Origin of the sequence: Novosphingobium kaempferiae (genome assembly GCF_021227995.1) — a bacterium.
GTDB classification, from domain to species: Bacteria; Pseudomonadota; Alphaproteobacteria; order Sphingomonadales; family Sphingomonadaceae; genus Novosphingobium; species Novosphingobium kaempferiae.
Genome location: NZ_CP089301.1, coordinates 2,569,236 through 3,481,783, shown reverse-complemented (window position 1 = coordinate 3,481,783; position 912,548 = coordinate 2,569,236). Strand labels below are relative to the sequence as shown.

The 912,548-nt window shown below is 66.5% G+C and carries 842 protein-coding genes, 12 tRNA genes, 2 pseudogenes and 1 riboswitch (2 of these 857 cut by a window edge); of the genes and pseudogenes, 487 read left to right on the top strand and 369 right to left on the bottom strand.

Going from position 1 to position 912,548, the window contains the following annotated elements; genetic code table 11:
* Window positions 1-892, bottom strand: partial view of a D-2-hydroxyacid dehydrogenase gene (locus tag LO787_RS15870; RefSeq protein WP_232491971.1) — the 5' portion only. It extends 47 nt beyond the left edge of the window; only the first 892 of its 939 coding nucleotides appear in the window; the start codon lies at window positions 890-892; the stop codon falls past the left edge of the window.
* A gap of 96 nt (window positions 893-988) precedes the next feature.
* On the opposite strand from LO787_RS15870, the gene LO787_RS15865 reads away from it, so the two are divergent.
* Together LO787_RS15865 and LO787_RS15860 are read left to right on the top strand one after the other, a co-directional pair.
* On the top strand, window positions 989-1,414 hold the full coding sequence (locus LO787_RS15865; RefSeq protein ID WP_232491970.1) for a hypothetical protein: 426 nt from the start codon (window positions 989-991) through the stop codon (window positions 1,412-1,414).
* Entirely contained in the window at window positions 1,372-1,671 is a 300-nt protein-coding gene (locus LO787_RS15860; RefSeq protein WP_232491969.1) for a hypothetical protein, read from the top strand. Before LO787_RS15865 ends, LO787_RS15860 begins: the two co-directional genes overlap by 43 nt.
* 111 nt (window positions 1,672-1,782) lie before the next feature.
* Here LO787_RS15860 and cysS read toward each other — a convergent pair whose 3' ends face one another.
* The 4 genes from cysS to LO787_RS15840 all read right to left on the bottom strand — a co-directional run bounded on the left by cysS (window position 1,783) and on the right by LO787_RS15840 (window position 6,787).
* On the bottom strand, window positions 1,783-3,246 hold the full coding sequence (cysS, locus tag LO787_RS15855) for a cysteine--tRNA ligase (RefSeq protein ID WP_232491968.1): 1,464 nt from the start codon (window positions 3,244-3,246) through the stop codon (window positions 1,783-1,785).
* Window positions 3,247-3,295: 49 nt separating this feature from the next.
* Window positions 3,296-5,110 (bottom strand): cobaltochelatase subunit CobT, encoded by a 1,815-nt coding sequence (gene cobT / locus LO787_RS15850; protein WP_232491967.1) that lies wholly within the window; start codon window positions 5,108-5,110, stop codon window positions 3,296-3,298.
* A 128-nt stretch (window positions 5,111-5,238) separates the two neighbouring features.
* Window positions 5,239-5,889 (bottom strand): fructose-6-phosphate aldolase, encoded by a 651-nt coding sequence (fsa, locus tag LO787_RS15845; protein WP_232491966.1) that lies wholly within the window; start codon window positions 5,887-5,889, stop codon window positions 5,239-5,241.
* A gap of 202 nt (window positions 5,890-6,091) precedes the next feature.
* Window positions 6,092-6,787: a DUF4197 domain-containing protein gene (locus LO787_RS15840; protein WP_232491965.1), complete on the bottom strand. Its 696-nt coding sequence runs from the start codon at window positions 6,785-6,787 to the stop codon at window positions 6,092-6,094.
* A 50-nt stretch (window positions 6,788-6,837) separates the two neighbouring features.
* Here LO787_RS15840 and LO787_RS15835 point away from each other — a divergent pair, with 50 nt between their 5' ends.
* Window positions 6,838-9,003 carry a primosomal protein N' gene (locus LO787_RS15835; protein WP_232491964.1) on the top strand — a complete coding sequence of 722 codons (2,166 nt, stop codon included), beginning with the start codon at window positions 6,838-6,840 and terminating at the stop codon, window positions 9,001-9,003.
* Window positions 9,004-9,219: 216 nt separating this feature from the next.
* Here the strand turns inward: LO787_RS15835 and LO787_RS15830 are convergent, their stop codons facing one another.
* Together LO787_RS15830 and LO787_RS15825 are read right to left on the bottom strand one after the other, a co-directional pair.
* On the bottom strand, window positions 9,220-10,257 hold the full coding sequence (locus LO787_RS15830; protein WP_232491963.1) for a bifunctional transcriptional activator/DNA repair enzyme AdaA: 1,038 nt from the start codon (window positions 10,255-10,257) through the stop codon (window positions 9,220-9,222).
* Complete coding sequence (locus LO787_RS15825; protein ID WP_232491962.1) at window positions 10,254-10,739, bottom strand: DUF1203 domain-containing protein; 486 nt, start codon at window positions 10,737-10,739, stop codon at window positions 10,254-10,256. Before LO787_RS15825 ends, LO787_RS15830 begins: the two co-directional genes overlap by 4 nt.
* Window positions 10,740-10,967: 228 nt before the next feature.
* Between LO787_RS15825 and LO787_RS15820 the strand changes: the two genes are divergently transcribed.
* The 5 genes from LO787_RS15820 (at window position 10,968) to LO787_RS15800 (ending at window position 15,810) form a co-directional block, all read left to right on the top strand.
* On the top strand, window positions 10,968-11,522 hold the full coding sequence (locus tag LO787_RS15820) for a F0F1 ATP synthase subunit delta (protein ID WP_232491961.1): 555 nt from the start codon (window positions 10,968-10,970) through the stop codon (window positions 11,520-11,522).
* Between the two features lie 13 nt (window positions 11,523-11,535).
* Window positions 11,536-13,065 carry a F0F1 ATP synthase subunit alpha gene (gene atpA, locus LO787_RS15815; RefSeq protein WP_232491960.1) on the top strand — a complete coding sequence of 510 codons (1,530 nt, stop codon included), beginning with the start codon at window positions 11,536-11,538 and terminating at the stop codon, window positions 13,063-13,065.
* A gap of 127 nt (window positions 13,066-13,192) precedes the next feature.
* The gene (locus LO787_RS15810) at window positions 13,193-14,068 is read left to right on the top strand and encodes a F0F1 ATP synthase subunit gamma (protein ID WP_232491959.1); all 876 of its coding nucleotides are present in this window, start codon (window positions 13,193-13,195) and stop codon (window positions 14,066-14,068) included.
* A gap of 25 nt (window positions 14,069-14,093) precedes the next feature.
* On the top strand, window positions 14,094-15,551 hold the full coding sequence (gene atpD, locus LO787_RS15805) for a F0F1 ATP synthase subunit beta (RefSeq protein WP_232491958.1): 1,458 nt from the start codon (window positions 14,094-14,096) through the stop codon (window positions 15,549-15,551).
* A gap of 1 nt (window position 15,552) precedes the next feature.
* A complete protein-coding gene (locus LO787_RS15800; RefSeq protein ID WP_232491957.1) occupies window positions 15,553-15,810 on the top strand; it encodes an ATP synthase F1 subunit epsilon in 258 nt (85 codons plus the stop codon).
* Between the two features lie 302 nt (window positions 15,811-16,112).
* Here the strand turns inward: LO787_RS15800 and LO787_RS15795 are convergent, their stop codons facing one another.
* Complete coding sequence (locus LO787_RS15795; RefSeq protein WP_232491956.1) at window positions 16,113-16,556, bottom strand: DUF6265 family protein; 444 nt, start codon at window positions 16,554-16,556, stop codon at window positions 16,113-16,115.
* Window positions 16,557-16,682: 126 nt separating this feature from the next.
* Here LO787_RS15795 and LO787_RS15790 point away from each other — a divergent pair, with 126 nt between their 5' ends.
* Complete coding sequence (locus tag LO787_RS15790) at window positions 16,683-18,167, top strand: hypothetical protein (RefSeq protein ID WP_232491955.1); 1,485 nt, start codon at window positions 16,683-16,685, stop codon at window positions 18,165-18,167.
* A 70-nt stretch (window positions 18,168-18,237) separates the two neighbouring features.
* The gene (locus LO787_RS15785) at window positions 18,238-18,561 is read left to right on the top strand and encodes an I78 family peptidase inhibitor (protein ID WP_232491954.1); all 324 of its coding nucleotides are present in this window, start codon (window positions 18,238-18,240) and stop codon (window positions 18,559-18,561) included.
* Here the strand turns inward: LO787_RS15785 and LO787_RS15780 are convergent.
* Window positions 18,549-19,697, bottom strand: a complete 1,149-nt coding sequence (locus LO787_RS15780) for an epoxide hydrolase family protein (protein ID WP_232491953.1) — start codon at window positions 19,695-19,697, stop codon at window positions 18,549-18,551. The genes LO787_RS15785 and LO787_RS15780 overlap by 13 nt on opposite strands.
* A gap of 293 nt (window positions 19,698-19,990) precedes the next feature.
* On the opposite strand from LO787_RS15780, the gene leuA reads away from it, so the two are divergent.
* Window positions 19,991-21,658, top strand: a complete 1,668-nt coding sequence (leuA, locus tag LO787_RS15775) for a 2-isopropylmalate synthase (RefSeq protein WP_232491952.1) — start codon at window positions 19,991-19,993, stop codon at window positions 21,656-21,658.
* Window positions 21,659-21,770: 112 nt separating this feature from the next.
* On the opposite strand, the gene LO787_RS26115 is transcribed toward leuA, so the two are convergent.
* On the bottom strand, window positions 21,771-21,905 hold the full coding sequence (locus tag LO787_RS26115) for a hypothetical protein (protein WP_255700807.1): 135 nt from the start codon (window positions 21,903-21,905) through the stop codon (window positions 21,771-21,773).
* 161 nt (window positions 21,906-22,066) lie between these two features.
* Here LO787_RS26115 and LO787_RS15770 point away from each other — a divergent pair, with 161 nt between their 5' ends.
* Window positions 22,067-23,524, top strand: coding sequence for a hypothetical protein (locus LO787_RS15770; protein WP_232491951.1), 1,458 nt, complete (start codon window positions 22,067-22,069; stop codon window positions 23,522-23,524).
* A 121-nt stretch (window positions 23,525-23,645) separates the two neighbouring features.
* Here LO787_RS15770 and LO787_RS15765 read toward each other — a convergent pair whose 3' ends face one another.
* The gene (locus LO787_RS15765) at window positions 23,646-24,818 is read right to left on the bottom strand and encodes an FAS1-like dehydratase domain-containing protein (protein ID WP_232491950.1); all 1,173 of its coding nucleotides are present in this window, start codon (window positions 24,816-24,818) and stop codon (window positions 23,646-23,648) included.
* Window positions 24,819-24,983: 165 nt separating this feature from the next.
* Here LO787_RS15765 and LO787_RS15760 point away from each other — a divergent pair, with 165 nt between their 5' ends.
* Window positions 24,984-25,931, top strand: a complete 948-nt coding sequence (locus LO787_RS15760; protein WP_232491949.1) for an NAD(P)H-dependent flavin oxidoreductase — start codon at window positions 24,984-24,986, stop codon at window positions 25,929-25,931.
* Here the strand turns inward: LO787_RS15760 and LO787_RS15755 are convergent.
* From LO787_RS15755 to LO787_RS15740, 4 genes are read right to left on the bottom strand one after another with little or no spacing between them, the layout of a single operon-like run.
* The gene (locus tag LO787_RS15755) at window positions 25,886-26,440 is read right to left on the bottom strand and encodes an AHH domain-containing protein (RefSeq protein WP_232491948.1); all 555 of its coding nucleotides are present in this window, start codon (window positions 26,438-26,440) and stop codon (window positions 25,886-25,888) included. The two genes, LO787_RS15760 and LO787_RS15755, sit on opposite strands and share 46 nt — an antisense overlap.
* A 17-nt stretch (window positions 26,441-26,457) precedes the next feature.
* Window positions 26,458-27,264, bottom strand: a complete 807-nt coding sequence (locus LO787_RS15750) for a hypothetical protein (RefSeq protein ID WP_232491947.1) — start codon at window positions 27,262-27,264, stop codon at window positions 26,458-26,460.
* A gap of 29 nt (window positions 27,265-27,293) precedes the next feature.
* On the bottom strand, window positions 27,294-27,722 hold the full coding sequence (locus LO787_RS15745) for a flavodoxin family protein (RefSeq protein WP_232496338.1): 429 nt from the start codon (window positions 27,720-27,722) through the stop codon (window positions 27,294-27,296).
* 49 nt (window positions 27,723-27,771) lie between these two features.
* Window positions 27,772-29,007 carry a hypothetical protein gene (locus LO787_RS15740; protein ID WP_232491946.1) on the bottom strand — a complete coding sequence of 412 codons (1,236 nt, stop codon included), beginning with the start codon at window positions 29,005-29,007 and terminating at the stop codon, window positions 27,772-27,774.
* Window positions 29,008-29,142: 135 nt separating this feature from the next.
* Between LO787_RS15740 and recJ the strand changes: the two genes are divergently transcribed.
* The 4 genes from recJ to LO787_RS15720 all read left to right on the top strand — a co-directional run bounded on the left by recJ (window position 29,143) and on the right by LO787_RS15720 (window position 31,335).
* Complete coding sequence (gene recJ / locus LO787_RS15735; RefSeq protein ID WP_232491945.1) at window positions 29,143-30,942, top strand: single-stranded-DNA-specific exonuclease RecJ; 1,800 nt, start codon at window positions 29,143-29,145, stop codon at window positions 30,940-30,942.
* 92 nt (window positions 30,943-31,034) lie between these two features.
* Window positions 31,035-31,110 (top strand) — tRNA-Glu (locus LO787_RS15730).
* Window positions 31,111-31,146: 36 nt separating this feature from the next.
* Window positions 31,147-31,222 (top strand) — tRNA-Glu (locus LO787_RS15725).
* Between the two features lie 37 nt (window positions 31,223-31,259).
* Window positions 31,260-31,335, top strand: a tRNA-Glu gene (locus tag LO787_RS15720).
* Window positions 31,336-31,380: 45 nt separating this feature from the next.
* On the opposite strand, the gene LO787_RS15715 is transcribed toward LO787_RS15720, so the two are convergent.
* Both LO787_RS15715 and LO787_RS15710 read right to left on the bottom strand, forming a co-directional pair.
* The gene (locus tag LO787_RS15715) at window positions 31,381-31,728 is read right to left on the bottom strand and encodes a carboxymuconolactone decarboxylase family protein (RefSeq protein WP_232491944.1); all 348 of its coding nucleotides are present in this window, start codon (window positions 31,726-31,728) and stop codon (window positions 31,381-31,383) included.
* Window positions 31,729-31,991: 263 nt separating this feature from the next.
* Window positions 31,992-33,557 carry an amino acid permease gene (locus LO787_RS15710; protein ID WP_232491943.1) on the bottom strand — a complete coding sequence of 522 codons (1,566 nt, stop codon included), beginning with the start codon at window positions 33,555-33,557 and terminating at the stop codon, window positions 31,992-31,994.
* A gap of 186 nt (window positions 33,558-33,743) precedes the next feature.
* Here LO787_RS15710 and panB point away from each other — a divergent pair, with 186 nt between their 5' ends.
* Window positions 33,744-34,613, top strand: coding sequence for a 3-methyl-2-oxobutanoate hydroxymethyltransferase (gene panB / locus LO787_RS15705; protein WP_232491942.1), 870 nt, complete (start codon window positions 33,744-33,746; stop codon window positions 34,611-34,613).
* A gap of 294 nt (window positions 34,614-34,907) precedes the next feature.
* Here panB and LO787_RS15700 read toward each other — a convergent pair whose 3' ends face one another.
* The 5 genes from LO787_RS15700 to LO787_RS15680 form a co-directional block, all read right to left on the bottom strand.
* Entirely contained in the window at window positions 34,908-36,716 is a 1,809-nt protein-coding gene (locus tag LO787_RS15700) for a tetratricopeptide repeat protein (protein ID WP_232491941.1), read from the bottom strand.
* Window positions 36,717-36,736: 20 nt separating this feature from the next.
* On the bottom strand, window positions 36,737-38,104 hold the full coding sequence (gene prsR, locus LO787_RS15695; protein WP_232491940.1) for a PEP-CTERM-box response regulator transcription factor: 1,368 nt from the start codon (window positions 38,102-38,104) through the stop codon (window positions 36,737-36,739).
* Window positions 38,104-40,212, bottom strand: a complete 2,109-nt coding sequence (prsK, locus tag LO787_RS15690; RefSeq protein ID WP_232491939.1) for an XrtA/PEP-CTERM system histidine kinase PrsK — start codon at window positions 40,210-40,212, stop codon at window positions 38,104-38,106. The genes prsR and prsK overlap by 1 nt, the downstream gene beginning before the upstream one ends.
* Window positions 40,212-41,597 carry a TIGR03013 family XrtA/PEP-CTERM system glycosyltransferase gene (locus LO787_RS15685; RefSeq protein ID WP_232491938.1) on the bottom strand — a complete coding sequence of 462 codons (1,386 nt, stop codon included), beginning with the start codon at window positions 41,595-41,597 and terminating at the stop codon, window positions 40,212-40,214. Before LO787_RS15685 ends, prsK begins: the two co-directional genes overlap by 1 nt.
* A 125-nt stretch (window positions 41,598-41,722) precedes the next feature.
* Window positions 41,723-43,039 (bottom strand): amidohydrolase, encoded by a 1,317-nt coding sequence (locus LO787_RS15680; RefSeq protein WP_232491937.1) that lies wholly within the window; start codon window positions 43,037-43,039, stop codon window positions 41,723-41,725.
* A gap of 277 nt (window positions 43,040-43,316) precedes the next feature.
* Between LO787_RS15680 and LO787_RS15675 the strand changes: the two genes are divergently transcribed.
* The 3 genes from LO787_RS15675 (at window position 43,317) to LO787_RS15665 (ending at window position 44,919) form a co-directional block, all read left to right on the top strand.
* Window positions 43,317-43,484, top strand: a complete 168-nt coding sequence (locus LO787_RS15675) for a hypothetical protein (RefSeq protein WP_232491936.1) — start codon at window positions 43,317-43,319, stop codon at window positions 43,482-43,484.
* A gap of 99 nt (window positions 43,485-43,583) precedes the next feature.
* Window positions 43,584-44,282 (top strand): glutamine amidotransferase, encoded by a 699-nt coding sequence (locus tag LO787_RS15670; protein ID WP_232491935.1) that lies wholly within the window; start codon window positions 43,584-43,586, stop codon window positions 44,280-44,282.
* Between the two features lie 364 nt (window positions 44,283-44,646).
* On the top strand, window positions 44,647-44,919 hold the full coding sequence (locus tag LO787_RS15665; RefSeq protein ID WP_232491934.1) for a hypothetical protein: 273 nt from the start codon (window positions 44,647-44,649) through the stop codon (window positions 44,917-44,919).
* An 11-nt stretch (window positions 44,920-44,930) separates the two neighbouring features.
* On the opposite strand, the gene LO787_RS15660 is transcribed toward LO787_RS15665, so the two are convergent.
* The 5 genes from LO787_RS15660 to efp form a co-directional block, all read right to left on the bottom strand.
* Window positions 44,931-45,014 (bottom strand) — tRNA-Leu (locus tag LO787_RS15660).
* Between the two features lie 52 nt (window positions 45,015-45,066).
* Complete coding sequence (locus tag LO787_RS15655; RefSeq protein WP_232491933.1) at window positions 45,067-45,399, bottom strand: hypothetical protein; 333 nt, start codon at window positions 45,397-45,399, stop codon at window positions 45,067-45,069.
* A gap of 106 nt (window positions 45,400-45,505) precedes the next feature.
* Window positions 45,506-46,324, bottom strand: a complete 819-nt coding sequence (locus LO787_RS15650; RefSeq protein ID WP_232491932.1) for an inositol monophosphatase family protein — start codon at window positions 46,322-46,324, stop codon at window positions 45,506-45,508.
* Between the two features lie 50 nt (window positions 46,325-46,374).
* Window positions 46,375-46,800, bottom strand: coding sequence for a hypothetical protein (locus LO787_RS15645; RefSeq protein ID WP_232491931.1), 426 nt, complete (start codon window positions 46,798-46,800; stop codon window positions 46,375-46,377).
* Window positions 46,800-47,363: an elongation factor P gene (gene efp / locus LO787_RS15640; RefSeq protein WP_232491930.1), complete on the bottom strand. Its 564-nt coding sequence runs from the start codon at window positions 47,361-47,363 to the stop codon at window positions 46,800-46,802. Before efp ends, LO787_RS15645 begins: the two co-directional genes overlap by 1 nt.
* A gap of 140 nt (window positions 47,364-47,503) precedes the next feature.
* Here efp and LO787_RS15635 point away from each other — a divergent pair, with 140 nt between their 5' ends.
* From LO787_RS15635 to LO787_RS15620, 4 genes are all read left to right on the top strand, one after another.
* Window positions 47,504-47,884 carry a hypothetical protein gene (locus LO787_RS15635; protein ID WP_232491929.1) on the top strand — a complete coding sequence of 127 codons (381 nt, stop codon included), beginning with the start codon at window positions 47,504-47,506 and terminating at the stop codon, window positions 47,882-47,884.
* A gap of 77 nt (window positions 47,885-47,961) precedes the next feature.
* Entirely contained in the window at window positions 47,962-48,774 is an 813-nt protein-coding gene (locus tag LO787_RS15630) for an SDR family NAD(P)-dependent oxidoreductase (RefSeq protein ID WP_232491928.1), read from the top strand.
* Window positions 48,771-49,301: a nuclear transport factor 2 family protein gene (locus LO787_RS15625; RefSeq protein WP_232491927.1), complete on the top strand. Its 531-nt coding sequence runs from the start codon at window positions 48,771-48,773 to the stop codon at window positions 49,299-49,301. Before LO787_RS15630 ends, LO787_RS15625 begins: the two co-directional genes overlap by 4 nt.
* Window positions 49,302-49,390: 89 nt before the next feature.
* Window positions 49,391-50,455, top strand: coding sequence for an ABC transporter substrate-binding protein (locus LO787_RS15620; RefSeq protein WP_232491926.1), 1,065 nt, complete (start codon window positions 49,391-49,393; stop codon window positions 50,453-50,455).
* Window positions 50,456-50,562: 107 nt separating this feature from the next.
* On the opposite strand, the gene purQ is transcribed toward LO787_RS15620, so the two are convergent.
* Together purQ and purS are read right to left on the bottom strand one after the other, a co-directional pair.
* Window positions 50,563-51,240 carry a phosphoribosylformylglycinamidine synthase subunit PurQ gene (purQ, locus tag LO787_RS15615; RefSeq protein ID WP_232491925.1) on the bottom strand — a complete coding sequence of 226 codons (678 nt, stop codon included), beginning with the start codon at window positions 51,238-51,240 and terminating at the stop codon, window positions 50,563-50,565.
* Window positions 51,240-51,476 (bottom strand): phosphoribosylformylglycinamidine synthase subunit PurS, encoded by a 237-nt coding sequence (gene purS, locus LO787_RS15610; protein WP_232491924.1) that lies wholly within the window; start codon window positions 51,474-51,476, stop codon window positions 51,240-51,242. Before purS ends, purQ begins: the two co-directional genes overlap by 1 nt.
* 110 nt (window positions 51,477-51,586) lie before the next feature.
* Here purS and LO787_RS15605 point away from each other — a divergent pair, with 110 nt between their 5' ends.
* The 5 genes from LO787_RS15605 (at window position 51,587) to LO787_RS15585 (ending at window position 55,007) form a co-directional block, all read left to right on the top strand.
* Window positions 51,587-52,504 (top strand): SDR family NAD(P)-dependent oxidoreductase, encoded by a 918-nt coding sequence (locus tag LO787_RS15605; protein WP_232491923.1) that lies wholly within the window; start codon window positions 51,587-51,589, stop codon window positions 52,502-52,504.
* Between the two features lie 78 nt (window positions 52,505-52,582).
* On the top strand, window positions 52,583-53,677 hold the full coding sequence (locus tag LO787_RS15600) for a hypothetical protein (RefSeq protein ID WP_232491922.1): 1,095 nt from the start codon (window positions 52,583-52,585) through the stop codon (window positions 53,675-53,677).
* Window positions 53,629-54,345, top strand: coding sequence for a DUF4328 domain-containing protein (locus LO787_RS15595; RefSeq protein WP_232491921.1), 717 nt, complete (start codon window positions 53,629-53,631; stop codon window positions 54,343-54,345). The genes LO787_RS15600 and LO787_RS15595 overlap by 49 nt, the downstream gene beginning before the upstream one ends.
* A gap of 25 nt (window positions 54,346-54,370) precedes the next feature.
* Window positions 54,371-54,835: a DUF4328 domain-containing protein gene (locus LO787_RS15590; protein WP_232491920.1), complete on the top strand. Its 465-nt coding sequence runs from the start codon at window positions 54,371-54,373 to the stop codon at window positions 54,833-54,835.
* A gap of 34 nt (window positions 54,836-54,869) precedes the next feature.
* The gene (locus LO787_RS15585; RefSeq protein WP_232491919.1) at window positions 54,870-55,007 is read left to right on the top strand and encodes a hypothetical protein; all 138 of its coding nucleotides are present in this window, start codon (window positions 54,870-54,872) and stop codon (window positions 55,005-55,007) included.
* 9 nt (window positions 55,008-55,016) lie between these two features.
* Here LO787_RS15585 and LO787_RS15580 read toward each other — a convergent pair whose 3' ends face one another.
* Genes LO787_RS15580 through LO787_RS15565 form a run of 4 tightly spaced genes read right to left on the bottom strand, consistent with a single transcriptional unit; the run spans window position 55,017 to window position 58,060 of the window.
* A complete protein-coding gene (locus LO787_RS15580) occupies window positions 55,017-55,376 on the bottom strand; it encodes a DUF2794 domain-containing protein (RefSeq protein WP_232491918.1) in 360 nt (119 codons plus the stop codon).
* Between the two features lie 8 nt (window positions 55,377-55,384).
* Entirely contained in the window at window positions 55,385-56,080 is a 696-nt protein-coding gene (gene epsC, locus LO787_RS15575) for a serine O-acetyltransferase EpsC (RefSeq protein WP_232491917.1), read from the bottom strand.
* A gap of 54 nt (window positions 56,081-56,134) precedes the next feature.
* Entirely contained in the window at window positions 56,135-56,773 is a 639-nt protein-coding gene (locus tag LO787_RS15570; protein WP_232491916.1) for a P-loop NTPase family protein, read from the bottom strand.
* A 9-nt stretch (window positions 56,774-56,782) separates the two neighbouring features.
* Entirely contained in the window at window positions 56,783-58,060 is a 1,278-nt protein-coding gene (locus tag LO787_RS15565) for a heavy-metal-associated domain-containing protein (protein WP_232491915.1), read from the bottom strand.
* A gap of 69 nt (window positions 58,061-58,129) precedes the next feature.
* Here LO787_RS15565 and purM point away from each other — a divergent pair, with 69 nt between their 5' ends.
* On the top strand, window positions 58,130-59,233 hold the full coding sequence (gene purM / locus LO787_RS15560) for a phosphoribosylformylglycinamidine cyclo-ligase (protein ID WP_232491914.1): 1,104 nt from the start codon (window positions 58,130-58,132) through the stop codon (window positions 59,231-59,233).
* Complete coding sequence (gene purN, locus LO787_RS15555; RefSeq protein WP_232491913.1) at window positions 59,226-60,176, top strand: phosphoribosylglycinamide formyltransferase; 951 nt, start codon at window positions 59,226-59,228, stop codon at window positions 60,174-60,176. Before purM ends, purN begins: the two co-directional genes overlap by 8 nt.
* Window positions 60,177-60,237: 61 nt before the next feature.
* On the opposite strand, the gene LO787_RS15550 is transcribed toward purN, so the two are convergent.
* The 5 genes from LO787_RS15550 to LO787_RS15535 form a co-directional block, all read right to left on the bottom strand.
* Window positions 60,238-60,483 (bottom strand): hypothetical protein, encoded by a 246-nt coding sequence (locus LO787_RS15550; protein WP_232491912.1) that lies wholly within the window; start codon window positions 60,481-60,483, stop codon window positions 60,238-60,240.
* A gap of 94 nt (window positions 60,484-60,577) precedes the next feature.
* Window positions 60,578-60,712 carry a hypothetical protein gene (locus LO787_RS26110; RefSeq protein ID WP_255700806.1) on the bottom strand — a complete coding sequence of 45 codons (135 nt, stop codon included), beginning with the start codon at window positions 60,710-60,712 and terminating at the stop codon, window positions 60,578-60,580.
* 123 nt (window positions 60,713-60,835) lie between these two features.
* Window positions 60,836-61,258, bottom strand: coding sequence for a nucleoside-diphosphate kinase (ndk, locus tag LO787_RS15545; RefSeq protein ID WP_036524317.1), 423 nt, complete (start codon window positions 61,256-61,258; stop codon window positions 60,836-60,838).
* Window positions 61,259-61,431: 173 nt separating this feature from the next.
* Entirely contained in the window at window positions 61,432-61,776 is a 345-nt protein-coding gene (locus LO787_RS15540; RefSeq protein WP_232491911.1) for a hypothetical protein, read from the bottom strand.
* A gap of 154 nt (window positions 61,777-61,930) precedes the next feature.
* A complete protein-coding gene (locus tag LO787_RS15535) occupies window positions 61,931-62,620 on the bottom strand; it encodes a hypothetical protein (protein ID WP_232491910.1) in 690 nt (229 codons plus the stop codon).
* Between the two features lie 177 nt (window positions 62,621-62,797).
* Between LO787_RS15535 and LO787_RS15530 the strand changes: the two genes are divergently transcribed.
* Window positions 62,798-63,658 (top strand): globin family protein, encoded by an 861-nt coding sequence (locus LO787_RS15530; RefSeq protein ID WP_232491909.1) that lies wholly within the window; start codon window positions 62,798-62,800, stop codon window positions 63,656-63,658.
* Window positions 63,659-63,692: 34 nt separating this feature from the next.
* Here the strand turns inward: LO787_RS15530 and LO787_RS15525 are convergent, their stop codons facing one another.
* From LO787_RS15525 to LO787_RS15515, 3 genes are all read right to left on the bottom strand, one after another.
* On the bottom strand, window positions 63,693-65,390 hold the full coding sequence (locus LO787_RS15525; protein WP_232491908.1) for an ATP-binding protein: 1,698 nt from the start codon (window positions 65,388-65,390) through the stop codon (window positions 63,693-63,695).
* A 107-nt stretch (window positions 65,391-65,497) separates the two neighbouring features.
* Window positions 65,498-65,932 (bottom strand): DNA polymerase III subunit chi, encoded by a 435-nt coding sequence (locus LO787_RS15520; RefSeq protein WP_338045381.1) that lies wholly within the window; start codon window positions 65,930-65,932, stop codon window positions 65,498-65,500.
* 27 nt (window positions 65,933-65,959) lie between these two features.
* Window positions 65,960-67,423 carry a leucyl aminopeptidase gene (locus tag LO787_RS15515; protein WP_232491906.1) on the bottom strand — a complete coding sequence of 488 codons (1,464 nt, stop codon included), beginning with the start codon at window positions 67,421-67,423 and terminating at the stop codon, window positions 65,960-65,962.
* 95 nt (window positions 67,424-67,518) lie between these two features.
* On the opposite strand from LO787_RS15515, the gene LO787_RS15510 reads away from it, so the two are divergent.
* The 4 genes from LO787_RS15510 (at window position 67,519) to rsmA (ending at window position 73,263) form a co-directional block, all read left to right on the top strand.
* The gene (locus LO787_RS15510) at window positions 67,519-69,849 is read left to right on the top strand and encodes an LPS-assembly protein LptD (RefSeq protein WP_232491905.1); all 2,331 of its coding nucleotides are present in this window, start codon (window positions 67,519-67,521) and stop codon (window positions 69,847-69,849) included.
* Window positions 69,850-70,038: 189 nt separating this feature from the next.
* Window positions 70,039-71,415, top strand: coding sequence for a peptidylprolyl isomerase (locus LO787_RS15505; RefSeq protein WP_420847758.1), 1,377 nt, complete (start codon window positions 70,039-70,041; stop codon window positions 71,413-71,415).
* A 7-nt stretch (window positions 71,416-71,422) separates the two neighbouring features.
* Complete coding sequence (pdxA, locus tag LO787_RS15500; RefSeq protein ID WP_232491904.1) at window positions 71,423-72,427, top strand: 4-hydroxythreonine-4-phosphate dehydrogenase PdxA; 1,005 nt, start codon at window positions 71,423-71,425, stop codon at window positions 72,425-72,427.
* Window positions 72,424-73,263 (top strand): 16S rRNA (adenine(1518)-N(6)/adenine(1519)-N(6))-dimethyltransferase RsmA, encoded by an 840-nt coding sequence (gene rsmA / locus LO787_RS15495; protein WP_232491903.1) that lies wholly within the window; start codon window positions 72,424-72,426, stop codon window positions 73,261-73,263. The genes pdxA and rsmA overlap by 4 nt, the downstream gene beginning before the upstream one ends.
* A 536-nt stretch (window positions 73,264-73,799) precedes the next feature.
* Here the strand turns inward: rsmA and secF are convergent.
* From secF to yajC, 3 genes are read right to left on the bottom strand one after another with little or no spacing between them, the layout of a single operon-like run.
* Window positions 73,800-74,789, bottom strand: coding sequence for a protein translocase subunit SecF (secF, locus tag LO787_RS15490; protein WP_232491902.1), 990 nt, complete (start codon window positions 74,787-74,789; stop codon window positions 73,800-73,802).
* 16 nt (window positions 74,790-74,805) lie between these two features.
* On the bottom strand, window positions 74,806-76,416 hold the full coding sequence (gene secD / locus LO787_RS15485; protein WP_232491901.1) for a protein translocase subunit SecD: 1,611 nt from the start codon (window positions 76,414-76,416) through the stop codon (window positions 74,806-74,808).
* Window positions 76,417-76,444: 28 nt separating this feature from the next.
* Entirely contained in the window at window positions 76,445-76,780 is a 336-nt protein-coding gene (gene yajC / locus LO787_RS15480; protein ID WP_232491900.1) for a preprotein translocase subunit YajC, read from the bottom strand.
* 283 nt (window positions 76,781-77,063) lie between these two features.
* On the opposite strand from yajC, the gene LO787_RS15475 reads away from it, so the two are divergent.
* The 4 genes from LO787_RS15475 to aroQ all read left to right on the top strand — a co-directional run bounded on the left by LO787_RS15475 (window position 77,064) and on the right by aroQ (window position 78,831).
* Window positions 77,064-77,140 (top strand) — tRNA-Pro (locus LO787_RS15475).
* Window positions 77,141-77,481: 341 nt separating this feature from the next.
* On the top strand, window positions 77,482-77,895 hold the full coding sequence (locus LO787_RS15470; RefSeq protein WP_232491899.1) for a holin family protein: 414 nt from the start codon (window positions 77,482-77,484) through the stop codon (window positions 77,893-77,895).
* Between the two features lie 67 nt (window positions 77,896-77,962).
* Window positions 77,963-78,319: a hypothetical protein gene (locus LO787_RS15465; protein ID WP_232491898.1), complete on the top strand. Its 357-nt coding sequence runs from the start codon at window positions 77,963-77,965 to the stop codon at window positions 78,317-78,319.
* A 74-nt stretch (window positions 78,320-78,393) separates the two neighbouring features.
* Window positions 78,394-78,831 (top strand): type II 3-dehydroquinate dehydratase, encoded by a 438-nt coding sequence (gene aroQ / locus LO787_RS15460; RefSeq protein WP_232491897.1) that lies wholly within the window; start codon window positions 78,394-78,396, stop codon window positions 78,829-78,831.
* 93 nt (window positions 78,832-78,924) lie between these two features.
* On the opposite strand, the gene LO787_RS15455 is transcribed toward aroQ, so the two are convergent.
* Window positions 78,925-79,401, bottom strand: a complete 477-nt coding sequence (locus LO787_RS15455; RefSeq protein WP_232491896.1) for a hypothetical protein — start codon at window positions 79,399-79,401, stop codon at window positions 78,925-78,927.
* A 13-nt stretch (window positions 79,402-79,414) separates the two neighbouring features.
* Complete coding sequence (locus LO787_RS15450) at window positions 79,415-79,879, bottom strand: Lrp/AsnC family transcriptional regulator (RefSeq protein WP_232491895.1); 465 nt, start codon at window positions 79,877-79,879, stop codon at window positions 79,415-79,417.
* A gap of 256 nt (window positions 79,880-80,135) precedes the next feature.
* Between LO787_RS15450 and LO787_RS15445 the strand changes: the two genes are divergently transcribed.
* The 12 genes from LO787_RS15445 to LO787_RS15390 all read left to right on the top strand — a co-directional run bounded on the left by LO787_RS15445 (window position 80,136) and on the right by LO787_RS15390 (window position 94,459).
* Window positions 80,136-82,016, top strand: a complete 1,881-nt coding sequence (locus LO787_RS15445) for a sensor histidine kinase (RefSeq protein ID WP_232491894.1) — start codon at window positions 80,136-80,138, stop codon at window positions 82,014-82,016.
* 37 nt (window positions 82,017-82,053) lie between these two features.
* Window positions 82,054-83,058 carry a polysaccharide deacetylase family protein gene (locus LO787_RS15440; protein WP_232491893.1) on the top strand — a complete coding sequence of 335 codons (1,005 nt, stop codon included), beginning with the start codon at window positions 82,054-82,056 and terminating at the stop codon, window positions 83,056-83,058.
* 78 nt (window positions 83,059-83,136) lie between these two features.
* Window positions 83,137-83,212 (top strand) — tRNA-Ile (locus tag LO787_RS15435).
* A 53-nt stretch (window positions 83,213-83,265) separates the two neighbouring features.
* Window positions 83,266-83,342: transfer RNA gene (locus tag LO787_RS15430), tRNA-Pro, on the top strand.
* A gap of 225 nt (window positions 83,343-83,567) precedes the next feature.
* Window positions 83,568-84,809 (top strand): putative DNA modification/repair radical SAM protein, encoded by a 1,242-nt coding sequence (locus LO787_RS15425; RefSeq protein ID WP_232491892.1) that lies wholly within the window; start codon window positions 83,568-83,570, stop codon window positions 84,807-84,809.
* Window positions 84,806-86,230 (top strand): UdgX family uracil-DNA binding protein, encoded by a 1,425-nt coding sequence (locus LO787_RS15420; RefSeq protein WP_232491891.1) that lies wholly within the window; start codon window positions 84,806-84,808, stop codon window positions 86,228-86,230. Before LO787_RS15425 ends, LO787_RS15420 begins: the two co-directional genes overlap by 4 nt.
* Before the next feature lie 83 nt (window positions 86,231-86,313).
* Window positions 86,314-86,559 carry a hypothetical protein gene (locus tag LO787_RS15415; protein ID WP_232491890.1) on the top strand — a complete coding sequence of 82 codons (246 nt, stop codon included), beginning with the start codon at window positions 86,314-86,316 and terminating at the stop codon, window positions 86,557-86,559.
* A 107-nt stretch (window positions 86,560-86,666) separates the two neighbouring features.
* The gene (locus tag LO787_RS15410; protein ID WP_232491889.1) at window positions 86,667-87,191 is read left to right on the top strand and encodes an RNA polymerase sigma factor; all 525 of its coding nucleotides are present in this window, start codon (window positions 86,667-86,669) and stop codon (window positions 87,189-87,191) included.
* 69 nt (window positions 87,192-87,260) lie between these two features.
* Window positions 87,261-88,199 carry a FecR family protein gene (locus LO787_RS15405; RefSeq protein WP_232491888.1) on the top strand — a complete coding sequence of 313 codons (939 nt, stop codon included), beginning with the start codon at window positions 87,261-87,263 and terminating at the stop codon, window positions 88,197-88,199.
* A gap of 4 nt (window positions 88,200-88,203) precedes the next feature.
* Entirely contained in the window at window positions 88,204-90,630 is a 2,427-nt protein-coding gene (locus tag LO787_RS15400; protein ID WP_232491887.1) for a TonB-dependent receptor, read from the top strand.
* An 82-nt stretch (window positions 90,631-90,712) separates the two neighbouring features.
* The gene (locus LO787_RS15395; protein ID WP_232491886.1) at window positions 90,713-93,916 is read left to right on the top strand and encodes an autotransporter outer membrane beta-barrel domain-containing protein; all 3,204 of its coding nucleotides are present in this window, start codon (window positions 90,713-90,715) and stop codon (window positions 93,914-93,916) included.
* A gap of 117 nt (window positions 93,917-94,033) precedes the next feature.
* The gene (locus tag LO787_RS15390; protein ID WP_232491885.1) at window positions 94,034-94,459 is read left to right on the top strand and encodes a DUF6438 domain-containing protein; all 426 of its coding nucleotides are present in this window, start codon (window positions 94,034-94,036) and stop codon (window positions 94,457-94,459) included.
* 52 nt (window positions 94,460-94,511) lie between these two features.
* On the opposite strand, the gene LO787_RS15385 is transcribed toward LO787_RS15390, so the two are convergent.
* From LO787_RS15385 to LO787_RS15365, 5 genes are all read right to left on the bottom strand, one after another.
* Complete coding sequence (locus LO787_RS15385) at window positions 94,512-95,009, bottom strand: nuclear transport factor 2 family protein (RefSeq protein WP_232491884.1); 498 nt, start codon at window positions 95,007-95,009, stop codon at window positions 94,512-94,514.
* Window positions 95,002-96,057, bottom strand: a complete 1,056-nt coding sequence (locus tag LO787_RS15380) for an NADP-dependent oxidoreductase (protein ID WP_232491883.1) — start codon at window positions 96,055-96,057, stop codon at window positions 95,002-95,004. Before LO787_RS15380 ends, LO787_RS15385 begins: the two co-directional genes overlap by 8 nt.
* Window positions 96,058-96,085: 28 nt before the next feature.
* Window positions 96,086-96,388, bottom strand: coding sequence for a putative quinol monooxygenase (locus tag LO787_RS15375; RefSeq protein ID WP_232491882.1), 303 nt, complete (start codon window positions 96,386-96,388; stop codon window positions 96,086-96,088).
* Window positions 96,389-96,398: 10 nt separating this feature from the next.
* Entirely contained in the window at window positions 96,399-97,034 is a 636-nt protein-coding gene (locus tag LO787_RS15370) for a Dabb family protein (protein WP_232491881.1), read from the bottom strand.
* Between the two features lie 111 nt (window positions 97,035-97,145).
* A complete protein-coding gene (locus LO787_RS15365) occupies window positions 97,146-97,721 on the bottom strand; it encodes a TetR/AcrR family transcriptional regulator (RefSeq protein WP_232491880.1) in 576 nt (191 codons plus the stop codon).
* Window positions 97,722-97,950: 229 nt separating this feature from the next.
* On the opposite strand from LO787_RS15365, the gene LO787_RS15360 reads away from it, so the two are divergent.
* Entirely contained in the window at window positions 97,951-99,252 is a 1,302-nt protein-coding gene (locus tag LO787_RS15360) for a sensor histidine kinase (protein WP_232491879.1), read from the top strand.
* 86 nt (window positions 99,253-99,338) lie between these two features.
* The gene (gene fahA / locus LO787_RS15355; RefSeq protein WP_232496336.1) at window positions 99,339-100,640 is read left to right on the top strand and encodes a fumarylacetoacetase; all 1,302 of its coding nucleotides are present in this window, start codon (window positions 99,339-99,341) and stop codon (window positions 100,638-100,640) included.
* A 10-nt stretch (window positions 100,641-100,650) separates the two neighbouring features.
* On the opposite strand, the gene LO787_RS15350 is transcribed toward fahA, so the two are convergent.
* Window positions 100,651-101,646, bottom strand: a complete 996-nt coding sequence (locus LO787_RS15350) for an alpha/beta fold hydrolase (RefSeq protein ID WP_232491878.1) — start codon at window positions 101,644-101,646, stop codon at window positions 100,651-100,653.
* Between the two features lie 119 nt (window positions 101,647-101,765).
* A riboswitch (cobalamin riboswitch) is annotated at window positions 101,766-102,012 on the top strand.
* A 183-nt stretch (window positions 102,013-102,195) separates the two neighbouring features.
* Between LO787_RS15350 and cobW the strand changes: the two genes are divergently transcribed.
* From cobW to bluB, 4 genes are all read left to right on the top strand, one after another.
* The gene (gene cobW / locus LO787_RS15345) at window positions 102,196-103,245 is read left to right on the top strand and encodes a cobalamin biosynthesis protein CobW (RefSeq protein WP_232491877.1); all 1,050 of its coding nucleotides are present in this window, start codon (window positions 102,196-102,198) and stop codon (window positions 103,243-103,245) included.
* 124 nt (window positions 103,246-103,369) lie between these two features.
* The gene (cobN, locus tag LO787_RS15340) at window positions 103,370-107,245 is read left to right on the top strand and encodes a cobaltochelatase subunit CobN (protein WP_232491876.1); all 3,876 of its coding nucleotides are present in this window, start codon (window positions 103,370-103,372) and stop codon (window positions 107,243-107,245) included.
* Window positions 107,238-107,846: a cob(I)yrinic acid a,c-diamide adenosyltransferase gene (cobO, locus tag LO787_RS15335; RefSeq protein WP_232491875.1), complete on the top strand. Its 609-nt coding sequence runs from the start codon at window positions 107,238-107,240 to the stop codon at window positions 107,844-107,846. Before cobN ends, cobO begins: the two co-directional genes overlap by 8 nt.
* 109 nt (window positions 107,847-107,955) lie before the next feature.
* The gene (bluB, locus tag LO787_RS15330) at window positions 107,956-108,594 is read left to right on the top strand and encodes a 5,6-dimethylbenzimidazole synthase (protein WP_232491874.1); all 639 of its coding nucleotides are present in this window, start codon (window positions 107,956-107,958) and stop codon (window positions 108,592-108,594) included.
* On the opposite strand, the gene LO787_RS15325 is transcribed toward bluB, so the two are convergent.
* The gene (locus LO787_RS15325; RefSeq protein ID WP_232491873.1) at window positions 108,581-109,396 is read right to left on the bottom strand and encodes an ABC transporter substrate-binding protein; all 816 of its coding nucleotides are present in this window, start codon (window positions 109,394-109,396) and stop codon (window positions 108,581-108,583) included. The genes bluB and LO787_RS15325 overlap by 14 nt on opposite strands.
* A 143-nt stretch (window positions 109,397-109,539) precedes the next feature.
* Here LO787_RS15325 and LO787_RS15320 point away from each other — a divergent pair, with 143 nt between their 5' ends.
* Complete coding sequence (locus LO787_RS15320) at window positions 109,540-110,514, top strand: FecCD family ABC transporter permease (RefSeq protein ID WP_232491872.1); 975 nt, start codon at window positions 109,540-109,542, stop codon at window positions 110,512-110,514.
* The gene (locus tag LO787_RS15315) at window positions 110,508-111,293 is read left to right on the top strand and encodes an ABC transporter ATP-binding protein (protein ID WP_232491871.1); all 786 of its coding nucleotides are present in this window, start codon (window positions 110,508-110,510) and stop codon (window positions 111,291-111,293) included. The genes LO787_RS15320 and LO787_RS15315 overlap by 7 nt, the downstream gene beginning before the upstream one ends.
* A 162-nt stretch (window positions 111,294-111,455) precedes the next feature.
* Here the strand turns inward: LO787_RS15315 and LO787_RS15310 are convergent, their stop codons facing one another.
* The 8 genes from LO787_RS15310 to LO787_RS15275 all read right to left on the bottom strand — a co-directional run bounded on the left by LO787_RS15310 (window position 111,456) and on the right by LO787_RS15275 (window position 124,347).
* A complete protein-coding gene (locus tag LO787_RS15310; protein WP_420847757.1) occupies window positions 111,456-113,459 on the bottom strand; it encodes an MGH1-like glycoside hydrolase domain-containing protein in 2,004 nt (667 codons plus the stop codon).
* A gap of 147 nt (window positions 113,460-113,606) precedes the next feature.
* A complete protein-coding gene (locus tag LO787_RS15305; RefSeq protein ID WP_232491869.1) occupies window positions 113,607-116,450 on the bottom strand; it encodes a TonB-dependent receptor in 2,844 nt (947 codons plus the stop codon).
* A gap of 193 nt (window positions 116,451-116,643) precedes the next feature.
* Complete coding sequence (locus tag LO787_RS15300) at window positions 116,644-118,086, bottom strand: glycoside hydrolase family 43 protein (protein ID WP_232496335.1); 1,443 nt, start codon at window positions 118,084-118,086, stop codon at window positions 116,644-116,646.
* Between the two features lie 145 nt (window positions 118,087-118,231).
* Window positions 118,232-119,227 carry an arabinan endo-1,5-alpha-L-arabinosidase gene (locus tag LO787_RS15295; RefSeq protein WP_420847756.1) on the bottom strand — a complete coding sequence of 332 codons (996 nt, stop codon included), beginning with the start codon at window positions 119,225-119,227 and terminating at the stop codon, window positions 118,232-118,234.
* Window positions 119,224-120,789, bottom strand: a complete 1,566-nt coding sequence (locus LO787_RS15290; RefSeq protein ID WP_232491868.1) for an alpha-N-arabinofuranosidase — start codon at window positions 120,787-120,789, stop codon at window positions 119,224-119,226. The genes LO787_RS15295 and LO787_RS15290 overlap by 4 nt, the downstream gene beginning before the upstream one ends.
* A 28-nt stretch (window positions 120,790-120,817) precedes the next feature.
* Window positions 120,818-121,744 carry a Gfo/Idh/MocA family protein gene (locus LO787_RS15285; protein ID WP_232491867.1) on the bottom strand — a complete coding sequence of 309 codons (927 nt, stop codon included), beginning with the start codon at window positions 121,742-121,744 and terminating at the stop codon, window positions 120,818-120,820.
* A 3-nt stretch (window positions 121,745-121,747) separates the two neighbouring features.
* A complete protein-coding gene (gene araD1 / locus LO787_RS15280) occupies window positions 121,748-122,743 on the bottom strand; it encodes an AraD1 family protein (protein ID WP_232491866.1) in 996 nt (331 codons plus the stop codon).
* A 74-nt stretch (window positions 122,744-122,817) separates the two neighbouring features.
* The gene (locus tag LO787_RS15275) at window positions 122,818-124,347 is read right to left on the bottom strand and encodes an aldehyde dehydrogenase (NADP(+)) (RefSeq protein ID WP_232491865.1); all 1,530 of its coding nucleotides are present in this window, start codon (window positions 124,345-124,347) and stop codon (window positions 122,818-122,820) included.
* Window positions 124,348-124,495: 148 nt separating this feature from the next.
* On the opposite strand from LO787_RS15275, the gene LO787_RS15270 reads away from it, so the two are divergent.
* Window positions 124,496-125,215, top strand: coding sequence for a FadR/GntR family transcriptional regulator (locus tag LO787_RS15270; RefSeq protein ID WP_232496333.1), 720 nt, complete (start codon window positions 124,496-124,498; stop codon window positions 125,213-125,215).
* 265 nt (window positions 125,216-125,480) lie between these two features.
* Here the strand turns inward: LO787_RS15270 and LO787_RS15265 are convergent, their stop codons facing one another.
* Window positions 125,481-126,794, bottom strand: coding sequence for a sugar MFS transporter (locus LO787_RS15265; protein ID WP_232491864.1), 1,314 nt, complete (start codon window positions 126,792-126,794; stop codon window positions 125,481-125,483).
* Window positions 126,795-126,954: 160 nt separating this feature from the next.
* Between LO787_RS15265 and LO787_RS15260 the strand changes: the two genes are divergently transcribed.
* The 6 genes from LO787_RS15260 (at window position 126,955) to LO787_RS15235 (ending at window position 134,940) form a co-directional block, all read left to right on the top strand.
* On the top strand, window positions 126,955-128,109 hold the full coding sequence (locus tag LO787_RS15260; RefSeq protein ID WP_232491863.1) for an aldose epimerase family protein: 1,155 nt from the start codon (window positions 126,955-126,957) through the stop codon (window positions 128,107-128,109).
* 23 nt (window positions 128,110-128,132) lie between these two features.
* The gene (locus LO787_RS15255) at window positions 128,133-129,929 is read left to right on the top strand and encodes an IlvD/Edd family dehydratase (RefSeq protein ID WP_232491862.1); all 1,797 of its coding nucleotides are present in this window, start codon (window positions 128,133-128,135) and stop codon (window positions 129,927-129,929) included.
* A gap of 162 nt (window positions 129,930-130,091) precedes the next feature.
* Window positions 130,092-130,946: an SMP-30/gluconolactonase/LRE family protein gene (locus LO787_RS15250; RefSeq protein ID WP_232491861.1), complete on the top strand. Its 855-nt coding sequence runs from the start codon at window positions 130,092-130,094 to the stop codon at window positions 130,944-130,946.
* Window positions 130,947-131,155: 209 nt separating this feature from the next.
* Window positions 131,156-133,303 carry a TonB-dependent receptor gene (locus LO787_RS15245; RefSeq protein WP_232491860.1) on the top strand — a complete coding sequence of 716 codons (2,148 nt, stop codon included), beginning with the start codon at window positions 131,156-131,158 and terminating at the stop codon, window positions 133,301-133,303.
* Window positions 133,304-133,389: 86 nt separating this feature from the next.
* Window positions 133,390-133,908: a sigma-70 family RNA polymerase sigma factor gene (locus LO787_RS15240; protein WP_232491859.1), complete on the top strand. Its 519-nt coding sequence runs from the start codon at window positions 133,390-133,392 to the stop codon at window positions 133,906-133,908.
* An 81-nt stretch (window positions 133,909-133,989) separates the two neighbouring features.
* Window positions 133,990-134,940: a FecR family protein gene (locus LO787_RS15235; RefSeq protein WP_232491858.1), complete on the top strand. Its 951-nt coding sequence runs from the start codon at window positions 133,990-133,992 to the stop codon at window positions 134,938-134,940.
* A 325-nt stretch (window positions 134,941-135,265) separates the two neighbouring features.
* Here the strand turns inward: LO787_RS15235 and LO787_RS15230 are convergent, their stop codons facing one another.
* Complete coding sequence (locus tag LO787_RS15230) at window positions 135,266-135,472, bottom strand: hypothetical protein (RefSeq protein ID WP_232491857.1); 207 nt, start codon at window positions 135,470-135,472, stop codon at window positions 135,266-135,268.
* On the opposite strand from LO787_RS15230, the gene LO787_RS15225 reads away from it, so the two are divergent.
* Together LO787_RS15225 and LO787_RS15220 are read left to right on the top strand one after the other, a co-directional pair.
* The gene (locus LO787_RS15225; RefSeq protein ID WP_232491856.1) at window positions 135,471-137,807 is read left to right on the top strand and encodes a TonB-dependent siderophore receptor; all 2,337 of its coding nucleotides are present in this window, start codon (window positions 135,471-135,473) and stop codon (window positions 137,805-137,807) included. The genes LO787_RS15230 and LO787_RS15225 overlap by 2 nt on opposite strands.
* 23 nt (window positions 137,808-137,830) lie before the next feature.
* Window positions 137,831-138,553: an energy transducer TonB family protein gene (locus LO787_RS15220; protein WP_232491855.1), complete on the top strand. Its 723-nt coding sequence runs from the start codon at window positions 137,831-137,833 to the stop codon at window positions 138,551-138,553.
* A 2-nt stretch (window positions 138,554-138,555) separates the two neighbouring features.
* On the opposite strand, the gene LO787_RS15215 is transcribed toward LO787_RS15220, so the two are convergent.
* The 6 genes from LO787_RS15215 to LO787_RS15190 form a co-directional block, all read right to left on the bottom strand.
* The gene (locus LO787_RS15215) at window positions 138,556-140,328 is read right to left on the bottom strand and encodes a GGDEF domain-containing protein (RefSeq protein WP_232491854.1); all 1,773 of its coding nucleotides are present in this window, start codon (window positions 140,326-140,328) and stop codon (window positions 138,556-138,558) included.
* Between the two features lie 96 nt (window positions 140,329-140,424).
* The gene (locus tag LO787_RS15210; protein WP_232491853.1) at window positions 140,425-141,153 is read right to left on the bottom strand and encodes a GntR family transcriptional regulator; all 729 of its coding nucleotides are present in this window, start codon (window positions 141,151-141,153) and stop codon (window positions 140,425-140,427) included.
* Window positions 141,154-141,159: 6 nt separating this feature from the next.
* Window positions 141,160-142,050, bottom strand: a complete 891-nt coding sequence (locus LO787_RS15205) for an N-acetylmuramic acid 6-phosphate etherase (RefSeq protein ID WP_232491852.1) — start codon at window positions 142,048-142,050, stop codon at window positions 141,160-141,162.
* 13 nt (window positions 142,051-142,063) lie between these two features.
* Window positions 142,064-143,629: a sodium:solute symporter gene (locus LO787_RS15200; RefSeq protein ID WP_232491851.1), complete on the bottom strand. Its 1,566-nt coding sequence runs from the start codon at window positions 143,627-143,629 to the stop codon at window positions 142,064-142,066.
* A 244-nt stretch (window positions 143,630-143,873) separates the two neighbouring features.
* Window positions 143,874-146,585, bottom strand: a complete 2,712-nt coding sequence (locus LO787_RS15195) for a TonB-dependent receptor plug domain-containing protein (RefSeq protein ID WP_232491850.1) — start codon at window positions 146,583-146,585, stop codon at window positions 143,874-143,876.
* A 152-nt stretch (window positions 146,586-146,737) separates the two neighbouring features.
* Window positions 146,738-147,835: an anhydro-N-acetylmuramic acid kinase gene (locus LO787_RS15190; protein WP_232491849.1), complete on the bottom strand. Its 1,098-nt coding sequence runs from the start codon at window positions 147,833-147,835 to the stop codon at window positions 146,738-146,740.
* 202 nt (window positions 147,836-148,037) lie between these two features.
* On the opposite strand from LO787_RS15190, the gene LO787_RS15185 reads away from it, so the two are divergent.
* Genes LO787_RS15185 through LO787_RS15160 form a run of 6 tightly spaced genes read left to right on the top strand, consistent with a single transcriptional unit; the run spans window position 148,038 to window position 154,466 of the window.
* Window positions 148,038-149,060 (top strand): SIS domain-containing protein, encoded by a 1,023-nt coding sequence (locus LO787_RS15185; protein ID WP_232491848.1) that lies wholly within the window; start codon window positions 148,038-148,040, stop codon window positions 149,058-149,060.
* Window positions 149,057-150,220: an N-acetylglucosamine-6-phosphate deacetylase gene (gene nagA, locus LO787_RS15180; protein ID WP_232491847.1), complete on the top strand. Its 1,164-nt coding sequence runs from the start codon at window positions 149,057-149,059 to the stop codon at window positions 150,218-150,220. Before LO787_RS15185 ends, nagA begins: the two co-directional genes overlap by 4 nt.
* Complete coding sequence (locus tag LO787_RS15175; RefSeq protein WP_232491846.1) at window positions 150,217-151,293, top strand: beta-N-acetylglucosaminidase domain-containing protein; 1,077 nt, start codon at window positions 150,217-150,219, stop codon at window positions 151,291-151,293. Before nagA ends, LO787_RS15175 begins: the two co-directional genes overlap by 4 nt.
* A gap of 17 nt (window positions 151,294-151,310) precedes the next feature.
* A complete protein-coding gene (gene dld, locus LO787_RS15170; RefSeq protein ID WP_232491845.1) occupies window positions 151,311-152,984 on the top strand; it encodes a D-lactate dehydrogenase in 1,674 nt (557 codons plus the stop codon).
* Window positions 152,981-153,850: a glucosamine kinase nucleotide-binding domain-containing protein gene (locus LO787_RS15165; RefSeq protein WP_232491844.1), complete on the top strand. Its 870-nt coding sequence runs from the start codon at window positions 152,981-152,983 to the stop codon at window positions 153,848-153,850. Before dld ends, LO787_RS15165 begins: the two co-directional genes overlap by 4 nt.
* Window positions 153,843-154,466 (top strand): NeuD/PglB/VioB family sugar acetyltransferase, encoded by a 624-nt coding sequence (locus LO787_RS15160; RefSeq protein ID WP_232491843.1) that lies wholly within the window; start codon window positions 153,843-153,845, stop codon window positions 154,464-154,466. The genes LO787_RS15165 and LO787_RS15160 overlap by 8 nt, the downstream gene beginning before the upstream one ends.
* A 6-nt stretch (window positions 154,467-154,472) precedes the next feature.
* On the opposite strand, the gene LO787_RS15155 is transcribed toward LO787_RS15160, so the two are convergent.
* The 4 genes from LO787_RS15155 to LO787_RS15140 form a co-directional block, all read right to left on the bottom strand.
* On the bottom strand, window positions 154,473-155,717 hold the full coding sequence (locus tag LO787_RS15155; protein ID WP_232491842.1) for a hypothetical protein: 1,245 nt from the start codon (window positions 155,715-155,717) through the stop codon (window positions 154,473-154,475).
* A gap of 64 nt (window positions 155,718-155,781) precedes the next feature.
* Complete coding sequence (locus LO787_RS15150; RefSeq protein WP_232491841.1) at window positions 155,782-156,591, bottom strand: LysR family transcriptional regulator; 810 nt, start codon at window positions 156,589-156,591, stop codon at window positions 155,782-155,784.
* Between the two features lie 64 nt (window positions 156,592-156,655).
* The gene (gene apaG, locus LO787_RS15145; RefSeq protein ID WP_232491840.1) at window positions 156,656-157,054 is read right to left on the bottom strand and encodes a Co2+/Mg2+ efflux protein ApaG; all 399 of its coding nucleotides are present in this window, start codon (window positions 157,052-157,054) and stop codon (window positions 156,656-156,658) included.
* 213 nt (window positions 157,055-157,267) lie between these two features.
* Window positions 157,268-158,476: a trans-sulfuration enzyme family protein gene (locus tag LO787_RS15140; protein WP_232491839.1), complete on the bottom strand. Its 1,209-nt coding sequence runs from the start codon at window positions 158,474-158,476 to the stop codon at window positions 157,268-157,270.
* Between the two features lie 97 nt (window positions 158,477-158,573).
* Between LO787_RS15140 and LO787_RS15135 the strand changes: the two genes are divergently transcribed.
* Window positions 158,574-159,854, top strand: coding sequence for a phospholipid carrier-dependent glycosyltransferase (locus tag LO787_RS15135; RefSeq protein WP_232491838.1), 1,281 nt, complete (start codon window positions 158,574-158,576; stop codon window positions 159,852-159,854).
* Between the two features lie 35 nt (window positions 159,855-159,889).
* On the opposite strand, the gene LO787_RS15130 is transcribed toward LO787_RS15135, so the two are convergent.
* From LO787_RS15130 to LO787_RS15090, 9 genes are all read right to left on the bottom strand, one after another.
* Complete coding sequence (locus tag LO787_RS15130) at window positions 159,890-160,375, bottom strand: hypothetical protein (RefSeq protein ID WP_232491837.1); 486 nt, start codon at window positions 160,373-160,375, stop codon at window positions 159,890-159,892.
* Between the two features lie 135 nt (window positions 160,376-160,510).
* Entirely contained in the window at window positions 160,511-161,092 is a 582-nt protein-coding gene (locus LO787_RS15125) for a DUF2238 domain-containing protein (protein WP_476739350.1), read from the bottom strand.
* A 32-nt stretch (window positions 161,093-161,124) separates the two neighbouring features.
* Window positions 161,125-162,321, bottom strand: coding sequence for a glycosyltransferase (locus tag LO787_RS15120; RefSeq protein WP_232491835.1), 1,197 nt, complete (start codon window positions 162,319-162,321; stop codon window positions 161,125-161,127).
* 57 nt (window positions 162,322-162,378) lie between these two features.
* Window positions 162,379-163,422 carry a 3-isopropylmalate dehydrogenase gene (leuB, locus tag LO787_RS15115; RefSeq protein ID WP_232491834.1) on the bottom strand — a complete coding sequence of 348 codons (1,044 nt, stop codon included), beginning with the start codon at window positions 163,420-163,422 and terminating at the stop codon, window positions 162,379-162,381.
* A 10-nt stretch (window positions 163,423-163,432) separates the two neighbouring features.
* Window positions 163,433-164,038 carry a DNA repair protein RecO gene (gene recO / locus LO787_RS15110; protein ID WP_232491833.1) on the bottom strand — a complete coding sequence of 202 codons (606 nt, stop codon included), beginning with the start codon at window positions 164,036-164,038 and terminating at the stop codon, window positions 163,433-163,435.
* Between the two features lie 27 nt (window positions 164,039-164,065).
* Window positions 164,066-164,356 (bottom strand): hypothetical protein, encoded by a 291-nt coding sequence (locus tag LO787_RS15105; RefSeq protein WP_232496332.1) that lies wholly within the window; start codon window positions 164,354-164,356, stop codon window positions 164,066-164,068.
* 79 nt (window positions 164,357-164,435) lie between these two features.
* On the bottom strand, window positions 164,436-164,687 hold the full coding sequence (locus LO787_RS15100) for an accessory factor UbiK family protein (protein ID WP_232491832.1): 252 nt from the start codon (window positions 164,685-164,687) through the stop codon (window positions 164,436-164,438).
* A gap of 42 nt (window positions 164,688-164,729) precedes the next feature.
* Entirely contained in the window at window positions 164,730-165,284 is a 555-nt protein-coding gene (locus LO787_RS15095) for a TspO/MBR family protein (RefSeq protein ID WP_232491831.1), read from the bottom strand.
* Between the two features lie 118 nt (window positions 165,285-165,402).
* The gene (locus tag LO787_RS15090; protein ID WP_232491830.1) at window positions 165,403-166,191 is read right to left on the bottom strand and encodes a TlyA family RNA methyltransferase; all 789 of its coding nucleotides are present in this window, start codon (window positions 166,189-166,191) and stop codon (window positions 165,403-165,405) included.
* 49 nt (window positions 166,192-166,240) lie between these two features.
* Between LO787_RS15090 and LO787_RS15085 the strand changes: the two genes are divergently transcribed.
* Both LO787_RS15085 and LO787_RS15080 read left to right on the top strand, forming a co-directional pair.
* Window positions 166,241-166,798: a hypothetical protein gene (locus tag LO787_RS15085; RefSeq protein WP_232491829.1), complete on the top strand. Its 558-nt coding sequence runs from the start codon at window positions 166,241-166,243 to the stop codon at window positions 166,796-166,798.
* Window positions 166,799-167,445: 647 nt separating this feature from the next.
* Window positions 167,446-168,546: a branched-chain amino acid aminotransferase gene (locus tag LO787_RS15080; RefSeq protein WP_232491828.1), complete on the top strand. Its 1,101-nt coding sequence runs from the start codon at window positions 167,446-167,448 to the stop codon at window positions 168,544-168,546.
* Window positions 168,547-168,578: 32 nt separating this feature from the next.
* Here the strand turns inward: LO787_RS15080 and LO787_RS15075 are convergent, their stop codons facing one another.
* Window positions 168,579-169,172 (bottom strand): DUF7700 domain-containing protein, encoded by a 594-nt coding sequence (locus LO787_RS15075; protein ID WP_232491827.1) that lies wholly within the window; start codon window positions 169,170-169,172, stop codon window positions 168,579-168,581.
* 204 nt (window positions 169,173-169,376) lie between these two features.
* On the opposite strand from LO787_RS15075, the gene yghU reads away from it, so the two are divergent.
* From yghU to LO787_RS15060, 3 genes are all read left to right on the top strand, one after another.
* Entirely contained in the window at window positions 169,377-170,222 is an 846-nt protein-coding gene (gene yghU / locus LO787_RS15070) for a glutathione-dependent disulfide-bond oxidoreductase (protein WP_232491826.1), read from the top strand.
* 104 nt (window positions 170,223-170,326) lie between these two features.
* Window positions 170,327-170,401: transfer RNA gene (locus tag LO787_RS15065), tRNA-Gln, on the top strand.
* A 217-nt stretch (window positions 170,402-170,618) separates the two neighbouring features.
* Entirely contained in the window at window positions 170,619-171,884 is a 1,266-nt protein-coding gene (locus LO787_RS15060) for a tyrosine-type recombinase/integrase (protein WP_232491825.1), read from the top strand.
* Here the strand turns inward: LO787_RS15060 and LO787_RS15055 are convergent.
* From LO787_RS15055 to LO787_RS15005, 11 genes are all read right to left on the bottom strand, one after another.
* Window positions 171,876-172,076: a helix-turn-helix transcriptional regulator gene (locus LO787_RS15055; protein WP_232491824.1), complete on the bottom strand. Its 201-nt coding sequence runs from the start codon at window positions 172,074-172,076 to the stop codon at window positions 171,876-171,878. The genes LO787_RS15060 and LO787_RS15055 overlap by 9 nt on opposite strands.
* Window positions 172,077-172,339: 263 nt before the next feature.
* The gene (locus tag LO787_RS15050; RefSeq protein WP_232491823.1) at window positions 172,340-172,972 is read right to left on the bottom strand and encodes an SOS response-associated peptidase family protein; all 633 of its coding nucleotides are present in this window, start codon (window positions 172,970-172,972) and stop codon (window positions 172,340-172,342) included.
* Between the two features lie 64 nt (window positions 172,973-173,036).
* A complete protein-coding gene (locus tag LO787_RS15045; protein WP_232491822.1) occupies window positions 173,037-173,531 on the bottom strand; it encodes a nucleoside deaminase in 495 nt (164 codons plus the stop codon).
* A 6-nt stretch (window positions 173,532-173,537) separates the two neighbouring features.
* Window positions 173,538-174,161, bottom strand: a complete 624-nt coding sequence (locus tag LO787_RS15040; RefSeq protein WP_232491821.1) for a YbhB/YbcL family Raf kinase inhibitor-like protein — start codon at window positions 174,159-174,161, stop codon at window positions 173,538-173,540.
* A gap of 64 nt (window positions 174,162-174,225) precedes the next feature.
* Window positions 174,226-174,483, bottom strand: coding sequence for a hypothetical protein (locus tag LO787_RS15035; RefSeq protein ID WP_232491820.1), 258 nt, complete (start codon window positions 174,481-174,483; stop codon window positions 174,226-174,228).
* A 136-nt stretch (window positions 174,484-174,619) separates the two neighbouring features.
* The gene (locus LO787_RS15030) at window positions 174,620-174,925 is read right to left on the bottom strand and encodes a hypothetical protein (RefSeq protein ID WP_232491819.1); all 306 of its coding nucleotides are present in this window, start codon (window positions 174,923-174,925) and stop codon (window positions 174,620-174,622) included.
* Window positions 174,912-178,190 (bottom strand): error-prone DNA polymerase, encoded by a 3,279-nt coding sequence (locus tag LO787_RS15025; protein WP_232491818.1) that lies wholly within the window; start codon window positions 178,188-178,190, stop codon window positions 174,912-174,914. Before LO787_RS15025 ends, LO787_RS15030 begins: the two co-directional genes overlap by 14 nt.
* A complete protein-coding gene (locus tag LO787_RS15020; protein ID WP_338045379.1) occupies window positions 178,187-180,010 on the bottom strand; it encodes a Y-family DNA polymerase in 1,824 nt (607 codons plus the stop codon). The genes LO787_RS15025 and LO787_RS15020 overlap by 4 nt, the downstream gene beginning before the upstream one ends.
* Window positions 179,925-180,686: an ImuA family protein gene (locus tag LO787_RS15015; protein ID WP_232491817.1), complete on the bottom strand. Its 762-nt coding sequence runs from the start codon at window positions 180,684-180,686 to the stop codon at window positions 179,925-179,927. The genes LO787_RS15020 and LO787_RS15015 overlap by 86 nt, the downstream gene beginning before the upstream one ends.
* Before the next feature lie 188 nt (window positions 180,687-180,874).
* On the bottom strand, window positions 180,875-182,035 hold the full coding sequence (locus tag LO787_RS15010; RefSeq protein ID WP_232491816.1) for a winged helix-turn-helix domain-containing protein: 1,161 nt from the start codon (window positions 182,033-182,035) through the stop codon (window positions 180,875-180,877).
* Between the two features lie 140 nt (window positions 182,036-182,175).
* A complete protein-coding gene (locus LO787_RS15005; protein ID WP_232491815.1) occupies window positions 182,176-182,424 on the bottom strand; it encodes a hypothetical protein in 249 nt (82 codons plus the stop codon).
* A gap of 716 nt (window positions 182,425-183,140) precedes the next feature.
* On the opposite strand from LO787_RS15005, the gene LO787_RS15000 reads away from it, so the two are divergent.
* From LO787_RS15000 to LO787_RS14970, 7 genes are all read left to right on the top strand, one after another.
* Window positions 183,141-184,079: a formylglycine-generating enzyme family protein gene (locus tag LO787_RS15000; protein WP_232496330.1), complete on the top strand. Its 939-nt coding sequence runs from the start codon at window positions 183,141-183,143 to the stop codon at window positions 184,077-184,079.
* A 368-nt stretch (window positions 184,080-184,447) separates the two neighbouring features.
* Window positions 184,448-187,210, top strand: a complete 2,763-nt coding sequence (locus LO787_RS14995) for a TonB-dependent receptor (protein WP_232491814.1) — start codon at window positions 184,448-184,450, stop codon at window positions 187,208-187,210.
* Between the two features lie 85 nt (window positions 187,211-187,295).
* Window positions 187,296-188,840 (top strand): sulfatase, encoded by a 1,545-nt coding sequence (locus tag LO787_RS14990; protein ID WP_232491813.1) that lies wholly within the window; start codon window positions 187,296-187,298, stop codon window positions 188,838-188,840.
* Window positions 188,841-188,901: 61 nt separating this feature from the next.
* Window positions 188,902-190,461, top strand: a complete 1,560-nt coding sequence (locus LO787_RS14985; RefSeq protein WP_232491812.1) for a sulfatase family protein — start codon at window positions 188,902-188,904, stop codon at window positions 190,459-190,461.
* A 150-nt stretch (window positions 190,462-190,611) separates the two neighbouring features.
* Window positions 190,612-192,195, top strand: a complete 1,584-nt coding sequence (locus LO787_RS14980; RefSeq protein ID WP_232491811.1) for an arylsulfatase — start codon at window positions 190,612-190,614, stop codon at window positions 192,193-192,195.
* 836 nt (window positions 192,196-193,031) lie between these two features.
* Window positions 193,032-193,205: a hypothetical protein gene (locus LO787_RS14975; RefSeq protein WP_232491810.1), complete on the top strand. Its 174-nt coding sequence runs from the start codon at window positions 193,032-193,034 to the stop codon at window positions 193,203-193,205.
* A gap of 86 nt (window positions 193,206-193,291) precedes the next feature.
* Window positions 193,292-193,612, top strand: a complete 321-nt coding sequence (locus LO787_RS14970) for a ribonuclease E inhibitor RraB (RefSeq protein WP_232491809.1) — start codon at window positions 193,292-193,294, stop codon at window positions 193,610-193,612.
* A gap of 32 nt (window positions 193,613-193,644) precedes the next feature.
* Here LO787_RS14970 and LO787_RS14965 read toward each other — a convergent pair whose 3' ends face one another.
* Entirely contained in the window at window positions 193,645-194,793 is a 1,149-nt protein-coding gene (locus LO787_RS14965) for a GAF domain-containing protein (RefSeq protein WP_232491808.1), read from the bottom strand.
* Entirely contained in the window at window positions 194,790-195,539 is a 750-nt protein-coding gene (locus LO787_RS14960; RefSeq protein ID WP_232491807.1) for a Crp/Fnr family transcriptional regulator, read from the bottom strand. Before LO787_RS14960 ends, LO787_RS14965 begins: the two co-directional genes overlap by 4 nt.
* 179 nt (window positions 195,540-195,718) lie before the next feature.
* On the opposite strand from LO787_RS14960, the gene LO787_RS14955 reads away from it, so the two are divergent.
* A complete protein-coding gene (locus LO787_RS14955; protein WP_232491806.1) occupies window positions 195,719-195,856 on the top strand; it encodes a hypothetical protein in 138 nt (45 codons plus the stop codon).
* Between the two features lie 68 nt (window positions 195,857-195,924).
* Here the strand turns inward: LO787_RS14955 and LO787_RS14950 are convergent, their stop codons facing one another.
* Window positions 195,925-196,602 (bottom strand): Crp/Fnr family transcriptional regulator, encoded by a 678-nt coding sequence (locus tag LO787_RS14950; protein ID WP_232491805.1) that lies wholly within the window; start codon window positions 196,600-196,602, stop codon window positions 195,925-195,927.
* Window positions 196,603-196,856: 254 nt separating this feature from the next.
* Between LO787_RS14950 and LO787_RS14945 the strand changes: the two genes are divergently transcribed.
* The 14 genes from LO787_RS14945 (at window position 196,857) to LO787_RS14875 (ending at window position 212,269) form a co-directional block, all read left to right on the top strand.
* Window positions 196,857-197,075, top strand: coding sequence for a hypothetical protein (locus LO787_RS14945; protein ID WP_232491804.1), 219 nt, complete (start codon window positions 196,857-196,859; stop codon window positions 197,073-197,075).
* 106 nt (window positions 197,076-197,181) lie between these two features.
* On the top strand, window positions 197,182-197,370 hold the full coding sequence (locus LO787_RS14940; protein ID WP_232491803.1) for a DUF3606 domain-containing protein: 189 nt from the start codon (window positions 197,182-197,184) through the stop codon (window positions 197,368-197,370).
* Window positions 197,371-197,420: 50 nt separating this feature from the next.
* Window positions 197,421-198,026 (top strand): cysteine hydrolase family protein, encoded by a 606-nt coding sequence (locus tag LO787_RS14935; RefSeq protein ID WP_232491802.1) that lies wholly within the window; start codon window positions 197,421-197,423, stop codon window positions 198,024-198,026.
* A gap of 76 nt (window positions 198,027-198,102) precedes the next feature.
* Window positions 198,103-198,759 (top strand): DUF6766 family protein, encoded by a 657-nt coding sequence (locus LO787_RS14930; protein ID WP_232491801.1) that lies wholly within the window; start codon window positions 198,103-198,105, stop codon window positions 198,757-198,759.
* 48 nt (window positions 198,760-198,807) lie between these two features.
* The gene (gene ligD, locus LO787_RS14925; protein WP_232491800.1) at window positions 198,808-201,318 is read left to right on the top strand and encodes a DNA ligase D; all 2,511 of its coding nucleotides are present in this window, start codon (window positions 198,808-198,810) and stop codon (window positions 201,316-201,318) included.
* A gap of 274 nt (window positions 201,319-201,592) precedes the next feature.
* Entirely contained in the window at window positions 201,593-201,973 is a 381-nt protein-coding gene (locus LO787_RS14920; RefSeq protein WP_232491799.1) for a hypothetical protein, read from the top strand.
* 596 nt (window positions 201,974-202,569) lie between these two features.
* Window positions 202,570-202,866 (top strand): DUF1488 family protein, encoded by a 297-nt coding sequence (locus LO787_RS14915; protein ID WP_232491798.1) that lies wholly within the window; start codon window positions 202,570-202,572, stop codon window positions 202,864-202,866.
* Window positions 202,867-203,117: 251 nt separating this feature from the next.
* A complete protein-coding gene (locus tag LO787_RS14910; RefSeq protein ID WP_232491797.1) occupies window positions 203,118-203,963 on the top strand; it encodes an oxygenase MpaB family protein in 846 nt (281 codons plus the stop codon).
* Entirely contained in the window at window positions 203,858-204,226 is a 369-nt protein-coding gene (locus LO787_RS26180; protein WP_338045378.1) for a UvrB/UvrC motif-containing protein, read from the top strand. Before LO787_RS14910 ends, LO787_RS26180 begins: the two co-directional genes overlap by 106 nt.
* A gap of 173 nt (window positions 204,227-204,399) precedes the next feature.
* A complete protein-coding gene (locus LO787_RS14900; protein WP_232496329.1) occupies window positions 204,400-205,605 on the top strand; it encodes a multidrug effflux MFS transporter in 1,206 nt (401 codons plus the stop codon).
* Between the two features lie 798 nt (window positions 205,606-206,403).
* On the top strand, window positions 206,404-206,607 hold the full coding sequence (locus tag LO787_RS14895; RefSeq protein ID WP_232491796.1) for a hypothetical protein: 204 nt from the start codon (window positions 206,404-206,406) through the stop codon (window positions 206,605-206,607).
* A gap of 2,889 nt (window positions 206,608-209,496) precedes the next feature.
* Window positions 209,497-210,420: a non-homologous end joining protein Ku gene (gene ku / locus LO787_RS14885; RefSeq protein ID WP_232496328.1), complete on the top strand. Its 924-nt coding sequence runs from the start codon at window positions 209,497-209,499 to the stop codon at window positions 210,418-210,420.
* 406 nt (window positions 210,421-210,826) lie between these two features.
* A complete protein-coding gene (locus LO787_RS14880; RefSeq protein WP_232491794.1) occupies window positions 210,827-211,750 on the top strand; it encodes a GNAT family N-acetyltransferase in 924 nt (307 codons plus the stop codon).
* Between the two features lie 207 nt (window positions 211,751-211,957).
* Window positions 211,958-212,269, top strand: a complete 312-nt coding sequence (locus tag LO787_RS14875) for a hypothetical protein (RefSeq protein ID WP_232491793.1) — start codon at window positions 211,958-211,960, stop codon at window positions 212,267-212,269.
* Window positions 212,270-212,914: 645 nt separating this feature from the next.
* Here the strand turns inward: LO787_RS14875 and LO787_RS14870 are convergent.
* Both LO787_RS14870 and LO787_RS14865 read right to left on the bottom strand, forming a co-directional pair.
* The gene (locus LO787_RS14870) at window positions 212,915-213,799 is read right to left on the bottom strand and encodes a PAS domain-containing protein (RefSeq protein ID WP_232491792.1); all 885 of its coding nucleotides are present in this window, start codon (window positions 213,797-213,799) and stop codon (window positions 212,915-212,917) included.
* A 311-nt stretch (window positions 213,800-214,110) separates the two neighbouring features.
* Window positions 214,111-215,010 carry a LysR family transcriptional regulator gene (locus tag LO787_RS14865; RefSeq protein ID WP_232491791.1) on the bottom strand — a complete coding sequence of 300 codons (900 nt, stop codon included), beginning with the start codon at window positions 215,008-215,010 and terminating at the stop codon, window positions 214,111-214,113.
* A 96-nt stretch (window positions 215,011-215,106) separates the two neighbouring features.
* Between LO787_RS14865 and LO787_RS14860 the strand changes: the two genes are divergently transcribed.
* The 5 genes from LO787_RS14860 to LO787_RS14840 all read left to right on the top strand — a co-directional run bounded on the left by LO787_RS14860 (window position 215,107) and on the right by LO787_RS14840 (window position 219,359).
* Window positions 215,107-215,436: a nuclear transport factor 2 family protein gene (locus tag LO787_RS14860; protein WP_232491790.1), complete on the top strand. Its 330-nt coding sequence runs from the start codon at window positions 215,107-215,109 to the stop codon at window positions 215,434-215,436.
* Window positions 215,433-216,221 (top strand): SDR family oxidoreductase, encoded by a 789-nt coding sequence (locus LO787_RS14855; RefSeq protein WP_232491789.1) that lies wholly within the window; start codon window positions 215,433-215,435, stop codon window positions 216,219-216,221. The genes LO787_RS14860 and LO787_RS14855 overlap by 4 nt, the downstream gene beginning before the upstream one ends.
* Window positions 216,222-216,287: 66 nt before the next feature.
* Window positions 216,288-217,073: an alpha/beta fold hydrolase gene (locus tag LO787_RS14850; protein WP_232491788.1), complete on the top strand. Its 786-nt coding sequence runs from the start codon at window positions 216,288-216,290 to the stop codon at window positions 217,071-217,073.
* Between the two features lie 57 nt (window positions 217,074-217,130).
* Window positions 217,131-218,744 (top strand): GMC family oxidoreductase, encoded by a 1,614-nt coding sequence (locus LO787_RS14845; protein ID WP_232491787.1) that lies wholly within the window; start codon window positions 217,131-217,133, stop codon window positions 218,742-218,744.
* A 45-nt stretch (window positions 218,745-218,789) separates the two neighbouring features.
* A complete protein-coding gene (locus tag LO787_RS14840; protein ID WP_232491786.1) occupies window positions 218,790-219,359 on the top strand; it encodes a DNA-3-methyladenine glycosylase I in 570 nt (189 codons plus the stop codon).
* A 304-nt stretch (window positions 219,360-219,663) separates the two neighbouring features.
* On the opposite strand, the gene LO787_RS14835 is transcribed toward LO787_RS14840, so the two are convergent.
* From LO787_RS14835 to LO787_RS14820, 4 genes are read right to left on the bottom strand one after another with little or no spacing between them, the layout of a single operon-like run.
* On the bottom strand, window positions 219,664-220,554 hold the full coding sequence (locus LO787_RS14835) for a Nif3-like dinuclear metal center hexameric protein (protein ID WP_232491785.1): 891 nt from the start codon (window positions 220,552-220,554) through the stop codon (window positions 219,664-219,666).
* Window positions 220,551-221,366 carry a Nif3-like dinuclear metal center hexameric protein gene (locus LO787_RS14830; protein ID WP_232491784.1) on the bottom strand — a complete coding sequence of 272 codons (816 nt, stop codon included), beginning with the start codon at window positions 221,364-221,366 and terminating at the stop codon, window positions 220,551-220,553. Before LO787_RS14830 ends, LO787_RS14835 begins: the two co-directional genes overlap by 4 nt.
* 14 nt (window positions 221,367-221,380) lie before the next feature.
* Window positions 221,381-223,063: a carboxylesterase/lipase family protein gene (locus LO787_RS14825; RefSeq protein WP_232491783.1), complete on the bottom strand. Its 1,683-nt coding sequence runs from the start codon at window positions 223,061-223,063 to the stop codon at window positions 221,381-221,383.
* A gap of 14 nt (window positions 223,064-223,077) precedes the next feature.
* Window positions 223,078-225,915: a TonB-dependent receptor domain-containing protein gene (locus LO787_RS14820; RefSeq protein ID WP_232491782.1), complete on the bottom strand. Its 2,838-nt coding sequence runs from the start codon at window positions 225,913-225,915 to the stop codon at window positions 223,078-223,080.
* Between the two features lie 108 nt (window positions 225,916-226,023).
* Here LO787_RS14820 and LO787_RS14815 point away from each other — a divergent pair, with 108 nt between their 5' ends.
* The 7 genes from LO787_RS14815 (at window position 226,024) to LO787_RS14785 (ending at window position 234,049) form a co-directional block, all read left to right on the top strand.
* The gene (locus tag LO787_RS14815) at window positions 226,024-226,290 is read left to right on the top strand and encodes a hypothetical protein (RefSeq protein ID WP_232491781.1); all 267 of its coding nucleotides are present in this window, start codon (window positions 226,024-226,026) and stop codon (window positions 226,288-226,290) included.
* Between the two features lie 2 nt (window positions 226,291-226,292).
* Window positions 226,293-227,237 (top strand): LysR family transcriptional regulator, encoded by a 945-nt coding sequence (locus tag LO787_RS14810; protein WP_232491780.1) that lies wholly within the window; start codon window positions 226,293-226,295, stop codon window positions 227,235-227,237.
* Window positions 227,238-227,322: 85 nt separating this feature from the next.
* Entirely contained in the window at window positions 227,323-228,648 is a 1,326-nt protein-coding gene (locus LO787_RS14805; RefSeq protein WP_232496327.1) for a CitMHS family transporter, read from the top strand.
* Complete coding sequence (locus tag LO787_RS14800; protein WP_338045377.1) at window positions 228,582-229,982, top strand: acyclic terpene utilization AtuA family protein; 1,401 nt, start codon at window positions 228,582-228,584, stop codon at window positions 229,980-229,982. The genes LO787_RS14805 and LO787_RS14800 overlap by 67 nt, the downstream gene beginning before the upstream one ends.
* Window positions 229,983-230,303, top strand: coding sequence for an AtuA-related protein (locus LO787_RS14795; protein WP_232491778.1), 321 nt, complete (start codon window positions 229,983-229,985; stop codon window positions 230,301-230,303). It abuts the gene before it with no gap.
* Window positions 230,300-231,817: a tannase/feruloyl esterase family alpha/beta hydrolase gene (locus LO787_RS14790; protein WP_232491777.1), complete on the top strand. Its 1,518-nt coding sequence runs from the start codon at window positions 230,300-230,302 to the stop codon at window positions 231,815-231,817. Before LO787_RS14795 ends, LO787_RS14790 begins: the two co-directional genes overlap by 4 nt.
* Before the next feature lie 15 nt (window positions 231,818-231,832).
* Window positions 231,833-234,049, top strand: a complete 2,217-nt coding sequence (locus LO787_RS14785) for a beta-glucosidase family protein (protein ID WP_232491776.1) — start codon at window positions 231,833-231,835, stop codon at window positions 234,047-234,049.
* Between the two features lie 423 nt (window positions 234,050-234,472).
* Here the strand turns inward: LO787_RS14785 and LO787_RS14780 are convergent, their stop codons facing one another.
* From LO787_RS14780 to LO787_RS14760, 5 genes are all read right to left on the bottom strand, one after another.
* Window positions 234,473-238,243 (bottom strand): SIR2 family protein, encoded by a 3,771-nt coding sequence (locus tag LO787_RS14780; RefSeq protein ID WP_232491775.1) that lies wholly within the window; start codon window positions 238,241-238,243, stop codon window positions 234,473-234,475.
* 23 nt (window positions 238,244-238,266) lie between these two features.
* Entirely contained in the window at window positions 238,267-238,851 is a 585-nt protein-coding gene (locus LO787_RS14775; RefSeq protein ID WP_232491774.1) for a hypothetical protein, read from the bottom strand.
* Between the two features lie 368 nt (window positions 238,852-239,219).
* Entirely contained in the window at window positions 239,220-239,825 is a 606-nt protein-coding gene (locus LO787_RS14770) for a Cap15 family cyclic dinucleotide receptor domain-containing protein (RefSeq protein WP_232491773.1), read from the bottom strand.
* Entirely contained in the window at window positions 239,822-240,286 is a 465-nt protein-coding gene (locus tag LO787_RS14765) for a hypothetical protein (protein WP_232491772.1), read from the bottom strand. Before LO787_RS14765 ends, LO787_RS14770 begins: the two co-directional genes overlap by 4 nt.
* Complete coding sequence (locus LO787_RS14760) at window positions 240,283-241,035, bottom strand: hypothetical protein (RefSeq protein ID WP_232491771.1); 753 nt, start codon at window positions 241,033-241,035, stop codon at window positions 240,283-240,285. Before LO787_RS14760 ends, LO787_RS14765 begins: the two co-directional genes overlap by 4 nt.
* Window positions 241,036-241,109: 74 nt before the next feature.
* Between LO787_RS14760 and LO787_RS14755 the strand changes: the two genes are divergently transcribed.
* From LO787_RS14755 to LO787_RS14745, 3 genes are read left to right on the top strand one after another with little or no spacing between them, the layout of a single operon-like run.
* Window positions 241,110-242,288 (top strand): CBASS cGAMP synthase, encoded by a 1,179-nt coding sequence (locus LO787_RS14755; protein ID WP_232491770.1) that lies wholly within the window; start codon window positions 241,110-241,112, stop codon window positions 242,286-242,288.
* Window positions 242,285-243,928, top strand: coding sequence for a ThiF family adenylyltransferase (locus LO787_RS14750; protein ID WP_232491769.1), 1,644 nt, complete (start codon window positions 242,285-242,287; stop codon window positions 243,926-243,928). The genes LO787_RS14755 and LO787_RS14750 overlap by 4 nt, the downstream gene beginning before the upstream one ends.
* Window positions 243,925-244,401 carry a Mov34/MPN/PAD-1 family protein gene (locus tag LO787_RS14745; RefSeq protein ID WP_232491768.1) on the top strand — a complete coding sequence of 159 codons (477 nt, stop codon included), beginning with the start codon at window positions 243,925-243,927 and terminating at the stop codon, window positions 244,399-244,401. Before LO787_RS14750 ends, LO787_RS14745 begins: the two co-directional genes overlap by 4 nt.
* On the opposite strand, the gene LO787_RS14740 is transcribed toward LO787_RS14745, so the two are convergent.
* The gene (locus LO787_RS14740) at window positions 244,398-245,471 is read right to left on the bottom strand and encodes a hypothetical protein (RefSeq protein WP_232491767.1); all 1,074 of its coding nucleotides are present in this window, start codon (window positions 245,469-245,471) and stop codon (window positions 244,398-244,400) included. The genes LO787_RS14745 and LO787_RS14740 overlap by 4 nt on opposite strands.
* Window positions 245,472-245,680: 209 nt before the next feature.
* Between LO787_RS14740 and LO787_RS14735 the strand changes: the two genes are divergently transcribed.
* The 4 genes from LO787_RS14735 (at window position 245,681) to LO787_RS14720 (ending at window position 249,259) form a co-directional block, all read left to right on the top strand.
* On the top strand, window positions 245,681-245,842 hold the full coding sequence (locus LO787_RS14735; protein WP_232491766.1) for a hypothetical protein: 162 nt from the start codon (window positions 245,681-245,683) through the stop codon (window positions 245,840-245,842).
* Window positions 245,843-246,159: 317 nt separating this feature from the next.
* The gene (locus LO787_RS14730; protein WP_232491765.1) at window positions 246,160-247,095 is read left to right on the top strand and encodes an SIR2 family protein; all 936 of its coding nucleotides are present in this window, start codon (window positions 246,160-246,162) and stop codon (window positions 247,093-247,095) included.
* Entirely contained in the window at window positions 247,092-248,837 is a 1,746-nt protein-coding gene (locus tag LO787_RS14725) for an ATP-binding protein (RefSeq protein WP_232491764.1), read from the top strand. The genes LO787_RS14730 and LO787_RS14725 overlap by 4 nt, the downstream gene beginning before the upstream one ends.
* A 53-nt stretch (window positions 248,838-248,890) precedes the next feature.
* Window positions 248,891-249,259 carry a hypothetical protein gene (locus LO787_RS14720; RefSeq protein ID WP_232491763.1) on the top strand — a complete coding sequence of 123 codons (369 nt, stop codon included), beginning with the start codon at window positions 248,891-248,893 and terminating at the stop codon, window positions 249,257-249,259.
* Window positions 249,260-249,587: 328 nt separating this feature from the next.
* On the opposite strand, the gene LO787_RS14715 is transcribed toward LO787_RS14720, so the two are convergent.
* The 13 genes from LO787_RS14715 to LO787_RS14655 form a co-directional block, all read right to left on the bottom strand.
* Window positions 249,588-250,499, bottom strand: a complete 912-nt coding sequence (locus LO787_RS14715) for a HEPN domain-containing protein (protein WP_232491762.1) — start codon at window positions 250,497-250,499, stop codon at window positions 249,588-249,590.
* Between the two features lie 93 nt (window positions 250,500-250,592).
* Window positions 250,593-250,808: a DUF2274 domain-containing protein gene (locus tag LO787_RS14710; protein WP_232491761.1), complete on the bottom strand. Its 216-nt coding sequence runs from the start codon at window positions 250,806-250,808 to the stop codon at window positions 250,593-250,595.
* A 1-nt stretch (window position 250,809) separates the two neighbouring features.
* A complete protein-coding gene (locus LO787_RS14705; RefSeq protein WP_232491760.1) occupies window positions 250,810-252,093 on the bottom strand; it encodes a TraB/TrbI/VirB10 family type IV secretion system protein in 1,284 nt (427 codons plus the stop codon).
* A complete protein-coding gene (gene trbG / locus LO787_RS14700; RefSeq protein ID WP_232491759.1) occupies window positions 252,090-252,914 on the bottom strand; it encodes a P-type conjugative transfer protein TrbG in 825 nt (274 codons plus the stop codon). The genes LO787_RS14705 and trbG overlap by 4 nt, the downstream gene beginning before the upstream one ends.
* Window positions 252,911-253,738: a conjugal transfer protein TrbF gene (trbF, locus tag LO787_RS14695; RefSeq protein ID WP_232491758.1), complete on the bottom strand. Its 828-nt coding sequence runs from the start codon at window positions 253,736-253,738 to the stop codon at window positions 252,911-252,913. Before trbF ends, trbG begins: the two co-directional genes overlap by 4 nt.
* A gap of 3 nt (window positions 253,739-253,741) precedes the next feature.
* A complete protein-coding gene (gene trbL / locus LO787_RS14690; RefSeq protein WP_232491757.1) occupies window positions 253,742-255,040 on the bottom strand; it encodes a P-type conjugative transfer protein TrbL in 1,299 nt (432 codons plus the stop codon).
* A 196-nt stretch (window positions 255,041-255,236) separates the two neighbouring features.
* On the bottom strand, window positions 255,237-256,007 hold the full coding sequence (gene trbJ / locus LO787_RS14685; protein ID WP_232491756.1) for a P-type conjugative transfer protein TrbJ: 771 nt from the start codon (window positions 256,005-256,007) through the stop codon (window positions 255,237-255,239).
* Entirely contained in the window at window positions 256,004-258,523 is a 2,520-nt protein-coding gene (gene trbE, locus LO787_RS14680; RefSeq protein WP_232491755.1) for a conjugal transfer protein TrbE, read from the bottom strand. Before trbE ends, trbJ begins: the two co-directional genes overlap by 4 nt.
* The gene (locus LO787_RS14675) at window positions 258,517-258,804 is read right to left on the bottom strand and encodes a VirB3 family type IV secretion system protein (protein ID WP_232491754.1); all 288 of its coding nucleotides are present in this window, start codon (window positions 258,802-258,804) and stop codon (window positions 258,517-258,519) included. The genes trbE and LO787_RS14675 overlap by 7 nt, the downstream gene beginning before the upstream one ends.
* On the bottom strand, window positions 258,804-259,184 hold the full coding sequence (locus LO787_RS14670) for a TrbC/VirB2 family type IV secretion system protein (RefSeq protein WP_232491753.1): 381 nt from the start codon (window positions 259,182-259,184) through the stop codon (window positions 258,804-258,806). Before LO787_RS14670 ends, LO787_RS14675 begins: the two co-directional genes overlap by 1 nt.
* Window position 259,185: 1 nt before the next feature.
* Window positions 259,186-260,184, bottom strand: a complete 999-nt coding sequence (trbB, locus tag LO787_RS14665) for a P-type conjugative transfer ATPase TrbB (protein WP_232491752.1) — start codon at window positions 260,182-260,184, stop codon at window positions 259,186-259,188.
* Window positions 260,181-260,636, bottom strand: a complete 456-nt coding sequence (locus LO787_RS14660; RefSeq protein ID WP_338045376.1) for a CopG family transcriptional regulator — start codon at window positions 260,634-260,636, stop codon at window positions 260,181-260,183. The genes trbB and LO787_RS14660 overlap by 4 nt, the downstream gene beginning before the upstream one ends.
* Window positions 260,633-262,684, bottom strand: coding sequence for a conjugal transfer protein TraG (locus LO787_RS14655; RefSeq protein ID WP_232491751.1), 2,052 nt, complete (start codon window positions 262,682-262,684; stop codon window positions 260,633-260,635). Before LO787_RS14655 ends, LO787_RS14660 begins: the two co-directional genes overlap by 4 nt.
* Window positions 262,685-263,425: 741 nt before the next feature.
* Here LO787_RS14655 and LO787_RS14650 point away from each other — a divergent pair.
* From LO787_RS14650 to LO787_RS14640, 3 genes are all read left to right on the top strand, one after another.
* A complete protein-coding gene (locus LO787_RS14650; protein ID WP_232491750.1) occupies window positions 263,426-264,598 on the top strand; it encodes a Ros/MucR family transcriptional regulator in 1,173 nt (390 codons plus the stop codon).
* A 150-nt stretch (window positions 264,599-264,748) separates the two neighbouring features.
* On the top strand, window positions 264,749-265,024 hold the full coding sequence (locus LO787_RS14645; protein WP_232491749.1) for an HU family DNA-binding protein: 276 nt from the start codon (window positions 264,749-264,751) through the stop codon (window positions 265,022-265,024).
* Window positions 265,025-265,112: 88 nt separating this feature from the next.
* The gene (locus LO787_RS14640; RefSeq protein ID WP_232491748.1) at window positions 265,113-265,802 is read left to right on the top strand and encodes a thermonuclease family protein; all 690 of its coding nucleotides are present in this window, start codon (window positions 265,113-265,115) and stop codon (window positions 265,800-265,802) included.
* A gap of 122 nt (window positions 265,803-265,924) precedes the next feature.
* Here the strand turns inward: LO787_RS14640 and LO787_RS14635 are convergent, their stop codons facing one another.
* The 12 genes and pseudogenes from LO787_RS14635 to LO787_RS14580 all read right to left on the bottom strand — a co-directional run bounded on the left by LO787_RS14635 (window position 265,925) and on the right by LO787_RS14580 (window position 277,891).
* Window positions 265,925-267,970 carry a DUF3363 domain-containing protein gene (locus LO787_RS14635; RefSeq protein ID WP_232491747.1) on the bottom strand — a complete coding sequence of 682 codons (2,046 nt, stop codon included), beginning with the start codon at window positions 267,968-267,970 and terminating at the stop codon, window positions 265,925-265,927.
* A 251-nt stretch (window positions 267,971-268,221) separates the two neighbouring features.
* The gene (locus LO787_RS14630) at window positions 268,222-268,677 is read right to left on the bottom strand and encodes a hypothetical protein (protein ID WP_232491746.1); all 456 of its coding nucleotides are present in this window, start codon (window positions 268,675-268,677) and stop codon (window positions 268,222-268,224) included.
* A 573-nt stretch (window positions 268,678-269,250) separates the two neighbouring features.
* A pseudogene (locus LO787_RS26240) lies at window positions 269,251-269,739 on the bottom strand (lytic transglycosylase domain-containing protein); the annotation flags it as partial.
* Window positions 269,740-269,825: 86 nt separating this feature from the next.
* Complete coding sequence (locus LO787_RS14620) at window positions 269,826-270,431, bottom strand: S26 family signal peptidase (RefSeq protein WP_232491744.1); 606 nt, start codon at window positions 270,429-270,431, stop codon at window positions 269,826-269,828.
* Window positions 270,428-270,658, bottom strand: coding sequence for a helix-turn-helix domain-containing protein (locus LO787_RS14615; protein WP_232491743.1), 231 nt, complete (start codon window positions 270,656-270,658; stop codon window positions 270,428-270,430). Before LO787_RS14615 ends, LO787_RS14620 begins: the two co-directional genes overlap by 4 nt.
* Before the next feature lie 254 nt (window positions 270,659-270,912).
* The gene (locus LO787_RS14610; RefSeq protein ID WP_232491742.1) at window positions 270,913-271,233 is read right to left on the bottom strand and encodes a DUF736 domain-containing protein; all 321 of its coding nucleotides are present in this window, start codon (window positions 271,231-271,233) and stop codon (window positions 270,913-270,915) included.
* 540 nt (window positions 271,234-271,773) lie between these two features.
* Window positions 271,774-271,983, bottom strand: a complete 210-nt coding sequence (locus LO787_RS14605; protein WP_232491741.1) for a hypothetical protein — start codon at window positions 271,981-271,983, stop codon at window positions 271,774-271,776.
* 368 nt (window positions 271,984-272,351) lie between these two features.
* Window positions 272,352-274,547, bottom strand: coding sequence for a ParB/RepB/Spo0J family partition protein (locus LO787_RS14600; RefSeq protein ID WP_338045375.1), 2,196 nt, complete (start codon window positions 274,545-274,547; stop codon window positions 272,352-272,354).
* Window positions 274,548-274,654: 107 nt separating this feature from the next.
* Window positions 274,655-275,065: a DUF2958 domain-containing protein gene (locus LO787_RS14595; protein WP_232491740.1), complete on the bottom strand. Its 411-nt coding sequence runs from the start codon at window positions 275,063-275,065 to the stop codon at window positions 274,655-274,657.
* Window positions 275,062-276,114 (bottom strand): ArdC family protein, encoded by a 1,053-nt coding sequence (locus LO787_RS14590; protein WP_232491739.1) that lies wholly within the window; start codon window positions 276,112-276,114, stop codon window positions 275,062-275,064. The genes LO787_RS14595 and LO787_RS14590 overlap by 4 nt, the downstream gene beginning before the upstream one ends.
* Before the next feature lie 975 nt (window positions 276,115-277,089).
* Window positions 277,090-277,557 carry a DUF2285 domain-containing protein gene (locus LO787_RS14585; RefSeq protein WP_232491738.1) on the bottom strand — a complete coding sequence of 156 codons (468 nt, stop codon included), beginning with the start codon at window positions 277,555-277,557 and terminating at the stop codon, window positions 277,090-277,092.
* A 136-nt stretch (window positions 277,558-277,693) separates the two neighbouring features.
* Window positions 277,694-277,891, bottom strand: a complete 198-nt coding sequence (locus tag LO787_RS14580) for a transcriptional regulator domain-containing protein (RefSeq protein ID WP_232491737.1) — start codon at window positions 277,889-277,891, stop codon at window positions 277,694-277,696.
* 236 nt (window positions 277,892-278,127) lie between these two features.
* On the opposite strand from LO787_RS14580, the gene LO787_RS14575 reads away from it, so the two are divergent.
* The 6 genes from LO787_RS14575 to LO787_RS14550 all read left to right on the top strand — a co-directional run bounded on the left by LO787_RS14575 (window position 278,128) and on the right by LO787_RS14550 (window position 283,015).
* The gene (locus LO787_RS14575; protein ID WP_232491736.1) at window positions 278,128-278,907 is read left to right on the top strand and encodes a helix-turn-helix transcriptional regulator; all 780 of its coding nucleotides are present in this window, start codon (window positions 278,128-278,130) and stop codon (window positions 278,905-278,907) included.
* A 56-nt stretch (window positions 278,908-278,963) separates the two neighbouring features.
* Window positions 278,964-279,659: an acyl-homoserine-lactone synthase gene (locus LO787_RS14570; RefSeq protein ID WP_232491735.1), complete on the top strand. Its 696-nt coding sequence runs from the start codon at window positions 278,964-278,966 to the stop codon at window positions 279,657-279,659.
* The gene (locus LO787_RS14565) at window positions 279,656-280,291 is read left to right on the top strand and encodes a GntR family transcriptional regulator (protein ID WP_232491734.1); all 636 of its coding nucleotides are present in this window, start codon (window positions 279,656-279,658) and stop codon (window positions 280,289-280,291) included. Before LO787_RS14570 ends, LO787_RS14565 begins: the two co-directional genes overlap by 4 nt.
* Window positions 280,292-280,404: 113 nt before the next feature.
* A complete protein-coding gene (locus LO787_RS14560; RefSeq protein ID WP_232491733.1) occupies window positions 280,405-280,536 on the top strand; it encodes a benenodin family lasso peptide in 132 nt (43 codons plus the stop codon).
* Window positions 280,537-280,604: 68 nt separating this feature from the next.
* A complete protein-coding gene (locus tag LO787_RS14555; protein ID WP_232491732.1) occupies window positions 280,605-281,264 on the top strand; it encodes a lasso peptide biosynthesis B2 protein in 660 nt (219 codons plus the stop codon).
* Window positions 281,261-283,015, top strand: a complete 1,755-nt coding sequence (locus LO787_RS14550) for an asparagine synthase-related protein (protein WP_232491731.1) — start codon at window positions 281,261-281,263, stop codon at window positions 283,013-283,015. The genes LO787_RS14555 and LO787_RS14550 overlap by 4 nt, the downstream gene beginning before the upstream one ends.
* A 73-nt stretch (window positions 283,016-283,088) precedes the next feature.
* Here the strand turns inward: LO787_RS14550 and LO787_RS14545 are convergent, their stop codons facing one another.
* The 4 genes from LO787_RS14545 to LO787_RS14530 form a co-directional block, all read right to left on the bottom strand.
* Window positions 283,089-285,170, bottom strand: coding sequence for an Atxe2 family lasso peptide isopeptidase (locus LO787_RS14545; RefSeq protein WP_232491730.1), 2,082 nt, complete (start codon window positions 285,168-285,170; stop codon window positions 283,089-283,091).
* A gap of 32 nt (window positions 285,171-285,202) precedes the next feature.
* Window positions 285,203-287,761: a TonB-dependent receptor gene (locus tag LO787_RS14540; RefSeq protein ID WP_232491729.1), complete on the bottom strand. Its 2,559-nt coding sequence runs from the start codon at window positions 287,759-287,761 to the stop codon at window positions 285,203-285,205.
* A gap of 114 nt (window positions 287,762-287,875) precedes the next feature.
* Window positions 287,876-288,775: a FecR family protein gene (locus LO787_RS14535; RefSeq protein WP_232491728.1), complete on the bottom strand. Its 900-nt coding sequence runs from the start codon at window positions 288,773-288,775 to the stop codon at window positions 287,876-287,878.
* Window positions 288,776-288,857: 82 nt separating this feature from the next.
* Window positions 288,858-289,418 (bottom strand): RNA polymerase sigma factor, encoded by a 561-nt coding sequence (locus tag LO787_RS14530; protein ID WP_232491727.1) that lies wholly within the window; start codon window positions 289,416-289,418, stop codon window positions 288,858-288,860.
* A 753-nt stretch (window positions 289,419-290,171) separates the two neighbouring features.
* Between LO787_RS14530 and LO787_RS14525 the strand changes: the two genes are divergently transcribed.
* From LO787_RS14525 to LO787_RS14515, 3 genes are all read left to right on the top strand, one after another.
* A complete protein-coding gene (locus tag LO787_RS14525; RefSeq protein ID WP_232491726.1) occupies window positions 290,172-290,633 on the top strand; it encodes a GlcG/HbpS family heme-binding protein in 462 nt (153 codons plus the stop codon).
* A gap of 17 nt (window positions 290,634-290,650) precedes the next feature.
* Window positions 290,651-291,706 (top strand): NAD(P)-dependent alcohol dehydrogenase, encoded by a 1,056-nt coding sequence (locus LO787_RS14520; RefSeq protein WP_232491725.1) that lies wholly within the window; start codon window positions 290,651-290,653, stop codon window positions 291,704-291,706.
* 88 nt (window positions 291,707-291,794) lie between these two features.
* Entirely contained in the window at window positions 291,795-292,208 is a 414-nt protein-coding gene (locus tag LO787_RS14515) for a GFA family protein (protein ID WP_232491724.1), read from the top strand.
* Window positions 292,209-292,532: 324 nt separating this feature from the next.
* On the opposite strand, the gene LO787_RS14510 is transcribed toward LO787_RS14515, so the two are convergent.
* The 7 genes from LO787_RS14510 to LO787_RS14480 form a co-directional block, all read right to left on the bottom strand.
* Entirely contained in the window at window positions 292,533-292,823 is a 291-nt protein-coding gene (locus LO787_RS14510) for a hypothetical protein (RefSeq protein ID WP_232491723.1), read from the bottom strand.
* 449 nt (window positions 292,824-293,272) lie between these two features.
* On the bottom strand, window positions 293,273-299,590 hold the full coding sequence (locus LO787_RS14505) for an autotransporter outer membrane beta-barrel domain-containing protein (protein ID WP_232491722.1): 6,318 nt from the start codon (window positions 299,588-299,590) through the stop codon (window positions 293,273-293,275).
* 456 nt (window positions 299,591-300,046) lie between these two features.
* Window positions 300,047-300,604 carry a winged helix-turn-helix domain-containing protein gene (locus LO787_RS14500; RefSeq protein WP_232491721.1) on the bottom strand — a complete coding sequence of 186 codons (558 nt, stop codon included), beginning with the start codon at window positions 300,602-300,604 and terminating at the stop codon, window positions 300,047-300,049.
* Window positions 300,605-301,012: 408 nt separating this feature from the next.
* The gene (locus tag LO787_RS14495; protein ID WP_232491720.1) at window positions 301,013-301,447 is read right to left on the bottom strand and encodes an ExbD/TolR family protein; all 435 of its coding nucleotides are present in this window, start codon (window positions 301,445-301,447) and stop codon (window positions 301,013-301,015) included.
* Window positions 301,448-301,471: 24 nt separating this feature from the next.
* Window positions 301,472-302,005, bottom strand: coding sequence for an ExbD/TolR family protein (locus LO787_RS14490; RefSeq protein ID WP_232491719.1), 534 nt, complete (start codon window positions 302,003-302,005; stop codon window positions 301,472-301,474).
* A gap of 139 nt (window positions 302,006-302,144) precedes the next feature.
* Complete coding sequence (locus LO787_RS14485; RefSeq protein ID WP_232491718.1) at window positions 302,145-302,912, bottom strand: MotA/TolQ/ExbB proton channel family protein; 768 nt, start codon at window positions 302,910-302,912, stop codon at window positions 302,145-302,147.
* Between the two features lie 68 nt (window positions 302,913-302,980).
* Window positions 302,981-303,643 carry an energy transducer TonB gene (locus LO787_RS14480; RefSeq protein WP_232491717.1) on the bottom strand — a complete coding sequence of 221 codons (663 nt, stop codon included), beginning with the start codon at window positions 303,641-303,643 and terminating at the stop codon, window positions 302,981-302,983.
* A gap of 363 nt (window positions 303,644-304,006) precedes the next feature.
* Here LO787_RS14480 and LO787_RS14475 point away from each other — a divergent pair, with 363 nt between their 5' ends.
* Both LO787_RS14475 and LO787_RS14470 read left to right on the top strand, forming a co-directional pair.
* Window positions 304,007-304,852 carry a hypothetical protein gene (locus tag LO787_RS14475; protein WP_232491716.1) on the top strand — a complete coding sequence of 282 codons (846 nt, stop codon included), beginning with the start codon at window positions 304,007-304,009 and terminating at the stop codon, window positions 304,850-304,852.
* Between the two features lie 174 nt (window positions 304,853-305,026).
* Window positions 305,027-306,334, top strand: a complete 1,308-nt coding sequence (locus LO787_RS14470) for a homoserine dehydrogenase (protein WP_232491715.1) — start codon at window positions 305,027-305,029, stop codon at window positions 306,332-306,334.
* Between the two features lie 314 nt (window positions 306,335-306,648).
* On the opposite strand, the gene LO787_RS14465 is transcribed toward LO787_RS14470, so the two are convergent.
* Window positions 306,649-307,011 (bottom strand): hypothetical protein, encoded by a 363-nt coding sequence (locus tag LO787_RS14465; RefSeq protein WP_232491714.1) that lies wholly within the window; start codon window positions 307,009-307,011, stop codon window positions 306,649-306,651.
* A gap of 168 nt (window positions 307,012-307,179) precedes the next feature.
* Between LO787_RS14465 and glpX the strand changes: the two genes are divergently transcribed.
* Both glpX and LO787_RS14455 read left to right on the top strand, forming a co-directional pair.
* Window positions 307,180-308,160, top strand: a complete 981-nt coding sequence (gene glpX / locus LO787_RS14460; RefSeq protein ID WP_232491713.1) for a class II fructose-bisphosphatase — start codon at window positions 307,180-307,182, stop codon at window positions 308,158-308,160.
* Between the two features lie 184 nt (window positions 308,161-308,344).
* The gene (locus LO787_RS14455; protein ID WP_232491712.1) at window positions 308,345-309,280 is read left to right on the top strand and encodes a ribose-phosphate pyrophosphokinase; all 936 of its coding nucleotides are present in this window, start codon (window positions 308,345-308,347) and stop codon (window positions 309,278-309,280) included.
* 49 nt (window positions 309,281-309,329) lie between these two features.
* Here the strand turns inward: LO787_RS14455 and LO787_RS14450 are convergent, their stop codons facing one another.
* A complete protein-coding gene (locus LO787_RS14450; RefSeq protein ID WP_232491711.1) occupies window positions 309,330-310,274 on the bottom strand; it encodes a helix-turn-helix domain-containing protein in 945 nt (314 codons plus the stop codon).
* Window positions 310,275-310,441: 167 nt separating this feature from the next.
* On the opposite strand from LO787_RS14450, the gene LO787_RS14445 reads away from it, so the two are divergent.
* From LO787_RS14445 to LO787_RS14380, 14 genes are all read left to right on the top strand, one after another.
* Window positions 310,442-311,230, top strand: a complete 789-nt coding sequence (locus tag LO787_RS14445; RefSeq protein ID WP_232491710.1) for an inositol monophosphatase family protein — start codon at window positions 310,442-310,444, stop codon at window positions 311,228-311,230.
* Window positions 311,227-311,658, top strand: a complete 432-nt coding sequence (locus LO787_RS14440) for a gamma-glutamylcyclotransferase family protein (RefSeq protein ID WP_232491709.1) — start codon at window positions 311,227-311,229, stop codon at window positions 311,656-311,658. The genes LO787_RS14445 and LO787_RS14440 overlap by 4 nt, the downstream gene beginning before the upstream one ends.
* A gap of 18 nt (window positions 311,659-311,676) precedes the next feature.
* Window positions 311,677-312,432: an SDR family NAD(P)-dependent oxidoreductase gene (locus tag LO787_RS14435; RefSeq protein WP_232491708.1), complete on the top strand. Its 756-nt coding sequence runs from the start codon at window positions 311,677-311,679 to the stop codon at window positions 312,430-312,432.
* 141 nt (window positions 312,433-312,573) lie between these two features.
* The gene (gene rpmI, locus LO787_RS14430; protein WP_008829613.1) at window positions 312,574-312,777 is read left to right on the top strand and encodes a 50S ribosomal protein L35; all 204 of its coding nucleotides are present in this window, start codon (window positions 312,574-312,576) and stop codon (window positions 312,775-312,777) included.
* Window positions 312,778-312,790: 13 nt separating this feature from the next.
* Window positions 312,791-313,156 carry a 50S ribosomal protein L20 gene (gene rplT, locus LO787_RS14425; protein WP_008829612.1) on the top strand — a complete coding sequence of 122 codons (366 nt, stop codon included), beginning with the start codon at window positions 312,791-312,793 and terminating at the stop codon, window positions 313,154-313,156.
* Between the two features lie 174 nt (window positions 313,157-313,330).
* A complete protein-coding gene (pheS, locus tag LO787_RS14420; RefSeq protein WP_232491707.1) occupies window positions 313,331-314,428 on the top strand; it encodes a phenylalanine--tRNA ligase subunit alpha in 1,098 nt (365 codons plus the stop codon).
* 18 nt (window positions 314,429-314,446) lie between these two features.
* Window positions 314,447-316,852: a phenylalanine--tRNA ligase subunit beta gene (gene pheT / locus LO787_RS14415; protein WP_232491706.1), complete on the top strand. Its 2,406-nt coding sequence runs from the start codon at window positions 314,447-314,449 to the stop codon at window positions 316,850-316,852.
* Between the two features lie 117 nt (window positions 316,853-316,969).
* Complete coding sequence (locus LO787_RS14410; RefSeq protein ID WP_232491705.1) at window positions 316,970-317,860, top strand: aldose 1-epimerase family protein; 891 nt, start codon at window positions 316,970-316,972, stop codon at window positions 317,858-317,860.
* A gap of 14 nt (window positions 317,861-317,874) precedes the next feature.
* Window positions 317,875-318,624, top strand: a complete 750-nt coding sequence (locus LO787_RS14405; protein WP_232491704.1) for an SDR family NAD(P)-dependent oxidoreductase — start codon at window positions 317,875-317,877, stop codon at window positions 318,622-318,624.
* A 40-nt stretch (window positions 318,625-318,664) separates the two neighbouring features.
* Complete coding sequence (locus tag LO787_RS14400; RefSeq protein ID WP_232491703.1) at window positions 318,665-320,200, top strand: peptide chain release factor 3; 1,536 nt, start codon at window positions 318,665-318,667, stop codon at window positions 320,198-320,200.
* A 129-nt stretch (window positions 320,201-320,329) separates the two neighbouring features.
* The gene (locus LO787_RS14395) at window positions 320,330-321,034 is read left to right on the top strand and encodes an endonuclease/exonuclease/phosphatase family protein (protein ID WP_232491702.1); all 705 of its coding nucleotides are present in this window, start codon (window positions 320,330-320,332) and stop codon (window positions 321,032-321,034) included.
* A gap of 162 nt (window positions 321,035-321,196) precedes the next feature.
* Entirely contained in the window at window positions 321,197-321,535 is a 339-nt protein-coding gene (locus LO787_RS14390) for a P-II family nitrogen regulator (RefSeq protein ID WP_008832047.1), read from the top strand.
* Window positions 321,536-321,549: 14 nt separating this feature from the next.
* Window positions 321,550-322,872, top strand: coding sequence for an ammonium transporter (locus LO787_RS14385; RefSeq protein WP_232496325.1), 1,323 nt, complete (start codon window positions 321,550-321,552; stop codon window positions 322,870-322,872).
* A 292-nt stretch (window positions 322,873-323,164) separates the two neighbouring features.
* Complete coding sequence (locus tag LO787_RS14380) at window positions 323,165-323,503, top strand: P-II family nitrogen regulator (protein ID WP_232491701.1); 339 nt, start codon at window positions 323,165-323,167, stop codon at window positions 323,501-323,503.
* 126 nt (window positions 323,504-323,629) lie between these two features.
* Here LO787_RS14380 and LO787_RS14375 read toward each other — a convergent pair whose 3' ends face one another.
* Complete coding sequence (locus tag LO787_RS14375) at window positions 323,630-324,055, bottom strand: protein tyrosine phosphatase family protein (RefSeq protein WP_232491700.1); 426 nt, start codon at window positions 324,053-324,055, stop codon at window positions 323,630-323,632.
* A gap of 295 nt (window positions 324,056-324,350) precedes the next feature.
* Here LO787_RS14375 and LO787_RS26155 point away from each other — a divergent pair, with 295 nt between their 5' ends.
* The 6 genes from LO787_RS26155 (at window position 324,351) to queC (ending at window position 329,530) form a co-directional block, all read left to right on the top strand.
* The gene (locus LO787_RS26155; RefSeq protein ID WP_276574164.1) at window positions 324,351-325,109 is read left to right on the top strand and encodes a cold-shock protein; all 759 of its coding nucleotides are present in this window, start codon (window positions 324,351-324,353) and stop codon (window positions 325,107-325,109) included.
* Window positions 325,110-325,267: 158 nt separating this feature from the next.
* On the top strand, window positions 325,268-326,461 hold the full coding sequence (locus LO787_RS14360) for an aspartate aminotransferase family protein (protein ID WP_232491699.1): 1,194 nt from the start codon (window positions 325,268-325,270) through the stop codon (window positions 326,459-326,461).
* The gene (gene argF, locus LO787_RS14355) at window positions 326,458-327,384 is read left to right on the top strand and encodes an ornithine carbamoyltransferase (protein ID WP_232491698.1); all 927 of its coding nucleotides are present in this window, start codon (window positions 326,458-326,460) and stop codon (window positions 327,382-327,384) included. The genes LO787_RS14360 and argF overlap by 4 nt, the downstream gene beginning before the upstream one ends.
* Window positions 327,381-328,289 (top strand): Hsp33 family molecular chaperone HslO, encoded by a 909-nt coding sequence (gene hslO, locus LO787_RS14350; RefSeq protein ID WP_232491697.1) that lies wholly within the window; start codon window positions 327,381-327,383, stop codon window positions 328,287-328,289. The genes argF and hslO overlap by 4 nt, the downstream gene beginning before the upstream one ends.
* Before the next feature lie 92 nt (window positions 328,290-328,381).
* Window positions 328,382-328,783, top strand: a complete 402-nt coding sequence (locus LO787_RS14345) for a hypothetical protein (protein WP_232491696.1) — start codon at window positions 328,382-328,384, stop codon at window positions 328,781-328,783.
* 51 nt (window positions 328,784-328,834) lie between these two features.
* Complete coding sequence (queC, locus tag LO787_RS14340; RefSeq protein WP_232491695.1) at window positions 328,835-329,530, top strand: 7-cyano-7-deazaguanine synthase QueC; 696 nt, start codon at window positions 328,835-328,837, stop codon at window positions 329,528-329,530.
* A gap of 143 nt (window positions 329,531-329,673) precedes the next feature.
* On the opposite strand, the gene LO787_RS14335 is transcribed toward queC, so the two are convergent.
* The 20 genes from LO787_RS14335 to LO787_RS14240 all read right to left on the bottom strand — a co-directional run bounded on the left by LO787_RS14335 (window position 329,674) and on the right by LO787_RS14240 (window position 345,363).
* Window positions 329,674-330,696 carry an OmpA family protein gene (locus LO787_RS14335; RefSeq protein WP_232491694.1) on the bottom strand — a complete coding sequence of 341 codons (1,023 nt, stop codon included), beginning with the start codon at window positions 330,694-330,696 and terminating at the stop codon, window positions 329,674-329,676.
* A 189-nt stretch (window positions 330,697-330,885) separates the two neighbouring features.
* Window positions 330,886-331,344: a DUF2793 domain-containing protein gene (locus LO787_RS14330; protein ID WP_232491693.1), complete on the bottom strand. Its 459-nt coding sequence runs from the start codon at window positions 331,342-331,344 to the stop codon at window positions 330,886-330,888.
* A gap of 19 nt (window positions 331,345-331,363) precedes the next feature.
* On the bottom strand, window positions 331,364-333,559 hold the full coding sequence (locus tag LO787_RS14325) for a GTA baseplate fiber-binding domain-containing protein (RefSeq protein WP_232491692.1): 2,196 nt from the start codon (window positions 333,557-333,559) through the stop codon (window positions 331,364-331,366).
* Window position 333,560: 1 nt separating this feature from the next.
* Entirely contained in the window at window positions 333,561-333,974 is a 414-nt protein-coding gene (locus LO787_RS14320) for a hypothetical protein (RefSeq protein WP_232491691.1), read from the bottom strand.
* Window positions 333,971-334,795 (bottom strand): DUF2163 domain-containing protein, encoded by an 825-nt coding sequence (locus LO787_RS14315; protein ID WP_232491690.1) that lies wholly within the window; start codon window positions 334,793-334,795, stop codon window positions 333,971-333,973. The genes LO787_RS14320 and LO787_RS14315 overlap by 4 nt, the downstream gene beginning before the upstream one ends.
* Window positions 334,792-337,140, bottom strand: a complete 2,349-nt coding sequence (locus tag LO787_RS14310; RefSeq protein WP_232491689.1) for a DUF2460 domain-containing protein — start codon at window positions 337,138-337,140, stop codon at window positions 334,792-334,794. The genes LO787_RS14315 and LO787_RS14310 overlap by 4 nt, the downstream gene beginning before the upstream one ends.
* 11 nt (window positions 337,141-337,151) lie before the next feature.
* Window positions 337,152-337,709 carry a tail tape measure protein gene (locus LO787_RS14305; protein WP_232491688.1) on the bottom strand — a complete coding sequence of 186 codons (558 nt, stop codon included), beginning with the start codon at window positions 337,707-337,709 and terminating at the stop codon, window positions 337,152-337,154.
* Window positions 337,699-337,890: a phage tail assembly chaperone gene (locus tag LO787_RS14300; protein ID WP_232491687.1), complete on the bottom strand. Its 192-nt coding sequence runs from the start codon at window positions 337,888-337,890 to the stop codon at window positions 337,699-337,701. Before LO787_RS14300 ends, LO787_RS14305 begins: the two co-directional genes overlap by 11 nt.
* On the bottom strand, window positions 337,887-338,207 hold the full coding sequence (locus LO787_RS14295) for a gene transfer agent family protein (protein ID WP_232491686.1): 321 nt from the start codon (window positions 338,205-338,207) through the stop codon (window positions 337,887-337,889). The genes LO787_RS14300 and LO787_RS14295 overlap by 4 nt, the downstream gene beginning before the upstream one ends.
* Window positions 338,204-338,611 carry a phage major tail protein, TP901-1 family gene (locus tag LO787_RS14290; protein ID WP_232491685.1) on the bottom strand — a complete coding sequence of 136 codons (408 nt, stop codon included), beginning with the start codon at window positions 338,609-338,611 and terminating at the stop codon, window positions 338,204-338,206. Before LO787_RS14290 ends, LO787_RS14295 begins: the two co-directional genes overlap by 4 nt.
* Before the next feature lie 156 nt (window positions 338,612-338,767).
* A complete protein-coding gene (locus LO787_RS14285) occupies window positions 338,768-339,157 on the bottom strand; it encodes a DUF3168 domain-containing protein (RefSeq protein WP_232491684.1) in 390 nt (129 codons plus the stop codon).
* A gap of 3 nt (window positions 339,158-339,160) precedes the next feature.
* Window positions 339,161-339,325, bottom strand: a complete 165-nt coding sequence (locus tag LO787_RS14280; RefSeq protein WP_232491683.1) for a hypothetical protein — start codon at window positions 339,323-339,325, stop codon at window positions 339,161-339,163.
* The gene (locus LO787_RS14275; protein WP_232491682.1) at window positions 339,322-339,870 is read right to left on the bottom strand and encodes a head-tail connector protein; all 549 of its coding nucleotides are present in this window, start codon (window positions 339,868-339,870) and stop codon (window positions 339,322-339,324) included. Before LO787_RS14275 ends, LO787_RS14280 begins: the two co-directional genes overlap by 4 nt.
* A 98-nt stretch (window positions 339,871-339,968) precedes the next feature.
* The gene (locus LO787_RS14270; RefSeq protein WP_232491681.1) at window positions 339,969-341,108 is read right to left on the bottom strand and encodes a phage major capsid protein; all 1,140 of its coding nucleotides are present in this window, start codon (window positions 341,106-341,108) and stop codon (window positions 339,969-339,971) included.
* A 45-nt stretch (window positions 341,109-341,153) separates the two neighbouring features.
* Complete coding sequence (locus LO787_RS14265; RefSeq protein ID WP_232491680.1) at window positions 341,154-341,549, bottom strand: HK97 family phage prohead protease; 396 nt, start codon at window positions 341,547-341,549, stop codon at window positions 341,154-341,156.
* The gene (locus LO787_RS14260) at window positions 341,546-341,854 is read right to left on the bottom strand and encodes a DUF6127 family protein (protein WP_232491679.1); all 309 of its coding nucleotides are present in this window, start codon (window positions 341,852-341,854) and stop codon (window positions 341,546-341,548) included. The genes LO787_RS14265 and LO787_RS14260 overlap by 4 nt, the downstream gene beginning before the upstream one ends.
* Complete coding sequence (locus LO787_RS14255) at window positions 341,851-343,002, bottom strand: phage portal protein (RefSeq protein WP_232491678.1); 1,152 nt, start codon at window positions 343,000-343,002, stop codon at window positions 341,851-341,853. Before LO787_RS14255 ends, LO787_RS14260 begins: the two co-directional genes overlap by 4 nt.
* A gap of 206 nt (window positions 343,003-343,208) precedes the next feature.
* Window positions 343,209-344,528: a DNA-packaging protein gene (locus LO787_RS14250; RefSeq protein ID WP_420847755.1), complete on the bottom strand. Its 1,320-nt coding sequence runs from the start codon at window positions 344,526-344,528 to the stop codon at window positions 343,209-343,211.
* Window positions 344,521-345,033: a hypothetical protein gene (locus LO787_RS14245; RefSeq protein ID WP_232491677.1), complete on the bottom strand. Its 513-nt coding sequence runs from the start codon at window positions 345,031-345,033 to the stop codon at window positions 344,521-344,523. The genes LO787_RS14250 and LO787_RS14245 overlap by 8 nt, the downstream gene beginning before the upstream one ends.
* Window positions 345,034-345,120: 87 nt before the next feature.
* Window positions 345,121-345,363, bottom strand: coding sequence for a hypothetical protein (locus LO787_RS14240; protein WP_232491676.1), 243 nt, complete (start codon window positions 345,361-345,363; stop codon window positions 345,121-345,123).
* A 19-nt stretch (window positions 345,364-345,382) separates the two neighbouring features.
* Between LO787_RS14240 and LO787_RS14235 the strand changes: the two genes are divergently transcribed.
* From LO787_RS14235 to LO787_RS14210, 6 genes are all read left to right on the top strand, one after another.
* The gene (locus tag LO787_RS14235) at window positions 345,383-346,021 is read left to right on the top strand and encodes a YqaA family protein (protein WP_232491675.1); all 639 of its coding nucleotides are present in this window, start codon (window positions 345,383-345,385) and stop codon (window positions 346,019-346,021) included.
* Window positions 346,022-346,085: 64 nt separating this feature from the next.
* On the top strand, window positions 346,086-347,045 hold the full coding sequence (locus LO787_RS14230) for a TauD/TfdA dioxygenase family protein (protein WP_232491674.1): 960 nt from the start codon (window positions 346,086-346,088) through the stop codon (window positions 347,043-347,045).
* A gap of 158 nt (window positions 347,046-347,203) precedes the next feature.
* Window positions 347,204-348,070 carry an alpha/beta fold hydrolase gene (locus tag LO787_RS14225; protein ID WP_232491673.1) on the top strand — a complete coding sequence of 289 codons (867 nt, stop codon included), beginning with the start codon at window positions 347,204-347,206 and terminating at the stop codon, window positions 348,068-348,070.
* A 4-nt stretch (window positions 348,071-348,074) separates the two neighbouring features.
* Window positions 348,075-348,596 (top strand): nuclear transport factor 2 family protein, encoded by a 522-nt coding sequence (locus LO787_RS14220; RefSeq protein WP_232491672.1) that lies wholly within the window; start codon window positions 348,075-348,077, stop codon window positions 348,594-348,596.
* A gap of 310 nt (window positions 348,597-348,906) precedes the next feature.
* A complete protein-coding gene (locus LO787_RS14215; RefSeq protein ID WP_232491671.1) occupies window positions 348,907-349,209 on the top strand; it encodes an usg protein in 303 nt (100 codons plus the stop codon).
* Window positions 349,210-349,445: 236 nt separating this feature from the next.
* The gene (locus LO787_RS14210) at window positions 349,446-349,991 is read left to right on the top strand and encodes an NADPH-dependent FMN reductase (protein ID WP_232491670.1); all 546 of its coding nucleotides are present in this window, start codon (window positions 349,446-349,448) and stop codon (window positions 349,989-349,991) included.
* A gap of 155 nt (window positions 349,992-350,146) precedes the next feature.
* Here the strand turns inward: LO787_RS14210 and LO787_RS14205 are convergent, their stop codons facing one another.
* The 4 genes from LO787_RS14205 to LO787_RS14190 all read right to left on the bottom strand — a co-directional run bounded on the left by LO787_RS14205 (window position 350,147) and on the right by LO787_RS14190 (window position 353,702).
* Window positions 350,147-351,586, bottom strand: a complete 1,440-nt coding sequence (locus LO787_RS14205; protein WP_232491669.1) for a PQQ-dependent sugar dehydrogenase — start codon at window positions 351,584-351,586, stop codon at window positions 350,147-350,149.
* A gap of 206 nt (window positions 351,587-351,792) precedes the next feature.
* Window positions 351,793-353,004 carry a serine palmitoyltransferase gene (gene spt, locus LO787_RS14200; RefSeq protein WP_232491668.1) on the bottom strand — a complete coding sequence of 404 codons (1,212 nt, stop codon included), beginning with the start codon at window positions 353,002-353,004 and terminating at the stop codon, window positions 351,793-351,795.
* A gap of 6 nt (window positions 353,005-353,010) precedes the next feature.
* A complete protein-coding gene (locus LO787_RS14195) occupies window positions 353,011-353,250 on the bottom strand; it encodes an acyl carrier protein (protein ID WP_008827771.1) in 240 nt (79 codons plus the stop codon).
* An 89-nt stretch (window positions 353,251-353,339) separates the two neighbouring features.
* Complete coding sequence (locus LO787_RS14190) at window positions 353,340-353,702, bottom strand: response regulator (protein WP_232491667.1); 363 nt, start codon at window positions 353,700-353,702, stop codon at window positions 353,340-353,342.
* Between the two features lie 26 nt (window positions 353,703-353,728).
* Here LO787_RS14190 and LO787_RS14185 point away from each other — a divergent pair, with 26 nt between their 5' ends.
* From LO787_RS14185 to LO787_RS14165, 5 genes are read left to right on the top strand one after another with little or no spacing between them, the layout of a single operon-like run.
* Window positions 353,729-354,037 (top strand): DUF3572 domain-containing protein, encoded by a 309-nt coding sequence (locus LO787_RS14185; protein WP_232491666.1) that lies wholly within the window; start codon window positions 353,729-353,731, stop codon window positions 354,035-354,037.
* Window positions 354,034-354,702: an HAD family hydrolase gene (locus LO787_RS14180; protein WP_232491665.1), complete on the top strand. Its 669-nt coding sequence runs from the start codon at window positions 354,034-354,036 to the stop codon at window positions 354,700-354,702. Before LO787_RS14185 ends, LO787_RS14180 begins: the two co-directional genes overlap by 4 nt.
* Entirely contained in the window at window positions 354,695-355,159 is a 465-nt protein-coding gene (locus tag LO787_RS14175) for a RidA family protein (RefSeq protein ID WP_232491664.1), read from the top strand. Before LO787_RS14180 ends, LO787_RS14175 begins: the two co-directional genes overlap by 8 nt.
* Window positions 355,140-355,907 (top strand): glycerophosphodiester phosphodiesterase family protein, encoded by a 768-nt coding sequence (locus LO787_RS14170; RefSeq protein ID WP_232491663.1) that lies wholly within the window; start codon window positions 355,140-355,142, stop codon window positions 355,905-355,907. The genes LO787_RS14175 and LO787_RS14170 overlap by 20 nt, the downstream gene beginning before the upstream one ends.
* The gene (locus tag LO787_RS14165) at window positions 355,904-357,040 is read left to right on the top strand and encodes a GNAT family N-acetyltransferase (RefSeq protein ID WP_232491662.1); all 1,137 of its coding nucleotides are present in this window, start codon (window positions 355,904-355,906) and stop codon (window positions 357,038-357,040) included. The genes LO787_RS14170 and LO787_RS14165 overlap by 4 nt, the downstream gene beginning before the upstream one ends.
* Before the next feature lie 3 nt (window positions 357,041-357,043).
* On the opposite strand, the gene LO787_RS14160 is transcribed toward LO787_RS14165, so the two are convergent.
* Entirely contained in the window at window positions 357,044-357,379 is a 336-nt protein-coding gene (locus LO787_RS14160; protein WP_232491661.1) for a hypothetical protein, read from the bottom strand.
* Window positions 357,380-357,703: 324 nt separating this feature from the next.
* On the opposite strand from LO787_RS14160, the gene dksA reads away from it, so the two are divergent.
* From dksA to LO787_RS14135, 5 genes are all read left to right on the top strand, one after another.
* On the top strand, window positions 357,704-358,162 hold the full coding sequence (gene dksA / locus LO787_RS14155) for an RNA polymerase-binding protein DksA (protein ID WP_232496322.1): 459 nt from the start codon (window positions 357,704-357,706) through the stop codon (window positions 358,160-358,162).
* A gap of 181 nt (window positions 358,163-358,343) precedes the next feature.
* Window positions 358,344-358,706 (top strand): PilZ domain-containing protein, encoded by a 363-nt coding sequence (locus tag LO787_RS14150; RefSeq protein WP_232491660.1) that lies wholly within the window; start codon window positions 358,344-358,346, stop codon window positions 358,704-358,706.
* Between the two features lie 77 nt (window positions 358,707-358,783).
* Window positions 358,784-360,274: an ABC transporter substrate-binding protein gene (locus LO787_RS14145; protein WP_232491659.1), complete on the top strand. Its 1,491-nt coding sequence runs from the start codon at window positions 358,784-358,786 to the stop codon at window positions 360,272-360,274.
* A gap of 90 nt (window positions 360,275-360,364) precedes the next feature.
* Entirely contained in the window at window positions 360,365-360,754 is a 390-nt protein-coding gene (locus LO787_RS14140; RefSeq protein WP_232491658.1) for a DUF4112 domain-containing protein, read from the top strand.
* A 24-nt stretch (window positions 360,755-360,778) separates the two neighbouring features.
* Window positions 360,779-360,976 carry a hypothetical protein gene (locus LO787_RS14135; protein ID WP_232491657.1) on the top strand — a complete coding sequence of 66 codons (198 nt, stop codon included), beginning with the start codon at window positions 360,779-360,781 and terminating at the stop codon, window positions 360,974-360,976.
* Here the strand turns inward: LO787_RS14135 and arfB are convergent, their stop codons facing one another.
* The 4 genes from arfB to pabB are packed head-to-tail and all read right to left on the bottom strand — an operon-like array spanning window position 360,977 to window position 365,069.
* Window positions 360,977-361,387, bottom strand: coding sequence for an alternative ribosome rescue aminoacyl-tRNA hydrolase ArfB (gene arfB, locus LO787_RS14130; protein WP_232491656.1), 411 nt, complete (start codon window positions 361,385-361,387; stop codon window positions 360,977-360,979).
* Window positions 361,380-362,060, bottom strand: coding sequence for an RluA family pseudouridine synthase (locus tag LO787_RS14125; RefSeq protein ID WP_232496321.1), 681 nt, complete (start codon window positions 362,058-362,060; stop codon window positions 361,380-361,382). The genes arfB and LO787_RS14125 overlap by 8 nt, the downstream gene beginning before the upstream one ends.
* A gap of 40 nt (window positions 362,061-362,100) precedes the next feature.
* The gene (locus LO787_RS14120; protein ID WP_232491655.1) at window positions 362,101-363,267 is read right to left on the bottom strand and encodes a pyridoxal phosphate-dependent aminotransferase; all 1,167 of its coding nucleotides are present in this window, start codon (window positions 363,265-363,267) and stop codon (window positions 362,101-362,103) included.
* Window positions 363,267-365,069, bottom strand: coding sequence for an aminodeoxychorismate synthase component I (gene pabB / locus LO787_RS14115; RefSeq protein WP_232491654.1), 1,803 nt, complete (start codon window positions 365,067-365,069; stop codon window positions 363,267-363,269). Before pabB ends, LO787_RS14120 begins: the two co-directional genes overlap by 1 nt.
* Window positions 365,070-365,200: 131 nt before the next feature.
* Here pabB and LO787_RS14110 point away from each other — a divergent pair, with 131 nt between their 5' ends.
* On the top strand, window positions 365,201-366,799 hold the full coding sequence (locus tag LO787_RS14110) for a helicase HerA-like domain-containing protein (protein ID WP_232491653.1): 1,599 nt from the start codon (window positions 365,201-365,203) through the stop codon (window positions 366,797-366,799).
* Window positions 366,800-366,965: 166 nt separating this feature from the next.
* Complete coding sequence (locus LO787_RS14105; RefSeq protein ID WP_232491652.1) at window positions 366,966-369,575, top strand: M1 family metallopeptidase; 2,610 nt, start codon at window positions 366,966-366,968, stop codon at window positions 369,573-369,575.
* 138 nt (window positions 369,576-369,713) lie between these two features.
* Here the strand turns inward: LO787_RS14105 and LO787_RS14100 are convergent, their stop codons facing one another.
* The 5 genes from LO787_RS14100 to LO787_RS14080 all read right to left on the bottom strand — a co-directional run bounded on the left by LO787_RS14100 (window position 369,714) and on the right by LO787_RS14080 (window position 375,220).
* Complete coding sequence (locus tag LO787_RS14100) at window positions 369,714-371,159, bottom strand: sensor histidine kinase (RefSeq protein ID WP_232491651.1); 1,446 nt, start codon at window positions 371,157-371,159, stop codon at window positions 369,714-369,716.
* A complete protein-coding gene (locus LO787_RS14095; protein WP_232491650.1) occupies window positions 371,159-371,902 on the bottom strand; it encodes a response regulator in 744 nt (247 codons plus the stop codon). Before LO787_RS14095 ends, LO787_RS14100 begins: the two co-directional genes overlap by 1 nt.
* A 32-nt stretch (window positions 371,903-371,934) precedes the next feature.
* Window positions 371,935-372,627 carry an EF-hand domain-containing protein gene (locus LO787_RS14090; protein WP_232491649.1) on the bottom strand — a complete coding sequence of 231 codons (693 nt, stop codon included), beginning with the start codon at window positions 372,625-372,627 and terminating at the stop codon, window positions 371,935-371,937.
* A 372-nt stretch (window positions 372,628-372,999) separates the two neighbouring features.
* A complete protein-coding gene (locus LO787_RS14085; RefSeq protein ID WP_232491648.1) occupies window positions 373,000-373,398 on the bottom strand; it encodes a cupin domain-containing protein in 399 nt (132 codons plus the stop codon).
* A 1-nt stretch (window position 373,399) separates the two neighbouring features.
* Entirely contained in the window at window positions 373,400-375,220 is a 1,821-nt protein-coding gene (locus LO787_RS14080; protein ID WP_232491647.1) for an aminopeptidase P family protein, read from the bottom strand.
* 50 nt (window positions 375,221-375,270) lie between these two features.
* On the opposite strand from LO787_RS14080, the gene LO787_RS14075 reads away from it, so the two are divergent.
* A complete protein-coding gene (locus LO787_RS14075; protein WP_420847754.1) occupies window positions 375,271-377,334 on the top strand; it encodes a S9 family peptidase in 2,064 nt (687 codons plus the stop codon).
* 100 nt (window positions 377,335-377,434) lie between these two features.
* Window positions 377,435-377,824, top strand: a complete 390-nt coding sequence (locus LO787_RS14070) for an acyl-CoA thioesterase (RefSeq protein WP_232491645.1) — start codon at window positions 377,435-377,437, stop codon at window positions 377,822-377,824.
* Window positions 377,825-377,827: 3 nt separating this feature from the next.
* Here LO787_RS14070 and ald read toward each other — a convergent pair whose 3' ends face one another.
* Complete coding sequence (gene ald / locus LO787_RS14065) at window positions 377,828-378,943, bottom strand: alanine dehydrogenase (protein WP_232491644.1); 1,116 nt, start codon at window positions 378,941-378,943, stop codon at window positions 377,828-377,830.
* 136 nt (window positions 378,944-379,079) lie between these two features.
* On the opposite strand from ald, the gene LO787_RS14060 reads away from it, so the two are divergent.
* A complete protein-coding gene (locus LO787_RS14060; RefSeq protein ID WP_232491643.1) occupies window positions 379,080-379,538 on the top strand; it encodes an Lrp/AsnC family transcriptional regulator in 459 nt (152 codons plus the stop codon).
* Here the strand turns inward: LO787_RS14060 and LO787_RS14055 are convergent.
* The 4 genes from LO787_RS14055 to LO787_RS14040 form a co-directional block, all read right to left on the bottom strand.
* Window positions 379,520-381,298, bottom strand: a complete 1,779-nt coding sequence (locus LO787_RS14055) for a cation:proton antiporter domain-containing protein (protein WP_232491642.1) — start codon at window positions 381,296-381,298, stop codon at window positions 379,520-379,522. The genes LO787_RS14060 and LO787_RS14055 overlap by 19 nt on opposite strands.
* 207 nt (window positions 381,299-381,505) lie before the next feature.
* Window positions 381,506-381,940 carry a hypothetical protein gene (locus tag LO787_RS14050; protein ID WP_232491641.1) on the bottom strand — a complete coding sequence of 145 codons (435 nt, stop codon included), beginning with the start codon at window positions 381,938-381,940 and terminating at the stop codon, window positions 381,506-381,508.
* Window position 381,941: 1 nt separating this feature from the next.
* Entirely contained in the window at window positions 381,942-384,341 is a 2,400-nt protein-coding gene (locus LO787_RS14045; RefSeq protein ID WP_232491640.1) for a DNA translocase FtsK, read from the bottom strand.
* Between the two features lie 109 nt (window positions 384,342-384,450).
* Complete coding sequence (locus LO787_RS14040) at window positions 384,451-385,011, bottom strand: thiamine phosphate synthase (RefSeq protein ID WP_232491639.1); 561 nt, start codon at window positions 385,009-385,011, stop codon at window positions 384,451-384,453.
* Here LO787_RS14040 and LO787_RS14035 point away from each other — a divergent pair.
* Together LO787_RS14035 and LO787_RS14030 are read left to right on the top strand one after the other, a co-directional pair.
* The gene (locus tag LO787_RS14035; protein ID WP_232491638.1) at window positions 385,010-385,660 is read left to right on the top strand and encodes a YggS family pyridoxal phosphate-dependent enzyme; all 651 of its coding nucleotides are present in this window, start codon (window positions 385,010-385,012) and stop codon (window positions 385,658-385,660) included. The two genes, LO787_RS14040 and LO787_RS14035, sit on opposite strands and share 2 nt — an antisense overlap.
* A gap of 26 nt (window positions 385,661-385,686) precedes the next feature.
* Window positions 385,687-386,208, top strand: coding sequence for a sugar O-acetyltransferase (locus LO787_RS14030; RefSeq protein WP_232496320.1), 522 nt, complete (start codon window positions 385,687-385,689; stop codon window positions 386,206-386,208).
* Between the two features lie 308 nt (window positions 386,209-386,516).
* Here the strand turns inward: LO787_RS14030 and pyk are convergent, their stop codons facing one another.
* Complete coding sequence (gene pyk / locus LO787_RS14025) at window positions 386,517-387,989, bottom strand: pyruvate kinase (protein WP_232496319.1); 1,473 nt, start codon at window positions 387,987-387,989, stop codon at window positions 386,517-386,519.
* Window positions 387,990-388,093: 104 nt separating this feature from the next.
* Here pyk and LO787_RS14020 point away from each other — a divergent pair, with 104 nt between their 5' ends.
* Window positions 388,094-388,405, top strand: coding sequence for a DUF1244 domain-containing protein (locus LO787_RS14020; RefSeq protein ID WP_232496318.1), 312 nt, complete (start codon window positions 388,094-388,096; stop codon window positions 388,403-388,405).
* A 42-nt stretch (window positions 388,406-388,447) separates the two neighbouring features.
* Here the strand turns inward: LO787_RS14020 and sugE are convergent, their stop codons facing one another.
* Window positions 388,448-388,765: a quaternary ammonium compound efflux SMR transporter SugE gene (gene sugE, locus LO787_RS14015; RefSeq protein WP_232491637.1), complete on the bottom strand. Its 318-nt coding sequence runs from the start codon at window positions 388,763-388,765 to the stop codon at window positions 388,448-388,450.
* A 264-nt stretch (window positions 388,766-389,029) separates the two neighbouring features.
* Between sugE and LO787_RS14010 the strand changes: the two genes are divergently transcribed.
* Window positions 389,030-389,266: a DUF2312 domain-containing protein gene (locus LO787_RS14010; protein ID WP_008827998.1), complete on the top strand. Its 237-nt coding sequence runs from the start codon at window positions 389,030-389,032 to the stop codon at window positions 389,264-389,266.
* A gap of 15 nt (window positions 389,267-389,281) precedes the next feature.
* On the opposite strand, the gene LO787_RS14005 is transcribed toward LO787_RS14010, so the two are convergent.
* Window positions 389,282-390,001 (bottom strand): CPBP family glutamic-type intramembrane protease, encoded by a 720-nt coding sequence (locus tag LO787_RS14005; RefSeq protein WP_232491636.1) that lies wholly within the window; start codon window positions 389,999-390,001, stop codon window positions 389,282-389,284.
* Window positions 390,002-390,109: 108 nt separating this feature from the next.
* Between LO787_RS14005 and LO787_RS14000 the strand changes: the two genes are divergently transcribed.
* From LO787_RS14000 to LO787_RS13945, 12 genes are all read left to right on the top strand, one after another.
* A complete protein-coding gene (locus LO787_RS14000; protein ID WP_232491635.1) occupies window positions 390,110-390,427 on the top strand; it encodes a heavy metal-binding domain-containing protein in 318 nt (105 codons plus the stop codon).
* A 99-nt stretch (window positions 390,428-390,526) separates the two neighbouring features.
* On the top strand, window positions 390,527-391,270 hold the full coding sequence (locus LO787_RS13995; RefSeq protein ID WP_232491634.1) for a YebC/PmpR family DNA-binding transcriptional regulator: 744 nt from the start codon (window positions 390,527-390,529) through the stop codon (window positions 391,268-391,270).
* Window position 391,271: 1 nt separating this feature from the next.
* A complete protein-coding gene (locus LO787_RS13990) occupies window positions 391,272-391,622 on the top strand; it encodes a DUF3147 family protein (protein WP_232491633.1) in 351 nt (116 codons plus the stop codon).
* A 4-nt stretch (window positions 391,623-391,626) separates the two neighbouring features.
* Window positions 391,627-392,103, top strand: coding sequence for a crossover junction endodeoxyribonuclease RuvC (gene ruvC, locus LO787_RS13985; protein WP_232491632.1), 477 nt, complete (start codon window positions 391,627-391,629; stop codon window positions 392,101-392,103).
* A gap of 292 nt (window positions 392,104-392,395) precedes the next feature.
* The gene (thrC, locus tag LO787_RS13980; protein WP_232491631.1) at window positions 392,396-393,799 is read left to right on the top strand and encodes a threonine synthase; all 1,404 of its coding nucleotides are present in this window, start codon (window positions 392,396-392,398) and stop codon (window positions 393,797-393,799) included.
* Entirely contained in the window at window positions 393,799-394,686 is an 888-nt protein-coding gene (locus LO787_RS13975) for a class I SAM-dependent methyltransferase (RefSeq protein ID WP_232491630.1), read from the top strand. The genes thrC and LO787_RS13975 overlap by 1 nt, the downstream gene beginning before the upstream one ends.
* Window positions 394,687-394,843: 157 nt before the next feature.
* Window positions 394,844-395,215, top strand: coding sequence for a dihydroneopterin aldolase (locus LO787_RS13970; protein ID WP_232491629.1), 372 nt, complete (start codon window positions 394,844-394,846; stop codon window positions 395,213-395,215).
* Window positions 395,212-395,559, top strand: a complete 348-nt coding sequence (locus tag LO787_RS13965) for a Rossmann fold domain-containing protein (RefSeq protein WP_232491628.1) — start codon at window positions 395,212-395,214, stop codon at window positions 395,557-395,559. Before LO787_RS13970 ends, LO787_RS13965 begins: the two co-directional genes overlap by 4 nt.
* Window positions 395,556-396,575, top strand: a complete 1,020-nt coding sequence (gene moaA / locus LO787_RS13960) for a GTP 3',8-cyclase MoaA (RefSeq protein WP_232491627.1) — start codon at window positions 395,556-395,558, stop codon at window positions 396,573-396,575. Before LO787_RS13965 ends, moaA begins: the two co-directional genes overlap by 4 nt.
* A gap of 1 nt (window position 396,576) precedes the next feature.
* Window positions 396,577-396,825 carry a MoaD/ThiS family protein gene (locus tag LO787_RS13955; protein ID WP_232491626.1) on the top strand — a complete coding sequence of 83 codons (249 nt, stop codon included), beginning with the start codon at window positions 396,577-396,579 and terminating at the stop codon, window positions 396,823-396,825.
* Between the two features lies 1 nt (window position 396,826).
* Window positions 396,827-397,270 carry a molybdenum cofactor biosynthesis protein MoaE gene (locus tag LO787_RS13950; protein ID WP_232491625.1) on the top strand — a complete coding sequence of 148 codons (444 nt, stop codon included), beginning with the start codon at window positions 396,827-396,829 and terminating at the stop codon, window positions 397,268-397,270.
* Window positions 397,271-397,349: 79 nt separating this feature from the next.
* Window positions 397,350-397,769, top strand: a complete 420-nt coding sequence (locus LO787_RS13945; protein WP_232491624.1) for a hypothetical protein — start codon at window positions 397,350-397,352, stop codon at window positions 397,767-397,769.
* Between the two features lie 94 nt (window positions 397,770-397,863).
* Here the strand turns inward: LO787_RS13945 and LO787_RS13940 are convergent, their stop codons facing one another.
* Window positions 397,864-398,403, bottom strand: coding sequence for a hypothetical protein (locus LO787_RS13940; RefSeq protein WP_232491623.1), 540 nt, complete (start codon window positions 398,401-398,403; stop codon window positions 397,864-397,866).
* Window positions 398,404-398,666: 263 nt separating this feature from the next.
* On the opposite strand from LO787_RS13940, the gene rplU reads away from it, so the two are divergent.
* From rplU to LO787_RS13920, 4 genes are all read left to right on the top strand, one after another.
* Window positions 398,667-398,963 carry a 50S ribosomal protein L21 gene (rplU, locus tag LO787_RS13935; RefSeq protein WP_103096044.1) on the top strand — a complete coding sequence of 99 codons (297 nt, stop codon included), beginning with the start codon at window positions 398,667-398,669 and terminating at the stop codon, window positions 398,961-398,963.
* A gap of 24 nt (window positions 398,964-398,987) precedes the next feature.
* Window positions 398,988-399,257, top strand: a complete 270-nt coding sequence (gene rpmA / locus LO787_RS13930; RefSeq protein ID WP_232491622.1) for a 50S ribosomal protein L27 — start codon at window positions 398,988-398,990, stop codon at window positions 399,255-399,257.
* Window positions 399,258-399,628: 371 nt separating this feature from the next.
* Window positions 399,629-400,186, top strand: coding sequence for a GNAT family N-acetyltransferase (locus tag LO787_RS13925; RefSeq protein ID WP_232491621.1), 558 nt, complete (start codon window positions 399,629-399,631; stop codon window positions 400,184-400,186).
* A gap of 299 nt (window positions 400,187-400,485) precedes the next feature.
* Window positions 400,486-401,070 carry a GNAT family N-acetyltransferase gene (locus LO787_RS13920; protein WP_232491620.1) on the top strand — a complete coding sequence of 195 codons (585 nt, stop codon included), beginning with the start codon at window positions 400,486-400,488 and terminating at the stop codon, window positions 401,068-401,070.
* A gap of 160 nt (window positions 401,071-401,230) precedes the next feature.
* Here LO787_RS13920 and ygfZ read toward each other — a convergent pair whose 3' ends face one another.
* Both ygfZ and LO787_RS13910 read right to left on the bottom strand, forming a co-directional pair.
* A complete protein-coding gene (gene ygfZ / locus LO787_RS13915; RefSeq protein WP_232491619.1) occupies window positions 401,231-402,022 on the bottom strand; it encodes a CAF17-like 4Fe-4S cluster assembly/insertion protein YgfZ in 792 nt (263 codons plus the stop codon).
* A 40-nt stretch (window positions 402,023-402,062) separates the two neighbouring features.
* Window positions 402,063-402,977, bottom strand: coding sequence for a LysR family transcriptional regulator (locus LO787_RS13910; RefSeq protein ID WP_232491618.1), 915 nt, complete (start codon window positions 402,975-402,977; stop codon window positions 402,063-402,065).
* A 119-nt stretch (window positions 402,978-403,096) separates the two neighbouring features.
* Here LO787_RS13910 and LO787_RS13905 point away from each other — a divergent pair, with 119 nt between their 5' ends.
* From LO787_RS13905 to LO787_RS13885, 5 genes are all read left to right on the top strand, one after another.
* Complete coding sequence (locus tag LO787_RS13905) at window positions 403,097-403,795, top strand: pirin family protein (protein ID WP_232491617.1); 699 nt, start codon at window positions 403,097-403,099, stop codon at window positions 403,793-403,795.
* Window positions 403,796-403,882: 87 nt separating this feature from the next.
* Complete coding sequence (locus LO787_RS13900; protein ID WP_232491616.1) at window positions 403,883-404,461, top strand: nitroreductase family protein; 579 nt, start codon at window positions 403,883-403,885, stop codon at window positions 404,459-404,461.
* Window positions 404,462-404,592: 131 nt separating this feature from the next.
* Window positions 404,593-404,922 (top strand): hypothetical protein, encoded by a 330-nt coding sequence (locus LO787_RS13895; protein WP_232491615.1) that lies wholly within the window; start codon window positions 404,593-404,595, stop codon window positions 404,920-404,922.
* A gap of 69 nt (window positions 404,923-404,991) precedes the next feature.
* Window positions 404,992-405,681, top strand: coding sequence for an HPP family protein (locus tag LO787_RS13890; protein ID WP_232491614.1), 690 nt, complete (start codon window positions 404,992-404,994; stop codon window positions 405,679-405,681).
* A gap of 77 nt (window positions 405,682-405,758) precedes the next feature.
* On the top strand, window positions 405,759-407,084 hold the full coding sequence (locus tag LO787_RS13885; RefSeq protein WP_232491613.1) for a dihydroorotase: 1,326 nt from the start codon (window positions 405,759-405,761) through the stop codon (window positions 407,082-407,084).
* 92 nt (window positions 407,085-407,176) lie between these two features.
* Here LO787_RS13885 and rarD read toward each other — a convergent pair whose 3' ends face one another.
* Entirely contained in the window at window positions 407,177-408,076 is a 900-nt protein-coding gene (gene rarD, locus LO787_RS13880; protein WP_232491612.1) for an EamA family transporter RarD, read from the bottom strand.
* 234 nt (window positions 408,077-408,310) lie between these two features.
* Here rarD and LO787_RS13875 point away from each other — a divergent pair, with 234 nt between their 5' ends.
* Together LO787_RS13875 and LO787_RS13870 are read left to right on the top strand one after the other, a co-directional pair.
* A complete protein-coding gene (locus LO787_RS13875; RefSeq protein WP_232491611.1) occupies window positions 408,311-408,760 on the top strand; it encodes a glycine zipper 2TM domain-containing protein in 450 nt (149 codons plus the stop codon).
* Window positions 408,761-409,003: 243 nt separating this feature from the next.
* Window positions 409,004-409,732, top strand: a complete 729-nt coding sequence (locus LO787_RS13870) for a hypothetical protein (RefSeq protein ID WP_232491610.1) — start codon at window positions 409,004-409,006, stop codon at window positions 409,730-409,732.
* 38 nt (window positions 409,733-409,770) lie between these two features.
* On the opposite strand, the gene LO787_RS13865 is transcribed toward LO787_RS13870, so the two are convergent.
* Both LO787_RS13865 and LO787_RS13860 read right to left on the bottom strand, forming a co-directional pair.
* Window positions 409,771-411,216: a succinylglutamate-semialdehyde dehydrogenase gene (locus LO787_RS13865; protein ID WP_232491609.1), complete on the bottom strand. Its 1,446-nt coding sequence runs from the start codon at window positions 411,214-411,216 to the stop codon at window positions 409,771-409,773.
* Window positions 411,217-411,350: 134 nt separating this feature from the next.
* Complete coding sequence (locus LO787_RS13860) at window positions 411,351-412,763, bottom strand: protein adenylyltransferase SelO (protein WP_232491608.1); 1,413 nt, start codon at window positions 412,761-412,763, stop codon at window positions 411,351-411,353.
* 77 nt (window positions 412,764-412,840) lie between these two features.
* Between LO787_RS13860 and LO787_RS13855 the strand changes: the two genes are divergently transcribed.
* The 5 genes from LO787_RS13855 (at window position 412,841) to LO787_RS13835 (ending at window position 418,539) form a co-directional block, all read left to right on the top strand.
* Window positions 412,841-413,707 carry an alpha/beta fold hydrolase gene (locus LO787_RS13855; protein WP_232491607.1) on the top strand — a complete coding sequence of 289 codons (867 nt, stop codon included), beginning with the start codon at window positions 412,841-412,843 and terminating at the stop codon, window positions 413,705-413,707.
* Window positions 413,708-413,712: 5 nt separating this feature from the next.
* Complete coding sequence (locus tag LO787_RS13850; RefSeq protein ID WP_232491606.1) at window positions 413,713-414,840, top strand: glycosyltransferase; 1,128 nt, start codon at window positions 413,713-413,715, stop codon at window positions 414,838-414,840.
* A 120-nt stretch (window positions 414,841-414,960) separates the two neighbouring features.
* The gene (locus LO787_RS13845) at window positions 414,961-415,731 is read left to right on the top strand and encodes a tetratricopeptide repeat protein (RefSeq protein ID WP_232491605.1); all 771 of its coding nucleotides are present in this window, start codon (window positions 414,961-414,963) and stop codon (window positions 415,729-415,731) included.
* A 41-nt stretch (window positions 415,732-415,772) separates the two neighbouring features.
* Window positions 415,773-417,134 (top strand): outer membrane protein assembly factor BamB family protein, encoded by a 1,362-nt coding sequence (locus LO787_RS13840; protein WP_232496317.1) that lies wholly within the window; start codon window positions 415,773-415,775, stop codon window positions 417,132-417,134.
* Window positions 417,135-417,207: 73 nt separating this feature from the next.
* On the top strand, window positions 417,208-418,539 hold the full coding sequence (locus tag LO787_RS13835; RefSeq protein WP_232491604.1) for a methyltransferase family protein: 1,332 nt from the start codon (window positions 417,208-417,210) through the stop codon (window positions 418,537-418,539).
* A gap of 212 nt (window positions 418,540-418,751) precedes the next feature.
* On the opposite strand, the gene LO787_RS13830 is transcribed toward LO787_RS13835, so the two are convergent.
* On the bottom strand, window positions 418,752-420,125 hold the full coding sequence (locus LO787_RS13830; protein WP_232491603.1) for a glutamate--cysteine ligase: 1,374 nt from the start codon (window positions 420,123-420,125) through the stop codon (window positions 418,752-418,754).
* A gap of 57 nt (window positions 420,126-420,182) precedes the next feature.
* A complete protein-coding gene (locus LO787_RS13825; protein WP_232491602.1) occupies window positions 420,183-420,941 on the bottom strand; it encodes a 16S rRNA (uracil(1498)-N(3))-methyltransferase in 759 nt (252 codons plus the stop codon).
* Between the two features lie 130 nt (window positions 420,942-421,071).
* Here LO787_RS13825 and ubiA point away from each other — a divergent pair, with 130 nt between their 5' ends.
* Window positions 421,072-421,986, top strand: coding sequence for a 4-hydroxybenzoate octaprenyltransferase (ubiA, locus tag LO787_RS13820; protein ID WP_232491601.1), 915 nt, complete (start codon window positions 421,072-421,074; stop codon window positions 421,984-421,986).
* A gap of 4 nt (window positions 421,987-421,990) precedes the next feature.
* Here the strand turns inward: ubiA and LO787_RS13815 are convergent, their stop codons facing one another.
* Window positions 421,991-422,362, bottom strand: a complete 372-nt coding sequence (locus LO787_RS13815) for a VOC family protein (protein WP_232491600.1) — start codon at window positions 422,360-422,362, stop codon at window positions 421,991-421,993.
* Between the two features lie 98 nt (window positions 422,363-422,460).
* On the opposite strand from LO787_RS13815, the gene soxR reads away from it, so the two are divergent.
* Window positions 422,461-422,901 carry a redox-sensitive transcriptional activator SoxR gene (gene soxR / locus LO787_RS13810; RefSeq protein ID WP_232491599.1) on the top strand — a complete coding sequence of 147 codons (441 nt, stop codon included), beginning with the start codon at window positions 422,461-422,463 and terminating at the stop codon, window positions 422,899-422,901.
* A gap of 126 nt (window positions 422,902-423,027) precedes the next feature.
* Here the strand turns inward: soxR and LO787_RS13805 are convergent, their stop codons facing one another.
* The 6 genes from LO787_RS13805 to LO787_RS13780 all read right to left on the bottom strand — a co-directional run bounded on the left by LO787_RS13805 (window position 423,028) and on the right by LO787_RS13780 (window position 429,350).
* Entirely contained in the window at window positions 423,028-423,309 is a 282-nt protein-coding gene (locus LO787_RS13805) for a BrnA antitoxin family protein (protein ID WP_232491598.1), read from the bottom strand.
* Window positions 423,272-423,568, bottom strand: a complete 297-nt coding sequence (locus LO787_RS13800; RefSeq protein ID WP_232491597.1) for a BrnT family toxin — start codon at window positions 423,566-423,568, stop codon at window positions 423,272-423,274. Before LO787_RS13800 ends, LO787_RS13805 begins: the two co-directional genes overlap by 38 nt.
* Before the next feature lie 110 nt (window positions 423,569-423,678).
* On the bottom strand, window positions 423,679-427,119 hold the full coding sequence (gene smc, locus LO787_RS13795) for a chromosome segregation protein SMC (RefSeq protein ID WP_232491596.1): 3,441 nt from the start codon (window positions 427,117-427,119) through the stop codon (window positions 423,679-423,681).
* Window positions 427,120-427,151: 32 nt separating this feature from the next.
* Entirely contained in the window at window positions 427,152-427,913 is a 762-nt protein-coding gene (locus tag LO787_RS13790; protein WP_232491595.1) for a thioredoxin domain-containing protein, read from the bottom strand.
* 121 nt (window positions 427,914-428,034) lie between these two features.
* Window positions 428,035-428,769, bottom strand: a complete 735-nt coding sequence (locus tag LO787_RS13785) for a thioredoxin domain-containing protein (protein WP_232491594.1) — start codon at window positions 428,767-428,769, stop codon at window positions 428,035-428,037.
* Between the two features lie 23 nt (window positions 428,770-428,792).
* Window positions 428,793-429,350: a DUF721 domain-containing protein gene (locus tag LO787_RS13780; protein WP_232491593.1), complete on the bottom strand. Its 558-nt coding sequence runs from the start codon at window positions 429,348-429,350 to the stop codon at window positions 428,793-428,795.
* A 29-nt stretch (window positions 429,351-429,379) separates the two neighbouring features.
* Between LO787_RS13780 and LO787_RS13775 the strand changes: the two genes are divergently transcribed.
* Genes LO787_RS13775 through LO787_RS13760 form a run of 4 tightly spaced genes read left to right on the top strand, consistent with a single transcriptional unit; the run spans window position 429,380 to window position 433,041 of the window.
* A complete protein-coding gene (locus LO787_RS13775; RefSeq protein WP_232491592.1) occupies window positions 429,380-430,435 on the top strand; it encodes an A/G-specific adenine glycosylase in 1,056 nt (351 codons plus the stop codon).
* Complete coding sequence (locus LO787_RS13770; RefSeq protein WP_232491591.1) at window positions 430,432-431,745, top strand: serine hydrolase domain-containing protein; 1,314 nt, start codon at window positions 430,432-430,434, stop codon at window positions 431,743-431,745. Before LO787_RS13775 ends, LO787_RS13770 begins: the two co-directional genes overlap by 4 nt.
* 1 nt (window position 431,746) lies before the next feature.
* Window positions 431,747-432,637: an NAD(+) diphosphatase gene (gene nudC / locus LO787_RS13765; protein WP_232491590.1), complete on the top strand. Its 891-nt coding sequence runs from the start codon at window positions 431,747-431,749 to the stop codon at window positions 432,635-432,637.
* Complete coding sequence (locus tag LO787_RS13760; protein WP_232491589.1) at window positions 432,634-433,041, top strand: DUF1801 domain-containing protein; 408 nt, start codon at window positions 432,634-432,636, stop codon at window positions 433,039-433,041. Before nudC ends, LO787_RS13760 begins: the two co-directional genes overlap by 4 nt.
* A gap of 3 nt (window positions 433,042-433,044) precedes the next feature.
* Here the strand turns inward: LO787_RS13760 and LO787_RS13755 are convergent, their stop codons facing one another.
* Both LO787_RS13755 and mgtE read right to left on the bottom strand, forming a co-directional pair.
* Entirely contained in the window at window positions 433,045-433,440 is a 396-nt protein-coding gene (locus LO787_RS13755) for a DUF1489 family protein (protein ID WP_232491588.1), read from the bottom strand.
* Between the two features lie 148 nt (window positions 433,441-433,588).
* The gene (gene mgtE / locus LO787_RS13750) at window positions 433,589-435,046 is read right to left on the bottom strand and encodes a magnesium transporter (protein WP_232491587.1); all 1,458 of its coding nucleotides are present in this window, start codon (window positions 435,044-435,046) and stop codon (window positions 433,589-433,591) included.
* A 305-nt stretch (window positions 435,047-435,351) separates the two neighbouring features.
* Here mgtE and LO787_RS13745 point away from each other — a divergent pair, with 305 nt between their 5' ends.
* From LO787_RS13745 to LO787_RS13735, 3 genes are all read left to right on the top strand, one after another.
* Complete coding sequence (locus tag LO787_RS13745) at window positions 435,352-435,822, top strand: peptidylprolyl isomerase (RefSeq protein WP_232491586.1); 471 nt, start codon at window positions 435,352-435,354, stop codon at window positions 435,820-435,822.
* Between the two features lie 153 nt (window positions 435,823-435,975).
* Window positions 435,976-436,995: a L,D-transpeptidase family protein gene (locus tag LO787_RS13740; protein WP_420847818.1), complete on the top strand. Its 1,020-nt coding sequence runs from the start codon at window positions 435,976-435,978 to the stop codon at window positions 436,993-436,995.
* A 303-nt stretch (window positions 436,996-437,298) separates the two neighbouring features.
* Window positions 437,299-437,781 carry a hypothetical protein gene (locus LO787_RS13735; RefSeq protein ID WP_232491584.1) on the top strand — a complete coding sequence of 161 codons (483 nt, stop codon included), beginning with the start codon at window positions 437,299-437,301 and terminating at the stop codon, window positions 437,779-437,781.
* Between the two features lie 23 nt (window positions 437,782-437,804).
* Here the strand turns inward: LO787_RS13735 and LO787_RS13730 are convergent, their stop codons facing one another.
* From LO787_RS13730 to LO787_RS13720, 3 genes are read right to left on the bottom strand one after another with little or no spacing between them, the layout of a single operon-like run.
* Window positions 437,805-438,008, bottom strand: a complete 204-nt coding sequence (locus LO787_RS13730; protein WP_232491583.1) for a hypothetical protein — start codon at window positions 438,006-438,008, stop codon at window positions 437,805-437,807.
* Complete coding sequence (locus LO787_RS13725) at window positions 438,008-438,196, bottom strand: DUF4169 family protein (protein ID WP_232491582.1); 189 nt, start codon at window positions 438,194-438,196, stop codon at window positions 438,008-438,010. Before LO787_RS13725 ends, LO787_RS13730 begins: the two co-directional genes overlap by 1 nt.
* 13 nt (window positions 438,197-438,209) lie before the next feature.
* Complete coding sequence (locus tag LO787_RS13720) at window positions 438,210-439,700, bottom strand: helicase HerA domain-containing protein (protein ID WP_232491581.1); 1,491 nt, start codon at window positions 439,698-439,700, stop codon at window positions 438,210-438,212.
* Window positions 439,701-439,881: 181 nt separating this feature from the next.
* Between LO787_RS13720 and adh the strand changes: the two genes are divergently transcribed.
* From adh to LO787_RS13700, 4 genes are all read left to right on the top strand, one after another.
* Window positions 439,882-441,402: an aldehyde dehydrogenase gene (adh, locus tag LO787_RS13715; protein ID WP_232491580.1), complete on the top strand. Its 1,521-nt coding sequence runs from the start codon at window positions 439,882-439,884 to the stop codon at window positions 441,400-441,402.
* A 267-nt stretch (window positions 441,403-441,669) separates the two neighbouring features.
* Complete coding sequence (locus LO787_RS13710; protein WP_232491579.1) at window positions 441,670-442,107, top strand: DUF779 domain-containing protein; 438 nt, start codon at window positions 441,670-441,672, stop codon at window positions 442,105-442,107.
* Between the two features lie 63 nt (window positions 442,108-442,170).
* Window positions 442,171-443,346 (top strand): FIST N-terminal domain-containing protein, encoded by a 1,176-nt coding sequence (locus LO787_RS13705; RefSeq protein WP_232496316.1) that lies wholly within the window; start codon window positions 442,171-442,173, stop codon window positions 443,344-443,346.
* 106 nt (window positions 443,347-443,452) lie between these two features.
* Window positions 443,453-445,669 carry a hybrid sensor histidine kinase/response regulator gene (locus LO787_RS13700; protein ID WP_232491578.1) on the top strand — a complete coding sequence of 739 codons (2,217 nt, stop codon included), beginning with the start codon at window positions 443,453-443,455 and terminating at the stop codon, window positions 445,667-445,669.
* 182 nt (window positions 445,670-445,851) lie between these two features.
* On the opposite strand, the gene LO787_RS13695 is transcribed toward LO787_RS13700, so the two are convergent.
* The 3 genes from LO787_RS13695 to LO787_RS13685 form a co-directional block, all read right to left on the bottom strand.
* Window positions 445,852-446,283 (bottom strand): acyl-CoA thioesterase, encoded by a 432-nt coding sequence (locus LO787_RS13695; protein ID WP_232491577.1) that lies wholly within the window; start codon window positions 446,281-446,283, stop codon window positions 445,852-445,854.
* 165 nt (window positions 446,284-446,448) lie between these two features.
* Entirely contained in the window at window positions 446,449-447,129 is a 681-nt protein-coding gene (locus tag LO787_RS13690; RefSeq protein WP_232491576.1) for a response regulator transcription factor, read from the bottom strand.
* A gap of 58 nt (window positions 447,130-447,187) precedes the next feature.
* Window positions 447,188-448,933 (bottom strand): methanol/ethanol family PQQ-dependent dehydrogenase, encoded by a 1,746-nt coding sequence (locus LO787_RS13685; protein WP_232491575.1) that lies wholly within the window; start codon window positions 448,931-448,933, stop codon window positions 447,188-447,190.
* A gap of 275 nt (window positions 448,934-449,208) precedes the next feature.
* Between LO787_RS13685 and LO787_RS13680 the strand changes: the two genes are divergently transcribed.
* Window positions 449,209-449,508, top strand: a complete 300-nt coding sequence (locus LO787_RS13680; protein ID WP_232491574.1) for a GIY-YIG nuclease family protein — start codon at window positions 449,209-449,211, stop codon at window positions 449,506-449,508.
* Between the two features lie 183 nt (window positions 449,509-449,691).
* Here LO787_RS13680 and LO787_RS13675 read toward each other — a convergent pair whose 3' ends face one another.
* Together LO787_RS13675 and pedF are read right to left on the bottom strand one after the other, a co-directional pair.
* Complete coding sequence (locus LO787_RS13675; protein WP_232491573.1) at window positions 449,692-450,528, bottom strand: substrate-binding periplasmic protein; 837 nt, start codon at window positions 450,526-450,528, stop codon at window positions 449,692-449,694.
* A 35-nt stretch (window positions 450,529-450,563) separates the two neighbouring features.
* Window positions 450,564-451,007, bottom strand: coding sequence for a cytochrome c-550 PedF (gene pedF, locus LO787_RS13670; protein ID WP_232491572.1), 444 nt, complete (start codon window positions 451,005-451,007; stop codon window positions 450,564-450,566).
* 159 nt (window positions 451,008-451,166) lie between these two features.
* On the opposite strand from pedF, the gene LO787_RS13665 reads away from it, so the two are divergent.
* From LO787_RS13665 to LO787_RS13650, 4 genes are all read left to right on the top strand, one after another.
* Complete coding sequence (locus LO787_RS13665; RefSeq protein WP_232496315.1) at window positions 451,167-452,168, top strand: PQQ-dependent catabolism-associated beta-propeller protein; 1,002 nt, start codon at window positions 451,167-451,169, stop codon at window positions 452,166-452,168.
* A 244-nt stretch (window positions 452,169-452,412) separates the two neighbouring features.
* Window positions 452,413-453,843, top strand: coding sequence for a porin family protein (locus LO787_RS13660; protein WP_232491571.1), 1,431 nt, complete (start codon window positions 452,413-452,415; stop codon window positions 453,841-453,843).
* Window positions 453,844-453,983: 140 nt separating this feature from the next.
* Entirely contained in the window at window positions 453,984-454,502 is a 519-nt protein-coding gene (locus tag LO787_RS13655; protein ID WP_232496314.1) for a cytochrome b, read from the top strand.
* Between the two features lie 157 nt (window positions 454,503-454,659).
* Complete coding sequence (locus LO787_RS13650) at window positions 454,660-456,912, top strand: TonB-dependent receptor (protein WP_232491570.1); 2,253 nt, start codon at window positions 454,660-454,662, stop codon at window positions 456,910-456,912.
* 264 nt (window positions 456,913-457,176) lie between these two features.
* Here the strand turns inward: LO787_RS13650 and LO787_RS13645 are convergent, their stop codons facing one another.
* Together LO787_RS13645 and LO787_RS13640 are read right to left on the bottom strand one after the other, a co-directional pair.
* Entirely contained in the window at window positions 457,177-458,115 is a 939-nt protein-coding gene (locus tag LO787_RS13645; protein WP_232491569.1) for a quinoprotein relay system zinc metallohydrolase 1, read from the bottom strand.
* Between the two features lie 11 nt (window positions 458,116-458,126).
* Entirely contained in the window at window positions 458,127-458,924 is a 798-nt protein-coding gene (locus LO787_RS13640; RefSeq protein WP_232491568.1) for a quinoprotein dehydrogenase-associated SoxYZ-like carrier, read from the bottom strand.
* Between the two features lie 74 nt (window positions 458,925-458,998).
* Between LO787_RS13640 and LO787_RS13635 the strand changes: the two genes are divergently transcribed.
* Window positions 458,999-459,550, top strand: a complete 552-nt coding sequence (locus LO787_RS13635; RefSeq protein ID WP_232491567.1) for a rhodanese-like domain-containing protein — start codon at window positions 458,999-459,001, stop codon at window positions 459,548-459,550.
* A 141-nt stretch (window positions 459,551-459,691) separates the two neighbouring features.
* Here the strand turns inward: LO787_RS13635 and LO787_RS13630 are convergent, their stop codons facing one another.
* A complete protein-coding gene (locus LO787_RS13630; protein ID WP_232491566.1) occupies window positions 459,692-460,135 on the bottom strand; it encodes a c-type cytochrome in 444 nt (147 codons plus the stop codon).
* 135 nt (window positions 460,136-460,270) lie between these two features.
* On the opposite strand from LO787_RS13630, the gene LO787_RS13625 reads away from it, so the two are divergent.
* Both LO787_RS13625 and LO787_RS13620 read left to right on the top strand, forming a co-directional pair.
* Window positions 460,271-461,551: a DUF3422 domain-containing protein gene (locus tag LO787_RS13625; RefSeq protein ID WP_232491565.1), complete on the top strand. Its 1,281-nt coding sequence runs from the start codon at window positions 460,271-460,273 to the stop codon at window positions 461,549-461,551.
* 105 nt (window positions 461,552-461,656) lie between these two features.
* Window positions 461,657-461,743 (top strand) — tRNA-Leu (locus LO787_RS13620).
* Between the two features lie 82 nt (window positions 461,744-461,825).
* Here LO787_RS13620 and LO787_RS13615 read toward each other — a convergent pair.
* Window positions 461,826-462,695 (bottom strand): LysR family transcriptional regulator, encoded by an 870-nt coding sequence (locus LO787_RS13615; protein WP_232491564.1) that lies wholly within the window; start codon window positions 462,693-462,695, stop codon window positions 461,826-461,828.
* Between the two features lie 330 nt (window positions 462,696-463,025).
* On the opposite strand from LO787_RS13615, the gene LO787_RS13610 reads away from it, so the two are divergent.
* The 5 genes from LO787_RS13610 (at window position 463,026) to LO787_RS13590 (ending at window position 470,910) form a co-directional block, all read left to right on the top strand.
* Window positions 463,026-465,956: a TonB-dependent receptor domain-containing protein gene (locus LO787_RS13610; RefSeq protein ID WP_232491563.1), complete on the top strand. Its 2,931-nt coding sequence runs from the start codon at window positions 463,026-463,028 to the stop codon at window positions 465,954-465,956.
* A 64-nt stretch (window positions 465,957-466,020) separates the two neighbouring features.
* On the top strand, window positions 466,021-467,133 hold the full coding sequence (locus LO787_RS13605; protein ID WP_232491562.1) for a nucleoside hydrolase: 1,113 nt from the start codon (window positions 466,021-466,023) through the stop codon (window positions 467,131-467,133).
* Window positions 467,130-468,452 (top strand): NCS2 family permease, encoded by a 1,323-nt coding sequence (locus tag LO787_RS13600; RefSeq protein ID WP_232491561.1) that lies wholly within the window; start codon window positions 467,130-467,132, stop codon window positions 468,450-468,452. The genes LO787_RS13605 and LO787_RS13600 overlap by 4 nt, the downstream gene beginning before the upstream one ends.
* 29 nt (window positions 468,453-468,481) lie before the next feature.
* A complete protein-coding gene (add, locus tag LO787_RS13595; protein WP_232491560.1) occupies window positions 468,482-469,576 on the top strand; it encodes an adenosine deaminase in 1,095 nt (364 codons plus the stop codon).
* Window positions 469,570-470,910 (top strand): MmgE/PrpD family protein, encoded by a 1,341-nt coding sequence (locus LO787_RS13590; protein WP_232491559.1) that lies wholly within the window; start codon window positions 469,570-469,572, stop codon window positions 470,908-470,910. Before add ends, LO787_RS13590 begins: the two co-directional genes overlap by 7 nt.
* Here the strand turns inward: LO787_RS13590 and LO787_RS13585 are convergent.
* On the bottom strand, window positions 470,879-471,547 hold the full coding sequence (locus tag LO787_RS13585; RefSeq protein ID WP_232491558.1) for a response regulator transcription factor: 669 nt from the start codon (window positions 471,545-471,547) through the stop codon (window positions 470,879-470,881). The two genes, LO787_RS13590 and LO787_RS13585, sit on opposite strands and share 32 nt — an antisense overlap.
* A 328-nt stretch (window positions 471,548-471,875) precedes the next feature.
* Window positions 471,876-472,517: a polysaccharide biosynthesis/export family protein gene (locus tag LO787_RS13580; RefSeq protein WP_232491557.1), complete on the bottom strand. Its 642-nt coding sequence runs from the start codon at window positions 472,515-472,517 to the stop codon at window positions 471,876-471,878.
* Window positions 472,518-472,908: 391 nt separating this feature from the next.
* Here LO787_RS13580 and LO787_RS13575 point away from each other — a divergent pair, with 391 nt between their 5' ends.
* The 9 genes from LO787_RS13575 to LO787_RS13535 all read left to right on the top strand — a co-directional run bounded on the left by LO787_RS13575 (window position 472,909) and on the right by LO787_RS13535 (window position 484,188).
* Window positions 472,909-473,562 (top strand): sugar transferase, encoded by a 654-nt coding sequence (locus tag LO787_RS13575; RefSeq protein ID WP_232491556.1) that lies wholly within the window; start codon window positions 472,909-472,911, stop codon window positions 473,560-473,562.
* A gap of 83 nt (window positions 473,563-473,645) precedes the next feature.
* Window positions 473,646-474,854: an outer membrane beta-barrel protein gene (locus tag LO787_RS13570; RefSeq protein ID WP_232491555.1), complete on the top strand. Its 1,209-nt coding sequence runs from the start codon at window positions 473,646-473,648 to the stop codon at window positions 474,852-474,854.
* A 42-nt stretch (window positions 474,855-474,896) separates the two neighbouring features.
* Window positions 474,897-477,038 (top strand): GumC family protein, encoded by a 2,142-nt coding sequence (locus LO787_RS13565; RefSeq protein WP_232491554.1) that lies wholly within the window; start codon window positions 474,897-474,899, stop codon window positions 477,036-477,038.
* Window positions 477,035-478,171: a glycosyltransferase gene (locus LO787_RS13560; protein ID WP_232491553.1), complete on the top strand. Its 1,137-nt coding sequence runs from the start codon at window positions 477,035-477,037 to the stop codon at window positions 478,169-478,171. The genes LO787_RS13565 and LO787_RS13560 overlap by 4 nt, the downstream gene beginning before the upstream one ends.
* The gene (locus LO787_RS13555; protein ID WP_232491552.1) at window positions 478,168-479,637 is read left to right on the top strand and encodes a glycoside hydrolase; all 1,470 of its coding nucleotides are present in this window, start codon (window positions 478,168-478,170) and stop codon (window positions 479,635-479,637) included. The genes LO787_RS13560 and LO787_RS13555 overlap by 4 nt, the downstream gene beginning before the upstream one ends.
* Complete coding sequence (locus LO787_RS13550; RefSeq protein ID WP_232491551.1) at window positions 479,637-480,590, top strand: phosphoribosyltransferase family protein; 954 nt, start codon at window positions 479,637-479,639, stop codon at window positions 480,588-480,590. Before LO787_RS13555 ends, LO787_RS13550 begins: the two co-directional genes overlap by 1 nt.
* 26 nt (window positions 480,591-480,616) lie before the next feature.
* Complete coding sequence (locus LO787_RS13545) at window positions 480,617-481,723, top strand: polysaccharide pyruvyl transferase family protein (RefSeq protein ID WP_232491550.1); 1,107 nt, start codon at window positions 480,617-480,619, stop codon at window positions 481,721-481,723.
* Between the two features lie 137 nt (window positions 481,724-481,860).
* Window positions 481,861-483,081 (top strand): cell wall hydrolase, encoded by a 1,221-nt coding sequence (locus LO787_RS13540; protein ID WP_232491549.1) that lies wholly within the window; start codon window positions 481,861-481,863, stop codon window positions 483,079-483,081.
* Between the two features lie 222 nt (window positions 483,082-483,303).
* Window positions 483,304-484,188, top strand: a complete 885-nt coding sequence (locus LO787_RS13535) for a calcium-binding protein (protein ID WP_232491548.1) — start codon at window positions 483,304-483,306, stop codon at window positions 484,186-484,188.
* A gap of 319 nt (window positions 484,189-484,507) precedes the next feature.
* Here the strand turns inward: LO787_RS13535 and LO787_RS13530 are convergent, their stop codons facing one another.
* From LO787_RS13530 to LO787_RS13490, 9 genes are all read right to left on the bottom strand, one after another.
* The gene (locus LO787_RS13530; RefSeq protein ID WP_232491547.1) at window positions 484,508-486,052 is read right to left on the bottom strand and encodes a lipopolysaccharide biosynthesis protein; all 1,545 of its coding nucleotides are present in this window, start codon (window positions 486,050-486,052) and stop codon (window positions 484,508-484,510) included.
* Entirely contained in the window at window positions 485,998-486,924 is a 927-nt protein-coding gene (locus LO787_RS13525) for a glycosyltransferase family 2 protein (protein ID WP_232491546.1), read from the bottom strand. Before LO787_RS13525 ends, LO787_RS13530 begins: the two co-directional genes overlap by 55 nt.
* Window positions 486,921-488,012 carry a glycosyltransferase family 4 protein gene (locus LO787_RS13520; protein WP_232491545.1) on the bottom strand — a complete coding sequence of 364 codons (1,092 nt, stop codon included), beginning with the start codon at window positions 488,010-488,012 and terminating at the stop codon, window positions 486,921-486,923. Before LO787_RS13520 ends, LO787_RS13525 begins: the two co-directional genes overlap by 4 nt.
* 2 nt (window positions 488,013-488,014) lie before the next feature.
* The gene (locus tag LO787_RS13515) at window positions 488,015-488,881 is read right to left on the bottom strand and encodes a glycosyltransferase family 2 protein (protein ID WP_232491544.1); all 867 of its coding nucleotides are present in this window, start codon (window positions 488,879-488,881) and stop codon (window positions 488,015-488,017) included.
* A 2-nt stretch (window positions 488,882-488,883) separates the two neighbouring features.
* Window positions 488,884-490,215 carry a glycosyltransferase family 4 protein gene (locus LO787_RS13510; RefSeq protein ID WP_232491543.1) on the bottom strand — a complete coding sequence of 444 codons (1,332 nt, stop codon included), beginning with the start codon at window positions 490,213-490,215 and terminating at the stop codon, window positions 488,884-488,886.
* Window positions 490,212-491,546: a polysaccharide pyruvyl transferase family protein gene (locus tag LO787_RS13505; protein ID WP_232491542.1), complete on the bottom strand. Its 1,335-nt coding sequence runs from the start codon at window positions 491,544-491,546 to the stop codon at window positions 490,212-490,214. The genes LO787_RS13510 and LO787_RS13505 overlap by 4 nt, the downstream gene beginning before the upstream one ends.
* Window positions 491,547-491,723: 177 nt before the next feature.
* Window positions 491,724-492,008, bottom strand: a complete 285-nt coding sequence (locus LO787_RS13500; RefSeq protein ID WP_232491541.1) for a hypothetical protein — start codon at window positions 492,006-492,008, stop codon at window positions 491,724-491,726.
* A 157-nt stretch (window positions 492,009-492,165) separates the two neighbouring features.
* Entirely contained in the window at window positions 492,166-492,603 is a 438-nt protein-coding gene (locus tag LO787_RS13495) for a hypothetical protein (RefSeq protein ID WP_232491540.1), read from the bottom strand.
* Complete coding sequence (locus LO787_RS13490) at window positions 492,600-494,057, bottom strand: GMC oxidoreductase (protein WP_232491539.1); 1,458 nt, start codon at window positions 494,055-494,057, stop codon at window positions 492,600-492,602. The genes LO787_RS13495 and LO787_RS13490 overlap by 4 nt, the downstream gene beginning before the upstream one ends.
* Before the next feature lie 356 nt (window positions 494,058-494,413).
* Here LO787_RS13490 and LO787_RS13485 point away from each other — a divergent pair, with 356 nt between their 5' ends.
* Window positions 494,414-495,643, top strand: a complete 1,230-nt coding sequence (locus LO787_RS13485; RefSeq protein ID WP_232491538.1) for a glycosyltransferase family 4 protein — start codon at window positions 494,414-494,416, stop codon at window positions 495,641-495,643.
* A gap of 151 nt (window positions 495,644-495,794) precedes the next feature.
* On the opposite strand, the gene LO787_RS13480 is transcribed toward LO787_RS13485, so the two are convergent.
* The 4 genes from LO787_RS13480 to LO787_RS13465 form a co-directional block, all read right to left on the bottom strand.
* Window positions 495,795-496,880 carry a DegT/DnrJ/EryC1/StrS family aminotransferase gene (locus LO787_RS13480; protein WP_232496313.1) on the bottom strand — a complete coding sequence of 362 codons (1,086 nt, stop codon included), beginning with the start codon at window positions 496,878-496,880 and terminating at the stop codon, window positions 495,795-495,797.
* Window positions 496,881-497,131: 251 nt separating this feature from the next.
* Window positions 497,132-498,160 carry a glycosyltransferase family 2 protein gene (locus tag LO787_RS13475; protein WP_232491537.1) on the bottom strand — a complete coding sequence of 343 codons (1,029 nt, stop codon included), beginning with the start codon at window positions 498,158-498,160 and terminating at the stop codon, window positions 497,132-497,134.
* A gap of 211 nt (window positions 498,161-498,371) precedes the next feature.
* A complete protein-coding gene (locus LO787_RS13470; RefSeq protein ID WP_232491536.1) occupies window positions 498,372-499,748 on the bottom strand; it encodes a sensor histidine kinase in 1,377 nt (458 codons plus the stop codon).
* Complete coding sequence (locus LO787_RS13465) at window positions 499,745-500,422, bottom strand: response regulator transcription factor (RefSeq protein ID WP_232491535.1); 678 nt, start codon at window positions 500,420-500,422, stop codon at window positions 499,745-499,747. The genes LO787_RS13470 and LO787_RS13465 overlap by 4 nt, the downstream gene beginning before the upstream one ends.
* Before the next feature lie 240 nt (window positions 500,423-500,662).
* Here LO787_RS13465 and LO787_RS13460 point away from each other — a divergent pair, with 240 nt between their 5' ends.
* The 4 genes from LO787_RS13460 (at window position 500,663) to LO787_RS13445 (ending at window position 507,452) form a co-directional block, all read left to right on the top strand.
* Window positions 500,663-501,814, top strand: a complete 1,152-nt coding sequence (locus tag LO787_RS13460; protein ID WP_232491534.1) for a glycosyl transferase — start codon at window positions 500,663-500,665, stop codon at window positions 501,812-501,814.
* An 82-nt stretch (window positions 501,815-501,896) separates the two neighbouring features.
* Window positions 501,897-502,655, top strand: a complete 759-nt coding sequence (locus LO787_RS13455) for an ImuA family protein (protein ID WP_232491533.1) — start codon at window positions 501,897-501,899, stop codon at window positions 502,653-502,655.
* Between the two features lie 97 nt (window positions 502,656-502,752).
* Entirely contained in the window at window positions 502,753-504,084 is a 1,332-nt protein-coding gene (locus LO787_RS13450; protein ID WP_338045433.1) for a Y-family DNA polymerase, read from the top strand.
* The gene (locus tag LO787_RS13445; RefSeq protein ID WP_232491532.1) at window positions 504,081-507,452 is read left to right on the top strand and encodes an error-prone DNA polymerase; all 3,372 of its coding nucleotides are present in this window, start codon (window positions 504,081-504,083) and stop codon (window positions 507,450-507,452) included. Before LO787_RS13450 ends, LO787_RS13445 begins: the two co-directional genes overlap by 4 nt.
* 111 nt (window positions 507,453-507,563) lie before the next feature.
* Here LO787_RS13445 and LO787_RS13440 read toward each other — a convergent pair whose 3' ends face one another.
* Window positions 507,564-510,065, bottom strand: a complete 2,502-nt coding sequence (locus LO787_RS13440) for a PepSY domain-containing protein (protein ID WP_232491531.1) — start codon at window positions 510,063-510,065, stop codon at window positions 507,564-507,566.
* A gap of 246 nt (window positions 510,066-510,311) precedes the next feature.
* On the opposite strand from LO787_RS13440, the gene LO787_RS13435 reads away from it, so the two are divergent.
* Window positions 510,312-510,512, top strand: a complete 201-nt coding sequence (locus LO787_RS13435; protein WP_232491530.1) for a hypothetical protein — start codon at window positions 510,312-510,314, stop codon at window positions 510,510-510,512.
* Window positions 510,513-510,518: 6 nt separating this feature from the next.
* Here the strand turns inward: LO787_RS13435 and LO787_RS13430 are convergent, their stop codons facing one another.
* Entirely contained in the window at window positions 510,519-511,373 is an 855-nt protein-coding gene (locus tag LO787_RS13430; protein WP_232491529.1) for an MJ0042-type zinc finger domain-containing protein, read from the bottom strand.
* Window positions 511,374-511,519: 146 nt separating this feature from the next.
* On the opposite strand from LO787_RS13430, the gene ftsE reads away from it, so the two are divergent.
* From ftsE to LO787_RS13410, 4 genes are read left to right on the top strand one after another with little or no spacing between them, the layout of a single operon-like run.
* Entirely contained in the window at window positions 511,520-512,233 is a 714-nt protein-coding gene (gene ftsE / locus LO787_RS13425; RefSeq protein ID WP_232491528.1) for a cell division ATP-binding protein FtsE, read from the top strand.
* A 2-nt stretch (window positions 512,234-512,235) separates the two neighbouring features.
* Entirely contained in the window at window positions 512,236-513,138 is a 903-nt protein-coding gene (locus LO787_RS13420; protein WP_232491527.1) for a cell division protein FtsX, read from the top strand.
* Window positions 513,139-513,169: 31 nt separating this feature from the next.
* A complete protein-coding gene (locus tag LO787_RS13415) occupies window positions 513,170-513,709 on the top strand; it encodes a YdcF family protein (protein ID WP_232491526.1) in 540 nt (179 codons plus the stop codon).
* Window positions 513,706-514,410 (top strand): lysophospholipid acyltransferase family protein, encoded by a 705-nt coding sequence (locus LO787_RS13410; RefSeq protein WP_232491525.1) that lies wholly within the window; start codon window positions 513,706-513,708, stop codon window positions 514,408-514,410. The genes LO787_RS13415 and LO787_RS13410 overlap by 4 nt, the downstream gene beginning before the upstream one ends.
* A 122-nt stretch (window positions 514,411-514,532) precedes the next feature.
* On the opposite strand, the gene LO787_RS13405 is transcribed toward LO787_RS13410, so the two are convergent.
* The 3 genes from LO787_RS13405 to hisC all read right to left on the bottom strand — a co-directional run bounded on the left by LO787_RS13405 (window position 514,533) and on the right by hisC (window position 517,474).
* Window positions 514,533-515,318, bottom strand: coding sequence for a transglutaminase-like domain-containing protein (locus tag LO787_RS13405; protein WP_232491524.1), 786 nt, complete (start codon window positions 515,316-515,318; stop codon window positions 514,533-514,535).
* A 96-nt stretch (window positions 515,319-515,414) separates the two neighbouring features.
* Window positions 515,415-516,353, bottom strand: a complete 939-nt coding sequence (locus tag LO787_RS13400) for a prephenate/arogenate dehydrogenase family protein (RefSeq protein ID WP_232491523.1) — start codon at window positions 516,351-516,353, stop codon at window positions 515,415-515,417.
* The gene (hisC, locus tag LO787_RS13395) at window positions 516,350-517,474 is read right to left on the bottom strand and encodes a histidinol-phosphate transaminase (protein WP_232491522.1); all 1,125 of its coding nucleotides are present in this window, start codon (window positions 517,472-517,474) and stop codon (window positions 516,350-516,352) included. Before hisC ends, LO787_RS13400 begins: the two co-directional genes overlap by 4 nt.
* 93 nt (window positions 517,475-517,567) lie before the next feature.
* Between hisC and metX the strand changes: the two genes are divergently transcribed.
* The 4 genes from metX to LO787_RS13375 all read left to right on the top strand — a co-directional run bounded on the left by metX (window position 517,568) and on the right by LO787_RS13375 (window position 520,481).
* Window positions 517,568-518,668, top strand: coding sequence for a homoserine O-acetyltransferase MetX (gene metX, locus LO787_RS13390; RefSeq protein WP_232491521.1), 1,101 nt, complete (start codon window positions 517,568-517,570; stop codon window positions 518,666-518,668).
* Window positions 518,665-519,099 (top strand): GNAT family N-acetyltransferase, encoded by a 435-nt coding sequence (locus LO787_RS13385; RefSeq protein WP_232491520.1) that lies wholly within the window; start codon window positions 518,665-518,667, stop codon window positions 519,097-519,099. Before metX ends, LO787_RS13385 begins: the two co-directional genes overlap by 4 nt.
* Entirely contained in the window at window positions 519,096-519,707 is a 612-nt protein-coding gene (gene metW, locus LO787_RS13380; RefSeq protein ID WP_232491519.1) for a methionine biosynthesis protein MetW, read from the top strand. The genes LO787_RS13385 and metW overlap by 4 nt, the downstream gene beginning before the upstream one ends.
* A gap of 129 nt (window positions 519,708-519,836) precedes the next feature.
* Window positions 519,837-520,481 carry a hypothetical protein gene (locus LO787_RS13375; protein WP_232491518.1) on the top strand — a complete coding sequence of 215 codons (645 nt, stop codon included), beginning with the start codon at window positions 519,837-519,839 and terminating at the stop codon, window positions 520,479-520,481.
* A 3-nt stretch (window positions 520,482-520,484) separates the two neighbouring features.
* Here the strand turns inward: LO787_RS13375 and LO787_RS13370 are convergent, their stop codons facing one another.
* The gene (locus LO787_RS13370; RefSeq protein ID WP_232491517.1) at window positions 520,485-521,114 is read right to left on the bottom strand and encodes a LysE family translocator; all 630 of its coding nucleotides are present in this window, start codon (window positions 521,112-521,114) and stop codon (window positions 520,485-520,487) included.
* 306 nt (window positions 521,115-521,420) lie between these two features.
* Here LO787_RS13370 and LO787_RS13365 point away from each other — a divergent pair, with 306 nt between their 5' ends.
* The gene (locus LO787_RS13365) at window positions 521,421-522,173 is read left to right on the top strand and encodes an acyl-CoA thioesterase (protein ID WP_232491516.1); all 753 of its coding nucleotides are present in this window, start codon (window positions 521,421-521,423) and stop codon (window positions 522,171-522,173) included.
* 123 nt (window positions 522,174-522,296) lie between these two features.
* Here LO787_RS13365 and LO787_RS13360 read toward each other — a convergent pair whose 3' ends face one another.
* Window positions 522,297-522,683, bottom strand: a complete 387-nt coding sequence (locus LO787_RS13360) for a VOC family protein (protein WP_232491515.1) — start codon at window positions 522,681-522,683, stop codon at window positions 522,297-522,299.
* Window positions 522,684-522,860: 177 nt separating this feature from the next.
* On the opposite strand from LO787_RS13360, the gene LO787_RS13355 reads away from it, so the two are divergent.
* The 5 genes from LO787_RS13355 to LO787_RS13335 all read left to right on the top strand — a co-directional run bounded on the left by LO787_RS13355 (window position 522,861) and on the right by LO787_RS13335 (window position 526,360).
* The gene (locus LO787_RS13355) at window positions 522,861-523,532 is read left to right on the top strand and encodes a glutathione S-transferase family protein (RefSeq protein WP_232491514.1); all 672 of its coding nucleotides are present in this window, start codon (window positions 522,861-522,863) and stop codon (window positions 523,530-523,532) included.
* A gap of 301 nt (window positions 523,533-523,833) precedes the next feature.
* Window positions 523,834-524,883, top strand: a complete 1,050-nt coding sequence (locus tag LO787_RS13350) for a ribonucleotide-diphosphate reductase subunit beta (protein ID WP_232491513.1) — start codon at window positions 523,834-523,836, stop codon at window positions 524,881-524,883.
* A gap of 194 nt (window positions 524,884-525,077) precedes the next feature.
* Complete coding sequence (locus LO787_RS13345) at window positions 525,078-525,596, top strand: hypothetical protein (protein ID WP_232491512.1); 519 nt, start codon at window positions 525,078-525,080, stop codon at window positions 525,594-525,596.
* Between the two features lie 59 nt (window positions 525,597-525,655).
* The gene (locus tag LO787_RS13340) at window positions 525,656-526,081 is read left to right on the top strand and encodes an MAPEG family protein (protein WP_232491511.1); all 426 of its coding nucleotides are present in this window, start codon (window positions 525,656-525,658) and stop codon (window positions 526,079-526,081) included.
* A complete protein-coding gene (locus LO787_RS13335; protein WP_232491510.1) occupies window positions 526,082-526,360 on the top strand; it encodes a DUF1294 domain-containing protein in 279 nt (92 codons plus the stop codon).
* A gap of 167 nt (window positions 526,361-526,527) precedes the next feature.
* Here LO787_RS13335 and LO787_RS13330 read toward each other — a convergent pair whose 3' ends face one another.
* The 3 genes from LO787_RS13330 to LO787_RS13320 are packed head-to-tail and all read right to left on the bottom strand — an operon-like array spanning window position 526,528 to window position 530,560.
* Entirely contained in the window at window positions 526,528-526,905 is a 378-nt protein-coding gene (locus LO787_RS13330) for a DUF4870 family protein (protein WP_232491509.1), read from the bottom strand.
* A gap of 59 nt (window positions 526,906-526,964) precedes the next feature.
* Window positions 526,965-527,303, bottom strand: a complete 339-nt coding sequence (locus LO787_RS13325) for a hypothetical protein (RefSeq protein WP_232491508.1) — start codon at window positions 527,301-527,303, stop codon at window positions 526,965-526,967.
* Window positions 527,304-527,308: 5 nt separating this feature from the next.
* Entirely contained in the window at window positions 527,309-530,560 is a 3,252-nt protein-coding gene (locus LO787_RS13320; protein WP_232491507.1) for a CHAT domain-containing protein, read from the bottom strand.
* Between the two features lie 169 nt (window positions 530,561-530,729).
* Here LO787_RS13320 and LO787_RS13315 point away from each other — a divergent pair, with 169 nt between their 5' ends.
* The 5 genes from LO787_RS13315 to dut all read left to right on the top strand — a co-directional run bounded on the left by LO787_RS13315 (window position 530,730) and on the right by dut (window position 536,224).
* A complete protein-coding gene (locus tag LO787_RS13315) occupies window positions 530,730-531,497 on the top strand; it encodes a class I SAM-dependent methyltransferase (RefSeq protein ID WP_232491506.1) in 768 nt (255 codons plus the stop codon).
* A 133-nt stretch (window positions 531,498-531,630) separates the two neighbouring features.
* Entirely contained in the window at window positions 531,631-533,202 is a 1,572-nt protein-coding gene (ubiB, locus tag LO787_RS13310; RefSeq protein ID WP_232491505.1) for a 2-polyprenylphenol 6-hydroxylase, read from the top strand.
* 26 nt (window positions 533,203-533,228) lie between these two features.
* A complete protein-coding gene (locus tag LO787_RS13305) occupies window positions 533,229-534,365 on the top strand; it encodes a hypothetical protein (RefSeq protein ID WP_232491504.1) in 1,137 nt (378 codons plus the stop codon).
* A 37-nt stretch (window positions 534,366-534,402) separates the two neighbouring features.
* Window positions 534,403-535,770, top strand: coding sequence for a bifunctional phosphopantothenoylcysteine decarboxylase/phosphopantothenate synthase (locus LO787_RS13300; RefSeq protein ID WP_232491503.1), 1,368 nt, complete (start codon window positions 534,403-534,405; stop codon window positions 535,768-535,770).
* Window positions 535,754-536,224 carry a dUTP diphosphatase gene (gene dut / locus LO787_RS13295; protein WP_232491502.1) on the top strand — a complete coding sequence of 157 codons (471 nt, stop codon included), beginning with the start codon at window positions 535,754-535,756 and terminating at the stop codon, window positions 536,222-536,224. The genes LO787_RS13300 and dut overlap by 17 nt, the downstream gene beginning before the upstream one ends.
* 36 nt (window positions 536,225-536,260) lie before the next feature.
* Here dut and LO787_RS13290 read toward each other — a convergent pair whose 3' ends face one another.
* Both LO787_RS13290 and LO787_RS13285 read right to left on the bottom strand, forming a co-directional pair.
* On the bottom strand, window positions 536,261-536,428 hold the full coding sequence (locus LO787_RS13290; protein ID WP_232491501.1) for a hypothetical protein: 168 nt from the start codon (window positions 536,426-536,428) through the stop codon (window positions 536,261-536,263).
* Window positions 536,429-536,557: 129 nt separating this feature from the next.
* Window positions 536,558-537,247, bottom strand: coding sequence for a DUF4136 domain-containing protein (locus LO787_RS13285; protein WP_232491500.1), 690 nt, complete (start codon window positions 537,245-537,247; stop codon window positions 536,558-536,560).
* Between the two features lie 215 nt (window positions 537,248-537,462).
* Here LO787_RS13285 and LO787_RS13280 point away from each other — a divergent pair, with 215 nt between their 5' ends.
* Window positions 537,463-538,119 (top strand): MOSC domain-containing protein, encoded by a 657-nt coding sequence (locus LO787_RS13280; protein WP_232491499.1) that lies wholly within the window; start codon window positions 537,463-537,465, stop codon window positions 538,117-538,119.
* Between the two features lie 7 nt (window positions 538,120-538,126).
* Here LO787_RS13280 and LO787_RS13275 read toward each other — a convergent pair whose 3' ends face one another.
* The 4 genes from LO787_RS13275 to secB all read right to left on the bottom strand — a co-directional run bounded on the left by LO787_RS13275 (window position 538,127) and on the right by secB (window position 542,422).
* Window positions 538,127-538,741, bottom strand: a complete 615-nt coding sequence (locus LO787_RS13275; protein WP_232491498.1) for a cysteine peptidase family C39 domain-containing protein — start codon at window positions 538,739-538,741, stop codon at window positions 538,127-538,129.
* A 185-nt stretch (window positions 538,742-538,926) separates the two neighbouring features.
* Entirely contained in the window at window positions 538,927-539,946 is a 1,020-nt protein-coding gene (gene trpS / locus LO787_RS13270; protein ID WP_232491497.1) for a tryptophan--tRNA ligase, read from the bottom strand.
* A gap of 213 nt (window positions 539,947-540,159) precedes the next feature.
* Window positions 540,160-541,731: a murein biosynthesis integral membrane protein MurJ gene (gene murJ / locus LO787_RS13265; RefSeq protein WP_232491496.1), complete on the bottom strand. Its 1,572-nt coding sequence runs from the start codon at window positions 541,729-541,731 to the stop codon at window positions 540,160-540,162.
* A gap of 175 nt (window positions 541,732-541,906) precedes the next feature.
* Window positions 541,907-542,422: a protein-export chaperone SecB gene (secB, locus tag LO787_RS13260; protein WP_232491495.1), complete on the bottom strand. Its 516-nt coding sequence runs from the start codon at window positions 542,420-542,422 to the stop codon at window positions 541,907-541,909.
* Between the two features lie 319 nt (window positions 542,423-542,741).
* On the opposite strand from secB, the gene LO787_RS13255 reads away from it, so the two are divergent.
* From LO787_RS13255 to LO787_RS13245, 3 genes are all read left to right on the top strand, one after another.
* Entirely contained in the window at window positions 542,742-543,422 is a 681-nt protein-coding gene (locus LO787_RS13255; RefSeq protein WP_232491494.1) for a Tim44/TimA family putative adaptor protein, read from the top strand.
* Between the two features lie 87 nt (window positions 543,423-543,509).
* Complete coding sequence (mltA, locus tag LO787_RS13250; RefSeq protein WP_232491493.1) at window positions 543,510-544,769, top strand: murein transglycosylase A; 1,260 nt, start codon at window positions 543,510-543,512, stop codon at window positions 544,767-544,769.
* Complete coding sequence (locus LO787_RS13245) at window positions 544,766-545,350, top strand: Smr/MutS family protein (RefSeq protein WP_232491492.1); 585 nt, start codon at window positions 544,766-544,768, stop codon at window positions 545,348-545,350. Before mltA ends, LO787_RS13245 begins: the two co-directional genes overlap by 4 nt.
* Window positions 545,351-545,370: 20 nt before the next feature.
* On the opposite strand, the gene LO787_RS13240 is transcribed toward LO787_RS13245, so the two are convergent.
* The 6 genes from LO787_RS13240 to LO787_RS13215 form a co-directional block, all read right to left on the bottom strand.
* On the bottom strand, window positions 545,371-546,654 hold the full coding sequence (locus tag LO787_RS13240; RefSeq protein ID WP_232491491.1) for a M24 family metallopeptidase: 1,284 nt from the start codon (window positions 546,652-546,654) through the stop codon (window positions 545,371-545,373).
* A gap of 35 nt (window positions 546,655-546,689) precedes the next feature.
* Window positions 546,690-547,631 (bottom strand): alpha/beta hydrolase family protein, encoded by a 942-nt coding sequence (locus LO787_RS13235; RefSeq protein ID WP_232491490.1) that lies wholly within the window; start codon window positions 547,629-547,631, stop codon window positions 546,690-546,692.
* A 10-nt stretch (window positions 547,632-547,641) separates the two neighbouring features.
* A complete protein-coding gene (locus LO787_RS13230; RefSeq protein ID WP_232491489.1) occupies window positions 547,642-548,472 on the bottom strand; it encodes an alpha/beta fold hydrolase in 831 nt (276 codons plus the stop codon).
* An 8-nt stretch (window positions 548,473-548,480) separates the two neighbouring features.
* Complete coding sequence (locus LO787_RS13225; protein ID WP_232491488.1) at window positions 548,481-549,875, bottom strand: LLM class flavin-dependent oxidoreductase; 1,395 nt, start codon at window positions 549,873-549,875, stop codon at window positions 548,481-548,483.
* Window positions 549,876-550,026: 151 nt separating this feature from the next.
* A complete protein-coding gene (locus LO787_RS13220) occupies window positions 550,027-551,199 on the bottom strand; it encodes a M24 family metallopeptidase (protein WP_232491487.1) in 1,173 nt (390 codons plus the stop codon).
* Complete coding sequence (locus LO787_RS13215; protein ID WP_232491486.1) at window positions 551,190-552,005, bottom strand: alpha/beta fold hydrolase; 816 nt, start codon at window positions 552,003-552,005, stop codon at window positions 551,190-551,192. The genes LO787_RS13220 and LO787_RS13215 overlap by 10 nt, the downstream gene beginning before the upstream one ends.
* A gap of 142 nt (window positions 552,006-552,147) precedes the next feature.
* On the opposite strand from LO787_RS13215, the gene LO787_RS13210 reads away from it, so the two are divergent.
* The 3 genes from LO787_RS13210 to LO787_RS13200 all read left to right on the top strand — a co-directional run bounded on the left by LO787_RS13210 (window position 552,148) and on the right by LO787_RS13200 (window position 556,620).
* A complete protein-coding gene (locus LO787_RS13210) occupies window positions 552,148-553,530 on the top strand; it encodes an MFS transporter (protein WP_232491485.1) in 1,383 nt (460 codons plus the stop codon).
* Window positions 553,531-553,660: 130 nt separating this feature from the next.
* Window positions 553,661-556,066, top strand: a complete 2,406-nt coding sequence (locus tag LO787_RS13205) for a TonB-dependent receptor (protein WP_232491484.1) — start codon at window positions 553,661-553,663, stop codon at window positions 556,064-556,066.
* An 11-nt stretch (window positions 556,067-556,077) separates the two neighbouring features.
* Window positions 556,078-556,620: a cupin domain-containing protein gene (locus LO787_RS13200; protein WP_232491483.1), complete on the top strand. Its 543-nt coding sequence runs from the start codon at window positions 556,078-556,080 to the stop codon at window positions 556,618-556,620.
* Window positions 556,621-556,636: 16 nt separating this feature from the next.
* Here LO787_RS13200 and LO787_RS13195 read toward each other — a convergent pair whose 3' ends face one another.
* Window positions 556,637-557,560 carry a LysR family transcriptional regulator gene (locus LO787_RS13195; protein ID WP_232491482.1) on the bottom strand — a complete coding sequence of 308 codons (924 nt, stop codon included), beginning with the start codon at window positions 557,558-557,560 and terminating at the stop codon, window positions 556,637-556,639.
* Window positions 557,561-557,639: 79 nt separating this feature from the next.
* Here LO787_RS13195 and LO787_RS13190 point away from each other — a divergent pair, with 79 nt between their 5' ends.
* Window positions 557,640-559,004, top strand: coding sequence for an MFS transporter (locus tag LO787_RS13190; protein ID WP_232491481.1), 1,365 nt, complete (start codon window positions 557,640-557,642; stop codon window positions 559,002-559,004).
* Between the two features lie 188 nt (window positions 559,005-559,192).
* Here the strand turns inward: LO787_RS13190 and LO787_RS13185 are convergent, their stop codons facing one another.
* Complete coding sequence (locus LO787_RS13185) at window positions 559,193-560,578, bottom strand: flavin monoamine oxidase family protein (protein ID WP_232491480.1); 1,386 nt, start codon at window positions 560,576-560,578, stop codon at window positions 559,193-559,195.
* On the bottom strand, window positions 560,575-561,426 hold the full coding sequence (locus tag LO787_RS13180) for an alpha/beta fold hydrolase (RefSeq protein ID WP_232491479.1): 852 nt from the start codon (window positions 561,424-561,426) through the stop codon (window positions 560,575-560,577). The genes LO787_RS13185 and LO787_RS13180 overlap by 4 nt, the downstream gene beginning before the upstream one ends.
* Window positions 561,427-561,641: 215 nt before the next feature.
* On the opposite strand from LO787_RS13180, the gene LO787_RS13175 reads away from it, so the two are divergent.
* The 6 genes from LO787_RS13175 (at window position 561,642) to LO787_RS13150 (ending at window position 569,143) form a co-directional block, all read left to right on the top strand.
* Window positions 561,642-561,950, top strand: coding sequence for a hypothetical protein (locus LO787_RS13175; protein ID WP_232491478.1), 309 nt, complete (start codon window positions 561,642-561,644; stop codon window positions 561,948-561,950).
* The gene (locus LO787_RS13170) at window positions 561,947-563,065 is read left to right on the top strand and encodes a class I SAM-dependent methyltransferase (protein ID WP_232491477.1); all 1,119 of its coding nucleotides are present in this window, start codon (window positions 561,947-561,949) and stop codon (window positions 563,063-563,065) included. The genes LO787_RS13175 and LO787_RS13170 overlap by 4 nt, the downstream gene beginning before the upstream one ends.
* Window positions 563,038-563,949 carry an alpha/beta hydrolase gene (locus LO787_RS13165; RefSeq protein WP_232491476.1) on the top strand — a complete coding sequence of 304 codons (912 nt, stop codon included), beginning with the start codon at window positions 563,038-563,040 and terminating at the stop codon, window positions 563,947-563,949. The genes LO787_RS13170 and LO787_RS13165 overlap by 28 nt, the downstream gene beginning before the upstream one ends.
* Window positions 563,943-564,959 (top strand): phosphotransferase enzyme family protein, encoded by a 1,017-nt coding sequence (locus LO787_RS13160; RefSeq protein ID WP_232491475.1) that lies wholly within the window; start codon window positions 563,943-563,945, stop codon window positions 564,957-564,959. The genes LO787_RS13165 and LO787_RS13160 overlap by 7 nt, the downstream gene beginning before the upstream one ends.
* Before the next feature lie 468 nt (window positions 564,960-565,427).
* The gene (locus tag LO787_RS13155) at window positions 565,428-567,818 is read left to right on the top strand and encodes a TonB-dependent receptor (RefSeq protein ID WP_232491474.1); all 2,391 of its coding nucleotides are present in this window, start codon (window positions 565,428-565,430) and stop codon (window positions 567,816-567,818) included.
* Window positions 567,819-568,000: 182 nt separating this feature from the next.
* Window positions 568,001-569,143: a Fic family protein gene (locus LO787_RS13150; protein ID WP_232491473.1), complete on the top strand. Its 1,143-nt coding sequence runs from the start codon at window positions 568,001-568,003 to the stop codon at window positions 569,141-569,143.
* A gap of 34 nt (window positions 569,144-569,177) precedes the next feature.
* Here the strand turns inward: LO787_RS13150 and LO787_RS13145 are convergent, their stop codons facing one another.
* The 7 genes from LO787_RS13145 to LO787_RS13115 all read right to left on the bottom strand — a co-directional run bounded on the left by LO787_RS13145 (window position 569,178) and on the right by LO787_RS13115 (window position 577,106).
* Complete coding sequence (locus LO787_RS13145) at window positions 569,178-570,128, bottom strand: alpha/beta fold hydrolase (RefSeq protein ID WP_232491472.1); 951 nt, start codon at window positions 570,126-570,128, stop codon at window positions 569,178-569,180.
* A 29-nt stretch (window positions 570,129-570,157) separates the two neighbouring features.
* Window positions 570,158-571,045 (bottom strand): helix-turn-helix domain-containing protein, encoded by an 888-nt coding sequence (locus LO787_RS13140; RefSeq protein ID WP_232491471.1) that lies wholly within the window; start codon window positions 571,043-571,045, stop codon window positions 570,158-570,160.
* 224 nt (window positions 571,046-571,269) lie between these two features.
* Window positions 571,270-572,124, bottom strand: coding sequence for a helix-turn-helix domain-containing protein (locus LO787_RS13135; protein WP_232491470.1), 855 nt, complete (start codon window positions 572,122-572,124; stop codon window positions 571,270-571,272).
* Window positions 572,125-572,519: 395 nt separating this feature from the next.
* A complete protein-coding gene (locus tag LO787_RS13130; RefSeq protein ID WP_232491469.1) occupies window positions 572,520-573,890 on the bottom strand; it encodes an FAD-dependent oxidoreductase in 1,371 nt (456 codons plus the stop codon).
* Entirely contained in the window at window positions 573,887-574,501 is a 615-nt protein-coding gene (gene leuD / locus LO787_RS13125) for a 3-isopropylmalate dehydratase small subunit (protein WP_232491468.1), read from the bottom strand. Before leuD ends, LO787_RS13130 begins: the two co-directional genes overlap by 4 nt.
* Window positions 574,501-575,928 carry a 3-isopropylmalate dehydratase large subunit gene (locus tag LO787_RS13120; RefSeq protein WP_232496311.1) on the bottom strand — a complete coding sequence of 476 codons (1,428 nt, stop codon included), beginning with the start codon at window positions 575,926-575,928 and terminating at the stop codon, window positions 574,501-574,503. Before LO787_RS13120 ends, leuD begins: the two co-directional genes overlap by 1 nt.
* On the bottom strand, window positions 575,925-577,106 hold the full coding sequence (locus LO787_RS13115; protein ID WP_338045374.1) for a CaiB/BaiF CoA transferase family protein: 1,182 nt from the start codon (window positions 577,104-577,106) through the stop codon (window positions 575,925-575,927). The genes LO787_RS13120 and LO787_RS13115 overlap by 4 nt, the downstream gene beginning before the upstream one ends.
* 200 nt (window positions 577,107-577,306) lie before the next feature.
* Here LO787_RS13115 and LO787_RS13110 point away from each other — a divergent pair, with 200 nt between their 5' ends.
* The 6 genes from LO787_RS13110 (at window position 577,307) to LO787_RS13085 (ending at window position 582,216) form a co-directional block, all read left to right on the top strand.
* Window positions 577,307-578,122, top strand: a complete 816-nt coding sequence (locus LO787_RS13110; RefSeq protein WP_232491467.1) for a GntR family transcriptional regulator — start codon at window positions 577,307-577,309, stop codon at window positions 578,120-578,122.
* A gap of 144 nt (window positions 578,123-578,266) precedes the next feature.
* On the top strand, window positions 578,267-579,220 hold the full coding sequence (locus LO787_RS13105) for a hydroxymethylglutaryl-CoA lyase (RefSeq protein ID WP_232491466.1): 954 nt from the start codon (window positions 578,267-578,269) through the stop codon (window positions 579,218-579,220).
* Entirely contained in the window at window positions 579,217-579,912 is a 696-nt protein-coding gene (locus LO787_RS13100) for an isochorismatase family protein (RefSeq protein ID WP_232491465.1), read from the top strand. The genes LO787_RS13105 and LO787_RS13100 overlap by 4 nt, the downstream gene beginning before the upstream one ends.
* Entirely contained in the window at window positions 579,912-580,835 is a 924-nt protein-coding gene (locus tag LO787_RS13095; RefSeq protein ID WP_232491464.1) for a polysaccharide deacetylase family protein, read from the top strand. The genes LO787_RS13100 and LO787_RS13095 overlap by 1 nt, the downstream gene beginning before the upstream one ends.
* Entirely contained in the window at window positions 580,832-581,749 is a 918-nt protein-coding gene (locus tag LO787_RS13090; RefSeq protein WP_232491463.1) for a polysaccharide deacetylase family protein, read from the top strand. The genes LO787_RS13095 and LO787_RS13090 overlap by 4 nt, the downstream gene beginning before the upstream one ends.
* Window positions 581,746-582,216, top strand: coding sequence for a nuclear transport factor 2 family protein (locus tag LO787_RS13085; RefSeq protein WP_232491462.1), 471 nt, complete (start codon window positions 581,746-581,748; stop codon window positions 582,214-582,216). The genes LO787_RS13090 and LO787_RS13085 overlap by 4 nt, the downstream gene beginning before the upstream one ends.
* Before the next feature lie 92 nt (window positions 582,217-582,308).
* Here LO787_RS13085 and LO787_RS13080 read toward each other — a convergent pair whose 3' ends face one another.
* A complete protein-coding gene (locus tag LO787_RS13080) occupies window positions 582,309-583,436 on the bottom strand; it encodes an MFS transporter (protein ID WP_232491461.1) in 1,128 nt (375 codons plus the stop codon).
* Window positions 583,437-583,703: 267 nt separating this feature from the next.
* Here LO787_RS13080 and LO787_RS13075 point away from each other — a divergent pair, with 267 nt between their 5' ends.
* The 8 genes from LO787_RS13075 to LO787_RS13040 all read left to right on the top strand — a co-directional run bounded on the left by LO787_RS13075 (window position 583,704) and on the right by LO787_RS13040 (window position 593,613).
* Window positions 583,704-584,411, top strand: a complete 708-nt coding sequence (locus LO787_RS13075) for an SDR family NAD(P)-dependent oxidoreductase (RefSeq protein WP_232491460.1) — start codon at window positions 583,704-583,706, stop codon at window positions 584,409-584,411.
* Window positions 584,412-584,521: 110 nt separating this feature from the next.
* Window positions 584,522-585,883, top strand: a complete 1,362-nt coding sequence (locus tag LO787_RS13070; protein ID WP_232491459.1) for a RidA family protein — start codon at window positions 584,522-584,524, stop codon at window positions 585,881-585,883.
* 122 nt (window positions 585,884-586,005) lie between these two features.
* On the top strand, window positions 586,006-588,315 hold the full coding sequence (locus tag LO787_RS13065; RefSeq protein WP_232491458.1) for a TonB-dependent receptor: 2,310 nt from the start codon (window positions 586,006-586,008) through the stop codon (window positions 588,313-588,315).
* A 26-nt stretch (window positions 588,316-588,341) separates the two neighbouring features.
* Entirely contained in the window at window positions 588,342-589,511 is a 1,170-nt protein-coding gene (locus LO787_RS13060) for a class I SAM-dependent methyltransferase (protein ID WP_232491457.1), read from the top strand.
* Window positions 589,508-589,828: a hypothetical protein gene (locus LO787_RS13055; RefSeq protein ID WP_232491456.1), complete on the top strand. Its 321-nt coding sequence runs from the start codon at window positions 589,508-589,510 to the stop codon at window positions 589,826-589,828. Before LO787_RS13060 ends, LO787_RS13055 begins: the two co-directional genes overlap by 4 nt.
* A 26-nt stretch (window positions 589,829-589,854) precedes the next feature.
* The gene (locus LO787_RS13050; RefSeq protein ID WP_232491455.1) at window positions 589,855-591,231 is read left to right on the top strand and encodes an MFS transporter; all 1,377 of its coding nucleotides are present in this window, start codon (window positions 589,855-589,857) and stop codon (window positions 591,229-591,231) included.
* Complete coding sequence (locus LO787_RS13045) at window positions 591,228-592,700, top strand: amidohydrolase family protein (protein WP_232491454.1); 1,473 nt, start codon at window positions 591,228-591,230, stop codon at window positions 592,698-592,700. The genes LO787_RS13050 and LO787_RS13045 overlap by 4 nt, the downstream gene beginning before the upstream one ends.
* Window positions 592,701-592,839: 139 nt before the next feature.
* Window positions 592,840-593,613: an SDR family oxidoreductase gene (locus LO787_RS13040; RefSeq protein WP_232491453.1), complete on the top strand. Its 774-nt coding sequence runs from the start codon at window positions 592,840-592,842 to the stop codon at window positions 593,611-593,613.
* Between the two features lie 262 nt (window positions 593,614-593,875).
* On the opposite strand, the gene LO787_RS13035 is transcribed toward LO787_RS13040, so the two are convergent.
* From LO787_RS13035 to LO787_RS13025, 3 genes are all read right to left on the bottom strand, one after another.
* Window positions 593,876-595,078: an FAD-dependent oxidoreductase gene (locus tag LO787_RS13035; RefSeq protein ID WP_232491452.1), complete on the bottom strand. Its 1,203-nt coding sequence runs from the start codon at window positions 595,076-595,078 to the stop codon at window positions 593,876-593,878.
* Window positions 595,079-595,106: 28 nt separating this feature from the next.
* Window positions 595,107-595,877 (bottom strand): maleate cis-trans isomerase family protein, encoded by a 771-nt coding sequence (locus LO787_RS13030; RefSeq protein ID WP_232491451.1) that lies wholly within the window; start codon window positions 595,875-595,877, stop codon window positions 595,107-595,109.
* Window positions 595,878-595,996: 119 nt separating this feature from the next.
* Window positions 595,997-597,460 carry an aldehyde dehydrogenase family protein gene (locus LO787_RS13025; RefSeq protein WP_232491450.1) on the bottom strand — a complete coding sequence of 488 codons (1,464 nt, stop codon included), beginning with the start codon at window positions 597,458-597,460 and terminating at the stop codon, window positions 595,997-595,999.
* A 285-nt stretch (window positions 597,461-597,745) separates the two neighbouring features.
* Here LO787_RS13025 and LO787_RS13020 point away from each other — a divergent pair, with 285 nt between their 5' ends.
* Window positions 597,746-598,033, top strand: coding sequence for a DUF1330 domain-containing protein (locus tag LO787_RS13020; RefSeq protein WP_232491449.1), 288 nt, complete (start codon window positions 597,746-597,748; stop codon window positions 598,031-598,033).
* Window positions 598,034-598,149: 116 nt separating this feature from the next.
* On the opposite strand, the gene LO787_RS13015 is transcribed toward LO787_RS13020, so the two are convergent.
* From LO787_RS13015 to LO787_RS13005, 3 genes are read right to left on the bottom strand one after another with little or no spacing between them, the layout of a single operon-like run.
* Window positions 598,150-599,064: an alpha/beta fold hydrolase gene (locus LO787_RS13015; protein ID WP_232491448.1), complete on the bottom strand. Its 915-nt coding sequence runs from the start codon at window positions 599,062-599,064 to the stop codon at window positions 598,150-598,152.
* Window positions 599,061-600,077 (bottom strand): DUF3089 domain-containing protein, encoded by a 1,017-nt coding sequence (locus tag LO787_RS13010; protein WP_232491447.1) that lies wholly within the window; start codon window positions 600,075-600,077, stop codon window positions 599,061-599,063. Before LO787_RS13010 ends, LO787_RS13015 begins: the two co-directional genes overlap by 4 nt.
* Window positions 600,077-602,314, bottom strand: a complete 2,238-nt coding sequence (locus LO787_RS13005; RefSeq protein WP_232491446.1) for a TonB-dependent receptor — start codon at window positions 602,312-602,314, stop codon at window positions 600,077-600,079. The genes LO787_RS13010 and LO787_RS13005 overlap by 1 nt, the downstream gene beginning before the upstream one ends.
* A 202-nt stretch (window positions 602,315-602,516) precedes the next feature.
* Between LO787_RS13005 and LO787_RS13000 the strand changes: the two genes are divergently transcribed.
* The 6 genes from LO787_RS13000 (at window position 602,517) to LO787_RS12975 (ending at window position 606,961) form a co-directional block, all read left to right on the top strand.
* Entirely contained in the window at window positions 602,517-603,560 is a 1,044-nt protein-coding gene (locus LO787_RS13000; protein ID WP_232491445.1) for a class I SAM-dependent methyltransferase, read from the top strand.
* On the top strand, window positions 603,557-603,853 hold the full coding sequence (locus tag LO787_RS12995) for a hypothetical protein (protein WP_232491444.1): 297 nt from the start codon (window positions 603,557-603,559) through the stop codon (window positions 603,851-603,853). Before LO787_RS13000 ends, LO787_RS12995 begins: the two co-directional genes overlap by 4 nt.
* A 143-nt stretch (window positions 603,854-603,996) precedes the next feature.
* Complete coding sequence (locus LO787_RS12990; RefSeq protein ID WP_232491443.1) at window positions 603,997-604,929, top strand: polysaccharide deacetylase family protein; 933 nt, start codon at window positions 603,997-603,999, stop codon at window positions 604,927-604,929.
* Window positions 604,930-605,047: 118 nt separating this feature from the next.
* Complete coding sequence (locus tag LO787_RS12985; protein WP_232491442.1) at window positions 605,048-605,929, top strand: isocitrate lyase/PEP mutase family protein; 882 nt, start codon at window positions 605,048-605,050, stop codon at window positions 605,927-605,929.
* Window positions 605,919-606,566: an isochorismatase family protein gene (locus LO787_RS12980; protein ID WP_232491441.1), complete on the top strand. Its 648-nt coding sequence runs from the start codon at window positions 605,919-605,921 to the stop codon at window positions 606,564-606,566. The genes LO787_RS12985 and LO787_RS12980 overlap by 11 nt, the downstream gene beginning before the upstream one ends.
* The gene (locus tag LO787_RS12975; RefSeq protein WP_232491440.1) at window positions 606,566-606,961 is read left to right on the top strand and encodes a VOC family protein; all 396 of its coding nucleotides are present in this window, start codon (window positions 606,566-606,568) and stop codon (window positions 606,959-606,961) included. The genes LO787_RS12980 and LO787_RS12975 overlap by 1 nt, the downstream gene beginning before the upstream one ends.
* Before the next feature lie 7 nt (window positions 606,962-606,968).
* On the opposite strand, the gene LO787_RS12970 is transcribed toward LO787_RS12975, so the two are convergent.
* Window positions 606,969-607,718 carry a winged helix-turn-helix domain-containing protein gene (locus tag LO787_RS12970; protein WP_232491439.1) on the bottom strand — a complete coding sequence of 250 codons (750 nt, stop codon included), beginning with the start codon at window positions 607,716-607,718 and terminating at the stop codon, window positions 606,969-606,971.
* Between the two features lie 312 nt (window positions 607,719-608,030).
* Complete coding sequence (locus tag LO787_RS12965) at window positions 608,031-610,136, bottom strand: TonB-dependent receptor (RefSeq protein ID WP_232491438.1); 2,106 nt, start codon at window positions 610,134-610,136, stop codon at window positions 608,031-608,033.
* A 349-nt stretch (window positions 610,137-610,485) separates the two neighbouring features.
* Between LO787_RS12965 and LO787_RS12960 the strand changes: the two genes are divergently transcribed.
* Both LO787_RS12960 and LO787_RS12955 read left to right on the top strand, forming a co-directional pair.
* The gene (locus LO787_RS12960; protein ID WP_232491437.1) at window positions 610,486-613,359 is read left to right on the top strand and encodes a PAS domain-containing sensor histidine kinase; all 2,874 of its coding nucleotides are present in this window, start codon (window positions 610,486-610,488) and stop codon (window positions 613,357-613,359) included.
* On the top strand, window positions 613,349-613,993 hold the full coding sequence (locus tag LO787_RS12955; RefSeq protein ID WP_232491436.1) for a response regulator transcription factor: 645 nt from the start codon (window positions 613,349-613,351) through the stop codon (window positions 613,991-613,993). Before LO787_RS12960 ends, LO787_RS12955 begins: the two co-directional genes overlap by 11 nt.
* A 561-nt stretch (window positions 613,994-614,554) precedes the next feature.
* Here LO787_RS12955 and LO787_RS12950 read toward each other — a convergent pair.
* From LO787_RS12950 to LO787_RS12940, 3 genes are all read right to left on the bottom strand, one after another.
* The gene (locus tag LO787_RS12950) at window positions 614,555-615,514 is read right to left on the bottom strand and encodes a Crp/Fnr family transcriptional regulator (protein WP_232491435.1); all 960 of its coding nucleotides are present in this window, start codon (window positions 615,512-615,514) and stop codon (window positions 614,555-614,557) included.
* A gap of 384 nt (window positions 615,515-615,898) precedes the next feature.
* Window positions 615,899-616,090 carry a hypothetical protein gene (locus LO787_RS12945; RefSeq protein WP_232491434.1) on the bottom strand — a complete coding sequence of 64 codons (192 nt, stop codon included), beginning with the start codon at window positions 616,088-616,090 and terminating at the stop codon, window positions 615,899-615,901.
* A 241-nt stretch (window positions 616,091-616,331) separates the two neighbouring features.
* Complete coding sequence (locus tag LO787_RS12940) at window positions 616,332-617,012, bottom strand: Crp/Fnr family transcriptional regulator (protein ID WP_232491433.1); 681 nt, start codon at window positions 617,010-617,012, stop codon at window positions 616,332-616,334.
* Between the two features lie 419 nt (window positions 617,013-617,431).
* Between LO787_RS12940 and LO787_RS12935 the strand changes: the two genes are divergently transcribed.
* Genes LO787_RS12935 through LO787_RS12920 form a run of 4 tightly spaced genes read left to right on the top strand, consistent with a single transcriptional unit; the run spans window position 617,432 to window position 620,436 of the window.
* Window positions 617,432-618,943: a sensor histidine kinase gene (locus LO787_RS12935; protein WP_232491432.1), complete on the top strand. Its 1,512-nt coding sequence runs from the start codon at window positions 617,432-617,434 to the stop codon at window positions 618,941-618,943.
* 3 nt (window positions 618,944-618,946) lie between these two features.
* A complete protein-coding gene (locus LO787_RS12930; protein ID WP_232491431.1) occupies window positions 618,947-619,321 on the top strand; it encodes a response regulator in 375 nt (124 codons plus the stop codon).
* Entirely contained in the window at window positions 619,321-620,049 is a 729-nt protein-coding gene (locus tag LO787_RS12925; RefSeq protein WP_103098008.1) for a Crp/Fnr family transcriptional regulator, read from the top strand. The genes LO787_RS12930 and LO787_RS12925 overlap by 1 nt, the downstream gene beginning before the upstream one ends.
* Window positions 620,050-620,094: 45 nt before the next feature.
* Window positions 620,095-620,436, top strand: coding sequence for a hypothetical protein (locus tag LO787_RS12920; protein WP_232491430.1), 342 nt, complete (start codon window positions 620,095-620,097; stop codon window positions 620,434-620,436).
* Between the two features lie 157 nt (window positions 620,437-620,593).
* Here the strand turns inward: LO787_RS12920 and LO787_RS12915 are convergent, their stop codons facing one another.
* Window positions 620,594-621,202, bottom strand: coding sequence for a flavodoxin family protein (locus tag LO787_RS12915; protein WP_232491429.1), 609 nt, complete (start codon window positions 621,200-621,202; stop codon window positions 620,594-620,596).
* Between the two features lie 303 nt (window positions 621,203-621,505).
* On the opposite strand from LO787_RS12915, the gene LO787_RS26235 reads away from it, so the two are divergent.
* The 5 genes from LO787_RS26235 to LO787_RS12890 all read left to right on the top strand — a co-directional run bounded on the left by LO787_RS26235 (window position 621,506) and on the right by LO787_RS12890 (window position 623,324).
* Window positions 621,506-621,895, top strand: coding sequence for a response regulator (locus LO787_RS26235; RefSeq protein WP_170066005.1), 390 nt, complete (start codon window positions 621,506-621,508; stop codon window positions 621,893-621,895).
* A gap of 85 nt (window positions 621,896-621,980) precedes the next feature.
* Window positions 621,981-622,397: a four-helix bundle copper-binding protein gene (locus LO787_RS12905; protein ID WP_338045373.1), complete on the top strand. Its 417-nt coding sequence runs from the start codon at window positions 621,981-621,983 to the stop codon at window positions 622,395-622,397.
* Between the two features lie 16 nt (window positions 622,398-622,413).
* A complete protein-coding gene (locus LO787_RS12900; protein WP_232491427.1) occupies window positions 622,414-622,704 on the top strand; it encodes a DUF3175 domain-containing protein in 291 nt (96 codons plus the stop codon).
* 36 nt (window positions 622,705-622,740) lie between these two features.
* Window positions 622,741-623,007 carry a DUF2171 domain-containing protein gene (locus LO787_RS12895; protein WP_232491426.1) on the top strand — a complete coding sequence of 89 codons (267 nt, stop codon included), beginning with the start codon at window positions 622,741-622,743 and terminating at the stop codon, window positions 623,005-623,007.
* Window positions 623,008-623,027: 20 nt separating this feature from the next.
* A complete protein-coding gene (locus LO787_RS12890) occupies window positions 623,028-623,324 on the top strand; it encodes a plasmid stabilization protein (protein ID WP_103098015.1) in 297 nt (98 codons plus the stop codon).
* Window positions 623,325-623,391: 67 nt separating this feature from the next.
* Here LO787_RS12890 and LO787_RS12885 read toward each other — a convergent pair whose 3' ends face one another.
* The 5 genes from LO787_RS12885 to LO787_RS12865 all read right to left on the bottom strand — a co-directional run bounded on the left by LO787_RS12885 (window position 623,392) and on the right by LO787_RS12865 (window position 627,862).
* Window positions 623,392-624,366 (bottom strand): SDR family oxidoreductase, encoded by a 975-nt coding sequence (locus LO787_RS12885; protein WP_232496308.1) that lies wholly within the window; start codon window positions 624,364-624,366, stop codon window positions 623,392-623,394.
* A 73-nt stretch (window positions 624,367-624,439) separates the two neighbouring features.
* The gene (locus LO787_RS12880; protein WP_232491425.1) at window positions 624,440-625,258 is read right to left on the bottom strand and encodes an alpha/beta fold hydrolase; all 819 of its coding nucleotides are present in this window, start codon (window positions 625,256-625,258) and stop codon (window positions 624,440-624,442) included.
* A 44-nt stretch (window positions 625,259-625,302) separates the two neighbouring features.
* Window positions 625,303-626,085: an SDR family NAD(P)-dependent oxidoreductase gene (locus LO787_RS12875; protein ID WP_232393110.1), complete on the bottom strand. Its 783-nt coding sequence runs from the start codon at window positions 626,083-626,085 to the stop codon at window positions 625,303-625,305.
* 11 nt (window positions 626,086-626,096) lie between these two features.
* Complete coding sequence (locus LO787_RS12870; RefSeq protein ID WP_232393108.1) at window positions 626,097-627,287, bottom strand: zinc-dependent alcohol dehydrogenase; 1,191 nt, start codon at window positions 627,285-627,287, stop codon at window positions 626,097-626,099.
* Entirely contained in the window at window positions 627,287-627,862 is a 576-nt protein-coding gene (locus LO787_RS12865) for an SRPBCC family protein (RefSeq protein ID WP_232393106.1), read from the bottom strand. The genes LO787_RS12870 and LO787_RS12865 overlap by 1 nt, the downstream gene beginning before the upstream one ends.
* Window positions 627,863-628,151: 289 nt before the next feature.
* Here LO787_RS12865 and LO787_RS12860 point away from each other — a divergent pair, with 289 nt between their 5' ends.
* From LO787_RS12860 to LO787_RS12845, 4 genes are all read left to right on the top strand, one after another.
* Window positions 628,152-628,406, top strand: coding sequence for a hypothetical protein (locus LO787_RS12860; RefSeq protein WP_232393104.1), 255 nt, complete (start codon window positions 628,152-628,154; stop codon window positions 628,404-628,406).
* A gap of 43 nt (window positions 628,407-628,449) precedes the next feature.
* Window positions 628,450-628,914 carry a ribonuclease E inhibitor RraB gene (locus LO787_RS12855; protein WP_232393102.1) on the top strand — a complete coding sequence of 155 codons (465 nt, stop codon included), beginning with the start codon at window positions 628,450-628,452 and terminating at the stop codon, window positions 628,912-628,914.
* Window positions 628,915-629,405: 491 nt separating this feature from the next.
* Window positions 629,406-630,215: an exodeoxyribonuclease III gene (gene xth / locus LO787_RS12850; RefSeq protein WP_232393100.1), complete on the top strand. Its 810-nt coding sequence runs from the start codon at window positions 629,406-629,408 to the stop codon at window positions 630,213-630,215.
* The gene (locus LO787_RS12845) at window positions 630,215-630,703 is read left to right on the top strand and encodes a cupin domain-containing protein (protein ID WP_232393098.1); all 489 of its coding nucleotides are present in this window, start codon (window positions 630,215-630,217) and stop codon (window positions 630,701-630,703) included. The genes xth (LO787_RS12850) and LO787_RS12845 overlap by 1 nt, the downstream gene beginning before the upstream one ends.
* A gap of 57 nt (window positions 630,704-630,760) precedes the next feature.
* Here the strand turns inward: LO787_RS12845 and LO787_RS12840 are convergent, their stop codons facing one another.
* Window positions 630,761-630,988: a DUF3072 domain-containing protein gene (locus LO787_RS12840; protein ID WP_232393096.1), complete on the bottom strand. Its 228-nt coding sequence runs from the start codon at window positions 630,986-630,988 to the stop codon at window positions 630,761-630,763.
* Between the two features lie 537 nt (window positions 630,989-631,525).
* Between LO787_RS12840 and LO787_RS12835 the strand changes: the two genes are divergently transcribed.
* Window positions 631,526-632,095 carry a type 1 glutamine amidotransferase domain-containing protein gene (locus LO787_RS12835; protein WP_232393094.1) on the top strand — a complete coding sequence of 190 codons (570 nt, stop codon included), beginning with the start codon at window positions 631,526-631,528 and terminating at the stop codon, window positions 632,093-632,095.
* Window positions 632,096-632,252: 157 nt separating this feature from the next.
* Here the strand turns inward: LO787_RS12835 and LO787_RS12830 are convergent, their stop codons facing one another.
* Both LO787_RS12830 and LO787_RS12825 read right to left on the bottom strand, forming a co-directional pair.
* A complete protein-coding gene (locus tag LO787_RS12830; protein ID WP_232496307.1) occupies window positions 632,253-632,441 on the bottom strand; it encodes a DUF3253 domain-containing protein in 189 nt (62 codons plus the stop codon).
* Window positions 632,442-633,103: 662 nt separating this feature from the next.
* Window positions 633,104-633,424, bottom strand: coding sequence for a hypothetical protein (locus tag LO787_RS12825; protein ID WP_232496214.1), 321 nt, complete (start codon window positions 633,422-633,424; stop codon window positions 633,104-633,106).
* A gap of 77 nt (window positions 633,425-633,501) precedes the next feature.
* Between LO787_RS12825 and LO787_RS12820 the strand changes: the two genes are divergently transcribed.
* On the top strand, window positions 633,502-633,726 hold the full coding sequence (locus LO787_RS12820; protein ID WP_232496213.1) for a hypothetical protein: 225 nt from the start codon (window positions 633,502-633,504) through the stop codon (window positions 633,724-633,726).
* Window positions 633,726-633,932 carry a hypothetical protein gene (locus tag LO787_RS12815; protein ID WP_232496212.1) on the top strand — a complete coding sequence of 69 codons (207 nt, stop codon included), beginning with the start codon at window positions 633,726-633,728 and terminating at the stop codon, window positions 633,930-633,932. Before LO787_RS12820 ends, LO787_RS12815 begins: the two co-directional genes overlap by 1 nt.
* A 115-nt stretch (window positions 633,933-634,047) precedes the next feature.
* On the opposite strand, the gene LO787_RS12810 is transcribed toward LO787_RS12815, so the two are convergent.
* Complete coding sequence (locus LO787_RS12810; RefSeq protein ID WP_232496211.1) at window positions 634,048-634,212, bottom strand: hypothetical protein; 165 nt, start codon at window positions 634,210-634,212, stop codon at window positions 634,048-634,050.
* 171 nt (window positions 634,213-634,383) lie between these two features.
* Window positions 634,384-634,908, bottom strand: a complete 525-nt coding sequence (locus LO787_RS12805; protein ID WP_232496210.1) for a hypothetical protein — start codon at window positions 634,906-634,908, stop codon at window positions 634,384-634,386.
* A gap of 204 nt (window positions 634,909-635,112) precedes the next feature.
* Here LO787_RS12805 and LO787_RS12800 point away from each other — a divergent pair, with 204 nt between their 5' ends.
* From LO787_RS12800 to LO787_RS12790, 3 genes are read left to right on the top strand one after another with little or no spacing between them, the layout of a single operon-like run.
* Window positions 635,113-636,951, top strand: coding sequence for a ParB/RepB/Spo0J family partition protein (locus tag LO787_RS12800; RefSeq protein WP_232496209.1), 1,839 nt, complete (start codon window positions 635,113-635,115; stop codon window positions 636,949-636,951).
* A 57-nt stretch (window positions 636,952-637,008) separates the two neighbouring features.
* Window positions 637,009-637,230 carry an RNA polymerase sigma factor gene (locus LO787_RS12795; RefSeq protein ID WP_232496208.1) on the top strand — a complete coding sequence of 74 codons (222 nt, stop codon included), beginning with the start codon at window positions 637,009-637,011 and terminating at the stop codon, window positions 637,228-637,230.
* 17 nt (window positions 637,231-637,247) lie between these two features.
* Entirely contained in the window at window positions 637,248-638,252 is a 1,005-nt protein-coding gene (locus tag LO787_RS12790; RefSeq protein WP_338045429.1) for a HEPN domain-containing protein, read from the top strand.
* Here LO787_RS12790 and LO787_RS12785 read toward each other — a convergent pair.
* A complete protein-coding gene (locus tag LO787_RS12785) occupies window positions 638,249-638,611 on the bottom strand; it encodes a hypothetical protein (RefSeq protein WP_232496207.1) in 363 nt (120 codons plus the stop codon). The genes LO787_RS12790 and LO787_RS12785 overlap by 4 nt on opposite strands.
* Before the next feature lie 369 nt (window positions 638,612-638,980).
* Between LO787_RS12785 and rlxS the strand changes: the two genes are divergently transcribed.
* The 7 genes from rlxS (at window position 638,981) to LO787_RS12750 (ending at window position 646,939) form a co-directional block, all read left to right on the top strand.
* Complete coding sequence (gene rlxS / locus LO787_RS12780) at window positions 638,981-640,933, top strand: relaxase/mobilization nuclease RlxS (RefSeq protein WP_232496206.1); 1,953 nt, start codon at window positions 638,981-638,983, stop codon at window positions 640,931-640,933.
* 75 nt (window positions 640,934-641,008) lie between these two features.
* A complete protein-coding gene (locus LO787_RS12775) occupies window positions 641,009-641,431 on the top strand; it encodes a ribbon-helix-helix domain-containing protein (protein ID WP_232496205.1) in 423 nt (140 codons plus the stop codon).
* The gene (locus LO787_RS12770) at window positions 641,428-641,652 is read left to right on the top strand and encodes a helix-turn-helix domain-containing protein (protein ID WP_232496204.1); all 225 of its coding nucleotides are present in this window, start codon (window positions 641,428-641,430) and stop codon (window positions 641,650-641,652) included. The genes LO787_RS12775 and LO787_RS12770 overlap by 4 nt, the downstream gene beginning before the upstream one ends.
* Window positions 641,649-641,825: a hypothetical protein gene (locus tag LO787_RS12765; RefSeq protein ID WP_232496203.1), complete on the top strand. Its 177-nt coding sequence runs from the start codon at window positions 641,649-641,651 to the stop codon at window positions 641,823-641,825. Before LO787_RS12770 ends, LO787_RS12765 begins: the two co-directional genes overlap by 4 nt.
* A 534-nt stretch (window positions 641,826-642,359) precedes the next feature.
* On the top strand, window positions 642,360-643,034 hold the full coding sequence (locus tag LO787_RS12760) for a hypothetical protein (protein WP_232496202.1): 675 nt from the start codon (window positions 642,360-642,362) through the stop codon (window positions 643,032-643,034).
* Complete coding sequence (locus tag LO787_RS12755) at window positions 643,031-644,977, top strand: hypothetical protein (protein ID WP_232496201.1); 1,947 nt, start codon at window positions 643,031-643,033, stop codon at window positions 644,975-644,977. The genes LO787_RS12760 and LO787_RS12755 overlap by 4 nt, the downstream gene beginning before the upstream one ends.
* A 9-nt stretch (window positions 644,978-644,986) precedes the next feature.
* Window positions 644,987-646,939, top strand: coding sequence for a hypothetical protein (locus LO787_RS12750; protein ID WP_232496200.1), 1,953 nt, complete (start codon window positions 644,987-644,989; stop codon window positions 646,937-646,939).
* A 652-nt stretch (window positions 646,940-647,591) separates the two neighbouring features.
* Here the strand turns inward: LO787_RS12750 and LO787_RS12745 are convergent.
* The 7 genes from LO787_RS12745 to LO787_RS12715 all read right to left on the bottom strand — a co-directional run bounded on the left by LO787_RS12745 (window position 647,592) and on the right by LO787_RS12715 (window position 655,931).
* The gene (locus LO787_RS12745) at window positions 647,592-651,542 is read right to left on the bottom strand and encodes a hypothetical protein (RefSeq protein WP_232496199.1); all 3,951 of its coding nucleotides are present in this window, start codon (window positions 651,540-651,542) and stop codon (window positions 647,592-647,594) included.
* Between the two features lie 677 nt (window positions 651,543-652,219).
* Window positions 652,220-652,966: an arsenical resistance protein ArsH gene (arsH, locus tag LO787_RS12740; protein ID WP_276574183.1), complete on the bottom strand. Its 747-nt coding sequence runs from the start codon at window positions 652,964-652,966 to the stop codon at window positions 652,220-652,222.
* Window positions 652,963-653,991, bottom strand: coding sequence for an ACR3 family arsenite efflux transporter (arsB, locus tag LO787_RS12735; protein ID WP_232496198.1), 1,029 nt, complete (start codon window positions 653,989-653,991; stop codon window positions 652,963-652,965). Before arsB ends, arsH begins: the two co-directional genes overlap by 4 nt.
* A gap of 5 nt (window positions 653,992-653,996) precedes the next feature.
* The gene (locus tag LO787_RS12730) at window positions 653,997-654,533 is read right to left on the bottom strand and encodes a GNAT family N-acetyltransferase (protein ID WP_232496197.1); all 537 of its coding nucleotides are present in this window, start codon (window positions 654,531-654,533) and stop codon (window positions 653,997-653,999) included.
* On the bottom strand, window positions 654,530-654,943 hold the full coding sequence (gene arsC, locus LO787_RS12725) for an arsenate reductase (glutaredoxin) (RefSeq protein WP_232496196.1): 414 nt from the start codon (window positions 654,941-654,943) through the stop codon (window positions 654,530-654,532). The genes LO787_RS12730 and arsC overlap by 4 nt, the downstream gene beginning before the upstream one ends.
* Window positions 654,944-654,953: 10 nt before the next feature.
* Window positions 654,954-655,283 carry an ArsR/SmtB family transcription factor gene (locus tag LO787_RS12720; RefSeq protein WP_232496195.1) on the bottom strand — a complete coding sequence of 110 codons (330 nt, stop codon included), beginning with the start codon at window positions 655,281-655,283 and terminating at the stop codon, window positions 654,954-654,956.
* Between the two features lie 252 nt (window positions 655,284-655,535).
* The gene (locus LO787_RS12715) at window positions 655,536-655,931 is read right to left on the bottom strand and encodes a hypothetical protein (RefSeq protein WP_232496194.1); all 396 of its coding nucleotides are present in this window, start codon (window positions 655,929-655,931) and stop codon (window positions 655,536-655,538) included.
* A gap of 60 nt (window positions 655,932-655,991) precedes the next feature.
* Here LO787_RS12715 and LO787_RS12710 point away from each other — a divergent pair, with 60 nt between their 5' ends.
* From LO787_RS12710 to LO787_RS12660, 11 genes are all read left to right on the top strand, one after another.
* A complete protein-coding gene (locus tag LO787_RS12710) occupies window positions 655,992-656,642 on the top strand; it encodes a queuosine precursor transporter (RefSeq protein WP_232496193.1) in 651 nt (216 codons plus the stop codon).
* A gap of 197 nt (window positions 656,643-656,839) precedes the next feature.
* Window positions 656,840-657,739 carry an acetylglutamate kinase gene (gene argB, locus LO787_RS12705; RefSeq protein ID WP_232496192.1) on the top strand — a complete coding sequence of 300 codons (900 nt, stop codon included), beginning with the start codon at window positions 656,840-656,842 and terminating at the stop codon, window positions 657,737-657,739.
* A 62-nt stretch (window positions 657,740-657,801) separates the two neighbouring features.
* Window positions 657,802-658,356 (top strand): hypothetical protein, encoded by a 555-nt coding sequence (locus LO787_RS12700; protein ID WP_232496191.1) that lies wholly within the window; start codon window positions 657,802-657,804, stop codon window positions 658,354-658,356.
* Between the two features lie 377 nt (window positions 658,357-658,733).
* Complete coding sequence (locus tag LO787_RS12695) at window positions 658,734-659,027, top strand: YggT family protein (protein WP_232496190.1); 294 nt, start codon at window positions 658,734-658,736, stop codon at window positions 659,025-659,027.
* Window positions 659,027-659,917 (top strand): bifunctional methylenetetrahydrofolate dehydrogenase/methenyltetrahydrofolate cyclohydrolase FolD, encoded by an 891-nt coding sequence (gene folD, locus LO787_RS12690; RefSeq protein WP_232496189.1) that lies wholly within the window; start codon window positions 659,027-659,029, stop codon window positions 659,915-659,917. Before LO787_RS12695 ends, folD begins: the two co-directional genes overlap by 1 nt.
* Window positions 659,914-660,609 carry a hypothetical protein gene (locus LO787_RS12685; protein ID WP_232496188.1) on the top strand — a complete coding sequence of 232 codons (696 nt, stop codon included), beginning with the start codon at window positions 659,914-659,916 and terminating at the stop codon, window positions 660,607-660,609. The genes folD and LO787_RS12685 overlap by 4 nt, the downstream gene beginning before the upstream one ends.
* A 10-nt stretch (window positions 660,610-660,619) precedes the next feature.
* Window positions 660,620-661,246, top strand: coding sequence for a MarC family protein (locus LO787_RS12680; RefSeq protein ID WP_232496187.1), 627 nt, complete (start codon window positions 660,620-660,622; stop codon window positions 661,244-661,246).
* 10 nt (window positions 661,247-661,256) lie between these two features.
* On the top strand, window positions 661,257-661,586 hold the full coding sequence (locus LO787_RS12675) for a YnfA family protein (RefSeq protein WP_232496186.1): 330 nt from the start codon (window positions 661,257-661,259) through the stop codon (window positions 661,584-661,586).
* Window positions 661,587-661,658: 72 nt separating this feature from the next.
* Complete coding sequence (locus tag LO787_RS12670; RefSeq protein WP_232496185.1) at window positions 661,659-662,015, top strand: hypothetical protein; 357 nt, start codon at window positions 661,659-661,661, stop codon at window positions 662,013-662,015.
* A gap of 75 nt (window positions 662,016-662,090) precedes the next feature.
* Window positions 662,091-663,101, top strand: coding sequence for an LLM class flavin-dependent oxidoreductase (locus LO787_RS12665; protein ID WP_232496184.1), 1,011 nt, complete (start codon window positions 662,091-662,093; stop codon window positions 663,099-663,101).
* Window positions 663,102-663,108: 7 nt separating this feature from the next.
* Complete coding sequence (locus tag LO787_RS12660; RefSeq protein ID WP_232496183.1) at window positions 663,109-663,915, top strand: IclR family transcriptional regulator; 807 nt, start codon at window positions 663,109-663,111, stop codon at window positions 663,913-663,915.
* A gap of 103 nt (window positions 663,916-664,018) precedes the next feature.
* Here LO787_RS12660 and LO787_RS12655 read toward each other — a convergent pair whose 3' ends face one another.
* Entirely contained in the window at window positions 664,019-665,089 is a 1,071-nt protein-coding gene (locus tag LO787_RS12655; RefSeq protein ID WP_232496182.1) for a glycosyltransferase family 4 protein, read from the bottom strand.
* Window positions 665,086-665,988, bottom strand: coding sequence for a UDP-2,3-diacylglucosamine diphosphatase (locus LO787_RS12650; RefSeq protein ID WP_232496181.1), 903 nt, complete (start codon window positions 665,986-665,988; stop codon window positions 665,086-665,088). Before LO787_RS12650 ends, LO787_RS12655 begins: the two co-directional genes overlap by 4 nt.
* A gap of 311 nt (window positions 665,989-666,299) precedes the next feature.
* Between LO787_RS12650 and LO787_RS12645 the strand changes: the two genes are divergently transcribed.
* The gene (locus LO787_RS12645) at window positions 666,300-666,974 is read left to right on the top strand and encodes a response regulator transcription factor (protein WP_232496180.1); all 675 of its coding nucleotides are present in this window, start codon (window positions 666,300-666,302) and stop codon (window positions 666,972-666,974) included.
* A 55-nt stretch (window positions 666,975-667,029) separates the two neighbouring features.
* Here LO787_RS12645 and LO787_RS12640 read toward each other — a convergent pair whose 3' ends face one another.
* Both LO787_RS12640 and LO787_RS12635 read right to left on the bottom strand, forming a co-directional pair.
* A complete protein-coding gene (locus LO787_RS12640) occupies window positions 667,030-667,638 on the bottom strand; it encodes an LON peptidase substrate-binding domain-containing protein (RefSeq protein WP_232496179.1) in 609 nt (202 codons plus the stop codon).
* Between the two features lie 5 nt (window positions 667,639-667,643).
* Window positions 667,644-668,546, bottom strand: coding sequence for a tetratricopeptide repeat protein (locus LO787_RS12635; protein WP_232496304.1), 903 nt, complete (start codon window positions 668,544-668,546; stop codon window positions 667,644-667,646).
* Between the two features lie 212 nt (window positions 668,547-668,758).
* Here LO787_RS12635 and LO787_RS12630 point away from each other — a divergent pair.
* From LO787_RS12630 to LO787_RS12620, 3 genes are all read left to right on the top strand, one after another.
* Window positions 668,759-668,833: transfer RNA gene (locus LO787_RS12630), tRNA-Gly, on the top strand.
* A 109-nt stretch (window positions 668,834-668,942) separates the two neighbouring features.
* A complete protein-coding gene (locus LO787_RS12625) occupies window positions 668,943-669,287 on the top strand; it encodes a VanZ family protein (RefSeq protein ID WP_232496178.1) in 345 nt (114 codons plus the stop codon).
* 100 nt (window positions 669,288-669,387) lie between these two features.
* A tRNA-Gly gene (locus tag LO787_RS12620) sits at window positions 669,388-669,462 on the top strand.
* 25 nt (window positions 669,463-669,487) lie between these two features.
* Here the strand turns inward: LO787_RS12620 and LO787_RS12615 are convergent.
* From LO787_RS12615 to LO787_RS12605, 3 genes are all read right to left on the bottom strand, one after another.
* On the bottom strand, window positions 669,488-670,591 hold the full coding sequence (locus LO787_RS12615; RefSeq protein ID WP_232496177.1) for an endonuclease/exonuclease/phosphatase family protein: 1,104 nt from the start codon (window positions 670,589-670,591) through the stop codon (window positions 669,488-669,490).
* 167 nt (window positions 670,592-670,758) lie between these two features.
* The gene (locus tag LO787_RS12610; RefSeq protein WP_232496176.1) at window positions 670,759-672,102 is read right to left on the bottom strand and encodes a TldD/PmbA family protein; all 1,344 of its coding nucleotides are present in this window, start codon (window positions 672,100-672,102) and stop codon (window positions 670,759-670,761) included.
* A gap of 96 nt (window positions 672,103-672,198) precedes the next feature.
* Window positions 672,199-673,443: a polyhydroxyalkanoate depolymerase gene (locus LO787_RS12605; protein WP_232496175.1), complete on the bottom strand. Its 1,245-nt coding sequence runs from the start codon at window positions 673,441-673,443 to the stop codon at window positions 672,199-672,201.
* A 216-nt stretch (window positions 673,444-673,659) separates the two neighbouring features.
* Between LO787_RS12605 and LO787_RS12600 the strand changes: the two genes are divergently transcribed.
* From LO787_RS12600 to LO787_RS12535, 14 genes are all read left to right on the top strand, one after another.
* A complete protein-coding gene (locus LO787_RS12600; protein WP_232496174.1) occupies window positions 673,660-675,483 on the top strand; it encodes an ABC transporter transmembrane domain-containing protein in 1,824 nt (607 codons plus the stop codon).
* Window positions 675,484-675,630: 147 nt separating this feature from the next.
* Window positions 675,631-677,781: a M13 family metallopeptidase gene (locus LO787_RS12595; protein ID WP_232496173.1), complete on the top strand. Its 2,151-nt coding sequence runs from the start codon at window positions 675,631-675,633 to the stop codon at window positions 677,779-677,781.
* Window positions 677,782-677,914: 133 nt separating this feature from the next.
* Complete coding sequence (locus LO787_RS12590) at window positions 677,915-678,727, top strand: undecaprenyl-diphosphate phosphatase (protein ID WP_232496172.1); 813 nt, start codon at window positions 677,915-677,917, stop codon at window positions 678,725-678,727.
* A 4-nt stretch (window positions 678,728-678,731) separates the two neighbouring features.
* Window positions 678,732-679,520 (top strand): polyphosphate kinase 2, encoded by a 789-nt coding sequence (gene ppk2, locus LO787_RS12585; protein ID WP_232496171.1) that lies wholly within the window; start codon window positions 678,732-678,734, stop codon window positions 679,518-679,520.
* Window positions 679,521-679,676: 156 nt separating this feature from the next.
* Complete coding sequence (gene rpmG / locus LO787_RS12580) at window positions 679,677-679,844, top strand: 50S ribosomal protein L33 (protein WP_008831595.1); 168 nt, start codon at window positions 679,677-679,679, stop codon at window positions 679,842-679,844.
* Window positions 679,845-679,886: 42 nt separating this feature from the next.
* The gene (locus tag LO787_RS12575; protein WP_232496170.1) at window positions 679,887-680,543 is read left to right on the top strand and encodes a LolA family protein; all 657 of its coding nucleotides are present in this window, start codon (window positions 679,887-679,889) and stop codon (window positions 680,541-680,543) included.
* Window positions 680,544-681,052: 509 nt separating this feature from the next.
* On the top strand, window positions 681,053-681,841 hold the full coding sequence (gene xth / locus LO787_RS12570) for an exodeoxyribonuclease III (protein WP_232496169.1): 789 nt from the start codon (window positions 681,053-681,055) through the stop codon (window positions 681,839-681,841).
* Window positions 681,842-681,882: 41 nt separating this feature from the next.
* Complete coding sequence (ribA, locus tag LO787_RS12565; protein ID WP_232496168.1) at window positions 681,883-682,914, top strand: GTP cyclohydrolase II; 1,032 nt, start codon at window positions 681,883-681,885, stop codon at window positions 682,912-682,914.
* Between the two features lie 55 nt (window positions 682,915-682,969).
* On the top strand, window positions 682,970-683,782 hold the full coding sequence (gene mutM / locus LO787_RS12560) for a bifunctional DNA-formamidopyrimidine glycosylase/DNA-(apurinic or apyrimidinic site) lyase (RefSeq protein WP_232496167.1): 813 nt from the start codon (window positions 682,970-682,972) through the stop codon (window positions 683,780-683,782).
* Between the two features lie 201 nt (window positions 683,783-683,983).
* The gene (gene rpsT, locus LO787_RS12555) at window positions 683,984-684,244 is read left to right on the top strand and encodes a 30S ribosomal protein S20 (protein ID WP_232496166.1); all 261 of its coding nucleotides are present in this window, start codon (window positions 683,984-683,986) and stop codon (window positions 684,242-684,244) included.
* 555 nt (window positions 684,245-684,799) lie between these two features.
* Window positions 684,800-686,233, top strand: a complete 1,434-nt coding sequence (dnaA, locus tag LO787_RS12550) for a chromosomal replication initiator protein DnaA (protein WP_232496303.1) — start codon at window positions 684,800-684,802, stop codon at window positions 686,231-686,233.
* Window positions 686,234-686,434: 201 nt separating this feature from the next.
* Window positions 686,435-687,286, top strand: a complete 852-nt coding sequence (locus tag LO787_RS12545; RefSeq protein WP_232496165.1) for a GGDEF domain-containing protein — start codon at window positions 686,435-686,437, stop codon at window positions 687,284-687,286.
* Window positions 687,287-687,420: 134 nt separating this feature from the next.
* Window positions 687,421-687,825: a DUF983 domain-containing protein gene (locus LO787_RS12540; protein ID WP_232496164.1), complete on the top strand. Its 405-nt coding sequence runs from the start codon at window positions 687,421-687,423 to the stop codon at window positions 687,823-687,825.
* Window positions 687,822-688,613 carry a HesA/MoeB/ThiF family protein gene (locus LO787_RS12535; RefSeq protein WP_232496163.1) on the top strand — a complete coding sequence of 264 codons (792 nt, stop codon included), beginning with the start codon at window positions 687,822-687,824 and terminating at the stop codon, window positions 688,611-688,613. Before LO787_RS12540 ends, LO787_RS12535 begins: the two co-directional genes overlap by 4 nt.
* A gap of 28 nt (window positions 688,614-688,641) precedes the next feature.
* On the opposite strand, the gene LO787_RS12530 is transcribed toward LO787_RS12535, so the two are convergent.
* Window positions 688,642-689,352, bottom strand: a complete 711-nt coding sequence (locus tag LO787_RS12530) for an NAD-dependent deacylase (RefSeq protein WP_232496162.1) — start codon at window positions 689,350-689,352, stop codon at window positions 688,642-688,644.
* A 93-nt stretch (window positions 689,353-689,445) separates the two neighbouring features.
* Between LO787_RS12530 and dapB the strand changes: the two genes are divergently transcribed.
* From dapB to LO787_RS12515, 3 genes are all read left to right on the top strand, one after another.
* Complete coding sequence (gene dapB / locus LO787_RS12525; protein WP_232496161.1) at window positions 689,446-690,174, top strand: 4-hydroxy-tetrahydrodipicolinate reductase; 729 nt, start codon at window positions 689,446-689,448, stop codon at window positions 690,172-690,174.
* Window positions 690,171-690,830 carry an endonuclease III gene (gene nth, locus LO787_RS12520; protein WP_232496160.1) on the top strand — a complete coding sequence of 220 codons (660 nt, stop codon included), beginning with the start codon at window positions 690,171-690,173 and terminating at the stop codon, window positions 690,828-690,830. The genes dapB and nth overlap by 4 nt, the downstream gene beginning before the upstream one ends.
* Window positions 690,831-690,913: 83 nt before the next feature.
* Window positions 690,914-691,309: a hypothetical protein gene (locus tag LO787_RS12515; RefSeq protein ID WP_232496159.1), complete on the top strand. Its 396-nt coding sequence runs from the start codon at window positions 690,914-690,916 to the stop codon at window positions 691,307-691,309.
* A 46-nt stretch (window positions 691,310-691,355) separates the two neighbouring features.
* Here LO787_RS12515 and LO787_RS12510 read toward each other — a convergent pair whose 3' ends face one another.
* Complete coding sequence (locus tag LO787_RS12510) at window positions 691,356-692,675, bottom strand: dicarboxylate/amino acid:cation symporter (RefSeq protein ID WP_232496158.1); 1,320 nt, start codon at window positions 692,673-692,675, stop codon at window positions 691,356-691,358.
* Window positions 692,676-692,868: 193 nt separating this feature from the next.
* Window positions 692,869-694,026, bottom strand: coding sequence for a succinyl-diaminopimelate desuccinylase (gene dapE, locus LO787_RS12505; protein ID WP_232496157.1), 1,158 nt, complete (start codon window positions 694,024-694,026; stop codon window positions 692,869-692,871).
* A 50-nt stretch (window positions 694,027-694,076) separates the two neighbouring features.
* Here dapE and LO787_RS12500 point away from each other — a divergent pair, with 50 nt between their 5' ends.
* The 3 genes from LO787_RS12500 to LO787_RS12490 all read left to right on the top strand — a co-directional run bounded on the left by LO787_RS12500 (window position 694,077) and on the right by LO787_RS12490 (window position 697,425).
* Complete coding sequence (locus tag LO787_RS12500) at window positions 694,077-694,541, top strand: cupin domain-containing protein (protein WP_232496156.1); 465 nt, start codon at window positions 694,077-694,079, stop codon at window positions 694,539-694,541.
* Window positions 694,542-694,599: 58 nt separating this feature from the next.
* Window positions 694,600-694,998: a peptide-methionine (R)-S-oxide reductase MsrB gene (msrB, locus tag LO787_RS12495; protein ID WP_232496155.1), complete on the top strand. Its 399-nt coding sequence runs from the start codon at window positions 694,600-694,602 to the stop codon at window positions 694,996-694,998.
* Between the two features lie 189 nt (window positions 694,999-695,187).
* A complete protein-coding gene (locus tag LO787_RS12490; RefSeq protein ID WP_232496154.1) occupies window positions 695,188-697,425 on the top strand; it encodes a transglycosylase domain-containing protein in 2,238 nt (745 codons plus the stop codon).
* 260 nt (window positions 697,426-697,685) lie between these two features.
* Here LO787_RS12490 and LO787_RS12485 read toward each other — a convergent pair whose 3' ends face one another.
* From LO787_RS12485 to hflK, 3 genes are all read right to left on the bottom strand, one after another.
* Window positions 697,686-699,218, bottom strand: a complete 1,533-nt coding sequence (locus LO787_RS12485) for a Do family serine endopeptidase (RefSeq protein ID WP_232496302.1) — start codon at window positions 699,216-699,218, stop codon at window positions 697,686-697,688.
* Between the two features lie 157 nt (window positions 699,219-699,375).
* A complete protein-coding gene (gene hflC / locus LO787_RS12480) occupies window positions 699,376-700,218 on the bottom strand; it encodes a protease modulator HflC (protein ID WP_232496153.1) in 843 nt (280 codons plus the stop codon).
* A complete protein-coding gene (hflK, locus tag LO787_RS12475) occupies window positions 700,218-701,393 on the bottom strand; it encodes a protease modulator HflK (protein ID WP_232496152.1) in 1,176 nt (391 codons plus the stop codon). The genes hflC and hflK overlap by 1 nt, the downstream gene beginning before the upstream one ends.
* Window positions 701,394-701,635: 242 nt before the next feature.
* On the opposite strand from hflK, the gene LO787_RS12470 reads away from it, so the two are divergent.
* The 4 genes from LO787_RS12470 (at window position 701,636) to LO787_RS12455 (ending at window position 706,992) form a co-directional block, all read left to right on the top strand.
* Window positions 701,636-702,634 (top strand): Mrp/NBP35 family ATP-binding protein, encoded by a 999-nt coding sequence (locus LO787_RS12470; RefSeq protein ID WP_232496151.1) that lies wholly within the window; start codon window positions 701,636-701,638, stop codon window positions 702,632-702,634.
* Window positions 702,634-704,907 carry a xanthine dehydrogenase family protein molybdopterin-binding subunit gene (locus tag LO787_RS12465; protein ID WP_232496150.1) on the top strand — a complete coding sequence of 758 codons (2,274 nt, stop codon included), beginning with the start codon at window positions 702,634-702,636 and terminating at the stop codon, window positions 704,905-704,907. The genes LO787_RS12470 and LO787_RS12465 overlap by 1 nt, the downstream gene beginning before the upstream one ends.
* A complete protein-coding gene (gene hemH, locus LO787_RS12460) occupies window positions 704,904-705,929 on the top strand; it encodes a ferrochelatase (protein WP_232496149.1) in 1,026 nt (341 codons plus the stop codon). The genes LO787_RS12465 and hemH overlap by 4 nt, the downstream gene beginning before the upstream one ends.
* Window positions 705,930-706,002: 73 nt before the next feature.
* Entirely contained in the window at window positions 706,003-706,992 is a 990-nt protein-coding gene (locus LO787_RS12455; RefSeq protein WP_420847817.1) for a MarR family transcriptional regulator, read from the top strand.
* 4 nt (window positions 706,993-706,996) lie between these two features.
* Here LO787_RS12455 and LO787_RS12450 read toward each other — a convergent pair whose 3' ends face one another.
* Window positions 706,997-707,392 (bottom strand): PilZ domain-containing protein, encoded by a 396-nt coding sequence (locus LO787_RS12450; protein WP_255700863.1) that lies wholly within the window; start codon window positions 707,390-707,392, stop codon window positions 706,997-706,999.
* 153 nt (window positions 707,393-707,545) lie between these two features.
* On the opposite strand from LO787_RS12450, the gene LO787_RS12445 reads away from it, so the two are divergent.
* Window positions 707,546-708,199, top strand: a complete 654-nt coding sequence (locus LO787_RS12445; RefSeq protein ID WP_232496146.1) for a glutathione S-transferase family protein — start codon at window positions 707,546-707,548, stop codon at window positions 708,197-708,199.
* Window positions 708,200-708,202: 3 nt separating this feature from the next.
* Here LO787_RS12445 and LO787_RS12440 read toward each other — a convergent pair whose 3' ends face one another.
* The gene (locus LO787_RS12440; protein WP_232496145.1) at window positions 708,203-709,621 is read right to left on the bottom strand and encodes a class I SAM-dependent methyltransferase; all 1,419 of its coding nucleotides are present in this window, start codon (window positions 709,619-709,621) and stop codon (window positions 708,203-708,205) included.
* 84 nt (window positions 709,622-709,705) lie between these two features.
* On the opposite strand from LO787_RS12440, the gene LO787_RS26150 reads away from it, so the two are divergent.
* Window positions 709,706-710,626 carry a type VI secretion system-associated FHA domain protein gene (locus LO787_RS26150; protein WP_276574182.1) on the top strand — a complete coding sequence of 307 codons (921 nt, stop codon included), beginning with the start codon at window positions 709,706-709,708 and terminating at the stop codon, window positions 710,624-710,626.
* Window positions 710,627-710,633: 7 nt separating this feature from the next.
* On the opposite strand, the gene LO787_RS12430 is transcribed toward LO787_RS26150, so the two are convergent.
* Both LO787_RS12430 and LO787_RS12425 read right to left on the bottom strand, forming a co-directional pair.
* On the bottom strand, window positions 710,634-712,688 hold the full coding sequence (locus tag LO787_RS12430) for a serine/threonine-protein kinase (protein WP_232496144.1): 2,055 nt from the start codon (window positions 712,686-712,688) through the stop codon (window positions 710,634-710,636).
* Between the two features lies 1 nt (window position 712,689).
* Window positions 712,690-713,439, bottom strand: a complete 750-nt coding sequence (locus tag LO787_RS12425) for a PP2C family protein-serine/threonine phosphatase (RefSeq protein ID WP_232496143.1) — start codon at window positions 713,437-713,439, stop codon at window positions 712,690-712,692.
* Between the two features lie 139 nt (window positions 713,440-713,578).
* Here LO787_RS12425 and LO787_RS12420 point away from each other — a divergent pair, with 139 nt between their 5' ends.
* Window positions 713,579-714,916 carry a M23 family metallopeptidase gene (locus LO787_RS12420; protein WP_232496142.1) on the top strand — a complete coding sequence of 446 codons (1,338 nt, stop codon included), beginning with the start codon at window positions 713,579-713,581 and terminating at the stop codon, window positions 714,914-714,916.
* On the opposite strand, the gene LO787_RS12415 is transcribed toward LO787_RS12420, so the two are convergent.
* Window positions 714,891-715,784 (bottom strand): CPBP family intramembrane glutamic endopeptidase, encoded by an 894-nt coding sequence (locus LO787_RS12415; protein WP_232496141.1) that lies wholly within the window; start codon window positions 715,782-715,784, stop codon window positions 714,891-714,893. The two genes, LO787_RS12420 and LO787_RS12415, sit on opposite strands and share 26 nt — an antisense overlap.
* A 410-nt stretch (window positions 715,785-716,194) precedes the next feature.
* Here LO787_RS12415 and LO787_RS12410 point away from each other — a divergent pair, with 410 nt between their 5' ends.
* Window positions 716,195-716,716, top strand: coding sequence for an OmpA family protein (locus LO787_RS12410; protein ID WP_232496140.1), 522 nt, complete (start codon window positions 716,195-716,197; stop codon window positions 716,714-716,716).
* A gap of 130 nt (window positions 716,717-716,846) precedes the next feature.
* On the opposite strand, the gene LO787_RS12405 is transcribed toward LO787_RS12410, so the two are convergent.
* On the bottom strand, window positions 716,847-717,095 hold the full coding sequence (locus LO787_RS12405; protein ID WP_232496139.1) for a PAAR domain-containing protein: 249 nt from the start codon (window positions 717,093-717,095) through the stop codon (window positions 716,847-716,849).
* Between the two features lie 168 nt (window positions 717,096-717,263).
* On the opposite strand from LO787_RS12405, the gene LO787_RS12400 reads away from it, so the two are divergent.
* From LO787_RS12400 to tssM, 15 genes are all read left to right on the top strand, one after another.
* Window positions 717,264-718,433 carry a type VI secretion system protein TssA gene (locus LO787_RS12400; RefSeq protein WP_232496138.1) on the top strand — a complete coding sequence of 390 codons (1,170 nt, stop codon included), beginning with the start codon at window positions 717,264-717,266 and terminating at the stop codon, window positions 718,431-718,433.
* 77 nt (window positions 718,434-718,510) lie between these two features.
* Complete coding sequence (gene tssB / locus LO787_RS12395) at window positions 718,511-719,020, top strand: type VI secretion system contractile sheath small subunit (protein ID WP_232496137.1); 510 nt, start codon at window positions 718,511-718,513, stop codon at window positions 719,018-719,020.
* 6 nt (window positions 719,021-719,026) lie between these two features.
* Window positions 719,027-720,523, top strand: a complete 1,497-nt coding sequence (gene tssC, locus LO787_RS12390; RefSeq protein ID WP_232496136.1) for a type VI secretion system contractile sheath large subunit — start codon at window positions 719,027-719,029, stop codon at window positions 720,521-720,523.
* A gap of 16 nt (window positions 720,524-720,539) precedes the next feature.
* Window positions 720,540-721,976, top strand: coding sequence for a type VI secretion system contractile sheath large subunit (tssC, locus tag LO787_RS12385; protein WP_232496135.1), 1,437 nt, complete (start codon window positions 720,540-720,542; stop codon window positions 721,974-721,976).
* Window positions 721,976-722,446, top strand: coding sequence for a type VI secretion system baseplate subunit TssE (gene tssE, locus LO787_RS12380; protein ID WP_232496134.1), 471 nt, complete (start codon window positions 721,976-721,978; stop codon window positions 722,444-722,446). Before tssC (LO787_RS12385) ends, tssE begins: the two co-directional genes overlap by 1 nt.
* On the top strand, window positions 722,443-724,254 hold the full coding sequence (gene tssF / locus LO787_RS12375; protein ID WP_232496133.1) for a type VI secretion system baseplate subunit TssF: 1,812 nt from the start codon (window positions 722,443-722,445) through the stop codon (window positions 724,252-724,254). Before tssE ends, tssF begins: the two co-directional genes overlap by 4 nt.
* Window positions 724,251-725,336, top strand: a complete 1,086-nt coding sequence (tssG, locus tag LO787_RS12370; protein ID WP_232496132.1) for a type VI secretion system baseplate subunit TssG — start codon at window positions 724,251-724,253, stop codon at window positions 725,334-725,336. Before tssF ends, tssG begins: the two co-directional genes overlap by 4 nt.
* Before the next feature lie 175 nt (window positions 725,337-725,511).
* Window positions 725,512-728,151 (top strand): type VI secretion system ATPase TssH, encoded by a 2,640-nt coding sequence (gene tssH / locus LO787_RS12365; protein ID WP_420847803.1) that lies wholly within the window; start codon window positions 725,512-725,514, stop codon window positions 728,149-728,151.
* Between the two features lie 62 nt (window positions 728,152-728,213).
* Window positions 728,214-728,684 carry an Hcp family type VI secretion system effector gene (locus LO787_RS12360; RefSeq protein WP_232496130.1) on the top strand — a complete coding sequence of 157 codons (471 nt, stop codon included), beginning with the start codon at window positions 728,214-728,216 and terminating at the stop codon, window positions 728,682-728,684.
* A gap of 76 nt (window positions 728,685-728,760) precedes the next feature.
* Complete coding sequence (locus tag LO787_RS12355; RefSeq protein WP_232496129.1) at window positions 728,761-730,629, top strand: type VI secretion system Vgr family protein; 1,869 nt, start codon at window positions 728,761-728,763, stop codon at window positions 730,627-730,629.
* Window positions 730,629-731,252, top strand: a complete 624-nt coding sequence (locus LO787_RS12350; RefSeq protein ID WP_232496128.1) for a DUF6931 family protein — start codon at window positions 730,629-730,631, stop codon at window positions 731,250-731,252. The genes LO787_RS12355 and LO787_RS12350 overlap by 1 nt, the downstream gene beginning before the upstream one ends.
* 4 nt (window positions 731,253-731,256) lie before the next feature.
* On the top strand, window positions 731,257-732,693 hold the full coding sequence (gene tagH, locus LO787_RS12345; RefSeq protein WP_232496127.1) for a type VI secretion system-associated FHA domain protein TagH: 1,437 nt from the start codon (window positions 731,257-731,259) through the stop codon (window positions 732,691-732,693).
* Between the two features lie 44 nt (window positions 732,694-732,737).
* Window positions 732,738-734,081: a type VI secretion system baseplate subunit TssK gene (gene tssK / locus LO787_RS12340; protein WP_232496126.1), complete on the top strand. Its 1,344-nt coding sequence runs from the start codon at window positions 732,738-732,740 to the stop codon at window positions 734,079-734,081.
* A complete protein-coding gene (icmH, locus tag LO787_RS12335) occupies window positions 734,078-735,541 on the top strand; it encodes a type IVB secretion system protein IcmH/DotU (protein ID WP_232496125.1) in 1,464 nt (487 codons plus the stop codon). Before tssK ends, icmH begins: the two co-directional genes overlap by 4 nt.
* A 16-nt stretch (window positions 735,542-735,557) precedes the next feature.
* Complete coding sequence (tssM, locus tag LO787_RS12330; RefSeq protein WP_232496124.1) at window positions 735,558-738,986, top strand: type VI secretion system membrane subunit TssM; 3,429 nt, start codon at window positions 735,558-735,560, stop codon at window positions 738,984-738,986.
* Window positions 738,987-739,009: 23 nt separating this feature from the next.
* Here tssM and LO787_RS12325 read toward each other — a convergent pair whose 3' ends face one another.
* From LO787_RS12325 to LO787_RS12315, 3 genes are read right to left on the bottom strand one after another with little or no spacing between them, the layout of a single operon-like run.
* Window positions 739,010-742,195 (bottom strand): CHAT domain-containing protein, encoded by a 3,186-nt coding sequence (locus LO787_RS12325; protein ID WP_232496123.1) that lies wholly within the window; start codon window positions 742,193-742,195, stop codon window positions 739,010-739,012.
* A 2-nt stretch (window positions 742,196-742,197) separates the two neighbouring features.
* Window positions 742,198-750,576 (bottom strand): filamentous hemagglutinin N-terminal domain-containing protein, encoded by an 8,379-nt coding sequence (locus tag LO787_RS12320; protein WP_232496122.1) that lies wholly within the window; start codon window positions 750,574-750,576, stop codon window positions 742,198-742,200.
* 14 nt (window positions 750,577-750,590) lie between these two features.
* Complete coding sequence (locus LO787_RS12315; protein WP_232496121.1) at window positions 750,591-752,327, bottom strand: ShlB/FhaC/HecB family hemolysin secretion/activation protein; 1,737 nt, start codon at window positions 752,325-752,327, stop codon at window positions 750,591-750,593.
* Between the two features lie 408 nt (window positions 752,328-752,735).
* On the opposite strand from LO787_RS12315, the gene LO787_RS12310 reads away from it, so the two are divergent.
* Both LO787_RS12310 and LO787_RS12305 read left to right on the top strand, forming a co-directional pair.
* Window positions 752,736-754,358 carry an NAD(P)/FAD-dependent oxidoreductase gene (locus tag LO787_RS12310; RefSeq protein WP_232496120.1) on the top strand — a complete coding sequence of 541 codons (1,623 nt, stop codon included), beginning with the start codon at window positions 752,736-752,738 and terminating at the stop codon, window positions 754,356-754,358.
* Between the two features lie 2 nt (window positions 754,359-754,360).
* A complete protein-coding gene (locus LO787_RS12305) occupies window positions 754,361-755,545 on the top strand; it encodes a BaiN/RdsA family NAD(P)/FAD-dependent oxidoreductase (RefSeq protein WP_232496119.1) in 1,185 nt (394 codons plus the stop codon).
* An 8-nt stretch (window positions 755,546-755,553) separates the two neighbouring features.
* Here LO787_RS12305 and LO787_RS12300 read toward each other — a convergent pair whose 3' ends face one another.
* Window positions 755,554-756,615 (bottom strand): LacI family DNA-binding transcriptional regulator, encoded by a 1,062-nt coding sequence (locus LO787_RS12300; protein ID WP_420847802.1) that lies wholly within the window; start codon window positions 756,613-756,615, stop codon window positions 755,554-755,556.
* A 59-nt stretch (window positions 756,616-756,674) separates the two neighbouring features.
* Window positions 756,675-758,003: an MFS transporter gene (locus tag LO787_RS12295; RefSeq protein WP_232496117.1), complete on the bottom strand. Its 1,329-nt coding sequence runs from the start codon at window positions 758,001-758,003 to the stop codon at window positions 756,675-756,677.
* A gap of 172 nt (window positions 758,004-758,175) precedes the next feature.
* Here LO787_RS12295 and LO787_RS12290 point away from each other — a divergent pair, with 172 nt between their 5' ends.
* From LO787_RS12290 to LO787_RS12280, 3 genes are all read left to right on the top strand, one after another.
* On the top strand, window positions 758,176-759,327 hold the full coding sequence (locus tag LO787_RS12290) for a glycoside hydrolase family 68 protein (RefSeq protein WP_232496116.1): 1,152 nt from the start codon (window positions 758,176-758,178) through the stop codon (window positions 759,325-759,327).
* Window positions 759,328-759,334: 7 nt separating this feature from the next.
* The gene (locus tag LO787_RS12285; RefSeq protein WP_232496115.1) at window positions 759,335-760,249 is read left to right on the top strand and encodes an ROK family protein; all 915 of its coding nucleotides are present in this window, start codon (window positions 759,335-759,337) and stop codon (window positions 760,247-760,249) included.
* Window positions 760,250-760,433: 184 nt separating this feature from the next.
* Window positions 760,434-765,167: an NAD-glutamate dehydrogenase domain-containing protein gene (locus tag LO787_RS12280; protein WP_232496114.1), complete on the top strand. Its 4,734-nt coding sequence runs from the start codon at window positions 760,434-760,436 to the stop codon at window positions 765,165-765,167.
* Between the two features lie 290 nt (window positions 765,168-765,457).
* On the opposite strand, the gene LO787_RS12275 is transcribed toward LO787_RS12280, so the two are convergent.
* Window positions 765,458-765,919, bottom strand: a complete 462-nt coding sequence (locus tag LO787_RS12275; protein ID WP_232496113.1) for an Lrp/AsnC family transcriptional regulator — start codon at window positions 765,917-765,919, stop codon at window positions 765,458-765,460.
* Between the two features lie 106 nt (window positions 765,920-766,025).
* Between LO787_RS12275 and phhA the strand changes: the two genes are divergently transcribed.
* The 4 genes from phhA to maiA all read left to right on the top strand — a co-directional run bounded on the left by phhA (window position 766,026) and on the right by maiA (window position 769,307).
* The gene (phhA, locus tag LO787_RS12270) at window positions 766,026-766,880 is read left to right on the top strand and encodes a phenylalanine 4-monooxygenase (RefSeq protein WP_232496112.1); all 855 of its coding nucleotides are present in this window, start codon (window positions 766,026-766,028) and stop codon (window positions 766,878-766,880) included.
* Window positions 766,877-767,977 (top strand): 4-hydroxyphenylpyruvate dioxygenase, encoded by a 1,101-nt coding sequence (hppD, locus tag LO787_RS12265; protein ID WP_232496111.1) that lies wholly within the window; start codon window positions 766,877-766,879, stop codon window positions 767,975-767,977. Before phhA ends, hppD begins: the two co-directional genes overlap by 4 nt.
* 125 nt (window positions 767,978-768,102) lie before the next feature.
* On the top strand, window positions 768,103-768,657 hold the full coding sequence (locus tag LO787_RS12260) for a VOC family protein (RefSeq protein WP_232496110.1): 555 nt from the start codon (window positions 768,103-768,105) through the stop codon (window positions 768,655-768,657).
* 5 nt (window positions 768,658-768,662) lie between these two features.
* Window positions 768,663-769,307 (top strand): maleylacetoacetate isomerase, encoded by a 645-nt coding sequence (gene maiA / locus LO787_RS12255; RefSeq protein WP_232496109.1) that lies wholly within the window; start codon window positions 768,663-768,665, stop codon window positions 769,305-769,307.
* Window positions 769,308-769,422: 115 nt separating this feature from the next.
* Here maiA and LO787_RS12250 read toward each other — a convergent pair whose 3' ends face one another.
* The 6 genes from LO787_RS12250 to LO787_RS12225 form a co-directional block, all read right to left on the bottom strand.
* A complete protein-coding gene (locus tag LO787_RS12250) occupies window positions 769,423-770,112 on the bottom strand; it encodes an HAD family hydrolase (protein ID WP_232496108.1) in 690 nt (229 codons plus the stop codon).
* Window positions 770,113-770,287: 175 nt separating this feature from the next.
* A complete protein-coding gene (locus tag LO787_RS12245; protein WP_232496107.1) occupies window positions 770,288-771,550 on the bottom strand; it encodes an N-succinylarginine dihydrolase in 1,263 nt (420 codons plus the stop codon).
* A gap of 153 nt (window positions 771,551-771,703) precedes the next feature.
* Window positions 771,704-772,714 carry an arginine N-succinyltransferase gene (locus tag LO787_RS12240; RefSeq protein WP_232496106.1) on the bottom strand — a complete coding sequence of 337 codons (1,011 nt, stop codon included), beginning with the start codon at window positions 772,712-772,714 and terminating at the stop codon, window positions 771,704-771,706.
* Window positions 772,711-773,916, bottom strand: coding sequence for a hydrolase (locus LO787_RS12235; protein ID WP_232496105.1), 1,206 nt, complete (start codon window positions 773,914-773,916; stop codon window positions 772,711-772,713). The genes LO787_RS12240 and LO787_RS12235 overlap by 4 nt, the downstream gene beginning before the upstream one ends.
* Entirely contained in the window at window positions 773,913-775,343 is a 1,431-nt protein-coding gene (gene astD / locus LO787_RS12230; RefSeq protein ID WP_420847816.1) for a succinylglutamate-semialdehyde dehydrogenase, read from the bottom strand. The genes LO787_RS12235 and astD overlap by 4 nt, the downstream gene beginning before the upstream one ends.
* Before the next feature lie 2 nt (window positions 775,344-775,345).
* Entirely contained in the window at window positions 775,346-776,380 is a 1,035-nt protein-coding gene (locus LO787_RS12225; RefSeq protein ID WP_232496103.1) for a 2-oxoadipate dioxygenase/decarboxylase family protein, read from the bottom strand.
* A gap of 133 nt (window positions 776,381-776,513) precedes the next feature.
* Here LO787_RS12225 and LO787_RS12220 point away from each other — a divergent pair, with 133 nt between their 5' ends.
* Window positions 776,514-777,575, top strand: a complete 1,062-nt coding sequence (locus LO787_RS12220) for an NAD(P)H-dependent flavin oxidoreductase (protein WP_232496102.1) — start codon at window positions 776,514-776,516, stop codon at window positions 777,573-777,575.
* 138 nt (window positions 777,576-777,713) lie between these two features.
* Here the strand turns inward: LO787_RS12220 and LO787_RS12215 are convergent, their stop codons facing one another.
* The 5 genes from LO787_RS12215 to zwf form a co-directional block, all read right to left on the bottom strand.
* On the bottom strand, window positions 777,714-780,521 hold the full coding sequence (locus LO787_RS12215) for a phosphoenolpyruvate carboxylase (RefSeq protein WP_232496101.1): 2,808 nt from the start codon (window positions 780,519-780,521) through the stop codon (window positions 777,714-777,716).
* A complete protein-coding gene (gene eda / locus LO787_RS12210; RefSeq protein ID WP_232496100.1) occupies window positions 780,521-781,147 on the bottom strand; it encodes a bifunctional 4-hydroxy-2-oxoglutarate aldolase/2-dehydro-3-deoxy-phosphogluconate aldolase in 627 nt (208 codons plus the stop codon). Before eda ends, LO787_RS12215 begins: the two co-directional genes overlap by 1 nt.
* Window positions 781,147-782,124 carry a glucokinase gene (glk, locus tag LO787_RS12205; protein WP_232496099.1) on the bottom strand — a complete coding sequence of 326 codons (978 nt, stop codon included), beginning with the start codon at window positions 782,122-782,124 and terminating at the stop codon, window positions 781,147-781,149. Before glk ends, eda begins: the two co-directional genes overlap by 1 nt.
* Complete coding sequence (gene edd, locus LO787_RS12200; RefSeq protein ID WP_232496098.1) at window positions 782,121-783,935, bottom strand: phosphogluconate dehydratase; 1,815 nt, start codon at window positions 783,933-783,935, stop codon at window positions 782,121-782,123. The genes glk and edd overlap by 4 nt, the downstream gene beginning before the upstream one ends.
* Window positions 783,936-784,082: 147 nt before the next feature.
* On the bottom strand, window positions 784,083-785,525 hold the full coding sequence (gene zwf / locus LO787_RS12195) for a glucose-6-phosphate dehydrogenase (protein WP_232496097.1): 1,443 nt from the start codon (window positions 785,523-785,525) through the stop codon (window positions 784,083-784,085).
* A gap of 321 nt (window positions 785,526-785,846) precedes the next feature.
* Here zwf and LO787_RS12190 point away from each other — a divergent pair, with 321 nt between their 5' ends.
* From LO787_RS12190 to phoB, 9 genes and pseudogenes are all read left to right on the top strand, one after another.
* A complete protein-coding gene (locus LO787_RS12190) occupies window positions 785,847-786,833 on the top strand; it encodes a sensor histidine kinase (RefSeq protein WP_232496096.1) in 987 nt (328 codons plus the stop codon).
* Between the two features lie 62 nt (window positions 786,834-786,895).
* Window positions 786,896-788,398, top strand: coding sequence for a porin (locus LO787_RS12185; RefSeq protein ID WP_232496095.1), 1,503 nt, complete (start codon window positions 786,896-786,898; stop codon window positions 788,396-788,398).
* Window positions 788,399-788,507: 109 nt separating this feature from the next.
* Entirely contained in the window at window positions 788,508-789,554 is a 1,047-nt protein-coding gene (locus LO787_RS12180; RefSeq protein ID WP_232496094.1) for a substrate-binding domain-containing protein, read from the top strand.
* Between the two features lie 162 nt (window positions 789,555-789,716).
* Window positions 789,717-791,090, top strand: coding sequence for a phosphate ABC transporter permease subunit PstC (gene pstC, locus LO787_RS12175; protein ID WP_232496093.1), 1,374 nt, complete (start codon window positions 789,717-789,719; stop codon window positions 791,088-791,090).
* Window positions 791,083-791,187 (top strand): annotated as a pseudogene (locus tag LO787_RS26330) (phosphate ABC transporter permease PstA); the annotation flags it as partial. The gene pstC and the pseudogene LO787_RS26330, both read left to right, overlap by 8 nt.
* Window positions 791,182-791,970 carry a phosphate ABC transporter permease PstA gene (gene pstA, locus LO787_RS12170; RefSeq protein ID WP_476739349.1) on the top strand — a complete coding sequence of 263 codons (789 nt, stop codon included), beginning with the start codon at window positions 791,182-791,184 and terminating at the stop codon, window positions 791,968-791,970. The pseudogene LO787_RS26330 and the gene pstA, both read left to right, overlap by 6 nt.
* Before the next feature lie 4 nt (window positions 791,971-791,974).
* Window positions 791,975-792,736: a phosphate ABC transporter ATP-binding protein PstB gene (pstB, locus tag LO787_RS12165; protein WP_232496091.1), complete on the top strand. Its 762-nt coding sequence runs from the start codon at window positions 791,975-791,977 to the stop codon at window positions 792,734-792,736.
* Window positions 792,737-792,761: 25 nt separating this feature from the next.
* Window positions 792,762-793,463 carry a phosphate signaling complex protein PhoU gene (phoU, locus tag LO787_RS12160; protein WP_232496090.1) on the top strand — a complete coding sequence of 234 codons (702 nt, stop codon included), beginning with the start codon at window positions 792,762-792,764 and terminating at the stop codon, window positions 793,461-793,463.
* A complete protein-coding gene (phoB, locus tag LO787_RS12155; RefSeq protein ID WP_232496089.1) occupies window positions 793,460-794,146 on the top strand; it encodes a phosphate regulon transcriptional regulator PhoB in 687 nt (228 codons plus the stop codon). Before phoU ends, phoB begins: the two co-directional genes overlap by 4 nt.
* Window positions 794,147-794,205: 59 nt before the next feature.
* On the opposite strand, the gene LO787_RS12150 is transcribed toward phoB, so the two are convergent.
* The 3 genes from LO787_RS12150 to LO787_RS12140 form a co-directional block, all read right to left on the bottom strand.
* Window positions 794,206-794,781, bottom strand: coding sequence for a TMEM165/GDT1 family protein (locus LO787_RS12150; protein WP_232496088.1), 576 nt, complete (start codon window positions 794,779-794,781; stop codon window positions 794,206-794,208).
* Window positions 794,782-795,082: 301 nt separating this feature from the next.
* Entirely contained in the window at window positions 795,083-797,797 is a 2,715-nt protein-coding gene (locus tag LO787_RS12145; protein ID WP_232496087.1) for a TonB-dependent receptor domain-containing protein, read from the bottom strand.
* A gap of 89 nt (window positions 797,798-797,886) precedes the next feature.
* Window positions 797,887-799,536, bottom strand: a complete 1,650-nt coding sequence (locus tag LO787_RS12140) for a hypothetical protein (protein ID WP_232496086.1) — start codon at window positions 799,534-799,536, stop codon at window positions 797,887-797,889.
* A gap of 308 nt (window positions 799,537-799,844) precedes the next feature.
* Between LO787_RS12140 and LO787_RS12135 the strand changes: the two genes are divergently transcribed.
* The 8 genes from LO787_RS12135 (at window position 799,845) to virB11 (ending at window position 807,826) form a co-directional block, all read left to right on the top strand.
* The gene (locus tag LO787_RS12135) at window positions 799,845-800,219 is read left to right on the top strand and encodes a hypothetical protein (RefSeq protein WP_232496085.1); all 375 of its coding nucleotides are present in this window, start codon (window positions 799,845-799,847) and stop codon (window positions 800,217-800,219) included.
* 238 nt (window positions 800,220-800,457) lie between these two features.
* Window positions 800,458-800,802 (top strand): TrbC/VirB2 family protein, encoded by a 345-nt coding sequence (locus LO787_RS12130; protein ID WP_232496301.1) that lies wholly within the window; start codon window positions 800,458-800,460, stop codon window positions 800,800-800,802.
* A 1-nt stretch (window position 800,803) separates the two neighbouring features.
* Window positions 800,804-801,085: a VirB3 family type IV secretion system protein gene (locus tag LO787_RS12125; RefSeq protein ID WP_232496084.1), complete on the top strand. Its 282-nt coding sequence runs from the start codon at window positions 800,804-800,806 to the stop codon at window positions 801,083-801,085.
* A 31-nt stretch (window positions 801,086-801,116) separates the two neighbouring features.
* The gene (locus tag LO787_RS12120) at window positions 801,117-803,534 is read left to right on the top strand and encodes a VirB4 family type IV secretion/conjugal transfer ATPase (RefSeq protein WP_232496083.1); all 2,418 of its coding nucleotides are present in this window, start codon (window positions 801,117-801,119) and stop codon (window positions 803,532-803,534) included.
* A gap of 5 nt (window positions 803,535-803,539) precedes the next feature.
* The gene (locus LO787_RS12115; RefSeq protein WP_232496082.1) at window positions 803,540-804,793 is read left to right on the top strand and encodes a TrbL/VirB6 family protein; all 1,254 of its coding nucleotides are present in this window, start codon (window positions 803,540-803,542) and stop codon (window positions 804,791-804,793) included.
* Complete coding sequence (locus LO787_RS12110; protein ID WP_232496081.1) at window positions 804,790-805,680, top strand: TrbG/VirB9 family P-type conjugative transfer protein; 891 nt, start codon at window positions 804,790-804,792, stop codon at window positions 805,678-805,680. Before LO787_RS12115 ends, LO787_RS12110 begins: the two co-directional genes overlap by 4 nt.
* 4 nt (window positions 805,681-805,684) lie before the next feature.
* Window positions 805,685-806,779 (top strand): TrbI/VirB10 family protein, encoded by a 1,095-nt coding sequence (locus tag LO787_RS12105; protein WP_232496080.1) that lies wholly within the window; start codon window positions 805,685-805,687, stop codon window positions 806,777-806,779.
* Between the two features lie 6 nt (window positions 806,780-806,785).
* On the top strand, window positions 806,786-807,826 hold the full coding sequence (virB11, locus tag LO787_RS12100) for a P-type DNA transfer ATPase VirB11 (RefSeq protein WP_232496079.1): 1,041 nt from the start codon (window positions 806,786-806,788) through the stop codon (window positions 807,824-807,826).
* 278 nt (window positions 807,827-808,104) lie between these two features.
* Here virB11 and LO787_RS12095 read toward each other — a convergent pair whose 3' ends face one another.
* Both LO787_RS12095 and LO787_RS12090 read right to left on the bottom strand, forming a co-directional pair.
* Window positions 808,105-809,613, bottom strand: coding sequence for a Ppx/GppA family phosphatase (locus LO787_RS12095; RefSeq protein WP_232496078.1), 1,509 nt, complete (start codon window positions 809,611-809,613; stop codon window positions 808,105-808,107).
* A gap of 230 nt (window positions 809,614-809,843) precedes the next feature.
* Entirely contained in the window at window positions 809,844-812,021 is a 2,178-nt protein-coding gene (locus LO787_RS12090) for an RNA degradosome polyphosphate kinase (protein WP_232496077.1), read from the bottom strand.
* Window positions 812,022-812,287: 266 nt separating this feature from the next.
* Between LO787_RS12090 and LO787_RS12085 the strand changes: the two genes are divergently transcribed.
* The 3 genes from LO787_RS12085 (at window position 812,288) to LO787_RS12075 (ending at window position 819,353) form a co-directional block, all read left to right on the top strand.
* Window positions 812,288-815,656 (top strand): transglutaminase family protein, encoded by a 3,369-nt coding sequence (locus LO787_RS12085; protein WP_232496076.1) that lies wholly within the window; start codon window positions 812,288-812,290, stop codon window positions 815,654-815,656.
* Window positions 815,657-815,872: 216 nt separating this feature from the next.
* Window positions 815,873-818,350, top strand: a complete 2,478-nt coding sequence (locus tag LO787_RS12080) for a circularly permuted type 2 ATP-grasp protein (RefSeq protein ID WP_232496075.1) — start codon at window positions 815,873-815,875, stop codon at window positions 818,348-818,350.
* A 121-nt stretch (window positions 818,351-818,471) separates the two neighbouring features.
* Window positions 818,472-819,353 carry a transglutaminase family protein gene (locus tag LO787_RS12075; protein WP_232496074.1) on the top strand — a complete coding sequence of 294 codons (882 nt, stop codon included), beginning with the start codon at window positions 818,472-818,474 and terminating at the stop codon, window positions 819,351-819,353.
* Between the two features lie 247 nt (window positions 819,354-819,600).
* Here the strand turns inward: LO787_RS12075 and LO787_RS12070 are convergent, their stop codons facing one another.
* The 5 genes from LO787_RS12070 to ccmA form a co-directional block, all read right to left on the bottom strand.
* The gene (locus LO787_RS12070; protein WP_232496073.1) at window positions 819,601-820,047 is read right to left on the bottom strand and encodes a hypothetical protein; all 447 of its coding nucleotides are present in this window, start codon (window positions 820,045-820,047) and stop codon (window positions 819,601-819,603) included.
* A 471-nt stretch (window positions 820,048-820,518) separates the two neighbouring features.
* The gene (locus tag LO787_RS12065; protein ID WP_232496072.1) at window positions 820,519-821,139 is read right to left on the bottom strand and encodes a carboxymuconolactone decarboxylase family protein; all 621 of its coding nucleotides are present in this window, start codon (window positions 821,137-821,139) and stop codon (window positions 820,519-820,521) included.
* A 15-nt stretch (window positions 821,140-821,154) separates the two neighbouring features.
* Window positions 821,155-822,294 carry a sulfotransferase family protein gene (locus tag LO787_RS12060; RefSeq protein WP_232496071.1) on the bottom strand — a complete coding sequence of 380 codons (1,140 nt, stop codon included), beginning with the start codon at window positions 822,292-822,294 and terminating at the stop codon, window positions 821,155-821,157.
* A gap of 198 nt (window positions 822,295-822,492) precedes the next feature.
* Window positions 822,493-823,149 carry a heme exporter protein CcmB gene (locus LO787_RS12055; RefSeq protein ID WP_232496070.1) on the bottom strand — a complete coding sequence of 219 codons (657 nt, stop codon included), beginning with the start codon at window positions 823,147-823,149 and terminating at the stop codon, window positions 822,493-822,495.
* Window positions 823,146-823,724, bottom strand: coding sequence for a heme ABC exporter ATP-binding protein CcmA (gene ccmA / locus LO787_RS12050; RefSeq protein ID WP_232496069.1), 579 nt, complete (start codon window positions 823,722-823,724; stop codon window positions 823,146-823,148). Before ccmA ends, LO787_RS12055 begins: the two co-directional genes overlap by 4 nt.
* Window positions 823,725-823,771: 47 nt before the next feature.
* On the opposite strand from ccmA, the gene LO787_RS12045 reads away from it, so the two are divergent.
* Window positions 823,772-824,062 (top strand): 4a-hydroxytetrahydrobiopterin dehydratase, encoded by a 291-nt coding sequence (locus tag LO787_RS12045; protein ID WP_232496068.1) that lies wholly within the window; start codon window positions 823,772-823,774, stop codon window positions 824,060-824,062.
* A 421-nt stretch (window positions 824,063-824,483) separates the two neighbouring features.
* Entirely contained in the window at window positions 824,484-825,362 is an 879-nt protein-coding gene (locus LO787_RS12040; RefSeq protein WP_232496067.1) for an OmpA family protein, read from the top strand.
* A gap of 297 nt (window positions 825,363-825,659) precedes the next feature.
* On the opposite strand, the gene LO787_RS12035 is transcribed toward LO787_RS12040, so the two are convergent.
* Both LO787_RS12035 and LO787_RS12030 read right to left on the bottom strand, forming a co-directional pair.
* On the bottom strand, window positions 825,660-826,136 hold the full coding sequence (locus LO787_RS12035; RefSeq protein WP_232496066.1) for a hypothetical protein: 477 nt from the start codon (window positions 826,134-826,136) through the stop codon (window positions 825,660-825,662).
* 829 nt (window positions 826,137-826,965) lie between these two features.
* Window positions 826,966-827,583 (bottom strand): DNA-3-methyladenine glycosylase family protein, encoded by a 618-nt coding sequence (locus tag LO787_RS12030; protein WP_232496065.1) that lies wholly within the window; start codon window positions 827,581-827,583, stop codon window positions 826,966-826,968.
* Between the two features lie 108 nt (window positions 827,584-827,691).
* On the opposite strand from LO787_RS12030, the gene LO787_RS12025 reads away from it, so the two are divergent.
* The 34 genes from LO787_RS12025 (at window position 827,692) to LO787_RS11860 (ending at window position 863,781) form a co-directional block, all read left to right on the top strand.
* A complete protein-coding gene (locus LO787_RS12025; RefSeq protein WP_232496064.1) occupies window positions 827,692-828,009 on the top strand; it encodes a 2Fe-2S iron-sulfur cluster-binding protein in 318 nt (105 codons plus the stop codon).
* A 75-nt stretch (window positions 828,010-828,084) separates the two neighbouring features.
* Window positions 828,085-829,110, top strand: coding sequence for a cysteine synthase A (locus LO787_RS12020; protein ID WP_232496063.1), 1,026 nt, complete (start codon window positions 828,085-828,087; stop codon window positions 829,108-829,110).
* A gap of 39 nt (window positions 829,111-829,149) precedes the next feature.
* On the top strand, window positions 829,150-829,515 hold the full coding sequence (locus LO787_RS12015) for a hypothetical protein (RefSeq protein WP_232496062.1): 366 nt from the start codon (window positions 829,150-829,152) through the stop codon (window positions 829,513-829,515).
* A complete protein-coding gene (locus LO787_RS12010; RefSeq protein WP_232496061.1) occupies window positions 829,487-830,290 on the top strand; it encodes a DUF4350 domain-containing protein in 804 nt (267 codons plus the stop codon). The genes LO787_RS12015 and LO787_RS12010 overlap by 29 nt, the downstream gene beginning before the upstream one ends.
* 335 nt (window positions 830,291-830,625) lie before the next feature.
* Window positions 830,626-831,132, top strand: a complete 507-nt coding sequence (locus LO787_RS12005) for a division/cell wall cluster transcriptional repressor MraZ (RefSeq protein WP_232496060.1) — start codon at window positions 830,626-830,628, stop codon at window positions 831,130-831,132.
* Window positions 831,129-832,130: a 16S rRNA (cytosine(1402)-N(4))-methyltransferase RsmH gene (rsmH, locus tag LO787_RS12000; RefSeq protein WP_232496059.1), complete on the top strand. Its 1,002-nt coding sequence runs from the start codon at window positions 831,129-831,131 to the stop codon at window positions 832,128-832,130. The genes LO787_RS12005 and rsmH overlap by 4 nt, the downstream gene beginning before the upstream one ends.
* Complete coding sequence (locus LO787_RS11995) at window positions 832,127-832,681, top strand: hypothetical protein (protein WP_232496058.1); 555 nt, start codon at window positions 832,127-832,129, stop codon at window positions 832,679-832,681. Before rsmH ends, LO787_RS11995 begins: the two co-directional genes overlap by 4 nt.
* Window positions 832,678-834,453: a peptidoglycan D,D-transpeptidase FtsI family protein gene (locus tag LO787_RS11990; protein ID WP_232496057.1), complete on the top strand. Its 1,776-nt coding sequence runs from the start codon at window positions 832,678-832,680 to the stop codon at window positions 834,451-834,453. Before LO787_RS11995 ends, LO787_RS11990 begins: the two co-directional genes overlap by 4 nt.
* A complete protein-coding gene (locus LO787_RS11985) occupies window positions 834,450-835,910 on the top strand; it encodes a UDP-N-acetylmuramoyl-L-alanyl-D-glutamate--2,6-diaminopimelate ligase (protein WP_232496056.1) in 1,461 nt (486 codons plus the stop codon). The genes LO787_RS11990 and LO787_RS11985 overlap by 4 nt, the downstream gene beginning before the upstream one ends.
* Before the next feature lie 3 nt (window positions 835,911-835,913).
* Window positions 835,914-837,383, top strand: coding sequence for a UDP-N-acetylmuramoyl-tripeptide--D-alanyl-D-alanine ligase (locus LO787_RS11980; protein ID WP_232496055.1), 1,470 nt, complete (start codon window positions 835,914-835,916; stop codon window positions 837,381-837,383).
* A 17-nt stretch (window positions 837,384-837,400) separates the two neighbouring features.
* Complete coding sequence (gene mraY, locus LO787_RS11975; protein ID WP_232496054.1) at window positions 837,401-838,471, top strand: phospho-N-acetylmuramoyl-pentapeptide-transferase; 1,071 nt, start codon at window positions 837,401-837,403, stop codon at window positions 838,469-838,471.
* A gap of 13 nt (window positions 838,472-838,484) precedes the next feature.
* Window positions 838,485-839,822, top strand: coding sequence for a UDP-N-acetylmuramoyl-L-alanine--D-glutamate ligase (murD, locus tag LO787_RS11970; protein ID WP_232496053.1), 1,338 nt, complete (start codon window positions 838,485-838,487; stop codon window positions 839,820-839,822).
* On the top strand, window positions 839,822-841,012 hold the full coding sequence (locus LO787_RS11965; RefSeq protein ID WP_232496052.1) for an FtsW/RodA/SpoVE family cell cycle protein: 1,191 nt from the start codon (window positions 839,822-839,824) through the stop codon (window positions 841,010-841,012). Before murD ends, LO787_RS11965 begins: the two co-directional genes overlap by 1 nt.
* Window positions 841,009-842,268, top strand: a complete 1,260-nt coding sequence (gene murG / locus LO787_RS11960) for an undecaprenyldiphospho-muramoylpentapeptide beta-N-acetylglucosaminyltransferase (RefSeq protein ID WP_232496051.1) — start codon at window positions 841,009-841,011, stop codon at window positions 842,266-842,268. The genes LO787_RS11965 and murG overlap by 4 nt, the downstream gene beginning before the upstream one ends.
* A complete protein-coding gene (murC, locus tag LO787_RS11955) occupies window positions 842,265-843,686 on the top strand; it encodes a UDP-N-acetylmuramate--L-alanine ligase (RefSeq protein ID WP_232496050.1) in 1,422 nt (473 codons plus the stop codon). The genes murG and murC overlap by 4 nt, the downstream gene beginning before the upstream one ends.
* Entirely contained in the window at window positions 843,683-844,597 is a 915-nt protein-coding gene (murB, locus tag LO787_RS11950) for a UDP-N-acetylmuramate dehydrogenase (RefSeq protein WP_232496049.1), read from the top strand. Before murC ends, murB begins: the two co-directional genes overlap by 4 nt.
* Window positions 844,594-845,103, top strand: coding sequence for a DUF4262 domain-containing protein (locus LO787_RS11945; RefSeq protein ID WP_232496048.1), 510 nt, complete (start codon window positions 844,594-844,596; stop codon window positions 845,101-845,103). The genes murB and LO787_RS11945 overlap by 4 nt, the downstream gene beginning before the upstream one ends.
* Window positions 845,100-846,047, top strand: coding sequence for a D-alanine--D-alanine ligase (locus LO787_RS11940; RefSeq protein ID WP_232496047.1), 948 nt, complete (start codon window positions 845,100-845,102; stop codon window positions 846,045-846,047). The genes LO787_RS11945 and LO787_RS11940 overlap by 4 nt, the downstream gene beginning before the upstream one ends.
* A complete protein-coding gene (locus LO787_RS11935) occupies window positions 846,044-846,997 on the top strand; it encodes a cell division protein FtsQ/DivIB (protein WP_232496046.1) in 954 nt (317 codons plus the stop codon). Before LO787_RS11940 ends, LO787_RS11935 begins: the two co-directional genes overlap by 4 nt.
* Window positions 846,998-847,010: 13 nt before the next feature.
* Window positions 847,011-848,291, top strand: coding sequence for a cell division protein FtsA (gene ftsA, locus LO787_RS11930; RefSeq protein WP_232496045.1), 1,281 nt, complete (start codon window positions 847,011-847,013; stop codon window positions 848,289-848,291).
* 176 nt (window positions 848,292-848,467) lie between these two features.
* Window positions 848,468-849,991 carry a cell division protein FtsZ gene (gene ftsZ, locus LO787_RS11925; RefSeq protein ID WP_232496044.1) on the top strand — a complete coding sequence of 508 codons (1,524 nt, stop codon included), beginning with the start codon at window positions 848,468-848,470 and terminating at the stop codon, window positions 849,989-849,991.
* A gap of 232 nt (window positions 849,992-850,223) precedes the next feature.
* Entirely contained in the window at window positions 850,224-852,200 is a 1,977-nt protein-coding gene (locus LO787_RS11920) for an SPOR domain-containing protein (protein ID WP_232496043.1), read from the top strand.
* 168 nt (window positions 852,201-852,368) lie between these two features.
* The gene (locus LO787_RS11915; RefSeq protein WP_232496042.1) at window positions 852,369-852,875 is read left to right on the top strand and encodes a type III secretion system chaperone family protein; all 507 of its coding nucleotides are present in this window, start codon (window positions 852,369-852,371) and stop codon (window positions 852,873-852,875) included.
* Window positions 852,876-852,977: 102 nt separating this feature from the next.
* On the top strand, window positions 852,978-853,787 hold the full coding sequence (locus LO787_RS11910) for a pyrroline-5-carboxylate reductase family protein (RefSeq protein ID WP_232496041.1): 810 nt from the start codon (window positions 852,978-852,980) through the stop codon (window positions 853,785-853,787).
* A gap of 136 nt (window positions 853,788-853,923) precedes the next feature.
* Window positions 853,924-854,670, top strand: a complete 747-nt coding sequence (locus tag LO787_RS11905) for a Bax inhibitor-1/YccA family protein (protein WP_232496040.1) — start codon at window positions 853,924-853,926, stop codon at window positions 854,668-854,670.
* A 176-nt stretch (window positions 854,671-854,846) separates the two neighbouring features.
* On the top strand, window positions 854,847-855,623 hold the full coding sequence (locus LO787_RS11900; RefSeq protein ID WP_232496039.1) for a hypothetical protein: 777 nt from the start codon (window positions 854,847-854,849) through the stop codon (window positions 855,621-855,623).
* Between the two features lie 117 nt (window positions 855,624-855,740).
* Window positions 855,741-855,816 (top strand) — tRNA-Ala (locus LO787_RS11895).
* A 170-nt stretch (window positions 855,817-855,986) separates the two neighbouring features.
* A complete protein-coding gene (obgE, locus tag LO787_RS11890) occupies window positions 855,987-857,045 on the top strand; it encodes a GTPase ObgE (protein WP_232496038.1) in 1,059 nt (352 codons plus the stop codon).
* Window positions 857,046-857,240: 195 nt separating this feature from the next.
* Window positions 857,241-858,371 carry a glutamate 5-kinase gene (proB, locus tag LO787_RS11885; RefSeq protein ID WP_232496037.1) on the top strand — a complete coding sequence of 377 codons (1,131 nt, stop codon included), beginning with the start codon at window positions 857,241-857,243 and terminating at the stop codon, window positions 858,369-858,371.
* On the top strand, window positions 858,368-859,306 hold the full coding sequence (locus LO787_RS11880; protein ID WP_232496036.1) for an NAD-dependent epimerase/dehydratase family protein: 939 nt from the start codon (window positions 858,368-858,370) through the stop codon (window positions 859,304-859,306). The genes proB and LO787_RS11880 overlap by 4 nt, the downstream gene beginning before the upstream one ends.
* Window positions 859,307-859,324: 18 nt before the next feature.
* Window positions 859,325-860,305, top strand: coding sequence for a bile acid:sodium symporter family protein (locus LO787_RS11875; protein WP_232496035.1), 981 nt, complete (start codon window positions 859,325-859,327; stop codon window positions 860,303-860,305).
* A 77-nt stretch (window positions 860,306-860,382) separates the two neighbouring features.
* On the top strand, window positions 860,383-861,555 hold the full coding sequence (locus tag LO787_RS11870; protein WP_232496034.1) for a hypothetical protein: 1,173 nt from the start codon (window positions 860,383-860,385) through the stop codon (window positions 861,553-861,555).
* Window positions 861,521-862,756 (top strand): sulfotransferase family protein, encoded by a 1,236-nt coding sequence (locus tag LO787_RS11865; RefSeq protein ID WP_232496033.1) that lies wholly within the window; start codon window positions 861,521-861,523, stop codon window positions 862,754-862,756. The genes LO787_RS11870 and LO787_RS11865 overlap by 35 nt, the downstream gene beginning before the upstream one ends.
* Window positions 862,753-863,781 carry an alcohol dehydrogenase catalytic domain-containing protein gene (locus LO787_RS11860; RefSeq protein WP_232496032.1) on the top strand — a complete coding sequence of 343 codons (1,029 nt, stop codon included), beginning with the start codon at window positions 862,753-862,755 and terminating at the stop codon, window positions 863,779-863,781. The genes LO787_RS11865 and LO787_RS11860 overlap by 4 nt, the downstream gene beginning before the upstream one ends.
* Window positions 863,782-863,958: 177 nt before the next feature.
* On the opposite strand, the gene LO787_RS11855 is transcribed toward LO787_RS11860, so the two are convergent.
* Window positions 863,959-865,215 (bottom strand): MFS transporter, encoded by a 1,257-nt coding sequence (locus tag LO787_RS11855; RefSeq protein WP_232496031.1) that lies wholly within the window; start codon window positions 865,213-865,215, stop codon window positions 863,959-863,961.
* A gap of 291 nt (window positions 865,216-865,506) precedes the next feature.
* Here LO787_RS11855 and LO787_RS11850 point away from each other — a divergent pair, with 291 nt between their 5' ends.
* The 5 genes from LO787_RS11850 (at window position 865,507) to LO787_RS11830 (ending at window position 870,906) form a co-directional block, all read left to right on the top strand.
* The gene (locus tag LO787_RS11850) at window positions 865,507-866,742 is read left to right on the top strand and encodes a CaiB/BaiF CoA transferase family protein (protein WP_232496030.1); all 1,236 of its coding nucleotides are present in this window, start codon (window positions 865,507-865,509) and stop codon (window positions 866,740-866,742) included.
* Between the two features lie 60 nt (window positions 866,743-866,802).
* Window positions 866,803-867,333, top strand: a complete 531-nt coding sequence (locus tag LO787_RS11845) for a Csu type fimbrial protein (protein WP_232496029.1) — start codon at window positions 866,803-866,805, stop codon at window positions 867,331-867,333.
* The gene (locus tag LO787_RS11840; RefSeq protein ID WP_232496028.1) at window positions 867,333-868,031 is read left to right on the top strand and encodes a fimbrial biogenesis chaperone; all 699 of its coding nucleotides are present in this window, start codon (window positions 867,333-867,335) and stop codon (window positions 868,029-868,031) included. Before LO787_RS11845 ends, LO787_RS11840 begins: the two co-directional genes overlap by 1 nt.
* A gap of 92 nt (window positions 868,032-868,123) precedes the next feature.
* The gene (locus LO787_RS11835) at window positions 868,124-870,409 is read left to right on the top strand and encodes a fimbria/pilus outer membrane usher protein (protein WP_232496027.1); all 2,286 of its coding nucleotides are present in this window, start codon (window positions 868,124-868,126) and stop codon (window positions 870,407-870,409) included.
* A 2-nt stretch (window positions 870,410-870,411) separates the two neighbouring features.
* A complete protein-coding gene (locus LO787_RS11830; RefSeq protein ID WP_232496026.1) occupies window positions 870,412-870,906 on the top strand; it encodes a Csu type fimbrial protein in 495 nt (164 codons plus the stop codon).
* 90 nt (window positions 870,907-870,996) lie between these two features.
* Here the strand turns inward: LO787_RS11830 and LO787_RS11825 are convergent, their stop codons facing one another.
* The 7 genes from LO787_RS11825 to LO787_RS11795 all read right to left on the bottom strand — a co-directional run bounded on the left by LO787_RS11825 (window position 870,997) and on the right by LO787_RS11795 (window position 877,153).
* Window positions 870,997-871,770, bottom strand: coding sequence for a sulfite exporter TauE/SafE family protein (locus LO787_RS11825; protein WP_232496025.1), 774 nt, complete (start codon window positions 871,768-871,770; stop codon window positions 870,997-870,999).
* 222 nt (window positions 871,771-871,992) lie between these two features.
* A complete protein-coding gene (locus tag LO787_RS11820) occupies window positions 871,993-872,169 on the bottom strand; it encodes a YezD family protein (protein ID WP_008830176.1) in 177 nt (58 codons plus the stop codon).
* A gap of 102 nt (window positions 872,170-872,271) precedes the next feature.
* Complete coding sequence (locus tag LO787_RS11815) at window positions 872,272-872,733, bottom strand: RrF2 family transcriptional regulator (protein ID WP_232496024.1); 462 nt, start codon at window positions 872,731-872,733, stop codon at window positions 872,272-872,274.
* Between the two features lie 133 nt (window positions 872,734-872,866).
* The gene (locus LO787_RS11810; protein WP_232496023.1) at window positions 872,867-873,754 is read right to left on the bottom strand and encodes a TauD/TfdA dioxygenase family protein; all 888 of its coding nucleotides are present in this window, start codon (window positions 873,752-873,754) and stop codon (window positions 872,867-872,869) included.
* Between the two features lie 108 nt (window positions 873,755-873,862).
* Complete coding sequence (locus tag LO787_RS11805) at window positions 873,863-874,606, bottom strand: energy transducer TonB (protein WP_232496022.1); 744 nt, start codon at window positions 874,604-874,606, stop codon at window positions 873,863-873,865.
* Window positions 874,607-874,784: 178 nt separating this feature from the next.
* Complete coding sequence (locus tag LO787_RS11800; RefSeq protein ID WP_232496021.1) at window positions 874,785-875,315, bottom strand: SRPBCC family protein; 531 nt, start codon at window positions 875,313-875,315, stop codon at window positions 874,785-874,787.
* Between the two features lie 140 nt (window positions 875,316-875,455).
* Window positions 875,456-877,153, bottom strand: coding sequence for an FAD-dependent oxidoreductase (locus LO787_RS11795; RefSeq protein WP_232496020.1), 1,698 nt, complete (start codon window positions 877,151-877,153; stop codon window positions 875,456-875,458).
* 303 nt (window positions 877,154-877,456) lie between these two features.
* Between LO787_RS11795 and LO787_RS11790 the strand changes: the two genes are divergently transcribed.
* The 4 genes from LO787_RS11790 to LO787_RS11775 all read left to right on the top strand — a co-directional run bounded on the left by LO787_RS11790 (window position 877,457) and on the right by LO787_RS11775 (window position 880,302).
* On the top strand, window positions 877,457-877,726 hold the full coding sequence (locus LO787_RS11790; RefSeq protein WP_232496019.1) for a GlsB/YeaQ/YmgE family stress response membrane protein: 270 nt from the start codon (window positions 877,457-877,459) through the stop codon (window positions 877,724-877,726).
* Between the two features lie 116 nt (window positions 877,727-877,842).
* Window positions 877,843-878,100: a hypothetical protein gene (locus LO787_RS11785; RefSeq protein WP_232496018.1), complete on the top strand. Its 258-nt coding sequence runs from the start codon at window positions 877,843-877,845 to the stop codon at window positions 878,098-878,100.
* 259 nt (window positions 878,101-878,359) lie between these two features.
* Window positions 878,360-878,962 carry a superoxide dismutase gene (locus LO787_RS11780; RefSeq protein ID WP_232496017.1) on the top strand — a complete coding sequence of 201 codons (603 nt, stop codon included), beginning with the start codon at window positions 878,360-878,362 and terminating at the stop codon, window positions 878,960-878,962.
* 161 nt (window positions 878,963-879,123) lie between these two features.
* Window positions 879,124-880,302 carry an MFS transporter gene (locus tag LO787_RS11775; protein WP_232496016.1) on the top strand — a complete coding sequence of 393 codons (1,179 nt, stop codon included), beginning with the start codon at window positions 879,124-879,126 and terminating at the stop codon, window positions 880,300-880,302.
* On the opposite strand, the gene LO787_RS11770 is transcribed toward LO787_RS11775, so the two are convergent.
* Window positions 880,280-880,828: a sigma-70 family RNA polymerase sigma factor gene (locus tag LO787_RS11770; RefSeq protein ID WP_232496015.1), complete on the bottom strand. Its 549-nt coding sequence runs from the start codon at window positions 880,826-880,828 to the stop codon at window positions 880,280-880,282. The two genes, LO787_RS11775 and LO787_RS11770, sit on opposite strands and share 23 nt — an antisense overlap.
* On the bottom strand, window positions 880,821-881,009 hold the full coding sequence (locus tag LO787_RS11765; protein ID WP_420847801.1) for a NepR family anti-sigma factor: 189 nt from the start codon (window positions 881,007-881,009) through the stop codon (window positions 880,821-880,823). The genes LO787_RS11770 and LO787_RS11765 overlap by 8 nt, the downstream gene beginning before the upstream one ends.
* Before the next feature lie 282 nt (window positions 881,010-881,291).
* On the opposite strand from LO787_RS11765, the gene LO787_RS11760 reads away from it, so the two are divergent.
* From LO787_RS11760 to LO787_RS11750, 3 genes are all read left to right on the top strand, one after another.
* The gene (locus LO787_RS11760; RefSeq protein WP_232496013.1) at window positions 881,292-882,971 is read left to right on the top strand and encodes a CHASE domain-containing protein; all 1,680 of its coding nucleotides are present in this window, start codon (window positions 881,292-881,294) and stop codon (window positions 882,969-882,971) included.
* Window positions 882,972-883,196: 225 nt separating this feature from the next.
* Window positions 883,197-883,670: a hypothetical protein gene (locus LO787_RS11755; protein ID WP_232496012.1), complete on the top strand. Its 474-nt coding sequence runs from the start codon at window positions 883,197-883,199 to the stop codon at window positions 883,668-883,670.
* Between the two features lie 93 nt (window positions 883,671-883,763).
* The gene (locus LO787_RS11750) at window positions 883,764-884,132 is read left to right on the top strand and encodes a PilZ domain-containing protein (protein WP_232496011.1); all 369 of its coding nucleotides are present in this window, start codon (window positions 883,764-883,766) and stop codon (window positions 884,130-884,132) included.
* 181 nt (window positions 884,133-884,313) lie between these two features.
* Here LO787_RS11750 and LO787_RS11745 read toward each other — a convergent pair whose 3' ends face one another.
* Window positions 884,314-885,105: a response regulator gene (locus LO787_RS11745; RefSeq protein ID WP_232496010.1), complete on the bottom strand. Its 792-nt coding sequence runs from the start codon at window positions 885,103-885,105 to the stop codon at window positions 884,314-884,316.
* A 437-nt stretch (window positions 885,106-885,542) separates the two neighbouring features.
* Here LO787_RS11745 and LO787_RS11740 point away from each other — a divergent pair, with 437 nt between their 5' ends.
* From LO787_RS11740 to LO787_RS11730, 3 genes are all read left to right on the top strand, one after another.
* Window positions 885,543-886,211 (top strand): sigma-70 family RNA polymerase sigma factor, encoded by a 669-nt coding sequence (locus LO787_RS11740; protein WP_232496009.1) that lies wholly within the window; start codon window positions 885,543-885,545, stop codon window positions 886,209-886,211.
* Window positions 886,212-886,226: 15 nt separating this feature from the next.
* A complete protein-coding gene (locus LO787_RS11735; protein ID WP_232496008.1) occupies window positions 886,227-886,643 on the top strand; it encodes a response regulator in 417 nt (138 codons plus the stop codon).
* 80 nt (window positions 886,644-886,723) lie between these two features.
* A complete protein-coding gene (locus LO787_RS11730; protein ID WP_232496007.1) occupies window positions 886,724-886,984 on the top strand; it encodes a hypothetical protein in 261 nt (86 codons plus the stop codon).
* Between the two features lie 158 nt (window positions 886,985-887,142).
* Here LO787_RS11730 and LO787_RS11725 read toward each other — a convergent pair whose 3' ends face one another.
* Together LO787_RS11725 and LO787_RS11720 are read right to left on the bottom strand one after the other, a co-directional pair.
* Window positions 887,143-887,607 carry a pyridoxamine 5'-phosphate oxidase family protein gene (locus LO787_RS11725; protein WP_232496006.1) on the bottom strand — a complete coding sequence of 155 codons (465 nt, stop codon included), beginning with the start codon at window positions 887,605-887,607 and terminating at the stop codon, window positions 887,143-887,145.
* Between the two features lie 94 nt (window positions 887,608-887,701).
* Window positions 887,702-888,184: a hemerythrin domain-containing protein gene (locus LO787_RS11720; RefSeq protein WP_232496005.1), complete on the bottom strand. Its 483-nt coding sequence runs from the start codon at window positions 888,182-888,184 to the stop codon at window positions 887,702-887,704.
* Window positions 888,185-888,315: 131 nt separating this feature from the next.
* On the opposite strand from LO787_RS11720, the gene LO787_RS11715 reads away from it, so the two are divergent.
* Window positions 888,316-889,308 (top strand): DNA topoisomerase IB, encoded by a 993-nt coding sequence (locus LO787_RS11715; protein WP_232496004.1) that lies wholly within the window; start codon window positions 888,316-888,318, stop codon window positions 889,306-889,308.
* Between the two features lie 34 nt (window positions 889,309-889,342).
* On the opposite strand, the gene LO787_RS11710 is transcribed toward LO787_RS11715, so the two are convergent.
* Entirely contained in the window at window positions 889,343-890,536 is a 1,194-nt protein-coding gene (locus LO787_RS11710) for an MFS transporter (RefSeq protein ID WP_232496003.1), read from the bottom strand.
* A gap of 369 nt (window positions 890,537-890,905) precedes the next feature.
* Here LO787_RS11710 and LO787_RS11705 point away from each other — a divergent pair, with 369 nt between their 5' ends.
* From LO787_RS11705 to LO787_RS11690, 4 genes are all read left to right on the top strand, one after another.
* A complete protein-coding gene (locus LO787_RS11705) occupies window positions 890,906-891,406 on the top strand; it encodes an asparaginase domain-containing protein (protein ID WP_232496002.1) in 501 nt (166 codons plus the stop codon).
* A gap of 179 nt (window positions 891,407-891,585) precedes the next feature.
* Window positions 891,586-893,043, top strand: a complete 1,458-nt coding sequence (locus LO787_RS11700; protein ID WP_232496001.1) for a sensor histidine kinase — start codon at window positions 891,586-891,588, stop codon at window positions 893,041-893,043.
* Entirely contained in the window at window positions 893,033-893,506 is a 474-nt protein-coding gene (locus tag LO787_RS11695) for a response regulator (protein ID WP_232496000.1), read from the top strand. Before LO787_RS11700 ends, LO787_RS11695 begins: the two co-directional genes overlap by 11 nt.
* A gap of 37 nt (window positions 893,507-893,543) precedes the next feature.
* A complete protein-coding gene (locus LO787_RS11690) occupies window positions 893,544-895,334 on the top strand; it encodes a putative bifunctional diguanylate cyclase/phosphodiesterase (protein ID WP_232495999.1) in 1,791 nt (596 codons plus the stop codon).
* 5 nt (window positions 895,335-895,339) lie between these two features.
* On the opposite strand, the gene LO787_RS11685 is transcribed toward LO787_RS11690, so the two are convergent.
* Window positions 895,340-895,972, bottom strand: a complete 633-nt coding sequence (locus LO787_RS11685; protein WP_232495998.1) for a hypothetical protein — start codon at window positions 895,970-895,972, stop codon at window positions 895,340-895,342.
* 261 nt (window positions 895,973-896,233) lie between these two features.
* Here LO787_RS11685 and uvrA point away from each other — a divergent pair, with 261 nt between their 5' ends.
* The 6 genes from uvrA (at window position 896,234) to LO787_RS11660 (ending at window position 902,301) form a co-directional block, all read left to right on the top strand.
* A complete protein-coding gene (gene uvrA, locus LO787_RS11680; protein WP_232495997.1) occupies window positions 896,234-899,137 on the top strand; it encodes an excinuclease ABC subunit UvrA in 2,904 nt (967 codons plus the stop codon).
* A 189-nt stretch (window positions 899,138-899,326) separates the two neighbouring features.
* On the top strand, window positions 899,327-899,734 hold the full coding sequence (locus LO787_RS11675; protein WP_232495996.1) for a hypothetical protein: 408 nt from the start codon (window positions 899,327-899,329) through the stop codon (window positions 899,732-899,734).
* Between the two features lies 1 nt (window position 899,735).
* Window positions 899,736-900,230 (top strand): helix-turn-helix domain-containing protein, encoded by a 495-nt coding sequence (locus LO787_RS11670; RefSeq protein ID WP_232496300.1) that lies wholly within the window; start codon window positions 899,736-899,738, stop codon window positions 900,228-900,230.
* On the top strand, window positions 900,223-900,738 hold the full coding sequence (locus tag LO787_RS11665) for a hypothetical protein (RefSeq protein ID WP_232495995.1): 516 nt from the start codon (window positions 900,223-900,225) through the stop codon (window positions 900,736-900,738). Before LO787_RS11670 ends, LO787_RS11665 begins: the two co-directional genes overlap by 8 nt.
* A 41-nt stretch (window positions 900,739-900,779) precedes the next feature.
* Window positions 900,780-900,962, top strand: coding sequence for a DUF1508 domain-containing protein (locus LO787_RS26230; RefSeq protein ID WP_420847800.1), 183 nt, complete (start codon window positions 900,780-900,782; stop codon window positions 900,960-900,962).
* A gap of 520 nt (window positions 900,963-901,482) precedes the next feature.
* Window positions 901,483-902,301 (top strand): hypothetical protein, encoded by an 819-nt coding sequence (locus LO787_RS11660; protein WP_232495994.1) that lies wholly within the window; start codon window positions 901,483-901,485, stop codon window positions 902,299-902,301.
* 100 nt (window positions 902,302-902,401) lie between these two features.
* Here LO787_RS11660 and LO787_RS11655 read toward each other — a convergent pair whose 3' ends face one another.
* The 5 genes from LO787_RS11655 to LO787_RS11635 form a co-directional block, all read right to left on the bottom strand.
* The gene (locus LO787_RS11655; RefSeq protein WP_232495993.1) at window positions 902,402-902,869 is read right to left on the bottom strand and encodes a septal ring lytic transglycosylase RlpA family protein; all 468 of its coding nucleotides are present in this window, start codon (window positions 902,867-902,869) and stop codon (window positions 902,402-902,404) included.
* A gap of 153 nt (window positions 902,870-903,022) precedes the next feature.
* Window positions 903,023-904,243, bottom strand: coding sequence for an argininosuccinate synthase (locus tag LO787_RS11650; RefSeq protein ID WP_232495992.1), 1,221 nt, complete (start codon window positions 904,241-904,243; stop codon window positions 903,023-903,025).
* A gap of 92 nt (window positions 904,244-904,335) precedes the next feature.
* Window positions 904,336-905,583, bottom strand: coding sequence for an SAM-dependent methyltransferase (locus tag LO787_RS11645; RefSeq protein WP_232495991.1), 1,248 nt, complete (start codon window positions 905,581-905,583; stop codon window positions 904,336-904,338).
* Between the two features lie 64 nt (window positions 905,584-905,647).
* Window positions 905,648-906,415, bottom strand: coding sequence for an SDR family oxidoreductase (locus tag LO787_RS11640; RefSeq protein WP_232495990.1), 768 nt, complete (start codon window positions 906,413-906,415; stop codon window positions 905,648-905,650).
* A 303-nt stretch (window positions 906,416-906,718) separates the two neighbouring features.
* On the bottom strand, window positions 906,719-907,045 hold the full coding sequence (locus LO787_RS11635) for a glycine zipper 2TM domain-containing protein (protein WP_232495989.1): 327 nt from the start codon (window positions 907,043-907,045) through the stop codon (window positions 906,719-906,721).
* A gap of 271 nt (window positions 907,046-907,316) precedes the next feature.
* Between LO787_RS11635 and LO787_RS11630 the strand changes: the two genes are divergently transcribed.
* The gene (locus LO787_RS11630; RefSeq protein ID WP_232495988.1) at window positions 907,317-908,441 is read left to right on the top strand and encodes a nucleoside hydrolase; all 1,125 of its coding nucleotides are present in this window, start codon (window positions 907,317-907,319) and stop codon (window positions 908,439-908,441) included.
* A gap of 246 nt (window positions 908,442-908,687) precedes the next feature.
* Here the strand turns inward: LO787_RS11630 and LO787_RS11625 are convergent, their stop codons facing one another.
* Window positions 908,688-909,122: a glycine zipper 2TM domain-containing protein gene (locus LO787_RS11625; RefSeq protein ID WP_232495987.1), complete on the bottom strand. Its 435-nt coding sequence runs from the start codon at window positions 909,120-909,122 to the stop codon at window positions 908,688-908,690.
* 164 nt (window positions 909,123-909,286) lie between these two features.
* Here LO787_RS11625 and LO787_RS11620 point away from each other — a divergent pair, with 164 nt between their 5' ends.
* Entirely contained in the window at window positions 909,287-910,123 is an 837-nt protein-coding gene (locus LO787_RS11620) for a PhzF family phenazine biosynthesis protein (protein ID WP_232495986.1), read from the top strand.
* A 134-nt stretch (window positions 910,124-910,257) separates the two neighbouring features.
* Here the strand turns inward: LO787_RS11620 and LO787_RS11615 are convergent, their stop codons facing one another.
* From LO787_RS11615 to LO787_RS11605, 3 genes are all read right to left on the bottom strand, one after another.
* On the bottom strand, window positions 910,258-911,421 hold the full coding sequence (locus LO787_RS11615) for an FAS1-like dehydratase domain-containing protein (RefSeq protein ID WP_232495985.1): 1,164 nt from the start codon (window positions 911,419-911,421) through the stop codon (window positions 910,258-910,260).
* Between the two features lie 21 nt (window positions 911,422-911,442).
* Window positions 911,443-911,958, bottom strand: a complete 516-nt coding sequence (locus tag LO787_RS11610; protein ID WP_232495984.1) for a nitroreductase/quinone reductase family protein — start codon at window positions 911,956-911,958, stop codon at window positions 911,443-911,445.
* A gap of 209 nt (window positions 911,959-912,167) precedes the next feature.
* Window positions 912,168-912,548 carry the 3' portion of a TetR/AcrR family transcriptional regulator gene (locus LO787_RS11605; RefSeq protein WP_232495983.1) on the bottom strand. Its footprint extends 225 nt past the window's final position, so only the last 381 of its 606 coding nucleotides appear in the window; the start codon falls outside the window, past its right edge — the gene reads right to left on this strand; its stop codon occupies window positions 912,168-912,170.

Here is a 912,548-nt window from a genome sequence, read left to right as displayed (position 1 = left end):
GCTGGTAGCGACCGAGGTTGTCGAGGAACCGCGCCGATCCGCGCGCGAACAGCGCGTCCTGCGCCCGACCCGACAGGTGCATCGAGATATGCACGTTCTCGCGCGACCACAGCGGATGGTCCGAAGGCAGCGGCTCGGGCGTCGTCACGTCGAGGAACGCGCCGCCCAGATGGCCCGAATCGATGGCGGCAAGCAGTGCGTCCTGATCGATCACCGTGCCGCGCGCGAAGTTGAGCAGCGTCGCGCCCGGCTTCATCGCCGCGAACTGGTCCGCCCCGAACATGCCGGTGGTCTGCGGCGTCGAAGGCACGATCAGGATCACCCAGTCGAACCGGCCGAGGGCACCCTGCCACTGATCCTGCCCAAGTTCCCCCGGCCCCGGGCGCCGCCGCGCGCTGGTCACGTTCGCCCCGAACACGCGCAGGATCTCCGCGATGCGCGCGCCGATCTCGCCCGCGCCGATCACCAGCACTTCGGAACCGAGCAGTTCGCGCTTGCCCGGTGGCTGCGTGAGCCATTCGTGCCGGTCCTGCGCGCGCACGACCTCGCGCCAGCCCTTCGCCATCGTCAGCATGCCCATGACCGCGTATTCCGAAACGGTCTGCGCATGGATGCCCGCGCCGTTGGTCAGGCGCACGCCCCGCTCGCGGAAAGTGTCGAGCGGCAGCCAGTCCACGCCCGACGACATCGCGCTGTACCACTTGAGCCCGGACATCAGCGGGATCGCCTCCTTCGCGCTCGGCGGCGCGATCATGTCGAGCCAGGCCACCTCGGCGCGCGGGGCGATCTCCATCAGTTCATCGGCATCCTCGAACCACAGCGGCTCCACCCCTTCGGGCAGCTTGCCCTCGATCCACGGGCGCGAGTTGGCATTGAGAACGGCGACGGTCATTGACGGGCTCCGGAAATCGGCAAGAAAGGAAATGGGGAAGTTCTGACAGGGAGGATCGGGATGGCAAGAGCAGGATTCGCATCGATATTTGTCGTTTTGGCGACGATCGGCAGCATCGCGCCCGCATGGGGCCAGGACGAAGGTCTCGGCGAGGTTATCGTCACCGCCATGCGCCGCGAGGCGGACGACTACAGCGCCGACATGCCCGCCGTGGGCCTGCGCCGCAAGGCGGACTTCGCCGTCGTCGAGGTCGCCGTCTCGGGTGATACCCGCGACAAGGCCCAGCGCGAGGGCGAGATCTACGACATGATCCGCAGCGCCATCGCCGCCGCGCCGAAATCGGGCGTTCAGCTTGCTTATGGCGAGCGCACCCTGCAGCCGCTGACGCTTGCCAACTATCGCGAACTGACGCTGGGCGGCGAAGTCGGCCCGACAGCCAGCGCACCACGTTCCTCGCCAAAGTCGCGCTGGCCGGCGGCATGGACGCGCAAGGCGCGCAGACCGCGATCACCGCCTTCGTGAAATCGGTGAAGCCGGTTGGCCGCGCGCTGATGAACGAAACCGGCGACCTGACGCTGTCAGTAGTCGCGCCCGACCAGTATCGCGGCGCAGTGGCCGAGGCGATCGCCAAGGATGCGCGGGAGATGGCCTCGCGCGTCGGCCCGGACTACGGCGTCGAGATAGAAGGCCTCAGCCGCCCGGTCGAATGGGCGCGCGCGGGGCTGTCGGAAGTGCTGCTCTACATGCCCTACAAGCTGGTCGTGGTGCCGAAGCGGTAGGCCCTCGCAGATAACTTTCCATCGTCATTGCGAGCGCAGCGAAGCAATCCAGCGTGACGGCCTAGCCGTGGATTGCTTCGCTGCGCTCGCAATGACGAAGAAAATGGAGGTTCAGCCTAGCCTCCACTCCCAGCCAAGCGGGTCGCCGTCCATCGCCTCGACGCCCTTCGCCGCAAGTTCGTCGCGCAGCGCGTCGGAGGTGGCGAAGTCCTTGTCGGCGCGGGCCTGCTTGCGGCGGGTGAGCACGTCCTCGATCTCCGCTTCGGTGATCTCGGCGGTCTTGGGACGCAGGCGCAGATCGGCGCGGCCGGTGCCGAACAGGTCGAGGCCGAGCACAGCGTCCATCTTCTCGACGACGGTGCGCTTGGCCGAGGCATCGACCTTCTTGGCCGCCAGCACATCCTCCAGCGCGGTCAGCGCAACGGCGGTATTGAGATCTTCGCCGATCGCCTTCTCGAAAGTTTCGAGCATCGGCGCGAGCTTGGGGTGGAAAGCATCGCCCGCCTCGGCATCGGCAAGCCGTTCGGCCACGATGATCATGCGCTTCAGGCGCACGAGCGCCGCCGCCAGTCCTTCCCACGAGAACTCAAGCTCGCTGCGGTAATGCGCCTGAAGGCACATCATGCGGTAGCCGAGCGGATGGTAGCCCTTGTCGATGAGCAGTTGCAGCCGCAGGAATTCACCCGACGACTTGCTCATCTTGCCTGAGCGCTCGACAAGAAAATTGTTGTGCATCCATACCTTGGCACCCGAATTTACGGGCACGTCGAGGCTGCAAGAGTCTTCTGGCTTGCAGCAGAACGCCTGGTTCTGGGCGATCTCGTTCGGATGATGGATCTCGCGGTGGTCGATGCCGCCGGTGTGGATGTCGAACGGGAAGCCGAGCAGGTCGCCGCTCATCACCGAGCATTCGAGATGCCAGCCCGGCGCGCCGCGACCCCAAGGAGAATCCCACTCCATCTGCCGCTTCTCGCCCGCAGGCGTCTTGCGCCAGATCGCGAAGTCGGCGGCGTTGCGCTTGCCGTCCACGGCCTCGATGCGGCCCTCGCCTTCCTCGGTCACGGCACGCGCAAGGCGACCGTAATCGGCAACCGTGGAAACGTCGAAGTAGAGGCCGCTTTCCAATTCATAACAGTGATTTGGAGCTATCTTCTCGGCAAATTCGATCATCTGTGGCACGTAGTCCGTGGCGATCGACCACTTCGCGGGCTGGCGGATGTTGAGCGCCGCGATATCGGCCCAGTAGGCCTGCGTATAATGCTCCGCGATGTCCCAGATGGACTGCGCCTGAGCGCGTGCCATCTTCTCCATCTTGTCCTCTCCGGCATCAGCGTCGTCGGTCAGGTGGCCGACGTCGGTGATGTTGATGACGTGAGTGAGCTTGTACCCCTTGTGGCTCAGCGTCCGGCCCAGCACGTCCGCGAAGACATAGGCGCGCATGTTGCCGATGTGGGGATAGTTGTAGACCGTCGGCCCACAGGTATAGACACGCGCCTCACCAGCATGGACGGGCTCGAACGCTTCTAGCTTGCGAGTCAGGCTGTTGAACAGCGTGAGTTGGGGTGCGTCGGTCATGACGCGGGCATTAGGCAGGAGACGGGCGCAGTCAAGCCGCGCCCGCGCCTCACTCCTCCTCGAACAGCCCCGCAAGCTGCTCGATCATCGTGCCGCCCAGCTGTTCCGCGTCCATGATCGTCACGGCGCGGCGGTAGTAGCGGGTGACGTCGTGGCCGATGCCGATGGCGACGAGCTGGATCGGGGACTTGCTCTCGATCCATTCGATCACGCGGCGCAGGTGGGCTTCGAGATAGCCGGCCGAGTTCACCGAAAGGGTCGAATCGTCCACCGGCGCGCCGTCGGAGATGACCATCAGGATGCGGCGGTCCTCCTGCCGGGCGAGCATGCGGTTGTGTGCCCAGAGCAGCGCCTCGCCGTCGATGTTCTCCTTCAGCAGCCCCTCACGCATCATCAGGCCGAGGTTCTTCTTGGCACGGCGCCAGGGCTCGTCGGCCTTTTTGTAGACGATGTGGCGCAAGTCGTTGAGGCGGCCGGGGTGCTGCGGCTTGCCGTTCGCCAACCATGCCTCGCGGCTCTGGCCGCCCTTCCATGCGCGGGTGGTGAAGCCGAGGATCTCCACCTTCACGCCGCAGCGCTCCAGCGTGCGCGCCAGCACGTCGGCGCTGATCGCCGCGATCGAGATCGGGCGCCCGCGCATCGAGCCGGAATTGTCGAGCAGCAGCGTGACGACGGTGTCCTTGAACTCCACGTCGCGCTCGATCTTGTAGGACAGCGACTGCCCCGGCGAGACGACCACGCGGGCAAGGCGCGCCGCATCGAGCAGCCCCTCTTCCTGATCGAAGTCCCACGAGCGGTTCTGCTGCGCCATCAGGCGGCGCTGGAGACGGTTGGCAAGGCGTGTCACCACGCCCTGCAGGCCCTTGAGCTGAGCGTCGAGATAGGCGCGCAGGCGGGTCAGTTCCTCCTCGTCACAGAGGTCCGAGGCGCCGACGACTTCGTCGAAAGCCTCGGTGAAGACCTTGTAGTCGAAGCTGTCGGGGATGTCGGTCCACGGGCGGTTGGGGCGGACGGGGAGCATGCCCTCCTCGCCTTCCTGACCTTCCTCGCCCTCCTCCATGTCGTCGGAGGTTTCGCCCTCGGCCTCGTTCTCGCCTTCGTCGTCGCCCTGCGACGGCTCGGCGGCCATTTCCATGGGCTCCTGATCCTGGCCCTGCTCGCCGCCTTCTTCCTGCTCCTCGGTCTCCTCCTCGCCGTCCATGTCGTCGGCTTCGTTGGGTTCCTGCGGGATTTCCTCGGCGCGGGTCAGTTCGAGGTGCTGGAGCATGTCGAGCGACAGGCTCTGGAACGCCTTCTGGTCTTCCAGCGAACTGGCCAGCGCATCGAAGTCGGCGGCGGCCTTGCGCTCGATCCAGTTGCGGACCATCTCGACGCCGGGGCGCGCGACTTCGGGCACTTCCTGCCCGGTCAGCCGCTCGCGCAGCAGCAGCGCCAGCGCCGAGGGGACGGGCACGGCGTCGGGCGTATCGGCGCGGGTGATCGGGTCGGAGCCGATGCGCGTCAGCAGTGCGGCATCCAGATTGCCGCGCATCCCTTCATAGGCATTGGCGCCGAGTGCCTCGTAACGGACCATCTCCACCGCATCGAACGCGGCGCGGGCCGTGGGCTCCGAGGGCGCATTGCGCATGTGGAGCTTGTCGTCATGATGGCGCAGCTTGAGCGCGAAGCTGTCGGCGAAGCCGCGCGCCTGCATCGCGGCGGCGCGCGGAAGGCTGCGGCCGGGCATCGGCACGCGGAAAGTGCCGCCGGTCGAACTGGGCGCGTCGGCGGTCCAGTTCACCTCGATCTCGGCCTCCTGCGCAATGGCGCGCGAGGCACCGGCGAGGACGGACTTGAAGCGGTCTGCAGGGGATTCGTCGGACATCGCCTGAACGCCTAGCGCATCGGGGCGGCTGGCTCAAATGGGCGATGTGCGAGGGGGGAAAGATGGGCGGGCTGCGCAAGCAACCCGTCATCCCGGCCTTCGCCGGGATGACGGGTTGCTTTAAAGGATCAGATCGACTGGCCGGTCTTCGCCCAGTCGGCGAGGAAGCCTTCGATGCCCTTGTCGGTCAGGACGTGCTTGAACAGGCCCTTGATGACGGCCGGCGGCGCGGTCATCACGTCGGCGCCGATGCGGGCGGCTTCGAGGACGTGGACCGAGTGGCGGACCGAGGCGACGAGGATTTCGGTCGCGAAGTTGTAGTTGTCGTAGATCAGGCGGATGTCGCTGATCAGCGCCATGCCGTCGAAGCCGTTGTCGTCGTGACGGCCGACGAAGGGCGAGATGAAGGTCGCGCCAGCCTTGGCGGCGAGCAGCGCCTGGTTGGCCGAGAAGCACAGCGTCACGTTGACCATGGTGCCGTCCGAGGTCAGCGCCTTGCAGGTCTTGAGGCCATCCACGGTGAGCGGCACCTTGATGCAGACGTTGTCGGCGATCTTGCGCAGCACTTCGGCCTCGCGCATCATCCCGGCGTGGTCGAGCGCGACGACTTCGGCGCTGACGGGGCCGGTGGTGAGGCCGCAGATCTCGCGCGTCACTTCCATGAAGTCGCGGCCGGACTTCGCGATCAGCGAGGGGTTGGTGGTCACGCCGTCGAGCAGGCCGGTTTCGGCCAGATCCTTGATGTCGGCGATTTCGGCGGTGTCGGCGAAGAATTTCATGTTGCGCAGATCCCTAAGGCGCCGCGAGGGGGGCGGCGATTCTGGCCGCCCCTATAGGGAATGCCGCGCGGGGCGGCTAGGTCATATGACCTTCCCCTCCCTCCGGCATTGCGAGCGGCGCAGCCGCGCGGCAATCCAAAGCCGCGCAAGCCGCCGGGGATTGCTTCGCCTGCGGCTCGCAATGACGATGTCGAGGCGCCGCTTAAAGCGACTTGCCCAGCTTCAGCGCCGCGATCAGCGCCGTATCGTTGGTCGTTTCCGGGTTCGCGCGGATTTCCGCTTCCTGCGCGCCGATCTCGTACCAGATGGCGTTGTCCGCTTCCAGGGCCAGCGCGTGCGCGGCATCGGCCACGTCGACGCCGGTCAGCGCGGTGATGGCGATGCTGAGGATGGGATCCTCGGCGATGCGCATCACGCGGTCGAGTTCGGGGATCATCGCGTTGACGAGACCCGATCCCATCGAGCGGCGCAGGAACGTGGTCGCCGCCGTGTCGCCACCGCGCAGCAGCGCCAGCGCGTCGGTCACGCTGATCGTGCGCACCGCGTCATAGACGACCGGCGCGGCGGCGCGGGCGCCGTCCTCCGCGATGCGGTTGAGTTCATGCTGGAGCTTCTGCTTGAACGCCGCCGAGCGGAACACCTTCTGCGCGGCGGAGCCCGGACGGCCGAACAGCACCGGCATGTTGATCCGCGCGACCTGGCTGTCCCAGAACCCGTCCGGCTGCGTCAGCCGCGCGAAGGCGCGCTGGCTGGAATACATCAGCAGGCTCTCGATCAGAGCCGTGGGACTCGGCCGTCCCATCGTCGCGCAGCCCGGCAGCGCCAGCGCGCCAGTGGCCAGAAATCCTGCAAGCAAGGCCCTGCGCCCCATCATATCCATCTGCGATCCCCTGTTCATCGTATGCGACTCCTTCACGACCGCGTTTGCGCGCGCCTATATGAACGCAGATGCAACGTGTCCGACTCCTCGTCTTCAATGCCGCGCTGGGCGTGCTCGACTATCGCGTGCCGGAGGGAATGACGATCGAATTCGGATCGATCGTCGTCGCCCCCCTCGGCCCGCGCCAGGTGCTCGGCGTGGTATGGGAGCCGGAACGCCTGGGCACGCAGGAAGTGCCTGAAAGCAAACTGAGACCGCTGCTGGGCGTGATGCCCGCTCCGCCGCTGTCGGAGCGGCTGCGGCGGCTGGTGGAGTGGACGGCGGACTACTACTGCGCGCCGCTCTCTGCCGTGGCGCGCATGGCGCTCGGCAGCATTTCGGCGCTGCGCGGCGGTGGCACGACCACCGAATACCGCCTGACCGGGCAGGAACCCGCACGACTGACACCCCAGCGCGCCGCCGCTCTCGATGCGCTGCAGGGCGAGCAGGGATCGATCCGCGAACTGGCGGAACTCGCCAGCGTCTCCGATGGCGTGCTGCGCGGGATGGTCGGCGCGGGGCTGCTGGAGGCGGTGACGGTGGACCTCGACCGGCCCTATCCCCCTGCCCGCCCCGACTTCGCCGAACCCAAGCTGAGCGATCTGCAACAGGACGCCGCCGATATCTTCGTCGGCGCGGTGCAGGACGCGAAGTTCGCGCCGTTCCTGCTCGACGGCGTGACCGGATCGGGCAAGACCGAGTGCTATTTCGAAGCCGTCGCCGAGGCGATCCGGCTTGGGAAGCAGGTGCTCGTCCTCCTGCCCGAGATCGCGCTGACCGAGAATTTCCTGCGCCGCTTCGAGCATCGCTTCGGGGTGCCGCCGATCCTGTGGCACTCCTCTCTCAAGTCCAGCGAGCGGCGGCGTGCGTGGCGTGCGATCGCTTCCGGTGCCGCTCAGTGCGTGGTCGGTGCCCGCTCGGCGCTGTTCCTGCCTTACGCCCATCTCGGCCTGATCGTGGTGGACGAGGCGCACGAGATCTCGTTCAAGCAGGACGACGGGGTGCGCTACAACGCTCGCGACGTGGCGGTGATGCGCGCCAAGTTCGAGGGCATCCCCGTGGTCCTCGCCAGCGCGACGCCCGCGCTCGAATCGATGCAGCTGGCGGAGGCCGGGGTCTATCGCAAGATCGACCTGCCCTCCCGCTTCGGCGGCGCGCAATTGCCCGACATCCGCGTGCTGGACTTGCGCGAACAGGCGCCCGAACGCGGGCGCTGGCTGGCGCCGAAGCTGGTCGAGGCGCTGAAGGACCGGCTGGCCAAGGGCGAACAGTCGCTGCTGTTCCTCAACCGGCGCGGCTATGCCCCGCTGACGCTGTGCCGCAACTGCGGCTACCGCTTCCAGTGCCCCAACTGCACCGCCTGGCTGGTCGAGCACCGTTTCTCCAAGCGCCTCGCCTGCCATCACTGCGGGCATGAGGCGCCAGTCCCCGAAGCGTGCCCCGAATGCGGCACCGGCGACTGCCTCGTCGCCTGCGGCCCCGGCGTGGAGCGCATCGCCGACGAAGTGGCGGAAATCCTGCCCGAAGCGCGCACCGCGCTCGTCACTTCGGACACCATGAACACGCCGCATGCAGTGGGCGAATTCGTGGCGATGGCGGAGAACAAGGCGATCGACGTCATCATCGGCACGCAGCTGGTGACCAAGGGCTACCACTTCCCAGAACTGACGCTGGTGGGCGTGGTCGACGCCGACCTCGGCCTCGAAGGCGGGGACTTGCGCGCCGGGGAACGCACCTACCAGCAGATCGCGCAGGTCGCGGGCCGCGCCGGTCGCGGGGAAAAACCCGGCGAAGTGCTGATCCAGACGCGCCACCCCGAGGCCCCGGTGATCGCGGCGCTGGCCAACGGCGACCGCGACGCCTTCTACGCCGCCGAGACCGACGCCCGCCGCGATGCCCTGGCCCCGCCGTTCGGACGCTGGGCGGCGATCATCGTCAGTTCGGAGGACCAGGCCGAAGCCCTCGCCGCCGCCCGCGCCATCGGCGGCACCGCGCCCGACCTGCCCGACATGCTCGTCCTCGGCCCCGCACCCGCGCCGCTGGCGTTGCTGCGGGGACGGCACAGGTTTCGCCTGCTCATCAATGCCAAGCGCTCGGCGGAATTGCAGAAGACCCTGCGCGCATGGCTCGACCCGCTGGAGTTCGGACGGGGCGTGCGTGTGAACATCGACATCGATCCGTACTCGTTCGTCTGAGTGTTGCTCCCTGCACGCGGGGGCTTCAACAAGCTCAGCCTGAGCGGGTTTTGAGGTTTTGTCCCACAGTCTCTGAAATCGTCATTGCGAGCGCAGCGAAGCAATCCAGCGTCAAGCGATGCCGCTGGATTGCTTCGCTGCGCTCGCAATGACGAAGAGCTCTCAAATCCGCTCAGGCTGAGCTTGTCGAAGCCCCCGCGTCCAAACGCTGCCGCCTCAACGCCCCTCGCGCCGCAGCAGTTCGGTCTTGATCGCCTCGCCATAGGCATAGCCGCCGATCGAACCGTCGGAGCGGATCACGCGATGGCACGGGATCAGCACCGCGACGTTGTTCGCACCGTTGGCCGAGCCTGCCGCGCGCACCGCACCGGGTTTGCCGACCGCCGCCGCGATCTGCGCATATGTGCGTGTCTCGCCCGCCGGGATGCGCTGGAGTTCGCGCCAGACGGCTTCCTGGAACGCGGTGCCCTGCACGTCGAGGGGGATCGCCTGCGACTGCCCGGGCCGCTCCACCGCGCCGACGACATCGGCCAGCAGCTTCGCGAAGTCCGCCCCGCCCTCGACCAGATCGGCATTGGGAAAGCGCGCAGCCAGTTCCTCGCGCCCTTCGGCGAAGGAGAGGCGGCACACGCCCTTGTCCGTCGCGGCGACGAGCATTTCGCCGAGCGTCGTCGGTACCACCGCCCAGCGGATCGTCGCCCCGCGCCCGCCGTCGCGCCATGCCGAGGGGCTCATGCCCATGCGGCCCTGCGTCGCTTCGTAGAAGCGCGAGGACGCACCGAAACCGGCTTCATATATGGCGCCCGTCACGCTGCTGCCTTCGCTGAGCGCCTCGCCCGCCCGCTCGACCCGGCGGGCGCGTACATATTCGGCGGGCGAGAGCCCGACCGCGCGCTTGAACACGCGCTGGAAATGCGTGGGGCTGTATCCCACCTCCGCCGCCAGTTCTCCGAGTGCGGGCGCAGCCTCCACGTCCGCCAGCAGCGCCAGCGCGCGGTTCACCGCCTCCTCGTCGCGCGATACGTCGCCGGGGCGGCAGCGCAGGCAGGCGCGCAGGCCCGCCGCCTCGGCCTCGCCCGCTCGCGCGAAGAAGCGCACGTTCTCCCGCCGGGGATGGCGGGCGGAACAGGACGGGCGGCAATATATACCCGTGGAGAGCACGCCGGTGACGAAGCGCCCGTCGAAGCCGCGATCGCGCGCGAGCACGGCCTGCCATGCCCGTTCGTCGTCGATCGGCTTTTCCGCCACGCTCACTGTGCTTCTCCATCGCGCTCGATCCGGGCGGCGAAGCACCCGTAAGTCGCATAGTGGGCATGAATGTAGGCGACCTCGGCCTCGGCGAACAGGTCGGCGATGCCCGCCTCCACCGCATCGGGCTGCGCAAGCCTTGCCGCGTGCAGCAGGCCGTCCGCATCGAAAGCGCGCAGCGACAGGACGCGGCCCTGCAGAATCGGCGGCAGGGCATCGGCCCAGACAACTCGTTCCTCCGCGCCTTCGTGCTCGCGGACGAATATCGCATAGGCGGTCCGGTAGGGTCCGGGGACGTCGTGGCTGGTGTAGTTGAGCAGGATCAGGCTGTCGCCTTCGCGCGCATCCTGCAAAGTCACGCGGCAGGGAAAGCCGTCATTCGCATCGGCAACGACGCGGATCGCGCCCATTTCAAGCAGTTCTTCGGCGGTCCGGCCGTAATACCGGGCGAAAGCGCCACGCGGCAGGCCTTCGATTCGATAGGTCATTGCAATTACTCCGTCGCGAGTTCGGACCGGACATTGCACGCCGTATCGCAGGGAGGCTTCCCGCCGCTTGCTTTTAAACGGCTTACCTGTCCTTTGTCCCCAGGGCCAAAGGGGCACCTTGCGTTGTAACGGTATCGTCGCTATGCGCGCCCCGTCAGCGGGCAGGGGGAGCACGCTGCGTTGTTGCGCCCCCGGCCCGAACCCACCCGATGTAAGGATAGGACAGGCGTGGAGAATTCCGGAGGCATCAAGGCCAGCTTGCAGGGACGCTACGCTTCGGCGTTGTTCGATCTCGCCAGCGAGAACGGCGCGGTTTCGGCCGTGGAGACCGACCTCGACAACCTCGGCCAGGCCATCCGCGAAAGCGATGAGCTGGCAGCGCTGATTCGCAATCCGCAGATCAGCCGCGAAGCCGCCGCCAAGGCGATCGACGCGGTGGCGGGCGTGCTCAACGTCTCGCCGCTCACCAAGAACTTCCTCGGCGTACTGGCGGGCAACCGTCGCCTGTCGGCCCTGCCCGAGATCATCCGCGCCTTCGCCGCGATCGCCGCCGCCCAGCGCGGTGAGGCGACCGCCGAAGTCACGTCCGCCCACGCGCTCTCCGACGATCAGGTCGAGCAGCTTCGCCAGAAGCTGGAAGTGCGCGAGGGTCGCAAGGTCAAGATCAAGACCAGCGTCGATCCGGAGCTTCTCGGCGGCCTCGTCGTCACCATCGGCTCCAAGCGCATCGACAGCTCGATCCGCACCCGTCTCAATTCGCTCGCCCAGGCCATGAAGGGCTAAGAAAGGCAGAACAATGGATATCCGCGCAGCAGAAATCTCGAAGGTCATCAAGGACCAGATCGCCAGCTTCGGCACCGAAGCCCAGGTTTCCGAGGTCGGCTCGGTTCTGTCGGTCGGTGACGGCATCGCCCGCATCCACGGCCTCGACAACTGCCAGGCCGGCGAGATGGTCGAATTCGCCAACGGCGTGCAGGGCATGGCGCTCAACCTCGAAGCCGACAACGTCGGCGTCGTGATCTTCGGCTCGGACGCCGAGATCAAGGAAGGCGACAGCGTCAAGCGCACCGGCACCATCGTGGACGTGCCCGTCGGCAAGGGTCTGCTCGGCCGCGTCGTCGACGCACTCGGCAACCCGATCGACGGCAAGGGCCCGATCCTCGCCGAGAAGCGCGCCCGCGTCGAATCGAAGGCTCCGGGCATCATCCCGCGCAAGTCGGTTCACGAGCCCGTGCAGACCGGCCTCAAGGCGATCGACGCCCTGGTTCCCGTGGGCCGTGGCCAGCGCGAGCTGATCATCGGTGACCGCCAGACCGGCAAGACCGCCGTCGCCATCGACACCTTCATCAACCAGAAGGAAGCGAACAAGGGCGACGACGAGGGCAAGAAGCTCTACTGCATCTACGTCGCCGTCGGCCAGAAGCGCTCGACCGTCGCGCAGATCGTCCGCCAGCTCGAAGAGAACGGCGCGATGGAATACTCCATCGTCATCGCCGCGACCGCTTCGGAGCCCGCGCCGCTGCAGTACCTCGCGCCCTACACCGGCGCAGCGATGGGTGAGTTCTTCCGCGACAACGGCATGCACGCCGTCATCGTGTACGACGACCTTTCCAAGCAGGCCGTCGCCTACCGCCAGATGTCGCTGCTGCTGCGCCGTCCGCCGGGCCGCGAAGCCTACCCGGGCGACGTCTTCTATCTCCACAGCCGCCTGCTGGAGCGCGCCGCGAAGCTCAACGACGAGAACGGCAACGGCTCGCTGACCGCCCTTCCCATCATCGAAACCCAGGCGGGCGACGTTTCGGCGTACATCCCGACCAACGTGATCTCGATCACCGACGGCCAGATCTTCCTTGAGACCGGCCTGTTCTACCAGGGCATCCGTCCGGCCATCAACGTCGGTCTGTCGGTGTCGCGCGTCGGTGGCTCGGCCCAGACCAAGGCGATGAAGAAGGTCGCCGGTTCGATCAAGCTGGAGCTGGCGCAGTACCGCGAAATGGCTGCCTTCGCGCAGTTCGGCTCGGACCTCGACGCCTCGACCCAGAAGCTGCTCAACCGGGGCGCGCGCCTGACCGAGCTGCTCAAGCAGAAGCAGTTCTCGCCGCTCGCCTTCGAAGAGCAGACCGTGTCGATCTTCGCCGGCACCAACGGCTACCTCGACGGCCTGCCGGTCTCGAAGGTCACCGAGTACGAGGCAGAGATGCTCAGCTACATGCACTCGGAACATGCCGACGTGCTGGCGCTGATCCGCTCGACCAAGGACTTCGGCGACGAAGCGAAGAGCAAGACCAAGGCCGCGCTCGACGCCTTCGCCAAGCAGTTCGCTTAAGTTAAACCGTCATCCCGGCGAAAGCCGGGATCGCAGGCGGTCCTGAAGCAGCCTTGATGAAAGGCTCCGCCCAAGGACCGCCACCGGTCCCGGATCAGGTCCGGGACGACGCAACGAGGAACAACGAGTGGCTTCGCTCAAGGAACTCAAAGGCCGCATCAACTCGGTCAAGTCGACCCAGAAGATCACCAAGGCCAAGCAGATGGTCGCCGCGGCCAAGCTGCGCAAGGCGCAGGCTTCCGCCGAGGCCGCGCGCCCTTACGCCGCGCGTCTCGCCGAAGTGATGGGCTCGCTCGCCTCGAAGATCACGGTCTCCGAGAACAGCCCCAAGCTGCTCGCCGGCACCGGCAGCGACAAGGTTCACCTCCTTGTCGTGGCGAACTCCGACAAGGGCCTGTGCGGCGCGTTCAACTCGAACATCGTCAAGGCAGCCCGCGTCAAGGCGCAGGAACTGGAAGCGCAGGGCAAGACCGTCCTGTTCTACCTGATCGGTCGCAAGGGCCGCGCGGTCATCCGTCGCGAATACCCGAGCCAGATCGCCCACATGTTCGATACCACCGACGTGCGTGACCCCGGCTTCGCCGAGGCCGAGCGCGTCGCCGACGAACTCGTGGCGATGTACGAAGCCGGCAAGTTCGACGTGGCGCACCTGTTCTACTCGAAGTTCCGTTCGGCACTGCTGCAGGAACCGACCGACCAGCAGATCATCCCGGTCCCGGCCCCCAAGGCCGCCGCGACGACTGCCGACGCCGTAACCGAGTACGAGCCCGACGAGGAGGAAATCCTCGCCGCGCTGCTGCCGCGCTACCTGAAGACCCAGCTCTTCGGCGCGCTGCTGGAGAACGCCGCTTCGGAACAGGGCGCATCGATGACCGCGATGGACAACGCCACGCGGAACGCCGGCGACCTCATCAAGAAGCTGACGATCGTGTACAACCGCACCCGCCAGGCTGCGATCACCACCGAACTCGTCGAAATCATCGCGGGCGCGGAAGCGCTCTAAGAAACCGCAGGCTAAGGAAACCACAATGGCCACCGCACCCGTGCTCAACCTCACCACTACCGGCAAGATCAGCCAGATCATCGGCGCCGTCGTCGACGTCACCTTCGAAGGCGAACTGCCCGCAATCCTCTCCGCGCTGGAGACCGAGAACAACGGCCAGAAGCTGGTGCTCGAAGTCGCCCAGCACCTCGGCGAGAACACCGTGCGCACCATCGCGATGGACGGCACCGACGGTCTGACCCGCGGCCAGCCCGTGTCGAACACCGGCAAGCAGATCTCCGTGCCGGTCGGCCCGAAGACCCTCGGCCGCATCATGAACGTCGTCGGCGACCCGATCGACGAGCGCGGCCCGATCGGCGCCGACCAGTTCGCCCCGATCCACGCCAAGGCTCCCGAGTTCGTCGACCAGTCGACCGAAGCGGCGATCCTCGTCACCGGCATCAAGGTCATCGACCTTCTCGCCCCCTACGCCAAGGGCGGCAAGATCGGCCTGTTCGGCGGCGCCGGCGTCGGCAAGACCGTTCTGATCCAGGAACTGATCAACAACATCGCCAAGGGCCACGGCGGCGTCTCCGTCTTCGCGGGCGTCGGCGAGCGTACCCGTGAAGGCAACGACCTTTACCACGAGTTCCTCGACGCAGGCGTCATCGCCAAGGACGCCGAGGGCAACGCCACCTCGGACGGTTCCAAGGTCGCCCTCGTTTTCGGCCAGATGAACGAGCCCCCGGGCGCCCGCGCCCGCGTCGCTCTTTCGGGCCTGACCATGGCCGAGTACTTCCGCGACCAGGAAGGCCAGGACGTCCTGTTCTTCGTCGACAACATCTTCCGCTTCACGCAGGCGGGCGCAGAAGTGTCGGCGCTGCTCGGCCGTATTCCTTCGGCCGTGGGCTACCAGCCGACCCTGTCGACCGACATGGGCGCGCTGCAGGAGCGCATCACCTCGACCACCAAGGGCTCGATCACCTCGGTCCAGGCGATCTACGTTCCCGCAGACGACCTTACCGACCCGGCGCCGGCCACCTCGTTCGCGCACCTCGACGCGACGACCACGCTGAACCGCGCCATCTCGGAGCTGGGCATCTACCCGGCAGTCGACCCGCTCGACTCGACCTCGCGCGTGCTTGAGCCCCGCATCGTCGGTGCCGAGCACTACGAGACCGCCCGCCGCGTCCAGGAAACCCTGCAGAAGTACAAGTCGCTGCAGGACATCATCGCCATTCTCGGCATGGACGAACTGTCGGAAGAGGACAAGGTCACGGTCGCCCGCGCCCGCAAGATCCAGCGCTTCCTCTCGCAGCCGTTCCACGTCGCGGAAGTCTTCACCGGCATCTCGGGCAAGTTCGTCCAGCTGGAAGACACCGTGAAGTCGTTCAAGGCCGTCGTCGACGGTGAGTACGACCACCTGCCGGAAGCCGCGTTCTACATGGTCGGCGGCATCGACGAGGCGGTCGAGAAGGCCAAGAAGCTGGCGGCGGACGCCTGATATGCCCCTGCACTTCGAACTCGTCACGCCTGCGAAGCTGGTCCGCTCCGAGGAAGTCCACATGGTGGTCGTCCCCGGCACGGAAGGCGAGTTCGGCGTGCTGGCGGGCCACGCGCCCTTCATGTCGACGATCGCCGACGGCGCGCTGAAGGTCTACAAGACCGAGAACGGCGTGCCCGAGGAAATCCGCATCACCGGCGGCTTCGCCGAAGTGGGCGATGCGGGCCTGACCGTGCTGGCCGAGCACGTCGAGGGCTGATCCTTCGCGACAAGCGTAACGAAAAAGGGCGTCGCCGGGAAACCGGCGGCGCCCTTTTCGCGTGGGGGCTTTCGGCTCAGGCCGTGTGCGAGGCAACGCGCCATGCCGCCGGGGGCTTCGACAGGCTCAGCCTGAGCGGGATTAGAAACCAGTTCTCAAATCCGCTCAGGCTGAGCTTGTCGAAGCCCCATCCCCCACCTCTTCGTCATTGCGAGCGCAGCGAAGCAATCCATGGTCGGCCCACCCCGCTGGATTGCTTCGCTACTCTCGCAATGACGAATGAGGGTGGCTTTAGCTGACCCTCAACGAACCTTCCGGAAAGTCCACCCGAACGTCTGGCTCCCGTCCGCAAGCGCGATCTCGGCGTGCAGGGTCTCGCCCTCGCGCCAGTAGCGGATGCGCTGGGGGTAATCGTGGGCGGTGTTCAGGAAGGTGATCCCCTCGCCCTCGCTCGCCGTTCGCTCGAACGCCGTCCACGGGCTGCCGCGCAGGGAGGCGCGGAAGGCGATGTTGCCGTCCGCCTTTCCGACTGGGCCGATCTGCATCATTTCCCAGTTCGCCGTCTTTGCCGGCTCCGCCACCTTGCCGCTGCGGTTGGTGCCGAGCATCACGCCGCCGCGCGCCGGGGTCCAGCATTCCTCGGTCCATTCGGTCGCGGTCTCGCTGATCCAGCAGCCGGCCATCCAGTCGGGCAGCGCGGGCGCCGAAACCACCGCAGCCGCCGCAAGCACCAGAACTCCCGCCATCGTCCGCCTCCCCCTGTCGAGGCCGCGAGCATCGCACCCGGCCCCGCCGAAGTACAGCCGCCACGAATTCGCCAAATGGTAAGACTTTCTTGACTATGAAGGCGCGTGTTTTCGCGGGGGTTTTCGATGATCGGGGCAGCATTGGCCCAGAATGGCCGGGTGGATGACCGGAGCGCGAGGCTCGTCCAGTTCGCGGTGATCCTTGCCGTCGCGGTGCTGCTGCGCTGTCCGGCCTGGGGCGAGTGGAATTTCGGGATCGACGACCAGTTCTACGCCCTCGCGGGGGAGCGGCTGGCCAAGGGCGACCTGCTCTACGTCGATTTCTGGGACCGCAAGGGACCGCTGCTCTACCTGATATTCACCGGCATGAGCTTCGTGTGCCGCTCGATGCTGTTCTACCAGATCGCCACGACGGTCTGGGTCGCCCTGGGAGCCTACGGGGTGAACCGCCTCGCCGCGCGCATCGGCACGCCGACCGCCGCGCTGCTTTGCGCCATCACCTATCTCGCGCTGCTGAGCCGGTTCGAGGGCGACAACATGCAGGCGGGCGCGTTCTTCAACACGTTCGTGATCGCCGCCGTCTGCGTGCTCGCGTCGCGGCTTGACCTGCTGCGGCAGGGACGGATCGACGCGCTGCTGGTCCTCGGCTTCCTGTCGGCCGGATGCGCCATCGCGATCAAGCAGACCGCCGCGTTCGAGGGGATGCTGCTCGGACTGATCGCCGTCTTCATGCTGTGGCGCTCCGGCAGCCATCCGCTTTCGATCGCGTGGAGGGCCGCCCTGCTCGCCCTCGCCGGAGCGGCGCCGATGCTGGCGACGGGGCTGGTCTACTGGTCCAACGGCCATTTCGCCGACTTGTGGAACGCGATGGTCACGTCCAATTTCGCGCGCGGCTATGCCGATCCCGGCATCCGCGTGAAGTGGATGCTGACGATGGTCGGCATGCTGGGCATTCCGTTCTTCTTCGCCGGGATCGGCCTCCACGCCCTGCGATCGGTGGAACCGGAGCGCAGGCCCTTCGTATGGATCGTCGGGCTGTGGGCGCTGGTGGCGCTGGCGCTGATCTTCGCGTTCCCGAACATCTACGTCCACTATGCGCAGTCGGCCCTCGCCCCGCTGGCGATCCTGTGCGCGGGATATTTCGCGCATCGAAGGCCGATCTGGCCCGGCCTCGTCGCGCTCGTCGGGCTGAGCCTCGTCCTGTCCGGCACCTTCCACCTAGCCGACCGCTGGCGCGCCCGTCCCGCCGCCGAGGCATTGGTGGAGCACGTCCGCGCCGTGACGCCGGGCAAGCGCCTGCTGGTCTGGGGCGCGCCGAGCTATCTCTATTCGCTCATCGACACCGCCCCGCCCAGCGCCCTCGCCTTCGCCCCGCATTTCTACGAGGGACGCGAATGGAGCGGGCGGGACCGCGACGCGGAACTGCGCCGCGTCCTGTCCACCCACCCGGAGACGATCGTCGCGCAGACGCCGCTGCCCGCAACGCCGCTCAACGAAACGGCGGTCGCCATGGTGGATGCCTACGCCGGCCACTGCCGCCGCGTCCGCAGCTTCACGATCTACGACCATAACGGCGAACAGGTCTATCGCGTCTTCAGCGCCTGTTCCTGACATTCGCCCGACCGTCGTTGAAGTGCCGTTCATCTTCGCTAGGCTAGCGGCCCGGGAAAGGAGAGCCTACATGTCCCCCAAGTCGTTCGTCGCCCCCATCCTGCTCGCAGCCTCGCTTGCCGCGTGCAGCAGCCAGACCCCGCCGCCCGCTTCGACGCCTGAACCGGCACCGGAAGCCTCGGCCGAGCCGACCTCGTGCGGCGCGGAGCAGTTCGCGAGCTACGTCGGCCAGAAGGGCACCGACGACGTCATCGCCGCGATCCAGGCCAAGCGGGGCGACCAGCCGATCCGCGTCATCAAGCCCGGCATGGCCGTGACGATGGACTACCGCGCCGAGCGCCTCAACGTCGATCTCGACGACAGCGGCACGATCACGCGCTTCTACTGCTCCTGACGCATCAGGCTGAAACAGGCCCGCAGTTCCGAAACGAATAGCTCCGGCTGCTCCCAGGCGGCGAAATGGCCGCCTTGGGGGCAGTCGTTCCAGTAGACGATGTTGCGCAGGATCTGCTGCGCCCACTGCCGCGGTGCTTTCGTGATCTCCTTCGGGAAGGTGGAGACGCCCGCTGGCAGCAGGACCGGCCCCGACTGCCCGATCCTGCCATAGCTTTCCCAATAGAGCCGCGCCGCCGAGGCACCCGTTCCCGGCAGCCAGTAGAGCATCACGTTGTCGAGCACCGCCTCCATCGACAACACATCGAGCGGTGAACCCGCATTGTCGGTCCAGCCCGCCAGCTTCTCGTATATCCACGCCGCCAGCGCCACCGGGCTGTCGACCAGTGCATAGCCGATCGTCTGCGGCCGCGTACTCTGCACCTTCGCATAGCCCGAATCGAACTTGGTGTAGCGCCGCCCTGCCTCCAGAGCCTCGCGCACTTCGGCGCCGTCTTGCGCCCGGTCCTGAGCTGAGGGGCGCGCCAGCGGCATGTTGGTGTGGATGCCCGCGAGCCCTTCAGGCGCCTGCCCGCCCATCGCGGTGGTGACGATGCCGCCCCAGTCGCCTCCTTGCGCGAACCAGCCCGCATAGCCCAGTCGCCGCATCAGTTCGGCCCATGCCCTGCCGATCCGCTCGACGCCCCAGCCGGTGCCCGAAGGCTTGCCCGAAAAGCCATACCCCGGCAGCGAGGGCACGACGACGTGGAAGGCGTCCTCGGCCCGCCCACCGTGCGCGACCGGGTCGGTCAGCGGCGCGATCACCTCCATGAACTCCACGACCGATCCCGGCCAGCCGTGCGTCAGGATCAGCGGCGCGGCCTGTTCGTGCGGTGAGCGGACGTGGAGGAAATGGATGTCCAGCCCGTCGATCCCAGTCGTGAACTGCCCGACCCCATTCAGCCGCGCCTCGCAGCGCCGCCAGTCGTAGCCATCCGCCCAGTAGGCGACGAGTTCCTGCAAGGCCGCCAGCGGCACCCCCTGCGACCAGTCCGCCACCGTCTCGCGCTCCGGCCAGCGGGTCGCGGCGAGGCGGCGGCGCAGGTCGTCGAGATCGCTCTGCGGAACGGCAAGATGGAAGGGGTTGATCGCGCTCATGCCCGCCACGCTATGCCGCAACTTTCGGCAACGCCAACGCCCGGTGCCAGCCTGTGACGGCAATCGGACGAGGCCCGCGCGGTCGCGAAATTGCTTCGGCCTCGCCGCATTGCCTCTTTACACGGCGCGCCAAGGTGCCCATAGGCTGCGGCATGACCCGTCTTCTCGGCCTTACCCTGCGACTTACCCGCCCTTGGGCGTGAGGTAGTGCGTCGGCCTGCGGCGCGCTCGGCGCTCAAGGGGACCAGATCACCGACCTTACCCGCAGAAGACTTCCCGAGCGAGACTACCCCATGACGATGCTGAAAGACCCTTCGGTCAAGTACCGCCCCTTCCCGCAGATCGACCTGCCGAACCGCCAGTGGCCTTCGCAGGTCATCACCAAGGCGCCGCGCTGGCTTTCCACCGACCTGCGCGACGGCAACCAGGCGCTGATCGATCCGATGGGCGCGGAAAAGAAGAGCCGCTTCTTCGACCTGCTGGTCAAGGTCGGCCTCAAGGAGATCGAAGTCGGCTTCCCCAGCGCGGGCGCGACCGAGTTCGACTTCATCCGCGGCCTCGTCGATGACGGCCGCATTCCCGACGACGTGCTGGTGCAGGTGCTGACCCAGTCGCGGCAGGATCTGATCGAGCGCACGTTCGAGAGCCTGGCGGGCGCGAAGGCCGGTATCGTGCACCTCTACAACGCCGTCTCTCCGCTGTGGCGCAACGTGGTGTTCGGCATGGAGCGCCACGAGATCCGCGGCATCGCCGAGACCGGCGCGAAGATCCTGCGCGATCAGGCGGCGAAGTACCCGCAGACGCAGTGGCACTTCGAGTACTCGCCTGAGACGTTCTCCACCGCAGAACTCGATTTCTCGATCGAGTGCTGCGAGGCGGTGATGGAAATCCTCAAGCCCACGCCCGAGAACCCGATCATCCTCAACCTGCCCGCGACGGTGGAGGCGGCGACGCCGAACATCTACGCGGACCAGATCGAGTACTTCTGCCGCAATCTGCCCAACCGCGATGCGGCGGTGATCTCGCTGCACACCCACAACGATCGCGGCACCGGCGTCGCGGCGGCGGAGCTGGGCCTGATGGCGGGCGCCGACCGCGTCGAGGGCTGCCTGTTCGGCAACGGCGAGCGCACCGGCAACTGCTGCCTCGTGACGGTCGCGATGAACATGTACACGCAGGGCGTGAACCCGGAACTGGACTTCTCGGACATCGACGAAGTGATCCAGACGGTCGAATACTGCAACCAGCTGAAGGTGGCCGAGCGTCACCCCTATGGCGGCGAACTGGTCTTTACCGCGTTCTCGGGATCGCACCAGGACGCGATCAAGAAGGGCTTCGCGGCGCAGGAAAAGCGCAACGACCAGATCTGGTCGGTGCCCTACCTGCCGATCGACCCCGCCGATCTGGGCCGCAGCTACGAAGCGGTGATCCGCGTGAACTCGCAGTCGGGCAAGGGCGGCTTCGCCTGGGTGATCGAGCAGGATCAGGGCCTCAAGCTGCCCAAGCGGATGCAGGCGCACTTCTCCAAGCACGTTCAGGAACTGGCCGACGAACTGGGCCGCGAACTGCAGGCGGGCGACATCTGGGACGTGTTCCAGAAGGCCTATCGCCTCAGCGGCGAGCAGCGCTTCCAGCTGATCGACTGGGACGAGGCGAAGGGCCCGGACAATACCCGCGTCTTCGCCGGCAAGATCGGCGTCGGCGGCAAGGAGCAGTCGGTGTCCGGCAAGGGCAACGGCCTGATCTCCTCCGTCACCGCCACGATCGCGGAGAGCTTCGGCGTCCACCTCGACGTGCGTGACTATGCCGAGCACTCGATGGGCAAGAGCAGCGACGCGCGCGCCGCCGCCTATGTCGAATGCGCCCTGCCCGATGGTCGCACCGTCTGGGGCGTGGGCATCGACGAGGACGTCGCCACCGCCAGCGTGCGCGCCGTGCTGAGCGCCGCCAACGCGGCCTGACGCCGGGCACGATTTTAGAGTTCGAAGGAGGGTCCGGCCGGGTGACGGTCGGACCCTTTTGCGTGCCCGGCCTGTGCGGTGCCGGTGCTGCTCTGGCGACGCCAGGTTCAGTTCAGTGCACGATCGCCGCCACAATGGCGGCAACCTTCGAAATGCCCTCCTGATCGGCTTTTGCGTGCAGCTGAGCCCGTATTGCGTACGCAGAGATGCCGGAAAACCGGGCTTTTCGTAACGGATGCAGGGCCATCCCGAAATTCCCTTCCGTTCACCGCCCGCTCCCGAAACGGTCTTGCGCATCCTAATGAGCCAATCCGAACCATAGCGCCACGACGGCTCCGTCTACCCGCGCCGTCCTCCCGCCACCGGCGTAACGCTCTGGCTACAGAGCATTAATTGGAGGACAGCACGATGCCACTCACCCAGTCGCGCAAGACAGCCAGGCACGCCCTGCTATGCGCCGCCACCATCCCCCTTCTCCTGCTCGGCGCCTGCGCCGACAGCGTGGGATTCAACACCGGACCCGGCGGAACTCCGAGCCCTTCGCCCAGCCCAAGCCCTTCTCCCAGCCCGACGCCGAGCCCAACGCCCACACCGGGTCCGACGCCGACGCCCAGCCCGACACCCACCCCCACGCCCCCGACCACCAGCTTCACCGGCTCGGCAGTAGGCGTCAGCGTCGGCAACACCTCGATCCTCGGCCCCAGCGGCTCGGGCACCCTCATCGTCGTCAACATCGCGCCGCCGGCCTCGGGCCAATCCACAAACAACCTCGCCGTCGATGTCCTCTCGGGCGACGACAAGGTCGTGGCGGTGAAGCTGCCGACGACCACGCAGCAGACGCAGGCCGCCCTCGCGCCGGTCGGCGCGCTGGCCGGAGCCCTGCTCGGGCAGCAGGCGAGCGCGACCGTGAACAGCGTGACCGATGGCCTCTCGCCCACAGTCGCCGCCGTCACCTCCACCGTCAGCACCGTTGCCAATCCGCTGCTCGATACGGTGAACGGCGTACTAGCCCCGGTGGTGGGGCAGAACGGCCTGCTCAGCCCGGTCACCGGCCAGCTCGGCGGACTGGCGGACGGCCTGACCGGCGCGCTGCCGGGAGGAGGCACCGGTCCCGCGCCGACCTACACTGGCCCGCTGGTGGGGCTCGATCTCGCCAACCACGGCGTCACCGGGCCAAGCACCTCGGGCACCCTGATCGCGGCCAACGTCCTGTCGAACAACCCGGGTCTCGTCTCGGGAACGCTGGTGACGGCTGACGTTCTCTCGGACGACAAGGTCGTCGATGTGAAGCTGCCCACCACGGCGGCAGGCGTCGCACAGGGCCTCGCCCCGGTCGGCAATCTGGCGGGAGCGCTGCTGGGCGCGCAAGTCGGCAGCACCGTCACGCAGGTCACCAACGGCGCCGCGCCTGTACTCGCGCCGGTCACGAGCGCGGTCAATACCGTGACCTCACCCGTGTTGGACACCCTCAACGGCACGCTCGGCCAGGTGGTCGGCGGCATAGGCTCGGGCCAGACCGGCGGCGATGCGTTGAGCCCCGTGACGGGTCTTGTCGGCGGCTTGCTGGGCGGTGTCGGCGGCGGCGCGGGAACGGGTGACATCCTTGCCCCGGTGACCGGCGTCGTGGGTGGCCTGCTCGGCGGTGTGGGCGGTGGCACCGGATCGGGCGAGGTGCTCGCGCCGGTGACGGGGATCGTCGGCGGCCTTCTCGGCGGGGTCAGCGGCGGTTCCGGCACGGGAGACGTGCTTGCCCCGGTGACCGGCCTCGTCGGCGGCCTGCTGGGGGGCACAACCGGTTCGAATAACGCTCTCGCACCCGTTACCGGGCTCGTCGGAGGACTGCTGGGCGGGGTTTCGGGCAACTAGGGACGAAGGTCCGCGTGTCCTTCCGCTCTGTTGCCCTCCCCCAGGGGGGACACGCTGCGACCCTGCTGCGGTGACGTAACAGGGGGGAGGCGGCTCTTGCCGGAGCCGCCTCCTTTTTGGTTCATTTCTTCTTGGGCAGCTCGATCTCGGCAGTGCCCAGGCACATCTTCACGCCCTTCTGGTTCTGCATGAGGTGCTTTACCTGCACCAGATGGCGCCCCTCGTCGTCGATCATCTTGTCGACCACTTCGGCGGTCTGGATGGTGACGTCGCCCGAAAGCGCAGGGCCGCGATAGTTCGCGGTCGAGTGGACGACCATGCCCCACTCGCCCGCCCATCCGGCAAGGTAATCCGTCACCCATGCCCCCATCGACGCCCCGTAGCCATAAGCGCGCGGCATGCCGATCTTGCGGGCATACTTGGGGAACAGGTGCCCACGCGAAGGACCGTAATAGGCGCCGTCGGTCAGTTCCGGGTTGATCCGTTCCATCACCGGGTCGTTCTCGTGCCCAGCCATTTCCTTGGTGAAGCCAAGCGCCTCAAGATCGATGGTGCGGCGGTCCAGCGTACCCCAAACGGTGAACAGGTAGGACCGCCATTCGGTGGTGAAGCTGGCGACAGTGTGCGGGCCGAAGACGCGCTCGGGCAATTGATCGCCCACGTTCACGTCGTCCCACCAGCGCTCGCCGTGGCCGAGGTCGTGTAGCATCTGCACCCATGCGAACTTGCGCGCTTCCAGCGCCTCGATCTCGGCGTCGGTCCACTCCGGTTCCTCGAACTCGGTGGTATCGACACGCGCGCCGCCCGCCGCCGCGCGATAGCGGATCGCGGTGGACCGCTGCTTGGCGATCAGTTCGCCATGCTGGTTGCGGTAGTAGTTGTCGCCGCGCTGGAAGCAGGTCGGGCCGAAGCCGGTGTCCTTGACCGTGTAGTCGTAGGGAATGCGCTCGTTGGTGATGGTGTCGCCGCCGAACACGCGCGGGCCGTAGTGCCAGAACTCGTCCCCGCCGAACAGCAGGTGCGATTCGGCGATCCCGCCCATGCAGGACGAGGACGTGCCGTGGCTGTCGTCCATGACGATGGGGAAGCTCTGCGGCGCGACGAGCTTGCCCCAGCGGCTCGCGGCAGCGAAGGCCGGGTCGAAATGGGCGAGATTGGGGTAGTGCATCGCCTGCACCCAGCGGCGGATGTCGTTGTTGCCCAGCGGCTCGCGGATCGGCGAACTGTCTATGACCGTGCCGAGATACTGGTCGATGTCCGAGCAATCGAACGGGGCGTCGGCAAGATCCGACATGGCGCTTCTCCTCTCCTGCTAATCGACAACGGTGTCTATTTCAGCATCGAGGCGAGGTCACGCCTGCCGGCGACGGAAACGCGGGGGCGGTAAGGCGGCTCTCTCGACAGGCGGCGCGCGGGCGATTATGCCAGTGTTTAATCGAACGATTAAAACGGAGACGAGATGCCCTTCCCCGCGCCACAGTCGCTGCGCCTGCCCGTGATCGCGGCCCCCATGTTCATCGTCTCCAACCCCGAACTGGTGATCGCACAGGTGCGCAGCGGCGTGGTCGGCAGCTTTCCCGCGCTCAACGCCCGGCCCTCCAGCCAACTCGACGAATGGCTGCACCGCATCACCGAGGAGACCGCCGGGTGCGAGGCGCCCTTCGCGGTGAACCTCATCGTCCACCGCACCAATACGCGGCTGGAAGAAGACCTTGCCGTGCTGGAAAAGTGGAAGGTGCCGCTCGTCATCACCTCGCTCGGCGCGAACGTCGAGGTAAACGCGGCAGTCCACGGCTGGGGCGGCGTGGTGATGCACGACGTGATCGACGACATGTTCGCCCGCAAGGCCATCGACAAGGGCGCGGACGGCCTGATCGCGGTCGCGGCCGGCGCAGGCGGGCACGCCGGGCCACAGTCACCCTTCGCACTGATGCAGGAGATCCGCAGCTGGTTCGACGGGCCGGTGGCGCTGTCGGGCGCGATCGCGTGTGGCCGCTCGATCCTGGCGGCGCAGGCGATGGGAGCGGACTTCGCCTATATCGGCACGCCCTGGATCGCCACGGCAGAGGCCCATGCGCCCGACGGGTACAAGCAGGCCATCGTCGACGGCCACGCGGCCGACATCGTCAATTCCAACCTCTTCACCGGCGTCCACGGCAATTACCTGCGTCCCTCGATCATCGCGGCGGGCATGGACCCGGACAATCTGCCGCAGGGTGACAAGAGCACGATGGACTTCGGATCGGGCGGGAACACCGCCGCAAAGGCATGGAAGGACATCTGGGGCGCCGGACAGGGCATCGGCGCCGTCCGCGCTGTCGAAACGGTGGCCGGGCGCGTGGAGGCGCTGGCGGCGCAGTATCAGTCGGCGAAGGCGGAGATGCGCGGCCTCGTCGGCATCGACTGAACCGGCATGGCCTCCGCCAACACACCCGTTGCGCCCCAGAGCGTCTCGGCCATTGCGTCGAGTTCGGTGAAGTCCACGCCCTTGCCCAGAGGATCGCGGCGGTTGAGCCGTAGCCGCCGCTTCCGACCGTCGAGCAGGAACCGGCGCAGCGCGCGTTGCAACAGGTCGAGGCGCATCTGAGCCTCAACCAGCGCGGCCTGCGGGTCGCTGCCCCGCAGCGCCGCCCAGCCACTCTCGATCTGCCCGACCCGCTCGATCACGAGTTGACTGTAGAGCCGATGCGGTCCGCGATGCAGCGGCAGGCCCATGCGCATCGCGGCGGTTTCCTCGCAGGGGAGCAGGAGGCCGTTCTCACGGAAGTCGTCGAAGCGCCGGTTATCGTCGCCGATGCCCTCCAGCATGCGCGCAAACGCGGAGCGCCCCAGCAACTGGCGCGGCAGCAGGTGGTGGCGCTGCAGGCCGGGGTCGTAGCCGGGGGCGTCGCTCCGGTTGACGGAGCGGAAGGACAAGTGTCGGCGACGTGCGCTCAGCCGGTCGCCTCGCGCCAGACGAAGACGAGCTTGCCCACCTGAGAGGGCTCGGCGATCAGCACTTGCGTCCCTGCATCGATGCGCTGCGGCTGGGTCACGGCGCCGTTGCGCACGAAGTGGTCGATGACCCGCACCGCCAGCTTGGCCGTGTCTGCGCGAAGCTCGTCAGCCCTGCCCTCAAGCTGCATTTCGTGCCCGGTGAAGTGCGCGAGGCCGCGACTGGCAAGGCTGCCGTCCTGCGCCGGGAGCAGCGCGGTCAGCCCCAGCGCCGGAAAGGCGCCGCCGCCCAGCCAGTTGAGCACCATGCGGCAGAAGTAGCCGGGCTCCATCAGCGTGTTCGCCGGCCCCCAGGCCACCGCGCGCGCCGTGGGCAGCCCGAGTGCGATGTTGGCGGCGAGCCCCATCATCACGCGCACGACGGGCTGAAGCCCAGCCCCCGCAATGATGTGCCCCGATGGGATCAGTTCGATCGCCTCCAGCGCGTCGAGAGCCAGATCCTCCTCGAACCCGAAGCGCTGGATCGGTTCGCGAACGCACGTCGATTCCCCCGGCTCCAGTCCGAGAAGGTCGAAAGTCAGTCCGCTCGCGAGGATTTCCAGCCAAGTCGCATCCCCCTGGGGGCGAAGCGTCACGTTGGCGAACAGGCCGTTCTCCCGCGCAGTCGCGATCACCCGCTCGACAGCATCCGCATCCGGCCGGTCGCCGGGGTGGAAAAGCAGGGAAAGCCCTACGGTCTTCTGGTCGCCCTCGGCCATATGCGCACTAGGCAACATTTCCATCGTCCCGTCGAGTCCGTTCGGCAAGCTGTTGTCCCCTTTTTGAGAAAACCGCGTCAGAAGATTCCCAGCCGCAGCCCTTCCGCCATCGCCGCGCCCAGATCGCGACATACTTCCAGCTCAGCCTCCCCCACGCATTTCGGCGCGAGGATCGCCTCGGGCGTCTGTGCGCCGAGGTTGACGATCACCGGTTCCGCCACCCGCCGCAGCCGCCAGCCGGTCACGATACGGTCGATCTGCGCCTGCGCGCCGCGTCCGTCCGATCCCGCCGCGATGGCCGTGACGTAGGGCCGCCCCTCTATCCGGCCGAGCAGCGGGTAATAGCAGCGGTCGAACATCTCCTTCATCATGCCCGTCATCGAACCGAGGTTCTCCGGGCACACGAAGGCATAGCCCGAGGCCGCCAGCAGGTCTTGCGCAGATACGTCCGAAGCGGCGATGAGGCGCGCATCTGCCTCCGCACCGGAGTAAAGCGCCTCGGCCATGGAACGGGCGGCGCCGGTGCGGCTGTGCCAGATGATAGCGAGCAAAGAATCAGCAGCCCTTGTTGCCTCCGCCCATCATACCCCCAAGCCCGCCGAGCATGCCACCCAGCCCCTTCTTCGGCTTGCACGCGGGCTTCTTCTCATCCTCCCCTTCCGCGTCCTGCATCCCCGCCGCGCTCATGCTCATGCCCTGTGCCTGCATCCAACTGGTCGTCGAGCGATGGCGGATGCGCGCGGTCCATTCGGGCTTCCACGCGATCTTCGGATCGGCGGGACGCGGGGGATAGGCGAAGCTTTCCTGAGGCCCGAAGGCGGTCAGCGTACCCACGCGGAAGTCCGGCGATGCAGCGACGACCTCCGCCGGGATCACGCAACTGGTCGCGGTCGGCGCCATCAGCGTGCCGGTCTTCACCAGCGAGGCCGCCTGGTCGGGCGTGATCCAGTCCATCAAGCCGCCGCCGAACTGCTTGTCGGCGCTGCTGGTCCACATCACCACGTCGCCCATCGCCTCGCCGCCGGGGCCCTGCTTGCCGCCCGTCAGGAACGCCAGCCACGCCGTCGCGCCCGGTATCCCGGTCCAGCTCAGCCGCGACGCGCCGCTCGGCAAAGTCGCGGTGCGCGAGGTGATCGGCGCCATGAAGTCCTTCGTCAGCGTGAAGTTCATCTCCGGCGCATAGGTGCTCACCACCTTCTGCGGACCGATCAGCGAACTGTCCGCCTTGACGAACTTGTGGTCATCCGCGGGCCAGCGCGAGAAGCTGCGCGAATTGTCCTGTGTCGGCCCCCAGTCGCGCAGCACCGCCGAGCCCGGCAGCGCGGGCGGCTTCTGCCCCGCCGCGATCTTCGCGAAATCGAGCACGACCGGCTGCCCCTTGGGCGCGTGTTCCCCACAGCCCCAGAAGATCAGCAGTCGCCCCTTGGGCTTCTCCGGCAGGATTTCAGGATCACCCTCGGGCTTGGGCGGAGCGACCAGCGCCACCGACTTGCCGAGCTTGGCAGCTGGCGGGACGAAGTGGTCGGCCTTGGCCTTGCCACCCGCGGGCGTCTGTGCCGAACCGAGCCGCAGGTAGAGTTCGTGCTGTACGTTGCTGCCGCCCCCGCCCATCATCATGCTCATCGCCGCGCCCATGCCGCCACCCATGCCTCCGAAGCCGGAGACGGTGCCCGCGCGCATGTCGTAACGGGCGACGGGCGCAGTATCCGCCGCCGCCAGCACGACGACCGGGACTGCCCCCAGCGGCACGACGACCAAGGCAATACGCGCAGCTCTACTTGCGAACATCATGAACTCTCCTTCCCCGTTTCCTCGACCTTACTTCGCCACATCGCGGCCAACTAACGACAAATGCCGTCACGAAATGCGGGGACCGACGAAGCGCCGAGACTTTCCGTCCAAGAGCGGCTGCGGTAGTGCGGGCGCATGGAATCACGATCCGCCTGTGTCTTCGGGATCGACCGCTCGCTGACGGGCAAGGCCTGGCGCTGGCGCGGCGGCAACATGGACCTCAGCGAGAGGTTCGGCGGCGGCCCTGCCGGTCTCGAAGACGATATCGTCACCCAGCTCCTGCTCGCACGCGGCGTCGCGCGGGATGATCTGGAGCGTCACCGCAACCCGTCGCTGCGGGCCTTCCTGCCCGATCCTTCCGCCTTCCGCGACATGGACGCGGCGGCGGAGCGCCTGGCGCAGGCGGTGATGACCGACGAGACCGTCACCGTCTACGGCGACTACGACGTCGATGGCGCGACCAGCGCCGCGCTGCTGATCCTGCTGCTGCGCGGGCTCGGCCATCAGGCGCGCTACTACATCCCCGACCGCCTGCTCGAAGGCTACGGCCCCTCGGGCGAGGCGCTGGTGCGCATCGCGGGCGAAGGCTCCAGCCTGATCGTCACCGTGGACTGCGGCGCGATGGCCCACGAAGCGCTGGAGATGGCGCACGGCGCGGGCGTCGACGTGATCGTGGTCGATCACCACAAGTGCTCGCCCGTGCTTCCCCGCGCCGCCGCGCTGGTCAATCCGAACCGGCTGGACGAGGACGAACTGGCCGCATCCCACGGCCACCTCGCCGCCGTGGGTGTCGCGTTCCTGCTGGCGGTGGCGACCGTGCGCACGCTGCGCCGCCGCGGCTACTTCGAGAGCCGGCGCGAGCCCGACCTGTTCGCCCTGCTCGATCTCGTCGCGCTCGGCACCGTGGCCGACGTCGCGGCGCTGCACGGCCTCAACCGGGCGCTGGTGGCGCAGGGCCTCAAGGTCATGGCCAAGCGCGACAATATCGGCATGTCGGCGCTGATCGACGCAAGCCGCCTCGGCCGCGCGCCGACCTGCAGCGACCTCGGCTTCGCGCTCGGCCCGCGCATAAATGCGGGCGGGCGCGTGGGCGAATCGACGCTCGGCGTGCGCCTGCTGACCACCACCGACGCCGACGAGGCGCGCGACATCGCCGCGCAGCTTTCCCGCCTCAACGACGAGCGCCGCGCCATCGAGCAGGCGGTGCAGGAAATGGCCGAGGCGCAGATCGACCGCCAGCACAACCGCTCGGTCATCGTCTGCGCGGGCGAAGGCTGGCACCCCGGCGTGATCGGCATCGTCGCGGGCCGCATCAAGGAGAAGACCGGCAAGCCCGCCATCGTCATCGCGCTCGACGCCGACGATGCAGGCAATGGCAAGGGCTCTGGCCGCTCGATCCCCGGCGTGGACCTCGGCGCCGCGATCATCGCCGCGCGCGAGGCCGGGCTGCTGGTCGCGGGCGGCGGACACGCCATGGCCTGCGGCCTCACCATCGCGTCGGACAAGCTGGAAGCCCTGTCGGAGTGGCTGGACGAACGCCTTGCCGCCGACGTCTCGATGGCGAGCGCCAACCGGCACATGCTGCTCGACCTTGCGGTGTCGCCCGGCGGCCTCGTCCCCTCGCTGGTGGAGACGCTGGAGAGCGCGGGCCCCTACGGCATGGGTTGGCCCGGACCGCGCGTGGCCGTAGGTCCTGTGCGGATCGTCAAGGCGGATGTGGTGGGCGCGGATCACCTGCGCCTGATCGTCTCCGGCCCCGACGGCGGACGGTTCAAGGCCATGGCCTTCCGTAGCGCCGAGACGGACATGGGGCAGGCCCTCCTCCACGCCGCGCAGGGACGCAAGCTATGGCTCGCCGGACGGGCCAGGATCGACGACTGGGGCAGCCGCCCGGCAGCCGAACTGCACTTCGACGACGCAGCCTTCTGCGACTGAAAGGAAACCTTCAAAAAAGTTGCGAGATAAGGGTTGACCACCCCCGGACCCACGGCTAGAGGCCCGGTCCTGCCTCCGGCGCAACCCGGTTTGGCCCCTTCGTCTAGCGGTCTAGGACGCGGCCCTTTCACGGCTGAAACACGGGTTCGATTCCCGTAGGGGTCACCATCGGTTGCATCGAACGGCAGCTTGAAATGGCCTTTTGGCCCCTTCGTCTAGCGGTCTAGGACGTCGCCCTCTCACGGCGAAAACACGGGTTCGAGTCCCGTAGGGGTCACCATTCGATGCAATCGTGTGGTCGTTCGAAAAGGCATCATGGCCCCTTCGTCTAGCGGTCTAGGACGCGGCCCTTTCACGGCTGAAACACGGGTTCGATTCCCGTAGGGGTCACCATTTCTTCCGGAACCAACGGCTCCGAACCCTTTCCTCACATCGTTGTCAGACTTCGCCCGCCGCCGCGAAGGCATCCATCGCGCGGGTCGAGTAGACCAGCGCCGCACCGGCATTGAGGGCGATCCCGATGCCGAGCGCCTCGGCCAGTTCCTCCACCGTCGCACCCGCATCGCGCGCGGCCTTGGTATGCACCGTGATGCAGCCGTCGCAGCGTAGCGTGATGGCGACGGCCGCCGCGATCAGTTCGCGGGTCTTGGCGTCGAGGTGGCCGGTCTTGGCCGACGCGCCGCTCAGCGCCGCATAGCCGCGCGTCGTTTCGGGGCTGAGCTTGCCGATGGCGCCCACTCCGGCGAGGATCTGGCTGCGGTACTCGTTCCAATCCAACATGTGCATGACGGTCACTCTCCTGGATGCGGGCCGACATCGGGCCCCGGCCCTGACAGGGCCGCGAGCGGAGAGTGCTGGCGGCGAAGGGGCGCTGGCAAGCGGGCCAAATCGCACAGGCCCCGTTCGCGATCTCGCCTTGCCTGCTTGGCCGCCCGGGCAGCCCTGTCGGCAAGGCTGTGGATAAGCCCGGCATGACCGGTGCATCGAGCGAGCACAAAAAAGGGGAGCGCATCGCGCTCCCCTTTCCCGTTTTTCCAGCGTAGCGCCGATCAGGAGATCGGCGGCACCGGCTGCGGCGGCACGTCGTCGTCCTCTTCGTGGACTTCAACGATGCCGCGGCCGACGTGGCTCTTGCGGTAGCCGTAGCCGAAGTAGAACGCGAGGCCGATGGCGCCCCAGATGGGAAGCACCAGCATCGCCTCGGTCGGCAGGTTGAAGAACAGGATGACGCAGCCCAGCGCCGCGATCGGAGCAACGATCCACACCAGCGGGGTGCGGAACGGACGCACGCGCTGCGGATCGCGCAGGCGCAGGATCAGCACCGCGACCGACACCATGAAGAACGCGAAGAGCGTGCCCGAGTTGGAGATGTCGGCAAGCTGGCCGACGGGCAGTAGCGCAGCGGCGATCGCCACGAAGATGCCGGTCAGCAGCGTCACGATGTGCGGGGTCTTCCACTTGGGGTGGATGGTCGCCAGCTTCTCCGGCAGCAGGCCGTCGCGGGCCATGACGAAGAAGATGCGGGTCTGGCCGTAGAGCATCATCAGGATGACCGAGGGCAGCGCCAGGTTGGCGGCGAGGCCGATGAGGTCGCCAGCGCGGGTGTAGTTGATCGAGCGCAGGACGTGGGCCAGCGCCTCGTTCGAGCAGACCAGCGGCGTCTCGCCCTTGGCGGCGAGCGCGGCGCACTGTGCGGCGAACTCGGCCGAGCCCGGCTGCACGCCCAGAGCGGTCGGCTGCGCGCCGATGGCGCCGATCGCTCCGCCCGCGACGAGCAGATAGAACACCGTACACAGCGCAAGGCTGCCGATCAGGCCGATCGGCACGTTGCGCTGCGGATCACGGGTTTCCTCGGCAGCGGTCGAAACCGCGTCGAAGCCGACATAGGCGAAGAAGATCGACGACGCGGCGCCGACGATGCCCATGCCGCTCGTCCCTGCGGGGCCAAACCAGCCGTTGGGGGCGAAGGGCGCGAAATGCTCGGAATTCATCGAGGGCAGCGCGAGCGCGATGAACATCGTCAGCGCGGCGACCTTGATGGCGACGAGGATGGCGTTGAAGGTGGCGCTTTCCTTGGTGCCGATCATCAGCAGCATGGTCACGGCCAGCGCCACGACGACGGCGGGAACGTTGATGATGCCGCTGGAGAAGTCGACGCCCGAAAGCGACCAGGTCGGCCCGGCGGAGAGCATCGCCGGTAACTCGAACCCCGTCAGACTTTTCAGCAGACCCATGAAGTAGCCGGACCAGCCGACCGAGACCGCCGATGCCGCGACGGCATATTCGAGGATCAGCGCCCAGCCGACCATCCAGGCCAGCAGTTCGCCAACCACGGCGTAGGAGTAAGTGTAGGCGGAGCCGGAAACCGGCACCATCGAAGCGAGTTCCGAATAGCACAGTGCCGCCACCGCGCAGACGAAGCCGGCGATGACGAAGCTCCACATCATGCCCGGTCCGGCCTTCTGCGCCGCCGCAGCGGTGAGCACGAAGATGCCGGTGCCGATGATGGCGCCGACGCCCAGAAGGGTCAGCTGTACGGGCCCGAGTGATCGGTGAAGAGATTTCTTTTCCGCTGTCGCCAGAATGGCGTCGAGCGGCTTAACGCGTCCGAACATGTGGAACCCCGAATTGCGAATGGCGGGAGGCTAACGACACGAAGGCGCTTGGCAAGAGCCCTCTGTCGGAAATTCCCCAAGATTGTAATATTCTTTCTACATTCGGTGTTAATCGCGCGGCGCACGGATGGCGCGGGCCAGTCTGGAGATTTGCCGGGGGCCAGCAGCGTCGCTAAAAGCCCCGTCATGTCCACGACCTTCCAGCTCGACACCGCGACCAGCCGCGCGAATCCAACCCCGGCGCCGATGAAGCGCCTGACGATCCCGGCGATTCGCCGACGCAAGAAGGACGGCGTCACCGCCGAACCGATCGTCATGCTGACCGCCTATACCGCGCGGCAGGCGCAGCTGCTCGACGCGCATTGCGACCTGCTGCTGGTCGGCGACAGTCTGGGGCAGGTGATCTACGGGCTGCCCTCCAGCGTGCCGGTGACGCTGGAGATGATGATCGCGCACGGCGCCGCCGTGGTGCGCGGCAGCTATCACGCGGCCGTCATCGTCGACATGCCCTTCGGCACTTACGAGCAGTCCCCCCAGCAGGCCTTCGAGAACGCCGCACGGCTGCTCAAGGAAACCGGCTGCGCGGGCGTGAAGCTGGAAGGCGGCGCCGCCATGGCCGAGACCGTCCGCTTCCTCAACGAACGCGGCATCCCGGTGCAGGGCCACATCGGCCTGACCCCGCAGGCGGTGAACGTGCTCGGCGGCTACAACGCGCGCGGACGCAGCGACGAGGAAGCGGCCAAGATCGTGTCCGACGCAAAGGCGCTCGATCAGGCCGGTGCGTTCTCCATCGTGATCGAGGGTGTGGTGGAACCCATCGCCATCGAGGCCACGAAGGCCATTGCCTGCCCCAGCATCGGCATCGGCGGTTCGGCCCAGTGCGACGGGCAGGTGCTCGTCACCGAGGACATGCTCGGCATGTTCGAGCGGGTGCCGCGTTTCGTGAAGCGTTATGCGGACATGGCCTCGGTCGTGACCGAAGCCGCGGCGCAGTACGCGGCGGAAGTGCGCGAACGCAGTTTCCCCGGCGTGGACCAGACCTACCAGCCGAAGTGAGGGCGGCGTCGTCCCGGCGAAGGCCGGGACCGCTGGCGGTCTTCAGGAGGTGTCCTGCCGATGGGGCTTCGACAGGCTCAGCCTGAGCGGGTTGGAAGAATTGTTGCACCGTCATTCCCGCGAAGGCGGGAACCCATCTCCTGACATTGCCTGTTGCACGTGCGTCAGATGGATCCCCGCCTGCGCGGGGATGACGGTGAAGGTTTGAGGAAAAGCGCAGCGCTATCAACCCGCTCAGGCTGAGCTTGTCGAAGCCCACGCCGGTAACGCCCGCGTAGAGGCAGCTTGCTACGCCTACCGCAACCGCCGCCTTGCATCCGCGATCAGCGCCGTGTTGCCCAGCATCGCCTGCGCTTTGTCCAGCAGCGCCCGAGCCTCCACCACGCGGTCTCCCGCCGCCGCGTAGCTATACCCCAGCGCCTGCGTCGCCATCGGATTGGCCCGCTGCAGGCGGTAGGCGATCAGCGCGGCATCCTGCGCCGCGCCGAAGTCGCCCACGCCCGCCTCGGCCATGGCAAGGTCGAAGAGCAGTTCGACGTCCCCTGCCCCGCCGTTGTCGCGCAGCCATGCTAGGATGCTGCGCGCCCGCGCGATGTCGCCGCCAGCCACCGCGAGTTGCGCCGCGGCGCGCAGGGCCGGTCGGCTGGTCGGGCTCTGCCGCAGGAAGCCATCGACCAGTACCCTCGCCCCGGCGGGATCGCGGGCCATGGAATAGGCGGCGAAGCGGCGCTCGAACAGGGTTTCGGGCATGCGGATCTCCGCCGCCAGCGCGTAGCGCGCCTGCGCCTCCGCCGCATGGCCGAGAGCAAGCTGCACGTCGCCCGCCAGCGCCTGCGCATCGTAGAAGCCGGGGTCGGAACGGCGCGTCGCTTCCGCTGCTGCCTCGGCCCCGCCGGTCTGGCCCATCGCCAGCAGTTCGCCGATCCGCCCGGCATCGCCCAGCACGCGAAGCTGCGCGGGCTGCACCCGCGCCGCGCGGTCGAGCAGTTCGCCCGCGTGCTGCCGCTCGCCCAGCGTTTCGAACGCGCGCGCCACGGAAGTGAGCATGTAGGGCGAGGCTTCCCCATCGGCCACGTCCTTGGCGAAGCGCAGCGTGGCATAGCGGTATTGCCCGCCCATCAGGATCGCGCGCAGCAGCAGTTCGCGCGCGCGCAGGTTGTCGGGGCGCAGGCGCAGGACTTCCTCCAGCGCCTCGGACGCAGCACGCGCATTGCCGGCGGCGATCTCGGTCACGCCGCGCAGCATCTGGACGCCGGGCTGGTCGTCGAGCTTGCCCTTGGTACGCGCCAGCAGGCCACGCGCGAGGCCGTACTTGCCCGCGCGCGCCGCCAGCACGGCCTGCAGGTAATAGGCGCGCGGGTTCTTCGGGCTCAGTTCGAGCACGCGGCGCGTAACCGTCAGGCACTCGCTGGCGTGGCCGAGTTCGCCCAGCGTCGCAGCATATTCGAGCAGCGCCGATACGTCCTTGGGCTGGCTCATGATCGCCCGCTCGAACCAAGGGATCGCGGCGAGCAGGCCGTAGCGGTCGCGAACAAGCTGGCCCCGGAATTCGAGCGCGCGCACATCGTTCGGGGCGAGCTTCAGGGCATGGTCCGCCGCATCGATGGCAAGGCGATGTTCGCCGCCCGCATAGCGCAGGCGGCCGATCTCGACCCAGAGCGCGGCATCGTCGGGAATGATCTTCAGCGCCTGATCGTAGGCGCGGCCCGAAGCGGGCAGATTGCCGTCGAGCCGCTCCAGCATGGCGAGCGCGCGCCAGCCCTCGGCCGCGCTGGCAGGCGCGAACTGCCCCGGCGCAAGCCAGCCGCGTGCGCGGTCGCGGCGGTTCTGCGCCATCAGCGCCTCGCCCATGAAGGCGTTCACTTCGCTGGGCGGAGCGCCCTGCTCCAGCGCCGCGCGCAGCTTCGCCTCGGCGTCGATGCCGTCGCCCTTCGCAATCGCCTTGCGCGCCTGCGAGACGAGCGTCTCCCACCGCTTCGCCTCGCTATGGGCCACGGGCGTGGCGGTGGTGAAGACCATGGAAAAACAGGCGACGAGAATCAGCAGCGGCGGCACGATCGCCGCCACCCATTTCACCAGCCCCCGGAAACGCCCCCCGCGCATCGCTGTGTCAGGTCACGATATCAGGACGGTTGCAGGTCATATTGCTTGAGCAGGTCGTACAGCGTCGGCCGGCTGATCCCGAGCATCTTGGCGGTGCTGGAGATATTGCCCTCGCTGCGGGCGAGCGCATGGCGGATCACCTTGCGGTCGGCCTGTTCGCGCGCGGTCTTGAGGTTGAGCGCGGCGGCGACCTGCTCGTCCGGGTCGGCAAGGTCGAGGTCGGTGGCGGAAACCAGCTTCTCGTCGGCCATAATGACCGCGCGCTTCACGCGGTTCTCCAGTTCGCGCACGTTGCCCGGCCAGCCCCATGCGTCGATGGCGGCGAGCGCATCGGCGGAGAAGCCGCGCACGCGCGGGTTCATCTCCTTGGCGTAGCGGGTCAGGAACGCCTTCGCGAGCAGGGTCGGATCGCCCGGTCGCTCGGCAAGGCTGGGGATGCGCACGACGATCTCGGCAAGGCGATAATAGAGGTCTTCGCGGAAGCGGCCTTCGGCGATCATCGCTTCGAGGTTCTGGTGCGTGGCGCAGACGACGCGGGTGTCGACGGGAATCGATTCGCGGCTGCCCACGCGCTCGATCACGCGCTCCTGCAGGAAGCGCAGCAGCTTGACCTGAAGCTGGAGCGGGATGTCGCCCACTTCGTCGAGGAACAGGGTGCCCCCCGCCGCCTGCTCGATCTTGCCGGGCGTGGTCTTGACCGCGCCGGTGAAAGCGCCCTTCTCGTGCCCGAACAGTTCGCTTTCGAGGAGGTTTTCCGGGATCGCGGCGCAGTTGATCGCCACGAACTCGCGCTTGGCGCGCCCGCTCGCCTCATGGACGCCGCGCGCCAGCAGTTCCTTGCCGGTGCCGCTCGCGCCCAGCAGCATCACCGAGACGCTGGTGTTGGCGACGCGCTCTATGGTTCGGGCGACCTTAACCATCTCGGGCGCGGCGGTGATCATGCGGCCGAGCACGGTCTCGTCCTCCACCCTGCCCGCAAGGCGGCGGTTCTCGGCCTCGATGCGGTGCAGGTGCAGCGCGCGGCGAACGATGTGGCCCAGCGCGTCGATGTCGACCGGCTTCTGGTAGAAGTCGTAGGCCCCGCGCGCGATCGCCTGCAACGCGCTCTCCCGCGCGCCGTGGCCCGATGCGACGACGACCTTGGTGTCGGGCTTGAGCGCCATGATCTCGTCGAGCACGGCGAAGCCCTCGGTCGTGCCGTCAGGGTCCGGCGGCAGGCCAAGGTCGAGCGTCACCACGTCCGGCATCTCCGAACGCAGCAATGCGATGGCGCTGGCGCGGTCTCCGGCGACGAAGACCTCGAAATCCTCGTAGGCCCATTTCAGCTGCGCCTGCAGGCCCGCGTCATCCTCCACCACAAGGAGCTTCGGGAGGCTCTCGGTCGTCATCAGGCTACCCTCTGGTCGCTGTAGGTGCTGTTCAGGTATGTGTCGGTCGCCGTCGAAAGCGGCAGACGGACGGTGAAGCGGGAGCCGAGCCCCTCACGGGATTCCACGTCGAGGCGGCCGCGCATGGCCCGCACAAGCTCACGCGCCTCGAACGCGCCGATGCCGAAACCGCCGGATTTCGTGGATACGAAGGGCTTGAACAGGCGGTTGCGCACGAAGTCCGCACTCATCCCGGTGCCGCTGTCGAGCACCTCGAACCGCGCATTTCCGCCATCGAGGCCGAGCGAGATGAACACCGGACTCCCCGGCGCGCTCGCATCCACCGCGTTCTGGACAAGGTGGACGAGCACCTGCTCCAGCGAATGGCGGCTGGCAGTGATGGTCAGGTCGCGCGATTCCGCAAGGATTACATGGGGATAGGCCTTGAAACGCTCCATCACCATGGTCAGCACCTCGCAGGCGCTGACGTTCTCCACCCGGTCGACGCCGCCCGACCCGTAGCGCGAAAGCCGCGCCAGCAGCGCGTTGAGCTTGTCCGAGGAATTGCGCAGCGTCACTAGCATATCCGCCCGGAATGCGGGCTTTTCGGCATGGAGCTCGGCATTGCGGGCGAGCAGGCTGAACTGGCTCGCGAGGTTCTTGATGTCGTGCATCACGAAGGCAATGCGGCGGTGGAAGTCCTCGAAACGCGCCGATTCCGCGAGCGCGAGCTGGCTGGAATTCTCCGAAAGATAGCTCGCCACCTGCTGCCCGATGACGCGCAGGAGGTCGAAATCCTCCCAGTCGAACTTGCGCACGATCTGCGGCCGGGCGAGCACGACCATGCCGACGAGGCGCTCGTAATGGACCAGCGGGATCATCGCCCAGGCGCGCGGATGCTCGATCAGCCAGGACGGTACTTCGCCGTCACCTTCGCGGCCCGCGCGCACGTCATCAAGGTCGGCGATGTAGCCGCTGCGCTCGAACCAGGCGATGTCCTGCACTGCCATGGCGATGGCCGGAACCTCGATTTCCCGCCAGTTCCAGCGCGCCGCCAGCGTCAGTTCGCCAAGGTCTCCGGGCGTCAGGAGAAGGCCCGCCGGGCTCTCGAAGACGTCGGCGATGGACTGCACCACGCGCTCCCCGAGCGGGGCGGACTGGTCGCTGCCGATGGTGCGGGTGAAGCGCAGCCATTCCTCGCGGTAGTCATAGCGGTGCTGGAAAAAATGCTTGGCGAGGATGACCTTGAACCATCCGCGCACCCGCCGAGAGGGCAGCACCACCAGCGCCGCCGCGCTGCCCAGCGTCAGGAAGGCGAGTTCGACCAGCCGCGCGAAGTTGCCGCCCGCATAGGACAGCCACTGCGCCACTGCGACCATGGCGACGAGGTAGACGCCGATGACGAGGAGCGAAAACGTCTGGAACGTCACAGCACGCGAAGGGCGGATGCGCAGGTCGTCGCGGTTCAGCGCACCGCCGATCCCGATGCACACTGCCATTGCGGCAGCGGCAACGCCCCGCAGCGCGGCGATGTCGTAGGGCCAGTTCCCGGCGAGATAGGCGATCGTATAAAGGTTGAGGTCGAAGGCCCACAGGATCGCGAGGCCCGACGCCGGCCAGCGCAGCGCAGCGCGCGATTCGCGCGGTGCGCCCGCATAGAGGTTGTGCGCCAGCACCAACCCGCCGACCGTCACCAGCAGGCGGAACATGACGTTGAAGTCGAAAGCGACCGTCAGAACCTCGTTATCCATCTCCAGCCGCGAGAGGCCTGAGTTGACCAGAAGGTGCAGCACCTCCACCGCACCGAGCGCGAAGATCACCGGCCGGATCGGCGCGACGCTGGCGTCGCGCCCGTCGCTGGCGAACAGGCGGTAGACCACCACCAGCCAAGCGAGGTTGCGGGCGCTTTCGGCGAGCGCAGGCGCGAAAGTCACTGTCGGCGTCGCGATGGATGCCGCGCAGGCGAGGCTCCAGAGCGCGGTCAGGAACAGCGCGATCACGATCGCCGTCCCGGCCCCGCCGAACCGGTCGCGCCGCGAGATCAGCCAGATCGCCACGCTCGCGAGCGCGATGGCACCGGTCAGATCGAGACCGACGCCGACCGTCGCCCAGATGGCCGACGCCTTCATCACCGTGCGCCCTCGCTCCAGATCACCACGCGAATGGTCTGCAGGATGATGAGGAAATCGAGGAACGGCGTGTAGTTCTTGGCGTAGTAGAGGTCGTATTCCAGCTTGTGTCGCGCATCCTCGATGGATGCGCCGTAGGGGTAGTTGATCTGCGCCCAGCCGGTGATGCCCGGCTTCACCATGTGCCGCTCAGCGTAGTAGCGAAGCTGCTCTTCGAGGTCGGCCACGAATTGCGGCCGCTCCGGGCGCGGGCCGACGAAGCTCATCTCGCCCTTCAGAACGGTCCAGGCCTGCGGCAGTTCGTCGATGCGGACCTTGCGGATGAACTTGCCGATGCGGGTGACGCGGGGGTCGTCCTTGGAGGCCCATTGCGCCCCCGCAGCCTCGGCATCGGTGCGCATCGAGCGCAGCTTGATGACGTCGAAGTTCTGGCCGAACAGGCCGACGCGCGGCTGGCGGTAGAAGGCGGGGCCCTTGCTGTCGATCTTCACAAGCAGCGCGAAGAGCAGGATCACGGGCGCGGTGACGATCAGCAGCAGCAGGCTGACGGTGATGTCGAACAGCCGCTTGGCCGCGCTGGAAATCGCCCGGCCCGAGGAAAAGCCGTCGGAGAAGATCAGCCAACTCGGATTCACCGTGTCGAGGTCGATGCGGCCCGTCTCGCGTTCGAGGAAGCTGGAGAACTCGTTGACGTGGACGCCCGCCGTCTTGATGCGCAGGAGATCCTTGAGCGGCAGCGCATTGCGCCGCTCCTCCAGGGCCAGCACGACCTCGCTGACGCCGAGGTTCTCGACATAACGGGTGAGGTTGTTGATGGCGGAGCGCTGGATCGCCTCCTCGATGACGTGGCTGCCCTCGCTCATGCCGACGTAGCCGACGATGGCGAACCCGCTCTCGGGCCGCTCGCCCAGCACGCGCAGGCGCTGTGCCCGCTCCCCGGCGCCGAGGACCAGCACACGGCGGCGGAACGCGGTGGTGCCGAGGAAGCCGCCGAGCAGCAGGCGGTTCACGATCATCAGCACGATCGCGAAGGCCATCGAATAGGCGAGCGTCGAGCGCCAGAAGTTCTGCCCGCCGACAAGGAAGTCCACGAAGGACAGCGCGATCACGCCCAGCGAGATCGCCACCAGCAACCGCGCTGCCGCGAAGCGCATCGACCGCAGAGAATCGGCGCCGTAGACGCCCACTGCGATCATCGAGAGCGAGATGATGGCCGCAAAGGCCCCGTGCGCGATCAGCCGATCGGCCAGCGGCGCGGCGTCGATGCCGATCTGCTGCGCGCGAAGCCGCCACGACACTTCATTAGCGACCGCCAGCAGCAGCACGTCGACCAGCCACAGCAGGACGACGGCATGCGGAATGTAGTGTTTGAACAGACGAATCATCGTCGCTTGCGCCATCCTTCGCGGCCGAAATCCGGCACTTGGCGAAGGACCTAGGGCAAAGCCTTTAAATGTCGGTAAATCTTACACCGCAGTGGTTTGCAGTCCCGACAGCCGCTTTCGAGGCTCTACTTAGGCATCAGGCGCAGCGCGGTCAGCGTGAGCGCCGTCGCGCCCGATGCGATGACCTTGTCCGCCTGCGGCGCCCAGAACGGGCTGTGCAGAGAGGGCATCGGCGGTCCCCCCGCCTTCGCCGCCGCCAGCTTGGCGGGATCGGCGCCACCGACCCAGAAGATCACGGACTTGATGTGCGCCTCGTCCGCGCGGCGGAACTCGCCGAAATCCTCTCCGCCCATGACCGAAGGCGTGATGACGACCTGATCCGCCCCCATCTTCGCTTTGAGGTCGCTGACCGCCTCCTCCGCGAACTCGGGCGTGTTCCAGGTGGCGCGCGTGTGCGGTTCCTTGACCTTCACTTCGGGCATCCTGTCCTCGGGGATGCCTGAGGCGATCGCCTCTCCCTTCGCGATGCGCGCGATCCCGTCGAGCAGCCTCTGCCGCGTTTCGTCGGAATAGCTGCGCACGGTCAGTTCCAGCTTCGCCTGATCGGAGATGATGTTGTGCTTGGTCCCCGCATGGAACGAGCCGACCGTCACCACCGCCGGGTCGAGCGGGCTGTTCTCCCGGCTCACCAGCGTCTGCAGCTTCATGACGATGGAACTGGCGAGCACGATGGGATCGCGCGTGGTCTGCGGATAGGCGCCATGCCCGCCGACGCCGCGCACCAGCAGGTCCACGCTGTCGACGTTGGCAAGCGCCCAGCCCTTCGCCGCCCCCACCACGCCCGCCGCCAGTTCGGGCGTGTCGTGGAAGGAGAGCGTGTAATCCGGCTTGGGGAAGCGCGTGTAGAGCCCGTCCTTGAGCATCTCCAGCGCGCCCAGCCCCATCTCCTCGGCAGGCTGACCGATCATGACGAGCGTGCCCGACCATTCGCCCTTGCGCGCCGCCATCAGCCGCGCGGTCTCGATCCACGCGGTCATGTGCGTGTCGTGACCGCAGGCATGCATGATCCCGCTCTCGACCCCCGCGGTGGAGGTGCCTCGCTTCGTCGAGGCGTAAGGCAGGCCCGTCTGCTCGACCACCGGCAGGCCGTCCATGTCGGCGCGGATCAGCACCGTCGGGCCTGCACCGTTCTTCAGCACCGCGACGACGCCGGTCTGGCCGACCTTCTCGGTCACAGCGAAGCCCGCCTTGCGTGCGGCATCGGCCATCACCTTGGCGCTGCGCACCTCCTGGAAGCTGAGTTCGGGATTGGCGTGGAGATCGCGGTAGGCCTCCATCAATCCCGGCATGTCGCGCGCCACCGTGTCGGCGACGGTCTGGGCTGCGACAGGGAGGGGAGTGGCCGCAAGGGCACAGGCGGAAGCGAGGAGAATGGCGCGCATGACGGTCAGGCTACGTCAGCCCCCCGCCCCGTGCAATCGGTCATGAAGCATCCGGCAACGGAAGCATCGGGGCGCATGAAGTTTTTCTCGCAAGGCACAAAGAATCGCCCCATGGACATTCTCTACCATATGAGTAGATTGAACCTCGAAGCGCAGGGTTCGCCTGTGTTTCCGCGGCATTTGATGGCTGTCAGCTTGCTCCGCGTCACCAACCGCTAAAGCGCACGAAACCGTAAGGCGACCACGCCGGCTTCGTGCCTCCCGATGGAGATACGAAATGCTTACCTCGATTCCCCGCATCACGTCCCAGGTCCTGCGCGCCCGCCCGAGCGGAGACGCGCGCCTGCCGCACCCGTCATGGCGCGGCGCATCCGAACCCCTTCATGCCGACGGTACTGCGGCGATCCGCAACGCCGGCGACTTCTGGTCGCGCCTCGGGCTGTAAGTCCTTCGCGATGACCCAACGGGCGGCATCGGCCTTGCGCATCTCTCCAGCCGCAAGTTCGGTGTCGCCCGTCAACAGGAGGTGTGACACAGTAGTCCCGTGAAGACCGCGCTCATTATCCGCCACGTTCCCCACGAAGGGGTCGCCGGCTATCGCAAACCCATCGAGGACGCCGGCTACGAAGTCAGCCGGATCGACGTCAGCGACCCGGAATTTTCCACGCTCGACCTGCGCGAGCCGGACTTGCTCATCATGATGGGCGGGCCGATGGGCGTCTACGAGCAGGACCGCCATCCCTGGATCACCTGCCAGCTGCGCCGCCTTGCGCTGCGACTGGAAGCCGACCGTCCGACGCTGGGCGTCTGCTTCGGCGCGCAGATGATGGCGAGCGCGCTCGGCGCGCAGGTCTTCCCCGGCCCCGCCAAGGAAGTCGGCTTCCATCCGGTTCAGGTCCACGAGCACGCCGCCGACAGCCCGCTGCGCCATGTCCGCGACGTGCCGGTGCTGCACTGGCATGGCGACACGTTCACCCGGCCGGACGGCGCGGACATCCTCGCCTCGACCTCGCTCTACGAGCATCAGGCCTTCCGCCGCGGCCGCAACCAGCTCGCCCTCCAGTTCCATGGCGAGATGGGCGAAGATCCCCGGTTCGACGCCTGGATCGAACAATGGCCTGAGGTCGTGGTCGAGGCCGGCGGCTGCCCGCAGGCGCTGCGCCGGAGACACGACGAATTCGGCCCCGGAGCGGTGGCTGCCGGGCGCGCGATGATTGCCGACTGGCTGACCGGCCTGAACTGAAACCCGCGCTCGCCATCGGTCTTACGGCCAGCCCGCCGTGGCGAATTCGCCGTCGGCGCCCGTTGCCAGTGCGCCTTGCGCGGGCCTAGGCCGTAAACTCATAAACGACGCCATCGAGGTTTGAGGCAAAATGGCTCAGCGCAAGGAGGCAGGGCGAGGGAATATGTCGATATTTCAAGACCTGCCGACGCGGCGCTGGGCCATTTTGGTCAAATCCCTTCGGGACGCCCGAATGGCTTCCATCTCGAACCGAAGCGGCCTTGGAAGGGCAACCAGCCCTCCCGGCGGCCGCTTCGGCCCGATATGTTCGCCATTCGGGCGCCTCGATGGCGTCGTTTATGAGTTTACGGCCTAGCTCGGCATCATGGCGAACGGCATCTCCCCTCGAAATCCCGCCCGATGGCGCGCCCTGCCCCGGATGCTGGCCGGGTTCCTGCCAGTCGGCGTATTCGGCGTGATCCTGCTCTGGGCGATGGGCGAGTGGGGCGTCTTCACCGGCATCCTTGCTGGAACGGCGTTCGGCGCGCTGGCCGCATGGTCGTTGACCCGGCTGATTGCTGTCTATCCGATGATGCAATGGGCGGCCGCCGTCGTGGTCGGCCTGCTCCTCGTGCTCATAACCATGTCGCTGTTCTGACGAACGCGAACTGGTGCCCCTGGCCCGACTCGAACGGGCACGCCTTTCGACAAACGATTTTGAGTCGTTCGCGTCTACCATTCCGCCACAGGGGCACGGAAACGAGGCGCGACGCTTAGACGCGGCTTCGTCGCGGTTCAAGCCTGTTCAGAAATTCCAGTCCATCGCGACGTGGAGAAGGCGGGATTTCATCGCACCCTTGCGCGATCCCACCGTGCCGATCTCGAACCGCGGGCCTTCCTCATCCGTCTGATAAGTAAGGCGGAGTTTTGTCTTTTCGGGCTTTTCGGCGCCTTCCTCGACACTGACAGTCTGCGAGCGGAGACCGGTGCGCGTGCCGCTCAGCTGGCCCTTACCGATGGCGCCGAGATCGAAGCTGCGCGTCCCCGGAATCGACGAAGGCTGCTCCGCCCGCGCGCCCGAAGGTATCGCGACGAAGGCGAGAACAAGCGAACAAAGGCATGGGACGCGGCGTTCCATGCCTCAAGGAATAACACGACTTGCAGAAAGTTCCGCGACGATTGCGTGTCAGTTCAGCGGAAATCGCCGTCGCGCGACCGCATGTGCCGCGCGACGGACGGGTCGATCACTTGATCGCGGTCGCTACCAGCTTGTGCAGGCGCGAGTGGAGGACATCGTTGCCCGCGAGGATCTCGGTGTCGCAGATCGGGTTCGAACGCCCCTTCCAGTCCGACACGAAGCCACCGGCTTCACGCACGAGCAGACAGCCTGCCGCCGTGTCCCAAGGCTTGAGGTCGGCTTCCCAGAAGCCCTCGTAACGGCCCGAGGCGACCCACGCGAGGTCGAGCGCGGCCGAGCCGAAGCGGCGGATGCCCGCAACCTGCGGCGCAAGCGCGTGGTAGATCTTGGTCCACTGGCCCGCGTCGCCATGCCCTGCGAAGGGAATGCCGGTGGCGATCAGGCTCTCGTCGAGGTGACGGCGCGAGGAAACGCGCAGGCGGCGGTCATGCAGCCATGCGCCGCGGCTCTTTTCTGCCCAGTAGCTCTCGTCGGTGACGGGGTTGTAGATCAGGCCCGCCGTGACTTCGCCCCAGCCCTTGCCGTCGAGGCGCGGTTCCTGCACCGCGATCGAGATCGCGAAGTGCGGGATGCCGTGGAGGAAGTTGGTCGTGCCGTCGAGCGGATCGACGATGAAGCGCGGCTTGGTGGGATCGCCCTCGATCTCGCCGGCTTCCTCGAACAGGTAGCCCCAGTCCGGCCGCGCGGCGCGCAGTTCGTCCCAGATGGTACGCTCGGACGCCTGGTCGGCCTTCGAGACGAAGTCCGCCGGTCCCTTGCGGCTGACCTGCAGGTGCTCGATTTCGCCGAAGTCGCGGCGCAGGCGGTTGCCTGCCTTGCGGGCGGCTTTCTCGATGACGCGGATAAGACCGGAAATGGCGGCCATGACTGTACTTCACTCCTGTGGGCCGCCGGAAAGCCGGCCCGATGATGTTCTCAGCGTCCGTTGGGAACGCCTGCGGGTGCCGCCTGCGTCGGGTCGCCCTCGAATCCGCAGACGTTGGTCAGCACGACCAGCACTTCCGCCGGTTTGTCGCGATGGACCTTGTCGGGTGCCTTGGCGAATACCTCGTCCGCGGCATTGGTGATCTCGCCCAGCGAATGGCCGTAGAGGCAGCCGACCATGGCGGTCTTGGCCTGCTCCTTGACCTGATCGGACTGCAGCGCGTTGATCAGTACCTTGAGGTAGAGCACCGCGTGACCCGATGCCGTTTCCTCGGCCGAGGCGGCGGTGGCGGGCTTCTTCGCGGCGGGCTTCTTCACCGCCGCAGCCTTCTTGGGCGCGGCAAGAACCGGCGCCCCGCCGAGCGACGCACCGGCGATCAGGCCGGTGCATGCGAGCGTGAGCGCCAGCACCCTCATCAGTCGGCCTTCTTCACGTAGGTCTTTTCGTAGACGTCCACGATGATGCGCGTGCCGCTCTCGATGTGCGGCGGCACCATCACGCGCACGCCGTTGTCGAGCACGGCAGGCTTGTAGCTGGACGAGGCGGTCTGGCCCTTCACCACGGCGTCGGCTTCGACGATGGTGGCTTCGACCTGCTCGGGAAGCTGGACCGAGATCGGGCGCTCTTCCCACATTTCGAGCAGAACCTGCATGCCGTCCTGCAGGAACGCGGCGGCATCGCCCAGAAGGTCGGCGGGGAGGTTGATCTGCTCGTAGGTCTCGATGTCCATGAACACCAGATCATCGCCCTCGGCGTACAGGAACTGGAAGTCCTTGGTGTCGAGACGGACCTTCTCGACGGTGTCGGCGCTACGGAAGCGCACGTTGGTCTTGCGGCCGTCGATCAGGTTCTTCATCTCGACCTGCATGAAGGCGCCGCCCTTGCCCGGCTGGGTGTGCTGCGTCTTGGCGACTTTCCAGATGCCCTTTTCGTATTCGAGAATGTTGCCGGGACGGATATCGACGCCACTGATCTTCATGGGTTTTGCCTTCAGGATGGGAAAGAGCTTGATCGCGGACCACGCGCCATTGCACTGGCGGCGCAGCCCTCGAAAGGATGCGCCCTTAGACGAGGCGGCGAGGCATGGCAATTGCTTCGCGTGGATGCTAGCTGAATGCCATGAAATGTGCCTCCCTTCCCGTCGCCCTGCTGCTGGCCCTCGCCAGCGGCTGCGCTTCCGCCGAGCCTGCCCCGCCGCCGGTATCGGGAGGGCTGATATCCACCCTGCCCATCGGCACCTACACCTGCGAGCTGGCGGGCGATGCCGGAGGGCTCGTCGGCAAGCCGCTGCCCGAGTACGCGTTCCGCGTGGTCAACGCCTCGGCCTACAAGGCTGGCGGCATCCGGGGCAGCTACCTGCTGACCGGCGAGTACGTGACGATGACCGGCGGCAAGCTCAAGGGCCTGAAGCTGCACCGGCTCAAGGACACCTATCTGCGCAAGGTGGAGGCGGACGGCAGCGACAGCGAGATGCGCTGCGTGCGCAGTTCACGCCGCTGATCGCGCATCATCGCCTGCACGGTTTGCCCTGAGCCTCCCCCGGCCCTAGCCCTCGGGAAAACGGCCGGGAGCAGGCGATGGACATGGGATTGCAGGGCAAGGTCGCGGTCGTCACCGGCGCGACCGCCAACATAGGCCGCGCCATCGCGCTGGACCTTGCCGCCGAGGGAGCGCTGCCTGTCCTCGCCGGCCGGGACGCCGAGGCAGGCGCAAGGCTGGTCGCAGACTGCAAGGCCCGCGGGGCACCCGAAGCGGTGTTCGTCGCCGCCGACATGCTCGACCCCGCCTCCCCCGCCGCAGTGCTGCAAGCCGCCGAGACGCTCGGCCCGGTGGCGGTGCTGGTCAACAACGTGGGCGGCAACGTCGATCAGGGGCTGTTCGTCGATTCGGACCCTACGAAGTGGATGGCCGACATCGACCTCAACTTCGGCACGGTGCTGCGCATGACCCACGCAGTGCTGCCCGGGATGATCGCCCGCAAGCATGGCGCCGTGGTCAACATCGGCTCCACCGCCGCTCTGGTGGGCGACTACATGCTGCCGGTCTATTCCGCCGCCAAGGGCGCGGTGCACAGCTTCACCGTGGTGCTCGCCAAGGAAGTCGGCGCCCACGGCATCCGCGTCAACGCCGTCGCGCCTTACGCCACGATCCCGACCGATCCCGCCAGCCTCAGCGCCGGAAGCCGCTTCAACCCCGAAACCGGCCTGTTCTCCAGGGGCACCGCCAGCGTCAGCGAGGAAGACCGCGCCCTGCGCCAGCGCCGCACCTTCGTGGGCCGTCCTTTCGCAAAGCCAGAGGAGATGGCGGCGATGGCGGTGTTCCTCGCCTCCGGGCGCGCCAGCTTCATCACCGGGCAGGTCTATGCCGTGGACGGAGGAGCCTTGCTGTGACCACGATCGACCAGACCACGCTGCAGGCACTCATCGACAAGGACGCAATCCGCGAACTGGTGCTCCTCTATTCGCGCGCCATCGACCGACAGGACATCGACCTGCTGCGCGATCTCTACACCGACGACGCGACCGACACCCACGGCGACAGCTTCGACGGTCCGGCGGAGGATTACTGCGCCTTCATCGCCCGCGCCTTCCCGTACATGCCCTACTCCGGTCATCACGTGTGCAATCACCTGATCGCGGTCGATGGCGATGTCGCCAGCGGGGAGGTCTACGGCCTCGCCTACCACCTCATCCCCAGCAGGGAGGGCGGGCAGGAGGAGGACTTCATGGCGGTCCGCTACATCGACAAGTATCGCCGCTGCGAGGATGGCCGCTGGCGCTTTTCCAAGCGCGTGGTGACCTACGACTTCAAGCTGCGCCGCCCCTTCGACGGCGGCGGCCTGCTGGGCCTCGCCGAGCGTGACCCCAGCTATGCCGAGTGCCTCCAGCCCCTGTTCCGGCGCGGCGCGCGGACCTGAGCCGGTTTTTCCCGGCCTGCGATGCAGCCTTTTCCCGGCTGGCTCATTGCTAGGGCCGACGAGGCATGACGCCCGGCCGGAGGACATCGATGCCTGCAAGCGTGAAGGTCGGCATTCTCAACGACATGGCCGACCTTTCCGGGCTGGACGACGACGTTCCCGTTCCCGGCGACCTCACCGGCTGGCTTGAGCGCGAGATCGACGCCCTGCGCCAGACCGGACGGCTCGATGCGGAGGTGGAGTTCGTCCACGCCTATGCGCTCGGCCTGCCCTCGGGCACGGCGGAGGCGGTCGAACTGGCCTATCGCCAGCTCGCGGACGCGGGCGTCAGCCTGATCGTCGGCCCGGCCATCGGCGACAACGCGCTGGTGGCGACGCCACTGGCGGAACAGCTGCGCATCCCCACGATCAACTGGGCCGGAGCCGAACGCGCGCGCGGCCGCTGGATGTTCCAGCACCAGGTCGGCAGCCATGAGGACGAATCGCTCGTCATCGCGCGCCAGATGGCCAGCCTCGGCCGCAGGCGGCTGGCGGTCGTCTACGACCTCTCCCCGATCGGCACCCGCCATCTCAAGTACCTCGAAGGCGAGGCGCGCGTGCTCGGCATCGAGATCGCCGCGCGCGAAGGCATTTCGCCGCTGGCCGATGACGTGGACGACACGGTGAGCGCCCTGCTGGCAGCGGAACCGGACGGCGTCGTCTACCTCGGCCTCGGCCTCTCGGCACCGTCGGTGTCGCGCGCGCTCGACCGGGTGGGATGGGACGGGCCGCGCATCATGAACACTGCGGGCCTGCGCGGCTATCATGGCGACTTCGCCCACGCCTGCAACGGCTGGTTCTATATCGACATGCATTCCGACACGAACACCACGCTGCGGGCGGTGATGGCGCGGATCGACGCGCCCTGCCGTCAGGCGCTGGCCGTCGCCAAGGGCCACGACATCGGCCGCCTCGTCGCCGAGGGCCTCGCCCGGGCGAGCGACTTCACGCGCGAAGGCGTGCGGCTCGGGCTGGAACAGGTGAAGTGGCTGCCCGCCGCCGAGGGACACGAAGGCACCCTGCTCGGCTTCGGCATTCATGACCGGGGCGCGCTCCACGGGCGCTATCTAGTCGTGCGCCAGTGGCTGGGCGGGGAGACCCGCGAAGTCGCCTAGAGGGCGTCACTTCGTCATTGCGAGCGAAGCGAAGCAATCCAAGGCAGCGTTAGGCCGCTCTGGATCGCTTCGCTCGCAATGACGAAAGGGGGTCGGACCGAAAGGGCTCAGGCCCCGACGAGACCGCGGATCGCGCTTTCGAACAGGCCGCGCCCGTCGGTGCCGCCGTGAGTGGTCTCGATCGCGCGCTCCGGGTGCGGCATCATTCCGAGCACGTTGCCCGCATCGTTGAGCACGCCCGCGATGGACCGTGCCGAACCGTTGACCTCCTCGGCATAGCGGAAGGCCACGCGGCCCTCGCCTTCGAGGCGGTTCAGCGTCTCTTCGTCGGCGAAGTAGTTGCCGTCGTGGTGCGCCACGGGAACGCGGATCACCTGCCCGGCCTCGTAAGCCGAGGTGAACAGCGACTGCGCATTGGCGACTTCGAGGCCGACTTCACGGCAAACGAAGTTCAGCCCGGCATTGCGCAGCAGCGCGCCCGGCAGCAGGCCGTTTTCGGTCAGCACCTGGAAGCCGTTGCACACGCCTAGCACCGGCACGCCCTTTTCGGCCGCCGCGATCACCGCCTGCATGATCGGCGAGCGCGAGGCGATCGCACCGCAGCGCAGGTAATCGCCGTAGGAGAAGCCGCCGGGAACGGCGATGAAGTCGAGGCCATCGGGCAGTTCGCTGTCGCCGTGCCAGACGCGATGCGGCGCGGTGCCCGATACCTTCTCCAGCGCCACCGCCATGTCGCGGTCGCAGTTCGAGCCGGGGAAGGTGATGACGGCGGAGTTGAAGGCCATCAGGCGGCCACCTTCTCGATGCGGTAGTTCTCGATCACCATGTTCGCGAGGAGCTTGCGGCACATGTCGTCCAGCGCCTCGTCCGTGGTGGTCTCGGCGACGTCCAGCTCGAACAGGCGACCGGCGCGCACGTCGTTGACGCCGGAAAAGCCGAGGCCTTCCAGCGAGTGGTGGATCGCCCGACCCTGCGGATCGAGGACACCGGGCTTGAGGCTGACGTGGACGCGGACTTTCATCTGGCGGGCCTTTCGCATGATCGCGGGCAGATTCGTTGCGAGCGCCTATGGCCCTTCGGGTGCGCCGGGGCAAGGTTGAACGCGTGGGCCCGACCTGTCATCTGCGGACCATGGACAAACCACTTCCCATCTCCTTCGACGGCCAGATCGCCGTCGTGACCGGCGCGGGCAACGGGCTCGGCCGCGCCTATGCGCTGGAACTGGCACGGCGCGGCGCGAAAGTCGTGGTCAACGACCTCGGCGCCGCGCGTGACGGCTCGGGCCACTCCGACGCCGCGCTCGCCGTGGTCGAGGAGATCCGCGAGGCGGGCGGCGAGGCGATGGCCGACGGCGGCGACGTCTCAGACTACGCGCAGATGGAGGCCATGGCCGCGCGTGCGAAGGAGGCATGGGGCGGCATCCACATCCTGATCAACAACGCCGGGATGCTGCGCGACCGCACTTTTGCGAGAATGGACCCCGCCGATTTCGAACTGGTCGTGCGCGTCCACCTGCTCGGTAGCGCCTTCGCCACCAAGGCAGTCTGGGAAACCATGCGCGAACAGAACTACGGGCGTGTGCTGATGACGAGTTCGTCGACCGGGCTCGGCGGCAACTTCGGGCAGGCGAACTACGGCGCGGCCAAGGCGGGCGTGCTCGGCCTTGCCCGCACGCTGCGGCTGGAAGGTGCGAAGTACGGCATCCGCGTCAACACGATCGTGCCCACTGCAGGCACCCGCATGACCGCCGACATCTTCCCCGAGGAAGCCTACAAGGCGTTCGAGCCCGGCAACGTCGTGCCCGCAGCGATCTTCCTCGTCTCGCCCGAGGCGCCGACCGACGCGATCCTCGCGGCAGGCGGCGGCGTGTTCCAGGGGGCGTGGATCACCATGAACGACGGCATGCTGCTGCCCGAAGACGCCCGCAGCGCGGAAGATGTTGCGCACCTGTGGCCGCAAATCGCCGACCGTACCCATGACCATGCGTTCGAAACCGGTATGGACCAGGCGCACCATGCGTTGCGGATGCTGTTGAAGAATAGCGATTAACTCGCTGTAATTGCCCGTTGACGCGCTCGCGCTGTGGAGGCAGTTTCCCGCACAAATGGGGCAGCCGGGGGGAACGCCTTGTATTCGGAAGACGATCTGCAATCCGCGGTCAGCGCGGGCGCCATCAGCGCCGAAGCGGCTGACGCCTTGCGCGCCCACGTCTCCACCCTGCGCGCGGCGCCCGTAGCGGACGAGGAGAACATCCGCCTCGTCACTAGCTTCAACGACATCTTCGTGGGCATCGCCTGCCTGCTGGTGATCTTCTCCGGCATCTACAGCGGCGGTGGCGATGACAAGTGGTGGCTCGGTGGCCTGTTGGTCGCTGTCGCCAGCTGGCTGATGGCGGAGATCTTCACCCGCAGACGGCGGATGGCCCTGCCCTCGATCATCGTTCTGGTCGCCTTCGTGGTCGGCCTCGCGACCATGGCGGGATCGATCGCGATGGAAATGCTGCCACCCCATGCGGTGCCCGTGTTCTACGAGTTCAACGGCGAGCGGCATACGTGGGACCGCTTTGAGCGCTACCCATGGGAGGATGCCGCAATCGCGCTCAGCGCGGCGCTGTCGGGCGGGATCGGCGCACTCCTGCACTGGCTGCGCTTCCGCGTCGCCATCACCGTGGCCGCAGGCACCGCCGCGCTGGTGCTGCTCATCCTCGCGATCCTGGCCGGGGCGACCGGACAGGAACTGAAGGCAAACCCGGTGATGACTCCCGCCGTCTTCTTCTGTGGCCTCGGCGTCTTCGCCTTCGCGATGCGCTGGGATCTCTCCGACCGGGACCGGCGCACGCAGCGGGCCGATATCGCGTTCTGGCTCCACCTCCTCGCCGCGCCGCTGATCGCGCATTCGCTGTTCTACTGGCTCGGCGTACTCGGCGGGCAGGACGTGACCACGGTGAGCGCGGTGGGCGTGCTCGTCACCTACATCGCCTTCGCGCTCGTCGCGCTTGTGGTCGATCGCCGCGCCCTGCTCGTCTCGGCCCTGATCTACGTGCTCGCCGCGTTGAACGGACTGCTGCGCAGCGTCGGTTCGATCGAGATGAACCTCGCCATCTCGACGCTGTTCGTCGGCGTCGCCCTGCTGGCGCTGTCGGTGTTCTGGAGCCCGCTGCGACGAGTGTTGTTGTGCGTAGTTCCGGAGGGCTGGCGCGCACGCCTGCCAGCAGCCGCATGAGCGGCCATGTCTCGCGGGCCGACAGCCGTCGCCTGTTGATCCTCGCACGCATCGCGAAAGTCGCCATTGCGCTCTATCTCGCCGCTTGGCTGGTCAAGACGCTGGCGAGCGGCCTGACGCTCGGCGCCGCGCTGACCGGCGGGTTCGGCCGCATGAGGTACATGGCAACCGGTATCGAAGCCCTTGCGGCCGGCGTCGGCGTCCTTGTGTTCCTGCCGAGCGCGCTTGCCTTCCTGATCTGGTTCCACAAGGCTATCTCCAACCTGCACGACGCAGGGCTCAGCGGGCTGGAGGCTCGCCCCGGCTGGGCAGTCGGCAGCATGTTCGTCCCTTTCGCCAACCTCATCGTGCCCTATCGCGCGATGACCGAACTGTGGAACCGCAGCCACGGCGAGGACGAATGGCAGGCCAAGGCAGGCGTCGGCGATGTCGGCATCTGGTGGATGGGTTTCCTCGTCGGCACGCTGCTGAGCTTCGTGATCGCCGCCATCGTGCTGTTCGACATGCTCACCAACGCGCAGGTCACCGCGCCTCCGGGCGTGCATGAGGGCATCGACATGGCCGGATCGGCCTTCTGGTGCCTCTCGGCCCTGTTCCTGTTCCGCATCGTCGGACGGGTGACGGCGGCCCAGCAGAGGCTGTCCGACGACCGGCTCGCATTCCTCTAAAAGTCCTCGGGAAAGAAAGCACCGAATGGCTCAGTTGACACTGCGAGACGGTATTGAGGTGCTGCAGGGACGAGCCCTCTTCGCGCGGACGACGCTGTGGATCTACATGAGCCTGACGCTGGCTCTGATCGCAAGCTGGATGACGGTGCTTGCAGCCGGGATCGACCAGGATGCCGCGCCCGATCAACCCGCACTGATTGCCGCAGGAGTGGTATCCCTCGTCTGGGTGCTCGCCTTCGCCGCCTGCATGGTAAGCGTATGCATGTGGGTCTATCGCGCGCATGCGAACCTCTTTGCGGCCGAACTCGACGGGCTGGAGTTCACGCCCGCATGGTCGGTCGGCTGGTTCTTCGTACCCTTCGCCTTCTGGTTCAAACCGTTCCAGGCCATGCGCGAACTCTGGAATGCCAGCCATCTGCTTGCGGACGATGAAGCTGCACCGACAGAACGACGCCTGACGATCTGGGGGGGGGCTATGGGTCGCCGGTAACATCGGCCTGAACATCAGCACCCGCCTGAGCGGCATGATGGGTGCCATCAACGCGCTCGACATCATGTCCTATCTGCTGCTGGGCGGCGCAGCCTGGTGCCTGCTGCAAATCGTGAACGCGATCACCAATGCACAGGGTTCGCAGCTCAACGCAGTACATGCGCTGGCCTGAGAACGCAGTTCAGTCCTCGACCACTTTCAAAAGCCTTCGCTCAAGCGGGCTGAGGATGTTCGACAATTCATGGCCGCGCTTGAGCACTTGCCCGACTTCCCCGAACAGCGTCCACATCCCCTGCTTGCCGCGCAGCGACGGGCGTTTCTCGATGCGGGCCTGCGGACGCTCGGCAGAGCGACGAAAAGCGCTGAAACTGGCCGCCTCCCGCGCGAAATCCATGGCGTAGTCGCGCCACAAGCCTGCAGCGACCATACGGCCGTAAAGATCGAGGATGCGCTGGAGTTCGAGGCGGTCGAAGCCGACCTGCGAAGGCGGCACGCCGGGGAAAGCGACGACGCTGCCGGTGGGAATGCCGCCTGCCGCCATTCAGCCGGTCACCACCGCTCGTTCTCGCGCGCAGCATGCTGGCGCTCGGAGATCAATTCCTCGACCTGAGCGCGGAGAAGCGCAACCTGTTGTTCAAGGTCTTCGACCCGCTGAGCGCCGCCGGTCGGCTCGCACGGTTCCTTGCAGGGGGTGCCGTAGGGGATGAACTCCTTGGCCCAGGTCTCCGCTTTGACCAGCGTCGAGCGGGCCTTGAGGCCGATCATCGTTGCGCCTTCGGGCACATCCTCTGTCACGACGGCGCTGGCACCGATGCGGGCCCGCTTGCCGATGGTCACCGGGCCGATGATCTGCGCGCCGGATCCGACGATCACGTTGTCGAGAAGGGTCGGGTGACGCTTGCCGCCGACGCCGTTGGTCGGGTTCGAACCGCCCAGCGTCACGCACTGATAGATCGTCACGTTGTCGCCGATGATCGCCGTCTCGCCGATCACGGTGAAGCCGTGGTCGATGAAGAAGTTCCGGCCGATCTGCGCGCCGGGATGGATGTCGATGGCGGTGAGGAAGCGCGAGAGGTGGTTCACGACGCGCGCGAGAAAGAATAGGTCCGCGTTGAACAGCGCGTGGGCGATCCGATGCCAGAATACGGCCCAAACGCCGGGATAGAGCAACACTTCCCAGCGTGAGCGGGGCGCAGGGTCACGCGCGACGATTGAATCCAGGTAGCGGACAAGATTACCCAGCATTACCCGAAACTCCCATCAATCGCTCCGCTTTGCAACTGCCCCGCAAAGCCGCCCTCATGCCTGTGTCTGACCGCCGCCTTTAGTCTCATTCAGCGCATCGCGCCAGATGGCCATGGTAGGAGCCGATTTGCGCTCCAGACTGAGACGGTCGATCGCGGCGATCAGTTGCTCCACGCCGAGATGGCTACGGGTGCAACGTCCTGCAAGGTATTGCGTTGCCGAATGGTCGAGCGCGAGGCCACGCATCTCCGCATGGACCTCCATCAGCGCGATGAGCATCGCGTCATCCGGCTCTCCGATGGCGATATCCAGCGCGGCGCCGAGGCGGGAGGAGAGGTCCGGCAGCCTGACCCGCCAGCGCGTGCCGTCGCTTTCACCGACACCGGGTTCGAAAGCCTTGTCCGCGACGATCAGGAGGGGACGCCCGTTCTCCTGCGCGCGGTTCCAGCGATGAAACAGCGCGTCCTCGGGCACGTCCTGCGCATCGTCGATAGCATCACCCGCCCCGGACTCGACGAACCAGCGGGCCAGCAGCGACTTTCCGGAGCGCGGCGGCCCGGAGAGGATCGCAGTGCGGAACGGCCACTGGCCGGGCTCCAGCAGAGCATCGATTACCGGCGAATTGGCCTCACCGACGACAATGCGCGGCGGGCTGTCGCTTGCGGCGGACAGCGGAAGGGCGATCTGTAGCATAGATAGAGCCTAGCGGCTGATCCTCAGCGAGGTGCCCCCGCCGGAAACCTTCCACCCCTGCCCGCGAAGCGCGGAAGCGAGCCGCTCTCCGCCGCCTGCAACGGTCACGCGCATGACCGATGTGCCGCCGATCGCAAGGCTGACCGTCGCCGCGCCCTGAACGCCCGGCACGCCGCGCACTGCAGCCAGCGCGGCATCGACAGCCACCGCATCGGGCGTAGCGAACTGAACCGTAACCTGTTCGGTCGGAGCGCCGCTAACATCCTCCGCGCGAATCGTCGGCGTCGGCTGGGGAGCAGCAGGAGCGGAATCCTCGCCCCCCTTCGGCATCAGCTTCTCGCGCAATTCGGCGAACGCACGGTCCAGCGCGGCACCCCCGGCGTTGATCGAAGGATCAGGGCGAAGCTCCCCCGTCGCCAGCGCATCGCGGTAAAGGCCATCGATCCGCCCGACCGCCTGCTCCAGCATACCCGGCAGAGCCTGCTCGCTGGCGGCATCCATCGTGAAGCTGCCGAGGAACGTGTTATCCGGGCCGTAACGCGCCGTAAACGTGCCCTTGATTGGGCCGCCCGGCCACTGCCGCTCCAGCCGCGCGACCGGCATCACCACGTCGGACGCATCGAACTGTCCGAGCACGGTGCGCCACCACAGGCGGCTGCGGCGCGAAGTCTGCCCCGCGGTGAGTATCAGCGATTCGCCGCCTGAACCGGTCGGCCGCACGTAGTCGACCGGGCTCGCCGCAGCCTGGAACTCGGCCCAGGCACGCTGCCACGGCCCACGCACCTCGAAGACCTGCCGGACGCCACCCGAATCGAGCACCGGGATCAACAACAGCGGCGCGGAGCGCGGCCCGGTACCGGCTCCTGCCCCCACGAACTGGCCGGCCTTCGCCTTGTCGAAGATGACGCCCAGCGTCGCGATGTAGCGCTTGGGACCGATCTGCTCATGCCCGATGACGACCGATGTGACCATGGCGTCGATCGATTCGACCGGCATGTCCGGTCCGCCGAGCTTCTTCCAGGCTTCCTTCTCGGCCTGTTTCCAGCCCGCGATCCGTGCTTCCGCGCCGGTCTTTCCGGTCACATCGACGCTGATTCCGTTGACCTGGATGTCCTGCGAGTTGGCCAGCGGCGCGATGCCGCGATCGCCCTCTATCTGCGCGAGAAGCTGTACGCCAGTGATGGTCGCCAGAGCCAGAGCAGCCGCGCCTCCCCACCAGAAGACGGCCCTGGAAGCGGCACCCTTGCGGGTGAACCGCAGGTTTTTGGGGGAGATCGTGATCGCCATTGTCGAAACCGGGGGCCTTGTGCCCAATCGAAGATGGAAATCCAAGTCACAAACGGCTAGGCGGCCGCAATGTCCGACGATAACTCCCAGAAGAGCTATAGCTACGAGCAGGCCGGCGTCTCGATCGCGGCCGGAAACGCGCTGGTCAAGGCCATCGCCCCGCTCGCGAAATCCACCGCGCGCCCGGGCGCCGATGCTGAACTGGGAGGCTTTGGCGGCTTCTTCGATCCGCGTGCAGCCGGATACAAGGATCCGCTGCTGGTGGCCGCCAACGATGGCGTCGGCACCAAGGTGAAGCTGGCGATCGACCACGATCGCCACGACCATATCGGCATCGACCTTGTCGCCATGTGCGTCAACGACCTCATCGTGCAGGGCGCGGAGCCTTTGTTTTTCCTTGACTATTTCGCCACCGGCAAGCTGGAGAACGGCGTCGCGGAGCGCGTCGTCGCCGGCATCGCCGAGGGCTGCAAGATCTCGGGCTGCGCCCTGATCGGCGGCGAGACCGCTGAAATGCCGGGCATGTACGCGGCTGGCGACTACGACCTCGCGGGCTTCTGCGTCGGCGCCGTTGAACGCGGCGAGCAGCTCACCGGCGACAAGGTCGCGGCAGGCGACGTGCTGCTGGGCCTCACTTCTTCGGGCGTGCATTCCAACGGCTATTCGCTGGTGCGCCGTCTGGCCGAGGACAAGGGCTGGAAACTCGATCGCCCGTCGCTGTTCGATCAGGACACCCTGTTGATCGACGCGCTGATCGCACCGACGCGTATCTACGTGAAGAGCCTGCTGCCGTTCATCCGCGCGGGCCGTATCCACGCTCTCGCCCACATCACCGGCGGCGGGCTTCTGGAGAACATTCCCCGCGTGCTGCCCAAGGGCCTGCATGCGCGCATCGACGCCGACGCATGGCCGCAGCCGCGGCTGATGGCGTTCCTCCAGGCGCAGGGCAACATCGAGCCCGGCGAGATGGCGCGCACCTTCAACTGCGGCATCGGCATGGTCCTGGCCGTCGCGACAGACGAAGCCGCCTCGCTCAAGGCCGACCTCGAAGCCGCGGGCGAGACCGTCTTCATCATTGGCGCCATCGAGCCCGGCGACAAGGGCTGCACCGTGCAGGGCTCGACCGAGGCATGGTCGGCGCGTGAAGCGTGGGAGGCGGTGCACCTTGGCTAAGGCCAAAGTCGCAGTACTGATTTCCGGGAGCGGCACCAACATGGCCGCCCTCCTCTACGCCAGCCGCGCCGAGGACTGCCCTTACGAGATCGTTCTGGTCGCCGCCAACGATCCCGAAGCCAAGGGTTTGGGCCTTGCCGCAGCGGAGGGGGTGGAGACATTCGCGCTCAGCCACAAGGGCATGAAGCGCGCCGAGCATGATGCGGCGATGGACGCGGCGATTCGTGCCAGCGGGGCCCAGTGGGTCGCGCTGGCGGGCTACATGCGCATCCTGACGGCGGATTTCGTGGCCGGGTGGGAAGGCCGGATGGTCAACATCCACCCTTCCCTGCTGCCCAAGTACACCGGGTTGCATACGCATGAGCGGGCGATCGAGGCGGGGGACAGCCATGGCGGCGTCACCGTTCACCTCGTCACCGCCGAACTCGACGACGGGCCGGTGCTGGGGCAGACGCCGGTGGCGATCCTGCCGGGGGATACCGCGGATTCGCTGGCTTCGCGGGTGCTGATCGCGGAGCATCAGCTATATTCGCGGTGCCTTGCCGACCTTGTGACCCGCGAGAATCGGCCGGAATGGCTGCTTGAGCGGGTTCGGGAGCGGGCCTTGGCGCTGCCGGAGAGTGACGAGACGGTGAGCCACGGGATGGCCTGCTTCGGCATCGTGAAGGGCAAGAAGTTCGCCTATTTCAGCGCCGATCATCACGGAGACGGCAGAATTGCGTTGCTCGTGAAGATCAGCGGGGCGGACGAGCAGGCCATGCTGATCGAGCAGGACGAGGCGCGGTTCTTCCGCCCCGCCTATTTCGGGGATGGCTGGATCGCGATTCGGCTCGACCTTGGCGATACTGACTGGGATGGCGTGGCGGAGTGGCTTTCGCGGTCCTGGAAGGCCGTTGCGCCGCGGAAACTCGCGGGTTTGATGGCCGCCGCCGACCAATTCTGAGGCACGCACTGAACTGAACCTAGCGCACACTGAACGGCACCGGCGGGAACCGGGCGCGGGTTCAGATCTCGGTGTAGTCGACCAACGGGCGGCTTTCCCGCGTGCCGCGATAGCGCTTGTCCGGATTCTGCGGATCGCCCGCGATCAGGACGTGATCGTCATGCACTTCGACGAGCGTGCCGACGAACGGGAACCCTTCGAGGCTGCCGTTGACACGGTAGCTCACGGTGTCGCCGACCTTGAAGGTCTTCTCGTCGAAGTTGAATTCGAAGGGGCAGACCTCGCCCGCATCACCCATGCCCTGCATCCCGCGTCTCCTTTGCGGGCGAGGATACAGCAGCGAGCCATGATGGATCAAATCCAAACCGCGCGGGCATGCACCGCCGCGCCGATGAGTGCGCTCAGCGTGCGTGCGCGGTCGCGGCGCGGGCCTCCATCGAGACCGGGGACGGCGACGCGGTCGCGCGTTCGAGGTGCGTCATCACGACGGCGGCGACAAACGAGATAGCGGCGGGGATCAGGATCGTCTTGACCATTGCAATGCTCTTGGAGGTGCCGGGAACCGCGCCAACTAAGCATCAACCCGTAGTCGAGACAAAGAAAAAGGCCGCCGAAACCGGCGACCTTTCCCTGAATTTCAAAGATTTAACCGACAGCGATCAGCCGACGATCTCTTCCGGCTTGAAGAAGTAGGCGATCTCGATCGCCGCGTTCTCTTCCGAGTCCGAACCGTGGACCGAGTTCGCCTCGATCGATTCGGCCAGTTCCTTGCGGATGGTGCCGGCATCGGCGTTCTCGGGGTTGGTGGCGCCCATGATGTCGCGGTTGCGCTTCACTGCGTCCTCGCCCTCGAGCACCTGGACGACGACCGGGCCCGAGATCATGAACGAGACGAGGTCGTTGAAGAACGGACGCTCGGCGTGGACGGCGTAGAAGCCCTCAGCCTGTTCCTTCGACATCTGGATGCGCTTCGAGGCGACGACGCGCAGGCCGGCTTCCTCGAGCATCTTCGTGACCGCGCCGGTCAGGTTGCGGCGGGTGGCGTCGGGCTTGATGATCGAAAAGGTGCGGGTGACCGCCATGGGATAGTTCCTTGCGAGAGGGAGCGTTATAGTTGCGCGCGCCCCTAGCCGGGAATTGCGCCACTCGCAAGAAGCGCATCCGGGCGGCAATGCATTGCAGGCGGATTTGCGCGATGTTTGGGGCCGACCGGGCGGTTGGTTTTGGTGAGTTGGCGGCAGCGCTTAGAAGGCGGTTATGGGTGGGCAGCGGCCATTTCTGGAAGAATGAGATAGGCCGCGAGTACAATGGGGGGCAGACAAAACGTCAAGATAAGCAGCCCGATGCCCGGAGCCCTGTAGGAAATAAACCCAGCGCCAACAGAAATAATTAAAATTACTGGACTCATCACACCCATAATCAAAGCCCATATCCGGACGATAGAGCAATGACCAGACATGCAATCCATTAGGTAATAAATTGACACCATTGCGAATGGTGGAGTTGCTATAACAGATATAGCAATTGCTATACCAAATAATAAAGCTGCAACCCTTATTATGAATGGAAAATCTGGACGGCCTTGATCGTATTGAATCATAAGGTCGATTTTCCTCTAATTTTCCAATTGAAAGCCGTGAAACGCGAGTGCGAGGCAGCCTTTCCAAATGGAATTATGCCGCGAAGAAAATGACTACAATGGGGCGTGATCAGAACGGCGCAAATCAGCTGTCCCGGGTGGAAACTGGACGAAATCACGGAGAATTCTTCTTCGAGATTTCCCCACCCACAAAATTGATTTCCATTTGAATGCCAGACGAGGTTTTATCGTTGAACCCCAGACTTTTCATGTGCGCCCTGATGCCATTGTCCGGTCGCTGCGGGTATTGGATCATTTTCACCAGCACATATTGGGAAAAGCCACCTGACGAAGGCGTGGCGGGTCGCGAAATCGCCGTCGTCCATCCGTTGGACGACATGGTATTCAAAATATTTTGCTCTGCTTGAGATGGGCCGAATTTCGTCAAAACAACGTCGCAGGCAGACGTCGTACTATTTGTGACGGCCCATGCCTCACCTGCGGAAGACGCATATTTGATAAATAGGTCTGGCTTCGCCCCTAGTGCAGATTGCCTATTGCCGAAACGCCGTAGGAGGTCAGGAAGAAGGCGTGATCGTAAAGATTCCGGAAAAGTATCGGCATCCGCATTAATAAGCATGCCATTGTAAATTTCACCACCATTTGGGATGATGACTTCCCCACCCTGAGTTAATTTTTCGCATGCCGTAATCGCTTTCGCAACGACATCTTCATCTAACGAATTTGCGGAAACGTTTTCGCTGATTACTGCGACTAGGCTGAAAGCGATTGCCTTAAATGCAACTTGAATCGTTAGTTTCATAAATCTCAAGACCCCGCCATAGGTTTTCTCATCTCCCATCATTCGATTTAGAAACCCTAAAAATTCGATGTTCGATTCGAGAGGCAGATGATGGCCTTAGGCGGGCGGCCATGTTGATGACCGCTTCGGGGCGTCTGCCGCTGGACCGCTTTCCGGATTAAATCTTTGCAAAGCCCCCGCCCGCTTCGAAGGACGGCCCTGCATCGCCAAATGGCTTAGATGGGCGATGAACTGGCGTTCGACTGTCCTGCGGAAGCAGAAAAATCGATTCACGCGGAGGTACGGAGGCGCAAAGGTGTTGCGCAGCATCGCAGGCTCTCGCCCTGCTTCGACGACAAGGCAAACGCATCGCCGAAAAGAAAGGGTACGCTGCCACAGGCACCCACCTTTGCGCCTCCGCGCCTCCGCGCGAACCATCTTCGCTTTCCTTCAACCAACGCCCTTGTGAAATGGAGCGACGCACCCGCATTTGCACCTTCCCCCGGCGGGAGACTGCCCTCGCCTTTTCCATGGGGCAGACGGAAGCGCGATAATGTGATTTCATCTGTGCGCGGCGACGGGGCTACCGCCTGGTGGAAGGGGAATCCAATGGCTATCGATCTCGCCGCAGCGCGTCAGCATCTCTCGCGCCTCAATCTGGCGGACCTGCTGCCGGACGGCGGAAGCGAACTTTCGAATATCGTCGGCATCGCGCAGGATCTGGCGAAGAAGGCGTCCGGCAAGCTCGACACGTTCTGGGACGAAGCAACGCAGTCGGGCAGCCTCAAGGCGATCGCCAGCCGTATCGGCACCGGTTCGGGCGATCATGTGGTCAAGGCATCGGCGCCCGGCTTCTTCTCGTTCCGCAGCAGCGATGACGACGAGTTCAGCCCGGAAGCGCGCGTCGGCATGCCGCTGATCGGCGCCATGATGACGGTCGGGCTTGCCGTCGGTGCCGGGGTGGCGGCCATCGCCGCGGTCGTCGCATCGGAATTTGTGCTGGCGCTCCTCATCGTCGTGCTGCTGTTCATCTATCTCAAGAGCAGTTGGGCGATGTTCAAGAAGGCGCTGGAACGTCTCGCATCGCTGATAAATCCCTAAGGACGCGGCCTGCCGCGCCGACGCCTGATCGCCGTCAGGTGCCGGTGCGGAACAGGGTCAGACCCTCGCCGTCGTCATGGAGGCGCAGGCCCGGACGGCTGACCACGATGTCGCGGAAGCTGGCGAAGCGGGGCGGCTTGAGCAGGTAGCCCGCCGCGCCCAGCTCGGCCGACCGGCGCTGGTCCGGCTCGTAATCGGAGCCGCTGCACATGATGACCATGACGTCATGCAGCGCGTCATCTCCGCGTATCTCTTCGAGCAGGCTGAAACCGTCGACGTCGGGCATGTTGATGTCGAGCAGGATCAGGTCGACGTCGTTGTCCGCCGCCGAAAGGATGCGGTGCGCGGCGCGGCCGTCGCGCACGCGGCGCAGGTTGCAGTGCAGCCGGGGGCGGCGAAACAGCGCCAGTTCGGTGAGTTCGAGGTCGGCCTCCCGGTCGTCGACGATGAGGACGTTGGCGATCTCGGGCATTTCATCCTCCATCGCTGGTCCCGGCTGCTCCGCATCGGGCAGCGAGAAGTGGAACGAGGCCCCGGCCTCCGGCGCGGCTTCGCAGGTGATCCGGCCACCATAGATCCCGACGATGCGGCGACATATGGCGAGGCCGAGGCCGGAGGCGTCGTTGCGGTCGGCCAGTCGGCGGAAGGGCTGGAATATCTGCTCGCGCGCGGCTTCCGGCACCCCTGCCCCGTCGTCGCTGACGAAGAATCCGGGGCGACCGTCGATGACTTCCTGCCCGATCGTCACCGTCACGCCGGGCTCGTTGTGCAGCACGGCGTTGGCGACGAGGTTCTGGAACAGCTGGCGCAGATGCACCGGGTCCGCCATGAGACCGGGCAGCGGGCCGTGGACCAGCGTTGCGTTGCGCTCGGCGATCATGCGGGCGAGGTTCTGGCGCACGTCGGCGATCACGTCGCCCAGCATGCACAGCGAATGCTCGGCGGGCTCGGGCGCGTCGAGCCGGGTGTAGCGGGACACCGAATCGATCAGCGATCCCATGCGCTCGGCGGATTCGCCGATGTAGCGAAGGTAGGTGTCCTGCCGGTCCTCGTCGCCTTCGACCTCCGCATCGTTCCGGAGCAGGTCCGAGAACGCGATGAGCGTGCGCACCGGTTCGCGCAGGTCGTGCGCCAGCGCGCGGGTGAAGACGCCGAGGCTCGCGTGCTGTTCGCTGATGCGGGCCTGCTGGCCCTGCAGCGTCTGCACCATGCCCTGCAGGCGGGTGTAGAGATCGGCATTCTCCAGCGCGACGGAGGTCGTGTCCGCCAGCGCCTGCAGGATCGCCAATTCCCCGGACGAGGGCCTGTGGTGGCTGGACCAGTAGTTGCCGATGGCGCCGATGGGCGAGGCGCGGCGGATCGGGACCATCGCCAGGCTCTTCACGAACGTGGGGCGATAGGCCTCCACCGGCACGCGGGGATCGGCGTAGATGTCCTCGATGACGATGCTCTGCGCGTTCAGCATCACCCAGCCGCTGACGCAGATGCTCATGGGAAAGCGCTTGCCCTTCCACAGCGGGGCGATGGCGTTCTCCTCGGCGTAGTAGCACTGGTCCCCGTCGCGCAGCACGAAGGTGGCGCCGTCCGCTCCGGTCAGGTATCGCGCCGCCTCGCGCACGATGGCGGTCACCGCGTCGAGATCGCGGGCGCGGGACAAGTCCTGAACTGCCCCTACCAGCTTCTCCATGGCCGAGACGTAGGCCGGGGTGATGCGGAGCGGAGTAGCGTCCATGGCGTTGGCTCTTGCTGTCGGCGGGATTGATCCGACCCCGACGATATCGCCCTGTCCGTTGCCGTGGCTTTAATCGCGCCTAGGCAGTTGCCCGTAGAGACTGTGCCCTATTCCTCGGCCTTCTTGGTCCAGCGGCCGTCTTCCTGCGCCCAGTATTCCTTCTTCACGCCTTCCTGCCCGCGCAGGTCGCGCCAGACTTCGCGGGCCTGCGCCCGCGTCTGATCGTCGAAGAGGTAGAAGGTGCGCTCGAACCGCTCCTCGCCCTCGCACCAAACGCCGTCGGCGATGACGAGGAAGCGCGCGCCGTTGGCGGGGTCCGGAATGTCGGAGAGGAGGATCGGCTGGCGATCCTCGTTCCCCTCGCCCGCCTGCCCGTTGGCGAGGAAACCCTCGGGCCGGTGGGACCACAGCGCGGCGGAGATCGCACCGCGCTGCTTGTCGTCCGCCGAGACGACGAGCACGCGCCCGCCGGTCTCGATGATGCGGCGCGCCAGCAGCGGTACGACCGCGTGGGCCGGGTCGCGGCTGAGTTCATAGAACATGACCTGCACCGGACCCTGCCCCCGTACTTACGCTTCGATGCTGTCGCGCACGAAGCGGTCGAGCAGGCGCACGCCGAAACCGGTCGCGCCCTTGTCCCAGGTGGCGCCGGGCTTGTCGGCCCACACGGTGCCCGCGATGTCGAGGTGCGCCCAGGGGGTGTCATTCTCGATGAAGCGCTGCAGGAACTGCGCCGCCGTGATCGAGCCGCCGAAGCGCGGGCCGACGTTCTTCATGTCGGCGATCGGGCTGTCGATCAGCTTGTCGTAGGCCGGGCCCATCGGCATGCGCCACAGGCGCTCGCCCGAGGCGTCGCCCGCCGCGTTCAGCTCGCCCGCAAGGCCGTCGTTGTTCGAGAACAGACCCGCGTATTCGTGCGAGAGGCTGAGGATGATCGCGCCGGTCAGCGTGGCGAGGTCGACGATCTTCGCCGGCGCGTATTCGCGCTGCACCCAGGTCAGCGCGTCGCACAGGACGAGGCGGCCCTCGGCGTCGGTGTTGATGACCTCGATGGTCTGGCCCGACATCGAGGTGACGACGTCACCCGGACGCTGCGCGTTGCCGTCGGGCATGTTCTCGACGAGGCCGCACACGCCGATGATGTTGGCCTTGGCCTTGCGCATTGCGAGGGCGAGCATCGTGCCCGCGACCGCACCGGCGCCGCCCATGTCCCACTTCATGTCCTCCATGCCTGCAGCGGGCTTGATGGAGATGCCGCCGGTGTCGAAGGTCACGCCCTTGCCGACGAACGCCACCGGCTTGCCGCCCGTCTCGCCGCCGAGCCACTCCATGACGAGCAGGCGCGCGGGGCGGACCGAGCCCTGCGCCACGCCGAGCAGCGAGCCCATGCCGAGCGCAGCCATTTCCTTGTCGTCGAGGACGCGGATGGTGAGGCCAGCCGCTTCCATGCGCGCCTTGCAGCGCTCCACGAAGCTTTCGGGATAGATGATGTTGGCGGGCTCGGTGACGAGTTCGCGGGTCAGCGAGACGCCCTCGGCGATCGCCTGCTCGATCGCCCATGCCGCTTCGGTGCCCTCGGGCGCGCCGACGATGGCGATCTCGGTGAGGCTCGGCTTCGCGTCGGCGGCGAGCTTGGTGCGGTAGACGTCGTGCCGCCACGAACGCAGCACCGCGCCGAGCAGCGCACCGGCGGCTTCCTCGGCCGAGAGGCCCGCGCCGGTCAGGTCGAGCACCAGCGAAGTCTCGCCGCTGGCCAGATACTTGGCGACCACCGCCGCGCCCGCGCGCTCGATCGCGCCCTTGCGGTCGGCAGCCGAAGATTCGCCCACGCCGGCCAGCGCGACGCGCACGACCTTGCCGCCGCGATCGACGAAGCCCTCGAAGACCTGCCCGGCCTTGCCGGTGAAGCGCGCACGCTTCGCACCCTCGGCCAGCACCGGTTCGAGATCGGCAGGCACGGCGTCCTGGTTGACGAGACGCGCGACGACTCCGGCAAGAGCTTCGTCGGCTGCCCCAAGGAACTGGATCTTCATGGATTCTCCTGGATTTCCCCGATGAAACGTCGAACTTGCGCGCTTCACCGCATGACTGGATTGCAGTTAGAAGCAGCCGGTGCGATAGGCAAGCCATGCTCCCAGCCGCGCAGACCAAGCTGCAAGCCCCGACCGACCGACCGGACCGCAGCCTGCGCTCCCTCTCGCTTTGCGCGCTCGGCCTGGGGATTTCCCTGCTTTCGCTCCCCCACGCCGCGCTTGCGCAGGACGTGGCACGGCCCGTCGACACCGGCCCGATCGAGGGCGCGCCCGCCGCCCCGCCGCCGTCCAACGGCGACAGCGAGCCCGTCTCGTTCGAGGCGGACGACGTCCAGTACGAACAGAACAGCGAGCTGGTGACCGCAACCGGCAACGTCGTCCTGCGCCGCCGCGACGAGAAGGGACAGGTCCAGTCCGTCCGTTCCGACAAGGTGACGTGGGACCGCAAGAGCGGCAAGATCGTGGCCGACGGCAACGTCCGCATGGTCGATCAGGACGGCAACCAGCTCTACACCGAGCAGGTCGAGCTGACCGACGAGCTGAAGACCGGCATGATGGAGAACCTGCTCCTCGTCATGCGCGAAGGCGGTCGCCTCGCCGCGCTGAAGGGAGAGCGGATCGCCAACGGCGACGTGATCCTCAACCGCGCCGCCTACACCGGCTGCGACGTCGCCGATGACGACGGCTGCCCCAAGAAGCCGACCTGGCGCATTCTCGCCAAGCAGGTGGTCTACTCGGATTCGCAGAAGCGCGTCAGCTTCAAGGACGCGCGGATCGAACTGTTCGACGTGATCCAGTTGCCGCTGTTCGGCCTGACCGTCAGCACCGACGGCCATGCGGTTTCGGGCTTCCTGATGCCGGACATCAAGTCCAGCCCGTCGAACGGCATCGAAATCGCGCAATCCTACTACTGGAAGTTGGCCGAGAACCGTGACCTCACCGGCACGTTCTCCGCCTTCACCAAGGCTGCGCCGATGGCGACCGTGCAGTATCGCGCCCTCACCGACGTCGGCGCGTACCAGATCACCGGCTATGCCACGACCAGCAGCCGCATCCCCATCGCCGACGGCACCATCACGCCCGACAGCGAGCGCGCCTTCCGCGGCTATGTCTTCGCCAACGGCCGCCTCCAGCTCGACGACAACTGGAGCGTCACCGCCTCGATCCGCCGCGCGACCGACCGCACCTTCCTGCGCCGCTACGACATCAGCCGCGACGACCGCCTGCGCTCGATGGTGGAACTGGAGCGGATCGACCAGGACAGCTACTTCTCGCTGGCGGGCTACGCCACGCAGACGCTGGTGGCGGACCGCAAGCAGGGCCTGATCCCGGTGGCGCTGCCGGTGCTCGACTATCGCCGCCGCATCGACGACCCGCTGCTCGGCGGCAAGTTCGAGGTGCAGGTCAATTCGCTCGGCATCACCCGCGCCGACGGACAGGATGTCCAGCGCGCCTTCGCCTACGGCCAGTGGTCGCTGCGTCGCCTCACCGAAATGGGGCAGGAACTGACCATCACCGGCCTCGTGCGCGGCGACGTCTACCATTCGGATGAGAATTCGCTGACCACCGAAGACCTCTATCGCGGTCTCCCCGGCTGGCAGGGACGCGGCGTCGCGACGGCGGCGGTCGACGTGAAGTGGCCGCTCGTCGGGCAGATCTTCGGCGGCACGCAGGTGCTCACGCCGCGCATCCAGATGGTCGCCAGCCCGCGCATCAGGAACCTCGACATTCCGAACGAGGATTCGCGCGCGATCGAGCTCGACACCGGCAACCTCTTCGCGATCAACCGCTTCCCCGGCTACGACCGGGTCGAGGACGGTGTGCGCTTCACCTATGGCTTCGACTGGCAGTTCGAGCGTTCGCGCTGGCGCATCAAGAGCACCGTCGGCCAGTCGGTGCGCCTCAGCAACCGGGCGAAGATGCTGCCCGACGGCACCGGTCTCGCCAACAAGACCTCCGACATCGTGGGCCGGACCGAGATCCGCTACCGCGACTTCCTCAACTTCATCCATCGCTTCCGCGTCGACAAGGATTCGCTGGCCGTGCGCCGCAACGAATTCGACGCGGTGATCGGCAACACGCGCAGCTACCTCGAACTGGGCTACACCAAGCTCAACCGCGATATCTCGGCGGATATCGAGGACTTGCAGAACCGCGAGGAACTGCGCGCCGCCGGTCGCATCGCCTTTGCGAAGTACTGGTCGCTGTTCGGCTCGGCGGTCATCAACATGACCGACCGCAGCGAGGACGCGATCAACGGGTCGGACGGCTTCCAGCCCCTGCGCACGCGCCTCGGCGCGGCCTACGAGGACGACTGCATGCAGCTCTCGCTCACCTGGCGGCGCGACTACGTGGCGCTGGGCGACGTGCGGCGCGGCGACTCCTTCCAGCTCGGCTTCACGCTCAAGGGGATCGGCGGGCGCTGATCGGTCGCTTTCGGGACATGTCGCCGAAACATTGGCACTATCCCGCAAAGCCGCTATCGGGTGTGCTCATTTTCAGTTAAGCCGCCGCGGCGCAGGTGCGACTTACTATTGCGGCAGGTTTCCTCGGGTTAGAGGCGCCTGTCGATGATGATCCGGCCACGGCCGGTCGAAGACGGGATTGAAATCACGGTGCAAGCAGTCAATCGCAGTGTTTCTGGGCGCAGGATTTCCGGGCGCAAGTTGCTCAGGCGCGCGCTCCTCTGTGTCGGCGGCATCGCCGCGATCTCGGCAGCGGCGGGCTCCTACGCCCAGTCGGCTCCGCAGGGTGAGATCGTCATCCCGGACGACGTGAAGATCTTCGGCAACGACAACCCGAACATGCGCCGCGCCACCGCGGTCGTGAACGGCGACGTCATCACCGGCACCGACGTCGACCAGCGCCTCGCGCTCATCGTCGCGGCGAACCAGGGCAAGATCGACGAAGAGGAAATGAAGCGCCTGCGCCTGCAGGTTCTGCGCAACCTCATCGACGAGACGCTTCAGATCCAGGAAGCCAAGGCCGCCGACGTCTCGGTCGAGGATGCCGAGGTCAACCAGTCCTACGCCCGCGTCGCGCAGCAGAACTTCGGCCAGAACACCGCCGCGATGGACTCCTACCTCAAGCGCGTCGGCTCCTCGGCAGATTCGCTCAAGCGCCAGATCCGCGGCGAGCTTTCGTGGCAGCGCCTGCTCCAGCGCAACGTCCAGCCGTTCATCAACGTCTCCGACGACGAAGTGAACGACGTGCTGGCGCGCCTCAAGGCCGCCAAGGGCACCGACGAGTACCGTCTGGGCGAAATCTACCTCGCCGCGAGCACCGAATCGCGCGAACAGGTCTACCAGAACGCCACGCAGATCGTGCAGCAGCTCAAGCAGGGCGGCAGCTTCGTCGCCTATGCGCGCCAGTATTCGCAGGCGAGCACGGCATCGGTCGGCGGCGATCTCGGCTGGGTGCGTCTCGCGCAGCTTCCCACCGAACTTCAGGCCGCCGCGCGCGACATGGAATCCGGCCAGCTCATCGGCCCGATCGAAGTGCCGGGCGGCTTCGACATCCTGTACCTGATCGACAAGCGCAAGGTGCTCACCGCCGACCCGCGCGATGCGATCCTCTCGCTCAAGCAGATCTCGCTTCCCTTCCCCAAGGGCGTGAGCGAGGCCGAGGCGGGCAAGCGCGCCGAAGCCTTCTCCACCGCGATGAAGGCGGCCAAGGGCTGCGGCGACGTCGATGAAGTCGCCAAGGGCGTCGGCGCGCAGGTCGTGACCAACGACCAGGTCAAGGCGCGCGACCTGCCCGCGCAGATCCAGAACTCGATCCTCCAGCTCTCGCCCGGCGAGACGCTGCCGCCGTTCGGCTCGCTGGAAGACGGCGTGCGCATCCTCATGCTGTGCGGCCGCGACGATCCTCAGACCGATTCCGGCCCGAGCTTCGAGCAGCTCCAGGCGCAGCTCGAGGACGACCGCGTGAACAAGCGCGCGCAGACCTACCTGCGCGACCTGCGCCGCGATGCGGTCATCGAATACAACTGATGGTGCGATGAGCATGGCGGCTCTGCTCGCCGTTTCGCTGGGCGATCCTTCCGGGATCGCCCCCGAAGTGATCGCGGAAAGCTGGCTACGGCGCGAGGAACAGGCCCTCGCGCCGTTCTTCGTCGTGGGCGGCGCGCAAGTATTGCGCGCGGCAGCGGCATCGCGCGGGATCGACCTGCCGGTAGTCTCCATCGCCAGCCCTGGCGACGCAGCGCAGATGTTCGCCACCGCCCTGCCCGTACTCGGCGACGAGGACTGCGCGCCCTCCTTCGGCGCACCGACCGTCGAAGGCGCGAAGCTCACGCTCCACTCGCTGACCCGCGCCACCGAACTGGCGCTTTCGGGCGAGGTGGGCGCGGTCGTCACCGGCCCCATCGCCAAGTCGAAGCTCGCCGAAGTCGGCTTCACCCAGCCCGGCCAGACCGAATTCCTCGCCGACGCCAGCGGCTTGTCGCACGACGCGGCGGTGATGATGCTGGCGGGCCCCTCGCTGCGCACCGTGCCGCTGACCGTGCACGAGGCGCTGGCGGCGGTCCCCGGCCTCGTCACGCGAAGCCTGATCGAGAGCAAGGCCCGCATCGTCGCGCGCGCCCTCGCCCGCGACTTTGGCCTGCCGAGCCCCCGCATCGCGATCACCGGCCTCAACCCCCACGCGGGCGAGGACGGTCGCATGGGCACCGAGGACCGCGACGTCATCGTCCCCGCCATCGCCGCGCTGCTGGCCGAGGGCCTCGCCGTTACCGGCCCCCACCCCGCCGACGCGCTCTTCGCCGCCCATGCCCGCAGCGGCTACGACGTGGCGCTGTGCATGTACCACGACCAGGCGCTGATCCCGATCAAGACGCTCGACTTCGACCAGGGCGTGAACGTCACGCTCGGCCTGCCCATCGTGCGCACCTCGCCCGACCACGGCACCGCCTTCGCCATCGCCGGCAAGGGCGTAGCGAGCGCCGGTGCCATGATCGCCGCGATCCGCATGGCCGGGGAATGCGCGCGCAGGAGAGCCGCATGACCACCACCCTTCCTCCCCAATTGCCGCCATTGCGCGAAGTCATCGCCCGTCATGGCCTCTCCGCCTCCAAGTCGCTCGGCCAGAACTTCCTGTTCGACGAGCAGCTTCTCGACCGCATCGCCGCGATCCCCGGATCGCTGGAGGGCAAGGACGTGCTGGAAGTCGGCCCCGGGCCCGGCGGCCTCACCCGCGCGCTGCTGCGCGCCGGGGCGAACGTCACCGCCATCGAGATGGACCGCCGCTGCCTGCCCGCCCTCGCCGAACTGGCCGAGGCGTTCCCCGGCAAGCTCAAGGTGATCGAGGGCGACGCGCTCAAGATCGATCCGAAGACGCTGTTCGACGGCCCGTACCACATCCTCTCGAACCTGCCCTACAACGTCGGCACGGCGCTGTTCACCGGCTGGCTTTCGGGCGAGACCTGGCCGCCGCAGTGGTCCTCGCTGACGCTGATGTTCCAGGAGGAAGTCGCCCGCCGCATCGTCGCCGAGCCGGATACGTCCGCCTACGGCCGCCTTGCCGTGCTGGCGCAGTGGCGTGCGAAGTCTAAGCTGGCGATGAAGGTCCATCGCAGCGCCTTCACCCCGCCGCCCAAGGTCATGTCCGCCATCGTCCACGTCACTCCCGGCGATGCGCCCGAGGGCGTCTCCATGCGCGTGCTGGAGCGCGTGACCGAAGCCGCCTTCGGCCAGCGCCGCAAGATGCTGCGTCAAAGCCTCAAGGGCGTCCCCGGCGCGCTGGACGCGCTGGAAGCACTCGGCATCGACCCGCAGCGCCGCGCGGAAACGCTGTCGGTGGCGGAGTTCGTGAGCGTGGGCAAGGCGCTGACGAAGGGCTGACGTCGTCCCGGACCTGATCCGGGACCGCTGGCTATCTTTAGGCGCACCCTGACGCTGGGGCTTCGACAAGCTCAGCCTGAGCGGGATTGAGGCATCGGGTTTGTGGCGGTTAGCGGTCATCCGTCATCCCGGCGTATGCCGGGACCGTGGGCAAGTCTTGAGGCGATAGCTATCGTCAGAGCGCCCCAACGTGAGGTCGCTTCTAAAGACAGCCCACGGTCCCGGCATACGCCGGGATGACGACCATGGGAAACGTCCGCAATGGAGCGTTGCTTGCCGTTTGCATCGCGGGAAGAAAAGCAAAGAACGGTTCACGCTGAGGCGCAGAGATGTCGTGTTTGCGGCGACCTCTCCCCCTCATTTCACGGGTGCGTTTGCCTCATCGTTGAAACAGGGAGAAAGCCTGCGGCGCTGCGCGACACCTCTGCGCCTCCGCGCCTCTGCGTGAACCCTCTTTTCTTTCTATCCCGAACCAAACGAAAAGGCCCGCCCCGCATCGCGCGGAACGGGCCTTTCCCTTAACCGATATCCCGAAATCAGGGCTGCGGCTGGCCACGCTCGCGCGCGAGGCGCTCCTGGCGGTCGATCGCCGATTCGGTCTGCACGAAGCTGTCCGACTTCACGCCCAGCCAGATCAGGATCGGCGCAGACATGAAGATCGAGCTGTAGGTGCCGATGAAAATGCCGAGCGTAATGGCGGCAGTGAAGCCGAAGATCACGTCCGGACCCAGCAGCAGCAGCGCCACCAGCATGATGAGGATCGACAGCGAGGTCACGACGGTGCGCGACAGCGTCTCGTTCACCGACAGGTCGAGCAGTTCGGCCATCGGCATGCGGCGGTGCTTCTTGAGGTTCTCGCGGATGCGGTCGTAGACCACGATCTTGTCGTTCAGCGAGTAGCCCAGCAGCGTCAGCAACGCGGCGACGATGTTGAGGTCGAACTCCATCTGCGTCAGCGAGAACATGCCCACGGTCAGCAGGATGTCCTGCACCAGCGCGAACAGCGCACCGGCCGCGAACTGCCACTCGAAGCGCACCCAGATGTAGATCGAGATGCACAGCATCGCGAGGCTGAGCGCCAGCACGCCGGTCTTGAGCAGTTCACCCGAGACCTTGCCCGAGACGGAATCGACGCCGTCGATACGCGCATCGGGGAAGGTCTGCTTTACCGAAGTGGTGATCTTGCGTGCCATCGCGTCGGCCAGCTGCGGCTGCGACTCGGTGCCCTCGGGCAGCTTCATGCGCAGCGAGACCTCGTTCGGCTTGCCGAAGGTCTGCACCACCGGCTCGCCGTAGCCGAGCTTTTCGACCGCCTGCGTCAGCGGGGCGATCGGCGCGGTCGCGCTGCGCTCGAAGGTCACGCGGATCATCTGGCCGCCGACGAAATCGACGCCCAGGTTCAGTCCGTGGGTGAACAGCAGCACCACCGAGGCGACCATCAGCACGATGTTGCTGATGAAAAACGGCCACTGCCACTTGAGGAAGTGGATGTTGGTGTTGTCGGGAATAAGCTTCAGGAGCTTCATGAGACGTCTTCCGAGCTTACAGGTTCAGGTCCGCCGGCCGCGTCTTGCGCAGCCAGCCGGCGACCCACATGCGGGTCAGGGTCACGGCGGTGAACACCGAGGTGACGATGCCGATCATCAGCACGACCGCGAAGCCGCGCACCGGGCCGGAGCCGAAGGCGAACATCAGCAGCGCCGCGATCGAGTTGGTGATGTTGGCGTCGAAGATAGCACGGCTCGCTTCCTTGTAGCCCAGTTCGACCGACTGGACGACGCGGCGGCCCTTGGACCGTTCCTCGCGGATGCGCTCGTTGATGAGCACGTTGGCGTCGACCGCCGCGCCCAGCGTCAGCACGAAGCCGGCGATGCCCGGCAGCGTCAGCGTGGTGCCGAACACCGCCATCACGCCCAGGATCATCACGATGTTGATGAGCAGCGCGCAGATGCAGGCATAGATGCCGAAGCGACCGTAAGTAAGGATGATGAAGATGACGAGCGCCAGCGTGCCGACGCCCATGGCGACGGCGCCCTTGTGGATCGCATCCGCGCCGAGGTCCGCGCCGACGGTGCGTTCCTCGACGACCTTGAGGTCGACCGGGAGCGCGCCCGAACGCAGCGCGATCGCCAGCTGCGTCGCCGATTTGGTCGTGAAGCTGCCCGAGATCTGCGCGCTGCCGCCCAGGATCGGCTCGTTGATCGACGGCGCCGAAAGCGCCTTGCCGTCGAGGATGATCGCGAAGCGCTTGCCGACGTTGGCGCTGGTCAGCTGCGCGAAACGCTCGCCGCCCTGCTGGTTGAAGGTGATGTCGACGACGGCCTGGTTGGTCTGCTGCTGGAACGCCTGCTTGGCGTTGGTCAGCTGGTCGCCCTTGATGCCGCCGAGGCGCTTGACCGCGATCAGAGCGGGCTGGCCGCCGGCCGCGCCTTCGGCATAAGGCACGATCTCGTCGCCCGGAGGCACGATGCCCTGTGCCAGATCGGCGGGGTTGGCGGTCTCGTCGACCATCTTGAATTCGAGCTTGGCGGTCTGGCCGAGCAGCGCCTTGAGCGCCGCCGGATCCTGCAGGCCGGGCACCTGCACGTCGATGCGCGTGCCGCCGAGGCGACGGATGTCGGGCTCCTTGGTGCCCAGCGCGTCGATGCGCTTGCGCACGACTTCGACCGCAGTGTCCATCGCGTTCGACACTTCGAGGTCGATGCCCGCAGCGGTGGGCGCGAGCACGAACTGGTTGCCGTTGACGACCTGGATGTCCCAGTCGCGCTGGCCGGTCAGCCCCGCGCCGGTGGTCAGCGGCAGCAGCGCCTCGCGCGCGGCGTCGACCTGCGTGGTGTCGCGCACGGTGAAGGTCAGGCGACCGCCACGGCTCGACACGTCGCCGATGGCGATGCGCGGCTCGGCGGCACCCAGCTTGGTGCGGACCGATTCCTCCATGCCTTCCAGACGCTGCTGGATGACCTGGTTGCGATCCGCCTCAAGCAGCAGGCGCGAACCGCCCGCAAGGTCGAGGCCGAGATTGACCTTGGGCGCAGGCACGCCTTCGGGCAGGTGGATGGAGGTGAAGGACAGCAGCGTGGGGATCGCCAGCGCGCAGAGCACCAGCGTCAGCCCCCAGTACCAGACCTTCTTCCAGATCGAGAATTCAAGCATCCTGTCGCTTTCCCAAAGACGCCGGCGGTCAGTCGTTCGCGGGCTTGGAGCCGGCGGGCGGGATCACGTCGACGATGGTCGACTTGAGCGCCTTCACCTTGACGCCCTGCGCCAGTTCGACTTCGGCGTAGTTGTCGTCGACCTTGACGATCTTGCCGATCAGGCCGCCGCCGGTCAGCACCTCGTCGCCCTTCTTGAGCTCGGAAAGCTTGGCCTTGTGCTCCTTCTGCTGCTTCATCTGCGGGCGCAGGATGAGGAACCAGAAGATCAGCGCCATCGCCACGAAGGGCATGTACGTGATCCAGGCCGGAGGCGACCCGGCGGGTGCGGCTGCGGCGAGCTGGGCGAGGATCGAGGTCTGCATGGAAATGATGGGCCTTCTCGTATCGCGTGTCGGGCGGCTATATCGCAAGCCGACCGGAGCTTGCGCGCATGACGGTATGATCCGCAGCCTGCGCGCAGGCGGATGCGGGCGGTTAGCAATAAAGCGAAGCGCTGGCAACGCGCGGACTGGCGCGCTTCCACCACCCTCGCCCCGGCAGATAGGGCTCTGGCCTCTCCGTTCAAGCGAGCCGGCATTGCGATGAAAAACTATGCGGCAGGCGCTTGCGCATCCTGAAAGACCTGCCTATAGGCCGCGCTCCGGTCGGGACGTAGCGCAGCCTGGTAGCGCATCACACTGGGGGTGTGGGGGTCGGAGGTTCGAATCCTCTCGTCCCGACCAACGAAAAAAGCCGTTTCCCGCGTCATGCAGGAAACGGCTTTTTTGTATCCGATGCGGTACTGAAGCGGCCTAGAAGCCGACCGAAGCGAGAAGCCAGTGGCGGACCGGCGCGCACAGGGCGGCAAAAGCCGCGGCAATTACGAGAACCTTGAACGTCGCCGTTTCGTACAGCTTGCGCTCCATCAGCATTCCTCTCTCTCTGTCGTTTATTGTGACAACAGGTGTAACACGCGTTTGCGTGTTGCAAAGCGGTGATTTCAGCCGCTCCGGCGAAATCTGTTTTCCTACACGAGCCGATATGGTTATCTGATTGCGAGTCACCCTTTTCGGAAGGACTCGCCATGCCTCTTCTCGATTCGCTGCTCGGCCCCGTCACCCGCATCATCGACAAGGTGGTGCCCGATCCCGAGGCGCGCGACCGGGCCAAGCTGGAACTGCTCAAGCTCGAGAACACGCAGGAACTGGAGATGCTGCAGGCCAGCCTTTCCGCCATCGTCGCCGAGGCCAATTCCCCCGATCCGTGGACGAGCCGCGCGCGGCCGAGCTTTCTCTATGTCATGTATGCCGTGATCCTCTGGGCGCTGCCGATGGGCGTGGTCGCCGCGTTCGATCCCGGCCTCGCCCGCGCCATCGGAACCGGGATGAACGGCTATCTGGCAGGGATCCCGGAGCCGCTCTACGCGCTCTTCGGCACCGGCTACCTCGGCTATTCGGCGATGCGCCAGTGGGGCAAGGTGAAGGGCTCGGACAAGTAGCCATGAGCGATGCGGGAAGCCGGTCGGTAAGCGAAACGCTAACCCTTTTCACGCTAAGGCTTCCCGCATGACCTCGCGCCGACCCACCCTTCGCCGGTTCCTGCTTGCCGCCCTGCCCGCGCTCGGCCTCGCCGCCTGCGGCCCGGCCGAGGCACCGGCCCCGTCCGAAAGCGACGCCGCCGCTCAGGCTGCGGAGGCAGAGGCCGCCGCCAGCGCAAAGGCCAAGGCCGAACGCGAGGCAAAGCTCGCCAGCTTCTATGGCGGCGGTGAACCCACGGCTGAGGACGCGGACAGGAAGAAGGATGCCGAGCGCGATTCCGCCGGGCCTCCCGCCAATGTCGAGGTCGGCGATCCGCCCCCGCCTCCGCCCCGTGCCATGAACCAGCCCGCCCCTCCCGATCCCGGTGGCCCGCCGGTCCAGTAACGCGCCCGGCCCGACTTGCGCAGACAGCCCGCCCCGCTAAAGCTGGCGGCGGACGAACGGAGATTGCGACGAACATGGCGGAAAAGCTGGTCTATGTGCTCAACGGCCCCAACCTCAACCGGCTGGGTAAGCGCGAGCCGACGATCTACGGATCGCAGACCCTCGACGACATCGGCGCGATGCTGGAGGAGCGGGGCGAGGCGCTGGGCCTCAGCGTCCTGATGTTCCAGTCCAACCACGAAGGCGATCTCGTCGACTGGCTGCACGAGGCGGACGACGCAGGCGCGCATGCCGTGCTGCTGAACGCCGGAGCCTATACCCATACCTCGGTGGCCCTGCTCGACGCCATCCGCTCGATCACCGCGCCGGTGATCGAGGTCCACCTCTCAAACCCGCACACGCGCGAGGAATTCCGACACACGTCATGGGTCGGCATGGCGGCGCAGGGCACCATCGCCGGCTTTGGCGCGCAGAGCTACGTGCTGGCGCTGGAAGCCGCTGCGGGGCTTTGAGCCAACCATTGCTCCGGAAATGTCCGGGACCGCTGGTTCACTCACGCAGACCTGTTGCCAGTGCGGCGGCCCGCTCATCACCGACGTCCCCGGTCAAGTCCTGGGCGACGCCTTGCATGGCTTGAGCACGCCGGATGCGTCACGAACCGAAACTATGTGCTGAACGGTCGCCATGACCTCTTTCTGCTGTGCTTCCATCTGCACAAGCGCGAAATTGCAGATACCCCGATCCGTCAGCGACATCAGCATCGCCCGAAAGTCCTGCGTGCTGGCTTGCGGCGAGAGGGCAGCAAGGAGGTAAGGGAGCGAGGCGGGTCCGTTCTCCTGCCGGATATATCCATCCAAAGACGCCAGCGTCTTTCCCTGAACGGTCCACACGTCACGCTGCGGCTCATATGCAGGCAGTTGTTCCAGGGATGCAGGATCGAGGATGACTCCTTCGGTGTTTGCACCCAGCACGAAGTCCGCCTCATCGTGCGCACCACCCCGCGTGAACCACCAAACGTTCGCCGCAACCAGCACAACCGCCGCCGCAACCAGCAGCGGCGTGCGCTTGGACTGTCCCTTCATGCGCATGACGAATTCAGCCCAGCGGCACGCCCGGGGTGCTCTTGGCGGTGCGGATCGTCAGCGAGGTCTTGACGCTGTCCACGTTGGGCGCGGGCGTCAGCTTGCTGGTCAGGAATTCCTGGAAGCTCTGCAGGTCGCGGCTGACGATCTTGAGGATGAAGTCGATCTCGCCGTTGAGCATGTGGCACTCGCGCACTTCGGGCAGGCCCTTCATGTGATCCTCGAAGGCGCGCAGCGATTCCTCGGCCTGGCTCTTGAGGCTGACCAGCGCGAAGACGGTGATCGTGAAGCCCAGCTTCGATGCGTCGAGATCGGCGTGATAGCCCTGAATCACGCCCGCTTCCTCGAGGCTGCGCACGCGGCGCAGGCACGGCGGGGCGGTCAGGCCCACGCGCTGGGCGAGTTCGACATTGGTGATACGACCTTCCGCCTGCAGTTCCGCAAGCAGGTGGCGGTCGATTTCATCGAGATTGATCATTCAAAAATCCTTGGGACAGGCACCCCTCACATCCCCGCGTTGCAACATCCACATCGAAAACGCCAGTGTGCCGTAATAATATTATGCCATAGCGTAATCGTCCCGCTTTGCAACGCCCGAAACTGCACTCTTTCGTTCGATGTGCGGTTTGCTACGAAAAGCGACCCGTCGTTTTCCTTATGGTAAACATCACCGGGCCATAGGACATGATCTGCCACGTGAAGCCGGGGCGCGATTTGCCGCGCCTGGAGATGGAATGTACTACGACGACCGCCTTGCCACTGTCCTGCGCGCGCCGCCCTCCGGGGACGGCATCGCGCGGATTCAGTTCAGGCAACTCGTCGACATTCTCGGCCAGACCCCCGATTCGCCCGAACCGAGCGAAATGGTCGATGCCGCCTTCGTCCGGTTGAGCCAGCTCGGCCGCCAGCTTCCCCCCGCCGACCGTGCGCGGCTCCTGCGCCAGCCGCTGCAGCCCATGGCGAATCCCCGCCTGCTGACATGGCTCGTAGGCGCAGAGCCCGACGTCGCCTGCGCCGCAATCGCGGCGGCCCGGCTCGACGACGCGGCATGGCTCGCGCTGATCCCGCGCCTGCCTGTGCGCGCGCGCGGCATCCTGCGTCATCGCCGCGATCTTTCCCCGCAGGTGGAAGGCCTGCTAGAGCGCCTCGGCGTGCGTGACCGCGCGCTGCCTCCCGCTCAAACGGAAGCCGTCGCATCCGGCGCCGAATCCGATTGGGCCGAACCGCGTCCGGAAGATCCCATTCCCGAAATCCCGCCTGCCCGTTTCCAGCGCCCGTCCGGCGACATCGCCGCCGACCAGGACATCTCGGACGACGTGCTCGAACTGCTCGACATGGCCGGCAACCCGCCGCCGCCCACCTCGCTGAGCGAATGGGCGCGCGCCCGTGCGGCGCAGCAGAAGGCCCAGCCGCACGGCACGGTGCAGGAAACCGCAGCACACCTCGTTGCCCCGCACCGCGAGGCGGGCATCGGCGCAATCGTCCGCCGCATCGAGGAATTCCGCAAGGCCCGCGAAGCCAAGGGCCCGCCCGACTTCCGCACCGATTCGCCACGCCTGCCGCTCGGCGACACCGCGCCCGTCGCGCAGCGCCTCGCCCTTGCGATCGACTTCACCACCGATGTCGAAGGTCGCATCGACTGGGCCGACGGCCCGCACGCGCCTTCGGTGACGGGCCTGTCGCTGGATGCCACCTCATCCGACCTTGCGCACGCCCTGCGCCAGCGCCTGCCGCTGCGCGGTACGCGAATCTCGGTCACCGGCGCTCCGGCGGTGAGCGGCCCGTGGCAGGTCGATGCGGTCGCCCGCTTCGAACATGGCCGCTTCGCCGGTTACTGCGGCCGCCTGCGCCGCCCTGCCCCGCCTATCGAAGTGCCGGTCGTCCCGGTTCCCGCCCATGCCGAGGCAGACCGGATGCGCGAGGTGCTCCACGAACTGCGCACCCCCGCCAATGCGATCCAGGTGGCCGCCGAGATCATCCAGCAGCAGCTCTATGGCCCGGCCCCGCACGAATACCGAGCCCTTGCCGCCGCCATCGCCGGGGACTGCGCGCATATCCTTGCCGGGTTCGAGGAACTGGACCGGCTGGTGAAGCTCGAATCGGGCGCGCTCCCGCTGGAGGACGGCGAATGCGACCTCGCCCGCGTCCTCGCCCAGACCATCGTGCGCCTGCGCGCCTGGACCGAGCCGCGCGGCAGCGGCTTCGCCCTCGCCGCTGACCTGTCCGCCGCAGCATTGCCGGTCCGCATCGCCCGCGCCGAAGTGGAGCGCCTCGTCTGGCGTCTGTTCGCCGCGCTCGCCGGATCAACCGCGCCGGGCGAGCGACTCGACCTCGGCTGGAGCCTGCATGGCGACATGGTCGATCTCAGCGTCACCCTGCCCGCCGTCCTCGCCGAGCGCGGGCCTGACGCCCTGTTCGATGCCGTCGCGGGAGAACGCGGACAGTCGCTCGCTGCTGGAATGTTCGGGATAGGCTTCACCCTGCGCCTCGCGGCTGCGGAAGCCTCCGCAGCCGGGGGCCTGCTTGGTCGCGTCGAGAACCGGCTCCACCTGTCGCTCCCCGCCTTGACCGGGACAGACACTGGGAATAGCAGTTCGGCAACTTTTCCGCAGTAATTCCTTGGGGATGCGCTCCATAGAGGAAACCGAACCGTTGCCGGGACCGAATCTCCTGGAGCCGCCGGGCAGGCAGGCTTTCGCCTCGTTTTCCGGGGATTTCGGCCAGCGCTTCATCGTCACCGTCGACACCGAGGAGGAGTTCGACTGGTCGGCCCCGCTCGACCGTGACACGCACAGCGTCGTCACCGTCCCAGCCCTGCGCAAGTTCCAGCAGTTCTGCGAAGGCTTCGGCGTCGTCCCATCGTACCTGATCGACTGGCCGGTGGCGGACTCCTCCTTCGCTCCCGAAGCGATCGGCGACGCCGTGTCGAACGGGCGCGCCGAAGTCGGCGTGCAGCTCCATCCCTGGGTGAGCCCGCCCTTCGTCGAGGAAGTGAACGAGCGCAACAGCTACGCGGGCAATCTTCCCTTCGAACTCGAACGCGAAAAGCTCCACACCCTGCGCGACCGCATCGAGCGCGCCTTCGGCACCGCCCCGCGCAGCTATCGCGCCGGGCGCTACGGCCTTGGCCCGCGCACGGCGGAAATCCTCATGGAATGTGGGATCGCCGTGGATACCTCGGTGCGCGCGCGATTCGACTACAGCGGCACCAACGGTCCCAATTACCGCGAGCACCCGCTGCGTCCCTATTGGGTGGATGCGGAACGCCGCCTGCTCGAAATGCCGCTGACGACCGTCTACTGGGGACCGCTGCGCCAGGTCGGCAACATCATCTACCCCCACCTCTGGCGCGCACCTTCCGTGCGCGGCGTACTGGCACGCACGGGTCTTCTCGAACGCATCCCGCTGACACCCGAAGGCATCACCGCCGAGGAAGCGCTACGCGGCGTGGACATCGCGATCGACGAAGGCCTGCCGGTGCTGGTCTTCTCCTTCCACAGCCCCTCGCTGGCGACCGGCCACACGCCTTACGTCCGCAACGAAGCCGATCTCGACGCGCTCTATGACTGGTGGCGCGCCCTGTTCACCCACCTCGCGCGGCGCGGCATCAAGCCCACAAGCATCGGCGAAATCATGAACTCTGTGCAACGCGGATAGAACGCCGCTTGCCTGATCCGTCGCGCCAAGCTAACGGGCTTGGCACCGGCCCTCGTCGATGGGGCCGGCCCGGCACGGGGGCCTGTAGCTCAGCGGTTAGAGCTGGCCGCTCATAACGGCTAGGTCGCGGGTTCGAATCCTGCCGGGCCCACCAATGCTGGAACGTCCTTCGCCCCAAGAAGTGACGAACATCGACAAACCCCAGGTCGGGGAGTGGCGCAGCCCGGTAGCGCGCCTGCTTTGGGAGCAGGATGTCGCAGGTTCGAATCCTGTCTCCCCGACCATTTCCCTTTTTCGTTCGAAACGGCGGCGGTCTGCAAAGGCCGCGACGACCGGGACGCCGGTCGCCGCGACCACTGCCGGTGACAGGGGGTTAGCCAGGGGCTGTACCCGTCGGCAGCGATGGCAGTCTCTTCCGCCAAGCCTTTCGAACCTATCCCGATTTCCCGGACATGGTGACTCACCATGCCTGCCTTGCATCGCCATAATTTAGAACATATAAGGAACGAATGTCCCGTTCCTCCGTCATGGAGCGTCTCGAGATTCTCGCGGACGCAGCCAAGTACGATGCATCTTGCGCCTCGTCAGGCACCGCCAAGCGCAACAGCCGCGACGGGCGCGGGCTGGGTTCGACCGAAGGCATGGGCATCTGCCACGCCTATGCCCCGGACGGCCGATGCATTTCGCTGCTCAAGCTGCTGCTGACGAACCACTGCATCTTCGACTGCCATTACTGCATCAACCGCAAGAGTTCGAACGTCCGGCGCGCGCGCTTTACGCCGCAGGAGGTGGTGGACCTCACGCTATCGTTCTATCGCCGCAACTACATCGAGGGACTGTTCCTCTCATCCGGCATCGTGAAGTCGTCCAGCCACACGATGGAGCAGATGATCGAAGTCGCGCGTATCCTGCGCGAAGAGCATGACTTCCGCGGCTATATCCACCTCAAGACGATCCCCGAGGCCGACCCCGAACTGGTGGCGCAGGCAGGTCTGTGGGCCGACCGCGTGTCCATCAATGTCGAACTGCCGACCGACAGCGGCCTCGCCCGGCTTGCCCCTGACAAGAGCGGCGCGACGATCGAAGGCGCGATGGGCAAGCTTTCGGGCGCGATCATCGAAGCGCACGATGCGCAGAAGCGGTTTCGCAAGGCGCCGGTCTTCGCGCCTGCCGGGCAATCCACGCAGATGATTGTGGGCGCGGACGGAGCGAGCGACGCGCAGATCGTCGGCAAGGCGAGTTCGCTTTACGACCGGTTCTCGCTAAAGCGCGTCTATTACTCCGCCTTCAGTCCGATCCCGGAAGCGAGCGCAGTATTACCACTGAAGCGCCCGCCGCTGATGCGCGAGCATCGGCTATACCAGTCAGACTGGCTGATGCGTTTCTATGGCTTTGCGCCGCGGGAAGTGCAGCAGGCGGCGGGAGCCGACGGCATGCTGCCGCTCGACATCGACCCCAAGCTGGCCTGGGCCCTCAAGTTCCGCGAACGCTTCCCGGTGGACCTCAACCGCGCCCCGCGTGAGGCGATGCTGCGGGTGCCGGGGCTTGGGGTGAAGGCGGTCGATGCGATCATCGTCGCGCGGCGTCATCGCGCGCTTCGGCTGGACGACGTTGCCCGGCTGACAGTCTCGGTCCGGAAGCTGCGCCCCTTCATCGTCACGACGGACTGGTGCCCCACGCTGCTCACCGATCGCGCGGACTTGCGGGCGATGTTGGCCCCGCCAGCCGAGCAGATGGAACTCTTCGCGTGATCGCGGCGAACCTTCGCGAGCCCGATGACTTCGAGGCTTGGCGTGCAGAGGCGCGAAGACTGATCGAATGCGGCACACCGCCGGAGCAGGCCGCATGGAGCGATGGGACCGGCGAAGCCGATCTCTTTGCAGACGCGCCGTCCGCCTCGATGCCGGACAATGCGTCGCGCGAAGTGCGTGCGAGCCGGGCTTTCATAGATCTGGCGCGCAGCGTCATCCTTCACACCGAACCGTCGCGGCTGGCGCTGCTCTACAGGATGCTGTGGCGGCTGCAGGAGCACCCTCGCCTGCTAGACGACGCGGCGGACCGCGATGTCGTAGCGCTGGAACGACTGGCCCAGCAGGTGCGGCGCGACATCCACAAGATGCGGGCTTTTGTCCGGTTCCGGATCGCAAGGGACGAGGATGGCGCGGAGCGCTACGTCGCCTGGTTCGAACCCGAACACCGGATCGAACGCGCCAATGCCGATTTCTTCGTCAACCGGTTCACCAGCCAGCGCTGGTCGATCCTGACGCCGCGCATGTCTCTGCACTGGGACGGCGCGGCCCTGCTGGAAGGCCCGCCCGCGTCCCGTGGTGACGCCCCCGCAGAAGACGCGACCGAGGAATTATGGCTCGGCTACTACCGGTCGATCTTCAATCCGGCGCGTCTCAAGGTCGGCATGATGGTGAAGGAGATGCCCCGCCGATACTGGAAGAACCTTCCCGAAGCGCGCCAGATACCCGACCTCATCGCCGGCGCTCACAAGCGGGAGGCAGCCATGATCGCCACCGGAGCAGACCTGTTCGAAGCGGAGGCAGCGCCCTCCAGTCTCGACGCCGTCGCCAGCGGCATCGCCCAATGCCGCCGCTGCCCGATCGGCTGCACCGGCACCCGTGCCGTCATGGGCGAAGGTCCGCGCGAAGCAGATCTGATGATCGTCGGAGAGCAACCCGGCGATAGCGAGGAGCAGGAAGGCCGCCCCTTTGTCGGCCCCGCAGGCCAGCTTCTCGACCGCGCACTGAACGAGGCGGGCGTGGATCGCGCCCGGGCCTACGTCACCAATGCGGTAAAGCACTTCAAGTTCACGCCACGCGGCAAGCGCCGTCTGCATCAGACACCGACGGCAGGCGAGATCGACATCTGCCGATGGTGGCTCGACGCCGAGCGGGCGCTGGTCAGGCCGAGAGTGGTGCTGGCTCTGGGCGCCAGCAGCGCTCGCGGGCTACTGGGGAGAACGCCATCGATCGGGCGCGAACGCGGGCAGGCCATCGCTCTTCCCGATGGCACCCAAGTCTGGCTGACCGCGCATCCCAGCTATCTCCTGCGGCTCGACGGCGAGGCACGCGAGCGCGAACATGCGCGGTTCGCCAGCGATCTCGCGGGACTGGCCGGACTGCTTGCCAGCGACCAAGTTCCACAGAGTTATCCACAAGCATAACTGCGCTCATGCAACTCAATGCCGACATAAGCATTCTCTCATAGGTAATAATTCGAAGGGGAATGCACATGGCAAGCGAATGCATGGCTTACCGCGACGCCAAGGGCGGACTGCACAGCAGCGCCGAACGTGCGACTTTGGAAGACCTCGCCGCCGTCCTCGGCCGCGTTGGCGATGAAGGTGGCATGACCTCCGGCGTTGCGCGCATGATCTTCGACAAGCGCGCCGAGATCGAGCGAATCTTCGCCGAGCATGACTCGATGGTGGAAGCAGCGCCACAGAAGCCGCTCGGCAAGGAAACTAACGGACACATACGCGCAGTGAACTGAACACAAAATATGGTCCGTCGCCCCGGAGCACCTTCGGGACGACGGTACTTCCCCGAATGCTTTCGAACGTCTATCAGGCTGGCCGACTACAGTAGCCAAGCCCTTCAGTGACCGCAGAACCCTCCCCCGCCGCAGGCCTTGAAGCGGCTTTTCTCGAGAATCGGGAAAAGCTGCTCAGATTCCTGCGCGCGCGCGGCGCCGGGGATGCTGCGGAGGATCTGGTCCAGGAAGTCTGGCTGAAGATCACCGCAAGCCGCCCCGGCCCGGTCGCCTCCCCGCTGTCCTATCTCTTCCGCACCGCCGACCTGCTGATGATCGATCGGTTTCGTTCCGCCCGGCAATCCGGCGCGCGCGATCGGGACTGGACGGAGATCAATGCCGGCGATCCGCCCGGCGTCTCGGCAGAACCCTCGCCTGAACGCCGCATGGCCGCCGCGCAGGAAGCCGCGAACGTGCTCGCGCTGCTCGACGGCCTCGGCCCTCGAGTGGCGACGATCTTCCGCCGCCATCGCATCGAAGGCGCGCAGCAGAAGGTGATCGCCGCCGACCTCGGCGTCAGCCTCAGCACGGTGGAAGCCGACCTGCGCGTGGCATATCGGGCGCTCAGCGAATGGAAGGAGCGGTCGCAATGATCCCCGCGCGATGCATCGGGGTAAGGCTCCGACCGAACGTCTCCGTCTATGTCGCAGAAGGAGCGCCCTATGGCGAACGACATGGCGAATGACATGACTATTCGGGACGAAGCGCTCGGCTGGGCGGTGCGTGCGGGCGACCCCGCATTCGCCGACTGGGAGGCGTTCACCCTCTGGCTGGAAGCCGACCCTGCCCATGCGCGCGCCTATGACGCGGTGACCGCAGCGGTGGACGATGCGACCACGCTACTGACCGAGGCTGGTCCTGCGAACGACGATCATGTCGCCGTCGATGCGCCGATCCGCCGCCGCCCGTGGCTGGCGAGCGCAATCGCCGCAAGTATCGCGGTGGTCGGCGCCTTCTGGGCATTCCAGGGGACGCAGCGCGATCTCTACACGGTCGAGACCGCGCTCGGCGAAACCCGCCGTGTCACGCTCGATGCCGATACGCGGGTGGAACTGGCGGGCGGCACCGCGGTCGAGTTCGATCGCAAGGACAAGCGCTACGCCCGCCTCCAGAACGGGCAGGCCCTGTTCACGGTGCGGCACGACGCCGCGCATCCCTTCGAGGTCGCGGTAGGCGACGAGCGACTGGTCGACATCGGCACCGTGTTCGACGTGCGCCACGATGCGAGCGGCCTTAGCGTCGCCGTATCCGAAGGCGCGGTGCAATACGATCCCGATGGCGCCGACGTGCGCGTGTCTCCCGGCGAAGTACTTCGCCGCCGGGCGGGCGCGAGCGACTACACCCTCACCCGCCTGCCTGCCGAACAGGTCGGCGAGTGGCGCGACGGGCGCCTGACTTTCGAGGCCGCGTCGCTCGAGGAAGTCGCCGCGCAGTTGAAGAGCGCGACCGGCATCGATTACGTCGCCGCAAGCGGCGGGACGGCTGCGGTTTCCGGCTCGATCCTCGTGGCCCCGTTGCGCAAGGATCCCGCCGCAATCGGTCCGCTGCTCGGCCTTTCCGTGCGCTCCCAGAACGGTCGCTGGGTGATCGGCTCTCGCTGACGGAATGCGCAAGGGCGCCTGGATCGTGGCGGCCGCGATGGCCATGCCCGCTACCGCCTTCGCGCAGAAGGCGATGGTGGACGTGCGCCCAGGTTCCGTGGGTCAGGTTGCCATCGAACTCGCGCGGCAGACCCGCTCAAGCATCGTCGTCGCCGACGCTGCAGTAGCCCGGCGCATGGTGCCCGCGATCCGTGGCCGCATGGATGCCGCAGAGGCCGTGCGCCGACTTGCTCGCAAGGCTGGTGGACGGGCAATCGCGGTCGCGCCCGGAGCGTGGCGCATCGAAGCTGCGGCCATTGCCCGCCCTGCGCCCGCACCGCGCCCCGCCTCGGTTCGTCCGGTTCCGGTGCCGACCGATGACGATGCCGCCGATCCGATCGTCGTCGTCGCTTCCAAGCGCGATCTCACCATCGGGCAGATTCCGGGGCAGGTCTCGGTACTCGACGGGGAATCGCTGGAAGCGGGCGGCATCGGCGGAACCGAGAAGATCACCCAGCGCGTCGCCACGGTGACGTCCACGCACCTCGGCAGCGGACGCAACAAGCTGTTCATCCGAGGCATCGCCGATTCTAGCTTCACCGGCCCGACGCAGGCCACCGTGGGCCAGTACCTCGGCGACCTGCGCCTCAGCTACAACGCGCCGGACCCGGACCTGCGCCTTTCCGACATGGCCCGCGTCGAGGTGCTCGAAGGTCCGCAGGGCACGCTCTACGGCGCAGGTTCGCTTGGCGGCATCATCCGCCTCGTTCCCAACCCGCCGGTGGTGGGCGATACCAGCGGATCCGTGGCGGTCGGCGGCTCGCTGACGCAAAACGGCGCGCCAGGCGGCGACGCGGCGGGCATGGTCAACGTGCCGGTGAGCGAGACGGTCGCCTTCCGCGCCAACTTCGACGTGGCGACCCTCGGCGGCTACATCGACAAGCCGCTGCTTCGTCGCAAGGACGTCAACCGCACCAGCATCGTCGGAGGCCGCGCCGCGCTTCGCGCCGAGATCGCGCCGGACTGGACGGTCGACCTGATCGGCCTCGGCCAGTCCACCGACGCGCGCGACAGCCAGTACGCCGGGCGCGACGCCGAGCCGCCGCTTTCCAGCAATGCGCGGGTTCGTGAGGGATCGGACGCAGACTACCTGATGGGGCAGTTCGTGATCTCGGGCCGGATCGGCGAAGTCCGCGTGCGCTCGACGACGGGCGCGGTGCGGCAGCATCTGGAGGAGCGCTACGATGCGACGGTCGATCCGGCCGACCTGCGCCGCTTCTCGCAGGAGAACCGCACGCGCATGATCGCGCACGAAACGCGGTTGTGGCAGCCTGCGACCAACGGCTTCGGCTGGCTGGTCGGCGCCAGCTACACGCACAACCGCACCGTGCTGACGCGCAGTTTCGAGAATTTCGTGAGCACCACCGCCGCTACCGGCGTGCGCAACACGATCGATGAATTCACGCTCTATGCCGAGGCCAGTCTGCGCATCAGACCGGGCCTCACTGCGACCGCTGGCGGGCGCATTACCCATTCGCGCCTCGGCGGATCGGGCGAGGACGTGCTGCCCGCCGTGACCGAAAGTCTGGCCTTCGCGCGCGCTGCAACGACCGCGGACCGCACCTCCACCGCCGTCCTGCCCTCGATCGCGCTCAACGCCGAAGTGCTGGACGCGACGACCCTCTATATGCGCTATCAGGAGGGTTTCCGCCCCGGCGGCTTCGCGATCGAGAGCGATTTCGTGCGCCGCTTCAAAAGCGACCGCACCGGCACCTGGGAATTCGGAGTCAAGCACGGCACGCCGGGCGTCAGTCCGTTCGACCTTGCCGCGAGCGTATCGTACACCCGCTGGCGCGACATCCAGGCCGACTTCATCGACAACTCCGGCCTGCCGAGCACGGCCAACATCGGCGACGGCCGCGTCTGGTCCGCCAGCGCCACGGCGGGCGTGGAACTGGCGCATGGCCTGCGCCTCGAAGCCGGCGCGACATGGAACAGGAGTGCGGTCGACAAGCCACCAACGGAACTGCTCGGCCTCGTCGCACGCGCCATGCCGGTGAGCGGCGCCTCTGGGCCATCGCTCGTCGATGCCACGCTCGCCCGCTCGATGCAGGTGCCAAACATCGCGCAGTTCTCGGGTCGGATGAGCCTCGGCTGGAACCGCGAGATCGGCGACGATATGCGCCTCGCCGCCAATGGTTGGGTCAGCTATGTAGGCAAATCACGCCTCGGCATCGGCCCGGAACTGGGCGATCCGCAAGGTGACTACCTCGACAGCGGTGCGGACATGCGCATCGGCACCGAGCGCTACGGCGTGACGCTGACGCTGAACAACATCACCAATTCGCGCGGCAACCGTTTCTCGCTCGGCACCCCGTTCGGCACCGGGCGCGACCAGACCACGCCGCTGCGCCCGCGCACCATCCGGCTCGGGCTCGACGCGCGCTTTTAATTCGCGCTTCGGGAACTTTTTTCCAAGGCTGCCGCAGGACGGCTCCGTCTCAGGGTCAATACCGACCTCGATAGGGACGAAGATGCCTTCCAAGCTGACTGCCAAGACACTTCTCGCCACGACGGCCGTGTTCGCGATCGCGACCGCCGCGCATGCCGAGGACGTGAAGACCAAGCTCACTGCCCCGATCCGCACCTCGACGATCAAGAGCGGCGCTGCGGACGCAATCAACATCACCAAGGACGGCTCCGTCGTCGTCTCCTCGGGTACTGCGGTCACGCAGGACAGCAACCACGCGATCGCCAACGGCGGCACGATCAGCATCACCAATGCAAATGGCGCGATCGGTATCGACTCCATTGCTGGCGCTAACGGTGACATCACCAACACCGGCACGATCACCGTCGACGAGAGCTACGCTCCGACCGACACCGACAAGGACGGCGACCTCGACGGTCCCTTCGCGCTGGGCTCCAATCGCGTCGGCATTCGCACGCAGGGCGACCACACCGGCAAGCTCACGCAGAGCGGCACGATCACGGTCAAGGGCAACGACTCGGCAGGCATCCTGCTCGGCGGCAAGCTGACCGGCGCCTTCACGCACGACGGCACCACCACCGTTCTCGGCGATCGCTCTATCGGCGTTTCCGCGCAGGGCATCGACGGCAACGTCCGCCTCGCGGGCTCGGTTTCGGCGCAGGGCAAGGATGCCATCGGCGCACGCTTCGCCGGTGACGTGAACGGCGCGATGGTCGTCCAGGGCACTATTGCCGCGACCGGCTATCGCTACACTACCGCTCCGGCCGATCCGTCGAAGCTTGATGCCGACGATCTCCTCCAGGGCGGCTCGGCCCTGCTCGTTGAAGGCAACGTAACCGGTGGCATCGTGCTCGCCGCAGCGCCCAAGGTCGATGCAGCCAAGCCTGACTCCGACGGCGACGGCATCGACGACTCCAAGGAAGGCACCGCGAAGGTCGCCTCGTTCGGCGCCGCGCCCGCCATGCAGATCGGCGCGACGGATCACGCCGTCACTATCGGCCCGGTAGCCAGCACCGCCAGCAAGTTCGGCCTCATCATCGAAGGTTCGGTCGAGGGTAACGGCGTCTATGCGGGCGTCGCCGGTAACGGCCTCGTCGTCGGCGGTCGCGGTGGCGCGGTAACGATCGCCAACGGCATCGGCATTTCGGGCTCCGTGCTGGCAACCGCCAACGGGGCGAACGCAACGGCACTGCGGATCGCGACCGGCGCTACCACGCCACTGCTCCAGAACACCGGCACCATCGGTGCGGCCAGCGGCAGCGCCGACAACGCTCTGGCTACCGCCGTGCGCATCGACGCCGGCGGCAACCTGCCGACGATCCGCAACAGCGGCGTCATCAAGGCGACTGCCGGCGAGAAGGGTTCGGCGACCGCCATCTCCGATGCCAGCGGCACGCTCAACCTCATCGAGAACGCGGGCATCATTTCGGCCACCGGCGCCAAGGATGCCGTGCGCAACATCGCCATCGACCTCACCGCCGCGACCGGCAATGTGACGGTCAAGCAGACGCAGGTCGCTGCGGGCATCACCGCGCCGTCCATCGTCGGCAACGTGCGCTTTGCAGGTGGCAACGATCTGCTCGACCTGGCTGACGGTACGCTCGTCGGCGACGTTTCCTTCGGCGCGGGCAACAACACGCTCAACCTGTCCGGCGACGCCGGCCAGATGGGTGCGGTCACGTTCGGTGCAGGCAACGACACCATCTCGCTCGCAGGGACGAGCGCCTACAAGGGTGCGGTCGATTTCGGTGGCGGTGCCGACACGCTGACCCTTGCCGGCACTTCGTACTTCGCAGGCTCGATCGCCAACGCTTCGCAGCTCGCGGTCAAGGTCTCGGGCGGCGTGCTCGACATCAACAAGCCCGCCTCGATCGCCTCGCTGGAGATCGGCTCGGGCGGCGTGCTGCTCGTCACGCTCGACAAGACCGCGAATGCCGGTTCTGCCTACACCGTTTCGGGCAACGCCTCGTTCGTGGACGGCGCCAAGCTGGCGATCCGCCTGGCGGATGTGGCGACCGCCGAGGGCAGCTACCAGGTGCTGACCGCCGGCAGCCTGACCGGCCGTGACAAGCTGGCGACCAATACCGACCTCGTGCCCTTCATGTTCAAGGCCGAGTTGAACAAGAACGCGGCGGCCAATACCATCGTCGTCGACGTCTCGCGCCGCACGGTCAGCGAACTGGGCCTCAACCGCTCGGGCGCAGCGGCCTATAACGCCGTGTTCAAGCAGCTCGGCAAGGACCAGAAGATCGAGGACGTGTTCCTCGGCATCACCAACGGCGACGCCTTCCGCGCGTCCGTCGGCCAGATGCTGCCGGACCACGCGGGCGGCGCCTTCGAGGGCATCAGCCTGGGCACCCGTGCCCTTGCCCGCCAGATGCAGGATCCGCAGAACCCGATCGCTACAAACGGCCGCTTCTCCACCACGATCAACATGGCGATCTGGGGCAGCGACCGTAAGGGCACGCAGACCGCCGCCTACAAGCTCAACGGCTATGCCTGGTCGGCGACCGGCGAGTACCAGACGGGCCTCGGCAAGTTCGGCGCCACCGTCGCCTACATCAACAACGACCACAAGAACGGCGACATCTCCGACGTGAAGTCGACCGCGTTCGAACTGGCGGCGCACTGGCGCGGCAAGTTCGGCCCGGTCAGCGCCTTCGCACGCGGTTCGGGCGGCAAGGCCAACTTCGACGGCGATCGCAACTTCTACGGCACGATCGGCGCCGAGAACGTCACCCGCAAGATGAGCGCGGACTGGAACGGCACGTTCGTCACCGCCTCGGGCGGCGCGGCGATCGAGGGCGGTTCGCAGTTCTTCTTCTTCCGTCCGGGCGTCACGGTGGACTACGTGCGCCTGAAGGAAGACGGCTATACCGAAACCGGCGGCGAGAAGCTGAACCTCACGGTCGGCTCGCGCACCAGCGACGAACTGGCGGTGAACCCCAGCATGACCGTGGGCGTGGACTTCCTCGGCATGCGGGCGCGTGACGAGAACTGGTTCCGCGTCGAGACCGAAGGCGGCTGGCGCGAGATCGTCAAGGGCGGTGTCGGCTCGACCACGGCGAACTTCGAAGGCGGCGACAAGTTCACGCTGACCGCCGACAGCGCCTCCAGCGGCTGGTTCGCACGCCTGCGTGCGATCGGCGGCTCTTCAGGCTTCACGATGGGCGGCGAACTCTCCGCCGAGGACCGTTACGGGCGGGTCGACCTCGCCCTCCGCGGCTCCGTCACCATCGGTTGGTAAAGAACGATGCGATCGATTTCCCTCGTCGCCGTCGTTCTGGGCACCGGGTTGCTCATATGCTGCGCCCCCCGCGTGCAGCCCGGTGCCCCCCTCCCTCCCCCGCCTGCCAGCCCGAGCATGGCGAGCGAAGAAATCCGCATCTCTCGCGGACCCTGCTTCGGCTTCTGCCCGGTGTACAAGGTCGCCGTCACGCCTGCGGGCCGCGTCGACTTCACCGGGGAGCGGCACACCGCCGTGCTGGGGCCGCGCTCGCGCTCGGTCGGGCCGGCGGTCTATGAGGAGCTGCGCAAGGCACTCAAGCCCCTGCGCCCGGAAACGGGCAAGGAGAGCGCCTTCGCCTGCTCCACCGAAACAACCGACATGTCGCAGCTCACCATCGAGTGGGTCGCGGCGAACGGAGTCCGCACCGCGCTGACCTATAACATGGGCTGTCGCGACGAAGCGGGCGGCGCACTCGCACAGACGGTGGAGGATCAGCTCCGCCGCCTCGAAATCGACGGCTGGGCTTCGCAGAAGACCTGGCCCGGAGAATCGCGCGGGTGATGCCCGGAAGGCATCCGGCAACGCCCCGCCGGATGCCTTCCGATATCCGTCTTCAGCGCGGAAGCGCGAACGGGTGGCGCGGCGAAAGCCCGTCCCCGAAATTCATCGGGCCGCCCCGATCGTCGACCTGCCGTTCAGTCCGGTCGAACAGGTTGAGCATGTACGTCAGCCCTGACAGCCGCCACTCCTCGCCCCGCTTCTCGGCGGTGAGCAGGTAGCGCCCCCAGAACGTGTCATCGATGCCCGGCGCGGGATCGTCGGTCCGACATACGATCACGCATCCCGCATCGATGCGCGCCCGCTCCCCGGTGAGCGTGATCGACGGCAGTCCGAACATGTGCAGCCGCCGCGCATAGCCCTCTTCCAGTTCCGCGACGAACTGTCGGTATGCGGCGAAGTCGCCCTTGAACATGCCGAAGTCGAACGTCGCGTCCGGCCAGAACACCGCGTCGAGCCGATCCCAGTCGATCCAGTCGATGAGGTTGGCGTATTCCGCGACGAGTTCGGCCAGCCGCGCCTTGGTGACGAATTGCTCGATCGCGTCAGGCATGGGCCGGCGCCTTCCAGTCCGCGAGCGTGGAGACGCGTTCGTCCAGCCGCACCAGCGTCTTGCCGGTCGTCTCCCCCGACATCAGGCGGATGAAGGCATCCGGCGTCGCATCGAGCCCGGTGGCGACGTTCTCCGTCGCGACGAGTTGGCCCGAGCGGACCCAATTAGCCAGCGCGTCCTCCGCCTCATGCAGCATGTCGGCCGCCTCGTAGGCCAGGAAGCCGCGCATGGTGATGCGGTTGACCAGCACCTGCCACAGATTGCGCACGCTGTACGGCTCGGTCTGGTGGTTGTAGTTCGCGATCATCCCGCAGACCGGGATGCGGCCGAAGGCCTTCATGCGGGGCAGCACGGTGTCGAGAGTGACCCCGCCGACATTGTCGAAATAGAGGTCCACACCGTCCGGGAAGGCCCTCGCGATCTCGGCGTCCAGATCGTCGCAGGCCCGGTAGTTGATCGCGCCGTCCATGCCGAGATCCTCGACGATATGCCGCGCCTTCTCGTCCGAGCCCACGGTGCCGATCACCCGGCAGCCGGACAGCTTGGCGACCTGCCCGCCGACCGATCCGACCGCGCCCGCCGCCGCGCTCATCAGCACCTCGTCGCCCGCGCGCATCTCACCGAAGCGCTTGAGGCCGACATAGGCGGTGATCCCCGACCAGCCGCACGCGCCCATGTAGGCGGTCAGCGGCAGGTCGTCCGCCACCCGCACGTTCTCGAACCCGACGCTGCCCGGCGCGATGACCGAATGCGTTTCCCAGCCGATGAAGGCGCGCCCATAGTCGCCCTCGCGAAAATCCGGATTACGCGACTTGACCACCTGCCCGAGCACCATCGTCGGGATCAGCCCGCCGATCTGCACTGGCGGCAGGTAGCTTTTCACGTCATCGAGCATCCCGCGCACCGCCGGATCGATGGCGAAGACGCGGTTCTCCAGCATGACCTGCCCGTCTTCCAGTTCGGGCAGTTCCACGTCCTCGACGCGGAAGTTCTCCGGCGACGGCACCCCGGTCGGGCGCGACGCCAGCACGATGCGGCGGTTCTGCATTGTCTCTCTCCCGGTTGTTCCGTTCGCCTCAGTCCATGAACCCGCGCTCGTTGGCGGCATCGAACTTGCGCACGCCGGAGATGTCGATGCGGTCCGCCCAGCCGCCCAGCACGGCAGTCACTGCCGGTTGCGCGAGATGCGTCTGGAGCGCGGCTTCATCGCGCCACCGTTCGAAGACGAGGATGGTCCCCACCGCCGGATCGTCGATGGCGAAGTGATAGTTGAGGCAGCCGTCCTCCCTCAGCGTCGGCTCGACCAGACCGCGCAAGGTCGCGGCAAGGTCAGCGACAAGGTCGGGAACGGTCTTCAGGTGTCCTGTCAGAATAATCATCGCGCTCTCCTCACCAGGCCGGGGCGTCGCCGCCGGGGACGGCGGGGCCGGTCAGCCAGTTGCCGGTGATGCCGATCCTGATCTCGGACCCGCGCGCCACTTCGGTCCCGGCATCGGGCGTCACGAACATGATGCGGTTGGGCGCCCAGACCGAGCCGATGATCTCGTCCTCGTCGGCGGACAGCGTGACCCCGGCGATGGCGCACATTTCCAGCGCACGCTCGCGGGTCTGGCCGCGCACTTCGGGAACGTAGGCCCTTGTCGGATCCTCATGCACCTTGAGCACGCGCGCCTTCTCGCGCTCGGCTTCCTCGGCCGCCAGCGTCTCGTCGAAGGCGGGGCCGTGATAGTCGACCTCCCAGTCGAACGAGATCATGTTCTCCAGGATGTCGGGCAGGAACGGCGTCATCCGCAGGTGCGACCAGTGCGACATGTAGCGCTCCATCGCCTCGTAGCTGTCGATGTCGCAGCAGTTGGCGAAGTCGAAGTCGCCCGAGTGGAAGCGCGTATGCACGACCTTGCCGTGGCTGTAGTCGCGCACCTCGCGATTGAGGTGCGAGAGCTTCTTCACTTCCTCGATGAACAGGTCGATCTTGGCGGGATCGGCGTCCTTCTTGAACTTGAGCATTACGACGTGGCGGATCATTGCGCGTCTCTCCCATGTCGCGCCCTTGGTCCCTCGAGGGACTCGGCGCTGTGGGGTGGAGAGTAGCGCGATGGTTTTCGTGCAATGCCTGTCAGATTAAACAGGTGGCGCTCAGGCCTCGGCGGCAAAGCCCAGATCGGCGAGTTCCGCAGCAAGCACCGCATTCATGCGTGCAGGCGTCCAGTCATCCGGCGCGAAGCAGGCTTCGAGCGCGATCCCCGCGACAGAGGCGATCAGGCGTCGCGCGGTGAACAGCATGTCGCCCTGTCCTCCGCGCCGGATCAGCATCTGCCGGTAGAGTTCGAGACTGTGCCCGGCGGCGCTGCGGCGTTCCTCAAGGTACTCCGGCTCAAGGTGCGCGCGGCCCCAGAACGCGATCCACACGCGCCAGTTGGCCTTGGACGCTTCCGATATCGGCAGGATCTCGCCGAAGCAGTCGATCAGCAGCAGTCCCGCCTCGAACGCCGCTTCCAGCCGCTCCCGCGCACGCTCGTTGGCGAGCTGGTAGACGCCGAAGAGCAGCTCGTTCTTGTTGCGGAAATAGTGCGAGACGATCGAAGTGCTGCACGCGGTCGCCGCCGCGATCTCGCGGAAGGTCAGCGCGTCGATGCCCCGGTCGGCGACCAGATCGAACGCCACCGACAGCACGAGCGCGCGGCGTTCCTGCTTGTCGACGATGATCGGCATGGCTCTCCGGCTGCGCTTGAACGGTCTTCTCCTGCGAGTTCCAGACCGCGCCCCGCATTGTCAAGGCCAACGCCCCGGCGGTGGGCCATTGCACCCGCGCGCAATTACGTATCAAATCGTTGCTGAACGCACCCTGCGGTTGACGCGGAGCCCGCAGGGGTGTGAGCCAATTGGCAAAAGGCGCAGTGGCCCGTGCGGCCGAGCCGGTGCGCTGCAGGAGAGGTTAAAGGTGGCCCGTCCCTTCGCACCGCGTTTCGCGGTCTATGTCGCACTCGTCTTCATGCTGCTCGGCGTGCTGCAACTGGCTGCGAGCCTCGTCTTCTACCAGTCGATCGACCGGCAGACGCTGAACGAGGATCACGCGCGCCGCATCGCCGAACTGCTCGTCGTCAGCGACCGCATCCATGCCGCCGATCCGCGCCTGACCGCGCCGATCATGACCACGCGACACCTCGCCGCCGCCGTTGGCAATGCGCCGAGCGTCGCCACGCCGACAACCGACAAGACCCTCGTCCGCATCGAACGACGCATCATCGAGTGGGAGCCCTCGCTAGGCGGGCGGGCGCTGCGGCTCGCCATGCAGGGGCCTCCGGGCGGGAAATGCGATCTCGTCGGCGCGATCCGGCTGAGCGACGGGCACTGGCTCAACTTCCGTTCGCGGGACATCAACGCAATGTGGCCGGTCGCCCTGCGCGCCACCGTGCTGACGCTGGCGACGACGGTGGCGTTCATGGCCATCGGCCTCGTCGCGCTGCACGTCCTCACCCGCCCGCTGCGCCGCATGAGCGACGCCGCCGACGCAATCGGGCGGGGGCGACAGGTGACCATCCGCGAAGGTGGCACGCCGGATCTGCGCAAGCTGGCGCACTCGATGAACCTCATGCAGGAACGCATCGCCCGCCTGCTGCAGGATCAGGCCAAGTCTTTCGAGGCGATCAGCCATGACCTGCGCACGCCGCTGTCGCGCCAGAAGGTCGCTGCCGAACTGATCGACGACGCCGAACTCGGCGGCGTGATCCTTGCCAGCGTGGACGAGATGGAGGCGCTGCTCGCCTCGCTCCAGCGCTTCCTGCGCGCGCAGCATCTGGAGGCGGAGCCCGAGGAACTCGACCTCGACGAGACTGTACGTGAGGTGCTCTACCCTTACGCCGAGCGCGCCCGCGTGGTTACCCAAGGCCCCGCCCCCGTCCGCACCTTTCGCGAACCGCTGGCGCTGGCGCTCGCCGCGCTGGTTGAGAACGCCATCCAGTTCGGCGGCGAGGCCCGCATCTCGGTGCTCCGGCACGAAGGGCACTGGCGGATCGAGATCGCCGATTCCGGGCCGGGTATCCCGTCGGATTATTTCGAGGCGATCCTCGACCCGTTCTTCCGCCTCGACGCGGCACGCGCACGCGATACCAAGGGTTTCGGCCTCGGCATCCCGACCGCGCACCGGCTCATGGCGCGCTTCGACGGCCAGCTTTCCTTCGCCGCCGCGCCGGACGGCGGGCTTGTCGCGCGGCTCGACGTGCCTCAGCCGCAGCAGGACTGACGCCCCGCCAGTCTACGACTTCAAATCGTCCCGCATACGCTCTAGTGAGCCCATGCCGCGAAGCGGTTGGGAAAGGACGATAAATGATGACCTGGTGGATTCTCGACGAAACGCATGATCCTGCCCGCACCAGCTGGGTCGAGAGCGCCAACGGGCACCGCGATTTCCCCATCCAGAACCTGCCCTTCGGCCTGTTCTCTCCCGCAGGCCGGTCTCCCCGGATCGGCGTCGCGATCGGCGACCGCATCCTCGACCTTGCCGCGCTGGCGGACGCCGGGCTGGTGCCCGACGATCTTGCCGACGCCTGTCGAGACGATACGCTGGCACGGCTGATGGCGATCGCGCCGCAGCGGCGCGCCGCACTGCGCCGCGTCCTGTCGGACCTGCTCCACGACGACAACCGCCGCGGCGAAATCGAGCCGATGCTGCACGTCGCACAGGCCTGCGAACTGCACCTGCCGACGCGCATCGGCGACTACACCGACTTCTATGTCGGCATCCATCACGCCAACAACATCGGCCGCCAGTTCCGCCCCGACAATCCGCTGCTGCCCAACTACAAGCATGTGCCGATCGGCTACCACGGCCGCTCGTCCTCGATCCGTCCGTCGGGCGTCCCGGTCGTGCGCCCACGCGGCCAGCGCAAGCCGCCCGAGGCGGACGCGCCGGTCTTCGCACCCACCGCGCGACTGGACTACGAGCTGGAAATGGGCGTCTGGATCGGCACCGGCAACGAGTTGGGTTCCCCCGTGCCCATCGCCGATGCTGCGCAGCATATCGCGGGATTCTGCCTCCTCAACGACTGGTCCGCGCGCGATGTGCAGGGCTGGGAGTACCAGCCGCTCGGACCGTTCCTGTCCAAGAACTTCCACTCGACGATCTCGCCCTGGGTGGTGACGCCCGAGGCGCTGGCCCCGTTCCGTGTCGCACAGCCGGAACGTCCGGAGGGCGACCCGCAGCCCCTCCCCTACCTCTCGGACGCGGACGACCGGGCCCATGGCGCGCTGGGCGTGACACTGGAAGTCTGGCTCTCGACGCAGGCCATGCGCGATGCGGGCCTGCCGCCACATCGTCTCAGCACCGGACCGGCGACGAACATGTACTGGACCGTCAACCAGATGGTCGCGCATCATGCCTCGAACGGCTGCAACCTCAACACCGGCGACCTGCTCGGCACCGGCACGATTTCAGCGCCCGTGCGCGAAGGCTACGGCAGCCTGATGGAGTTGTCCGAAGGCGGAAAGTCGCCGCTGTCCCTGCCGAGCGGCGAGACGCGCACGTTCCTTGAGGACGGCGACGAGATCGTCATCACCGCCACCGCATCCGCCCCTGGCCGTGCGACCATCGGCTTCGGCGAATGCCAGGCGAGGATCCTGCCGGCGCGGTAAGCGCGCCAGCTTACTCCAGCGCTTTCAGCAAGTCCGCATGGAAGCGCTGGGGCGCCTGTACCTGGGGGCTATGGCCGTATTCCGGGTAGGCGATCAGCTTCGATCCCGGAATGCGCGCCGCCGCCTCGCGCGCCAGCTTGGGATAATTGCCGAGGATCGCGCGCAGCACCGGGTCGGCGCGGTTCTTGCCGAGCGCGGTGTTGTCCTTCTCGCCGATCATCAGCACGGTCGGCACGGCGATGCGCCCGATCTCGTGGATCACCGGCTGGTTGAACACCATGTCCGAGGTCAGCGCCTGGTTCCACGCCACGATGGCGCCGTCCTGGCCAGCATACATCGACGCGAGCATATCGACCCAGCGGTCGTAGTCGCTGCGCCATTGTCCGGCATAGTAAGTACTCTGCTGGTAGGCCTTGATGCTCTCTCGGGTGGTCCTCAGTTCTCCCGCATAGAGCCTGTCCACCGTGGTGTTGGGCACGCCCTTGGCGCGCCAGTCCTCAAGCCCCAGCGGGTTGACCAGCACCAGCTTCGACACGTCCCCCGGATACTGCAGCGCATAGCGCATCGCCAGCATCCCACCCATCGAGTGGCCGACGATCACCGGCTTCTCGACCTTCAGCCGGGTGAGCAGTTCATGCGTGTTCGCCGCCAGCGTGTGCAGCCCGTACTGGTAGCGATCCGGCTTGCTGGACTTGCAGAAGCCAACCTGATCGGGCGCGATCACGCGGTATCCCGCGCCGGTCAGCGCCTTGATCGTCGTATCCCAGGTAACCGCGCAGAAGTTCTTGCCATGCAGCAGCACCGCCGTGCGCCCGTTCGCCTTCGCAGTCGGCATCACGTCGAGATAGGCCATCTCCAGCGTCTCGTTCTGGCTGGTGAAGCCGAAGCGCTGCACCGGGCGGCCATAGGAGAAGTCGGCCAGCATCGGATCGGCGCTGGCGGGAACCGAGAAGCTGGACGCTATCGCCAGAGCAATAACCGGGGCAACGGAACGGCGGGCAGGCAAAACGGCATCTCCTTCAAAAGCTTGACGGTGCAATGTTCGCAGGCGCGAAGGGTTGCCGCAACAGGGCACTTGCGCGTCCCCCTACGCCCCGGTATCCGCCGTGAAGACCGGGCGCGAGCCCGGACGAAGATCGCGCCGGTGCCCCGCAAGGGGCTTAAAAGGGAAGGCGGTGGGAACGGTTCGCCGTTCGAATCCGCAGCTGTCCCTGCAACTGTAAGCGGTGAGCGCGATGCACATCGCTTCCCCCACACTCCGCGGGGAAGCAGCCACTGAGGCCGGACGCTGCGACATGCGAGGCTTCGGGAAGGCCGTGCATCGATGCGTTGACCCGCGAGCCAGGAGACCTGCCTGCGTCTGGTCGCTCTTGCTTTGGTCCAGGGGATGGCCGGGGCACGGTTCACCGTCTGAGCGACGACACGCATGCGGCTTCGGGGCCGCAGCGAGCATGGTCGTCGGGCGTCTTCGCGCCTGTCCGTCGCCCCTGCCCGCGCCGTCGTCTGCCCGACGGTACGCCCCGCCGCGACACGTCGCCGGCGCGGGAGAAGAGCCTTGAGCAAAGTACCCACCACCGTCATCACCGGCTTCCTCGGCGCCGGCAAGACCACGCTGATCCGCCACCTTCTGCAGAACGCCAAGGGCCGCCGCCTCGCGCTCGTCATCAACGAGTTCGGCGACGTCGGCGTCGACGGCGAACTGGTGAAGGGCTGCAACGACGAAGCCTGCCCCGAGGACGATATCCTCGAACTGGCCAACGGCTGCATCTGCTGCACCGTCGCCGACGACTTCCTGCCGACCATGCAGAAGCTGCTCGATCGCGAAACGCCGCCCGACCACATCATCATCGAGACCTCCGGCCTCGCCCTGCCCAAGCCGCTGGTCAAGGCGTTCCAGTGGCCCGACATCCGCACCCGCGCGACGGTGGACGGCGTTGTCGCGCTGATCGACGCCGATGCCGTCGCCGCCGGTCGCTTCGCCACGGACGAGGAAGCGCTCGCCGCCGCTCGCGCCGCCGATCCCAACCTCGACCACGACAGCCCGCTGGAGGAGCTGTTCGAGGAACAGCTCGGCTGCGCCGACATGGTCGTGCTCAACAAGACCGACCTCGTCGATGCGGATGTGCTCGCGCAAGTCGAGAAGACCGTCGCCGCCGAGACCCGCTCCGGCGTCAAGATCGTGCGCGCGGACCACGGCGCGGTGGACATCGCCGCGCTGCTCGGCATCGTCGCGGCGGCGGAGGACGACCTCGACAGCCGCAAGTCGCACATCGACGGCCTCGACGACGATCACGATCATGATGACTTCGACACCTTCATCCTGAACGGCAGCGAAGTGGCCAACCTCGACGCGCTGCTGGCGGGGCTGAAAGACCAGATCGCCGCGCATGACGTGCTGCGCGTGAAGGGCATGGTCGCGCTGGCGGGCAAGCCCAGCCGCCTCGTCGTGCAGGCCGTCGGCCCGCGCATCCAGCACTTCTTCGACCGCGCATGGAAGGCGGAGGAACCGCGCCGCACGCAGCTGGTGGTGATCGGCCAGAAGGGCCTCGACCGCGCTGCCATCGAAGCCGCGCTGGCGGGCGTCCTGGCTTCGGTTCCGGCGTAAACCTGGCCATGCACCCCACGCTTCGTCATTGCGAGCATAGCGAAGCAATCCAAAGCGGTTTGCGCCCCGCTGGATTGCTTCGCGGCTTCGCCACTCGCAATGACGAGCAAAGGGGCGCGCTCTGATGCACCTGCTATCCGCTACCCCGGGCACGATCTCCAACGGCGAGGAGGCGATCGACCTCGACCAGCCGCCGGGCGACATCGTGATCCTGACGGTGGCGGACAGTGAACTTGCCTGCTTCGCCAAGGCGGCGGCGCAACTGCCGGAGGGCGGCCCAAGCGTGCGGCTGGCCAACCTGTTGCAACTGCGGCATCCCTATTCGGTCGATCTCTATGTCGAGAAGGTCATCGCCCACGCCCGGTTCGTCTGCGTGGTGCTGCTCGGCGGCAAGAGCTACTGGCCCTACGGCATCGACGAGATCGCGCTGATCGCCCGCGAGCGCGGCATCGCCTTCGCCGCCATTGCCGACGGGCGCGAGGACGACCCGACACTGACGGTCGCCTCCACCCTCCCCGCCGAGACGGCCGAGCACTTGCGCGATTATCTGCGGCAGGGCGGCAGCGCCAATGCGCTGTCATTCCTGCGCACCGCAGCAAGGCTGATCGGTGAGGATTGCGGCCAGCCCGACGATCCAGTGCCGGTGGCCGACGCGGGGCTCTACCTGCCCGGCGTGGACCGCCCGACGCTGGCCGACCTGCGCGCATCGTGGCAACCGGACGCGCCGGTCGTGCTGCTGGTGTTCTATCGCGCGCTGATGATCGCAGGCACGCTCGACGCGGTGGATGCGATGGTGGCCGCGTTGCAGGCGCGCGGGTTCAACGTCGCCGCCGTCCATGTGCGTGCGCTGCGCGAGCCTTTCGCCATCGACTGGCTCGGCGGCGTCATGGCCGAGATCGCGCCGGATGTCATCGTCAACGCCACCAGCTTTGCCTCCTCGTCCTCGGGAGAACCGCGTGTCGGCGGGGTGCTGGAGCGCGCCGACTGCCCCATCCTGCAAGTCGCCTTCGCGGGCGTGGAGGAAGCCGACTGGCGCAGCGCCGCACGCGGCCTCGGCCCGCGCGACCTTGCTATGAACGTGGCGCTGCCCGAAGTGGACGGCCGCCTGTTCACCCGCGCCGTCGCCTTCAAGGCCGCCGAGCGCTTCGACGACGTGACCAAATGCGGCATCGTCGTCCCCCGCGTCGCGCCGGACCGGGTGGCCTTCGTGGCAGACCTCGCCGCCAACTGGGCGGGCCTGCGCCGCACCGCTCCGGCGGAGCGCAAGGTGGCGCTGGTGCTCGCCAACTATCCCAACCGCGATGGGCGGATCGGCAACGGCGTGGGGCTGGATACACCTGCCAGCGCGGCATCGATCCTGTCCAGCCTCAGCGCTGCGGGCTACGACATCGGCGATGCGCCTACTGACGGACAGGCCCTCATGCGGCTGATGACCGGCGGCGTGACCAACGACCTGACCTCGCTCGACCGTCCGGGCGAGATTTCGCTCACGCTGGCCGATTACGAGTCTGCCTTCGCTCATGTCTCCGAAGCCGCCCGCGCCGCGATGACCGAACGCTGGGGCGCACACTCGGCCGATCCTTTCGTGAAGGACGGCGCGTTCCGCCTGCCGGTCCACCGCTTCGGCAATGTCTGCGTCGCGGTGCAGCCTGCGCGCGGGCACAATATCGACGCCAAGGAAACCTACCACGACCCGGCCCTGCCGCCGCCGCACGCTTACCTCGCGTTCCACGTCTGGCTGGAGCGGCAGTTCGGCGCGCAGGCGCTCGTCCACGTGGGCAAGCACGGCAATCTCGAATGGCTGCCGGGCAAGGCCGTCTCGCTTTCGTCCGAGTGCTTCCCGGAGATCTGCGCCGGGCCGCTGCCGCAGCTCTATCCCTTCATCGTCAACGACCCCGGCGAGGGCACGCAGGCCAAGCGCCGCATCGGCGCGGTGATCGTCGACCACCTGACACCCCCGCTCACCCGTGCGGAAAGCTACGGCCCGCTCAAACACCTCGAAGCGCTGGTGGACGAATACTACCTCGCGGCCGGGATGGACCCGCGCCGTCTGGAGCGGCTGCGGCGCGACATCATCGACCTCGCCCGCTCGCAGGGGCTGGACAAGGATGCCGGGGCGGAAGGCGACGGCGACGATGCGCTGTCCGCCATCGACAACTACCTGTGCGAGCTGAAGGAACTGCAGATCCGCGACGGGCTGCACGTCTTCGGGCAGTCGCCGGAGGGACGGTTGCGGCGCGACCTGCTGGTGGCGCTGGCGCGGACGCCGCGCGGGTATGACGGGCCGGGGCAGGCTTCGCTGTTGCGGGCGATGGCGGAGGATTTCGCGCTGGGGTTCGATCCGCTCGACTGCCGCATGGCGGACCCGTGGGATGGGCCGAGGCCGGAGGCGCTGGTGGCGGTGTCTGACGAGCCTTGGCGCACGCTGGGCGATACGGTGGAGCGGCTGGAACTGCTGGCGGCGGAATGGGTGGACGCACTGCCCTTCCCCCTTGATGGGGGAAGGATAGCGCAGCTTGCTCCCTCTGGAGCTAGCGAAGCTTGGATGGGGGTGACGGAGGGCAGCGCTGAGCCTCTCACCCCTACCCAACTTCGGCTAGGCGACGCGTCGCCAAGCCTTCGTATCCCTCCCCCATCAAGGGGGAGGAGTGAGGAAGTGCTCCACGCCATCGCCACGAACCTCGCCCCGCGCGTCGATGCCTGCGGCCATGCCGAGACTGCCGCCCTGCTCGCGGGCCTAGACGGCCGCTTCGTCACGCCCGGTCCCTCCGGCGCGCCGACGCGGGGCCGCCCGGACGTGCTCCCCACCGGGCGCAACTTCTTCTCGGTAGACACCCGCGCGGTGCCCACTGCCGTTGCGTGGGATCTCGGCCAGCGCTCGGCGCAGCTTCTGGTGGAGGACTACCTCCAGCGCGAGGGCGAATACCCCAAGGCCATCGCCCTTTCCGCATGGGGCACCGCCAACATGCGCACCGGCGGCGACGACATCGCGCAGGCTCTTGCGCTGATGGGCGTGCGCCCGCGCTGGGAGTGGACCTCCGGCCGCGTCACCGGGTTCGAGATAATGACGCTGGCCGAACTCGGCCGCCCGCGCGTGGACGTGACCTTGCGCGTCTCCGGCTTCTTCCGCGACGCCTTCCCAGAGCAGATGGACCTGATCGACAGCGCCGCCCGCGCCGTCATGGCGCTGGAGGAAAGCGACGAGGACAACCCCGCCGCCGCTCGCCACCGCGCCGAAACAGCGCTGCTCGCGGCGCAAGGGCAAGACGAGGCCACCGCCGCCCGCCGCGCCGGTGCCCGCGTGTTCGGATCGAAGCCCGGTGCCTATGGCGCTGGCCTGCAGGCAATGATCGACGAGAAGCTGTGGCACGACCGTGCCGACCTCGCGAACGTCTACCTCGACTGGGGCAGCTATGCCTACGGTGCGGGGATCGAGGGCGATGCCGAGCGCGATCTCTACGCCGCCCGCCTGACGCAGGCCGACGCGGTGGTCCAGAACCAGGACAACCGCGAGCACGACCTGCTCGACAGCGACGACTACTACCAGTTCGAAGGCGGCATCGCCGCCGCCGTGGAGCACCTCAAGGGCCGCGCGCCGCTGTCCTATCACAACGACCACTCGCGCCCCGAACGCCCCGTCATCCGCACGCTGGCGGACGAGATCGGGCGCATCGTGCGCGGGCGCGTCACCAACCCCAAGTGGATCGCGGGCGTCATGCGCCACGGCTACAAGGGCGCGTTCGAGATCGCCGCCTCGGTCGACTACCTCTTCGCCTTCGCCGCCACGACCAGCGCGGTGAAGGATCACCATTTCGACGCCGTCCACGCCGCCTTCATCGAGGATGACGCCGTGCGCGACTTCATGGCGCAGGCCAACCCCGCAGCCCTGCGCGAAACCGCCGCGCGGCTGGCCGAGGCGCTGGAGCGCGGCCTCTGGAAACCCCGATCGAACAGTGCGGGCCTGCTGCTCGCGCAAGTCTCAGGAGCCTCAAATGGTTGAACGTACCGAGGAACAGCACGCCGAGAAGATGAAGAAGAAGCAGGCCGCGCACGACCGCATCATGGCGGGCAAGACCGTGGAAAAGGGCCTGCTGATCGTCAACACCGGCAAGGGCAAGGGCAAGACCACCGCCGCGCTCGGCATGGTGGTGCGCATGATCGGGCACGGGAAGAAGGTGGGCGTCGTCCAGTTCGTGAAGGGCGCGATGACTACGGGCGAGAAGGCCGTCTTCGATGCCTTCCCGAACAACGTCGAATTCAAGGCGATGGGCGAAGGCTTCACTTGGAACACGCAGGACCGCGCCCGCGACATCGAACTCGCGCGCGAGGCGTGGGACGAGGTGAAGCGCATGGTCGCCGATCCGGCCTATGACCTCGTGCTCGCGGACGAGCTGAACATCGTGCTGCGCTACGACTACCTGCCGCTGGATGAAGTGCTGGAAGTGCTGACCGCGCGGGCCGAGATGAAGCACGTCGTCGTGACGGGGCGCAATGCGCCGCAGGGGCTGATCGACGCCGCCGATCTCGTCACCGAGATGACGCTGGTGAAGCACCCTTTCCGCGAGCAGGGCGTGAAGGCGCAAGAAGGGATCGAGTTCTGAACCTCTCCTTCGTCATTGCGAGCGCAGCGAAGCAATCCATGGCGGTTCGCTTGCCACTGGATTGCCGCGCCCCTTCGGGGCTCGCAATGACGAAGGAGGATAACGTGTCATGACGGCTCCCACCTTCTCCCCCACCTTCCGCGATGACCTCGCCGACCTGCTCGCATGGCGGCGCGACGTGCGGCATTTCCGCCCGGGTCCGCTGGAGGAGGATGTCGTGGCCGACCTGCTCGCCACCGCGCAGTTCGCTCCGTCGGTAGGCAATTCGCAGCCGTGGCGCTTCGTGCGCATCCGCTCCGCCGACTTGCGCGCGCAGCTGTCCCGCCACGCCGATGCCGAAGTGGCACGCGCCGGTGCAACATACGAGGGCGAACGCCACGCCGCCTATGCCGCGCTGAAACTCCACGGCCTCGACCATGCACCGGAGATCATCTCCGTGTTCTGCGACGAGGCGACGCCGATCGGCATGGGGCTTGGCGCGGCGACGATGCCGCAGACGCGGGAGTGGTCCGTGGTCATGGCCATCCATACGCTGTGGCTGGCGGCAAGGGCGCGGGGCTTCGGCCTCGGCTGGGTGTCGATCGTCAGCCCGGACTTCGTGACCGACCTGCTGGAGACGCCGCCGTCTTGGCGTTTCGTCGCGCTGCTGTGCCTTGGCGAACCGCAGGAGCCGGACGTGGTGCCCGAACTGGAGCGCAGGGGCTGGCAGGCCCGGCTCGACGGGAGCGAACATGTCAGTTCGCGTTGACACCTTCCGCCAGCGCCCGCGCCGCCTTGACGTAGGCGGGACCGCCGCAGACCGTCCATGCCTGCGGAATGGCGATGCGCGGGATGCGGGCGAGCACCGGATGGTGCATCATCGCCGTTCCCTCGTCCACGACCTTGCCGGTGGCGCTGTCGAGCACGATCACGTCGGGGCGCGACATGGCGAGTTCCTCCACCCCCACCTGCGAGAGCGCCGGCTTGCCCAGCTTGCCCGCGAGGTTCGTCACGCCCACGCGCGTCATCAGGTCGTCCACCAGCGTGCCGGTGCCGGTCAGATAGCCGCGCCGTTGCCAGTAGGCGGCGACCACGGGCCGCTTCGCACGGGGCAGGCCCGCCAGTTCGCGGTCCATTCGCGCGATGAGCGCCTCTCCCCGCGCGGGATGGCCGATGGCGCGCGCCACGGTACGGATCGAGTCCTGTATGCCCTCGTAGCTGTCGGCGGACTTGAGATCGACGTCGGGATAGCGCGTCTTCAGCGCCTTGATCGCGGGATTGCGCCGCGCGGGCATGCCGATGACGAGATCGGGGTTGATCGCCATGATCTCCTCCGCCGAGCCGCGCAGGATGCGCAGGCCCTTCGCCTCCTGCGCCGCCGCGGACATCGCCGGATCGGTGGCAAAGCGGGTGAGCCCCGCGATCTGCGAGCGATCCGCCAGCGCCAGAACCAGCTGGTCGGCGCACAAGTTGAGCGAGACGATCCGCTGCGGACGCGCTACCGGGGCAGCCGGAGCACCTCCCGAAGCGGGAGCCGCTGCGATGAAAGCCGCAACGAGTCCGCAAGCCACGAACGAAGTCGAACGAAGAAAAGCCGTCAGCGCCATACCGGCGTTTCCATAGCAACACGACCCCGGGACACAAGCGTGACGGGGAGCCGATCCAGCCAGAGGTGTTCGTGCCTGAAATCCCGCTTCCCCGCTCCCGACACCGGTTGCTGGTTCCCCTCCTCCTCGCAGGCATAGTCGCCGCGTTCCTGGCGTCGCTGACGCTGGGGGCGGTGGCGATCCCGACCGGCGACCTGATCGACGCGGCAATGGGTCACGGCGACCCGGTGGTGCGCGCGATCCTCATGGAACTGCGCCTGCCGCGCACGCTGGTGGCCCTGCTGGTGGGCGCGATCCTCGGCCTCGCGGGGGCATCGCTACAGGGTTATCTGCGCAACCCGCTGGCCGAACCTTCGGTGCTGGGCGCGTCCAACTCGGCGGCGCTGGGCGCGGTCGCGGCGATCTATTTCGGGCTGGGCGACCTGCACCCGGCGGTGCTGCCGGTGCTGTCCATCGCCACCGCGCTCGGCAGCCTGATCGTGCTGTTCCTGCTGTCGGGCCGTGCCGAGGGTCCGCTGGCGCTGATCCTTGCGGGCATCGCGGTATCGACGCTGGCGGGCGCGGGGATCAGCCTGTCGCTGAACCTTTCACCCAACCCCTTCGCGGCGATGGAGATCATGACCTGGCTGCTCGGCTCGATCGAGAACCGCGCGATGGAGCATGTCTGGATCGCCCTGCCCTGCATCGTCGCGGGCGCGGCGCTGCTGCTGTGGGACGCCCGCGCGCTGGATGCACTGTCGCTGGGAGAGGACGGCGCACGGTCGCTCGGCGTCGACCTTCGCCGCACCCGCATCCGGCTGCTGCTGGGCGTCGCCATCGGCGTGGGCGGCGCAGTGGCGGTGTCGGGCTCTATCGGTTTCGTCGGCCTCATCGTGCCGCATCTGGTGCGCCCGCTGACCGACCGCAGCCCGTCCGCCGTACTGATCCCCTCGCTGCTGGGCGGCGCGGTGCTGCTGACCGGCGCCGACATCCTCGTGCGCCTGATCCCGACCGCCAGCGAGTTGAAGCTGGGCGTCGTCACCGCCTTCCTCGGCGTCCCCGTCTTCCTTGTCCATCTGCTGAAGGAGCGCCGCCTGTGGTGACAGTGACCATCCAGGGCCTCTCGGTCGACCTCGGCGCGAAGAGCGCACAGCGCGCCGTGCTGCACGGCATCTGCGCGACGCTGCGCCCCGGCGAACTGACCGGCGTGATCGGCCCCAACGGCGCGGGCAAGTCCACGCTGGTGCGCGCGATGCTGGGGCTGGTGCCGAAGACGCAGGGCACCGTCTCCATCGACGGGCGCGACGTTGCGGGCATGGCCCCGCGTGAACTGGCGCGCCTGATCAGCTATCTGCCGCAGGGACAGGCGCTGCACTGGCCGCTCAGCGTCGAGCGCCTCGTCGCGCTGGGCCGCCTGCCCGGCCTCGGTCCGATGTCGCGGCTGGGCGAGGCCGACCTTTCCGCCATCCACGCCGCGATGGAGCGGGCCGACGTGCTGCACCTCGCCGGTCGCACCGCCACCGAACTGTCGGGCGGCGAACGCGCCCGCGTGATGCTGGCCCGCGCGCTCGCGGTCGGCGCGCGCGGCCTCGTCGCGGACGAGCCGCTCGCCTCGCTCGACCCCGGGCACCAGATCGACGTGATGGAACTGCTTCGCGCGGAAGCGGCGGGCGGCTCGCTCGTCGTCACCGTGCTGCACGACCTCACCATGGCGGCCCGCTACTGCACGCGATTGCTGCTGGTGGATCGCGGCATGGTGGTGGCGCAGGGGGCGCCGGAGGAGGTGCTGACGGCGGAACGCCTGCGCAGCGTCTATGGTGTGACCGGGCGGATCGACTTCACCGGCGATGCTGCGATGGTAGTGCCGCTGGGGCGGGTTTGAGTTCGGGCGCTTCGCCCGCATTCACTTTCGTCATTGCGAGCGTAGCGAAGCAATCCAGTGTCGTGGGCCGAGCATGGATTGCTTCGCTACGCTCGCAATGACGAGACGAGGTTAGAGTACTCAACTTCCCCGGTAACCCCCCGGACTTGATCCGGGACGACGTTACTTCGCGAACGCCTTCACTTCCGCCAGCCGGATAGCGCGGCCCTTCGCGGGCACCATGTTGACCCGCAGCCGCTCCGCCTCCACCGCAGGCCACGTCACCCGCGTCACGCCGTTCGCCAGCGGCACCACCGGCGTGCCCACGGCCTGCCAGCGACCGTCGCGCCAGACCTCGACCGTCACCTTGCGCGGTGCAGCAAAGCGTGCAGCATCGGCGAAGAACGCCAGCTCCGCCGAGCCCAGAGTGACGGCCTTGCCGAAGTCGAGCGCATACCACTGCGGCTTGCCTGAGGCGTCGGAATCCCAGCCGTTCGGCAGTTCCGGATAGAACCACGCGCGCCCGTCCACCGCGTCGTGCAGCTTCTCGGCGTCAGTGCCGGACGAGGCGCTGGCCCGGGGCCATCCGCTGCGGACCAGTTGCACCGCAAGGTTCTCCTCGCGCACGATGGCGGCGTTGCCCTTGCGCGCGACGGGCACCTCGATCCGGCCGAGGTCGGCGCGGCGGGCGACTTCCGCGCCGTCGACGAAGACCGCAAGGCCCCTGCCCTTCCCGTAGCGGCTGCCGTCCGCGTCCCACGTCACCGCAACTTCGTGACCGTGATAGGGCACGCGCTCGACGCGGAACCAGTCGAGGCCGTCCTTGCCGGGCAGCAGCGGGTTCACTTCCAGCACGTCGTCCGCGCGCGGGCGGATGCCGACGAGGCCGGTCAGGATCAGGTCGATGTAGCCGGAGTGGAAATAGTGGTGGCTGCGGTCCAGCCCGACGATCGGCCTGCCGGTCTCGGGGTGGTAGTCCTCCTCCAGATCCAGCTTGTCGCCCTGATAGTGCAGCTGCGTGTACTGGCGCAGCATGTGCATCCAGTCGGCGCGGGTGACGGGGCCGTGCTCTTCGTAGTGATCGAGCAGGTTGGCCATGCCGGTCAGTACCTGCGTGGTCTGGTAGGGCCAGATCGGGCCGTTCCACTGGCACTCCGGATCGGGGCCGAGGTAGCGGTACTGGCGCATGTAGTATTCGTAGTTCTGCTCGACCGTGCGCATCCCGGCCTTGCCCGCCAGCGACTGCGGATTGGTGAGGTGCGCCCACGCCTTCGCGTACTTCGCATCGTCGGGCACGAGGTCGAACATCCACGGCAGGTAGCCGACCAGCTCGCGGTTACGGATCGGCTGCCAGTACTTCACGAAATCGGTCGGCTTCTGGTGCCGGTCGATGAAGTGTTCGAGCTGCGGGTTCCACAAGTCCGCCAGCACGCGGGCCTTCAGCGCATCGGCGCGCGCGGCGTATTCCTTCGCCATCGCCGTGTCGTCAGCCATCTCGGCCATGCGCGAGAGGGCGCGGGCGTTGGCGAACATGTAGCTGTTGACGGAAGGGCGGAAGGCGTCACCGCCGGTGAAGCCGTCCTTGCCGCCCGATGCGTCGATGGAGGAGACGGTGTACTCGGTCGCGTCCAGCAGCGGCTCGACGAAGTAGAGGCCCTTGTCGAAGTCGAACTTCTCGTCCCACAGGCGGTAGACGTGGCGCATCGTCTGGAGGTGCCGCAGCAGCGCCTCGCGGTCGCCGTCCACCAGATAGCGGCCCCACACGGAGTCGGCCATGTGGTCGGTGAAGTGGCGGTCGTTGCCGCCCTCGTACATGAAGTTGACGTAGTCGTCGGTGAAGCGCCGGTCGTTCAGCCAGCGGCCCTCGGCGATGTGAAAGCCGCTCGCGTCGTTGAGGCTGGCGAAGGGCTCGCGCTGCCAGCCCACGTCGTCGGCGAATTCGGTGGTGATGTAGCCCTGCTTGCCCAGATCGCGCTGGTGTGCACGAAACAGGCCCCAGCGGTAGTAGTAGACCGCGTCGATCTTCGGATCGGAGGTTTCGAGGAAGGGAATGCGCCCCTCGTACCACGGCGCATCGTTGCCGTAGCGGGTCTCGGCGATGGCCCTGGTATCCAACGCAGGTTGCGCGGCGGGGGGCGGGCTGGCCGCCGTCGCAAGGAGTAGTGCGAGCGCCAGGATCTTCCGCAAGGTCATCCCCTTTTCATCATATCAACAGGGCGGCCGCACCTTCCGGGTGTTGGGAGAGGAAGGAGCCCCGGCCGGCACGGCCGCCCTGGATCGGCCGCGATGCGAGGAATGGCGTTCCCGCATCGCGGCTGCGTAGTCGTAGTCGGATCAGTCGAACTTGAAGCGCACGCCCACCGCGAAAGTGCGGTCGATCAGCAGCGTGCTGGAGTTGAACTGGGTCGGGTTACCGGCATCGCCGAACTTGTAGTAGTTCTGCTGCTTCGCCTTGGTGAGGTTCACCGCGTCGAAGGTCACGCCGATGTCGTCGTTGACGTTCCAGGTCAGCTGGAGGTCGAGGCTCTTTTCAGGGGCGCGCCAGAAGCCGATCGGGTTCGCGAAGGCGCGGCCCTCGTTGCTCTGCAGGAAGCCCTTGCGCCAGATGTACGACAGGCGGGCGCCGATCGGGCCGTTATCGTAGGCGAGCGTCGCGTTGTACGAGAGCTTCGAAACGCCGAAGAACGCCGACTTGGTGCTGCCGGTGATCTCACCCTGGGTGTTGACGACCGGGATCGTCTGCTCGGAGTCGAGGATCGTGGCGCTGCCGACGAAGCCGAGGCCGTTGAGCGGGCCGGGCAGATAGGTCGGGAAGTAGGTCAGGCCCAGTTCCACGCCCTTCAGCACGCCGTTCGAGGCATTCACCGGACGGGTGATGTTGAAGTACTCGGTATAGGTCTCGTTGCGCGGCAGGTAGTTGTTCGGGATGAACTCACGCGCCACCAGCGGCACGACCAGCCCGTTGATCTCGCGGCGGAAGGCCGTCACGTAGATCGCGCTGTTGCGCTCGAAGTACCACTCGACCGCGAGGTCCATGTTCTTCGAGTGCGTGGCGCCGAGGCTGGCGTTACCGGCGCTGCCGGTGCCGAAGCCGATACGCGACAGGTCGCCCGTCAGCGAGACGTTCGGGTTCAGGTCGCCGAAGCTCGGACGACGCAGCACTTCGCCGTAGTTGAAGCGGATGCGCAGGTTGTCGGTGATGCCGTAGCGCGCGGTGAACGAGGGCAGCCACTTGGCCGAACCGGTCGAGACCGAGGTGCGGGCGAAGTTGTTGCCGCGATCGAAGTAGTCGTAGTCGGTGTCGATCTGGACGTAGCGGACGCCGCCCTGAACCTGCAGCGGACGACCGAACAGCTCGATCTCGCCGTCAGCCATGATGTAGGCGGCGGTGTTGATCTCGTTGATGCCGAAGACGTGGCCGAAGGTCAGCTGGTCGGACAGCAGCAGGCCGGGAGCGACCGAGCGGTACAGCGTGCGCACGGCATCCTTGTCCATGCTACGCGGATCGGCGAGCACCCAGCTGGTCGGGATGTCGGCCTGGCCGTCGAAGAAGCCGCTGTTGGTGAACGGCGAGCCCTGCCCGAACTGTGCCAGCGTCACGCCCGGCAGACCGCCCGCGCCCTGATCGCGCACGAAGCTGTCGGCCTTGCGGTCGTCGTAGCGGAAGCCCGCCTTGATGCGGCGCAGGAAGCCTTCGTCCCACTCGTATTCGCCGTCGAGCATCACGGTCAGCGCGCTGCCGGTGTTCTTCGTGCCGCTGTCGAACAGGTTGCCCATGGTCCACTGCGACGCGTCGGTCAGGACGCCTTGGTTGCCGAAGCTGTACGAGGGCAGGCCGCCACCGGCGTTGAAGTCCACGTCGATGTCGAGCGGACCGCGATCGGTGCGCAGGGCGAAGAACGAGGTCTCGTTCTTGCTGTCCTGATAGGCGACGTCGGCGCTGATCTTGCCGCGATCCGCGACGTCCCACTTCGCATTGAAGGCGTAGACGTAGCTGTCGGTCTTGTTGGTCGAGTAGTCGCCGCTGTTGAAGCCCGCGACCGAGCCGACCTGACGCGACTTGATGATGTTGGTGCCGTCATACAGCTCGAAGGTCGAGCCGGGGTTGGCGCCGATGTCGCCCCACCAGTCGACGAAGCTGAAGTGCAGGCTGTTGAAGGTCTTGCCGCGGAAGCCGGTGTAGAAAACCTCTGCGGTGTAGACCGAACGGTCGTTCGGCGCCCACTGCAGGGCGGCGTTGATCGAGGGGCGCGTGCGCTTGCCGTAGAGGTCGGACGCGATCACCGCGTCGCGGGCGAGGTAGTACGGAGTCTCGACGCCGTTGATGTTGAGCGTTGAACCCGGCGCGGTCGGCAGACCGGCATCGAGGCCCGGCGTCCAGTTCTGGTTGCGGTCGCCCGGGAAGATGCGCTCCAGCGGCGTCAGGCCCGAACCGGCAGGGGGCGTTTCCGTGGCGAACGGCACCATGGCGCCCGCCTGCAGGTTCTGGTTACGGTATTCGGCGCGAGTGTAGCTGGCGTTGATGAGGAAGCCGATGTCGCCGATGCCGGTTTCCCAGCGGTCGCTGACGAGCAGCGCGACGTTCGGATTGAACTTGTCGGCGAGCTCCGAATAGATGCCCCGTGCGAGGCCCGAGACGGTGAAGCCGTCGAAGTCGAGCGGACGACGGGTCTGCACGTCGATCTGGCCGGCGAGGCCGGTTTCGAGCTGGTCGGCCGAGCGCGTCTTGTAGACGTCGATCTTCTTGACGAGGTTCGCCGAGATGTCCTGCAGCGCGAACGAGGTGCCTGCCGCGGTGAAGATGTTGCGCCCGTTGAGCGTGGTCAGCGGATCGGTCAGGCCGCGGATCGAGATCGTCGCGGCTTCACCGCCGGCGCGGTCGGTGATCTGGATGCCGGTGACGCGCTGGAGCGCTTCGACCACGTTGTTGTCGGGCAGCTTGCCCACGTCCTCGGCGACGATGGAGTCGACGATCTGGACGTTGTCCTTGCGGCTGTTAATGGCGCCGACGATGGACGCGCGAACGCCGGTGACGATGATGTCCTCGGCGCTGGCGTCCGAGCCGTCAGCGACCTGAGCAGCGGAATCCTGCGGCGCCGCGTCCTGGGCATGGGCAACGCCGGCGACGCCGAGCGCGAGAACGGATGCGGTGCAGAATGCGAATGGCTTGAACGCCATGAATCAACCCTCCCATCAGGGCTGGCCGATACCATGCCCTTCCAATGAACTTCGCCTGATTATTAGTCGGACTATTTCCGCGCAAGAGGAAAATTAACTGCTCCGACAAAAAGGCGCGCAAAGTGTTGCGGATATGACGCAGAAAGGGCCGGAAACCCTGAGATTTCCGGCCCTTTCAACGGTTTCGCGAAGGTCAGTCCGCCAGCCAGGCCGATGTCGGATCGGTGGCCGGGGCAAGACGAACGTTGTCTGAGGAATGCGCCAGCGCGCGATCCTTGAACGCCTGCGAGACGAAGCGGGTCGTGCCACCCTCCCCGCCAGAGTCGCGGGTGAAGCGATCCGCTCCCGGCGCGGCGCCCGTAGCGGCGATCGGCGCCAGAGTCACGGTGCCGTCCTCAGCCGCGACGAGGCAGTGGTCCGGCTTCATGATCGGCGAGAGCTGCACCGCGCCCTTGCCCGCATCCAGCACGCGGTACTGCGTGAACTCGATGTCCGCCTTGCCGACCGTGGGCTTGTCACCCGCAAGCGCGAGGAACTCAGCCCGACGCACGGCGGGGATGAAGCGCTCGGGCAGCAGGCCGTTGCCCACCGGCACGCCGAAGTCGGGCTTGCCGTCCGCGCCGAAGTACAGGCGCTGGATGCGGGTGTGGCGGTCCGGGTTGAACAGCGGGTCGCCCTCGATCTTCTCGTAGTCGCGGCCGTGGTAGACCAGGATGTCGCGGCCCTTCTCGTCCACCGTGAAGCTGTTGTGGCCGGGGCCGTAGACCGAGGTTTCCTTGCACGTCGTGAACACCGGCTCCTGCGACTTGGTCCACGCGCGCGGGTCCATGATGTTCGCGGTCTCGTCCACGGTCAGCAGGCCGAGGCAGTAGCGCGCATCGGTGGCGCTGGCCGAGTAGGTCATGAACAGGCGGCCGTTCTTGGCGATGAAGGCGGAGCCCTCGTTCACCTTGTAGCCGCGCACTTCCCAGTCGAGCGTCGGCACGGTGAGGCGCGCAGGCTCGGCGGCGAGCGTCAGCGCGTCCTTCATCGGGGCGATGTAGACGTTGGAATTGGTGTCGATCCCCGGCTCGCGCTGCGCCCACGAGAAGTAGCGCGTGCCGCGATGGGTGAAGATCGTCGAATCGAGGTTGAAGCTGTCCCACGGCGCCTTGAATTCGCCCAGCACCGACCAGTTGCCGGTCATCGGATCGGGCCCGTCGCAGACCACAGCGTAGGTGCGGATACGGAACACGTCCTCGCCGCCGCCGCTTGGGCCCGCGGCGAAATAGACGATCCACTTGCCGTCGACGAAGTGCAGTTCCGGCGCCCAGAGGAAGCCCGACATCGGCCCCGTCTTCTCATGGCGCCACAGCACCTTTTCCTCGGCGGTGGCAAGGCCCGCCAGCGTCTTCGAACGGCGGAGCGCCAGACGGTCGTACTCGGGCACCGAGCCCATGAGGTAGTACCAGCCGTCGTCATGCAGGAAGATCTGCGTGTCGGCGCGCTGCTTCACCAGCGGGTTGCTCGGCGCGGGCACGGCGGCATCCTTGGCAGGTGCATCGCCCGAAGTGGGGGCCTTGCAGGCGAGCGGAAGCAGCGAAGCCGCGCCAATGAAGCTGGTGGCGAAGCTGCGGCGTGACAGGGGGAAGTTCATCATGGCCTCTCCGGCGTTTCCCGTCAGTTCAGTGACGGCTTGGTAATGTTCAGTGCGCGCTAGGTGTCGTTCAGTACACACCCGAAAAGAGGCGTCCCGACAGCAAGGCCGGGACGCCAGTGGGTGGGTAACCCGTTGTCTCTCATCAATATTCCGCGACAGGCCAGCCCTCGGCATCCCAGCGCAGCGGCGCGATGCGCAGCGTGGGCCTGCCATCGGCCTGCTTGTCGTAAGCATGGTACGCAAGGTACGTGGTACCGTCCTTGTCGGTGAACGCACCGGCGTGGCCGGGACCGCGGAAACGCTGGGATTCCTGCAGATCCGCACGCAGCAGGATGGTCCCGCCGCCCTGCATCATCTCGCTCCCGTCCCTGCCGAGGTACGGCCCGGTGATCTTCTTCGAGCGCCCGACGACCGTGTAATACGTACTGTTCACGCCCTTGCAGCAATAGTCATAGGACGCGATCAGGAAGTATTCGCCGCCGTGTGGAATGATGAACGGCGCCTCGACCGGAGCGGGTCCGCCCGCCGGAGCCAGACGGCGCGCGATCGAGTACGGCTCGGTGCCGGGCGCGACCTTTCCGGTCTTCGGGTCCAGCGGGAACAGCTTGATACCGCTCCAGAAACTTCCCAGCGACAGCCAGTGACGACCCTGCGCATCGACCACGAAGTTGGGGTCGATCGCGTTGAAATCGTCCTCCTTCGTGGACATCACGACAAGGCCGTGATCCTGCCACTTCGCCTTTGATCCCAGCGTCTTGCTGGTCGCAAGGCCGATCGCCGAACGGTTGGAGCCGAACGTGGAAACCGAATAGTAAAGACGATACTCTCCATTGACGTAGGAGATATCGGGTGCCCAGATACCTTCGGTCCCGGGCACCGTTTCCTTTGCCCATGCAGGAATTTCTGCAAATACGGAACCGGCATCTTTCCAGGTCTTCAGGTCAGTGGACGTCTTGATGCCGACGTACTTCCCCACGGTGCTGAACACGTAATACGTGTCCCCTTCCCGCGTAATAACCGGATCATGCACCACAAGGTCGCCGGAAAGCTGGGAATTCAGCGTATTTCCAGCACCTTGCGCGCCCGCGACGCTGGCCGAAGCCAGCGCCGCAAGGCCGATCAGAAGCGCAGTCCTCACTGCAGTTCCAGCACCACCACCGACTTCGCCGGCAGCGTCACCACAAGCTGCCCACCCTGCACCGAAGCGCCGGTGAACGCCGCAGGCTTGATCGCGTCAGGTGCAGCGAAAGTGTTGTGGGCATTCATCGCCGAAGAGGTCAGAATCCGGCCGGAAACCGCCGAAGCGCTGATGCCGTCGAGCTTGATCGTCACCGTGTTCGACTGGTTCGGATCGAGGTTCGAGAGCGCGACATGCACCTTCCCGTCCTTCGCCTTCACCGCCGATCCGCTGACCGCAGGCATCGTGAACTGGTCCTTCCCGTAGTAGGGAGACTTGATCGCGATCGGCAGCACCGTCGCGTCCTGCCACGGCTTGTACATCTCGAAGACGTGATAAGTCGGCGTCAGCACCATCTTGCTGCCGTCGGTCAGGATCATCGCCTGCAGCACGTTCACCATCTGCGCGATGGCGGTCATGCGCACGCGATCGGCATGCTTGGCGAAGATGTCGAGGTGAATCGAGGCGACGAGCGCATCGCGCAGCGTGTTCTGCTGGCGCAGGAAGCCCGGATGCGTGCCCGGATCCTGGGCGAACCAGGTGCCCCACTCGTCGACCGCCAGGAAGACGCGCTTCTCGGGATCGTACTTGTCCATGATCGCGCTGTGCTTGGTCACGAGTTCGTCGATCCGGCGCGCTTCGTTGAGCGTGTCGGCCCAGCCGTGCTCGTCGAAGTTCACCGGGTCGGCCTTGGGCGGCCAGCCGCCTTCGGGCAGCGTGTAGTAGTGGAGCGACAGCCCGTCGACCTTGTCACCGGCGACGCGCATCATCGTCTCGGTCCAGTTGTAATCGTCGACGTTGGCGCCCGAGGCGACCTTGATGATCTTGGTGTCGGCGGGCGCCTTCACGAAAGTCGCATAGCGGCGCGTTTCGTCGGCGGCGAACTCGGGGCGCATGCTGCCGCCGCAGCCCCACAACTCGTTGCCGATGCCGAAGTACTGGAGCTTCCACGGCTCCTTGTGGCCGTTGCGCGCACGCTCGTCCGCCAGCGAGCCGGCCGGCGCTGTCATGTACTCTACCCACTCGGCCATTTCACGCGGGGTGCCGTCGCCGACGTTGCCCGAGATGTACGCCTCGGCGCCGACCTGGCGCAGCAGTTCGAAGTATTCGTGCGTGCCGACCGCGTTGGGCTCGGTGACGCCGCCCCAGTGCGTGTTGACCTTGACCGGGCGCTTGGCCGGAGCGCCGATGCCTTCACGCCAGTGATATTCGTCGGCAAAGCAGCCGCCGGGCCAGCGGATCACCGGGACCGAAAGATCCTTGAGCGCGCTGACGACATCGTTGCGGAAGCCGTTGGTGTTCGGGATCTTGCTGTTCTTGCCGACCCACAGGCCACCGTAGATGCCGTTTCCGAGGTGCTCGGCGAACTGGGTGAAGACTTCCTTGTGGTAGACCGGGCCGGGCTTGCTCGCCTCGATCGTGGCGGTGGTCGGCTGGCCGTCGGTGTCTGCCAGAGCAGGCGTCGAAAGCACCGTCGCGGCCATCAGCATGGCGAGCGACGAGCGGCGGAAGAACTTGGTCATGTCATTCCCCTCCCTAGGGATTGGTCGGTCAGTCGTGGAATTCGTCTACGATCTTGCGGTGGCCGCGCAGGAAGGCGTCGGCCACGAGGCGCAGCGGCGCGATGTCGACATCGCTGCGTCCACCGCGAATGAGGCTGGCGAAACGGGCGTAAAGGCCCGGATATTCCATGTCCTCGTTGTGCTCGGTCCCGCTCGGCAGGGTCAGCACCGCGCCGCCGTTCGACAGCTTGAGCGTGCCCGCATCGGTCTCGACCACGATGTCCCACGACTGCGGGCCGGTCTGGCGCCAGTCGAGGTCCATGTGGATCGGCGCGCCCGCCGTGTCGAGGAAGTGGATGTCGGCACCGATCGGCGCGGCGCGGTTCGCCGGGATTTCCAGCGTCGCGGACTTCAGGAAGACCGGGCGCGGCAGGATGTGCGTGGCGATCGAAAGCGCGTTGATGCCGGGATCGAACACGCCGAGGCCGCCCGGCTCCCAGATCCACGCCTGCCCCGGATGCCAGACGCGCACGTCCTCGCGCCAGATGATCGAGACGCTGTCGATCCGTCGCTCGGCCAACCACGCCCGCGCCGGAGCGACGCCCGCCGCGAAGCGAGAGTGCCAGGCCGCGAACAGCGACGCGCCGACCTTCTCGGCGCGGCTGACAAGCGCGCCGACCTCACCCAGCGTCGCGCCGGGCGGCTTTTCGAGGAAAACGTGCATGCCCTTGCGCAGCGCCTGCACGGCAAGGTCGTAGCGCACCTGCGGCGGCGTGCAGAGCGCCACCGCATCGACTGCCGGACCGTTCTCGATCAGCTCTTCGAGGCTCTTCGCGTGCGGCACGCCTTCGACGCCCGGATCATGCGGGCTGACCGTGGCGGCGAGGCTGAACGCCTTGTTTCCGGCAATCGCCGGAAGGTGCTGGTCGCGGGCGATCTTGCCCACGCCCACCACCGCAATGCGGATCGGATCCATGGATCAGAGCGCCTTCACCGTGAAGGGACGCTCCTCGACGCGGACCAGCGGGTTCGACACCGGCAGAGTGAAGGGCGCGGCCGAAATCTCGAACACGTCGCCTTCCTCGGTCTGCACGCCGTCCGCGAAGGAGAGCGTCGCCGTGCCGAAGAAGTGGACATGGACGTCGCCTGCGCGGCGGAACAGGTCGTACTTGAAGTGGTGATGCTCAAGGTTCGCGAACGTGTGCGACATGTTGCCTTCGCCCGAGAGAAAGGGCTTTTCCCAGATCGTCTCACCATTGCGCACGATCTTGCTGGTGCCTTCGATGTGCGAGGGCGGGGTGCCGAGCAGCAGCTCAGGTCCAAGCGCGGCCTGGCGCAGCTTCGAGTGAGCGAGCCACAGGTAGTTATGACGCTCGGTCACATGGTCCGAGTACTCGTTGGCGAGCGCGAGACCGAGGCGGTATGCGGTGCCGTCCTCGCCGATCAGGTAGATACCGGCCAGTTCCGGCTCCTCGCCGCCGTCCTTGGCGAAAGCAGGCATTTCGAGGCCGGCGCCGGGGCCGACGAGCTGCGAGCCATCGCCCTTGTAGAACCATTCCGGCTGCTGGCCGACTTCGCCCGCAGCAGGCTTGCCGCCTTCGAGACCTTCGAGGAACATGCGCATGGAATCGGTGACGTGCTCGCCCGAAGCCGCTGCCTTGTGCATCTTGTCGCGGCCTTCCGCCGAGCCGAGATGCGTCAGGCCGGTGCCCGCGAGCAGCAGGTGTGCGCCGTCCTCATGGTCGATCGGGGCAAGCAGGCGGCCTGCGGCGAACTCCGCGGCGATATCGACGGCTTCGCCCTGCCCGGCATCCTTTGCCGCATCGGCAAGCGACTGCCCGGCCGCGATGGCCTGCAGCGCAAGTTCGCGAACGCTGGCGACGCCCGGAAGGAAGTGGGCGGTGTCACCATCGGCGAGGATCACGGAACGAACGCCGTCGGCGCTCAGGTGCTGGAGCAGGCGAAGATAAGTCATGGGTCTCTCCCTGAGGGCCCTTGGCCCTGAAACGGCGCGCCCTTCTTGAGGGACGCGCCGCCCGGATGGTTGGATCAGTTGATAGTGAGCGTGCCGTCGATCAGGCGCGGCGCACCGTCACCGAAGGCATCGTCGCGCAGTTCCGCCGGAAGCAGGGTCTGCGCGAAGTTCTGGTAGCTGACCGGACGCAGGTAACGGTCGATGGCGAGGCTGCCGACCGACGTGGTGCGCGGGTCCGAGGTCGACGGGAACGGACCGCCGTGGACCATCGCGTGGCACACTTCGACGCCGGTGGGCCAGCCGTTGACGAGGATGCGGCCGACCTTGCGCTCCAGAACCGGCAGAACGGTGGCGGCAGCGCCCTCGTCCGCGTCGTCCATGTGCAGCGTGGCGGTGAGTTGGCCTTCGAGACCCTCGAGCACGGTGAGCAGCTCGGCTTCGTCCTTGCAGCGCACGATGATCGACGACGCGCCGAACACTTCGTCGCCTGCCGCCTTGTCGGCAAGGAACTGCGCACCAGTGGTCTGGAACAGGAACACGCCGCCGGTGGTCAGGCTACCCTCTTCACCCTTGGCCAGCGTCTCGACGCCCGGAAGACCCGCCAGCGTCTCGACGCCCTTGGCGTAGGCCGCGGCGATGCCGGTGGTGAGCATGGTCTGCGGCTTGGCGGCCGAAACGCCGCCGGTGGCCGCCGCGATGAAGGCGTCCAGACCTTCACCCTCGATCGCGAGGATCAGGCCGGGGTTGGTGCAGAACTGGCCCGCGCCCATGGTCAGCGAACCGACGAAAGCGGTGCCGAGCGCTTCGCCGCGCGCCTTGAGCGCTTCCGGGAGCAGCAGGACCGGGTTGATGCTCGACATTTCGGCATAGACCGGGATCGGCACTTCGCGGGCCTGCGCCAGACGGGCGAGCGCAAGACCGCCACCGCGCGAGCCGGTGAAGCCGACCGCCATGATCGCGGGGTGCTGCACAAGCGCGGCGCCCAGTTCGTTCGACGGGCCGACGAGGTGCTGGAACACGCCCTCGGGCAGACCGGCGTCCTTGACGGCCTTGGCGATGGCTCCGGCGATCAGGCCGCCGGTGATCGGGTGAGCCGGGTGACCCTTGACGACGACGGGGCAGCCCGCAGCCAGCGCCGAAGCGGTGTCACCACCGGCGGTCGAGAAGGCGAGCGGGAAGTTCGAAGCGCCGAAGACCGCGACGGGGCCGACCGGGATCATGCGAAGGCGCAGGTCCGGACGCGGCAGCGGCGCACGGTCGGGCAGCGCGGGATCGATGCGCAGCTGCTGCCACAGGCCCTTGCGGACCACGTCGGCGAACATGCGCAGCTGGCCGACGGTACGACCACGCTCGCCCTCGGCACGCGCACGCGGCAGGCCGCTCTCGGCGGTGTAGGCGTCGAACAGCGAATCGCCGATGGCGACGATCTCGTCCGCGATTCGCTCAAGGAAAGCGGCGCGCGTTTCGCGATCGGTCGCACGGTAGGTGTCGAAGGCGGCGGCGGCGGCGGCGCAGGCAGCGGCGACATCCGCGGTCGTGCTGATGGCCAGCGGCTCACCCTGCGGCTCTCCGGTAGCGGCGACGATGGAACGGAATTCAGTCATTCGGGGACTCCCTATTTACTCCGACATATTTCCTGCGGGAGCGAAACGCAATGTTTGTCGTTCCTTCTCGCGCAAAGCGCTGTTAGTTTCGCTTCGGGAGGTGCCCATACCAGTGTCAGATGCCGATTTCACGACGACCGAAGCGAACATGAAGCAGGCCGAAGAGGCCCGCGGCCCCGGAAGGCGCCTCCATGGAGCGATCGCCCATAAGCTGGGAACCGCGATCTTGTCAGGCAAATATGCTCCCGGAGACATTCTGTCCGGCGAAGTCGCATTTGCCGAGGAATTGCAGGTCTCGCGCAGCGCCTATCGCGAAGCGATCCAGGTGCTCACCGCCAAGGGCCTCGTCGCGAGCCGCCCAAAGGCCGGCACCCGCGTCCTCCCGCGCGACCGCTGGAACCTGCTCGACCCCGAAGTGCTCGGCTGGGCCTTCGCGGGCGAACCCGACATCGAATTCGTGCGCAGCCTGTTCGAACTGCGCGCCATCGTCGAGCCCGCCGCCGCCCGCCTCGCCGCCCAGCGCCGCGACAAGGCGGACCTCAAGGCGATGAAGGACGCCCTCGCCGCGATGCGCCGCCACACCCTCACCACCGAAGCAGGACGCGCCGCCGACCGCGACTTCCACAAGGCGATCCTCCAGGCGACGCGCAACGACGCCCTCCTCACCCTCAGCGCCTCGATCGGCGCGGCGGTGAACTGGACGACCCAGTTCAAGCAACGCGCCCGCGCCCTGCCGCGCAATCCGATCCCGGATCATGTAAAGGTCTATGATGCCATTGCCGCCGGTGACGCTGGTGCAGCGGCTGAGGCGATGAACGTGCTGGTGGATCTGGCTCTGGAAGATACCCGCAGTTCGATGGAAGACTGACGGCGGGGAACTCGCAGGGGTTTACCACCCCTGCACCCCCTAGACCGTCGAGATTGCGCGCGACGCCTAGTTTCGCGCTCGCTTGGAGTCGGGAGACATATAGCCTGTGGCGCCATCTTGGGCAGAGGCAGCTGCTCGCCCTGCGACGCCAGTTCACGGGGTGCAGGGGTGGTAAACCCCTGCGAACTCCCCTCTTCCCACTTCAAAACGAAAAGAGCCCCGACGGTCATTCCGCCGGGGCTCTTTTTTGCTGCTAGGGAAGACCTTACTCGAAGGTCGCTGCCGGCGGCGGGACCGCGTTGGTCGGCTTGCTGCCCCACAGCGCGTAGAACAGGATGTAGAGTTCGCACACGGCGGTCAGCAGGAACGAGGTCTGCAGGCCGTAGTTGTCAGCCAGCCAGCCCTGCACGACGACCAGCGCGCCACCGGCGATCGCCATGACGAGCAGGCCCGAGCCTTCTTCGGTCAGCGGGCCCAGGCCCTTGATGCCGAGCGTGAAGATCGTCGGGAACATGATCGAGTGGAACAGGCCGACGAGGATCAGCGACCACATCGCGACGGGACCGGTGGTGAACACGGTGACAAGCATCACGATGAACGCGCCGACCGAGAAGCAGGCGAGAACCTTGCCCGCATCGAAGCGCTGCATGATCGCGGAGCCGACGAAGCGGCCGACCATCATGCCGCCCCACAGGAACGTCAGGTACTTGCCTGCCTGTTCATGCGTGAGGTTGGCGATCTCCGGCTGACTTACGAAGTTCACGAAGAGGTTCGCGACGCCGATTTCCGCGATCAGGTAGATGAAGATCGCGGGGATGCCGAAAACGAGGTTCCGGTGGTTCCACAGCGACAGGCCCTTTCGCTGCTCCTTGGCGATGCGCGAGTTGGCCGACCCCATGGCGGGCAGCGGGAACTTGGCGATGACGACAGCGAGGATCACCAGCACCACGGCGACGAGCGCGTAGGGCAGGATCACCGAATGCGCATCCGAAAGGCGCTCGGCCTCGGTCAGCACCGTGCCCGCGGTCGCGGTACCGCCCTTGGAGCGGCCGAGGATCAGGTATGCACCGAAGAGCGGGGCAAGCATCGTGCCCGCCGAGTTCAGCGCCTGCACCAGATTCAGGCGCGAGGATGCAGTCTCGGGCTTGCCGACGACGGCGACGTAGGGGTTGGCCGCGACCTGCAGCAGCGTGATGCCGCTGGCGATCACGAACAGCATGACCAGCGTCACGCCGTAGGACGGGATGCTGGCGGCCAGCATCATGCCCAGCGCACCTGCCGCCATGATGAGCAGGCCGATGACGAGCGACTTCTGGTAGCCGACGCGCTCGATCAGCTTGGCCGAGGGGATCGACGCGACGAAGTAGGCGATGAACCAGACCGATTCGATCAGCGTCGTCTGCGTGTAGCTCAGCTCGAACACGCTGCGCAGGTGCGGCAGCAGCGTGTTGTTGATGACGGTAATGAAGCCCCACATGAAGAAGAGGCTGGCGAGCAGCGTGAGCGCCGGACCATAGCGGACGCCCTCCGGCTGCGCGTGAGCCACGGGGGCATCGGTGGAAGAAACCACTGGGGGCATGACATTCCTCTCGTAACGGAACCGGCCCCTTGAACGGCAAACCGGCTTGCGCTCGTTCTATTTGTCGGACTATATGCGCTTCGACGCCTCGTCAACGGGGCTCATGCTGCATATTTATCAGACAGAATCGAATTAGCACATGTACGCGGGAGCTAAGGGAATGAGGAATCCGGTCAAGGGCTTGGTGATGGCGGCAACGTCCGCGCTGGCATTTTGCGTGGGAGGCGGCCCGGCTTTCGCCGCCGATGCTACGCAGGCCGATGCAGGTACGCTGTCGGATGGCGGCAAGGTCACGGCAGTGACGCTCAAGGCCGCGAACTGCGTTTCCGCGACGATCCTGACCTTCGGCGCGACGCTGTGGAAGCTTGAAGCTCCCGACCGCGATGGCAAGGTGGCCGACGTCCTGCTCGCCTACGACAAGCTTTCCGACTTCGAGAAGACTCCCAACTATTGGGGCGCGACGATCGGCCGCTACGGCAACCGCATCGCCGACGGTAAGTTCACGCTCGACGGCAAGACCTACCAGCTTCCGCAGAACAACAACGGCCAGTCGCTTCACGGCGGCGGCAAGGGCTTCGACGTCCAGAACTGGAAGCTCGATTCGATCAAGTCGGGCAAGGTCGCGACCGCCGTGTTCTCGCTTGTCAGCCCGGACGGCGATTCGGGTTACCCCGGCACCGTGAAGACCAAGGCGACGTATTCGCTCGACGAATCCGGCAACCTCCAGATCGTCTTCGACGCGACGACCGACAAGCCGACCGTGCTCAACATGACCAACCACGCCATCTTCAACATGGCGGGCGAAGGGTCCGAGCGTGACGCGATGACCAACGTGCTCACCATCCCGGCAAGCAAGTACACCCCCGTCAGCAAGGTGCTGATCCCCACCGGCGAACTGCGCAGCGTTGAAGGCACGCCCTTCGACTTCCGCAAGGGCAAGCCGGTTTCCGTGGGCCTGCGCGACGGCAACGACCAGCAGATCGTCTACGGCCGCGGGTTCGATCACAACTTCGCGCTCGACAAGGGCCAGACGAAGACCCCCGAACTCGCCGCGCGCCTGGAAGACCCCGTGTCGGGCCGCGTGCTCGAACTGCTGACGACCGAACCGGGCGTCCAGTTCTACTCCGGCAATTTCCTCGACGGTACATACATCGGCAAGCAGGGCCACCTCTACCGCATGGGCGACGGCATCGCGCTGGAACCACAGAAGTTCCCCGACAGCCCGAACCACGCAAACTTCCCGTCCACCCGCGTCGATCCCGGCAAGCCGTACCGGCATGTCATGATCTACCGCGTCACCACGTCTCCGCGTTGAACCAGAACGAAACGAACAGACCCATGACCGAACAGACGACCCCCAAGCTGCGCTCGCGCGCCTGGTTCGACAATCCCGACAACATCGACATGACCTCGCTCTATCTGGAGCGGTACCTGAACTTCGGCCTCAGCCTTGAAGAGCTTCGCTCGGGCAAGCCGATCATCGGTATCGCCCAGTCGGGCAGCGACCTGTCGCCCTGCAACCGCCACCACCTCGTCCTGGCCGAGCGCATCCGCGAAGGCATCCGCGAGATGGGCGGCATCGCGCTGGAATTCCCGGTCCACCCGATCCAGGAAACCGGCAAGCGCCCGACCGCAGGCCTCGACCGCAACCTGTCCTATCTCGGCCTCGTCGAAGCGCTTTACGGCTATCCGCTCGACGGCGTGGTGCTGACCACCGGCTGCGACAAGACGACCCCGGCGATGCTCATGGCCGCCGCCACGGTGAACATCCCCGCCATCGCGCTGTCGGTCGGCCCGATGCTGAACGGCTGGCACAAGGGCGAGCGCACCGGCTCGGGCACGATCGTGTGGAAGGGCCGCCAGATGATGGCGGCGGGCGAACTGGACGCGGACGGCTTCATCAAGCTGGTCGCCTCCTCCGCCCCCTCGACCGGCTACTGCAACACCATGGGCACGGCGACGACGATGAACTCGCTCGCCGAAGCTCTGGGCATGATGCTGCCCGGCTCGGCCGCGATCCCCGCGCCTTACCGCGACCGTCAGGAATGCGCCTACCACACCGGCAAGCGCATCGTGGACATGGTCCGCGAAGACCTGAAGCCGTCGGACATCCTGACGCTCGACGCGTTCCATAACGCGATCGCCGTCAACGCCGCCATCGGCGGCTCGACCAACGCCCCGATCCACCTTGCCGCCATCGCCCGCCACATCGGCGTGGAACTGCCGCTCAAGGACTGGGAGACCATCGGTCACAAGATCCCGCTGCTGGTGAACCTCCAGCCTGCCGGTGAGTATCTGGGCGAGGACTACTACCACGCGGGCGGCGTCCCCGCCGTCGTCGCGCAGCTGATCGGCCAGGGGCTCATCAAGGAGAGCGCGCTGACCGTCAACGGCAAGTCCATCGGCGAAAACTGCCGCGAAGCCACCATCGAGGACGACAAGGTCATCAAGACCTTCGACCAGCCGCTGGTGGAAGAAGCGGGCTTCCTCGTCCTGTCGGGCAACCTGTTCGACGCGGCGATCATGAAGACCAGCGTGATCTCCAAGGAGTTCCGCGACCGCTACCTCTCGAACCCGGAAGATCCGGACGCCTTCGAAGGCCCGGCAGTCGTGTTCGACGGCCCCGAGGACTACCACCACCGCATCGACGATCCGGCCACCGGCATCACGCCCGACACGCTGCTGTTCATGCGCGGCGCCGGTCCCATCGGTTACCCCGGTGCGGCCGAGGTCGTGAACATGCGTCCGCCCGCCTACCTCATCACCGAGGGTGTCAGCGCCCTGCCCTGCATCGGCGACGGTCGTCAGTCGGGCACTTCGGGCAGCCCCTCGATCCTCAACGCCTCCCCGGAAGCGGCGGCGATGGGCGGCCTCGCGCTGCTCCAGACCGGCGACCGCGTGCGCATGGATCTCAAGGCGGGCAAGGTCGACGTGCTGATCTCCGACGAGGAACTCGCCGCCCGCCGCGCCGCCCTGGAAGCCGCCGGTGGCTACAAGTACCCCGCCTCGCAGACCCCGTGGCAGGAAATCCAGCGCGCCCTCGTCGGGCAGATGGATACCGGCGCGATCCTCGAAGGCGCGGAGAAGTACCAGCGCATCGCCCAGACCATGGGCCTGCCGCGCGACAACCACTGATCGCGAAGTGAAACAAGAATAGGTCCGTCATTCCCGCGAAGGCGGGAACCCATCTCCTGATTGTGCCTGTTGCGCCAATGTCAGATGGATCCCCGCCTTCGCGGGGATGACGGGCTTGTTCTGACTAAAGAGATCACTGATCTCGAACGGGAGAGAGAACCGATGACCCTCTGGCGCAAGATCGAGCGCGACGTGCGCGATACCCTTGGCGAAGGCGCCCTGTGGTGCGAACGCGACAACGCGTTCTACTGGGTCGACATTCTCGCTCCCGCCCTCAACCGACTGACGCTGGCGGACGGCGCGATCACGCGCTTCGCCATGCCCGCGCCGCTCGGCTGGGTGGCCCCGCGCGCTGCGGGCGGGCTCGTCGGCGGGTTCCGCGACGGTGTGGCGACGATCTCCCTCGATCCAGTGACCATCGGCGAGCGCTCCAATCCCGAGCCGCACCTGCCCGGCAACCGCATGAACGACGGCAAGGCCGACCGCCACGGCGCGATCTGGTGCGGCACCATGGACATGGCCGAGGACGCCATCAGCGGCTCGTTCTACCGCCTCTCCCCGCAAGGCGAGTGGCAGGTGATCGACAGCGACTACACCGTCACCAACGGCCCTGCCTTCTCGCCCTGCGGCGAGTGGCTCTACCACACCGATTCCGGTCGCCGCACGATCTACCGCTTCGCCGTGGATGCAGAAGGCGCGCGCGACCGCGAGGTCTTTATCCGCTTCACCGAGGAGGACGGCTACCCCGACGGCATGACCACCGATGCCGAGGGCTTCCTCTGGGTCGCCCACTGGGACGGCGGACGCATCAGCCGCTTCGCCCCCGACGGCACCCGCGACCGTTCGATCGAACTGCCCGCCAAGCGCATCACCAACATTGCCTTCGCGGGCGAAAACCTCGACCGCATGTTCGTGACCTCGGCCGCAACCGGCCTGCCGGAATCCGAGTTCGACGGCGCGCTCTACGAAGTGGACGCTGGCGTGACCGGCAATCCGGCGGGCATCTATCGCGGGTAAACGGTCCGTTGCGGCACCGTTTCCAAGTGTAATTCCAAGGGCACACAACCGCGGATTTCGGCGGCATACCTCCATTGGTCCCTTGCATATTGCGGGAATTGGAGGTTCTTGCCTCCATCGGCGAATGTCACATTACGCCCGCAACGAGTGAAGCGACGACATATACGGCTTCCTCGTCCGCAGGGCACAAACATGGGGGCAATCTGAGAATGCTACGCACTCGCACTATCTTTGGCCGGACGGCGCTGACCGCGCTGGCGTTCGGAATCGTTTCAGCGACGCCTGCCTATGCGCAGGAAAGCGCCGACGACATCATCGTCACCGCGCAGAAGGAGAACGAGACGCAGGTGCTGCGCAAGGGCAGCCTCGGCGCGCTGGGCGACAAGGACGCGCTGGCGGTTCCCTTCTCGATCAAGGCCTACAGCGAGGCGCTGATCCTCAACCAGCAGCCGCTGACGCTCGGCCAGGTGCTGGAGAACGATCCTTCGGTGCGCACCTCGCTCGGCTTCGGCAATGCCTCCGAGCAGTTCGTCATCCGCGGCTTCCCGCTCTACGGCGAGGATATCGCGATCGACGGCCTCTACGGCGTGACCCCGCGCCAGCTGGTATCGCCCGAGCTTTACGATCAGGTGCAGATCCTAAACGGCGCGAGCGCGTTCCTGTTCGGCGCGGCGCCGGGCGGCACCGCGCTGGGCGGCACGGTCAACCTCCAGCCCAAGCGGGCCAAGGACCAGCCGATCACCCGCGCCACGGTCAACTACCAGTCGGACGAGCACTTCGGCGGTGCCTTCGACTTCGGCCGCCGTTTCGGTGACGACGGCCAGTTCGGCGTGCGCATCAACGGCGCCGCGCGCGGGGGCGATACCTCGATCGACGACGAGTACCGCAGTTCGGTGGTGCTCGGCGCCGCGTTCGACTGGCGCAGCGACCGCGCCCGCCTCTCGCTCGATCTCGCGTTCCAGCGTGTCAAGGTGCGCCACATGCGCCCGATGGTGCAGCTCAACGGCGTGACCGCCGTCCCCGATGCGCCCGACGCCGACACCAACTTCGGGCAGGACTGGAACTACACCACGATCCGCGACGTCTTCGGCATCCTGAAGTTCGAGTACGACATCACCGACGACTTCATGTTCTACGCCGCCGGCGGCGCGCGCGACACGGCGGAGCGCGGCGTCTACCAGGGCTTCCAGCTCACCGACGCAGCGACCGGCGACGCCTTCGTCACCGGCTCCAACATCCCGCGCAACGACAACAACGAGGCGGTGCAGGCCGGTATCCGCGGCAAGTTCGCCACCGGCCCGATCACGCACGAGATCAACGTCGGCGGTTCGCAGAGCAGCTACATCAACCGCAATGCCTACGAATTCGGCCCGTTCGTCCGCAACGCGACCAACGGCAACAACCTCTACGATCCCGTGCAGGTCACCATGCCCGCCTTCACCGCCCTGCGCGCGGGTGATCTGGAGGATCCCAACCCGGCCAACCGCACCCGCCTGTCGAGCCTCTTCGCGTCCGACACGATCGGCGCACTCGACGGCATGGTGGAACTGACGGTCGGCCTGCGCCGCCAGAACATCTTCTACCGCGCCTACAACATCACCACCGGCGCGCGCACCAGCCGCTACAAGGAAAGCGCCACCACGCCGGTCGTCGGCCTCGTCGTGCGGCCGACAGAAACGGTCTCGCTCTACGCCAACCGCATCGAGGGTCTGGTCCAGGGCCCGGTCGCGGGTGCCGGTACGATCAACGTCGGCGAGGTGTTCCCGCCCTTCAAGACGGTGCAGTACGAAGTCGGCGGCAAGGTGGCGATGGGCCGCTTCAACGCCTCGCTCGCGCTGTTCCAGACCGACCGTCCGCAGACGCTGAACGAAGTGACGCCGCAAGGCACGGTGTTCACCCTCAACGGCCAGCAGCGCAACAAGGGCGTGGAACTGAGCCTCGACGGCGAGCCGATGGACGGGCTGCGCATCATCGCGGGCCTTTCCGTCACCGACGCCAAGCAGCGTCGCACCACCGGCGGCGCGACCGACGGCAACGACGCGATCGGCGTGCCCGAGTACACCGCGAACGCCAACGTCGAATGGGATCTCGGCTTCCTGCCGGGCGTCACGCTGACCGGACGCATCATGCAGACCGGCAAGCAGATGGTGAACCTCACCAACACGCTCCAACTGCCCGAGTGGACCCGTTTCGACCTCGGCGCGCGCTATGTCGTCGCGGTGGCGGACAAGCCGGTCACCTTCCGCTTCAACGTCGATAACGTCGCCAACAACAGCTACTGGGCGTCCTCGCTCGGCGGTTACCTCGTGCTCGGCATGCCGCGCACCTTCAAGACCTCGGCGACGATCGAGTTCTGATCCTCCATCCCGCGCCGGGGCCGGTCTCGCGATCGGCTCCGGCATTGTTGCGGATTGATCGCAATAGCGGTACTGGGCGCCTCGCCATGAGTGGAAACGCCGCCGCCCTTTCCCACCTGATGATCGCCGAACGCAGCGCCCTGCTGCGCCGGGTGGAGCGCCTCGTCGACGACCCGGCCGACGCCGAGGAAGTCGTGCAGGCGATGTGGTTCCGGGTGCAGAGCATTGGCGACGACCGCCCGATCCTCGCCAAGCGCGCCTACCTGTTCCGCCTCGCCCGCAATCTCGCGCTCGACCTGCGGCGCTCCCAGCAGCGCCGGGGACGGCTGGCCCATGAGGTGCAGGCGCTCCTGACCGAGCAGGACGATGCCCCCGGGCAGGAGCGCGTCGTCGATTCGGCGCGCGTGCTCGACCGCGTGCGCGCCACCGCGCTGGCCCTGCCCGAGCCGACCCGCACCATCTTCCGCCTCAACCGCTTCGAGGGACTGAGCCAGCAGGCCATCGCGCGCCGCCTCGGCGTCAGCACCACCACGGTCGAGAACCATGTCCGCCGCGCGCTGAACGCCCTCGCCGCCGCGCGCGACGGCCGCGATACACCAGCGTAATTGCACTATTCGCTCATGCCGGGTTGGGTGCGCGACCGCGGCGGGCGTCATTAGAACATCATGACCGGGAGAGCGGCAGACATGACCTTGCAGGGGAGCGATCCGATCGGCACGCGCGACGAAACCGCGCGCGCATGGATCGTGCGCCTTGCGTCGGGCTCGATCTCGGCGAGCGAGATGGACCGGCTCGAAAGCTGGATGGCCACCGACCCGCGCAACCGCGCGGCCTTCCTGCGCGAACGCAGCAGCTGGCAGGATCTCGCCGCGATCGAGGGCGCCTTCGTCAGCGAGCGGCCGTTGCCCCGGCGGCGGAGCCTGCGCTGGCCGACCTACCTGTCCGTTGCAGCCGCAGCAGCGCTGGCATGGTTCGCGGTGCCATCGACATGGCTTTGGCTGCGCGCCGACGAGACGAGCGCACGCGGCCAGATGCGCGAGATCGCCCTTGCCGACGGTTCGCGCGCGGTGCTCGACAGCGACACTGCCATCGCGGTCGACTACAATGACGAAGGCCGCGAGGTCCGCCTGCTCAAGGGCCGCGCCTGGTTCGATGTGAAGCATGGCGACGGCCGCCCGTTCCGAGTCGAGGTGGACAGCGGCTCGATCCGGGACATCGGCACCGCGTTCGAGGTGGACCATACCGGCGGACAGGTCGGCGTCGCCGTGACCGAGGGCATGGTGGAACTCAAGGCGGGTGCCGAGGCCCCCGTGCTGCTGCGCGCCGGACAGCGCGGCACGCTTGCCGATGGAACCGCGCACCGCGTCGCCGGGCTGCCGGTCGACCGGATCGCCGGCTGGCGTCGGGGCGAACTGCTGCTGCGCAATGTCCCCCTGCCCGATGCGATCGAGGCCATCGCACGCTATCGTCCCGGCCCCGTGCTGGTGCTGGGCGGCCTGTCCGACCGGCGACCGGTCAGCGGCTCGTTCCGCACCGACCGGCCGGACGAGGCGCTGGACACGCTGGCCGCCATGCGCGGGCTGGAGCAATCCACGCTGCCGGGCTCGATCCTGCTCCTGCGCGACGGGAAGCGTTAGGGCGTGGTCGCGCTCTGCTGAACGCCTCGTCATTCCCGCGAAGGCGGGAACCCATCTCCCGAGGGTGCCTGTGGCACGGACATCAGATGGCTCCCCGCCTTCGCGGGGATGACGACGTTGCTTTTAAAGATCACAGTGCGGCCTGACGAGGCTTCGCGCGCCCTCCCCCTTCGTCATTGCGAGCGCAGCGAAGCAATCCAAGGGCGGGATGTGTCGCTGGATTGCTTCGCTGCGCTCGCAATGACGAAGGGTAGTTTGGGCGGTGTTTGCCACTCACTGCCTTCGGGCCTCGGGGAACGGTGACGCAATCGGATATCCCCGCACCCTAAGCTTTTGCCCGCCACGCAAATTTTTCCAGCCCCAAACTTGGGTGCCCGATCGGCCCGAACGTCATTGCTATGAAAAGATATTGCGAATTGCTTGCAATATCGCCCGCAGCAGCGGGCATGGGCAGTGATTTCGGGGGTTTCATGAATACGGTTTCGTCACGTCTTGCAACGGCACTGCTGGCCAGCGCTGCGGTCCTCCCCATGCTGACGGCGCTCCCTCAGGCCGCCGCCGCACAGGACCAGGTGGCGCGCAGCTACGACATTCCCGCGCAGTCGCTCGAAAGCGCGCTCGTCGCATGGATGCGCCAGTCGGGCGTGCAGGTCGGCTACGAGCCCGGCGACGTCTCCGCGCGCAGTTCCGCCGCGCTGTCCGGCAGCTATTCCGCCGATGAGGCGTTGGCGCGGCTGCTCGCCGGGACCGGCCTCCGCGCGGAGCGGACCGGCTCGGCCTCCGTGCGGCTCGTGCGCGGGCAGCAGGTGGGCGGCAGCGGCGCCATGCAGCTCGGCCCGGTGCGTGTTCAGGGCCAGGGCGGCCGCGCCGCGCGCGGGGCTCCGGTGGAGACGGCGACAGGCCCGGTTCCCGGCTACCGGGCGACGCTGAGCGCCACCGCCACACGCACCGACACCCCGCTGCGCGACGTGCCGCAGTCGATCCAGATCGTCCCGCGCGCGGTGATCGAGGACCAGGCCGCCGTGCGCCTGACCGACGTGATCCAGAACGTCTCCAGCGTGCAGCTCAACGGCACCGGCGGCAACCGGGGCGAGACGTACAACATCCGCGGCTTCGTCACGCCGCGCTATGCGATCAACGGCTTCCCGCTGACCGGCGCGATGGATCGCCCGGAAGCCTTCTTCGATCTCGCCAACGTCGAGCGCGTCGAAGTGCTCAAGGGACCATCCTCGGTCATGGTCGGCCTCAGCGAGCCCGGCGGCATCATCAACGTCGTAACCCGCGCGCCGACCAAGGACTTTCATTTCGACGGCGCATTCCAGGGCGGCAGCTTCAATTTCTATCGCGGCGAGCTTTCGGTTTCCGGACCGCTCAACGCTTCGGGCACGCTGACCGCCCGCGCGACGGGTTCGATCCAGACCGACAGCGGCTTCCGCGAAGGCGCGCGCAAGAGCGAGCGCGCCTATGCCGCCGCCGCGCTGCGCTGGCAGCCGGACACGCTGACGCAGGTGGACCTGACCGCCGACTACGTGGACCAGAAAGTGCCGTTCGATCGCGGCCTGATCGCCGACGAGGACGGCAACTACGTCCATGATGCGCGGGTCTATTACGGCGAGCGGTGGTCCACCACCGGCGCGGAGAAGCTGGTGCTCGGCCTTGCCGCGCAGCGCCAGGTGATGCCGTGGCTGATGCTGCGCTTCACCGGCCGCTACACCGACGCGCTCGTCACCGACCACAACGCGGTCGACCTGCAGGGCAATGCCAACGGCCTCGTCCGCCGCCGCATCACCAACCGTACCGAGGACACCAACGATCTCTCCATGCGCTTCGACGCGCTGATCGACGCCTATACCGGCCCGTTCGAGCACCGGATCATGGCGGGCGTCGAGCGCTCGGACGGCGACATGGCGTTCTGGTCCGCCCGCGCCAACATCGCCTCGGTCAGCACCACGGCGCCGGTGCTCGGGGTGACGCCGGTGCCGGTGGCGTCGGTCAACAATATCTACGACTACGACGTCAGCAACTGGGGCTTCTACCTGCAGGACCAGATCGCACTGGGCGACAAGTGGAAGGCGCTGGCAGGCCTGCGCTACGACCGTGCGAAATCCTACACCTGGGACCGTCTCGACGGCACCGAGACGCCGACGAAGGACGATGCCCTGACGCTGCGCGCCGGTCTGGTCTACCAGCCGACGACCTCGGTCTCGCTCTACGCCAGCTACACGCAGAGCTTCCAGCCGCAGCAGGGGCAACTCGTGGACGGCACGCCGCTCGATCCCGAGGAAGGCGAACAGTTCGAGGCGGGCGTGAAGCTGGACCTGCTGGACCGCCTCTCGATCACGGCGGCGGCATTCCAGATCACCAAGCAGAACGTCGCGACCGAAGACCTCGACAATCCGGACTTCTCGATCCTGACCGGCGAACAGCGCGTGCGCGGCGTCGAGCTGGACGTGACGGGCGAGATCCTGCCGGGCTGGAACCTCATCGCCAACGTCAGCCACCTCGACGCCGAGATCACGCGCGACAACACCTTCGCCGTCGGCAACCGCCTCAACGGCGTGCCCGACTTCAGCGGGCGCCTCTGGACCAGCTACAGCTTCAAGGCGGGCGCGCTCTCCGGCCTGTCGCTGGCGGGCGGCGTGCGCGTGGTCGGCAAGCGGCAGGTCGATCTCGACAACCGCTTCACCATCGCCGGATACGAGACGCTCGACGCCTCGATCCGCTACGCCATCGACGAGCACTGGGAAGTCGCCGTCAACGCCGAGAACCTCGCGGACACCTTCTTCGTCGAGGGCGTGCAGGGCGACAACAACCTCTACCCGGGCACCCCGCGCCGCATCGTCGGCACGCTGCGCGCCCGCTTCTGAACATCGGGGCGGCGAACATGCTGATGCGGACCGGCAGTGTAGAGGCGGAAGCGGCCGAAGGTGCCGGCGGCTATCGGCCCGAGCGCCAGCGTGGTGTCGCGCTGGCGCTCACCGTGCTCGTCTTCTGCCTCCCCGGGCTGCTGCTGGTGCTGCTCAGTTGGCGCTCGGTGCCGTTCAGTACACCCGCCGCACCGCACGTCGCCGCCTTCGATGTAGCCGACCGGCCGAGAGAGGAAGACCCGGCACCGGACGATCCGGAGCCCGAAAACCCGCAGAAAACCGAGAGTTCGGAAGCGGTCTCTCCACCTCAACCCCAACTGCCGACGCCGCCGGTCCCGTCCGTGGTGCTCGCCCAGAGCGCGGCGCCATCGCCGCCACAAAAGGTAGAGGTCCAGCGGGCTCCGGCAGCGGCAACGGCCCGTCCCCCGGCCGCAAAACCGCGGCCTTCCGGCGGTGAACCCGGCCCCGACACTTGGCAGGCCCGCGTCCTCGGCCGCCTGAACGCCGCCAAGACCTACCCCGCCTCCGCCCGCGCAAGACGGCAACAGGGCACCGTCATGGTGCGCTTCGTGCTCGACCGGAAGGGCACCGTTCTCAGCGTTTCGCTTGAGAAATCCTCAGGTTTTGCGCCGCTTGACCGGGAGGCTCTGGCCCTTCCAAAGCGCACCTCCCCGCTCCCTGCACCACCCGAAAGCATCGCAGGAGAGAGGATCGAACTGGTCGTACCGGTGGAATTCTACTTCTGAGATCAGGCCGCAGCGGAGCGGTTGCGGCCTTCCTGCTTCGCCCGGTACATCGCCCCGTCCGCTGCGCCCAGCACGTCGATCGCCTGCTGTCCGGGCAGCATGGCGGAGATGCCGACGCTGACGGTGACTGGGATGATCCCGCCGACAGCATCGCGGATCACGGTGCCCTCGAAGCGGATGCGGATGCGCTCGCACACCACCCGCGCCTGCTCCGTCGTCAGGCCGGTGAGCAGGACGGCGAATTCCTCGCCCCCCAGTCGCGCGACGAGGTCGCCTTCCCGCACCGCCGCGCGCAGCAGTTCCACGAAGCGAACGAGCACGGCGTCGCCCATGGCGTGACCATGCAAGTCGTTGATGCGCTTGAAATGATCGAGGTCGAAGACGGCAAGGCAGCCGAGCACCCCTTCGAGCGGATCGGACAACAGCAGCGCGCTGAGCGCACCATCGAAAGCGCGCCGGTTGCTGGCGCCCGTCAGCGGATCGGTCATCGCCTGACGCGTGAGATCCTCGACCATCTGGCGCCGCTGCGTGACTTCGCGGATGATGCTCACGGTGCCGGTCACACGACCATCGACATCCACCATGGCCCGGAAATGGCTCTCCACCCACACCGAGGTGCCGTTCTTGTGGTTGACGCGATACTCGACGATGGTCGCTGCGTCCGGCTCTGCAAGAGCCTTGCGGCGCGCCTCGACCACGGCGGGCAGATCGTCCGGCGCGATGAGATTGAACAGCGCCCGACCCGTGAGTTCTTCGGGCGGATAGCCGGTGACCTGCTGCGCCGACGGCGAGGCATAGCGCACCGTGCCATCGACATTGGCCCTCAGCACGACGTCGCTCATCCGATCCAGCACCAGCCGGTGCAGCGCTTCGGCTGCGTGAAGGCGGTCGATCATGCGGCGACGTGACTTCAGTTCCGCAGCCAGCGGCAGCAGGATCAGCACGATCGTCGCGAAGTAGATTTGCAGAACCTGCAGCTTCACGGCCATGCTGGCCTGCAGCAGCGTCGTCGGTCCATGCCCCAGCAGCGAGCAGCTCAGGCCGACGATCACGAGAATGGCGATCGAGAATACCGCGCCGAACCGCCCAAGCCGGAAAGTCGCGACGATCATCGGCAGGAACGGCACGATGACGAGCGGTATCTCATTCTGGCCGAACGTCACCAGCGACGCGAGGAAAACCAGCCCCAACAGCCCAACCGCCTGCATCCGCCGCCGATGGGACGCGGATTCGGCCCAACGGCGCGCCTCGCCGCGCAGACACAGCAGCAATGGCGGGCCGAAAGCGATAAAGCCGAGGGCATGTCCGGCGTACCAGTCACGCCAGGCGCTCCAGTACGAAATGCCGCGAGCGTGATGCACGAATTCGGCCGCGAGCAGTCCGCTCGACACGGGGACGGCCACACCGGCGATCAGCAGGAATATCGTCGCCTCGGGCACCGACTTCAGGCCGCCGAAGCGCGGAAACGCCCGCTTTACCAGCGAGGCGGCGACATAGGCCTCGACGATGCAGATCGTCGGCAGGGCCAGTCCTGCAATGCCTCTAATCCCGAACAGCAGCGAAGCCGCGACGCCCGCCGGAATGCAGGCCACAAGCAGGACACTCCAGCGGCGGCGAGGCGTGGCGCACAACTTGGCGAACAGGACTGCGCCCGCCAGCCACACGACCGCGACACCGCCGTCGAAGCGGGTCAATGCCAGTGCAGCCGAGGCGCAGGCGAAGTAGGCGACGGCGGTCGCGGCCGCTTCGCCCCAAGGACTAACATTCGATTGCATCAACCCGCGTGACATTCCCCGCGCTTACCCGAACATGGTGTTTATTCGGTAAACTTACGCGATGCGAGCGACAAGCGTCAGCTTCGCCGAAAGGGATCAAATGTCCTTGAGTTCGCTCACGAACTCGTAGCGATCGCCGCGATAGACCGAGCGGGTGAATTCGACGATGCGCCCATCGGGGATGCGGGTGATGCGCTCTATGCGCAGGACTTCGGAGTTCTGCTTGACGCTGAGGATGCCTGCCTCGGTCGGAGTCGCCAGCGAGGCGCGCACGCGCTGGGTGCCAGAAGTCGGGCGGAAACCGTGCCGGTCGAGCGCCTGATAGAGCGAGTCGCCGAGGGCATCGAGATCGGGCAGGAACTGCGCCGGGATCACCGCATGCTCGATCGCCAGCGGCTCGCCACCGGCAAGCCGCACGCGGCCCAGGCGGGCCACGCGGGCGGTCACGGAGATTTCCAGCGCCGCCGCTTCCTCCTCGGTGGGCTGGGCGTAAGTCTTGTTGATCCACACCACGCCCGGCGCCTCGCCGCGCGAACGCGTGTCATCGCTAAAGCTGCTGAGCTTGCCGCCCGCCGTCTCGATCCGCCGTGCGACGAACGTGCCCGAGCCCTGCTTGCGGACGAGCACGCCCTCGTCGATCAGCTGCTCGATGCCCTTGCGCACGGTGACGCGCGACATTCCCGCCATCTCGCTGAGATCGCGCTCGGACGGTAGCGCACCGCCCGGATCGATGCCGCCATTGCTGATGTGGTCACGCAGGCTGCGCGCCAGTTGCAGGTAGAGCGGACCTCCCTCGTCGTTCCGGGTCCAGGCAATGTCACGCATCTTCGGTCAGTCTCGCCCTTCCAGCGCCTTGAGGGCATTGCGCAGATTCCCGCCGTTTTCACGCAGCAGTGCCTCTCCTTCGGCGACAGACTTGCCGAGCGCGACGATCACGCCGAGCCGGATCTCGTTCCCCGCCGCCTGGAGCGCGTGTGCTGCCGTGTCGGCATCCACCCCGGCGATATCCTGAACCATGCCCTGCCCGCGTTGCAAGAGCTTCGCATTCGATATGCGCATCGCCACCATGCGCCCTTCATGGACTAGGCCGCGGCGGATCATGATCGCGGTGGACAGCAGATTGAGCATCGCCTTCTGCGCGGTGCCCGCCTTCATCCGGGTGGAACCGGCGACGATCTCGCTGCCGGTGACTGCACACAGCGGGTACTGAGCGGCACCTAGAAGCACCGAGCCGACATTGTTCGCCACCGAAATGGTCACTGCGCCCAGTTCACCGGCACGTTCGACGGCGGCAAGCGTATACGGCGTGCGACCGCTCGCGGCGACGCCGATCACGACGTCGTTCGGGCCGACACGGAGCGCGTCGATCTCCGCGCGTCCCGCCTCGGCATCGTCCTCGGCCCCTTCCTGCGCCTCGGTCAGCGCATCGAGGCCGCCTGCCATCAGGAACGCCATGCGCTCCATCGGCCAGCCGTAAGTCGGGTAGAGCTCGGTCCCGTCCTGCACGGCGAGGCGGCCGGAGGTTCCGGCTCCGACGAACACCAGCCGACCTTCGTCGCCCAGCCGCTCGGCAGCGGCTTCGGCGGCGCGGGCGATGGCGAGGGTCTGCGACTGGATCGCGGCGATCGCCGCCATCTGCCCCTCCAGCATGGCCTCGACGGCCAGTTCGGTCGGCCAGAGGTCGAGGTCGCGGTAACGGGGATCGAGCGCTTCGGTTTTCATGACGTACCTTGGATCAGTGTTCGGCCTGAACGATCGCCTTGCCGGAACCGGCAGGCGCCACGCAGACCACGAAGGCCACCACGGTGGCAATGCAGAGCTGGAACGGGAACGACAGGCCGCTCAGTGCTTCCGGCATCCCGATGGCATGGGCGATACCGGGCTGAAGCAACAGGACCGTGACGAACCCGACGATGAGCGAGGCGATGACGGAGCCCGTCGTCCCGCGCCCGGTGAACAGCGCGGTGAAGTAGACGCCGAGCAGGCCCGCATAGGTGAACACCATCACCTGCAGCGCGAACTCCAGCAGGCCCATGTCGGTGTAGCGCTGCCAGTAGAACGAGACGATCGCCATCACGAACATCGCGAAACCGATCACGCCCATCCCCGCACGCCCCGCCGAAACGTAGTGATGCTCGGGCGGATTGCCGCGCTTCTCGCGCCACGGACGGTAGAAGTCCTGCACCAGCACCGAGGACATGGCATTGAGCGCCGAGTTCGTCGTCGCCACCGCGGCGGCGCAGATGCCGATGGTGACGAGGCCGCGCAGGCCGCCCGGAAGCTGGGTGAGGATGTAGTGCATGAAGATGCTGATCTTCTCGCCGCCGAACTGACTGCCCGCGGTGGCGGTCACGCCGCCCATCAGGTCCGGCCTGTCGTAGAAGACGTAGAGCAGCAGGCCGATGACGATGAACATGCCCACCACCGGCACCGTCGCCAGCACCGAGAGATAGAGCCCCTTCGCCCCGGTCTTCGCGTCCTTGCAGGCCAGCAGGCGCTGCGTGGTGTCCTGGTCCATCCCCGAGTTGGCGATGTAGAGCAGCGACAGGCCGAGGATGATCGCCAGCATCGAGAACGGACGCGACGGGTCCATCGAGAAGTCGAACAGCTTGAGCTTGTTGACGCCCTCGGGCGTGTTCATCAGCCCGTGGATGATCTCCCCGGTCGAGGAAGGGATCGACATCCGCAGGAACACGACGACCGCGATCGCCGAGCCGAGGTAGACGACGAACTGGATGAGGTCGTTCCACAGCACCGACTTGAGACCGCCGACGAAGGTGAACAGCACGCTCGCGACGATCAGCAGCGCGGCCGCGATCATGATCCCCTGCGCCTCGACGGTGCCGGTGATGACCATCGCCAGCGCAATCGCCGCAAGGTACACACGCGCGCCGCCCGCGAAGACGCGGCCGATCAGGAACATGCCGCCCGCCCACCGCGTCGCCTTCTCGCTGAAGCGCATGGTGAGCAGTTCGTAGGCTGTCGTCGCCTTGATCGCGTAGAAGCGCGGGATCATCACATGCGCGACGAAGATCGCGCCGATCAGGCCGCCGATGTTGCCGGAGAGGTACGTGAGGTCGCCGTGGTAGCCGTAGTCCGGCCCGCCGAGGAATGTCGCGGCGGACTGCGTGGCCGAAAGCACCGAGATCGCCGCCAGCCATGCGGGCACGTTGCCGCCCGCCAGAAAGTAGTCATGCGCCGAGGCGGTCTTGCGCGGCGTGAATATCCACCCGCCCGCGACGAGCAGAAGGAGGTAGGCGGCGATCACCAGCCAGTCCGCCATGGAAAATGGCAGCGTCATCGCGATAGTCTCCAGTCGTCTTTAACGGGGAGCGTGCAAACGCGCGCCCTCCTATCTTCCTTCGTCATTGCGAGCGCAGCGAAGCAATCCTGTACAATCTCAGGCCGCGCCGGATTGCTTCGCTGCGCTCGCAATGACGAAGATATGGCAATCGAAATTTCGTGCATTTCAATCCCGACCCGAAAAAACGGGCGCCCGGTCGGAGGAGAAGTGACCGGGCGCCGCGTCAGGGTGGGAATGCTCCTCAGATGTGCGCGGTCAGCGAAAGGCCGATCGTGCGCCCGAGGATGTCGTAGGTGTCGGGGAAGGTGTTGAACACACCGCCCGTCGACACGCGGGGGGGAGTCTTGTCGAACAGGTTGTAGACGCCTGCGGTCATCGTCACGCCCTCGACGAAGTCATACGAGGCCGACAGGTCGAAGGTGTTCTGGGCAGAGAGCGTCTCGGTCGAACCGACGGTGCTCGACCGCACCTTGCCGATGCGCTGCCAGTCAAACTGGATCACGCCCTTATCGAGCAGCATGCCGAGGCCGACCGTGTGGCGGTAGTCCGGCTGCACCAGCGTGGTGCCGTCGCTCGAACAGGTGGCGCCGAACGTGCCCTTGCACTGGACCGCGGCGACGGTGGAGTTCGCCTGGATCTTGTACGAGGTGACGACGTTGCCCTGATAGCTCAGGCGCAGGCCCTCGCCCGGCAGCCAGTCCTGGCGCAGCGTGTAGCTGGCCGAGATGTCGAGGCCGCGCTGCAGCAGGCGCCCGAGGTTCTGGTTGTTGACGAAGGCATCCTTGAAGGTGCCGTCGGCGTTGCGGGTCACGAGGCCGCACAGTGGGTTACCGGCGGTCGGGTTGGTGATGTAGCAGCTGGTGATGGCCGCGATCGGCTGGATCACGCCGACTGCGCCCTTGAGGTCAAGCTCGTACCAGTCGACGGTGACGGTCAGGCCCGGCACGAAGGTCGGGGTGATGACGACGCCGGCAGTGGTCGTGTAGCCGGTCTCCGGCTTCAGGTCCGGGTTGCCGCCGTAGTAATAGTTGCCCGTCAGGTAGTTCGCGGCGTTGGAGTTGGCCGAACCCACCGGCGGCGCGCCGAACCGGGCGCACTGCTCGGCATTGCCGGTGCCCAGCACGCACGGATCGCCGCCGTAGCGCGGCTTCAGCCGGTCGACGGTGACGAGGTTGCTGAACGGCAGCGAGGAGACGCCGCCCGCGAATTCGCCGAAGTTCGGGGTGCGCAGCACGCGCTGGTACGTGCCGCGAACGCGCACGTTGCTGTCGACTTCCCAGTTGCCCTCGACCTTCCAGGTGCCGTGGGTGCCGAACAGGTTGTAGTCCGACAGGCGGTAGGCGCCGCCGACGTCCAGCTTGCGGATCAGCGGCAGGTCATGCAGCACCGGGATCAGCACTTCGCCGTAGAGTTCCTTGACGTCGAACGAGCCGCTGTAGGCCGCCTGCACGCCCTGGCGGTAGGTGTTGCCGGTCAGCAGCGCGGTGTCCTGGTCGATGTCGGCGGTCTCGCGACGGTACTCGACGCCCACCGCGAAGCCGATCGGACCGGCGGGCAGCGAGAACAGCTCCTCCAGCGTGCCGCTCAGCGTCGCGGCGGCGACGAACTGGTCGCGCTTGCGGTTGAAGCCGTTGATCGGCGTGCCCAGCGCCGCGGCAAGCCCGTCCGAGTTGGGGCCGAAGATGTTCACCGTGTTCACGATCGAGGCGAAGTTGTTCGCGCCCGCATTGTTGGCGACGAGGCCGTCACCGGTGATCAGCGTGTTCTCGGTCGAGCGGCCGTACTGGGCATAGACGTTCCACTTGACCGCATCGGTCAGCGGCCCGCGCAGGCCGGTCTGGAGCTGCAGCGTGTTGCGCTCGGTGTGGTACTCGATCAGGCCGAGTTCGGCGAGCGAGCGCGAGACGTTCACCTGCGCCGTGCCGTTCACGAACGTCAGCTGGTTGCGGATCGCGTCGGTGAGGAACGGGTTGTTCTGGTTGATCGAGACGGTGCGGTTCACCGACACCGGCGTCGCGCCTGGGGTGCCGGTCTCGGTCGTGCGGGTGTTGGTGTACATCGCGCGGCCGTAGACCTCGACCTGCGGCGTGACCTCGTACTTGTAGAGCGCGGCGACGTTGATGCGCTTGAGCGGCGAGACCAGCGGATACTGGTCCGACACGTTTGAGGTCGCCGAGGGGTTGGTGGTGAACGCGCCGTCGTCGGTGAAGCCGAACTTGCGGCCGCTCGCCACGTCGGTGAAGACGCCGCCGATGCTCGGAATGGTCTGGTTCGGGGTCTCGGCCCAGTCGCGCTGGCCGGCGCGGATCAGGTCGCGCTGCGTGTAGTCCGCCGCGATGACGAGGTTGCCGCGATCGCCGAGGCCGGTGCCCAGCATGATCGAGCCGCCGTACTGCGCGCCGCCGTGGGTCGAGAGGCGGCTGGTCGCGGTGCCGCGAAGGCCCTCGAACTCGTCGTTGAGGATGAAGTTGACCACGCCCGCGACCGCGTCGGCGCCGTAGACCGCAGCCGCGCCGCCGGTCAGCACGTCAGTGCGCTTGATGAGCGAGGCGGGGATCGAGTTCACGTCCACCGAGTTGCGGAAGCTGAAGGGCGCGGCGCGGGTGCCGTCGATCAGCACCAGCGAGCGGCTCTGGCCGAAGTTGCGCAGTTCGAGGACTTGCGCGCCGAATGCGTCGCTGCCCTGCGAACCCTGGCGAACACCGCCGGAAAGCTGGGGAATCTTGGTCGAGAAGTCTTCGATGGTCAGCGCCGACTGGAGCTTGATCTGCTCTTCCCCGGTCGAGGCGATCGGGCTGCTCGACTTGACGCCGGGCAGCGAGATGCGGGTGCCGGTGACGACGATGTCGCTGCCGGTGGCCGAATCGTCGGCGGTCTGCGCATAGGCGGGCGCGTGAGCCAGGGCGGCGGTGAGCGCGGCCATGGCGACGGCATTCCTGTTGAACTTAACCATCGGATTTCCCTTCATATTCCGAATTCCCTGAACCCAGCCGCCATCCGCTTTTCTTGTGTGCGGCCCGAGGATTCGATGGCGGTTTTGCTGGATTTTGGCACTGACCATACCTGTTTGGATTTGTAAAGTACCGGTATGATATTGGTTCTATATCAGGCCGGTACTGCCTCCGGCCGCCAGAGGGTGCCGCCGGTGAGCGGAGCCGCGACCCCGGTGGTGTCCGGATAGGTCAGCGGCAGTCCGCGCAGCGAGCGGGCCGCGAGGAAGGCCATCGCCTCCGCCTCCACGAAGTCGCTGCGCAGGCCCAGCTCGTCCGCCGTGCGGCAGACGCCGAGCCGGTCGCGCAGCGCCTGCATGAGCACCGGGTTGTGACACCCGCCACCGCAGACCACCCAGAGCCGCGGCACTTCCGGCAGGCTTGCTGCCGCCAGCGCCACGGAATCCGCGGTGAACGCCGTCAACGTCGCCGCCGCATCCTCCAGCAAGCAGGCGTCGGCCCATTCGAGCGGAAAGTCGTAGCGGTCAAGCGACTTCGGCCCTTCTCCACGGAAATGCTCGTGCGCGAGCAGGTCCGCCAGCACGCCCGCATCCACGCGCCCCGCCGCCGCGAACCGCCCGCCATCGTCGTAGCGCCCGGCCCCGCGCGCCTGCACGACCTGGTCGATCAGCCCGTTGGCCGGCCCGGTATCGAAGGCCACCAGCCCGCCGTCGGAGCCGATGAACGTGACGTTTGCCACCCCTCCGAGATTGAGGAACGCCACCGGCCCCGCCAGCCCAAGCCGCGCCGCGAGCGCCGCGTGATAGGCCGGAACGAGCGGCGCGCCCTGCCCGCCTGCCATGAGATCGTCCTGCCGCATCCCGGCCACCACCAGCGCGCCCAGCGCATCGGCCAGCCGCCCGGCATCGCCAAGCTGGACCGACAACTGCCGCTCGGGCCGATGCAGCACGGTCTGCCCGTGGAAACCGACGAGATCGGGCCGCTGCCCGGCCTGCGCGATCACTTCGCGCGCCGCCCGCATGTGTACTTCATGGACGACCGCCTCCGCCGCCGCGAAGCTTGCGGGCGCAGGGCCGTAGCCGTTCCACGCCAAAGCATCGGCGGTCGCGCGCTCCACCGTGGCGCGCTCGGTGTCGGTGTAGGGCGACAGGAAACCCGGCCCGAAACCCGCGATCCGCTCCCCGTCCGTCTCGACCAGCGCCGCGTCGACGCCGTCCAGCGACGTCCCGCTCATGTATCCCAGAACCAGCATGTCATGGCCTCCCGCCGACATGCCGCCGCCATCATCGGGCGGCAGACTCGAGCCCTGCAAGGAACCCGTCGGCACCAAACCGGTATCATCGAACTGCAATATTACAAAACCAATTTAATGCCACTTGTGCAAAACAGGCGAACTGGTATCAGCACAGACGATGCACTCAACGACACCTAGAGCCGCCCAAGGGTCCACACAGATGGCCCGAGAGGCCCGTGAAGCGCCTTCACGCGCCGCCGAACAGCTCCGAGCGAATACCGGTCTGGTCCGCGAGGCCGGAGCCCGCCTGCGCGACCTCGCCCCTCCCTTCGCCGCCACCCTCGCGCGCGGCAGTTCGGACCAGGCAGCGGCCTTCGCCAAGTTCCTGCTGGAGACGCACGCGGGCGTGCCGACGCTCAGCCATGCGCCCTCGGTCGGCTCGCTCTATCATGCGACCTCGCCGCACTTCGCGAACGTGCCGCTGATCGCGATCTCGCAGTCGGGCCGCAGCCCCGACCTCATCGCCGCCGCGCAGGACGCGCGCGACAAGGGGGCGGTGGTGATCGCTATCGTCAACGACACGGCATCGCCGCTGGCCGAACTGGCCGAGATCGTCATTCCCGTCCACGCCGGGCCGGAAACCAGCGTCGCGGCGACCAAGAGCTTCGTCTGCACGCTCGTCGCCCTCACCCACCTCGTCGCCGAGTGGAGCCGGGACGAGGCGCTGCTCGCCGCGCTCGACAGCGTGGGCGACGTGCTTGAACAGGCCGCCGTTGCCGACTGGACCGTGGCGGTGCCGCTGCTACAGCAGGCGAGCGAGATGCTCGTCCTCGGTCGCGGCCCGACGCTGCCGATCGCGGGCGAAGCCGCGCTCAAGCTGAAGGAGACATCGAGCCTGCATGCGGAAGCCTTCAGCAGCGCCGAAGTGGCGCATGGCCCGATGACGCTGGTGGGCGCAGGCGACCCGGTGCTGGTGCTCGCCCCGCTCGACGTCGCGCGCACCGGCCTGCGCGAGCGGCTGGACGACTTCGCCGCGCGCGGGGCCAGCGTGATCGCCGCCGGATTGCCGGAGGACATCGCGCCCGCCGGCACGATCCTGCCCTTCGCCACCGACGTCCATCCGGTCATCGGCGCGATCGCCCAGATCCAGAGCTTCTATGGGCTGGCCGAAGCGCTCTCCCTCTCGCGCGGGCGCAACCCGGATAGCCCGCCGCACCTCAACAAGGTGACGCGCACGCTATGACCGCTCCGGATGGACTGACCGCGCTTACCGGCGCGCGCATCGTCTTCGCGGGCGAAGTGGTGGAAGGCAAGGCGCTCGTCCTCGACGGCGGCCGCATCGCGGGCATCTCCGCGCCCGACGACCTGCCTGCGGATTGCGCGCGCCATGACCTTGGCGGCGGCTGGCTGCTGCCCGGCTTCATCGACACCCAGGTCAACGGCGGCGGCGACGTGCTGTTCAACGACATGCCCGATGTCGAGGGCATCCGCGCCATCACCGAGGCGCACCGCCGCTACGGCACCACCGGCCTGCTGCCCACCCTCATCAGCGACTACGCCCCCGTGGTCGAGGCCGCCATCGCGGCGGGCGAGGCCGCGCTCCACGCGGGCGTGCCCGGCGTGCTCGGCGTCCATATCGAGGGGCCGCACCTCAATCCCGTGAAGAAGGGCATCCACGATGCGGGCCGCTTCAGCGCGGTGGACGCGCAGGTCGTCGCCCGGCTCGCCGCGCCGACCGTGGGCCGCCGCGTGGTGACGCTCGCCCCCGAACTCGCGCCCGAGGGTGCGGTGCGCGCGCTCGCCGACGCGGGCGTGCTGGTCTGCGCCGGGCACAGCCTTGCCGACTACGCGCAGACCCGCGCGGCGCTTGCCGAAGGGCTGGTCGGCTTCACCCACCTGTTCAACGCGATGACGCAGTTCCTCAGCCGCGAGCCGGGCATGGTCGGCGCCGCGCTGGAGGACCGCGCGAGCCACTTCGGCCTGATCGTCGACGGCCTCCACGTCCATCCCGCCGCGCTACGCGTGGCGCTGCTGGCACGCGGGGTGGAGGGCGCGATGCTCGTCACCGACGCGATGCCGCCGGTGGGGGGTCGCAGCAACCGCTTCACGCTGATGGGGCAGGACATCGCCGTCGTCGACGGCACCTGTCGCGGCCCCGACGGCACGCTGGCGGGATCGGCGTTGACGATGGCGCAGGCCTTCCGCAACGCCATGGACATGCTGGGCTGCGACATCGTCGCCGCATCACGCATGGCGAGCGGCAATCCCGCGAAGTTCCTGCGCCTCGACCATGAGACCGGCGCCATCGCACCGGGCCTGCGCGCCGATCTCGTCCATCTGGACGAGGCGCGCCACGTCACCGCGACGTGGATCGGCGGCGCGCGCGCGGATCATCGCGAATGACGTCGGGACAGGTTCCTGAACTGGGGCTCGTCGAAGGCCGTTTCGGGCGGATCTGGGACGAGGCGGAACGCGGCTACGTGGTGCAGGCGCTCGCCGATGCGGGCTATGCCTTCTACCATTACGGCCCCAAGGCCGACCGGCCGCTGCGGCGCGAATGGCGGCGCGGGCACGAGGCGGCACAGACCGAGGCGCTGGCGCGACTCTCGGCGCAGGTGCGCGGTGCGGGGATGCGCTTCGGCATGGCGCTGACGCCGGTGGGATCGACGCATCCCTTCGACGACGAGGCCCGCGCCGACCTCACCCGCCGCGTCGCCGACCTCGACGCGATCGGCGTGGACGACCTCTGCGTGCTGTTCGACGACCTGCGCGGCGACATGCCCGAACTGGCGGCGCGGCAGGCGGAAGTCGTGAACTTCTGCGCCGGGCTGACGCGGGCGGCACGGGTCTACACCTGCCCGACCTATTATTCCGACGATCCGGTGCTGGACCTCGTGTTCGGCCAGCGCCCAGCGAACTACCTCGCCGATCTCGGCCGTGCGCTCGACCCGGCGGTGCAGGTCTACTGGACCGGCGAGGAAGTCTGCTCGAAGGCGATCGAGCCCGCGCATCTGGAGCGGGTGGCGGGCGAACTGGGGCGGCCGGTCTGCCTGTGGGACAACTGGCCGGTGAACGACGGCGCGCGCATGTCGCGCTTCCTCCACCTGCGCGCCTTCACCGGGCGCAGCGCGAAGGCGGCGGCGCATGTCACCGGCCACGCGGTCAATCCGGCGATCCAGGCGCACCTTGGCTGCATCCCGGCGCTGACCCTGCCGATGGTCTACGAACAGGGTGACGGCTACGCCTATGGCGCGGCCTTCGCGGCGGCAGCGGAGCGGCTGCTGGGCGCGGACTTCGCGCTCATGCTGCAGCAGGACATCGCAGCATTGCAGGATGTCGGGCAGGAGCGGCTGGGACCGCGTGCGGATCGGCTGCGGGCGCGCTATGCCGCGCTCGACCACCCCGCCGCGCGCGAGATCCTGCGCTGGCTCGACGGGGACGACCTGATGACCGACGACGAGGTGCAGACGCAATGATCGAGGGGGAGCACGCCATGGACCTGATGAACCGCCTGCGCGAAGCGGTCGGCAAGCGGCATGTGCTCACCTCCCCCCGAGCCACCGCCCGCTACCGCAAGGGCTACCGCACCGGCGAAGGCCCGGCGCTGGCGGTCGTGCGGCCGGGCTCGCTCCTCGAATTCTGGCGCGCGGCGCAGACCTGCGTGGCGGCCGACGTGTCGATCATCGTCCAGGCATCGAACACCGGGCTGACCGGCGGCTCGACCCCCGACGGGGCGGACTATCCCGGCGGCCTCGTCATCATAAGCACGACGCGGCTCTCGGCGCTGAAGGTGATCCGCGGCGGCGATCAGGTGCTGTGCATGCCGGGCACCACGCTCAACCGGCTGGAGCAGGCGCTGCGTCCCTACGGGCGCGAGCCGCATTCGGTGATCGGCTCGTCCTGCCTCGGCGCCTCGGTGGTGGGCGGCGTGTGCAACAATTCGGGCGGCTCGCTGGTACGGCGCGGCCCCGCCTATACCGAGATGGCGCTCTACGCGCAGGTCGAGCGCGACGGCACGCTGCACCTCGTCAACCACCTCGGCATCGCGCTGGGCGACGCGCCGGAGACGATCCTCGCCCGCCTCGACCGGGGCGACTACACCGAAGCCGACATCGACCCCGCCGCCGACCGCCGCGCGCACGACCACGACTACGTCTGCCACGTCCGCGACATCGACAGCGACGTGCCCGCCCGCTTCAACGCCGACCCGCGCTGCCTCTACGAAGCGGCGGGAAGCGCGGGCAAGCTGATCGTCTTCGCCGTCCGCCTCGACACCTTCGCGCGCGAGGACGAGACCGCCACCTTCTACCTCGGCGCCACCGTGCCCGGGCCGCTGACCGAACTGCGCCGCACGATGCTGCGCGACTTCGCGGTGCCGCCCATCGCGGGCGAATACATGCACGCCGACGCCTTCGACGTGGCCGACCGCTACGGGCGCGACATGTTCGTCGCCATCGAGAAGCTGGGGACCGACCGCCTCCCCGCCCTGTTCGCCGCCAAGTCCCGCTTCGACGGGACATTCGGCGATGGGATATCGGACCGGCTGATGCAGTGGGCGGGTCGCCTGCTGCCCGATCACCTGCCGCCCCGGATGCGCGAATACCGCGCCCGCTTCGAGCATCACCTCATCCTCAAGGTCTCGCGCGATCAGGCCGCCGACACCCGCGCCCTGCTCGCCCGCCTGTTCCCTGGCGCGCACTTCGAATGCACGGCGCAGGAGGCCGCCAAGGCCTTCCTCCACCGCTTCGTCGCGGCGGGCGCGGCGGTGCGCTACCGCGCGGTCCATCGCGACGAGGTGGAGGACATCGTCGCCCTCGACGTCGCCCTGCCCCGCAACACGCAGGAGTGGGTGGAGCACCTGCCCGACAGCCTTGCCGCGCAGTCGATCCACACGCTCTACTACGGGCACTTCTTCTGCCAGGTGTTCCACCAGGACTACATCGTCCGCAAGGGCACCGACCCTCTCGCCTACGAGCATGCGCTGTGGAAGCTGCTCGACGCACGCGGGGCGCAGTATCCGGCCGAGCACAACGTCGGCCACCTCTACATCGCGCGCGAGGAGCTTGCGGACTTCTACCGCAGCATAGACCCGCGCAACCAGCTCAACCCCGGCATCGGTCACACGCCCAAGGCGCGCGACTGGGCGGGCAGCGGAGATCATCCATGACCTATTTCCTCGGCATCGACGCAGGCGGCAGCAACTGCCGTGCCAGACTGATCGATGCCGCCGGGGCCGTGATCGGCGAGGGCCGCTCCGGCACCGCCAACGCGCGCATCGGCATCGAGGCGCTCTACGAGACGCTGAAGGACACCGCCGATCAGGCCGTCGCACAGGCGGGCCTCTCGCCCGAACAGCGCTCCACCGTGCGCGCGGGCATGGGCATCGCGGGCATCACCCGGCCCGGCGTGCGCGAGGCGCTGGCGGAACTCGACTTCGGCTTCGCCTCGGTCGCCTATGCCACCGACGCGCAGATCGCCAACCTCGGCGCGCACGGCGGGCAGGACGGCGCGATCCTCATCATCGGCACCGGCAGCGCGGCGCAGCTTCGTGTCGAGGGGCGCGAGTTCACCATCGGCGGCTACGGCTTCCCGATCTCCGACGAGGGCAGCGGCGCCGCGCTCGGCCTCTCCGCCATGCGCCACGCCCTGCGCGCGCTCGACGGGCGGACCCGCAAGACCCCGCTCAGCGCCGCCGTCACCGAACGCTTCGAGCATGACACCGCGCAGGCCATCGCCTGGATGGACCACGCCACCCCGCGCGACTACGGCACCTTCGCCCCGCTCGTCATGGACTATGCCGAGGCCGACGACGCCATCGCCCGCTCCATCGTCGAGAACGCGGCGGGCCATATCGAGCGCTTCATCGAGACGATCTTCGAACGCGGCGCGACGCGCTGCACCCTCGTCGGCGGCCTCGCCCCACGCATGAAGCCGTGGCTGCGCGCCCGCACGGTGTCGCGCCTGAGCGAAGCCCTCGGCGATTCGCTCGACGGCGCGCTGCGACTGGCGGGGTACGTGCCGGCGGATGCCTGATCTCGTCATCGTCGCGGGCGGCAGCGGCCAGCATGCCTCGGTCGTCTACGAGGCGGCCGTGCTGGCGGGCCACCACGTCGCCGGATACGCGACGGTGGAGCCGGGATCGCCCGCAACCTTGCTCGACTGCCCGCCGCTCGGGCCGCTGGATGCCTGCCCGGTCGAGGGCATGCGCTTCGTCGTCGCCTGCGGCTCCAACACCCAGCGCCGCGCGATTTCCGACAGCCTCGCCGCAAGGGGCGCCGAGTTCGCGGCAGTGATCCACCCCGCCGCCGTGGTGTCCCCAAGCGCGACCATCGCGCCGGGAGCCATGGTCCTCGCAGGCGCAATCCTCGGCCCGCGCGCGCGGATCGAGGCCGGGGCCATCGTCAACCATGCCGCGGTGGTCGATCACGACTGCGTGGTCGAAGCCTTCGCCAACATCTGCCCCGGCGTGCGCCTCGCGGGCTGCGTGCAGGTGCGCGAAGACGCCTTCGTGGGCCTCTCGGCTTCGGTGATACAGGGGCTGGAGATCGGGCACGGCGCGGTGGTCGGCGCGGGCGCCGTGGTCATCCGCGACGTGGCTGCGGGCGCGACGGTCGTCGGCATCCCGGCGCGGGATGTCGCTGCGCCATAGCGGTCCTCACCACAACGCCCGCTCCTGATAGGCCCGGTTGCGCTCGCGCACGATGGCTTCGCGCTCCTGCGGCGTGACCCGCGCCACGTCCTTCGGCAGCGCCTTCGCCAGATCCCTGAGCTTCACCTTGGTCAGCGAGGGGATCGGCTGGCTGTCGCACCCGGTCCAGCGCCCCTGGATGATCCCGCGCGGATAGCCCGCAGTGTCGAGCCAGTTCCTTACCCCCGGATCCTTCGCCGAGACGACGATCCGCAGTCGCCCGTCGCTGTCCGGCTGAGCCTGCGCGGCGTTCAGGCTGGAATGGTTGTTGGTCCAGTCGATGGTCTCGTAGAGCGCGTTCGTCAGGATCAGCGAGCGGTAGCGGCAGGTCTTGGGAATGTCCGACTCGACGATCAGCGCCTCGTCCTCGGCGATGTCGAACACGCCGTCGTAGTAGAACTGCGATTGCAGCGCGCCTTCGGGCGGGACCATCACCTTGAAGCGGTTCACATAGCCCTCGTCCGCCAGCTTCTGCACGGTGGCGACGAACATCGGCGCGATGGTGTCGATGGCGGTGGGCAACGCCTTGAGCCGCGCGGTGAGGTCGGCTGCGGAAGGACGCGCACGCCCGGTGCCACCGACGCGCTCGATAGTGACGGTGGGCTGCTGCTCATGGCTCCAGTCGGAACTGACGACGCGCAGCATCAGGCGGCGCGTCTGCGGTTCGAGTTGCCAGAAATCGCCGTCGTATCCTTCCGGCCGGGCCGCCCCGACGAGGACGGAATAGCGCCCCTCCCCATCCGTCTTCAGCGTCGAGAGGTCGAGGTGCGGGCGCGCATTGCTGCCACGCAGGACTTGCGCGATCACCGCCAGCGTCGCGGCACCCTTGCGCCCGGAGATGCGATAGCTCTGCCCCGGATCGATTGCCGCCACCTTGTAGACCGTGTCCGCGTTCGGCTGGCCGACGTTCAGCACCTGCCCGATGGCGGGAAGGAATGTCGGGGCCATCGGGTCCGACCCGAGCGCCTCGATCGAGGAACTGGCCACCGCTTCCAGCGCGATGCGGCCGATCTCTGCGCGGATCTGCGGGTCGTTGCGCATGGCCTCGGGCAGCTTCGCCAGCATGCGCTCGGGCAGGCCCCGCAGCGAATCGACGAAGGCGTCCCAGCCTTCCACCGGCGAAGCTGCGCTATCCTGTGCGCGTGCGCCGGACGGCATCGCCGCCATCGCCAGCGCCGCCAGTCCCAGCAGCTTCCACGCACGCTTCGCCATCCTCGCCTCCTCTCTACTCCATCGGTAGAGTGAGCGCGGCCCGGCGGAGCGTCAATCGAGGGGACTACGCCCCGGCGGTAAGCGCCGCGACGAGTTCCTTGACCTTCTTCTGCCGCCACTGCGGCACCGGCGCGACGAGCCAGTAGGCGCGGCGGCAGGCAACCGCCTCGCCGATCAGGTCCGCCCGGCCATTGCCCGCGACGCCCGCCGCCAGCAGCGCCGGGATATGCGCACGGCCCATGCCCGCAAGCGCGGCGGCGATGGCCTGTCCGGCATCGCTGACCATGATCGGCGGCTTGGCTTCCTCGCCCTCACCTTCCGGGCCCTCACCTTCCGGCTCGGGGTCGCCCGGCCAGCCGATCCAGTCGCCGCTGCCGACCTCGACCCACTCGGCGGTGCCGAGCGAAATGCCTTCGAGATCGCCCGGACCATCGGTCCAGCGCACCGCGAGGTCCAGGTTCGCCTCGGTGAAGTCGGTCATCTCGCCGTCGACGAGGACGTAGCGCACCTGCGGATTGGCGGCGCGGAACGCGGCGAGGCGCGGCGCGAGCCAGGCGGCGAAGAACTCGCGCGGGCAGGCGATGGTGTAGACGTGGCTGGACTGGCCCGCCTGCATCGCCTGCACGGCATCCTCGAAATGGAGAAACCCGGTGCGCAGGGCGGCAAGGCCGCCGCTCGCCTCCTCGGTCAGCTCGAGGCCCTTGCTGGTGCGGCGGAACAGCACCACGCCGAGCAGGTCTTCCAGCGCGCGGATCTGCTGGCCGACGGCGGCAGGCGTCACCGCCAGTTCGTCCGCCGCGCGGGTAAAGGAAAGGTGGCGCGCCGCCGCGTCGAAGACGCGCAGGGCGTTGAGGGGCAGATGCGTGCGCTTCATGCCGCTTCCCTATGCGCGGGGCATCGCACAGGCAAGCGCCCGCGCAAGAAACAGCGCTTTAGGATCAGCCTGCGGTGGCGGGCGCGGCGAGCGGGAAGAACGGGATGTTGGCCCGGAACTCGTACCCGTCGTCACGGCGGAAGGTGTAGTACCCCTCCATCGAGCCCTGCGGCGTCGAAAGCGGGCAGCCCGAGACGTAGTCGTGGCTGCGGCCGGGTTCGAGCACCGGCTGTTCGCCGACGACGCCCTCTCCCTCCACCACGTCGACCTTGCCGGTGGCGTCGGTGATGCGCCAGTGGCGGGTCATGAGCTGGAGGGTGTGGTCCGTCTCGTTCTCGATCCGGATATGGTACACCCAGAACCACTTCCCCGCCTCGATGCGCGATTGCTCGGGCAGGAAATTGACGGCGACGCGAACGGTAAGGCCGTCGGTGATGGCGCTATGCTGGAACAGTTCCTTCATGACGGGGGCAACCTAGCCACGATTGATGCAGGCTACAACCGTGTAGAAATGCACCAGTTCCTTCGGTGTGTGCAACGACGGGTTGGGTGATGGGGTGCCCCGTCGCCGGGGGCTTCGACAAGCTCAGCCTGAGCGGGATTGAGAGGCTTTTACATTACCTCCGCTCACCCTGAGCTTGTCGAAGGGTCGAAGCCCCAGCGTCTTATGCCGGATTCAGAGACCCACCGCCTTCAGCGCCTGGTCCATGTCCTCGATCAGATCGTCGATATCCTCGAGCCCGACGTTGATGCGCAGCATGCCCTCGCCGATGCCCATGGCCTCGCGCCCTTCCGGCCCCATGTTGTGGTGCGTGGTCGAGGCCGGGTGGCACATCAGCGAGCGCGAGTCGCCGATGTTGTTCGAGATGTCGATCAGTTGCAGCGCGTCGAGAAGGCCGTGCGCCTGCTCGCGCCCGCCGTCGAGCACGAAGGAGAAGATCGGCCCGCAGGCGTCCATCTGCTTCATCGCCAGCGCCTGCGCCGGGTGGCTGTCGAGCCAGGGATGCAGGATCGTGGGCACGCGATCTTCCATGAACTTGCCCAGCGCCAGCGCGTTCTCGCTTTGCTTCCTGGCGCGCAGGTCCAGCGTTTCGAGGCCCTTGAGCACGACCCAGGCGTTGAACGGCGAGAGGTTCGGCCCGGTGTTGCGCTGGAACGGCAGCAGCACGTCGTTGATGAACTGCTCCGAGCCGCAGACGGCGCCGGCCAGCACGCGGCCCTGCCCGTCCATCAGCTTGGTCGCCGAATAGGCCACGACGTCGATGCCGAATTCCATCGGCCGCTGGAGCGCGGGCGAACAGAAGGCATTGTCGACCACCGTGGTGATGCCGTGCGCCTTGGCGATCTCGGCGATGGCGGCAAGGTCGGCCACGCCCATCGTCGGGTTGGCTGGGGTCTCGAAGAAGAATACCTTGGTGTTCGGACGGATCGCCGCCTCCCACTGCGCCGTGTCGCCCGCATCGACGAGCGTCACCTCCACGCCGAAGCGCGGCAGCAGGTGGTCGCCCAGCCAGCGGCACGAACCGAAGGCGGCGCGCGCGCTCACCATGTGGTCGCCCGCCGAAAGCTGGCACAGCAGCGCCGCCGTCATCGCCGCCATGCCGGTGGCCTGCGTGCGGCACGCCTCCGCGCCTTCGAGGAGGGCGATGCGCTCCTCCAGCATCGCCACCGTCGGGTTCTGCAGGCGCGAGTAGGTCATGCCGTCCTGCTCACCCTGGAAACGGGCGGCGACCGTGGCGGCATCGTCGTAGCTGTAGCCCGAGGTCAGGAACAGCGCCTCGCTGGTCTCGCCCATTTCCGAGCGCCAGGTGCCTCCGCGGATCGCGCGGGTTGCGGGACGCCAGTTGCGGGTCTGGCTGCGGTCCTGTCCGGTGGTGCGTTTCATGGCGCAAGCCTCTACGGGCGCGCGGGGCCGAGCGCAAGGAGCCGTAAAGCGCAACCCCGCTTGCCGAAAGCCGCCGAGCCTTTTATCCGCGCATCCAATGCCTCTCACTCGTCAGAATCGCGACCCGCTCGGCTGGTGCCTGCTCATCGTCGCGGCGTTCGAGGCGCTCGTGCTGTGGCGGCTCGGCACGCCGACGCGCTACTATTTCGACGAAGTCCACTACGTTCCCGCCGCGCTCAAGCTGCTGGACCTGATCCCCGCCAACCGCGAGCATCCGCTGTTCGGCAAGGAAGTGATCGCCGCGTTCATCCATCTGATGGGCGACAGGCCGCTGGCGTGGCGGCTTGGCCCGGCGCTGTTCGGCGGGCTCGGCCTCTTCGCCTTCGCGCGGCTGGTCTGGCACGTCACGCGCCTCCACCGCGTCACGATCCTCGCGACGGCGCTGCTGGCGGTGAACTTCATGTGGTTCGTGCAGAGCCGCATCGCCATGCTCGACATGATCTCGGGGGGGCTGTGCATGACCGGCCTGTGGCAGTTCGCCGCCGCGTGGCGGGCGAAGCGCACGGGAGTGGCGCGCCTCCACCTCATCCTGAGCGGCCTCGCATTGGGCCTGTCGCTGGGCGCGAAGTGGAGCGGCGCCCCGGCGCTGGCGATGCCGGGCCTCGCCTTCCTCGTCATGCGGATCGCCGATACCGGGCCGGTCCTCATCGGGCGGCGCGGCGCGGGGCCGATCAAGGGGATCAGCCTGATCGAAGCGGCAGTGTGGCTCGGCCTGTTCCCGATCGCGGTCTACTGGGCCACCTACATCCCGGCGATGTACTACCCGCACCATGCGGTCTCGCCCACCGGCTTCATCGAGCAGCACGAACTGATGGTCCGCCTGCAGGACAGCGTGAAGAAGCCGCACCCCTACAAGACCTTCTGGTACCAGTGGATCATCGACTGGCGCGGCATCTGGTATCTGTTCGAGAACGTCGACGGCGCACATCGCGGGATCGTGATGCTGGGCAACCCGCTGGCGATGATCGCAGGCCTCGCCTCTTTCTTCTGGAGCTTGTGGGCCATCACCATGCGCCGCCGCTGGGACGCGCTGTTCTTCGCGGTGCTCTACGCAAGTTGCGTGCTGGTCTGGGCGGTCAACGGCAAGCCGGTGCAGTTCTACTACCACTACCTGCTGCCCGGCGCGTTCCTGATGGCGCTGCTGGCGATGGCTCTGGACAGCCTGTGGGACCGGCGCGACCGCTGGCGGCTCGTCGCGAAGTGGACCTTCGGGCTGTCGCTGGCGCTGTTCGTGGTGTTCTACCCGATCATCTCGGGCTGGCCGCTGCCGTTCAAGGATGCCTACAACTTCTGGATGTGGCTGCCGAGCTGGCGGTGACGGCGCCCTGACACGCCATCACCGCCGGGGTCCGCTCAGGCCGCGACGCGGCGGCGCTCGTCGCCCTGCGCGAGCATGGCGGTCCAGTCGTCCAGCTTCATCGCGCCGAGGTATTCGCGCTGCATCGCCTCGGTGAGCACCTCGACCATGCGGTCGCCCTCCAGCCACAGCTCGATCACGCCGAACGCGCCGCCGCGCTTGCGGTATTTGGCGGGCCAGCCCTCGCGCATGGCGATGGCGAAGACCTCGGCCTGGGACCGGCGAGTCGCCATCGCGAAGTGCGTGGCGGTCAGCCCGCCGTCGCCCGGCACGCCGAGCGCATCGGCATCGCCCGGTGCTTCGATCAGCTGCGTGCCGCGCGGATAGACTTCAACCAGCGTGTTGCGATCATCACCGGCATGCGCCAGCCAGCTGCCCTCCGCGACCGGCGGAAACGGCGTCGCCTTGCCGCCAAACAGCTCGGCGAGGACATGCGCGACATGGCACGGATCGCGCGCGTCGATGGAAACGTGAAAGATCATCCCTGCTTCTCCCGTAATCTGATCGCGCGCCAAAAGACGAGCACAGGAGATTCCACAAGTCGATTCCCGACGAACGACTTGCGCGCGCCGACTAATGACAGAACTTTTACTTGAATCGAAAGTTACGGCGCGCGTTCACGCCCAAGACGCGCGCAGGCGCAGGAATGCCGCGGCCAGAACCGCACCGATTCCGGCAAGCGCCATGTCCTTCTGCGGATCCCACGGATCGCCCTGCTGCCCGTTGTAGGCGAGCGCGTCGGGGCCGGCCATGAACACCGTCAGCAGCCACTCGAAGATCTCGTAGATCGCGCTGCCCGCCAGCACGAACTCTACCGCGATGTAGGTGGCGAGCGCCGCGGACAGGCGGCGGTGGCGTGATAGCCACGTCGAAATCGGATGGACCCAGCAGGCTCCGAAGCTGAAATGGACCAGCCGGTCCCACGAATTGCGGGACAGTCCCAGCGTTGTTGCGGGAGACGGCAACCCGACCGCGCGCGCCCAGTCCTCGTAGGGGACGAAGGAATAGATGTAGCGCCCGCCCAGCGTGTGCAGCCACAGGAACAGGCAGGCGCAGGCGATCGCGCTCGTCGGCATCGGCCAGCGCCGCAGCGCCAGCCAGATGCCTGCCACGATCACCAGCGTCGGCAGGTTCTGCAGCGGCGCGAGGCTCGGGTAGGGAGAATCGATGAGGCTGACGAGCGCCCAGAGCGCCGTCAGCCCCAGCAGAACCGCCTGGTTGCGGTTCGCGATCAGTACTTGCCCCAGACGAACTTCGACGACAGCGCGAAGTTGAACACCGAACCCAGCACGATGCCGGTGATGACAGCGACGCCGCTGTGCATGCCGATGTTCTTGAGCAGCGCCGCCGAGCCGACGTTGGTCAGCAGGCCCAGCGAGCAGGTGATCGCGAACTGCGCCCAGCCGCGCATGACCGGGCCGAAGCCGCGCAGGCGCTTGTCGGAATAGGTCAGTTCGTTGTTGAGCACGAAGTTGAACGTCATCGCGACCATCGCGGCGATGGTGTTCGCGATGTTGAAGGTCATGCTCTCCGACCAGTTGCCCATGACGAAGCGCTCGCCGAAGACGAGGTGGAGCATCACCCACAGCGCGGCCAGCTGCACCACGACGCCCATCGCGCCCACGGTGCCGAACAGCGCGAAGCGGGTCGGGATGATCCGGCCAAGCCACTTGTCGTAAAGGCCCACGAGGAATTCGAACACGACGGTCTGGTCCAGCTTGCTTTCGCCTTCTGCTCGCGCGGCGAAATTGAGGGGGAATTCCTTGACGCGCAGCGGGGTCTCCACCGTCGCCAGGATGTCGAGCAGGATCTTGAAGCCGACGCCCGAAAGGCGGTGCGCGTCGGCACGCAGGGTCTGGGTGCGCAGCATGAAGAAGCCGCTCATCGGGTCGGTCAGTTCGACGCCCGTCACCTTGTTGGCGATGCGGTTCGCAAGGCCCGACGCCTTCACGCGGTCGGGACGGCCCCATGCCTCGGTGCTTGCGCCCTCGGCGAAGCGCGAGGCGTAGGCGAGGTCGTACTCGCCCGAGGTGATCGAGCGGAGCATGCCCGGCAGCAGCGCCGGATCGTGCTGGTGGTCGGCGTCCATGACGGCGACGACGGGCGCGGCGGTGGAGCACATGCCCTCGATCGCGGCGCTGGCGAGGCCGCGACGGCCGATGCGCTGGATGCAGCGCACGCGCGGGTCGATCAGCGACAGGCGACGCGCTTCGTCGGAAGTGCCGTCGGGGCTGTTGTCGTCGACGTAGATGGCTTCCCAGGCGATCCCGGCGAGCGCCTTGTCGAGTCGCTCGATCATCGTCGCGATGTTCTTGCGCTCGTTGTAGGTCGGCAGGACGACCGCCAGTTCGAGCGGCTTCGCCTGCGGCGAAACGGCCTGAACGGCGGCATCTGCGGCCTGCGCGAGGTCGGAAGTCGAAATGTTCATGCGCCCTGTTTTATGTGGTAAACGTCAAGAAACGATTATTGCGTGTCGGCGCAACTCTTACAGCCGTGCGACGACGGCGTCACCGATTTCCTTCGTGCCCGCCGAACCGCCAAGGTCGCCGCCCTTGATCCCGTCCGCCAGCGCGCCCGCGACAGCCGCCTCGATACGGGCCGCCTCGGCCTCGAGACCGAAGGAGTGGCGCAGCAGCATGGCAGCCGAAAGGATCGTCGCCATCGGGTTGGCAAGGCCCTTGCCCGCGATGTCCGGGGCGGAGCCGTGGATCGGCTCGTAGAGGCCGAAGGTGCCTTCGGCGAGGCTGGCCGACGCCAGAAGGCCGATCGAGCCCACGCACATGCTGGCCTGATCGGAAAGGATGTCACCGAAGAGGTTGCCGGTGACGATCACGTCGAACGCGCCGGGGTTCTTCACCAGCTGCATCGCCGCGTTGTCGACGTACATGTGAGTCAGTTCGACGTCGGGATACTCGGCCGAGACCTCGATCACCACGTCGCGCCACAGCTGCGAGGTCTCCAGCACGTTGGCCTTGTCGACCGAGCACAGCTTCTTGTTGCGGCCCTGCGCGGCCTTGAAACCGGCGTGGGCGATGCGGCGCACTTCGTCCTCGGCGTAGGACATCATGTCCCAGCCCTGACGGCGGCCGTCCTCCAGCGTGCGGGTGCCCTTCTCGCCGAAGTACACGTCGCCGTTGAGTTCACGCACGATGAGCAGGTCGATCTTGCCCGAGACTTCGGGGCGCAGGGTGGAGAGGTCTTCGAGGCCCTTGAAAACCGTCGCGGGGCGCAGGTTGGCGAAGAGGCCCAGTTCCTTGCGCAGCCCCAGCACGGCCTGTTCCGGACGCAGCGCGCGCTCCAGATGGTCGAGCGAGAAGTCGCCCACCGCGCCGAACAGCACCGCATCGGCCGAGCGCGCGATGTCCAGCGTCTCAGCCGGCAGCGGGTGGCCGTGCTTGCGATAGGCCGCGCCACCGACGTCGCCTTCGACCAGTTCGAGACCGTCGATGTTCAGCGCTTCCAGCACGCGCACCGCCTCGGCAGTCACTTCGGGGCCGATTCCGTCTCCGGCAAAAACAGCGATGCGCATAGTCGTTTCCTCAGCTTCCGATCCGTGCCAGCCGCTCGCGCAGCAGGGTGCGCGCCGCCATAACGTCTCTGCGGCGATCGGCAAGCGGGTAGCGCCCCAATTCGCGCCCGATGGCGTCGAAGGTGTCGAGCAGCGCGGGCCAGTCCCCCTCGGGCGGGCGCCTGATCCGCGCCCCGTAGCCGAGCTCGCGCAGCACCAGCACTTCGTAGCGCAGCAGCCCCATCGCCCAGCCCCGCGCGGACGGCGCGACGCAGATCGCTTCGAGAAGGCCGGACAATGCCTCGAACAGCGCGGGAAACGGCTGCCGCTCGGGCAGGACGGAGGCGGCGAGCGCCGTCACCCAGCCGATCGCGGCGGCAGGCAGCGGCTCGGTGATCCACGGCGCGCGGCTCTGGAGCAGTTCGATGCGGGCAAAGGGCAGCTGCGTCTCGGATTTCGAGCGGACGTCAGCCTCCACCGTGTTGCCGGGGATCAGCACGGGCCGAAGTTCGCGCCCCCTGCCCCCGGCGACGAAGGCGGCGACAAGGCCGTGCTCGGCGGTCAGCAGCCGCGCGATGACGGCGGTTTCGCCATGCGGCAGGGCGGCGCAGACCAGAGCAGAGGCGCGAAAATGCATCGCGCTCTCCTCTGGAGCGTCAGCGCGTCAGTTGCAAACGTCCTGAACGGGGGCGCAGTCGGCGCAGGGCTCGCGCCCAGCCTGCTCGCCCTCAGTCTGCTTGTCCTTGGTGATGAGCGGATTTTCCGCCCGACCCATCGTCCAGTTGCGGCCGAGACGGACGGTCTGGTTGGGCGCGCACCAGATCTCGCCCGAATTGTCGAGCGCCGTGACCCAGATCAGATTGTGCTCCTGCCCGTAGTCGATCATGCCGATGGCATAGCCATCGCCCTTGCCGACGACGTGGAGCGGAATGGTGGGATTGAGCTGCGTGAACATCGTGTCCCTCTCGATGGGCTTCACGATGCTCAACCCGGCATGCGCGAGAAACGTTCCCCGCGCACACATCGCCGGTCGATCAGTTGGCGGCGAGCTTCGCCTCAACCGCGTCGAGGCGAGCCTTGAGCGACTCGGTCTCGGCGCGGGCGGTGGCGGCGAGTTCCTTCACCGCGTCGAATTCCTCGCGGCTGACGAAGTCCATGTCGCCCATGAACTCCTTCACGCGCTCACGCGCGCTGTCGCGGGCTTCGCGCCCCATGCCGGCAAGAGTGCCGGCGGCGCTGTTCAACATCTTGGCGAAGTCGGCGACGAAGGGGTTTTCGCTTTGCATGCAGGCTAAATGGAGCGGACGAAGGCGCTGCGCAAGAGGGGATCAGATGTCGAACCGCTCTACCGCGCCCGACCGCTTCACGCCGTCCATGCCCGGATTGGCCTGCAGGAACGCGAAGTTGAGGTAAGTCGCGAAGACCAGCCACAGCAGGTAAGGCACCAGCAGCGCCGCCGCCATCGGGCGGACGCGGGCGAACAGCACCGTCGTCACGATCGCCGCGAGCAGCATGACGGCGATCAGCACCAGCGCCGCGCTCATCATATGGGCGCCGAAGAACAGCGGCGACCACGCGAGGTTCAAAGCGAACTGGATGACGAAAGCTAGTGCCGCGATTCCGCGCCCCCGCGCGCCGCGCGCTGCGAGGATCATCGCGAACGCCACGCCCATCATCACGTAGAGCACGGTCCAGACGATCCCGAAGGTCGCGCGCGGCGGATAGACGGCGGGCTTCACCAGTTCGTCGAACCACGGATTGCCCGGCCCGCTCCCTGCCAGCGTGCCCGAGAGGAAACCGAGCAGGACGACGAGCGGCACGCACACCAGCAGCCAGCGCATGAGGCTGGCCCGCAACTGACCCGAAGACGCCAGAAGGTTCATTTCGACAGGTTCATTTCGACGAATTCATCTGCGCGAGCATATCCCGAATCAGGAATTTACCTAGGAACAGCGCGATTTGTGGTACGCGCCGCGCCTCGGCGCAATCGTTGACGTGGCGTCAGTGTCCGCGGTGTGCCGAAACGAGAAACTCTATATTGCCTTCGGGGCCCTTGATCGGGCTCTCGACGATGCCCTGGATTTCCCAGCCGCCCCCCTCCAGCCAGGTCCGCACTTCCTCGCAGACGCGCGCGTGAAGTGCCGGATCGCGCACGACGCCGCCCTTGCCCACTTCGCCGCGACCGACCTCGAACTGCGGCTTGATGAGCGCCACCACCCGGCAGCGCGGCGCGGCAAGGCGCAACGGCACTTCGAGCACCTTGGCGAGCCCGATGAAGCTGGCATCGCAGACCACCCAGTCGCACGGCGCGTCGATCTGCTCGGGCGTCAGGATACGCGCGCTGGTCTGCTCCAGCACGGTCACGCGCGGATCGGTGCGCAGTTTCCACGCAAGCTGGTTGGTGCCCGAATCGACCGCGAAGACCCGCTCCGCGCCGTTGGTCAGCAGTACGTCGGTGAAGCCGCCGGTCGAGCTGCCGATGTCCATCGCGATGGCGCCCTTCGGATCGAGGCCGAAGTGCTCGATCGCATGGGCCAGCTTGATCCCGCCGCGTGACACCCAGGGATGATCGCGCCCGCGCACTTCGATGGGCGCGTCCTCCTTCACCGACTGCCCAGGCTTGGCGATCTTCGTCTCGCCCGAAAACACGAGCCCCGCCAGCACCAGCGCCTGCGCACGTGTACGGCTTTCGGCAAGGCCACGGTCGACCAGCAACTGGTCCACCCTTGTCTTTGCAGCCTTGGAGGCGGGTTTCTTTTCGATGGAGCGGGGCGGAAGCGGGTCGGTCATGGGCAGGTACGCACTTGAGATGGGCCGCGCCTCATTCCATACCAAGGGCATGAAGGCAAATCCGCGCGACCGCGCCCGCTCCGTTTTCCCGTCCCTCCTCGTGATCGGCGCCCTTTCCACGGCGATGCTGGCCGGCTGCGTCCCGCCCCCGCCGAGCGCCACCCCCGCCCCCACGCCGACGGCCGCGCCTGCCCCCCGGCCCACGCGCCCGGCGCCTCCGCCCGCCCCGCCCGTCGCCGACTGGCGCGACGCCCCGCAGAGCCCCGGAAGCTGGACTTACGGCGGAAACGGCAGCGCTTCGGGCGCGACGTTCGGAGGTGGCCAGTTCATCGTCCAGTGCGACGCCGCGCGCACCGTCACGCTGGTCCGGGGCGGTTCGCCGCGTTCCGGGCAGGTCGCGATCTCGATCACCACCGCCACCGGATCGCGCTCGCTGACGGGCACGGCCACTCCCCGCGGCATCGTCGCCACCCTGCCCGCCCGCGACTCCGTGCTCGACGCGATGGCGTTCAGCCGTGGACGCTTCGCCGTCGCAGTAACGGGCGAGCCCACGCTCTACCTGCCGAGTTGGACCGAAATTTCGCGCGTGATCGAGGATTGCCGCTGAACTGACGAGGCTCCGACCGGCTCAGCCGGAGCGGGTTTGAGGTGCGGAATCACCCGAAACTCGTCGCAGCGCGAGTCTGCTACGCATCAATGTCGGCAAGTATTCAGGCCGCACTCGGGAACCCCCAAAAGCAGCGTTTTCAAGTCACCGCGCGGCTGGGGATAACTGGCCGGAAGTCCCGATCATGACGGCAAAAAAAATCAATTCAAGACTTGTTGTGCGCTGCGGAATGGACCACATTTTTCTCAAGACGACGGAACCAGGGATACGCGCCCCGGACCATCCGAAATCCCAGTCGCCAGAGGTGACGCATTATGGCTAAACAGCGCGAAAGGAGGTGATCCGATGTCTCATGGTTCAGCAGAGAGGTCGGCAATTTCCGTCGTGAGGCATTATCGCTGATATACAAGCGATAAAGGCTTCGCTGGCGGCACTTCCCGGCCGCTGACCATGCGAAGGGCCGTACCGGCAAGCCGGTGCGGCCCTTCTCATTTGTGCTGCATGATTTCTGCCATGCTCACACGCATTTGCCTCCCCGGCCCATCGTGCTAATAGTCGATGCACGAGAAGCAATATTGCTTACGGGTTGCATTCCGTGAAATTTTCGTTCAACGGCGCAATCTGTTGCAGACTTAAGGATGTGTTCGATGGCGACTATCGCCGATGCCGGCCTGACCTTCACCACCCTCGCCCACCCCGCCCCCGTCAGCGCAGAAGCGCGCGCCGCGGTGCTCGCGAATCCGGGCTTCGGCACCAACTTCACCGACCACATGGTGACGATCGACTGGACCGAGGGCAAAGGCTGGCACGATGCGGTGATCGGCCCGCGCCAACCCATCCCGCTCGACCCTGCCGCGTCGGTGCTGCACTACGCGCAGGAAATCTTCGAGGGCCTGAAGGCCTACAAGCAGGCCGATGGCGCCATCGCGCTGTTCCGTCCCGAGGCCAACGCTGCACGCTTCAACATGTCGGCCGAGCGCCTCGCAATGCCCTCGCTGCCCGAAGCCGTGTTCGTCGAAGCGATCGAGAAGCTCGTCCAGCTCGACCGCGAATGGATCCCGGCGGGCGAAGGAGCCTCGCTTTACCTGCGCCCGTTCATGATCGCGACCGAGGCATTCCTCGGCGTCCGTCCGGCCAAGCAGTACAAGTTCATCGTCATCGCCAGCCCGGCGGGCAACTACTTCAAGTCGGGCGCGCCTGCCGTCTCGATCTGGGTTTCGGACTATACCCGTGCAGCGCCCGGCGGCACCGGCGCGGCCAAGTGCGGTGGCAATTACGCCGCCAGCCTCGTCCCCCAGGCCGAAGCCATCGCACGCGGTCATGACCAGGTCGTCTTCCTCGACGCCGCCGAGCACAAGTGGATCGAGGAACTGGGCGGCATGAACCTCTACTTCGCGTTCGACGACGGCACCCTGCTGACGCCCGAACTGACCGGCACGATCCTGCCCGGCATCACCCGCGACAGCCTGCTCCAGCTCGCCCGCGAGGAAGGGCTGACCGTCAAGGAAGGCCGCTACAGCCTCGACCAGTGGCGCGCCGACGCAACCTCGGGCAAGCTGGTGGAGACCTTCGCCTGCGGCACCGCCGCGGTGGTCACCCCGGTCGGCAAGGTCTCGGGCCGCGACGGCGAGTTCACCATCGGCTCCGGCGGCCCTGGCCAGCTGACGGGCAAGCTCAAGAACCGCCTCGTCTCCATCCAGCGCGGCGAAGCGCCGGACACCCACGGCTGGATCCGCAAGATCGGCTGATCATGATGACGGGGCCACGATGAGGGGGAGCTTCAGTACTCCCCCTCCCCCACCGTGTTGAACTGCGGGTGGATGCGCTTCCATTCGTACATCCAGTCCATCCCCTCGCGCGCCCGCACCATGTCGTCATCGCGCGGGGCGAGCGCCGCCGTCGCCTCCCTCGCGACTTCGGGCAGGACCGAGGTGTCCCAGCCCTGCTGCTCCACTTCATCCGCTAGCACCGACGCCCCTGCGCGCCGCAGCATGACCGGCAGCCGCTCGCGCAAGGCGGTGACCACCCACGGGATCATCGGCCCGTTGACGTCCGGGTCGTAGCCCCAGAGCACATTGTGCCCCTCTGCATTGAGAATGTAGTGGTAGTGCAGCACCTTCCCGAAGACATCGAAGCGCAGGTACTCCTCGGTCCGCGCCGCATTGAAGACATGGATGCTCGGCCCGCGCACCATGCGCTGCGGCGAGTCGCCCAGCGCCCGCGCCTCTACGGCGATCGACACCGGCCCCGCCTCGAACCAGCGCGCGTGACGCTCGATCATCGGGATCAGCATGAAGCGGTGGTGCTGCCCTCGGATCGTCTCGACGGTCCGGTTTCCCAAAGGCGGCGGAACGGCGGCGATGGTGGCGGTCATGGTGCTCTCTCCCGTCGATACGACCGGAATCCCCGGCTCCGTGATCGATAGGCGGATAGCACCCGCAGCCCGCAGCCCTGTCAATGTTCGCACCTTGATCGAACGTCCAGACGAAGCGTCATTTTGCCCTGCGCGAGCCTTGTCGGTGCAGAGGGGCGAACCTACCTGTGGCCCGTCTTTCCCCCTCCCGAGGAGCATTCCCGCATGGCCGATCTCACTTACACGCCGCCCAAGGTCTGGACCTGGGACCAGCCCAACGGTGGCGAGTTCGCTGCCATCAACCGTCCCACCGCCGGTGCCCGCTTCGAGCGCGAACTGCCGCGCGGCGACCATCCCTTCCAGCTCTATTCGCTCGGCACACCGAACGGCCAGAAGGTCACGATCATGCTCGAGGAGCTGCTCGCCGCCGGATACGCGGCCGAGTACGACGCCTGGCTGATCTCGATCTCCGACAGCGACCAGTTCTCGTCCGGCTTCGTGGACATCAACCCGAACTCCAAGATCCCCGCCCTGCTCGACGTCTCCGGCCCGGAACCGGTGCGCGTCTTCGAATCGGGCTCGATCCTGTTCCACCTCGCCGAGAAGTTCGGCACGTTCCTGCCCGCCTCCGGCTCCGCGCGGACCGAGTGCATGAACTGGCTGATGTGGCAGATGTCCACCGCACCGATGATCGGCGGCGGCTTCGGCCATTTCTACGCCTACGCGCCGGAGAAGTACCAGTACCCGATCGACCGCTACACGATGGAAACCAAGCGCATCCTCGACGTCGCCGACAAGCGCCTCGCCGAAACGCGCTACCTCGCGGGTGACGAGTACAGCATCGCCGACATGGCCGCCTACGGCTGGTTCGGCGGCCTCGTGCGGGGCGACGCATACGGCGACGCCAGCACCTTCCTGGACGTGGGCAGCTACACCAACCTGGTGCGCTGGGGCGAGGAACTGGGCGAGCGCGAACCCGTCCGTCGCGGCCGCATCGTCAACCGCAACGGCGAAGGCTTCGTGCGCGAACGCCACACCGCCGCCGACATCGACGCGGTTCTCAACGTCTGAGAAAATGATGTGCCCGGCGCTGCGGAAACCCCTTCCCAGCGCCGGGACAAACCGCTAAGCGCCCCTCTCCGCAAAGGCAGCGCGACGACGCGCAGCCGACCTGCTGGGGCGTCGCCAAGCGGTAAGGCACCGGTTTTTGGTACCGGCATTCGCAGGTTCGAATCCTGCCGCCCCAGCCAGCACTCCATTGCAGAGCATCCCAAGCCATCCCCAGAGCCTCCACAGAAATGGCTGTTTTCCGCCATTTTACGAGGTCCAGATGACCCCGGACGTCCCAGGAGGGGGTCTTGCAGCCCGCCCCCTAGTTGATCAATTTGCTGGTACGAAATCACCTCGCAGTGGTAGATTCCGAGGCATCGGGACTCGAACCTGCGTTTCTGATGGAAACGTACCAACATGCTTACCAACATCGGCATTCAGGCGCTGAAGAAGCAGGCCAAGCCCTACAAGCGTTCGGACGGCGGCGGTCTCTACCTGCTCATCAATCCCAACGGCTCCAAGATCTGGCGTTTCGGCTATCGGTTCGAGGGCAGGCAGAAACTGCTCTCGGGCGGCCCGTACCCCAAGACGACATTGCTGGCCGCGCGCAGTTGGCGAGATGAGATGCGCCAGCTTCTCGAGATGGGGCTCGACCCGTCCGAGGAACGTCAGGCGGAGAAGCGCGAACAAGAAGCTCGTGCGAATGGCCGCATCGCTAACCGCTTCGAGCACGTCGCACGCGAATGGCTCGAGGTTCGGTCTGTCTCCTGGACCCCTCGATATGCAGCACTGGTCGTCGGCCGACTGGAAGCTGACATCTTTCCTGTGATCGGCAAACTCGACATTGCCGAGATCAGACCGCGGCAGGTCCTGGAAGCGATCCGAAAGATCGAAGCGCGCGGCGCTATCGAAATGGCCCGTCGGCTGAAGAACCATTGTAGCGAAATCTTTCGCTATGCGATCCCGGATGGTCGATGCGAAAGCGATCCATGCCGCGACCTCAATCCGGCGATGTCCAAACCCCGGCCGGTCCAGCATCGTTCCAAGGTCGCGGCAAAGGACATGCCGGCTTTCTTTGTGAAATTGAACGCCGACGGCGGTGCTCGGCTCAGCCACCTCGCACTGCGCTGGACGATCCTGACTATGGTTCGCTCTCAAGAGACGCGCTTCGCGGAATGGTCCGAGTTTGAGAATCTCGACGGCCCGGAGCCTCTATGGCGAATCGGGCCCGAGCGGATGAAGATGCGCAGCGAGCACCTCGTGCCTCTTCCCCGCCAAGCGCTTGTCTTGCTCGATGAGATTCGGGAGTTGAATGTCTACCGCAAGGCCGGAAACATGCAGCACGGGCGCTTCCTGTTTCCTGTAGCCGGCTCTCGCACGATGACGATCAGCGAAAACCGGATGCTCGACATCATGTATCGCATCGGGCTGCGCGGAAAAGCGACGGTCCACGGATTTCGGGGTCTCGCGAGCACCGTCCTGAACGAGAGCGGCCGCTTTCAGCCTGACTGGATCGAGCATCAATTGGCGCACCAACCCCGAGGTGTTCGCGCTGCCTACAACGCTGCGCAATATCTGGCGCACCGGCGTCCTATGATGCAGTGGTGGGCCGACTACCTTGATGAAATGGAAGCGAAAGGCGAGGCACTGGCGATATCGGCCAATCGTGCTGCTTCAATCTGATGTGTAAGCGTCTGGATCATGGAGCCATTGCTCGATTGCAGTCTCCCGCCAGGCAGAGCATCGAAGGGAGATCTTCAACTGCCGCGGGAACGTGCCTTGCTCGATCTTCCTATATAGGGTCGAACGTGAAAGGCCGGTACGATCGAGGACGGTATTGAGCCGCAGAAGGCGCTCGTGGCTGTGCGTGGTCATAATCACGGTCCTCCGGTTGGTAGGCAAGGTACCGCCCATTTTCAGGAATTGGATCCGACTCGCAAAGTCTCCGCCGAGTGCCTCCGCCCGCCTTGCTGGTGACGATGGATCGCTCATCTGATCGTGCGATGACCTGCGCGGCCGAATCCCGAAAGGAGTTCGAAGCTGCAGTCTATGGCAGGTGCTATGGCGAAGCTGATTGCCGTCGCCTGCATCCAGGGTGATCGGACCGGCGGACGCACGCAACCTATCGCATCATTAGTCTATCGCTCGGTGTGGCGCGTCGGAAATATCGGTCCTCGCACAGCCATTCGCGCGGCATCGAACGGTCGCTGGAGCGAGCGGACTTCATCGTACGACCCTCTCAGCCATACATCGACATCGTTCGGCTCGAGGATCGTTACCATCGCCTTGGCATGGATCGGCTCGACGAGCGAATTGGCATCGCATGTCACCATGGCAAAGCTGTTGCCGCTCTCGGTCGCTTGCCAGAAACCGGCAACGGCGAACACCGGCTGGTCGATCACCGAAAACCACATCTCACCCTTCAGTGGCGGTTTGCCGTCACCAAGATCATGCTTGTCCGGCGTAAACTCGCAGAACTCGGTGAGCGGCACCACGCAGCGGTTCTCGGGACGCTCGGCGAGCCGTCGCCATTGCGGCAATGCGAGGTTGCGTACGTTGGTCATCGGCCAGGCGGCCTTGCCGCCAAGGACATCCCAGCTCATGACGTCCCAGCCGAACATGTTGCCCTGTTCGCGCATCACATAAGCCCGCCCCCGTGGGCGCAGTTCCTGGGGGTCGAAGCGATTGTCGCGCGGGGCTTCGCTGAAGAGCTCGGCGACCGATCCCCAGATCGTCTCGATCTCACCTTTCATGCGGGCGCGGTTACACATGGGTCAAATCCTGAGAGACGATGGTCTTTTATGTCCGACCGCTGGTCGTTGCCAGCTCCGCTTTTCAGAGATTGCCCTGTTCTTCCACCGGAACTTCGTCGGCCGGCGCGAAGTAGAGGGCGGCACATTCCGCCCGCAAGCATCCGCCTTCAAGGGCAAGGTCGTCACGAAATGCGTCCTTGATGAAGTCCATGGTGTCGAGGTGCCGGTCTTCGAAATACATCTGGTGAACGTCGTCACGACCCGCACCGTAGACTATGCGACCCACCTTGGCCCAGATCGAGGCCATCGTGCACATGCCGCACGGCTGCAGGGTCGAGTAGAGCGTCGCGCCGCGAAGGTCCATGTCGCCGTGTGCCGGTCCTGCTCCGCGAAATGCCATCATTTCGGCGTGCGCCGTCGCGTCGCAAGTCTCCTCAGTCTCGTTGATCCCCCGGGAGAGCTCACGACCATTCAGCACGATGATGGCCGCGATCGGCGTATCCTGCGGCGCTGTTCCTTTCGATTTTGCCAGTTTAATGGCCTCACGCATCCAGGCCCTGTCATTGTCGTCGATCATGGTGGATCAGGCGCCCGCAGGCCGAAGGCCCGCTCCGGCGGTACTCGAACTTGCCGGCTCATCGCGCGAGTAGGTCCCGATGAGGAAGCCGGCGGCAAGGACGTTACCGTGTATCGCCTCGAGAAACGCGGAGCGCCCCGGGTTGGCTTCGAGGGCCGAAACTTGCGAAAGTGCGAAAAGCTGGAACACGTAGTCATGCACGCCGTGGCCCTTGGGGGGATCGGGCGGCAGCCAGCCCTCGGCGAGATAACTGTTTCGTCCAACGTCGCTGCCATCCGCTGCGCCGTCCCCGTCCGGCACGATCGCACCCTCGGGCAGCCCGCCAACATCGGGCGGGATATTCCAGACAAGGGCATGAACCAGGGGATGGGGGGCGGGTGCGTCGGGATCTTCGACAAGTAGTGCCAACGAGGCTGTTCCGTCAGGGAGAGGTCCCCAGCTCAAAGGCGGCGAAATGCCTTCCCCGTCGGCGGTGAACCTGATCGGGAGGCGCTGACCGTCTGCGAATGCGGGACTAGATAAGGGAAACAGGCGGTCACCCATGTCTTCGCGGACAATTGCCAGTTTCGAGTGTCCGGCGCGGACATCCTTGAGCAAGTTGCCCAGCCAAGCGGGTACGTGTTCGAGCACTTCGTGATCCTTTCCACACTGGATGGTTTTTCCTGGCTCACGCATGGGTTGCCGCGCGCGGCACTCAGACGAGACGAACGCGCCCAGCCCCTCGATCTGCGTGAACCGGTCGGCCTTGTCCCTGAAGGTAAGCGTCGACGTGAGCCATGAACGCGCTCTTGAAAGCCACCAGATCGACGGTGCGCCAGGAAACGTCGTGCGCTATGCCCTCGATCCTGCCGATCAGAACGTCTTCGTCCCGGCAATACATGATCGGGGTCGTGAACCCACGATGGTGCAGGCGATTGGCGGCAACGAGAAGGGAGCTTTCGATTTCAGGCATCGCTCCTGTCAACGCACAAGGGTCGCAATGGTCGCAAGGACCGGTGAATTTACTGGCGTTGATTTGCGGCCCCGATCCAGCGCGCTGCAAGGCGCCAGAGCTGTTCCGCTCACAAGGCCCGGTATCGTTCCTGCGACTATGACGACACCGTATCTTCATACCGTCCGGCAAGCCGCAATTGACGCACAATTCCGTTGAATGCCGCAGTGACACCCTGGGCACGTCCGATCTCGTTTTCCTGACGCGCCGCATCCCAATACAGTTCGAGCGGCCACCGCTCGCGGCAATGGGGGAGCAGACAGCGAAGCGCGAGGCGGACTTCGATAGTATCGACCCGCGCTTCGCCGCAGCGGGTTACGCCGCTGCGCAGGATATGCACGGAAAGCGCAATGACGATGCGCTGATGTTTCGGCAGGCTTGCGCCCATCTCAGTGAAAATCATGCGACTTGAAGCGCACGACGTCTTCGGGATCGCGGCCATCGGCATGAGGCGGCCAGTAGCTGTTGTAGGGCTTGGGGCTCCAGCCCACCTCTGGTCGAACAATGTCCCCGCGATCCGGCGCGCCGGCATGCCGCGCCCCGTCCCCCCTGCCCGTCTGGTACGGGAAGGCCATCTCGCCAACCTTATGCAGCAGATCGCCATGATCGATGATCCGGTCGCAGATGACATGGATCACCTCGCCCTCCTTCTGCACCCGTCCCTTGAGCCCCACCATCGAGGCGGACATCACGGTGCGGCGCTGGGCTTCGAAACGATCGGGCCAGAGGATCCCGTTAGCGATACCGGTCTCGTCCTCGATGGTGATGAAGAGCACGCCCTTGGCCGAGCCCGGCTTCTGACGGACCAAGATGATCCCGGCGACCTCGACCTTGCGGCCATCGCGGATGTTCGCAAGGTCGGCGCAGCGCGTAACCCCGCGCCGGGCGAGGTCCTCGCGCACGAACGTGAGCGGATGGGCGCGCAGCGACAGCTGGAGCGAACGATAATCCTCGATCACCTCGCGGCCATCGGTCAGTGGGCGCAGGGCAACGTCGGGTTCGATCCCTTCCGCGCTGATCACTTTTGCTGCACGATCCGCCGCAGCAAAAAGCGGCAAGGGCGCTTCGCCAAGGCCCCGCACCTTCCATAGCCCCTTCCTCCGGTCGGATCCGAAGGCGCGAAAGGCATCGGCGTCCGCCAGCTTCTCTATCGCGGCGCGCGGCACACCCGAGCGGCGCCAGGCGTCCTCGACGGACGCAAACGGGACACCGCCTCTTGCACTCACGATGCTTGCGCCATCAGCATTGGAAAGCCCGCGCACCTGCCGCAAGCCCAGCCGCACCGCATGATATCGGCTTCGTGTCGGCTCAAGCGAGCAATCCCAACGGCTCGCATTGATGCAGACGGGCCGGACCTCAACCCCGTGCTGGCGCGCGTCGCCGACAATCTGGGCCGGCGCATAGAAGCCCATCGGCTGTGCATTCATCAGCGCGGCGCAGAAAACGTCGGGATGATGATGCTTCATCCAGCTCGAGGCATAGGAGATCTTGGCAAAACTCGCCGCATGGCTTTCCGGGAAGCCATAGGAGCCGAAGCCTTCGAGCTGGCGGAAGGTGCGCTCGGCGAAGTCGCGCGGATAGCCGCGCCCGACCATGCCCTCGATCAGCTTTTCGGAAAAATGCGAGACCCCGCCGGTCATCTTGAAGGTCGCCATCGCGCGGCGCAGCTGGTCAGCCTCAACAGCTGTGAAACCCGCGCCGACGATGGCAACTTTCATCGCCTGCTCCTGGAAGAGCGGCACGCCCAGCGTCTTTTCGAGGACCGCGCGCAATTCGGGCCGCGGATACTCCGGCTTCTCCAGCCCCTCGCGGCGGCGCAGGTAGGGATGGACCATGTCGCCCTGGATCGGGCCGGGACGCACGATCGCGACCTGGATCACCAGGTCGTAGAACCGGCGCGGCTTCATGCGCGGCAGCATCGACATCTGCGCCCGGCTCTCGATCTGGAAGGTGCCGAGTGTGTCGGCCTTCTGGATCATGGCGTAGACATCGGGGTCGTCGCTCTGGAGGTCGGCAAGACCCACCTTCACCCCCTTGCTCTCCTCCAGCATCGTGAAGGCCCGGTTCATGCAGCCCAGCATGCCAAGCCCCAGCACATCGACCTTCATCATCTTCAGGGCATCGATGTCGTCCTTGTCCCATTCGATGATCTGACGATCGGCCATGGCGGCGGGCTCGATCGGGACGAGGTCATCGAGCCGATCGTGGGTCAATACGAAGCCGCCGGGATGCTGGCTCGACTGGCGCGGTACGCCGATCAGCTGACGGGCAAGATCGAGCGTCAGGCGCAGACGCCGGTCGGACATGTCGAGATTGAGTTCCTCGGCCTGCTTCTCGCCCACGCCTTCGGCTGACCAGCCCCAGACCAATCCTGCCAGCGAAGAGGTCAAATCTTCGGGCAGGCCCATGGCCTTACCGACATCGCGCACCGCGCCGCGCGCGCGAAAGCGGGTGATGACCGCCGTCAGTGCCGCCCGGTCGCGCCCGTAGGTCTCGAAAATCCACTGGATGATCTCCTCGCGCCGTTCGTGCTCGAAATCGACGTCGATGTCAGGCGGCTCGCGCCGCTCGCCCGAGACAAAGCGCTCGAACAGCAGCTCGTGCTTGATCGGATCGATCGAGGTGACGCCGAGCACGAAGCAGACGCAGGAGTTCGCTGCCGATCCACGCCCCTGGCACAGGATGCCCCGTCGCCGCGCCTCGGCGACGATCGAATGGACGGTCAGGAAGTAGGGCGCGTAGTTCAGCTCGGCGATGAGTTTCAGCTCATGCGCGATCTGGTCGCGGTAGTCCTGCGGCGGATTACCCTCGAACATGGCGTAGAGCGCCTCTTGCGCCATTGCCTCCAGCGCCTGCTGCGCGGTCAGCCCCTCGATCACCTTCTCCTGCGGGTAGTGGTAGGTGAGATCGCTGAGCGAAAAGGTGCAAGCCTCGGCGATATCGACGCTGGCGCGCAGGGCATCGGGATAGGCGGCGAAGCGCCGCTGCATCTCCCCTGCGGACTTGAGCGCGCGATCGGCGTTGACCTCGCGGCGATAACCAAGGTCATCGACCCGGCAATTGTGCCGGATGGCGGTCACCACATCCTGCAGCAACCGGGCATCGGGCGCATGGTAAAGCACGTCGCCGGTGACGACCGCGCGTACGCCGGCCTCTCTCGCCTGCCGTGCCAGCGCATCAATCCGCACTGCGTCGTCGGGCCGGCGGCGCTGGAACAGCGCCATGTGCGCGCGTCGTCCATAGACGGCACGCAGATCGGCCAGCGCCGCAGCATTCTCGGCGTCGGCCTCCTGCGGCAGCAGAATGGCGATGACGCCTTCGGACCAGGCTTCGAGTTCGTGCCAGTGCAAGAGGCAAGCCCCCTTCCCTGCCCGACGCTTACCGATGGTAAGGAGGCGCGTGATCCGCGACCAGGCCGGCCTGTCAGTCGGATAAAGCAGCAGGCGCCTTCCACAGGACAGATCGACCCGGGTTCCGGCGATGAGCCGCACGCCCGTGGCCTTCTCGGCCTCCCAGGCGCGCACGACGCCGGCGACACTGCCAAGGTCGGCGATGCCGATAGCGGGATAGCCCAGCTTCGCCGCAACCGAGAACAGCTCGTCCGGGCTCGACGCCCCGCGGAGGAACGAGAAATGCGTGAGCACCTGGAGTTCGACGTAGGCGGTCATGCAAAAACCCCGTGCATCCACCACGAGAGATCGCCGGTCTCGCCGGCGACGCCATCACCGCGGCGGAACACCCAGTAGCGCCCGCCTTCCTCGTCCTCGACCCGGTAGTAGTCGCGCACGGCCCAGACTTCGGCATTCCGCCGCCACCATTCGCCATGGATGCGCTCGGGACCGTCGCCGGCCACGACGTTGTAGGACCGGCCGCGCCATTCGAACCGCTTGGGCGGTTGATCGGGCAACAGCGCGATCACGCGCGACAAGGGCTCGGGCGGGGCGAAAAGGCGCACCGGGCGCTGCCAGGCGGGCCAGGAGCCGGCTGTCGCGATCGGGCTGGTCGGCCTCACGGCACGTTCCGGCACATGGCTTTCGACGGGTGCGATGCGGAACACCGCGTCCGGTCCGATTCTGCCGGCCACGACATCGACCAGGCGCGCAGGATCGCGCACCGTACTTTCCCCAGCGAGGATTGCCCCCAGGTTCTCGGCATCGAGCGGTTCGGTATGCGGCGCCAGAAGCCGGAACTGTTCGAGGCCCATGCCGGGATCGATACGCTCGATTCTGAGCTTCAGCAGGCGCAGCAGGTGCGGCACTTCGCGGGTGGGCCGAGAGGTGCCGATAGCCACCACCTGCTCACCGCCATCGATGCGTAAAGCAATCAGGCGCAGCGAGCGCGCACCCAGCCCCTGGCGCTGAAGCACCTCGGCCAAGTCCTTCAGCAGGTCGTGCATGACTTGCGCGATCGCTTCGGCCGCGCCGATCGGCTCGAGCAGCCGACGCTCGACCGCAGGGATAACCACGCCCTCACGCGGGGTGATCGGTTCGGCCTTGCCTCCCAGCGCCTGGTCGAGCCGGTCGATGGTGGCGAGCCCCAGTCTCCTCGCCAGCGGACCGCGCGCGACAGGCAGCAGGTCGGCGATCGTCTCGAAGCCGAACTTGCGCGCAGCGGCCAGTGCGCCGCTTTCGAGACGCAGCGCGGCGACCGGAAGCGGCGACAGCGCCTTCAGCACGCCGCCGTGCGGAATGATGGCAATGTCATCGCGGCCGTAGCGGGCCAGCGCATGCGCCGCGCCCGGCGTTTCGGCGATCGCGATGCGCGCCGTGAAACCGGCGCGGCGGCAGAAGGCCCGCAGCCGCTGGCAGAAGTGTTCCTCTCCGCCATGCAGGTGCGCGGCGCCGGTCAGGTCCAGCCAGATCCCGTCCGGCGGCGAGACCGCGACGATCGGCGACCAGCGGCGAATGCCGAACAGGGCGAGGCGATCGAGCAGCGCTGCGTCGGCCTCGGGCTCTGCAGGGCGGAAGTCGAGATCGGAAACGAGCGCGCGGGCATGGGTTGCCGCCATGCGGACATGGATGCCCAATGCTCTCGCCGCCGGACAGGCCGAAACGATCTCGTCGCGGCGGCCGACCTTGCCGATGAGCGCCAGCGGAGCGGCCGCGGCCTGCGGCGCGTCGTGCAACTGTTCCGACACTGCTGACGAGGCCATCCGCTTGAACGGATGCTCTGCCGATTCGGAGCGTCGCCCCAGTTCGCGCATCGGCGGCTTGGCATGCAACGGCAACGCCGCGATCTCGCGCTCGACATCCCGGCGTGTGCGGTCCTTGCCCCTGACGGCCCCCTGCCCTTCTGCAATCTGCCGCTCGCGCGCCCAGCGCGCACCCGGCCGCCACCCACCCCCGCGAGGAACCGAGCAGGCACCGGGGTTATCATCGACGGGAAGCTGGAGTGCGCGCGGCTCAGGCCGCGGCGCGGCGAACCGATCCTGCCGTCTCAGCCGTTCGATGGCGAGGAACGGCAGGAACAGCGAGACGACCCGTCGCATCGCATCCCTCCACGATCAGGGAAAAGCCTTCGCCGCCGCGCTGACGCGCAAGTTCGATCAACCAGCGCGGGCGCCCAACGCCGGCGACGCCGAGCCGTTCTGATGGCGCACTGGAAATGCGCCAGCGGGTCCAAGCTGCGGAAGTCTCGGCAAGCGGGTCACGATCCCGGCTGCGGTGACGGCGGAGTAGGAGTACCGGAATGTCGGCCTCGGCTGCTGCGAGCTGCAGGCGACGGGTAGCGACCATCGAGACCTTGCTGGCCTCGGCCACCACGGCAGCAGGCGTTCCATCGCGCACCGCATCTTCGACGACGGCGAGCAATGCTGCATCGTCGCGCGGCTGCGCATGAATTACGTCGGCGGAGACTAACCCTGCCTGCTCCAGGCCGGGTGCGTAGAGATCGTTGCGGCAGCTGACCCACAGCACCGGCGCCGCAGCGGTGTGGGCTTCACGGGCGGCGATACCGGCAAGGAACAGCGTCGCGGCTGCGTCATCGACCAGCGAGCAGCTCAGCGCAGTTGCCTCGTGCAGGGCCCCGGCGCGCAGACCACCAGAGCTTAGTCGGGTATCCAATGTCTCGACACCGAAAGGCATGACCCGATGATCGTTAATCGGCGTCGCCAAGGCGCGCAGGGCATCAATGCTTGGATGCACAAGGGAGGAAACGGGTTGCATGGTGACTTCGCTGACTCGGATTTGTTCCTTTTATGTTCTCACCTCAGACAGGCGGCGGTCAACCGCTTTGAATCGGTCTTCACGTCCAGTATGGGGACAAGCCTGTGCAAACGGCGGAAGCACACCGGTCTCGAGAGGGATGTCTTGCCTGCTTTGAACTCAGCCACGCGACGTGGCCGGACACGGCATCACCCAACCCTTACTTCGGCGAGCCCCAGCCAATCCGCCATTGCCCGCAATTCCACATATAAAGCATCGTGGGTGTGATCTGGGGCATCGGATTCCACGTGGATTGAGCGGACCAGCAGCGTCGATGCGGTTCTGTCCGCCTTGAGATCAACGCGAGCCACCAATCGGTCACCCAGCAGGAACGGCAGGACGTAGTAGCCATATTGGCGCTTTTGTGCAGGGACGTAAATTTCGATGCGGTAGCGAAAGCCGAACAGTCGTTCGGTCCGGTCCCTCTCCCAAATCAGAGGATCGAAGGGGACCAGCAGCGCCCGTGCATCGATACGTCGCGGTCGTCGGGCATCGCGATGCAGCCAGGCATGCCGCCTTCCCTCCACGGCGACAGGGATCAAAATGCCGTCTTCCGCGAGCGCTGCAATAGCAGGGCGCGCCTGCGCCGGAGACTGGCGGAAATAGTCGCGCAGTTCCTTTTCGGTGGCGATGCCGTGGGCCATCGCAGCGCGTTCGATCAATGCACGGTGGGCCGCGTCATCCGCTGGCGTTGGAAGGGCCAGCACATCGGCGGGCAGCACCCGTTCAGGCAGATCATAGACTCGCTCGAAGCCGCGTCGACGCGTGGCGGTTGTGATGTGCCCCGCCCAGAACAGCCACTCCAGCGTGCGCTTGGTGTCACTCCACTCCCACCAGCCAGATTGCCCTTTGTGAGTTTCGAAGTCGGCGGCTGACATAGGGCCATCGGAGCGGATGCGTGCCAGCATTGCCATGGCCTCTGCCCGGCCCTCCGTTGCGCAGTGGCGCATCCATGTCCAACCTGCCTCGCCGCGATCCGCTTCTGCCATGCGCCAGCGCAGGAGGGGATGAATCTCGAATGGCAGCAAAGACGCCTCGTGCGCCCAATATTCAAAAAGCTTTCGCTGCCGCTTCGGTCCCCAGGCAATCTGATCGAGAACACCCCTGTCATAGCCGCCCAAGCGTGAAAAGGCGGGGAGATAATGTGCTCGCGTAAGCACGTTGACACTGTCGATCTGGTGCAATTGCAGACGGTCGAGAGTTCGTCGCAAATGACCTGACGTCGGACGATCTGGACGCTTCTGTCCGAAACCTTGCGCGGCAAGGGCTATTCGGCGCGCAGCATGCAATCCGATTGCTTCAACTTTCATGGGCTTCCACAGTATGCGCGCTGGGTGTGATGAAGCAAGGAAGAGAGCGCCCATGCCCGTTACGAGGCATCCGCTCATCAATCACCCAACCTCCCCATCGAGACTGTTCTGCCGCCGATTTTGCACGTAGGTGCGGCGGCCTACTTTTCCATTCTGGATGCCCAAGATGGGCCGATAGGAGAAAGTCCCCTAATTTTGGGAAATGGCAGATAGCTGCCCGTCTTCTGACCGCCGACATACACCTCAGATCGGGTGAAAAGCTGCCCGTAGTGAAGAACCCCGTCGCTGCCATTGAAACCTTCGTGCTGCTGATGCACATGGTTCGCATAAGCAACTTGTTCGGATGTGGGGAGGTCTTTTTGAGCCGGATAATTTTGGTCGGTGGCCATGTGATGGGAACGGCCTAATCGGTGAATTCGGTGAGGAATTGCGGATGGTGCGGACCCGTGAGGGATACGTTAGGTGGACGCAGCCTAGGAGCCGCTGATACCAAATGAACTTTATCGAAGATCACTCCAGAGCCGCAACAAGTTCGTCTGGCAACCGTGATCAACCCGTTAGCACCCCCCGGTAATCAGGAAACGCGAAGCCGGTCATCGGAATCGGGATGACAGCCTTGCGATAATTCGGCCGACAAAGCGGTCCAGCGACAACGGACCCATTCCTGACCTCCAACATCTAATTCTTGATCCCCAGCTGCTGACGGTCTGCTATCCAGCTCGGTTTCGTACGGACGACGCCACCCCGTAACTGCCACCGCAACGCCAGATTGGGGTGGAACCGGTCAATTGCCAGCGGCTGCCTAGTAAATAAGGCAGACTAAATCTTATAGCATCTTGATCGACGCTATCGGCGCTTAGCATAGTCGTCAGATTAAGGATTTATCAAGATCAGAGATTCGAGAACGCGCCACGCCGACGGCTAATCTGGCAAGTTGTGCATTCAAGTGGTGAAATCGCCGGTAGAATGTCTGCGGCCTTGATAGCCTGTGTCGTGCAGAATTGCCCGCCTTGCCGTCAGCCGCTAGTCGTGCGGCCATGACGGATAGACAGTCGGGTTTCAAGGCAGCGAGATGATCGACACGCATACTGAGGTGCAGGCTGGAATGATCTGGATTCCCGGCGGCACTTTCGCGATGGGATCGGACAAATTTTATCCCGAGGAGGCGCCTGTGCGCCGGGTGTCCGTCGACGGATTCTGGATCGACGCCACGCCTGTCACGAACCACCAGTATGCCCAGTTCGTCGCTGCGACCGGCTACCGCACGGTCGCCGAAGTTGCGCCCGATCCTGCCCAGTATCCGGGCATGACGCCGGAGATGGCCCAACCTGGCTCACTGGTCTTCCACAAGACCGTGGTGCCGGTCGATACCGGCAATCCCGCCAACTGGTGGCGTTTTGACTTCGGGGCCGACTGGCGTCACCCGCTGGGACCGGAAAGTGATGCGGACTCCCTCGGCCTCTGGGATCATCCCGTCGTCCAGATCGCCTATGCCGACGCGCAGGCGTACGCGGAATGGGCAGGCAAGGATCTGCCGACCGAGGCCGAATTCGAATTCGCCGCACGCGGCGGACTGGACGGTGCGGACTATGCTTGGGGCGATGAACTGGCGCCCGACGGGGCGATGCTCGCCAATTACTGGCAGGGCCTTTTCCCCTTTGCCAACCAGTTACTCGACGGCTGGGAACGCACTTCGCCGGTAGGGTCGTTCCCCGCCAACGGCTACGGCCTGTTCGACATGATAGGCAATACCTGGGAATGGACGAGCGACTGGTGGAGTGACAGGCCCGACGTTCTGCGTAAGAAAGACCCGCAGTCATGCTGCACCGTCAGCAACCCGCGAGGCGGTAAGCTCAAGAATAGCTTCGATCCATCGCAGCCGGGCGTGCGGATAGGGCGCAAGGTGCTCAAGGGCGGGTCGCACTTGTGCGCGGCCAACTATTGCCAGCGTTACCGACCGGCGGCGCGTCATCCCGAGATGATCGATACGGCCACGTCGCATATCGGGTTCCGTTGCGTTCGGCGGCATCCCTCCATGGCCTGATCGCCCGGCTATCCAGCGTAGGGTATCGACAGCGCATAGCTCTCGAGATCGCTACGGGCACGCACGCGGATGCACGGCAAAGACGATCTTCTGGGAGATCATCGCAGCGGCATTCGGCAGCCATATATCTGCGCACAGCCTCGATGACGTGGTGATCCGCTGTTTCGGTCTTCCGCTACGGGGAAAGCAACCATCGCTTTCCGGATAAATAGTATTTTTTGATTCTCTACGATAAAGATTGAGATACGACACGCCCCAAAGTATCCGACAGCGCCCCAGGCGGGTCGGCACATTCAGGGGGTATCGTGTCAGATTCAGCATTCCCATCAGGGCCAGCTACATTGCGTGTATCTCTAGCGGCGTTGCCCTTGCTGGCGCTTTGTCATCCCAGCGCCAGCGTCGCGCAAGTGGTCGAGGCAAACGCCCCGGCTGCAAGTAGCGATGCGGAACAAGGCGACATCGTCGTGACCGGCATCCGCAACTCCCTTCGTACCGCCATCTCGGAGAAGCGCGAGACGGTCACGATCGTCGACGTCATCAATGCCGAAGACGTAGGCAAGCTGCCCGACCAGAACCTGGCCGAAGTCCTGGAGAATATTCCCGGCGTCCAGATCGACCGCAATCGCGGCGTCGGCAGCGGCGTGTCCATCCGTGGTTCGAGCCAGAACCTCGTCCTCATCAACGGCCGTTCGACGACGCCTGCAGCCGACGCGCGCGGCGGCATCAGCTTCGACGACCTGCCCGCCGAGCTGATCGCCTCCGTCCGCGTCACCAAGGTGCCAACCGCCGACCAGATCGAGGGTTCGGTGGGCGGATCGGTCGACCTGCGCACCTACCGGGGCCTCGCCCTCAAGGAGCCGATCCGCACGATCCGCGCCGACATGGAATATGCGGAGACCGCCGACCGCTACAATCCGCACCTTGCAGCGGTGTTCGGCCAGAAGTTCGACACCGGCATCGGCGAGATCGGCGTCGTGCTGGCCGGCAACTACCAGCGCCAGACGGTGCGCGAAGACCAGCTCAACGTGCGCTATCTGGAACGCACGACCGTCGACCTGAATGGAGACGGCACCGCAGACCCCTATCTGCGCCCCAATTACGCCCAGCAGTTCTATTCGATCAACGACCGTACCAACAAGTCGCTGTCGGGATCAATCGAATGGCGCCCGTCCTCGAACCTGACCCTGTTCGTCGACGGGACATACGTGGACCAGAAGAACGTCGGCAGCCAGATCGGCGTCTTCATGCAGCAGCCGAACGACGTCTCGGAGCTGCCGTTCCAGTCGCAGGCGAATATCGAGGAACGGACGTCCAGCGGTTACACCTACCGCCAGATGACCTCCGGCCTGATCGGCGGCACGCAGTTCCGCTCGACCGGCGAGAGCCCGATCCGCAACACCGAATCCTATCTCGCGGCAGTGGGCGGCGAATGGAGGTCCGGCGACGTGTCGATACGTTTTGAGGCCAGCCGCGCCGGGTCCGACACGATCGACGCCAATTTCCAGCTCGTCGCGCAGTACAGCGATCCGACGGGGGCGAACTTCGGCAACGCCAACGGCCGCATCAGCCCGCCGTTCCTGTTCGATGCCAGCGGCGAGGATCTGTTCTGGAGCATCGACCGCTCCAGCCCGCTGGCGGCCAACATCGGCAATCCCGCCTATTACCAGACCTTCATCGCGCGCGACAACTACACCTATTACCACAACGTCGAGAACGCCCAGCGCGTAGACGCCTCATGGGAACTTGGTTGGGGGCCGTTGCGCTCGATCGACGCGGGCTTCCGCTTCAACCAGACGGATTCGCGCCGTCGCAAAACCACGCAGGTATCGCGGCAGTTCCCGGGCGTAGTCGCATCATCCCGACCGGACCTGTTCCAGATCGCGCCAGACGATTTCTTCGACTTCACCGGCGACACCTACACCGGCGGCTGGGTCGTGGCCCGGCAGTTGACGCAAGATCCTTCGGCGGCCCGCGCGGCGGTGGGTCTGGCGGCGGACCCGCCCGAAGACCTTGGCGCGCGCTTCCAGGTAAAGGAGCGCACTTACGCGGGATACCTCAAGGCCAACATCGACACGACCATCGCCGGGATGTCGCTGCGCGGAGAGATCGGCGCGCGCCTCGTCCATACCGACCAGACCGCGTCGGGCGTCGCTGTCAGCAACGGCGTAGTCAGCGACGTTTCGGCGACGCAGAAGTACACCAAGGTGCTGCCGGGCGTCGTCTTCGCGCTCGAACCCGCCGACGGCGTGCTCGTTCGTGCGTCCTACGCCAAGTCGCTGCGCCGTCCGGACTTCGGCCAGCTTGCGCCGACCGTCGTCTTCCCGATCATCAACAATTACGTCAGCGCCGGCAATCCGAACCTCAAGCCGCAGACCGTCGACCAGTTCGACATCGATGCCGAATGGTACTTCGACCGCAACAGCCTTCTTTCGGTCGGCCTGTTCTACAAGAAGTTCCACGACCTCGTCACGACGGTGGCGGTCGCCCCGCAACTGCGCGACCCCGCGCTCGGCTACTTCGTGGAGAGCAACTGCGTCGGCGGCATCTGGAACCCGGTGGCGGTGGACCTGACCGGCGCGGTCGGCATCTGCACCGGCATCAACCAGCCGCAGAACCTCGGCAGCGCGACGCTGAAGGGCGCGGAAGTGAACTTCCAGCACAGCTTCACCTACCTGCCCGGCCTGCTTTCGGGCTTCGGCGTGCTGGCCAACTACACCTACCAGGACGGCAAGCGTGACAGCACGCTGGCGGTGCCCAGCCTGCACACGGTTGACGGGACGCCGGTGCAGCTTTCGCTGCCACTGCGCGACCTTTCGAAGAACAACTACAACCTGACGCTGTTCTACGAGAAGGCGGGTTTCAGCGCCCGCGTGCGCTACACCTATCGCGACGCCTTCCTGCGTACCGAGGCAACCGACGTGACCAACAACCTGCCACTCTACCAGGAGCCCCGCAGCCAGCTGAATGCGTCGATATCCTATGACATCAACCCGTGGTTCGCGATCACGGTCTCGGGCGTCAACCTGACCAAGGAAGCCAGCCGCGAGCGGGCGATCTTCGCCGACGGCCCGCTGACGCAGGAGCGCAGCGCCGACCGACGCTTCGTATTCGGCGTGCGTGGCAAGCTCTGACGGGCTTGCAACCGGCCGCAGGGCCGTCGATCGAATGGGAATACGTAAAGGGAATGGCATGAAACCGGGCAAAAGAACGCGCTGCATGATCGCTTCGCTACTGGCTGTCACGATGCTCTCGGGCTCTGCGCAGGCCATCGCGAAGCAGGGTGGAGCGGCAGCGGCATCGCCTGCCGCATCCACGCAGCAGGCGGCTTCGCGGCCCAACGTGCTGTTCATCCTGATCGACGACCTCAAGCCCGCGATCCATGGCTACGGCGATCCGATCGCGGTCACGCCGAACATCGACCGCCTGATCGCGCGCGGCACCCGGATAGACCTCGCCTATGCCAATCAGGCCGTCTGCGCGCCCAGCCGCATCAACCTGATGACAGGGGCGAGGTCCACCACGTCCGGCATCTACGACTTCGGCATGAACCTGCGCGACTTCATGCCGAACGCGGTGACGCTGCCGCAGTACTTCATGAAGGCAGGCTACCGCGCCGAGTCCATCGGCAAGGTCTTCCATATCGGCCACGGCACCGTTGGCGATCCGCAGAGCTTCTCGGTCCCGCCGCACAAGGATCACGTCATCGAATACGTCGATCCCGCCTCGCTCGCCGTGGGCAAGACCCGCGAGGCAGCGCTGTTCAACGAGTTCGAACTGCCCGACGAGGATGTCTGGGAATATGCCCGGACATTGCCCAAGGGCGTCGCCTGGGAAGACCCGGACGTGTCTGACGACGCCTATGCCGATGGCCGCACGGCGGAATATACGATCGGCCGCCTCGATGCCCTGAAGGGATCGAAACAGCCGTTCTTCCTTGCGGTCGGCTTCGCGCGTCCGCACCTGCCGTTCTCGGTGCCTAAGAAGTACTGGAACCTGTACGATCCGGCCAAGCTGCCGATGCCGGATTTCGAGCGCCTACCCGAAGGCGCGCCCGCCTTCGCAGGTAAGGTCGGGGGCGAGATCGTCGCCTACACACCCATCCCGGAAAAGACCCCCGAGGCGCAGTATCCCGAGGAGCTGAAGCGCAAGCTGGTCCACGGCTACTACGCAGGCGTCAGCTATACCGACGCGCAGATCGGCAAGGTGCTCGACGAGCTGGAGCGCACCGGGCTCGCGCAGAACACGATCGTCGTGCTGTGGGGAGACCACGGCTACCACCTCGGCGACCATGCCATCTGGACAAAGCACACCAATTTCGAACAGGCGACGCACCAGCCGCTGATCTTCGCGGGACCGGGCGTCGGCAAAGGCGTCTCGACCCGCCAGCCGACGGAAACGGTCGACATCTATCCGACCCTTGCAGCGCTGGCGGGCCTGCCTCCGCCCACCGGCCCGCAGAAGATGGACGGTATCAACCTCAAGCCGGTGCTGGAAAATCCCGAGACCCGGCTGCGTGGCTATGCCTACCACTTCTACAACCGTCCACATCGCTGGGGGCAGGCCATCCGGACCGAGCAGTACCGGCTGGTCCGCTGGACCCACGACCAGACGGGAGAGCGGGTCTACGAGCTTTACGATCTTGTCGGCGATCCGGGCGAGACGCGCAACATCGCCGATGAGAAGCCCGAAGTCGTGAAGGAACTGGACGGCATGCTCGACCGCCAGCCCAAGCCGAAGCCGCTCCCGAAGCCCAAGGACTGAACCGCGCATGGACCGGACCGGTTTGCAGGCATCATCAAGGACCATCTCCCGGCGCCGGCTGTTGGCAGGAGCCGCAGCCGGAGCCCTGCTCGGCGTGACACCTGCGCTGGCGCGAACCGGCGGCGCAGGACCGCGCAAGCCCAACATCGTCGTGATCTACGCCGACGACCTCGGCTACGGCGATCTCAGCTGTTATGGCGCGCGCACGATCCATACGCCGCAGATCGACCGACTTGCCGCAGGCGGTACCCGGTTCGTAAATGCCCACGCGCCCTCGGCAACCTGCACCCCGTCGCGCTACGCCCTGCTGACCGGCAACTATGCCTGGCGCGCCTCGGGCACACAGATCCTGCCGGGCGATGCTCCTGCACTCATCCGCCCCGGCACGTTCACCCTCCCCACCATGCTGAAGCAGGCTGGCTATGCGACCGGGGTCGTCGGCAAGTGGCATCTCGGCCTCGGCGATGGCAAGGTGGACTGGAACGGAGAAATCGGCCCCGGCCCCCTCGACATCGGGTTCGATCAGGGCTTTTTCATGCCTGCGACGCTGGACCGCGTGCCGACAGTGCTTATCGAGAACCGCAAGGTCGCGAACCTTGATCCGTCCGATCCGATCGCAGTCGATTATGCGCGCAAGGTCGGCGATGAGCCGACCGGCGCCGAAAATCCGAACACGCTCAAGTTCGGTGCCGATCCCGAACATTCCGACACCATCGTCAACGGGATCAGCCGGATCGGCTACATGACCGGCGGCAAATCCGCCCGCTGGCGCGACGAGGAACTGAGCGACGTGCTGCTGGGCAAGGCGCTGGAATTCATCACCGCGCCACGGGACGCCCCATTCTTCCTCTACTATGCCGTGAACGAGCCGCATGTGCCGCGCGCACCGCATCCGCGCTTCGTCGGCAAGTCCGGCATGGGTCCGCGCGGCGATGCCATTCTCCAGCTCGACTGGACGGTGGGAGAATTGCTGCGAACGCTGGAGCGCAAGGGTCTGGCGGACGATACGCTCATCGTCCTGAGCAGCGACAACGGCCCGGTCCTGTTCGACGGCTACGACGACCGCGCGGTCGAACTTGCCGGAGCGCATCGCCCGACAGGGCCTTTCAGCGGCGGGAAGTACAGCATTCTGGAAGGCGGCACCCGCGTTCCGATGATCGCCCACTGGCCGGGACAGATCGCCGCAGGGCGGGTATCGACAGCACTCGTCGACCATGTCGACATAGTGGCATCGCTAGCCTCGCTGGTGGGCCAGCCTCTCCCGCAGCGCGCGGCGGTGGACAGCTTCGACATGCTCGCCCCGCTTCTGGGCAGGACCAATACCGGCCGCGACTACGTGATCGAGGATGCCAAGCTGATGGTCACGACGGGCGCGACCGTAGCCAGCAGCGGCGCGCGCATCCTCGCCATCCGCGCGGGCGACTGGAAACTGATCCGGCACAGCACGGAACCACAGACGTTCCATGGCAATCCGATCGGCACAAAGCCGCATGACCAGTTGTACGACCTTGCCCGTGACCCCGGCGAAACGCGCGATCTGGCCTCCGAACAGCCCGAGCGCGCACGCCGTCTGGCGGTCTGGCTCGACAGGGTGGAACGGGACGGGCGCAGCCGCCCCTGACTATCGTGGATGGGTGAACCGAGCGTGATGGGAGACATCTTGAGAACCGGACTGAACATTCTCCTCACGGTAGCGGCGATGGCGCCGTCCGCTATGCCTGCCCACGCCACTCCTGCCGTGACAGGCACGCACAAAAGCACCGCGCAAACGGTGAGCGACAGCCGCCCCAACATCGTCGTCATTCTGGCGGACGACATGGGCTTTTCCGATCTCGGCAGCTACGGCGGTGAGATTCCGACGCCCAATCTGGATGCGCTGGCGGCAAATGGCCTGCGCTTCACGCAGTTCTACAATGCGGCCCGGTGCAGTCCCTCGCGCGCCTCGCTGCTGACGGGGCTCTACCCGCACGAAGCGGGAGTCGGCCATCTCGAAGAGACGGTCGTGCCGGGATCGCGCGGCCTGCACGGAAGGCTCGACGAGCGGGCGGTGACGCTGGGCGAGGTGCTGAAGCAGGCCGGCTATTTCACCGCGATGAGCGGCAAGTGGCATGTCGGCAATACTCATGGCGTCGGGCCGTGGAACCGCGGTTTCGACCGCTCGATCACGCCCCCGCTCGGCGGACTCTACTTCCCCGACCAGACGAGCAAGAACCGCACGACTGTCTACATCGACGGTCGGCAGGTACCCACCGCCTCGCCCGAAGTGGGGACCGGGCACTGGTATGCCTCGGACATGTTCGTGGACTGGGGCCTGCGCTTTGTCCGTGAGGCGGGCGAGAAGAGGAAGCCGTTCTTCCTCTACCTGCCCTTCACCGCGCCGCACTTTCCCCTGATGGCGCCGCCCGAAGACATCGCGCGTTTCCGGGGCGCCTATGCCGCCGGATGGGACAAGCTGCGCGACGCCCGCTTCGCCCGGCAGAAGTCACTGGGGATCATCGATACCAAGGCCCGCCTGCCCGCGCGCCTGCCGGACATGTTCGACTGGGGCAAGCTGAGCCCCGACGACCGCGCCCGGTTCGAACGGATCATGGAGATCTACGCAGCGGACGTCTTCCGCATGGACCAGGCCATCGGTACGCTGGTCGCCGCGCTCAAGCGCAGCGGCCAGTTCGACAATACGCTGATCCTGTTCATGGCCGACAACGGCGGCAACGCGGAAAGCGGGCCGTGGGGACGCGCGGACGGCGAAGACCTCGGCGGGCCGCAGTCGAACGTCTTCGCGGGCATGAGCTGGGCGACGCTCCAGAACACGCCGTTCTCGTTCTTCAAGCACTTCACCCGCGAAGGCGGGATCGCCTCCCCGCTCATCGCGTCATGGCCGCAAGGTATCTCTCGAAGACTCAACGGTGGCATCGTGAATACCCCCACGCACCTCGTCGACATCATGCCGACGCTGGTCGGCATAGGCCGCGCCCGCTATCCGTCCACCTATCGGGGACATGCGATCCTGCCGATGGACGGCGTGAGCATCGCGCCCGCCTTTAGCGGCAGGAAGATTGCGCGCCGGGAGCCGATCCTCTGGGAACACGAAGGCAACCGCGCCATCCGCCACGGTCGCTGGAAGGCGGTCAAGCGCTTCGGCGCCCCCTGGGAACTCTACGAAATGTCCCGCGACCGCACCGAAACTGACGACCTTGCAGCCCGCCGCCCGCGTGTCGTTCGGCAACTGTCCGCACAATGGGATCAATGGGCGGAAAAGAGCCATGTCGATCCCTGGCTCGAGGCCTATGACCGAGGACTTGCGGGCACCCGGCAGGATTGGGGCGGCGGCAGAGGCGAACTGACGAAGAAATAGCGCTCCACTGTTGTATCCCAACCCAGGTATATCTGCTTGCGAGCACGTCACACGCACGGTAGCCCGCTTTTATGTGTACCTAATCAAGCTGCGGGTCGACGTCGACAAGACGGTAACCGCAAACTTGGATACTGTTTGGTTTCCATCTCCGAGTCCGACCCTTAGTCGCCGTTCAGGCATCGATCTTCCGCTTCCAGGTGCGGCCCGTCCGCTTTCCCATACAGAATGCTAATGACTGGCCGATTGGCAACCTCCTGCTTCGGACGCGCACTGGGTCGAAAGCTGCCCTTCCCGTAAATCGTCGATTGGGCCACTCAGCGATGTTGTTGCAAAAGCGCCGGAACCTTGTGACGGCTTGAACCCCATTTCTTCCAAAGCTCTTATGAGCCGCTGCGCATCGAGGCTCAAGCGATGCTCCCAATCGGCATACTGAATATAGCCGAAGGCCGATCGCTGAAATGATGAGGCGGCTCGTGCCGCTTCGCGCAAGACCTGGGGTGAATTGTTTCGCATTGTGAAATTCTTTGGTCACCTCGCGCCTGAGGCTAAGAGGTTGCAAGGAAGACATGGCAGTAGTTGCGTCAATCGCCATTGATGCATGTTGGCAATGCTGGCTGCTACAGATGAGTTGACCTGGGCGCGCGCTTGGCCGTTCGGAATATTACATCGATTAAAAGATCTCGCGGGTTTCCACCTTGCGGGACATCCCGAATAATCATGGACTTACGATTATTTGGCCCTGCTTCCCAAAATGCCCGGTAGGTTGATCTAGGTTGGCACGGCCCACGAGCTTTCTGTTACGCTGACGGACGACAATTATTGCTGCGGAGAGCGAGATGGATACCGAGATCCAGCATTGCGGTCGTATGATTGAAGTCGAGGAGCGGCGTGCAGCCGAGGCACCAACCTCGGAAGCGGCAGAAAGTCATCATCAGCTGGCCATGTTGTACAAGGCTCAGCTGAACCTCCTTTCAAGAAAGACCTATGCTGCCCCACCAATAAGCGCCTGATGATCATAGCGTCAGATCGCTCGATTGCTTAGGGATATGACTTTGTCCGAAACCAGCCTTAGTCACTCGCGTTGAGGACACCTGTCATGCCGGAAAAGGTCCCGCTCGCTGTGCAGATCGAGGCGCTCCACCAGCAGGCGATCAGCGAGGAGGAGCGAAAGCGTGTCACCCTGCGGTTCACATTCCTCGATCAACTTTCGGCCCTAAATTTCGCGCGGGATGCCAAGGGACTGGGCTGCGAGACTATGGTGGCGCCTCATCGCGCAGAAAGTCCCATGTACCTTGTCACGACATGCAAGGAGATGATCCCCACGGAGGCGGCCATCCGTGCCGAGCACGAGCGATTGAGTGCATTCGCGAACGCCCAATTGGGTCAATCCGAAGGGCTCGACCTTCCTGAACCGTGATCAATCGAAATCGACAGGACAATGGAGACGGCCTAGTGGGCTTCGGGGAGTGGCATCACCAGCGCAAATTCCAATCCGGCCGGCTCGAAACGGATTTCGGTTCGCGCACTCATCAATTCCGGCAATCCGTCCAGCAAAAGCTCAAATCCAAACCCCCGATGTGGGGGGGTGTCCGGAATGCTTGCTCCGATCCCCTTCTCGATCCAGCCAACATGAAGCGACCGCGTCTCCGCTTCGTGCGCCATCCACCAGCGGATATGGACCCGCCCAGCTGCATGAGCGAGCGCCCCGTGTTCCAATGCATTTTCCAGTAGTTCATGCAGCGCTAGGGCGAGGGGCCCGGCCTGTCTGACGGGTACACTGAATTCTGGACCCGATAATGTCACCCGACGGTCGGGCTCCTCCCCTCGCTGTACGAGGAGGTGCGCGATCATGGGCCACAAGCTTACGGAATCGGTACGACCGGCACCGATAGCCCCTTCCGCGAATGCGGCCAGTCTCGAGCTCAATTTCGCAAGAGGCGCCAGATCCGGCTCAAGGCGATCATTATCACTTCGACGCACCAACATCCGAAGCACCGCGACGGTATTGCGCACCCGGTCCCGGGCATTTCTCAGGACTTGTTCCTCGCTTTCACGGGAACGTCGCGTTGTCTCGATGGCGGTCGCGATCAGCGCCATTCGCTCAAGAATCCGGACATCCTCGCCATCGAAGCGACGTCCGTCGTGCGAAAGTAGCCATAACGTCCCTCGCGGTTGCCCATCGAGCAAAAGTGGCACCAGCAGAATTTCCTGGACTTCCGGTTCGCCTGCGCTTTCTGGAAACAGGAGTTGCGGTTGATCGAACAAGAGTGCCGCATTCCGGTCGATGACGAGGCCGCAGGGCGATGCGTCACGGGGAAGTCCCTGGCCGAAGTAACGTGCCCACTGCCCGGCGATCGCGGGCCAAACGAAACGATCACCTTCCAGAATACTCACGCCGGCTGACCCACTGGCGCACAGATCGATGACCGTCTCGACCAGAGCCTGCAGCGCCGTGGCGGGGGATGCATTCAGCCGACCGATCAGAAGATCGAGCGCCCGGCTCTCTCTCTTCGTATCTCGGGCGGCCGGGATCCGCGTCGCAAGGACATTTGCCGCAAGCAGGTCGTCATAGGATCGTGGGGCTCCCAGTAGGTTCATGCCAGCCCCGCTTCAGCGGCACCACCCCAGTTGGTCCGGGTATTGGCCAGATGGAGGTAGTTCGCGTCAAAATCACAGAACTGCGCCAGCGCAAGGACATCCGGCACAGAGATACGTTGCCCTTCGATCACTATAAGTCCCGATTTACGAAGCGCGCGCATCATGCGATTGACATGCACCGTCGTCAGCCCCGCGGTGTCGGCAAGCTCCTCCTGGGTCATCGCAAGCATGAAGCTGTTCCCCTCAGCAAGACCCACAAGACGGTACCGCATGAGCAACTCGCAAATCAGGTGAGCAAGCTGGCGATCTGCCGAACGCTGGCCCATGTTGACCAGCCATTCCCGCAGCGTCGCTTCATCGACCAGCGTTCCCCACCATAGAGCCCGATTGATCCTGGGGTTCGCTGTCAAACGATCGACCGTAGCGGGGCTGAGTTCAGCCAGTCGGCACGCGGTGAGGGTTCCGATGCTATGGTCCATCCAGCCAAGAATCTGGACATGGAGGTCGCATATGTCGCCAGGGAGGAACAGCGCAACAATCTGTCGCTTCCCATCGGGCAGCAGCTTGTAGCGACAGGCAAGTCCCTCCATCACCAGGTGGACATCGAAAGGCGGTTCTCCTTCACCGATAACGTCCTGCCGGGCGTGAAGCGGACGAGTCACCGAACTCACCGCCCGGAGAACCTCTCGATCTTCCTCCGTCAACTTCGCGCCATGCTCGAGTTTGCGGATAAACGGGTTGTCCATGACCAGCGCCGTCCTTCCGGCAGCGCAATACTAGAGTCGACGACCGCCCGGTTGGTTCCCCGCTTCAAGTGAGCCCGAGCCTTTAACATGGATCAACGCGGCTTGGTTTTATGGAGTTACAAGTGATCGCATCCAGAGGGATCAAAGGGCCATTTTAAATCGCAAACCTGTCCATTCCCATGGTAACCCTGAGCGCCTTCGGCGTGATCGTCATTGCAAGCACGATCCTTGGAGACTACGGATTGACGCCTCTGGGCAAATATTCACTCAGAGCCTTCGGCATCGCGCTTGTCGGGATCGGACTGATGTTCGCGTAACTCGCCGCCCCTTAATGCCGAGTTTCCGCTTGATCGTCTCATTTTCTGCTCGCCCCGCCAATTTACAATCACGCAGCGACCTGATCCAGCCGGGTTCGAACACCGCAAACCCGTGAATGGGTGCCTGCGTTTGAACTGGCTGAAAGAGAAAGGCCGAAGGCTTCGGGATTGAGTAACCGTAAAGTCCTGTTAGTGAGCCTAACGATGCGGCGATTTCTGAGATCGCGCAGCACGCGGTTAACATGTACCGGCGTCAAACCGAGCATGTCCGCGATCTCCTGCTGCGTGAGAGGGATCGTGCAACGGTCGCCGACCACCTGCCCGGCAGCATCAAGCCGCATGAAGAGCTCGCCAAGCAGCGCAACGACGCGTTCAAGGGCGGATTTACGCCCCAAGCTCACGATCGCGTCCGTCTGACGGCGGTGCATGGTCAGCATGCTACCAAGTAATTCCTTTACCCCATGCTCACACCGGCCGTGGATATGTGCCAATGGGATCAATCGAGCTTTTATGCGGGTCAGCGCGACGATTGGCAGGTCGGCCTTTCCAGATAGCAGCCACTGCGGCTCACAATAATCACCCGGAAGAAAGACCGACGTTATCGCTCTGCGACCGTCGGGCAGGACGTAATAACGGCTCGCCCAGCCTTCCTCGATGCGAAGGATATTCTCCTGAATATCATTCTTGCGCGCCAGATGATCATGCTTGCGGAGCTCGCGATAGGACAGCGCGGGACGATCGGTCATGCTATGCGGTCTCTTCGGTTTGCCCGCTCCCGATATATTCCGGTAAGGTTTCATTGCCGTCCAGCATTGATCCATGTTGCGATAATGACTTTGATCGGACGAAGCGCCCATTTCGAGCGACGGGGCAACCAATGCCGTTCGGAGACTGTCCGACCATCCGGTTGCAATACACTGATCGAGGTTAGCTTTGCGCGTCCCAACTGGAACCGCCGATACAAATCCCTTTTCAGCTTGCATCACGGAAAGGACCCTCCATGACCAGCATAGATAAGGATGACCGCGGCCCGGACCCGGCAAACCCTTCGGAGACGCCGCGCGGTACGTTTGGCGATGCTCGGCCCGACCAGTATCACGATCCGCGCACGCATGGCGCACAGAAACCCGAGAAGATCGATGACCGACCGATGGTAAGCGAGGTAAATCCGGACAAGTATCCCGAGAAAGAGCGCCGAGATGGAGATGTGACACGTTAAAGGCGTTGAAGCTGCGCGGAGCCCGGTAGGCCAGCACGGATATCCGCAACCGGGAGCCATGGCGGGGATTGCCTCGTCATGAAGATCGACAAGAGAGAGGTGTCCCATGGCAGACGATAAATCTCAGCGCGGCGAACCCGATCGCAGCAGGGTTGCGGGCGGTGAAAACTACGAGGTCGAGTATTTCGCGCAGAGGCATGGGCTGACCCACGAGCAGGCGCAGGAACTTATCGATCGCGTCGGCAACGACCGTGACAAGCTGGACGCGGAAGCCGCCAAGATCGCGAAAGGATAGGGTGAAGCGGCGGCCAACCAGCGCGGGATCGCCATTTGCCTTGCAAACTCATGCCTGAGACAAGTCTCGACAGTTCGAAGACGCCCGCTGAATTGCGTGACCGTCCAGCCCTGCTCATTCTGGACATGGTCAACTGCTTCGATTTTGAAGGCGCTGACGATCTCCAGCCATCCGCGTTTGCAGCAGCGCGCAACATCCATCGCTTGCGAGCAGAATTTCGCGATCGCCAGTGGCCGGTTATTTACGTGAACGACAATTTTGGCGATTGGCATTCGGAAGCTACCAGCCTTGTTGCCCGCGCACTGGAAAATCAAAATCCTGTCACTGAGATGCTGACGCCGGGACGGACCGATTATTTCGTTATCAAACCGCAGTTTTCAGGGTTTTACGCCACCAACCTGCCGGTCCTGTTACCGCAGCTGGGCGTCAGCAAACTGATATTGACCGGGATTGCCACGGACATATGCGTCCTGTTCACTGCGGCAGATGCCCATATGCGTGAATACGACCTATGGGTGCCCGCAGATGCCGTCGCTGCGGAAGATGAAGACCGGGGCCGATGGGCCCTGCAAATCATGGTGCAGAGCATGGGCGCACAGACTTCGGCTACCTCGGAACTGACGGTCGATGGATGGCTCGCCAGCCTGAAGTGCTAGCGCCTTGCCCAGCTTCAAACCGGATGGTTTTCCAGGCGTTGCTATCGACGGCCGAAAGGATGGGAGAGAGACACCCATGAGGTGGCTGAAGAACAACGGTCTGACGATCGCGCTCCTTTCCCTATTTGCGATCTGCATCGTCGGGCAATGGATTTCGGGATGGCATGTCGCATTGGAGGATGCCCGAAGGCATGCCGAGCCAGACCTTTCGCTATTTGCCTATGCGGCCAGTCCGCAATTTCTCTCGTCGGTATTCGAGAACTGGGAGAGCGAATTCCTGCAAATGGCGGCCTATGTGGTGCTCACGGCCTTCCTGATCCAGCGTGGATCGGCTGAATCCAAGGATCCTGCCGATCCCAATCGAGACGCGAACCTGGAACGTCAGGCTTATCAGCCCGGTGCCCCGGCCATCCTGCGGCTAGGCCCCGTCTGGCGCGCCCTCTACGCCCGATCCCTCGGCCTCGCGCTCGCGCTACTGTTTGTAGCCTCCTTCGTCATGCATTGGGTGCACAGTGCGCGCGCTGCCGCGGAAGAGGCGCTGGAGCATGGTGAGACGCCGCTATCTGTACTGGCTTATCTTGGCGACGCGCAGCTTTGGTTCGAGTCTTTCCAGAACTGGCAGAGCGAGTTCCTTTCGACCGCCGTGCTGGTTGTCCTGTCGATATTCCTGCGGCAGCGCGAGTCTCCTGAGTCCAAGGCTGTCGCCGCGCCCAACCGGCAGACCGGAGAATAGAGGAACGCCGGCGGCATCTCGCAATTTGCAATCTCGATCGGAGCGGACATGACCAGAGCTTCAAAAGCGAAATTGGCGTCGGCAGAAGAGCGCCTTGCGAAGTATCGCGACAAGCGCGATTTCACGCGAACCGCTGAGCCGTCAGGAGCGTCCACGCCGACAGCGGGCAACGGCTTTGTCGTTCAGAAACATGCCGCAAGCCGCCTCCATTATGATTTTCGCCTGGAGCTCGACGGCACGCTCGTCAGCTGGGCGGTGACGCGGGGTCCAAGCCCGAACCCCGACGACAAGCGCCTGGCGGTTCGCACGGAAGATCATCCGCTCGACTATGCGCGCTTCGAGGGCACGATCCCGAAGGGCGAATATGGTGGCGGCACCGTGATGCTGTGGGACAACGGCACTTGGGAACCGGTCCCGGGCAAGGATCCGAGCAGGACATTGCCCGAAGGTCATTTGCACTTCACGCTGCATGGACGCCGCATGCAGGGCGAGTGGATCATGTTTCGCCTCAAGCCGCGCGGACGTGAAAAGGGCGAGAACTGGATATTACGCAAGGTCGAGGATGAGTTCGCCGCTGGCTCGGACGATCTCATCGGGGTGCATCTGACCAGTGTCGACAGCGGCCGCACGATGGAAGAAATCGCTGCCGGCAAGCCGGTTATAAAACGCAAGGCAAACGCCAAAGTGGCGGCGACCAAAGCATCCGGGCCCGCCGTCGCTCCCAGCCGGCGGAAGAAGAAGAGCAAGCTGCCGCCGTTCCGACCGGTCCAGCTTGCGGCACTAGTCGATCATGTGCCGTCAGGCGACCGCTGGCTGCACGAGCTGAAATATGACGGCTACCGAACGCTCATTGCCGTAGGTGGGGGTGAAGGGCGCGCCTATACCCGCTCCGGACTCGACTGGTCGGACCGTTTTGCTGGTCTGATCGCGGAGGCGGCGAAGCTCGATGTCGACAGCGCCTTGATTGACGGCGAGGCTGTAGTCACGCTGTCCGATGGCCGGACCAGCTTTCAGGCGCTTCAGGCTGCACTGAAGGACGATCCGGGCGCGATCGCCTATTTCGCCTTCGACTTGCTGGAGTTGAACGGCGAGGATTTGACCGGATTGCCCCTGATCGAGCGCAAGGAAAAGCTGGCCGCACTCCTCGCTGATCAGGAGGGGCACTTTCGCTATTCCGACCATATCGTGGGCAATGGGGAGAAGCTCCTTACCAGCTTTTGCGCTGCCGGGTTGGAAGGGGTGATCTCAAAGCGCACTGACGCGCGGTACATTGGCTCGCGAAGCGGGGGCTGGGTGAAGACCAAGTGCATTCGCCGCCAGGAGTTTGTCATTGTTGGCTGGACGCCTTCAGACAAGCAGCGTGGCTTCCGATCGCTGCTGCTCGGCGTCAACGAGAATGGCGAACTGCGTTATGCGGGTAAAGTCGGCACCGGCTTCACCGGCGACGAAATCGAGCGGCTGATGGAAATCATGGCCCCGCTAGCCCGAAAGGAGCCCACTGTCGGGGCGCCGCGCGCTGCTATGCGCGGCGCCCGCTGGATCGAGCCGGAGCTTGTCGCAGAGATCGCGTACCTGGAGTTCACTGACGAGGGCGTGTTGCGGCATCCCAGCTATCTCGGCTTGCGCGAGGACAAGAAGCCGGAGGCGGTGGTGATCGAGATGGAAGCAGCGGTAGACGTGGCTACGGAGGCGCTGGCAACCCCGGTGAAGATCAGCAACCGCGAAAGGGTCATCTTTCCCGAGGGCAAGATTACCAAGGGGCAGCTGGCGGACTATTACGAAATCGTCGCGCCCATCATGCTGCCGTGGGCCGGGAGCCGGCCGATCAGCCTGGTACGGTGCCCGCAAGGACGGGGCAAAAAGTGCTTTTTCCAGAAGCACGACGCCGGCAGCTTTGGCGAGGAAGTCAAGCAGGTCGGTATCCGGGAAAAGGATGGGCATGAGGAAGCCTACCTCTTCATCGATACACCCACCGGCCTTTTGACGTGCGTTCAAATGGGCACGATCGAATTCCATGGCTGGGGTGCAAGGATCGAGGATGTCGAGAAAGCGGACAGGCTCGTTTTCGACCTCGATCCCGACGAGGGTCTCGAATTCAAGGATGTCGTGTCGGCTGCATTCCATGTCCGAGATCTTTTGGCCGAGATGGGCCTAACGACATTTCCGATGGTTACTGGCGGGAAAGGCGTTCACGTCATCGCGCCGCTCACGCCTTCCGCCGAATGGCCGGTCGTGAAGGACTTTGCCCATCGATTTGCAATGGCGCTAGAGCAGTCAGAACCAAGCCGCTTCACGGCTGCTCTTTCGAAAGCCAGACGGACCGGGAGAATTTTTATCGACTATCTTCGGAACCAGCGCGGCGCGACCGCTGTGATGCCCTACAGTGCGCGCAATCGCGAACATGCGCCGATTGCAGTCCCGGTGACTTGGGAGGAACTGCGCGATCTTGATAAGCCGTCCCACTGGCACATCGGCGATAGTACCGAAATGCTGAAGCGTGCATCCTCGAAAAATCTCGCGCTTTGGGGTCGGGCCGATCAATTGCTCCCTGATCTTTAAGTTTCCAGGGCGCGCGAAAGAAATGGGACGGCAATAGCCGGTTTGAATCTTGAGCTGGCTGGAGTCTGACACATGATTCCGACCAGCAAAGTTGAGCTATAATGGCTTGGTGGCGATCACAGGTACATTCTTCGTTCCGGATACGCGTCAGGACCATCGTACAGGAGGGTCTGAGTGCTGATGCATGCGCGAAGGGCCGGTGCCCGCATCTGCCCGGCGGCTTCCTTTCCCGCAAAATGCTCCATACTTCCGAATGAAATTACATTGGACTGCGATGAAGGCGCGAACCTCTCTTCTCCGCTATCATCTTGATGAAAGAGCGCTTGGCTGCATCGCTTCATCTGAGATCAAAGCCAAATTCCTTCGCAATGCTGCGGACGACATCCTCTATGTGATTTCTTGGAAGGGTGTAGCCCTGACGGCCGTAACGCTCGCGGACCTCCGCGATGCGGCACTCCTTCTCCGAGTGACGCAATTCGGCGAGGTCTTTTCTAACCTGCTCGCGAAGCCTTTCCAACTCTGTCACACCATCACTCCTTGCGGTTTCCTCTCGAATGCCGCAGCTGCAAATCCGTTCCGGAACGGCTGCGATCGTGGCTCACGTATCCGACGATGGGCCGGGGCCGATCCGAAATCCCTGCATGATCGATGTTAAAGCGTCGACGTACTGGAATGGTTATGCTGCCAAGGAACGTCTACTTCTGGCGCTCAGACGAAAAAAAGAGCGTCTGTTGCTATCGCTTTTGATGGCAAGGCAGGCGCAGGCTCACGGTTCAGCCAAGCTTCTTGGCCGAGGCGACCGAAACCGCTCTTGGTCACGACGCGGGCGCGGCTTCCACTCGTGCTGCACTCGCGTCGGAAGCTGCGCGTTCTTCCGGATAACGCAGTGGCCTTTAATCGATCACGATGATGCCCCCCCCGCACCGCCCCCTGCCGGTGGCGTCGCGTAAGAGGTTTCATGAGGTGCATCTCATGGAGTAGTGCCTGTCGCTGATTGCCGCCGAGTATAGCGCGCGCCGATCACAGTGCACCGGAAATCTGACCGAAAATGTGAGGCCGGATGGAATACGAACGGTGCCATGCGGCATTGCTTGGCTGCAGGTGCCGTTGCGCCGACCGATCAACAGGGATGTTGGGGACAGATCGCCCGGCCCGCATTCGAACCCATTGTCCTAAGGCAAGCAACTTCGAAGTCGACCCGGCGTTGCAGACAGGGCCGCCGACAGAAGCAGGCGCTGCCAGCGGAGAGAGATGATGAATGCTCATCAGCTGAGTTTCGACACAGGAAATCGCTACTGGTCCACGGAGCGCGAGGCGGTCAATTTCTTCGCACGTCACGATGGCATCGAAGTCGAGTTTATCGTGACCAAGGAGGCCCTCGTTGCCGTAGGTCACCTGGCTGCCAGCCTTAATGAAGAGTCTGCCTTGCTGACTTTTGATAACTATGAAGACTTGTTTCTTGATGCCGCCATCCGGGTTTGGAGGGCCGCAGAAGATAGCAAGCCGGTGTACTTCATAGACGATGACGATGTTAGTGGATCCAGGTGACCGGCCGTCGTCGATTGCTGCTACCAACTACTCCCGCGATCTGAGTGCCGATCTGCCGGAAGCAGTTCGGACAAAGCTGACCGCGCAATTGCGGTTGCAGCTATGAAGGCTTGCACTGATCAGGGCGACATCAGACGCCCTGGCCAGCAGCATGGACGACGCCCTCCGTCACGCGGCACCCAAGCATACGGTGCGATAGAACCGCGACGCCGCCTCAGTAGCGATTGCGACGGTGGCACGTTGGAAGATCTATGAGCAAAGGCGATCTTACCTCCAACCCGGTCAAGCGAGCCATCCGTCGAAAGATAGTCGAGATCTTCAATGATCGCGAGAGAGGGGAAGCCCCGGTGGTCAGGAGCAGGAACGCCTTGCTTGCGCCGACGTCGGTTGCCTGGCGGGTCCATGGCGACGTTGCCTCGATGATGGCGGGCGGCATTGCCAGCCTCCTGCTCCAGATGCTGCATCCTGGCGTCTTGGCAGGCGTGTGGGACCATTCGAACTTCCGAACCGATATGCACGGCAGGCTGCGACGCACTGCCCGCTTCATTGCTACGACCACGTATGCCGACCGGTCCGAGGCGGAGGCGATGATACGGCACGTCAGGTCGGTCCACGATGGCGTCAAAGGCCACTTACCCGACGGCGCAGCTTACGAGGCAAATGACCCCATGCTTCTCGCCTGGGTGCATGTCACCGAAACGCGCAGCTTCCTCGATGCATGGATTCGTTATGGCGAGCCGTGGATGTCGCGTGGTGCTCAGGATCGATACTTCGCAGAAATGGCCGTGATCGGAAGGGCCCTCGGGGCAGAGCCCCTGCCCCGCACACGTGCCGAGGCGGATCGTATGATAGCGGACATGCGCCCGGCGCTGAGAGCTGATGCGCGCACCGCCGAAGTCGCCCGGCTCATCTTGCGCCCGGTCGCGACGAGCCGGCTCGCCGCAGTGCCCGGAAAGCTTGCCGCTCAGGCCGGCGTCGATCTGCTGCCCCCATGGGCACCGGCTCTTCACGGCCTGTCTCCGTCGCCGCTTCAAGCACCCCTGGTGCGCGCCGGCACGCTGGGCGTCGCACAAGCCCTGCGTTGGGCATTCAGGTGACGGAACCTCACGAGAAGCGGCTTCAGGCCCTCCACACCGCGATGCACAGCGCATCGGCGCAGACACGCTTCGAGAGGGCAGCGAAACTACGCGACCAGATCAGCCTCCTGCGCGGCCTACCGGTCAACGCGTCCGGTCCTGCAGAGGACTTCGGCCCTTCCGGCCTCGTACGTCAGCGACCAGGCGCGATGGGGCTGGGCACAAGCCGCGAGGATGTGAAGCCACCATCGGGGTGGAAACCACCAGAAAGCCAAACCCGATGACAAAAGGGCGCGGGCGAAATCGCCAGACACGGGACTGATCTCGGGTCGCGCCCTGCTGTATCATCGTTCCAGGATAGCCGGCTCCACTACCGGGCTGGGGCCTGCCTCGCTTGTCAAGCGGCGATACATCATCGATATCCCCGCCGATGAGATCAGAACCTGCGCCCGCCGCCATGCACCCCCGGGAATTTGTCACTTTCATCGCTGCAGTCATGGCTGTGAACGCCCTGGGCGTAGACCTGATGCTCCCTGCCCTGGCCGACATAGGCCGGGACCTTGCGATAGGCGATGCCAATCACCGACAGTGGATAATCACCGTCTACATGGTCGGCTTCGGTGCCGGCCAGCTGGTTTACGGGCCTCTGGCGGACCGCTTCGGCAGAAGGCCGATTCTCGTCGGTACGCTAATGGGCTTCGTTGCCGCGAGCGTGTTCGCGGCAGGTGCGGCAACGTTCGCCGCGCTGCTCGGTGCCCGCTTGCTCCAGGGTTTGATGTCGGCGTCGACCCGCGTACTCGCAGTAGCCATAGTCCGCGATGGCGCATCTGGGCGGAAGATGGCCCGCACCATGTCTGTCGCGCAAATGATCTTCTTCGTCGTGCCGATCCTTGCCCCTACGCTGGGTCAGGCGCTGCTGGTGTTCGGACCATGGCGGTTCATCTTCTACGCCCTTGGTGCTTTTGCAGCGTTTGTGCTCGCATGGAGTCTTGTGCGGCTTCCGGAAACCCTGCCTGTGGCGCGTAGGATACCCATCTCCGTCACTGCCCTGAGGCAGAGCTACTGGCTGACGCTCACGAACCGGTTCTCCATCGGCTACGCGCTGGCCGCATCCCTCACCTTCGGTGCGATCATCGCCTTCGTGTCATCCTCACAACAGATTTTCGTCGACGAGTTCGGAGCCGGAGCCCAGTTCACCTGGCTGTTCGCGATCTGCGCGGGCGCGATGGGGATGGCAGCATTCGCCAATAGCCGGCTGGTGGAGCGGCTTGGTACGCGGATGATCTCGCAGTCCGCGTTGCTTGCCTTGATCGGGCTCTCGATACTGCATGTGCTGGTTATATATGCCGGCCTTGAGACGCTGACGAGCTTCACGATCCTTCAGGCGCTCAGCATGACCGCGATCGGGCTATGCGGCTCGAATTTCGGCTCGATGGCGATGGAGCCGGTCGGACACATCGCGGGAACGGCCTCATCCGTGCAGGGCTTCATCACCAGCATCGGCGCCGTGCTGGTAGGTTCGGCCATTGGCCAAGCTTATGCCGGCACCACATTGCCGCTAGCTCTCGGCTATCTGTGCATTGGGGTCATCGTGCTCGCCACTGTCTTCATTATAGAAGGCGGCCGGTTGTTCCGTGCCCGCGAAGCAGCTGGGCAAGGATAAGGGTTTCATGGCTGCGGACTGCGCCGATGATCCGGGAATCTGTTAGGGTCCTTTCGATCAAGTGCATGTTTTCCGGGAAGGCCATCCCTAAGCAGCCTCGTTGGATGACATCGCGCATTCGCTACTTCATGGCCATGGGCATTGACGATCACCGCGCAGCAAGACTGGTGTCGGTCGGGATCGGAGAGATTTACCGATGATGCCGTCAAAGGTCGTGGAGTTTTCAGGCACGCCGCCGCGCCCCATGAGCGGCGGTGATCCTGATAACGTTGTTCCGAGGCCGACACTCGCGAACCTCTAAGGTTTAACCGACCGTCCGCTACTAAGTCATGGAGTTCGCTGGTCATCAGGAAATGGGCCAACCATGGTCGCACGTGCCATTCATCAAAACCTCAAGACCCGGCCCCGTCAGCGAAGCTGGCGGAAGCACCACGATGTTCCCGGTTCGCCACGAACCGCATCAAGCTCAGCACTTCTGAGCCGGCAGCGAGCCGTGACCGTCGCTCTTGAAACACGGAGCGGACTTCACCATTATTTCTGCGCGGCAGTCAGCTTGCCGCATGAGGAGAGCTGGAAGAAAGGAGGCAGCACAATGTCCCTCTCCAATTTTCATCACCCGTTTCACACGGCTTCGCGTCCGCAGTTTGAACACGAGGTCAGGCGCGCGATTCTCCGATCTATCTCGAGAGGAATTTCCCTCCCAGACCCCGGGACCCGGCAGGAACGGGCGCAAGAAGCGATCCGGCGTAAGGGTATGAGCCCGGCGGATCGGAAGCGTCCTGACGGGGAGATCTGACCATGGCCGAGAAGCTGTTCAGCTTATTTCGAAAGGAACAACGGCGACTGGATCTCGCAATTGCGGATGCAGCAGCCAGGGGCTGCGCCGACCATGGTGAAATCGGTCGGCTGAAGGCACTGCGCACGATCGTTGACGATCAGATGGCCAGTTGGACCCGTGACCTTTATGGTCCGGGTTCGTCGGATCTGGCATCCGCAGCCTGAGCTGCTGATGGGCCGGTAGTCGGTGTGATCCCTCCGGCCCATTTCAGCAGCTTGGATCCTGATCAGCCTTCTTGTCGCGCCATGACCCGCCAGTTGAATGCGAAACGGATTCCACTGTGCTTGCAGTCCGCCGACAGTCTCGCGATATTGGTGACCAATGTCGTAACAAGCGCGGCCAGGTTGCTGCCTCATGATGACGCGGTCATCGCGCTAGCCAATTTGGAGCGTGTCCCAGTGGGGATCCGCTTGGAGCTTGCCCGGCATCTGCCAAACTTCAGGAAGCAGATCCCGCCTAACTACTGATCGTCGAGATAGTCTCAGCAGCGACGGTTCAGCGCGCTGATCAAATTTCCAATCTCTCAGGTTTCTGATCAGTTCGTTCTACTTACGTAGGGACCGAAAGTTTTCCGGCTGGCCTGACATCACCTGACCGATGTTTCACCCTAGTGCTCTATGGCGCCACGCGGCGATGAGGTGGTTTGGGTCTCGGAAACTTCTGTGGCATGCCAGAAATTTCGACCCACGAATATTACCAGAATGAGCGCGATGATGATCGTGACGACGAAGATCGCGGCTTTACCTTTCCTGCGTGCGCTCGGCGGATGTGTTGTCGTATGCTCGGGATCTGGCAAGGCTGTCCTCCTACCAATGGTTCCGTGGCAAAAAGCCTGCGAGGTGATTTGGTTTCGACGATAGCGATTCTGAGCGTAACGTCCTTGCCCATTGAGGCGGCGCAACTGTCCCCATGTTACCGGCTTTCTTATCATCGTCCTTGATGTCCACCCCCAAGCGCGACATTGATCGCGCTGATCTGCGCCCCGATAATTTGGACGATTTCAACGCGACCTCAGGTGCCCCCATGGCGAGCGCCCGCATCGTTGCGCTACGGCGTTCAAACGCGCCCGGGATCACCGAAAGTGCGAAAAAGGTCGCCTTCTCATTCACGCGGCGGCCGGCGAGGGAATCGGCGGGGAGATTACGACCAGCACCCACATGCGCTGCTCGCTAAGTGCCGCAATACCGCTTCATTACAAAGCAATCTGTATCAATAGACCGGCACCACTTGCATTCCCATGCATTGGATCCGCGTTGCTTACCATCGAACGGAGGACATGATGAGCCCGACAATGCGCTATATTCTGGCGCTTCCCTTCCTCGCACTCGCCATTTTGTTTTCCATTCCAAGCTACTTGTGCATGCAGGCGGCGGGCCTGATCGAACGCGAATTTTGACCTCTCCTGAGGGGAGGGCAATGGAATGTCAGCTGGCGCCTAAATAGTAGCCTCTGCGAGGTATGATGCCCGCAAAGGCCTATTCCGGCAAAGTACCGAAGGACTTCCGAAACCCGTGCTCCTGCCTGAGAGGGGTGGACCGACTTGCAGCGTCAGTCGGCAGTGCCTTTCAACCGTACCTCGATCGGGGCCCGGCCGGTCGAAAATGCCCACGCTCATCACCGTAATGCCTCCGGCCACTACGGCCATGAGAACCAGACCGACGATGAGGAAACTGAACCTTGACGGTTTTCCGCCGCCCTTCCCCCCCAGGGGTGTCAGCCGTTCTTGCCTTGTATCAGCATCGGCAGCTCCGGAATCTGGAAAAACGCTCACGGCATACTTTAGTAAACCGCGAGGACTGGAGGTTTCCCGACGCGTGGTCGTTATTCGCGATCACGAAAGCGGAGAGAACGCCGTACCCCTCGTCGGGACGACCTCGCAGTATCAGCTTAACCTTCCATCGGAAGAGTTACACCAGACGAATTACCCGCTGTTTCGCCCAATCAACCGCAAGGTATCGCGACGGTTCGAACTACGTCTATTTGCCCAAACGAAGATCGAAGGGGAATCGATCGACGTTTGATAAGGCTCACTCTCGAGCAAAGGAAGGGCCGCACTGCGCGGCCAGAGCGCAAAGCCCTTGAAGCACCTGATCATTCGCAGCTCATCACCGCCATCCCATCCAACGGTCATGCCGTGGCAGGGGCCGCCGTGGAGTAGAACGGTTTTGCGAAACACGGCCATCTCCTCTGATTGCTGTTTGGATCGGCATATCAACCCCGGCGCCTGGTCGCCCGTTCCGGAGAGCGGCTCACAAAGACCTCCATTCATCAGACGTTGGTCAGCTTTGGGCGTAACCGCTGGACGGGGCCAATCGACATTTGGGCCAACAGATGCAGATCAATGTCTTGTTTATCAAAGCGTCAATCAAATTTAGCGGGTAATGTCATTCCGGCTGGAGCGCATGCCCGTCGACCGGAGCAGGCGAGAATACCAACCGCAAGGCTGCGCAAAAAGTCTCGCCCGGAGATAGCAACGCTACGATCGCTGGGCAGGGCCACGGTAGCCCGGCGATAGTCACGACCGATGTCGATGGACCAGGCGCCCCCGACCCAACTTCCGAACGCCAGGACCGCGGTCCCAGCGGCGCAGCAACCTCGGGCAGGTTCCCCGATCGCGAAAAGGAGAGGTAAGGTCAGGAACGCCTAGGCCCAGACCGCCCGATAACGTTCGATCAGGGTAGGTCGTTCAAGGATTGAATTGGCTTCAGGCCGTCGTCATTCGAGGCAACGGCGCAACGCTGCGAGGGCGACGACGAAACCTGCTCCGAGCTAATGCGCTTAGCCGCGAAACGTCGATCCGCGAGTTGCGATCCGGGCCTGGGCAGAGAATGAAGGCATAACAGGCGCGCGATAGGGCAGCGTTGCTCTGCCCGGACTTGCGCACATGCGGCAGTCCCGACGGTTGGGCATGGGAAGAACTGAGCCTGCAGATTTCATCTGGCGACGGAAAGGCGTTGTCCCTCGCAGTGAAGCCCGACGACCAGCCTGCGCCTGTGGCGGGTGGGAACGAGTGCTTCCTCCAGGGATTATCGAATCGTTTCGAGGAGATGCTCATGGCTGCTCGCCCTTACTGGAAAGGCCAGATCCGACTGGCTCTCGTCTCGATCCCCGTCGAAGTCTACTCTGCGACCAAGAGCGGTGCGACGATCGCCTTCAATCAAATTCACGAACCTTCCGGCAAGAGGATTCGGTACGAGAAGGTTGTCCCTGGGATCGGCCCGGTCAATGTCGATGAGATCGTCAAAGGGTTCGAATATTCGAAGGGCGAATATGTCCTCCTCGATGAAAGTGAAATCGAGGGCGTCAAGCTCGAGAGCAAGAAGACGCTTGAACTTACGCAGTTTGTCGATGCTCAGGACATCGACATGATCTATTTCGAGAAGCCTTATTACGTCGTTCCGGCCGACGACCTCGCCGAAGAAGCCTTCATTGTTTTGCGCGAAGCGCTTCGGCGCAGCCGCAAGATCGGTCTTGGGCAACTCGCGATGCGCGGGCGGGAATATGTCGTTTCGATCAAGGCCTGCGGCCGCGGTCTCGTCATGGAAACGCTTCGCTACGCCGATGAGGTGCACAAGGCTGCGAGCTATTTTCGAGATATCGCAGATAGCGATCCCGACGAGGAACTGCTCGACCTCGCAACAACCCTGATCGACAAGAAGACCGGAAAATTCGACGCAAGCGAGTTCCACGACCGCTATGTCGATGCGCTGAAGAATCTCATCGAGGGAAAGAAAAAGGGCAAGACCCTCAATATCAGTGAGGAAGACGGCGAGAAGGAAACGCGCGGCGACAACGTGATCGACCTCATGGCTGCGCTTAAAAACTCGCTCGGTGCCAGCAACAAAGGCGGGGGCACAAAAAATGCCCGGAAAAAATCCGCGCCGAAGAGCACCGGCAAGACAGCGCCGAAGAGGCCTGCTGCAAAGGAGACCGAGTCAAAGGCACCTTCAAAGTCCGCCGCCCGCAAGCGCGCATGAGCGACGCGGTCCCGCCGAGCGATGCAGGCTATGACGCGGCTCTGGCGGAAGGGTCGATCACGTTTGAGAACAATCGCTCACCATGATCGCCCCCCTCACACCCGAAACCGCGCATGAGCAGATTCTTAGAATGCCAACGTTCTCTCACGAAACGAACGACGACAATTGCAGCAACCACACGCGACGCGCCTCCTTTGCTTGTCAGCCCTGACGAGAGGCACGGACTTTGCGCGCAGTTTTCACCAGCGGCTTTCGCGGACCTGCATGATTGTTTGAAATAGCATACGCATGGCGGCGCAGCGCGGGGGGCGTTTCATGCGTTCCGACACCAAACGATCGATGAGCCGCCCGCGCGCCCAAACGAGGCCGATGCCGATCAGCGGTTCACACGAAAAAGGTGACGGGAATGACCGACGAGGTTGCCGACAAACTGAAGGAGATGGCCCGGCACCGCGGGCTCAAGCTCGTCAGATCAAGGCGCCGCAAACCCGGAACGGGTGATTTTGGAAAGTTCGGATTGATCGATGACGAAGGCAAGAAGCTCATTGGGGTCGGCCAGGACGGCTTCCTGACCGCGAGCGCGAAGGAAATCGAAGACTATCTGCGCGCGGGCGCCATGAGTACCTGGAAACAGTCCGCAAGCGTCACCGACAGGCTTCCTGCGCGGTCAAGGCATCGTGCGGAGGCTGAGGAGGAGCCCCAACCTTCGATCCTCCCGCGTTCGAAGCGCCGTGTTGCAGCCGCTCCCGCTCGTGACAGACGCTCGTCCGTGACGACAGGAAAAGGTAGAGATACGCCGGTTTCGGGCAGCGAAGAAACGCAGGAAAATGTGCCGCTGAGTGCGAGACCGAAGCTGAAAATCGTCCGCAGCGAACCCGAGCTTGCTCTTCGGCGCGCGAAGCCGGCTGATGCGTTGGCGGTCGCGAGACTGTTTTCGCAGCTATCAGACGTTGTTCTAGACGCAAAGGCCGTGGCACGAAATCTTGCGAACCTGCGCAAGGCGGGCGGCGACATGTACCTTGCCGAGTGCGGCAGCATCGCGGGTTGCATCGCATGGTCAGTGGTCGCCACGCCGCATCGGGGCAAGATCGGCCGGATCACCGTACTGGTAGTTGACGAAGGTAACCGCCGTCGTGGGTTCGGCACCAGACTCCTGGCCGTTGCCGATGCCGCTCTGGCCAGGAAAAGGTGCACCGCGGTCGAAGCCATGAGCGACATCGACATCCGGAATTCCCATAACTTCTTCCGATCCCAGAAATTCGAGCAGGTGAGTTACCGGTTTACGCGCACCATAGAAAAGCCGGCCAAGGCTAGTAGCACAAAGAGGTAAGCAGGACCGCAAGTGGACCGAGAACCGGCTGCGTTGCTGGCGGCTTTGCGATTTGCCCGATACAGGTGACCGGGTTTTTTTCCGCCTTGCGGCTGATTTTGCGCTGCCATCTCGTGTCGCAGTACCTCCGTTACCCGACGTTCGCCCGGAAGCCCGGTCTGGAACCGCGTCTCTGTGCCGGCTTTCCTTCATTGAAAGGAGATCGACATGGAAAACACCACATCCGTGGGACCGGATTCGCCCCGACCCGAAGATAAGCACGAAGGGCGTGCGACGATTGAAGGCGTTGATGCTCAGAATGCCAGCGCAAACGATCTTAAGCAGGGAATAGCCGGCGCCGAAGCCAAGCCCTTTTCGCCTGCGACTGCTGAACCGCCGAAGGCAGACCGTTCCACGGATGCTTGTGACAGTGCCGACAAAGCCCCTCGGGAAGCGGGACTTGTGTCCGAGCGACGTACGGCTGGTCGAGATGACCGAGTAGACAATGCGGCGGCGGACGCCAGCGGTTCCGAACGCTGACTCCCTGGGGCGCGAGAACTAGAGTGATATGCGCGCCCCAGCCCCATTCTTAACGTGAGTTCGAGCGCCTGCGGCGTCTCGTCCGTCAACGTATAGACCATCAACCGCTGCGCCCCGCGGTTTTGATGATCAACGCGATAGCCCTGATAGTTTTGGTGAACGAGATGCTCAGTTGAGGGGTCTGGAGGTCGGCGTCAATTCGGTAGTATCTTGTTCCGAAGCATTTTCCTGAGCCCCCTGCGCAGCGCCCTCTTTCGCAGCGTCCGCGACCGACTTTTCGAACAGCCGCTTCAGTGCCCAACCTACTGCAAAAGTGACGGTAGCTGTCACCACAGCCCGCGCCGCCGTTTCTTTGAGCGAGCGAGCAAACTGCCTTCTCTGCTGTCGCGCTGACTGTCCCGCCACTACGTCAGCCAATTTTTCTCTGCTACGCATTGGTTGTCTCACAAAAAAATCGATTGTCGTTCGACAACGCCTCAACCGACCTTCTGGATGCAGCCTATCTCTCGGCTGAATGCCTGCGAAGCCATGGCAGTAGTGGCGGCTGTAGATCAGCAAATCGGCTAAGGGGTAGTCGATATCGCGGATACCTTTGTTACGTGATGAGTGCGCATGATCAGGTGCGGCCCCTCCCGCTCGGCATGATCAGCACGGATAGGATTGCAGCTTCTTGTTGATCGTGATGTCGAAACTGACGCCAGGGAAACGGACGCACTTGCCGTCTTGGTTCATTATCGCTCGCCCTTGCGCGGAGACCCATTGTACATGGCCTCTTGAATTCAGGATGCGATACTCGGTGCAGTAGGCGTCGCCATAGCAGATCGTAGCCTCGATTTGGGACCTTACGAATGGAACGTCATCAGGATGGATGCAATCCAGAAACTCATTCACGCCGGCCCCCCTTGCAGCGCGTTCCGGATCCACGTTGTATATGAGGGCAAAGGCTTCGTCCGCCGTCACACGGTCATCGACGACATCCCAGTCCCAGGAACCGATCCTGTCGCCTTTTGAAAGCGCCGCCTGCAATTGCTCGGCGGCGGATTGGCGTGCCTTGGCGGCCAGCACTTGCTGCGTCATCTCACGCGTGATGCACATGAGACCTCCGATAGCGCCGTCTTCATTCATGACCGGGGAATAACTGAACGTCCACCAACTCTCTTTCGGCTTCCCGGGACGAGAGATGTCGAGCCGAGTCTCGATCATCTCGATGCTTTCTCCCGCAAGCGTCCGGCTGACGAGCGGTCCGATGTCAGCCCAGATGTCGCGCCAGAGTTCCTGGAATCGAGTTCCAACAGCGCTTTCCGCGCGCAGCCCCAGAATAGGCCTATAGGCGTCATTGAAGAACGAAAGCAGATCTTCTCCCCACGCGAGGAACATCGGGGTCGGGCAGGCGAGCACAGCGGATACGAACGTCTTAAGCGGGGTGGACCAACCATCGATTTCTCCGACCGAGGTATTCCCCCAATTTGCCCTCAAGATCTCCCTGCCGGTAACCGAACTTTGAAGCTGCTCCCTGAAAGAAGCGCTCATGCGTGCTAACCTCCCCTATTTTCTATCGCAACCCGGCCGCCGTCTGTTTCGCGTACCATTATCCATCAAGCCATTTGATAATCTGGATAAATCTTAACACAAAAAAATGGCGCACCATTGAGATCCACCGGACACATGCTGTTGCGCGAAAGCGAGCACACAGCAGCGTTTCCGACCCTTTGTCGCCATTCAGGCACTAGTTTCGCATTCCCAAGTCCGGACTGTCTGCTAACCGGCACGGCGCGATCAAATCGGGCCGTAACAGCAAGGCTGCGAACAGCCGGATATAGCAAGAACCGCCCTGTGGCTTATCATGGAGCGCCGAAACACTCACGGGCCAGACCAATGAACGCTTTGAACGCGGCAGACGGATTGCGTCGGCTTGGATAGTAGAGGGCCAGAGGCGCGAGAGGCGGCGTCCAATCTTCCAAAACCCGGACCAGGCGCCCGCTGGCAAGGTCTTCCCGGATATCAGATTCCATGAAGAAGCCGATCCCGACGCTGTCCAGAACGGCCATGCGGGAAAGACTCGCTTCGTCGAGCGTGACGGGACCATCGACATCTACTTGAACAGGTTGCCCATTCTTTTCGAATTGCCAGCGATAAAGCGCGCCACTCGGTAGCCGCACACGAAGGCACTGATGGGTGTGCAGGTCCGCTGGGACCTGTGGCTTTCCCTGCTTCTCGAAGTAGGCCGGCGTCGCGACGACTGCGAAGTGCCTCGGGCCGCCGAGAGGAACAGCGATCATGTCACTGGGCACGAGGTCGGCAGATCGAACACCGAGATCGAAGCCCTCGCCAACGACTTCGACAAGTCTCCCTTCCGTGACCAGATCGATGTGAACCTGCGGATAGCGGCGCAGAAACTCCAGTATGAGCGGCGCCATGATCTCGCGCGCCGCTGTGGGGAAGGCATTGATGCGTAAGGTTCCAGAAGGCACTTCCTGCTGCGATCGCACGGTCTCCATCGCGTCGTGAATGTCCTGCAGCGCTGGCCCGACACGTTCGACGAAGTTGCGGCCCGCGTCCGTAAGCGAAACGCTTCTGGTAGTTCTGTTGAACAAACGCACGCCCAGTTGACGTTCGAGCTTGCCGATGGCGTTGCTCAGCGCGGTGGTCGAGAGGCCAAGTTCGATCGCGGCGGCGCGGAATGATCCCGTGCGCGTGATCGCGATCACCGCGTCGAGTTCGATCAGGCTATGTCGATTCATTGTCCCGCCAATCGCAATGCTTCATCCCTCTTTATCCCGATTATCGTGCATCCCGTCCAACGCTAAATCAGGCTCATCACTGCCGAGGAGATGAGCATGTCAATGGATCTACCCAGGCCGATCGCCGACTATGTCGAGGCAAACGCCCGCCTCGACATCGACGGCATGTTGCAGCCCTTCCGGCGAGACGCCGTCTTCATCGACAACGGCAAGCATTTCGAGGGACAAGCCGCAATCCGCCAGCTGTTCGAAGAAGAAGTGATGCCGGTGAAGGCGATCTTCGTCCCCGATACTGCCCGGCAAGAAGACGGCGATGTCGTCGTCGAAGGCCGCGCCCATGGCGACTTCCCGGGCAGCCCGCTCCGCTTCACCTACCGCTTCACGCTGGCGGACGGCGCCATCAAGACGCTGGAGACCACGATATGAGCATCAAGGCCGATCCCACCGAGTTCGCCGGCAATCGCGTGCTCGTAAGCGGTGGCACCAAGGGGCTGGGCCGCGCCACAGTCGAGCGCTTCCTGGCGGGCGGAGCCCGTGTCGTTACCGCCGCCCGCGCGATCGGGGATCCCATCGAAGGCGTCGAATATGTCCAGGCGGACCTGACCACGGCGGAAGGTGGCGAAGCGCTGGCCAAGGCCGCGCTGGAACGGCTCGGCGGCATCGATATTCTCGCCCATGTCATTGGCGGTTCGGCGTCGCCGGCGGGCGGCTTCGTCGCGCTGACGGATGACCACTGGCTCGCCGAGCTGAACCTCAATCTGTTGGCGACCGTCCGGCTTGACCGCCTGCTGATCCCGCAGATGCTCGAACGGGGCCAGGGCACCGTGGTGCATGTCACCTCGATCCAGTCCGTCCTGCCGCTGCCCGAATCCACGACCGGCTATGCCGCCGCCAAGGCCGCACTGAGAACCTACAGCAAGTCGATATCCAAGGAACTCGGCCCGAAGGGCGTGCGGGTCAACGTCGTCTCGCCGGGCTGGATCATGACGGAGGCCACCGGAGACTTTCTCGAAAAGCTTCGCTCTGCCAATGGCGGCACGATCGAGGACGCACGCCAGTTCGTGCTCGACGCCCTGGGCGGCATCCCGATCGGGCGCGGCGCCGAGCCGGAAGAAGTGGCCGACCTCATCGCCTACCTCGCCTCCGGCCGTGCTGCCGCAATCCATGGCGCCGAGTTCGTCATCGACGGCGGGACCATCCGCACCGTTTGAGGGTGTCGCGCGGCACTCGTGCTCTCCACTCCTCAACACCGACACCGCATCATGAAGGATACGGTCATGGCTGGAAGGCTCCCATCCATAATTCTGTCCGCCGCTGCCGCTCTGGCTTCGCCGGCAAATGCGCAATCCTCCGGTCCGTCCGACGGCAGTGCCGTCAGGAACATCGTGCTGGTCCACGGTGCATTCGCCGACGGGTCGGGTTGGCGCAAGGTCCGTGAGAACCTCACCGCGCGGGGCTATCGCGTCACCATCGTGCAGAACCCGCTCACCTCCCTCGCCGACGACGTCGCCGCCACCCGGCGGGTTCTGGATCGGCAGAATGGCCCCGTCATCCTGGTGGGTCATAGCTGGGGCGGGACGGTCATCACCGAAGCCGGCGTTCATGCCAAGGTGGCGGGGTTGGTCTATGTATCCGCCCTGTCACCCGATGCCGGCGAAACCACCGCCCAGCAGTATGAGGGCTACACCACGCCGCCGGAGTTCGTGATCGAGACCGGGCAGGACGGCTATGGCTTCATCAAGGCCGACAGTTTCTCCGCCGGCTTTGCCGCCGACGCCTCGCGGGAGGACACCGATTTCCTCAATGCCGCGCAAGTGCCGATCAACATGGCCAGTTTCACAGTCAAACTGGAAAATGCGGCCTGGCGCGCGAAGCCGAGCTGGTCGGTCATCGCGACACAGGACAAAGCCTTTGACCAGCGAATGCTTCGCGACATGGCCAGGCGCATCAAGGCCAGGGTAACCACCGTCGCCGCCAGCCATGCCGTATATTTCACACAGCCCGCAGTTGTCGCTGACGTGATCGACGAAGCTGCCCGGCAATCTGTCGCCATCGCCCGATAGGCGTGCGTGCCGGTCGCGGCGACCGCGAGCAGGCACATCTTACAGAAAGTTCGGAACATGACATATTCCCTCTCCGGCGACGCCGGGGATTTCGACCAGCGCGTGCGCGCGAACCAGGCTCAGCGACGCGCAGCGCTCAGGTCCGTCTACGATGTCATCGTATGCGGCGCCGGATCCTCCGGATCGGTTGTCGCGAGGCATCTCGCCGAAAACCCGCACTGTCACGTCCTTCTGATCGAGGCCGGCGGCACCGACGAGGACGAGGCGGTCATGGACCCGTCGGCATGGCCGACAAACCTTGGCAGTCACAGAGACTGGGGGTTCCATGCCGAGCCGAACATCCATCTGGACGGGCGCTCCTTGTCCATGTCGATGGGCAAGGGCCTGGGCGGCGGCTCCAGCGTCAACGTCATGGTCTGGGCACGCGGCCACCGAAGCGACTGGAACCATTTTGCCGAGCGGACCGGCGATGCGGGTTGGGGATATGATGCTGTCCTCGATATCTATCGCCGCATCGAGAACTGGCAGGGCGCTCCCGATCCCCACTATCGCGGAACATCGGGCCCGGTATGGGTTCAGCCCGCCAGAGATCCCAGCCCTATCGCGGGTGCCCTGCTGGACGCTGCACAAGCGCTCGGCATTCCGAAATTCGACAGTCCCAACGGCAGGATGATGGAGAGCGCGGGCGGCGTCGCCTATTCCGACATGCTGGTACGGGAAGGACGACGCCATTCTCTTTACCGAGCCTATGTTTACCCCGTGGCCGACCGCCCCAACCTGACTATCCTGACCGACACGCTCGTGCGCAGGGTACTGTTCGACGGCATGCAGGCCACCGGCGTCGAGATCGAGCGATCTGGCGAAATCCTTCGGATCGCGGCCGGGACTGAAGTCGTTCTGTCGACTGGTGCGATCAACACGCCGAAACTGCTGATGCTGTCCGGTGTCGGGGCAAGATCCGAGCTGGAACGCCACGGCATCCCTGTGCTGTGGCACCTGCCAGGGGTCGGACGGAATCTGCAGGACCACGTCTCGTTCGGATGCTCATGGGAATATCGCAAGCCGATACCCGCGCAAAACAGCGGGAGCGAGGCGACCTTGTACTGGAAGAGCCGCTCGGATCTCGATGCGCCCGATCTGCTCTTCTGCCAGGTGGAGTTCCCCGTCCCCAGTGAGAGGACCGCCTTGCTCGGCGTTCCCAAGCATGGCTGGACCATGTTCGCGGGGCTGGCGCAGCCGCACAGTCGAGGCCAGGTGCGATTGCGATCCGACGACCCGGCAGTGGCGCCGATCATAGAGGCGAACATGATGTCCGACCCGCGCGACATGGAGGCTGCGCGCGCCTGCGTGAAGCTCTGCCGCGGCCTCGGCAACAGCGCAGCCTTCAGCCCCTATGTCAGTCGCGAAGCCATCCCAGGGGACGGAAAGATGATCGATGACGCGTTCATCCGCGATGCAGCGGTGACCTATTGGCACCAATGCGGAACCGCGCGCATGGGACTGGACGACATGTCGGTGGTCGATGCCTCTCTCGCCGTCCACGGAATCGACCGCCTGCGAATCGCCGATGGGTCTGTCCTGCCCAGAGTGACGACCGGAAATACACAGGCGCCATGCGCTATCATTGGCGAGCGCGCCGGAGATATTATGCGCAGGCACCATGGCATCTGATCCCGATGGCCTGCCTTTCCCTGACCCATCGGCTAGGATGTAACTATGATCGACCAACCTCAACGCTGCCCCTGGGCTGAGAACGATGCGCTGATGCGTGCCTATCACGACGAGGAGTGGGGCGTACCCCAGCATGATCCTCGCATGCTTTGGGAGATGCTGATGCTCGAAGGGTTTCAGGCCGGCCTTGCCTGGATCATCATCCTTCGCAAGCGCGAGGCATTCCGCAAGGCATTCGCGAACTTCGACCCGGTGAAGGTCGCGGCCTTCACCGAAGCGGATGTGGCGCGGCTGATGGTCGACCCCGGCATCGTCCGCGCCCAGGCCAAGATCCGCGCGACGATCGCGGGGGCTCGAATCTATTGCGACATGGCCGAACGCGGCGAGAGCTTCGCGGAGTTCTGCTGGTCGTTCACGGACGGCAAGACGATCAAAAATGCCGGCCACGACTGGATCGTCAAATCTCCGCTATCTGAAACCATCTCTAAGGAGATGAAGCGGCGGGGATTCAAGTTCGTGGGCCCTACTATCGTCTATGCCTGGATGCAGGCTGTCGGCATCGTCAACGACCATTCAATCGGCTGCTTTCGGCGTGATCTAGCGTCAAAAGGTTAGCGCGGCAGGGCCGCTTTGTCCCAGACATTGCCATCGCAGTCGACCCTTTCCCGCCGCTCAGCACTCAATTTTCGCTTCCCACCTGCGGACCGTCCGCTATTCCAGCACGTGTCAATTCACACCGGTAATAGCTCGTTTATTTTCGTGGAAACGACTTGCGGACCTTCCACAACCTCTTTCGACTTAGGTCTGACGGTTGCAAAAAATTAGCTTTTGATTGGATATCCGGCTAATTCTCTCTTCGTGTCGATTATTCGCGACCTACCCGTTACTCCCCCACATATAATCGTGCACGTGGCTCCCGTTATGTTAGGCTCAGAAACGGCTCCTTGGTATCGATGAACGAGACCTTCGTTTCGGGCAAAAGGGGCTGGAGCCAATCGCGGCACAGTTTCATCCCGCCTTCTTCACCACGCTCATGCGCGATGAGGATGAGCCCCTTGTCACCGCCCAATGCGACCACGTCACGGGCGAGCTCGGCCGAATCCCATTCGCGCACTTCCGGGCCGATGGCCACGTCGCCGGTCGTGAAGGCCTGAACCACATCGTTCACACCGTGGCCGATGTTGACCACGCGGCGCACCGGCATATCGCGGCGCCCAATCACGCGAACACTGTGGCTGGGAAAACGCCGTGCCATCTCACCCGCCAGCCCTTCAAGGGTCAGCCCGGACCGCGTGAAGCTGCGACGAAATCCTTGCGAACCCTTGTCGAGATATTGCCCCCAACCCAGTTCCTCGATCGAGGCTGTGGACATAGGTTCAGGCTTTATCTGATGCCAATGGTCGTGAAAACGCCAGACAGTCAGACCGTGCTGCGTCGCGAAACGCACCTTCGCCTGATAGATCGGATCGGCCTCCAGCGCCGTCGTCTCGTCGAAGTGATTGTAGAAGATCGGCTCATGGCTGACGATGAAGTTGGCCCCAAGATCCACGGCCTTCTTCATGACGCCAAGGGTTGCCATGAAGGTGGAGATGATCCCGCTGACTGGCGTGTCGGTCTTACCGATCTTGAAGGTATCGACCGTGGTATCCGCCCATTTGATGCCTTTTTGCGCACAAGCAGCCTTGATGCGTTGAACCGCGACGGCAGGCGTCAACCGCGTGGTGGACCCAGCCACCGCAGCATAGGCGGAGCCAGCACTCGCCAGCGCCCCCGCCGCAAAAGCGCGGCGTGACAGGATGAACGCGCTCATGCGATTTCTCCCCTGATCGACCAGATGAAATCGCCGTTCCCGTGAAACGCCTCGACCCGCGCCTTTGCAAAGGTGGTTCGGGCCCACCGCGCTACCGCATCGGCATTGGGATCGAGGCTGTCGGCCAGCCCCGTCAGCATGAGAGCGCATTTGCGCCCGGTGGCCTGCACATCAAGCATGTAGGGCCCGCCCTCCCATTCGATGACTTCACCGGCGATCACCGCATCGACACGGGAATCGCGCAAGGCGGCGCCGAGACGGGCAGGTGACGCCATGCCCGGCACCACCGCTATGCGCGAGATGGTCCATGCAGGGTCGCCGATCAGCCGCGTGCCAGTGGTATGGATACGCTTTGCGAACTGCAAGACCTTCTCGCCGGCGAGGTCGCACACGACGAAATCCTGCCCCGTGGGCGGCGCAGAAGCCTTCAGCCCCAGCGCGGCTGCCAGCGACATGGCTGCCGAGGCCGGCTGCGCGGCATTCCAGGCCGAACGGAGCCGCACCACGGCAAGTCCGGCATCCTCGATAAGCCTGCGCTTCTCCGCAACTTCGGGCATGGACGCGATCGCCTCCTTCGTACCTGGAAGGCTGCTCCAGAGAGGATCGTAGAGGTAGTAGGGATGGCCATCGCACAGGATCACATTGAGCCTGGCCGCTATCGCCCGGCGCACCACCTCGACCGAGGGCATGGCACAGGTCGCGATGCCCGTGACCACGGTGTCCCTGCTGCCGGAAAGCAGGCCTTCCAGCGGTGTATCGTCCCGCCAGCCCAGCCGCTGCGACAGCGTCGCCAGTACGTCGCCAACCTTCATTGTGCCCTCTCCTCCTACACACTTGCCCAGAGGCGACGCTCGGCCGCATCGGGATCGTCCACCACCGTGCATTCGGCGTCTATCAGCATCGTCGCGCGGCGGGCCAGATCATAGGCCGGCCACCGCGGCTGACCGGAAACTGAAGGCACTCCCGATCGGGCGAAGGCCGCCCACAGGCCGCTCATGTTTCGCCCGGCGCGGATACGGTCGGCGCGGGCGCCTGCGAAGTTCTCCGCGCCGCCCACGGCGAGGCCATCCACATTGTCGAACTTGAAGGCGATATCCAGCGCATGCATGGCGCCCAGCGGATAGTCCGTACCCGGCACCTTGCGCTCCAACTGGTAATCGAAGCGATAGGCGAAGACCGGTGCCCCATGCTGGGCGGCCTTGCGTTCGGCGATGACCGTCGCCCCGATGCCGGAGAAACGGGCGCTGCGGATCGCCACATAGAGCTGGGTTGGACTGGCCTGCGGGCGAGCACCCCGATAGACCTCCAGCACGCGCTCCCAGTTCTCCGGCAATTCCTTGCGCAACCGTTGAACGAGGCTGGCATCGGTGAGCGAAAACGCCTCCCTGTCGCCGGACACCATGCCGAAGAACGTGAATTCATCGCGGTTATGGCCAACGATGAGGGGCTTGTGACGCGAGACCTCCGGCGGCACCGGGTCGAAGGGGTGAGTGGGCAAGGCATATCCATCGACCACCGGCCCGAAGCCGAGCCGAGCGGCACCGATGCCCCGCCGGTCTCCGGCCAGGGCGCCGCTGTTGGGCAAGCCGCCAAGCTTCAGCTGGAGCTTCAGCAAGTCGGAAGCCGGGACATCGAGAAGCTTGCGCCAGTCGGCCACGGCTATGCCAAGCTCGGATAACACCCGGGCGGTCGTTTCGCGTGCCTCCTCCTGGCGGGTCATGCGGATGCCGGGGCCGCTCTCGATCGATGCCTTGTGGAAGTAGGGGACTGCCTCGGGCATGGCGTAAAGGCACGATGTCTTCGCGCCGCCACCGGATTCCCCGAAAATCATGACATTGTCCGGATCGCCTCCGAACCGCTCGATATTGCCGGCGATCCAGCGCAAGGCCACTGCGATATCTCTGACCCCATTGCAGCCGCTGCCGGCATATTCCGGACCTGCGATCTCATCCAGGTAGAGAAAGCCCAGCAATCCGAGACGATGATTGGTCGCCACCACCACGACATCGTTTTCCCGCGCGAGACGGGTGCCATCCTGAATGACACTGGCGGCAGATCCGGTCGCGAACCCGCCCCCGTGGCTGTAGACCATCACAGGCCGTCTTCGCCCGTCGGCGGCAGGCGTCCAGATGGTGAGCGTGAGGCAGTCCTCTCCCGGCGCGGGCTCATCGATCCCGAAGCTCTGACCGGCAAGCTGGATCGACGGCGGGCCGGGACGGATCGCATCGCGGATGCCCGCCCAGGGAACGGGCTCCCCCGCTGCACGAAACCGGTTCCTGCCGGACACACCCCCGGCATATGGAACCCCGCGAAACACGGCGCACCCGTTCTGACGAAGCCCGCGTACACGCCCGGCGGTGGTTTCGACTATCGGCCCGGCATCACCGGCGGCAAGGAGGCTGCCGGAATGCAGAAGGAAGGGCAGACCCGCCGCCGCGCTCAGGAGGGAGCGACGGCGGGTTCCGAGCGACCAGACGTTCTGGGAGGAGATCACAGGCTGATCGCTCATTTTGGTCCTCTTCTTCAGAAGCGGCCGCGAACACCAATGGTGATGTAGCGACCAACGACGTCATCGCCGTTCACCGCCGGGTAGAAGAAGCCCGGATTGCTGGCGAAGGCCGGCGAAATGAACACCGGGGGATCCTTGTCGAACAGGTTCTGCACCGAGATGAAGAACTGCTTGTTCTTGTCCTTGCCCGGATAGAACGTGAAGTTCAGGTCGGTGTAGGCGACAGCGGGAACCTTCGCTCCGCTGTAGACGAGCAGCGGGTTACCGCTCTGCTTCAGCGAGGAACGCCAGCGCTCCTGGAAGTCTATCGAGAAGCTGTCGGTCGCATAGCTGACGATCGCGGTGGCACGCCATTTCGCCTGACCGACAACCCCCTGCTGACCGGCGGCACCAGCCGCATTGATCGGCGTCGATCCGGCGAACTGCACGGTTTCCAGTTTGGGCTGATACGTCATCATGCCGCGAAGGTTGAGCGTCCCATCGCCCAGACCGGTCTGATAGTTCATCTCCGTGTCGACCCCTTCAGTCTGCGTCTGGGCGACATTGAGCGAGCGCGACAGGATGTACGTCGGGTAGTTGGCCGGGCTCGTGTTCGAGAACGGGAACGGACGGACGTAGAGGTCGCAAAGCGGAGACGTTCCGCCGCTGGCCTCGCACTGCGCCAGCGTTTCCGCGCTGTTCCCGCCGACAGCCGAAATGGCATTGTCGATCTTGATGCGGAAATAGTCCACCGCCAGGCTGAAGCCCGGCAGCCAGGACGGGCGATAGACGCCGCCGATCGTCAGGGTATTGGCGACTTCAGGCTTCAGGTTCGGGTTGCCCGAACTGATAATGGTCGCGATCCCGGCGGTGTTGGTGTGCGTGTCCGTAAAGCCCGTGAGCGATTCCTGGCGAGGCGAGAACAGATCGTACAGCGTGGGTGCGCGAATATCGCGCGAGCGCGTGCCACGGAACGACAAGTCGTCGGTCAGGTGCCAGTCAAGGCCGACCTTCCACGTCGTCGCATTGCCGCTGACCGAATAGTGCGCGTAGCGTACCGCGCCGTTGAGATCGAGCGAGCGGGCAACCGCGCTGTCGCGCAGCAACGGCACGTTCAGTTCGAGCGCCGCTTCGGCGATGTTCTGCCGTGCAGACATGTCGGCGGTCACGTTGCCGGCGTAAAGCGCGGTGCCATTGCTGGTGGCGGATACCGGCACGCAATTGTAGATCAGCCCCGTGCAGTCCACGCGATCCAGGGGTTGCGCGGTGCTTTCGTTGGTCAGCTTGAGCTTGCGATATTCTCCGCTCAGCGCAACCTTCACCGGCCCGGCCCAGGTGTCGAACAGCGAGCCTGAGATGAAGGCATTGAAATCATGCGTCGTGTTGGTCAGCGTGAAGTGCGTATCATCGCGCACGTAATCGGCAGCCTCGGCGCTGATCGACCCGGCGCCGAAGGGGTTCATCGGCACGCATCCGGGGTAGAGCCCCGGATTGGTGACGGTAACGCGGCAGACGATCTGACCATTCGACACGACGCTGTCGAGAGAGGCGGCCAGCTTGGCGTTGTTCACGTTGTTGATGTTGTAGACGCTCTGGCGCGTGCGTCCGAACGTATAGGACGCCTCCCAGTCGAAATCGCCCAGCTTGCCGGTGAATCCGGTCGAGGCGTTATAGTTTCGGGCAACGGCGCGGGTGATCGACGGATCAGCCTCGTCGATGAAGCGCGAGAAGGTGAAACTGGTGGTCCCGGCCGCCGCCATCGTGTCGCGGGCCGATTGCGGCAGGTACGGATTGCTGGCCGAAATGGCCTTTGAGAAAATCGTGAACGGCGCGAACGCGTTGGAATTCTCCGAGCGGGCGAACGAACCCTGCGCGAAGAACGACACGGAATCCGACAATTCATAATCGAACCGCCCGAATGCCTGATCGGTCTTGAGTGCAGCGGTAAGCGCGCTGGGCGTGATCGTCACACCATCGCCGCCACTCTCGATCCCGGCAGTGCCGGTCGCCGTGCCATGCACGAAGGGACGATAGGAGGTTGGCGTGTCGAAGGTGTATCCGGCAAGCGGCCCCGATTGGATCAGGCCACCCCACGAAGCATAGGCTGCGCGCGTGTCCTGTGACAGGTGGAAGGGATTGGCCGCAGTACCCGCGCCCGTCTGCGAATAGAACTTGCTGCCATTCGCACGGCTGCGCTTGTCGGCAATCCCGTCAGAATCGAAATGTTCGTAACTGGCGAGGAAATGGCCACGACCTTCGAACAGATCGGTCCCGTAAGCCGCACCGGCGCGCCACGAGAACGCGTCTCCACGATCCGAGATACCGATCTGCAGATTGGCCTTGAGGCCTTCGAACTTCTTGTCGAGCACGAAGTTCACCACGCCGGTAACGGCATCCGATCCGTAGACCGCCGAGGCGCCGCCGGTCACGACATCGACGCGCTGCAGCAGCATCTGGGGGAGTGTATTGGTATCAACCGTACCATCCGCGTTGGTTGCCGGCACACGGCGACCATCGAAGAGAATCAGCGTGCGGATGACCCCGAAGCCGCGCAGGTTGAGGAAGTTGCCGACGTTGTTGGCGCCCGCATTGCCCAGCGACTGGGCCCCGCGCGAATTGCTGAAGACCGGAAGCTTGTTCAATGCGTCAGGCACGTTGCTTGGCGTCGTCGCGGCAAGCTGTTCAGTGCTGACCACAGTTACCGGCGTCGGCGAGTTGTTTCCGTTGGAAATGACCCGCGAACCGGTCACGAGGATCTCGCCGCCAGCGTCGGCGGGCGCAGCAGCCTCCGATGTCGGAGCATCCTGCGCCGCCGCAATCGCGGGCATCAGGAAAAGGCTGGCACTGGCCAGCAGGCAAGACTTGCGTGTCATTTGGAAAACTTCCTCCCCTCAGGCTTCATCGCAGCGTGATGGAGAGTGGTCAGTGCCGAGCACTTCCCTGCATCCCCTCATCATCGCCTCTGCTGAAGCGTTGTCCCATTGCGCCAGAAACTCACGTTACAGGCTTTGGCCTTTTCATTTCGCTGGCCACGCGAAAGCCTATTGCACATCGGCGAACGATTGGGGAAATACCATAATTCGATGAATCATTTCATTTGGCGAATAGATGATGAAGCAATCGTTCGCGCCAGCAAAGGGAGAGGTAGAACCGTGCAGGATTATCATCCCGATCCCTTGGTGGGTTACGAAGCCGATACGCTGCGCGCATCTGACCTTGCGGCCCCATTTGGAAAAGTGGAGGCCTGATCTTGCGCCATCCACCGAGCCTCTCCAGCCTGCGTCTCTTCCTGCAGGTGGCCTATAATCGCAGCTTCAGCGAGGCGAGCCGTATATCCAACGTCTCGCAACCTGCATTGAGCCGCACGATCCGGTTGCTGGAAGAGCAGCTGGACACGCGCCTCTTCGACAGGAACTCCCGCAACGTCGCATTGACCAGTGCGGGCGAGGCTCTGCTGCCGATCGTCGAAAGGCTCACTGCAGATTTCGACCATGCCTTTTCCGAACTCGCGCACAGCTTCGCCGGGGAACGGGGCAGAGTGGTCGTCGGCGCCCTGCCTTCCGTGGCAGCAGGGGCACTGCCGTCAGCGATCTCCAGTTTCCGCACCCGCTATCCCCAGGTCGAAGTCATTCTGCACGACCATCTTTCCGGCAACCTCTATCAGCAGATGCTGGAACGACAGATTGATCTGGCCATCACGACACCTCCCGAAACGGAAGGGTTCGAGTTCGAAAAGCTCATGGACGATCCCCTCGTGCTGGTCTGTCCGATCGGCAGCGACCTGGACGAACCGGGGCCTGCTCAGTGGAGCGTCTTCTCAGAACATCCCTTCATCGCGATGGCACCGCGCAGCAGTGTGCGGGAACTCACGGACGCCGCCTTCAATATTGCCGGGCTCAGTGTCCGCGGACTTTACGATTGCACACAGCTCGCAACGGTCGGCGCATTGATCCATGCAGGCCTCGGGATCACGGCGTTGCCGCTTTCCACGCTTGGCATGCTGCATTCTGATCGGATCGCGACGCGCGAACTGGAACAGCCCAGCATCATTCGCAGGATCGGTATTGCGACTCTGTCAGGTCGGACTTTGCCCCCCGCCGCTGATGCGTTCCGTCGGCATTTCCTGCAGAAGTTCCGAACGGACCGCCAAAGCGGCAATGCAGGCAATCAATCCATTTTACGGAATGATCGATAAGACAATTCTCTTTGCTGAATAGGCGTTCGCTGTCCATGCTTATGAGCAGATCGGGCGCGACCCGAATAAGGGGGGATTGTTCCTGATGCTGGCCTTGGTGGGCGCGCTTGCAATCGTAGCATTGCTCGCCGCCATCCTTTCCAATCGCGTGTCGCCGCTCGCCGCGCTGATCCTCGTCCCGGTCGTCGCGGCGATGGCCGTCGGCGCCGGACCGCTCATTCCGACCCACATTCTTGAAGGGATCAGCAAGATCGCGCCGGTGGCCGGCATGTTCGTGTTCGCCATCCTGTTCTTTGGCATCATGACGGATGCCGGCGTTCTGGCGCCGCTTGTCGGGCTGACCCTGCGCCTGGTGGGCAGAAAGCCCGCGCGTATCACAGTGGGAACGGCAGCCCTTGCCCTCTTGATCCACCTCGACGGTTCCGGAGCGGTCTGCTTCCTCGTCACAATTCCTGCGCTCCGCCCGCTTTACGACGAACTCGGCATGGATCGCAGAATCCTGGCCTGCACCGCCTCGATGGCCGCCGGCGTCAATTTTCTTCCGTGGACGGGCCCCACGCTGCGCGCGGCGGCGGCGCTCAAGGTTACGCCTTCCGAATTGTTCACGCCGATGCTTCCGACGCAGATCGTCGGCCTTGCCTTCGTGTTCGCGGCATCCTGGTGGCTCGGCCGCCGCGAGGAGCGCCGTATCGCCAATGGCACGCCATTGCCGGCCGCCGCAGGCAATCCTGAAGGTGCACCATCCCTTTCCCCGGCGTCCGAGGATCATGCACCTGTCGCCGACGTTCGCCGCCCGCGCTTGCTGTGGCTGAACGCTGCGCTGACACTGCTCACCATCGCCGTGATGGTGACAGGAACGGTGGAACCGGTGATTGCCTTCATGATCGGCACCGCCCTTGCCCTTGCGATCAATTATCCCGACGCCGCCCAGCAGCGGGCGCGCATCGAAAGCCATTCGAAGGCGGCGCTGCTGATGGCCAGCGTCCTGCTCGCCGCCGGTGCCTTCACCGGCATCATGAACGGTACGGGCATGATCGCGGCGATGGCGCAGTCCGTCGCGGACCATATACCGCCCGGCGTCGGCCGCCATCTGCCGGTCATGGTGGGCGCGGTCGCGATGCCTCTGAGCATGATGTTCGACCCCGATTCCTTCTATTTCGGCATCATGCCCATCCTCGCGCATCTGGCCGGGACATTCGGCATCGAAGGCACCGCCGTCGCCCGGGCCGCGCTTCTGGGGCAGATGACTACCGGCTTTCCCGTCAGCCCGTTGACCCCTGCGACCTTCCTCGTTGCAGGCCTGAGCGGGATCGAATTGAGTGCGCACCAGCGGTTTTCGTTCCTGTGGCTCTACGCGGCCAGCCTGGTGATGCTTGTCGCAGCCCTCGTGTTTGGAGTGCTTGCACCGTGACCGCAGCAAAGACCATCCGCATCGGTGCGGGAGCCGGCTTTGCCGGGGACCGGATCGAACCCGCGCTTGAACTCGTCGAACACGGAAACCTCGATTACCTCGTCTTCGAATGCCTCGCCGAGCGTACCATTGCGCTCGCCCAGGCTGCGATGCTGGCCGACCCCGAAGGAGGGTACGACCCGCTGCTGCTTGAACGCATGCGCAGGGTCGCTCCTGCGGCGATGGCGCGCAGTGTGCGTATCGTGACCAACGCCGGCGCGGCAAACCCGCTCGGGGCAGCAAAAGCCGTCGCCGGGCTGGCCACAGACATGGGGTGGGGGCCCGTCAAGGTCGCTGCCGTCCTGGGCGACGATGTCCTCGACGTCATACGCGCTGCCGCCCATCCGTTGCTCGACAAGGGCGGAACCAGCGCCGATCTTCCGGCGATCCTGTCCGCCAATGCCTATCTCGGCGCCGGCCCGATCGCCGAGGCCTTTGCATTGGGCGCAGACATCGTCATCACCGGCCGTGTTGGCGATCCGGCGCTGTTCATCGGGCCGATGTTGCACAGCTTCGGATGGGATCTTGCCGATGCAGAGTTGATGGGACGCGCCACCGTGATCGGCCACCTGCTGGAATGCGCCGGTCAACTGTGCGGCGGCTATTTTGCGGATACCGGCCGAAAGTCCGTGCCCGATCTTGCAAGGCTCGGGTTTCCTCTGGCCGAAGTCTCCGCCGAAGGATCCGCAGTCCTCACCAAGGTCGCCGGATCGGGCGGACGCATCTCGTCGGCCAGTTGCAAGGAACAGCTGCTCTACGAGATCCTCGATCCCGCAGCGTATATGCAGGCCGACGTCATCGCCGATTTCACCTCGGTCCGTTTCGAAGAGCTTGGACCGGACCGGATCGCGGTGACGGGTGGCAGCGGCCATGCTGCATCGGGTACCCTCAAGGTCTCGATCGGCTACGACGATGGCTTCATCGGCGAAGGGCAGATTTCCTATGCCGGCCCGGGTGCGGTGGAACGGGCGCGCCTTGCCCTCGATGTCGTCCGCGAAAGGCTTGCGATCGTCGGCGCACCGGTAGCGGATCTGACCTGCGAAATCATCGGTGTTGATGCCATCGATCGCACTACCAGCGGCGCGATCCCGCGTGAGGTGCGCGCGCGCGTCGTCGGCAGGGCGACCAGCCACGAGGCGGCACGGCAGATCGGCGCGGAAGTCGAAGCGCTCTACACCAATGGTCCGTTCGGCGGAGGCGGTGTCACCCGATCGGTGCGCAAGGTCGTGGCAGTGGCCTCGACACTGATTCCGGCCGAGGCGGTCAAGCCGCGCATCGTCATCGTGGAGGCCTGAATGCTGCTTGGCGACATCGCGCACGTGCGCACCGGCGACAAGGGGGACATCTCGCAGATCTCCGTCATCGCCTTCGATCCATCCGATTACGCCTTGCTGCAACGCACGGTGACAATCGAGCGCCTGCTCGCACACTTCGCAAACCTGAATGTACGCCAGGCGCACCGCTATGAGATGCCCGGGATCGGAGCACTGAACTTCGTGCTTGAAGGTGCCCTCAGCGGCGGCGTCACCCGTGCGCTGGCGCTGGATGCCCATGGCAAGACTCTGGGCGCGCAGCTGCTTGACCTGGAGATAGAACCCGGCAGCGGTCATCCGTGAAACGCCGAAGCCTGTTCCCTGCCGCGATCGCCACGCTGACCCTCGGCCTGCTCTGCGCGGCTGCAGCGGCTCCGGCTCTTCCCGATACGGCACCTTCAGATGTGGCAAGGGCCGATGCGGCGGCATGCCAGGCGCTGGGTGGCGATGCCGATCTTCGCGCCACGTTTGTATCCGCGACAGCCGGCACGAATGCCATGACCGCGCACTGCCGCGTTGACGGTGTGCTGCGCCCCGTGACCGGGTCACGCATCGGCTATGTGCTCCTGTTGCCGCTGCGGGACGCCTGGAGCGGTCGCTTTCAGATGCTCGGCAACGGCGGCTATTCCTCCCGCTTGCCGACGGCGGCGATGACCCGTGCGCTGGCGCGCGGCAGCGCCGTGATCGCAACCGACACCGGGCACGATGGAGACGATCCCGATTTCGCGATCGGCAAGCCCGAGGCGATCGTCGACTGGGGCTGGCGCGCGGTCCACCTGACCGCGCAGGCCGGCAAGGCGCTGAGCGCACGTTTCTACGGCAAACCGGCCCATCACAGCTATTTCGACGGCTGCTCCACCGGCGGTCACCAGGGCATGATGGAAGCGCAGCGTTTTCCGACGGACTTCGACGGCATCATCGCCGGGGCACCGGGCGCCGACCGGGTTCGCCTGAACGCCGCGTTCCTGTGGCAGTTCCTCTCCAATCACGCGCGCGGCGAGAACACGGCGCCGCTGCTCGCCCCGTCCGACCTTGCTTTGCTCGAAGCCAACTCCAGATCGCAATGCGGCAAGGCGAACGGGCGCGCGGCTGGCGGCCTCGCAACCGATGCCTGGATCGTCGATCCGCTGTCCTGCCATCCTGACCTCACCCGCCTTGCCTGTCGTCCCGGTGGGAAGTCGGCATGCCTCTCCCCCGCCAAGCTTGGAGCGGCACGCGCGATGTATCGGGGCGCGCCGGATGGGCTGACGTTTCCCTGGCTGCCCGGAAGCGAAGCGGGCTGGAACCACTACTGGGCCGACCCGGCGGATCCGACCCGTCCGATGCGCGTCAATTTCTGGCGGGTATGGGCCTTCGGCGCGCCCGACTGGAACTGGTGGTCGTTCGATTACGGCCGCGACCTTGCCGAGGCGCAGGCGAAGCTCTCGCCCGTCATGGACGCGACCGATCCGGACCTCTCCCGCTTCCGCGCGCACGGCGGAAAGCTGCTGCAGTACCATGGTCTTGCCGACCCCGTGGTTTCTCCGCTCGACACGCTTGCCAAGCGCCAGGCGATGATCGCGCATACCGGTGATCCGCAGGTCTGGTATCGCCTGTTCCTCGTTCCCGGGATGAACCATTGCACGGGCGGCGGCGGATTCACCCGGTTCGATGCCCAGGACGCGATTGAACGCTGGGTCGAGCGGGACCGCGCCCCTGAAGCCCTCGTTGCGCAGGACGATGCGGGCAGAACCCGGCCGCTCTGCCCTTATCCCCAGCGTGCCGTTCTGACCGGCCGCGATACCGGCATAGCGCAAAGCTACACCTGCAAGCCTTGAATGGAGAGAAAGCCGATGTTCACAAATCGACGCCTGAAAGCCGCCATACCGGCACTGTCTACCCTCGCCATTGCCTGCGTCTCGCTTGCGCCCACAGCCCACGCTGAAACTTCGCCGGCGGACGCAAAGGCCGAAGCGACGCTGCGGCAGATGAAGCCTGAGGAAAAGACCGTCCTGACGGTAGGCACCATGCCGCTGCCGATCGGCCCGAACTCGCCGAAGCCACCCGCAGAAGCCATTCCCGGCGCGGGCTACATCGCCGGCCTGCCGCGCCTTGGCGTGCCTTCACTGCGCGAAACCGACGCCAGCCTTGGCGTGTCCTACGTCTTCGGCCTGCGCAAGGACGGCGCCACCGCCCTTCCTTCAGGTCTGGCCATGGCCTCGACCTGGAACCAGGGGTTGATCGAGGAAGGCGGCCGGATGATCGGTTCCGAAGCCCGTGCAAAGGGTTTCAACGTCCTGTTGGCAGGCGGCGTCAACCTGACGCGCGATCCTCGCAATGGTCGCAATTTCGAGTATCTAGGCGAAGATCCGCTGCTGGCGGGAACACTCGCGGGCCACGCCATTCGCGGCATCCAGTCCAACCATATCATCTCGACCATCAAGCACTTCGCGCTCAACGGGCAGGAGACCGGCCGCAAGTTCGTCGACGTGCAGATTACCCCCGCCGCCGCGCATGAGAGCGACCTGCTGGCGTTCAAGATGGGGATCGAGATCGGCAATCCCGGATCGGTGATGTGCGCCTACAACCGCGTGAACGGCGAGCAGGCGTGCGCCAGCGACTGGCTGCTCAACACCGTTCTCAAGCGGGAATGGGGCTACAAGGGCTTCGTCATGTCCGACTGGGGCGCGGTTCCCGCTCTGGGCGCCGCGCTCAAGGGGCTGGACCAGCAATCCGGCGCCGAGCTTGACCCCGCCGTCTTCTTCGGCAGCGAACTTGCCAAGGCGGGCAGTTCCGATCCGGCCTATGCCCGCCGCATCGACGACATGAACAAGCGGATCCTATGGGCCATCTACCAGAATGGCCTGGACGCCAACCCGGCCCAGCCCGGCGGCGCCATCGACTTCGCCGCCAACGCCAAGGTCGCACAGGACGTCGCTGCGCAGGGCATCGTCCTCCTGCGCAACACCGGGAACGCGCTGCCGCTGGCGGCCAGCGCCAGGCGCATTGCTGTGATCGGCGGCTACGCCGATACCGGCGTGCTCTCCGGCGCGGGCTCCAGCCAGGTCCAGGGCGAAGGTGGCCCGGCCGTTTCGGTGCCCCTTGGAGGAACGAGCCCTTGGGCGGCGTTCTTCGCGCAGAGCTTCCACAAGTCCAACCCGCTCGCCGCCATCAAGGCTCAGGCACCGGCTGCCGACATCCACTTCCGCGACGGTCGCTACATCGCTGACGCAGTGGCGCAGGCCAAGGCGGCCGATGTCGCGATCGTGTTCGCTACGCAGTGGTCGACCGAGGGGCTCGATCATCCCGACCTCAGCCTGCCGAGCGGGCAGGATGCGCTCATCGCTGCGGTGGCCGAGGCCAATCCGAACACGATCGTGGTGCTGGAAACCGGCGGCCCGGTGCTGATGCCCTGGCTCGACAAAACCGCGGCCGTCGTCGAGGCGTGGTATCCCGGCGCGCGCGGCGGCGAGGCGATCGCGGACGTCCTTTTTGGTAAGGTCAATCCCTCTGGCCACCTGCCCATCACCTTTCCGCAGGCGATCAGCCAGCTGCCTCGTCAGGTCGTAGACGGCTACGCCGATCTCGAACCCAACTTCGCGGGCGATCCGCCGACCCCCGACGCCAAGCTGACCACCGACTATAACACCGAAGGCTCGGACGTCGGCTACCGCTGGAATGCCCGCAAAGGCGAGAAGGCGCTGTTCCCCTTCGGCTACGGCCTGTCCTACACCACGTTCGCATCGAGCGCCCTCAAGACCGATGGGGCCAAGGCAAGCGCACACATGAGCAACACCGGCAAACGTGCCGGCGCCACCGTGGCCCAACTCTACCTCGTCTCGCGCGACAGTAAGCCGATGCAGCGACTGGTCGGCTACCAGCGCATTGAACTGGCCGCAGGACAGAGCAAACCGGTGGCGATGACCATCGATCCGCGCCTGCTCGCTCGCTGGGAGGCAGGCAGATGGATCATCGATGGCGGCAGCTACAGCTTCGCCCTGGGCGAGGACGCCGAGCACCTTGGCCCCGTTTCCACCGTGCCGATCAAGCCACGCAGCTGGCCGCAGTAAGAAACTCGTTGGCGGCCCACCTGCCAGCTCAGGTGGGCCCGTTCCGAGGTCGACCCTTTGCGGACTCTCAGCCGTCAATTCTCGTTCCCCAGGTTCGGACGGTCCGCAAACCCGGCAAGTCGCGGCCAAAGCAGGTAGTTCACATCTGCGCCAGTGAACGTCCAGTCGGATGAAAGCTGCCGATCGTTCAGATTTCATGCCGATTTTCAGAAATGCGTCATATGGGAGTACGGTGAGGAGGTAATGCTCCAACAGCGACTTGGCATGGTTGCGCAGCTCGCACACACTAACCCGGGAGGATTTTTAGGATTGGTGACCGGGAAAATGTTTCGGAAGAAGATAGGGTCGCCAGTGACGCCTACTGCGGTTCCATAGGCACAAGCTTTGCCACGGAACCGCTTCCTCATCGCTGTTTCGCCTATTTCAAAGCGTTCGGGCCGACCAGCGTCGCCGCAGATCCTGCAACCGACCATCCTTCTGAACAACGGTCGTCTCAAGGGCCTCCAGCGTAATTTCGATCCGATAGGGCCAGTTCCCGGCATCCTCGACCAAGACGCTGTACAGAAAGTCCAGCATAGCCTCTGGGAAGCGCTCTGCCAGCGATTTGAGGCGATCGACATTGTAGCTCCAGCCCGCTGCCATGCCGGGCAGCGGCTCAAGTAGATCGCCAGCGACGGCCAGTGTCTCGGGGAATTTGTCGTCCGACTCCACGACGAGAGACGCGATCGCGTCGGCGACAGACGCTGATCGGGCAATACGCTGCCGCGGCCAGATATCACGCAACAGTTCCAGCGCCCGCCCCTGCCACGATGGCTCCTTCCACCATCGCCGTGTGGTTTGCAGAATCTGTCTGCGCATGCCCTCCGAGGTTTCTAGGATTGCCTCACGCAACGCGTCGTCGGTGATCGCGTCGCCGCTTTCGCGCAACGGATCCATGGCCCAACCGCGTAAAAGGAATGCCGCCAATGCACTGATCTCACCGCGACCACCATCGCCATTACGCACCGTCTCTAGGATTTCGGCGTTGAGGATACGATGAAGACCGGCGCTGAGCGCCGAAGACCGGACCACGCCTGACCAGAAGGCGGTTCTGTCACCCTCGTCGCCGAACCGCTTCGGAAGGAGATGGTCGCCGGCAAATGCCGGCGCCCTGAAATACAGGAATTTTAAATTCTGGCAGGTCGTGACGAGCGCGTAACGGCCAGCATCACCGGCCAGATCAATCAAGCGACGCAGCCGCCCCAGCCATGTATGCGGCAAAGCCCCCTCCGGCGCCTCATCCGAAGCTCGGTGCACTATATAGTCGGCAAGGCGGCCTGAGGGAGAATTGATCGCCTCCAACAACCAGTCCCGATTATCTGCCGATACGATGACCGCCGATCGGACCTTGTCTGGCGCTGACTCCATCGCTCCCAACAGGAGCTCCCACAGCCGGGCCTCGAGAGGCGGATCCTTCGTCTTCAAGGACATTCCATAGCGCTCGATCCAGCGCGCTACTGATCGCGAAATCTCGAGGAGGTCGTCTGATGCCATGTCCACTAGAAGACATGCAGTTGCAACGACCAACCTTGGCGACGTCTGGGTGCGATCCTCGTCGGTCAGATACTCTTCCCAGAGTCGCAGCGGCGTCGGCATACCCGCCTGTCGCAACGCAGCAAGTGCGCGAACCGGCTTTGCCCGCACCAGCCCGAGGAACGATCGGAGCACGGTTGCGGTATCGAGACGGGTGTAATCGACGCTGGACGCGACCTCGGCGATTTTCCTGATCGGCAGGGCGAGCAGTTCATCGTGGTCGGTCTTTTCTCCGACGGTCACCACACGCGCTTCGTTGGACTCTGCCGCGGCCTGAGATTGCCGCTCTTCCCAGGCCGGATACAAAGCGCGCAGCCTGGCCATCTCAGATGCCAGATTGAAGGTGAATGTAACACCGTTCCCATTGAGCCAAGCCAAGCGCTCCAACGTATGCGCTGCGGCGCGCATGCGATGGCTCTCCGGCGTCTCTCCGTCATAGATCGAAGGCCCGGCAAGGACACGTTGTTCGACCGCTTTGCGATCCGTCTCGGGAAGCGAGGCCAAACGCTTCGACAAGGTACATAGCAGATCGCGCTGATGGTCCCGCTCCCAGAACCCATCCTCATCAAGCGCCAGCAATTCCCGCGCAGCTTCGCCTGCAGACCACAGGTCAGGCATGCCGGCCGCCCAAATCCGAAGCCGCCGTCCTACCGAATTATCACGGTCCACCCAACGTGAAAGTTCGGCACGAACCGTCCGCACATCAAGCGGTAGTAAACGTTCAAGCGCCGTCACCCAATCACGAAAAAGGCCAGTTAGATCGTCGCCAATATCCGATAGGTCATCTTCGCTTTTCTCTTCGCGCCACAAAGGGCCCAGCATGTAGATATACGCACGGAGTTCCGTTTCGAGATCGACGGCGCGTTGCAGAACGTGCCCGAGTTCGCGAACATATTGCGGAAGCAGCGCTTCGGGTACGATAAAGTCAATCGCCGCATTCGGGTACGCAATGTCCCGGTGCAGCAAATCGTCCGACGCGGCAGACGTCGGCGGTGCGCCGCGAGTCCAGCTTCGCCGTACCTCAACGCGCGGCGCCCTAAGTGCCGCAAGCTTTCGCACCAGCGTCGGCGTCCAGCCATCGGCCGATACCGACTGCTCCAGCCTGTAGAGCGCAATATTGTGCGTATCCGTCGCTGCGGCGTTTCCTTCGATCAAATCGCGCCATCCGCGTCGGATTACATCACTGAACCGGTCTTTATCGCGATCGAGGTTGGACGAGATCCATCCTGCAAGCTGCTGATTGATCCGCGCCTTGCCCGCTGCCCACCAAAGCGCGGCAGGCTCATGTGCAACCTGCGTGAACCAGGAGCCAATGAGCCGAAGTCGCTCCGGAAGGCGTTCAGCGCCATCGAGAGCCAGTCCAAGATCACCCATATGACCTGAGCTTGTCTCATCTCGCCGTCCCGCGACGAGCAGGTTGCGCGCCTCGACCGGCGTTTTCCGATCCTCGAAGCGATTGTCAGGATCTACCGATGGAGGAACCTCCTCATCATCCAAGCCCCAAGCGGCAAAGGGATCGAACGTGTCGCCGTCCGACATGATGCTTCGCTTCGCTGGCGTCCGGTACCGCATCGACGGGTCGAGCACACACATCCATTCGGCGGGGAGTGCGGCGCCTGCTTTCGCGATCTCTCGACTACCGCCAGGATAGGAAGCAAGATGGGCAAAGATACCGCGCTCATGAGGCTTGACCGTTTGCGGCCCTTTATCAAATTTGGCGAGATACGTGCGGGCCCAAGCCTGCGGATCTCTCGCCCGCTCCGCCCAAGCCTCGATCGTATCCCAGAGCGCACGGTAGTTGTTTGCAGGGTCAAAGGCGATCGGGGTAACGCCCTTGTGCGACCATAGCGCCTTGGCTAGTTCGTCGTCCCCAGCCTGAAGCGCGTACATTGGCTGGAATGTCGCCGAACGAGTGTTGAGCGCCTCCAGCAGATATTGCACCGGTGGATCGTTGGCCGTGTAGCCGACGAAGACGATCTGGAAGCGCTCCATCAGCGACCGAATGAAACGAGTAGCCCAGCCATCCGAAAGGTAGGCCCGGCCAAAATCCGCGCTGGAGATGACGAAATTGTCTTCGACCGGCGGGCGCCCGTCGGCATCGAGCACGCCATGCAGGTGCATGATCCCCTTGAATGCCGACGCGCGTGCGGGATTCGGGAGATCCGGCGGTGAATGCCAAGGCGTCGCGGCACTGCACTGCTGGAACAGGCGATCGAAATTCGTCGTAACCAGTCGCACCACCCCGTCGGTGCCGGTAGCGAGATCCATTAGCGCGCGATGCGCGCTAATATCGTCGATCTTCGGCACCAGGCTTGCGGCGACGGCCTCCCGAACGCGTTGCACATCAAATTCCTGCTCGAGCAGGGAGAAAGCCCGATCGGCGGGAATCAGACCCTCAACACCCTTGACCGACACTGATCGCGACGCCGCAATTACCGCACGCGCACGACTATTCGAGGCCGCGTGGAGATGCTTCAGCACTGCATCCGCGAGCCCATAGAAATCTGGGAGCCCGGCGCGCGCGAGGGAGACACCCGATCCGCAGAAGAACAACACTTGCCCCTCATCACGCGAAATCAGCAATTCGTCCGGAAGGATCGGGCCGTTTTCGACAAAGCGCATCTAGCGCTCCTCACTCACGCACATCACCGAGCGAGCCCGTCGACGGGTACGATACGTCGCGTTGCAGCGTCGAAAGTGACCAGCACCGTGCCGCCTACTGGCCGATATTTGAGAAAACTTTCAACCGCCTCGGCGTCAAGAGCGTCGGCGTGAATATCCCGGATCAGGTCGATGAACGCATCGACGCCTACCTGCCCAACCTCGGGGTCGACCTCGGATTGCAGAATAAGCTTGAAGCAAAGGCCTGATGCGACTTCCCCCGTTACCGAATAAGCCAGCGAGAAACCAGACTTTGACGCCTTGCCCGGTGAACCCACGGAACTGATTGCAAGCGGGACCGAACGCCGGAAAAGGCGCTTCGCCGCCCCCTTAAGTGCTGCGTAGTGATCCTCTCCCAGCTTCGCGAGAAAGCCGTTGAAATAGCCGCCAGCGATAAAGATCATGATTGCGCTGGGAAGATAGAGTTCGCCCCCGGCGAACGGGCCAAGTGGCCGATGCTGAACGCTGACAAGCAGCCCAGGGGCCGACAATTCTGCCTCTATGCCATCCGCGATAGTCACCGGCAAAAAGTCGGCAACCAGCACACCGATGACCGGGCGTTCACCCACAGTGTTCACCCTCAGATTTTCCCCCGCCCCGCTCATACTTCTCGGATAGCACGCTCAGCGCGCCATTGGAACAGGTGCGGAACATCAGGCACCCCATTTCAGCGGTGTTCGGAAAGTCGCCTGCTCATTAACTCGTCACGACCGGCAGCTTTCGGTGGTTGCTTCCCAGGGCTGAATGGTCGGCATGGGCGCGTTGCGGACTTCCCGTCGTCGACCCTTGTCGGTCGTTCAGCCGCCGATTTTCCGGTCTTGGAACCGGCCAGTCTGCTTACCCATTTCGAATGCTAAAGAAGAGCCGCTAGCTGAAAGACCTGTTGCAGCGGTCAATCGGGCGAAGCGGACAGCGGCACATAACAGCAACCAGTACCTCAGTCGCGCCGGTTAAAGAGACGGTAGGTCCCGCTGGTCTCCGCCGAAGTCCAATAGATGCCGGTTATTTCGGCTTGTAACGTCGGATCGAGATCAAGGATTGCAGCGCCTCTATAGCTTTTACTCGCTGTACCGGCCTCTGGATTGGTGGTGACCAGGAATATGTAGTGGAGTTGCGGCAAGCCCGATTCTGGATCCTTTTTCGGCACAGTGGAGAGCGTTACGGATCGTGAACCTGGCGCGATCACCGTCATACTGAGCTTTAGGAAGTCCTGTTTGATCATCGCCTTAGCTTCGATCTTTCGCCCTTGGCCGTTCGCGCCGCCTAGCGCAATCTCCATATCCCATTGACCGTGGATGTCGGGGTAGAGCCATTCATTGAAGTTGGGTATGCGGCGCCAGAACCATCGCCACCCGACCGAGAACCAAAAGAGGAGGACGAGCTGCAAAAAGCTCGACCCCCCAAACGCGAAGGTTGCTGCTGGCCACAGCCCCATTTCCTTGCCGCCAAAAGTGATCAGCGCTGCAAACAGCAGCAAGGCCAAACTGGCATAGATAACTGCAATCCAGCAGATCACGAGACGGATAGGCAAGAGCCCGATCATTGCGTAGGTCCGAACCAACTCTCTTGGCCACGCTCGAAGATCGCTATGCCGAAGTCCCGGCTGGCGATGCCGGTCGCACGCACTCCAATTAGGGCCGAACCTAGCAATGCGGCAACATAGCGGCCGCCAAAATGCCGACTGCGATCCAGCACGATGCCCGGCACGATCGGCGGAGAGAAGTATTGCGCGATGGCCACAGGCTTCAATGAGCTCGACAGTACATGGAAACCGTCATGATAAAGGCCGGCCGTTTGTGAAACTCCTGCCAAGAAATCGGCAAGCTTACTGCCCGCGGCCCACTTAGGGGCGCTGTCTCGAAGCGGAAGGATGGGCAGGCTCTGCGGTGTGTCGCAAATGATCAGGCCGATCCCCGAAAACCCATCACCAGCTCGGCTTGTCACGTCCGCAAGCAATCCCGAGAGCAATTCAATAAAGCCCGTAGGGGCCGGTTGCCTGTTCATTCCGCCTCCGAGCTCCCACCTATGTTATTCGCCCTCTCCCAGAAGGAACGCCAAGGCGTCACTCGAGTGAGGCGGACATTGGCCGCTGTATTCATGCCACGCCGCCACATTCGATCATTCCACATACGGCCATGTAGTACATTGGGATCCTCGCGGTCACGCACGATCCAGGCTGCACCTTTGAAACAATTCGCATCGCTCGGAGTATCGGTTTCGTTATGCTGCTCGAAAATATAGGCGAGGCCATGCTTTCCCTGTCGTCCGCGGAACGGCTCGACAACGATCGTCTCCGATTGTTTGATCGGCCCGCCTCCGCTAGGATTCCAGACCTCCATATCCATGCCGACCCACCCTTGCGTGATCTTCGCCCGTAATTGGCTAGTTTGGAGTGGGGGCAAGTCAGCGGGTGGGCACAGGCGCATGTCGAGAGTGATCTTGGGATCCACTGCAGCGCCAAGGATCGCTTCGATCCGCGAGAAATTGGACTCGAGCTCGACGTTCCACTCGCCTGACAGGTCTGGATAGAACCAGCGGTTGAGCGGCGGCACGAGCTTCCACAGGAGCTTCCAGGCGGGAGTCAGGAAGAAAAGCGCCATTACGCTCTGAATAACCAGCACGACCCAGCTATTGGCAGGAGACAGGCCGATTGCCCTCAGGTTGGGCGAGATGGAGTTCAAACCTATAAGTAGTAAGATCGCCAGCCAAGCGACCGGCACTGCTAAGAAAGTAGGGGGGAGCATCTTGAACATATGATGAACGTTCCTACTTAATTTTCGGGAAGGGAGCAACAGTTGCCATTCCAGTTGTTTCCGGGGAGTCAGATATGGGGTTTCTCGCGCGCGCAAGCGCACTATTCGTAGGGGCCTCGCGCTTCCAGAGCTATCACGAAGCTCTACTGGTTGAAGATGAGCGCGAGGCCGCGCTCAGGAACGCCCAGCGCGAGATCCGCCAGACCCTTCGCGACGCGGCCCGCAAGATACCGCTAGAAAGTCGGTTTTGGCGAGGCCGCTTGATGGCGGTCGCGGCGAGTCAGCGGCCGTCGATCATGCCAAAGTTTAAAGTTCAGGGCTCGGTAGACTATGATTTGCTAGTCATGCCTTGGCACCTTCCACCTCAGCAAATTGACCTTGACGATGGCGTCTACTTCAACGTCGAATATCTCGACAGTGGTGAGCCTGCTCTGGTTGCCGGAGCGCTTTACCAGTTCATTGAAGAAGCGTTGGAGCCGTTATGTAAGGTGCGTGGCTGGCACATGCCCGAGAAGGATTGCTGCGTCCGCGTGCAGACCGCCATCGATGCCCATATCGATCTGCCGATCTATTCCGCACCTCGGCGAGTAACCGAATCGATCGCTTTGCAAGCACGGGATGCCGTGCTTGCAAAGCGTACGGGCGAGCATTACGAGCGCCTGCCATCCGACAAGATCATGCTGGCCTATCGTGATGGAACTTGGACGCAGTCCGATCCATTGCGCATGAAAGATTGGGTCGAGGCATGCGTCACACGCTATGGACAGGATTTTCGGCGGGTGTGCCGCTATCTCAAGGGCTGGCGCGACCAACGCTGGCCCAAGCCCTGCTTGACTTCTATCACCCTCATGGTCGCAGTTGAGAAAGCACTTGGCATGCTGAACGGCGGGCACCGAGCACTTCCGGATGATCACCTTCTCTATGAGGTTGCACAACGCTTACCCGGAATCCTGCGCGGCGAGCTGCTCAACCCGGTCTTTCCTGGGCAGCGCGTCATTCTCAACGATTGTTCCCCGGAAAACCGCGATGCGGTGATCGACGGGGCCGAGGTACTGGCAGCGGACCTCCACGCTGCGTTAAAGGGCACTTACGATGCCACTCTGGTGGTCGAAAGCCTCCAACGCGCTCTTGGCACGCGCATCCCCTATCGCCCAGACGCAGTGGAGATGCTTCCCACAATAGCGGCCACGGTAGCAGCCGAGCGCCCGACGAAGGTCGCTTCTCCTGCAGTGAGCGCCTCCACCTCCGGATGAACACGCCCGATCCGATATGGACGATACATGCGACGCTTACCGCCAAGGGCTTCACCTATATAGGACCGCCTGCCACCTATCAGGGCCCTATTAAGGTTCACGGCAAGACGGTAACCGTGGAAGCAGCGTTCTCTGATCCTAGCTTCGCGACCTTGCCTATCGTCCGCCTCGTTGAAGGCGCCGCACTCGGTGAAAGACAGATCGCCCACCTGCTGGTCGGTGGCAGCATTTGCTACACTGACGAAGGCGGACTAGTGCTCGACCTCTACGATGCGGGCGGGGCGGCGCTTCGCGTCCTGGAAGAAGCGGCGAAGGCACTGGAACGATCCTTCGGCGCCAAGTCGAGTCGCGAGTTCGACAACGAGCTCGCCGCCTATTGGCGGGGCAGTTATTTCTATTCGGCGCTGTCGCTACCAAATTCACCTTCGATCGTCGCTGCAGATATTGTCAAGACAAGAGCAGGTAAACCATCGGGACTTGTATTGGTGCCGAAGGATGCCTGGCAAGCCAAAGGGAACACGCGCGAGCAGGTTAACGTTCTCGTTTTCGACCGGCCGCTTCGACACGCTGCAGGCTTTCCGCCGCAACGGCTCGACCAAGCGATTACCTACATCGCGGGCCAAGAGAAACCGCCGCCCGGATGGCGAGCGGCGGTGCTCAATGCGTCGGCGCGGCTCGAACACATTCTGCTTGCAGCCCCCAATGCGATCGTTGGCTGGCGGCCTAGGCTGGAGGGGACATTGGCGCTGGTTCATGCCAAGCCCAAAGGATTTCGCCCAAATTTCCTGCGGACAATGCTTGCCTCGAGGACTAATGAAGTCATGCTAACACATGAATCAGCAACGAAAGCAGACCTCCGCTTTTGCGTCAGCCGCAACTCGGATGGACGCATCGGCTTAATCGGAAAACGGATCGCCTTGATCGGGTGCGGCACGATCGGAGGCTATCTGGCTCACCTTCTCGTCCAAAACGGCGCGGGCTGTGATGCCCTGTTCACGCTTTACGATCCTGATACGCTCAAGCCAGGGAATCTGGGGCGCCATGTGCTCGGTTTCGGCGACCTTGCCAAGCCGAAGGCCGAAGCGCTCGCAAAATTCGTGCAGGGTTTTCATCCCGATGTCGACGTCGACTATAGGCAGGGTAACGCGCTCGACGATTGGGCCGCACTGGCACGATGTGACCTCGTCATCGATGCGACCGGCGACGCCAATGTCTCAACTGCCCTGAACGAGCTCTATCTAAGGGCTAGACGGGACGGTCAGCAACTGGCCCTGCTCCACGCATGGGTTTTCGGCAACGGCATTGCTGGCCAGTCTTTTCTGAACTTAGGCGACGGACTCGTCTGTTATCGCTGCCTTCGCACCGGTTTTGGAGGGCAATGGCGGTACAATCCGATGCGAGATCCGGATGCGCAGGTACGTCGAGCACCCGCTCACTGCGGCGAAGGCGGTTATGTCCCCTTTCCGTCCGATGCCCCGGTAGCAGCAGCGGCACTGGCCGTGCGCGCAGCTATTGATTGGGCGGGGGGCACACCCGGTTATCGACTGCGCACAACAATCGTCGATTCCGTGCAGGGCCGGGACCGGCTTGCCTGGGTGTCGCCCGCCCCATTGGCCGAATGCGCAGCCTGTAGCGCGTGAGTGCATCGCTGATCCTTTTCGAGGAAGCGGTTATGGCATCACTGTTCGCGGATGTTGCGTATCTGGGTTGCCACGAGGAGCGCGGGGGCATTCTGCTTGGAACCCGGCGCGGTGCACACTTCCATATTATCGATGGCACTTTGCCGATGATCGGAGACCGGGGCTCACGCTTTGCTTTTCGGCGAGGAAGGGCCGGGCATAGCGAAATCGCACGCAAGCGGTGGCTGCAGTCTCGCCATGTCGTCGACTGGCTGGGCGAGTGGCATTCGCATCCACAAGCGATACCCACCCCCTCTGGCATTGATCTGAACAGCTGGCGTCGAATCACTGACAGGCGCCGCGCACCGATGGTTTTTTTGATCCTTGGCTATCAAACGACTTGGATCGGCCTGATGCACCCCGGCTGCGCGCAGCCGACCGTATTTGCCGAACGCGAACGCTCCCCGGCCGGAATCGGCTTCGCACCAGCTTAATAGCGGCGCAGTGAACGAGTGATGACGCCAACTACTGCGCCTGTCGCATCGGTGCCGACCACAATGTTTATCGCCTTCCCCTTCAACTGATCCACCGCCGCGGCGACCGGACCCTCCGCTGGCAATGCCGTCCAGCCGCCACCGACGTTGATCGCTGCGAGCAATGCGCCAACTGTCTGCTCGCGCGGTGCGGTCATCCCATCATTGGCCTTGCTGTCATCGGCAAAGAAGCGAACGAGGTCGAGCGGCCCGAACGCCGCAACTAGCGCCCCTTCGCCATCGAGGCAGACGGCCACTTGGCATTTTCGATCGAACTGTGTCGCAACCTCTTCGATCGTCGTTGCTTCGGTAACCGCGATAAAATCGGGCGCCAATCGGGATCCCAGATTAACAAAGCCTGCAGCGGCACCACGAGGGCGGGTACGAATGACGGTGCTGAGCGTCGAATGATGCTTCAGCCAGCCTGCGGTCTCGGTGCAGCGCAGGCCGACAAGCTCGACGATGCTAGCATAAACGTCGGTGACGTTGATATCGAGGACCGGCTCATGATGCGCGACGCGGTTGCGGAACTGGTTGATGGAACGCGCCATCGTTTGGATGTCGTGTCGCGTAGTTGTCTTGGGCAAGTTTGGAAATACAATGTTGAGCCCTGTCCGCCAGAGAGCGCCATAGTTGGGACGGAACAAGTTCGACCAGAAATCGAAAGTCAGTTCCGCGACGACCCGGCCGCGAGCCGCGCCGGCGCCGCCGCGCTGGATCGCTTTGTCAAGCGTCGACAGGCCTTCGGGCATCAGCACAGTGTTGCGGAACCCCGCCTCGAGATGCCAGGTCGTACCATGTTGTGTCACGAGCAATGCGTCGATAGCGTTGCGCAGAGTGATTTCCACCACACCGAGCGGGAACATGAACGCTTTAGCCACTCGTGCGTTGTAAAGGTAGAGGGCGATTGCATAGGCCTCGTCACCACCACCTTTTTGGAGATATGTGGCGAAGCGAGGTTCTGACAGTGAGGCTCGAATTGCAGCGATTTGGGCCGGCAGATTGGGGTATGGTACTTGACTTTCTGCCATTCCCTCGCCTAGATATCCTTTAGCAGTCGAAGCGGCCCCACTGGCGAAAGCTATGCGCCCTCGACACAGAATATAGGGCACCAGGTCAGGCTAGTCCTCACCTGGTGTTTCTGTATCTAACGCTCAAACTGCAATTCGTCGAGCATTCTCCTCCGGCAAGCGCACGGGAGGACGAGTGTGCGGATTGATCGCTTTCCACACAGTTTCTGATGGCCGATCACGAGAAGAGGGTAAAATCTGATTTCGAGCGATCCTACAATCAATGCGAAACCGATTTGCGTCGCGGAACTGTTTCTTCCGGCCTAGCCGATAAAGCGCCGATGGAATCCAAAGTGCAGGTGGGGATGGCGGTGACGCTCTGGTCAATCTGAGGGCGTTAGAACGAAATTCTGCCTGAAATGGCAGGTAGTTACTTAATGGATAACACTCTCCGCAAGGGTTAAGGCAACTGCAACCTAATCCACACTCTTTTCTGCTAGTGGCGCGCTCGAGCGCATTGAAATCTAGCACATATTGCGCTTGTCTGCCGTCTAGACGACCATGAATTCGGTTTTCGAGATTGACGCTGCGATATCGGTGGGAGCCCGTGGAATTAAGTTCATTAAAAAAGCAGCTTCAAGAACACCTCGGCGACGGCCTCGTTCTAATAGTTGGTTCAGGACTATCCTGCGCGGAGGGCGTTCCCGGGATGGGCGCGCTCGGGCACCATCTTGTGACCCACATACCTGCCAGCCTGTCTCCAGATGACAACAAACTTTGGGAGGAAATTCACCCTCTCATCGAAAAGGATGGGCTGGAAGCTGCGCTCCTAAAACATGCGCCCACGCCATCGCTCGAAGCAGCCATCGTCCAGAGCACCGGCGATTTCATCGCTGCGGCTGAAGCGAGCATCATCGCGGAGGTCTTCAACAATACGAGAACGCTTCGACTTACCAAGCTAATCTCGCATTTGCTGACGCCTGATTCCGGCATCCCGATCGTGACAACGAACTATGATCGTCTTGCCGAACTGGCCTGCGAGGAAGCTGGACTGGGCGTCGATACCATGTTCTGCGGGCACTTCGCTGCACGCCTTGCTCCCAAGGATAGCTTGTGGAGCTTTTGCCGGAACGTGAAGCTGGTTGGTAGGATTCCGCGATACAAATTTGCGCCGAAGGCGAACGTCTTCAAGCCGCACGGCAGCTTAGACTGGTACCACCGTGAGGGGAATCCGGTCCGTTTTGCTGGAAGCCTGCCCTTGCCACGGCTGATCATCACGCCCGGTCTGAATAAGTTTCGAAGCGGATATGAAAGCCCTTTCGACAAGCATCGAGAAAAGGGAAACGATGCCATCGATAAGGCGCGACGCCTTCTGATCATCGGCTACGGCTTCAACGACGATCATCTGGAAACTCACCTTACCCCGCGTATCAAATCGGGCGTGAAGACGGTGATATTGACCTATGGGCTTTCCGCTAAAGCGCGGGAAATAGCGATCAGCAACAAGAACGTGATCGCGGCCGAGTTCCACGAAGAAGCTGGCCTCGAAGGTGCCCGCTTCATCATTGACGGGGCCGAGATATTTTACCCCGGTATCGACTACTGGGATTTGGATGGCTTTGTGAACGGAGTTTTATCGGCATGACTGGTCCGGCGCTCGAATTTACGCAGAACGATGAAATCGGACGAGTTGCTGGGGTCGATACCAGTCGGGTGGCTATCGACGTTACGAATTCCGAAATGTTGACCCGTGTCGGGATCGGTCAACTCATCGCCATCAAGGGGGCCACGCAGGCTGAGTTCCTGATCGGGATGACTGATCGGGTCACCCGCTCTCTTCGTGAGGAGCTTGCCGATCCTGGGGCTGACGAGTTCGGTGGGCTTACTGTTTCACCCGCTGACCACATGCAGGCGTTTGTAATCGGCACCTACCGCACCGTCGATGGCGACAAAGCCGATACTTTCAAGCGCGGTGCGGACAGCTTCCCTCAGATTGACCGCACATGCTTCGTCATCGAAGGCGGAAATTTGCAGCGGTTCATGGGCATACTAGGCGCAGATCTCTCCGAAGACGAGCGCCTGAAACTCGGCACTTTTGTCGCCGACCGGAGTGCCGAAGCGATTGCAAGCGGCGACCGCTTTTTCCAGCGCCACGCTGCGATTCTCGGTAGTACCGGTTCCGGTAAGAGCTGGGCGGTCGCCCTCATTCTCGAAAGAGCAGCTAAGCTCAAATTCCCTAATCTTGTCGTATTCGATATGCATGGGGAATACGCGCCGCTTGCAGACAAGAGCAAAGGCGGGTTTGCCCAACGCTTCAGGATTGCTGGCCCGGGCGACCTTACAGCTCCGAAGGATGATGCTCTCTTCCTGCCATATTGGCTTCTGAACCGCGATGAGATGCTATCCATGATTTTGGATCGCAGTGACCAGAATGCACCAAATCAGGCGTCTCGCTTCACCCTTCATGTCCGCGAATTGAAGGGAGCTACCCTAGACACAGCAGGCAAAGGCAAGGTCAAGGAGACCTTCACCGTCGATTCTCCGATCCCCTACGCGATTAATGGGTTGGTCGACCGCCTGAAGACCGACAACACAACTAAAGGGGTCGGGAAGAACAACGCTCCGGTTAAAGGAGAATGGGAAGACAAACTGACGCGCTTCATCTCGCGCCTCGAAGCGAAGCTCGATGATCGCCGCTATGGGTTCATGTTTTCACCGCCGCCCGAGGCGCTCGACTATGGATGGCTGGCGAAGCAGATTGTGAAGCTGCTGCGGGCCGATTCCGGCAATGGCATCAAGATCATCGACTTTTCCGAGGTGCCGGCCGATGTCCTACCGGTCGTCACCGGTACACTTGCCCGCCTACTCTACGACGTCCAATTTTGGATGAAAGCAGAGTCGCGCACGCCGATTACGTTGCTGTGTGATGAGGCCCATCTGTATCTTCCGGTGAAGGATGACGCCGATGCCGTGCAGCGGCAGGCTCTCTGGTCATTTGAAAGGATCGCGAAGGAAGGCCGAAAGTACGGCTTTTCTCTGCTTGTTGTGAGCCAGCGCCCATCAGACGTCAGCCGCACAATTCTCTCTCAATGCAACAACTTCCTGGCCCTCCGGCTCACGAACGACAGCGATCAAAACGTCATCAAACGATTGATGCCCGACTCTCTTGTCGGGCTGACCGCGATGCTGCCGCTGCTCGATAACGGTGAAGCCCTGTTGCTTGGTGATGCGGTCCTGCTCCCGACACGGATCAAACTGGACCAGCCTCAGGTGAAGCCCGACAGTGCCACACGAGACTTCTGGAAGGAGTGGGGTTCGCTCCAACCTGACGAGAAGCTGCTTGAAGCTGCGGTTGAGTGCCTACGCAGCCAGTCGAGGCAGAGTTGATGTCGGAACAATCGGGCGATGGCAGCCTACCCGCTGACAACCGGTTATCCCCGATGAAGATGGCGGATGTTATCCTGCTTCCCAGCAACGATGACCCCGCGATCACCGACGTCCTGTTGAGCGCCGACATCCATCAATTTGAGGCGATGGTCGGCGAATCTGGGCGGCGGCGGCAGGTTATTTGTTTTTCCGCCGGCGCTCCAGAAGTGTCCCATTGGGCTGGCGACTATTTCATAATGATCACGCCGATCGCGACAGCGCTTATCGCAGCAGCGGGAGCGTGGTTTGCATCAAAATCTGGCCGGAAGGTCCGATTGCGGGTCGGGGATGTCGAGGCGGAGGCCTCAACTATCCAGGAGGTTGAGCTTCTCGTCAAACGCGGCTTTGAACTGCGAAAGACGCACACTTCGTCCAACCCGTGACAGGATCGCTGCGGGAGGCTTTACGCGTACGATATGCGGCAATGATCACTGTTCAACAGAAGCAATGTCGATGTGCGCAGGCACCCGTTTCGCCGCCTCAATACATGTTCACCTTGGTAAAAGGTACGTCCGCCTGCGGTTAAGGCCAAATGTATGAGACAACCGATCTCGATTGCGCGCAGCCCCAGAGGGCCGATAAAGTCGATCGGCTTCCAAAGCTGCGATAATACGTGCCCGGAACGTCCGCTTTTCCCGCCCAAGCCCTTCAAACCGGACGGAGCAAAATGTCCCACGGGCGGCCATCCGCCACGCCCCCGTAGGGTGCAGTCTACGCGGCTAGGGCGAGATAATTGATCCTAATTTCGCAAGCCTTCCGCACGCGGTCGCGTAGAAGCGCGACGCGATCTGCTATCCATTCCAGCTCTTCAGCCGAGATGACATATGATCGAGAATATCTTGCCTTAACATAGGCGTCTCGTAGCAGCGAATAGCAACGCTTCTGAAATCTAGTCTCACGCGACCAAACGGTCCGCAAAATCGGCTCAATTTCTTCGGCCATGTCGCGCAAACGATTAAGGTTGTGTGTCTTGGGAGAATAAAGCGTTCTCACCAAGAAAAGGCAGTGATAAAAGCGCTCTACTGCTTGATGGAACAAGAATGCAGCTTCTTTATTCCACCCTCGATCAGAATTTTCTTTCGCATTGACGTAAAATCTTTCTGCACTCTCAAACCATTCTTCAAAGTATTCACGTGTCTCTTGCAGAGCCTGCTCCGGCGAAAGCGGTTGTGGCTGAACGAATTCGTGTCCAGGCTCCTCGAACAGCGCAATTCCGTCTTGGAGAATGTCCATGAAGAAATACCGCCCCAACCGCAGCTTCTCATTCACATCATCGAGACTGTGAAAAATCGGCGATGCCAGCGTTCTGAGATGCACACCTTCGGAGAGGTCCGTAATCAGTTGGCTCTCGGTTTTCTCCCAGAACTCCGCGACGTCAGTGAGGTCTTCATGGTTCACAACGATCAACAGATCGAAATCGGAAAAGTAGCGGCCGACCGGATCTTCAACCCAGTCGCCGCGGGCATAGCTGCCGAACAGGATGATCTTGAGCAGCTTCGCCGATCTGAGATGCGGCTGGGTCCGTCTCGCCGTCGCAAAGGCGAAACCTTCGCGGATCACCTTCACCACATGGGCGAGTTCCGCACGCTTGCCTTCGGGGAGATGGTCGAGACTGGTCTTCATCTTCCTAGATTCGCCGGAAATTGCCGCCGTGCCAAGCCAAAATCGCTCGTCAGGCAAGCCGACCCTCCCCACCCGGAGAGATGAGGCCGCACGCTATTGCCGTTTCCTGCTCTGAAGGAAGGATCGGTCGGTTTCGAGGTAGTTGGCGACGATCGCAGGAATGAGATCGCCAACGGAGACCTCCTTTCCGTAGGTAGAGGCATATACCGCCGCATATTCCAGGAGTGTCTGGTGGAGATCCGGCAGCATGGACACGGACAGCTTGACCGGCGTACGATCGGGAAGCGGCGGAAGCTTAATGGCGGACATGTCAGTTCTCCTTGTTCCAGGGCTTGAGGATCAGGTCCTGCCGGACGATCAGACGCACAGATGCGCCTGGGCGGACGGTGATCGAGGGCTGCACGTCGAGATTGCGCTGCGTGATCTGGTCGCCTGCCCGCGCCGTGCTTGTCTGCGCGGAATCGCGCAGCGCGCGCACCACGTCGCTTTCGCCGGAGATCGATAGCTCCGTCCCGACCCCCAGCAGGGTGGAAAGCAGAATGCCTTGGGCAAGCCGACCGGTATGGTAGTTGGTACGGTCGGCAAGACCGCCCTGCCCTGCCGCATCGGTCGCCGGCATGTTGTCGAGTTGCAGCGAGCTGCCGTCCGGCATGATCAACCGCTGCCACACGACGAGCGCGCGGCTTTGACCATAGCCGACCGCGGAATCGTATTTCCCGATAAGGCGGCTGCCCTGCGGGATAAGAACGACCTGGCCCGTCGCCGTATCGTAGGCGTTCTGGGTGACCTGTGCGATGACGATGCCGGGAAGATCGGAATTGAGGCCGGTGATCAGGCTCGCGACGACGACACTGCCCGCCGCGAGGGTATTGGGCGATGGCGACGGTGACAGCAGGTGCGGGTTTACATCGCCGCGCGTATCGAGCGTATCCGCGAACTGCTGCCTGCGATCGCTCGGCACCTGCGCGCCGCTCGGCTGCGTCCCGGCATCCGGACTGCTGGTATCGGCGGATGGTGCCGCGATGGACGCCTGAGCCTGCATGGTCGTACCGCTGACTGCGACCAGCGCGGATTGCCTGGCCGTCTGCAGCTCCGCAGCCTGCCGGTCGGCCGCCCGCGCGGTAGTGGCATCGTCCTCCCGCGCCCTCGGCATGTCGGTCGCCATCCCCCGCTCCTGGGCACGCAGGATTGGCCGGCCAAGATCACCCGGTAGCGGTACCCCGAGCTTCGGGACATCACCATAGGTCCTGGGCAAAGCCTCGACCGCGTCGGACGATGGCAGCGGGTTCGGTCGGGACAGTTCGCTTTCCTGCGGCGCCCGGGAAAATATCTGTGGCCTCAGTGCGATCCAGCCGACGCCGGCAAGCGCGAACGCCCCGACCGTGCACCCGGCAATGATCACCTCGCGCCGAAATCGGATGGCGCGGGGCGGGCGTGCCCGGATCGCCAGCGTTTCCGGATCGACCTTGGGCTGGCCTGGGGCGGGTTCATCTGCAGCGCCCGCATGCCCTCGTGTCTGTTCATCGGCTTTAATGGAGGGCTCCTGCGGCAGCGCCGCAGGTTGATCGAGGTTGTCGTACGTTTCCCAAGTCATCGCCCTGCCTTTCCGGCGACGCCACGCTCGATCCTGACGACCTGCTGCTTCTTCGTGCCGAGCCGCAGCTCGGCAGTAGCGAATATGCGATCGACCACGTAGAAGCGGCCGCGCATGCGGTAGTTCACGAGTTCGGCGCCGCCATCGACGCCGATCACGAACAGCGGCGGCGCGTCGTCGACACCGATCTGCGCAGGAAACTCGATGAAGGTCTGGCGACCATCGTCGAACGCGCGCAGCGGTCGCCACGCGGGCCTGTCGCCGGTGATCGCGTAACCGAAATAAAGCTGCTCCAGCCCCAGCCCGGCCGCAACCGGGCGCACGGCATCGGCGGTAGCCTCGGCGCGCTTGACCGCCAGCATCTCGTCCAGCGGGTAGTTCCACGACAACGCCACCATCCCGGCCCCGACCTTGCTGGTGAGTTGCAGATGATAGGTCCGACGATCAGTTGTGATCACGACGTTGGTCGCCAGATCCGCGCTGAACGGCTTGACGAGGATATGGGTTCTCTTCTCGTCGCCGCTGCCGCTGGCGGTATCCCCGATCGCCCACCGCGCGGTATCGCCTGCGGCCACCGCGATCAGCGTTTCGCCCGGCTGCAGGACGATATCGGTGATCATGCCGGGCTCGACCCAGGCGCGGTAGACCGCGCCATCCGACCACAGATAGACCTGACGCGTGTTCACCCAGGCGGATGGAGACGGTTCGACCGGCGCGATCCGGGCGGAAGGCGGGGCCGAACTCGCCGCCCGGTTCACGGTATCAACCGGCCCATGACCGCCCGTGACCATCGCGAATGCTGCAAGGATATGCGTGCTCATGGCAGTGTCTCCATTGATGCGGAAGAAGATGGGCTGGCAATTGCGGTACCGGCTGTTCCGACCATCGATTGCCCCTGCGAGGTCGGCTGCGGGGCGGGCTGTGGCGCGGGCACCGTCGCGCGATCGGCGGTTTCAGACGTCCCGTCGAATTCGCGGCTCCAGTCGATCGCGTCGATGTAGATGCCGAGGGGGTTGCGGCGCAGCGTATCGGCGTCGCGCGGGGTCTTTCGAACAAGGGTAAGGATGCCGGTCCAACGGCTCGTCCCGTTCCGGCTGCCGCGTTCGAAGGCATCTTCCTTCCACTTGACCTGGAAGCTGGTCTCCGATGCGCGCACCACGCTGGTCACCTGCACCGTGACGGTGCGTTCGCCGATCCGGGTCAGCGCGCCGGATGTGCGGGCATATTCGCTGAGGAACTTCGCGCCGCGCTGGGTCGTGAAATCGTAGGCCTCGAGCCAGTCGCGCCGCGCGATGACCGGGTCGAGCGACACGCCGCGCACATGCGACACGAACTTGGACAAGGCCCAGGCGATCTGGGGGTCGGTCGGCGTATAGGACGCGTCCGCCTCGGACAATGCGCGCGGCTCACCGAGGCGGTCGATCGCGACCACGTACGGGACCACCCGGCTTTGCCGCGACTGCCACAGCAGACCGCAGGCCATCACAGTGGACAATGCGAGCGAACCGAACGCCATGAAGCGCCAGTTCCGCGCCTGGACACGGGAAGCGCCGATGCGCTCGTCCCACACCTGTCCCGCACGTTGGTAGGGGGTCACGGGCGGCGGGGTATGCCCATATGCCCCGGTGCTGCGTTTGAAGCGCATGGTCTAGTCGTTCCTTTCGTTGATGTCGGGAGTGAGGGAACCGCCGCCGCGATCGCCCTGCTGGATCGCGTGGACGGCAAGCTGGCGACGATGACGGGAGAGCTGCTGCGCCTGAATCGCGCGCGCCCAGGCGGGCGGGGTCTCTCCCCCACTGGAAGCCGGTGGGGGAGAGTTCGAACCGGCGAATGCCTCGCGCGCGCTGTCGCGACCCTGCGCCGCGGCGTCGCCCAGGCCCAGCGCTCCCGACACCCGGTTGCGCGCAGCGTTTCCGGCAGCCCTGGCAACGCCGCCAAGGCCGGATCTGATCGAGGCATTGCCGGTGGCCTGCTGGCCCATCGAAAAGGCTGTCGCCGCTCCGGCACCCATCGAGGTGCCGGCCCGCATGCCGCCTAGGCCAGCCGACGCGGCGAGGCGCGCTCCGCCGATGGCCGCTCCGCCGCCGACCATGGCCGCAGCTCCCGCGCCGGCGACGGTTCCGAGGGCGGCGCCGGCGCCAAGCTGCGGAGCGCCCGAAGCGAGACCACTGGCGACGGAGGGTGCGAAGATGCCCAGACCAAGCAGTGCGAGGCTTGCCAGCACCAGGCTCATGGCCTGCGCGATGCTGGGCTCCTGCCCCTGCAGCCCGCTGGTGAACTGGTCGAAGAAATTGGAGCCGATGCCGACGATGACGCCCAGCACCATGACCTTGATCCCCGAACTCACGACATGCCCGAGCACGCGCTCGGCAAGGAAGCTGGTACGGTTCCACAGCGCGAACGGCACGAGGATGAAACCCGCCAGGCTCACCAGCTTGAACTCGATGATGCACACGAACATCTGCACGGAGAGGACGAAGAAGGCGAGGATCACGATCAGCCACGCGACGAGCAGCACGACGATGGTCAGGAAATTGTCGAAGAAGCTGGTGAAGCCGAGCATCTTCGAGACCTGATCGAGCATCGGCCAGGCTGCCGAGAAGCCGATGCCCGCGAGACGTCCGGGCTTCAGCAGATCATCGGCGCTGAGCGTGCCGCCGCCGGCGGTCAAACCGGCCTGCGCGAAGGAACGGTAGATGATGTCGGAGAGCGAGGAGAACGCGTTGATGATGTAGGCAAACGCGCCGACGTAGAGTATCTTGCGTATGAACCGGCCGAGCACGTTGTCCTCGCCGCCGAGCGTCCAGAACAGCGCGGCGATCGTCACGTCGATGCCGATCAGAGTCGCGGTCAGGAACCTCACGTCGCCGCCCAGCAGGCCAAAGCCGCTGTCGATGTAGGCGATGAAGGTCGCCAGGAACTGGTCGATGACGCTGAGATCGTCCATTCGTCGTATCCTTCCGTGCGGATGATGGCCCGGGTGTCGTGGGGGTGTCGCGGGAGCAGCCGGGGAGGCAGCGGCCACCCCCGCGACGCGGCGACGGCTGGGGATTACCGTCGCCGCAAGGTCGCGCGGTCGCCGGAAGCCTCGCGCCATGCGTCATCGCCGGCACCCGAAGCTCGCCGTCGACCCAAGCGGTGGATCACTTCGGCGTGTAGGCGGTGCCACTGCCGAGGAACTGCCTGGTGGCATTCTGGGCCTCGGCCTGGGCCTGGGTTCCGTTGGCGCCGTCGAGGGTCTGGGCGCGATACTGCGCGGCCATCATTTGCTGGACCTGAAGCTGCTGCTTGACGACGAGCGCGAGCAGCTGGTTGGTGGCCTGCTGCGCCTGAAGCGATCCTTCGGCGCCCTGGCTGCGCTCGACGAAGGTCGCGAGCGCGGTCCTGTCGCTCTCGATGTTCTCGGCGATCTGGGCCTGGATGCCCGCCGTCTCGCGGTAGGCGGAGACCTGCGCTTCGAGACGCGAACGCGCCGCCGTGACGTGCGCGTCGAGTTTGAGCGAGCGCGCGAAGGCATCGGGGTAGAGCCGGCTGAACTGGCTGTCGACATCGGCGACGCGGAACTGAATGCCCTGTGCCCTGCCCATCAGGCTGTCGATCTGCCGCAGCGTCTGGGTCAGCGTCTGCAGCTCGGGAAAGCTGATGGTGGAAAGGTTCTTGCCCTGGTTGATCAGGCTCTGCGCCTGGTTCTGCAGCGACTTGATCTGATTATTGACCTGCTGCAGCGTGCGCGCGGCAGTAAGTACATTTTGTGCATAGTTCGACGGATCGTAGACGACGAGCGCATGGGCCGGTTCGCTGCGCAAGGCGCAACCGACCGTTATGCTGGCCCCGGCAACGGCTGCGAGGAATGCCAGTGCGGGCCATGCGGTGAGCGGCGTGGGGCGTGCGGCGACGAGGGATTTCAGCGTCACTGGTCTTCTCCTTGGCTGGAAGGTGGGGAATTGCGCGAAAACACGGCGCCGAGCTCGGCAGCCCACACCAGGCCCCGGCTTTCGAGAAAGCGGGCGAGGAAATGGTCCCGGCCATGGGCTGCCAAAAGCCGGTCGATCAGAGCCTGCGTCTGCGGGGCGGAAGACCCGCACAGGGCCAGCGCGACGTCGCCCAGCCCCAGTTCGAAGAGCCGGTTGCCGCGCGCGGATTGCAAATAGTATTCGCGCTTGGGCGCCGCGCGGGCGATCAGTTCGATCTGCCGCGCATTCAGCCCGAAGCGTTGGTAGGTTTCCCGGCTCTGCGGTTCGAACGCCCGGTCGTTGGGCAGCAGGATGCGCTGGGGGCAGCTTTCGAGCACGGCCGGGGCGATCGTCGAGTTTGCGACATCACTCAGGCTCTGGGTCGCGAAGACCACCGACACGTTGCGCTTGCGCAGGACTTTCAACCATTCGCGGATGCGCGCGGCGAAGAGCGGGTGGTCAAGGAATATCCAGGCCTCGTCGAGCACCAGCAGCGTCGGCCTTCCGTCGAATCGTTCCTCGAGGCGGTGGAACAGATAGCTCAGGACCGGCGCGACGACACCGGGATGGCCCATCAGCGCCTCGGTCTCGAAGCACTGGATTTCGGCGAAGCGCAGCCCGTTCTCGGCCGCATCGAGCAAAGCCCCGTAGGGCCCGTCGATCGTGTAGGGCGAGAGCGCGGTGCGCAGCGCGTTCGACTGCAGCATCAGCGTAAGGCCGGTGATGGTCCGCTCGTCCGCCGACGCGCTCGCGAGACTGCCGAGCGCCGACCAGATCTGGTCCTTGATCTCGGGGGTCAGGGTCACGTTCTCCTGCGTCAGCAGACCCGCGATCCACTCTGCCGCCCAGGCACGCTGGGACGGTTCATCGATATCGCGCAGGGGCTGGAACGCGATGGGAAAATCGCCATCTCCGTCCCCTTCGTGCGGATCCCCACCATCCCGACCGGGCTCGTCGCGGTGCCCGCCGCCGCGTCCTCCCAGTCCCAGGGCGTGGTGCGCACCCCCGCAGGCCAGGACAGCGGCGCGCGCCGAAAAGCCCTTGTCGAAGATATAGACCTGCGCATCGCGATAACGGCGAAACTGCAGGACCATGAGCGCGAGCAGGACCGATTTGCCCGCTCCGGTCGGTCCAGCGATCAGCATGTGACCGACGTCGCCGACATGAGTGCACAGCCGGAACGGCGTCGATCCAGCGGTTTGCGCATGCAGCAGCGGTGAACCGCCAAGGTGCTCGTTGCGCGCCGGGCCCGCCCAGACCGAGGACAGCGGCATCAGATGCGCCAGGTTCAGGGTGTGGACCAGCGGCTGGCGCACGTTGGCGTAGACATGGCCCGGCAGCGAGGACAGCCACGCCTCCACGGCATTTATCCTCTCACGGATCGTGGTGAAGCCGAGACTGCCCAGGATGCGCTCGACGCTGCGCATCTTGGCCTCGACGCCATCACGGGTCGCGTCGGTCAGGGTGATCGTCGTCGTCAGGTACCCGAAAGCGACATGATCGCCGCCGAGCGACTGGAGCGCCAGGTCGGCATCGAGCACCTTGTTGTCGGCATCACTGTCGAGCAGCTGGGCGGGCGTGTTGTACAGGACCTCGCGCAGCATCGCGGTCAGCGACTTGCGCTTGTTGAACCATTGCCGGCGCAGCGAGCTCAGGACCTTGGTGGCATCCGCCTTGTCGAGCGCGACGAAGCGCGTGACCCAGCGATAGGCGAAGTCCTGATGGTTGAGCGCATCGAGGATGCCGGGACGGCTGACATTGGGAAACCCGAGCACCGAGACGGTGCGCAAGTGCAGATCACCCAGCCTGGGTTCAAGCCCGCCGACCAGCGACGTGTCCACGAGCAGGCCATCGAGGTACATCGGCGTTTCGGGAACGGCGACGCCATGGTGCCTCTCGGAGATCGTGCCGTGCAGATAAGTCAGGAGCTGCGCGCTGGTGAGCCCGCGGACTTCGGGCATGAAACCGGACAGGAGATCGAGCGCGCGGTCCGTCTCGGCGACGAAGCCCGCGAGTTCCTCCCGCCAGTCCCTGCCCCTCGCATCGTCCGCCCGCTCGACCAGTCGGCGACCCGCCGCATCCTGGCTGTCGGCAGGCGGCAGCCAGGTCAGGCCGAGGTAATAGGCGCTTTCATAATGCATGCCCGCGGCGAGAAACGCGGCACGGCGTTCCTGCTCGACCAGCCAGCTTGCGGCATCGGGAAATGCATCGTCGGGGTAGCGGTTCGCCTCGCGGCGCTCGGCCTCGAAGAACAGCGCCCAGCCAGAGCCAAAACGGCGTAGCACGTTGTTCATGCGGGCGGCGATGGAAACGAGCTCATGCTCGGTGGCGGATTCCATGTCCGGGCCGCGAAATTCGAGGACGCGCAGGAAGCTGCCGTCCTTGTTCAGCACGACCCCCGGCGCGACGAGCGCGGCCCAGGGCAGATGATCGGCAAGCCGACCGGGGCGTGCCCGGTATTCCGAAAGGTTCAGCATGCAAGGTATCCCTTCTGGCGGAGATGGCGCAGCAGGACGGGCGCGAAATCGGGGTCGTGGCGGGCCGCGAGGACGGCGAGGCTGTGCCCCGCCGCCCAGATCAGCGCACCGGCCAGCCACTGCTGCAGGCCGAGGCCAACGGCTGCGGCGAGTGTGCCGTTGACGATGGCGATCCCGCGCGGTGCGCCGCCGAGCAACAGCGGCGCGCCGAGACTGGCATGGATAGGCACTTCGTACCCCTCCACGTGCTGGCCGCCGCCCTGCGTCGCACCGCCTGGCATCAGACCAGCGCTCCGCCGCCGAAGCTGAAGAACGAGAGGAAGAAGCTGGAAGCGGCAAAGGCGATCGACAGCCCGAAGACGATCTGGATCAGTCGGCGAAAGCCCCCGGCCGACTCGCCGAAGGCCAGCGTCAGGCCGGTGACGATGATGATGATCACCGCGACGATCTTGGCCACCGGGCCCTGGACCGATTCCAGGACCTGCTCGAGCGGCTCCTCCCACGGCATTCCGGCGCCGGAAGCCCATGCACGGCCGGGCAGCGAGGCGGCCAGCGTGGCGGCGAGCGCCGCGGGGGTCAGCCGGTGGAAGGTGAGCCGCTCTAGGCCGAGCTGTGCGGCCGCGGAATGGGCGCGGAGCGAATGGAATCGCGGTGCTGTCATGTCATGTCTCCTGTTCGTCGAGGGGTGGAAGAAGGTCGGTCAGGCGGTAATCGCCGCTCGCCGGGTCGAGCCCGTCGAGATGCGCGATGGCGGTGATCCGGCGCGCGGTGCCGCGGCCGGACAGGAACACGACGAGATCGATGGCCTCGGCGATCAGCCGGCGCGGCACTGTGACGACCGCTTCCTGGACAAGGCTCTCGATCCGGTGCAGGGCTGCGGCGGCGCCATTGGCGTGAATGGTGGCGATGCCGCCGGGATGCCCGGTGTTCCAGGCCTTGAGCATGTCGAGCGCCTCGGGTCCGCGCACTTCGCCCACGATGATCCGGTCCGGCCGGAGCCGCAGCGTCGACCGGACGAGATCGCCGATGGTGACGACGCCGGCGCGTGTGCGCAGCGCCACGGTATCAGGCGCGGGGCTCTGCAACTCGCGGGTGTCCTCGATCAGCACCACCCGCTCGTCGGTCGCGGCGAGTTCGGCGAGCAGCGCATTGGCAAGCGTGGTCTTGCCCGAGCTGGTGCCGCCGACGACGAGAATGTTGCGCCGCATCCGGACGGCATCGCGTAACATAGCGGCACCTTGTGCGCAGACGATGCCACCTGCCACGTAATCGCCGAGTGCGTGGATGCGCGAAGCCGGCTTGCGGATCGCGAAGCACGGCCCCAGCGATACCGGCGGCAGGATGCCCTCGAAACGCTCGCCCGCGCCCTGCCCGTGCGCCGGCAATTCCGCGGAAACGATGGGGCGATCGCCGTGGACCTCGCTGCGCGCATGGGTGGCGACGAGCCGCACGATGCGTTCGACCTGGTCGGGCGCGAGCCAGGTCCCGGTCGCCACTACGCCCTGCCCCAGCACGTCGAGGCGCAGCATGCCATCGGGATTGACCATTATCTCGACGACGTGCGGATCGCCCAGCGCCGCCTCGATCGCAGGCCCCATCGCGCTGCGCAGCATGGCGCGCCGACGTACCGCCGAAAGGGTCTCGGGAGGATTCCCGCTCATCGTGCGGGGCCCCCGTTCACGGATGGTGCCATGCCGGCGCCGGTGCTGTCGCCCGTCCTGCGCGCCTCGAGGGTGCGATCGCCCGATGCAACCCTGCGCGCCACCTGGGTGAGAAATGCCTCGAAGCGCACGGCCCCGGCGGCGCGGCGTGCATGGTCGTCGTCCGCGAGCGGCGGATTGATCGCGAGCTCGTAGCGGATGAAGAGCGCCAGCGTTTCAAGCTCGATATGGCTGTCGCGCACCAAACGATCGAGCAGCGCGATCACCCGGTCGAGGCGCGGACCGAAGCGGTCGTCGAGGTCGCAACGGTCCTTCCGGCCCAGCCAGTCTTCCAGGGCAGTCGCGAGGAGATCGGAGCGCGACACGCCGGGCCGCGCGGCAAAGGCGAGGAAACGGTCGCTGAGCGCCTGCGACAGGAACAGCTGGTGGCGGACCTTGCCCTTCACGCTCACAGGTCCAGCTCCATGGTGCTGGGCCGGCTCGTGGCAAAGCCCTCGGCGTGCTCGACGGCATAGGTGACGCGCGCCAGACGGTTCTGGGCGGCCTGATCCATGCCGCGCTTGTCGGCGGCGGGATCGTCCACCTCCTGATCGAAACCCAGCGCATCGGTGGCCGGCGGCGGCGCGGGCGGCGGGGTCATTTCCTGTTCGGGCTCAACCGCTTCGTCACGCCCGCCATCGTCGGCAGGCGTTACGGTATCGCCCGGCAGGACCAGGCGGGGATCGACCGCGCGGCTCTCGCCGGCCCAGTCGTGCGCGCGGTTCGCGGGACGGTCGGCGAACCCGCGCTCGCCCAGCGTCGGCGGCGACGTGACCCGCGAGGAGAATACCGGGTCCTCGTAATAGCGCAGCTTGCCCGCCCGGATCGGCGGCATGCCGGAGACCAGAACCAGTTCCTCGGAAGGCGGCAACTGCATGACCTCCCCCGGGGTCAGCAGCGCGCGGGCGGTCTCCTGCCGGCTGACCATGACATGGGCGAGCCAGGGAGCGAGCCGGTGCCCGGCATAGTTGCGCATCGCTCGCTGTTCGGTCGCGGTGCCAAGGGCATCGGAAATGCGCTTGGCGGTCCGCTCGTCGTTGCTCGCGAAGGCAACGCGGACATGGCAGTTGTCGAGAATGGCGTTGTGCTCGCCGTAGGCCTTCTCGATCTGGTTGAGGCTCTGGGCAATGAGGAAAGCGCGCACGCCGTATCCGGCCATGAACGCCAGGCTGGTCTCGAAGAAGTCCAGGCGGCCAAGCGCGGGGAATTCGTCGAGCATGAGCAGGAGCTTGTGCCGCGGCGAGCCGACATCCCCTCGCGCGCTCGCGCCATGCAGTTCCTCGGTGAGGCGCCGACCGATCTGGTTGAGGATCAGGCGGATGAGCGGCTTGGTGCGGCTGATGTCGGAAGGAGGCACCACCAGATAGAGCGAGGCGGGATATTCGCCTTCGACGAGATCGGCGATGCGCCAGTCCGACGCTGCGGTCACGGCGGAAACCGTGGGGTCGCGATAGAGCCCCAGGAACGACATCGCCGTGGAGAGGACGCCCGAGCGTTCGTTGACCGACTTGTTGAGGACCTCGCGCGCGGCCGATGCCACGACCGGGTGAACCCTGGGCATCTCGGCGTTTCCGAGATGGTTCGTCGACATCATCGCGCGAAGCGTCGCTTCGAAGGGCCGCTGGGGATCGGAGAGGAAGGTCGCGACCCGCGAGAGGGTCTTTTCGCTCTCGGCGTAGAGGATGTGGAGGATCGCGCCGACCAGCAGCGAATGGCTCGTCTTCTCCCAGTGGCTGCGCTTTTCGAGGGCGCCTTCGGGATCGACCAGGATGTCCGCGATGTTCTGGACATCGCGCACTTCGTTGGCACCGCGCCGGACCTCGAGGAGAGGATTGTAGCGCGCCGAGCGCATGTCGGTCGGGTTGAACAGGAGGCAGTGCGAGAACCGCGATCGCCAGCCCGCGGTCAGGTTCCAGTTCTCGCCCTTGATGTCGTGGATGACGGCGGAACCGGTCCACCCCAGCAATGTCGGCACGACCAGGCCGACGCCCTTGCCCGAGCGGGTCGGCGCGAAGGCCATGATATGCTCCGGGCCGTCATGGCGCAGGTACCGGGCGCCGAGCCGTCCCAGGAACACGCCGCGCTCGACGAGGAGCCCGGCCTTTCGTGCATCGCCGTGCGTCGCCCAGCGCGCGGAGCCGTAGGTGGTGACGTGGCCTCGCTGGCGCGCCCGCCAAAGCGATCCCGCCACTGCCGCGCCGCAGCCGACGAGACCGCTGGCGGCCGCGATCGCTCCGGCTTCGTCAAAGACCAGCGGCGCGTAGGCATCGAACTGGAACCACCACACGAACAGCGCCCAGGGGGCATAGACCGGGATACCGGCGATGTGGCCCCAGGGTGCGCCCAGTTCGGGCTGGTAGGCGAGCGCCGAGGCCGCCCACTGCGTCGCGAACCAGATGCCGGCGACGATGATCGCGAGCACGACGACGAACTGGCCGATGAGGAGCTTGGTCGGTGTCACGGGTGCCTCCAGCGGCGATCAGCGCCAGCCGATCGAACCGGCCTGAAGACTCCCGCAGTCCGGCTCGCGGCGACAGATATCGGCAGGTGCCGTGGGGTGCCTCTCGGGGGACTTTCGCAACCGTCGCCGCCGGCGCGGCCGCGTTCCCAAGGATGGGAGAGCGGAAATGCAGCCCGATCCAGGCGACACGATTCGCGCATCCGACGGCGGATTCTCGCGTGGAGGCAGGTGGCACGCATAGGGCAGGAAGGTTGCCAATCCGCCGCCGGTCACCCGCCACGCGGCGACGCGGCGACCAGTCCGTGACGCGGGCGCCGAGCCAAATCAGTTCATCATCGACGATTCGTCATCGCTCGGAATGGACCAGGCTGTTCGATCGCGGCGCGCCATGGCGGCCTTCGTCCGTCACTGCGCATGATGCCGAGATCCTGTCAGCCCGCACGCCACTCGCCGCGGTCGAGACGTCGAGGGAAGCATCCGCTGGTGCAATGGAAAGTCGAAGGCTCCACACTGAACGAATGCTTCACGAGGCCATAACATCGGACTGCACCTTACCGAATTCGCCGCAGCCCTCAGATGAAGCGGGCCAGCCCGGCGACTGCAGGAAGAATCCTTATCCAGGCCGCGCGCGCGGATCATCCGGAGCGAGTAGCGGCAAGTATTTGACCTGCCCGTATTTACATCGCGAATCGCGCAGCCCATGACCTTCGTTCCGGGCACGCGATCAGAGGTACCATTGCCATGGCCGACACCGAACATTCCGACGTCACCGCGCTTACTGTCGAACTGCTCAGCGCATACCTCAGCAACAACACGGTCGCGCCAGCAGATCTAGCCGACCTGATCCGCTCGACGCGCGCGGTACTGGAGGCGCCGGATGCGCCTGCACAGGCCGAAGAGCCCGTCGAAGTGCATACGCCCGCCGTCTCGGTGCGAAAGAGCCTCGCGAACCCGAACCACATCCTCAGCCTCATCGACGGCAAGCCGTACCAGACCCTGAAACGTCACCTCGCCAGGCATGGCCTCACGCCGCAGGCCTATCGCGACCGCTACGGCCTGCCCGACAGCTATCCCATGGTCTCACCAAGCTTCGCGGACCGGCGTCGGGAAATCGCCAAGACCATCGGGCTGGGCAGGCGTGGCAGGGCGCAGGCCGCTGCGGCACCGGTAACGGAAGCGCCTGTATCGGAACCACGGGTGCCGGAAGCAAGCGTCGCCGGAGCCGAAACCGCCGCCCCCGGAACCGTCATACCCGATGCACCTGTCGCGAAGGCCGCAGTGAAGGCTGTAGGAAAGGATGAAGGGAAAGCCTCGTCTTCGCCGGCTGGCAGGCGGACGCCCAAGGCCGCCGCAACACCGCCGGCGCCCAAGACAGCATCGCGGACCCGCACCCCGCCCCGCAAATCCGCGGCAGCCAAAACACCCGCCGAAGCCGGGCCCACCCCTGCCCCCGCAGCGACACCGCCGATCGATGGTGCCGCGACGGCGCCTGCGGCCGTAGCCGTTCCGGTCAGGAAGCCGCGCCAAGCCCGTGCGGAAAATCCGTCGAAGGTCGCTGCGGCAAAGCCCGGCGAGGCTGCCGTAGCCCCGGCGGTCAAGGGGGGCAAAGGCAGGGGCCGCGCCGCCTCTCCGGCTACGGCGTCGGCGACACCTCCGGCCGCTCCGGCAGCGACTGATGGTCCCCCCGCCAAGCCGACCCGCGCCGGCCGGCCGAAGCGTGCGATCGCCCCGGCAGCCGCGCCACCGGTGCCAGCCGAGGTCGCATCCCCGCCGGCCGCGGTGGTTCCCGATACGGCCTCCCCGGCGGAAGGGGCGAAGACGAAGCCCGCAAGGAAGCGCACGGTGCGCATGGCCCGGCCCAGAGCTGAAGCCGCTGCGACCGAAAAACGGACCGGTAAACCACCGAAGGCCTGATCCGCCGCCCCCTTGGCGCGCGCGTTGCCCGTCGGTGATCGTGCAAGACACACTCGCTTCGCCGCGCTATCGCGCTTGCCCCCAGCGAGATCGGGACCGGCTTCACCGGCGCGGGATTTCGCTGGCCTCAATGCAGACAGGAAGAAAGACATGAACAACAACGACCTCGCCGACACCGTTGCCGGTGCCGCCGGTATCTCGAAAGCCGATGCGCGTTCGATCGTCGATGCCGTCTTCGCCGCGATCGGCGACGCCGCCGCCAGGGGCGAGGAAATTGCGCTCAACGGCTTCGGAAAATTCAAGGTGAAGGATTCGCCCGAACGCGAAGGCCGCAATCCCAAGACCGGCGAGGCCATGACCATCAAGGCTTCGAAAAAGCTGTCCTTCATCGCAGCCAAGGCGGTCAAGGACAAGCTGAACGGCTGAAGCCTGGCGAGCCCGGTTCGCGCGAACGCGAACCGGGCTCGCCGACGCCGTGGCCTGAACAGGATCGGATCGGAGGAAGTCACCGGCGATGTTTCGTTTCCTCACAGGTTCCCTGCTGCTGCTCGCGGCGCCCGCCATCCGGGCCGAAGAGGTGACGGGCCTCGCCCGTGCGATCGACGGCGATTCGCTCCAGGTCGGTGACCGCGAGATCCGCCTCTTCGGCATCGACGCCCCCGAGTATCGCCAGACCTGTCGGGACGGCATCGCCAACTGGAGCTGCGGCAAGGATGCTGCCGTCGCTCTGCGCACCCTGGTCGATGGTCGAGGCGTGAGCTGCGAGGCGCATGCGCGAGACGTCTACGGGCGAACCGTCGCGACCTGCAGGCAGGGCGGTCTCGACGTCGCCCTGGAAATGGTGGCCCGTGGCCTTGCTGTCGTGCTCGAGGACGCGCCGACCGCCTACCTCGACCGGCAAGCCGCGAGCAAGGCGGCGCGTGCCGGTATCTGGGGCTCGCAATTCGAAATGCCCAACGCTTATCGCGCTGCGCACCCCCGCAGTGACGACGCCGGCCCTGTCCGGCCCGCTACCGCGGCGCGCCCGGCACCATTCACGCGGAGCCAGCCGAAGACCGGACCTCAGGGCGCCATGTGGCAGAGCTGCGCGCAGGCGCGTGCGGCAGGCGCCGCGCCGGTCCATCGCGGTGAGCCCGGATACAATCCACGCCTCGACGGCGACGGAGACGGCATCGCCTGCGAGCCCTATCGCCAGCGGCGCTGACACCGCGCGTCCCACCAAGCGGCATCGGCGCTTTCCATGCACTCCGCCGCCGGCCCGCCCCGGAGATCTGGCATCCGACATCCGGCATTTCTACATCCGACACTCAACTTCCTGTTCGCCGCTCAGCTGATTTCCGGCCCCTGGCGCGATTTGCCGAACTGCCAGTTGATGCCGCCCTCGCGCATCAATCCGCCGCCTTCCTTGCCGATCTGCTTCTCGAGAACGGGCCGCCAGGGCACGAGCGTGAATTCGCGCGACTTCTCGACGAGCGCATAGCTCGCCGACAATCCCTCGACACGCCGGGCGATCCGTCCCTCGATCCGGGTGCCGACCCGTGCCTCGGCGAAGTCCTTGTCGAGCTCGCGGGCCAGCCCCGAAGCGAGCCGCACCAGTTCACGGCGCTGGAGCTGCGCCAGCGCATCGCGGCGCATCCCGAAACCGTTGGGACCATCGGACGCCAGGTCCTGTTCGATCAGCCACTGGCGACGTGCCGCCAGCCCGCTTCGCACCTCCTGACCGAAACCGCCCTCGCGCACACCCGCAACCGAGGGCTGCGCGAGCTCGCGATCGAGCCAGGTCACGCCCTCGCCCCGCGCCAGCTCGGCCAGGGGGCGCGCGGCGAGCACTTCGATCGCGACCGGACGCTCGCGCAACCGCAGCTCTTCGAACCTCTGCGCCCTGGCGAGATGATCGGCGCTGATCGCCCAGCTGCCATCGACCTCGCGCGGCCCGGCAAGCCCCGCCCGCCGCATCGCTTCGAGGCGTCGTTCATGGGTCTCCGCAAAGGCATAGGTCGCGCCGGGATCGTGGCGCAGGTGCGCGCGCTGCGAGTAGCGGCCGCGGTTGCCGGCCGCGACAGCAACGATGGTGCGATCAACCTCGCGTACCCTGGCCTCGAGCGGGACCACGCGGACAAGCGCGCCCGAAGGCAAGGCATCGTTCGCACTTCCGGCACCAATATCGAGGTAGTGCGAGCGGCCATCGACGCCGTCCACGATGAGGTAATGGCGATCGCGGTGTTCGTCCGCGAGCCCGCGGGCAACGACCCGGCCTACCAGGGGGCCGGCATCCGGGGTGTGGATCTGCTGCTCACGCTCGAGGCGCAGGCGGGTCATCTCGCGCTGCATCAGGCGGATCACGTCGCCGCGCTCTCCCATGGCGCGCAGGCTCGCTTCCATGTCCTCGCTCAGGCGCCATGCGGCGCCGCCCGCCGGCTCGGCCAATTCCATGCGGGCAAGGGTCTGCAGCCGTCCGGAATCGAGAGCATGGAACACCGGATCGCCGCCCCGCGGCATGACACGGCGATCCGCGTCCATGCGCGCGAGCAGGCGGCGGTCGATCGACGTCAGCCGTTCCTGATCCACTTCCCGGGTTAGCCGCGCCTCGATCTCGTGGTCGAGCCTTGGCCCGAGATCGCGCGTCACCATCTCGATCGCCCGTTCGCGCAGGCCGTGGGCGATGTACTCGCGCGCGATGACGAGGTCCTTGCCCTTGTCGTCCACGCCGCGCACGACGATGTGTGTATGGGGATGGCCGGTATTGTGGTGGTCGACGGCGACCCAGTCGAGCTCGGTCCCCAGGTCCTTGCCGACCTCGCGCATCAGGCGGTGGACGAGCGGTTTCAGGTCCTCGTAGCGATCCCCGTCCTCGGCCGAGACGATGAAACGGAACTGATGGCGGTCATCCTGGCAGCGGGCGAGAAAATCGCGGCCATCGATCCCCTCAGTCACTCGATCTGATTCCAAGCCTGGCTCTAGCCCTGATCCAGAACCCGGCCGATGGCCCTGCCCAGTCATCGCAAGGCGGTCTCCGCCACCCTGTTCGGGCCCGTAGAGGTCGCCCGGATTGCCGTCGCGGGTCACACCGTCGCGCTGGATGTAGCGCAAGTGCGCCCGCGCCGCCCCCAGGCCCCTACCGCGCAGGCGCACCAGGCTGGTCTTCACCACAACCCGCCTTGCGCGAAGCGAGGAGAGGGAATCGCGGGTCGAGAGCAGTCGCCCGACGCTCGCGCCCCGCCCGATCCGGCGTCCGCTGAAACGGGAGCCTGAGCGCCTGTCGATCCCGGCATGGAGCCCGGCAGACACAGCGACGCGGCCGGCATAGCGGCGCGCGCCCTTGTCCGCGCTGCCCTGACGGCCCAGGCGCGGTTCGAAATCGTCGTCACCCATCGCGGATGCACCGACCCGAGGCGGTCTCGCATCGGGCAGTCTCGCCGCGGGCAATCTCGTAGCGGTCCGTGCGAGCCGCGCCTGTCTCCCTGAAAAACGATGTGCAGACAAAAAGTTGCTGGCTCGAAGAGACACAGCTTTTATCTTGTTGTCGCCCCTTTTCCGCTCCCCGTTTTCCCCTGTCGCTTCCTGTCCCGCCGCCATACGAGAAGGCGGTGCCGCGTGGACACCGCCTCCTGGAGACCGGGACCTCACCCGGCCCGAACCCAGGCCCGCTCCGCTTCGATCCGGTCTGCGTAGGCCCGGTGACCGATGACCCCGTGCGGATCGCCTTCGCCATCGACGATGAGCGTGGCGACGTACCAGGCCTGTGCACTGCCGGCCTGCCCGGTCGTTCCCGGGCCGGTGCCCAGGACCGCAATCCGGTCGAGTTCGACCCGGCCGCCATCCTCGTCGCAGTCGCTATCGTGGCCATCGTCGAAGGCACATTCGTAGCGGCCCAGCCAGCGTTCGCCGACCCTTGCCTGCCACAGGAAATCGCATTCCTCCGCGTCGAGAAACCGCTGCGCCAGTGCGCGCGAGACCCCGGTGCCGAACTCGATCTCGAGACCATGGACCAGGGCTTCCCAGACAGGGTTGCGGTGCCCGGTCCGAGTGACCGGATCGCTGCGGGTGGTAACGGACGGGATGATGCGATCGATATGCATGACACGTTCCTCGAGTGACCGTTCCCGGTAGTGGGAACAACCCTCCCGAGACGGGCGCCGCGCCGGCTGTCAGGGCCGATGAGCGAAGCGAAGAGCCGCGAAGCGGACGTGGGGGGAACCGATTTGCGCAGCAAATTGGGGGGTACCCGCGGGCCTTGATAGGCGGCGCGGCGCCCGTCACACTGGGAGGTGACTGACGAGCTTTCCCCCCTCTCGTCAGGGCGCGACATCGGAACCTCGCGGCCGACGTATCGCAAAGAGCGGATCCGGTTTCGTGCCCGGAGGCGCGCCCTCATCCGCCCACTTCGTCGATCCTGTCGCAGGGGCTTTTCCGGCCACCACAGCAAAGACCGTCGCGACGCCGTCAGGGTCGGTTCGCGCCAGTTCGCCGCGCCGTCGGTCTCGCGCCTCCACAGCTTCATCAATGTCGTCGGGACCGCTGACCGAAATCCTGGCGCGATCCGCGGGAAACACCCCGGTCGATCCATGCCACATCCCCCCATGCGGCAGTGCCTTATGGGTCGTTGCCGGTAGTGGACCTGCGGCGGGCGCCCTGTGCCAGCCATCGCCTCCCGGCGCCGTACGCCGGGTGACCCTGCCAAGATAGGCGCGGGTCTCGGCGGGGAGCGTTCCGCCTGCGAGAAACCGTTCATAGCGGCCGGGCCCGGCATTGTACGCCGCGAAGAGCCCCGGGAACCCGAACCGGTCGTGGAGCAGGCGCAGATAGTAGGTGCCGGCAAGGATATTGTCGCGCGGCTCGTCGGGATCGTCGCCCAGATGCAGCTGCCCGCGCAGTTCCGCCCAGGTTCCCGGCATGAGCTGCATGAGACCGATCGCGCCTTTCGGGCTGCGGATCGGCCTGCCGTCGATGGTCGCACGTCCCCCGCTCTCGGCCCGCATGACCGCCTCGATCCACGCGGGCGGGACATCGAAACGTGCCGAGGCTTCGGCAATGAGCGGCCGCCATCGACCGATGTCCTGGCCCCTTGCGCACGGCACGATCGCCAGCCCCAGCGCGATGGTCGCGGCGAACCGGCGAAGGTGCAGGACACCTCGCGCCATGGGTCGCGACGAGCGCCGTGCCGGGTCCTGCACCGAGGTGATCTGCCGATCGCCGGGCCGCGACGCGGCATGGCCCGGCAGGCCCGTCAGCGCGCCCAAAGCAGGTCCGCCAGACCGATGATCTCGGTGCCTTTCGTGATCCCGAAATAGCGGCCGTCGAACGACCATGCCGAACCGGGCATCACCAGCAGGTAGTCGTCGCTGCCGAGCCGCAGGCATCCGTTCCACCAGGGCAGGATGCTCCGGGCACGGTCGCGCACCAGCCTGCGGACGAGCGGCCTGCCATTGAGCCGCACCATGTCGCCCGCCCCGCAGATCTCGTCTCCCGACGCTGCCGCGACCCGCTTCACCAGCGGCACATTGGCGGGAAGGTAGCGGCGCGATGCGGCCAGATCGCGCCACGGCGGCGGCAGGCGCGCGATCACCATATCGCCGCGATGAAAGGGCTTCACGCGGGGTCCAGGGTCGACGGAATAGAGGCCCACCGGCGCGCTCGAACTCGCATTCCACACCAGCCGCGGTGCGGGCGGGTAGACGATCGTCCAGTTGACGGCGGCTGCCAGCAGGCCGAGGGCGAGACCGTATCGCCGCCACAGCCGGCGGTGGCGGCGACGGCGCGCACGGGCAGCACGCAGGTCCGTGCCCCATGACAGCAGTGGACGTTCCCCAAGGGAGGTCCGGTGGATGCTCATAGCGCAATCTCCCGCCCGGCGTTGGCGACACTCCAGGCATCGAGCTCGTCGATGTGGTACTGCACGTAGCGGCTGTGCCGCCGATAGATCGGCCCGTCGCCGCGTCGGCGCATCCGCTTCAGCAGGCGCGCAGAAATCTTGAGGTAGCTGGCCGCCTGCTCGGTGTTGAGGAAGGGTGAGCCCTGCTTCGCGCGGCGCGCGCGATCGATCTCGTCGCCACTGTCCATGGATATCGGTCCTTTCGATCCGGGCGGCCCCGTGCCGCCCGCCAAGGACACTCGATCTGACCCACGTTTCCCCGCCCGGGGAGGGTCGCAATCGGCTATACGCGATTCCGACCCTCCCCCTTTCGGGCGGACCTGCGGCGGGCATGTCCACCTGCCCGGGTCGCTGCCGATGAGGGATTGGGGATGCCGAACGTTGCGCCTTGGGACGCCGGTCGATGTGCCCCCCGCGCCCGGGCGGGCGCGGGGGACGGCGATCAGTCGGCGGGGTTCCAGATGATCGCGAAGGCATCCTCGTCGTCCTGCCCGGCGGCCCGGCCCAGGTTGGCGTAGATGCGCCGCGGGCCGAATTCGGGTGCGGCCAAGCTGAGCGACACGTAGTCGTTGCCCGAGGCTTCCGAGCGGCGCAGCCACCCTGCCCCGACCTCGACACCGGCCGAGACGACGCGGTAGTCGGGATGGGATTCGGCGGTCTTGCGTGGGTTGGGAGCGATCTCGATCTCGGCGCGGATCGAGAGGGTGCGAAGCTGGCCCTTGAAGCTGCGGCCTTCGCGGGTGACGTATCCGATGGCAGGCATTGAACTTCTCCTTGATCATCGCTTTTTCCGGACCATTTCCGGGCGATGGGCACGCCGTCCGGGACGCATTGGGCGGGACTGCTGACCGCAGGCCGAAGCGGAGCGGAGGACCGGAGCGGGCCGGGTTATTTGAGAGCGAAGCGGCCGCGAGGAGCCCGCTCGCGGGCGGGGAAATAACCCGGCGCGCGATGGTTCGGCAGGACCGTCAAGCGTTCCAGGTCGATGCCCCTGGAGCCGGGAATGGGTGCGGAGACATACGGCAAGGAGACTTGGGTGCCGACCATACGCCGCTCGCCCTGCCGCAGCATCAGACGCCACCGCCTCCCCATCGGCAACGCCCGGAGTCCACCGCCTTCACCCACCGGAAAGGATCCGCCGCGCCCGGACGGAACGCCGCTGCCGCGCCGGTGTCGGGACATGTTGGGGCATGGCGGGGGCATGCCAGGAGATGCCGGGGCAGGATAGGGAAGGCAGGCGCCGCCAAGCCGTTGCAGGCGGTCAGTTGCGGGCGATCAGATGGGGGCGGGCGATTGCGGCCAGTCAGTTGCGAGCTGTGACCGGACGTGTCTCGCCGCACAGGCTGCAGGTGTCCTTGCGGCGCTCGAAGCCGTTGCTTCCGGCCAGTTCGCGGGTTGCCTGGTCGACGTGATGAAGCATTGACAGGCCCAGCGTATGCGCAACGCATTCGTCGCACACGGGCCTCGGCGCGAGACGCACCACCAGCTTTTCCACGTCATCGCGTATCGTCATGTCTATTGGCCCCTGCCGCTCGCCTGTGCCACCCCGGATGACAAACGGCAAATGGCAAACTGCAAACGGCAACCGGGCCGATGCTCGGAGGGGAGCCCGGCGCGCCGGGGCGCAACAAGCCGGGGCGCTACCGACTGGCGCCGACCGCGCTCCGGCCCGCCGATCTTTTCGGGGCAGCGCGCCGAAAATCCGGCAAGAAAGAGGCCCGATCGTCCGCAACATCCACGGAAAGGACGGGACCCGGCATGGCGCCGCGCCTCGTCCTTTCCGTCTCAGCCTCCCTGATTCTTTCCTTCCGTCTCCGGCGCATCGGCTCGGGCTTCCGATTCCCCCGGCCCGTGGGCCGGAGGAACCGACAAGCCCCCGCCTCAGGCGGCGAGGGACGGATTATCCGGCGGGTAACCGTCAGACTGCGCCGCGAGGCCCTCGCCTTCCGGCGCCGTGTCGCTTTCGGCGCTGTACCCAGCGCCTTCATCCTGCATTTCGGGCGCCTCGATGGGAGGCGTGACCATGCCGTCAGTCGCGGCATGACCAGATTCGATGCCAGTTTCGATGCCAGTTTCGATGCCAGTTTCGATGCCAGTTCCGATGCCAGCGCCATTGCCGGTCCCGGCGCGATCGTCCTCCGGGATTTCCGCGCCAGTTTCTGCGCCGGTTTCTGGGCCGGTTTCTGGACCAGATTTCGCGTCCGCTTCTGCATCGGATTCCGGGCTGGGCTCATGGAACTTCGGACCGTCGTCTTCTGGCGCGGCCAGGGCGTGGGCCTCGACCGTGCCGACGCCGCCGCGTCCGGTATAGGCGCTGGGCGGAAAGGCCATCCAGCGGGGCACCCAGCCCTCGGGACAGACCCGCCCGTTCGTCCCGGCCAGATAATCGCGGATGATGGTCTTGAGGGTCCGGATCTTTTCGGCCGCGTTGGCCGAGGCGACGTCGGGCCCCGCCACTTCGGCGAGCATCGCCAGCAGCACCTCGCGGTCGCGCAGGGTTTCGAAGAAGGCATCGTCCGCCTGCCACCACGTCGCCATCGAGACGCCGAGTTCGACGCCTGCGGCCTCGGTTGCGGGCGATCCGGCGGCCAGCGTCTCGCCCATGACGACCGCGACGATGTCGAGCACGGCAGGGTCGGGCAGAGCCAGCAAGCGCCGGAAGACAGCGCACAGCCCCTGACCGGCGTTGCCTCCGGTGACGCTGGGTTCCTCGGTATCGAAGCCCATCTGCGCGAGCACCGCGCGCCGCCGCTCGTCGAACACCGCCTCGGCGCGGCTCTGCTCGAGGCTTTCGCGTGTGGCATCGCCGCGCGCGGTCTGCGGCTCGCACGATACCCGCCACAGCGGCGATCCGGCGATGGCATGCGCGACCATGAGCCGCAGCGCCGCGCCGGGCCGCTCCAGCATCGTCGCGCGCAGTGCCGCATGGCGGTGCAGGTCGATATAGGTGCGGGTCGGGGTGGTGATCTCCGGGCTCGGCATACGACCGCCGGTCCCCTCATCGCCGTCTCCGGCCGCGATCCCAGTACTGCCCCCGGCACTGGCCGCCTTCGCCTGCCGCGCCGCCTCGCGCGCCGAGAGATAGCCTTCGTGGATCACGACCTCGCCGCTGGCGCACACGTCGAGGTAGACGCGCCCGCCCTTGCGCTTGGGCGTCTTGACGTATTCCCATGCGTGGAAGTGGGTGTCGGGCGGGACGATCACGGCATCGCTCCAGCCCTGTTCGATGCAGGCGGCGGCGCGCGCTTCCACCTCACGGTTCTGCAGCGCCCAGAAGGCATCGGCATCGACGAAATAGCTGTCCTCGCCGAACAGGTCGGCGACACAGGCGAGGCCGCTGGCCTGTGCATCGAACAGCGCATGGCGCAGCGGGATCGACTGGCCCGAGAAGAGCCATCCCTTGAGGCGGAAGCCGGTCGGGGCGTAGCCGTCGGGATCGTCGAGCAGCGCCAGCCAGGCCTTCTGCTGGCTCTTGGACGCCATGGTCAGGTGGCGCACGGTCGCCGCGTCGATCTCCTCGCGGCGATAGAGTTCGCGGATGCGCGGTAGGAGGTTGCCGAGCGCGAGGATACGCTTGACCGCGAGGTCGGGCAGACCGAAGGTCGCCGCGATGTCGGCGGGCTTGCGCCCTTCGCGCACCAGCCGGATGAAGGCTTCCCAGCGTGAGACCTCGTCGGGCTCGAGCCGCGCGCAGTTCTCGATCAGGGAGGCCTCGACGGCGTCGGCATCGTCGCCGTCCTCGAGGATGGCGCAGGCAATCTGCGCGACGAGCCCGTCGGGATCGTCACCCGGACAAATCGGGGCGGTTCCTGCGATCTCCTGTCCGGCCTGCGTTTCGGCACTTTCCCGCGCCTTGGCGCGTTCGTCCGCGACGATCCGGGCGGCGTGGAAGCGGCGACATCCCGCCACGATCTCGTAATGGCCCGCTTCGCAGTTGGGGCGGACGAGGATCGGCTGGATCACGCCGCGTGCGCGCACCGTGGGCAGGATGTCGGAAACGTCGGGTGCCTTGCGCGCATAGCGCATGTTGGTCTTGCTGACCGAGAGGTTGTCGAGCGCGATGAATGCGAGTTTCATGGTTCGTAGTCCTTGTCGTGGATGCCCGCTCGCCCGTTCGGGTCGAACGGCGAGGCGCGAGCGGGCCGGATCGGCGGTTGACGACCGCCAGCGTCATCGGCCCCGCGTCAGATGTCGCGGGGCAGAAGCCTGAGGGCCGCCGGGTCCTCGGTGGCGAGACTGCCGAGAAACTCGGCGGCCTCGGGGATCGAACCGGCAAGGCGCGATGCCGCCGCCCAGATCGAAAGCCGGTGGCGGGTGGCGAAGGCGAGGTCGCAGGCGATGCGCAGGCCCAGCGGGAGCCGGACCCCGGCGATCTCGCGCAGCGAGAAGGTGCCCAGTTCGGGGCAGCCAAACCCGAGGTCGGCGAGGCCGAAAAGCGTGTCCTCGTCGGGAAACAGCTCGGTGACCAGCCAGACCGCCCGGCCCGCCGGATTGCTCAGGCGGGCGACCGGGATCGGATCGAAATCGGGATCGCGGACGCCGGAATCGAAATTGGCGACGAGCCGCGCGCGCATGGCGTGTGGCAGGAGGGTCATGTCCCGGCCCTCCCCCCATCGGCATCGACACCGGCATCGGCTTCGGCTTGGCCTTGCGCCTCGCGGCGGGCCAGCAGCCAGTCGGCGGCCTTGCTGGCAAGGCTCGCCGCCCGGAAGATCGCGCGACTGTCCTCGCGCAGCACGTGCAGCCATGCACCAATGTAGTCGGCGTGGCGCACGGTGGGCACGATGCCGAGCGCGGCGCACAGGAAGGCCGAGCCCATTTCCGCGACGAGTTCCTCGCGGGCATAATCCTTCGATCCGAACGGGTTCGTCAGATAGCGCGCCAGCCGCGAGGCATGGCCGGTGGCATGGGTCAGTTCGTGAAGGCAGGTGCGGTAATAGTTCACCGGCACATGGAAGGCGTGCTGCGGCGGCACCTGCACGAAGTCCGCGCCCGGTGCATAGTAGGCCTTGGAACCGCCAATGCGGAAATCCACGCCGCTCGCGGCGATGACCGCTTCGGCAACCGGTACGATCTCGCGTTCCGGCAGCGCGACCGGCTCGCGATGCAAGTGCCCGAGCCCCTCGCATTGCGCCAGATTGAAGACGGTGAAGCGTTTCAGGAACGCAATGCTGCGCGCATCCCCCCCTGTGTCGCGGGCGCGCTGCTTCTCGGCTTCGGGGGTGAAGCGGTCGGCGTAGACCACCGTGGTGCCCTTCTCCCCCTTGCGCACGTTGCCGCCTGCGGCGAGCGCCTGCCGGAAGGTCACCCAGCCTTGCTGCGCCCATCCGTTGTCGATGACCGCGCTCCACAGGATCAGGATGTTGATCCCCGAATAGGGCCTTGCGGTCGCGGCATTGCGCGGCAGGCCGGGCATCGGCGCGCCGCCGTCCGCGCCCCCAGTCCCCCACGGCTGCACCCATGGGATACGCCCGCCCTCAAGGTCGGCGATGATCCGCCGCGTCACGTCGCCGTAGAGGTCACCGCGCACGGCTCCGGCACCGCTTCCGGGACCGGTTCCGGCGTCCCGGTCTGTCCGGTTCGCGCGCGTCTCGCTGTCCGCCGCATCCGGAGCCGCAGGTCCGCCATGCGGGATTTCGCGCATCTCGCCCCCCGTATAGCCCCTCGCGCCCGCTCCCCGCCCCGTTGCTCCCGCTCCCCGGCCCCTGCTTCCGTTTCCGTCTCCACCGACACTCGCGCTCGCGCTTCCGTCCCGGTTCCTGCTCCGGCTTCCGTTCAGGCTCCGGCCGTTCACGGCCCTCCCCGGCACCGAGGCCTTCGCGTCTCCCTGTCTCGCAGCACCACCCGCGTCGGTACGCGGCCCATCGATCATGCGCACAGCTCACCTCCTGCCCCGCCCGCAAACCACCATGGCCTCCCCCGGCGAAGCGGGGGTGGGCGGCGACAGCGACCGGCAGGTCCGCGCACAAGCGCCGCCGTGCATCCAAGCCGGGGCCCCGCCGCCAGGGCGGCGGGGTGGCGCAGGACCGGAACGGCAGTGGAGGAGCCGCGCGAAACGCGGCTTGCCGGCGGTGCGAGCGGACCTAGAAGGGAGCCGCGCCCACCCGCGCTTCGTCCGGGATGGCCGCACCGAAACGCCGCGCGCGGCCTCGCGCGCGTCCGCTTCGGGGGAGCCCGCGAGGGCTTTCCCGCCAGCGCCATGCGATCGTTACCGGATGGCCGGGATCCGGAAGGGAGCCCGGGCTCGCGGGGCGGCCCCTGCGGGCGGTCAGCCCGCGCCGCTGCCGCGAGCTAGAGCGCGGCCGCGCCGCAGGCGCGGGGCGCCTGAATGCACGATTTACCTGTGGCACACTCGGGCGGATCATTGATCCTGGCAGAAGCGATCCTGTTTTGGCCCACGAACCCCTGGATGGATTGACCATGCGCCTGCAGTCCGCCCTCTCGTTCCTTGTCGACGAACGCGATGGGACGATTTCGAGTGGATGAAGTCGGCTTGCGGCGGGCCTGCCGGAAAACGAGTTTCCCCGCTTCGTCACCAAACGGGCCGGCATCCGGGTGGACGTCTCGAACCCGATCCGGAAAAGGCTGCGCGCAACCAGAACGGTCACCGGGGCCGAGCCTATTTGTGCCTCCTGTTTCCGAGGCCTCCTCCCAGCAGGCTGCGGTACTCCCCGCCCGCCAGCCGCCGTGCATCCGCGACCAGCCGGCGCAGCCGTGACCGCATTGAATCCGAAGCGCCCCGCCATCCGGCTTCAATGCTTCGCGCACCGAACAGCACGGCGGCGATCTCACGCTGGCTCGCGCCCTGAGCGAGGCCATCGTGTACCCGCAGTGCCACGATCAGCCGCCTCGATCCCCTGTCCCTCGGATAGAGCGACGCGGTGAAGCGCTGATGGCTGACGAACGAGATCAGGCGTTGCAGCGGAAGGATCGCCGCTTTCGCCTGCTGCAGCCCTTCCTGCTGGAAACGCAGGACCACCGCCTCGGACCCGGACAGCGATCCATCGGTGATGTCGAGCCTCACGCGCCGCATCCCGTCGGAAAGCACCGCATGTTCGCGACCGTCCCCATCGACCGCCACGCTCATCCAGGGTGCTAGCGGCGCCAGCACAAGCGAGGCGGGATCGGCGGGATCGGCCGGCAGGGCCTGGGCCCTGAGCGTGCCGGGATCGAAATCGGCACGCCAAATGATGCGGGCCGAGCTGGCGTGCCGGTCCGGACTCTCAGCGAAAGTGCAACCCCCAGGCGGCGGGATCGGGCGCGATGCCCGTCGTCGCGCGGCTGGCCACGAGGTGCCAGGCGCGATACTCGGGGTCGCGCCGCAACCACTCCCACATCAATCCACCGCGATCGACCTGGGACAAGCGCTCGTAGTAGGTGTCATCGTGCCAGTCATGCGACGGCGCGTCCGGCAGGATCACGCTAGTGGCGCGCTCTTCGCGTCGGAGCAGGCGATTAACCACTTTTTACCAAAATGGGAATTGTTGGGCGATACCCGCGCCCTTGTGTCTGTTATACTTCCATAATTCGTCCAATTCGTGACGGTTCGCGCCCGATCGCAGCGTGAGAAACTGCGCCCGGGCCCTGGCGAATGAGGAAGGACGATCGCTGGAAGCACGGGGTCAGGAGAGACCGCCGGCGGTCGTGAACGATGTCCATGATGTACGATAAAGTGCTCGCCAGCGTGCGCTGCGCTCGCGCCGTGGATGCGGCCAACAGCTTCGAGGCCCTGGCCGATGCCGTCGATGCCGCCGCCCGCCATCTCGGCTTCACGCATTTCGCGATCACTCATCATCTCGATGCCAGAAGGTGCGCCGGCAGGGCATTTCGCATCAACAACTACCCAACGACCTGGGTGCGCTACTATGATCGCCATCAGCTCTATGTCAGCGATCCGGTCCATCGCCTCAGCCACCTCGTCAACGAGGGCTTCACATGGTCGAGCCTTGCACGACGCGTGGCGCTTTCCCGCGCGGACCGACATTTCATGGATCTGGCTGCCCGGCATGGGATCGGCGACGGGTTCACGGTGCCGGTCCATATCCCCGGGGAGGCGGGCGGATCGGTGACCTTCGTCAACCCCGTGGGCCGGACGATGTGCGACCTCACGCTCATCATGGCCCATGCCATCGGCGAAACCGCCTTCGCGGCGGCCCGCCGCCTGTCGACGCCGCGCGGCCACGGTCCTGTCGCACGCGGCCGACCGCTGACACCGTGTCAGCAGGAAGTGACCTACTGGATCGCGCTGGGCAAGACCGATCCGGAGATCGCGATGATCATGGGCACGAGCCAGGAGACGCCGGGCAAGCACGTCAGTAACGCCTTCGAGCGGTACGAGGTGAACAAGCGGGCATTGCTGGTGCTCCGTGCGGTGTTCGATGGAACGCTCATCCTTCCGCAAATACTGCCGCACCTCTATTCCCCTTTCCCGGAATAACACCTCGCGGACATTGCGACCGACGCTGGACCTCCCAACACGGGAGGTCAGACGCAATGCTTCACGTTCTCAACCCATCGCCCTCGGTTACTTCGGGCGGACCAGCCGCCTTGCGCGAAACGACGCTGTTCGGCGCCATGTTCGAAGCACGCAAATCGGTATTCGTGGATCTGCTCAGATGGGACGTTCCGGTCCTTGCGGGACGCTACGAGATCGACCAGTTCGACGATTCCCACGCCCGCTACCTCGTGATTTCCGGCGAGGACGGGGCACACCGCGCTTCCGCACGGCTGTTGCCGACGATCCGGCCGCACATCCTCGACAGCTTCTATGGCGTACTGTGCGAGGCAACCCCACCGCGCGGCGACACGGTCTGGGAAATCACCCGGTTCTGCCTCGACCGTTCGCTGCGCGCCCAAGAGCGCCGGCAGGCACGTGACAAGCTCGTGCGGGCGCTGGTGGATCACGCGCTGGCGAGTGGCATCACCGCCTACAGCGCGATCGCCGAGGTGAACTGGTGCAACCAGATCCTCGGCTTCGGCTGGCGCTGTCGCCAGCTGGGTCCGGCCTGCCGGATTGGCGGCCAGACCCTCGCCGCGTTGCGGATCGAGATCGAGAGCGACACTCCCGCACGCCTTGCCCGTGCCGGCATCGGACAGGATATCAGGGCAGATACCCGTACCGCTGCCAGGGCGGCTGCGCAGGTTCGATGCCCGAACCCTCCCGGCCGCATCGTCGCGAGGCTCCAGTGAACGCGGGCGCGACGGCGGAACGGGTGCTCGATGCCTTGCGGCTTCGGATCATGGAGAACGGCTTTCGTCCCGGCGAACGTCTCGACGCTGCCGCGATCGGTCGGCAACTGGCGGCGAGCATCACGCCCGTGCGCGATGCCCTCAACCGACTGACGGGCGAAGGTCTCGTCGAGGCTCGCCACAGCGGCGGCTTCCATCTTCCCGCGCTCGACGAACCGTGCCTGCAGGACTATTACCACTGGGCGCAGCAGCTCCTGACGCTCGCCATTGCCAGCTGGCCGCCCGGCGGCCGCACCGCCCTCGGCCGTGCCGGGACAATGGGCGATGGTTTCGTCCACAGTCCCGATCCGAGCGATGCAGCGGAGCGGACGTCCAGACTGTTCACCGCAATCGCGCGCGCATCCCCGAACGCCTTCCATGCCGAGGCGATCGAACGCCTCAATGTGCACCTCCACGGCGTACGGCGGATCGAGGCCGAGGTGCTGGGCGACCCTCAGGATGAACTCGAGCCATGGATGTCAGCGATCGAAGCCGGCGATCGCGCCGCACTGCGCCGCCTGGTCGCATCCTATCATCGGCGCCGGATCCGCAGTGCGGCAGCGATCGTGCGGGCGCTCTACCGGCAAGCTTGAACGGGAGAACCGCCAACAATCTGCAAATCAGTTGCGTATAAAATTCGGATAAGTGTCACGGCCTCCTACCCTGACCATCGCCGCAATTCCGCGGCGACGTAAGGAGCATACGCATGGAACGCGATCATGACACGCAGGACAGTGTGATCGAGCTCGGCACGGCCAGCATCGAGACGCTCGGCCCCCAGGGCGGGATCGGCGACGATGTCCTCACCCAGCCCGTAGCGGGTCTCAGCGACGACTGAACCCGATCGCATGGAGGGCGCGGCGCCTGGCGCCGCGCCCTTTGCGCACCTGATCAGACGAGAGGTCCATGGGCATGGGCTATGCACTGCGAGACGGCGTGAGCTTTTGCGAGGTCAATGCGCAACTGATCTTTCTCGATACCCGGGCAGATCGCTATTTCTGCCTCGATGCCCTGCGGGAGGCCGAATTCCGGGCGCTGATCGAAAAGCCGGGACACCAGGCCGTCCCGCCCCGGCTCCAGGACGCGGGGCTGCTGATCGAAACGCCCGGTGCCGGCCACGTCGCCGCCTGCCCTCCGGCATACGCGCAAGCCAGCGTATTCGACGACACGCAGCCGCTGCGCCTCGACCGTCCCCTGCTCGATGCTCTCGTGAGACTTGCCTTGGTCCGGCGATCGCTGCGGCGCGGCGGACTGGGACGGATCCTGCATCGCCTGCGTCGCGCCAAGTCGAGACTGCCTGAATTCCACGACAGCGCCCTGCCTGAACTGGCGCGCCTGGCCCGCGATTTCGAGCGGACAGCGCGCCTTGTCCGCTCGCACGACCAGTGCCTGTCGCGCTCGATCGTGCTGACCCAGATCGCGCTTTCGCGCGGGCTGGCGGCGGATCTGGTCATCGGTGTCCGCCTCAATCCCTTCGCGGCCCACAGCTGGGTGCAGGCCGGATCGCACGTGCTCAATGACCGCATGGACTCGGTACGCACCTATACACCCGTGCTGGTTCTGTGAGCAGGCCGCGCTATCTCGCAGTCGTTGCCAGGCAAGGCGGCACGGCCCCTTCCCTGCCTGGGGACCTTCCCGCTCGCATCGGTGGCGATGCTCCCTGCACGCAGCTGCACACCCGGCGCGCCGCGATCGCCGTTCTGGGCGCACCCATCCTCGACCTTGGCGCCGGCGGGGTGATCGTCGGCGACGTGTTCGACACGGCGAGCATGCAAGCGGTATCCCGGATCAACGGAGCGTTCAGCGAACGCATCGTCCAGCACGGTCCGCGGCACCTGATCGAGACCTGCTGGGGCGGCTATGTCGCCTTTCTCGAGGGTACCGACGATACCCTGCGGATCGTGCGTGCGCCGCTCGGCGACCTGCCGTGCTTCCTGGTGGAGACGCAAGACGCCTGGATCCTTGCCTCGGACATGGATATCCTGCGTGACGCCGGCCTGTGGCAGCCGGCCATCGACTGGGACCAGTTGCGCATCCACCTCGCCGCCCCGGAACTGCTGGGACCGGCGACATGCCTTCAGGGCGTATCCGAACTGCGCGGGGGTCAAACCCTTGCCCTGTCCTCCCGCGGCCGAAGCGATTGCGCAGCGTGGAGCCCCTGGTCGTTCGCCAGTCGCCAGAACCATGTCGAGGATGCCGGCGAAGCCGCGATGCTGGTCGAAGCGGCGGTGCGCGGGTGCGTCGTTGCCCGAGCGCGCAGATTCCGGCGCGTGGCCCTGCTCCTGTCGGGCGGGCTGGATTCATCGATCGTCGCGGCATGCCTTGGCAATGCCGGCGTGGCGGTGGAGGCCCTCAACCTGGTGACCCGCGACGCGTCAGGCGACGAACGGCGCTACGCCCGGCGGGTGAGCGCGTGGATGGCGATGACCCTCCACGAGCAGGTCCGCGATGTGGGGCAGGTCGTCCTGTATCGTTCGGTATCGGCGCGGCTTCCCCGGCCCTGGGCGCGGGTGTTCTCGCAGGAAACCATACGCCTCGCCACGGCACTGGCCGATCGGACGGGCGCGGAGGCCATCTTCAACGGCGGCGGCGGCGACAACGTCTTCTGCTCGCTCCAGTCCGCAGCTCCGGCGGCGGATCGACTGCTCACCACCGGCCCCGGCCGATCGTTTGTCCGGACCGCGCTGGAAACCAGCCGGTTCGCGCCGGCGAGCGTCCTCAGCGTCATCTCGGATGCCGTTCGCCGGGCCTGGCTCGGCAAGCCGGCATTGAGGCCCGTGCGCGATTTCAGCCTGATGCCGCCGTCGTCGAGCGAGGGCGTTCCCGCACGCGACGACCACCCCTGGCTTCAGGTCCCTCGCGGCGAACTGCCCGGCTCCGCCGCACATGTCCGGCTGATCGCGATCGCCCAGGCCTATGTCGAGTCGCTTGATCCGCAGGATCCGATCCCGACGATCGCGCCCTTGCTTTCGCAGCCTGTCGTCGAGGCCTGCCTCCGGGTTCCTTCGTGGCTCTGGCTGGAGGATGGCCGCAATCGTGCCATCGCCCGGCGGGCCTTCGCCCGGGACCTGCCGATCGACATCCTCGCGCGCCGCACCAAGGGCACCCCGGACAGTTTCATCGCCGAGATCTTCGAGACGCATCGCCCGGCGATCCGGGCGCTGCTGGGTGACGGGCTGCTTGCCCGTCACGGCCTCATCGACCGCAACGCCGTACTGGCCCGTCTCGACGATCCGAGGCCCGCCCGCCATGAAACGTTCCATCGCATCCTCAAGTGCGTCGATGCCGAAAGCTGGGCGCAGGCATGGTCGTCATGAGCAGCGGATGCCGAAAGCGGCGGATCATGTCGGATCAGCAGCTTGGCTCACCGGTGCGCGTCTCCAGCCTGCGTCACCGGCTTGCGTCATCGGGCACGGCTTGACCGGGTGGTGCCAAAGCCGCGCGCATGGCCTCCCACCGGCGATACTGCTCATCCTTCGACGGATCGTCATCGCTGCGGTTCTGCAGCCAGAAGGTGAACCAGTCGATGTTGCGCCGGTAGATCGCCGCGCGATGCGCCGGTTGCCATTTCATGTGGTGCTCGCCCGGAAACACCACCATCTCGACTGCCTTGCCTGCCGCGCGCAGCGCGGTGAAAGCGGGCAGGCCGAAGAGGTATTCGTCGTCCGCCAGCTGCATGAGCAGCGGCGCCCTGATCCGCCCGGCACTGAGCGAGAGCGCGTAGGGCTTCCAGAAATCTCCGGAATCGTTTCCCGGCGCGGGATAGCCGATGCGCGCGAAGTCGCGCGCGACGCCGATGCCGCCATAGGTGAGCGTGTCGGCCTCGACGCAGCAGGTGCTGATGGCCGCCGCCGCGAACATATCCGAATTGATCAGCGCGAAGCGGACGCTCGAGGCACCATCGCTGAGGCCCGTCAGCCCGACCCTCGCCGGGTCTACGGCACCGGTGGCGATGGCCATCTTCGTGCCTGTTTCCAGCGAGGAGAGCAGGCTGCGCCGCTCGCCCCAGTCCTTCTGCATGTATGCGGCAAGATCGTACGTGGTCTTGAGATCGGTGCGCTGCGCGCCGAGCACCTGCGGCCGCTCGACACTGAGAACCGCGAAGCCGGCTGCGGCAAAGGCATGGATCGGATATTCGTCGCCGGTGCCGCCGCGCAGAAAGCCATCGCTGTGATACTGGACGACGACCAGCGGCAGGCGGGCCCTTCCCCGGTACCCTGGCGGCAGCACGAGGTCGCCCCATGCCTCGAGCCCGCGATCGTTCTTCCAGCGCAGCCGCCGCACCGATCCCAGGATCAGTCTCGCGAATTGCGGGTTGGGATCGAACAGACCGCGGCTGCTGCCACTGCGCAAGTCGATGAGGTCGAGATAGCGCGGGGTGGTGGCATTCTCGCGCAGGCAAGCCAGCCCCTTTGCCGCCATCACGCAGCCAAGCAGCACGTCGCGGGTACGCACGAGTGCCGCCGGTCCGGCCTTTTCGCCAGGGTCCCAGCGATAAAGGGCCGTAACCTCCTGCGCCCACCCCTCCCTGCGCAGGAACAGGAGGTCTCGGCCATTCCCCTCCCACCAGACCCCGATCAGGCCACCGGCACAGGCAGCGAAATCGCAGGTGATCCGGGCACCGTCAGCCCCGGTGATCGCCAGCTCGAGAGGCGCTGCGACACCGCCCCCGCGTCGCTGCACGACGGCGCGGCGGCCGTCCGCGGCCACGGCGTAGGGAAGCGACCAGCCGCCAGCTGCATCGACGGAGTCGGCTGCCGCCCGGGCCGCGCGTTCGTCGCTTCCGTCAGGGGAGATCGACGTGGCGACGAGAGGCGCCTCGCCCGGCAGCGGCCGCGAGGCGATATTGGGCGCGAAACGCGCATCGTATAGCCAGCCGCCACGCCCCTCGCGCTCGATGGCATCGTTGAGGGCCTTTGTCCCGGGGCGCGTGGTGAAGACGATGCGGTTGGTTGCCCCGTCCCAGCGCATCGACACGACATCGCCGGCCGAACGGGACACCATCCGCGCATCGCCGCCGTCGGCCCGGACCCGCCAGACCTGGGTTACCCCGTGATCACGGCGCAGGTAGGCGAGCCATTGACCGTCCGGGGACCAGACCGGGGTCACCACCGCCGGAGATCCCCCGGGAAAGACCATGCCGCGAATGGCCACCGGTTCGGTGATGAGCTCGCCGCCGTGGTCGACGAGCCGTGCCGAGCCCGGCTGCGCGATGTCGAGCACGACCACCCCCCGGCAGTAGGCGTTGTTCGCAGGGTCGGCCCGGTTCAGCACGAAGGCGATGCGGTCACCCTCGGGAGAAACCGCCAGCGGGCTGCGGTTGTTGACCAGCGACGCGTCCGGCTGGCCGATGTCGCGCAGCAGCAGAAGGTCGTCGGCGGTGACGAGACGCCGCGCGGCGGGGGCGCCGAGGCTCGCCAGCAGATCGTCGCACGCCGCCGCAGCCACCCCGGGCCACAGGCCGGCAAACACCAGTCCGGCCCTCCCGATCCAGGATCGATGCCTCACCACGATTTGGTCACCCCAATGGAGAGGAAGCGGCCGATCGCGGAATAGTTCGTGGTGTCGTATGCCGTCTCGTAATAGCTCGGCGCGACGATCGCATCGGGGCGCGCATTGAACAGGTTCTGTGCCGAAAGGTTCAGCGAAACCCCGGACAAGGGTCCGGCATCCCGACCGAACACATAATCAAGAGTCAGGTCGAAGGTCGTCATGCCCGCGACCTTCCTGCTCTGGCTCGCGCGTGCGTCCGTGACGCCGCCGACATGACTGACCGAAGCGTTCAAGGTCGCTCCCGCTGCGCGCCAGGTTACGTCCGCGCGGCTGCGCCAGTGCGGCGGATTGAAGAGCCGGCCCGCGAGCGGCATGCGTATCGCCTCCGGCGTCAGTTGCTGATGGCTCGTCAGATAGCTGGTGTTGACGACGACACCCAGGCTCCCCCAGTCGCCGATATCGCCCTCGTATCGCGCCAGCAGGTCGATGCCATGGATGTCCTGGCGTCCCGCGTTGACGTTGGCGTTGTCGACGATGAAGCCGACATTGGCGGGGTCATAGGCCGCGCCCGTATAGTTATAGAATACGCCAGCTCCGGCGACGGCCTGCTGGACGGCGGAAGTTGTCGGCTGGCTTGTCACGTAGTCGGCGTAGATCGCATTGCCCAGCGCCTGGGAGAGATACACGATCGGTGTGACGATCCTATCCTTGTAGACCACCGAGAAATAGCTGACCTGGACCTCGAGCCCCGGCACCGCACGCGGCTTGTATTCGAGGCTGGCGCTCCAAGTCCGGGCATGCTCGGGCTTCAGGTCGCCGTTGCCTCCGGTGAGATAAAGCGCAGTGCCGCCCGCGCCGCCCAGGCTCGCCGCATTGTAGAGCGATGCCAGCCGGACCTGATGCAACTGGTACATGGTCGGCGCGCGGAAGGACCGCCCCCAGTTGGCCTTGAGCGCGAGGTCCGCGAGCGGCGCATAGACGATCCCCAGCTTGGGCGTGGCCACCGAGGCGATGCCGGAGTAGCGTTCATAGCGGATGGCGCCGCTCAGGTTCAGCCGATCGACGCCCCAGATGCCCTGCGCACGCGACAGGAGAGGCAGGTTGATCTCGCCGTAGGCATAGTAGCTGCCTTGCGCGGCAGCGGTGTTGGCCACGTTGAGCTGATAGGCCTTGAACAGGTTGCGGCGATAGCCGGCCCCAAGCGCCACGCGGCTGAGGCCGCCGGGCAGCGCGAACAGCGCGCCGTCGCCGCTCGCCTCGACGGAATAGAGCTCATTGCAATAGCACACGAAGCCTGAACTGGTCGGGGCCTCACCGGTGTATGTCGAGCTGACCGCCCAGAGCCGCTCGTTGCCATAGACGCCGGAAAGACCCGCCTGCCAGCTTCCGCCAAGATCGAGCCTGAGCGCAGGGCCCAGGGTCAGCGAGCGGCTGGTCGAGCTCTTCTCCAGCCGCGACACCTCGAGGTCACCCTGGATGTTTGTGGGGTTCTGCGCGAAGTACCAGCGCTTGTTGAACAGCGCATCCATCGAGAAGGTCAGACCCGGCGCAATCTCCTGGTGCCCGTTCGCGGCCACGGCATGCCGATGCTGTCCCGGGAGCAGGGTCAGCCCGGGATGGACAGCGGTATAATCGCGCTGGTCGGACATGATCGCACTGTTGGCGAGATACTCGTAGGCCAACACGACGCCACCCGAAGTCCAGCGCGTCCCCGCCACGGCGCCATACTGCTGCTGGAAATTTCCGCCGTTGCTGGCACCGCCGATCTGCGCCCGGGTCTCGAGCCCATCGAAATCGGGGCGCAGCAGCACGTTGACGACACCGGCCACCGCGTCCGATCCGTAGAGCGCGGAACCGCCGTCGGGGACGACCTCCACCCGCTCGACGATACCGAGCGGAATGGCCGAGATGTCTATCCCCTGGCGCGAACCGTTGTAGGCCGCACGATGCCCGTTGATCAGGGTGAGCGTGGCGTCGCTGCCGAGCCCGCGCAGGTTGACGGACGACGTGCCCCCGACATCGACGCCGTTGGCGGCAGGCACATTGTAGCCGATCCCGGGATTGACGCCGCCGCCGAAACTCTGCGGCAGGCTGCGGGCGACGTCCGCCATCGTCCTCAGCCCGGCGGCCTCCAGGCTCTCCCGGTCCGATCGGATCACCAGCGAGGTGACCTCGGCGCCGCGAATGCGGCTGCCCGTGACCGTGATCTCGCCGTCCGGCCGGCTGGGGGCAAGGTCATCGCGCTCCTCGGCCACGACCACCAGCGCGGTGCCGACCCGGCGATAGGTCAGGCCGGTTCCGGCGATCAGCACGCGAAGCGCGCTTTCGGCAGTGTAGATGCCCGAAAGCGGCGGGGCCAGGCGATCGCCCAGTTCGGCGGTATCGGCGGTGATATTGCGGTGTGTCGCCAGCCCGAGCGCCCGCAGCGCCTCGCCGAGCGGCTGTGCCGGCAGATCGAGCCGGACCTGCTCGTCGCCCGTGCTCGCATGGCAATTCGGCGCGAACGCAACGAGGGCGAACGCGGCCGCGCCCCCCAGACTATGGAGGAGCGTATTCCTGTAGGACGTCATGGTCTTTTCCCCCCTGCACCGAAAAACTCGGTGGGTTAGGGGGAAGGACCGGCATGGCCCGGTTTACCCGCCAACTTTTTTTACGGCCCTGAGCACGGCCTTGCGGACGCGCGCTCAGTCACGGCGGCGGGGACGCAGGAGGATGACCGGCCCCCGGCCCCTTTCGACGTCGAGCCGGAACGTTGTCGCGATCGCGGCGGCGAAGGCCTCCGGCTGGTTCGCGGCGAAGGCCCCGCTCACCTTCAGGTCATCGGTGTCGATTTCGCGCGTCGCGATCTGCACGCGGTTGTACCTGTTCATCATCGCGATGGCCGCATCGAGCGGCTCGCCATCGAAGCCGAGCATGCCATCGACCCAGCGCAATTGCCCGAGGATCGCCGGCCGGGCCTCGCCCGCCATTCCGAGTTTACCGGTCTGGCGAGGTTGTACGCGCATATCCCCGAACTTCGTCTGCGCGGACGCGCGCAGATGGACGTCGCCTTGCAGGGTGGTGACCTGCACCGGCCTGACGATGAGGCTGGCGTCGAACACGGCGCCACCGGCAGCCCGGATTTCACCGTCCGGCACCGAGACGATGGCCTGCCGGTCCCTGCCCCCGACGATAAAACGCGCCCGCCCCGCGAGCACGGTGACTTCCAGGGGGCGGGTCCGGTGTACCGTCACCCGGGTCCCGGTATCGAGCACGAGCCGTGAACCGTCATCGAGCGCCAGGTTGCGGATTTCGCCGACGCCGGTCGTGTAGGTCACGGCCTTGGCCTGCGACACCAGGGTCAGCGGATCGACTGCGCCCGTGACGCTGACTGCGAGAATGGCGGCACACACGGCGGCGACGCCGGCCCCGAAGGCGACGTGCGTCGCGCGGCGCATATGGAACGGCGCCTTTTTCAGATGCCGTGTCTGGCTGGTGTCGGTGCCTGCGACCAGGCCCAGTTCGTCCCACATCCCCTCGACTTGCGCGAAGGCTCGGAGATGACGCGGATCCGCATCGAGCCATGCCTGCAGTTCGGGTTGCACGGCGCTGCGGTCGCTCCTGCCAGCCCCTTGACGGTGGACATGCCAGCGCCGGGCGGCAGCGCGGATCGATGGCGGTATCGTTTCATCCATCGCGCGACAGGTGCCGTTCAAGCTGTTTCAATGCCCGGTTCATCTGTTTCTCGACTCCGCGCACACTCAACCCGGTCTGCTGGGCGATCTCCCCATAACTACAGCCGTCGATGCGGCATGCGAGGAATATCTGCCGGGTCAGTGGCTTGAGGCGAAGGACCGCCTGCTCGATCCGCGCAAGCCGATCACGCGCTTCAAGCGCCGCGATGGGATCGCCGTCGGCAACGATGGCATCATCAATGGACACGTGCCTGTCCGCGCCGGTGCGGAGCAAGGCACTGCGCCGGTCCCGAACGAGATTGCGTGCAGCCTGGCGCAAATAGCGCCCCGGCGAGCCTATCGCCGAACACGCGCCGCGCTTCGCAACCCGCACGAAGACCTGATGGACGATGTCCTCGGCATCTTCAGCGGCGCCGTAGCCCTTCACGAAACGCAGCAATCCCGGTTTGTGATCGCGATAGAGGTCCTCCAGCGTGATCGCTGCGGGCGCGATCCGGTCATGTTCGGGAGGCAGAGGATCACCATCACCCAAACCTAGCCGTGCGAACCTCATGTCGCACGATCCCGCTCGCCGCGCGGGGGGACAAACCAGACTGCTGCCATTGGCCGGCTCTCCTCGTCAACGAGGCGAACCGGCCGAAGCCGGGTGTTGAGAACACGCAAGAGAACGTGCACCGACGCCTTTAGTCGCTCGCGACTTGGACATGCGCGTCGGCCACCCGGCCACGTGGAAACGGGGTCGATCAATTTTCCCTTGCGAGGTTCTCACGCCTCGGCACCGTATAAATGGACGGTGCGGGTTCAGGATACTCAAGGAGATTCAAAGCACAACCGCTAACGAGCCTCACAGCTCGCAATCCACTCAAGGCAGCCACCGGCGGGCGGGATGCGGGCCGAGCGCTCCGGCTTGCGAACCAAACGTGCACGTGCATCCCCACAAGGTTGTACTGCTGCGTCAGCCTCGCGGGAAGCGGCAATGTCGCGCTTAGATAGAGGCGCCAGCGAAGACCAACTGTTGCGGTAAGCCATACTTGGCAAAGTCAAGTAGCACATCGAAGCGGATGCGATCTTCCGTTCGGGTAAAGTGGCAAAGCAACCTCATCGCATGCCGCTCTTCAAAATCGTCAATAACGATGCCGCCATCTCCAATTCTTTAATGTCATGCCAGACGCTCTTTCACGCAAGAGCAGGCCGTCGAGAAATGTGCATCCGGGTCATTTGCAAGACGGGTACGACGTTGGGCTGAAATGGTAGGCGGGCGATTTCGCACAAGCGCCGTTCGGCATCTCCGATTGTCCCTCAGCCCGTGAAGCCGAAACTAAAGGCCGGAAGCGAGGACATCATGCCAAGGCTTTACACGCCCCTGACCCTGGACGACGCGAAGCAGATGCTGGCGGCCGGAGAGGCCGCCGCGCTCGAAACCGGGCTTGCCTACAACATCGCCGTGGTCGACGCGGGCGGCAACCTGATCGCGTTCTCGCGGCAGGACGGCGCCCTGATCGGCAGCATCGACCTTGCCATCGGCAAGGCGCGGACCGCGCGCCTGTTCGACAAGACGACCGACGAACTGGCGCATCTCGCCCAGCCCGAAGCGCCGCTGTTCGGCATCGAGCAGAGCAACGAGGGCAAGGTGGTGATCTTCGGCGGCGGGCTGCCCGTCCACCTCGACGGCGCGATCATCGGCGCGGTGGGGACCAGCGCCGGCACCGTCGAGCAGGACATCACCGTCGCCAGAGCGGCCGTCTCCGCCATCGCAAACGCATCGTAGAAGGAAGGAAATTCGTGATGAAAGCTGCGCGCATCCTCGAATACAAGAAGCCCCTCGTGATCGAGGACATCCCGATTCCCGACATCCAGCCGGACGAGGTGCTGGTCAAGGTCGCCGCCTGCGGCATGTGCCAGTCGGACATCCTGCTGGTCGACGGCTTCTTCCAGACTTACGCCGACATACCGCCGCCGGTCATCCCCGGCCACGAGATCACCGGCACCATCGAGAAGATGGGCAATCTCATCCCCAAGGTCGCGGGCCTTGCCGAAGGCGATCACGTCGCCGTCTCTCCGGGCTGGGGCGACGGCGTGTGCCGCCACTGCCAGGCGGGCAACCACCAGATCTGCCCCAACGTGCGCTGGCCGGGCTTCGGCACTTACGGCGGCTTTGCCGAGTATATCCCGGTGCCCGCGCGCTACATCATCAAGGTGCCGAAGAACCTCACGCTCACCCAGCTCGCGCCGCTGACCGACGCGGGGCTCACCCCGTATCGCGCGATCAAGAAGGTACGCGATGCGGGCGGCTTCGGGCCTGACCGGGTGATCGGCGTGTTCGGCGTCGGCGGCCTCGGCGCCTATGCCGTGCAGTACGCCAAGCTGATGAGCGGCGGCGGCAAGGTCGTCGCCTTCGCGCGCAACCTCGACAAGCTCGCCATCGCCAAGGAATACGGCGCGGACCACATCATCGCGATCAAGGGCAAGTCCGCCGCCGATGTCGGCAAGGAGCTGCAACAGGCGACCGGACAGGGCAAGCTCGATGCGATCATCGATACCGTCGGCGCGCCCGAGATGATGCAGATGGGCTTCTCGCTGCTGGCCACCAGCGGCCACTATGCCGATGTCGGCTTCATGGGCGACCGCCTCGATATCCCGCTGTTCCCGCGTGTCTCGGGCGAGCAGACGTTCCACGGATCGTTCTGGGGCAACAACACCGACCTCAGCGAAGTCATGGCGCTCGCCGCGCAGGACAAGATCAAGCACACGATCAAGACCATCCAGTTCGACCAGATCAACGAATACATCGAACTCCTGCGCGCCGGCGAAGTGCTCGGCCGCGCCGTGGTGGAATACTAGGTTCACCGCGCGCCCGTCGGCCGGCGCCAAGTCCCTCCCGGAGAGCCCGGCCGACGGCTCTCCGGCCAGAAACGAGGAACGCCGACCCATGACCAAGAAACACACCGCCCGATGCGCCTGCGGCACCGTCCAGTTCGAGTTCGATACCGATCCCGATTTCATCGCCGTATGCCACTGCCTCGACTGCAAGAAGGCGTCGGGGGGCGAGGCCGCGACCTGGTTCGGCATTCCCGAGGACGACTTCACGGTCACCAGCGGCGAGACCAAAGCTTACGGCTATGTCGCGGATTCGGGCAAGAAGCTCGACCGCAACTTCTGCCCGACCTGCGCCTCGCGGCTCTACACCAGCAATCTGGAAAGCTTCCCCGGTCTGGTCTTCGTCCAGCTCGGCAGCCTCGACGATCCCTCGTTCATCACGCCCAAGCTGGAGATGTACGTGAAGCGCCGCCTGCCGTGGGTGACGCCGCTCGACATGCCGCAGTTCGAGGCCATGCCGACCTGATTTTCGTCGCGCTCGCTTCCCCTGTAATGAAACCGTGCAGCTGTAGCATCGACAGCTCGGCCAACCACCGCGTGAAGGGATCGGTCAGCCGGAATGTCTCCAGCCGGTCCCTCGCGCGCCCGACGACCGGCTTCGGGAAGGGACAAGTCATTCCAATCCGCGCGATGAGCACGGCTGCGTCCTGAGCGTCGGGCAGCCTACGCAACCGTTCCCTCCCAAGCCCCATCGGCTCGCGGCTGGTAGGCGGCGCGCCCTCGCCCGGCGCAGACACCAGGATTCTGCCGATGATGGCCGCCACCGCGTCGATCAGATGCTCGCAGCTGTTCAGCACCAGCACCATCTCACGTCCGTGCAGGCATTCGAGGAGCGCCGCCGCCACGTGGCGGCATGCGCCGTGATCCCGACGGCCATCGGGATCGCGGACGAGACCCGTCCAGCTTCCTTCAGCGGCGAAAGATCGACCAGCGACACGCTGTGTTCGAGATGAGGCAGCACCTGCTCGACCACGGCGCGTGCGGCCGTGGTCTTTCCAATGCGACCGGAACATACCGCGGTGACGAGCCTGTGATCCTCAAGCTTCCGTGCGATGTCAGCGATGATCTCGGTGCGTCCCACGACCCGCTTCGCGGCCCGGGACAGCTTGTTGTCGTGTGTGCCAGCCTCGGCTTCGGGCGAGCCCGGCAGCGAGGCTTTCGTGCTCGGTACCGGACTGATGAAGCGATAACCCTGGCCTATGATAGTGGCGATGAAGCGCTAATTCGCCGCCCGGTCGAGCTGCGCCACCGCATCAGTTCGCCGGGCCGTCTGACAAGGGTGGTGAGGATATCGAGCGCCCGCCTCCCGCCCGACTCGCACAAGCTTGCCGTTCCTCAAGAGGAGTTTGCGCTTCGGCATGACGACGACATCGGGAGGGGGTGAATTGGAAGACAGTGCAATACTGTGCGAAAAACTGCGGAATTCGATCATTCCGAGGGCAGGATTTCATCTTGGTGGATATCTGTCGCCGGAAGAGTTCCGGTGGAGAGCTATTTGCTCTCCACCGTACGCCCTTGGGATCCGAGGGATCAGAAAGTGAAGCGGATGCCCGCGCGTCCATCGACACCCGAGTAGCTGCTTCCGAACGTGCCGGAGCCCTGGATGAAGCCCGAGACCGGGCCGGAACCCTTGATATCGAGGCCCAGCGTCGCCTGCCCGTAGTCGGCCATGCGTGCCCCGGGAACCCAGACGCTCTGCCCGCCGCTGACGAGCGTGGCGCCGTCATCGCCCTTGAACTCGTGGACGAAATCGCCCGCGCCATAGAAGGTCACTTCGGTTCCGAGGAGCTTCGCAACGCCGCCGAGGCGGGCTCCAATGCGGCCGCGCAGCCCGCTTGCCTTGTCGAAGGCGATCGTCTGGTCGAGCGGCTCGATGTCGCCGAGCGAGGTGGACTGCCAGGCGAGGCTTGCGGCAGGTTCGACGAAGAACTTCGCCGAGCCCAGTCGCGCACCCACTTCACCCTGTGCGCCGATGCTGTGGCCGTCGATGGTATCGTCCCAGTCCATCTGCTGGCTGGAGACGCGGGTCGAGAAGTGATCGTACTTCACCAGCAGGTTGGCGAAGAGCAGGCCCCTCGTCACGCCGCCATAGGCACCCACGTTGAGCGCATCGGTGCGGCCCTTGTCGCCGTTCGCCTTGAAGCGCTGGGTCGAGCTTGTGTAGCCACCCATGACGCCCGCCGTGACGCCGTCGCCCTGCACCGCGTCGAAACCGAGTTCGCCGCCGTAGAAGTCCTGGCGATAGTCGAGGTCGTAGCTGGTCGCGCCGAAGCCGTTGCCGCCCGCCACCGCGCGCGTCTCGTCGCGGTTGGCGACGCCGCCCGACATCTGGCCCCAGATGCGCCTGCCGGGATCGCCGAGATCGCGGCTGGTGCGCATGTGGGTGGTGAACGCCTCGGCGGACTTGAGCCAGACCGACTGCGCGCCCTCGTTCAGGCGTGCGAAGCGGTAGACCGGTGCGCCCGCCGTGCTCAGAACGCTGTAGCTGCGGCTGGCGGCGTCATAGGTGAGGCCATAGCGCACGAAGCCGATATCGGTGGATTCGAGCGTGAAGGCATTGGCGGCGGACCCAGCGCCCACCGTCACGATCCGAAGCGGCCCGTTCAGCAGGGTCGCGCCGTAGCCATCGGTACTGGTGAGCGAGATCGACGTCGATCCCGTCGCCGCACCTTCGACGACAAGCCGGTCGGAGACCTTGCCCTGCCCGCCGAGGTCGATGCCGAGCTTCGCCTTGCCCGAGGCGACATAGTCGCCCGGAAGCGTCAGCGTATCGCCCGCCACGCCGTTCTGCAGGCTAAGCGTGCCCGAGTTCTCGAAGCGGCTCAGGTCATTCAATACGGCAACGCTCGGCTTACCCTCCTTGCTTGCAGCCAGCCGCACAATACCACTGTTGATCAGGAGGTTATTACCCCCACCAAAACCTGTTGCCGCGCGACTTCCGCCGAAGATCCAGGTTCCGTAATTTGTGATCGTGTCGTCGCCCTCGGAGGTGACGATCGCACCATCAATGACGCCCCTGTTAACAATGATGCTATTGCTCATGATTGTACTGATGGCAGCTCGCGTTCCTGTAATGGTTCCAGCGTTCTCGATCCGCACGGTACCCTTGACCGTTACCGGCGTAGCGTCGAGCACGCCAATACCAATACCGGGTTCCTCCGGAAGGCCAATGCCGGGATCCTCAGCCTCTGGAGCGGCCCCGGTTGCCATCGCGCTGACGCCGACCATTCCGCTGATCTTCGCGCCACTTGCCGCTGTGAAGTTGACATCACTGCCTGTCATAAAGACCGCAGCGATATTGCTAAGCTCGTCGCCGATCCCGCCGCTTACAGCACCCCTGACGGTCAGTGCGTTGCTACCACGCGCCAGAAGATGGATGGCCTCATCCTGCGCAGACTTCACATTTCCTACCGTTGTGCTGACGCTTCCTTGTCCTTGAACGAAGATACCCTTGGCGCCGAGCCCCGAAACATCAATGCTGCCCGCTTCAATGGAGATCGCGAGATCCTGGGCTGATGCATTGACACTCGACATGCCCGTGTTCGACTTGCTCGCATCGACCAAGTTGTCCTTGTACGCGATGACCCCGCCATTCAGGTTGTAGGCTCGGATACCATGGGATTCATCCCCGGAGGTCTTGATCGATCCAGCCGTGATCTCCGCCGACTTCGTGATGCCGACCAAAAAGGCGTAAACCCCCTCGGCCTTATTACCCGTAGTCACCACGTTGGCGACCTCCAGCGACACGTGCCCGTCCGAAGCATTGGCGCGAATGGCTTCCGCTCCATCGCCGGAGGTCGTGACCATTCCAGTGGCTTTGATCGAGACGTCTCCGTTTGCGGCATGCGCAAGAACACCCCAGCTGTCATAGCCAGACGTCGCGACGTCATGGACTTCGATTAGCTGCGAAGTGTCGTGAGTGAACGTGCGAATACCGGCGGAATGATCGCCCTCGGTGACAATTTTTCCAGCGGCTATCTGTACCGCGCTATATTGGCCGGACACGTATATACCATCTGACCCTTCACCCTTTGTCAACACGGCGTTGACGTAGATACGACTATCGGCACGAAGGTGCGATCCCAGCAAGCCTCTGGTATAAGTGAATACACCGCTCGAGATGGCCCCGGTAGTGGTAATGGACCCGGCCGTGACCTTGGACGATCCATATTTTGATTGCGCAAGTATGCCGATTGATTCATCGCCATGCGTGATGACCTCTCCCGCAGTGATTTCGACATCGCCGCGATACGTGAGGTAGTTACTGATTATGCCGGTCAGACCATGGATTCCCGTCGAGCCGGGGCCGGACGTCTCGACCTTTCCGGCTTTGACCTTCGAGCCGACGAAGCTCCACGCGGAAATACCCGTCGACACGTCACCCAGCGTTTCAACCGAATTGACGGTCACGTCCGCGATCTGGTTGACGTTCACGAAGACACCATGCGCCGCTGGTCCTCGGGTGGAGACGTTGCCAGCCACCACCTTACCCGAGCCGTAGGAAGAATATGCGTAGATACCCATGGCCTTTTCCCGTCGGGTCGTCACATCCGAAACGGTGATATCGACGTTGCCACCGTGGGTCGTGTTGATGCCCACGACACCCACGGAGTCTGCGCCGCGCGTCGCGACCGTGCCTGCCGTGATGGTGACATCACCCTTGAATCCGGTGCCGTATGCATCGCGGACGGCGCCGTAGACACCTGTCGAATCCGCACCGCTTGTTGCCACGCTATTCACGCCGATCGTTACATCCCCGGCGGTGCTGAAACCGGTGATGGCCGTAGAACTGCCACGCAAGGTGACAACTTCGTTCGCCGACAGGGCCACATTGCCATTGCCGCCGGCATAGATGCCCTTGCTGCCGACGCCATCCGTGAAGACGGTGCCAGCGACCTGGACCAGAGTATCGCCTGCATCGGAACGCGCATTGATCCCGGTCGAACCGTCAAGAAGTGTAACGACGTCGCCGGTTACACGAATATCCGCGCTTCCAGCGTGGACATCGATAGCGTTGGATCCGTCAGCCTGCGTCACGACATCTGCGGCCATGAGCCTGACCGCACCTTCGGTCGTGATGGCTATCGCCGTTGCGTCGTAAAGACCAAAGCTATCGATCTTCCCCGCCTTCACGGTAACGTCGCCCTTGCTGTCGATCTGGATGCCACGGCTATGGCTGCCGCCACTCTTCACGTCCCCGACGTCGAGATTGACGTTGCCATCGGTTCCGATCTGGATCGCCGTTCCAAGGACCTCTACGCTCTTCGCCGTGACGTTGACGTTGCCACCGCCGTTGGAGATCGCCACCAAACCGAGGGCTCCGTCGCTTTTCGTTCCCGAAATCGCTCCGACATCGATATTCACATCGCCCAACCCCAGAGCGATGACGCCTGCGCTGCGGTAGCCCTCGGTAACGATGTCGCCGGCACTGATGTCGATCGCGCCCGCACCGTTGAGCACCCGGGCATAGATGCCCATGCCATAATCGCCGTAAACGGAGATCTTGCCGGGATTGTCGATCTTGATCGGCCCGCCTTGGCTGATGACGTGGATGCCCGCCGAATAGGCGCCTGACACCTTGATGGCGCCGGTATTGTTGATCGTGATGCCGCCGGTTTCGGAGAACGTCCGGGCGCGAATGCCGTCCCCGTAGAAACCCTTGGTCGTGACGCCGTTGGCGTTGACCGTCACATCGCCATACTCGCTGACCGCAATGATGCCGGAAGCGTTGTCGCCGTAGGTGATCACTTCTCCCGCCGTCACGACGGCACCCTGTGCGCCCCGCACCATTAAGCCTGTCGAGCCGCCGCCGTTGGTGAGGGTCTTGCCGTCCACCGTCAGGTTCGCAACGCCGTCATAGGCCTGAAGGAATGCGCCGGCGGACAACATCCCGTTGGTCGTCAGATCCCCGGCGACATGAACATCGATGGCCGAGGCTCCTATGTTCAGTCCGGACGCGAAGAGACCGTTTGTCGTGACATTGCCCACGGTGATATCGGCATCGCCACGCATGTGAACCTCGACACCGTTGGCGTAGCCGCCATGCGTGACAAGGTCGCCCGCCTTGATGGTCAGGTTGCTGTCCAGCGCCCGAACATAGATGCCGTCGCTGCTGAAACCACCGGTCTCGATGTTGCCGACATCGATATCGACATCACCCTTGTAGGCCTGGGCGAAGATGCCGCGAGCGTAGTCGCCTGCCGTGGTGATGGAGCCCTTGCCGGTGATGGCGATATCGCCTTCGATCGCATAGGCGAAGACGCCGTGCGAGCCGAGGCCGGCGGTGCTGACATCGCCGTCAAGCTTGATGTCGACGCCGCCACCCGCGCTGGGCGCATAGAAGCTGCCGCTGACGCCGACCACGCCGGCGGAGAAGTCTCCGGTCGTGCTCACGTTGCCGGTCTGGATCGAGACCTTGCCGCCGAACGCGCCGATGCCGACGACGCCCTCGGAGTGATAGCCCGAAGTCGCGACTTCGCCGGCCTTGATCGTCACGTTGCCATAATAGGCGAGGCCATAGACCGCCGGGGCGTGATCGCCGGCAGTCGTCACCTTGCCGACGTCGATGTTGACGTCTCCGCCGAAGATGGCTTTGCCGTACACGCCTTGCGAGGCGTAGCCGGTCGTCGATACGTCACCGGCCTTGATGCTGGTGTTGCCGTACACCGAAAGCGCATAGACGCCCGTCGCATAGTCGCCGGTGGTCTTCACGGTGCCGACGTCGATATGGTTGTCACCCTCGACGTTGATGGCGACGATGCCCGCCGCACGGTCGCCCGCAGTCGAGACCGAGCCTGCGGTGATGGCGATGTCGTGCGAGGCCTGGCCGTTGTCATAGGTGAAGTTCGAACTGGCGTAGATTCCGTCGGAATAGTCGCCCTGCGTGCTGACGGTGCCCGCGTGCACTTCGACCGAGGTGCCCATCGCGATGATCGCGCCCGCGTTGGCATCCTGCACGGCGCCGCCGCCTACGGTGCTCACGCTGTCGACGACGACCTTGGTGGTGCCGTTCGAATACGCGACGACACCGCGCGCGCTTTCGCCGGAGGTGTTCACCGTCCCGGCGGTTACGGTCGCGTTGCCCTCCCCGGCATTGGCGTAGATGCCGCCCGCGCCGTAGCCGGTCGTCTTGACCTGGCCGACATCGATGGTGACGTCCCCGCGATAGGCCGTGGCGGTGATGCCGTTCGACAGATCGCCGGTGGTGTCGATGCTGCCCGCCTTGATGGCGATGCCGCCGGTCGATCCACCGACGTTGGTGGTCGCGAAGATGCCGTCGGAGCGCCAGCCGCTGGTCTCCACGGTGCCGACGTCGATGCTGATCTGGCCCGAGCCCTCGGCGTGAATGCCCGCCGAGACGGAGCCGTCGGTGGTGATCGAACCGGCCTTGATCGTGGTCGTGCCGTTGGTGACGGTGCCGATGCCCGGCGTGTTGTCGCCGGTCTTCACCACGGTGCCTTCATCGACCACCACGTTGCCGTCCGGCCAGCCGGGAACGGCGGCGACGGTCGGGTCGATCACGTTGGTCGACTTCACCGGGGCGAGCGCCGCACTCCCGGCCTGCGCCACCGTGATGCCGCCGCTGCGCGGAGCTGCGATCACGGCCTGTACCGGCGATACACGCAGCGTCAGGTCATGCGGCAGCGGATCGGCCGCAGCAGGCGTCACGCGCGCCAGAACGGGTGCAGTCAGGGTGCACCCTGCTCCGGCAAGGCCGGGACAATGATCCTTGGCAAGCGCGCCGCCGGGAGCGAGCAGCAGCGAGGAAGCCAGCGCGGCTGCACCGGCACCGAGGCGCAGCGTGCGCAGGGCGCGACCATGGAAAACGTGACGAACCTGTGAAGACACCTGATTATTCCCCTTAAGCAAGCCGATATCTCCGCCGTCCGCCACCAAATTGACATCAATTGCCGCTATGGTGCCGCGCGCCGGATCGCGAAATTCATGACTTCCTGCAGACAAGCGAGAGAGGCGGGTGCATCGACAGGCCGCCCCAGCCGGTCGCTCACCGTGTCTTCCGCATTGCTGCGACACAAAAGCCTACGGAAGTGGTCCGACCGCTAGTGAGAAGTTGTGGGAAATTGAGAGATCGATCATTCGCTTAGCGCTGGGCGCATGATGGTATGTCGGCGATGATCTGGCGGCAGATACGTCTGAAGAAATTTGATTTATTACCTCACGAAACCACCACCCAGTCTGTACAAAGTAAAGGCAATACTTGTCATTACGTAATAAACATTTAATTAAAGTGGAAACGTATTTGAACACGGAAAATAGGTCGTATTGAATATAAATTCACATAATTTAATGATTAATGATTTCACGTGTGATGCGCTCAGCTATGATACTTCTAGCGCTTTCCTTCCGATCATCATCTTCTGACGCAAGGTCGGCAAGGAGATGCACGGGCACCCGTTCCAAGGTCGTAACGACAAGGGTCAGCAGGGAAACTTCGCTCCCTTGGTATTTTTCGGTTGAATTTACGCGCGCATCATTTTCGCCGACTAGCGCCTCGGTTGCCCGCGGCGAGATACGTTTAACGGTCGAGACGAAGCGATAGCCTCTTCCTGTAACTGCGACGATGTGTCGGTGTCCTGGCGTACAGCGAATGCGCCGCCGCAGGGACGACACTTGCCAGCGAAGATTGTAATCGGCGCTGCACCCTTCGGGCCACATCTTCCTGAGAAGATCCTCACGTGAAACAACGTCACCTGCACCATCGATCAGTGCCGCAAGAAGTATTGCCTCGTACCTGCCAAGGCCGATCAAACGGCTGTTTTCATAAAGTACACCCCTATGGCTGTCATATCGAAATGGTCCAAAAACGAGCCATTCCTCCTTGATACAGTTATCGCGCTGCATTCTGTCTCCAATGTTGGACTGCACACCAACGCGCGGGATCTGCGATTACGCGCTGTGCGCATTCGGCTTCGTCATCAATCCGCGAGATTTTCGTCTTCCGACCCGCTTGATCGCAGCGTCAAAGAAACCTCGTGGTCTCAGCACCGGCTGAGCGTTCGCAGTCGGAAAGCATTCATTACTGAAATTATGCGAAGCATGGTGGAGGGGCACGCGGTGGATTGCTGGTCCTCGAAGGACAGCACCATTTAGGACGCGTGCAGCAAGGGCTGGTGATCCCGCGGGTGCCCCTCCACCACCGACTGCGTCGGCGGTCCTCCTCCCCGAGCAAGCTCGGGGAGGAATAGAAAAAGGGGCGGATTGCTCCGCCCCTTTGGGTGCCCCTTGCGGGACCAGTCTCTGACCGATGGCTTACTTGCCGAAGGTCGCGAACTGTTCGTTGCCGACGAAGCCGAACTTCGTGACGGCCGAGGCCTTGATGACCTGGAGAACCTGCGCCGAGAGATCGTAGCTGGCTTCCGGTTCCGGCTGGAACTGGAGTTCCGGCTCGGGATTCATGCGGGTCGTGGCTTCGAGCGTCTGGACCAGCCGGCCCTGGTCGATCTGGGTTCCGTTCCACATGATCTTGCTGTCCTGAGTCAGCACGATCTTGTTCTTCACGGGATCGATCGGGGGCGGCGTGTCCGTCGGAGGGGTGGCTACGGGCAGATCGATGTCGATCGAGTGCGTCGCAACCGGGATGGACATGATGAACATGATGAGGAGGCAGAGCATGACGTCGATCAACGGCGTCGTGTTCATCTCCATCATCGGCGAGCCATCTTCCTTGCCGCCTGACATTGCCATGAGATGTTACTCCTGTTCCGCGCGTCAGGCGTTCGGATCGATCGGGTTGGAGATGAAGCCAACCGTCGGATAGCCCGAAACCTGAACGTTGTAGATCGCACCGGCGACGCAGCGCCAAGGCGCCTCGACGTCACCGCGGATGTGGACCTGCGGGATGAGATCCGGGTTCGCCATGAGAGCCTGCGGACCACCTTCGCGCTTCACGATCGCGTCGAGACGCTTGAAGGCCTGGTCGCGCAGTTCCTCGGAGGTCACCGGCGTCACGTTGTTGATGTAGATGCGGCATTCACCGCCGCGGTTCGCACCCTGGAACCCGGGTTCACCGGCGGACTTGCCGGAAACGTCGGTGGTCGAGACGGTAAGGAGGAGGTTCTCCACCTTGTCCTTCGACTCCTGGGCTACGATGACGGGGATGCGCAGCTTCTCGATCGTCTGGATCGCGACCGGAACCGCGATCAGGAAGATGATGAGCAGCACCAGCATGACGTCGACGAGCGGCGTCGTGTTGATGTCGGACATCGGTGTCTCTGCACCGCCTCCGCCCGTGGATATCGCCATAGTCTTATCCTAATCCTTGCGTTGCCTGGGGGCCGGCGACGGCCTTTCGCATGCTTCGTTGCCGTCGCCTTGGTTGACCCCGACGGGGGCGGACCGGTTCAGGGGGTGCCTGTGGCCGGTCCGATCGGTCCCCGTACTCTTACGGCTTGGCCGGAGCGGCAGCCGGCTTGGCGGCGGCCGGAGCAGCCTTGGCCGGAGCCGAAGCGATCGAAGGCTTCACGGCGCCCTTCGAGTTGATGTTCGCGAGAACGTCGTTCGAGAAGCCGGTCAGCAGTTCGGCGATGCGCTTGTTGCGAGCCTGCAGGTAGTTGTAGGCGAGAACGGCCGGAACCGCGACGAGCAGACCGAGCGCGGTCATGATGAGAGCTTCACCGACCGGACCCGCGACCTTGTCGATCGAGGCCGAACCGGCGAGGCCGATGGCGATCAGAGCGCGGTAGATGCCGACGACGGTACCGAACAGACCGATGAACGGCGAGGTCGCACCGACGGTGGCGAGGAAGGGCAGACCGCCGGCGAGGCGGGCGTTGATGGTCGCTTCCGAGCGAGCGAGCGAGCCGTGCAGCCAGTCGTGGGCTTCGAGCGAGTCGGTCATCTTGGCGTGCTGGTCTTCAGCGGCGATGCCGTCTTCGACGAGCTGGCGCCATGCGCTGTTCTTCTCGAGCTTGGCGGCGCCTTCACGCAGGGTCGGGGCCTTCCAGAAGGTCGTGCGCACGGTGCCGAACTGGCGCAGGATCTTCGACTGCTCGAACCACTTGGTGAACAGGATGTAGAACGAACCGAAGGACATGATGCCCAGGATGATGACGGTCGCGTAAGCGATGAAACCGCCCTGCTCCAGAGCCTCGGCGAAGCCGAACTTGTTCTGAGGCGCGCCGGCGGCGGCAAGGATGTCAACGATAAGCATGCGATTTACCTCTCAAGAAGAATGCAGGATGTGGTCGGGATCCGAATGCGGGGCCGACCCCTTGGAGATTAGTTGAGCTTGTAGACGATCGCGGTCTGGTACGACGACGAGATGGGGTTGCCATCCGCGTCGAGGGCCGGATCGAACCGGGCGTAGCGCTGCATGCCGTCGCATGCTGCCTCGTCCAGATCGGGGCTGCCGCTTGAACCCGAGACCGAGCAGGCCGAAACCTTGCCGTCGGGACCGACAGTCACACGCACGCCGACACGGCCTTCACGCTCTTCACGAGCGGCGCGGGTCGGGTAGTTCGACTGGATGCGGGCTGCCCAGCTGCCCTGACCCTTCGGCTTCACGCCACGGGCCTTCGAAGGACCGGGCGGCGGCGGCGGCGGGGCCGGCGGCGGGGCCGCGGTCTGGATCACCACCGGCGGAGCCGGGGGCGGGGTGATCACGGTCTGCACCGGCGGCGGGGCCGGGGCGATGTTGATCGGCGGCGGCGGCGCCACGATAGGCGGCGGCGGCGTATCTTCCTTCGGAGGGGGCGGCGGCGGCTCTTCCTCCTTGGGCTTTTCTTCCTTGATGTCCACAGTGGTCACCTTGTTGATGACCTTCTTCGCCGCCTCATAGGCCAAGCCGGTGACGAGCGCATAGCCGACGAAGACATGGATCAAGGCGACAATGACAAGAGCAACAACCTTGTTGGTGCTCATCTGCTGGTCAGCGTAAGCCATTCAGACGCATCACTCCATTACCAAGCCCCGGACAGAGGTCCAAAAAGCACATGTCCAAGGGCGCCCATGGCTTCCCCCCGGAAGAGGAACCCATGACGAAAATCCAAATTACCCACCCTGACGGCTAACAGTCTGCCCATCCGTGAACAATACGTAACGGGAGGCGAACCGAGGGGCTTTTGATATTTTTGCCCCATTTTGCAGGCTTCTTAACGTCGAAGCCCACCCCACGCAACGCCTTATCGGCCCGGCGGGGGTTAACGCACGATTCATGCCCGCTCCGGTCAATTTGATCCAGTGCAATTTTGAGTTCCCATCGTCCAGCGGCTATAAGCCTTCGCATTTCCACGGAGATTATCGTTCATGTCACCGAATCTGCGCCCTCTTGTAGCGGCACTGACAGGTACCTATCTTGCACTGACGCCGGTCATGGCGAGCGCTCAGGGCGCTATGGAAACCCCCGGAGAGGTCACTTACGCGGACGTTGCCGACCTTGCCGATTCGGCAGGGCTCGTCGTGCTCGTCCAGATCGCCAAGATGACCCGTATCGAGAACGAACGGGCTCGCGGTCTCACTCCGGGACATGGACGCTTCTATATACAGGCGAAGACCAAGGCGCTGCTGACCGGCAAGGCGCCGCTGGGCGAATCGGTTAACTACCTTGTCGATCTTCCGCTCGACGCCAAGGGCAAGGCGGCCAAGCTCAAGAAGCAGGACGTCTTCCTCTTCGCGCGCGCGGTGCCGGGTCGTCCCGGCGAACTCCAGCTCGTCTGGCCCACCGCGCAGCAGCTCTGGACCCCGGCGCGCGACGCGCGGCTGCGCTCGATCCTGCAGGCGCTGGTGTCGCCCGATGCACCCGCGAAGATCACCGGCGTGCGCGAACTGCTGTTCGTGCCCGGTACGCTGGCGGGACAGGGCGAGACGCAGATCTTCCTCAACACGCATGACAACTCGGCCGCCTCGATCACCGTCCGGCACGAGCAGGGGCAGGCACCGGTCTGGGGCGTGTCGTTCTCCGAACTCGTCGCCAACGTCGATCATCCGCCTGCGCCCGAGACGCTGGAATGGTATCGCCTCGCCTGCTTCCTGCCGAAGACGCCGCCTGCGGAGGCCAATGTCTCTGGCACGTTCGCGGAGCAGCAGCAGGCGCTGACCGATTACCGGCAGGTGCTGGCGCAGCTTGGTCCCTGCACGCGCACGTTGAAATAAGGGCGCTTGCGGCGGGGGCTTCGACAGGCTCAGCCTGAGCGGGTTTGAGGGGGGCTTGCACAACTCCCGCTCACCCCGAGCTTGTCGAAGGGTCTTGCTGATCTCGCCCGCAAACGGAACGACTGGAAATTCCACTCCGGCTGTCTTAGTGCGCGCTCCCGAAAAGGAGTTTGCATGGTCGAACCGCTGAATATTGCGCTTGCCGGACTGGGAACCGTCGGAGGCGGCGTCGTCCGTCTCATCGAGACCAACGCGGAGCTGATCGCCCGCCGTGCCCGCCGTCCGATTCGCATCGCCGCCATCAGCGCGCGCGACCGCAGCAAGGACCGCGGCGTCGACCTCTCGGCCTACGACTGGGTGGACGACACCGCCGCGCTTGCCGCGCGCGACGACGTGGACGTGGTGGTGGAGATGGTCGGCGGGTCGGACGGCCCGGCGCTCGCGCTTGCGCGCAACACCATCGCCGGAGGCAAGAGCCTCGTCACCGCCAACAAGGCGATGATCGCGCATCATGGGCTGGAACTGGCCGCTGCCGCCGAGGCGCAGGGCGTCGCGCTCAAGTTCGAGGCGGCGGTCGCGGGCGGCATCCCGGTCATCAAGGGCCTGTCCGAAGGCGCGGCGGCGAACGCCATCGAGCGTGTCTACGGCATCCTCAACGGCACCTGCAACTACATCCTCTCCACCATGGAGGACACCGGGGCCGACTTTGCCGACGTGCTCGCCGATGCGCAGAAGCTGGGCTATGCCGAGGCCGACCCGACCTTCGACATCGAGGGCATCGACGCCGCGCACAAGCTGTCGATCCTCGCCGCCATCGCCTTCGGCTCGCAGCTGCGGTTCGATGCGGTGGAGACCATGGGCATCAGCCGCATCAAGGCCGCCGACATCGAGCAGGCCCGCTCGCTCGGCTACGTCATCCGCCTGCTCGGCATGGCGGGGGTCGACACTGCGCATGGCGCGCCGCGCCTGTTCCAGCGGGTGCGCCCGCACCTCGTTCCCATCGATCATCCGCTCGCGCATGTCGATGGCGCGACCAACGCGGTCGTGGCCGAGGGCAACTTCATGGGCCGCCTGCTGTTCCAGGGCGCGGGCGCGGGGGACGGTCCGACCGCCAGCGCGGTCGTCGCCGACATCATCGACATCGCGCGCGGCGAGAAGGGCGCGGCGTTCTCGATGCCCGCCGGCGAACTGGAAGCGATGGAGCCCGCATCGACCGGACACCGCGTCGGCAGTTCCTACATCCGCTTCACCGTGCCCGACCGCCCGGGCGTGCTGGCCGACATCACCGCGGCCATGCGCGATGCGGGCGTCTCCATCGAGAGCCTGATCCAGAAGGGCGACCCCGACCAGGACGGCGTGGTGATCCTTGCGGTCGTCACGCATCCCGGGCCGGAAAGCGCCGTCACCGAGGCGATGCGCATCCTCGACGGCTCGGACAGCCTCGCCGGGCGCCCGCTGGTGATGCAGATCATCGGGGCTTGAAGCCTTACGTCCGTCATTGCGAGCGCAGCGAAGCAATCCGGCGCGGTTCTGCGCGGTGCTGGATTGCCGCGCGGCTTCGCCGCTCGCATTGACGAAGCGGGGGTGCGCTGAAAGGCGCTATCCGGCGATCATAACATCCTAAAACACCCCCCACCTCGTCGCCCCTGCGTAGGCAGGGGCCCATCAGGTCTATCGCCCAGACACCTTGCTCACTGCGAGGCTGCTAGCTTGGGATGGGGCCCTGCCTTCGCAGGGGCGACGGGGTGGGGGATCAATATCGGGCAAGGTTTTTTAGCCCCCGGACCATAAGCCGACTACCGCGCCCGCAGTTCCCCCTTGGCGATCCGGTCGGCATCCGAACCCGCAGGCGCCTCGGGAATCGTCGAAAGATCGATGATATAAGGCTGCTCGGGCGGGCAGGGCGGAATGACGCAGAGCCCGCTCATGGTGGACTTGCCACGGAAGATGCCCTTGCCCGCGATGTCGGGCGGATCGAGGCGGCCGTCGTCGGCGCCCGCACCGGTGGGATCGTCGTCGCCGGTGGAGGGCACGCGGTACTGGTCGGGCGTCGGCGCGCAGACGACGATCTCGCCCTGCCGGATCGTGCGCAGGCACGCATTGCGCGAAGTATCGGGCGTGATCCTGCCGCCCGTACCGAGCATTTTCTCCGCGATCACGCGGTCGCTTTCAGTAGCTCCACCTGACGCTGCAGACGATTGCTGGGCAATCGCCGGAGCGGGAGCGATTATTGCGATTGCGAAAAGGTAAGACCAGCTTCTCGACAATTCAAAATCCTCTGTCTAAGCGGTTAAAACCTTTCCTCCCTGGATTAATCCGGAGTGAACATGTCCGAAAACACTACCCCCGCAAGTCACGTACTCGATCGCGTTCTGGTCCTCGAAATGGTGCGCGTCACCGAGGCTGCCGCCATCGCCGCTTCCAAGCTTATCGGTCGCGGCGACGAGAAGGCCGCCGATCATGCCGCAGTGGAGGCAATGCGCAAGGCCTTTGACGGCCTCTACATCGACGGCACCGTCGTGATCGGCGAGGGTGAGCGCGACGAGGCGCCGATGCTCTTCATCGGCGAGAAGGTCGGCGGCGCTCCAGGCAAGGGCCCGAAGATCGACATCGCGCTCGATCCGCTCGAAGGCACCACGATCACCGCGAAGGCCGGTCCGAACTCGTTGGCGGTGCTGGCGGCGGCGGAAGAGGGCGGCCTGCTCAACGCGCCCGACGTCTACATGGACAAGATCGCGGTCGGCCCGGGCTACCCCGAAGGCGTGATCGACCTCAACAAGACCCCGACCCAGAACGTCGAGGCGGTGGCGGCGGCCAAGGGCGTGCAGCCCTCCGACATCATCGTCTGCGTGCTCGACCGTCCGCGCCACGAAGCGCTGATCGCCGAACTGCGCGCGATCGGCTGCGGCGTCGTGCTGATCGGCGACGGCGACGTCGCGGGCGTCATCGCGACGACCGACGAGGACACCACGATCGACCTCTACATGGGTTCGGGCGGCGCGCCGGAAGGCGTTCTGGCCGCAGCCGCGCTGCGCTGCGTCGGCGGCCAGTTCAACGGCCGCCTGCTGTTCCGCAATGACGACGAGCGCGCCCGCGCCCGCAAGTGGGGCATCACCGACCTCGACAAGGTCTACAAGCTGGAAGAACTCGCCAAGGGCGACTGCATCTTCGCGGCGACCGGCGTGACCAGCGGCTCGCTGCTCGACGGCGTGAAGCACCGCAAGGGCGGCGTGATGACCACCGACAGCGTGGTGATGCGCGCCAGCTCGGGCACCGTGCGCTGGATCAAGGGCGAACACCGCCTCTGATACATCCCGTTGAAGGGATTACGAAAGGCCGCCTCCGGTTGAACCGGGGGCGGCCTTTTCGTTTCATCGTGGACCGGATTTGGGACGACGAAAACCGTCCACGCTCTATTGCATTCCCGGGACACCCGGCTACAGGGCCGGTCCCAACGACAGACCGCCAGGAACCGTCACGGGGATTCGCCAAATGAAGATCATGTCCGGCAACAGCAACCTGCCGCTCGCACGCGCGATTGCAGGCTATCTCGAACTGCCGCTCACCGACGCCAGCGTCCGCCGCTTCGCCGACGAGGAGATCTTCGTGGAGATCCACGAGAACGTCCGCGGCGAGGACGTCTTCGTCGTCCAGCCGACCAGCTACCCCGTCAACGACAACCTGATGGAACTGCTGATCTGCATCGACGCGCTGCGCCGCGCCTCGGCCAAGCGCATCACGGCGGTGGTGCCCTACTTCGGCTACGCCCGCCAGGACCGCAAGCCCGGCCCGCGCACCCCGATCTCGGCCAAGCTGGTCGCCAACCTGATGACCGAGGCGGGCGCCGACCGCGTGCTCTCGGTCGACCTGCACGCCGGGCAGATCCAGGGCTTCTTCGACATCCCGACCGACAACCTGTTCGCCGCGCCGGTGATGGCCGCGGACATCCAGGCCCGCTACGGCGACCAGTCGCTGATGGTGGTCTCGCCCGACGTCGGCGGCGTGGTGCGCGCCCGCGCGCTCGCCAAGCGCCTCGACAACGCGCCGCTCTCGATCGTCGACAAGCGTCGTGACAAGCCCGGCCAGTCCGAGGTCATGAACATCATCGGCGACGTGAAGGGCCGCGCCTGCATCCTGATCGACGACATCATCGATTCGGGCGGCACCCTGTGCAACGCCGCGCAGGCGCTGATGGACGCGGGCGCGGTCAGCGTCACCGCCTACATCACCCACGGCGTCCTGTCGGGCGCGGCGGTGAGCCGCGTGACCAACTCCGCGCTCAAGGAACTGGTCATCACCGATTCGATCCAGGCGACCGACGCGGCCAAGGCTTCGGACAAGATCCGCATCCTGACCATCGCCCCGCTGGTCGGCGAGGCCATCCGCCGCATCGCCGACGAAAGCTCGGTGTCGAGCCTGTTCGACTGATCCTCGATCGCTGCCGTCGTCCCGGATCAGGTCCGGGACGACGCATTCCTCACTCCCAAGGGCGGCTCTGACCCGGCTCCAGCCGATGCAGAGCCTCCAGCCGCCGGGCCTGCCGCGATTCGAGCGCCAGCGTTAGGATCGGCTGCGGCTTGGCGACGAACTGGCGCGGCGACATGCCGAACAGGTCGGTGAATTCGTGGATGAGGTGGCTCTCGTCGTAGTACCTTAGCGCCATCTCCTCGCCCTCCGCCGAATCGGCGACGCCGCGCAGGTGGCTCGCCATGTCGAGGGCGCGGGCGCGGCGCAGCACCTGCTTGGGGGGCATCCCGAAGTCGCGGCTGACGACGCGCTCCAGCTTGCGGCGGTCCACCTCGCACTCGGCGGCGGCCTCGCTCACCGACATGCCCGGGTCGCGCAGGACCAGCTCCTCGAACCGCGCGGTCAGCGGATCCGGCTCCGCGCCGCCGAGCCCTTCCACTTGCGTGCGCACGAGCGCCTCCAGCGCCTGCAGCCATTCCTCGGGCGTGGCGTCGGCGGCGAGGACATCGAGGAAATCCTCGGAGGGGGCGGTCATCATGTCGGTCGGCACGACGCGGTCGATGAAGTCGCCCACGCGCGGCAGCCGCAGCGCGGTACCGGTACCGGGGCGGATGGCGTAGCCGAGGCTGATGAAGCTGCCCGTCACCGAGACCGGCATGTGCCGGGACTGCGGCCCGAAATAGAAGGCCCCGCGGCGCGTGGAGACGGTCCCGGCGACAGTCTCGGCCGACCAGTCCCCGGCAAGCTGGATGCGCACGACGGCGGTGTCGTTGAAGATGCCGCACGACACCGTGTAGTCGTCGGGCAGATCGACCTTTGTCACGTAGAGGCGCGCCAGCCACGGTGCGAGGTCCGATGCCGGAGCACGGTTGTATGACAACGGTTGCCCGTCCCGTGTGATGCCCTGCTGCGGTTCGATCGCAGGATCGACCGCAGGGCGATTCCTGCGCTGCATGCCCCCTCGGCTGAAAAGATGCCTTGGAAACGCGATAATTGCGCGAAGGCCTGGGGGCAATGCGCGAAAATCTACAAGGTTTGTTAGATACCTAATATTTTCTTACAGGTTGGGCTGCCAAACCAAGGAACTTGACCGGATCGGTACGTCGCGGGCAGATCGGAGGCATGAAACTCGATTCCGACATCGCCCTCGCCCTCCGTCTCGCCGATGCCGCAGGTGAAGCGATTCGCCCGCACTTCCGCACCGGCCTCGTCGCCGACCGCAAGTCCGACGCCTCGCCCGTCACCGTCGCCGATCGTGCGGCGGAAGAGGCGATGCGCCGCATCCTCAAGGCCGAGGTCGGGCGTGATACCATCATCGGCGAGGAGTTCGGCACGGAGCAGGGCTCGTCGAACCGGACATGGGTGCTCGATCCGATCGACGGCACCATCTCGTTCATGGGCGGTCGTCCGATCTTCGGCACGCTGATTGCGCTGCTGGTCGACGGCTGGCCGGTGCTCGGCGTGATCGACCAGCCGATCCTGAACGAGCGCTGGGTCGGCGCCAGTGGCTACGCCACCACTTTCAACGGGCGCGAGGTGCGCACCCGCCCCTGCCGCGAGATGTCCGAGATGATGCTGGCGACCACCGGGCCGCAGTACTTCGACGACCACCAGGGCGACCACTTCATGGCGCTGGCGTCGAAGACTGACCACAAGCGCATGATGTTCGGCGGCGACTGCTACAACTACGGCCTGCTCGCCAGCGGCCACATCGACCTCGTTTGCGAGGCTGGCCTCAAGCTGCACGACTGGGCGGCGCTGGTCCCCATCGTCGAGGGCGCGGGCGGGACGATGTGCGACTGGAACGGTGAGCCGCTCCACGCGGAATCGGGCGGCGAGGTGCTGGCGATCGGCGATCCGGCGCGGCTCGAGGATGTGATCGAGGCGATGGGGTGCCATCACCACCATTGAAGCTCAGGCTTTTCCTCTACGGCACCCTCCAGCCGCAGGCGGGCACACGCATGGCCGGGTGGCTGGCGGCGAGGCTTGAGAGCGCCGAGGCTGCGAGCATTCCGGGGCGGCTCCATGCGATACGAGGGGGCACCGGCTGGTTTCCGGCGCTCGTTCCCGCGAAGGGCGATGCCTGCGTGCGCGGCGCTTTGTGCGAACTGCGCCTGCGTCCCGGCGAACGGGCTCTGCTCGACCGCTATGAGGGGCGCGAGTACCGGCGCGTGACGGTCTGTGCGCGCACCGCGTCGGGACGGCGCCTTGCTGCACAGGTCTATCTGTGGCGCGTGGGCCTGCCGCCCGCTACACCGGCCATCGGCAGCGGCGATTTCCTCGCATGGCTGCGCGAGGGGCGGCGCGAGGCCTATTCCACCGCGCGTCACGGCATCTGATTCAGGACGGAAGGCGACATGACCGACAGGACGGCAATCATCACCGGCGGCGCGGCCGGGATCGGGCGCGGGCTCGTGATGCATTTCATCGGTCTGGGCTGGCGCGTCGCCGCGCTCGACCTTGATGCGGAGGCGCTGGAGGAACTCTCGGGCCTGCTGCCCGCCGACCGTTTCCTCGCCGTCGAATGCGACGTGGGCAAGGAGGCACCGGTACGCGCGGCCTTCGCGAAGATCATGAAGTGGACCGAGAGCGTCGACCTGCTGGTCAACAATGCGGGCATCGCCAATCCCTTCGTCGGCCCGCTGGAAGACCTGACGCTCGATCGCTGGCAGGCGGCCATCGATGCGAGCCTGACCGCCGCCTTTCTCTGCACGCGCGAGGCGCTGCCGCTGCTGCGCAAGGCCGCGCCCGCCTGCGTGGTCCATATGTCGTCCACCCGCGCACACCAGTCCGAGCCGCATACTTACGCCTATGCCGCCGCGAAGGGCGGAGTGAGTGCGCTGGCCCACGCGATGGCGGTCAGCCTGGGCCCCGACATCCGCGTCAATGCGGTGCTGCCCGGCTGGATCGAGACCGGGCCGTGGCAGAAGGCGGCGAAGCGTCGCGCGCCCACCTATTCCGCCGAGGACACCGGCCAGCACCCGGTCGGCCGCGTCGGCACTGTGGAGGATATCGCCGGGGCCGTCGAATGGCTGGCGGGCGCGGGTTTCGTCACCGGGCAGGAGATCGTCGTCGACGGCGGCATGACGAAGCGCATGATCTACGCGGAATAGCTTGCCTTGGCGGCGATCCGCCACTAAGGGCGCGTCCTTCAATCGACACGGTCGAGTCTTCCCCCGGGGAGATTCGCGGGTCGGCCTGGCGAAAAGGGCTGCCATGGCCGGCGGGACGTGTCCCGATCAAAGGAGATGAAAATGCCCAAGCTGAAGACCAAGAGCGGCGTGAAGAAGCGCTTCAAGCTCACCGCCACCGGCAAGGTGAAGCACGGCGTTGCCGGTAAGCGCCACCGCCTCATGAGCCATAACGGCAAGTACATCCGCCAGAACCGCGGCACCGAAGTCATTTCCGACGCCGATGCCAAGGTCATCAAGAAGTGGGCGCCCTACGGGCTCAACTGAGGAGTACTGACGAATGAGCCGTATCAAGAGGGGTGTCACCACCCGCGCAAAGCACAAGCGGATTCTGGACCAGGCCAAGGGCTACCGTGGTCGCCGCAAGAACACCATCCGTGTCGCACGCCAGGCCGTCGAAAAGGCCGGCCAGTACGCGTATCGTGACCGCAAGATCAAGAAGCGGACCTTCCGCGCCCTGTGGATCCAGCGCATCAACGCTGCCGTCCGCGCCGAAGGCCTGACCTACTCGCAGTTCATCCATGGCGTGAAGCTCGCCGGGATCGAACTGGACCGCAAGACGATGGCCGACCTCGCCATGAACGAAGGCGGCGTGTTTAGCACCGTCATCGCGCAGGCGAAGGCAGCTCTGCCCGCGGCGGCGTAAGCCACCGTAAGCGTAAAGCTCCTCAGCTTCATCGCGCGAATTAAAGGGCGTGGATGGCAAGTGCCGTCCGCGCCCTTTTCGCGTTCATGCCCTTCATGCGTTGCGGTTCGGGTGATGGCCCCTTAAGGACGCGGCGCAATATCCCACACTCATAACCAGGCAGGCAGACGACCAGTGGACTACGCAGCAACCGGCCAGGAGGCGCTATCGCGGATCGCGGGCGCCGATGATCTCGATACGCTGGAGTCCCTGCGCGTCGAATTTCTGGGCAAGCAGGGCTCGATCTCGGGCCTGCTCAAGACCCTCGGCAAGCTCGATCCCGAGGAGCGCAAGGTGGAGGGTCCGAAGATCCACGCCCTGCGCGAAAGCGTGACCGAGGCGCTGGCCACCCGCAAGGACACCCTCGAAACCGCCGCGCTCGATGCGCGTCTCGCGGCCGAGACCATCGACCTGTCGCTGCCCGCTCCGCAGGCGCCGCGCGGGTCGGTGCATCCGGTGTCGCAGGTGATGGACGAACTGGCAGAAGTCTTCGCCGACCTCGGCTTCGCGGTCGCCACCGGGCCGGAGATCGAGGACGACTGGCACAACTTCACCGCGCTCAACATGCCGGAAAGCCACCCGGCGCGCGCGATGCACGACACGTTCTACTTCCCCGACCGTAACGACGCCGGCCGCGAGATGCTGCTGCGCACGCATACCTCGCCGGTGCAGGTCCGCACGATGCTCAGCCAGGGCGCACCCCTGCGCATCGTCGCGCCGGGCCGCGTCTACCGCTCGGACAGCGACGCCACGCACACGCCGATGTTCCACCAGATCGAAGGCCTCGTCATCGACAAGGGCATCCACCTCGGCCACCTGAAGTGGACGCTGGAAGCCTTCCTCAAGGCCTTCTTCGAGCGTGACGACATCGTGCTGCGCCTGCGTCCCAGCTACTTCCCGTTCACTGAACCCTCGATCGAGGTCGATGTCGGCTACTCCAACGCAGGCGGCCGCCGCGTCGTTGGCGGGTCGGGCGATGCGCCGGGCCATGCCTGGATGGAAGTGCTCGGCTCGGGCATGGTCAACCGCCACGTCATCGCGGCGGGCGGCATCGACCCCGACGAATGGCAGGGCTTCGCCTTCGGCATCGGCGTCGATCGCCTCGCCATGCTCAAGTACGGGATGGACGACCTGCGCGCCTTCTTCGACGGCGATGTGCGCTGGCTCTCCCACTACGGTTTCTCCGCCCTCGACGTGCCGACCCTTTCGGGCGGCGTCGGCACACCGGCCTAAGGCGGGAAGGATAATACGATGAAGTTCTCGCTCTCCTGGCTCAAGCAGTACCTGGAAACCGACGCGACGATCGAGGAGATCGCCGCAAAGCTCAACGCCATCGGCCTCGAAGTCGAAGGCATCGAGGATCCCGCCGCGAAGCTCGAGGGCTTCCGTGTCGCCAAGGTGCTCACCGCAGAGAAGCACCCGCAGGCCGACAAGCTGCAGGTGCTGACCGTCGACACCGGCGAGAAGGTGCTCACCGTGGTCTGCGGCGCGCCGAACGCGCGTGCGGGCCTCGTCGGCGTGCTCGGCCTTCCGGGCGCGGTGGTTCCGGTCAACGGCATGGTGCTCAAGGTCGCGGCGGTGCGCGGCGTCGAATCGAACGGCATGATGTGCTCCACGCGCGAGCTGGAGCTGGGCGAGGACCACGACGGCATCATCGAACTGCCCGAGGACGCGCCGGTCGGCACGCCTTTCGCGCAGTACCATGGCGCCGATCCGGTCATCGACGTGGCGATCACCCCCAACCGCCCGGACTGCATGGGCCTCTACGGCATCGCCCGCGATCTCGCGGCGGCGGGCCTCGGCACCCTGAAGCTCATCGAGGCACTGGATATCGAGGGCGCATTCCCGTGCCCGGTCGAGATCCGCACCGACGACGCCGAAGGTTGTCCGGCCTTCTACGGTCGCGTCATCCGGGGCGTGAAGAACGGCCCTTCGCCGCAGTGGCTGCAGGATCGCCTGAAGTCCGCAGGCCAGCGCCCGATCTCGGCGCTGGTCGACGCGACCAACTACGTGATGCTCGCCTATGGTCGCCCGGCCCACGCCTATGACCTCGCGAAGCTGAACGGCACCGTCGTCGCCCGCCGCGCGGTCGAGGGCGAGACGGTTGTCGCGCTGAACGAGAAGACCTACACGCTCGACGCCGAGATGACCGTGATCGCCGACGACAGCGGCGTCCACGACATCGCGGGCATCATGGGCGGCGAGCATTCGGGCTGCGGTGACGAGACCACCGACATCCTGCTCGAGATCGCTTACTTCGATCCCGAGCGGATCGCGAAGACGGGCCGCAAGCTCAACCTCACCTCCGACGCGCGCGGACGGTTCGAGCGCGGGATCGACCCGAACTTCCTCGACACCGGCCTCGCCCACCTGACCAAGCTGATCCAGACGCTGTGCGGCGGCGAGGCTTCGCAGGTCGTGCGTGCAGGCACGGCGCCGAGCACGCCGAAGATCGTCCACTTCGCGCCCTCGCTGGTGGAGAAGCTGGGCGGCGTGAAGGTGGAAGCCGCCGAGCAGAAGCGCATCCTCGAAAGCCTCGGCTTCTCGGTGGTCGGCGAGGATGCGGACTGGGAGCAGAGCTGGGCGATCACCGTCCCCGGCTGGCGCCCTGACGTCGACGGTGCCCCCGACATCGTCGAGGAAGTCGTGCGCATCCACGGGCTCGACAAGGTGGAGAGCGTGCCGCTGTCTCGGGCTGACGGCATCGCCAAGCCCACCGCCACCCCGGCGCAGGCGCTGGAGCGCCGGGTGCGCCGTGCCGCCGCCGCGCGCGGTCTGCATGAGGCCGTCACCTGGTCGTTCCTGCCCGAGCCCGCCGCGCAGGCCTTTGCGGACGGCGACCTGTGGGTGCTCGCCAACCCGATCAGCGAGGACATGAAGGCCATGCGCCCCTCGCTGCTGCCCGGCTTGCTGATGGCCGCCAAGCGCAACCTCGATCGCGGCGCATCGTCGCTGCGCTTGTTCGAACTGGGCCGCCGCTATCTGCGCGGGCAGGGCGGTGTGAGCGATGAAAAGCTGACGCTCGGCCTCGTCCTGGCGGGCGAGAAGACCGCGCGCGGCTGGGCGACAGGCAAGGCCGTCACCTTCGACGCCTTCGATGCCAAGGCCGAAGTCGTGGCGCTGCTGGCCGAGGCCGGTGCGCCGGTCGACAAGCTGCAGGTCATGGGTGAAGCCGGGCCGCAGTTCCACCCCGGCCAGTCGGCCACGCTGCGCCTCGGCCCCAAGACGGTGCTGGCGCGCTTCGGCATGCTGCATCCCAAGATGGCCAAGCAGTTCGACGTCGACGGCCCGGTGGCGCTGGCCGAGGTCTTCCTCGACGCCATCCCGGCGCGCAAGGGCGCGGCCAGCTTCGCCCGCGTTTCCTATGCTCCGCCGCCACTTCAGGCGGTGACGCGCGACTACGCCTTCCTCGTTCCCGCCGCGCTTCCTGCCGCCGATCTGGTGCGCATGGTGCAGGGCGCGGACAAGGCGAACATCGTCGCCGTGCGCCTGTTCGACGACTTCCGCGGTCAGGGCGTGCCCGAGGGGCAGAAGTCGTTGGCGCTCGAAGTCACCCTCCAGCCGCTCGAAAAGAGCTACAAGGAGGAAGACCTCAAGGCGATCAGCGAGAAGGTGACCGCCGCCGCCGCCAAGCTGGGGGCCGTGCTGCGGGGGTGATACTTCATACCTTCGTCATTGCGAGGACCGAAGGTCCGCGGCAATCCAGAGCGGCAGCGTCGTCCTGGATTGCTTCGCTTCGCTCGCAATGACGAACTACCCTGACGGAGGTGGCCGGTGATTGACGTGGACTTCGTGACCATCTCCTCCGGCGATCTCACCGCCCGGATCAACCCGCTCGGGGCCGAACTCTGGTCGCTGACCGACAGTCTCGGTCGCGAGTACATGACAGATGCCGACCCGGCGTTCTGGACCGGCCACGCGCCGCTGTTGTTCCCCGTCGTCGGCACCCTGAACGGCGACCGTTACCGCCTTGATGGCACCGAATACGAACTGCCGCGCCATGGCTTCGCGCGGCGCTCCACGTTCGAGATAATCGAAGTCACCGCTGACAGCGCGCTGTTCCGCCTTACCGACAGCGCGGCGACCCGTGTGGCGTACCCCTTCGCCTTCGTGCTCGACATGCATTTCCGCCTGAGCGGCGCGACGCTGCACATGGAGGCGCGCGTCACCAATCCGGGCGAGGCGGCGATGCCGTTCAGCCTCGGCTTTCATCCCGGCTTCGCGTGGCCGCTGCCCGGCGGCGCTGCCAAGGCCGACCACATGATCGCCTTCGAGCAGCCCGAACCGCAGCCGATCCGCCGCATCGACCCGCCGAGCGGCCTCGCGCTGCCGGAGCCCTTTGCGACCCCGGTGGACGGCCACCTCCTGCATCCCGAAGCCGCGCAGTTCGAGGCCGACGCGCTGATCTGGGACCGGCTCTCCAGCCGTGCGCTGACCTTCGGTGCGCCCGGCGGCACGCAACTCGGCATCGCCTTTCCCGACACGCCGATGCTGGGCATCTGGCAGAAGCCCGGCGCGCCCTATCTGTGCATCGAACCGTGGCAGGGCATGGCCGACCCCCTTGGATTCACGGGCGATTTCCGCGAAAAGCCCGGCATGATCTCGCTGCCGCCCGGTGAGGCGCGCGGCTTCCGCCTGGACGTGACCGTCCTTCCGGCCGATTGAAGGAGTATTCCCCGATGAAGACCGTACTCGTAACCGGCGCCACGGCCGGTATCGGCGAGGCCTGCGCCCGCGCCTTCGTGAAGGCCGGATGGCGTGTGATCGGCACCGGTCGCCGCGCCGAGCGTCTGGAAGCGCTGGCGGCGGAACTCGGCGCGGACCGCTTCCACGCCGCCGTCTTCGACGTGCGTGACGAAGCCGCCCGCGACGCCGCTCTGGCCGCGCTTCCGGGCGATTTCGCGCAGATCGACTGCCTCGTGAACAATGCCGGTCTCGCGCTCGGCGCCGCGCCTGCGCAGAAGTCGGACCTCGCCAACTGGAAGACGATGATCGACACCAATGTCGTTGCGCTTGTCTCGCTGACCCACAAGCTCCTGCCGGGGCTGATCGAGCGCAAGGGCGGGATCGTCATGCTGTCCTCGGTCGCGGCGACCTATCCCTATACCGGGGGCAACGTCTACGGCGGCACCAAGGCCTTCGTGCGCCAGTTCGCGCTCGGCCTGCGCTCGGACCTGTCGGGCACCGGCGTGCGCGTCACCTCGATTGAGCCGGGCATGGTGGAGACCGAGTTCACCGTGGTGCGCAACGGCGGCGATCAGGCGGCCTCGGACACGTTCTACGCAGGCGTGAATCCGATGACCGGTGAGGATATCGCCGAAACCGTGCTGTGGGTCGCTTCGCTCCCCGCGCACGTCAACATCAACACGCTGGAACTGATGCCGGTGAACCAGTCGTTTGCAGGCTTCCAGATCGCACGCGAAGGCTGACGCACTTCCCATATCCATCCGGCGCCAGTAAAGGCGCCGGATGACTACCTCGCCTTTCCAGTCCCGGCGCACTTTCGCGATCATCTCGCACCCTGACGCCGGCAAGACCACGCTGACCGAAAAGCTGCTGCTGCAGGGCGGCGCTATCCACCTTGCCGGGCAGGTGAAGGCGCGCGGCGCGGCGCGGCGTGCGCGCTCGGACTGGATGAAGATCGAGCAGCAGCGCGGCATTTCCGTGACCAGCTCGGTCATGACCTTCGAGCGTGACGGCATCACCTTCAACCTGCTCGACACGCCGGGGCACGAGGACTTCTCGGAAGACACCTACCGCACGCTCACCGCGGTCGATTCGGCGATTATGGTGATCGACGCGGCCAAGGGCATCGAGCCGCAGACCCGCAAGCTGTTCGAGGTCTGCCGCCTGCGTTCGGTTCCGATCATCACCTTCATCAACAAGGTCGACCGCGAGGGCCGCGCCTGCTTCGATCTGCTCGACGAAGTGGCGGACATGCTGGCGCTCGACGTGTGCCCGATGTCCTGGCCGGTCGGCATGGGCGGCCTGTTCGAGGGCATCCTCGACATCGAGAGCGGCCGCATCAGCCGCCCTGAAGGCCCGTCAAAGGAGTTTCTCGGCAAGGTCGACGAAGGCGCCACGCTGCCTGCCGCCGTCGCCGAGGAGCTGGAACTGGCGCAGGCGGGCTATCCGGAATTCGACGTCGAGGCCTATCGTGGCGGCGACCTGACGCCGGTCTACTTCGGTTCCGCGCTCAAGAACTTCGGCGTTGCGGAACTGATCGACGCGATCTCGCGCCATGCTCCGCCGCCGCGTCCGCAGCCCTCCGAGCAGGGGACGATCGAGCCGGACAACAAGGAAGTGACCGGCTTCATCTTCAAGGTGCAGGCCAACATGGACCCGATGCACCGCGACCGCATCGCCTTCATGCGGCTGGTTTCCGGTACTTTCAAGCGCGGCATGAAGCTGACGCCCTCGGGTCTCGGCAAGCCGATCGCGGTGCATTCGCCGATCCTCTTCTTCGCGCAGGACCGCGAGATCGCGGACAATGCGGAGCCGGGCGATATCATCGGCATTCCGAACCACGGCACCCTGCGCGTGGGCGATACGCTGTCGGAGCGCAACGACGTGCGCTTCACCGGCCTGCCCAACTTCGCGCCGGAAATCCTGCGCCGCGTCGCGCTGAAGGATCCCACGAAAACCAAGCAGTTGCGCAAGGCGCTCGACGATCTTTCGGAAGAGGGCGTGATCCAGGTCTTCTATCCGGAGATCGGTTCGCAGTGGATCGTCGGCGTCGTCGGCCAGCTCCAGCTCGACGTGCTCATCAGCCGCCTCGAAGCCGAGTACAAGGTGGAGGCGATGCTCGAAGGATCGCCGTTCGACACCGCGCGCTGGCTCAAGGGCGACGACAAGGCGCTGCGGGAATTCAGCGATTTCAACAAGATGAACCTCGCAAAGGACCGCGACGGCGACCCGGTGTTCATGGCCCGCTCGGCCTGGGACGTCGGCTACCAGCAGGAGCGCAACCCCGACCTCACGTTCAGCGCCACTAAGGAACGGTGAACACACTGAACTGAACCTAACGGCGCCAGAGGACCACCTGGCCGCTCCAGAACGGACCTGACAGGAACCTGACGCGGGTCCGGCGGATTGCTAGGAACACCCCTCCACCGGACCCTTCGGACGCCGCCGTTGCAGATCACGTTCGCCAGCTACAACATCCACAAGGCCGTCGGTCTCGACCGGCGTCGCGACCCCGAGCGCATCCTGACGGTGCTGCGCGAGATCGACGCCGACGTCGTCGCGCTGCAGGAGGTCGACCGGCGCTATGGCCGGCGCATGGCGGTGCTGCCGCTCGATGCGATCCATTCGGGGACCGACTACGTTCCCGTTCCCCTGTCCATGAAGCCCGACAGCCTCGGCTGGCATGGCAACGCGATCCTCGTGCGCAAGGGCATCGATCTGGTGGAGGCCGCGCCGGTGCCGCTGCCGGTGCTGGAGCCGCGCGGGGCGATCCGCGCCGACTTGTCCATCGAGGGCCGCCGCCTGCGCGTCGTCGGCATGCATCTCGACCTCTCGGGCATCCGGCGGCGGCATCAGGTCCGCTCGGTGCTCGCCCACTGCTCCGGCTGCGACGCGCGGGTGCCGACGGTGATGATGGGCGACCTCAACGAATGGGCGCGGCACGGCGGCTGCCTGCGCGAGTTCGACGGCGGCTGGCAGGTGCTGGCGCCGGGCCGCAGCTTTCCTTCGCGCCGCCCGATGGCCACGCTCGACCGCATCATCGTATCCGCAGAGTGGTCAGTGCTGGGAACCGGTGTGCACCATAGCCCGTTGTCGGCTGTAGGTTCCGACCACCTGCCGGTCGTGGCCTCGCTTTCGTTGCCTAAAATTTAGGCAACTGCTCAGGAATCGAGCGTCGATCCGTGCTTGTCCTGAGGCATGCGGTTTGTCGCACCCCTGAATCCCCTCCCTTTCTTGCCGAAAGGTAAATTGGCACACCCCTTGCTAGGCCTATTGGCAGCCGGCGCTGGGGCCGGTGGCTAACAGGGGATAGGCATGAAGTTCATCATCGCCATCATCAAGCCCTTCAAGCTGGACGAAGTCCGCGAGGCCCTTGGGGGTATCGGCGTTGCGGGCATGACCGTCTCGGAAGTGAAGGGCTTCGGTCGCCAGAAGGGTCAGACGGAGATCTACCGCGGCGCCGAGTACTCGACCAACATGCTGCCCAAGGTGAAGATCGAGGTCGCTGCGCCTGACGATCTCGCGCCCAAGATCGTCGAGACGATCCAGCAGGTCGCAAGCACCGAGGCCATCGGTGATGGCAAGATCTTCGTCCTGGACCTCGCTTCGGCCGTGCGCATCCGCACCGGCGAGGCGGGCGACACCGCGCTCTGAGGGGAGCTTTCATGATGAACCGCAAGCTTTTCGGCGGCATCGCAGCGACGGTCGCGTCGCTCGCCGTCTCGACTGCCGCCTGGGCGCAGGAAGCGGCCGCTGCCGCACCCGTGCCGAACCCCGGCAACAATGCCTGGATGATGGTCTCGACGATCCTCGTCCTGATGATGATCCTTCCCGGCCTCGCGCTGTTCTACGGCGGTCTTACCCGCTCGAAGAACATGCTCTCGACGATGACCCAGATCGGCGGCGTCACCGCGCTCGCCATGCTCATGTGGGTGATCGTGGGCTACGGCCTCGCCTTCGGTCCCGAAGGCAACCAGTTCATCAGCTGGGGCAAGTTCTTCCTCGCGGGCGTCACGCCCGACGCGACCGCCGCCACCTTCACCGACGGCGTGGTCATCTCCGAACTCATCTTCGTCTGCTTCCAGATGACCTTCTCGGCGATCACCGTCGCGCTGGTCCTCGGTTCGGTGGTCGAGCGCATGAAGTTCTCGGCCGTGATGGCCTTCGCCTTCGTGTGGCTGCTGATCGTGTACTACCCGATCGCACACATGGTCTGGGAAGCGCGCGGCGTCTTCTTCGTGATGGGCGCTCTCGACTTCGCGGGCGGCACCGTGGTCCACATCAACGCCGGCGTCTCGGCGCTGGTCGCCGCGCTGATCCTCGGCAAGCGCAAGGGTTACCCGACCGAGCCGATGGCTCCGCACTCGCTGACGCTGACTTTCGTCGGCACCGGCCTGCTGTGGGTGGGCTGGTTCGGCTTCAACGCCGGTTCGGCGCTGGAAGCCAACGGTTCCGCGGCTCTCGCCATGATCAACACGTTCGTCGCCACCGCTTCGGCCGGCCTGTTCTGGATGCTTGCCGAGAAGTTCTCGGGCCACAAGGGTTCGGCTCTGGGCTACTGCTCGGGCATCATCGCCGGCCTCGTCGCGATCACCCCGGCTGCCGGTAACTCGGGTCCGTTCGGTGCGATCGTGCTCGGCGCCGTCGCCTCGATCGTCTGCTTCATCTTCGTCTCGAAGGTAAAGCCGGCCCTCGGTTACGACGACTCGCTCGACGCCTTCGGCATCCACGGCGTGGGCGGCATCGTCGGCGCCATCGGCACCGCCATCGTCTATGCCCCGTCGCTCGGCGGCCCGGGCGGCGAAGACTTCGCCATCGGCTCGCAGCTCGGCGTCCAGGTCGCCGCTGTCGCCGCCACGATCGTCCTCTCGGTCGTCGGCACCACGATTGCGATGTTCATCGCCAAGGCAATCACCGGCCTGCGCGTCAGCCCCGAAGTCGAAGCCGACGGCCTCGACATCGGCGAGCACGGCGAGCGCGCCTACAACTAAGAATCTCCAGTTTGGCGGCGGCGGGTACTTCCTCCTCTCCTTCCACCCGTCGTCGCCAACCGATGTTCCTCCTGCGAACACAACCTATAAAGGGCCGGAGCCAGCCGCTCCGGCCCCTTTTTTATTTGTCCCGATTGTGAAATGCTGCCGTTACGGGGTCGATCTTATCCGCCTTCGGCGGAAGCGGCACCGGCCCTCGCCCCCACCCGACCTCCCAACGATAGTACCCTAGGGAGGTCGGGTGGGGGCGAGGGCCGGTGCCGCCCAACACGCAAGCGAGAGCGGAGGGACCATGAAGTACGTCACGGCCATCATAAAACCGTTCAAGTTCACCGAAGTGCGCGACGCGCTGAGCGCTGCGGGCATTTCCGGGATGACGGTGTCGGAGGTCAGCGGCTTCGGTCGCCAGAAGGGCCAGACCGAAGTCTATCGCGGCGCCGAATACGCATCGAGCATGCTGCCCAAGATCCGCATGGAGATCGCCGTGCCCGACGCGCTGGCCGACCGCGTGGTCGAGATCATCCGCACCCAGGCCAACAACGACGAGATCGGCGACGGCAAGATCTTCGTGCTGCCGCTCGCGCAGGCCGTGCGAATCCGCACCGGCGAGCAGGGCGACGACGCGCTTTAGAATATCGCAAAGCTTACTTAACCCTCGTCATTGCGACGTAGCGAAGCAATCCATGGTCGGCGCCTACTGACGGATTGGGCCGCTGGATTGCTTCGCTGCGCTCGCAATGACGAACGTGTTTCGGCCTCACCGCCCGGCGGACAGCATCTCGATCAGCTGTCGCACCGGCGTCACGTCGTAACCCGCGCCCGCCGCCTTCGAGGCGATCACTGCCGGATTGTCGCCCGCCTTGGCCCGCGCCAGCGCCCACAGCAGCGTCGAGCGCGTGCCCGAGCGGCAATAGGCCAGCACCGGCCCCTCGACATCGAGCGCCTGCTCCATCGCGTCCACCTGCGCCTGGCTGAATCCGGCATGAGTCACGGGAATCGCCACATAGTCGATGCCTGCCGCGCGCGCGGCGGCCTCGATCTCGGCGCCCGGGGTCTGGTCGTCGCTCTCGCCTTCGGGGCGGTTGTTGACGATTCGAACGATTCCAAGGGCCTGTGCCTCCGCAATGGTGGCAACATCGATCTGCGGGCTGGCGAAAACGGACTCGGTGATCTGGCGGAACATTCTCGCATTCTCCCGTAATCGAGCGACCCGAAGATGAACGAAGGGCCGTGTAAACGGGCATCAAGCCGCTTCCTGTCGATGGTGCAAGCCCATTCGTCGCGTAAAATGCCGCAATTCGTCGAGAACGGCTGCAAACACCTCGCATTTCCGTTCGCCATCGCGTTTTGAGTCGTGTAAGACTAACGGTTGCAGGAGAAGATCGGGCCTCTGCCCGGTCGCTTGCCTGACGTCTGGTGCGGTTCGTCCACGCGCCTGGCGACTAATTCTGGGGCGCAGCGAAGGTACGCTAGTAGACATGGGTTTTGACAGAGGTCGTCGCGGAAGGGGCCGCGACAATAAGCGGTCTGGTGAGGACGAGTTCGATCCGTTCTTTGCCGGGCAGGATCGCTTCGGTGGCGGCGGTGACCGTTTCGGCGGCGGCGGCTTCGGCGGTGGTGACCGCTTTGGCGGCGGCGGTGGTGGCGGCTTCGGCGGCGGCGGCGGCGGTGGCTTCCGTAGCGGCGGTGGCGGCTTCGGCGGCGGCGGCGGTGGTTTCCGCGGCGGCGGTGGCGGTGGCGGTATGCCCGCGCAGGTCGTCGGTCAGGGCCGTGGCGTCGTAAAGTTCTTCAACGCAGCAAAGGGCTTCGGCTTCATTCAGCGTGATGAAGGCGGCGACGATGTGTTCGTGCACATCAGCTCGGTCGAGCGCGCCGGCCTCGAAGGCCTGGCCGAAGGCCAGCAGCTCGAATTCCAGCTCGTCGATCGCGGCGGCAAGATCTCGGCCACCGACCTGTCGGTCGTGGGCGACGTGATCCCCGTCGCCAAGCGCGAGCCGGCGCCGCAGCGCCAGCTCACCGGCGAGAAGGCAACCGGCACGGTCAAGTTCTTCAACTCCATGAAGGGCTTCGGCTTCATCACCCGTGATGACGGCCAGCCGGACGCATTCGTGCACATCAGTGCCGTTGAGCGCTCGGGCATGTCCGGCCTCAACGAAGGCGATCAGGTCGAGTTCGACATCGAGGTCGATCGACGAGGCAAGTACTCGGCGGTCAACCTGACGCCGCGCCAGGGTTGATCCTGCCTGCATTGCTCCCGGGCGTTTGACCGGGAGACTGCAAACATCTAAATGCGCGCAAATGGCGGTCCGGCAGGGCCGCCATTTGTCGTTTGCGATCTCACGATCAAAATTTCTTCAAGGTCAGATTTCCAGGACCAGTCTCAAGGAATACCGACATGTCGATTACCCCGCTGATGCCCGTATATCCCCGGTGCGGCGTGCGTCCCGTTCGCGGTGAGCACTGCCATCTCATCAGCGAGGACGGCCGCCGATTCCTTGACTTCGCCAGCGGCATCGCGGTGAACGCGCTTGGTCACTCGCACCCCGGCCTCGTCGGCGCGATCCAGAAGCAGGCCGAGACGCTGATGCACGTGTCCAACCTCTACGGCAGCCCGCAGGGTGAGGCCGTGGCGAAGCGCCTGGTGGACCTGACCTTCGCCGACACGGTGTTCTTCACCAACTCGGGCGCCGAGGCGGTGGAATGCGCGATCAAGACCGCGCGCGCCTATCACCAGTCGGCCGGCAACGACCACAAGTTCGAACTGATCACCTTCAACAACGCCTTCCACGGCCGCACGATGGCGACCATCAGCGCGTCGAGCCAGGAGAAGATGCACAAGGGCTTCCTGCCCCTGCTGCCCGGCTTCAAGTACGTGGAGTTCAACGATCTCGAAGCCGCCAAGGCGGCGATCGGCCCGAACACCGCGGGCTTCCTGGTCGAGCCGATCCAGGGCGAGGGCGGCATCCGCATCGCCACTGACGAATTCATGCAGGGCCTGCGCGCGCTGTGCGACGAGCATGACCTGATGCTCGTCCTCGACGAAGTGCAGAGCGGCGTCGGCCGCGCCGGCACCTTCTACGCCTACGAGCAGTACGGCATCGAGCCCGACATCCTCTCCACCGCCAAGGCCATCGGCGGGGGCTTCCCGGTCGGCGCCTGCCTCGCCACCGAGAAGGCGGCGCGCGGCATGACCTTCGGCACCCACGGCTCGACCTATGGCGGCAACCCCTTCGCGATGGCCGCGATCGATGCCGTGCTCGACGTGATCCCCGACGAGGCGTTCCTCGCCGACGTGCGCGCCAAGGGCGAGCGCCTCAAGGCCCGCCTCGAACAGTTCATCGGCAACTACCCCGATCTGTTCGAACTGGTGCGCGGGCGCGGCCTGTTCATCGGCCTCAAGATGAAGGTCGAGCCGCGCGCGTTCGTGGCGCACATGCGTGACAACCACGGGCTGCTCACCGTCTCGGCGGGCGACAACGTGGTGCGCATCCTGCCGCCGCTCGTCATCGACGACGGCCATATCGACGAGTTCATGGAAAAGCTCTCCGCCGCAGCGGGGACGTATCAGCCCGAGGAAGTCGCGGGATGATCCGGGACTTCCTGAACCTGTCGGACGCGGGCGGCGATACCATCGCCGCCATGGTCAACGACGCGATCGACCGGAAGGCGGCGCGCAAGGCTTGGCCGAAAGGCCGCGCCGATGCCGATGCGCCGCTCGCAGGGCACACGCTTGCCATGATCTTCGAGAAGAACTCGACCCGCACCCGCGTGTCGTTCGACATGGCGATGCGCCAGCTCGGCGGCTCGGCGCTCATCATGGAGGCGGGTTCCACGCAGATCGGTCGCGGCGAGACCATCGCCGACACCGCGCGCGTGCTCAGCCGCATGGTCGACGCGATCATGATCCGCACCGACGATCACGCCAAGATCGAGGAACTGGCGCACTACGCCGACGTCCCCGTCATCAACGGCCTGACCGACCTGTCGCATCCGTGCCAGATCGTCGCCGACCTGCTGACCGTGGTCGAGCATGGCCACGCGCTGCCGGGCCTCCAGCTGGCATGGCTGGGTGACGGCAACAACGTCGCCAATTCGCTGATCGAGGCGGCGGGCCTGATGAAGTTCACTATCCGCATCGGCGGCCCGGCAGGCTACGAACCGGATGTCGGCTTCATCGAGCGTGCCCGCGCCGCCGGGGGCGAGGTGATCCTGACCAACGATCCGCGCGAGGCGGTGGCTGGAGCGCAGGTCGTCGTCACCGACACCTGGGTCTCGATGGGGCAGGCGGGCGGAGAGGTGCATGTCGCCGCGATGCAGCCCTATCAGGTCGACGCCACGCTGATGGCGGCGGCGGATCCGAAGGCGACGTTCCTCCACTGCCTTCCCGCGCATCGCGGCGAGGAAGTGACCGACGAAGTCATGGACGGCCCGCAGTCGGCCGTCTGGGACGAGGCCGAGAACCGCATCCATGCGCAGAAGTCGGTCCTGCTGTGGGCACTGGGCAAGCTGTGAACGAAGACGATCTGCTGCGCGACGACGACACCGGCTTCGACCGCGTTCTGGCCTTCACCGTGCCCTCGCGCAATGTGCGTGGGCGCATGGTGCGGCTGGGGCCGGTGCTGGAAACGGTGCTGTCCGCGCACGACTATCCCAAGGTAGTCAAGCATGTGCTGGCCGAGGCGCTGGTCCTGACCGCGCTGATGGGCTCGCTCCTCAAGGAGGAGCACGCCCAGCTCACCTTCCAGGCGCAGGCCGAAGGCGGCGCGGTGGACCTGCTGGTCTGCGACTACCGCAACGGCGAAGTGCGCGGATATCTGCGTCACAATCCCGATATGGTCGGCGCGTTGGAGGAGAACTGCTCGCTCGAGGCGATGTTCGGCAAGGGCTATCTGGCGATCACCTTCGACCTGCCCGTCACCAACGAACGCTATCAGGGCGTGGTGCCGCTGGAAGGCGCCTCGCTGGCGCATGCCTGCGAGAACTACTTCGCACAGTCCGAGCAGGTGCCGACCCTCATCCGCATCGCGGTGCGCTCGAACGGGCCGCGCTGCGTGGCGGGCGGCATCCTCGTGCAGCACCTGCCGGATGGCGAGGAAGGGCGCGAGCGCCTTCATGCCAAGGAACAGCATCCCGACTGGGAACACGTCGCGATCATCGCGGGGACCGTGCAGAGCGGCGAACTGGTCGACCCGGTGCTGAGCCTGGAGCAGCTTGCCTGGCGGCTGTTCCACGAGGAAGACGAAGTGCGGGTGGAGCCCTTGCTGCTGCTGCAGCGCGGCTGCCGCTGCACGGTCGATCACTATCTGTCGATCCTGTCGGGATTTCCCGAGGACCAGCTTGCCGACATGCGCGACGACGACGGGCACATCCCGGTCGATTGCGCGTTCTGTTCGAAAGTCCTGCGCATTCCGGTCTGACGTCATATTGCTGCCATACGGGTGGATGACTTGAAATTCCGGCAGACCCTACCGATACTTGGTGCGACAGGACGGTATCAGGAAGCGATGGAATGAAAACGAAGTCCATTCTTGCGGCGCTGAGCCTGGGCGTCTGTGCGGTGGTGGCCGTACCGGCGCAGGGCCAGAAACAGTCGCTGGGCATGCTCGACGAGCTTGACCATGGCGGCTGGGAACTGCGCGAGCGTGGCGGACCGGTGCACAACATCTGCCTCGACAGCGGGCGGCGTCTGATCCAGCTGCGTCATCAGGGCGTGCCGTGCAGCAGCGTCGTGGTCGAGGACAAGAGCGACCAGGTGACGGTGCAGTACACCTGCCGGGGGCAGGGCTACGGTCGTACCCAGGTCCGGCGTGAGACCGATGGGCTGGTGCAGATCGACAGCCAGGGCATCGCCAATGGCTTGCCGTTCTCGTTCTCCGCCGAAGGCCGCAAGACCGGCGACTGCCGCAGCTGAGCTTTCACTTCGGGATTGTCGGCGCGCCTTGCTGGGCGTAGCGGGGCATTCATGCAGGATATTTCATCTTCTCAGCCGAAGCAGGCCGTCGTGCTGCTCTCCGGCGGGCTCGATTCCATGGTCTCCGCGGGCATTGCGCGCGAGCAGGGCTTTGCGGTCAACGCGCTCACCATCGACTACAACCAGCGCCATCGCCGGGAGCTTGACGCTGCGGCGGAAATCGCGCGCGTCATCGGGGCGGAGCGCCATGTCGTGCTGCCGCTCGACTTGCGCCGGTTTGGCGGATCGGCGCTGACCGACGACATCGCCGTGCCCAAGGAGGGCGTGGGCGAGGAGATCCCGGTCACGTACGTGCCCGCGCGCAACCTCGTGTTCCTCTCGCTGACGCTGGCCTGGGCCGAGGCGATCGGCGCGGCCGATATCTTCATCGGCGTGAACGCGCTGGACTATTCCGGCTACCCGGATTGCCGCCCGGAATTCATCTCCGCCTTTGAGGATATCGCGACGCTTGCGACCAAGGCGGGGGATGAGGGCACGAAGCTGCGCATCCACGCACCGCTCCAGTTCAAGACGAAGGCCGATATCGCGCGCGAGGCAGACCGGCTGGGTCTGAACCCCGGCATGAGCTGGTCCTGCTACGATCCGCAGCCTGACGGCAATGCCTGCGGCCTGTGCGACAGCTGCCGCCTGCGCAAGGCGGGCTTTGCGGATGCAGGACTGGTGGATCCCACGCCTTACGCGGCCTGAACCACCCTCCCGGATAAAAACAAAAGGCCCGGCGGAGATGATCCGCCGGGCCTTCTGTTTTTGGCTGATACGCCATTCCGGCAGGCAAAAGAAAAGGGGGCCGGATTGCTCCGACCCCCCGATCTTTACCGTTGCCGGTTCGCTTACATGCCCGAGCCGGGACCGTAAGTGATCTCGACGCGACGGTTCTGCAGCTCGCGCACGCCGTCCGCAGTCGGAACGCGCGGGTTGGCTTCACCGAACGCCTGGCTCGAGATCGAACCGTCGGGGATGCCGTGGCTGGTCAGGTACGAACGGACCGAAGCGTTACGACGCTCCGACAGGCCCATGTTGTACTTCGGCGTACCCGAACGGTCGGTGTAACCGGCCAGCATGATCGGCACGCTGTCGCAGTTCGCGTAGGCGCTGACGGCGCTGTCGAGGATGGTCGAAGCCTCAGGCGTGATGTCCGACTTATCCCAGTCGAAGAACACGATGTACGGGCCCTTGTTGCACACCGGAGCCGGCGGGGGCGGCGGAGGCGGGGGGGGCGGCGGAGGCGGCGGCGGCGGCGGGGGCGGCGGCGGAGCAGCTTCCTTGCCACCGAAGTTGTACGCCAGGGTGCCGAGCAGCGAGTGCGAACGCCAGCGGGTGCTGATGTCTTCGCCAGCCGGGCCGACCAAGTCGACGTTCTGGACGTTCATGAAGCGATACTTCAGACCCACGTCCCAGTGCGAGCTGAGCGGAGCGCGGATACCCGCGATCGCCTGCCACGCGAAGCCGCTGTCCGAATCGTCGATCACGTCGGCATGGACGCGAGCGACACCGGCGCCGCCGCCGACGAAGCCCTGAAGGCCATCGTCCGGACCGAAGTCGAGCAGGCCGTTGACCATGAACGACAGGTTGCTGACGTCAGCTCCACCGCTGTTCTTGATGGACGCCTGACGATAGCTGGCTTCGGTTTCCAGACGGAACGGACCGAAGTCGTAGCCAAGAACGGCACCGCCGTCGAAGCCCTTGTTGAAGTCGATCGCAGCCGCGTTGTTAACGCCATCGACGCTAACGTCAGCGTCTTCGACGATCATGCCGCCGAAGTCGAGTTGCAGATACCACGAGTCGTCGCGCGCCAGCGCGGGAGTGGCGATGGCGGTCGAAGCCAGCGCCAGTCCAAGGACGAGTTTCCTCATACGTTTCCCCTACTAAGAGATTTGGAGCCACCGAGTGCGAGAGTGTCTAACCCCTTGGCTTTCCGTGTGCAAGCGCACATTGAGCGCGACTGTTGCAAATATGTCGCGTTATCGGGGGCTTGGTAGGCCACTGCACCCTCACTCAACTGAATCTGCAACACCCCGAAGGCCCCTTGTTTTTTGCACCCGTCAAGCCGCGGGCAGAATACCCAAGGCCTGGAGAGCCGAGACCAGATCGTTGATCGCGGTCCGAGCAACCCCATCAACATTCGTCCCGCCAACTGGTTCCACGGGAAGCGAAGCTTTTCTCCAGAAACCGAAAAACAGCATCTCGGCACCGCGCGAGCGATCGAAGACGCGCATGCCGTCGCGGGGCGGGATGTACACCCAGCCCGCGCCGCGGCAGACCGCTATGGAGCCTTCCGCATCGGCCCAGTCGCCAGTCGCTCCGGGCGCGACCAGCCAGGCGTCGCCTTCTGCGGAAGTTTCCGGAGGTGTTGCGCGTTCACCCTCCACGCAGGAGTGTGCCAGCGCGTCGGTGAGCATGAGCGCCTCGTTGACGAAGACCTCCTTCTGCGCCTGCGCCGCGTAGAGCAGCGGCAGCGCGAAACGCGGAGTGACGTCGGCAAAGTTCGGCAGGTCGGACATGGGAAAGGCTCCTTGGTGGTCAACTGAGGGTGCCGAGCAGAAGGGGAAGCGAGAGCGCGTGCGTGCCCTGCTGGCGGACATGGATCTCGGCGTGCGGCGCGGACGTGGCGAAGCGGACGACCGTCGCGGCATCGATGTCGAGCGTCGGCGATGTGCTCGTCCACATCGCCAACGGCGCGTCGAGCGGTCCCAGCGTGACGAGATAGCGCTCGGCCTGTTCGACGAGGGGCACATCCACGCCGTCCTGCCAAGCCCAGCCCCCGCGTGCCCGGCGCGTCCAGGACAGCAGCAGGCCGTCGTCTTTCGTCACGATCATGCGTGGATGCACGGGTGCCAGGGGGCGCTGGCCGATGCCGTCGAGATGAAGCGAGGCTGTGGCCGGGGCATCGTCGCCACGCCCCAGCGCCACCACCTGTCGACCCGGCGACGATCCGAGCGTCGATGCATCGACGCGCACAAGGCTGTTGTCGAGGAGCACGAAATCCTCGTTTTCCCTGTGAGCCGCGATGGCCGTTTCGGTTCCGGCCCGGCCACGGAGCAGTCCTTCGAGCCGCCAGCGACCGGCGCCGATAGGGACGGCACCGAGGAACTGGACTATCTCCTCGCCGATCAGAGCGAGGTTGGCGCCGCGCGAAATGCCGCCGGTGTCGGTTGCTGCAAGCTGCATAGCGGGATCGACGAGCATCACGACAGGGCACGAGGTCCGGTCGAACAGCAGCGGGTTCGCGGGAGGCAGTGGCGACGCTACCGTCCCGATGGTCGCCCGCATCCGGCCGCTGGGGCCGAGGGGGTGGAGCGCACCATCGCCATGATCCGCATACAGGGCGGCCCCGCTCCATCCGGCGCTTGTCGCCGAGACGGCGGCAAACGGGCGCGGGGCATCGGGCGAGCCGGTTGCGGCGTCGAAGGGCAGCTCGAATGCCACCAGCCGGGTCTGGCCCGTCTCCGTGTCGAGGGGTGGGTTCGGACGTCCGGGATCGGATGCCAGGTCCGGCGTCGTTGCGACCGTGGGGGGGAGGGCGCGTTCGAGATGCAGTTCCACGCCGCTGTCGCGCCATTCCCACTCGCGCACGCGCCAGTGTCCGTCGATCCCGGGGAGGGTGACGAGTGTGCCCGGCCCGATGCGCGGGTCGAGTTCGCAGGTGCGCCAGGAAATGCGGTCGCGGTTCCAGTCGATGCGGCGCGCGGTGCGTTCGATCAGCGCGCGGGCGGTGCCGGCATCGAGTGCGGCGGGCAGGTCGATGCCGGCGGGCTCGCCCGGAATGCTGCGGCCCGTTGCGCGCTGGAGGCTCGGTTGATGGTCGCGATCGACATCGTAGTAGCGCAGGATGGAGGGCGGGCTCTCGGGTGGAGGGGCGCGGTGGCGGGTGAAGCCGGTTAGTGCGCCGAAGTCGCCATCTCCGCTGGCGATGGCGGGCTCGGGCAGGCAGATTGCCGCTTCCTGTCGTCGCTCGGCGGCGATGACGAGGTGTTCGCCTGCGGCATCGATTTCCAGCGGGGTGATCTGGTCGAACACCTGGAGGTCGGCGGCGGGGCTGCCTTCGCTGGTGTAGCCGGACAGGCCGGAGAACGGGAGGTCGGCGTCCACGTCCTCGATCACTTCGCCGATCATGTCCCGCAGGCTGAAACCGTCGTCCGCAATTATCTCGAACGTGAGCGAGGGGATGCGGTTGTAGAAGCCGGAGAGGTCGAGATCCTCGAACACGACATACGCCAGCCCGCGATAGGCAGGGCATTGCCCGGGGCCTTCCGCTGCGACGATCAGCGGATCGGGCTGTTGGTCCCCGGCTCCGGTGTGGACACGCAGGGTGCCTGCGGCCTTGAGATCACCCGCCGCGCCGCGCAGCAGCTTGCCGTCGGCCCAGATGCGGCCGATGGCGCGGATCGGACGGCTGGCCAGCGCCACGGCGAAGCTTACGGAATAGGCGTAGGTGGTGAGCGAAGGGCCGCCCTTGCCGCTGCCTTGCGCCTCGCTGCGCTCCACGAGGTCGGTGGCCCAGATCACCGAGCCTGCCGTGCGCATGCGGCCGAAGTGGCGCGGCAGCGTCTGGCCGTAGCTGGACGTGGTGACGGCCAGTTCCTTGAGGCGCGGCCCCTGCCGTCCGGCCGAGCCAAACAGCGCCGCGTCGAACTGGCGGCCGACCAGCGAGCCGATAGCTCCGCCGAGGGGGCCGCCCAGCATCGAGCCGAGACTTCCGAAAACGAGCGTCGCCATGTCAGTTCCTCGAATGGGGGGAGAGCCGCCAGTGCGCGACGCGCAGCCACTCCGGCGGCAGCGGGGCGAGCGCGACCTTGCGCAGCCCGGCGTGGGCGTGGACCGCGGTCATGGGAGAAATGGCGATGGCGAGGTGAAGCTGGCACGGTGAGACGCGCAGCATCACGACGTCGCCGGGGATCAGGGCGCCATCCGCTTCGTTCAGCCCGAGCATCGCCGTCGTGCGTTGCAGGTCGGGCAGGCGACGGGCGCGCAGGGGATAGCCGTTGGGCAGGCGCGCCGGTCGTCCGGCCCGCGCCAGCGCCGCTTCGAGGACGCCGATGCAGTCGAGCCCCGAAGCGGGATCGCGGCCATGCAGCCGGAACGGCGTGCCGACGAGGGTGAGTGCCGCCGTGGCAAGGTCGGCCCCCGTCACTGTATCGGGTCCGGGTAGCGGGTGAGCATGTCGTTGCCGGGCAGGTGTGGTTCGCCCCGGAAGTTGACGGCATTGCCGAAGCGGTGCGCGCAAGTGCCGAGCGTGTGGGCGCAGCCTTCGCGTAGCAGCGCGGGAGTGCCGGGAGCGATCCCGGTGTCGATGGGCGTGTCGAGTAGGAGACCTCCGGTCGTATCGCCACCGATCGCGCCTATCGTCAGTCCGGCCTGCGGGCCGTCCATCCAGCGCAGGGTGCCGCCCGCGTATAACGCCGCATCTAGTGTCTCCGCGAAGCGTACCGTATTGGCGCCTGCATCGACGGCGGCGAGGCGGAATTCGCGGGTGAACTTCCACGGGTTGAGATTGCAGCCGGGGCCGCAGAAGACTGCGCGGCAGGTCGGGCTGGTGCGCGGGGTCGGGTCGCGGTGGAGTTCGGCCTTGCGGGATATGAGGTCGGCGGAGAACGCGCCGTCCTCCTCGGTGATCGCGCCGATGGTGCCCGCGTAGAGGACATCGCGCTCCAGGCTGTCCCAGTCGACGAGGCCGATGCGCACCTGCGCGCCGTCGAAGCGGCCTGCGGCAAGGTCTGCGCTGTCGATCGCCTCGTGGCTGAGCGAGCCGCGCACTTCGGCGCTGTCGGGCTCGAAGTCGGCGCACTTGCGGATCGAACTCGGCACCATGCCGGGCGAGGCGCGGTGGAGCACGCCGTCGAACCACAAGTCCCGGTCATGCGAGGTGAAGCCCAGCGTAACCCCGTCACGGCGTAGGATGCGCCAGAAGGTCGCGGCGGTCTCGAGGTCTGCGGCGAACCAGGGGCGGGTCATGACGCCTCCCGGATCTCGACGACGGGCACGCTCGGCGCTTCCCCGGCGGCGAAGGCGGAGCCGGAGACTTCGAGGCTGTCCTCGGCAAAGCGGACGGGGACGTCGAAGAGGAATCCGGCGTGTACGGCGGCTCCGGCGGACGGGGCTTCCTCGAACGAAACGATTCCGCCGTCGAGCAGTCGCCAGTTGCCGACCTGCACCACCCCATCGACCGAGAGCAGGAGGGTCGCGAAGTCAGGTCGGGTGATGCGGCGAAGCTGCGCGTCGTCGTCCTCGCCGTAGCGCTTCACCAGCGGGAAGTCGGTGGCGAGGCCGTTTCCGGTGCCGATCCGCTGGTCGAGCGGGCCGGGCGTGCCGACCATGCCGCTGGAGCTGAAGTCGCTCGGATCGCGCAGGCGAAAGCCGCGCGCCGGGCCCCGGCGGGCGCGGAAGAAGGCGATGAGTGCGCCCAGTTCCGCCTCGGACCTCACGCCGGGGCCCACGTCGAAGCGCAGCCGCGCGTTCGACCACAGGGAATTGCGCCGCTCGAAGCCGGAGGCCGTGACCGAGACGCTGGTGGAGAATTCGGGCACCACGGTCGCGTCGCGGCCGAGGGCGAGGGGGTAGAGCACGTCGTCGAAGGCCTGCATGGCTTCGGCTCCTGACTGGTCGGAAGGGGGAGGGGGCAGGCGCGTGTATCCATCGCGCGCGATTTGCGGCAGCGCCCAGACGACGACTTCGTGCGGGGCGCGGGACAGGGCTTCGTCGATCCCCGCGTCGATCCGCCGCCACTGGTCGCGCTGGGCGGACGTGAGTACGAAGCCAGCGAGGTAGTCCTGTTCGTGCGGGGGATAGCCCAGCCGCTCGTCGACTTCGGCGTAAGCCTTGCGACGCAGGCCGTCCGCTCCGGCGGTGAGCCAGTCGTAGTCCTCCACCTGCAGCCGGTCGAACGCGGGCTTGGCCCAGCCAAGCGGGAGGTTGGCGCGCTTAAGTTCGGGCATGTCGGGCGCGAGCAGGGTGGGGGTGAAGACGAGCGCCAGAGCCTCGACCGGAGCGGGCGCGACGGCGGCGCGCACGGCGGTGACGAGATCGGCGGTCGATTGCGCGAGCATCGCACCGGCTTGATCGAGGAGTGCCTTCTGCGGGGCAGACAGCGGCGCGCGCATGTCGGCGATGGCGGGCGGATTGCCGCCGAATGCGGCCTTCGCGGCATCGTCGTAGAGGCAGATGCGGCCGTCGCCGAAGGTCCACCACCATGGCTCACCCACCTGGAAGCGAACGGGCGCGCCTGCCTCGACCATGAGCGCGGCGAATTCGGCGCCAATGCTTTGGAGCCACGCCATCGCATCGGCATTGGCGGGCGAGAGCAGCGTGGAGGGCGGATCCCAGCCGGTCAGCGCCGGATCGCCGCGATGGTCGCGCTGCTTCCAACCTTCCGGGCAATGCTGGTCGAGCAGTTCGTAGGACAGCGAGGCGACCGGGCTGAACCCGGCGGCGATGCACTCGGCGAAGAAGGCGCGGTGCCATGTGCGCGTCGGGTTGTTGAGCGGATCGCCGGTCCCGCCGGTCAGGAACGCACCATGCGCATGGGCGAGCCGGAAATAGTGGCTCATGCCGACGTAGTGGATCATCGAACCGCGATAGCCGAGCTGGCGCGCGCTGCGGATCAGGCGCGCCGGGGTCTGCACGCCCTGATCGTCGTAGCCGGTGGCGATGGCGAGCCCGTTGGCGGGCATCGCCACGTCGCCGATCTCCAGCATGGCGCGTGCGCCATCGGTGGCGATGTCGGAAATCTCGATCCAGCCTTCGGCCTCGGCGGGCAGGGCATCGGTGCTCGCGCCGTCGTAGCCGGGCGGAGCGAAGGAGATGAACATGCGCTCGATCGCATGGGGCCAGACGCGGTCAGCCTCGGCGGGGAGGGTGAAGCCGCCGTCGAGCTGCGAGAAATCGAGCGCGACGACCGCGTCCTCGCCGGTCCCCTGCGCATAGTTCCAGAGCCGGACGTACCACGTCCGCGCGGCGCCGTGCCGGTCCCGCCCCTCCACCGTCAGCGTCGGCCCGTTGCCCGCGTCGAGCGGGATCACGCCCGACGAGCGCCAGCGGAATCGCAGCGACGTATGCACATAGTCGCGGTCGGTGCGGTAGGCGAGCAGCGGATGGTCGAGCGTGTCCACGCTGTCCCAGATCAGCCCGCCGAGGTCCGCGCGGCGCAGGAACGAGGCGTCGACGCGCAGCGATGCCGGGCCGGTCGAGACCACCGTCGCCACCATCGGGCGGGGGAAGTTGACAGTCCAGAAGCGCGGATCGAAACGCATGATCCAGTCGCTCGCCTGACCTTCGCGCTTGCTGGCGAGCCAGAATGCCATCGGGTGTCTCCTCAGTTCGAGAGGGCGCGGCGCACGGCGCTCGCGACCTGCCGGGACGAGCGCTGGAGCGACTGCGGCGCGCTGGCGCCGCGCGGTGCGGAGAGGTTGATCGCGACGCGCACGTCGCGCGCGCGTCCGCTGCCGGTCTCGATGCGTCCGGCGGAGGTCGGCACGAACAGTTCCGGCCCGCGCTCGCCCACGACGTAGCCACGCCCCGGCGAGACATTGCCGCCGGTCGCGCGCCCCGGAAGACCGAGCGCGCCGGTCAGCAGGCCCGAGAGATCGAGGGCACCGCCCGTACCGCCGCCGACCAGCGCAGAGGCGAGCGTCTGTGCGGCCTGCCCGGCGATGGCGTCGAGCGCGGAGTTCGCGGTGCGCTTGAGGTCGTCGAAGCCGAGGCTGCCCTTGCGGATCGCGCCGGAAAGGCCGCGCTCCAGTGCGTCCCCGGCGCGGGTGAAGCCGGAAACGAGGTTGCCGTCCACCGCGCCGCGCATCTGCGCGATGTCGCGGGCGAAGCCGTCGGTGCCGGCGCGCACTTCGACGAGGAGGCTGTCGATGTCATCGTCCATGATCGTCTTCCATCAGCTTGTGCAGGGCAGCCCGGTCGAAGCCGGATGCGGTGTCGGCGGTCAGCAGGCCGAGCGCGGCGGCGAGTTCGGCGGGGGTGGCGGCCCAGAATTCGGGCGGTCGCCAGCCCAGAACGCGGGCGGAAACGCCGCACAGAGCAAGGGCCGCCGCTGCGAACGTCATGCGCTGCCCTTGAGGATCTGCCCGAGCAGCACCCGCAGCGGCGCGGCGCAGGCGGCAAGGCCCTGCGCGACCACCGCTGCGCCCACCGTCTCGCGTTCCGGGCGGTCGCCATCGGGCAGGCAGTGCCAGAACAGCGCGGTCATCTCGGCAAGGCGCAGTTCGCCCGCTCCGGCACGCTCGACGAGGGCGAACAGCGGGCCGAGTTCCTCCTCGGCGGCCACCAGCGCCGTGAAGCTGGGGCGCATGACATATGCAGTCCCGGCGATGGCGAGCGCGCACTCGCCGCGAAGGGCGTTGGGCAGGGCGCTGGCCGTCATGCCGGGAGCACCTGACCCGAGCTTTCCAACTGCAGCGTGTAGTTGCGCTCGCCGTTGAAATCGCCCGCGTAGTCGAGGCGCTGGACGAGGAACCTGCCGCGCAGGCGTTCGCCGCCCTCGAAGCTCAGTTCGTAGTCGTCCAGCGTGCCGGCCATGGCGTTGGCGCGGACCTGTGCCTCCGCCGCGCTGCCGAGGAAGATCCCCGCCGCGCTGACCGAGACGGAGCGCACGCCCGCGCCCGACAGCAGTTCGCGCCAGCCGCCGCTGTCCTTTGACGTGACGACCACCGCGTCGCCGGTGACGGACATCTGCGTCGTGCGCAGGCCCGCGACGGTCTGGTAGGCGGCGGGGGCGCCGCCGTTGGAGATCTTGAGGAGGAAGGCGCTGCCTTTCTGGGCGGGCATGGTGGGTCTCCTTGGGGTATGGGGAATAGCGTCGTCATCCCGGCGCATGCCGGGACCGTGGGCAGTTCTTGAGGAGGAATCTGGCGTCGGGGCGCCGCGTGCTTGATGGTGCGTCTAAAGACAGCCCACGGTCCCGGCATGCGCCGGGATGACGGGTCAATCGGCCAGCAGCCGGAAGCGGTATTCGAGCAGGATCGCGCGGCGGTTGTCGGCTCGCTGTTCGGCGCGGGCGCGCAGGAACTGGGTGGTCGCGATGTCGAAGCCCGCCTGTTCGCGTGGCAGGCTGACCACCCGTGCCTCGATGGCGGATACGAGGTTCGCTGCGGTGTCGGGCGCGTCGCCCCGGCAGTGGAGTTCCAGCGCCACGCGCACCTCGCGCCCGGTGGCGGTCTTGCAGCTCCAGTCGGTGCTGGCGCTTGATGCGATGGCGAGCCAGGGCAGGCTGGTGCGCGAGGGCGCTTCCTCGACCACGGCGTTGAGGCCCGCGGCGAGCGTCGCGTCGGCGGCGAGCCAGGCGATCAGGGCGGCGCGAAGGGCGATTTCCATGGCTTATCCTTTCGCGAAGAGGGGCCAGACGAGCCCGGCGTGGCGCCAGCGGCTGTCAGCGTTGCGGGCGGCGAGGTGGCGGCTGGTGGCCCGCGCGGTGGCGAGGGCTACAGCCTTCGAGGCGAGCCGCCGGGCGAGGGCGTCGAAGTCGGTCGTGGCCTCGATCACGCGAGGCGCATCCGGCGCCAGGGCCGCCACAGCGCCGCGACCGAGGCGGGGGGCAGCGGGGCCGCGCCCGAAGTCTCGCGCTCGCGGTGTTGGTGCGCGGCGAGGCGGACGACGCCGTGGCGCAGCGATTCGGGCAGGGCGTCCCATTCCGGCGCGTAACCGGCGGTGAAACGCACTGCGACGCGGGCGCGGCCGTCGTTGAGCGGCAGGCGGACGCGGCCGGTGCCGTCGGCGCCGAGATCCGCTTCCCAGCTGCCGGGCGCGAGCGGGGTGCGGGTGCCGTCCGCAGCGACGGCCTCGACGGCGGAGATCGCGAGCACCGGACGGGTCGAGAGGGGGTGCCAGCCCGCGCAGGGCGGCAGCATCTCCTCGCACTCGGCCTCGATGGGCAGGGTGCCGGTGAACGCCTCGCAGGTGTCGAGCGAGGCGCCGAGCAGTGCGGTCAGCGCCGCATCGTCGCCGCCGATGGCGATGCCGAGCCACTGCTTGAGTTCGGCCAGCGCCGGGGACGGCAGCGCGGCCGGCGATAGGATGACCCGGTTCATGGGTGACTCCGATGTGAGGGGGAAGAAGAAGGTGCCCGCGCCGCCGAAAGGGCGGGGAAGACGGCGCGGGCCTCGACCGTTTCAGGTCGAGATCGGGGTCAGGTCGAGATCTTGAGCAGCTTGATCGCGTCGGAATCGAGCACCTGCCCGCCGATGCGCTTGGTCGCGTAGAAGTGGACGAAGGGCTTGTTGGTGAACGGATCGCGCAGGATCGAGGTCGCGGTGCGCTCGGCGATGAGGTAGCCCGCGCGGAAGTTGCCGAAAGCGATCGGCAGCGCGCCCGCCGCGATGTCCGGCATGTCCTCGGCCTCGACCACCGGGTAGCCGAGCAGGCGGTTGGGCTGGCCTTCGAGCAGGCCCGGCTGCCACAGGAACGAGCCGTCCGCCGCCTTGAGCTTGCGCACCTGCGCCAGCGTCTTCGAATTCATCACCCAGCTCGCGCCCTGGCGGTGCCCGGCCTTGAGCGCATGGACGAGGTCGATCAGCTTCAGTTCCGGCGAGGCGTCGAAGCCGCTGGCGTTGGCCGAGACGATGTGCTGCAGCGTGCCGAACGCGCGGGCGCCGTCAGCCGCCGTGCTGGTCGTGCCGGTCAGGAAGCCGCGCGGCTGGTTGGTGCCGGTGCCGGTGACGAAGGCGGCGCCTTCCGCGCGGGCGAATTCCATCGCGATCTCGTCCGCCAGCCACGACTGCACGTCGAAGGCAGCATCGTCGAGCATGGCCTGGCTCGCCGCCGGGTTGGCATAGAGTTCGCCCGCCGGGGGCGCGATCTCGGCGAAGCTGGGCGTCGCGGTCTCGGCGCGGGCGCCGGTCTCGCTCACCCACCCCGAGGCGGTGCCGCCGGTGGTGATGAGCTTGCGGTAGCCCGCCGAGCCGGTCTGCACGACCTGCGCGATCGCGCGGATCGGGCTGATGGCCTTCAGCCGGGCCGAGATCAGCGCGTCGATCTCTCGCGGGACGGCATAGCCGCCGTCCGCCGCCACCGCGCCGGAGAGCGACTTCAGCTCCGTCTCGCGACCGGCGCGCAGGTAGCCCTGCACGAAGCTCTTCACCTCGATGCTAGGCGCAGCGCCCGCGCCGTCGATGACCGGGCGGGAAGCGGCGCGCGACACGCGGTCGAGGCGGGCCTTCACGTCGTCGACGTCGCCGCGCAGCGCGGTGACGGCGGCATCGGTCGCGTCCTGACGCGCGACCAGATCGAACGAGGCGTCGATCGCCTCGACGGGAGTTGCGGATTCCATGGGGTAGGCACCTTTCGTTGGTGGGGAAGGGGGGGAAAGGAGGGGTCAGGCGACCAGATGCACTCGCGCGTCGTGCTGCATCGGGTGGGTGACGAGGCTGACCTCGAACAGGTCGAGATCGAGCAGTTCGCGGCCCGCCTCGGTCCGATGGCTGGCGCGGGCGCGGTAGCCGAAGGAGAGGCCGGTGACCGTCCCGCGCTTCAGGGCGAGGCCCGCCGCGCCTGCGGGGTTGTCGATGGTCGCCACCACACGCAGGCCGCGCGCGTCCTCGGCGGCGGTCTCGACCCAGCCGATGCGCAGGTCCGCGCGGTGCTGCCAGAACAGCGGGAGCGGATCGCGCCGTTCGGCGAGGGAGCGGGCGAAGGCCCCGGCGCGGATCACGTCGCGCCCGGCGTCGGGCTTGCCGAACAGAGCGGCGTAACCGGCGAAACGCAGGCTCATCGCAGCAACTCCGTCGCGCCGCAGCGCACCGTCAGGCCGAGCAGCAGCAGCGCCAGCATCCCGCGCATGACCCAGCCCATCACCGTGCGCCGCGCGCTGGCCTTGGCGTCGCGCCAGGCCTGCAGCAGTTCGCGCAGTTCGCCCACGTCCTGCGGCGCGGTGGCGTCGTCGAGGCCGATGCGGGCGAGCATCCGGCGCGCGCCCAGTTCGGCGGCTTCCTCGACCACGGCGCGCAGGGTGACGAGGTCGCCGCCCTCCGACGCCGCCTGCGCAAGCAGGCCGGCCAGCATGTCATTGGAGTTCATGATTTGTTCTCCATATCAAATCCCAGAAGCGCGCGCTTTTCGGCGGGTTCCAGGAAGTCGGCGGCGCTGACTTGCGCCCAGAGACGCTCGCGGTCCTCGGCCAGCGCGGGCACGCGGTCGAGGTCGATGGCGAGCACGGCTTCGGGGAACCACGGCGCCAGCCCCTCGCCCAGTGCGGCGAAGATCTTGGCGGCCAGCGGCAACAGGGTGAGCCGCCACAGCGCGCGGTTGGCCTCGCGGTAATTGTTGTAGGTCGCGTCGCCCGGCAGGCCGAGCAGCATCGGCGGCACCCCGAAGGCCAGCCCGATATCGCGCGCAGCGGCGGCTTTCAGCGTCGCGAAGTCCATGTCGGCGGGGGTCATCGCCATCGCCTGCCAGGTCAGGCCGCCCTCCAGCAGCATTGGCCGCCCGGCATTACCCGAACCGGCATAGGCGCTCGTCAGTTCGGCCTTGAGCCGGTCGAACTGGTCGCCGGTCAGCGTCGAACCGTCAGCCCCTTCGTAGACCAGCGCGCCGGAAGGCCGCGCGGCGTTCTCCAGCAGTTGCCGGTTCCACGCCGAAGCGGCGTTGTGCGTGGCGATCGCCTCGTCGGCAGCGGTCAGGCACCCGGCGCCGTAGTGGTCGTCCGAGGGGTGGAAGTGGCGGATGTGGATCACGTTGGGCGAGGCGTCCTCGTCCAGCACCGGGATCGACAGCCGCCGCCCCGCGACCTCGTAGGCATAGGCGGCAGGCCAGCCGTCCTCGCCCGCCACCACGCTGACCCGCTCGGGCCGCAGCGCGAACAGCTCCACCGGAGCCCCGCGCGCATCCTTCATGACCTGCACATAGGCATTGCCGTGCAGCAGCAGGTGCGATGCCAGCGTTTCCAGCAGCGACTGCCCGGCGCTGGTATCGGCGACGAGCGCGGCCAGCTTCGGATCGACCGATTTCAGCGGCGCACCGCCGATGCCCTCGGCGACAAGGCGCACCGCACGCTGGGCGACGGGGTTTTCGAGGTACGCGCGGCGAACGGCGGTGTTGTATTCGAAGGGGGTACGCCCGCCGCCAGTGGGGTCCGCAAAGAACCATGGCGATGCAGTCCCGCGAGCCAGCGGCGCGCGGCTGCTAGCGCCCTTGAAGGCGGCGGCGAGCGATTCGATGAAGGACACGGGAAAGGGTTCCTTTCAGATCGGGGTGTTCGGACGGGTCTCACGCGGAGGCGCGGAGACGCGGAGAAGAAAGAGGGAGGGCGCGCGTTTGCGGCGCAGCCGCGTTGAGAAACGAAAGGCTGCGACAGCCGCTACGTCGATCGATGGAAGAGGCCTGCGGCGCAGTATCTCCGCGTCTCCGCGCCTCCGCGTGAAATCATTTCCTGTTACGTAATCCGCACTCTCGGCTCCGCCGCCTTGCCGAGCATCAGTTCGGTCAGCGCCCAGACCAGCGCATCGGCGCGATCCGGCGAGCGGCCCGGCCCCTGGTAGGAGCCTCCCGCAACAAGCCCGCACAGTTCGTCCTCCAGCGCCGGGAATGTCCCGGTGTGGCGCACGCGGCCTGCTTCGTAGAGCGCGGCGACGGGTTCGGCGCGGGCGGTCTTGCCGCGACTGGCGTGGACCAGCCTGAGCGGCAGCGAGAGTTGCGCCGCGCGCAGGACCGCGCCGACCATCGCGCCGCCCTGATTGGCTTCGGCGACGACGCGATCGGCCTGCCATGCCTCGGCGGTCGCGGCGACCGTGCGCGCCCAGCGTTCCGGCCCGGCGTTCGCTATCGAGGCGTCGGCGAGGACGTGGGCGGTCCCGTCGGCGGCGAGTCCGGCGACGACGATGCCGCAGGCGTCACCTCCGGCGGAGGCGGGCGGATCGACGGCGACGACGACGCGGACCATATCTGGCGCGGCATCCTCGCGGCAGGATTCGAGCAGGGCGCGGGTCCAGAGCGCGCCTTCGATGTCGGCGATCATCTCTCCGTCCAGTTCCTGACGGCCCAGCAGGGTGCCGCCATAGGTGGCGCGCATCGTCTCGACGAAGCGGTCGGGCAGGTTGGCGGAGTTGTCGAAAGTGCTGCCCTTCGTCACCGCAACCCTGTCCTCGCCCAGCAGGCGGGTAAGCAGCGGCACGGCGCGCGGCGTGGTGCTGGCCAGCACGCGCGGGTCCGTGCCGAGGCGCAGGCCCATCATCAGGTTGTCCCATGCCGCCACGGCGCGGCCCGATGCATTGTCCCACTTGGCGATCTCGTCGCACCAGGCATGGCTGTGCTGCGGACCGCGCAGGGCTTCGGGTTCGGCGGCGGAATAGAGCGTGGCCTGCGCGCCGCCCGACCATGTAAGGCGTCGCAGCGAAGGCTCGAACACCGGCCTGCGCCACGGCGCGCCGATGGAGAGCAGTCCGGATTCGCCTTCGACCATGACCGAACGGGCCTCTCCCAGATTGGCGCCGACAAGGGCGATGCGGGCATCGGGGTTGCCTTCGGCCAGCGCGCTGACCCATTCGGCCCCGGCGCGGGTCTTGCCGAAGCCGCGCCCGGCCATGACCAGCCAGATGCGCCAGTCGCCGGCGGGGGGCAGCTGCGCGGGGCGGGCCCAGACGCGCCAGTCCCACGGCCATTCGCGGCGGTGTTCGCGCGGCAGTTCGTGGAGGTAATCCTCGATCTCGTCCGTGCTGGCCTCGGGCAGCCAGTCGAGGTGGCCGGGTTCACGCACGGCCCGCGACCTCTGCATTCTCCAGCGCACGGCGGGCCATGACCTGACGGCGCAGCTGTTCCAGCTTGGCGTGGATCGCGGCGCGCACGACGCCGATCTCCTCGTTCTCGCGCATCGCGCGTTCGCGGGCCACCGTCTCGCGGTGGAGGCCAAGGAGGCGCAGCGCGCCGGGGTTGTCGAACTTGACCGGGCCGTCCTTCGCCTCGCCGAAACGCAGGCGGTGGAGCACTTCCATTTCGAGGTTCTCGTAGCCTTCGAGCAGCGCGGCGCGCCAGGCGCGGGCGAACTCGGGCTCGGCACGGCGGACGATGTAGGGGCGGCTGGGGTGGACGCCCGCCACGGCGCAGGCGGCGGTGACGTTGGACGTCTGCGCCAGCGCTTCCAGAAATTCGGTGCGCCAGTGGCGGTTGAGGCCCTCCTTCTCGGTCGCGGCGGCCTTGGCGCTGATCTTCGTGCGGGGCTTGCGCGCGCGTGCGGGACGCGACGCCGTCTTCGGCTCGACCATCGGAGTGTTCCTGCATTGGCGGGAGTGGGGCGGGGCGGTTTGCGGGAAGGGAGCGCGGTGAGCGTCCGTCTTTCCGCGATGTTCACGTTATGTACCGAAACGGTTCGCCGATGTCAAGCGTAAATAACCAATAGGGTTACACGCTTCGCGCTTGCCGCAGTGCAGCGCCGCCACTAATGCGAATGGCACCATATCGTTCGTCATTGCGAGCGCAGCGAAGCAATCCAGCGCCGTGAGCCGGTCATGGATTGCTTCGCTGCGCTCGCAATGACGACCTTGTGGTTCAAGCCGATGTCGTCGTGCGCCCACCGGGCTGATCGGCGCGCGCATCTTGCCGGGGGAATTACGAATGCTGCGCCGCCTCTACGAATGGACCATGGCCAAGGCCGCGCACCGCCATGCCGAATGGTGGCTGGCGGCCTTCGCCTTCATGGAGGCGAGCTTCTTCCCGGTGCCGCCGCACCCGCTGCTGGGCCTGATGTGCCTGGCCGAGCCGAAGAAGGCGATTCGCTTCGCCGTGATCGCCACGCTGGCCTCGGTCGCGGGCGGGCTGCTCGGCTACGGCATCGGCCACTTCGCCTACGAGGCGTTCGGAGAGGCGATGCTGCGCGCGCTGGGGCTGGCGGACAGCTTCCCCAAGGCGGCGTGCTACCTGCGCGATTACGGCGCGGAGATCATCATCGTGAAGGGCGCGACGCCGATCCCGTTCAAGCTGCTGACGATCACCGCGGGCTTCATCGGCATGAACCTGCTGGTGTTCATCGGCGCTTCGATCGTCTCGCGCTCGATCAGCTTCATGATCGTGGGTGTGCTGTTCCGCCTGTTCGGCGCGCCGATCAAGGCGGTGATCGACAAGCATCTGGGCAAGGTCACCGCCGCTTTCGCCGTCCTCGTCGTCGCCGGGTTCCTCGCCATCGCCTTCCTCGGCGGCGGCGCGAAGGACACCACGGAGAAGTGCGCCTCGGCTGTGGCGGCAAAAACCGTCTGAGCGCTTTGCCCGCAAGGGCGCGCCGACCTAGCCTCCCTCCCGAAAGCAGATCGGGAGAGAGGCCGTGCCGTCATTCACTACTGGACCATTGCAGGAGGGGCTGCCGTTCGGCGTGCGCATCCGCGGGCTGACGCTCGCCGCGCTGCAGGACAAGGCGACGCGCGACGACATCGACGCGCTGTTCGTGCGGCACGGCATGATCGTGTTCGAGGAGGTCGAGCAGACCGACGAGATGCAACTGGCGATCTCCAGCTGCTTCGGGCCGCTCAAGGAGCATCCGGTCAAGGGCGTCGGCCTTGTCGACAAGGACCGGCTGCCCGGCGTGATCGAGATCCGCAGTCGCCGGGGCAAGGGCATCGTCGAAGTCGACGGGCGGCGCGTCTCGCACTGGCTGCCGTGGCATTTCGACCATTGCTACAACGACGAACTCAACCGCGCGGGCGTGCTGCGCTCGGTCGAGCGGGTGGAGGAGGGCGGCATTACCGGCTTCCTCGACGGCGTGGCGCTGTACGAGGCGTTCCCCGAGGACTTGCGGCAGCGGATCGAAGGCACCGAGGTCGCCTATCGGCTGGAGACGCAGTACGACGACCTGCGCTTCGGCCGTCCCGCCGAATACCGCATGATCGAGCCCAAGCCGATGCCCGCAGGCTTCGCCGATCAGGTCGCCGCGATGCCGCGCGCCATCCACCCCGCCGTCTGGACCCGCGCCACCGGCGAGAAGGTGCTCCACGTCTCCGCCTACATGGCGCAGGGGCTGGTGGGCGACGAGACGCCCGAGGGCGATGCGCTGCTGGAAGACGTGTGCCAGGAGATCAACCGCCTCGGCGGGCAGTGTTCCTACCATCACAAGTGGAGCGAGGGCGACATGGCGATCTGGGACAACCTGCGCATGCTCCACTGCGTTTCGGGCAACGATCCCGAGCAGGAGCGCCTGATGTACCGCACCACCATCGCCGGGGACTATGGCCTCGGCCGCTGGGAGAGCGAGCCGAAGGCGGCAGTCGGGGCGGATGCGATGGCGTGAGAGCCTCCCCACCCAAACCCGTCGCCCCTGCGCAGGCAGGGGCCCATCCCGCCCCCTCCGCCCCGCACTGCGCAAGGTGCTGTGGCGAGACACCTGATGGATCCCTGCCTTCGCAGGGATGACGGGTGTTTGGGGAGGCGAATGAGTCTGGAGAACCCATGTCGAAGATCGACGTAAACGGCCTTTCGCTCGACTACGAGCTGATCGGCGACGCCGCCGCGCCGCCGCTGGTGCTGACCCCCGGCGGTCGCTACGCGCGCGACACCGCCGGCGTGCCCGAACTGGGCGCAAAGCTGGCAGAGGGCGGCTACCGCGTGCTGCTGTGGGACCGCCCGGGCTGCGGCGCGTCCGACATCGCCTTCACCGCGCCCAGCGAATCGGTGATGAACTGCGAGGCGCTGGTCGGGCTGGTCGAGGCGCTGGAACTGCGGGACGTGACGCTGGTGGGCGGATCGGCGGGATCGCGGATCACCCTGATGGCGGCGGCGCGGATGCCGCAGAACGTCAGGAAGATCGCGATCTGGTGGATCAGCGGCGGGCCGGTGGGTCTCGCGGGCCTCGCGTGGTTCTACTGCGGAGACCAGATCGCGGCGGCCAGCAAGGGCGGCATGGAGGCGGTCGTCCAGTTGCCTAGCTGGGCCGACCAGATCGCCCGCAATCCGAAGATCCGCGAGACCTTGCTGGCGCAGGACGCGGACACCTACATCGCCACCATGCAACGCTGGGGCAAGGCCTTCGCCTATTCGGACGCCTCCCCGGTTCCGGGCATGACCGAGGCGGACTTGGCCAAGCTGACGATGCCGGTGCTGACCTTCCGTTCCGGCCACAGCGACATGGCCCACACCCGCGAAACGTCGGAATGGGTCCATCGCCTGCTGCCCAATTCGACGCTGGCCGAGCCGCCGTGGGGCGATCAGGAATGGAATTACGTCTCCACCTTCCCGGTCGATCCCGCCAGTCGCCGGGGCCGGTTCGAGCGCTGGCCGCTCATCGCGCCGATGGTGCTCGACTGGCTGAGGGGCTGAGCGCATGGACCTGACCGAACTCGCCGACCGCCACGCCATCCATCAGGTGCTGCTGCGCTACGCGCGCGGACTGGACCGGCTGGACAACGCGCTTGCTCGGTCGTGCTACTGGGACGACGCGATCGAGGACCACGGCCATTTCGTCGGCACGCCCGACGACTTCATCCGCTGGGCCGACGGCACCACGCTGATGTTCGAGGCGACGCAGCACGCCATCCTCAACCACGTCTGCGACTTGGCTGGCGACGAGGCGTTCTGCGAGACGTACTACCACTTTTCCGGCGTGACGGCCGAGGGGCCGAACTTCATGTCCACCGGGCGCTACGTCGATCATTTCCGCAAGCAGGGCGGTGAATGGCGCATCGCCAACCGCGTCACTGTGGTGGAGGGAACCTACGACGTGCCCAAGGCTGGCCGCGCGCCGTCGAGCGCCAGCGCCTATTCGACGGAGGAACCGTGTCAGGCGAGCCGGGATCGGAGCGACGTCAGCTATCACCGCCCGCCTGTGCCGAGGCGGCCGGGGTGAGGAGTTGCGGTGCTGTTTTGGATTGCTTCGCTTCGCTTCGCTCGCAATGACGAAATGTTTTGGCGCATCGCACCTCACCTCGTCATTGCGAGCGAAGCGAAGCAATCCAGAGCGCGCGCAGCAGGGGGCTTCGACAAGCTCAGCCTGAGCGGGTTTGAGAGGTTCAGGCACCAACTCTGCTCACCCTGAGCCTTTCGAAGCCCCTCCGCCTACCCCACAGCCCGATTTTTCAGCACCTTGACTGCCATGACAGTTGTGTCATCTTTCCCTTGCTGCACCGCAATAAGCGTGCGGTGCCCGAAGGAGGACTATGGTCGGTCAACGGGAAGCATCATCCGATTTCCACGCAACGCCTGACTTTCTCAGGCAGATCGAAGGCTACGGCCTGACGACGGTGGAAATACATTACTTCCTGCCCGACCATCCCCGATTGCTCCAGTTGTTCGCCTTTCAGCAGTATGACGTCGCCCCGCGCTTTCCGGCGCTGCGCGGCTTCCTCGACTACTGGACGCGCGAGATCGAGGGGCCGCTGCATTCGGTCCGGATCGCGCACAACCACCTGATCGGCCCGCAGGAATGGCGGGCGGTGGACGGGATCATCTCTATCCATTGAGGGGCGTCACTTCGTCATTGCGAGCGCAGCGAAGCAATCCAGCGGCGCGAGCCGTCCGTGGATTGCTTCGCTACGCTCGCAATGACGATAAGGGGGTGACGGGGGCGAAAAGGCGCCTTGGAACACGCCTGTCATGCAACCGCTCGGTAACGGGCCTATTCTCTCGTATGGTTACATCCGGCGGCGGTCGCAGCCACAAGACTGCCGCTCATCGTCATCCCGAGGGAGATCAATCCATGTCCAAGATCGCCGTGGTCGTCGGCAGCCTGCGTGCCGATTCCTTCAATCGACAGGTCGCGGAGGCGCTCATCAAGCTGCCCGCCGCGCAGGGCCATGAATTCACCTTTGCCGATATCGGTTCGCTGCCGCTCTACGATCAGGACGACGACGCGGATCAGGCGGACAGCGTCAAGGCGCTGAAAGCGCTGATCGCGGGCTCGGACGGGGTGATCTTCGCGACGCCGGAATACAACCGCTCGATGCCGGGCGTGCTCAAGAACGCCATCGACCACGCCTCCCGCCCCTATGGGCAGAGCGCATGGGCCGGAAAGCCTGCGGGCGTCATCGGCGTGTCGGTGGGCGCGATCGGGTCGGCGCTGGCACAGCAGCACTTGCGCAACGTGCTGGCCTATCTCGACATGCCGACGCTGGGCGCGCCCGAGGTGTTCCTGCAGTGGAAGGACGGGCTGCTGAACGAGGACGGCACCGTGGGCGCGCAGTCAGCCGGCTTCCTCGGCGGCTGGATGCAGGCTTTCCTGAACTACGTCGCAATTCACAGCTGAGGTAATTCCTCCCCGAGCTTGCTCGGGGAGGGGGACCGCTGGAGGGGGAGAACCTCACGCCATCCCCCCTCCGTCAGCCCTGACGGGCTGCCACCTCCCCGAGACAAGCTCGGGGAGGGATTGGACGGCAGTCGGTGATGCCTGCCGTCGCGGGATCAGGGCGAAGGGCTGATAATGATGATGCTTCCACCGCCGTCGGCATTTTCGACACGAAACAGCTCTCCATCCGAATCGAGGATGTAGAGATCGCCCAGGTTGTCGACCTTGATTGAGACCGGGTGATCGATCTTGCCCTGGTCAGGCCGGAAGTCCTCGTTGCGCAGTTCGAGCGAGGTGGCATCGAACGACGGTCCTGCAATCTTCGATCCGGGGAACGACCAGATGCGTCCATCCTTGTCGGCGAAAACGTAATGGTTGCGGATGCCGGCGATCGGCCCGGTGTAGAACGCGCCTCCGATGATGCCGCGACTCTGCCGCTGGCCGGACCCGCGCGGGATGACGACATGAGGCGTGACCAGCCCCCATAGTCCTGCACCGCCCGCAGCGCGCTCATATGTTCCTTCGAAATAGGGCCAGCCGAAGTTGTTTTCGGTTTTGGCAAAGATGATCGAAATCTCGTCGAACATCGTGTCGCCGCGATCCGACACGACAAGGCGTTCAGGGATGGCGCCGATCCCGACGGGTTCGCGCAGGCCGAGGCCGATCAGTTCCTTGAGATACAGATCCTCGGGGACGGACGCGCCTCCATAGGGATCGGGATGCAGGGAATAGCGGTAGAGTTTTCCATGACGGTCGGCACTGCCGCCTTGCGCGCGGGTTCCCGCAACGTCGCCTACCGCGATATAGGCTGCGCCGTCGGGGCCGGTGCCAATGGCGACGCTGCTGCCGTCGGCCACGTCTGCCAGGTAGCCGGAAATGGGGGAGACGAGGCAGCCCACGCAGACGACACGGACTTGCGTGCCCTCGCGAACGAGAATGTACGTGGCCATGCGGGAGCCTATCGCGCGTGCGCGGGTCATACCCAGCAGCGTCACGGTGCTCGTGGGGTTCAGTCCGGTTACGTTGGCATATGGCGCCATCGAGCCGTCAGCGCCCGCCATCTGCAGGATGGTGCCATTCGCAAAAGCTACCAGCAGGTTGGGATGACCATCGAGGCGAGGCGTCTCGACGCTGGCGATGTCGACTGCGCCTTCGAACTGGCCGACGCGCGTGACGCGGATGCCCTCGCGGTCGTTGGTGACGGTGATGGAGACGGCGAGCGTGCTGCTCGCCTTGCCGTCGCTGGCCTGGATCGTGACCTGATAGACGTTGTTGCCGTCGGCGTCGGTGGGCAGGTCGTAGTTGGGTGGCGTCGTGAAGCTCAGCGCGCCGCCCGGCGTGATGGTGAACGCCGAAGCGTCGGCGCCGCCGCTGATCGTGAAGGTGATCGTGTCGCCCTGCGCGTCGGTGGCAGTGGCCTGGTAGACGACGGCGGTGGCGTTCTCGGCGACGGACGCGCCTGCGGCGGAGGAAAAGGCCGGGGCGGTGTTGGTGGAGCCGCCGCTCCCGCCGTTGCCGCCATCACCACCACCGCAGGAGGCCAGAGCGAGCGCCATTGCGGAACTCGCGAAAAATACCATGCCGCGACGTCGGCCGTCGCGGATTAAATCGATTAACATTCTGTAATTGCCCCGTTTATGCTGCCCACTTAAAGCCTGTCCAGACTTGGCAGGCAAGCATGACATTTGCGGGACATGAAAAAGGCGCGCCACGGTGGTGGCGCGCCTTTCGTGTTACTGCGGCGTTATTGGGGCTTACGGTCTCAGCCGATGATGCCCACTGCCGTACCGGCGCGGGTGAACATGCCGATGATCTGCTGGACCTGCGCGGCCGAGTGTTCGGCGCAGAGCGAGCAGCGCAGCAGGGTCATGTTCGCAGGGGTCGCCGGCGGGCGCGCGAGGTTCACGTAGAGACCTTCGTGCAGCAGCGCTTCCCACATCATCGCGCCGCGTTCGAGGTCGGGCATGATGACCGAGATGATCGCGCTCTGCGGCTTGGTGGTGCCGAGCTGGAAGCCCGCGTCGGTCAGCCCCTTGTGCAGCGTGCGCGAGCTTTCCCAAAGGTGGGCGCGCTTTTCCGACGCGGTCATCAGCTTGCGGATCGAGGTCGTCGCGGTGGCGACCACGCTCGGCGGCAGGCTGGCGGTGAACACGTAGGGGCGGCAGACCAGGCGCATGATCTCGAACTTGGGGTGGTTCGAGACGCAGAACCCGCCGACGGTGCCGACCGACTTGGAGAACGTGCCGATCACGAAGTCCACGTCGTCGAGGCAGCCCTGCTCCTCGGCCACGCCGCGTCCGTTGGGGCCGATGAAGCCCATCGAGTGCGCCTCGTCGACCAGCACCATGGCGCCGTACTTCTTGGCGACCGCGATCATCTCCTTGAGCGGGGCGATGTCGCCCAGCATCGAGTAGACGCCTTCGAGCACGACGAGCTTGCCCGCGCCTTCGGGAATGCGCTTGAGGCGCTTTTCCATCGCCTCGATGTCGTTGTGCTTGAACGGCACGACTTCGGCGTCGCCCATCTTGCAGCCGTCCCAGATCGAGGCGTGGCTGTCGATGTCGAGGACGATGTAATCACCCTTGCCGGCGATGGTCGAAATGATGCCCAGGTTGGCCTGATAGCCGGTGGAGAACACCATGGCGTGCTGCATGTCGTAGAAGTCGCATAGCGCCTGCTCGACCGCCTTGTGGCCCGCGTAGGTGCCGTTCAGTACACGGCTGCCGGTGGTGCCGGATCCGAAATCGTCGAGCGCCTGCTTGCCCGCCGCGATCACGTCGGGGTCGAAGGTCATGCCCATGTAGTTGTAAGTGCCCAGCAAAATCGTCTCGCGCCCGTTGCACATGGCGACGGTGGGAGAGATCACGCGCTCCATGACCAGCCCGAACGGATCGGTGACGCCGGTCGAAAGCAGGTCGGCGCGCATCTGGATCAGCGGGTCGAACTTGCTGAAAAGATCAACGGTATCAGTCATTTGCGTTCAGCCCTTGAGCTTGACCACGGCATCGACCAGCTGGCCGTAGTTCTCGATCTCGGCCTGCGCGTTCATCGAGATGATGATGTCGAACTCGTCCTCGATGGCGGCGACGAAGTCCATCACCGTCAGGCTGTCGAATTCCAGATCGTCGGTGAAACGGGTGGCATCGGTCACTTCGACGCCCTTCTTGTTGAAGGGCTCGATCAGCGCGGCGATGCGGGCCGAAGTCTCTGCGCGGTCCATGGGTACTAACTCCGAAAGCGTCGGGCGGCGCTTTGGCCGCGAATTGCGGCGCAAAAGCGGCGCAGGTGTATCATGTCAAGGAAGGAGTGTCAGAGCAGGGCACGCACGGCCTGCATGAACGGCCCGATCGACACCGGCTTGGCGAGGTATCCCTCGGCCCCCGCCTCGCGGATGCGCTCCTCGTCGCCCTTGCCCGCGTAGGCGGTCACCGCCAGCACCGGAATCGCCCGCAGAACCGGGTCTTTCTTGGCCGCTTCGATGAGGTCGAGACCCGAGACGTTGGGTAGCTGGATGTCCATGATGACGAGGTTCGGCACGAACTGCCGCGCCCGGTCGAGCGCGTCCAGGCCGTCGCCGACCGGCTCCACCGCATAGCCTTGGCTGCGGAGCACGTCGCAAAAGAGTTTACGGTTGAGATCGTTGTCCTCGACAACGAGGATTCGCTTTGCCATTCGACGCCCTGACGACCATCTGGGGTATGAGACCCCTCTATGATACCGAAGCGAGACTGACAATTCTTCGAGAGCCGTCATCCCCGTCTGATCCGCAGGCGCTCGCCCTTGGCGCGCTGGGCTGGGTGCTGGGCGAGCAGAGCCGCGCCGACCGCTTCCTGTCGCTCACCGGGCTGACGCCGGACGACCTGCGCGCGTCGCTCGGTGAGCCCGCGACGCTGGGCGCGGTGCTCGATTTCCTGTGCTCGCACGAACCGGACCTGCTGGGCGCGGCGGATGCGCTGGGCGTCACGCCGGAAACGCTGGTCGGCGCACGCCGGGGGCTGGGCGCATGACCCGGGGAACGAACAGGCCGCTGCTCATCACCGACTGCGATGAAGTGCTGCTTCACATGATCAAGCACTTCCGCGACTGGCTGGCCGAGGACGAGGGCGTCCAGTTCGACATGGCGGGCGGCGAGTTCTACCGCTCGATGCGCCGGATCGGCAGCGACGTCCCGCTGGAGCAGGCGGAGATGTGGGCGCTGCTCAACCGCTTCTTCGATTCGCAGATGTACCGCCAGACGCCGATCGAGGGCGCGGTGGACGCCATCGCCGCGATCCGCGAACATGCCGACGTGGTGGTGCTGACCAACCTGCTCGACTTCCGCCGTGAGGCGCGCGAGGCGCAGCTGGCGGGCCACGGCATGCCGCTGCGCGTCTTCACCAACCAGGGGCCGAAAGGCCCGGCGCTCCAGGCGATCCTCGACGAGTTCAAGCCGAGCCGCGCGGTCTTCATCGACGACCTGTCGCAGCACCACGGCTCGGTCTTCGAGGTGACGCCGCATGTGCGCCGCCTGCACTTGTGCGGCGAACCGCAGATCGCCCCCAGCATCAAATGCGCCCTCCAGCTCGGCCATGCGCATGCGCGCATCGACGACTGGGCGAGCGCGCTCCCCTGGCTGCTCGAAAGTCTCACTGACGACAGCCTGACCCGCGAAGAAGAGGACATCCATGAGTAAGATCGAAGCCCGTCTCGCCGAACTCGGCCTGACCCTGCCCGAAGCCGCTGCCCCGGTGGCGGCCTACGTGCCGGTGGTCGAAGCGGGCGGTCTCGCCCATGTCTCGGGCCAGCTTCCCTTCGTCGGCGGCAAGCTCGTCACGGGCCGTCTGGGCGAGGACGTGAGCCTCGAAGCGGGCGCCGAGGCGGCGCAGGCCTGCGGGCTGATGATCCTCGCGCAGCTGAAGGCGGCGCTGGGCTCGCTCGACCGCGTGGAGCGGATCGTCAAGCTCGGCGGCTTCGTCAACTCGACCGGCGCCTTCACCGACCAGCCCAAGGTCATCAACGGCGCGTCGGAACTGATGGTCGCGGTCTTCGGCGATGCCGGCAAGCACGCGCGCAGCGCGGTCGGCGTGCCGGTGCTGCCGCTGGGCGCCGCCGTCGAAGTGGACGCCATCGTTGCCGTTCGCCCTGCTTGATCGCTGGCGTTCGCCTGCACCCGATCCGCGCAAGGTCGCGTGGATCGGGGCGCAGGACTATGCCCATCGCGGGCTGCATGGAGCGGGCGTTCCCGAGAATTCGCGCGCGGCCTTCGCTAAGGCGATGGCGGCGGGCAACGGGATCGAGCTTGACGTCCAGCGCTCCAGCGACGGGCAACCCGTTGTCTTCCATGACGACACGCTCGACCGGCTGACCGGCGATACCGGTTCGACGGAACGGCGCAGCGCCGCGCAGCTCGGCGCGATCACGCTGTCGGGTACCGAGGAGACGATCCCCACCCTGCGGCAGGTGCTGGCGCAAGTCGGCGGCAGGGTGCCGGTGCTCATCGAGATCAAGTCCGACCGCAAGGTTCGCATCGCCGCGTTGTGTCTTGCAGTGCGCCGGGTGCTGGAAGGCTATGCCGGCCAGCATGCGGTCATGAGTTTCGATCCGCGAGTCTCGCGCTGGTACTGGCGGCACTCGCCGCACACGGTCCGCGGCCTTGTGATATCCGAGGGCGAGGACCGCGCGCTTCCCGGCAAGATGCGCCGCCGCCTGTGGCTGTGGCACGCGCGGCCGGACTTCCTTGCCTACGACGTGCGCGATCTGCCGAGCCGTTTCGCCGCCGCACAGCGCCGCCGGGGCCTGCCGGTCGCGACATGGACCGTGCGCGATGACGAGCACGACGAACGCGCCGAGGCCTATGCCGACGCAGCGATCTTCGAAGTGCGCGAAGGGGACGCGTGAGCGGGGGCGCCTTCACCGCCCGGCTTCTCGGTGCGGTCGGCGATCTGCCTGCCGACCAGTGGGATGCGCTCACCGATGGCGGCAATCCCTTCGTCAGCCATGCCTTCCTGACGGCGATGGAGGAATCGGGCAGCGTCGGCGGGCGCAGCGGCTGGAGCCCGCTGCCGCTGGTGATCGACGGCCCCGACGGCAGCCTCGCCGCTGCGCTGCCAGCCTACCTCAAGGAGCATTCGCAGGGGGAGTACGTCTTCGACCATGCCTGGGCCGATGCCTGGCACCGGGCGGGGGGATCGTATTATCCCAAGCTCCAGATCGCGGTGCCCTTCACGCCCGCGACCGGTCCGCGCCTGCTGACGCCGCATCCCGAACTCATGTTGCCGTTGCTGCGCGCGGCGGAAACGCTGTGCCGCGACAATGGCCTGTCCTCCGCCCACGCGACCTTCATCGAGCCCGCGCAAGTGCCCGTCTTCGAGAGCGCGGGCTGGCTGCTGCGCGAGGATATCCAGTTCCACTGGGAGAATCGGGGCTACGCGACCTTCGACGATTTCCTCGACGCGCTGTCGTCACGCAAGCGCAAGGATCTGCGCAAGGAGCGCGAGAAGGCGCAGGAAGGCGTCGAGATCCGCGCGCTGAGCGGCGACGAGATCACCGGGGCGCACTGGGATGCATTCTGGGACTTCTACCAGGATACTGGCGCACGCAAATGGGGCCGCCCCTACCTGACGCGCGAGGCGTTCGGCCTGCTGGGCGAGACGATGGGCGACCGCATCCTGATGGTGCTCGCCTTCATCGATGGGCAGGCGGTGGCGGGTGCGCTCAACTTCATCGGTGATGCCGCGCTATATGGGCGCTATTGGGGCGCTATCGTCGACAAGCCGTTCCTGCATTTCGAGCTGTGCTACTATCAGGCCATCGACGTCGCGATCCGGCTGGGCCTCCAGCGCGTCGAGGCGGGGGCGCAGGGCGGGCACAAGCTGGCGCGGGGTTACGAGCCGGTGCGCACGATTTCCGCGCACTACATCGTTCACGACGGCCTCCGTGCCGCGATTGCCGACTATCTGGAGCAGGAGCGCGCCGGTATCGCGCGCGACCAGATCCAGCTCGGCGGCCACTCGCCTTTCAGGAAAGACTAGCTTTCAGGCCGCCTTGCGGGTGGTCGCACCGAGCCACTGGCGCGCTCGGCGCTGGGCTTCGGCGATCTCGCGGGCGGTCATGTCGTCGGCCACTTCCGCGCGGCAGACGGGCGCATCCTCGTGCCCGCCGACGGCGGCGAGGTTGAACCACTTGTGCGCCTCGATCAGATCGCAGGCGACGCCGTTGCTGCCGGTCGAGAACGCGACGCCGAGATCGAAGTAGGCCGAAGCATCGCCCTCGGCAGCGCAAGCCAGCGCCTCGGCGATGAGCATGTCGCCGCCGAAGTCGTTGGCGGCGGCCGGTGCGGCGTGATCCTGGTTAACGCGAACAGTATCCATGGTAATCCCCGTGCCCTTGAAAGTGGTCGTGACCGCGTGGACCTCAATCGTTTGCAAATGGCCCCTGCGTTCGATGAGGCGAATTTGCGGGAGGCAGGTCAACATATGGTTAACGCCGTATCGGCGCGTTCACCTGCGCAGATTAACTCTGTGTCACTCCGAGACCCTGTTAAGAAATTTGTGGAGTGTCACGGATATACGCTTGTGTAGGAAATGGCGGCGACTTATAGGCCGCCTCAACCGCGGATCGTTGTACGGTTATCGGAAAAGTCCGGGACTGCAGGGCGTTGGCGATCCGATGGAAACACTGCGGAGTTTCTCTGGATGGCAACGGCCCTAGCTGACGAAATCGATGTACTCGCCAAAGCGAAGCGTGCAATTGGCGGCGCCTACATTTCCGAACCCAACGAAGAATACATGAATGATGCGCAGCAGGATTATTTCCGCAAGCTGCTTCTCGCATGGAAACGTTCGATCCTCGACGCGGCAGCCGACACGCTGCAGCAGCTCCAGGACGGCCCGATTCGCGAGCCCGACCTCAACGACCGCGCTTCGAGCGAGACCGATTGGGGCATCGAGCTTCGCACCCGCGACCGCCAGCGCAAGCTGATCGCCAAGATCGATTCGGCCATGCGCCGCATCGAAGAGGGCGAATACGGTTACTGCGAGGTCACCGGTGAACCGATCGGCCTCGGTCGCCTCGAAGCGCGCCCTATCGCGACGATGACGGTCGAGGCGCAGGAAGCGCACGAGCGTCGCGAAAAAGTCTCGCGCGACGACTGACCGGATTTCCCGGAAACGGGACCGGAGACAAGTCAACACCCGGCTCCGACGCTGTCCGGAGCCGGGACATTAAGCCTTTGTTTGCCATTGCCGACTAGGAATAGGGGCTAAAGCGCGTTACTTTTCGTGCATTGGCGGCACGGACGATACGTGCAGTTTCAAACGCCCCGGACGGAAGCGCATGAACGAAGGTGAAAATCGGCAGATCGCGCGGGATAGCCTGTTCCTCATGGCTGATCTTCGCGTCGACGGCCTCGACGGTGACTTCCGCATCAAGGTGCGCAATCTCTCCGCCGGCGGCATGATGGGCGAAGGCAACGTGCGTGTTGTCCGCGGCACCGTCGTGCAGGTCAACATCCGCAACATCGGCTGGATCGAAGGCTCGGTGGCCTGGGTGCAGGACAACCGTTTCGGCGTGGCCTTCCGCGAGGATATCGATCCCCGTCTGGCTCGCGCGCCGGTCACCAGGGTCGAGGATCCCGCGCCGGACTACATGCGCTACCAGTCGCGCCCGGCCGATACGGCGCTGCTGCGCAAGATCTGATCTCCATACCTGATTTCGGTACGAAAATTTCCGCGCCTCCATTTGCGAGGCGGGTGAAATGGACTACTCCGGTTTCCATGCTGTCCAAGCGCCAAGCCTTGCGGGTGCTGGCCGTTCTGGCCGCCTTCACGCTCTCTTCCTGCAGCGGCTATGACAATTCGGCGCTCGGCGTCGCCGTGGTCGGGGAGCCAGCCGATCCTTTTGCGAAGGGCGGCGATCTCACGCAGGGTGGCGTTCTGGTGCGCGCGTCCACCGTCGAGGGGCTCGTAGCTTTCGACGATGCGGGCCGCGTCATTCCTGCGCTGGCCGACCGCTGGATCGTCACTGACGACGGGCAGAGCTACATCTTCCGCCTGCGCGACGGCAACTGGGCCAACGGTGACCCGATCACCGCCGACACGGCAAAGCGAGCGATCAGTGCCGCACTGAAGAGCCTCGACGGCGGTCCGCTGGCGCTCGACCTTGCAGGCATCGACGAAGTGCGTGCCATGGCGGGGCGAGTCATCGAAATCCGCCTGACGCGCCCGATGCCCTACCTGCTCCAGCTGCTTGCGCAGCCCGAACTGGGCCTGCTCCACAAGGGCCGGGGCACCGGGCCGATGGAGGCGGTGCGCTCCGGCGCCATCGCCGCTCTCAGCGCGATAGATCCCGCCCGCCTCGGCATGCCGCCGATCGAAAACTGGGCGGAGCGCACGCGGCAGATCCAGCTTCGCGCGCTGCCGGGCCCCTCTGCCGTGGAGGCGTTCAACGACGGCAGCGTCGATCTGGTGCTGGGTGGTCGCATTCAGGATTTCCTGCTTACCCGCTCGGTCGGCATCCTGCGCGGGACGATCCAACTCGACCCGGTAGTTGGTCTGTTCGGCCTGCATGTGATGAACGACGAGGGTTTTCTCGCCGAGCCCGCCAATCGCGAAGCGCTGGCGATGGCGGTCGATCGCGACGGCCTGATCTCTCCGTTCGGGGTCGGCGGCTGGGTGCCGACGACGCGGATCGTCACCCCGAGCCTCGACGGAGACCTCGGCACCATAGGGGAGCGCTGGGGCGAGCAGACGCTGGAACAGCGCCGCGCGGTCGCCGCTGCACGGGTCCGGGCGTGGAACGCCCCGTCGAATGCTGCGCCGGGCGGTGCAGCGCTTCGCCTCCGACTGTGGCTCCCTGAGGGTGGTGGCTCGACGGTGCTGTTCAACCGCCTTTCAACCGACTTCGCCGCGATCGGCATAGGGCTGGACCGGGCCGAGGATGCCGGTGAGGCCGACCTTGCGCTGGTGGACGACGTGGCCCGCTACCCTCGCGCTGCCTGGTATCTCAATCGGCTGTCGTGCCATGCGGGCAAGGGTCTGTGTTCCGAGGAGGCCGATGCGCGCGTGACGGAGGCAGGGGCGGCCGCAACGCCTGCCGAACGGGCTGCGCTGCTGACGGAGGCGGAGGCCGAACTGACGGGTTCCAACGTCTTCATCCCGTTCGGCACGCCGATCCGCTGGTCGCTGGTGCGCGGCAGCGTGGACGGGTTCTCGGTCAACGCCTGGGGCTGGCATCCCTTGATGCCGCTGGCGTGGCTCCCCAAATGATCGAGAGCGGCGCCTGACGCCGCGTTCGACGAGAGGCACTCTGCAGTGGCGACAGGCCCCCAATTCTCCGGCCCGCAATTCGCGCGACGCATGGAATACGACCTTCCGCTTGGTAACGATCCGGTGTCGGTGCGCCGCCGCGTGGAGGCTCTGGAGCGTGTGCTGGAGCGCGCCTTCACGGTGCCGGGCATCCGTCGGCAGGTCGGCCTTGACGCCGTCGTCGGACTTGTCCCCGTGGCGGGCGACCTGATCGCGGCTGCGCTGGGTCTTTATCTGGTCTGGGAGGCGCGCAATCTCGGCATGTCGAAGTGGCAGCTTGCGCGCATGACCGCCAATGTCGGCTTCGACACGCTGGTCGGCGCGGTGCCGGTGGCGGGCGACCTGTTCGACTTTCTGTTCCGTTCGAATAGCCGCAACCTTAAGATCATTCGCAAGCACCTCGACAAGCATTATCCGCATACGCGGGTCATCGACGCCTGACGATAGGCGGGCTATGAGCCGGGCATGAGAGAGGCCTGCCTGATCCTCGCGCTGCTCACGCTCGGCGCCTGTTCCAAGTCCGATACCGCGCCCGGCCCGGGCGGAGTCACCATGGGCGAGGCGCGCGCGCTGGACGAGGCGGCGGCTATGCTCGACGAGCGTCGCCCTCCGGCAGAGGCGCTGGAGCCGTCGCAGCCTCAGGCTACGCAAGCGGCCCAGTAATCAGTCGAAGCTGACTTTGCCGCGCCCGGCCTTGACCGAGCCACGCAGCTTCTTTCCCTTGAGCCGCTGTTCCTTGCCGACGCGGTTGAGGCGGCTCTTGGCGCGCTTTTCAGGTAGCTTCTGCGCTTCCACCAGCAATTCGGCGAGGCGTTCGCGCGCGTCAGCACGATTGGCTTCCTGTGTGCGGAAGCGGCGGGCCGTGAGTACAAGTTCTCCGCGCGAAGTCATGCGGCTGCCCGCCAGTTCCTTCACCCGCGCAAAGACCGGCGGGCTCAGCCGCAGCGCGTAGACGTCGAGGCGCAGTTGCACCGCCGTCGCTACCTTGTTGACGTTCTGGCCGCCGGGGCCCGTCGAGGCGATGAAGCTCTCGGTGGCGAGAGCTTGCGCGCGCTCGACGATCTCGTCACTCATCGGTGGTTTCGACCGACGCTCCGGGGTCGGTGAAGCCCAGCGCGGCGAAATCGGCGGGCAGTGGAGCGACGGCGACGATCGGCGCCTTGTCTCCGCGCGGAACCGTCAAGCCAGCGGCGTGGAGCATGGTTCGCGGCGCACCGCCCTTGCTGCCATAGACAGGGTCGCCGAGCAGCGGGAAGCCGAGGCCCGAGGCGGCGTGGACGCGGATCTGGTGCGTGCGGCCGGTCTCCGGGCGGAATTCCACCAGCGTCAGGCCATTGCGGCTGTCCAACTGGCGCCAGTGCGTGACGGCGGGCTTGCCCTTGCGCGCCGGGATCATGCGCCAGCCGTCCTTTGCGGTGCTGACCTTCGAGAGGTTGAGCGCGATGGTGCCTTCCTCGTCGGCGATCTCTCCGGCGACGATGCCGAGGTAGCGCTTCTCGACCGCGCGTTCCTCGAAGGCGGCGGCGAAGCGCTTGAGCGCCTTGGGGTTGCGCGCCAGCAGCAGGCAGCCCGACGTGTCGCGGTCGAGGCGATGGACGGGGAAAGGCTCGCGCTGGAAGCCCAGCTTGAGTTCGTCCAGCCGATCCTCGAGGCTTGGCCCTCCGGCGCGCGGACGGTCGAGCGGGAGGCCCGCAGGCTTGTCGATGACGAGCGCTTCGCCGTCTTCGAAGAGGATTTCCAGTTGCATCATAATCTCTTTCGTCGTCCCGGAGAACGTCCGGGCAAATTTAGGCGACGGCTTCGGCGATCCGCCTGCATGCCTCGACCAGCTTGGCCTCGTCCGCAGCAAAGCTGATACGGAAACCATCGCGTCCGCCGAAGGCCGAGGCGGGCACGATCGCGACGCCGTGGTCCAGCAGATGCAGGGCCAGCTTCGCATCGTCGCCGAAGCGGTCCATCAAGGGCGCGGCATCGACCATGCAGTAGAACGCGCCATCGGGCACGGGCGTGGAAAGGCTGGGGATCGCGTTGATCGCGGAGACGACCAGATCGCGCCGCGCGCGGAAGCGTTCGCACCAGTCGGCAAGGAACTCCTGCGGTCCCTCGAACGCGGCGACGGCGGCAGCCTGGCTGATCGAACAGGGATTGCCCGAGCTGTGCGACTGCAGGCGCTCCATCGCCTTGATGAGCCATTCCGGCCCGGCCGCGACGCCGATGCGGAAGCCGGTCATCGCATGGCTCTTGGACACCCCCGAGACCGTCAGGATGCGGTCGGCGAGGTCAGGGCAAAGGTTCGCGAGAGTGGCGTGAGGGCCGCCCGTGTAGTTGATCGGCGCGTAGATATCGTCAGACAGCACCATCACGCGGGGATGGTGGCGCAGCACTTCGCCGATGCCGAGCAGCGTTTCCGTGGGCAGGCACGCGCCGGTCGGGTTGCCGGGGCTGTTGAGCAGTACCCACAAGGTGTTCGGCCCGATCTGCGCTTCCAGATCGGCGGGCGTGAAGCGGAAGTTGTCCTTGGCGTGGGTGTGCAGAGGCACGACCTTGCCACCGGCAAAGCGCACGATCTCGGGATAGCTGACCCACCATGGCGCAGGCACAATGACCTCGTCGCCCTCACTGATCGTCGCGAGCATGGCGTGGAAGATCGCCTGCTTGCCGCCCGCGCTGACCGTCACCTGCGACGCCGGAACCTCGATCCCGAGGTCACGCGCAAAGTGCAGCGCGGCGGCCTGCTTGAGCCGCGAGGTGCCGCCGACCGGCGTGTACTTCGTCTGCCCGCCGTCGAGCGCCGCCTTCGCGGCTTCCAGCACATGCGGCGGCGTTGCGAAGTCGGGCTCGCCCACGGAAAGCGAGATCACGTCGCGCCCCGCCTCGCGCAGCTGCGTGGCGCGGTCGGTCATCGCGGTGGTCTGCGAGGGAGCAATGCGGGCAAGGGAAGTGGAAAGGTGCATCAGTCGAGCAGCTTGGCAGGCATCAGGCCGCGCAGAGCGTTGCCGATGAGGAAGCCGCCAGCGAGATCATCGAGCGTCAGTTCGGCCTCGACGGCGCGGCCCGTGTCGATCAGCGAGCGGCGAAGGACGCCCGGCAGCAGGCTGAGGCTTGCGGGTGGCGTGAGCAGCATGCCGTCGCGCTCGACGAAGATATTGGTGAAGCAGCCCTCGGTGACGAGGCCGTCGTCGCGCAGCAGGATCGCCTCGTTCGCGCCGTTGGCCTGCGCGACTTCGAGGCCCTTGTCGTAGAAGCTGCGGTCGGTGGTCTTGTGCGTCAGGCGCCAGTCGCTGCTGTCAACCGGCAGGCGCAGCACTGCGACGATTGCAGGCTCCGGCAAGGTGGGCGGCAGTTCCGTCAGTTCGAGCGAAAACGCCCCGGTGCGGCCGACGACGAGGCGCAGCTTCGATACCGCATCCGCCTCGAAGCACAGCGCCTGGATGGCGTTGCGCACCGCGTGACGGTCGAACCCGAAGCCCAGCGCGGCGGCGCTGGCGCCGATGCGTTCGAGGTGCAGTTCAAGGAGCGCGATGCCCTGCTCGGGCGTGAAGCGCATCGTTTCGATCAGGTCGAAGCTGGCGGGCGAAACCGCATCTTCCGGTGCCCGAACTGCCGACTCTCGCACGAAACCCCCTTTGACCAGGCACTCCCGCCATTCGGGAAGCGCTTGCGAATCCGCCACTACCGCCGATCCCACGCCAAGGACGGCGCGGCCGTCGCGTTCGAGGCGCAGGGTGCGGATTGCCACATTGAACGCGGCATCGCCAGTGGGTTCGAGATATCCGATCGAACCGCAATAAGGCCCGCGCGGTGCGGTCTCGACCTCGGCGATCAGTTCCATCGCCCGGATCTTGGGCGCTCCGGTGATCGATCCGCAGGGAAACAGCGCGCGCAGAAGGTCCACGGCGCCGCGCTCTTGGGGCAGCTTGGCACGCACGGTCGAGACCATCTGGTGCACCGTGGGATAGCTCTCGACCGCGAAGGGGTTCTCCACGCGGACGCTGCCTGCCTCGGCCACGCGCGACAGGTCGTTGCGCATGAGGTCGAGGATCATCAGGTTCTCGGCCCTGTCCTTTTCACTGGCGGCGAGTTCGGCGGAAAAGCGTGCATCTTCGGCAGCGTCGCGGCCGCGTGGGCGGGTGCCTTTCATCGGCCGGACTTCCACCTCGCGGCCGGAAAGCGCGAAGAACAGTTCGGGCGAGAAGCTGAGATGCCAGCGCGCGCCGTCATGGATGACCGCGCCGTAGCCTGCCGCTGCGCGCGGGCGCAGCGCGGCGTAGAGCACCAGCGGATCGCCGCTCCATGGGCCTGCCAGCGGGAAGGTGAGATTGGCCTGATAGATGTCGCCCGCCTCGATCGCGCCGTGGATCGTGGCGAAGGCCTGCTCGTATCCGGGGATGTCGATCTGCGGTTCGAGCGGGCCGATGGCGGGGCGTTCCGTGCCGGCCTGCGCCTCCAGCCATGCTGCGAGGTCGTCGGCGGGGAGTTCCTCGAACCCGTCGAACGCGCCGAACCACAGGAGCGGCGCATTTCCGGCCTTGCGCGATAGCGGGGCCAGGCGCGGTTCCAGCGCCAGCCCGGCTTCGTAAGTCAGGTATCCGGCGAGGTGCAGCCGCTCGCGCCGCAGCGTTTCGATGCGCTCAAGCGCGGGAGCGACGTCCTCGCCGCGCATCGCCACGACGGTTTCGCGCGGGGCCCGGTAGAGGCGGGCGGCGGCCGCACCGTCGGCGCGGGCGTCATCGAGGAGGACGAAAGGTTCGGTCATGGGGTCTTCGCGCCCCTTAGCGGCACTGAGCGCGGCTGGCAAAACCCGCGTGATCTTGGGCCTTTTCGCCGTTTGCAATCGCGGGCGATGGCCGTAAACCTTGAGGCGCGACAGGGCAGGGAGACGGCAGGATGAGCGAGATATTCCTTGGACTTGGCGGCAATGGAGAGCGGCAGGTGCTGCGCCTTGGCCGCGCCAACCGCCATGGCCTGATCGCGGGCGCCACTGGCACCGGCAAGACGGTGACCTTGCAGACCATTGCCGAGCAGTTCTCTGCCGCTGGCGTGCCGGTATTCATGGCGGACGTGAAGGGCGACCTTTCGGGCGTCTGCATGGCCGGAAGCCCGCAGTTCAAGAACGCCGCCATCCTCGAATCGCGGGCGCAGGAGATCGGCATCGCCGACTATGCCTATGCCGACAATCCGGCGGTTTTCTGGGATATCTACGGCGAGCAGGGCCATCCGATCCGCACCACGATCTCGGAAATGGGGCCGCTGCTGCTCTCTCGCCTGATGGACCTGAACGAGACGCAGGAGGGCGTTCTCAACATCGTCTTCCGCTATGCCGACGAGCAGGGCCTGCTGCTGCTGGACCTCGAAGACCTGCAATCCATGCTCGCATACACGGCACAGAACGGCACCGAGCTGTCACTGAAGTACGGCAATGTGACACGGGCGAGCGTCGGAACCATCCAGAGGCAGCTTCTGGCGCTGGAGAGCCAGGGCGCGGCGCAGTTCTTTGGCGAACCCGCGCTGGAAATCGCCGATTTCATCAAGTGCGACGATCAGGGGCGCGGCTACATCAACGTCCTTGCCGCCGACAAGCTGATGCGCAGCCCGAAGCTCTACGCCACGTTCCTGCTCTGGCTGTTGTCGGAACTCTTCGAGGCGCTGCCCGAGGTCGGCGACCCCGACAAGCCCAAGCTGGTGTTCTTCTTCGACGAGGCGCACCTGCTGTTCGACGATGCGCCCAAGGCGCTGCAGGACAAGGTCGAGCAGGTGGTGCGGCTGGTGCGCTCCAAGGGCGTCGGCGTCTACTTCGTCACGCAGAACCCGATCGATATCCCGGAGGAGATCGCGGGGCAGCTCGGCAACCGGGTGCAGCACGCGCTGCGCGCCTTCACCCCGCGCGACAAGCGGGCGATAAAGGCCGCCGCCGAGACGTTCCGCATCAACCCCGACCTCGACGTCGAGACGGCGATCACCGAACTTAAGGTGGGCGAGGCGCTGGTCTCCACGCTGGGCGACGACGGCGCGCCATCGGTGGTCCAGCGTACCCTGGTGGCGCCGCCGCGCTCACGGCTGGGGCCGGTGACCGACAAGGAACGCGCCATCGTCCAGTCGATCAGCCCGTTTGATGGCAAGTACGACACCCGCATCGACCGCGAGAGCGCCGAGGAAGTGCTCGCCGCCAAGGCCGCCGACGCCGCAGCCACCGCGCAGGAGGTCGAGGAGAAGGGCGAGGAGGAAGTGCGCAAGCAGGAGCGCAAGAGCCCCGGCCTGTGGGACGGCATCGGCGGCAAGGTCGCCAAGGCCGCCGCCGGAGCCGCCGCCGCCAGCGCGGGCTCGATCCTCGCGCAGCAGATGCAGGGCAAGAAGAGCCGCGCCAGCCCCAAGGCCTCCGCCGCCAGCGCCGCCGCCGGGACAGTGGGCGACGTGCTGGGCAAGGCCATCGGCTTTCCGGGGCTTGGGCGTTTCGCGCGCAATCTTATCGGAGGGTTGATGCGATAAGCATCACGGCCTTCCTTCGCCGTCATTGCGAAGCCCGAAGGGCTGCGGCAATCCACAGTATCGAGGCTCCGTGCTGGATTGCTTCGCCACGCGCGCAATGACGAGAAAAGGGGAGGGTCTGGTTCGGGGAAGCAAGGCGGTTCTGCTTGCGGCAGCCTTGCTCTCGATGATCGGCGGGAGTGCGGTCGCGCAGGAGATCGCCGTATCCGCGCCGCGCGTGGAGCCCGTCCCCCTCGGTCGCCTGAGCGATGCCGCCCGGCCTACCGCCTATCGTCTCGACCTCACCGTGGACCCGTCGCGCCCGCGCTTTTCCGGGCATGTCGAGATCGACGTGGTGCTGGCCTCGACCAGTTCCTCCATCGACCTTCACGGACGCGGGTTGAACGTCTCGCGCGTCGTCGCCACCGTCAGGGGGCGCTCCTACATCGGCCGTTGGCGGCAGCTCGATCCGGTCGGCGTCGCGCGCATCACCTTCGCAGAGGCGCTGCCGCCCGGCCCGGTCACGCTGGCGTTCGACTACGATGCGCCGTTCGCCGATGGCCCCGCCGGGCTGTTCCGCGTGCAGGTGGAGGGCGCATGGTACGCCTGGACCCAGTTCGAGGCGATCGACGCGCGGGCGGCGTTTCCCTGCTTCGACCAGCCCGGCTTCAAGACGCCCTTCGCCCTGACCCTGCGCACGCCCGCGGGGCTGACCGTGATCGGCAACACGCCGGAGCAGGGCACGGTCGGCACCGATGGCCTGACGGTCCACCGCTTCGCGCCCACCGCGCCGCTGCCGACGTATCTGGTGGCGATGATGGTCGGCCCCTTCGCGACGCTGGCGGGCGAAGCGCCGCCGCAGGGCGGGCGCACCACGCCGCTTTCGCTGCGCGTGGCCTCAACCGCGCCGAATGCAGGAAAACTGGCGTTCGCACTCGACGGCACGCAGAAGATCGTCGGACTGCTGGAGGACTATTTCGGCGAGCCCTTCCCGTTCCCGAAGATGGATCAGGTGAGCACGCCGGTCCTGCGCGGGGCGATGGAGAACGCGGGTGCGGCGCTCTATCGCGACGACCTGCTGGTGATGGACGCCGACGCGCCGGTGGCGCAGCAGCGCAGCTTCGCGATCACCGCTGCGCACGAACTTGGGCACCAGTGGTTCGGCAACCTCGTCACGCCGGACTGGTGGGACGACCTGTGGCTGAACGAGAGCTTCGCCAACTGGATCGGCTACCGCATTGGCGCGGCGTGGCGGCCGGACCTCGGCATCGCCGGGGACGCGCTCGGCTCCGGCTACGAGGCGATGGAGACCGACGCGCTGCTCGCCGGGCGGTCGGTGCGCCAGCCCATCGACGACAGCCGCCGCATCGACACCGCCTTCGACACGATCACGTATGGCAAGGGCGGGCATGTCGTCGGGATGGTCGCCGCGTGGCTGGGCGACGATGCCTTCCGCGAGGGCGTGCGCCGTTACATCGCCGCCCACCGCGAAGTCAGTGCGACGAGCGAGGACTTCTTCACCGCGCTCGCCGAAGTGGCGGGCAACCCGAAGCTGGTGCCCGCGATGCGCAGCTTCGTCGAGCAACCGGGCGTCCCGCTCCTCGCCATGCGGCGCGACGGGGACCGGGTGACGGTGACGCAGCTGCGCTACACCACGGCGGGCGTCGCGCCGCCGGACGTGCGCTGGACGATCCCGCTATGCCTGCGCCGGGGCGCGGAGCGGCGCTGCTTCATCATGGACCAGCGCACGCAGGCGTTCACGATGCCGGGTGAGGGGGCGGTGTTCCCGAACGCGGGGGGCACCGGCTACTACCGCTTCGAGCTGACCGCCGGGCACTGGCAGGAACTGATCGCGGGCGCCGATGCGCTTCCCGGCGGCGAGGCGCTGGCGCTGGTGGATTCGCTCTGGGCTTCGATCCGCGCAGGGCGGGGCACCATCGGCGAGATGGCGCGGCTGGAGCGCAAGCTGATCCGCCATCCCGATCCCCACGCGGCCGATGCGGCGGACAAGGCGCTGTCGAAGCTGGTGCGCGAGAACATCGTCAGCGCGCAGGGGCGGCGCGGCTTTCGCCTGCTGCGTGAGAAGCTCTACATGCCGCTGCTGAAGGAATACGGCTTCGATCCGCGCGCGGGCGTCTATGCGCGCGATGCGGCGGCGCGGGCGCAGCGGCGGGTGCAGGTGGTCAACGCGCTCGTCGGCACCGGGAGCGGGCGGGGCCTGCGCAAGCAGCTCGACGATGCGGCGGTGGCCTATCTGGCGGGGGACCGCGCCGCGCTCGATCCGGCGTGGTTCGACCATGCCTTCGACATCTACCTCTACAACCGCGATGCGGCGGCGGTGCGGGGGCTGCTGGAAAAGGCGCTGGCGTCGGAGGATCCGGTGTTCCGGCCCGAGGTGCTGGGCGCGGTCTCGCGCACCGGGTTTCCCGAGATGGCGGCGTGGCTGCTGGCGCTCGACGATCCGCGCCTGCGCGAAAGCGAGCGGCGCGATATTCTCGACAACGTGATGGCCCGCAGTGCCAGCCGCGATTACGGCTACGACTGGGCGCTGGCGCATGTCGGTGTGCTGCTGGGCGGGGCGGACGGGCTGGCGTTCGCGACGCGGCTGCCGCAGATGCTGGGGCGCTACTGCTCGGTGGCGCGGGCGGACCGGATCGCGAAGGATTTCGGCGCGCACTTCGCCGGGACGCCCGGTGCGCTGGAACTCGACCGCGCGGTGGAACGGGTGCGCAACTGCGGGTTGCTCGACGACATGATGGGTAAGCAGATCGACGCCGAGTTCGCGACGCTGCGCTAACATAATTCCTCCCCGAGCTTGCTCGGGGAGGTGGCAGTCGCGCAGCGACTGACGGAGGGGGAATGGCGCAAGGTTCTCCCCCTCCACCACCGCCTGCGGCGGCGGTCCCCCTCCCCGAGACAAGCTCGGGGAGGAACTTTACCCGACCGGCAGTTCCAGCCTTACCGTCAGTCCCTCGACCATCCCGTCAGCCGAGAGCCGGTTCGCCAGCACCAGCGCGCCGCCGTGCTGGTCGGCGATGGCGCGCGCCAGGGCGAGGCCGAGGCCCGCGCCGCCGGTGGCCTTGTTGCGCGAGGGGTCGCCGCGGGTGAAGGGGTTGGTCATCGCCTCGATCTCGTCCTCGGGGATGCCGGGTCCGTCGTCGTCGATGCGCACGACGGCACGATCGCCTTCCCGCTCCAGTGCGACGCGCGCGCCGTCGCCATAGCGGATGGCGTTGTCGATGAGGTTGCGCAGCGCCCGCCGCAGCCATGTGGAGCGCAGTTCGAGCACGATGCGCTGGGTATCGCCAAGCTCAACCGGCTCGCCCATGTCCTCGTATTCCTCGACCACCGAGGCGACGAGGGCGGAGAGTTCGGTGCGTTCGCGCGGGTCGCTCGGGCGGCCGACCCGCGCGAGGGAGAGGATGTCGTCGAGGGTGCGCACGATGTCCTCGATGGTGGCTGCCATGCGGCCGCGCTCGGTATCGTCCTCGACCGATTCGATGCGGACGCGCAGCGCGGCGAGCGGGGTCTTGAGGTCGTGCCCGATGGCGCCGAGCATCAGGTCCTTCTCGTCCAGCATGGCGACGATGCGCGCTTCCATCGCGTTGTGGGCGACGATCAGGCGCTGCATGTCCTCCGGCCCGCTGGGGTCGAGCTGGCCCGCTGAGCCCGGGGCGAAGGCGAACTGCTCCACGCGGCGGGTCAGCGCGGCGAGCGGGCGGGTGATGCGGCGCAGGATGAGCGCCACCGCGCCGACGAGGACGAGGTAGATGATGACGGTCTGGACCAGCAGCGGCCGGATCATCGCGTTGAACGCGCGGGGGCTGCGGACGCGGGCGACCATCCAGTTGGCCTTGCCGGGCTGCTTGACGCCGACGACCAGCAGGTGATCGTCCATCATCTCGTTCATCTCCGGCCCATCGAGCCGCCCCATCGCCGCGCGCCGCTGCGTGTGGTTGCGGGCGAAGGCGTCGCGCTTCACCGTGCGGTGGACGACGACGATCTCGGAAGCGGGGAAGTCCTGCTCGGTAAGGGTGTGGGCGAGGCGTTCCTCGGCATCGGAATCGCGCTTCTCACCGGGGCGGACCGGGGAACTGCCGCTGAATTCGAGCGGGAAGCCGCGCAGGGGCGGGCCTCCGAACGGCGCGCGGTCACGCTCGCGGTCGTTGTTGCGCAGGATGCGCCCGAGCGCGCCCTTGCCGCGTGTCTCGGCGATGAGCTTGAAGGCGACGGCATTGGTCATGCCCGCCTCGTAGCCCTCGCGCTGGGCGCGGTAGACGAGGATCGCGCCGATGCCCTGCACCAGCAGCAGCGCGGCGGCGACCGCCAGCAGCATCTGCCCCATCAGGCTGCGGGGCTGGAGAAAACTCAGTGCGCGCATCAGTCGGTTATGGGCACGCGGCGCACGTCGGCGGCGAGCATGTAGCCGCCGCCCCAGACCGTCTGGATGAGCTGGGCGTTCCGGCTGTCGTTCTCGATCTTGCGCCTGAGGCGGCTGACCTGGTTGTCCACCGCGCGGTCGAACAGGTGCGCCTCGCGGCCCTGCACCATGTCGAGCAGGCGGTCGCGGTTGAGCACCTGGCGCGGGTGTTCGAGGAAGGCCATGAGCAGGCGGAACTCGACCGAGGAGATCGCGACGACCGCGCCCTCGGCGTCGATGAGGCGGCGCTTGAGCGGGTCGAGCTTCCAGCCCTCGAACTCGAAGGCCTCGTTCTCGGTCTGGGCGGGCGCGGCGCGCGAGGCGCGGCGCAGCACGCTGCGGATGCGGGCGACCAGTTCGCGCGGCTCGAAGGGCTTCACCACGTAATCGTCGGCGCCGATCTCCAGCCCGACGATGCGGTCGGTCGCCTCGCCGCGCGCGGTGAGGAAGATCACCGGCACGTCCTGCGCTTCCACCAGATGACGGCACAGCGAGAGTCCGTCCTCTCCGGGCATCATGATGTCGAGCAGGACGAGGTCGAAGCGGGCATCTCGCAGGCGCGAGCGGGCTTCCGCCGCGCTCGATGCCTGGACGACGGCGAACCCCTGCCGCGACAGGTAGTCGCCCAGGGGTTCGCGCAGGGAGGCTTCGTCATCGACAAGCAGCAACTTCGAAAGCCCAGGGGCAGACGCGGTATCGTTCATTTCAAGATCCATGGCGTTACCGCGTCTTCCTGTCAGTTTGCCGCCTTCTTGTCAGCCCTCTTGGCCTGCCATTCCGCCTTCTTCGCGGCGCGGGCGGCCTGACGCTCTTCCTTCGTTACCTTGCCGTCGTGGTTGGCGTCCTCGGCATCGAAGCGCTTGAGGGCGGCGGCGACGAATTCGGCCTGGCTGACGGCGCCGTCGTTGTTGGTGTCGGCCTGCTTCTCCATCATCATGCCGCCGCGCGGGCCGCCGAAGTGATGGCGACCGCCGTGACCACGCCCGAACTTGCCGCCGTGCTTGCCGTCACGCATGCCATCATGCATTCCGGGGCCCTCGCCACCGGGAGGGGGCGGCGGCGCAGCATCGTCACCCGGAGGCGGGGGCGGCGGGCCGTCCATGCCGGGACCGCGACCTTCCGGCCCCTTGTCGGCCATGAATTCGGCCTTGGAGATCGAGCCGTCGCCATTGGCGTCGAGCTTCGCGAACATCTTCTCGCGCATCTGCTGGCGGCCGAGGTCGCGGTCAGCCTTGTCGAGCTTGCCGTCCTTGTTGACGTCGAGCCGGGCGAACATCTCTGTCGCGCGGGTCTGGGCCTCGGCGCGCGTGATGGTGCGGTCGTGGTCCATGCCCGGCTTCTGCGCGGCAGGGGCCTGCGCGCAGGCGACGCCGCCGATGGTGAGGGCTGCGGCCGAGAGGCCGAGCATCAGGGTTTTCATGCTGGTCATCTGTCGTGTCCCGTAACGAATTGGATGAGAGCCGCGGGACATAGGGAAGGGAGGGGGAAGAACTGCCCCGCGGCTCTCTGTGATCCGTTCTAAACGCGGGTTGTCGCGCAGATGTGCCGGGAGCGGCGTTTATTGTCGTGAATTGTCACAAGTGCGGGCGCGTGTTCATTGGGGTGACATTTGGATCGTTGGGGTATGGTCCGGGGCTTCGACAAGCTCAGCCTGAGCGAGTTTTAGAGGTTCTCGTCATTGCGAGCGCAGCGAAGCAATCCAGCGTTACGCGCTACTGCTGGATTGCTTCGCTGCGCTCGCAATGACGAATGGGGGTGTTCCCGCTCAGGCTGAGCTTGTCGAAGCCCCTGCGGCAGGGCGCTACCTCGGCCGCCCCTCGGTCCCCATTCCCGCCGTTACGAAGAGCGCGCTGGCGGGCGCGGAGACGTCGGCGGTGTGCCAGACGCCCGCCGGGTTGATGAGGTACTGCCCCGCCTCCAGCGTCTCGGAATGGAGGCGGCCGTCGGGGTATTCCTGGATCAGCGTGATCGTGCCGGACAGGCAGACGACCAGTTCGTCGCCTTCCGGGTGCATTTCCCACGAATCCCAGCTTTCGCTGAAGTCGTAGCAGCTGACGAGACGGCCTTCCTTGCCGTCCGCCTCGGTGCGCTGCGCGTAGGCTTCGTACCATTCCATGCCGGTGAAGGCAGGCTGGGCTTCGGCAGTCGCGCCAAGGCCCAGATGGACCGGGAAGGTGCGAAGATCCCGCGCGCCGCTCATGTCAAAGCGCCGCGCACTGTACTTCGAGCCATGCCAGCGCCTCGCCCTCAAGCTGCGGGGCGACGATCTCCAGCACGCGGGCGTGGTAGGCGTTCCACCACGCGATCTCCTCCGCCGTGAGCAGCGCGGTATCGACCAGACGGCGCTCGATAGGGACATGGGTCAGCGTCTCGAAGCCGTAGTACTCGCCGTCCGAGCCCGCGATTTCGCGCGGTTCGACGAGGATCAGGTTCTCGATGCGGATGCCGTATTCGCCGGTCTTGTAGTAGCCGGGCTCGTTCGAGAGGAACATGCCGGGCAGCAGCGCCTGATCGGTCCCGGCCTGGCCGCCCGCTGACTTGCCGATGCGCTGCGGCCCTTCGTGGACCGAGAGGAAGCTGCCGACGCCGTGGCCGGTGCCGTGCGCATAATCGAGGCCCACCTGCCACAGCGCATGGCGCGCCAGCACGTCGAGCTGGCCGCCGACGGTGCCCTTGGGGAAGATCGCAAGGGCCAGCGCGATGTGGCCCTTGAGCACGCGGGTGAAGCGGTCCTTCACTTCGGCGAAGGGCTCGCCCGGCCCGACCCAGACGGTACGGGTGATGTCGGTGGTGCCGTCGAGGTACTGGCCGCCCGAATCGACGAGGTAGACCGAGTTCGGCTCCAGCGCGCGGTTCGTCTCCTCCGACACCCGGTAGTGCGGGCTCGCCCCGTTGGGACCGGCGCCGGAGATCGTGTCGAACGACAGGTCGCGCAGGGTCGGGTCGACCGAGCGGAAGTCCTGCAACTTCGCGGCGGCGGACAGTTCGGTCACTTCGCCCTTCGGAGCCTCGACCGAGAGCCAGTGCAGGAAGCGGGTGACGGCGGCGGCGTCGCGGCCCTGCGCGGCGCGGTGGCCGGCCTGCTCGACGGGGTTCTTGATCGCCTTGGGCAGCACCGTGGGGTCGCGTTCCTCGACCAGCGTGGCGCCCGCCTTGCGCAGCTCCTCGAAGATGGCGCTGACGGCGCGCTCGGGATCGACCGCGACGCGCTTGCCCGCCAGTTCGCGCAAGGCCCCGGCGAAGGCCGAACGCTCGCGGATGGTGACGGCGTTGCCGAGGTGGCGCTTAAGCTCGTCCGTCACCTTCTCACCGGCGATGAACAGGTCGGCGGTGCCGTCGGCGCGGGCGATCACGTAGGACAGCGCGACCGGCGTGCGCTCCACGTCGGTGCCGCGGATGTTGAGCAGCCAGGCGATCGAATCGAGCGCGGTGACGACGGTGGCGTCGAGGCGCTTGGCCGTCAGCCATTCGGAGACGGCGGCGCGCTTGGCCTCGCTGACCTCGCCGGTGAACTGGTCGGGGTGGACCAGCGCGGGCGCGGCGGAGGGAAGCGGCTGGTCCTCCCACACGGCGTCGACCGGGTTGCCCTCGACCGCGACCAGCGCGCCGCCCTTCGCGGCAAGGATGCGCTCGACGCCCTCGGCCCACTTGGAGCCGTGGAGCCATGCGTCGTAGCCGATCTTGGCACCCTTGGGCGCATGGTCGGACAGCCACGCGGCGGGGCTGGTCGCGGGCACGTTCTCGTAGGCGTAGAGGCGGCCATCCACCTGATCGCGCACCTGCAGCGTGTAGCGCCCGTCGACGAACATCGCGGCGGCAGGCGCCAGCGTCGCGTCGGCCAGTACCACGGCGGTGCCCGCCGAGCCGCCGAAGCCGGTCAGCCATTCGAGCCGCTGGGCATAGGCGCCGACGTATTCGCTCATGTGCTCGTCGGAGATCGGGATCACGAAGCCATCGAGGCCGCGCGCCTTCAGTTCCTTGCGGAGCGCATCGAGGCGGGCTTCATGGGTATTCATCAGCATGTCATGGGTTCCGGCTTGCGGGGGGTATTGTGCAATCATAGATGGTGCTGATGGCAGATTCCACCCAGACCCTCGTCGGTCCCCCGCAGGCGGCGAAGAAGCCGCATTCCTTCACCCACCACGGCGTCACCGTCAGCGACGATTACGCGTGGCTGCGCGATCCGGGCTATCCCGAGGTGAAGGACAAGGAAGTCCTCGACCATCTGGAAGCGGAGAACCGCTGGTTCGAATCGAAGATGGACCAGCACAAGGGCCGGATCGACGACTTGTTCAAGGAAATGCGCGGCCGCATCAAGGAAGCCGACTCGTCGGTGCCGCAGAAGGACGGCGACTGGCTCTACTGGATCGAGTTCGAGGAAGGCGCCGAGTACAAGAAGTGGTGGCGCAAGCCCGTCGCGGGCGGCGAGCCCGAGCTGATCCTCGACGAAGTGGCGCTGGCCGAGGGCAAGGAATACTTCCGCCTCGGCGCGATCTCGACGACGACCGACGGCAAGCTGCTGGCCTATGCGGTGGACGACAACGGATCGGAGCGCTTCACCGCGCGCATCAAGAACCTCGAAACCGGCGAACTGCTGCCGGACGAAATCCCCGGCACGCTCTCGTCGCTGGTATGGGTCGCGAAGGACAAGGGCCTCGTCTACTCGCTGGCCAACGAGCAGTGGCGCACGGACAATGCGCGCCTGCACTGGCTCGGCCAGCCGGTGGAGCAGGATGTCGAACTCTACCATGAGGACGACGAGGGCTTCCGCGTCGGCTCCTCGCTCTCGTCGAACGAGAAGTGGCTTCTGATCGGCACCAGCGACCACGAGACCAGCGAGTGCCGCATGGTCCTCGCCGACGATCCGCTGGGCGAGCAGATCCTGGTGAAGCCCCGCGCGAAGGGCGTGGAGTACGACGTCGATGAGCGCGACGACGTGCTCTACATCCACGCCAACGACACCCACGAGAACTTCCGCCTCGCCACCGCGCCGCTGGCGAGCCCGGGCGAGTGGACGACGCTGATCGAGGGCACCGACGCCTTCTACCTGACCGGCTTCGACCTGTTCCGCGACTTCTACGTGATCGAGGGCCGCCGTGCGGGTCTCGACCAGATCGAGGTGCGCTACTACGACGATCCCGCCCGCGTGGAGCCGATCGTGTTCCCTGAGGCGAGCTATTCGGCCGGGCTGTCGAACAACCCCGAATGGCACATGACGACGCTGCGCCTGACCTACGAGTCGATGGTCGCCCCGTCATCGGTACTGGACTACGACGTGGCGGCGAGGACGCTGGAGACGCTCAAGGTCCAGGAAATCCCCTCGGGCTACGACGCCTCGCTCTACGCCACCGAGCGGCTGGAAATCACCGCACGCGACGGCACCGCGATCCCGGTGTCCATCGTCTACCGCAAGGACCGCTCCGGTACGGGGCCGCTGCATCTCTACGGTTACGGCGCATACGGCATCGCCATCGATCCCGGCTTCTCGACCTCGCGCCTCAGCCTCGTCGATCGCGGGTTCGCCTACGCCATCGCGCATATCCGCGGCGGCGACGACCTTGGCCGCGCGTGGTACAAGGCGGGCAAGCTGGAGCGGCGCGAGAACACCTTCAACGACTTCGTGGACGTGGCCAAGGCGCTGATCGAGCGCGGCTTCACCGAGGCGGGCAAGATCTCGATCTCTGGCGGCTCCGCAGGTGGCGAGCTGATGGGCGCGGTCATCAATTCCGACCCCGAACTGTTCGGCGCGGTGGTGGCGCATGTGCCCTTCGTGGACGTGCTCAACACCATGCTCGACGATACCCTGCCGCTGACGCCGGGCGAGTGGCCGGAATGGGGCAACCCGATCGAGGACAAGGCCGCCTTCGACCTGATCCTCAGCTACAGCCCCTACGATCAGGTCAAGGCGCAGGACTACCCGCCGCTGATGGTCACGGCGGGCCTCAACGACCCGCGCGTGACTTATTGGGAGCCCGCCAAGTGGGTGGCGAAGCTGCGCGAGGTGAAGACCGACCGCAACGAACTTCTGCTCAAGACCAACATGGGCGCTGGCCACGGCGGCAAGTCCGGCCGCTTCGAGAGCCTCAAGGAAACGGCGGAGGAATTCGCCTTCATCCTGTGGCAGCTGGGCCTCTGATCCTTCGACAGGCTCAGGATGGGCGGGGGTGGTGCAAATCTCCCAAACCCGCTCAGGCTGAGCTTGTCGAAGCCCCCGCGACAAAGCGAGCGTACCTGCCATGACATTCACCCTCACCTTCACCGCAAGCCCCGAGCACATCGACGTGATGGGTCACGTCAACAACGCGGTGTGGGTGCAGTGGATGGAGGCGATGGCGGGCGCGCACTGGGCGGCGGTCGCGCCGCCCGAGCATCAGGCGCAATACGCCTGGGTCGTCACCCGCCACGAGATCGACTACCGCGGAAACATCCGCGAGGGCGAGAGCGTGACGGGGGAGACGTTCATCCCCGAAGGGCCGAGCGGCGCGCGCTTCGACCGCCGGGTGGATTTCAGGAATGCGGCGGGCAAGGTGATCGTCTCGGCCCGCACGACCTGGGCGATGATCGACATCGCCTCGGGTCGCCTGATGCGGGTGCCGCCGGAAGTGGCGGCACCGTTTGTCGGCTGAGGCTTAGCCCAGCACTTCGCTCACCGGCACGTAGTCGTAGCCGAGTTCGCGGGCGACGGCCTCGTAAGTCACCTTGCCGGCGTGGACGTTCAGGCCGTTGGCGAGGTGCGGATCGGCCTTGAGCGCGGCCTTCCAGCCGAGGTTCGCGATCTCCAGCGCGTGCGGCAGCGTCACGTTGTTGAGCGCATAAGTGCTGGTGCGCGCCACGCCGCCGGGCATGTTGGCGACGCAGTAGTGGACGATGCCGTCGACCGTGAAGGTCGGCTCCTGGTGCGTGGTCGGGCGGCTCGTCTCGAAGCAGCCGCCCTGGTCGATGGCGACGTCGACCAGCACCGCGCCGGGCTTCATGACCGAGAGCATCTCGCGCGTGATGAGCTTGGGCGCAGCCGCGCCGGGGACCAGCACGGCGCCGATCACCAGTTCCGCTTCCGACAGCATCTGGCGGATGTTGCTGGAGTTGGCGAAGCGCGTCTTGGCGCGGCTCTCGAAGTGGATGCCGAGGCGCTCCAGAACTTCCGGGCTGCGGTCGAGGATCGTCACGTCGGCGCCGAGGCCGACCGCCATCTGCGCCGCGTTGAAGCCGACGACGCCGCCGCCGATCACCATGACCCGCGCGGGGAGCACGCCGGGAACGCCGCCGAGCAGGACGCCGCGTCCGCCGTGAGCCTTCTCCAGCGCGGTCGCGCCTGCCTGGATCGCCATGCGACCCGCGACCTGGCTCATCGGCTTGAGCAGCGGCAGCGAGCCGCCGGGGCCGGTGACGGTCTCATAGGCGATCGCCGTCACGCCTGACGCGACGAGATCGGCGGTCTGCTCGGGATCGGGCGCGAGGTGGAGGTAGGTGTAGAGGATCTGGCCTTCGCGCAGCATCGCGCGCTCGACCGGCTGCGGTTCCTTGACCTTCACGACCATCTCGCACTGGCCGAAGATCTCCGGGGCGGTGGCGACGATCGTCGCGCCCGCTGCGACATAGTCCGCGTCCGAGGCGCCGATGCCGAGGCCGGCCCCGGTCTCGACCCAGACTTCGTGGCCATGCGCGACCAGTTCGCGCGCGCTCTCAGGCGTCAGGCCGACGCGGTATTCGTGGTTCTTGATTTCCTTGACGGTACCGACGCGCATCGCATCTCTCCTGGCGAATTACCCTGCCGCGATAGATACACCCGGCGCGCTGCAATGTTTCTCCTAATTGAAACTTGTGTGCGCGGCTGCGCAGGATATTATCCCGCTGTGTGCTGTGTTGGTGAGAGGATTTCCCATGGACCGGGCTGACCGTGCGCTGCTTTCAGCGCTTCAGGCGGATTCATCGCGATCAATCGCCGAACTGGCCGAACTCGTGCGTCTTTCCCCCTCTGCCGCGCATCGCCGGGTCAAGGCGCTGGAGGAACAGGGGCTCATCCTCGGCTACGCCGCGCGGCTGGATCCCCGGAAGTTGGGCCTCTCAGTCGAGGTCTTCGTCGAGATCGCCCTGACCAGCCAGAGCCGCGAGGCGATGGAGCGGTTCGAGCGCGCCGTCGGCGGCTTCGAGGATATCCTCGAATGCCACCTGATGAGCGGTTCGGCGGACTACCTGCTGCGCGTCGCCGCGCGCGATCTCGATCATTACGACGCGATCCACCGCGACTGCCTGGCGCGGCTGCCGGGGGTGTCGGCGATGAAGACCAGCTTCTCGTTGCGGCGCATCCGCCGCTTCGAGGGCTACTCCGTCCCTTCCTGATCGCTGCGAGACGGACGGCGGCGCTGGGTGATGATGTGCTCGCGCGCGGCGCGCACGTCGCCCGCTTCGTATTGCAGAGCCAGCCTCTCCTTGTCGCTCTTGCGGTAGACCTGCTCCGCACGGTCGATGTCGGCCAGCGCCACGTCCAGCCCCTTGAGCGCGCGCCGGGCCAGCACCACCGCCGATTCCATGACCTCGCGCGCCATCGACGCGATCGGGGCGCTCTTGAGGCGCAGCAGGGCGCGGCGGTCGAACACGCGGGCATGGACCTGCGCGTTCGGGAAGGCCTGGTTCACCGCCTGGAGGAAGGGTTCGGTCAACTGGTCGCCGTCGATGCAGAACACGATCAGTTCGGCATCCGCCGCGCCCGCCTGTCGCAGCATGTCGATGCGGGTGCCGTCGCCGAACCAGACCTGTGCGCCGAATTCGCGCGCGACGTCGATCATCTCGATGTCGGTGTCGATCATCGTCACTTCGATGTCCGCGGAGATCAGCATCTGCGCCACCGTCTGGCCGAAGCGGCCATAGCCGACGATGATCGCGTTGGCGCCGTCCTCATGCGGTCCTTCGCGGACTTCCTTCTTGCCCTCGGGCCGTTCGCGGATGCCGCGCGTGGCCATCATCAGGAACGGCGTCGTGACCATCGAGAGGGTGACGATGGCGCTGAACAGGCTCGTCGCGTCGGAGTTGACCAGCATGGCATTGGTCGCTTGCGCGAAGAGCACGAAGCCGAATTCGCCGCCCTGGCTCAGCAGCAGGCCGAGCGCGAGGGCGCTGCGCCATTCCATGCGGAAGGCGAGGCCGAGCAGGAAGATGATCGAGCCCTTCACCGCGATCAGGGCGAGGGCCATGGCGATCACGAACAGCGGGCGCTCGGCGATCGCGGACAGGTCGAGCAGCATGCCCACCGACATGAAGAACAGGCCGAGCAGGATCGCGCGGAACGGCTCGACGTCGGCCTCCAACTCATGTCGGTAAGGCGAGTCCGCCAGCATGACGCCCGCGATGAAGGCGCCCAGTGCGGTTGAGAGGCCCAGCGCCTGCATCAGCGCGCCCGATGCCATGACCGTGAACAGGGCGGCGAAGACGAACATCTCCCGCTCGCCAAGGTTGCCGATCAGGCGGAACAGCGGGCGGATGGCGAAGCGGCCTGCGAGGATCAGGCCGACGATGGCGGCGACCGTCTCCAGCCCCAGTACCCATCCCGGCGGGCCGGACGGCAACGCGGGATTGCGGTTCATCGCGGCGATGATCGTGATGAGCGGGATGATCGAGAGATCCTGGAACAGCAGGATCGCGAAGGACCGCTCGCCGAAGGGCGTGTGCAGGCGACCGGCGCTCTGCAGCATCGGCAGCACCTGCGCGGTGGAGGAAAGACCCAGCGGCAGCCCCAGCGCCAGCGACGCCTCCATACTGAAGCCGGTGAAGAAGTAGATCACCGCCGAAACCGCAAGGCCGCACAGGATCACCTGCAGCGCGCCGAGCCCGAAGATCTCATGCCGCATCCGCCACAGCCGCGCGGGCGCGAGTTCGAGGCCGACGATGAACAGCAGCAGCGTGATGCCCAGTTCGGCGATGCCCATCTTGCTCTCGGGATCGCCGACGAGGTCGAGCACGTAAGGCCCCAGCACCGCGCCGGTGGTCAGAAAGCCCAGCGTCGCACCCAGCCCCAGCTTCCGGAACGCCAGCACGAAGGCGAGGGCGGTGCCCAGCAGCAGGAAGCCGTCCCTCAGCAGGAACGCCTGAGCATGTTCTTCCATCGTGGCCTTTCGGTGTCGTGTGTGCGCAGAAGTGCGTCCACCTTAGAGAGGCCGGGCGCGGATACCAACCTATCCGTTGGTCTTTCGTCCTTCTGAACTCATTACGGTTCGTCATTGCGAGCGTAGCGAAGCAATCCAGGGCAGCCGCTCACCGCTGGATTGCTTCGCTACGCTCGCAATGACGAACCAGAGTGCGGCATTTGACGCCTATCTAGGCACGATGCCCTTGCACACGTAGCGCACGACCATGCCGTCCTCCTTGTCCCACACCACGCGCTGCGGCAGGCCGGGGGTGGTGGAGGAGCCCAGCGTCACGCCGCGCGGGCCGACGAGTTGCCACTGTTCCATGCGGACGCGTCCGCCCAGGCAGTCGACGCTGCGTAGCGAGTATTGCGTGGTGCCGCGGGGGTACTTGCCGGTGGCGTTCACCAGCACGTCCGCCTCCCGGAAGGTGCGGCCAAGCCCTCCCGCCGTGATACTGGCGGCGTCGACGCGGATGCTGCGGCCGAGCGTGTTCTCGATGTTGGGCGTGAACAGGCGCACCCAGCGGCCGCCCGGCGCGGTCAGGTCCGCTCCTGCCGCCAGCGCGGCCACGGGGGCGAGGCCGAGGGCCATCGCCGAAACCAGTCTCAAGGCGGTCATGTCAGAGCGGGTTCCCGTTCTCGTCACGGTAGATGTCGCGGCGGCCGACGTGGTTCGCCGGGCCGACGTAGCCGTCCTGCTCCATGCGCTCGACCCACTTGGCGGCGGTGTTGTAGCCGACGCCCATCTGGCGCTGGAGCCAGGACACCGAAACCTTCTGGTTCTCGAACACCAGCTGGCAGACCTGCCGGTACTTGCGTTCGTCCGGCGCATCGGAAGCCGTGGCGTCGAGGTCGTCGAAGCCGAAGCTGCCTTCCTCGGGCTCGTTGGTGACGGCGTCCACGTAGTCGGGCTTGCCCTGCGAGCGCCAGTACGTCGCGACCTGCTCCACTTCCTCATCCGAGACGAAGGGGCCGTGGACGCGCTTGATGGGGTCCGAACTCGGCTTGTAGAGCATGTCGCCCTTGCCCAGCAGCTGCTCCGCGCCCTGTTCGCCAAGGATCGTGCGGCTGTCGATGCGGCTGGTGACGGCGAAGGACACGCGGGTTGGCAGGTTGGCCTTGATGACGCCGGTGATGACGTCGACCGAGGGGCGCTGCGTCGCCATGATGAGGTGGATGCCCGCCGCGCGGCTCTTCTGCGAGAGGCGCTGGATCAGCACTTCGATTTCCTTACCGACGGTGACCATGAGGTCGGCCAGCTCGTCGACGATGAGGACGATCTGCGGCAGCGTCTCGTAGTCGAGCTGGCGGTCTTCGTAGAGTTCCTCGCCCGTTTCGGGGTCGAAGCCGATCTGGATGCGGCGGCCCAGCGGCTTGCCCTTGGCGGCGGCCGTGCGCACCTTTTCGTTGAAGCTGGCGAGGTTGCGGACCGAAATCTCGCTCATCTGGCGATAGCGGCGCTCCATTTCCTCGACCGCCCACTTGAGCGCGCGGATCGCCTTGGGCGGCTCCGTCACCACCGGCGAGAGGAGATGCGGGATGTCGTCGTAGCTCTTGAGTTCCAGAACCTTCGGATCGACGAGGATCAGGCGGCACTGAGCGGGCGTCAGGCGGTACAGAAGCGACAGCAGGATGGCGTTGAGGCCGACCGACTTGCCCGAACCCGTCGTACCGGCGACCAGCAGGTGCGGCATCGTCGCGAGGTCGGCCACCACCGGCTCGCCAGCGATGTCCTTGCCCAGGATGATCGGCAGCATGCCCTTGTGGTGGGCGAAGGCTTCCGACGCGACCATCTCCTTGAACGAGACCATCTGGCGGTCCGCGTTGGGCAGTTCGATGCCCATGACGGTGCGTCCGGGGATCGAGGACACGCGGGCCGAGATCGCGGACATGTTGCGGGCGATGTCGTCGGCAAGGCCGATGACGCGGCTGGCCTTGATGCCCGGCGCGGGCTCCAGTTCGTACATGGTGACGACGGGGCCGGTGCGCACGGCGGTGATCTCGCCCTTGACGTTGAAGTCGTCGAGCACGGTTTCCAGCAGGCGCGCATTGCGCTCCAGGCTGAGCTTGTCGATCTTGGGCTGCGAGTTCGGCTGGGGATCGGCCAGCAGGTCGAGCGAGGGCAGTTCGTATTTGTCGAACATGTCCTTCTGGCGGCTGTCGGAGCCGAACTGCGCCGGGATCGGCGCGGACTTGGGGTCGCTGATCTCAGGCGCCTTGCGCGGCTTTTCGGCTGCGGCGGGCATTTCGGCGATGCGCGGAGAGGCGGCTTCCGCCTTCTCCGGCTTGTCGGCGCGATCCGCCGGGGTGTCCCTGGCCCTGCCGGGCTTGAAGGGCAGGTCTTCCGCCGAGGGGAGGTTGACCGGCAGGCGGCCGATACGTCCGGGCAGGGTCAGCAGCCGCGCCCAGTCGAGCGCGAAGACGCGGCCCGCCAGCATCACCCCGATGCCGAGGCAGACGAGAGCGAGGGCGAACTTGATCCAGTTCTGCGCGGCCTCCGGCGCAAGGCCCGCCAGAGCGGTGATCCCCTTGGCCCCCAGCAGCCCGGAGATGCCGCCCATCGAGGCGGGCAGGCTGCCGCCGGGCTTGGTGAACCACAGCGAGAGCACGGTCGCGATCAGCAGCATCGACAGCGCCAGCACGCCCACCGGCGTCCACCAGCGCTGGTCGGAATGCTCGATCTCGCCGTCGTCCTCCTCGACCAGCAGCCACAGCTTGCGACCGAAGACATAGAGCAGCGGCACGAACAGCGCGGAGACGGGCCCGAACAGGAACAGCGCGCGCTCGGCGGTCCAGGCGCCGGTGACGCCCATCCAGTTCTGCACTTCGCCGCCCGCTGCGGTGGAGGTGGAGGGGTCGGTCTGGTGGTAGCTCACCATCGCGAGCGCGAGGAAGACCATCGCCGCGAACAGCAGCAGCGCGCCGGAAAGCTCTCCGGCACGGCGCAGCGAGCGCTTCAGCACGGCACGCCAGTCCGGCTTGGCTATACGCCGTCCGGGCGCGATGGGGCGGGTGGCCATTCTCGAAATTTTCCCTTGGGTTCCGGCTGCGGATTATGCGGCGGCGGGGGACTCTGCGTCAAGAATGGATCGGGAACAGGGTTGTGGAGGGTGTTGCGTCGCGTGACGGTCAAGTGGAAGACAGCCCGTCGATCGCTGCCCAACGCTCGAATGCGCGCGCGCGGCGTGGCGTCATGCCGCCCAGCGCGATGACCGGCACTTGCGAGCGCGCTGCCAGCAGCCGGAACCGCTCCGCGCCAAGCGTCCTGCCGCCCGGATGCGACGCGGTGGGAAAGACCGGCGAGAGAAGCACCGCATCCGCCCGCGCCCGATGCGCCGTTGCGAGTTCGCGCAGGGAGTGCACCGTCACCAGGCGGAGCGCCCTCGGTCCACGCGCAAGCCTTTCCGGCGAGCCGTAAGCGCCATCGGCCCCCCAGCGCCGCGCCTGAGCGGCATCGCCCGCCAGCACCACGACATGCCCGAACCGTCGTGCAACGCCCGACAGAGCCTTGAATCGTACTCGCCGGGCATCCGGCGAGAGGTGGTAGTGCCGATAGATCAGCCCCGACCCGCGCGGCAGCCTCGCCAGCGCGCTTTCCAGCGCCGCGTCGTTGCGGGCATCGCTTATGAGCCACAGGTGGGGAAGGACGGGCTGGCGGTTCGGCACGCGAACGCTATAGCAGCGCGCCATGGATCAGCTAGAAGACATCCGCAGCCGCATCGCCAAGTCCGCCCGCATTGCCGGACGCCAGCCCGACGCGGTCGAACTCGTCGCCATCTCCAAGACCCACGCCGCCGAAGCGATCGAGCCGCTGCTCGCCGCCGGGCACCGCGTCTTCGGGGAAAACCGTGTGCAGGAAGCCGAGGCCAAGTGGCCCGCGCTGCGCGAAGCCTACCCTGACGTGCAGCTCCACCTCGTCGGCCAGCTTCAGTCCAACAAGGCCGAGGACGCCGTCGCCCTGTTCGACTGCATCCACTCGCTCGACCGCCCCTCGCTGGTCGCCGCACTGGGCAAGGCGATGGAGAAGGCGGGGCGCACCGTGCCCTGCTTCATCCAGGTCGACATCGGCGAGGAAGAGCAGAAGGGCGGCTGTCCGATCCCGGAAGTGCCCGCACTGCTGGCCTCCGCGCGCGAGGAGGGCATTCCCGTCATCGGCCTGATGTGCGTGCCGCCGCAGGGCATCGAAGCCGCGCCGTTCTTCGCGCTGCTGGCCAAGATTGCCGCCGATAACGGGCTCGACCAGCTTTCGATGGGCATGAGCGAGGATTTCGAGACCGCCGTGCTCCTCGGCGCCACGCATGTGCGCGTCGGCAGCGCCCTGTTCGGCAAGCGCGCGTGACGGACCAGCGCTCCGAAAAGCAGAAGATGCTGGCGGGCGATCCCTACCGCGCCTCCTGCCCCGAGATCGTCGCCGACCAGCGCGCCGCCGCCGAATGGATGGCGCGCTTCAACCGCACCATCGACCTTGCCGAGCGCGAGACCCTGCTGCGCGAGCGCTTCGCCGCCGTGGGCGAGGGCGCGACGATCCGCCCGCCGTTTCACTGCGACTACGGCTACAACATCAGCCTTGGTCGCGGGGTGTTCCTGAACTTCAACTGCGTGATCCTCGACGTGGTCGAAGTGACCATCGGCGACGGCACGCAGATCGGCTCGGGCGTGCAGATCCTCACCGCCGACCACCCGCGCGACCCGGTGGAACGGGCGACCGGCCTTGAATGGGGCGTCCCCATCCGCATTGGTCGCAACGTGTGGATCGGCGCAGGCGCGCTCATCATGCCGGGCGTGACCATCGGGGACGACGCCATCGTCGGCGCGGGGAGCGTGGTAACGCGCGACGTGCCGGTTGGGGCTACCGTCGTGGGGAGCCCGGCGAAGGTCAGGGGTTAATAAGCCAAGGATTACGGAAAGAGCAGGGGTTTACCACCCCTGCACCCCGTATAGCGTCGAGGTCACGCGTGCCGCTTCGTCGTGCGCGGACGATGCGTCGGAAGACCCGTTGATAAGCCTGCGGCGCCAATAGAAGTTCGTCATTGCGAGCGTAGCGAAGCAATCCAGGGACAAGCACTTGCCCCTGGATTGCTTCGCTACGCTCGCAATGACGAATGGGTGGGAAGATAGACCCGTCGCCGCTGCGCGCGCAGCGACGACAGTAACGGGGTCTGGGGCAATGGCCCCAGATTCCCCTTAGCTCCTTCTTACTTAGGCGTATCCAACTCGTTGCCGGTCAGCGTGACGATGTGCAGCAGGTTGGTCGAGCCGGGTACGCCGAACGGCACGCCCGCCAGCGCCACGAGCCGCGAGCCGGCGGCGCCGAAGCCGTGGCGCAGGGCCATGCGCTTGCCCTTGGCGATCATCTCCTCGAAGCTGCCGATGTCCTTGGTGACGACGGCATGCGCGCCCCACAGCAGCGCGATGCGGCGGGCGGTCGGCTGCGAGGGAGTGAGCACCAGCATCGGCGCGGCGGGGCGTTCGCGCGCCACGCGGCGGGCGGAGCCGCCCGAGCCAGTGAAGACCACGATGCCCTCGATCGTCAGGGTATCGGCGATCTGCGCGCAGGCTTCTGACAGGGCGTCGGCGCTGGTCGCGTCGGGCGGGGTGTGGGTGAGATGGATGCGCTCGCGATAGGTCGTATCGCTTTCCACGCGGGCGGCGATGCGGTCCATGATCGTGACCGCCTCGACCGGCCACTGGCCCGCCGCCGTCTCGGCCGAGAGCATGACCGCGTCGGCGCCGTCGTAGACCGCGTTGGCGACGTCGGACACCTCGGCGCGCGTCGGCGAGGGGCTGGTGATCATCGATTCGAGCATCTGCGTGGCGACGACCACCGGCTTGCCGAGCGCGCGGGTCTTCTCGATGATGTGCTTCTGGATCGGCGGCACTTCCTCAGGGAGAAGCTCGACGCCGAGATCGCCGCGCGCGACCATGATGCCGTCCGACAGCTCGATGATCTCGTCGAGGCTCTCGACGGCTGCGGGCTTTTCGATCTTGGCCATGATCGCGCCCTGTCCGCCCGAGAGGCGGCGCGCTTCGGCGACGTCTTCGGGGCGCTGCACGAAGGACAGGCCGATCCAGTCCGCCTTCTGCTCCACCGCGAAGGCGAGGTCGCGGCGGTCCTTGTCGGTCAGGGCCGGGATCGGGATCAGCGCATCGGGGATGTTTACGCCCTTGCGGTCCGAGATCGGCCCGCCGACTTCGGCGCTGCACAGGATCGCGTCGGTATCGGCGCGGATCACGACGAGGCGCAGTTTGCCGTCGTCGATCAGCAGGCGCTGGCCTTTCTGCAGGATGCCGAACAGCTCGGGGTGCGGCAGGCAGACGCGCTCGTCGTTGCCCGGGGTCGGGTCACGATCGAGCGTGAAGTGCGCGCCGTGGCGGATGAAGGCCTTGCCCTCGGCGAACTGGCCGACGCGCAGCTTGGGGCCTTGCAGGTCGCACAGGATGGCGACGGGGCGCTCCAGATCCTTCTCGACCGCGCGGATGTTGGCGATGGTCTCGCGATGGGTGTCGTGGTCGCCATGGCTCATGTTGACGCGGAAGGCGTCGGCGCCGGCCTTGAGAAGCTTGGCGATCGTCTCCTTGTCGCGGCTGGCGGGGCCGAGCGTCGCGAGGATCTTGACCTTGCGCTGGCGCTTGATGCCGCGATGGTGGGGCGAACGACGATAGGGCATCGAGCCCGAGGGAATGGTGCTGACCAAGTTTTTATGAGCCTCTTCCGGAAACCGGGCCCCATATGGCAAAGCATCGATTACAAACCAAGGACGATTGGCGCATTATGAACGGTCAGGATCGCATTGATATGATAGATGACGCGGTGGCAGCGGCGGCCTTCCGCCGTCTGGTGCGCCATCTGCAGCATCGCCATGACGCCGAGAACATCGAATTGATGGGCCTTGCGGGCTTCTGCCGCAACTGTCTGGCCGACTGGATTCGCGATGCAGGCTACGAAGGCGACAAGGCCGAGGCGCGCGCCATGATCCACGGCATGCCATTCGACGAATGGAAGGCGAAGTACCAGAGCGAGGCGACGCCCGAGCAGATCGCGCGCATGGAGGAGAGTTTGAAGAAGAACGGCGGTTCTCACTGAAATGGCGTCGTCCCGGGTCGAGCCCGGGACGACGTACCAACTCTAAGGCGTCGCCACCTTCATCAGAACCAGACCGCCCAGGATCAGTCCCGCCGCCAGCAAGCGCGCAAGACTGGCCGATTCGCCGAGGAACACGATCCCCACCGCGAAGGCCCCCAGTGCGCCGATGCCGGTCCACACCGCATAGGCCGTCCCCAACGGCAGCGAGCGCATGGCGGCGGCCAGCAGCCCGAAGCTAGCCAGCATGGCGACGAGGGTGACAAGGCTCGGCCACAGGCGGGTGAAGCCCTGCGACTGCTTCATGGAAAAGGCCCAGACCACTTCCAGCAGGCCGGCGAAGAACAGGAGAACCCAGGGCATTTCGGCAATCTCTTTGTAACTAAAGGCGATTGCCGGGCCGTCCCGGTCTTGAATGCTTCCCGACATGGGAAGGCGCGCGAACGTTGTCGGCGCGAGAGGCGGGATAGGCGAGGGGGGCTGCGGGGGCAAGCCTCGGGCCAGTATCGGCGGGCGGGAGGGCTTCCTCCACATGATTTCCACAGGCCCCTGCTTTGCCCGAATCCGTCGCGCTCGCTATCAGCCCCCGCCAACCGATTCACACGCATTCACCGGAGCACGTACCCCATGGCCGAAACCACCGACGATCGCCTGCGCCTGCTGATCGAGCGCGTCGAGCGCCTCGAGGAAGAGAAGAAGGGCATCTCGGACGACATCCGCGACGTCTACAACGAGGCCAAGGCGGTCGGTTACGACGTGAAGATCATGCGTGCCATCGTGCGCCTGCGCAAGATGAAGCCCGACGATCGCCGCGAAATGGACATGCTGCTCGACACCTACAAGTCGGCGCTCGGCATCGACTGATCTATCGGGTTCGGTTCACCCGCCGAGTTGCACCAGCGCCATGGCGGCCGCATTGGCGGTCGCATGCTGGAGCATCGCGGCGGGCAGGCCGATCCGCTGCCGGGTGAAGCCCAGCAGCAGCGCCGCCCACAGCTGCGGCATGACCATCGGCAGCGACAGCAGCGAGGCCGTGGGATAGTTCATCAGGTGAACGCCCGCGAAGACCAGCGCCACCGCCCAGAAGATCACGGGATAGGCGCTCAGGTAGAGCGCGGGCGGTTCCTGCCGCTTCCTCAGCCACAACCATCCGCCCAGCGCCGCGACGACGAGCGCGAACAGCGCGCCTGCCAGCATCAGCGGCTGCAGGCTCTGCGCGCCCATCGCCAGCGCCACGAAGGCGACGAAGCAGGCGAGCAGCCACAAGGCGCGCGGGCGGCCGGTCTGCCAGCCGCGGAAGATGATCTCCTCCAGGAAGGGCGCGGCGGCCAGCGTCACCGGCAGCAGCCAGGACGGCGGCATCTTGCCGAAGGCGTCGGGCAGCGGCAGCGCAAAGGTCTTCTGCCACCAGCCCAGCAGCGGCAGGATCACCAGCAGCATCCCGGCGAGGTGGAGCACCGTCATCACGCCGAGCCGCGTCCATGCCTCGCGCAGCCTGAGGCCCATCGGCGCGAGCACGCGGGGCCGGGCAAGGAACAGCGCCAGTTCGCGCAATACTGTGAGCGGGGTGGAGGACGTCGTTTCGATCTGCGTGGCCATGCCTTCTCCTAGCCGCCGTTCCCTTGCCAATTGGTTGTCTTTTTACGCCGACTTGCAAGCGCCATTCGCGGGTGCGAGGTTGCGGCGGCAGCAAGGGAGAGCGTCCGCATGATCGTCACCACCACGCCCGCCATCGAAGGCCGCCCCGTCCGCGACTACCTCGGCATCGTCACCGGCGAGGTGATCGTCGGCGCCAACCTCGTGCGTGACCTGTTCGCCGCCGTGACCGACATCGTCGGCGGCCGCTCGGGCAAGTACGAGGAAGTGCTCCAGCGCGCCCGGCGAGAGGCGCTGGACGAGATGGAGGCGGAGGCGGAGAAGCTCGGCGGCAATGCCGTGGTCGGGGTCGATATCGACTACGAAGTGCTTGGTTCGGGCAATTCGATGCTGATGGTGAGCTGCTCGGGAACCGCCGTGGTGGTCTGACTCCGGTTGCCCTCCGGCCTGCCCCTGTTGTAAGGCGCCCGCCACTTCATTCATCGCAAAGACCCGTGGACCTTCGCGGGCAGGCAAACGAGCGGACCCATGGCAGGCCATTCCAAATTCAAGAACATCATGCATCGCAAGGGTGCGCAGGACAAGAAGCGCTCGTCGCTCTTCTCCAAGCTGAGCCGCGAAATCACCGTGGCCGCCAAGATGGGCATGCCCGACCCGGACATGAACCCGCGCCTGCGCGCCGCCGTCAACGCGGCCAAGGCGCAGTCGATGCCCAAGGACAACATCCAGCGCGCCATCGACAAGGCGAGCAAGGGCGACGCCGAGAACTACGAGGAAGTGCGTTACGAGGGCTACGGCCCGGCCGGCATCGCCATCATCGTCGAGGCGCTGACCGACAACCGCAACCGCACCGCGACCAACGTGCGCACCGCCTTCGCCAAGAACGGCGGCAACCTCGGCGCGTCCGGGGCGGTCTCGCACGGGTTCGAGCGCCTCGGCCTGATCGAGTATCCCGGCTCCGTGGGTGACGAGGACAAGGTTCTCGAAGCCGCCATCGAAGCGGGCGCCGAAGACGTCGAGAGCGATGCCGACAGCCACTCGGTCTGGACTTCGGTGGAGAACCTCCACGAAGTCGCACGCGAGCTGGAGAAGGTTCTCGGCGAGGCCGAGGGCGTCAAGCTGGCATGGAAGCCGAACCTCACCGTCGACGTCGACGCCGACACCGTGAGCACGCTGATGAAGCTGGTCGATACCCTGGAAGACGACGACGACGTCCAGACCGTCTGGGGCAACTACGCGATCTCGGACGAGGTCATGGAAACGCTCGGCTAAGATGCTGGCGCTGATCGCCCGCGCGCTCCTGTCGGGCGTGCTCATCGTGGCGATCGCGGAGATCGGCAAGCGCCTGCCCGCCATGGGCGCGCTTGTCGCCTCGCTACCGCTGGTCTCGGTGCTGGGCATGATCCTGCTGTGGCAGGCACGCCCGGATGCCGAGAACATGGCGGTCCATGCGGGCGCGACGTTCTGGTACGTGCTGCCCTCGCTGCCGATGTTCCTGCTGATGCCCGTGCTGCTGCGCAGCGGCTTCGGGTTCTGGGCATCGCTGCTGGCCGGGTGCGTGCTGACGATCGTGCTCTATTCCCTGATGATGCACTTTGGCCCGCGCCTCGGCCTGAAAGTCTGACGCGATGATTATCCTCGGCATCGACCCCGGCCTCACCTGCACGGGCTGGGGCGTCGTCGCCAAGAGCGGCAGCCGCCTCAGCCATGTCGCCAACGGCCAGATCCGCACCGACGCCAAGGCCTGCATGGCCGACCGGCTCGTCGAACTCGACGCGGCGCTGACCGACGTGATCCTCCAGCACCGGCCCGATACCGGCGCGGTGGAGGAAGTCTTCGTCAACGTGAACCCGCAGTCCACGCTCAAGCTGGGGCAGGCGCGCGGCGTCGCCATGCTGTCCGTGGCGCGCGCCGGTCTGCCGGTGGCGGAATATTCGACCAAGCTCGTCAAGAAGGCCATCGTCGGCACCGGCGGCGCGGAAAAGGCGCAGGTCCAGGCGATGCTCAAGGTTCTGCTCCCCGGCGTGAAGCTGGCGGGCGAGGATGCGGCGGATGCGCTCGCGGTGGCGATCACACATGCCAACATGCTGGGAAGTCACAGGTAGAGGGATAAGCGCGCGGCTCTCGCGCTATTCCTGCACCTTTTTCCGCCATTCCCGCATTTTCATCAGTCATCCCCGCGAAGGCGGGGACCCATTTGATGCCGGTGCAACAGGCGATGTCGGGAGATGGGTTCCCGCCTTCGCGGGAATGACGAAAAAAGGCAGTAGGGTGCACCGCGCTGCCAGCTGGCATTGGCCTGGCGGAGTTTCACGGTCGCCCGCCAGATTCATTTCTTTCGTCCTCCCCCTTCCGCACAGTCTTTTCATTTCCCGCCTTCGCGGCTAACCGCGCGCCATGGACTACATCAGCACCCGCGGCAGCGCTCCTGCGCTCGACTTCGAAGGCGCGACGCTTGCCGGCCTCGCATCGGACGGTGGACTTTACGTACCGCGTGAGTGGCCGCGCTTCTCGGCCGAGGAGATCGCGAGCTGGGCGGGCCTGCCTTATGCGCAGCTGGCTGCCAAGGTCATGGCGCCGTTCGTCGCGGGCAGCCTGACCGAAGAGCGCCTGCTGGAACTGACGACGCAGGCTTATGGCCGGTTCGCGCACGATGCGGTGACGCCGCTCAAGCAGATCGATTCGCAGCAGTGGCTGCTGGAACTGTTCCACGGCCCGACGCTGGCGTTCAAGGACGTGGCGCTGCAACTGCTCGGCCTGCTCTTCGAGGAATTCCTCAGCCGTTCGGACCGCAACCTGACGATCGTCGGCGCGACTTCGGGCGACACCGGATCGGCGGCGATCGACGCGGTGGCGGGGCGCGCGAAGGTGGACATCTTCATGCTCCACCCCAAGGGCCGCGTCTCGGACGTGCAGCGTCGCCAGATGACCACCGTGCTGGCGCCCAACGTCCACAACCTCGCGCTGGAGCACGCCAACTTCGACGATGCACAGGCGATCGTGAAGCGCGTGTTCAACGACAAGGGCATGACCGACCGCTTCGCCATCGGCGCGGTGAACTCGATCAACTGGGCCCGCCTGATGGCGCAGGTGGTGTACTACTTCGCCGCCGGGCTCCAGCTGGGCGCGCCGCACCGCAAGGTCGCGTTCTCGGTGCCGACCGGCAACTTCGGCGACGTCTTCGCCGGATATGTCGCGGCGCAGATGGGCCTGCCGGTCGAGAAGCTGATCGTCGCGACCAACGTGAACGACATCCTCCACCGCGCTCTGGCCGAGGGTGACTATTCGCAAGGGACGGTCACGCCCACCGCCGCGCCGTCGATGGACATCCAGGTGTCGTCGAACTTCGAGCGCCTGCTGTTCGACCTCGGCGGTCGCGACGGCAAGGCCCTGGCCGAGCAGATGGCCGGGTTCGAGGCGACCAAGGCGATGCAACTCACCAACGCGCAGCGCGAAGGCGCATCGGCGCTGTTCACCTCGGCCCGCGCCGATGCGGACGAGATGGCATCGACGATCCGCTGGGCTTACGAGAGCACCGGCGAACTGATCGACCCGCACACCGCCTGCGGCCTCTTCGCCGCGCGTACCGCAGGGATCGACGCGGGCGTGCCCGTCGTCACGCTGGCGACCGCGCACCCGGCCAAGTTCCCCGAAGCCGTCGAGCGCGCCACCGGCCAGCGCCCGAGCCTTCCCACCCGCGTCGGCGACCTGTTCGACCGCGAGGAAAAGTACGAAACGCTGCCCGGCACGTTCGAGGCCGTGACCGAATTCGTGGCGGCCCATGCCGCGCCGAAAGTCTGATGGCTGAACTCGTAACCCAACCGCTGATCCTCGCCGGAGAGGGCTGGGCGGACTACGGCCTCGTCGATTCGGGCCATGGCCGCAAGCTGGAGCGTTACGGCGACTACCGCTTCGTGCGCCCGGAACCGCAGGCGATGTGGACCCCGCGTTCGGAGCATTGGGACGCGCACGGCGAATTCGTACCCGGCTCCGACGAGGACGGCGGCGGCAGGTGGCAGTTCGACAAGCCCGTGCCGCGCGAAGGCTGGCCGCTGGCGTGGAACGAGGTGTCGTTCACCGCGCAATGCACTCCGTTCCGCCATCTCGGCTTCTTCCCGGACATGGCGCCGGTGTGGGACTGGATGCGCGCAATGCTGGCCGGGCGCACCGATGCCAGCACCATGAACCTGTTCGGCTACACCGGCGTCGGCACGCTGGCGCTCTCCGCCCACGGTCCGGTGACGCATGTCGATGCGTCCAAGAAGTCGGTCGCCCAGGCGCGCGAGAATGCGGCGCTGGCGGGGCTCCAGGACCGCCCGGTGCGCTGGATGATCGATGACGCCGCCAAGTTCGCCGCGCGCGAAGTGCGGCGCCAGAAGCGCTACGACGGCATCATCCTCGACCCGCCCAAGTTCGGGCGCGGCCCCGACGGCGAGACCTGGCGGCTGGAGGAGAACCTTCCCGGCCTGCTGGCGGACTGCCGCAAGCTGCTCGACGCCGACAGCCGGTTCCTGTTCCTGACGGTCTATGCGGTGCGCATGTCCTCGCTGGCGCTGGCCGGGCTGATGGACGAACTGTTCGCGGGCCTGCCGGGCAAGATCGAGCACGGCGACCTTTCGGTGCGCGAGGACGGCGAGGGCCGGTTGCTGCCGACTGCGATCTTCGCGCGGTGGTCGAACCCGGCCTGAAGCCCCCTGCGGCATACACCGTCTTTCGTCATTGCGACCCCGGCGAAGGCCGGGGGAAGCAATCCAGCGTCACAGCCCGCCCCTCGATTGCTTCGCTACGCTCGCAATGACGAAATGTTTTCGTCGCGCGCGATCATCGCCTAAAGGCCCGCACATCATGGCCGATTCGCTGATCCTTGAAGTCGCCGATTTCGAGCAGGATGTCCTCACTGGCATCTACTCGGAGGAAACCGGCAAGCCGCAACCGCTGCGTTTCACCATCTCGGTGAAGCTCAAGCCCGCGGACCACTACGCCCCCGACACGCCGCTGACGGCGAGCAAGAACTACATGGACCTCAAGTTCGCGGCGTCCGAGGCGCTGCCGCAGGGTGTCCACTTCAAGCTGATCGAGGCCGTGGCCGACCACGTCTGCGAGACGCTGTTCCTGCAGGACGATCGGGTCGAGGGGGTGACGGTGAAGATCGTCAAGCTGGCGCTGACCGAGGCTAACGAGCAGATCGGTATGACCCTCACGCGGGTAAGGCGTTGAACGAACTGCTGTTCGTCGGGCCGCTGTCGGAAGATGCGCTCGAGGCGGCAGCCGATTTTCATGCGCGGTTGCTGCCGGGGATCGAGGCGACGCTCTACGGCGGCGCTGACCCGCTGACGCTGGTATTCCTGCCGGCGGACCACGAGCATCGCGGCTGGCGTCTTGCCGCCGTGCAGGGCCTCGCCCGCCGCTTCGCCCCCTCGCGCGTCAACGCGGTGGAGAGCGACGAGCGTAAGGCGATCATGGCCGCGCAACGCTGGCTCGATGGTGCATCGGGTGTGACGGGGCAGATACTTCCGCTCAATGGTAACGGCGCGGGCTCGGTGCTATATCAGTCGGAATGACCACGCCGCAGCCCCTCGTCGACCAGTTCCAGCGCCGGATCACCTACCTGCGCCTGTCGGTGACGGACCGTTGCGACTTGCGCTGCGCCTACTGCATGCCCGAACGCATGACCTTCCTGCCGAGGAAGGACGTGCTCACCCTCGACGAGATGCACGACCTTGCGCTCGGCTTCATCGCGCGGGGCATCACCAAGCTGCGGCTGACCGGCGGCGAGCCGCTGGTGCGGCGCGACATGATCGACCTCGTTCGCGCGCTCGGCCGCCGCATCGGTGCGAATGACGGGCAGGGTGGGCTTGAGGAACTGACCCTCACCACCAACGGCACCCGCCTTGCCGAGTTCGCGGACGACCTGCGCGCCTCGGGCGTGCGGCGCATCAACGTCTCGCTCGACACGCTGGACCGGGATGCCTTCGCGAAGCTGACGCGGCGCGATTCGCTGCCGCAGGTGCTCGAAGGGCTGGCGGCGGCGAAGGCGGCGGGGCTGAAGGTCAAGCTCAACACCGTGGCGCTCAAGGGCGTGAACGAGCACGAGATTGCCGACATCATCGGTTGGGCGCACGGGCAGGGCTTCGAGGCGACGCTGATCGAGGTCATGCCGCTCGGCGAGGTGGAGGAAGATCGCTTCGATCACTACCTGCCGCTCGTCTCGGTGCAGGAGGATCTGGCGAAGCGCTGGACGCTGACGCCCAGCGGCCACCGCACCGGCGGCCCGGCGCGGTACTGGGATGTGGCTGAGACCGGGGGCAGGCTCGGCCTCATCACCCCGCTCACCAACAACTTCTGCGACGGCTGCAACCGCATCCGCGTGACTGCGACGGGACAGCTCTACGCCTGCCTCGGCGGCAACGAGCGGGTGGACCTGCGCGCCGCGCTGCGGTCCGACGATCCTCAAGCCGCGCTGTCCGACGCACTCGACACGGCGATGCGGATCAAGCCTGCGCGCCATCACTTCGCCATCGACGCGCGCGGCGCCGCGCCCGCGCTGGCGCGCCACATGTCGATGACCGGGGGCTGACTTGCAGGCAAAGCTGGTGTTTCTCGGCCGTCTCGAAGAGATGGCGGGGCGGCCTGAACTCGGCATTTCGGCAGACGGCCCGCTCGGCTGGAGCGGCGTGCTGGAGCGCCTGTCGCCGCAGCTTGCCGGGGCGGTCGCCGCCGACCGGGTGCGGGTCGCGATCAACGGCGCGCTGATCGCCGACAAGGAGGGGCTGACGCTCTCCGATGGCGACGAACTCGCCTTCCTGCCGCCGGTCTCGGGTGGCTGAAATGTCAGACGTCCGCCTGATCACCGCCGCGTTCGATGCCGGGGAGGAAATGCGCGCCTTCACCGCCGCGCATCCGCAGGCGGGCGGGATCGTCAGCTTTCTCGGCCAGGTGCGGGAAGGCGGCGGGTGCGAGGCGCTGGAACTGCGGCACTACGATCCGCTTACGCTCCCCGCGATGCGCGATCTGGCGGCGCAGGTGCGCGAACGCTGGGCGCTCGACGGCCTCCTCGTCATCCACCGCAGCGGCGTGATGCTGCCGACCGAGCCCATCGTCCTCGTCGCTGCCGCCGCGCGCCACCGCCGCGACGCCTTCGCCGCCGCCGATTTCGCGATGGACCACCTCAAGAGCGAATCGTGGTTCTGGAAGCGCGAGAAGACCGGCGGCGAATGGCGCTGGATCGAACCGCGCACGCAGGATTTCGAGGACATCGCGCGCTGGGCGTAAATTCCCGCGCATTTGACCCGTATCAAGGAATCGTGGCGCAAGGGCGCGCATATGCCGATCACCCAAGGAGATCAGCATCATGTCCCAGCGTCTTACCCAGCAGCAGCTTCAGGGTCTGGCCACGGTCACCGCCGTTCCCGCCCGCACGAAGGTAGACCGCAGCTTCGGCCTGCCGACCGGGCTCTATGTGGCCACCGTCGCGCTCTACCTCGCCTTCATCGGGGTCATGGCCTCGGTGTTCATGAACCCGGAGTTGGCGATCCCGATGGTCATATTCGCCGGCTTCGTGCTCATGGCCTTCGGGCTGGCGGGGTACTGGACGAGGATGCAGCCCCACAACGATGCCGCCGCGCCCACCTGGGGCCAGTTCGCCGCGCGCGGCATCGATACTCTGAGCGGAAGGCTCTCGGCCAACGAGGCGGCCGTACAGGTTCTCACGCTACCCGTGCTGATCCTGTGCTGGGGCCTGGCGGTCGCGTTGATCGTCGCCTTTACCTGAGCGCGGAGGCCTGGGCCGGGGGGCTTTCAGGCGGACACGCTCAAACGTTCGGGGAGTCCCATCCTTCCGATGAGGAAGGATGGGACTTTTCGCGTCAGGTCTTGAGGCGCGAGGCGAGCGAGCCGATCAGCCTGTCCTGTGCGTCCACCAGCGCGGCGACCTGCGCGCGCGCCTCGCCGATGGCGCCGGAGGTCGGCGATTCCTCCACCGGCGCCTTGTCGCGCGCATCGGCGTAGAGCACGTCGAGTTCGGCCAGCGCCGTCATCGCCGAGGAGCGGCTCGATTCGAGCTTCGCCAGCGCCACGCTCGCCGTGCTCCACGAATCGCTGCCGGTCGATCCGGCGGCGGCCACCGCGCGCTCGGCGGCGGGGCGGTTGGACTGGAAACGCCCGTCGGCCTCCTGCGCCACCTTCACCAGCCCGGCGAGCCGGGTGACGAGATCGGCGCTGGCGGGCGGCAGGGCCGGAAGCGGCGCCGTCGAATCGCCCTGTGCCGGAGTGCCGGAGCCGCTGGGCCGGCCCGCCTGCCGCTCCACGTCGCGAGTCGCGAGCGAGGGATAGCCCCCGGACCCGGAGCAGGCGGCCATGCCGAGCGGAAGGAGCAGGGCGAGGAAACGGACTTTCGCGCGGGTCATGAAGGTGCCATAGCAACGGCATACGCCGAGCGGGAGGGCCTTTCGCACCTTTGGATTTACGGCTCCCGCCCGCGCGTGGGAGCCGCGATCGAGGTTGACACGAATCGGCCCATCCACTAACGGCACCCATCTTTCCGGCAGCCCGCATTACGCGGGACGGTCGGCACGTCGCCCGAAAAGCTTACGGTCCACACGGACCACAGCGGCCGGGGCAGGTTTGTTTCGGCTCGTTTCGGGCATTTTTGAGATTAGGTAAGGGCACCATGTTCGCAGTAGTGCGCACGGGCGGCAAGCAGTACCGGGTTGCCGCCGGAGACAAGATCGCGGTCGAGAAGCTGGCTGGTGAAGCCGGTGACAAGATCACCCTGGGCGACATCCTTCTCGCCGGCAAGGACGGCGAAGTGGCCGACGTCGCAAACGTGACCGTCGCTGCCGAGATCATCGCGCAGGCCAAGAGCGAGAAGGTCGTGGTGTTCAAGAAGCGCCGCCGTCACAACTACCGTCGCAAGAACGGCCACCGCCAGCAGATGACCCTGCTGCGCATCGTGTCCGTCGGCTGACCCAGATTTTCGGAGTAACCAGAAATGGCACATAAGAAAGCAGGCGGTTCGTCGCGCAACGGTCGCGACTCTGCAGGCCGCCGTCTCGGCGTGAAGAAGTTCGGCGGTCAGGAAGTGATCGGCGGCAACATCATCATCCGCCAGCGCGGCACCCGCGTGTACCCCGGCGTCAACGTCGGTCTTGGCAAGGATCACACCCTGTTCGCGCTCACGGAAGGCCGCGTGCGCTTCCATGACGGCAAGCAGGGCCGCAAGTACGTCTCGGTAGACGTCATGGCGGAAGCCGCCGAGTAATCGGATGGTCTTGCAAAGGGCCATCCTGACGGGATGGCCCCGCCGATTCTCCTAGAGGATCGGCAGAATGAGGGAGAGGGCCCCGCCCGTCTCCCTCTTTTCGTTTCTCCCTCCATCGCGCCCGGGAACCGGCGCAGCGAGCGTGGGTTGCACCGCTCCGGTGCAGCCGCGAAAGCGCCCGCCCCACCCGGGATCGGGGTTACAGCAATGTAACCCGGCGCGGGACCGTTGTGCTGCTAGATTGCCGCAGCCTGCGTGTTCGCGTCGTAATCGGCACCCCTAACGGACCTTGTCACTGGATCGTGACAGGCCCCGTAACAGGGATGTCACGCCCGCCCGCTACGCGCGCGGCGGGGGATGGAGATACGAGTATGTTCATTCGCAGCGAAAGGCTGTTCCTGAGGCCTGCCTGGCCGGAGGATCGTGACGAAATCCTTGCCCGGATCGGGCATGAGGCCGTCGTGCGCAACCTCGCCCGCGTGCCGTGGCCCTACACGGCCGAGGACGCCCGCGAATTCGTCGAGAAGCCGCAGGATCACCGGCTTCCGAACTTTCTCATCACCGCGCCCGGAGCGGGCGGTGCGCGCATCATCGGTGCCTGCGGCCTCTCGTTGCTCGATGGCGAGGTGAACCTCGGCTACTGGATCACCCCGGACGAGCAGGGGCGCGGCTACGCCACCGAAGCGGCGCGCGCATTGCTGAGCCTTGCCCGCGCGCTGGGGCATGGCCGGGTCGTCGCGCACCACCACGTCGACAACGCGGCGTCGGGGCGCGTTCTGGAGAAGGTCGGCTTCCGCCGCACCGGCCGCGTGGCCGAGCGGTTCAGCCGGGGGCGCGGCTACGCCAGCCCCTCGCGCGAGCACGAAGTCGTGTTCGAATCGCCCGCCGACTGCGGCGGGGACGATTCGATGAATCGACGCGCGGCCTGACGGACCGTCATTGCGAGCGGCGAAGCCGCCCGGCCATCCGGCGCCGAGTAAACCGATGGGGCCAACCGATGGGATTGCTTCGCTGCGCTCGCAATGACGAAATCTTTTCGTAACCACTTAAAATTCGGAGCGGGAACGGCGCTACGGGGAAACCTGTAGCGCCGTTCTCATGTCCGCTTAACCCGGCGATGCCACGGTTTCATCGTTTGATGCGAATGGTTCACACCAAATCGCGTGCATCGGGGGCCGCTTATGTGCATTATCCGAGTCGCGAGACAAATAAACGACGGAGAACCGCGATGATGTTCGTCCGCACGGAGAGGTTGTTTTTGAGACCGGCATGGCCGGAAGACTTCGACGATCTCGTCGAGGCGCTGGCGGATGATGACGTCCAGCGCAACGTCGGGGTGTCGAACCTGCCACGCACGGCAGAGGACTTGCGTATCTATCTCGACCGGCCACGCGATCCGCGCCTGCCGCACTTCTTCATGTATCTGCGCGCACCGGGCGGTGCGCAACTGGTCGGAAGTATAGGCCTCGGCCGCGACGACGAGGACGACGTGGAGGTCGGCTACTGGATTTCGGCCAGGCACCGGGGCAATGGCTTCGCGGGGGAAGCGCTGCGCGCGGTCGTCCGTCAGGCGCGTTCGCTCGGGTACAGCCGGGTGGTGGCCAGCCACTTCGCCGACAGCCGGGGCACGCAGGACGTGCTGGAAAGCGCAGGCTTCCACGACACGGGCGAAGTGCGTTCCCGCTACAGCGCCTCACGGGCGATGGAACACACGGTCCGCGTCTACGTCGCCGATCTGGACGAAGACGCGATGCCGCACGCTGGTTCGGGTCAGCGTCTGGAAGCGACCATGCCGGTAGCGGGCATGGCCTGAGAGATCAGAGTCATCTGGAAAATGCCCGAAGGGCATTTTCGTAGCGGCACCGGCCCACTCCCCCACCCGGCCTCCCACTAGTGTACCCTTGATGGGAGGCCGGGTGGGGGAGCGGGCCGGTGCCGTAAAATTCGCCTTCAGCGAATTTCCAGACGATGCATCAGGCCTGCTCGGCCAGCCATGACGGTGTGAGGTCGGGGGCGATGTCCTCGACGCGCAGATGGTCGATCGCCAGCCCGAGTCCGGGATAGGCGACGCGGCGGCGCTTCTCGTCCGAGCGGGCGAGGGGCACCACCACCAGTCGGCGGTTGACCTTCTGGCGCCAGTTCATGCGCGCGGTGTTTTCCTGTCCGACGTAGCAGCCCTTGGTGAAGCTGACGCCGTTCAGTTCGACCGCATTGCACTCCAGCCAGAGGGTTTCGCCATCGCCCAGCTCGGCGCGGCCTTCGGGTACGCCAAGCGCCAGCCGGTGCGCCCTGTATGCCGCGTCGGTGGCGCTCTGCGCATTCTCTGTGCCGTTCAGTGCCCCCCCGGTTTCCTTCAGTACATCGTCGGGATTCGTGGTGTCGATGGCGGAAATCCAGCGTTCTCCAAGGGCATGGAGACGGGGATCGGCCGCCGCGCCGTCGCCGGTATGGGGGCGCCAGTGCACCGCCACGGTGTCGTCCCGGGCGATGTCGATGGCCTTGCGAAGGCGGTACATCGACAGGCGTTTCACAAGCAGATCAGCGACTTGCGCCTCGCAATCGAGCAGCAGCCCATGCCCGCCCGGCCACACGATGAAGTCGAACAGCGCCTTCCCCTGCGGCGTCAGCAGCCCCGCCCATACCGGCAATGGCCCGGCGACGTCGGACGTCACCAGCCCCTGCAGGAAATCGGCGACGTTCTCCCCCGAATCGGGGCGCGGAGACAGCCGGATCACGGCGCGATCGGTCAGGCGGGTAGCGGTCATGCGCCCCAAGTGGGGCAGCGCGCGGGGCGGCGCAAGGGCCTCAGCCGGTGGAGGGGCACTTCGCCAGCCGCTCGCGCATTTCGTCGAGCACCCAGACAGCGGCAGGGCCGGGGCGGCTATCCTTGCGCCACAGCGCGACGAGCGCGTAATCGAGCGCCGAACGCTCGGGCAGATGCAGTTCCACCAGCGCGCCGGAGGTCAGGTCGTCCCGGATCACATGGCGCGGCATCGAGCCCCAGCCGATCCCCTCCTTGAGCAGCGCATGCTTGGCGCCAAGGTCCGCCAGCCGCCACGAACGCGGGCTGAAAACCGAGAAATCCCGCCCTTCCGTCAACGGCGAACGGTCGGTCAGCACGAGTTGCAGATGCTTGCGCGTCTCGCCCGGAGCGATGCGGTCCACCCTGGCGAGCGCGTGATCGGGCGCGGCGACGGGCACCATCTCCACCGCGCCGATCGTCTCGCGCTCGATCTCCGGCAGTTCGAGGATATCCGGCCCGGCAATGGCGAGGGTGGCGCGGCCGTCCAGCACCAGCGCCGCCACCGCGCCCAGCGCCTCGACATGGAGACGCAGCGGAACCGTGGGAAACCGGGCCTGAAAGTCGCGCAGCAGGCGGGCGAGCACGTTGCCGGGCACCATGACGTCCACCGCCAGCGACAGCTCCGCCTCCAGCCCCTGTCGCAGGCTGCGCACCTTGGCGAGCAGGGCGTCCACATCATCGGAGATCGCATGGACTTCCGACAGCAGCGCGCGGCCCTCCTCGGTCAGCTGCGGCTTGCGCGAGCCTTCCCGGTCGAACAGCCGCACGTCGAGCTGGCTCTCCAGCTGGGCGATGGCGTAGCTGACGACCGAAATTGCACGCCCAAGGCGGCGGGCGGCGGCGTTGAAGCTGCCTTCCTCCACGACGGCGAGAAAGCAGCGCAAGTGATCGAGACTGGGCGGAACGACGTCGACCATTCAACTTTCCTGAACAACTCGCGCGAGTTTATCACAATTTCGCGATAGGGGCGCAAGGCCTAGATGGGTCTTCGAAACAGTCGATCCCCGATCGACGGACATATTCGAGGATTGCCACCATGATCGAACTGCGCCCCTTCGACAGCATCGGCGCCGCCAACCACGGCTGGCTCGACGCGCACCATCATTTCTCGTTTGGCGACTACCACGAACCTGCGCGCACCAATTGGGGCCGCCTGCGGGTATGGAACGACGACACCATCGCGCCGAAGAGCGGCTTCCCGCCGCATCCGCACCGCGACATGGAGATCGTCACCTATGTCCGCAAAGGCGCCATCACGCACCGCGACAGCCTGGGCAACACCGGCCGCACCGAAGCGGGCGACGTTCAGGTGATGAGCGCCGGGACGGGCATCCAGCACTCGGAATACAACCTCGAGGACGAGGAAACGACGCTGTTCCAGATCTGGATCATCCCCGACCGCCGCGGCGAGCAGCCCAGCTGGGGTGCGCGTCCTTTCCCGAAGGATGACCGCACCGGTCGCTTCGTGACGCTGGCGAGCGGCATCGCCGGTGACGAGGAAGCTCTCCACATCAACGCCGAGGCCCGCGTTCTGGGCGCGACGGTGAAGGCGGGCGACACGGTGACCTATGCCACCGAGCCCGGCCGCCACAGCTACCTCGTCCCCGCCACCGGCCGCATCCGGGTGGGCGACGTGGAAGCCAACGCCCGCGACGGCATCGCCATCACCGGCCTCGATACCATTTCGGTCACCGCTCTTGAGGATGCCGAACTGGTACTCGTGGACGCAGCCTGACATAGCGCGGGAGGGCGATTCGCGAAGGATCGCGGGTCGCCCTCCTGCTTGCGCAATCTCCCAAGCCTTTAGCAGAAGGACAGTTTCATGACCGGACGTATCGCCAACCCCAAGATCGAGAAGCTCATCGTCGATCGCTGGAGCCCCCGCGCCTTTGACGGCACCGAGATGCCCCAGGAAGACCTCGACGCGATCCTCGAAGCCGGTGGCTGGGCGCCCTCGGCCTACAATGTGCAGCCCTGGACCTTCCTCTACGCCAAGAAGGGCGATGAGAACTGGGATCTGTTCCTGTCGCAGCTGATCGACTTCAACGCCGGTTGGGCCAAGGAAGCCGCCGCGCTCGTCTTCGTCGTTTCCGACAAGTACATGCGTTCGGACAAGGGCAACGCGGACAACCACAGCCACAGCTTCGACGCGGGCGCGGCCTGGGTGCTCGCCGCGATCCAGGCGCAGGCGCTCGGCTACCACACCCACGGCATGACCGGCCTGAAGTTCGGCGAGGCGGAAGCCGCGCTGGGCATTCCTGCCGACCATCGCCTCGAAGCGGCCTTCGCCATCGGCAAGCAGGGCGACAAGTCGGTCCTGCCCGAGTTCCTGCAGGAGCGTGAAGTCGCCAGCAGCCGCAAGCCGCTGGCCGAGATCGCCAAGGCCGGCAAGTTCGCCTGACGATTCAGCGCCCGCACTGCCTCCCCCCTCCCTGCGCGGGCGCTCATCGGGCCCGGTCCTCTTTAAAAGAGGGCCGGGCCTTTTGTTTGTCGGTCACGAAATGGCCGCGATTGCATGACCTTCTGTCGGCCATGCCGCTCGCCGACGTGCCCCCGCAGCCGCCCGCCATCGAGGCGCCGCTCTTCGACCTTGCGCAGATGCCGCGTGATGACGCGATGAACCTGCGGGCGGTGAAGCCGCGCTGCCCGGAAGGTCGGGTGGGGGAGATCGTCGTCTGTGCGCAGAACCCGGAGAAGGAGCGGGTGCGGCCGCTCGACGCCTTCGCCGTGCGGGAAGGCCTGCCACGCGCCGAGATGGGGTTGAGCGAGAATTCAACGCTCGGCATCGAAGTGGAGCAGGCGACGGTCGGCAACGGGCAGGTCAGCAACCGGGCGATGGTGCGCTACAAGCTCAAGTTCTGAAAGCCGGTCTCGCCATCGTCCTGCGTCTGCGGCATGGGGCTTTCATCGGAAGCAGCGAAAGAACGACGAATGTCGCAGGCAGTTCGGGAAAACTGGCGCACGCGCGCCCTCGGCCATCTGGGCTGGTTGCGGGGCACGGTGGGAGCGACCATCGGCATCGCCATCGCGGGCCTCGTGACGTGGTATGCGCTGCATCTGTTTCCCGGCGATCATGCGAAGGCGCTGCCGTTCCTCGTCGCACCGCTGGGTGCCTCGGCGGTGCTGATCTTCTGCGTCCCGGCAAGCCCGCTGGCGCAGCCGTGGGCGGTGATCGGCGGAGACCTGCTGTCCGGTGCGATCGGACTCGTCATCGGGCATCTGCTCGGCGATCCGTGGCTTTCGGCCTTTGTCGCGGTCGGCCTAGCCATCGCAGTCATGGCGCTCACCCGCAGCCTGCATCCTCCCGGCGGGGCGAGCGCATTGCTGTTCGCGCTGGGGGCTACGAACGCGCAGCCGTGGGACTGGACGTGGATGCTGCCGATCGCCGCCAATGTCCTGCTGCTTTGCGGGGTGGGCTGGGTCTACAACAACCTGACCGGCCATTCCTGGCCCCACCGCCCGCCGCGCGTGGCCCATGCACCCGCACTCGATTACACCCGCGAGGACATCGTCGCGGTGCTGGAGGAGAGCGACGAGGTGCTCGATGTCGACGTCGACGATCTCGACGCCTTCGTGCAGGCGCTGCTGAACCGGACCCGCGCCCGGCACGGGGCATCCTGAGAGATGCTTGAAAGCCCCGCGCGACAGGCCTAGGTCGGGCGCATTGACGTGAAATTGCCGCAGAAAGGCCGATCCCGATGAGCGCACCCGCACCCGAACTCGTCCTTTCCGGTGGCACTGTCCATACGCCGAATGGTTCGGTCGTCGCCGATGTCGCGGTGCGCGACGGCAAGATCCTCGGTGTCGGCTCCTATCCCGATGCGGCCAAGCGGATCGACTGCACCGGTCTCGATGTGCTGCCCGGCGTCATTGACAGCCAGGTCCACTTCCGCGAGCCGGGGCTGGAGCACAAGGAAGACCTCGAGACCGGCAGTCGCGCGGCGGTGATGGGCGGCATCACGGCGGTGTTCGAGATGCCGAACACCAACCCCAACACCGACACCGAGGACCGCGTTCTCGACAAGCTGAAGCGCGCGCATCACCGCATGTTCTGCGACCATGCGTTCTACGTCGGCGCTACTGCGGACAACGCGGTGGCCCTCGCTGATCTGGAGCGCATCCCCGGCACGGCGGGCGTGAAGATCTTCATGGGCGCATCGACCGGCAGTCTGCTGGTGGCCGAGGACGAGCAGCTTGCCCGAGTGCTGGCGCATGGCCGCCGCCGCGTCGCCATCCACGCCGAGGACGAGGCGCGGATGAATGCGCGCAAGGACTTCCGCGTCGAGGGCGATCCCTCCAGCCATCCAGTCTGGCGCGACGACGAGAGCGCGATGCTGGCGACGAAGCGCATCCTGCGCCTTGCCCGCGAGGCGCGCCGCCCGATCCACATCCTCCACATCACTACCCCGGCCGAGCTGGAAGTGATCGCCCAGCACCGCGACGTCGCGACTTGCGAGGTGACGCCGCAGCACCTGACGCTGGCGGCCGAGGAAGCCTATCCGAAGATCGGCACCTTCGCGCAGATGAACCCGCCGATCCGCTCCGCCGCGCACCGCGACGGCCTTTGGCACTGGCTGCGCGCGGGCGTGCCCGACGTGATCGGCTCCGACCACGCGCCGCACACGCGCGAGGAGAAGGCCAAGCCGTACCCTGCCAGCCCCTCGGGCATGCCGGGCGTGCAGACGCTGCTGCCGCTGATGCTGGACCATGTCGCCAAGGGTCGCCTGACTCTGGAGCGGCTGATCGACATGACCTCCAGCGGCGTGCAGCGCGTGTTCGGCCTTGTCGGCAAGGGCCGCATAGCGGTGGGTTACGACGCCGACTTCACCGTGGTCGATCGCAAGGGCACCTTCACCGTGACCGAGGAATGGGGCGAGAGCCGCTGCGGCTGGACGCCCTTCGCGGGCATGGAACTGGAAGGTCGCGTCATCGGCACCATCGTGCGCGGCCATGCGGCGATGTGGGAAGGTCAACTCGCCAATCAGGCACAGGGTGAAGCACTGCGCTTCGCCGGGGCACTCTAAACCCTTCGTCATTGCGAGCATAGCGAAGCAATCCAGCGTCACGGTCCACGCTGGATTGCTTCGCTATGCTCGCAATGACGAGCGCTAAGTGCTTACCCCGCCTTCCGGCGTGACAGGATATCCCAGCAGAACACCGCGATCGCGCACCAGATGAAGGCGAAGCAGACCAGCTGGATCGGCTTGAGCGGCTCTCCGAAGACGAACACGCTCATCAGGAACAGCCCGGTCGGTGTCACGAACTGGATGAAGCCGAGGACCGAGAAGTCCAGTCTGCGCGCGGCGGTGGCGAAGAGCATCAGAGGGATCGCCGTCAGCGGACCGGCGCAGAGCAGCAGCAGGCTGATCCCGGTGGACGATCCCATGGCAAGGCCGCCCGGCTGCTGTACCTGCCATGACAGCAGGCCGAGCGCGGGGACCAGCAGCACCAGCGTCTCCACTGTAAGGCCGGGCAGCGCCTCGACCGGGGCGAGCTTGCGTGTCAGGCCGTAGCCCGCGAAGCTCAGCGCCAGCACCACGCTGATCCACAGCGTATCGAGCGCCCCCTTGGCCAGCAGCGCCACGCCGATGGCGGCAAGGGCCACCGCGATCCACTGGCGCCGGGTCAGCTTCTCCTTGAGGAAGACCGTTGCCGCCAGCACGTTGACCAGCGGGTTGATGTAGTAGCCGAGGCTTGCGGCGAGGACGTGGCCATCCATGACAGCGACCACGTAGATCAGCCAGTTCGTCCCGATCAGCAGCCCGCTCAGCGCCAGCGCGCCAAGGATGCGCGGAGTCGTCAGCGCGGCGCGCAGTGCGGGCCCCTGACGCAGCACGACGATCGCGCCGAGGCAGAACGGCAGCGTACACATCAGCCGCCAGACCACCACCTCGAATGGGGCGACGTCCTTGAGCAGCGCGAAGTAGAGCGGAAACAGGCACCAGATGCCATAGGCGCCCAGCGCCGGGAGCAGTCCGGAGAGGGTGGAAGACTGGCGGGGCAGGGTATCGGGCATTTCCGGCGTCTCTCTCCGCGGCTTCCCGGAAACGGGTCGCGCGCATTGGCCCCTTAGAAGCGCACGCCAGCGGCGGCAACCGCTCGCCCGGTCGACGCCGAAACATCGCTTCGTCGCAAAATCGAATCCTGACAGGCGTGTTGCGTTCCGTTCAGGATGGAAGGCTTAAAGATGAATGCGTCAGGCGGATCGACTCGGATGGCCGGTTCGCTTCCTTAGAAGAGGAGAGTTGAGATGAACGCATTCTTCAAGGCCTCGGCCATCGCTGCCGCCGTTGCCAGCTTCACCATTGCGCTGCCCGCCACGGCGGCGGTTGGTTCCTACACTCCGGCTGCCGAAGCCTTCGTCGCCCCCGGCGAGCAGAGCTACGAGCATGGCCGTGACCGCTATCGCTACTCGCGCGAAGATTACCGTCGCGGCTACGGCGGCCGTGATCGTTACTACGATCGTCGTGACTACGACCGTGGCGACTATCGCCGCTCGTCCTGGCGCGGCAACGACGGCCGTTACTACTGCCGTCGCGGCAACGGCACCACTGGCCTCCTGATCGGTGGTGCCGGCGGTGCGCTGCTGGGCCGCGAGATCGACGGCGGACGCGACCGGACCGTCGGCACCGTGATCGGTGCGGCAGCGGGCGCCCTGCTGGGCCGCGAGGTCGACCGCGGCGGATCGCGCTGCCGCTAAGGCCACCTACAGATCGATTTCCCCGCGCGTACGGCGAAGTGCGGGGGAACCGTCCTAACGGGCGGGAGGGCGTCCGCGTCTTGCGGGCGCCCTCATCCGTGCGTGTAAAGAGTGCCTGTCCCAATCATCCCGAATTGGGACGAGGGGACTCGCGCCTATGGCACCATCGGGATTTTCGCGTTTTCCTAAGCTATTGCCCGTAGACCGCTCGTGCCGATGCGGCAGGACGAAGGAAACGCGACGATGAAGACTGTCTCCCGCACTGGCGCCCGCTACGCCACGCTGACCCTCATGTCCGCCCTGATGCTTGCGGGTTGTAGCTCGGGCGAGAAGCAGCAGCCCGATCCTGCCGACACCGACCCGGCGCTGAACGGCGCTCTCGGTGACCAGATCATGGTCGATCCCGAAATGGCGGGTGAGCAGGGCGCCGCCGTTTCCGCCGAAGGCCGCAAGATCACCGTCCCGCCGCAGGATCGCACGCCCGAAGCCATCGCCGCCGCCAAGAAGCAGGCCGCGCAGCTCGTCGGCGGCACGCTCAAGCCCGCGCCGAGCCCTGCGCAGGTCGGGGCCAACACGCTGGCCGAAGGCGCCGCCACCGCCGCGCAGGTCGCCGCCGAATCGAAGGTCGCCAAGGCGGACTGCTCGGCCAAGGTGCAGTATTCCAACACATGGGCTGCCAAGCTGCCCGCCGAACTGCCGGTCTATCCGCGCGGCGCGGTGCAGGAAGCCGCAGGCATCGACGGCCAGGGCTGCGCCCTGCGTGTCGTCAACTTCGCGACGCCGGTGAGCGTGAGCGACGTGATGAGCTTCTACTACACCAAGGCCGTTGGCGCTGGGTATGGTGCGGAATACAAGGTCGATGGCGGCGACAGCGTGCTGGGTGGTCGCAAGGGCGGCAAGGCCTATGTGGTTTACGCCCGCAAGCTTGAGAACGGCCTTACCGAAGTGGACCTCGTCGCCAGCGGCAAGTAATTGCCGTCGCCGTCCCGGATCAAGTCCGGGACGACGTGCTATTTCAAGCCCACCCCGATCACCGCCCTCGGCTGCTCCATCTCGCCCGAGGCGACCGGATAGGCGCAGTAATCCGCTGCGTAGAACCCGGTCGGGCGGTGGTTGCCCGACAGCCCGACGCCGCCCATCGGCGCGGCGTGGCTGGGGCCGATCGTCGGGCGGTTCCAGTTGACGATCCCGGCGCGCACGTTGGCCCAGAAGCGGTTGTATTCCTGCGGCGTGCCTCCCACCAGCGAAGCGGCGAGGCCGTAGCGGGAAGCATTGGCCTCGGCGATGGCCTGATCGAAGTCCGACACCCGGATCACCTGCAGGATCGGGCCGAACAGCTCCACATCGGGCCGCTCCTGCATCGCGGTCACGTCGATGATGGCGGGGCTGAGGAACGGCAGCGCATCCTGCGTGCGGACGAGGTGCTTGATTGCCTTGCCGCCGTGGCTGAGCAGGTAGAGGAAACTCTCGGTCAGGCCGTCCGCCGCGGCATTGTCGATCACCGGGCCCATGAAAGGCGCGGGCTCGTCGAATGGCGCGCCGACGATTACGCGGTCGGCAAGGGCTTTTACCTCGGCCATCAGCGCGTCGTACATCGTGTCCTTGACGATCAGGCGGCGCGCCGCCGTGCAGCGCTGGCCGCTGGTGGCGAAGGCGGACTGGACGACGATGGCGGCGGCGTCGGTCAGCTTGGGCGTGTCCCACACGACCATCGCGTTGTTGCCGCCCATCTCCAGCGCCACCATGCGGTCGGGCCGGGCGGCGAGGCGGCGGTTGATGGCGATGCCGTTGGCGGCGGAGCCGGTGAACAGCACGCCGTCGATGCCTTCATGCGCGACGTAGGCCGCGCCCTCGGCCGGGCCGCCGGGGGCGAACTGGAGCACGGCGGCGGCCACTCCGGCGCGGTGGAAGCAGCGCGCCAGCATCTCGCCGGTGGCGGGCGCGCGCTCGCTCGGCTTGAAGATCACCGCGTTGCCCGCGATCAGGGCGGGGACGATATGCGCGTTGGCAAGGTGCGCGGGATAGTTGAACGGGCTCAGCACTACCAGCACGCCATGCGGCTTGTGGCGTACCGCCATCGCGCCCTGCAGCGCCGAATCGAGGCGGCGCTGCGCCGTCCGCTCGGCATAGGCGCGGATCGAGACTTCGACCTTGGCGATCACCGAATCGACTTCGGCGCGCGCTTCCCACATGGGCTTGCCGACTTCGCGGGCGATGCAGGTGGCGAGCGCCTCGGCATCCTTGCGCACTTCGTTAGCGAAGCGGCGCATCAGTTCCATGCGGGTGGAGAGCGGCTGCGCGGCCCATGACGGCCATGCGCGGCGCGCGCGCGCGACCGTCTCGTCGACGTCGGCCACGGCGCCGCGCCAGACTTCCGCGCCGGTGGCGGGTTCGTAGGAGACGATCTCCGCTTTGGTGTCGGGCCGGCTTTCGGCCCTTTGAAGTTGTCCGCTCACGAATCCACTTTGTCCCCGGCCCCGGTGGCTGGCGTTCGGTCTGTCCCTGTACCGCCGATCACGGCTAACGAACCGTTAGCTGATAGGGTTCGAGATTTCATCTCAATCGAATAGGCATTCCTACTCGGGCAATCCTACCGGGACGTGAACGGGCCTACTGGGACGTGAACAGGCCCCAGCCGTTCGCCCATTTCGCGGATCGCCGCAACCTTGGCGTGAAGTTCGCTCCAGTCGTCGTGCTGGTCGATGGTGGCCCAGATGCGCTCGACTTCCTCGATCAGCACGCCGGGCGGGGCCGGTTCCTGCCAGAACGCATCGTCGGTCGAGGCGGCGGACGCGTAACCGGAAAGCGCGGTGCCGAAGGCATCGTCGCCGGCGTTGCGCCCGCCGCGATGCAGGAAGAAGAACTGCTCGGGCGGCAGGCCGGTCTCCACCATTGCGCTCTCGGCGGCCTGGATGAGCGCGGTATCGCCCTCCACCCCACGCGATTCGACGCCAAGCCGCCAGGTGAAGCGGCGGCACATCGCCTGCTGGTAGAGCGACCCGAAACGGTCGAGCGCGGCGACGAGCGGCGCGGTTTCGGCAAGCGTCCGCAGCGCGATGGCAAGCTGGTGGCAGTTCCACAGCAGCGCCTCGGGCTGGCGTCCGAAGGCATAGAGGCCCGAATGGTCGAAGTAGGCGGCGGTGAAGCGCGGATCCCAGCGCGGTAACCAGCGCCACGGGCCGTAGTCGAAGCTCTCGCCTGAAATGTTCATGTTGTCGGTGTTGAGCACGCCGTGGACGAAGCCCGCCACCATCCATGCGGCGGCAAGGTCGGCAAGCCGCTCGACCACCTGATGCAGCAGGATCACCGCAGGCTCGTCGCGGCCCGGCGCATCCTCTGGCGGTAGATTGCCGGGATAGGTTTCGAGGCAGTAGGCGACGAGCGCCTCCATGTGATCCTTCTCCTCCAGCGCGAAAAGTCGCTGGAAGCTGCCGATGCGGATGTGGCCGTGGGACAGGCGCACCAGCACGGCGGAGCGCGTGGGACTGGGCTCGTCGCCGCGCCACAGTTCCTCGCCGGTCTCGATGACGGAGAAGGTCTTACTGGTGTCGACGCCCAGCGCCTCCAGCATCTCGGTGGCGAGAATCTCGCGCACCGCGCCTTTCAGCGTCAGCCTGCCGTCGCCGTCGCGGCTCCACGGCGTCTGGCCCGATCCCTTGGTGCCGAGGTCGAGCAGCCGCCCGCCCGCATCGCGCATCTGCGCGAAAAGGAACCCGCGCCCGTCGCCAAGGTCAGGGTTGTAGCTGCGGAACTGGTGCCCGTGATAGCGCAGTGCCAAGGGCTGCGGCAGGTTGCCGGGCAAGGGGGCGAAGCGGCCGAAATGCTCCACCCAGAGCGCTTCGTCGAACCCGTCGAGCCCCACGGCGGCGGCCCAGCGATGGTTGCGCCAGCGCAACCGGTGGCCGGGGAAGGCGGCGGCATGGACCGGATCGCCGATCCATCCGGCGATGGACTCGATTCGCGGATCGGGAAGGTAGGGCGCGGGTTGCGGATCGCTTGGCATCCGGCGATAGTGGGGGCAGCACGGCGGCCTATCAAGCCGGGCATCCCGTTGAATTTGTAAGAGGTCGCCGCCCCGGCATGCAGGTTTACGAAGATCGCTTCTGGTCCAGCCGCGACGGTCTCAAGCTCCATTTCCGCGATTATCCCGCTCCCGAAGGCGGCGAAGATCGCCTGCCGGTGCTGTGCCTCCATGGCCTGACGCGCAACGCGCGCGACTTCGACGTGCTCGCGCCGCATCTCGCGAAGGAGCGCCGGGTGATCTGCCCGGACCTGCGCGGGCGGGGCGACAGCGAATATGCCAAGGATTCCAAGACCTACACGCCCGTCCGCTACGGCGACGACGTGCTGGCGCTGGTCGAGCAGGAAGGGCTGGAGCGCTTCGTGATCGTCGGCACTTCGCTTGGCGGGCTGATGGCGATGGGTCTGGCGGCGCTGATCCCCGACAAGATAGCGGCTGCCGTCGTCAATGACGTGGGGCCATGGCTGGAGCCGGTCGGCCTCGCCCGGATCAAGGACTACGTGGGGCAGGGGCGTTCGTGGCCGACCTGGGTCCACGCCGCGCGCGGTCTGGAGGACATGCAGGGCGCGGCCCATCCCGGGCAGCCGCTGGATTTCTGGATCGGGATGGCCAAGCGGCTGATGACGGTCGGCGGCAACGGGCGCATCGTGTTCGACTACGACATGAAGATCGCCGAGCCCTTCCTCGCGCTCGACGTCAACGCGCAGCCGGACTTGTGGGGCGCGTGGGAGGCTCTGGCGCGGGTGCCGGTGCTGGTCGTGCGCGGGGCGCTGTCGGACCTGCTCTCGGCGCAGACGCTGGCGGACATGCTGCGCCGCTCGCCCAATGCCGAAGGGCTGACGCTGCCGGGCATCGGCCACGCGCCGACGCTGGACGAGCCCGAATCGGTCGCGGCGATCGAGCGCCTGCTGGCCCGCGCGGCCTGACGATCTTGCGCCTTCTCCACCTCCATTCGAGCTTCGCCGCAGGCGGCAAGGAGCTTCGCGCGGCGCGGCTGATGAACGTGTTCGGCACGAGCGTGGAGCATACGGTCGTTTCCGCGCAGCCCGGCGCATTCGGTGCGAAAGTGGCGCTGGACCCGGCGCTGTCCGTGGCGTTCCCGGACGATTTTCCCAGCCTTCAGGGCCGCCCGACGCCGCCGCGCCTGCTGCGAATCGCGCGGGCCATGAAGGGCTTCGACCTCGTTCTCACCTACAACTGGGGCGCGATGGACGCGGTGCTGGCGCATCGCATCTACGGCGGCGTGTTTGGCCTGCCGCCGCTGGTGCATCACGAGGACGGCTTCAACGAGGACGAGGCGCAGGGTCTCAAGCCCTCGCGCAACCTGTTCCGCCGCGTGGCGCTGGCGGGGGCATCGGCGCTGGTCGTGCCCTCGCAGCGGCTGGAGGCGATCGCGCTCGGCGACTGGGCGCAGCCGCGTGAGCGGGTACGGCTCATCATCAACGGCATCCGCACCGATGCCTACCGTCAAACTCCGCCGGTGGACGCGATTCCGGGGCTTGCGAAACCGGAAGGCGCGAAATGGGTCGGTACGCTCGCGGGCCTGCGTGCGGTGAAGAACCTGCCCCGGCTGGTACGCGCCTTTGCCGGACTGCCCCCCGAATGGCGGCTGGTGATCCTCGGCGAAGGGCCCGAACGCGCGGTGATCGAGGCGCAGGCCAAGGCCAGCGGCGTCGCCGAACGGGTCCACCTGCCGGGCTTCGTGCCCGATCCCTCGCGCGCGGTCGGTCTGTTCGACATCTTCGCGCTCTCCTCCGACAGCGAGCAGTTCCCGATCTCGGTGGTGGAGGCGATGGCGGCAGGCTTGCCGGTAGCCTCGCCCGCCGTGGGGGACGTGGCGACGATGGTATCGGTGGAAAACCGCAGCTACGTGACTCCGCCGGGAGATGAGGCGGCGCTGGCATGGGCGCTGTCCGAACTGGCGGGCGACGACGCCCTGCGCGCCCGTATCGGCAGCGCCAATCGGGCCTGCGCACAGGCGCAATACGATGAAAACGCGATGATTCGCGCTTATGCCTCGACTTACGGAGGGGCGATGAAGCGGGCCAGTTTTCCCTGAAATCGCGTCCATTCAGCGGCGCTTCACTCCGGGACGTGCACCGACATCCCCGTTGAAAAGCCCCGGCCATTCGCTAAACAGCCGCAAACCGTCCCGATTTTCGCCAGAAAGCGCTCGATCTTGGCCCTGCCCACCGACCCCAATTCCGCAGCTGCAGCCCGCAACGCCGCCCAGCAGGACGTTTTCCTGCGCGAGGTGGACGACGCCGTGCGCCAGGACCAGCTCGAAGGCTTCATGAGCCGCTACGGCAAGCCGCTGATCGCCGTCATCGTGATCGGCCTGCTCGCCTTCGCGGGCTGGATCTACTGGCAGCACCGCCAGACCCAGGAACGCGAGGCGCAGTCCGAGGCTTACGTGCAGGCGCTCGACGCGCTGCAGTCGGAGAACCTCGACGCTGCCAAGGACAAGCTGACGCCGATCGCGGACGCGAAGTCCTCCGACGCCACCGTGGTCTCCGCCCGCCTCATGCTCGCAGGGATTGCGCTGCGCCAGGAGCGCAAGGCCGACGCGCTCAAGCTCTACGGAGAGGTCGCAGCCGACACCAAGGCCCCGCAGGCTATGCGAGACCTTGCCACCGTGCGCGCTGTCGCTGCCGACTTCGACGCGATGAAGCCCGAGGACGTCGTGAGCCGCCTCAAGCCGATGGCCGCGCCCGGCAACCCGTGGTTCGGCCCTGCCGGCGAACTCGTCGGCATGGCCTATCTCAAGCAGGGCAAGCAGGAGCAGGCCGGTCCCCTGTTCGCCGCCATCGCCAAGGACAAGGGCGTCGATGACGGCCTGCGCAGCCGCGCCCGCCAGTTGGCCGCCGTGCTCGGCGTCGATGCCGTGGACGACGTGGTCGACGAAAAGGGCGAGCCGCTGAACAAGCCCAAAGCGGACGCCGGAGAATAACGACAATGACCAGCGAAGCTCTGGCCCCTAAGGACAACCGCATGAACGCTGCCCGCAACGCGACCTCTTCCCGTGCGCGCAAGGTCGTGCCGCTGATCGCCCTCGCGCTCCTCGCCGGCCTGTCCGGCTGCAAGGTATTCGGCGGCGGCAAGGGCCCCGCCAAGACGCCGACCGTGGGCAACCGCGTGCCGATCCTCTCGCGCATCGAAAGCGGCGCGAAGGTCGATGCCACCATGGGCGCGGTCTCGGTGATCCTGCCCCCCGCCGAGGTCAACGCGACCTGGGCGCAGGGCGGCAACACCGCCAACAAGGCTTACGGCCACCTCGCGCTGGCGGACAACCCGACCAAGGCGTGGACCGCGCAGATCGCCGGTTCGACCAACCGCGCGCGCCTTGCGGCGTCGCCGGTCATCGGCGACGGCAAGCTCTTCGTCATCGATACCGAGGGCATGGTCCACGCATTCGACGCGCAGAGCGGCGCCAAGCTTTGGACCAAGAGCTTCTCGGTCGACGGCAACAACTCCAAGTCGGTCTTCGGCGGCGGCGTCAGCTTCGAGGGCGACAAGCTCTACGTGACGACCGGCCTCGGCGAAGTCGCTGCCCTGAACGCGGCGGACGGCAGCCAGATCTGGACCAAGAAGCCTGCGGGGCCGCTGCGCGGCGCGCCGACGATCGGGTTCAACCAGGTCTTCGTGATGACGCAGGACAACCAGATCGTCACGCTCAACGCGGCTGACGGCGCGACGATGTGGCAGGAATCGGCCTCGCTCACGCAGTCGGGCGTGTTCGGCGTCGCCTCGCCTGCGCTCGGGCAGGGCACCGTGATCGCCGGGTATTCCTCGGGCGAACTGGTGGCCTACCGTTACGAGAACGGCCGTCAGGTCTGGTCGGACGCGCTGTCGCGCACCTCGATCTCGACCGAAGTGGGCAGCCTCACCGACGTCGACGCCGATCCGATCATCGACCGTGGCCGCGTCTACGCGCTCGGTCAGGGCGGACGCATGGCCGCTTACGAACTCGTCACCGGCCAGCGCATCTGGGAACTCAACCTCGCGGGCATCTCCACCCCGGCGGTTGCGGGCGACTGGGTGTTCACGCTCGACGACCACGCCGAGATCCTCGCCATCGCGCGCGGCACCGGCAAGGTCCGCTGGCTGACCGAACTGGCGCGCTACAAGAACGCCAAGAAGCGCAAGAACCCGATCTTCTGGGTCGGTCCTGTCCTTGCGGGCAACAAGCTGTGGGTCGGCAACTCGCGCGGCCTGATTGCTACCATCGATCCGTCGAGCGGCACGATGACCCCGTTCACCGAACTGAGCGATCCCGTGTCGCTGGCCCCGGTCGTGGCCAACCAGACGCTCTACATCCTCGACGATTCGGGCCGCATCACCGCGTACCGTTGATATCATTCCTCCCCCGGCCAGGCCGGGGGAGGATTTGCGCGCCTTTAACCAATTGGCGCTAGGCCCACGGGCCATGAGCACCGCACCTACACGCCGCCCCGTCAGCGACGTTTCCGCAGGCGTCGGCCTGTCCGGCCTCGCCGCCCTCGTCGCGTGGCTGCTGGTGTGCCGCAACTGGGCCTTCATCGCCGAAGCCCTCGCACTTCCCGGCCCGCGCGCCCCGCTGAGCGGGCCTTACGCCTCGGTCGCGACGCTGTTCTTCACCGGCGCCGCCATGACCGCGTGGTCGCTGCTGGTCGACAAGGTCCACCGCCGACCCTCCACCGGCATCGACTGGAGTCGCCGGAGCAGCGGCACGCTCGACGTCTCGATCACCAAGATCGCGTCGCTCTGGGCGACATGGGCGGCTATCGGGTTCTTCTACTGCGTGTGCCGCTGGTACTGGGACGGGCAGTACCTCTTCGCCATGGAAGTGATCGGTGCGGCGGCGCTGCCGGTCTTCGTGCTCTCGATCCCCTACGTCCTGTGGCTCGACCGGCACCTCGTCAATCCGCGCGATTCGGCATGGCACTTCGGCGCCATGCTGATTGGGCGCGAGGCGTGGGACGCGGAGGAAGTGAAGAAGCACTGGCGCGCATGGGCGATCAAGGGCTTCTTCGGCGCCTTCATGATCTCGATCCTGCCCGGCGGCTTCGCGCGCGTGGTGGGAGCGGACTTCGGCGCCATCATTCACAGCCCGGTCGACCTCGGCGCGCTCACGATCGAGGCGCTGTTCCTCGTCGACGTGCAGATCGGCACCGTCGGCTACCTGTTCACCTTCCGCCCGCTCGACGCGCATATCCGCAGCGGCAATCCGCTGCTAGCGGGCTGGGTGGCGGCGCTGATGTGCTACCCGCCGTTCGTTTGGGGCACCATGGGCCGCGCGGACGTGTTGGGCTACGAGGTCAACACCGGCGGCTGGGCGCACTGGATGGCAGCCTACGACCTCCTCCTGTGGGGCTGGGCGGCGCTGATGGTGGCGCTGACCGCGATCTACGCCTGGGCGACCTTCGCCTTTGGTCTGCGCTTCTCCAACCTCACCTATCGCGGCGTGCTGACCAACGGCCCCTACCGCTTCACCCGCCACCCGGCCTACCTGTCGAAGAACCTGTTCTGGTGGGCCTCCACCCTGCCGTTCCTCGTCACCAACGGTTCGGTGAGCGACGCCGTGCGCAATACGGTGATGCTGGCGGTGGTGAGCGGCATCTACTACTGGCGCGCGCGGACCGAGGAGGCGCACCTGCTGGCCGAGGACGCCAAGTACCGCGAGTACCATGCGTGGATGGCGGAGAATGCGCTGATCACGCGGGCGTTCTCTAAGCTGGGCGAGCGGTTGAGGCCGGTGCAGGTGCAGGCAGCGGAGTGAAGACGGAATAAAGGGAAGTTCTGGGGCCCCTTCGACAAGCTCAGGACTCCCAGACCCCCGCACTGTCGTCGCAGCACGCGCAGCAGCCTCGGGTCAAATTGCGCCGCAGGCTTTACTCGGTCTTCCGGCTCACCGTCTTGCATCAGGATGCGTCGCGCGCGCCGTAGACGTTTCACGGGGTGCAGGGGTGGTAAACCCCTGCCTCAATCCCTTCAGAACGTCTTCAACGCATAGACCTTCGACAGATCCCCGCCCCACTCGCCATTATACAGGTCGAGCAGGCGCTGTGCCGGAACCTTGCCAGTCTTCACGATCTCCGCCAGCGGTTCGAGGTAGCCGGTCTCGTTGTCGCCCGCCGAGTTCAGGCGGCCGCGTGCGGCGAGGCCCGAGCGGGCGATGTCGACGACTTCGCCAGCGATGTCGCGCAGGGTGCCGCCACCGGGGATCGGGGCATCGAGGCCCAGCTTGGGCGCGGCGGAGCGCAGGGCTTCGCGGCCTTCCATGTCCCAGCCTTTGACCAGATCCCATGCCGCGTCGAGCGCGCCCCGATCGTAGAGCAGGCCGACCCACAGCGCGGGCAGGGCGCAGATGCGGCCCCACGGCCCGCCGTCGGCGCCGCGCATTTCGAGGAAGGACTTGAGCCGCACTTCGGGGAAGGCGGTGGAGAGGTGGTCTTGCCAGTCCGACATGCGGGGCTTCTCGCCGGGCAGGACGGACAGTTCGCCCTTGAGGAAGTCGCGGAAGGAGAGGCCGGCGGCGTCGATGTACTTGCCGTCGCGGAACACGAAGTACATCGGCACGTCCAGCATGTACTCGACGTAGCGTTCGTAGCCGAAGCCTTCTTCGAACACGAAGGGCAGCATGCCGGTGCGGTGCGGATCGGTGTCCGACCAGATGTGGCTGCGGTACGAGAGGTAGCCGTTGGGCTTGCCCTCGGTGAAGGGCGAGTTCGCGAAGAGCGCCGTCGCCAGCGGCTGCAGCGCCAGCGAGGTGCGGAACTTCTGCGCCATGTCGGCTTCGCTCGAATAGTCGAGGTTCACCTGGATGGTGCAGGTGCGCAGCATCATGTCGAGGCCCAGCGAGCCGACGCGCGGCATGTGGTTGAGCATGATGCCGTAGCGGCCCTTGGGCATGATCGGCAGTTCTGCGCGGGTCTTGTCCGGCCACATGCCGAGGCCGAGGTAGGCCTTGCCCAGCTTCTCGCCGACCTGCTTCACTTCCTTGAGGTGACGCCCGGTCTCGGCGCAGGTCTGGTGCAGGTTTTCGAGCGGCGCGCCCGAGAGTTCGAGTTGTCCGGCGGGTTCGAGGCTGACGTTGCCGTCCGCGCCCTTGAGCGCGATGACGTTCCCGCCTTCCTCGATCGGCTTCCAGCCGAACTGGGTCAGTTCGTCGAGCAGGTCGCGGATGCCGCCGGGCTCGTCGTAGGACGGAGCGTGGTGGTCCGTGATGTCGTAGACGAACTTTTCGTGCTCGGTGCCGATACGCCACGCCTCGCGCGGCTTTTCGCCCGCGGCCATCGGCTCGGCGAGTTGATCCAGCGTCTCGATGACCGGATCTTCGCGATCCGAAACCTCACGGGTGCTCATGGGCGCGGAATTAGTGCGCCGCGCAGGACCGCGCCAGAACTTTTTGTACCGATCAGTTTATTGTTCGCCCAATGTCCAGTCCCCGGACACCGCCATCCAAAGTGCAGTGGCGGAAATGCAGGCGGTTTCGGCCCTGAGGATGCGCGGGCCGAGGGTGATCGCGCGGGCGCTGGGATGGGCACGGATGAGGGCACGCTCGTCCTCGTCGAAGCCGCCTTCGGGGCCGACCAGCAGCGCGGCGGGGCCAGGATGTGCGGCGAAGGCGGCGGCGGCGGGCGCGCCGCCCTGCTCGTCGGCGAAGAACAGGGCGCGGTCCTCGGGCCAGTCGCGCAGCAGGGCGTCCAGCTTGGAGGGAGCCTCCACCCGGGGGAGGGCGGTGCGGGCGCACTGCTCGGCAGCTTCGGTGACGATGGTCAGCGCGCGTTCGGGGTTGAGCTTGTCGGCCACGCAGCGCCGGGTGACGACCGGCTGGACCGCCGCGACGCCAAGCTCGGTCGCCTTTTCCAGCACAAGATCGAAGTTCGGCTTCTTGAGCAGCGCGGCGCAGAGCACGAAGTCCGGCACCTCCTCGCGCGGGCGCAGGCGGGTGCGGACGGTGAGCACGACATCGCGCTTTCCGGCGGAGACGACCTCGCAGGCCCATTCGCCGGTCTCGTCGTCGCAGGCGATCACCGCGTCGCCCGGCCCAACGCGCATGACCTTGCCCAGATAATGCGCCTGCTGCCCCTCCAGCGCGATCTGGCCGTCTTCGACCAGCGGACCGGGAACGAACAGGCGCGGCGCGGAGCGGGGCGGCCAGGCGGGGGTTGCGGGCATATTCAGCGGTGTCCTCAGGGTCTTGCGCCCTTGTCGCGCCTCGCCTCGCCGGATGCAACGGCGCTTGCACTGTGTTCACCAGACACGTTCTGGCATGACAGGGCGCGCACAATGCACTACTCATCGCGCGATGATCGAACCTTCGCTCGTCCCTGACAGCCAGCACCGCGGATTGGTGTCGATGCTGCCGCAGCCGTTTCGCGATTTCGCGATGCTGGCGCGATTCGATCGCCCGATCGGTTGGTGGCTGCTGTTCTGGCCCTGCGTCTGGGGCGTGATGCTGGCGGGCGGCGAACGCCGCTGGAGCCTCATCGCATGGTTCCTGATCGGCTCCATCGTCATGCGCGGCGCGGGCTGCGTGCTCAACGACATCGTCGATGCCGACCTCGATCGCCGCGTCGCACGCACGGCCAAGCGCCCGGTCGCCAGCGGCCGCGTCAGCAAGAGCGCGGCCTGGGCCTGGCTGCTGATGCTCTGCGCCATCGGGCTCGTCGTGCTGTTCCAGCTGCGTCAGGAGGCGCAACTGGTGGCGCTGGGCAGCGTCGCGCTGGTCGCGGCCTACCCTTTCATGAAGCGCATCACCTGGTGGCCGCAGGCGTGGCTGGGCATGGTCTTCACCTGGGGCGCGCTGGTCGGCTGGGTGGAGATCCGCGGCGACCATCTGGAAGCGCTGGCGGCGCTCTATCTCGGCTCGATCGCGTGGTGCATCGGCTACGATACGATCTACGCGATCCAGGATATCGAGGATGACGCCATCGTCGGCATCCGCTCCTCCGCCCGCCGCCTCGGCGCGCGGGTGAAGAGCGGTGTCGCGGGTTTCTATGCGCTGGCGCTGGCGTTCTGGGCGCTGGCGTTCTGGGCGATGCGGCCAGACTGGGTGGCGCTCGTCGCGCTGGTGCCGATGGCGCTGCACCTCGGCTTCCAGGTGGTGACGCTCGACCCGCGCGACGGCGAGAATGCGCTCGCCCGCTTCCGGGCCAACCGCGACGCCGGGCTGGTCATGGCGCTGGCCTGCTGGGTCGTCGGCAACGCCGGAATAATCTGAGGCATCATTCGTAGCTGACCAGCTCGAATTCGATGCCGTCCCAGTCGAAGAAGTAGAACCGCCGCCCCGGCTCGTAGTCGGCATGGGCGAAGGGCTCCAGCCCGGCGTCGATCACCACGCGTTCCGCCGCATCCAGATCCTCGACCACCAGCCCGACGTGGTTGAGCGGCGTGCCCTTGCGGAAGCGGTCACGCTCCCGCCGGTCGGTGTAGACCGCGATGTAGCTGAAATCCCCTCCGACGTGGATCGTCTCGCCGCCGTTCAGCGCGGGCCCGCGCCAGCGTTCGTGCCAGCCGAGCAGATCCTGCAGCAATGCAGACGAGCGCTCGATGTCGCTGACGGTGATGTTGGCATGTTCGAGGCGGCCCTGGGCCATTCTTCTGTCTCCTGCGTCACCGGCGAATCAGCCGGCTTGGCAAAAGTGCAACCTCAACCTAACTTGAGATCAAGCGCTTTCGGACGGAGGACAGCCGCGTGGTTGCGGACCGCTTCATCACCATCGGCGAACTGGCTCGACGCACCGGCGTCGCCGTCTCGGCGATCCGCTTCTACGAGGAGAAGCGCCTGCTCCAGAGCCTGCGGACCAGCGGCAACCAGCGTCGCTTCCTGCGTTCCGATATCCGCCGCGTCAGCTTCATCCTGATCGCCCAGAAGCTGGGCCTCGCGCTGGCGGAGATCGAGCGTGAACTGGCGGACCTGCCGATGGGCCGCACGCCGACGCTGGCCGACTGGGAGCGCATCAGTCGCTCCATGCGCAAGTCCATCGACGAGAAGATCGCGCTGCTCGAACTCACCCGCCGCAAGCTCGACGAATGCATCGGCTGCGGCTGTCTCAGCCTGACGAAATGCCGCCTCTACAACGCCGAGGACGCGGCAGGCGCGCAGGGACCGGGGCCGCGCTTCGTGCTGGGCTAGATCTGGACCTTCGTTCTGACACCCAGTTCGTCATTGCGAGCGTAGCGAAGCAATCCAGCGTCGGCTCGCGACGCTGGATTGCTTCGCTACGCTCGCAATGACGATTCAAGGCGCTGTCATCCCGCTTCAGATCCCCAGCGCCTTGCGCAGTTCGGCATTGATGCGCGACTGCCAGCCCTTGCCGGTGGCGCGAAACCCCTCGATCACGTCGGGGTCGAGCCGCAGCGTGACCTGCTTCTTGGGATTGGGCGAGGCGGGGCGGCCGAGCGACTTGAGGGTGCCGGACGCAGGCCGGATCAGCTGGTCGCCCTTGTAGATGGCGGCCATGCGGAACATTTCCTCGGTCCATTCGACGTCGTCGTCGTCCGGGTCAATCCAGGGTTCGGAAGCGGGCTTGGTGTTCGTCATGATGTGCATGCCTCATCGTGATGATGCGACGGCTACCGTCGCGCGGCGTCCAGACAAGCGATACGCGCCTGCCATGGAGAAATCCGAACACGCGGTAACGTATCTCTCCGTAGTCCTTGCGATCATCGACGATCTGGATGTGCGTGTCTTCGAACACGAGATGCGCGTCGGCGAGGTCAAGCCCGCGCTCCTGCAGTATCTTCGTTCGCTTGCACGCATCGAAAGTGACCTTCGTCGGATCGATGTCTTCGTCCTGCATCGGTCGCCCGCCGGCCTCGTCGATTGGATTGGGGCGACGAGATATGCGGCCGGAACTAGGCGGAGCCAGTTAATTTTATGTAACTACAAAAACCCCGGACGTCAACGCTGCTACACCGCCGCTGCCAGCAGTTCCTCCGCGCCGCCGAGATCCACGCTGACGAGGCGGGAGACGCCCTTTTCGACCATGGTCACGCCGAACAGGCGGTGCATGCGGCTCATCGTCACGGCATTGTGGGTGACGACAAGGTAGCGCGTGTCCGTTTCCTTCGTCATCGCTTCGAGGAGGTCGCAGAAGCGCTCGATATTGGCGTCATCGAGCGGTGCATCGACTTCGTCGAGCACGCAGATCGGGGCGGGGTTGGTCAGGAACAGGCCAAAGATCAGCGCCACCGCCGTCAGCGCCTGCTCGCCGCCCGACAGCAGCGTCAGCGACTGCAGGCGCTTGCCCGGCGGCTGGGCGTAGATTTCGAGGCCGGCTTCCAGCGGATCGTCCGAATCGACGAGTGCGAGGTGGGCCTGCCCGCCCTGGAACAGCCGGGTGAACAGGCGGCGGAAGTGGCCGTCGACCGCCTCGAAAGCCGCGCGCAGGCGCTCGCGGCCTTCGCGGTTGAGGTTGCCGATGGAGCCGCGCAGGCGGTTCACCGCTTCTGTCAATTCGGCCTTCTCGGTGACGCTGACGCCCAGCTGCGCCTCGGCTTCGGCGAGTTCGTCGGCGGCGACGAGGTTGACCGGGCCAATCCGCTCGCGGTCGGCGGTCAGGCGGTCCATCCCCGCGCCCTCTGCTTCTGCGCTGCTGACGTCGGCAGCAGCGAAGTCGAAGCGTTCGGGCAGGACCGGTGGCGGGCAGTGGAAGCGCTCGCCCGAAAGGCGGTTCATCTCGACCCGGCGCGAGTCCTCGTGCTCGGCGCGGGCGGTGGCCCCGGCGCGGCCTTCGCGGGCGGCGGCGAGGGTTTCCTGCGCGGCGGACAGCGCGGCATCCGCCTGCTTCGCGGCATCGGCGGCACCGGTCACGGCGGCCTCGGCCTTGGACAATTCCTCGCCCAGTCGCACGCGGATCGCTTCGCCCTGCTCGATCTGCGCCATCAGCGAGGCGGGCTTGGCGGCGACGATGGTGCGTTCGGTCTCGATCTCCTCCAGCCGCCCGGCCATCTGCGCGAGGCGATTGGCGGCATCGCCCGAGCGGGCCTGCCAGCCGCGGATGTCGGCGCGCTGCGCGGTCGTGCGTTCGCGCGCGACGGCCAGTGCCTGATCGTGGCCCGCGAGCGCGGCCATGGCGTGCTGGAGGGTCGAGCGCGCTTCGCCGTTGCGCTCCTGCGCGGCCTGCAGTTCGGCGCGGCCGGTGGCGGGATCGGGCAGGGCGTCGCGCTTCGCCTCGGCGGCGGCGACTTCGGCGTCGATCCCGGCGCGCTGTTCGGCCCCTTCGGCGAGCGCGGTGTCGAGTTCGGCGCGGCGGGCCTGCTGGCGGGCGCGGGCGTCCTCGGCCTGATCGACGGCGCGCAGGGCGCTGCGCTCGGCCTCGGCAGCGGCGGCGATGGCGCGCTCGGCGGCGATCACGCGCGAGGAGAGATCGGCCAGTTCCTGCTGCACGGCGGCCTGCCGCGCCTCGGCGGCGGAGACGGCTTCACGCAGGGGAGGCAGTTTCGCGTCGAGTTCGGCGAAGCGGTTCTCCGCCTCCAGCCGCGCGGCCTCGGCAGCGCCTTCGCCCCGTGCGACGAAGCCGTCCCAGCGCCGCAGCACGCCCGTGCGGGTGACGAGCCATTCGCCGGGCTTCAGGGCGCGGCCATCGTCCTCGTCGATGACATGGACGAGCGCGAGGCGGGCCGCGAGTTCGGGCGGGCCTTCGAGCACATGGGCGGCGAGGCTGTCGGCGACGGGCGCGGGAGCTTCGGCCCCGGTCCAGAAGCGGCCGTCGGCATCTTTGGGCGCACCCAGTGGAGCCTTGGCGTCGCGGCCCAGAACGGCAGCGACGGCGCGTTCGTAGCCGGGGGCGGCCCGCACTGCGTCGATGGCGACCGGCAGCCCATGCGCGGCCTTGGCGCCCTTGGCGCGGGCCTCGCGGTCGCGCACAAGGGCGGCGTGTTCGCGTTCGATGCCGGTGAGGTCGGCGCGCGCGCCCGCCAGCGCCGAGGCGGCGGCGTCGCGATCGGCTTGGAGCGCGGTCTTTCGCGCCTGCATCTCCTCCAGACCTTCGCGCGAGCGGGCGAGGGCGGCGGTCGCGTCCCCGGCCTTGCCGCGCGCGGTAGCGATGGCGGCATCGAGGTCGCCGAGGTCGGGCAGGGCCGCGACTTGCGCCTCGATCCGGGCGACGTCCAGGGCGGCGCGGACCTGCCGCCCGCGCGCCTGCGTCAGTTCGGCTTCGGCGATGCGCCATTCCGCCTCGACGCCCGCCTGCTTGGCGGTGGCCTGCGCGAGATCGAGTTCGGCGGCGCGGCTGGCCTGTTCGGCGCCGTCCACGGTGTTGGCGAAGCGCGGGCGCAGCGCCTCGTCGGCGGCGAGCTGCTTCTCGCCCTCGGCCAGTTCGCGTTCGAGGCGGGCGAGCGCCTCGGCGGCGTCGCGGGTCAGGCGGTCGGCGTCGCGGCGGTCTTCCTCCAGCCGCACGCGCTGGCGTTCGAGGTCGGCAAGGCGCTGCTCGGCGGCTTCGAGCTGGCTGGTGAGCGTCGCCATGCGGTGCCCCTGCGCATTGGCATCGTCGCGCCGGTCGGCCAGTTCGTCGCGGGCTGCGGCGAGCGCTTCGGCGGCGGCGGCCTGCTGGGCCTGTGCCTCGACGGCGAGGGACTGGGCCAGCGTGACGCGCTGTTCGGCGGCCTGCGCATCCTTGCGGGCGGCATCGGCAGCGGCGGCGGCATCGCGCCAGCGGGCGAAGACGACGCGGGCTTCGGCAAGGCGGATCTGGTCGGTGAGCGCGCGGTAGCGCTCCGCCGCCTTGGCCTGACGGCGCAGCGTGCCCACCTGCTTGTCGAGGCTCGCCATGATGTCGTCGAGGCGGGCGAGGTTCGTCTCGGTCGCCCGCAGGCGCTGCTCGGCATCCTTGCGGCGGACGTGAAGGCCCGCGATGCCCGCCGCTTCTTCCAGCATGGCGCGGCGTTCGGCGGGCTTGGCGGCGATGACGGCGGCGATGCGGCCCTGGCTGACGAGCGCCGGGCTGTGCGCGCCGGTGGCGGCATCGGCGAAGGTCAGCGCCACGTCCTTGGCGCGCACGTCACGTCCGTTGATGCGGTAGGCGCTGCCCGCGCCGCGTTCGATCCGGCGCACGACTTCGAGTTCGTCGCGCACGCCTTCGGGATTGGGCGCGGTGTCGGCCTTGAGCACGACTTCGGCGAAGGAGCGGGGCGGGCGTTTGTCCGTCCCCGCGAAGATCACGTCCTCCATCCCGCCGCCGCGCATCGACTTGGGCGAGCTTTCGCCCATGACCCAGCGGATCGCTTCGAGGAGGTTGGACTTGCCGCAGCCGTTGGGGCCGACGACGCCGGTCAGGCCCGGGTCGATGCGCAGTTCCGCCGGCTCTACGAAGCTCTTGAAGCCGCTCAGTTTGAGCCGGTGGATGCGCATCGGGTCAGGTGTTCACAGGAAGGCGTTCGCGCTCAGCGCGCGCCCGCTTCCTTCAGCTTGGGCTCCAGTTCCTTCCAGCCCATCGAGCCGACGTTGTTGCCGTTGATGAGGAAGGTCGGGGTGCCGGTGATGTTGAACTGCTCGGTGCCCTTCTGGGTCTGGTCGGCGAGCGCGCGGGCCTTGGCGGTGTCGGCAAGGCAGGCGGCGGCCTGATCGCGGGCGATCCCGCGCGAGGCGAAGAACTCGGTCATGCCCGCCACTTCGGCGAAGGCGGGAAGCTGCTTGTCCTTGGGCAGCGCGTCGATCGCGGCAAGCTGGCTCTTGTCGGCGGCCTGCAGCTTCTCGAACATGTTCGGCTGCCAGGCCCAGAACTGCTCGCTCAACGGGATCACCGCCTCGGTCGAGCCGCAGGTGGCGAGGAGCGATGCCGGGACGTCCAGCGCGTTCAGCATGAAGTAGCGCAGTTCGTAGCTGACGCGGCCGCTGGCGACGTAGTCGTCACGCAGGCTCTCGAAACTTTCCTTGGCGAATTCGGCGCAGTGCGAGCAGCTGAGTGCGCCATATTCGATGAGCTTGATCGGCGCTTCGGGGTTGCCGATGCGGTAGCCGCCCTCGGGCGTCTTGACGATCGTGTCGGCCCAGGCCTTGCCGGCGGGTGCGGCGACCTTGGGGAGCGCTGCGCCGGCGGTCGGCCCGGCGGTGGTCTCGTCCTTCTTGCCGCAGGCGGCGAGGCCGAGGGCCAGCGGGGCGACCAGCAGGCCGAGCGTGATCGAGCGGAAACGGGTGCGGGTCATCGGGACGAATCCTTCGTGTGGATTGAAGACAGGGCTAGCCCATGGGGCCGGGAAAACGAAGCAGGGAAGGCCGGGTTTCCGCCCGGTCTTCCACAGTCTCAGATACGGTTCGAAGCCGAAATCAGATGTTTCCGGCGCGCTGCTGGGCCTGTTTTTCGGTGATCGCCTTCTGCACCGTCGCCCAGTCGTGCCCGTCGAGCAGCTGGCCGTTGAGCGTGAAGCTGGGGGTGCCCTGCAGGTTCAGCGCCTGGATGTCGGTCTGCTGGCCGCGCAGCTTGTCGAGCATCGCGGTATCGGCGAGGCACTGGTCGGCCTGCGAGCGCGACAGGCCCCACGCCGCCACGGTGTCGTAGAAGCCGAGGTCGCTGGAGATGGCGCGCATGCGGGCGGGCAGTTCGCCCTGATACCAGCGCTCCTGCTGCTCGCGATTGGCGGCCTGCGCCTTGGCGAGCCACTTTTCCTGCGAGGCGAAGAAGGCGTTGTGGCGCACGAAGAAGCGCTTCGGATCGCCGCAGTTGGTCAGCATCGCCACGGTGAGGTCCAGCGGGTTGCGCAGGAAGTTCGTCACCGTGATCGAGATCTGCCCCTTGGGGATCATCGTCAGGCGCAGGACCGGCTCCGATTCCTTCACGAAGTGGGCGCAGTGCGGGCAGGTGTAGCTGACGTATTCGACCAGCTTGAGCGGCGCTTCGGGGTTGCCGATGCGGTGGCTGCCGTTGGCGGTGGTGCCGATGTTCGCGCCCCAGTTGGAGCTTGTGGCAGGCAATCCCTTCTTCGGCGCGCTCTTGGGAGCGGCGGCGATGCTGAGCACGGCGCAGGCGGCGAGCGCCACAGCGCGAAAGGTGGTTTGGGTCATTACGGGTCTTCCTGCCACGGGTATCACTGGTCCTTTGCGCCCATGCTGCGCGCGAGCGATTCGAGCACCGCGCGAAGCTCGGGATCACCGATGTCGCGCAGCGATTCGCCAAGTTCGAACGGCACCGGCTTCAGCGAAGGCGGCGCGGCAGGGCGCGCCTGCGTGGAGGCGGGCGCCTTAACCTCGCCTTGCCGGAGTTTCACCTTGGCGACGGCGTTGTAGCCGAAGAAGCGGTTCACCCGCTCGACGATCTCCGGGATCACATGCTGGATCATCGGCGCGTGCGCGGGCACGACGACGAGCTGGAGGATGCCGTCGCTTTTCTCGCCGGGGGGGAAGCGGATCGATTCCGGGGAGCAGACCCGGGCGTGGCGGGCGCCGACGATCTCGGGCCAGCGCGACACCACGCTCGACTGCACGAAGCCGAAGCGGCGGAACGCCGTGCGGCCCACCTCGGGCATGAGATCCGATATCTGGCGCGCCTGTCCGCCGCGCGGGCGCTCGTACTGGCGCAGGCCGGGGCTCTTGCCCGACTTGCGTGGTTTCGTGTCGCCCGGTTGTTTGCCGCTATTCCGTTCCATTGTCGGCGATCCAATGCCATAGCGCTCGCATGGACGCCAGTTCGGATACTGCAATCGCAGCACTGCTGCTCGACTGGTACGATGCCCATGCCCGCGACCTGCCGTGGCGGGCGAAACCCGGCGCCCCCGCGCCCGATCCCTACCGCGTGTGGATGTCCGAGGTCATGCTTCAGCAGACCACGGTTGCGGCGGTGAAGGATTACTTCGCCGCGTTCACCGCGCGCTGGCCCACCGTGGACGCGCTGGCGGCAGCGGCGGACGAGGACGTCATGGCCGCATGGGCGGGGCTCGGTTATTACGCCCGCGCCCGCAACCTGCTGGCCTGCGCCCGCGAGGTCGCGCGGCAGGGCGGGCGGTTTCCCGATACCGAGGAGGGCCTGCGCGCGCTGCCGGGGCTGGGAGCCTATACCGCCGCCGCGGTCGCCGCGATCGCCTTCGGGCGGCGCGCGGTGGTGGTGGACGCCAATGTCGAGCGCGTGGTCTCGCGCCTCTTCGCCATCGACGCGCCGCTGCCGGGATCGCGCCCCGAAATCCGCAACTGGGCCGACACGATCACGCCGGACCGCCGCGCGGGCGACTTTGCGCAGGCGATGATGGACCTTGGCGCGACGGTCTGCACATCGCGCGGGCCCCGCTGTCTGCTCTGCCCCATCGCCAGCGCCTGCGCCGCGCGGGCGACCGGCGATCCGGCGCGCTTTCCAGTCAAGACGGCTAAGAAGGCCAAGGCGGTCCGGCAGGGCCGCGCCTTCTGGATCGAGCGCGACGGAGAGGAAGTCTGGCTCGTCCGCCGCCCCGGCACCGGTATGCTCGGCGGGATGCGCGCGCTTCCCGACGACGGCTGGGCAGCACGCGCCGATGGTTCCGGAAAGGGGCCGCTGTCCGGGCCGTGGGAGAGCGCCGGGAAAGTCGGCCACGTCTTCACGCACTTCGCGCTGGAGCTGAACCTCTCGGTCTACCTCGGCGAGCAGATCGACGGACTGGGCGAGGGCGAATGGTGGCCGCTCGACCGGCTGGACGAGGCGGGCCTGCCGACGCTGTTCGCCAAGGCGGCGCGGCTGGCCTTGGCGGAACGGGAGGACGCATGATCGACCGGCCCAGCATCGACAGGATCGGTGCGGCGCTCGACCGGCGGATGCTGCTGCGGATGGGCGCGGCGGCGGGGCTGGGCGCAATGCTGCCCCGGCTGGCATGGGCGGCGGAGCAGCGCGAGATCATGCCCAGGGTCCGGGCTCTGGTGGAGCGCTGGGTGGGGCCGGGCAAGTTTCCCGGCATGGTCGCCTCGCTCGGCCTGCCGGGGCGCGATCCGCAATTCGTCGCGCGCGGGTCCGAGGGTTTCACCGATGCCGATGCGGTCACGCCCGACAGCCTGTTTCGCATCTATTCGATGACCAAGCCGGTCACGGCGATGGCGGCGATGCAGCTGATCGATCAGGGCAGGCTGGCGCTCGACCAGCCGGTTCATGACGTGCTGCCGCAGTTTCGCGAGATGATGGTGCAGGACGTCTACGACGGCTCCGTCACCGCGCTGCACAAGGCGCCCCGGCCGATGACCATGCGCCATCTGGTCACGCATACGTCGGGCCTTGGCTACACGATCATCCAGAACGGGCCGATCCGCGCATTGATGCAGGGCAAGGGCCTCGTCCCCGGTCAGGTCAGCCGCCTCGTCGCGCCGGGGCTAGACTGGGGGACATCGGTCAAGGGGCTGGACCATTTCGCCGAGCGGCTGGCGCAAGTGCCGCTGGTTGCCGATCCGGGCACGCGCTGGAGTTATTCCATGGGGCTCGACCTGATGGGCCGGGTGATCGAGGTGGTGAGCGGCAGGCCCTTCGACGCCTACCTTCAAGACACCATCTTCGGCCCCGCCGGGATGACGAGCACATGGTTTCAGGTGCCCGGTGCCGAGGCGCACCGCCTGACCACCAACTACGTGGCGGTGGGCGAAGTGCTGGCGCCCATCGACGAGGGCGCGACCTCGATCTACCTCGACAGGCCCGCGTTCCCGTTCGGCGGGGCTGGCCTCGTCAGCAGCCCGCGCGACTACGACAGGTTCCTCAGGATGCTGGCGCAGGGCGGCACGATCGACGGGGTGCGCGTGCTGGGCGAAGCCGCGGTGCGGATGGGCACGTCGAACCTGCTTCCCCCCGGCGTCTCCATGCCCGAGAGCTTCGGCGGCCCCAGCGGTTTCGGCGCAGGCGGCCGTGTGGGGCAGGGGGTGGAGAGCGGACTTTACGGCTGGTCTGGCGCGGCGGGGACGGTGGGCATGGTCGACATGATCCACGGGCTTCGCTCGCAGATCTTCGTGCAGTTCATGCCGCCCGATGCGCTCGACCTGCTGCCCGAGTTCCAGACGGCCCTGAAGGCCGACGTGACCGCGATCCTGGAGAAACCCTGACGTGCTGCTTGCTGCCCCGAAACCTCCGATAGCCTTCGCCGGATCGCACATCGACCGCGCCGACCACATTCGCGGCAATCCCGACGCGATCGCGGCGCTGATGGGGCCAGCCGCCCGCCTGTTGCGGCTCGACGGGCTGGACCCGGTGATGGGGCCGGAGGGCGGGCTCGAATGGGGCTCGCTGGCCGAAGCGTCGCAGGATGCGGAACTGCTTTTCCTCGGCCTCGACGGGGAGCGCGGCTGCTTCGCGCAAGTGCTGCCCGGCATCCCCGCCGCCGGAGCGCCGAGCTGGAATGCGATGAACGCGCTGGAGCCGCAGGAACTGGCGGCCTACGGCGGCGCCCGCGCGCTCGTCGGCTGGCATTCGCGGCACCGCTTCTGCGCCGTCTGCGGATCGCCCACAGTGCTCGCCAAGGGCGGCTGGCAGCGCTCCTGCACCGGCTGCGGCGCCGAGCATTTCCCCCGCGTCGATCCCGTCACGATCATGACCGTCGAGCACGACGGCAGGCTGCTCCTCGGCCGCCAGCCGCGCTTTCCGGCGCACCGCTACTCCGCGCTCGCAGGCTTCGTCGAGCCGGGCGAAACCATCGAGGAAGCCGTCGCGCGCGAGGTCTTCGAGGAAGCGGGCGTGCGCGTGCGGGACGTGGAATACGTCGCCAGCCAGCCCTGGCCGTTCCCGTCCTCGCTGATGATCGGCTGCCACGCCTATGCCGACGACCCGGCCATCGTCATCGACGAGACCGAGCTTGAGGACGTGCGCTGGTTCACCCGCGAGGAATGCGTGGACGCGCTGGAAGCGGTGGCGGTGGGCGACATGGGCCGCGCCTTCGGAGCGCCGCCGAAGCACGCGGTCGCGCACGTCCTGCTGCGCTGGTGGGTGGAGCGGGGATGACCGGGCCGAAGCTGCTCTCCGGGGGCAACCCGCAGATACCCAAGGGCGACGGCGATGCGCCGGTGCAGGCCTATATCGCCGCGATGCCCGGCTGGAAGCGCCGCGTCGGCGAAGCGATCGACGCCATCGTCACGCGCACGGTGCCGCAAGTGCGCAAGGCGGTGAAGTGGAACACCCCGCTCTACGGCATGGCAGAGCGTGAGTGGTTCCTCGGCTTCCATTGCTTCGACCGCTATGTGAAGGTGACGTTCTTCAAGGGCATGTCGCTCGATCCGGTGCCGCCGGAAAAGTCGAAGCAGGCCGAAGTGCGCTACTTCCACATCCATGAGGACGACGCGATCGACGAGGCCGCCTTTGCCGAATGGGTCAGGCAGGCGAGCGTGCTGCCCGGCGCGCGGATGTAGGGTTCAGACCAGCCCCAGCTTCGCCAGTTCGCGGGCCAGCTTGGGCGGCATGGCGTCGCCCGCGCTCTCGCCCTCTTCCAGATCGCGGGGGGCGTCCTCGTCGGTGAGGTAGCGCCAGCCCTGGTGGGCGCGCTTGGGCTTGGTCTGGACGGGGATCAGGCGCGGCTCCAGCCGGATGTGCCAGCGACCGTCGGGGCGCTGGTCGAACCCGAGGATGGGCGAGCGGCCGATCAGCGCATGCTCGAAGATCCAGTAGAGCGAGCCGCCGATCATCTCCTCGTGCCGCTTGGGCAGGTAGCGCGTGGTCATCAGCGCCTCATCCGGGTGGCTTTCCAGCCACGCACGCAGCGAGGCGGGGCTTTCGGCGGAAAAGGCGATCTTGGTCATGTTCAGCGGCATGACGGAAAGATAGTCACTTCCGGCAGGGCATGAAAGGTCGGGCCTTGGGCTTCGTCATTGCGAGCGCAGCGAAGCAATCCACGGTCGGCCCACGACGCTGGATTGCTTCGCTGCGCTCGCAATGACGAAAGGGTTGGGGTCGGGCCCCTCAGGCCAGACCCGTCAGCACCGCCAGCCCGAGGAACGAGAAGAAGCCCATCGTATCGGTCGCCGTCGTCACGAACACGGCGGAGGAGACCGCCGGATCGACGTTGAACCTGTCCAGCGTCAGCGGCACGAGGATGCCCATCAGCCCCGCGACGAGATTGTTGATGACCATGGCCGAGGCGATCACCGCGCCGAGCAGCGGGTTGCCGAAGATCAGCCATGTCCCGATGCCGATCAGCAGGCCGAGCGCGGTGCCGTTGGCTATCGCGATGCGCAGTTCGCGCAGGATCATGCGCACGGTGTTCGAATCGGTGAGCTGGTTCGTGGCGATGGCGCGCACGGCCACGGCCAGCGTCTGCGTGCCCGCGTTGCCGCCCATGCCCGAGACGATCGGCATCAGCACCGCCAGCAGCGCGAACCGCGTGATCGCGCCCTGGAACAGCCCGACGACAGAGGCCGCCAGCATCGCCGTGGCAAGGTTCACCACCAGCCAGGTCAGGCGCGCGCGCACGGTCAGCAGGATCGGCTCGTTGATGTCGCCGTCGCCTGCACCGGACAGCAGCAGGGCGTCCTCACCCGCTTCTTCCTGAATGATGTGGACGATGTCGTCGACCGTGATCTGGCCGATCAGGCGGCCGGAGGTATCCACCACCGCCGCCGAGATCAGCGCGTATTTCTGGAAGCGCAGCGCGACTTCCTCCTGATCCATGTCGACCGGGATCAGCGTCTGGTCGCGCGCCATGACGTCGTAGAGCGGGATGTTGCGCGGCGTGCGCAGGATCCACGAGAGCGAGCAGGTGCCGATCGGGCGGTGCATCGGATCGACGATGAACACTTCCCAGAACTCGGTCGGCAGCTCGCGATGTTCGCGCAGGAAATCGATGAGATCGCCCACCGTCATCGATTCGTGAACCGCGACGAAATCGCGGCTCATCAGTCGACCGGCGGACTCCTCTGGATAGGACAGCGCCGATTCGATGGCGGCGCGGTCTTCCGGCTCCATCTCGGCGAGGACGGCCTGCTGGTCCTCCTCGTCGAGATCCTCCAGCATCGCGACGGCGTCGTCGGTGTCGAGCTGCTCGGCGATTTCCGCGACTACGTCGGCGGGCAGCGCTTCGACCAGCGCCTCGCGGACCCAGTCGTTCAGCTCGGCGATGACTTCCACGCCCATGAGGTCGCGGATCGCGCTGGCGAGGGTAAGGCGCTCGCGCTCGTCGATCAGCTCGAACAGGTCGGCGATGTCGGCGGGGTGCAGCCCTTCGACAAGGTCGTAGACCCGGTCGGTGTCCTCGTCGTCGAGCGCGTCCTTAACGTTGCGCACGAACTCGGGCTTGAGGCGGTTGTCCTCGTCGAGCGAATCGGATTCGGACGCTGCCTGCCCCGACACTGGCACGTCTTCGGCGCGCAGGGTGTCCTGCGCTTCGTCTGCCGGGTCGTGCTTGAGGTCCGTTTCGCTCATCCGGGCCGGTCTACGCAGCTATCTCGCAATTGCAACAGGGGGCGGCGTGGTTTCTCTGTCGCCTTGAACATCAAAAAAGAGTTTCGTCATTGCGAGCGTAGCGAAGCAATCCAGCACAGCGCCTTGACGCTGGATTGCTTCGCTACGCTCGCAATGACGAAGGGGGACATACTGGTTCGAAGTCCCCGGTGGCTGGGCGCGCCGGAACGCGCCTACGCTCCCCGCGTGACATTGCCGCACCATCGCCTATATCGGGCGCCAAAGTTTCCCGGCGCGGTCACGCGTCGGCCTTATGGAGACAGGCAATGGCTGACGAATTCCTCACCCTCACGCTCGACACCGGCAACGGCGAAGGCGGCGACGTCAAGATCAAGCTGCGCCCCGACCTCGCCCCCGGCCACGTCGAGCGCATCAAGGAACTGGCCACCGAAGGCTTCTACGACGGCGTGAAGTTCCATCGCGTGATCCCCGGCTTCATGGCGCAGGGCGGCTGCCCCAACGGCACCGGCATGGGCGGTTCGTCCAAGCCCGACCTGAAGGCCGAGTTCAACGCCGAGCCGCACGTCCGCGGCGTGTGCTCGATGGCCCGCACCAGCGCGCCGCACTCGGCGAACAGCCAGTTCTTCATCGTGTTCGACGACGCGACCTTCCTCGACAAGCAGTACACCGTCTGGGGCCAGGTCGTCGAAGGCATGGAACTCGTCGACGCGCTGCCCAAGGGCGAGCCGCCGCGCGAGCCGGGCAAGATCGTCAAGGCGACGGTCAGCGAAGGCTGAAAAGTCCCGTAACGGTACAAGCAAAGGGCGGCTCGCAAGGGCCGCCCTTTTCGTTTGGGCACCTTTCGCGGTTTCCGCGCGTTTTCAACGCAACAGAACCATAACGAAGGGTGCCGCTTGAAACGCCTTGTCCCCCTCAGCCTGTCCTGCTTCGTGCTGCTGGCCTCCTGCGGCCCGCATGAGGAAGCGAAGGCTCCCGCGAAGACCGTCGACACGCTGGCCTTCGCCAATGCCCCCGGCGGCGGCGAGACCGAGTCCGCCGACAGCCTCGTCATGCGCGCGCAGGTCGCGCTCGATCAGGCGGGCTTCTCGCCCGGCGTGATCGACGGGAACGAGGGGCAGTCCTACAAGCTGGCGCTCGGCGGCTTCCAGGCGGCGCGCGGCCTGCCCGAGACCGGGCAGCTCGACCCGGCGACGCAGCAGGCACTGTTCGGCGGGCGCAACGTTCCGGCGACCCGGCAGGTGGTGATCCCCGCCGCCTTCGCGCGCGGGCCGTTCGTGCCGGGGCTGCCGAAGAAGATCTCCGGGCAGGCCGAATTCGACCACCTCGGCTACCGCTCGATGACCGAGGCGCTGGCCGAGCGGTTCCACACCACGCCCGATGCGCTCGTCGCCCTGAACGGGCCCGGCACGCGGCTGGCGGCGGGCCGCACCATCCGCGTCCCCGCGATTGCCAACGTCCCCGTCGCCACCATCGAAGGGGACGAGCGCGGCTGGTCGGACACGCTCCAGCGCCTCGGCGTCGCGGGCGACCAGCCCACGGCGGAGCGCATCGTCGTCGACAAGTCGGAAGGGACGCTCCGGGTCTACGACGGCAAGGACAAGCTGGTCGCGCAGTTCCCGGTGACGACGGGCAGCGGCCACGATCCGCTGCCGCTCGGCCAGTGGGAGATCAAGGGCACCTCGCGCAATCCGGACTACCAGTACGACCCGGACCTGTTCTGGGACGCCAATCCCAACGACAAGGCCAAGCGCCTCGCCCCCGGCCCGAACGGTCCCGTCGGCGTGGTGTGGATCGACCTGTCCAAGGAGCACTACGGCATCCACGGCACGCCCGAGCCGCAGAACATCGGCCACACCGAAAGCCACGGCTGCGTGCGGCTGACGAACTGGGACGCGGCGCGGCTTGCGCAGATGGTGCATTCCGGGACGGTGGTGGTGTTCGAGGCGTGAGGGCGCTGCCGTCGTCCCGGACTTGATCCGGGACCGCTGGCCGTAGCCAGCCCAGCTATGCTTATGATCCGGAAGCAAGGCGCTACCCCCTGCCATTCGTCATTGCGAGCGCAGCGAAGCAATCCACCGGCGCGGGCCGACCATGGATTGCTTCGCTGCGCTCGCAATGACGAACGGCGGGCACCCCAAACCCGACCAGCCGAGTCCTTAACGGGGCAGGGCGAATCCACCCCTCTTGTTCCCCGCAGGCCCGGAATCTAGCCGATTCCCATCGTTTCCAAAGGATGCAGGGAGCCCCCACCCATGAAGATCCGCCTCGCCGCCCTCGCGGCCACCCTCGGCGTCATCGCCGCCACTCCGGCGACCGCCGCCACCGTCACCGCCGAAGCCAACGTCGCCCGCTCGGAAGGCAGCTGGGGCGGCGAACTCGCCGTCGGCGTGCCGATCATCCAGGACGGCGGCTTCTCGATCACCCCGGCTGCCGGCGTGTTCTTCCACAAGCGCGACCATGACGGCTACTACGAGGACAACTCGCAGTGCTTCCGCCGCTCGGACGACGAGCAGGTCGGCGACGGCAAGTGCGACGATTCCGGGACCAAGATCTTCGGCAAGGTCGAGGCGATGTACAAGCTGCCGATGTCGCTCGCCTTCGGCCTCGGCGCGCGCTTCATCGGCAACGACCTGCGCGCATACGGCACCGCCGCGATGCCGCTGGCGCCCTTCGTCGACGCCAAGGTCAACGTCGGCGACCACTACCTTGCGGCGGGCTTCCAGGCGAAGTTCTGAGGCAAAGACCCTCGGGCCAGAACTCAGCCCTCAAGCAAGTCCACGTAAGCCACCACATCGTTGTCGGTGGCGATGAACAGGCCGTCCTGCACGTCCTCGCTCTGGAGCGAGGCGATGCGCATGGCTTCGGAGAGGGGGCCGTAGAAAAGCGTGTTCGCCGCGCCGCCCTCGGCACCCCCGTCGAGGTGGTAGAGGCGCACGCTGGCGTCTTCGTAGGTCGTGCGCATCAGTCGTTCCGGTCCGTATCGCGCTTGGCGCCGTCAAGGGTGCGCTCGGTGCGCTTCTGTTCGGCCTTGGTGCCGTTCAGTGCATCCCTGGTGAGCCCGTGTTTCGCACGGTTTTGAGCCGCTTTCGCCTTGTCGGCGGCACGGTCGCGGGCCTTGCGGGCCATGCGCAGGTTGATGATCTCGGCCATGACGGCGGCGGTTTTACGCCTCTATCGGTGCGGTTGTCACGCCCAGATCGGGCAGCCCGACCGAGCGCTTGCCCGAGAAGTCGGTACGCACGACGAGCAGCCCGTCCTTCTCCAGATAATCGAGCAGGCGCTGCACCCGGCGCGGGCTGCTGGTGCCGTAGATCCGGGCAAGATCCATGTCGTCAGGGCACGGTTTTCCGTCGATCGCGGCCCGGGCGATGACGTAGAACGTCGCCAGCGCATCGTCGGGAACGTGCTTGGAAAGATTGATGAGATCCTCCCACCGCGGATCGTCGGGATCGGTGATCCCGGCCAGCGCGGCTGCGAATCCCCGGCGGAACATCGTCGCGTCCAGCCCCCGGACGGAGATGCCCTTCATGCGGCAGCGGATCGTGAAATCCTGGAACAGCGTGGTCGCGGACTGGAACGTGCAGTCCGGTTCGTCGGCCATGGCGTTCATGATCTCGATCATCGCCGCGCGGCTTTCCTCGGCGCCGGGCTCGTTGCGCTCCCGCTCGCGCTCCCTCTCCCGCGCCTGCGCGGTGGTGGGTTCGAGCAGTTCGTTGGCGGCGATGCGGCGCGCGAGCGTCTCGGCATCGTCCGTCACCCGGGGCGCGGGGCGCGGGAATTCGGGGCGTTCCGGCTCGACGTGGAGGTTCTCGTGGAGCAGTTCGCGCAGTTCGTCGGTGGTCGCGGTCGGCAGCGGCGCGAGGCCCGGCGTGACCGACTTCGCGCCGGTCTGGACCGTGCCCACGCTCACCGAGACCGGGCGGCGCGCGATGGCGGGGCCGAGGCCAAGGAACTGCCCGCGCCCGAGATCGCGGATCGCTTCTGCCTGACGCCGCTCCATGCCGAGAAGGTCGGCGGCGCGGATCATGTCGATGTCGAGGAAAGTGCGCCCCATCAGGAAGTTGCTGGCTTCCGCCGCGACGTTCTTGGCGAGCTTGGCCAGCCGCTGGGTGGCGATCACGCCCGCCAGACCGCGCTTGCGCCCACGGCACATGAGGTTGGTCATCGCCGCAAGGCTGACGCGGCGGGCTTCTTCGGATACCTCACCGGCGGCGGCGGGGGCGAACATCTGCGCCTCGTCCACCACGACCAGCGCGGGATACCACTGCTCGCGCGGGGCATCGAACAGGGCGTTGAGGAACTGCGCCGCGCACTTCATCTGCTGGTCGATTTCCAGCTCGTCGAGGGCGAGGACCACCGATGCGCGGTGCTGGCGGATACGCGCGCCGAGCCGGGCGATCTCCGCCTCTCCGTAGGCCGATCCGTCAATCACGACATGGCCGAATTCCTCGGCCAGCGAGACGAAATCGCCTTCGGGGTCGATGACGACCTGCTGGACGATGGAAGCGCTTTCCTCAAGAATGCGGCGCAGCAGGTGCGACTTGCCGGACCCGGAATTGCCCTGCACCAGCAGGCGGGTCGCCAAGAGTTCCTTGATGTCGATCTCTACCGGCTCGCCGCGTTCCGCGGTGCCGATGACGATGTTCGCGCTCACGCCATGGCTCCTGCCAAAGCGGGGTGGGCGGAGGCAAGCGGGGGGAGGGGGTTATCCAGAGATTGCGCCCTGCGCGCCGCCCCCAACTCCTCCATCGTCCCAAGGTACTATTGGCGCTCCGCCCCCATCGGCCCACACTGACCGACGAGACCCTGAAGGGGGTCAGGTTCGGAGATTTGGGATGCTGGAACAGGCGCTTGGCAAGTTCTCGGGTGAGTCGCTCATCCGCGAGACGTTCGACAATTTCATCGGCGGCAAGTGGGTCGCGCCGGTAAAGGGGCAGTACTTCGACAACGTGTCGCCCGTTACCGGGCAGGTGGTGTGCCGCGTCGCGCGCGGTACGGCGGAAGACATCGAGCTGGCGCTGGACGCCGCCCATGCCGCCAGGGCCGCATGGGGCAAGGCATCGCCCATCGAGCGTTCCAACACGCTGCTCAAGATCGCCGACCGGCTGGAGGCCAACCTCGACCGGCTGGCCCTCGTCGAGACGATCGACAACGGCAAGCCGATCCGCGAGACGACCGCCGCCGACATTCCCCTCGCCATCGACCACTTCCGCTACTTCGCGGGCGTGCTGCGGGCGCAGGAAGGCTCGATCGCCGAGATCGACCATGACACCGTCGCCTACCACTTCCACGAACCGCTGGGCGTCGTCGGCCAGATCATTCCGTGGAACTTCCCGATCCTGATGGCCGCGTGGAAGCTGGCCCCGGCGCTGGCGGCGGGCAACTGCGTGGTGCTCAAGCCCGCTGAGCAGACGCCGATGTCGATCCTGGTGCTGGCCGAGACCATCGCCGACCTGCTGCCGCCGGGCGTACTCAACATCGTCAACGGCTTCGGTATCGAGGCAGGCAAGCCGCTCGCCACCAACAAGCGCATCGCCAAGATCGCGTTCACCGGCGAGACGACCACCGGCCGCCTCATCATGCAGTACGCCTCGGAAAACCTGATCCCCTGCACGCTGGAACTGGGCGGCAAGAGCCCGAACATCTTCTTCGCCGACGTGATGGCGCAGGATGACGACTTCCTCGACAAGGCGCTGGAAGGCTTCACCATGTTCGCGCTCAATCAGGGTGAGGTCTGCACCTGCCCGAGCCGTGCGCTGGTGCACGAATCGATCTACGACGCCTTCATCGAGAAGGCGATCGCGCGGGTCGAGGCGATCAAGCTGGGCAGCCCGCTCGACCCGTCGACGATGATCGGCGCGCAGGCGTCGAACGACCAGCTGGAGAAGATCCTCAGCTACATCCAGATCGGCCGCGACGAGGGCGCGAAGGTGCTGACCGGCGGCGAGCGCGCGAGCCATGACGGCGAGCTTTCGCAGGGCTACTACGTGCAGCCGACCGTGCTGGAAGGCCACAACAAGATGCGCGTCTTCCAGGAGGAGATCTTCGGCCCGGTGCTCGCGGTGACGAAGTTCTCGACCGACGAGGAGGCGCTGGAGATCGCCAACGACACGCTCTACGGCCTCGGCGCCGGCGTATGGACCCGCGACGGGACGCGCGCCTATCGCTTCGGGCGCGGCATCCAGGCCGGTCGCGTGTGGACCAACTGCTACCACGCCTATCCCGCCCACGCGGCCTTCGGCGGCTACAAGCAGTCGGGCATCGGCCGCGAGACGCATAAGATGATGCTGGACCACTACCAGCAGACCAAGAACCTGCTCGTCAGCTACAGTCCGAAGAAGCTCGGCTTCTTCTGATGGCGCCACCCGTGGTCATTGCGAGGCATTTCCGGTGCGTCATGGCGCGGGATTGCTGCGGCCCTGCGGGCCTCGCAATGACGAACGTGGTGAGGAGTTCCAGTCTTTTCCTTTCGTCATTGCGAGCGAAGCGAAGCAATCCAGAGCGGCCAGCGCCATGACAGCAGCGATATCGAGAGCTCTCGACCCGACGCCAAGCCACCACGACGGCGTCGGTTACCTCGAAACGGCGGATGGCATTCACGCCATCCGCCGCTTTTCGGCGTCATGAGCCTGCATCCCGATCTCCCGCCCCGCATCCTCGCTACGCCCGAGGCGGAAGGCTGGATCATGCGGCTGCGCGAGAAGCACGGGCCGCTGATGTTCCACCAGTCGGGCGGCTGCTGCGACGGCTCCGCGCCGATGTGCTTCGTCGAGGGGGAGTTCCGCGTCGGCGGGCAGGATGTACTGCTCGGCACGCTGGTCGGCGGCACCCGCGTGTGGATCGGCGCGGCGCAGTTCGAGTACTGGCGGCACACGCAAGTCACCATCGATGTGGTGCCCGGGCGCGGCGCGGGGATGAGCCTCGAAGCGCCCGAGGGCGTGCGCTTCATCGTGCGCAGCCGCATCTTCACGGACGAGGAGAACGCGGTGCTCGAAGCGGCGGGTGACCCGCCGCGGGGCGATGCCGTTAACGCGCTTGGCGAGCGAGGGGACTCGGCCTAGACTTTCGCGACTTGGGGCCCGGACCGCACGAAGAGAGGCGGCCGGCAGGAGAGGGACATGCGAATGGATGCACAGCTTCACGATGGTGACCGCCCGCTGGTGGCCTGCGCCTCGCACGCGCAGGATCCGGGCGATGCTGTCGCGGAACTGGTCGAGGCGGTCGGCGCGGTGGAGCTGGCGGGTGCGCTGCTGTTCTGCTCGCACCGCTACCCGCGCGAGGAACTGGCTCGTGCACTGACCGCGCAACTGCCGGGCGTGCCGCTGATCGGCTGCACCAGCGCGGGCGAACTGACCAACCGGGGCTACGACACCGACAGCCTGCTGCTGATCGGCTTTCCCGCCGCCAGCTTTTCCATGGCGGCGCTGCGGTTCGAGGATCTCGACAACTTCGATCCGGTGGCGGCGCAGGGCGCGATCCGGCAGCTTGTGGCGGGCGCGCGGCTGGACCATGGCGCGGCGGGCGACCTGCACCAGGTGGCGCTGTCGTTCCTCGACGGGCTTTCCCACCGCGAGGAACTGCTGACGATGACCGCGCAGCATGCGCTGGGCGACGTGCAACTGATAGGCGGCTCCAGCGGCGACGGCCTGTCCTTCCGTGAGACGGCGGTGCTGCACGAAGGGCGCTTTCACACCGATGCGGCGGTGATCGCGGTGCTGACCAGCCGCCGCCCGATGCACGTCTTCTGCGCCAACCACTACCGCCCTGGCCCGGCCAAGATGGTCATCACCGAAGCGGACCCGGAGACGCGCACCGTCTACGAGATCAACGCCGCCCCCGCCGCCGAGGAATACCTGCGCCTGTCCGGCAGTCCGGGAGAGCAGCTGGACGTCCACTTCTTCGCCGCGCATCCGCCGATGGTGCGCACCGGCGGGCAATTCCACGTCCGCTCGGTGCAGAGCGCCAACCCGGACGGATCGCTGACGTTCTACTGCGCGATCGACACCGGGGTCGTCCTCACCATCGGCGAGCCGGTGGACCGCGTGACCTGGATGCGCGACCTGTTCCAGTCGGTATCGCGCAAGGTCGGCACGATCGACCACATCATCGGTTTCGACTGCGTGCTCAACCGGCTCGATGCCGAGGACCGGCAGATCCTGCGCGAAGTGTCGGAGCTTTACGTCCAGAACAAGGTGCTGGGGTTCAGCACGTATGGCGAGCAGTTCCTTGCCGCGCACATGAACCAGACCTTCAGCGGGCTTGCCATCGGGCGGGCGGTGGAGGAGCCTGCACGGCCATGACTACACCCGTTCGTCATTGCGAGCGCAGCGAAGCAATCCAGCGTCGTGAGCCGACCGTGGATTGCTTCGCTGCGCTCGCAATGACGAAGAAGGGAGGATACCAGTCATGGCGCTGACCGACCCGCCCGCCCGCGATGACGAAGCCGCCCGCCTGCGCCGCCGCGTCGCGCAGCTGGAGAAGATCAACGCCGCGCTGATGGACCGGGTGGAACGGTCCACCGACATGCAGGGCGGCGCGTTCTCGATGTTCGAGACGGCGATCTCGCTCGACGCCATGGTGCGCGACCGGACCGGGGCGCTGGAGGTCGCGCTGGAGCGGCTTAACGCGGCTAACGCGGAACTCGGCGCGGCCCACGCCGCCGCCACCGCTGCGCGCGTGATGCTGCGCGATGCGATCGAATCCCTGTCGGACGGCTTCGCGCTGTTCGATGCGGAGGACCGCATGGTCCTGTGCAACCGCGCCTACCTCAAGATCTTCCCCAACTTCGAGGAGATGAGCGAGGACGCGCCCGAATTCGCCGAACTCGCCAGCCGCCTTGCCCAAAGCGGCGCGACGATGGGTTCGCGCATGGCGCCCGAGCGCTGGTTCAAGGATCGCATGGCGCAGCACCGCCGCGCGGAAGGCGCGCATGTCCAGGCGCTGGCAGATGGGCGCTGGATCCAGATCAACGAATTGCGCACCAGCGACGGCGGTACCGTCGGCATCTATACCGACATCACGACGGTCAAGGCTGAGGACGCCCGCCAGCGCGCCCGCGAACTGGCCGAACGCAACCTTGCGCTGCAGGCGACGCTCGACACGCTGTCCGAGGGCGTGTGCCTGTTCGACGCGCAGCGCCAGTTGCAGGCGTGGAACGAGGGCGTGCTGACGGTGCTGGCGCTGGTCGACGAAGGCTGGCGCATCGACACCCACGACGCCCTGACGCGCTGGTGCATCGAGCATCGCGGGCTCGACCGGCCTGAGGCGCTCGACTGGCGCGATGGCGGCGGTGCGCGCGTCGCGACGAACTGCACGATGGGCGCCGGTGACGCTCAGCGCCACTTCACTGTGCGTTCGGTGTCGCTCAAGAACGGGGGCATGGTCTTCACCTTCGACGACGTGACTGACCATGTGCAGTTCGAGCGTTCGCTTACGGAAACCGCCGAAACGCTGGAGCGCCGCGTGGCCGAGCGCACCGCCGAGCTGGTCGAGGTCAACCTGCAACTCGTCGACGCGAAGAACGAGGCGGAGACGGCGAACCGGTCGAAGACCAGCTTCATCGCTGCCGCCAGCCACGACCTGCTGCAACCGCTGAATGCCGCGCGGCTGTTCGTCTCTGCCATGGACGGCCACCCGATGCCGGAGCGCCCGCGCTCGCTGGTGAAGCAGGCTTCGACGGCGCTCGATTCGGTCGAGGACCTGCTGGAGGCGCTGTTCGAGATTTCGCGGCTGGATGCCGGCGCGATCCAGCCCGAGTTCGCGGACCTTTCGCTCGGCGCGATCCTGTCGGCGCTCAGGGTGGAGTTCGGGCCGCTGGCGCTGGCGGGCGGGCTTGACTTCACGGTGCCCGATACGCCGCTGTGGGTGCGTTCCGATCCGCGCCTGCTGCGCCGCGTGCTGCAGAACTTCGTCTCCAACGCGATCCGCTATACCGAGCAGGGCAGCGTCAACGTGGAGGTAGCACAGGACGACGGAGATGTTGTCGTCACCGTCCGCGACACCGGGCCGGGCATCGCCGAGGCCGACCGCGCCGAGATCTTCGAGGAGTTCCGCCGCGTCGGCAAGACGCAGAAGATCCCCGGCAAGGGCCTCGGCCTTGCCATCGTGCGGCGCGTCACGACGATGCTGGGCCACGCCATAGACCTCGACACTGCGCCGAGCCGCGGTGCCGCGTTCTCGATCCGCCTGCCGCGCGTGGAGGCGATGGCGGCGGTCGAGGAGGCGGGGCCTGCCGCCGCTCCCGCGCGGGCCGGTTCGGGCGGCATGGTGCTGGTGATCGACAACGATCCCGGCATCCTGTCGGGCATGGAGGCGCTGCTGGAGAACTGGGGGCTCGATGTCGTGACCGCCAACGATCCCTCCGATGCTGCGGCCATCGCGGCGCTGGAGCAGGGGCCGGCGATGCTGATCGTGGACTATCACCTTGACGATCGCCTGACCGGCGACCGCGCCGTCGCCATGCTGCGCGAGCGGGCGGGGCGGGTAATCCCGGCAATGGTCATCACCGCGGATCGCGGCCCGGAGACCAAGGCGCAGCTTGCGGGGCTGTCGCTGCCGGTGCTGAACAAGCCGGTGAAGCCAGCGCAATTGCGCGCGCTGCTGCGGCAGATGGATGTGCTGTAAGGTCGCGCAAGGCTGCGGGGGCTTCGACAGGCTCAGCCTGAGCGGGTTTCCAACCACTTCGTCATTGCGAGCGTAGCGAAGCAATCCAGCGACATACGCCTGCCGTGGATTGCTTCGCTACGCTCGCAATGACGATGGGAGGGACAAACCCCTACTCCGCTCCCCCTGAGCTTGTCGAAGGGTCATCCCAACCGCGCCAGCGTGTCCCGCCATTTATCCGGCAACGCCACCGGCCTGCGACTGTCGCGCCCGACGTAGACGTGGGTGAAGTGCCCCTCGGCCGCGGCATCGTCCTCGCCCTCGACGAATAGGCCGAGGTGGTAGGTGACGCTGCTGGTGCCGAGCCGCGCCACGGTCAGGCCGACTTCCAGCTTCTGCGGGAAATGCACGGATGCGGCGTAGCGGCAGCCGGTTTCCACGACCACGCCGATGGGGTCGCCCTCAGCGATGTCGAGCAGGCCCGCCTCGATCAGCCAGGTGTTCACGGCGGTGTCGAAGAAGGCGTAGTAGACCACGTTGTTGACGTGGCCGTAGACGTCGTTGTCGTGCCAGCGCGTGGTCACGGCAACGAAGGCGCGGTAGGCGGCGCGCGGGCGCAGGGGTTCTCGGCTCATCGCGGGCGGTGTTAGCGGCGGGCGGCGTCGGGCACCACCTCGTCAAAGGACCACCTTCGTCAAAGCACCATCGTCGTCATTGCGAGCGCAGCGAAGCAATCCATGGTCTGCTCACGCCGCTGGGTTGCTTCGCTGCGCTCGCAATGACGAACGGGTGGGAGATGCTCACCCCCGGAACCCGATCTTCCCCGCCATGATGACCGCCTGCGTGCGGCTGAATACGTTCATCTTCTGGAGAATGGCCGAGACGTGCGCCTTCACCGTCGTCATCGAGACGTCCAGTTCATAGGCGATCTGCTTGTTCAGCCGCCCTGCCACCAGATGGCCGAGCACCACGCGCTGCTGCGGGGTGAGGGTGTCGATGCGGGCACGGATCAGGTCTTCCTCGGCCGCCGCGCTTTCGTCGCCCGGAAGGTCGGGCATGTAGATCTCGCCCGAGAGCACCTGATGCAGCGCATCGACGATGGCGGAGCGTTTCAGCGACTTGGGCACGAAGCCCGCCGCGCCCGCCGCCAGCGCATCGCGCACCACGTTGCGGTCGGTCACGCCCGAAACCATTACCACCGGGGTGGCGGGGAACCGGTCCCGCACCGATTGCAGGCCCGAGAGGTGCGACACGTCGGGGATGTTGAGGTCGAGCAGGACGAGGTCGACGTCGCCTTCCTCGTCCAGCACCCGCAGCGCGGCCTCGAGGCTGTCCGCCTCCAGGATCGTGCAGGCGGGAAAGGCATCGTCGAAGATCGAGCGCAGGCCGTCGCGGACCAGCGAGTGGTCGTCGACGATCAGGACGCGATCGGGTCCGGTGAGATCCCCCATGCTGGCTTCCGTAACGGCCATTGTTTCCATCTGTCTATCCCGGGGACGGACGGCGCGCCAGCGGGAACCGGCGCGCCGTGCGGTTGCGTTATTTGGGCAGCTTGAACACCCAGAGCATGCCGCCCTGGCTGATTTCCTTGAAGGTCTTGGCGACTTCGCCGCCCCAGAGCGGCACTGCGCCGCCCCAGCCGGACATGACACCGACGTACTGTTCGCCGTCCTGTTCCCAGGTGATCGGCGATCCGACGACGCCCGATCCGGTCTGGAACTTCCACAGCTCCTGTCCGGTCTTGGCGTCGAACGCCTTGAGGTAGCCTTCGGGCGTGCCGGTGAAGACGAGGTTGCCGTGCGTGGTCAGCACGCCGCCCCACAGCGGGGCCTTGTTCTTGTATTCCCACACGATCTTGCCGGTCTTGGGGTCCATCGCACGCAGCGCGCCGATGTGGTCCTCGGCGATGGGCTTGATGGTGAACCCGGCGCCGAGGTAGGCCGCGCCCTTCTTGTAGGCGATCGGCTCGTTCCAGATGTCCATGCCCCAGTCGTTGGAGGGGACGTAGAACAGTTCGGTGTCCTTGGAGTACGCCATCGGCATCCAGTTCTTGCCGCCGAGGAACGACGGGCTGGAGAATACCGGCTTGCCCTTCTCGGTGCCGCTGGGCGCGCCGGGGCGGCCAGCCGGGATCACGTTGGGCTTGCCGGTCTTGGGGTTGATGCCGTCGGCCCAGGTGGTCTGCATGACGAAGCGGTTGGCGGAGATGAACTTGCCGTTGGTCCGGTCCAGCACGTAGAAGTAGCCGTTGCGGTCCGCCTTGGCGCCCAGCTTCATCGCCTTGCCCTTGATGGTGGCGTCGAAGGGGATGAACTCGTTCACGCCGTCGAAGTCCCAGCCGTCGTGCGGGGTGGTCTGGTAGTGCCACTTGATGACGCCGGTGTCGGCGTCGATGGCGAGCGTGGAGGAGGTGTAGAGGTTGTCGCCGGGGCGCAGGTGGCTGTTCCACGGGGCCGGGTTGCCGGTGCCGAAGTAGACCATGTTGGTGCCCGGATCGTAGGTGCCGCCGAGCCAGGTCGCGCCGCCGCCGGTCTTCCACAGGTCGCCCTGCCAAGTGGCGTTGAGCTTGCCGGTCATGCCGTTGGGCTGGCCGTTGAGGGTGCCGATGTGGCCCTCGATCACCGGGCGTTCCCAGATCAGCTCGCCGGTATCGACGTTGCGCGCCTGCACCGCGCCGACGATGCCGAATTCGCCGCCGGAGTTGCCGGTGATGACCTTGTCGCCGACGATGATCGGCGCGGCGGTGGCGGAGTAACCGGCCTGGTAGTCGCCGGTCTTCTTGTTCCAGATCACCTTGCCGGTGTTGCGGTTCAGCGCCACCAGATGCGCGTCGAGCGTGGCGAAGATCACCTTGTCGCCATGGATCGCCGCGCCGCGGTTGACGACGTCGCAGCAGGGCATGATGCCGTCGGGCAGGCGGGCGTTGTATTCCCACTTCTTCTCGCCGGTGCGCGCATCGAAGGCGAACAGGCGCGAGTACGATCCGGTGACGTAGATGGTGCCGTCATAGACCAGCGGCTGGGCTTCCTGCCCGCGCTGCTTCTCCCCGCCGAGCGAGGCGCCGTAGACCGGCAGCAGCTTCGCCACGTTGGAGGCGTTGATCTGGTCGAGCGAACTGAACCGCTGCTGCCACGGCCCCATGCCGTAAGTCAGCACGTCGCCTGGGGTGTCCGCGTCCTTGAGGAGATCCGCACTCGTCGGGCCGTCCGCTGCCGCGAGCGGGGCGGCCGCGATGCCGCCGGCCGCCATCAGGGCTGCGAGTATATGTGTGAAACGCCGCTTCATCCTGTCCCTCCGTTATGGGTATTCCGAAAGGGGGTGCGTGCTCGGGAATCTGCCCCCGAACCCCCATCGTCGGCCCGCAGCGTAGGACTGTGCGGGGTGCAGCAAAATTGCACCTTGGGAGGATGAAAATCCGTTCGTCATTGCGAGCGCAGCGAAGCAATCCGGCGTTGGCGCTTGACCATGGATTGCTTCGCTGCGCTCGCAATGACGAACGTGGGGAGCGAGTGACGAGGTGTTAATTCGAGGCGGTGGTGCGCCTCTCATATGGTCGCGGGATGAAGCGTGATTTCCAGCCTGCGGTTTACATCATGGCCAATCGGATCAACGGGACGATCTATGTGGGAGTAACCTCGAACTTGCGCGTTCGGGCTTGGCAGCACCGCGAAGGCGTGGCCGATGGGTTCACCAGCAGATACGGCTGCAAGATGCTGGTGTGGTTCGAATTGCACGCCACGATGGAGCACGCCATCCTGCGGGAGAAACAGATCAAGGGCGGCTCGCGAGCAAGGAAGCTGGCGTTGATCGAGGCGATGAACCCGGCGTGGCGAGATCTGTTCGACGATCTGGTTTTGTAGCCTCATCTGTCCGCGCGCCCCTCCTTCGTCATTGCGAGCGTAGCGAAGCAATCCACGGTCGGCCCACCACGCCGGATTGCTTCGCTACGCTCGCAATGACGAACGGGGGGTGTGGGAGCGCCCACCAAACCCCGGTTCGGGGGGCGCCGGTCGCAGTCGGCACCCCCGTCCCCCTCCGGAGCTTCAGGTCGTTTGCGAGGCCAGCGCGGGGCGCCATCCGACGCCGTATTTCGCGAAAGTCGCCTTCATGCGGCCGTCCTTGGCCATGGCGGCGAAGAGTTCCTCGATCGCGAAGCCGAGGTTACGGCTGTTTTCCTTCACCGCGATGCCGATGTCCCAGCCGGGGGAGAGCATCGCGGGGAGGAAGCCCTTGCGGTGCAGGATGCCCGCGTCGGGCGCGTCGTGCATGGCGGCTTCGATCTGCGCGGTGGTGGCGACGGCGGCGTCGGCCTCTCTGCGGCCCACGGCGCTGACCGCCTGATAGCCGGTCGGCAGGTGTACCACGTCCTTCGCGAGAGCACCGCCCGCATGGCCGAGCAGGTAGAAATCGGGGATCGAATCCAGCTCCGCCGCGATCCTGCGGCCCTTCCAGCGCACCGGCATCGCCTCGCAGTCCGTCGTCTCGCCGCAGGCCGCGCCGAAGCTCTCGCGGTAGTAGGGGGCGAGGAAGGTCACGTTGTCCTCCTGCGCCATCAACTGGCGGTCGAAGGGGACGTGCAGCATGACGTCGCAGGCCTGGAAGCCCAGCAGACCGCCACGCCAGACCACGTTGCGCAAGTCGTCCGAGAGCTCCTCGTCGGCGGTGAACAGCGCGATGTCGGCGCGCACGCCCAATGCCTCGGCGATGGCGCGGGCAAGGTCGGCGTCGATACCGGCGGGCTTGCCGTCCTGCTCCCACGACCACGGCCGGTTGTCGTTGTAGAGCCCGACGCGCAGCACGCCCAGCGCCTTCACCTTGTCCAGCGGCGCGGCCCACAGAGCGGCGGGCCGCAGGGCGGCAAGCGCGCCTGCGGCCGTCATGCTGCGCAGGAGGGACCGGCGGTCCACGCTGACGATCACTCGTCGGTGTGCTTGGATTCCAGCCAGGCGCGGATCGCCCAGCCGGCCTTCTGGCCCAGCACGTCGCCGAAGGGCGGCATGTAGACCTTGCCATCGTGGCTGGAGCCGTGGCGGAACCGCTCGACGAACCATTCGTCGCCCGAGGAGCCGAGTTCGAGGTAGCGCAGGTCCGGCGCGATGCCGCCCGAGATCGCGTCGAGGCCGTGGCAGCGGGCGCAGTTCTGGCCGTAGGCGGACTTGCCGATCTCCATGGCCTTGGCGTTGCCGGTATAGGGGTTCTCGGTCTTCCAGGCGTCGTTGCCGCCCTCGATGTCGGGCAGGGCCGTGGTGTCCACCGGCTGCGGCGTGACGTCGCCGTGGGCGTAGAGGTTGGTGCCGATCGAAAGCGAGGCGATGGCGGCGGCAGCGACGAGGACCGCGCGGCCGGTTCGGATGGTCATGGTCAGGTATCCTCTGCGACTTTCGGGCGAGCCTTTGGTCGCCTTCGAACTTCCCCTGTTGGATAACCCTCGGCCCGCGCCGCCGACCAGTTGGCCAATGGTACAAGACCAAGGTCGCATTGCCGCAAGCCCGCGATGAAGCGTAACTTTGCGGGCATGATGGAGAGAAGCCTGAAGAGATGGGCGCTGGCGCTGTGTGCCGCGCCGCTGGCGCTGTATGTGGTGCCTGCTTTCGCGCAGGATGCCGATGGTTCAGCAACCCGTGCCTATGTGAGCAACGAGCGGTCCTCGACCGTGACGGTGGTCGATCTCGGCACCGGCAAGGCGGTGGCGCAGTGGCCGGTCGGCAAGCGTCCGCGCGGGATCTCGATGACGCGCGACGGGAAATACGTGCTGATCTGTGCCAGCGCCGACAACGCGGTGGAAGTGCGCGATCCGGCGACGGGCGCGCTGGTCGCCACGCTGCCCTCGGGCGCGGACCCGGAGCAGTTCTTCGCCTCGCACGATGGCAAGCTGCTCTATGCCGCGAACGAGGACGACGGCGCGGTGACGGCGATCGACCTTGCCGCTCGCAAGGTCGCCTGGCAGGTCAGCGTCGGCAAGGAGCCCGAAGGCATCGCCGAAAGCCCGGACGGCAAGTGGCTGCTCGTCACCAGTGAGGAGGACAACTCCGTCGCCTGGATCGATATCAGCACCCGCGCCGTCGCGCACGAGACCGAGACCGAGGCGCGCCCGCGCCATGTCGAGTTCACGCCCGACGGCAAACAGGTCTGGATCGCCGCGGAAGTGGGCGGCGTGGTCCATGTGGTGGATGTCGCCACGCAGGCGATCGTCCGGACCATCCAGTTCGCGCCGCCGGGCGCGCCGGACTACAAGGTCATGCCCTGCGGCATCCGCTTCACGCCGGACGGCAGGACGGCGGTGGTCGCGCTGGGGCGGGCGGACAGCGTGGCCGTGGTCGATGCAGCAGGCGGTTCGGTGCGCGGCTACGTCAAGGTGGGCGCGCGGCCGTGGCACCTCGCCATTCTGCCCGGCGGCACCAGCGCGCTCGTCGCCAACGGGGCGAGCGATGACCTTTCGATGGTGGACCTCGCGGCGCTGAAAGTGACGGCCACAGTGCCCGCGGGCGAGGGGCCGTGGGGCGTGGCGCTGGGGAGGTAGCCTGGTGCGTGCGGCGGGGGCTTGCCATGTCCTTGCTTTCCCCTTCGTCATTGCGAGCGTAGCGAAGCAATCCAGCGGCATCGCGCTACGCTGGATTGCTTCGCTACGCTCGCAATGACGAGGCAAAAAAGCCCGTCCTCCCAAAGTACAACTGCCCAAAGTCCAATACCCCGCCCCGCCGTCCGGCAGCATGTTCGCCCCCAGTCGCAGGAATAGACGACACACTACAAAGGGGGACGGATCCATGATCTCCAGGATCATACTGCGCGGCGGTGCCGCGCTTGGCGTACTGGCCATGGGCGCAGTGACACTAGGGGCACCGGCATATGCGGGCAGCAGCGAGGCGCTGCTGAAGCGGCTGCACGAGAAGGGCATTCTGAGCGACGAGGACTATAACGAGCTGCTCGCGCAGGAGCGTGCCGAAACCGCCGCGACGCCGCAGATCGCGACATCCTCCGCCGCCACCCCGACCGAACGGGCGCAGGGCACGCTCGACATGAGCCGCATGGTGCGCGTCAGCGAGACCGGCATCGGCATGGAAATCGGGCCGGCGACGATCAAGTTCAGCGGTTCGGTCAACGGCTTCTACGTCCACGACAATCCGGACACCCCCTCGGCCACCACGCAGGTCGTCGGCGGCGTCGCCAGCGTCGGCACGCGCAATTCCAGCGCGGTGCGCAACGGCCTGCTGCCGGGCTACCTGACGATCTCGGTATCGACGAAGCAGGAAGGCTGGGACGTCGGCGCGTTCTTCGGGATGTATCCCGGCATCAACTCCGCCGCGTGGGGTGCGCTGGGGGCCAACAACGGCGGGCAGCCGACCGCGCTGGCGACGGCGGGCATCGACTTTCGTCAGACCTACCTGACCTTCGGCAAGCCCAACATCGGTACCTTCAAGATCGGCCGCGACATCGGCCTGTTCGGGTCAGAGGCGATCCTCAACGACATCACGCTGCTGTCCTCGGGCACGCCCGGCGGCAACGTGGCTCCGGCCAACACGACGCTGGGCCGCATCGGCGTGGGCTACATCTACACCGACTTCCAGCCGCAGATCACCTACACCTCGCCGAGTTTCGGCGGCGTGCAGGCGTCGGTCGGGGTGTTCCAGCCGCTGTCCTCGCTGACCGGGCCCGACCAGCAGAACTCCTCGCCCGGCTTTCAGGGCAAGCTGACTTACGACGGCAAGTTCGGCGGCATCGGTGCGCGGGCATGGGTCGGCGGCGTAACGCAGCGGCACAACCAGGTGAACGGCGAGAGCTTCACCGGGCAGGGCCTCGACTTCGGCGGCAAGGTGACGGCGGGGCCGATCCAGGTGGTGGGCTACTACTACACCGCCAAGGGCCTCGGCACGACGGTGTTCGGGTTGCATGACAGCGACGGCTTCGGCAACCCGCGCAAGAGCGACGGCTTCTACGCGCAGGCTCTGGCCACCTTCGGCAAGATCTCGGTCGGCGGCAGCTACGGCGAAAGTTCGCTCAAGCATGCCAATGCTGCGGATGCCATCGCCAATCCGAACCTCGTGAAGACCAACTCCAGCTACGTCGGACAGGCCCGCTACAACCTGACCAGCTGGCTCACGCTGATCGGGGAATACATCCACTCCAAGGCCAGGGCCCATTCCGGCAACGAGGCGCAGAGCGACGCCATCGCGCTGGGCGGGATCCTGTTCTTCTGATGCGCAACCTTTCGTCATTGCGAGCGTAGCGAAGCAATCCGGCGCGGTCGATGCCGCCCTGGATTGCCGCGCGACCTGACGGTCGCTCGCAATGACGAAGGAATTGAACTCAACCACCCATCACCGGAGTCGCAGCCATGATGGACACACCCAGGTACAATGCCGCAGCACGCATGCTGCACTGGATCATCGCGGCGCTCATCGTCGCCAACCTTGCCAGCGGGCTGCTGCACGATGCGCTCGACGGCGTGGTGTCGGTCATGCCGGTCCACAAGGCGATGGGGCTGACCGTTCTGGTCCTCTCCATGCTGCGCCTCATGCTGCGGCTGACGTGGCGGGCGCCCGCTTATCCCGCCAGCATGAGCCGGGCCGAGATCGGCCTCGCCCACGCGGTCCATGCGGTGCTCTATCTCTTCATGATCGCGATGCCGGTGTCGGGGTGGATCATGTCCTCGGCGGGCAAGTATCCGCTGACGTGGTTCGGCCTGTTCGACTGGCCCAAGCTGGCGGTGGCGAAGGGCAGCACGCTCTACGAGGTGGGCCACGGCTTCCACGGCACCGGCGGCTGGCTGCTGCTGGCGCTGGTCGCGGGCCATGTCGGCGCGGCGCTGCGCCATCATTTCATGCTGCGGGACGGCGTGCTGCGCCGGATGCTTTGAGGAATGTCAGCCTGTTTCGTCATTGCGAGCGTAGCAATCCACCGCAGCGCCTGCCGCCGGATTGCCGCGGACCTTCGGTCCTCGCAATGACGAAAGGGGAAATAAAACGGCGAACGATCGCCAACAGGGGGAGGGCGCAGCATTGCGCCGACAAAGTATGCGAAAGACCAGCTACATCATCGCCGGCCTGCTGGCCTCGGCCTCGCCGGTATGGGCTGACGAAGCGCCGATCGTCGTCACCGCGCCGGGCGGATCGATCGACCTCGACGAAGCACGCGAGGTGGACCCGCAGGCGCTCGACATCGCGGGAAAGCGCGACCTCGCCCGCGCGCTGGAGCGGACCGTTCCGGGGCTGACACTGGCCGAATCGACCGGCAACCCATGGCAGGCGGCGCTGACGTGGCGCGGCTTCTCGGCCTCCGCGCTGCAGGGTGCGGAGCAGGGGCTGGCGGTCTACCTCGACGGGGTGCGCTTCAACCAGCCGTTCGGCGATGTGGTGCTGCTCGACGTGGTGCCCGAGGCCGCGCTGCGGGGCGCGCAGCTGAATGAGGCGAACCCGGTGCTCGGCCGCAATGCGCTGGCCGGATCGCTGCTGCTGACCACGCATGACGGCACCAGCCTGTCGGGCCTGCGGCTGCAGGGCGATCTGGACACGGTGGGCAGCGTCGGCGGCAGCGTGTCGCTGGGGTTGGGCGACAAGGCCGACAACCTGCTGGTCGTCGCCGAGGCCCGCCATGACGACGGCTGGCGCGTCGCTTCGCCCTCCACGCTCAAGCGGCTGTTCGCCAAGGGCCTGCACGATGCCGGGACATGGGGGCTGGAACTTCAGGCGCTCGCCGCCGACACCGACCTGACGGGCAACGGTGTCGCCCCGGTCGAACTGCTCGATGCGGACTGGAACGCGGTGTTCACCACGCCAGACGTCACCCACACGCGCTTCGCCCGCCTCGTCGCCGCGCCGTGGATCGCGGCGGGAGACACCGGCCGCGTGGAACTGCGCGCGCACTGGCAGACGCTGACCCGCCGCAGCGCCAATGGTGATCTTGCCGACTTCGGCGCCTGCGAGGATGATGCAGCAAACCTGTGCCTCGGCGATGACGACGAGTTCGAGGAACCGCTGCTGGCGAACGGCGCGCCCGTCGTCATCGACCCGGCGGTGGACGACTACGCCGTGTTCAACCGCGGGCGCGAGCGCACCCGCAGCGGCGGGGCGATGCTGCAATGGCTGGACGAGCGCGAGACGCAGAACGGCACCCGCCGCTTCGCCGTAGGCGCCAGCTGGGAACGCGCGCGCACCCGCTTCGTCGCCACCACCGAACTGGGCGAACTGGAGGAGGACCGCTCGGTCAAGGGGCTGGGCCTGCTGCTCACGTCCGAGGACGGCGGCATCACGCCGGTCGACGTCGTCACGCGCATGACCGACCTTGCCCTGTTCGCCAGCGCCGAAGTGCCGCTGACCCCGGCGCTGACGGTGGAGGCGGGCGCGCGCTGGTCGCGCACGCGGGTCACGCTGGACGACCGGCTGGGCGACGCGCTCGACGGCAGCCACAAGTTCAGCCGCCTCAATCCCTCGATCGAGTTCGACTACGCCCTGACCCCGCAGATCCACGCGACCGCCGGGTTCGCGCTCACCAGCCGCAACCCGACGCCCGCCGAACTGTCCTGCGCCGATCCTGAATCGCCGTGCACGCTGGCGAACTTCTTCATCGCCGACCCGCCGCTGAAGGCCATGACGGCGCAGAACTGGCACGCCGGGATTTCCGGGAACAGCGGCGGGCTTGCATGGCGGATCAACGGCTGGCGTTCGGACACGAAGAACGACATCCGCATGATCGCATCGGAAGTGCGCGGGCGGGCCTACTTCGCCAACCTCGGCGAAAGCCGGCGGCAGGGGATCGAGGCTTCGGCCGACTGGCAGCGCGGCGGCTGGCGGCTTTCGGCCAGCTATGCCCTGACCGACGCGAAATTCCGCGAGGATTTCGAGGTCTCCAGCCCCTCCAACCCCGAGGCGGACGAGGACGGCCTGGTCGCGGTCGCGCGTGGAGACCGCCTGCCCGGCGTGCCGCGTCATTCGGTCAATCTCTATGCCGGGCGCGCGGGCAAGGGCTGGGAACTCGGCCTCGCCATGCGCGCGCGTTCGGGGCAGGTCCTGCTGGGGGACGAAGGCAACGACAACGCCCGCACGCCCGCCTACGCCGTGTTCGACGCGATGGGCCGGGTCGAGGTCTTCCCCGGCGTCGAGCTGGCGGCGGAACTGCGCAACCTGTTCGACCGCCGCTACGTGACGATGGGCACGTTCTCCGAGATCGACGAGATCGATCTGGTCGAGGCGCCGGGAGCGGAAAACCCCCGCGCCTACGCCCCGGGCGCGCCGCGCAGGCTGACGGTTTCGGTAAGAGCGCGGTTTTAGAGGGGGGCTCGTCATCCAACCTTCGTCATTGCGAGCGTAGCGAAGCAATCCACGGTCGGCCTGCGACGATGGATTGCTTCGCTACGCTCGCAATGACGAAAGGGAGCTCATGATTTTCGTCGTCCCGGACTTGATCCGGGACCGCTGGCCGTGAACAGCCCACCCATCGGCAGGGCGCTTTGGCGAGAGGTCGCGCCTAAAGACGGCCACCGGTCCCGGGTCGAGCCCGGGACGACGTGGAAGCAACGATGTGCCCAGCGCGCGTCACAACTTCGGCAACAACCGCGCCTCCAGCCCCGGATAGAGGTGCGAGACGCTGCGCTGCAATTCGTACCGCACCGCCTTCAGTCCGGCGAACCGCTCGGGGATCGGCAGTTCCCCCGCCTCGGTCATGTCGAGCCCGTCGGCCACGGCCTGCGCCAGCGTATCCTCAAGCCAGTCGAGCCAGTCGCGGGTCTGCGCGATGGCGGAGCCGTCGCGGTCGAGCGGGCCATGCCCCGGCACCAGCGCGGTGTGCGGCACCGCCTTCAGCCGGTCGAGCGCCGCGCGCCACTTGGCAAGGTCGGCGTGCGGCGTCGACGGCGCGCGGTCGTGGAAGACGAGGTCGCCCGCGAGCAGCGTGCCGGTCCGCTCGTCCAGCAGAACGAGGTCGCCCGCCGAATGGCCCTGCATCGCGAAGAGGCGGAAGGCTCGTCCGCCGAACGAGGTCGCGCCTTCCGTGACATCACCCGTGGGCAGGACGACATGCGTGCCCTTCATCCAGTCCGACAGCAGGCGGTACATGGCATCGGAAAACCCCTCGCCATCGCGCTCCAGATCGGCGCGGGTGGCGGGCAGGGCGTGGACGATCGCGGGGTCGAAGGCGGCGGCGCCGAGCGCGTGGTCGGGGTGCAGGTGGCTGACGTAGACGCGGCCCACCGCCTTGCCCGTCACCTGCCGCGCCAGCGCGCCGAGCGCCCTGCCGTGGTCCAGCGAGACGCCGGGGTCGAACAGCACCGCGCCGTCGTCGGTGGACAGGATGGCGCTGTTGGCGATCATGCCGCCGTTCTCGAACAGGATCGGCGCATCGGCCCCGCGCACCATCCACACGCCCTCGGCGATGGGCTCGGCCCGGGGTGCATAGCTGCCGGCGAACGTCTCCGCCCGCAGCGCCACCGGACACGCCAGCGCGCCGGCAAGGACGCTGCGGCGAGTCAAGGTCATGGGCGTGAACGTCACCGGCTGGCGAGCGCGGCGCGGCCCGGCGTCACGGTGCCGGTGAACTCGAGGCCCGACGTGTCGCGGGCGGTGACGGAGAGGGGGCCTTTCGCGCTCTCGACGATGAACGTGAAGGCGGGATCCTCGGCCACCGATCCGAACACTTCGAGGGTGGCGAGGGGCGTTCCGGTGGCGGACGAGACGGTGAGCCGCTCGATGTTGTAGGCGGGGATGTTCTCGACCAGCCCGGTGTCCATCGGGTGGCGCACGGTCACTCTCAGGCGCGTCTCGGTGCCGTTCAGTGCCCATGCCGCGCCGTGCATTTCGCCGAGGTGATCGGCCCAGTCGCCCTTCACCCGGCTGACCGGCGGAGCGGAGCAGCCACCGCCCGCCGCGTCGATCCAGGCCCCGGAAACGTGCCAGATTCCGTCGCTGGTGAGCACTGCCGCGCGCACCGGCGTGCGCTGGTCCAGCTTGATCCGCGTCGCCAGAAACGGCGCGGCGGCGCTGGGCGCGTAGTCCACCGCGACGGGGATCGGATTGAGGTCCGCGAACAGCAGGATGCGCCGGACTCCGGCGATTCTCCGGGCATCGACGGTGACGGGAAACACCCGCTGGTTCTCGGCGATCTGTGGGATTTCGAGCCTGACCGCCGGGTCGAAGCGCACCGGCGCATCGCCGAACAGCCGCTCGGCATGATATGCCCACATCGGCGATTTCAGCGGGTCGGGCGGCAGCGCCTCGCGCGCGGAAACCGCCGGGGAAAGCGCGGCAAGGGGCGCGAGGAGGGCGAGCAGGATCTTCTTGCGGATCATACCAAGGGCCAATGTAGTCCGCCCGCATCCCGCGCCATATTGGACCTTGGGATGAGGCTGGAAAGGCAGCGGAAATGGCGCAAATCTGCCGCAGAACGACGCTCGGCTGGCTGCTGGCGTGGCTCTGCGCGCCCTCAGCCCATGCCGCCGGAGACGACTTCGATGCGGCCGGATATCGCGCCCGCCGCTACCGCGCTCCGGTGGATCGGGTGCCATCTCCCGCCCGCCGCATCGCCCTGACCGACGCGCTGAAGCTGACGCCCGGCCGCGATGCGCTGTTCCTCGACGTGCTGCCGGTGGAGGCGGGCCGCCGCGATCCCGCGACCGGGCAATGGACGCTGAGCGAGGCGCACCAGACGATCTCCGGCGCGCTGTGGCACCCGGAAACCGGCCGCAGTCCGGTCGATCCGCTGCTGTGGCAGGGGCTGCTGGCGGAAGTGGCCAAGGCGCATCTGCCGGTGGTGACGTTCTGCCGCACCGACTGCTGGATGGGCTGGAACGCCGCGCGACGGCTGGCCAGAGGCGGTGTCGCGCACGTCCGCTGGCTCGCCGAGGGGATCGAGGGCTGGCACGGCGCGGGCCGCGAACTGGTCGATGCGGAGCCGGTGGTGATCGCTGCACCCTAAGTCGTCATTGCGAGCGGAGCGAAGCAATCCGGCGTTGCGCGATGCCGCTGGATTGCTTCGCTCCGCTCGCAATGACGACAGGAAATGAAAACCCGCCCGCCGCTCTAAAGCGACGGACCGGGCGCTTGAGAGAGGATGAACTCAGCGCTGCTTCTTGAGGTAGTCGATAATTTCCTTGCGCTTGGCGGCGTCCTTCATGCCGGGGAAACTCATCTTGTTGCCGGGCACCAGCGTGCGCGGGTTCTCCAGCCACTTGTCGAGCGTCTTCTCGTCCAGCGTCAGGCCGGACTTCTTCACCGCGTCGGAGAAGGCGAAGCTGCCCTGGCCCATCTTGTGCCCGAACGTGCCGTAGAGGTTGGGCCCGAGCTTGTTCGGCGCGCCCTTGGCGACGTTGTGGCACACCGCGCAACGCGCGAAGGAGGTGGGTGCGGGCGGTGCTGCAGGCGCGGCTTCGGCGGAGGCGACCAGTCCCTGCTGCCCGCCCGCCCAGGCCGCCAGTATCAGCGCGGCGGCTCCGAGGGCCAGTCCCGCGCGTTTCCGGCCGATGGTCATGTCGTATTCTCCCGTGATTCCTGTCTTGGCCATCGGTTTGGCATGGGGGTGCCGGGGGCGGATATTGGACTTTGGTCCGCACCGGCCTGCTGCATGATACCAAGAGGTACTTGCCTGCCTTCGACCCGGAGTCGCAGTCTGGGGCAGAGCTTGAGGAGGACCGGGGACTTGCTGAACGAGCACGAACTTCGCCGTGTGGTGGTGAGCGAGATGCATTTGCGGCGCTGGCCGCAGATCTGTGCGCCGGCATCGATCATCCAGTTCGTGCGCGTCCTCGATCCGGCCGACCGGGAGGAGGAGATGGCGGCTATGTGCGCGATCCCCTCGGTCGGGCCGAGCGTGCCGTTTCCGTCGGAGAACCTGCCGCGCCATCTCAGTGGCAATCTCGCGCCGGGGCTGGCCTTTACATGGGAGCGGCAGAGCGAGGCGAGCACGACGACGCTGTTCGTGACCGGCAACGGCTCCCCGGCGCTGACCGATGCGCTGGCCTGGGCGGGCAGCCTGCCGGGCAAGGTGATCCGCGCCTCGCGCCTGCAACTGGTGGAGGACGAGGCGGCGGCGCTGGCGCTGCTTCCCGGGCTCGGCTTTGCGCCGGACGATATGGTGACATGCTATATCGGCGACCACCCTGACGAGGCGCGGGCGCGGGTGTGGTCCGACTTCCAGTTGCGCGAGGACGGGTTCGGCGTCGCGCTCATCGCCGCATGCGGCATGGCGCCGGGGCCGTTCTCCCGCACGCTGCAGCGGCTTCAGGAACTCGGCAACTACCGCAATCTGGCGCTGCTGGGCCTGCCGGTGGCGCGCGACGGGTGGCGCGCGCTCGACCGGGTGGAGGAGATGCTGGCAGAGGTGAACCACGCCGTCGCCCGGCCCGACATTACCGACGACGAACTGCTGGAGAAGGTCATGCACCTCTCGATGGAGCAGGTGGCGCAGGCGAGCGCGGCGGACTTCCGCATGAACGCGACGCAGGCCTATGCGACGATCGTGGAGGAGCGGCTGGCCGAACTGCATATAGTGCCGGTGCCGGGTTGCCTGTCGCTGGCCGACTTCACGCAGCGCCGCTTTCTGCCTGCCGTGCGCACCTGCGCCGCGCACAGCCGCCGCGCGGAACTATTGTCGCAGCGCACCGCGCAAGTGCTGACGCTGCTGCGGACCCGAATCGATACGCGGATCGAGAACCAGAACGGCTGCCTCCTCGCGTCCATGGAGCGCAACGCCTCGCGCCAGTTGCGCCTGCAGCAATTGGTGGAGGGGCTCTCGGTCGTGGCGGTGAGCTATTACGCGCTCGGCCTGATCGGCAAAGTGCTGGAGGGCGTGGAGGAGGCGGTGCCGCAGGTACACGCCCATTTCACCGCCGCGCTGCTGGCTCCGGTGGTGGTTCTGGGCGTCTGGTTCGGGCTCCACCACATGAAACGCCGCATTCTGGGGGCGGAGGAAGGAAAATGACGCGGAGCGAAAATAATCTTCACGAGCCGCTTGCAGGGTCCGAATCTCTTTGCTAGTGGCGCGCTCCTGCCCCGGGGAGGATGCAAATCCACCCCATCTGGTTTAGCGGTCGTGGCGGAATTGGTAGACGCGCAACGTTGAGGTCGTTGTGGGCGAAAGCCCGTGGAAGTTCGAGTCTTCTCGACCGCACCAGGCAGATTTTCTGAAAACGAAATGATCTTTGCCTTCGGGCTCCCCCGTTCGCGGCAAGTGCTGCGTGCGGCTATTTGTGCTTTCAGTGCGAAGCCAGCAGGCTTGGCAGCAGCGGCGTGAACTGGTCGGCCACCCACGCGCCCAGCGGATGCTCCTCGGCCAGCGCCTTTCGCCGCAGCATCACGATTCGCCGCCGGATCGCGGGCTGGACGAGCGACACCAGCGATACCTGTTCGGGCGCGAAACGGCGGGTGTAGAGGCGCGGCATGACGCCCACCGCGAGTCCCCCCGCGATGATGCCGAACAGCGAATCGGTCTGATCCACCTGATAGCGCGAAGAGGGCTCCAGATTGTGCTGGCGCATCGCCGCGCGGCTGAGGTCGCCGATGCTGCCGCCTGCGAAGTGAACGATCTCCTGACCCTCCAGCCGGCTCCACAGGAGGCTGTCCACGCCGTCGAGCGCATGGCCGACGGGGACGACCAGCAGCATCTCGTCCTCCACCAGCAGGTCCGCGAGCAGGCCATCCTCCACGCGCCCGCAGACGCATATGGCGAGGTCGATCCGGCCCCGGTGCAGGTCGGCTATGAGTTCGTCGCTCTTGCCGTCGGCGAGGTGAAGGCTGACCCCGGCGGCGTCCTGATCGAGCGTCGCCATGGCCCGCGCGATGGCGGGGAAGGTGGAGGGGATGGCACCGATGCGGATGGTGGTCCGCCCCCGATGCGCCGCCTCGCCCATGTCGCGGAAGGCATTGTCGGCGGTGGTCAGCAGGCGCTGGGCGTGGGGGAGGAACGACAGACCCGCGCTGGTCAGGGTGACGCGGTGGGTGGTCCGGTCGAACAGCCTGAGGCCCATCAGTGTTTCGACCTGCCGGATCGCGCTGCTGAGCGCGGGCTGCGAGATCGCCATTTTTTCCGCCGCGCGGCTGAAGTTGCCGGATTCGGCAAGCGCCACGAAAAAGCGCACCTGCCTCAAGGAGATAGCCTGCAACTGCAACGTCTGATCCTTCACCGGGAGGTGCTGCTATAAACTCAGGCTATAAAAAGATAAAGATAATCCATTTCCTTTCGAGCACGCGGGTCGGTAGGCAGGCCGCAATTCATCCCGCTCACGAAAACTACAGAGGCGGGTCGCAGGAACCCATAAAGTCGGGCGATATAGCCGCAAAGGCGATCGACCCGGGAACAAGAGAAGTTCGGGAAGAGGGCCGGTCTTGGCGCTCGTTCACCACAGGGGGGTTCCATAATGCTGCCTAACGATTCAACCGCATTCCGTGCGTTGCGCATGGGTGCGCGCACTTCGGCGCTGCTCGGCGCGGTCTCTCTTTCGGCGCTGCTGCTGGCCGGCAATGCCCAGGCACAGGCTGCCGATGACGCCGGCGAAGACAACGCCATCATGGTCACCGGATCGCGCATCCGCACGCCCGACGCGGACAGCGTCAGCCCGGTCTCGACCGTCGGCGGCGCGGAACTGCAACTGCGCGGCTCGACCCGCGTGGAAGACCTCATCAACACGCTGCCGCAGGCCTTCGCCGATCAGGGCGGCGGCAACCGCGGCGGCACCGTGGGCGCCAGCGGCACCGCGACGATCAATCTGCGCAACCTCGGCAACCAGCGCACCCTCGTGCTGATCGACGGCCGCCGCCTGATGCAGGGCGATCCCGCCCGCTCGGCCGCGCAGGCCGCCGACATCAACAACGTCCCCGCCGCCCTGATCCAGCGCATCGACATCGTCACCGGCGGCGCCTCGGCGGTCTACGGTTCGGACGCGCTGGCGGGCGTCGTCAACTTCGTCATGAAGCGCGACTTCGACGGCATCCAGCTCGACGGCAACATCGGCCTGTTCAGCCATGACAACAACAACCGCCGCGCGCAGGCGATCGCGGCTGCGGCCAACCAGCAGTTCCCGACCGGCGACACGCTGGACGGCGGCCAGCAGACCGTCTCGCTGACCTTCGGCAAGAACTTCGACGGCGGCCGCGGCAACGTGACCGGCTATGTCGGCTACCGCAATATCGAGGGCGTAGCGGGCACCCGCCGCGACTTCACGACCTGCAACCTCACGGCGGCGGCGTCGGGCTATGCCTGCTCGCTCTCCTCCGCGACGTATCCGGTGCAGTTCCAGCTGACCAACCCGACCACGGGCGCGGTGCGCGGCAGCTACACGCTGGATTCGACGACCGGCAATTCGCTGCGCCGCTACACTTCGGCGGACGGGTTCAACAACGGCAACACCTACGACGTCCAGGCCCCGGACAAGCGCATCAACGCGGACCTCTTCGCCCACTACGAACTGTCCGACGCCGTCGATCTATACGGCGAGTTCATGTTCATGCGCGACAAGGCGGACATCCGCATCTCGCCGACCGCCGTGTTCTCGGTGTCGCAGAGCGTCAGCTGCTCCAACCCGTTCCTCTCGGCTTCCGAGCGCGACCTGATCTGCACCTCGGTCGGCCTTGGCCCGACGCAGAACGCCAACGTCATCGTCTCGCAGCGCAATGCGCTGGGCGGCTCGCGCCATGACTACACCACGCACACCAGCTACCGCGGCGTGCTGGGTGCGCGCGGCGAGTTCGCGCCGGGCTGGCGCTACGACGCCTATGGCCAGTACGGTCGCACCGACTACACCTCGGTGCTGACCAACGACTACTCGCTGACCAAGTTCGCCCGCTCGCTGCGCGCGACGACCGATGCCAGCGGCAACATCGTGTGCGAATCCGCGCTCAACGGCACCGATCCGTCGTGCGTGCCGCTCAACCTCTTCGCGGTGAACGGCATCACGCCAGAGGCGCTGAACTACATCCAGAACACCGTGCGCCGTAAGGGCTACACCGAGGAGAAGATCCTCAGCGGCTCGATCACCGGCGACCTCGGCGTGACCAGCCCCTTCGCGACGCACTCGATCGGCATTGCGCTGGGCGCGGAGTACCGCAAGGAAACGATCAGCTTCCAGCCCGACAGCTTCTACAGCAGCCGCGACGTGGCCGGAAACTCGGGCGGCGAGTTCCCGATCTCGGGCTCGTTCGACGTGAAGGAAGTCTTCGGCGAAATCCGCGTTCCGCTGGTGGAGAACCGTCCGTTCTTCCAGGATCTCGCGCTCGAGGGCGGCTTCCGCTACTCGGACTACAGCACGGCGGGCACCACCTGGGCGTTCAAGGCGGGCGGCGACTGGTCGCCGATGCGTGGGCTGCGCCTGCGCGCCAGTTTCCAGCGCGCGGTGCGTGCGCCGAACCTGGTCGAGCTGTTCGGCCCGGTCCGCAGCTCGCCCACGCCGATCTCCGACCCGTGCGAGGGCACCGCGCCGCGCGCCACCTTCGCGCAGTGCGCGCTGACCGGCGTGACGCAGGCGCAGTACGGCACGATCGCTCCGGCGGCGGGCCAGCAGTCGGCCACCCGCGTCGGCGGCAACCCGAACCTCGATCCCGAGACCTCGAACACGATCAGCTTCGGCGGCCAGTATACCCCGGCCTTCCTGCCGGGTGTGACCTTCACCGCCGACTACTTCGACATCAAGGTCAACAAGCTGATCGCCACGGTCCCCGCCGCGATCACGCTCAACCAGTGCATCGCCACCGGCGACTTCTGCGACCAGATCGAGCGTAACCCGGCTACCGGATCGCTGGTGACGGGCGGCTTCATCAACGCCACTTACGTCAACTCGGGCTACCTCAAGACCTCGGGCATCGACTTCTCGGTGAGCGGCAAGCAGGATCTCGCCGACGTATTCGGCGGCGATCCGGGCACGGTGAGCCTCAACTTCGCGGGCACGCGCACCTTCCGCTACGAGACGCAGGTGCTGCCGGGCGCCGATCCGTACAGCTGCGACGGCTACTTCGGCACGACCTGCGGCCAGCCCCTGCCGCACTGGCGCCACCGCCTGCTGGCGACGTGGACTTCGCCGGGCGGGGTCAGCCTGTCGGCCACCTGGCGCTACATCGGTTCCACGAAGAACGACAAGTCGAGCGACGACACCTTCCTGACGGGCACCTACCAGCCCTACGACGCGAAGATGAAGGCGATGAACTACTTCGACTTCGCCGCCTCGATCGACGTGACCGAAGCCTATACGCTGCGCTTCGGCGTCAACAACGCGTTCGACAGGGATCCGCCGATCACCGCCTCGACCGGTGGCCAGACCGCGAACACCGCGTTCTTCGGCGGCATGTACGACGCGCTTGGCCGCTACATGTTCGCAGGCGTAACTGCCCGCTTCTGATGACGGGCGGCGAGACCCCGGAGTACCGAGGGGTCTCGCCGCCGCCTTACGAAAGGCCGAAGCCATGAAACTGCGCAAGGCATTGGGCGTGATCGTCGCGGTGGCCGGGCTGGCGATGACGCCCCCGGCGCTGGCGGATGCGCCTGCGAAGAATGTTCCGGCGAAAAGCGCCGGCGCCGAGAAGGTCCGCATCTTCTTCGACAACGACTTCCTCGGCCCCGGGCAGAGTAACATCCAGTCGATGATCCCGCTGCTGCGCGACGAGCGCGTGAAGCTGGAGGGCGTCGGCGTCGTCACCGGGGATGCCTGGCGCGACGAGGAAGTGCAGCATCTGCTGCGCTTCCTTGAGATCGCCGGCCGGCCCGAAGTGAAGGTCTATCCCGGTGCGGAAATGCCGATCATGCGCAACCAGGCCGAGATGGCGAACTGGGAAGCGCGCTACGGCAGGATCCCGTTCAAGGGTGCGTGGAGCACGCCTCGCCCGGGCCGCACCTACCACCCCGAGGATCCGGCGCTGATCCCGCCGATGCCGGAAGGCCAGCCCCGCCTCAAGGCGCAGGACGAGAGCGCGGTCATGGCGCTGATCCGCACGGTGCGCGCCAACCCCGGCCAGATCACGGTCGTTTCCGCCGGACCGCTGACCAACATCGCGCTCGCCCTGCGCATCGCGCCGGACCTGCCGCTGCTGGCGAAGGAACTGGTGATGGAAGCGGGCAAGGTGGACACCGGCTTCGCCCGGGCCACCGGCAACACCGACTATTCCACCGACTTCAACTTCCTGTTCGACCCGGAGGCGGCGCATATCGTGCTGACTGCGCCGTGGAAGAAGATCACCGCCGTCGGCAACGTCACCGCCGCCGCCAAGGCGACGCAGGAACTGGCCGACCGCATCGCCGCGCCGGGCAAGCCGGTGGGCACCTACTTCAAGACTTACGCGCGCATCGGCCAGCCGCTGTGGGACGAGATCACCGTCGCCGTCGCCATCGACCGCTCGCTGGTGACCGACGAACTCGTCGCCCGGCTCGACGTCGATACGCTGCCGGGGCCGAGCTACGGGCAGTCGCTGATCTGGAAGGCGGAGATGGCCCCCGCCAAGGGCACGCGCGATGTCCACATCGTGCGCGGCATCGATGTCGAGCGGTTCTTGGCGACCTTCACGAAGCAGGCGCAGCAGTGAGCGGCATCGCCACGTATCTGGACCGCCGCTTCCGCGTCGCCGAGCGGGGATCGACGATCCCGCGCGAGGCGATGGCAGGGCTGACCAGCTTCCTCGCCGCCGCCTACCTGATCGTCGTCATCCCCTCGCTGCTGTCCTCGGGCGGCATGGACCGGGGCGCGGCGACGACGGCGGCGATCATCCTGATGGGCTGCGGCTGCCTTGCCATGGGGTTCTACGCGAACCTGCCCTTCATCGTCGGCCCCGGCATCGGCGGCTCGGTGATCCTGGGCGTGACGCTGGCGCAGGTGGAGCAGGTGCCGTGGCAGACCGGCCTCGGCATCGCGGCGGCATCGGGCGTGATCTTCCTCGCCCTGACGCTGACCGGCGCGCGCGAACTGGTCGTGAAGATGATCCCGCCGCAGATCAAGCTGGGGCTGGGGGCATCCATCGGCCTGTTCATCGCCATGCTCGGCTGCCGTGACGCGGGAATGGTGTCGGTCAACGCGAAGTCGAGCGCGCTGGCGCTGGGCGACTTCAGCCAGCCCGGCCCCATCGTGGCGCTGATCGGCCTCGGCGTCGCGGTCGCGTTGCAGGCGCGGCGGATTCCGGGCGCGGTGCTGGCGGGGATCGCCGCCGCCGCGCTCGCGGGTATACCGCTTGGCCTGACGACGCCCTCGGGCGCGGTCTCGCTGCCGCACTCGCTGGCACCGGTGGCGATGAAGGTGGACCTGCTCTCGGCCCTCTCCATCGCGGCGCTGCCCTACATGTTCGCGTTCTTCGCGGGCGAGTTCTTCTCGACGCTCGGCACCACGCTGGCGATCGGCGCGAAGGCTGGCCTTACCGACGATGACGGCAACCTGCCGGGCATCGAGCGGCCCTTCCTCGTCGACTCGCTCGCCGCCTCGCTCGGGCCGCTGATCGGCATTCCGGCGGGCACCGCGCTCGTCGAATCCGCTGCGGGCGTGGAAGCGGGCGGGCGCACCGGCCTGACCCCTATCGCGGCGGGCGCGCTGGTGTTCTGCACGCTGCTGTTCCTGCCGCTGGCGATGGCGATCCCCAAGCAGGCCACGGCGCCCGCGCTGATCCTCATCGGCATCTCGATGCTCGGCACCATCCGTCACGCGAAGGGCGACGACATCGTCGATCTGCTGCCCGCGATGGCGATGATCCTGCTCACGCTCATCTCCAACAGCTTCGGCACCGGCATCGCCGGCGGCCTGCTGGCTCATGTCATCGTCCAGTTGCTGGCTGGCCGGATCGCGCAGGTTCCCAAGGGCCTGCTGATCCTCGCCGTGCCGCTTGGATACTACTTCTACGTCGCCTCTACAGGCCACTGACGCACGGTTTTCCCATGTCCCCCGAACGCATGAATTCCATCGGCAACGTGCCGGTGTCCCCCATCGGCAGGTCGATCACGCAGGCGCAGGCCGCCTTCTTCGCGGCGCTGCCCAAGGTGGAACTGCACTGCCACCTGCTCGGCGCCATCCGCCGCGAGACTTTCACCGACCTCGTGCGCAAGCGGCAGGCGCCGATCACCGATGCCGAGATCGCCAGCTTCTACGAGCGCGGCAGCAAGCCGGTCGGCGTGCTGCGCGTGCTGCGCGCGCTGGAAGCACACCTGCTGCTGGAGCCGGAGGACTTCCGGCGCATCACTTACGAATACCTCGAAGACGCCTCCATCGAGAGCGTGGAGCACGCGGAGTTCTTCTGGAACCCCACCGCCACCATGCGCGACGCGGGCCTGCCCTATCGCGAGGCGCAGGCGGGCATCGTCGCGGGCATCCGCGAGGCGGCGGCGGACTTCGGCATCAGCGCGCTGCTGGTCCCCGCCATTGACCGCGAGGCGGAAGCCTCCGAAGCGCTGGAGATGGTCGAGCAGGTCGTCGCCCACCGCAATCCCCTGGTCGCGGGCATCGGCATCGATTACCGCGAGAACGACCGTCCGCCCGAGATGTTCGCCGAAGCCTACGCGCTGGCGCGCCGCAACGGCCTCAAGGCCACCGCGCACGCGGGTGAGTTCGGGATGCCGTGGAACAATGTCGCCACGGCGGTGGACGTGCTGGGCGTGGATCGCATCGACCACGGCTACACCATCGTCGACAACCCCGAACTTGCGGCGCGCTATGCCGAGCGCGGGATCATGTTCACCATCGTGCCGACCAACAGCTACTACTTGCGCACGCTGAGCGAGGATCGCTGGGCGCTGGACCACCCGATCCGCCGCATGGCCGAGCTGGGTCTGGCGATGCATCCCAACACCGACGACCCGACGCTGCACCACGTCACTCCGGCGGGCGCGTGGCAGCTCATGGTCAGCCACCTCGGCTTCGAGCTGGCCGACCTGCGCGCGATGATGCTGCACGGGATCGAAGGGAGCTGGGCGGACGAGGACAGCAAGGCGCGCTGGCGCGCCGAATGGCCCGGCCGCTTCGACGCGCTGGTGGACATCGCCCGGTGGTGATCGGAGCCACCGGCACGGTCGTCAGGCTGAGCCGGGAGGCAGCTGCCGCGATACCCGAAGCCACGCGCGAGATGGCGCGGCTGTGCATGCTCGACTGGTTCGGGCTGGGGCTGGCGGGCATGGCGGAGCCGGTCTCGACACTGCTGCTCGCCGGGGCGCGGGCGGAAGGTGCCGCGCCCGCCGCGACGATCTTCGGCGCGGGCCGCCGGTTCAGCGCGCGTCAGGCCGCGCTGGTCAACGGCGTCGCGGGCCATGCGCTCGACTACGACGACGTCAGCCTTGCGATGAACGTCCATCCGACCGCCGTGCTGATGCCGGGCATCTTCGCGCTGGCCGAGCAGCGCCGCCTGCCCGGTGCGCGGCTCGTCGATGCCTTCGTCGCGGGTTACGAGGCGGCGGGGATGATCGGGCGGATGATGGCGCGCAGCCACTACGCGCGCGGCTTCCATGCGACCGGCACCATCGGCGCGCTGGGCGCGGCGGTCGCCTGCGCGCACCTGATCGGTCTGGACGAGGAGGCGACTGCGCGCGCCATCGGCCTTGCCGCTTCGCAGGCGGCGGGGCTCAAGGCGCAGTTCGGGACTATGGCCAAGCCGCTCCACGCGGGCCGGGCTGCGGAGGCGGGCCTGCTCGCCGCGCTCTGGGCGGAAGCGGGCATGACCGCGCGGACCGATATCCTCGAAGCGCGGCAGGGCTTTGCCGATACCCAGTCGGCCGGGCTTGGCGCGGAGCCGACGCTGGACGGCTACGAGCTGGACCGCAACCTGTTCAAGTTCCACGCCGCCTGCTTCGGCACGCACGGCACGCTGGAGGCGGTCGGTCGGCTGCGGCAGGTGGGCTTGCGGCCCGAGGACGTGGAGAAGATCACCCTGAAGGTGGACGCCGGGCTCGACCGGATGTGCAACATCGCCGAGCCGCGCACCGGCCTTGCCGTGAAGTTCAGCCTGCGCTTCAACGCCGCGCTGGCGCTCCACGGCTTCGCCACCGCGGATATCGCGACTTATGCGGACAGCCTTGCGGACAATGCGGACCTCGCGCGGACGGCGGCGCAGGTCGAAGTCGAACTCGCGCCTGAAGGCTGGCCCGAAGACCTCACTGAAGTCACCGTGATGCGCCGGGACGGGATAGTGCTGACCGAGCGGCACGACACTTCGGTCCGGACCGAGGACATGGCCACCCTGCGCACGCGGATCGAGGCGAAATACCACGCACTCGCTGCGCCGGTGATCGGGCCGGAGGCGGCGTGGACGCTCGCGGCGGCGGTGACGGACGTCGATGCGCTGGCGGATGTCGCCGAACTGGCTACTGCATCATCGCCTGCTGCTCGAAGCTGACCATGTTGCGCGAGGTGGCCCACATGGCCGCCTGCGTGCGGTTGGTCACGTTGAGCTTGCGCAGGATCGCCTTGACGTGGACCTTCACGGTGGCTTCCGTGACGTCGAGCTTGCGGGCGATGCGCTTGTTCGAATAACCCGCCATCAGGCAGCACAGCACGTCATGCTCACGCTGGGACAGGTTGGAGCGCCCGTCCGCCGCATCATGCTGTACCACCGGAGCCTGAATGCGCAGGTCGTCGCGCCGGAGCACATCGGCCACGTCCGGCGGCATGATCCGGTGGCCGAGCGCAGCCAACTGCAGCAGCGCGATCAGCGTGTTGCAGGGCATGTCCTTCACCGCATAGCCCTGCGCGCCATGATCGAAGCAGCTGAGCATGGAGGAGAGGTCGAACTTCTCCGCCAGCACCAGCGCCCGCGAATGCTCGCGATTGCCGAGGACGCGCAGCGAGGTGATCTGGTCATCGAGGCTGGGCACGTCGACGAGGACGAGGTGATCGTTCCCGGCTGGCAGGTCAGGCAGGTCTTCCACGCAGGAAGAGGCCGAAACCACGTCGATACCGCCGTCCGAGACGATGCGCTTGAGCCCTTCCCGCGAAATCACGCTGGGGCTGATGATGGAGACTGAAATTCCCAACGGTCGACCTCCGCAAGTGTCCTCCGGAGTGCGGCAGCGCAAACCTCCGGATCGCTGTTAGTAACCGACCTTTCGGGGTCGAATGCCGCTGAACCGCGTCAGAAGGCGCGGGTACGCAGCAGCATCAACGGCAAGGCATCCTCATATTTTCTTCTTGTCGATTCGTTCCGGACCGCGTTGTCTTTGCGATGATCATCCGAAACGGAACTAATATGTTTTTACATACGTGAGAAATTTTTGGCTGTGCATGGTGCTTTTTCAGCATGCAGTTCCATAATGGGGTTGAGCGGACTTTCCCATCGGATGAATCGAGCCCGCCCATCCATTTTCAAAGCAGGGATTCCCTCACGGTGATCGTATCGCCCGGCATGATGATGAGGCCGGGGTCGCCCAGCGGCACCTTGCGTCCGCCGCCCCAGACCTTGCGCTGCACGACGACATCGCCCTTGTTGGCGCGCGCGGTGAAGCCGCCGGCCTTGGCGATCGCCTGCAGAAGCGAGATTTCGCCCGCGTAGGTATATTCGCCCGGCTTGTTGACCTCCCCCAGAATGTAGAAGGGGCGATAGGCCAGCACGTCTACCGCGACGCGCGGGTTGAGGACGTAGCCGCCCTGGCTCAGCTTGGCGGCGACGGCGTCGGCCATCTGCTGCGGACTGGTGTTGGCCGCCGTGACGTCCGCGATCAGCGGCATCGTCACCGAACCGCTGGCGCCCACTTCGTATTCGCCGGTGAGGCTGGGCTCGTCATAGACGGTGACGCGAAGCTTGTCGCCGGGCTGGAGGCGCAGGGCCTCGGGCGCGCGGGTGTTGGCTTCGGAGACGCTGACGCCGGGATAATCCTGCGTCGCGCAGCCGGGCAACAGGGCCAGCGAAAGGACGCCGCATGCTGCGATGCACGCGCGGCGGGCGATGGCGGGAACGGACGCCGAGACCGGCCTGTCGCCCCCAAGACTATGCGTTGATCGGATCAAGTTACCCTCCTGGTGAGACGCCGGAACCGATGCTCCAAGGCATGCAGCGATCCTATTCATGTACAATTTGAGCACCATCACTCTTTTGAGGGGCGGAAAAAGCAGGGCATTTCGGGGGCTAACTCGAAAGAGGTAAGCGGCCCTAAGTCTTATGCCCGTTTGCGAGTCGAGCATCGATGCCTTCACTCTAAGCTTAGTCAATCAGTTGACCGTTGTTCCGCATTGCAGCGCGAACCGGCCAACGGATACCGAAGCAGAGAAGGCGGTCTCTATGTACGGGAACTCGATCGGAGTGCAGGCCCGAAGGCAGGCATCCCTCTCCTATTCCCTGCTGCCCGAGCGGGATGCAGCGCCTGCTGCCGGGGCCTTTCGTCCGGCGCCGATCGCGATCGTGAGTCGGTCCCGCTGGGACTGCTGGGGCGAGCTTGCCGGACCCGACCATGCCCTTGCGCGGCCCATCGACACTGTCCTCGCGGCCTTGCTCATCATCGGCTTCCTGCCCGTCTTCCTCCTGATAGCTGCGGCGATCTGGCTGGACGATCCGGGGCCGATCATCTTCGTGCAGCGACGGGTCGGGCGAAAAGGCAAGTGCTTTCCGTGCTTCAAGTTCCGATCGATGCAGGTCGATGCGGAGAAGCAGTTGGCGGGTATCCTGCGGGACAACCCGGAACTGCGCGAGACGTGGGACCGGGACCACAAGCTGCCGGCTGACCCGCGCGTCACGCGCGTCGGCAGGATCCTGCGCATGACCAGCCTCGACGAACTGCCGCAGCTGTTCAACGTCGTGCGTGGCGAGATGAGCATCGTCGGCCCGCGCCCGATCGTGGCGGCCGAAGTGCCCCGCTATGGCCGGTACATCCACCACTACTACGCCCTGCGTCCCGGCCTGACGGGGCTGTGGCAGGTCTCGGGCCGGTCCAGCGTGACCTACCGTCGCCGCATCGCCGCCGACATCAAGTATGCCCGCGCCCGCACCCTCGGCTTCGATGCGATGATCCTCGCGGCGACCATTCCCGCCGTGGCGACAGGGCGCGGTTCGTGCTGACAGGCGGGCCGTCCAGGCGCAGGCATCGCGCCGCGAGGGTGCGGGTCCGGCAGGGAGCGTGGTCCCGGTGCCGGGCTTCGGCCTTGTGGTTCGCCGGTCCGGTCATCCACCTGTTCGCCCCCGGTGCGGCATGGGCGCAGGACTATGCGGTCGGCGTGCCCGAGGCCCTCATCGACAGCGAAAAGCCCAAGGGCCTGCCGCTCGGATCGTTTACCCTGCTGCCGCGCGTGAACTTCGATCTGCGGCAGGACAGCAACATCTACAACCAGCCCAACGCGCGCGATGATACCGTGGCCGTGCTGCGCCCCGGCGTGCGGCTGGACAGCAATTTCTCCCGCCACGCCCTGCGCATCGACGCGGCTGCCGAGGGGCGGCGCTACTTCGACACGCCCGAGGAGAACAGCAACCAGTGGGCGGTGCAGGCGACCGGGCGGCTGGATTTCGCCAGCCGTTACGTCCTGACCACCGATGTCGGCGCGGCGCGCCGGATCGAGCGGCGCGGCACGTTCGGCGACCAGTTCTTCACCGACCGGCCGGTTTCCTACGACGAATTCTCCGTCGGCACCCGCCTTTCGCGCATGGGCGGCGTCATCGAATGGCAGGCGGGCGTGAGCACGCGCAAGCTCAGCTACAACGACGCGCGGCAGGGCGGCCTTGCGGTCGACCAGTCGTTCCGCGACGTGCGGCGCGACGCGGTTTCCTTCCGGATCGACTACAACCGTTCGTCCCGTCTCGGCCTGTTCGCCCGCGCGACCGGCACGCGGCTCGACTACGATCTGGGCCGGGACCGCAATTCGAAGGGCTTCTCGATACTCGGCGGCGCAAGCTACCAAGTGACCGATCTCGTCACGGTCGAGGCGGGGGTGGGCTACGTCAAGCAGAACACCCGCAGTCCGACCCGGCCGGACATCAGCGCGGTGGACTACCACGCGCTCGTCCAGTGGACGCCGACCACCCGCACCCGCTTCGCGTTGCGGGCCGAACGCACGGTAGAGCGCAGCCCGCTCGCGGTGGGCGCGGCGGTGCTGCAGTCCACCATCACCGGCAGCGCCGCGATCGCCGTGGGCAGCCGAACCCTGATCGGGCTGGAGGCCGGGTTCCTGCGCAACAGCTACGACGGGTTCGACCGGCGCGAATCGCGGCTCTTCGCGGAAGCGACGGTGCGCCATCAGGTCGCCCGCGGACTTGCCGCCTTCGTTGGCGTCAGCGGCCGCACGCAGCGCGGGTCGGGCATCAATCCCAGGGAATACGACGGCGCCGCGGTGCGGCTTGGAGTGAGTTTCGCGATCTGAGGCGTGAGCCGATCGATTGGTCCGGAAGGGCAGGAGTAGACCATGAACAGTTCACATCAAATCATCAGCGCCGGCCCGGACCCGCGCGACATCGCGACCTCTCCCGGCCAGGCGCTGATGCTGCCGTCGAGCCGCGTGGACCTCGGCGAATCGCTGGCCTTCTTCCAGCGGCGCTCGGGGCTGATCGCGCTGGTTACGGGGGCCGCGCTGGCAGTGGGTGCGCTCATCACCTACACGACCCCGACCGAATACACCGCCGAGGCCATGGTGAGCCTTCAGGCGCCGCCCGAGGAACCGGCGGAGGGGTCGACCGCAGGGCGCCAGGCCGGTCCGTCGCCGAACAGCGCCTATGTCGACACGCAGGTCGAGATCATCCAGTCACGCGATCTCGCGCAGCGTGTGGCTTCGGCGCTGGGCGCGCTGGACGGCAAGTCAAGCGCCGAGCAGGCGCAGATCGTCACGGAGTTCCAGTCCAACGTCTCGGCGGTGCGCAGCGGCGAGAGCTACGCACTCAAGATCATCTTCGAAGGCGCGGACGGGCAGGGGGCGGCCAAGGGCGCCAACATGTACGCCCAGCAGTTCACCCAGATCGAGGTGCAGTCCTCTCGCGAGAGCAACCGGGAGACCACCAAGCTCGTCGCGCCCCGGCTTGAAGAACTGCGCCAGCAGGCCCACGCCGATACCGAGCGGCTGCAGCGCTATCGCATCGCCAACGGGCTCCTCAGCACTTCCGGCGCGTCGCTGACCGAGCAGGAGATTTCCAGCTACAACCAGGAAGTCACCCGCGCTCGCGCCGAGGCGGCGGAAAGCCAGGCGCGCCTCTCCACGGCGCAGGCGCAGTTGCAGTCGGGCTCGGCGGGCGACGACGTGGGCGAGGCGCTCGGCTCAAGCGTGATCGGCGGACTGCGCGCCCGCGAATCGCAGGTCGGCGGCGAAGTGGCCAACCTTCAGGCCCGCTACGGCGCCAACCATCCGCAGCTGGTGCGCGCTCAAAGCGAACTCGCCGAAGTGAAGCGCAACATCCAGAGCGAGATCGCGCGCATCATGTCGAACCTCCAGGCGCAGCGCGACGTCGCCAACCAGCGCCTCGGCTCTCTGACCGAGAGCCTTGGCGCGGCGCGCGGGAACCTTGCGCGCAACAATGCGGCGATGGTCGGGCTCGACGAACTGGAGCGGTCAGCGCAGTCGTCGCAGTTGCTCTATGAAAGCTACCTCAACAGCTACAAGCAGCTGATTGCGCAGGACGGCACCCAGCGCCCCAATGCCCGGGTGCTTTCCCTTGCCGAAGTACCCCTTCTCCCCAGTTCTCCCAACGTGCCGATGAACATGCTGCTGGCGCTGGTGATCGGCCTCGGCGCGGGGCTGGCGGCGGCTTACGTGGCGGAATCGCTGTTCCGCGGGGTGTCGACGGCGGACGAGGTGGAATACGGCTTGGGCTCACGCTATCTGGGCGCTATCCCGCTGCTGTCGTCGGTCAGCCGCAAGGCCCGGCGCGAGGTTCCGGCGATCACGCAGGAGCCGCGATCGGCCTTCGCCGAATCGTTCCGCTCGCTGCGTACCTCCATCGAACAGGCGGTCTACGGCCCGACGCAGGTGATCGCGGTCACTTCGGCGCTGCCGAAGGAGGGCAAGACCACCGTTTCGTCCTGCTTCGCGCAGACCCTGGCGGTCAGCGGCCGCACCACGCTCCTCGTCGACTGCGACCTCAGGGGCCGCGGGGTCAGCCGCCTCCTGCGCCTCGCGCCCGAGCATCCCGGCCTGATCGACGTGCTGGAAGGCAAGGCGACGCTGGCGGAAGCGCTCGTCACCGGGGAATCCGGGCTCTGCGTGCTGCCGATCCGCCCCTCGGACAGCGACACCGAGACCCTGCTGACCGGCGAGACCTTCGCCCGGCTCCTGCAGGAACTGCGCGCGTGCTTCGAGCATGTCGTGCTCGACCTGCCGCCGGTCCTGCCGATCGCCGCCGGGCGCTCCATCGCCGGGATGGCCGACGCCACCGTCCTCGTCGTGCGCTGGCGCAAGACGATGCGCGGCGCGGCCCGCTCGGCGCTGCTGATGCTCCCGCGTGAGACCGTCAACGTCGTGGGCATCGCCATCAACCGCATGGACCTGCGCCGCCGCCGCCTCTTCGGCCACAGCGACCCGGCGTACTTCTACCGCCAGTACAAGGGCTACTACGCATGAACCTGATGATGGCAGGCACGCCCACCGCAAGACGGCACGGCCGCTTCAGCGAGCCGCGCGTCGCCATCGTCCATTACTGGCTGGTGTCGATGCGCGGCGGCGAGCGGGTGCTTGAGCGCCTGCTCGGACTGTTTCCGGGCGCCGACGTGTTCACCCACGTCTACGACGACAGCAAGATGTCGGAGAGAATCCGCAAGGCCAAGGTCACGACGACCTGGATCGACGGGCTGCCGTTCTCCAAGCGGTTCTACCAGTACTACCTGCCGTTCATGCCGATGGCGCTCGAAGCGCTGGACCTGTCGGCCTACGATCTCGTCATCAGCAGCGAGAGCGGGCCGGCCAAGGGCGTCATCACCAGCCCGCACGCGCAGCACCTGTGCTACTGCCATTCACCCATGCGGTATCTGTGGGATCACTACCACCTCTACCGCAAGGATGCGAACCCGATCGCGCGGGCGGCGATGCCGCTGATCTATCACCGGATGCGGCAGTGGGACATGTCGTCCAGCGCCCGCGTGGACACGATCGCGGCGAACAGCAGCTTCATCCGCGACCGCGTGCGCAAGTATTGGCGGCGCGAGGCGGAAGTGATCCACCCCCCGGTGGAAACCCGCCTGTTCACGCCCAGCCTCGACGTGGACGACCATTACCTCTGGGTCGGGCAGATGGTCCCCTACAAGCGCCCCGACCTCGTGGTCGAGGCCTTCACCCGCACCGGTCAGCCACTGCTGATGGTGGGCGACGGCGGGATGCTCGGCAAGCTGCGGAAGATGGCCGGGCCGAACATCCGCTTCGTCACCCGCCTCGGCTTCAACGACCTGCGGCAGGCCTATGCGCGCGCGCGCGGGCTGGTGTTCACGGCGGAGGAGGACTTCGGCATCGTTCCGGTGGAGGCCATGGCCTCGGGCCGCCCGGTGCTCGCCTACGGACGTGGCGGGGTGCTCGACAGCGTGATCCCCGGCGAGACCGGCCTGTTCTTCGATCAGCAGACGGTCGATTCGCTGGCCGAGGGCATCGCGCGCTTCGAACGCTGGCTGCCCGAATTCGACCCGCGCCGCGCGGTCGCGCAGTCCAACCTCTTCGCGCCCGAGCATTTCGACGCCAGGATCCTTTCCGCGGTGGGGCAGGCATGAGTTTCACCCTTCTCGGGCTGTTTCAGCTCGTCGTAGGTTCAGTTCTGTTATTCCGCTCGATGGCGGCGATGCTGGTGTTCCTGATGGTCTCCGGCCTGTTCGGCGGTGCGGCGGCGCTGACCGTTCCCGCGCTCGGAAACAGCTCGATTCCGCCGATCCAGTTTGCGCTGGTCTTCGTTTACCTGCGGCTGATGATGCCGAAAGGCGGGTTCTTCTCGATCTGGACGGAGGGCGTGAAGGACAACTTCCTGCTGGTCCTGTTCACGCTCTACGGCATGGTCGCCGCCTTCGCCGCGCCGCGCATCTTTGCTGGAGACATCGACGTCGCGCCGATGCGGTTCGACGATGCGCGCAGCCTCTTCGACACCGTTCCGCTCAAGCCCACGGCGCAGAACATCACGGCCGCCGTGTACCTGCTGGGCGCGCTGCTCATCACGCTGGGCACTTATGTCGCGGTGCGCACGAAAGGCGGGCTCGAGGCGCTGGTGAAGGGCGGCGTCGTCATCGCCTGGTTCCACGCGCTGAGCGGCCTGATCGCGGCCCAGACCAAGGGAACGCCGATCGGCGGCATCTTCGCCGCGTTCCGCAACGGCACTTACGCGCAACTCGACCAGAGCTACCAGGGCTTCAACCGCATCGACGGCTTCTTCCCCGAAGCGTCGGGCTGGGCCTCGTTCGGCCTCGCGTGGTTCGTGTTCAACTGCGAGTGCTGGTATCGCTCGGTCTGGGCGCGGCACACCGGCGCCGCAGCGCTGCTGCTGGGCGGCGTGCTGTGCATCAGCACTTCGAGCACCGCCTATGTCGGACTGGCCTGCTACGCCCTGTTCTTCTTCGCGCGGGCCCTGCTGGCGCCCGGCAGCGGCGAACCGCTGCGGTTGCGGCAGGCCGGGGTTGCAGTCTTCGCGATGACCGTGCTGGCGGCGATCGCGCTGGCTACATTGCCCGGCGTCGCCGCGAAAGTCGGGGACATGGTCCTCCACATGACGGTCGAGAAGGGACAGAGCGAATCCGGCCAGCAGCGCCTTTTCTGGGCGATGCAGGGCTTCAGCGCCTTCACTGCTTCTGCGGGACTGGGCGTCGGGCCGGGCAGCTTCCGCTCTTCGAGCCTGTTCACCGCGATCCTCGGCACCATGGGCGTGATCGGGGTGGTCACATTCGGCGGCTACCTGATCCATGTCGCGCGCTCCATCGGAGCGGGAAGCGATGACGGGCGCGATGCCGTCTCGTCCGTGATGCGCGCCTGCGCGGTGAGTGCGCTCATCATCCTGGTCCCCGCCGCGATTTCCTCGCCGAACAGCCACCCGGGCACCAACTTCGCCATCTTCGCAGGCGCTGCGCTGGCGTTGCGCGCAATGCTGCCGCGCAGCCGGGTACGTCCCGAGTTCGCGCTGATCGTCAGTCGCGGCCTCTCCGGGGTGCCGCCGCAGGGAATGCCTTCAGCAGTATCGCCGGGGAGCGCCGGGTAATGCATTTTCGTTCTATCAGCGACCTCTATCGGGACGTATGGGCTGCGCTGGGTCGCCTGCCGCACGACATCGATATCGTGGTGGGCATCCCCCGTAGCGGCATGTTGCCCGCCTCGATGATCGCGCTCGCCCGCAACCTGCCGCTGGCCGATATCGACGGGTTCGCCGAAGGGCGCATCCTCAACGCGGGCCATACCCGGCGGGAAGGAGCCGAAGGCCGCAGCGGCTTTGCCCATGCGCTGGTCATCGACGACAGCTGCCTCACCGGCACTTCCATGCGCGAGGCGCGGGCGAAGCTGGCGCACCTCGACTGCCGCCTGACGTTTGCGGCGGTCTACGGGCCGACACGGGAAACGACGGCCGTGGATTTCATCTGCGCGAGAGTCCCGGAACCGCGCGTGTTCGAATGGAACGTATTGCACCATCCGCTCGTCTCGCGGGCATGCTTCGACATCGACGGCGTCCTCTGCGTCGATCCGACCGAGGCGCAGAACGACGACGGCGCGCGCTACCTCGACTTTCTCCAGACCGCGACGGTTCTGCACCGCCCGCGCCGTGAGATCGCGATGCTCGTGACCAGCCGTCTGGAGAAATATCGCCGCCCGACCGAGGACTGGCTGGCGCGGCAGGGCATCCGCTATCGGGAATTGCGCATGCTCGACCTGCCGGACGCGGAGACGCGGCGACGGCTGGGGGCGCACGCCAGCTTCAAGGCCGGAGTCTATCGCGAATCCGGGCAGGATCTGTTCGTCGAAAGCGAACTCCATCAGGCGCGGGACATCGCGCGGCTGTCAGGCAAGCCGGTGCTGAGCCTGCAGGGGCCGCAGATGATCGTGCCCAGTGCGCTCAATCCCCGGGCGATCGGGCACAAGCTGGCCCCGTCGAGAATGCGGGCGAAAGTGGGCCGGGCCGTGGCGCGGATGTTGCAGTCCGGGCAGGCGGTTCGTTCGTGATGCGATAGTTGGCGAGGAGCGATGCGGTGACGTTTCAGCAGGTTCGGGATGGCATCTCGAACACGGGACCGGCGAGCGTGGCGGCAGTGGCGCCGCGGCGGCAGGTCTTCGTCTGCGGAGACCTCCATAATCTCGGCGATCTCAAGCTCTTGCTCCAGAATCTGGCGCTGACGCAGGGGCGGGGCGGGGTGGTGCGGCGGTGGGCGGCATTGCCTCCGGCCATCGTCCGGCAGGTCGAGGAGGCGGGCGGCGAACTGGTGCCCGGCCGGCGGATTCTGGTGTTTGCGGGCCGGACTTTCGGCAAGGAACTGGTGTTCGGCGGCGGGCAGCTGGTGCGTGACAACGTCTCGATCGCGTCGCTGGCAGGACTGCTTTTAGCCACGGTCAGCGCGCGGCTGGGAGGCGGCCAGCTGGTGACGCGGGGGCTGGGCGTGAGCGTGATCCGGTCCCGCTTGCGCCGGTGGCTGTGGCGGGCGGTGCTGCGCCGTTGCGCGGTGGTCAACGTGCGGGATGAGGCTTCGGCGCGCAATGTGGGGCTGTTGCTGCCGGGCAAGGCGGTGGCGGTGCATGCGGACATGGTGTTCCTGCCGACGCCGGGGCCGCAGGCTGTCCTGCCGCCCGTAGAGGAGCGCAGATGGGTGGTCGTGGCGCCCTGCATGGACGGGAGCGAGGGGCGTTCGCTCGATGGGCCGGGGCTCGATGCGGCGGTGGAGGCGGCGCTGGCGTTCCTGCCCGATGCGCAGATCGCCATCGCCTGCCATGACCCGCGCAAGTCCATGGACAAGGCGGCGGCGGCGCGCCTTGAGGAGAGGTGGAATGGCTGGAATCTGCGGGTTTTCGACAGCTTCGAGCTGGGCGAACTGACCGAGCTTTACCGCAATGCCGCCCTCGTCGTGACCAATCGCCTGCACGCCCTGATCTTCGCGATTCTGGCCGAGGCACCGGCGCTTGCCATCGATGACGGAACCGCCAAAGTCCGCGTCGTTGCGGACCGTTTCGCCATTCCCGTGATCTCCCGCGAGGCTGCCGCCGGCGTCGCGGAAGAGGTGGCGGCGGCGCTTGCATTCGACCGCGAACGGCGCGGCAGGGTGAGGGAGGAACTGGCCGCAAGGGCTGCACTGAACCTTGCCTGAGCGGTACTTAACGGAACCTAGACGCACCTGGCGGCACCTAACCCCGCCAGAACACCTCCGAAGAGGTACTCCGCGCGCGCCTGCGCTAGCCCGGTTGCGTCCTGTCACCATGCCGCCGTGAGAGGCATCACAGTGGGGTGTACGATCTCGTCGACTCGATCCCGGCCCCGGTCGGGCGACCAGCGTGGTCCGGACCGCTGGGGGTGGCGCGCGGGCCCGCCGCGATCGTCGTCGCGGCGCTGCTTTCGTCCTACACCCTGCCTGCGGATCGCATCCACATCCCGCTGCCGATGAGTTCGACGCTGGCATCGGCGCGCGTCTTCACGCCGTTCGCCACCGCGCCCGGAAGCACGGAGCCCGCGATCTCGCCCGTCGATGCGCGGCTGATGAATGCGCGGCGTGCGATCGATGCCGCGCCGGGCGCGGGCCTGCCCTATCGGTTCGCAGGGGCCGAGGTGGACCGGCAGCGGGCGCTGACCTGCCTTGCCGCCGCCGCGTGGTACGAGGCGGGCGACGATCCGGGCGGAGAGCGCGCCGTGATCCAGGTCGTGCTCAACCGGATCCGCCATGCCGCCTACCCCGCGAGCGTCTGCGGCGCGGTGTTTCAGGGGTCGGAGCTTTCGACCGGGTGCCAGTTCACCTTCACCTGCGACGGCGCCCTTGCGCGCAGGCCCGGCGTGGCGGCGTGGGGGAGGGCGCGGGCGCTTGCCGCCGCCGCGCTCGACGGAGCGGTGGACCCCGTGGTCGGCGACGCCACGCATTACCATGCCGACTACGTCTATCCTTATTGGGCGCCGACCCTCGCCAAGCTGGCGACCGTTGGCGCGCATGTCTTCTACCGGTTCCCGTGGGGCGGGGGCAGGAAGGCCGCGCTCGGCGTGCCCGAACCGGTCGTGCCGCAACTCGTCGCGATCTTCGGCGAGGGGGGCGAGGCCGCGCCGGAGCCCGGCCCGATCGCGCCGTCTCCCTTGCCCGCCCTGGTTCCGGCCCATCCGACAGCACTGACCTCCGGGCCGACGTCCAGCTTGCCCGCCCGGCAGCTCTCCTCCGCCATCATGGTCGCGGTCGACCCGGCGGTTCCCGCAGGCCGCTGGGCGATGGACGCCATGTCCCGCTGCGCTGGTAAGACCGATTGCGCGGTGGTCGGCTGGAACTCCCCCGCGCTGCTGGAGAGCAACCGCGTGCGCGCCCTGTCCGATCAGGATCGCCCGGCGTTCGTCTTCACGCGCAACCATGCGTCGCGCACGGAAATGGCGCTGTGGGACTGCACGGTCGCCGCCCGTCCGGACGCGCGGCAGTGCCTTCCGGCGGATCGCGGCGCGGTGCAGCGGCTTCTGCGCGCGCAGGAGCATCAATGACTATCGTTTGTCAGTAATAAAATTCAATAAATTCAGTGAAGGCCGAAATCGCTGAAGCAAGTCGCCGTATGCAGGGGGCTGTGCGTCCTGAACGGTCCTTCGGGTACGGTGACCCTGTCCGACCAATATTGTAGCGCGGAGCAGAGCAACATGCCTCACGCGGAGTTATTGGCATTGTCTGAAGAAAAATTTGCGTTATCTCGCCGTCAGTTAGTCGCTGGTATGGCCGCTGCTCCGTTGATTCCGGCGGTCGCCAAGGCGGGACCGGCGCAAATCGCGCGCTTCATGGTGCAGGGGCGGCCGCAGGACACCCAGTCCGTCTACAAGCTCGCCAACATCATGTCCGCGCTCGACAAGCTGGGCGGCGTCCGCAAGATGCGGTGCCGTGAGCCCTACAGCGGCACGGCGGGCTGGGCGACCTACGTCGGCCTCGCGCGCGCCGGGGTGAAGTTCTGCTTCACGCTCTCGGTGCGCGACATCGCCGTCACCCTGCGCGACCTGCGCTCGTTCCTCGCCACCGTGCCGGGGTCGATCTGGGCCATCGAGTTCCCCAACGAGCCGGACCTCAACCCGGTGACCTACAACGGCGTCACCGACAAGCGGCTCGGCTTCCGTACCGGCAATGCCCCGGCGCTGATGGCCTTCATCAAGGACTTCCACGCGGCCATCAAGATCGACCCGGTGCTGCGGTCGATCCCGCTGATCGCCAGCAACGACTTCATGCAGGCGCAGCAGGCGCCGTTCACCACCTACTCCAATTCGCACATCTACCCGACCCCGCCGAGCAACGTCGCCTCGCGCCTCGACGGTTTCCGCACCAAGGTCGTCGAAGGCAAGCATACGCAGGGTGTCATCACCGAATGGGGCCGCACGACCGGCGGCAGTTCGAAGAACGTGACCTCGCCCCCGGTCAGCCTCAGCCAGCAGGCGACCCTGCTCGCCTCCGACGTGCGCACCGCGCTCGGGCGGTCCTACGTCAACACGATCAGCATCTACGAGCTGTTCTCGTGGAAGGGGACGAGCGAGATGACCAACTTCGGCCTGTTCAACAACGACCTGTCGCCGAGGCCCGCGGTGGCCGCGCTGCGGTCGGTCCTCACGGCCTGAGGCACGGAAACATCGGTCGCCACCTCGCGAAGGCGGGGATCCATCTTCCGGCGGTGCTGCAGGTGACGTCAGGAGATGGGTTCCCGCCTTCGCGGGAATGACGGTCGATGAGATGCAGGCATGCTTGATGGCGCGATGACATCGGTTTGAACCATCGTTCGAACCACCCTTTCGTCATTGCGAGCGCAGCGAAGCAATCCAGCGGCTCAATGGAGCATAGGGGGCCAACCATGGATTGCTTCGCTGCGCTCGCAATGACGAAGCTAAAGTTCATGACGATGCTTCAGGCTATGCCGATGCTTAAGGTCATGACGAAGTTCTAGATTACGGCAGGACGGGCCTTGCCCTTCCTGAACTTCGCGATCGCGCCGCGCGCGAGGCCGAGCAGTTCGGCTTCCGCGCCGGCGCACCGCCCGCTGGCGATCCACAGCAGGTGCAGCGCCGCCGTATAGGCCAGCGCGCCCAGCGGGGAGAGGACGGCGATCCTCAGCAGCGGCCCGGCGCTCCATGCGAGCAACTGGTGGTCGGTCGCGACGACGACCACGGTCATGCACAGCACCGCCGCGATGGTCCGGCGATGGGCGAGCAACTGGTCGAGGCTCGACAGCCCCGTCATCGATCGCACCAGCGCCGACGTGATGAACAGGCCGATCAGCGCACTCAGGAAGCGACCCCAGACGAGCCCGGTCAGCCCCCAGCCGATCATGCCCAGCGTGACGCAGGGTACGCGCAGCAGCAGCCCCCAGACGTCGCGGACGAACAGCGCCCGCGTCGCGCCCTTGGCCATCGCCAGCGGTCGGGATGCGGTGACGAGCGTCTGGATCGCGTAGCACAGGCCGATCACCTCGATCAGCGGGATCGTCGCCGACCACTTGGGGCCGAGCGCCAGTTTCACGAAGGGTTCGGCGAGCAGCATGAAGCCGACCGCGATGGGCAGCGCGACGATGCCGATGGCCCCTTGCGCGGTCTGGTAGGCGGAGCGCAGCCGCGCCCGGTCGTCCTGCATCCGCGCGAAGCTGGGGAACAGCGACTGGATCAGCGGCGTCGTCGCCTCGCGGCTGGGGATGGCGGCGACGTTGTCGGCCATCGAATAGGCACCAAGCTGCGCGGGCGGCAGGAACAGGCCGATCACGAGCTGGTCGAAGCGCCAGTTCAGCGTGTTCATCGCCTGGCCGAGGAACAGCCAGCTCGAAAAGCCGAGGAGATCGCGCGAGCGGGACAGCGTGAAGCGCGGGCGGTAGGGGACGAGAGCATAGCTCAGCAGCGTCGAGATCGCGGTGCCGATCGCGCTGCCGACGACGATCGCCCAGTAGTTGCGCAGCCACAGCGCCAGCCCGATCGAGATCGCCAGCGTCGCCAGCTTCTGCACCACCTGCATGAGGATCATCGGCCGGAAGCTCATCTGCCGGGTGCGCAGGGCGACGAGCGGGTTGGTGAGCCCCGCCAGCGCGCCGGTCACGCCGGACAGGACGAACAGCGGGGCGAGGCGCATGTCGCCGTAGAGCTTCGCCAGCGGCACCGAGGCGAGCGCGAAGCCGACCGCGATCAGCACCGCGCGCACCAGCGACATGGTCCAGGCGCTGTCGACATGCTCCTGCGACGTCTCGGCCCGCTGGACCAGCGCGGCGCCCACCGACAGCTCGGTCAGCGCGACGAGGATGCCGAGCACCGTCGTGCAGATCGCGACGAGGCCGAAGTCCTGCGGCGTCAGCAGCCGCGCGAGCACCACCATCGCGACGAGGTTCGCGATGTTCGTCACCACACGGGTGACGCTGAGCGCTGCCGCGCCCCGGGCGACGCCGACTTTGGTCATGCCGGGCTGGCGGTAGAAGGCGCGCGGCGCTGCCGGTCGCGCCAGATGCATTGCGCGGTGCGCACCGCGATCGCCAGCGCGCGCCTGGTCGGCACCCGTATGACCGAGCGCGCGACCAGTTGCAGCGCGGCGCGATAGTCCCCGAAGCGGCGCTTGATGTCGGCCTCGGTCAGCATGTGCTGGGCGAGCACGATGTTGCGTTCGCGTGCGCTCTCCACGTCGGCGAGGAGGTGGACGAAGATGGCGCGGTGGCCGGAGACGACCTTCTGCATGTTGGTGGTGATCCGCTCGTGCGGGCCGCAGTTGAACAGGACGAGCGGCAGGCGCGCGACGCCCATCGGCCCCATCTTGCGCAGGCGGAACCACAAGTCCCAGTCCTGGCAGCTCGGCAGCGCGGGGTTGAAGCCGCCCGCCGCCTCCAGCGCGTCGCGCCGGATCACCGCGCCCGACGTGCTGCCCAGCACGTTGGAGCCGCGCAGGTCGAGCAGCGAGGGATTGTCGCGCGGGCGGTGGATCGCGCGGGACGTCACGCCCACCAGCCGGAACCCGCAGAACAGGCCGACGAGGTTGGGGCGCTCTTCCAGCATGGCGAACTGGCGCTCCAGCTTGTCCGGCTCCCAGGCGTCGTCGGAATCGAGAAACGCCACCCATTCCGAGCGCGCCCGCGCGATCCCGGCGTTGCGCGCGACGTTGGCGCCGCCGTGCTGCATCTCGATGAACTCGATGCTGAGGTCTTCGGCCGCAAGTTCGCGCAGCCATTCGATGGTGCCGTCGGTGGAGCCGTCGTCGACCACGAAGATGCGCGTCACCGGCAGCGTCTGCGCCTTGATGCTGGCGATGGCGGTGGGCAGCAGCGCACGGCGGTTGTAGGTCGGGATCACCACGTCGACCTGCGGCCGGTGGGGGGTGGGGGCCTGCATCATCGCTTCTCCTGTCCAACCTGCCGGATGACGTCCATCAGCCGCGTGCCCGCCTCGCTCCAGGTGAAGCGCGCGGCCTGCCGCTTCCCTTGCGCGATCTTGGCGGCGCGCAGGTCCGGGTCGGTGCGCAGGCGGTTGATCGCCTCGCTCCATTCCCCGGGCCGCTCGGTCCCGGCGTAGAGCGCGGCATCGCCGCAGGCCTCGGGGATCGCGCCCGCCGGGCTCGCGATGACCGGGCATCCGCAGAGCATCGCCTCCAGCGGCGGCAGCCCGAAGCCTTCGGTGCGCGAGGGGAACAGGATGGCCAGCGCCGCGCTGAGCAGCCCCTTCAGCTCCGCATCGCTCGGCCGCCCGGCGAACACCGCATCCTGCGGCGGCGTGAGCCCGGCGGCGAGGAGATCCTCGCGCCCCGGCCCCACCACCACCAGCCGCGTCGGCCCGGTCTCCCCGGAGGCGAAGGCGGCGAAGGGCGTGGCGTTGTTCTTGTAGGCCTTCACGCTGCCGAATAGGACCGCGTAGCTGCCGGGTTCCAGCCCCAGCCTCTCGCGCAGGCCGTGATCCTCTCCGGCGTCGAGGATGTGGTCGGCGCCGTTGGCGATCACGCGGGTCCGGTCGGCGAAGGAGATCGCGTGCTGGTCTAGCATCCGGCGCGAGAATTCCGACACCGTCAGCGTCGCCTTGCTCGACCGCCCCAGCAGCGGGGTGAGCCAGCGGTAGCCGAGCCGCTGCCGCGCCGGATAGCCGCAGTCGGTGAAGAGGAACTGCACGTCGTGGATCATCGTGATCTTGTTGCGGTGGGCCACCGGGGCGAGGTTCGCGAGGTTCACCAGCACCCCGTCGCGCGCGGCGAGGGGGAGGACGACCTGTTCCCAGAGCTGGTCGGTGCGGGCGTAGTCGCGCCGCTCGATGGCCTCCAGCGGCGGCACCCAGGTCGCGCTGGCGCTGGTCATGAGGTAGGCGGGCGGCCGTTCCTCGCGCGGGACGAGGGCGAGCATCCGGTCGCATTCGCGGATCAGCCGGTCGGCGACGCGGTGGACGCCGTTGAGCGCGCCGCCGTAGAACTTGCCGTTGAAATAGATCGGCTGGAGCATCGTCACATCGTCTCCACGCGGCGCGGGTCGATCCTGCCGCGCAGCAGGTCGACGATGGCGATGAGGTTGCCCAGCAGGCGGCCGCGGCGGTCGATGTGGGGCTCGGGAAACAGGCTGCGGACCGCGTTCGAGGCGAGGTTCTGGAGGAGCAGGCGCTGGCCGAGGTTGGGCTGCATCGTGCCCTTGCGCCAGAGGTGGACGAGGTTCGCGACCTGCGAGTAACCCAGCCGTTTTCCGGGGCTTCTGGCGCTGCGGGTGCCGAGGTGGATGCCGGTCAGGCAGGGGCCGGAAACCAGCCTTCCGCGCCGTCCGAGGCGGTAAGTGTAGTCGATGTCCTCCTGCCAGCCGTAGAGCGGCAGCGCCTCGTCGAACCACAGGTTTTCCGCGGCTTTCAGGCGGATCGCCATGTTGCATCCGTAAAGCGCACGGCGCGCACTGAACGGCACCGAGCGGCACCCAACGTGACCATCGAGGCGCCGAACGGCATCATCGAAGGGGATCTCGTCGCCATGGATGCCGTCGGCGAGGAGATCGCCCGTCGCACCGACGATTCCCGGGTCGGAGGCCAGCGTCTCCTCGATCACGGCGAGGTAGTCGTTGTGGGGCACGAAGTCGTCGTCGAAGAAGACGATGACGTCCGCCCGGTCGGCAAGGTGGCGCAGCGCGTGGTTGCGCTGGCGGCACAGGCCCTTCGCGCCGAGGATGACCTCTGCCTTCATGCGGCCCCCGCCGATACCCTCGACGTCCTCGGGCTTGGTGGCGGAGACGAGCACGCCGTCGGGTTGCCGGGTCTGGTCCGCCAGCCGGTCCACCGTGCGGGCGAGGAGCGGCGCGCGGCCCAGCGATGCGAAGACGACGTGGATGCGCATCTTCACACTCCCCACAGGGCCGGGCGGTTGCGGAACGGGCGGAGCCTTGGGGCCAGCGTGGTGACCGGGGCCGGTCCGGTCCCGGCAACGCTGCGGCGCACCGCCGTGACGAGGCCGGGGCGTCCGCCGTCGAGGTAGCCTTCGTAGGCCGCCTCCAGCGCATCGAGCCAGCGGTCGGGCGACAGCGCGAGGCCGGTCGTGCGGCGGTGCGCGTTCTCGCTCATGCCCAGCGTCAACGCATCGTCGGCGAAGATGCCGGCGAGCGCGCCCGCGAAGGCGTCGGCGTCGCGCGGGTTCACGGCCAGCCCCGCGCCTGCCGCCACGATGTCGGGCGCGATCAGGGCATCGGCGGAAGTCACCACCGGCAGGCCGCTCCACAGCGCCTCCACGGCGGCAAGGCCGAAGGGTTCGATATGGCGGCTGGGCATGACGGCGACGCGGGCCTCGCGCGCGAAGGCGGCGATGCGGTCGTGCTCGTGCCGCCCGACCCACGACATCTCGGGGTAGCAGCGCTTGAGGTCGTCGCCCAGATCGCCGGTGCCCACCGCGACGAGGCGCACTCCGGCGCGGCGGCAGGCCTCTGCGGCAAGGTCGATCCCCTTGGTCGCTTCGAGGCGACCGACGAACAGGACGCTGCGGTTGCGCTCCGCCGCGATGCGGTCGGGCACGAAGGGGCGCACCGGGTTGGGCAGCACCGCCATGTCGCGCGCCAGCACGCCCGAGCGCGCGAAGTAGGGGGCCATGCCGCCGTGGATCAGCAGCAGCGGCAGCGGATAGTCGCGCAGCAGCGCGTTCTGGATGCTCTGCCGCCCGACGCGCCACAGCTTCGAGGCCATGCCCCGCCGGTCGCAGGCCGAGGCGATGCAGGGCAGGCTCATCGGTTTCGCCGGGCAGGGCGCGTCCTTGCCGAAGTGGAACATCGCCCCGTTCGGGCAGGAGAAGAAGAAGTCGTGCGCGTGGACCAGCGTGCGCCCGCGCACCGCCACCATGCCGTTGAACAGCGCGGGGGAGAGGATCTGCGACCAGCCGTGGATGTGATAGACCGTGCGCGGCGTGTCGTTGGCGGCGATCCAGCGCGCCACCATGCTGGCGGCGGGCCGGTTGTAGAGCCCGCGCACGGCGGTCGTCACCGGATTGGATTCGAGCAGGCGGCCCTGGCCGAGCGCGACCACCTCGATCCCTTCGTCCGCGAGGTCGTCGTTGCCGGTCGATCCGCACAGCACCGTCACCCGATGCCCGCGCCGCGCGAACTGCACGGCGGATTCCATCGCGAGCTGCGAGGCCCCGCCCTTGGGCTGCGCGAGATCGTTGACGACGACGATGCGCTCGATCATCCGGCCCGTGCTCCGTTGATCTTCTGCTCGGTGGCGGCAAGGTCTCTGCCCGAAAGCAGCCGCTGCGCCAGCGCATGGATCGCGCCTTTCGCGGTCTCCTGCAGGTGCGCGTGGGTCTGCCCGTCGATCCCCTGCGCCATCGCCGCCATGGCAAGGTCGGCGACGTGGAGCGGGCTCGCCTCGCGCGGGTCGATCACGAAATAGCCGCGCCCGGTCTGCTCGAAGAAGCTGCGCAGCTTGCCGTCCCACGCGAAGCCGACCGTCGGCACCTTGTACGAATAGGCGACGATGCAGGCGTGCAGTCGGTGCGCCAGCACGCAGTCGAACCCGGCGAGGGTATGCGCCAGTTCCCCGGGCCGCGCGAAGTCGGGGGCGAAGCGGATCGCGGCATCGTCGGCCAGCGCGATCTTCAGGCGGTCGCGGAACAGCCGGTCCTCCGGGCTGCCGTTGGTGAACAGCATGACCTCGTTGCCGAGCGCGGCAAGTTCGCGCGCGACCGCGACCATCCATGTCTCGAGCTGGCGGTCGTCGTGCCCGTCGTCGTGATGGAGCCGGAGCGCGATGGGCGCGGTGACGCAGATGCCGACGCGCGGGCCCGTGGCGTCGGGCCGGGGTGCGGGGCCGTACTGCCGCGCGGTCAACAGGCCCGGGTCGGGCGCGTGGGCGACCGCACCAATGCCGAGAGTCCCCATGACCGCGCGCCATGCCGATGCCGATTGGGTATCACGGACCGAGAGGCTGACGATCCGCGCCGCGAGCAGGCGCGCGGCCAGTCGCCGCCGTCCCGCGCGCGACCATTGCCCGGATACCCCGACGCTGGCGACGGCGACCGGCAGCCCGCGCGCATTGGCGAGCTTGAGCGCCTCGGAAATCTTGACCGGGAAGTTCTGGTCGACGTCCTGGAACAGCGCTCCGCCGCCGACGATCACGCTGTCGCAGTGCTTCAGCTGCTCGCGCCAGCGCGGGGCCATGCGCAGCCGCACCAGCGCCAGCAGCAGGGCAGGCACGATCCGCGCGCGCAGGGGGGCGGGCAGGCGCTCTATCACCGCCAGCATCGCGGCGCGGTTATTGCCGTGGGCGGGGTCGAAGGCGGTGCGCCCGGCGAGGTCGATCGACACCGGCTCGACGCGCGGATCGGCGCGGCGCAACTCGCCTTCAAGGCATTCGGCGATGATCCCGTCGCCGAGATTGGGGCTGTACTTGACGTTGAAGATGCCGATCCGGTGCGTCGTCGTCGCCGCCTCCTGCGGGCGGAACGGCGCGATGCCCGGCTGCGTAGCCGGTGCCTCGCCCGGTTCGCGACGCAGTGCCAGGTGGTGGGCGGCTTCCATCGACTATCCTTGCATCGGTCGGCGCGGGGCCGCCCGGCGGGGTGGAGGCACCCGCCCCGCCATCATCGGAAGGCTATGCAATTGCGGACCCGTGGCGAAGACGCGCAAACGGGGGGCTCCGAAATGGGTAGGGGGCTGCGCAGGCGTCCGGCCATAACAGCAGACTAGGCCCGAAGATCAGGACATCGGCCGGGTGAATTCCAGCGTGTCGGCCAGCGCGCGCAGGGTGGAGGGCAGTTCCTGCGACATGCCGAAGCACTCGTAGAAATTGACCGTCGCGCCCAGCATGGCGACGGCGACGGCGCTGGCGGGCAAGCCCATCTCGGCGATGCAGGCGTAGCTGGCGGCAAGCTGGCGCGATACCGGAGCGAAGGCCCGATAGTCGATCTCGTCATGGGCATTCGCGATGGGGTCAAGAGGATTTCCGCCCCCTCGGGCGTTCGAACGCGACGAGTCACTCATGACACACCCCGACCTTGCTGCCTCGGGTCCGCGACGACGGCCTTCAGCGTTAACGGCTACAAACCGCCTTATCGGTAGCTACGCCATCCGAGGCCACTGCTAAGAAGAGCCTAATCATTTCGGGCCGAAATCCGCCGTTCCTACCTCTTTCGAGGAGTCAGGAGAGGTGCGCGAAGGGGTTGGTGCAGGGGTTGGCGGCGAAGAGCCCGCGATATTCGAGCGGCGCCGTGGGCGGCGCCCCGGTGAGCCCGGTGGCGAGAGCGAACTCGGTCAGCAGCTTGCGGTCGAAGCTCTCCAGCCGCGCCGCCACCGCCGGGCGCAGGCGCGTCAGGTTGCGAACCGGGCCTGCGGTCTCGAAGAAGCGCAGCATGTCCGCCTCCAGCGCGCCCATCGCGCGGTACGCCTTCTCGAAATCCTGCGCGAAGCGGGCGAATTCGGCGTCGGCCATGGTGAAGGGGCCGACGAGGCGGTGGAGGATGGCGCGCATCGCCTCGGTGCGACCGCCCGCCGTCATGAACAGCGCGATCCCGCCCGATCCCGCCACTCCGGCGACGCCGATCCCGGCAAGGACGGTCCTGCGGCTGATGCGGCTCATGCGAGGAGGCTCCTTGCGGCGCGGATCGACATCGCGCCCACGGTGAGGCTGGGATTGCTGGCGGAGCAGGTGGGGAACACGCTGGAGCCGACGACGACGAGGTTGCGGAAGGCGTGATGCACCTGCCCCGCGTCCACCACGGCGTCGGCGGGGTCGGTGCCCATGCGCAGGCTGCCCTGAAGGTGGCTTTCGGTGGGGCGGACCAGCCGCCGCTCGATCCGCTCGACCGGCAGGGCGGAAAGGATCTCGGGCAACTGGTCGAACGCCCGGTCCGCACCGTCGAGGGCGTAGCGCCCCGGCTCCTTGCCGACCACGCGCGCCCGGCCGTCAGGGGCGAGCACGACCGCGTCGCTGTCGCGCGGCAGGTCCTCGACGACGATGACGATGGGCAGGGTCTGGCGCCACCTGCCGGGCTCGGGCCGGAAGCCGAACTTCCAGCGGTTCTCGAAATAGAGCAGCGCCGCGCCGGAGGTGGAGCGGAACGCGCCGTCGTAGGCGCCGTAGTCGAGCCCGGTGGTGATCGTGCTGCCGTCGAAGTTATCCACCCCGTCGAGGAAGACCTCCACCTCGATGCCGTAGGCTTCGTGCAGGCCCCTGCCGACCGGTCCCCGGTCGATGCCGGACCGCAGCAGGATCGCCGGGGAATGGATGGCGTTGGCCCCCAGCACGAAGAGGTCGCCGCTGACGCTGTACTCCTTCCCGCCGGAGCGGAACACGACCGAGCGCACGGCGCCGCCCTGCGCCTCCAGGCTCAGCACTTCCGCACCGGGACAGACGCTGACCGAGGGGTGCTGGAACACGTCCATCAGCCCGTTGTTGGCGGTGAACTTGGCGTCCACCGGGCACAGCGAGCAGCGCAGGTTGGCGCAGCACGGCCCGCGCGTCTCGGTCGCCTGTCGGGCGCGGGCGGTGGGCATGACGAAGTGCTGCTCCGGCCGCGCGCGCTTCAGCCGGGCGTCGGGGGTGGAGGGGATGTGCGGCGGCTGCGGGAACGGCTTCGAACGCGGCAGCACGCGGCCCATCGCGTCGTCGCCGGAGATCGCCATGATGTCCTCCGCCTCGCAGTAGAACGGCTCCAGCGCGGCATAGTCGAACGGCCAGTCGCGCCCGGCGCCGTAGAGGCTGCGCAGGCGGAAGTCGGTCGGATGGAAGCGCGGGGTCTGCGCGAACCAGCAGTTGGTGCCGCCGCCGAAGCCGATGGTGAAGTTCCACGGGCGGGGGCTCTCGTTGGCATACGTCGATTCCGGCGCGATGTGCGTCTGGCGGCCGTCGGCCCACTGGTCGGCATGGCTGCGGATGTCGCCCCATTCGAGCACCAGCACCCGCCCGGTGCGGGCATGGCGCAGCGCTTCGTGGAGGAAGAAGCCCGAACCGAAGCCGGAGCCGATCACCACCGTGTCGAAGTGCCTGCCCGCGATGTCCGCCGCGCGTACCTGGCTCCTGAGCGAAGCCATGCGCTAGCGCCCGCCCCTGCGGACGATGTGGCGCGCCGGGGCGCGGGCATCGGCGGCGTGTCGCATCGCATGAACCCCCCGGGGCCACGCGCGCGATCTGCCGCTGTGGCCCGGTCCCTTGCTTCCACCGATCCAGCCCACCCGCAATCAGGCATGAATGATTAATACCATTGGATAATCCGCCCGATCGCGCGCCTGAAACCGCGCTGCGCGGAAGTTCCCGTGAGGCGCGCACGAATCGGGATTACTCCTCATGGACCGGTTGGAGTAGGCCCCCGGATCGGCGATTGATTTCTACCTTTTACAATCCGGCAATGATGGCCGGGGAACGGTGGTCTGCTCGGATGGATCGAACGGTGGCGCAACCTTCATGGCTTCGCAGTCTCCTGCCCGACGAAGTGCAGGACCGCGCGACCGTGGACGCCGCCGTCCCGCGCAGGCCGCAGCTGTTCGTCAACGGCCGCTTCCTCGTCCAGCAGGCGACCGGCGTGCAGCGCGTCGCGGTAGAGATCGTGCGCGGCATCGACACCATGCTGGACCGCAGCGAACTGGTGGCCGACGTCACGCTTCTGGTGCCTCGGGGCGAGTGGGTGCAGCCGCTGAATTTGCGGCACATCGCCGTGGAGACGGTCGGCACGCGCCGGGGCGTCTGGTGGGAGCAGCTCGACCTGCCGCGCCGCGCGACCGGCGGCACTCTGCTGTGCCTCGGCAACAGTGCCCCGGCGCTGACGCTGCTGGCCGGATGGAGCCGCGTCGCGGTGATGATCCATGACGTCTCGTTCCTCGACCATCCCGCCGCCTATCGCCTGAGCTACCGCATGGCGCACCGCCGGATGCTGCCGCTGCTGATGCGCGCGGCGCGCCATATCGTCACCGTGTCGCAGACCGAGCGGGAGCGGCTCGTCCGCCTTTCCCCCGCCGCTGCGCCGCGCATCACGGTCGCGCCCAACGGCGGCTGGAGCGGCGGCGGCAGCGCGGGCGCGGATGCCCTGCCGGAGATCGCGGAGCCTTACGGGCTCTACGTGGGCTCGCTCTCGCGCCGCAAGAACTTCGAGCGCACGCTGGCCGCCGCCGTGCGACTGGCGCGCGAGGACGACCTCGACTTCGTGTTCGTCGGCGCTTCGGGCGGGATCCTCCAGAAGCCCCGGTGCGAAGTGCCCGCCGACGTCGCCCATCGCATCCACTTCCTCGGCCAGATCAACGACAGCGCGCGCCTTGCCGGCATCTACCGAAATGCGCGGCTGCTGCTGTTCCCCTCGCTCTACGAGGCCTGCCCGCTGCCGCCGCTGGAAGCCGCGCACTTCGGGTGCCCGGTGGTGGTGTCCAACATCCCCTCGATGTGGGAGCGCTGCGGGCGCGCGGCGCTCTACTGCGACCCGATGAGCGTCGATTCGATCGTGCGCGCCGCCCGCACCGCGCTGGCGCAGGGCCCCGAGCGCGATGCGCTGGTGGCGGCAGGCCAGGCGATGTCCGGGCGGCGCTCATGGGAAGCGCAGGCGCAGGCGATCTGCGCTCGGATCCTCGGCGAGAGCCGGGCCACGCTGAGTTCCCCTCCCCCTCGATGGGGGAGGGATACGCAGGCTTGAGAGCGTAGCGAACTAGCCGAAGTTGGGCGGGGGTGAGAGGCTGGGCGCTGTGTGCGGAAAATCACCCCCATCCAAGCTGCGCTAGCTCCTGACGGAGCAAGCTTCGCTATTCTTCCCCCATCAGGGGGGAAGGGCCAGGCGGTTTTCCCCCTCAGGCCGGGTGGAGGACATCCGGCAGCGGTGGCATTCCCGCCATCGCGGCGGGGCCGTGGAACTGCATCGCCAGCACCGTCGCCACGCGGTCCACCTCAAGGCTGGTCAGGCCGGAGCCCATCGGCAGGCCGAGCAGGGTGCCGGACAGGCGGTCCGTCACCGGCAGTTCGTCCCGGCGCGCGGTGCGCAGGTGGTCGTGCTGGTGCATCCCGCGCCCGTACCACAGCCGCGCCTCGATCCCCGCCGCGTCCATCGCGGCCTGCACCGCTTCCAGCATGGTGCCGTCCGGGCATTTGAGCACGACGTAGTTGGACGCCAGTTCCGGGTAGGTCGCCAGCCGGTCTATCGGCAGGTTCTCGCGTGCGAAGGCGGCACGGTAGGCGGCGATGGTCCGGCCGAAGTCGGCGCGCTTGGCGGCCCAGCCGTCCAGTTCGGCCAGCGCCACGGCGGCGTGGTATTCGCTCATCTTGCCGTTGAGGCTGGCGGTCTGGCTGTTGCGCGATCCCATGAAGCCGAAGTTGGTCGCCTGCGCGGTGCGTGCCGCCATGGCAAGGTCCGGCCAGACGACGCAGCCGCCTTCGCCGCAGCCCAGCGCCTTGGTCGCATGGAAGCTGAGGGCGAGCGGCACCTCGGCGGCGCAGGTCATCGTCCCGTCCGCCAGCGCCTCCACGGCGGCGGCGGCGTCGATCACCACGGGCACGCCGGTCTCGTGCTGGAACCGGGCCCAGCGCTCGACATCGATGGGGCGGCCATAGAGGCAGACGGGCACCACGACGCCGATCTTGTCCAGCATCGGGTGCGACGCCAGCACGTCCGGGTCCAGCGTCCAGGTTTCCGCGCTGACATCGGCAAGGTAGGGCTCGAAGCCGCACTGGCGCACCGCCGATGCGGTGGCGACGAAGGTATAGGCAGGGCACAGCGCGTAAGGGCGCTCGGGCGTGGCCGGGCCTGCGTGCGCAAGGATCGCGGCGACGAGCGCGGCGGTGCCCGAACTGGTGGCGACGACGGTCTCTTCGGGCAGGTCGAACAGGTCGCACAGCCGCCGCTGGAGCCGCTTCACCAGCGGGCCCTGGTTGGAATACATCCGCGACTGGTCGATCATCCGCAGGTACGGGGTGATCGCGTCCGTCATCGGCAGCTGCGGTTCGTAGGCCAGCAACCGGCGCGGCGCCTGAGGCTCGATCGCGGTGAGCCGCCGCAGCAGCGCCTCGCGGTCGACCGACGCGACGCTGCGCAGCAGGCCGAAGTCCCCGGCGTCCGGGTCGTCGTCGGAAGCGGGAACCTGTCCCGCGAAGGAAGAGAAGATGCCGATGGCGATGTCTCCCGCTTTTGAGGCTAGCGGCTGGGGTGCGCGCGATCGAGCGTGAGCTGTCGCGCGCGGCCCGCACCGGAGTTCGGAATGGAGGTCTGGTAGGCCTGCCGAATCGCCCGCACCGTGCCCGCCGGGGCCAGCAGCAGCGGCAGCGCCACCGTCCACAGCCGGGGCAGCGCGGCGTAGCGACCGATCAGGTAGGCGGCGGCCTTGAGCGTCTGCCCGGCGCTGTCGCCGTCGGTCTTGGCGTTGACCACGCGGGCGATGACGTGGGTGTCGAACACCCGCTTGCCCATGGCGCGGTGCGATGCCGGATCGTCGGCGAAGAGCATGTCGGCGATCTCGTCATAGCCGCGCACGTCGATCCGCAGCCGTTCTAGCCAGCCGACCCGGCGCTTCAACTGGTCGTTGCCTGACCGGAAGCCGACGCAGGGTTCCTGCACCACGCCCCAGCCGCCGTGCCTGCCGACCGCGAGCCCGGCGATGAAGACCGGCGAATAGAGGTTGTCCATCGCCCGTGCGCGCGGATCGGCGGCGGCCGCTTCCCAGTTGCTGCGCTTCACCAGTGTGCCGGAGATATAGCCCAGCAGTTCGGCGAACCGGCTGAAGGCGGCTCCGGCGCCGGTCACGCACTGGGTTTCGGGCATGGCGCGGATGCCGGTGATGCGGCGCATGGTGACGTCGTAGTCGACCACGCCCACCGTCAGCGCGACCGCCTGCGGCCAGCGTTGCAGGGCTTCCATCACCCGCCGCGCGCCGCCACGCTCCAGCCGGTCGTCGTCGCCGATCAGCCAGATGTAGTCGCCCGTCGCGCTGGCGGTCACGGCGGCGACGTTGCGGTCGACGCCGATGTTCACCGGCTGGCGGATGCCGACGAACCGCGCGATGCGCGCCGCATAGCGCTCCATCACGGCGGCGGTATGGTCGGAGGAACCGTCGTCGCTGACGACCACTTCGATCTCGGGCATGGCTTCGGCCACGATGCTTTCGAGAAGTTCGGCCAGAAGATCCGCGCGATTGAAAGTAGGTATGCAGATAGAAAGCGTCGGCATGCAGACTCCAAACCGAAAGCAGGCCAGATGCAGCGACGTTATTTACACCACAGGGCAGTTGCGTCGTCCAGTTTGGGCAAGGTTCACTAGTATACGCTGATTTGAAATATCGACGGTTTTACGGGAATATTGCAGATGCGTTGCCCGTTTGAGGGCTGGGTCTACTGGTCCGAATTTTCCGTATGGAAAACGCGGGGGAACGGCGTTCCGGTCAGATTCGCGCCGGACGGGGCTCGGGAATCACCAGCGAGACGCGCAGGCCGGGGAAGGCGGGGGCGAGCAGCAGTTCCGCGCCGTGGGCCTGCGCGATGGCCGCGACCATGCTGAGGCCGAGGCCGTCGCCCGGCACCGCGGCGGAGTTCGTGCCGCGATAGAACTGCTCGGTGACGCGGGCCGCCTCGTCCTCGTCGAGACCGGGGCCGTCGTCGCGCACGCTCAGTTCCAGCTCGCCGCGCCGCCGCGTCGCGGACAGTTCCACCCGATGCCCCGGCCCGGCGTGCTTCAGCGCATTGTCGAGGAGGTTCGACAGCGCCTGGAACACGAGGTCGAGGTCGAGGTCCGCCACCAGCGGCCGCTGCGCCGAGAGGACGAGGTCGATGCCGAGGCGCTCGGCCTCGGGCTGGTAGAACTCTTCGAGATCCTCCAGCAACTGCACCACGTCGGTGCGCTGGCGTTCGAGCGGATGGCGGCCGTTCTCCAGCCGCGAGATGCGCATCAGCGCGGAGAGGATCTGCCGGAGCCGGTTCGCCTCGACGATCGCATCTCCGGCGGCGACGCGCATCGCAAGGTCGTCCCCGGCCATGTGCTCCAGCGCCTCCAGCCGCCCGATCAGCCGCGCGAGCGGGGTGCGCAGTTCGTGCGCGGCGTTGTCAGAGACGCGCTGCACCGCCTGGAACAGCGACTGGATGCGCGAGAGCATGAGGTTGAGCGTCTCGCCCAGCCGGTCGAAGTCGTCGTTGGAGCCGCGCACCTGCACGCGGCCCGCAAGGTCGCCCTCCATCACCTGCCGCGCCGCCAGCGTCACCGCCTCGATCCGCCGCCCGATGGCAAGGCTCATCAGCCAGCCCCCGCCGAGGCCGAGGAGCAGCGTCACGCCGAAGATCCACACCGCCGCCGTGCGCAGGACTTCGGCCTCGCTGGTCACTTCCTCCACGTCGCGGCCGATCATGAGCCGCGCGCCGCCGGGCAGCATGCGGTCTCGGACGAGGGCGTTGTGGTCGATTTCCACGCCCTCCACGAAGGTATCCGCCTCGATCAGCGTGAGCTGCTCGGACGGGCGGGCGGGCCAGCTCGGCAGGTTGGAGGTGAGCACCCGGCCATCGGGGGCGAGCAGGGCGTGGAACGCCTTGGGCCCATCCGAATGGCGCGCCCGCCGGTCGAGCGCGGTGGCGGTGGCGGCGATGCCGTGGGCGAGGTAGGCGGCGCGGAACTCCTCCGCCTCCTCGTCCACCATGGCGTGTGCGGCGTCCATCGGCACGACCACGCGCAGCCAGTACCCGGCCCCCATCAGCAGCCCCACCGAAAGGCAGAACAGCCCCGCGTAGAACAGCATCAGCCGGAACGTGAAGCTGCGCAGCAGGCGCCTCATCCCGCGCGCATCATGTAGCCGACGCCGCGGATGGTGTGGATCAGGTCGGCCTCGTCATCCTGCGCGATCTTCTGGCGCAGCTTGCTGATGTGCTGGTCGATGATGTTGGTCTGCGGGTCGAAATTGTAGTCCCACACGTTCTCGAGCAGCATCGTGCGCGTCACCACACGCCCCGCATTGCGCGCGAGATAGGCGACGATCCGCAGTTCGCGCAGGGTGAGGGCGATGCGCCGTCCCGCCCGCGTGACGGTGTGCGAGGCAAGGTCGATCTCGAGGTCGGCGACGCGCAGCAGGCTGGACTGTTCGGCGACCGGCGCGTTGCGGCGCGCCAGCGTCTCCAGCCGCGCCAGCAGTTCGGACATGGCGAAGGGCTTGGCCATGTAGTCGTCGCCCCCGGCGCGCAGGCCGCGCACGCGCTCGTCCACGTCGCCCAGCGCGCTCAGGATCAGCACCGGGGTCGCATCATCGGTCGCGCGCAGGGCGGCGAGCACCTTGAGCCCGTCGAGCGTGGGCAGCATCCGGTCGAGGATGATCGCGTCGTAGCACTCGCAGGTCGCCCGGACGAGCGCGTCGCGGCCATCGGCGCAATGCTCGACGACGTGCCCGGCCTCGCGCACGCCGGCCATGATATGCGCCGCCAGCGCGGCATCGTCTTCGACCAGGAGTATCTGCATCCCGCCCGAGCCTTATCGTGGACCCGTGTCCCCGTCGAGGTGGGGCGTCGAGGTGGGGCAGTGTCGCAGGGGAGTTCGCGGTTGACGCGAACGCGCGGGCGGAGGAAAATGGGCAAAACTAAATAAAGGCTCCACGCCCGGCCAACGTCGCTGCGCCAAAGCATTGCAATGCCCCTTTCCCCCTCTCCTTTCCCCCGGACCGATTCCGCACGCGTCCCAGCTTCCGGCCAACGTATCAACGTGCTTGCCATCGGTGGATCGCACCAGTTCGGGCACATCCTGCCCGTCGCGCTGGAGCTTGAGCGGCGCCATCCGGGGCAGGTGAGCCTGTTCGTGTCGAGCGATGCGGAAGCCGCGGCTGCCCGGGATTTCGCCCAGGGGCAGGTGCTGCCCGAGACGGTGGTGCTCGGCCTGCCCGGCATCGCGAAGCTCCTGCCCTCGGCGCTGCACAAGGGCCTGCGCCTTGCCCTGCAGGCCGAGCGCCTGCGCGACGCGGCGGTGATCCTCTGTGCCGAGCGGACCTCGACGATCCTCAAGCGCCTGCCCGGCCACTGCCCGCCGATCCTGCACATCCCGCACGGCGCGGGCGACCGCGCGGTGGGCTTCGAGAAGCGCTTCCGCCTGTTTGACCATGTGATGCTCGCCGGGCGCAAGGATCGCGACCGCCTCGTCGAAAGCGGCGTCGTCACGGCGGAGGCCTGCACCGTCACCGGCCCGGTCAAGCTCTCGACCGTCCTTGCCGGAGCGCTCCAGCGTCCGCCGCTGTTCGACAACGGCCGCCCGACGATCCTCTACAACCCGCACTTCTCCAAGAAGTACGGCTCGATCGAGGTGTTCGGCCAGCGGCTGGTCGAGGCGGTGGTGGCCGACGGCCACTACAACCTCGTCGTCGCGCCGCACGTCAGGCTGGCGGGCCGCTGGTCGGCGGCGAAGCGGCGGCAGTGGGAGGCGCTGGCGGTGCCGGGGCAGGTCGTGATCGACCTCGGATCGTCGCGCTGCAACGACATGACCTATACCCTCGGTGCCGATCTCTACATCGGCGACGTCAGCAGCCAGGTCTACGAATTCCTCGCCTATCCGCGCCCCTGCCTCTTCGTCGATGCCAGGGGCGTCGAGTGGCAGGACAGCGAGGATTACGCGATGTGGCACTTCGGTGAGGTGATCGCCCCCGAGGTGGACATCGCCGCCGCCATCGAGCGCGCCTTCGCCACCCACCCGGCCTACGTCAACTGGCAGCGCGAGCGCATGGCCTACACCATCGAGGGTATCTCGTGGCGGCCCGACGGGACCCCGGTGTTCCGGGGACGCAGCCCGGTGGACGGTGCCGCCGACCGGGTCGAGTGCTTCGCGGGCCTGCGCTCCGAACGCCCCGGCCATCTCGCCGCCGCCTGAAACGGCGCGGCGAAGGGGAGTAGACTCGCACCCTCAAATTGGAACATAATAGGAACGAAATTCCCGATTCGAGGATCGTTCCATGTTCCACGATCAGGCCGGCGCCTGCATCGAAGATCCGCCCCCCGATAGCGGCGGCGGCATCCCCCGGCTCGCCCGCGCGCAGCTGCACGAAGTCCATGCCGATGGCGTGGACTGGGCGGGGGCGCTCGCCTTCGGGCTGGGTGCAATGGATGCAGACGGTCGCAAGCCGGTGCTGCTGCTGCGCACCCGCAGGCGCGGGGCGGCGATGGTGCCTTACGGCGCGGGCTTCGCCGCGTTCGGCGTCGATCCCGCCCGGCTGGTCGTCATCGACGCGCGCGACGATGCGGCGCTGCTGCGGGCAGGGCTTGACGCGGCGCGCAGCAGCGGCCCGGCCGCCGTCATCGTCGAGAGCTGGGGGCGACTGCGCGAATACGACATGGTGGCGAGCCGCCGCCTGATCCTCGCGGCGGAGCGCTCGCGCATCCCGGTGGTCATGCTGCGCGGCGATGCCGACCCGCGCCCGAGCGCCGCGCATACCCGCTGGACGGTCTCCACCGCGCCCTCCGTCCCGCTGGAGCCGCGCGCTCCCGGTCCTCCGGCATTGCTGGTCGAACTGGTCCGGCGGCGGGGCGGACCGGCGGGAATGCGCTGGCGGCTGGAATGGAATGACGAACATGGCGGATTCCGCGACATACCCCTCGACCACGCTGCCGCTGACGCCGACGACCGGGCAGGCGGACGGGCCGCGCCGCTATCTGGCGCTGTGGTTCCCCTTCCTGCCCTGCGAACGGGCGCGCCGCTGCGGCGCATTGCCTGACGGAGAAGGCCCGCAGGCACTCTTCGCGCGCGAGGGGCAGGCGCTGCGCCTCGCGGCGGTGGACGTGGCGGCGGTGCGGCAGGGCCTTGGCGCGGGCATGACGCTGGCCGATGCCCGCGCGCGCTGCCCGGACCTCGCCACCGCGCCGCACGATCCCGTCGCCGATTCCCGCGCGCTGGAGCGGCTGGCGGGAGCGATGATCGCCTTCACCCCGCTCGTCTCGCTCGATGCCCCCGACGGCGTGGTGCTCGACGTGACCGGCTGCGCGCACCTGTTCGGCGGGGAGGCGGCGCTGGTGCGTGCGGTGCTCGCCGCCACCGGCCATGCCGTGCGCCACGCGCTCGCCCCCCATGTCGCCGCCGCCCGCGCGCTGGCGCGCTTCGGTGGGGGGACGGACGTGCGCGCCCTGCCGGTCTCCGCGCTGGAACTGGACGCGGAGGCCCTGTCCGGCCTGCGCCGCGCCGGGCTGGAGACGCTGGGCGATCTCGCCAGCCGTCCGATGGCGGGCCTCGCGGCGCGCTTCGGCGAACTCGCCGTCACCCGCCTGCGCGCGATCCTGGGCGAAGCGGGCAGCCCCGTCGTCCCCTTGCGCCTGGCCGAGCCGATCCGGCTGGAAACCCGCTTTCCCGAACCCCTCGCGCGGACCGACGACGCGCTCGACGTGATCGAGGATCTGCTGGCGCAGGCGTCGCGCACGATGGAGCAGCGCCAGCTCGGCGGGCGGCGCTTCCTCGTCACGCTCCATCGCACCGACAACGCGCGGAGGCGGCTGGCGGTGGAAACCGGGCTGGCGGTGCGCGATCCCGCTGCCGTCATGCGCCTCCTGCGCGAGCGGATCGACACGCTTTCCGACCCGCTGGACCCCGGCTTCGGCTTCGATGCGATCACGCTGGCGGTACTCGGCGCGCAGCACCTGCCTTCGCGCCAGATCATGCTGGAGGACGGCAGGGAGGAGAACGCCGACGACGTGGCCGCACTGGTCGACCAGCTCAGCGTGCGGATGGGCGAGGACAGCGTGCGCCGTGTCGCCCCCCGCGACCGGCACTTGCCCGAGAAGGCGCAGGCGCTGGTCCCGGCGCTGCGCCTCCGCAACGTCCAGTGGCCGCCGCCCGAGGACGTGCCACCGCGTCCACTCCTCCTCCTCGACCCGCCGCAGCAGGTGGACGTGATCGCGGGTGTGCCCGACAGTCCGCCGCAGCGCTTCCGCTGGAAGGGGCGCCTCCACGACGTCACGTTGGCCGAGGGGCCGGAGCGGATTGGCGCGGAATGGTGGCGGCGGCGCGGCGGGCACATGCCCGGCGGAGCGGGGGAGACGCGCGACTACTACCGCATCGAGGACGCGGACGGGCGGCGCTACTGGATCTTCCGCCACGGCCTGTTCAGCGAGAAGCCGGACCCGCGCTGGTATCTGCACGGCCTGTTCCCGTGAGTGCTTTCGCGGAACTCGTCACCGCCACCAATTTCAGCTTCCTGCGCGGCGCCTCGCCGGGAGCGGAGATGGTCGTGCGGGCGCAGGCGATGGGCATGACCGGCATCGGCATCGCCGACCGCAACACCGTGGCGGGCGTGGTCCGCGCCCATCGTGCATGGAAGGAGATCGGGAGGGCAAAAAGCGGGCTGCGCCTGATCGTCGGCGCGCGGCTGGTCTTCGCGGACGGCACGCCCGACATCGTGGCCTATCCGATGACGCGCCACGGCTGGGGCCGCCTGACGCGCCTGCTGACCCTGGGCAACCGCAAGTCGAAGAAGGGCGAGTGCGAACTGCACCTGAGCGACCTCGTCGAACATGCGCAGGAGATGGCGCTGATCGTGATGCCGGGTAGTGGGGATGGGGACGAAGCGCTGCTTGCCACGTTGCGGGCGCTGGCTGCTCATTCGCACTCCACATCTACACTCACACCTCGTCATTGCGAGCGTAGCGAAGCAATCCAGCGGCATCGCGCACCGCATGGATTGCTTCGCTACGCTCGCAATGACGAAGGAGGGGGCAAGGCGGAAACTACGGTCAGGCTCTGGCTTGCCGCCACCATGCCCCGTGCCGGTCGCGACGCGCGTCGGCTGGCGGAGCGGATGGCGCTGTCGCAGCGCACCGGCGTCCCCCTGATCGCCACCAACGACGTGCTTTATGCGACGCCGGAGGACAGGCCGATGCAGGACGTCCTCACCTGCATCCGCGAGGGGTTGACCGTCCAGACCGCCGGTCGCCGCCTCGCCGCCAATGCCGAGCGGCACCTCAAGTTCCCCGTCGAGATGGCCCGCCTGTTCCGCGCCTGCCCCGAGGCGCTGGCGGCGACGCAGGACTTGCTGGCCTGTGTGAAATTCACCCTCGACGACTTGCGCTACGAATACCCGCACGAGCCGGTGCCCGAAGGTTGGGAGCCGCAGCCGTGGCTGGAGCATCTCGTCATGGAGGGCTCGCGCAAGTGGTTCCCCGATGGCCTGCCACCCAGGTACCAAGAGACGCTGAACGAGGAATTCGGCCTGATCCGTGACCAGAAGATCGCCTACTACTTCCTCACCGTCCACGACATCGTGCATTACGCGCGCAGTCTCGATCCGCCGATTCTGTGTCAGGGACGCGGCAGCGCGGCCAATTCGCTGGTCTGCTACTTCCTTGGCGTCACGCCGATCGACCCGGTGGAAGAAAAACTGCTGTTCACGCGCTTCCTCTCCACCGAGCGGGACGAGCCGCCCGACATCGACGTCGATTTCGAGCACGAGCGGCGCGAAGAGGTGATGCAGTATATCTACAATCGCTACGGCCGCGACCGTGCCGGGATTGCCGCCACCGTCATCCGTTATCGCCAGCGCAGCGCCATCCGCGAAGTCGGCAAGGTGCTGGGCATGAGCGAGGACATCACCACGCGCCTCTCCGGTACCGTCTGGGGCAGCTGGGGTGGCACCGAACTGCCCGAAACCCGCCTGACCGAAGCCGGGTTTGACCCCGCCAACCCGCAGGTGGAGCGTCTGCGCGACATGGTGGGGCGGCTCCTCGAATACCCCCGCCACCTTTCGCAGCATGTCGGCGGCTTCGTGCTGAGCGAAGGTCGGCTCGACGAACTCGTGCCGATCCACAATGCGGCGATGGAGAAGCGCACTTTCATCGAGTGGGACAAGGAAGACCTCGAATCCCTCGGATTGATGAAAGTTGACATTCTCGCGCTTGGCATGCTGACGGCGATCCGCAAGAGCTTCGATCTGCTGCGCGATCATGGCTGGCGCGATCTGGAACTGGCCACCGTCCCGCAGGATGACGTGCCGACCTACGACATGCTGTGCAGGGGCGACAGCATCGGCACGTTCCAGGTCGAGAGCCGCGCCCAGATCGCGATGCTTCCGCGCATGAAGCCGCGCGAACTCTACGATCTCGTCATCCAGGTGGCCATCGTGCGGCCCGGCCCGATTCAGGGCGGCATGGTCCATCCCTATCTGCGGCGGCGCACGGGTGAGGAGAAGGTCGTCTTTCCCGGCCCGAAGGGCGAGATGGAAGATCTGCTCTACAAGACCATGGGCGTACCGCTGTTTCAGGAACAGGCGATGCGCCTTGCGATCGTCGCGGCGAAGTTCTCCCCCGCTGAGGCCGACCGCCTGCGCCGCTCGATGGCGACGTTCCGGCGCAACGGCACCATCCATGAACATCAGGAAAAGTTCGTCAACGGCATGGTCCGGCGCGGCTATCCGCAGGACTTCGCCGAGGGTTGCTTCAAGCAGATCGAAGGTTTCGGCGAATACGGCTTTCCCGAAAGCCATGCGCAGGCATTCGGGCTGCTGGCCTACGTCTCGTCATGGCTGAAGTGCCATTATCCGGCGGTGTTCACTTGCGCGCTGCTCAACAGCCAGCCGATGGGGTTCTATGCGCCCGCGCAGCTTGTCGGCGATGCGCGCGAACATGGGGTGGAGGTCCGGCCTATCGATATCCGCGACAGCTTCTGGGACAATACGCTGGAGGGCGAACGCATCCTGCGCCTTGGCCTGCGGCAGATCGGCGGGTTCAAGAAGGAGTGGGCCGAGGCGCTGAAAGCGGCGCGCGAGGCTGCGCCCATCGCGAACCTTGAGGACGCCGCGCGCCGGGCCGGGCTGCCCTCGCGCGCCCTGCGGTTGCTGGCCGATGCCGATGCGCTCGGCTCGCTGGGGCAGAGCCGGCGTCAGGCGGGGTGGGAGGCGCGGCGGGTGCCTTCGGCGCAACTGCCGCTTTTCGCGGCGCTGGATGCGCCCGAACTGGCCGCGGAACCCGAAGCCGCGCTTCCCGCGATGGCGCCGTCCGAGGAAGTCGTCGCCGATTACCAGACCCAGCGATTGTCGCTGAAGGGCCACCCCATGCAGTTCCTGCGCGAACACTTCGCCGGGCAGGGGGTGCGGACCTGCGCGGAAGTCAATACCGCGAAGGATGGTCAGAAAGTGCGCGTCGCCGGGGTCGTGCTGATCCGCCAGCGACCCGGCAAGGGCAATGCGATCTTCATCACCATCGAGGATGAGACCGGCATCGTGAACGCGCTGCTCTGGGCGCGCGAGTTCGAGAAGCAGCGGCGCGCGGTGATGGCCGCGCGGCTGATGGTGATCGACGGCGTGGTCCAGCACAGCAAGGAAGGCGTGGTTCACCTGATGGTCGATCTCGTCACCGATGCCAGCGAGGCGATGGCGCGCCTCTCGCCGCCGCCGATGCTCAAGCCCGAGCCGATGCCGGGCGATGCGGTGCGCCACCCGGTCTACGATCCGAACCGGCCGACTTCGGGCCATGCGTCGCGGGGACATCCGCGCAACGTGCGCATCCTGCCCCGCTCGCGGGACTTTCACTGAGGTCGCATTCGTCATTGCGAGCGTAGCGAAGCAATCCACGGTCGGCCCACGCCGCTGGATTGCTTCGCTACGCTCGCAATGACGAAGCATTCGCTCGTTTAAACGGCCAGCTCAGTAGATATCGCGGAGATAGCGCCCGGTCTCGGCCATGTCCTCCAGCCGCTCGTCGCCAAGGACGGAGCGCAGCGCCGCGTCCACCGCCGGGGCCATGCCGAGGAGGCTGCCGCAGACGAGGATCGTCGAGCCGTCTTCCACCTGCTCGCGCAGCACGGCGGCGGCTTCGGGAATCATGTTCTGGATGTAGCGCCCGCAATCGGCGTCGCGCGACCATGTGCGGTCGAGGCGGGCGAGGGTGCCGTCCGCCAGCCACGACTGGAGTTCGTCGTCGAGGAATGCATCGTGCGCGCGGCTGCGTTCGCCCAGCAGCAGCCAGTGCCCGGTGCTGCCTGCGCTCGCCGCCTGCCGCAGATGGCCGCGCAGGCCCGCAAGGCCGGTGCCGTTGCCGATCAGGATCAGCTTGCCGTGATCGTCCGCGATGCGGAAGCCGGGATTGGCATGCAGACGCAGCGCCATTTCCGCGCCGATCGGTGCATGTGCGGTCAGCCACCCCGAGCCGAGGCCGAGCGTGCCGTCGTCGCGCCGGACCTGCCGCACGACAAGCTCGATGCGCCCGTCCGCCGGGATTGAGGCGATCGAGTATTCGCGATGGGGCAGCGGGCGCAGGCCTGCGACGATCTCGTCCGCAGAGCCTTCGGCGGCATCGGGCAGCACGGCATCGGCGAGGTGTTCGGCGAGCGTGCGTCCCTCCACCAAGGCGGTCCCGTCGAGGCCGGAGCGGACGAGGAATCCGGCGACGGCGGCAGGATCGTTGGCCGGGCGCACTTCGGCGATGTCGCCCGCCTGCCAGTCGTGCGCGGCGTCGCCCAGCGGTTCGAGGGCGAGCAGGAAGGCCGGGCCGCCCTTGCTGCCGGGGTTGAGCAGGCGGCGTTCCGTCAGGCGCCAGCGGGCGTATTGCGCGGGGGCGAAGTCCGCCGCCATCGGGTCCGCACCCAGCGCGGCGAGTTGCTGCTGCCACTGGCGCTCGGCATCGACGTCCTCGCCGTCGACTTCGATGGTGTCGAACAGGCGACGGCCACCGCCAGAGTGCAGCCAGCGGTCGACATCGTGGCCGAAGGCGCAGAACTGCGGATATTCGCGGTCGCCAAGGGCGAGGACGGCATAGTCGAGATCGGCCGCGACCGGCGGCGTCGCCATCGTTTCGCGCGCGAAGCGGCGGGCGCGGTCCGGCGGCTCGCCTTCGCCATACGTGCTCACGACGAAGAGCGCGCGGCGGGCTTCCGCCAGCACGGCATCGTCGATCGAGGAGATCGGCAGGACTTTCGCGCCGCCCAGCACGGCGGCGGTCTGGCGGGCGAGCCGCTCCGCGCCGCCGGTCTGGCTGGCGTAGGCGACGAGCATCCCCTCGTCCGCCGTGTGCGTGACGACCGGCGCGGCCTCGATCTCGGCCAGCGCCTGCTTGCGGCGGCGTCGCGCGAAGTAGAGCAGCAGGCCGGTGACGGTGAACAGCGGCATAGCAAGGCTGGTCACGAAGATCGTGATGCGCCCCGGCAGTCCGAAGATCGCGCCGCGATGGACCTCGAACATGCTCGTCGCGATGACCTTGCCGGTGCCGCGGTCGGCATAGCGGTCGGCCTTGAGCAGCCGTCCGCTCGCCACGTCGATGTCGAGGTTGTCGGTCATGCGGTCGTGCCGGGCGTTCGGCAGGAGCACGCGGAAGGTGGTCTTGCCGCCGTCGGCGGGCAGGGTGACCGAGACCGATTCGAACCGGCCGCCGGTCGCGCGCTCCACGGTCGTCCAGGCACGGGCGAGCGAGACGGGGACGGGCTCGCCCTTTTCCTTGCTCTCACGGCCGCCGTCGCGCTCGGCCGATCCGGTCAGCACGACCATCGCGCCCGTGCGATACCACTCGTAGGACCACCATAGGCCGGTGAACGCGCTCAGGAGGTAGGCGATGGCGACCCAGCTGCCGATCACGACATGCAGTTCGCGGTAGAGGTTGCGCCCGCTCTTGCGCAAGTCGAGCACCAGCCAAGAACGCCAGTCGAGCGCGCGGCGGGGCCAGCGTAGGTACAGGCCCGAGAGCGCGAAGAAGATCAGCGCGATGGTGGAGAACCCGGTGATCTGGCGCCCCCAGCCCTTCGAGCCGCCGGGTGCGGCGAGCCACCGGTGGATGTCCTGCACCAGCCGGAAGAAGCCTTCGCCGTTCGGCTTGCCGAGCAGGCGTCCGTCGCGCGGGTCGATATAGCTGCGCTCGCCGCGCCGCTCGCCGGGATCGGGGGCGAACATGACCTGCCACGCACGGGCGGGGTCGGATTCCACGGTCAGCCATTCGACCCGGCGCCCTTCGCGCGCGGCGGAGGCTCGGGCGATCACCGCATCGGGCGACATGATCCTGCCGCTGCCGGGCTCGAGCGTGACGATGCCGGGGCTGATTGCCCGCATGATCTCGTCCTCGAAGCTGAGCGTCGCGCCGGTAAGGCCCATGACCGCGAGCACGAGCCCTGCGGTGATCCCCAGAAACCAGTGAACCTGAAACAGTACTCTGCGCGTCACTTCGACCGTGCCCCCGATGCGGGGCCTTGCGCAAGCATGGCCCCCGTTTGAAAAGCACGGGCCGATTGGCCTTGCGGGCTTTCGTTTCCCTCTCGGGCAGGTCGGCTAATGCGACATATTCGCAATAGCAAGGAGTTTTACGAAGCGGAGACAGTCCGAGGGTTACCGAAACCCCGGAAAACTACCCGGAGCGGCCCTCGACCCCGGATTGGCGAGATGTTAAGCAATCGATGCTATTTCGGCAGGATGGTTTCGCAGCACCACATGATGAACAGGGATCGCGATCCGTCGTCGACGGGCATCGAAGATTTGCGTGTCCGCTCGCCGGGTATCGATCGTGCGGGATCCGCGCCGGTCGGTGCGAAGCCGATCCTGTGGCGCTGGTGGCTGGTTGCCGCGCTGCTCAGCCTTGCTGTCTGGGCGCTGGTCTTCGCGCTGCTGACCTGAGACGGATCAGTCCGGCTTCCAGCCGATCTCGGCGGCGGCGGCGGACTTGGGAATGTCGGTCAGCGCCTCGTTCACCGTGATCGTCTCACCCGGCGCGAGCTGGCTCTTCGCGGGAACGACTTCCTTGGCATAGACGATCGTCTCGCGCCGGTCGCGCAGGACGACGAGGAGCGAGGGCACCTTGCGCGTCTGCGCGCCGATGTTGGTGATCGTGCCGCTGACGCTGAAGAACTCGGTGCCGTCGGGCAGCGGCTTGCGATCCTGGCGGCCGCGCGGGAAGTCCAGCTTGAGGTCCGGCTGCGCCTGCTGGAAGGTCGGGCGCGGGATCGGCAGCCAGTCGGGCAGGCCACCCACCGCGACGGCGGCGGCGAGGCTCAGCGTGGCGGCGGCGAAGGCCACGGCGGCGTAAGTGCCGATCTTCGTCCAGTTGCGGCGCGGGCGGAACGGGGGCGAGAAGTCGAAGCTCGACGGGCCTTCGTCCGAATAGGCCTTGTTCGCGGTGTCGTCGTAATAGACCGGTCCCGTGCGCCGCGAGGGCGGGGGAGGTGGCATCGGTTCCGCGCGCGCTGCCGGCTGCTCCGGCGCACGCGGCACCACGACGGCGGGGCGCTGGGCCGGGCGGGGCGCGGGTTCGGGCTGCGGCGAGGCTGCCGCCTGAACCGGGGCGGGCTGCTCCACCGGTGCCTGCGCGGGGGCTTCGGCCGGGGCAGCGCTCACGCCGTCCAGTACGCGCTCAAGCTCGGGGCCTTCCTGATACCAGCTGTGGCGGCACTTCGCGCAGCGCACGGTCCTGCCTTCCACGCCGATGGCGCTGTCCGGGACAGCGTAGCGCGTGGAGCAGGCAGGGCAGGCGATTATCATGATCGCCTTCATAAGCACGCCTTGCGCGCGTGCGACAAGCGTCCCGCCTGTGGGTTCGCGTCATGACGCTCTTTTTTCCACATGCAAGGACCGCTATAGCCCCTTGCGGCCCGTTCGGTCCGACTGAAACACGATCCTTGACGAGCATGACCGCGGACGGGGAAATCATCCACTTCGACAATGTCGGCCTGCGCTACAGCACCGAACGCGAGGTGCTGAGCGATCTGACGTTCACGCTCTATGCGGGGCGGTTCTACTTCCTCACCGGGGCGAGCGGCGCGGGCAAGACCTCGTTGCTCAGGCTGCTGTACCTTGCCCAGCGGCCGTCGCGCGGGGCGATCCGCATGTTCGGGACCGATGCGATCACCCTTCCGCGCGCCCGCCTGCCCGCGATGCGGCGGCGCATCGGCGTCGTCTTCCAGGATTTCCGGCTGGTCGAGCACTTGTCCGCCTTCGACAACGTGGCGCTGCCGCTGCGCGTCGCGGGCCATGCCGAGAAGGATCTGGCGCGGCCGGTGCGCGACATCCTCGAATGGGTGGGCCTTGCCGATCGCATCGACGCGCGGCCCGAGACGCTTTCGGGCGGCGAGCAGCAGCGCGTTGCCATCGCCCGCGCCGTGATCGCGCGCCCCGCCATGCTGGTGGCGGACGAGCCGACCGGCAACGTCGACCCGGACATGGCGGCCAAGCTGATCCGCCTGTTCGAGATGCTCAACCGGCAGGGAACCACGGTCGTGGTCGCTACCCACGACCTCGATCTGCTGCGCAAGGTGCCCGAAAGCCTCATCATGCGGCTCGACAAGGGGCGGCTGTCCGACCCCACCGGCGCGCTGCGCTATCCGCCGAGGAAGGTGACGTGAGCATGCGCCGCTGGTTTACCGCCGGGCGCGGCGTCGAGCTGATCCCGCAGGGCCGCATGTCCGGCCCGATGCCCTGGGTCATCGCGATCATGGTGGCGATGACGGCGATCGCGCTCGCGGCGGGCCTCGCGCTCGGCAATGCGGTCTCGGCGGCCAAGGCGGAGATCGACGGCGGCGTGACCGTCCAGATCATCGAGCCGCGCGCCGAAATCCGCGCCGCTCAGGCCGCCCGCGCGGTCGAAGCGATCAAGACGCTGCCCGGCGTGGCAGGGCTTCGGCAGGTGCCGCAGGCCGAACTCGACGCGCTGATCGAGCCTTGGCTCGGCACCGGCATCGCGGCGGCGACCGGGGCGGCGATCCCCGTTCCCGCGCTCATCGACGTGCGGCTGAACGGACCCGCCACGGCGCGGCAGCTTGCCACGATCGCCAGGCGGGTGACGCCCGTCGCGCCCTCGGCCCGGATCGACGCGCAGTCCAACTGGCTGCGGCCGGTGTTCGACGCGATGGTGTCGCTGCAGGTGCTGGCGATGGTGATCGTCGCGCTATTGGCGGGCGCGCTGGCGGCGGCGGTGCTGCTGGCGGCGCGTTCCGCACTGGGGGCGAACCGGGACACGATCGAGATCGTCCACCTCCTCGGCGGCACCGATGCGCAGGTGGCGCGGGTGTTCCAGCGCTCCATCGGCTACGACGCGGCGGGCGGCGGCGCGGTGGGGCTTGCGCTGGCGCTGGTGGTGATCCTGTCCCTCGGCCGCCGGTTCGAGGGGCTGGGCGCGGGGCTGGTCGACAATGGCGCGCTGGTGTGGAGCGACTGGCTGATCCTCGCGGTCGTGCCGATGCTGGCGACGCTGCTCGCCATGCTCACCGCGCGGCTTACCGTGCTGCACGCGTTGCGAAAGATGCTGTAACGGCTGCGAACCCCTATATAGCTATTCACCTATGTTTCGCCGCTTCGTCGCCTCCCTCGTGCTGATCTGGGCCTTCGGGTTCCTGTGGTTCGCCGTTGCGTTGCCCGGGCCGCTGCCCGCGGGGGTGAAGACCGACGCGATCATCGTGCTCACCGGCAGCCAGGGGCGGATCGAACATGCGGTGAAGGTGCTGGCTGCCGGACAGGCGCCGGACCTGCTCGTCTCGGGCGTCGACCGCGAGGTGCGCCCGCGCGAGTTCGCCATCCAGTTCCGCGTGCCGCCGCGCCTGATGCGCTGTTGCGTGACGCTGGGCTACCGCGCCTACGACACGCGCTCCAACGCGGTCGAAGCGGCGCAGTGGGTGGCCGAGCACAACGCCAAGTCGGTGCGCCTCGTCACCGCGGACTGGCACATGCGCCGCGCCGCGCTGGAGATCGCGCGCGAGTTTCCCGACGACGTGCGGCTGGAACTCGACGGCGTGCCCTCGCACCCCAGCCTCGGCGCGCTGTTCCTCGAATATCACAAGCTGCTGGCGCGGGCCGCGCTCAACCTCTGGGAAATGCTGCGATGAAGTCCGACAAGGCGAGCCCGCTGGACGTGGCGCGCTCGCTGCTGTTCTACCTCGTGTTCTACCTCGGCACGGTCGTGCTGGTGATCTCCTGCATCGTCGCGTCGCTGTTCGGCGACGAGGCGCTGCGCCGGGCGGTGCGGTGCTGGGGAATGTTCCACCGCTGGTGCGCGCGCTGGCTGCTGGGCATCCGCCTCGTCATCGAGGGCGAACTGCCGAACGAGGGCGTGCTCGTCGCGATCAAGCACGAAAGCTTCTTCGAGGCGATCGACCTGCCCGCGCAGATGCGTCGCCCCGCGCCGTTTCCCAAGGCGGAACTGGCGGAAATCCCCGGCTGGGGCTGGGTGGCGCGTCGCTATGGCGCGGTCGTCGTCGAGCGGGGTGAGGGGGCCAAGGCCCTGCGCGCCATGGTCACCAGCGCGCGCGGGTTTGCGGCGCAGGGGCGTCCGCTGGCGATCTTCCCCGAAGGTACGCGCGTGGCGACGGGCGAGCGGCCGCCGTTGCAGTCCGGCTTCGCGGGGCTCTACAAGCTGCTGGCGCTGCCGGTGGTGCCGGTGGCGGTGAACAGCGGGCGGCTCTATCATCGGCGCTGGAAGAAGCCCGGAACGATCACCCTGCGCGTGGGCGAGCGCATCGCCCCCGGCCTCCCGCGCGAGGAGGTCGAGGCGCGGGTGCATGCGGCGATCAATGCGCTGAACGCTTAGAAAACTGCCCAGCCGTTCGTCATTGCGAGCGTATCGAAGCAATCCTCGGTTGGCCCACCACGCTGGATTGCTTCGCTACGCTCGCAATGACGATGTGGGGGATGGGGGAGCGTCGTTCGGTTCTAGGCCGGCACCAGTTCGCTGACCTCGACCGTCTGCGACAGCAGTTCCACGTCGCCGTAGCTGGTGAGGAACGAGACGTCCGCCGCATCGCGACCGATGCCGATCTTCGCCATGCGGTCGGGCGTGCTCATGCCGGTGGCGTCGACCATGTGCCACACGCCGTCGAGGAACACCTCGCACACGGCATGGAAGTCCTGCGGTTCCACGCCGAGGCCGTAGACGCTGGCGAAGCGCGCCGGGATGCCGCTGGCGCGCACGAAGGCGATCATCAGGTGCGCATAGTCGCGGCAGACGCCCTTGCGGCTCTTGAAGGTGTCGGCGGCGGTGGTGAAGGCGTCGCTGGAGCCGGGCTCGTAGGTCAGCGTCTCCGCTATGCGGTCGCGGATCGCGGCGACGCGCAGGCCGCCTTCCAGCGTGCCGAATTCGGTCTGCACGAAGTCGTGGAAGGTGTCGGAGGTGACGTAGCGCGAGGGCATGAGGTAGTCGATCGTCTCGCCCGGCAGCAGGTGCGGCGGCACGGCGGGCAGGGTGGCGATGTCGGCGAGGATGCGGTTCACCTCCACGCTGGCCTCGTAGCGGACCTTGAGCGGCGCGCCGGTGCGCAGCAGCAGGCGCTCGCCGATGCAGGCCTGTGCAGGCACGCGGGCGAAGTGGTCGGTCGGCGGCAGGTCGATCCGCGCGTCGAGGATGTGCTGCTCCGGGATCACTGCCGCCTCGATCTGGAGCAGGATGTCGGTGGGCTCGGGCACGGCGTAATCGAGCGTCGTCACGATCGAGAGGCGCATGAGGCGGCGTCCTGATGCAGTTGGCCCATCTCCGGGATAACCACTAGTAAGCCACGGGACGCCGTTAGGCTCCCCGCCTCCGCGATTAAATTATGTTCACCGGCCCGGCGCGCCGGTAGCGCCACCGTTCTCGTGATCGCCGCGCCCGAAATCGGGCCGCGCATCGTCCTGGCCTTCCTCGATGATCGAGCGGCGGATGGCGCGGGTGCGGGCGAAATGGTCGAACAACTGCTCGCCGTCGCCGACGCGGATCGCGCGCTGGAGGGCGGTCAGATCCTCGGTGAAGCGCTGGAGCATGGTCAGCACCGCGTCCTTGTTGGACAGGAACACGTCGCGCCACATCGTCGGGTCGGAAGCGGCGATGCGGGTGAAGTCGCGGAAGCCGCCCGCCGAATACTTGATGACCTCGCCCTGTGTCACGTCCTCGAGGTCGGAGGCGGTGCCGACGATGGTGTAGGCGATGAGGTGGGGCAGGTGGCTCGTTACCGCGAGCACGAGATCGTGGTGCTGCGCCGTCATGATCTCGACGTTGGCGCCGAGCGCTTCCCAGAAGCCGACCAGTTCGGACAGCTTCACCATGTCCACCTTGGCGGGCGGGGTGACGATGCACCAGCGGTTGCGGAACAGGTGCGCGAAGCCCGCGTCGGGGCCGGAATTCTCGGTGCCCGCGACGGGATGCGCGGGGATCACGACATGGTCCGGCAGCGCGTCGCCCAGAGCCTTGGCGATGGCCTGCTTGGACGAGCCGACGTCGCTGACCAGCGCGTGCGCAGGCAGAGCGTCGCGCACCTGCTCGGCGGCGATGCCCATCGCGCCGGGCGGCACGCAGAAGATCACAAGGTCGGCATGACGTACCGCCTCGCTCGCGGTGTCGCAGACCTTGTCGACGAGGTCGCGCTCGGCGGCACGGGCGCGGTGCGCCGGGCTGAGGTCGAAGCCGGTGGTGCGGCTCTCGGGCAGGAATTCCCGCACGGCGAGGCCGATCGAGCCGCCCTGCAGGCCGAGGCCGATGATGGCGATGGTGGCGAAGGTCATTTCGCGCTTTCCGCCATTTCGCGCAGGGCCTCGGCGATGGCGTCCATGTCGTGCGGCTTGCCGATGGTGATGCGCAGTGCCTGCGGCAACCCCTGTCCGGGCAGCCAGCGCACGATGTAGCCGCGATCCGCGAGGCCCTCGAACGCGGTCTCGGCGGTCAGCGCGCCTTCGAACAGGATCAGCACGAAGTTCGCCTGGCTCGGCAGCGGGCGCAGGCCGTGGTTGCCGAGGGCTTCCAGCTTCTCGACGAAACGGGCGCGCTCGTCACGGTTGTGGACGCGGCTGGCCTCGACGAAGGCCGGGTCGCCCAGCGCCGCGAGCGCCATCGCCTGCCCGGTGCTGGAGACGTTGAACGGCCCGCGGATGCGGTTGAGCGTGGCGACGATGCCCGGCGCGCCGGTGCCCCAGCCGATGCGCTCCCCGGCCAGCCCGAAGATCTTGGAGAACGTGCGGGTGACGAGCACGTTGTCATGCGCGGCGGCGAGCGCCATCGCCCCGTCCTCGTCCTCGGCCGCGACATATTCGCCATAGGCCTGATCGAGCACCAGCAGCACGTCGGACGGCAGCGCGGTGTGGAGGCGCGCGATCTCGCCCTTTGCCATGTAGGAGCCGGTCGGGTTGTTGGGGTTGGCGACGAAGACCACGCGGGTCTTCTCCGTCACCAGCGACAGTAGCGCATCCACATCGGTGCCATAGTCGGAATCGGGCGCGACCACCGGCGTCGCGCCGCAGCGGCGCGCGGCGATGTCGTAGACCGAGAAGCCGTAGCGCACGTAGATCACTTCGTCGCCCGGGCCCGCGTAACCCTGCGCTGCAAGGTTGAGCAGTTCGTCCGAGCCGGTCCCCATGACCACGCGCGCCGGGTCGATGCCGTGGCGCTCGCCGATGGCGGCGCGCAGCGCGGTGCTGTCCGGGTCCGGGTAGAGCGCGGGAGCGGCGGCCTTCGCCGCCAGCGCCGCCGCGCTCGTGCCGAGCGGGTTCTCGTTCGCCGACAGCTTGATCAGCGGCCTGCCGTCCTTGCCCTTGGACTTGCCGGGGACATAGGCGTGGATCGCCTCGATCCAGGGCTTCGGGGCCGGGGCGGTTCGGGGCGCTTCGCTGCGGGTCTCGGTTTCGCTCATGACGGGCGGCCCCATAACCCAGCATGGCTGCTAATGACAGGGGGCGTTTGAGGCTCTATTGGGCATCGCATCATGGCGCCCGATCTTCAAACGATGCCCTTCCCCCCCATCGAGAACAAGTTCCTCGACCTCGACATGCCGCTGATGCTGGACGGCGGCCAGATGCTGCCCTGCGCGCGCATCGCCTACGAGACCTGCGGCACGCTCAATGCGGCTAAGGACAACGCGATCCTGATCTGCCACGCACTGACCGGCGACCAGCATGTCGTGTCGAACCACCCCAAGACCGGCAAGCCCGGCTGGTGGGTGCGCATGGTCGGCCCCGGCAAGCCGATCGACACCGACCGCTTCTTCGTGATCTGCGCCAACGTCATCGGTTCGTGCATGGGCTCGACCGGGCCGGCGAGTGATGGCCCGGACGGCACGCCATGGGGCATGCGCTTCCCGGTCATCACCATCCGCGACATGGTGAAGGGCCATATCGCCGTGCTCGACGCGCTGGGGATCGACAGCCTCCATGCGCTCGTCGGCGGATCGATGGGCGGGATGCAGGTGCTGAGCCTTGCCGCCAACTTCCCCGAGCGGACGCGCGCAGTGCTGGTGCTGGCCTCCACCGCGCGGCATTCGGCGCAGAACATCGCGTTCCATGAAGTCGGGCGTCAGGCGATCATGGCCGACCCGGAATGGCGCGAGGGTAATTACTATGCCTTCGGCAAGGGGCCGGAAAAGGGCCTCTCCGTCGCCCGCATGGCCGCGCACATCACTTATCTTTCGGAAGCGGGCCTGACCGAGAAGTTCGGCCGCCGCCTGCAGAACCGCGAGGAGAAGACCTTCGGCTTCGACGCGGATTTCCAGATCGAATCCTACCTGCGCTATCAGGGGCTGTCGTTCACCGACCGCTTCGATGCGAACTCGTACCTCTACATCACCCGCGCGATGGACTACTTCGATCTTGCCGAAGAGCATGGCGGGATGCTGGCCAATGCCTTCGCGAAGTCGAAGGCGCGCTACTGCCTCGTCAGCTTCGACACCGACTGGCTCTATCCCACGGCGGAATCGCGCAACGTCGTCCATGCGCTGAACGCGGCGGGGCTGCCGGTCAGCTTCGTGGAGCTTTCCGCGCCGTTCGGGCACGACTCGTTCCTGCTCGACGTGCCCGCGCTCGACCGCGTGGTGGAGGGGTTCATCGGATGATACAGCTTTCCGACGACAGGAGCCGCCTCGACGTGGCGCGCGTCCACGGCTGGTTGGCGGGCAGCTACTGGACGCCCGGTATCGCGCGCGAGCAGGTGGAACGCCAGATCGCGGGCTCGCACTGCCTCGGCGCCTATGACCCGGAGCACGGGCAGGTCGGCTTCGCGCGCATGATTACCGACCATGCGAGCTTCGCGTGGCTGGCCGACGTGTGGGTGGACGAGAGCGTGCGCGGGCAGGGGCTTGGCCGTCGCATGGTGAACTGGTTCCTCGAACACCCGGAGTACGAAACGGTGCGCCGCTTCGCGCTGACCACGGCCGATGCGCACGGCGTCTATGCCGCGCTCGGCTTCACGCCGCTGATGCGGCCCGAGCGGCTGATGGAGCGCCTGTCGCCCGCCTTCGCCGCGCAGCTTGCGGTGGCGTCATGAACGCGGCGATGAAGCTGGGCCTGCGCCCCGACCTTGCCATCATCGCCGACAACGTCGCGGCGGGCTCCAGCCTGCTCGACGTCGGCTGCGGCGACGGCACCCTGATGCAGGCGTTGCGCGACGGTTCCGGCTGCGACACGCGCGGCATGGAGATCGACGCGCTCAACGTCGGCGCCTGCGTCGCCAAGGGCCTGTCGGTGATCCAGGGCGATGCCGACACCGACCTGTCGTTCTATCCGGACAACTCGGTCGACTACGCGATCCTGTCGCAGACGCTGCAGACGACGATGCGCCCCGACATGGTGCTGGAGCAGCTGCTGCGCATCGGTCGCAAGGCCTTCGTCAGCTTCCCCAACTTCGCGCACTGGCGGGTGCGGACATCGCTGCTGTGGAACGGGCGGATGCCGGTGACGCGGCTGCTGCCGATCGCGTGGTACGAGACGCCGAACATCCACCACCTCACCGTGAACGACTTCCGCGCGCTGCTGGTGGAGCGTGGCATTACCGTGGAGGGGCGCTGGTTCCTTTCAGGCGACACTCAGTGCAGCGCCGCGGCGGCGAATTTCCGCGCCGAGCATGCGGTGTTCCTCCTCTCGCGCGGGGGCTGAACCGCGAAGGGTTGCTCCCCGGAGCGCGCTGTGATCCCTTGGCCCGACCGGCGGGCCGGGGCCCGCGCATCCGGGAGATTCCCTTTGCGAATAGATGCTTCGAGGGCAATCGGCGCCTATGCCGCCGTCATGACGCTCGGTGTGGTATGGCTCGGCCTGTCGGGCGTGACGGCGCCGACGACGAAGTTCGACACCATCGATGTCCAGCGCATCAACGTGCGCGAACCGGACGGCACCCTGCGCCTGACGATCTCGAACAGGGCGCGGATTCCCGGGCTTATCCTGAGCGGCAAGGAGCATCCGCATCCGAACCGACAGGAGGCGGGGATGATCTTCTTCAACGATCAGGGCGACGAGAACGGCGGCCTCGTCTTCGACGGCGGGCTGAAGAACGGCGTGCCGACCAACGGCGGCAGTCTGACGTTCGACCGCTATCACCAGGACCAGACGCTGCAGTTCCTGAGCGTCGAGAACGGAGCGGACAAGACGGTCGGCGTGATCGTCACCGACCGCCCGGACCGGCTCATGGACATCGAGGCGGGCCGCAAGGCGCGCGACATGCCCAAGGGGCCGGAACGCGACCGACTGCTGAAGGAGGCCGGTTTCGAATCCGCCCGCCGCGTCTGGCTGGGGCGCGACGACAAGGGCGAGGCGGCGCTGGTGCTCAGCGACATGCAGGGAAGGCCGCGCCTGACCCTTGGCGTCGGGGCGGACGGGACGCCGGGCGTGAAGCTGCTTGACGCTGCGGGGAGGGTGACGCGCGAGCTGCGCTGAACCTCAGGCGCGCCTGGCGCCCAGCAGGGCCAGCCCGAAGGCGATGAAGACGACGCCGGTGAAGCGGTTGAACGCCTGCCGCACCGGCGCGCGGACGAGGTAGCGCGCCAGCGACCGGCCGCCCATCGCATAGGTGCAATACCAGCCGGTCTCGATCACCGCGAAGGTCGCGACCAGCACCGCGAACTGCGGCAGCTTGGGCAGCGCCGGGTTGATGAACTGCGGCAGGAAGGCGGCGGCGAAGAGGATCGCCTTGGGGTTGCTGATCGAGATCGCGAAGCCGCCCCGGAAAACCGCCATGGCCGAGGGCGCGGGGGGCAGGTCCGCCGCCGCCGGGTCCATCGGCCCCGCCGGGCTGCGCCACGCCTTGATGCCGAGATAGACCAGATAGGCCGCGCCGATGTAGCGCAGCAACTCGAACGAGCCGGGCAGGGCGAGGAACAGCGTGGTCAGCCCCGCCGCTGAAGCCGCCAGCAGCACCAGCAGCGCCGCAAGGCAGCCCATCATCGCCGCGACACTGCGCCGCGCGCCGAGTTCGATGCTGCGGGTCATGACGTGAAGCATGTTCGGCCCCGGAATCGCCGAGACCACGAACACGGCCCCCACGTAGAGCCACCATGCATGCAACGTCATCGCCTCGGGTTCCTTTCGCGCAGGGGTCGGACAGGCGCCTTATGGCCGGGGTGCGGTCAAGGCAACATCCGTGGCAGCGGATGCACGCGATCCCCCTCGCTTTCGCTTGACCCGGGCCCGCGTGCCTGCGAGGGGCGCGTCCCTGTCCGGGCGCGGTGAATGCGCCCGCAGGCGACAGACCGGCCACCGGCGCGAGGATGCGCCCCATTGTCGAGCCGGTCGTCCAATCGTGGAGACGATTCCCGACCAGGCCGACGGCCGCGCCCTTCCGCGTATCCGGCGACCATGCCTCGAATCGAGTACGACATGACCCAGACCGCCCATCCCGCACCCCATGCGGTGCAGCTTATCGACGCCGTGTTTCCCGGCGACACCAACCACCACGGCACCCTGTTCGGCGGCGTCGCGCTGGCGCACATGGACAAGATCGCCTTCCTCGTAGCCGCCCGTCACGCCCGCGCGCCCTTCGTGACGGCGCGTTCGGAGCGGATCGACTTCGAGAACCCCGGCCACGTCGGCGACCTGATCGAAGCGACCGGCCGCATCACTCGCGTCGGCACCCGCTCGGTCGATGTCGAGGTGGAACTGGTGGCCGAGAACCCGCTCACCGGCGAGCGCCGCCTGTGTACGCGCGGGCTGTTCGTCCTCGTCGCGCCGAAGGGGCCAGATACCAAGCTGCCGTTTCCGCCGATGCCCGAACCTGCGCCTTCCGTGGAGACGGCAAGGCTGCACATGGTCGACATGGTGTTCCCGGCGCAGACCAACCACTACGGCTCGCTGTTCGGCGGCGATGCGCTCAAGATGATGGGTCGCGCGGCCTTCATCGCCTCCAGCCGCCACATGCGCCGCCCCATGATCATGGGCACGTCCGACCGCATCGACTTCAAGTCGCCAATCCGCGAGGGCGAGATGATCGAGCTGATTTCCGAGGTCGTCATGGCGGGCAGCGATTCGGTGCTGGTCCGCGTCGAGCTCTGGGCCGAGGATCTGATGAGCGGCGAGCGCCGCCACTCGGCGACCTCGACCTTCACGATGGTGGTGGTGAGCCCGGCGGGCTGAAGCGCGCTGACCTCACTTCAATCGTCATTGCGAGCGTAGCGAAGCAATCCATGGTCGAGGGCCGGCCGTGGATTGCTTCGCTGCGCTCGCAATGACGAGGTGGATTCGATGCTCCCCGGCTCCCTAACCCATCGCGAGGCCGTGGTAGACGCCGAGCTTGTTCCCGTCGGGATCGCGCAGGTACGCGCCGAAAGCGCCGCGTGCCTGTGGCTTGGCCTCGGGCGCGCCTTCGTCCGAGCCACAGGCGGCAAGTCCGGCGGCATGCCATTCGCGCACCGCGTCCTCGCTCTGCGCTTCGAACAGGATGGTGCCGCCGTTGGCGAAGGTGCTCGCCTCCCCGTCGCGCGCGGGGCCGAGGAGGAAGCGCACGCCGCCCAGATCCCACATCACGATCGGGTACTGTTCGGGGGTGGAACAGGGGGAGAGGCCCAGCGCGCCGAAAGTGGCGTCGTAGAAGGCGCGGGTCTTCGCAAGGTCGTTCGATCCCAGGCGGATGGACTTGAGCAGCACGGTTTCCTCTCCCTCTGATCCTTTGCGCGGCAGACTGTCGGCGCGCGGGGGAGGGGTCAACGACAGGAGGCGCGCCGGCGCGATATGTCATGCAACCGACGGGGCGCGGACTTATCCACCTGATTCCCGTGCCCGTGAAATGGACGTATCCGCGCCGTTTCGGCATTCGGAATCGCCATGTGGCACATCTATCAGTTCCCGCTCTGCCCCTTCAGCCGCAAGGTTCGCCTGCTCATGGCCGAGAAGGGCATCGCCTATGAACTGCAGACCGCGCGCCCGTGGGAAGGCGAGGACCGCCTCTTCGCGATGAACCCCGCCGGGCGCACGCCCGTGATCCGCGAGACCGAGAAGGGCCACGTCCTGTCGGACAGCCGCGCCATCTGCGAGTATTTCGAGGAGACGGTGGACCGCAACCCGCTCATCAGCGGCACCGCCCAGCAGCGCGCCGAGATCCGCCGCCTGATCGCGATGTTCGACGAGAACTTCTATAACGACGTATCCGGCCCGCTGCTGCTGGAGCGCATGAAGAAGCGCCTCGTCCTGCGCCAGTCGCCGGACGCCAAGGCGCTGCGCGAATCGATGAAGCTCGCGCACGACTACCTCGACTACATCGACTACCTGATCGACAACCGGCCCTGGCTGTCGGGCGCGACGATGACGCTGGCGGACCTCGCCGCAGCGGCGCAGCTTTCCGTGGCGGACTACCTCGGCGGCCTCGACTGGTCGAGCCACGAACAGGCGCGCGGCTGGTACCTGGTGATGAAGTCGCGCCCCTCGTTCCGCCCGCTGCTGTCCGAGCGCATGGAAGTGATCCAGCCGCCGAGCCACTATGCCGAGGTGGATGCCTGACGGGTTCGGAAGGACGTTCCTCCGGATTGCTTCGCTTCGCTCGCAATGACGAGCGTTTGGCTTCTTTTTCGTCATTGCGAGGGCCGCAGGCCCGCAGCAATCCAGCGCGGCTCGATCCGCCGTGACACACAACCCCTTGGGGCTGCACTTTTTCCTTGCCCCCACATATTCCTGTGGGAAGATGATTCACGCACTCGATTTGCGCGCGATCTTGCCTATCTCTGGAATCTCCGCCTGAGCGCACCGGGGGTTTACAAGGTGCGCGGGCGAACTCGTTTCTGCCGATTCACCGGAGCCCGCCATGTCCCTTCTCGAAGCCCGCAAGACCTACAAGCCATTCGAATATCCGTGGGCTTACGACTTCTGGAAGATCCAGCAGCAGGTTCACTGGCTGCCCGAGGAAGTGCCGCTGGGCGAGGACTGCCGCGACTGGGTGCAGAACATCTCGGAGCATGAGCGCAACCTGCTCACCCAGATCTTCCGCTTCTTCACCCAGGCCGACGTCGAGGTGCAGGACTGCTACCACGAGAAGTACGCGCGGGTCTTCAAGCCGACCGAGATCAAGATGATGCTGACCGCGTTCTCCAACATGGAGACGGTCCACATCGCCGCCTATTCGCACCTGCTCGACACCATCGGCATGCCCGAGAGCGAATACGGCGCGTTCCTTGAGTACTCCGAACTCAAGGACAAGCACGACTACCTGCAGAAGTTCGGCGTCGACAACGACGAGGACATCGCGCGCACCCTCGCCATGTTCGGCGGCTTCACCGAGGGCGTGCAGCTCTTCGCCAGCTTCGCGATGCTGATGAACTTCCCGCGCTTCAACAAGATGAAGGGCATGGGCCAGATCGTCAGCTGGTCGGTGCGCGACGAATCGCTGCACTGCGAAGGCATCATCAAGCTGTTCCACACCTTCGTGCAGGAGCGCGGCTGCCTGACCAAGGCGGTGAAGGACGACATCGCCGACCAGTGCCAGACGACGATCCGCCTTGAGGACAACTTCATCGACCTCGCCTTCGAGCTGGGCCCGGTCCCGGGCATGACGCCCAAGGACATCAAGAAGTACATCCGCTTCATCGCCGACTGGCGTCTCGGCCAGCTGGGCCTCAAGCCGATCTACCTGATCGACGAGCACCCGCTGCCCTGGCTCCAGCCGCTGCTCAACGGCGTCGAGCACGCGAACTTCTTCGAGACCCGCGCCACGGAATACTCGAAGGGCGCGACGCGCGGCGACTGGAACACCGTGTGGTCGAACTTCGACTCGCGCAAGAAGGTCCGCGCCAACGACGAGATCACCGTGGACGACGGCTCCGAGCCGGGCCTGTTCGGCGAGGTCGCGGCGGAGTAATTTTCCGCATCGTCTCACAATCCCGTCGCCCCTGCGCAGGCAGGGTGACGGGTTTGTGGGCGAGGGAAAGTTACGGTTCTGCCACCGGCCGTTACGCCCAACCGGCGCTTTTCCGCGCCCGTATCGCAGGTCGCCTCTGGAAACTTGCGTGCATAATGCGCATTTCTCCGCAGTCCCTCCCGGAGAACACGTTCATGTCCCGCACGATTCTTCTGCTGACTGCCCTTGCGTTCAGCGCCGCCCCGGCCCTCGCCAAGGCGCCTGAGCAGCCCGTCTCCGCCGACAGCAAGGCCGGGAAGAAGGCGCTGCTCGACGATAACGTGGTGACGGTGCGCAACGTCAGCCGCGAGGAGATCGTCTACGGGCTCTCGCTCGTCGATGATGATGGCGTGGAGATCGGCACGGTCGAGCGGCTGGCGGGCAACGAGGTCGTCGTGTCCGACGGCAAGGCCGAGTACCGCATCCCGTTCACCCAGCTCTACGCCTTCGCCAAGGACGGCGCGGACCTTTATGCCAGCCGCACGCCCAAGGCGCGGTTGAAGCCGCTGCCACTCGCCGTCTCCGCGCCTCCGCCGCCGCCGTCGATGGACGACGAGGACTGGAGCAAGCTCGGGCCGGAAGGTGGCGAACTGCCGGACGAGGGCGACACCGAGGCCGCTCCGGCTCCCGCCCCCGAGGCCACCGCCGCGCCGGTTCCTGCGCCCGGTAGCTGACAAGTCCGCGCGGCTCCTCTACCACGCGCATGAACTGAAACGACTGACGGAGCCCGCCGATGTCCGTGAACCCGACCCTGATCTTCCTGCCGATGCTTGCCGTCGTCGCGCTGACCTTCGTCGCCTTCATCCGCATGGTGGTGGCGCGCTCGGCGATCATCAAGGGCATGGACCCCAGCTACTACCGCGCCCACATCGGCAATCCCGAGCCGGAAAACGCCCGCGCGGCGGTGCGCCACTGGGACAACCTGTTCGAATTCCCGACGCTGTTCTTCGCCGCCTGCCTGACCGGCTTCGTGCTGGCGGTGGTCGGCAAGTGGACGCTGATCTTCGCCTGGGGCTTCGTCGCCGCGCGCGTGCTGCAGAGCCTGGTCCACATGACCTACAACAACCCCGCCCATCGCGGCGGCGCCTTCGTGCTGGGCGTGCTGTTCTCGCTGGCGCTGTGGATCAACCTCGGCGTCTCGATCTTCGCGCGGGTCTGAATGCGCGCAGCCGAGGCCGCGCTCGTAGCGCTGGCCATCCTGAACATCGTCGCCTTCGCGGCGTTCGGCTTCGACAAGGCGCGCTCGCAGCGTAAGGGACAGCGGGTCCCGGAGCGGACCCTGCTGCTGCTCGCACTGGTGGGCGGGACGGCCGGGGCCTATGCGGGGCGCAGCGCGTTCCAGCACAAGACGCGCAAGCAGCCGTTCGTCATGCGGTTGCACGCGGTCGCGGCGTTGCAGGTCGTGGCGTTGGTGGGGCTCGCGTGGTGGCGGGGTTGAGGGCGAGCTAGCCTAACCTTCGTCATTGCGAGCGTAGCGAAGCAATCCAGCGCCGCGTAAACCGCCTTGGATTGCTTCGCTACGCTCGCAATGACGAAGTAGGGGGTGAGGTGCGCTCTGACGAGGCCGCCAGCGGTCCCGGGTCGAGCCCGGGACGACGCCGTTCTTCAGACCAGCCAAGATCCCGGATTGGGCATCGGCACCTGCTTCTGCGCGTTGAGGATGCTCATCACGCAGCGCACGATCACGAGGATCGCCACGGCGGGCAGGATCAGGAAGCCGATCAGCGCGATGATGAGCATGAAGCCCACGACGGTTCCGATCAGGAAGATCCAGAAGGTCTTGATCGCGTATTCGTAGTGCGAAACCTCCCACGCCGCCTTGGGTTCGCCGCGCCAGACGTAGGCGAGGACGACGCCGACGATGCCGGTGATCCCCGTGATGTACGAGGCCAGATAAAGCAGGTTGATGATCGTCGGGTTGTTGAAGTCGAAGCCCGAAGTAGTGGGGGCCGAAGTCGCAGGCTTGGGGTCGAAATCGCTCATGAATTCACCTCCTGTTTTGCCGGTGGCGATGCTGCCTGCATTGTCCGGCGCTGGCAAGGTCATTGCACCTTTTCGCGTTCGCGCGCCTTGATGCGGCGGATCTTCGCAAGGTCGCCTTCGAGGATGGTGAGCGCATCGCGTTCCTTTTCGGTGAGGCTGCCCGCATCGAAATGCGCGATCAGCACTTCGAGCGCGTCGCCGATGCGGCCAAGCTGGCGGCCGTAGCTGCCCACTTCGTCGAGGATCGCGCGCTCGGTTTCCGGGTATTTCGTCTCGCCGATGTGGACGTTGACGAGGCCGACCTGAGAGCCCTCGAAGGTCCAGGTCCACGGATTTATCGCCTGCCACAGCTTCTCGGGCGCAAGGCTGAAGGTGGGGTTGAGCGTCATTTCGGCCATCGCGATCATCCTTTGCGGGCGAAGGGGTTGCCGTAGATGGTGTAGGCGAGCCAGGTGAAGTCGCTCTCGCTCTGGCAGGCGCGCCGGGCGTCCTTCACCGCGTCGACCAGCCGCTCCCCGGCGAGCAGGCGGGCGTAGAAGGTGTCGGCGAAGGTCCGCGCCAGCGTGTCCCCCACCGACCACAGCGCCCCCACGAAAGCTGCCGCGCCGCCGTCCGTCACCGGGCGCAGGAAGGCGTCGGCGAAGCCCGAGACGCCCGAGATCCCCTCTCCGGGCTTGCCGGTCTGGCAGGCGTTGACGAAGACGAGGCCGCTCGGCTCCGCGTCCCGGCCACGGAACAGAGCGCGGCGCTTGACCGCGCTGGAGGGGAGCAGGTCGTCGGCGATGGTGCCTTTTTCCGTGACTTCGCCGGACAGGACGAGGTCGGAATTGAGCACCGCCATCTGCTGCGCCTCGCCGTGGCAGGCGAAGTGGAGGAGGTCGCATTCGGTGGCGTTCTTGGAGAGGAAGCGATTGACGCTCTCGCTGTGCGTCTCGCCCTCCAGCCGCTCGACCGGGACCGCGCCGGGGCCGAACAGGTGGGTGAGCATCTCGCGCTCCTGCGTCGCCTGCGGCAGCTTGTCGCGCACGTTGAGGTAGTCGGGGATGACGTAGCGGACGCGGTCGCCGCGAAGCTGGATCGTGTCGCCGGGCCAGACGGCGTTGTACATCCAGCGCACCAGCCCCCATTCAGCCAGGAAGCCCCGGTTCTCCAACCCGCCGCCCGCCGGATCGTCGATGTAGAGCAGTTCCCACGGCATGTAGGGGCTGTCGGAGATCACCTGCACCGCGTCGATCCGGTCGCGATGCTCCCACAGCGCCGCGCGCACTTCGGCGGGGACGAGCTGGTTGGTGGAATCGACCGCGAAGTCGGTGATGCGGCTGAGGAACAGCTTATATTCGGTCCTGCTCTGGTTGTAGGCGGCGTCGAGCTTGCCGAGGAACTGGCCGACGAAGGTCTCCATGCTGAAGCTCGCGGGCAGCACCTTGTCCCACGCTTCGGCGAGGCCCTTGCCCGACAGGTCGTAGCGGATGAGCAGGCTGCCGTCCTGCTGGCGCAGTTCGTAGATCCGCAAGGTGGCGGCGTTGCCGGGGCAGGCGCGGTCGGGGACGGCGCGGGCCTCGGCGCGGATGGTGTTGCCGGTATCGGGCAGGAACACCGGCTCCAGCAGCAGCGAGGCGAGGGGGGCGGCGCCCTGCACGATCTCCACCTGCACCCGCGCGGCGCCGGGGGTGGAGCCGCGCACCTCGAAGCGGGCGACGTCGTCCGGGATCGTCAGCCGCTGCGTCGCCTTGCCGACGACCTCGCAGTTGGCGAGGGCGGTGACGGTGACCATCGCGGGCTCCGAGCGGGACGCCATGACCGGCGCGTCGGTCGCGGCGGAGGGGCCGGACACGACGATCTTCTCGGGCGAGACGGTGACGAACAGCGGCACCGGCATCGTCACCACGGGGGCGGAGTCCATCTCCGCCGAGAAGTAGCAGGCGGCGTGGTCGGCCTCGGGCGGAGCGGCTGCTCCCGCTGTCGGCGCTTCGGCGAAGGCGTCCAGCGCCTCGGCGGTGAAGTCGGGAGGCGGAGCGGCTTCGAGGACCGGCGCGTCGATGGCCGGGGCCGTGCTCGGGCGGCTGCGGCGGGGTGGCGGTGCGGAGGCGACCGGCGCGGGCGCGGCCGCCATCGGTGGTGGCGCCGCCATCGCCGGCTGGCCGATCAGCCACGACTGCAGCGCATCCGCCACGCGCGGAGTGGCGAAGTAGATGACGTGGTAGATCGAATCCGCCGCCGGGATCGTCAGCAGCGCGGGCCATGCCGGGGCCGCCGTCGCCGCGCCGAAGTCCGCCATCGAGGCGGTGTCGACGACGAGGTCGTTGGCGGTGCCGAACAGCCGGTCGACCATCCGGTCCCCCAGGAACGCGGCCAGTTGCGGCGTCATGCCCTTGTTCAGGTCGAAGGAGGCGGGCTCGAACTCGGCGGCGATGGCGTGGACCGGCCCCGCGCCGCCCAAAGCATCCGCCTTCGCCAGCCGCGTGACGGTGGCGCTGCCGGGGCGCATGGCGGCGAGGCCGGGCACCTTGCCTTCCTCCACGCCGATCTGCGGCATCGCCTTCACGAAGCCCGCGACGAGCCGGATCGCCTGTTCCGTCACGGTCGCCACCACCGGCACCGTCGCCATGCCCAGCAGCTTGCTGCCGGCGACGAGGATGCTGGTGTAGAGATCGACCAGAGAGCGCCAGTTCTCCGGTTCGGCCAGATGCGTGCCCGCATTGGTGCAGCCCACGAAGACCAGCTTGCGGAAGGCGAGCCGCGCCCCCAGCCGCGCCACCACCGCGCGCAGGACGAGGCCGCCCCGGCTGTAGCCGATGGCGTCGATCTCGGTCCCGTCGGGCAGGAAGCCGAGCGCCTTCTCGAACAGTTCGGCGTTGGCCTCCGGGTCGTCGGCGAGGGTGCGGTGATCGACGCCCAGCACGAGGTCGTAATGCGCCCGCGCCGCGTCGAGGAACGCCTTGCCCTCGGCGGTCTGTTCCAGTGCGGAGAAGCTGCCGCGCACGGTGGAGAAGGTGCCGTGGACGAACAGCAGCACCCGCGCGCCGGGGCGCACCGTCGGGGGAGCCGCGAACCTTGGCCCCTTGGCCACCCAGCCGAGCGCCGGGCCGTCCATCAGCACCGGGCCTTCGACGATCTCCCCCTCGATCCGCTCCACCAGCGCATCGATGGCAAGGTTGGCGGCGAAGCGGGTGACGCGCACGCGCACCGGCTCCACCAGCCGGTTGACCAGAGCGCCCGCCCAGCTTCGCCGGTCCGGCGCCTCGGGCGCGGGCGGCTCCAGCACGAAAGTGAGCGTCTGCGGCCCGCTGCCGCGCGCGCGGCGGGTCTGGACTTCCTCGGGGAAGACCCAGTTGAACACGCCGCCCTCGGCTTCGAGCAGGACCACGGCGGTCTCGTCCGCCCCCACGTCCACCTCGATATGGGGAGCGGGTTCGGCTGAGCCCCGGCTGCGACGCAGGCCCGCTTCGGGAACGGCGGCAGGCGGCGCGACGACGACATCGGCGACGACGGTCATCCCCGCGCCGTCGAGGGCCGAGGCGATCAGCGCGTCGGCGTCATCACTACCTGCTTCGCCCCGCGATCGTCGCAGCGTGTCGGGTCCGGTGGGTGTTGCAGTCAGGCCGATCAGGCGCACGCCCGCGCCAGACAACTCTCCGGGCAATTCATCCGTCATCGCGCTCATCCCCCGCGTCGGTTCTGTCGCGGGGCGGACAATGCCGCAAAGCTGCAGCGCTGTGCATGACGATTGTCGTCACAAACGGGCAATATAGGCCGAATCTGTATCGGAACTTTGCCAAAACATTGGTGGCGCGCCCGCGTCCGGACGGTTAGAGGACTGCCCCATGAGCAGCGACATCGGCAGCGAGCCCACTTCGACCGAAACCGAAACCGTCTCCTTCGGCTACGAGGACGTGGCGGCAGCGGACAAGGAAGGGCGCGTCGGCGCAGTCTTCTCCTCCGTCGCGCGCAAGTACGACGTGATGAACGACGCCATGTCGGTCGGCATGCACCGCCTGTGGAAGGACAAGTTCGTGCGCCGCGTGCGCCCGCGTCCGGGCGAGCAGATCCTCGACATGGCGGGCGGCACCGGCGACATCGCCTTCCGCATGGAGGCCGAGGGCGCAGTCGTCACCGTGTCCGACATCAACCAGGACATGCTGGACGTCGGCATCGAGCGCGCCATGGAGCGCGGCATCGACACCCTCGTCTGGTCGCGCCAGAACGCCGAGGAACTGAGCTTCCCCGACCGCTTCTTCGATGCCTACACGATCGCCTTCGGCATCCGCAACGTGACGCACATCGACAAGGCGCTGGCCGAGGCGCATCGCGTGCTGAAGTACGGCGGACGCTTCTTCTGCCTCGAATTCTCGACCACCGAATGGCCGGGCTTCAAGGAAGTCTACGACGCCTATTCGCACAAGCTGGTCCCCAAGATCGGCTCGATGATCGCGGGCGACGCGGAGTCCTACCGCTACCTCATCGAATCGATCCGCCGCTTCCCGCCGATGCCCGAGTTCGAGGGCATGGTGCGCAAGGCCGGGTTCAAGCACACCAAGGTGGAGCCGATACTCGGCGGCCTCGTCGCGATCCATTCGGGCTGGAAGGTCTGAGATCGACCATGCAGCCTTGTGATTTCGTCATTGCGAGGGCCGAAGGCCCGCGGCAATCCGGCGTTGTGCCGGCCGCGCTGGATTGCTTCGCTTCGCTCGCAATGACGAGCGCCGGTGGTGGGGAGGGTGACAAGTGACCACCACCCCCGTCCATATCGCGCGCCTGCTCAAGTGGGGCCGCGTCCTTGCGCGTCACGGGGCGCTGCGCGGGATCGAGAATGACCGCAACGCACCCGCGCCGGTCAAGCGCCTGTGCCGCATCGCCCGCTTCGGCGCGCGCCAGCCGCTTGAGCCCGACTACGCAGGCGCCTTCCAGGAGATCGGCCCCGCCGCGATCAAGCTGGGGCAGGCGCTGGCGACCCGGCCCGACCTTGTCGGCGAAGGCCCCGCGCACAACCTGCTGACCTTGCAGGACAGCCTGCCGCCGGTGCCGTTCTCGGAAATCCGCGCGCAGATCGAAAGCACCTTCGGTCGCCCGCTGGAGGCGATCTTCGCCTCGGTGGAGGAGACGCCGGTCGGCGCGGCCTCGATCGCGCAGGTCCACCGCGCGGTGACGCCGGACGGACGCGACGTGGCGGTCAAGGTGCTGCGGCCCGGCATCCGCGAGCAGTTCGCCCGCGATGTCGAGACTTACGAATGGGCCGCCGCGCACCTCGAAGTGCTGGGCGCCGAGGCCGCGCGCCTGCGCCCACGCGCGGTGATCGCCAACCTCAAGCGCTGGACCCTGCGCGAATTCGACCTGCGGCGCGAGGCGGCTTCGGCCTCCGAACTGGCCGATGCGATGAAGGGGATCGACGATTACCGCGTTCCCGACATCGACTGGGACCGCACTAACGGCTCGGTGCTGACGGTCGAGTGGATCGACGGCATCAAGATGAGCAACCTGCCCGCCTTGCGCGAGGCGGGGCACGACATGCCCGCACTCGCCCGCAGGCTGGTGCTGACGTTCCTGACGCAGGCGATTTCTTGCGGATTCTTCCATGCCGACATGCACCAGGGCAACCTGTTCGTGCAGGGCGGCCCGGAGCACACCACCATCGTCGCCATCGACTTCGGCATCATGGGCCGCATCAATCGGCAGGCGCGGCTGTGGCTGGCGGAAATCCTCTATGGCCTGACCACCGGCAACTACCGCCGCGTGGCCGAGATTCATTTCGAGGCGCAGTACGTCCCCAGCTATCACACGGTAGAGGAATTCGCGACCGCCCTTCGCGCCGTGGGCGAGCCGATGCGCGGCAAGCCGGTGTCGGAACTGTCGGTCGGGCAGATGCTCGACGGGCTCTTCGCGATCACCCGCGATTTCGACATGGCGGTGCAGCCGCACCTGCTGCTGCTCCAGAAGACCATGGTCATGGTCGAGGGGCTGGCGACCGCGCTCGATCCCGAGATCAACATGTGGGATGTCGCCGCGCCGTTCGTGAAGGGCTGGATCCGCGACGAACTCGGCCCCGAGGCGGTGATCGTCGACCGCGTGCGCGAGGATATCGAGACGCTGATGCGCCTGCCCTCGCTGGTGCGCCGGATCGAGGAACGCTTCCCGCCCAAGGGCGGCGCGCCCGAGCAGGCCCCGCTGCCCGAGGTCGAGCTGATCTGGGATCGGCGACGCCGTAAACGCGAAAGTAACCACTGGGGTGGCTATGCTCTGGCCGCAATCCTCGGGGGCGCGGCGGCGTGGGCACTGACGTACTGGACTCTTCTGAACTGAGCGCTTCTGCGACGGAGGCCCCTTCATTGGACAGGGGCATTTTCGCACGCCTTTCGCCGGGGCTGGCGCGACTGGCGCTGGCGCTGCTGGCGGCGGTGCTCGTCGCCTCGATGATCGCGCCGACCAACAAGCCCGGCAACCGCTCGCCATGGCAGGGCGCGGTCGAGGGGCCGGTCGATGCGCAGGGCAAGGCGATCGACACCAAGGACAAGCCCTACGACGAGGACATCGCCCTCTACGTGGTCGCCATCGAGCGCATCCGGAAGGGCGAGAACTACTACGACTTCATCGTGCCCGAGCAGCGGGCGCGCAACTATCCGGTGAACCCCGGCATCGCGGTGCGGCTGCCGACGCTGGCCTATCTCGACGCCGCTCTGGGGGAGCCGGGACAGATTGCGGCGGCGATGCTGCTGATGGTCGCCATCGTGCTCGTCTGGTGGCGCAGGCTGGGGGCTGAGGGCGAGGCTGGTGGCCGTCTGCAGCGCCTTGGTGCCGCTCTGGTATTCGTAGGTGCCTCTCTGCAACTCAATCGGCACTACTTTCCGCTGCACGAATTGTGGGCCGGAGGGCTGATCGCGCTGTCGTTCGGGTTGCATCGGATGGGCAAAAACGGGCGGGGCGGCCAGTGGATCGCGGCCTTCCTGACCGCCGCGCTGGCCCTCTCGATCCGCGAACTGGCACTGCCCTACGTCCTCCTCATGACGGCTTTTTCCTTGTGGAATCGCAACTTGCGAGAGGCGACGGCATGGATCGCGCTGATCCTCGTCTTCTTCGCGGGCCTCGCCTGGCACCTCTCGATCGTCGCCCAGCATGTCCTCCCCACCGACCCCCACGGCCCGCCCTGGCTGGTGATGCGCGGCATGGCGGGCTGGCTGGTCAACGTGGTGCAATCCAGCAACCTGCGCTGGCTCCCCCATGTCCTCGCCGGACCCGCCGTGGTGCTCATGACCTTCGGCTGGCTGGGGTGGAAAAGCCGCTCGGGAATGGCGGGATTCCTGCTCTGCGCGGGCTATGGCGTGGGCTTCATGCTCGTCGGGCGGTGGGACAATTTCTACTGGGGCGCGATGATCGCGCCGGTCATGTTCGCCGGTCTGGTCTTCGCGCCGAGGGCGGTCATGCAGCTCGTCGCAGCGGCGCGACTGGGGAACCCCTCGCCAAACTGATTGCGCCAAAACGCGCGCTGTTGCAGAAGCCAAGACCATGAACGGACCGCGCATTCTGCTGATCGTGGGCGGCGGCATCGCTGCCTACAAGTCCTGCGAACTCGTCCGCACGATCCGCCGCGAAGGCGGCTCCGTAACGTGCGTTCTGACCGACGGCGGCGCGAAATTCGTGACGCCGATGACGCTTGCCGCGCTCTCCGAGAACCCGGTCCACACGACGCTCTGGGATCTCAAGAACGAGGCCGAGATGGGCCATATCCAACTCAGCCGGCAGGCCGACCTGGTGGTAGTCTGCCCGGCGACGGCGGACTTGCTGGCGAAGATGGCGGCGGGCATGGCGGATGACCTTGCGACCACGCTGCTGCTCGCCACCGACAAGCCGGTGCTGGCGGTCCCGGCGATGAACGTGCGCATGTGGCTCCACGCCGCGACCACGCGCAACGTCCAGACCCTGCGCGATTCGGGCGTCGAGGTGATGGAGCCCGACGAAGGCCCGATGGCCTGCGGCGAATACGGCCCCGGTCGCCTGCCCGAACCGGCGGAAATCTGGCAGCGCATCGCCCGCTCGCTCGGCCACGGGCCGGAGGGCGTGGTGCCCGAGGATCTCGGCGGGCTGTCCGGGGCGATGATCCCGCGCGGGCCGCGTGCGGTGGCTTCGGTGCTCGACCCCGCATCGCCGCTGGCGGCCAAGGGCAGCGCCCGCGCGGCGCCCTCGACCGATCCGAACGCCCTCGAACTGATCCCGCTTTCCGACGATCCGCTGCCGCTGTTCGGCAGGCATGTCCTCGTCACCGCCGGGCCGACGCACGAGCCGATCGACCCGGTGCGCTACATCGCCAACCGTTCGTCCGGCAAGCAGGGTTTTGCGATCGCCGCCGCCGCCGCGCAGGCGGGCGCACGGGTGACGCTGGTGTCCGGCCCGGTCCACCTGCCGACCCCGCCGGGCGTGGACCGCGTCGATGTCGAGAGCGCGCTGGAGATGGCGGAGGCGGTCGATGCGGCGCTGCCCGCCGACGTCGCGGTGATGGTCGCCGCCGTCGCCGACTGGCGCGTGGTGCGCTCCGCCGACCAGAAGCTCAAGAAGCAGGGCGGGGCGGTGCCGCCGCTCGAACTGACCGAAAACCCGGATATCCTCGCCGGTCTCGCCAGGGGCCTGCGCCGTCCGCCGCTGGTGGTCGGCTTCGCCGCAGAGACGCAGGACGTCATCCGCTACGCCCAGGCCAAGCGCGAACGCAAGGGCGCCGACTGGATCGTCGCCAACGACGTTTCTGGCGATGTCATGGGCGGCGACGCCAATACCGTCCACATCGTCACTGCCGACGACGTGGTTTCCCTACCCGAAATGCCCAAGGAGGACGTCGCGCGCGTCCTCGTCGAAAGGATCGCAGATGCACTCGCCGGATGAAGTCCCCGTCATGGTCAAGATCCTGCCGCACGGGCAGGGGCTGGACCTGCCCGCCTATGCCACCGAGGGCGCTGCGGGCATGGACGTGGTCTCGGCAGAGGACGTGACGATCGCGCCAGGGGGCCGTCATGCCGTGGCGACGGGCCTGTCGGTGGCGATCCCCGCCGGTTACGAGATCCAGGTCCGCCCGCGTTCGGGCCTTGCCTTGAAGCACGGGATTTCGGTGCCCAATTCGCCGGGCACGGTCGATTCCGACTATCGCGGCGAGGTGAAGATCATCCTCATCAACCACGGCGCGGAAGGTTTCGACATCCGTCGAGGCGACCGCGTGGCGCAACTCGTGCTCGCGCCGGTGACGCGCGCATCGTGGGTCGCGGTGGAGGAACTTGACGATACGGCGCGCGGCGAGGGCGGCTTCGGTTCGACCGGCGGCGTGGTGGCTCTGGGAAGCTGACATAGGCGTCGTCCCGGACTTGATCCGGGACGACGATTACTTGCCTTTACCGTCCCGATCGCGGCGGTTCTTGCGCCATTTCAGCCCATACCAGCCCGCGCCGCCGAGGCCGCCGAGCATCATCGCACCCTTGGCGAGTGTCTCGAAGGCCGCGCTGAGCGCGCCCACGGTCACGCCCCAGAAGAGCTGCGAGAGGATGGCCATGAAATTGTGCATCGCGGCCCAGATAGCGTCTGAGGCCCGATAGCAAAAGGACGGGCCCGCATTATTTCAGCGGACCCGCCCCTCGGTGTCTCCCGCTCTTCGCAGGGGGAGCCTGTCAGATGTCGTGCGTCACTTCTTCTCGGGCGCGACTGTAATGCGCACGGTCTCACCGGAGTTCCCGGGGAAATTCGTGAACATCGCTTCCACGAGATTGGGCACGACATACTGCAGGCGGTTTGAGGTCGAGACGGCTTCCGCCTTGCCTTCGAACAGGCGCTGGCCGTCGGCTGCGCGGTCGATCTTCACGTCGATTCCGCTGGTGTAGATGGTGTAGGACTGGATCGAATTGTCGAAGAACGGGTCATACCAGCCATAGCGCCACGGGCCGCCCCAGCCCCAGCCGCCACCCCAGCCGCCGCCCCAACGGCCGCGACCGTAGAAGCCGCCGCCGCCGTAGCCCCACGGACCCCAGGGGCCGCCGCTGATGCCGGTGCTGCGGACGCGCTCACGACCGTTGTCGACGCCGTAGTCGAAGCGCACCACGAGGGTCGCCTTGGAGGGATCATCGACGGGCGTGTAGCCCAGCTTCGCCATGCGATCGCCGACGAGCGAGGCATACTGGGCGAATTCCAGCCCGCCGGCGAGCTTGGGATTGTCGGCGACGATCGCGAAGCTCTGGCCCTGCGGCGCGGGAAGCTGCGTCGCGAATCGCGAGACGTCCGCCTTGAACGGGGTCGCGCAGGCGGCGAGCGTGCCGAGCAGCATGGCAGCAGCGGCGATCTTAAGCTTGCCGATGTGCGATCCTGAATGGTGTGTCATTTTTTCTGCTCCACGTACCCGAAGAGCCCGTGACGCCCCACTCTGGCGCGGCCTTCGATTCCTTGACGATCCTGTCGTGAAATCAACGCCCTGAATAGGGGTTGAATGGACTTGGGTGAGCGACGGACCGTTCCGCCGGTTCATCCCGCGTCCACCCCTTGGGGTTGATGTCGCGGCTTGATCGCCATTCGGTTATGTAGGAATTAACCGCCATCATGACGAGTCCGTTCCCCGTTCTTTCCATACTTTGCGGCAAGGTTGCACCGTTTCGTGCAGCCGATGAGCCGAGCGCCATCGCCAAGGCACCGGTCGAAGGGCGCGTGCGCGTACATCGGCTCGGCCTTGAAGGCGATCAGCAGGCCGACCTGACCGTCCATGGCGGCCCGGACAAGGCGATCCATCACTATCCGCACGACCATTACGACTACTGGCGCGAGGCCATCGGCGAGCACCCCTTGCTGGCGGCTTACGGCGCCTTCGGAGAGAACGTCTCCACCGTCGGGCTGACCGAGGACGTGGTCTGCATCGGCGATCGCTGGCGGCTCGGCACCGCGCTCGTCGAGGTGAGCCAAGGCCGCCAGCCGTGCTGGAAGCTCGATCATCGTTTCGATGGCGCCAGGGTCAACGCGGCTTGCGTGAAATCGCGCCGGGCGGGCTGGTACTATCGCGTGATCGAAGAAGGCGAAGTCGGCACCGGAGACGAACTGGCGCTCGTCGACCGGCCTTTCCCCGAATGGAACGTGCGCCGCGTGTTCGGCCTTCTCGTTGCAGGCGAGCACAAGACCGACCGGGAGGGGCTTGAGGCGCTGGGCGAAGTCTCCGTGCTCGCCGAACCATGGATCCGGCGGCGCGCGAAGCTGCTGGCGGCCTGACGCCGCCTCAGCGCGGCGGGAGCGAGAGGTACAGGATCTCCCCGACGACGCCGTAATCGCCGTAATTGGCATAGTACTGGCTGTTGTTCGCCAGTTCGTTGACGTGGCCGTCCCACGGGTCGAGGTAGGTCACCTCGCGGCTGGTGGCGCGGCCCACCACGACGAAATGCGCGCCGCCGTTCTGCCAGTAGACCATGGCGATGGCCGGGCGGTTGATGGCGATCTTGTGATGCGCGATCGTCCGGGCGTGGTTGAAATCGTCGGTATCGCGCAGGCCGAGGTGTTCGACGAGGATGCCTTCCGACCGCAGGGCCTCGGCAAGCTGGCGTGCGAACAGGCCGAAGCGGGTGAACGTGGAAGCAAAGCTGCTCTGGTCGTTTGGCTGGCCGACCGGGCTCAGCGTCATCGGTCCGGCGGTGGTCGCCTGCGCCAGCGGGTTCAGGGCGTGCTGCACTGCGCCCATATAGACGCGCTGGGCGAGTTCCCATTCCTCTTCCGCGAAGCTCATCTGCCGCACGATGCCGCGCGCCATCCATGCCGACGCGACGCCGCAGGATGCGGCCTGGTGCTGCTTCCAGATCTGGTAGGTTCTGCCGTGGCTGTCGTTCTCGATGCTTATCATGTTGCCCTCCAACTCCCGAGTGAGATCGAAGAATCCGGGCGGGCCGTTCCCCGCGCTGGCAACCCTCAGTTGTTCGCGTTCATGCAGGGGGAGGTGTTCTCCCGCGCAGGTCGGGAGTCAAATGACAAGCACTGTGAGTGCCGGGGAGCCGCTGCGGGCGGACCTTGCCGCCCGCAGCGCGCCGGTCAGCCGCGCACGAGGCCGAGCGCCTCGTAAGTCTTTTCAAGCGTCGGGATGGCCAGTCCGCGGGCCTTGGACGCGCCCTTGCACAGGATCGCGTCCAGCGATTCCCGGTCCTCGCGCAGTTCGAGGAAGCGGGCGTTGATCGGCGCCAGCTTCTCGACCAGCAGTTCGCCCAGCGCGGGCTTGAACTTGCCGAAGCCCTCACCGCCGAAATCAGCCAGCACCGCCTCGACGGTGGTGCCCGCCATGACCGCGTAGATCGAGACGAGGTTCTTCGCCTCGGCCCGGCCTTCGAGGCCTTCCTTCTCGGAGGGCAGCGGTTCGGGGTCGGTCTTGGCCTTCTTCACCTTCTGCATGATGGCATCGGCGCTGTCGGTCATGTTGATGCGGCTCATGTCCGAGGGGTCGGACTTGCTCATCTTCGACGAACCGTCGCGGAAGGACATGATGCGCGCCGCCTCGGGCGGGATGAACGGCGCGGGCAGGGTGAACAGCGGCGCGTCCTCGGCACAGAAATCGTTGTTGAACTTCTGCGCGATGTCGCGGGCGAGTTCGAGGTGCTGCTTCTGGTCCTCGCCCACCGGAACGTGCGTCGCCTGGTAAAGCAGGACGTCGGCGGCCTGGAGCACGGGATAGGTGAACAGCGCGACGCTGGCGCCCTCGCGGTTCTTGCCCGCCTTGTCCTTCCACTGCGTCATGCGGTTGAGCCAGCCCATGCGCGCGGTGCCGTTCAGCAGCCACTGCAGTTCCGCATGCTGAGGAACTTGCGCCTGGTTGAACAGGATCGAGCGGTCGGGGTCGATCCCGCAGGCGACCAGCGCCGCGACCATCTCGCGCGTGTTGGCGCCGAGGTCGGCGGGGGTGTGCGGCATCGAGATCGCGTGGAGATCGGCCAGGAAATAGAGGCACTGGCCGCCGCCTGCGGTGACTTCGTCCTGCATCTTCACCCAGTTGCGGATTGCACCGAGGTAGTTGCCGAGGTGCAGGTTGCCGGTGGGCTGGATGCCCGAGACGATACGCATGGATTGCGTCCTTAAGTCAGTTGTCGAGGGATATGGGTTTTGCGCCGGGAAAGGGCGCCAATGCAGAAAGGGTCAGCGCGAAAAGCGCACGGTCGTCCGCCATCGCCACGAACGGCGCGCGAACTTCGTCGGGAGCGAAAGGTCCTGCATGGGCACGGCTCATAGCATGTTCGCGCATGGATGCCAGTACCTGCCGAACCACCTGCCGAAGCCTCAGCCCGCGCGCCTGCGGCGGCGCAGGAGGGCGAGGTCGTCCCGCGTGAACGCGCCCGAAACCACGGTGCCGATCGCGTAGACGGCGCAACCGGCGGAAACGAGTATCGCCAGCGCCAGTCCACGCACCAGCCAGGAGCCGTGGACGTAGGGCATCATCAGATCCTGCCCGAACCAGAGCGCCGCGCCCATCGCCACGGCGGCCAATGCCAGCCTCGGACCGCGACGGCGCAGGCGTGCGTCGACGGTGAAGTGCCCACGCTTCACCAGCGTGCGGTAGAGCATCGCGACGTTGAGCGTGGAGGCCAGCGCGGTCGCCAGCGGCGGGCCCACGTGCTGCAGCGGCACGATCAGCACGAGGTTGCCGACGAGGTTCGCCACCATCGAGATGGTCGCGTAGCGCACCGGCGTCTTCGTGTCCTGCCTTGCGTAATAGCCCGGGGTCAGCACTTTCATGAGGATGTAGCTCGGCAGGCCGATGGAGAAGGCAGCGAGAGCCTCGGCGGTGCGGGCGACGTCGTTGGCGTCGAACTTGCCGTAGCCGAACAGGGCGGCGGCGATCGGCTCTCCGCACACGATCAGCGCGACCGAGGCCGGCAGGGTGAGCAGCAGCGCGAGTTCGAGCCCGCGGTTCTGGGTCTCCATCGCGGCCGCGTCCTCGCCCGCGCCGAGCTGGCGCGAGATCGTCGGCAGCAGCACGGTGCCGAGCCCGATGCCGATGAGGCCGAGCGGAAGCTGGTTCAGCCGGTCCGCCATGTAGATGTACGTCACCGAACCATGCGCCAGCAGCGAGGCGGCCAGCGCGGTAGAGATCACAAGATTGATCTGAACCGCCCCCGCCCCGGCAGCAGCGGGCAGAATCAGCTTGAGCAGTTGCTTTACGTCGGCATTCCAGACGGGCATGCGCAACCGCATCGAAACGCCGTTGGCCCGGCAGGCCCAGACCAGCCACGCCAGTTGCAGCGCGCCCGATACCGACACGCCGATGGCCTGATTGCGCGCCGTCACCAGCGGGTCGTCCGAGTGGAAGCCCAGCAGCGCGACGATCAACGTCAGGTTCAGCAGGATCGGCGCGGCGGCGTTGACCCAGAACTTGTTGAGCGAATTGAGGATGCCGCCCAGCAGCGAGACGAGGCTGATGAGCGCGAGATAGGGGATCGTGATCCGGCTCAGGGTGACGGCATAGCCGAACTGGTCGGGCGTCACGCCGTTGAACTTGCCCGAAAGCAGGAACGTCACGGGCCAGGCGAAGACTTCCAAGACCACCGTCATGATGATTAGGACCGGCAGCAACACCGACAGCGCCTGTTCGGCGAAGACGATGCCCGCAGGCAGCCCCGGCCCGTCCTTGTCGGCGACCTTCTTGTTGAACATCGGGATGAACGCCGATGCGAAGGCGCCTTCCGCGAAGAGCGCGCGGAACATGTTCGGCAGGCGGAAAGCGATCAGGAAGGCGTCGGAGGCGAAGCCCGCGCCCACGAAGCGGGCGAACAGGCTGTCGCGCGCGAGCCCAAGCACGCGGCTGGCGAGCGTCAGTCCGCCGACGCTGGCGAGGGCTTTCGCGAGGTTCATGGGGCAAAACGCATGGCGGAAGGCCCAGTCGTCGTCCCGGACCCGATCCGGGACCGGTGGCGGTCTTTAGTCGAGCGCCCGCGATGGAGCGCCGTGAAACGAGGTGGGCCGTTCATCACCAGCGGTCCCGGATCGGGTCCGGGACGACGATGGACGGCCCGCTCGCGCCTTGGCGTCAGGCGTTGCCGACCGGCTCGCCGATGCCGGCCTCGGCCTGCTGGGCCTGCGCCTGAAGCTGCTGCACGTAGAGGCCATTGAAGTCGATCGGCTCGAGCATCAGCGGCGGGAAGCCTGCGTCGCGCACGGCATCCGAGATGACGCGGCGGGCGTAGGGGAACAGGATGCGCGGAGCCTCGGCGAAGAGGAATGCGTGAGCCTGTCCTTCTTCAAGGTTGCGCATGCCGACGAGCGCGCAGTAGCTCAGCTCGACGGCCCATGCGGTGCCCGCGCCGGTGCGCGACGAGCAGGTGATCTTGAGTTCAACTTCGTGGACTTCGCCTTCGATCGCGCGCGCGCCAATGTTGAACTGCACGTCGATCTGGGGCTGTTCCTGCCACGAGAAGCTCTCGGGCGCGTTCGGGTTCTCGACCGAGAGATCCTTCACGTACTGCGAAATGATGCCCGCGGCGGGCGAGGTATCCTCGCCGTTGCCCAGGTCGAGGTCGGAAATGACGTTGCCTTCGTCGGCCATCTGATCTGTGTCCCGCAATGGAATCTGAAAGTGTTCAGCCGGGGCGCCTAAAACATTTTGCGGGATGGTGGAACACCCGGTCTTCGGGAAAATTGTAGACCGAGTGTCCCGATGACGTGCGCAGAGGGCTCGACCGGGCGAAAAAATACCCCGAGCGGGCCGCTCATTCGTTGTTCATTTGTAAAGCGTACCTATCTGGGGCTATGTTCGAGCGCTAAGCCGAAGGCGCGTTCGAGTCTCCGGCACTGGATCGGAGCCTCATGCGCCCTTTGGCCGGTCCTGGGACCGTGGCGCGCGCAAGAAGGATGGATTTAGGGACGTGACACCGGAAATAGTGATCCTGGCCATGATCGCAGCCTTTCTTGGCCTGCGCCTTTACTCCGTGCTCGGTCGCCGCGCCGAGCATGAGGAAGAGCCTATCCAGGGACGCTTTGAAGGTCGTCAGGGCCAGAAGCCGGGTGCGCCGCGTGTAGCTACGCCGCGTCCCGACCAGCGCAGCGATGCCCGAGCCGAGCAGCCGCGCCAGCGCGTCGTGCCGCTCGCCCCGCCTTCGGTGGAGCGTGGCCTCGCGGAAATCGCGCAGGTCGATCGTCGTTTCGATGCCGTCGCTTTCCTCGATGGTGCGCGCAGCGCCTATCGCATGATCCTCGAAGCCTTCTGGAAGGGCGACAAGGACGAACTGCGCCAGCTCTGCGACGATGATACCTACGAAAGCTTTGCCTCTGCCATCGACGCCCGCGTCGAGGCCGGGGAAACGCTCGACAACCGTCTGATCCGCATCGAGGAAACCTCCTTCACCGCCGCAGGCGTGGAAAGCGGCTACGCCCGCATCACCCTGCGTTTCCGCGCGGACATCGCCGCCGTCACCCGCAATGCCGAAGGGCAGGTGGTGGCCGGTTCGCTAGACGACGCCATCGAGGCGGTCGACGTGTGGACGTTCGGTCGCGCGGTGAACTCGCCTGATCCCGACTGGCTGCTGGAAGAGACCGACGAAGGTTGATCCCCGCTTCGGTGGGCTGCTAACCGGTCGATCCTGATCCGCCCCGTGCTGCAGAGCGCGGGGCGTCTGCTTTGCGGGGAGATGATCTTGCAGCTAGAGGTTGTGGCGCCGCAGAGCGCTGCGGGGCGGTTCGCCCGTCGCTCGGCGCGTGTGCTGCTGATTTCCACGCTTGTCGCGCTGCTGGCGGCTTGCGGCGGCGTCATTCCCTCCACCGGCGGCCCGCGTCCGACACGTCCGCCGACGACCGGCACGACACCCACGCCCACCCTGCCGACACCGCAGAACGCGCTCGTCGCCGGGGTCCGCCGTGGACCGGCGGTCTCCTCGCTGGCGATGGGCAAGGCGGCAGGCGCGCTCGCCTCGTTCCGGGAAAGCTGCCCGCGCCTGACCGCGCGCACCGATGGCAGCGGCCTGACCCGGCCGGACGACTGGCGCCAGGCCTGCACCGCCGCAGCCAACTGGGGGGCGGGATCGCCCGCGCAGTTCTTCGCCAGCTACTTCGAGGCCGCCCGCATCGGCGACGGCAGTTCCTACGCGACCGGCTACTACGAGCCCGAGATCGCTGGCGCGCGCACGCCGCAGCCGGGTTATACGGTGCCGGTCTATGCCTTCCCGCGCGATCTTGTGCGCGCGAAGCCGGGCGACGCACAGCCGCTCAAGGACGGGCGGATGCCGCTCGGCCGTTATGCGCCGGACGGCACGTTCACCCGATACTACGACCGCGCGCAGATCGACGCGGGGGCGCTCGCCGGGAAGGGGCTGGAAATCGCCTGGGCCGCCGATCCGGTGGAGTTCTTCTTCCTGCAGGTTCAGGGTTCCGGCCGGCTCGTCGCGCCGGACGGCACCGTCACGCGCATCGGCTATGCCGGGCAGAACGGTCTGCCCTATACCGGCATCGGCGGCGTCATGCGCGATCAGGGGCTGGTCGGCTCCGGACCGGGGCAGTACCCTGGCTCGATGCAGGGCATCATGCAGTATGTCCGCGAGCATCCTGTCGAGGGCAAGGCGCTGATGGAGCAGAACCGTTCGTGGGTCTTCTTCAAGGTATTGACCGGTGACGGCCCGCTCGGTGCGCTCAACGTGCCGGTACGGGCAGGCAACTCGGTTGCCGCAGACCCGCGTTTCGTTCCGCTTGGTGCGCCGGTATGGCTCGACCTCGACCGGCGCGAGGCGAACGGGCTGTGGATCGCGCAGGACACCGGCGGCGCGATCAAGGGCGCCAACCGGTTTGATACGTTCTGGGGCGCGGGTGCGCAGGCGCGTCTCACCGCAGGCGGCATGAGCGGGCGCGGCTCGGCGCTGGTACTGCTGCCCAAGGGCGTGCTCGACCGCCTCGGCGCGCGATGAGGACCCCGGGGCGCGGACAGGGCCGCAGGCTCACCACGGAAGAGAAGGCGGTCTGGGCGCTGGTCGCCAGGACGGTGAAGCCGCTCGATCCGAAGCGGAAGAAGGAGCCGCAGCCGGTCGAGGCGCCCGTCGTCGAGGTCGTCCCCCCGCTACCCGTTCCGAAGAAGGTCAGGGGCCGCGTACCACCGCCGCTGCCGCCGAAACCCGCCGCGCCCAAGCCGCGCGCGGACGTCCCGGTCAATCTCGACGGATCGTGGGAGAAGCGCATCTCCAAGGGCACGCTGGTGCCCGATTTCAGCCTCGACCTGCATGGATCGAACCTCGACCAGGCCTATCTGCGCCTGATGCACGGGCTGCTGCAGGCCAAGGCCATGGGCGCACGCGTGGTGCTGATCGTCACCGGCAAGTCGCGCCCGGTCGATGCGGCGGACCGGGGATCGGCGCGCGGCGCTATCCGCGCCAAGATCGCCGACTGGCTCGCCGCGAGCGAGCATGCGTCCGATATCGTCGCGATCCGGGGTGCCCATCGCCGCCACGGCGGGCAGGGCGCGATCTACGTGGTGCTGAAGAAGCGCCGCTGATTGCCCTCCGGCTTTACGGATCAGGCTTTCAGGGGCCGAATTCGCAGGGCGGTGTTCATGGAGGTGATGGGCTCGCAGCCGTCCTTGCGCACGATCATCATGTCCTCGACATGCGTCGTCCCCCAGCCGAACTCATGATAGGGCATGTCGAGGGTGAAGACCATGTTCTCCTCGAACGTCAGCGAGTGATGGCCGGGCATCTCGGCTCCGACCGAGGTGGGATGGTCGGTATGCTCGAGGCCGACGCTGTGCGGTCCCGCGATCACGAAGCCGGGGAAGCCCTCGGCATGGACCGAGGCGAGGGTGAGGTCGACGATTTCCTTGAAGCTGCGGCCGGGGCGGATCGCGTCGTAGGCGATCTCCAGCGCGCGGCTGACCGCCTCGGACCGGCGCAGAATCTCGGAGTCGGGCTGGCCGAAGAACACCGACCGGCCGACGTCGCCGCGGTACTGCTTGTAGCTGACAACGCTGTCGAGCTTGATGAGTTCACCAGCCTCGACCACGCCCGTTGCAAGGCCGCGGATGTTGGCGATGATCCATTCCGATCGGCAGCCCTGCTCCGCCGCCAGCCGGGCGTGGATGTCGCCGATGGCGTCCAGCGGCATGCCGACTTCCATCCGCTCGATCACGCCGTCGAGCACGACCTCGCCACGCTGGCCGGCGATGCGCAGGAGGTCGATCTCCGCCGGGCTCTTCACCATGCGGATTTCCTTGAACACGTTCAGCGCATCGATGCCCGTGAGCCCGGTCTGGCCGACATCGTTGAGCCAGCCCAGCACGCGCGGGTCGTCGAAGCCGAGCCGTGCGCCGGTCAGGCCCGCGTCATGGATGGCGCGGGCAAGGGCGCGCGTGGAGGTCGCCTCCGAGCGGCCCTGATGCGCGGCATAGCGGTCTAGCAGTTGCCGGTCGCGCGGGGCCATTTCGGCCCCCAGCCGGGTGGGATAGGGCGTGAGCGGCGTGTCGGCATCGACTGCGGTGACCGGCTGGTCGAGGTCCAGTTCCTCGGTCGAGAACTCGAAGTCGCGCGGCGTCTTCGGCGCGACGCGGGTGACGAAGGTCGCAACGTTGGGCATCCAGGTCGGACAGTGTTCCAGATGGTAGACCCCGGTGCCGGGCATCACCAGCGCCGCCGGTGCGCTCTCGTCGCGCGGGAGCAGCGCGTAGAGCGTGTAGTTGCGCGACATCAGGAACATCGGTCCCCAGTAGTCGGACAGGTAATAGACGTTCTCAGGGAAGGCGGCGACCAGCCCGTCGAGGCCGTGGCGGTCCATCACGAGATTGGCGCGTTCGCGGTTGAGGAGCATGGCGACGCCCTTTCGGTAGCTGTGTCTGGAGGGGATTACTTGCAGGCGAGGGTGCTGCGGATGCCTGGCCATGCCTGCGCGGCCTCGGTCGTGCGGCCCAGCGCCTGATCGAGGAAGGCGATGGTCGCGCGGAACACCGAGGCGCGGCGCTCCGCGGTAGTGTCGCCGACGGGCGGGCGCAGCGCGGAATCGATGCCGCCGAGATAATGCCCGGCACCCTCGACGTGCATCAGGCAGGCGTCGCGTGCGGTTCGCTTGAAACCGTCGTCGTGCCAGACGGCGCCAAGATCGCTCATCGGGCCGGTGTCGGCGGTGCCGTTCACCATCAGCACCGGGCCGCGCATCGGCGTCCAGTCGACCTTGAGGTAGTCGGCGCGGGCCTTCCATGTCGGCGTCAGGCCGTCCCAGTTGCCGGGGGCGGAGAGCAGCACGGCGGCGCGGTAAGGCAATGCGGGCTGCACCGTCATCCCCTCCACCAGCGCGCCCATGGCGAGCGCTGTGGTGTGGCCGCCGAAGCTGTGGCCGGCGATGGCGGTGCGGGTCAGGTCGGCGCGGCGGGGCAGGCCGGGTATCGTCTTGAGAACATCGGGCAGATGAGTGCCGATCCAGGCGACGGTATCGTAGCGGATCCGCCAGGTTTCGGCGGGCCAGCCCTTTGGAGCGATGCCGTCGGCGGAGGCGTCGGGGAAGTCCGGCTGGACGACGATGTAGCCTGCCCGGGCCAGCGCCTCGATTAGCGGGCGATAGTCCGACCGGTTGAGTGCGGCGCCGTGGGCGAAGACGAGAACCGGCAGATTTCCGCCGGTCTGCGGCGCGGTGATGCGCATGAGGATGACGCCGTGCGGGCCTTTTATGCTGACCGGATCGGTGGAGACGATGGTCGACAAGGTCGCGATCGGGGCTGCCGTGGCGGGCATGATCGTGCAGGTCATGGCGAGGGCCGCGAGAGGGGCAACAAGGTGCAGATAGCGTGGCATTAGCGTGGGGTCAGCAGTCTTTCAGGAACATGTCGATGCGCGCCGAGAGCGCTTCGGCATCGACCTTGAGGAAACCATGCGCCGCGCCGGGCAGCTCCACGAGGGTGAGATCGGCGATGCGGTGCGCCTCGCGGTGCGTCACCTCCCAGAGATCGTCCTCGGGGCAGAGCAGCAGCGTCGGCTGGCGCAGCTTTTCGAGCGCGCCGATGAAGTCGTATTCGTAGACCGCGCGAAAGCCCCAGGGCAGGCGATCGCCGGGACGCAGGTGCTCGGCGAGGGATGCGTGCTTCCAGCCGAGATCGACGCGGGCGTCGTGCATCGTCTCCATCAGGTTCCACAGCTGCGCGACGTGACTGGCGTCGGGGCGCGGCACCGGGAAGCGGTCGATGCTGGCGAGGCGGCGGGCGCGTTCCTCCGCTTCGTAGGCGGCAAGGCTGACCAGCACGAGGCGGCGGATCAGGCGCGGGCGGGTAACGGCAAGCTCGGTCGCGGTGACGGAGCCGGTGTGATAGCCCATGACGTCAATCGGGCCTTCGCCGATCACGCCGTCGGCGCGCATCGTTTCCAGGAACCCGGCCATGACGTGCCCGAAATCCCGAATGCCGATCGGGGCGAGCGGGGCGTCGCTGCCGCCGTAGCCCGGCGTGTCTGGGGCAAGGACGACGCGACCCTGCGCCGCGAGCAGCGGCATTATCGGTTCGTAGTCGATGCCGGACTTGGGCGTCTGGTGCAGGCAGAGAAGCGGCGGCAGCACGGCGGGCTCGGCCGGGCGCGCGATGCGATAGTGGACCTGGCCGTAGGGACCGTTGCAGTAGGCCCGGCGGACGAGGGGAGCGGCCATGGTCTCGCTCACTGCGCCGCCGCGCGCAGCGGCTTCCAGATGTCGGGTTCGCCGCCCAGCGCCGGGTCGGCGACGAACATGTTTTCCGGGCGCGGCAGGCCGAGGTTGTCGCGCAGGGTGCCGTCCACGTAGTCGGTGCGGAACAGGCCACGCGCCTGCAGGATCGGAATGACTTGGTCGACGATGTCGTCGAGGTTGCCGTCGAGGTAGTTGGGCGAGATCGAGAAGCCGTCCGCCGCACCGGCCTCGAACCACTGCTGGAACATGTCGGCGATCTGCTCGGGCGTGCCCGCCATCGCGAAGCTGGCGCGCGATACGGAGACACGGCGGGCGAGCTGCTCCACAGTCAGGTTCTCGTCGCGGGCCATGGCGATGATCTGCTGCTGCACCCACTGGCCCGCGTTGGTCAGGCCGACTTCGGGCAGCGGGCCGTCGAGCGGCACGCCCGAAAGGTCGATGTCGCCCAGCAGCATCTCCAGCTTGCCGACCGCGAGTTCGAGCGGGATCAGGTCCAGCAGCGCCTGCGTGTCGCGCTTCGCCTCGGCCTCGGTCGGGCGGACGAGGATCTGCATAGAGGGGATGATCTTCACATGGTCCGGGTTGCGACCGAAGGCGCGCACGCGGGCCTTCATGTCCGCGTAGAAGGCCTGAGCCTTCTCCAGCGAGGGCTGCGCGGTGAAGACGAGGTCTGCGGTGCGCGCGGCGAGCGCGCGGCCGGGTTCCGACCCGCCCGCCTGCACGACGACCGGGTGGCCCTGCGGCGGGCGGCCGACGTTGAGCGGCCCGCTGACGGTGAAGTGTCGGCCCTTGTGGTTGAGCGCATGGACCTTCGCGGGCTCGAAGTAGCGTCCCGCCGCCTTGTCGCGGATCATCGAGCCGTCTTCCCAGCTGTCCCACAGCCCGCGCACGACATCGACGAACTCCTCGGCGCGTTCGTAGCGCTGGTCATGGTCCATGTTGAGGTCGCGGCCGAAGTTGTGGGCCTCGTTCTCGGTGGCGGAGGTGACGACGTTCCAGCCCGCGCGGCCTGCCGTCAGGTGATCGAGCGAGGCGAAGCGGCGGGCGATGGCGTAAGGCTCGTTGTAGGTGGTCGAGGCGGTCGAGACGAGCCCGATCGACTGCGTCACCTGCGACAGCGCGGCGAGCAGCGTGGTCGGCTCCAGCTTGCCCGCGTTGTCGGTGGCGGAGAACGCGCCGCTGCCGGAGATATGGTGATAGCCCTGCGCGTCGCCGGAGAAGTAGCAGTGGAACTTGCCGCGCTCGGCGGTCTGCGCAAGGCGGGCATAGACGGCGAAGTCGTGCAGATCCTGCGCCGGACCTTCGCCGAAGCGCCAGCCGCCGGGGTGCGCCCCGGCATTGTGGATGAAGGTGGCGAAGATCATCTGGCGGCTGGTGGTGGTCACGGGAGTGCCTCTCTATGTCCTGCGTGCAAGGCAGGCTCGTCCTTCCTGATTTCGTCATTGCGAGCGCAGCGAAGTAATCCTGAGCGGTTTACGCGCCGCTGGATTGCTTCGCTGCGCTCGCAATGACGGAAGAAGGGGTGTTGCATCCTATTCAGCCGACGTGCTCGGTGCGGCCGTCGATGCAGGCGATGAGCCGGTTGTCGGCCCGGTTGACGATCTCGACCCCCTCGGGGCCGAGCAGGATCAGATCCTCGAAGTGGAACTTGCCCACGTCCGGCCCGATCCACGGCAGGTCGCAGCTCAGCATCATGCCGGTCTCCAGCGTGAAGGGCGCCATGGCATTGCCGGGGTGCGGGTGGTCGGTGTGTTCGAGGCCGACCGAATGGATGTTGGACGATCCGTAGGCCGGATTGCCCGCCGCCCGGATCGCGGCGGTCACCTTCGCCTCGACATCGGTGGAACGCTCGCCCGCGCGGAAGGCGTCGAGCGAGGCGAGCCAGCCCTGGCGCGTGGCGTTGTAGCAGCGCAGTTGGTCGGCGCTCGGCTCCCCGATCACGAGGGTGCGGCCGATGTCGCTGGTGTAGTGCGCATATTCGGCGGTGGCGTCGAACGTCACGGTATCGCCGGGGAGCAGCTGCGCGGTCTTCGGCAGGCGGCCGTGGCCGGGGCGGTAGGGTGTGATGAGCAGGAACATCGGCCGCGCGCCCATCATCGGCACGCCTGCCCAGAACACGCGCTCCGCCTCGGCACAGGTGGCTCCGGCGGCGATGGCCTCGGCGCACAGGGCGATGGCGGCGTCGGTCTTGCGCGCGGCGGCGCGCATGAAGGCGAGTTCCTGCGGTGTCTTGACCATGCGGATCTCGCGCAGGAGATCCTTGCCGTCGACCACGCGCAGGCCCGGCACCAGCGTCGCGACATCGGCGCCGAGGCCGCGGTCCTCGAAGGCGACGGCGACGTCCGCGAAGCCGAGTTCGCCGAACCATGCGGCGATGGCGGTGGCGTGGTCAGTCGGGAGGCCGGCGGCGTCCGCGCTTGCCTGCACGCCGCCGGGGCCGATGCCGGGGCGACGGGCGTAGCCGCGCACGATGTCCATCCAGGTGCCGTCGCGCTGCTGCGGCTGTCCGGCGTCGACCTCCACCGTGATGACTGCAGGGGGCAGCGTCCGGTCGCGCGGCAGGACGCAGAGGGCGAGGTCGCCGAAGCCCCAGCTGGCGTCGGTCGCCCAGGACGACAGGTAGTAGGTGTTGATCGGCGAGGAGGCGACGATGGCCGCCAGTCCCTCGCGATCCATGATCGCATCGGCGCGGTCGCGGTTCAGCAGCATGTCGACTCCGGGATGAGGAAGGCGCGCAGTTCGGCCTCCACGCGGTCGGTTTCCAGCTTGAGCACCCCATGCTTCACGCCGGGCATCTCGATGAGGCGGGCGTCGGGGTAGATGCGCCAGTGCGTGCGCGTCAGGATCCAGAGGTCGTCCTCGGGGTTCATCACCAGCACCGGCTGCGCCACCCGCGCCATCGCGCCGATGAAGTCGTGGCCGTAGACCGCCATGAAGCCCCACGGCAGCCGAGCCCCGGTGCGCAGCGATTCGGCCATGGCGAGGTGGCGTTCCTCCGGCTGGAGGCGCGGGTCCGCAAGTTCGGTGAGCTTGGCCCAGAGCTTCTCGATGTGGACGAGATCGGCGGCGGGCTCGGGAAAGAACTCGCGTACACGGGCGAGACGCTGGGCGCGGGCGTCGGCGTCATAGGCGGCAAGGCCGAAGACGACGATGCGGCGGACCAGATCGGGCCTCAGGTTCGCCAGTTCGGTGGCGATGATCGAGCCGGTGTGGAAGCCCGCGACGTCGATGCGGACGAGGCCGAGTTCGTCGCAGAGCGCGGCGAGGGCCTCGGTGTACTCCCGGATCGAGACGGGTGCGGGCGGAGCGTCGCTCATGCCGTAGCCGGGCGTGTCGGGCGCGATCACCAGCCGGTCGCGGCCAAGGCGGGGCAGGATCGCGTCCCACATCGCGCCGCTGGCAGGGGTGGAGTGGATGCACAGTAGCGGCGGCGGACCATCGGCGCGCTGCTCTCCGCAGGACCGCAGATGCACCTGTCCCCAGCGGCCTTGCGTATAGCTGCGGATGATCTGCACCTGTCGGGTCTCCTGCCGTGTCGAGGTGCGGGCTAGCAGGGCGGTCCGGCCATGGTCACGGATCGGATCGCGACTGACCGTCAGTCGATAAGTGCTGCCGGGAGGGCTGGCGTCGAAGGCCGATGCGGCACTTCATGGCGACATGGCCGCTACCAGACCCGCGCCCGCGCGCAAATCCGAACTTCCGCTGTCGCTCTCGCTCGCCTTCGGGATTGGGACGGTGGGCGTGTCTTGCATGCTCAACCCGATCTCGATGTATTTCCCGGCGATGCTGGCGACGGTGCTCGGCCTGTCGCCCGCGATCGCGGGGATGCTGCTGACGGGATCGAAGCTCTACGACATCGTCGCCGACATCCTGATCGGCGCGGCGAGCGACCGCACGAAATCGCGCTGGGGGCGACGGCGGCCCTACATGTTCGTGGGCAGCCTGATGGGCGCAGGCGCATTCGCGCTGATCTTCAACCCGTGGCTGCTGCCGAGCGGGACCGGTCTGATCGTCAGCCTTGCGGTGCTGCTGGTGATCTATTCGACCGGCTATTCGCTGTTCAACATCCCCTACATCGCCATGCCCGCCGAGATGACCGACGATGCCGCGTCCCGTACCGGGCTGATCTCCTGGCGCAGCTTCTTCATCGCGGTGGGGCAGCTCGTCTCGGTCGCGGGCGGCGCGCAGCTCATCGCGGCGTTCGGGCGCGGGGAGCGGGGCTATGCGGTGATGGGCCTGACGCTGGCGGTGGTGATCGTCTGCACCACGCAGCTCACCGTCGTGTTCACCGCCAAGGCGCGGCGGCAGGAGCGGGTGGAAACGGGCACGCCGGTCCGTCCGCTCGCGCATGTGCGCATGGTCTTCTCCAACCGCCCCTTCGTGCTGCTGATGACCGCCAAGCTGTTCCTGCTTTTCGGGCAGGCGGCGACGGCGAGCACGCAGCTGCTGTTCCTGCTCAACGTCGCCAAGGTCGGCTACACCGGGCAGGTCTGGTTCAGCGTGGCCGAGAACATCGCGCTCGCCGGATCGCTGGCGCTGTGGGTGAAGGCGATCAACCGCTGGGGCAAGCGCCCGATCTACATCCTCGGCCTCTTCGCGCAGTGCCTGATCTACCTCGCCTGGCTGATACCGGGGATCGAGGAGACCGCCTGGACGCTCGCCACGCGCGGGTTCATGCGCGGCGTGTTCAGCGCCGGGATCCTGCTGGCGGGCACCGCGATGCTGCCCGACACCATGCAGTTCGACTTCTACCGCACCGGCCTGCGCCGCGAGGGCATGTTCGCCAGCGTCTACGCCATCGTCGAGAAGATCGCCTTCGCCGTCGCGCCCGCGCTGATCGGCGGTTTCCTGGCGTTCGGCGGCTACATCCCGACGACGGGCGGGGCCATCGTGGTCCAGCCCGACAGCGCGGTTCTCTCACTCTACGTGCTGCTCGTTGGCGTGCCGATCCTCGCGAATCTGACGGCGGCCACGCTCATCTGGTTCTACCGCCTCGACGCGGCGGCGCTGGAAAAGGCGCGCGAGGATGCCGCGATCTGATCGCAGGGTGGCGAAAACCCACGGGCCGCCCTCTGGTTCATCGCAGAGTGAACAGCCGCGATTGCCTGCTTAAAGCCCCGGTCCGGCTGGGGTCTCCTGTTCCGCAACAAGGCAAGGAACAGGGAAAAGCATGGACCGCACTTCGTATCTGAGGGTTTTGCTCGCCACGGCAGCGGCGGGCGTCATCGGGCAGAGCCTCGTCGCCGCGCCCGCGCTGGCGCAGGAAGCGCAGGCGCAGGAGAGCCTACCCGGCGACATCGTCGTCACCGCCCGCAAGCGCGAGGAATCGCTGCAGGACGTGCCGATCGCGATTACCGCGCTCGATTCCGCGTCGCTGGAAAAGCGCAACATCGCCAACCTCAACGACGTCGCCGACGTGACGCCGAGCATGTACCTGTCCAACTCGGGCTCGGGTCGCGCCGACCGCTCGAACCAGCAGATCATCATCCGCGGCATGACGCCGTCTTCCTCGCCGACGTCGAACGGCAACGTCTCGGTCTTCATCGACGGCGCGCCGGTGACCGGCGGCTTCGTCGAGGGCATCGGCGACCTTGCCCGCGTCGAGGTGCTGAAGGGGCCGCAGAGCGCTTACTTCGGCCGCGCGACGTTCGCAGGCGCGGTCAACCTCGTCACCAAGGATCCCGGCAACGAACTGGGCGGCTCGATCGAGGGACAGATCGCGTCGAACAACTGGACCAACGTAGTCGCCTCGCTCGAAGGCGCGATCATCCCGGACAAGCTGCTGTTCCGCGTGAGCGGGCGCCACTTCTACACCGATGGCGACTTCGACAATCCCGGCGGTTCGTCGGAGACGCTGGGCCAGCAGGAATCGACCAGCCTTGCCGTCACCCTGATCGCCAAGCCGACCGAGAACCTGACGTTCCGCGTCTTCGGTCTCGGCTGGCATGACGATGACGGCCCGGGCCCGCTCGGCAAGTTCGCACGGCAGGACTACAACTGCGATGCGGGCCTCGGTCGCGGGCTCAACTACGTCTGCGGCAAGCTGCCGGGCAGCCCCACGCTGACGCCCGCCAGCAACGTCATCATGGACCCGCTGTTCCGCAGCCAGGTCATCGACAACCCCAACGTGCCGCTGCTGTTCGACAACCTGCTCCAGACCGAGGCGGGCATGAAGCGCCGCGCCTATCACGTCCATGGCGGCCTGACATGGGACATGCCCTTCGCGCCGGTGAGCATCTCGGCGCTCGCCTCGTGGAACCAGAACCACTACGCCACGCTCAACGACCTCGACCTCGAGGATACGCGCGGCGTCGCCAATCCGAACTTCACCGGCAGCAACGCGAACCTCGTGCGGCCCTACATCGATTACCAGAGCTACGTGGAATACATGTTCGACGACTGGTCGGGCGAACTGCGCGCCGCCTCGACGGGCAGCGGCCCGTTCACCTGGACCATCGGCGCGAACTACACGCAGGCGCTCAGCACGCCGAACGCCAACGCGCTCTACCCCACCGGCTATCGCGTCTCGACCGGCGCGGTCATCAATCAGGCGAAGACGTGGAGCGGGTTCTTCGGCCTCGGTTACACGCTGGGCATATTCAACCTCAGCTTCGACGGCCGCTACCAGATCGACAACATCTATTCGCGTCGCCGCGTCTACGACAAGCCGACCGACACGCTGCTCAAGGCGACCTACAAGAACTTCCTGCCGCGCGTCAGCCTGACCGTTGAGCCGACGCGCGACCTCACCGTCTACGGTTCGTGGTCGAAGGGCATGAACCCCGGCGCCTTCAACGCCTCGCTCGCCACCGCGTCGCAGGCGGTGCAGGACGCCGCGTTCGAGCAGACCGGCGCGCAGACCACCGTGAAGCCCGAGAAGCTGGAGCAGTGGGAACTGGGCGTGAAGGGCCGCCTGTTCGGCACGCTCAGCTATGACGTCAGCGCCTATTACGGGACGTGGAACGACCAGATCATCTCGGTCAACGCGGTCGTCCCGGCGGGCGGTTCGGGCAACCAGACGCAGGTGCAGACCTTCTCCGCCAACGCAGGTAAGACGCGCCTTGCGGGCATCGAGGGCCAGCTCGACTGGCGCGCGACCGACAACCTCGCGTTCAACGGCGGCGTCGGCTACAACTACAGCGAGATCGTCGACTATGTCTGCGTGACCTGCGCGGTCTCGATCACCGGCAGCTCGGACGTGTCGGGCAACAGCCTGCCGCGCGTGCCCTCGGTCAACGCCACGGCGGGTGCGCAGTACACCGCAGACCTGCCCGCGCCGATCCTCGGCGGGTTGCTCGACCAGTGGTATCTGCGTGCGGACTACATCTACAAGAACCGCATGTACGAGACCGAGGCGAACCTCGCCTGGACGCCGGACACGCACCTCGTCAACCTGCGCGCGGGCCTCTCTTCCGACCGGGCTCGGCTGGAGGCCTTCGTGCTCAACCTCACCAACGAGCGGACCTACACCAGCATCGTGCGCAACGTGGACGTGCTGCGGTCCAACACCAACGACATCCTCGTCGGCCTGCGCACCGGGCGGCAGGTCGGCGCGCGTTTCCGGTACAACTTCTGATGAACGGTCTCATGAAACGGATGGGGGGGATCGTGCGGCGCGCGGTCCCCGCAGCGCTGGCGTGCTGCACGGCGCTGGGAGCGGCCTTGATGCCGCCTCCGGCCTCGGCGGCGGCGGACAACCTGTTCGGCGATTTCGGGGAGCCGGTGCGCTGGTATCATCTCTTCTCCGCCGATGACGGGATGACCCATGTCGAGGAGATGAAGGTTCCCGTCTCGCAGGGCAGCTACGGCATGAACGTGCTGTTCGACCGGCAGGTGCGCCGCGTGGTGATCGCCTACTGGCCGGACGGGTTCCAGTCCGAATGGCACTATGCGACCAACACCAATGTCCTGCTCTACCTGCAGGGCAACCAGCTGGTCGACACCGGCGATGGCAAGACCTATCGCCTCAACCCCGGCGAGGCGGTTCTGGCGGAGAACTGGGCCGGCAAGGGCCACCGCTTCCGCTGCGAGGCGAAGACGGGCCGCAAGGTGTGCCTCGTCGTTCAGATCACGCTGGGCGACTTGGAAAAGACCCTGCCGCTGCGCAAGGCGCCCGAGCCGGGGAAGTAGGGGGGATTCGGTCGCGTTACCCCTTCGGCAGCGACGGCACCGCCGTGCCATCCTGCCCCAGCACCGTGCGCACCAGCGACTTGAACCGGCTGGATACCGCGCTCGGGCGCACGCCGCGCCGCTCCATGAAGCCGAACACGAAGTCGAAGCGCATGGCCTCGATGTCGAGCACGGCAAGGCGCCCGGCCTCCACGTCGGCGCGGGCGTAGCGGGCGGGCAGCAGCGCCGCCATGTCGCTCTCCAGCGCGGAACTGCGCAGCAGCGAGAGCGAGGTGGCGTTGAGCGACTGCGGCGGCACCGGCAGCTTGTTGCGATAGAACGAACTCTCGAACCGGTAGCTGACCGAAAGCTGGTGCGGCACCGCCCAGCGGATGCCGGCGGTATCCTCCAGCCGGGTGACGGCGGCGTAGGGATGGTCCGGCCGCACGTAGGGCAGGATCAGTTCCTCGCCCACCGCCTCGAACTCGATCTCGTTCAGCTCGGTGCTGCGCGTGTAGAAGAAGCTGGGGATCAGGCAGAAGCCGAGGTCCATCTCCTTGCGGCGCAGATCCTCGACGATCTGTTCTCGCGTGGCGGAGATGACGTGGATATTCAGGAGCGGGTTCTCCTGCACGTTGCGGTTGATGGCTGCGGGGATGAGATCGAAGTGGAAGTTGGGCGATATGCCGAGCTTCAACGTCGCCTGCGCGCCTTCCTCGTCGATCTCGCTGAGCGCGCGCTCGAGGCTGTTGAGCAGCTCCTCGGCGCGCGGCAGGAAGCGGCTGCCCGCAGGCGTCAGCATCGTGCCCGAGGGGCCGCGCGCGAAGAGACGGGAGCCGAGGTCCGTCTCCAGCCCGCGCATGTTGCGGGTGAGCGTCGGCTGGGTCATGCCCATTTCCTGCGCGGCCTTGCCGAGACTGCCCGTGCGCGCCACCGCCACGAACTGCTCGAGTCTCCGCATGTCGATAGAACGGCGCAACCCGGTATTCCTGTTCTGGATCAAATGTCATGGTGATGGAACATTTGAACGAACGCAAGGGATGACCATGACCGACGATCCCGCCGTCCCGGCGGTTGCACCCTATCCGCCCCGGGGCCGATCCTGGGGCGTCCTGGTGCTGTTCTGCATCGCCTCGATCATCTCGGTGATCGATCGGGGCATCCTGACGCTGGTGGTGCAGCCGGTCCGTGCCGAGCTGGGCATCACCGACCTGCAGATCAGTCTGTTGCAGGGGCTGTCGTTCGGCATCTTCTACGCCGTCATGGGCATTCCACTGGGCCTGCTGGCCGATCGTGTGTCGCGCAAGCGGCTGCTGATCTTCGGCATCGTGGTGTGGAGCCTTGCGACGCTCTACGGCGCGGAAGCGTCCAGCTTCGGGGAACTGTTCGCCGCGCGCCAGCTCGTCGGGCTGGGCGAGGCGGCGCTGGCGCCCTGCGCGATCTCGATGATCGGGGACATGTTTCCCGCCCATCAGCGCGGCCGCCCGATCAGCGTCTACCTGCTGGGACAGGCGGTGGCTCCCGGCATCGGCCTGTTCCTGACCGCGCAGGTGCTCGCCGCCGCGCCGACCGGCGTGTTCGACCACCTGCCGCTGCTCGGCGGCCTTGCCCCGTGGCGCGTGGTCTTCGCGATCTGCGGGCTGATCGGCCTCGTCGTCGCGGCGCTGATGCTGGTCTATCGCGAACCGGTCCGCCGCTCCGCTCCGGCCCCGCGTGGTGCGGGCGGCTTTGCGGAGGCGTTCCGCTATCTCCGTCGCAACTGGATCGTGTTCCTGCCCTTCTACGTCGGCTTCGCGGTGGCGACGATGCACACCTATGGTCTTGCGGGGTGGAACGCGACGTACCTTATCCGCACCTTCGATCGCAGCGCGGTCGATGTCGGCCGGTGGCTGGGGACGGCGGCGATGATCTGCGGCGGGACGGGCGCGCTGCTGGCGGGCTGGGTCAACGACCGGGTGGCGCGCAGCGGGAAGCCGGGGGCGAAGCTGCGGCTGCTCATGGCGATCTGCTGCCTCGCGCTGCCGAGCACGCTGCTGGCCTTTGCGCCTTCGTTCCCGGTGGGGCTGGCGATGGTGGTGCTCTCGATCGCGGTGATGCCGATGCTGGGGACGACGATGATCTCCAGCGTCACCGAACTGGTCCCCGGCAACATGCGCGGCGTCGCGACCTCGATGCTCGGGCTGACCAACACGCTGCTCGGCGCGACCATGGGCCCGCTGCTGATCGCCTTCTCGACCGAGCATATCTATCACGACCCGGCGCTGATCGGCGCATCGATGACCACCGTGGGTCTGCCGGTGATCGCGCTCGGGCTGGTGCTCTACGGGCTGGCGTCGAAGGGCATGGGGCGGCGTCTGAAGGACGATGCGCAGTTCCGCGAGGTGGCGACCGTGAAGGCGGGATGAGTCTACCTTTAACCCCGTCGCCCCTGCGGAGGCAGGTGCCCATCAGGTCCATCGCCACCACACCTTGCTCACCGCGAGACTGCCAGCCTGGGATGGGCCCCTGCCTGCGCAGGGGCGACGGTGATTTAGGCCAATAATTTAGATGGCAGGGAGATGCGGGCGCTCCCCCTGAAGCGCCCGCGCCCCGATCAGGCCGCCGTCTGCGGTTGCAGCACCGCGACGACTTCCGCAGCCGCGCGCTCGCCCGATTGCAGCGCGGCTTCGATGCCCACTTCGAGGCTCTTGTGATGCTCGCCGGCCCAGTGCAGCGCGCCGACCGGCGTCGCCATGTGGCGAGCGAAGCGGGTGACCTGCCCGGGCGCCATCACGTACTTCTCGCCGCCGATCAGCGGCTCTGCGGCCCACGATACCTGATGGACGATTTCCAGCTTGCCCTCGGTCGAGGGGCGGATGCGGGCGAGCGTCGCCAGCAGTTCCTCACCCGCCGCGTCGCCCATCTCGTCCACGCGCTTGGCGTTGTCGCCGTTGATCCAGATGCGCAGGTGATTAACGCTGTCGTCCTCGTTGAACTCGACGAACAGGCGCTCGAACAGCGTGTCGCTCCACAGCGAGGGGGCGAGGCCGTCCTCTTCCCAGAACTTGCCGGTGGCCCTGAGGATGAACTGCGTGTTGCCCGAACTGGCCGCGCAGCCGATCGCCTCGCCCAGCGGTTCGGGCAGCGGCGGGTCGAAGGCGACATGCTTTAGCGCCACGAACGGCACCGTGACGATGGCGCGCGTCGCGGTGATCGAGGTGCCGTCCTCGAAGCTCGCGGTCACGCCGTCCGGGCCATGCGCGATCTTCACGACCTTGCGGTTCAGCATCGGCTGGCGGCGCAGCGAAGCGGCCATCGCTTCGGGCAGGCGCACCATGCCGCCTTCGAGGCGGATCGGCTTGTACTGTGCGTCGCCGTACTGGTCGAAGTTCTTGGGATCGTCGAAGCCGACCGAGCGCCACTTGATCGCGTCGCGGAAGATCGACAGCGCCGAGACGGTCTCGATGTCGTTGGTGTTGATGCACATGTTGACGAGGCGCATCGCCTCTTCCGACAGGCCGTTGCTGCGCAGGTGATCGGCGAAGGCGATATCGTACTGCGCGTTCGCCGGGTCCAGCCAGCCCTCGATCTCGAAGAACGGCAACAGCGTCTGCATGTAGTAGCTGTCCATGCGCGCGGGCAGGATCTCGCGCTCCTCGCCGACGCACTTGTTGGCCGGGTGGTTCTCCCAGTCTGCGGCGTCGAAAAGTTCGCCGTTGATCGAGAACGCCAGCTTGCCACGTCGCGTCAGCGGGCGGGAGGGCAGGCCGAAGCGCTCGACCATGGCATGCGCGCGCAAGTGCGAGGGGCCGAGGCCGGTGCCGCCGATATCGACCGCCTGTCCGTCCACCTCGATCGTGCGAATGCGCCCGCCGAGGATCGGCGCGGCATCGACGATCTGCGCCTCGATGCCCTGCTTCTCCAGTTCCATGGCGGCGTAGAGCCCGGCAAGGCCGGCGCCGACGATCAGCACGGGAACGTCGGGGGTGGGGTGTGTCATTGGCAGAAGCTCCTGATGGATCGGGCGAATTGCGGGATGCCCACGGCGAAGACGTCGCGGCTGAGTTCGGGAAGTTCCTCGAAGCGTGCATCGGGGAAGAGGGCGGCGGCCTCGCGGCTGACGTCGAGCAGGCCTTCGTGCGGCTGCGCGACGAGGACGGGTTGCGTGACCAGCGGCAGGCGCGCGGCGGCGTCATAGGACCACACGCCGATGTAGGTCCAGGCGCGGCGATGCATGGCGGCGGCCTTGTCGCGGAAGGTCCACACGGCCTGTTCGAAGTCCGCGCCGGGAAGCCGCTGGACGACGGTGAAATCCCAGAGCCAGCGCATCCAGTCGATGATTTCCTCGCCATCCTCGGCGGGCAGCGTCACTGCCTCGGCCTTGGCGAGATTGGCGGCGCGCTCCTGCGCGGAACGCATGGGCAGGCCGGACAGGACGAGGCGGCCGACACGCTCCGGCGCGGCGATCGCCAGTTCGGTACACAGGTACGTGCCAGAGTGATAGCCGAACAGGTCCACGGGAGTGTCCGAGCCTAGCCCGAGCGCTTCCATGCCGTCCGCGAAGGCCCCGGCAAGCTGGTCCAGCGATTGCGGTCCCGGCGGGGTGTCGGACATGCCGTTGCCCGGCGTGTCGAGCGCGTAGACCGCCCGATCCCGCGCCATTTCCGCGATCAGCGGCAGGTACTCCTGCGAAGACGAGGGGTTCTGGTGGAGCATGACGAGCGCAGGTTTCCCGGTCGGCTCGGCGGGCGCGGCATGGCGATAATGGAGCTGGCCGAAGCGGCATTCGGTGTAGCCGCGGAACACGGTCGGACCGCCGCGATCGGCGAGGGGCAGGTAGTCTGGCATGGTGGAAACTCTACGCCGGGGCCGTGATGCGGCTAGGTGCGTCGCGACCGCGCAGTCATACGCTTCATGCATGACTCCCGGCACTGCTTCGGGATTGGCCGTGTCCGCGCCGAAGGTCAGATTACCACCATCGACCCGATGAGTGGATTATGACGTACAGCCCAGCCCGATATTTTGCCGAACCGCGCCGGAGCATTCCCGGTGAGTCTCCCGAGATGGCGCGCCTGACTGCGATGACCGTCGCGCTGCTGCAGGAACTGGCGATCACGCGCGAGCGGCTCGACACGCTGGAGCGCATGGGCGAGGCGGCGGGCTGGCTCGATCGCGCCGCGCTGGACGCCTTCCGTGCCGAGGGCGCCGCCGAGGCGGAGCGCAACGCCACCCGCCGCCGCCTGATCGAAGTGGTCATGCACCCCTTCAAGGCCGATGCCGAGCGCGCTCTGGAACAGACGCGCGAGAATGCCGAGCAGGCGGAGCGCGTCCGGCTCGCCGATGCCATCCTCGAAAAGGAGCAGTTGTCATGAGCCATCCGATGATGCCCGAAACGACGCACGACGAGCATGTCGAGCAGCTTTTCGTCCGCGACTTCAAGGTCTGGCTGGGCGAGGGCGTCGGCGCCCAGATGCGCGGCGTGGCCGAGAACGTGGCCGAAGTCTCCGGCTCCGAGCGCATGTCCGAAGTGCGCCGCGACCTCATGCAGAACGAGGTGTTCCGCAGCTGGATCGGCTATCGCCGGCTCTCGCAGGAGATGATGTGGGACGCGGTCGGCCGCTCGATCGACCGCCAGATCGACACACTCCAGTCGCGCGCGCGCATCGCCGAGCCCAAGGGTTCGGTAACGCTCGACCCCGACTTCACCCCGCCGCCCTACATCGCCGCGCTCGACGTCCACATGATGCCGGGCGGCTACCACCACGACCAGGGCCAGGGCGACGTGCGGCAGGGCGCGCTGATCGACCGGGGCGGTGCGGTCTACATGCTGGGCCGCAACGGCGGCCTGATGAACGACGTGCGCGGCCACACCACCGTCCAGCACCTCTGGGAACTCTACCCCGACCTTGAGCCCAAGCGCATCCTCGACCTCGGCTGCGCGGTCGGCGCGAGCACGGTGGCGGTGGCGAGCCACTTCCCCGATGCCGAAGTCGTCGCGGTGGACGTCGGCGGCGCGATGCTGCGCTATGCCCACGCCCGCGCCGAGCACCTTGGCGAGCGCGTCCACTTCGTTCAGGCCGATGCCGAGAAGACCCCGTTCGAGGACGAGAGCTTCGACGTCGTCTATTCCTGCGTCCTGCTGCACGAGACGTCGAACGCGGCGGCGCGCAACATCTTCCGCGAATGCCACCGCCTGCTGCGGCCCGGCGGCGTGATGATCCACAACGAGGTGCCGGGCCGCACCGACGAACTCGGCGTCTGGGGCAACATCCAGGGCGATTTCGAGGCGCTCTACAACAACGAGCCGTTCTGGCGCGGGATGCAGAACATGGACTTCGCGCAGATCACCCGCGAGGCCGGTTTCGCGGAAGCGACGATCGGCTACCAGCTCGCCGCGCCCAAGCCCTCGCGCCGCGCGCCCGCCGGGTTCTCGACCGAGTCCTCGGGGCCGTTCCGGTCGTGGTTCATGATCTCCGCGCGCAAGTGACGCAGGAGATCGACCGCCACTTCGTCCGCATCGCCGAAGGGCAGGTGCATTACCGCAGCCTGCCCGCGGAGCCGGGTGCGGGGGCGCAGCGTCCGCTGGTGATGCTGCACCTCTCGCCTGCGTCCTCGCGCAGCCTCGAGCCGCTGATGCTGGCGCTGCGCGAGGCGGGGCACGCCGGGCCGATCCTGGCGCCGGACACGCTGGGCAACGGCGATTCCGCGCGGCCCGCCCATGCCGATGCGGACATCGCCTACTTCGCCGACAGCATGGTGCGCATGGCCGATGCGCTGGGCCTTGCCGCCTTCGACCTCTACGGATCGCACACCGGCGCGCGCATCGCCTGCGAGATCGCGGCCTCGCGCCCCGATCGCGTCGGCGCGCTCGTGCTGAGCGGGATCACCGAATACGACGCCGCCACGCAGGCGCTCTATACCGAGAGCTACGTGCCGCGCGTGGAGCCCGACGAATATGGCCGCCAGATGGTCTGGGGCTTCCATTTCGTGCGCGACCAGCACCTCTTCGCGCCCTATTTCAGGCGCGAGGCGGCGTTCCGGCTGGCCAAGGACGTTCCGCCGCCCGAAGTGCTGCACGAAGGTGCGCTGGACATCCTCAAGGCGCTCGACACCTACCATATCCCCTACCTCGCTGCCTTCGCCTACCCCACCCGTGCGCGGGCCGCGCTGGTGCGGTCGCCCGCGCTGCTGATGCAGCCGGAGTGGGGGCCGCCCAAGCTCAACCAGGCGGCCGCCGAGATCGCCGCGCTCATGCCGGAAGGGCGGGTTTCCGCGCCGACCGGCGGGCTGGACGGCTACGCGGCCGAAGTCGCCGCCTTCCTAGCCGCCAGCGCGGCGAGCCTGCCTATCGGAGAAACCATTCCATGCTGACCGCCACGCAAGAGCGCCCCGAAACCACCGCGGCGGGCCTCGTCGCGCATTCGGTGCTCGACGCCCATGCGCTCGCCCGCGAGGTCGCGGCGCGCTACGATCTTCCCGAGGGAGTGCGGGCCTCGCTGCTGTTCCGGGGCATGAATGACGTCTACGTCATCACCGCCGGCGGCCGCCGCTGGGCGCTGCGCGTGTGGCGCGGGACATGGCGCGGGCTGGACGAAGTGGAGAACGAACTATCGTTCCTCAACTTCCTGAGATCGCGTGATTTTCCGGCATCCTTCCCGGTGCCGCTGCGTGACGGGAGCTGGTACTTCACGCTGCAGGCGCCCGAGGCCCTGCGCGCGGTGGCGCTCTACGAGTGGGCGCCGGGCGTCAAGGTGTTCGACCGCCACACCCCGGAAACCGCTGCCGAAGTCGGCCGCCTGCTGGCGCGGATGCACGTCCTTGGCCGCGACTACGTGCCCGCGCATCCGATCGACCTCAGCCGCGGGCACCTGATGGAGCATCTGCCGGACCTGCTCGAACTCGTCGCCGACCGGGGCACGGAAGCGCGGGATTACGCGGCTTTCGCGCCGAAGGTGCAGGCCGTCCTCGACGATCTCGGACAGTACGACCTGCCCGTCGGGGCCTGCCACGGCGACCTTCATCCCAGCAATGCCCACGTCGACGAGGACGGGCGCATCACCGTGCTCGACTTCGACGGATGCGGCGGCGGCTATCTGCTGAAGGACATCGCGAACTACGTGTTCGGCAGCGATTTCTACGGTTTTGCGCCGGAACTCGGGCAGGCCTTCGTCGCCGGATACAACGAAGTGCGGCCGATGACGGCGGACGAGACGCGCCTGCTGGACTTCTTCGTCTTCGTGAAGACGTTCCAGCTGGCGGCGGGAATTTCGCACAACGTCAACTCGGTCGGCCGGGCCTCGCTGCGCTTCCGGGGGCTCGACTGGTTCGCCGCGCAAGTTCGCAAGGGCATGGAAAGGCACGCCGATCTGCTTGGCGATTAAGCGTGTACTGAACTGAACCTAGCGACACCTGAGGGTGTTCTAGCGGTGCCTGAGCGTGACATAGCGTAACGGGGCGCGTGCATCGGCGACGGTGCGCGCGCCCTTTCGCATGTGGGCTCCGGAAGGGCCGGAACCCCGCTTTCGGACCTCCGGCTCACAGGCCGAAGGCAAGCGCGAAGTGTCGCCTTGGTCATACGCAATGCGTATGAGGTGCTTTTTCCGCTGACCGGTTTCGACGGGCAAACCGACGCTATTTCAACATTTTAACACCCCGTCTCACAACCCGCGTCGGCCCCGCCCGGACCCCACTGTTCGTCAGATGAACAGGACCGAACGCGGTGTGGCCCATGGACGGCGCAGGGGTGAGGTTGCTCCTCGCTGCATTCAGGACGGCGGGCCGATAGTCGCCCGTCGCGGCCGCCCGTTCCGGGATGGCGCAGCGCTCTTCAGGCAAGGGGGGAAATCGAAATGAGAAGATCCATCATGCTTTCGCGCGCCGCGCTGCTCGTATCGAGTTCGCTGCTCTTCCCGCTCGGCACCGCGCAGGCCCAGACCGCGCAGGCCCAGACTCCACAGGCGGAAGACACCGCGCCCGCAGGCGACATCGTCGTCACCGCGCGCAAGACGAACGAGAGCATCACCGACGTTCCGATCGCGATCACCGCGCTCACCGCCGATGCGCTGGAAGCGCGCGACATCAAGGACATGAGCGACGTCGCCTCGTTCACGCCGGGCCTGCGCAACCAGAACCAGTCGGTCGGCCGCAACGACCGCGGGTACAAGCAGTACATCATCCGCGGCGTCGTCCCCGGCAGCGCCTCGTCCTCGCGCCAGAGCGTGACGCTGTTCGTCGATGGCGCGCCGGTCCCCGGCGGCAACTTCGAAGGCGTCAGCAACATCGACCGCATCGAGGTGGTGAAGGGCCCGCAGAGCGCATTCTTCGGCCGCGCGACCTTCGCGGGCGCGATCAACCTCGTCACCCGTCCGCCCGCCTACGACTGGGGCGGCAACCTCGACGTCAGCTACGCCAGCTTCGACACGCGCGACATCAAGGCCAGCGTCGAAGGCCCGATCGTCAACGACGTGCTGGCCTTCCGCCTCGGCGGCCACCTCTACCACACCGACGGCGCCTACAAGGACGTGAACTATCCGGGCGTGCGCCTGGGTGAGCGCGACACCAAGTCGATCAGCGGCACCCTGCGCTTCGATCCGACGCCGGACCTGCACTTCAAGGCCTTCGGCGTCTACTGGGAGGACGACGACGGCCTGCCCGCCAACGGGCGCTACAACCAGTCCACCTGGAACTGCAACGGCGGCGCGGCCCCGGCGGGATCGCTCAACTACACCTGCGGCAAGCTGACCGGCTATCCGAAGGACACCGTGACCTGGATCCAGGATCTCAACCCCACCGCCTATGCCGCGCTCCAGTCCGGCCAGGCGCTGTTCGGGCGCGACTTCATCGACCACCTGGGCCTCCACCGCGAAGCCGCGCAGGCGCGCGTGAGCATGGACTGGGACATCGGCGCATGGAACGTCAGCGCGCTGGGCTCCTACGACGTCAACAAGTGGAACTTCCTCCAGACCCTGTTCGGCTATGACACCCGCGACATCCCGAGCATCGGCGCGGCGAACCTGCCCTACGCCTACAACCTGATCCAGGGCGGCCCGCGCGACGAGAGCTACTACGGCGAAGTGCGCGTCTCCTCGCCCAAGAACAAGCCGGTCTGGGCGACCATCGGCGCCAACTACCTGAACCAGGACTACGACGTCATCACCACGTCCTACACCGGCGCGGGATACGGCGTGGTGACCCCGCGCCTGCTCAACAACACCGAGACGATCGGCATCTTCGGCTCGGTCAACTGGGACATCACCGATGCGCTGACCTTCTCGGGCGAGGCGCGCTACCAGTGGGACCGCCAGTACCAGAAGACCTTCGCGGGCTCGAACCCGACGTTCGAGAACACCTTCCGCTCGTTCACCCCGCGCGCGATCCTGCAGTACGAAGTCGCGCCCGACAGCATGGTCTACGGCTCGTTCTCGGTCGGCAACCGTCCGGGCGAGTTCAACTCCTCGTACTTCTCGCAGTCGGCCTACGTGCAGGCGCAGATCGACGAGCAGGCGAACGTCAGCGGCGTCGTGCCCGAAGACAAGCTCTACATGTACGAGGTCGGCTACAAGGGCTGGCTGATCGACCGCAAGCTGCGCGTCATGCTCTCGGCCTACTACGGCCAGTGGAAGGACCGCCACATCCCCAGCACCGTGCTCTACTACGCCAGCGAGGCGGCGCGGGCTTCGGGCGTGCTCAGCCAGATGCAGGTCACCGCGCCCTCGGGCAAGGTCGACCTCTCGGGCGTCGAGCTTGAAGTGCTCTACCTGCCGCACCCGGACTGGACCGTCGAAGGCACCTTCGGCTACGCCCGCACCGACATCAAGCGCACCTACAGCGCCGATGCGCTGGCGATCACCGGCAACGCCAGCCCGGTCGGCACGCAGCTGCCCTACTACCCGGAGAAGTCCGGCAGCCTCGGCGTGACCTGGGAGCACGCCTATACCGACCACCTCTCGCCCTTCGTGCGGATGGACGCGATCTATACCGACCGCATCTACGCCACCGAGGCGAACCTCGCCTACATCCCGCAGAACGTGAAGGTGAACCTGCGCGTCGGCGCCAAGGTCGACAACATCCGGCTGGAGGCCTTCGCCACCAACCTGTTCGACAACCGCACTCCGAGCAGCCTCGCCCGCGTGGCCTACAACGAGTACGGCGCCACCGGCACCACCCGGAGCGTCAGCGGCATCATCGTCTCGCTCGCCGACCCGCGGACCGTCGGCGTGCGCGCCAGCATCGACTTCTGACCCGAGGCGGGATCGAAAGCGCAAAGGCGGGCGGGGAGCGATCCCCGTCCGTTTTTTGTGTGTGGGGTGGGCTGCCGACCTCGTCGGTGTCTGCATCATAGCCATCCATTGAGCGATGGAATGGCCTTTCATAGATCATGATTGTAGCATAAATTGATCGATAGAAAGGCGTCTCATCGATCATGCGTTGGAACTGGCAGCTTCCCGACTGGCCGAATTTTGGCTTCGACCCAAGCCGCCTGCGGGTTGCCGAGGAACGCTTCCTGAAAGGTTCGGGCGTGGTTGTCGGGACCATGCATCATCTCGATGAGCATGCCCGGCAAGGAATCGTGATCGAACTGATATCTCGCGAAATGGTGGAAAGTTCTGCCATCGAGGGAGAGCTTCTGGATCGCGCCAGCGTGCAGTCTTCAATTGCCCGCCAACTCGGGCTGATTGCGGACAAGCGCCGCTCCAATCCTGCCGAAGCGGGTGCGGCGGAACTCATGGCCGACTTGTATCGTCGCTATGCGGTTCCACTCAGCGATGAACTGCTGTTCGATTGGCATCGCATGCTGATGAACGGGCGCCGCGATCTTGCGGATATCGGTGCGTATCGCACACATGCCGATCCCATGCAGATCGTGTCCGGTGCGCTACATGCGCCACGGGTCCATTTCGAGGCCCCACCTTCCGATAGCGTACCGCTGGAAATGGCGCGGTTCGTCGCATGGTTCAACGACAGCTCTCCAAAGGGCGACGCGCCTTTTCCGGCCATCACGCGCGCGGCGATCGCACATCTGTGGTTCGAGACGATACACCCGTTCGAAGACGGTAATGGGCGCCTCGGGCGCGCGATTGCCGAAAAAGCGCTCGCGCAGAGCCTGGAAGCGCCGACATTGACGGCGCTGGCAGCAACAATTCATCGGCGCAGGAAGGCCTATTACGCCGAATTGCAGCGCGCCAGCCAGAGCAACCGGATCGATGCGTGGATGACATGGTTCGCCGACATCGTGCTGGAAGCGCAGGCCTCCACCATCGAGAGCATCGGCTTCCTGATCGAAAAGACCCGCTTGCTCGACCGGCTCAAGGACAGGATCAACCCGCGGCAGGAGAAGGCTCTGATCCGCATGATGGCAGAAGGGCCGAACGGTTTCGCGGGTGGCCTCAGCGCGCGAAACTACCGCACGATCACCGATGCGGCCTCAGCCACGGCGACCCGCGACCTGGCCGAGCTTGTCGAACTGGGCGCACTGGAGAGGATCGGCGAACGGCGATATGCGCGCTATCATCTGAAAATCCCGGCCGCCGCGAATTCAATCATCGTTCCGGGTGCAAAGGCCTGATTCGTTCCGGGATCGGCCGCGATTGCTCTCTTGCTCAGCGCGCCCCCGTCTCACTCAGGAACTTGCGCACCAGCGCAAGGCTCTCGGCGGATTTCTCGACCGGGACCATGTGCGAGGCGTGGTCGAGCACGGCCATCCGCTTGTCCGGCGCGCCGACCCTGGCGAAGGCGTCCTTGCCGCTCTTGACCGTGAGCAGCGGATTGTCGCGGCCCCAGATCAGCAGCGCGGGTGCGCGGATGGCGGCGAGGTCGTCCTCGCGTTCGGCCTGGGTGTAGCCGTGGGCGCCCGCTTCCAGGCGGCGGCGGTCTTCCAGCACGCCGGGGCGGTTGGCCTCGTCGGTCAGGCGCGCGACCATCGCGGGGGAGGCGGCGGCGTTGTCGGTGAGGTTCTGGTTGAGCATCCAGCGCGTCAGCCACGCGGGCTGGTAGTTCAGCAGCACCGAATCGCGCAGCCAGATCGACAGGGCATAGGCGCGCTCGGGCTTGATGTAGCGGCGCGCCAGCGGGAAGTTGATGAGCACCAGCCGGGACACGAGATCGGGCCGGTGCGCCGCGATCCGCGCGGCGGTGGTGCCGCCGCTCGAAGCGCCGACCAGCACCGCGTCCCGGATGCCGAGCCGGTCGGCGAAGGCGGAGACGACATCGGCCTCGCGCTCGTAGCCGGCGGTGGGGAAGGGGTCGTGCCCGGTGAGGCCGAAGGCGGGACGGTCGAGCCGCACGACGCGGTGGTCGCGCGCCAGTTCGCCCGCCCATGCGTCGTAGGCATGGACGTCGAGGTAGGAGCCGTGGAGCAGCAGCACCGGCGGGCCGGAGCCTTCGTCGAGGTAGTGGATGCGCACGCCCGCAACCTCGACGAAGCGCGACTGTGGCGTGCGGTTGCGCGCCACCACTTCGGCGTCATCGCGTGAGAGCAGCCCTGCGCGCGCGGCGCCGACGAAGGCCACGCAGCCGACCGCGACGGCGGCGAGCAGTCCGGCGGCGACCATGCCCGGTCGCCTGCGTTTCGGCGCCACCCTCAGACCCGGCGCAACACGGGGCGCACGGAAGGCTGCGGCACGTCGGCGCGTGCGCGGGCCATGTCGCGGCCGATCGCGGCGGCGGTCTCGCGCAGGGGCTCCAGCAGGTCGCGCACGGCCTTGCGGATCTCGATCGTGGCGGCGAAGAAGGCGACCGTCAGCGCGCCCTCGATCTGGCCGTCGACCATGATCGGCACCGCGATCGAGGAGGTCTTGCCGGGATTGCGGGTGAAGCGGTTGTAGCCGCGCGCCGCGTAGCCGCTGGCGCGCACGGTGGCGAGCAGGCCGCCGTCGCGGGCCAGTTGCAGCATGTGCTGCGTGTCCTTGTCGCCGAAGCGCTCCAGCATCCCCAGCGTCTTGTCGCGCTCCGCCTCCGGGCAGAAGGCGAGCTGGACGAGACCCGCCGCGCAGGCGAGGATCGGGATCGAATAGCCCGGATGGTACTGGTTGAACGTCAGCGTGGTCAGCGAGTGCGTCGAATCGCAGAGCACCATCGCGCCGCCGACCTGCTTGGTCAGCGTCACCGGCCAGCCGATGCGGCCGGTGAGCGACGTGATGTGCGGGCGGGCGACATCCACCATCGCGCTGTCGCCCTGATAGCCGTGCGAGAGCGACTGGACGAGCGCGGTGGGGCGGTAGAACTTGCGCTGCGGCTCGCGCTCAACCAGCCCTTCGTGGATCAGCGTCTGCACGATGCGGCAGGCGGTCGGGTAGGGCACGTTGGAGGCCTGCGCGACCTGCATCATGCTCAGCGAGCCGTTGCGGTTGATCGCCTGGAGCACCGCGACGGCGCGCGTGACGGAGCGGATGGGGATGCCGCGCTCGGTATCGCGTTCGGCATCGGCGGCAAGATCGTCGTCCAGCGGAATGAGCGCGCGGGTAGCCATCGGATCAGTCCTCCCTGTGAAGAGTACGAGAGGGAGGCTATCTGATTTGCTATATTGTCGCAACAATAGTGCAAAAGAACGTGACGTCTTGATTGCAGAATGGTGCAGAATTTAAAATCATGTAAATTCAGTATCTTGATGAACGATCGGGCGCCCCCTCAGTGCCGACCTGACCGCGCTCCGGCCGGGTCATGCACTTCGCGTATGAGTCAATACGCGGGCGGTCAGCGGCGCCCGCCCATTCGTTCGGCGATCTGCGCGGCGCAGTCGCGCAGGCGCGGCTGAAGCTCGCGCACGGCCTCGCGGATCTCCAGCGCGGTGGAGAAGAACGCGACCGTCAGGCAGCCGTGGATGGTGTCGCCGCTCAGGATCGGCACCGCGATCGAGGAGGTCTTGCCCGGGTTCAGCGTGAAGCGGTTGTACCCGCGCGCCGCGTAGCCGCTGGCGCGGATGCCGTCGAGCAGGGCGCCCTCGCGCAGCACCGAGAGCACGCGGCGGATCTCGTCGTCACCGTAGCGCGACAGGCTGGCCAGCACCGTCTCGCGCTCCTCCTCGCCGCAGAAGGCGAGGTGGACGAGCCCGGCGGCGCAGTCGAGGATCGGCATCGCGTAGCCGGGGTGGTACTCGTTGAAGCACAGCGAAGTCAGCGAATGCGTCGAATCGCGCAGCACCATCGAGCTGCCGACATGGGTGGAGAGCGAGATGGGCCAGCCGATCTCGCGCGTCAGCCCCGAAATGAACGGGCGGGCGACGTGGACCAGCTCGCCATGCCCCTCGAACCCCTGCGACAGCGTCTGCACCAGCGGCGTCGGGCGGTAGTGCTTGCGCGTCTCCTCGCGCTCGATCAGGCCTTCGTGGAGCAGCGTCTGCACGATGCGGCAGGCGGTCGGGTAGGGCACCTGCGAGGCCTGCGCGATGTCCATCATGTTCAGAGAACCGGCGCGGTTGATCGCCTGCAGCACGCTGATCGCGCGGCTGATCGCCCGGATCGGAATCCCGCGCCCGCCCGAAGCATCGTCGTCCACGTCGTTGGCGACGGCCGAGCGGTTGTCGAGAGGTATGATCGCGCGTGATGCCATGACCTTGCGTACCCTTGCTTGCGAATCCCGGTGAGCGTGTCGGCTCATTTGTCTGCAACATAGTACATTTGCAGCATGCGGGACAAGCGAATGTTCGCAGGTCGATCAGATTCGGGGGGCGGTTTCGCCTGAGGGCGGAACCATCTTCAATCCGTCATTCCCGCGAAGGCGGGAACCCATCTCCTGACAGCGCGTGTTGCTCCCGCATCAGTTGGATCCCCGCCTTCGCGGGGATGACGGATAAATGGAAGCGATCACGTTTCACCCGCCGTCGCCCCTGCGCAGGCAGGGGCCCATCAGGTGTCTCGCCATGGCACCTTGCTCACCGCGAGGAGGCCAGCCTGGGATGGGCCCCTGCCTTCGCAGGGGCGACGGGTCAGAATGATGGTTTGAGATTACCCCACCAGCGCCGCGGCGCTGCGTCCCGCGATCTTGCCGAGCGTCGTCGCGGTCAGCAGGCCGTTGCCTGCGAGGTAGCCGTAGGAGCCGTCGCCCGAGATGCCGCGCGCCGCGCCGCCGCCCGCGAAGACGTTGGGCAGCGGGCTGCCGTCCGGGCGCAGCACGCGCGCCTCGTCGTCGACCACGAGGCCGCCCTGCGTGTGGAACAGCGCGCCGGTGACCTTGGCGGCGTACCACGGCCCGGCGAGTTCGGGCTTGCCGGTGAAGTCGCGGCCGAAGGCATCCTCGCCCTCGCCACGGGTGAGCGCGGCGACGTCGGCGACGGTGCGCGCCAGCACGTCGGCGGGCAGGCGCGTCGCGAAGGCGAGCTGTTCGAGGTCGTCCGCCCTGACCACCGCCTGCGCGGAGATGGCGTCGCGGTAGTCCTCGAACTCGCACATCAGCGTGTGCAGCCGCTCGTCGAAGATCGACCAGGCGACGTGGCCGGGCTGCGCGTTGACCTTGGCGGCCTGTTCCGAATAGCCCGCCGCCTCGTTGCTGAAGCGTTCGCCTGCGGTGTTCACCTGGAAACCGCCCTGCATGATGAGCGGCCAGAGGATCGGGATGCCGTGCCCGGCGGCAAGCCCGCCGTGGCCCTGGTAGCCGGTGAGGTCGGCCATGGCGGCGCCGAGCTGCTCGCCCCAGCGCAGCGCGTCGCCCTTGTTGCCGGGATGGCCGTGGAAGGTCGCCTCGGCCATCTCGGGGATGTGCTGCGCGACCATCGCCGCGTTGCCCGCGAAGCCCGAGCAGGCGAGCACCAGCGCGTCGCAGGACACCTCCTCGACGGTGCCGTCGGGGCGGGCGAAGCGCACCAGCGTGACGCGGCCGGTTGCGTCGGCGACGAGTTCGGTCACGGTGGCGTCGGTGACGAGCATCGCGCCCGCGTCCTCCGCCGCGCTCTGGAGGCAGCCCATCAGTTCGCCGCCCGAGCGCTTGGGGGTGCCGTACATGCGGCGCGCGCTGTGGCCGGGGTAGGTGAAGCCGTCCAGCAGGTCGAGCGGGATCGCGTGGCGTTCGCGCATCCACGCCACCGTCTCGGCCGAGTGCCGCGCGAGGTTGAGCGCCATCGCCGGATCTGCGCGACCCTTGGTCTTGCGGGTGATGTCCGCGGCGAAGATCTCCGCCGAATCGACCACGCCCTGCGCGGCCTGCTCGGGCGTCCCGGCGGCGGGGATGAGGCCGGTCGACATCGCGGTGGAGCCCAGCGGGGTCTCGTCACGCTCGATCACCAGCACCTCGACGCCCGCGTCGGCGGCGGCGAGCGCGGCGCACAGGCCGGTCGCACCGGCGCCGATCACCACGACCGGAACGTGCATCGTCTCGCTCATGCCGCGTCTCCCTGCGGAAGCACCGACCAGGCCCAGGGCCGGGCCTGCCGGTCGGCGCTTTCATGGGCGTCGATCGCCGGCCGGTCGAGCAGGGTCAGGGCGATGGGGTCGAGGCCCTCGGTCAGCATCAATTTCGCTTCCTCGTCAATGTCGAAGTGCCAGGTCCGGCCATTGCCACGGATCTCCTGGGCGGGCAGGTCGATTTCCAGCACGAGGCCGGGCTCGTCGAAAGGCGCGGGGTCCATGGCGATCGGCAGCACGCCGTTGCGCACGCAGTTGCCCCGGAAAATCGGGCTGAACCCGGTCGCGATCACGGCGCGGAAGCCGTATTCGGCCAGCGCCCAGACCGCGTGCTCGCGGCTCGATCCGCTGCCGAAGTTGCCGCCGCCGAGCAGGATTTTGGCGTTGGCGTATTCCGGGCGGTTGAGCACGAAGGCGGGATCGGGCACGCGCGCATCGACGTCGCTGTAGCGCCATCCCGCGAAGAGGCCCACCGAAAGGCCCTTCTTCGACACCGACTTCATCTCGCGCGAGGGGATGATGGCGTCGGTGTCCACGTTGTCGCGGATCAGCGGTGCGGCGATGGACCGCAGGATACGGAACGGTTCCATCAGTGCGCCTCCAGTTCGCGGGGATCGGCGATGCGCCCGGCGATGGCCGATGCGGCGACCGTCGCGGGCGAGGCGAGGTGCGTGCGCGTGCGCGGGCCCTGTCGGCTCTCGAAGTTGCGGTTGGTGGTGGAGATCACACGCTCCTCCTCGCCGAAGTGCTCGCCGCCGGAGAAGAAGCACATCGAGCAGCCCGCCTCTCGCCACTCGAACCCGGCGTCGAGGAACACGCGGTCGAGCCCCTCGGCCTCGGCCTCGGCCTTGACGCGGGTGGAGCCGGGCACGCAGATCGCGCGCACGCCCTCGGCGACCTTGCGGCCCGCGAGGATGCTGGCGGCGGCGCGCAGGTCGGGCAGGCGGGCGTTGGTGCAGGACCCGATGAAGGCGGCATCGATCGGCAGGCCGAGCAGCGCGGCGTCCTCGGCCAGATCCATGTAGGCGAGGGCGCGCGCATGCGCCTCGGGCGTGGTCGGCGCGGCGTCGGGCGCGGGCTCGGCGAGCCGGGGCACGCGGCCCGCGAGCGGCACCGACTGTTGCGGCGCGGTGCCCCAGCTTATCATCGGCACGACGTCGGCGGCGTCGATGGCGACCTCGCGGTCGAAGGCGGCGCCGTCATCGGTGTTGAGGTCCGCCCAGTCGGCCAGCGCAGCCTGCCAGTCCTCGCCCCTGGGCGCATAAGTCCGCCCCTCAAGCCACGCGGCGGTGGCGGCGTCGGGGGCGATGACGGCGGTGAAGGCGGCCAGTTCGGTCGCCATGTTGCACAGCGTCATGCGTGCTTCCATCGGCAGCGCGGCGATGGTCGGCCCGGCGTATTCGATGACGTGCGCGCGCCCGCCGCCCGAACCCAGCCGCGCGACGACATGGAGCGCGAGATCCTTGGCGGTGACGCCCGGCGCGAGTTCGCCCGAGACGGTGACGCGCATCTGCTTCGGGCGGGTGATCCGCAGCGTGCCGGTGGCGAGCGCGTGCTCCGCCTCGCTGGAGCCGATGCCCCATGCCAGCGCGCCGAATGCCCCTTGCGTGCAGGTGTGGCTGTCCGGGCAGACGAGGGTGAGGCCGGGCAGCACCACCGCGTTCTCGGGCGAGATGACGTGGACGATGCCCTGCCGGGGATCGCCGATGTCGAACAGCGTCGCGCCCGCGCGCAGCGCCGCCTCGCGCGTGGCGAGGATGAAGTCGGTCCCGGTCGGCATGATCGTGCGATCGCCGCGCCCGGGCAGGGTGTCGACCACATGGTCCATCGTCACGAACACGCGCGCGGGATCGCGCACCGGGCGGCCGCTCTCCTCAAGCGCCTTGAGCGCGATGCCGCCGGTCCGCTCGTGCAGCAGCACGCGGTCGATGGCGACGAGGCCGGTGCCGCCGCCCAGATCGCGCACCAGATGCGCATTCCACAGCTTGTCGAACAGCGTGCGCGCCATGCGGGTCAGCGTCCGGTTCCGGCGATGCGGTTACGCAGCTCGTCGCCATGCTCGTCGGGGCGCGGCAGGTCGCGGAACAGGCCGGGGCGCATCCCGTCGATCTCCAGCGGCAGCGCGGGCAGGCGCGCCACGGTGCCGTCCGCCAGCGTCACGTCGAGCAGGCCCCCGCCCGCGTTGAGGTGCGCGTCGTCGACGAGTTCCTCGGGCTTGGCGATCGGGGCGAAGGGCAGGCCGCTCTTCTCCAGCTTCGCCACCAGTTCCTCGCGCGGCATCGAGCGGAACAGGGCGGAGACCACCGGAATGATCTCGTCGCGCGCCTTCACGCGCTCGTTGTTGGTCTCCCATTCGGTGCGGGCGGCGAGTTCGGTCATGCCGAAGTCGGCGCAGAAGGTCTTCCACTGCCCGTCGCTGACGACGCCGACGAAGAGCTGCTCGCCTTCGTTGGCCGTCTCGAACACGTCGTAGATCGCCCAGGCGGAGATGCGCACCGGCATCGGCCTTGCGGCGGCGCCGGTGACGGCCTTCTGCGCGATGTGCTGGCCGACGAGGAACGCGGTCGTCTCGTAGAGGCTGCACTTGATCTCGGCGCCCTTGCCGGTGCGGTGGCGCTGCTCCAGCGCGGCGAGGATGCCGATGACGCCGAACATGCCGCCGGTGATGTCGATCACCGAGGAACCGGCGCGCAGCGGGCGTCCCGGCGGGCCGGTCATGTAGGCGAGGCCGCCCATCATCTGCGTTACCTCGTCAAGCGCGGTGCGCTCCTCGTAAGGGCCCTTCAGGAAGCCCTTGGCCGAGCAGTAGATGAGGCCGGGGTTCGCCTCCGACAGCGCCTCGTAGCCGAGGCCGAGGCGGGCGAGGGTGCCGGGGCGGAAGTTCTCGATCACCACGTCGGCATCGGCGCACAGCGCCTGTGCGTGCTTCAGGTCGTCCGGGTTCTTGAGGTCGAGGCAGATGCTGCGCTTGTTGCGGTTGAACATCGGGAAGTAGCCCGATCCCGAACCGAGCAGCGTGCGGGTGCGGTCGCCCTCGGGCGGTTCCACCTTGATGACGTCCGCGCCGAGGTCTCCCAGGATCACGCCGACCGAAGGCCCCATCACCATATGCGTGAACTCGATCACGGTGATTCCTGCCAGCGGGGCCGGATTCGCCTGCTGCCCCGCGCCCTCGTTTTCCTGCTTTGCGCTCAAGATGTTGCCCCTGACGTGCCTTGGTTGTGTCGCTGAAATTGCTATATGGATAATACAATTGAGCATGATCTAGCAAGGACGGGGCGGCCCGCGTCGCCCACCTATCGCGCGACTGCTCGCATGGCGGACAGAGGGCCTGCGCTATTGGCCAAGTGCCGCGCGGCGCGGTAGGGAGGACAACTGACTTGGGGGACCATGGGATGACGGCAGTGAAAAGGGTGGCCTCGATCGCGCGGATCGGCGCGGCGATCGGCACTCAGGGGCAGCTTGCCCGCGACGCGGCGATCCCGCTCTACCACCAGATCTACCTGACGCTGCGCGACGAGATCACGCGTGGGGACCGCCCGTTCGGATCGCCGGTGCCGACCGAGATGGAACTGGCGGAAAGCTACGACGTGTCGCGCATCACCGCGCGCCGCGCGCTGGACGAACTGGCGACCGGCGGCTTCGTGGAGCGCCGCCGCCGCCTCGGCACGCACGTCATCTTCCGCGCCGCGTCCAAGCCGATCGAGGCGAACATCGACCAGGCGGTCGAATCGCTGATCGCCTTCGGCCAGAACACCGCGGTCAAGGTGCTCGAAGTCACCACCGAGCCCGCGCAGGACGCCATCGCGCAGAAGCTGGGGCTGGTGGAGGGCGAGCCCGCGATCCGCGCGGTGCGCCTGCGGTCCAGCCGCAACGGGCCGCTGGGCGTGATCGTCAGCCACATGCGCGCGGGGCTGGGCGTCTCGGTGACGCCCGAGCGCCTGACCGAGCGCCCGATCCTCTCGCTGCTGCGCGAGGCCGGGGTGCGGATCGGCGGCGCGATCCAGACCATCGAGGCGATGGTCGCCGACCCCGAGATGGCCGAGCAGCTCCAGTGCGAACCGCGCGCGGCGGTGCTCCACGTCGAGCGTCTGGTGGAGGACGACAACGGCCTCACCGTGCTCGTCACCAACGCCTACTACCGCGCCGATCGCTACCGCATCACGCTGGACATGCACGAACAGGGGCAGTTCTCGCCGACGTTCGGGTGAGGGATTTTCTTCCCCGCCTGCCCAACCCTCTCCACATTGTCCGACAGGCGAACACAGCGTCAGCCCACCCGCTTGCACCCCGGCATATTTGCTATACCTTTAGAACAAATATCCGTGTTTGCGATGCAGTAGGGTCAGTTCGAGATGGACATTCTGGTTAGCGAAGTGGGGCCGCGCGACGGGCTTCAGAACGTCAAGCGGGTCATGCCGACCGAGGCCAAGAAGGTCTGGATCGACGAACTCGTCGCCGCCGGCGTCAAGGAGATCGAGGTGGGCAGCTTCGTGCCCGCCAAGCTGATCCCCCAGCTTGCCGACACCGCCGAGATCGTCGAGCACACGCGCCGCCACGAAGGCGTGACGGTGGCGGTGCTGGTGCCCAACCGGCGCGGCGCGGCCGATGCCGTGGCGGCGGGCGCGCACAAGCTGACGCTGCCGCTCTCGGTCTCCGAGACGCACAGCCTCGCCAACCTGCGCAAGACGCACGAGCAGGTGCTGGAGGAAGTCCGTGCGATCACCGCGATGCTCGCCCAGTTGCCCGAGGATCGCCGCCCGCACTTCGAGGGCAGCCTCTCGACCGTGTTCGGCTGCACGCTGGAGGGCGCGATCCCCGATGCGACGATCCTGCGCCTCGCGTCCGAGCTGATGGCGGCAGGCTGCGACGAGGTCGGCCTGTCCGACACCACCGGCTACGCCACGCCCGGCGATGTCAAGCGGCTGGTGAAGATGGTGCGCGGCGAGGTGGGCGACCATGCCGTGACCGGGCTGCACCTGCACAACACGCGCGGGCTCGGCCTTGCCAACGTGGTGGCCGGGCTCGAAGCCGGGATCACCACCTTCGACGCCTCGATCGGCGGCCTTGGCGGCTGCCCCTTCGCGCCGGGCGCGAGCGGCAACATCGTCACCGAGGATCTCGTCTTCATGCTGGAGGCGATGGGCTGCCGCACCGGCATCGACATCGAGCGCCTGCAGGAATCGCGCCGCGTGGTCGCCGCCGCGCTGCCGGGCGAGCCGCTCTACGGCTTCATTCCCGATGCGGGGTTGCCCAAGGGCTGGTCGCCCGCGCAGAACTCCCCCGAAAACGTGAGGACTTTCGCATGAGCATTGTTGGCACTCGCATGGTGCGCGAGGACAAGACCGCGCGCCAGATCTTCGAGGACGTGATGGCGAACCCCGCCCGCTCCAGGTTCGGCTTCGGCGAGAAGCTGGCGATCGTCAACGTCGACTTCCAGAACGCCTATACCCGGATCGACCGCTACAAGACCGCCTACGAGACCGACCCGCGCCAGATCGAGCATACCAACACGATCTCGAAGCTGGCGCGCGAGGCCGGGATGCCGGTGATCTGGACGCATGTCGCCTACATGGACAGCGCCGCCGACGCGGGCGTCTGGGGCACGCGCACCGACACGCCGGACTCGCTCCAGAACATCAAGTTCGACAGCGACCGCCACGCCTTCGACGAGCGCTGCGAGATCGACGAGAGCGTGGACGCGATCTACACCAAGCGCATGCCCTCGGCCTTCTTCGAGACGCCGTTGCAGAGCCTGCTGGTGTGGCACAAGGTCGATACGCTGGTCATCACCGGCGGCTCCACCTCGGGCTGCATCCGCGCCACCGCGGTCGAGAGCCTGAGCCGCGGCTACCGCACCATCGTCCCCATCGAGACCTGCGCGGACAAGCACGAATCCTACCACTTCGCCAACCTCACCGACCTCCAGCTCAAGTATGCGGACGTCGTGCCGGTGCAGGACGTCGTGGACTGGTTCGGGCAGCGGGAGGTTCTGGGCTGATGCGCGAAGGCGAGCGCGATCCCGGCCTCTACGGCTTCCGCCCCTGGCGCGACCGACCGGCGATCGAGTGGCCGGACGGCAAGAAGGTGGCCGTCTGGGTTTCCCCGAACCTCGAATTCTACGAGATCGACCCGCCGAAGAACCCGCACCGGACCTCGTGGCCGCGCGTTCACCCGGACGTCGTCGGCTACGGCCACCGCGACTACGGCAACCGCGTCGCGCACTGGCGCATGGCCGAGGTGATGAGCAAGCACGGCTTCCCCGGCTCGGTCAGCCTCTCGGTCTCGATGTGCCAGCACATGCCCGAGATCGTCGCGGACGCCGACGCGCGCGGGTGGGAGTTCTTCAGCCACGGCATCTACAACACACGCTACTCCTACGGCATGGACGAGGCGCAGGAACGCGCGATCATCGAGGATTCGATCCGCACCGTGCGCGAGGCGACCGGGCAGACGATCAAGGGCTGGCTCGCCCCCGCGCTGACGCACACGCCGCGCACGCTCGACCTGATCGCCGAATACGGCCTGACCTACACCTGCGATCTCTATCACGACGACCGCCCGAACCCGGTCGAGGTGAAGAGCGGCAGGCTGATCTCGATGCCCTACAGCCTCGAGGTCAACGACCACTACGGCTTCTTCGTCTACAACATGAGCCCGCGCGAATACGCCGATACGCTCATCCGCCAGTACGACCGGCTCGCGGAAGAGGGCGGCACGGTGATGTGCATCCCGCTCCACGCCTACCTCATCGGCCAGCCGCACCGCATCGGCCCGTTCGAGGAGGTGCTGCGCCACATCGCGGCCGATGGCCGGGCGTGGATCACGCGCAGCGGCGACATCGCCGACCACTTCCTGTCGACCGGCGGCTACGAGGCGGCCGAGGCCGACTGCGCGCGCTATGCCAAGGAGGACCGGGCATGACCCTCGATCCCGGCTATCTCGAATATCCGATGCGCCGCAAGGGCATGGACCATGACCTCTACTCCTGGTCCAACATCGCCGAGCGCGCGCCGCTGGCGCTGCCGGGCGGGGCGAAGGTGGCGGTCGCGCCGCTCGTCAGCCTCGAATGGTTCCCCATCGTTCCCGGCGAAGCGCCGTTCCGCGCGCCCGGGCACATGCAGACGGCCTATCCGGACTACCGCCACTACACCGCGCGCGAATACGGGACGCGGGTGGGCTTCTACCGCCTGCTCGATGCCTTCGCGAAAGTCGGTGCGAAGGCGACCATCGCGGTGAACTCCGCGATCGCCGAGCGCTATTCGACGATCATCGCCGACATCCTCGCGGCGGGGCACGAGATCGTCGCCCACGCCACCGACATGGACGCGACGATAGACAGCACCGTGCCCGAGGACCGCGAGCGCGCCATGATCGTCGCCGCGCGCGATACGCTGGCGCAGGCGATGGGTTCGGCCCCGAAGGGCTGGATGTCGATCGCCCGCCAGCAGAGCTGGAACACGCCGCGCCTGCTGGTGGAGGAGGGCTTCGGCTATTGCCTCGACTGGGTGAACGACGATCTGCCCTATGTGCAGACCACCAGTGCCGGGCCGCTGGTCGCAGTGCCCTACAACCACGAACTGTCCGACCGGCAGGTGATCGTGGTGCAGCAGCACTCGGCGGAAAGCTACGTCGAGCAGATGAAGGACGCCCATGCGTGGCTGTCGTCCGAGGCCGCGCCGCGCGTGCTGCCGCTGCACCTGACGCCCTATGTGATGGGCCTGCCGTTCCGCATGGGCGCGTTCGAGGGCCTGCTCGAATGGCTGGCCGCGCAGCCCGGCACGGTCTTCGCGACGGCGGGCGAACTTGCCGCCGCACTCCCGGGAGAAGACGCATGAAGACGGTTCTGGCAATGGCGCTGGCGCTCGGAGCGGCTTCGGCAGTCTCGGCGGCGGATGCTCCGGCGGCGCACGATGCGCGCTGGGAAGCCGCGAAGGCGGCGATCTGGACCAAGGAACTGGCGATCTACGAAGGCCGGGGCCGGGGCGACCTCTCGCTCTACCTCGGCAATACCGCCACCAACTACGTCGCCTGGCCGCCGTTCAACGAAGTGCCCAAGGGCAACGAGGGCCTGCGCGCCACCGGAGCGGCGATGAAGGGCAAGACGAAGGAGCGTCTGGAGATGACGTTCCTCGACCTCGCGCTCAACGGCGATACGGCGGTGGTCTACTACAAGACCCACCGCACCATGAAGGCCGACGGCTCGCTCGCCGACGAGCATTTCGAGGTGACGCATACCTGGGTCATGCAGGACGGCACCTGGAAGGTGCTGGGCGGCATGGCCCGCGCCCGCCCGCAGCGCTGAGTTTCACGAGTACCTCACCGGGGCGGACCGAACACGCCGCCCGGCCGCCTTGAGCCGCCCGCGCTAATGCACGGGCGGCTTTTCTTTGTGCCTCACCCCCTCCGCTCGGTCGCGAAGGCGAGCAGCGCCACCAGCGCCAGCCCGGCGCCCGCCGCGGCGCAGGCCGTCCAGCCGCCGCGCACGTAGAGCAGCGGGGCCATGGCCGACCCCAGCGCGCCGCCGATGAACATCAGCGACATGTAGATCGCGTTGATCCGCCCGCGCGCGTGGGGGCGCAGGGCGTAGACGACGTTCTGGCTGAGCACTTGGTTGCCCTGCGTCCCGGCGTCGAGGACGATGGCCAGCACCGCCAGCAGCAGCACCGATCCGATCGCCAGCGCGGGCGCCGTCAGCGCGAAGCTGAGGCCGAGCGCGCACATGGCAATGACGGTGCCCTGCCGCGTCAGGCCACGGTCGGCGAAGCGTCCGGCGATGGGCGCGGCCAGTGCGCCGCCGGCTCCGGCAAGAGCGAACAGCGCGATCTGCTCGTGGCTGAGGCCGAACTGGCGCTGGAGCATCATCGGCCCGGCGGTCCAGAACAGGTTGAAGGCGCAGAACAGGCAGGCCTGATAGAAGGCGCGGCGGCGCAGCAGCGGTTCCTCGCGGAACAGTTCGGCCATCGAGCGCAGGATCGCGCCGTAGCTGCCGCTGCCCGCACCGCGATGGCGCGGCAGCATGAACCACAGCAGCACCGCGAGCACCGCCAGCAGGCCCGAGGGGACGAGGAAGGCGAGCCGCCAGTTGCCGAAACCGGCCAGCGCGCTCGACACCGGGCGGGCGAGCATGATGCCGGTCAGCAGCCCCGCCATGACCGTGCCGATCACCCGGCCCTGCCGTCCCTCGGGCGCGAGATGCGCGGCGAGGGGGACCAGCACCTGCGCGCCGACCGAGGACAGGCCCGCGACGGTGACCGCGACGAAGAACGGCTCGATTCCTTTAGCCATGCCCGCGCAGGCCATCGCCACCGCCGCCACCGCGACCATCGAGCAGACCAGCGTGCGGTTCTCCAGCCGGTCGGCCAGCGGCACCACGAACAGCAGGCCGAGGCAGTAGCCGATCTGCGTCATCGTCACGATCAGGCCCAGCGTCGCATCGGCGACGCGGAGGTCTGCGCCGATCGCCGAAATCAGCGGCTGCGCATAGTAGAGATTCGCTGCCAGCAACCCGCAGGCGAGGGCCATGACGAAGGTGCGGATCGTGTCGCTATTCGCTGTGCGGATAGTCCCAGCATCCCGCGACGCTTCGCTAAAATCGTTCTGTTTCAATGTATTGATCCCACGTTGGCGGTACTGGCGGCACTGCGCTCCGGCCCCGGAAGCCGTCTGTCGGCATTTGCGATCTGGACGGCCCCAGATATGTATTATAGCTATATCAAAAGATCAAATGAGCGGGGATTTTCGATGGCTTCCCAGACCCCTTCTTTCACGTCTCTTCACGGTGCGGCCATAGTGACCGGCGCCTCGGGCGGCATCGGCGGAGCCATCGCCCGCTCGCTGGCCGGAAAGGGCGTTCCCGTCGTCGTCCATGCCAACAGCAACCTCGATGCCGCGACCGCGCTGGCGGCCGAGATCGAGGCTGCCGGGGGGCAGGCCCTCGCGGTCGCGGCGGACGTCACGGACGGGGCTGCGGTGGAGGCCATGGTCGCGCAGGCGGTCGAGCGTTTCGGCCGGATCGGCGTGCTGGTGAACAATGCGGGCATCTGCACTTCGGCTCCCGTCGGCGGGATGGATGCGGGCATGATCGACCGGGAACTGGCGGTGAACGTCAAGTCCGTGGTGCTGGTGACCCAGGCCTGCCTGCCGCACATGGGGAAGGGCGGGGCGATCGTCAATCTCAGCTCGAACCTCGCTTTCGCGCCGCTTCCGGGGATGACGCTCTATTGTGCGGCGAAGGCCGCCGTGGCCTGCCTGACGCAAGGTTTTGCGCGGGAACTGGGCGCGCAGGGCATCCGCGTCAACGCCGTCGCACCGGGGGCCACGCGCACCGCGATGACCGCGTGGATCGACGACGCGACGCTCGCCGCGATCAGCGGCCAGACCCCGCTCGGCCGCATCGGCGAGCCCATGGACATCGCCGGGGCCGTGACTTTCCTGGCTTCCGCCGAGGCGAGCTGGATCACCGGCCGCACGCTCGTCATCGACGGCGGACTTGCGTGAGTTTCGGCCTGAATCCGGCCCGTTTCCGCCGTTTCAGGGTCGCGCACTGAACGGCACCTAGACCGCACCAAGAGACACCGAACCACCACTTCGAGGGACACGCAACGACCATGACCGATCCGAAGGCACCGCAGGCGATCTGGCCCAATATTCCCCAGCCGCTGATGCCCTATTCCCCGGCCGTGAAGGCCGCCGACTGGATCTTCGTCTCCGGTCAGCTGGCGAGCGACTTCAAGACCGGCATCGCCGCCGAAGCGCGTCCCGCCAACCCGAACCTCGAATCCGACCAAGCGCTCCAGTCGCGCTTCGTGATGGAGACGCTCAAGCGCACGCTCGCCGCCGGTGGCGCCGACCTGTCGAAGGACGTCGCGCGCATCTGGCAGTGGCTGCCCTGGGAAACCCCCTCGATGCCGGACTTCGCCAAGGGCGACTGCTATCCCGAGGGTCTGCGCATCACGCCGTACCTCGACGTGCGCAACGACTACATCTTCGAGCCGCGCCCAGCTTCGACCGCGGTCAGCATCCGCGCGCTGCCGGTGCGTGACGCGCGCATCGAGATCGACGTGATCGCCATCGTCGACGGCAGCGAGCCCAAAGGCTTCGCCGCGCCCGAAGGCGTTCCCGCCCCGCTCGCCGGATATTCCCCGGCGCTGCGCCGCGGCGACTGGATCTTCCTTGCGGGCGAAGTGCCGACCGACTGGCAGGGCGACTACGGCGAGCACCGCAGCATGGGCGCCCCCGGCGCGCTGGCCCGCGAGGCGCGCACCAACCCGCACGTCTGGTACGGCTCCGACATCGAGGCGCAGACCGACTACACCCTCTCCAAGCTGGAGCGCATCGCCGAGGCGGCGGGCGGTTCGCTGAAGAAGGTGGTCAAGGCCGACGTCTACATCGGCGACCCGTCGGACTACGCCGGGATGGACCGCGCCTGGAAGCGCTGGTTCAAGGACAACCCGCCCGCGCGCTGCGTCATCCCCTACATGGGCCTCGGCACGCGCGGCAGCCGCATCGAGATCGCGCTGACCCTGCTGGCCGACGACGCCACGCTCAAGATCGAGCGCATCGAGACGTCGGAAGCGCCCGAGCCGTGGAGCCATGAACCGCAGGCGGTCAAGGTCGGCAACTTCCTGTTCCTGTCGCAGCAGATGGCCTGCGATTCGAAGGGCGTGCTGGCCGAGGGCATGCTGCGCCACGAGAACTTCCCGTGGTACGGCCTGCCCGGCAAGAACCAGATGCGCTACATGCTCAAGAACGTGGCGGCCATCTGCGAGGCGGGCGGCACCAAGCTCGAGAACGTCGTGCGCCGCGCCTGCTTCCATGACGAGGGCACGCACTTCGCCGACTCCATCGAGGAATGGTCGGCCCACTTCCCCGGCGTGAAGCCGGCTTCGACGACCATGAAGATCGGCGGCCCGCTGGTGGTGCCGGGCGCGAACGCGCTGCTCGACCTGATCGCCTACGTACCCGACTGACGAGAGACCATCCGCCTGCACGGGGGCGCAAGCCCGTCCCCGGCAGGCGGCAAGACAATGAAGACAAAAAGGGAGGTGCCCGCGCGGCGGGCATCGTGACACACACAAGATGGGGGTTTCGCATGAACACTGAATTCACTGCCCGCGCCAAGGCGCTGCGCACCGCCCTGCTGGGCGGCGCCGTCGCCATCGCCTCGCTCGCCACGCCCGCCTTCGCGCAGGACGCCGCTCCCGCCGCGTCCGCCGATGAGGGCAACGTGATCGTCGTCACGAGCCGCAAGCGCGAGGAGCGCCTGCAGGACGTGCCGCTGGCGATCACCGCCTATTCGGGCGAGGAAATGCGCGCCAAGGGCATCGCCTCGCTGGCCGACCTTGCCGCCCAGACCCCCGGCCTCGCGTTCCAGGACGTCAACGGCGCCTATGCCGCGCCGGTGCTGCGCGGCGTCGCCCAGATCGACCAGACCGGCCCGCAGGGCAACGTCGGCATCTTCATCGACGGCGTTTACCTCAACAACCGCTCGGCGCTGGCCTTCGACCAGTACGACCTTGAGCGTATCGAGGTGGTGAAGGGCCCGCAGAGCGCGCTCTACGGCCGCAACACCTTCGCGGGCGCGATCAACTACGTCACCGCCGCGCCCAAGCCGGACGAGTTCTCCGGCCACGCCACCTTCACGCTGGGCAACTACGACCGCCACGAGGTCAAGGGCTCGGTCAACATCCCGCTCATGAAGGGCGTGGCGCTGCGCGTGTTCGGCGGCTTCTCCGAATTCGACGGCACCATCAAGAACGACCTCAGCGGCAAGTACCTCGACGGCTGGAAGGACCGCTGGAGCGTCGGCGGCGCGCTGACCGCGGAGATCACCGACAACCTCACGCTCGACCTGTTCGGCGTGCGCTCGGAAACCGCGAACGACCACCCGGCGCTCTATTCGATGCCGACGTCGATGAACAACTGCGGCTCGACCACCACCGTGCGCGGCCAGCAGCTCAACACGTTCTACTGCGGCAAGCTGCCCTACCCGACCAACTTCCAGCTCGACGACAAGACCGGCTACGGCCTGACCGGTTCGAACGAGGTCTACTACGGCAAGCTCAACTACTCGGGCGAGGCGCTCGATCTGACCGCCGTGGTCAGCTACACCACCGCCGAATTCGGCCTGCTGGTCGACACCACCGGCGATCCGAACGCGGTCAACGTGCCCAACTTCGGCGGCCTGTCGCGCCAGCTCTACACCAATGCCGCGACCGACCGCAGCACCGACTGGAACTACGACATCCGCGCCAGCTCCAAGCCGGGTGCGCGCCTGTCGTGGATGCTCGGCATGAATTACTACGACTCGCTGGTGTCGGACATCCTCGAGCTGAACTTCCAGCTGGTCGGCGTGCAGCCGGGCACCACGCGCCCGCCCGCGTTCTCGACCCGTGGCGGTACGCTCAAGACCAAGGGCCACGCGGTCTACGGCATGCTCGGCTACGAGATCACGCCGCAGTTCAACGTGCAGGCGGAAATGCGCTACACGATCGACGACCAGGACTTCATCGGCGGCGGCTCGGCTGCGGGTGCGACCGGTCGCCAGACCTTCAAGTACCTGACGCCGCGCTTCTCGGTTAACTGGAAGCCGACCGACGCCGTGCTCGTCTACGCCACCGCCGCGCGCGGCGTGAAGACCGGCGGCTTCAACGCCAACGCCGTCAACACCGACTACTTCACCTACGGTTCGGAAACCAACTGGACTTACGAGGCGGGCGTCAAGACGACCTGGCTCGGCGGTGCGCTGGTCGCCAACGCGGGCGTGTTCTACGTCGACTGGAAGGACATCAACGCGCAGCAGCAGCTGCCGTTCTCGACCCTCGCGGTCGTTGGCAACAACGGCGACGCCGAAGTGAAGGGCATTGAGGCGCAGATCGCCTTCAACCCGACCCGCACGATCTCGCTCACCGCCAGCGGCGCGCTGCTCGATCCCAAGTACAAGTCGGGCGTGATGGACGGCGAAGTCTCGTACATCTGCGGCGAGCTGGCGAACTCCACCGTCACCAGCAGCAACTGCACCTCGAACGTCGGCGGCAACCAGATCGCCCGCACCTCGGACAAGCAGTTCGCGCTGGGCGCGGCATGGACCGTGCCGGATATCGTAGACGGGCTGGACGGTTACGTGCGTGCCGACTACTCTTGGCAGGCGGGCAAGTACTCGACGGGCCTGAACCTCCAGGACCAGGGCTCGATCTCGCTGGTCAACGCCCGCGCCGGCCTCAAGTTCGGCAACTATGAACTGGCGATCTGGGCGAAGAACCTGCTGCAGGACAAGTACATCTCGCGCGCGACCGTCGTCGCCTCGACCGCAGACAGCGGCCCGGTCTCGGGCGTCAGCTACACCCGCATCTACCCGGGCGAGCGCCGCACCTTCGGCGCGGATCTCTCCGTCCGGTTCTGAGTGAGAAGACCTTAGGAGCAAGTCCCATGACATTCCTGACCAATCTCGACGACAAGACGCTGAAGGACGGCGCGGTGCCGACCTTCGCGCTGTCGCAGCGCGGGCGCGCGGGCATGCAGCTGCTCGGCGCGGTGCAGAAGTACTCCTCGGGCGTGCTGCGCCCGATCGCGGCGGAGAACTTCGCGGCGGACAAGCGCGGCAAGGCGCTCTCCGCCGAGCACGAGGCGGCGGCGCCGGGCGAAAGCGCGCGCGATCGCATCAACGCCGCGCGCGAAGTGTGCGAGAGCGACAACGTCTATCGCCTCGAACGCTTCATCCAGCGCTGGGTCGCCGAGGAGAACTTCAACCGCGGCATCCCCGCCATCGAGGAGCGGCGCGAGAAGTTCGAGGCGTTCAACGCCGCGCAGGGCGACACCGAACTGCTCGGCACGCTGGACCTCTCGGCGCAGGTCGCGCTGCCCAAGTACTACGACCGCGTCGAGTGGCACCTCGAACCGGGCGGCTGGGACGGCTACGACCTCTACGGTGCGCTCTTCGCCTACGGCGTCGGCCCCTACGTGTTCAGCCATGGCGGCTATGCCGCAGTGGGCGTGGGCGACGACATCACCAAGCAGCGCGCCAACACCATCCGCCAGTTCCCCAAGGAGAGCTACGGACGGATCTACGAGCCGGGCTGCGGCGGCGTCTCGACGCTCAAGGCGGTGAACTCGGTGTTCCCCGAGGCCGAGCTGCATGGCTCCGACCTCTCGCCGCTGCTGCTGAAGAACGGCCAGAAGATGGCCTCGCGCTTCGGCTTCCCGGTCCATCTCAAGCTGGCCGATGCCGCGCACGACACCGGCGAGGCGGACGAGAGCTACGACGGCGTCATCACTTATGCGCTGCACCACGAGCTGCCGCCCAAGGCCAACCGCGAGATGTTCCGCGAACTGTTCCGCATCATGAAGCCGGGCGCGGACATCGTCATCTCCGATCCGCCGCCGTTCCGCGCGGTCTCGATGTTCCACGCGGTCATCCTCGACTGGGACACCGAGCACCGCGAGGAGCCGTTCTTCTCCGCCGTGCTGCACGACAGCCTCGACGCGATGCTGGAGGAGGCGGGCTTCACGAACGTCGAATCCTACGCCATCGGGCAGGACCAGTACCCCTGGGTGACGCGCGCCGTGAAGCCCGCGACCCTCGCTGCGGAGGCCGCGTGATGGAACCGACCGGCACGGACTACCTCGGCGCGGACAGCGTCACCGACGTGGCACGCATGCTCATGGCGCTCGTCTCCGAAGTGTGGATCATGCGCGATCGCCAGATCGTGACCGAATACCTGCTTGAGACGAAGGGCGCGGTCACGCGCGAGGAACTGGACGAATTCGTCCCCTCGGGCGACCTCGCGGCGCAGATCACCGCCGAGCGAGAGCGTTTCGCACGGCTGGTTGCCGGCGCACCGATCGCGGCGGTACGCCGCTCGGTGCCGGAAATCCTGGAGCGCGCGGGGCTCGAAGCACCCGAAGCGGCCAACTGAGAAGACACGGGAACTGCATGACGGCCATGACCGGAAATACCGCCGATACCGCATCCACGGCGCCTGCCGCGCAGGGTAGCGGCCTGCCGCTCCAGACCTGCGTGGCCTGGGGCCTGGGCACCGTGGCCGTGGCCGCGCTGTTCAACTCGGTCAACGTGCTGCTGCTGCGCTACGTCGTCGACTACGCGGGCATCAGCGCGGCGCTGGCGGGCGGGCTGATCGCCGCGTCGAAGCTCTACGACGCGATCATCGACCCGATCGTCGGCGCGGCCAGCGACCGCACGCAGTCGCGCATGGGGCGGCGCCGGCCGTTCCTGCTGGCGGGCGGCGTGCTGCTGGCGCTCGCGGCGCTCATGCTGTTCAACATCCCGGCCGGGGGCGGGGCGCTCTCGGTCGGCTTCCTCGTCCTCTCGCTGATCGTCTACGCGACCGGCTACGCGGCGTTCTCGGTCCCCTACATGGCGATGCCGGCGGAGATGACCTCGTCGCTCCACGAACGCTCGCGCCTGATCTCGTTCCGCGTCTCCGCCGTCGCCGTCGCCTCGCTGCTGGCGGTCTTCGTCGGGCCGCAGATCATGACGCTGGCGGGCGGCGGGCGGACCGGCCACACCGCGCTGTCGATCTTCCTCGCCATCGTCGTCGTCGCCGCCGCGCTGGCGTGCTTCCGCGGCACGCGCAATGCGCCGTTCCACTACCAGCCCGCCGTCAAGGCGACGTGGGGCCAGAAGGTGCGCTCGCTCGCGGGGAACAAGCCCTTCGTCGTGCTGCTGCTGGTCAAGCTGCTCCAGCTCATGGCGCTCGCCGTGACGCAGGCGGCGATGCCGTTCCTGTTCCAGCGCGTGCTCAAGCTGGGCGACGCCAAGATGGGCATCTACTTCCTGGTGTTCTACGGCACCATGATCCTCGTCCAGCCGATCTGGGTCCGCCTGGCGCGGATGCAGGGCAAGCGCCTGATCTACATGGCGGGGACATTCCTCTACGGCGCGATCTACCTGAGCTGGTACTTCGTCGGCCCGGACGAGGCGCTGGCGGGCGTCTACGGACGCGCCATCGCGCTGGGCGCCATGGGCGGCGCGGTGCTGCTGTTCGGCCAGTCGCTGCTGCCCGACACGATGGAGTGGGACTACCGCCGCACCGGCATGCGCCGCGAGGGGATGCTCTCGGCCGTCTACACCCTCGTCGAGAAGCTGGCCTATGCGCTCGGCGCGGCGCTGACCGGGATCATCCTGGGCAAGACCGGCTACATCCAGAACGCCGCCCATGGCGAACAGCCTGCCTCGGCGATCACCGCGATCTACTGGCTGGCCTCGTTCATCCCCTTCGCCTTCCTCGTCGCCAGCATCGTGGCGCTGTGCTTCTACGACCTCGACGAGAAGAAGTTCGCGAAGGCAGCAGCGGAGTGACCGATGCCAGCGTGGCGGTCGCGGACACCCTGATCCGCGACGCCTACGTCGTCACGCTGGACGCCGGACGCCGCGTCTTCACGCGCGGCTTCCTGGCCTTCGCGGGTGGGCGGATCACCGCCGTGGGCAGCATGGCCGAGAGCCTGCCGCCCGCGCGCGAGGTGATCGACGCGCGCGGCATGATCGTCATGCCGGGCATGGCCAACGGCCACAACCACCTCATCCAGAACGCCTTTCGCGGCTACAACGATGACCGCTGGCCGGTGCTCGACATCCCGGCTGCGGTGCGCAGCCTGCTGGAGCAGCTCTTCGCGGCGTCGGGCCGCATGGATGCCGGACGCACTTACGCCATCGTGCGCCTGCACGCGCTGGAGATGCTCAAGGCGGGCTATACCGCCACCCACGACGAGCATTTCACCAATGCCCGCAAGGACAGCGTCGACGGCAGCTGGCAGGCGCTGGCGGACAGCGGGATGCGCGGCTTCCTGTGCCGCTGCATCGTCGACGACCGCGTGCCCGAGGACGGGCGCGAGAGCGTGGACGAGGGGCTTTCCGAACTCGACCGCCTGCGCGCCTTCGGCAGCGATCGGATCACCGTCGCGGGCAGCTTCGTCAACTACAGCTTCCGCAGCGATCCCGAGGACATGCGCCGCATCCACGAAGGGACGATGGCGCTCGGCCTGCCCTTCGGCGTCGACATGACCGACAACAGCCGGGGCGCGATGCTCAAGGCGCGCGGGTTCGAGGGCGGGCAGGCGGATTACTACCGCGCCTTCGGTCTGCTCGACCACGGACCGATCTACGCGGGCAAGGGCGTCAACCTGCTGCGCCACGAATATGCGCTGCTGGCCGAACACGATGCGCGCCTCGCGCTGGTGCCGACGCTGCGCTTCTTCGACGGGCAGGGCGTACCGGTGCATGACTTCCTGGAAGCCGGGATGCTGCCGGGGCTCGGCACCGACGCGCCGCTCGTCAGCGACAGCCAGGACCCGTTCGAGAACATGCGCCATGCGATCTTCGGCCAGAACCTTGCCGTGAAGGCGCGCGTCGCCGCCGGGGGCGAGCGGCCCGACGCGGCGCTGTGGCTCAATGCCGAACGCTGCATCGAGATGGCGACGCTGGGCGGCGTGCGCTCGCTGCTGCTGGAGGACACCTGCGGCGCACTGGAAGTCGGCAAGGCGGCGGACCTCGTGATGATCGACGCCGCCCGCGCCGAGATCGCGCCCACCTGGGACGAGCGCCGCCTGCTCGGCTCGCTGGTCTGGGGCGGCAAGGGGGCGCAGGTCCACTCCGTCTTCGTCGCGGGCGAACGCCTGATCGACGCGGGCCGCTCGACCCGCTGGGACGAGGACGAGGTGATCCGCGAGGCCGACGCCGCGCTGACCGCCATCGCCCGCGAGGCCGACCTCGGCCGCTTCCTGCCGACCCGGCAGGCAGGCGCGGCGTATCGGGGCTGGGCGTATCATTGAGTCCGGCAGACTTTCGCTTTTCCCTTCGTCATTGCGAGCGCAGCGAAGCAATCCAGCGCAGAGCGAACCGCTCTGGATTGCTTCGCTGCGCTCGCAATGACGAAGATCGGGGACGCCGGGGATTGGAAGGATATTGCACATGAACACCACCCAGCCGCGCGTTGCGGTCGTCACCGGGGCCGGGCAGGGCCTCGGCCGGGCCATCGCGCGCGAACTGGCCGCCGCCGGGCACACCGTCTTCGGCTGCGGCATGAAGGCGGCGGAGGACTTCGACGGCGTGCGCATGATCGCCTGCGACGTCACCGACGAGGCGCAGGTGCAGGCGCTGTGGGACCGCGTGACCGCCGAGGCGGGGCGCATCGACTGGTGGATCAACAACGCCGGCCTCGCGCTCACCGGGCGGCCGCTGGCGGGCATGGCGGCGGACGAGTTCGGGCGGATGGTCTCGGTCAACCTCGTCGGCACGATGACTGCCTGCCGCGTCGCCATCGCCGGGATGGGCGCGCAGGGCAGCGGAGAGGTGTGGAACATGCTCGGCGCGGGGGCGGACGGGCAGCCGGTGCCCGGCATGAACGGCTACGCCACCACCAAGGCCGCGCTCACCTTCATGACCCGCGCGCTGGCGCAGGAGGCCGAGGGCGCGGCGTACCGCATCGGCGGCTTCAGTCCGGGGCTGGTGATGACCGAGGGCTTCTTCCGCGAGCACGCCCGCGTCCCCGAGGATCAGCGCCCCGCGCGCGAGGCGGTGGTGAATCTCATCGGCGACCATCCCGAGACCATCGCCCTCTGGATTCGCGAGGCGCTGGAGGCCGGGCAGGACAACGGCGCGATCCTGACGTGGCTGACGGCGGAAAAGATCGCCGAACGCCGCGCGGAGCAGCCGCCGCGGGATATTCTTTCGGCCTATCGGTGAGGGGCGGTTGCGCCCTGTCGCGGGGGGCTTCGACAAGCTCAGCCTGAGCGGGATTGGGGCAGGGGGCTTACTTCCACACCCTCCCCAAAAACCGTCGCCCCTGCGCAGGCAGGGGCCCATCCCGGCCTCGCCGCCTCGCCTTGAGCAAGTGTCTTGGCGATGGACCTGATGGGCCCCTGCCTGCGCAGGGGCGACGGGCGTTTGAGGTATAAACGAAACACCCCGTCCCGACCCCCACCGGGAGCCGGGACGGCGCGTATCCTCACACGATGGCCGAAGCCTGCTCCAGACTCTCGAACATGGCCTGGCGCAGCAGGTAGGCGCGGCGCTTGTCGTCGTCGGCCAGCAGGGCGCGCATCGCGGCTTCGCGCTTCGCATGGGTCTCGCCCTGGCCGGCGCGCATGGCTTCCATGTTCTCCATGGTCTGGCGCTGGGTGAAGTCGAACGTCACCTTGCGGCGCTGGCGGTCGTAGAGGTCCAGCAGGTCGGCACTGGCGCCGCCCTTGATGATCTCCACCAGCTTGCCGCAGGCGTTGAAGGCGTCATGGATGCCGCTGTTCATGCCGAAGCCGCCCAGCGGGTTGTTGAGGTGCGCGGCGTCGCCCACCAGCAGCACGCGGCCCTGGCGGAACTGCTTGGCCACGCGCTGGTGGACGCGGTAGATCGTGCGGTGCTGCGTCTCGACCGCCGCGCCATCGCCCATGATGCCGTCGAACACGGCGTTCTTCTTCTCGTCGGAGCGCAGGAATTCCTCGCTCTCCTCGTGCGCGGGGACGAGCACGCGCCATACCGAGGGGACGCGCAGCAGCACCAGCCACTCATCCGGGTCCGACACGTAGTTGACGTGGGCGAGGCCGGGCATGGCCTGCTCGATCGGCCAGGTGGTGCTCAGCGTCAGGAAGCGCTCGGGGTAGGTGAAGCCGTCGAACTCGGTGCCCAGCCACTTGCGCACGATCGAGGACGCGCCGTCGGCGCCGATCAGGTAGTCGGCCTTGACCGTCTCGATGCCGTAGGGGCTTTCGAGGTGGACCTCGACGCCCGCCTCGTCCTGCGTGAAGTGGACGACGCGGTGGTTGAACAGCACTTCGGCGCGGTCGAGCGTCGCAAGGCGCTCGGTCAGCATCCGGGCAAGGTGGTACTGCTCGCACTGGATGCGGAACGGATAGCGCGTGACGTCCGAGATCTCGGTGAGGTCGAACGACAGGATCTCGCCGCTGCGGCGGTCGCGCCAGTGGTAGACGGGGGCCTTGAGGCCCTTCTCGATCAGTGCGGAGGTGACGTCGAGCTCGTCGAGCATCTCCAGCGTCGGCGGGTGGAAGGTGCTGGCGCGAAGATCCTGCGCGCAGTCGGCGCCGGCTTCGGCAAGCACGACGTCGATGCCGTGGCGGGCGAGGTAGGCCGCGGCGACGGCGCCGACGGGGCCGCCGCCGGCGACGACGACCTGGGTTCTGCGGGTGGTGGTCATGTGTGTCCTGTCGGGAAGGGAGTTCGGATCAGAAATCGGTGAGGAGGCGGCCGAAGCCGGGCATGCGGTCCATGATCCCGTTGGCGCGCAGGGCGTGCCAGTACGTCGCGGTGTTGATCGCGATGACCGGCTTGCCCAGCCACAGCTCGGCGGCGGCGGCGAAGGCCACGGTCGACAGGTTGGTGCCGACCTGGACGATGGCCTCCACGTCGTCGCCGTCGAGCGAATGGAACCCCTCGCGCAGCCGCGCCTCGGGCACCTGCGCGATCTGGGTCCACGAACGGCACTGCAGCGGCAGGTCGCGCACCACCTCGTAGCCGTGGTCGGCAAGGTAGGTCTTCACTTGCGCGTTGGCGCTCGGCCAGTAGGGCGAGATCACCGCGACGCGGCGGATGTTGCCGTAGGCCCTGAGTGCGGCGACCACCGCCTCGGCCCCGGTCGACACGCCGACGCCGGACAGCGCCTCGATCTTCTCGCGCCATCTGCGCCCGCCTTCCGCGCCGCCGTAGAAGGTGACGGCGGACATGCCCATGACGAGGTAGTCGGGGCGGCAGGAGAGCACGCCCGTCACCGCCGCGGCGGTGTTGGCGTCGATCTCCATGGTGCCCGCCATGAACGTCTCGTCCGAGACGGCCTGTGCGTCGTCCACGACGATGCGACTGTAGTGGTTGGTCACGCCATAGGGGCGCATGGCGTCGAAGTCGGGCTGGACCACGGTGTTGGTCGAGGGGCCGAGGACGCCGAAGAGCCGTCGGAAGCCGAGGCTGTCGGGGCCGCGCGGCGGTGTTGGCACGGTCATCGGGTGTTCCTTGCTGCGTTTTATTGGCTGCGATGTTCTGTTGTCGGCGGCGCGCTAGGCGGGTGGATCGGCGCGGGCGAGGATTCGAACCCGCGCTGATCGACAGGCGACAAGCCGCCTCAGACCCGCGCGTTGATGAGCATCGCGCGGGCATGTTCGAGCACGCCGAAATGCGCGTAGTCCATGCCGAGGCCCGACTGCTTGGCGAAGGGCAGCGGCAGCGAGGCGTTGTAGGCGCCGTGCTGGTTGACCCATGCCGAGCCGCTCTCCAGCCGCGAGGCGAGGGCGATGGCACGGTCCACGTCGCCGCTCCACACCGAGCCGCCGAGGCCGTATTCGCCCTCGTTGGCAAGCGCGAGCACGGCGTCCTCGTCGGTGAAGGGCATGATCGGCAGCACCGGGCCGAACTGCTCCTCGTCCACCAGCGGCATCCCGGCGGCGGCGCCTTCGACGAGCGCGGGGGCCATGAAGTAGCCTTTGGTCCCCGCCGCGAAGGGCTGCTGGTGGACGGTGCAGCCGCGCGCTGCGGCGTCGTCGGCGAAGCCCTTCACGCGGTCGAGCTGGGCCTGGCTCTGGAGCGGTGCCATCGTCGTCGCGGCGTCGAACGGCGATCCGGCGGCGGCGTTTTCCATCAGCATCAGCAGGCGGTCGCGGACGGCGCCGTAGAGCTTCTCATGGACGTAGAGCCGCTTGATCGCGGCGCAGAACTGCCCGGCGTTCTGGAGCGAGATGGCATAGGCGCAGGCGGCGACGTCGGCCGGGTTGGCATCGTCGAGGACGATCGCGGCGTCATTGCCGCCCAGTTCCAGCGTCAGCTTCTTTAGCGTCGGCGCGGCGGCGGCGGCGATCAGGCGGCCGGTGCCGGTCGATCCGGTGAAGGAGATCTTGGCGATGCCGGGATGCGAAGCCATCGCCGCGCCGACCGAGGCGTCGCCGGTGATGGTGTTGTAGACGCCCGCCGGGAACACCTCCCGCGCAAGCTGGCCCATGAACAGCGCCGAGAGCGGCGTCTGCGGGGCGGGGCGCAGGACGATGGTGTCGCCCGCCAGCAGGGCATTGGCGATCTTGGCGACGGCGAGCACCACCGGTGCGTTCCACGGGGCGATGGCGCCGACGACGCCGAGCGGACGGTGGACCAGACGCGCGCGCAGGCCGGCGCGGTCGTAGACGGTCTCGGGCAGTTCCTGCGCGGCGATGGTGCGCACGTAGTCGACCGAGAAGAACACCTCGGTCCAGGCGCGGCGCAGCGGGCGGCCGGTCTCGGCGGCGATGATGAAGGCGAGCGCCTTGCGGTTGCGGTCGAGCGCGTCGGCGAAGGCCTCCAGCCGCTCGCGCCGGGCGCTCCACGACAGCGCGGCCCAGCCGGGGAAGGCGTCGCGCGCGGCATCGACGGCGGCATCCACGTCGGACACCTTCGCCTCGGGGCATTCGGCGATGACCTCGCCATCGGCGGGGTGGACGACCTCGCGACGGTCGGCGGCGACGTCGCGGTTGGCGATCGTCTGCTGCAGCCGCAGCGAGGCGATCCAGCCGGACACACTCGCGGGCACTTCGCTGTAGATCGTCTCGGCTTCCTGCATCATCGTCGTCGCGCTCCCTGTTGGTCCTTCGGGGCTACCATGGCGGCGGGAGGTCTGACGCGCGCGCTTGGCGCGAGTGCTCGCACCGCGAAGAGCGCCTGCGACGAAGCGTCCGGAGTGCGGGCGGCGGTGCTAGGCGGAGCCTTCGACCTGCCTCGTCATTGCGAGCGCAGCGAAGCAATCCGGCGTCGCGGGCCGACCGTGGATTGCTTCGCTGCGCTCGCAATGACGAGGGGACAGGCACAGGCGATGACGCCCGGCTTCCGGGCGCAAGACAGGAGTTACCCCATGCACGGCGCCTTCATCCTCACCACCGTCATCGTCGAGAACGCCGAGGCCTTCGCCGAATATCGCACCGCCGTGGCGCAGGTGAACGCGAAGCTGGGCGGCGACATGCTGGTGCGCGGATCGGTGCGCGAGGTGCTGGAAGGCGAGGCCGAAGTGGGCGAGATGGTCGTCGCGCTGGGCTTCGCGGATGCGGAGACGGCGCGCGCCTACATCGCCTCGGAAGACTACGCCGCCCTCGCGCCGCTGCGGGCGAGGGCGGGGCGGTTTCTCATCAGGGTGGTGGGGTAGTTCGGGGCCACTGCACGGCCTGACCGTATTTCCCCGAAACATTGCTCGTCATCCCCGCTTTCGCGGGGATGACGATGATGAAAAGTCAGGCAAAGGAGAGGTGGGAGAGCCCCGCCTCAACCCCGCGCGTCCAGGAACTCGCGCATGGCCTTGGCCACTTCGACCGGGCGTTCCTGGTGGACGAACGAGCCGGTCTCGGCGAACTGCACCACCTTCGCGTCGTGGCGCATGGCCTTGCCGGTCTCGACGTATTTCACATAATGGCCCCGGTCGCCGTAGATGAACAGCAGCGGCGCGATGGTGCGGCCCAGTGCGGCCTGCGTGTTGAGCAGGCCGACGCCGCGCTCGCAGGGGCGGATCCAGCGGTCGGCGCGGGCGCGGCTGGCGTCCTGCTCGATGTCGACGGCGGGGACCAGCGTGCCGAACCCGGCGGGACCGCCCGCCGCCGCGCGGGGAACCGGGCGCCAGTCGGCGGTATAGGTCTTGGGGTCGCGCTTGGCTTCCTGCGCGGCAAGTCCGGCGCGGTCGTAGCCCGAGAAGAGGCTGACGCTGGCGAGCACCAGCTTGTCCACCCGCTCCGGCCAGAGTGCGGCGATCTCGGTCGAGACGACGCCGCCCAGCGAATTGCCCGCGAAGCTGGCCTTCGCGATGCCGAGTTCATCCAGCGCGGCGAGCAGCATCGTCGCGGTCTCGGCCACGTTCTGCACGTAGGGCGGCGGGCCGATCATCGTCGAATCGCCGTGGCCGGGCAGATCGAAGGCGATGACGCGGCGCTTCTCGCCCAGCAGCGGCGCGACCGCGCGCCAGTCGGCCGCCCAGCCGCCGAGCTTGTGCAGCAGCACCACGACCTCGCCGTCCTTCGGTCCCAGCGCGTGCCATGCGAGGCGGCCCCCGGCGCGCTCGACGAAGCCGTGCTCGGTCCATGCCCCGGCAGGTTGTGCAGAAGTGGGGGCGGTGGTGGCGCGTGCGGTTCCGGCCACGACCGGAAGGGCGGCGGCGGTGGCGATCAGGGTGCGGCGGTTCAGGGTCATCGGTGCTCCTTGCGCCATGTCTGCGCGCGCAGGGCGGCATTGGCGGAAATGTCGGCCCAGAACAGGGCGATGTCATGCATGTGCAGGCTGCCGTTGGGCAGTGGCGGGGCCTCGACGCCGGGCGCGGGGACCACGCGCAGCACGCCGTCCTCGCAGCGCGTGGCGGCGGGGTGGGGGACCGGCGGCGCGGGCGGACGGCCCTTCTGCGCGACCGGCACCATCCCCTTGCCCTCGGCCGCAAGCGCGGCGGGGCGAGCGGCATCGAAGGTGATCGGGTTGATGCAGACGATAGTGGGATCGCGCCGCGGCACCGCGTAGTCGGCGACCGAGCGCTTCGCCCACGCGGTCACGTCGGCGCTTTCGGTAAAGCCGTTCCACGAGACGAGGCAGCGGGTCTGCGTCGGCGTCAGGCACGGCGGCACGTCGAGCGGCAGCGTGCCCGCCGGAATGCCGATGCCGGGCAGGTAGGCCGCGACGAGCCGCGCCGACAGCGGCGTGCCCGCGATCTCCTGCTTCAGCAGCCGCAGCCCCAAGAGCGCGCCCTGGCTGTGCCCGGCAAGGATGAAGGGACGCCCGTGGCTCTGCGCAAGGTACGTGCGGAAGGCGCGGCGCACGTCGTCGTAGGCGATGTCGTAGGCCGCCGCGCCGCGTCCGTCGCGCTCGACGAAGGCATGGCTGGAGGCCTGCCGATACCAGGGCATGAAGCGGCGGCAGCAGGCGTCGAAGGCGCTGACCTGCCGCGCGGCGACGCTGGCGCGGGTCCACTCGCGCGTGGCGGCGTCGTCGATCCGCTGGTTCCAGTCCTGCGACAGGAAGGTGGTGGGGTGGACGTAGAACACGTCGACACCGCGCGGCGACCGCGCGGTGTCGTGGAGCGCCCAGCTTTCGGGCCGGGCGTAATCGGGCGCCGGTCCGGCATCCGCCTCGGGAGACGCCGATGCGAAGGCGGGACCGGCAAGGGTTATACCGACAGGGGTAAGCGACAGTGCGAGTATCGCTCCCCTGATCGTCATCAGAACTGCGCCTCGAACGTCGCGCCGACGACGCGGCCGTTGCCGATGAAGCCAGTGGTGAAGGTCGTCGAGGGGACGAACTCCGGCTCGTTGACCGACGAGATCACGTAGCGCTGATTGAACAGGTTCTTGGCGAACAGCGCCAGTTCGTAGCCGTCCTTCTTCCAGCCGATGCGGCCGTTGACGAAGGTCTGCGCGGGCACCTTCTGGAGTGCGATGGCGTTGGTCGCCTGCTCCGAACGATACGACATGTCGGCGTGGAGGTAGAGCTCCGAAGTCGCCAGCGGGATCGTGTAGGTGCTGGCCGCCGAGATCTGGTGCGCCGAGATGCGCGGGATCTCGAACCCGCCCACGTCGATGCCGGTGCCGACCTGCGTCAGCCCGCAGACCGCTGCCGTCGGGCAGATGCGCGAGGAGCTGTAGTCGACGGTGCCCTTGTCCCAGGTCGACTTGTTGTAGTTGTAGCCGAAGCTGACATCCCATTCCGGGGTCGGGCGGAACGCGGTCGAGAACTCGAAGCCCTTCACGCTGGCCGAGCCGATGTTGGTCACGGGGTTGACCTGCCCGGTGATCGAGGACGGCACCGAAAGCTGCACGTCGGTCCAGTCGATGTAGTAGGCCGCGACGTTGATGACCACGCGCCCGTTCAGGAACGCGTTCTTGCTGCCGATCTCGAAGCTGGTGTTCTTCTCCGGCCCGTAGGACTGCTCGCTGACGACGGCGGTGTTGTTGAAGCCGCCCGACTTGGTGCCGCTGGCGACGACCGCGTAGAGCATCTTGTCGTCGTTCCACTCCCAGTTGCCGGTCACGCGGTAGGTGCCGTAGGAGAAGTCCTGCTTGGGCGCGAGGACCGCGTTGGTCAGGCGGTTGGTGTAGGTGCCGTCCTTGTCTTCCCAAGTCCAGCGGCCCTGCGCTTCGAGGCTGAGGGTCGGGGTGATCTTGAACGTGCCGAGGCCGAAGACAGACTTCATCGTCGTGTTCTCGATGTTCTCGAGGTTCAGCGACGGGGTGGTCTGCGCGTAGCCGTAGCCGACCTTGACCGTCTGGTTGGCCTTGCGGTCGTACCAGTAGCCGCCGATCGCCCAGTCGAACAGCGTATTGCCGTAGGATTCGAGGCGCAGTTCGCTGCTCGCCTCGCGCACGGGGCCGACATAGGGCTGCGTGAAGCGGCGCTGCGCGGTGGTCAGGGTGCCGCCGTAGGAGTTCAGGTGCTGGTCCTGCAGCGCGTAAGTGTCGTACTTGGCGTAGGAGCCGGTGTAGCGCAGCGCGACCGGGCCGAAGTCATAGCCCATGCGGCCGATGACGAGGTTGGTCTTGCGCTTCGAGTAGGAGCCCGGATCGACGTTGACGGCGTCGGGCGCCTCCAGCGTGCCGCAGGCGAAGCGGCGGTTGCTGCCGCCGCGGTTGGGCAGGACCACGGGCGAGATCGTGCCGCCGCAGTCGTTGGTGAACATGTAGTTCGCGCCGCCGTCCAGCTTGTCCTGGTAGTGGTAGTAGAACAGGTTCGCGGTGAGGCCGGTGCCCGGATCGAAGTCGATCATGCCCGAGCCGGAGATCTTGTAGTCCCAGCCGCCGAGGTTCGATCCCTGCACGTTCTTGATGGTGCCGCCGAAGTGCGAATAGGTGCCCACCGCCATGACGCGCAGCGAATCGGTGATCGGCGCGGAGATCTTGGCGGCGACCTCGTACATGTCGTCAGTGCCGACCGAGGCCTTCACGCGGCCCGAGAGGTGATCCTCGGGACGGGCGAGCACGTAGTTGATGGCGCCCGCGAAGGCGTTGTTGCCGTAGAGCGCGCTCTGCGGGCCCTTGATGACCTCGACGCGGGCGAGGTTGAACAGGTCGATGTCGAGGTTCGACTTGGCCGAGAGGTACACCCCGTCGAGGAACACGCCGACGTTGTTGTCGAACGTGGTCGAGGTGATGTTGGTGACGCCGCGCATGGCCGGTGCGGCAAGCCCGCCCGCGTTGCCCGAGTTGAAGGTGACGCCCGGCGTCATGCGCACCACGTCGTCGAGCGACTGCGCGCCCGCCTTGACCAGCGCGTCCTGCGTGACGGCGGCGACGGCGGCGGGGATCGACTGCAGCGTCTCTTCGCGCTTGCGGGCGGTGACGACGATGTCGCCGCCGACGGCAGCCTCGTCCGCGCCCGGCGCTTCCTGCGCGAATGCGGGGGTGGCGATGCTGGTGGCGAGTGCGATGGCGACGGCCGAACCGGCCATCCAGAAGGTCTTCATGGTCTAGCTTCCCCCCTTGCGGGCTATTTAAGTCCGGCTTCAGCGGCCGGTGTTGATCTGGCGTCCCCTTGCTGTCACACCGCCCGGCGGGTCCAAATGCCGCGACGTGCCGATTGTCGCTGTGCGAATAGGCGAGGGCGGTTTGCTGGCTCAAGTGCCAGGCGCATGGCAACCGGGCCGCAGCAAGATTGGAGAGCGAGCGATGCAGTTCAGCCTCGGTCAGCGCGGCCGCGCGCTGATGGATTTCGAAGTCACCACCCGGCTCGCCGCCTCGCGGCTGCAGCAGCAGGTGGAGGGCGAACTCGCCGAAAAGGGCCTCGGCGCCGAGGATCTGCCCGAGGACATGGAGCAGCGCCATCGTGCGATCGATTCGGCGCTGGCCGATTCGCCCGCCTACCAGGCCCGCGCCCTGCTGGGCGAATGGACCGCCAAGCAGCACGGCCGCGCCGCCGAGCAGGCCTTCGCCGAGATCGAGGGCACGCTCCTGCCGCAGCTCGAAGCGCTGCGTGAGGGCGGCACCACGATCACCCAGCACGATTTCACCGCGCCGAACTACTGGTCGAAGGTGTGGTTCCACCGCACCCGCGGCGGCTGGGACGCAGGACCGTGGAACGGCTTCATCCATGGCGAACTGGTCCACAAGAAGTACGTGTCGAAGGTCTTTCCCGGCGACATCTACGGCAACCGCCGGGCGGTGCTGCGCAGCCTGCCGCGCGACGACTATGCCCGCATCCTCGAAGTCGGCACCTCGTCCGGCCACCATGCCGTCGCCATCGCCGAGGTGTTCCCGGACGCGAAGCTGACCGGCATCGACCCGTCGCTCAGGATGCTGGAGCAGGCGCAGCGCGTCGCCAACGAGAAGGGCCTCGCCTGGGATCTGCATACCGGCATGGGCGAGGACATGGCGATGTTCGCGGACGCCAGCTTCGACCTCGTCACCGCCTATGCCATCCACCACGAGATGCCGATGAAGGCGATCGAGGCGATCTTCGCCGAGGCATTCCGCGTGCTGGAGCCCGGCGGGGACATGGTCATGGCCGACGTCGCCCGAACCCAGAGCCTCGACCGCATGACCGCGTGGCGCTTCGACTGGCTGGCGCGCTGGGGCGGGGAGCCGTTCTGGCGCTCGACCGCGCGGCTGGACATGGAGCCGATGGCGCGTGCGGCGGGCTTCGTCGACGTGCGCGGCTGGCAGCCCAATCCGGGGCGCGACCCCTACATCATCTACGGACGGAAACCCGCATGAGCGAAGACGACGTGATCCTGTCCGCCGGGCCGACCGGCGGCGACATCACTGCCGAGCGCCAGATCCTGCCGCCCTCGCGCATCGACGACGTGGCCGAGGCGGTGCTGGCGCTGGCGCGCGAGCTGTGGGTGGTCGCCGACCGCCAGATCGTCACCGAGGCGCTGCTGGCGCGGCATGGCGTGACGGCAGCGGAGATCGACGCCTTCCAGCCTGACGCGGAGACCGAAGCGCGCCTCGACACGCGCCGCCGCCAGATCGTCGACAACCTGCTGGTCGCGCTGAAGGCGGGCTGAGCTTTCGCCGTGCTGCTCGACACGCGAGCACCACGGCATCGACCGTTAGCCTACCGCCGCTTGCCCGCCCTAGACCTGCGCCGTCCTTGCCGGGCGAGGTGGCAGGCCCCCGTTTTACCCCAGTTTCGCTTCGCCCCGAACGCATGAAAGAGGTTCTCGCGATGGAATACGATTACGTCCCGCTCCCGCAGCGCAAGCCGCTCAAGTGGCCGAACGGCGCGCGCGTCGCGCTGATGCTCACGTTCAATCTCGAGACCTGGGATCTCACCAAGGACACCGACAAGCCCTATTACGCGGGCGGCCCGGCGATCCTGCCTGACATCCTGCCCGGCAACGTGGCGGACTTCCCGAACTACAGCTGGCGCGAATACGGCCAGCGCGTCGGCATCTGGCGCCTGTTCGACCTGTTCGACGAACTCGGCGTGCCCGCCACCTGCACCACCAACGCCGTCACCTTCGAACGCCGCAAGGCGATGACCGACGCCGTGCTCGAACGTGGCTGGGAACTGCTGGCGCACAACTGGGAGCAGGGCGAACTGCTGACCGGCTTCGCCAACGACCCCGCCAAGGAGCGCGAGATCGTCCTGCGCAGCCTCGAACAGTACGAGAAGTTCACCGGGCGCAAGGCCAAGGGCTGGCTCTCGTCGTCGCTGCGCGGCACGCTCCAGACCCCGGGCATCCTCGCGGGTGAGGGCTGCACGTTCTACTGCGACATCATGAACGACGACCAGCCGTACCTGCTGCGCACGGACAACGGCCCGATCGTCTCGGTCCCGTACTCGAACGAGATCAACGATTTCACCTTCATCACCCGCAAGAACTTCACCACCGACCAGTTCCGCGACGCGCTGATCGAGGAACTCGACGTCCTCTATGCCGAGGGCGAGAAGACCGGCCGCATCATGAACGTCGGCCTGCACCCGCACGTCTCGGGCCGGGCCCATCGCGTCCGGGCGCTGCGCGAGTTCATCGAGCACGCGAAGTCGCTCCCCGGCGTCTGGTGGGCCACCCGCGAGGAAATCGCCGCGTGGTATCTGGAGAACCACGAGGACCACATTCCGGGCCAGCTCGGCTGATGTCCGGCCTTCCGCTCGTCATTGCGAGGCCCGCAGGGCCGCGGCAATCCGGGGCGGCGCTGCAAGGCGCTGGATTGCTTCGCTGCGCTCGCAATGACGGACGGGAAGGGGTGCATCCATGAGCGCTCCCGGCCACGTCGCGCGCCTGCGCACCCGGCTGGGCGAGCGCGCCACGCGCGGGCTCGTCTCGATGCCCGGATGCTGGGACGCGCTGACGACGCTGTTGGTGGAGCGCGCCGGGTTCGAGGCGGGCTTCGTCTCGGGCGCGGGCCTGTCGATGGCGATGCTCGGCCGCGCCGACCTCGGGCTCGTCCCTGCTGACCGCGTGGTCGATGCGGTGGCGCTGATGCGCGACGCCAGTGATCTGCCGCTGCTCGTCGATGGCGACACCGGCTTCGGCAATGCCCTGACGCTCCAGCGCTTCGTGCGGATGCTCGAACGCGCCGGTGCAAGCGCGGTGCAGGTGGAGGACCAGACCTTCCCCAAGCGCTGCGGCCACATGGCGGGCAAGCAGGTGGTGCCGCTCGACCAGGCGGTCGGCCGGGTGCGCGCGGCGCTCGATGCGCGGGGGGACATGCTCGTCGTCGCCCGCACCGATGCGCTGGGTGTCGAAGGGCTGGCCTCCGCGCTCGACCGGGCCGAGGCCTTCCTTGCCGAAGGGGCGGATGCGGTCTTCGTCGAAGGCCCGCGCACGATGGGCGAACTGTCCGAAGTGGCCGGGCGCTTCGCCGCGCGGGTGCCGCTGGTCCACAATCTTGCCGCCGGGGGCGTCTCGCCCACCGACGACGAACTGCGGCTGGAGCAGCTCGGCATCGCCGTCGCGCTTCATCCGCTGCTGCTGATGGGCGGCCTCGCCACCGGAGCGCCGCGCTGGCTGGCGCGGCTGGGGCAGGACCGTTCCTCCGCCGCCCTGCGCGCCGAGACCGGCGTGCTGAACGATCTCAACGAACTGACTGGCGCCACGGCGCTGCTTGACCAGGGAGCACTCTATGGCTGCTGAGCCGCACGAACTCGACAGCGACTATGCCCACGCCGGTTTCGGCGGCGGGCTGGAACCCGGCAAGCGCCCCGCGCTGCTGCTGGTCGACATGGTCATGGCCTACCTCGATCCCGCCTCGCCGCTCTATGCGCAGGGGGAAGAAGCTCTGGCGGCAGCGGTGCGCCTGGCCGAAGCCGCCCGCGCCTCCGGTATCCCGGTGATCCTCACCAATGTCGAATACCGCGACGGCACCGAAGGGGGCATGTTCTTCCGCAAGGTGCCGGGCCTGAAGAACTTCATGGCAGGTTCCCCGCTCGGCGCGTTCCCCGATGAACTGGCCCCGCAGCCGGGCGACCGGGTGCTGACCAAGTTCTACCCTTCCGCCTTCTTCGGCACCGCGCTGGCGCCGATGCTGGTGGCAGAGGGCGTCGATACGTTGCTGATCGGCGGCTATTCCACCTCGGGCTGCGTGCGCGCCACCGCACTCGACGCGCTGTGCCACGGCTTCGTTCCGCTCGTCGTCGCCGATGCCTGCGCCGACCGCGCACGGGGGCCGCACGAGGGCAACCTGTTCGACATCCGCGCCAAGATCGGCGAGGTCATCGACGCCGATGCCGCGCTCGGCGTGATCGCGGCGGCAGAGGCCGCGCGCGCCTGATGCCGGAACTCGGCTTCCACCACGCGGCGATGTCGGTGCCGGACATCGATGCCGCCGCGCGGTGGTATGCCGATGTGCTGGGCTTCCGCGAGGAAAGCCGCTTCACCATCCCCGGCGGCACGCAGGCGATGTTCCTCGAACGTGATGGCCTGCGGATCGAGCTGTTCCAGGTCGTCGATCCCAAGCCGATGCCCGCCGACCGCCTCGACCCGCGCGAAGACCTCAAGACCTTGGGCAACAAGCACGCGGCGTTCACGGTCGCCGACTACGACGCCTTCCGTGCGGACCTGATCGCGCGCGGGATCGAGATCGTGCTGGAAGTGGGCCAGACCTTCGGGCGCGGCCTGTTCATCCGCGACGGCGCGGGCAACGTGATCGAGTTCCTCGAACGCTAGGAAACGGTCAATGCGCGCGTTCGAAGAACAGCATCCGCACCGGCCTGCCTGACAGGTTGACCCAGCTCTGCGCGCCGCCGCGCTGAATGACGAGACAGCCCTTCCGCAGCATCATCTCGGTATCGTCGAGAAGCAGGGTGATCTCCCCGTCGAGCACGATCCCGTAATGGACGGCATCCGGCTGGTGGTCGCCCCACGGCGAGATCTGGCGGTCCTCGTGCGCGGGCAGTTCGACGAACCGGATGCGTGACCGCAGTCCGGCGAGGTCTCCTACCGGGTTGCGTTCCAGTACGCCGAGGGTGACGCCCTCAGGCGATCTGCCCGATGGCAGGGAGGGCGCCGCGACGCCCGAATGGCCGACCGCGAGTTCCCGGCCGATCGCCAGCAGATCGTCGATCACCGTTTCCACGCAGGTTTCCAGCGCGCCGGGACAGTGGCTTTCCTGAACGGGGGCAATGAACCGGTAGCCGCGCCCGGCGACCGTGGCGATGAACTTCGCCGCGCAGGCATCGTCGTCCAGCACCTTGCGCAGCGAGGCCATGTTCACCTTGAGGTTGCCGTCGTCGACCGTCGTCGTCGGCCAGGCGCGCGCCATCAGCTCGGCCTTGGACACGATCTCACCCGCGCGTTCGACGAGCGCCGTCAGCAGGTCGAGCGCGCGGCAGCCGATGCGTACCGCAGTGTTCCCGTGCATGAGCATCTGACGCTCGGGAATGAGCATGAACGGCCCGAAGGCGTATTTGCGCACGTCTCGCATGGATGCCTCGCCAATCCTCACGTCCACCCCGTCGTCGTCTCGGCGCCCGGAGCGGTCCGCGTTTCCTGATGTCCTTTCCGATAGTGCCGCACGTTCATGGCCAAGGGGCCTTGCGAGGTCTGGGGACGCGCCCGCTTCGCGGTGCCTTGCGCCCTGTGTTCCTCGGCAGAGGCCTGATCCGATGACCTGCCCGTCCGGATGTCGCATACGTGGTTTACCGTTCGGCAACATCGCGCCGCAATTCGCAATAGGTTGCCGGTTTCTAGCCGATGGTCGGATGCCGCTGTACTTTGGTCGAGTCCGACTTTGGGGCTAGTTGGACAGACGGAATTCGATCCCGACGGTGCGCGGGGGCGTGATCGTGGCGCGGGGCGTGCCCAGAACGACGAACGCGTGGCCGATGTAGCGCTCGTTGGTCAGGTTCTTGCCGAAGAGCGCGACCGACCAATGCCGGTCGTTGCCGGTCAGTGCCAGCCGTGCGTTGAACAGGTTCGTGGGATCGCGGGAGAAGGCGCGCATCTCGCCGGGCTGATGGTAGATGCGGCTCATGTACTCGTATTCGCCGCGCACCAGCAGTTCGCCGATGCCCGGCAGCGGAAAGCGGTTCTGCGCGCCGAGCCCCAGCTTCACGTCGGGCGCCCGGTTCAGCCGGTCGCCCGCGTAGTCGATCAGGGAAACCGGATCGATGAACCGGTCGTAGCGGGCATCGAGGAGGGCGGCTACCGCCGTCAGTTCCATGCGCGGCGTCGGCCTGGCGTTGACCTCGAACTCGGCGCCGTCGATGGTGGCGGTTGCGGCGTTGCGCACGATCAGGAAGCCGAACGCGTCGCCCGTGCGCACTTGCAGGTTCCGGTAGTTGTAGTGGAACGCGGTCGCGTTGACGCGCAGGCGTCCGTCCAGCCATTCGCTCTTGATGCCGCCTTCGAAGGCCTTGAGCGTTTCCGGCTCGAAGACATTGGGCGCGGGCTGGGTAATCAGGCTGACCGAGGTCGATCCGCCGCTCTTGAAGCCTTCCGAGTAGCTTGCGTAGAGCAGCAGGTCGCGGTTCGGGCGATAGTCGATGCCCACGCGCGGGGACAGGTTCGACCATGTCGTCTTCTGTCGCGACTGCGGATAGGAATTGAACAGCGGCGGCAGGTCGACGCTGAACTGCTGGAGGAAATTGAAACGCTTGGTTTCCGTGCTCCAGCGCAGGCCGCCGTTGATGTCGAGCTTGTCCGAAATGTGGAAGGTAGCCTGCCCGAATGCGGCGAAAGCCTCGGTCCGGTTCGATGCCGTGATGTATTGCATCGTCGGGCTGGCGACACCCGGGACTGCGGTGAAGTCCAGGTAGATCGGATTGAAGGTGTGGGCGGCTTCCCGGAAGTAGTAGAGGCCGCCCAGCCATTGCAGCCGCCGCTCGCCGACCGTGCTGATGCGCAGTTCCTGGCTGAACTGCGAGGTATTGTCGTGCTGCTCGTAGCGGATGAGGTTGGCGGCGCTGGCATCGGTGTCGATGACGTTGAACAGTTTCGCTTCCCGGTAGCCGGTGATCGATGTCAGCTCGAAGTCGCTGAGCCGGTGGACTGCGGTGAGCGCAAGACCCCAGAAATCGCGGTCTTCGCGCGGCCCGGCGTCGACCGCGATGCGCTTTGGATCGAAGTCCGGCGCGCTGCTGTTGTGGACGATCGCGGCCATGTCGTGAAAGCCGCCGTCCGCGTCGAGGCGGATGTCGAGGTCGGTCGTCGGCTGCCAGCGCAGCGCGCCGCGGATGGTCAGCGACTTCTCGGGATCGAGATCCTCCCCGGTCGGTACAAGCCTGGTGTAGCCGTCGTGCCGGCTCGCGCCGATGGCGAGCTTGCCCGAAAGCGCCGGCGCGAGCGGGCCGGACACGAGCGCCTGGACGCCCCATGCATCGTAGTTGCCGTAGCGCGCGAACCCTTCGTACTCGAACGTATCGCTTGGAGCGCGGGTGATGACGTTGATCGCACCGCCGGTCGCGTTGCGGCCATAGAGCGTGCCCTGAGGTCCGCGCAGAACCTCGATCCGCTCGACATCGACGAGGTCGAACAGGTTCATGTAGGAGCGCGCCAGATAGACCCCGTCGAGATAGACCGCGATGGGCGCATCGGCACCGATGCCGAGGTCGTTCTGACCGACGCCGCGGATGGAGATCGGGACCGCGCCCTGGCCTTCGTTGGTGCCCATCGTCAGGCCCGGCGTGAAGGTGACGATATCGCGCAAGTCCCGCGTGCCACTGCGCTCGATCTGGTCGGCGGTATAGGCGGAGATCGCCAGCGGCGTGTCCTGAAGGCGCGTCTGCTGCCGGGTCGCCGTCACCACGATGTCGTCGCGCGGTTCTTCGGCGGACTGGGCGAAGGCCGACGCTCCGTAACCCAGCGCCCCGCAATGGATTGCGAGCCATCCGGCGATGGACATCGGGCTGGGAAGCCCTGGCGATCTGTGCATCATCTGCCCCCGAACAGAACCGCCGCAGCCGAAGCGACAGCACCCTCTGACCCCGCGATGGACCGCGCTCACGGATCGCTGCACATCGCGAACGCCTGCAACCGGCTCCGATGTTGCCGCCGGTCGAGATTCACTATAATTCGCGTACTGCCAGCCGATGCCGACCTCAATCGGCACTTTGGGCGTCCGTTTCTCGACCAAGGTCGTATCACGATCGACCTTGGTCGAGGTGGATGCCTCAATGGGGGATCGGTAAGCTCGCGCGACGATCCGGTCCGTTCGCCGCGAAAGACCGGACACATGTTGCGAGAGGCCTTGCGTGAAAGCCGACGTGCCGCCCTCCTCTTCCGCCGCCGACGGGGATGTCCGGTGCCTCTCCGATATCGAACGGCTGAACCGGCTGGCGATGACGTGGGCGGAGCTCGATCCTACCGCCATCGTAGGCAGCGCGCTTGATACGTTGCTGGACATGCTCGCGCTGGATTTCATCGGCCTGCGCTTCAGCGATGGTGCGCACGTCTTTCTCCGGGTCGACGACACTTTCGCGCGCGAACATGCTCACGATGCGATCCTGGGGATCGCGACGCGGAAACTCGACGGTGGGGTTCGGGACGAGCCGGTCACATGCATGATGGGCGGAGCAGCCATCCGCGTGCTGCAGCGTCGGCTGGGTACCGTCCACAGCCTCGGCACGTTCATCCTCGGATCGCGCCGGGCAGGTTTTCCCGACCGGAACGACCTGCTGAGGCTGGATGTCGCCGCAGCGCAGGCCGGACTCGCCTGTCGTGAGGTCCGGGAGTTCAGCGACCGGCAGCCCCCTGACGACGATCGCACCGAACGGCCTCTGGGCGAGGCGCTGGCCGAAAGCGAATGGCGCCTCAATCTCATCATCAACACCATTCCCGCGCTGGCTTGGTCGACCACCGCCGACGGCATGCTGGATTTCTGTAACAAGAACTTTCTCGATTATGTCGGATACACGTTCGAGGAACTCAGCGGGCTGGGCTTCTATCCCATTTTCCACCCTGACGACCTCCCGCACATCCTCTCCTCGTGGCAGGAGATCATGGCTTCCAGGCAGCACCGCGAGGTCGAGGGGCGGATCAGGCGGGCGGATGGCGAGTATCGCTGGTTCACCATGCGGCAGAATCCCTTGTTCGATGTCGATGGCCAGGTCATCAAATGGTACGGCGTCGGCTCCGACATCGAGGATCGCAAGCGTGCCGAACATGCTTTGAAGGAAGTCGAGGCGGCTCTGCAGGCTAGCGAGCAGAACCTGAACCTCATCATCAATTCGCTTCCTGTGCTGGTCTGGTCCGCCCGCCCTGACGGCAGCGCGGATTTCGTCAACCAGAGCTGGCTGGATTATGCCGGAGTGCCGGTCGAGGAACTGCTCGACTGGGGTTTCGTGAAGCTCTTCCATCCCGATGACGTCGATCGCATGCTGCTCATGTGGGGACGTGATCTGGCGACTGCCGAACACACCAGGCTCAAGGGGCGCATCCTGGGGGCGGACGGGCGCTATCGCTGGTTTCTGTTCTCGGGGGGCAAGGTCACGGAGGCCAATGGCGTCGTCCGGTGGTATGGCGTCAATGTCGATATCGAGGATCTGGAACGCGCTGAGATTGCCCTGCGGGAAAGCGAGGCGGCGCTCAAGGAGAGTGAGCGTCAGCTCAATCTCGTCGTTCATACCATTCCCGCAATGGCGTGGTCGGCGATGCCCAATGGCATGCTGGACTTCTGGAACCGGCATTTCGTCGAATATGTCGGCCTGTCGATGGAGCAGGTCCGCGGTTTCGGATTCTACCAGATATTCCACCCGGACGATCTGGAATACCTGCGTGCAAGCTGGGAAGAAACGCTCTCCTCGAAGACGCCAAAACCGGTCGATGGCCGGATCAGGCGCGCCGACGGCGAGTATCGCTGGTTCACGTTGCGGCAGGCGCCTTTGCTCGACGCGGAGGGCAACGTCATTAAATGGTTCGGCGTGGTGTTCGAAATCGAGGATCGCAAGCGCGCCGAGATCGAACTGCACGGGGCCAAGAATGCGCTGTTGGCGAGCGAGGCGCGCCTGAACCAGATCATCAGTTCGATACCGGGGCTCGCCTGGTCGTCCGATGCCAATGGCGCGACGACCTTCTGGAGCCAGCGCTACCTCGACTATGCGGGTCTGGCCATCGAGGAGATTCTGGGTTTCGGCTTCACCTCGCAGTTCCATCCGGACGACCGTGAGCATTTGATGGAAGTCTGGGACGATACCCTGAAGTCCGGCCTTACCGGCGAGGCGGAGGGGCGACTGCGCGGAGCGGACGGCCAGTATCGCTGGTTCCTGATCCGGGCGAGCCCGTTCTTCGATGCCGACGGCAATCTGACGCAGTGGTTCGGGGTCAACATCGACATCGACGACCGCAAGCGCGCCGAGGAGCAGTTGCGCCAGAGCCAGAGCGATCTCGCCCACGTCACCCGGGTGATGACCATGGGCGAGCTTGCGGTTTCGATCGCGCACGAGATCAACCAGCCGCTCATGGCCATCGTCACCAACGCGGGAACCTGCCTGCGCTGGCTCGATGCCGGGCAACTGGACATCCACATGGCCCGCAAGGCCGCCGAGCGCATCGTGCGGGACGGCCATCGTGCGGGCGACATCGTGGCCTCCATCCGCGCGCTCGCGCAGAAGTCCGTCGCGCGGATGGAGGCGATCGATCTCGAGGCCGTGATCGATGGCGTCGTAGACCTGCTGAGGGGCGAGTTGCAGCGCCGCAAGATCGTGTTCGACACCGACTTCCATCGGAGCGGAACGATGGTGCTCGGCGATCCCACGCAGCTGCAGCAGGTAGTTCTCAATCTCGTCATGAACGGGGCAGAGGCGATGTCGCAGGTGGACGAGTCATCCCGGCGCATCGTCATTCGTGCGGATATTATAGGAAAATCTGCCCAGATATGCGTACTGGATACGGGAACAGGACTAAGCGGCGAGACTCGCGACAACATGTTCGAAGCCTTCTACAGCACCAAGCCCAAGGGCATCGGCATGGGCCTTGCCATCTGCCGCTCCATCGTCGAAGCGCACGGGGGGCGGATCTGGGCGTCGGACAACGTGCCGCAAGGCAGCGTCTTCACATTCACCCTGCCATTGGCGGACAGGCCTGCGCTCGTCGCGCCGGGTATCGATGGAGCGAGCGATGACCGGTAGGCAGGCAATGGCGGACCGGATCGTCGGCATCATCGACGACGATGAAAGCGTGCGGGAGGCACTGGGTGGGCTGTTCCAGTCAGTCGGGCTGGGCACCGAGTGCTACGGTTCGGTTCACGCTTTCCTCGCGGCCGATGGCCTGCGGCGGGTTGGGTGCATCGTCCTCGACATCCGCCTGCCGGGTCAGAGCGGCCTCGAATTCCAGGAAGCGCTGTCGCGAAGCGAGGTCGCACAGTCGGTGGTGCTCATCAGCGCGCATGTCGACGTGCAGATGGCGGTGCGCGCGATGAAGTGCGGCGCGGTCGACGTCCTGCCCAAGCCGGTGCGCGAACAGGACTTGCTGGAGGCGGTCAACCGCGCGCTCGACCGCGATCGAGACCGACGCCTCGCGGCGGACCGTAACGCGGCGCTATGTGCGCGCTATGCCACCCTTACGGAGCGCGAACGACAGGTGATGGGGCTGGTCGCTGCCGGGATGCTCAACAAGCAGATCGCCGATCGCGTCAACGTCACCGAGGCGACGGTCAAGCTGCATCGCAGCCAGGTGATGCGCAAGATGGAGGCCGATTCCGTGCCCGATCTGGTCCGCATGTCGGACCGCCTCGCCGAAGTGGAAAAGGCTGCACGGATCTGAAAGAAAATGGAGGCCCGAGCCGGAATCGAAACCGTAAAATAAATACTGGTAAAACAGATGGTTACCTATTTTTCAGGCAAAGAAATCCATCAATTATACCATCATTTTCATCATTTTGGCCGTTCAGCGCGGTTCGATTCTCGTCGTACTGTTGTAATTATGCAACGAAAATAAATATGCAATGGAATCAATATGATGGTCAAATGAGCCGTTGTGTTACGTCTTTTGGTTTTCGAGCTCGGCGAAAGTCCCAATGCGAGAGAGTTAAAGTGTCAAACTGCTGCCCGATCTGACATGCTGGCTCGGTAGCGTTTTTGCGTGACGTCTCGCTAAAAATCATTGGCGATTGCTCCCATCTGGTCCCAGCGGATATCGGGGCAGCGCCGCAAGCTACGCGATGCCTATGCCGAGTTCGAACCTCGTGGTTCGAGGCTCTCCTGTTTTGCGTCGGTATATCTTAAAGGCAAAAGGCAACATGCCTGCTGAATTACCAAAGGTATTTCTGGTGCACAAACACTGGAATCAGGGTTAAGCGTTATTGCGCAGGGTGTTGTTAGAAAGTCAGTAGTTACTCTGACTGCTGGGCGAAGGTCTGCGTTCAAGATGCAGGTAGGTCGAATCAAATTCTCCTATTTGCCCAAGGCGCTCTATATCGTGAATTACCAGTGTTTTACCTGATAAAGAAATGAGCGATTCACGGCGCATCCTTTGCAAAACCCGGTTTACGTGAACTTTCGTCAGACCGACAGTGTCGCCCAGTTGCTCCTGCGTCAAAGGCAGATCGAATTGATTCGCATGCACCAATCCAACCTGCCGCATGCGAAACCACATCTCACAAAACAGATGCGCCAATTTCGAGAATGCATCGCGCTGGCCCATATTCACGATCCATTCGCGCAGCACTGCCTCATCTACGAGCGTCGCCCAAAGCAACGCCTGGGCAATTCGAGGGTGCGAATCAAGGATCTCCAGCATGTCAACTTTCGGAATTGCCGCGACCTTTGCATCGCTAAGAAGTCCGATCGAATGATCCATCTGCTTTAAAATGAAGATATGAATGTCGCACAAGTCTCCTGGGATTAAATAGGCTACGATTTGGCGGTTGCCATCAGGAAGGAATTTGTATCGATACGCCCAGCCTTCCAGTAGGAAGAAAACGGAATCTGGTCGATCGCCTTCCATAATAAGATCGGATCCGGAGATATAACTATCGGTGTTCCTGCACAGATCGTTCAGGCGCCTGGTATCTTCTTCCGAAAAATCCGTGAAGCTCGAGAGTTTGCGGGTGAGAGGATTGTCCATCCCGATTTTCTCCTCATACGCCGTCAGCAGCACGAACTGTATCATGCTTTGCCGGATACAAGGGTTGTCTCCGACGATGGGCGTCAAATCTGCCATCGCATGATATTTTAGCGGCCGGGGTGATTGAAGCCTGCAATGACACTTTGCCCTTGAATCATCGTGCCGGAGCCACGCTTGGCCAGCAGGACGCCGAGCGCTAGAGCAGATCTGCTCGATCATCAGGGTGTGTGCTACCGGACACATTCACTTTCGACCATGCGCTGAAATCGGCAAAAAGCTTTCAAGACGCTAATAGACCAAGTCAGTCCATGGCAGGAAGATCGGGCAATTCAACTTCCCTGGAAGCGTCGAATGGCTCCAATTCGAGAGGCATGTTGAGCGCTCGCGAGGGCACTGCACTGCGCTTATCAATGCATCAGGCCGGGGTAATATCGTCGGCAGGGCGAACGCTGTTTCCGGGTGAACTTTGCGGGGTGGTAAAAACGGTCATTCTTCGCATGTTTGCAAGGATGCGGGTACTACCCGCCACCCCCGCCTGTTTCCAAAACTTCCTCAACAGGTTCACAGGGCGATCGTCAGATTTCTCAGCCTATGTCCGGTATTTCAATGATCTTGACGGCTCGTGTCATGAGCCGCGTTTTCCCGCGCCTGCTTGTCCATTTCCAGATGCCAAATATTGCGACCAACAAATATCAGCAAGGCCATAGCGAATACGATCGTCACGATAAATATGCCAGCGCGGCCTTTTTTTCGTGTAGACGGTTCACGATCCGTAGTTTTATTATATTTTGCCATCGCATTTTTTCCGATGTATTATGTTGAAAGAATAATGGTTCAATATGTTATGGCAAGTGAGCTAAGTATATCGGGTAATATGATGCTCATATTTCGATGACTTGGGGCAGAGGTGTTTCCGTCTATTGGGATCGGCCCCGATACGTTGGCTCAGGTCAACTTGCGGTGGTGTTGGGATCATTCCTGACGGGACGCCCTTGCGGCGGAAAATGTAGCAAGGTCTTTAGTCTGATTACTGATGTCAGGCTGCCGCGTTTTCCGGCTGGTTGCAGTCAAGCAGATTGTAGGTGGAGTTCGGCGGGAAATCCGTCGCGATTTCCGCATCCCCGAAAGCCAAGGGGTTGGGAAGGTGCAGCAGCTTTCCAGAGAGCTCGAGCAGGCCCCGGGTTCTCAAATCGCCCAGCACGCGATTGACGTGGACGGAGGTCAAGCCCACCGCATCGGCGATGTCCTGTTGCGTCAGCGGAACTGCACATCGGTTATTCATCACCCTGCCGCGGGCATGGAGGCGCCGGTACAGCTCGCTCATCAGGCCGTAGACCCTTTCCACCGCGGTTTGGCGGCCGAGGCTGACAATCCAGGATGTCTGACGGGCATGGCCGCGCAGCATGTCCGCAAGCAGCTGCCTTACATAATTTCCGGGTCTGCCATGAATGCCGGCCAGCGGGATGCAGCGGGCCTTGATCGGCGTCAGTGCAACGATCGGATAATCCGCCCTGCCAGAAAGCAGCCACTGTGATTCGCAGAAATCTCCGGGCGCATATAGCGCGGTGATCTGTCGCCGTCCGTCCGCCAGCATACAATATCGGCTAGCCCAACCATCTTCGATCTGGAAAACGTGGTCGTGGACCTCGTCTTTACGGGCCAAATGTTCATGGCGTCGGAATTGACGTTCACGGGTGCTACTATGATCGACAGCCATTGGCGTCTCTTTCAGATTTGCCCCGCCTCCGACGATCGATCTAAACCTTCAAAGCAGGTGTCATGTTGATGCATGTTAGTTTTCGGCGGCGTCGTGCGATGGAGCGAGCGGTATCTACGACATGCTCGAGCGCGCGGGCCTTACGTTTGAATGCGCGTCACATTGATCGAGATTAACTTTGGTGGCGGCAAGGGAACGCTACCGGATCGCTGTCATTTCGGCTTCGAAAGGCTCCGAAATCGAGCGCCTGCTCGGCGCTCCCCAATGGTCATCGGGAAAATTGTCGAAATCTATGGCGAAGGCTCCAAGAGGCGATCCCGCCCTTCGTCGACCACATCAGGCGGCTCTACGCGGAAATTGTTGTCTCGGCCTGCGAAATTGGCCACCCGTCCACGTCTCAACTGCACGATGGGTCGATAATGGCCGAAAACGGTGAAATTGCACGGCTTCGCGCCTTGCTGGCATGCTCGGAAGCGGACCTGCAACGCGCGAACGCGCAGATAGCTTCCCTGGAAGCAAGTGAGCTACGCTATCGAGCGATGTTCGACGGCATCGACGAAGGGCTTTGCGTCATCGAGATGATCGAAGATGAAGCTGGCCAGCCGATCGACTATCGGTTTCTTCAGGCCAATGCGGCCTTCGTCCGGCAGACCGGACTTAAAGACGCGATGGGGCGCACGGTCCGGGACATGGTTCCCGGACACGAACAACACTGGTTCGACATTTACGGGCGTATTGCTCGCACTGGGATCGCCGAGAGGTTCGAGGATCGGGCTGAGGCGCTCGGACATTGGTATGACGTCTATGCGATGCCTTTCGGAGCGCCTGGCGACCTGCAGGTGGCGGTGCTTTTCCGCGACGTCCTTGACCGCAAACAGACGGAAATGCGCTTGGTCGAAAGCGAAAACCGGTTGGCTGCCATATTCGAATCAGCACCGGTAGGCATCGCGCTCGCGGACAGGAACGGCAACATGCTTCTGGCCAATGCCGAGGCACAGCGCCTCTTTCCTTCGCGCAGGATACCCTCGCATGACCCCGAGTTCGGACCGAGATGGCGAGCGGTGTCTGACGATGGCGAGCCGGTCGCATTGAGCGATTATCCTGCAATCAAGGCGTTGAACGGTATCAGTACGGTTCCGGGAATGGAGTTTACCCGGACCGACGAAGACGGTGCCGTTCATTGGGCGACCGTGTCGTCCGTGCCGCTCCGTGACGATGGAGGGACGATTTCAGGCTCCGTCATCGTGATCCATGAGGTGGACGAGCTCAAGCGCTCTCAGGAGGCCCTTCGCGAAAGCGAGAGGCGGCTGCAGATGCTCCTTGCCGAATTGCAGCACCGAGTGCGGAACATTCTGACTGTGATCCGCTCGGTATTTTCTCGGACCGTCGAAACTGGCGGAGACATCCAAAGCATCGCCAATCACTTCACGGGAAGACTGGATAATCTCGCGCGCGCACAGATGGTCGCGACCCAGAGCGCGCATGGTTATGCCGATCTGGAAAACCTCATTCGCGATGAACTGCTGAGCGTCGGAGTGAGCGATGGAGAGACCGTCACGATCTGCGGTCCTGGTATCGAGCTGAATGCTCAACTGACCGAATCGCTGGGTCTTGCCTTCCATGAGCTGACTACCAACGCTCTGAAATACGGCGCTTTACGGTTTCCCGAAGCGCGACTCGAAATTCATTGGGAGGTTAACCTAGATGATAAGGGCATCTGTTCACTTGACCTTACATGGTCCGAACAGGGGGTTCCCGTCATCAGTTCCCAGCCCACCCGCAGAGGGTTCGGCTGCGAGTTGATCGAGGATGCGCTGCCATACCGTTCGGGGGTGACCACCAGCCTCGAATTCCGTGGCGGCGGCGTGTTCTGCCTTCTGTCCGCACCGCAGTCCGAGGGGGGCGCGGGGGCCGCATGGAAGGAGTTGTGAAAAATGCCTGCCTCACTCGTCGGCAAACGCATTCTTGTCGTCGAGGATGAATATTTCATTGCTGCGGACCTGCGCAACGGGCTGGTAGAGCAGGCCGTCACGGTCATCGGACCAACCGGAGACCTGGCAACCGCGCTGGAGATGCTGTCCGGCGAAAAGCCGGATGCAGCAGTGCTCGACATCAACTTGAACGACCAGCTGTCATGGCCGCTCGCCATCGAGCTACGGCGCCGGGCCATCCCTTTCCTGTTCGTGACCGGTTACGATTCCTGGTATCTCCCGGAGGCATTTCGCGACGTTCCTCAGCTGGCTAAGCCCTTCTCGATGGCAGTCCTGATCGGAACCCTGAGCGGTTTGGTCGGAGTCCCGGACGCGTGATGCCTGTTGTCAGCGGAGGGCAATCGAAGCCGCCCGCGATCCGCCGGATAGCTTCGCTGGCACCGCTCAGCGATGCCGAAATCTCGATGCTGGCGAGAGCATCGGCCGAATGGACACACCTTACCGCGCGGCGGGAATTCGTCATCGAGGGCGACCCTGTTCCGCAGATGCAGATCCTGCTGAGCGGGTGGGTGGCCAGCGTGCGGCAACTTGCAGATGGGCGCCGACAGATTCTCGGCTTCCTGCTTCCGGGCGACATAATCGGTCTGTGCCCCCAGCCAGAGCCTCTCGCCCTGTCGACTCTCACCAGTCTGACCGACGTTTCCGTGTGCCCGGCGCCTCGCTCGGCACCGCACGGTTCACTTGCGCGAGCTTATGCGATGGCCAAGGCACTCGACGAAGCCCATCATCTGGCTCACATTTGCCGGGTGGGTCGCCTTAATGCTCAGGAGCGCCTCGCGGATCTTTTGCTGGAACTCCACGACCGTCTCGAGCTAGCGGGACTGACCGATGGCGGAAGCTTCGAACTTCCGCTGACGCAGGAGATTCTTGCCGATGCTCTTGGACTTACTCAGGTTCACGTAAATCGCACGCTCCAGCTCATGCGGCGATCGGGTGATCTCGACTGGAAGGAGCGGCGTGTCACGTTGCATGATCCGTCGGCGCTGGCCGTCAAGATCGGACGTGATAGGGTCAGGGTATCGGCGCTGCAGTCACCTGCCGTCTAGCCGCATGCCCGCCGCGGCATCCGCTTTTCTCACTTATGTTGCTGAATGGACCGACGCGGCAACTCGGCGGCGTCCTATCTCGTTGCAGCAAAGGAAATCGGAAAAAGGAAGGATGCAACGATGGGCGGCGGCGGAGAATATGAGCCCAAGGACTCTCGCAAGGTGACGGGTGACGCAGGTAAGCCAGGCAAGTCTTGGCGGGATCAAGAAAGTCCTGCAGCCGGAAGAGGCGAATACGAACCTCGCGATCAGCGCAACGTCACCGGACAGCCTGCAAGCGAACGCGACCGGTGGAGCAGGGAAGAGGTTGATCCGCCCAAGGCCGGCGGCGAACCGGCGGAAGGTGTGCGAGCAGCCGCCCGCTCGATCGAAAACCGAAAATCCTGAGCCTTCTTTACTGCTGGGACCTGCGCGATCCGCGCACAATTCCTCAACGCGGGTCAACATCCGTCAGTCCGTATGAGCGGTGACGGCGTCATGTGCAGCGGCATGGCTTGCGTGTCCAGGCTCATACCTGCACGCTTCAGTTCAGGATGCCGGCGGGTCAGCCGGGATAGGGATGCCCTTGAAAAAGCCGTGCCAGATGCGCCGCATTTCCTGCAACCATGCGGGCTGTCCGCGTTACTTTGTCCGGGACCGCGTCGAGATCCTTGAAGTCGACTGATCCCATCGCCTCGCCCACCCAGTAGCAGGCCGCCACCGCCGGAACCGTCCAGCCGACATCGTTCAGAGCCTGGAACATCTGAGCGGAGGAAAAGTGGGCACCATCCTCGTTGCCGACGATCGCAGCCACAGCCACCTTGCTGTAGCTGGGCATCCGCTCCTTTTCGTCCGTTTCCGAGAGAAAGGCGTCCATCCGTTCCAGTACGCGTTTGGCGACACTGCTCATCTGTCCCATCCAGATCGGTCCGCCAAGGATCAGGATGTCGTGCGCCAGTATCTTGGCCCGCAATTGCGGCCAGTCGTCGCCTTCGCCTTCGTCCGAGGTCACGCCTGGAAGAATGTCGAGCGCGGCGACCCGCACCGTTTCCGACACCTCGACTTCACGTTCCCGAAAGGCATCGGCAAGCACGGCGATCATCGCGTCGGTGGAGGATTCCTCATTCACGTCGGACTTGAGAGTGCAATTCAGCGCGATGGCCTTGATGGACATGGACGGCTCCGTTCTCATTATTGATGCAGCGCCCTGACAACGGCCAAGTGCCCTGGTGGCATCACCGGGATTCATCCATGTTAACAACTAACCTGCCGGGTGCCGACTGGGAGCGCTCCAGCCTTGCCGTGGTCAGGCTGTCGAGACGTGAAGTTTTCGCTCGTGCGCAGATGGATCGAGGTAGCACCTCCATTCACGCAGATTCCTTAACCTCGATCAGGATTTCGAGTTTTACATATTGATATCGAGTGGATTGCGCGCATCCATTGGTCCGACCGCGAACAAATAGCCAAAGGGATTGCTGTGGAACCGGGCCGAGCGAACCTTGAACTTAGCGATAAAACCATCCTGGTGGTCGAAGACGAATTCTTCATCGCCCAGGATTTGCGCGAAGAAATTGAAGGTGCCGGTGGGCGCGTGATCGGGCCATGCCCAAACGTCGATGCAGCGCTCAGACAGCTGGATATCCAGACACCCGACTGCGCGATGATCGACATCAACCTTGGCGAAGGTATGTCGTTTGCGCTCCCACATCTGCTGACTGATCGGCACGTGCCATTCGTTTTCCTGACCGGCTACGACGCCGCGATGATTCCCGAGCCCTTCGGTAAAACGCCCTACATTGCCAAACCGCCACACCGCCACGCCGTGATCGCTGCTTTACGGGACCTGTGCCGCCCCGAACCAATCTAGGCCGGGCTTCTTCGCGCATTCACGACATATCGATAACATGGATCAAGGCCGCGGAGCATCCGCCTCGCCACGCGATTAGCCCTTCGTGTCCGACCGCATCGGAGGAGACTGGCAGATGTCGCTTCACAACATGATCGCACTCCATCCGGACGTCGAGACGTTGAACGAAGACCTCGCCACTGCCGCGCGCCATGCGCTTTTCTGTGCAGCGTTGTGCACCTCCTGTGCCGATGCCTGCCTCGCGGAAGCAGGGCAGATGCGCCAGTGCATTCGTGTCTGCCTCGACTGCGCGGACGTCTGCGCTGTCACCAGCCGTATCGCCGTGCGGCGTACGGGAAGCAATGTCGCGGTCTTGGGCGCGATGATCGAGACATGCATCTTCACGTGCGAGGCCTGCGCCCGCGAATGCGCGCGGCATGAGCATGAGCATTGCCGGCTCTGTGCGGAAATGTGCCGCGAATGCGCTGCCGACTGCCGCAAGGCGCTTCCCGGCCTCAACTGAAGGAAAGGAAAGAGCGGTGACACAGAAGAAGTGGTCGCAGGACGTGACAGAGCGTTCGGATGCCCTGGACCTGGATGAAGGCCTCTTCAAACAGGGCGATCCGGCCAAGATCGCCGCATCCCTCAAGCGTTCGGCAGAGCATAGCAAACGGCGCAAGGGCACGCCGCTTCAATCCGCAATGAGCATGCTGACGTTCTACATCAACCGTGCCGGAGACAATCTCGGCAAGCACCAACGCGATGTCCTTGAGCAGGCGAAGGACGAACTGCGCAAGGCGTTCGGGAAGAAATCTCATGCAGCGGAATAATCATTCGCCCACTGAAACACACCAGGAGGAAGACACATGACCGATCTCAGTCAGGTTACCGAGCACATGGAAATCATAGGCGCCGATGGCGTGCATATCGGCACCGTCGACAGGGTCGAGGGTGATCGGATCAAGATGACCAAGGCCGACAGCGGATCGCACAGCGACCATCATCACTACATCGCCGGTGGTCTGGTCGCCGCAGTGGAGGGCAATCAGGTACGGCTGTCTGCAGCGGGGGCCGAGGCCGCTCTGCTGGAGGAGGAGGAAGGGGGTGAACCGTTGAGCGACCGGGGTTCCTAAGGAAGAGAAAGGACCGCATCATGCCCCGTGGAGATAAATCCAGCTATACCGACAAGCAGAAGCGCAAGGCGGAACACATCGAGGAAGGCTACGAGGACCGCGGCGTCGGCCACAAGGAAGCCGAGCGGCGGGCCTGGGCTACGGTCAACAAGGAATCCGGCGGCGGTAACAAATCGGGCTCGGGTCGCGGCAGGAAAGAAAACCACGCCTCGTCTCGTAAAGGGGGGCGCATCGGCGGGTCCAGCCAGAGTCACGAACAGCGGTCGGCGGCCGCCAAGAAAGGTTGGGAGACCCGCCGGAAGAAAGGGGGCGGTTGAAGCCGACCCTGACGGTGTCAGGTGCGCGTGGTCATGGGTGCGCACCTGACACTGATCTTGCGCCCGGTCAGATGATCCCGGTTCCTCCATTGGCGCCGAATACGCTGCCCGAGGTGAAGCTCGTCCCGCTTTCCGCAAGGGTCACATAGAGCGAGGCCAGCTCGGCAGGTTGACCTGCACGGCCCAGCGGCGTGTCCTGCCCGAATTCCTTCAGCTTGCCCGGCAATTGGCCGCCTGCCACCTGCAGCGGCGTCCAGACCGGACCGGGGGCGACGGCGTTCACCCGGATACCCTTGGTTGCAAGCTGCTTGGCCAGCCCCTTGGTGAAGATCAGGATCGCGCCCTTGGTCGTTGCGTAATCCAGCAGCTCTTCTCCCGGACTGACCGAATTGACCGAGGCGGTATTGATGAAGCAGGCCCCCGGCTTCATCAGGGGAATGGCCGCCTTGCTGATATGGAACATCGCATAGACGTTGGTCTTCATGGTCCGGTCGAACTGTTCCTCGCTGATCTCATCGATCGACGCCTTGGACTGCTGATAGGCGGCATTGTTGACGACGATATCGAGACCTCCGAGAGCCTGCGCTGCCTGCGCCACGAGACTGCGACAGAAACTGGCATCTGTGAGATCGCCGGGAAGCAGCTTCACTTTGCACCCTTCCGCCAGCAGCAGCCGCGCGACGTCCTGAGCGTCCGGCTCCTCGGTCGGATAGTAGTTGATCGCAATGTCCGCGCCCTCGCGGGCAAATGCGATCGCTGCGGCGCGGCCAATGCCGGAATCGCCGCCGGTTACAAGCGCCCTGCGTCCCTTGAGACGGCCGCTTCCACGATATGTTGCCTCACCGCAGTCCGGCACCGGCTTCATGTCGCGCTGGAGCGCGGGCCATTCCTGCCGTTGCTCTGGAAACGGGTCGCTGGTGTGATTGGATGTGGGATCCTGCATCGGTCTGCTTTCTTTCGCCAGGGACGGGACCGCGGCGAGAGTCGCTCCGGCCAATGTCGCGCCCTTCAGAACGTCACGGCGTGTGCTGGGGTCAGTCATAGGCCTGATTTCCTTGTCCTCCGAACCTGGTCCCGTCGTAGCGAAGGGGGGCATCAAGGGGAGGGTATGGTCTTCATCCGGCAAGGAACGCGAGCAGATCGCGGTTGAGCCGGTCGGGTGCGGTCGCGAACAGGCCGTGCGGCTCACCGTCGTATTCTACCAGTTGCGCACCGGCGATGCTGGCGGCCGCTGCTCGTCCTGCCGGATCGATTGGCACCGTCTTGTCTGAGGTGCCGTGGATCACCAGCGTCGGGATATCGAAGGCCGGCAAGTCCGGCCGAAAATCCGTACGCCCGAATGCATCGACGCAGTCGATTGTGGCCTTCGGGCTTGCCATGATCGCGAGCGCGAACGTCCAGTCGAGCAATGCGCTTGAAACCGGCCTGGAGACCAGGCCAACGCCATAGAACATCTTGGCGAATGTCTGGAGAAAGGCGAACCGATCCTCGCGGATCTGCGTGTTCATGTCTTCGAAGACCGCGGCATCGACGCCGTCCGGATTGCTGTCGTCCTTCAGCAGATACGGCACGACCGAGGATACGAGCACCGCGCGGTCCACTTTGCCGGAGCCGTAGCGCGCCAGGTAGCGCGCGATCTCGCCTCCGCCCATCGAGAAGCCCACCAGAGACACCTTTGGAACATCGAGCTTGTCGATGACCGCGGCGAGATCGTCAGCGAACACGTCATAGGTATATCCGCCGGACGGATGGCCCGACTGACCGAACCCGCGCCGGTCGTAGGTAATGACGCGATACCCCGCCTCGAGCAAAGCAAGCGTCTGGTATTCCCACATGTCCCCTGTCAGCGGCCAGCCGTGAATGAGGATGACGGGCTTTCCCTCGCCCATGTCCTTGACGTGGATGACGTGGCCTTGCGGCGTCTCGATATACATGGATTATCTGCTCCGACTGTCTGTTCGGGAAAAATGGGAGATATTCAGCGGTTTCCGCTTCCCGGCTCGGCCATCTTGCGATGCTGCTGCGCCAGAAGAGACTGTGGGACAATGCCGGCACCGGCGACCTGCAGCTTGTTGGACCAGCCGGACACGATGTGTCCCTTGCCCGCCATCAGCGCGTCCCAGCCGTCGCGAGCGACTTTCGCAGGGTCTGCCTTGTCGTTTTGGCCCAGTTGCGTGTCGAGCATGTCTGCGCGTGCGAAAAATTCGGTCTCGGTTGCACCGGGCATCAGCGTGGTGAGCGTGACGCCGGCGATGTCCTTGAGTTCATTGCGCAGGGCTTCGGTGAAGTTGTCGATGAAGGCCTTGGTCGCATTGTAGACGGCATTGAAGCTGCCGGGAATGTAGCCCGCGATGGACCCCGTCACGAGAACCTTGCCCGAGCCGCGCGCGACCATCCTCGTCAGCACGCTTTGCAGGAGATAGACCGTCCCGGTAACATTGGTGTCGATCGAATGGCGCCAGGTCGCAACCTCCTGCTGCAGGAAGGCCCCGCCCGTGCCGACGCCCGCATTGGCGCAAAGCACGTCGATCGCTCGCCCGCCGGTTGCGGCAAGCAGGCGATCGACGCCGTCCAGCGTCGAAAGGTCGGCTTCCACCGACATGACGTTGACCCCGTGCAGGCTGAAATCGCGTGCGGCTGCCTCGATCAGCGCTTCGTCGGCGGCCACCAGCAGATCGTACCCGGCCCGCGCCGCGCAATGGGCGAGCTCGAAACCGATCCCGGTGGACGCGCCTGTGACGATGGCGAATTTGTCGGCCATGGGCGTTCTCCTCAGGCGGCGACGCGATCGAGGCCGGGCTTCAGCACGACCTTGGTCACGTCATTCTGGTGGTCGTGAAACATGCGATACCCGTCCGGCGCCTGTTCCAGCGGCAGGCGATGGCTGATGAGGAACGTGGTATCGATCTTGTCCTCGACGATGGCGTTGAGCAGCCCCGGCAGGTAATGCTGCACATGGGTCTGGCCGGTCTTGAGGGTCAGGCCTTTTTCCATGAACGCGCCAAGCGGGAACTTGTCGACGAAGCCGCCGTAGACGGCGGGCATCGAGACCCGGCCACCCTTGCGGCAGGCGTGGATCGCTTGTCGTATGCTGTGCGTCCGGTCGGTCCCCGTGAAAGTCGAGACTTTGATCTGATCCCAGACGTTGTCCGCGAAGAACCCATGGGCTTCGAGGCCCACAGCATCGATGCAGGCGTCCGGGCCGATACCGCCCGTCATCTCAATCAGGGCCTCGTAGGTTCTGGTTTCCTCGTAGTTGATCGTCTCCGCGCCGAACCGTCTTGCGAGTTCGAGGCGCCGCGGAAAATGGTCGATGGCGATGACGCGCTCTGCGCCCATCAGGAAGGCGGACTGGACGGCGAAAAGCCCGACCGGGCCGCATCCCCACACGACCACCGTATCGCCCGGCTCGATCTCCGCATTCTCGGCCGCCTGCCAGCCGGTGGGAAGAATGTCGGAAAGGAACAGGACCCGGTCATCGTCGATGCCGTCCGGGATGACGATAGGCCCCACGTCGGAGAACGGCACGCGCACGTACTCTGCCTGGCCGCCCGCGTAACCGCCGGTCATGTGGCTGTAGCCGAACAGGCCGGACATCGGCTGGCCGTAGAGTTCCTGGGCGATGTCCTGATTGTCCGCCGGATTGCCGTTGTCGCAGGCGGAATACTGGTGCTTGCCGCAATGATAGCAGCTCCCGCACGCGATGGTGAAGGGAACGACCACGCGCTGGCCTTTGCGCAGGGTCGATCCGGGACCTGTCTCGACGACCTCGCCCATGAATTCGTGACCGAGGATATCGCCTGCCTTCATCGTCGGGATGAAGCCGTCGTAGAGGTGAAGATCGGAGCCGCAGATCGCCGTGGACGTCACCTTGATGATGGCATCGCGCGGATTGAGGATTTCCGGGTCATCCACGGTGTCGACCCGAACGTCGTGCTTGCCGTGCCAGGTGAGTGCACGCATCAGGCGATCTCCTCTTCGCGTTGCTTGAGCGTGCGCGCCGCAGTGGCCACTTCGCCCGTTTCCATGAGTTGCTTGAAGCGCCTGAGGTCGCGGCGCGCCTGAATGCCGGGTTCGCGCTGGAACAGCTTGGCGATCAGTTTCCCGACAAATCCGGCGGGGGCTTTGTAGAAGATCGTCGCGGTGACGACCGTGCCTCTCTCGCCCGCGTCGCGGAATTCCACGCGCCCGCTGTTGGAAACGTCAGGGCTGTTCGTCGATGCCCAGGCGATCGCTTCGCCCGGAACGTCCTGAGTTATCTGCGCGTCCCATTCGACCGTAGTCTCGCCGGGGCCGGCCACGACCCAGTGCGACGTGCAATCATCGCGCACGTCGATACGCTTCACGTTCTCCATGAACTTCGCGAGGTTCGGAAAATCCCGCCAGAACCGATAGAGATCGTCCCGGCTGCGGTTGATCGTCACCGAACGGGCGATGAGGGTGTCGCCCTCGCCGGACAGGCCTTCGCGCGCCGCATTCTGCGTGGCGCTTGCGTGTTTGGCGGTGGCGGGTGGGGCATCGTCGCGAATGTCCGTCATTGCGAGTCCTTATCCGGGATGAGTACGCTGGCTGCATATCGGTCGCGGGCAGCCCGGAGCTTTCCAGCCCTAATCGGCATGGCGCTGGTGTCGTGGTGCTCGCCCGCTTGTGCCCTCATCAAGCCATCGGGCTCGGCCGCGTTCCCTGATGACGACCTGACGTTAACATGGATCAGTCGGTTAGATGCGGAGACGCCCCCGTGACTTGATCGAAGTTAGCGGACTCCCGCTCGCCGGGAACGGCAGAGGACGCCCATGCTTTTGCGTCGGCAAACGGAAAGGACTTGTCATGACCGATGGGATCACGCCCGAGAATGGTGAGGAGGCCCGGCAGCGCGCCGGCGATGACCCGTATGAAACGCCTCGCGGCGGAATGGGGGACGCTCGCCCGGACGCGGCCCACGACCCCCGCACGCGCGGCGGTCAGAAGCCTGAAAAAGTGGACGATCGCCCTGTCGTGGGCGAAGTCGACCCCGAGGACTATCCGGAAAGCGAACGGCGTGACGGGGATGTCGATCGCGCTCCCCGCCGATCCGGCGAATAGAAAAGCTGGATGATCGCGACACGGGAGGCTGAGGAGAGACATCATGCAGGCGGATGATGACAGGCCAAGCAACCGCGAGGTGGAAAACGAGATGATCTGTCCTCCACCTCACGAAGGTGTGCCGCCGCGCCCGGCCACGGAGCCCGCTCGTGCCGACCTTGACAGGGATTGGGACCGGGAACCCGGCGCCGGGGAAACGGCGAAAAACTGCGGCCTACAGCATGGACTGCACGCGCCGGAGGAGAAGACCGTGATCTTCTCCTTTGTCTTCCTGAACCGGGCTTCGGCACAAGCCTTTGCTGTCGCGATCGAGAACAAGCACGTCCGCGCGGAGATCGTTGAGGCGAAGGACGGGGCCGCGCCTTGCACAGTACGGGTCGCGACACGTCTCATCGCCCACGCTCGACGAATCGCGGCAATGCAGAAGGACTTGCAGCGAGCTGCCGAACTTCGAGAGGGGAGGGCAAACGGCTGGCACTGTCTTGAGACGGATCACAAGGAAGCCTAGCGTGTGCCGCTCGCGTAGACGTGCGTCGCGAGGCGTTCGGCATGCCTGTCGCGGCGACAGCCTTCCTCGAAGATCGCGAAACCCGGTCGCCTTCACAAGACTGGAGGTGGGCGAGAGGCAGATGCGCGATGCGCCGCTCCGCATTATCGCGCCCGCACTCGATACTGACGATCTCGGCTCTCTCCTTCAATCTCAGGCAGACTGTAGCCCTTGATCACGGCCAGGCATTTATGAAGGACGCGTGGCTGCCGGAGCGCGGGAAGGGGGCTGGAGAAGGAGGCAGGGCCCGAGGTCGATACACTCCCCCGGCTTTTCGGAACGACTCCCTATCTTGGGTGCTTGTGCTGTCGAAGATATCTCGGGCGATTGCGATGGCGCGAGCAGTGAAAGCCCAATCACCGGGCATTTCGATCCCTTCGGGCAGGAAAGCGGGGCTGGTGCCCGCATTATCCTGTCGCCGGCCACTCGCCCCCGTCGGAGGGTAATGCCTCGTGAAAATCGCGACGTACAATGTGAACGGCATCAACGGGCGGCTGGCCGTACTTCTCAGATGGCTGGAAATCGCGCAGCCCGACGTGGTGTGTCTTCAGGAGTTGAAGGCGCCCGACGAGCGTTTCCCCCAAGAACCGATTCGCGATCTGGGCTATGACGCGATCTGGCATGGCCAGAAGAGCTGGAACGGCGTCGCGATCCTGAGCCGTGTCGGCGAGATCCACGAGACCCGGCGCGGTTTGCCAGGCGATCCTGCTGACACCCAGAGCCGATACATCGAAGCGGCCGTCGATGGCGTCCTCATTGGTGCCCTCTACCTGCCAAATGGCAATCCGCAGCCGGGCCCCAGGTTCGACTACAAGCTGCGCTGGCTCGAGCGGCTCCACGACCGTCTTTCGACCCTGGTGACCCTCGATGCGCCAGTCGTGATCGCTGGCGACTTCAATGTCATACCAACCGATCTTGACGTGTACGTCCCCGATCGCTGGCGCGACGATGCCCTGTTCGCACCTGAGGTCAAAACCGCCTGCGCCCGCCTGCTTGGTCAGGGCTGGACCGATGCCTTGCGCGAACTCCATCCAGCCGCACACATCTACACCTTCTGGAAATACTGGCGCCGCTCATTCGAACGGGACGCCGGTTTGCGGATCGATCATCTTCTCCTGAACGCGCGGGCTGCCGGCCGGCTCAAGGTTGCAGAGGTCGATCGGCGTCCGCGCGCCTGGGAGAAAACAAGCGACCATGCGCCGGTATGGATCGAACTGGCCGACAAGGCAGCGCGGCGGCCGGGTACGAAGAAAGGCGACTGATGAAAATCGAGACGATGCAACTGGACGCCAATGCGTGGGTGCCCAACAATCCGCACCTGCCCGTCCGGGTGTACAGGAGTGCGATCGAGGTGACGGGTGAGCAGGGTGCCGAGCGCTTCGAAATGCTGTTCACGGATAACGGCTGGCGCCCGGACTGGCGTGACGGGGTCTATGACTACCATCATTACCACTCGACGGCGCACGAGGCGCTTGGCGTGTTTGCCGGCACTGCGGTGCTTGAACTGGGCGGGCCGGATGGCGAGCAGATCATCGTCACGGCAGGCGACGCGGTGATGCTGCCCGCAGGTACAGGACACCGCTGCCTGGAGGCCAGCGACGACTTCCAGGTTGTCGGCGCGTACCCCCGGGGCCAGGACTGGGACATCTGCCGGAGCGCCGACGATGGCGCCCTCGCGCGCATAGCTGCGCTTCCGGATCCGGCGCAGGACCCGATAACCGGCGCATGGGGAGCCGCCTTGTCTGCCTGAAGCCTTGGTCGGACACTTCGTCCTGCGCGCGGCTGTCACTTGGCAGACTTTCGCTTGTCAGTTCCTCCCCAATTTGGCTTTGAGCGCGTCGATCCGCTGTGACGCGTCCGCCTTGCTGAGATCCCCGGGTGGCAGATCCTCGCCTGCCTCCTCGCAAAGCGTCGTGAGATAGGAAGCCTGCGCTCCGGTCATCGGGTCGTCTCCCGACACCCAGTCAGACGGATCCTTTTCGGTATTCGAAGCCGGGTGATCGTCCAGCTTGGGGTTGTGCAGTTCATCGGTCATCTGGCAGTTCCTTGTTCGTGATTTGTTCGAAACGATGGGGTCGCCGGTATGGTTCCCGCACGATCCACCTCGCCCGGAGTGCGCCGAGGACGGAAAGTGGAGGTATGGCGCCGGGTGTGCCGTTCATGATCGGGGACGCATCCGGGAATCTTCTGCTCGAACAGGGCTGTCGCTTTGCGGCGCAGCCCACGGCACCTGACCTTCGGCTTCTGCGAGTAACGGCGTGAAAAGGCGGGTGTTCGATCCACGCGGTGCGTGTTGGCGAAACAGGAAACCGACCCTCAGCCCCTCGCCAGCAGACCTGTGGCCACCCGTTGACGAATCTGGCGATCCCCTCGCGGCACGATCCCCGCTACATGCCTGACAGGAAGGCTGGATCAGAGCGCCTTGCCCCTGGGGCAGTCCCACGCAAAGACACAGCACGATCTCGGGCCGAGCGGATCAAGAGCAGCCTCCGGCGGTTTACTGGAGGCCCGGCGCATCGTCTTCCGTACCATCGGAAATGGAGGCGGCGCCCACCACTCGACAGGAGATGCCATGTCCCTCGACAATCGTTCGATCGCCATTCTCATCGCGCCACGCGGCACGGAGGAGCCCGAGTTCGTCAAGCCCAAGGAAGCACTGGAGCAGGCTGGTGCCAGGGTCACCGCAATAAGCCTGGAGAGCGGGACCGCGCAGACGAACAACAACGATCTTGATCCTGGGGGCAGCTATCCCATCGACAGGACGTTCACCGAAGTGTCTGCGGACGACTTTGACGCACTTGTCATCCCAGGCGGGAGCGTCGGCTCGGACAAGCTGCGCGGTAGCGAGGACGCCGTGCGGTTCGTGCGGGATTTCTTCGAGGCCGGCAAGCCCGTCGGCGCCGTCTGCCACGCTCCATGGGTACTGGTGGAGGCCGGCGTCCTCAAGGGGCGGACTGTCACATCGTTCCCATCCGTTCGCACCGACATCGAGAACGCCGGAGGTCGTTGGATCGACGAGGAGGTCGTCGTGGACGACGGCCTGGTCACCAGTCGGACGCCGGACGATCTTCCCGCCTTCTGCGCGAAGTTGATCGAGGAATTCGCGGAAGGCAGGCATGCTGCGCAGGCGCGCAGCGTCTGATGGGAATTGGGTGGGGCTGGCTCAATCGCTCGCCCCATCCGACAAAACAAGCTGGACCTCTGCTTGTCCGACGCAGGGGTGTGGATCGCACGTCACTTGCAGGGCACTCTTACGAGGCGATCATCGGTGTCCGGGCGATTTCTTGCAACGGGCCGATCTATCGCAGTCTGATACGGTATGCCCCGCTTCGCCGGTCCAGATTGCGCCCCTTCCAGCTTAAACTGATGATGCCATCGGCTATCATCTCATCGATCGCAGCATGGACCGCCGGCATCGCTTCTCGCCATTGATCCTCAGATGCGATGGCGCGAGCGACTTCGCTCGGGCAGATCGTTGCACCTCCCATGCGTTCGCCAAGTAGCTGCAAAATTGTCTTTCGAGCATCCGGTTTCACTTGGCGGGTTCCACGTTTTCGGGGATCGATTGCCCTCGTGAGGACCGATCCTGCAATCTGTTTGCAGGCTGGGGGAGGCGCCGACTGTGCGCGGGCGATGCCAGAGGCCCGGGTCTCTCGCGTGCGAGTCCCGAAAGATCGGCGAGAGCTGCTCAGTACGCCGCGGCGCTACCCGCCATCAGACGCCCTTGTGCTCGTCTTCGCCGCTTATCAGTACTGAAAGCAGCGCTGCTTACTTCAAGAGATGCAGCGCCCACCAGCCCGGGGTCGTGGCGGCAAGGAGGAATCCGCAGACTGAACCGGGCTCGTGGGCTGTGAGCTGAAGGCCTGTCAGTCCGGCGGCGGAAGTTCGACAGGTGCCGTGTCCGGCTGATCGAAGTCGGGGCCGACGGGTGGCACGTCATCCGGTGCGCCCGGACTGCCTGGTTCAGGATATTCAACAGGGACGTTGCCCGGATTGTCATTCCCGGGGTGCTCTATCGGTTGGCTGGCCACTCTGACATCTCCTGGAGGGTCTGGATAAGTCGATAATCTCTATCCCCGAATATGGTTTCGATTGGGGAGGGCGGCCGGCCTGGCATGGTCAAAATGCGCGATGGTGTGTGTCTGAGCCTCTATCGCGCCATGGGAATTGCGGCTGACGGGATATCGTCATGCGAAACTGCTGGGTCACAAGCTTGCCCAATCCAGTTCGGCATCATCGACGGCATCGAACATCTCGGGATCCGCACCGGTGTCGCCGAGGCGCTTGCGGACCGCATCAGCGGTCCCATCCTGGGAAAGCCCCGATCCGACTGCGCGATAGTCGCCAGCTGTCCGATGAAGCCGCCCCGCCCGACTTGCGCCAGCACCCAACGTCCGAAGGTCTGCGGCATCGCGTCGGTTTCATAGCCGCCCAGGTCCAGCGGGCCATCCATTTTGGCAAGGTGGGGCATTTCAGAATCACTCCATGGGGGAATGTCCTGATGCTATATGTTCTGTATTTGTTCGGCAAACGGTAACGGGTGGCATCATGGGACCGCAACGATTCGAGACGATCTTCGATTACACCAGGCAAGGCGTCGATGTCGGCGTGAGGTGCGCCTGCGGCCATGGCGCGCGGCTTGATCGCAGGGCGCTATCCAGGACGTGCATCACCAACGGTCTCGACACGCGCATGCCTGCAATCAAGGCGCGGCTCAAGTGCAGGGCGGGCGGCAGCCGCGATGTGGGATGTTCCTCGCTGGAGCGCGACTGATGCCCTGTAGGATTTGCACGACCAATGACCAGGAAGCGCTGGTCGATGAACTGGCGCGCGAGATGTGGGCGTCCTGCATTGACAGCGATCCCGGCAGCGAATGGCAGCCCTGGGAACAGGCGGAGCCGTATTGGCAGCGCATCTTCCGGCAAGATGCTGCTGCGTTTCTCAAGGTGGCCCATCGCGGCCACGGCCAAGATGGCTAAGGGGTGATCAGAGCGGCCAGGACCGGGGAATTCATAGCATGGGCGAGGCTCAAGAAGCCGAGCGGCAGGCCCGCCAGGATCGAGGCGACCGCGGCCAGCCCCCAATATCGTCGCGTCATTGATGCTCTCCCACATGATCCGCCAGGACTACATCGATCATTGCGCGGAAAAATGCCAGCAGGTCTGCCGCCGGCATCGCAGGAACCTGAAACGCCCCCTGATCGATGGCCCGTTCAACGTCCTCTTCCGTCGCCTTGTGGCGAGCCTCGGCCACGTCCATCCGACAATCTCCCTTTTTGTCGGCCAAATCAGCGGCTGTTTCGTACCACGGGATGTTGGCGCGTGACGACGCAATCGTGTACACAGCGGGCGCGACCCGAGGGGATTGCGAAATATCCCCTGCAACCAACTGGCCCGGCCTGCCCCCGCAGCGCTGGGCCTTCTTGAAAGGTCAGTGAGCCAAGGCCCACAAACTACCTCCGATCATGGCCCAGAGCATCACGTCGAGCCCGAGTATCCACCAGATCCATCCAAAACCCTCATCTCGCAGATGAGGCTGGTAAAATTCGATTTTGTAAGCCGGGGGCACGGCAGGCTCCTCGTTGTGAAGCGGTGATGATGCCATCGATCCGTCGCATGCCGACCCGGAGAAAGGTTCACTGCTGCGTTGTTGCAGTCGATTCGGAGGTATCGGGACGACGTTGAACCCTGACACGATGGCGGGGCGGTTACAGCGCATCCCGCTCCATACCTTGCCATCAAGAACCGGACGGTATGGCTGCCCCGCGCCTTTGGCGCGGCCGCGCTCTATCTCCGCCTGCAGCTCCGACCGAGCCACCTTCGGCGTCTCGTCGGCATAGCCGTGACGATCACTGGCAGGACCGGCCCGCATCTGCGTTCCGGATGCGGACAGCGCGCTGTCGCGCGCTGGCGTAGCTGATTGACCTGCCGGGCAGGCGGTATGGGCGTCACTCACCTCTAGGCCCGCCGCGGCGGCGCGCAACCTGGGCTCTCGCCCAGGTCCTCCATTCCATTGCGGCCTTTCCACCCCATTGCGAATGCAATGGGGACCCCCGTTCAGGTGCGCCCCGCCTCGTTCGGCGGGCCTGCCGGATCGCTCCTGTCGCCCATCCCGCCCTCCGGCCGGTCAATGCGCGCGATGAGAGAAGGAGTGTAACCCGTGGAACTCAAGCACATCGATATCACCCGTCTGTCGGTTTCCAGCCTCAACATGCGGGGTACGAGGAAAACCTGCGACATCGCCAACATCCTGCCCTCGGTCAGGGCGCGGGGCGTGCTGGTGCCGCTCATCGTTCGCGAGACGTGCCGCGCGGGCAGTACGGTATTCGAGGATGGATCGGCGGCTGGTGAGCACGTTCCCGCCTACGAGATTCTGGCAGGCAAGCGCAGGTTCCATGCGGCGCTGGCCGTGGTCGAAGAGGGAGGCGGTATCGAGGACCTGCCCTGCGCGGTGATCGAACCCGGCGACGATGCGGCGGCACTGGAAGCCTCGCTGATCGAGAACATCGCCCGCCTCGATCCCGACGAGATGACCCGCTGCGAAACCTTCACCCGGCTGGTCCGCGAGGGCCGCGATGTGGACGGCATCGCCCTGACCTTCGGGCTGACAGCCCTGCAGGTGAAGCGCACGCTGGCGCTCGGCAACCTGATCCCGCGCCTGCGCAATCTCTACCGCGCGGATGGCATCGATGCGGTGTCGCTGCGGCATCTCACCATGGCGTCGAAGGCGAAGCAGAAGGAATGGCTGGCCCTCCATGACGACGAACGGGCGACGGCTCCCACGGGGGCATGGCTCAAGGCGTGGTTGTTCGGCGGGGCATCGATCCCGGTCGGCGCGGCGCTGTTCGATGTGGATGCCTACGGCGGCGAGATCATCGCCGACCTGTTCGGGGAGGATCGTTACTTCGCCTGCGCCGAGGTGTTCTGGACGGCGCAGACGGAAGCGATCGAGGCAAAGGCCGAGGCCTATCGCGATGCCGGATGGGGCGAAGTGATCGTCATGCCCAAGGGCGAGACGTTCCACTCATGGGAGCACTCGGCCTGTTCCAAGGCGAAGGGCGGCCGGGTCTATGTCGCCATCGGCCATCGCGGCGATGTCACCTTCCACGAAGGCTATGTGACCGCGAAGGAAGCGCGGCGGCTGGAGCGGGGCGAGACGCTGGAGAAGGTTGTGCGGCCCGAGGTGTCGAGCACCCTCAATGTCTATATCGACCTGCACCGCCATGCCGCCGTGCGTGCCAAGCTGGTCGAGGATACCGGCCTGTCGCTCCGGGTGATGGTGGCCCACGCCATCATGGGTTCGGGATTATGGACCGTGCGGATCGAACCGCAGAAGGCCCCCACCGATGCGGTTGCCGAGAGCGTCGAAGGCTGCCTGTCGGAAAGCCTGTTCGATGTGCGGCGGCGCGAGGTGCTGGCCCTGCTGGGGCTGGATGCCGAGACGGCGACGATCACCGGCAGCGATGCCGACGGGCAGGGCATCTGCGGCCTACTTACCCGGCTGATCGCGATGGATGATGCCGATGTCATGCGCGTCCTCGCGGTGGTGATGGGCGAGACCCTGGATATCGGCACGGGCGTGATCGAACTGCTGGGCCAGCACATAGGCGTTGCCATGGCCGATGTCTGGCAGGCCGACGATGCCCTGCTCGATGCCGTGCGCGACCGCGAGGTGATCGGCCATCTGCTCGCCGAAGTGGCAGGCGAACAGGTCGCTGCCGAGAACACCAAGGCCACCACCAAGATCCAGCGCGGCATCATCCGGGATTGCCTTTCCGGGACCAACGGAAGGGCGAAGCGCGAGAGCTGGGTGCCGCGATGGATGGCCTTCCCGGCTAGTGCCTACACGGCAAGGGGCGGGGTCGGCAGCGCCGAACGGGCAGCAAGACTGGCGGCACAGCTGGAGCCTGAGGAGGCCGAGGCCGGTGACGCGGTCGAAGGCCAAGTGAATGACGTCACTGTCGTCGAAGCTGGGGAAGGGCTGCCGCAGGCGGCTTGACCCACAGGAACCCGGCGGCGCGATGCTGCCGGGTTTCTCCCTCCAAGGAGATCATCGATGGATCAGAAACCCGATCCCGAACGACTGCGGCGGCTCGAGGAAGCGGTGCTGCAGGTGCCAAGGCTGAACCGCCAGATATTCCTCGCCGCTCGTGTCGATGACATGAGTGTCGCGGAGATCGCCCGCCGGACCGGCCTCTCGCAGCGGCAGGTAATCAAGCGGCTGGGCAGGGCTATCAAGGTTATCGGTCGCCATCTGCGGAGCTCCGATGCGGACTGAAGCCCCAACATTGTGCCATGGTTTTGGCCGGTCGCTCGTCAGCTTTCTGGCAGGACCGGCCACATCACTTTGCACTTGGCAGACAGGGTGATAGCGGCGAGTCTGTGACGATGAGGACCGATCTCGACCATCTCCCGCAATTCAAGCGGACCGAACTGGAGCAGGTCGTCAAGATCCTGTTCGCTGAGTTCGAGGACGCGCTGGTGCTCGCGACGCAGGGCTGGAAGAAGCAGGGGCGCATCCTCAAGATCGTCCTCTACGGCAGCCACGCGCGCGGTGACTGGGTGGCCGATCCAGTGGGGGGCTACTTCTCCGACTACGACATCCTCATCATCGTCAATGACCAGCGGCTTACCGATCGTGCGGAGTACTGGTATCGCGCCGACGAGCACCTGATCCGCGAGCATGCGATCACCGGGCGCCTCTCGGCCGAAGTAAACTTTATCGTCGCCACCATGGCCGAGGTGAACGCCGACCTGCGCGGCGGCCTTCCTTTCTTCACCGACATCGTGCGCGATGGCGTGCTGCTCTATGACTGCGGCGAGAACGACTTCGCACATCCGCAGAAGCTGACGCCATCCGATGCGCTTGCGATGGCGCAGACGCACTATGATCGATGGTTTGAATCCGCGGGCAAGCGGTTGGATGGCGCACGCTTTCATGCTTCGAGGGGCAATCTGAACGACGCCGCATTCGATTACCACCAGACGACGGAACGCCTCTACATCTGCCTGCTGCTGACCCTGACGCTGTATGCGCCCAAGTCGCACAACATCAAATTCCTGCGCGGCCTCGCCGAAGGCCATTGCTTCGATCTGACCGAGGTCTGGCCGCGCGACAGCAAGGTGACGCGGCGCTGTTTCGAGCTTCTTCAGCAAGCCTACGTCAACGCCCGCTACTCGCCACATTACGCGATCCAGCCCGCCGAACTGGCATGGCTGGACGAACGGATCACGGTGCTCTTGGGTATCGTGAAATCGGTGTGCGAGGGGCGCCTCGCCCAGCTATCCGAAGCCGCTTAGGCGTCTTCCCTGACCTCGATATCGAGGGTCAGCTGCAACACGTCGTCATCGTCTGCGGCCATTTCCGGCTGCAGCGTCTGCGTGCCGGATGCGAGCGTGATCCAGTCGAAATTCCAGTCCAGATCGAGCGCTTCGCCAAGCCCGTGACGCGCGATCCTGACCTGCGCCGCGCCCTCGCTGGCGATGGCGAACTGACAGGCATGGCCGCCCGGTATCCACGTCCCGCGCACCAGCGTTCCATCGGAAAAGGCCAGCGAGAACCCTTCAGAAAGCCCCCGCGCCGGAACATCGAGAACCGTCTCGATGTCGCCGGTCAACTGCAGGTGATGGCCTCCCCTGGCTTCGATCCGCACGCCCATTGCACCTGTTACTCGCCGCGACTCACCGATGTCGGTTGCTATAGAACATATGGCGAACATCGTGAAGGGTGATGGTGGTCGGTTCGGGTGCTGCGTAGTAGTCGAAGGCTGGCGGAGGAACAGGAAGGGGGAGGAAAAGGGGTAAGGCAAGAAAAAGGCCCGCGTCTCTCGACTATGGGCTAACTCCTTGTCTGCACGTCATTTTGTAGGGAGATTGAAGGAGGTCACGGCCAATGCCTGCCTCCATGGCGCACTGCGATGGGCAAAAAGTCCAGGCTTTGCGCGGGTTTGCGCGGCCGGGGCGGTGGAGGCCCTTGAAGCTTCGCGCGCGCGGCACCTCATCCCTGCCTTTGCCGGCGAGGTTGCGCGATGGATGACGAGTTCGATGTCTGGCTGGGCACCATGGGCAAACAGCGTCCCATGCGCCATGACATGCGCCGTGCTGTCAACCAGGCCGGAGGATCGGGGCGCTCGGCGAGACGCGCCAAGCCCCGCTTCACCGGCGCCCGGACCGGGCGCGGAAAGATCCCGGGAGGCTTGCTGGCCAGCAGGGTTGGTACTCGCGGAGATCGTGCCCGCCGCGTGATCGTGAAGGCCCGCTTCGTAAAGCTCGCCGGCAAGGGTGCCAAGGCGGCGGCCGCGCACCTGCGATACCTCGAGCGCGACGGCACCACGCGAGAGGGCGAGCGGGGGCATCTCTATGGACCGGATGACGACCATGCCGACGGCAAGGCGTTCCTCGAACGCGGCGCCGGGGACCGCCACCAGTTCCGCTTCATCGTCTCGCCCGAGGACGGCGAGCAGTATGATGACCTGAAGTCGGTGACGCGGCGGCTGATGACACAAATGGAAGCCGACCTCGGGACCAGGCTCGACTGGGTGGCGGTCGATCACTTCAACACCGGCCATCCGCATACCCACATCGTGCTGCGCGGCGCCGACGAGCAGGACAAGAGCCTCGTCATCGCCCGCGACTATATCAGCCAGGGCATCGCCGCACGCGCCTGCGAGATCGTCGAGCGTGATCTTGGCCCGCGCAGCGAGCACGAGATCGCCGCGTCCAGTCAGCGCGAGGTGACGCAGGAACGGTTCACCCGGATCGATCGCCGCCTGCTGCAGGACATCGATGAGAAAGGTCTCGCCTCGGCATGGCATGCCGATCCGGTCGAGCAGGGCCTGCGAGCCGCCCGCCTCTCCACCCTGTCACGGATGGGGCTCGCCACCGAGAAGGGAAAGGGGCTCTACCGTCTCGATCCCGAACTGGAACCGTCGCTGCGCGCCATGGGACGCCGGGGCGACATCATCGCGACCATGCACGAGCAGTTGCGCAGCAGGCCCGAGGTCCGACCGCAGGACTATGCGATCTACGATCGCAGCGAGAACCTGCCCATCGTCGGCAAGGTGCTGGCACGGGGTTTGTCCGATGAGCTTCGCGACCGCCATTACCTGATCGTCGAGGCAACCGATGGTCGCTCGCACTATGTCGATCTCGGCAACGATCTGGCGGACGGGGTCATGAAGGACCGGCTGGTGCAGGTCTCGCCATCCGCCTTCGGCATCCGCAAGGTCGATCGCACCATTGTCGAGGTCGCTGCCGCCAACGGCGGCATGTACAGCGAGCGGCTGCACCTGCAGCACGACCCTTCCGCCAACTACCGTCTTGCCGAAGCGCACGAGCGGCGCCTCGAAGCCCTGCGGCGCGGAGGTGAACTGGCGCCCCGTCGCGTCGATGGCAGCTGGGAGATCGGACCCGACCATCTGGAGAAGGTGGCCCGGTACGAACAGCGGCTGGCGCTGCAGACGCCCGTCGTGGTCGCGGTGCTCGCCGACCGCCCGCTGGAGCAGCTGGCCTTCCACGACGGCCCCACCTGGCTCGACCGCCAGTCCATGGCAACCGAGCCCAGCCGTCTCGATGGGCGCATGGGTGCCGAGGTGAAGCGGGCGCTTCAGTTGCGCCAGCAATGGTTGGTCGAGCAGGGGCTGGCCGAGCTGAACGGCGATACTGTCCGCTACCGCGCCAACATGCTGGCAACCTTGCGTCAGCGCGAGTTGCGCCGGGTTGCGGGACAGCTCTCGCAGGAGCTGGGTCTGAACTTCGCGCCCATGCAAGGCAGCAGTCCCATCGAGGGCACCTACCGCAAGGCGGTGCAGGTAGGGTCGGAGAAGTTCGCCGTCATCGAGAAGTCCAAGGAGTTCACGCTCGTGCCCTGGAGGCCGGTGCTCGAGAAGCATATCGGCAAGCAGGTGTCGGGAGGAATCGAGCCGGGCGGAGCCATCAACTGGCGGTTCGGTCGCCAGCGTTCCGGGCCGGAGATATCCTGATGGCGCCGGACAGGCCCCGAGAGGCACGCGCGGGTATCTATCCTGCCTGCCGGTCATGCGCGCATTCTTGCAGGTATGCAGACGAAAAAGACCCGCCATCAGTTCTATCTTCCCGACCACCTGTCGGCGCGGCTCGATGCGCTGGCCGCGCAGCCGGGATTGTCGAAGACCGCCGTGCTCAGCGACGCGCTCACCGCCTGGTTCGAGCAGCGTGAGGCTGCCGACATCGACGCGCGGTTCGGCAAGGTGCTGGCGCGGCAGGTCGGCGCGGTCGAGCGCATCGAGCGGCAGGTGGACTATCTGACCGAGGTACTCGGGCTGTTTGTGCGCTTCCATCTGACCCAGACCGCGCACCATCCCCCGTTCGACAAGGAGAGCCAGCGGCTCGGCCAAATCCGGTACGAGAAGTTCGTCAGGATCGTGGGGCAGATGGCGGCGCGGCCGGCGCGCGAGGGTGAGGCGAAATCATCCCAGTCCAGCAAGGAGAGCAAGCGATGAATCGCCAGGGACCGCACACCACCGCGGGGCAGGATCGGACCGATGCAATCTCGGTGCGAATTCCGGAGGCCTGCCGGTTGACCGGAATCGGGCGCTCCAAGCTCTATGAGCTGATCGCCGATGGCACCATCGAGGTGGTGAAAGTGGGCGCCATGACTCTTATTCCGTTCGACAGTCTGAAACAGCTGATTGCTGATGCCCGGAAACGGGAAGCGATATGAACATCCATCCCATCCTTCTACGCGGCCTGCTGACTGCGGTTGTGGCGGAAATCACGGCGGAGCAGCGGGAACTACTGTGTTCGGTTGATGGCGGTGTAATGATCGTAGCTGAAGACTACCTCGTGAACCGCATCACATTTGTGATCGCGGCAGTAGAAAGTGACAGCGATTAAGTGATCGCCTTGCTCAACTTTGTCCGAGGTAGGCTGCATTTGTAGCGGAAGCAATGCGCCCATCCCGACCGCTCGAAAGCTAGATCGTCGTGCCCAAGAACGGACGGTCTCTGCCGCCATCATTGAGCCGCAGGAAGGGCGGGGCTGGGACTTTACGCTCGGTCCGCTTCGGAGTGCTGTCGATCAAATAGCGGACATACCTGACTCAGGGCATCGATATCGGCTTGCGCCAACGAAGCTGCCGTTCAGAGCATAACCTGCAAACCCGCCAAGCCGCCTTCCATTCACCAATCTACGCTCTCTCCTGAACGATTACGGAAATAATGGCCTTTGCGGACGCCAAATTTTTGCCGCCCCGTGGCGCCTCGAATAGAGTCCACCGCACTCTAACGTTGCCTGTCGGTTTCAGAGCCCCCCGTCGCAATATTTGAACAGATCTACCGCAAGATGTTGCCATAAAGGGCTTTCTCTAGACTTTGGTTCGTGCCAGTCATTCATTTTTATCCCTACGGCGAGCCTCATAGGTATCAATGTATGACCGATTTTACTGAGGTTACTGATACATCGGCTCCTGCGCCCGGCGCGATTTTCCGCGATGCTTTCCGCTTGCTTTGCATACTCTTTGAAGGAAGCGTGATCGCAGTCGAGGGGGAAAGCGCCGACGGATTCGACCGAATCTTCCATGGCGAGAAAAGAGCACAGGCCTTGGTGTTCTACGTTTGCTATCCTGATTATCTTGCTGATCGCCTGCTTGATTTACACGACGCCGGCGACGTCGGCCTTCTTGATGAGGTCGATAAAATTTTCGCTGCAGACGAGCCCGATGTGCGCTTGGTCAAGATGATCCGATGGCAGCGGGGTGCCTACTTCGATCTGGATAATTCGTTGGCAGTGCTGAGCTACTATGAGCTCATTCAACCCGTCCAGAGAACGCTGCCAAACCTTGGATTTCAGCATGATTACCTGATCAGCCCTAAAGCGGCAGCATTTGTTCAGGACGCAATGGCGGCGCAGCCAGCCCTTGGATGGTACGTCGACCGGGCCCGGCTAGCGATGCGCGTCGCAGGCCAGAAATCGGGACATGCACTCAAGGCAGAGCAATACCGATTCGAAGGCTACGAGGGCACCAATTATAGCGGGGTAATTCCCTCGATCGCTGATCGGGTCAGGAAGCGCTTCGAGCAGACGAAAGCCGAGGGGCAGCAGTGAGCACTGAAGGTGGAATCAATTGGATCAACGAGATCGTCCTTAAATCGAAGGTCGATCGAGACGAGGTCGTCAGAATTCTTGCTGCGCACGGTGTGGAAGAGGATTCAACGCTTCCTCGCAAGCGGTCAGTAACGCTGAAGAAGGTGCTGCTCCGCGGTAAGAAGTATAACGAGGACAAACCCTTTGAATTCCAGTGGGATGATTTGGGCAAAGGCATCTGGAGCTTGTTGACCGATGCCAACAGCAAGGGCAAATCTTCAATCCTCGGACTGATCCGCGGCGCCCTTCGCGGAGACCTTCCCGGCAATCGCTTAAAATCTGATATTTGGGGTTGGCTGAGCGAATTCGAACTCGATTTTCTCATTGACGAGCACCGGCACAGGGTCAGATTGACGAAAATGGTCGGCGCACCGGCAGCGGCAAATGCCGATGTTTCCCTCTCGCGATTTGATGGCGATAGGGAAGTGATCATCAGGCGCGGAGCAAATGACGATGGCTTCGGAAAAGCCATCGACTCTCTGTTCATGGACGAATTGGGTTTTTCTCGAGTGCGGGCCTACCGCTCCAAGGAGGGCGAAGCTGTCGAACATGGCTGGCCCTCGATGTGCGCTTCACTTTTCATTACCGGCCCCAACTCCATTCTATTCGGTGATACGGGCCAAGATGGCGTCAACCTGCGCCTCATCCAACTCTTCATTGGGCTTCCTTGGGTAACGACCTACACCTGTGCCTCGACAAGCCAAAAGGCTGTCGCAGCACGTCTCGCCAAAGAAAACTCCAACAAGGATGATCGAATCACGGGACGCATTAAGGACCATGAGGGCAAGGTCGCTCAACTTGAAGCCAAGCTCAGCGCTGAACCAGATCTGAGTGCCCTTAGGGCCGAACTGCCTCTACTTGATAGGGAATTGGTGCAAAAGCGTCAGGCGGCAGATGCGGCGTCGGCACTCGTCAGTAGCCGAGAAACTCTTTTCGATGACGCTAAATTTGCGCGCGCGGAGGCGCGGCGCAAATTGCTTCAGTCAAAGGATGATGCAGAAGCTAAGCTGGTGTTCAAGAGGCTTAAGCCAACATGCTGCCCCTCCTGCGCGCGCGCATTTGGCAATGACAGGTTTGTGGCAAGCGAAAGCCTAGTCTGTGGGCTCTGTGGAAATGAAGAAGAGGAAAACGGCTCCAGCGAAGCACTGATCAATGGTCTTGAAGCCGATGCTGCTGAGACTCTCAAGGTGCAAAAGGCGGCTCTGAAAGCGCTTGAGGCGGCCAAGGATGCAGCAAAGAATGCTACTGGCGCCGTTGCCACTTTAGTTTCGCAGATCGACGAGGTTCAGGCCAAACTGCACAGAGGCAGCGCATCAGACGACATCAGGCTAGAAATCGCCACCCTGAAGGCGCGAATTGAGGAACTGAAGTTTACCGCTGGCCCAGTCGTAGACCTTGCACCGATCCAGCAGGAACTGGCGGTTCTGAGCGCAGCGGAAAAAGTCACCAAATCATTGTTCAATGATCTCCAGACTGCGATTCTCGACGATGTCTCCAAGGCACTCATGAAATTTTCGACGGCGTTTGGGGTCAAGAACCTGCAAAGTATGGCCCTGAATGGAGCAGGTCAGATCAAGATCGAGCAGGGCGGGCAGACGACATCTTTCATGAAGCTCAACCCAGGCGAAAATCTTCGCGTGAGGATCGCAGCAGCTCTGGCTGTGCTTGATGTCGCTGAACGCCGGGGGCACGGCCGGCATCCCGGATTAATCATCCTTGACTCCCCAGCAGCGCAGGAAATGTCTAGCCAGGATTTTGCTGCGCTTGTCGAAAGCGTTGTCGCTGCCGTCGACGAGTTTCCGAATGTCCAAATTCTCATCGGAGCCGTGAATCGGGAAGAGCTTCTGAGTCACGTTCCTGTTGAACGCCGTCGTCATGCGGCGGGAGAAACTCCTCTGTTCTAAGGCGGGTTGATGGACCAGCTTGCTAAACAACTCATTGAACTGACCGATCAAGGCCGGGTCGTGTCGTTCCATGGCCGTTCGGAGCCAGAGGTGAACGTGGCAATCGACGACTTGGCCAATCACCCTTTCGGACCCGACGTTTTTGTAGGGCTGTGCCGCTCGGGCGATGCTGACGATTTGGATGCGGCTCTCAAAATTGTTGACCGAACCTCCAATCCGGCGGTGATGGGGGAGATTGTTCGCGAGTGTGTCGCCGTACTTCCTTTAACATCTGCCATTTCCGAGCGATTGCATGAGATCATGATCCGGCGCTCTGCTGACCGCAATGGGCATTGGAGCTTGCGCAGCCAAGCACTGCTCGGAGCTTCCCTCCTATCCCGATCGAAGCCAGTTTTGGGTTACAAATTGGTGGTCAGCCTTTTGGGTGCAGCAACTGACGATGACGCCCACTATCTCAAATATGTGGCCAAAATCGCCGGGGTGACTAACGCCGCTCTGACGGTCCCCGACCTCCAGGCAATGCTTGTACGACTGTCCGAATGTCCCACCAGCAGAAACGAGGCTGTCATGGAGCTCGGCCTCATCGAGTTAAAGAAAGGGCTTGAAAGTCGGGAGCGCGATGCAGCCATTGTTGCGTTTACGAAGGCCCGGGATTTTTTCGTGGCGGCTTGCGTTTCATCGGAATTACGTGTCGATGCCCAATTGTATAGGCTCAGTTTGGATTTGCTGCTTAATTTCCAAGACGGCCGCCGATCTGGCCCGGCGGGCGCAGAGGTGGAGAAGATTTGCCAGGCGGCCTTCGAGTATTGCGCCCACGCGACTCCCGCTGATTCCCGCGTTGAACATACTTGGCTGACCGATCGCGCCGGTGAGGCGATGGGCTGGTCAACACTCGCATTGAGACTCAAATTGCTGGAACAGAGTTTGGGCGAAACTCTCTGGCTCGAAGCGGCTGTTGTCATCGAACGACAGCTCCTTGTCTGCTATTCTGCAAGTCGCTCAATCCTGAGGCGTAATGAAGACGGCGGCCTAGAGGAGATTCTTCGTCCACCCATTTCTGACGCCATTCAGGAAGAACAGGCTAGACTTCAGGCCCTTGACCTATGGATCGATAGATACGCCGGTAGTGAGATGATCTTGGACGCCAAGACGCTTCGGCGGGAAGCTTCTTCCGCGAGAGAGGCTGCCGTCCTACGAAACCCTATAGAGGCGACGTCCACTGACCCGGTCGCCGCCATCCTGCGAGAGGGGCTGGTCACCCCTTCAGGTCGGTCTGCGGCCCTCGAGGAGGTAGCTGCTGGAGTCAGTCAGGTTATCGTGACCTCTACACCGTTGGTGGTAAGGCGGAAGCTGGATGAGATGGCTTGTGCGCTTCAAACCAATCCTGATTTCAGTGAAAATCAAAATGCTCGGGCGCTCTTTTTCAGCATCCTTTTCCGAACTTTGGCCTGGCAATACGAGATCGAGAACGCCGAGCGAGGTAAACGGCCATTCTCAGACTACCTCTTTAGTTCAAACGCGATCGAGGCAGATCTACAACGTGACTATCTGGCCACTGTGCAGGCAGGTTCAGGCGGTGGCGGCGTAAGATCAGAAGCACGAGCGATTGCTCATGGCCGCGCAGACGTTGCCTTTGATATGGGGCTCATAACGATTGTCGCAGAGCTCAAGAAGAGTAATCGTGCCCGCACGCTTGAGGAGCTTCTCGACCATTTCGGCCTCCAAGCGACAGCCTATCAGCGCTCAAATGTACGGCTCGGCTTACTCATTGTTCTGGACCTCACGGATCGTGGCGGCACGGGAGAGCATTTCGACGTCTCGTCGCAAATTCTAGAAAAAGTGCCTCAGGGCACGAGCACGGCCTATTCGATCGCAGTAGTTCGTATTCAAGGCCGCAAGCGCACCCCCTCTGCTGTCAAAAAGCAAAGGGTCAGAAACAGCAATACATTGCGCGAAAAGTAGGTGTTGGCGACAGCGATCGATGGGGCCGCCGTCGGTGACCGCGTATCTTGGTCGGCAGCTGCCGGAATAACAGAGCGTCAGCATCTGAGGATCAAAAATCGGATGCTGAGCGGCCGGAAAGCGTAGCCGCAAGCGTCCTAGCCGACTTTCCTCTAGATTCCGCCGACATATAGGACATTGCAGTTCAAATTTTCCTCTTTCCATCGCTGACATACGTTCAGTACCCTTGGGCATCCCGATACACCTTGATCCACCCACTTCACTATGACAGAAATGGAGGGGCAGCCGAGGCAGGGAGCCTAGGGGGCTGCTTAAATCCCGAACTCCCTAGCTGGTCTTTTTCACGGTGTTCGGCTCATCAAGGGGCCCGTGATAGATTGTGAGGTTGCTGATGAAGCTTTCCCTCGCCATCGAAACCAGCGAGCCGGGTGGAAAGTCGTTCCGCCTCTCGATCGGGATCGTGATCCCAATCGTGGTGCTGGCGATGGCTTTTACCTGGTTCCTGTGATGGGGCTTGGGGCGTTCTTTGACAGAACGCCCCATTCTACACGAAAGCCCAGCCCAACTGCAACTGCACTGCCAGCGTCACTGCTGGTGAACGGCCTGCCAACAATTTCCTGTCCGATGGTTGTCGAGCATGCAGCCCAAGTCGTTACCAACTTCGGCGCTCCGCCGACTGATCCTCTTGCACGGCCTCGAGTTCGTACCTTTCAGCAATTCGTTCCAGGACCGCGCGAATTCGCGGCCAATGAATTCCAGCGTCCTTCGCATCCTTCCGATAGCGCTGCACGAGCGCGCGTTCTTGCGCGCCGCCGTCTCCGGGCATGCGCACCGTTACGCCACGCCGATTGTAAACTCCGTACTCGAAACCGACTTCCATTTCGCGGCTCCGAAAGACCTCAAACATTTCCCGCACGGGTTCTGGTGGCCAAGCCCCTTCATCCTGGCGTGATACGCCTGCCAACAGGCGTCCGATGCTCCAGTCGGTCATGTCCGCCCGGCCGACTGCAGCCGCCTTAATCCTAGCAGCCTTGATCCATGCTTCCAGCTTCGCTGCATCGATGACGCCGTTGTCGTCGGTGCCGGGGACATGGGAAAACTCGTCCAACACGCGATAGGCTTGACTGACCGCTGCTTCCATCCTTGCAGGAGTGCGCGGCTCTACTATGCCGCTTTCCGGCTCCGGCAAATAGATGAGCTGTATCAACTGCATAAAGAATTCAGGGTTGCTGGAAAGTGCTCGTTCCACACGCCGCGGCCGATAATCGCTGTGCTCCAGCACCGAATGATAAGCCCATTCCAAGGCAACCATCTGGCTGTCCTCAACGTCCCCGCAACTGTCGAGATACTTGAATATCTCTCCTATTCGGTCGCAGGCAAACATACCTTCCTCATGGTCTTGAAGGTCTATCGAAACGCCCCGATCGAGCAGGTCGATCAAGCGCTCGGTGGGAAGCACCTCACCCGCTTCGATCCGAATGCTTGCCAGATCAATCGCACTGCCAAGCCGAGCGTTCTCCAGCAACCGATTGATCGCGGTCAGTGCTGGAACTTCCCTGTCGATGGCGTGGATGCTCATGGCCTTCCAGTAGACTTTTCCGAGATCGCCGCCGGCTGCGTCAATCAACGCCCAGGAATCGGGCTGTGCCGGAAGTGCGAGCGCCAGACGGATGAGATGGCGCTGGGTTGCCTGAGACTTGACTGCCGTGTTGAAGCGCGCGGTGACAGCACCCGGCTCATGGTGATGCAGACAACCCAGCAATATGCGCGCCAGATCGTCGGCATGACCATGGTCTGCGTCCAAAACTGACGAGAGGATATCGTCGAATGTCTGCGCGCCAAGCCCTGCCCGCTCAATGGCTTCGCCGACTGCGAAAGTCTGCCGGACGCCGAGCGCGAATGTAATCAGCGCGGGGATGCCGAGTTGGTCGGCGATCTCTTGGATCGCAGCTGACTGCGATGCGGCCTCCTGCGTTTTGGCCTCCCGCCAAGAGAGCCCCTTCGGATGATACCCTCGGCCGCTGTCGAACAGCCAGGCATGGCGAATAGCAGGATCGCTCGGTTCGAAATGCGACACCAGGGCCTCAAGCGCTTCCACTTCGATGATCGGCATGGCCCAATCCGCATCGGAAAAGGACCGGTGCACTGCTGCCAGTTCGCGAATCTTTTCGCGCACAGCGTTACGGCGGGAAATATCAGCGCTGCGCTCCAACAAGGCCTTTAATTTTTCCAGTGCGCTGGATCGCCACACGCTATCGAAATTCGCCCAGTGCTCGGTCAGTTCAGACCAGCGATCCAGATCATCGCCGGCGGCAATGAGCAGAGCTTCGCCGATCCACCGGTGAGCATCATAGACAAGCGGCCAAGTTAGGACCTCGCGCTGGTCAGGCGCGCAATCACGCCATGTGGGCTTGACGGTAGGCATCGACATTCCATGCCCAGTGGGAGCAATCGCCCGCAAAAGCCGCCAGCCCACGGCCGGAAAGCGCCTGACCAGGCCAAGGACCACATCGCGCCGCTCGCTCGCCGTGGCAAAAGTCTGCGGTGTCCAGGGCATGAATATCCGCTGCAGCGAGGTTAGAGGCCGGTTCAGCGACCGGCCTTCGTGCGACATCGCATCCAGATCGGCCAAGAGCTGCGCCGCCTCGCTTAAATAGAGTGGATCCCAGGCAAGGAGCTCCAACGCCCATAGCAAATCGTAGTGATACTCACGCGGCGATATTCCCTCTTCCACGCATTCGAAAAGTGGTCTCAAGGGACAGTCGGCGCGTTGGTACGCCTCATCGAGCAGTTCAAGGAATGTCGCCGGGGCTGCCTCGGCCAACAGGCGAAAATCCGACCGAAGAGACCACCAGAGGCGGTGCGTCCCCCCGCTCAAGAGCTTGCGCAATGCGGATGATGTATAGCTCGTGAGGAGGCCCACTTGCTGAGCAGATGTCGGGAAAGCCCCCATCGCCACCAAGGCTTCGCTCAACCCGTGACGCACATAACCGGAGATGGGTGCTTCATCGGGCTTGGGGACGCGGTAAATGAAGTTTGCATCGAGACGCGTATCGAAGTCCCCGGCCTCGCCGGACATCACCTTGAGAAAGAGCTCATTGTGCCGCTCAATGTCCGCTCTTGTCAGATGGGGCGCCAGCACCAGCCAAGCATCACGCAGCGACGCCAGCTTCCAGACCTCACCCGACCGGCGCAACGGCCCGTCGAAGGAAGCCAGTGCAGCAAACTCCGCAGCCAGATCTTCATAGGGCAAGCCAGCCATTTCTGAAACGATCGCTCGGTCGGCAGGTCGATCATCGCACCAGGCGCCGACCATCAGAGCTGCGACCATCGCGCGCGTGGGCTTGGCCCAAGCCGGGGATCGGCCCGGCTCGCCGTGCATGATCCGGCGAAGAACTGTCAGGCTGCCGGCCGCCTGAGCCGCATATGCATGCGCCTTATCCCCCGGAACATCGATATCGATAAGTGCACGTTCGATGTCATAGCGATTTAGCCGCGGCAGTCGTCTCACGCCTGCCGGCAAGCCCAGATCCGACCCAAAGGTGAGGAAAACATGGTGTCCGTCATCTGCCAATCGTTGCGCCAGGCCGCGTTCGCCGGCGTTCATGACGACGACCAGCTTGGCCCCGATCCCGACGAGATCGCGAGCGATCTCGTCTGTTTCCGCCACCACACACCGCGTCAGCCAGAAACTGCGGTGCGGTTCGGGCAACGGATCGATTGCCCCGTAAAGGAATGACATCGCCTCATCAGCGGCTTCGGCTTGGACCGGATACACCGATGCCGGCCCACGCAACCATCGCAGCGTCTCCACAGCCTCGTTATCACGGCCGATCAAAAGCAGGTTGGCCGGTAGACGCGGACGCGTGACCCGGGACCATTCCTCGAAGACAGTCCGCAGCTCTCGCAGTCCCTTGGGCCGACGCCCCAGCCGGTCAGCCCAGCGCAGGCCGACATCGGGGGTTGTTTCGAGCCAATGCACTAGGTCGTTGACGTCGAGGGCCACGACGCCGGCCCAGTCCCCCTTCTTTTGCTGCTCCTTTGCCCACTTATCCTTGTCCGACCAGCGATGCGGCGTGACGAAAACGAACGTGGTGTCCGCTCTATTGACGGCACCAGGTTCATTCGTGCGCTTGTCGTAGTCTCCCTGGGCCTTTTGACGGATCCGAGTTCGCTGGCTCCCGAACTCCCAAACCGAAGTTCCGGCAGGAACGATACCGATCGCATGATTTACCGTGCAGCGGCCATCGTACCCACCATATTGCACACTGTCGCCGGATGGCATGTGGATATGCGCCGCCGGACCATAACACGACAGGATCAAATCGCTGATGAGCTGAGGCAGGTCAGATTGCCCCCCTGTCCGACGTTCGGCCCACTGGGCGATAGTCGTCGCATCGAACCAGCGCATTGGCGCGCCCGGGCCCGGTGGCGCAATTGTCGGGGCCAGCTTGGCTCCATCTACTGCTCCGCCCGCGAGAAAAGTAATCCCCTGAGCTTCAAATGCCGTTTCAATTGCGTGAGCGTTGGCAGAAGTCGGAGTCCGTGCGTTGCGCTCGAAGTCTGCCACCGTCGAAACCGCCACATTCGCTGCCTTAGCCAAGTCTTGTTGCGACCAGGCGAGCAGCGCACGAGCGGCGCGAGCTTGCGAAGGGGATATGTGCAAAGTCATATTAACCCTATGACCTATGAAATAATATGACGTCAGTATTTCAGTAATTTCTGGATTTGCAAGATAGCCAACGACGACCAAGCTTTGCCCTCGAACGCACGGCAGCAGGCGCGGCGGTGCTCTTCGATACTTCATTCCCGGTGCCCGATTGCCAGGCCCCGCTCTGTCCGCCTTTCGGCACGACGCCCAACGATCGCCATAGACTGCTGCTGCCTGCAAAAACTACTTCGCGAGGGGCACGCGTCCAGTGGATAGCCAACGCTACCTGCGGAGCGACGGTTAAGCGGAAACAATACGGCCGATCCAACATCGCTGCCGCACTAGATTTTCAAGCATGGCGGCCTGAACATAACGCGTGTCGGACGTTTCCACGCTTGATAGGAGCCGTTCGTGGCTGTTTAACGTAGCTACTTCAAGATCCTGCTCCCAAGGTAAGACGCTAAGACCTGAACGAACGGCAGTTCAAACACCATCGGTCCGCGAAAGTAGACCTTCCGGCTCATCCGACTTTTCCGACGTACGCGACCCTACCGCACGCCCCAACGCCATGTCCGCTTTTGAGAAGGCTAAAAGTGGTCTTGAGTGGCCGCAAAGGGTCGACCGTGGAATCAGGACTGGCCCGCTATCGCTATAGCAGAAAGGTCCGCAGTGGAGTCGATAGGGACACCAGCCTCCTTCCGTTCAGAGTATCGGTCAACGAGCTGCGCCGCGTGCGGCCGCATCAGCACTGTGAAGCGCACCAGTTCCTCCATCACATCGACGATGCGGTCGTAATAGCTCGACGCCCGCATCCGACCGCCTTCGTCGAACTCCTGGTAGGCCATCGCCACCGAGGACTGATTAGGAATCGTGAACATCCGCATCCAGCGGCCCAGCAGGCGGAGCGAGTTGACGGCATTGAAAGACTGCGAGCCGCCCGACACCTGCATGACCGCAAGCGTTCGCCCCTGCGTCGGCCGCATCCCGCGCATCTGAAGCGGGAGATGGTCAATCTGCGTCTTCATGATGCCACTGATCTGGCCATGCCGCTCCGGGCTGCACCAGACCATGCCTTCCGACCATAGCGCGTGCTCGCGTAGTTCATGAACGGCAGGATGATCGTCTCCGGCTACCTGATCGGGCAGCGGCAGGTCGCTGGGATCGAAGATTCGTGTCTCGGCGCCGAAGAACTGCAGCAGGCGGGCCGCCTCTTCCACGGCGAGGCGCGAGAAAGAGCGTTCCCGCAGCGAGCCGTAGAGCAGCAGGATGCGCGGAGCCGGTTGATCCGCGCCAAGACCCACGGCGGGACGAGCCAGCGCGAAAGTCTTGTCCAGGGCTGGAAGATAATCAGGGTCAACGAGTTCACGCAGTCTCACGCGGAAATACCTTTCTCGTACCAGGGGCGGGTCCGCTTCACCAAGGCGACGATCGACAGCATCACCGGCACTTCTACCAGTACGCCCACGACCGTCGCCAGCGCGGCGCCGGAACTGAGGCCAAAGAGGCTGATGGCAGCGGCCACAGCCAGTTCGAAGAAGTTGGAGGCACCGATCAGCGCCGAAGGGCCTGCGACGCACCATGCCACACCGAAACGACGGCTGAGCCAATAGGCGATGCCGGCATTAAGATAGACCTGAAACAGGATCGGCACGGCAATCAACGCGATCACCAATGGCTGCCGGATAATCTGTTCGCCCTGAAAGCCGAACAGCAGCACCAGCGTCAGCAACAGGCTGGCAAGGCTGATCGGACCGATGGCGGACAGGAAACGCTGAAGCCCCTTCTCGCCGCCGCGAAGGAGCGCGCGGCGGAGCAGTTGCGAGATGAGCACCGGGACGACGATGTAGAGGCCCACCGACAGCCCCAGCGTGTTCCACGGCACGGTGATCGATGCTACACCCAGCAGCAGGCCTACGAGCGGCGCGAAGGCAAAGACCATGATCAGGTCGTTCAGCGCCACCTGGCTCAAGGTGTAGTTCGGGTCGCCCTCGACGATATTGGACCAGACGAAGACCATCGCGGTGCAAGGTGCTGCAGCAAGAAGGATCAGCCCGGCAATGTAGGACGACGATGCGCCTTCAGGCAGCATCGGGGCGAACAGATAGCCGAGGAAAAACGTACCAAACAGTGACATCGAAAATGGCTTGATCGCCCAGTTCACTACGACGGTGACGCCGATGCCGCGCCAGTGCTGCCGAAGGCTATGGAGCGCGCCGAAATCGACCCGCAGCAGCATCGGAATGATCATCAGCCAGATCAGGCCCGCCACCACGATGTTGACGTTGGCGAACTCCAGCGCTGCGATCGCCTCGAAGGCGCCGGGGAGCAAGTGGCCGAGACCGATCCCGACAACGATGCACAGGGCCACCCAGAGCGAGAGATAGCGCTCGAAAAGCGACATGGTCGTCAACCCTTCCCGGAAGGGACAGGCGCGGTCCCGGTGCCACCGCCCAAGGCGATCTGCATGTAGACCGTGTCGAGCCAGCGGCCAGCCTTCCAGCCCATCCCGGTCAAGCGTCCAGCGTGTTCAAAACCGCAGGAACCGTGGAGGGCTACCGAGGCAGGTTCCGCCCCGCCGATGACCGCAACCATGCGGCGGAACCCGCGAGCCTCGCAGGCTTCCAGCAGGGTCTTGAGCAGAAGTTTGCCGATGCCGCCACCGCGCCGGTCGTGCGCCACGTAGATGCTGTTCTCGCAGGCATAGGCGTAGGCGGGGCGGTCCCGGAACTGCGTGGCGTAGGCATAGCCGACCACTTGATCGGCATCGCAGGCGACGAGGAACGGCCAATTCCGGTCAGTCACCGTCAAGATCTTCTCGGCGGTCTCGTCCTCGGTCGGTGGTACGACTTCGTAGGTCGCCGTGCCGTGAAGAACGTGATGCGCATAGATGGCGGCGATGGCCTCGGCATCGCCGATTGTTGCGCTACGAACCGAAAGGGTCACCGCCGGGTCGCTTCCACGACTTCGCCGTCTTCCTTGACGAAAGTGCCGCGCTGCTCAGTGGGCAAGAGATCCAGCACTTTTTCGGAAGGGCGGCAGAGCTTCACGCCCAGCGGCGACACCACAAGCGGCCGGTTGATGAGGATGGGATGCTCCATCATCGCGTCGATCAAGGCCTCGTCCGTCAAGGTCTCGTCGCCGAGGCCCAGTTCGGCATAAGGCGTACCGTTCTCACGCAGCAGAGCGCGTGGCGTGATGGCGGCCCGCGCGATCAGTTCCATCAGCAGCGCGCGACTTGGCGGCGTCTTCAGGTACTCGACGACATGAGGCTCGATGCCCGCATTGCGGATCATGGCCAGGGCATTACGAGACGTCCCGCAAAGCGGGTTATGGTAGATCACGATATCGGTCATTGTTGCCTCTTCAGCAGCAGGTAAGTTCGGCCAGAAGCGGCTCGCACAGTTCGGCGCGCCCCTGGCAGCAATCCTTGGCCAGATAGACCATCAGTCCGCGCAGCACGTCGAGGTTGGCACGCTGAATCTGTTGGCGGCCACGCTTCTCGGAAAGCACCAGTCCGGCCTTAGCCATCACGGCCAGATGCGTCGAAAACGTGCTCTGGGTCAGCCCCGATGCATCTACCAATTCGCCGGTCGACAGGCCATCAGGCTCATGTCGGATCAACAGTCGGAACGCATCGAGCCGCGTAGGATGGCCGAGAGCGGAGAGTGTCGAGAGTGCATCGCTGGTGTCCATGCATCGTAATTATCCGATGCAAGTAAATCAGTCAACAAGCCATCGATAATTCCCGATGCTTTAATCGTCAGGCTGAAGGGCAGCTTGGGACCAATTGCGAAATGGAAGCTGGCATTCCGAGATTGGCTTGACGCGCGGTTGGAACGGAAAACCTGACCGTCTGCTCCTGGGGATCAAAAATCGCCCCTTGAACGGCTAGTTTGGGTCGGTCTAGTCCGAACGGCTTAGTCCGCAAGGCTAGCGATACCGCCATTAGCTAGTCGGGAACGGCGGGGATTGATAGATAAGCGGCGGGACGCGCGCTCCGGGTGTTCCGATTACCACATGCTCATAGATTGACGCGGCGATCGGACCGCGGCCCAATGTCTCAGTGGCCAGTTGTAAAAGCAGGATTGAAGCAAGGCCCAGCCACCACGCGGGATGCACCTTCCCGTAGCGGCGTTTGTCTCGCACAATGCCCGCCACCGGAAATGCGATCATACCAATGAAGACTGCCGTCAGCATCGAATACATCAGCAATGGGGCGGGCAGCAGCCTTCCAAATGAAGGGCCCATGATAGCTGCCATCCCGCATATGATCAGGCGTGGATGCCACTCGCGATCGCGCCGCTTTACCACGCCACCGATCAAAAGAGACGCGAACAGCATTCGTCCCGCATTTTCTCCACGCCCCTAGTGCAATGGCGCTTTGCCCGTTACAGGAGGCCGATGGATCGTCCGGCTCCCGTCATCACCCGCTCGCTTTTCGTGTTTTCGCTGCTCTACGGTGGCCTCGTCGTGCTGGCGGGCGTGCTGGGGACCAAGCTGGCCTCGCTCGGCCACTGGCCGGTGCTGGGCGACCTGGCGGTGGAATCGGGGATCTTCGCTTTCCTGCTGCTGGTCGTGCTGTCGAGCGCGGTGGCTGAGCTGCACGGCACCGCGACGGCGAACAGGCTGGTCCGCTTCGGGTTCATCCCGCTGATCGTCTCGATGCTTCTGCTGACATTCGTGATCCACGTCGTCCCGCCCGCATCGTTCTGGACCGATCAGGAGGCTTATGCCCGCCTGCTGGGGCAGGGCGCGCGGATGCAGTTCGCGGGGCTGATCTCCTACGGCGTGTCGCAGACGCTGAACGTGCTGATCTTCTCGAAGCTGTCGCAGAAGGGCGGGCGCCTGCTGCTGGTGCGCGCATGGATCGCCTCGATGCTGTCGCAGGTGATCGACACGGTGCTGTTCATCACCATCTCCTTCGCGGGCACGGGTCTGCCGATCGTGCAGATCATGGAGGGCCAGATCATCTCGAAGCTGGTGCTCTCGACGATCATGGTGCCGCCGTTCATCTGGTTCTTCGTAAAGCTGGGCCGCAGGCTGGACGCCTGACCCTTCGACAAGCTCAGGGTGAGCGGGGTCAGGGTAACAACCTCTCCAATCCGCTCAGGCTGAGCCTGTCGAAGCCGATGCAGGCTGGCGCCAGCGGATGGACATTTTGTCCCACCCGGCGTCAAACCGCACGATTGCACCGAAAATTCATCTAAAAGCGGGTTCAAAATTGCGCGCGGGGGCGTAATAGCGGCCCCATGTCGAATCCGCACCATCCCGCCCTGCTGGCCAAGGCCGAAACCCTCGTCGATGCGCTGCCCTACATGCAGCGATATGCCGGGCGCACGTTCGTGGTGAAGTACGGCGGTCACGCCATGGGCGATCCCGAGAAGGCGGTGGACTTCGCCGAGGACGTGGTGCTGCTGAAGGCCGTGGGCATCAACGTCGTGGTCGTCCACGGCGGCGGGCCGCAGATCGGCGCCATGCTCAAGAAGGTCGGCGTCGAGAGCCAGTTCATCGACGGGTTGCGCGTCACCGACAAGGCGACCGCCGAAGTGGCGGAAATGGTCCTGTCGGGCGCGATCAACAAGGAAATCGTCGGCTGGATCGCCAAGGCGGGCGGCAAGGCGATGGGCGTCTCCGGCAAGGACGGCGGCATGGTCACGGCCCGCAAGGTGCAGCGCACCAAGAAGGATCCCGACAGCCTGATCGAGCAGGTCGTGGACCTCGGCTTCGTGGGCGAGCCGGAGCACATCGATACGCGCGTGATCGAGACGATCTCGGGCGCAGGGATGATCCCGGTGATCGCGCCGATCGCGGCGGGTCCGGACGGCGGCACCTACAACGTCAACGCCGACACGATGGCGGGCTCCATCGCCGCGGCGCTCGGTGCATCGCGTCTGTTCCTGCTGACCGACGTGCCCGGCGTGCTCGACAAGCAGGGCCAGCTGATGACCGACCTCACCCCGGCGGCAATCGAGGGGCTGAAGGCCGACGGCACGATCTCGGGCGGCATGATCCCCAAGCTGGAAACCTGCATCCACGCGGTCGAGGCTGGGTGCGAGGCGGCGGTCGTCCTTGACGGACGGGTTTCGCATGCCATGTTGCTGGAAATATTCACGCAGGAAGGCGCCGGCACCCTCATCCGGGCGGGCTGAAACCACCCTGCGGCGAATGTTTCCAGGGGGATAGTGAAGTACTGAAAGGCGTCTCGAACCCAATGCGCACCAAGGCCGCACTCGCCATCATTCTTTCGGGCTCGCTCCTCGCGCTCGCTGCCTGCGGCAAGGCGGGCGAGGATCCGGCCGTGCTCGAAAGCGCCAGCGCCGAGGTGGATTCGACCGATGCGGTGGTCGATGCAGGCCCCGTCGGCGACGCCACCGGCGCGCCCGCTGTTGCCAACAGCAACCTCGATGCCGGCGCCCTGACCGAGCGCCGCGATCCCGAACGCCTGCTGCGCTACTATGTCAGCGCCGTGCGCGCGGGCGACTGGTCGGCGGCGGCGGATGCCTGGAGCCTCGATGCGCAGATGACGCCCGCGAAGCTCGAACAGCAGCTCGGCAGCCAGAAGGGGCCGCGCCTCGCGATCGGCAAGGGCGACATGGAAGGCGCGGCGGGCTCGCTCTATTACGAGGCGCCCATCGTCGTCGATTTCGGCGACGGTCGTCCGTCGAAGCGCGGCACCATCGTCCTGCGCCGCGTGAACGACGTTCCGGGGGCGAGCGACAACCAGCTGAACTGGCGGATCGAGCGGACTTCGACGCTGACGCAGTGATTGTTGGTCGGAGGGCCGTGCGTGACCCTTCGACAAGCTCAGGGTGAGCGGGGTTGGTGTAACAACCTCTCAATTCCGCTCGACCTGTGCCAGTTCGGAAGATCACTTCCACACCCGCTCAGGCTGAGCTTGTCGAAGCCCCCGCCGCGCGCGCCACCCTCCGTCATTGCGAGCGTAGCGAAGCAATCCACGGCGGTTTGCGCATTGCCGGATTGCTTCGCTGCGCTCGCAATGACGATGTGGGCGGCGACTTCCGTCGATCCGCGTCGATCTCCCGCAGACGCGCCCTTGCGGCGGTGCGGCATGCTCGGCTATCAGCGCGCGCATAATCTGTCGCGGCGCAATCCGCGTGCGTGCAAGCATCCAAGGAGCCGGCGTTGCTGTTCCTCACCCTCTACCAGATCCTCGATTATCTCATTAACATCATCGTCTTCGTGGTGATCGTGCAGTTCGTGCTGGGCCTGCTGATCGCGTTCAACGTGGTCAACATGCACAACCAGTTCGTCGCGGCGGTCTACACCGCGCTGAATGCGATCCTCGAACCGATGCTGAAGCCGATCCGGCGCATCATGCCGAACACCGGCGCGATCGACTTCTCGCCGATGGTGCTCATCATCGGCCTGACGATCCTGCAGATCATCGTCGGCAACCTCGCACGGGCCTACATGTGATGGCTCAGGTGATCGACGGAAAGGCCTTCGCGGAGGGCCTGCGCGCCCGCGTCGCCACGGCGGCGGTGGGCTTCGAGGCGAAGACCGGCCGCAAGGCGGGCCTCGCGGTGGTGCTGGTGGGCGAAGACCCGGCCAGCCAGGTCTACGTGCGCAACAAGGGCAAGCAGACCGTGGCCTGCGGCATGAACAGCTTCGAGCACAAGCTGCCCGCCGATACGTCCGAGGCGGATCTGCTCGCGCTGGTGCAGCAGCTGAACGACGACCCGGCGGTGGACGGCATCCTCGTCCAGCTGCCGCTGCCCGCGCACATGAACGAGCAGAAGGTGATCGCCACGATCAACCCGGACAAGGACGTCGACGGCTTCCACGTCGTCAACGTCGGCCGTCTGGCGACGGGCCTTCCGGGCTTCGTGCCCTGCACGCCGCTGGGCTGCGTGATGCTGCTGAAGGACCGGCTGGGCTCGCTGTCGGGCCTCGACGCGGTGGTGATCGGGCGCTCGAACATCGTCGGCAAGCCGATGGCGCAGCTGCTGATCGCCGAAAGCTGCACGGTCACGGTCGCGCACAGCCGCACGAAGGATCTGCCCGAGGTCGTGCGCCGCGCCGACATCGTCGTCGCCGCCGTTGGCCGCCCGGAAATGGTCAAGGGGGACTGGCTCAAGCCCGGCGCCACCGTGATCGACGTGGGCATCAACCGCGTCCCCGCCGCCGAAGAGGGCAAGACGAAGCTGGTCGGCGATGTCGACTATGCCTCGGCCGCCGAAGTCGCAGGCGCGATCACGCCGGTTCCCGGCGGCGTCGGCCCGATGACCATCGCCGTGCTGCTGCGCAACACCGTGGTCGCCGCGCACCGCAACGCCGGGCTGGCCTTCGACGAGGCTGCCCTTTGAAGAGAATCGCGCTCGGTCTGGTCATGGCGGCGATGCTCGTCGCCCCGTTCCAGACCGATGCGCGGCCGCGTGGCCGAGGCATGTTCCCGCCCGGTGCGGGCACCGCCAATCCCAGCGGCCTCGTGGCGGAGGAGATCGCCTTCGCCCGCATGGCACGCGAGAAGGGCCAGTGGACCGCCTTCCGCGAGTTCGCCGACGATACCGCCATCATGTTCGTGCCGCAGGAAGTGCAGGCGAAGGACTGGCTCAAGAAGCAGGAAAATCCGCCCGCGCCGGTGCAGTGGCAGCCCTATCAGGTCTGGATGAGCTGCGACGGGACGCTGGGCGTCACCAAGGGCGCGTGGCAGCGGCCGGACGGCTCGGTCGGCTGGTACACGACGATCTGGAAGCGCCAGAAGAAGGGCGAGTACCGCTGGGTGCTCGACCACGGCGACACGCTGAAGAGCGCGCTGCCCGAGCCCGACATGCTCACCGCCAAGGTCGCGCAGTGCGGCCATCGCCCCAATGCGCCGGGGCAGGCGACGCCCCCCGCCGACGCGCGCACCTTCACCGGCGGCAACTCCATGGACGGCACCTTGCGCTGGAACGTGACGGTGCTGGGCAGCAACGATGCGCGCAGTGTGCGTGTGGAGTTGTGGGATGGCACACAATTCGTGCCGATCGTTGAGGACAAGGTGACTCCGGCAGGCTAGAGTCCTGTTCATGTACGAACTTTTCCTGAGCGCCTTCGTCACCCTCTTCGTCGTCATCGATCCGCCGGGCTGCGCGCCGATCTACGCCGGGCTCTCCGCCGGGGCGAGCCGCGCGCAGGCGGTGTCCATGGCGACCCGCGCCTGCGTGATCGCCTCGATCATCCTCGTCGTCTTCGCCCTGTTCGGCAAGGCGCTGCTCGGTGCGCTGCACATCGAACTCGACGCCTTCCGCATCGCGGGCGGCATCATGCTGTTCATGATCGCCATCGACATGGTCTTCGAAAAGCGCACCCAGCGCCGCGAGGAGCGCGCCGAGAAGGTCAAGGCGACGCCCGAGGTTGAGGACGTCTCGGTCTTCCCGATGGCGATGCCGATGCTGGCCGGGCCGGGCTCCATCGCGACGATGATGCTGCTGACCAGCCGCGCGCATGGGCCGGAACAGACGGCGATGATCCTGGCCGCGATGATCGCGGTCATGCTGCTCGCCTTCGCCGCGCTCGCCGCCGCCGGACCGCTGATGAAGGTGCTGGGCGACAAGGTGGAGGCGGTCATCACCCGCCTGCTCGGCGTCCTGCTGGCAGCGCTGGCCGCGCAGTACATCATCGATGGCGTCAAGGCGACGCTGCTGGCGGGCTGATCGCCGGAAGATGATCCACACCGCCATCGTCTACGTCCTCGCCGCGCTGGCCGAGATCGCGGGCTGCTTCGCGTTCTGGGCCTGGCTGCGGATGGGCAAGCCGGTCTGGTGGCTGGTCCCCGGCTGCACGTCGCTGGTCCTCTTCGCATACCTGCTGACGCTGGTCGATACCTCGCAGGCGGGGAGGGCCTATGCGGCCTACGGCGGCATCTACATCACCTCGGCGCTGGTCTGGCTGTGGCTGGCCGAGGGCGTGCGACCGGACCGATGGGACATGCTCGGTGCAGTTCTGTGCCTCCTCGGTGCCGCTGTGATCCTGCTCGCGCCGCACCGCGCCTGAGGGGCGCATTCACCTCCCGTTCATCGAAAATCCGCAGAATTCCGGGCACTTTCCCTGCGTGGAGAATGCCCGATGACACTGCGCCTGCTGCCGCTTGTCCTCCTCTCCCTCTCGCCCGCGACGGCATGGGCGCAGATCGTCGGCCCCCCGGTGCCGCAGTCCGACCGCGTGACCGGCATCTCGGGAATCGGCCCCTACGCCACGGAAATGCGCGAGACGCGCCGCAACATCGACGATGCGCGCGACGCCGGGCAGTTGTCGAAGCGGGAGGCCAAGGCCTTCCGCAAGGAAGCCCGCCGAACCGACGCCCTTGCCGAGCGCTACGCCAGCGACGGCATCAGCCCCTCCGAAGCCCGCGAACTCGACATGCGGGCCCGCGCGCTGGACAGCCTCGCGGGCGCGGCGCGCGGTCGCAGCGACAGCCGATAGCAGTCATCGCCCCCGCGCCTTGCCGGGTGCGCCGCTGCCTCTAGTCTCGCCGCAAAGAGCGACGGGGACAGGCGCATGACCGGCAAGTTGAGCTTCGGCTACCTCTACGATTTCCGCAATCCCGCGTCCTGGCACCGCCCGCCCGAAGCGCTCTATGCCGAAACGCTCGACGTCATCGCCGAGACCGAGGCGCTGGGCTTCGACGGCGCCTTCGTGCCCGAGCATCACCTTGCCGAAGACGGCTACATGCCATCGCCGCTGGTGACGCTGGCCGCACTCGCCGCCCGCACGAAGCGGATGCGGCTGGGCACCGGCATCGCGCTCGGCCCGCTCTACGAACCGCTGCGCTTCGCCGAGGACTGCGCGGTGCTGGACATCCTGACCGGCGGGCGCCTCCAACTCGGCCTCGCCATCGGCTATCGCGCACGCGAATATGCCGCGCACGGCCTCGACTTCACCAAGCGGGGCGCGCGGTTCGACGAGTTCCTGTCGGTCCTGCGCCGCCTGTGGGGTGGCGAGACGGTGGACTTCGAAGGTCGCTTCTTCACGCTCACCGGCGCGAAAGTCAGCCCGCTGTCCAGCCGGGGGCACATCCCGCTCTACATCGGCGGCTTCGCGCCCAAGGCGATGGAGCGCGTGGCGCGCCATGGCGACGGCTACTTCGGCAACGCCGAAATCTGGCCGCTCTACCGCGATAAGCTGGTGGCCGAGGGCAAGGATCCCGCCGATGCGCGCATCTGGATACAGGGCCTGATGCTGGTCGTCGCCGAGGACAAGGCGGCGGCGCTGGACGAGCTTGCGCCCTACTTCCACCACGTCAACAACAGCTACGGCGCGTGGATGGCCGAGGACAAGTCCATAGGGCTCGACGATCCGGCGATCCAGCCGATGAGCCTCGACGCCTTCAAGGCCAGCGGCATCCTCCAGATCCTGACCCCGGACGAGGCGGTCGCCCATTTCCGGCGGTTGCAGGACAAGGCCCCGGTCGAGCAATTCACGATGATGATGCCGCCCGGCCTTCCGGCGGAGCGCTTCCTCGCTTATGCGAAGCTGTTCGCGCGGGAGGTGATCCCGCATTTCCAGTGAGAGCGGCGTGATCGAGGACGAGCAGAAGGACGGGGCGGAAGACGCGCGCCGGGGCGGATCGCCGCAATCGGTGACGCGCGTCGTGCGGCTCCTCGAAGCGCTCTGCGCCAGCAACGAGCCGGTCTCGCTCGCCGATCTCAGCCGCCGACTGGCAACGCCCAAGAGCAGTCTTGCGGCGCTGCTGCGGGGGCTTGCCGACGAGGATCTGGTGGTGGCCACCGAAGGCGCGTGGCGGCTCGGCCCCGGTGCCTTCGGCCTCGGCAGCGCGCTGACCGAGGCGCGGCGGCGCCTGCAGAGCTCCGACCTCGTGCGCGAAGGGATGCGGCGGCTGGCCGCGCGCAGCGGCGAAACGGTGCTGCTGGCGGTGGGCGACAGCGACGGCGACATGGTGACTTACGTCGATCTGGTCGAGAGCAGCAATGTCGTGCGCTATTCGGTCTCGATCGGCGACCGGCGGCCGTTCTACGCCACGGCGGGCGGGCGCGCGCTGCTGTCGACCTGCTCGCCCGAGGCGGTGGAAGCCTACCTCAAGCGCGTGTCGCTCGCGCGGCTGGCTCCGGGGACGGAGACGGCGCGCGCGGCTTTGGCGCAGATCGTGGAGCGGGTGCGGGGGGAAGGCTATGCCCAGACCGTCGATCAGGCGGCGGAGGGCGTGACCGGCACCGCCGCCGTGGTGCGCGACGCTGCGGCGCGCGTGGTCGGCGCGCTCGTCATCGCCGCGCCGAGCGCACGGGCGACCGACCGGCTGGAGGAATTGGCGCGGCTGGTGAAGGACGAAGCGGCGGCGATTTCGCGCAGCCTGGGGTTTCGCTGAATCTTGAAAAAGCGTTCGTCATTGCGAGCGCAGCGAAGCAATCCAGCGTCGTGGGCCGACCGTGGATTGCTTCGCGGTGCTCGCAATGACGAGGGGATGACGATCAGGCCGCGCTGAGCAACGGTCGCGCAGCGCCTTCCAGCGCACCCTCTATGGCGGCGAGGAACTGGTCCGTGGCGCGCTCCCATGAATAGAGCGAGCCCAGCGCCGCCGCGTCGGTGCGCTCCACCGTCAGCGCCGTCTCCACCGCGACCTTCAGCGAGGCGTCCACCGCACCCGCAGGCCAGCCGACGCGATGATCCACGCCCCGGCCATCGGTGCCGAGGATGTCGACCGGGCCGGTCACCGGGAAAGCCGCGACCGGCGTGCCGCAGGCCAGCGCCTCGATCACGACGAGGCCGAAGGTGTCGGTGAGGCTGGGGAACACGAAACAGTCGGCGGCGCGATAGGCCGAGGCGAGTGCCTCACCCGAAAGCGCGCCGAGGAACAGCACGTCGGGATAGCGCTTGCGCAGCGTTTCGAGCGCCGGACCGTCGCCGACGACGACCTTGCTGCCGGGCGTGTCGAGCGAAAGAAACGCTTCGAGGTTCTTCTCCGGCGCGACGCGGCCGACGTTGAGCAGAACCGGGCCGGGGAGGGCGGCCATCTGCGGGTGCCGCGAACCGTCGGGGCGGAACAGCGCGTGGTCGATGCCGCGGCTCCATGCCCGCGTCGGGCCGATGCCGCGCCCGGTCAGTTCGGTCGCGAGACTGCGGGTGGAGACCATCACCGCCTGGCTCTCGGCATGGAAGCGCTGGAGGATCGGCCAGAAATACTCCGCCGAGAGTCCCGTGCGCACCGCCGCATATTCGGGGAAGCGGGTGTGGAAGGCCGAGGTGAACGGCACCCCGCGCGACAGGCACCAGCCGCGCGCCGCCCAGCCGATCGGGCCTTCGGTGGCGATGTGGACGATCTCTGGCGCGGCCTTGTCGAGCATCCGGCGCACGCCGAAGCGCGGCGCCATCGCCAGCCGGATCGAGGCGTAGCCGGGCATCGGCAGGGTGAGGAACCGATCGGGCGTGATCGTCTCCACCGCATGCCCGCGCCGGGTGAGGTGGTCTACCGTGGAAGTGAGGGAGCGGACGACGCCGTTGACCTGCGGCAACCAGGCGTCGGTTGCCAGGGCCAGTTTCACGCGCTCATCTCCACGGGGGCGGCCTCCGCCCCGGTCTCGACCACCGCATCTTCCTTGATGGTGTGCCCGCCGGTTTCCTTGACCCAGTCGATGATCGCCATGTGGCCGGAGAAGTCCTCCGCCAGCGCGGTGCAGCTTTCGACCCAGTCGCCGTCGTTGTAGTAGGTGATGCCGCCGAAGTCGCGGATCTCGGCGCAGTGGATGTGGCCGCAGACGACGCCGTCGAACCCGCGCGAGGTGGCCTCGGTGGCGACGGCTTCCTCGTAGCTGCCGATGAACTGGACGGCGTTCTTGACCTTCTTCTTCATGTAGGCCGAAAGCGACCAGTACGGCATGTGCAGGCGGCGGCGCACCGCGTTGAAGGCGATGTTGGCGCGCAGCAACAGGCCGTAGGCGGCGTCGCCCAGGAACGCGAGCCACTTGTGGTAGAGCACCACGCCGTCGAAGGCGTCGCCATGCGTCACCAGCAGACGACGGCCGTCGGCGGTGGTGTGGACATATTCCAGCGCCAGTTCGACGCCGCCGAAGCTGAGGCCCGCGTAGTCGCGCAGCATCTCGTCATGGTTGCCCGCGATGAAGATCACGCGGGTGCCGCGATGCGCCATCTTGAGGATGCGGCGGACGACTTCGTTGTGCGCGTCGGGCCAGTACCAGCCCTTGCGCAGCCGCCAGCCGTCGACGATGTCGCCCACAAGGTAGAGCGTCTCGCACTCGTGTGCCCGCAGGAAGTCCACCAGCATCCCGGCGTTGCAGCCGCGCGTGCCGAGGTGGATGTCCGAGATCCAGATCGTGCGATACTTGCGCTTGGGCCGGAAGCCCTTGGGATCGGGAAGGTCCAGCCAGGCTGGAATCCGGCCACCCGTTTCGCGTTCGAGAAGATTTTCGACGTGTTCGCGCATGGTCGGTTCGTCCCCAATCTCTTTGAAGGCTTCCCTGCGATGGCGCCGCCTATCGCACCGTGGCGTTGCGTCGCCGTGACGGTTGCGGGTCATTTCGATGACAGGTTCCAAGTCCTTGTTGATAACTGCCAATGCGGACGGCCTGGCCGCATTTCCACTGAGTCGCTCGCGTCCAAGGGGCTGGTTCATGCATTTCTTTGCCCTGTCATCGATATGTCACCGCGTCGTCACACGGGGGAGGCAAAAGCCCGCGCGTATCAAGCCCGCGTCTTCTCGCAGGGCCAGCACCAGCACAGGACGACCAAGGGGCGATGCGGCGGATCGACATATTGCTGGCGAGCGAACTTTCGGGTGGGCTTGCGCCGTTCCGGCACGATCAGTTCGACGTGGTGCTCCACCGCTGGGGCGACTTCGCGGAACTGCCGCTGATCGAGGGGGCGCTGTGGGTCTTCATCGACTGGGTGCTGCCCGAGATGTCCGGCCTCGAACTGTGCCGTCGTCTGCGCGCCGACAGCCTGACGGCGCACGCGCACGTCACGATGGTACTGGAAGAGGACAACCAGGAAGATCGCAAGCGCGCGCTGCGCATGGGTGCGGACGACTATATGGTCGGCCCGCTGACCCGCACCGCGCTGCTCGACCGCGTGCTCGGCGCGAACCTCGGCGATCAGGACAGCGCGGGCATCCGCGTGGTGACGCAGGGCGACCTTATGGTCGACGTCGCCGCGTTCCAGGCGCGCTTTCAGGGCAAGCCGATCTCGCTCATGCCCAACGAACTGCGCCTGCTGCGCTATTTCATCGAGCATCCGGGCCGCGTGTTCAGCCGCACGCAGCTGATCTCCGCGCTCGGCAAGCAGGAGCCGCCGGTGGACGAACGCACGGTGGACGTATGGATCGGCCGCCTGCGCCGCGCGCTCAAGGGCGTGGGTGCGGGCAACCCGCTGCGCACCGTGCGCTCGCTGGGGTATGTGTTCGACACGATCTGACCGGCGGGGGTGGGGCTTTACCTCGCTCCACCCCGTTCGTCATTGCGAGCGGGGCCTACTGCAGCGTCGCGCCGTCCTCGTCGCCGTCAGCGGTGCGGCCGAAGAACTGCATCAGTTGCACCAGAAGTTCGCAGCGAGCGGATAGTCCGGCGGCTTCCAGCAGCGCCTGCTTGGCTGCCGGATCGAATGGCGCGATCTGTGAGACGCCGTTGATGAGCGACATGTCATCCAGCCGCCCGACCTGGTCCCAGTCGACCACATAGCCCTGCGCATTGGCGAAGCGCTTCGCCTCGCGCTCGAAGCTGGCGCGCTCGATCGGGGCGAGCACTTCGTCGGGCTCCTCCAGCAGTTCGGCTTCGACCTGTCGGAAGGGCGTCGTCACGTCGAGTTCGCGCAGGATGCGGAAGCGCGTCTCGCCTTCGAGCACGATGTTGAAGCGCCCGTCGTCGAGCGCCTCGACATCGCCGATGCGCCCGAGGCAGCCGATCGAGAACAGCGGCGCGCCCTCGATCTGCTTCTGCGGCTGGATCATGCCGATCCGCCGGTCACGGGCGAGGGCGTCGCTCACCATCGCGCGATAACGGGGCTCGAAGATGTGGAGCGGCAGTTGCAGCCCCGGATAGAGCACCGCCCCGGTCAGTGGAAAGATGGTGATCCGCGCCAACCCCGTCAGCCGAACAGGACGGTCGAGAGCTTGCGGCGGGTGGCCGAAACCCACGGATCCTCAAGGCCGATCGCCTCGAAGATCTGCAGCAGCTTGGTGCGCGCGGCTCCCTCGTTCCATTCACGGTCGGCGGCGATCATGCGGAGCAGCGCCTCGGCGGCGGTATCCCGCTCACCGGCGGCGAAGGCGGCGGAGGCGAAGGCGAACTGCGCTTCCATGTCGGCGGGGCGCTCGGCAGCGGCGGCGCGCAGGGCGGCGAGTTCGCTGTCCTCCGGCTTGTCCTTGGCGAGCGCCAGCGTGTTGCGCGCCCGTTCCACATGCGGGTCGGTGGAGAGCGGCTCGCCCAGCGAATCGAGCACCTGTTCCGCTTCCTCGATGCGACCGGCGGCGACAAACGAGCGGACGAGGCCGGACAGCACTTCGCCGTTGTCCGGCGCGATTTCGAGGATCTGCATGAAGATGCTGGCGGCGCGCTCACCGTCGCCCTCGGCCAATGCTTCCTCGCCCATGGCGATCAGAGGGACGAGGTCGGGTGCGGGCTCGGCGCCGCCCGGCTGCACCGGCAGCTTGGCGAGCAGCTGGTCGAGCATGCCCTTGAGCTGCGATTCGGTGCGCGCGCTGGTCAGGTCGGCGACGGGCTGGCCCTGGAAGATCGCGTAGACCGTCGGGATCGAGCGGACCTGGAACTGCGAGGCAATGAACTGTTCCTCGTCGACGTTCACCTTGGCGAGCACCACGCCCTTGTCAGCATAGTCCGCCGCGACCTTTTCCAGCACCGGCGTCAGCGCCTTGCAGGGGCCGCACCATTCCGCCCAGAAGTCGAGGATCACGAGCTGGGTCATCGAAGGCTCAGCCACCGCCTTGCGGAACCGGTCCACTGCCTTCTGCTCGTCGAGGTTGAGACCCATGCTGGCCAAGATTCGTGCTCCGATTGTAAGAAATTCGGATCATAGATTGGCCTTTCGGCAGCGTTTGTGAAGGGAGAATGCACTGTTTCGGCGCGTTTCCGCAGCGCGCACAAAAACTTTGCGTTTTCCGCTTGCGGCCCCCGTGAACCGCTGCTAGTGGGCCGCCTCCACCCCGGACGGGCCGCCTCGGCAGCCCTTTCCGAAGCGCCAGAGCGGGCGTAGCTCAGGGGTAGAGCACAACCTTGCCAAGGTTGGGGTCGAGGGTTCGAATCCCTTCGCCCGCTCCAATTTCCTTACATCGCGATGACATTCCCTGTGGGGAAGATGCCGTTCCGAAAATGCGGGATGGACGAAGTTGCGTTTGTATCCCCCACGGGGCTGCGCGATAGTGGTGCAATGCAGCACGTCTTCCGAATCCTGTTCTGGCTCGCGCTGGTCTTCGCGGTGACGATGGCCATCCTTCCCCATCCGCCGCAGCTTCCCGGCGAGCCGAGCGACAAGTTCCAGCACATGCTGGCCTTCGCCACGCTGTCCGTTCTCGGCGTGCTCGGTTATCCGGGCGTGTCCCGCCTGAAGATCGTCCTCGGCCTCGTCGTGGTGGGGGCGGGGATCGAGATCGTGCAGATGATTCCCTCGTTGCACCGCGATGCGGAACTGATGGACCTCGTCGCGGACACCTTCGCCATCCTCGTCATGGTCGGCGTTGCAAGCCTCGCGCTGGGGCTTCGCAAGACGCGTTGAATATTTGTGGCAGAGGGCCCTTGCAGAGTATGAAAAGCGCTGCTAGTGGCCCCTCCACCCCACCGGAACCCCTAGCGGATCCGGTGATCAGGACGCCAGAGCGGGCGTAGCTCAGGGGTAGAGCACAACCTTGCCAAGGTTGGGGTCGAGGGTTCGAATCCCTTCGCCCGCTCCAGTGACTTTATCCAGAAATCGCTATGTTACAGGGTGATATCCACCCATACGGCTGCATGGTCGGACCCTGCCTCTGCGGGCTTTCCGACTTCGGGATAGGTATCCCAGCGGCGCGGGCGCGATCCCGGCCACATGCCCTTGCGAAACACTCCGGCACTTTCGACACGATCGAACAGCGCGGGCGAGAGCAGGATGTAGTCGATCTTGTTCCCGGCGTTGCACAGTCCGTAGGTGCCCGGATATCCGCCGTCGTCGAACGCGGAGTGCGTGAACACGTCGCGCAGGTCGGTGCGGCCCAGCAGGGGGGCAAGCGAATCGCTGTCGGGCGTGTCGTTGAAGTCGCCGATGATCGCGACATTCGCGATCTGCCTCTCCTCATAGATCTGCGCGATGCGGATCGCCTGCGCCTTGCGGCGGGCGTTGGAGGCGGCAGGCGTGCCGTAGCCCTTGCTCTTGAGGTGGTTGACCATGACCAGCACGGTCTCGCCGCTGGGCGTGGTCACGGTGAACTCCGCGCAGTCGCGCGAGAAGATCGGCAGCCCGTCCGTGCCCAGATCGTCGACGTGGCTGCGTAGCGCGCCGATGGGATAGCCCTCGCGCGACATCAGGCCGACATCGATGCCGCGTTCGTCATTGCCGTCGATCAGCATGACGTGGCGGAACGGCTCGCCACCCAGCGCGGGCAGGATCTCGCGGTTGAAGGCGGAGAGGACCGGGCGGCTTTCCGCCTCGACCACGCCAAGAACGTCGGCGCCAAGGTCGATCATGACGCGTGCAGTGTTGCGCATGGCGTGGTCGTTGACGGGCTCGTCACGCAGTTCGAGCGAGCCGGTCCAGTCGGCGCGGCCATCCGCCTCGATCTCGATCCCGCCGTCGCGCGGGCGGCGCAGCAGGCCGCCCCGGTTGCGGCGCAGGATGACGAAGGGGCCGGTGTCGGACTTCTCCAGTCCGAGCGCCACCATCAACTCGACCATGCGCGCCTTGTCGGCGTCGGTATATTCGATCTGCCCGAGCAGGCCGTTCAATTCCGCGAACCGCTCCAGCGTGGGCCGCCCCTCGGCCCAGGTGTCGAGGTTCATCGCCTTGGCGCGATCGAACAGGTTTTCGACGTTGTAGACGGCGAGTCGCATGCCGGTTTCTCCCCTCCGGAAGAGGGGAGAATGCCGCATTTGCGTGGCGAATTGGAGACGTGTTTGGCTGTCAGACGGTTCGTCATTGCGAGTGTAGCGAAGCAATCCAGAGGCGAGTAAGCCCCCTTGGATTGCTTCGCTACGCTCGCAATGACGAATCAGGGCATCTAGTCGCCTGCGATGGTCATCCCGTCCACGCGCAGGGTCGGCACGTTGATCGCGCGATACCATTCGAGGTCGTTGGCGGGGGTCAGCTGCGCGAACATGCGCAGGAGGTTGCCCGCGACGGTGAATTCGGACACCGGCCCGGCCAGCTGGCCGTCGACGATGCGGAAGCCCGCCGCGCCGCGGCTGTAGTCGCCCGTCACGCCGTTGACGCCCTGGCCGATCAGTTCGGTCACGTAGACGCCGTCCTTGATATCCGCCATCAGTTCGGCCGGGGAAAGGGTGCCCGCCGCGAGGTGGACGTTGCCGGTCGAGACGCCCGGCGCGCCGCCGCCGTTGCGGGCGGCATGGCCGGTGGGCGTAAGGTTGAGCTGCCGTGCGGAGGCCGAATCGAGCAGCCAGCCGGTGAGGCGACCGTCCTCGATGACGTTGCGCGCGCCGGTCGGCAGGCCCTCGCCGTCGAAGGGGCGAGAGCGCAGGCCGCGCGGGGTGTGCGGATCGTCGGCGATGGTGATGCCGGGCGCGAAGATCTGCTCGCCCAGCTTCTCCAACAGGAACGAGGAACGGCGCGCGATGGCATTGCCGGTGATCGCGCCGAGCAGGTGCCCGACCAGCGAGGAGGACACGCGCGGGTCGAAGATGACCGGCATCGCGCCGCTCTTCATCTTGCCCGAGCCGAGCTTGGCGACGGTGCGCTCGCCCGCAAGACGACCGATCTCGGCGGGGGAGGGGAGGTCGGCATGGTGGTGCGTGCTGCGCCATGCGTTGTCGCGCTGCTTGTCCGTCTCGCCCCCGACGACCGAGGCGCTCAGCGAGTGGTGCGTGGAGCCGTAGGCGCCCGAAAAGCCATGGCTGGTGGCGAGCGCGAAGACGCCGTCCCCGAAGCTGGCGGTGGCGCCGTCGGAATTGCTGATGCCCGAGACGGCGCGTGCCGCATCCTCGGCCTCCAGCGCGGCGGCGCGCAGGGCTTCGGGCGAGGGTTCGTGCGCGTCGAAGAGGTCGAGTTCGGGGAAGGGGCCGCGCGTCAGTAGGTCTTCGGGAGCGAGCCCGGCATAGGCGTCCTCCGGCGCGGCGCGGGCCATGTCGATGGCGCGGGCGGCCAGTTCGTCCAGCGCGGCGGGCGAGAGGTCGGAGGAGCCGATGCTGGCGGAGCGCCTGCCCACGAAGACGCGCAGCGCGATGTGCTCGCTCTCGGAACGCTCGACGTCCTCCAGCTTGCCGAGGCGCACCTGGATGCCCTCGGACGAACTGGCGCCATAGACCGCGTCGGCGGTCTCGGCACCGGCGCGGCGGGCGCGCTCCACCAAGTCAAGGGCACGATCCCTTGCCTGATCCGGACTGAGCATTGTTCCTGTAAACTCCCGATAACCGCGCACGACGTGCGGGCCTAAGCAATCACCGATGTCTCGATGGATGCCGGACCCGCAGCGTCGTGCCGGCTGTCAGGCGACGACCTTCAGCGGCTTGCGCTGATGCTGCGCGATCCAGTCCTCGAGGACCGGCGCGATTCGCGTGCGCCACTTGCTTCCGTTGAAGATGCCGTAGTGGCCGACGCTTTCGGCGAGGTAGTACTTCTTGCGCTTCTCCGGCAAGTGGCTTGCGAGATGCAGCGCGGCGCGGGTCTGGCCGATGCCCGAGATATCGTCGTTCTCACCCTCGACCGCGAGCAGGGCGGTGTCGCGGATCGCCGACAGGTCGATGCGCTCGCCACGGTGGACGAACTCGCCCTTGGGCAGCGAGTGCTTCTGGAAGACGTGCTCGACGGTCTGGAGGTAGAAGTCGGCGGTCATGTCGCAGACGGCGCGGTATTCGTCGTAGAACTTCTTGGTGGCGTCCGCGCTGTCGCCGTCGCCCGCGACCATGTGCTTGAACATGCCGTAGTGGCTCATCATGTGGCTGCCGAGGTTCATCGCCATGAAGCCCGCGAGTTGCAGGAAGCCCGGATAGACGCGGCGGCCGGATCCGGGATAGGTCATCGGCACGGTGGCGATGACGTTCTGCTCGAACCACGAAAGCGGCTGCTGCATGGCCACGTCGTTGACGCTGGTGGGCGCCTCGCGCGTGTCGATCGGTCCGCCCATCATGGTGAGGGTGGCGGGGCGGCAGGGATGCTCCTTGGCGCCCATGATCGCGGTGGCGGCATAGGCCGGGACCGAGGGCTGGCACACGGCGAGGACGTGCGTGCCCGGGCCGATGTGTTCGAGGAACGAGACCACGTAGTCGATATAGTCGTCGAGGTCGAAACGACCGGCGCTCATCGGCACCAGCTTCGCGTCGGCCCAGTCGGTGATGTAGACTTCGGCGCTCTCCAGCATGCGCGCCACGGTGCCGCGCAGGAGCGTGGCGTAGTGGCCGCTCATCGGCGCGACGATCAGCAGCTTGGGCGCATCCGCGGCAAGGCCGGGGTGGCTGAAGCGCAGGAGATTGCCGAACGGCTTGTGCAGCACGATCGATTCGGTGACCGGATAGATCCTGTCGCCGATGGCAGTGGTCTCGATGTCGAAGGAGGGCTTCCCGCGCGGCGATGCGGCATGCGCGAAGACGTCGAGCGCGGAGGCCATGACCGGGCCGAGACCCGAATAACCGAATGGAAGCACGGGGTTGGACAGCAGTTCGGCGCCAACCGAAGCCCATGCGGCGGCGCTGCTGAGCATGGCGCGCTGCAACTCGTAGGCATTGTAGAGCAAGTCGATTCTCCTTGCCGGCCATCGGGCCTGAGCGGCCTCGATCCCGGACTGTTACCCGACAATTAGGGAATTAGCGGTTACCGTTGCAACGCGGCAATTCCGATTTAAGGCAGGTGCCTTTCGCATAAGGGCCACGCTTCGGCGCAATTTGCAGGATGGTCGAGATGCACCAACGGGCTCTTTTCCTGAGCCGTGCGAGGCTGTAAGGGCGCGCTGATGGATGGGACGCAAGGCAATTCTCCCGCGCCGGAAACCGTAGACGAGCCGAAGCCGCGCCGCCGCAGCCTCGGGCCGCTGCGCATGGTCTGGCGCGAGATGCTCAAGTATCCGGGCCGCATGGCCACGGCCGGCCTCGCGCTCATAACGACGGCGACTTCGACCCTCGCGATTCCCTATGGTTTCCGCCAGATCATCGACAAGGGCTTCGCGCAGGGGGCTGACCCGGAGGCGATCCGGTCCTGGTTCCTGATGCTGATGGTCGTGGTCGTGGTGCTCGCGGTGGCGACGGCGATCCGGTTCTATTCCGTCTCGTGGCTGGGCGAGCGCGTCGTCGGCGACATCCGCCTGCGGGTGCAGCGCCACCTCCTGACGCTCGCGCCGAGCTTCTTCGAGGAGAACAGCCCCAAGGAAATCTCCTCGCGCATGACCGCCGACACGGCGATCATCGAGCAGATCGTGGGCACCACCGTCTCGGTCGCGCTGCGCAACGCCATCATGGCGGTGGGCGGGGTGATCTACCTCTTCGCGCTGGAGCCGGGGCTGACGGCGGGCCTCGTCATCGCGATCCCCGTGGTGATCCTGCCGATCGCCGGGTTCGGCCGCAAGCTGCGCGCGGTTTCCCGCTCCAGCCAGGACCGCGTGGCCGACATCGGCGCGCTGACCGCCGAAGTGCTCGGCGCGCTCAAGGTCGTGCAGGCCTTCAACCAGGAAGGGCGCGAGCAGCAGCGCTTCTCCGCCGCTGTCGAGCGCACGTTCGAGACCGGGCGTCACCGCATCCTGATCCGCGCGATCATGACGGCGGTCATCATGTTCCTGATCTTCGGATCGATCACCATCATCATGTGGCGCGGCGCGATCGGCGTGGCCGAGGGCACCATCACCGGCGGCACCATCGCCGCCTTCGTGGTGACGGCGGGCATTGTCGCGGGCGCCTTCGGGTCGCTGACCGAGGTCTACGGGGATCTCGTGCGCGGCGCTGGCGCGGCGAGCCGCCTTGCCGAACTGCTGGGCGAGCATCCGACGATCGCCGCCCCGGCGCGCGCGCTGGTGATGCCGAGCCCGGCACGCGGCAAGCTGGCGTTCGAGCGCGTGACCTTCCGCTACCCGGCGCGGCCGGAGCTTCCGGCGCTGCACAACTTCAGCCTGACCGTGGAGCCGGGCGAGACCGTCGCCATCGTTGGCCCCTCGGGCGCGGGCAAGTCCACCCTGTTCCAGCTTGCCGAGCGATTCTACGATCCGCAGGGCGGCGCCATCAAGATCGACGGCGTGCCGCTCGCCTCCGCCGATCCCGCCGAAATCCGCGCCCGCATCGCACTGGTGCCGCAGGAGGGCGTGCTCTTCGCCGCCTCCGCGCGCGACAACCTGCGCTACGGCAACTGGAATGCGGACGACGAGGCGATCTGGCAGGCGGCCCGCGCGGCCAATGCCGAAGCCTTCCTGCGCGCTCTGCCGCAGGGGCTCGACACGTTCCTCGGCGAAGACGGCGCGCGCCTTTCCGGCGGCCAGCGCCAGCGCATCGCCATCGCCCGCGCGCTGCTGCGCGACGCGCCGATCCTGCTGCTCGACGAGGCGACGAGCGCACTCGACGCCGAAAGCGAGCGGTTGGTGCAGGACGCGGTGGAGACGTTGATGGCGCAGCGCACCACGCTCGTCATCGCGCACCGCCTCGCCACCGTGCGCAAGGCGGACCGGATCATCGTGATGGATGGCGGGCGCATCGTCGAGCAGGGCACGCACCAGAGCCTGAGCGTGGCGGGCGGCCTCTACGCGCGGTTGGCCTCATTGCAGTTCGACAGCCCGCCGATCATACCGCTGGGATAACCTTTTCGGTTCGTCGTGACGTCGGTGCAGGTCGCCGCTGTTTTTCGCTGGCGTTGCTCGAACAGGCAACTAAGTTGCGCGCCACTCGGGATCGCAGCGGTCCTGCTAAAACATACTGTCGCACCCCCCCATCCGAAAGGTCACGACATGCTTCGCTTCTGCCGCAAGGTGCTCCTCGCGAGCGCCGCGCTTTCCGTTTTCGTTTCCGCCGCTCCCGCATTCGCGCAGGATGCCGCCCCCGCCCCCGGCGCAGTCAAGCCCTCGCTCGCGCCCTCGGCCGACTGGGGCAAGTTCGGTGTGCAGACCCAGTGGATCGACAAGTCCGTGAAGCCGGGTGACGACTTCGACGCCTTCGTGAACGGCGTGTGGAACAAGACGGTCGAGCTGCCTGCCGATCGCACCCGCTGGGGTTCGTTCCTCGAACTGAACGACCTGTCCGAGAACCGCGTCCACGCGATCATGGACGAACTCGTCGCCTCGAACCCGGCCCCCGGCTCCGACGGCGCGCGCGTCGCCGCAGCCTACAAGGCCTTCATGGACGTCGATGCGATCAACAAGGCGGGCCTGACGCCCGTGCGTCCCTACCTTGACCGGATCAAGGCAGCGAAGACTCCGGTCGACATCGCGACCCTGTTCGGCCAGCCTGGCTTCGCCTCGCCCATCGGCGCCGTTGTCGGCGCGGACGACAAGCAGAGCGACATCTACGCGCTCAATGCGATGATCTCGGGCATGGGCCTGCCGGATCGCGACTACTACCTGAAGACCGACGAGCGCTCGGTCGGCCTTCGCGACAAGTACAAGGCCTACCTGACCTTCCTTCTCGGCAAGGCTGGATATGCCGACGCGGCGGGCGCGGCGCAGTCCGTGCTCGCGCTGGAAACGCAGATCGCGCAGGCCGACTGGGACCGCGCTGCTGCGCGCAACCCGGACCTGACCTACAACAAATTGTCGGTGGCCGAGTTCGAAGCGCTGGGTTCGCCCGGCGTGGTCAAGGCGTTCCTCTCCAGCCTCGGCGCCGGCAAGGCGAGCTACGTGCTCGTCGCCGAGATGCCGCCGACGGCGGAGGAACTGAAGACCGCGCGCATCGATCCCGCCAAGGCGCAGGCGCAGTTCGGCCCCGGCATGCCCGCCGTCGTCAAGCTGATCGAGAGCACCCCGGTCGCGACCTGGCAGGCCTACCTGACCGCGCACTTCCTGCGCAGCAACGCATCGGTTCTGCCCTCCGACATCGACGAGGCCAACTTCGCCTTCTACGGCCAGACGCTGAGCGGCCAGCCGCAGCAGCGCCCCCGCTGGAAGCGCGGCATCGCCGCGGTCGAGGGCATGGCGGGTGAGCTCGTCGGCAAGATCTACGCCGCGAAGTACTTCCCGGCCGAGCAGAAGGCGGCGATGACCGACCTCGTCGCCAACCTGCGCAAGGCGATGGCCGCGAACCTCAAGGATCTCGCGTGGATGAGCCCCGCCACCCGCGTCGAGGCCGAGAAGAAGCTCGACGCCTTCACCCCCAAGATCGGCGCGCCTGCCACGTTCAAGACCTATGAGGGGCTGACCTTCTCGGCCTCCGATCCGCTCGGCAACGGGATCGCCGCGAACAAGTGGGCCTCGGACTTCGAGATGAACCGTCTCGGCGGCAAGGTCGACCGCACCGAATGGGGCATGCTGCCCGAGACGGTGAACGCCTACTACAACTCGACGATGAACGAGATCGTGTTCCCCGCCGCGATCCTGCAGCCGCCGTTCTTCAACCTCTCGGCGGACCCGGCGGTCAACTATGGCGGCATCGGTGCCGTGATCGGCCACGAGATGGGCCACGGCTTCGACGACCAGGGCGCCAAGTCCGACGGCACCGGCAACCTGCGCGACTGGTGGACCCCCGCCGACAAGGCCGCGTTCGAGAAGTTGCAGGACGCGCTGGCGGCGCAGTACGATTCGTTCTGCCCGTTCGACAACGGCCAGACCTGCGTCAACGGCCGCCTCACCATGGGCGAGAACATCGGTGATCTCGGCGGCCTCAGCCTCGCCTATCGCGCCTACAAGATGTCGCTGAACGGCAAGCCCGCCCCGGTGATCGACGGCTTCACCGGCGACCAGCGCTTCTTCATGGGCTGGGCGCAGGTGTGGCGTTCCAAGGTGCGCGAGGCGCAGGCGCGCCAGTACCTCGTGATCGACCCGCATGCGCCGCCGCAGTACCGCGTCAACGGCATCGTCCGTAACTTCGACGAGTGGTACAAGGCGTTCAACGTCAAGCCGCGCGAGAAGCTGTACCTCGCCCCCAAGGACCGCGTGCGGATCTGGTAAGAACGGCAGTTCCTCCCCGAGCCTGTCTCGGGGAGGAACTTCGTCCCGCCGAACCTTAAACTTTCTCCATGTTGTCGCAGTGCAGCACGTCTGCGGTTGACTTGCCCGCCCCGTCCGGCATGACCTGCGGCCTATGGACCTGACCCTTACCGCGATCCTCCTCGGCATTGTCGAGGGCCTCACCGAGTTCCTGCCCGTCTCCTCGACCGGCCACCTCATCCTCGCCACCCGGCTGTTCGGCTATGACGCCAGCCAGTGGGCGACCTTCAACATCGTCATCCAGCTGGGCGCGATCCTTGCGGTGATCGTGCAGTTCTGGCGCACGTTCTGGGCGGTCGGCATGGGGCTGCTCAAGCTCAACCCCACCTCCATCCGCTTCGTGCGCAACGTGCTGCTGGCCTTCATCCCCTCGGCAGTGCTGGGCCTGCTGCTCAACGACTTCATCGAGGGGCTGCTGGGCGAGCCTGCCGTGGTCGCCTGGGCGCTCATCATCGGCGGCATCGCCATCCTCGGCATCGAGAAGGTGGCCAAGCCCGGTCCGCTGACCGGCGTGGCGGAACTGCCCGCCAAGCAGTGCGTCGGCGTCGGGCTGGCGCAGTGCCTTGCCATGGTGCCGGGTGTCAGCCGCTCGGGCGCGACGATCATGGGCGCGCTCGCCATGGGCATCGAGCGGCGCACCGCGGCGGAGTTCAGCTTCTTCCTCGCCGTGCCGACGATGGTCGGCGCGACGACGCTGGAACTGCTCAAGCACCATGAAGCGCTGGCATCGGGCGTCGGCCCGGTGGGCTGGGACGAGATCGCGATCGGCTTCGTCGTCTCGTTCGTGGTGGCGCTGGTGGTCATCAAGGCGTTCATGAGCTTCGTCAGCAAGTCCGGCTTCGCGCCCTTCGCATGGTATCGCATCATCGCCGGCGCGGTGGCGCTGTTCCTCCTTTCGCGGATCTGACATCATGAGCAACGGGGAGAAGCTCGGTCGCAAGGACTACGAGAAACTCCTCGAGCCGATGGAGCAGGAGCTTGTCGGCATGGCGCGCTGGGCGCAGGTGTCCGGCGCGCGCATCGTCGTGCTGTTCGAGGGGCGCGACACGGCGGGGAAGGGCGGCGCGATCAAGGCCGTCTCCGGCCAGCTCAACCCGCGCCAGTGCCGTACCGTGGCCCTCGCCGCGCCGAGCGAGCGCGAGAAGGGCCAGTGGTACTTCCAGCGCTACGTCGACCACCTGCCCGCGAAGGGCGAGATCGTGCTGTTCGACCGTTCTTGGTACAACCGCGCGGGCGTGGAACGGGTGATGGGCTACGCCACCCAGGCCGAGGTCGAGGCGTTCCTGCGCCATGCCCCCACCTTCGAGAAGATGCTGATCGACGACGGCATCCTCCTCTTCAAGTACTGGCTCGCCTGCGATCAGGACAAGCAGGAGGAGCGTCTGCACGAACGGCTGGACGATCCGCTCAAGCGCTGGAAGCTGTCCCCCGTCGATATCGCCGCGCGCGAAAAGTACGCCGACTACACCCTTGCGCGCGAGGCCATGCTGGAGGCGACGCACACCGCCCATGCGCCCTGGACGCTGGTGGACTTCAACGACCAGCGGCATGGTCGCCTCACCCTGATTCGCGATCTGCTGAACCGGCTGCCGGAAATGCAGGTGGCGGCCCCGGAACTTGACCTTCCGCCGCTCGATGGCGAGCCCCGGCGCGAGAAATTCGGGGTTCTGGACCCGATCAGGCCGTTTCCACTTCCCTGAATCGGCTGCGAATCGGAGGCTCCCGCTTGACTTTGCGGGGCCGATCCAGCAATGGGCGCAACCTTGAAGGGCGGCGCCTCGGTGTCGCCCCTTTATGATTTGTCGTAACGCCGGCCTGCCAGGGCGGCTGCAACTTAGAAAGTACAGGATACCGCCATGGCGAAGCCCGCAACCGTCAAGATCCGTCTTGTCTCGACCGCCGACACCGGCTTTTTCTACGTGACCAAGAAAAATCCGCGGAACACGACCGAGAAGTTCAGCTTCAAGAAGTACGATCCCGTCGTGCGCAAGCACGTCGAGTTCAAGGAAGCCAAGATCAAGTAAGGTTCACGGTCGGTTCAAGGCTGTGGACCCAACGGGAAAGCCATGAACCACGTGAAGAAAACCTTTCGATCATGCGTGAGCGCGGCCGCTTTGGCCGCGCTTTCCGTTCCTGCAGCCTTCGTTCCGGGCGTGGCCACGGCCGCATCCCCGGCCGACGCGGAGCAGCTCGACCAGGCCGTCGCCGCGCTGCGTGCCATCGATTCGATGAAGGCGGACTTCGTCCAGACCGACCGCTCCGGCCAGTCGGTGCGCGGCGTCCTGACGCTCAAGCGCCCCGGCAAGATCCGTTTCCAGTACGAGAAGAGCGCCAACATGCTAATCGTCGGGGACGGGCGCGCGCTGACGCTCATCGACTACGACGTGCGGCAGGTGCAGCGCTGGCCGATCAAGAACAGCCCGCTCGGCGCGCTGCTCGATCCCACGCGCGATGTCGCGAAGTTCGGCAAGGTTCTCCAGACCGGCAATCCCAACGTCATCAGCATCGAGGTGCGCGACCGCTCGCATCCCGAATACGGGGTGATCACGCTGATCTTCTCGCGCAAGGCCTCCGCGCCGGGCGGGCTGGAACTGACCTACTGGGTTGCGCTCGACTCGCAGAACAAGCGCACCACCATCAGCCTCGCGAACCAGCGCTACGGCGTGCCGGTGACTGACGCGGACTTCCGCTGGAACGATCCGCGCCCCCGGAACCGTCGATGAGAGGGCACGGTTTGTCGCGGGGTGTGCGTGCCTAGCGACAAACTGCGACAGTTTCCTTAACTTCGTTCACTTGGCAGCAAGGCGAAGCATCCTACATAGGTCTTGTCAGAAACGACTTGAGGCGGGTTTCCCCCCTGTTGCCCGCGCCTCCTGAGTGGTCTTTCTGATACTAGCGTGACGAACGCTTACAGGAACCCTCGAGCCTCTGCCCCCGGCTCGAGGGTTTTCTGTTTTCTGCGGTCTGGATTGGCCCATGCCGGGCTGCGAACGGCACCGTTCTGCGCTTCCGGTGCTCACGTACTGAAGTACGCTGCGCGCCGGTTCTCGACCGGCACCATTCTCGCTCCGGCCTGAGCCAATCCAGACCGCAGAAAAAGCCGCGTCGCGCATTCCTCCCCGGCACGGGGAGGGGGGCCATCCGAAGGATGGTGGAGGGGCACAGGCAAAGGTCATCCGACCTCTCCGCCACCCTCTGGCAATTCCTGCAGGCCATCCCTAAAGCCAGCGCCATGAAGATCGCCACCTGGAACATCAATTCCGTCCGCCTGCGCATCGACCAGGTCGAACGCTTCCTGACCGAGCAGGCGCCCGACGTCCTGTGCCTGCAGGAGATCAAGGTCGCCGAGCACCTGTTCCCGCACGAGATGTTCGAGCGGCTCGGCTACAGCCACCGCGCGATCCACGGGCAGAAGGGTTATCACGGCGTCGCCACCGTCTCGAAGGTGCCGTTCCGGGATTTCTCGAAGCACGACTGGCAGGACAATGGCGAGGCCCGCCACATCGGCGTCGAACTGCTGGGACCGGGGCAGGGCATGGTGCTGGAGAACGTCTACATCCCGGCGGGCGGCGACGTGGCCGACCGCGAGGTGAACCCCAAGTTCGGCCAGAAGCTCGACTTCCTCGAACGCATGACCCGCTGGGCCGACAAGATCGAGCGTCCGACCCTGATCGTCGGCGACTTCAACATCGCCCCGCTCGAATCGGATGTCTACGACCACAAGGCGCTGCTCAAGGTGGTCAGCCATACGCCGATCGAGGTCGAGACGCTCAAGCGCCTTCAGGACGCGGCGGGCTTCGACGATCTGGGGCGCCGCTTCATTCCCGCGCCCGAGCGCAACTATTCCTGGTGGTCGTATCGCAGCTACTGGCGCCAGAAGGACCAGGGCCGCCGTCTCGACCACATGTGGGCCTCGCCCGATCTCGCCCCGCAGGCGCGCGGGCATCACTTCGTCGAGGAAACCCGCCGCTGGGACCAGCCGAGCGACCATATCCCGCTCGTGACGGAGTTCGAACTCTGAGCGAGGCGGCTCGCCTTGCCAGCTGCGCTTCGACCCGGCGCGTGGCGCTGGCGCTCGATGCGCTGCGTCACGGCTGGCCGGTCAGGGTGGCGGGGCAAGTGCTGCTGCCCGCCGAGACCGCGTTCGCGGCAGGCGTGACCGCGCCGCGCATGCTGATCTCCGCCGCGCGCGCCGTGACGCTCAAGCTCGCCAACCAGCGCGAGGCGGCGGTGCCCGAAGCTCCGGTGCTGATTCGCGCTGCCGAGCCTTTCGATCTGGAGACGGCGCGGGCGGTGGCCGACCCGGCGCTCGACCTCGCCTATCCGATGAAAGGCCCGTTCGCCGCCGAGGCCATCGCCGATCCCGAATCGGCGCGCACGGCTATGGAACTGGCAAGGCTTGCCGGAATCCTGCCCGCCTTCCTCGTCGCGCCGGCGGATCCGGGCGAGGCGCAGGACGTTTCGAGCGCCGACCTCGCCGAGTGGAAGGATACGCGGCATCTGGCGATAGCCTCTCGTGCAAGGCTCCCGGTCGAGGCGGCAGAGAATGCGCAGATCGTCGCCTTCCGCGCGCTCGATGACTTGCGCGAGCATGTCGCGCTTGTCATCGGCACGCAGGATGGCGGGCGTCCCCCGCTGGTGCGGCTCCATTCCGAATGCCTGACCGGCGATATCCTCGGCAGCCTCAAGTGCGATTGCGGTCCGCAGCTGAACGCCGCCCTGCGCGCCATGGCGGACGAGGCTGAAGACGGCGGCTGGGGCGTGCTGCTCTATCTGCGGCAGGAGGGCAGGGGCATCGGCCTCGTCAACAAGCTGCGCGCCTACAGCCTGCAGGACGCGGGCTATGATACGGTGGACGCCAACAACCGGCTCGGCCTGCCGACCGAGGCGCGCGACTTCCCGGTGGCGGCACGGATGCTCGAACTGCTGGGCGTTCATGCGATTCGCCTGATGACGAACAACCCCGCCAAGGTCGCGGCGCTGCAGGGCGTCGGCGTCGAGGTGGTGGAGCGCGTGCCGCACCAGTTGCCGCCCAACCCGCACAATGCGCGCTATCTCGAGACGAAGCGGGACCGCACGGGGCATCTGCTCTGAACGTCGTCCGGGACGACGATTGGCGTTTTTTGTCCGGTGCCGTATCTACACGCCGATGCCTGAATTACCCGAAGTCGAAACCACCGTGCGCGGTCTTGCGCGCTTTCTCGAAGGTGAGCGGATCGCCCGCGTCTCGGTCAACCGGCCGGACCTGCGCCGTCCGTTCCCGCCCGATCTGGTGCAGGTGCTGACCGGCGCGCGGGTGACGGGGATGGGGCGGCGCGCCAAGTACGGGTTGATCCATACCGACCGCGAGCAAACGATGGTGTTCCACCTCGGCATGTCGGGCCGCTGGCGTATCGAACCGGAGACGCCCGACAAGCACGATCACCTTGTCCTGGAGACCGGCGGGGGCCACGTTCTGGCGCTCAATGACGCACGGCGGTTCGGCTCGGTCGATCTGGTGGCCACCGGGGGGCTCGATGCCTGGGGACCGTTCGCCGCGCTCGGGCCGGAGCCGCTGGGTGAGGAACTGACGGCGGCGCACTTGCGCAGCGCCTTCGCGGGCCGGATCGCGCCGATCAAGCAGATGCTGCTCGACCAGACGATCGTCGCGGGGCTGGGCAACATCTACGTGTGCGAGGCGCTGTTCCGCTCCGGCATCCGCCCGGACAAGGAGGCAGGGCGCGTGACGATGCCCGCGCTGTCGCGGCTGGTGCCTGCGATTCGCGACGTGCTCGGCGAATCGATCGCGGCGGGCGGATCCACGATCAAGGATTATGCTCAGCCTAACGGCGAACTCGGCTACTTCGCGGCATCTTGGCGGGTCTACGGGCGGGAGGGCGACGCCTGTTCCTGCGGCAGCCCGGTCCTGCGCTTCGTGCAGGGTGGGCGGAGCACGTTTTGGTGCCGGCGCTGCCAGAGGTAGCGCCAAGCCCGCGCGGCGTCTGAGCGTGGCCGCTTGCGGCCCTGAAGGCCAGAAATAGGCGCTTTCCGGCGGTCGCGTCGGGTTGACGCAACCCGGCTTCAACTGTAAGGGGCGCGCTTTCCGGCGAGTCCGTTCGCCGAATAGATTCGTTAGGCAATTGGGGCCGCTCACCGTGTTGGCCGCCCAGACAGAGGAATATCGATGGCCAATACGCCGCAAGCCCGCAAGCGCATCCGTCGCAACGAGCGCCGTGCAGAGATCAACACCAACCGCGTCAGCCGCATCCGCACCTTCGTGAAGAAGGTCGAGGCCGCTCTGGCCGGTGGCGACAAGACCGCTGCTGCTGCCGCCCTCAAGGAAGCGCAGCCCGAGCTGGCTCGTGGCGTTGCTCGTGGCGTGCTCCACAAGAACACGGCTGCGCGCAAGCTGTCGCGTCTGACGAAGCGCGTCGCCGCACTCTGATTCGAGTGGGTGATTCGCAGTACTGGGCAGGCTGCTAGCCACCTGTCTCAGGACGAAACGAGAACGGAGCCGGGGTCATTCGATCCCGGCTCCGTTCTCGTTTCTGCGGCACTGCAACATCGTTTGCGGCAAAGCCCCGGAAACACTGCGATTCGGATTGTTGCGCTGCGCAACTGTATGATTTTAAAGCGCATTACAGTTCAGCGACGGATTTTGGGCACTCACACGTGAGTCAACCTTCATAATTTTTTTTATTTGGGGACCGCTGTCTTGCCTGCGCTGCAAACCGGTTCCTAAAAGGGTCTCGGCCGTTGCGGAACTGGCCGGGGAACACAGCGATTCATTGTGGAACGACAGCTGCGAAACGGGGCGTTCGCGGCTGGGGGAAGCTTTTACTCTGCTGACGCTTTGCCGGCGTTTCCGCAGCATTCGGGGACCGTGTGAGTTCGGGGGTTCGAAACGATGTCGAATACGTCTGCAGGACAGCCCTCGGTAACCGCTTCCACGGTCGAAGGTACTAACGTGAATAGGAAGTCGAAGGCGGTGCGAGTGGCGATGGAAGAGGATCAGGAAGCCGTTAACCTGGCGGCGGACTGGGCAGACATCAGCCAGGGCCTGCGCAAGGACCTGGGCCACCAGGCGCACAGCCAGTGGATCAAGCCGATCCAGCCGGGCAACTGGTGCAAGGAGACCGGCACGCTCGATCTCTACCTGCCGACCGAGTTCTCGGCGAACTGGGTGAACGATCGCTTCGCCGACCGCCTCTCGCTCGCATGGAAGATCGCGCGCCCCGACGTGCGCCACGTGCGCATCCTCGTGCATCCCGGCCGTCGCCAGCTTCCCGAACTGCGCCTGGGCAGCGGCGGTCGTCCCGCCAGCGCTCCGGCCAACGATTCGGCTGCCGGTTCGGTCGATCCGCTGTCGGTCGCGCTTGCCGGCGAATCGTTCGCCGCGCTCGGGCAGGGCCCGGCGGGCATCGACGCCTCGCAGACCTTCAACAGCTTCGTGACCGGCACGTCCAACGTGCTCGCGTGCAATGCCGCCCAGCGCATGGCCGCGACCGAGACGCCGCAGTTCTCGCCGCTCTACCTCAAGGCCGCGACCGGGCAGGGCAAGACGCACCTGCTCCACGCCATCGGCCATGCCTATCTGGCGGCCCACCCGCATGCGCGCATCTTCTACTGCTCGGCCGAGCGCTTCATGGTCGAGTTCGTGCAGGCGCTGCGCCAGAACCAGATGATCGAATTCAAGTCGCGCCTGCGCGGCTTCGACCTGCTGCTGGTCGACGACATCCAGTTCATCATCGGCAAGGCCTCCGCGCAGGAGGAACTGCTCTACACGATCGACGCGCTGCTCCAGGAAGGCAAGCGCCTCGTCTTCGCCGCCGACCGCGCCCCGCAGGCGCTCGACGGTGTCGAGCCGCGCCTGCTGTCGCGCCTGTCGATGGGCCTCGTCGCCGACATCCAGCCCGCCGACATCGAACTGCGCCGCTCGATCCTCGAGAATCGCCTTGGCCGCTTCGCTTCGATCGAAGTGCCTGCCGACGTCATCGAGTTCCTCGCGCGCACCATCAACCGCAACGTGCGTGAGCTCGTCGGCGGCCTCAACAAGCTGATCGCCTATGCGCAGCTGACCGGGCAGGCCGTCTCGCTCCAGCTTGCCGAAGAGCAGCTGACCGATATCCTCTCGGCCAACCGCCGCCGGATCACGATCGACGAGATCCAGCGCACGGTCTGCCAGTTCTACCGCATCGACCGCACCGAGATGAGCAGCAAGCGCCGCGCTCGCGCCGTCGTGCGTCCGCGTCAGGTGGCGATGTATCTTGCCAAGGTGCTGACGCCGCGTTCCTACCCGGAGATCGGTCGCAAGTTCGGCGGTCGCGACCACTCGACCGTGATCCACGCGGTACGCCTGATCGAAGAGCTTCGCACCCGCGATGCCGACATGGACGGCGACGTGCGTTCGCTGCTGCGCCAGCTCGAAAGCTGAGTTTTCACCGGCCTGTGCCGGACCTATCCACAGGGTTGCCGACAGGTCGCCGCTCCGGTTCGGGGCGGCGATCTGCGTTTGGGGACATTGGTTCGCGGCCGTTAAGTACCCGGATTAACTTTTGGATAAGTGTGCGTTTGTAGCCTCAAGGGAACGCATTTGCGTTTCATTCTCAGTTTCAGCGGAAGAGGCATTCCCCCCATGCGCTTCTATCAAGCCACGACTTTCCTGTTTCCCCGCAGTTATGAGCGGCGGATTCTCCTCGTATGTTTCGGCGCCGTCCACGTTCCCCTGATCGCCTGCGTCGTATTTCAGGCCGTCACCGGGCACTGGCAACTCGATACCCTCGTCACGCTCCTCGTCGCCACTCTGGTCGGAACGGGCCTTGGTCTGGCCGCGATCCATGCGCTGCTCTCACCGATCGGGCAGGCGACGACGATGCTTCAGGCCATCCAGGCGGGCGAGCGTATCGCCGTGATCCCCCAGGGCACTGACGATCTGGTCGGGCGCCTGCTGAACGGCGTGGCCATCGCCGCCAACGAGACGGCGGCGCGGATCGAGCAGCTTGTCGATGCCGCCGAGCGCGACCCGCTGACCGGCATCCGCAATCGGCGCGGTTTCCTCGATTCGGCAGAGCAGATCCTGCGCGGCAGGAGCAATGCCGTGCTGGCGCTCATCGACATCGATCACTTCAAGCATGTGAACGACGAATTCGGCCACGATACCGGCGACGTGCTGCTGAAGGCACTGGCCCGCCGCATCGAGGACCATCTGCGCCGCAGCGATATCGCCGCGCGCTGGGGTGGTGAGGAGTTCGCGGTCCTGCTGCCCGACACCACGCTTGATGAAGCCCGCCTCGTCATGGAGCGCCTGCGCGCGACGGTGGCGCTCGACACCAACCTCGGCGTGCAGGACCGGGCGGTCACGTTCTCCTGCGGCCTCGCGCCGGTGCGCAGCTTCACGCAGCTCGGCGAAGCGACCAAGCAGGCCGACGCGGCGCTCTATGCGGCCAAGAACGGCGGGCGCAACCAGGTCCACGTACTGGGCCTCTGACCGGATACCCGAAGGATTGCGCAGTCCGGTTGCAGGGGGCGTCCGTCTCCGGCGTCCCCGGCAACCGAACCGCGCAATCGACCCGGCGTCTTTGGCGCTTCACCCCCGCCGCGCCATGCTGTAGGCGCAGGGCCATGATTCCCGCCACGTTCTCACAGGCCCTTCTGCGCGGCGCCCGGGGCCGTTGCCCCCGCTGCGGCGAGGGAAGCCTGTTTCGAAAGTGGCTCAAGCCGCGTGAGCGGTGCCCGGTCTGCGCGCTCGACCTGACGCCGCAGCGCGCAGACGACTTTCCCGCCTACATCGCCATGATCGTCACCGGGCACCTGATGGCGCCGCTCATCATCATGCTCTCGCTCGATTTCGAGCTTGGGCCGGTGGCGATGCTGGGGATCGTGGTGCCGCTGGCGGTGGCGATGATGCTCGGGATGCTGCAACCGGCGAAGGGCGGGGTGATCGCGACGCAGTGGTGGTTCGGCATGCACGGCTTCGTCAGGGAACGCCTGCCCGATCCCCGGACCGAGGATGAAGGCAGGCCGTGAGCATTTCCCCCGACCGCATAGGCCGCTTCGCGCGCCACATCGTCCTGCCCGAAGTCGGCGGGGTAGGGCAGGTGGCGCTGAGCGACGCGCATGTGGTGCTGGTCGGCTGCGGCGGGATAGGCAGTCCTTCCCTGCAGTATCTCGCCGCAGCCGGCATAGGACATCTCACTCTGGTGGATGATGACGTCGTCGACGTCAGCAATCTCCAGCGTCAGACGATTTTCACGCCGTCGGATGTCGGCAGGCCCAAGGCGGAAACGGCAGCCGAATGGGTGCGGCGTTTTGATGTTGGCCTCAAGGTCGATCCCGTCGTCGCGAGGCTGGGGGATGACAACACGCGTGACGTCCTATCCGGCGCCGATCTCGTACTGGACGGTTGTGACAACTTCGCGACTCGGCTCGTCGTGTCAGATACCTGCGTAGAACTGGGGATTCCGCTGACCACGGCGGCGATCGGGCGGTTCCAGGGGCAGGTCGCGAACTTCGCCGGGCACCTGCCGGGGCAGGCCTGCTACCGCTGCTTCGTGGGCGACGCCTTCGACGCGGTCGACTGCGATACCTGCGCCGCCGACGGCGTGCTGGGCGCGATGGTGGGCATGGTCGGCACCTTCGCGGCGATGCATGCGATGCGGGTGCTGCTGGCGGGGCACTCCGCCTTCGGGGAGCCGCAGTTCGGGACGCTTCACCTGATCGACGGGCTGGCTCCGTCGATGCGCCCGCTCAGGATCGCCAAGGATCCGGCTTGTCGGGCGTGTAACGGCGTTGAGGCTTCGGGAAGCGCAGCCTGAGTCGCTTTAAGAGTACCTTAGGTTCAGTTCAGGCTCTGCTTCCCGCCAGTATTTCCGCCACCCATTCCGGCACCAGTTCGGTCGCGGGGCCATGGCGCGCCTCGTCGAACCATAGCGTTCCCTGCGAGGGTTCGAGGTTGAGCTCCAGCGTCTCGACGCCCAGTTCCCGCGCATTGCGCACGAACCCTGCCGCCGGGTAGACCGCGCCCGAGGTGCCGATGGAGACGAACAGGTCCGCCTGCTCCAGCGCCGCGAAGATCTCGTCCATGCGGTAGGGCATTTCCCCGAACCACACGATATCCGGGCGCAGCGCCGCCTCGCCGCAGGCGGGACAGGCGGGGCGGTCGATCAGCGTGCCCGTCCAGCGCGGACGCTCGTCGCAGGCCATGCACCAGGCGTTGAGGTGCTCGCCATGCATGTGGAGCACGCGGCGCGCGCCCGCGCGTTCGTGCAGGTCGTCGACGTTCTGCGTGACGATGAGGAGTTCGCCGTCCCATTCTGCGTCCAGCCTCGCCAGCGCGCGGTGGGCGGCGTTCGGCTCCTTGGTCTGGATCGCCTCGCGCCGCATGTCGTAGAAGCGCAGGACGAGGTCGGGATCGCGCGCGAAGGCCTCGGGCGTGGCGACGTCCTCCACGCGATGCTGCTCCCACAGGCCGCCGCCTCCACGGAAGGTGTCGATGCCGCTTTCGGCCGAGACGCCCGCGCCGGTGAGCACGACGATATTGCGGATGCTGTCCATGCCTGCACCATACCCCGCGCGCGCAACTTGTCGAACCGCGCCGTTTGCGCCATGCGCGCAGGCAAGGGCGTAACGCCGGATGGAGACAGGTACGTGGCACGAATCGGAATCATCGGCAGCCAGGGGCGCATGGGCCAGGCGATCGTGGCGGCCATCGCCGATGCGGGCGAGGATCTGGCGTGCGGGGTCGACAAGGGCGGCGACGTCACCGCCATCACCGACGCGGCGGATATCCTGATCGACTTCACCAGCCCGGACGCGCTGGAGGCCAATCTCGATGCCGCCATGGTCGCCGGGCTGCCCATCGTCATCGGCACCACCGGGCTGGAGGAACGCCACCACTGGCTGATCGACGCGGCGGCGCAGACGATCCCCGTGCTCCAGACCGGCAACACCTCGCTCGGCGTCACCCTGCTGGCGCATCTGGTGCGCGAGGCGGCGTCGCGGCTGGGTGAGGACTGGGACATCGAGATCGTCGAGACCCATCACCGCATGAAGGTGGATGCGCCCTCCGGCACCGCGCTGCTGCTGGGCGAAGCGGCGGCGGAGGGACGGGGCATCGGCCTTGCCGAGAATGCGGTGCGCGGGCGCGACGGCATCACCGGCAGGCGCGAGGCGGGCACCATCGGCTTCGCGGCGCTGCGCGGCGGCACCGTGGCGGGCGATCACACCGTCCATTTCCTTGCCGACAACGAGCGCCTCTCGCTCTCGCACCTTGCCGAGAACCGGGGCATCTTCGCCAAGGGCGCGGTGCGCGCGGCGCAGTGGCTGATCGGCAAGGCGCCGGGCCGCTACACCATGCCGGAGGTGCTGGGTCTTTGAAGAAGGACCAGATCTTCGAATTCTTCAGCCGTCTCGCCGAGCTTAACCCCACGCCCGAGACCGAGCTGGAATTCGGCAATACCTACCAGCTTCTCGTCGCCGTCACGCTGTCGGCGCAGGCGACCGACGTGGGCGTCAACAAGGCGACCCGGGCGCTGTTCCGCGAAGTGAAGACGCCCGCGCAGATGGTCGAGCTCGGCGAAGAGGGGCTCAAGCAGCACATCAAGACGATCGGCCTGTTCAACACCAAGGCGAAGAACGTCATCGCCCTGTCGCAGATCCTCGTCGATCGCTACGGCGGCGAGGTTCCGGCGGACCGCGACGCCATGGTCGAACTGCCCGGCGTCGGGCGCAAGACGGCGAACGTCGTCATGAACTGCGCGTTCGGTGCGGAGACCTTCGCGGTCGACACGCACATCTTCCGTGTCGGCAATCGCACCGGGCTGGCCAAGGGCAAGACCCCGCTCGCGGTGGAGAAGCAGCTGGAGAAGAAGGTGCCCCAGCCGTTCCGCGTCGGTGCGCATCACTGGCTGATCCTGCACGGCCGCTACATCTGCAAGGCGCGCACGCCCGAGTGCTGGCGCTGCCCGGTGGTGGACCTGTGCGGCTTCAGGGACAAGGTGCTGGACCGGGGCAACCGCAAGGCTGCGGCCTGATCGCTCCGTCTTCGTTGACAGGAAGGCCGTTCGGGGCGCCAATGGGCTCTCCCTCGGGTGCTTCCGGGCGAGAGGAGAGAACAATGCACAAGCCTGCCGCCATGCTGCTGCTCGGCGCCTTCGTCACCCTGACGGCCTGTTCGCAGCAGAGCCCGCGCGAGACACCGCCTGCGGCCCCCGCCGCCGAGGCCATCGGGCCAGCGGTGGACTGCCTCGGCATCACGCGATTTCGCGATACCCGCATCCGGGACGACCGGACGATCGACTTCATCGGCGGCGCGGGCAGTCAGGTCTGGCGCGTGACGCTGCCGAACACCTGCTCCGGCCTCAGGTCCGCAGGCACTTTCACTTACGAGACCTCGCTGTCGCAGCTCTGCCGACAGGACATCATCTACCCGCTGCAGCAGTACGGCAATTCGTGGCAGCGGATGGGTGGCTGCGGAATGGGGCCGTTCGTGCCGGTGAAGCTGGCGAAGTGAGCGAAGGGGCAGGCGCAACCTCTCGAAGCCGCGCCTGTAGACCCGGTCAGCTGTCGTACTGCTCCGGGTCGATGTTCAGCCCGCGCCGTCCGTCCGCGATAGTGTGGTGCGGGGAATGGGGCACGTCCGCGTCCGGGTCCGTCAGTGGCTGCAGCATCCCTTCCGAGCGCGTGATGACCGCCGTCGCGACCGCGTTGCCGACCACGTTGGTGGCCGAGCGGCCCATGTCGAGGAACGTGTCCACGCCCAGCAGCAGTGCGATGCCTTCCACCGGCAGGCCGAACTGGGTGAGGGTGGCGGCGATCACGACGAGGCTGGCGCGCGGCACGCCGGCGATGCCCTTGGAACTGACCATCAGCGTCAGCAGCATCAGGATCTGCGTGCCCAGCGGAACGTGGATGCCGTAGGCCTGCGCGATGAACATAGACGCGAAGGTCATGTAGATCATCGAGCCGTCGAGGTTGAAGCTGTAGCCCAGCGGCAGGATGAAGCCCGAGACGCGGCGCGGGACGCCGAAGCGGTCGAGCTGTTCGAACAGCTTGGGCAGGCTGGCTTCCGACGACGCGGTGGAGAACGAGAGCAGCAGCGGCTCGCGGATGTAGCGGAACAGCGTGACCACCCGCTTGCCGAGGAACAGGCCGCCCGCGCAGAACAGCAGCACCCACAGCAGCGCCATGGCGAGGTAGAACTCGCTCACCAGCACGCCGTAAGTCACGATGATGCCGAGGCCGCGCGTGCCGATCACTGCCGCGAGCGCGCCGAACACCGCGAAGGGGGCGAAGCGCATCACATAGCCGGTGATCTGCAGCATCAGCTCCGACAGCGCCTCGGTCGCGCGCACGATGGGCGCGCCCTTTTCGCCGATGGCGGTGAGCCCGACGCCGACGAACAGCGAGAAGATCAGGATCTGCAGGATGTGATTCTGCGCCATCGCCTCGAACGGGCTGGCCGGGAAAATCTCGAGGATGAAGTGCCGCAGCGACAGTTCGCCCATTTCGAGGTCGCCCACGTCGGTCCCGGTCTCAAGCCCCACGCCGACGCCGGGCTTGAACAGGTTGACGAGGATCAGGCCGAGGCCGAGCGAGCACAGGCTGGCGGTGATGAACCACGCCAGCGCCTTGCCGCCGATACGACCCAGCGCCGTGCTGTCGCCCATGCCCGCGATGCCGGTCACGATGGTCGCGAAGACCAGCGGTGCGAGGATCATCTTGATGAGCTTCAGGAAGACATCGGGCAGCAGCTTGAAGTGGTCCGCCCACTCGGCAAGGCGCGGATCGCCTGCGGGCAGGCTCGCGTGGAGCGCCCAGCCGGTCGCGATGCCGAGCACCATGCCGATCAGAATGAAAAGCGTCAGGCGCCTGCCCATTGCGAACCCCTTGAAAATGGTGGCGTCATGAAATTGCCGCCGAAACTAACATCGTTGCCGGGCCGGTCAACGACGGTGGCGCGGATTTGCCCGGACAAGCCGCAAACCACGCCTCGTCATTGCGAGCGCAGCGAAGCAATCCAGCACGATTCAAGCGGGCCCGGATTGCTTCGTTGCGCTCGCAATGACGGAGTCAGCCCGCCAACGCCGCCAGTGTGACCCGCCGATAGATGCGCGCCAGCGCTTCGAGGTCGGCTACCGCCACGGCCTCGTCCCGCTTGTGCATCGTCGCGTTGCACAGGCCGAACTCGATGACCGGCGACAGATCCTTGAGGAACCGCGCATCCGAGGTGCCGCCGCTGGTCGAGAGTTCCGGCTCCACGCCGGTCTCGGCGCGGATGGCTTCGGCCAGAATGGCGGAGAAGGCGCCGGGTTCGGTCAGGAACGCCTCGCCCGAGATCACGGCGCGGGCGGTGCCGCCGTGGCGCTGCGCGATCTCGGCGACGCGGACGGCAAGGCCCTCTCCGGTGTGGAGGTCGTTGAAGCGGACCGAGATGCGCGCCGATGCCTTGGCCGGGATCACGTTGGTGGCCGGGTTGCCGCAGGAAAGGTCGGTGATCTCGAGGTTGCTGGCCTGGAACCAGTCGGTCCCTTCATCGAGCACGATGGCGTCGAGTTCGGCCATGATCGCCACGAGTTTCGTGATCGGATTGTCGGCAAGGTGCGGGTAGGCGACGTGGCCCTGCACGCCCTCGACCTCGAGCCAGATGTTCACCGAACCGCGGCGGCCGACCTTCATCATGTCGCCCAGCCGGTTGACCGAGGTGGGCTCCCCGACGAGGCAGAGGTCCGGGATTTCGCCCTTTTCGCGCATCAGGTCGATGAGGGCGATGGTGCCGAAGCGGGCCGGGCCTTCCTCGTCGCCGGTGATGACGAAGCTGACCGTGCCCGCGTCCGCCGGAACCTGCGCCACGGCGGCGACCATCGCCGCGATCGAGCCCTTCATGTCGACCGCGCCGCGACCATAAAGCAGCTCATTCTCGCCGATGCCGCGCCGCTCGGGCAGGAACGGCGCGCTCGTCCAGCCTTCGCCCGGCGGCACCACGTCGAGGTGGCCGGCAAAGGCGAAGTGGCGCGAACCTTCAGGCCCGCGACGCACCGCGAACAGGTTCTCGACCGGGCCGTCCGGCGCCTCGCCCGCGATGAAGCGCGTCACCTCGAACCCGAGCGGGGCGAGCTGGCCTTCGAGGCAGTCGAACACCATGCCGGTGGCGGGGGTGACGCTGGGGCAGGCGATCAGCGCTTCGGCGAGATCGGCGACACTTGCGGTGAGAGGGGCGGTCTGGGACATATCCTGCGCGCCATCGCATAACCCGCGCGCCATGACCATAGGTGAGGACCATGCCCAAGCTCGATCTGGACGCCATCCCGCAGGCCAACCGCACCGGCTATCCCGCGCCTTTCGACGCGGCGGTGGAGGGGCGCTGGTGGCGCAGGCTCGCCCCGGCGGGCGGGCTGACGCAGATGGGCGCGAGCCATGTGGTGCTCAAGCCCGGCGCATGGTCCAGCCAGCGGCACTGGCACGACGACGAGGACGAACTGCTCGTCATGCTGACCGGCGAGGCGGTGCTGGTGGAGGACGGCGGCCGCACCGTCCTGCGCCCCGGCGACGTCTGCGCATGGGCCAAGGGCGTCATCGACGGGCATCACCTCATCAACGAGAGCGACGCCGATTGCAGCTTCGTCGCCATCAGCGCGGGCAATCCGCAAGGCACCGGCGCCTATTCCGACATCGACATGAAGTTCGACGGCGACGGCTACTTCCACAAGGACGGCACCCCGTACCCGACCGAACGGATGCGCTGACCCTCTGGAATCCTCAGGGTTTCCGCCCCATATCCGCGTCCGAAGGAGAGCTCCCCCGATGACCGACAAGATCCAGCTTACCGATGCCGAGTGGCGCGAGCGCCTGAGCCCCGAGCAGTACTACGTGCTGCGCCAGGCCGGCACCGAACGCGCCTTCACCGGCAAGTACGAGAAGAACAAGCAGGAAGGCCTCTACACCTGCGCGGGCTGCGGCGCGCCGCTGTTCGAATCCGAGGCGAAGTACGAATCCGGCTGCGGCTGGCCGAGCTACACCGCCCCGGTCGAGGACACCGCGATCGACGAACTGCGCGATACCTCGCACGGCATGATCCGCACCGAAGTGCGCTGCTCCAAGTGCGATGGCCACCTCGGCCACGTCTTCCCTGACGGCCCGGGACCGGCGGGCCTGCGCTACTGCATCAACAGCGCCTCGCTGGACTTCGAACCGAAGGACTGAGGTGACAAGTTCCTCCCCGGGCAAGCTCGGGGAGGAATGCGTTCTCTTCGAACTGCACCTCCCCGTGCAGGCGGCAAGGATTTCCCATGCAAACCCCGCCTCGCATGTTCACCTCGGGTTACAAATCCCCGTGCAAGGTGTAGGAGCGACCGAACGTCTCCTGTCCTTTACGGGGTTTCCACTCTACCCATGGCCAAGAATTCCGGCCGCAGCCGCGGACCCAGCGGCGCATCCACGCGATCACAAGCCAGGCCCCTGTGGCGCCGCATCGTGCGCGGCGTCCTGATCTGGGGCGGCGCGCTGGCGCTGCTCGGCGCGATCTTCCTCGGCACCGCCGTGTTCTTCACGATGCGCGAACTGCCCGACTACGGCTCGCTCAAGAGCAGCCAGAACGGCCAGATGATCGTGGTCCGCGCGCGCGACGGCCGCGAACTCGTCTCGCTCGGGCCGAGCTACGGCAAGTGGATGAGCTACGGCGAGATTCCCCCGATCATGCGCGACGCCATCGTCTCGGTGGAGGATCGCCGCTTCCGCAGCCATCCGGGCGTCGACGTGGTGGGCCTTGCCCGCGCGGTCTACGTCTCGTTCACCACGGACAGCCGGGCCAAGGCGACCTCGACGCTGACGCAGCAGCTGGCGCGCAACATCTTCCTCAGCAATGCGCGGTCGTGGACCCGCAAGGCGCGCGAGATGGTGCTGGCGCTGGCGCTGGAGCGCAAGTTCTCGAAGGACCAGATCCTCGAACTCTATCTGAACAAGGTCTACTTCGGCGGCGGCGCCTACGGGATCGACGCGGCGAGCCGCAAGTTCTTCGGCCACCCCGCTACCGAGCTGTCGACCGCCGAGGCCGCGATCATCGCCGGTCTGGTGAAGGCCCCGTCGAACTATTCGCCCACCGCCGACGTCGAGGCCGCGAAGGGTCGCGGCAAGGTCGTGCTCGGCCTGATGGCGCGCGAGGGCGTGATCTCGCAGTCCGAGGCCGACAGCGTCGACTTCTCGGACGTGAAGGTGGCGAAGGAAAAGGGCCAGAACTCGGTCCGCTACTTCACCGACTGGGCGCTGCCGCAGCTCGACATGCTGCTGCCCGAGAACAACGAGCCGATCGAGGTCTGGACCACGCTCGACCTGCAGGCGCAGGACGCGGCGACCAAGGCGATCGACGCCAACGTGCCCGCAGGCGCGCAGGGTGCGCTCGTCAGCCTCGACCGCGACGGCGCGGTGCTGGCGATGGTCGGCGGCACCGACTACGTGAACTCGAACTACAACCGCGCGACGAGCGCGCTGCGCCAGCCCGGTTCGGCATGGAAGCTGTTCGTCTACCTCTCGGCGCTGGAGGCGGGTTACACGCCTGACGACGCCGTGGTGGATGAGCCGGTGACGATCCAGGGCTGGAGCCCGCAGAACGACGGCCGCAACTTCGCCGGCCAGATCGACGTGCGCACCGCCTTCGCCTATTCCAAGAACACCATCGCCGCGCAGCTGGGCAACGAGGTCGGCTTCGGCACCGTCGCCAGCATGGCCAAGCGCTTCGGCATCACCACCGAGATCAACACCAAGCCCGCCATGGTGCTCGGAACCTCGGAAGTGCGCGTGATCGACATGACGCGCGCCTTCGCGGCGGTGTCGTCGGGCGGCACTTCGGTGGAGCCCTACGGCATCGTCAAGGTTACGACGACCTCGGGCGAACTGCTCTACGAGCACAAGTCGGTGCGCGGGCAGGTGCTGGTGCCGCATTACGTCGCCGCCGGGATCACCGACCTGCTGCAGACCGCCGTCGCCATCGGCACCGGCCGCGCCGCGCAGATCGGGCGGCCTGTCGCGGGCAAGACCGGCACCACCAGCTCGAACAAGGACGGCTGGTTCCTCGGCTTCTCCAGCGGCGTGACCACCGGCGTGTGGATGGGCCGCGACGATGCCAAGCGGGTCGGCGGACTCTCTGGCGGCCATGCCCCGGCGCGGGCCTTCGCGGACTACATGAAGGTCGCCGTCGCCAAGCGTCCGGTCGAGCAGTTCGACACCGAACTCAAGCTGCCCGAATGGCAGCTCGAACCCGACGACGAGCAGATGCAGGGCAATCCCGAGGACTATTACTACACCGACGAGAACGGCAACCTCGTCCGCCCCGACGGTGCGCCGGACCAGCAGCCTTATGGCGAGGGTCAAGACGGGCAGGGCCAGTATCCGGGGCAGGGCCAGGGTGGACAGATGCCGCCCGACTACGGTCCGCAGGGCGCGCCGCCGCCTGCGGTCGGTCCCGACTTCCTCGACCGTGCCACAGGGCGCAGGAGCGAGGATCCGGGGCTGCGACCGGGGCAGGGCGCGGAACCCGGCACTCGCGCGACGCCTGCGCCGCGCATGACGCCGATGCCGCGGGTGACGCCGACGCCAAGACCTACGCCGACGCGGGCTCCCGGCACGCAGTTCTGAACGCTTACCGGTTAGACGAAAAAGGCCCGCTTCTCTCAGGAGAGGCGGGCCTTTTGCTTAGTTCCTCCCCGAGCTTGTCTCGGGGAGGTGGCAGTCGCGTAGCGACTGACGGAGGGGGAATTGCGCGCCTTCTCCCCCTCCACCACCGCCTGCGGCGGCGGTCCCCCTCCCCGAGACAAGCTCGGGGAGGAATTTGCCGGACAGCAAAACGCCCGCCGGATCGCTCCGGCGGGCGCTCTGATTTCAGCCCTGGCGTCGCGTCAGCGCAGGCGCACCGGCACGAACGTCGCCTGCTGGCCGCGCGGCTGGATGCGCAGGAGCAGGGCGCTGCGGCCTTCCGCCTTGGCGGCGGTGATCGCGGCGCTGAGGTCGGCCTGCGTGGCGACCGGGCGACCGCCCGCCTGCAGGATGATGAAGCCGCGCTGGAAGCCCTTCTGGCCCGCGTCCGAGTTCGGATCGACCGCGACGATGACGAGGCCCTTGGTGCCTTCCGCCGCGCCGAGCTGGCGTGCGATCTGCGCGGTCAGCGGCGTGACGGACATGCCGAGCGAGTTCTCGACGACGCCCTTTTCCTGCTTCTCGGGCGGGTTGTTGAAGGCGTCCTCGTCCTGCTCGCCGTTCGGGTCGAACGCCGACAGTTCCTCGTCGGTCGGGCGCTTGGCGACGGTGGCGGTCAGCGTCTGGCGCTTGCCGCCGCGCAGGACCTCGACCGGGATGCGGTTGCCCGGCGCGGTGTTGGCGACGATGAACGAGAGCGTCTGGTCCTTGGTGACTTCCTTGTTGTCGACCTTGAGCACCACGTCGCCCGCCTGCAGGCCGGCCTTGGCGGCAGGGCCGTCGGGCTCGACCAGCTGGATGAACTCGCCCTTGTTGTGCGCGATGCCCAGCGAATCGGCGAGATCCTCGGTGATCGGCTGGATGCGCACGCCGAGGTAGCCGCGCTCGATCGCCTGGCCCGCCTTCAGCTTTTCGACGATCGGCGCGGCGGTCTCTGCCGGGATCGCGAAGCCGATGCCGACGCTGCCGCCGGTGGGCGAGAAGATCGCGTTGTTGATGCCGATGACCTGGCCCTTCATGTCGAACATGGGGCCGCCCGAGTTGCCGCGGTTGATGGCGGCGTCGGTCTGGAGGTAACGGTCGTAGGCGCCGCCCGCGCCGGTGTTGCGGTAGACGGCGGAGATGATGCCCGCGGTCACCGTGCCGGACAGGCCGAACGGGTTGCCGATGGCGACCACCCAGTCACCCACGCGCGCGTTGCGGCTGTCGCCGAACTTGACGAAGGGCAGGGGCTTCTTGGCGTCGATCTTGAGCACCGCGAGGTCCGATGCGGCGTCCTTGCCGATCAGCTTCGCCGGATACTCGGTGCCGTCGGTCATGGTGACGGTGATCGATTCGACCTGTCCCTTGCCCTCGGCGGTGATGACGTGGTTGTTGGTCACGACATAGCCGTCCGACGAGACGACGAAGCCCGAGCCGAGCGACTGCGCCTCGCGCGTCTGCGGTGTCGCGCCGCCGCCCTGTCCGCCGAACAGCCCCTCGAACGGGGTGCCCGCGAAGGGGTTGCCGCCGCCCTGGACCTGCACCTTCTGGCGGGTCGAGATATTGACGACGGCAGGCTGGAGCTGCTCCGTCAGGTCGGCGAAGCTGACCGGGGCCCCGGCACGGGGCACCATCTTCGAGATTTCGCTGGCCTCGTTCTGGGCCACCTGCGCGCCTGCGGGGTAGCCGGTGACGAGCGATGCGGTAGCGCCTCCAAGCAGGAGCGCTGTGGTCAGTCCATAAGCATATCGCACGGGCTTCACGTCCTTTGATTCCTCCGTTTGGCGGCTTGCGCCTAAATCCGAACTATAACCCCGGCGCTGTTTCACGCCGCGTGAGCTTAACCGGATTTGAATGATGCGGAAATCCGCCACTTTTACGCGGGTTCCAGTCGGCAACGACCGAAGCCGCTCACGGCTCCCTGAAATGGTTCAGATAGGCATTGTCGGGCGAGAGCAGGATCGTCTTGCCGCCTGCCTGATCCTTGGCGAACGACACCGAATAGCTCTGCATCGCGCGGTAGAAGTCGTAGAACTGCGCGTCCTTGCCGAAGCTGTCGGCATAGATTCGCGCGGCCTGCGCCTCGGCATCGGCGCGGATGATCTGCGCGTCGCGCTGGCCTTGTGCCGCGATCGTCTTGGCCTCTTCCTGACGGCCCGCCTCCATGCGCACGAAGGCGGCGGCGAGCGCGCCTTCGGGAAGGTCGGCGCGCTTGATCCGCACGTCCACCACCTGCGCGCCGTATTCGGCGGCCTCGCGGTCGAGCAGCTTGCGGATGTTGTCCATCGCCTGTCCGCGCTCCGCCGTCAGCAGCGACTGGAAGGTGCGCTTGCCCAGTTCCTGCCGCACGACCGAGGAGAGGATCGGCTCAAGCTGCTGCGTCACGCGGTCGCTGGTGCCCGCCGAGCGGACCATCTTGATCGGATCGATGATGCGGTAGCGCGCATAGGCGTCCACGTTCAGCCGCTGCTGGTCGGTGGAGAGCACCTGCTGCTGCTGCATGTCGACCGAGAGCAGCCGCTTGTCGATGCGGATCACCTGCTCGACCAGCGGGATGCGGAAATGCACGCCCGCGCCGGTCTGGCCGTAATCGGCATTGGCGACGAAGGGGTTGTAGACGCGCACCGGACGGCCGGTCTGCACGACCACGGCCTGCTCGTCCTCGGAGACGACGATGGTGCTCATCATCAGGCCGATGACGACTGCGCCCGCCGCGATCCACGCGGCCTTGTAGTCCTGCCAGATGTTGCTCATCACTGGCCTCCCGTGCTGGTCGGCGCACTGATCGAGGGATCGGCGGCAGGGGCGGGGCGGCGCTTCATCTCGGGAAGCGGCAGGACGGTGTTCACGCCCTTTTCGCCCACGACGGTGTCGTTGTCGCGCAGGACGCGTTCCATCGTCTCGTAGTACATGCGGCGCTTGGTGACGTCGGGGGCCAGCTTGTATTCCTCGTAGACCTTGTCGAAGGCGGTGGCGTCGCCCTGCGCGCGGGCGATGACCTGCTGCGCCCATGCGCGGGCTTCCGAGCGGTCACGCTCGGCTTCCTGCTGGGCGACGTTGACGTTGTCGAACGCGCCCTTGGTCTTGGCCGGCGGGTCCGCCTTCTTGATCTCGACGCCCTGGATGGCGATGCCGGCGCGGTAGAAGTCGAGGATGCGCTGCATGCGCTCGCCCACGTCCTGCTCCACCTGCGCGCGCCCGGCGCCCGACAGCGCCTCGCCCAGAGAGACCTGCGCGATCGAGGCGCGCATCGCGGCCTCGGCCACTTCCTGCACCGTCTCGTCCGGGTCGGCGAGGCGGAAGGTGTAATCCTTCAGGCCCTTGATGTTCCAGCGGACGAGGTAGCTGAGATCGACCAGGCTCTTGTCGCTGGTCAGCATCAGCTTCTCGTTCTCGTTGTCCGGGATCATGACGACCTGGAACGAGCTGACGTCCACGACCTTCACCCGCTCGATCGGCCAGGGCAGGGTCAGGCTGACGCCCGAATCGATCGTGCGCGAATACTTGCCGAGTGTGGTGACGACGCCCTGTTCCTTGGGGCCGAGCATGTGGACGCTGGAGATGGCGAGCACCGCCACCACCGCCGCGCCGATGCCGAGCGGGAGCCACGACTTGCCGTCCGGACGGCGCGGCAGGTTGGGGAAGCCGCCGGGAATGCGCGGACCGCCGCCACCGCCGCCGGGACGGCGCTGTTCGGCGCGGCCGCGGAAGATGTCCTCGATGCTTGCCGAGCGGCGCGGCGGGGTGCCGTCGCCGCTGGGGAGCCAGGGGTTGCGCGGGCCCTTGCGTTCGGGCGTTTCGCCCTGCGGCTGCTCGGGCGCGCCGGAAGGCGCGCTGCCTTCGCCGTCGGCGGGGCCTTCACCGTCGCCGCCGTCGTTTCCGCCACCATTGCTGCCGCCGCCGCCCCACGGGCTGTTGCGTCCAGCCATGGCGGAGATCCCCGAAGTGGAAATCCCTGATCCGTCCCCTGGCACCTGACCCGAAGCTGGGCCGGGCGTGTCTGCACCACCGATTGCTTTCATGAACGTATCTATAAGTACCCGTCTGGCAAATAACAGTGCCTCTCTTGCCCTTTTTCCCCGCGTGCGCCACCTGAGCCGCCGAGGCCGGAGCCGGATGCGCGCCCCGGCAACGATGCGGACGCGCATCGGCAACCGACCGGAGACAAGAGTTGAGCAGCGTGGCAGGAACCGGCAGCGAGGGCGACGAACTGAAGGCGCTGCTGCCGCCCGAGGCCGCGAAACGCCTGCAGTCGCTGCGCCACGCCGATGGCCGCGCGACGCTGGTGCTCGACGCGACGGGGCTCGATGCCGCTGCGCGCGCCGCTCTGGAGGCCGAAGTGCGCACGGCGCTGGCCCCTCAGGTCGAGGACGTGCGCGTCGCCATGATGGCCGACAAGGCCGAGCCCGCACCGCCGAAAGGCCCGCGCATCCTGGCTGTCGGGTCGGGCAAGGGCGGTGTCGGCAAGTCCACGCTTTCGGCCAACCTTGCCGTGGCGCTGGCCCGGATGGGACGGCGCGTGGGCCTCGTCGACGCGGATATCTACGGACCTTCGCAGGCAAGGCTGCTCGGCACCGAGGGCAAGCGCGCCACCGCGCATGAGGGCAGGCTGGTCCCGGTCGAGAGCCGCTGGGGCGTGCCCGCGCTGTCGATGGCGCACCTTTCCGCCTCGGGACAGGCGATCGCGTGGCGCGGGCCCAAGATCTCGGGCGCGCTGCTCCAGCTGGTCGAGGGGCACTGGGACGGCGCCGAAGTGCTGATCGTCGACCTGCCGCCCGGCACCGGCGACGTGCAGTTGACGATGCTCCAGCGCTGCAAGCCCGCAGGCGCGGTGATCGTCTCCACCCCGCAGGATCTCGCGCTGATCGACGCCACCCGCGCGGTCGAGCTGTTCACCAAGGGCGGCGTCCCCATCGTCGGCGTGGTCGAGAACATGGCCGGTTACGCCTGCCCCCACTGCGGCGAGGTGAGCAACCCGTTCGGCTGCGGCGGCGCGGAAGCCTCGGCCAAGGACATGGACGTGCCGTTCCTCGGTCGCATCCCCCTCGACATCGCGATCCGGCGCGAGGGCGACGCGGGTACGCCGACCGCCGCCGGAACCGGCCCACAGGCGGATGCCTTCGCCGCGCTCGCCACGCAGGTCGCGGCCTGGCTGGACCAGACCGCCTGATGGCGATCACCCGCCGCGGCGTGCTCATCGGAGCGCTGGCGGGCGGCGGGCTCGCGCTCGGCTACATGCTGCGGCCGCGCAGCTATCCGCTGCCGCTGGAGCCACGCGAGGGCGAGTTCGCCTTCGATGCATGGATCCGGATCGGCAATGACGGGATCGTCACCGTCTCGGTCCCGCAGGTTGAGATGGGGCAGGGCGTCACCACCCTGATCCCGCAGGTCGTCGCGCACGAACTCGGCGCGGACTGGCGGCAGGTCGCGGCGGAGCCCGCGCCGATGAGCGCCCGCTATGCCAACCTCGCGCTCGCGGCGAAGTGGGCGCCCCTATGGATGCCCGTGCTGCCCGCGCTGGCGGACGATCCCGGCGACCTGCTCACCCGCCGCTGGGCCGAGGGTCGCGTGTTCACCGTCACCGCCGACGGCACCGAGCTTGCCGCCTACGAAGCCGGAGCCCGCGCCGCTGCCGCATCGGCCCGCGCGATGCTGGCGCAGGCCGCCGCGGCGCGCTGGAACGTCTCCTGGGAGGAATGCGAGGTTTCCGGCGGCTTCGTCACGCATGAGGGGAAGAAGCTGCCCTTCGGCCCGCTGGCCGAGGAAGCCGCCGCATTCTCTCCCCCGTCCACGCCACCGCTGCGGGCCGAGCCCATGGCCGAGCGTCCCGGCGAGTTCCCGCCCGGCGCGCCGCTGCGCTATCCGCGCCTCGACCTGCCATCCAAGGTCGACGGGTCGTGGACGTTCGCGGGCGACGTGCGCCTGCCAGACATGGTCTTCGCCGCCATCCGCCACGGCCCCATCGGTCGCCGCACGTTCCTGTCGGACCTCGACGAGCGGGCGGTGAAGGACATGTTCGGCTTCCTGCGCACGGTGCGCAGCCCGCAAGGGAGCGACACGGCATGGGTCGCCGCCGTCGCCACTGACGGCTGGGCCGCCGAACAGGCGCTCACCCGCATGGAACCGGGCTTTCGCGTGGCGGCGGGCGCGGAATCGGACGCTGTGGACACCGCGCTCGACGAGGCGCTTCACAACGCCGACGCGCATCGCATCCACGCGGCGGGCGATACTTCGCTCGTCACCGGCCGCCTGCCGGTCCAGCTCGGCTACGAGGTCGCCCCGGCGCTGCACCTGACGATAGAGACCGCCGCCGCAACCGCATGGCTGCATGACGGCAGGCTGGAACTCTGGGTTGGTACGCAGGCTCCGCAGGCCGCGCGCGAGGCGGTGGCCGGGGCGCTCGGCATGGAACTGCGCGACGTGGTGCTCTATCCCGTGGCCATCGGCGGCAGCTTCGACCGGCGGCTGGAATTCGGCCATGCGGTAGAGGCCGCGCTGATCGCGAAGGAACTTGGCAAGCCCGTCCAGCTTACGTGGTCCCGCCGCGAGGAAATTCGCGCCGGTCTGCCCCGCGCGCCGGTCAGCGCGGTGATGGCCGCCCGCCCCGATACCGAGGGCAACATCGCCGGCTGGCGCGCGCGCGTGACCGTCCCCGCCACCGCGCGCGAGTTCGGCCGCCGCCTGCTCGATGGCGATGCGCCCTTCGATGCGCTGGAAAAGGTCGCCGGGGATGCCGACCCGATGGCGCTGGACGGCGCGGTGCCGCCTTACGCGATCCCCAACATGGCCGTCGATCACGTCCCCGTCCGCATCGGCCTGCCCACCGCCCGGATGCGCGGCAACGCCCATGGCTGGACCGCCTTCTTCAACGAGAGCTTCGTGGACGAACTCGCCCACAAGGCGGGGCGGGAGCCGCTGTCCTACCGCATGGCGATGCTCGGCCACGACCCGCGCCTTGCCGCCTGCCTCCAGCGTGTCGCCGCGCTCGCGCAGTGGGGCGGGGGCAGCGACGCCAGCGGGCAGGGCATTGCCTGCCACGTCATCGGTTCAGGCCGCATCGCCGTCGTAGCCAGCGCCCGGCGCGAGGCGGAGGGCGTGCGCGTGGAGCGCCTGAGCGCCGTCGCCGACGTGGGCCGCATCGTCAATCTCGACATCGCCCGGCAGCAGGTGGAGGGCGGCCTCGTCTTCGGTCTCGGCCTCGCGCTCGGCTGTTCGGTGCGTTATGCGGGCGGACGGCCCGACGCAGAGCGGCTGGCGACGATGGGGCTGCCCACGCTGACCGACTGCCCCGCCATCGACGTCGAATTCATCGACAGCCGCGAAGACCCCGCCGATCCGGGCGAACTCGGCACCGCCGCCGTCGCCCCGGCGGTCGCCAACGCGCTCTTTTCGGCGACGGGCCTGCGCCTGCGCCGCCTTCCCTTCTTCGCCGAGGACGTATGACGCCCCCCAACCATCCAGAGATCAGGGCCGGAGGCGTCGGCGTCCTGCTCGTCAACCTCGGCACCCCGGACGCGCCGACCCCGCAGGCGGTGCGCCGCTATCTGGCCGAGTTCCTCTCCGATCCGCGCGTGGTGGAGATTCCCGCGATCGCGTGGAAGCCGATCCTGCACGGGATCATCCTGCGCACCCGTCCGGCGAAGTCCGCCCACGCCTATCAGCAGGTCTGGACGCCAGCGGGCTCCCCGCTCGCCGCAATCACTGCCGGGCAGGCCTGCGCGCTTCAGGCGCGGCTGGGCGGCTCGGTGCGGGTCGACTGGGCGATGCGCTACGGCAATCCCTCGATCCCGGCGCGGCTTCAGGCGATGAAGGATGCCGGGTGCGACCGCGTGCTCGTCGCGCCGCTCTATCCGCAGTACTCGGGCGCGACGACTGCCTCGGTCATGGACCGGCTGGGCGACGCGCTGCGCACGATGCGCTGGCAACCCGCGCTGCGCACGCTGCCGCCCTATCACGACGATGCCGCCTATATCGGCGCGCTGGAGGAGGATGTCGTCGCGCAAGTGGGCGCGCTGGATTTCGTGCCCGACCTGCTGCTGCTCTCCTACCACGGCATGCCCGAACGCACGCTGCACCTTGGCGATCCGTACCACTGCCACTGCCGCAAGACTTCTCGCCTGCTGACCGAGCGGCTGGCCGCGCGGCTTCCCGGCCTGCGCGTGGAGACCAGCTTCCAGTCGCGGTTCGGCCGCGCCAGGTGGCTCGAACCTGCGACCGAAACGGTGCTCGCGGCCGAGGCGAAGGCGGGCACGCGCCGCATTGCCGTGCTGGCGCCGGGCTTCTCCGCCGACTGCGTGGAGACGCTGGAAGAACTCGCCATCCGGGGGCGGGAGGTCTTCGTCGAAGCGGGTGGAGAGCGGCTGGCGGTGCTCGCCTGCCTCAACGACCGCGAACCGGGCATGGCGATGCTCGAAGCGCTGGTGCGCCGCGAACTCGGCGGCTGGAGCGATCTTGCAGCAATTTAACCCGCCGTCGGCTTGACGCTGGCGCGGCCTCTGTTCCAACTCTGTTCCCGCGTTCGACATGATGGGGATCAAGATGCGCGACGGGGATTTGCTCCAGCCGGACTTTGCCTATGGTGGGGCCTATGGCGGAGCAGGGCGGGATGCTGGATGCACTGCTTCCGGGTTGGCGCTGTCGATCTATGCCGACCGGCCGCACTTGCGGGCGATGCTGCGCGAGGATGCCGGGACGGCAGGCCTGCGCGTCCATGCGGCGACGGCGCTCTACGATCTCGTCGCGGCGGGTGAACACGGCTCGGAGGCGCGGCTGGCCGATGTCGTGCTGGTGGACTGCCCGCAGGTGGACGGCGCGACGCTGGCGACGCTCGCGCGGCTGGACATGCGCGCGGCGCGCAGCGGTACGCGGCTGATCGTCTCGACCATGGTGGACGCGCTGGAGGATGTGTTCGGCTGCATGGACCAGTCCTCGCCGGTGCTGCTGGTAGATCCGGACCGTGCGGACCGCGTGATCGCGCTGGGGCAGGTGCTGGCGACGATGCCCTCGGGCCGCGTGCGCGAACTTTCCGAGGACGACCGCCTGATGCTGCTGCGCCTGACCGAGCAGGTCGGCCGCATCGCAGGCCGCATCGACCGCCTCGACCCGGGCGGCGCGCCTGCCGTTTCGGAGCCGCCGGTGGCCCCGCCCGCCCCGGCGGCGGCCCCCTCGGGCGCCGCCCAACTCCCCGACGCCCGCCTGGTCCGCCGCATCATCCGCCAACGCCAGTTGCGCATGCGTTTCATCAACCAAGACCTCTTCGCCGATCCCGCCTGGGACATGCTGCTGGACCTCGCCGCATCACGCCAGGAGGGCAAGCGCGTCTCGGTCACGTCGCTGTGCATCGCGGCGGGCGTGCCGCCCACCACGGCGCTGCGCTGGATCGGCCAGATGGTTGATGCCGCGCTGTTCGTGCGGATCAGCGACGGTACCGACAAACGTCGCGCCTTCATCGATCTCAGCGACAAAGGCGCGCAGGCCATGTCCCGCTATTTTGCCGAGATCGCACTCACCGGCCCGAGTCCGATCTGAACGGCTAGAGCCGTGCCGACCCTTCCGCCCACCCTTGCGCAACGCGGCGAACCAGATCGCTGTCGCGCGGCAGGCGGGCCGCATCGTCAAGATCGCGTGTGGCGATGAGGATGCGTTCGTCGAGCGGATCGAGAAAGCGCATCCCGCTGCGCTCACCGTCGCACCACACGACTTCGCCGAATGCCTCGAAGCGACCCCATTCCAGCACCGCTTCCAGCCCCGGCGACAGGTCACGCCCGGCGATAATGCGCGCTCCTCCGGAGGAGACGTCGGACAGGATCACATGCCGGGTTTCGGTTCGCGTCACGATTCTCGCAGGCAATCGCACGCGCAGGCGGCTGCTCCTGCGCCTTCCGCGCGAGGCTCTTTCGGGCGCATTATCCTGCGAATCGTCAGCCATCGCATATGGATGCCGCATGGGGCCTGACGCGGGGTTGCCATGACTCCTGGGAAACATCCCTACAACGGCTTCCCGCCGGCGCTGCGGTCCTGATAAACTTGACTCCGCGCGGCATCGGGCATCCATTGCATTTCATCGAGGCCGGAGCATGCCATGAACCCCACGATCACCGCTTTCGCCCTGTCCCCCGACGAAGGTCAGGGTCAAGCTCGCGACATGCGTGTGCGCTGGGCGTTCGAGGAAGTCGATCAGCCTTACGACGTGCGGCTGGTCTCGTTCGCCGAAATGAAGGACCCCGCCCATCTGGCGCTTCACCCCTTCGGCCAGATACCTACTTACGAGGAAGACGATCTGGCACTGTTCGAGTCCGGCGCGATCGTGTTCCATATAGCCGAGCGCCATCCCGGCCTGCTGCCCACGGATGCGGATGCCCGGGCACGAGCGGTCGGCTGGATGTTCGCGGCGCTCAACACCATCGAGCCGACGATACTCGAAGCCGAGGCGGCCGAGTATCTGGAAGGCGACAAGCCGTGGTACGTACAGCGCGTGCCCCTGATCGAAGCTCGAATCCGCACGCGGCTCGGTGAACTGTCGGCCCGGTTGGGGGACGCCGAATGGCTCGACGGAAATTTCAGCGCCGCGGACCTGCTGATGGTCACGGTGCTGCGTAGGCTCGAAGGCTCGGAAATCCTGCGGGAACACGCCAATTTGACCGCCTATGTCGAACGCGCGACGCGGCGGCCCGCTTATCAGCGTGCTTTCGCGACGCAGCTTGCGGTCTTCGAAGCAGCTTCGCGAGCGGTTTAGGCCCTATTCGGAGAGCATTCCCGCGCGCGCGAATTGCCGCAGCGCCGTCGCGACATCGGTCTGATCCGCGCCGCCTGTTTCGGCCCAGTCGCGGGCAAGCGCGTCGCGGTCACGACTGCCGTCCAGCAGCGACAGGAACAGCCGCGGCGCCTCCTCGTCGATGGCGATCGAGCGGTGATCGAGCGTGAACAGCTTGGTCTCACCCTGGGCGACCAGCGTGCGCAACAGGGGATTGGCGCGGGGGCGCTCGCCGGGTGAGAGAGTACCGGGAAAGGGCAGCGAATGCAGTTCGATGATGCCCCGGTCGACCAGTCGCAGGATCGCCTCCCCATGCACTGGTGACTGCGCGAAGCAGGCAAGCGACAGCCGTGCGGGTGCCTGCCGGATCAGATGGTCGAGAAACTCCGCCAGCAGAGCGTCGCCGACTTCGAACTCGCTTGAAAACACCTTGAACTGCGTGGCCCCTGTGCGTTCGAGGCCGTTCGGAACACCGGCAAGCAGGGCTTCGAACACGCGCCAGTTCGGGACACGCAAGGGCAGTCGACCGGGCCTGATGAACAGCGACTGGTGGAAGAAGCACAAGTCTCGATAATCGGCGATCTGGGCGCGATGGACCACGGCCGCATCGTCGAGCGGCTCGCCCGGCATGCCGTGGAATACCCCGCCGGGCTGCGATTCGGTCAGATAGGCGAGGTTGTGTGCAGATGCCTCGACAGCGATCTGGCTCAGCGATTTGGGATCGTAGACCGGGCCGAGTTCGTCGTGGAACAGGAAGTGCGAGTTCTTGGCTGCGGTGCGGCGCGCCATGTGGCGCATGGCAGCCTGCTCTGTCGTGTCCCCGTCACGCGCGCGCCCGAAATCTTCGAGAATGGCAATGGCTCTGCGCGTGCGCTCCGCGTCGTCGGTGCTCTCGCCCAACTCATGCAGCAGCATGTCGCGCAAGGCTATGCGCAGGTAGCCGCCGGGCATCGCGTTGTAGCTGATATAGGCGATGCCGTCGGGGGCCAGCACCCGGTCGATCAACCGCAGCGTGGCCCGCTGCACGGCCGGAGGCACCCATGCATAGAGGCCATGGGCGATCACGTAGTCGAACTGGCCCGCGAACGTATCGGCTGCGGCGACCACGTCCGCCACCTCGATCCGCGTGTTGGACAGGCCGGATGCCTGCGCGAGAGCCTGCCCGCGCGCGACGGCGCTCGGGGCGAGGTCTATGTTCACGAACCGCGCGTCGGGCAGGGCGGCGGCCATGGCCAGAACGTTCAGCCCGTCGCCGCCCGCGATCTCCAGCACGCGCGCGTTCCGCGGGTCGGCTGCGTCGAGCCCGTGAAGCCGTGCGATGGCGGCAAGGTGCTCCGGATGCGTCGTGCGGTAGAGGGCCGATGGATACTGCACGTCGTCGTAGGCGGTACGGCTGCTTTCCAAGTTGCCTTCTCCCCCAATACTGGCCCGACTCTTGCGAACGCCAACACGTTCTATAGAAATGCGCCGAATGGAATCGGAGTGAAAATGTCCGTTATTCTTGCCGTGCGCAATGCCCCGGGGCAACCGGCGGACGTACCGTCGCCGTTGAGACTGGACAGCGGAGAGATCATCGTCGGCCGGGGTGTGGGGTCGCACCTGCTGCTGGCGGGGCGGGCGGTGTCGCGCCGTCATTGCACGATCAGTGGCGAAGGCGAAAACTGGCGCGTGGTCGATTCGAGCAGCGGCGGCACATTCGTGAATGGGCAGCGCATCGCCGGGCCGCAATTCCTGCGCCAAGGCGACGTGATTCGGGTTGGTGATTTCGAGATCGCGGTCATGCTCGACCGGGCGGGGCAGGGCGCTTCATCGGCCACCCCTCCCGTCGCGCAGGATGGCTGGGGGCGTCCGGCCGCTGCTACCCAGGTGCCGCAGAACTGGTCCGTCGCATCGCCGCAGCCGGGCGGAGGGCAGGACATCGTAGCCCTGATGTTGCAGGCGGCGGGCCTGCCGCGCGGGCAGGTTGGAGCGTCGGACCAGCAGGTGGCGGCGGTCGCGGGCGCGGTACTGCGTGCGGCGCTGGGCGGTCTCGTCCGGCTGGCGCAGGATCGGCGCAAGGCGCGTGAGGAACTGGGCGTGGCCTCATCCCCGGAAGCAGGCGTCGAAGTGTCGGGATCGCCGGAAGAACTGCTCCTGCGGATGCTGTCCGGGCCGGCGAGCGACGCAGCGGGCCAGGTCGATGCCCTGTGCGCGCAGATCGACACGCACCAGCGCGCGGTGCTCGGCGCGATGCAGGCGAGCCTGTACCATGCGCTCGATCAGTTCTCGCCAACCGCGATCAAGACGGGCGCGCGTGGCGATTCCGAGGCCTGGAAGGTCTACGAGCGCGCCTTCGCGGCAAAGGAGGACGGCTTCGTGGAAGTCTTCGCGCAGGCGCTCTCGAAGCGGTACGCCGAGGCCGCGAAGTAACGCAGCCTCAGGGCGCGGTTGCAGGTGCCGCGCCGGGTGCTGTCGCCGCCCCGGCCCCGGCCCCAAGCCCGACGTTTGGCTGGTTGTCGACGAACTTGTACCAGACGATCTGCACCTTCCAGTCGTTCGCCTTCGCCCGCTGCTCGAATGCGGCCCGCCCCGCAGGTGAGACGAGGTCATTCAGCGCATCGTGCGCGAAGCCACCCTTGCCGGTGATGAGCACGATGCCGGACCACCCCGGCTGCGCGTTCGTCTCGATGTCGAGGCGGTAATTGTCCTTTCCAGGGAGCTTCTGGATGTTGCCGCCGTTGACGTTTCGCGGCAGCACGGTCCGGTCGGGAACGAATTGCGTGATAACGTTCGATTTTTCGATGGAATAGAGAGAGTAATCGCCCGCGATACCATCCAGCGCGAGGTCCGTGACGACGCGCGTTCCGATCTCGCCAGCGTATTCACCGGTTTCCACTCGGTCGATTTCGTACTCCGGCTGCTTGCGGGTCATTCGTTCCGGGGGAGGGGCGCGGAACTTCGCCAGTTCGTCGAGGATCGGGCAATAAGTGGCGTCGATCTTGGCGATACCGGTGGAGTCGGTTCCGGGTTCGACGCCCAGCCTGCGCACGGCCTGCAGGATGCGGTTGTCGGCGTCGAGCGGGTCGCCCGCGACGCCCGTGGCGGTAATGGCATAGCCCGCGCCGTCGCGGCGCGCATCGACCGTCAGCCACGAGCACGGGGTTGCAGGAAGCGCCAATTGCACCGCGGCTTTCACCTGTTCGAGCGAGACGTTGGCGGGGGCGTTGGTCGGTTGTTTCGCGCCAGTATCGTTCTCGCCGGAAACGAGGTATCCGATGCCTGCCAGCAACGCTAGGGCGACCGCTGCGCCGCCGCCGATCAGCAGGCCCTTCGGGAGCGCCTTGACGCCGCTACTGCCCGCACCCGGCGTTTGCGACACGGCTGCCGGCTTCTTCGCCTTGGGTGCTTTTCCGACGCGCGCCTGATCGAGCGCGGTGATGACCGCGTCCATGGAGCGCAGCCGCTTTTGCGGGTCGGCGACCAGCATCCTGTCGATCACCGCGCGCAGGCGGCCGGGCACGGCTGTGGTATCGACGCCGTTGCGCCGCTTCATGATCGCCTCGGCAGGAAGCCCGCCGAGATCGGGCTTCCGTCCCTGCGCCATCGCAAGAGTGACGAGCGCGAGCGAGTAGACGTCGGACCATGGCCCGACCTGCTTGTCGAAATCGCCCAACTGCTCTGGCGCCACGTAGCTCGGCTTGCCTGCGAAACCATCGCCGATGATCGTCTTGGAGCCGGGGTCGGTCTCCTTGACGATGCCGAAATCGATGATCTTCGGTCGGTCCAGCCGGTCACCGTCGAGCAGCACGTTGTCGGGCGAGATGTCACGGTGGACGACGCCGAGTTCGTGCGCCTCGCGCAGCCCTTCGGCCAGTTTGCGAGTGAGAGCGAAAAGCTCGTCTTCGGACAGCGTGGACTTGCCGAGCAAGTCGGACAGGTTGCTGCCGTCGATGAAGCCGGTGGCGATGTAGTAGAGGCCCAGCGTCGGCTCCAGCGCGAAGCCGCGATATCGCACGACCGCAGGGTGCGACAGTTGCGTGAGCGCCTGCGCTTCCTTCTGAAACATCGCCATGACGTTCGGGTCGGCGGCGAGTTCGGGCAGGATGGTCTTGATGGCGACGCGTTCGTTGCTGGCGATATTCACACCTTCGAACACTTCGCCCATGCCGCCACGTGCGAGGAAGCGCTTCACCTCGAACATGTGGTTGAGGACCGTGCCGACCGCGATGGAGGCCGATGGCCCGCCGCGTGTTACCGGCGGTGGGGGAGGTGTCGGGGCAGGCTGAGTGACGGATGCAGCAGGCGGCGGTGCGGCGAAGACTGTGCCTTCCTCCGCGTCCTGCGCGGGACTGGCCGCGAAAACGGTGCCTTCGTCTTCGGCAGCCGGTGCGCTGTTCCCCGACGGGGTTTCCGGCAACCCGGACTTCGCGTACTTGCCCGTCGGCCCGAACTGCGAGGGCTGGAAGACGGTCTCGTCCTTCTCGTCGCTCACGTCAGGCCTCGCTGCCGTACTGGATCAGGGTGACTTCGGCGGTCGAAACGCCGACCACCGTAATGTTGTCCGGCGCGCCGAGTTCGTGGCAGCGCGCGATCATCGTCTGCGCGGCGCGTTCGAAGCTCTGGCTGGAAAGGGTCGTTTCCATTTCCTGCTCGCCGATCACGCCATAGAGCCCGTCGCTGCACAGGAGCAGCAAGTCTTCATCCTGCAGGGCATCGGTCATGGTGTCCATCTGCAGGGGGCGGGTGACACCCACGGCGCGGGTGAGGACGTTGCGCAGGGGGTGAGTAACTGCCGCAGCCTCGTCGATCACGCCATGGTCGATCAGATCCTGCACCTGGCTGTGGTCGCGCGTGAGGCGGTAGAGCCGCCCGCCGCGCAGCAGATAGGCGCGGCTGTCGCCGACCCAGCCGATCCCGAACTCCCGCCCCCGGATGACGAGCGCGACGGCGGTCGATCCCATCTGCTTGCCGACCGTCTCGGCCTCCGCCAGAATACGCTCGTTGGCCTGTTCCAGTGCGCTGCGGATGCTTTCAAGCGTGGCTGCGATGCCGTCCTGGAACGCCAGCGCGCTGACCGCCTCGACCACTTGCGTGGATGCCCAGTCCCCGCGTTCCAGCCCGCCCATGCCGTCAGCCACCATCCAGATGCCGAGCTGGTCGGAGCCAAAGTAGCGGTCCTCGTTGTGCTTGCGAACGGCGCCTACGTCGGTCAGCGCCTGCCATTCCGCACGAATAGGTATCACCGGTTCCCCTCCTGCGCACCGTAACGCGACTTACGCCGATAACACATAGACCGGCGTTTCCAATTTCGGCAACAGCGTCTATTCATTGGATAACTATTGTCATTATTTAACCGCGGACAATACGGGGTCAGACGGGTACATGAGCGAACCTTTCGTGAATTCCTACGACCCGCGTGTATGGGCGGCGGCGTGGTCGCCGCAGCGTTCGCTCGACATGCGCGAGGCGCGCCGATCCTCCGGGCGGCGGCAACTGGTCGGTATCGGGGTGGGTGGAGCGGTTCTGCTGATGGGCGCCCTCGGGGCATGGCTTTCAAGGCCAGCGGGGCAACCGGTCGTAGCTGCATCCGGAGAGGCGGCAGCCACCGCTGTTCCCGAAACCCAGACGGTACGCCGCACGCTGCTGCTCGCCAATGCGAGTGAACTGGAAAGTGCCCTGCAACGCTTCGGCCTCGATGCCGGCATGGCGGGGAAGGTGGCCGCGGAAGCGCGCCCGGCGCTCGCCCCGGATGGCGAGGTCCGGGCCGTGCTGGAAGTGACGCGGGCGGGCGGGGCCTTGCAGTTCTATCGGCTGCAAGCCTCCAACTCCGACAGTTCCGGCGCCGTGGTGCGACTTGGCGAGGACGGTCGGCTGGAGACGAGCCGTCTCGCCGCCCAGGTGAGCGAGAAGATCGTTGTCATGCACGGCATCATGGACGGCGACAGCTTCTACACCTCGGCGGTGGCGATCGGCGTGCCCAATTCGCTGATCTCGCCTTTCGCCAAGGCGCTGGCGTTCGATTTCGACTTTCAGCGCGAAGTCGCGGCGGGGGATGCTTTCGAACTGGCCTATGCGCAGTCTGTCAACGCTTCGGGAGAGGCGCAGGGCGCGCCGCAGCTGCTCTACGCCTCGATGACCACGCAGGCGAAGTCGGCGGCTGTCTACCGTTTCACGCCCGGCGGCGAGGAAGAGGGCTGGTATGACGCCAGCGGCCGGACTGTCGCCCGCTCGCTGATGCGCACCCCGGTCGACGGTGCGCGCATCACGTCGAAGTTCGGCATGCGCTTTCACCCGGTGCTGCACTATACGCGCCTGCACGGCGGCGTGGACTTCGCTGCGCCCATCGGTACTCCGATCTATGCGGCGGCGGCAGGGACTGTGACGAGCGCCTCGCCGAGTTCCTGCGCGGGCAACATGGTCATCATCAGCCACGCAAACGGCATGGAGACGCGCTACTTCCACCTCAGCCGCTATGCCGAGGGCCTCCACGCGGGCGAGCCGGTCGCACAGGGCTTCATCATCGGTTACGTTGGCACGACCGGGAAATGCACCACCGGGCCGCACCTGCACTACGAAGTCCACATCAATGACGAGAAGATCGATCCACTGACCATCCAGCCCGATGCGTCCGAACGTCAGTCCCTGACGGGCGCGCAGATGCGCGCGTTTGAGCAGGTGCGCGATCGTATCGATGTCAGCCGCGCGCAGGAATCTTCCTGAACAGGACTGCGTCGGCGGACCGGCTTGGCCAAGCTGCAACTGCGGCGATTAGGGCGATGAGCACGACGATCGAGGACAGGCTGGCGTTCAATCCTTCCCCTCCGCCGCCCCACCAGACCGGGCCGACGAGGTCGAGGTCCAAGATCGATCCGAAGGTTCCGGTGCCGGGGTTGGGGGTCAGGCCGAAGCCGATTTCCTCGGCCCAGTTCCAGCTGAAATGGATCGCCCAGGGGAGCACGAAAGAGCCTGATTTCCAGTAGGATAGGCCGAAAAGCACGCCTCCCAGCAGCATCGTCACGAAGGTCAGCGGCTCGCTTGCTGCAGCGACGAAGTGCAGTGCTGCGAACAATGTTGCCGTTACGGCCAGCGCCGGCCAGATGCCCCAGCGGCGTTCCAGATCCTTCTGCAGCCAGGCGCGGAAATAGAGTTCCTCGGCGCCGCTCTGGATCACCAGAAGCGCGGTTTCCAGCAGCAGAAGGCCCGCTCCGCCGCCGTTTTCCGACGTTCCCTGCTGTGCGGTTCCGGCAATCGCGCACAGGGCGACGGAGACCGCGAGGCCGATTGCGCCGATGCCTAGACCGGTCGCCGCAAGCGCAGGACCATGCGCACTGAACGGCACCGAGAGCATGCTGAAACGCACCGCGACTATGCCGAAGCCGCCGAGAAGCCCGAAACAGCAGAGCGTGAACACGCTTTCGAGCGTCGCGGGCGACATTGCGGCGAACGCGGGTATCTCCAGCAGGTGTCCGAACAGATAGGGCAGCCCGAGCAGCATCGCCATCGCGACCAGTGCCGCCACCGCCACGCTGGCCAGTCCCCATGCCGGGTGGCCGATGGCCTGCGTAGCCGACGATTGCGTGCTCTGCATCGACCTTCTGCCCCCGTTGAGTTCCCGCGTTGACTTTAATGCCCGGCCTAGATCGCACAAAACATCCGCCCGACAAGCCCAATTCGTTCCGCCATCGAGCACAGCTCGTCATGACAAGGACTGTGCCTCTACATGACGAGCCCTGTTAAACCTTTGCCATATGGTTGTTTATGACTCCTATGCGGAGTATCTAGGCGGCATCGATTCGATCAGGTGGTGGATAGGGGAAGTCTGTCATGTTCAGGGCTTCGATTGCCGCCCTGCTGGGCATGTCCATTTTTGCAGGCGCACAAGTTGCTTCGGCGCAGAACGCTGTAAGCGAGGAAGAAATCAAGTGTTTCGTTTCTGGCTGCGACGAGACGAAAGCTTCAGATAGCGCCAAAGCGGATGTAAATGATGACGACGAGTGCATGAACTCGGGCATCTGTCGCGTAGAAGAGACGCGCGGGTTCCACCTTTCCACGAACGCCAAGGCAGCCGCGACCAAGCCGGGATCGGCCCGGCCCTCGGCGCCCGCGCGCTATGTGTCCGGTTCCAGCGGCAAGCCGTCGGCGGGCAAGTCCAGCGGAGCGGCCCGGCTGGCGACGATGCCCGCCTCGCGCAAGTCGCTCGACATGCGCCTCTCGTTCGAAAACGCGTCGGCCACGTTGACGCCTGACGCACGCGCGCAGGCCGACATCTTCGCACGCCAGCTAAAGGATGTGCCCGGAACGCGCCAGTTTGTGATCGAGGGGCATACCGACAATGTCGGCTCGGCCGCCTATAACCGGCAGCTTTCGCGTGAGCGTGCGCAGTCGGTGGTGGCGTACCTCGTGGGTCAGGGTGTTCCGGCCAGCAAGCTGCGCGCGGTCGGCTACGGCTTCGATCATCCGCGTGACGGCACCACTGCGGCGGACGCCAGCAACCGCCGGGTCGAGATCGTCCGCTACTGAGAGTTAACCGCCCGGGGGCGGGGCCTGGCCCGGATGGCGCTTGCCCGCCTTCCGGGCCATCGGCCACCCCGGCGCGGAGAAATGCTGCAACTTGCAAGTGCAGCAAACCGCAATGGCAATGAGGGGAGACTCAGCCGCCGACGATGACGGTCGGGCAGCCCAGCACAATCACGCCGCCATGCGCCGTCGGGTCTCCGATGCGGGCTTGCGGCAGGTTGCAGGTCAGGACGGTCGTGCTGCCCATCAGGATGACGTCCGGCGGGCCGACGCAGGTGCATTGGTCCGTCACGCGCGCTGCGGGCAGTCCACCGATCAGCACGGTGGGGGCGCCCGGCGCAAGGATAGGGCCGCCGACATGCGGAACTACGCCCGTTACCATAGGGCAGGTATGCATATCGGTAAGTCGTGATGCGGGTGGCATGAAGTACCGTATAGTCCGTTTCCGATGCACAACTTATGACGAGTCCTGTCAGCATGCAAAAAAGAAGTGGAGTGCTGCAGCGAAAGCTGTAAATTCAGTGGGCTAACTGGGGAGTTGGGGTCGATCGTGCTTATCGACGAAGAACGTAGGCAGGCGATTCTTGCGCCGATCGAAGACTCGTCCGGTTCCGCCGCAGGTCTCGACGGGCGCGAGGATGAAGGCGCGGCGGGCGATCTGCTGCGCGACATCCGCTCGCAGCGCAAGGCGATCGTCCGGCTCGAGCAGGCCGCCGCGATGACCGACGACGACTTCGTTCTGCCCGACGGCGGCTGGGACTGGGAAACGCTGGCGGAAAATTCGATCGAGTACCTGAGTGTTCACGGCAAGGATCTCGAACCGATGAGCGTCATCGTCGAAGCCGCCGCGCGCAGCGATGGCCTTGCCGATCTCGGCGCGGCGATGGCGCTGCTGGCGGACTTCGTGGAGGCGTTCTGGGATCAGGGGCTCTACCCGGCCGAGGACGAGGACGATGGCATCGCCGCGCGTTTCCAGCCGCTCTCGGGCCTTTCGGGCGGCAGCAACGACAAGGACGGCGCGCTGATCCAGCCGCTGCGCAAGCTGGCCATCGCCCGCACCAACGACGGTGAACTGCGCTATCTCGACAAGGTGCGCGCCGACGCCGCGATGACTGCATCGCAGGGGCTTTCGGGCGATTCGAAAAGCGCGCGGATCGAGGAAGCGAACGAGCTCTATCGGGGGATCGAGGCGCATGGCCGTCGCCTCTCCGGCGACGTGTTGGGCCGTGCAGCGAAGCTTGCCGGTGAAGCGGACGACGGCTGGCGCCGCACGATCGCCTTCATTTCGGAGCGAACCAGGCCGCAGTTCCCGGCCGCCTCTCGGCTGGGGGAGGAACTCAAGGCGATCCGAGCCTGGCTCACCGCGATGGCGCCTTCCACCGCGACAGCGGATGAGCCGGCGGCCGTGGCTGAGGCGGGCGCGGGCGCAAGTGATGGCGGCACGGGCGCTCCTGCGGCATCCGACGGCTTCGTTGCCGGCAAGATTACACGGCGCGACGATGCCTTGAAGGCAGTCGGCGCGGCGGCCGATTACTTTGCGCAATACGAACCGCTTTCGCCGCTTGGAGAAACGCTGCGCGAGGTTGACCGAAGGGCGCGAATGAGTCTTCATGACCTTCTCAATGAGCTCATTCCCGACGACTCGGCACGTAGGGACTTCTACTGGCGTTCGGGTATCAAGCCGCCTGCGGAAGAAGAGGCGAACAGCGACGGTTACTAGGACATCGGCCCGACGGGGGCCACGGGGCGCCGACAGGTGGACGCCCCGCAACCGGGACGTAATCGAGGGAGATCACAATGGCTGACTCGGTGCACGACAAGCTCAAGAGGGTGCGCAAGCCGCGCGTCCACATCACCTACGACGTCGAGACGGAAGGCGCGCAGGAGGTCAAGGAACTGCCCTTCGTCATCGGCGTGATGGGCGATTTCTCCGGCGATTCCACGGTGTCCAAGAAGAGCCTCAAGGAACGCAAGTTCATCGATCTCAAGAAGGACAAGTTCGATCAGGTCATGGCCCGGATCGAACCGGCCGTTAAGATGAAGGTCGAGAACACGCTGGAGAAGAACGGCAAGGAGTTCGAGGTCAACCTCAAGTTCTCCTCAATGGACGACTTTGAGCCCGAGAAGATCGTCGAGCAGGTCGAGCCGCTGCGCAAGCTGATGGAAACGCGCAACCGTCTGCGCGACCTCATGGCCAAGGCCGACAGCTCCGAGCAGCTCGAAAGCCTGCTGGAGCAGATTCTCGGCGATCAGGAGAAGCTGGGCCAGCTTTCCGCCCAGTTCGGCACCGAAAAGCCCGCGGAGTAAGAGACCATGTCCGAATTGGAAACCCAGGGCGGCAGCGCCGCGCAGGCCGAAACCGTCGATGCACCGGTCAGCCTGCTCGATGCGGCGATCAGCGTCACCAAGCAGACCGAGCCCTCGCGCGTCGAGGAACTGATGCGTACGCTCGCCGAAGAGGCGATGAGCGGCACCGTCCAGTTCAACAAGAACATGACCGTCACGCTCAAGGATGCGATCGCCAAGATCGATGCCCAGATTTCCGAGCAGCTCGCCGCGATCATGCATGCCGAGAAGTTCAAGGCGATCGAAGGCACCTGGCGCGGCCTGAACTATCTCGTGAAGAACTCCGAGATCAGCACCACGCTCAAGGTCCAGCTGTTCAACGCCACCAAGAAGGAGATCGCCAACGATCTCTCCAAGGCGACCGACTTCGACCAGTCGACCCTCTACAAGAAGGTCTACGAGGAGCAGTTCGGCATGGCGGGCGGCATGCCCTTCGGCGCGCTGGTGGGTGACTACTACTTCACCAAGCACCCGGACGACGTGGAGCTTCTCACCAATATCTCGAGCGTCGCGGCGGCGGGCTTCACGCCTTTCATCTCCGCGGCCGATTCCAACGTCTTCGGCATGGATTCCTACAAGGAACTGTCCAAGCCGATGGACATGAAGCAGCTGTTCGAGACGGCCGACTACACCAAATGGAACTCGTTCCGGCAGTCGGAGGATGCGCGCTTCGTCACCCTGACGATGCCGCGGGTGCTGGCGCGCCTGCCTTACGGGCGCGACACCAAGAAGGTCGAGGGTTTCGAGTACGAGGAGGCCCCGCGCGACGATGCCGGCGCGCCCAAGGCCATGGACCATGACGACTACTGCTGGATGAACGCATCCTACGCGCTCGCGGCGCGCATGACCGATGCCTTCGCGCAGTACGGCTGGTGTACCGCGATCCGCGGCGCCGAGGGCGGGGGCAAGGTTTCCAACCTGCCCACCCACGTCTTCCAGTCCGACGACGGCGATCTCGATACCCAGTGCCCGACCGAGATCGGCATCACCGACCGGCGCGAGAAGGAACTGTCCGACCTCGGTTTCCTGCCGCTCTGCCACTACAAGAACACCGACTATTCGGTCTTCTTCGGTGCGCAGACCGCCCAGAAGCCCAAGGTCTACGACCGTCCCGAAGCGACGGCCAACGCGGCGATCTCGGCGCGCCTGCCCTACATCATGGCGACCAGCCGCTTCGCGCATTACCTGAAGGTCATGGCGCGCGACAAGATCGGCTCCTTCATGGAGGCGAGCGACTGCGAGACCTGGCTGAACCGCTGGATCATGAACTATGTCGACGCCACCGAGGGGGCAGGCCAGGAAGCCCGCGCCAAGTATCCGCTCCGCGAAGCGCGGGTCGAGGTGAAGGAAGTGCCCGGCGCGCCGGGTTCCTACAGCGCGGTGGCGCATCTGCGTCCGTGGCTGCAGTTCGAGGAACTGACGACCTCGATGCGCCTCGTCGCGCGCATTCCGACCGCCTCCTGACGGTCGAGCCACGACAATGGCGACGTCGCCTCTGATTGCCGAGGCGCAGGATGCGACGTCGCCGCTAGCCCCTGCCGCGCTGCCCGATGGCGGCGCGGCGCAGGCGGAACACGAGGCGGGGGACTTCCCGAGGCTGCGTGCCACAGCCGCCGGGCTCATCGCGCAGATCGACCGGGATCTCGGTCGCCAGCTCGACGCCATCCTCCACCATCCCGCGCTGCAGAAACTGGAAGCGCTGTGGCGCGGCGTCGCCTGGCTGGCGGACGGGATCGACGACCCCTCGGTGCGCCTGCGCATCCTCGACGTGCGCTGGACCGAGATCGCGCGCGACCTCGAACGGGCGCTGGATTTCGATCAGAGCGCTGTGTTCGATCTCGTCTACACGCAGGAATTCGGGATGCCGGGGGGCAAGCCCTTCGGGGTCATGGTGGTCGATCACCCCATCTCGCATCGCCTCGGGCGGGGCAGCAAGGTGGACGACGTCGAGGTTCTCGAAGGGCTCATGGAAGTCGCTGCGGCCTCGTTCTGCCCCTTCGTGTTCGGCGTCGACCCGTCGATGCTGGCGCTGGACGGGCTGGACGAACTCGACTTGCGGCAGGATCTGAGCGCCACGTTCGCGGACCAGTCCTTCGCGCGCTGGAACCGCGTCCGGTCGCGGCCGGACAGCCGCTTCGTTGGTGCGGTGGCGCCCCGTCTGCTGGCGCGCAGGCCCCACCGGGGACGCGATCATCCGCGGCTCGGTTTCGTCTATGACGAGAAGGTTTCCGGCCCGCGCGAACTGCTGTGGCTGAACGGCGCGTTCGGCGTCGCGCATGTCACCGCGCGGGCCATGGCCCGGCACCGCTGGCCCGCCGCAATCCGTGGGACGCTGCCGCCAGGGGAGGCGGGGATCGTCGATGGCCCGATCCGCCATTTCCTGCCGAGCGACCGCACCGGCTTCGTCGCGCGCTTCGCTGTCGAGAACGCGATCTCGGAGGATCAGGAAGTCACCCTGAACGAACAGGGCCTGCTGGTGCTGCGCCAGCTGCACCTGACGGGCAACGCCGCCTTCATGAACCTGCCGAGCCTCCATCGCCCGCCCGACTACGACGGGGAGGCCGCGCGGATGAACGCGAAGATGGGCGCGATGCTCAACTACATCCTGTGCGTCTCGCGCTTCGCCCATTACGTGAAGGTCATCGCGCGCGACTGGGTGGGCAAGTACAACGACGCCGCCGAGTGCGAGCGGCTGCTCCAGCGCTGGCTGCATACTTACGTCACCGGCAACGACGACGCCTCCCCCGAAATGCGCGTGCGTTACCCACTGCGCGAGGGCACCGTCAGCGTGCATGAGGTGGCGGGCAAGCCCGGCACTTATGGCTGCGAAATCCACCTGAGGCCGCATTACCAGCTCGACCAGATCACCTCCGAATTCCGGCTCGCCACCGTGATCGGCAACGAGGCAGCGGCCTGATGGCGCGGATCATCACGCAGTCTCTGGTCGACCGCCTGATCGACGACGATCCCCACGACTCCGCCGACGCGCACGAGACCGAGGAGGAGGCCATCGCGCGCTACAAGGTGGCGCTGCGCCGCGATCTTGAGAGCCTGCTGAACACCAAGCGCCCGTGGCTGCCGGTCACGGCCCGCTATCCCGGGCTCGATCGCACGATCCTGGGCTACGGCATTCCCGACCTTTCGACCGAGGACATGTCCGTCGCCGCCGTCAGGGAGCGTGTCCGCCGCACGATCGCGCAGGTCATCCGCGAACACGAACCGCGCCTGTCGAACATCGAGATCGAGATGGACGAGGGGCCGACCTCGCGGGGGATGCGCCTGCGCATCTCTGCGGTGCTCACCGTCGTGCAGAGCGAGGAAGCCGTGGTCTACGAAGCAGCCGTTCGCCCCGGCGACCGGACGATCGAGGTGGCGCTTCCCGGATGATCGACGACCTCATCGCCTACTACCAGCGCGAGCTCGATTACCTCAAGCGCAACGCGGGGGCCTTTGCGGAGGCCTATCCGCGCTATGCCGCGCGCCTCAGGATCAGCCGCGATGCGATCGAGGATCCGCACGTCAGCCGCCTGATCGAGTCGGTGGCGTTCCTCAACGGGCGACTGCGGCACAAGCTTGAGGAAGACTATTCCGAACTGTCCGACGCGCTGCTGCTGACGCTGTATCCGCACCTCATCCAGCCGCTGCCGTCGTTGATGGTGGTACGGCTGGAGCCCGGCGCCGACATGGCCGAAGCGGTGACGGTTCCCGGCGGAACCACGGTGACGACCGAGCCGATCGATGGTGTCGCCTGTCGCTATCGGCTGTGCTCGGACACGCGCCTGCTACCCCTGCGACTGGCCGAGGCAGCGATGGTCGGGCCGCCGTTCGAGGCGCCGGTGGGGACGGGTGCGGCGCGCGGAATGCTGCGGCTTACGTTTGAGACGACCAAGCCGGAAGTGGAGCTGGCCAAGCTCGACATCGAATCGCTGCGGCTGTTCATCAAGAGCGACGGGCGGCGGGCGCAGATCCTGCTGGAGCAGATCGGCGCGAACCTCATCGGCGCGGCGGTGGCCACCGGGGCGACCGATGCCAACGCGGTGGCGTTGGGCCCCGAGAATGTGCGTCTGCTTGGGCTGGACGAGGACGAGCTTCTGCTCCCGCAGCCGCGCACCGCGCGCAAGCCCTATGCCTTGCTGCAGGAGCATTTCGCTTACCCGCACAAGCACCTGTTCTTCGAGATTTCCGGGCTCGACCGCCGCCTCATCAATGCCGAGGGCAACCGCTTCGAGGTCTACCTGTTCTTCGACCGCATCTCGTCGGAGCTGGAACGCGTGGTCCGGGCCGATGACTTCGAACTGCACGCCGTCCCCGCGCTCAACCTTTTTCCGCTGGAGGCCGAGCCGATCCATCTCGATCACACTTCGGTCGAGTACCGCATCGTGCCGAGCGCGCTGCACGAGGATGCGATCGAGGTCCATTCCGTCACCAGCGTGACGCTGCAGACGGCGAGCGGGGAGCGGATCGAGACGCCGTCGCTCTATTCGTTCCGGCGCGGATCGACCGAACTGGGCACGTTCTTCCATTCCACCGCGCGGCGATCGAGCTTCAGCATCGGCGGCGGCGACGACGTGTTCCTGACCATCGCCGACCTCAAGGCGCAACTGCTGGCCGAGGATACGACGGTGGTGAACACCAGCATCCTTGCCACGAACCGCGATCTGCCTGCGCGGCTGCCGTTCGGCGGCGGACGGCCTTATCTGGAAGTGGCGGGCACGATCAACGGCCTGGCCGGCGTCAGCGCGCTCACCAAGCCGACGCCGACGCGGCGGCCCGCGCGGGGCCCTTCCGCGCACTGGAAGCTGATCGGGCAACTCTCGCTCAACTATCTGACGCTGGTGGGCGACGAACTTTCGGGCGAGGCGCTGCGCGAAGTGCTGGCGATCTACGACACGGGCAACACGCCCGACAGCGAATATCTGCGCGAAAGGCTGATCTCGGTCACGTCCTCGCCCGGCGTGGCGCGGCTGCGGTTCAAGGGGCATACGGCGATGTGTTCGGGCATCGATGTGACGCTGGAACTGGATGACGAGCGGCTTTCGGGCTCGGGCTCGTTCCTGCTCTGCGCCGTGATCGAGCGGTTCCTTGCCGGGGCCTGCGCGCTCAACAGCTTCGTGCGGGTGACGGCGCGGTTGCAGCGCGAGACCGGGGCCTGGAAGACGTGGGCGCCGCGCATCGGCGACCGGCCGCTGATATGATCGTCCTCGCCGACCTGCTGGAGCGGCTGCGTCGTTCCACGTTCGTGCAGGCCGCGCGCACCGTGCAGGGCTGGGCGGCCTCGCGTGGAAACGGGGCGGAGAGCGGGCGCGACGATCTGCCCGCTGCCGAACCCGCGCGCTTCGCTGCTTCCGACCGCATGTTCGCGCCCGCCAACGATGTCGCTGCGGCGGAGGCGGGCGAGCGCGAACAGGTGCGCATCGTCGCCAACGTGATGGGGCTTGCGGGCGCGACCCCCGCGCTGCCGCCGCCCTACAGCGAATTGCAGTTGCAGCGCCGGCGCGCGCGCGATTTCGCCTTCGGGCACTTTCTTGCGATCTTCGATCACCGCGCGCTCTCGTTCTTCTGGCGCATCGCCGAGAAATATTCCTGGCCGCTGATGGCCGAGCGGGCCGGGCGCGAAGGGCCTGCGCGGGGCCGCGATCCGGTGCAGGAGATGCTCGTGACGCTCGCGGGCATCGGCTACGACGGCGCGCGCGACCGGCTCGACATGCGCGACAATGCGTTGGTCACGCTCGTCGGCCACCTTGCCGACACGCGGCGCAGCGCGGCCAGTGTGGAGGCGGTGCTACGGGTCATGACCGGTCTGCCGCTGCGCGTGGTCGAGGCGGTGCCGACGTGGATGGCGGTTCCGCCTGCCGAACAGACCCGTATCGGAGGGTTCGACGCGCAGTTCGCGCAGCTCGGCCAGCCCGCCGATGCGCAGCAAAGCGGAGTCAGCGCCGCAGCGATGATCGGTGCGGCGGTGCTGGATGCGCAGCACCACTATGTCGTCGAGATCGGGCCGCTGACCTATCGCCAGTTGCAGGACTTCTGCTGTCGCCGGGAAGCGCGACGCGAGGTCACGCAATTGTGCGCTCTTGCTGCGGGGATCGAGCAAAGGCCGTCGATGCGGCTGCTGATCGCGACAGCCGATATCCCCGAGTTGCGGCTGGGGGATTCCGAGTCGCCGGCCATGCTTGGATGGACGACGTGGATGGGAATTCCGGAAAGGTCCGAAGACGTTGCAAATGACTGTCTGATTCCGATCGATCCGACCGCAATGACGCGAAAAACAGGTTGAGTGCAATCTGTTCAGTTACTAAGCATGCCAAAGCAAAATCGCAGATATTTTCTTCGCTGATTCAAATTTCCACGGGCCGCAGCATAACAGTCAACGTTAATTGACGACGGAGAATTGCGGGGCATTGTGCGGTCGGCAAGTTTGCCCGGCTGCGCGCAGCATTGGGGGAAGGGGCGTGGAGTTGAATCTCAAGAGTCTCATCGGGAAGCTTGACGATACTTGCCGGCAGGCGCTCGAAGCGGCTGCGGGACTGGCCCTTTCGCGCACAAATTACGACATCGAGGTGGAGCACTGGCTGAACCGCCTGCTGGAAAAGCAGACCTCCGACCTTGCCGTTATCGCCACGCATTTCGAGATCGATCTCGGCCGTCTGGCGCAGGACATCAATCGCCAGATCGACGGGTTCAAGACCGGCAACGGCCGCTCTCCCGCCATCGCGCCGAACCTCGTGAAGCTGGTGCGTGAGGCGTGGCTGGTCGGCTCGCTGGAGTATGGGGCCGGGCTCGTGCGTTCGGGCCACCTGCTGTTGGCTCTGCTCACCAGCAACGAATTCACCGGCTCCGCGCGCGACATCAGTTCGCAGTTCGCGAAGATCCCGGCGGAGACGCTGAAAACCGCGTTCGACAAGATCACCGCCAATTCCGAGGAGGCGAAGGTCGCTGCTGCTCCTGCGGCGTCCGGCGGCCCGGCGCCGTTGCAGCCGGGCGCTCCTGGTGGTGGCGATGCCCTGTCAAAGTACTGCATCGACCTGACGCAGCAGGCCCGCGACGGGAAGATCGATCCCATCTTCGGGCGCGATCCCGAAATCCGCCAGATCGTCGATATCCTGACGCGGCGTCGGCAGAACAATCCCATCCTCACCGGTGAGGCGGGCGTCGGCAAGACCGCGGTGGTCGAAGGCTTTGCCCTGCGCATCGTACAAGGCGACGTCCCGGAGGCGTTGAAGAACATCCGTCTCCTCTCGCTCGACCTCGGGCTGTTGCAGGCCGGTGCAGGGATCAAGGGCGAGTTCGAGAACCGGCTCAAGTCGGTGATCGAGGAGGTGAAGAAAAGCCCGACGCCGATCATCATGTTCATCGACGAGGCGCATACCCTGATCGGCGCGGGCGGTGCCGAGGGGCAGAACGACGCCGCGAACCTGCTCAAGCCCGCTCTTGCCCGAGGCGAAATGCGGACGATCGCGGCGACGACCTGGGCCGAATACAAGAAGTACTTCGAGAAGGATCCCGCGCTGACCCGCCGCTTCCAGGTGGTCAAGGTGGAGGAGCCGAGCGAGAAGCTGGCCGTCGCCATGCTGCGCGGCCTCGTCCCGGTGCTGGAGAAGCACCATGGCGTGCGCATCCTGGGCGAGGCGCTGGAAGCGGCGTCCAGCCTGTCGCACCGCTACATCACCGGGCGGCAGTTGCCCGACAAGGCGATCTCGCTGCTCGACACCGCCTGCGCCCGCGTTGGCATCAGCCAGGCGGCGACACCCGCCCCGGTCGAGGATCTGGAGCGCCGTCTCGGGCTACTCGACAGTGAAGTACGCATGTACGAGCGCGAGGCCAAGGCTGGCGCGGACGTGAAGGCCCGGCTCGCAACCGCCGCGACCGAGCGAGAGGAGATCGAGGCGGAGAAGGCGCGCCTGACCGACGTATGGCAGGCCGAACTCGCCGCCGTGAAAGCCGTCTCCGAAGCGCGCGACAAGGTGGCGGACGCAGCCGACGGCTCGCCCGAAGCCGAGGCGGCGATCAGCGAACTGCGCGAGGCGCAGGCCAAGGTGGCCGAACTTCAGGGCGAAACGCCGATGATCTACGACGTCGTCGATCACAACGTCGTCGCCGAAGTACTGGCGGGCTGGACGGGCATTCCGGTCGGCCGCATGGTGGGCGACGAAATCCGCTCGCTGCTGACCGTGGCGGACCAGCTCGCCGACCGCATCAAGGGCCAGCGCTACGCGCTCGACATGATCGCGCATACGGTGAAGACGGCGCGGGCTGGCCTCGCCGATCCGAGGAAGCCGCTGGGCATCTTCCTGTTCTGCGGCACCTCCGGCGTCGGCAAGACGGAGACCGCGCTGGCGCTCGCCGAACTGCTCTACGGCGGCGAACAGAACATCACGACCATCAACATGAGCGAGTTCAAGGAGGAGCACAAAGTCTCCACGCTCGTCGGTGCGGCGCCAGGCTACGTCGGATATGGCGAGGGCGGCGTGCTGACCGAGGCGGTGCGGCGCAAGCCCTACTCGGTGATCCTGCTCGACGAGATGGAGAAGGCGCATCCCGGCGTGCAGGACGTCTTCTACCAGGTCTTCGACAAGGGCTCGATGAAGGACGGCCAGGGCCGCGACATCGACTTCAAGAACACCCTCATCATCATGACCTCGAACGCGGGCACCGACACCATCGAGGACTTGTGCCGCGCGAAGGGCAAGGCCGAGATGCCCGAGCCCGAGGAGCTGGCGCAGGAACTTCGGCCCGCGCTGCTCGAATACTTCAAGCCGGCCTTCCTGGGCCGCGTGGCGACCGTGCCGTTCTTCCCGCTCGAACCCGAGATCTTGAAGGAGATCGTGGTCATCAATCTCGAGCGTATCCAGAAGCGCATCGTCGCGAACTACGGTGCGGAATTCACCTGGGACGACGCTCTGCTCGACAAGCTGGTGGAGCGTTGCACCGAGGTGGAAAGCGGGGCGCGAAACATAGAAAACATCCTGAAGCGCGGGCTTCTCGCCGATCTCGCCGGGCAACTTCTCGAAATGCGGGCCGACGGAAAGTCGGTCGCCCGCGTGGAAGTGACCGCAGGCGAAGGCGCGGACTACGCTTTCACTATCGGTTGAGTGCGTGACGCCCGACCGGAAGGCCGGCCCGGGCATGAAAATAAAGTCGAAGGAGGCATGCAGTGGCTATTTATCTCAAGATCGACAGCATCAAGGGCAGCACCACGACCAAGGGGTTCGAGGACCAGATCGAGCTGAACAGCTTCCAGTGGGGAGCCGGCCTTGGCGTCAGCAGCGCGCGTGGCGGCGACCGCACGACGAGCGAGCCGAGCGTCTCGGAAATCACGGCGACCAAGGTGGTCGACAAGTCGTCCGAAGGCCTGTTCAAGTCGCTGCTCAAGGGTGAAGCGGTCGGCACTGGTACCGTGTCGTTCACCGCGGCAAGCAAGGGCGAGGCCGTCGCCTACGCCACGCTGAAGCTTGAGGAAGTCATCATTTCCGGCTTCAGCATGTCGAGCGGTGGCGATCTGCCGTCGGAATCGCTGTCGCTGAACTTCACCAAGTTCGACTGGTCGTTCACCGGCCGCGACGGCAAGCAGGGTGGCAGCCCGACGCACCTGATCTACAGCCTGATCGAAAACGCGGTCGGCTGACCGAAGGCGGCGGGATGAGCAACCCCGGTTTGGGGCTGCTCATCCCGCAGGCCCGGTCCGCTAGCGGTAGACGGAAATGGAAAAGCACCTTCTCAATCTTCGCGTCCTCGCCGATGCGACGGTGGAGGATTACGCTCTGGTCGGTTTCGAGGGGCGGGAAGAGATTTCCCAGCCTTTCGACTATCGTCTGGAACTGATTACCAGCGCCGAACCCGATCTCACCAGCTGGATCGGCAAGCTGGCGGAGTTCGACATCTATCCCGGAGCCGGAGAAGAGCGCATCTTCGCGGGGCGCATCTATGCCGCGCGCAAGGTCGTGAACGACGACGTCGGGCGCATCTTCGTGCAGGTCCGGCCCGCCTATCACGCGCTGTCCTACGCCAGCGCGACGCATTTCGTGCAGGACAAGAACAGCGTCGAGATATTCGAGGGCATGACGGCCGACGTGACGGGTCTGGTGAAGACCGTGTCGGTCGCCGCAACTCCGCCCAAGCGCGGCTACGCCGTGCGCTACGATGAGAGCGAGATCGACTTTCTCGCCCGGCTGCTGGCGCAGGACGGCATCCTCTATTTCTTCGTCTACGACAGAAGTGCGGGGGCATACCGGCACAAGATGGTCGTGACGGACAAACCCGCGAGTTACGTGGACATCGCCGCCGGGCCGGTCGAGTTCAAGGCGGGCAGCAAGATCGGCCATATCGGCACGCTGGAGCGGCACTACGCGGCCGCATCGCGCAAGCACAAGCACGTCTCGTTCAACGTCAACAAACTGGACGAACCGTTCCTGAAGGACAGTTCGTCCGGCGACGCCTGGGGTGCGGTCTATAGCCACGAATACGAGACGATCGGCTACGAGGCGATGGCGTCGGGTGACGTCGGCAGCCGCCAGAAGGCGACGGACGAGCATGGCGGGCAGGTCGCCGACAAGGTCGAGGGCAATTCGATCGAGTCCAGCTTCATGGCGGGCGGTCGCGTGGAAATCCATGGCGACGGGGCCGGTTTCGCACCGCGTCGGGTGGTGCTGACCAGCGTGACCCACTCCGCTTACGACCCCTGGATGTTCGAAGGCGCCGGCACCGGGCATTACTCCAACCGCTTCACCGCCATCGACGCGACGAAGATCTGGCGCCCGCGCGTCGATACGCCCGCGCGGCAGGCGCCGGGGCCGATGCTCGGCGTCGTCGAGTTCGACGGGGCGTCTGCGGGCGAGATCAAGGTCGACGACGAATGGCGCATTCCGGTCGCGATCTCGAACGCGCGGGACTATTCCTCGGCCGGGTTTCCGAAGCAGGTCTGGATACCCGTGCAGCAGCAATGGGCGCACTCGACCCACGGCGCGCAGTTCTTTCCGCGCATCGGTACGCGCGTCATCATCGATTTTCTGTACGGCAACCCCGACCTGCCGCTCGTCACGGGTACGGTTTACACGCCGTCGCAGGCCTATCCTTTCGATCCCGCCAGCAAGGTCACGCAGACGGGTTGGCGCTCTGTGACCGAGAAGAACGGCTCCATCGTCCAGGAGTTCTACTTCGAGGACAAGGAGGGCAACGAGGAGATCAAGCTCTATACCGGACGCGATTATCGCCGCGAGGTCGATCAGGACGACTGGGGGACGATCAAGCGTGACCAGACGCTTGAGGTCAAGCGCGACCGCAAGCGCACGGTGGAGGGCAAGGAGACGGTCGACGTCAAATCTACCCGCACGGTGACGGTGACCGACAAGAACCTGCTGGAATCGCAGACGGAGATCGAGATCAAGGTCGGCGGCTCGTCGATCAAGCTCACGCCTACGGCGATCGAGATCAAGTCGACCAAGATCACGATCAAGGCGGACGCCCAACTCGAGATGACCGGTACTGCGCAGGCCAAGCTTAATGGAGCCATGGTGGAGGTAAAGGCCGACGCCATATTGACGGCCCAAGGCTCTCTGGTGAAGATCAACTGATGGCCTCGACTCCGCCTGTTTTCGTGCCTTTTCGTTTCCAGCGCGCCGAACTGGAAGCGAAGGCGGACCTTACGCCGGAAGGGCGGGCGATACTCGGCCGGATCGGGCATCCGGAGAAGCTTGTGACCGCGCTCGTCGATGTGGGGCAGGTGCGCGATGCGGTGCATGTGCTGTCGCTGATCCTGCCGCATCGGCAGGCGGTCTGGTGGGCCTGCCTTGCGGTCCGCCTGCTGCCCGACCTCGACCGGCGCAAGCAGGATCTCGCCGCAGTCACGGTGGCCGAACGGTGGGTGCAGGGCGGCAGTGGCGCCGACGCCGAGATGGCGGGCGAGATCGCCAATGCCTGCGACCCGGATTTCGCACCGGCATGGGTGGCCACCGCCGCGTTCTGGTCCGGCCCCTCCATCGCGCCGCGCGGGCAGCAGCCGGTGCCGCCGCCGTCGTATCTGCCCGGGGTGGCGACGCGTGTGGCGCTGCTGCTTCTGTCGCAGGATCCCGCGCTGGCGGGACGCTACGCCTTTGCCGACTGGCTGGCGATCGGGCTCGCGCTGATGGGCGGAGGCAACGGCGCTCAGGCTCAGGCAGACCTGCGGGGCAGGCTGGCCGAAGCGAGGCCTGCCTGATCGCATGTGGACCCTGCTTCTCTCTCGGCTGAACGATGCGCCGGGCAGTTTCTTCGACCGCCGCCAGATCGATGCGGGGCAGATCAAGGTCGGCCGCAGCGAGAAGAGTTGCGACCTGATTCTGCCCGACGAGCAGGGCTTCGTCAGTCGCGAACATTGCACCATCGCGGCGATGGGGCTGGACCTCTACGTCACCGATACCAGCAAGAACGGCGTCGCGCTCAATGCGCCTGGGCAGCGGATCGTGCCGGGGCAGCCGGTGGCGATCAGGCCGGGTGATCGGCTGGTCATCAACGACTTCGTCATCACCATCAGCACTCCGGCCGATGCGATGGGCGCATCCTTCGCGCCGTCGCCTCCACCGCCGCTGCCGATGGGCGGGAGCACTGCGGGCGACGACATCTGGGGGGCAGGGCCGTCCGATCCGTTCCTTGGCGATCTCGGCGGCGGAGAGATTCATGACTTCCTCTCCGGCAACGCGTTCGGTGCTCCGCCGATGTCGGATTTCGGCGCGCAGCCGCCATCCCCACCCATCGGCGACTTCGGCTTCGGATCGCCGTTGGGCGAGGCCTTCGTGCCGCGCCCGATCATGGCGGAGTCTGCGTTCGCTGGTGGCAGCGTCGGCATCCCGGAGGACTGGGCGGCCCCCGGTAACGGCGTAGGCGACGGACAGCCGATCCCTGAGTTCGATCCGTTTCCCTCGATTCCGATGCCGGATCGGCCTGCGCCGCCGGCGCAGAACGACGCGTTCGCAGGGGAGCCTTTCAGCGGTTTTGGCGACGTCCCGGGTGCCCAGTCGATGCCCGAGACGCCCGTTGCCGGTGTCACGGTCACGCCGCCGTCGGCACCGGCTGCTCCAACCGCTGATGCGGCCGGATGGGCCGCATTCTACGAAGGCGCCGGTGTCACGCCCGAAGAGATGAAGCTTCCGCCCGACGCCATGTACCGCCTTGGCGTGCTCTATCGTCAGGTTGTGCTGGGCCTGTGCGACATCCTGCAGGACCGCGCGACCTTCAAGGACGAGTTCCGGGTGGAACGCACGCAGCTCAGCATGGGTCGCAACAACCCGCTCAAGCACCTGCCCGCGTTCGATGCGGCGAAGGTCGTCATCGGCCAGCCTCTGCCCGGTTTCATGGATGGCGCGGAGGCGGTGCGCAGTTCGTTCGAGGACATCAAGAAGCACCAGATGGCCATGCTGGCGGGCGTCCAGAATGCCCTGACGACGGCGTTCTCGCGCCTTTCTCCTGTGGAGATGGAAAGGCTGGTGGAGGCCGCGCAAAGTCAGAAGAAGGGTTTTCTCGGCAAGCGGGGCATCGATCGCTGGTCGCTCTATGTAACCGTCTATGAAAACCTGCGAAAAGATGCGACGTCGAATGCCAATGGAATCATGAGTTCGGCCTTTCGCGAAGGCTATGAAAAGTTCATGAAGTCTACACGTTAGAGTCTTTTAGGGGACGTAGTCTTGGGCAACGGGGGGACGAGCCTGTGACGTGGGAGAACAAGCCTGTCTGGTCGGAAGGCATGTTCCTGCGGCCGCAGCATTTCCAGCAGTTCGAACGGTTCGCCGGCGAACAGCTGGAAGCGCGTGTCGGGCCCCTCGTCGCGCATGGCTACGGCGTTCACCAGATCGAGATCGGCGACGGTCCGCTCGAGACCGGCAAGATCGTCATCAACCGCTGCTCGGGCGTGTTCGAGGACGGCACGCCTTTCCGCATCCCCGGGCAGGCCGCCGCGCCCAAGCCGCTTGAGGTCATGCGCGATGTCCGCGATCAGGTGGTGCATTTGTGCATCCCCGAAAGCCGCGCCGGTATTGCCGATGTCGCGCTGGACCGCAGCGGGCAGGCCGAGACCCGCTTCGTCGCCGAAGAGTTCGAGGCCGTGGACACCGTCTACGGCGCGAGTTCGCGGGTGGCGATGAACGTCGGACGGCTGCAACTGTCCCTGCGGACCGAGGCGGAGGGGCTCGACGGTTACGTGACCCTGCCGATCGCTCGCGTGGTGGAGCGGCGCACCGACGATTCGGTCGTGCTCGACAATGGCTTCATTCCCTGCTGCGTTTCGGTGACGGCCAGCCCGGTCTTGTCGGGGTTCATCACCGAACTCGAAGGCATGGTCCACCAGCGGGCGGAGGCGATTGCGGGGCGTCTGGGCACGCCGGGGGCGAAGGCGGTCGCGGATATCACCGACTTCCTGATGCTGATGGTCGCGAACCGCACCGAGGCGCTGCTGAAGCATCTCTCGGCGCTACCTGCGATCCACCCGGCGGACTTCTACGGGATGCTCTGTTCGATCGCGGGGGAACTGTCGACGTTCACGCAGACGTCGAACCGGCCGACGTTCATGCCGCTCTATCAGCATCGCCAGCAGCGCCTGTGCTTCGATGCGGTGATGGGCGACCTGCGCCGTTCGCTCAGCAAGGTATTCGAGCAGACGGCGGTGGCGATTCCGCTGACCGCGCGCGGCTATGGCATCCAGGTCGGGCAGATCGAGGACCGCTCGCTGTTCACGACGGCGTCGTTCGTGCTGGCGGTGCGTGCGGGTGTCGATACCGAGCAGTTGCGCGCCAACATGCCGCGCCTGACCAAGATCGGATCGGTCGAGCATATCCGCGATCTCGTCAATCGCCACCTTCCCGGTGCAGACCTCTACCCGATGGCGGCGGAACCGCGGCAGATCCCGTTCCGCGCCAATACGGTCTATTTCAACATCAATGCGCGCCATGAGCAGTGGCAGGCGGTGCGGACCTCGGGCGCGGTGGCGTTGCACGTCGCGGGCGAGATTCCCGGCCTCGAACTGGAGATGTGGGCGATCCGGGGGCAGCAGCAATGACCGGCGACGACAACGGCAAGGACGGAGGCGACGACGCCACTGTATTCCGCCCGGCTGGCGGGGGTACGCCGCCGCCGGCGGGCTTTCCGCAGCAGCCGTCCTATCAGCCGCCTCAAGGCTTCCCGCAATCGCCGCCATCTGCGCCGGGCGTGCCGGTTTCGCCCGCGCCCGGACAGCCGGCTTCGCCTCAGGGTGGAGGCGCGCAGTGGGGCGCTCCACCTCCGCTGCCTGCCGCGTCGCAGGGCGGCGGCGGGAGGATCGATTTCGCTCCGGGAGAGCCCAACCTCTATGGGCCGGAGCCCGTCGTTGCAGCGGCCGGGCGGCTGATCCTGCTGGCCAATCACATCAAGACCATGGCCGTGGGCCCGGACCTCGAGGCCCTGCGCCGCACAACCGTCGCCGAGCTTGACGCCTTCACCAAGCGTGCGCGTGCGCTGGGGCTCGAGGCGAAGTCGGTGCAGCTTGCGCACTACATCCTGTGCGCCTTCATCGACGATGCGGTGATGTCGACCCCTTGGGGCGGGCAGAGCCAGTGGTCCACGCAGAGCCTGCTCGTCGTCTATCACAAGGACGCGCGGGGCGGCGACCGCATGTTCCAGTTCGCCGAACAGATGGAGCGCGATCCCAACAGCGAGCCGCGCCTGATCGAACTGCTCTACCTGTGCCTGTCGCTCGGCTTCGAAGGCCGCGCGGCGCTCGATCCGCGCGGGCAGAACATCCTTGCGCAGCGACGTGCCGGTCTGGCCGCGCTGGTGCAGCGCCAGCGCGCCGCGCCCAGCGGGGAGCTTTCGCCGCAGTGGCATGGGCAGAAGATCGCCGCGGGCCGCTTCGGCTCGCAGATTCCCTGGTGGGCCGTGCTCGCGGCGATCGGCGTGGTGGCGCTGCTGGTCTTCGCGGCGCTGCTGATGCACCTGTCGAGCCGGAGCAATGCCGCGATCGAGGCGGTCGATCGCGCCGTCGGGACCGTGGCCTTACCACCGCCGCCTTCACCCCCGGCGCAGGCGGAGACGCCGCTCTACGAGAAGTTCCAGGACATCCTGCGCCCGGACGTGGCCGCCGGTCGTCTCGAATTGACGCGGGAGGGCAACGAGATCGTCATCCGCCTGCACAACCAGGGCCTGTTCGCTTCGGCGCAGGCCGATGCATCGGGCGCGTGGAGCGATACGTTCGCCCATCTCGCCGAGGCGGCCAACCTCACCAAGGGGCCGATCAAGGTGGAGGGGCATACCGACGATCAGGCGATCCACTCGCTGCAGTTCCCGTCGAACCAGGAACTGTCGGAGGCGCGGGCGCAGTCGGTGGCGCAGGCGATCGAGGGTTCCGGCCTGGCCGATGCATCGCGCCTATCGATCGCAGGGTTCGGCGCAACACAGCCCATCGGCGACAATTCGAGTGACGAGGGACGCACGCGCAATCGCCGCGTCGAACTGCGCGTCGCCAACGACATCAACTGGCGTTGAGGGGGGAGCGGGCACCATGAAGGCGCTTTTCAGGAATCGCTGGTTCTGGCGGGTGCTCGGCGCGGTGGCGCTCGGGCTGCTGCTGTTCTTCGTCGGCCCGCTGGTCTCGATCGCAGGGTTCCGTCCGCTCGGCTGGTGGCCGGTCACGACGTTCGTTGCGCTGTTGCCGCTGATCGTCGTGGGCGTGCTGTGGCTGCTGTCGATCCGGCGCGACAAGGCGAAGAACGCGGCGATGATGGATGCGCTCAAGCCCGAGCCGGGCGCGGCCGATCGCGACGAGATTTCCGCCAAGCTGACGCAGGCGCTCGACATGCTCAAGTCGGCGAAAGTCGGCTCGCGCGGGGCCTATGCCTACCAGTTGCCGTGGTATGCGATCATCGGGCCTTCGGGTGCGGGCAAGACCACCGCGCTGCTGAACTGCGGCTTGGAGTTTCCGACCGCCGTTGCGGGGGAATATCGCGCGCTTCGCGGCCAGCCCAAGACGCCCAACTGCGACTGGTGGTTCACCGACGAAGCCGTGCTGATCGACACGGCGGGCCGGTATGTCACGCAGGACGACGATGCCAGCGCCGATGCGGCTGGGTGGAAGTCTTTTCTTGAACTCCTGCAGCAGTATCGCCCGCTCCAGCCGCTGAACGGCGTGATCGTCGCAATCCCGGCGCCCGATTTCGTCGATCCGGCGAAAATGGCCGAGCACGCGCGTCATATCCGCGCCCGCCTTGCCGAGATCGCCAGGGAACTGGGCCAGGATCTGCCGGTCTACGTCCTCGTCACCAAGGCGGACTTGCTGGCGGGCTTCCGGGAATACTTCCGCTCCAGCACCGACAGCGAATCCGATCAGGTCTTCGGCGCCACGGCGAAGGGCGATCAGCCGGATAACCAGTCGGTTCTCGACGGGTTCGAAGCGCTTGTAACCTCGGTGTCGTCCCGCGTGGTCGAGCGGATGCAGAACGAGCCGCAGATGCACCTGCGCGCGCAGATCGCGGCCTTTCCGGCGCAGCTTGCTTCGCTGCAGGCGCCCATCGGCAAGCTGCTGGAAGCGCTCGGCCAGAAGAGCCGGTTCGACAATCCGGCGCGGGTGCGCGGCGTCTATCTCGCGTCCTCGATCCAGACCGGAAACCCGGTCGACCGCATCCTGCTCAGCGTCGGCGCACCCGCCACCCATTCGGCGCAGGCGGTGGGGACGGGGCGCAGCTATTTCCTCAAGCGCTTCTTCTCCGATCTGCTGATTCCGGAGCAGGGCATGGCCGGGCGCAATCCGCTGGCCGAGAAGCGGGCTGGCCAGCGCTACACCTTGGCCATCGCCGCCAGCCTTGCCGCGCTCACGATCTGCTGCGGCATCTGGACCTGGGGCTATTTCCGCAACCTTTCGCTGATCGACCGCGTCTTTGCCACCGCCGAGGCCTATGCCAACGTGCGCGCGAACGGCGGTGGTGGCGTGGACGAGGACATCGCGGCGCTCGGCATCCTCGGCGAGGCCACGACCGAGATGGCGGAGGCCAGCGATTTCGGGCTGGGGCTTGGGCAAGGCGGTCGTTTGTCGGCGGAGCTCGGCGGCATATACGGGCGCGATCTCAAGCGACGTCTCGCGCCGATCCTCGTCGGGCTGGCGGAACAGCGCATGGCATCCGACGGCGAGAACCCCAGCGCGCTTTACGATGATCTCAAGTCCTACCTGATCCTCGGCGGGCAGGGACCGGCGATGGGGGAGCATGTCGTCGCATGGGTACAGCCCGCGTGGATCGAGCGCGGCGGCGGCAATGCCGAAAGCCAGGCGGGCGAACTCGCGCGCCATGCCAAGGCGTTGTTCGACGGCAACTTCGCGCCGCAGACCATCGATGCGGGGCGGGTCGAGGGTGCTCGCTCGGTCCTGCGCGCGCAGCCTGCGGCGGTGCGTGTCTACGGTCGCCTGAAGAGCAAGGCGCTCGAAACCGGGGAGGAGACGTGGACCACGCGGGAGAATGCCGGGCCTCAGCCCGAGATATTCTTCGACACCAGCGGCGCCTTCGCGCCCGGGGCAGGTGTGCCGGCGCTGTTCACCCGCAACGGTTACGACAAGATCTTCCTCCCGATCGTCGGCAAGGGCGCGACATTGCTGGAGGAGGAGAAATGGGTCGTCGGCGATACCGGCAAGGCGCAGCTTTCGCCGGGCGAACTGGCCGGGCTCAAATCGGACCTTGAGCGGCTTTATTTCGCCGAATTCCTCGATCGCTGGCAGTCGTACACCGGATCGATCAAGGTCAGGCAGGTCGCATCGCTCGGCGAGAACGTCCAGCGCATGCGGGACGCGGGTGGACCGCTCTCTCCGATCAAGCCGTTGCTCACCGCGATCGCCAAGGCGACCGACATGACGCCTGCGGCGGGCGCGCCCAAGCCGAGCGGGAAGCTTGCGCAGGCGATGACGATGGCGGGCAACGCAGGAGTGCTGCCGACCGGCGGGGGCGATGGCGGAAGGCAGGCGGTCGTGGATGCCTTCCTGCCCTTGCGCATCTTCGTCGGCAAAGGGGAGGGCGCGCCGCTCGATGCCTGGCTCCAGACGCTCACGCAACTGGCCGACAAGCTCAACGTGATCGCCGTGCTGCCGGGTGGTGGTGGCGAAACCGGGTCGCAGCAGAGCATGGAAGCCAAGGCCGCCATTCTCCAGCTTGACCAGACTGCCAATTCGATGCCCGCCCCCGCCGGGATCTGGGCCAAGACCGTCGCCAGCGATGCGAACGTGGCGCTCGGCGGCGCCCGGGTGGCGCAGATGGGCGCCGCGATGAGCGGCAGTTTCGGCGAGTCCTGCGCCAACGGGCTGGTCAAGGCCTATCCCGTCATGCCGGGCTCCGGCAACGACCTCGCCGTCGCGGACTTCGCGCGGTTCTTCTCGCCGCAGGGGCTGTTTGCGAACTTCGTCAACACCGAACTTGGCGGCTATCTCGACCGGACGCCGCCGGTCTGGATGCCCAAGGAGAACGCCGGGGAGATCGGCCTCACCGAAGGCACCGTGCGCGCGATGCAGGCGGCGGACACCATCACCCGAACGTTCTTCGGGGCGGACCCGAACAGCCCGCGCCTGTCCTACCAGATCGAGCCGGTCGCCTTGTCCGGTGCGGACGCGGTGACCTTGCAGGTGGACGGGCAGACGCTGCGCTACGACGGCAAGGCGGCTATCCCTTCGACCTTCGACTGGCCGGGGTCGGGGGGCTCATCGCTATCGTTCACATTGGCGGGCGGCGCGCCCGCACAGCGGACCTGGAACGGCCCTTGGGCCGTTTTTCGTATGATGAAGGTCGCTGCGATCAAGGGCGGCGCGTCACCGGCGATCGGCGAGGGTAGCCTGACCCAAGGCGGCGCGCGCTTCGATTTCCGCATACGCACCTTCGCGGGCGGCAATCCCTTCGTGGTCGATCCGTTCGTCAAGGTCGGCTGCCCGACTATCGGTTCTGCCGCCGCCGCGGGTTAGCGGTCAGCAGCGACTTCGCTGCGTCACTTCATCGCCATTTGGTTTTGCGGCGTCAGCATCGTCTTCGCGCCATCACCGACAAGGAAGTACGCGCCCCAATAGTACGGGTGCGAATAGCGCCGCGTGTCGATGAGCTGGTTCTGCGCGACGCGCAGCGCGTCACCCATCGTCGCCGTCCGGCCGGTGGCGTAGAAAGTCTGCATCAGATCCTGCGTCTGCTGCGAGTCCGGCACCGCCCAGAACGTCGCCATGACCGCGCGGGCGCGGGCGGCGATGAACGAGCGGACGAGGCCGTCGAGCGCGGGCGACGCGTTCTCGAGGCCCGCCTTCAGCGCCGTCTGCGTGCTGGTGCCCGCGCCGGTGTCGCAGGCGGAGAGCACGACGAGGTTGGCGTCCAGTTCCAGCCGCGCCACTTCATCGAACGAGAGCAGGCCGTCGGAAACCACCTGCCCGTCAGCGGCGGGGGCGGCGAGGGTGGTCACCAGCGCGGGCGGCAGGTGGACCTTGCACTGGGGCAAATCGACCTGCGTCTCCGGCAGCCCGTGCGTGGCGAAATGGAGCACCTGATAGCGCCCGAGTTCGCTGGAGGCCGGGCCGCTCAGCAGATTGACGTCAGTGAACGCGCCCAGCGTGATTTCCGGCGAATCCGGCGCGCCCAATGCATTGGCGGCGAGCCCGAGTTCGCGCGAACTGATGGGCTTGTTCATGCCCATGACGCCTGCCCAGGTGCCGTAAGTCACCGAGCAGTCGAACGGCATCTTGTCTTCGGCAATCGCGGCGGGCACCCGCTCCGCCGGGGCGTTCTCGCCGAGGCCGAGGAATTTGCCGGGGGCCTGCGAGGGGCTGACGTCCTTGCGCACGCGCAGGAATGCGCGGGGAGAAAGCGCCACGGCCGTGTCGGTGGTCCGGGCCAGGAACTTGAGCTTGGAATAGTCGCCCTTGGCACGCTGCTTGGAATAGGCTTCGGCAGAGGCGGGATCGCTGACCAGCACCGCGACGGGAAGTTGGCGCAGCTTGCCCGCCGGGTTGTAGACCACGCGCGTGGCAGTCGCGACAGCCTCGGCGGCCGGGCCGGTGATGGCCTGGAAGAGCTGCGAAGCCTCGGCGACCTTGAACAGCCGGGTCGAGCGCGTTTCCTCGTCCAGCCGGGCGCTTGTCAGCACGGCGTCGGCGAGGGTTTCGGTTTTGGTAAGCCCGCCATCGACCATGTAGATCCAGGTCTTGTCCCTGGTGATGACAATGCCCGCCATCGTCGAATAGAGTTGCGCCAGCTTGAGATAGGCTTCACCCGGCGCCAGCGCGTCGCGGATTTCTGCGACGCTGGCGGGCTCGTCCTGCAAGGCGCCGATGCGGTTGGTGGACAGGAGCTGGCTGTTGATGGTGTCGCGCTCGGCATCGGCAGCCTGCCGTTCCTGCTCCAGTCGCTCGAAATCGGGGCCGGAGGTCGTGCCGAGGTTCGAGATTTCGGTGCGCAGGCGGACCATCTGCCGGTCGAGCAGGCCGCGTCGGCGCAGCAGGTCGGCGACGCCCTCGTCGGCGGACACCACCTTCTGCAACTGCGCATATTCGCGGGCGATGGCCGGTTCGCCGATCATCTGCATCGCGTGGAAATATTCCTCGTCGCGCGATGCGTTCGGCTCGGTCTTCGTGAGCAGGAGGAAGTAGCGCTCCAGCGCGGCGAGCGAGACGTAGCCGGTGCCGGTCAGTTCGGGCAGGGTCTGGACCGCCGTGCGATAGTTGGCGAGCACCTTGTCCTGCGCGATGTTGGGATCGCGCGAGGCGATGCTGGCGCGTTCGAGGCGGGTGTCGGCCAGCAGGGGGGCGTTCTGGAAGGTGTCGCTGACCGGCTTCGCGCCGGGAAACACGCATCCACCCCCCGCGATGCTGCCGCTCAGCGCGTTCACGGCGCAGTCGAGATGCGTGAGTGCCTTGTCGATGCTGCCCGGCGTCCCGCGGCGCACGTAGATGCGCGCCTGCTGGCGTTCGATGGTGGTGCGCAGCCAGACGATGTTGTCGGGCGCGTAGCGGGCGACGACGACGCGGGCGGCCTTGGCGGCATTCTGCAGCGCGGTGTCGGCCTCGTCGATGCGATTGGCGCCCAAGTAGGCCACGCTCAGGGCCTGATAGCGCTGCGCCTCGAGAAGAGCGCGGGTGAGCTGGCCCTGGTCGGTCAGTTCGGATTGCAGGTTCTGGCCGTTACCGGCGGTCTCCTCGTTGAGACGGCCGAGGGTTACGGGATCCTGCAGGCTGCCGACCACCGGCTGCGTGCGTGTGAGCGCGGAGATGGCGTCCGCCCAGCGGTGCTGGTTGATGAGGTCGATGCCGCGATAAGTGGTGAGCTGGATTGCCTGTTCGTCGCGGCGGGGCAGGTTCTGCCCGTCGCGCAGCAGGCTTTCGGCTATGCCGAAGTCGTTCTGCGCTAGTTCGAACTGGCTGAGGTTGGACTCCGCAAGACCGGCGGCGAGGCGCAGGTCGATGCGGGTCGAAATGTCGGAATTGGCGAAAGCGCGCAGTGCGTCGTTCAGGGTGCGCGAGGCGTCGAGCAGGCGGCCGGTCTGCAATGCCGCCACGCCGTCGGCCAGCGCGGCCTCTGCTGTGAAGGCCCGCGTCTCGCCGACGCCGGTGAACGCCTGCCCTGCCGGAATTGTAGCAAGATCGAACGAGGGCTTGGCGATGGCGTTGCCGGTGGGCGCCGGTGCGCCGGTGGCGACCACCTTGAGCGCTGTTTCCAGCGTGCCAACTGCGGATTCGAGCGAGGCACCCTGCCAGGCGACGCCGCTGCGGGTGAAGCGGATGTCGATGGCCGCCTTGCCCAGCGTCGCGTCGATGCAGCGGCGGACCTCCACCGGGCCGATGCCGCCGATCTGCGCATTGAGCGCATCGCCGCAGTTGGTCAGCGGCGAGGGCTTTCCGGCGGCGCCGACGTAGCCCTGTGCGTCGGCGGCGGCGATGTCACGGCAGGTGATGACGAAGGACTGGTCCGTCGCATAGCGGATCGGTCCCGCCCCGGTGGTCCACTGGCGGGAGGCTGCGCAAGTGTCCCCATTGCCGTTAGTGCCAAGGCCGAAGCGTTCGGGCGCGGGTGCGGCATGGGCAGGCTGAGCCGCGAGCACGAGCGCCGCCGACGCCAGCAGCGATGCGCCGATCCCGGCCCGACGATGGCGCGAGTGATTGCGGAGGAAGGCGGCGGGCGCGATGGGGTTCGACATGCTCAGTTGCCTTCCTTGGCAGGGCAGTTGGGATCCTCTGGGCGGCATTCGATGGTGTCGATGCCGACCGGGGCATCGGCGACGTTGACGATCAGGCCGTCGTTGCCGCGTCCGATCAGCGGGCTGACCGCGATGGTCTGGTCATCATCGACATCGAACAGCGCGATCTTGCGCTCGTCGTAGAGGTTGAAGTTGGGCTGCGGGATGTCGGTCGCGAGGCAGCCGCGGTCGGGAGCGCCGATGACACATCCGTTGATCCGCGAACTGGCGCGGGTGATGCGGAAGTCGTTGAGATCGCCGCTCGGGTTGACGATCTGGATCGCATCGTTGGTCAGCAGCGCGGCAGAGGTTCCGAAGAAGTTGTTGACCACGCCGAACATCGCGAAGCTGTTGTTGCCACCCTCGCCGGTGCTGACGAGGCGCAGCGCGAGTGCGGTCTGCTGGGGGAGGCCGGCAGCGGGCGAATTGATGAGAACCCCGGCGCTGCGGTTGATGTCGGTGTTCTGGAACAGCGCGAAGTTCTTGTAGCCCACCGTCACGGTCTTGGCCGTGAGGAACACATCGAGAGGCTGCGCAGCGGCGTCGTAGTAGAGTTTCGAGGTCGGATCCGAAACGATCCGGGCGATTTCATCGTCGTTCTTGCCGATATATTCGTCGACCATCGCGCCGGTGCCGAACAGGATCTTCTCGGCGCGCAGTTCGACATTGGCCGCACCGGCGACGATGCTCGGCGTCGAGGCGCGATCGATCCGGGCGACGAGCGAGGTGGCGAGCGGAACGGCTGCCGCATCGTTCCCAAGCTCGCCCAGCAGGCCGCCGATCTGGAGGGTGCGCTCGGCGGTTCCGGCCATGGTAACGGCGCCGGTGATCTCGACCGTGCCCGTCGCGAGGAAGCGGGTGTCGGTCTTTCCGGTGTCGGCACCGACCGTGAAAGTGCCGAGTTCCAGCGCGCGGCTGCCGGAATCGATGACCAGGGTATTGCTGCGCAGGCGGCTGAGTTCGGTATTGCTGAGCCCGAAATTGGCGCCTGTCGTGACCGTGCCGTCGCCGATCAAGGTGGCATTAGCGCCGGTATTGCGCAGGGTTATCGTGCCCGTCGTTGCATCGAGCACGCCCTGCAGATCGATGTCGGCCGCCGCGATCGTGATGTTGCGGCCGTTTTTGTCGGTGGCGAGAGCCGAGCCGGTCGGCAGTCCGGCAGGGCCGCGTGGATCGCCTGCGGTGAAGGCGATGCCCGCATCGAGCCCGGCCTGAACTGAACTGAGAGTGGCGTGACGGGCATCTAGGCCGGTCGGAGTGCCACCGATGGTCGCTGTGCCGAGGGTCACACGGCCACCGGCCGCGACTTCGATATCGTCGCCTGCGGTCGTGCTGGTGAGGCTGGCGTTGTTCCCCGCGCGCGCCGCCACGTCTTCGCTGGCGGTGGTCGTCGCGGCGGTCAGGTTGCCTCCCGCCAGCAGCGCCACGGAGCCGCGCGAGGCGGTGGTGGTGGCGAGCGATGCGTCGCCCTGTGCGTTGACGAGGACGTCGCCCGTCCCTTGCGCCAGCAGCGTGCCGGTGGAGGTGACGCTGCCCGTCTGGGACCGCAGGCGGATCGTCGATCCGGTGAGCTGCGTATTCTCGGGGTCGGTGATGACGGACACGGTGTCGAGCGCTCCGGCGGTGCCGAAGCCGACCGAACTGCCGCCCGGGCCGAAGCTGGTCGCGGTGGCGTTCGTCACCGTCAGGTTGCCGTTGAGCGCGACGATGTCGATGTCGTCGCCCGCCGAGGCGGACCCGATCGTCACGTCGGTGCGGGCCGTCGCGCCGAGGGTGCCGCCCTGTACGACGATGTCGCGGCTTGCGCTGAGTGTGGCACCGGTGATCGGCCCGCCCGCAAGGATGCCGAGCGAGCCGTCTGCCGCATTGGCCGTGGCGAGCGCGACATCGGTGAGGGCGTTGACCAGGATTTCGCCGCGACCCAGCGCGATCAGGGTGCCGGTGGACGAGATGCCGCCGGTTTCCGCGCGGAGGCGGATCGTCGAGCCGCCAAGCTGCGCATCTTCCGCACCGGTCTCGACCGCGTTCAGGCTTCCCGCTGCCGCGACGTACCGGATAGAGGAGCCGCCGGTGCCGGAGGTGCCCAAAGCAGTGGCATTGGTGATCGAGAGATTGCCGTTGAAAGCCAGCACGTCGATATCGTCGCCCGCGATGGCGTCGATGATCGAAACGTCGGTCGGCGTCGTCGCGCCGGTTGTCCCGCCGCGCACGCCGATGTCGCGGCTGGCGGTGAGGCGTCGCGCCGTCACTTGTCCGCCGGCCAGCACGCCGATCGAGCCATCGGCAGCATTGACGGCGGAGAGCGTGACACCTCGGGCGGCGTTGACAAACACTTCGCCGCGCGCCTGTGTTTGCAGGCTTCCCGCCGAAATCACATCGCCCGCTTCCGCCCGCAGGCGGATTGTAGAGAGCGCGCCGAGTTGCGCATCCTCGGTGGCTACGATGCCGACGGCACCGTAAGCGCCCGCCGGGACGCTCGCGAAAGTCACCGAGGTGCCGCCTGCGCCGACGACGCCGGTGGCCGTGCCGTCCGTCATGTCCAGCGTGCCGTTGAGCGCCACGATGTCGATATCATCGCCTGCGATGGCGGTGCCGATCGCGACATCTGTCGACGGGGCAGCGCCGCTGGTGCCGCCGAGCACGCCGATGTCGCGGGTGGCGGTAAGGCGGATCGCTGTCATGCGGCCGCCTGCAAGCACGCCGATGGAGCCGCCCGCCGCATCGAGCGTGTCGAGCGCGACATCGCCGGACGCGTTGACGAGAATGTCGCCCGTGCCTTCCGTGCGCAGAGTGGCGGTTTCGCCAGCCTCGGTCGCCAGCGAGGAGATGCTTCCCGCTGCCGCTCGCAGGCGGATCGTCGCTCCTGTGAGTTGCGCATCCTCGGCGCCGATGGCGACCGTATCGAGCCCACCCGGCCCACCGAGGATCACCGATGTGCCTCCGGCGCCGAGGCCGGTGGAAGTGGCGTCGGTCAGGCGGATGTCGCCGTTGAGCGCGGTTATGTCGATGTCGTCGCCTGCAGTGGCGGAACCTATGGTGACGTTTGTCCGGGTCGTTGCGCCGGTGGAGCCGCCCCGGATGCCGATGTCGCGGCTGGCGGTGAGGCGGTTGGCGGTTATCTGCGCACCGGCCAGTATGCCGATGGAGCCGCCGACTGCATTGACCGTGCCGAGCGTGGCGTCGGTGGATGCGTTGACGAGCACGTCGCCCATGCCCAGTGCGGAAAGGCTGGTCGACGATACCGCGGCGACTGCCGAACGCAGGCGGATCGTCGAACCGACGAGTTGACCGTCTTCCGGGCCGGTTTCCACGGCGTCCGCCGTGCCCGGATCACCGATGTAGCTTATCGAGGAACCGCCGGTGCCGGGCGTGCCGCTGGCGGTGCCGTTCACGAGCAGGATGTTGCCGTTGAGGGCGAGGATGTCGATGTCGTCGCCTGCCGTAGCGGCAAGCACATTCACGTTCGTGAGAGACGTTGCTCCGGTGGTGCCGCCCCGGATGCCGATGTCGCGGCTGGCTGTAAGCTGCGTGGCGAACACCTCACCGCCGGCCAGTATGCCGATGGACCCGTCAGCGGCGGTTATCGTGCCGAGATTGACGTCCGTACCCGCGTTGACGAGAACGTTGCCCGTGCCCAGCGTGCGGACTTCGCCGACCGTGTTCACGGTGGTCAGCGAGCGCAGCCGGATGGTCGAATCGGCCAGTTGCGCGTCTTCGCCGGCCTGGACGAGGAAGCTGCCGTCGGATCCCGCGACAGTCGGCATCAGCACCGAAGTGCCGCCGTTTCCAAGCCCGGTCGAGGTGGTGGAGAGCAGCAGCTTGGTCAGCGAGATGGAGTTGGCGAAGATATCGACGTCGTCGCCTGCGACGATGGTCTCGATGCTGGTGGAGAGGTCGGTGCGGACGGCCACGTCTTCGCTGGCGACGAGGTTCCAGAACGTGGCGTTTCGAGCCCTGACGCCGATCGAGCCATTGGCGGCGGTCACGTCGGTCAGGCTTACGTTGCCTGCGGCATTGAGCAGGACATCGCCGCGGCCGAGAGCCTCGATCAGTCCCCAGCTGCTGAAGGTGATGTTGCCGGTGGCGGCGCGCAGGCGGATGGTGGCATCGGCCAGCGCCGCATCCTCCCCGCTGACGACGGCGAGCGTGCCGGATTGGCCGGGCAGGCCGGTGAACTGCACCGACGTCCCGCCAAGGCCCGTGCCGGTGCCGGTGATGTACTTGGTCAGCAGGTTGCCGCCGGTCGAGAGCACGTCGACATCGTCGCCTGCCGTCATGTTCCAGTACTGCACGTCACCCGCCGCGCGGACGGTGACGTCCTCAGCCGCGCGCAGCATGCCGGGGATGATGTTGACGCCGAAACCGATGTCGCCCCGGATCCAGGAGCCGCCGTAAAGGCCGATGGACCCGCGCGTCGCGGTGGCGGTGGTGAGCAGCATGTCCTTGGCTGCGGTCACCAGGATGTTGCGGTCGGTGGGGGAGTTCCCCAGCGCGGTGACGCTGTTCACCACCAGCGAGGTCTCGCTGCGGATATCGACGCCGAAGCCTGCCGTCACGCTGCCGCCGCTGGAGAAGGAGTTACCCACGGCGAGGATATCGGTCAGGGTGTCGGAGCCGATGCTGGTTCCGTCGTCGTTGCGCTTGACGAGGGTCAGGTGCTGCGCGGCGGAGCCGGTCGTGAGGCTGAGCAGCCCGTCGCTCGCCGTCACGACGAGCGAACCGTCGAGCGCGTCGGCCTGCGTGATGGTCAGCGCCCGCGCCGAGACGACGATCTGGTCGACGCCGCCGATGCCCGTGCCGGTGCCTGCCCGCAGGGTGCCGAGCTGCGCGATGCCGCGCAGCGCGCTGACATCGACGGTCCCGTCGATCCGGGTGGAGGTGAGGCTGGCATTGCCGAAGCCGGGCGCGAGCTGCGTGCCGAAGCCGATGAACTCGACATTCGGGGAAAGCGCGGTGCCTCCCGTGGTGGCGAGGTCGACGGCGCCGCTTGCGACCACGGTGCCGACGTGCAGGGTCTGGACCGCGCCGAGGTCCACGGTGTTCGCGGTGATCGAACCGATGCGCAGGGTCGTTGCGTCCGTGACGGTGCGGACCGTGCCCGCGCTGATGGCGCCGATCGCGCCGCTGCCGGTGATGTCCAGCAGGACGGTGTCCACCGCGCCGCTGCCGGTGCCGCCGATACTGCCGCCGGTGATCGGGGCCAGCGCGGGCAGGCCGGTGATCGAACCCTGGTCGGCGATGACGCTGACGTCGCCCGAAGACGTCACCTGCCCGATGCGGATGTCGCCGGTCTGGGCGGTGGCGCTGAAGTCTCCGGACGTGACGTTCTGCGCGATGAGGCCGACCGGCGCTCCTGCTGCCGTGCCGACGCTGCCCGCACGGATGCGCACGACATGGCCGCTCGCCAGTTGCGCGTCCGTGCCGGGCGCAAGGAAGTCCACGCCGCCCGTGGTGCCTGCCGCGCCCGAGAGGTTGGCGAAGCGGGCGGTGTCCGCGCCGCCGGTGAGTTGCAGCGCGGTCCAGCTCAGCGCGCCGCCCACGGTGATGTCGATGTCGTCGGCGGCCGTCACCGTTCCGAGCGCGGCATTGCCGTCGGCGCGGATGAAGATGTCGTCGCTCGCCGAAGTCAGCGCGCGCGCCCGCAGGATGTCGCGCCCGGCGCGCACGACCACGGCGCTGGCGGAGGGCAGGCCGTTGGCGCTCGCTCCGTCCAGCGAGACGTCGAGCAGGGCGTTGACGATGATGTCGCCCGCGGTCGTCGCCAGCACGCCGTCCGCGCGCACGCTGCCGCCCGTGCTCAGGAGGTTGATCGTCGTGCCCGCCTGCGCGCTGGGGTTGGTCGGGGCGGCACCGGCATTGATGGTGATGTCGCCCGCCGCAGAGATCGCGATCGCGCCTCCGGTGGTCAGCGTGCCGGTGGTCACCCCGGCGGTGGTCGATGTCAGGGTGATGGCGCTGTCGATGGCAAGGTCGTCGGTGACGATGCTGCCGCTGGTCAGGAGGCCTGTATCGCCTGCGGTGAACAGGCGGTTCGCCGTCACGTCGCCCAGCGCGATGTTGGGCGCACTGGTGACGATCACGTCGGTCCGGCTGCCCGCCATCCCCGCGACGAGGCCGGTGTCGATGCCGAAGCGCACTTCGCCCGCATCGGCCCGCAGTTCGAGGTTGGTGAGGGCAGGAATGCCCACGGCGCTCGCGTCCGAACTCAGGACGAGACTGCCAAGGCCGACGATGTTGCCGCCGAGCGCGTGGATGAGAACACCGTCGCCCGCGGTCTGCGTCGCCGCCGCCCCGGTCGTGCCGAGCGTGACGGCGTTGGCGGTGGTCCGGTATGCCCGGCCTGCGGAGACGCCGCTGCGGACGAAGAGGTCCGTCCCTGCGGTCAGTTCGACATCGCCACCGGCGGAAAGCGCTCCGGTGAAATCTGCACCGTTCGTGATGTCCGCCGTGATGTCCGTGCCTGCGGTGATCGCGGCGAATGTCGCGCTGTCGGCGGTGATGTCCACGAAGCCGGTGGTGGCGCTGACCGAGCCGGTGGCGAGCGCGACGGCGTCGATGGTCAGGTCGACGTTGCGACCGGCGACGACCGTGCCGGACTGCGTGTAGTTCCGCGTGTCGGTGACGAGGAAGTCCCGCGCGGCATTGACGCTGCCGGTCACGAACGTGTCGCGGCCCGAGGACAGCGACACGTCCCGCGCGGTGACGGTTCCGGCAAGCGTGGTGTCGGTGCCGGAGAGTACCAGGAAGTCGTTCCCGGCGTTAACGGCGCCGTTCACCGTCGCGAAGCCGCCCGTGGTCACGCTGACGTCCGTGGCTGCCGTCAGTGCGCCGAGCGTGGCGTCACCCGTCACGCCGATCGACGTCAGCCCGCCATTGGATGCGTGGAGGCCGGAGACATTCGCGTCACCGCCGACGTCCACAAGCACGTCACCGGCCGCGCTGACATCACCCGACTGGCCGAGATCCCGCCCGGTCTCCAGCGAATAGGCACCGCCCGCATCGATGTCGCCGCCGATGGTCGTGTCGCGCCGGACGACCAGCGACACGTCGCCGTCGGTGGTGACGTTGCCGTTGATCGTCGCATCGACCAGCGAGATCAGGTTGAGCATCCCGCCCGCCGAGACGGTGCCGCCGAGGGTGGCGCTGCCGTCGGTCGACACGGCGATGTCGGTCCCGGCGGCCAGCGCGCCAAGCGTCGCGTCGCCACCGGCGGCAACGGTCAGCGCGCCGCCGGTGGCCGTATAGCTGCCCGTCGTCGCGACGATATCGCCGACGGCGCTCACGCTGGCGTCGTTCAGCGCGGTAATGGTGCCGTTGCCGGTGAGGTCGCCGCCCGATGCGACCACAACGTCCCCGCCGGCTCCGGTGGTCACCAGATTCCCGCCCAGCGCGATGCCCGGTGTCACTCCGGCGCCGTTGGTGATGTCGATCCCCGCGCCGGTCGAGGTGGTGGCGAGCGTCACCGTGCCGTTTACGGCGGTGGCGGTCAGCGTCGCCGTGGGGGAGATGTTGAGCAGGGCGGCGGTCAGGCTGTTCTGCATGCCGCCCGCGACGACGACCGAGTTGCCGGTCAGGTTGCCGTTCACGTTGACGGGGCTGGCGGAGGCGCTGGCCAGCGTGGTGCCTGCATTGACCGTGAAGCTGAGCGGATTGCCGAGCCCGTTGGTGAAGGTGACGTCGCTCGCCGCGACGAGCACGACCGAGCCGTTGCCCGCCGTGAGCGCGCTGTTGGTCGTGATCTGCTGGCCGATGGCGACGATCGAGCCAGCGACGTTGAGGTTGCCACCGATGGTGATGCCGCTGGTGCTGGACCCTGCGAACCGCAGCGGAACGTCACCGGGTACGGCTCCGGCGTCGGCGAAGTCCAGCGTCGACAGCACCAGGCTGCCGCCGTTCAGCGTGGTGTTGCCGTTGTAGCTGATGCCTTCCTGGTTGATGAGCCACACCGAAATGCCCGCATCGGCCTGCAGCGTGCCGTTTATCATCGAGGGGCCGCCGCCGCTCGTGATGACGCGGTTGACCGCTACCAGATCGGTCGCCGCCACCGAGGTCGAGTAGTGGGCGGTGTTTCCGGTGCCGATGTTGTAGCTGTTGAAGTCGATGATGCGGCTGGCACCGCCGAGGTCGACATCCATCCGGTTGTTCGGCGCGCCGCCGCCCGGACCGCTGAACGTCACGCCCGGTTCGGCCGCGTTGGTGGGCACCGGCAGCGACTGGGCGCTTGCCTGCCCGGCCAGAGTCGCCGAGCCGACCAGCGCGCTCGACCCGAGAAGGGCGAGGCGCAGCGAGGCGTGGAGGGTCTTGAACGATGAAGAGTGCGTGCGGCGGACGATGGCGGTCATGTTGCCTCTCCCCTTCAGAACAGCTTGGCGGTGAGCGAGACGAGGAAGCGGTCTGACGGCTTCTTCGTGTCGGTCGGAAGCACCTTGTCGAGCGGGTGTGCGTAAGTGAGATCGAGGACGAGCGTGCGGGGCAGCAGGAACCGCAGCCCGCCGCCCACCGAACGCAGCGTGCGCTTGGGAATAAGCGTGCCGGGGTCGAGGTTCTCCAGCCGCACCCAGTCGTAGAAGGCGCTCGCCTGCACGCCGAAGCGCGGGACCGGCAGCTTCACGCGCGGCTCGACCGTGAACCCATAGGCGCGGTCGCCGCCGTTCGAGCCCGGATCGTAGCCGCGTCCGTGCGTGTAGTTGCCGAGCGAGAATTCCTCGAGGTTGAGCAGCGGATCGTCGGTCCACTGCCCGAAGGCGCCGAAGTCGATCTGGATCGCATCGGCAGGCTTGAGCTCGAAGTCCACGTCGCCCTTGATGACGAAGGCCTGCGGGTCGCCGTAAAGGCGGCTGGGCGCACCCTTGGCGGAGACGATGCCCTGCTTCGTGGCGTCGAGCACGTCGATGCCCTTGCGCAGTTCCAGCGAGGCACGGGCGCGCAGGAATTCGCGGATGCCGTTGTCGAAACGAAAGTCGCCTTCGAGGCGGGCGTAGATGACGCGCAGCTTGTCGTAAGTGAACGGCAGCGATTTGTCGTCTACATGGTATCGCGTGCGCTGGTTGATGATTTCGAACCCGCCCGATGCCAGCACGGTGCGGTCGAGATCGCGGACCACCGGCATGCTGAGGTCGATACCGGCGATGATCGAGCGGGAGCGCAGGTCGAGGCTCTCGATGTCGGGGCGCGACGTCGCAAGGCTGCCGCGCAGGCCGAGGCGCAGTCCCGATTGCGTGAGCCCGAAATCGTGCCCGGCCTGAACGACGCGCACTTCGTCCCAGTCCGCCGAGTTGGAATAGGCGACGAACGTGCGGTCGGCCATGCCGGTAAGCCCGAATGCCTCGGCCCGGACCGAGCCGACCCAGCGGCCGAGCTGGTGCGAGCCGTAGTTCTGCACGTTGGCGGTGAGGGCGAAGCGCTGGATGGTCACGCCGAGCATGCCGATCACGTCGCCGGGCGCGCCGTTGGCGGAACTCAGCGTCAGGTTGACGTCGAGGCCGGGAATGTCGCCGGTGAGCAGCAGGATACGCTCGGCATCGCGGCGATTGAGCGGATCGAGCGCGCGGATCTGCTCCACGGCCTTCTCCAGCTGGCCACGGAACGGGCCGGGATCGCCGACGATGCGCAGTTCGGTGATGCGGGCGGTGACGATCTGGATGCGCAGCGTTCCGTCACTGATCTGCTGCGCCGGAATCTGGGCGAGGGCGACGTAGCCTGCATCGTTCAGTCGCTGGTTGATGCGATCGCGCACGCGGCAGACGACGGCGATCGACTGTTCCCCGTGCATGTCCGCATCGACACCGGCCAGGAGACCCTGCAATTCCTGCGGCAGCGGGCTGCCGTCGGGCCGTTCGAGCGCCAGCGCGGTCAGGTTGACGCGGATGTCCGAGTCCGCAAGCGCGCAGGGTGCGGGCGCGATGGCGTTGCGGCTGTCGACGTTGACCTTGGGCTGCGTGGGCAGGTCTTCCTTGGGAACGGTCTGCTCCACCTGCGGGCGGGTGGGGATCACCTGCGCCATCGCACCGGTGCTGCCTCCCACGATTGCCGAAGAGCCGCCCGCGCATAATCCTGCCGTCGCCAGGATCGACTTGCCCCAACCACCCTGCATAGTTCCCCCTGACTATGACTCGACGAACCGGCCGTGCCCATTTCTGGCGCGATTGCGTCTGATCGACCGGGTTTATTCGGAGAATCAGAAGGCGAGTCAACTAAGTTAAGCTGTTATATTGCAGTGCATCATGGTATTTTTACGTATACCTCGATCATGGGATGAAAAGCGTTTCGTCGTGTTCTTTGTACGGTAATTTGATGCTCATACCGTGCGATTCTTCGACATTTGCCGATGAACGATTCGCATCTGCATTTTTGCGTAATGATGGCAGTCGAACTTGCCTGCGAAGAGTTAAGTTGCGTTATCCAACAGTCATGATGTGCAGCGCCGCTGCATCTGTGCTGTGGCGCGGTCGGGCACACGCCGCCATGGCGCTTTGGCGCGTCTGCGTATAAAGGCGCGCGGATGCTTCGCCTGACCGATCTTGCATTGCCGCTCGACCATACCGCCGCCGACCTCGACGCGGCGGTGGTGCAGCGGCTCGCCATCGCCCCCGCCGACCTCGAGCGCGTGACCGTGTTCCGCCGCGGCAACGACGCGCGGCGCAAGAACGCGATCAAGCTGGTCTACGCGCTCGACGTCACGGTGAAGGACGAGGCCGAGGTGCTCGCCCGCTTCGCCGACGATCAGCACGTCCGCCCGACCCCGGACATCGCCTACAAGTTTCCCGTCCGCGCGCCCGAGGGCTGGTCCGGCCCGCGTCCGGTGGTGATCGGGGCGGGGCCGTGCGGGCTGCTGGCGGCGCTGATCCTCGCGCAGATGGGCCTGAAGCCCATCATCGTCGAGCGTGGCAAGGCCGTGCGCGAACGCACCAAGGACACTTGGGGCCTGTGGCGCCGATCCGAGCTGAACCCGGAAAGCAACGTCCAGTTCGGCGAGGGCGGGGCGGGCACGTTCTCCGACGGCAAGCTTTACAGCCGCATCAAGGATCCGCGCCACCTTGGCCGTAAGGTGCTGACCGAGTTCGTGAAGGCGGGCGCACCCGAAGACATCCTGACCGAAGCGCATCCGCACATCGGCACCTTCCGCCTCGTCACGATGGTCATGTCCATGCGCGAGACGATCGAGCAGCTGGGCGGCGAGTACCGCTTCGGCACCCGCGTCGACGACTTCGAGATCGTCGAGGAAGCGGGGGAACGGCGCCTCAAGGGTCTGCACCTGTCGACCGGCGAGTTCCTGCCCGCCGAGCACGTCATCATGGCGGTCGGTCACTCCGCACGCGACACCTTCGAGGTGCTGCTCAACCGGGGCGTCAGCATCGAGGCCAAGCCCTTCGCCATCGGCGTGCGCATCGAGCATCCGCAAAGTTGGGTGGACAAGGCGCGCTACGGCGCCTGCGCGGGCAACCCGATCCTGGGCGCGGCGGCCTATGCGCTGTCGCATAAGGCCACCAACGGGCGCACCGTCTATTCGTTCTGCATGTGCCCGGGCGGCCGCGTCGTCGCGGCGGCGAGCGAGGAGGGCGGCGTCGTCACCAACGGCATGAGCCAGTATTCGCGCGCCGAGTTCAACGCCAACTCCGGCCTCGTCGTCGACATCAGCCCGGAGCGCGATTTCCCCGGCCACCCGCTGGCGGGCATCGACCTGCAGCGCAAGTTCGAGAAGCTGGCCTATGTCGCGGGCGGATCGAACTACCGGGCGCCGGGCCAGAAGGTTTCGGACTTCATGGCCGGTCGCCCGTCCACCGAATTCGGCGAAGTGAACCCCAGCTACCAGCCCGGCGTCCACCTGACCGACCTTGCTGAATGCCTCCCCGACTTCGTGGTCGAGGCGATCCGCGAGGCGCTGCCGGTGTTCGGGCGGCAGGTGCCCGGCTACGACCACCCCGACGTCATCATGACCGGCGTCGAGACGCGGTCGTCCTCGCCCGTGCGCATCGGGCGCGGCAAGGACTGCCAGAGCCTGAACACGCGCGGCCTCTACCCGGCGGGCGAGGGCGCGGGCTATGCGGGCGGCATCCTCTCCGCCGCCGTCGACGGCATCCGGGTGGCCGAGGCGCTGGCGCTGGAACTGGTCGGCAGGGAATAAATATGACGCAATACGACGCCATCGTCCTCGGCGCCGGGGCTGCCGGGCTGTTCTGCGCCGCCACCGCAGGGCAGCGCGGCAGGCGGGTGCTGCTGCTCGACCATGCGGCGGAAGCGGGCAAGAAGATCGTCATTTCGGGCGGCGGGCGGTGCAACTTCACCAATGTGCACACCGCGCCCGACCGTTACCTGTCCAGCAACCCGCACTTCGCCAAGTCGGCGCTCAGCCGCTACACGGCGGCGGATTTCCTCGCACTTGTCGAAAGCTACGGCATCGCCTGGCATGAAAAGACGTTGGGCCAGCTGTTCTGTGACGGTTCCGCGCGGCAGATCGTGGCGATGCTGCTGGAGGAATGCGCCAAGGGCGCCGTCGACGTGCGCTGCGGCGCGGCGCTGGGCGATATCGACCATGCGGACGGTCTCTACCGCGTCCAATATGGCGACACTGGGGGCGATACGGTGGCGAGCGCGCCCGCGCTGGTGATCGCTACCGGCGGGCCGTCGATCCCCAAGATGGGCGCGACCGGGTTCGCCTATGATCTGGCGCGCAAGTTCGGGCTCAAGATCGTCCAGCCGCGCCCCGCGCTGGTGCCGCTGACGCTGCCGGGCGACGAGGCGCTGTTCCGCGAACTCTCGGGCGTCTCCACCGAGATCGTGGCGCGTTGTGGTAAAGCGGCATTCCGCGAGGCGGCGCTGTTCACGCATCGCGGGCTCTCCGGCCCGGCGATCCTCCAGATTTCGAGCTACTGGAAGCGCGGCGACACCGTGACCGCGCAGTTCCTGCCCGACCGCGCCGATGGCTGGCTGCGCGAACTCAAGCGCGAACGCCCGCGCCTCTCGTTCCGCAAGGCGCTGGGCGACGGATTGCCCGACCGACTGGCCGAGGCGCTGTGCGAACGGCTGGCGCTGGAGGGCGAACTCGGCGCGCTGACCGACAAGGCGCTGGGCGCTGCGGAAGCGCGACTGGCGCGCTGGCCGTTCCTGCCCGACGGCTCGGAAGGGTTCGCCAAGGCGGAAGTCACCGCGGGCGGCATCGACACCGCCGAACTCTCGTCCAAGACCATGGAAGCGAAGCGCGCGCCGGGGCTCTACGCCATCGGCGAGGCGGTGGACGTCACCGGCTGGCTCGGCGGGTACAACTTCCAGTGGGCCTGGGCGAGCGCCCGCGCGGCAGGGCTGGCGATCTAGGCTTTGGCTTAGGAGCGCGTGGTTTCGCGCGCGATGAGCGTCGGCGGCATGACCTTGCTCTGCCGCGTCTCGCCCTCGATCAACGCCTTGATCTTCTCGACCATGACCTTGGCGCCCTGCGCGATCTCCTGCCGCACGGTGGTGAGCGGCGGCGAGGTCAGGCGGGCGAGGGGAAGATCGTCGAAGCCGACCAGCTGGATATCGCCCGGAATCTTGCGTCCCGCTTCGTGCAGGACATGCAGCGTCGACATCGCGATGAGGTCGGACGCGGTGACGAGGCCGTCGTAGTCTGCCCCGGCCAGTGCCGCTTCGAGCTGCGGCCCCATTTCCGCGTCGGCGAGGTTCACAGGGATGTGCGCGATCTGGAGGCCAGCGGCTTCGGCAGCCGCGCGCGCGCCGCGCAGGCGCATGGCGATCTCGATCCCGGCGGTGTCGCCGAGGAAGGCGAGGCGGCGCGCTCCGCAGGCGATGAGGTGCTCTGCGGCAAGGCGACCGCCCAGTTCGTTGTCGGTGCCGACGACGATGTGGCGCTGCCCCTCGCGATGATTGCCCCAGGCCACCAGCGGGCGGTAGTGCGAGACGACCTGATCGATGATCTCCGACTGGTCCGACTGGCCGATCAGCAGCACGCCATCGACCATGCCCGAGCCGGTGATCCGCTCCAGCCAGTCCGAAGTGCCGTCCGGGATGGCCCGGCTCAGCATCAGGTCGTAGCCGCTTTCCGTCAGCTGGTCCGCCAGATGGCCGAGCAGGGTCAGGAAGAACGGGTCGGAGATGTGCTGGCGCTTCTCGTGCCCTAGCGGAATGACCACGCCGATGACGCCCGTGCGGCGCGAACGCAGCTTGCTGGCCATCTGGTTGGGCCGGAACCCGTACTGGCGGGCTAGAGCCTGGATGCGATCGCGGGTTTCCGCGTTGACGAGGGACTTGCCGGCAAGCGCGCGTGAGACGGTGCCCGCCGACACCCCCGCCACGCGTGCGAGGTCAGCGAGCGTGCGCACCTCAACATCCGGTCCCGGAGTGCCCGGAATACCGGTGCCCCCTGCTTTATCATCCGTCCCTGCCGCCATATCGGCAAGACCCTTAGCACCCGGATCGGCCTGTCGGAAGTAACTTGTTCAGTTAGCTGTCAGTTTTGGCTCCGTTCTGGTCGAGGACGACCTCCGGCATCGACGAAAAAGGTGGCAATTGCCCCCCCCAGCATCATCAATCCGGCAAGTATCAGGGCATTGCGGGCATCACCGTCGAGTATGGGCTCGTAGATGAGCGGCATCGTCAGGTTCTCGATCAGCATCGGGATGACGATGAACATATTGAAGATGCCCATGTAGACGCCGTTGCGCTCGGGCGGGATCGAATCGGCGAGCATCACATAGGTGTTTCCCATCATGCCCGCCCAGCCGAGGCCGATCCCCGCCATCATCAGCGCGAGCGTGGGAAGCGCGCTGGTCTGCGGGATCGCCAGCATCGCCGTGCCCGATGCAGCGAGGCAGATGACATGGACCGACCGCGCGCCCATGCGCCGGACAATCGGGATCAGCGCGAGCGCCGCGACGAAGGCGACCGTGTTGTAGAGCGCGCCCAACTGCTGCGCCGTCAGCACCGCGTCCCGGAACTGCGCGGATCGCACGTCGCTGGTGCCGTGGAGCGAGCGGGACAGGGCGAAGGCGATGTACTGCCAGTAGACCATCATCGCGTACCACTGGCACAGCATGGCGAGGGCAAGCTGGCGCATCGGGCGCGGCATTTCGGCGATGGCGTCGCGCACTTCGCGCAAGGTCGCTTGCAGGGTGAGGGGGCTGGCGGCGATGGCCTCGCGCTCTGGCGGAGTGAGCGGCAGTTCGGGCACGCGGGTGCAGGAATAGAGGATCGTTGAGATCGACAGCACCGCGCCGATCGCGAAGGCCATGCGCACGATCACCGGGATGCCGTTTGGCCCCAGCAGGTCGCGGTCAACGAAAGTCGCCATGATCGAGGGCGCGAGGTAGGACAGCGTATGCGCAAGGCCGGTGAAGGCGCTCTGCGTCAGGAAGCCGACCGGCCGCTGGTCCGGCGCAAGGCGGTCGGCGACGTAGGCGCGGTAGGGCTCCATGGTGACGTTGTTGCCCGCGTCGAGGATCCACAGCAGCCCCGCCGCCATCCACAGCGCCGAGGAATGCGGCATCGCCAGCAGGCTCAGCGTGCAGAGCACCGCGCCGATCAGGAAGTAGGGCGTGCGGCGACCGAGTCGGGAGAGCGTGCGGTCGCTCATCGCGCCGATCAACGGCTGGATCACCAGCCCCGTCACCGGCCCGGCGAGCCACAGCAGCGGCATGCGCGCCTCGCTCGCGCCGAGGTAGCCGTAGATCGGCCCCATGTTCGCCTGCTGCAGGCCGAAACTGAACTGGAGCCCGAAGAACCCCAGGTTCATCTCGACGATGCGCAGCAGCGAAAGGCGCGGCTTCCCGCCGACCGTCATCCGCGTCTCCCTTGGCGACGTGCCGCTTGTACGCGAAGCGCGGTGGGCGGGAAACCCGTTGGATAACTTAAGGTATTCCCGAGAGTCTCGTCCGAAACGGCGGCTGCGGAACGCGACTATGGAGCAGATTTCCGTTTGCGCATTTTGCAAACGTTTGTAAGTCATTGCGCCCATGACACTTCCGCCGCTCCCGTCCGACTTCGCCACGCTGCAATGGACGGCCGGGCATCTGGCTCTGCTGAGCGCCGGCCCGATCCCGAGCCCGCGTGCGTTCGGACCCTGCGATGTGCGGCGGGTGGCAAACGATCTCGACGTGTGGGATGCATGGCCGCTTGCCAGCATGGACGGGATACCGGTGCGCTGGCGGGGCGGAGAACTGTGGTTCGCACTGGCCGCGCCGGCCTTCGATGACCCGGAGGACCGGCACGGGGCGGCGCGCATCCATCACTTCCACCGGATCGACGGGCGGTTCGTCCACCTTGGCGCGACGTTCCCGGAGGGGCTCACGCCCGGCAGTCGCGAGTGGTCGGGCTCGGCATTGTACGAGGACGGGCTGGTCACGCTCTACTTCACCGCCGCCGGTGAGCGCGGGGAGGAGTGGCAGACCTTCCACCAGCGCATCTTCGCCTCGACCACGCGTCTTGCGGATGGTGACGGTCCGGCCTTCACCGGCTGGTCGGAGCCGGTCGAGCAGGTTATCCCGGCGAACATCGTCTACATGAGCCGCCACGACGGCACTGGCGAACTCGGCGAGATCAAGGCCTTCCGCGACCCGGCTCCGTGGCGCGGCGCGCAGGGCGAGGATTACCTACTGTTCACCGGCTCCTCGGCGCGGCATCTCGGCGTCCACAACGGCGTGATCGGCTGTTCGCGGCGCGGCACGAACGATCCCGAGGGCGGCATGTTCGAGAAGCTGCCGCCGCTGGTCGACGCGTCCGGGGTCAACAACGAGCTGGAGCGTCCGCACATCGTCGCGCATGAAGGGCGGCTCTACCTGTTCTGGTCGACGCAGGCGAAGGTTTTCGCGCCGGGCATTTCAGCGCCGACCGGGCTCTATGGCGCCGTCGCGGATCGGATCGAGGGGCCATGGCGCCTGCTCAATGGACATGGCCTCGTCTTTGCCAATCCTGAGGCCGAGCCGTTCCAGGCTTACAGCTGGTGGGTGCTGCCGGACCTTTCCGTGACCAGCTTCGTGGATTACTGGGGAATCGATGATGTCGAAGCGGAGCGGAAACCGGCAGGCCGCGCCCACTTCGGCGGAACCTTCGCCCCCTTCCTGCACTTGCGTCTGGAGGGTGAGAGCGCCACTCTGACGGACGGATAGGGATCTCATGCACAAGCTCGCAGGCATCGAACTGGGCGGCACCAAGACCGTGGTCGTGCTGGGCGCGCCCGGCCGGATCGACGAGCGGCTGGAGTTCCCGACCACCGAACCTGCCGAAACGCTGGGCCGCGCGGTCGAGGCGATCGAGGGCTGGCGCGACGACAAGCCCGTCGACGCGGTCGGCATCGCCAGCTTCGGACCGATCCGCGTCTCGCGCGATGCCGCCGACTACGGCACGATGCTCGATACCCCCAAGATCGGCTGGGCCGGAGCCGAAGTGCGCGCGACGATCGCCGATGCGCTGGGCTGCCCGGTCGCCATCGACACCGACGTCAACGGCGCCGCGCTGGCCGAGCATCGCTTCGGCGCAGGGCAGGGGTGCGAGAGCATGGTCTACCTAACCATCGGGACCGGCCTTGGCGGCGGCGTGCTCGTACACGGCACGCCCGCGCATGGTCTGCTGCACCCAGAGATCGGCCACGTCCGCCTGCGCCGCGCTGCCGCCGACCGGTTCGAGGGCGCCTGTGCCTTCCACGGCGACTGCATCGAGGGCCTGTTGAGCGGCCCCGCGCTCGCCGCTCGCCTCGGCACTCACCCCTCGCGAGTCGATCCCGACAACCCGATGTGGGAGCCGGTCGCGCACGATCTTGCCGAATTGCTGGCGATGCTGGTCTTCACCGTCTCGCCCCAGCGCATCGTCGTGGGCGGCGGCGTCGCCAACAAGCAGCCGCATCTTTTGCCGATGGCGGTCGCGCGGATGCCTGCGCTGCTCGGCGGTTATCTGCGCGACTGCACGCGCGAGCGGCTGGCCGGCATGGTTGTCCCGCCGCTGCTGGGCGACGATGCCGGGCCGATGGGATCGCTCGTACTCGCGGCGAAAGCGTTCGAAGGTCACGGTGCCCTAGCTATGGCGGCCTCCTGAAACGTTTCTTCCTGTTGAACGAATATTGCGCGTTCGGGAAATCGTGTTACACCGGCCGTCCGTCGAAAAATCCTGCCACTACACGGATGCAGGATAGTTATGACGGGTCTATATGATCACAAAGCTGCAGTCCTGACGCTCTAGAAGCAGGCGCAGCGCAAGGCAGAAGATCGCGGAGAAAGCAATGAGCGCAGGCGAACTCACCGTCCCCAAGAAGGCTTCGAAGAAGCGGGGGGCTCTCTCGCCCGCCGCCTTGCACAAGGCGCTTGCCGAGGAACTGCGCGGCGCGCTGCTTCCCGGTGACGACCCCGAAGGCCCCTGGATCGACGAAGCCGTGCGCTTCCTCGCCGCGACCGCGGCAGAGCGCGAGCCGGGCGAGCCCGCCATCGACCTGACGTCTGCCAGCGAAGAGCGCCGCATCCTGCGGATCGCGCTCATCAACGACGACATGCCTTTCCTCGTCGACTCGGCCGCCGCCGTGCTGGCAGAGGCGGGCCTCGTCATTGACCGGCTGGTGCATCCGGTGGTTCCGGTGCGCCGCGACGAGAGCGGTAAGCTGCTCGACATCCCCGCCGATCCCGCCGAGGCGACCGGGCGCGAGTCGATGATCTACATCGAGACGCCGCGCGGCGATGCCCGCCAGCGCCGCGAACTGCTGCGCGCGCTGCAGGGCGCGCTGGGCGACGTGCGCGCCGCCGTCACCGACTGGCCGCTGATGGTCGAGGCCATGCGCGCCGACGCCGACCGCATCGACGATGCCGAGGGCGCCGAACTGCTGCGCTGGTTCGCGAGCGGCATGCTCACGCAACTGGGGCACGTCACGCGCACCCGCGACGGCACCCGCAAGCAGCGCCTCGGCGTCTGCCGCCGCTGGCAGGAGGACGTGCTGTCCGATGCCAGCTATGCCCGCGCTTTCGAGGCGTTCGACGCGGCGATCGCCGCCGGAACAGCCAGCGCGCCGCTGGTTATCAAGGCCAACCGCATCGCCACCGTTCACCGCCGCGTGCCGCTGGACCTGTTCCTCGTTCCGGTGATCGAGAAGGGCAAGATCACGGCCCTGTCGGTCCACGCGGGCATCTGGACGAGCGCCGCGCTCGCCACGCCGCCTGATCGCGTCCCGCGCCTGCGCCAGCACCTCTCGACCTTCGCCGAGCGCCTCGAACTCGATCCCAAGGGCCACACCGGCAAGGCGCTGGCCCATGCGCTGACCAGCCTGCCGCACGACCTCGTGCTGGGGCTGGGCGAGGCCGACGTGGAGCGCCTGGCGATGACGATGACCGCGCTGGTCGACCGTCCGCGCCCGCGCCTGCTGCTGACGCGCTCGCCGCTGATGCGCCACCTTTTCGCCTTCGTCTGGCTGCCTCGCGACCTGCTTTCCACGCAGATGCAGCGCCGAATCCAGACCATGGTGGAGGAAGCCGCGCAGGCCCCGACGCTCGACTGGAGCATGCAGGTTGAGGCAGGCAACCTCGCCATGCTGCGCTACACGCTCGACATTCGCGAGGGCGTGCATCACCCCTCCGAGGAGGAACTCGACCGCAACCTCCAGACCCTGCTGCGCGGCTGGACCGAGGCGGTCGAGGCGGCGCTGGCGACGATGCTGGAGCCGGGCCGCGCCGCCGCCGTCGCGGGCCGCTATGCCGAGGCGTTCCCGATCGGCTACCGCACCGACTTCGGCCCGACCGAGGCCGCGACCGACATCGCCGTGCTGCGCCGCATCGCCGTGGGCGAGGGCTCCGAAGGCGAGGCCGCAGCCCATCGCGACGTGCGCTTCCACAAGCGCGAGGGCGATCCTGCGACCTGGGTCCACCTCAAGATCTACCAGTCCGAAGGCGGGCTGCCGCTGTCCGACGCCGTGCCCGCGCTGGAGAACTTCGGCTTCCGCGTCATCGCCGAAGTTCCGACCGCGCTGGAGAAGGGCAAGCTCGGCGTCATCCACGACTTCGTGGTCGAGACGCTCGACGGTCGCGCGCCTGCCGAGGTGCTCGATCAGGCCGCCTCGATCGAGGACGCGCTTCGGGCGGTGCTCAACGGCACCGGAGAGAACGACGCCTTCAACCGCCTCGTCCCCGGCCTCGGGCTCGACAGCGGCGAGGCGAACTGGCTGCGTGCCTGGTATCGCTACTTGCGGCAGGCGGGCACGCACTTCGGCATCCCGACCGTGGTCGATGCGCTGCAGGGCGCGCCCAGCGTCACCACGGCCATCATCGCGCTGTTTCGCGCGCTGCACGACCCCGCGTTCGACGGCGACCGCGAGGAAGCCCGTGCCCATGCCGAGGAGGCGATCCGCACCGGCCTTGCGGGCGTCAACGCGATTAACGACGACCGTTTGCTGCGCTCTTACCGCGACATCGTGCTCGCCATGCTGCGCACCAACGCCTTCGCTCCGGCGGGCGAGACGGCGCTGGCGTTCAAGTTCGATTCCGCGCTCGTCCCCGGCCTGCCCAAGCCGGTGCCATGGCGTGAGATCTTCGTCTATTCGCGCCGGGTCGAGGGCATCCACCTGCGCGCCGGACCCGTCGCGCGCGGCGGCCTGCGCTGGTCCGACCGTCGCGACGACTTCCGCGTCGAAATCCTCGGCCTGATGAAGGCGCAGCGCGTCAAGAACGCGGTCATCGTGCCGACCGGCGCCAAGGGCGGCTTCTATCCCAAGCAGCTTCCCGACCCGAGCCGCGACCGCGCGGCGTGGGCCGCCGAAGGGCAGGGCAGCTACGAGGTCTTCGTCGATACGCTGCTGTCGATCACCGACAACATCGTGGGCGACCGCGTGGTCCATCCCGAGGGCGTCGTGGTGCGTGACGGGGAAGACCCGTACTTCGTCGTCGCCGCGGACAAGGGCACGGCCAAGTTCTCCGACGTCGCTAACGGCATCGCCGCCCGCCGCGACTTCTGGCTGGACGACGCCTTCGCCAGCGGCGGCTCCAACGGCTACGACCACAAGGCGATGGGCATCACCGCCAAGGGCGCGTGGTTGTCGGTGCAGCGCCACTTCCTCGAAATGGGCGTGGACGTGCAGGCCGATCCGGTCCGCGTGGTCGGCTGCGGCGACATGTCGGGCGACGTGTTCGGCAACGGCATGCTGCTGTCGAAGACGATCCGTCTGGTCGCCGCGTTCGACCACCGCCACATCTTCCTCGACCCCGATCCCGACGCCGCGAAGGCATGGGCGGAGCGCCAGCGCCTGTTCGACCTGCCGGTGTCCAGCTGGAACGACTACGACAAGGCGCTGATCTCCAAGGGCGGCGGCGTGTTCCCGCGCAGCATGAAGGCGATTCCCTTGAGCGAGGAAGTGCGCGCGGCGCTGGATATCTCCGCGACCGAGATCGACCCGGATTCGCTCATCACCGCGATCCTGTCGGCGCCGGTGGACCTGCTGTGGTTCGGTGGCATCGGCACTTACGTGAAGTCCTCTGCGGAGAACAACGTGCAGGTGGGCGATCCCACCAACGACGGCCTGCGCGTCAGTGGCAACGAACTGCGCGTGAAGGTGATCGGCGAGGGCGCGAACCTTGGCGTCACGCAGGCGGGCCGCATTGAGTTCGCATCACGCGGCGGGCGCATCAACGCAGACTTCATCGACAACTCGGCGGGCGTCGACTGCTCGGACAACGAGGTCAACATCAAGATCGCGCTGGCCGCCGCCAAGCGCGCGGGCAAGCTGCCCGAGAAGAAGCGCGTCGAACTGCTGCGCGCGATGACCGACGAGGTCGCCGCGCTGGTGCTGGAGGACAACCGCCTCCAGGCCCTCGCGCTCTCCATCGCCGAGCGCGGCGGGGCGCAGGTCATCCCCTCGCATATCCGTCTCATCGAGACGATGGAGGAGAGCGGCCACCTCGACCGTCGCACGGAAGGGCTCGCCGACAACGACGTGCTCAGCCGCCGTGCGCAGGACGGGCGCGGGTTGACCCGGCCCGAACTGGCTGTGCTGCTCTCCAGCGGCAAGCTGCAGCTTCAGGGCGCGATCGAGGACAGCGAGCTGCCCGCCGATCCGGGGCTTACCGACCTGCTGCTCTCGGCCTTCCCGCAGCCGATGCAGGACAAGTTCGGCAAGTTCATCAAGGGCCACCGCCTCGCGCGCGAGATCATCGCGACTAAGCTCGCCAACCGCATCGTCAACCGCCTCGGCATAGTGACGCCGTTCGAGCTGGCGGAAGAGGAAGGCGCGCACCTGTCGCAGGTGGCGGCCGCCTTCGCGCTCGCCGACCGGCTGTTCGGGCTGGAAGCGCTGTGGGACCGGCTGGAAGCCGCGCCCATGGCCGAGACCGCACGCGTGGCCATGTTCGAGACGGTCGCGCTCGCGGTGCGTGGGCACATGGCGGACCTGCTGCGCGCGGGCGCGGGCCAGATCGCGCCGTCCGAACTGGTCGCGCGGCTCGGCAAGGGCATCGCGGCGCTTTCCACCGACACCGCCGAACTGCTGGGCGAGCGCACCGCCGCGCATTCGCGCAAGCTGCGCAGCGGCCTCACCGACCTCGGCGCGCCGGAGGACATCGCGATCGAGGTCGCGCACCTGTTCGACCTCGACGGCGCGGTGGGCATCGCCTCGCTCGCGGCGGAGACGGGCATCGCCCCGCGCCGCCTCGTCACCGCGTTCACGCGCGTGGGCGCAGGGCTGGGCCTCGACTGGGCGCAGGGCACGGCGGCGATGATGAGCCCGTCCGATCCGTGGGAGCGCCTGCTGGTCGCGGGCCTTGCGCGCGATTTCCAGCAGATGCGCCTCGACTTCCTGCGCGGCCTTTCCCGCACCAAGGCCGGCAAGAGCGACCCGCTCGCGGCGACCGAGGAATGGGGCCGCCAGCACAAGAGCGCCATCGACGCCTTCCGCGCCATCGTCCACCGCGCGGAGAAGACCGTCACGATCACGCCTGCGATGCTGGCGCAGATCGCCAGCCAGGCGCGGAATTTGCTGGCGCGGTAAGGATGGGTTCGGGTTGATGGGGTTGGAAACTGCCCCATCAACCACCCCGACGCCCCTGCGCAGGCAGGGGCCCATCAGGTCTATCGCCGATTCACCTTGCTCGCCGTGAGACGGCCAGGTTGGGATGGGCCCCTGCCTGCGCAGGGGTGACGGGTGTGGGTGGTGAGCGGGTGCATGGAACGCACTTATTTCCGTTCGTCATTGCGAGCGTAGCGAAGCAATCCAGCGCAATAGGCCGACCTTGGATTGCTTCGCTGCGCTCGCAATGACGAGGCGGGGCGAACTCCCGCTCACTCCACCGGCACCGTCCGGTCTTCCTTGATCGTCTCCAGCACGATGATCGACTTAACATCCCGCACCCCCGGGATGCGCAGCAGCGTGCGCAGGGTGATCTGCGAGAGGTGCTCCACGTTGCGGGCGACCACGCGCACCAGATAGTCCATGTCCCCCGTCACCGCATGGCAGGCGATGACGTGCGGATTGTCGGCAATAGCCTGTTCGAAACGGGCGATCGTCTCGTCCACATGGGCGACGAGGTTGATGAGGACGTAGGCCTCCAGTTCGAAGCCCAGAGCGCGCGGGTCCAGCACGGGGGCGTAGCCGCGAATGACGCCTTCGTCCTCCAGGCGCTTGATGCGGCGGCTGACCGGGGTGGCGGAGAGCGCCACCCGCTCCGCCACTTGTGCGACGGGCATGCGCGCGTCCTGCTGCAAGGCGGCGATGATCCCGCGGTCGAATTCGTCAAGCTGCATGGATAACCTCTCCAAAGGTCGTTCTATAGTCGATTCCACTTCTAGCGCCGTTCTGCGGGCATGCAATCGCACGGAACTGAAGCGGAGGGTTTGGTATTCTTCCCTTATGAAGAAGCCGTCGACGAATACGTCACACAGCGAGCTTCGGGGAGAGTACGAAGGCGCCGGTGCCGACTATACGGTCGGACAGGACTGGGATGCCTATACCCCGGAGATGCACGCGCGCTGGCGCCGCCTGTTCGCGCGCCAGTCCGAACTGGTGCGCACCCATGCCTGCGCCTCGTTCCGCGACGGCCTTGCCCGGCTCGACTGCGCCGAGGGCATCCCCCGGTTCGAGGATGCCAACGCGGTAATCGGCCCGGCGACGGGTTGGCAGCTGGTGGGCGTCCCCGGCTTCATCCCCGACGCGGTGTTCTTCGACCACCTCGCCCACCGTCGCTTCCCGGTGACGCGCTGGCTGCGTGAGGAGCACGAGCTGGACTACCTCGTCGAGCCGGACGTCTTCCACGATTTCTTCGGCCACGTACCGATGCTGCTCGATCCGGCCATCGCCGATTTCCTCGAACTCTACGGCAAGGCCGGAGTGCGGGCGATGGAGATGGGCGCGCTCGACATGCTGGCGCGCATCTACTGGTACACCATCGAATTCGGGCTGGTGAAGGAAGCGGGCGCGCTCAAGGTCTTCGGAGCGGGCATCATCTCGTCCGCCGGGGAGACGCGCTTCTCGATCGAGGACCGCGACGTGTTGCGCCTGCCGTTCGACCCGGTGCGGGTGATGCGCACCGGCTACATGATCGACAGCTTCCAGAAGACCTACTTCGTGCTCGACAGCCTGCCGCAGCTGATCGAGGCGCTCGTCAGCCTCGATTTCGGCCCCGTCTACGAAACCTGGCGGCACGATCCGCCGCTGCCCGCCGGCGAGACGCTGCCGGGCGAACTTCCCCTTGGAGCCCCCGCATGACCGACCTTTTCGACAATCCCATCGGCCTTGATGGCTTCGAATTCGTGGAATTCTCCGCGCCGGACAAGGGCGTGCTGGAGCCCGTGTTCGAGGCGATGGGCTTCACGCGGATCGCCCGCCACCGCTCCAAGGACGTGGAACTGTGGCGGCAGGGTTCGATCAATTTCATCACCAATTACGAGCCGCACAGCCCGGCCTGGTACTTCAGCCGCGAACACGGCCCCTCGGCCTGCGGCATGGGTTTCCGCGTGCGTGACGCGCGGGCGGCCTATGCCGAACTGCTGGCCCGCTCGGCCGAGCCGGTGCAGGTCGCGACCGGGCCGATGGAACTGCATCTTCCGGGCATCCGCGGCATCGGCAACTCGATCATCTACCTGATCGACCGCTACGAGAAGAACGGCGATCAGGCGCTTTCGATCTACGACATCGACTTCGATTACCTGCCCGGCGTGGACCGTCATCCGGCGGGCGCGGGCTTCGCCGAGATCGACCACCTGACGCACAACGTCTACGGTGGGCGCATGGCCTACTGGGCGGATTATTACGAGAAGCTCTTCAACTTCCGCGAGATCCGCTACTTCGACATCAAGGGCGAATATACCGGCCTCACCAGCCGCGCGCTGACCGCGCCCGACGGCAGGATCCGCATCCCGCTGAACGAGGAAGCGGAAGGCGGGAAGGGCCAGATCGACGAGTTCCTGCGCGCCTTCAACGGCGAGGGCATCCAGCATATTGCTCTCATCTGCGACGACCTCCTCGCCGCATGGGACAAGCTCAAGGCGCTCGGCGTGCCGTTCATGACCGCGCCGCCCGAGACTTACTACGAGATGCTGGAAGAGCGCCTGCCCGGCCACGGCCAGCCGACCGAGGCGCTGAAGATGCGCGGCATCCTGCTCGATGGGACAACCGATGGCGGCCAACCGCGCCTGCTTCTCCAGATCTTCGCCGAGGCGCGCGTCGGCCCGGTGTTCTTCGAATTCATCGAGCGGCGCGGCGACGACGGCTTCGGCAACGGCAACTTCAAGGCGCTGTTCGAGAGCATGGAACGCGACCAGATCCGGCGCGGGGTGTTGAAGGTGAGCGAACCGGCAGAGTAATACATGATGGACCCTTCCTCCTGCGTCATTGCGAGCGTAGCGAAGCAATCCACGGTCGGGCCACGACGCTGGATTGCTTCGCTACGCTCGCAATGACGAGGGGATGGGATGACGGGAGAGAGAAAATGACCAATCCTGCCCTAACCCTCGGCGGCATCCACCACGTCGCCTACCGCTGCAAGGACGCCAAGCAGACGGTGGAGTTCTATCGCGACGTGCTCGGCATGGATTTCATGCTGGCGATCGCGGAGGACACCGTGCCCTCCACCGGCGCGCCCGATCCCTACATGCACGTCTTCCTCGACTGCGGCGGCGGCAACGTGCTGGCCTTCTTCGAACTGCCCAATGCCCCCGAGATGGGCCGCGACGAGGCGACGCCCGCTTGGGTGCAGCACATCGCCTTCAAGGTGGAGAGCGAGGGCGACCTGCTGTCCGCCAAGGCCCGCGCCGAGGCGGCGGGGCTTGAGGTGATCGGCCCGACGCACCATGGCGTGTTCAAGTCGATCTACTTCTTCGACCCCAACGGCCACCGTCTCGAACTCGCCTGGCAGTTCGGCACCGTGGACCAGATGGCCAGCTTGCGCGCCGTCGCTGACGACATGCTCGACGAATGGGCGCGCACCCGGAAGGCCCCGCGCCACGCCGCCTGGCTGCACGAGAAGATTGCGGCGGAAAGCTGACGGCGATGGCCGCGCTGCTCCGCCTCCACGGCTACTGGCGCAGTTCGACGAGCTACCGCGTGCGCATCGCGCTCGCCCTCAAGCACCTCGACCACGAGATCGTGCCGGTGAACCTGCTCGCCGCCGAACAGCGCGGCGAGGCGTTCCGGGCGCTCAACCCCTTTGCCAACCTGCCGGTGCTGGAGGCGGACGGGGCAACCCGCGCGCAGTCGATGGCGATCCTCGAATGGCTGGACGAGCGCTACCCGGAGCGCCCCCTGCTGCCCGCCGACATCGAGGCGCGCTTCGTGGTCCGTGAACTGGCCATGGCGATCGCCACTGAACTGCACGCGCCGCTGAACCTGCCGGTGCTGCAGTACCTCAAGCATGACCTTGGGCATACGCAGGCCGAGGTGGATCTGTGGTACTGGCGCTGGCTGGGCAAGACGCTGGGCGGCGTCGAGGCGCGGCTGGCGGAGCGCGGTTCGGGAGACTTCCTGCTCGACGCGCCGGGCTATTTCGAATGCGTGCTGGTCCCGCAACTCTACAACGCGCGGCGCTTTGCGTTCGACCTGTCGGATTATCCCAGGATCACGCGGATCGAGGCGGCGTGCCTTGAACTGCCGGAATTCCTGGCCGCGCACCCGGATCATCAGCCGGACGCGGGCTGAGTTATCCACCTTTCGTGCCTCACCTCGTCATTGCGAGCGCAGCGAAGCAATCCACGGTCGGCCCACGCCGCTGGATTGCTTCGCTGCGCTCGCAATGACGAACGGAAGAAGGGACTCAGCCCTCAGCCGGGGCGAGCAGCAGGTCGCGCAGGTCCGAGAGGCTGGGCAGCACCGCCGAGACGAGGCGGGTCATCTCCTCGTCGGGGGGCAGCAGGTCGGGCACCATGACGGTGGCGAGGCCCGCCGACGTAGCCGAACGGACGCCCGCGTAGCTGTCCTCCACCGCGATGCAGTCCGCGATGTCGACGCCGAGGCGGCTGGCGGCGAGGAGGTAGGGTTCGGGGTGCGGCTTGGGGTGCGTCACGTCGCTGCGAGTGACGATGACGTCGAAGTAGTGCAGCAGCCCCGCCTGCTCCAGCCGCTGCTGCGCGAAGGGCGCGACGGTGGAAGTGGCGATGGCCATGGGGATGCCGCTGGTGCGGAAGTGCTCGAGGATCAGCGGCGCGCCGGGGCGCAACGACAGCCCGGCGGCGAGCGTCGCGTCGAACAGGGCGTCGGCCTCGTCGTAGAAGCGGGCGAGGGGGAAGTCGGGACCCATGCGCTCGGCCAGCATGACCGCGTTGGCGTCGCGGTTGATGCCGACCATGGCATCCAGCACCTCGCGCGGCAGCGGCCAGCCGATGTCCTTGCCGGTCTGCTCGTAGGCGCGGTGGTGGACGGACTCGGTGTCGATCAGGGTGCCGTCCATGTCGAAGATGACGGCGCGGATCGGGTCGGGCAGGGCGGTCGGGGGGAACATGGCCATGCCTTGTAATATGAACCGCTTTGGCGACGGCACCATTGCAAATCGCATCGGCGCAGTTGCGAAAACCGCGTTTCTGCGGCTCGTCATTGCGAGCGGAGCGAAGCAATCCACGGTCGGCGCTTGACGCTGGATTGCTTCGCTATGCTCGCAATGACGAAGGAGGTGGTGGGATGCCTTAGAACGCCTCCCGATCCAGCTCGCCCAGCCCCAGTGCCGCGCAGAGCGCCGAGCGCGCCGCCACGCAGTCGCGCCACAGGGCCGGGCTGGAGAGGTCGTCCACCGCGATGTGTTCGGGCCAGAGGCGGGCGACGAGGGCCTCGATCCGGTCGAGCTTTTCGGGCGTGGCGATGAAGCGGGGGTCCACCGTCGCCGGGTCCGCCACCACGCGCAGGCGCAGGCAGGCGGGGCCGCCGCCGTTGGCCATGCTTTCGCGCAGGTCGTGGACGAAAAGGTGGCGGATCGGGCCGTTCCCGGCGACGTGCGCCTCCAGCCAGCGCCAGACCGAGGGCGTCTCGCGCGCTTCTCCCGGCAGGACCAGCGCGGCCTCTCCGGAGGGCAGCGTCACCAGCTGGGCGTTGAACAGGTACGAGGTGATCGCGTCGGCCAGGCTGACTTCGGCGGCGGGCACCTCGACGATCTCGATCTCGGGCAGCTTGGCGCGCAAGGTCGCGTAGAGCGCATCGCGGTCGGCGAAGGCGAGTTCGTGGGTGAACAGCACCCGCTCGTTGGCGACGGCGACGACGTCGTTGTGGAACGCGCCCGCCGCGATCGCCTCGTCCGATTGCCGGGCGAAGACCGTGCGCGCGGGGTCGAGGCCGTGGATGCGCGCCACCGCCTCCGACGCCTCGCGATGCTGGCGTGCCGGGAAGGGCCCGCCCGCCACGCCATAGACGAAGACCTCCACGCCCGGCGCGTCATGGCGGGCGCACAGGCGCATGTGGTTCGCTGCGCCCTCGTCGCCGAAGGGGGCGGGGACCGGGGCGTGGACGGCGAAGTGCGCCGCGTCGGCGAAGGCCAGCTGGAGTTGCGCCAGCGTCTCGCGCCATTCGTGGCTGCGGTGGGGCATCGTCACGAGGTTCGCGACGGTAAGGTGGCAGCGCCCGTCCGCCGTGTCCGCCGCCGGGGAGACCGTCGCCGCGTTCGCCGCCCACATCGAGGAAGCCGACAGGGCATTGGCGCGCAGGGTCGTGCTCGCGGCTTCGACGCTGGTGCCGAGCGTGCGGAGCCAGCCCTCGTCCGGGCGGCGCTGGGGGAGGAAGAAGCCCTGCGCCAGCCCACGCTCCAGATTGGCGCGCATCTTCGCGAGCCCCTGCAACGCGGCTGCGCGCGGGGCCGAGACCTTGCCGAAGTTCTTCGTCGAGGCGAGGTTGCCCAGGCTTAGCCCTGCGTAATTGTGGCTGGGTCCGACGATGCCGTCGAAGTTGATTTCGGTGTGCATGGGGGGAGCCTAGCTGTGAGGGGGCGTGTAGGAAAATGGTTTCGGGATCATCCCTCCTTTCGTCATTGCGAGCGTAGCGAAGCAATCCACGGTCGGTGCTTGACGCTGGATTGCTTTGCTACGCTCGCAATGACGAAAGGAGTGGGGGAAGGGTCACGCCGGAGCGAACGTCACCGCATCGCCCACGCTCACCCCCAGCAGCGTCGCCGCCGCCTCGTCCAGCGAGCCGTCCGCGCCGACCCGGCCAAGGCAGGCGCGGAAGTCCGCCAGTCTGCCGGTGGCGACGAGGTGCGTCGGCTCGGCCTCCGCTGCGGCGACGATGGCCGAAACCTCCACCGTCCGCGCGTCCTTCACCGTGCGGATCTGGTCGGTCCGCGCGATCATGGTCGGGCCGCCGTCGAAGATGTCGATGTAGTTCTGGAAGGCGAAGCCTTCGCTTTCCAGCATGCGCATCGCCGGGCGGCCGGAGTAGTGCGGCTGGCCCATGACCTGCCGCGCGCCTTCGGAGAGGAGCGCGGTGTAGATCGGGTGCTTGGGCATGAGGTCGGCGATGAACTGGTTGCCGTGCTTGGCGTTGAACTCGTCCGCGTCGCGAAAGCTCATGTCGAAGAAGCGGCCCGCGAGGCCGTCCCAGAACGGCGAGTTGCCCGCATCGTCGATGGCGCCGCGCAGCTCGGCCAGCATCGTCTCGCCGAAGCGTTCGCGGTGCATGGCGACGAACAGGTAGCGGCTGCGCGCGAGCAGCTTGCCGACGCCCGCCGAACGCTCGGTGGCGTCGAGGTAGAGGCCGCCGACCTCGCTCGCCCCGTCGAGGTCGGTCGAGAGTGTCAGCATCTCGGCGCGGAAGGTGCGGTCCAATTCCTTGGAGTGCTGGGTGATGCGCCCGATGCGATAGGAATAGAACGGCAGTTCGGTGCCGACTTGCGAGAACGCCTGGCAGGTGCCGCGCACCTTGCCCGTCGCCGTATCCTCGAGGATGAAGGCGAAGAGGTCGTTGGCGATCTGCCCGTCGTCGCGTGCGAAGCACTTCGCCGCGCGCTCCAGCTTGCCCTTCAGCGTCGGGCGGTCTGGCGGCAGGTTGGTGAAGCCGCCGCCGGTGCCCTTGGCCATGCGGTAGAGCGCCTCGAGGTCGCCCTCGCGCGCGGTGCGCAGCAGGAAGGTCATGCAGCGATTCCCTCTTTATCCAGACGGTGCATCACAAGCGCGGTGAGGCGGGCGCGGGCGTCGAGCGAACTGGCGATCATGAACTCCTGCGGTGAATGGATCGAGCCGCCCAGCGCCCCCATCGTGTCGAGCACGGGAACGCCGCAGGCGGCGATGTTGTTGCCGTCGCACACGCCGCCGGTGTCCTGCCAGCGCATAGACTGGCCGAGATCGGCGGCGGCCTTGCTGACGAGGCCGAACAGCGCCTCGGTCTTCGGCGTGATCGGCTTGGGCGGGCGCGAGACATGGCCGTGGACGTGGATATGCACGTCATGCGCGGCGCTGACTTGCGCCACGGCGGCATCGACCAGCGCGCGCGCGACTTCGGCAAGCTCCGGCGTGCGCGGACGCAGGTTGAAATGCAGGATCGCAAGGTCAGGCACGGTATTGTTGGGCGCGCCACCCTCGATCCGGGCGGGGTTGATGGTCAGGCCGTCCTGCACGCCTGCGGCAAGGCGCATGGCCAGATCGCTCGCGGCGACGAGGGCGTTGCGCCCGTCCTGCGGATTGCGCCCCGCGTGGGCGGAGCGGCCCGTCGCGACGGCGGCGTAATTGCCCGAACCGGGTCGCGCGCGGGCCATCGAGCCGTCGGGCAGGCCGGGCTCATAGGTCAGCGCCGCCAGCTTGCCCCGCGCGAGGTCGGCGATCAGCGCGGCGGAGGAGAGCGAGCCGGTTTCCTCGTCGCTGTTGATGAGGACGTCGTAGCCGAGCGAGGGTGCAGAGCGCTCATAGGCGGCGAGGCCCGCCAGCATCAGCGAGAGGCCGCCCTTCATGTCGGCGGTGCCGGGGCCGTTCAGCGTGTCATCGTCCAGCCACGCCGACGTCTGGAACGGGTGCTCGCGGGCATAGACGGTGTCCATGTGCCCGGTCAGGATCACGCGCCGCTCGGCTTCGGGCCGCACCGACAGGACGAGGTGGCGACCATGGCCGAGTTCGCGCAGCTGCCCCTTGGCGTCGACCTTCTCGACCGGCGCGGGATCGACGAGGCGCACTTCGCCGGGAAGCTGTGCGAAGGCTTGGGCCAGACGGCCTGCCATCGCGGCAAGGCCGTCCAGATTGCCGGTGCCGCTGTTGATCGCGGCCCATTCCAGCGTGCGGTCGAGGATCGGCGCGCGCTCTACCGGCGCGAGCAGGTCCGCTTCTGCGCCGGTCAGGCCGCTCATGTCTTCAGCTTGCCGTTCAGGGCGGCAAAGTTGCCCTCGGCGCCTGCCGCTTCGAAGCTGGCGACCGGATAGGCGCAGTAATCGGCGGCGTAGTAGGCGCTTGGGCGGTGGTTGCCGCTTTCGCCGAGGCCACCGAAGGGCATGGAGCCTGCCGCGCCGGTGGTCGGGCGGTTGCGGTTGACCACGCCCGCGCGGCACTCGACGAGGAAGCGGTCCCAAAGCGCGTCGTCGGCGCTGATGAGGCCAGCGGACAGCCCGAAGCGGGTGTTGTTCGCGGCATCCAACGCAGCGTCGAAGTCCGGCACGCGGCTGACCTGCAGGACAGGGGCGAAGATCTCCTCGTCGGGCACGAAGACCCCGGTGACGTCAATCAGCGCCGGGGTGACGAACGCGGCGGAGCGGCCCTCGACGCCGGTGAACGGGCGGATGACGTGCGCGCCGCGCTCGACGAGGCCGTCGAAGTGGGCCTTGGCGGCACTGGCGGCGGCATCGGAGATGAGCGGGCCGAACCACGGCTCGGGCGTCTCGTTCCACGCGCCGATGACGACGCGGTCGGCCAGTTCGGCCACGGCATCGACGAGCGCGGAGCCGAAGGCGTTGTCGGGCACGATCAGCCGCCGCGCGCAGGAGCAGCGCTGGCCGGTGGTGATGAACGCGGACTGCACCACGACCGAGGCGGCCTCGGCGACATCGGCGGCGTCCCATGCAACGAGCGGATTGTTGCCGCCGAGTTCGAGGGCGAGGATCACGTCGGGCCGGTCGGCGAAGATGCGGCGGAAATGCGCGCCCGCTCCCGCCGAGCCGGTGAACAGCAGCCCGTCGATCTGCCCGGCGACGAGCGCCTCGCCGGTTTCACGTCCGCCCTGGATGCACTGGAAGACGTGCCTGAATTCTGGGGGGTAGTCAGCAAGCGCCTCGGCCCAGCACTCGGCCATGATCGCGCCCGTCGCTGGCGTCATCTCGGAGGGCTTGAAGACCACGGTGTTCCCCGCGAGCAGGGCGGGGACAATGTGGCCGTTGGGCAGGTGGCCCGGAAAGTTGAACGGGCCGAGCACCGCCATGACGCCGTGCGGGCGGTGGCGCAGCACGGCCTGACCGAACGGCATCTGGTTGCGCTTCTCCCCGGCGCGCTCGGCCTGCGCGGTGATCGAGATGCCGACCTTGCCGATCATCGAGGCGACCTCGGTGCGGGTTTCCCAGAGCGGTTTGCCTGTCTCCCGCGCAATGACTTCCGCGATGCGCTCTTTGCGCGCCTCAAGCGCGTCCCGGTAACGTTCAACCACTTCTAGGTGCCGTTCAGTACCGAGTGCGGCCCAAGCCGGAAATGCCTTTCTGGCGCGGAGAAGCGCGGCGGAAACCGCTTCGGAATCAGCGACTTCGCCTTCCCATACAAGGCTGCCGTCGGCGGGATCGAAGGATCGCAGCATGGTCATGCCTGTTCCCTCGTGACCGCGAAGATTCCGGTCGCATTGCCGCTGTCGAACGTCAGGTCGAGGAGCCCCGATTCCGGCACGAGATCACGGCTTATGAACTCGTAGAACGAGCCGGGAACCGCGCGTTCCACGGTGCTGCCATCGCCCAGAACGAAGGGGCGGGACACCTTGTCGGCAAGGATCGCGGTCTGCCGCACGCGCCCGTTGCGGGATATCTCGACCGCCGGTTTCAGCGGAAAACTCTCGGATTTCAGCGCTTCCGCATGGGCGATGACGTCCGGCACGCGGGTCGTCGCATGGTTGAAGGCATTGCCCTCGGTGGCGATCCAGGCGCCTTCCTTGCTGTGCTCCAGCAGCGCCTCGTAGTCGGCCAGCGCCGGGGCGGGATGCTGCCGGTTGAACGCGCGCAGCGCCCCGCGCACGACGGTGACGCCGTCCTCGATCGAACAGCCGCCATCGCGCGCCAGCGCATCGAGCGCGCGCCACTCGTCGTCCCCCAACGGATCGGCGGAATCCCCGAAAATCCGTGCCGCAGCGGCCTGCGCCGCCTCGGGAAGCTGGGCGATGTGAAGCTCGGAAACGAAGAACTGCGGCACGCTGGCGGGCAGGTCGAGATGCACATAGGCGCGCCCCGTCATCGTCAGCGCAGGCAGCGGATAGAGCCCGCCCACGACATAGCCCAAAGCGCTGAGGAAACGGCCGAAAGCCTCGTGCCCGGACGGCAGCGCGCCGGTCGCGCCGTCGATGGTGCGCAGCGCGCCGTGGTCGAAGACGATGGGCTCGCCCGCCTGCCGCATCCGCTCGACATAGCGCGCGGCGGTGGGCGCGCGGTCGAGCAGGTCGGCGAACAGCGCGGCGTTGAGCGCCATCGCCACCTGCGCGCGGCTGGCGTAGTCGGCTGAACCGGCAAGCGCAGGGTCGATCTCCAGCGTGTCCAGCACCCATCGCGCGCGCTCCTCGCCGAGCGTGGGCTGGAGCAGTTTCAGCAGCGTTTCCGGGGCTTGCGCGGCGTTACCCGTGGCGATGGACATCCGTTCCTCGTTGTATGTTTATTGCGTTATCCGGCAACATAGGAAAGCCGCTCGGGTAAGTCCATGCTGGGCGAGCGTGCCTTGGGCGCCTATGTGCAGGGGCAGCGATCCTTCACGCGAAAGTGCAGATACCATGGCCATTCTCGAACGCCTCGGCGTGAACCTGCCGCTGATCCAGGCCCCGATGGCGGGGACCAGCACGCCGCTGATGGCCGCCGAGGTGTCGAACGCGGGCGCGCTCGGGTCCATCGCGGTCGGGGCCACCGATGCTGCCGGAGCGCGGGCAATGATCGCCGAGGTCCGGGAGCGGACGCAAAGGCCGTTCAACGTCAATCTCTTCGTCCATCCGACGCCCGTCGCCGATGCGGAGCGGGAGGCGGAATGGATCGAGTGGCTGCGCCCGCGCTTCGCGGAGTTCGGCGCGGAACCGCCGGTGGCCTTGCAATCGCCCTATACCAGCTTCGCGGATGACGCGGAGATGCTGGCGCTGCTGGTGGAAGTCGCGCCGCCGGTGGTCAGCTTTCACTTCGGGCTTCCTTCGGCCGAGGCCATCGCCGCGCTGCGCGAGCGCGGCATCGTGCTGCTCGCCACGGCCACCAATGTCGAGGAGGCGCGCGTGATCGAGGCGGCGGGGATCGACGGCATCGTGGCGCAGGGGATCGAGGCGGGCGGCCATCGCGGGATGTTCGACCCTGCCGCACCCGATACGCAGCTCGGCACCATGGCGCTGACGCGGCTGCTGGTGCGCGATACAGGGCTGCCGGTGATCGCGGCGGGCGGGATCATGGACGGAGCGGGCATAGCCGCCGCGCTCGACCTTGGGGCGGAGGCGGCGCAGCTTGGGACGGCCTTTGTCGGCTGCCCGGAATCGGCGGCGGACGAGGGCTATCGCGCGGCGCTGATGGGGGCGGGGGCATGGCATACCACGCTTACGCCGCTGGTTTCGGGGCGTCCGGCGCGGGCTCTGGCGAACCGCTTTACGGGGCTTTCGGCTGAGGTCGGGGATCGCAGGCCGCCGGACTATCCCATCGCTTATCATGCCGGGAAGGCGCTGAACGCTGCCGCCAGGGCGCGGGGAGAGTACGGCTTCGGTGCGCAGTGGGCGGGGCAGGGCGCTCCGCTGGCGAGGGCGATGCCGGCGGCGGAACTGGTCGCGACCTTGATGGCGGAATTGGCTGTGGCGCAATCGCGTTAAATTCCTCCCCGAGCTTGTCTCGGGGAGGTGGCAGCCCGTCAGGGCTGACGGAGGGGGAAATGGCGCGAGGTTCTCCCCCTCCACCACCGACTTCGTCGGCGGTCCCCCTCCCCGAGACAAGCTCGGGGAGGAATGGGCTCACCCGTGGGCGCCGAACTCGTTCGCCAGCGCGGTGGTGATGCGCAGGGACAGGCCGTAGGACCGCGCGATGGGGTCGATGAAGTCCTTGTGGATCTGCGCATAGCCCGTCGCACTGGAGTCCGGGTAGTCGCTGGGCGCGTCCACCGCGAAGTCGCTGATCGAGGGGAAGTGCACCGGGAAGGCGCGGCGCAGCTGGGCGAGGCCGTCCTCGACACGCAGGGTGAAGAACATCTCCAGCACGTCGTCGCGGCTGATGTCGTTGGCGCGGCTGAACGACGGGGTCATCACCGCGCGCAGGAACATGTGCTGGAACAGCGCGATGCGCAGCGCCTGCAGCACGCCGAGCGAACGGCGGGTATGCTCGCGGTCCTTCAGCGGAGCCTCGTCGGGGATGAGGTCGAGCAGGCGGTGCAGCTTGAGCGCATCGACACGCAGGCGCGAGGCGAGGCGGCGATAGACGCCCGTGCGGTCGTCCTTGGTGAGGTATTCCGCCAGCTTGAGGCAGGCATCGGCGATATTCTCCTCGCCGCCGCGATAGGGGCGGCTTGCCCAGTAGGCCGAGTTGAACAACTCGCCATAGGCAGAGACGGTCTTGATCGAGGCGAGCGCGTTGGCAGCGCGGGCAAGGCGCACGATCTGCCGGCCACGCGCGGATTCGCGCAGGAGCCCGGCGATTTCCTCCCGGTTGCCGTCCGCCGCGGTGCCGATGCCCGCGATCACGTTCACCGGGTAGCCCAGCTGCTGCAGGATCGCGTTGTGCGGGATCGCACGGATCTGGCGCAGGCTCATCGTCCGGTCGGAGGCGAGGTCCGACTGGCGGCGCGACTTGCGGCTGCCGGTGTCGTTAAGCAGGCCGAGCCCGAACGCGGTGATCGCGCGGCTGTAGGTCGAGCTTTCGAGATGCTGGTGCTGGACCGAACGGATCGCGCGGTAGAAGTCGAGGCTGAGGTCGGTGCGGCGATAGAACAGGTCGGTCGGCACGTTGACGTCGGCGTCCCACAGCGGGCGCTCGGCCATGCGGGTGAGCGTCGCCAGCGCCAGTTCGTCGGAGCCGAACCAGAGGTAGCCGTCGCCGCCCTGGAAGCTGACTTCGGGTTCCAGCCGGATGCCCGCCCGCAGGAAGCGGCGGCGCGCCCAGGGGGACATCTGCCAGTCGAAGCGGTCGTCGATGCTGGACGGATGGCAGCCGCGACCCATCGATTCGCCGCCGGTGTTGAAGATCAGCGCGCAGACGTCCGACAGGCCGTTGGCGGCCATGGCTTCGGAGAGGCGACCCTGAAGGCGCTCGATGGCGAGGGCAGCAGGCACCTGGCCGACGAAGCGGCCCGCGTCCGAGAAGCCGGTCTGGATCGAGACGCGGCCACGGCGGCGGGCGTAATCGCGGTAGGCAGGCTCTGCCAGCACCGCATCGAGGAAGCGGCCGCCGTGTTCCAGCGCCGATTCCGTCTCGAACAGGGGCGAGACGTCGACCTTGTCGTCGATCCCGAACATGCGCGCGAAGTAAAGCGCGGCGAGCACGGTGGTCGGCTCCTCGCACTCGGCGACAAGCATGCGGATCGGCGAATCGGCGTCGATGTGGCCGAGGATCTGCGCCATCGCGAGGAACTGGCGCACGGCGGTGCTGTTCTCGATCGCCAGCGCCGCGAAGTTGGACTTGAGGGGCTTAACCTCCGCCAGCAGCTCGCGCATGCGGACGAGCGCGGCCTGGCTGGCGAGGCCGAGCTTGCCGTCCGGGTCGATGCGGCGGCGGATCGCGTTCTGCAGCTGCGAGGCGTTCACGCGGAAGTGGATCCAGCCCATGCCGAGGCCGTCCGCGCGCATGGCGGCGGCGGTGACGAGGAGGGCGCGGGCCTGCTCCTGGTCGGCGTGGCGGGCCTCTTCCTCAAGCCGGGTGATGATGGGTTCAAGGCTGATGAGTTTGTCGGCGTGTTCGGCGGTCAGGCCGTTGGCGGCGGCGGACAGGGCCTCGGGATCGGTGAGATCCTGCTTGAAGGCGGCCACGGCCTCCATGGTGTGGGCGTGGGCGCGCGAGAGCTGCGCGGCGATCTCCGGCGCGACGGTTTCAAGCGCTTCGGCGTAACCGGCAAGGCGCTGGGCCTTTTCCTCGAGCCGGTAGCGGATCGAGGTGGACCACGAGATGTCCGTGCGGCCATCCATGTCGTAGCCGACCCAGTGGGCGAAGCGCACCGGCATCGGGTTCAGGCCCTTCCAGCGCTTGGGCCAGCGGGCGGCGGCAAGGTCGAACAGGCGGGCGTTGATGCGGTCGCGCGCCTTCTGGCCGCGCGCCATGGCGGCCATCGCGGCGTCATGCTCGGAATCGAGCGTGATGGTGTCGCGCGCGGGCGAGGCGGCGCAGACCGAGGCTTCGCTGAAATCGCCGTTGGAGGCGGAGACGGTCACGGCCTCGGTCTGGGCGGCGGTCAGCAGGAAGGTCGGGTGGGCGGTGAAGACGACATGCGCCGCCGGACGCTGCCAGCGCACGGCGAAGGCGGTGAAGTCGTCATCCTCGGCGGTCTTCGACGCGAGTTCGTCGAGCGCCGCGTCGTTGGCGTCGAGCGGCATCGTGCCGAGAATACGGTCGAGCCGGGCAGCACGGGCGCGCAGCCCCTCGCACTCCATCTCGGCGACGAGCGCCTCGATGTCGTCGAGGGACATTCCGCCGTTCTCCAGTTCCCGCGAGAGTTCCAGGCCAAGCTGGAACACCGGGTTGAAGAGCGGCGTGATCGCGGTGAGCTTGTGAAGCTCCTGCAGGCGGGCGTCGAGCTGGTCGACGGTGCGCAGCCCCTGCTGCTCCGGCGCGGCCATCAGCGGGCGAGCCCCGCAGCGGCGCGGGCTTCCGCCTCGATCTTGGCGACGTCAGGCTTGCCCTTGGGCACCATCCAACTGCCGCCGACGCAGATCACCGCGTCAAGCGTGAGCCATTCCGGCGCGTTCTGCGGGGTGACGCCGCCGGTCGGGCAGAACTTCGCCGCCGCGAGCGGGGCGGAGATCGCCTTGAGCGCAGGCGGGCCGCCCGCGGCCATGGCCGGGAAGAACTTCAGGCGGTCGAACCCGCATTCCAGCGCGAACATCACGTCACTGGCGTTGGCAGTGCCCGGCAGGAACGGGATCTTCGACTTGTAGGCGGCTTCGGCCAGCATCGGCGTGAGGCCGGGGGAGACGATGAACTCGGCGCCCGCGTCGATCGAGCGCTTGAGGTCGTCGGGCGTCAGCACCGTGCCCGCACCGACGACGGCGCCGGGAACCTGCTTCATCACCTTGATCGCCTCGATCGCGCATTCGGTGCGCAGGGTGACTTCCAGAGCGGGCAGGCCGCCCGCCACCAGAGCCTCGGCGATGGGCAGGGCATGCTCGATATCCTCGATGACCAGCACGGGGATCACCGGGGCGAGGCGCATGACCTTTTCGACGGCTTCGGATGCAGTAGTCATTACTGGAGGTGCTCCCTTGCGAATGCGGCCGCCGCGCCGAACAGGCCGGGCTGCGGGTGAGTGATGAGCTTGACGGGCAGGCTGGCCATGAGGCCGGCGAAGCGGCCCTTGGCGCGGAAACGCTCGGCAAAGCCGGAGGTCTTGATGGTTTCGCGGATGCGGTAGCCGAGGCCGCCCGCGATCACGACGCCGCTTGCGCCCTGCGCCAGCGCGCAGTCGCCCGCCGCCGCGCCGAGGGCGAGGCAGAAGCGGTCAACGGCGGCGACGGCAAGGCTGTCCTCGCCATTGGCGGCGGCGGTCCAGATCTCGACGTCGGTGAGTTCGTAGATGGCCTTGTGCTCCATCGCCGCGAGCGTCGCATAGATATCGACGATCCCGGGCCCGGAGACAATGCGCTCCACCGATACGCGCGTGTGCCGCTTGCGCAGGCGGGCAAGGATCGCGTCCTCAATGAGGTCGAGCGGGGCGTAGTCGGTATGGCCGCCCTCGGTCGCCTGCACATGGTAGCCGCCCTTGCCGTCGCGATAGAGGTGCGCGACGCCAAGGCCGGTGCCCGGTCCGAGGACGCTAAGCGTGCCCGAGGGCGGCAGCGGCTCGTCCGGGCCGGTGAGGTGGAGGAAGTCGGCGTCATCGGCGCAGGCGACTGCGTAGCCGACGGCGGCGAAGTCGTTGATGATGGTCTGGCGCGTGGGGCCGAGCATCTCCTCGATCTTCGCGGGGCGCAGGATCCAGGGGTTGTTTGTGAACTTGATGACCTCGTTCCCCACCGGGCCCGCCACCGACATGGCGACGGCATCGGGCAGGGTGCCGCCGTTCATGTCGCGGAACGCCTGCCACGCCAGCTGGAAGCTGCCGTGATCCTTGGTGTGGAGCGTCGCCGGTTCGCCCAGCGTGATCTTTCCGTCATCGCCGATGGTGGCGATGGCGAAGCGGGCGTGCGTGCCGCCGATGTCGACGGCTACGATCTGCGTACTCACAGGCCCGCGACCTCCAGCATCGAGGAACCGCCGTGCTCGGCGCTCGACGCATTGACGCGGAACATCGCGAAGAGTTCGCGGCCCATGCCGAAGGCGGGCGGCGGGGGCGCGGCGGGCTCGCGGCCGGAGAGGTCGGCGGTGGTCGAGATCGTGCCGTCCTCGGCCGAGAGGCGCACGATGTCGCCGTCGCGCAGGTATGCGAGGGGGCCGTTGCCGAGAGCCTCGGGCGTGACGTGGATCGCGGCGGGCACCTTGCCCGATGCGCCCGACATGCGCCCGTCCGTCACCAGCGCAACCTTGAAGCCGCGATCCTGCAGCACGCCCAGCGGCGGGGTCAGCTTGTGGAGTTCGGGCATGCCGTTGGCGCGCGGGCCCTGGAAGCGGACGACGACGACGACATCGCGGTCCAGTTCGCCGGCCTTGAAGGCCTTGATGACGCCTTCCTGGTCGTCGAACACGCGGGCCGGAGCCTCGATCGTCCAGCGTTCGGCATCGACGGCGCTGGTCTTGAAGGTGCCGCGACCGAGGTTGCCCTGCACCAGACGCATGCCGCCATCGGGCAGGAACGGGTTGGAGACCGGGCGCAGCATCGTGTCGTCGCCGCTGACGGCAGGGGCCGGGGTCCAGCCGAGTTCGCCGTCGACCAGCACCGGCTCGTCCGCATAGGCGTCCATGCCGCCTTCGGCCACGGTCAGGATGTCGCGGTGGGCGAGGCCGCCGTCGAGCAGTTCGCGGATCACCCAGGCCATGCCGCCCGCCGCGTGGAAGTGGTTCACGTCGCCCGAGCCGTTCGGATAGGCGCGGGTGATGAGCGGGACTACGGACGAGAGTTCGTCGAAGTCCTGCCAGTCGATCTGGATGCCAGCCGCGCGCGCCATGGCGGGCAGGTGGATAGCGTGGTTGGTCGAGCCGCCGGTCGCCAGCAGGCCCGCGATGGCGTTCACGATCGCCTTCTCGTCCACCATCTTCGCCATCGGGCGATAGTCCTCGCCCTTGCGGGTGATCGCGGCGAGGCGGTGAGTGGCGGCGCGGGTCAGCGCCTGACGCAGCGGCGTGTTGGGCGGGATGAAGGCGGCGTTGGGCACATGCAGGCCCATCATCTCCATCATCATCTGGTTGGAGTTGGCGGTGCCATAGAAGGTGCAGGTGCCGGGCGAGTGGTAGCTTGCGCTCTCGCTCGCCAGCAGTTCCTCGCGGCCGACCTTGCCTTCGGCGTAGAGCTGGCGGACCTTCTGCTTCTCCTTGTTGGAGATGCCGGTGGGCATCGGGCCGGAGGGGACGAAGACGGCGGGCAGGTGGCCGAAGCGCAGCGCGCCGATGACGAGGCCGGGGACGATCTTGTCGCAGATGCCCAGCAGCGCCATGCCGTCAAACATCGCGTGGGACAGGGCGACGCCGGTGGACAGCGCGATGACATCGCGGCTGAACAGCGACAGTTCCATGCCGTCGAAGCCCTGCGTCACGCCGTCGCACATGGCGGGCACGCCGCCCGCGACCTGCGCCGTCGCGCCGACTTCACGCGCGTAGAGCTTCATCTGCTCCGGGTAGCGGCCATAGGGCTGATGCGCCGACAGCATGTCGTTGTAGGCGGTGACGATGCCGAGGTTGATCGCCTTGTTGCCCGCGATAGTCGCCTTGTCCTCGCCCGAGGCGGCGAAGCCGTGCGCGAGGTTGGAACACGACAGGAAGCTGCGGTCGGAATGCTTGTCCGTCTCACGCGCGATCATGTCGAGATAGCGCGCGCGGCTGTCCTTCGACCGCTCGATGATACGGTCGGTGACGCGCGCGACCACCGGGTGGAGGTTGGTCATGGTCTACTCCTGGTCTTTCGCGACATCCGGCTCTTCCCGCCCCGCTATTGGCGCGGGAAGGTAACCGGTGTCAATCGCTATATTCGGCCCTGCGTGGACGTTACCACGCATCTCTTGGAACGCGGCACGAGGATCACTCGTGCCCCGTTACTCGTGCCAGGTGACTCCATCGCGTTCGGCAAGGGCGATCGCGGCGGACGGCCCCCAGCTTCCTGCGGTGTAAGTCCTGGGCTCCTGTTCCTGTTCCTCCCAGACGGCACGGATCGCATCGATCCATTCCCACTGGGCTTCCACCTCGTCGCGGCGGACGAACAGGGTCTGGTCGCCTTCGATGAGGTCGAGCAGCAGGCGTTCGTAGGCGATGCGGCGCTGGCGGTCGGCGAAGGCGTCGGGCGTCAGGATCGCCAGCGGCACCGAGCGCAGGCCGTAGCCGTCGCGGTCCAGCCCCGGCACCTTGGCCATCAGCGAGAGGGTGATGTTCTCTTCCGGCTGGATGCCGATGACGAGGCGGTTGGGCACCGTCTTCGCCCCGCGGCCGTGGAAGATCGAGTGCGGCACGTCGCGGAACTGCACGACGATCTCGGTCGTGCGCTTGGGCATGCGCTTGCCGGTGCGCATGTAGAAGGGCACGCCCTGCCAGCGCCAGTTGTCGATGTGGGCCTTGATGGCGACGAACGTCTCGGTGTTGGAATCCTTGCCGAGTTCGTCGTCATAGCCGGGCACCGCCTTGCCGCCGATCGCGCCCGCGCGGTACTGGCCGGTAACGGTTTCCTCCGGCTTCACCTTGCGCAGCGAGTGGAGAACCTTGACCTTCTCGTTGCGGATCGAGGTGGCATTGTACGAAACCGGCGGCTCCATCGCGACGAGGGCGAGGAGCTGGAGCATGTGGTTCTGCACCATGTCGCGCAGCGCGCCGCTGTCGTCGTAGTAGGCGACGCGGGATTCGAGGCCCACCGTCTCGGCCACGGTGATCTGGACGTGATCGATGTGCGCGGCGTTCCACAGCGGCTCGAACATCAGGTTGGCGAAGCGGAGCGCCAGCAGGTTCTGGACCGTTTCCTTGCCGAGGTAATGGTCGATCCGGTAGATTCGGTCCTCGGGGAAGGCATGCGCCACGGCGTCGTTGATGACCTTGCTCGATTCAAGGTCGATGCCGAGCGGCTTTTCGAGGCCGATGCGCACGTTCTCGCAGGCGAGCCCGCTCTTTTCGAGGCCATGGATGGTCGGCTCGAACAGGCTGGGCGCGGTCGACAGGAAGATCGACAGGCCCTGCTTCGGGGTGCCCACCTTCTGCGCGAGCGCGTGGAAGCTGTCGATGTCGTTGGCGTCGAGCGGCTGGTAGCTCAGCCGGTTGAGGAACTGCGCCATGCCGCCGCGCCGCTGCGCGGGGAGGAACTGTTCGAGCGCTTCCCTGGCGAAGTTGCGGAAGCCCTGATCGTCGAGATCGGACCGGGCGGTGCCGATGATCTCGATGTTCGGACCCAGCAGGCCTTCCGCGTCGAGCGCGCAAAGCGAGGGGAGGAGCATTCTGCGCGAAAGATCGCCCGTGGCGCCGAAGAGGAGCAGGCGATCGGAAGTGAATTGCGTCACGGTACCCTTTCCACCGGACGACCGCGCTCCTCCTCGCAGCCGTTGATGATTGTTCTCAAGGCTGCATGGCCTGCGTCCACTTGTAGGCGGACCGCCATGCGGGTGCGCCATAACAAAGGCGGGCGCGGAGCGCTAGGGCGCGAAGGGCGTACAAGCACGTTTTCCAAACCCCTCGCGCTGCGGACAGACACGGAAATGTCATTTCCGGCGTTGGTGAATACGAATGTTGCAACAATAGTGTCTTGGAACCATGTCACCCGGCGACGGCAGGCCACCGGGGGGAGGCCCGCGACGCGCAGCTATGACAGGAGCATTACAGGCATGACCATCGAGGGCGTTCACCTCCTCGAACATCTCCAGACCCCGGCGATGATGATCGCGCGGGGGCAGGTTCGCTTCGCCAACAGCGCGGCGAAGGCGCTGCTGGGTGCGCATATCGTCGGGCAGGACGTGCGTATCGCCATCCGTGAGCCGCGCGCCGTCGCTGCGATTCTCAGCGACGAGGGCGGCTCGGCGCGGGTGAAGGGGCTCTCCACCGGAGGCTCGGTGTGGGAGGTCGACTGCAAGGTTGTCGGCCCGAACGAGCGGCTCGTCAGTCTCTACGACTTGTCGGAACGGGTCAGCGTGGCGAAGTCGCACGCCGATTTCGTCGCCAATGCCAGCCACGAACTGCGCACGCCGCTCGCCAACGTGATCGGCTACTGCGAAACACTGCTGAACCCCAAGGCGGGCGGGGACGAGGCGCTGCGCAACCGCTTCCTCGGCACCATCCGGCACGAGGCGCAGCGGATGCAGGCACTGATTTCCGACCTCATGTCGCTCTCGCGGATCGAGGCGGTGAAGCACGAGGCGCCTTCGGACAGCCTCGACGTGGTGTTGCTGGCGCATGAGGTCGCGGGCGAATTTCGCGGCACCATGGAGGTGCAGGTTCGCGCCAACCGCGACGAGGCGGTGATCGCCGGTGATCGCGGTCAGCTCTCGCAGGTGCTGCGCAACCTCATCGACAATGCCCGCAAGTACGCGAAGCCCGAAGGCCCGGTGGAAGTCTCGGTCGAGGCGGCGGCCACCGGCTGGGTCCTCGTCACCGTCCGTGACGAAGGCGACGGCATCCCGCCCGAGCACCTCCCGCGCGTGACCGAACGGTTCTATCGCGCCGACACCAGCCGCAGCCGCGCGGTGGGTGGCACCGGGCTCGGCCTCTCGATCGTCAAGCACATCGTCGAGCGCCATCGCGGCCGCTTCGACATCGAGAGCCGACAGGGCGTCGGCACGACGGCCTCGCTGATGCTGCCCCTGCGCACGGAGTAAACACGGCGACGCCATGACGCGTCATCAAAGTGTCATTCGACAGACATATTGGCGTCGTCGAAATGACACGAATCGTCCACCGCGCCATGATGAAGTCTGCCTCGATGCGCAGACTCGCGATCTCCACCGTGGCGATTGCCACGGCTTTGGGATGGGCCGCTCCCGGCTTCGCCCAGTCGTCGGCGGCAGTGACGCAGGAAGACCTCGCGGCGATGCGCGCGCAGATGGAAGCGATGGCCCGGCGCATCACCTCGCTGGAATCGCAACTGGCGGCGGCGAAGGCTGCCGCGCCCGCGACTCAGGTGGCAACGACGAGGCCTGCTCCGGCTCCGGCACAGGCTGGCGCTGCGGCGCCGACGGTGGCGGTTGCACAGGCTCCTGCGGCATCGGCTCCGGACAAGTCGCTTCCCGCACAGGTCGCCAAGGCGGCGAGCGGCATCAAGATCCGCGGCTACACCCAGTTGCGCTTCAATGAGATCATCTCAGGCGACAAAGACGCGCCCTCAGGTCGCTCCAGGTTGCGTTCAGTACACGATGGCAGCATCGGTCCGGACAGCAATTTCTTCATCCGTCGCCTGCGCCTCGTCTTCCAGGGCGAGCTTGGCCACGGCGTTTCCTTCTACCTCCAGCCCGACTTCGCGGCGGCGGTGAACAACCAGTCCTCGGGCGAACGGCGCGACAACTACGTCCAACTGCGTGACGCCTACGTCGATGTCGCGCTGGACAAGGCGCACCGCCTGAAGCTGCGCGCGGGCCAGCAGAAAGTCCCGTTCGGCTGGGAAAACCTGCAGTCTTCCAGCAACCGCATCCCGCTCGACCGCTCGGACGCGATGAACAGCGCGGTCCCCAGCGAGCGCGATCTCGGCCTCACCGCCTACTACACGCCCGCCCATGTCGAGGAGATCTGGGACGAACTGGAGAACGAAGGGCAGAAGCTCTTCGGCAATTATGGTGCGTTCGGCGTCGGCGTCTACAACGGGCAGGGCATCAACCGCCCCGAGCGCAACGAAAGCGTGATGAGCGTCGCCATGGCGACCTGGCCCTTCCGCCTCGACGGGATCGGCCTCGACGGTCAGGTTCTCGAACTGGGCGGCGCGGTCATGCACAACAAGGTGCGCCCGGAAGTGCGCGCAGGCGGCGTGACGGAGGAGAATTTCGAGGAGCACCGCGTCGGCCTCCACGCCGTCCTTTATCCCCGTCCCTTCGGTATTCAGGCCGAGTGGAACTTCGGCAAGACCCCGGAATTCGACACGGCATCGCAGTCCATCGAGCTCAAGAAAGCTTCCGGCGGCTATGTCATGGCCATGTACCGCATTCCGCACGTAGGCGAGGGGGCGCTGATCCCTTACGCCCGCTGGGAACGGTACAAGGGCGGCTGGAAGGCTGCGGTCAACTCGCCGCGCCTCGACACCAACGATATCGAGCTGGGTGTCGAGTGGACTCCGTTCAAGCCGATCGAACTGACGCTCGCCTACGCGCGCATGAAGCGCCGCGAAGCGGACGAGCGCCGCACCGGGCAGGCGAAGGGCGATGTGCTCCGCGCCCAGATCCAATGGAATTATTGAGAGTTTTCGCAGCTTTCTGACGACATTGGCCAGTCAGTCACGTATTTGACGCAAAAGTGTCATCGAAGGCCAATAGGGGCAACCCAAGATAACGCCCAAGGGGGTTTCCATGCGTTCGACCAAGACCATCATCATTGCTGCCGCCTCCGCGCTCGCGCTCAGCGCCTGCGGCGGCTCTGGCGGCTCCTCCGCAGGCTCGCGCGATTTCGTGCGCGGTGTGGGTTCCTCCACCGTCTATCCTTTCGCCACCGCAGTCGCGGAAAGCTACGCTAAGGTGAGCGGCAGCAAGTCGCCGGTGATCGAATCGACCGGCACGGGCGCGGGCATGAAGCTGTTCTGCGCCGGCGTCGGCGCGCAGCACCCTGACATCGAGAACGCCTCGCGCCGGATCAAGAAGTCCGAGTTCGAGGAATGCCAGAAGAACGGCGTCAAGGAGATCGTCGAGATCCAGGTCGGCATCGACGGCATCGCCTTCGCCGAATCGAAGAGCGGCCCCGGCTTCAAGCTGACCCCGCTGGACGTCTACAAGGCGCTCGCCGCCAACCCGTTCGGCAAGCCCAACACCGCCAAGACCTGGAAGGACGTCAACCCGTCGCTCCCGGCCGAGCCGATCCTCGTCTACGGTCCGCCGTCGACCTCGGGCACCCGCGACGCGCTCAAGGAACTGATCCTCGAGGCCGGTTGCAAGACCGACGCCGCGACCGCCGCGCTCAAGGACAGCGACAAGAACAAGTACGAGGCGACCTGCCACGACATCCGCGAGGATGGTCCCTACGTGGACGCGGGTGAGAACGACAACCTGATCGTCCAGAAGATCTCGCAGAATTCCAAGGCCATCGGCATCTTCGGCTACTCGTTCCTCGAAGAGAACCCGGACAGTCTGAAGGGCATCCCGATGTCGGACGTCGTGCCGACTTACGCGACGATCTCGGACTATTCGTACCCCGGCGCGCGCCCGCTCTACATCTACGTGAAGAAGCAGCACCTCGGCCCGATCAAGAGCCTGCAGGGCTACGTCGCCGAGTGGGTGAAGGCGTGGGGCGCCGACGGCCTGCTCCAGAAGAAGGGCATGGTCATCGCGCCCGAGGATGTGCGCAAGAAGAGCGCCGACATCGTCGCCAAGATGACCCCGCTCGACCCGGCCGAGCTGAAGTAAGCAAAGCCTGGTGCTTCACACCACTTCGTCATTGCGAGGCCGCAGGCCGAAGCAATCCAGCGCGGTCGATGCCGCCGCTGGATTGCCGCGCGGCTTCGCCGCTCGCAATGACGATGCAGGGGTGCAGCGCCTCGGCATGAACAAGGGGCCGATGGGCCAGTCATGATACTTACCGGAGTTCTCCTGGCCGTCATCGGCCTCGGCCTCGTCGGCTGGTTCGCCGCGCGCGGCCGGGCCCGACTGCTGTACAAGGGCCGGGGCTCGATGCATTCGATGCCCGGCTATCACGGCTGGCACGTCGCGCTGTGGATCCTCGTCCCGGCGCTGCTCGCCTGGGGCGTGTGGCAGGCGATCATGCCGGGCCTCGTCGAAGGCGCCGTCTTCGCGAGCCCCGCCGCGGCCTCGCTGCCGACCGACCCGTTCCAGCTCGGTGCGATCCTTGCCGAAGCGCACACCATCGCTTCCGACCCCAACGCCGTGGCCTTCAACCCGGAGGCGCAGGCGCTGGTCGAGCCGATCCGGCAGGGACAGGTCAAGTTCGGCCTGATCGGCGCGGTGATCGTGCTGATCGTCGCCTTCGCGGGCGGGGCCTTTGGTTTTACCCGCGTCCGTCCCGACTTCCGCGCCCGCACTCATGTCGAGCGCGCGGTGCTCGGCGTCCTGCTCGCCGCGTCGCTGCTGGCGATCCTGACGACCTTCGGCATCGTCGCCTCGCTGGTGTTCGAAGCGGGCATGTTCTTCAAGGACGTCTCGCCGATCGCCTTCCTCACCGGCACCCACTGGTCGCCGGCGAGCACGGCGGGGGAGAACATCTCCGACAACTTCGGCGCGGTGCCGCTGTTCTGGGGCACGATCTACATCGGTGCGATCATCGCCATGGTCGTCGCCATCCCGCTCGGCCTGATGAGTGCGATCTACCTGACGCAGTACGCCACGCGCGACGTGCGCAAGTGGGTGAAGCCGCTGCTGGAGATCCTCGCGGGCATTCCGACCGTGGTCTACGGCTACTTCGCCGCGCTGACGGTCGCCCCGCTGATCCGCGATTTCGCCGCCTCCATCGGCATGACCAACCCCTCGACCGAGAGCGCGCTTGCCGCCGGCCTCGTCATGGGCGTGATGATCATCCCGTTCGTCTCCTCCATGGCCGACGACGCGCTTGCCGCCGTGCCGCGCGCGATGAGCGACGGTTCGCTGGCGCTGGGCGCAACCCGGTCGGAGACGATCAAGAAGGTGCTGCTCCCCGCCGCGCTTCCCGGCATCGTCGCGGGCGTGATGCTGGCGATCAGCCGCGCCATCGGCGAGACGATGATCGTGGTCATGGCTGCGGGCGCTGCCGCCAACCTTTCGGCGAACCCCTTCGCCTCGATGACGACCGTCACCTACCAGATCGTCCAGATGCTGACCGGCGACCAGGAGTTCAACAGCCCCAAGACGCTGTCGGCCTTCGCGCTCGGTCTGGTGCTCTTCGTCGTCACCCTCATCCTCAACATCGTCGCCCTGCGCGTCGTGAAGCGGTTCCGCGAAGCATATGAGTAAGTCCGACTGGAATTCGCCCGAAGCGGCGAAGCGCCTCGCAAGGCGTCACGCTGCCGAGAAGCGCTTCAAGCTGATCGGTCTGGGCGCCATCGTGCTCAGCCTTTCGTTTCTCGCGCTGCTGCTCGTCATCATGCTCAAGAACGGGCTCGGCGGTCTCGACTGGGATTTCCTGAGCGGTTCGGACTCGACCGACGCCAGCGCCGCGGGCGTGTGGGGCGCGGCCAAGGGCTCGCTGCTGACGATGCTCGTCACGCTGCTGCTCAGCTTCCCGATGGGCGTGCTCGCCGCGATCTACCTTGAGGAGTTCGCTCCGAAGAAGCGCTGGATCGAATGGGTCGAAGTCTCGATCAACAACCTGGCGGCGGTGCCCTCGATCATCTTCGGCCTGCTGGGCCTGGCGGTGTTCATCAACACGCTGGGCATGCCGCGTTCGTCGCCGCTGGTCGGCGGCCTGACGCTGGCGCTGATGACGATGCCGGTCATCGTCATCTCGGGCCGCAACGCGATCAAGGCGGTTCCGCCCTCGATCCGCGAGGCTGCCTACGGCATCGGCGCGAGCAAGGTGCAGACGACGTTCCACCACGTCCTGCCGCTTGCCCTGCCGGGCATTCTGACCGGCACCATCATCGGCATGGCCCGCGCGCTGGGTGAAACCGCGCCGCTGCTGATGATCGGCATGCGCGCCTTCGTCGTCACCCCGCCCGACAGTCTGACTGCCCCGTCGAGCGTGCTGCCAATGCAGATCTTCCTGTGGTCTGACGAGATCGACAAGGCCTTCGTCCAGAACACTTCCGCCGCCATCATCGTGCTGCTGGTCTTCCTGCTCGCCATGAACGGCATCGCCATTTACCTTCGAAACAAATTCGAAGTCCGCTGGTAGAACCATGACCGAAGCCAAGATCACAGCCCGCAACGTCGACGTCTTCTACGGACCGAAGAAGGCGATCAACGACGTCTCGATTGACATCGACAACGGGATCGTCACCGCCTTCATCGGCCCGTCGGGCTGCGGCAAGTCGACGTTCCTGCGCACTCTCAACCGCATGAACGACACGATCGCCGGAGCGCGCGTGGACGGTCAGATCCTGCTCGACGGAGAGGACATCTACGCCTCGACCATGGACTCGGTCGCCCTGCGCGCCCGCGTCGGCATGGTGTTCCAGAAGCCTAACCCGTTCCCCAAGTCGATCTACGAGAACATCGCCTACGGCCCGCGCATTCACGGGCTGGCGAACTCCAAGTCGGACATGGACGGCATCGTCGAACGGGCGCTGACCAAGGCGGGCCTGTGGGAAGAGGTGAAGGACCGCCTCTCCGACGCCGGAACCGCGCTTTCGGGCGGCCAGCAGCAGCGCCTGTGCATCGCCCGCGCCATCGCCGTCAGCCCCGAGGTCATCCTGATGGACGAGCCGTGCTCCGCGCTCGACCCGATCGCCACCGCGCGCATCGAGGAACTGATCGACGAACTGAAGGAAAGCTTCGCGATCGTCATCGTCACGCACTCGATGCAGCAGGCCGCGCGCGTGTCGCAGCGCACGGCGTTCTTCCACCTCGGCAGCCTGGTGGAATACGGCGAGACCGACCAGATCTTCACCAATCCGCGCGAAACGCGCACCAAGGACTACATCACCGGTCGCTACGGCTGAACCGGGGAGAGACAGGGAAAACGACATGGTCGATCATACCGTCAAGGCATTTGACTCCGAGATCGGGCAGCTTCGCGGCCTCGTCGCCGAAATGGGCGGCCTCGCCGAAGTCGCCATCCGCGATGCCATCACCGCGCTCGTCCATCATGACGAGGAACTGGCAGCGCAGGTCGTCGCCGCCGATGCCCGCCTCGATGCGCTGGAGGCCGAGGTGGACCGCCTCGCCGTGCGCACCATCGCGCTGCGTGCGCCGATGGCCGACGATCTTCGCGACGTCATCGCTGCGCTCAAGATCTCGGGCGTGATCGAGCGCATCGGCGACTACGCCAAGAACATCGCCAAGCGCGTCAATGCGCTCGAAGGCCGCACCAAGATCGATCCGGTCACGCTGGTGCCCGCGATGGCCGACATCGCCGAGAGCATGGTGCGCGATGTCCTCAACGCTTACGGCTCGCGCGATGCGCAGCTGGCGGTCGAGGTGATCCGCCGCGACCAGAAGCTGGACCAGTTCTACAACACGCTGTTCCGCTCGCTGCTGACGCACATGATGGAGAACCCCGCGACGATCACCAGCGCCGCGCAGCTTCTCTTCATCGCTCGCAACCTGGAGCGCATCGGCGATCATTCCACCAACGTGGCGGAGATGGTCTATTACGCGGCGACCGGCGAATACTGCACGGAGCGCGACTCGCTGACCGATGACACGTCCTCGGGGATGCTGTCGTGAGCGCCTCGATCCTCGTCGTCGAGGACGACGTCGCGCTCAGCGAACTGCTGACCTGGAACCTCTCCGCCGAAGGCTACGACGTGCGTTCCACGCCCGATGGCGAGGAAGCCCTCGTCATGGTGCGCGAGCAGACGCCCGACGCCATCGTCCTCGACTGGATGATCGAGCAGGTGCCCGGCATCGAGGTCTGCCGCCAACTGCGCAAGGACAAGGAGACCGCCTCGGTCCCCATCATCATGCTCACCGCGCGCGGCGAGGAAGAGGACATGATCCGCGGCCTCAAGACGGGCGCGGACGACTATGTCACCAAGCCGTTCTCCCCGCGTGAACTGATGGCCCGGATCGAGGCGCTGCTGCGCCGCGCGCGCCCGTCGCTGGCGGGCAACGTGCTGTCGTGGGGCGACATCGAACTCGACGCCACCAGCCACCGCGTCCGCCGCTCGGGTGAGGCGCTGCACCTCGGCCCGACCGAGTTCCGCCTGCTGCGCTACTTCATGGAACGCCCGAACAGGGTCGTCTCGCGCCAGCAGATCCTCGACGGCGTCTGGGGCATGGACTCGGACATCGACGAGCGCACGGTGGACGTCCACATCCGTCGCCTGCGCAAGGCGATCAACCGCGATGGGGACACCGATCCCATCCGCACCGTCCGCGCGGCGGGCTACGCGATGGACGTGGCGTAACCGCTCATCATCCCGATCGATAAGTGAAGGGGCCGTCGCAAGACGGCCCCTTCGTCGTTTCAGCCCGGCCACCCGGCGGTCTGTGCCAGCAGCCACAGGCCGATGACCAGGAACAGCAGCGCCGCGATCGTGCGCACGACACCCAGCGGCACGCGCTTGATGAGCTCGTTGCCGAGGAACACGGCCGGGACGTTGGCGATCATCATGCCGATGGTCGTGCCCATCATCACCGGCACGACGCTCTGGAAGCGGGCGCCGAGCGCGATGGTGGCAAGCTGGGTCTTGTCGCCCATCTCGACGATGAAGAAGGCGAGGGCGGTGGCCACGAACGGCCCGAAACGGCTCGGCTTGGCCTCTTCGTCCTCGTCGAACTTGTCGGGGATCAGCGTCCAGCCCGCCATCAGGATGAAGCTTGCGGCGACCAGATAGCGGAACCAGCGCCCGTCGAGGAAGGCCGCCGCCTGCTCGCCCACCAGCGCCGCGAGGAAGTGATTGGCGAGCGTCGCCACGAAAATGCCCGCGACGATCGGCCAGGGGCGCTTGAAGCGCGTGGCGAGGACGATGGCGAGAAGCTGCGTCTTGTCGCCGATCTCGGCAAGCGCGACGACCGCGGTGGAGGTGAGCAGGGCTTCCACTTGAATACTCCGGGGCCGGGCGGACACGAAACGCAACGACGCATACGCAGCCCGCCCGGCCAGAGCCGAACCGCGATGCGTCATTGGTCTCGCCCGGGCGGTTTCCCGTCCTCCTGCGCGCCATGGCCTCTCGACCAAGTGTGTTGACGGCAGATCCCGCTGGGTGCGGGCGGCTACTCCCCAGATGACTGAGGCGTCCATACGGCGCAGGCGCGTGCTTGGGAAGCAAAAAAAGGCCCGGTACGAGACCGGGCCTTCGAGGTTGCCGTCCGGAGGGCAGGAGCCTCCCGGTGAGAAACGGTCAGAACGTCAGTGAGGCCGAGAGCGAGAACACGCGGCCGAGATTGTAGGTGTTGAAGTCGACCCGACCATCCTCGAACGTCTGGTATTCCAGATGCTTCCGTGCGGTGAGGTTGCGGCCTTCGGCCTTGAGTTCGATCTGCTTGCCGGCGATCTCGAAGCCCTGGCGCAGCACGACGTCGACACGCAGGCCGGGGTATTCGATGATGTCGGGCTGGCGGATCGTGCCGACAAGGCCACGGCTGACCGAGCGCTTGCTGGAGTAGCTCAGAAGGACGGTCTGCTGCGACAGCTTCTCGGTGTCTTCCATGCCGATCTGCAGGTTCGCGATGTGCTCCGACTGGCCGGTCAACGGCGCGCCGTTGCGGAAGTAATCCGCCGCGAACTGCGTGGTGCTGGCGCCGTAGATGTCGGTGGTGTCCTCGGCACCGACCTTCAGCTTCGACTTGGTGTAGGTGTAGTTGCCGATCAGGACGAGGCGGCGGTTCTCGAAGAACGAACCGCCCATCTTGTCGAGATAGACGTACTTCTGTACTTCCAGCTCACCGCCGTAGAGGTCTGCGGCAGGCGCATTGGCGTAAGTCGTGATGAAGCTCTCGGACCCGGCCAGGATCGATTCGATCGGGTTCTTGATGTGCTTGTAGAACCCGCCGAGCGAGACCTTCTCGTCACGCGCGAAATACCACTCGAAGCGGGCTTCGGCGTTGGTGAGCTGGCTGTCCTTGAGGAACGGGTTGCCGCGATAGGTGCGGTTGCTGTCCGGGTCGAAGAAGTTCTGGTAGACCAGCTCGCGGAACTGCGGGCGGGCGATCGTCTTCGATCCGTTCACGCGGACCTGCATGCTCGGCTCGATCTCGTAGGTGAGCGTGACCGCAGGCAGGAAGTACTCGTTCTTCAGGCCGGTGGTGGGGGTCGCCTCCGCACCGACCGGGCGCAGCACGGTCGTTTCGTTGGCGTATTCCCAGCGCACGCCTGCGTCGATCGACAACTTGTCGGTGATCTGGCCATCGACCTTGCCGTAGTAGGCGTGGTTGAGCAGCCGCGCATCGAACAGGCCGACGTTGGCGGTCAGGTCGCGCAGTTCGAGGTTGTAGTTGGTGCCCGCCACATCATTGAGGAACCAGGTGCCCGGCTGGAGCAGCACGTCGAGGCGCAGCAGGCCGAGCGACTGGATCAGATTCTGGTCGCCACTCGCGTAGACGCCGAACTGACGGTTCGAGTTGGTGCGGCGGTTGAGCTGGTAGGCGTAACCAACCGTACCGCGCCAGCCGTCGAAGAACTGGTGCGAGACGTCAAGACCGGCCGACCATACGTCTTCGCTCAGGCGCGAGAAGCTGATGGTGGTCGGGTCGACCGCACCAGTGCCCATGGTGTTGACGAAGTTGCGGCCGAAAACCGTATCCTCGTTGGTGCGGATATATTCTGCGTCGATTTCGAAGGGCGCGAGACGCTTCGAGTTCGCGAAGCCCATGCGCACGTCGATCGTCGTCTTGTCGTCGGGCTTGAACTCGCCCGTCAGCTGGGTGTCGAGCAGGGCGCGTTCGTACCAGGCCGTCTTCTGCGTGATGTAATCGACCGCCGGGTTACTTTCCTGATGGCCGTTGCGCAGACGGGTGAACTTGCTGGTGTCATGGATGTAGACATTGGTCCAGCGGACCGAGTTCTCGCCCCATTCCAGGCCGAGGCCCAGCATCGCATTGGCGACGATGCGGTTATCGGTGCTGACGGTGCGATAGTCTTCCCACAGGTTGTCGGGATTGGCGCTGAGGCCCTGCGTCAGCTGCTGGATAGCGTCGCGCGTCTGGGTCTTGTTGGAATAGCCGAACGCCGCGATCACGCCCAGCGTAGCTTCGCCCATCTCGAGGCGGGTGCCTGCCGACAGATCGACCGAGAAATTCGGCTGCATCTTGTCGACGCGCTGAACGACCGAGTTGCGACCGCGGAATAGCGTGCTGCCGATCGCCATGGCCTGATCGCTGCCGGAGCCCATCACCGTGTTGCTCTTGAGGTAGGCCCTGAGCTCGGTGGGCAACGAGCGGTTGCCGTTGTCGTAGCCGGTCCAGTCGTGCTTGCCGCCGTAGTACGTATAGCCGAGCTGGTTGGTCGACTCGGTGTCCCAACCGCCGCCGCCGCCGATGGTGAGGAAGCTTTCCTCGGGGATCGACTTGGTGGTGAGGTTGATGACGCCGCCGCCGAATTCACCGGGGAAGTTCGTCGAATAGCTCTTCTGCACCAGCGACGAGGCGATGATGCTGGTCGGGAAAAGGTCGAGCGGAACCACGCGCTTGAGCGGCTCGGGGCTGGGCAGCGGCGAGCCGTTGAGCAGCGCGAGCGAGTAGCGGTCACCAAGGCCACGGACGTAGACGTAGCCGTTGCCGACGACCGAAAGTCCGGTGACGCGCCCGAGCGCGCCGGCGATGTCGCCTTCGCCGGTACGGGCGATCTGCTCGGTCGAGAGGACCGAGACGACTTGCGGCGCTACGCGTTCAACGTTGCGGTTGCGCTGGCCGGTGACGATGATGGCGCCGCCGGGGATCGAGACGTCGGGCGCCTCTTCCTCGGCCTGGGCGTCGGCTTCGGCTTCGGCGACGGTCTGGGAAGGTACGGCGCCTACGTTGCCGGAGGCGGGAGCGGAAGTGCTGTCCTGCGCCCACGCCGCCGTCGGCGCGAGCATCGCAGTGGAGAGCAGCAGCGAGACGAGCCGCGGCTTGATCATGGTATGTCCCCCTGGAACATGTATCGGATGCGAACAGGGGGGCGGCCAGCTTGGACCGCCCCCCTGTCGTTACTTCACGGGCGGCCGGATCAGGTCGTGGGCAGCGCCGTGCAGGCGCTGTTCGATCCGAGGTTTGCGTTGGTCGTGTCGCAGGTCCAGCCGCGGAACCAGTTGTCGGTCGAATTCTGCACCGCGCCGATCCAGGTCGTGCTGGTGAAGAAGCTCGAGATGTTGGTCTGGCCCGAAGCGTTAAGGCTGGCGTAGTTCGTGAACGCAGCAACGGCGTTCTCACCCGCACCATTGACGAAGGTGCTCGTCAGCGTCGAGGTGAAGGCCGAGTTGTTGTTGTTCGCGCCGGTGCCGAAAGCCGTCGCGGCCGTGGCATCGGTGTAGGTGCCGGTGCCGAGGACCGGTGCGGTGCCACCGCAGGTCATGACGACCGAGCGGGCAACGAGCGAAGCCGGAGCCGAGCCGTTGGCGGTGGTGCCGTTCAGGCGGAGACACTCGTTGGTCGGGCTCGCGACCACACCGTTGAGCAGGGTCACGTCGGCGTTGCCGCGGAACAGAGCCGAGGCCTGGTTTCCGCTGTTGCCCGAACCGATGGCGGTCTGGATGGCGGTGAAGTTGCCGACCGTGATCTTGGTGCGCGGGGTGTCGGCTTCGTTGCCGTTGCTGTCGAATTCGAAGAACGAGTCGCCGGCGCTCGGCTTCTGGATGATCAGGGCGTACTGGACGTTCGCCTGAACACCGGTGTCGAGGTCGAGGCTGTCGTCATCGGCGTTGATCGCGACGTAGTGCTTCATGTTGAGCGCACCGCCGAAGAACTCCGAACCGTCGTCCGAGCTGTTGACCGACTGGATGAAGTCGAGCTGAGTGCCGGTGCCGATGCCGCCGCCAGTGAGCGACTGCAGTTCGTTGCCCGGAGCAAGCGAGTAGCCCGAGTAACGGATCTGCACGTACTTCATGCTGCCGGCGTTGTAGGCGTTGTCACGACCGCCGAAGTTCGCGGGGTCGGCAGCGCCTTCCGTCACGCGCTCGCAGTTGTCGGCAGCGACCGAGCCGAGGCCGGTCGAGCAGTCGGTGGTGCGACCGCGGCCTAGCAGCACGACGCCGCCCCACTGGCCCATCGAGTCGTTGTTGTTGGCGCCACGCACGTTCTGGAGGCTGGTGAAGATGATCGGGCGCGCGGCGGTGCCCTCGGCGATCAGCTTGTTGCCGCGGTTCACGGCCAGCCACGATGCGGCATTGGTGCTGTCGCCATAGACGATCACGCCCGGCTCGATGGTCAACGTCACGTTGGTGTCAGCGGTGAGCGAGCGACCGCCGCAGGCGACGGTGGTGGTGCTGCGCGGCGCAGCCGAAGTCGGGGCCGCGAAGCCACCATCACAGCCGACGTCGACGCGGCCGTTGAGGCGATAGATCACGCCGGTCTGCTTGGGCAGGGTCGAGGTGACGTTGACCAGCGCGGGCAGGGTGCAGACGCGCCAGGTGCCTTCGGGGCCCGAGATGATGCCGTCGTTGGTGAGAGCAAGACCGCCGGTGGCTGCCGCGCCCGGGCATTCCGTTGCCGCCACGACCAGGCCAGTGCTGGGGGTAGGCGTCGGAGCAGGGGTCGGTGCGGGGGTCGGGTTGGTGATGTTGATCGAGTCGGAGCCCGGCGAGGAGATGTCGTCGGCGCCGCAACCGGCAAGTGCGAATGCGCTGCAGCCCACGAGCAGCAGACCAGAAAATTTCTTCACGATGAATCCCCCGTGTTCAGGTCGAACAAGTGATCGGTCGAACGAGGCGGCGATTCCGCCTTCGCTGTTCGCGCCATCTAAGCGGAGGGGGTGACGATTTGTTGGCACTACGGTGACACTAATGTTCACTTATATGACCATTGAATGACAAATCCCGTCGGCAGTACAGATGCTGGTTAACGAATCGCCAATTTCCGTGCGAATCACACGTTGATTGCATTTTTATGACACTCTCGTCATTTTCTTGATGAGCGGTCGTTTCAGGCGGAACATGCGTCTGCATCACGAAGTTCACGGGAGAAGTCGCCATGTCCGTTTCCGCTTTCGCAGCCGCCCTGCTGATGGGGCAGTCCGCATTCGCGCTTGGGCTGGATCGGCCTGCGCATGACACCGTTGACGTCGCCTATGCGGAACTCGCCTCAGGTCAGTCGCAGGAGGCTGTACGCAAGCTGGAGGCTGGTGGTGCGGCCAGGTCGGACGATCCGGCAAAGCTCATCAATCTGGGGGCGGCCTATGCGCAGGCCGGGATGACCGGCAAGGCCATCACCGCCTACCGCGCGGCGGTCGCCAGTCCGGTGCGCTACGATCTCCAGCTTGCTGACGGCACCTGGGTGGATTCCCGCTTGGCCGCGCGTCAGGCGCTGAGGGGGCTGCTGGCAGCCACGACCGTGGCGTCGCGCTGAGGCTGTTTCATCGCTAACCGCTCACAAATGGGGGCTTAAGGGGTGTTCCGCACGGAACACCCCTTTTCCGTTGAAGTCTGCCTGTACGACGAAGTTGAGACGCTTTGCTACGTAATGACACTTTAACGGGTCGTCTGGCATGGCGTCCCGCGGTGCATATCTCATGATGGACGGAATTGCCGTCCCATCGTCACACTCATGTCATCATGATAACGCACTTCGCGCTCATACGGAGGGCATGGTGATTCGATACGCATATATTCGCAGCGGTTTTTCTCGCGGTTTGCTGCCGGTACTGGGCGCATTCGCAGCGCTTCTGGCTCCTTCTCTCGCGCAGGCCCAGGCAGTTGTCGCCGACCCCGCAGGTTCCGGCCCGATCGTCGCGGCGCTCGGCTGGCTGCAGGGCACGCTGCTCGGCAACGTGGCTACTGCAGTCGCGGTCATGGCGGTTGCGGCCGTCGGCTTCATGATGCTGACCGGCCGGATGAACTGGCGTTTCGGCGCGACCGTCATCATCGGCGTGTTCATCCTGTTCGGCGCGGGTGCGATCGTCACCGGCATCCAGTCGGCGGCGGTAGGCTGAGATGACTCTCGCCCGCTATCCCGTCCATCGCGCGCTGACCCGCCCGCAGATGTTCGCGGGCGTGACCTACAGCTTCTTCATCATCAATTTCGCTCTGGTGACCGAGATCTTCCTCATCACCAAGAGTTTCTGGACGCTGCCCGTCATGCTGGTGATCCACGGCATCGGCTATCTCGCGTGCCTGCGCGAGCCGCGGGTGTTCGATCTGTGGATCGCCAAGGTCAGCAAGTGCCCCCGCGTTGCCAACTGGCAGCGATGGGGCTGCAACAGCTACGCGCCGTAACGACTGACGCGCGCGGGGGACGACAGTTTATATGGCCAAGAGCTTCAAATCGCCGTTGAAGGGGTGGGGCGCCAAGGAGGTGCTCGCCGGTGACCGGCTGCCTTATGCGGCACTTGTGGACGAGAACGTGGTGCGTCTGCGCGACGGCTCCGTCATGCTTTCGCTCATGGTGCCGGGGCTGGCCTTCGAGACCGCCGACAGCGACGAGTTGAACGCCCACGTCGCCACGCGCGAAGTGCTGCTGCGCTCCTCGCTCGACGCGCGTTTCGTACTGTATCACCACGTCATCCGCCGCCGCGTCGAGATCGAGATGGCGGCGCAGTTCGACGATCCGCTCGCCGCGCATATCGATGCGCGCTGGCGGGAGCGCACGGGTTCCGGCGCGCTGTTCGTCAACGACCAGTTCATTACGCTGGTGCGTCGTCCCGCGCGCGGCAAGGCGGGCTGGGCGGACAAGCTTTCGCGTCTGATGAAGAACAAGGGCTCGGAAAACGTCGAGGCCGATCCCGGCGACATTCGTGCCTTGCGCGCCGCCGCTTCGGCGATGGTGGCCTCGCTCGGCGCCTATGGCGCGCGCCTGCTGGGCGACTACGAGGCGCCTGCCGGTCGCTGTTCGGAAGTGCTCGAACTGCTTTCCGCGCTCTACAATGGCGAGATGCGCCCGGTGCGCCGTCCCTCGGACGAGACCGACATCGGTCACATGCTGCCATATCGTCGCATCAGCTTCGGCATGGACGCGATGGAACTGCGCGGCGCGACCGGGGGCACGTTCGGCTCGATCGTGAGCCTGAAGGATTATCCCGATTCGACCGCGCCGGGCCTTACCGACGCGCTGCTGCGCCTGCCCTGCGAACTGGTCCTGACCGAGAGCTATGCGCCTGCGGACCGCCAGATCGCCCGCGAGCGCATCGATCTCTCGATCCGCCGCCTGCGCAGCGCCGACGAGGAAGCCGTGGCGGAGCGTCGCGAGATGTCCGCCGCGCGCGATGCGCTTGGCACCGGCTCGGTCGGTTTCGGCGACCACCACCTTTCGGTTCTGGTCCGCAGCGATTCGCTCGACCATCTCGACGAAGTGACCGCCATGTGCGCCGCTGCGCTCGCCGATGCGGGCGCGGTTGCGGTGCGCGAGGAAGTGAACCTCGAACCCGCGTTCTGGGGCCAACTTCCCGGCAACGAGAGCTTCATCGTGCGCCGCGCGCTGATTTCCAGCGCCAACATGGCCTGTTTCGGCAGCCTCCACGGCTTCGCGATGGGGCAGGCGAGCGGCAACCACTGGGGCGATGCGGTCACCTTGCTGGCCACGACCAGCTCGACTCCGTTCTTCTTCAACTTCCACCAGGGCGACCTCGGTAACTTCACCGTCATCGGTCCGTCGGGTTCCGGCAAGACCGTGGTCATGAACTTCCTCGCCGCACAGGCGCAGAAGTTCGCGCCCCGCACGATCCTGTTCGACAAGGACCGCGGCGCCGAAGTGTTCCTGCGCGGTATCGGCGGCAACTACAGCCGCGTCGCTGCTGGCCACCCGACCGGTTTCAACCCGCTCTCGCTGCCCGACACCGCGCACAACCGCGCATTCCTGCGGGACTGGCTGGGTGTGCTGCTTGCCGCCAAGGGGCCTGAGGAACTTGCGACGATCGCCAACGCGGTCGACGCGGCCTACCATAACGACCCGTCGCTGCGCCGTCTCTCGCACTTCCGCGAACTGCTGGCGGGCGCACGCCGTCCCGAGCCGGGCGACCTCGCCTCGCGCCTCGATGCCTGGTTGCAGGGTGGCGAGCATGGCTGGCTGTTCGACAACCAACACGACCGTCTCGATCTGAGCCAGCGCGTGCTCGGCTTCGACATGACCGCGCTGCTGGAAAGCCCGCGCCTGCGCACGCCGGTCATGATGTACCTATTCCACCGCATCGACGAGCGTCTCGACGGCGAGCCGACGATGATCCTGATCGACGAGGGCTGGAAGGCGCTTGACGACGAGGTTTTCGCCGCCCGCATCCGCGACTGGCTCAAGACGCTGCGCAAGCGCAACGCCCTGGTCGGTTTCGCGACGCAGTCCGCCCGCGATGCGCTGGACAGCAAGATCGCGACCGCGCTCGTCGAGCAGACCGCGACGATGGTGTTCATGCCCAACTCGCGCGCGCGGCCGGAGGATTACTGCGAAGGCTTCGGCCTGTCGCAGCACGAACTCGACGTCATCCGCACGCTGCCCGCGCATTCGCGCTGCTTCCTGATCCGCCAGTCGGACGCCTCGGTCGTGGTGCGCCTCGACCTTTCGGGCATGCCCGAGGTGCTGACCGTCCTGTCGGGGCGCGAAAGCACCGTGCGCAAGCTCGATCAGCTTCGCGAACGCTACGGCGATGCGCCCGAGGCTTGGTATCCGGTGCTCACCGGCATGCAGTGGCCGGGTGAGCTGGATGAAGACGCGCCTTGGGTGGCGGCGGCGGAGTAAGCCCGATGGCAAGTGCCTGCGAACAGCTTACCGAAGTCGCTTCCGCCGGGGTCGCCCCGGCGCTGCGCGCGGTCGACTGCGTGGCGAACGAGATGGCGGCGGGCGCTTTCGGGCGGCTGTTCGGGGCGGGGGGCACGATGGCCCCGGTGCTCACGATCCTGCTGACGCTCTACATCGCCTTCTTCGCGTTCTCGCTGCTGACCGGGCGCTCCAATCTCGGCATCTCGGCGCTTTCCCCGCGCATGCTGCGCCTCGGTGTAGTGCTGACCTTCGCGACGAGCTGGATCGCCTATCAGGGCGTCGTCTGGAACCTCGCCATCGGAGGGCCGGACTGGATCGCGGGCGTGCTGATGGGCGCGAAGGGATCGGCGACGCAGCTGTTCGGCGACCGCATCGACATCGTCTTCTCGGCGATCAACGACATTTCCGAAGCGACCTCGCGCGGGACCGGCGAAGGCGGCGGTGAAGCCGCTGCCGGAGCTGCGGGCGCGGCTGTCGCCGCCAAGGGCGCGGGCGGGCTGTTCACGCCCGAAAGCGTGATGTGGATGGGCGCGCTGCTGCTGCTGCTCGGCACTGTGGGCGTGCTGCTGACCGCGCGCATCGCGCTCGCCGTGCTGCTCGCGCTCGGCCCGATCTTCGTGGTCATGGCGCTGTTCGGCGGCACCAAGGGCCTCACCGCAGGCTGGCTGCGCGGCGTCGTGCTGACCGCCGTGACGCCGCTGTTCGTGGTGCTCGGCGGCGGGATCACGCTCGAACTGCTGGTGCCGATTATCTCGGGCCTCGTCCAGAACGCGAACGCCGGGGAGATCGACGGACGCGGCGCGATGGCCTTCTTCCTTGTCGCCTCGGTCCACGTCGCGCTGATGGTCATGGTGGTGAAGGTCGCCGCGACGATGGTGACCGGCTGGCAGGTCTTCGGCCTCGGCGCTTCCGAGCGGGAGCGCGATGCGCCGCAGGGACAGGCCGCCGCTCCGGCTTCGACCAGCGTCGCAGTGCCGCCCCCGGCCGCCTTCCAGAGCCGCACCTCGACCGTATCGGCCGCCGCTGCGGCAGCGGTCGCTGGCGGCGCGACGGTGCAGGGCGGCGAGGGCGCGATGCGTTCAAGCGACCGGCGAACCGTGGTAACGCAAGTCGTGGGCGGGGGGATCGAACCTCTGCGTCAAAGCGATTCGGCAACGCGGGCCAAGGGCATCGGCTCGCGGTTCCGCAGCGCCTCGAACGACACCGGCAAGCTGCCGGCGAAGGAGAAGACACGATGACCCGCGCAACCCTGCGCAATGTGGCGCTTGCGGGGAGCCTGATGGCCCTCGCGCTGGCGGCACCGGCCCGGGCGGACGACCGCCTTGTCGCCCACATGTTCAGCGACAACGAGGTCGTGCGCATCGACGGCAAGGCCGGGGTGCAGGCGACCATCGCCTTCGGTGACGGCGAGGCGATCGAGAACGTCGCGGTCGGCGATTCGCAGGCCTGGCAGATCACGCCCAACAAGCGGGCCGACCTGCTCTTCGTGAAGCCGCTGGAAGCCACCGCGCGCACCAACATGACGGTTGTGACCAACCGCCACACCTATTTCTTCGATCTTGTCGCCTCGGCCAAGGCGAAGCCGCTCTACATGCTGCGCTTCACCTACAAGGACGAGCCCAAGAAGGTCGAGCCGACGACTGCGCCCACCGCCGTCGCCGCGCTGGACCCGACCGAACAGGCACTGGCGCTGGGCGATCCCGCCGCCGTTCCTGCCGACGCGGCCGCGCTGAACTTCGCGTGGAAGCGCGTGGGTGCGGAGAAGCTGATGCCCTCGCGCATCTACGATGACGGCACGTCCACCTACCTGCTGTGGCCGGAAAAGTCGCCGGTCCCCGCGATCCTGACGACCAACGAGAAGGGCGACGAGGGGCCGGTGAACTACGCCGTGCGCGGCGCGACGATCGTGATCGACGACGTGCCGGACACGCTGGTCCTGCGCTCCGGCAAGGCGCGCGCCGAACTGGTGAACTCGCGCCCGATGGCCTCGCGGCCCGCTCCTGCGCCCAAGGCTGCTGTTCCGGTCGCTCCGGCGGTTGCCGCGAACACGCCCGCTGCCAATCCCGCTCAGGCGACCACCCCGGCACTCGTGCCGACCACCGCGCCCACTTCACAGGGGAACTGAATCCATGGCGCCGAACTCCTCCATGCGCGAACGCTTCGCTCCCGACGCGGCCAACGATCCGCGTGACGGTGAGGGTGCGCAGGTCATCGACCTCGCCACCCGCAGCGTTCTGCCGCAGGTCTCTCAGCGCAAGAAGGCGGATGGTCTCGGCCTTGCCGCAGGCGTGCTGATCGTGGCGGCGCTCGGCGGGCTGACGCTGTGGTCGATGGATTCGGCGCGCAACGGTCCTGCTGCCGGGATGCCCGCCACCCCGGCGCCGCAGCCTGCCATTACTGCGCCCGTCGCCGCTGTGCCCGCGCCTGTGACCCCTCCCGCTGCGATGCCCGCGCCGCTCCCGGCCCCCGCGCCTGCGCCGGTGCTCGCCGCCGACCCGAACGCGGTGCCTGGCGCGCTGCCGCAGGCCAACCGTGCCGCCAGCCCGACCGTCGTGTTCGACGCCAGCACCGGTGCCGCCGTGCCCGTGGCGGGTGTCGCCGGAGAGGCCGCCAAGAGCGGCGGCAACGCCAACGACGATTTCGCCGCCCGCGTCGGCGGCACCGGCTCCACCGCATCGGCGGCGCGCTCGTTCGATCCTGCCACCACCGTCACGCAGGGCACCCTGATCCCCGCCGTGCTGGAAACCGCGATCGACACCGACGTGCCCGGCTACGTCCGCGCCATCGTCTCCACCGACGTGCGCAGCTTCGACGGCAAGCGCGTGCTGATCCCGCGTTCGTCGCGCCTGATCGGCCAGTACAAGAGCGGGCTGACCGCAGGCCAGAAGCGCGCCTATGTGATCTGGAGCCGCGTGATCCGTCCGGATGGCGTCTCGGTCAACCTCGGCTCGCCCGCCATCGCCTTCGGCGGCGAGACCGGCCTGCCGGGCAAGGTCAACAGCCACTTCTTCGAGCGTTTCGGCTCGGCCATGCTGCTCTCGGTCGTCGGTGGCCTGTCGACCATCGGCACCGGCGGGGCGAGCGTGATCGTCGGCGGCGGCAACTCGGCGGCGTCGGCCGCGGTGCAGAGCGGCTCGCAGATCGGTCCGACGATCCGCGTGCGCCAGGGCGAACCGATCCGCGTGTTCACCGCCAAGGATCTGGACTTCAGCTCGGTTCAGTGACGGATCATGGCCGATATCCTGTCCCTTCAGCCGCACGCGCCCGTCGTGGCTGGCATCCCCGTGGCTGACATGCCGGTGGCGGAAGCCCGCAGCGTCTACCTTGACGCCTATCTCGCGCCGCTGCGCCCGTGGCTGGACAAGGAGACGGTGACCGAAATCCTCGTCAACCGTCCCGGCGAGATCTGGGTGGAGGACGCGGCGCTTGCGGGCATGCAGCGCATCGACCTGCCGCAGATGGACAACCGTCTGCTCCAGCGCCTTGCCGAGCAGGTCGCGCGGATCAGCCATCAGGGCATCAACCGCGAGCATCCGCTGCTTTCGGCCACGCTGCCTGCCTACGGCGGCCATTCCGGCGCGCGTATCCAATTGGTCGGCCCGCCTGCGACACGCGCGAACTGGGCATTGGCGATCCGGCGGCACCGCTTGCTGGAACTGCCGCTCGACGCCTACGACCGCGGCCCCATTGCCGCGCCCGTCGAGGAGCCGACGCCCGATCCGATGGCCGAGCCCATCGCCTTCCTGCGCGACGCCATCCGCCGCCGCCGCACGATCCTGATCTCGGGCGGCACCTCGACCGGCAAGACCACCTTCCTCAACGCCATGCTTTCGGAAATCTCCGAGCATGAGCGCGTCGTGCTGGTGGAGGACACCGCCGAACTGCGCCTGCCGGGCGCCAATGGCGTGGGCCTCATCGCGGTGAAGGGCGAACTGGGCGAGGCCAAGGTTTCGGCCAACGACCTGCTTCAGGCGGCGTTGCGCCTGCGCCCCGACCGCATCGTGCTGGGCGAGCTGCGCGGCACCGAGACGGTCAGCTTCCTGCGCGCCATCAACACCGGTCACCCCGGCTCGTTCTCGACCGTCCACGCCAATACGCCGCGCGGCGCGCTGGAGCAGATCGCGCTGATGTCGATGCAGACCGGCATCGGCCTGACCCGCGCCGAGACGCTGGAATATGCGGCCTCGGTGATCGACATCGTGGTCCAGCTAGACCGCAGCGGCGGCAAGCGCGGGATCTCGGCGATCGCGGAGAGCGCGACGCTGGTTTGAGGCGGCGCAGGGTGCGCGCTGCCGAGGGGGCTTCGACGGGCGCAGCCTGAACGGAAACGCCTTGGTTTCTTATACTTCGTCATTGCGAGCGTAGCGAAGCAATCCAGCGGCACGGGCCGACGGTGGATTGCTTCGCTACGCTCGCAATGACGAATCGTTTGGCTCTCTAAACCCGCTCAGGCTGAGCTTGTCGAAGCCCCCTCGGCGAGGCGCATCTCTGGCAGGTGGGCCGTTCACGGCCAGCGGTCCCGGAGCAGGTCCGGGACGACGCGGTATTCTCAGGCCTCGATTGCGGTTCCACTCGCATCCTGCACGCGACAGGCCAGCCCCAGCCAGTCGGCCAGCGCCTTCACGTCCTTGCCGTTGCTCGCGCCATAAAGCGGGCGCGCGGCGTCCTCGATGGTGAGGACCAGCGTGTCGCCTTCCACCGCCAGCGAGGTGGCCGCCATGCCGCCCGCGACGCCGCCGGTCAGGCGGCGGCAGAGGCGCACGGCGAGGCCCCAGCCGATGGCGCGGTCGAGGTCGGGCTTGCTGGCGAGCTTGGTGAATTCCGCCGGGATCGCGGTGTTGCCGGAGTTGGCGAAGACGGTCATCGCCATCATGCCGCGCCCGCGCATGTCGAGGCCGATCCAGCGCTTGCGCAGCGCCCATGTCAGCGCTTCTTCGGTGCGCATGTTGGGCTCGGTGCGCATCGCGGCGAGGGCGAGCAGGCTGGCGGCCTTGCGCAAGTCGGCGTCGGCCTGCGCCTGCGTGCAGGCGGGGGCGGTCCAGTTAGCCACGCGCACCGCGTCCTCGGCGCTGACGCGGGCGCTCTGGGCGAAGTCGGTGACGCTCGCCAGCATCGGGCTCTCGTTCCGGATGCTCTCCGGCAGTTGCATGTGCAGCAGCCCTTCGCGCAGGCCCCATGACGAGAAGATCAGGCGCGAGGGGTGCAGCTGGCCGACCAGCTGCGCCATCAGCGCCGCCGCGTCGGGCAGGGTGGCGAGGCGGGAGGCGGAGATGCGCGGGTCCGGGTTCTCCAGCTTGGCCTTGGCGAACTGGCGGGCGAGGTGCATCGCCTCGGACGGGGCGAGTTCGAAGCCGTGGGGATCGTCCACCGGCCAGTCGAGCACGCGCATGGCCTCCAGCGCCAGCGCGCGCCACGATCCGCCGACGATGTAGAGGGGCATGCCACGCCCGCCGTGATGCTCACCCACGCCCCAGCCGCGCGCGGCAAGGCCGTCACGCACGGCGGCGGCGAACTTCTGCTGGCCGAGCGCGCGCAGGTCCGGGAGGCGCAGGGTGCCGAAGGGCAGGGTGATGCCGCCGGGTGCAATGCCGCCCGGAGCCGAAGCGTCGATCTCTACCAGTTCGAGGCTGCCGCCGCCGAGGTCCGCCGCGATGCCGCGCGCGCCGGGGAAGGCGGCGATGACGCCGGTGGCGCTGGCGCGGGCCTCCTCCTCGCCCGAAAGCAGGCGCGGGGCGAGGCCGAATCCGCGCACGGCTTCGAGAAATTCGGGACCGTTGGAGGCATCGCGTGCGGCGGCGGTGGCGACGCATTCGATGTCGTCCACGCCGAGCAGGCGTAGCAGCGTCGCGAATCGGGAAAGCGCGGCGAGCGCGGTGCGCATCGACTTTTCGCCGATGGCGCCGGTGCGGCCCAAGTCCTTGCCGAGCCTTGCGTTTACCTTCTCGTTAAGCACCACGACGGGCGCGCGCGGCGGCCCGTTGTAGACGACGAGGCGTACCGTGTTCGACCCGATGTCGATGATGGCGCGCCGGGCGCTGGACTGGCTGATGCCGATCATTCTGGTCAATACTTACCACAGGGGGGTGAGGTTGCGAGGCGCTCTTTAGAGCGGCGCAGGCGCAAGGTGAAGTGCGGCGGGTCGCTCTGTCCGCTGCAAATAAACGGATGGTCGCGCTGGCGTGGGCGGGGGTGACGTTGCCCTGCGTCGTCATTGCGAGCGTAGCAAAGCAATCCAGCGGCATAGAGCTACGCTGGATTGCTTTGCTACGCTCGCAATGACGAGAGGCGTCAGATGTTACCGCGCCTCAGCGAGAGCTTGGGCACCTTGCGGCCGCTATCCAGCGCCGCGCCGCGGCCCGAGAGCGACGGGTTGGTCATGAAGTAGCGGTGCAGGTTGAAGGGGTTCTCCACTTCGCCCACGCGGTCGTAGGTGCCGTCGGGGGCGAGATCCCAGGACTGTTCGCTGTCGAGCAGGTTCGCCAGCATGACCTGATCGAGCACCTGATCGTGGACGGTCTTGTTGCGGATCGGCAGCAGTACCTCGACGCGGCGGTCGAGGTTGCGGCTCATGCCGTCGGCGGAGGTGATGAACACCTTGGCGCGGCGGTTGGGGAGGTATGCGCCGTTGGCGAAGGCCCAGATGCGCGCGTGTTCGAGGAAGCGGCCGATCACGGATTTCACCGCGATGTTCTCCGACAGGCCGGGAACGCCGGGACGCAGGCAGCAGATGCCGCGCACGACGAGGTCGATGTCCACGCCCGCACGGCTGGCGGCATAGAGCCGGTCGATCAGCAGCGGGTCGGTCAGCGAATTGAGCTTGGCCCAGATCGCGGCGGGCCTGCCCGCTTCCGCGTTGGCGATCTCGGCGTCGATGCACTCGTTGAGGGTCGGGCGCAGCGAGATCGGCGAGACCGAGAGCATCTCAAGGCTCTTGGGCTCGACGTAGCCGGTGATGAAGTTGAACAGGCGCACCACGTCGCGCCCTGCTGCCGGGTCGGCGGTGAAGTAGGACAGGTCGGTGTACACGCGCGCGGTGATCGGGTGGTAGTTGCCGGTGCCGAAGTGGCAGTAGGTGCGGTACGAGCCGCCCTCACGCCGGACCACGGCGGAGACCTTGGCGTGGGTTTTCCAGTCGACGAAGCCGTAGATCACCTGGACGCCCGCGCGTTCGAGCTGGCTGGCCCAGAGGAGGTTCTGCTCCTCGTCGAAGCGGGCCTTCAGTTCGACCACGGCGGTCACGGACTTGCCCTGTTCGGCGGCCTGAATCAGCGCCGAGATGATCGCGGACTGCTTGCCGGCGCGGTAGAGCGTCTGCTTGATCGCCACCACGTCCGGGTCGCGCGCGGCCTGCCGGAGGAAGTCGATGACGACCTCGAAGCTCTCATACGGATGCTGTACGACGATGTCCTTCTCGCGGATCGCCGCGAAGATGTCGCCGTCGTGTTCGAGGATGCGCTCGGGATAGCGGGGGCTGTAGGGCTCGAACTTCAGCTCGGGCCGGTCCTCGTCGCAGATGGCGGAGAGGCCTGAGAAGCCGATGATGCCCTCGGTCTTCATGATGAGGGCCTTGTCGAGCCCCAGCTGCGTGCGCAGCAGTTCCTCGGCCGCCGGGTCGAACTTGCCCTGCAACTGCAGCACGATGACGAGGCCGCGGCGGCGGCGCTGGATCGCGGTGCGGAAGTAGCGGACGAGATCCTCGGCGTCTTCCTCGATCTCGATGTCGCTGTCGCGCAGGATGCGGAACACGCCGTGGCCGTTGAAGCGGAAGCCGGGGAACAGCTCCGCCGTGTTGCGGCAGATGATGTCCTCCATCGAAATCCACGCCGCTTCCTCTCCGGGGATGCGCACGAAGCGCGGGAGCGGGGCGGGGATCAGCACCATCTCCATCACCGGGGCCTCGTCGGCCTCGCGCGTCAGGGAGAACAGCACGCCGATGCCCTGGTTGGCGACGAAGGGGAACGGGTGCGCGGGGTCGATCGCCTGCGGGGTGATGACCGGCATGACATGCTCGATGAAGTATTCGCGCAGCCACTTCTCACGCTCGCGGTCGAGCTTGTCGTCCTCTCCGACCACGACGATGCCGGCTTCGGCCAGCTGGGTCTTGAGGGTGGACCAGGTGTCCTGCTGGATCTGCTCCAGTTCCAGTACCTTGTCGTGAGTCAGCGCGATGGCCTGCGACGGGGTGAGGCCGTCCATCGAGATTTCCTCGATCTGGCGGCGCACCTGCGCGTGGAAACCGGCGACGCGCACCATCAGGAACTCGTCGATGTTGTTGCCCGAGATCGACAGGAAGCGCAGCCGCTCCAGCAGCGGATAGTTCGGGTTGCAGGCTTCCGCCAGCACGCGCTCGTTGAAGGCCAGCCAGCTCAGTTCGCGGTTGAAGTAGCGCGAGGGCAGGGTGGCGAGATCCTCGGGGGCCTCGGCAGTGCCGGTTTCGGCGGGCTCGGTGGTGCTCAGCATGTCCATGGTATTCACTCGATCGTCTTCGCACGGCAGGATGACACAAGTGCGGCAGTCGGGGGAAGGGTGTACGCCAATTCGGCCATGCTTCGTCATTGCGAGCGCAGCGAAGCAATCCATGGTCAGCCCCTATGCCGGTCTGGGCCGCTGGATTGCTTCGCTGCGCTCGCAATGACGAAGTGGGGATGGGGATTCGACAGGACGCGACCTCCGATAAGATCACCATTGAACATCGTTGCAGTGCAGCAAGGTTTCGCGCACATTCCCCGACGATGATCAAGGCAGCCCTGCACCATCTCACCCGCTACCGCTATTCGCGGCGCATCCGTCTCGGCCCGCAGGTGATCCGGCTCCGCCCGGCGCCGCACAGCAGGACCGAGGTTCCGAACTATTCGCTGAAGATCAGCCCGCCCGAGCATTTCCTGAACTGGCAGCAGGACCCGCACGGCAACTGGCTGGCGCGCGTGGTGTTCCCCGACCCGGTCGACCACTTCTCGATAGAGGTGGACCTGCTGGCGGAAATGGCGGTCATCAACCCGTTCGACTTCTTCGTGGAGCCGGATGCGGAGGAATATCCCTTCGCCTATTCGCCCGCGATGAAGGCGGACCTTTCCGCCTATTTCGAGGTCGAGGAGCAGGGCCCGCTGTTCGAGGCGCTGGTCGCCGAACATGCAGACTACGAAGGGCGCACGGTCGATTTCCTCGTCGACATCAACAGCCGCCTGCAACAGCGCATCGACTACGTGATCCGCATGGAGCAGGGCGTGATGACGCCTGAGGAGACGCTGAAGGTCGGCATCGGATCGTGCCGCGATTCGGCGTGGCTGCTGGTGCAGCTGCTGCGGCGGCTGGGCTTCGCGGCGCGCTTCGTGTCGGGGTACTCGATCCAGCTGGTGGCCGACGTGCTGCCCAAGGAAGGCCCTGTCGGCGTGCTGGAGGACGTGACCGATCTTCACGCATGGGCCGAGGCTTACGTGCCGGGCGCGGGCTGGATCGCGCTCGACGCGACATCGGGCATGTTCGCGGGCGAGGGGCACATTCCCCTGTGCGCCGCGCCGCATTACCGCTCCGCCACCCCGATCGAGGGCATGGCCGAGCCCGCCGAGGTCGATTTCGACTTCAAGATGAACGTCAGCCGCATCGCCGAAGCGGTGCGCATCACCAAGCCCTTCACCGACGAGCGCTGGGAAAACCTGCTGAAACTCGGCGACAAGGTGGACGCCGACCTCAACGCCTGGAACGTCAACCTGACGATGGGCGGCGAGCCGACCTTCATCGCCGCCACCGATTTCGAGGCGGCCGAGTGGAACAGCGCCGCCGTCGGCCCCACCAAGGCGGCCTACGCCGACCGGCTGATCCGCCTGCTGCGCCAGAAGTTCGCGCCGGGATCGCTGCTCCATCACGGGCAGGGCAAGTGGTATCCGGGGGAGACGCTGCCGCGCTGGGGCTATTCGATCTACTGGCGCAAGGACGGCCAGCCGATCTGGCGCGACGACAGCCTGGTCGCAGGCGAGAAGCCGCTGGAGAAGGGCGGCGATCCCGATCCGGTGCCCAGCATTGATGTCCTGTCCGCCGCCAACCTCCTTGCCGCCACGGCCGAGGGGCTGGGGCTGGAGAGCGACTTCGTGCAGCCGGTCTACGAGGATCGCGGCGTCTGGATGCTGCGCGAGGACGAGCTGCCGGTGAACACCACGCCGATGGACCCGTCCATCGAGGACGAGGAACTGGCGCGCCGCTTCCGTCGCACCTACCGGCGCGGCGTCGACAGCCCGGTCGGCTTCGTGCTGCCGGTGCAGCGCTGGAATGCGCGCGATGCCTCCGCGCCGCGCTGGAAGAGCGAGTACTGGCGCGTGCGCAAGGGCGTGCTGACGGCGGTGCCGGGCGATTCCGCGCTGGGCTATCGCCTGCCGCTGGGCTCGCTGCCTTACGTCGGGCCATCGGACTTCCCCTATATCCACCCGCGCGACACCGCCGAGCCGCGCGAGCCGCTGGCCGACTTCCGCCGTCAGGTGATCGAGCGCGGTTCGCAGACGCGCGAGACGCTGGCGGGCCAGCGCTTCGAGACGGTGCCCGAGCCGCGCAGCGTCGCCGGGCCGGTGGTCGAGCAGGACATCATCGAGGGCGCGGTGCGCACCGCCGTGACGGTGGAGCCGCGCGGGGATTACCTCGCCGTGTTCATCCCGCCGACCGAGCGGCTGGAGGACTACCTCGAACTCGTCGCCGCGATCGAGGTGGTGGCCGAGGAACTGAAGCTGCCGGTGCGGATCGAGGGCTATCCTCCGCCGCCGGACCCGCGCCTCACCGTGCTCAAGGTCACGCCCGATCCCGGCGTGATCGAGGTGAACATCCACCCCTCCACCAGCTGGCGCGAGACGGTGGAGATCACCGAGACGCTCTACGACTGCGCGCGCGAGATCGGGCTGACCGCCGACAAGTTCATGGTCGACGGGCGCTCCATCGGCACCGGTGGCGGCAACCATATCGTGCTGGGCGGGCCGACGCTGCTCGACAGCCCGTTCATCCGCCGCCCGGACATGCTCAAGAGCTTCGTCACCTACTGGCAGCGGCATCCCTCGCTCAGCTACCTGTTCTCCGGCCTGTTCATCGGACCGACGAGCCAGGCCCCGCGCATCGACGAGGCGCGGCACGACGCGCTCTACGAACTGGAGATCGCGCTGGCGCAGGTGCCCGGCCCGCACATGCAGCAGCCCGCGCCGTGGGTGGTGGACCGCCTGTTCCGCAACCTGCTGGTGGACGTGACCGGCAATACCCACCGCACCGAGATCTGCATCGACAAGATGTTCAGTCCGGACGGCCCGACCGGCCGCCTCGGCCTCGTCGAGTTCCGCGGTTTCGAGATGCCGCCCGAAGGCCGCATGTCCTGTGCCCAGCAACTGCTCCTGCGCGCGCTGACCGCGTGGTTCTGGCGCGAGCCGGTGGAAGGCCCGCTGGTCCGCTGGGGCACGCAGCTGCACGACCGCTTCATGCTCGGCCATTTCGTGTGGGCCGACTTCCTCGATGTGCTGGGCGACCTCAGGCGCGCGGGCTACGACTTCGACCCTTCGTGGTTCGAGGCGCAGCGCATGTTCCGCTTCCCGGTCCACGGCGAGGTCGAGGGCGGCGGCGTGTCGCTGGAGATCAGCCACGCTCTCGAACCGTGGAACGTGCTGGGCGAGACCGGTGCGATCGGCGGCACCGTGCGCTACGTGGACAGCTCCACCGAGCGTCTGCAAGTCAAGGCGACCGGGCTGGTCGAGGGGCGCCACGTCATCACCTGCAACGGTCGCCGGGTGCCGCTGACCAAGGTGGGCCATGGCGAGGGCGTCGGCGGCGTGCGCTACAAGGCGTGGTGGCCCGCCGAGAGCCTCCACCCGATGCTGCCGCCGCATGCGCCGCTGACCTTCGACATCTACGACTTGTGGAACGGCCGCTCGCTGGGCGGCTGCGTCTATCAGGTCGCGCATCCGGGCGGGCGCAACTACGACACCGTGCCGGTCAACGACTACGAGGCCGAGGCGCGGCGCAAGGCGCGTTTCCAGGATCACGGCCACTCGCCGGGGCCGCTTCCGGTGCCCGCAGAGGAACTGCCGAGCGAATTTCCCTACACTCTCGACCTCAGGCGGCCGTCGCGGCTAATGTAGGGCGATGTCGAAGGGGTATTCCGAAGTCGATGCCGCCTTCCCCCTTGATGGGGGAAGGATAGCGCAGCTTGCCGCGTCAGCGGCTAGCGAAGCTTGGATGGGGGTGAAGCAGCGTCGCGCCAGGCCTCTCACCCCCGCCCAACTTCGACTAGTTCGCTACGCTCTCAAGCCTTCGTATCCCTCCCCCATCGAGGAGGAGGGGAAGCGCGTCATGCCATGGTAACCCGCCCCGATCTTGCCCCCGCCGCCAGCTGGCTGGACGGCTACGCCGCCGCCGCCTCGCGCGGGGATTTGTTCGGGGACGCCAGTCGTCCGGTGGCCGAGTGCTGGCGCAAGGTCGCGGCGGGGCTCTCGGCGGCGACGGACGGGGATGCCTCGGCCCTGCAGGACGCCACCGCGCGCCATGCCGCCGACCTCGGCCTCGCCTTCCGCCAGACCGGGGACGAGGACGAGCGTTCGTGGCCATTGAACGCCATGCCGCTCATCGTCGGCGCGCAGGAATGGGCACAGGTGGAGCGCGGCCTGATCCAGCGGGCCGAGCTGATGGAGGCCGTCGCCACCGACATCTACGGCGAGCAGAAGCTGGTGGCGGACGGCTATCTCCCCGCCGCCGTCGTCGCGGGCAGCCCGTTCTTCGCGCGGCGCATGATCGGGCGGACGCCGCCGAACGGCCGCTTCGTCCACGTCTACGCCGCCGATCTCGCCCGCGGCCCGCGCGGGCAGTGGCGGGTGCTGCAGGACCGCGTGCGCGTGGCGGGCGGCATCGGCTATGCGCTGGAGAACCGCCTCGCCATGTCGCGCGCCATCGGCAACCTGCTGGCCGACGCCCACGCGCGCCGCCTGTCGGAGTTCTTCGCGCGCATGGTGGAGGGCATGACCGCCGCCTGCCGCCGCGAGAATCCGCGGATCGCGCTGATGACGCCGGGCCGCTTCAACCAGACGTATGCGGAACAGGCGCACCTCGCGCGCTATCTCGGCCTGCCGCTGGTCGAGGGGCGCGACCTGACCGTGCTGGACGAGAAACTCTACGTCGGCACCATCGCGGGGCCCAAGCGCGTGGACGCGGTGTGGCGCTGGATCGACACGACGGCGATGGACCCGCTCTCGTTCGATGCGAAGTCGCAGCTGGGCGTGCCCAACCTGTTCGACGCCTGGGCGGGCGGCGGGGTGGAGATGGTCAACTGGCCGGGGGTGGAGGTGCTCGAGTCCGCCGCCTTCGCCGCCTTCATGCCGCGCCTGTGCCGCACCCTGCTGGGCGAGGCGCCGATCCTGCCCAACGTCGCGACATGGTGGTGCGGGCAGGCCGTGGAAAGCTCCACCGTCGCCGCCCGGCTGGAGGAACTGGCGCTGCTGCCCGCGTTCGGCCAGCCGGTCGAGGGCCTGTCCAGCCGCGATCCCGTCGCCGGGGCCAGCCTCGACTGCGACACCCGCGATGCGCTGATCGAGGCGCTGTGGCGGCGGCCCATGGACTATTGCGGGCAGGAGATCGTCCACCTTTCCACCACGCCCGCGATCATCGACGGACAGATCGTGCCGCGCCCCTTCACCGTGCGCGCCTTCGTGGCGCGCACCGCCGACGGCGGCTGGACGGTGATGCCCGGCGGCTTCGCGCGCCTCTCGTCCCGCACCGCGCTGCCGACATCGCTGATGGGCGACGGGGACTTGTCCGCCGACCTGTGGGTGGTGGACGACAAGCCCGCCGCCGCGCACCTCGGCAGCCGGGTGGCGGGGGAGCCGCCGATCTCGCGCGGGGGCGGCATCCTCGCCAGCCAGACGGCGGACAACCTGTTCTGGTTCGGCCGCTACAACGAACGGGCCGAGGCGACCGTGCGGGTGGTGCGCGCGATCCTCGCCAATCCGGCGGACAGCGACGGTGCGGTGGACCACGAAAACGCCGCGCTGCCCCGCCTTGCCGCGCTGCTGGTGGAAGGCGGCGCGATAGAGGCCCCGACCGCCAAGCTCTCCATCGCCAAGATCTGCGCCCGCGCGCTCACCGAGACGCGGCTTCCGGGCGGCGTCGCCGCGCTGATGCGTCGCCGCCAGCAGGCGGGCATGGGCCTGCGCGAACGCCTTGCCCGCGATTTCTGGCGCATCGTCAGCCGCCCGATGCCCTCGATCAACGTCGACCGCCCGCAGTCCATGCTGTCGAGCGCGCGCTGGCTGACCGAGCATTTCAGCGCGCTGGCGGGCCTCATTTCCGAAAACATGGTGCGCTCCGCCGCGTGGCGCTTCCTGGAGATCGGGCAGCGGCTGGAGCGCGCGCAGGCGATCTGCCGCATGGCCCGCCGACTGACGCAGGAGGGCGACGTGATCGCACTCGGGCTGCTTCTCGACCTCTGCGACAGCCAGATCATCTACCGCAGCCGCTACCTGACGGGCCCCTCCGCCAACCCGGTGCGCGACCTCGTCCTGCTCGATCCCGACAACCCGCGCGCGCTGGTGTTCCAGGTGGCTGAGATCGTCGCGCACTTGTCCGCGCTGCCGTCCTCGCGCGATGACAACATCCCCGAGCCCCCGCTGCGCGCCGCTCGCGCGCTGCTGGGAGAGCTTCAGGCCGCGCTTGCACCGGACATGACGCCCGAACGGCTGGAGGCTATCGAGGCGCAGCTTCTCGCCCTGTCCGACGCGATTTCCGAGCGGTACTTCCTGCAACTCGACAACGAGGACGCCGAAAGGCGCACGACGCTGCTGTAATGGCGCTCAACCTGACCATCCCATCCTCGTCATTGCGAGCGGAGCGAAGCAATCCAGCGGCACGCGCAACGCTGGATTGCTTCGCTCCGCTCGCAATGACGAGGGGCGTGAAGGAAACCTGATGCGCTACTCCGTCAGCCACATCAACACGCTGAAATACGCGCATGCGGTCAGCATGGCGCAGTTCAACGTGCGCCTGCGCCCGGCGTCGTGGAACGGGCAGGTGGTGAGCGACTACAAGCTGACGCTCGACCCCGCGCCCGCGCAGGTGGTGCTGGGGGAGGGCGGCTATCACGTCAACGAGGCCCGCTTCGCCCTGCGCGAACCCACCAAGCAGATCCAGATCGAGAGCCGCTTCACCGTGGAAGTGGAGCCGCTGCCGTTCTTCGTCGAGGACGCCGCCGGGCCAGGCCTCGCCGAGCTGCGCGAGCGGGCGATGAAGAAGCCGGATCTCTCCGACCTCGCCCCCGCGTCGTACATCTTCGCCTCGCCCATCGCGCAGCCTCAGCGCGAGATCGCACGCTGGGCGGGCGCGCTGCTGGACGAGGCGATGCCGGTGATGGAGGCGGGCCGCGCGCTGATGTCCGCCATCCATTCGGAATTCACCTACGATTCGGACGCCACCGAGACGGATACGCCGCCGATCGAGGCGTTCAACCGGCGGCACGGGGTCTGTCAGGACTTCAGCCACATCATGATCATCGCCGCGCGCGCCCACGGCATCCCGGCGGCCTACGTCAGCGGCTATCTGCGCACGCTGCCACCGCCCGGACAGGAGCGGCTGGTCGGCGCCGACGCCATGCACGCCTGGGTCAACCTGTGGTGCGGCGAGGAACTGGGCTGGGTGGGCTTCGACCCCACCAACGACAAGCTGGCCGACACCGACCATATCTTCCTCGGCATGGGCCGCGACTATGCGGACGTGGCGCCGCTCGACGGGCGGTTCCGGGGCGCGTCGGAGCAGGCGATGTTCTTCTCGGTGGATGTCTCGCCGCTGGATTGAGCTTACGTCGTCCCGGACCTGATCCGGGACCGCTGGCCGGGGCGGGACACGAGGTCCGCATCCATCTCTTCGTCATTGCGAGCGTAGCGAAGCAATCCACGGTCGGCCCGCCACGCTGGATTGCTTCGCTACGCTCGCAATGACGAAAGGATAAGCGATGAATTGCCGATTCGCGCAGAGTGAAGCCGGACCGCGTCAGCGCCTATCTAGCGCGGCCCGACTCCACTCTGCGCGAATCGCGCTACATTCAGTGGCTGCGGCCGGGATTCGCCACCGGCTCGCCCGGAAAGATCCCCGCGATGGCGAGCGCCGCGCCGATCTTGGACAGCGTATCGAGCATGTCGCCCACGCTTTCCTCGGCCACGACCAGATCCAGCGTTTCGCGAGTCGCGGTGGGGCCGCGGTCGCGCAGGGAGGTGATGAGTTCGAGAATCACCGCCTCGTGCTCGGAAACGTGGCTGCATCCCATCGGGCAGAACGCCAGCGTATCGAGGGCGTCGCGGTTCAGCAGCACCATGGCGCGGTGGAACGGCTGGAGGCCGCCGATCATGCGCCAGCGCGCGAAAGCGGGGGCCAGAAGCTGGGCCGGACAGCGCTTGTGCCCGATCGCCGTGACCCATGCGCGCATGGACCAGACGAGGAACCGGCAGCCTTCATCAAGGCCACTGAGAGGGCGGTCGACGTACTTGTACATGGCGGGTCTCCTTTTAGGGCTTGCACATGCGAATGATTATCATTAGCTACTGTTACGCGGCTTGCTCCTCTCGTCAAGCCTGCACCAAGCCCGAAGAAACGCTTGTCATGGGGCGTTTCTTCCATCCTGTGACCTTGGCCGGGGCGGCTCCTTGCCTTGCCCGCCCCGGCCGTCTTTTCCCGAGGTCACGGAAGAGAGAAATCCTGAGGATTTTGGCCAAAAAAAGCCCGTCATCCCGGCGAAGGCCGGGACCGCTGGCTGTCTTTAGGCGCGTGCTATCGGCCGGGGCTTCGACAAGCTCAGCCTGAGCGGATTTGATGGATTCGCTCTAAATCCCGCTCAGGCTGAGCTTGTCGAAGCCCCGGCGGGCAGGGCGCCACGTCGGGATGACGGGGCGGTTTCCACCGCCAATGCCGGTCTATCCGCCCTCTATCCCCGCCTTATCCACAGCATCGCCCACAGGCGCGCGAATCACCTGTAGTCAAACCCGCCCTTCGGCTGGATCTTGAGCGAGTTCTGCTGGAGCGCGGTCATCAGGTAGGAACCGACCAGCATCGGATATTCCAGCATTTGCTTCTCGTCCCAGCTTTGCGCCAGCGTGTCCCACGTCGCGTCGCTCATGCAGTGGTCGGACAGCAGTTCCTCCACGCCGCGCAGGATCGCCGATTCGTGCGCGGTCCAGCCGGGTGCGGAGGAGCCCTCGGTCACGCGGTCGATCTCCTCCACCGTGAGGCCGAACGCCTTGCCGATGTCGACGTGCTCGCTCCACTCGAACGGTGCGCGGGCGAGCCAGGCGAGGCGCAGCACCGCCAGTTCGCGGTCGCGGGCGGGGATGACGCCCTTCGCCAGTTCGATGCCGAGCACCATCTGCCCCTTGAACATCCCCGGGTGGCGCAGGGTGATGAGGCTGACGTCGGGGAAGGGGCGGCTTTCGGGGATGGAGAACGCGGCGCGGATCACCTTGACCTGCTCCATGCCCTCGGGGCTGACCTCCTCCAGCGTGAGCGGGGCGTAGCGGGGGCCGTCGGCGACGGTCTGCGCCATGCGGGCCGGGGCATCGAAGCTGTAGGTGCCGGTGATCGGTTCGGGCATTCGCTATCCTCTTAGTCAGGCCGCGTGATTGCTGAGGGCGCGGTCCATGTGTTGCAGGTAATCGGTGAAGCGGGCGCGCACGGCTGCGGGGTCGAGCCCGAAGGCGGCGGGGTCGGGCTTGGCCATGCGCTCGGCCTTGCTGTTGCCCGCCCACCAGTCGGCCATGGCCTGCGCGAACGCGGGCGAGACCTCCTCGCCCAGCCAGGCGTAGAGGCGGCGCACCTCGCCCACCGGGTCGGCCTGCATGGCGGTGAAGTGGATGTCGAAGAAGCGGTGGTCCTGCCCCCGCTCGCGAAAGGCGATGGCGCGGGTCATCGCCTCGGACCAGCAGCCGACGTTCAGGTCGCCGATGTAGCCGTGGTCGACATGGTCGGTGAACTTGCCGATGATGTCCGCGTAGACGGTCGCGACCGACAGCATCACGTCGGTCGGATCGCGGTGCGTCATGACGAAGCGGGCGTCGGGATAGGCGGCGTCGAGCGCATCGAGATAGAGCATGTGCGTCGGCGCCTTCAGCCGCCATGGACGTGCCGGTTGACCCCACTGAAGGAGCTTCAGGGTGCGCTTGTGGTAGGTGTAGGTGTCGTTCAGTGACGCCTCCAGCAGCCATTGCGAGTAGCTGGGGATATGCGCGAAGGCCTGGAAGATCTGGCTGCGGAAATCGAGCGCCATGAGATCCTGACACTCCATCGCGCCGTCGATCCCGCTCGGCGTGCGGCTGCCGCCCTTGAGGGTTTCGTCGGCGGCGCTGGCGCTGGAGCCCCGGCGCGGGTCCGGTCCTTCGACCGTGGAGGGCGGCGGGCAGGGCTGCGAACTCTCCCAGACTCGCAGATATCTGACGTTCGGATCGCTGGAGAGGAGGTAGGACAGCGCCGATGAACCCGTGCGCGGCAGGCTGACGCCGAACAGGGGCGCACGGATTTCCTCGCCCTCGATCTCGGGGTGGCGGGAGTACCAGTCCTCCACCATCAGCCGCTGGCGCAAGTGCAGCCCGATGCGGTCGCGCAGCGCATGTTCGCCCACGGCATTGAGCCGCGCCTCGGTATTGAGCGCCGTGACCAGCCGTTCCAGGCCCTCGCGGAAATTATCGTCGCCGAAGTCGGAAAGCCCCGTCGCGGCCTGCGCTGCGGCCATCAGGTCGGTGGCTGGTTCCATGGCGCTCTCTCCCCGTCCCTTGGCCGTCCGGTCTGCCCGGTTCTTGGGGAGCACTATGCGCGGGGCCGCGGTGAGCGCCAAACGCCGCGGCGATACCCTATCTTCGTTCGTCATTGCGAGCGCAGCGAAGCAATCCAGCGACGAGGGCCGACCGTGGATTGCTTCGCTGCGCTCGCAATGACGACAAGTGGGTGAACGCTATCCCCGCGCCGCCCGTACTGCCGCGCCGCCCGCGAAGGGTGCGATGGCGATGAGGACGAGGCTGGCGGCCGCCGTCAGGGCAAGGCCGCTTTCGCCGCCGGTGCCCAGGCTCCCGGCGCCGAAGATCAGCACCGGCACCGCCATCGGGATCACCAGCAGGCCCGAGAGCGCCGCCCCGCCGCGCAGGCCCGAGGTCAGCGCCGCCACCGTCACGCCCAGCGCGGCAAGGCCGGGAGTGCCCGCTAGCAGGCCGATCTCGACGATCCGCAAGGTCCGCCCGTCCAGCCCCAGCAGCGCGGCGGCGGGCAGGGCGGCGAGCATCAGCGGCGGGCCGAAGCTCAGCCAGTGGGCGGCGACGCGCACCGCGATCACCAGTTCCTCGGAGATGCCGCGCAGCGCCCACTGGTCGAACATGCCCTGTTCGATGTCGGGCTCCACCAGCCGGTCCAGCGGCAGGATCGCGGCGAGCAGCGCGGCGACCCAGATCACCCCGCCGCCGGTCTTTGCCAGCAGCGGCGCGTCGGGGCCAACCGCGAAGGGATAGAGCATCGCCACCGAGAGGAAGAACAGCACCGGCAGCAGTGCCCCGCCGCCGCGTCCGCCGAGCAGCAGGCGCGCAAGGTCGCGGCGCAGCAGGGCAGCGACGCGGCTCATGCGGCAAACTCCGCAAGCTGGAGGGTGGCGAGGCCGGGCAGGCGGAACGGCTGGTGCGATGCGATCACGGCAATGCCGCCGCCCGCGCAGTGCTCCGCCGTCAGCGCTTCGGCCAGTTCCACGGCGCGGGTGTCGAGGCCGTTGAGCGGCTCGTCCAGCAGCCAGACCCGCGCCTCCTGACCCAGCAGGCGGGCAAGGGCGGCGCGCTTCTTCTGCCCGGTCGAGAGATAGCGCACCGGCACGTCGAGCAGGTGATCGAGGCCGAGGCGCCGCAACTGCGCGTCGCTGCCGCCGTCGAGCCGCTGCCAGAACGCCAGCGCGCGGCCCAGCGGCAGCGCGGGGTCGAGCGCGGGGTGCTCATCCAGCAGGCCGACCGCGCCCTCGACCGCGACGGTCCCCTCGTAGGCAGGCGCCAGCCCGGCGAGGATGCGCAGCAGGCTCGACTTGCCGATGCCGTTGGTGCCCGCGACCTGCAGCGCCTCCCCGGCGGAGAGGGCGAGCGAAAGCCCGGCGAACAGCACCCTGTCGCCGCGACGGCACGCGAGATCGTTTGCGGCAATGGCGGCCCCTTGCATGGGCGGGAGCGATAGGGGAAACGGCTCGACCTGCCAAGGAGAGCCAAATGCCTATTGCCCGCCTCACCGATGCCGAGCGCGATGCCGCCCTTGCCGAGCTGCCCAGCTGGAACCTGCGCGAAGACAGCCTCGCCATCGAGACGGAACTGAAGTTCGCCGATTTCAACGAGGCGTTCGGCTTCATGACCCGCGTGGCGCTTTATGCCGACAAGGCGGATCATCACCCGGAGTGGTTCAACGTCTACAGCACGGTCAGGATCACCCTGACGACGCACGATGCAGACGGTCTGAGCGAGCGGGACGTGGCGATGGCCCGATTCATCGAGGGTATTCGCTGAGGTCGGGCATGCTGCAGTTCCGGGCGCAGCGCTTTCGCTTATTTTTCAATAACGTTTGAAAACATGGATCGTTGCGCCATGAAATAACGACTTAAAAAACAAAGATCTCCTCCAAATTCCGCAGGTGGATTCCACGAGTACATGCCCGGTCCTTGCCATGGTGCAGTCCGCAACGGTTCGTCGCAAGATGCGCTCCAATGAGCGGCAGAACGATACCCCTGCATAGGCGCGTTCATCTGCCCGCAAGGTTACTCTGAACAGGCAGAAGGTCCACGGTCTTCAGGTGCAGTTTCCATGCCGCACAACTTACGAAACCAGATGGATGGGGGTTCCGGCCACAGGGCGCGCGATGCGGGTCCGGTGGTCTGACGAGAAGCTGCGATCTGCAGGCCCGACTGTTCGAGTTTGAAGGAGTATCGCAATGAATCTCATTTCCAAGAGCCCGAAAGTTCTCTTGCTGGCTGCCGCGCTTTCGGGCGCAGCATCGGTCGGCGTCGCCGCACAGGCGCAGTCGCAGGCCGACGGTGACCTTGCCGTCACCGTTTCCGACACCAGCCCGGATCGTTCGACGCTGGCCGCAGGGCCTGAGGTGAAGGGCATCATCTCCGCACGCAGCGGCGACAAGATCCAGGTGACCGGCGAGGGTGGCAGCAAGACCGTCGTCGTGATCGACGACGCCACCAAGATCACCGCGACCAAGGGCCTGTTCGGCCTGAACAGCAGCAAGCTCGCCGCGACCTCGCTGCTCAACGGCCTGCCGGTCACCGTCAAGACGCTGCAGTCGGGCGGCGGCCTGCTGGCCAGCTCGATCAAGCTTACGGGCAAGGATCTCAAGACCGCGTCGATGATCCACAACGGCACCGACCAGCGCTTCGCTGAGCAGACCGCCGCGACCGACGCGCTGCGCAGCCGTATGGGCGACATCGACCAGTACAACATCAAGAGCACGACCAACGTCAACTTCGACACCGGCAAGGCCGTCCTGTCGGAAGAGGGCAAGGCCAGCCTGTGCCAGGCCGCCAGCCAGGCCGAGGGCATGGACAACGCGCTGCTGCTGGTCGTCGGCTACACCGACTCCACCGGCAACCCGGACTTCAACCAGGTCCTCTCCGAGAAGCGCGCCAGCAAGGTCGTGAACTACCTGCAGCAGGCCTGCCACTGGAAGCCCTACCGCATGCTGACCCCGACCGGCATGTCCGAGGCCGACCCGATGGCCGACAACACCACCGAGGAAGGCAAGGCGCAGAACCGCCGCGTCGCGGTGAACATCCTCGTCAGCAAGGCCGTCGACGGTCTGTAAGACGAACGGGACGGGCCTCCGGGCCTGACCTTACGGAACAAGGACGCGGGGCTGCGATGCGGTCCCGCGTTTTTGTGTGTGAGTTCGGGGGAGGCGTTGTTCCCGCGAAGGCTGGGACGGTTACGCTGCTTTATTGATGGCTGGGATGAATCCCTGCCCAACTCAAAGATCGTCGCCCCTGCGAAGACAGGGGTCTATCAGGTCCATCGCCACGGCACCGTGCTCACGGCGAGGCGACCAAGTTGGGATGGGCCCCTGCCTTCGCAGGGGCGACGGGTTTGGGTGGAGAGCGGACGTTTAAAGCCAACCACTGCGAAAGCACTGCATAAGCAGCACCGTCAAACCTATCGCTACGATAATTCGCCCAAATCTCCCTTGACGATCAAGGGTAACGCGCATTTTTTCAAAATTCTGATGGTCAGCGATGAAACAACGGCTTTCAGAGTTTCGCGCATAATCTGTGTTATCGCGCCCCGTAATGCGCCTTAATGGCACGCCTTTGTCTAAAAGATATTCTTGCTTTATTTTCTCGTAATTGCCGCTGTCGATAGCGTGTTGCTCGCGGATAATTATTCCTCTTGTCGTCCATTCCCCTCCGAAAGAAGGATCGTGCAGGAGGAGGCCATATTCGGCCAACATTTCGACGCCATAACGACCTGCGCCGAAACCCTCATAATTCACGTACTCCCATCCCCCGGGCATGTATTGATCGCAAACATTGGAAAGGGCATGCAGGAGGCGCAACTCTTCAAGTGTCGGGTTGGTCGCTGACATGTGCATTCCACTAAGCTGCTGCCACTCTTAAGCTTTCAAAGTGGCGATCTGCCATTGCGATTAGGTTAATCAGCTATGACCATTTTGGAGCGTGAACGGAAACGCGGAAATCGGCGGGTCGGGATAGGAAGCTGACTTACGTTTTAATTCTCATCGGATGTTCAATGTTCCGCGCAATGAAGGCATCAACTTCACAAAGTTGGCGGGGGAATGGCTCTGCATCGGGAAAGCTCCGATAGCTCCAGAAACGAAACCCGGCTTCCCATAACCTGCGAACTTTTTCCCATTGGTCATCTTCGCGTTTTGCCGGTGTACGAAAGGTGCGACCCATTAGGGCCAGCGCTTTTCCGCACTGAGGACAACTATGGTCCCGGTCGCCGGAACGCTTCCAAGCCTTTCGGCAATCAAAGCAAGCATGAGCGATCAGATAGTCAGGGCCCCGATGGTAAGGTGCGACAAACGGCCCCGGCGCCTTCCTATTGCCTATAGATCGGCGGACTTCCATGCGCTGTTGTTTGTCGTTGGGATGAGCCATTCCTATAGCTTGGACTGATGGCCTCATGTCCGCAATGGGGCGTAAGCCGCCAGACGGCCTTTGCTCCCAAGCGGCTGGATCGTCCGCTTTCCTACATCACCGGCGGCAGAGTAATACAAAGCCATGCCCCAGCCTCGCCGCCCTGTCGTTCAACCCTTCGCCTCCCGTTGCGCGAAACGCAAGACGACACCCTGCGCGGCACAAGGCGACACTCCCGGCCCCAAGGGAACAGGTTCCCCCTCTGGACCGTGTAAACCGTGTAAACCTCGTGTCGCCTTGTATGCCGGAGCGCCCCTAGAGCGCCGGGTTGTTGTAGCAGTGCCAGGTGAAGATCGCCGCCGCGCCCCGGTGCGGGCGCCAGCTTTCGGCAAGTTCGCGGGTGTGCTTCTCGCTCGGTCGTTCGGGAAGGCCGAGGAGCTTGCCGAGGCCGACCTGCACCGCAAGGTCGCCCGCCGGCCAGATGTCGGGGCGGCCCTCGGCGAAGAGGAGGTAGATCTCCGCAGACCAGCGGCCGATGCCCTTGATCTGCACGAGCTGGGCGATGGCCTCCTCGTCGTCGGCGGGCAGGGCGTCGAGGTCGAGGCTGCCGGCGACGACCAGCTCGCACAGCGAGCGGGCATAGCCCTGCTTCTGGCGGGACAGGCCGCAGCCGCGCAGCGCGTCGAACTCGGCGGCGAGCAGGGCCTCGGGCGCGATCGTCTCGCCCAGCAGCGCCTCCAGCTTGGCCCATACCGAAGCCGCCGCGGCGACGCTCACCTGCTGGCCGACGATGGTGCGCAAGAGCGTGGCGTAGCCGGTGGCGCGGATGCGTGGCTCGGGGTAGCCGGCCACTTCGATCGCACGCGCGATGGCGGGCTCCCGGCGGCCGATTTCGTCGAGGCCAAAGCGAAGTTCGTCTGCGGTCAAACCCATGATTTTCGCTACCTTGCAAAAGGGGGTTGCAGCCCTTAGCAGCCTGAGGCAAGTCCGCATACCAAGACAAATACGATACAGGGTGTATCACAAGGGGAATCGAGAACCATGCCGCAGATCATCGTCGTCAACCATTCGGGTGAAGAGAAGAACGTGGACGCGCCCGAGGGTCGGACGCTCATGGAAGTGATCCGCGACGACGGCTTCGACGAACTGCTGGCGCTGTGCGGCGGCTGCTGTTCCTGCGCGACCTGCCACGTCTTCATCGACCCGGCCTTCATGGACAAGCTGCCGAGCATGAGCGAGGACGAGAACGACCTGCTCGACAGCTCGGACCACCGCAACGAATACTCGCGCCTGTCGTGCCAGGTGCCGGTCACGGCGGACCTCGAAGGCCTCAAGGTCACGATCGCGCCGGAAGATTGACCTGAAGATCTGAATCGTGCGGCCGATGGCGCAAATCATTTGCGCCATCGGCCCGGGCTTCCTAACTGTCGCGCCATGACCGCGACTTTGGCCTCTGCCCCGCAACCCCGTGCCTCCACCCTCGACCTGATCGGCAACACGCCACTGGTCCTGCTCGAAGGACCGAGCGAAGCCGCAGGCTGCGAGATCTGGGGCAAGTGCGAATTCGCCAACCCCGGCGCCTCGGTGAAGGACCGCGCGGCCCTGTGGATCGTGCGCGATGCCGAGGAGAAGGGCCTGCTCCAGCCCGGTGGCACCATCGTCGAAGGCACGGCGGGCAACACCGGCATCGGCCTCGCGCTCGTCGCCAATGCGCTGGGCTACAAGACCGTCATCGTCATGCCCGAGACACAGTCGCGCGAGAAGATGGACACCCTGCGCGCGCTCGGCGCCGAGCTGGTGCTGGTACCTGCCGCGCCGTTCTCGAACCCCGGGCACTTCGTCCACACCTCGCGCCGTCTGGCCGAGGAGACCGAGGGCGCGATCTGGGCCAACCAGTTCGACAACATCGCCAACCGCAAGGCGCACATCGAATCGACCGCAGTCGAGATCTGGGAGCAGATGGGCGGCCGCATCGACGGCTTCACCTGCGCGGCGGGCACCGGGGGCACCATCGCTGGCACCGGCATGGGCCTCAAGGCCTTCGACGAGAACATCGTCGTCGCCCTGACCGACCCCCACGGCGCGGCGCTCTACAACTACTACGCTCATGGCGAACTCAAGGCCGAGGGCAATTCGGTGGCCGAGGGCATCGGCCAGGGCCGCATCACCGCGAACCTCGAAGGCGCGCCGATCGACACGCAGTTCCGCATCTCGGACGAAGACGGTCTCGAATGGGTGCGCCGCCTGCTGAGCGAGGAAGGGCTGTGCCTTGGCCTGTCGTCCGGCATCAACGTTGCGGGCGCGGTGGAGCTCGGCCGCAAGCTGGTGACCGAAGGGCGCGAGGATCCGCGCGTCGCGACGATCCTGTGCGACACCGGCTTCCGCTACCTGTCCTCGCTCTACAATGCCGACTGGCTGGAAGCGAAGAAACTGCCGGTCTTCCCTTGGCTGGCAAGGTGATGTAAACGGGTCACAGATGGCAGGAAATCGTCCGCCTATATGATCGAGTCGCCCATTATCCTTGAACCCCTGAAAGCGGCGCAGCACTTCGCGCCGCCCACCGCTCGCGAATTGCGCTCGCAGGCCGTCTATCGCCTGCAGATCGGCCTGTTCGGCCTCTGCGCGATGCTGCTGATCGTGGGCCTCGCCAATGTCATCCGCGATCGGCTGCGCGTCAACGACGCCCCGGATCCGATTCAGGATGTCGTCGCGGTAGACGCCAAGCCGACCAAGGCGGCGAGCGATCCGCTTGCCGACATCGGGGTCGTGCCTGCCGCCGATCCCAGCCCGACGCCGTCGCCGTCAACCTCTGCCGCCCCCGGCATGGAGATGACCGGTGAGCCGGCGGCGCAGACCGCGCCCTGATCTTTCGCTACTGCTAACCCTGCTGCTCGCCGCCTGCGGGCAGGGCGACGCGAGCGCGCCATCGGTGCAGGAGCAGGGCAAGGAGACGATCGGCCTCTATTCCAGCCTGCCGATCGCCTGGAACGAGAGCGCGGACATCAAGGGCCTGCTCGCCGACACTGGCCCCGCGCACTGGGCGCTGGATGCCCTGCGCGATCAGGGGCGTGTCATCTCGCTCGACGCGCTGGCGGATGCGACAGGCGCATTGCCGCTGCCTCAGGGCGCCGTGCTCGTCCTTGCACAGCCAAGGCCGCTGACCCCGCAGGAGAATGCCGCCCTCGATGCCTGGGTGCAGCGCGGAGGGCGCGTGCTGCTCTTCGTCGATCCCATGCTTACCGCGCATTCCCTGTTTCCGATCGGTGATCCCCGGCGACCGCAGGATATCGCGATGCTCTCCCCGATCCTCACGCGCTGGGGCCTGTTGCTGGAGTTCGATGATGCCCAGCCTGCCGGAGAGCGTCTGCAAGGCGCGGTGCCGGTGAACCTGCCGGGGCGATTCTCCGCTTCGGGGAAAAGCGGGACCGGGGTGGGGAAAGCCGGGGATGTGGTTGCCCGGTGCCAGATCGAAGAGGGCGGACTCGTCGCCGACTGCGTGGCGGGCAAGGGGCGGATCGTCGCGGTTGCTGACGCTGCAGTGCTCGAAAATCCTGAGGATTCGACGGAAATCGTCCCTCGGAAGGCAGCTCTGGTCGATCTGCTGCGGAAGCTGGGTGTTTCGGCGCGTTCCGGGGCCTGACGGGGATGCCCGGTGAAAAACCGGGGATGGCGCGGGATTACCGTCAAAGCCGCAGAAAACCGATGCTTTTCAAAGCTGCTTTTTAGATCTCAGGCTATGACCGGCGCGTTCCGGTAGTGACGCTTCGCCGCAAATCGCGCATTTCGGCGCATAAATGCCCACCGATCCCCACATTTCCCTTTAATCCCCGGTCTTCCCGTTATAGAACCACTGTCAATCGGAAAGGCTGATTCCTGCCGTGCCCGCTGCGGGTGCGGGCCCTGGCGCATGTGCGTCGCCGGGTGCGGGGCTCTTCATGTTCCGAGACGGCAACTTTGGGGCGATTGCGGACAGTCATGGCGGGGCAGCCATACATCTACAGCGGACCGGGCTTCTCGCTTCTGCGCGACAAGAACCGCTTCGTGCTGCCCAAGGAGCTTCGCTCGCCGGTCCGTGATTCCAGCGGCAAGGACGTGCTGTGCCTAGCCAAGCACCCTGAGTGGAAATGCCTCGTCGGTTTCGGCCTTTCGCGCGTCGACGATTTCGAGACGCAGCTCGATGCCGAGCAGGTGCGTGCGGACACTGCCGGAAAGCCCTTCAATCGCGATAGCCGCGCGATGCAGCTCTACAATTACCAGCAGGTGCCCTTCGACGGCAGCGGCCGCTTCACCATGCCGGAAGCGCTCGCCGGTCTCGCCGCGCTGGACGACCAGCTCTACTTCCAGGGCGTTGGTCGCACCGGCATCCTGATCTGGAACCCCGAAGAACTCTACAAGCACGCCGAAGACCCCGCGTTCGAGGCCGTCATCGCCACCTGCCGTTCGATGCAGGAAGCCGAAACTTCGAAAGCGAAGAAGTCGTGAGTACCCCTGACCAGCCCCATATCCCCGTGCTCCTTGAGGAGGTGGTCGCCGCCCTGAACCCCCGGGGCGGCGACCTCATCGTCGACGCGACGCTGGGCGCCGGCGGCTACACGCGCCGCCTGCTGGACGCGGGCGCGACGGTGCATGCGTTCGACCGCGATCCCGATGCCATAGCGGCTGTGCAAAACAATCCGGGGAAATGGCCGGAACTGGCCGGAAATCCGCCGCGACTCGTGTTGCACCCGCGCCGCTTCTCCGAAATGGTCGAAGGCCTTGGAGACGCAGGGATCGACAAGGTTGACGGCGTGGTAATGGACATCGGCGTGTCCTCTATGCAGCTCGATCAGGCAGGGCGCGGTTTCGCGTTCGGCTCGGACGGGCCGCTCGACATGCGCATGAGCCAGGACGGGCTTTCCGCCGCCGACTTCGTGAACGAGGCGGACGAGGCGGAGATTGCCGACGTGCTCTACCTCTACGGCGAGGAGCGCCAGTCGCGCCGCGTCGCCCGCGCGATCGTGGCGGCGCGTCCGCTGGCGACCACCGGCGATCTTGCCCGCGTGGTGCGCAAGGCGCTCGGCTACAACCCTGCCTACAAGGGCAACAGCGCGCCCAAGGATCCGGCGATCCGCACGTTCCAGGCGATCCGCATCCACGTGAACGGAGAACTGGACGAGCTCGACGCCGCGCTGGATGCGTCGGAGGAACTGCTGCGTGACGGCGGGCGGCTGGCGGTGGTGACGTTCCACAGCCTCGAGGACCGCAAGGTGAAGCGCTTCCTGCGCGATGCCAGCAGCGCCGGGCAGTCCACGTCACGCCACTTGCCGCAGACGGCGGTCGCACCTGCGCCCTTCGCGCAGGTCTCTAAGGGCGTGCGTCCTGGCGAGGCGGAACTGGAAATGAACCCACGCTCGCGCTCGGCAACCCTGCGCAGCGCGGTCCGCACCGATGCCCCTCCAAGAAAGCCTGATGGCGCCCCCGGCCGAAGGAATGTCGCATGAACCTCACCAGTGACCGCGTCCGATCGATCGGCTGGGCATCCGTGCTGGTGGTCTGCGGCGCCATCACCATCGGCCTGACGCTGCGCGTGAACGCGGTGAAGAGCCAGGTGCACGACACCGAGAAGAAGATCGTCTGGGTGAAGCAGGACATCGACTTCCTCCAGACCGAGTTCCAGACCCGCTCCAACCAGCAGGCGTTGCGCGACCTCAATGATCTGGAGTTCGGCTACAAGGCGCCGACGGCGGGGCAGTACATCGAAGGCGAGCGCCAGCTTGCCGCGCTGGGCGTCCCGGCGGGACCGGGCGCGCCTTCGCCGATCCGCTACGCCAATGCCGAAGTGCCCGCCGATGGCGAGAACGGCGGCAAGGGCGGTCCTTCGCTGCTCGCGATGGTCTCGCCGGTGGCGGGCGCTACGGCGGCAGCGCTGTCCGAGGCACCCAAGGGCAGGGCCGAGGCCCGCGACCCGGAGCGCGAGGCGATCGCGCGTGACGCGGCTGCGCTCGGCAAGCGGCTTGCCCGCATCGAGGTCGCGGAGGCTGCCCAGCAGTGAACGCGCCGGCCTTTCCTCTCGGCACGATACCGACCACGGTTTCCGTCGGGCGTAGAAGGCTGGTCAATGTCCGCCAGCGCTCGCTGCTGGTGGCGAAGATGCGCACGCTCTGGATTCTGGGTGTGTTCGTTCTGGTCACGGTCTGTGCGCTTCTACGCATCATCTACCTCGGCTTTACGGGCGTTGCGCCGCGCCAGGGCGATCTGGCCGACATGCTGGTCCCGGCACGCGGCGAGATCGTGGATCGCAACGGCGTGGCGCTGGCCCGCGACTTCCGCGTCTATTCGCTGTGGTTCAATCCCAAGGCGATGACCGAGGGATCGGCGCTGATCGGCAGCCCGGAGGAAGTGACCGCGAAGCTCCTGCGCATCTTCCCCGATCTCGACCGCGACGAGATTCTCGCCAAGCTGCGCTCGGGCAAGCCGGGCTACCTGCGCAAGTCGCTGCTGCCGGAGGACGCCAACAAGGTCCACGCGCTCGGCGAACCGGCGCTTGAATTCCCGCTGGAGGCGACGCGCTTCTTCCCGCAGGGCTCGATGGCGGCGCATGTGCTCGGCTATGTCGACAGCTTCGGGCACGGCAAGGTCGGCATGGAACAGGCCTTCAACGACCAGCTCGTCAGCCATGAAGGCCGCACGAGCCCCTCCGTCCTGTCCATCGACTTCCGCGTGCAGAGCGCGCTGGAGGATGAACTTGCGCGTGCCATGCAGTTGAGCGCGGCCAAGGGCGCGGCGGGCGTCATCCTCGACGTCGATACCGGCGAAATCCTCGCGCTGGCATCGCTGCCCTCGTTCGACCCCAACCATGTGAAGCCCAACGACATGGTGATCGCGCCCGAACTGGCGGCGCAGGGCGAAGTGCCGCACGGCTTCAACCGCGTGACCAACCAGGTTTACGAATTGGGTTCGACCTTCAAGCCGATCACTGTCGCCTCCGCTCTGGACGCGGGCGTCGTGACCGACCTCGGCCGCCGTTGGGACGCGACCCCGCTGCATGTCGGCCGCTTCACCATCCATGACCTGCACAACTACGGCTCGTCGCTGAACGTGCCGGAGACGCTGATCCACTCGTCCAACACCGTCAGCGCGCGCATCGCGGACGAACTGGGCGGGGTGCGGCTCAAGAAGACCATGGAAGCGCTCGGCATGAACGAGCGACCCTATGTCGAACTCCCTGCGCGCGGTTTCCCGATCTGGCCGAGCGGCGAATGGCCGCGCCTGCGCACGATGACGGTGGCCTATGGTCACGGCATCGCGGTGACGCCGCTGCACCTTGCCTCGGCCTATGCGGCACTCGTCAACGGCGGCATCTGGCGTCCGGCGACGCTCAAGAAGCTGGCTCCCTCGGACATTCCCGCCGGTCGCCGCGTGTTCAAGGCATCCACCAGCGCGCGCCTGCGCCAGTTGCTGCGCATGATCGTGAAGTACGGCACCGGCCGCAAGGCGGACGCTCCGGGTTTCCGTGTCGGAGGCAAGACCGGTTCGGCGGAGAAGCCCGGCGTCGGTGGCTATCGCAAGAGTTCGCTGATCGCGACGTTCGCCTCGGCCTTCCCGATGGACAAGCCGCGCTACGTCGTCATCGCGATGATGGACGAGCCGCAGGGCACTGCCGCCACCTCCTACCAGCGCACCGCCGCATGGAACGCCGCCCCGGTGATCCAGCGCGTCGTGCCGCGCATCGGGCCGCTGCTCGGTGTAATGCCGGACGAGACGCGCGACATCGACATTACCGACCTCAAGCCGCTGGTGCCCGAAGGAGCCGACGGAGAATGAAACTGAGCGCTCTTTGCGCAGCCGCCGGCCTGCCGGCGATCGGCAGCGACGCCAACGTCACCGGCTTTGCGATCGACAACCGCAAGGTCGCGCCGGGCACCGTGTTCGGCGCGTTTCGTGGCACCCGCTTCAATGGCGAGGACTTCATCGCCGCCGCCATCGAGGCGGGGGCGGTCGCCGTCGTCGCGCATCCGGATGCGAAGGTCGAAGGCGCGATCCACTTCGCCGACGAGGAACCGCGTCGCCTTTTCGCAAGGCTGGCCGCGCCGTTCTTCTCTCCGGTGCCCGAGACGCTCGTTGCAGTGACCGGGACCAACGGCAAGACTTCGACCGTCGAACTGACCCGCCAGCTGTGGCGCATGGCGGGCGAGCGGGCTGCCTCCATCGGCACGCTGGGCGTGACGACGAGCGACGAGACCGTTTCCACCGGCCTCACGACGCCCGATATCGCGACGTTCCTTGCGAACCTCTCGGGCCTCGCACGCGAGGGCGTGACGCACGTCGCCTACGAGGCGTCGAGCCACGGACTGTCGCAGTTCCGCATCGAGGGACCGCGCGTTGCGGCGGGCGCCTTCACTAACCTCAGCCGCGACCACCTCGACTATCACGCGACGATGGAGGAATACTTCGCCGCGAAGATGCGACTGTTCGACGAAGTCGTGGTTGACGGCGGCACGGCGGTCGTCTGGGCGGACGACGTGTGGTCGGACAAGGCGATAGAACATGCAAAGGCGCGCGGCCTCAAGCTGTTCACCGTGGGCGAGAAGGGTGCCGACATCCGTCTCGTCAAGCGGACTCCGGGCGGCCTCGGGCAGAAGCTTGAGATCGAGTTCGAAGGCAAGGCCCGCGTCATCGACCTGCCGCTGATCGGTGCCTATCAGGCCGCCAACTCGCTGGTCGCGGCGGGGCTGGTGATCGCCACCGGTGGCGATGCGAACGCGACGTTCGACGCGATGAAGCGCCTCGTCACCGTACGCGGGCGGATCGAGCGGGCCGGGCTGAATGCGGCGGGCGCGCCGATCTATGTCGATTACGCGCATACGCCCGATGCGCTGGAGGCGGCCATCGCGGCGCTGCGTCCGCATGTGACGGGCAAGCTCATCGTCGTCTTCGGCGCGGGCGGCGATCGCGATCAGGGCAAGCGCCCGGAAATGGGCAAGGTGGCGAGCGCCGGGGCGGACCTCGCCATCGTAACCGACGACAATCCGCGCGGGGAAGACCCGGCGGCGATCCGGGCGATGGTTCTCGCCGGGATGCAGCCGGGTGCGCGGGAAGTGGGCGACAGGCGCGAGGCCATCGGCGTCGCGGTCGCCGCAGCCGGGGCAGGGGACATCGTCCTCATCGCCGGCAAGGGACACGAGCAGGGGCAGATCATCGGCAGCGGCGACCACGTGCGCGTCCTGCCATTCGACGATGTCACCGTGGCCAGGGAAATGGCCGGTTCACTGGGAAGGTAGGATATGAACGCCATCACCCGGATCCTCGACTGGCCTGCCGCGCCGCTGGAGGACAACCCGCTGGTCCTGTGGGACGCCGACGCCATCGCGCGCGCGGTCAGGGGAGTGGCGAGTACCGAGTTCACCGTCTCCGGCGTCGAGATCGACAGCCGCGACGTCCAGCCCGGCGACCTGTTCTTCGCGCTCAAGGGCGAGGCGATGGACGGCCACCGCTTCATCGATGCCGCCTTCGCCAAGGGCGCTGCCGCTGCAGTGGTGGACCGCCCGATCGACGGCCCGCACATCCTCGTCGAGAACACGATGGAGGCGCTCGAACGCCTTGGCGCCGCCGCCCGCCTGCGTGCCCGTGGACCGATCATCGGCGTGACTGGATCGGTCGGCAAGACTGGCGTCAAGGAGATGATCTTCGCCGCGCTCGACCGCTCCAGCCGGGGTGACGCGCACCGTTCGGTCAAGAGCTACAACAACCACGTCGGCGTGCCGCTCAGCCTCGCCCGCATGCCGAGCCGCGCGCGCTTCGGCATCTTCGAGATGGGCATGAACCACGCGGGCGAGATCGCCGCGCTGACCCGGCAGGTCCGCCCCGACGTAGCCGTCATCACCACGATCGCGCCCGCGCACATCGAGATGCTCGGCTCCGAAGAAGCCATCGCCGACGCCAAGGCGGAAATCTTCGAGGGGCTGGAAGAGGGCGGCACCGCCGTCATCCCGGCCGACAGCCCGCACTACATGCGCCTGCGCGAAGCCGCACTGGCCTGCGGGGCCAAGGTCGTTTCGTTCGGCAAGGCGGCGGATGCGGACGTGCGGTTGCTTGATGCGGTGCCGGCGATCGGTGGCGGCTCGCTCGTCACCATCGACATGGGCGAGCGTCGCGTGTGCTACACCGTCGCTGCGCCCGGAGAGCACCAGGCGGTCAACTCACTGGCGGTCATGGCTGCCGTCCGTGCCGTTAAGGGTGACTTGGGTGCCGCTGGGGTCGCGCTTGCCGAGATGGGCGGCCTCGCCGGTCGCGGCGCGCGGATGGAGATCGACGTGGACGGCGGCAAGGCCCTCCTGATCGACGAAAGCTACAACGCCAACCCCGCTTCCATGCGTGCCACGCTCGCGCAACTGGGCCGCACGCCCGCCAACCGCCGCATCGCCGTTCTCGGCTCGATGAAGGAACTCGGCAGCCACGGGCCGGACTATCACGCGGCGCTCGTCGAGCCGATCCGCGAGGCGGGCGTGGACTACGCCATTCTCGTCGGCGACGAGATGGGCGCTTTGGCCGATGGATTAAGGGGGGAACTGGGGAAATCCGGCGCTTCCGGCCTTGGCAAACCCGTGCCGTTCGCCCATTGCGCGAGTGTGCGGGAAGCTGTCGAAACCCTGCGTGCATTCGGCCTCGAACGGGATGACGCCATCCTCGTCAAAGGCTCGAATTCGGTGGGTCTGGCAGCACTCGTGACGGCGCTGGCAAAGACGGAAGGGTAGGGGCGAAAGCCCGCAAGATGCTGTATCTCATCGCAGAATGGTTCCATTACGAGGGACTGTCCAACCTCTTCCGCTACCAGACGTTCCGCTCGGGCGCGGCCTTCATGACGGCGCTGTTCCTCGGCCTGCTGATCGGGCCGAAGTTCATCAACATGCTGCGAGTCCGCCAGGGCAAGGGGCAACCGATCCGCGAGGACGGGCCGCAGAGCCACCTCGCGAAGCGCGGCACGCCGACGATGGGCGGCCTGATGATCCTGACCGCGCTGATCGGCTCGATGATCCTGTTCATGGATGTCACGAACCCGTTCGTCTGGGCCTGTGTGGCGGTGACGGTCGGCTTCGGCGCGATCGGCTTTCTCGACGACTACGACAAGGTGACGAAACGTCATCATGCGGGTCTTTCGAGCAAGCTGCGCCTTGCGCTCGAATTCGTGGTGGCGGGCATCGCATCCTACATCATCGTCAGCCAACTCAACACCAACCTCTACGTGCCGTTCCTGTCGGGCCGCTACATTCCGCTGGGGCCGTTCTACTACGTCTTCGCGGCCGTGGTGATCGTGGGTGCAGGCAATGCGGTGAACCTCACCGACGGGCTCGACGGCCTCGCGACGATGCCGGTCATCATCGCGGCAGGCACTTTCGCGATCATCTGCTACCTTGCGGGCCGCGTCGATTACGCCAACTACCTCGGCATTCCGCACGTTCCGCGTGCGGGCGAACTGGCAATCTTCTGCGCCGGGATCATGGGAGCGGGCCTCGCCTTCCTGTGGTTCAACGCGCCGCCTGCCGCCGTGTTCATGGGCGACACCGGCAGCCTTGCCCTCGGTGGCGCGCTGGGCTGCATCGCCGTTGCCGCGCATCACGAGATCGTGCTCGCCATCGTCGGCGGCCTCTTCGTGCTGGAGGCAGCCTCGGTCATAATCCAGGTCTTCTGGTTCAAGCGCACCGGTCGCCGCGTCTTCCGCATGGCGCCGATCCACCACCACTTCGAGCAGAAGGGCTGGCGCGAGTCGACCGTTGTGATCCGTTTCTGGATCATCTCGATCGTCCTCGCCGTGCTGGGCCTTGCTACCCTGAAACTGCGATAACGGGAGCAGGCGCGTGATCGTCTCCCCCGTCTTCGCCGGCAAGCGCTACGCGGTCCTTGGCCTCGCCCGTTCGGGCCTCACCGCCGTCGCCACGCTGGTCGAGAGCGGGGCGCACGTCATGGCCTGGGACAGCCGCGACGAGGCCCGCCAGCAGCTTTGCGAGTGGACCGATTGCGGCAAGGTCGAATTGGCCGACCCGGTAAGCGCTGACATCACCGGCTATGACGGTGTGGTCGTCTCGCCAGGCATCCCGCTAAACCGCCACCCCATCGCCGAGGCGGCAGAGCGCGCCGGCGTGCCGGTGATCGGCGACATAGAACTCTTCGCCATGGCCCGCGCCGACCTTCCGGCGCACCGGGTTGTCGGTATCACCGGCACTAACGGCAAGTCGACGACGACCTCGCTCGTCCACCACCTGCTCGAAGTCGCGGGCGTTCCGGCGCGTGTCGGCGGCAACATCGGTGTGCCGGTGCTCGGGCCGAAGCCGCTGGGCGAGGGGGGCGTCTATGTGCTCGAACTGTCGAGCTACCAGATCGACATCACCCGCAGCCTTGGTTGCGAAGTCGCGGCGCTGCTCAACATCACCCCCGACCACCTCGACCGCTACGACGGGTTCGAGGCTTACGCGGCATCCAAGGCCCGCCTGTTCGAGATGCAGGGGCGTGAGCGCAACGCCGTGTTCGGTGTCGGCGACAAGGAGACGCGCACGATCGCCCACATCGAGGCTGCGCGTCGCGCGCCCGGTCTGGTGCGCTTCGCCGACGGCGCGGACTTGCTCGACATCCAGAAGGAATGGCCCTCGCTGCAGGGGCCGCACAACCTCCAGAACGCCGCCGTGGCTGTCGCCATCGTCGAGGCGCTGGGCGTGAAGAAGGCGCAGTGGCGCAAGGGTCTGCGCACCTTCAGCGGCCTTCCGCACCGCATGGAGCGCGTCGCGGTCGCGAACGGCGTTACCTATATCAACGACAGCAAGGCGACCAACCCGGCCTCGACCGCGCCTGCCATCGCTGCGTTTCCGCCCGATCCCGAGCGGCGCATCCACTGGATTCTCGGCGGTCTGCCCAAGGGCGACAACCTCGACGAATGCGTGCCGTTCTTCGGCAACATCGCGGCTGCCTATACTATCGGCGACGCCGGGCCGCTGTTCGCCGAAATCCTCGCGCCGTATACCGAGGTCCATCGTTCCGAGATGATGGCGGAGGCGATCCGTCAGGCCATGGCTGCGGCCAAGCCAGGCGACGTGGTGATGCTGTCGCCCGCCTGCGCCAGTTTCGACCAGTTCCGCGATTACGAAGCGCGCGGGCAGGCGTTCCGCCAGATCGTCGAGGCGCTGCTGGAGGAGCAGGACTGATGGCCACCATCGCGCCGAACCCGAGCGCGCAGCGCTACAGCCGCAACCGTCGCAGCCAGCTCGCGATCTGGTGGCAGGAGATCGACCGGCCGACGCTGATCCTCGTCCTGATCCTCATGGCGATCGGTGCGGTAGCGGTGGCGGCGGGCTCGCCCGCGAGCGCGCGGCGTCTGTCGACTTCGGTGGAGAAGCTGCGCTCGCTGCACTTCTTCTATCTGCACATGCGCTGGCAGATCCTTGGCCTTGTCGCGATGTTCTGGGCGTCCAGCCTGACCAAGGAGAATGCGCGGCGTTTCGGCATCCTGCTGGCGGGCGCGATGCTGTTCGCGCTTGTGCTGGTTCCCGTGGTCGGCTCCGAAGTGAACGGCGCCAAGCGCTGGCTGCGCTTCGGCATCTCGCTCCAGCCGTCCGAGTTCCTCAAGTGCGGCTTCCCTATCCTGCTCGCCTGGATCGTGTCGTGGCGTGCGCGTGACCCGCAGATCCCGGTGGTGGGCATCTGCTTCGCGTTGATGGGGGTGCTCGGCGCACTGCTGATGCTCCAGCCGGACTTCGGTTCGACGATGCTGTTTTCCGGCGCGTTCCTGGTGCTGATCCTGCTTTCGGGCATCGACGTGAAGCGCATCGGCATGTTCGCGGGGGCAGGCGTCCTCGGCCTCGTCCTGATGTACTTCACTTATGACAACGGCCGGAACCGCATCGACAACTTCCTGTTCGGCGGTTCCGCGTTCGACCAGGTGGACCTTGCCCAGCGCACGATCCTCAACGGTGGATGGACCGGGCTCGGCTTCTGGATGGGCACGCGCAAGATGGCGCTGCCCGAGGCGCATACCGACTATATCTTCTCCGTCATCGGCGAAGAATTCGGGCTGCTCGCGTGCATGGTCATCGTCGTGCTCTACCTCGCGATCCTGACCCGCGTGATCCTGCGTCTGGTGGACGAGGAAGATCTGTTCACGGTGCTCGCCGCCTCGGGCTTTGCTGCGCAGTTCGGCGGGCAGGCGTTCATCAACATCCTCGTCAACCTGCAGCTGTTCCCGTCGAAGGGCATGACCCTGCCGCTCATCAGCTATGGCGGTTCGTCCACCGTGGCGATGTGCCTGAGCATGGGGCTGCTGCTCGCCGTCACGCGGCGCAACCCGTTCATCCAGCGTGAGAAGTTCAGCCTGCGCGCCGTCGGAGACCTGTCATGAGCCCGGTTTCCCGCCACTACGTCCTCGCCGCGGGCGGGACCGGCGGACACCTCATCCCTGCCTTCGCGCTTGCCGCCGAACTGCACGAGCGCGGGCATCACGTCGCCCTCGTCACCGACGAGCGAGGGGCGGCGATCCCGGGCAAGCCGGATTATCTGACCACCCACGTCCTGCCGCCGGGCCGGATTGCGGGCAAGAACCCGTTGGGCTGGCTCAAGGGCGCGAAGGGCGTGCTCGACGGTCGCCGCATGGCGCTGCGCCTGTTCGAGAGCTTCGAGCCGAGTGTCGTCGTCGGCTTCGGTGGCTATCCGGCGATGCCGACGATGCTGGCCGCGCGCGCTGCGAAGCTGCCGATCGTGCTGCACGAACAGAACTCGGTGCTCGGCCGCGTGAACCGCTGGTTCGCGAAGAAGGTGGATGCCATCGCCACCTCCGCCGAGAAGACCGAGAAGCTCGATCCGTCGCTGGCAAGCAAAGTCACGCTGGTCGGAAACCCGGTGCGGGAGGAAGTGCTTCGCCTGCGCGAGCAGCCGTTCCCGGAGTTCACCGAGGACAGCCTGTTCCGCATCCTCGTCACCGGCGGCAGCCAGGGCGCGCGCGTGTTGTCGGACGTCGTGCCCGAAGGTCTGGCGATGCTCCCGCCCGCGTTGCGTTCGCGTCTGCAGGTTATCCAGCAGGCCCGCGCTGAGGATATCGAGCGCGTCCGCGAGCGCTATGCGCAGCACGGTATCCCGGCAGAACTGGGCACCTACTTCGAGAATATGGCGGAGCGCCTTGCCGGTGCGCACCTGTTCATCGGTCGCTCCGGAGCATCGACCATAGCGGAACTGACCGCAGTGGGCCGCCCCGCGATCCTCATCCCGCTGCCTTATGCGATGGACGACCACCAGAGCGTCAATGCGCGCGAGATGGTTGCGGGCGGCGGCGCGCGGGTGATCCGCCAGCCGGCGATCACCACCGAGAACCCGGACGCCTACAAGGGCGACAAGCGCAACGCGCTGCTCAAGGAGCAGGCCGAAATCCACCAGAAGATGGCCAAGGACCTGTGCCTGCAGATCCAGGCGATCGCCCAGCATCCCGAGACGCTGGCGAACGCGGCGCATGCTTCGTGGAACTGCGGCTATCCCAACGCAGCCAAGGATCTGGCCGACCTCGTCGAGAGCTTCGGCGCGGCGCCGATCATGGACGTTATTAGAATGGAAAAGGCCAGCGCGCCCAAGGGCGGTGAAGCACTGGCGATGGAGAATATGAAGTGAAGGGCGTCGGCACCGACATCGGTACCATCCATTTCGTCGGCATCGGCGGCATCGGCATGTCCGGCATCGCCGAGGTCATGCACAACCTTGGCTACGCGGTGCAGGGCAGCGACATCGCCGAAGGCTACGTGGTCGAGGGCCTGCGCGCGCGCGGCATCAAGGTCATGATTGGTCACGCGTCCGAGAACGTGGAGGGCGCGGCGGTCGTCGTCACATCCACGGCGGTGAAGCGCGAGAATCCCGAGGTCGTCTATGCCCTCGAGCATCGCATCCCGGTGGTGCGCCGCGCGGAGATGCTGGCCGAGCTGATGCGCCTCAAGAACACCGTCGCGGTGGCAGGCACGCACGGCAAGACGACGACGACCTCAATGGTCGCCGCGCTGCTCGACGCAGGCGGCGTGGACCCGACCGTCATCAACGGCGGCATCATCAACTCCTACGGATCGAACGCGCGTCTTGGCGCGTCGGACTGGATGGTCGTGGAGGCCGACGAGAGCGACGGCTCTTTCCTGCGCCTCGACGGCACGATCGCTATCGTGACGAACATCGATCCGGAGCACCTCGATCACTACGGCTCGTTTGACCGGATCAAGGAATCCTTCGTCGAATTCATCGAGAACGTACCGTTCTACGGTGCGGCGCTGCTGTGCATCGACCACCCGGAAGTGCAGGCGATCATCCCCAAGGTGCGCGACCGCCGCGTGGTGACTTACGGCTTCTCCGCGCAGGCGGACATTCGCGGCGAGAATGTGACGCCGATTCCCGGCGGCAATCGTTTCGACGTGGCGCTGCGCCAGCGGGACGGCTCGTTCCGGCGGATCGAGGGGATCGAACTGCCGATGCCGGGCCGCCACAACGTCCAAAACGCGCTCGCCGCAGTGGGCGTCGCGGTGGAGATGGGCTGTTCCGATGCCTGCATCCAGACCGGCTTCTCCAAGTTCGGCGGCGTCAAGCGCCGCTTCACCAAGGTGGGCGAAGTCGAGGTAGAGGGCGGTTCCGTCACCGTGATCGACGACTACGGCCACCATCCGGTCGAGATCCGCGCCGTGCTTGCCGCCGCCCGCGAGGGCGTGAAGGGCCGCGTCATCGCCGTGGTGCAGCCGCACCGCTTCACGCGCCTTCGCGACCACATGGAAGACTTCCAGGCCGCCTTCAACGACGCCGACGTGGTCTATGCCGCGCCGGTCTACGCGGCGGGCGAGCAGCCGATCGACGGTGTGGACAGCGCCGCGCTGGTCGAGGGGACCAAAGCGCGCGGGCACCGCTCGGCGCAGGTCGTCGCCGGGGCCGATGCACTGGCCGATGCACTGGCAGGCTCGATCCTGCCGGGCGACATGGTCGTGTGCCTCGGCGCGGGGGACATCACCAAGTGGGCCGCAGGGCTCGCCGATGGCATCCGGGCGCGGAGGGCAGGGTGAGCCTCACACTCGATCAGACGGCTGTACGCGGCAAGCTGACGGCGAACGCGCCGCTGGCGCCGCTCGTCTGGTTCAAGGCTGGCGGTCATGCGCAGTGGCTGTTCGAGCCGAAGGATCTGGCCGACCTGCAGGATTTCCTGCGCGGCCTCGACCGGGCGGTGCCGGTCATGGCGCTAGGCCTCGGCTCCAACATGATCGTCCGCGACGGTGGCGTTCCCGGCGTGGTGATCCGGCTGGGCAAGGCTTTCGCCAAGGTTGCGAAGCTGGATGACGTCACGCTCGACTGCGGCGGCGGGGCGAGCGGAATCCTCGTGTCCTCCACGGCGCGCGATGCAGGCATTGCGGGCGTGGAGTTCCTCCGCTCGATCCCCGGCACCGTGGGCGGCTTCGTGCGCATGAACGGCGGCGCTTATGGCGGTGAGGTTAAGGACATCCTGATCGACTGCGACGTGGTGCTGCGCTCCGGCGAACTGGTGCCGCTCAGCAATGCAGACCTTGGCTATACCTATCGCCATTCCGAACTGCCCGAGGGCGCGGTGGTCGTCTCCGCGCGCTTCAAGGGGCGTCCCGGCGAACCTGCCGCGATCCAGGCCGAGATGGACCGCATCTCCGCCGCGCGCGAGGCGTCGCAGCCGCTGCGTTCCAAGACCGGCGGCTCGACCTTCAAGAACCCCGAAGGTCACGCGGCATGGAAGCTGGTGGACGAAGCAGGTTGCCGCGGCCTCGTTCTGGGCGGCGCGCAGGTGAGCGAGAAGCACACCAATTTCCTGCTCAACACCGGCGAGGCCAGCAGCGAGGACATCGAAAACCTCGGTGACGAGGTGCGCCGCCGGGTGAAGGAAAAATCCGGCGTCGATCTCGAGTGGGAAATCCAGCGCGTCGGCCAGAGGGTTGAGGGAGGGCGCCCATGAGGGACGACCGCCTTTCCCGCCATGAACAGCAGATCCTCGACAACATCGAGGAATTCGGCTGCCACATCACCGTCGTCACTCCGCCCGATGACGCCGATGAGGAGGACGAGAGCGAGGAGCGCTTCGCCTACTCGGTCGGCTTTCGCACCACCGTCAGCCAGCCCGAGGTGATCGTCTTCGGCTTCTCGACCGAACTCTCCGCCGCCGTCATCAACGGTGTGCTCGACATGTGCCGCGAAGGCTTCGTGATGGAGGACTGGAAGGAGATCGACGGTCTCCTCAAGGGCCACCGTTGCATGCTGCGCGAAGTCGAGCCGGAATGCCTTATCCCGCACTATTTCAACTCGGCGATGTGGTACGCCGAGCATGAGGGCGAGGAAATGTCCCGCGCGATGCAGATCGTCTGGCCGGGCGTCGACGACGGCCTCTTCCCCTGGGACAAGGACTGCTCCGACGCCGTCCGCGACCTGCAAACCCCGCTTTACCGAACGAGTCTGAATTCATGAGCCTGAACCCTATCCACGTCGCAGTCCTGATGGGCGGTTGGTCGAGCGAACGCCCGGTCTCGCTGATGAGCGGCGAGGGCGTAGCCAAGGCTCTGGAATCCAAGGGCCACAAGGTCACGCGGATCGACATGGACCGCGACGTCGCGCTGCGTCTGGCCGAGGCGAAGCCCGATGTCGTGTTCAACGCGCTCCACGGTGCGCCGGGCGAGGACGGCACAGTGCAGGGCATGATGGACCTGATGGGCCTGACCTACACTCATTCGGGCCTCGCGACTTCGGTGATCGCCATCGACAAGGAACTGACCAAGCAGGCGCTGGTCCCGCATGGCGTGCCGATGCCGGGTGGCCGGGTGGTCAAGTCCGCCGATATTCACGAGCGCGATCCCTTGCCGCGCCCCTATGTGCTCAAGCCGGTCAATGAGGGTTCCTCGGTCGGCGTCGCCATCGTCACGACTGAAGGCAACTACGGCAATCCCATAGCGAAGGACGTGAAGGGGCCGTGGCAGGAGTTCGACGAGCTGCTGGCCGAGCCCTACATCCGGGGGCGCGAACTGACGACGGCGGTGATCGGTGATCGTTCGCTGCTGGTCACCGAACTCAAGCCGAAGTCGGGCTTCTACGACTTCGATTCCAAATACACCGACGGCATGACCGAGCATGTCTGCCCGGCCGAGATCCCCGACGAGATCACGCAGGCGTGCAAGGACATCGCCCTGCGTTCACACCAGCTGCTTGGCTGCAAGGGCACCAGCCGTTCGGACTTCCGCTGGGACGATACGCAGGGCGTCGAGGGGCTGTTCCTGCTCGAAGTGAACACCCAGCCCGGCATGACTCCGCTCAGCCTCGTCCCCGAACAGGCGCGCGCCTGCGGGATGGACTACCCCGAACTCGTCGAGGCGATCATCGCCGAGGCCATTGCCGACAAGCAGGCCGGGACCAAATGAGCCAGACCATCCGGCGCAAGGGCACGACTGCCCGCAAGGCCGCCGCGCAGCAGGGGCAGCAGCGCAAGGTGCGCGTCGCCAAGGCGCGGACCGGCTCGGCGCTCGACATGGTCATGGCCTGGCTGCCGTTTACTGAGACGCAGCTCCACAAGATCTTCCTCGTCGCCATCCTCGGCGGTGCGGCGGCGCTGGTCTGCGTGGTCGCCTCGTTCGCGGGGCTGCCGGGGCTGGCCGGGCATCAGATGGCGCTGGTCGCAGGCCAGACCGGCTTCGAGGTCAAGCGCGTCGAAGTGCGCGGTGTGAAGAACATCAACGAACTCAAGGTCTACGAGAAGGCGCTTGCCGAACGGGACCGCGCGATGCCGCTGGTCGATATCGAGGCACTGCGGCAGGATCTGCTCGGCCTGTCGTGGGTCAAGGATGCGCGCGTCTCGCGCCAGCTGCCCGACACGCTCGTCATCGACATCGTCGAGCGGGAACCGCACGCGGTACTGCGCAAGGCCGACCGTTTCGTCCTGATCGACGAGACGGGGCACGAACTCGAAGCCGTCAGCCGCAAGGACGTGGGCGGCAAGCTCATCGTTTCCGGCCCCGGTGCGGGCCAGCAGGTGATCGCGCTCGGCAAGATGCTGGAAGCCGCGCCCGCGATGAAGCCGCGCGTGGCCGAGGCCGAGTGGATCGGCAATCGCCGGTGGAACCTGACCTTCCAGTCCGGCCAGGTGCTCGCGCTGCCCGAGGGCGACCGTGAGTCCGCCGGGGCGCTGGTCACCTTCGCGCGGCTCGACGGCACCAACCGTCTGCTCGGAGGCAAGGTCACGGCTTTCGATATGCGCGCCAAGGACCGCATCTACATGCGCGTGCCCGAGCAGGAAGGGCAGGAACTCGCGCTGAAGGCGGGCTCCGTGCCGCGTACCGGCGCGACGGAAGATGCCGGCGGGCAAGTACAGTGAGGGGCAAGCACTAATGGCCAACCAGCGCATCTCCCGCGTCTTCGGCGCGGTCAACATCGGTTCGTTCCGCATCTCCGCGATCGTCGCGGGGATCAACGAGGTCGGCGACATGGTCGTGCTCGGCTCGGGCCACCGCGCCAGCCAGGGCATCAAGCGCGGCTACGTCACCGATATGGCCGCTGCGACCTACGCCGTGCGCGACGCGATCGACCGTGCGGAAAAGATGGCCGACACCGCCGTCCAGAAGGTCTGGATCGGCTGCTCGGGGGCAGGGCTCGCCAGCCGCATCGACCAGTTCGATGCCGAGATCGGCGGCCGCCGCATCGAGCAGGAGGATATCGACCAGCTGCTGATCTCGGCCAAGGACGTGATCCAGCCCGATGGGCGCATGGTGCTTCATGCGCAGCCCGCGCAGTACCGTCTCGACGGGGCGCATGGCGTCGGCAATCCCAAGGGGCTGCATGCCGAGCGGCTCGGCGTCGACATCCACATCATGCTCGCTGACGGCGCGCCGATCCGCAACCTGACCGAAGCGGTGCAGTCCGCGCATCTGGAGGTGGAGGCGGTCGTCGGCTCGCCGATTGCGGCGGGTCAGGCCTGTCTCTCGCCCGAAGAGCGTGACCTTGGTGTCGCTCTGGTCGAGTTCGGCGGCGAGGTGACGAACGTCGCGATCTACGAGCAGGGGATGCTCAAGGACATGATGTCGATCCCGATGGGTTCGGCCGACATTACCGACGCCATCGCTTCGGCTTTCGGAATCCGCCGTTTCCAGGCCGAGCGCCTCAAGTGCGTCAACGGCTCGGCCATCGCCAGCCCGCACGATCATCGCGAGATGATCCCCGTCAATGCGCCGGGCGAGGAAGGCACCGGCCCGATCGCCCGCCATGCCGACGACAAGAACCGCATTCCGCGCGCGGAACTGATCGGCGTCATCACCGGCCAGCTCGGCACGCTGATGGAAGAGGTGAACAAGGCGCTCAAGACGATGCGCTTCACCGGCCAGCGCGGCAAGCAGGTGGTCTTCACCGGCGGCGGCGCGGAACTGGTAGGTCTGGCCGACTATGCGCAGGCTGCCATCGGCAAGCCGGTACGCATCGGCCGCGTCGCGCAGCTTTCCGGCCTTGCCGAAGCGCATGTGAAACCGGGCTTCTCGACGCTGGCGGGGCTGGTGCTCTACGCCGCCGCAGACCCGGTCGATATCCGCGCGCTGGGCCGCAGCCATACGAGCACGGTGCGTCTCGGCAAGCTGGGCATGGTCGGACGCGTCTATCAGGCGCTGCGCGAGTACTTTTGAACATTCTTAAGGGCTTGAAGACCAGCCGTGCAAACTGGGCGACCAACTTGGTAAAAATGGCGGAATTGGCGGCTTTGGCTGTGGACAAAGGCCTATGATGCTTTGCTTAGTCGAATCGAAGCATGCAATCAGAGTGGTCAAGGAATTTTCTTCGCGCGTGCCTGCAGGAGAGCGAAATGAGCATTAACATCGGACCCCCGGCGATCGAGGAACTTCGTCCGCGCATCCTGGTCATCGGCGTCGGCGGAGCCGGCGGCAACGCGATTGCCAATATGATCCATGCCCAGATCGAGGGCGTGGACTTCGTGGTCGCCAATACGGACGCCCAAGCGCTCAACAACTCGATCGCGGAAACCCGCATCCAGCTTGGTCCGGACATCACGCAGGGTCTCGGTGCCGGCGCGCGTCCGGAAGTGGGCCGTGCGGCAGCGGAAGAAACCCGTGAGGAGCTGGAGCGCCTGCTCGACGGCGTCCACATGGTCTTCATCGCGGCCGGCATGGGCGGCGGCACCGGCACGGGTGCGGCCCCGATCATCGCGCAGGCCGCGCGCGAAAAGGGCGTCCTGACGGTCGGTGTCGTCTCCAAGCCCTTCATGTTCGAAGGTACGCGCCGCATGCGCGCCGCCGACTCGGGCATCGAGGAGCTGCAGAAGCACGTCGACACCCTGATCGTCATCCCCAACCAGAACCTGTTCCTGGTGGCAAAGGCGGAAACGACCTTCAAGGAAGCCTTCACGCTAGCCGATGAAGTGCTCCAGCAGGGCGTGCGCTCGATCACCGACCTGATGATCATGCCGGGCCTCATCAACCTCGACTTCGCGGACGTTCGTTCGGTCATGGGCGAGATGGGCAAGGCGATGATGGGCACGGGAGAGGGCGAAGGCCCGAACCGCGCCCTTGAAGCCGCCGAGCGCGCCATCGCCAACCCGCTGCTCGACGGCGTGTCGATGCAGGGCGCGAAGGGTGTCATCATCTCGATCATCGGCGGCGACGACATGAAGCTGCTGGAAGTCGACGAAGCCGCCAATCACATTCGTGAGCTGGTCGATCCGGACGCGAACATCATCTGGGGCTCGGCGTTCAACCCGGACCTACAGGGCAAGATCCGCGTCTCGGTCGTCGCCACCGGCATCGAACAGACCACGGAAATGGCCGAAATCGCCTCGCGTCCGCTAAATCTCGGCGCGTCGCGTGGCCCGGTTCGCCCGACCTATCAGGCTCCGGCGGCTCCGGTCTATCAGGCGCCTGTCACCCCGACGCCGGCTCCCGCGCCCGCTCCCGTGGCACAGCCTGCCCCGGCTCCCGAGCCCGCGCCGTTCGCATCACCCTCGCAGGCCTACGAGCCTTCGGCAGAGCTGGAGCTCGGTGCCGAGGACGAGGCGCAGGACGCCCCGGCAACTGGCGGTTTCGCCGGTCTGCGTGGCATCCAGAAGGAACCGCTCGACCTCAGCTTCGAGGCTCCGGTGGAGCCCGCTCCGGCTCCCCGCCCGCGCACTCAGGACGAACTGCTGTTCGACGGTGGTCAGTCGGCTCCGGTGCCGCCGCGCCCCAAGCCGGCCGGTGGCGGCAGCACGCTGTTCGAACGCATGACGAACCTCTCGCGTCCGCGCCCGGGTGCCGATGCAGGTTCGGACGAAGATGAAGGCGACGGTGGCTCGATCAGCATCCCGCGCTTCCTCGGTCGTCAGAACAACCAGTAAGGTCCGTTGAGGCGGAGGCAGAGCGGAACTGCCCCGCCTCCGGCCCTTCGGGTCGCACCCGCGTTCGTTCAAGGTTCATCTGCGCCGGTTCATGGCGCTTGCCTGCGCGCCGATTGGCGCGCGGAGTCGTTTGGCCGATCGACTGGTCATCGACTCGTCTCACAGTTAACTGAGGCCCAGCTGTCGTCGTGGGGAGGGCGGCTGCGCCGGTCGGACGACAGAGGATTTGCGGGTGGATCACTTGGTATCGCGGTTGCTCGGCGGCGTGGCGCTTGCAGGCGCTCTGGGCTGGGCTCCGATGGCATCCGGGCAGTCCGCCCCTGTGGTTTCCCGGCCAGTAGTCCAGTCGCTCCCGAGCGAGGACAACAAGAAGTTGAGCGCCGCGCTCGCCAGGCTAGGCCGCGATTCACGCGATGTCGCCGCACTGATCGACGCGGGCGATGCCGCCAGCGCCCTGCATGACTACGATGCGGCCATCGGCTTTTACCGCCGCGCCGACGAGGCGAGCCCCGGCAATGCCCGCGCAAAGGCCGGGCTCGGCAGCGCCTTCGTCCATACCGGCGACCCGGTAAGCGCCATCCCCTATTTCGACGCCGCCGAAATGGCGGGCGCTTCCACAGCCTCGATTTCCGCCGACCGTGGACTGGCCTACGATCTCGTCGGCGACAACGTGGCGGCGCAGCGATACTACGCGCTGGCGCTGCCGACGCTGTCGGGAGACAAGGCCGACGACTTGCGCAACCGCCTTGCGATCAGCCAGGCCATCGGCGGCAATGTCGATACGGCGTACACCACGCTGTTGCCGCTGCTGAACAAGCAGGACAAGCCGGGCTGGCGCACCCGCGCGTTCACGCTGGCTATTGCGGGAGATACCGATCAGGCGGTCGAGGTGGCAGGCAAGATTCTCCCCGGCCAGCTCGCCCAGAACATCGCGCCGTACCTGCGCTATATGCCTCGTCTCACTAAGGCGCAGCAGGCGGCGGCGGCCAACCTCGGGCGCTTTCCCCGCGCTTCGGAGATCGGCCGCGACGATGCGCGTATCGCCGCGTATGCGCCGCCGCGCTCGACCGCTGCCGGTGGAGGGCTGATTCCCAAGGGCGAGCCGCTCGGCGGCGGAACGGCGGCAAAGCTGGCGAAGGCGACCAAGCCTGCGCGCACCCGCTCGACGCGCAGCGAGACGCAGCAGCCGACGCGCGTGACCTCGTCCACCGCGCCCGCGCGCACGGCGACGGTCGCCGCGATCGACCCCGACCGCGTGGCGCCACCCGAGCCGAAGCCGACCATCGAGCGCGGTTCGGGCGAACTGCCGCCGATCAATCGCCCTGCCGAGCCTGTGAAGGTGGCGGAAGCGCCGAAACCGACGCCTGCGTCAACGCCCACGCCTGCCCCGACACGCACCGCGCTGGCGACGGCGCCTTCCACCTCCGCCCGACCTGTGACGCCCGGCTTCGACCTTGGGCGACTGCCCGCGGCACAGGCGGCTGCCACGCCGACGCCAGCACCTGCTCCTACACAGCAAGCAGTTGCCCGCACTCCAGCCGCAACGCCTGCCAGTGCTCCTCCGGCACCCGGTCCGAGCCAGCTATCGCTGTCCGAGATATTCGCCGATATCGGCAAGCCGACCGCCGAGACATTGCCCGCATCGGGCGCGGTCGACATCCGCCTGATAACCCCCGCCGTACCGCCGCCGCGCGTGACTTTGCCCAAGGTCGAAGAGGCCAAGGCTGTCGATGCGAAGCCGGACACGAAGCTCGCTGATGCCAGGCTGGCGGATGCGAAGGTGGCCGAAACCAAAACCGTCGATCCCAAGGCGAAGCCGGATGCGAAGAAGACTGCCGTCGCCAAGGCAGCCGAAGCGAAAGCCAAGGCTCTGGCTGATGCAAAGGCCAAGGCAGATGCCGAAGCGAAGGCCAAGGCGAAGAAGCCCTCGCATCCCAGCCGTATCTGGGTGCAGATCGGCGTCGGGCGGAACAAGGACGCCATCGCCTTCGACTGGCGTCGCTACACGCGCGAAAGCGCGGCGCTGCTCAAGGGGCGCACGCCCTACGTCAGCGAGATGGGGCGCACCAACCGCATCCTGATCGGTCCGTTCGCCACGCAGAAGGCCGCGAACGCCTTCCTTGCCGATGCGAAGAAGCAGGGTTTTTCGGACGCGCTGCCGTGGACGAGCCCGGCCGGGCAGGTCGTCGATCCGCTCTCCGGCCAGTGAGGGCGGCGGGTTGGCTGGACTTGTGTTAACCCGTATTCACTTTTATCCACACGCTGTGAACAGGCTTGTGCAGTTATGCGCAGGCGATGCGGGGCAGGTGGATTGTGCTTGCCCGCCCGCAGGCAGCATCCATGCACCCGTATTCGCGGAGGGCTGATGTCGCAGATTATGAGGACCGTTCAGGACGATATCGACCGGGACGACGAGGCTGCCCCCGTGGAGATGCTGGCTTCGCTGTTCGAGGCGCGCGACTGGCCCTTCGAGTATTCGGGCGAGGACGAGATCTCGGCCGAGATCAAAGGCGCCTGGGCGACGTACCAGTTCCAGGCGATCTGGCGCGCCGAGGATCAGGTGCTCCAGCTCCTGTGCCTGCCCGACATCCGCATCGCAGAGGGCAAGCGTGCTGCTGTCTACGAGGCGCTGGCGCTCATCAACGAGCAGCTCTGGCTCGGCCATTTCGACGTCTGGTCGAACGGCGGCGTGGTGCTGTATCGCCACGGCCTGATGCTCGGACCGCACGGGCTGCTGGGGCCGGGCGAGGCGCAGATGGTGGTCGAGGCCGCGATCGAGGAATGCGATCGCTTCTACCCTGTGTTTCAGTTCATCCTGTGGGGTGACAAGACGCCGACCGAGGCGCTCTCCGCCGCAATGGTGGACGCCGCCGGGGAGGCCTGAGCCTCCTCTTGCCGATGGTCCCGGCGGGCTCTGTCCGCTTGGCCCTTGGCACGTCCGATCCACTCGCCTAAGCCGCGCCCCTGCAAGCATAGGGGAACGCATATGGACCGGTTTCAGAACATCCTGCTCGTCGGTTGCGGCAACATGGCGGGCGCCATGCTGACCGGTTGGCTGGCCGGCGGTATCCCGGCCTCGCGCTTCACCGTCGTCGATCCTCGTATCGAGAGTGTTCCCGAGGGTGTCACCCTGCGTCGCGAACTGCCGGCCGACGGGCGTTTCGACGCGATCCTGCTGGGCGTGAAGCCGCAGGGGCTCGATGATGTCGCCCCCATGCTGAACCCGCTGGTGGGGCGCGAGACTGCGCTGTTCTCCATCCTTGCGGGCGTCGAATTCGACAGCCTTGCCGCGCGCTTCCCTCGGGCGGGGGCGCTGGTCCGGGTGATGCCGAACCTCGCCGCTGCTGTCGGCAAGTCGCCGATCGCGCTCGACGCGCGCGGGCTCGACGAGACCGGCCGTGCCGCCGTCACCACTTTCATGGAGCCGCTCGGCACGCCTGAATGGCTGGCGGGCGAGCACCTGTTCGATGCCGTCACCGCGCTTGCGGGCTGCGGCCCGGCGTTCGTCTACCGTTTCATCGACTCCCTTGCCGCAGGCGCTGTCGCGCTCGGCCTCGACGAAGGGCAGTCGCAGCGCCTCGCGCTGGCGATGGTCGAGGGGGCTGGTATGCTGGCGGGCGCTTCCGAGTTCTCGCCGGGCGAACTGGCCGACAAGGTGGCGAGCCCCGGCGGATCGACCCGCGCAGGCATGAACGTGCTCGACGAAAACGGCGCGCTGGCCGCAGTCGTCGCCGCGGCCATGACGGCCTCGCGCGACCGTAATGCCGAGATGGCCGCCGCCGCCCGCAAGGCGTGAAAGTCCAATTACATCCGTTTTACACTTTGTCACAAATGACGAACTGCGGTTGTTCTTGAAACTTTTACGGCCCGGCGCGATATTCACCTCTGAGCGGGACCGCATTGTGCTGGCTTTCCGCTGAAGGGAGTTTGAAATGGCGAATTGGAACGACCCCCAGCCCCGTCAGGGCTTCGGTGCGTCTCCGAGCCGTGATGGCACCGACCTCGGGCGCGCTGACGGCCGGACCGCCTACGACGCCGGTCTGCGTCGGCACATGCTGTCGATCTACAACTACATGGCCTCGGGCGTGCTGCTGTCGGGTATCGTCGCGATGCTCTTCGCGCCTTATGCGGTGCAGATGATGCAGTCGCCGATCAAGTGGCTGGTCATGCTCGCCCCGCTGGGCTTCGTGTTCGCCATCAGCGGCGGCGCGCAGCGCTTCAGCGAGGGCACGCTCAAGGTGCTCTACTGGGCCTTCGCGGCGATCATGGGCGTTTCGCTCTCGACGATCTTCGTGATCTACACGGCGACCTCGATTGCGACCACGTTCTTCGCGACCGCTGCGGCTTTTGCGGGCCTCAGCCTCTACGGCTACACCACGAAGAAGGATCTGTCGGGCTTCGGCACGTTCCTCATCATGGGTCTGGTCGGCATCCTGATCGCCTCGCTCGTGAACATCTTCGTGGGTTCGAGCGTACTGCAACTGGTGATCTCGATCCTGGGCGTGCTGATTTTCGCGGGCCTCACCGCCTACGACACGCAGATGCTCAAGAACCAGTACTACCATCTGCGCGGCACCGACTTCGTCGGCAAGGCCGTGGTTCTCGGCGCACTGAGCCTGTATCTGGACTTCATCAACATGTTCCAGTTCCTGCTCAGCTTCCTCGGTCAGCGCGACTGACGTGCGGCCGGGAGTGGGATAATCGCCACCGAAACGGAGGAAATTTGCCTCCGAAGCGATTAATCCACAGTGCAGATTCATATAGTCATGATGCCCGGTGCGTTTCGTCGCACCGGGCATTTGCTTTATCGACTCGCGGCGTTAGACCTTTCGCGCCGCGCGATGGAGAAAGATCGGTGAACCAAGGGTTTGAGATGAAGGTGAAAGAGCAGGGGCGCCGCCGCCTTTCGTTGCTGGCGGGCTCGGCTGTCGCCGTCACGCTCGCCGTGCTGGCTGGATGCGCCAAACCACCGCCGCCGCCGCCACCCCCGCCGCCGCCGGTCGTGGTGATCCCGCCGATGCCGACCCCGCCGATGGGCGCGCCGCTCGAAATGAGGACGCCGCCGAAGACCGAGGATGGGACGCGGCAGACCGTGAACTACGGAATTTCGACGTCGCAGGCGGTCTGGAACTTCCGTTCGGCCTACAACGTGGCTGCGCTGAACTGCATTGAGGTGCAATTCACGCCGATCCTCGATGGCTACAAGCGCATGCTCAAGGTCTACGACAAGTCGCTGGACCGGGCGAGCAAGGAAATCGACGCGAGCTTCCGCACGCAGCACACGGGCCGCGCCGCCATCGTCGCGCGCGAGACGTACCAGACGCAGGTCTACAACTTCTTCTCGCTGCCGCCGGTGGACTCCGCGTTCTGCCAGGCCGCGATGGAAGTGAGCGTCGAACTGCAGACGGTCGAGCCGAGCCAGTTCGAGAACTGGTCCTACACCGGCCTCGCCAGGCTGGAGGCGCCGTTCAAGGCGTTCTTCGACGCCTACGACCAGTACCGCGCAGACCTCGCCGCATGGCAGTCGCGTTACGGCTCCAACGGCCTCATCACAGTGCGTCCCACGTCGGAGCAGGTCATGGCACAGCCCAACGCCGGTCAGCCTCAGGCGACGGTGCCGCTGGCGCAGTGAGGGCCGTGAAGGGCGCGAGAATCTTCGCGCCCTCCATTTTTGCTCTTCCGCGCGGGTGCTCTCTTCGCTAAGGGGGCGCTCCCGGAGTGGAGACGCTCCCGGAATTGATACTGGAACGGGGCCGTAGCTCAGCTGGGAGAGCGCGTCGTTCGCAATGACGAGGTCAGGGGTTCGATCCCCCTCGGCTCCACCAGTATCGCACATTGCAGGCATGTCCGGACGAGCCGGGCACCACCCGGCCCGAGAGACGGCCGGGTTTTTTGTTTATCTGCGGCCAGCGGCATTCAGCGGGGTTTTGACCCCGACAGCCGGGACCGGTCGCGAAGGAGGCGCCCCTGAACGGCGCCGAAGGCGATTGGACCCATGCATTTTCTCGACCAGGCCAAGATCTATGTGCGTGCAGGCGGCGGTGGCCCCGGTGCCGTCAGCTTCCGGCGTGAGAAGTACGTCGAGTACGGCGGCCCCAACGGCGGCAACGGCGGCAAGGGCGGCGATATCATCTTCGAGGCCGTGCCCGGCCTCAACACGCTGATCGACTTCCGCTACACCCAGCACTTCAAGGCTCCGCGCGGCGGCCACGGCATGGGCCAGAACCGTAACGGCGCGGCGGGCAAGGATCTGGTCATCAAGGTGCCGATCGGTACGCAGATCATCGCCGACGATGAGGATCGCGACACCGTGCTCGTCGACCTGACCGAGGCGGGCCAGCGCGTCACCTTCCTCGAAGGCGGCATGGGCGGGCGCGGCAACGCCAGCTACAAGACCAGCACCAATCGCGCCCCGCGCCAGCACCAGCCCGGCATGCCGCCCACGGAACAGTGGGTGTGGCTGCGCCTCAAGCTGCTGGCCGACGTCGGCCTCGTCGGCATGCCCAACGCGGGCAAGTCCACGTTCATCAACGCGCTGTCCAACGCCAAGGCGAAGGTGGGCGACTATGCCTTCACCACGCTGCGTCCGCAGCTGGGCGTGGTGAACCACAAGCACCGCGAGTTCGTGCTGGCCGACATCCCCGGCCTGATCGCGGGCGCGGCGGACGGCGCAGGCATCGGCGACCGTTTCCTCGGCCACATCGAGCGTTGCCGCGTGCTGGTCCACCTCATCGACATCTCCAACACCGATCCGGTGGAGGCGATGAAGGTCGTCGAGGAGGAACTGGAAGCCTACAGCGAACTGCTGGCCGACAAGCCGCGCCTCGTCGCGCTGAACAAGGTCGATCTGGTCGACGATGCGCTGGCGGAGGAATACGCCCGCGAACTGCTCAAGGCGGGTGCGGACGAAGTGTTCCCGATTTCCGGCGCGACCGGCAAGGGCATGCCGCGGCTGCTCGACGCGGTGATCGACTACCTTCCGGCTGCGACCGTGACTGAACGTCCTACGGGTGAGCGCGAAGAGGCCGACGACACGCCCTGGTCGCCGATCTGATCCATCGTCGTCCCGGACTTGCTCCGGGACCGCTGGCCGTGAACGACGGTGCTGTCGGCAAGGCGCTCTGAAGCAAGGTCGCGCCTGAAGACAGCCACCGGTCCCGGATCAGGTCCGGGACGACGTGGTTCCGGCCAAATGGCCCAACCTTGCGCTTTCCACAACTCAGGCTTTCCCCTAGAGGCTGGCACTCCCATGCCCATCGCCCGACTCTCCGACCTCGCCGATCCTGCACTTTCGCCCCGCCTCGTCATCAAGGTGGGCTCGGCCCTGCTTGTCGGGCCGGAGGGCGTGCGCCGCGCGTGGATCACGCAGCTGGTGGCCGAAATCGCCGAGGCGCGCAGCCGGGGGCAGGACGTCATCGTGGTGTCCTCGGGCGCGATCGCGCTGGGGGCGGCGACGCTGGGGCTGGAGAAGGGCGGGCGCGGCAGCCTTGCCGACGCGCAGGCGAGCGCCGCCGTCGGCCAGATCGCGCTGTCGGGCCTCTGGGCCGAACTGCTCGGCGCGCATGGCATCACCGCGGCGCAGATGCTGCTGACGCTGGAGGATCTGGAGGACCGCCGCCGTTACCTCAATGTCACCGCCACGCTGACGCGCCTGCTCGATGCGGGCGCGGTGCCCGTCATCAACGAGAACGATTCGGTGGCGACGCAGGAAATCCGCTTCGGTGACAACGACCGCCTTGCTGCACGCGTGGCGCAGGCGGCGCAGGCGAGCGCGGTGATGCTGCTTTCCGACATCGACGGCCTCTATGACCGCCACCCCAAGCTGCCCGGGGCGCAGATGATCCCGGTGGTCGAGGGCGTCACCGCCGAGGTTCGCGCCATGGCGAGCACGGAATCGAACTCCGGCATGGGCTCGGGCGGCATGGTGTCCAAGCTGCAGGCAGCCGAGATCGCCGAACTGGCGGGCATCTGCCTCGTCATCGGCAATGGCCAGCATGAGCGACCCGTCGCGCGCATCGTGTCGCAGGGCATCGGAACCCTGTTCGTTCCGAAACGCAAGGCCGCCGCGCGCAAGGCGTGGCTGGGCGGGCGGCTGCGGCTCAAGGGCGAGATCGTCGTCGACGACGGCGCGGCGGCGGCGCTGGGGCGCGGTTCCAGCCTGCTGGCCAAGGGCATCACGGCGGTCGAGGGCGTGTTCTCGCGCGGAGATCCCGTCGCCATCGTCGATGGGCAGGGCAGCGTGCTGGCGCATGGCCTGTCGGAATACGACGCGGCGGAATGTGCTGCCATCGTCGGCCTGCATTCGAGCGATCAGGAGGCCGTGCTGGGCTACGCGCCGCGCTCCTCCGTGGTCCACCGCGACCAGATGGTGCTGAAGTGAGCCGCCGTCGCGGACCCATCCATCGCCCGGTCATCGCCCTGACCGGTGCGACAGGCTTCGTCGGGCAGGCAGTGCTTGAGGCCGCCATCGAGGCGGGCTTCGCGGTGCGGGCGCTGACCCGTCGCACCCAGCCGGAACGCGAGCATGTCGACTGGATCGGCGGCGAACTGGGCAATGTCGCCTCGCTCGTCGATCTCGTGCGCGGCGCCGAGGCGGTGATCCACGTCGCGGGCGTGGTCAGTGCGCCCGATACCGCCGGGTTCGAGGCGGGCAACGTCACCGGCACGCTCAACCTCATCGAAGCGACGGTGGGCGAGGGTGTGCGCCGCTTCGTTCATATTTCCTCGCTCTCCGCGCGCGAACCCGAGTTGTCGGCCTACGGCGCGTCAAAGGCGCGGGCCGAGAAGATCGTCATGGCCAGCCCGCTCGACTGGACCATCGTGCGTCCGCCCGCGATCTACGGGCCGCGTGACAAGGAGATGTTCGAGCTGTTCCGCGTGGCGCGCTGGGGCGTGATCCCGATGCCGAAAGCGGGCCGCGCCTCGATGATCCACGTCGAGGATCTGGCGCGCCTGCTGGTGGCGCTGGAGCCGGGCGGACTGTCGGTGACGGGCAAGATCTTCGAGCCGGACGACGGCAAGCCGCAGGGCTGGGAGCACTTCGAACTCGGCCTCGCCATCGGCTGGGCGCTGGGCAAGCGGCCCCGCGTGATCGGCCTGTCGCCCGCGATGCTCCACCGCGCGGCGCGCATCGACAATTTTTTGCGCGGCCCCCGCGCAAAAATGACGCTCGACCGCGCGGCTTACATCAGCCATCCGGACTGGGTGGTCTCGCCCGAGGCTGCGCCGCCGGTTGCGCTCTGGCGCCCGCGCGTGGAAACGCGCGAGGGGCTGAAGGCGACGGCGCAATGGTATCGCGAGCACAAGTGGCTCTAGAAGGACTGTAGACCCCGCATGAACCGCCTGCTCGCCCGCCTGAACATCGACCCCTATCTTCTTCTGCTGGTCGGTACGGTGGGGCTGGCGTCGGTGCTTCCGGCGCGGGGCATCTGGGCGGACATCGCGGGCGGCGTCGCCGATGCGGGCATCGCGCTGCTGTTCTTCCTCCATGGCGCCAAGCTCTCGCGCGAGGCGATTCTCGATGGCGCGAAGGCGTGGAAGCTGCACCTGACCGTTTTCGCGACGACCTTCGTGCTGTTCCCCATCGTCGGCCTCGGCGTGCGGGCCATCCCCGGTCTCGAACCCTCGCTGGCGACGGGCGTGCTGTTCCTGACGCTGCTGCCCTCGACAGTGCAGTCCTCCATCGCCTTCACCGCGATCGCCGGGGGCAACGTGGCGGCGGCGGTGTGCAGCGCCTCGTTCTCGAACCTTGCAGGCATCTTCATCACGCCGCTGCTGACCGCGCTGTTCATCACCGGGGAGAGCCAGGGCTTCTCGACGGATCCGATCATCGCGATCTCGGTGCAACTGCTGCTGCCCTTCGTCGCGGGCCACCTGCTGCGCCCGTGGATCGGCGGCTTCGTGACGCGCAACAAGAAGGTGCTGGGCTACGTCGATCGCGGCTCGATCCTGCTGGTGGTCTACACCGCGTTCGGCGCGGCGGTGCTCGAAGGGCTGTGGAGCAAGGTGACGCTGGGCGAGCTGGCGCTGATCGCGGCGATCTCGCTGGGCGTGCTGGCGGTGGTCATGGTGCTCTCCAGCATCGCGGGCAAGGCGCTCGGCTTCTCGCGCGAGGACCGCATCGTGCTGCTGTTCTGCGGCTCCAAGAAGAGCCTCGCCACCGGCGTGCCCCTGGCGGGCGTGCTGTTCCCGGCGGCGCAGGTGGGCGCGATCATCCTGCCGCTGATGTTCTTCCACCAGATCCAGCTGATGGTCTGCGCCGTGCTGGCGCGCCGGTTCGCAGCGGAGAACGAGCGGATCGAGGCATCCGCCTGAGATATTCGCCCCGGCGATGGGGTGCACCTCGCAAAGTTAGATAGTGCGTACTATCAAATCGGCAGGGAGAGCCTGCCATGCATATCGAACCGAGCATCCTGCCGTACCTCGCCGACCTCGACGGCGCGGTCGCGAACCTCAGGGACACTTGGCGGCCGGACGACCCGGCCTATCGCGCCGACGTCTACCGCCAGACGATGGCGAGCCTGTCCTATTCCTATTTCATGTACTTCCACGCCGACGCCGAGCACCCGGACTGGGCGCCGCTGTGGAACCCGGTCTACACGCTCCAGCCCAACCCGGACGACATCTACACGCAGTCGCCGATCCGGGGTGATCTGACCTACCGCGTCTCCGGCAATCGGGGGACGTGCCGCATCCTCTCGTTCACCACGCAGGCGGCGCTGTCGGGCACGGTGGACGAGATGCCGCGTCCCAACGGGCACAATGAACTCGACACCAACGACCTCGGCATAGCGCTGGGCGAGGACTTCTCGATCGTGTTCAGCGCCGAGCGGCCCGCCGGGTACGAGGGCCACTGGGCACCCATCGACCCCGCCGCGCGCGGTATGTTCACCCGCTTTCGCATGTACGACTGGGCGAGGGAGGTTGATCCCGTGCTCTCCATCGAATGCCTTGATCCCGTACCGCCCAAGCCGCGCCTCGCGCCGGAGGAAATCCTGCACCGCATCACCGAGATGGCGAAGCTGCCCCGGCGCAAGACCGACCTCTATTACCCGATGCAGAACGGGGTGAAGGAGCGCGTCGGCTTCAACGTCTTTGAGCCGGTCCGCTACCCCGGCGCGCTGGTGAAGCAGACCTACTGGCCTGCCTGCTTCCAGCTGGAGGACGACGAGGCGCTCATCATCGAGACGGAGATCCCGCAGCGCGCGCCGTACTGGAACGTCCAGCTCAACGATCCGTACTTCAACGCGCTCGAATACGTCTACCGGCTCAGCAGCACCAACGGCGCGATGGCCACGCTGTCGAGCGACGGGAAGTTCCGTGGGGTGATCGCGCTGACCGATCCGGGCGTGCCCAACTGGCTCGACCCGGCGGGCTACAACGAGGGCGGCATCTATGGCCGCTGGTACGACTGCGACAGCGAGCCAGTGCCGACGATCACGCGCGTCAGGTTGGCCGACCTGCGCGCGCACCTGCCCGCCGATACGCCCACGGTCCCGCCCGAACAGCGCGCGGAGGAGATCCGTCGCCGTGTCGTCGCCTGTCAACGCAGAAGGCGCTGGTGAGGAGCGCGTCATGGACCTGAGCTACGATCCGCCCGTCGCGTTTCGCCACGCGCTCGACCAGTTGCACGCCACCGTCGCGGCAGAGGTGGGCGCGGACGATTTCGGCCCCTCCGACTACCTGCCGGGCCTGACCGTGCTGCTTCAGTCGATGGACTACGACCCGCGCTTTTCCGAGCGGGGCCGCCGCGCTGCGTGGGGCATGGCCGTGGGCGTGCTGCGCGGGCGGGCGCAGGCCGTCGCGGCGATGAAGGCGAACCCCGGCTTCGATGCGCGCGCGGTGCTGGCGCCCGTCGTCATCACCGGGGTGCCGCGCACCGGGACGACCGCGCTGCACCGGCTGATGGCGGTCGATCCGCGCTTTCAGGGCCTCCAGACATGGCTGCTCGACAGCCCGATGCCGCGTCCGCCGATGGAGCGCTGGGGCGACTATCCGCAGTACCGCAAGACCGTCGCCGCGCTCGACGCGCAGTATGCCGCCGTGCCCGATGCCAAGGCGGCGCACTTCCGCGCCGCCGAGGAAGTGCATGAGTGCTGCATGCTGCTGCGCCAGTCGTTCGTGTCGAACCTGTGGTCCTGCGGCTGGTCGGCGGCGACCTACGACGCCTGGTGGCAGTGCCAGAGCGAGGCGGCGGCCTATCGCCACTTTGCAAAATGCGTCCAGCTGATCGGCGCGAACGACCTGGACAAGCGCTGGCTGCTCAAGAACCCGGGGCATATCGAGCATCTCGACCTGCTCTTCGCGGTCTTCCCCGATGCGCGCGTGATCCAGACCCACCGCGATCCCGGCAAGGCGGTGCCGAGCCTCGTCTCGCTGCTGATGAACATGAACGGGCTGATGGAGCCCGACCGCACGCAGCAGCGCGCCGAGAACCTGCTGCGCCGTGAAGTCGCCAAGTGGGCCAATGCGGTGAGGAAGTGCGAGGCGGTGCGGGCGCGCCATCCGGGGCAGGTGCTCGATGTCGTCCACGCCGATTTCCATGCCCGACCGATGGAGACGGTGGAGGCGATCTACCGCTTCATCGGCATGGACATCCCCGAGGACACCCGCGCCGCGCTGCTGCGCCGGATCGACGAGAAGCCGGAACTCAGCCGGGGTGTCCATCGCTATTCGATCACCGACTACGGCATGACTGCGGACGAGGCGCGTGCGCCGTTCGCGGACTATATCGCGCGGTACGATCTGCTGGAGATGCGGGCATGAAGGCGGCGATCTATCCGGGGCAGGGCAGGCCCATCGAGATCGAGGACATCGCCGATCCGGCGCCCGGCCCGGACGGCCTGCTCATCCGCGTGGACCGCTGCGGCATCTGTGGCACCGACCTGTCGATGACGCAGGGCGGCGCGTGGGACTTCGGCGCGAACGTGCAGTTCGGGCACGAGTACGCGGGCACCGTGGTCGAGGTCGGCCGCAACGTCAGCGGCTGGAAGGTGGGCGATCCGCTGGCGGTGCTGCCCTCGGTCGCCTGCGGGCAATGCGACACCTGCCGCGCGCACGGCAACAACGTGCTCTGCCGGGAGAGCCCGGCGCGCGCCTCGGTGGGCTTCGCCGAACTCGCGAGCATTCCCGCCAGCGTCGCCACGCCCCTGCCGAAGACGCTTTCGATGGCCGACGGCGCGCTGATCGAGCCGCTGGCGATCAGCCTCTACGGCACGCAGATGGCGCAGATCCGTCCGGGCGAGCGCGTGCTGGTGCTGGGCGGCGGCACGGTGGCGCTTTACGCGATATACTGGGCGCGGCGGCTCGGCGCGGGCAGGGTGGTCGCCATGTCGCGTTCGTCCCGACGGCGCGACTTGTGCCTCGCCATGGGCGCGGACGCCTTCGTCGCCTTCGGGGACAACGAAGTGGGCGAAGTGGTCGAGGCGCTGGGAGGCGCGCCGCAGGTGGTGCTGGAATGCGTGGGGGCGACGGGGATGCTCGGCCGCTCGGTCATGCACGCAGCACCGTTCGGGCGCATCGTCAGCCTCGGCTTCTGCACCGCGCCCGATCCGGTGATCCCCGGCATGGCGAGCTACAAGTGCGTCTCGATGCACTTCGCGGTCGGGTATTCGATGCGGGAGTTCCTCTACATCGCGCAGATGCTGGACCGGGACCGGATTTACGGCGGGGGGCATGTGGACCCCAAGGCCATCGTTACGGGGAACATCGGACTGGCGGACCTGCCCGCAATGTTCGAGACCTTGCGCGGGCCGAATGCCGAGACGAAGGTGCACGTGCGCTGCCAATGACCGTCGTCCCGGACTTGATCCGGGACCGCTGGCTGTCTTTAGGCGGTGCCCAGGCGAAGGGTCTTCGACAGGCTCAGCCTGACCCTTCGACAAGCTCAGGGTGAGCGGAGGTAGTGTAACAACCTCTAATCCCGCTCAGGCTGAGCTTGTCGAAGCCCCATCGGCACACTCCCGGCGTCACGCCGCCACCGGTTCCCCCACAACCTCCTCCACCGGCGCGCGCCGCAGCATGAGCAGCAGCAGCGCGCCCAGCACCACCGAAGTGCCGACCGTCACCAGGAATGCATCGAAGTTCCCCGTGCGCGCCAGCGTCCAGCTCAGCAGCGCTGCGCCCGATGCCGCCGCCAGCGAGCACACGCCGGTCAGCAGGCCCAGCACGCTGGAATAGATGCCGGTGCGGAAATGCCGCGCGACGAGGAAGGCGAGGATGTCGCCCTCCGCCCCCACCGCGAAGCCGAGGCTGAAGATCGAGGCGGTGACGATCCAGGGTGCGTCCCAGCTGCTCGCCAGCACGAAGAGGCCGAGCCCCGGCAGCGCCAGCATCACGAAGGAGACGACCTGCGGCACGAACCGGTCGAGCGCCACGCCCGTCACGAAGCGTCCCAGCAGCATCCCCGCCGCGAGCGCGGTGAACATGATCGAGGCGCCTTCGCCGGTGATGCCCTGGTCGAGCACCAGCATCTTCAACTGCACGAGGATCAGCGTGAGGGGCAGGTTGCACAGGTACATCGAGCCGAACAGGATCCAGAACGCGGGCTCGCGGAAGATCTCGGGGTAGTCCTCGCGCGCGCTGCGCTTTGGGCCGGTGACGAGCACGGCATGGGCGCGGCCGGCGGGGATCAGCAGGAAGGTGACGATGCCCGCCACGGTGGTGAACACCGCGAGCATCCGGTAAGTCGCCTCCCAGCCGTGCGCCTCGACGTAACCGTTGATGACGGGGCCGCCGATGGCGCTGAACAGCGCCGGGCCGCAGGCGACGATGGCGAGGCCGAGTCCGCGCGCGTGCTCTACGTGCTGCACGACGAGGCGGGTGTAGACCGTGGCCGTGGTCGTCACGCAGATGATGCTCTGGAAGACGAAGACCACAAGGTACGCCTCGAACGAGCCGCCGTTGAGGCTGAACCCCAGCAGCGCCAGCGGCATGGCGACGATGCCGATGAGCGCGGTCAGCTTCACCCCGAACAGGTCGGCGAGGCGGCCGATGAAGGGCATCGACAGTGCCGTCAGCATGCCCAGCATCCCGGTCATCGCGAACTGGGCCTTGGTCCATCCGGCGTCGGCGACGAGCGTAGGCGCGATGGCGCTGGTGACGGTGCCGATGATCGACATGCCCGTGCCCATGCCCAGCGTCGCGGCCAGCAGGGGCCGCCATGCGGCTGCGATTTCCGACAGATAGCGCAAGGTCTCGTCTCTCCGGGTGTTCTGTTCTGCCATGACCTTGCCACCCGTCCGCCCGGGGCAAAAGCACGCGGGGGCCGGGCAAGGCCGGTTTCACGCCGGGGCAATCTCTCATCGCCGGGGCGTTGCGCGCGTGACCGTGATGCTCGTCATTGCGAGGCCCGCAGGGCCGCGGCAATCGGCGGTCTGGCGCATCGCTGGATTGCTTCGCTTCGCTCGCAATGACGAACGTTGGTCATTACCAAGCGCTTGCTACGAAATGGGCGCAGGTCTATCCTCGGGCAAGGAAGGGGCCGCGAGGTGGCGGTCGGAGAGAGGGAGAAGGCGATGTTCGCGACGCAGGTTTTCAAGGGCGTCAGGGTGCTGGAGCTGGCGCAGTTCGTCTTCGTGCCCGCCGCCGGGGCGGTGATGGCGGACCTCGGCGCGGACGTCATCAAGATCGAGATGACCGAGGGTGATCCCTACCGCCGCCTCAAGATCACCGACGGGCGGCAGACCGCCTCGGCCAACCTCGCGATGGAGCTGAACAACCGCAACAAGCGCTCCGTGGCGATCGATCTCAAGACCGAGGAGGGGCGCGAGCTGTTCCTGCGGCTGGTGGAGACGGCGGACGTGGTGCTCACCTCGATCCGCCCGGCGGCGCTGCGGCGGCTGGGGCTGACGATGGAAGTGCTGCGCGCGCGCAATCCCAAGATCATCTACGCGCACGGCAACGGGCTCGGCTTCCGGGGGGAGCAGGCTGACCGGGCGGGTTACGACGCATCGTGCTTCTGGGCGCGCGGCGGGTTCGCGCACATGCTCTCGACCCCCGGCCAGCGCCCGACCCGGCCGCGCCCGGCGCTCGGCGACCATGCGGGGGCGATGAACGTCGCGTTCGGCATCGCCAGCGCCCTGTTCCACCGTGAGCGGACGGGGGAGGCGACGACGGTGGAAGTATCGCTGCTGTCCTCGGCCATGTGGATCCTCTCCGCCGACGTGACGATGGGCGCGGCGCTTTCGGACGAGCAGCTGGCGAAGCTCGCCAACCCCGGCCGCCATGCCCTGACGAGCGCCTACGAGACGGCGGACGGGCGCTACCTGCAACTCATGTTCCTAGATCCCGAGCGCTACTGGCCCGAACTGTGCCGCCGCATCGGGCGCGAGGGGCTGCTGCAGGACGCGCGCTTCGTCTCGGTCGAGAGCCGGGTGGAGCATGGCGAGGCGCTGCTCGAAGCGCTGGACGAGGCCTTCGCCGCGCGCACGCTCGACGAATGGCGCGCCGTCTTCGCGGGCTGGGACGCGCCGTGGGAGGTGGTGCAGAACCTGCGCGAACTCGTCTCCGACCCGCAGGGGGCCGCCAACGATGCGCTGTTCGAGGTGGTGGTGGAGGACGGTACGCCGGTGACGGTGGTGTCCGGGCCGGTGTCGTTCGGCGGCAGCCCGCTTCCCCCCGCGCCGCGCTGTGCGCCGACGATGGGGCGCGACACGGCGGCGGTGCTCGGCGAGCTGGGTCTGTCCGACGCGCAGGTCGCGGAATGGTCGGCGCGGGGCGTGGTCGCCGGGGTTGAGGTCGGCGCCCTATAGGCAGACTTCCGGGGGCGCACGTTGGAAGGCTGGGCAACCAGCGGCTGGTAAACGTCCGCCATGAGCAACGTTCACCATGCCCGCGGCCTTCGCGCCCGCCTTCGTCCGCTTGCCGCAGGAGCAGTCCTTGCGGCAGGTTTCCTCCTTGCGCCCCAGGCCGCGACCGCCGCGACGGTGACCGACACCATCGCCGTGACCGTGACCGTGCAGTCGGCCTGCGTCGTCGCCGCCAGCCCGCTCGCCTTCGGCAACTACAACCCGACGTCTTCGGCCAACGTCGATGCGAGCACGACCGTCAACGTCACCTGCACGCAGGGCACCACTTATAACGTCGGCCTCAACGCGGGGACCACCAGCGGCGGCACGACGACCGTGCGCAAGCTCAACGCCTCGGGCAAGACGCTGAACTACGCGCTCTATCAGGACGCGGCGCGCTCGACGAACTGGGGCAACACCGTCAACACCGACACCGTCCCCGGCACCGCCGGGACCGCGGCGGCGACGCTCACCGTCTACGGGCGCATCCCCGGCAGCCAGAACACCACGGCGGGCGCCTATACCGATTCGGTCACGGTGACGGTCACGTACTGATGCGCCCGCTGCGCGCATCGGTGCTGGCGCTCGCGCTCGCCGCCGCGTGGGGAGGCTCGACCCTTCCGGCGCGCGCGGGATCGCTGAGCGTCATGCCGGTGCGCGTCGGCGTGCCCGAGGGGCGGCGCTTCTGCTCGCTGACCGTGGGCAACGACGGCGACCGCCCGGTGACGGTGCAGGTGCGCGGCTTCGCATGGAGCCGGGACGAGGGCGGCGCGGATATCCTCACCCCGGACGAGGGCTTCGTCGTCAACCCGCCGATCGCCACCATCGCGCCGCACGCCAGCAGGCTGGTGCGGTGCAGCCTGCCCGCCGACGACGGCGCGCCGACGGAGCAGCAATGGCGGCTGATCGTCGACGAACTGCCCGATGCCACGCAGGCGCAGCCCGGCGTCGTGCAGACGCTACTGCGCCTGTCCGTTCCCGTGTTCCGCGCAGACGACCGGGCCGCGCCCGCCTTCACCGCCTCCGTCGCGGGAGGGGGGCTGCGCATCGCCAATGCCGGGACCGGCCATGCCCGCGTGCTCGCCGTAACGCTGCAGGATGCGGCGGGCAAGGCGGTCACGCTCGACCGCAGCTTCTACCTGCTGGCGGGCGGCGCGCAGGTAGTGCCCACGGGCAGCCTGCCGCAGGGCCTTTCCTCCATCCGCGTGCGCGCCGAGGAGGGCGAGTTCGACGTCCCCCTCGCGACGCCGTGACCTGATGGCCGCGCGCGATGCCGTCGTTCCGCCGTCTTGCAGCGGCCCTTTGGCTTGCCCTTGTCCCTGTCGTCGTCCTTGTCGTCGTCCTCGTGCAGCAGGCTGAGACGGTGCGCGCGCAGGAGGCCGCACAGGTCACGCCACGGCCGGTCGGCGTGGTCCTCAACGGCCAGCCCGTCGCCGAGCCGGGGCTGGTGGTGGAGCGCGCCGGACGCCTGCTCGCCCGCCGCAGCGACATGGAGAGCTGGGGCCTCGTCACCCGTTCGATGACCGCCGCAGAGACGCTGGGCGGGGAAAGCTACGTCGCGCTCGACCGGGTGAAGGGCCTCGTCGCAAAGCTCGATGCCGATGGATCGACGCTGCTGGTGGAGGCGGAGGCCGGGCTGTTCCCGCGCTACACGCTCGATCCCGGCCGCCATGTGGTGCCGCTGGCGCAGGCCGTCGCCGCGCAGTTCCTCGACTACGACATGACGCTGAGCGACTGGAACGGGCGGACGCGGCTGGCGGGGCTGGTCAATGCCGGGTTCTCCGACGGCTGGGGCGTCGTCGATACCGGGCTGCTGGTCGATACCGACCGGCGCGGCGTGGTGCGGCTGGACACTGCCTTGCGGCGCGACTTTCCCGACCGGCGGATGCGGCTGGTCGTCGGCGACACCGTGGGCGCGGGCGCGCCGTGGAGCCGCCCGGTACGCTACGGCGGCCTGTTCCTCGGCACCGATTTCTCGCTCGACCCGCAGAGCATCACGTTCCCGCTGCCGGTGATCTCGGGCAGCGCGCTGACGGCATCGACGGTCGAACTGATGGCGCAGTCCTCGCGCCAGACGACGCAGGTCGGGCCGGGCAGCTTCGACCTCACGCTCCAGCCGCGCCTGACCGGGGCCGGGCAGGTGACGATGAGCGTGCGCGACCTTGCGGGCAACACCCGGCAGGTGACGCGCAACTTCTACGCCAGCCCGCGCCTGCTGCGCCCCGGCCTGTCCGAATTCGCGGTGGAGGCGGGGGCGCTGCGGCGTGACTTCGGGTTCGACAGCTTCTCCTACGGTCCGATGTTCGCCGCCGTGGGCCTGCGCCGGGGCATGACGGACAGGCTGACGCTGGAAGGCCGCTTCGAGGCGAGCGGGCGCACGCGCATGGCGGGGCTCGGCGGGGCGATGGTGATCGGCACCCTGGGCGAAGTCTCGCTCGGCGGCGCGGTGTCGCAGGGCATGGCGGGCACCGGCACGCTGGTACGCGCTCAGGTGCAGCGCATCACCCCGGTCTACACGCTGACCGCCAGCTACGAGAGCGCCGACGCGCAGTTCCGGCAGGTCGGCGAGGGGCGCCGCAACGGGGGCGGGCGGCGCGAGCTGACGGTCGCGGGCGGACTGTCGCTGGGGCGCATCGGCAGCCTCAACGCCAGTTACGCGCGGCTGAGCCAGGGCATCGGCGGCGACGTGCCGAACCGGTTCGACCTCGCCTCAGCCTATTACGCGACCAATCTTGCGGGCGGCTATCTCTCGGTCGGGGTCCAGTACAGCGCACGGCGCGGGGGCCGGGACGATGGCCGCCACGACGGCAGGACGCGGGACCTCGGGCTGTTCGGATCGCTGACGATCCCGCTGGGCGCGCGCCGGCAGGTCTCGGTCGTCGCCGAGCCGGGCCGCGCGGCGGCGACGTTCAACCAGAATCTGCCCGACGGCAGCGGCTTCGGCCTGCGCGCGCTGGCCGGGCGCGAGCGCGGCGCGGCGTGGCTGGAGGGCGGCGTCTCCTACCGTACCGGCGCGGGCGACATCCGTATCGACGCGGCGCAGCGGCGCGGGCAGCAGGGCGCGCAAGTCAACGCGCGCGGCGCGCTGCTGCGGGTGGACGGCACCCTCGTCGCCGGGCAGCACATCGACGAGGGTTTCGCGCTGGTCGACGTGGCGAGCGACGCGCCCGTCACCGTCACGGTCGAGAACCGCCCGCGCCCGCGCAAGGCCGGGGAGGGCCGCCGCGTCGTCGTCACCGGGCTGCTGCCTTATGCGGAGAACCACATCGGCATCGACGCCGCCGAAGTGCCCATCGCCGACGATCTCGATACCGCCCAGCAGGTCATCGCGCCGGGCTGGCGGCAGGCGGTGCGCGTGCGCTTCGGCACGGCGGGCGGGCAGGGCGTGCGGCTGCGGGTGCTCGATACGCGCGGGGCCGCGCTCCCGACCGGATCGAGCGTCGCCTGGCCGGGCGGCACCGGCGTCGTCGGCCACGATGGCGACGTCTGGCTGGAGGGCCATGTCGGCGGCGGGATGCTGCGCGTGGTCGGGCCGGACGGGGTGTGCCGGGCGCGCATCCCCGTGCCTTCGGACGCGGCGCGGCTTTCCGCCACGCCGGTCACCTGCGTGCGGGAGAACGAGAGGACATGACCATGAACTGCGCCCTTCGCTGCATTTCCGTGCTCTGCGGGATCGCCGGGGCCGCCATGCCCGTGGCGACGGCGGAGGCGGCGGGCTGCCTGGTGTGCATCTGCTCGGTCTCGACCACCAGCCTGAGCTTCGGGACGTACAACCCCGCCGCGTCCTCGCCGACGACGGCCACCGCCACGGTCAGCGCGACGTGTGTCTCGGTGAGCGTGCCGATGAACGCCTCGGTCGACCTCGCGCTGAGCGCGGGTACCTCGGGCGATGCGGCGGCGCGGCAGATGGCCAACGGCGCGGCGCGGCTGAACTACAACATCTATCAGGACGCAGGCCACGCGACGGTCTGGGGCAACGGGGCCAACGGCGGCTCGTCGCAGACGATGTCGATCGCGAACCTGCTGAACTGGAACGTCTCGAAGACCGCCTATGGCCGGATACCGGCGGGGCAATATGCGAAGACCGGGCCTTATGCGGACTCGGTGGTGGTGACGTTCACGTTTTGACATCCTCCCTCCGTCATTGCGAGCGAAGCGAAGCAATCCAGCGCGTTGCGCCAGGCGTCTGATTGCTTCGCTGCGCTCGCAATGATGAGATCAGAAGATCGGCCAGGCCTTCCAGATGCTGAACACGCTCGTCGCGATCAGCACCACCGAGACGGCGGCCAGCAGGGTGCGCGGCTTGATGCGCTTGGCGAAGAGCGCGCCGAACGGCGCCGCGATGACGCCGCCGATGATGAGGCCCACGGTCGCCACGGTGAAGGCCGAAAGCCCGATGGTGGAGATGAACGCGATCGAGATCGAGGTCGTCAGCAGGAACTCGGCGGTGTTGACGGTGCCGATGGTCTTGGCCGGCTCGCCGCCCTGCACCAGCAGGTTGGACGTCACCACCGGACCCCAGCCACCGCCGCCCGCCGCATCGAGGAAGCCGCCCGCCAGCGCCAGCGGCGCGGTGTACTTGGGGTCGGCGAAGCTCGGCTTGCGCATGCGGATGGCGCGGAACATCAGGTAGATGCCGATGCCGGTGAGGTAGATCATGACATAGGGCCGCGCGACCGAGGCGTCGATGCTGGAGAGCAGGTACGCCCCCGAGACGCCGCCGACGATCCCGGCCGGAACCAGCCGCAGGAACAGCCCCCACTGCACGTTGCGATGCAGGATATGGCTGATGCCCGAAGTCCCGGTGGTGAACAGCTCGACCAGATGGACGCTCGCCGAAGCGGCGGCGGGCGCGACGCCCACCACGCTCACCAGCAGCGTCTGCGTGATGACCCCGAAGGCCATGCCAAGAGCACCGTCGACGATCTGCGCTGCGAAACCGATGGCAATGAAGGGGGCGATTTCGGCCAGTGTCGGCAGCGAATCGAGCATTCGTACTCCTCCCGGGGCGGGGTTGGATCAGTCAGCGCCTTGGCAGCCCGGACGACAGGGCTAGGCGATTGCCGCGCGGATGGGAACCGCGCGGTCGGTTTCGGCGAACGGAACGGGGCGGGCGCCGATGGGCTCGTTCCGGTGGGACTGTCCGGTGGACCGGTGTCGCAGCGGTTCCGTTCTGTCGCCGTCAATGCGGTTTAGGTGCAGTTCAGTACACCCTCAGTGATTGAAGCGGCGACGCTCCGTCACGTCAACCTGCATCAGCTTGCCGTCGTGGACGGTGAGCTGGATCACGCCGAAACGCAGGCGCTGGAGCGCCTCTATGACGTGCTGGACGCCTTCGTTGAGCAGCGGATGCTCGGTGGCGGTCGCGTCGGCGGGCTTGGCAATTCGCATGCGCTTCTCCTCTCAGAGCGGGGCGGATGCGAGGGTGGTATTCTCTATCGTAAAAGTTGACAATGGGGGTGATAGAGTAGCTTTGCTTTCAGGCCCGAAAGTTCAGCCTACCTCCACGTCCTCGACCGCCTCCAGCCCTTCGGCGGCGGGAACCGGATCGATCCTGTCGGAAAGGCGCATCCCGTCGAGCAGGTTGGCCGTCGCATCGCGGACCTGCAGCATCAGCGCGCGGGTGCGGCAGTCCTTTTCCTCGACGCAGTTCTTGCAGGTTTCGTGCGCGAAACGGCTGGCGCAGGGCACTAGCGCCAGCGACCCGCGCATCACCCGGATGAGGTCGCCATAGGTGATGTCGATCGGCGGCACGCCCAGCCAGTAGCCGCCGTCTTTGCCCCGCTGCGAGGCGACGATGCCGTAGCGCGACAGCTCGGACAGGATAACGGTGAGGAACTTGGCCGGGATGTTCTGCGTCTCGGCGATGTCGGTCAGCGGGATCGGTCCTTGGCCGTACTTGTCCGCGAGGTGCTGCATGGCCCGGATCGCATAGCGTGTTTTCTGCGAAAGCATCGGCGCAATTCTCGCAAGGACTTCGAAGGGTTCACTTGGCTCCTTTGACGCATGGGCGTCAACCCGCTCCGCCCGTGCGACGGGCGCGTGGCGGTGGATTACCGCAAGCAACGCGCCCGTCCTGCAAATTGTTTCAGGCGGTCTGGTAGATGCGCTCGATGTGGGCGGGATCGGCGGGCACGCCGGGGCGCTCCTTTCCGGCGATGGTCGTGCGATGCATGACGCGACCCTCGTCGGTGTAGGGGACAACGCGGTGCATCAGGCCCTGGTTGTTCCAGATGACGAGGTCGCCCTCCCGCCACTTGTGGGTGTAGACGAGGTCGGGCTGGGCCGCCCATTGCTGCAACCGGGTGAGCAGCGCGCGCCCGTGCGGCCCCGGCATTCCCACGATCCCGTCGCCATGGGTGCCGAGCAGCAGCGACTTGCGCCCGTCCTCGTGCGTCCAGACCAGCGGCTGCTCCATGACCGCCGCCATCGCCTTGTAGCGGGCGCGGCGTTCCTCGCTCGGGTGGCCGTGGACCGGGCGCACGGCGGCCTCGACGCAGTGGATCACGGTCAGCCCCTCGTACTCGCGCTTCTCGTCCTCGGGCAGCAGATCCCACGCGGCGTAGAGGTTGGCGAACTCGGTCGCGCCGCCGCTGGCCGACAGCTTGCGCGCCGACAGCACCGTCGCCTTTGGCAGCGGCTGGTCGATAGTGATCCCGTCGATGTGCCAGAAGAAGGTGCCCAGCACGTAGTCCGGCTCCGAGTTCAGCTTGCGGTCGAGCGTGATCTTGTAGACGTCGGGCGTGTCGGCATCCGATCCCGGCACCTGCCGCGTAAAGTTCACCCGCTCGCCCAGCCGGTCGGTGAAGGCGAGCTGCAACTGGTCGGATACATTGATCTGCGGGAACACCAGAACTCCGCGCGTTTCCAGCTCGCGGCGCACGGTCTCGATCGTCTCGTCGTCGAGCAGGTGGTCGGGCGAGACATGGACGATGCCGCCGATATGCGGCTTCACGGGTTCGACGCTGATGGTCACGGCTGGTCTCCTCTCCGGTGCTCCCGTTGCGGGATGCTGTACAGGTGTACAATGTGCGGGAGGTGGAGTGGGTTGTCCATGGGGAAATGGAGCGCCCTGCCGATGGGGCTACTGGACTTCGTCCGGCGGGAAATACCACCCGTGCGTCTCGATCATGATCGACGCCACCGGCTCCCCGCGCGCATTCTTCGAGGGCTTGAAGCGGAACCGTTCGGTGATGAGGCGGCACGTCGTCGCGTCGAGTTCCGGGCGGCCGCTGGAGACCATGATGCGGCAGTCGCTCACCCGGCCGTCGATGCCGATGCGGTAGCGCAGGCGGAGTTCGCCGCCGGTCTTGGCCTCGCGCAAGTCGGGCGGCAGGTCGGAGAAGTGGAGGCGGCCCCGGATCTGCTTCGGTCGGGTGAGGGCATCGCCTTCGCCGTCACCGTCGCCATCACCCCCGCCGCCGTCTCCATCGCCGATGCCGCCCGCGCCCTGTCCGGGTCCGAGGCGGTCGGACGCGCCGCTCTGCGCAGCCGATCCGACATTGGCCCTGGGTGCGGTGATGACGGGAGGCGGCACGATCAGCGGCGGCAGCCGGGGTGGCGGGGCGACGATCTGCGTTGCCTTGTTGCGCAGGTTGGGCGGTGAGGGGCGGCCCTTGGCGGCAGTGGAGTCCGCCCTGGCCGGTATTTCTTTCGGTTTCGGCTTCTCCGGCTCGTCGCGCAGCGGGATGATCGCGGCGAGGGTGTCGCGCCGCTCCTTCGGCGTCATCTGCGCGGCGAGACCCGCGATCATCGCCGCCACTCCGCCCGCCACGATCAGCAGCGAGGCGAGCGCCGACAGCACGCGGTCGCGGGCGGACGTGTACACTCTTCGCGCCTCCTTACGGGGGAGAACCCGATAGGGGCGCGGTTGGTTGCGCTTGGCCCCTCCCTTCGGCCCTGCGCAGGCAGGGGCCCATCCCAAGCTCGCCGCCTCACGGCGAGCAAGGTGTCTGGGTAATAGACCTGATGGGCCCCTGCCTGCGCAGGGCCGACGGGGATGGGGTTCAGGTCTGGGACGGAGCGAAGAACCTTCGGAACCACGCGATGACACGCTCGATCAGCGAGGGCGCAGGCACCGGTTTCGGCGCTACCCCACCGGCCTGCGCCTCGATCCGCGCCTTCAGCTCCTCCGCGAAGCCGCGCGCGAAGCGGGGGAGGACGGGGCCGCCCATCGCCTCCCACATCGGCGCCATCGGGCCGGAACCGCGCACCTGCACCGCCAGCGTGACGTCGGTGCCGCCGTCCGAGGCTTTCGCGCGGTAGGAGCCTGAGCCTTCCACCGGATCACCCTGCAGACGAAAGGCGAAGTCCACTTCCTGCGGTCCGGCCCAGCGCTCGACATGGACGGCGACCCTGACCGTGCGCACCAGCCCGCCGACGCCGATCTTGAGCACCCAGAGCGAGTTGTCGGCATCGGCGATCTCGCAGGACTGGTAGCCGGGCATGATCTCGGCCCAGCGTTCCACGGCGCAGGCATAGTCCCATGTCGCCTCCAGCGGTGCGGCGACGGTGACGGTCTGGCTGGTCTCGATCATCTGCTGTTCCTAGTGCGGGATCACAAACCCCAGTTCGTCATTGCGAGCGCAGCGAAGCAATCCACGGACGGCCCACGCCGCTGGATTGCTTCGCTGCGCTCGCAATGACGAATGGGTAGCTCCAACCATGATATCGTGTTCTACAGCCCCATCCGCTCCGCCTCGCGCGCGAGCAGTTCGCTCGGCCGCCCCGCCGCGTGCTGCGCCGCAAGCCAGCCGTAAGTCATGCCGCGCGCGTTCGAGATGCCCGATTGCATGACCGCCCCGGTCTCCATCCGCGCCTGCGAATTGCCCGCGACGTAGAGGCCGGGGATGGCCTCGTCGTTCCAGTCGAGCGCCTGCCCGTGCATGTCGGTGAGGATGCCGGAGGAGGCGATGGCGGTGCCGCCCATGCGCTCCAGCCGGACGGCATAGAACGGCCCCTTCTCCAGCGGGCCGAGCACCGGGCAGGGCTGGTGGAACGGATCGCCGCACATCCATGTGCTCCACGGATGGGTACCGCGTCCGAACTCGGGATCGACGCCCTTGGCGGCATCGGCGTTGAAGCGGGCGACGGTCGCTTCCAGACCGTCCGCATCGACGCCGATCTTCAGCGCGAGTTCGCGGATCGTGTCGGCCTGCTCGCCCAGTCCCTCGGGCCAGTCGGAGCCGGGCATGATCGAGCCGAACGGGTACTTTTCGCGGACCTGGCTGTCGATCACGGCCCAGCACGGGAAGTTGGGGTGCGTCTGGTTCGATCCGTCGATGTGATCGATGGTGTAGTAGAAGCTGCGGTAGAACGCCTCGTTGCCGAAGCGTTTGCCCGCGCGGTTGACGACGATGGTGTGCGGCTGGCCGATCACCGGCAGCGCGCTGTTCCACAAGGGGCGGCCGTCCTCGCCCTCCATGCCGGGGATTGTGAAGCCGAGCGAGGTGATGTCCGGCACCCGCGCGATCCGCGCGCCGAGCGGCCCGGTGAGGCGGAAGTTCGATCCGTCCACCGTCGCGAAGACCATCGAGCCCAGTTCAAGCTGCTGGCTGAGGGTGCGGTTGTAGTCCTGGTTGCGCTCGTAGCTGGACACGGCGACGAGCACGCCCTTGCGCGCCTTCACGAAGACCTCGCGCCCGTCCTGCACCGCGCGCACGCCGACGACGCGGGTGCCGTCGGCGATGAGTTCCTCCACCCCGGTCCCGGTCATCAGCGTCACCTCGCGATCGAGCGCGCCCTTCACGAAGTAGGCGGCAAGGCCGGGGCCGAGGCAGCGCTCGTCGTCGGTCAGGCGCTGCGCCATGCGGGCGAAGTCCCACTTCACGATGTTGGCAGTGCCGCCCGCCTGGAACATGTCGTGATGCGTCAGGCCATAGGGCATCTGCGGAGAGACGCGCGTCTTCTCCCGCCATTCGCCCAGTTGCTGCGCGGGGAAGGGCACCACTTCCAGCATCCGCCCCTCGGCGACGGAATCGTTGCTGTGGCCGTAGTAGTAGTCCGGGCAGTCGCGGATCACTTCCATGCGAAGGCCGATGCGGTCCTCGAAATACCGCAGCGCCGCGCGCGCATGGACGACCTTGTTGAGCACCGCGAGGTCGGAGCCGTAGCCCATCGACAGGCGCTGGAGATAGCGGAACCCGCTTTCGGCGCTGTCCTCTATGCCGAGGTCGGCGGCGTGGTGGTTGCCCGCCACCCAGACCTCGCCCATTGACAGGGCAGTGACGCCGCCGACCTGATCGGCCTTTTCCAGCACGACCGCCTCCAGCCCCTGCTCGCGCGCGGTGATCGCGGCGGAAAGACCGGCTATTCCGGAGCCGACCGCAATAAAATCCGTCTCGATATCCCAATGCGCAGGCACGTTGTCGAGCATGGTTCTGTCCTCTTCCCGATGGGCGTCCGTCGGTCTGCGCCGGGAATCGCCTCGTTACGGAATGTGTAATTAGGCACCTTGACCGTTTCAACAATTATCAGGATTCGTGGCATTGAAATGCGCGCCTGCGATGTAAAGCGTATTTTAAGCACCCGATAAGTTTCAATCGTCTCCCAAGGGGGCATCACCCCCGGAACGGCGCTTTTTTCTGCGCCATCTGCGGCAGGACGTGCGCAATGTTGCGGAACCATGGACGAAAGCGAAAGTTATTACGGTCAGACAACCCAATCTGGAGATCGACCCATGACCCTCCTTCTTATCCTTCTGGTCGGTGGCATCATCGGCTGGCTCGCTTCCATCCTGATGCGCACCGACGCCCAGCAGGGTATCTTCCTCAACATCGTCGTCGGCGTGGTCGGCGCGGTGATCGCCGGCTTCATCGTCACCCCGCTCATCGGCGGTGCGCCGATCACCAGCGGTTCGTTCGACATCCTGTCGCTGTTCGCCTCGTTCCTCGGCGCGGTGATCCTGCTGGCGATCGTCAACCTCTTCCGTCGCGGTTCGGTTCGTTAAGAGCCGCGCGGCCGGGGTCCGGCAACGGGCCCTCGGGGGGAGGTCGGCGCAGCCTCCCCTTCGCTTGATCCAAAAAGCGCCACGACAACCATAAACAGGGAAAAGGATTTCTCGCCATGAAAGCCATCATGATCGCCGCAAGTGCTGCCGCTCTGGGTCTTGCCGCTTGCAGCAGCCCGCAGCAGGAAGCGACCGAGCAGGCCGCGGATGCTGTCGAGGCGCAGTCCGACGCGGCGGCCGATGCTATCGACGCCCAGGCCGACGCCACCACTGGCGCTGCCGAGGACGCGCTCGAAAAGAAGGCGGATGCGGTCGAGAAGGCAGGCGAGGCCAAGGCCGATGCGCTTGACGAAGCGGCCAAGAAGCAGAACTGATACGACCATCGAACGGCCGGATGACACGGCCGGCGAGGTTGGATCGCCGACGCCTGCTTCCACCCCTTGCAGGGCGGGCGGCGACCACGGGAGAGGATGGCGGCAACCCCGCCATCCTTTTTCGCATGAGAAATCGAAAACCGCGCCAATGCGCGCTTGAATTTGTGAGCCTTACGTCAGACATAGGCCGCGACCTCTCTATGCCCCGGTCCTCGCCGGGGGTGCAGCCCAGCTTCGATAACCTTAAAAGGACATGACCATGACCATTGCCCTGATGCCGCTGCCCTACGCGCAGGACGCGCTCGAACCCCACATCTCGAGCAAGACGCTGGAAATCCACCACGGCGCCCACCACAAGACCTACGTCGACAAGCTGAACGCCGCCATCGCCGGCACCGAGAACGAGGGCAAGTCGGTCGAGGATATCGCGAAGTCGGCTTCGGGCCCGCTGTTCAACAACTCGGCCCAGACCTGGAACCACGGCTTCTACTGGCACTCGCTGTCGCCGGAAAAGACCGCGCCGAGCGAAAGCCTCGCCGCTGCCATCACCGCCGACTTCGGTTCGCTCGACGCGCTGCTCGAAGCGCTCTCGAACGAGGCGATCAACCACTTCTCGAACGGCTGGGCCTGGCTCGTCGTCGACGGTGGCAAGCTCAAGGTGATCTCGACCCACGACGCCGACAGCGCGCTCGTCAAGGACGTCGTGCCGCTGCTCACCGTCGATGTGTGGGAGCACGCCTACTACATCGACCAGATGAACAAGCGCCCGGCCTACGTGAAGGCGGTCCTGGAGAACATCCTCAACTGGAAGTTCGCCTCGGACAACTTCGACCGCGGCACTGCCTGGACCTATCCGGCGTAAGCCAGGTCTCAGCTGAGGCTACGAAGCCCCCGTTTCCGGCAAGGGAAGCGGGGGTTTTGTTTTGCCCGCTGCATTGTGCCGATACCCGTTCGGCATACCATGCTTGCCCCATCAACCTCCCCCTGCGACAACCCGTGCCGCAACAAGGGGGGATCATTTCCGTGAATCGCGCGTGGATCACGCTGGGGCTGGTGGTGGGCGGAACCATCGTCGGCCTGATGGGCACCGACCTGGTGCTGCCTGCCGTGCCCCGGCTGCCCGAGGCGCTGGGCGGGGAGCCCGCGCATGCGCAGCTCGTGCTCGCGGCCTATGTCGGCGGATCGTGCATCGGGCTGCTCGGCTTCGGGGCGCTGGGCGACAAGGTGGCGACCTCGCGGCTGGTGATCGGTTCGCTTCTGGCGACGGCGCTGCTGTCGCTCGCCTGCTCGCTGGTGACGAGCATCGGCGTGCTGATCGCCCTGCGCGCGGTGCAGGGGCTCGTCGCAGCGGGGCCTGCGGTCTTCGCGCCGGGCATCGTCAAGGCCATGTTCGACGAGACGCGCGCGGTGCGGGCCATCGGCGTGCTCGGCAGCATCGAGGCGCTGGCACCCGCGCTGGCCCCAATCGCGGGCGCGGGGCTGCTCGCGCTCGGCGGGTGGGAGCTGAACTTCGAGGTCATGGCGGCCGTCGCCGCCACGGTCGCGACATTGCTGGCGCTGACCGGCGGGCTGCCGCAGGTGAGCCGACGCGGGCGCGGCAGCTTCGCGGCGCTGGCACGCGACCCCGTCTTCCTGCGCTATGCGCTGAGCCAGGCGGCGGTGCTGGGCGGGCTGCTGGTCTTCGTGTTCGGGATGCCGACCGTCTTCGTGCGCGTCCACGGCGGCACGCTGGGCGACTTCATGATGATGCAGGTCTGCGGCGTCGCGACCTTCATCGTCGCCGCCAATTCCTCATCCATGCTCAATGCGAGGCTCGGAGCGGAGCGGGTGATCGCGCTCGGCACATGGATGGCGCTCGCGGCGGCGGCGGGGCAGTTCGCCTATGCGCTGGCGGGGGGGCGGTCGGCGCTGGTCATCACCGCGCTGTTCGTGCCGCTCAATACCGGCCTCGGCCTGCGCGGTCCCGCCGGGTTCTTCCGCGCGATCCTCGCGAGCCACGGCGACGATGCGCGCGGCAGCGCGCTCGTCATCCTGTTCATCCTCGCGGCGGCGGCGCTCGGCACAGGCGCGGTATCACCGTGGATCGAGCAGGGCACCGTGCCGCTGGCGGCGGGCGCGCTGGCGTTCGAGGTGATCGCGGTGCTGTGCCTGACGCTGCTGCCGCCGCTGCGCGAAGAACTCAGCCCGCCTTCCGCGCCTTGATATCCAGCGCGTCGTCCACATCGCCGTCCAGCATCCGCGCCAGATCGGCGCGGGCACGGGCGACGCGGCTCTTCATGGTGCCGATGGGGCAGCCCGCGATCTCCGCCGCTTCCTCATAGCTGAAGCCGGAGGCGCCGACGAGCAACACCGCCTCGCGCCGCTCGGGCGCCAGCTTCTGCAAGGCGGATTCCATGTCGCCGAGGTGGAGCGGGCCTTCCTGGTCCGCATCCATCACCAGCATCTTTTCGAGGACGCCTTCGTCCACGTCGGTCTGGCGCTTGGAGCGGCGCAGTTCGGACAGGTAGTGATTGCGCAGGATCGCGAAGGTCCAGGCGCGCATGTTGGTGCCCGCCTGATAGCGTTCGCGCGCGGTCCACGCCTTGATGGCGGCTTCCTGCACGAGATCGTCGGCGAAGTCGGCGCGACCGGACAGGCCGCGGGCAAATGCGCGAAGGTGGGGGAGGACGGTGAGGAGTTCCTTGCGGAAACCTTCGTCGGCGGAGCTCGGCGCGATCCGGTCAGGCATCGCCGTCGTCGTCCAGCTTCTTCAGGAGATCCTTGAAGCTGTCCGGCAGCGGTTCTTCCACCACGGAGTTGTAGAGCTTCCTCAGCCCTCCGGCCCAGCCGGGTTCGCCATCCTTCCGGATTTCAGGCGGCAGGCCCGGCGTCTGCTTGCCGGGTTCACCACGTCCATTGGGCTGACTCAACACGAACTCCCTTTCACCACTGCACACTTGCGGCGAGACCGGGGTACGGTCAAGCACGGAGCGCGGCCGTTTCGAACGGTGTGTCCACCGGTGGCACAAAAGCCACTGACGAGCTGCGCTGCACGGGCATTGTCCGGTCTGCAAGCCGAGCGGACATCGTTTGGTCATGGAACAATCGGCGCTGTCCAAGGTTCCCCTGACCGTAAAGTACTGGCATAGCTGATGCCTTGTGGTCATTAATGCCCACAACTTGGAAAATCTGGAGTTGCAGGATCTTGTTGGGTGATTGACCAGGCGCTGCTCGACCGGGTGCAGAAGCAGGCGTGGTTCCACAAGTATCCGCGCGGCTGGCCGTTCCTGCTGTTCATCATCGCAAGCATGACCACCGCCGTCTCGGTGATGGCCATCGAGCGCGCGGACAAGCAGACGCGCGCGGTCGAACTGTCGCGCAACCTGACCGAGATTTCCTCCGCCCTCCAGCGCCGCGCGACCGAGAATATCGCGCTGCTGCGCGCTGGCAGCGCGCTGTTCGCCACGCAGGACTCCGTCTCCGCAGAGCAGTTCGCCGAATTCTCGCGCGATCTGCAGGGTGACGGCACGCTCTACGGCTCGCTCGGCATGGGCTGGGCGCCGCTGATCCCGGTGGACCAGCTCGGCCAGTTCGAACTCGCGACGCAGGAAGCCGGACGAATGGACTTCACCGTCAATCCGCGCCCCGCAGTCGACCAGAAATACGTCGTCCCGGTCTTCTACCTTGAGCCGCAGAACGCGCCCAACCAGCGTGCCATGGCGTTCGACATGTATTCCGAGCCGGTGCGCCGCGCGGCCATGCAGAAGGCGATGGCGGCACGGCGTCCGGTCGCGACCGGCGTGGTCCATCTGGCGCAGGACGGCGTGGTCCTGCCAGGCGTCGGCCAGCAGCCTGCGGCTTTCCTGATCTACATGCCCGTCACCGTCGAGCGCGGTGGGCGGCGCTGGGTCAAGGGCTTCGTCTACAGCCCGTTCCGCGCGCAGACGTTCCTCACTTCGGCGAGCGAACTCTACCGCAACGACAGCATCGACATCGCCATCTACGACGATCACGTCGCGCCCGAGACGCTGCTGGCCGAGCAGCGCGGGATGGACGGGCCGGGCGGTCCGACCATCCAGCGCCGCATCGACGTCGCCGGGCAGGCGTGGATCGTCGAGATCGGCGACCGCAAGGCCAACGCGCTTTCGCCGCTCTCGCGCCTGACGCTGTTCTTCGGTGCGCTCGCCTCGCTGATGGTCATGGCGATCGGCCGGCTTATCACCAAGCGCGCGGCGGAGGACCGCGTGGTCCTCGAATGGCTGACCAGCCAGGCCTCGATCCGCAACTCGCTGACGCGCGAACTCAACCACCGCGTCAAGAACACGCTCGCCAACGTGCTCTCTATCGCCGCGTTGACCCGCCGCCGCTCGCGCGGGATCGACGACTTCACCGAGAGCCTGACAGCCCGCATCCGCGCGCTGTCGGCCACGCACGATCTGCTTTCGCAGTCGGACTGGGGCCACGCGGCGCTGGGCGACATCGTGCGTTCCGAACTCGCGCCCTACATGGAAGGCAATGAGAGCCACGTCGTCATGGCCGGTCCCGCGATCAAGCTCGCGCCGAACGACGCGATGTCGCTCGGCCTCGCGATCCATGAACTTGCGACCAACGCGGCCAAGTACGGCGCACTCAGCACCATTGAGGGGCGCATCCACGTCCAGTGGTCGCTGATTTCGCCCGACCTCGCCGAGATACACTGGCGCGAGGAGGGCGGTCCGCCGGTGACCGAGCCGACCAAGCGCGGCTTCGGGCGCGATCTCATCGAGAAGATCGTCGCGCACGAACTGAAGTCCGAAGTGGACCTGCGTTTCGAGCCGGGCGGCGTCGAATGCCGCCTCAAGGTGCCCGTGCGCGCCTCGCGCGAGTTCGTGCTGCGGAACGAGCGGCGTTAGCTCGCGAGCTTTCGATCCCAGAAATATGGTGCCAAAAACACCGAAATTGCTATTGCAGGCTTCCTGAATCTGTCGATTTGATATTCTATCCGTGATCGTTCGTTTCAGCGCGTATTGTACGTACTGTATGAAAGGTGATGGATGGAGTATTCTTTATTTCCTACGCCGCGAAAAGCGTGCGAGACACATTTCGAAACCCACAAGAACAACTGCAGCGGTTTCGTGTTGGCCGTTGCGCAGGAAATCGGCGTCTTCCTTCCGTCGACGAATCTGTTCGATCAGCAGCAGCGCGGCACCGCCGATGTTCTGACGATGTGGATAGAGCAATGGCTGCCCTCGCCGGGCTCGCCGTTCCTTCCGATCCCGGCGGGGCCTTACGCTGCCAAACTGGCCATGGAATATGCGGATCGAGGCGATTTCGTCATCGTGGGTGCGACGCACGAAATGATAAACAAGTACAAGGAGAAGGGGAAGCAGACGAGCCACGGGCACGTCGCGGTGGTCACTCCGGGCTCGGGCAAGAACGGCTTTCCCCGTGGATACTGGGGGCAGTATGGAAAGGACAAGGACGGCAATCCTCTGTCGGGCAAGAAGGATGAGAGCCTCTCGCTTTCCTTCAACAAGGGTTTGCGGAACGATCTCCTTTATTTCGCCGTGATGCGGGGCAAGACCGAAACGAAGTCGCGTCTCGGTTTCTAGGTGCGCGCACCCCTGATATGCGGAGGCCTTCCGTTATGGATTACTTAAGCCGCACCGAAGTATTCACGCTCCGATTCTAACGGAGGGACCGCGATGGATGCGCGTAACTGGAGCCGTCATATCGTCGAGAAGGAAGTGGCCTGCGCGGTCGACGGGGTGAGGGGACTGGTGTTCCTGTATGACCTGTCGATGGGCGGCTGCATGTTCGAGATGACGGACCTGCGTGATGTCGGCGGTCGTCAGGTGGCCGTCGAACTCTATGAATACGAGACCACGCGCGGCGAAGTGGTGTGGCAGATGGACCGCTGTGTCGGCGTGCGCTTCGACACGCCGATCCATGACGCGGTGGTACGCCACCTCGGCTTCGTGCCGCCGGTGGTGCCGTTCGAGGAACAGGCCCCGCGCGACCGCTTCGGCCGCGTGCTGCCGCCGCTCGACGGCGGGGACCGCAAGGGGCTCTGAGCGGGCGATATACTTTTAAATCGTCATTGCGAGCGCAGCGAAGCAATCCAGCGGCCCAATCCACCATAGGGGCCGACCATGGATTGCTTCGCTGCGCTCGCAATGACGAAGTAAGGGGGTGCCGATATCGCAGTGCTTCGATTGCCCGTCATCCCTCGGCAGGAACGACGGGCTTTTCATGTCAGTCGTGGCTGGTCGAATTGAAGAACAGCGCCTGGCTGATCGTCGCGCGCACGGTGGTTTCCTGGAACGGCTTGGTGACGAGGTAGGTCGGCTCGGGTCGCTCGCCGGTCAGCAGGCGCTCCGGGTAGGCGGTGATGAAGATCACCGGCACGTCGCCGAACTTGAGCAGGTCTTCCACCGCGTCGATGCCCGAGCTGCCGTCGGCGAGCTGGATGTCGGCAAGGACGAGGCCCGCCGGGTTCTTCTCGAACATCTCGACCGCCTGCTTGTGAGTGGCGGCGGTACCGACGACGGTGTGGCCGAGGTCGGTCACCAGACCTTCGAGCTGCATCGAGATCAGCGGTTCGTCCTCGATGATGAGCACGCGCGTGGCGCTCTCGCCCTCGATCTCGGCGATGGCCTGGGCGACGAGCACGTCGACTTCCTCAACCTCCAGACCGAGGATGGTCGCGGTTTCCTCTCGCGTGAATTCCTCGACGGTGGTCAGCAGCAGGGCCTGCCGGTGCGTCGGCGCGACGACCGAGAGGCGTTCCTGCGCGGCCTGTTCGCGCACGCCGCCCTCGACGTCGGTCACCGGCTCCTCGACATGGCCGGTCGACCAGATGCGGGTGAAGGCCTCATAGAGAGCGGCGCGGCTGCGGGCGATGGCGTCGCGCAGGTCGCGGTCGGCCAGCGCGGCCTCCAGCGTCGCGCGGACATAGGCGTCGCCCGAATGCTGCGAGCCGGTAAGGGCGCGCGCGTAACGGCGCAGGTAAGGCAGCTGGATCGCGATCTGATCAGAGACGGACATTCAAGTTCCTCAGGCCTGTAGGGGAAGTCGGCTTCCCGATTGTTGTACGTCAGCGGGCGCCCATTGCGCCGCGAGGCCGGTGTCGTTTGTCTGACTCCGCACGGCGTATAGGGCAACCGGAAAATTTTTTGCGGTAAGGCGCTTTTTGGGGAACCAACCAGCAGGCACTACGTTCCCTCAATATCACCACTGGCTCCCCCACCCCCCCCCGCAAACCGGTGGTGATCCGATCCCGGAGGCCCTCGCCCACCAACAGGTGGACGGGGGCCTCAATTTTTTCCGGGCTCGATTGTTCCGGCGGGATTTCGAAAAATCGTGCAGGAACGTCGGTTCATCGCCGATTTTGCAGCTTTTTCAGGAAAATGCCGGATCCCGGGAACCAATTTCGTCGCATCGCCGTTAGCTATCCGACTGGTTTTCCAAGGAGGGTAAACGCAATGTCGACTGTTGTCGAAGCAGGCGTCGAAGGGGTCCAGCCCGTTGAGAAGGTCGCGCTGAGCGACCGCGATTTCCGCCGCGCACTCGCAGAGGTAGCGCCGCACCTGCGTGCATTCGCCCGCGGCCTGTGCGGCTGCCGCGACCGTGCCGACGATCTGGCGCAGGAAGCCATGCTGCGCGCGTGGGCGGCGCGTGACCGCTATGCCGCCGGCACCAATTTCAAGGCGTGGACCTTCACGATCCTGCGCAATCACTTCTATTCCGAGGCTCGCCGCGCCCGCTTCCATGGCGAGTACGACGAACTCGCCGCCGAGCGCATCCTGCGCGCCGAGGCGAGCCAGGAAAGCGCCATCGAACTGGCCGACGTGCTGCGCGCGCTGACCGCCATTCCCGAGACCTACCGCGAGGCGCTGGTGCTCGTCGCCGCTGGCAATCTCTCCTACGAAGAGATCGCCGACATTTGCGGCATCGCGCTCGGCACCGTGAAGAGCCGCATCTGCCGCGCCCGCGCGATGCTCTCGAAGATCATCGAATCCGGCCAGCTTCCGGACTTCCGCCACAACTTCGTGCTCACCGGCGAGGCGATCGACGCCTTCTTCGGCGAGCTCGTGAAGATCGCCAACGTCGATGCTGCCCAGGGCTACCTCGGCGCTCGCGCGGCTGCCTGAACGGGAATAGCGTCCTTGGGTGCGACAGTATCCAGCGCCGGAAAGATTCTCATCGTCGAGGACGAGTTTCTGGTCGCGTTGCAGCTTGAGGACATTCTGGCCGACGGCGGACACGCCGTCGTCGGTACGGTTCCGGACATGGCGTCGCTGGGAAGCCTCGGCGACGTGCCGGACGTGGCGCTCGTCGATCTCAACCTTCGTGACGGGCTGACCGGCCCCGCCATCGCCCGCGACCTGTCGGGGCGGTACGGCGCGCGGGTCATCTACGTCACCGCCAACCCCGGACAGATCGACACGCCAGCACCCACGGCTGTCGGCGTCGTCCAGAAACCCTTTACGCGCCAGGCGATTCTTGCCGCGATTTCCTACGCCCTCGCCGGATGCCCCGACAGCGCCCGGCCGATGGAACTGGAGCCGCTGCGGGCAGGCTGACGCATCACGAGTCGGAGAGGGGCCAAGAAGAGCCCGGGCCTTATGAAAACGACAACAGGGCCTGAGAAGAAGGCGGGAGGATGAACCAGTTTATCCTGCAATGCCTGCAATACTATGGCGCCGCCGCGGGTACCGTGGCGGCGCTTATCGTATCGCTCGACCTCGGCCGCAAGTGGACCGGTTGGGGCTTCGTGGTGTTCGTGACGAGTTCGGTGGCGCTGGTGGCCTGGGGGTTTCTCGACACCGAGGCCAAGGGGATCGGGCTGCAGAACGTGGCGCTCTTCGCGATCAACTGCGTCGGGGTGTGGCGCTATCTGCTGCGGCGGCGTCCTGAACCATAGTTCGTCATTGCGAGCGCAGCGAAGCAATCCAAGTCGGCCCACGCGGCAGGATTGCTTCGCTGCGCTCGCAATGACGATCCGGGTTGCAAAAAAAGCTAAGGGCGCGGCGGCCTTCGCCACCGCGCCCCCGCAGCTGCGGCGCCGGTCCTAGAGGGTGATCAGACCGCGCCGACCGCGTGCTCACCGGCTTCGTGTTCCTTGATCGGCTTGCCCGTCAGCAGCTTGAACGCACCCTTGAGGCCCATGTCGGAGGTCCAGACCTCGGCATCGGCGATGTCGAAGCGCAGCATCACCACCGAGGCATCGGTCTTGCCGTTCGGAAACCATGCCTCGACGGCGTTGTTCCAGTGCTTGTCGCGGATCGCGGTGTCGGTCTCCTCCACCAGCGTGCCGTCGATGCAGGCGAATACTTCGTGCCCGCGCGTCATGACCTGACCCATCGCCCTGCCGCCGCCGCCGATGCGGTTGTCGCGCTTGGTGAAGAACCAGATGGCGTGATGCGCGTCCTTGTCGAGCTGCGCCGTCATCGGCTCGGCGTGCGCGGAGCCACCCTGCAGGCTCATCATGATGAAGGGGCTGGCCTGGAACGCCTTCCAGAAGGTTTCGCGAATATCCTTGTCCACGGCTCGTCTCCTTGATGGTGTTTGCAAGGTCAACGCGCCGCCGGGGCAGGGCGTTCCCCTGCGTTCGCCGCAGAGAAACGCCCGTTCAACGCCCTTACTCGCGAGCGTCGCCGGGCAGTTCGTTCTCGGCGTTCTGGAGTTCCTTGGGCTTGCGCGCCTCGAAGATCTCGGCGAGTTCCTTCTCGGTCCTGGCCGAAAGGTTCTCGGCCGCTTCGGGGAACATCTCCTCCTCTTCCTCGTCGATGTGGTGGAGGTAGCGGTGGCGCATTTCCTTGAACTTCGTCAGCCACGCGGACGAGCTCATGTCGATCTCCACCAGTTCGCCGAGGAAGTCGTCGATCTCCTTGTGCTCGGACACCGAATGGCGGGCCTCGTCGCGCAGTTCGGGGCGGCGCAGCATCGTCGCGTAGAGCGATTCCTCCTCGGCGGCGGCGTGGGCCTGCAGTTCCTTGCGCAGCGCCTCGAACAGCGTTTCGCGCTCTTCGCTCGCGCCCTTCGTCTCGCCGAGCTGCTCCAGCAGCTTGCGGTGCTTGTCGTGATCGGCCTTGAGGTCTTCGAAGATCTTGGCGTCTGCCATGGTCGAACTCCTGTGATGGGTTGTTTGCAGGAGAAACGGCGACGGGCGCGGCTGGTTTCCGGCAATGCACGACAACCTTGCCGCCCCCTCGCGCGTTTACCGGGAAACAGAGCCAGCCCGAGAGCCGCAAGATGCTGATGACGCGCCAGAAACTCCCCGTCCTGAAATTCGCCGACGACAGCGTTCCGGGCCTCACCCGAAAGAGCGTGCGCGGCAACAAGTGGGCCTATTTCGACCATGACGGCAAGCGCATCACCGACCGGGACGAGATCGACCGGCTGAACCGGATCGCGTTGCCGCCTGCCTATGTCGACTGCTGGTTCTCGCCCGACGCCGATGTGCACCTGCTCGCCACCGGGTACGATGCGCGGGGGAGGAAGCAGTACCGTTATCACCCCGACTGGCGACAGTCGCGCGAGGCGATGAAGTTCGACCGCTGCGCCCTGTTCGGAGAAGCGCTGCCCGCGTTGCGCGCGCGGGTGGACGCGGATATCCGGTCCCGCAGGCTGACGCGCGAGCGGGCCATCGCCTCGGTCGTGGCGCTGCTCGATACCGGGGCGATCCGGGTGGGGAACGAGTGCTACGCGAAGGCCAACAAGAGCTTCGGCGCCACCACGCTGCGCAACCGCCACGCGAAGATAGAGCGCGGCACGCTGATGCTGCGGTTCAAGGGCAAGTCGGGCAAGCTGCAGCAGATCGCCTGCGACGATCCCGGCCTCGTGCGGTGCGTGCGGAAGATGCAGGATCTGCCCGGCCAGCACCTGTTCCAGTATCTCGACGAGGACGGCGGCGCGCTTCCAGTGCACAGCCACGACGTCAACGAATACCTCGCGGACACGATGGGAGAGGGCTTCACCGCCAAGCACTTCCGCACCTGGGCAGCGAGCACCATGGCCTTCACCATGCTGTTCGAGAACCCCGGCCTGTCGCTGCGCGCGATGCTGGACGAGGTGTCGCAGTGCCTCGGCAACACGCCCGCCATCGCGCGCAAGTCCTACGTGCATCCGGACGTGATCGCCGCCGCCAAGGAGGAGGAGGGGGCGAAGACGGTGCCGGTCAGCCTGCCGCGCAAGGGCAAGTGGATGAGCCGCGAGGAGCGGGGCTTGCTGGCGTTTCTAACGTGAGGCTGAGCTTGTCGAAGCCCCCGCGTCCATACGCCTAATCCCGCCGATATGCCCCCAGCGTCGCGATCAGCACCAGCACTCCGACCAGCCCCGCGCCCGAGGACGCGAGGCCAAGGTCCGCATTGCCGGTCGCGTCCACCGCCCAGCCGAACAGCGGCGGGCCGAACGCCGCGCCGAGGCTGAACAGGCCGAGCACCAGTCCATACGTCGCGCCGTAGTTTTCCAGCGCGGCGTAGCGGCTGGTGAAGTAGGCGAGCATGTCCACCTCGGCCCCGGCGGCGAGGCCGAGCAGCAGCGCGGCGGGGATCGCGGGGCCGTGGAGCCACAGGATCAGGCAGGCGATCACCGGGGAGGTCAGGAACAGCACCGCGACGCGCGGGGCGTGGAAGCGGTCGAACAGCCAGCCGACGACGAGCCGGGCGACGATCACCGCCATGCCGACCAGCGCGGCCATGCGCGCGGCCTGTGCGGGCGGCACGCCCCGGTCGATCAGCATCGGCACGAGGTGGACGATCAGCGCCGCGACGATCACGCCGAGCAGGAAGCCGATCACCGCGATCTTGACCGTCGCAGCGGTGATCTCGATCCGTCCGCGCGACTTTGCCGTGGTGGCGGGAGCAGTGACGGGCTCGCCGCGCCCGGTGAGCAGGCTCACGGGGATGCCGACCACTGCCACCACCGCTGCCATCGCCATCAGTCCCGCGCGCCAGCCCTCAGCGGCGATGAACGGACCAAGCAGGGCGGGCGCCAGCATCGCCGCCGCGCCGGTCCCCATCAGCATCAGGCCAAGCGCCAGTCCGCGCCCGCAATCGAACCGCAGCGAGACCACGCGCGCCCAGATCGCCGGGGTCGTCCCGCAGCCCGCCAGCGAGACGAGCAGCCACAACCCGTACCACGCGGTCAGCGAAGGTCCGGTCTGCGCCAGCGCGAGGAACGCCAGCGGCGTCGCGACGTAGCTGGCGATGGCGATGCGCCGGTTGCCGAAGCGGTCCGCCAGCAGGCCGACGATGGGCGCGCTCAGGAAGATGCCCAGCTGCTGAAACGTCGCCGCGCCCGAGACCTGCGCGCGGGTCCAGCCGAACTCCGCCTGCAGCGGCGTCACGAACAGGCTCAGCGAATAGAAGCCCACGCCCATCATGCCGACCCCGATGGCAAGGGCGGCGGCAAGGACGGTAGGCCAGCCGGCGGCCAGCTCGGTTTTCGCGGATGCGGAATCGGATGGGGTCATCCTCGCAGGCTGGCACGGCGGCGGCGAGGATGCACTTGCGTCGTGCGCGCGCAATCGCAGGGCGGACAGTGGGGGAGGGCGAACCACTCCCACTCAAAACTCCGTCGCCCCTGCGCAGGCAGGGGACCATCAGGTCCATCGCCACGGCACCTGCTCACCGGCAGGCGGCCAGCTCGGGATGGGCCCCTGTCTGCGCAGGGGCGACGGAAGGAGGGCCCGCCCCTCCCTCGTCATTGCGAGCGCAGCGAAGCAATCCAGCGGCACGCACAGGGTCGGATTGCTTCGCTACGCTCGCAATGACGAGGTGTGATGCGGCTCCTCATTACGCAGCTGTTCCCTCTCGCCGCGCGGTGTTCTAAAGCCCCGTCCATGACCCAGGCACCCATTCTCGTCGTCACCACCGGCGGCACCATCGACAAGCAGTATTTCGACGCGCTGAGCGAGTACCAGATCGTCGAGAGCGTCATCGGCAAGCTGCTGGCCACCGCGCGCGTGGCGCATCCGTTCCGCATCGTCGAACTGCTGCGCAAGGACAGCCTCGACTTCACCGACGAGGATCGCGCGCTGATCGCCGCGACCATCGCGGGCGCGCCGGAGAGCCATGTCGTCATCACCCACGGCACCGACACGATGACCGAAACCGCCGCCGTGCTGGCGACCGTGCCGGGGATCGAGGGCAAGAGCGTGGTGATGTGCGGCGCCATGCAGCCCGCGCGCTTCGCCGAGACGGACGCGCCATTCAACCTCGGCATGGCGTTCGGCTGCGTGCAGGCGGCCGGGCCGGGCATCTGGATCACGATGAGCGGCACGGTGTTCGACGCGCTCAAGGTCCGCAAGGACCGCGATGCGGGGAAGTTCGTAGCCCGTTAACCACTGCAATCGTTGCGAATGGCTGCGGCTAGGGGCTGGTCCCTAGTCTCGGCTTCGCAGGTCGATAACCGCCCCCCTGTACCTTTCGTCAGGTACGGGAGCCGGTCCGCGGCTGCCGGCGCATCCTCTGGAGGCCGGGCCGCAAGAGCGCCGCCGTCTTCCGTCAGGCAGGACAGGCGATGCTGGCGACGTCCACGACGAGCGATATCCACGGCCCGCTGGTCCATGCGCCGATCCCCGCGCTGATCGTCGACCGGGCGGGTGTCGTCTCGTGGGGCAACGCCGCCGCCGCCACCCTGCTGGCCGAGCCCGATGCCGAGGCGCTGCGTCTCGGCCTGCTCTTCGTGTGGTTCTGCGAGGACGACGCGGAGATGCTGCGGCAGATGTTCGACGTCTTCTTCAACGTGCCGATGGAGACGCGCGGGTCGTGGACGCGCCAGATGGTGCTGAACGGCGTGGACGGATCGCGCCCGACCGTCTCGTTCACGCTTGCCCCCATCGCCGGGGAGGACGGCGAGCGCGCCGTCGTCTATCTGCGCAATCTCACGCGGGAGATCACGGCGGAGCGGCGCTTCACGCAGATGTTCGAAAGCCTGCCGCTGGGCGTGGTGGTGGTGGACGGCAAGGGCCGCATCGCGCAGGCCAATACGATGCTCTCCAACCAGTTCGGCTGGAAGGTGGAGCAGATGATCGGCCAGCCCCTCTCCATGCTGCTGCCCGAGCGCTACCGGGAAAAGCACGGCGGGCAGATCGCCGGGTTCGCCGCCGCGCCAAGCTCGCGCGTGATGGGCATGGACCGCGACCTGACGGGCCTGCACCGCCACGGGCGCGAGTTTCCGGTCGAGGTGGCGCTGACCCGGTTCGAAAGCACTGCGCAGCCGCTCTACATGGGCATCGTCAGCGACATCTCGCACCGCAAGCGGGCAGAGCGCGCGCTTCAGCAGACCAATGCGCAGCTTGAGGAGTTCACCTATGTCGCCAGCCACGACCTGCGTTCTCCGCTCAGGGGCATAAGCGATCTGGTGTCGTGGATCCGCGAGGATCTGGATGGCACCGAACTGCCCGAGGACGTGGTCCACAACTTCGATCGCATCAGCCAGCGCATCGCCCGGTGCGAGCAGATGATCGACGACCTGCTCAGCTACGCCCGCGCCGGGGTGCGCGACACCCAGATGCAGCGCATCGACCCGCACGAACTGGTGGAGGAGGCGCTGGAACTGACCGCCATCCCCGAGGGGTTCGAGGTCGACGTGGACGTGCAGGGCGGGGACATCGTGGCGCCGCGCGCGCCGCTCTCCACCTCGCTGCGCAACATGCTGTCAAACGCGGTCAAGCACCACGGCGGCACGCAGGGGCGCATCCGCATCGCCATGCGCGAGGAAGGGCGCTTCTCGGTCTTCACGGTGGAGGACGACGGGCAGGGCATTCCGCCTGGCAACGAGGATCGCATCTTCAAGCTGTTCCACCGCGCCTCGCCCAACACGGCGGGCGACGGGGTCGGCCTCGCCTTCACGCGGCGCATGATAAACGCGCACGGCGGCATGGTCACCGTGCAGGGCCGGGGTCCGCTTGGCGGCGCGAAGTTCGAGGTCCACTGGCCGCGCATCCTGCTGCGGGAGAACGACGATGATGGTTGATCTCGTGACTGCCCCGCGCTCGGGCGGGAGTTCCGACGTGCCGCTTTCCGACGTGACCGTGCTGCTGGTCGATGACGACGACGTCGCGCGCGAAGGCGTGCTGCGCTCCTTCCGCAAGCACAGCGTCCCCTGTCGCACGGTGACGGCGGGCGACGGGGCGGAGGCGCTCGATATCCTCGGCGGCACGCATCCCGACAAGGCGATCGACACGCCGGTGATAGTGCTGCTCGACCTCAACATGCCGGGGATGGACGGCTTCCAGTTCCTCGACGCCCTGCGCGCCGACCCGGACCTGCGGCGCACGGTGGTCTTCGTGCTGTCCACCAGCGCGCGCGACCAGGACCGCAGCCGCGCCTACGACGGGCACGTCGCGGGCTACATGGTCAAGTCCGCGGTCGGCCCGCAGTTCGCCCGCCTCGCCGACTTCATCGGCAAGTACGCCCGCACCCAGGAACTGCCCTGAGCGCGGTTTTCACAAGAGCAAGGATCGTCTTCCCCCCATGGACAATCTGCACAACGGCACCCAGGACATCCACGCGCTGATCGTCGACGATGACGACGTGGATCGCGAGAAGCTGCTCCGCCTCCTGCGCCGCGTTCCGCGCAACATCACGGTGGAGCAGGCTTCCTCGCAGGCCGAGGCGCTGGGCATGATCCGCCGTCCGGACGCGCATTTCGACATCGTGTTCCTCGACTTCGGACTCAAGGACGGCGACGGGCGCGAGCTGCTGCCCGAGATCCGCGCCGAGATCGACCCCGACATTCCCGTCATCGCCGTCACCGGCGACAGCGGCGAGCAGGTCGCGGCGGACTCGATCAAGTCGGGCATGACCGAGTTCCTCAACAAGCGCTCGCTTTCTCCGGAGCGCGTCGCCGCCTCGGTCGAAGAGGGCATGGCCTGGCGCAAGTATCGGCAGGAACTGCGCAAGGCGGAGGAGGAGCTGACCCATCGCGGCCTCCACGATCCGCTGACCGACCTGCCCAACCGCACGCTCTTTGCCGACCGTCTCTCGCAGGCCTGCGCACGGGCGCGGCGTAGCGGTGATCCGTTCGGGGTGGTGATGATCGACCTCGACCGGTTCAAGGAGATCAACGACAGCCTCGGCCACGCGGCGGGCGACGCGGTGCTCGTCACCCTCGGCCGCCGGATGCGCGAGCACTTGCGCGAGGTGGACACTATCGCGCGCCTCGGCGGCGACGAGTTCGCCGTGCTGCTCCAGAACGTCGATGGCGACGGTTCGGCGCTGGCGGTGGCGGCCAAGCTGACCGAGCTGATCGAGCAGCCCATCGTCCACGACGGGCGCTTGCTCTACGTCGGCGCGTCGATGGGCGTCGCGCTGTGCCCGCAGCTCGGCTACTCGCCCGAGGCTTTGCTGGAGGCCGCCGACGAGGCAATGTACGAGGCCAAGCGCGGCATCGACAAGGCCGTCATCGCGCGGGGCGAGGAACGCCGCCCGCCGCGCATGGGCGAGCGCACGCTGCTCCACGACATCGAGGACGCCATGGGCGCGCGCGCCTTCAACTGGCACTGGCAGCCCAAGGTGGACATGCGTTCGGGCCGCGTGCTCGGCTTCGAGGCGCTGGTGCGCTGGACCCATCCGGACACCGGGCCGGTCCCTGCCGATGCGCTGATCGAGACGGTCGAACAGTCGCACCTGCTGGAAGACTTCACCTACCTCAGCCTCGACACCGTGCTGGGGCAGTACGCGCGGCTGGAGAAGGGCCTCGATGGCGCGGGCATCGCCATCAACGTCTCGGCACGGATGCTGGAGCGGCCGGGCTTCGTCGCCCATGTGGTCGAGGCGATCCGCAGGCACGACGTCGATCCCGCCCGCGTGGTGCTGGAACTGACCGAGACCGCGCTGATCGCCCACCCCTCGCAGGCCAAGCGGGTGATCGAGCAGTTGCAGGACCACGGCATATCGCTGTCCATCGACGATTTCGGCGCGGGCTTCACCTCGTTCGGCTACTTGCGCGAATTCGCGGTGAGCGAGATCAAGATCGACCGTTCCTACATCGCGCGCTTCACCGAGAACCGCTTCGACCAGTCGCTGGTGACGTCGCTGGTGGTGCTGTGCGACAGCCTCGGCATCCCGCTGGTGGCCGAGGGCGTGGAGGACAATGAGACGCAGGCGATGCTCGTCGCGATGGGCTGCACCTGCGGGCAGGGCTACGGCATCTGCCGCCCGATGCCCTACGAGGACGTGCGCGGCTGGGTCGACGGCTGGAATGCCAGCCACGATATCGGCCACAACGGACACCGGCGGGTGCGCGCATCCCGGCGGGCGTGAGGGGGTCAATGACGGTTGTTGCGAATTTGGTCCAGCATCTTCCTGTCAATGAAGATGTAATTCCCGATCGTTATCCTGGCTGCATCTCTCAGGTTTTTTGAGGATTTTGCCTGATACTGGTAATATTTGTCGGCGAATTCTTTTTCGTACTGGAAGTCCATGCCTTTGGGAGCGGCCGAAATCGTGGCTCCGGCGCTGGGTGATTTTGGAGCCACATCTTCGGGAAAGCACATGTCGGGGGATCGAGCGCTTGGCTCCTTTTCTGCCGCCGACTTGTTTCGTTCATAGGTATAGATGGCATCGGCTGCGCTGTAGCCTGATGGACCGATCCGCAGCCCGATATATTCATAGAACAGTCCGCCCGACGGGTCCGATCTTTCGCCGACGAAGCGAATGACGAGGACACCTCCGTCTGCTGGCATGGCTGATGATATTTGTGGAAGCAGGCGCGAAAGGTCATCTCGCTCCCGAGCGCTGGCGATGTATTCAAAGGTCAGAAGGTTCAAAACCCCGGCAACTATCTGAATGCCATCTTCGTGAAAATTTCCACCGCCTTCCAATGATATACCTTTAGATTTTGATTTTGCAGCGGCGTTGGTGGCTCGTTGTAAACGCTTTCGGTCAGCGATACTTGGCATGTTGGGCTCCGAATCCTATTTTCGCGATCATACTAAAAAGTATTTCCAGCTTAAATGAGAAGATGTGTGGCGCTATTTCAGGGGTGAGCCCGAAGTAGGTACTTTTTCCGAAATCAAAGTCTCGAAGGAAGGTCGCGGGCCGTGGCAGTCGCGCTGCTCGCGCCCCGCAAGGCTTGCCTATGCCGCATCGCACCCCATCTACGGCAAAACCCGCGCCGCGCCTCTTGAAGCGTGCGAACAAATCTGGAACACAGCCTTCCCATGAGTCTCACCCACATCACCGTGCGCGGCGCGCGCGAGCATAACCTCAAGGGCTTCGACATCGCGCTCCCGCGTGAGAAGCTGATCGTCATCACCGGCCTCTCGGGCTCGGGCAAGTCGAGCCTGGCGTTCGATACGATCTATGCCGAGGGCCAGCGCCGCTACGTGGAAAGCCTCAGCGCCTATGCGCGCCAGTTCCTCGAGATGATGCAGAAGCCGGATGTCGAGCATATCGACGGCCTCTCGCCCGCGATCTCGATCGAGCAGAAGACCACCAGCCGCAACCCGCGCTCGACGGTGGCGACCGTCACCGAGATCTGGGACTACATGCGCCTCCTGTGGGCGCGCGTCGGCGTGCCCTACTCGCCCGCCACCGGCCTGCCGATCGAGGCGCAGACCGTCTCCAACATGGTCGACCGGGTGATGGCGCTGCCCGAGGGCACGCGCCTCTACCTGCTCGCCCCGGTGGTGCGGGGCCGCAAGGGCGAATACCGCAAGGAACTCGCCGAGTGGCAGAAGGCGGGCTACACCCGCGTGCGCATCGACGGCGAGTTCTACGCGATCGAGGATGCACCCGCGCTCGACAAGAAGTTCAAGCACGACATCGAGGTCGTGGTGGACCGCATCGCGGTGAAGCAGGGCATCCAGACCCGCCTTGCCGACAGCTTCGAACAGGCGCTCAAGCTGGCCGAGGGGCTGGCCTATGCCGACATGGCCGACGGCAACGTGCCGGGCCGTGAAGAGGAAGGGCAGGGCAAGAACCTGAAAGGCGCCGGCCTGCCCGCCAACCGCATCGTCTTCTCGGAGAAGTTCGCCTGCCCCGTCAGCGGCTTCACCATCGAGGAGATCGAGCCGCGCCTGTTCTCGTTCAACGCCCCGCAGGGCGCGTGCCCGGCCTGTGACGGTCTGGGTGAGAAGCTGCTGTTCGACCCGCAGCTGGTCGTCCCGAACGAGCACCTCTCGCTCAAGCAGGGCGCCATCGTGCCCTGGGCCAAGTCCAACCCGCCGAGCCCCTATTACATGCAGGTGCTCTCCAGCCTCGCCGCGCACTTCGGCTTCGCGCTGACGACGCCGTGGGACGAGCTGCCCGGCGAGGTGAAGCTGGTGATCCTCTACGGCACCGGCGGCAAGGCGGTCCCGCTGACCTTCAAGGACGGGAAGAAGGAATACACCGTCAACAAGGCGTTCGAGGGCGTCATCGGCAACCTCAACCGCCGCATGGTGCAGACCGACAGCGCCTGGACGCGCGAGGAACTGGCCAAGTTCCAGACCGCGCAGCCGTGCGAGACCTGCGACGGCAAGCGCCTCAAGCCCGAGGCGCTCTCGGTCAAGATCGCCGGCAGCGACATCGCCGACGCCGCGCGCCTCTCGGTGGCGGACGGGTTCAGGTGGTTCGGCGAGCTGGAGGGCAAGCTCACCAGCCAGCAGCAGCAGATCGCCCGCGCCATCCTCAAGGAGATCAACGAGCGCCTCGGCTTCCTCAACAACGTCGGGCTCGACTACCTCAACCTCGACCGCACCTCGGGCACCCTGTCCGGCGGCGAGAGCCAGCGCATCCGCCTCGCCAGCCAGATCGGCTCGGGCCTCTCGGGCGTGCTCTACGTGCTCGACGAGCCCAGCATCGGCCTGCACCAGCGCGACAACGACATGCTGCTGGAAACCCTCAAGCGCCTGCGCGACCTCGGCAACACCGTGATCGTGGTGGAGCATGACGAGGACGCCATCCGCACCGCCGATTACCTCGTGGACCTCGGCCCCGGCGCGGGCGTCCACGGCGGGCAGGTGGTCGCCGAAGGCACGCTCAAGCAGGTGCTCAAGAGCAAGGAGAGCCTCACCGCGCAGTACCTCAACGGCACCCGCCGGATCGAGGTGCCCAGGGAACGGCGCAAGGGCAACGGCCACTTCGTCACCGTAGAGAACGCGCGCGCCAACAACCTGACCGGCGTGACGGCGAAGTTCCCGCTCGGCACCTTCTGTTGCGTCACCGGCGTGTCCGGCTCGGGCAAGTCCTCGCTCACCATCGACACGCTGCAGGCGGGTGCCAGCCGCCAGCTCAACGGCGCGCGGGTCATCGCGGGCGCGCATGATAAAATCACCGGGCTCGAAAAGTGCGACAAGGTGATCGAGATCGACCAGTCGCCCATCGGCCGCACCCCGCGCTCCAACCCCGCCACCTACACCGGCGCCTTCACCCAGATCCGCGACTGGTTCGCCGGACTGCCGGAGTCCGAGGCGCGCGGCTACAAGCCCGGCCGCTTCAGCTTCAACGTCAAGGGCGGCCGCTGCGAAGCGTGCCAGGGCGACGGCCTCATCAAGATCGAGATGCACTTCCTGCCCGACGTCTACGTGACGTGCGAGGAATGCCACGGCAAGCGCTACAACCGCGAGACGCTGGAAGTGAAGTTCAAGGGCATGTCCATCGCCGACGTGCTCGACATGACGATCGAGGACGCCGAGGAATTCTTCAAGGCCGTCCCCCCGATCCGCGATAAAATGCACATGCTGAACGAAGTCGGCCTCGGCTACGTCAAGGTCGGCCAGCAGGCGACGACCCTGTCCGGCGGCGAGGCGCAGCGCGTGAAACTGGCCAAGGAACTCGCCCGCCGCTCCACCGGCCAGACCCTCTACATCCTCGACGAACCCACCACCGGCCTCCACTTCGAAGACGTGCGCAAACTCCTCGAAGTGCTGCACCGCCTCGTCGACCAGGGCAACTCGGTGGTCGTGATCGAACACAACCTCGACGTCATCAAGACCGCCGACTGGATCATCGACATGGGCCCCGAAGGCGGCGTCCGCGGCGGCCAGATCGTCGCCGAAGGCACGCCCGAAGAGGTGGTGAAGGTCAAGGGCAGTTTTACGGGAAGCTACCTCAAGCCGCTGCTGGGAAGCTGGGCGAAGTAACGCGCGCATTCCTCCCGGGGCTTGTCTCGGGGAGGGGAGAGGTGGGTTACGCCAAGGAGAAGAAGGGAGCGCGAGGGCCATCGCCCCCGCGCTCCCTTTTTTCGTATCCGGTAAATTCGCCCGTGTTATCGCAGGAGCCGCGCAATTCCGCTTGCGCGGTGTTAAGTCTTTTCTTAACACAATCGGGCGATGAATGATTCGGACGACTACTCGGACATCGATTGTGAGCACGTTCTGAGCGGCGCTGCCGCGCGTGTGTTGATGGCAGCCAAGGTAGTTTCCGAATTCATGGAAGTTGAGACGCGAAAGCAGTCCCAACTTCTTTCAAGAATGAAGCTGTGGGCTGATGGGATCCCGCCGTCAAAGGAGCAATTTAACGGAAATGAAGGTCGCTGCGGGGGCGCAAACGACCGCATGCTGGTGGCCTTTAAGACCAATAAGGTGCGACTTTATGGATTCGTTCGTCACTACAGGGGTGTTAAAACAGTTATTATAGTCGATATAGATGCTGCCAAGAAACAAGACAAGGCTAGTCCTAGAATATTAAGGCGAGCCAAGGAGGCGGCGGTATTATTCGACGGAAAATGTGGTGATTGACATGGGGAATTTCTTTAAGGATCGTATTGATAGCGACGAATTCAGAGAGGAATATTTTGTTGCTGAGGCTCAAGCTCGACTTGATAGCCTCCTTGATGAGAAAGGTGTGACTCGCGCGGAATTGGCTCGAAAGCTGGATGTCTCGCGTGCTCGTGTTTCTCAAATCTTTTCTGATGACGCTAATAACCTTACGTTGCGACTTCTTGCGCGGAGTTTCCTTGCGCTGGGTGAGCAGCCGATGATCCTTACGAAAAGCGAGTTTGAGAAGCTGCAGAAGCGTTCTGAAATGACGGCGGCAGTTACTCGCGCTCAATCCTCTCGCGCTACGCCAAATCAAGAGGTGCTTACTGCATCTCTGATTGCTGAGTTGCTGCGCAGTGTGCCGCTCACTCATAGCGGTGATCGAGAAAAAACGGGTCGACGAAATGGGAATGTACGGAATTGGGCTGAGCACGGCTCAAATGTATTTCCATTGAGGAGGGCTGTTAATGGCTAAATCGAAGAACGTTTCGGTTGATAGCACTCTTCCAATTTCGAGTGATGATCGAAAAATTGATCCTGACGTTTATAATGACGTGGCTCGCTGCGCTCAACTTTTGTCAATCCAGCTTATAGAGTCAAATTTCAATATTTCTCCTTCTTTCTTTGAAGAGGAATATGTAGATAGGCAGATGAAGATTGACGTGGACAATGTCCATGCATCTTTTGATGAAGAAAATAGAATAGCTACCTGCGTATTCCATTTTGAAACTTATCATAAAAAAGCGCGGAGAAAGGTTTTTTCGCTCAAAGATAAATTCATCGTATTTTATCATATAGATAATGAATGTGATGATTTTCATGCGCTGGCATTCGCCAATAGAGTTGGGTTTATGGCCGCATATCCGTATTTTCGGACGCATGTAGCGGAAACAGCATCTCTCGCAGCAGCGGATATCCCCGTACTGCCGACTGTTTCATCTATGCCTGTAAAAAGAAGAAGCTCTCAGGAGGAAGTAAAATGATCTGCAATTTATAGGGGCATTTTGCCCTCGGAGCAGAAAATATGTCTTCGTGCACTGATTTGCTTGGTGATCGCTGGGAAATTTATTCTACGATCACGGGTTGGCGTTGGCGTCGAACCGCAAGTAACGGTCGGATTGTTGGAGCTTCTACTGAAGCTTATGTGAACAAATCGGACTGTGAGGCGAATGCTCGTCGCAATGGTATGACCTGCACTCCCTATTGAGTGCTTTGGCGGCACGCATTTATTGCGTGCCGCCTTTTTACTTTCCTACAGCCTCCCGCATGCGATAACTAAACCGTTCACCTCGGCGCGGCCGTTCGGGTTGCGTCGTGGCCTTTCGTGGCTTTTCTCTTGCGCGAGGCGGACGATGGCGGACTTTTCCGAGGGTTTCGGTGTGGACGGTGGCTCTGGCATGGGGCCTGTGCCCCTCCACCATGCTTCGCATGGTCCCCCTCCCCGGGACGGGGAGGAACGGGCGCGGTTCGGGCGGGGGTGGATTCCGGCCTCTCGCGATATCGGGATTCCGGGGGAGGGCGCTGCGTCGACATTCCGGGAGCGCGAGGGCGATGGCCCTCGCTCTTTCTCTTCCTCTTCAACCTCGTCCGACTTTGCCAGCGATCCCGGCCTGCGCCGGGATGACGGGTGTGTCCCCCATACCGCGTGGGATGCCGACAGGCGCGTTCGTTTCCTGCACCATCTGGCCGACAAGGGCGACGTGCGGGCGGCTTGCGGTCGGGTGGGGATGAGCCGGACTTCGGCGTATCTGCTGCGGCGGCGCGATGCGGCATTTGCTCGGGCGTGGCAGGCGGCTCTGGTGCAGGCGCGGCGGCATGTGGAGGAGGTGCTGGCGACGCGGGCGCTCGACGGGGTTGAGGAGGCGGTGTGGTTTCGCGGCGAGCTGGTGGGCACGCGGCGGCGGTATGACTCGCGGCTGTTGCTGGCGCATCTGGCGCGGCTCGACTACATGGCCGGGGAAGATGGGGCCGGGGAAGATGGGGGCGAGGCGGATCGCTTCAACGAGATGCTGGCGCTGGTCGCCGGGGAGCGGGCCGACGAGGCGCTCCGGGAGGCGGGTGCGGCGGCGGATGCCTTGCCGCTGGCGCGGGAGGACTACCTGACCGAGAGCGTCGAGCCTGCCTATATCGACGCCAACGAGGCGTGGATCGACGCGGTGGAGGGCATGGACGCCGCCTTCGAGGAGGCGCACGGTTTCAGTCCCGACGACGAGGAGGAGCTTGCGGCGCATCCTGCGGTGGAGGCGCCGGACTATCCGCCGGTGCCGACGCGCGAAGGCGTGCGGGCGGTCCATGCGGCGCGGTGGGACGATTGGCAGTCGCGCGCCTGTGCCCGCGTGGACCGGGCGCTGTTCGGGCCTGCCTCGGCGGAAGCGCCGATGGAGTTCAAGTCGCTGGAGGGAAGACCCGGAAGGGGGCGGGCGGTTGCGGCTCTGGACCGTGTAAACCGTGTAAACCTGTCGCGGCCCGTCGATGGCGGGGCACGGTTCGGCAAAACCTTCGTGGGGTCGGGAACGCTTTGGCAGGCGCGCTGTTATCGAGTGTGAAGGCCGGCGCGGCGCTTCCCCCACCCCCTCCCAGCTGCGCCGGCCGACCTTTTTCTCTTCGAAAAATCAGTCGGTTGCGCGGGCGCTGTGTCGAGCGGGATTACTCGCCGAGGACGGCCAGTTCCACCTTGCCGCTGCCCATGCGCGCGATGCCGATTTCCTCGGCGGCGGCGTCGGACAGGTCGATCACGCGGTTGCCGTGGAACGGGCCGCGATCGTTGATGGTGACGACGACGGTCTCGCCGTTGGCGGGGTTGGTCACCTGGACCTGGGTGCCGAAGGGCAGGGTGCGGTGCGCGGCGGTCAGCGCGTCGGGGGCGTAGCGCTCCCCGCTGGCGGTGCGAGCACCCTTGAGGTGGCGGCCGTAATAGCTGGCCATGCCGCCGGCGATCTTCTCGAGGCTGGGGGCTTCGTCGATGACGGGAGCGGCGGTGACGGGAGCAAGCGGGGCAGCGACGGCGTTGACGCCAGCGACTACGGGAACGACCGGGGCTTCAGCCTGTGCAGGCCCTGCAAAGGGCAGGACAACGGCGCAGAGCGCCAGAAGGCTGATCGATCGTACCTGCAAAACCTACCCCGCTTCGTCGTTGACGATGGCGGGAGTCCTAACTGCGCGGGTTCCCGAAGGCCACCCATGCAAAAGCGGCCCGTCGCGCTTTGGCAACGGGCCGCCGGATGCGGTTAAGCTGTTGGAAAGACTCCGAGGGGCTTAGCGCCAGAGTCAGCGAGAGTCTCGCTGGGCCAGCAGGCGCAGGCGCAGGGCGTTGAGCTTGATGAAGCCCGCGGCGTCCTTCTGGTCGTAGGCGCCGGCGTCATCCTCGAAGGTGACGTGGCGTTCGGAATACAGCGAATCGGCGCTCTTGCGACCGACGACCGAGGCCGAGCCCTTGTAGAGCTTGAGGCGGACGGTGCCGTTGACGCGGGCCTGCGAGTGGTCGATCGCGGCCTGCAGCATCTCGCGCTCGGGGGCGAACCAGAAGCCGTTGTAGATGAGCTCCGCGTACTTCGGCATCAGCTCGTCCTTGAGGTGGGCGGCGCCGCGATCGAGCGTGATCTGCTCGATGCCGCGATGGGCACGGGCGTAGATCTCGCCGCCGGGGGTCTCGTACATGCCGCGCGACTTCATGCCGACGAAGCGGTTTTCTACGAGGTCGAGGCGGCCGATGCCGTGCTTGCGGCCAAGCTCGTTGAGCGCGGTGAGGAGGGCGGCCGGGCTCATCGCCACGCCGTTGAGGGCGACGCCGTCACCCTTCTCGAAGTCGACGGTGATGTATTCCGGCTCGTTCGGCGCATCTTCCGGGTTGACGGTGCGCGAGTAGACGTAGTCGGGGGTCTCTTCCCACGGGTTCTCCAGCACCTTGCCCTCGGACGAGGTGTGCAGGAGGTTGGCGTCGGTCGAGAACGGGCTTTCGCCGCGCTTGTCCTTGGGGACGGGGATCTGGTGCTGCTCGGCCCAGGCGATGAGGGCGGTACGGCTGGTGAGATCCCACTCGCGCCAGGGGGCGATGACCTTGATGTTCGGGTCGAGCGCGTAGGCGGACAGCTCGAAGCGGACCTGGTCGTTGCCCTTGCCGGTGGCGCCATGGGCGACAGCGTCGGCGCCGGTCTCGTGCGCGATCTCGATCAGGCGCTTGGAGATGAGCGGGCGGGCGATCGAGGTGCCGAGGAGGTAGTCGCCCTCGTAGCGGGCGTTGGCGCGCATCATCGGGAAGACGAAGTCGCGCACGAATTCCTCGCGCAGGTCGTCGATGTAGATGTTCTCGTCCGGCAGGCCCATCAGCTTCGCCTTGGCGCGCGCGGGCTCGAGCTCCTCGCCCTGGCCGAGGTCGGCGGTGAAGGTCACGACCTCGCAGTTGTAGGTGACCTGGAGCCACTTGAGGATGACGCTGGTGTCGAGACCGCCGGAGTAGGCGAGGACGACCTTCTTGATGCTGTCGGACATGGGCACGGGCTTTCGCGGAAAATGGGCGTTGAAAGTTTGGGCGCGCGGCTAGCAGGTGCGCCCAGACTTCGCAATGCGGTATCGGGGCGGTGTCAGGCGCCGAGCAGCACCTTCTCGCCTTCCGCGATGTAGTCCCGGGTGAGCGGAAGGGCGTGGCGGCTGCGGGTGTACTGGATCTGGTAGTTGCACATGCCGCCGCTCTCGAACGCTGCCGTCGCGCCGGAGAGGTAGAATATCCACATGCGGTAGAAGCGCTCGTCGTAAAGGCTTACGATGGCGTCTTTGTTGGCGACGCAGCGCTTGTACCACTGGCGCAGGGTCTTGGCGTAGTGGAGGCGCAGGTTCTCTACGTCGGTGGCGATCAGGCGGACCTTCTCGCTCGATTCCACCGTCTCGCTGAGCGCCGGGATGTAGCCGCCGGGGAAGATGTACTTGCGGGTGAAGGCGTCGGTCGAGCCCGGTCCGCCCATGCGGCCGATGGTGTGGAGGAGCATCACGCCCTCGTCGTCCAGCATCGTCGCGCAGTCGCGGAAGAAGCGGTCGAACTGGGCTTGGCCGACATGTTCGAACATGCCGACCGAGACGATGCGCTCGAACTTGTCGCCCCTTGCCGCGAGGTCGCGGTAGTCGATCAGCTCGAAGTCGATGCGGCCCGAGACGCCGGCCTCCACCGCGCGTTCGCGGGCGAGGGCGAGCTGCTCCTCGCTCAGCGTGATGCCCTTGACCGAAACGTCGAAGTGCTTGGCGAGGTAGATCGCCATGCCGCCCCAGCCGCAGCCGATATCGAGCACCTTCTGCCCCGGCTCGATTGCCAGCTTGGCGGCGATGTGGGCGAGCTTGGCCGTCTGCGCCTGCTCCAGCGTGATGTCGTCGCTGGGCCAGTAGGCGCAGGAATACTGCATGTGCTCGGTATCGAGGAACAGGTTATAGAGGTCGTTGCCCACGTCATAGTGGTGGGCGATGTTCTTCTTCGCGCTGGCGGCGCGGTTGATCCCGTCGACGAGGGTGACGACCTTGCCGACCGCGATCTTGAGGCGGCTCTGTTCCTTCAGTTCGCCGCCCTTGTCCCAGCGGGCATTGGCGCGCAGCAGTTCCACCAGTTCCATGATGTCGCCCTGCTCGACTTCGAGCAGGCCATCCATGAAGGCCTCGGCGGCGCCAAGGCGCGGATCGCGCAGGATGCGGCGTTCGGCATCCTTGCTGGTCAGGCGGATGCGGACATTGGGAAAGCCGTCGTAAGGGGTTCCAAAGCGACGGACGGATCCGTCGGGGCGGGCCAGTTCGAGCACGCCCTGTCGGACGCCGCGCTCGAGGAAGCGGTCAAGTATGCCGAGTGCCATCAGGGGTTTGTGCGGGGGCAATTCCCCATGCGCAAGGGGCCTTGTGTTGAGAAATGCACAATCGCTACTCCCTTGCCAGGAACAGCACGTCGCGGGGCTGAGACAGCAGGTGCTGGCCCGAATCGACGTAGAGCGTCTCCCCGCTTTCCAGCCATCCGCCCGCAAGGAACAGCGCCGCTCCCGCTACGTCCTCGGGCGTGGCGCGGCGGCCTAGCAGGTTCATCCGGTGCGAGACTTCGGCTTCCGCCTCGCTCTGGTCATGGCTGGCGAGGATCGCGCCCGGCGCGATGCCGTAGACGCGGTCCCGCGCATCCGTTCGCGCCATCGACAGCATCGGGATGGTGGCGGCGATGGCGTGCTTGCTCATCGTGTAGGAGAAGAAGTCCGGGTTGGGGTTGAGCAGCTTCTGGTCCGTCACATGGATCAGCCGTCGCCCGCCACCGGCACGGGCATGGGCGAGGAACGCCTGTCCGAGCCGCGCCGGGGTGCCCGCGTTGACCCGCATCGCCGCCTCGAAGGTCGGCGGATCGAGCGTTTCGGCGGTGTCGAGGTCGAACACGCCCGCGCAGTTCACCAGCACGCGCCAGTCCGGCAGCCGCTTCGCCAGCGCGCGGACCATGGCGGGGCCTTCATCCCAGTCGTCGAGTTCGCACGAGATCGTCTCGGCGCTGGGCAGTTGCGCGGCGAGGTCTTCGGCCTGTGCCTGCGAGCGGCCGTAATGGATGACGACGTGCCAGCCCGCCGCTCCGAAGGCGCGGGCGATGGCGGCGCCGATTCGCTTGGCGCCGCCGGTGACGAGCATGGCGGGGCGATTGGGTTCGATTTCGTTCATCAAACAATCCTCTGTGATGAACAAAAAGCGAGAGGTTTACACGGTTTACACGGTCCTGGAGCAAAACTCCGGGCCTCCTCTGCGAGCTCCCGGAAGGAGCAGGCAGACGGGCCGGAAAGGGGTGTAAATCGCTGAAACATGGCCGCATTGGAGCATAGGCGGGACTTGTAGGAAAGCCTCGCGCCGATGCCATTCACACCCTGATCGCTCCGGCGCCCTGCATCATCCGCACAAAGCAGAAGGCGCGCCGTCCGGAGGGACGACGCGCCTTCTGCAAGCCCGCTATTGGGGACCGTTTAAAGATCAGCGGCAGCGCGGACGGTCGCCGCCACGGTCGATCTCGCGACCGAGCACTGCGCCGCCGGCAGCGCCGAGCAGGGTGCCGACGGTGCGGTCGCCGCGGGTGTCGATCGCGCGGCCGGCAAGGGCGCCGGCGACGCCGCCGATCAGCAGGCCGGTCGTGCCGTTCGACTTCTTGCAGTAGTAGCGACCGTTGTTGCCGCGCCAGTACTTCACGCCGCGATCGTTGTGATAGCGGCGGTGGTCGCGTGCTTCCGCCGGAGCGGTAAAGGCCACGGTGGCCGGAATGGTGAGCGCCATCATGGTGGCGGCGAGAATAGCTTTACGCATAGAGTGTGCCCTCAATTAGGTGCGTGGAATGATCTGGTAACGCCGCTCATCGTTCATTGATCCACAACGCCAGATGAACGACGGGCGCTCCGGAAAAATGCGTGACGAGTTGCTCGGCACAAGCGACGAAACGAGGGAAATGTTTCGGGTTAGAAACACTTGGGGCGGCGAAAGGGTGCCCCAATTTCGGCAACGCGGCGCGGCAGGAATTGCGTTGGCCGCATTTGGTCCCCCACGGTAGAGCAGCAGGGCGCCTATCCGGAGACCAGCCTTGCCCATCCGTGTCCTTCGTACCGTCCTCGCCTCGCTTGCGGTCCTCGCCGCAATGCCCTCGGCGACCGCTTTCGCCGCGCCGGAAAAGCCTGCGGCCAAGCGGCTGGTGATCGTCGATCAGGATGCGTTCGAGGGGCCGGGGCTCCAGCCGATCCTCATGCTGCTGCAGGGTCCGGGCGTGGAAGTGCTGGGCATCACCACCGTCAGCGGCGACGGCTGGGCGCCCGAGGAGACGGCAGCGACGCTTCGGATGCTGGAACTGATCGGGCGCGCCGACGTGCCGGTGGTGCAGGGCGCGGTGTTTCCCATGGTGAACACGAAGGAAGGGATGCGCCGCCGCGAGGCGCTCTACGGGCCGATGCCCTACAAGGGGGCGTGGATGGACTCATGGCCAGCCTACAACACGATGAAGCGCCGCGAACCGCATGGGCCGTTCGACGTGCCGCCGCTTCCGGAAGGAATGCCCAAGGCCAAGGCGCGCGAGGGCTCGGCGGCGGAGTTCCTGCTGGATATGACGCGCAAGTATCCCGGGCAGGTCAGCATCGTCGCCATGGGGCCGCTCACCAACCTCGCGCTGGCGCAGCGGCTGGACGACGGGTTCGCAGGGCGGGTGAAGGAGCTTGTCACCGAAGGCGGCAACTTCATAGCCAGCGACATCGACGGCCAGCATGACGAGTTCGCGATGCAGACCGCCTATTCGCCGCGCATGTCGTTCAACCATTTCTTCGACCCCGAGGCTGCGCATGTGGTGTTCACGACGAAGTGGCAGCGGCTCGTGCTCGTGACGGGGGACGCCAACGAGGGCATCTTCGGCAGCCAGCCGCTGATCGACAAGGCGGTGGCGAGCGGTCGTCCGGTGGCGCGCTACGTCAAGCAGACCGCGCAGGCGGGCTTTCCGCTGTGGGACGAGGTTCAGGCGGCGGCGTGGCTGGAGCCCGGCATTGTCACCCGCAAGGGGCAACTCGCCATGGACGTCGACCTTATGCCGGGCGCCAACTACGGCGCGCTGCTGGCGTGGCCCGCAGGCAAGGGGCCGGGCATGGGCGAACAGGACGTCGATGTGGTCTACCGCGTGGACAAGGCGCGGGTGGAAGGGATGTTCGTCGATCTGCTGGGGAAGTAGAAATCCGTTCCCCTGCCCCCGCTCAGCCTGAGCGGGTTTGGAGGTGGGTGCTCCCTCTCTTTCGTCATTGCGAGCGTAGCGAAGCAATCCATGGTCGGCCCCCACCGCATGGATTGCTTCGCTACGCTCGCAATGACGAAGGGTGTCCGGATCGTCATCGCGCGATCCACGTAAGAGGCAGCCCAAAGAAAAAGCGCGCCGCCCTTTCGGACAGCGCGCCTCTCGTTCCCGGACCGACCGCTCAGATCAGCGGCACTGCAGGCCGCCCTTGTCGATCTCGCGGCCCAGCGCGCCGCCTGCCACGCCGCCGAGGATCGCGCCGAGGGTGCGGTCGCCGCGCCCGGCGATCTGGTGGCCGGCCAGCGCGCCGACGCCCGCACCGATGATGAGGCCGGTCGTGCCGTTGTCGCGCTTGCAATAGTAGCGCCCGTCGTTGCCGCGCCATGCGCGGTCGTTACGGGTCATGCGGTGGGGTTGGCGATAGCGGCCACGGTCGTCGTAGCGGTTGTCACCGCGCCAGCCCCGACGGTCGTCGCGGCGATTGTCGTGGCGGTCCCAGCGATCGTTGCGCCCGTCGCGGTCGCGGTCGGCCCAGCGCGGCGGGTCAGCCAGCGCAGGCGTGATCGGCAGGGCGGTGACGGTGGCGGCGAAGGCGGCCAGCGCCAGCAGGGACTTCTTCATGGTACTTCTCCTGCGATGTGCATTCGTGAATTCCGACGTCCGCTCTGGACCGCGGCATGACAACCGGCGATGAACCGCGCGCCGGTCTGCCGGTTGGCGTGACGATGCGGGGCGTGCCTGCGATCAAACGTTCAAAAGTGCAAATAGCTGCATGAGGATATGTGATGCTTCTCGATCTGGTCGACGTCTTCGGTTCCGGTCCGCTCAGCGGCAACCCGCTGGCCGTGGTGCGCGGCGGCGAGGGGCTGAGCGACGCGCAGATGCTGCGGTTGACGCAGTGGCTGGGCTTTTCGGAGACGACCTTCCTGCTGCCGCCGACCGACCCGAGGGCCGATTATCGCGTGCGCATCTTCTACCCGGCGGGCGAACTGCCCTTCGCCGGGCACCCGACGCTGGGCACTGCGCATGCGTGGCTCGCCGCCGGGGGCGCTCCGCATGAGGCGGGGCGCGTGGTGCAGGAATGCGGCATCGGCCTCGTCGAAGTGCGGCAGGAGGAGGGGCGGCTGGCGTTCCGCGCGCCGCCGCTGATCCGCTCCGGCCCGCTGGATGCGGAGGATCGCGCCGACGTGCTGCGGCTGACCGGCGCGCGGGAGGAGGATGTCGTGGCGGCGGTCCACGCCTCCAACGGGCCGGGCTGGAAGCTGCTTCACTTGCGCACGGCGGAAGCGGTCCTGGCGGCGGAGCCGGTCGCGAAGGCACCCAAGGGCACCGATGTGGCGCTGCTCGGCCCCTGCGAGCCGGGCGGTGCGGCGCAGTTCGAGCTGCGCGCCTTCTTTGCCGATCCGGCGGGCAAGATGGTCGAGGATCCCGTCACCGGCAGCCTCAACGCGGCGGTGGCGCAGTACCTGTTCGCGGAGGGGCTGGCCGAGGGCAGCTATGTCGCGGCGCAGGGGCGCAAGGTGGGGGCGGACGGCCTCGTCTACTGCACGCAGGATGCGGCGGGCGAAGCGTGGATCGCCGGGCGGGTGGAGACGGTTTCGACCGGCGGGGTGCTGGCGTAAGCGATATGGTCGTCATCCCGGCGAAGGCCGGGACCGCGGGCCGTGAACAGCATGCCCATCGGCAGGGTTCCCTGACGACGGGCTGCGTCTAAAGACAGCCCACGGTCCCGGCCTACGCCGGGATGACGAGTGTCTCACCCCACCTTCTTCGGCAGCGCGATTTCCGCCGTGCCGGTACACATCGTCGTGCCCTTCTGGTTCTTCATCAGGTGCTTCACATGGACGAGGTGGCGGCCCCGGTCGTCCACCGACTTCTCGGTGACTTCCGCCGTCTGGATCGTCACGTCGCCGGTCAGCGCGGGCCCGCGATAGTTGGCGACCGAGTGGACCACCATGCCGTGCTGGCCTGCCCAGCCGGACAGGAAGTCCGTCACCCACGATCCCATCGACGCGCCGTAGCCGTAGCCGCGCGGCATGCCGATGCGGCGGGCGTACTTGGCGAAGAGGTGCCCGCGCGACGGGCCGTAATAGGCGCCATCGGTGAGGAAGGGGTTCACCTTCAGCATCTCGGGGTCGTTCTCGTACCCGGCCATCTCGCGCGTGAAGCCGAGGCCCTCCAGATCCTGCTTGCGCAAGTCCAGCGTGCCCCAGGTGTTGACGATATAGGCGCGCCACTCGGTCGCGAAGCTGGCGATGGAGTGGGGGCCGAAGACGCGCTCGGGCAGCTGGTCGCCCACCGCCACGTCATCCCACCAGCGCTCCTTGTTGCCGAGGTCGTGGAGCATCTTCACCCAGGCGAAGCGGCGCTCCTCCATCTCCTCCTGCGCCGCGTCGGTCCATTCGGGCTCCTCGAAGTCGTCGGTCTTGACGTTCTCGCCGCCCGCCGCCGCGCGGTAGCGGATCGAGGTGGAGCGCTGGCGGGCGATCTCCTCGCCCTTCTGGTTGGAGTAGTTGTTGTCGCCGCGCTGGAAGCAGGTGGGGCCGAAGCCGGTCTGCTTGACGGTGTAGTCGAACGGCACGCGGGTGTTGGTGACCACGTCGCCCGGCTCGATGCGCGGGCCATGGAACCACCACTCGTCGCCGCCGAACAGCAGGTGCGAGTTCTCGATCTTGCCGACGCAGGCGGGCGCGGCGCCGTGGCCGTCGTCGGTGGCGATGGCGAAGCTCTGCGGCGCGACGAGGCGGCCCCAGGTGCTCGCGGCGATCGTCGCCGGATCGAAGTGGGCGAGGTTGGGATAGTGCATCGCATGGACCCAGCGGCGGATGTCGTTGGGGGCGATGACCTCACGCAAGGGCGAGAAGTCCATCGGCTTGCCTAGGTAGTTGTCGATGTCGGAAGTGTCGAAGTCGTCGCTCATATGTACTCTCGGAACTGGCGCCTAGAACTGGCGGATGCCGGTGGCGTCCTCGGCGGTGAAGACGGGCAGGGGCTCGACGGCCTTCATCATCAGCAAGGGCAGCACGCGCTCGGTCGACGTCTGGTAGCCCGCGTAGAAGGGGTGGCAGTCGATGAAGAAGTTCCAGACCTTCTCGCGCTCGGCGCCCTCGGGCTCGCGCCAGGTCGCGCGGTAGGCCTGCGTGGCGATCTGGAAGTCGACCCGCTCGTCCTCGATGATGTTGAGATACCAGGCCGGGTGGTGGTCCGCCCCGCCCTTGGAGCCGCAGACGACCACCTCGCCGCCGATGTCGGCGTAGCAGAGCGGGGTGATGAAGACCTTGCCGCTCTTGCGGCCGACGTACTTGACCAGGCAGTGCGTCGCGAAGGACCGGCCGCCGACGGGCGTGAGGTCCATGATGTGCCCTTCCGCCCCGCCGGAGCGCAGGTACATCTCGCGATGCTCGATGCTCCAGTCCTTGCGCGCGTCGCGGATCGCGGCCGACGTTTCGTCGCTCATGGGCTTCTCCTCTCCTCCAGCCGTGGGGAAAGGATGGCCGAGGCCATGCGCGCGCGTCCAACCCCGAATGGGGACGGGGGCGAGTGATCGCTCGGGCGGTTGGGGCTCTTACCTCGTCATTGCGAGCGCAGCGAAGCAATCCAACGCCACGTGCCGATCCTGGATTGCTTCGCTGCGCTCGCAATGACGAAGCGGTTTACGTGCAGGCCTCAATCCGCTGGCCAGCCCACGTGCGAGAGCAGGTTGTCGACGAAGGCCTCATGCTCCGCGTGCGTCGCGCCGCCGGGACGCAGCAGCACGTCGGTGCGGTAGCCCGTCACCGCCGACACCGTAAGCTGCGTCAGCCTGCGCGCTTCCTCCTCCTCGAAGCGGGTTGCGAAGAACGAGGCGATGGCGCAGCGCAGCTTGGCGGGGCCGCGGGTGTAGAACGTTTCCTTGATCTCCGGGAACCGCTCCCCCTCGCTGACGACCAGCCGGTAGAGCAGCACCGAGTTCTCGCGCAGCAGGCAGTCGATGAAGCGCAGGCACGCGCGGCGCAGGGCGGGCACGGAGAAGCTCTGCCCGGTCAGCACTTCGTCGATATCGCGCGC

Excerpts from the sequence above, each read along its gene's own strand:
- LO787_RS12035 (WP_232496066.1), bottom strand. The coding sequence starts at position 826,136 with ATGTCAGCGACCAACCCGACACTTGAAGAGTTGCGCCTCCTGCATGCC.
- LO787_RS14125 (WP_232496321.1), bottom strand. The coding sequence starts at position 362,060 with ATGCAACTGGAAATCCTCTTCGAAGACGGCGAAGCGCTCGTCATCGAC.
- LO787_RS12930 (WP_232491431.1), top strand. The coding sequence starts at position 618,947 with ATGCCTGCCTCACTCGTCGGCAAACGCATTCTTGTCGTCGAGGATGAA.
- LO787_RS13080 (WP_232491461.1), bottom strand. The coding sequence starts at position 583,436 with ATGGCCCTCGCCTGCGGGTTGCTGGCAGCGAATCTCTACTATGCGCAG.
- LO787_RS12015 (WP_232496062.1), top strand. The coding sequence starts at position 829,150 with ATGATCGAGTCGCCCATTATCCTTGAACCCCTGAAAGCGGCGCAGCAC.
- LO787_RS15120 (WP_232491835.1), bottom strand. The coding sequence starts at position 162,321 with ATGAACATTTCGACTTCCGACCTCGCGCAGGCCGCAGATGCCGCCGTT.
- queC (WP_232491695.1), top strand. The coding sequence starts at position 328,835 with ATGCAGGATATTTCATCTTCTCAGCCGAAGCAGGCCGTCGTGCTGCTC.
- LO787_RS12990 (WP_232491443.1), top strand. The coding sequence starts at position 603,997 with ATGAAAGAGGTTCTCGCGATGGAATACGATTACGTCCCGCTCCCGCAG.
- LO787_RS12645 (WP_232496180.1), top strand. The coding sequence starts at position 666,300 with ATGCGGCGGATCGACATATTGCTGGCGAGCGAACTTTCGGGTGGGCTT.
- tssM (WP_232496124.1), top strand. The coding sequence starts at position 735,558 with ATGAAGGCGCTTTTCAGGAATCGCTGGTTCTGGCGGGTGCTCGGCGCG.
- LO787_RS14840 (WP_232491786.1), top strand. The coding sequence starts at position 218,790 with ATGATCGACCAACCTCAACGCTGCCCCTGGGCTGAGAACGATGCGCTG.
- LO787_RS12765 (WP_232496203.1), top strand. The coding sequence starts at position 641,649 with ATGAACATCCATCCCATCCTTCTACGCGGCCTGCTGACTGCGGTTGTG.
- LO787_RS15045 (WP_232491822.1), bottom strand. The coding sequence starts at position 173,531 with ATGATCGACGACAATGACAGGGCCTGGATGCGTGAGGCCATTAAACTG.
- LO787_RS26155 (WP_276574164.1), top strand. The coding sequence starts at position 324,351 with ATGGGTTTTGACAGAGGTCGTCGCGGAAGGGGCCGCGACAATAAGCGG.
- purQ (WP_232491925.1), bottom strand. The coding sequence starts at position 51,240 with ATGGCCTTCAACTCCGCCGTCATCACCTTCCCCGGCTCGAACTGCGAC.
- LO787_RS15220 (WP_232491855.1), top strand. The coding sequence starts at position 137,831 with ATGCGGACCGGCAGTGTAGAGGCGGAAGCGGCCGAAGGTGCCGGCGGC.
- rpsT (WP_232496166.1), top strand. The coding sequence starts at position 683,984 with ATGGCCAATACGCCGCAAGCCCGCAAGCGCATCCGTCGCAACGAGCGC.
- LO787_RS12285 (WP_232496115.1), top strand. The coding sequence starts at position 759,335 with ATGCACAAGCTCGCAGGCATCGAACTGGGCGGCACCAAGACCGTGGTC.
- LO787_RS13970 (WP_232491629.1), top strand. The coding sequence starts at position 394,844 with ATGGCCGATTCGCTGATCCTTGAAGTCGCCGATTTCGAGCAGGATGTC.
- tssE (WP_232496134.1), top strand. The coding sequence starts at position 721,976 with ATGGCGCGGATCATCACGCAGTCTCTGGTCGACCGCCTGATCGACGAC.
- LO787_RS12865 (WP_232393106.1), bottom strand. The coding sequence starts at position 627,862 with ATGACGGACATTCGCGACGATGCCCCACCCGCCACCGCCAAACACGCA.
- LO787_RS11915 (WP_232496042.1), top strand. The coding sequence starts at position 852,369 with ATGAGGACCGTTCAGGACGATATCGACCGGGACGACGAGGCTGCCCCC.
- LO787_RS15415 (WP_232491890.1), top strand. The coding sequence starts at position 86,314 with ATGGCTTACCGCGACGCCAAGGGCGGACTGCACAGCAGCGCCGAACGT.
- LO787_RS14075 (WP_420847754.1), top strand. The coding sequence starts at position 375,271 with ATGGCAGATTCCACCCAGACCCTCGTCGGTCCCCCGCAGGCGGCGAAG.
- aroQ (WP_232491897.1), top strand. The coding sequence starts at position 78,394 with ATGGCGGAAAAGCTGGTCTATGTGCTCAACGGCCCCAACCTCAACCGG.
- LO787_RS13195 (WP_232491482.1), bottom strand. The coding sequence starts at position 557,560 with ATGCGGAGACTCGAGCAGTTCGTGGCGGTGGCGCGCACGGGCAGTCTC.
- LO787_RS13175 (WP_232491478.1), top strand. The coding sequence starts at position 561,642 with ATGGCGCGCCTGACTGCGATGACCGTCGCGCTGCTGCAGGAACTGGCG.
- LO787_RS12625 (WP_232496178.1), top strand. The coding sequence starts at position 668,943 with ATGCAGCACGTCTTCCGAATCCTGTTCTGGCTCGCGCTGGTCTTCGCG.
- LO787_RS13910 (WP_232491618.1), bottom strand. The coding sequence starts at position 402,977 with ATGGTCGACGTCGTTCCGCCCAGTCTCGATCACTTGCGCTGCTTTCTC.
- LO787_RS13345 (WP_232491512.1), top strand. The coding sequence starts at position 525,078 with ATGTCCCGCACGATTCTTCTGCTGACTGCCCTTGCGTTCAGCGCCGCC.
- LO787_RS14450 (WP_232491711.1), bottom strand. The coding sequence starts at position 310,274 with ATGCAGCGCAGGAATCGCCCTGCGGTCGATCCTGCGATCGAACCGCAG.
- rpmA (WP_232491622.1), top strand. The coding sequence starts at position 398,988 with ATGGCACATAAGAAAGCAGGCGGTTCGTCGCGCAACGGTCGCGACTCT.
- tagH (WP_232496127.1), top strand. The coding sequence starts at position 731,257 with ATGTGGACCCTGCTTCTCTCTCGGCTGAACGATGCGCCGGGCAGTTTC.
- yghU (WP_232491826.1), top strand. The coding sequence starts at position 169,377 with ATGGCCGATCTCACTTACACGCCGCCCAAGGTCTGGACCTGGGACCAG.
- LO787_RS13275 (WP_232491498.1), bottom strand. The coding sequence starts at position 538,741 with ATGATAAGCATCGAGAACGACAGCCACGGCAGAACCTACCAGATCTGG.
- pedF (WP_232491572.1), bottom strand. The coding sequence starts at position 451,007 with ATGACCATCCGAACCGGCCGCGCGGTCCTCGTCGCTGCCGCCGCCATC.
- LO787_RS11840 (WP_232496028.1), top strand. The coding sequence starts at position 867,333 with ATGCGCCCGCTGCGCGCATCGGTGCTGGCGCTCGCGCTCGCCGCCGCG.
- LO787_RS13160 (WP_232491475.1), top strand. The coding sequence starts at position 563,943 with ATGCTGACCGCCACGCAAGAGCGCCCCGAAACCACCGCGGCGGGCCTC.
- LO787_RS12260 (WP_232496110.1), top strand. The coding sequence starts at position 768,103 with ATGACCAATCCTGCCCTAACCCTCGGCGGCATCCACCACGTCGCCTAC.
- LO787_RS15150 (WP_232491841.1), bottom strand. The coding sequence starts at position 156,591 with ATGAAGCGCACGCATCTGCCCCTCAACGCCCTGCGCGTCTTCGACGCG.
- LO787_RS12790 (WP_338045429.1), top strand. The coding sequence starts at position 637,248 with ATGGTTTTGGCCGGTCGCTCGTCAGCTTTCTGGCAGGACCGGCCACAT.
- LO787_RS12700 (WP_232496191.1), top strand. The coding sequence starts at position 657,802 with ATGCGCACCAAGGCCGCACTCGCCATCATTCTTTCGGGCTCGCTCCTC.
- hemH (WP_232496149.1), top strand. The coding sequence starts at position 704,904 with ATGACGCCCCCCAACCATCCAGAGATCAGGGCCGGAGGCGTCGGCGTC.
- LO787_RS11980 (WP_232496055.1), top strand. The coding sequence starts at position 835,914 with ATGAACGCCATCACCCGGATCCTCGACTGGCCTGCCGCGCCGCTGGAG.
- hflK (WP_232496152.1), bottom strand. The coding sequence starts at position 701,393 with ATGGCTGGACGCAACAGCCCGTGGGGCGGCGGCGGCAGCAATGGTGGC.
- LO787_RS14100 (WP_232491651.1), bottom strand. The coding sequence starts at position 371,159 with ATGCGCGCACTGAGTTTTCTCCAGCCCCGCAGCCTGATGGGGCAGATG.
- LO787_RS13705 (WP_232496316.1), top strand. The coding sequence starts at position 442,171 with ATGGATGCACAGCTTCACGATGGTGACCGCCCGCTGGTGGCCTGCGCC.
- LO787_RS11635 (WP_232495989.1), bottom strand. The coding sequence starts at position 907,045 with ATGCGTAAAGCTATTCTCGCCGCCACCATGATGGCGCTCACCATTCCG.
- LO787_RS12635 (WP_232496304.1), bottom strand. The coding sequence starts at position 668,546 with ATGGGTCTCAACCTCGACGAGCAGAAGGCAGTGGACCGGTTCCGCAAG.
- virB11 (WP_232496079.1), top strand. The coding sequence starts at position 806,786 with ATGGCCGATATCCTGTCCCTTCAGCCGCACGCGCCCGTCGTGGCTGGC.
- tssG (WP_232496132.1), top strand. The coding sequence starts at position 724,251 with ATGATCGTCCTCGCCGACCTGCTGGAGCGGCTGCGTCGTTCCACGTTC.
- LO787_RS14120 (WP_232491655.1), bottom strand. The coding sequence starts at position 363,267 with ATGCACCTTTCCACTTCCCTTGCCCGCATTGCTCCCTCGCAGACCACC.
- LO787_RS13020 (WP_232491449.1), top strand. The coding sequence starts at position 597,746 with ATGCACGGCGCCTTCATCCTCACCACCGTCATCGTCGAGAACGCCGAG.
- LO787_RS13495 (WP_232491540.1), bottom strand. The coding sequence starts at position 492,603 with ATGAGCCGCATCAGCCGCAGGACCGTCCTTGCCGGGATCGGCGTCGCC.
- LO787_RS12350 (WP_232496128.1), top strand. The coding sequence starts at position 730,629 with ATGGCCTCGACTCCGCCTGTTTTCGTGCCTTTTCGTTTCCAGCGCGCC.
- LO787_RS13325 (WP_232491508.1), bottom strand. The coding sequence starts at position 527,303 with ATGGCCGAAATGACGCTCAACCCCACCTTCAGCCTTGCGCCCGAGAAG.
- mgtE (WP_232491587.1), bottom strand. The coding sequence starts at position 435,046 with ATGAGCGAAACGGACCTCAAGCACGACCCGGCAGACGAAGCGCAGGAC.
- LO787_RS26110 (WP_255700806.1), bottom strand. The coding sequence starts at position 60,712 with ATGGTCAAGACGATCCTGATCCCCGCCGCTATCTCGTTTGTCGCCGCC.
- LO787_RS13335 (WP_232491510.1), top strand. The coding sequence starts at position 526,082 with ATGCGCGCAGCCGAGGCCGCGCTCGTAGCGCTGGCCATCCTGAACATC.
- LO787_RS13370 (WP_232491517.1), bottom strand. The coding sequence starts at position 521,114 with ATGACGTTGCATGCATGGTGGCTCTACGTGGGGGCCGTGTTCGTGGTC.
- tssF (WP_232496133.1), top strand. The coding sequence starts at position 722,443 with ATGATCGACGACCTCATCGCCTACTACCAGCGCGAGCTCGATTACCTC.
- LO787_RS12820 (WP_232496213.1), top strand. The coding sequence starts at position 633,502 with ATGGGACCGCAACGATTCGAGACGATCTTCGATTACACCAGGCAAGGC.
- LO787_RS13030 (WP_232491451.1), bottom strand. The coding sequence starts at position 595,877 with ATGACCGTGCCAACACCGCCGCGCGGCCCCGACAGCCTCGGCTTCCGA.
- LO787_RS14455 (WP_232491712.1), top strand. The coding sequence starts at position 308,345 with ATGAAGATCATGTCCGGCAACAGCAACCTGCCGCTCGCACGCGCGATT.
- LO787_RS11695 (WP_232496000.1), top strand. The coding sequence starts at position 893,033 with ATGATGGTTGATCTCGTGACTGCCCCGCGCTCGGGCGGGAGTTCCGAC.
- leuB (WP_232491834.1), bottom strand. The coding sequence starts at position 163,422 with ATGCGCATCGCTGTTTTTGCCGGAGACGGAATCGGCCCCGAAGTGACT.
- LO787_RS13735 (WP_232491584.1), top strand. The coding sequence starts at position 437,299 with ATGAAGATCCGCCTCGCCGCCCTCGCGGCCACCCTCGGCGTCATCGCC.
- LO787_RS15635 (WP_232491929.1), top strand. The coding sequence starts at position 47,504 with ATGAAATGTGCCTCCCTTCCCGTCGCCCTGCTGCTGGCCCTCGCCAGC.
- LO787_RS11850 (WP_232496030.1), top strand. The coding sequence starts at position 865,507 with ATGTTCGCGACGCAGGTTTTCAAGGGCGTCAGGGTGCTGGAGCTGGCG.
- LO787_RS12275 (WP_232496113.1), bottom strand. The coding sequence starts at position 765,919 with ATGCAGCTTGACGAATTCGACCGCGGGATCATCGCCGCCTTGCAGCAG.
- LO787_RS12595 (WP_232496173.1), top strand. The coding sequence starts at position 675,631 with ATGCTTCGCTTCTGCCGCAAGGTGCTCCTCGCGAGCGCCGCGCTTTCC.
- LO787_RS13745 (WP_232491586.1), top strand. The coding sequence starts at position 435,352 with ATGGCTGACGAATTCCTCACCCTCACGCTCGACACCGGCAACGGCGAA.
- LO787_RS12670 (WP_232496185.1), top strand. The coding sequence starts at position 661,659 with ATGACACTGCGCCTGCTGCCGCTTGTCCTCCTCTCCCTCTCGCCCGCG.
- LO787_RS14480 (WP_232491717.1), bottom strand. The coding sequence starts at position 303,643 with ATGGCTTACGCTGACCAGCAGATGAGCACCAACAAGGTTGTTGCTCTT.
- adh (WP_232491580.1), top strand. The coding sequence starts at position 439,882 with ATGCTGGAACAGGCGCTTGGCAAGTTCTCGGGTGAGTCGCTCATCCGC.
- LO787_RS12025 (WP_232496064.1), top strand. The coding sequence starts at position 827,692 with ATGCCGCAGATCATCGTCGTCAACCATTCGGGTGAAGAGAAGAACGTG.
- LO787_RS13805 (WP_232491598.1), bottom strand. The coding sequence starts at position 423,309 with ATGACGAACACCAAGCCCGCTTCCGAACCCTGGATTGACCCGGACGAC.
- LO787_RS14390 (WP_008832047.1), top strand. The coding sequence starts at position 321,197 with ATGAAGTTCATCATCGCCATCATCAAGCCCTTCAAGCTGGACGAAGTC.
- LO787_RS14495 (WP_232491720.1), bottom strand. The coding sequence starts at position 301,447 with ATGGCAATGTCAGGCGGCAAGGAAGATGGCTCGCCGATGATGGAGATG.
- LO787_RS15580 (WP_232491918.1), bottom strand. The coding sequence starts at position 55,376 with ATGGCGGCAGGCGGCATTCCCACCGGCAGCGTCGTCGCTTTCCCCGGC.
- LO787_RS11640 (WP_232495990.1), bottom strand. The coding sequence starts at position 906,415 with ATGAACGAAATCGAACCCAATCGCCCCGCCATGCTCGTCACCGGCGGC.
- LO787_RS13015 (WP_232491448.1), bottom strand. The coding sequence starts at position 599,064 with ATGACCCTGAACCGCCGCACCCTGATCGCCACCGCCGCCGCCCTTCCG.
- LO787_RS15650 (WP_232491932.1), bottom strand. The coding sequence starts at position 46,324 with ATGGCCGCCATTTCCGGTCTTATCCGCGTCATCGAGAAAGCCGCCCGC.
- LO787_RS14385 (WP_232496325.1), top strand. The coding sequence starts at position 321,550 with ATGAACCGCAAGCTTTTCGGCGGCATCGCAGCGACGGTCGCGTCGCTC.
- LO787_RS12880 (WP_232491425.1), bottom strand. The coding sequence starts at position 625,258 with ATGTATATCGAGACGCCGCAAGGCCACGTCATCCACGTCAAGGACATG.
- cysS (WP_232491968.1), bottom strand. The coding sequence starts at position 3,246 with ATGACCGACGCACCCCAACTCACGCTGTTCAACAGCCTGACTCGCAAG.
- LO787_RS13340 (WP_232491511.1), top strand. The coding sequence starts at position 525,656 with ATGTCCGTGAACCCGACCCTGATCTTCCTGCCGATGCTTGCCGTCGTC.
- LO787_RS14285 (WP_232491684.1), bottom strand. The coding sequence starts at position 339,157 with ATGGAAATCGCCCTTCGCGCCGCCCTGATCGCCTGGCTCGCCGCCGAC.
- LO787_RS13470 (WP_232491536.1), bottom strand. The coding sequence starts at position 499,748 with ATGAGGCGCCTGCTGCGCAGCTTCACGTTCCGGCTGATGCTGTTCTAC.
- LO787_RS14860 (WP_232491790.1), top strand. The coding sequence starts at position 215,107 with ATGTCAATGGATCTACCCAGGCCGATCGCCGACTATGTCGAGGCAAAC.
- LO787_RS14940 (WP_232491803.1), top strand. The coding sequence starts at position 197,182 with ATGGCAGACGATAAATCTCAGCGCGGCGAACCCGATCGCAGCAGGGTT.
- LO787_RS12760 (WP_232496202.1), top strand. The coding sequence starts at position 642,360 with ATGACCGATTTTACTGAGGTTACTGATACATCGGCTCCTGCGCCCGGC.
- LO787_RS12145 (WP_232496087.1), bottom strand. The coding sequence starts at position 797,797 with ATGATCAAGCCGCGGCTCGTCTCGCTGCTGCTCTCCACTGCGATGCTC.
- LO787_RS13405 (WP_232491524.1), bottom strand. The coding sequence starts at position 515,318 with ATGCGCCTCTCGATCGTGACGACGCTCGATTACGCCGTGCCCGAGCCC.
- LO787_RS12500 (WP_232496156.1), top strand. The coding sequence starts at position 694,077 with ATGCCCAAGCTCGATCTGGACGCCATCCCGCAGGCCAACCGCACCGGC.
- hisC (WP_232491522.1), bottom strand. The coding sequence starts at position 517,474 with ATGAGCGAAACCGAGACCCGCAGCGAAGCGCCCCGAACCGCCCCGGCC.
- LO787_RS11740 (WP_232496009.1), top strand. The coding sequence starts at position 885,543 with ATGTCGACTGTTGTCGAAGCAGGCGTCGAAGGGGTCCAGCCCGTTGAG.
- ccmA (WP_232496069.1), bottom strand. The coding sequence starts at position 823,724 with ATGCAAGGGGCCGCCATTGCCGCAAACGATCTCGCGTGCCGTCGCGGC.
- LO787_RS15550 (WP_232491912.1), bottom strand. The coding sequence starts at position 60,483 with ATGCAGGGCATGGGTGATGCGGGCGAGGTCTGCCCCTTCGAATTCAAC.
- atpA (WP_232491960.1), top strand. The coding sequence starts at position 11,536 with ATGGATATCCGCGCAGCAGAAATCTCGAAGGTCATCAAGGACCAGATC.
- LO787_RS15255 (WP_232491862.1), top strand. The coding sequence starts at position 128,133 with ATGACCGAACAGACGACCCCCAAGCTGCGCTCGCGCGCCTGGTTCGAC.
- LO787_RS14990 (WP_232491813.1), top strand. The coding sequence starts at position 187,296 with ATGATCGCTTCGCTACTGGCTGTCACGATGCTCTCGGGCTCTGCGCAG.
- LO787_RS12060 (WP_232496071.1), bottom strand. The coding sequence starts at position 822,294 with ATGGAACCAGCCACCGACCTGATGGCCGCAGCGCAGGCCGCGACGGGG.
- LO787_RS14000 (WP_232491635.1), top strand. The coding sequence starts at position 390,110 with ATGATCGTCACCACCACGCCCGCCATCGAAGGCCGCCCCGTCCGCGAC.
- fsa (WP_232491966.1), bottom strand. The coding sequence starts at position 5,889 with ATGAAATTCTTCGCCGACACCGCCGAAATCGCCGACATCAAGGATCTG.
- LO787_RS11645 (WP_232495991.1), bottom strand. The coding sequence starts at position 905,583 with ATGGCACTCGGCATACTTGACCGCTTCCTCGAGCGCGGCGTCCGACAG.
- LO787_RS13455 (WP_232491533.1), top strand. The coding sequence starts at position 501,897 with ATGTTCCACGATCAGGCCGGCGCCTGCATCGAAGATCCGCCCCCCGAT.
- tssC (WP_232496135.1), top strand. The coding sequence starts at position 720,540 with ATGGCGACGTCGCCTCTGATTGCCGAGGCGCAGGATGCGACGTCGCCG.
- LO787_RS14975 (WP_232491810.1), top strand. The coding sequence starts at position 193,032 with ATGGATACCGAGATCCAGCATTGCGGTCGTATGATTGAAGTCGAGGAG.
- LO787_RS15540 (WP_232491911.1), bottom strand. The coding sequence starts at position 61,776 with ATGATTCAATACGATCAAGGCCGTCCAGATTTTCCATTCATAATAAGG.
- LO787_RS11860 (WP_232496032.1), top strand. The coding sequence starts at position 862,753 with ATGAAGGCGGCGATCTATCCGGGGCAGGGCAGGCCCATCGAGATCGAG.
- LO787_RS15235 (WP_232491858.1), top strand. The coding sequence starts at position 133,990 with ATGACCTTGCAGGGGAGCGATCCGATCGGCACGCGCGACGAAACCGCG.
- LO787_RS14900 (WP_232496329.1), top strand. The coding sequence starts at position 204,400 with ATGCACCCCCGGGAATTTGTCACTTTCATCGCTGCAGTCATGGCTGTG.
- LO787_RS14520 (WP_232491725.1), top strand. The coding sequence starts at position 290,651 with ATGAAAGCTGCGCGCATCCTCGAATACAAGAAGCCCCTCGTGATCGAG.
- dksA (WP_232496322.1), top strand. The coding sequence starts at position 357,704 with ATGGCAACGGCCCTAGCTGACGAAATCGATGTACTCGCCAAAGCGAAG.
- LO787_RS14310 (WP_232491689.1), bottom strand. The coding sequence starts at position 337,140 with ATGGCATTCTGGCTCGCCAGCAAGCGCGAAGGTCAGGCGAGCGACTGG.
- LO787_RS14820 (WP_232491782.1), bottom strand. The coding sequence starts at position 225,915 with ATGACACGCAAGTCTTGCCTGCTGGCCAGTGCCAGCCTTTTCCTGATG.
- LO787_RS14865 (WP_232491791.1), bottom strand. The coding sequence starts at position 215,010 with ATGAATCGACATAGCCTGATCGAACTCGACGCGGTGATCGCGATCACG.
- LO787_RS13830 (WP_232491603.1), bottom strand. The coding sequence starts at position 420,125 with ATGAGCACCCGTGAGGTTTCGGATCGCGAAGATCCGGTCATCGAGACG.
- obgE (WP_232496038.1), top strand. The coding sequence starts at position 855,987 with ATGCATTTTCTCGACCAGGCCAAGATCTATGTGCGTGCAGGCGGCGGT.
- LO787_RS13180 (WP_232491479.1), bottom strand. The coding sequence starts at position 561,426 with ATGCCAGACTACCTGCCCCTCGCCGATCGCGGCGGTCCGACCGTGTTC.
- LO787_RS14110 (WP_232491653.1), top strand. The coding sequence starts at position 365,201 with ATGAGCGAGATATTCCTTGGACTTGGCGGCAATGGAGAGCGGCAGGTG.
- uvrA (WP_232495997.1), top strand. The coding sequence starts at position 896,234 with ATGAGTCTCACCCACATCACCGTGCGCGGCGCGCGCGAGCATAACCTC.
- LO787_RS13510 (WP_232491543.1), bottom strand. The coding sequence starts at position 490,215 with ATGATCGAGCGCATCGTCGTCGTCAACGATCTCGCGCAGCCCAAGGGC.
- LO787_RS11745 (WP_232496010.1), bottom strand. The coding sequence starts at position 885,105 with ATGTCCGTCTCTGATCAGATCGCGATCCAGCTGCCTTACCTGCGCCGT.
- LO787_RS13010 (WP_232491447.1), bottom strand. The coding sequence starts at position 600,077 with ATGACGATCAGGGGAGCGATACTCGCACTGTCGCTTACCCCTGTCGGT.
- LO787_RS13755 (WP_232491588.1), bottom strand. The coding sequence starts at position 433,440 with ATGCCGCTGAACATGACCAAGATCGCCTTTTCCGCCGAAAGCCCCGCC.
- LO787_RS14705 (WP_232491760.1), bottom strand. The coding sequence starts at position 252,093 with ATGACTTGGGAAACGTACGACAACCTCGATCAACCTGCGGCGCTGCCG.
- LO787_RS13560 (WP_232491553.1), top strand. The coding sequence starts at position 477,035 with ATGAACCTGATGATGGCAGGCACGCCCACCGCAAGACGGCACGGCCGC.
- LO787_RS13090 (WP_232491463.1), top strand. The coding sequence starts at position 580,832 with ATGACCCTCGATCCCGGCTATCTCGAATATCCGATGCGCCGCAAGGGC.
- LO787_RS14575 (WP_232491736.1), top strand. The coding sequence starts at position 278,128 with ATGATGTACGATAAAGTGCTCGCCAGCGTGCGCTGCGCTCGCGCCGTG.
- thrC (WP_232491631.1), top strand. The coding sequence starts at position 392,396 with ATGGACTACATCAGCACCCGCGGCAGCGCTCCTGCGCTCGACTTCGAA.
- LO787_RS15035 (WP_232491820.1), bottom strand. The coding sequence starts at position 174,483 with ATGCCTGAAATCGAAAGCTCCCTTCTCGTTGCCGCCAATCGCCTGCAC.
- LO787_RS15655 (WP_232491933.1), bottom strand. The coding sequence starts at position 45,399 with ATGGAACGCCGCGTCCCATGCCTTTGTTCGCTTGTTCTCGCCTTCGTC.
- LO787_RS14260 (WP_232491679.1), bottom strand. The coding sequence starts at position 341,854 with ATGAACTCCAATGACATGCTGGCCGGCCTGCTTGCGCAGGCGGCGTCG.
- LO787_RS12815 (WP_232496212.1), top strand. The coding sequence starts at position 633,726 with ATGCCCTGTAGGATTTGCACGACCAATGACCAGGAAGCGCTGGTCGAT.
- secF (WP_232491902.1), bottom strand. The coding sequence starts at position 74,789 with ATGAAGCTCCTGAAGCTTATTCCCGACAACACCAACATCCACTTCCTC.
- LO787_RS14300 (WP_232491687.1), bottom strand. The coding sequence starts at position 337,890 with ATGACGTTCGCAGCGGCGGCCCTTGCTCTGTGCGGCGTTTCCGCCCGC.
- LO787_RS11715 (WP_232496004.1), top strand. The coding sequence starts at position 888,316 with ATGCTGATGACGCGCCAGAAACTCCCCGTCCTGAAATTCGCCGACGAC.
- LO787_RS11855 (WP_232496031.1), bottom strand. The coding sequence starts at position 865,215 with ATGGCAGAACAGAACACCCGGAGAGACGAGACCTTGCGCTATCTGTCG.
- LO787_RS14005 (WP_232491636.1), bottom strand. The coding sequence starts at position 390,001 with ATGGCCACGCAGATCGAAACGACGTCCTCCACCCCGCTCACAGTATTG.
- sugE (WP_232491637.1), bottom strand. The coding sequence starts at position 388,765 with ATGCCCTGGGTTCTCCTGTTCTTCGCCGGCCTGCTGGAAGTGGTCTGG.
- LO787_RS14160 (WP_232491661.1), bottom strand. The coding sequence starts at position 357,379 with ATGGATACTGTTCGCGTTAACCAGGATCACGCCGCACCGGCCGCCGCC.
- rpmG (WP_008831595.1), top strand. The coding sequence starts at position 679,677 with ATGGCGAAGCCCGCAACCGTCAAGATCCGTCTTGTCTCGACCGCCGAC.
- LO787_RS13070 (WP_232491459.1), top strand. The coding sequence starts at position 584,522 with ATGACCGATCCGAAGGCACCGCAGGCGATCTGGCCCAATATTCCCCAG.
- LO787_RS15700 (WP_232491941.1), bottom strand. The coding sequence starts at position 36,716 with ATGCGCGGGGGGCGTTTCCGGGGGCTGGTGAAATGGGTGGCGGCGATC.
- LO787_RS15025 (WP_232491818.1), bottom strand. The coding sequence starts at position 178,190 with ATGACCGCCTACGTCGAACTCCAGGTGCTCACGCATTTCTCGTTCCTC.
- LO787_RS12615 (WP_232496177.1), bottom strand. The coding sequence starts at position 670,591 with ATGCGACTCGCCGTCTACAACGTCGAAAACCTGTTCGATCGCGCCAAG.
- glpX (WP_232491713.1), top strand. The coding sequence starts at position 307,180 with ATGTCCGAAAACACTACCCCCGCAAGTCACGTACTCGATCGCGTTCTG.
- LO787_RS13835 (WP_232491604.1), top strand. The coding sequence starts at position 417,208 with ATGAGCACCGCACCTACACGCCGCCCCGTCAGCGACGTTTCCGCAGGC.
- LO787_RS26180 (WP_338045378.1), top strand. The coding sequence starts at position 203,858 with ATGGGCACCGGCTCTTCACGGCCTGTCTCCGTCGCCGCTTCAAGCACC.
- LO787_RS12220 (WP_232496102.1), top strand. The coding sequence starts at position 776,514 with ATGGCCATTCTCGAACGCCTCGGCGTGAACCTGCCGCTGATCCAGGCC.
- LO787_RS14195 (WP_008827771.1), bottom strand. The coding sequence starts at position 353,250 with ATGGACCGCGCAGAGACTTCGGCCCGCATCGCCGCGCTGATCGAGCCC.
- LO787_RS11945 (WP_232496048.1), top strand. The coding sequence starts at position 844,594 with ATGAGGGACGACCGCCTTTCCCGCCATGAACAGCAGATCCTCGACAAC.
- msrB (WP_232496155.1), top strand. The coding sequence starts at position 694,600 with ATGACCGACAAGATCCAGCTTACCGATGCCGAGTGGCGCGAGCGCCTG.
- LO787_RS11670 (WP_232496300.1), top strand. The coding sequence starts at position 899,736 with ATGGGGAATTTCTTTAAGGATCGTATTGATAGCGACGAATTCAGAGAG.
- LO787_RS12465 (WP_232496150.1), top strand. The coding sequence starts at position 702,634 with ATGGCGATCACCCGCCGCGGCGTGCTCATCGGAGCGCTGGCGGGCGGC.
- LO787_RS12075 (WP_232496074.1), top strand. The coding sequence starts at position 818,472 with ATGCGCTACTCCGTCAGCCACATCAACACGCTGAAATACGCGCATGCG.
- mutM (WP_232496167.1), top strand. The coding sequence starts at position 682,970 with ATGCCTGAATTACCCGAAGTCGAAACCACCGTGCGCGGTCTTGCGCGC.
- LO787_RS12925 (WP_103098008.1), top strand. The coding sequence starts at position 619,321 with ATGCCTGTTGTCAGCGGAGGGCAATCGAAGCCGCCCGCGATCCGCCGG.
- LO787_RS15155 (WP_232491842.1), bottom strand. The coding sequence starts at position 155,717 with ATGGCGAAGCGTGCGTGGAAGCTGCTGGGACTGGCGGCGCTGGCGATG.
- LO787_RS14105 (WP_232491652.1), top strand. The coding sequence starts at position 366,966 with ATGATCGGCGGGAGTGCGGTCGCGCAGGAGATCGCCGTATCCGCGCCG.
- LO787_RS12940 (WP_232491433.1), bottom strand. The coding sequence starts at position 617,012 with ATGGCTGTCGATCATAGTAGCACCCGTGAACGTCAATTCCGACGCCAT.
- LO787_RS12445 (WP_232496146.1), top strand. The coding sequence starts at position 707,546 with ATGAACCCCACGATCACCGCTTTCGCCCTGTCCCCCGACGAAGGTCAG.
- LO787_RS12115 (WP_232496082.1), top strand. The coding sequence starts at position 803,540 with ATGGCAAGTGCCTGCGAACAGCTTACCGAAGTCGCTTCCGCCGGGGTC.
- LO787_RS12185 (WP_232496095.1), top strand. The coding sequence starts at position 786,896 with ATGACACGAATCGTCCACCGCGCCATGATGAAGTCTGCCTCGATGCGC.
- LO787_RS11785 (WP_232496018.1), top strand. The coding sequence starts at position 877,843 with ATGAAAGCCATCATGATCGCCGCAAGTGCTGCCGCTCTGGGTCTTGCC.
- LO787_RS14305 (WP_232491688.1), bottom strand. The coding sequence starts at position 337,709 with ATGGACGATGACATCGACAGCCTCCTCGTCGAAGTGCGCGCCGGCACC.
- LO787_RS12770 (WP_232496204.1), top strand. The coding sequence starts at position 641,428 with ATGAATCGCCAGGGACCGCACACCACCGCGGGGCAGGATCGGACCGAT.
- LO787_RS14150 (WP_232491660.1), top strand. The coding sequence starts at position 358,344 with ATGAACGAAGGTGAAAATCGGCAGATCGCGCGGGATAGCCTGTTCCTC.
- LO787_RS15680 (WP_232491937.1), bottom strand. The coding sequence starts at position 43,039 with ATGCGCGCCATTCTCCTCGCTTCCGCCTGTGCCCTTGCGGCCACTCCC.
- LO787_RS12295 (WP_232496117.1), bottom strand. The coding sequence starts at position 758,003 with ATGACGGTCGGCGGGAAGCCGCGCCTTTCGCTGCTGCGCATCGTCGAG.
- smc (WP_232491596.1), bottom strand. The coding sequence starts at position 427,119 with ATGCGCATCCACCGGCTCAAACTGAGCGGCTTCAAGAGCTTCGTAGAG.
- LO787_RS12600 (WP_232496174.1), top strand. The coding sequence starts at position 673,660 with ATGGATGGGACGCAAGGCAATTCTCCCGCGCCGGAAACCGTAGACGAG.
- LO787_RS13695 (WP_232491577.1), bottom strand. The coding sequence starts at position 446,283 with ATGAGCCGAGAACCCCTGCGCCCGCGCGCCGCCTACCGCGCCTTCGTT.
- LO787_RS13555 (WP_232491552.1), top strand. The coding sequence starts at position 478,168 with ATGAGTTTCACCCTTCTCGGGCTGTTTCAGCTCGTCGTAGGTTCAGTT.
- LO787_RS13640 (WP_232491568.1), bottom strand. The coding sequence starts at position 458,924 with ATGATCCGCAAGAAGATCCTGCTCGCCCTCCTCGCGCCCCTTGCCGCG.
- LO787_RS15245 (WP_232491860.1), top strand. The coding sequence starts at position 131,156 with ATGCTACGCACTCGCACTATCTTTGGCCGGACGGCGCTGACCGCGCTG.
- LO787_RS12105 (WP_232496080.1), top strand. The coding sequence starts at position 805,685 with ATGGCGCCGAACTCCTCCATGCGCGAACGCTTCGCTCCCGACGCGGCC.
- LO787_RS13185 (WP_232491480.1), bottom strand. The coding sequence starts at position 560,578 with ATGACACACCCCACCCCCGACGTTCCCGTGCTGATCGTCGGCGCCGGC.
- LO787_RS15795 (WP_232491956.1), bottom strand. The coding sequence starts at position 16,556 with ATGGCGGGAGTTCTGGTGCTTGCGGCGGCTGCGGTGGTTTCGGCGCCC.
- eda (WP_232496100.1), bottom strand. The coding sequence starts at position 781,147 with ATGACTACTGCATCCGAAGCCGTCGAAAAGGTCATGCGCCTCGCCCCG.
- LO787_RS26150 (WP_276574182.1), top strand. The coding sequence starts at position 709,706 with ATGTCCGTTATTCTTGCCGTGCGCAATGCCCCGGGGCAACCGGCGGAC.
- LO787_RS12235 (WP_232496105.1), bottom strand. The coding sequence starts at position 773,916 with ATGAGCGGCCTGACCGGCGCAGAAGCGGACCTGCTCGCGCCGGTAGAG.
- LO787_RS14765 (WP_232491772.1), bottom strand. The coding sequence starts at position 240,286 with ATGAACAGGCAACCGGCCCCTACGGGCTTTATTGAATTGCTCTCGGGA.
- panB (WP_232491942.1), top strand. The coding sequence starts at position 33,744 with ATGTCCACGACCTTCCAGCTCGACACCGCGACCAGCCGCGCGAATCCA.
- spt (WP_232491668.1), bottom strand. The coding sequence starts at position 353,004 with ATGACTGATACCGTTGATCTTTTCAGCAAGTTCGACCCGCTGATCCAG.
- LO787_RS12965 (WP_232491438.1), bottom strand. The coding sequence starts at position 610,136 with ATGTCCATCGCCGGATGGCTCGCAATCCATTGCGGGGCGCTGGGTTAC.
- pstC (WP_232496093.1), top strand. The coding sequence starts at position 789,717 with ATGATACTTACCGGAGTTCTCCTGGCCGTCATCGGCCTCGGCCTCGTC.
- LO787_RS12515 (WP_232496159.1), top strand. The coding sequence starts at position 690,914 with ATGCACAAGCCTGCCGCCATGCTGCTGCTCGGCGCCTTCGTCACCCTG.
- LO787_RS14145 (WP_232491659.1), top strand. The coding sequence starts at position 358,784 with ATGCTGTCCAAGCGCCAAGCCTTGCGGGTGCTGGCCGTTCTGGCCGCC.
- LO787_RS13465 (WP_232491535.1), bottom strand. The coding sequence starts at position 500,422 with ATGCAGATACTCCTGGTCGAAGACGATGCCGCGCTGGCGGCGCATATC.
- LO787_RS12665 (WP_232496184.1), top strand. The coding sequence starts at position 662,091 with ATGACCGGCAAGTTGAGCTTCGGCTACCTCTACGATTTCCGCAATCCC.
- LO787_RS14290 (WP_232491685.1), bottom strand. The coding sequence starts at position 338,611 with ATGCCCGCCCAGAAAGGCAGCGCCTTCCTCCTCAAGATCTCCAACGGC.
- LO787_RS15585 (WP_232491919.1), top strand. The coding sequence starts at position 54,870 with ATGATGGGTGCCATCAACGCGCTCGACATCATGTCCTATCTGCTGCTG.
- LO787_RS15285 (WP_232491867.1), bottom strand. The coding sequence starts at position 121,744 with ATGGATCCGATCCGCATTGCGGTGGTGGGCGTGGGCAAGATCGCCCGC.
- LO787_RS14725 (WP_232491764.1), top strand. The coding sequence starts at position 247,092 with ATGACTGGTCCGGCGCTCGAATTTACGCAGAACGATGAAATCGGACGA.
- LO787_RS13330 (WP_232491509.1), bottom strand. The coding sequence starts at position 526,905 with ATGAGCGATTTCGACCCCAAGCCTGCGACTTCGGCCCCCACTACTTCG.
- LO787_RS13690 (WP_232491576.1), bottom strand. The coding sequence starts at position 447,129 with ATGGAAACAATGGCCGTTACGGAAGCCAGCATGGGGGATCTCACCGGA.
- LO787_RS14020 (WP_232496318.1), top strand. The coding sequence starts at position 388,094 with ATGAACGGTCAGGATCGCATTGATATGATAGATGACGCGGTGGCAGCG.
- prsR (WP_232491940.1), bottom strand. The coding sequence starts at position 38,104 with ATGACGACCGAGAGCCTCCCGAAGCTCCTTGTGGTGGAGGATGACGCG.
- LO787_RS13420 (WP_232491527.1), top strand. The coding sequence starts at position 512,236 with ATGCGCCGCTGGTTTACCGCCGGGCGCGGCGTCGAGCTGATCCCGCAG.
- LO787_RS14630 (WP_232491746.1), bottom strand. The coding sequence starts at position 268,677 with ATGCATATCGATCGCATCATCCCGTCCGTTACCACCCGCAGCGATCCG.
- LO787_RS11610 (WP_232495984.1), bottom strand. The coding sequence starts at position 911,958 with ATGAGCGACGAAACGTCGGCCGCGATCCGCGACGCGCGCAAGGACTGG.
- trbB (WP_232491752.1), bottom strand. The coding sequence starts at position 260,184 with ATGAGCGGGAATCCTCCCGAGACCCTTTCGGCGGTACGTCGGCGCGCC.
- LO787_RS14330 (WP_232491693.1), bottom strand. The coding sequence starts at position 331,344 with ATGTCCGACCTGCCGAACTTTGCCGACGTCACTCCGCGTTTCGCGCTG.
- LO787_RS12810 (WP_232496211.1), bottom strand. The coding sequence starts at position 634,212 with ATGGACGTGGCCGAGGCTCGCCACAAGGCGACGGAAGAGGACGTTGAA.
- LO787_RS13035 (WP_232491452.1), bottom strand. The coding sequence starts at position 595,078 with ATGACCACCACCCGCAGAACCCAGGTCGTCGTCGCCGGCGGCGGCCCC.
- cobT (WP_232491967.1), bottom strand. The coding sequence starts at position 5,110 with ATGTCCGACGAATCCCCTGCAGACCGCTTCAAGTCCGTCCTCGCCGGT.
- rarD (WP_232491612.1), bottom strand. The coding sequence starts at position 408,076 with ATGCCCGATACCCTGCCCCGCCAGTCTTCCACCCTCTCCGGACTGCTC.
- LO787_RS15380 (WP_232491883.1), bottom strand. The coding sequence starts at position 96,057 with ATGCAGAACCGCCGCATCGTGCTGGCGTCGCGCCCGACCGGGGTGCCG.
- LO787_RS13855 (WP_232491607.1), top strand. The coding sequence starts at position 412,841 with ATGCAGGTTTACGAAGATCGCTTCTGGTCCAGCCGCGACGGTCTCAAG.
- LO787_RS14960 (WP_232491807.1), bottom strand. The coding sequence starts at position 195,539 with ATGGACAACCCGTTTATCCGCAAACTCGAGCATGGCGCGAAGTTGACG.
- LO787_RS14855 (WP_232491789.1), top strand. The coding sequence starts at position 215,433 with ATGAGCATCAAGGCCGATCCCACCGAGTTCGCCGGCAATCGCGTGCTC.
- cobO (WP_232491875.1), top strand. The coding sequence starts at position 107,238 with ATGGTTGAACGTACCGAGGAACAGCACGCCGAGAAGATGAAGAAGAAG.
- LO787_RS15135 (WP_232491838.1), top strand. The coding sequence starts at position 158,574 with ATGCCTCTCACTCGTCAGAATCGCGACCCGCTCGGCTGGTGCCTGCTC.
- mraY (WP_232496054.1), top strand. The coding sequence starts at position 837,401 with ATGCTGTATCTCATCGCAGAATGGTTCCATTACGAGGGACTGTCCAAC.
- LO787_RS12325 (WP_232496123.1), bottom strand. The coding sequence starts at position 742,195 with ATGTCGAACCCCATCGCGCCCGCCGCCTTCCTCCGCAATCACTCGCGC.
- LO787_RS15205 (WP_232491852.1), bottom strand. The coding sequence starts at position 142,050 with ATGAAAACCGAAGCGCTCGATCCCCGTTACCGCGACCTCGACCTCTGG.
- LO787_RS13610 (WP_232491563.1), top strand. The coding sequence starts at position 463,026 with ATGGGTGCGCGCACTTCGGCGCTGCTCGGCGCGGTCTCTCTTTCGGCG.
- LO787_RS14835 (WP_232491785.1), bottom strand. The coding sequence starts at position 220,554 with ATGAGCGCGTTCATCCTGTCACGCCGCGCTTTTGCGGCGGGGGCGCTG.
- LO787_RS11825 (WP_232496025.1), bottom strand. The coding sequence starts at position 871,770 with ATGCTCGATTCGCTGCCGACACTGGCCGAAATCGCCCCCTTCATTGCC.
- LO787_RS13885 (WP_232491613.1), top strand. The coding sequence starts at position 405,759 with ATGAGCGCACCCGCACCCGAACTCGTCCTTTCCGGTGGCACTGTCCAT.
- LO787_RS15020 (WP_338045379.1), bottom strand. The coding sequence starts at position 180,010 with ATGCGACGGGTCGTCTCGCTGTTCCTGCCGTTCCTCGCCATCGAACGG.
- LO787_RS14620 (WP_232491744.1), bottom strand. The coding sequence starts at position 270,431 with ATGAGCATCCACCGGACCTCCCTTGGGGAACGTCCACTGCTGTCATGG.
- LO787_RS13535 (WP_232491548.1), top strand. The coding sequence starts at position 483,304 with ATGGCCGCTGCTCCGTTGATTCCGGCGGTCGCCAAGGCGGGACCGGCG.
- LO787_RS13650 (WP_232491570.1), top strand. The coding sequence starts at position 454,660 with ATGCGAAAGACCAGCTACATCATCGCCGGCCTGCTGGCCTCGGCCTCG.
- LO787_RS11875 (WP_232496035.1), top strand. The coding sequence starts at position 859,325 with ATGAACCGCCTGCTCGCCCGCCTGAACATCGACCCCTATCTTCTTCTG.
- LO787_RS15095 (WP_232491831.1), bottom strand. The coding sequence starts at position 165,284 with ATGAACCTTCTGGCGTCTTCGGGTCAGTTGCGGGCCAGCCTCATGCGC.
- LO787_RS12125 (WP_232496084.1), top strand. The coding sequence starts at position 800,804 with ATGACTCTCGCCCGCTATCCCGTCCATCGCGCGCTGACCCGCCCGCAG.
- LO787_RS14185 (WP_232491666.1), top strand. The coding sequence starts at position 353,729 with ATGAGACCCCTCTATGATACCGAAGCGAGACTGACAATTCTTCGAGAG.
- LO787_RS14530 (WP_232491727.1), bottom strand. The coding sequence starts at position 289,418 with ATGAGGTTCGCACGGCTAGGTTTGGGTGATGGTGATCCTCTGCCTCCC.
- hflC (WP_232496153.1), bottom strand. The coding sequence starts at position 700,218 with ATGAGCAACATCTGGCAGGACTACAAGGCCGCGTGGATCGCGGCGGGC.
- LO787_RS14585 (WP_232491738.1), bottom strand. The coding sequence starts at position 277,557 with ATGAGCGTGGCGGTCGATGGGGACGGTCGCGAACATGCGGTGCTTTCC.
- LO787_RS14950 (WP_232491805.1), bottom strand. The coding sequence starts at position 196,602 with ATGACCGATCGTCCCGCGCTGTCCTATCGCGAGCTCCGCAAGCATGAT.
- LO787_RS13665 (WP_232496315.1), top strand. The coding sequence starts at position 451,167 with ATGGAGAGAAGCCTGAAGAGATGGGCGCTGGCGCTGTGTGCCGCGCCG.
- LO787_RS15790 (WP_232491955.1), top strand. The coding sequence starts at position 16,683 with ATGATCGGGGCAGCATTGGCCCAGAATGGCCGGGTGGATGACCGGAGC.
- LO787_RS13770 (WP_232491591.1), top strand. The coding sequence starts at position 430,432 with ATGATCGACCGGCCCAGCATCGACAGGATCGGTGCGGCGCTCGACCGG.
- LO787_RS14180 (WP_232491665.1), top strand. The coding sequence starts at position 354,034 with ATGACCCGGGGAACGAACAGGCCGCTGCTCATCACCGACTGCGATGAA.
- LO787_RS15060 (WP_232491825.1), top strand. The coding sequence starts at position 170,619 with ATGCTTACCAACATCGGCATTCAGGCGCTGAAGAAGCAGGCCAAGCCC.
- LO787_RS12720 (WP_232496195.1), bottom strand. The coding sequence starts at position 655,283 with ATGGACACCAGCGATGCACTCTCGACACTCTCCGCTCTCGGCCATCCT.
- LO787_RS12995 (WP_232491444.1), top strand. The coding sequence starts at position 603,557 with ATGAGCGAAGACGACGTGATCCTGTCCGCCGGGCCGACCGGCGGCGAC.
- LO787_RS14935 (WP_232491802.1), top strand. The coding sequence starts at position 197,421 with ATGCCTGAGACAAGTCTCGACAGTTCGAAGACGCCCGCTGAATTGCGT.
- LO787_RS13430 (WP_232491529.1), bottom strand. The coding sequence starts at position 511,373 with ATGATAATCGCCTGCCCTGCCTGCTCCACGCGCTACGCTGTCCCGGAC.
- LO787_RS14755 (WP_232491770.1), top strand. The coding sequence starts at position 241,110 with ATGGGGTTTCTCGCGCGCGCAAGCGCACTATTCGTAGGGGCCTCGCGC.
- LO787_RS13490 (WP_232491539.1), bottom strand. The coding sequence starts at position 494,057 with ATGGCTTCGCTCAGGAGCCAGGTACGCGCGGCGGACATCGCGGGCAGG.
- LO787_RS14555 (WP_232491732.1), top strand. The coding sequence starts at position 280,605 with ATGGGCATGGGCTATGCACTGCGAGACGGCGTGAGCTTTTGCGAGGTC.
- LO787_RS12890 (WP_103098015.1), top strand. The coding sequence starts at position 623,028 with ATGCCCCGTGGAGATAAATCCAGCTATACCGACAAGCAGAAGCGCAAG.
- LO787_RS13150 (WP_232491473.1), top strand. The coding sequence starts at position 568,001 with ATGCGTTGGAACTGGCAGCTTCCCGACTGGCCGAATTTTGGCTTCGAC.
- rsmA (WP_232491903.1), top strand. The coding sequence starts at position 72,424 with ATGACCACCACCCTTCCTCCCCAATTGCCGCCATTGCGCGAAGTCATC.
- LO787_RS13950 (WP_232491625.1), top strand. The coding sequence starts at position 396,827 with ATGTCAGACGTCCGCCTGATCACCGCCGCGTTCGATGCCGGGGAGGAA.
- LO787_RS11845 (WP_232496029.1), top strand. The coding sequence starts at position 866,803 with ATGAGCAACGTTCACCATGCCCGCGGCCTTCGCGCCCGCCTTCGTCCG.
- LO787_RS14735 (WP_232491766.1), top strand. The coding sequence starts at position 245,681 with ATGGCCGATCACGAGAAGAGGGTAAAATCTGATTTCGAGCGATCCTAC.
- LO787_RS12510 (WP_232496158.1), bottom strand. The coding sequence starts at position 692,675 with ATGGGCAGGCGCCTGACGCTTTTCATTCTGATCGGCATGGTGCTCGGC.
- LO787_RS12040 (WP_232496067.1), top strand. The coding sequence starts at position 824,484 with ATGAATCTCATTTCCAAGAGCCCGAAAGTTCTCTTGCTGGCTGCCGCG.
- secD (WP_232491901.1), bottom strand. The coding sequence starts at position 76,416 with ATGCTTGAATTCTCGATCTGGAAGAAGGTCTGGTACTGGGGGCTGACG.
- LO787_RS11665 (WP_232495995.1), top strand. The coding sequence starts at position 900,223 with ATGGCTAAATCGAAGAACGTTTCGGTTGATAGCACTCTTCCAATTTCG.
- LO787_RS11830 (WP_232496026.1), top strand. The coding sequence starts at position 870,412 with ATGAACTGCGCCCTTCGCTGCATTTCCGTGCTCTGCGGGATCGCCGGG.
- LO787_RS13990 (WP_232491633.1), top strand. The coding sequence starts at position 391,272 with ATGCTGGCGCTGATCGCCCGCGCGCTCCTGTCGGGCGTGCTCATCGTG.
- LO787_RS14090 (WP_232491649.1), bottom strand. The coding sequence starts at position 372,627 with ATGACCAGCATGAAAACCCTGATGCTCGGCCTCTCGGCCGCAGCCCTC.
- LO787_RS15055 (WP_232491824.1), bottom strand. The coding sequence starts at position 172,076 with ATGACCACGCACAGCCACGAGCGCCTTCTGCGGCTCAATACCGTCCTC.
- LO787_RS14780 (WP_232491775.1), bottom strand. The coding sequence starts at position 238,243 with ATGCGCTTTGTCGAAAACGGCCCGATCCTTCCGGACGAATTGCTGATT.
- LO787_RS26115 (WP_255700807.1), bottom strand. The coding sequence starts at position 21,905 with ATGGCCCTGCATCCGTTACGAAAAGCCCGGTTTTCCGGCATCTCTGCG.
- LO787_RS15195 (WP_232491850.1), bottom strand. The coding sequence starts at position 146,585 with ATGGTTAAGTTCAACAGGAATGCCGTCGCCATGGCCGCGCTCACCGCC.
- LO787_RS14485 (WP_232491718.1), bottom strand. The coding sequence starts at position 302,912 with ATGCTTATCGTTGACATCCTTGCCGCCGCCGGCGCGCCTCAGAACAAG.
- LO787_RS12955 (WP_232491436.1), top strand. The coding sequence starts at position 613,349 with ATGACCGGTAGGCAGGCAATGGCGGACCGGATCGTCGGCATCATCGAC.
- LO787_RS11995 (WP_232496058.1), top strand. The coding sequence starts at position 832,127 with ATGAACCTCACCAGTGACCGCGTCCGATCGATCGGCTGGGCATCCGTG.
- LO787_RS12130 (WP_232496301.1), top strand. The coding sequence starts at position 800,458 with ATGGTGATTCGATACGCATATATTCGCAGCGGTTTTTCTCGCGGTTTG.
- LO787_RS12825 (WP_232496214.1), bottom strand. The coding sequence starts at position 633,424 with ATGCCCCACCTTGCCAAAATGGATGGCCCGCTGGACCTGGGCGGCTAT.
- recJ (WP_232491945.1), top strand. The coding sequence starts at position 29,143 with ATGGAATCACGATCCGCCTGTGTCTTCGGGATCGACCGCTCGCTGACG.
- LO787_RS12280 (WP_232496114.1), top strand. The coding sequence starts at position 760,434 with ATGAGCGCAGGCGAACTCACCGTCCCCAAGAAGGCTTCGAAGAAGCGG.
- LO787_RS15530 (WP_232491909.1), top strand. The coding sequence starts at position 62,798 with ATGGGCGATGAACTGGCGTTCGACTGTCCTGCGGAAGCAGAAAAATCG.
- LO787_RS13655 (WP_232496314.1), top strand. The coding sequence starts at position 453,984 with ATGGACACACCCAGGTACAATGCCGCAGCACGCATGCTGCACTGGATC.
- LO787_RS12410 (WP_232496140.1), top strand. The coding sequence starts at position 716,195 with ATGAACTCGGGCATCTGTCGCGTAGAAGAGACGCGCGGGTTCCACCTT.
- ppk2 (WP_232496171.1), top strand. The coding sequence starts at position 678,732 with ATGAGCAACGGGGAGAAGCTCGGTCGCAAGGACTACGAGAAACTCCTC.
- LO787_RS11675 (WP_232495996.1), top strand. The coding sequence starts at position 899,327 with ATGAATGATTCGGACGACTACTCGGACATCGATTGTGAGCACGTTCTG.
- trbE (WP_232491755.1), bottom strand. The coding sequence starts at position 258,523 with ATGCTGAACCTTTCGGAATACCGGGCACGCCCCGGTCGGCTTGCCGAT.
- recO (WP_232491833.1), bottom strand. The coding sequence starts at position 164,038 with ATGCATTTTCGCGCCTCTGCTCTGGTCTGCGCCGCCCTGCCGCATGGC.
- LO787_RS15085 (WP_232491829.1), top strand. The coding sequence starts at position 166,241 with ATGAAGGCAAATCCGCGCGACCGCGCCCGCTCCGTTTTCCCGTCCCTC.
- LO787_RS13475 (WP_232491537.1), bottom strand. The coding sequence starts at position 498,160 with ATGCCGACGCTTTCTATCTGCATACCTACTTTCAATCGCGCGGATCTT.
- LO787_RS15260 (WP_232491863.1), top strand. The coding sequence starts at position 126,955 with ATGAGGAATCCGGTCAAGGGCTTGGTGATGGCGGCAACGTCCGCGCTG.
- LO787_RS15240 (WP_232491859.1), top strand. The coding sequence starts at position 133,390 with ATGAGTGGAAACGCCGCCGCCCTTTCCCACCTGATGATCGCCGAACGC.
- phhA (WP_232496112.1), top strand. The coding sequence starts at position 766,026 with ATGAAGAAGCCGTCGACGAATACGTCACACAGCGAGCTTCGGGGAGAG.
- LO787_RS12180 (WP_232496094.1), top strand. The coding sequence starts at position 788,508 with ATGCGTTCGACCAAGACCATCATCATTGCTGCCGCCTCCGCGCTCGCG.
- pheT (WP_232491706.1), top strand. The coding sequence starts at position 314,447 with ATGAAGTTCTCGCTCTCCTGGCTCAAGCAGTACCTGGAAACCGACGCG.
- LO787_RS15760 (WP_232491949.1), top strand. The coding sequence starts at position 24,984 with ATGCCCTTCCCCGCGCCACAGTCGCTGCGCCTGCCCGTGATCGCGGCC.
- arsC (WP_232496196.1), bottom strand. The coding sequence starts at position 654,943 with ATGACCGATATCGTGATCTACCATAACCCGCTTTGCGGGACGTCTCGT.
- LO787_RS14210 (WP_232491670.1), top strand. The coding sequence starts at position 349,446 with ATGTCCAAGATCGCCGTGGTCGTCGGCAGCCTGCGTGCCGATTCCTTC.
- maiA (WP_232496109.1), top strand. The coding sequence starts at position 768,663 with ATGGCCGCGCTGCTCCGCCTCCACGGCTACTGGCGCAGTTCGACGAGC.
- LO787_RS15225 (WP_232491856.1), top strand. The coding sequence starts at position 135,471 with ATGCTGACGGCGCTCCCTCAGGCCGCCGCCGCACAGGACCAGGTGGCG.
- LO787_RS12710 (WP_232496193.1), top strand. The coding sequence starts at position 655,992 with ATGGATCGTCCGGCTCCCGTCATCACCCGCTCGCTTTTCGTGTTTTCG.
- LO787_RS12240 (WP_232496106.1), bottom strand. The coding sequence starts at position 772,714 with ATGACCTTCCTGCTGCGCACCGCGCGCGAGGGCGACCTCGAGGCGCTC.
- LO787_RS13550 (WP_232491551.1), top strand. The coding sequence starts at position 479,637 with ATGCATTTTCGTTCTATCAGCGACCTCTATCGGGACGTATGGGCTGCG.
- LO787_RS15425 (WP_232491892.1), top strand. The coding sequence starts at position 83,568 with ATGTCCCGTTCCTCCGTCATGGAGCGTCTCGAGATTCTCGCGGACGCA.
- add (WP_232491560.1), top strand. The coding sequence starts at position 468,482 with ATGAATTCCATCGGCAACGTGCCGGTGTCCCCCATCGGCAGGTCGATC.
- LO787_RS13410 (WP_232491525.1), top strand. The coding sequence starts at position 513,706 with ATGAAGTCCGACAAGGCGAGCCCGCTGGACGTGGCGCGCTCGCTGCTG.
- LO787_RS12290 (WP_232496116.1), top strand. The coding sequence starts at position 758,176 with ATGACACTTCCGCCGCTCCCGTCCGACTTCGCCACGCTGCAATGGACG.
- LO787_RS13780 (WP_232491593.1), bottom strand. The coding sequence starts at position 429,350 with ATGGAACGGAATAGCGGCAAACAACCGGGCGACACGAAACCACGCAAG.
- LO787_RS15390 (WP_232491885.1), top strand. The coding sequence starts at position 94,034 with ATGGCGAGCGAAGAAATCCGCATCTCTCGCGGACCCTGCTTCGGCTTC.
- LO787_RS12980 (WP_232491441.1), top strand. The coding sequence starts at position 605,919 with ATGGCTGCTGAGCCGCACGAACTCGACAGCGACTATGCCCACGCCGGT.
- LO787_RS11720 (WP_232496005.1), bottom strand. The coding sequence starts at position 888,184 with ATGGCAGACGCCAAGATCTTCGAAGACCTCAAGGCCGATCACGACAAG.
- LO787_RS12490 (WP_232496154.1), top strand. The coding sequence starts at position 695,188 with ATGGCCAAGAATTCCGGCCGCAGCCGCGGACCCAGCGGCGCATCCACG.
- LO787_RS14920 (WP_232491799.1), top strand. The coding sequence starts at position 201,593 with ATGAAGGCGCGAACCTCTCTTCTCCGCTATCATCTTGATGAAAGAGCG.
- LO787_RS13945 (WP_232491624.1), top strand. The coding sequence starts at position 397,350 with ATGTCCCAGCGTCTTACCCAGCAGCAGCTTCAGGGTCTGGCCACGGTC.
- LO787_RS14795 (WP_232491778.1), top strand. The coding sequence starts at position 229,983 with ATGCTGCTTGGCGACATCGCGCACGTGCGCACCGGCGACAAGGGGGAC.
- LO787_RS14060 (WP_232491643.1), top strand. The coding sequence starts at position 379,080 with ATGGACCGGGCTGACCGTGCGCTGCTTTCAGCGCTTCAGGCGGATTCA.
- LO787_RS14715 (WP_232491762.1), bottom strand. The coding sequence starts at position 250,499 with ATGAAGACCAGTCTCGACCATCTCCCCGAAGGCAAGCGTGCGGAACTC.
- LO787_RS11910 (WP_232496041.1), top strand. The coding sequence starts at position 852,978 with ATGGACCGGTTTCAGAACATCCTGCTCGTCGGTTGCGGCAACATGGCG.
- LO787_RS13520 (WP_232491545.1), bottom strand. The coding sequence starts at position 488,012 with ATGCTCCAGCCGATCTATTTCAACGGCAAGTTCTACGGCGGCGCGCTC.
- LO787_RS13025 (WP_232491450.1), bottom strand. The coding sequence starts at position 597,460 with ATGATGCAGGAAGCCGAGACGATCTACAGCGAAGTGCCCGCGAGTGTG.
- LO787_RS15000 (WP_232496330.1), top strand. The coding sequence starts at position 183,141 with ATGATCTGGATTCCCGGCGGCACTTTCGCGATGGGATCGGACAAATTT.
- LO787_RS12455 (WP_420847817.1), top strand. The coding sequence starts at position 706,003 with ATGCGCGACGGGGATTTGCTCCAGCCGGACTTTGCCTATGGTGGGGCC.
- LO787_RS15465 (WP_232491898.1), top strand. The coding sequence starts at position 77,963 with ATGACCTCGCGCCGACCCACCCTTCGCCGGTTCCTGCTTGCCGCCCTG.
- LO787_RS13205 (WP_232491484.1), top strand. The coding sequence starts at position 553,661 with ATGGACCGCACTTCGTATCTGAGGGTTTTGCTCGCCACGGCAGCGGCG.
- LO787_RS14600 (WP_338045375.1), bottom strand. The coding sequence starts at position 274,547 with ATGAAACTCGCATTCATCGCGCTCGACAACCTCTCGGTCAGCAAGACC.
- bluB (WP_232491874.1), top strand. The coding sequence starts at position 107,956 with ATGACGGCTCCCACCTTCTCCCCCACCTTCCGCGATGACCTCGCCGAC.
- purM (WP_232491914.1), top strand. The coding sequence starts at position 58,130 with ATGTCCGACGATAACTCCCAGAAGAGCTATAGCTACGAGCAGGCCGGC.
- LO787_RS15305 (WP_232491869.1), bottom strand. The coding sequence starts at position 116,450 with ATGGCGTTCAAGCCATTCGCATTCTGCACCGCATCCGTTCTCGCGCTC.
- LO787_RS14215 (WP_232491671.1), top strand. The coding sequence starts at position 348,907 with ATGGTCGGTCAACGGGAAGCATCATCCGATTTCCACGCAACGCCTGAC.
- LO787_RS15175 (WP_232491846.1), top strand. The coding sequence starts at position 150,217 with ATGACGTCGGGACAGGTTCCTGAACTGGGGCTCGTCGAAGGCCGTTTC.
- murG (WP_232496051.1), top strand. The coding sequence starts at position 841,009 with ATGAGCCCGGTTTCCCGCCACTACGTCCTCGCCGCGGGCGGGACCGGC.
- LO787_RS13110 (WP_232491467.1), top strand. The coding sequence starts at position 577,307 with ATGACGGCAGTGAAAAGGGTGGCCTCGATCGCGCGGATCGGCGCGGCG.
- xth (WP_232496169.1), top strand. The coding sequence starts at position 681,053 with ATGAAGATCGCCACCTGGAACATCAATTCCGTCCGCCTGCGCATCGAC.
- LO787_RS12120 (WP_232496083.1), top strand. The coding sequence starts at position 801,117 with ATGGCCAAGAGCTTCAAATCGCCGTTGAAGGGGTGGGGCGCCAAGGAG.
- pdxA (WP_232491904.1), top strand. The coding sequence starts at position 71,423 with ATGAGCATGGCGGCTCTGCTCGCCGTTTCGCTGGGCGATCCTTCCGGG.
- LO787_RS13895 (WP_232491615.1), top strand. The coding sequence starts at position 404,593 with ATGCCGCTCGCCGACGTGCCCCCGCAGCCGCCCGCCATCGAGGCGCCG.
- rpmI (WP_008829613.1), top strand. The coding sequence starts at position 312,574 with ATGCCCAAGCTGAAGACCAAGAGCGGCGTGAAGAAGCGCTTCAAGCTC.
- LO787_RS12080 (WP_232496075.1), top strand. The coding sequence starts at position 815,873 with ATGGTAACCCGCCCCGATCTTGCCCCCGCCGCCAGCTGGCTGGACGGC.
- LO787_RS13155 (WP_232491474.1), top strand. The coding sequence starts at position 565,428 with ATGAGAAGATCCATCATGCTTTCGCGCGCCGCGCTGCTCGTATCGAGT.
- rplU (WP_103096044.1), top strand. The coding sequence starts at position 398,667 with ATGTTCGCAGTAGTGCGCACGGGCGGCAAGCAGTACCGGGTTGCCGCC.
- pabB (WP_232491654.1), bottom strand. The coding sequence starts at position 365,069 with ATGACCGAACCTTTCGTCCTCCTCGATGACGCCCGCGCCGACGGTGCG.
- LO787_RS11730 (WP_232496007.1), top strand. The coding sequence starts at position 886,724 with ATGAACCAGTTTATCCTGCAATGCCTGCAATACTATGGCGCCGCCGCG.
- metW (WP_232491519.1), top strand. The coding sequence starts at position 519,096 with ATGAACGCGGCGATGAAGCTGGGCCTGCGCCCCGACCTTGCCATCATC.
- LO787_RS14030 (WP_232496320.1), top strand. The coding sequence starts at position 385,687 with ATGCTGGCGGGCGATCCCTACCGCGCCTCCTGCCCCGAGATCGTCGCC.
- LO787_RS13790 (WP_232491595.1), bottom strand. The coding sequence starts at position 427,913 with ATGACCCGCACCCGTTTCCGCTCGATCACGCTCGGCCTGCTGGTCGCC.
- LO787_RS13415 (WP_232491526.1), top strand. The coding sequence starts at position 513,170 with ATGTTTCGCCGCTTCGTCGCCTCCCTCGTGCTGATCTGGGCCTTCGGG.
- LO787_RS13435 (WP_232491530.1), top strand. The coding sequence starts at position 510,312 with ATGGTTTCGCAGCACCACATGATGAACAGGGATCGCGATCCGTCGTCG.
- LO787_RS12315 (WP_232496121.1), bottom strand. The coding sequence starts at position 752,327 with ATGCAGGGTGGTTGGGGCAAGTCGATCCTGGCGACGGCAGGATTATGC.
- LO787_RS14615 (WP_232491743.1), bottom strand. The coding sequence starts at position 270,658 with ATGGACAGTGGCGACGAGATCGATCGCGCGCGCCGCGCGAAGCAGGGC.
- LO787_RS12970 (WP_232491439.1), bottom strand. The coding sequence starts at position 607,718 with ATGCGAGACGTGCGCAAATACGCCTTCGGGCCGTTCATGCTCATTCCC.
- LO787_RS13925 (WP_232491621.1), top strand. The coding sequence starts at position 399,629 with ATGTTCATTCGCAGCGAAAGGCTGTTCCTGAGGCCTGCCTGGCCGGAG.
- LO787_RS13530 (WP_232491547.1), bottom strand. The coding sequence starts at position 486,052 with ATGCATCTGGCGCGACCGGCAGCGCCGCGCGCCTTCTACCGCCAGCCC.
- LO787_RS14740 (WP_232491767.1), bottom strand. The coding sequence starts at position 245,471 with ATGGCAGAAAGTCAAGTACCATACCCCAATCTGCCGGCCCAAATCGCT.
- LO787_RS14955 (WP_232491806.1), top strand. The coding sequence starts at position 195,719 with ATGGTAACCCTGAGCGCCTTCGGCGTGATCGTCATTGCAAGCACGATC.
- LO787_RS15050 (WP_232491823.1), bottom strand. The coding sequence starts at position 172,972 with ATGTGTAACCGCGCCCGCATGAAAGGTGAGATCGAGACGATCTGGGGA.
- LO787_RS13760 (WP_232491589.1), top strand. The coding sequence starts at position 432,634 with ATGACCGGGCCGAAGCTGCTCTCCGGGGGCAACCCGCAGATACCCAAG.
- moaA (WP_232491627.1), top strand. The coding sequence starts at position 395,556 with ATGACCACGCCGCAGCCCCTCGTCGACCAGTTCCAGCGCCGGATCACC.
- LO787_RS12575 (WP_232496170.1), top strand. The coding sequence starts at position 679,887 with ATGAACCACGTGAAGAAAACCTTTCGATCATGCGTGAGCGCGGCCGCT.
- LO787_RS14360 (WP_232491699.1), top strand. The coding sequence starts at position 325,268 with ATGTCGATTACCCCGCTGATGCCCGTATATCCCCGGTGCGGCGTGCGT.
- LO787_RS14190 (WP_232491667.1), bottom strand. The coding sequence starts at position 353,702 with ATGGCAAAGCGAATCCTCGTTGTCGAGGACAACGATCTCAACCGTAAA.
- metX (WP_232491521.1), top strand. The coding sequence starts at position 517,568 with ATGCCCTTCCCCCCCATCGAGAACAAGTTCCTCGACCTCGACATGCCG.
- ftsE (WP_232491528.1), top strand. The coding sequence starts at position 511,520 with ATGACCGCGGACGGGGAAATCATCCACTTCGACAATGTCGGCCTGCGC.
- LO787_RS15765 (WP_232491950.1), bottom strand. The coding sequence starts at position 24,818 with ATGTCGGATCTTGCCGACGCCCCGTTCGATTGCTCGGACATCGACCAG.
- LO787_RS11795 (WP_232496020.1), bottom strand. The coding sequence starts at position 877,153 with ATGCTCGACAACGTGCCTGCGCATTGGGATATCGAGACGGATTTTATT.
- LO787_RS14270 (WP_232491681.1), bottom strand. The coding sequence starts at position 341,108 with ATGGAATCCGCAACTCCCGTCGAGGCGATCGACGCCTCGTTCGATCTG.
- LO787_RS11685 (WP_232495998.1), bottom strand. The coding sequence starts at position 895,972 with ATGCCAAGTATCGCTGACCGAAAGCGTTTACAACGAGCCACCAACGCC.
- LO787_RS26230 (WP_420847800.1), top strand. The coding sequence starts at position 900,780 with ATGTCTTCGTGCACTGATTTGCTTGGTGATCGCTGGGAAATTTATTCT.
- LO787_RS15825 (WP_232491962.1), bottom strand. The coding sequence starts at position 10,739 with ATGACCTATCGAATCGAAGGCCTGCCGCGTGGCGCTTTCGCCCGGTAT.
- LO787_RS11905 (WP_232496040.1), top strand. The coding sequence starts at position 853,924 with ATGGCGAATTGGAACGACCCCCAGCCCCGTCAGGGCTTCGGTGCGTCT.
- LO787_RS13825 (WP_232491602.1), bottom strand. The coding sequence starts at position 420,941 with ATGCCCGCAACCCCCGCCTGGCCGCCCCGCTCCGCGCCGCGCCTGTTC.
- LO787_RS15300 (WP_232496335.1), bottom strand. The coding sequence starts at position 118,086 with ATGAACTTCCCCCTGTCACGCCGCAGCTTCGCCACCAGCTTCATTGGC.
- LO787_RS14610 (WP_232491742.1), bottom strand. The coding sequence starts at position 271,233 with ATGCCTGCCATCGGATACGTCACCCGCGAAGGCCGCAGCTTCAAGGGC.
- LO787_RS15620 (WP_232491926.1), top strand. The coding sequence starts at position 49,391 with ATGCCTGCAAGCGTGAAGGTCGGCATTCTCAACGACATGGCCGACCTT.
- LO787_RS13480 (WP_232496313.1), bottom strand. The coding sequence starts at position 496,880 with ATGTATTCCAACCAGGGCCCGCTGGTGAAGCGGCTCCAGCGGCGGCTG.
- LO787_RS15185 (WP_232491848.1), top strand. The coding sequence starts at position 148,038 with ATGGCCCGAGAGGCCCGTGAAGCGCCTTCACGCGCCGCCGAACAGCTC.
- LO787_RS13385 (WP_232491520.1), top strand. The coding sequence starts at position 518,665 with ATGATACAGCTTTCCGACGACAGGAGCCGCCTCGACGTGGCGCGCGTC.
- LO787_RS12250 (WP_232496108.1), bottom strand. The coding sequence starts at position 770,112 with ATGGCCATGTTCCCCCCGACCGCCCTGCCCGACCCGATCCGCGCCGTC.
- LO787_RS15715 (WP_232491944.1), bottom strand. The coding sequence starts at position 31,728 with ATGCACATGTTGGATTGGAACGAGTACCGCAGCCAGATCCTCGCCGGA.
- LO787_RS13200 (WP_232491483.1), top strand. The coding sequence starts at position 556,078 with ATGAAACGGATGGGGGGGATCGTGCGGCGCGCGGTCCCCGCAGCGCTG.
- LO787_RS13565 (WP_232491554.1), top strand. The coding sequence starts at position 474,897 with ATGAACAGTTCACATCAAATCATCAGCGCCGGCCCGGACCCGCGCGAC.
- LO787_RS14175 (WP_232491664.1), top strand. The coding sequence starts at position 354,695 with ATGAGTAAGATCGAAGCCCGTCTCGCCGAACTCGGCCTGACCCTGCCC.
- yajC (WP_232491900.1), bottom strand. The coding sequence starts at position 76,780 with ATGCAGACCTCGATCCTCGCCCAGCTCGCCGCAGCCGCACCCGCCGGG.
- LO787_RS15275 (WP_232491865.1), bottom strand. The coding sequence starts at position 124,347 with ATGACTGAATTCCGTTCCATCGTCGCCGCTACCGGAGAGCCGCAGGGT.
- nagA (WP_232491847.1), top strand. The coding sequence starts at position 149,057 with ATGACCGCTCCGGATGGACTGACCGCGCTTACCGGCGCGCGCATCGTC.
- LO787_RS14045 (WP_232491640.1), bottom strand. The coding sequence starts at position 384,341 with ATGGCCACCCGCCCCATCGCGCCCGGACGGCGTATAGCCAAGCCGGAC.
- LO787_RS14970 (WP_232491809.1), top strand. The coding sequence starts at position 193,292 with ATGCCGGAAAAGGTCCCGCTCGCTGTGCAGATCGAGGCGCTCCACCAG.
- LO787_RS11790 (WP_232496019.1), top strand. The coding sequence starts at position 877,457 with ATGACCCTCCTTCTTATCCTTCTGGTCGGTGGCATCATCGGCTGGCTC.
- tssB (WP_232496137.1), top strand. The coding sequence starts at position 718,511 with ATGGCTGACTCGGTGCACGACAAGCTCAAGAGGGTGCGCAAGCCGCGC.
- phoU (WP_232496090.1), top strand. The coding sequence starts at position 792,762 with ATGGTCGATCATACCGTCAAGGCATTTGACTCCGAGATCGGGCAGCTT.
- LO787_RS13000 (WP_232491445.1), top strand. The coding sequence starts at position 602,517 with ATGCAGTTCAGCCTCGGTCAGCGCGGCCGCGCGCTGATGGATTTCGAA.
- LO787_RS15565 (WP_232491915.1), bottom strand. The coding sequence starts at position 58,060 with ATGGCGATCACGATCTCCCCCAAAAACCTGCGGTTCACCCGCAAGGGT.
- LO787_RS14785 (WP_232491776.1), top strand. The coding sequence starts at position 231,833 with ATGTTCACAAATCGACGCCTGAAAGCCGCCATACCGGCACTGTCTACC.
- LO787_RS14080 (WP_232491647.1), bottom strand. The coding sequence starts at position 375,220 with ATGCTGATGAATACCCATGAAGCCCGCCTCGATGCGCTCCGCAAGGAA.
- LO787_RS14910 (WP_232491797.1), top strand. The coding sequence starts at position 203,118 with ATGAGCAAAGGCGATCTTACCTCCAACCCGGTCAAGCGAGCCATCCGT.
- fahA (WP_232496336.1), top strand. The coding sequence starts at position 99,339 with ATGACCTGGTGGATTCTCGACGAAACGCATGATCCTGCCCGCACCAGC.
- LO787_RS13005 (WP_232491446.1), bottom strand. The coding sequence starts at position 602,314 with ATGAAGACCTTCTGGATGGCCGGTTCGGCCGTCGCCATCGCACTCGCC.
- LO787_RS11985 (WP_232496056.1), top strand. The coding sequence starts at position 834,450 with ATGAAACTGAGCGCTCTTTGCGCAGCCGCCGGCCTGCCGGCGATCGGC.
- pyk (WP_232496319.1), bottom strand. The coding sequence starts at position 387,989 with ATGCCCTATCGTCGTTCGCCCCACCATCGCGGCATCAAGCGCCAGCGC.
- LO787_RS12065 (WP_232496072.1), bottom strand. The coding sequence starts at position 821,139 with ATGCCCGAACCGATCACCGGCACCTACAGCTTCGATGCCCCGGCCCGC.
- LO787_RS14805 (WP_232496327.1), top strand. The coding sequence starts at position 227,323 with ATGCTGGCCTTGGTGGGCGCGCTTGCAATCGTAGCATTGCTCGCCGCC.
- LO787_RS12405 (WP_232496139.1), bottom strand. The coding sequence starts at position 717,095 with ATGGTAACGGGCGTAGTTCCGCATGTCGGCGGCCCTATCCTTGCGCCG.
- LO787_RS12950 (WP_232491435.1), bottom strand. The coding sequence starts at position 615,514 with ATGATCGAGCAGATCTGCTCTAGCGCTCGGCGTCCTGCTGGCCAAGCG.
- LO787_RS13375 (WP_232491518.1), top strand. The coding sequence starts at position 519,837 with ATGACGCTCGGTGTGGTATGGCTCGGCCTGTCGGGCGTGACGGCGCCG.
- LO787_RS15370 (WP_232491881.1), bottom strand. The coding sequence starts at position 97,034 with ATGATCCGCCACGTCGTAATGCTCAAGTTCAAGAAGGACGCCGATCCC.
- LO787_RS15630 (WP_232491928.1), top strand. The coding sequence starts at position 47,962 with ATGGACATGGGATTGCAGGGCAAGGTCGCGGTCGTCACCGGCGCGACC.
- LO787_RS13840 (WP_232496317.1), top strand. The coding sequence starts at position 415,773 with ATGAACGCTGCCCGCAACGCGACCTCTTCCCGTGCGCGCAAGGTCGTG.
- LO787_RS15455 (WP_232491896.1), bottom strand. The coding sequence starts at position 79,401 with ATGAAGGGACAGTCCAAGCGCACGCCGCTGCTGGTTGCGGCGGCGGTT.
- LO787_RS14400 (WP_232491703.1), top strand. The coding sequence starts at position 318,665 with ATGACTACCTCGCCTTTCCAGTCCCGGCGCACTTTCGCGATCATCTCG.
- cobN (WP_232491876.1), top strand. The coding sequence starts at position 103,370 with ATGCACCTGCTATCCGCTACCCCGGGCACGATCTCCAACGGCGAGGAG.
- LO787_RS15250 (WP_232491861.1), top strand. The coding sequence starts at position 130,092 with ATGACCCTCTGGCGCAAGATCGAGCGCGACGTGCGCGATACCCTTGGC.
- LO787_RS15535 (WP_232491910.1), bottom strand. The coding sequence starts at position 62,620 with ATGATGGGAGATGAGAAAACCTATGGCGGGGTCTTGAGATTTATGAAA.
- LO787_RS15780 (WP_232491953.1), bottom strand. The coding sequence starts at position 19,697 with ATGAGCGCGATCAACCCCTTCCATCTTGCCGTTCCGCAGAGCGATCTC.
- LO787_RS12785 (WP_232496207.1), bottom strand. The coding sequence starts at position 638,611 with ATGGGCGTGCGGATCGAAGCCAGGGGAGGCCATCACCTGCAGTTGACC.
- LO787_RS13785 (WP_232491594.1), bottom strand. The coding sequence starts at position 428,769 with ATGACCCAAACCACCTTTCGCGCTGTGGCGCTCGCCGCCTGCGCCGTG.
- LO787_RS14645 (WP_232491749.1), top strand. The coding sequence starts at position 264,749 with ATGAACAACAACGACCTCGCCGACACCGTTGCCGGTGCCGCCGGTATC.
- LO787_RS15745 (WP_232496338.1), bottom strand. The coding sequence starts at position 27,722 with ATGGCCGAGGCGCTTTACTCCGGTGCGGAGGCAGATGCGCGCCTCATC.
- LO787_RS12545 (WP_232496165.1), top strand. The coding sequence starts at position 686,435 with ATGCGCTTCTATCAAGCCACGACTTTCCTGTTTCCCCGCAGTTATGAG.
- LO787_RS15210 (WP_232491853.1), bottom strand. The coding sequence starts at position 141,153 with ATGCGTGACATTGCCTGGACCCGGAACGACGAGGGAGGTCCGCTCTAC.
- LO787_RS12055 (WP_232496070.1), bottom strand. The coding sequence starts at position 823,149 with ATGAGCCGCGTCGCTGCCCTGCTGCGCCGCGACCTTGCGCGCCTGCTG.
- edd (WP_232496098.1), bottom strand. The coding sequence starts at position 783,935 with ATGACCAACCTCCACCCGGTGGTCGCGCGCGTCACCGACCGTATCATC.
- LO787_RS15105 (WP_232496332.1), bottom strand. The coding sequence starts at position 164,356 with ATGTTCACGCAGCTCAATCCCACCATTCCGCTCCACGTCGTCGGCAAG.
- LO787_RS14770 (WP_232491773.1), bottom strand. The coding sequence starts at position 239,825 with ATGATCGGGCTCTTGCCTATCCGTCTCGTGATCTGCTGGATTGCAGTT.
- LO787_RS13920 (WP_232491620.1), top strand. The coding sequence starts at position 400,486 with ATGATGTTCGTCCGCACGGAGAGGTTGTTTTTGAGACCGGCATGGCCG.
- LO787_RS15090 (WP_232491830.1), bottom strand. The coding sequence starts at position 166,191 with ATGACCGACCCGCTTCCGCCCCGCTCCATCGAAAAGAAACCCGCCTCC.
- LO787_RS13515 (WP_232491544.1), bottom strand. The coding sequence starts at position 488,881 with ATGCGCATCCACGTCGTCTTCGCATCGCTGGGCCGCGCGCCGCTCCTC.
- LO787_RS14070 (WP_232491645.1), top strand. The coding sequence starts at position 377,435 with ATGACATTCACCCTCACCTTCACCGCAAGCCCCGAGCACATCGACGTG.
- LO787_RS12530 (WP_232496162.1), bottom strand. The coding sequence starts at position 689,352 with ATGGACAGCATCCGCAATATCGTCGTGCTCACCGGCGCGGGCGTCTCG.
- rplT (WP_008829612.1), top strand. The coding sequence starts at position 312,791 with ATGAGCCGTATCAAGAGGGGTGTCACCACCCGCGCAAAGCACAAGCGG.
- LO787_RS15400 (WP_232491887.1), top strand. The coding sequence starts at position 88,204 with ATGCGCAAGGGCGCCTGGATCGTGGCGGCCGCGATGGCCATGCCCGCT.
- arsB (WP_232496198.1), bottom strand. The coding sequence starts at position 653,991 with ATGTCGCTTTTCGAGCGCTATCTCTCGCTCTGGGTGGCCCTGTGCATC.
- LO787_RS12935 (WP_232491432.1), top strand. The coding sequence starts at position 617,432 with ATGGCCGAAAACGGTGAAATTGCACGGCTTCGCGCCTTGCTGGCATGC.
- dapE (WP_232496157.1), bottom strand. The coding sequence starts at position 694,026 with ATGTCCCAGACCGCCCCTCTCACCGCAAGTGTCGCCGATCTCGCCGAA.
- LO787_RS13095 (WP_232491464.1), top strand. The coding sequence starts at position 579,912 with ATGCGCGAAGGCGAGCGCGATCCCGGCCTCTACGGCTTCCGCCCCTGG.
- LO787_RS13525 (WP_232491546.1), bottom strand. The coding sequence starts at position 486,924 with ATGATGCAGGCCCCCACCCCCCACCGGCCGCAGGTCGACGTGGTGATC.
- tssC (WP_232496136.1), top strand. The coding sequence starts at position 719,027 with ATGTCCGAATTGGAAACCCAGGGCGGCAGCGCCGCGCAGGCCGAAACC.
- LO787_RS15770 (WP_232491951.1), top strand. The coding sequence starts at position 22,067 with ATGCCACTCACCCAGTCGCGCAAGACAGCCAGGCACGCCCTGCTATGC.
- LO787_RS11815 (WP_232496024.1), bottom strand. The coding sequence starts at position 872,733 with ATGCTTTCGCAGAAAACACGCTATGCGATCCGGGCCATGCAGCACCTC.
- LO787_RS14965 (WP_232491808.1), bottom strand. The coding sequence starts at position 194,793 with ATGAACCTACTGGGAGCCCCACGATCCTATGACGACCTGCTTGCGGCA.
- LO787_RS14490 (WP_232491719.1), bottom strand. The coding sequence starts at position 302,005 with ATGGCGATATCCACGGGCGGAGGCGGTGCAGAGACACCGATGTCCGAC.
- LO787_RS12855 (WP_232393102.1), top strand. The coding sequence starts at position 628,450 with ATGCAGGCGGATGATGACAGGCCAAGCAACCGCGAGGTGGAAAACGAG.
- LO787_RS15645 (WP_232491931.1), bottom strand. The coding sequence starts at position 46,800 with ATGAGGGTGCTGGCGCTCACGCTCGCATGCACCGGCCTGATCGCCGGT.
- LO787_RS14515 (WP_232491724.1), top strand. The coding sequence starts at position 291,795 with ATGACCAAGAAACACACCGCCCGATGCGCCTGCGGCACCGTCCAGTTC.
- ftsZ (WP_232496044.1), top strand. The coding sequence starts at position 848,468 with ATGAGCATTAACATCGGACCCCCGGCGATCGAGGAACTTCGTCCGCGC.
- LO787_RS11750 (WP_232496011.1), top strand. The coding sequence starts at position 883,764 with ATGGATGCGCGTAACTGGAGCCGTCATATCGTCGAGAAGGAAGTGGCC.
- LO787_RS13605 (WP_232491562.1), top strand. The coding sequence starts at position 466,021 with ATGAAACTGCGCAAGGCATTGGGCGTGATCGTCGCGGTGGCCGGGCTG.
- LO787_RS12715 (WP_232496194.1), bottom strand. The coding sequence starts at position 655,931 with ATGCTGTTCGCGTCTCTTTTGATCGGTGGCGTGGTAAAGCGGCGCGAT.
- LO787_RS11660 (WP_232495994.1), top strand. The coding sequence starts at position 901,483 with ATGAGCCGGACTTCGGCGTATCTGCTGCGGCGGCGCGATGCGGCATTT.
- LO787_RS13190 (WP_232491481.1), top strand. The coding sequence starts at position 557,640 with ATGACCATGACCGACGATCCCGCCGTCCCGGCGGTTGCACCCTATCCG.
- LO787_RS13285 (WP_232491500.1), bottom strand. The coding sequence starts at position 537,247 with ATGACACACCATTCAGGATCGCACATCGGCAAGCTTAAGATCGCCGCT.
- LO787_RS14445 (WP_232491710.1), top strand. The coding sequence starts at position 310,442 with ATGAAACTCGATTCCGACATCGCCCTCGCCCTCCGTCTCGCCGATGCC.
- LO787_RS15470 (WP_232491899.1), top strand. The coding sequence starts at position 77,482 with ATGCCTCTTCTCGATTCGCTGCTCGGCCCCGTCACCCGCATCATCGAC.
- LO787_RS11690 (WP_232495999.1), top strand. The coding sequence starts at position 893,544 with ATGGACAATCTGCACAACGGCACCCAGGACATCCACGCGCTGATCGTC.
- LO787_RS13235 (WP_232491490.1), bottom strand. The coding sequence starts at position 547,631 with ATGCCACGCTATCTGCACCTTGTTGCCCCTCTCGCGGCCCTCGCCATG.
- LO787_RS14135 (WP_232491657.1), top strand. The coding sequence starts at position 360,779 with ATGAGAGAGGCCTGCCTGATCCTCGCGCTGCTCACGCTCGGCGCCTGT.
- pstB (WP_232496091.1), top strand. The coding sequence starts at position 791,975 with ATGACCGAAGCCAAGATCACAGCCCGCAACGTCGACGTCTTCTACGGA.
- LO787_RS13680 (WP_232491574.1), top strand. The coding sequence starts at position 449,209 with ATGAAGCGTGATTTCCAGCCTGCGGTTTACATCATGGCCAATCGGATC.
- LO787_RS14670 (WP_232491753.1), bottom strand. The coding sequence starts at position 259,184 with ATGACAGCACCGCGATTCCATTCGCTCCGCGCCCATTCCGCGGCCGCA.
- leuA (WP_232491952.1), top strand. The coding sequence starts at position 19,991 with ATGACGATGCTGAAAGACCCTTCGGTCAAGTACCGCCCCTTCCCGCAG.
- LO787_RS15710 (WP_232491943.1), bottom strand. The coding sequence starts at position 33,557 with ATGTTCGGACGCGTTAAGCCGCTCGACGCCATTCTGGCGACAGCGGAA.
- LO787_RS14050 (WP_232491641.1), bottom strand. The coding sequence starts at position 381,940 with ATGACCGCCTTGAGACTGGTTTCGGCGATGGCCCTCGGCCTCGCCCCC.
- atpD (WP_232491958.1), top strand. The coding sequence starts at position 14,094 with ATGGCCACCGCACCCGTGCTCAACCTCACCACTACCGGCAAGATCAGC.
- LO787_RS13245 (WP_232491492.1), top strand. The coding sequence starts at position 544,766 with ATGAGGACCCCGGGGCGCGGACAGGGCCGCAGGCTCACCACGGAAGAG.
- LO787_RS13800 (WP_232491597.1), bottom strand. The coding sequence starts at position 423,568 with ATGCAGGACGAAGACATCGATCCGACGAAGGTCACTTTCGATGCGTGC.
- LO787_RS15160 (WP_232491843.1), top strand. The coding sequence starts at position 153,843 with ATGCCTGATCTCGTCATCGTCGCGGGCGGCAGCGGCCAGCATGCCTCG.
- LO787_RS15130 (WP_232491837.1), bottom strand. The coding sequence starts at position 160,375 with ATGATCTTTCACGTTTCCATCGACGCGCGCGATCCGTGCCATGTCGCG.
- LO787_RS13220 (WP_232491487.1), bottom strand. The coding sequence starts at position 551,199 with ATGCTGCTGAACCGCGACCGCGCCGATGCGATCATGGATCGCGAGGGA.
- LO787_RS14500 (WP_232491721.1), bottom strand. The coding sequence starts at position 300,604 with ATGCAGCGCGATAACTGTATCAAGGAGGAATGGCTCGTTTTTGGACCA.
- LO787_RS12110 (WP_232496081.1), top strand. The coding sequence starts at position 804,790 with ATGACCCGCGCAACCCTGCGCAATGTGGCGCTTGCGGGGAGCCTGATG.
- LO787_RS12750 (WP_232496200.1), top strand. The coding sequence starts at position 644,987 with ATGGACCAGCTTGCTAAACAACTCATTGAACTGACCGATCAAGGCCGG.
- LO787_RS14710 (WP_232491761.1), bottom strand. The coding sequence starts at position 250,808 with ATGTCCGCCATTAAGCTTCCGCCGCTTCCCGATCGTACGCCGGTCAAG.
- LO787_RS13065 (WP_232491458.1), top strand. The coding sequence starts at position 586,006 with ATGAACACTGAATTCACTGCCCGCGCCAAGGCGCTGCGCACCGCCCTG.
- LO787_RS14140 (WP_232491658.1), top strand. The coding sequence starts at position 360,365 with ATGGAATACGACCTTCCGCTTGGTAACGATCCGGTGTCGGTGCGCCGC.
- LO787_RS15215 (WP_232491854.1), bottom strand. The coding sequence starts at position 140,328 with ATGCAATCGAATGTTAGTCCTTGGGGCGAAGCGGCCGCGACCGCCGTC.
- LO787_RS14040 (WP_232491639.1), bottom strand. The coding sequence starts at position 385,011 with ATGGCGCGCTGCTATAGCGTTCGCGTGCCGAACCGCCAGCCCGTCCTT.
- LO787_RS11935 (WP_232496046.1), top strand. The coding sequence starts at position 846,044 with ATGAGCCAGACCATCCGGCGCAAGGGCACGACTGCCCGCAAGGCCGCC.
- LO787_RS13135 (WP_232491470.1), bottom strand. The coding sequence starts at position 572,124 with ATGGCATCACGCGCGATCATACCTCTCGACAACCGCTCGGCCGTCGCC.
- LO787_RS13105 (WP_232491466.1), top strand. The coding sequence starts at position 578,267 with ATGGACATTCTGGTTAGCGAAGTGGGGCCGCGCGACGGGCTTCAGAAC.
- LO787_RS15075 (WP_232491827.1), bottom strand. The coding sequence starts at position 169,172 with ATGACCGCCACCATCGCCGCCGTTCCGCCGCCTTTGGGAAACCGGACC.
- LO787_RS13350 (WP_232491513.1), top strand. The coding sequence starts at position 523,834 with ATGTCCCTTCTCGAAGCCCGCAAGACCTACAAGCCATTCGAATATCCG.
- LO787_RS14640 (WP_232491748.1), top strand. The coding sequence starts at position 265,113 with ATGTTTCGTTTCCTCACAGGTTCCCTGCTGCTGCTCGCGGCGCCCGCC.
- LO787_RS14205 (WP_232491669.1), bottom strand. The coding sequence starts at position 351,586 with ATGGCGCTCGCTCTGGCCTCCTGCGGTGGTGGTGATGGCGGCAACGGC.
- argB (WP_232496192.1), top strand. The coding sequence starts at position 656,840 with ATGTCGAATCCGCACCATCCCGCCCTGCTGGCCAAGGCCGAAACCCTC.
- LO787_RS12985 (WP_232491442.1), top strand. The coding sequence starts at position 605,048 with ATGAGCGCTCCCGGCCACGTCGCGCGCCTGCGCACCCGGCTGGGCGAG.
- LO787_RS12870 (WP_232393108.1), bottom strand. The coding sequence starts at position 627,287 with ATGCGTGCACTCACCTGGCACGGCAAGCACGACGTTCGGGTCGACACC.
- LO787_RS13085 (WP_232491462.1), top strand. The coding sequence starts at position 581,746 with ATGAAGACGGTTCTGGCAATGGCGCTGGCGCTCGGAGCGGCTTCGGCA.
- LO787_RS15525 (WP_232491908.1), bottom strand. The coding sequence starts at position 65,390 with ATGGACGCTACTCCGCTCCGCATCACCCCGGCCTACGTCTCGGCCATG.
- purS (WP_232491924.1), bottom strand. The coding sequence starts at position 51,476 with ATGAAAGTCCGCGTCCACGTCAGCCTCAAGCCCGGTGTCCTCGATCCG.
- LO787_RS15445 (WP_232491894.1), top strand. The coding sequence starts at position 80,136 with ATGTACTACGACGACCGCCTTGCCACTGTCCTGCGCGCGCCGCCCTCC.
- secB (WP_232491495.1), bottom strand. The coding sequence starts at position 542,422 with ATGGCCGACGAAGGCAACGTCATTTCCGACCTCGACCTGGGCAACGGC.
- murJ (WP_232491496.1), bottom strand. The coding sequence starts at position 541,731 with ATGAACCTCGCGAAAGCCCTCGCCAGCGTCGGCGGACTGACGCTCGCC.
- LO787_RS12135 (WP_232496085.1), top strand. The coding sequence starts at position 799,845 with ATGTCCGTTTCCGCTTTCGCAGCCGCCCTGCTGATGGGGCAGTCCGCA.
- araD1 (WP_232491866.1), bottom strand. The coding sequence starts at position 122,743 with ATGACTTATCTTCGCCTGCTCCAGCACCTGAGCGCCGACGGCGTTCGT.
- LO787_RS14930 (WP_232491801.1), top strand. The coding sequence starts at position 198,103 with ATGAGGTGGCTGAAGAACAACGGTCTGACGATCGCGCTCCTTTCCCTA.
- LO787_RS11940 (WP_232496047.1), top strand. The coding sequence starts at position 845,100 with ATGAGCCTGAACCCTATCCACGTCGCAGTCCTGATGGGCGGTTGGTCG.
- LO787_RS15605 (WP_232491923.1), top strand. The coding sequence starts at position 51,587 with ATGGACAAACCACTTCCCATCTCCTTCGACGGCCAGATCGCCGTCGTG.
- LO787_RS14325 (WP_232491692.1), bottom strand. The coding sequence starts at position 333,559 with ATGGCGACGCTCGTTTTCGGAAGTCTCGGCTCGATGCTGGGCGGCCCC.
- LO787_RS11770 (WP_232496015.1), bottom strand. The coding sequence starts at position 880,828 with ATGCCTGACCGGATCGCGCCGAGCTCCGCCGACGAAGGTTTCCGCAAG.
- LO787_RS13210 (WP_232491485.1), top strand. The coding sequence starts at position 552,148 with ATGGCCGCTACCAGACCCGCGCCCGCGCGCAAATCCGAACTTCCGCTG.
- LO787_RS13875 (WP_232491611.1), top strand. The coding sequence starts at position 408,311 with ATGAACGCATTCTTCAAGGCCTCGGCCATCGCTGCCGCCGTTGCCAGC.
- LO787_RS13975 (WP_232491630.1), top strand. The coding sequence starts at position 393,799 with ATGGCTGAACTCGTAACCCAACCGCTGATCCTCGCCGGAGAGGGCTGG.
- LO787_RS15800 (WP_232491957.1), top strand. The coding sequence starts at position 15,553 with ATGCCCCTGCACTTCGAACTCGTCACGCCTGCGAAGCTGGTCCGCTCC.
- LO787_RS15375 (WP_232491882.1), bottom strand. The coding sequence starts at position 96,388 with ATGATTATTCTGACAGGACACCTGAAGACCGTTCCCGACCTTGTCGCT.
- LO787_RS13815 (WP_232491600.1), bottom strand. The coding sequence starts at position 422,362 with ATGGCCCAGGGCCGCCTCGAACATGCCAACATCACCGTCAGCGACATC.
- LO787_RS14475 (WP_232491716.1), top strand. The coding sequence starts at position 304,007 with ATGTCACCGAATCTGCGCCCTCTTGTAGCGGCACTGACAGGTACCTAT.
- LO787_RS12675 (WP_232496186.1), top strand. The coding sequence starts at position 661,257 with ATGATCCACACCGCCATCGTCTACGTCCTCGCCGCGCTGGCCGAGATC.
- LO787_RS15510 (WP_232491905.1), top strand. The coding sequence starts at position 67,519 with ATGCTCCCAGCCGCGCAGACCAAGCTGCAAGCCCCGACCGACCGACCG.
- LO787_RS15570 (WP_232491916.1), bottom strand. The coding sequence starts at position 56,773 with ATGCTACAGATCGCCCTTCCGCTGTCCGCCGCAAGCGACAGCCCGCCG.
- LO787_RS14895 (WP_232491796.1), top strand. The coding sequence starts at position 206,404 with ATGGCCGAGAAGCTGTTCAGCTTATTTCGAAAGGAACAACGGCGACTG.
- LO787_RS13635 (WP_232491567.1), top strand. The coding sequence starts at position 458,999 with ATGGCGCAAATCTGCCGCAGAACGACGCTCGGCTGGCTGCTGGCGTGG.
- LO787_RS14605 (WP_232491741.1), bottom strand. The coding sequence starts at position 271,983 with ATGACGATACGCGATGACGTGGAAAAGCTGGTGGTGCGTCTCGCGCCG.
- LO787_RS12945 (WP_232491434.1), bottom strand. The coding sequence starts at position 616,090 with ATGGCAAAATATAATAAAACTACGGATCGTGAACCGTCTACACGAAAA.
- astD (WP_420847816.1), bottom strand. The coding sequence starts at position 775,343 with ATGCTGCGATCCTTCGATCCCGCCGACGGCAGCCTTGTATGGGAAGGC.
- LO787_RS14405 (WP_232491704.1), top strand. The coding sequence starts at position 317,875 with ATGAAGACCGTACTCGTAACCGGCGCCACGGCCGGTATCGGCGAGGCC.
- LO787_RS12300 (WP_420847802.1), bottom strand. The coding sequence starts at position 756,615 with ATGGCGGCAGGGACGGATGATAAAGCAGGGGGCACCGGTATTCCGGGC.
- ligD (WP_232491800.1), top strand. The coding sequence starts at position 198,808 with ATGACCAGAGCTTCAAAAGCGAAATTGGCGTCGGCAGAAGAGCGCCTT.
- LO787_RS15835 (WP_232491964.1), top strand. The coding sequence starts at position 6,838 with ATGCAACGTGTCCGACTCCTCGTCTTCAATGCCGCGCTGGGCGTGCTC.
- LO787_RS14335 (WP_232491694.1), bottom strand. The coding sequence starts at position 330,696 with ATGAGGAAACTCGTCCTTGGACTGGCGCTGGCTTCGACCGCCATCGCC.
- ubiA (WP_232491601.1), top strand. The coding sequence starts at position 421,072 with ATGATCGAACCTTCGCTCGTCCCTGACAGCCAGCACCGCGGATTGGTG.
- LO787_RS12590 (WP_232496172.1), top strand. The coding sequence starts at position 677,915 with ATGGACCTGACCCTTACCGCGATCCTCCTCGGCATTGTCGAGGGCCTC.
- LO787_RS15860 (WP_232491969.1), top strand. The coding sequence starts at position 1,372 with ATGGACGCGCAAGGCGCGCAGACCGCGATCACCGCCTTCGTGAAATCG.
- LO787_RS12920 (WP_232491430.1), top strand. The coding sequence starts at position 620,095 with ATGGACCGACGCGGCAACTCGGCGGCGTCCTATCTCGTTGCAGCAAAG.
- LO787_RS13300 (WP_232491503.1), top strand. The coding sequence starts at position 534,403 with ATGAACGGACCGCGCATTCTGCTGATCGTGGGCGGCGGCATCGCTGCC.
- LO787_RS12215 (WP_232496101.1), bottom strand. The coding sequence starts at position 780,521 with ATGGCCGCGCCGGAGCAGCAGGGGCTGCGCACCGTCGACCAGCTCGAC.
- LO787_RS14275 (WP_232491682.1), bottom strand. The coding sequence starts at position 339,870 with ATGAACCGGGTCATCCTATCGCCGGCCGCGCTGCCGTCCCCGGCGCTG.
- LO787_RS14750 (WP_232491769.1), top strand. The coding sequence starts at position 242,285 with ATGAACACGCCCGATCCGATATGGACGATACATGCGACGCTTACCGCC.
- LO787_RS15165 (WP_232491844.1), top strand. The coding sequence starts at position 152,981 with ATGACCTATTTCCTCGGCATCGACGCAGGCGGCAGCAACTGCCGTGCC.
- LO787_RS13320 (WP_232491507.1), bottom strand. The coding sequence starts at position 530,560 with ATGACGGATGAATTGCCCGGAGAGTTGTCTGGCGCGGGCGTGCGCCTG.
- LO787_RS14590 (WP_232491739.1), bottom strand. The coding sequence starts at position 276,114 with ATGCGCGAAATCCCGCATGGCGGACCTGCGGCTCCGGATGCGGCGGAC.
- LO787_RS13145 (WP_232491472.1), bottom strand. The coding sequence starts at position 570,128 with ATGGTCGCCGCCGGACTGCTCGCCGCCGTCGCGGTCGGCTGCGTGGCC.
- LO787_RS13860 (WP_232491608.1), bottom strand. The coding sequence starts at position 412,763 with ATGCCAAGCGATCCGCAACCCGCGCCCTACCTTCCCGATCCGCGAATC.
- LO787_RS14035 (WP_232491638.1), top strand. The coding sequence starts at position 385,010 with ATGGATCAGCTAGAAGACATCCGCAGCCGCATCGCCAAGTCCGCCCGC.
- LO787_RS14650 (WP_232491750.1), top strand. The coding sequence starts at position 263,426 with ATGGCCGACACCGAACATTCCGACGTCACCGCGCTTACTGTCGAACTG.
- LO787_RS14760 (WP_232491771.1), bottom strand. The coding sequence starts at position 241,035 with ATGTTCAAGATGCTCCCCCCTACTTTCTTAGCAGTGCCGGTCGCTTGG.
- LO787_RS14870 (WP_232491792.1), bottom strand. The coding sequence starts at position 213,799 with ATGAGCGCTTCTTTCAGGGAGCAGCTTCAAAGTTCGGTTACCGGCAGG.
- hppD (WP_232496111.1), top strand. The coding sequence starts at position 766,877 with ATGACCGACCTTTTCGACAATCCCATCGGCCTTGATGGCTTCGAATTC.
- LO787_RS14945 (WP_232491804.1), top strand. The coding sequence starts at position 196,857 with ATGACCAGCATAGATAAGGATGACCGCGGCCCGGACCCGGCAAACCCT.
- LO787_RS12885 (WP_232496308.1), bottom strand. The coding sequence starts at position 624,366 with ATGACTGACCCCAGCACACGCCGTGACGTTCTGAAGGGCGCGACATTG.
- LO787_RS12830 (WP_232496307.1), bottom strand. The coding sequence starts at position 632,441 with ATGGGAGGTGCAACGATCTGCCCGAGCGAAGTCGCTCGCGCCATCGCA.
- LO787_RS13040 (WP_232491453.1), top strand. The coding sequence starts at position 592,840 with ATGAACACCACCCAGCCGCGCGTTGCGGTCGTCACCGGGGCCGGGCAG.
- LO787_RS13290 (WP_232491501.1), bottom strand. The coding sequence starts at position 536,428 with ATGGCCATCCTCTCGCAGCTCTTCTGGGGCGTGACCGTGGGCGCGCTC.
- LO787_RS14720 (WP_232491763.1), top strand. The coding sequence starts at position 248,891 with ATGAAGATGGCGGATGTTATCCTGCTTCCCAGCAACGATGACCCCGCG.
- LO787_RS15270 (WP_232496333.1), top strand. The coding sequence starts at position 124,496 with ATGAAGCAGGCCGAAGAGGCCCGCGGCCCCGGAAGGCGCCTCCATGGA.
- LO787_RS12875 (WP_232393110.1), bottom strand. The coding sequence starts at position 626,085 with ATGGCCGACAAATTCGCCATCGTCACAGGCGCGTCCACCGGGATCGGT.
- LO787_RS11710 (WP_232496003.1), bottom strand. The coding sequence starts at position 890,536 with ATGACCCCATCCGATTCCGCATCCGCGAAAACCGAGCTGGCCGCCGGC.
- LO787_RS15785 (WP_232491954.1), top strand. The coding sequence starts at position 18,238 with ATGTCCCCCAAGTCGTTCGTCGCCCCCATCCTGCTCGCAGCCTCGCTT.
- LO787_RS12975 (WP_232491440.1), top strand. The coding sequence starts at position 606,566 with ATGCCGGAACTCGGCTTCCACCACGCGGCGATGTCGGTGCCGGACATC.
- LO787_RS14540 (WP_232491729.1), bottom strand. The coding sequence starts at position 287,761 with ATGACGTCCTACAGGAATACGCTCCTCCATAGTCTGGGGGGCGCGGCC.
- folD (WP_232496189.1), top strand. The coding sequence starts at position 659,027 with ATGGCTCAGGTGATCGACGGAAAGGCCTTCGCGGAGGGCCTGCGCGCC.
- LO787_RS15140 (WP_232491839.1), bottom strand. The coding sequence starts at position 158,476 with ATGAAACGCACCACCGGACAGGACCGCAGCCAGACCCGCAACTGGCGT.
- LO787_RS13940 (WP_232491623.1), bottom strand. The coding sequence starts at position 398,403 with ATGACCCGCGCGAAAGTCCGTTTCCTCGCCCTGCTCCTTCCGCTCGGC.
- ruvC (WP_232491632.1), top strand. The coding sequence starts at position 391,627 with ATGATTATCCTCGGCATCGACCCCGGCCTCACCTGCACGGGCTGGGGC.
- LO787_RS12650 (WP_232496181.1), bottom strand. The coding sequence starts at position 665,988 with ATGCGCGAACACGTCGAAAATCTTCTCGAACGCGAAACGGGTGGCCGG.
- efp (WP_232491930.1), bottom strand. The coding sequence starts at position 47,363 with ATGAAGATCAGTGGCGTCGATATCCGTCCCGGCAACATTCTCGAATAC.
- LO787_RS13505 (WP_232491542.1), bottom strand. The coding sequence starts at position 491,546 with ATGGAAGCCGCCCACCACCTGGCACTGCGTCGCGAACCGGGCGAGGCA.
- LO787_RS15840 (WP_232491965.1), bottom strand. The coding sequence starts at position 6,787 with ATGAACAGGGGATCGCAGATGGATATGATGGGGCGCAGGGCCTTGCTT.
- LO787_RS13100 (WP_232491465.1), top strand. The coding sequence starts at position 579,217 with ATGAGCATTGTTGGCACTCGCATGGTGCGCGAGGACAAGACCGCGCGC.
- LO787_RS11625 (WP_232495987.1), bottom strand. The coding sequence starts at position 909,122 with ATGAAGAAGTCCCTGCTGGCGCTGGCCGCCTTCGCCGCCACCGTCACC.
- LO787_RS15515 (WP_232491906.1), bottom strand. The coding sequence starts at position 67,423 with ATGAAGATCCAGTTCCTTGGGGCAGCCGACGAAGCTCTTGCCGGAGTC.
- LO787_RS13315 (WP_232491506.1), top strand. The coding sequence starts at position 530,730 with ATGAGCAGCGACATCGGCAGCGAGCCCACTTCGACCGAAACCGAAACC.
- LO787_RS14240 (WP_232491676.1), bottom strand. The coding sequence starts at position 345,363 with ATGCGCGCGCCGATCAGCCCGGTGGGCGCACGACGACATCGGCTTGAA.
- LO787_RS12070 (WP_232496073.1), bottom strand. The coding sequence starts at position 820,047 with ATGTACAAGTACGTCGACCGCCCTCTCAGTGGCCTTGATGAAGGCTGC.
- icmH (WP_232496125.1), top strand. The coding sequence starts at position 734,078 with ATGACCGGCGACGACAACGGCAAGGACGGAGGCGACGACGCCACTGTA.
- LO787_RS12610 (WP_232496176.1), bottom strand. The coding sequence starts at position 672,102 with ATGCTCAGTCCGGATCAGGCAAGGGATCGTGCCCTTGACTTGGTGGAG.
- LO787_RS12795 (WP_232496208.1), top strand. The coding sequence starts at position 637,009 with ATGGATCAGAAACCCGATCCCGAACGACTGCGGCGGCTCGAGGAAGCG.
- LO787_RS13240 (WP_232491491.1), bottom strand. The coding sequence starts at position 546,654 with ATGCTCCTCAACCGCGAACGCGCCAATCTCGTGATGGACCGCCACGGC.
- trbF (WP_232491758.1), bottom strand. The coding sequence starts at position 253,738 with ATGCGCTTCAAACGCAGCACCGGGGCATATGGGCATACCCCGCCGCCC.
- LO787_RS13130 (WP_232491469.1), bottom strand. The coding sequence starts at position 573,890 with ATGAGCGAGACGATGCACGTTCCGGTCGTGGTGATCGGCGCCGGTGCG.
- LO787_RS13870 (WP_232491610.1), top strand. The coding sequence starts at position 409,004 with ATGAAGACTGTCTCCCGCACTGGCGCCCGCTACGCCACGCTGACCCTC.
- LO787_RS13630 (WP_232491566.1), bottom strand. The coding sequence starts at position 460,135 with ATGGCCAAGACAGGAATCACGGGAGAATACGACATGACCATCGGCCGG.
- LO787_RS12540 (WP_232496164.1), top strand. The coding sequence starts at position 687,421 with ATGATTCCCGCCACGTTCTCACAGGCCCTTCTGCGCGGCGCCCGGGGC.
- LO787_RS13170 (WP_232491477.1), top strand. The coding sequence starts at position 561,947 with ATGAGCCATCCGATGATGCCCGAAACGACGCACGACGAGCATGTCGAG.
- LO787_RS11870 (WP_232496034.1), top strand. The coding sequence starts at position 860,383 with ATGCATATCGAACCGAGCATCCTGCCGTACCTCGCCGACCTCGACGGC.
- LO787_RS12680 (WP_232496187.1), top strand. The coding sequence starts at position 660,620 with ATGTACGAACTTTTCCTGAGCGCCTTCGTCACCCTCTTCGTCGTCATC.
- LO787_RS15385 (WP_232491884.1), bottom strand. The coding sequence starts at position 95,009 with ATGCCTGACGCGATCGAGCAATTCGTCACCAAGGCGCGGCTGGCCGAA.
- LO787_RS15590 (WP_232491920.1), top strand. The coding sequence starts at position 54,371 with ATGGCTCAGTTGACACTGCGAGACGGTATTGAGGTGCTGCAGGGACGA.
- LO787_RS12835 (WP_232393094.1), top strand. The coding sequence starts at position 631,526 with ATGTCCCTCGACAATCGTTCGATCGCCATTCTCATCGCGCCACGCGGC.
- LO787_RS11615 (WP_232495985.1), bottom strand. The coding sequence starts at position 911,421 with ATGAGCGACGACTTCGACACTTCCGACATCGACAACTACCTAGGCAAG.
- LO787_RS13775 (WP_232491592.1), top strand. The coding sequence starts at position 429,380 with ATGGACGCCAGTTCGGATACTGCAATCGCAGCACTGCTGCTCGACTGG.
- LO787_RS13500 (WP_232491541.1), bottom strand. The coding sequence starts at position 492,008 with ATGAGTGACTCGTCGCGTTCGAACGCCCGAGGGGGCGGAAATCCTCTT.
- LO787_RS11965 (WP_232496052.1), top strand. The coding sequence starts at position 839,822 with ATGGCCACCATCGCGCCGAACCCGAGCGCGCAGCGCTACAGCCGCAAC.
- LO787_RS13905 (WP_232491617.1), top strand. The coding sequence starts at position 403,097 with ATGATCGAACTGCGCCCCTTCGACAGCATCGGCGCCGCCAACCACGGC.
- LO787_RS13890 (WP_232491614.1), top strand. The coding sequence starts at position 404,992 with ATGTCGCAGGCAGTTCGGGAAAACTGGCGCACGCGCGCCCTCGGCCAT.
- LO787_RS14570 (WP_232491735.1), top strand. The coding sequence starts at position 278,964 with ATGCTTCACGTTCTCAACCCATCGCCCTCGGTTACTTCGGGCGGACCA.
- ndk (WP_036524317.1), bottom strand. The coding sequence starts at position 61,258 with ATGGCGGTCACCCGCACCTTTTCGATCATCAAGCCCGACGCCACCCGC.
- LO787_RS15080 (WP_232491828.1), top strand. The coding sequence starts at position 167,446 with ATGGCGACTATCGCCGATGCCGGCCTGACCTTCACCACCCTCGCCCAC.
- LO787_RS14675 (WP_232491754.1), bottom strand. The coding sequence starts at position 258,804 with ATGCCAGGCGGTGCGACGCAGGGCGGCGGCCAGCACGTGGAGGGGTAC.
- LO787_RS14880 (WP_232491794.1), top strand. The coding sequence starts at position 210,827 with ATGACCGACGAGGTTGCCGACAAACTGAAGGAGATGGCCCGGCACCGC.
- dut (WP_232491502.1), top strand. The coding sequence starts at position 535,754 with ATGCACTCGCCGGATGAAGTCCCCGTCATGGTCAAGATCCTGCCGCAC.
- LO787_RS13725 (WP_232491582.1), bottom strand. The coding sequence starts at position 438,196 with ATGGCCGAGATCATCAACCTGCGCATGGCCCGCAAGGCCCGCGACCGT.
- LO787_RS13700 (WP_232491578.1), top strand. The coding sequence starts at position 443,453 with ATGGCGCTGACCGACCCGCCCGCCCGCGATGACGAAGCCGCCCGCCTG.
- LO787_RS14055 (WP_232491642.1), bottom strand. The coding sequence starts at position 381,298 with ATGGAAGAACATGCTCAGGCGTTCCTGCTGAGGGACGGCTTCCTGCTG.
- LO787_RS12320 (WP_232496122.1), bottom strand. The coding sequence starts at position 750,576 with ATGACCGCCATCGTCCGCCGCACGCACTCTTCATCGTTCAAGACCCTC.
- LO787_RS12450 (WP_255700863.1), bottom strand. The coding sequence starts at position 707,392 with ATGGCTGACGATTCGCAGGATAATGCGCCCGAAAGAGCCTCGCGCGGA.
- LO787_RS11705 (WP_232496002.1), top strand. The coding sequence starts at position 890,906 with ATGACCCAGGCACCCATTCTCGTCGTCACCACCGGCGGCACCATCGAC.
- LO787_RS14435 (WP_232491708.1), top strand. The coding sequence starts at position 311,677 with ATGACCGACAGGACGGCAATCATCACCGGCGGCGCGGCCGGGATCGGG.
- LO787_RS14225 (WP_232491673.1), top strand. The coding sequence starts at position 347,204 with ATGTCGAAGATCGACGTAAACGGCCTTTCGCTCGACTACGAGCTGATC.
- ald (WP_232491644.1), bottom strand. The coding sequence starts at position 378,943 with ATGCGCGTCGGTACCGTCAAGGAAATCAAGAACCACGAATACCGCGTC.
- LO787_RS13995 (WP_232491634.1), top strand. The coding sequence starts at position 390,527 with ATGGCAGGCCATTCCAAATTCAAGAACATCATGCATCGCAAGGGTGCG.
- LO787_RS14915 (WP_232491798.1), top strand. The coding sequence starts at position 202,570 with ATGATGAATGCTCATCAGCTGAGTTTCGACACAGGAAATCGCTACTGG.
- LO787_RS12420 (WP_232496142.1), top strand. The coding sequence starts at position 713,579 with ATGAGCGAACCTTTCGTGAATTCCTACGACCCGCGTGTATGGGCGGCG.
- LO787_RS14235 (WP_232491675.1), top strand. The coding sequence starts at position 345,383 with ATGCTGCGCCGCCTCTACGAATGGACCATGGCCAAGGCCGCGCACCGC.
- LO787_RS12245 (WP_232496107.1), bottom strand. The coding sequence starts at position 771,550 with ATGCACACCGAAATCAACTTCGACGGCATCGTCGGACCCAGCCACAAT.
- LO787_RS15010 (WP_232491816.1), bottom strand. The coding sequence starts at position 182,035 with ATGAAAGTTGAAGCAATCGGATTGCATGCTGCGCGCCGAATAGCCCTT.
- LO787_RS12840 (WP_232393096.1), bottom strand. The coding sequence starts at position 630,988 with ATGACCGATGAACTGCACAACCCCAAGCTGGACGATCACCCGGCTTCG.
- LO787_RS14220 (WP_232491672.1), top strand. The coding sequence starts at position 348,075 with ATGGACCTGACCGAACTCGCCGACCGCCACGCCATCCATCAGGTGCTG.
- LO787_RS12355 (WP_232496129.1), top strand. The coding sequence starts at position 728,761 with ATGGAAAAGCACCTTCTCAATCTTCGCGTCCTCGCCGATGCGACGGTG.
- LO787_RS15520 (WP_338045381.1), bottom strand. The coding sequence starts at position 65,932 with ATGTTCTATGAACTCAGCCGCGACCCGGCCCACGCGGTCGTACCGCTG.
- LO787_RS12895 (WP_232491426.1), top strand. The coding sequence starts at position 622,741 with ATGACCGATCTCAGTCAGGTTACCGAGCACATGGAAATCATAGGCGCC.
- LO787_RS15740 (WP_232491946.1), bottom strand. The coding sequence starts at position 29,007 with ATGATGTTCGCAAGTAGAGCTGCGCGTATTGCCTTGGTCGTCGTGCCG.
- LO787_RS12095 (WP_232496078.1), bottom strand. The coding sequence starts at position 809,613 with ATGATCGGCATCAGCCAGTCCAGCGCCCGGCGCGCCATCATCGACATC.
- LO787_RS15190 (WP_232491849.1), bottom strand. The coding sequence starts at position 147,835 with ATGCTGGTTCTGGGATACATGAGCGGGACGTCGCTGGACGGCGTCGAC.
- LO787_RS12915 (WP_232491429.1), bottom strand. The coding sequence starts at position 621,202 with ATGTCCATCAAGGCCATCGCGCTGAATTGCACTCTCAAGTCCGACGTG.
- LO787_RS13685 (WP_232491575.1), bottom strand. The coding sequence starts at position 448,933 with ATGAAGCGGCGTTTCACACATATACTCGCAGCCCTGATGGCGGCCGGC.
- LO787_RS14850 (WP_232491788.1), top strand. The coding sequence starts at position 216,288 with ATGGCTGGAAGGCTCCCATCCATAATTCTGTCCGCCGCTGCCGCTCTG.
- LO787_RS12090 (WP_232496077.1), bottom strand. The coding sequence starts at position 812,021 with ATGGACATGCTGAGCACCACCGAGCCCGCCGAAACCGGCACTGCCGAG.
- LO787_RS11620 (WP_232495986.1), top strand. The coding sequence starts at position 909,287 with ATGCTTCTCGATCTGGTCGACGTCTTCGGTTCCGGTCCGCTCAGCGGC.
- LO787_RS13050 (WP_232491455.1), top strand. The coding sequence starts at position 589,855 with ATGACCGGAAATACCGCCGATACCGCATCCACGGCGCCTGCCGCGCAG.
- LO787_RS13280 (WP_232491499.1), top strand. The coding sequence starts at position 537,463 with ATGACGAGTCCGTTCCCCGTTCTTTCCATACTTTGCGGCAAGGTTGCA.
- arfB (WP_232491656.1), bottom strand. The coding sequence starts at position 361,387 with ATGAGTGACGAGATCGTCGAGCGCGCGCAAGCTCTCGCCACCGAGAGC.
- LO787_RS13660 (WP_232491571.1), top strand. The coding sequence starts at position 452,413 with ATGATCTCCAGGATCATACTGCGCGGCGGTGCCGCGCTTGGCGTACTG.
- LO787_RS13730 (WP_232491583.1), bottom strand. The coding sequence starts at position 438,008 with ATGCGCACGACCTACGAAGACGCCAGCGTGCGCCTCTACCACCTCGAC.
- ku (WP_232496328.1), top strand. The coding sequence starts at position 209,497 with ATGGCTGCTCGCCCTTACTGGAAAGGCCAGATCCGACTGGCTCTCGTC.
- dld (WP_232491845.1), top strand. The coding sequence starts at position 151,311 with ATGGACCTGATGAACCGCCTGCGCGAAGCGGTCGGCAAGCGGCATGTG.
- LO787_RS12845 (WP_232393098.1), top strand. The coding sequence starts at position 630,215 with ATGAAAATCGAGACGATGCAACTGGACGCCAATGCGTGGGTGCCCAAC.
- LO787_RS15665 (WP_232491934.1), top strand. The coding sequence starts at position 44,647 with ATGGCGAACGGCATCTCCCCTCGAAATCCCGCCCGATGGCGCGCCCTG.
- LO787_RS11700 (WP_232496001.1), top strand. The coding sequence starts at position 891,586 with ATGCTGGCGACGTCCACGACGAGCGATATCCACGGCCCGCTGGTCCAT.
- trbG (WP_232491759.1), bottom strand. The coding sequence starts at position 252,914 with ATGAGCACGCATATCCTTGCAGCATTCGCGATGGTCACGGGCGGTCAT.
- LO787_RS13140 (WP_232491471.1), bottom strand. The coding sequence starts at position 571,045 with ATGGCTACCCGCGCGCTCATTCCGCTGGACGACGATCTTGCCGCCGAT.
- LO787_RS14875 (WP_232491793.1), top strand. The coding sequence starts at position 211,958 with ATGGAAAACACCACATCCGTGGGACCGGATTCGCCCCGACCCGAAGAT.
- LO787_RS14345 (WP_232491696.1), top strand. The coding sequence starts at position 328,382 with ATGAAAACGAAGTCCATTCTTGCGGCGCTGAGCCTGGGCGTCTGTGCG.
- rlxS (WP_232496206.1), top strand. The coding sequence starts at position 638,981 with ATGGATGACGAGTTCGATGTCTGGCTGGGCACCATGGGCAAACAGCGT.
- LO787_RS15100 (WP_232491832.1), bottom strand. The coding sequence starts at position 164,687 with ATGCAAAGCGAAAACCCCTTCGTCGCCGACTTCGCCAAGATGTTGAAC.
- LO787_RS13060 (WP_232491457.1), top strand. The coding sequence starts at position 588,342 with ATGACATTCCTGACCAATCTCGACGACAAGACGCTGAAGGACGGCGCG.
- LO787_RS15365 (WP_232491880.1), bottom strand. The coding sequence starts at position 97,721 with ATGCCGATCATCGTCGACAAGCAGGAACGCCGCGCGCTCGTGCTGTCG.
- LO787_RS12045 (WP_232496068.1), top strand. The coding sequence starts at position 823,772 with ATGCCTATTGCCCGCCTCACCGATGCCGAGCGCGATGCCGCCCTTGCC.
- LO787_RS12085 (WP_232496076.1), top strand. The coding sequence starts at position 812,288 with ATGATCAAGGCAGCCCTGCACCATCTCACCCGCTACCGCTATTCGCGG.
- LO787_RS14830 (WP_232491784.1), bottom strand. The coding sequence starts at position 221,366 with ATGAAGGTTGGCGACGTACTGGCGACGCTGTCGCAGCGGCTGGGCTGG.
- LO787_RS11780 (WP_232496017.1), top strand. The coding sequence starts at position 878,360 with ATGACCATTGCCCTGATGCCGCTGCCCTACGCGCAGGACGCGCTCGAA.
- leuD (WP_232491468.1), bottom strand. The coding sequence starts at position 574,501 with ATGGAACCGTTCCGTATCCTGCGGTCCATCGCCGCACCGCTGATCCGC.
- dnaA (WP_232496303.1), top strand. The coding sequence starts at position 684,800 with ATGGAAGAGGATCAGGAAGCCGTTAACCTGGCGGCGGACTGGGCAGAC.
- LO787_RS12190 (WP_232496096.1), top strand. The coding sequence starts at position 785,847 with ATGACCATCGAGGGCGTTCACCTCCTCGAACATCTCCAGACCCCGGCG.
- LO787_RS14265 (WP_232491680.1), bottom strand. The coding sequence starts at position 341,549 with ATGAGCCTGCGTTTCGCCGGTTACGCCGCTCTGTTCGGCAAGCCCGAC.
- LO787_RS15290 (WP_232491868.1), bottom strand. The coding sequence starts at position 120,789 with ATGACCAAGTTCTTCCGCCGCTCGTCGCTCGCCATGCTGATGGCCGCG.
- LO787_RS13675 (WP_232491573.1), bottom strand. The coding sequence starts at position 450,528 with ATGACGGCCGCAGGCGCGCTTGCCGCCCTGCGGCCCGCCGCTCTGTGG.
- LO787_RS14375 (WP_232491700.1), bottom strand. The coding sequence starts at position 324,055 with ATGTTCCGCCAGATCACCGAGTCCGTTTTCGCCAGCCCGCAGATCGAT.
- LO787_RS13230 (WP_232491489.1), bottom strand. The coding sequence starts at position 548,472 with ATGGCCGCTCCCCTCGTCCGCCGGGCCTACTGCAACGGTCCCTACGGC.
- LO787_RS15395 (WP_232491886.1), top strand. The coding sequence starts at position 90,713 with ATGCCTTCCAAGCTGACTGCCAAGACACTTCTCGCCACGACGGCCGTG.
- prsK (WP_232491939.1), bottom strand. The coding sequence starts at position 40,212 with ATGAAGGCGTCGGCCATCTGGGCGACGGTCGGCGTCGGTCTCGATCTG.
- LO787_RS14315 (WP_232491690.1), bottom strand. The coding sequence starts at position 334,795 with ATGACCCGCCCCTGGTTCGCCGCAGACCTCGAGACCGCCGCGACCTTC.
- LO787_RS15030 (WP_232491819.1), bottom strand. The coding sequence starts at position 174,925 with ATGATTTTCACTGAGATGGGCGCAAGCCTGCCGAAACATCAGCGCATC.
- LO787_RS15450 (WP_232491895.1), bottom strand. The coding sequence starts at position 79,879 with ATGATCAATCTCGATGAAATCGACCGCCACCTGCTTGCGGAACTGCAG.
- LO787_RS15675 (WP_232491936.1), top strand. The coding sequence starts at position 43,317 with ATGCTTACCTCGATTCCCCGCATCACGTCCCAGGTCCTGCGCGCCCGC.
- LO787_RS15015 (WP_232491817.1), bottom strand. The coding sequence starts at position 180,686 with ATGCAACCCGTTTCCTCCCTTGTGCATCCAAGCATTGATGCCCTGCGC.
- LO787_RS14085 (WP_232491648.1), bottom strand. The coding sequence starts at position 373,398 with ATGAGCGGCGCGCGGGATCTTCGCACCTTCCCGGTCCATCTGGGCCTT.
- apaG (WP_232491840.1), bottom strand. The coding sequence starts at position 157,054 with ATGAAGGAACTGTTCCAGCATAGCGCCATCACCGACGGCCTTACCGTT.
- LO787_RS14635 (WP_232491747.1), bottom strand. The coding sequence starts at position 267,970 with ATGGGTGACGACGATTTCGAACCGCGCCTGGGCCGTCAGGGCAGCGCG.
- LO787_RS15005 (WP_232491815.1), bottom strand. The coding sequence starts at position 182,424 with ATGGCCACCGACCAAAATTATCCGGCTCAAAAAGACCTCCCCACATCC.
- LO787_RS14095 (WP_232491650.1), bottom strand. The coding sequence starts at position 371,902 with ATGAACGATACCGCGTCTGCCCCTGGGCTTTCGAAGTTGCTGCTTGTC.
- ygfZ (WP_232491619.1), bottom strand. The coding sequence starts at position 402,022 with ATGACCGCTACCCGCCTGACCGATCGCGCCGTGATCCGGCTGTCTCCG.
- LO787_RS14245 (WP_232491677.1), bottom strand. The coding sequence starts at position 345,033 with ATGGTCGAGCCGAAGACGGCGTCGCGTCCCGCACGCGCGCGCAAGCCC.
- LO787_RS11820 (WP_008830176.1), bottom strand. The coding sequence starts at position 872,169 with ATGCGAATTGCCAAGCCCGCCGACGCGACCGCCACCGAGCATCCGCTG.
- LO787_RS14595 (WP_232491740.1), bottom strand. The coding sequence starts at position 275,065 with ATGACCCTCCTGCCACACGCCATGCGCGCGCGGCTCGTCGCCAATTTC.
- LO787_RS13365 (WP_232491516.1), top strand. The coding sequence starts at position 521,421 with ATGACCCAGACCGCCCATCCCGCACCCCATGCGGTGCAGCTTATCGAC.
- LO787_RS11800 (WP_232496021.1), bottom strand. The coding sequence starts at position 875,315 with ATGATCGAGACCAGCCAGACCGTCACCGTCGCCGCACCGCTGGAGGCG.
- LO787_RS14470 (WP_232491715.1), top strand. The coding sequence starts at position 305,027 with ATGGTCGAACCGCTGAATATTGCGCTTGCCGGACTGGGAACCGTCGGA.
- LO787_RS15265 (WP_232491864.1), bottom strand. The coding sequence starts at position 126,794 with ATGCCCCCAGTGGTTTCTTCCACCGATGCCCCCGTGGCTCACGCGCAG.
- LO787_RS15405 (WP_232491888.1), top strand. The coding sequence starts at position 87,261 with ATGGCGAACGACATGGCGAATGACATGACTATTCGGGACGAAGCGCTC.
- LO787_RS15230 (WP_232491857.1), bottom strand. The coding sequence starts at position 135,472 with ATGGGGAGGACCGCAGCGCTGGCCAGCAGTGCCGTTGCAAGACGTGAC.
- LO787_RS14010 (WP_008827998.1), top strand. The coding sequence starts at position 389,030 with ATGGCCGAAACCACCGACGATCGCCTGCGCCTGCTGATCGAGCGCGTC.
- LO787_RS14845 (WP_232491787.1), top strand. The coding sequence starts at position 217,131 with ATGACATATTCCCTCTCCGGCGACGCCGGGGATTTCGACCAGCGCGTG.
- LO787_RS11650 (WP_232495992.1), bottom strand. The coding sequence starts at position 904,243 with ATGTCCGACAGCATCAAGAAGGTCGTCCTCGCCTACTCCGGCGGTCTC.
- LO787_RS15200 (WP_232491851.1), bottom strand. The coding sequence starts at position 143,629 with ATGACGCTGCCATTTTCCATGGCGGACTGGCTGGTGATCGCCGCCTAC.
- LO787_RS12005 (WP_232496060.1), top strand. The coding sequence starts at position 830,626 with ATGGCGGGGCAGCCATACATCTACAGCGGACCGGGCTTCTCGCTTCTG.
- epsC (WP_232491917.1), bottom strand. The coding sequence starts at position 56,080 with ATGCTGGGTAATCTTGTCCGCTACCTGGATTCAATCGTCGCGCGTGAC.
- LO787_RS12030 (WP_232496065.1), bottom strand. The coding sequence starts at position 827,583 with ATGGGTTTGACCGCAGACGAACTTCGCTTTGGCCTCGACGAAATCGGC.
- LO787_RS14825 (WP_232491783.1), bottom strand. The coding sequence starts at position 223,063 with ATGAGCGATCAGCCTGTGATCTCCTCCCAGAACGTCTGGTCGCTCGGA.
- trbL (WP_232491757.1), bottom strand. The coding sequence starts at position 255,040 with ATGGACGATCTCAGCGTCATCGACCAGTTCCTGGCGACCTTCATCGCC.
- argF (WP_232491698.1), top strand. The coding sequence starts at position 326,458 with ATGATCCGGGACTTCCTGAACCTGTCGGACGCGGGCGGCGATACCATC.
- LO787_RS12225 (WP_232496103.1), bottom strand. The coding sequence starts at position 776,380 with ATGTCCATCGCCACGGGTAACGCCGCGCAAGCCCCGGAAACGCTGCTG.
- LO787_RS12415 (WP_232496141.1), bottom strand. The coding sequence starts at position 715,784 with ATGCAGAGCACGCAATCGTCGGCTACGCAGGCCATCGGCCACCCGGCA.
- LO787_RS13355 (WP_232491514.1), top strand. The coding sequence starts at position 522,861 with ATGTGGCACATCTATCAGTTCCCGCTCTGCCCCTTCAGCCGCAAGGTT.
- LO787_RS14730 (WP_232491765.1), top strand. The coding sequence starts at position 246,160 with ATGGGCGCGCTCGGGCACCATCTTGTGACCCACATACCTGCCAGCCTG.
- LO787_RS12305 (WP_232496119.1), top strand. The coding sequence starts at position 754,361 with ATGACGCAATACGACGCCATCGTCCTCGGCGCCGGGGCTGCCGGGCTG.
- LO787_RS13710 (WP_232491579.1), top strand. The coding sequence starts at position 441,670 with ATGAGCCTGCATCCCGATCTCCCGCCCCGCATCCTCGCTACGCCCGAG.
- LO787_RS14295 (WP_232491686.1), bottom strand. The coding sequence starts at position 338,207 with ATGACGGCCAGCGCCCTGCCCAACGCCCTTCGCGGCGAGTGCGCGCTC.
- LO787_RS12775 (WP_232496205.1), top strand. The coding sequence starts at position 641,009 with ATGCAGACGAAAAAGACCCGCCATCAGTTCTATCTTCCCGACCACCTG.
- LO787_RS12860 (WP_232393104.1), top strand. The coding sequence starts at position 628,152 with ATGACCGATGGGATCACGCCCGAGAATGGTGAGGAGGCCCGGCAGCGC.
- ftsA (WP_232496045.1), top strand. The coding sequence starts at position 847,011 with ATGGCCAACCAGCGCATCTCCCGCGTCTTCGGCGCGGTCAACATCGGT.
- proB (WP_232496037.1), top strand. The coding sequence starts at position 857,241 with ATGCCCATCGCCCGACTCTCCGACCTCGCCGATCCTGCACTTTCGCCC.
- LO787_RS13645 (WP_232491569.1), bottom strand. The coding sequence starts at position 458,115 with ATGACCTTGACTCGCCGCAGCGTCCTTGCCGGCGCGCTGGCGTGTCCG.
- LO787_RS13450 (WP_338045433.1), top strand. The coding sequence starts at position 502,753 with ATGACGCTGGCCGATGCCCGCGCGCGCTGCCCGGACCTCGCCACCGCG.
- LO787_RS12310 (WP_232496120.1), top strand. The coding sequence starts at position 752,736 with ATGCTTCGCCTGACCGATCTTGCATTGCCGCTCGACCATACCGCCGCC.
- LO787_RS13400 (WP_232491523.1), bottom strand. The coding sequence starts at position 516,353 with ATGACCTTCGCCACCATCGCCATCATCGGCCTCGGCCTGCAGGGCGGC.
- LO787_RS14560 (WP_232491733.1), top strand. The coding sequence starts at position 280,405 with ATGGAACGCGATCATGACACGCAGGACAGTGTGATCGAGCTCGGCACG.
- LO787_RS14380 (WP_232491701.1), top strand. The coding sequence starts at position 323,165 with ATGAAGTACGTCACGGCCATCATAAAACCGTTCAAGTTCACCGAAGTG.
- trpS (WP_232491497.1), bottom strand. The coding sequence starts at position 539,946 with ATGCGTATCGTCTCGGGCATCCAGCCCACCGGCAACCTGCACCTCGGC.
- LO787_RS13900 (WP_232491616.1), top strand. The coding sequence starts at position 403,883 with ATGACCGGACGTATCGCCAACCCCAAGATCGAGAAGCTCATCGTCGAT.
- LO787_RS12020 (WP_232496063.1), top strand. The coding sequence starts at position 828,085 with ATGACCGCGACTTTGGCCTCTGCCCCGCAACCCCGTGCCTCCACCCTC.
- LO787_RS15685 (WP_232491938.1), bottom strand. The coding sequence starts at position 41,597 with ATGATTCGTCTGTTCAAACACTACATTCCGCATGCCGTCGTCCTGCTG.